The 900,289-nt window shown below is 62.4% G+C and carries 846 protein-coding genes, 18 tRNA genes, 3 rRNA genes, 1 other RNA gene, 3 pseudogenes and 3 riboswitches (2 of these 874 cut by a window edge); of the genes and pseudogenes, 397 read left to right on the plus strand and 474 right to left on the minus strand.

What is annotated here, in order from left to right; all coding sequences use genetic code 11:
* The 6 genes from ABCR88_RS24145 to ABCR88_RS24170 all read left to right on the plus strand — a co-directional run.
* A protein-coding gene (locus tag ABCR88_RS24145; RefSeq protein ID WP_015636612.1) for an ABC transporter substrate-binding protein crosses the window boundary here: on the plus strand, positions 1-424 show its end. The gene continues 644 nt to the left of window position 1, outside the view; 424 of the gene's 1,068 nt are visible here — the last part of the coding sequence; its start codon lies beyond the left edge, outside the window; the stop codon is at positions 422-424.
* 124 nt (positions 425-548) lie between these two features.
* The gene (locus ABCR88_RS24150; protein ID WP_041119456.1) at positions 549-1,355 is read left to right on the plus strand and encodes an alkaline phosphatase family protein; all 807 of its coding nucleotides are present in this window, start codon (positions 549-551) and stop codon (positions 1,353-1,355) included.
* Positions 1,352-2,197: an ABC transporter permease subunit gene (locus tag ABCR88_RS24155; RefSeq protein WP_236183967.1), complete on the plus strand. Its 846-nt coding sequence runs from the start codon at positions 1,352-1,354 to the stop codon at positions 2,195-2,197. Before ABCR88_RS24150 ends, ABCR88_RS24155 begins: the two co-directional genes overlap by 4 nt.
* Positions 2,184-2,984 carry an ABC transporter permease gene (locus tag ABCR88_RS24160; protein WP_325985103.1) on the plus strand — a complete coding sequence of 267 codons (801 nt, stop codon included), beginning with the start codon at positions 2,184-2,186 and terminating at the stop codon, positions 2,982-2,984. The genes ABCR88_RS24155 and ABCR88_RS24160 overlap by 14 nt, the downstream gene beginning before the upstream one ends.
* On the plus strand, positions 2,981-3,970 hold the full coding sequence (locus ABCR88_RS24165) for an ABC transporter ATP-binding protein (RefSeq protein ID WP_123472867.1): 990 nt from the start codon (positions 2,981-2,983) through the stop codon (positions 3,968-3,970). Before ABCR88_RS24160 ends, ABCR88_RS24165 begins: the two co-directional genes overlap by 4 nt.
* Before the next feature lie 40 nt (positions 3,971-4,010).
* Positions 4,011-4,664, plus strand: coding sequence for an HAD family hydrolase (locus ABCR88_RS24170; RefSeq protein WP_011062661.1), 654 nt, complete (start codon positions 4,011-4,013; stop codon positions 4,662-4,664).
* A 106-nt stretch (positions 4,665-4,770) separates the two neighbouring features.
* On the opposite strand, the gene ABCR88_RS24175 is transcribed toward ABCR88_RS24170, so the two are convergent.
* Positions 4,771-5,733: an NAD(P)H-quinone oxidoreductase gene (locus ABCR88_RS24175; protein ID WP_041119459.1), complete on the minus strand. Its 963-nt coding sequence runs from the start codon at positions 5,731-5,733 to the stop codon at positions 4,771-4,773.
* A 138-nt stretch (positions 5,734-5,871) separates the two neighbouring features.
* On the opposite strand from ABCR88_RS24175, the gene ABCR88_RS24180 reads away from it, so the two are divergent.
* Both ABCR88_RS24180 and ABCR88_RS24185 read left to right on the plus strand, forming a co-directional pair.
* Complete coding sequence (locus ABCR88_RS24180) at positions 5,872-7,956, plus strand: carboxy terminal-processing peptidase (protein ID WP_171820729.1); 2,085 nt, start codon at positions 5,872-5,874, stop codon at positions 7,954-7,956.
* Between the two features lie 134 nt (positions 7,957-8,090).
* Positions 8,091-9,917, plus strand: coding sequence for a bifunctional diguanylate cyclase/phosphodiesterase (locus ABCR88_RS24185; RefSeq protein ID WP_232641710.1), 1,827 nt, complete (start codon positions 8,091-8,093; stop codon positions 9,915-9,917).
* Here ABCR88_RS24185 and ABCR88_RS24190 read toward each other — a convergent pair.
* The 5 genes from ABCR88_RS24190 to ABCR88_RS24210 all read right to left on the minus strand — a co-directional run bounded on the left by ABCR88_RS24190 (position 9,868) and on the right by ABCR88_RS24210 (position 12,570).
* A complete protein-coding gene (locus tag ABCR88_RS24190) occupies positions 9,868-10,284 on the minus strand; it encodes a sel1 repeat family protein (RefSeq protein ID WP_350403631.1) in 417 nt (138 codons plus the stop codon). The genes ABCR88_RS24185 and ABCR88_RS24190 overlap by 50 nt on opposite strands.
* The gene (locus ABCR88_RS24195; RefSeq protein WP_003179080.1) at positions 10,285-10,656 is read right to left on the minus strand and encodes a hypothetical protein; all 372 of its coding nucleotides are present in this window, start codon (positions 10,654-10,656) and stop codon (positions 10,285-10,287) included.
* Complete coding sequence (locus ABCR88_RS24200) at positions 10,653-10,994, minus strand: helix-turn-helix transcriptional regulator (RefSeq protein WP_015636619.1); 342 nt, start codon at positions 10,992-10,994, stop codon at positions 10,653-10,655. Before ABCR88_RS24200 ends, ABCR88_RS24195 begins: the two co-directional genes overlap by 4 nt.
* 114 nt (positions 10,995-11,108) lie before the next feature.
* Positions 11,109-11,564, minus strand: coding sequence for a YkvA family protein (locus ABCR88_RS24205; protein WP_019093616.1), 456 nt, complete (start codon positions 11,562-11,564; stop codon positions 11,109-11,111).
* 292 nt (positions 11,565-11,856) lie between these two features.
* Positions 11,857-12,570 (minus strand): FKBP-type peptidyl-prolyl cis-trans isomerase, encoded by a 714-nt coding sequence (locus tag ABCR88_RS24210; RefSeq protein WP_011062667.1) that lies wholly within the window; start codon positions 12,568-12,570, stop codon positions 11,857-11,859.
* Between the two features lie 269 nt (positions 12,571-12,839).
* Between ABCR88_RS24210 and ABCR88_RS24215 the strand changes: the two genes are divergently transcribed.
* Complete coding sequence (locus ABCR88_RS24215; protein WP_236183984.1) at positions 12,840-14,648, plus strand: di-heme-cytochrome C peroxidase; 1,809 nt, start codon at positions 12,840-12,842, stop codon at positions 14,646-14,648.
* Complete coding sequence (locus ABCR88_RS24220) at positions 14,645-15,814, plus strand: catalase family protein (protein ID WP_350403632.1); 1,170 nt, start codon at positions 14,645-14,647, stop codon at positions 15,812-15,814. Before ABCR88_RS24215 ends, ABCR88_RS24220 begins: the two co-directional genes overlap by 4 nt.
* 139 nt (positions 15,815-15,953) lie before the next feature.
* Here ABCR88_RS24220 and ABCR88_RS24225 read toward each other — a convergent pair.
* The 4 genes from ABCR88_RS24225 to ABCR88_RS24240 all read right to left on the minus strand — a co-directional run bounded on the left by ABCR88_RS24225 (position 15,954) and on the right by ABCR88_RS24240 (position 16,484).
* A tRNA-Asp gene (locus tag ABCR88_RS24225) sits at positions 15,954-16,030 on the minus strand.
* Between the two features lie 19 nt (positions 16,031-16,049).
* Positions 16,050-16,125: transfer RNA gene (locus tag ABCR88_RS24230), tRNA-Val, on the minus strand.
* Between the two features lie 187 nt (positions 16,126-16,312).
* A tRNA-Asp gene (locus ABCR88_RS24235) sits at positions 16,313-16,389 on the minus strand.
* A 19-nt stretch (positions 16,390-16,408) separates the two neighbouring features.
* Positions 16,409-16,484: transfer RNA gene (locus ABCR88_RS24240), tRNA-Val, on the minus strand.
* Positions 16,485-16,644: 160 nt separating this feature from the next.
* On the opposite strand from ABCR88_RS24240, the gene rdgC reads away from it, so the two are divergent.
* The 3 genes from rdgC to sugE all read left to right on the plus strand — a co-directional run bounded on the left by rdgC (position 16,645) and on the right by sugE (position 19,041).
* Positions 16,645-17,565, plus strand: coding sequence for a recombination-associated protein RdgC (gene rdgC, locus ABCR88_RS24245; protein ID WP_350403633.1), 921 nt, complete (start codon positions 16,645-16,647; stop codon positions 17,563-17,565).
* A gap of 75 nt (positions 17,566-17,640) precedes the next feature.
* Positions 17,641-18,606, plus strand: coding sequence for a bile acid:sodium symporter family protein (locus tag ABCR88_RS24250; RefSeq protein ID WP_041119464.1), 966 nt, complete (start codon positions 17,641-17,643; stop codon positions 18,604-18,606).
* A gap of 117 nt (positions 18,607-18,723) precedes the next feature.
* On the plus strand, positions 18,724-19,041 hold the full coding sequence (sugE, locus tag ABCR88_RS24255; RefSeq protein WP_011062672.1) for a quaternary ammonium compound efflux SMR transporter SugE: 318 nt from the start codon (positions 18,724-18,726) through the stop codon (positions 19,039-19,041).
* 58 nt (positions 19,042-19,099) lie between these two features.
* Here sugE and ABCR88_RS24260 read toward each other — a convergent pair whose 3' ends face one another.
* The 3 genes from ABCR88_RS24260 to ABCR88_RS24270 form a co-directional block, all read right to left on the minus strand.
* Positions 19,100-20,974, minus strand: coding sequence for an MFS transporter (locus tag ABCR88_RS24260; protein ID WP_011062673.1), 1,875 nt, complete (start codon positions 20,972-20,974; stop codon positions 19,100-19,102).
* Positions 20,975-21,057: 83 nt separating this feature from the next.
* Positions 21,058-22,209, minus strand: coding sequence for a TDT family transporter (locus tag ABCR88_RS24265; protein WP_015636623.1), 1,152 nt, complete (start codon positions 22,207-22,209; stop codon positions 21,058-21,060).
* Between the two features lie 238 nt (positions 22,210-22,447).
* Positions 22,448-23,653, minus strand: coding sequence for an MFS transporter (locus ABCR88_RS24270; RefSeq protein WP_325985108.1), 1,206 nt, complete (start codon positions 23,651-23,653; stop codon positions 22,448-22,450).
* A 92-nt stretch (positions 23,654-23,745) separates the two neighbouring features.
* On the opposite strand from ABCR88_RS24270, the gene ABCR88_RS24275 reads away from it, so the two are divergent.
* Complete coding sequence (locus ABCR88_RS24275) at positions 23,746-24,291, plus strand: TetR/AcrR family transcriptional regulator (RefSeq protein WP_015636625.1); 546 nt, start codon at positions 23,746-23,748, stop codon at positions 24,289-24,291.
* Positions 24,292-24,424: 133 nt separating this feature from the next.
* On the plus strand, positions 24,425-27,898 hold the full coding sequence (locus tag ABCR88_RS24280) for a PAS domain-containing hybrid sensor histidine kinase/response regulator (RefSeq protein ID WP_011062677.1): 3,474 nt from the start codon (positions 24,425-24,427) through the stop codon (positions 27,896-27,898).
* A gap of 15 nt (positions 27,899-27,913) precedes the next feature.
* Here the strand turns inward: ABCR88_RS24280 and rmuC are convergent, their stop codons facing one another.
* Both rmuC and ABCR88_RS24290 read right to left on the minus strand, forming a co-directional pair.
* On the minus strand, positions 27,914-29,281 hold the full coding sequence (gene rmuC / locus ABCR88_RS24285) for a DNA recombination protein RmuC (RefSeq protein WP_162865008.1): 1,368 nt from the start codon (positions 29,279-29,281) through the stop codon (positions 27,914-27,916).
* 175 nt (positions 29,282-29,456) lie between these two features.
* A complete protein-coding gene (locus ABCR88_RS24290) occupies positions 29,457-29,780 on the minus strand; it encodes a sel1 repeat family protein (protein WP_041119468.1) in 324 nt (107 codons plus the stop codon).
* Between the two features lie 876 nt (positions 29,781-30,656).
* Between ABCR88_RS24290 and ABCR88_RS24295 the strand changes: the two genes are divergently transcribed.
* The 3 genes from ABCR88_RS24295 (at position 30,657) to ABCR88_RS24305 (ending at position 33,061) form a co-directional block, all read left to right on the plus strand.
* Positions 30,657-30,881, plus strand: coding sequence for a hypothetical protein (locus tag ABCR88_RS24295; RefSeq protein ID WP_011062680.1), 225 nt, complete (start codon positions 30,657-30,659; stop codon positions 30,879-30,881).
* Positions 30,882-31,153: 272 nt separating this feature from the next.
* On the plus strand, positions 31,154-31,636 hold the full coding sequence (locus ABCR88_RS24300) for a hypothetical protein (RefSeq protein WP_015636627.1): 483 nt from the start codon (positions 31,154-31,156) through the stop codon (positions 31,634-31,636).
* A gap of 144 nt (positions 31,637-31,780) precedes the next feature.
* A complete protein-coding gene (locus ABCR88_RS24305; protein WP_041119469.1) occupies positions 31,781-33,061 on the plus strand; it encodes an outer membrane protein transport protein in 1,281 nt (426 codons plus the stop codon).
* Between the two features lie 79 nt (positions 33,062-33,140).
* Here the strand turns inward: ABCR88_RS24305 and ABCR88_RS24310 are convergent, their stop codons facing one another.
* The 14 genes from ABCR88_RS24310 to cobO all read right to left on the minus strand — a co-directional run bounded on the left by ABCR88_RS24310 (position 33,141) and on the right by cobO (position 44,460).
* Positions 33,141-33,692, minus strand: coding sequence for a redoxin domain-containing protein (locus ABCR88_RS24310; RefSeq protein ID WP_015636628.1), 552 nt, complete (start codon positions 33,690-33,692; stop codon positions 33,141-33,143).
* Positions 33,693-33,747: 55 nt separating this feature from the next.
* Positions 33,748-33,870 (minus strand): hypothetical protein, encoded by a 123-nt coding sequence (locus tag ABCR88_RS24315; RefSeq protein ID WP_015636629.1) that lies wholly within the window; start codon positions 33,868-33,870, stop codon positions 33,748-33,750.
* Positions 33,867-35,060: an MFS transporter gene (locus ABCR88_RS24320; RefSeq protein ID WP_171820765.1), complete on the minus strand. Its 1,194-nt coding sequence runs from the start codon at positions 35,058-35,060 to the stop codon at positions 33,867-33,869. Before ABCR88_RS24320 ends, ABCR88_RS24315 begins: the two co-directional genes overlap by 4 nt.
* A 61-nt stretch (positions 35,061-35,121) precedes the next feature.
* A complete protein-coding gene (locus tag ABCR88_RS24325) occupies positions 35,122-35,526 on the minus strand; it encodes a MarR family winged helix-turn-helix transcriptional regulator (protein WP_015636631.1) in 405 nt (134 codons plus the stop codon).
* 69 nt (positions 35,527-35,595) lie between these two features.
* On the minus strand, positions 35,596-36,327 hold the full coding sequence (locus tag ABCR88_RS24330; RefSeq protein WP_041119471.1) for an adenosylcobinamide-GDP ribazoletransferase: 732 nt from the start codon (positions 36,325-36,327) through the stop codon (positions 35,596-35,598).
* A 1-nt stretch (position 36,328) separates the two neighbouring features.
* Positions 36,329-36,904: an alpha-ribazole phosphatase family protein gene (gene cobC, locus ABCR88_RS24335; protein WP_041119472.1), complete on the minus strand. Its 576-nt coding sequence runs from the start codon at positions 36,902-36,904 to the stop codon at positions 36,329-36,331.
* Entirely contained in the window at positions 36,901-37,956 is a 1,056-nt protein-coding gene (gene cobT, locus ABCR88_RS24340) for a nicotinate-nucleotide--dimethylbenzimidazole phosphoribosyltransferase (protein ID WP_350403634.1), read from the minus strand. Before cobT ends, cobC begins: the two co-directional genes overlap by 4 nt.
* Positions 37,953-38,474, minus strand: coding sequence for a bifunctional adenosylcobinamide kinase/adenosylcobinamide-phosphate guanylyltransferase (gene cobU, locus ABCR88_RS24345; protein WP_041119473.1), 522 nt, complete (start codon positions 38,472-38,474; stop codon positions 37,953-37,955). The genes cobT and cobU overlap by 4 nt, the downstream gene beginning before the upstream one ends.
* A gap of 42 nt (positions 38,475-38,516) precedes the next feature.
* Entirely contained in the window at positions 38,517-39,968 is a 1,452-nt protein-coding gene (locus ABCR88_RS24350; protein WP_337153953.1) for a cobyric acid synthase, read from the minus strand.
* Positions 39,965-40,957 carry a threonine-phosphate decarboxylase CobD gene (gene cobD / locus ABCR88_RS24355; RefSeq protein WP_011062691.1) on the minus strand — a complete coding sequence of 331 codons (993 nt, stop codon included), beginning with the start codon at positions 40,955-40,957 and terminating at the stop codon, positions 39,965-39,967. The genes ABCR88_RS24350 and cobD overlap by 4 nt, the downstream gene beginning before the upstream one ends.
* Positions 40,950-41,858, minus strand: a complete 909-nt coding sequence (gene cbiB / locus ABCR88_RS24360) for an adenosylcobinamide-phosphate synthase CbiB (protein ID WP_015636637.1) — start codon at positions 41,856-41,858, stop codon at positions 40,950-40,952. Before cbiB ends, cobD begins: the two co-directional genes overlap by 8 nt.
* Positions 41,855-42,505, minus strand: coding sequence for a 5,6-dimethylbenzimidazole synthase (gene bluB / locus ABCR88_RS24365; protein ID WP_011062693.1), 651 nt, complete (start codon positions 42,503-42,505; stop codon positions 41,855-41,857). The genes cbiB and bluB overlap by 4 nt, the downstream gene beginning before the upstream one ends.
* A complete protein-coding gene (locus ABCR88_RS24370; protein WP_350403635.1) occupies positions 42,498-43,838 on the minus strand; it encodes a cobyrinate a,c-diamide synthase in 1,341 nt (446 codons plus the stop codon). The genes bluB and ABCR88_RS24370 overlap by 8 nt, the downstream gene beginning before the upstream one ends.
* A gap of 10 nt (positions 43,839-43,848) precedes the next feature.
* Positions 43,849-44,460 (minus strand): cob(I)yrinic acid a,c-diamide adenosyltransferase, encoded by a 612-nt coding sequence (gene cobO / locus ABCR88_RS24375; protein WP_350403636.1) that lies wholly within the window; start codon positions 44,458-44,460, stop codon positions 43,849-43,851.
* 80 nt (positions 44,461-44,540) lie between these two features.
* Positions 44,541-44,774, minus strand: a riboswitch (cobalamin riboswitch).
* A gap of 171 nt (positions 44,775-44,945) precedes the next feature.
* Here cobO and ABCR88_RS24380 point away from each other — a divergent pair.
* Positions 44,946-45,527 carry a hypothetical protein gene (locus ABCR88_RS24380; RefSeq protein ID WP_011062696.1) on the plus strand — a complete coding sequence of 194 codons (582 nt, stop codon included), beginning with the start codon at positions 44,946-44,948 and terminating at the stop codon, positions 45,525-45,527.
* 70 nt (positions 45,528-45,597) lie between these two features.
* Positions 45,598-46,917 carry a sorbosone dehydrogenase family protein gene (locus tag ABCR88_RS24385; protein ID WP_350403637.1) on the plus strand — a complete coding sequence of 440 codons (1,320 nt, stop codon included), beginning with the start codon at positions 45,598-45,600 and terminating at the stop codon, positions 46,915-46,917.
* Between the two features lie 2 nt (positions 46,918-46,919).
* On the opposite strand, the gene ABCR88_RS24390 is transcribed toward ABCR88_RS24385, so the two are convergent.
* The 6 genes from ABCR88_RS24390 to ABCR88_RS24415 all read right to left on the minus strand — a co-directional run bounded on the left by ABCR88_RS24390 (position 46,920) and on the right by ABCR88_RS24415 (position 52,209).
* Positions 46,920-47,582, minus strand: a complete 663-nt coding sequence (locus tag ABCR88_RS24390) for a class I SAM-dependent methyltransferase (RefSeq protein WP_011062698.1) — start codon at positions 47,580-47,582, stop codon at positions 46,920-46,922.
* 21 nt (positions 47,583-47,603) lie between these two features.
* Positions 47,604-48,137 (minus strand): C40 family peptidase, encoded by a 534-nt coding sequence (locus ABCR88_RS24395; protein ID WP_350403638.1) that lies wholly within the window; start codon positions 48,135-48,137, stop codon positions 47,604-47,606.
* A 164-nt stretch (positions 48,138-48,301) separates the two neighbouring features.
* Positions 48,302-48,922, minus strand: coding sequence for an NlpC/P60 family protein (locus ABCR88_RS24400; protein ID WP_015636644.1), 621 nt, complete (start codon positions 48,920-48,922; stop codon positions 48,302-48,304).
* A 223-nt stretch (positions 48,923-49,145) separates the two neighbouring features.
* Positions 49,146-49,850, minus strand: coding sequence for a DnaA regulatory inactivator Hda (gene hda / locus ABCR88_RS24405; RefSeq protein WP_007898944.1), 705 nt, complete (start codon positions 49,848-49,850; stop codon positions 49,146-49,148).
* Between the two features lie 207 nt (positions 49,851-50,057).
* Complete coding sequence (locus tag ABCR88_RS24410) at positions 50,058-51,131, minus strand: AI-2E family transporter (RefSeq protein WP_011062701.1); 1,074 nt, start codon at positions 51,129-51,131, stop codon at positions 50,058-50,060.
* A 37-nt stretch (positions 51,132-51,168) separates the two neighbouring features.
* A complete protein-coding gene (locus tag ABCR88_RS24415) occupies positions 51,169-52,209 on the minus strand; it encodes a DUF2066 domain-containing protein (protein ID WP_315868654.1) in 1,041 nt (346 codons plus the stop codon).
* Between the two features lie 371 nt (positions 52,210-52,580).
* Here ABCR88_RS24415 and purM point away from each other — a divergent pair, with 371 nt between their 5' ends.
* The 4 genes from purM (at position 52,581) to ABCR88_RS24435 (ending at position 55,496) form a co-directional block, all read left to right on the plus strand.
* On the plus strand, positions 52,581-53,639 hold the full coding sequence (purM, locus tag ABCR88_RS24420) for a phosphoribosylformylglycinamidine cyclo-ligase (protein ID WP_011062703.1): 1,059 nt from the start codon (positions 52,581-52,583) through the stop codon (positions 53,637-53,639).
* A gap of 11 nt (positions 53,640-53,650) precedes the next feature.
* Positions 53,651-54,301, plus strand: coding sequence for a phosphoribosylglycinamide formyltransferase (purN, locus tag ABCR88_RS24425; protein ID WP_015636646.1), 651 nt, complete (start codon positions 53,651-53,653; stop codon positions 54,299-54,301).
* Positions 54,302-54,309: 8 nt separating this feature from the next.
* On the plus strand, positions 54,310-55,023 hold the full coding sequence (locus tag ABCR88_RS24430; protein ID WP_011062705.1) for a DUF3108 domain-containing protein: 714 nt from the start codon (positions 54,310-54,312) through the stop codon (positions 55,021-55,023).
* 284 nt (positions 55,024-55,307) lie between these two features.
* A complete protein-coding gene (locus ABCR88_RS24435) occupies positions 55,308-55,496 on the plus strand; it encodes a hypothetical protein (RefSeq protein WP_011062706.1) in 189 nt (62 codons plus the stop codon).
* Between the two features lie 101 nt (positions 55,497-55,597).
* Here ABCR88_RS24435 and ABCR88_RS24440 read toward each other — a convergent pair whose 3' ends face one another.
* The 7 genes from ABCR88_RS24440 to ABCR88_RS24470 form a co-directional block, all read right to left on the minus strand.
* Positions 55,598-56,137 (minus strand): DUF2058 domain-containing protein, encoded by a 540-nt coding sequence (locus ABCR88_RS24440; RefSeq protein ID WP_011062707.1) that lies wholly within the window; start codon positions 56,135-56,137, stop codon positions 55,598-55,600.
* A 26-nt stretch (positions 56,138-56,163) separates the two neighbouring features.
* Positions 56,164-56,997 carry a nucleoside triphosphate pyrophosphohydrolase gene (mazG, locus tag ABCR88_RS24445; RefSeq protein ID WP_011062708.1) on the minus strand — a complete coding sequence of 278 codons (834 nt, stop codon included), beginning with the start codon at positions 56,995-56,997 and terminating at the stop codon, positions 56,164-56,166.
* Between the two features lie 24 nt (positions 56,998-57,021).
* On the minus strand, positions 57,022-59,265 hold the full coding sequence (gene relA, locus ABCR88_RS24450; RefSeq protein WP_011062709.1) for a GTP diphosphokinase: 2,244 nt from the start codon (positions 59,263-59,265) through the stop codon (positions 57,022-57,024).
* Between the two features lie 122 nt (positions 59,266-59,387).
* On the minus strand, positions 59,388-60,740 hold the full coding sequence (rlmD, locus tag ABCR88_RS24455) for a 23S rRNA (uracil(1939)-C(5))-methyltransferase RlmD (protein ID WP_041119486.1): 1,353 nt from the start codon (positions 60,738-60,740) through the stop codon (positions 59,388-59,390).
* On the minus strand, positions 60,740-61,642 hold the full coding sequence (cysM, locus tag ABCR88_RS24460; RefSeq protein ID WP_011062711.1) for a cysteine synthase CysM: 903 nt from the start codon (positions 61,640-61,642) through the stop codon (positions 60,740-60,742). Before cysM ends, rlmD begins: the two co-directional genes overlap by 1 nt.
* Before the next feature lie 117 nt (positions 61,643-61,759).
* Positions 61,760-63,115 carry a sensor histidine kinase gene (locus ABCR88_RS24465; protein WP_011062712.1) on the minus strand — a complete coding sequence of 452 codons (1,356 nt, stop codon included), beginning with the start codon at positions 63,113-63,115 and terminating at the stop codon, positions 61,760-61,762.
* Entirely contained in the window at positions 63,102-63,824 is a 723-nt protein-coding gene (locus ABCR88_RS24470; RefSeq protein ID WP_053153268.1) for a response regulator transcription factor, read from the minus strand. The genes ABCR88_RS24465 and ABCR88_RS24470 overlap by 14 nt, the downstream gene beginning before the upstream one ends.
* 219 nt (positions 63,825-64,043) lie before the next feature.
* Between ABCR88_RS24470 and ABCR88_RS24475 the strand changes: the two genes are divergently transcribed.
* The 4 genes from ABCR88_RS24475 (at position 64,044) to ABCR88_RS24490 (ending at position 68,779) form a co-directional block, all read left to right on the plus strand.
* On the plus strand, positions 64,044-66,797 hold the full coding sequence (locus tag ABCR88_RS24475; protein WP_011062714.1) for a response regulator: 2,754 nt from the start codon (positions 64,044-64,046) through the stop codon (positions 66,795-66,797).
* A 63-nt stretch (positions 66,798-66,860) separates the two neighbouring features.
* Complete coding sequence (locus ABCR88_RS24480; RefSeq protein WP_011062715.1) at positions 66,861-67,850, plus strand: 2-hydroxyacid dehydrogenase; 990 nt, start codon at positions 66,861-66,863, stop codon at positions 67,848-67,850.
* 90 nt (positions 67,851-67,940) lie between these two features.
* On the plus strand, positions 67,941-68,378 hold the full coding sequence (locus ABCR88_RS24485; protein WP_011062716.1) for a hypothetical protein: 438 nt from the start codon (positions 67,941-67,943) through the stop codon (positions 68,376-68,378).
* Complete coding sequence (locus ABCR88_RS24490; RefSeq protein WP_011062717.1) at positions 68,375-68,779, plus strand: META domain-containing protein; 405 nt, start codon at positions 68,375-68,377, stop codon at positions 68,777-68,779. Before ABCR88_RS24485 ends, ABCR88_RS24490 begins: the two co-directional genes overlap by 4 nt.
* A gap of 143 nt (positions 68,780-68,922) precedes the next feature.
* On the opposite strand, the gene ABCR88_RS24495 is transcribed toward ABCR88_RS24490, so the two are convergent.
* Positions 68,923-69,387: a TlpA disulfide reductase family protein gene (locus tag ABCR88_RS24495; protein WP_011062718.1), complete on the minus strand. Its 465-nt coding sequence runs from the start codon at positions 69,385-69,387 to the stop codon at positions 68,923-68,925.
* Positions 69,388-69,525: 138 nt separating this feature from the next.
* Here ABCR88_RS24495 and arsC point away from each other — a divergent pair, with 138 nt between their 5' ends.
* From arsC to ABCR88_RS24530, 7 genes are all read left to right on the plus strand, one after another.
* Complete coding sequence (arsC, locus tag ABCR88_RS24500) at positions 69,526-69,879, plus strand: arsenate reductase (glutaredoxin) (protein ID WP_041119496.1); 354 nt, start codon at positions 69,526-69,528, stop codon at positions 69,877-69,879.
* A complete protein-coding gene (gene wrbA, locus ABCR88_RS24505; protein ID WP_350403639.1) occupies positions 69,876-70,481 on the plus strand; it encodes an NAD(P)H:quinone oxidoreductase in 606 nt (201 codons plus the stop codon). The genes arsC and wrbA overlap by 4 nt, the downstream gene beginning before the upstream one ends.
* Positions 70,474-70,896: a DUF2069 domain-containing protein gene (locus ABCR88_RS24510; RefSeq protein ID WP_041119500.1), complete on the plus strand. Its 423-nt coding sequence runs from the start codon at positions 70,474-70,476 to the stop codon at positions 70,894-70,896. Before wrbA ends, ABCR88_RS24510 begins: the two co-directional genes overlap by 8 nt.
* A gap of 103 nt (positions 70,897-70,999) precedes the next feature.
* Positions 71,000-71,671 (plus strand): DNA-3-methyladenine glycosylase I, encoded by a 672-nt coding sequence (locus tag ABCR88_RS24515; protein ID WP_325985112.1) that lies wholly within the window; start codon positions 71,000-71,002, stop codon positions 71,669-71,671.
* Positions 71,672-72,123: 452 nt separating this feature from the next.
* On the plus strand, positions 72,124-72,789 hold the full coding sequence (locus tag ABCR88_RS24520) for a histidine phosphatase family protein (protein ID WP_350403640.1): 666 nt from the start codon (positions 72,124-72,126) through the stop codon (positions 72,787-72,789).
* 244 nt (positions 72,790-73,033) lie between these two features.
* On the plus strand, positions 73,034-74,785 hold the full coding sequence (gene arnT / locus ABCR88_RS24525; RefSeq protein WP_041119502.1) for a lipid IV(A) 4-amino-4-deoxy-L-arabinosyltransferase: 1,752 nt from the start codon (positions 73,034-73,036) through the stop codon (positions 74,783-74,785).
* 113 nt (positions 74,786-74,898) lie between these two features.
* On the plus strand, positions 74,899-76,434 hold the full coding sequence (locus tag ABCR88_RS24530; protein WP_350403641.1) for a glycosyltransferase family 39 protein: 1,536 nt from the start codon (positions 74,899-74,901) through the stop codon (positions 76,432-76,434).
* Positions 76,435-76,478: 44 nt separating this feature from the next.
* On the opposite strand, the gene ttcA is transcribed toward ABCR88_RS24530, so the two are convergent.
* On the minus strand, positions 76,479-77,303 hold the full coding sequence (gene ttcA, locus ABCR88_RS24535; protein ID WP_011062726.1) for a tRNA 2-thiocytidine(32) synthetase TtcA: 825 nt from the start codon (positions 77,301-77,303) through the stop codon (positions 76,479-76,481).
* Between the two features lie 291 nt (positions 77,304-77,594).
* Between ttcA and ABCR88_RS24540 the strand changes: the two genes are divergently transcribed.
* Together ABCR88_RS24540 and ABCR88_RS24545 are read left to right on the plus strand one after the other, a co-directional pair.
* Positions 77,595-78,197: a Yip1 family protein gene (locus tag ABCR88_RS24540; protein WP_011062727.1), complete on the plus strand. Its 603-nt coding sequence runs from the start codon at positions 77,595-77,597 to the stop codon at positions 78,195-78,197.
* Between the two features lie 151 nt (positions 78,198-78,348).
* Positions 78,349-78,843 (plus strand): SprT family zinc-dependent metalloprotease, encoded by a 495-nt coding sequence (locus ABCR88_RS24545; RefSeq protein WP_011062728.1) that lies wholly within the window; start codon positions 78,349-78,351, stop codon positions 78,841-78,843.
* A gap of 33 nt (positions 78,844-78,876) precedes the next feature.
* On the opposite strand, the gene ABCR88_RS24550 is transcribed toward ABCR88_RS24545, so the two are convergent.
* A complete protein-coding gene (locus tag ABCR88_RS24550) occupies positions 78,877-80,058 on the minus strand; it encodes a CaiB/BaiF CoA-transferase family protein (RefSeq protein ID WP_041119504.1) in 1,182 nt (393 codons plus the stop codon).
* A 147-nt stretch (positions 80,059-80,205) separates the two neighbouring features.
* Positions 80,206-81,537, minus strand: a complete 1,332-nt coding sequence (locus ABCR88_RS24555; RefSeq protein WP_011062730.1) for a dicarboxylate/amino acid:cation symporter — start codon at positions 81,535-81,537, stop codon at positions 80,206-80,208.
* 333 nt (positions 81,538-81,870) lie between these two features.
* Here ABCR88_RS24555 and ABCR88_RS24560 point away from each other — a divergent pair, with 333 nt between their 5' ends.
* Positions 81,871-82,869, plus strand: a complete 999-nt coding sequence (locus tag ABCR88_RS24560; RefSeq protein ID WP_041119506.1) for an AraC family transcriptional regulator — start codon at positions 81,871-81,873, stop codon at positions 82,867-82,869.
* 6 nt (positions 82,870-82,875) lie between these two features.
* Here ABCR88_RS24560 and ABCR88_RS24565 read toward each other — a convergent pair whose 3' ends face one another.
* The 3 genes from ABCR88_RS24565 to ABCR88_RS24575 all read right to left on the minus strand — a co-directional run bounded on the left by ABCR88_RS24565 (position 82,876) and on the right by ABCR88_RS24575 (position 85,618).
* Positions 82,876-84,222, minus strand: coding sequence for an ATP-binding protein (locus ABCR88_RS24565; RefSeq protein ID WP_011062732.1), 1,347 nt, complete (start codon positions 84,220-84,222; stop codon positions 82,876-82,878).
* Positions 84,219-84,896: a response regulator gene (locus tag ABCR88_RS24570; RefSeq protein WP_011062733.1), complete on the minus strand. Its 678-nt coding sequence runs from the start codon at positions 84,894-84,896 to the stop codon at positions 84,219-84,221. Before ABCR88_RS24570 ends, ABCR88_RS24565 begins: the two co-directional genes overlap by 4 nt.
* 119 nt (positions 84,897-85,015) lie before the next feature.
* Positions 85,016-85,618, minus strand: a complete 603-nt coding sequence (locus tag ABCR88_RS24575) for an outer membrane beta-barrel protein (RefSeq protein ID WP_011062734.1) — start codon at positions 85,616-85,618, stop codon at positions 85,016-85,018.
* 145 nt (positions 85,619-85,763) lie between these two features.
* Here ABCR88_RS24575 and ABCR88_RS24580 point away from each other — a divergent pair, with 145 nt between their 5' ends.
* A complete protein-coding gene (locus ABCR88_RS24580; protein WP_350403642.1) occupies positions 85,764-86,555 on the plus strand; it encodes a dienelactone hydrolase family protein in 792 nt (263 codons plus the stop codon).
* 93 nt (positions 86,556-86,648) lie between these two features.
* On the plus strand, positions 86,649-87,374 hold the full coding sequence (locus ABCR88_RS24585) for a 4'-phosphopantetheinyl transferase superfamily protein (RefSeq protein WP_041119510.1): 726 nt from the start codon (positions 86,649-86,651) through the stop codon (positions 87,372-87,374).
* A gap of 13 nt (positions 87,375-87,387) precedes the next feature.
* Here ABCR88_RS24585 and ABCR88_RS24590 read toward each other — a convergent pair whose 3' ends face one another.
* Positions 87,388-88,998: an ATP-binding protein gene (locus tag ABCR88_RS24590; protein WP_350403643.1), complete on the minus strand. Its 1,611-nt coding sequence runs from the start codon at positions 88,996-88,998 to the stop codon at positions 87,388-87,390.
* The gene (locus ABCR88_RS24595; RefSeq protein WP_041119513.1) at positions 88,995-89,717 is read right to left on the minus strand and encodes a response regulator; all 723 of its coding nucleotides are present in this window, start codon (positions 89,715-89,717) and stop codon (positions 88,995-88,997) included. Before ABCR88_RS24595 ends, ABCR88_RS24590 begins: the two co-directional genes overlap by 4 nt.
* A gap of 787 nt (positions 89,718-90,504) precedes the next feature.
* Here ABCR88_RS24595 and ABCR88_RS24600 point away from each other — a divergent pair.
* Positions 90,505-93,396, plus strand: a complete 2,892-nt coding sequence (locus ABCR88_RS24600) for a ribonucleoside-diphosphate reductase subunit alpha (RefSeq protein ID WP_015636664.1) — start codon at positions 90,505-90,507, stop codon at positions 93,394-93,396.
* 263 nt (positions 93,397-93,659) lie between these two features.
* On the opposite strand, the gene flgE is transcribed toward ABCR88_RS24600, so the two are convergent.
* The 6 genes from flgE to ABCR88_RS24630 form a co-directional block, all read right to left on the minus strand.
* A complete protein-coding gene (flgE, locus tag ABCR88_RS24605; protein ID WP_041119515.1) occupies positions 93,660-95,003 on the minus strand; it encodes a flagellar hook protein FlgE in 1,344 nt (447 codons plus the stop codon).
* Between the two features lie 29 nt (positions 95,004-95,032).
* Positions 95,033-95,761, minus strand: coding sequence for a flagellar hook assembly protein FlgD (gene flgD / locus ABCR88_RS24610; RefSeq protein ID WP_041119517.1), 729 nt, complete (start codon positions 95,759-95,761; stop codon positions 95,033-95,035).
* 15 nt (positions 95,762-95,776) lie between these two features.
* Positions 95,777-96,220 (minus strand): flagellar basal body rod protein FlgC, encoded by a 444-nt coding sequence (flgC, locus tag ABCR88_RS24615; RefSeq protein ID WP_011062742.1) that lies wholly within the window; start codon positions 96,218-96,220, stop codon positions 95,777-95,779.
* Between the two features lie 3 nt (positions 96,221-96,223).
* Positions 96,224-96,631, minus strand: coding sequence for a flagellar basal body rod protein FlgB (flgB, locus tag ABCR88_RS24620; protein ID WP_011062743.1), 408 nt, complete (start codon positions 96,629-96,631; stop codon positions 96,224-96,226).
* A 252-nt stretch (positions 96,632-96,883) separates the two neighbouring features.
* A complete protein-coding gene (gene cheR / locus ABCR88_RS24625) occupies positions 96,884-97,711 on the minus strand; it encodes a protein-glutamate O-methyltransferase CheR (protein WP_011062744.1) in 828 nt (275 codons plus the stop codon).
* 43 nt (positions 97,712-97,754) lie between these two features.
* Positions 97,755-98,687 (minus strand): chemotaxis protein CheV, encoded by a 933-nt coding sequence (locus ABCR88_RS24630; protein ID WP_011062745.1) that lies wholly within the window; start codon positions 98,685-98,687, stop codon positions 97,755-97,757.
* A gap of 75 nt (positions 98,688-98,762) precedes the next feature.
* Here ABCR88_RS24630 and flgA point away from each other — a divergent pair, with 75 nt between their 5' ends.
* The 4 genes from flgA (at position 98,763) to ABCR88_RS24650 (ending at position 101,352) form a co-directional block, all read left to right on the plus strand.
* Complete coding sequence (flgA, locus tag ABCR88_RS24635) at positions 98,763-99,524, plus strand: flagellar basal body P-ring formation chaperone FlgA (RefSeq protein WP_011062746.1); 762 nt, start codon at positions 98,763-98,765, stop codon at positions 99,522-99,524.
* Between the two features lie 151 nt (positions 99,525-99,675).
* Positions 99,676-99,993, plus strand: coding sequence for a flagellar biosynthesis anti-sigma factor FlgM (flgM, locus tag ABCR88_RS24640; RefSeq protein ID WP_011062747.1), 318 nt, complete (start codon positions 99,676-99,678; stop codon positions 99,991-99,993).
* Positions 99,994-100,041: 48 nt separating this feature from the next.
* Positions 100,042-100,509, plus strand: coding sequence for a flagellar protein FlgN (locus tag ABCR88_RS24645; RefSeq protein ID WP_011062748.1), 468 nt, complete (start codon positions 100,042-100,044; stop codon positions 100,507-100,509).
* 96 nt (positions 100,510-100,605) lie between these two features.
* Positions 100,606-101,352, plus strand: a complete 747-nt coding sequence (locus ABCR88_RS24650; protein WP_041119519.1) for a flagellar brake protein — start codon at positions 100,606-100,608, stop codon at positions 101,350-101,352.
* A 58-nt stretch (positions 101,353-101,410) separates the two neighbouring features.
* Here the strand turns inward: ABCR88_RS24650 and ABCR88_RS24655 are convergent, their stop codons facing one another.
* Both ABCR88_RS24655 and ABCR88_RS24660 read right to left on the minus strand, forming a co-directional pair.
* Positions 101,411-102,784: an MFS transporter gene (locus tag ABCR88_RS24655; RefSeq protein ID WP_041119521.1), complete on the minus strand. Its 1,374-nt coding sequence runs from the start codon at positions 102,782-102,784 to the stop codon at positions 101,411-101,413.
* A 72-nt stretch (positions 102,785-102,856) separates the two neighbouring features.
* Positions 102,857-104,098: a glutamine synthetase family protein gene (locus ABCR88_RS24660; RefSeq protein ID WP_171820766.1), complete on the minus strand. Its 1,242-nt coding sequence runs from the start codon at positions 104,096-104,098 to the stop codon at positions 102,857-102,859.
* A 318-nt stretch (positions 104,099-104,416) separates the two neighbouring features.
* Here ABCR88_RS24660 and ABCR88_RS24665 point away from each other — a divergent pair, with 318 nt between their 5' ends.
* The gene (locus ABCR88_RS24665) at positions 104,417-105,361 is read left to right on the plus strand and encodes a LysR family transcriptional regulator (protein ID WP_350023099.1); all 945 of its coding nucleotides are present in this window, start codon (positions 104,417-104,419) and stop codon (positions 105,359-105,361) included.
* Here the strand turns inward: ABCR88_RS24665 and ABCR88_RS24670 are convergent.
* Positions 105,349-106,038 (minus strand): HAMP domain-containing sensor histidine kinase, encoded by a 690-nt coding sequence (locus ABCR88_RS24670; protein ID WP_011062753.1) that lies wholly within the window; start codon positions 106,036-106,038, stop codon positions 105,349-105,351. The genes ABCR88_RS24665 and ABCR88_RS24670 overlap by 13 nt on opposite strands.
* Complete coding sequence (locus ABCR88_RS24675; protein ID WP_011062754.1) at positions 106,035-107,639, minus strand: tetratricopeptide repeat-containing response regulator; 1,605 nt, start codon at positions 107,637-107,639, stop codon at positions 106,035-106,037. The genes ABCR88_RS24670 and ABCR88_RS24675 overlap by 4 nt, the downstream gene beginning before the upstream one ends.
* Positions 107,640-108,177: 538 nt before the next feature.
* On the opposite strand from ABCR88_RS24675, the gene ABCR88_RS24680 reads away from it, so the two are divergent.
* From ABCR88_RS24680 to ABCR88_RS24690, 3 genes are read left to right on the plus strand one after another with little or no spacing between them, the layout of a single operon-like run.
* A complete protein-coding gene (locus ABCR88_RS24680) occupies positions 108,178-110,502 on the plus strand; it encodes a hypothetical protein (RefSeq protein WP_015636671.1) in 2,325 nt (774 codons plus the stop codon).
* The gene (locus ABCR88_RS24685; RefSeq protein WP_350403644.1) at positions 110,493-111,734 is read left to right on the plus strand and encodes a hypothetical protein; all 1,242 of its coding nucleotides are present in this window, start codon (positions 110,493-110,495) and stop codon (positions 111,732-111,734) included. Before ABCR88_RS24680 ends, ABCR88_RS24685 begins: the two co-directional genes overlap by 10 nt.
* A gap of 7 nt (positions 111,735-111,741) precedes the next feature.
* The gene (locus ABCR88_RS24690) at positions 111,742-112,401 is read left to right on the plus strand and encodes a DUF1266 domain-containing protein (protein ID WP_041119529.1); all 660 of its coding nucleotides are present in this window, start codon (positions 111,742-111,744) and stop codon (positions 112,399-112,401) included.
* 287 nt (positions 112,402-112,688) lie between these two features.
* On the opposite strand, the gene ABCR88_RS24695 is transcribed toward ABCR88_RS24690, so the two are convergent.
* Positions 112,689-112,765 (minus strand) — tRNA-Arg (locus ABCR88_RS24695).
* Between the two features lie 134 nt (positions 112,766-112,899).
* Between ABCR88_RS24695 and ABCR88_RS24700 the strand changes: the two genes are divergently transcribed.
* Entirely contained in the window at positions 112,900-113,298 is a 399-nt protein-coding gene (locus ABCR88_RS24700) for a hypothetical protein (RefSeq protein ID WP_232512067.1), read from the plus strand.
* A gap of 23 nt (positions 113,299-113,321) precedes the next feature.
* Complete coding sequence (locus ABCR88_RS24705) at positions 113,322-113,501, plus strand: PA3371 family protein (protein WP_041119533.1); 180 nt, start codon at positions 113,322-113,324, stop codon at positions 113,499-113,501.
* Here the strand turns inward: ABCR88_RS24705 and phnN are convergent.
* The gene (phnN, locus tag ABCR88_RS24710) at positions 113,476-114,057 is read right to left on the minus strand and encodes a phosphonate metabolism protein/1,5-bisphosphokinase (PRPP-forming) PhnN (protein ID WP_041119534.1); all 582 of its coding nucleotides are present in this window, start codon (positions 114,055-114,057) and stop codon (positions 113,476-113,478) included. The genes ABCR88_RS24705 and phnN overlap by 26 nt on opposite strands.
* 379 nt (positions 114,058-114,436) lie before the next feature.
* On the opposite strand from phnN, the gene ABCR88_RS24715 reads away from it, so the two are divergent.
* A complete protein-coding gene (locus ABCR88_RS24715; RefSeq protein WP_003204761.1) occupies positions 114,437-114,763 on the plus strand; it encodes an Arc family DNA-binding protein in 327 nt (108 codons plus the stop codon).
* Between the two features lie 108 nt (positions 114,764-114,871).
* Here ABCR88_RS24715 and mgtE read toward each other — a convergent pair whose 3' ends face one another.
* The 8 genes from mgtE to ltaE all read right to left on the minus strand — a co-directional run bounded on the left by mgtE (position 114,872) and on the right by ltaE (position 122,713).
* Positions 114,872-116,314: a magnesium transporter gene (mgtE, locus tag ABCR88_RS24720; protein WP_011062760.1), complete on the minus strand. Its 1,443-nt coding sequence runs from the start codon at positions 116,312-116,314 to the stop codon at positions 114,872-114,874.
* A 421-nt stretch (positions 116,315-116,735) separates the two neighbouring features.
* Positions 116,736-116,812, minus strand: a tRNA-Arg gene (locus ABCR88_RS24725).
* 72 nt (positions 116,813-116,884) lie between these two features.
* A tRNA-Arg gene (locus ABCR88_RS24730) sits at positions 116,885-116,961 on the minus strand.
* A gap of 108 nt (positions 116,962-117,069) precedes the next feature.
* A tRNA-Ser gene (locus ABCR88_RS24735) sits at positions 117,070-117,160 on the minus strand.
* Positions 117,161-117,222: 62 nt separating this feature from the next.
* On the minus strand, positions 117,223-117,411 hold the full coding sequence (gene csrA / locus ABCR88_RS24740; RefSeq protein ID WP_002554426.1) for a carbon storage regulator CsrA: 189 nt from the start codon (positions 117,409-117,411) through the stop codon (positions 117,223-117,225).
* Between the two features lie 187 nt (positions 117,412-117,598).
* A complete protein-coding gene (locus ABCR88_RS24745) occupies positions 117,599-118,840 on the minus strand; it encodes an aspartate kinase (protein ID WP_011062761.1) in 1,242 nt (413 codons plus the stop codon).
* A 97-nt stretch (positions 118,841-118,937) separates the two neighbouring features.
* Positions 118,938-121,562 (minus strand): alanine--tRNA ligase, encoded by a 2,625-nt coding sequence (alaS, locus tag ABCR88_RS24750; RefSeq protein ID WP_019093136.1) that lies wholly within the window; start codon positions 121,560-121,562, stop codon positions 118,938-118,940.
* A gap of 146 nt (positions 121,563-121,708) precedes the next feature.
* Positions 121,709-122,713: a low-specificity L-threonine aldolase gene (gene ltaE, locus ABCR88_RS24755; protein ID WP_041120699.1), complete on the minus strand. Its 1,005-nt coding sequence runs from the start codon at positions 122,711-122,713 to the stop codon at positions 121,709-121,711.
* Positions 122,714-122,931: 218 nt separating this feature from the next.
* A riboswitch (FMN riboswitch) is annotated at positions 122,932-123,102 on the plus strand.
* Positions 123,103-123,223: 121 nt separating this feature from the next.
* On the opposite strand from ltaE, the gene ABCR88_RS24760 reads away from it, so the two are divergent.
* Complete coding sequence (locus ABCR88_RS24760; RefSeq protein ID WP_011062764.1) at positions 123,224-123,733, plus strand: 6,7-dimethyl-8-ribityllumazine synthase; 510 nt, start codon at positions 123,224-123,226, stop codon at positions 123,731-123,733.
* Positions 123,734-123,791: 58 nt separating this feature from the next.
* Here ABCR88_RS24760 and astE read toward each other — a convergent pair whose 3' ends face one another.
* From astE to acs (ABCR88_RS24830), 14 genes are all read right to left on the minus strand, one after another.
* Positions 123,792-124,802 (minus strand): succinylglutamate desuccinylase, encoded by a 1,011-nt coding sequence (gene astE, locus ABCR88_RS24765; RefSeq protein WP_350023102.1) that lies wholly within the window; start codon positions 124,800-124,802, stop codon positions 123,792-123,794.
* A 13-nt stretch (positions 124,803-124,815) separates the two neighbouring features.
* Complete coding sequence (locus tag ABCR88_RS24770) at positions 124,816-125,103, minus strand: topoisomerase II (RefSeq protein ID WP_350023103.1); 288 nt, start codon at positions 125,101-125,103, stop codon at positions 124,816-124,818.
* Positions 125,104-125,159: 56 nt separating this feature from the next.
* The gene (gene astB / locus ABCR88_RS24775; protein WP_350403645.1) at positions 125,160-126,506 is read right to left on the minus strand and encodes an N-succinylarginine dihydrolase; all 1,347 of its coding nucleotides are present in this window, start codon (positions 126,504-126,506) and stop codon (positions 125,160-125,162) included.
* Positions 126,507-126,642: 136 nt separating this feature from the next.
* Positions 126,643-128,112 (minus strand): succinylglutamate-semialdehyde dehydrogenase, encoded by a 1,470-nt coding sequence (gene astD / locus ABCR88_RS24780; RefSeq protein WP_350024148.1) that lies wholly within the window; start codon positions 128,110-128,112, stop codon positions 126,643-126,645.
* Complete coding sequence (astA, locus tag ABCR88_RS24785) at positions 128,109-129,134, minus strand: arginine N-succinyltransferase (protein ID WP_015636679.1); 1,026 nt, start codon at positions 129,132-129,134, stop codon at positions 128,109-128,111. Before astA ends, astD begins: the two co-directional genes overlap by 4 nt.
* An 84-nt stretch (positions 129,135-129,218) precedes the next feature.
* A complete protein-coding gene (aruF, locus tag ABCR88_RS24790) occupies positions 129,219-130,238 on the minus strand; it encodes an arginine/ornithine succinyltransferase subunit alpha (RefSeq protein WP_011062770.1) in 1,020 nt (339 codons plus the stop codon).
* 133 nt (positions 130,239-130,371) lie between these two features.
* Entirely contained in the window at positions 130,372-131,592 is a 1,221-nt protein-coding gene (locus ABCR88_RS24795; protein ID WP_011062771.1) for an aspartate aminotransferase family protein, read from the minus strand.
* Between the two features lie 362 nt (positions 131,593-131,954).
* Positions 131,955-132,935 (minus strand): transcriptional regulator ArgR, encoded by a 981-nt coding sequence (argR, locus tag ABCR88_RS24800; RefSeq protein WP_350403646.1) that lies wholly within the window; start codon positions 132,933-132,935, stop codon positions 131,955-131,957.
* A 112-nt stretch (positions 132,936-133,047) separates the two neighbouring features.
* On the minus strand, positions 133,048-133,812 hold the full coding sequence (locus ABCR88_RS24805) for an ATP-binding cassette domain-containing protein (RefSeq protein ID WP_011062773.1): 765 nt from the start codon (positions 133,810-133,812) through the stop codon (positions 133,048-133,050).
* A 23-nt stretch (positions 133,813-133,835) separates the two neighbouring features.
* Positions 133,836-134,948 (minus strand): succinylglutamate desuccinylase/aspartoacylase family protein, encoded by a 1,113-nt coding sequence (locus tag ABCR88_RS24810; protein WP_041119542.1) that lies wholly within the window; start codon positions 134,946-134,948, stop codon positions 133,836-133,838.
* A 1-nt stretch (position 134,949) separates the two neighbouring features.
* Positions 134,950-135,648: an ABC transporter permease gene (locus ABCR88_RS24815; RefSeq protein ID WP_015636682.1), complete on the minus strand. Its 699-nt coding sequence runs from the start codon at positions 135,646-135,648 to the stop codon at positions 134,950-134,952.
* Positions 135,645-136,334: an ABC transporter permease gene (locus ABCR88_RS24820; protein ID WP_011062776.1), complete on the minus strand. Its 690-nt coding sequence runs from the start codon at positions 136,332-136,334 to the stop codon at positions 135,645-135,647. Before ABCR88_RS24820 ends, ABCR88_RS24815 begins: the two co-directional genes overlap by 4 nt.
* A 92-nt stretch (positions 136,335-136,426) precedes the next feature.
* Positions 136,427-137,203, minus strand: a complete 777-nt coding sequence (locus ABCR88_RS24825; protein ID WP_011062777.1) for an ABC transporter substrate-binding protein — start codon at positions 137,201-137,203, stop codon at positions 136,427-136,429.
* 603 nt (positions 137,204-137,806) lie between these two features.
* Complete coding sequence (gene acs, locus ABCR88_RS24830) at positions 137,807-139,762, minus strand: acetate--CoA ligase (protein ID WP_325985115.1); 1,956 nt, start codon at positions 139,760-139,762, stop codon at positions 137,807-137,809.
* Between the two features lie 411 nt (positions 139,763-140,173).
* Here acs (ABCR88_RS24830) and ABCR88_RS24835 point away from each other — a divergent pair, with 411 nt between their 5' ends.
* The 3 genes from ABCR88_RS24835 to ABCR88_RS24845 all read left to right on the plus strand — a co-directional run bounded on the left by ABCR88_RS24835 (position 140,174) and on the right by ABCR88_RS24845 (position 143,572).
* Complete coding sequence (locus ABCR88_RS24835; RefSeq protein ID WP_011062779.1) at positions 140,174-140,437, plus strand: DUF2790 domain-containing protein; 264 nt, start codon at positions 140,174-140,176, stop codon at positions 140,435-140,437.
* A gap of 750 nt (positions 140,438-141,187) precedes the next feature.
* On the plus strand, positions 141,188-142,435 hold the full coding sequence (locus tag ABCR88_RS24840; protein WP_011062780.1) for a ribonucleotide-diphosphate reductase subunit beta: 1,248 nt from the start codon (positions 141,188-141,190) through the stop codon (positions 142,433-142,435).
* Between the two features lie 156 nt (positions 142,436-142,591).
* Positions 142,592-143,572 (plus strand): hypothetical protein, encoded by a 981-nt coding sequence (locus ABCR88_RS24845; protein ID WP_041119546.1) that lies wholly within the window; start codon positions 142,592-142,594, stop codon positions 143,570-143,572.
* A 12-nt stretch (positions 143,573-143,584) separates the two neighbouring features.
* On the opposite strand, the gene ABCR88_RS24850 is transcribed toward ABCR88_RS24845, so the two are convergent.
* Together ABCR88_RS24850 and ABCR88_RS24855 are read right to left on the minus strand one after the other, a co-directional pair.
* Positions 143,585-144,781, minus strand: coding sequence for a hypothetical protein (locus ABCR88_RS24850; RefSeq protein ID WP_041119547.1), 1,197 nt, complete (start codon positions 144,779-144,781; stop codon positions 143,585-143,587).
* Between the two features lie 121 nt (positions 144,782-144,902).
* On the minus strand, positions 144,903-145,718 hold the full coding sequence (locus ABCR88_RS24855; RefSeq protein ID WP_011062783.1) for a sulfite exporter TauE/SafE family protein: 816 nt from the start codon (positions 145,716-145,718) through the stop codon (positions 144,903-144,905).
* Between the two features lie 114 nt (positions 145,719-145,832).
* Between ABCR88_RS24855 and ABCR88_RS24860 the strand changes: the two genes are divergently transcribed.
* Positions 145,833-146,624: a helix-turn-helix transcriptional regulator gene (locus tag ABCR88_RS24860; protein WP_325985116.1), complete on the plus strand. Its 792-nt coding sequence runs from the start codon at positions 145,833-145,835 to the stop codon at positions 146,622-146,624.
* 106 nt (positions 146,625-146,730) lie between these two features.
* On the plus strand, positions 146,731-147,048 hold the full coding sequence (locus ABCR88_RS24865; protein WP_026020019.1) for an XRE family transcriptional regulator: 318 nt from the start codon (positions 146,731-146,733) through the stop codon (positions 147,046-147,048).
* A 169-nt stretch (positions 147,049-147,217) separates the two neighbouring features.
* Here the strand turns inward: ABCR88_RS24865 and ABCR88_RS24870 are convergent, their stop codons facing one another.
* Positions 147,218-148,276 carry an MBL fold metallo-hydrolase gene (locus tag ABCR88_RS24870; RefSeq protein ID WP_041119551.1) on the minus strand — a complete coding sequence of 353 codons (1,059 nt, stop codon included), beginning with the start codon at positions 148,274-148,276 and terminating at the stop codon, positions 147,218-147,220.
* Positions 148,277-148,478: 202 nt separating this feature from the next.
* Here ABCR88_RS24870 and ABCR88_RS24875 point away from each other — a divergent pair, with 202 nt between their 5' ends.
* The 4 genes from ABCR88_RS24875 to ABCR88_RS24890 all read left to right on the plus strand — a co-directional run bounded on the left by ABCR88_RS24875 (position 148,479) and on the right by ABCR88_RS24890 (position 152,635).
* Positions 148,479-149,087, plus strand: coding sequence for a TetR/AcrR family transcriptional regulator (locus ABCR88_RS24875; RefSeq protein ID WP_041119553.1), 609 nt, complete (start codon positions 148,479-148,481; stop codon positions 149,085-149,087).
* A gap of 183 nt (positions 149,088-149,270) precedes the next feature.
* Positions 149,271-150,341: a diguanylate cyclase gene (locus ABCR88_RS24880; RefSeq protein WP_011062788.1), complete on the plus strand. Its 1,071-nt coding sequence runs from the start codon at positions 149,271-149,273 to the stop codon at positions 150,339-150,341.
* Positions 150,342-150,686: 345 nt separating this feature from the next.
* Positions 150,687-152,006: a PAS domain-containing methyl-accepting chemotaxis protein gene (locus ABCR88_RS24885; RefSeq protein WP_041119555.1), complete on the plus strand. Its 1,320-nt coding sequence runs from the start codon at positions 150,687-150,689 to the stop codon at positions 152,004-152,006.
* 89 nt (positions 152,007-152,095) lie between these two features.
* Positions 152,096-152,635, plus strand: a complete 540-nt coding sequence (locus ABCR88_RS24890) for a DUF1003 domain-containing protein (RefSeq protein ID WP_041119556.1) — start codon at positions 152,096-152,098, stop codon at positions 152,633-152,635.
* Between the two features lie 5 nt (positions 152,636-152,640).
* Here ABCR88_RS24890 and ABCR88_RS24895 read toward each other — a convergent pair whose 3' ends face one another.
* Positions 152,641-153,582, minus strand: a complete 942-nt coding sequence (locus ABCR88_RS24895) for a LysR family transcriptional regulator (protein ID WP_171820768.1) — start codon at positions 153,580-153,582, stop codon at positions 152,641-152,643.
* 25 nt (positions 153,583-153,607) lie between these two features.
* Between ABCR88_RS24895 and ABCR88_RS24900 the strand changes: the two genes are divergently transcribed.
* Both ABCR88_RS24900 and ABCR88_RS24905 read left to right on the plus strand, forming a co-directional pair.
* Positions 153,608-154,327, plus strand: coding sequence for a CTP synthase (locus tag ABCR88_RS24900; RefSeq protein ID WP_041119558.1), 720 nt, complete (start codon positions 153,608-153,610; stop codon positions 154,325-154,327).
* Positions 154,324-154,647: an antibiotic biosynthesis monooxygenase gene (locus ABCR88_RS24905; RefSeq protein WP_011062793.1), complete on the plus strand. Its 324-nt coding sequence runs from the start codon at positions 154,324-154,326 to the stop codon at positions 154,645-154,647. The genes ABCR88_RS24900 and ABCR88_RS24905 overlap by 4 nt, the downstream gene beginning before the upstream one ends.
* A 55-nt stretch (positions 154,648-154,702) precedes the next feature.
* Here ABCR88_RS24905 and ABCR88_RS24910 read toward each other — a convergent pair whose 3' ends face one another.
* A complete protein-coding gene (locus tag ABCR88_RS24910; protein WP_011062794.1) occupies positions 154,703-155,038 on the minus strand; it encodes a DUF2025 family protein in 336 nt (111 codons plus the stop codon).
* Between the two features lie 247 nt (positions 155,039-155,285).
* On the opposite strand from ABCR88_RS24910, the gene ABCR88_RS24915 reads away from it, so the two are divergent.
* Together ABCR88_RS24915 and ABCR88_RS24920 are read left to right on the plus strand one after the other, a co-directional pair.
* Entirely contained in the window at positions 155,286-156,413 is a 1,128-nt protein-coding gene (locus ABCR88_RS24915) for a glycerophosphodiester phosphodiesterase (RefSeq protein WP_350023107.1), read from the plus strand.
* Positions 156,414-157,094, plus strand: a complete 681-nt coding sequence (locus tag ABCR88_RS24920; protein WP_325985121.1) for a helix-turn-helix domain-containing protein — start codon at positions 156,414-156,416, stop codon at positions 157,092-157,094.
* Here the strand turns inward: ABCR88_RS24920 and ABCR88_RS24925 are convergent.
* Positions 157,072-157,983, minus strand: coding sequence for a sterol desaturase family protein (locus tag ABCR88_RS24925; protein WP_350403647.1), 912 nt, complete (start codon positions 157,981-157,983; stop codon positions 157,072-157,074). The two genes, ABCR88_RS24920 and ABCR88_RS24925, sit on opposite strands and share 23 nt — an antisense overlap.
* Before the next feature lie 155 nt (positions 157,984-158,138).
* Between ABCR88_RS24925 and ABCR88_RS24930 the strand changes: the two genes are divergently transcribed.
* The gene (locus tag ABCR88_RS24930; protein ID WP_011062798.1) at positions 158,139-158,456 is read left to right on the plus strand and encodes a PepSY domain-containing protein; all 318 of its coding nucleotides are present in this window, start codon (positions 158,139-158,141) and stop codon (positions 158,454-158,456) included.
* A gap of 69 nt (positions 158,457-158,525) precedes the next feature.
* On the opposite strand, the gene ABCR88_RS24935 is transcribed toward ABCR88_RS24930, so the two are convergent.
* Together ABCR88_RS24935 and ABCR88_RS24940 are read right to left on the minus strand one after the other, a co-directional pair.
* Positions 158,526-158,969, minus strand: coding sequence for a hypothetical protein (locus ABCR88_RS24935; RefSeq protein ID WP_258611091.1), 444 nt, complete (start codon positions 158,967-158,969; stop codon positions 158,526-158,528).
* Between the two features lie 110 nt (positions 158,970-159,079).
* Complete coding sequence (locus tag ABCR88_RS24940; RefSeq protein ID WP_041752497.1) at positions 159,080-160,705, minus strand: methyl-accepting chemotaxis protein; 1,626 nt, start codon at positions 160,703-160,705, stop codon at positions 159,080-159,082.
* A gap of 273 nt (positions 160,706-160,978) precedes the next feature.
* Between ABCR88_RS24940 and ABCR88_RS24945 the strand changes: the two genes are divergently transcribed.
* Positions 160,979-162,001 (plus strand): transporter, encoded by a 1,023-nt coding sequence (locus ABCR88_RS24945; protein WP_011062801.1) that lies wholly within the window; start codon positions 160,979-160,981, stop codon positions 161,999-162,001.
* Positions 162,002-162,158: 157 nt separating this feature from the next.
* Complete coding sequence (locus ABCR88_RS24950) at positions 162,159-163,769, plus strand: inorganic phosphate transporter (protein WP_015636700.1); 1,611 nt, start codon at positions 162,159-162,161, stop codon at positions 163,767-163,769.
* Positions 163,770-163,904: 135 nt separating this feature from the next.
* Here ABCR88_RS24950 and ABCR88_RS24955 read toward each other — a convergent pair whose 3' ends face one another.
* From ABCR88_RS24955 to ABCR88_RS24975, 5 genes are all read right to left on the minus strand, one after another.
* Entirely contained in the window at positions 163,905-164,879 is a 975-nt protein-coding gene (locus tag ABCR88_RS24955; protein ID WP_350023109.1) for a biotin-dependent carboxyltransferase family protein, read from the minus strand.
* Complete coding sequence (locus ABCR88_RS24960; RefSeq protein ID WP_072450732.1) at positions 164,876-165,748, minus strand: allophanate hydrolase subunit 1; 873 nt, start codon at positions 165,746-165,748, stop codon at positions 164,876-164,878. The genes ABCR88_RS24955 and ABCR88_RS24960 overlap by 4 nt, the downstream gene beginning before the upstream one ends.
* Positions 165,745-167,118 carry an acetyl-CoA carboxylase biotin carboxylase subunit gene (locus ABCR88_RS24965; protein ID WP_041119563.1) on the minus strand — a complete coding sequence of 458 codons (1,374 nt, stop codon included), beginning with the start codon at positions 167,116-167,118 and terminating at the stop codon, positions 165,745-165,747. The genes ABCR88_RS24960 and ABCR88_RS24965 overlap by 4 nt, the downstream gene beginning before the upstream one ends.
* A gap of 10 nt (positions 167,119-167,128) precedes the next feature.
* Positions 167,129-167,371: an acetyl-CoA carboxylase gene (locus ABCR88_RS24970; RefSeq protein ID WP_041119564.1), complete on the minus strand. Its 243-nt coding sequence runs from the start codon at positions 167,369-167,371 to the stop codon at positions 167,129-167,131.
* 95 nt (positions 167,372-167,466) lie between these two features.
* Complete coding sequence (locus ABCR88_RS24975; RefSeq protein WP_041119565.1) at positions 167,467-168,225, minus strand: 5-oxoprolinase subunit PxpA; 759 nt, start codon at positions 168,223-168,225, stop codon at positions 167,467-167,469.
* A 199-nt stretch (positions 168,226-168,424) separates the two neighbouring features.
* Between ABCR88_RS24975 and ABCR88_RS24980 the strand changes: the two genes are divergently transcribed.
* Positions 168,425-169,342 carry a LysR family transcriptional regulator gene (locus ABCR88_RS24980; RefSeq protein ID WP_325985127.1) on the plus strand — a complete coding sequence of 306 codons (918 nt, stop codon included), beginning with the start codon at positions 168,425-168,427 and terminating at the stop codon, positions 169,340-169,342.
* 60 nt (positions 169,343-169,402) lie between these two features.
* Here ABCR88_RS24980 and ABCR88_RS24985 read toward each other — a convergent pair whose 3' ends face one another.
* From ABCR88_RS24985 to ABCR88_RS25000, 4 genes are read right to left on the minus strand one after another with little or no spacing between them, the layout of a single operon-like run.
* On the minus strand, positions 169,403-169,987 hold the full coding sequence (locus tag ABCR88_RS24985; RefSeq protein ID WP_041119566.1) for a PqiC family protein: 585 nt from the start codon (positions 169,985-169,987) through the stop codon (positions 169,403-169,405).
* On the minus strand, positions 169,984-171,675 hold the full coding sequence (locus ABCR88_RS24990) for an MlaD family protein (protein ID WP_015636705.1): 1,692 nt from the start codon (positions 171,673-171,675) through the stop codon (positions 169,984-169,986). Before ABCR88_RS24990 ends, ABCR88_RS24985 begins: the two co-directional genes overlap by 4 nt.
* On the minus strand, positions 171,668-172,282 hold the full coding sequence (locus ABCR88_RS24995; protein WP_011062811.1) for a paraquat-inducible protein A: 615 nt from the start codon (positions 172,280-172,282) through the stop codon (positions 171,668-171,670). Before ABCR88_RS24995 ends, ABCR88_RS24990 begins: the two co-directional genes overlap by 8 nt.
* On the minus strand, positions 172,282-172,890 hold the full coding sequence (locus ABCR88_RS25000; protein WP_015636707.1) for a paraquat-inducible protein A: 609 nt from the start codon (positions 172,888-172,890) through the stop codon (positions 172,282-172,284). Before ABCR88_RS25000 ends, ABCR88_RS24995 begins: the two co-directional genes overlap by 1 nt.
* Positions 172,891-173,041: 151 nt before the next feature.
* Here ABCR88_RS25000 and ABCR88_RS25005 point away from each other — a divergent pair, with 151 nt between their 5' ends.
* Complete coding sequence (locus ABCR88_RS25005; RefSeq protein WP_041119567.1) at positions 173,042-173,689, plus strand: TetR/AcrR family transcriptional regulator; 648 nt, start codon at positions 173,042-173,044, stop codon at positions 173,687-173,689.
* 7 nt (positions 173,690-173,696) lie between these two features.
* Here ABCR88_RS25005 and ABCR88_RS25010 read toward each other — a convergent pair whose 3' ends face one another.
* The gene (locus ABCR88_RS25010) at positions 173,697-174,131 is read right to left on the minus strand and encodes a multidrug/biocide efflux PACE transporter (RefSeq protein WP_011062813.1); all 435 of its coding nucleotides are present in this window, start codon (positions 174,129-174,131) and stop codon (positions 173,697-173,699) included.
* An 88-nt stretch (positions 174,132-174,219) separates the two neighbouring features.
* Here ABCR88_RS25010 and ABCR88_RS25015 point away from each other — a divergent pair, with 88 nt between their 5' ends.
* The gene (locus ABCR88_RS25015; RefSeq protein WP_011062814.1) at positions 174,220-175,074 is read left to right on the plus strand and encodes a LysR family transcriptional regulator; all 855 of its coding nucleotides are present in this window, start codon (positions 174,220-174,222) and stop codon (positions 175,072-175,074) included.
* Between the two features lie 54 nt (positions 175,075-175,128).
* Here ABCR88_RS25015 and ABCR88_RS25020 read toward each other — a convergent pair whose 3' ends face one another.
* The 4 genes from ABCR88_RS25020 to ABCR88_RS25035 form a co-directional block, all read right to left on the minus strand.
* On the minus strand, positions 175,129-176,379 hold the full coding sequence (locus tag ABCR88_RS25020; RefSeq protein ID WP_041119568.1) for an RNA polymerase sigma factor: 1,251 nt from the start codon (positions 176,377-176,379) through the stop codon (positions 175,129-175,131).
* Positions 176,379-176,870: an SRPBCC family protein gene (locus tag ABCR88_RS25025; protein ID WP_350403648.1), complete on the minus strand. Its 492-nt coding sequence runs from the start codon at positions 176,868-176,870 to the stop codon at positions 176,379-176,381. The genes ABCR88_RS25020 and ABCR88_RS25025 overlap by 1 nt, the downstream gene beginning before the upstream one ends.
* A gap of 26 nt (positions 176,871-176,896) precedes the next feature.
* Positions 176,897-177,241, minus strand: coding sequence for a YciI family protein (locus tag ABCR88_RS25030; RefSeq protein ID WP_041119569.1), 345 nt, complete (start codon positions 177,239-177,241; stop codon positions 176,897-176,899).
* Between the two features lie 67 nt (positions 177,242-177,308).
* Positions 177,309-177,743: an SgcJ/EcaC family oxidoreductase gene (locus tag ABCR88_RS25035; protein ID WP_015636712.1), complete on the minus strand. Its 435-nt coding sequence runs from the start codon at positions 177,741-177,743 to the stop codon at positions 177,309-177,311.
* Positions 177,744-177,925: 182 nt separating this feature from the next.
* Between ABCR88_RS25035 and ABCR88_RS25040 the strand changes: the two genes are divergently transcribed.
* A complete protein-coding gene (locus ABCR88_RS25040; protein WP_019093588.1) occupies positions 177,926-178,411 on the plus strand; it encodes a GNAT family N-acetyltransferase in 486 nt (161 codons plus the stop codon).
* A gap of 34 nt (positions 178,412-178,445) precedes the next feature.
* Here the strand turns inward: ABCR88_RS25040 and ABCR88_RS25045 are convergent, their stop codons facing one another.
* Complete coding sequence (locus tag ABCR88_RS25045) at positions 178,446-178,943, minus strand: N-acetyltransferase (RefSeq protein WP_041119570.1); 498 nt, start codon at positions 178,941-178,943, stop codon at positions 178,446-178,448.
* Positions 178,944-179,154: 211 nt separating this feature from the next.
* Here ABCR88_RS25045 and ABCR88_RS25050 point away from each other — a divergent pair, with 211 nt between their 5' ends.
* A complete protein-coding gene (locus tag ABCR88_RS25050; protein WP_015636715.1) occupies positions 179,155-179,295 on the plus strand; it encodes a hypothetical protein in 141 nt (46 codons plus the stop codon).
* Here the strand turns inward: ABCR88_RS25050 and ABCR88_RS25055 are convergent.
* The 9 genes from ABCR88_RS25055 to ABCR88_RS25095 form a co-directional block, all read right to left on the minus strand.
* Positions 179,274-179,966, minus strand: a complete 693-nt coding sequence (locus tag ABCR88_RS25055; protein ID WP_011062823.1) for a response regulator — start codon at positions 179,964-179,966, stop codon at positions 179,274-179,276. The two genes, ABCR88_RS25050 and ABCR88_RS25055, sit on opposite strands and share 22 nt — an antisense overlap.
* The gene (locus ABCR88_RS25060; protein ID WP_350404916.1) at positions 179,963-182,635 is read right to left on the minus strand and encodes a sensor histidine kinase KdpD; all 2,673 of its coding nucleotides are present in this window, start codon (positions 182,633-182,635) and stop codon (positions 179,963-179,965) included. Before ABCR88_RS25060 ends, ABCR88_RS25055 begins: the two co-directional genes overlap by 4 nt.
* A 78-nt stretch (positions 182,636-182,713) precedes the next feature.
* Positions 182,714-184,786 (minus strand): potassium-transporting ATPase subunit KdpB, encoded by a 2,073-nt coding sequence (kdpB, locus tag ABCR88_RS25065; RefSeq protein ID WP_011062825.1) that lies wholly within the window; start codon positions 184,784-184,786, stop codon positions 182,714-182,716.
* A 12-nt stretch (positions 184,787-184,798) separates the two neighbouring features.
* Positions 184,799-185,482, minus strand: coding sequence for a potassium-transporting ATPase subunit KdpC (gene kdpC / locus ABCR88_RS25070; RefSeq protein ID WP_350023113.1), 684 nt, complete (start codon positions 185,480-185,482; stop codon positions 184,799-184,801).
* Positions 185,483-185,491: 9 nt separating this feature from the next.
* The gene (gene kdpA, locus ABCR88_RS25075; protein WP_015636718.1) at positions 185,492-187,198 is read right to left on the minus strand and encodes a potassium-transporting ATPase subunit KdpA; all 1,707 of its coding nucleotides are present in this window, start codon (positions 187,196-187,198) and stop codon (positions 185,492-185,494) included.
* Positions 187,199-187,211: 13 nt separating this feature from the next.
* Positions 187,212-187,382, minus strand: coding sequence for a hypothetical protein (locus tag ABCR88_RS25080; RefSeq protein WP_011062828.1), 171 nt, complete (start codon positions 187,380-187,382; stop codon positions 187,212-187,214).
* Positions 187,366-187,464 (minus strand): K(+)-transporting ATPase subunit F, encoded by a 99-nt coding sequence (kdpF, locus tag ABCR88_RS25085; RefSeq protein ID WP_019093583.1) that lies wholly within the window; start codon positions 187,462-187,464, stop codon positions 187,366-187,368. Before kdpF ends, ABCR88_RS25080 begins: the two co-directional genes overlap by 17 nt.
* 257 nt (positions 187,465-187,721) lie before the next feature.
* Positions 187,722-188,210, minus strand: coding sequence for a GyrI-like domain-containing protein (locus ABCR88_RS25090; RefSeq protein ID WP_011062830.1), 489 nt, complete (start codon positions 188,208-188,210; stop codon positions 187,722-187,724).
* A gap of 69 nt (positions 188,211-188,279) precedes the next feature.
* Positions 188,280-188,942 (minus strand): LysE family translocator, encoded by a 663-nt coding sequence (locus ABCR88_RS25095; RefSeq protein ID WP_011062831.1) that lies wholly within the window; start codon positions 188,940-188,942, stop codon positions 188,280-188,282.
* A gap of 279 nt (positions 188,943-189,221) precedes the next feature.
* On the opposite strand from ABCR88_RS25095, the gene alaC reads away from it, so the two are divergent.
* On the plus strand, positions 189,222-190,433 hold the full coding sequence (gene alaC / locus ABCR88_RS25100; RefSeq protein WP_041119576.1) for an alanine transaminase: 1,212 nt from the start codon (positions 189,222-189,224) through the stop codon (positions 190,431-190,433).
* 96 nt (positions 190,434-190,529) lie between these two features.
* Here alaC and ABCR88_RS25105 read toward each other — a convergent pair whose 3' ends face one another.
* Together ABCR88_RS25105 and ABCR88_RS25110 are read right to left on the minus strand one after the other, a co-directional pair.
* A complete protein-coding gene (locus ABCR88_RS25105) occupies positions 190,530-191,882 on the minus strand; it encodes a GntP family permease (protein ID WP_011062833.1) in 1,353 nt (450 codons plus the stop codon).
* A gap of 84 nt (positions 191,883-191,966) precedes the next feature.
* Entirely contained in the window at positions 191,967-192,500 is a 534-nt protein-coding gene (locus ABCR88_RS25110) for a gluconokinase (protein WP_011062834.1), read from the minus strand.
* 215 nt (positions 192,501-192,715) lie between these two features.
* On the opposite strand from ABCR88_RS25110, the gene ABCR88_RS25115 reads away from it, so the two are divergent.
* Complete coding sequence (locus tag ABCR88_RS25115) at positions 192,716-193,747, plus strand: LacI family DNA-binding transcriptional regulator (protein WP_011062835.1); 1,032 nt, start codon at positions 192,716-192,718, stop codon at positions 193,745-193,747.
* Positions 193,748-193,753: 6 nt separating this feature from the next.
* Here the strand turns inward: ABCR88_RS25115 and ABCR88_RS25120 are convergent, their stop codons facing one another.
* Complete coding sequence (locus ABCR88_RS25120) at positions 193,754-194,374, minus strand: LysE family transporter (protein ID WP_011062836.1); 621 nt, start codon at positions 194,372-194,374, stop codon at positions 193,754-193,756.
* 66 nt (positions 194,375-194,440) lie between these two features.
* Here ABCR88_RS25120 and ABCR88_RS25125 point away from each other — a divergent pair, with 66 nt between their 5' ends.
* A complete protein-coding gene (locus ABCR88_RS25125) occupies positions 194,441-195,370 on the plus strand; it encodes a LysR family transcriptional regulator (protein WP_350403649.1) in 930 nt (309 codons plus the stop codon).
* Between the two features lie 4 nt (positions 195,371-195,374).
* Here ABCR88_RS25125 and ABCR88_RS25130 read toward each other — a convergent pair whose 3' ends face one another.
* Positions 195,375-196,289 (minus strand): LysR family transcriptional regulator, encoded by a 915-nt coding sequence (locus tag ABCR88_RS25130; protein WP_011062838.1) that lies wholly within the window; start codon positions 196,287-196,289, stop codon positions 195,375-195,377.
* A 123-nt stretch (positions 196,290-196,412) separates the two neighbouring features.
* Between ABCR88_RS25130 and ABCR88_RS25135 the strand changes: the two genes are divergently transcribed.
* The 5 genes from ABCR88_RS25135 (at position 196,413) to ABCR88_RS25155 (ending at position 200,613) form a co-directional block, all read left to right on the plus strand.
* On the plus strand, positions 196,413-196,844 hold the full coding sequence (locus tag ABCR88_RS25135; protein WP_015636721.1) for a PACE efflux transporter: 432 nt from the start codon (positions 196,413-196,415) through the stop codon (positions 196,842-196,844).
* A 90-nt stretch (positions 196,845-196,934) separates the two neighbouring features.
* Positions 196,935-197,567: a glutathione S-transferase gene (locus ABCR88_RS25140; protein WP_220223160.1), complete on the plus strand. Its 633-nt coding sequence runs from the start codon at positions 196,935-196,937 to the stop codon at positions 197,565-197,567.
* 37 nt (positions 197,568-197,604) lie between these two features.
* The gene (locus ABCR88_RS25145) at positions 197,605-198,348 is read left to right on the plus strand and encodes an NAD(P)-dependent oxidoreductase (protein ID WP_350403650.1); all 744 of its coding nucleotides are present in this window, start codon (positions 197,605-197,607) and stop codon (positions 198,346-198,348) included.
* 179 nt (positions 198,349-198,527) lie between these two features.
* Positions 198,528-199,943: an MFS transporter gene (locus ABCR88_RS25150; RefSeq protein WP_019093580.1), complete on the plus strand. Its 1,416-nt coding sequence runs from the start codon at positions 198,528-198,530 to the stop codon at positions 199,941-199,943.
* Positions 199,944-200,103: 160 nt separating this feature from the next.
* A complete protein-coding gene (locus tag ABCR88_RS25155; protein ID WP_350403651.1) occupies positions 200,104-200,613 on the plus strand; it encodes a hypothetical protein in 510 nt (169 codons plus the stop codon).
* Between the two features lie 60 nt (positions 200,614-200,673).
* Here the strand turns inward: ABCR88_RS25155 and ABCR88_RS25160 are convergent, their stop codons facing one another.
* Both ABCR88_RS25160 and ABCR88_RS25165 read right to left on the minus strand, forming a co-directional pair.
* Positions 200,674-201,993 carry a PAS domain-containing methyl-accepting chemotaxis protein gene (locus ABCR88_RS25160; protein ID WP_041119581.1) on the minus strand — a complete coding sequence of 440 codons (1,320 nt, stop codon included), beginning with the start codon at positions 201,991-201,993 and terminating at the stop codon, positions 200,674-200,676.
* A 537-nt stretch (positions 201,994-202,530) separates the two neighbouring features.
* Positions 202,531-203,391 (minus strand): LysR family transcriptional regulator, encoded by an 861-nt coding sequence (locus ABCR88_RS25165; RefSeq protein WP_041119582.1) that lies wholly within the window; start codon positions 203,389-203,391, stop codon positions 202,531-202,533.
* A 98-nt stretch (positions 203,392-203,489) separates the two neighbouring features.
* Here ABCR88_RS25165 and gstA point away from each other — a divergent pair, with 98 nt between their 5' ends.
* Positions 203,490-204,092: a glutathione transferase GstA gene (gene gstA, locus ABCR88_RS25170; RefSeq protein WP_041119583.1), complete on the plus strand. Its 603-nt coding sequence runs from the start codon at positions 203,490-203,492 to the stop codon at positions 204,090-204,092.
* Positions 204,093-204,357: 265 nt separating this feature from the next.
* The gene (locus ABCR88_RS25175) at positions 204,358-204,783 is read left to right on the plus strand and encodes a GNAT family N-acetyltransferase (protein WP_325985133.1); all 426 of its coding nucleotides are present in this window, start codon (positions 204,358-204,360) and stop codon (positions 204,781-204,783) included.
* An 18-nt stretch (positions 204,784-204,801) separates the two neighbouring features.
* Here the strand turns inward: ABCR88_RS25175 and def are convergent, their stop codons facing one another.
* The 3 genes from def to ABCR88_RS25190 all read right to left on the minus strand — a co-directional run bounded on the left by def (position 204,802) and on the right by ABCR88_RS25190 (position 206,666).
* On the minus strand, positions 204,802-205,341 hold the full coding sequence (gene def / locus ABCR88_RS25180) for a peptide deformylase (RefSeq protein ID WP_041119585.1): 540 nt from the start codon (positions 205,339-205,341) through the stop codon (positions 204,802-204,804).
* A gap of 2 nt (positions 205,342-205,343) precedes the next feature.
* Positions 205,344-206,288: a YihY/virulence factor BrkB family protein gene (locus ABCR88_RS25185; protein WP_015636729.1), complete on the minus strand. Its 945-nt coding sequence runs from the start codon at positions 206,286-206,288 to the stop codon at positions 205,344-205,346.
* Between the two features lie 186 nt (positions 206,289-206,474).
* On the minus strand, positions 206,475-206,666 hold the full coding sequence (locus tag ABCR88_RS25190; protein ID WP_011062850.1) for a CsbD family protein: 192 nt from the start codon (positions 206,664-206,666) through the stop codon (positions 206,475-206,477).
* 210 nt (positions 206,667-206,876) lie between these two features.
* Here ABCR88_RS25190 and ABCR88_RS25195 point away from each other — a divergent pair, with 210 nt between their 5' ends.
* Positions 206,877-207,254, plus strand: a complete 378-nt coding sequence (locus ABCR88_RS25195) for a hypothetical protein (protein ID WP_015636730.1) — start codon at positions 206,877-206,879, stop codon at positions 207,252-207,254.
* Positions 207,255-207,315: 61 nt separating this feature from the next.
* Here the strand turns inward: ABCR88_RS25195 and fadD1 are convergent, their stop codons facing one another.
* Positions 207,316-209,007, minus strand: coding sequence for a long-chain-fatty-acid--CoA ligase FadD1 (fadD1, locus tag ABCR88_RS25200; protein WP_350403652.1), 1,692 nt, complete (start codon positions 209,005-209,007; stop codon positions 207,316-207,318).
* 340 nt (positions 209,008-209,347) lie between these two features.
* Positions 209,348-211,036 (minus strand): long-chain-fatty-acid--CoA ligase FadD2, encoded by a 1,689-nt coding sequence (fadD2, locus tag ABCR88_RS25205; RefSeq protein ID WP_350403653.1) that lies wholly within the window; start codon positions 211,034-211,036, stop codon positions 209,348-209,350.
* 214 nt (positions 211,037-211,250) lie between these two features.
* Between fadD2 and ABCR88_RS25210 the strand changes: the two genes are divergently transcribed.
* Both ABCR88_RS25210 and ABCR88_RS25215 read left to right on the plus strand, forming a co-directional pair.
* Positions 211,251-212,195 carry an alpha/beta hydrolase gene (locus ABCR88_RS25210; RefSeq protein WP_041119587.1) on the plus strand — a complete coding sequence of 315 codons (945 nt, stop codon included), beginning with the start codon at positions 211,251-211,253 and terminating at the stop codon, positions 212,193-212,195.
* Positions 212,196-212,244: 49 nt separating this feature from the next.
* Positions 212,245-212,715 (plus strand): MaoC family dehydratase, encoded by a 471-nt coding sequence (locus ABCR88_RS25215; RefSeq protein WP_011062855.1) that lies wholly within the window; start codon positions 212,245-212,247, stop codon positions 212,713-212,715.
* A 67-nt stretch (positions 212,716-212,782) separates the two neighbouring features.
* Here the strand turns inward: ABCR88_RS25215 and ABCR88_RS25220 are convergent, their stop codons facing one another.
* The 4 genes from ABCR88_RS25220 to ABCR88_RS25235 form a co-directional block, all read right to left on the minus strand.
* Complete coding sequence (locus tag ABCR88_RS25220; RefSeq protein WP_350023117.1) at positions 212,783-213,649, minus strand: HlyD family secretion protein; 867 nt, start codon at positions 213,647-213,649, stop codon at positions 212,783-212,785.
* 10 nt (positions 213,650-213,659) lie between these two features.
* Positions 213,660-213,866, minus strand: a complete 207-nt coding sequence (locus ABCR88_RS25225) for a DUF1656 domain-containing protein (protein ID WP_011062857.1) — start codon at positions 213,864-213,866, stop codon at positions 213,660-213,662.
* The gene (locus tag ABCR88_RS25230) at positions 213,853-215,841 is read right to left on the minus strand and encodes an FUSC family protein (protein ID WP_011062858.1); all 1,989 of its coding nucleotides are present in this window, start codon (positions 215,839-215,841) and stop codon (positions 213,853-213,855) included. Before ABCR88_RS25230 ends, ABCR88_RS25225 begins: the two co-directional genes overlap by 14 nt.
* Positions 215,842-215,998: 157 nt before the next feature.
* Positions 215,999-216,466 (minus strand): PA2169 family four-helix-bundle protein, encoded by a 468-nt coding sequence (locus ABCR88_RS25235; protein ID WP_011062859.1) that lies wholly within the window; start codon positions 216,464-216,466, stop codon positions 215,999-216,001.
* Positions 216,467-216,698: 232 nt separating this feature from the next.
* Here ABCR88_RS25235 and ABCR88_RS25240 point away from each other — a divergent pair, with 232 nt between their 5' ends.
* A complete protein-coding gene (locus tag ABCR88_RS25240; RefSeq protein ID WP_015636734.1) occupies positions 216,699-216,935 on the plus strand; it encodes a DUF3820 family protein in 237 nt (78 codons plus the stop codon).
* A 13-nt stretch (positions 216,936-216,948) separates the two neighbouring features.
* Positions 216,949-218,139: an aminotransferase class V-fold PLP-dependent enzyme gene (locus ABCR88_RS25245; protein ID WP_350403654.1), complete on the plus strand. Its 1,191-nt coding sequence runs from the start codon at positions 216,949-216,951 to the stop codon at positions 218,137-218,139.
* Between the two features lie 114 nt (positions 218,140-218,253).
* Here the strand turns inward: ABCR88_RS25245 and ABCR88_RS25250 are convergent, their stop codons facing one another.
* From ABCR88_RS25250 to zwf, 3 genes are read right to left on the minus strand one after another with little or no spacing between them, the layout of a single operon-like run.
* Positions 218,254-218,919 carry a bifunctional 4-hydroxy-2-oxoglutarate aldolase/2-dehydro-3-deoxy-phosphogluconate aldolase gene (locus tag ABCR88_RS25250; RefSeq protein WP_015636736.1) on the minus strand — a complete coding sequence of 222 codons (666 nt, stop codon included), beginning with the start codon at positions 218,917-218,919 and terminating at the stop codon, positions 218,254-218,256.
* Positions 218,920-218,936: 17 nt separating this feature from the next.
* Positions 218,937-219,650 carry a 6-phosphogluconolactonase gene (pgl, locus tag ABCR88_RS25255; protein ID WP_019094569.1) on the minus strand — a complete coding sequence of 238 codons (714 nt, stop codon included), beginning with the start codon at positions 219,648-219,650 and terminating at the stop codon, positions 218,937-218,939.
* On the minus strand, positions 219,637-221,106 hold the full coding sequence (zwf, locus tag ABCR88_RS25260) for a glucose-6-phosphate dehydrogenase (protein ID WP_015636738.1): 1,470 nt from the start codon (positions 221,104-221,106) through the stop codon (positions 219,637-219,639). Before zwf ends, pgl begins: the two co-directional genes overlap by 14 nt.
* Before the next feature lie 312 nt (positions 221,107-221,418).
* Here zwf and ABCR88_RS25265 point away from each other — a divergent pair, with 312 nt between their 5' ends.
* Positions 221,419-222,279 (plus strand): MurR/RpiR family transcriptional regulator, encoded by an 861-nt coding sequence (locus tag ABCR88_RS25265; RefSeq protein ID WP_169892262.1) that lies wholly within the window; start codon positions 221,419-221,421, stop codon positions 222,277-222,279.
* A gap of 31 nt (positions 222,280-222,310) precedes the next feature.
* Here the strand turns inward: ABCR88_RS25265 and ABCR88_RS25270 are convergent, their stop codons facing one another.
* The 11 genes from ABCR88_RS25270 to edd form a co-directional block, all read right to left on the minus strand.
* Complete coding sequence (locus ABCR88_RS25270) at positions 222,311-223,165, minus strand: D-hexose-6-phosphate mutarotase (protein ID WP_019094568.1); 855 nt, start codon at positions 223,163-223,165, stop codon at positions 222,311-222,313.
* Positions 223,166-223,297: 132 nt separating this feature from the next.
* Entirely contained in the window at positions 223,298-224,647 is a 1,350-nt protein-coding gene (locus tag ABCR88_RS25275) for a carbohydrate porin (protein ID WP_350023119.1), read from the minus strand.
* Positions 224,648-224,735: 88 nt separating this feature from the next.
* Entirely contained in the window at positions 224,736-225,896 is a 1,161-nt protein-coding gene (locus ABCR88_RS25280) for an ABC transporter ATP-binding protein (RefSeq protein ID WP_350023120.1), read from the minus strand.
* Between the two features lie 3 nt (positions 225,897-225,899).
* On the minus strand, positions 225,900-226,745 hold the full coding sequence (locus ABCR88_RS25285) for a carbohydrate ABC transporter permease (RefSeq protein WP_011062869.1): 846 nt from the start codon (positions 226,743-226,745) through the stop codon (positions 225,900-225,902).
* Complete coding sequence (locus ABCR88_RS25290) at positions 226,738-227,646, minus strand: sugar ABC transporter permease (RefSeq protein WP_011062870.1); 909 nt, start codon at positions 227,644-227,646, stop codon at positions 226,738-226,740. The genes ABCR88_RS25285 and ABCR88_RS25290 overlap by 8 nt, the downstream gene beginning before the upstream one ends.
* Positions 227,647-227,766: 120 nt before the next feature.
* Positions 227,767-229,059 (minus strand): ABC transporter substrate-binding protein, encoded by a 1,293-nt coding sequence (locus ABCR88_RS25295; protein ID WP_011062871.1) that lies wholly within the window; start codon positions 229,057-229,059, stop codon positions 227,767-227,769.
* 116 nt (positions 229,060-229,175) lie between these two features.
* On the minus strand, positions 229,176-230,435 hold the full coding sequence (locus tag ABCR88_RS25300) for an AGE family epimerase/isomerase (RefSeq protein ID WP_350403655.1): 1,260 nt from the start codon (positions 230,433-230,435) through the stop codon (positions 229,176-229,178).
* Positions 230,436-230,640: 205 nt separating this feature from the next.
* Positions 230,641-232,110 (minus strand): ATP-binding protein, encoded by a 1,470-nt coding sequence (locus ABCR88_RS25305; protein WP_350403656.1) that lies wholly within the window; start codon positions 232,108-232,110, stop codon positions 230,641-230,643.
* Positions 232,100-232,831 (minus strand): response regulator transcription factor, encoded by a 732-nt coding sequence (locus tag ABCR88_RS25310; RefSeq protein ID WP_015636744.1) that lies wholly within the window; start codon positions 232,829-232,831, stop codon positions 232,100-232,102. The genes ABCR88_RS25305 and ABCR88_RS25310 overlap by 11 nt, the downstream gene beginning before the upstream one ends.
* Positions 232,832-232,900: 69 nt before the next feature.
* Positions 232,901-233,857, minus strand: a complete 957-nt coding sequence (locus ABCR88_RS25315; RefSeq protein WP_011062875.1) for a glucokinase — start codon at positions 233,855-233,857, stop codon at positions 232,901-232,903.
* Positions 233,854-235,680: a phosphogluconate dehydratase gene (gene edd / locus ABCR88_RS25320; RefSeq protein WP_011062876.1), complete on the minus strand. Its 1,827-nt coding sequence runs from the start codon at positions 235,678-235,680 to the stop codon at positions 233,854-233,856. Before edd ends, ABCR88_RS25315 begins: the two co-directional genes overlap by 4 nt.
* 223 nt (positions 235,681-235,903) lie before the next feature.
* Between edd and gap the strand changes: the two genes are divergently transcribed.
* The 9 genes from gap (at position 235,904) to ABCR88_RS25365 (ending at position 246,828) form a co-directional block, all read left to right on the plus strand.
* Complete coding sequence (gene gap / locus ABCR88_RS25325; protein WP_350403657.1) at positions 235,904-236,908, plus strand: type I glyceraldehyde-3-phosphate dehydrogenase; 1,005 nt, start codon at positions 235,904-235,906, stop codon at positions 236,906-236,908.
* A gap of 15 nt (positions 236,909-236,923) precedes the next feature.
* Positions 236,924-237,388 carry a methylglyoxal synthase gene (locus tag ABCR88_RS25330; protein ID WP_011062878.1) on the plus strand — a complete coding sequence of 155 codons (465 nt, stop codon included), beginning with the start codon at positions 236,924-236,926 and terminating at the stop codon, positions 237,386-237,388.
* A 73-nt stretch (positions 237,389-237,461) separates the two neighbouring features.
* A complete protein-coding gene (locus ABCR88_RS25335) occupies positions 237,462-237,980 on the plus strand; it encodes a sigma-70 family RNA polymerase sigma factor (protein WP_232641800.1) in 519 nt (172 codons plus the stop codon).
* A gap of 113 nt (positions 237,981-238,093) precedes the next feature.
* Positions 238,094-239,062 (plus strand): FecR domain-containing protein, encoded by a 969-nt coding sequence (locus ABCR88_RS25340; RefSeq protein WP_350023122.1) that lies wholly within the window; start codon positions 238,094-238,096, stop codon positions 239,060-239,062.
* Positions 239,063-239,183: 121 nt separating this feature from the next.
* Positions 239,184-241,802: a TonB-dependent receptor gene (locus ABCR88_RS25345; RefSeq protein ID WP_072442706.1), complete on the plus strand. Its 2,619-nt coding sequence runs from the start codon at positions 239,184-239,186 to the stop codon at positions 241,800-241,802.
* A 112-nt stretch (positions 241,803-241,914) separates the two neighbouring features.
* Positions 241,915-242,523 (plus strand): biliverdin-producing heme oxygenase, encoded by a 609-nt coding sequence (locus tag ABCR88_RS25350; protein WP_011062882.1) that lies wholly within the window; start codon positions 241,915-241,917, stop codon positions 242,521-242,523.
* A gap of 117 nt (positions 242,524-242,640) precedes the next feature.
* Positions 242,641-243,042 (plus strand): YbaN family protein, encoded by a 402-nt coding sequence (locus ABCR88_RS25355; RefSeq protein WP_053153419.1) that lies wholly within the window; start codon positions 242,641-242,643, stop codon positions 243,040-243,042.
* Positions 243,043-243,229: 187 nt separating this feature from the next.
* Positions 243,230-245,374, plus strand: coding sequence for a methyl-accepting chemotaxis protein (locus ABCR88_RS25360; RefSeq protein ID WP_011062884.1), 2,145 nt, complete (start codon positions 243,230-243,232; stop codon positions 245,372-245,374).
* Between the two features lie 98 nt (positions 245,375-245,472).
* Positions 245,473-246,828, plus strand: a complete 1,356-nt coding sequence (locus ABCR88_RS25365; RefSeq protein WP_350403658.1) for a CoA transferase — start codon at positions 245,473-245,475, stop codon at positions 246,826-246,828.
* A gap of 44 nt (positions 246,829-246,872) precedes the next feature.
* On the opposite strand, the gene ABCR88_RS25370 is transcribed toward ABCR88_RS25365, so the two are convergent.
* The gene (locus ABCR88_RS25370) at positions 246,873-247,742 is read right to left on the minus strand and encodes a DNA-3-methyladenine glycosylase (RefSeq protein WP_350023125.1); all 870 of its coding nucleotides are present in this window, start codon (positions 247,740-247,742) and stop codon (positions 246,873-246,875) included.
* Positions 247,739-249,166: an arginine-ornithine antiporter gene (arcD, locus tag ABCR88_RS25375; protein WP_011062887.1), complete on the minus strand. Its 1,428-nt coding sequence runs from the start codon at positions 249,164-249,166 to the stop codon at positions 247,739-247,741. The genes ABCR88_RS25370 and arcD (ABCR88_RS25375) overlap by 4 nt, the downstream gene beginning before the upstream one ends.
* Positions 249,167-249,619: 453 nt before the next feature.
* Here arcD (ABCR88_RS25375) and arcD (ABCR88_RS25380) point away from each other — a divergent pair, with 453 nt between their 5' ends.
* From arcD (ABCR88_RS25380) to ABCR88_RS25435, 12 genes are all read left to right on the plus strand, one after another.
* Positions 249,620-251,047: an arginine-ornithine antiporter gene (gene arcD, locus ABCR88_RS25380; RefSeq protein ID WP_232641806.1), complete on the plus strand. Its 1,428-nt coding sequence runs from the start codon at positions 249,620-249,622 to the stop codon at positions 251,045-251,047.
* A 45-nt stretch (positions 251,048-251,092) separates the two neighbouring features.
* Positions 251,093-252,349 carry an arginine deiminase gene (arcA, locus tag ABCR88_RS25385; protein ID WP_011062889.1) on the plus strand — a complete coding sequence of 419 codons (1,257 nt, stop codon included), beginning with the start codon at positions 251,093-251,095 and terminating at the stop codon, positions 252,347-252,349.
* Between the two features lie 83 nt (positions 252,350-252,432).
* Complete coding sequence (locus ABCR88_RS25390) at positions 252,433-253,443, plus strand: ornithine carbamoyltransferase (protein ID WP_350023126.1); 1,011 nt, start codon at positions 252,433-252,435, stop codon at positions 253,441-253,443.
* 62 nt (positions 253,444-253,505) lie between these two features.
* Positions 253,506-254,435, plus strand: a complete 930-nt coding sequence (gene arcC, locus ABCR88_RS25395) for a carbamate kinase (RefSeq protein WP_011062891.1) — start codon at positions 253,506-253,508, stop codon at positions 254,433-254,435.
* Positions 254,436-254,507: 72 nt separating this feature from the next.
* On the plus strand, positions 254,508-254,867 hold the full coding sequence (locus tag ABCR88_RS25400; protein ID WP_011062892.1) for a DUF5064 family protein: 360 nt from the start codon (positions 254,508-254,510) through the stop codon (positions 254,865-254,867).
* A gap of 174 nt (positions 254,868-255,041) precedes the next feature.
* Positions 255,042-256,550 (plus strand): sigma-54-dependent transcriptional regulator, encoded by a 1,509-nt coding sequence (locus tag ABCR88_RS25405; protein ID WP_011062893.1) that lies wholly within the window; start codon positions 255,042-255,044, stop codon positions 256,548-256,550.
* A 312-nt stretch (positions 256,551-256,862) separates the two neighbouring features.
* Positions 256,863-257,246: a glycine cleavage system protein GcvH gene (gene gcvH / locus ABCR88_RS25410; RefSeq protein WP_041119604.1), complete on the plus strand. Its 384-nt coding sequence runs from the start codon at positions 256,863-256,865 to the stop codon at positions 257,244-257,246.
* A gap of 9 nt (positions 257,247-257,255) precedes the next feature.
* Entirely contained in the window at positions 257,256-260,111 is a 2,856-nt protein-coding gene (gene gcvP, locus ABCR88_RS25415; RefSeq protein ID WP_350023128.1) for an aminomethyl-transferring glycine dehydrogenase, read from the plus strand.
* Positions 260,112-260,289: 178 nt separating this feature from the next.
* The gene (locus ABCR88_RS25420) at positions 260,290-261,666 is read left to right on the plus strand and encodes an L-serine ammonia-lyase (protein ID WP_065365373.1); all 1,377 of its coding nucleotides are present in this window, start codon (positions 260,290-260,292) and stop codon (positions 261,664-261,666) included.
* Between the two features lie 40 nt (positions 261,667-261,706).
* Positions 261,707-262,831, plus strand: coding sequence for a glycine cleavage system aminomethyltransferase GcvT (gene gcvT, locus ABCR88_RS25425; protein ID WP_350023129.1), 1,125 nt, complete (start codon positions 261,707-261,709; stop codon positions 262,829-262,831).
* Between the two features lie 392 nt (positions 262,832-263,223).
* Complete coding sequence (locus ABCR88_RS25430; protein ID WP_007977299.1) at positions 263,224-263,436, plus strand: cold-shock protein; 213 nt, start codon at positions 263,224-263,226, stop codon at positions 263,434-263,436.
* A gap of 96 nt (positions 263,437-263,532) precedes the next feature.
* A complete protein-coding gene (locus ABCR88_RS25435) occupies positions 263,533-264,021 on the plus strand; it encodes an RDD family protein (protein WP_350023130.1) in 489 nt (162 codons plus the stop codon).
* Between the two features lie 64 nt (positions 264,022-264,085).
* Here the strand turns inward: ABCR88_RS25435 and nadA are convergent, their stop codons facing one another.
* The 31 genes from nadA to ABCR88_RS25590 all read right to left on the minus strand — a co-directional run bounded on the left by nadA (position 264,086) and on the right by ABCR88_RS25590 (position 295,388).
* A complete protein-coding gene (nadA, locus tag ABCR88_RS25440) occupies positions 264,086-265,144 on the minus strand; it encodes a quinolinate synthase NadA (protein ID WP_350023131.1) in 1,059 nt (352 codons plus the stop codon).
* A gap of 173 nt (positions 265,145-265,317) precedes the next feature.
* Positions 265,318-266,688 carry an ATP-binding protein gene (locus ABCR88_RS25445; protein WP_350023132.1) on the minus strand — a complete coding sequence of 457 codons (1,371 nt, stop codon included), beginning with the start codon at positions 266,686-266,688 and terminating at the stop codon, positions 265,318-265,320.
* Positions 266,664-267,329 carry a response regulator gene (locus ABCR88_RS25450; RefSeq protein WP_019094554.1) on the minus strand — a complete coding sequence of 222 codons (666 nt, stop codon included), beginning with the start codon at positions 267,327-267,329 and terminating at the stop codon, positions 266,664-266,666. Before ABCR88_RS25450 ends, ABCR88_RS25445 begins: the two co-directional genes overlap by 25 nt.
* A 110-nt stretch (positions 267,330-267,439) precedes the next feature.
* On the minus strand, positions 267,440-267,874 hold the full coding sequence (locus tag ABCR88_RS25455; RefSeq protein ID WP_350023133.1) for a hypothetical protein: 435 nt from the start codon (positions 267,872-267,874) through the stop codon (positions 267,440-267,442).
* A 28-nt stretch (positions 267,875-267,902) separates the two neighbouring features.
* The gene (locus ABCR88_RS25460; protein WP_350023134.1) at positions 267,903-268,670 is read right to left on the minus strand and encodes a hypothetical protein; all 768 of its coding nucleotides are present in this window, start codon (positions 268,668-268,670) and stop codon (positions 267,903-267,905) included.
* Positions 268,671-268,769: 99 nt separating this feature from the next.
* Positions 268,770-269,405 (minus strand): thioesterase domain-containing protein, encoded by a 636-nt coding sequence (locus ABCR88_RS25465; RefSeq protein WP_350023135.1) that lies wholly within the window; start codon positions 269,403-269,405, stop codon positions 268,770-268,772.
* Positions 269,402-272,467: a non-ribosomal peptide synthetase gene (locus tag ABCR88_RS25470; protein ID WP_350023136.1), complete on the minus strand. Its 3,066-nt coding sequence runs from the start codon at positions 272,465-272,467 to the stop codon at positions 269,402-269,404. Before ABCR88_RS25470 ends, ABCR88_RS25465 begins: the two co-directional genes overlap by 4 nt.
* Before the next feature lie 4 nt (positions 272,468-272,471).
* The gene (locus tag ABCR88_RS25475) at positions 272,472-273,482 is read right to left on the minus strand and encodes a zinc-binding alcohol dehydrogenase (RefSeq protein ID WP_232641816.1); all 1,011 of its coding nucleotides are present in this window, start codon (positions 273,480-273,482) and stop codon (positions 272,472-272,474) included.
* On the minus strand, positions 273,482-274,825 hold the full coding sequence (locus ABCR88_RS25480) for a 3-phosphoshikimate 1-carboxyvinyltransferase (RefSeq protein WP_350023137.1): 1,344 nt from the start codon (positions 274,823-274,825) through the stop codon (positions 273,482-273,484). The genes ABCR88_RS25475 and ABCR88_RS25480 overlap by 1 nt, the downstream gene beginning before the upstream one ends.
* Entirely contained in the window at positions 274,822-276,030 is a 1,209-nt protein-coding gene (locus tag ABCR88_RS25485) for a Coenzyme F420 hydrogenase/dehydrogenase, beta subunit C-terminal domain (protein WP_350023138.1), read from the minus strand. Before ABCR88_RS25485 ends, ABCR88_RS25480 begins: the two co-directional genes overlap by 4 nt.
* A 113-nt stretch (positions 276,031-276,143) precedes the next feature.
* Entirely contained in the window at positions 276,144-276,611 is a 468-nt protein-coding gene (locus tag ABCR88_RS25490; RefSeq protein WP_019094547.1) for a GNAT family N-acetyltransferase, read from the minus strand.
* A complete protein-coding gene (locus ABCR88_RS25495) occupies positions 276,612-277,547 on the minus strand; it encodes a DMT family transporter (RefSeq protein WP_053159884.1) in 936 nt (311 codons plus the stop codon).
* Between the two features lie 10 nt (positions 277,548-277,557).
* A complete protein-coding gene (locus ABCR88_RS25500) occupies positions 277,558-280,431 on the minus strand; it encodes an AMP-binding protein (protein ID WP_350023139.1) in 2,874 nt (957 codons plus the stop codon).
* Between the two features lie 21 nt (positions 280,432-280,452).
* A complete protein-coding gene (locus ABCR88_RS25505; RefSeq protein WP_265577438.1) occupies positions 280,453-281,685 on the minus strand; it encodes an aspartate aminotransferase family protein in 1,233 nt (410 codons plus the stop codon).
* A gap of 449 nt (positions 281,686-282,134) precedes the next feature.
* Positions 282,135-282,210 (minus strand) — tRNA-Lys (locus tag ABCR88_RS25510).
* Positions 282,211-282,272: 62 nt separating this feature from the next.
* The gene (gene queC, locus ABCR88_RS25515) at positions 282,273-282,974 is read right to left on the minus strand and encodes a 7-cyano-7-deazaguanine synthase QueC (protein WP_041119623.1); all 702 of its coding nucleotides are present in this window, start codon (positions 282,972-282,974) and stop codon (positions 282,273-282,275) included.
* A 1-nt stretch (position 282,975) separates the two neighbouring features.
* The gene (gene queE / locus ABCR88_RS25520) at positions 282,976-283,623 is read right to left on the minus strand and encodes a 7-carboxy-7-deazaguanine synthase QueE (RefSeq protein WP_011063011.1); all 648 of its coding nucleotides are present in this window, start codon (positions 283,621-283,623) and stop codon (positions 282,976-282,978) included.
* A 166-nt stretch (positions 283,624-283,789) separates the two neighbouring features.
* Positions 283,790-284,602 (minus strand): tol-pal system protein YbgF, encoded by an 813-nt coding sequence (ybgF, locus tag ABCR88_RS25525; RefSeq protein ID WP_011063012.1) that lies wholly within the window; start codon positions 284,600-284,602, stop codon positions 283,790-283,792.
* 6 nt (positions 284,603-284,608) lie between these two features.
* Positions 284,609-285,106 (minus strand): peptidoglycan-associated lipoprotein Pal, encoded by a 498-nt coding sequence (gene pal, locus ABCR88_RS25530; RefSeq protein WP_003227510.1) that lies wholly within the window; start codon positions 285,104-285,106, stop codon positions 284,609-284,611.
* Positions 285,107-285,159: 53 nt separating this feature from the next.
* Positions 285,160-286,440 (minus strand): Tol-Pal system beta propeller repeat protein TolB, encoded by a 1,281-nt coding sequence (gene tolB / locus ABCR88_RS25535; protein ID WP_015636767.1) that lies wholly within the window; start codon positions 286,438-286,440, stop codon positions 285,160-285,162.
* 17 nt (positions 286,441-286,457) lie between these two features.
* Positions 286,458-287,519, minus strand: coding sequence for a cell envelope integrity protein TolA (gene tolA, locus ABCR88_RS25540; RefSeq protein ID WP_011063014.1), 1,062 nt, complete (start codon positions 287,517-287,519; stop codon positions 286,458-286,460).
* Positions 287,519-287,971 carry a protein TolR gene (gene tolR / locus ABCR88_RS25545; RefSeq protein WP_011063015.1) on the minus strand — a complete coding sequence of 151 codons (453 nt, stop codon included), beginning with the start codon at positions 287,969-287,971 and terminating at the stop codon, positions 287,519-287,521. Before tolR ends, tolA begins: the two co-directional genes overlap by 1 nt.
* 13 nt (positions 287,972-287,984) lie before the next feature.
* A complete protein-coding gene (tolQ, locus tag ABCR88_RS25550) occupies positions 287,985-288,680 on the minus strand; it encodes a protein TolQ (protein WP_011063016.1) in 696 nt (231 codons plus the stop codon).
* Positions 288,670-289,137 carry a tol-pal system-associated acyl-CoA thioesterase gene (gene ybgC / locus ABCR88_RS25555; RefSeq protein WP_041119627.1) on the minus strand — a complete coding sequence of 156 codons (468 nt, stop codon included), beginning with the start codon at positions 289,135-289,137 and terminating at the stop codon, positions 288,670-288,672. Before ybgC ends, tolQ begins: the two co-directional genes overlap by 11 nt.
* A gap of 138 nt (positions 289,138-289,275) precedes the next feature.
* Positions 289,276-290,334: a Holliday junction branch migration DNA helicase RuvB gene (gene ruvB, locus ABCR88_RS25560; protein WP_011063018.1), complete on the minus strand. Its 1,059-nt coding sequence runs from the start codon at positions 290,332-290,334 to the stop codon at positions 289,276-289,278.
* Entirely contained in the window at positions 290,335-290,943 is a 609-nt protein-coding gene (gene ruvA / locus ABCR88_RS25565) for a Holliday junction branch migration protein RuvA (protein WP_011063019.1), read from the minus strand.
* Between the two features lie 114 nt (positions 290,944-291,057).
* Complete coding sequence (ruvC, locus tag ABCR88_RS25570) at positions 291,058-291,582, minus strand: crossover junction endodeoxyribonuclease RuvC (RefSeq protein ID WP_011063020.1); 525 nt, start codon at positions 291,580-291,582, stop codon at positions 291,058-291,060.
* 129 nt (positions 291,583-291,711) lie between these two features.
* Complete coding sequence (locus ABCR88_RS25575) at positions 291,712-292,458, minus strand: YebC/PmpR family DNA-binding transcriptional regulator (RefSeq protein WP_011063021.1); 747 nt, start codon at positions 292,456-292,458, stop codon at positions 291,712-291,714.
* A 112-nt stretch (positions 292,459-292,570) separates the two neighbouring features.
* Positions 292,571-294,346 carry an aspartate--tRNA ligase gene (gene aspS, locus ABCR88_RS25580; protein WP_011063022.1) on the minus strand — a complete coding sequence of 592 codons (1,776 nt, stop codon included), beginning with the start codon at positions 294,344-294,346 and terminating at the stop codon, positions 292,571-292,573.
* Positions 294,347-294,441: 95 nt separating this feature from the next.
* Positions 294,442-294,663, minus strand: coding sequence for a zinc ribbon domain-containing protein (locus tag ABCR88_RS25585; RefSeq protein WP_010457489.1), 222 nt, complete (start codon positions 294,661-294,663; stop codon positions 294,442-294,444).
* Positions 294,664-294,914: 251 nt separating this feature from the next.
* The gene (locus ABCR88_RS25590) at positions 294,915-295,388 is read right to left on the minus strand and encodes a Dps family protein (RefSeq protein ID WP_011063023.1); all 474 of its coding nucleotides are present in this window, start codon (positions 295,386-295,388) and stop codon (positions 294,915-294,917) included.
* 464 nt (positions 295,389-295,852) lie between these two features.
* Here ABCR88_RS25590 and ABCR88_RS25595 point away from each other — a divergent pair, with 464 nt between their 5' ends.
* Positions 295,853-296,458 carry a cold-shock protein gene (locus tag ABCR88_RS25595; protein WP_011063024.1) on the plus strand — a complete coding sequence of 202 codons (606 nt, stop codon included), beginning with the start codon at positions 295,853-295,855 and terminating at the stop codon, positions 296,456-296,458.
* Positions 296,459-296,517: 59 nt separating this feature from the next.
* Here ABCR88_RS25595 and ABCR88_RS25600 read toward each other — a convergent pair whose 3' ends face one another.
* Together ABCR88_RS25600 and ABCR88_RS25605 are read right to left on the minus strand one after the other, a co-directional pair.
* A complete protein-coding gene (locus ABCR88_RS25600; protein ID WP_011063025.1) occupies positions 296,518-296,724 on the minus strand; it encodes a SlyX family protein in 207 nt (68 codons plus the stop codon).
* A gap of 3 nt (positions 296,725-296,727) precedes the next feature.
* Positions 296,728-297,153 (minus strand): HIT domain-containing protein, encoded by a 426-nt coding sequence (locus tag ABCR88_RS25605; RefSeq protein WP_041119630.1) that lies wholly within the window; start codon positions 297,151-297,153, stop codon positions 296,728-296,730.
* A gap of 930 nt (positions 297,154-298,083) precedes the next feature.
* Here ABCR88_RS25605 and ABCR88_RS25610 point away from each other — a divergent pair.
* Positions 298,084-299,424 carry an OprD family porin gene (locus ABCR88_RS25610; protein WP_015636771.1) on the plus strand — a complete coding sequence of 447 codons (1,341 nt, stop codon included), beginning with the start codon at positions 298,084-298,086 and terminating at the stop codon, positions 299,422-299,424.
* A 275-nt stretch (positions 299,425-299,699) separates the two neighbouring features.
* Here ABCR88_RS25610 and ABCR88_RS25615 read toward each other — a convergent pair whose 3' ends face one another.
* Positions 299,700-300,542, minus strand: a complete 843-nt coding sequence (locus ABCR88_RS25615; RefSeq protein ID WP_011063028.1) for a mechanosensitive ion channel family protein — start codon at positions 300,540-300,542, stop codon at positions 299,700-299,702.
* Between the two features lie 136 nt (positions 300,543-300,678).
* A complete protein-coding gene (locus ABCR88_RS25620) occupies positions 300,679-301,164 on the minus strand; it encodes a YajQ family cyclic di-GMP-binding protein (protein WP_011063029.1) in 486 nt (161 codons plus the stop codon).
* Between the two features lie 143 nt (positions 301,165-301,307).
* On the opposite strand from ABCR88_RS25620, the gene ABCR88_RS25625 reads away from it, so the two are divergent.
* The 3 genes from ABCR88_RS25625 to ABCR88_RS25635 are packed head-to-tail and all read left to right on the plus strand — an operon-like array spanning position 301,308 to position 304,885.
* Entirely contained in the window at positions 301,308-302,225 is a 918-nt protein-coding gene (locus ABCR88_RS25625) for a putative 2-dehydropantoate 2-reductase (RefSeq protein ID WP_041119632.1), read from the plus strand.
* Positions 302,226-302,270: 45 nt separating this feature from the next.
* Complete coding sequence (locus tag ABCR88_RS25630; RefSeq protein ID WP_019094542.1) at positions 302,271-304,307, plus strand: ATP-binding protein; 2,037 nt, start codon at positions 302,271-302,273, stop codon at positions 304,305-304,307.
* Positions 304,308-304,309: 2 nt separating this feature from the next.
* Positions 304,310-304,885 carry a cob(I)yrinic acid a,c-diamide adenosyltransferase gene (locus ABCR88_RS25635; RefSeq protein ID WP_041119634.1) on the plus strand — a complete coding sequence of 192 codons (576 nt, stop codon included), beginning with the start codon at positions 304,310-304,312 and terminating at the stop codon, positions 304,883-304,885.
* Between the two features lie 101 nt (positions 304,886-304,986).
* Here the strand turns inward: ABCR88_RS25635 and ABCR88_RS25640 are convergent, their stop codons facing one another.
* From ABCR88_RS25640 to secA, 3 genes are all read right to left on the minus strand, one after another.
* Positions 304,987-305,931 carry a Nudix family hydrolase gene (locus ABCR88_RS25640; protein ID WP_350403659.1) on the minus strand — a complete coding sequence of 315 codons (945 nt, stop codon included), beginning with the start codon at positions 305,929-305,931 and terminating at the stop codon, positions 304,987-304,989.
* 115 nt (positions 305,932-306,046) lie between these two features.
* On the minus strand, positions 306,047-307,264 hold the full coding sequence (gene argJ / locus ABCR88_RS25645; protein ID WP_015636776.1) for a bifunctional glutamate N-acetyltransferase/amino-acid acetyltransferase ArgJ: 1,218 nt from the start codon (positions 307,262-307,264) through the stop codon (positions 306,047-306,049).
* A 120-nt stretch (positions 307,265-307,384) separates the two neighbouring features.
* A complete protein-coding gene (secA, locus tag ABCR88_RS25650; RefSeq protein WP_011063035.1) occupies positions 307,385-310,126 on the minus strand; it encodes a preprotein translocase subunit SecA in 2,742 nt (913 codons plus the stop codon).
* Between the two features lie 322 nt (positions 310,127-310,448).
* Here secA and ABCR88_RS25655 point away from each other — a divergent pair, with 322 nt between their 5' ends.
* Positions 310,449-310,904 (plus strand): DciA family protein, encoded by a 456-nt coding sequence (locus ABCR88_RS25655; RefSeq protein WP_011063036.1) that lies wholly within the window; start codon positions 310,449-310,451, stop codon positions 310,902-310,904.
* A 14-nt stretch (positions 310,905-310,918) separates the two neighbouring features.
* Here the strand turns inward: ABCR88_RS25655 and ABCR88_RS25660 are convergent, their stop codons facing one another.
* A complete protein-coding gene (locus ABCR88_RS25660; protein ID WP_212805618.1) occupies positions 310,919-312,406 on the minus strand; it encodes a helicase HerA-like domain-containing protein in 1,488 nt (495 codons plus the stop codon).
* Positions 312,407-312,599: 193 nt separating this feature from the next.
* On the opposite strand from ABCR88_RS25660, the gene ABCR88_RS25665 reads away from it, so the two are divergent.
* Positions 312,600-314,489: a methyl-accepting chemotaxis protein gene (locus ABCR88_RS25665; RefSeq protein WP_015636779.1), complete on the plus strand. Its 1,890-nt coding sequence runs from the start codon at positions 312,600-312,602 to the stop codon at positions 314,487-314,489.
* A 40-nt stretch (positions 314,490-314,529) separates the two neighbouring features.
* Here the strand turns inward: ABCR88_RS25665 and ABCR88_RS25670 are convergent, their stop codons facing one another.
* Both ABCR88_RS25670 and purU read right to left on the minus strand, forming a co-directional pair.
* Positions 314,530-314,712 (minus strand): hypothetical protein, encoded by a 183-nt coding sequence (locus ABCR88_RS25670; protein ID WP_350023147.1) that lies wholly within the window; start codon positions 314,710-314,712, stop codon positions 314,530-314,532.
* Positions 314,713-314,780: 68 nt separating this feature from the next.
* Positions 314,781-315,629 (minus strand): formyltetrahydrofolate deformylase, encoded by an 849-nt coding sequence (gene purU, locus ABCR88_RS25675; protein ID WP_011063040.1) that lies wholly within the window; start codon positions 315,627-315,629, stop codon positions 314,781-314,783.
* Positions 315,630-315,975: 346 nt separating this feature from the next.
* On the opposite strand from purU, the gene mvaT reads away from it, so the two are divergent.
* On the plus strand, positions 315,976-316,350 hold the full coding sequence (gene mvaT / locus ABCR88_RS25680; protein WP_011063041.1) for a histone-like nucleoid-structuring protein MvaT: 375 nt from the start codon (positions 315,976-315,978) through the stop codon (positions 316,348-316,350).
* A gap of 104 nt (positions 316,351-316,454) precedes the next feature.
* Here the strand turns inward: mvaT and sbcB are convergent, their stop codons facing one another.
* Positions 316,455-317,882: an exodeoxyribonuclease I gene (sbcB, locus tag ABCR88_RS25685; protein ID WP_236184127.1), complete on the minus strand. Its 1,428-nt coding sequence runs from the start codon at positions 317,880-317,882 to the stop codon at positions 316,455-316,457.
* Between the two features lie 182 nt (positions 317,883-318,064).
* Here sbcB and ABCR88_RS25690 point away from each other — a divergent pair, with 182 nt between their 5' ends.
* The 14 genes from ABCR88_RS25690 to ABCR88_RS25755 all read left to right on the plus strand — a co-directional run bounded on the left by ABCR88_RS25690 (position 318,065) and on the right by ABCR88_RS25755 (position 335,189).
* Entirely contained in the window at positions 318,065-318,790 is a 726-nt protein-coding gene (locus ABCR88_RS25690; protein WP_350023148.1) for an RDD family protein, read from the plus strand.
* A complete protein-coding gene (locus ABCR88_RS25695) occupies positions 318,787-319,767 on the plus strand; it encodes a stage II sporulation protein M (RefSeq protein WP_015636782.1) in 981 nt (326 codons plus the stop codon). The genes ABCR88_RS25690 and ABCR88_RS25695 overlap by 4 nt, the downstream gene beginning before the upstream one ends.
* Positions 319,754-321,304 carry a DUF4129 domain-containing protein gene (locus ABCR88_RS25700; RefSeq protein ID WP_350023149.1) on the plus strand — a complete coding sequence of 517 codons (1,551 nt, stop codon included), beginning with the start codon at positions 319,754-319,756 and terminating at the stop codon, positions 321,302-321,304. The genes ABCR88_RS25695 and ABCR88_RS25700 overlap by 14 nt, the downstream gene beginning before the upstream one ends.
* Positions 321,301-322,464 (plus strand): DUF4350 domain-containing protein, encoded by a 1,164-nt coding sequence (locus tag ABCR88_RS25705; RefSeq protein WP_325985156.1) that lies wholly within the window; start codon positions 321,301-321,303, stop codon positions 322,462-322,464. Before ABCR88_RS25700 ends, ABCR88_RS25705 begins: the two co-directional genes overlap by 4 nt.
* Before the next feature lie 155 nt (positions 322,465-322,619).
* Positions 322,620-323,768 carry a tyrosine-type recombinase/integrase gene (locus ABCR88_RS25710; RefSeq protein ID WP_350403660.1) on the plus strand — a complete coding sequence of 383 codons (1,149 nt, stop codon included), beginning with the start codon at positions 322,620-322,622 and terminating at the stop codon, positions 323,766-323,768.
* Positions 323,768-325,444 carry a hypothetical protein gene (locus ABCR88_RS25715; RefSeq protein ID WP_350403661.1) on the plus strand — a complete coding sequence of 559 codons (1,677 nt, stop codon included), beginning with the start codon at positions 323,768-323,770 and terminating at the stop codon, positions 325,442-325,444. Before ABCR88_RS25710 ends, ABCR88_RS25715 begins: the two co-directional genes overlap by 1 nt.
* Positions 325,441-327,339, plus strand: coding sequence for an integrase (locus ABCR88_RS25720; RefSeq protein WP_350403662.1), 1,899 nt, complete (start codon positions 325,441-325,443; stop codon positions 327,337-327,339). Before ABCR88_RS25715 ends, ABCR88_RS25720 begins: the two co-directional genes overlap by 4 nt.
* Complete coding sequence (locus tag ABCR88_RS25725) at positions 327,336-327,764, plus strand: TetR family transcriptional regulator (RefSeq protein ID WP_350403663.1); 429 nt, start codon at positions 327,336-327,338, stop codon at positions 327,762-327,764. The genes ABCR88_RS25720 and ABCR88_RS25725 overlap by 4 nt, the downstream gene beginning before the upstream one ends.
* A gap of 145 nt (positions 327,765-327,909) precedes the next feature.
* On the plus strand, positions 327,910-330,756 hold the full coding sequence (locus tag ABCR88_RS25730) for a TrlF family AAA-like ATPase (protein ID WP_350403664.1): 2,847 nt from the start codon (positions 327,910-327,912) through the stop codon (positions 330,754-330,756).
* Positions 330,757-330,817: 61 nt separating this feature from the next.
* On the plus strand, positions 330,818-331,513 hold the full coding sequence (locus ABCR88_RS25735) for a hypothetical protein (RefSeq protein WP_350403665.1): 696 nt from the start codon (positions 330,818-330,820) through the stop codon (positions 331,511-331,513).
* Between the two features lie 3 nt (positions 331,514-331,516).
* Entirely contained in the window at positions 331,517-332,164 is a 648-nt protein-coding gene (locus ABCR88_RS25740; protein ID WP_350403666.1) for a hypothetical protein, read from the plus strand.
* The gene (locus ABCR88_RS25745; RefSeq protein WP_350403667.1) at positions 332,161-332,487 is read left to right on the plus strand and encodes a hypothetical protein; all 327 of its coding nucleotides are present in this window, start codon (positions 332,161-332,163) and stop codon (positions 332,485-332,487) included. The genes ABCR88_RS25740 and ABCR88_RS25745 overlap by 4 nt, the downstream gene beginning before the upstream one ends.
* A gap of 337 nt (positions 332,488-332,824) precedes the next feature.
* Positions 332,825-333,844, plus strand: coding sequence for a MoxR family ATPase (locus ABCR88_RS25750; protein WP_350403668.1), 1,020 nt, complete (start codon positions 332,825-332,827; stop codon positions 333,842-333,844).
* A gap of 13 nt (positions 333,845-333,857) precedes the next feature.
* Positions 333,858-335,189 (plus strand): DUF58 domain-containing protein, encoded by a 1,332-nt coding sequence (locus ABCR88_RS25755; protein ID WP_011063048.1) that lies wholly within the window; start codon positions 333,858-333,860, stop codon positions 335,187-335,189.
* A gap of 15 nt (positions 335,190-335,204) precedes the next feature.
* Here ABCR88_RS25755 and ABCR88_RS25760 read toward each other — a convergent pair whose 3' ends face one another.
* Positions 335,205-335,564: a PilZ domain-containing protein gene (locus ABCR88_RS25760; protein ID WP_232641835.1), complete on the minus strand. Its 360-nt coding sequence runs from the start codon at positions 335,562-335,564 to the stop codon at positions 335,205-335,207.
* A 219-nt stretch (positions 335,565-335,783) separates the two neighbouring features.
* A complete protein-coding gene (locus ABCR88_RS25765; RefSeq protein WP_011063050.1) occupies positions 335,784-336,158 on the minus strand; it encodes a hypothetical protein in 375 nt (124 codons plus the stop codon).
* Positions 336,159-336,315: 157 nt separating this feature from the next.
* Between ABCR88_RS25765 and pyk the strand changes: the two genes are divergently transcribed.
* Complete coding sequence (gene pyk, locus ABCR88_RS25770; RefSeq protein ID WP_011063051.1) at positions 336,316-337,767, plus strand: pyruvate kinase; 1,452 nt, start codon at positions 336,316-336,318, stop codon at positions 337,765-337,767.
* An 83-nt stretch (positions 337,768-337,850) separates the two neighbouring features.
* Here the strand turns inward: pyk and ABCR88_RS25775 are convergent, their stop codons facing one another.
* Genes ABCR88_RS25775 through ABCR88_RS25785 form a run of 3 tightly spaced genes read right to left on the minus strand, consistent with a single transcriptional unit; the run spans position 337,851 to position 340,666 of the window.
* The gene (locus ABCR88_RS25775; RefSeq protein ID WP_019094621.1) at positions 337,851-338,600 is read right to left on the minus strand and encodes an enoyl-CoA hydratase-related protein; all 750 of its coding nucleotides are present in this window, start codon (positions 338,598-338,600) and stop codon (positions 337,851-337,853) included.
* Between the two features lie 28 nt (positions 338,601-338,628).
* Entirely contained in the window at positions 338,629-339,567 is a 939-nt protein-coding gene (locus ABCR88_RS25780; RefSeq protein WP_041119657.1) for an iron-sulfur-binding ferredoxin reductase, read from the minus strand.
* A complete protein-coding gene (locus ABCR88_RS25785; RefSeq protein ID WP_041752521.1) occupies positions 339,560-340,666 on the minus strand; it encodes a diguanylate cyclase in 1,107 nt (368 codons plus the stop codon). Before ABCR88_RS25785 ends, ABCR88_RS25780 begins: the two co-directional genes overlap by 8 nt.
* Positions 340,667-341,003: 337 nt before the next feature.
* On the opposite strand from ABCR88_RS25785, the gene ABCR88_RS25790 reads away from it, so the two are divergent.
* The 4 genes from ABCR88_RS25790 (at position 341,004) to ABCR88_RS25805 (ending at position 347,358) form a co-directional block, all read left to right on the plus strand.
* Positions 341,004-342,527, plus strand: coding sequence for a fumarate hydratase (locus tag ABCR88_RS25790; RefSeq protein WP_011063055.1), 1,524 nt, complete (start codon positions 341,004-341,006; stop codon positions 342,525-342,527).
* Positions 342,528-342,680: 153 nt separating this feature from the next.
* A complete protein-coding gene (locus ABCR88_RS25795; protein WP_011063056.1) occupies positions 342,681-344,447 on the plus strand; it encodes an ATP-binding protein in 1,767 nt (588 codons plus the stop codon).
* Positions 344,441-345,775 (plus strand): sigma-54 dependent transcriptional regulator, encoded by a 1,335-nt coding sequence (locus tag ABCR88_RS25800; protein ID WP_011063057.1) that lies wholly within the window; start codon positions 344,441-344,443, stop codon positions 345,773-345,775. Before ABCR88_RS25795 ends, ABCR88_RS25800 begins: the two co-directional genes overlap by 7 nt.
* 260 nt (positions 345,776-346,035) lie before the next feature.
* Positions 346,036-347,358, plus strand: coding sequence for an MFS transporter (locus ABCR88_RS25805; RefSeq protein ID WP_011063058.1), 1,323 nt, complete (start codon positions 346,036-346,038; stop codon positions 347,356-347,358).
* Positions 347,359-347,451: 93 nt separating this feature from the next.
* On the opposite strand, the gene ABCR88_RS25810 is transcribed toward ABCR88_RS25805, so the two are convergent.
* The gene (locus tag ABCR88_RS25810) at positions 347,452-348,207 is read right to left on the minus strand and encodes a hypothetical protein (protein ID WP_053153489.1); all 756 of its coding nucleotides are present in this window, start codon (positions 348,205-348,207) and stop codon (positions 347,452-347,454) included.
* A gap of 376 nt (positions 348,208-348,583) precedes the next feature.
* Between ABCR88_RS25810 and ABCR88_RS25815 the strand changes: the two genes are divergently transcribed.
* Together ABCR88_RS25815 and ABCR88_RS25820 are read left to right on the plus strand one after the other, a co-directional pair.
* On the plus strand, positions 348,584-348,958 hold the full coding sequence (locus ABCR88_RS25815; RefSeq protein ID WP_065365291.1) for a heme utilization protein: 375 nt from the start codon (positions 348,584-348,586) through the stop codon (positions 348,956-348,958).
* A gap of 164 nt (positions 348,959-349,122) precedes the next feature.
* A complete protein-coding gene (locus tag ABCR88_RS25820; protein ID WP_011063061.1) occupies positions 349,123-349,752 on the plus strand; it encodes a flavin reductase family protein in 630 nt (209 codons plus the stop codon).
* A gap of 9 nt (positions 349,753-349,761) precedes the next feature.
* Here ABCR88_RS25820 and ABCR88_RS25825 read toward each other — a convergent pair whose 3' ends face one another.
* Both ABCR88_RS25825 and ABCR88_RS25830 read right to left on the minus strand, forming a co-directional pair.
* Positions 349,762-350,034: a hypothetical protein gene (locus tag ABCR88_RS25825; RefSeq protein ID WP_041119660.1), complete on the minus strand. Its 273-nt coding sequence runs from the start codon at positions 350,032-350,034 to the stop codon at positions 349,762-349,764.
* A 9-nt stretch (positions 350,035-350,043) separates the two neighbouring features.
* A complete protein-coding gene (locus tag ABCR88_RS25830; protein ID WP_011063063.1) occupies positions 350,044-350,409 on the minus strand; it encodes an antibiotic biosynthesis monooxygenase family protein in 366 nt (121 codons plus the stop codon).
* 330 nt (positions 350,410-350,739) lie between these two features.
* On the opposite strand from ABCR88_RS25830, the gene ABCR88_RS25835 reads away from it, so the two are divergent.
* A complete protein-coding gene (locus ABCR88_RS25835; RefSeq protein WP_015636791.1) occupies positions 350,740-351,669 on the plus strand; it encodes an AraC family transcriptional regulator in 930 nt (309 codons plus the stop codon).
* A gap of 7 nt (positions 351,670-351,676) precedes the next feature.
* On the opposite strand, the gene ABCR88_RS25840 is transcribed toward ABCR88_RS25835, so the two are convergent.
* Together ABCR88_RS25840 and ABCR88_RS25845 are read right to left on the minus strand one after the other, a co-directional pair.
* Positions 351,677-353,125, minus strand: a complete 1,449-nt coding sequence (locus ABCR88_RS25840) for an aldehyde dehydrogenase family protein (RefSeq protein WP_350403669.1) — start codon at positions 353,123-353,125, stop codon at positions 351,677-351,679.
* Positions 353,122-354,759, minus strand: coding sequence for a 5-guanidino-2-oxopentanoate decarboxylase (locus tag ABCR88_RS25845; protein ID WP_350023153.1), 1,638 nt, complete (start codon positions 354,757-354,759; stop codon positions 353,122-353,124). The genes ABCR88_RS25840 and ABCR88_RS25845 overlap by 4 nt, the downstream gene beginning before the upstream one ends.
* 159 nt (positions 354,760-354,918) lie before the next feature.
* On the opposite strand from ABCR88_RS25845, the gene ABCR88_RS25850 reads away from it, so the two are divergent.
* Positions 354,919-355,800, plus strand: coding sequence for a LysR substrate-binding domain-containing protein (locus ABCR88_RS25850; RefSeq protein WP_350403670.1), 882 nt, complete (start codon positions 354,919-354,921; stop codon positions 355,798-355,800).
* Positions 355,801-355,904: 104 nt separating this feature from the next.
* On the opposite strand, the gene ABCR88_RS25855 is transcribed toward ABCR88_RS25850, so the two are convergent.
* Together ABCR88_RS25855 and ABCR88_RS25860 are read right to left on the minus strand one after the other, a co-directional pair.
* Complete coding sequence (locus tag ABCR88_RS25855) at positions 355,905-356,519, minus strand: NAD(P)-dependent oxidoreductase (protein WP_041119664.1); 615 nt, start codon at positions 356,517-356,519, stop codon at positions 355,905-355,907.
* Positions 356,520-356,588: 69 nt separating this feature from the next.
* Positions 356,589-357,473: an MBL fold metallo-hydrolase gene (locus ABCR88_RS25860; protein ID WP_011063069.1), complete on the minus strand. Its 885-nt coding sequence runs from the start codon at positions 357,471-357,473 to the stop codon at positions 356,589-356,591.
* A 113-nt stretch (positions 357,474-357,586) separates the two neighbouring features.
* Here ABCR88_RS25860 and ABCR88_RS25865 point away from each other — a divergent pair, with 113 nt between their 5' ends.
* Together ABCR88_RS25865 and ABCR88_RS25870 are read left to right on the plus strand one after the other, a co-directional pair.
* The gene (locus tag ABCR88_RS25865) at positions 357,587-358,492 is read left to right on the plus strand and encodes a LysR family transcriptional regulator (RefSeq protein WP_011063070.1); all 906 of its coding nucleotides are present in this window, start codon (positions 357,587-357,589) and stop codon (positions 358,490-358,492) included.
* Positions 358,493-358,633: 141 nt separating this feature from the next.
* Complete coding sequence (locus ABCR88_RS25870) at positions 358,634-358,810, plus strand: hypothetical protein (protein WP_015636796.1); 177 nt, start codon at positions 358,634-358,636, stop codon at positions 358,808-358,810.
* On the opposite strand, the gene ABCR88_RS25875 is transcribed toward ABCR88_RS25870, so the two are convergent.
* Entirely contained in the window at positions 358,803-359,717 is a 915-nt protein-coding gene (locus ABCR88_RS25875) for a helix-turn-helix domain-containing protein (protein WP_011063072.1), read from the minus strand. The genes ABCR88_RS25870 and ABCR88_RS25875 overlap by 8 nt on opposite strands.
* A 396-nt stretch (positions 359,718-360,113) precedes the next feature.
* Between ABCR88_RS25875 and ABCR88_RS25880 the strand changes: the two genes are divergently transcribed.
* Positions 360,114-361,631 (plus strand): MDR family MFS transporter, encoded by a 1,518-nt coding sequence (locus ABCR88_RS25880; RefSeq protein WP_041119666.1) that lies wholly within the window; start codon positions 360,114-360,116, stop codon positions 361,629-361,631.
* A gap of 87 nt (positions 361,632-361,718) precedes the next feature.
* Here the strand turns inward: ABCR88_RS25880 and ABCR88_RS25885 are convergent, their stop codons facing one another.
* The 4 genes from ABCR88_RS25885 to ABCR88_RS25900 form a co-directional block, all read right to left on the minus strand.
* Positions 361,719-362,564: a cache domain-containing protein gene (locus tag ABCR88_RS25885; protein ID WP_041119668.1), complete on the minus strand. Its 846-nt coding sequence runs from the start codon at positions 362,562-362,564 to the stop codon at positions 361,719-361,721.
* 123 nt (positions 362,565-362,687) lie between these two features.
* On the minus strand, positions 362,688-363,527 hold the full coding sequence (locus ABCR88_RS25890; protein ID WP_232641847.1) for an ATPase: 840 nt from the start codon (positions 363,525-363,527) through the stop codon (positions 362,688-362,690).
* A 106-nt stretch (positions 363,528-363,633) separates the two neighbouring features.
* On the minus strand, positions 363,634-364,626 hold the full coding sequence (locus ABCR88_RS25895; RefSeq protein WP_350403671.1) for an NAD-dependent epimerase/dehydratase family protein: 993 nt from the start codon (positions 364,624-364,626) through the stop codon (positions 363,634-363,636).
* A gap of 97 nt (positions 364,627-364,723) precedes the next feature.
* Complete coding sequence (locus tag ABCR88_RS25900) at positions 364,724-365,623, minus strand: LysR family transcriptional regulator ArgP (protein ID WP_123472907.1); 900 nt, start codon at positions 365,621-365,623, stop codon at positions 364,724-364,726.
* Between the two features lie 110 nt (positions 365,624-365,733).
* Between ABCR88_RS25900 and ABCR88_RS25905 the strand changes: the two genes are divergently transcribed.
* The 8 genes from ABCR88_RS25905 to ABCR88_RS25940 all read left to right on the plus strand — a co-directional run bounded on the left by ABCR88_RS25905 (position 365,734) and on the right by ABCR88_RS25940 (position 375,204).
* On the plus strand, positions 365,734-366,138 hold the full coding sequence (locus tag ABCR88_RS25905) for an ACT domain-containing protein (protein WP_011063078.1): 405 nt from the start codon (positions 365,734-365,736) through the stop codon (positions 366,136-366,138).
* Positions 366,139-366,140: 2 nt separating this feature from the next.
* Complete coding sequence (locus ABCR88_RS25910) at positions 366,141-366,743, plus strand: LysE/ArgO family amino acid transporter (protein ID WP_011063079.1); 603 nt, start codon at positions 366,141-366,143, stop codon at positions 366,741-366,743.
* 176 nt (positions 366,744-366,919) lie between these two features.
* Positions 366,920-367,516 carry a Fe-Mn family superoxide dismutase gene (locus tag ABCR88_RS25915; protein ID WP_011063080.1) on the plus strand — a complete coding sequence of 199 codons (597 nt, stop codon included), beginning with the start codon at positions 366,920-366,922 and terminating at the stop codon, positions 367,514-367,516.
* 303 nt (positions 367,517-367,819) lie between these two features.
* Positions 367,820-369,871 carry a bifunctional diguanylate cyclase/phosphodiesterase gene (locus ABCR88_RS25920; protein WP_011063081.1) on the plus strand — a complete coding sequence of 684 codons (2,052 nt, stop codon included), beginning with the start codon at positions 367,820-367,822 and terminating at the stop codon, positions 369,869-369,871.
* Positions 369,872-370,033: 162 nt separating this feature from the next.
* Positions 370,034-371,374, plus strand: a complete 1,341-nt coding sequence (locus ABCR88_RS25925; RefSeq protein WP_011063082.1) for an imelysin family protein — start codon at positions 370,034-370,036, stop codon at positions 371,372-371,374.
* Positions 371,375-371,574: 200 nt separating this feature from the next.
* Positions 371,575-372,996 (plus strand): di-heme oxidoredictase family protein, encoded by a 1,422-nt coding sequence (locus tag ABCR88_RS25930; protein WP_019092984.1) that lies wholly within the window; start codon positions 371,575-371,577, stop codon positions 372,994-372,996.
* Positions 372,997-373,039: 43 nt separating this feature from the next.
* Positions 373,040-374,104: an imelysin family protein gene (locus tag ABCR88_RS25935; protein ID WP_011063084.1), complete on the plus strand. Its 1,065-nt coding sequence runs from the start codon at positions 373,040-373,042 to the stop codon at positions 374,102-374,104.
* Between the two features lie 2 nt (positions 374,105-374,106).
* Positions 374,107-375,204, plus strand: a complete 1,098-nt coding sequence (locus tag ABCR88_RS25940) for a DUF1513 domain-containing protein (protein WP_041120702.1) — start codon at positions 374,107-374,109, stop codon at positions 375,202-375,204.
* 62 nt (positions 375,205-375,266) lie between these two features.
* On the opposite strand, the gene ABCR88_RS25945 is transcribed toward ABCR88_RS25940, so the two are convergent.
* From ABCR88_RS25945 to colR, 5 genes are all read right to left on the minus strand, one after another.
* Entirely contained in the window at positions 375,267-375,491 is a 225-nt protein-coding gene (locus ABCR88_RS25945) for a hypothetical protein (RefSeq protein WP_041119677.1), read from the minus strand.
* 2 nt (positions 375,492-375,493) lie between these two features.
* Positions 375,494-376,207 (minus strand): lipopolysaccharide kinase InaA family protein, encoded by a 714-nt coding sequence (locus ABCR88_RS25950; protein ID WP_041119679.1) that lies wholly within the window; start codon positions 376,205-376,207, stop codon positions 375,494-375,496.
* Positions 376,208-376,211: 4 nt separating this feature from the next.
* Positions 376,212-376,892 (minus strand): class I SAM-dependent methyltransferase, encoded by a 681-nt coding sequence (locus ABCR88_RS25955; RefSeq protein ID WP_041120703.1) that lies wholly within the window; start codon positions 376,890-376,892, stop codon positions 376,212-376,214.
* A gap of 198 nt (positions 376,893-377,090) precedes the next feature.
* Positions 377,091-378,371, minus strand: coding sequence for a HAMP domain-containing sensor histidine kinase (locus ABCR88_RS25960; RefSeq protein WP_236184156.1), 1,281 nt, complete (start codon positions 378,369-378,371; stop codon positions 377,091-377,093).
* Positions 378,361-379,044, minus strand: a complete 684-nt coding sequence (gene colR / locus ABCR88_RS25965) for a two-component system response regulator ColR (protein WP_047288861.1) — start codon at positions 379,042-379,044, stop codon at positions 378,361-378,363. The genes ABCR88_RS25960 and colR overlap by 11 nt, the downstream gene beginning before the upstream one ends.
* Positions 379,045-379,248: 204 nt before the next feature.
* Between colR and ABCR88_RS25970 the strand changes: the two genes are divergently transcribed.
* Positions 379,249-381,198 carry an LTA synthase family protein gene (locus ABCR88_RS25970; RefSeq protein WP_350403672.1) on the plus strand — a complete coding sequence of 650 codons (1,950 nt, stop codon included), beginning with the start codon at positions 379,249-379,251 and terminating at the stop codon, positions 381,196-381,198.
* Positions 381,199-381,338: 140 nt separating this feature from the next.
* On the opposite strand, the gene groL is transcribed toward ABCR88_RS25970, so the two are convergent.
* The 4 genes from groL to ABCR88_RS25990 form a co-directional block, all read right to left on the minus strand.
* Positions 381,339-382,982 (minus strand): chaperonin GroEL, encoded by a 1,644-nt coding sequence (gene groL / locus ABCR88_RS25975; RefSeq protein ID WP_011063092.1) that lies wholly within the window; start codon positions 382,980-382,982, stop codon positions 381,339-381,341.
* Positions 382,983-383,031: 49 nt separating this feature from the next.
* A complete protein-coding gene (locus ABCR88_RS25980) occupies positions 383,032-383,325 on the minus strand; it encodes a co-chaperone GroES (RefSeq protein WP_011063093.1) in 294 nt (97 codons plus the stop codon).
* Between the two features lie 252 nt (positions 383,326-383,577).
* A complete protein-coding gene (locus ABCR88_RS25985; RefSeq protein ID WP_011063094.1) occupies positions 383,578-384,054 on the minus strand; it encodes an FxsA family protein in 477 nt (158 codons plus the stop codon).
* A gap of 66 nt (positions 384,055-384,120) precedes the next feature.
* Entirely contained in the window at positions 384,121-384,852 is a 732-nt protein-coding gene (locus ABCR88_RS25990; protein WP_232641854.1) for a HugZ family protein, read from the minus strand.
* A gap of 164 nt (positions 384,853-385,016) precedes the next feature.
* Here ABCR88_RS25990 and ABCR88_RS25995 point away from each other — a divergent pair, with 164 nt between their 5' ends.
* The gene (locus ABCR88_RS25995) at positions 385,017-385,775 is read left to right on the plus strand and encodes an SDR family oxidoreductase (protein ID WP_232641855.1); all 759 of its coding nucleotides are present in this window, start codon (positions 385,017-385,019) and stop codon (positions 385,773-385,775) included.
* A 101-nt stretch (positions 385,776-385,876) separates the two neighbouring features.
* Here ABCR88_RS25995 and apbC read toward each other — a convergent pair whose 3' ends face one another.
* Positions 385,877-386,971, minus strand: coding sequence for an iron-sulfur cluster carrier protein ApbC (gene apbC / locus ABCR88_RS26000; protein WP_011063097.1), 1,095 nt, complete (start codon positions 386,969-386,971; stop codon positions 385,877-385,879).
* Positions 386,972-387,133: 162 nt separating this feature from the next.
* Here apbC and metG point away from each other — a divergent pair, with 162 nt between their 5' ends.
* From metG to ABCR88_RS26040, 8 genes are all read left to right on the plus strand, one after another.
* Entirely contained in the window at positions 387,134-389,179 is a 2,046-nt protein-coding gene (gene metG / locus ABCR88_RS26005) for a methionine--tRNA ligase (RefSeq protein WP_232641856.1), read from the plus strand.
* Positions 389,180-389,309: 130 nt separating this feature from the next.
* Positions 389,310-389,891, plus strand: coding sequence for an Rnf-Nqr domain containing protein (locus ABCR88_RS26010; protein WP_232642032.1), 582 nt, complete (start codon positions 389,310-389,312; stop codon positions 389,889-389,891).
* Complete coding sequence (locus ABCR88_RS26015) at positions 389,888-391,093, plus strand: RnfABCDGE type electron transport complex subunit B (RefSeq protein WP_350403673.1); 1,206 nt, start codon at positions 389,888-389,890, stop codon at positions 391,091-391,093. The genes ABCR88_RS26010 and ABCR88_RS26015 overlap by 4 nt, the downstream gene beginning before the upstream one ends.
* Positions 391,080-392,072, plus strand: a complete 993-nt coding sequence (locus ABCR88_RS26020) for an RnfABCDGE type electron transport complex subunit D (protein ID WP_232641858.1) — start codon at positions 391,080-391,082, stop codon at positions 392,070-392,072. The genes ABCR88_RS26015 and ABCR88_RS26020 overlap by 14 nt, the downstream gene beginning before the upstream one ends.
* Positions 392,069-392,680 (plus strand): RnfABCDGE type electron transport complex subunit G, encoded by a 612-nt coding sequence (locus ABCR88_RS26025; protein ID WP_232641859.1) that lies wholly within the window; start codon positions 392,069-392,071, stop codon positions 392,678-392,680. Before ABCR88_RS26020 ends, ABCR88_RS26025 begins: the two co-directional genes overlap by 4 nt.
* On the plus strand, positions 392,673-393,269 hold the full coding sequence (locus ABCR88_RS26030; protein ID WP_041119686.1) for an Rnf-Nqr domain containing protein: 597 nt from the start codon (positions 392,673-392,675) through the stop codon (positions 393,267-393,269). The genes ABCR88_RS26025 and ABCR88_RS26030 overlap by 8 nt, the downstream gene beginning before the upstream one ends.
* A 7-nt stretch (positions 393,270-393,276) precedes the next feature.
* A complete protein-coding gene (gene nth, locus ABCR88_RS26035) occupies positions 393,277-393,915 on the plus strand; it encodes an endonuclease III (protein WP_015636814.1) in 639 nt (212 codons plus the stop codon).
* A 107-nt stretch (positions 393,916-394,022) separates the two neighbouring features.
* The gene (locus ABCR88_RS26040; RefSeq protein ID WP_011063105.1) at positions 394,023-394,202 is read left to right on the plus strand and encodes a hypothetical protein; all 180 of its coding nucleotides are present in this window, start codon (positions 394,023-394,025) and stop codon (positions 394,200-394,202) included.
* A 147-nt stretch (positions 394,203-394,349) separates the two neighbouring features.
* Here ABCR88_RS26040 and ABCR88_RS26045 read toward each other — a convergent pair whose 3' ends face one another.
* The 3 genes from ABCR88_RS26045 to ABCR88_RS26055 form a co-directional block, all read right to left on the minus strand.
* Positions 394,350-394,976, minus strand: a complete 627-nt coding sequence (locus ABCR88_RS26045; RefSeq protein ID WP_011063106.1) for a response regulator transcription factor — start codon at positions 394,974-394,976, stop codon at positions 394,350-394,352.
* Positions 394,977-395,362: 386 nt separating this feature from the next.
* Complete coding sequence (locus ABCR88_RS26050) at positions 395,363-396,580, minus strand: argininosuccinate synthase (RefSeq protein ID WP_011063107.1); 1,218 nt, start codon at positions 396,578-396,580, stop codon at positions 395,363-395,365.
* A gap of 129 nt (positions 396,581-396,709) precedes the next feature.
* A complete protein-coding gene (locus ABCR88_RS26055; protein WP_232641860.1) occupies positions 396,710-397,624 on the minus strand; it encodes an OmpA family protein in 915 nt (304 codons plus the stop codon).
* Between the two features lie 156 nt (positions 397,625-397,780).
* Here ABCR88_RS26055 and pyrC point away from each other — a divergent pair, with 156 nt between their 5' ends.
* Entirely contained in the window at positions 397,781-398,827 is a 1,047-nt protein-coding gene (pyrC, locus tag ABCR88_RS26060; RefSeq protein WP_232641861.1) for a dihydroorotase, read from the plus strand.
* A complete protein-coding gene (rnt, locus tag ABCR88_RS26065; RefSeq protein WP_011063110.1) occupies positions 398,824-399,495 on the plus strand; it encodes a ribonuclease T in 672 nt (223 codons plus the stop codon). The genes pyrC and rnt overlap by 4 nt, the downstream gene beginning before the upstream one ends.
* A 70-nt stretch (positions 399,496-399,565) precedes the next feature.
* Here the strand turns inward: rnt and ABCR88_RS26070 are convergent, their stop codons facing one another.
* A complete protein-coding gene (locus ABCR88_RS26070) occupies positions 399,566-400,168 on the minus strand; it encodes a peroxiredoxin (RefSeq protein ID WP_011063111.1) in 603 nt (200 codons plus the stop codon).
* 324 nt (positions 400,169-400,492) lie between these two features.
* Here ABCR88_RS26070 and ABCR88_RS26075 point away from each other — a divergent pair, with 324 nt between their 5' ends.
* On the plus strand, positions 400,493-400,711 hold the full coding sequence (locus ABCR88_RS26075) for a bacterioferritin-associated ferredoxin (protein WP_011063112.1): 219 nt from the start codon (positions 400,493-400,495) through the stop codon (positions 400,709-400,711).
* A 212-nt stretch (positions 400,712-400,923) separates the two neighbouring features.
* Entirely contained in the window at positions 400,924-401,397 is a 474-nt protein-coding gene (bfr, locus tag ABCR88_RS26080; protein ID WP_011063113.1) for a bacterioferritin, read from the plus strand.
* Positions 401,398-401,572: 175 nt separating this feature from the next.
* On the opposite strand, the gene grxD is transcribed toward bfr, so the two are convergent.
* The 3 genes from grxD to ABCR88_RS26095 all read right to left on the minus strand — a co-directional run bounded on the left by grxD (position 401,573) and on the right by ABCR88_RS26095 (position 404,542).
* Entirely contained in the window at positions 401,573-401,911 is a 339-nt protein-coding gene (gene grxD / locus ABCR88_RS26085) for a Grx4 family monothiol glutaredoxin (protein ID WP_011063114.1), read from the minus strand.
* Between the two features lie 96 nt (positions 401,912-402,007).
* Positions 402,008-404,116, minus strand: coding sequence for a molybdopterin oxidoreductase family protein (locus ABCR88_RS26090; protein WP_350403674.1), 2,109 nt, complete (start codon positions 404,114-404,116; stop codon positions 402,008-402,010).
* Positions 404,117-404,251: 135 nt separating this feature from the next.
* Entirely contained in the window at positions 404,252-404,542 is a 291-nt protein-coding gene (locus ABCR88_RS26095) for a hypothetical protein (protein WP_350403675.1), read from the minus strand.
* 415 nt (positions 404,543-404,957) lie between these two features.
* Between ABCR88_RS26095 and argF the strand changes: the two genes are divergently transcribed.
* Together argF and ABCR88_RS26105 are read left to right on the plus strand one after the other, a co-directional pair.
* Complete coding sequence (gene argF / locus ABCR88_RS26100; RefSeq protein ID WP_019096003.1) at positions 404,958-405,878, plus strand: ornithine carbamoyltransferase; 921 nt, start codon at positions 404,958-404,960, stop codon at positions 405,876-405,878.
* Positions 405,875-406,984, plus strand: coding sequence for an ABC transporter ATP-binding protein (locus ABCR88_RS26105; protein ID WP_232641864.1), 1,110 nt, complete (start codon positions 405,875-405,877; stop codon positions 406,982-406,984). Before argF ends, ABCR88_RS26105 begins: the two co-directional genes overlap by 4 nt.
* Positions 406,985-407,060: 76 nt before the next feature.
* Here ABCR88_RS26105 and ABCR88_RS26110 read toward each other — a convergent pair whose 3' ends face one another.
* Both ABCR88_RS26110 and ybaK read right to left on the minus strand, forming a co-directional pair.
* Entirely contained in the window at positions 407,061-407,843 is a 783-nt protein-coding gene (locus tag ABCR88_RS26110) for a PhzF family phenazine biosynthesis protein (RefSeq protein WP_232641865.1), read from the minus strand.
* 117 nt (positions 407,844-407,960) lie between these two features.
* The gene (gene ybaK / locus ABCR88_RS26115; RefSeq protein ID WP_011063120.1) at positions 407,961-408,431 is read right to left on the minus strand and encodes a Cys-tRNA(Pro) deacylase; all 471 of its coding nucleotides are present in this window, start codon (positions 408,429-408,431) and stop codon (positions 407,961-407,963) included.
* Between the two features lie 371 nt (positions 408,432-408,802).
* On the opposite strand from ybaK, the gene ABCR88_RS26120 reads away from it, so the two are divergent.
* The 14 genes from ABCR88_RS26120 (at position 408,803) to ABCR88_RS26185 (ending at position 423,123) form a co-directional block, all read left to right on the plus strand.
* Positions 408,803-409,651, plus strand: a complete 849-nt coding sequence (locus ABCR88_RS26120; RefSeq protein ID WP_015636822.1) for an MIP/aquaporin family protein — start codon at positions 408,803-408,805, stop codon at positions 409,649-409,651.
* Positions 409,652-409,727: 76 nt separating this feature from the next.
* Complete coding sequence (gene glpK / locus ABCR88_RS26125; RefSeq protein ID WP_019093252.1) at positions 409,728-411,233, plus strand: glycerol kinase GlpK; 1,506 nt, start codon at positions 409,728-409,730, stop codon at positions 411,231-411,233.
* Positions 411,234-411,328: 95 nt separating this feature from the next.
* Positions 411,329-412,084 carry a DeoR/GlpR family transcriptional regulator gene (locus tag ABCR88_RS26130; protein ID WP_011063123.1) on the plus strand — a complete coding sequence of 252 codons (756 nt, stop codon included), beginning with the start codon at positions 411,329-411,331 and terminating at the stop codon, positions 412,082-412,084.
* Positions 412,085-412,359: 275 nt separating this feature from the next.
* On the plus strand, positions 412,360-413,898 hold the full coding sequence (glpD, locus tag ABCR88_RS26135) for a glycerol-3-phosphate dehydrogenase (RefSeq protein WP_015636824.1): 1,539 nt from the start codon (positions 412,360-412,362) through the stop codon (positions 413,896-413,898).
* A 364-nt stretch (positions 413,899-414,262) separates the two neighbouring features.
* Complete coding sequence (locus ABCR88_RS26140) at positions 414,263-415,177, plus strand: glutamate/aspartate ABC transporter substrate-binding protein (RefSeq protein ID WP_011063125.1); 915 nt, start codon at positions 414,263-414,265, stop codon at positions 415,175-415,177.
* Between the two features lie 191 nt (positions 415,178-415,368).
* Complete coding sequence (locus tag ABCR88_RS26145; RefSeq protein WP_011063126.1) at positions 415,369-416,115, plus strand: amino acid ABC transporter permease; 747 nt, start codon at positions 415,369-415,371, stop codon at positions 416,113-416,115.
* Positions 416,115-416,786: an ABC transporter permease subunit gene (locus ABCR88_RS26150; RefSeq protein WP_011063127.1), complete on the plus strand. Its 672-nt coding sequence runs from the start codon at positions 416,115-416,117 to the stop codon at positions 416,784-416,786. Before ABCR88_RS26145 ends, ABCR88_RS26150 begins: the two co-directional genes overlap by 1 nt.
* Entirely contained in the window at positions 416,783-417,517 is a 735-nt protein-coding gene (locus ABCR88_RS26155) for an amino acid ABC transporter ATP-binding protein (protein WP_011063128.1), read from the plus strand. The genes ABCR88_RS26150 and ABCR88_RS26155 overlap by 4 nt, the downstream gene beginning before the upstream one ends.
* Positions 417,518-417,650: 133 nt before the next feature.
* Complete coding sequence (locus tag ABCR88_RS26160) at positions 417,651-419,552, plus strand: sensor histidine kinase (protein ID WP_325985176.1); 1,902 nt, start codon at positions 417,651-417,653, stop codon at positions 419,550-419,552.
* Positions 419,549-420,874 (plus strand): sigma-54 dependent transcriptional regulator, encoded by a 1,326-nt coding sequence (locus tag ABCR88_RS26165; RefSeq protein ID WP_276575236.1) that lies wholly within the window; start codon positions 419,549-419,551, stop codon positions 420,872-420,874. Before ABCR88_RS26160 ends, ABCR88_RS26165 begins: the two co-directional genes overlap by 4 nt.
* A gap of 27 nt (positions 420,875-420,901) precedes the next feature.
* Positions 420,902-421,231 carry a GlpM family protein gene (locus ABCR88_RS26170; RefSeq protein WP_169892259.1) on the plus strand — a complete coding sequence of 110 codons (330 nt, stop codon included), beginning with the start codon at positions 420,902-420,904 and terminating at the stop codon, positions 421,229-421,231.
* Between the two features lie 167 nt (positions 421,232-421,398).
* Positions 421,399-422,319, plus strand: a complete 921-nt coding sequence (locus ABCR88_RS26175) for an arginase (protein ID WP_125062127.1) — start codon at positions 421,399-421,401, stop codon at positions 422,317-422,319.
* Positions 422,316-422,690 carry a transporter gene (locus ABCR88_RS26180; RefSeq protein WP_011063133.1) on the plus strand — a complete coding sequence of 125 codons (375 nt, stop codon included), beginning with the start codon at positions 422,316-422,318 and terminating at the stop codon, positions 422,688-422,690. The genes ABCR88_RS26175 and ABCR88_RS26180 overlap by 4 nt, the downstream gene beginning before the upstream one ends.
* A gap of 31 nt (positions 422,691-422,721) precedes the next feature.
* Complete coding sequence (locus ABCR88_RS26185; RefSeq protein ID WP_011063134.1) at positions 422,722-423,123, plus strand: EamA family transporter; 402 nt, start codon at positions 422,722-422,724, stop codon at positions 423,121-423,123.
* Between the two features lie 106 nt (positions 423,124-423,229).
* Here ABCR88_RS26185 and ABCR88_RS26190 read toward each other — a convergent pair whose 3' ends face one another.
* Together ABCR88_RS26190 and ABCR88_RS26195 are read right to left on the minus strand one after the other, a co-directional pair.
* On the minus strand, positions 423,230-424,096 hold the full coding sequence (locus ABCR88_RS26190; RefSeq protein WP_093408393.1) for a fatty acid desaturase: 867 nt from the start codon (positions 424,094-424,096) through the stop codon (positions 423,230-423,232).
* 102 nt (positions 424,097-424,198) lie between these two features.
* A complete protein-coding gene (locus tag ABCR88_RS26195) occupies positions 424,199-425,008 on the minus strand; it encodes a MipA/OmpV family protein (RefSeq protein ID WP_081305227.1) in 810 nt (269 codons plus the stop codon).
* 190 nt (positions 425,009-425,198) lie between these two features.
* On the opposite strand from ABCR88_RS26195, the gene ABCR88_RS26200 reads away from it, so the two are divergent.
* Genes ABCR88_RS26200 through ABCR88_RS26225 form a run of 6 tightly spaced genes read left to right on the plus strand, consistent with a single transcriptional unit; the run spans position 425,199 to position 432,442 of the window.
* Entirely contained in the window at positions 425,199-425,894 is a 696-nt protein-coding gene (locus ABCR88_RS26200) for an HAD-IB family phosphatase (protein WP_011063137.1), read from the plus strand.
* The gene (locus tag ABCR88_RS26205; protein ID WP_011063138.1) at positions 425,887-427,281 is read left to right on the plus strand and encodes an aminotransferase class III-fold pyridoxal phosphate-dependent enzyme; all 1,395 of its coding nucleotides are present in this window, start codon (positions 425,887-425,889) and stop codon (positions 427,279-427,281) included. Before ABCR88_RS26200 ends, ABCR88_RS26205 begins: the two co-directional genes overlap by 8 nt.
* Positions 427,278-428,144, plus strand: coding sequence for an alpha/beta fold hydrolase (locus tag ABCR88_RS26210; RefSeq protein ID WP_011063139.1), 867 nt, complete (start codon positions 427,278-427,280; stop codon positions 428,142-428,144). The genes ABCR88_RS26205 and ABCR88_RS26210 overlap by 4 nt, the downstream gene beginning before the upstream one ends.
* Before the next feature lie 14 nt (positions 428,145-428,158).
* A complete protein-coding gene (locus ABCR88_RS26215) occupies positions 428,159-429,286 on the plus strand; it encodes a GNAT family N-acetyltransferase (protein WP_015636831.1) in 1,128 nt (375 codons plus the stop codon).
* Positions 429,283-431,055, plus strand: a complete 1,773-nt coding sequence (locus tag ABCR88_RS26220) for a HAMP domain-containing sensor histidine kinase (protein WP_011063141.1) — start codon at positions 429,283-429,285, stop codon at positions 431,053-431,055. The genes ABCR88_RS26215 and ABCR88_RS26220 overlap by 4 nt, the downstream gene beginning before the upstream one ends.
* Complete coding sequence (locus ABCR88_RS26225) at positions 431,045-432,442, plus strand: sigma-54 dependent transcriptional regulator (protein WP_015636832.1); 1,398 nt, start codon at positions 431,045-431,047, stop codon at positions 432,440-432,442. The genes ABCR88_RS26220 and ABCR88_RS26225 overlap by 11 nt, the downstream gene beginning before the upstream one ends.
* Positions 432,443-432,513: 71 nt before the next feature.
* Here the strand turns inward: ABCR88_RS26225 and ABCR88_RS26230 are convergent, their stop codons facing one another.
* Positions 432,514-433,548: an alpha/beta hydrolase gene (locus tag ABCR88_RS26230; protein ID WP_350023164.1), complete on the minus strand. Its 1,035-nt coding sequence runs from the start codon at positions 433,546-433,548 to the stop codon at positions 432,514-432,516.
* A 289-nt stretch (positions 433,549-433,837) separates the two neighbouring features.
* On the opposite strand from ABCR88_RS26230, the gene metR reads away from it, so the two are divergent.
* Complete coding sequence (gene metR / locus ABCR88_RS26235; RefSeq protein ID WP_011063144.1) at positions 433,838-434,755, plus strand: transcriptional regulator MetR; 918 nt, start codon at positions 433,838-433,840, stop codon at positions 434,753-434,755.
* Positions 434,756-434,800: 45 nt separating this feature from the next.
* Here the strand turns inward: metR and ABCR88_RS26240 are convergent, their stop codons facing one another.
* The 8 genes from ABCR88_RS26240 to ABCR88_RS26275 all read right to left on the minus strand — a co-directional run bounded on the left by ABCR88_RS26240 (position 434,801) and on the right by ABCR88_RS26275 (position 441,049).
* Positions 434,801-435,310 carry a GNAT family N-acetyltransferase gene (locus ABCR88_RS26240; RefSeq protein WP_350023165.1) on the minus strand — a complete coding sequence of 170 codons (510 nt, stop codon included), beginning with the start codon at positions 435,308-435,310 and terminating at the stop codon, positions 434,801-434,803.
* Positions 435,311-435,312: 2 nt separating this feature from the next.
* Entirely contained in the window at positions 435,313-435,678 is a 366-nt protein-coding gene (locus ABCR88_RS26245; RefSeq protein ID WP_015636836.1) for a nuclear transport factor 2 family protein, read from the minus strand.
* A gap of 15 nt (positions 435,679-435,693) precedes the next feature.
* Positions 435,694-436,332 (minus strand): LysE family translocator, encoded by a 639-nt coding sequence (locus ABCR88_RS26250; RefSeq protein WP_011063147.1) that lies wholly within the window; start codon positions 436,330-436,332, stop codon positions 435,694-435,696.
* Positions 436,333-436,357: 25 nt separating this feature from the next.
* Entirely contained in the window at positions 436,358-436,792 is a 435-nt protein-coding gene (locus ABCR88_RS26255; RefSeq protein WP_041119699.1) for an NUDIX domain-containing protein, read from the minus strand.
* Between the two features lie 100 nt (positions 436,793-436,892).
* Positions 436,893-438,239, minus strand: coding sequence for an HD domain-containing phosphohydrolase (locus ABCR88_RS26260; RefSeq protein WP_325985179.1), 1,347 nt, complete (start codon positions 438,237-438,239; stop codon positions 436,893-436,895).
* A 196-nt stretch (positions 438,240-438,435) separates the two neighbouring features.
* Entirely contained in the window at positions 438,436-438,705 is a 270-nt protein-coding gene (locus ABCR88_RS26265; protein ID WP_011063150.1) for a type B 50S ribosomal protein L31, read from the minus strand.
* Between the two features lie 100 nt (positions 438,706-438,805).
* Positions 438,806-440,131, minus strand: a complete 1,326-nt coding sequence (locus ABCR88_RS26270) for an APC family permease (RefSeq protein WP_350403676.1) — start codon at positions 440,129-440,131, stop codon at positions 438,806-438,808.
* Positions 440,132-440,227: 96 nt separating this feature from the next.
* Entirely contained in the window at positions 440,228-441,049 is an 822-nt protein-coding gene (locus tag ABCR88_RS26275) for a carbon-nitrogen hydrolase family protein (RefSeq protein ID WP_236185458.1), read from the minus strand.
* Positions 441,050-441,142: 93 nt separating this feature from the next.
* Here ABCR88_RS26275 and ABCR88_RS26280 point away from each other — a divergent pair, with 93 nt between their 5' ends.
* The 7 genes from ABCR88_RS26280 (at position 441,143) to ABCR88_RS26310 (ending at position 446,754) form a co-directional block, all read left to right on the plus strand.
* The gene (locus tag ABCR88_RS26280) at positions 441,143-441,943 is read left to right on the plus strand and encodes a LuxR C-terminal-related transcriptional regulator (RefSeq protein ID WP_041119703.1); all 801 of its coding nucleotides are present in this window, start codon (positions 441,143-441,145) and stop codon (positions 441,941-441,943) included.
* A gap of 108 nt (positions 441,944-442,051) precedes the next feature.
* Entirely contained in the window at positions 442,052-443,671 is a 1,620-nt protein-coding gene (locus tag ABCR88_RS26285) for an FMN-binding glutamate synthase family protein (protein WP_011063154.1), read from the plus strand.
* 63 nt (positions 443,672-443,734) lie between these two features.
* The gene (locus tag ABCR88_RS26290) at positions 443,735-444,019 is read left to right on the plus strand and encodes a putative quinol monooxygenase (RefSeq protein ID WP_019093120.1); all 285 of its coding nucleotides are present in this window, start codon (positions 443,735-443,737) and stop codon (positions 444,017-444,019) included.
* Positions 444,020-444,095: 76 nt separating this feature from the next.
* The gene (locus ABCR88_RS26295) at positions 444,096-444,392 is read left to right on the plus strand and encodes a cupin (protein WP_041119704.1); all 297 of its coding nucleotides are present in this window, start codon (positions 444,096-444,098) and stop codon (positions 444,390-444,392) included.
* A gap of 80 nt (positions 444,393-444,472) precedes the next feature.
* Positions 444,473-445,315, plus strand: coding sequence for an alpha/beta hydrolase (locus tag ABCR88_RS26300; protein ID WP_041119705.1), 843 nt, complete (start codon positions 444,473-444,475; stop codon positions 445,313-445,315).
* Between the two features lie 240 nt (positions 445,316-445,555).
* The gene (locus tag ABCR88_RS26305; RefSeq protein ID WP_011063158.1) at positions 445,556-446,146 is read left to right on the plus strand and encodes a papain-like cysteine protease family protein; all 591 of its coding nucleotides are present in this window, start codon (positions 445,556-445,558) and stop codon (positions 446,144-446,146) included.
* 8 nt (positions 446,147-446,154) lie between these two features.
* Positions 446,155-446,754: a hypothetical protein gene (locus ABCR88_RS26310; protein ID WP_041119706.1), complete on the plus strand. Its 600-nt coding sequence runs from the start codon at positions 446,155-446,157 to the stop codon at positions 446,752-446,754.
* A 101-nt stretch (positions 446,755-446,855) separates the two neighbouring features.
* On the opposite strand, the gene ABCR88_RS26315 is transcribed toward ABCR88_RS26310, so the two are convergent.
* The gene (locus ABCR88_RS26315) at positions 446,856-448,277 is read right to left on the minus strand and encodes an amino acid permease (RefSeq protein WP_015636846.1); all 1,422 of its coding nucleotides are present in this window, start codon (positions 448,275-448,277) and stop codon (positions 446,856-446,858) included.
* A 477-nt stretch (positions 448,278-448,754) separates the two neighbouring features.
* Here ABCR88_RS26315 and ABCR88_RS26320 point away from each other — a divergent pair, with 477 nt between their 5' ends.
* From ABCR88_RS26320 to ABCR88_RS26330, 3 genes are all read left to right on the plus strand, one after another.
* Positions 448,755-451,862: a transglycosylase domain-containing protein gene (locus ABCR88_RS26320; protein ID WP_041119707.1), complete on the plus strand. Its 3,108-nt coding sequence runs from the start codon at positions 448,755-448,757 to the stop codon at positions 451,860-451,862.
* A gap of 120 nt (positions 451,863-451,982) precedes the next feature.
* Positions 451,983-452,561 (plus strand): PadR family transcriptional regulator, encoded by a 579-nt coding sequence (locus tag ABCR88_RS26325; RefSeq protein ID WP_011063161.1) that lies wholly within the window; start codon positions 451,983-451,985, stop codon positions 452,559-452,561.
* Positions 452,558-453,343, plus strand: coding sequence for a siderophore-interacting protein (locus tag ABCR88_RS26330; RefSeq protein WP_041119708.1), 786 nt, complete (start codon positions 452,558-452,560; stop codon positions 453,341-453,343). The genes ABCR88_RS26325 and ABCR88_RS26330 overlap by 4 nt, the downstream gene beginning before the upstream one ends.
* 72 nt (positions 453,344-453,415) lie before the next feature.
* Here the strand turns inward: ABCR88_RS26330 and ABCR88_RS26335 are convergent, their stop codons facing one another.
* Positions 453,416-454,084 carry a Pr6Pr family membrane protein gene (locus ABCR88_RS26335; protein WP_041119709.1) on the minus strand — a complete coding sequence of 223 codons (669 nt, stop codon included), beginning with the start codon at positions 454,082-454,084 and terminating at the stop codon, positions 453,416-453,418.
* 8 nt (positions 454,085-454,092) lie between these two features.
* Positions 454,093-454,323: a VF530 family protein gene (locus tag ABCR88_RS26340; protein WP_019093117.1), complete on the minus strand. Its 231-nt coding sequence runs from the start codon at positions 454,321-454,323 to the stop codon at positions 454,093-454,095.
* 265 nt (positions 454,324-454,588) lie between these two features.
* On the opposite strand from ABCR88_RS26340, the gene ABCR88_RS26345 reads away from it, so the two are divergent.
* Positions 454,589-456,628, plus strand: a complete 2,040-nt coding sequence (locus ABCR88_RS26345; protein ID WP_072442625.1) for a TonB-dependent receptor — start codon at positions 454,589-454,591, stop codon at positions 456,626-456,628.
* 65 nt (positions 456,629-456,693) lie between these two features.
* On the opposite strand, the gene ABCR88_RS26350 is transcribed toward ABCR88_RS26345, so the two are convergent.
* The gene (locus ABCR88_RS26350; RefSeq protein WP_041119711.1) at positions 456,694-458,082 is read right to left on the minus strand and encodes a PLP-dependent aminotransferase family protein; all 1,389 of its coding nucleotides are present in this window, start codon (positions 458,080-458,082) and stop codon (positions 456,694-456,696) included.
* Between the two features lie 306 nt (positions 458,083-458,388).
* Between ABCR88_RS26350 and ABCR88_RS26355 the strand changes: the two genes are divergently transcribed.
* The 6 genes from ABCR88_RS26355 to ABCR88_RS26380 all read left to right on the plus strand — a co-directional run bounded on the left by ABCR88_RS26355 (position 458,389) and on the right by ABCR88_RS26380 (position 465,688).
* Positions 458,389-459,591: a benzoate/H(+) symporter BenE family transporter gene (locus ABCR88_RS26355; RefSeq protein WP_350403677.1), complete on the plus strand. Its 1,203-nt coding sequence runs from the start codon at positions 458,389-458,391 to the stop codon at positions 459,589-459,591.
* A 227-nt stretch (positions 459,592-459,818) separates the two neighbouring features.
* Positions 459,819-461,192: a carbohydrate porin gene (locus ABCR88_RS26360; protein ID WP_325985186.1), complete on the plus strand. Its 1,374-nt coding sequence runs from the start codon at positions 459,819-459,821 to the stop codon at positions 461,190-461,192.
* A 117-nt stretch (positions 461,193-461,309) separates the two neighbouring features.
* On the plus strand, positions 461,310-463,730 hold the full coding sequence (locus ABCR88_RS26365; protein WP_350403678.1) for a glucose/quinate/shikimate family membrane-bound PQQ-dependent dehydrogenase: 2,421 nt from the start codon (positions 461,310-461,312) through the stop codon (positions 463,728-463,730).
* Positions 463,731-464,113: 383 nt separating this feature from the next.
* On the plus strand, positions 464,114-464,413 hold the full coding sequence (locus ABCR88_RS26370) for a hypothetical protein (RefSeq protein WP_350023174.1): 300 nt from the start codon (positions 464,114-464,116) through the stop codon (positions 464,411-464,413).
* A gap of 229 nt (positions 464,414-464,642) precedes the next feature.
* Positions 464,643-464,936 carry a hypothetical protein gene (locus tag ABCR88_RS26375; protein ID WP_232641883.1) on the plus strand — a complete coding sequence of 98 codons (294 nt, stop codon included), beginning with the start codon at positions 464,643-464,645 and terminating at the stop codon, positions 464,934-464,936.
* A 104-nt stretch (positions 464,937-465,040) separates the two neighbouring features.
* Complete coding sequence (locus ABCR88_RS26380) at positions 465,041-465,688, plus strand: carboxypeptidase-like regulatory domain-containing protein (protein WP_350023175.1); 648 nt, start codon at positions 465,041-465,043, stop codon at positions 465,686-465,688.
* On the opposite strand, the gene ABCR88_RS26385 is transcribed toward ABCR88_RS26380, so the two are convergent.
* The gene (locus ABCR88_RS26385) at positions 465,666-467,324 is read right to left on the minus strand and encodes a hybrid sensor histidine kinase/response regulator (protein WP_041119717.1); all 1,659 of its coding nucleotides are present in this window, start codon (positions 467,322-467,324) and stop codon (positions 465,666-465,668) included. The two genes, ABCR88_RS26380 and ABCR88_RS26385, sit on opposite strands and share 23 nt — an antisense overlap.
* A 145-nt stretch (positions 467,325-467,469) precedes the next feature.
* Between ABCR88_RS26385 and ABCR88_RS26390 the strand changes: the two genes are divergently transcribed.
* Positions 467,470-468,087 (plus strand): response regulator transcription factor, encoded by a 618-nt coding sequence (locus ABCR88_RS26390; RefSeq protein WP_015636859.1) that lies wholly within the window; start codon positions 467,470-467,472, stop codon positions 468,085-468,087.
* A gap of 202 nt (positions 468,088-468,289) precedes the next feature.
* Positions 468,290-468,721: a hypothetical protein gene (locus tag ABCR88_RS26395; RefSeq protein ID WP_041119718.1), complete on the plus strand. Its 432-nt coding sequence runs from the start codon at positions 468,290-468,292 to the stop codon at positions 468,719-468,721.
* 36 nt (positions 468,722-468,757) lie between these two features.
* Here ABCR88_RS26395 and ABCR88_RS26400 read toward each other — a convergent pair whose 3' ends face one another.
* Positions 468,758-471,100: a GGDEF domain-containing phosphodiesterase gene (locus ABCR88_RS26400; protein ID WP_015636861.1), complete on the minus strand. Its 2,343-nt coding sequence runs from the start codon at positions 471,098-471,100 to the stop codon at positions 468,758-468,760.
* Positions 471,101-471,558: 458 nt separating this feature from the next.
* Between ABCR88_RS26400 and lon the strand changes: the two genes are divergently transcribed.
* The 5 genes from lon to cmoB all read left to right on the plus strand — a co-directional run bounded on the left by lon (position 471,559) and on the right by cmoB (position 477,034).
* Positions 471,559-473,979, plus strand: coding sequence for an endopeptidase La (lon, locus tag ABCR88_RS26405; protein ID WP_011063176.1), 2,421 nt, complete (start codon positions 471,559-471,561; stop codon positions 473,977-473,979).
* 159 nt (positions 473,980-474,138) lie between these two features.
* Positions 474,139-474,531, plus strand: coding sequence for a protease inhibitor I42 family protein (locus tag ABCR88_RS26410; protein ID WP_011063177.1), 393 nt, complete (start codon positions 474,139-474,141; stop codon positions 474,529-474,531).
* Between the two features lies 1 nt (position 474,532).
* Positions 474,533-475,168, plus strand: coding sequence for a lysoplasmalogenase (locus ABCR88_RS26415; protein WP_041119719.1), 636 nt, complete (start codon positions 474,533-474,535; stop codon positions 475,166-475,168).
* A gap of 169 nt (positions 475,169-475,337) precedes the next feature.
* Positions 475,338-476,081 (plus strand): carboxy-S-adenosyl-L-methionine synthase CmoA, encoded by a 744-nt coding sequence (gene cmoA, locus ABCR88_RS26420; protein WP_011063179.1) that lies wholly within the window; start codon positions 475,338-475,340, stop codon positions 476,079-476,081.
* Positions 476,078-477,034 carry a tRNA 5-methoxyuridine(34)/uridine 5-oxyacetic acid(34) synthase CmoB gene (gene cmoB, locus ABCR88_RS26425; protein WP_041119720.1) on the plus strand — a complete coding sequence of 319 codons (957 nt, stop codon included), beginning with the start codon at positions 476,078-476,080 and terminating at the stop codon, positions 477,032-477,034. Before cmoA ends, cmoB begins: the two co-directional genes overlap by 4 nt.
* A 143-nt stretch (positions 477,035-477,177) precedes the next feature.
* Here the strand turns inward: cmoB and tadA are convergent, their stop codons facing one another.
* The 7 genes from tadA to treP all read right to left on the minus strand — a co-directional run bounded on the left by tadA (position 477,178) and on the right by treP (position 486,636).
* Entirely contained in the window at positions 477,178-477,666 is a 489-nt protein-coding gene (gene tadA, locus ABCR88_RS26430) for a tRNA adenosine(34) deaminase TadA (RefSeq protein WP_041119721.1), read from the minus strand.
* Positions 477,666-479,042, minus strand: coding sequence for a multicopper oxidase family protein (locus ABCR88_RS26435; protein WP_015636864.1), 1,377 nt, complete (start codon positions 479,040-479,042; stop codon positions 477,666-477,668). The genes tadA and ABCR88_RS26435 overlap by 1 nt, the downstream gene beginning before the upstream one ends.
* Before the next feature lie 198 nt (positions 479,043-479,240).
* The gene (locus ABCR88_RS26440; protein WP_011063183.1) at positions 479,241-479,531 is read right to left on the minus strand and encodes a PTS transporter subunit EIIB; all 291 of its coding nucleotides are present in this window, start codon (positions 479,529-479,531) and stop codon (positions 479,241-479,243) included.
* Positions 479,532-479,533: 2 nt separating this feature from the next.
* The gene (ptsP, locus tag ABCR88_RS26445) at positions 479,534-482,065 is read right to left on the minus strand and encodes a phosphoenolpyruvate--protein phosphotransferase (RefSeq protein ID WP_350403679.1); all 2,532 of its coding nucleotides are present in this window, start codon (positions 482,063-482,065) and stop codon (positions 479,534-479,536) included.
* Positions 482,066-482,125: 60 nt separating this feature from the next.
* The gene (locus ABCR88_RS26450; RefSeq protein WP_236185478.1) at positions 482,126-483,349 is read right to left on the minus strand and encodes a carbohydrate porin; all 1,224 of its coding nucleotides are present in this window, start codon (positions 483,347-483,349) and stop codon (positions 482,126-482,128) included.
* Between the two features lie 134 nt (positions 483,350-483,483).
* Positions 483,484-485,133, minus strand: coding sequence for an alpha,alpha-phosphotrehalase (gene treC / locus ABCR88_RS26455; protein WP_325985191.1), 1,650 nt, complete (start codon positions 485,131-485,133; stop codon positions 483,484-483,486).
* A 60-nt stretch (positions 485,134-485,193) separates the two neighbouring features.
* A complete protein-coding gene (gene treP / locus ABCR88_RS26460) occupies positions 485,194-486,636 on the minus strand; it encodes a PTS system trehalose-specific EIIBC component (protein ID WP_011063187.1) in 1,443 nt (480 codons plus the stop codon).
* Positions 486,637-486,865: 229 nt separating this feature from the next.
* Here treP and treR point away from each other — a divergent pair, with 229 nt between their 5' ends.
* Positions 486,866-487,570, plus strand: coding sequence for a trehalose operon repressor (gene treR / locus ABCR88_RS26465; protein ID WP_011063188.1), 705 nt, complete (start codon positions 486,866-486,868; stop codon positions 487,568-487,570).
* Between the two features lie 16 nt (positions 487,571-487,586).
* Here treR and ABCR88_RS26470 read toward each other — a convergent pair whose 3' ends face one another.
* The 6 genes from ABCR88_RS26470 to ABCR88_RS26495 all read right to left on the minus strand — a co-directional run bounded on the left by ABCR88_RS26470 (position 487,587) and on the right by ABCR88_RS26495 (position 493,435).
* On the minus strand, positions 487,587-488,108 hold the full coding sequence (locus ABCR88_RS26470) for a DNA-binding protein (RefSeq protein WP_337153835.1): 522 nt from the start codon (positions 488,106-488,108) through the stop codon (positions 487,587-487,589).
* Between the two features lie 5 nt (positions 488,109-488,113).
* Positions 488,114-488,392 (minus strand): hypothetical protein, encoded by a 279-nt coding sequence (locus tag ABCR88_RS26475; protein WP_026019975.1) that lies wholly within the window; start codon positions 488,390-488,392, stop codon positions 488,114-488,116.
* A 323-nt stretch (positions 488,393-488,715) separates the two neighbouring features.
* The gene (gene guaA, locus ABCR88_RS26480; RefSeq protein ID WP_011063192.1) at positions 488,716-490,293 is read right to left on the minus strand and encodes a glutamine-hydrolyzing GMP synthase; all 1,578 of its coding nucleotides are present in this window, start codon (positions 490,291-490,293) and stop codon (positions 488,716-488,718) included.
* Between the two features lie 104 nt (positions 490,294-490,397).
* Positions 490,398-491,867: an IMP dehydrogenase gene (gene guaB, locus ABCR88_RS26485; protein WP_025129573.1), complete on the minus strand. Its 1,470-nt coding sequence runs from the start codon at positions 491,865-491,867 to the stop codon at positions 490,398-490,400.
* Between the two features lie 116 nt (positions 491,868-491,983).
* Positions 491,984-492,532 (minus strand): sugar ABC transporter ATPase, encoded by a 549-nt coding sequence (locus ABCR88_RS26490; protein WP_283990026.1) that lies wholly within the window; start codon positions 492,530-492,532, stop codon positions 491,984-491,986.
* A gap of 132 nt (positions 492,533-492,664) precedes the next feature.
* Positions 492,665-493,435, minus strand: coding sequence for a sulfite exporter TauE/SafE family protein (locus ABCR88_RS26495; RefSeq protein ID WP_325985193.1), 771 nt, complete (start codon positions 493,433-493,435; stop codon positions 492,665-492,667).
* Positions 493,436-493,536: 101 nt separating this feature from the next.
* On the opposite strand from ABCR88_RS26495, the gene ABCR88_RS26500 reads away from it, so the two are divergent.
* The 4 genes from ABCR88_RS26500 to leuA all read left to right on the plus strand — a co-directional run bounded on the left by ABCR88_RS26500 (position 493,537) and on the right by leuA (position 498,742).
* The gene (locus ABCR88_RS26500; protein ID WP_041119726.1) at positions 493,537-494,433 is read left to right on the plus strand and encodes a LysR substrate-binding domain-containing protein; all 897 of its coding nucleotides are present in this window, start codon (positions 493,537-493,539) and stop codon (positions 494,431-494,433) included.
* 47 nt (positions 494,434-494,480) lie between these two features.
* Complete coding sequence (gene xseA, locus ABCR88_RS26505; RefSeq protein WP_011063197.1) at positions 494,481-495,860, plus strand: exodeoxyribonuclease VII large subunit; 1,380 nt, start codon at positions 494,481-494,483, stop codon at positions 495,858-495,860.
* Between the two features lie 3 nt (positions 495,861-495,863).
* Complete coding sequence (locus ABCR88_RS26510; protein WP_011063198.1) at positions 495,864-496,685, plus strand: M23 family metallopeptidase; 822 nt, start codon at positions 495,864-495,866, stop codon at positions 496,683-496,685.
* Positions 496,686-497,062: 377 nt separating this feature from the next.
* Positions 497,063-498,742, plus strand: coding sequence for a 2-isopropylmalate synthase (leuA, locus tag ABCR88_RS26515; RefSeq protein WP_011063199.1), 1,680 nt, complete (start codon positions 497,063-497,065; stop codon positions 498,740-498,742).
* A 97-nt stretch (positions 498,743-498,839) separates the two neighbouring features.
* On the opposite strand, the gene ABCR88_RS26520 is transcribed toward leuA, so the two are convergent.
* From ABCR88_RS26520 to trmJ, 22 genes are all read right to left on the minus strand, one after another.
* The gene (locus tag ABCR88_RS26520; protein WP_011063200.1) at positions 498,840-499,247 is read right to left on the minus strand and encodes a hypothetical protein; all 408 of its coding nucleotides are present in this window, start codon (positions 499,245-499,247) and stop codon (positions 498,840-498,842) included.
* A gap of 94 nt (positions 499,248-499,341) precedes the next feature.
* Positions 499,342-500,133, minus strand: coding sequence for an amidohydrolase (locus ABCR88_RS26525; protein ID WP_041119727.1), 792 nt, complete (start codon positions 500,131-500,133; stop codon positions 499,342-499,344).
* Positions 500,121-501,269, minus strand: a complete 1,149-nt coding sequence (locus ABCR88_RS26530) for a pyridoxal phosphate-dependent aminotransferase (RefSeq protein ID WP_350403680.1) — start codon at positions 501,267-501,269, stop codon at positions 500,121-500,123. The genes ABCR88_RS26525 and ABCR88_RS26530 overlap by 13 nt, the downstream gene beginning before the upstream one ends.
* A 185-nt stretch (positions 501,270-501,454) precedes the next feature.
* Positions 501,455-502,927, minus strand: coding sequence for a ribosome biogenesis GTPase Der (gene der, locus ABCR88_RS26535; protein ID WP_011063203.1), 1,473 nt, complete (start codon positions 502,925-502,927; stop codon positions 501,455-501,457).
* A 207-nt stretch (positions 502,928-503,134) separates the two neighbouring features.
* Positions 503,135-504,286 carry an outer membrane protein assembly factor BamB gene (bamB, locus tag ABCR88_RS26540; protein WP_011063204.1) on the minus strand — a complete coding sequence of 384 codons (1,152 nt, stop codon included), beginning with the start codon at positions 504,284-504,286 and terminating at the stop codon, positions 503,135-503,137.
* Positions 504,279-504,920 carry a tetratricopeptide repeat protein gene (locus ABCR88_RS26545; RefSeq protein ID WP_011063205.1) on the minus strand — a complete coding sequence of 214 codons (642 nt, stop codon included), beginning with the start codon at positions 504,918-504,920 and terminating at the stop codon, positions 504,279-504,281. Before ABCR88_RS26545 ends, bamB begins: the two co-directional genes overlap by 8 nt.
* Positions 504,921-504,960: 40 nt before the next feature.
* Entirely contained in the window at positions 504,961-506,250 is a 1,290-nt protein-coding gene (gene hisS / locus ABCR88_RS26550) for a histidine--tRNA ligase (RefSeq protein WP_350403681.1), read from the minus strand.
* Positions 506,251-506,273: 23 nt separating this feature from the next.
* Entirely contained in the window at positions 506,274-507,383 is a 1,110-nt protein-coding gene (gene ispG, locus ABCR88_RS26555; RefSeq protein ID WP_011063207.1) for a flavodoxin-dependent (E)-4-hydroxy-3-methylbut-2-enyl-diphosphate synthase, read from the minus strand.
* Between the two features lie 3 nt (positions 507,384-507,386).
* Entirely contained in the window at positions 507,387-508,403 is a 1,017-nt protein-coding gene (locus tag ABCR88_RS26560; protein ID WP_041119730.1) for a RodZ family helix-turn-helix domain-containing protein, read from the minus strand.
* Positions 508,403-509,161 (minus strand): type IV pilus biogenesis/stability protein PilW, encoded by a 759-nt coding sequence (gene pilW / locus ABCR88_RS26565; protein ID WP_011063209.1) that lies wholly within the window; start codon positions 509,159-509,161, stop codon positions 508,403-508,405. The genes ABCR88_RS26560 and pilW overlap by 1 nt, the downstream gene beginning before the upstream one ends.
* A gap of 12 nt (positions 509,162-509,173) precedes the next feature.
* Entirely contained in the window at positions 509,174-510,322 is a 1,149-nt protein-coding gene (rlmN, locus tag ABCR88_RS26570; RefSeq protein ID WP_011063210.1) for a 23S rRNA (adenine(2503)-C(2))-methyltransferase RlmN, read from the minus strand.
* 28 nt (positions 510,323-510,350) lie between these two features.
* Complete coding sequence (gene ndk / locus ABCR88_RS26575) at positions 510,351-510,776, minus strand: nucleoside-diphosphate kinase (protein ID WP_011063211.1); 426 nt, start codon at positions 510,774-510,776, stop codon at positions 510,351-510,353.
* Between the two features lie 94 nt (positions 510,777-510,870).
* A complete protein-coding gene (gene iscX / locus ABCR88_RS26580; protein ID WP_041119732.1) occupies positions 510,871-511,071 on the minus strand; it encodes a Fe-S cluster assembly protein IscX in 201 nt (66 codons plus the stop codon).
* Between the two features lie 15 nt (positions 511,072-511,086).
* Positions 511,087-511,428, minus strand: a complete 342-nt coding sequence (fdx, locus tag ABCR88_RS26585; RefSeq protein ID WP_011063213.1) for an ISC system 2Fe-2S type ferredoxin — start codon at positions 511,426-511,428, stop codon at positions 511,087-511,089.
* Positions 511,429-511,431: 3 nt separating this feature from the next.
* Positions 511,432-513,294: a Fe-S protein assembly chaperone HscA gene (hscA, locus tag ABCR88_RS26590; RefSeq protein ID WP_041119733.1), complete on the minus strand. Its 1,863-nt coding sequence runs from the start codon at positions 513,292-513,294 to the stop codon at positions 511,432-511,434.
* Positions 513,295-513,345: 51 nt separating this feature from the next.
* Positions 513,346-513,867, minus strand: a complete 522-nt coding sequence (gene hscB / locus ABCR88_RS26595) for a co-chaperone HscB (protein ID WP_011063215.1) — start codon at positions 513,865-513,867, stop codon at positions 513,346-513,348.
* 8 nt (positions 513,868-513,875) lie between these two features.
* Positions 513,876-514,199 (minus strand): iron-sulfur cluster assembly protein IscA, encoded by a 324-nt coding sequence (gene iscA, locus ABCR88_RS26600; protein ID WP_007929524.1) that lies wholly within the window; start codon positions 514,197-514,199, stop codon positions 513,876-513,878.
* A 42-nt stretch (positions 514,200-514,241) separates the two neighbouring features.
* Positions 514,242-514,628: a Fe-S cluster assembly scaffold IscU gene (iscU, locus tag ABCR88_RS26605; RefSeq protein ID WP_007929523.1), complete on the minus strand. Its 387-nt coding sequence runs from the start codon at positions 514,626-514,628 to the stop codon at positions 514,242-514,244.
* A gap of 94 nt (positions 514,629-514,722) precedes the next feature.
* Complete coding sequence (locus ABCR88_RS26610; RefSeq protein ID WP_015636881.1) at positions 514,723-515,937, minus strand: IscS subfamily cysteine desulfurase; 1,215 nt, start codon at positions 515,935-515,937, stop codon at positions 514,723-514,725.
* Between the two features lie 50 nt (positions 515,938-515,987).
* Positions 515,988-516,479 carry a Fe-S cluster assembly transcriptional regulator IscR gene (gene iscR, locus ABCR88_RS26615; protein WP_011063217.1) on the minus strand — a complete coding sequence of 164 codons (492 nt, stop codon included), beginning with the start codon at positions 516,477-516,479 and terminating at the stop codon, positions 515,988-515,990.
* Between the two features lie 240 nt (positions 516,480-516,719).
* A complete protein-coding gene (gene cysE, locus ABCR88_RS26620) occupies positions 516,720-517,496 on the minus strand; it encodes a serine O-acetyltransferase (protein ID WP_011063218.1) in 777 nt (258 codons plus the stop codon).
* Positions 517,496-518,269, minus strand: a complete 774-nt coding sequence (gene trmJ, locus ABCR88_RS26625) for a tRNA (cytosine(32)/uridine(32)-2'-O)-methyltransferase TrmJ (protein WP_350403682.1) — start codon at positions 518,267-518,269, stop codon at positions 517,496-517,498. Before trmJ ends, cysE begins: the two co-directional genes overlap by 1 nt.
* A 245-nt stretch (positions 518,270-518,514) precedes the next feature.
* Here trmJ and suhB point away from each other — a divergent pair, with 245 nt between their 5' ends.
* Positions 518,515-519,330 carry an inositol-phosphate phosphatase gene (gene suhB, locus ABCR88_RS26630; RefSeq protein ID WP_011063220.1) on the plus strand — a complete coding sequence of 272 codons (816 nt, stop codon included), beginning with the start codon at positions 518,515-518,517 and terminating at the stop codon, positions 519,328-519,330.
* A 139-nt stretch (positions 519,331-519,469) separates the two neighbouring features.
* Here suhB and ABCR88_RS26635 read toward each other — a convergent pair whose 3' ends face one another.
* The 6 genes from ABCR88_RS26635 to queA all read right to left on the minus strand — a co-directional run bounded on the left by ABCR88_RS26635 (position 519,470) and on the right by queA (position 525,570).
* On the minus strand, positions 519,470-520,012 hold the full coding sequence (locus ABCR88_RS26635) for a glycine zipper 2TM domain-containing protein (protein WP_350403683.1): 543 nt from the start codon (positions 520,010-520,012) through the stop codon (positions 519,470-519,472).
* 122 nt (positions 520,013-520,134) lie between these two features.
* Positions 520,135-521,049 (minus strand): protein translocase subunit SecF, encoded by a 915-nt coding sequence (gene secF / locus ABCR88_RS26640; protein WP_011063222.1) that lies wholly within the window; start codon positions 521,047-521,049, stop codon positions 520,135-520,137.
* A gap of 9 nt (positions 521,050-521,058) precedes the next feature.
* Entirely contained in the window at positions 521,059-522,927 is a 1,869-nt protein-coding gene (gene secD, locus ABCR88_RS26645) for a protein translocase subunit SecD (RefSeq protein WP_011063223.1), read from the minus strand.
* A gap of 62 nt (positions 522,928-522,989) precedes the next feature.
* Positions 522,990-523,328, minus strand: a complete 339-nt coding sequence (yajC, locus tag ABCR88_RS26650; protein ID WP_011063224.1) for a preprotein translocase subunit YajC — start codon at positions 523,326-523,328, stop codon at positions 522,990-522,992.
* Between the two features lie 47 nt (positions 523,329-523,375).
* On the minus strand, positions 523,376-524,491 hold the full coding sequence (tgt, locus tag ABCR88_RS26655; RefSeq protein ID WP_162470478.1) for a tRNA guanosine(34) transglycosylase Tgt: 1,116 nt from the start codon (positions 524,489-524,491) through the stop codon (positions 523,376-523,378).
* A 14-nt stretch (positions 524,492-524,505) separates the two neighbouring features.
* Positions 524,506-525,570 carry a tRNA preQ1(34) S-adenosylmethionine ribosyltransferase-isomerase QueA gene (gene queA, locus ABCR88_RS26660; RefSeq protein WP_011063226.1) on the minus strand — a complete coding sequence of 355 codons (1,065 nt, stop codon included), beginning with the start codon at positions 525,568-525,570 and terminating at the stop codon, positions 524,506-524,508.
* 108 nt (positions 525,571-525,678) lie between these two features.
* Here queA and ABCR88_RS26665 point away from each other — a divergent pair.
* Positions 525,679-525,763 (plus strand) — tRNA-Leu (locus tag ABCR88_RS26665).
* Between the two features lie 101 nt (positions 525,764-525,864).
* Here the strand turns inward: ABCR88_RS26665 and ABCR88_RS26670 are convergent.
* Positions 525,865-526,533 carry a M35 family metallo-endopeptidase gene (locus ABCR88_RS26670; protein WP_011063235.1) on the minus strand — a complete coding sequence of 223 codons (669 nt, stop codon included), beginning with the start codon at positions 526,531-526,533 and terminating at the stop codon, positions 525,865-525,867.
* 417 nt (positions 526,534-526,950) lie between these two features.
* Here ABCR88_RS26670 and ppk2 point away from each other — a divergent pair, with 417 nt between their 5' ends.
* Positions 526,951-527,847: a polyphosphate kinase 2 gene (gene ppk2, locus ABCR88_RS26675; protein ID WP_161466650.1), complete on the plus strand. Its 897-nt coding sequence runs from the start codon at positions 526,951-526,953 to the stop codon at positions 527,845-527,847.
* 96 nt (positions 527,848-527,943) lie between these two features.
* Here the strand turns inward: ppk2 and ABCR88_RS26680 are convergent, their stop codons facing one another.
* From ABCR88_RS26680 to ABCR88_RS26695, 4 genes are all read right to left on the minus strand, one after another.
* The gene (locus ABCR88_RS26680; protein WP_011063237.1) at positions 527,944-528,849 is read right to left on the minus strand and encodes a DMT family transporter; all 906 of its coding nucleotides are present in this window, start codon (positions 528,847-528,849) and stop codon (positions 527,944-527,946) included.
* Positions 528,839-530,161 carry a diaminobutyrate--2-oxoglutarate transaminase gene (gene ectB, locus ABCR88_RS26685; protein WP_019094259.1) on the minus strand — a complete coding sequence of 441 codons (1,323 nt, stop codon included), beginning with the start codon at positions 530,159-530,161 and terminating at the stop codon, positions 528,839-528,841. The genes ABCR88_RS26680 and ectB overlap by 11 nt, the downstream gene beginning before the upstream one ends.
* Positions 530,162-530,226: 65 nt before the next feature.
* Positions 530,227-531,570: a SidA/IucD/PvdA family monooxygenase gene (locus ABCR88_RS26690; protein ID WP_236185498.1), complete on the minus strand. Its 1,344-nt coding sequence runs from the start codon at positions 531,568-531,570 to the stop codon at positions 530,227-530,229.
* Positions 531,571-531,697: 127 nt separating this feature from the next.
* A complete protein-coding gene (locus tag ABCR88_RS26695) occupies positions 531,698-532,321 on the minus strand; it encodes a glutathione S-transferase family protein (protein ID WP_011063240.1) in 624 nt (207 codons plus the stop codon).
* An 84-nt stretch (positions 532,322-532,405) separates the two neighbouring features.
* Here ABCR88_RS26695 and ABCR88_RS26700 point away from each other — a divergent pair, with 84 nt between their 5' ends.
* Both ABCR88_RS26700 and ABCR88_RS26705 read left to right on the plus strand, forming a co-directional pair.
* Entirely contained in the window at positions 532,406-533,251 is an 846-nt protein-coding gene (locus ABCR88_RS26700; protein WP_011063241.1) for an AraC family transcriptional regulator, read from the plus strand.
* Between the two features lie 49 nt (positions 533,252-533,300).
* Positions 533,301-534,038, plus strand: coding sequence for a hypothetical protein (locus ABCR88_RS26705; RefSeq protein ID WP_350403684.1), 738 nt, complete (start codon positions 533,301-533,303; stop codon positions 534,036-534,038).
* Between the two features lie 16 nt (positions 534,039-534,054).
* Here ABCR88_RS26705 and ABCR88_RS26710 read toward each other — a convergent pair whose 3' ends face one another.
* From ABCR88_RS26710 to ABCR88_RS26725, 4 genes are all read right to left on the minus strand, one after another.
* Positions 534,055-535,410 (minus strand): OprD family outer membrane porin, encoded by a 1,356-nt coding sequence (locus ABCR88_RS26710; RefSeq protein WP_350403685.1) that lies wholly within the window; start codon positions 535,408-535,410, stop codon positions 534,055-534,057.
* A 59-nt stretch (positions 535,411-535,469) separates the two neighbouring features.
* The gene (locus ABCR88_RS26715; RefSeq protein ID WP_041119745.1) at positions 535,470-536,183 is read right to left on the minus strand and encodes a phosphatase PAP2 family protein; all 714 of its coding nucleotides are present in this window, start codon (positions 536,181-536,183) and stop codon (positions 535,470-535,472) included.
* Positions 536,184-536,638: 455 nt separating this feature from the next.
* Positions 536,639-537,979, minus strand: a complete 1,341-nt coding sequence (locus ABCR88_RS26720; RefSeq protein ID WP_019094255.1) for an ATP-binding protein — start codon at positions 537,977-537,979, stop codon at positions 536,639-536,641.
* Positions 537,976-538,686 (minus strand): response regulator, encoded by a 711-nt coding sequence (locus ABCR88_RS26725; protein WP_053153654.1) that lies wholly within the window; start codon positions 538,684-538,686, stop codon positions 537,976-537,978. The genes ABCR88_RS26720 and ABCR88_RS26725 overlap by 4 nt, the downstream gene beginning before the upstream one ends.
* A gap of 224 nt (positions 538,687-538,910) precedes the next feature.
* Between ABCR88_RS26725 and ABCR88_RS26730 the strand changes: the two genes are divergently transcribed.
* A complete protein-coding gene (locus ABCR88_RS26730) occupies positions 538,911-539,183 on the plus strand; it encodes a hypothetical protein (RefSeq protein ID WP_011063248.1) in 273 nt (90 codons plus the stop codon).
* A 98-nt stretch (positions 539,184-539,281) separates the two neighbouring features.
* On the opposite strand, the gene ABCR88_RS26735 is transcribed toward ABCR88_RS26730, so the two are convergent.
* On the minus strand, positions 539,282-540,442 hold the full coding sequence (locus tag ABCR88_RS26735) for an MFS transporter (RefSeq protein WP_053153661.1): 1,161 nt from the start codon (positions 540,440-540,442) through the stop codon (positions 539,282-539,284).
* A gap of 101 nt (positions 540,443-540,543) precedes the next feature.
* Between ABCR88_RS26735 and gcvA the strand changes: the two genes are divergently transcribed.
* The 3 genes from gcvA (at position 540,544) to ABCR88_RS26750 (ending at position 543,921) form a co-directional block, all read left to right on the plus strand.
* Positions 540,544-541,479 (plus strand): transcriptional regulator GcvA, encoded by a 936-nt coding sequence (gene gcvA / locus ABCR88_RS26740; protein WP_350023188.1) that lies wholly within the window; start codon positions 540,544-540,546, stop codon positions 541,477-541,479.
* Between the two features lie 107 nt (positions 541,480-541,586).
* Entirely contained in the window at positions 541,587-543,515 is a 1,929-nt protein-coding gene (locus ABCR88_RS26745; RefSeq protein WP_350403686.1) for an alkaline phosphatase D family protein, read from the plus strand.
* A 40-nt stretch (positions 543,516-543,555) separates the two neighbouring features.
* A complete protein-coding gene (locus ABCR88_RS26750; protein ID WP_350023190.1) occupies positions 543,556-543,921 on the plus strand; it encodes a hypothetical protein in 366 nt (121 codons plus the stop codon).
* A gap of 9 nt (positions 543,922-543,930) precedes the next feature.
* Here ABCR88_RS26750 and ABCR88_RS26755 read toward each other — a convergent pair whose 3' ends face one another.
* The 3 genes from ABCR88_RS26755 to ABCR88_RS26765 form a co-directional block, all read right to left on the minus strand.
* Positions 543,931-544,500: a hypothetical protein gene (locus tag ABCR88_RS26755; RefSeq protein ID WP_125062151.1), complete on the minus strand. Its 570-nt coding sequence runs from the start codon at positions 544,498-544,500 to the stop codon at positions 543,931-543,933.
* 135 nt (positions 544,501-544,635) lie between these two features.
* Positions 544,636-546,684, minus strand: a complete 2,049-nt coding sequence (locus tag ABCR88_RS26760; protein ID WP_072450887.1) for a c-type cytochrome — start codon at positions 546,682-546,684, stop codon at positions 544,636-544,638.
* Positions 546,685-546,898: 214 nt separating this feature from the next.
* Positions 546,899-547,564, minus strand: coding sequence for a metalloregulator ArsR/SmtB family transcription factor (locus ABCR88_RS26765; RefSeq protein WP_041119759.1), 666 nt, complete (start codon positions 547,562-547,564; stop codon positions 546,899-546,901).
* 106 nt (positions 547,565-547,670) lie between these two features.
* On the opposite strand from ABCR88_RS26765, the gene ABCR88_RS26770 reads away from it, so the two are divergent.
* The 4 genes from ABCR88_RS26770 to ABCR88_RS26785 all read left to right on the plus strand — a co-directional run bounded on the left by ABCR88_RS26770 (position 547,671) and on the right by ABCR88_RS26785 (position 550,954).
* On the plus strand, positions 547,671-548,180 hold the full coding sequence (locus ABCR88_RS26770) for a DUF2938 domain-containing protein (protein ID WP_350023191.1): 510 nt from the start codon (positions 547,671-547,673) through the stop codon (positions 548,178-548,180).
* A gap of 90 nt (positions 548,181-548,270) precedes the next feature.
* Positions 548,271-548,741 carry a hypothetical protein gene (locus ABCR88_RS26775; protein WP_232512071.1) on the plus strand — a complete coding sequence of 157 codons (471 nt, stop codon included), beginning with the start codon at positions 548,271-548,273 and terminating at the stop codon, positions 548,739-548,741.
* Between the two features lie 263 nt (positions 548,742-549,004).
* Complete coding sequence (locus tag ABCR88_RS26780; protein WP_350403687.1) at positions 549,005-549,580, plus strand: DedA family protein; 576 nt, start codon at positions 549,005-549,007, stop codon at positions 549,578-549,580.
* Positions 549,581-549,706: 126 nt separating this feature from the next.
* Positions 549,707-550,954, plus strand: a complete 1,248-nt coding sequence (locus ABCR88_RS26785) for an aspartate aminotransferase family protein (protein ID WP_350403688.1) — start codon at positions 549,707-549,709, stop codon at positions 550,952-550,954.
* A gap of 23 nt (positions 550,955-550,977) precedes the next feature.
* On the opposite strand, the gene ABCR88_RS26790 is transcribed toward ABCR88_RS26785, so the two are convergent.
* On the minus strand, positions 550,978-551,565 hold the full coding sequence (locus tag ABCR88_RS26790; protein ID WP_011063260.1) for a hypothetical protein: 588 nt from the start codon (positions 551,563-551,565) through the stop codon (positions 550,978-550,980).
* A gap of 4 nt (positions 551,566-551,569) precedes the next feature.
* Complete coding sequence (locus ABCR88_RS26795; RefSeq protein ID WP_041119764.1) at positions 551,570-552,100, minus strand: DUF3592 domain-containing protein; 531 nt, start codon at positions 552,098-552,100, stop codon at positions 551,570-551,572.
* A 454-nt stretch (positions 552,101-552,554) separates the two neighbouring features.
* On the opposite strand from ABCR88_RS26795, the gene ABCR88_RS26800 reads away from it, so the two are divergent.
* The 3 genes from ABCR88_RS26800 (at position 552,555) to ABCR88_RS26810 (ending at position 554,546) form a co-directional block, all read left to right on the plus strand.
* A complete protein-coding gene (locus tag ABCR88_RS26800) occupies positions 552,555-552,950 on the plus strand; it encodes a GNAT family N-acetyltransferase (protein WP_041119765.1) in 396 nt (131 codons plus the stop codon).
* Between the two features lie 36 nt (positions 552,951-552,986).
* Entirely contained in the window at positions 552,987-553,610 is a 624-nt protein-coding gene (locus tag ABCR88_RS26805) for an SMI1/KNR4 family protein (protein WP_041119766.1), read from the plus strand.
* A gap of 78 nt (positions 553,611-553,688) precedes the next feature.
* Positions 553,689-554,546 (plus strand): DUF4087 domain-containing protein, encoded by an 858-nt coding sequence (locus ABCR88_RS26810; RefSeq protein ID WP_350403689.1) that lies wholly within the window; start codon positions 553,689-553,691, stop codon positions 554,544-554,546.
* Between the two features lie 8 nt (positions 554,547-554,554).
* Here ABCR88_RS26810 and ABCR88_RS26815 read toward each other — a convergent pair whose 3' ends face one another.
* The 4 genes from ABCR88_RS26815 to ABCR88_RS26830 all read right to left on the minus strand — a co-directional run bounded on the left by ABCR88_RS26815 (position 554,555) and on the right by ABCR88_RS26830 (position 558,578).
* Positions 554,555-555,352, minus strand: coding sequence for a GNAT family N-acetyltransferase (locus ABCR88_RS26815; protein WP_350403690.1), 798 nt, complete (start codon positions 555,350-555,352; stop codon positions 554,555-554,557).
* A gap of 1 nt (position 555,353) precedes the next feature.
* Positions 555,354-555,830, minus strand: coding sequence for an HIT family protein (locus ABCR88_RS26820; RefSeq protein WP_011063267.1), 477 nt, complete (start codon positions 555,828-555,830; stop codon positions 555,354-555,356).
* Between the two features lie 96 nt (positions 555,831-555,926).
* Complete coding sequence (locus ABCR88_RS26825) at positions 555,927-557,534, minus strand: 5-guanidino-2-oxopentanoate decarboxylase (protein ID WP_041119768.1); 1,608 nt, start codon at positions 557,532-557,534, stop codon at positions 555,927-555,929.
* A gap of 123 nt (positions 557,535-557,657) precedes the next feature.
* Positions 557,658-558,578, minus strand: coding sequence for a LysR substrate-binding domain-containing protein (locus ABCR88_RS26830; RefSeq protein WP_015636908.1), 921 nt, complete (start codon positions 558,576-558,578; stop codon positions 557,658-557,660).
* Between the two features lie 255 nt (positions 558,579-558,833).
* Between ABCR88_RS26830 and ABCR88_RS26835 the strand changes: the two are divergent.
* The 8 genes and pseudogenes from ABCR88_RS26835 to ABCR88_RS26870 all read left to right on the plus strand — a co-directional run.
* A pseudogene (locus ABCR88_RS26835) lies at positions 558,834-559,598 on the plus strand (ATP-binding cassette domain-containing protein); the annotation flags it as partial.
* Between the two features lie 49 nt (positions 559,599-559,647).
* Positions 559,648-560,421 carry a transporter substrate-binding domain-containing protein gene (locus ABCR88_RS26840; protein WP_350403691.1) on the plus strand — a complete coding sequence of 258 codons (774 nt, stop codon included), beginning with the start codon at positions 559,648-559,650 and terminating at the stop codon, positions 560,419-560,421.
* Positions 560,422-560,472: 51 nt separating this feature from the next.
* Positions 560,473-561,186, plus strand: a complete 714-nt coding sequence (locus ABCR88_RS26845) for an ABC transporter permease subunit (RefSeq protein ID WP_015636909.1) — start codon at positions 560,473-560,475, stop codon at positions 561,184-561,186.
* 9 nt (positions 561,187-561,195) lie between these two features.
* Positions 561,196-561,885 (plus strand): ABC transporter permease subunit, encoded by a 690-nt coding sequence (locus tag ABCR88_RS26850; protein ID WP_011063273.1) that lies wholly within the window; start codon positions 561,196-561,198, stop codon positions 561,883-561,885.
* A gap of 43 nt (positions 561,886-561,928) precedes the next feature.
* Positions 561,929-563,110, plus strand: a complete 1,182-nt coding sequence (locus ABCR88_RS26855; protein WP_236185525.1) for an aminotransferase class I/II-fold pyridoxal phosphate-dependent enzyme — start codon at positions 561,929-561,931, stop codon at positions 563,108-563,110.
* Positions 563,111-563,218: 108 nt separating this feature from the next.
* Complete coding sequence (locus ABCR88_RS26860; RefSeq protein ID WP_236185528.1) at positions 563,219-564,964, plus strand: amidohydrolase; 1,746 nt, start codon at positions 563,219-563,221, stop codon at positions 564,962-564,964.
* Complete coding sequence (locus ABCR88_RS26865) at positions 564,964-565,890, plus strand: GTP-binding protein (RefSeq protein ID WP_011063276.1); 927 nt, start codon at positions 564,964-564,966, stop codon at positions 565,888-565,890. Before ABCR88_RS26860 ends, ABCR88_RS26865 begins: the two co-directional genes overlap by 1 nt.
* Positions 565,891-566,055: 165 nt before the next feature.
* A complete protein-coding gene (locus tag ABCR88_RS26870) occupies positions 566,056-566,757 on the plus strand; it encodes a hypothetical protein (protein WP_011063277.1) in 702 nt (233 codons plus the stop codon).
* 101 nt (positions 566,758-566,858) lie between these two features.
* Here ABCR88_RS26870 and ABCR88_RS26875 read toward each other — a convergent pair whose 3' ends face one another.
* Positions 566,859-568,214, minus strand: a complete 1,356-nt coding sequence (locus ABCR88_RS26875; protein WP_015636911.1) for a serine hydroxymethyltransferase — start codon at positions 568,212-568,214, stop codon at positions 566,859-566,861.
* Positions 568,215-568,741: 527 nt separating this feature from the next.
* Here ABCR88_RS26875 and ABCR88_RS26880 point away from each other — a divergent pair.
* Positions 568,742-569,344, plus strand: coding sequence for a helix-turn-helix transcriptional regulator (locus tag ABCR88_RS26880; RefSeq protein WP_015636912.1), 603 nt, complete (start codon positions 568,742-568,744; stop codon positions 569,342-569,344).
* Entirely contained in the window at positions 569,331-570,212 is an 882-nt protein-coding gene (locus tag ABCR88_RS26885; RefSeq protein ID WP_015636913.1) for a queuosine precursor transporter, read from the plus strand. Before ABCR88_RS26880 ends, ABCR88_RS26885 begins: the two co-directional genes overlap by 14 nt.
* Before the next feature lie 94 nt (positions 570,213-570,306).
* Here ABCR88_RS26885 and queC (ABCR88_RS26890) read toward each other — a convergent pair whose 3' ends face one another.
* The 7 genes from queC (ABCR88_RS26890) to cyoA all read right to left on the minus strand — a co-directional run bounded on the left by queC (ABCR88_RS26890) (position 570,307) and on the right by cyoA (position 576,663).
* Positions 570,307-571,005 carry a 7-cyano-7-deazaguanine synthase QueC gene (gene queC / locus ABCR88_RS26890; RefSeq protein ID WP_011063281.1) on the minus strand — a complete coding sequence of 233 codons (699 nt, stop codon included), beginning with the start codon at positions 571,003-571,005 and terminating at the stop codon, positions 570,307-570,309.
* A 120-nt stretch (positions 571,006-571,125) separates the two neighbouring features.
* Positions 571,126-571,680: a cytochrome b/b6 domain-containing protein gene (locus tag ABCR88_RS26895; RefSeq protein WP_053153685.1), complete on the minus strand. Its 555-nt coding sequence runs from the start codon at positions 571,678-571,680 to the stop codon at positions 571,126-571,128.
* Positions 571,681-571,838: 158 nt separating this feature from the next.
* Positions 571,839-572,726 (minus strand): heme o synthase, encoded by an 888-nt coding sequence (gene cyoE, locus ABCR88_RS26900; RefSeq protein ID WP_011063283.1) that lies wholly within the window; start codon positions 572,724-572,726, stop codon positions 571,839-571,841.
* Between the two features lie 10 nt (positions 572,727-572,736).
* Positions 572,737-573,066 (minus strand): cytochrome o ubiquinol oxidase subunit IV, encoded by a 330-nt coding sequence (gene cyoD / locus ABCR88_RS26905; RefSeq protein ID WP_011063284.1) that lies wholly within the window; start codon positions 573,064-573,066, stop codon positions 572,737-572,739.
* Positions 573,067-573,693: a cytochrome o ubiquinol oxidase subunit III gene (locus tag ABCR88_RS26910; protein WP_011063285.1), complete on the minus strand. Its 627-nt coding sequence runs from the start codon at positions 573,691-573,693 to the stop codon at positions 573,067-573,069.
* Positions 573,694-573,696: 3 nt separating this feature from the next.
* A complete protein-coding gene (cyoB, locus tag ABCR88_RS26915; protein ID WP_011063286.1) occupies positions 573,697-575,715 on the minus strand; it encodes a cytochrome o ubiquinol oxidase subunit I in 2,019 nt (672 codons plus the stop codon).
* A 3-nt stretch (positions 575,716-575,718) separates the two neighbouring features.
* On the minus strand, positions 575,719-576,663 hold the full coding sequence (gene cyoA / locus ABCR88_RS26920; protein WP_011063287.1) for a ubiquinol oxidase subunit II: 945 nt from the start codon (positions 576,661-576,663) through the stop codon (positions 575,719-575,721).
* A gap of 27 nt (positions 576,664-576,690) precedes the next feature.
* On the opposite strand from cyoA, the pseudogene ABCR88_RS26925 reads away from it, so the two are divergent.
* Positions 576,691-576,885 (plus strand): annotated as a pseudogene (locus tag ABCR88_RS26925) (hypothetical protein); the annotation flags it as partial.
* 574 nt (positions 576,886-577,459) lie between these two features.
* Here ABCR88_RS26925 and ABCR88_RS26930 read toward each other — a convergent pair.
* Complete coding sequence (locus ABCR88_RS26930; protein WP_011063288.1) at positions 577,460-577,969, minus strand: disulfide bond formation protein B; 510 nt, start codon at positions 577,967-577,969, stop codon at positions 577,460-577,462.
* Between the two features lie 362 nt (positions 577,970-578,331).
* Positions 578,332-579,513 carry an NO-inducible flavohemoprotein gene (hmpA, locus tag ABCR88_RS26935; RefSeq protein ID WP_041119774.1) on the minus strand — a complete coding sequence of 394 codons (1,182 nt, stop codon included), beginning with the start codon at positions 579,511-579,513 and terminating at the stop codon, positions 578,332-578,334.
* A gap of 156 nt (positions 579,514-579,669) precedes the next feature.
* Between hmpA and norR the strand changes: the two genes are divergently transcribed.
* From norR to ABCR88_RS26960, 5 genes are all read left to right on the plus strand, one after another.
* Positions 579,670-581,226: a nitric oxide reductase transcriptional regulator NorR gene (norR, locus tag ABCR88_RS26940; RefSeq protein WP_015636917.1), complete on the plus strand. Its 1,557-nt coding sequence runs from the start codon at positions 579,670-579,672 to the stop codon at positions 581,224-581,226.
* 177 nt (positions 581,227-581,403) lie between these two features.
* Positions 581,404-582,306, plus strand: a complete 903-nt coding sequence (locus ABCR88_RS26945; RefSeq protein ID WP_065365220.1) for a chemotaxis protein — start codon at positions 581,404-581,406, stop codon at positions 582,304-582,306.
* Positions 582,307-582,309: 3 nt separating this feature from the next.
* A complete protein-coding gene (locus ABCR88_RS26950) occupies positions 582,310-582,789 on the plus strand; it encodes a GNAT family N-acetyltransferase (RefSeq protein WP_041119777.1) in 480 nt (159 codons plus the stop codon).
* Between the two features lie 97 nt (positions 582,790-582,886).
* Positions 582,887-583,213: a hypothetical protein gene (locus ABCR88_RS26955; RefSeq protein ID WP_041119779.1), complete on the plus strand. Its 327-nt coding sequence runs from the start codon at positions 582,887-582,889 to the stop codon at positions 583,211-583,213.
* Between the two features lie 91 nt (positions 583,214-583,304).
* The gene (locus tag ABCR88_RS26960; protein ID WP_011063294.1) at positions 583,305-584,054 is read left to right on the plus strand and encodes a YkgJ family cysteine cluster protein; all 750 of its coding nucleotides are present in this window, start codon (positions 583,305-583,307) and stop codon (positions 584,052-584,054) included.
* Between the two features lie 31 nt (positions 584,055-584,085).
* Here ABCR88_RS26960 and ABCR88_RS26965 read toward each other — a convergent pair whose 3' ends face one another.
* Positions 584,086-585,669 carry a PAS domain-containing methyl-accepting chemotaxis protein gene (locus ABCR88_RS26965; RefSeq protein ID WP_350403692.1) on the minus strand — a complete coding sequence of 528 codons (1,584 nt, stop codon included), beginning with the start codon at positions 585,667-585,669 and terminating at the stop codon, positions 584,086-584,088.
* Positions 585,670-585,827: 158 nt separating this feature from the next.
* A complete protein-coding gene (locus tag ABCR88_RS26970) occupies positions 585,828-586,073 on the minus strand; it encodes a hypothetical protein (protein WP_041119782.1) in 246 nt (81 codons plus the stop codon).
* 213 nt (positions 586,074-586,286) lie between these two features.
* Here ABCR88_RS26970 and ABCR88_RS26975 point away from each other — a divergent pair, with 213 nt between their 5' ends.
* The 7 genes from ABCR88_RS26975 to ABCR88_RS27005 all read left to right on the plus strand — a co-directional run bounded on the left by ABCR88_RS26975 (position 586,287) and on the right by ABCR88_RS27005 (position 596,219).
* Entirely contained in the window at positions 586,287-587,447 is a 1,161-nt protein-coding gene (locus ABCR88_RS26975) for an efflux RND transporter periplasmic adaptor subunit (protein WP_053153694.1), read from the plus strand.
* On the plus strand, positions 587,444-590,539 hold the full coding sequence (locus ABCR88_RS26980; protein ID WP_350403693.1) for a multidrug efflux RND transporter permease subunit: 3,096 nt from the start codon (positions 587,444-587,446) through the stop codon (positions 590,537-590,539). Before ABCR88_RS26975 ends, ABCR88_RS26980 begins: the two co-directional genes overlap by 4 nt.
* 8 nt (positions 590,540-590,547) lie before the next feature.
* Positions 590,548-591,225, plus strand: coding sequence for a heavy metal response regulator transcription factor (locus ABCR88_RS26985; protein ID WP_011063299.1), 678 nt, complete (start codon positions 590,548-590,550; stop codon positions 591,223-591,225).
* The gene (locus tag ABCR88_RS26990; RefSeq protein ID WP_350403694.1) at positions 591,215-592,579 is read left to right on the plus strand and encodes a heavy metal sensor histidine kinase; all 1,365 of its coding nucleotides are present in this window, start codon (positions 591,215-591,217) and stop codon (positions 592,577-592,579) included. The genes ABCR88_RS26985 and ABCR88_RS26990 overlap by 11 nt, the downstream gene beginning before the upstream one ends.
* Before the next feature lie 236 nt (positions 592,580-592,815).
* Positions 592,816-593,040, plus strand: a complete 225-nt coding sequence (locus ABCR88_RS26995; protein WP_053153702.1) for a hypothetical protein — start codon at positions 592,816-592,818, stop codon at positions 593,038-593,040.
* A 190-nt stretch (positions 593,041-593,230) separates the two neighbouring features.
* Complete coding sequence (locus ABCR88_RS27000; RefSeq protein WP_053153705.1) at positions 593,231-594,556, plus strand: OprD family porin; 1,326 nt, start codon at positions 593,231-593,233, stop codon at positions 594,554-594,556.
* A gap of 139 nt (positions 594,557-594,695) precedes the next feature.
* Complete coding sequence (locus ABCR88_RS27005; RefSeq protein ID WP_350403695.1) at positions 594,696-596,219, plus strand: diguanylate cyclase; 1,524 nt, start codon at positions 594,696-594,698, stop codon at positions 596,217-596,219.
* Between the two features lie 68 nt (positions 596,220-596,287).
* Here the strand turns inward: ABCR88_RS27005 and lpxC are convergent, their stop codons facing one another.
* The 18 genes from lpxC to rsmI form a co-directional block, all read right to left on the minus strand.
* Positions 596,288-597,199: a UDP-3-O-acyl-N-acetylglucosamine deacetylase gene (gene lpxC, locus ABCR88_RS27010; protein WP_011063304.1), complete on the minus strand. Its 912-nt coding sequence runs from the start codon at positions 597,197-597,199 to the stop codon at positions 596,288-596,290.
* 112 nt (positions 597,200-597,311) lie between these two features.
* On the minus strand, positions 597,312-598,505 hold the full coding sequence (gene ftsZ / locus ABCR88_RS27015; protein WP_011063305.1) for a cell division protein FtsZ: 1,194 nt from the start codon (positions 598,503-598,505) through the stop codon (positions 597,312-597,314).
* 72 nt (positions 598,506-598,577) lie between these two features.
* A complete protein-coding gene (gene ftsA, locus ABCR88_RS27020) occupies positions 598,578-599,837 on the minus strand; it encodes a cell division protein FtsA (protein ID WP_011063306.1) in 1,260 nt (419 codons plus the stop codon).
* Positions 599,838-599,851: 14 nt separating this feature from the next.
* Entirely contained in the window at positions 599,852-600,718 is an 867-nt protein-coding gene (locus ABCR88_RS27025; protein ID WP_015636926.1) for a cell division protein FtsQ/DivIB, read from the minus strand.
* A 4-nt stretch (positions 600,719-600,722) separates the two neighbouring features.
* Positions 600,723-601,679: a D-alanine--D-alanine ligase gene (locus ABCR88_RS27030; RefSeq protein ID WP_015636927.1), complete on the minus strand. Its 957-nt coding sequence runs from the start codon at positions 601,677-601,679 to the stop codon at positions 600,723-600,725.
* Complete coding sequence (gene murC, locus ABCR88_RS27035; RefSeq protein ID WP_011063309.1) at positions 601,676-603,130, minus strand: UDP-N-acetylmuramate--L-alanine ligase; 1,455 nt, start codon at positions 603,128-603,130, stop codon at positions 601,676-601,678. The genes ABCR88_RS27030 and murC overlap by 4 nt, the downstream gene beginning before the upstream one ends.
* The gene (murG, locus tag ABCR88_RS27040; protein WP_015636928.1) at positions 603,123-604,193 is read right to left on the minus strand and encodes an undecaprenyldiphospho-muramoylpentapeptide beta-N-acetylglucosaminyltransferase; all 1,071 of its coding nucleotides are present in this window, start codon (positions 604,191-604,193) and stop codon (positions 603,123-603,125) included. Before murG ends, murC begins: the two co-directional genes overlap by 8 nt.
* Positions 604,183-605,394, minus strand: a complete 1,212-nt coding sequence (ftsW, locus tag ABCR88_RS27045; RefSeq protein WP_169892250.1) for a putative lipid II flippase FtsW — start codon at positions 605,392-605,394, stop codon at positions 604,183-604,185. Before ftsW ends, murG begins: the two co-directional genes overlap by 11 nt.
* A 2-nt stretch (positions 605,395-605,396) precedes the next feature.
* Positions 605,397-606,743 carry a UDP-N-acetylmuramoyl-L-alanine--D-glutamate ligase gene (murD, locus tag ABCR88_RS27050; RefSeq protein ID WP_041119795.1) on the minus strand — a complete coding sequence of 449 codons (1,347 nt, stop codon included), beginning with the start codon at positions 606,741-606,743 and terminating at the stop codon, positions 605,397-605,399.
* Positions 606,744-606,748: 5 nt separating this feature from the next.
* A complete protein-coding gene (gene mraY, locus ABCR88_RS27055; RefSeq protein ID WP_011063313.1) occupies positions 606,749-607,831 on the minus strand; it encodes a phospho-N-acetylmuramoyl-pentapeptide-transferase in 1,083 nt (360 codons plus the stop codon).
* The gene (murF, locus tag ABCR88_RS27060) at positions 607,831-609,198 is read right to left on the minus strand and encodes a UDP-N-acetylmuramoyl-tripeptide--D-alanyl-D-alanine ligase (RefSeq protein WP_015636930.1); all 1,368 of its coding nucleotides are present in this window, start codon (positions 609,196-609,198) and stop codon (positions 607,831-607,833) included. Before murF ends, mraY begins: the two co-directional genes overlap by 1 nt.
* Positions 609,191-610,654, minus strand: coding sequence for a UDP-N-acetylmuramoyl-L-alanyl-D-glutamate--2,6-diaminopimelate ligase (locus tag ABCR88_RS27065; RefSeq protein WP_041119797.1), 1,464 nt, complete (start codon positions 610,652-610,654; stop codon positions 609,191-609,193). Before ABCR88_RS27065 ends, murF begins: the two co-directional genes overlap by 8 nt.
* Positions 610,654-612,393 carry a penicillin-binding protein 2 gene (locus tag ABCR88_RS27070; protein ID WP_041119799.1) on the minus strand — a complete coding sequence of 580 codons (1,740 nt, stop codon included), beginning with the start codon at positions 612,391-612,393 and terminating at the stop codon, positions 610,654-610,656. The genes ABCR88_RS27065 and ABCR88_RS27070 overlap by 1 nt, the downstream gene beginning before the upstream one ends.
* The gene (ftsL, locus tag ABCR88_RS27075; RefSeq protein WP_011063317.1) at positions 612,390-612,683 is read right to left on the minus strand and encodes a cell division protein FtsL; all 294 of its coding nucleotides are present in this window, start codon (positions 612,681-612,683) and stop codon (positions 612,390-612,392) included. The genes ABCR88_RS27070 and ftsL overlap by 4 nt, the downstream gene beginning before the upstream one ends.
* Complete coding sequence (rsmH, locus tag ABCR88_RS27080; RefSeq protein ID WP_350024153.1) at positions 612,680-613,621, minus strand: 16S rRNA (cytosine(1402)-N(4))-methyltransferase RsmH; 942 nt, start codon at positions 613,619-613,621, stop codon at positions 612,680-612,682. The genes ftsL and rsmH overlap by 4 nt, the downstream gene beginning before the upstream one ends.
* Before the next feature lie 2 nt (positions 613,622-613,623).
* Positions 613,624-614,079, minus strand: a complete 456-nt coding sequence (gene mraZ, locus ABCR88_RS27085) for a division/cell wall cluster transcriptional repressor MraZ (RefSeq protein WP_011063319.1) — start codon at positions 614,077-614,079, stop codon at positions 613,624-613,626.
* Positions 614,080-614,386: 307 nt separating this feature from the next.
* An RNA gene (gene rnpB / locus ABCR88_RS27090) (RNase P RNA component class A) lies at positions 614,387-614,740 on the minus strand.
* A 72-nt stretch (positions 614,741-614,812) separates the two neighbouring features.
* Positions 614,813-615,685 carry a 16S rRNA (cytidine(1402)-2'-O)-methyltransferase gene (rsmI, locus tag ABCR88_RS27095; protein ID WP_041119800.1) on the minus strand — a complete coding sequence of 291 codons (873 nt, stop codon included), beginning with the start codon at positions 615,683-615,685 and terminating at the stop codon, positions 614,813-614,815.
* Between the two features lie 219 nt (positions 615,686-615,904).
* On the opposite strand from rsmI, the gene ABCR88_RS27100 reads away from it, so the two are divergent.
* From ABCR88_RS27100 to ABCR88_RS27115, 4 genes are all read left to right on the plus strand, one after another.
* Entirely contained in the window at positions 615,905-617,716 is a 1,812-nt protein-coding gene (locus tag ABCR88_RS27100) for a penicillin-binding protein activator (RefSeq protein WP_011063321.1), read from the plus strand.
* Positions 617,716-618,087: a YraN family protein gene (locus tag ABCR88_RS27105; RefSeq protein ID WP_015636933.1), complete on the plus strand. Its 372-nt coding sequence runs from the start codon at positions 617,716-617,718 to the stop codon at positions 618,085-618,087. The genes ABCR88_RS27100 and ABCR88_RS27105 overlap by 1 nt, the downstream gene beginning before the upstream one ends.
* Positions 618,088-618,191: 104 nt before the next feature.
* Positions 618,192-618,785, plus strand: coding sequence for a phosphoheptose isomerase (locus ABCR88_RS27110; RefSeq protein WP_350023201.1), 594 nt, complete (start codon positions 618,192-618,194; stop codon positions 618,783-618,785).
* A complete protein-coding gene (locus ABCR88_RS27115; RefSeq protein ID WP_011063324.1) occupies positions 618,782-619,360 on the plus strand; it encodes a BON domain-containing protein in 579 nt (192 codons plus the stop codon). Before ABCR88_RS27110 ends, ABCR88_RS27115 begins: the two co-directional genes overlap by 4 nt.
* 51 nt (positions 619,361-619,411) lie before the next feature.
* On the opposite strand, the gene ABCR88_RS27120 is transcribed toward ABCR88_RS27115, so the two are convergent.
* The 7 genes from ABCR88_RS27120 to rplM all read right to left on the minus strand — a co-directional run bounded on the left by ABCR88_RS27120 (position 619,412) and on the right by rplM (position 624,287).
* Positions 619,412-619,825 (minus strand): ClpXP protease specificity-enhancing factor, encoded by a 414-nt coding sequence (locus ABCR88_RS27120; RefSeq protein ID WP_011063325.1) that lies wholly within the window; start codon positions 619,823-619,825, stop codon positions 619,412-619,414.
* 16 nt (positions 619,826-619,841) lie between these two features.
* The gene (locus tag ABCR88_RS27125) at positions 619,842-620,459 is read right to left on the minus strand and encodes a glutathione S-transferase N-terminal domain-containing protein (RefSeq protein WP_011063326.1); all 618 of its coding nucleotides are present in this window, start codon (positions 620,457-620,459) and stop codon (positions 619,842-619,844) included.
* Positions 620,460-620,611: 152 nt separating this feature from the next.
* Positions 620,612-621,394: a cytochrome c1 gene (locus tag ABCR88_RS27130; protein ID WP_011063327.1), complete on the minus strand. Its 783-nt coding sequence runs from the start codon at positions 621,392-621,394 to the stop codon at positions 620,612-620,614.
* Positions 621,394-622,605 (minus strand): cytochrome bc complex cytochrome b subunit, encoded by a 1,212-nt coding sequence (locus tag ABCR88_RS27135; RefSeq protein WP_011063328.1) that lies wholly within the window; start codon positions 622,603-622,605, stop codon positions 621,394-621,396. Before ABCR88_RS27135 ends, ABCR88_RS27130 begins: the two co-directional genes overlap by 1 nt.
* Complete coding sequence (gene petA, locus ABCR88_RS27140; RefSeq protein ID WP_011063329.1) at positions 622,605-623,198, minus strand: ubiquinol-cytochrome c reductase iron-sulfur subunit; 594 nt, start codon at positions 623,196-623,198, stop codon at positions 622,605-622,607. The genes ABCR88_RS27135 and petA overlap by 1 nt, the downstream gene beginning before the upstream one ends.
* 253 nt (positions 623,199-623,451) lie before the next feature.
* Entirely contained in the window at positions 623,452-623,844 is a 393-nt protein-coding gene (gene rpsI, locus ABCR88_RS27145; RefSeq protein ID WP_003228056.1) for a 30S ribosomal protein S9, read from the minus strand.
* Positions 623,845-623,858: 14 nt separating this feature from the next.
* Entirely contained in the window at positions 623,859-624,287 is a 429-nt protein-coding gene (rplM, locus tag ABCR88_RS27150; RefSeq protein ID WP_007928449.1) for a 50S ribosomal protein L13, read from the minus strand.
* Positions 624,288-624,534: 247 nt separating this feature from the next.
* On the opposite strand from rplM, the gene ABCR88_RS27155 reads away from it, so the two are divergent.
* Positions 624,535-625,575 carry an NADP(H)-dependent aldo-keto reductase gene (locus ABCR88_RS27155; RefSeq protein WP_041119804.1) on the plus strand — a complete coding sequence of 347 codons (1,041 nt, stop codon included), beginning with the start codon at positions 624,535-624,537 and terminating at the stop codon, positions 625,573-625,575.
* A 79-nt stretch (positions 625,576-625,654) separates the two neighbouring features.
* Here the strand turns inward: ABCR88_RS27155 and ABCR88_RS27160 are convergent, their stop codons facing one another.
* A complete protein-coding gene (locus ABCR88_RS27160; RefSeq protein WP_011063331.1) occupies positions 625,655-626,791 on the minus strand; it encodes an acyl-CoA dehydrogenase family protein in 1,137 nt (378 codons plus the stop codon).
* 244 nt (positions 626,792-627,035) lie between these two features.
* Between ABCR88_RS27160 and ABCR88_RS27165 the strand changes: the two genes are divergently transcribed.
* On the plus strand, positions 627,036-627,935 hold the full coding sequence (locus tag ABCR88_RS27165) for a GlxA family transcriptional regulator (protein WP_171820771.1): 900 nt from the start codon (positions 627,036-627,038) through the stop codon (positions 627,933-627,935).
* A gap of 41 nt (positions 627,936-627,976) precedes the next feature.
* Here the strand turns inward: ABCR88_RS27165 and zapE are convergent, their stop codons facing one another.
* The 3 genes from zapE to ABCR88_RS27180 all read right to left on the minus strand — a co-directional run bounded on the left by zapE (position 627,977) and on the right by ABCR88_RS27180 (position 631,169).
* The gene (zapE, locus tag ABCR88_RS27170; RefSeq protein WP_019093692.1) at positions 627,977-629,071 is read right to left on the minus strand and encodes a cell division protein ZapE; all 1,095 of its coding nucleotides are present in this window, start codon (positions 629,069-629,071) and stop codon (positions 627,977-627,979) included.
* Between the two features lie 88 nt (positions 629,072-629,159).
* Positions 629,160-630,515 (minus strand): tryptophan--tRNA ligase, encoded by a 1,356-nt coding sequence (locus ABCR88_RS27175; RefSeq protein ID WP_325985210.1) that lies wholly within the window; start codon positions 630,513-630,515, stop codon positions 629,160-629,162.
* Between the two features lie 24 nt (positions 630,516-630,539).
* A complete protein-coding gene (locus tag ABCR88_RS27180) occupies positions 630,540-631,169 on the minus strand; it encodes an alpha/beta fold hydrolase (protein WP_041119809.1) in 630 nt (209 codons plus the stop codon).
* 144 nt (positions 631,170-631,313) lie between these two features.
* Here ABCR88_RS27180 and ABCR88_RS27185 point away from each other — a divergent pair, with 144 nt between their 5' ends.
* A complete protein-coding gene (locus ABCR88_RS27185; RefSeq protein ID WP_011063336.1) occupies positions 631,314-631,748 on the plus strand; it encodes a DUF1043 family protein in 435 nt (144 codons plus the stop codon).
* Between the two features lie 76 nt (positions 631,749-631,824).
* On the opposite strand, the gene ABCR88_RS27190 is transcribed toward ABCR88_RS27185, so the two are convergent.
* The 5 genes from ABCR88_RS27190 to ABCR88_RS27210 all read right to left on the minus strand — a co-directional run bounded on the left by ABCR88_RS27190 (position 631,825) and on the right by ABCR88_RS27210 (position 634,481).
* The gene (locus tag ABCR88_RS27190; protein ID WP_011063337.1) at positions 631,825-632,583 is read right to left on the minus strand and encodes an OmpA family lipoprotein; all 759 of its coding nucleotides are present in this window, start codon (positions 632,581-632,583) and stop codon (positions 631,825-631,827) included.
* A 111-nt stretch (positions 632,584-632,694) separates the two neighbouring features.
* Positions 632,695-633,339: an MBL fold metallo-hydrolase gene (locus ABCR88_RS27195; RefSeq protein ID WP_015636939.1), complete on the minus strand. Its 645-nt coding sequence runs from the start codon at positions 633,337-633,339 to the stop codon at positions 632,695-632,697.
* 58 nt (positions 633,340-633,397) lie between these two features.
* Positions 633,398-633,898 carry a methylated-DNA--[protein]-cysteine S-methyltransferase gene (locus ABCR88_RS27200; RefSeq protein ID WP_232641946.1) on the minus strand — a complete coding sequence of 167 codons (501 nt, stop codon included), beginning with the start codon at positions 633,896-633,898 and terminating at the stop codon, positions 633,398-633,400.
* A gap of 165 nt (positions 633,899-634,063) precedes the next feature.
* A complete protein-coding gene (locus ABCR88_RS27205) occupies positions 634,064-634,318 on the minus strand; it encodes a hypothetical protein (protein ID WP_011063356.1) in 255 nt (84 codons plus the stop codon).
* Positions 634,299-634,481 (minus strand): hypothetical protein, encoded by a 183-nt coding sequence (locus ABCR88_RS27210; protein WP_011063357.1) that lies wholly within the window; start codon positions 634,479-634,481, stop codon positions 634,299-634,301. The genes ABCR88_RS27205 and ABCR88_RS27210 overlap by 20 nt, the downstream gene beginning before the upstream one ends.
* A 139-nt stretch (positions 634,482-634,620) precedes the next feature.
* Between ABCR88_RS27210 and ABCR88_RS27215 the strand changes: the two genes are divergently transcribed.
* The 3 genes from ABCR88_RS27215 to ABCR88_RS27225 all read left to right on the plus strand — a co-directional run bounded on the left by ABCR88_RS27215 (position 634,621) and on the right by ABCR88_RS27225 (position 637,754).
* Entirely contained in the window at positions 634,621-635,295 is a 675-nt protein-coding gene (locus tag ABCR88_RS27215) for a response regulator transcription factor (RefSeq protein ID WP_011063358.1), read from the plus strand.
* Positions 635,288-636,619 carry a HAMP domain-containing sensor histidine kinase gene (locus ABCR88_RS27220; RefSeq protein ID WP_350403696.1) on the plus strand — a complete coding sequence of 444 codons (1,332 nt, stop codon included), beginning with the start codon at positions 635,288-635,290 and terminating at the stop codon, positions 636,617-636,619. Before ABCR88_RS27215 ends, ABCR88_RS27220 begins: the two co-directional genes overlap by 8 nt.
* A 232-nt stretch (positions 636,620-636,851) precedes the next feature.
* Positions 636,852-637,754, plus strand: a complete 903-nt coding sequence (locus ABCR88_RS27225; protein ID WP_011063360.1) for a LysR family transcriptional regulator — start codon at positions 636,852-636,854, stop codon at positions 637,752-637,754.
* Positions 637,755-637,778: 24 nt separating this feature from the next.
* On the opposite strand, the gene ABCR88_RS27230 is transcribed toward ABCR88_RS27225, so the two are convergent.
* From ABCR88_RS27230 to ABCR88_RS27250, 5 genes are all read right to left on the minus strand, one after another.
* Entirely contained in the window at positions 637,779-640,514 is a 2,736-nt protein-coding gene (locus tag ABCR88_RS27230; protein ID WP_232641949.1) for a LuxR C-terminal-related transcriptional regulator, read from the minus strand.
* A gap of 306 nt (positions 640,515-640,820) precedes the next feature.
* A complete protein-coding gene (locus tag ABCR88_RS27235; protein ID WP_041119816.1) occupies positions 640,821-642,185 on the minus strand; it encodes a DUF1329 domain-containing protein in 1,365 nt (454 codons plus the stop codon).
* Positions 642,186-642,215: 30 nt separating this feature from the next.
* Entirely contained in the window at positions 642,216-644,105 is a 1,890-nt protein-coding gene (locus ABCR88_RS27240) for a DUF1302 domain-containing protein (protein WP_350403697.1), read from the minus strand.
* Positions 644,106-644,443: 338 nt separating this feature from the next.
* Entirely contained in the window at positions 644,444-646,126 is a 1,683-nt protein-coding gene (locus ABCR88_RS27245) for a fatty acid--CoA ligase (RefSeq protein ID WP_232641951.1), read from the minus strand.
* Between the two features lie 146 nt (positions 646,127-646,272).
* Complete coding sequence (locus ABCR88_RS27250; protein WP_232641952.1) at positions 646,273-647,457, minus strand: MFS transporter; 1,185 nt, start codon at positions 647,455-647,457, stop codon at positions 646,273-646,275.
* Between the two features lie 87 nt (positions 647,458-647,544).
* On the opposite strand from ABCR88_RS27250, the gene ABCR88_RS27255 reads away from it, so the two are divergent.
* Complete coding sequence (locus tag ABCR88_RS27255) at positions 647,545-648,318, plus strand: helix-turn-helix transcriptional regulator (RefSeq protein ID WP_350403698.1); 774 nt, start codon at positions 647,545-647,547, stop codon at positions 648,316-648,318.
* Here ABCR88_RS27255 and ABCR88_RS27260 read toward each other — a convergent pair.
* Positions 648,302-648,931, minus strand: a complete 630-nt coding sequence (locus ABCR88_RS27260; RefSeq protein WP_041119821.1) for a LysE family transporter — start codon at positions 648,929-648,931, stop codon at positions 648,302-648,304. The two genes, ABCR88_RS27255 and ABCR88_RS27260, sit on opposite strands and share 17 nt — an antisense overlap.
* A gap of 84 nt (positions 648,932-649,015) precedes the next feature.
* On the opposite strand from ABCR88_RS27260, the gene ABCR88_RS27265 reads away from it, so the two are divergent.
* The 3 genes from ABCR88_RS27265 (at position 649,016) to ABCR88_RS27275 (ending at position 651,862) form a co-directional block, all read left to right on the plus strand.
* Positions 649,016-649,981, plus strand: a complete 966-nt coding sequence (locus ABCR88_RS27265; protein ID WP_350023204.1) for a 2-hydroxyacid dehydrogenase — start codon at positions 649,016-649,018, stop codon at positions 649,979-649,981.
* 31 nt (positions 649,982-650,012) lie between these two features.
* Positions 650,013-651,011 carry a class I SAM-dependent methyltransferase gene (locus tag ABCR88_RS27270; protein ID WP_350403699.1) on the plus strand — a complete coding sequence of 333 codons (999 nt, stop codon included), beginning with the start codon at positions 650,013-650,015 and terminating at the stop codon, positions 651,009-651,011.
* A 52-nt stretch (positions 651,012-651,063) separates the two neighbouring features.
* Positions 651,064-651,185, plus strand: a riboswitch (yybP-ykoY riboswitch).
* A gap of 92 nt (positions 651,186-651,277) precedes the next feature.
* Entirely contained in the window at positions 651,278-651,862 is a 585-nt protein-coding gene (locus ABCR88_RS27275; RefSeq protein WP_011063370.1) for a TMEM165/GDT1 family protein, read from the plus strand.
* A gap of 85 nt (positions 651,863-651,947) precedes the next feature.
* Here ABCR88_RS27275 and ABCR88_RS27280 read toward each other — a convergent pair whose 3' ends face one another.
* Entirely contained in the window at positions 651,948-652,766 is an 819-nt protein-coding gene (locus ABCR88_RS27280) for a M48 family metallopeptidase (protein WP_011063371.1), read from the minus strand.
* Positions 652,767-653,039: 273 nt separating this feature from the next.
* Between ABCR88_RS27280 and ABCR88_RS27285 the strand changes: the two genes are divergently transcribed.
* Positions 653,040-655,181: a methyl-accepting chemotaxis protein gene (locus ABCR88_RS27285; RefSeq protein ID WP_350403700.1), complete on the plus strand. Its 2,142-nt coding sequence runs from the start codon at positions 653,040-653,042 to the stop codon at positions 655,179-655,181.
* Between the two features lie 115 nt (positions 655,182-655,296).
* Here the strand turns inward: ABCR88_RS27285 and ABCR88_RS27290 are convergent, their stop codons facing one another.
* From ABCR88_RS27290 to ABCR88_RS27300, 3 genes are read right to left on the minus strand one after another with little or no spacing between them, the layout of a single operon-like run.
* Positions 655,297-655,917 carry an SOS response-associated peptidase gene (locus ABCR88_RS27290; protein WP_350403701.1) on the minus strand — a complete coding sequence of 207 codons (621 nt, stop codon included), beginning with the start codon at positions 655,915-655,917 and terminating at the stop codon, positions 655,297-655,299.
* Between the two features lie 35 nt (positions 655,918-655,952).
* Complete coding sequence (locus ABCR88_RS27295; protein WP_236185558.1) at positions 655,953-656,213, minus strand: DUF2007 domain-containing protein; 261 nt, start codon at positions 656,211-656,213, stop codon at positions 655,953-655,955.
* Positions 656,214-656,229: 16 nt separating this feature from the next.
* Positions 656,230-656,412 carry a CPXCG motif-containing cysteine-rich protein gene (locus tag ABCR88_RS27300; RefSeq protein ID WP_011063375.1) on the minus strand — a complete coding sequence of 61 codons (183 nt, stop codon included), beginning with the start codon at positions 656,410-656,412 and terminating at the stop codon, positions 656,230-656,232.
* Between the two features lie 140 nt (positions 656,413-656,552).
* On the opposite strand from ABCR88_RS27300, the gene ABCR88_RS27305 reads away from it, so the two are divergent.
* Positions 656,553-657,719 (plus strand): 1-acyl-sn-glycerol-3-phosphate acyltransferase, encoded by a 1,167-nt coding sequence (locus ABCR88_RS27305; RefSeq protein ID WP_015636954.1) that lies wholly within the window; start codon positions 656,553-656,555, stop codon positions 657,717-657,719.
* Positions 657,720-657,785: 66 nt separating this feature from the next.
* Here ABCR88_RS27305 and ABCR88_RS27310 read toward each other — a convergent pair whose 3' ends face one another.
* On the minus strand, positions 657,786-658,073 hold the full coding sequence (locus tag ABCR88_RS27310) for a hypothetical protein (RefSeq protein ID WP_171820732.1): 288 nt from the start codon (positions 658,071-658,073) through the stop codon (positions 657,786-657,788).
* A 189-nt stretch (positions 658,074-658,262) separates the two neighbouring features.
* Between ABCR88_RS27310 and ABCR88_RS27315 the strand changes: the two genes are divergently transcribed.
* The gene (locus ABCR88_RS27315) at positions 658,263-658,469 is read left to right on the plus strand and encodes a hypothetical protein (RefSeq protein ID WP_011063378.1); all 207 of its coding nucleotides are present in this window, start codon (positions 658,263-658,265) and stop codon (positions 658,467-658,469) included.
* Between the two features lie 88 nt (positions 658,470-658,557).
* Here the strand turns inward: ABCR88_RS27315 and ABCR88_RS27320 are convergent, their stop codons facing one another.
* Positions 658,558-659,142, minus strand: coding sequence for a YajG family lipoprotein (locus ABCR88_RS27320; RefSeq protein WP_011063379.1), 585 nt, complete (start codon positions 659,140-659,142; stop codon positions 658,558-658,560).
* A gap of 206 nt (positions 659,143-659,348) precedes the next feature.
* Between ABCR88_RS27320 and ABCR88_RS27325 the strand changes: the two genes are divergently transcribed.
* Together ABCR88_RS27325 and mqo are read left to right on the plus strand one after the other, a co-directional pair.
* The gene (locus ABCR88_RS27325) at positions 659,349-659,582 is read left to right on the plus strand and encodes a hypothetical protein (protein WP_019096022.1); all 234 of its coding nucleotides are present in this window, start codon (positions 659,349-659,351) and stop codon (positions 659,580-659,582) included.
* 735 nt (positions 659,583-660,317) lie between these two features.
* Positions 660,318-661,829: a malate dehydrogenase (quinone) gene (gene mqo / locus ABCR88_RS27330; RefSeq protein ID WP_350023207.1), complete on the plus strand. Its 1,512-nt coding sequence runs from the start codon at positions 660,318-660,320 to the stop codon at positions 661,827-661,829.
* A gap of 67 nt (positions 661,830-661,896) precedes the next feature.
* Here mqo and ABCR88_RS27335 read toward each other — a convergent pair whose 3' ends face one another.
* The 4 genes from ABCR88_RS27335 to ABCR88_RS27350 form a co-directional block, all read right to left on the minus strand.
* Positions 661,897-662,184 carry a PA4642 family protein gene (locus tag ABCR88_RS27335; protein WP_011063382.1) on the minus strand — a complete coding sequence of 96 codons (288 nt, stop codon included), beginning with the start codon at positions 662,182-662,184 and terminating at the stop codon, positions 661,897-661,899.
* A gap of 63 nt (positions 662,185-662,247) precedes the next feature.
* Positions 662,248-662,733, minus strand: a complete 486-nt coding sequence (locus tag ABCR88_RS27340) for a hypothetical protein (protein WP_053153731.1) — start codon at positions 662,731-662,733, stop codon at positions 662,248-662,250.
* A gap of 99 nt (positions 662,734-662,832) precedes the next feature.
* Positions 662,833-663,306, minus strand: a complete 474-nt coding sequence (locus ABCR88_RS27345; RefSeq protein ID WP_041119829.1) for a WbuC family cupin fold metalloprotein — start codon at positions 663,304-663,306, stop codon at positions 662,833-662,835.
* Positions 663,307-663,309: 3 nt separating this feature from the next.
* Positions 663,310-663,867 (minus strand): hypoxanthine-guanine phosphoribosyltransferase, encoded by a 558-nt coding sequence (locus ABCR88_RS27350; protein WP_011063385.1) that lies wholly within the window; start codon positions 663,865-663,867, stop codon positions 663,310-663,312.
* A 164-nt stretch (positions 663,868-664,031) separates the two neighbouring features.
* Between ABCR88_RS27350 and upp the strand changes: the two genes are divergently transcribed.
* Positions 664,032-664,670 carry a uracil phosphoribosyltransferase gene (gene upp / locus ABCR88_RS27355; RefSeq protein ID WP_011063386.1) on the plus strand — a complete coding sequence of 213 codons (639 nt, stop codon included), beginning with the start codon at positions 664,032-664,034 and terminating at the stop codon, positions 664,668-664,670.
* Between the two features lie 2 nt (positions 664,671-664,672).
* A complete protein-coding gene (locus tag ABCR88_RS27360; protein ID WP_350403702.1) occupies positions 664,673-665,947 on the plus strand; it encodes a uracil-xanthine permease family protein in 1,275 nt (424 codons plus the stop codon).
* A gap of 58 nt (positions 665,948-666,005) precedes the next feature.
* Here the strand turns inward: ABCR88_RS27360 and hemH are convergent, their stop codons facing one another.
* Together hemH and ABCR88_RS27370 are read right to left on the minus strand one after the other, a co-directional pair.
* A complete protein-coding gene (gene hemH / locus ABCR88_RS27365; protein WP_015636959.1) occupies positions 666,006-667,031 on the minus strand; it encodes a ferrochelatase in 1,026 nt (341 codons plus the stop codon).
* A gap of 8 nt (positions 667,032-667,039) precedes the next feature.
* On the minus strand, positions 667,040-667,948 hold the full coding sequence (locus tag ABCR88_RS27370) for a TIGR01777 family oxidoreductase (protein ID WP_015636960.1): 909 nt from the start codon (positions 667,946-667,948) through the stop codon (positions 667,040-667,042).
* 194 nt (positions 667,949-668,142) lie between these two features.
* Between ABCR88_RS27370 and ABCR88_RS27375 the strand changes: the two genes are divergently transcribed.
* From ABCR88_RS27375 to ABCR88_RS27430, 12 genes are all read left to right on the plus strand, one after another.
* Entirely contained in the window at positions 668,143-669,129 is a 987-nt protein-coding gene (locus tag ABCR88_RS27375) for an FAD-dependent oxidoreductase (protein ID WP_015636961.1), read from the plus strand.
* A complete protein-coding gene (locus ABCR88_RS27380; protein WP_015636962.1) occupies positions 669,126-669,341 on the plus strand; it encodes a TIGR02450 family Trp-rich protein in 216 nt (71 codons plus the stop codon). Before ABCR88_RS27375 ends, ABCR88_RS27380 begins: the two co-directional genes overlap by 4 nt.
* Before the next feature lie 120 nt (positions 669,342-669,461).
* Positions 669,462-670,412 (plus strand): DUF523 and DUF1722 domain-containing protein, encoded by a 951-nt coding sequence (locus ABCR88_RS27385; RefSeq protein ID WP_015636963.1) that lies wholly within the window; start codon positions 669,462-669,464, stop codon positions 670,410-670,412.
* 3 nt (positions 670,413-670,415) lie between these two features.
* Positions 670,416-671,351, plus strand: coding sequence for a MerR family transcriptional regulator (locus tag ABCR88_RS27390; protein ID WP_015636964.1), 936 nt, complete (start codon positions 670,416-670,418; stop codon positions 671,349-671,351).
* Positions 671,352-671,364: 13 nt separating this feature from the next.
* Positions 671,365-672,810, plus strand: a complete 1,446-nt coding sequence (gene phrB / locus ABCR88_RS27395; RefSeq protein ID WP_041119832.1) for a deoxyribodipyrimidine photo-lyase — start codon at positions 671,365-671,367, stop codon at positions 672,808-672,810.
* Positions 672,803-673,228: a nuclear transport factor 2 family protein gene (locus ABCR88_RS27400; protein ID WP_015636966.1), complete on the plus strand. Its 426-nt coding sequence runs from the start codon at positions 672,803-672,805 to the stop codon at positions 673,226-673,228. The genes phrB and ABCR88_RS27400 overlap by 8 nt, the downstream gene beginning before the upstream one ends.
* Complete coding sequence (locus ABCR88_RS27405) at positions 673,225-673,995, plus strand: SDR family NAD(P)-dependent oxidoreductase (protein ID WP_015636967.1); 771 nt, start codon at positions 673,225-673,227, stop codon at positions 673,993-673,995. The genes ABCR88_RS27400 and ABCR88_RS27405 overlap by 4 nt, the downstream gene beginning before the upstream one ends.
* A complete protein-coding gene (locus ABCR88_RS27410) occupies positions 673,992-675,239 on the plus strand; it encodes an FAD-dependent oxidoreductase (protein ID WP_041119836.1) in 1,248 nt (415 codons plus the stop codon). Before ABCR88_RS27405 ends, ABCR88_RS27410 begins: the two co-directional genes overlap by 4 nt.
* A complete protein-coding gene (locus tag ABCR88_RS27415; RefSeq protein WP_041119838.1) occupies positions 675,236-676,051 on the plus strand; it encodes a DUF1365 domain-containing protein in 816 nt (271 codons plus the stop codon). Before ABCR88_RS27410 ends, ABCR88_RS27415 begins: the two co-directional genes overlap by 4 nt.
* Positions 676,038-677,309, plus strand: a complete 1,272-nt coding sequence (locus tag ABCR88_RS27420; protein WP_015636970.1) for a cyclopropane-fatty-acyl-phospholipid synthase family protein — start codon at positions 676,038-676,040, stop codon at positions 677,307-677,309. Before ABCR88_RS27415 ends, ABCR88_RS27420 begins: the two co-directional genes overlap by 14 nt.
* Positions 677,302-677,817 carry a DUF2878 domain-containing protein gene (locus ABCR88_RS27425; RefSeq protein WP_015636971.1) on the plus strand — a complete coding sequence of 172 codons (516 nt, stop codon included), beginning with the start codon at positions 677,302-677,304 and terminating at the stop codon, positions 677,815-677,817. Before ABCR88_RS27420 ends, ABCR88_RS27425 begins: the two co-directional genes overlap by 8 nt.
* Positions 677,818-677,871: 54 nt before the next feature.
* Entirely contained in the window at positions 677,872-678,180 is a 309-nt protein-coding gene (locus ABCR88_RS27430) for a YkgJ family cysteine cluster protein (RefSeq protein WP_041119840.1), read from the plus strand.
* A gap of 8 nt (positions 678,181-678,188) precedes the next feature.
* On the opposite strand, the gene ABCR88_RS27435 is transcribed toward ABCR88_RS27430, so the two are convergent.
* The 6 genes from ABCR88_RS27435 to hemA form a co-directional block, all read right to left on the minus strand.
* Positions 678,189-678,707, minus strand: coding sequence for an acyloxyacyl hydrolase (locus tag ABCR88_RS27435; protein ID WP_015636972.1), 519 nt, complete (start codon positions 678,705-678,707; stop codon positions 678,189-678,191).
* 116 nt (positions 678,708-678,823) lie between these two features.
* Positions 678,824-679,615 (minus strand): glutamate racemase, encoded by a 792-nt coding sequence (gene murI, locus ABCR88_RS27440; protein WP_011063403.1) that lies wholly within the window; start codon positions 679,613-679,615, stop codon positions 678,824-678,826.
* Positions 679,608-680,363 carry a molybdopterin-synthase adenylyltransferase MoeB gene (locus tag ABCR88_RS27445; RefSeq protein ID WP_015636974.1) on the minus strand — a complete coding sequence of 252 codons (756 nt, stop codon included), beginning with the start codon at positions 680,361-680,363 and terminating at the stop codon, positions 679,608-679,610. Before ABCR88_RS27445 ends, murI begins: the two co-directional genes overlap by 8 nt.
* Entirely contained in the window at positions 680,357-681,187 is an 831-nt protein-coding gene (prmC, locus tag ABCR88_RS27450) for a peptide chain release factor N(5)-glutamine methyltransferase (RefSeq protein ID WP_041119842.1), read from the minus strand. Before prmC ends, ABCR88_RS27445 begins: the two co-directional genes overlap by 7 nt.
* Complete coding sequence (gene prfA / locus ABCR88_RS27455; protein ID WP_041119844.1) at positions 681,188-682,270, minus strand: peptide chain release factor 1; 1,083 nt, start codon at positions 682,268-682,270, stop codon at positions 681,188-681,190.
* Positions 682,270-683,544, minus strand: a complete 1,275-nt coding sequence (gene hemA, locus ABCR88_RS27460) for a glutamyl-tRNA reductase (RefSeq protein ID WP_011063407.1) — start codon at positions 683,542-683,544, stop codon at positions 682,270-682,272. The genes prfA and hemA overlap by 1 nt, the downstream gene beginning before the upstream one ends.
* A gap of 183 nt (positions 683,545-683,727) precedes the next feature.
* On the opposite strand from hemA, the gene ABCR88_RS27465 reads away from it, so the two are divergent.
* The 8 genes from ABCR88_RS27465 (at position 683,728) to ychF (ending at position 690,642) form a co-directional block, all read left to right on the plus strand.
* Positions 683,728-685,452 (plus strand): tetratricopeptide repeat protein, encoded by a 1,725-nt coding sequence (locus ABCR88_RS27465; RefSeq protein WP_041119846.1) that lies wholly within the window; start codon positions 683,728-683,730, stop codon positions 685,450-685,452.
* Positions 685,453-685,456: 4 nt separating this feature from the next.
* Positions 685,457-686,074, plus strand: coding sequence for a lipoprotein insertase outer membrane protein LolB (gene lolB, locus ABCR88_RS27470; protein ID WP_015636977.1), 618 nt, complete (start codon positions 685,457-685,459; stop codon positions 686,072-686,074).
* A gap of 1 nt (position 686,075) precedes the next feature.
* Entirely contained in the window at positions 686,076-686,927 is an 852-nt protein-coding gene (ispE, locus tag ABCR88_RS27475) for a 4-(cytidine 5'-diphospho)-2-C-methyl-D-erythritol kinase (RefSeq protein WP_072442501.1), read from the plus strand.
* Positions 686,928-686,963: 36 nt separating this feature from the next.
* A tRNA-Gln gene (locus tag ABCR88_RS27480) sits at positions 686,964-687,038 on the plus strand.
* Positions 687,039-687,085: 47 nt separating this feature from the next.
* On the plus strand, positions 687,086-688,027 hold the full coding sequence (locus ABCR88_RS27485; RefSeq protein WP_003171603.1) for a ribose-phosphate pyrophosphokinase: 942 nt from the start codon (positions 687,086-687,088) through the stop codon (positions 688,025-688,027).
* 138 nt (positions 688,028-688,165) lie between these two features.
* The gene (locus ABCR88_RS27490; protein WP_041119849.1) at positions 688,166-688,765 is read left to right on the plus strand and encodes a 50S ribosomal protein L25/general stress protein Ctc; all 600 of its coding nucleotides are present in this window, start codon (positions 688,166-688,168) and stop codon (positions 688,763-688,765) included.
* A 168-nt stretch (positions 688,766-688,933) separates the two neighbouring features.
* Positions 688,934-689,518, plus strand: a complete 585-nt coding sequence (gene pth / locus ABCR88_RS27495; RefSeq protein ID WP_041119850.1) for an aminoacyl-tRNA hydrolase — start codon at positions 688,934-688,936, stop codon at positions 689,516-689,518.
* Between the two features lie 23 nt (positions 689,519-689,541).
* Positions 689,542-690,642, plus strand: a complete 1,101-nt coding sequence (gene ychF / locus ABCR88_RS27500; RefSeq protein ID WP_015636980.1) for a redox-regulated ATPase YchF — start codon at positions 689,542-689,544, stop codon at positions 690,640-690,642.
* A gap of 60 nt (positions 690,643-690,702) precedes the next feature.
* Here the strand turns inward: ychF and ABCR88_RS27505 are convergent, their stop codons facing one another.
* On the minus strand, positions 690,703-692,757 hold the full coding sequence (locus ABCR88_RS27505; protein ID WP_350403703.1) for a TonB-dependent receptor: 2,055 nt from the start codon (positions 692,755-692,757) through the stop codon (positions 690,703-690,705).
* A gap of 188 nt (positions 692,758-692,945) precedes the next feature.
* Positions 692,946-694,133 carry a 4-hydroxybenzoate 3-monooxygenase gene (gene pobA, locus ABCR88_RS27510; RefSeq protein ID WP_041119854.1) on the minus strand — a complete coding sequence of 396 codons (1,188 nt, stop codon included), beginning with the start codon at positions 694,131-694,133 and terminating at the stop codon, positions 692,946-692,948.
* Positions 694,134-694,323: 190 nt separating this feature from the next.
* Here pobA and ABCR88_RS27515 point away from each other — a divergent pair, with 190 nt between their 5' ends.
* A complete protein-coding gene (locus tag ABCR88_RS27515) occupies positions 694,324-695,214 on the plus strand; it encodes a helix-turn-helix domain-containing protein (protein WP_011063416.1) in 891 nt (296 codons plus the stop codon).
* A gap of 65 nt (positions 695,215-695,279) precedes the next feature.
* On the opposite strand, the gene ABCR88_RS27520 is transcribed toward ABCR88_RS27515, so the two are convergent.
* On the minus strand, positions 695,280-696,497 hold the full coding sequence (locus ABCR88_RS27520; protein WP_350403704.1) for an MFS transporter: 1,218 nt from the start codon (positions 696,495-696,497) through the stop codon (positions 695,280-695,282).
* A gap of 87 nt (positions 696,498-696,584) precedes the next feature.
* Positions 696,585-697,493: a LysR substrate-binding domain-containing protein gene (locus ABCR88_RS27525; RefSeq protein ID WP_350403705.1), complete on the minus strand. Its 909-nt coding sequence runs from the start codon at positions 697,491-697,493 to the stop codon at positions 696,585-696,587.
* Positions 697,494-697,719: 226 nt separating this feature from the next.
* Between ABCR88_RS27525 and ABCR88_RS27530 the strand changes: the two genes are divergently transcribed.
* The 8 genes from ABCR88_RS27530 (at position 697,720) to ABCR88_RS27565 (ending at position 705,157) form a co-directional block, all read left to right on the plus strand.
* Complete coding sequence (locus tag ABCR88_RS27530; protein WP_350403706.1) at positions 697,720-698,838, plus strand: ABC transporter ATP-binding protein; 1,119 nt, start codon at positions 697,720-697,722, stop codon at positions 698,836-698,838.
* A gap of 15 nt (positions 698,839-698,853) precedes the next feature.
* Positions 698,854-699,774, plus strand: coding sequence for an ABC transporter permease (locus ABCR88_RS27535; protein WP_047285366.1), 921 nt, complete (start codon positions 698,854-698,856; stop codon positions 699,772-699,774).
* Complete coding sequence (locus ABCR88_RS27540; RefSeq protein ID WP_015636986.1) at positions 699,771-700,580, plus strand: ABC transporter permease; 810 nt, start codon at positions 699,771-699,773, stop codon at positions 700,578-700,580. The genes ABCR88_RS27535 and ABCR88_RS27540 overlap by 4 nt, the downstream gene beginning before the upstream one ends.
* 27 nt (positions 700,581-700,607) lie before the next feature.
* A complete protein-coding gene (locus ABCR88_RS27545; RefSeq protein WP_041119860.1) occupies positions 700,608-701,642 on the plus strand; it encodes an extracellular solute-binding protein in 1,035 nt (344 codons plus the stop codon).
* A 72-nt stretch (positions 701,643-701,714) separates the two neighbouring features.
* Positions 701,715-703,178 carry an amidase gene (locus ABCR88_RS27550; RefSeq protein ID WP_350403707.1) on the plus strand — a complete coding sequence of 488 codons (1,464 nt, stop codon included), beginning with the start codon at positions 701,715-701,717 and terminating at the stop codon, positions 703,176-703,178.
* A gap of 77 nt (positions 703,179-703,255) precedes the next feature.
* Positions 703,256-703,332 (plus strand) — tRNA-Met (locus ABCR88_RS27555).
* A 180-nt stretch (positions 703,333-703,512) separates the two neighbouring features.
* Positions 703,513-704,352, plus strand: a complete 840-nt coding sequence (locus ABCR88_RS27560; RefSeq protein WP_041119862.1) for a 5'-nucleotidase, lipoprotein e(P4) family — start codon at positions 703,513-703,515, stop codon at positions 704,350-704,352.
* Between the two features lie 118 nt (positions 704,353-704,470).
* Positions 704,471-705,157: a hypothetical protein gene (locus ABCR88_RS27565; RefSeq protein WP_041119863.1), complete on the plus strand. Its 687-nt coding sequence runs from the start codon at positions 704,471-704,473 to the stop codon at positions 705,155-705,157.
* A 49-nt stretch (positions 705,158-705,206) separates the two neighbouring features.
* On the opposite strand, the gene ABCR88_RS27570 is transcribed toward ABCR88_RS27565, so the two are convergent.
* A complete protein-coding gene (locus ABCR88_RS27570) occupies positions 705,207-706,103 on the minus strand; it encodes a cytochrome-c peroxidase (protein WP_269764271.1) in 897 nt (298 codons plus the stop codon).
* Positions 706,104-706,434: 331 nt separating this feature from the next.
* Between ABCR88_RS27570 and ggt the strand changes: the two genes are divergently transcribed.
* The 9 genes from ggt to ABCR88_RS27615 all read left to right on the plus strand — a co-directional run bounded on the left by ggt (position 706,435) and on the right by ABCR88_RS27615 (position 713,386).
* Positions 706,435-708,270 (plus strand): gamma-glutamyltransferase, encoded by a 1,836-nt coding sequence (gene ggt, locus ABCR88_RS27575; protein WP_041119865.1) that lies wholly within the window; start codon positions 706,435-706,437, stop codon positions 708,268-708,270.
* A 154-nt stretch (positions 708,271-708,424) separates the two neighbouring features.
* Positions 708,425-708,919, plus strand: coding sequence for a GNAT family N-acetyltransferase (locus ABCR88_RS27580; protein ID WP_041119866.1), 495 nt, complete (start codon positions 708,425-708,427; stop codon positions 708,917-708,919).
* A 465-nt stretch (positions 708,920-709,384) separates the two neighbouring features.
* Positions 709,385-709,651 (plus strand): DUF3077 domain-containing protein, encoded by a 267-nt coding sequence (locus tag ABCR88_RS27585; protein ID WP_041119867.1) that lies wholly within the window; start codon positions 709,385-709,387, stop codon positions 709,649-709,651.
* Positions 709,652-709,766: 115 nt separating this feature from the next.
* Positions 709,767-710,069, plus strand: a complete 303-nt coding sequence (locus tag ABCR88_RS27590; RefSeq protein WP_041119868.1) for a type II toxin-antitoxin system HigB family toxin — start codon at positions 709,767-709,769, stop codon at positions 710,067-710,069.
* A gap of 5 nt (positions 710,070-710,074) precedes the next feature.
* A complete protein-coding gene (locus tag ABCR88_RS27595) occupies positions 710,075-710,446 on the plus strand; it encodes a helix-turn-helix domain-containing protein (protein WP_325985220.1) in 372 nt (123 codons plus the stop codon).
* A gap of 147 nt (positions 710,447-710,593) precedes the next feature.
* Positions 710,594-711,406, plus strand: a complete 813-nt coding sequence (locus ABCR88_RS27600) for a MerR family transcriptional regulator (RefSeq protein WP_325985221.1) — start codon at positions 710,594-710,596, stop codon at positions 711,404-711,406.
* A gap of 133 nt (positions 711,407-711,539) precedes the next feature.
* The gene (locus ABCR88_RS27605; RefSeq protein ID WP_053153806.1) at positions 711,540-712,256 is read left to right on the plus strand and encodes a polyphenol oxidase family protein; all 717 of its coding nucleotides are present in this window, start codon (positions 711,540-711,542) and stop codon (positions 712,254-712,256) included.
* Complete coding sequence (locus ABCR88_RS27610) at positions 712,253-712,708, plus strand: GNAT family N-acetyltransferase (RefSeq protein ID WP_320335555.1); 456 nt, start codon at positions 712,253-712,255, stop codon at positions 712,706-712,708. The genes ABCR88_RS27605 and ABCR88_RS27610 overlap by 4 nt, the downstream gene beginning before the upstream one ends.
* A gap of 96 nt (positions 712,709-712,804) precedes the next feature.
* Positions 712,805-713,386 (plus strand): membrane protein, encoded by a 582-nt coding sequence (locus ABCR88_RS27615; RefSeq protein ID WP_019093550.1) that lies wholly within the window; start codon positions 712,805-712,807, stop codon positions 713,384-713,386.
* A gap of 9 nt (positions 713,387-713,395) precedes the next feature.
* Here ABCR88_RS27615 and ABCR88_RS27620 read toward each other — a convergent pair whose 3' ends face one another.
* From ABCR88_RS27620 to ABCR88_RS27635, 4 genes are all read right to left on the minus strand, one after another.
* Complete coding sequence (locus ABCR88_RS27620) at positions 713,396-713,749, minus strand: gamma-glutamylcyclotransferase family protein (protein ID WP_011063435.1); 354 nt, start codon at positions 713,747-713,749, stop codon at positions 713,396-713,398.
* Positions 713,750-713,779: 30 nt separating this feature from the next.
* Positions 713,780-714,874, minus strand: coding sequence for a D-alanine--D-alanine ligase (gene ddlA / locus ABCR88_RS27625; protein ID WP_320335557.1), 1,095 nt, complete (start codon positions 714,872-714,874; stop codon positions 713,780-713,782).
* Between the two features lie 43 nt (positions 714,875-714,917).
* Positions 714,918-715,397 carry a GNAT family protein gene (locus ABCR88_RS27630; protein ID WP_325985222.1) on the minus strand — a complete coding sequence of 160 codons (480 nt, stop codon included), beginning with the start codon at positions 715,395-715,397 and terminating at the stop codon, positions 714,918-714,920.
* A gap of 74 nt (positions 715,398-715,471) precedes the next feature.
* Entirely contained in the window at positions 715,472-716,113 is a 642-nt protein-coding gene (locus tag ABCR88_RS27635) for a LysE family transporter (RefSeq protein ID WP_325985223.1), read from the minus strand.
* 238 nt (positions 716,114-716,351) lie between these two features.
* Between ABCR88_RS27635 and ABCR88_RS27640 the strand changes: the two genes are divergently transcribed.
* The 4 genes from ABCR88_RS27640 to ABCR88_RS27655 all read left to right on the plus strand — a co-directional run bounded on the left by ABCR88_RS27640 (position 716,352) and on the right by ABCR88_RS27655 (position 720,738).
* Positions 716,352-717,161 carry an AraC family transcriptional regulator gene (locus ABCR88_RS27640; protein WP_325985224.1) on the plus strand — a complete coding sequence of 270 codons (810 nt, stop codon included), beginning with the start codon at positions 716,352-716,354 and terminating at the stop codon, positions 717,159-717,161.
* Between the two features lie 80 nt (positions 717,162-717,241).
* The gene (locus ABCR88_RS27645) at positions 717,242-717,628 is read left to right on the plus strand and encodes a cupin domain-containing protein (RefSeq protein ID WP_183000078.1); all 387 of its coding nucleotides are present in this window, start codon (positions 717,242-717,244) and stop codon (positions 717,626-717,628) included.
* Positions 717,629-717,886: 258 nt separating this feature from the next.
* Positions 717,887-718,501 (plus strand): biliverdin-producing heme oxygenase, encoded by a 615-nt coding sequence (locus ABCR88_RS27650; RefSeq protein WP_325985225.1) that lies wholly within the window; start codon positions 717,887-717,889, stop codon positions 718,499-718,501.
* A complete protein-coding gene (locus tag ABCR88_RS27655) occupies positions 718,498-720,738 on the plus strand; it encodes an ATP-binding protein (RefSeq protein WP_325985226.1) in 2,241 nt (746 codons plus the stop codon). Before ABCR88_RS27650 ends, ABCR88_RS27655 begins: the two co-directional genes overlap by 4 nt.
* 36 nt (positions 720,739-720,774) lie before the next feature.
* On the opposite strand, the gene ABCR88_RS27660 is transcribed toward ABCR88_RS27655, so the two are convergent.
* Positions 720,775-721,674: a LysR substrate-binding domain-containing protein gene (locus tag ABCR88_RS27660; protein ID WP_053160043.1), complete on the minus strand. Its 900-nt coding sequence runs from the start codon at positions 721,672-721,674 to the stop codon at positions 720,775-720,777.
* Between the two features lie 102 nt (positions 721,675-721,776).
* Here ABCR88_RS27660 and ABCR88_RS27665 point away from each other — a divergent pair, with 102 nt between their 5' ends.
* Positions 721,777-722,709, plus strand: a complete 933-nt coding sequence (locus tag ABCR88_RS27665) for a DMT family transporter (RefSeq protein WP_325985227.1) — start codon at positions 721,777-721,779, stop codon at positions 722,707-722,709.
* Between the two features lie 5 nt (positions 722,710-722,714).
* On the opposite strand, the gene ABCR88_RS27670 is transcribed toward ABCR88_RS27665, so the two are convergent.
* On the minus strand, positions 722,715-724,121 hold the full coding sequence (locus tag ABCR88_RS27670; protein WP_350403708.1) for an MFS transporter: 1,407 nt from the start codon (positions 724,119-724,121) through the stop codon (positions 722,715-722,717).
* A 97-nt stretch (positions 724,122-724,218) separates the two neighbouring features.
* Between ABCR88_RS27670 and ABCR88_RS27675 the strand changes: the two genes are divergently transcribed.
* The gene (locus ABCR88_RS27675; RefSeq protein ID WP_123472967.1) at positions 724,219-725,103 is read left to right on the plus strand and encodes a LysR family transcriptional regulator; all 885 of its coding nucleotides are present in this window, start codon (positions 724,219-724,221) and stop codon (positions 725,101-725,103) included.
* A 6-nt stretch (positions 725,104-725,109) separates the two neighbouring features.
* Here the strand turns inward: ABCR88_RS27675 and ABCR88_RS27680 are convergent, their stop codons facing one another.
* A complete protein-coding gene (locus ABCR88_RS27680; RefSeq protein WP_011063447.1) occupies positions 725,110-725,616 on the minus strand; it encodes a YbaK/prolyl-tRNA synthetase associated domain-containing protein in 507 nt (168 codons plus the stop codon).
* A gap of 68 nt (positions 725,617-725,684) precedes the next feature.
* Entirely contained in the window at positions 725,685-726,587 is a 903-nt protein-coding gene (locus ABCR88_RS27685) for a LysR family transcriptional regulator (RefSeq protein ID WP_350403709.1), read from the minus strand.
* Positions 726,588-726,682: 95 nt separating this feature from the next.
* Here ABCR88_RS27685 and ABCR88_RS27690 point away from each other — a divergent pair, with 95 nt between their 5' ends.
* Positions 726,683-727,765: an SDR family oxidoreductase gene (locus tag ABCR88_RS27690; RefSeq protein WP_350403710.1), complete on the plus strand. Its 1,083-nt coding sequence runs from the start codon at positions 726,683-726,685 to the stop codon at positions 727,763-727,765.
* A gap of 1 nt (position 727,766) precedes the next feature.
* Here the strand turns inward: ABCR88_RS27690 and ABCR88_RS27695 are convergent, their stop codons facing one another.
* Positions 727,767-728,372: a flavin reductase family protein gene (locus ABCR88_RS27695; RefSeq protein WP_011063450.1), complete on the minus strand. Its 606-nt coding sequence runs from the start codon at positions 728,370-728,372 to the stop codon at positions 727,767-727,769.
* Between the two features lie 164 nt (positions 728,373-728,536).
* On the opposite strand from ABCR88_RS27695, the gene ABCR88_RS27700 reads away from it, so the two are divergent.
* From ABCR88_RS27700 to ABCR88_RS27710, 3 genes are all read left to right on the plus strand, one after another.
* Positions 728,537-729,310: an SDR family oxidoreductase gene (locus ABCR88_RS27700; RefSeq protein ID WP_015637019.1), complete on the plus strand. Its 774-nt coding sequence runs from the start codon at positions 728,537-728,539 to the stop codon at positions 729,308-729,310.
* A gap of 109 nt (positions 729,311-729,419) precedes the next feature.
* The gene (locus ABCR88_RS27705; RefSeq protein ID WP_019093558.1) at positions 729,420-730,328 is read left to right on the plus strand and encodes a LysR family transcriptional regulator; all 909 of its coding nucleotides are present in this window, start codon (positions 729,420-729,422) and stop codon (positions 730,326-730,328) included.
* A 53-nt stretch (positions 730,329-730,381) separates the two neighbouring features.
* A complete protein-coding gene (locus ABCR88_RS27710; RefSeq protein ID WP_236185617.1) occupies positions 730,382-730,909 on the plus strand; it encodes a GNAT family N-acetyltransferase in 528 nt (175 codons plus the stop codon).
* A 39-nt stretch (positions 730,910-730,948) separates the two neighbouring features.
* Here the strand turns inward: ABCR88_RS27710 and ABCR88_RS27715 are convergent, their stop codons facing one another.
* Positions 730,949-732,265 carry a PAS domain-containing methyl-accepting chemotaxis protein gene (locus tag ABCR88_RS27715; protein ID WP_325985234.1) on the minus strand — a complete coding sequence of 439 codons (1,317 nt, stop codon included), beginning with the start codon at positions 732,263-732,265 and terminating at the stop codon, positions 730,949-730,951.
* A 273-nt stretch (positions 732,266-732,538) separates the two neighbouring features.
* Positions 732,539-733,855, minus strand: a complete 1,317-nt coding sequence (locus ABCR88_RS27720) for a PAS domain-containing methyl-accepting chemotaxis protein (protein WP_325985235.1) — start codon at positions 733,853-733,855, stop codon at positions 732,539-732,541.
* 218 nt (positions 733,856-734,073) lie between these two features.
* Between ABCR88_RS27720 and ABCR88_RS27725 the strand changes: the two genes are divergently transcribed.
* Positions 734,074-734,568, plus strand: a complete 495-nt coding sequence (locus tag ABCR88_RS27725) for a RidA family protein (RefSeq protein ID WP_011063456.1) — start codon at positions 734,074-734,076, stop codon at positions 734,566-734,568.
* Positions 734,569-734,628: 60 nt separating this feature from the next.
* On the opposite strand, the gene ABCR88_RS27730 is transcribed toward ABCR88_RS27725, so the two are convergent.
* Entirely contained in the window at positions 734,629-734,961 is a 333-nt protein-coding gene (locus ABCR88_RS27730) for a DUF2790 domain-containing protein (RefSeq protein ID WP_103289258.1), read from the minus strand.
* 321 nt (positions 734,962-735,282) lie between these two features.
* On the opposite strand from ABCR88_RS27730, the gene ABCR88_RS27735 reads away from it, so the two are divergent.
* Positions 735,283-736,611, plus strand: a complete 1,329-nt coding sequence (locus ABCR88_RS27735) for an OprD family porin (protein ID WP_325985236.1) — start codon at positions 735,283-735,285, stop codon at positions 736,609-736,611.
* Positions 736,612-736,787: 176 nt separating this feature from the next.
* On the plus strand, positions 736,788-737,009 hold the full coding sequence (locus ABCR88_RS27740; protein ID WP_011063459.1) for a hypothetical protein: 222 nt from the start codon (positions 736,788-736,790) through the stop codon (positions 737,007-737,009).
* Positions 737,010-737,313: 304 nt separating this feature from the next.
* Here the strand turns inward: ABCR88_RS27740 and ABCR88_RS27745 are convergent, their stop codons facing one another.
* The 3 genes from ABCR88_RS27745 to ABCR88_RS27755 all read right to left on the minus strand — a co-directional run bounded on the left by ABCR88_RS27745 (position 737,314) and on the right by ABCR88_RS27755 (position 743,098).
* Positions 737,314-740,451 carry a CusA/CzcA family heavy metal efflux RND transporter gene (locus ABCR88_RS27745; RefSeq protein ID WP_325985237.1) on the minus strand — a complete coding sequence of 1,046 codons (3,138 nt, stop codon included), beginning with the start codon at positions 740,449-740,451 and terminating at the stop codon, positions 737,314-737,316.
* A gap of 26 nt (positions 740,452-740,477) precedes the next feature.
* Complete coding sequence (locus tag ABCR88_RS27750) at positions 740,478-741,647, minus strand: efflux RND transporter periplasmic adaptor subunit (protein ID WP_350403711.1); 1,170 nt, start codon at positions 741,645-741,647, stop codon at positions 740,478-740,480.
* Positions 741,648-741,847: 200 nt separating this feature from the next.
* On the minus strand, positions 741,848-743,098 hold the full coding sequence (locus ABCR88_RS27755; RefSeq protein WP_015637027.1) for a TolC family protein: 1,251 nt from the start codon (positions 743,096-743,098) through the stop codon (positions 741,848-741,850).
* A 386-nt stretch (positions 743,099-743,484) separates the two neighbouring features.
* On the opposite strand from ABCR88_RS27755, the gene ABCR88_RS27760 reads away from it, so the two are divergent.
* Positions 743,485-744,159, plus strand: coding sequence for a heavy metal response regulator transcription factor (locus ABCR88_RS27760; protein ID WP_011063463.1), 675 nt, complete (start codon positions 743,485-743,487; stop codon positions 744,157-744,159).
* A gap of 57 nt (positions 744,160-744,216) precedes the next feature.
* Here the strand turns inward: ABCR88_RS27760 and ABCR88_RS27765 are convergent, their stop codons facing one another.
* Positions 744,217-745,113 carry a cation diffusion facilitator family transporter gene (locus ABCR88_RS27765; RefSeq protein ID WP_350023232.1) on the minus strand — a complete coding sequence of 299 codons (897 nt, stop codon included), beginning with the start codon at positions 745,111-745,113 and terminating at the stop codon, positions 744,217-744,219.
* Between the two features lie 248 nt (positions 745,114-745,361).
* Between ABCR88_RS27765 and ABCR88_RS27770 the strand changes: the two genes are divergently transcribed.
* Positions 745,362-746,729 (plus strand): gluconate:H+ symporter, encoded by a 1,368-nt coding sequence (locus tag ABCR88_RS27770; protein ID WP_350403712.1) that lies wholly within the window; start codon positions 745,362-745,364, stop codon positions 746,727-746,729.
* 87 nt (positions 746,730-746,816) lie between these two features.
* Positions 746,817-747,233, plus strand: a complete 417-nt coding sequence (locus tag ABCR88_RS27775; RefSeq protein ID WP_015637031.1) for a lysozyme inhibitor LprI family protein — start codon at positions 746,817-746,819, stop codon at positions 747,231-747,233.
* Between the two features lie 72 nt (positions 747,234-747,305).
* On the opposite strand, the gene ABCR88_RS27780 is transcribed toward ABCR88_RS27775, so the two are convergent.
* On the minus strand, positions 747,306-747,755 hold the full coding sequence (locus ABCR88_RS27780) for a hypothetical protein (protein WP_236185627.1): 450 nt from the start codon (positions 747,753-747,755) through the stop codon (positions 747,306-747,308).
* Between the two features lie 237 nt (positions 747,756-747,992).
* The gene (locus ABCR88_RS27785) at positions 747,993-749,321 is read right to left on the minus strand and encodes an MFS transporter (RefSeq protein WP_325985240.1); all 1,329 of its coding nucleotides are present in this window, start codon (positions 749,319-749,321) and stop codon (positions 747,993-747,995) included.
* Positions 749,322-749,496: 175 nt separating this feature from the next.
* Here ABCR88_RS27785 and panB (ABCR88_RS27790) point away from each other — a divergent pair, with 175 nt between their 5' ends.
* The gene (gene panB, locus ABCR88_RS27790; protein WP_325985241.1) at positions 749,497-750,324 is read left to right on the plus strand and encodes a 3-methyl-2-oxobutanoate hydroxymethyltransferase; all 828 of its coding nucleotides are present in this window, start codon (positions 749,497-749,499) and stop codon (positions 750,322-750,324) included.
* On the opposite strand, the gene ABCR88_RS27795 is transcribed toward panB (ABCR88_RS27790), so the two are convergent.
* The gene (locus ABCR88_RS27795) at positions 750,312-751,700 is read right to left on the minus strand and encodes a PLP-dependent aminotransferase family protein (RefSeq protein WP_350403713.1); all 1,389 of its coding nucleotides are present in this window, start codon (positions 751,698-751,700) and stop codon (positions 750,312-750,314) included. The genes panB (ABCR88_RS27790) and ABCR88_RS27795 overlap by 13 nt on opposite strands.
* Positions 751,701-751,704: 4 nt before the next feature.
* Positions 751,705-751,938, minus strand: coding sequence for a hypothetical protein (locus tag ABCR88_RS27800; RefSeq protein WP_041774476.1), 234 nt, complete (start codon positions 751,936-751,938; stop codon positions 751,705-751,707).
* Positions 751,939-752,053: 115 nt separating this feature from the next.
* Between ABCR88_RS27800 and ABCR88_RS27805 the strand changes: the two genes are divergently transcribed.
* The 5 genes from ABCR88_RS27805 to ABCR88_RS27825 all read left to right on the plus strand — a co-directional run bounded on the left by ABCR88_RS27805 (position 752,054) and on the right by ABCR88_RS27825 (position 760,275).
* Positions 752,054-753,472 (plus strand): TIGR00366 family protein, encoded by a 1,419-nt coding sequence (locus ABCR88_RS27805; protein ID WP_041119896.1) that lies wholly within the window; start codon positions 752,054-752,056, stop codon positions 753,470-753,472.
* A 186-nt stretch (positions 753,473-753,658) separates the two neighbouring features.
* Complete coding sequence (locus ABCR88_RS27810) at positions 753,659-755,362, plus strand: acid phosphatase (RefSeq protein ID WP_053160059.1); 1,704 nt, start codon at positions 753,659-753,661, stop codon at positions 755,360-755,362.
* Between the two features lie 192 nt (positions 755,363-755,554).
* The gene (locus ABCR88_RS27815; protein WP_350403714.1) at positions 755,555-757,252 is read left to right on the plus strand and encodes a molecular chaperone HscC; all 1,698 of its coding nucleotides are present in this window, start codon (positions 755,555-755,557) and stop codon (positions 757,250-757,252) included.
* Positions 757,253-757,263: 11 nt separating this feature from the next.
* Positions 757,264-758,985, plus strand: a complete 1,722-nt coding sequence (locus ABCR88_RS27820; protein WP_350403715.1) for a J domain-containing protein — start codon at positions 757,264-757,266, stop codon at positions 758,983-758,985.
* Positions 758,986-759,102: 117 nt separating this feature from the next.
* Positions 759,103-760,275, plus strand: a complete 1,173-nt coding sequence (locus ABCR88_RS27825) for a hypothetical protein (RefSeq protein ID WP_350403716.1) — start codon at positions 759,103-759,105, stop codon at positions 760,273-760,275.
* 113 nt (positions 760,276-760,388) lie between these two features.
* Here the strand turns inward: ABCR88_RS27825 and can are convergent, their stop codons facing one another.
* On the minus strand, positions 760,389-761,033 hold the full coding sequence (can, locus tag ABCR88_RS27830) for a carbonate dehydratase (protein WP_011063477.1): 645 nt from the start codon (positions 761,031-761,033) through the stop codon (positions 760,389-760,391).
* Between the two features lie 155 nt (positions 761,034-761,188).
* Between can and ABCR88_RS27835 the strand changes: the two genes are divergently transcribed.
* Positions 761,189-761,521 (plus strand): hypothetical protein, encoded by a 333-nt coding sequence (locus ABCR88_RS27835; RefSeq protein WP_041119901.1) that lies wholly within the window; start codon positions 761,189-761,191, stop codon positions 761,519-761,521.
* Between the two features lie 118 nt (positions 761,522-761,639).
* On the opposite strand, the gene rimI is transcribed toward ABCR88_RS27835, so the two are convergent.
* Positions 761,640-762,092, minus strand: a complete 453-nt coding sequence (gene rimI / locus ABCR88_RS27840) for a ribosomal protein S18-alanine N-acetyltransferase (RefSeq protein ID WP_011063479.1) — start codon at positions 762,090-762,092, stop codon at positions 761,640-761,642.
* On the minus strand, positions 762,089-762,889 hold the full coding sequence (locus tag ABCR88_RS27845; RefSeq protein WP_041119902.1) for a hypothetical protein: 801 nt from the start codon (positions 762,887-762,889) through the stop codon (positions 762,089-762,091). Before ABCR88_RS27845 ends, rimI begins: the two co-directional genes overlap by 4 nt.
* 179 nt (positions 762,890-763,068) lie before the next feature.
* Here ABCR88_RS27845 and mksB point away from each other — a divergent pair, with 179 nt between their 5' ends.
* From mksB to mksF, 3 genes are read left to right on the plus strand one after another with little or no spacing between them, the layout of a single operon-like run.
* Positions 763,069-764,346 carry an Mks condensin complex protein MksB gene (mksB, locus tag ABCR88_RS27850; RefSeq protein WP_041120711.1) on the plus strand — a complete coding sequence of 426 codons (1,278 nt, stop codon included), beginning with the start codon at positions 763,069-763,071 and terminating at the stop codon, positions 764,344-764,346.
* Positions 764,336-765,043, plus strand: a complete 708-nt coding sequence (mksE, locus tag ABCR88_RS27855) for an Mks condensin complex protein MksE (protein WP_015637041.1) — start codon at positions 764,336-764,338, stop codon at positions 765,041-765,043. The genes mksB and mksE overlap by 11 nt, the downstream gene beginning before the upstream one ends.
* Positions 765,040-767,877 carry an Mks condensin complex protein MksF gene (gene mksF / locus ABCR88_RS27860; RefSeq protein WP_350403717.1) on the plus strand — a complete coding sequence of 946 codons (2,838 nt, stop codon included), beginning with the start codon at positions 765,040-765,042 and terminating at the stop codon, positions 767,875-767,877. Before mksE ends, mksF begins: the two co-directional genes overlap by 4 nt.
* A 155-nt stretch (positions 767,878-768,032) precedes the next feature.
* Here the strand turns inward: mksF and ABCR88_RS27865 are convergent, their stop codons facing one another.
* From ABCR88_RS27865 to mrcB, 17 genes are all read right to left on the minus strand, one after another.
* A complete protein-coding gene (locus ABCR88_RS27865) occupies positions 768,033-770,336 on the minus strand; it encodes an MlaD family protein (RefSeq protein WP_041119906.1) in 2,304 nt (767 codons plus the stop codon).
* Positions 770,329-770,952, minus strand: coding sequence for a paraquat-inducible protein A (locus tag ABCR88_RS27870; RefSeq protein WP_015637044.1), 624 nt, complete (start codon positions 770,950-770,952; stop codon positions 770,329-770,331). Before ABCR88_RS27870 ends, ABCR88_RS27865 begins: the two co-directional genes overlap by 8 nt.
* Positions 770,939-771,598 carry a paraquat-inducible protein A gene (locus ABCR88_RS27875; RefSeq protein ID WP_041119907.1) on the minus strand — a complete coding sequence of 220 codons (660 nt, stop codon included), beginning with the start codon at positions 771,596-771,598 and terminating at the stop codon, positions 770,939-770,941. The genes ABCR88_RS27870 and ABCR88_RS27875 overlap by 14 nt, the downstream gene beginning before the upstream one ends.
* Positions 771,599-771,746: 148 nt before the next feature.
* Positions 771,747-771,862: ribosomal RNA gene (gene rrf / locus ABCR88_RS27880) — 5S ribosomal RNA — on the minus strand.
* Positions 771,863-772,000: 138 nt separating this feature from the next.
* Positions 772,001-774,892: ribosomal RNA gene (locus ABCR88_RS27885) — 23S ribosomal RNA — on the minus strand.
* A gap of 233 nt (positions 774,893-775,125) precedes the next feature.
* Positions 775,126-775,201, minus strand: a tRNA-Ala gene (locus ABCR88_RS27890).
* Positions 775,202-775,211: 10 nt separating this feature from the next.
* Positions 775,212-775,288, minus strand: a tRNA-Ile gene (locus tag ABCR88_RS27895).
* A gap of 123 nt (positions 775,289-775,411) precedes the next feature.
* Positions 775,412-776,950, minus strand: a 16S ribosomal RNA gene (locus ABCR88_RS27900).
* Together the 16S, 23S and 5S rRNA genes with 2 tRNA genes alongside form the textbook arrangement of a ribosomal RNA operon.
* Positions 776,951-777,494: 544 nt before the next feature.
* A complete protein-coding gene (msrQ, locus tag ABCR88_RS27905) occupies positions 777,495-778,115 on the minus strand; it encodes a protein-methionine-sulfoxide reductase heme-binding subunit MsrQ (protein WP_350023236.1) in 621 nt (206 codons plus the stop codon).
* Entirely contained in the window at positions 778,115-779,128 is a 1,014-nt protein-coding gene (gene msrP, locus ABCR88_RS27910) for a protein-methionine-sulfoxide reductase catalytic subunit MsrP (RefSeq protein ID WP_350023237.1), read from the minus strand. The genes msrQ and msrP overlap by 1 nt, the downstream gene beginning before the upstream one ends.
* Before the next feature lie 63 nt (positions 779,129-779,191).
* A complete protein-coding gene (gene pssA, locus ABCR88_RS27915) occupies positions 779,192-780,049 on the minus strand; it encodes a CDP-diacylglycerol--serine O-phosphatidyltransferase (RefSeq protein WP_011063487.1) in 858 nt (285 codons plus the stop codon).
* A 146-nt stretch (positions 780,050-780,195) separates the two neighbouring features.
* Complete coding sequence (gene ilvC, locus ABCR88_RS27920; protein ID WP_007959661.1) at positions 780,196-781,212, minus strand: ketol-acid reductoisomerase; 1,017 nt, start codon at positions 781,210-781,212, stop codon at positions 780,196-780,198.
* A gap of 45 nt (positions 781,213-781,257) precedes the next feature.
* Entirely contained in the window at positions 781,258-781,749 is a 492-nt protein-coding gene (ilvN, locus tag ABCR88_RS27925) for an acetolactate synthase small subunit (protein WP_011063488.1), read from the minus strand.
* Between the two features lie 2 nt (positions 781,750-781,751).
* Complete coding sequence (locus ABCR88_RS27930) at positions 781,752-783,476, minus strand: acetolactate synthase 3 large subunit (RefSeq protein ID WP_026019946.1); 1,725 nt, start codon at positions 783,474-783,476, stop codon at positions 781,752-781,754.
* A 582-nt stretch (positions 783,477-784,058) separates the two neighbouring features.
* Positions 784,059-784,394, minus strand: coding sequence for a YqcC family protein (locus ABCR88_RS27935; protein ID WP_011063490.1), 336 nt, complete (start codon positions 784,392-784,394; stop codon positions 784,059-784,061).
* A complete protein-coding gene (locus ABCR88_RS27940; protein WP_011063491.1) occupies positions 784,394-785,140 on the minus strand; it encodes a tetratricopeptide repeat protein in 747 nt (248 codons plus the stop codon). The genes ABCR88_RS27935 and ABCR88_RS27940 overlap by 1 nt, the downstream gene beginning before the upstream one ends.
* A gap of 16 nt (positions 785,141-785,156) precedes the next feature.
* Positions 785,157-787,481 carry a penicillin-binding protein 1B gene (gene mrcB, locus ABCR88_RS27945; RefSeq protein ID WP_350403718.1) on the minus strand — a complete coding sequence of 775 codons (2,325 nt, stop codon included), beginning with the start codon at positions 787,479-787,481 and terminating at the stop codon, positions 785,157-785,159.
* Between the two features lie 115 nt (positions 787,482-787,596).
* Here mrcB and ABCR88_RS27950 point away from each other — a divergent pair, with 115 nt between their 5' ends.
* The 4 genes from ABCR88_RS27950 (at position 787,597) to ABCR88_RS27965 (ending at position 790,906) form a co-directional block, all read left to right on the plus strand.
* Positions 787,597-789,153, plus strand: coding sequence for an AAA family ATPase (locus tag ABCR88_RS27950; protein WP_041119911.1), 1,557 nt, complete (start codon positions 787,597-787,599; stop codon positions 789,151-789,153).
* A gap of 93 nt (positions 789,154-789,246) precedes the next feature.
* On the plus strand, positions 789,247-789,591 hold the full coding sequence (locus ABCR88_RS27955; RefSeq protein ID WP_011063494.1) for a pentapeptide repeat-containing protein: 345 nt from the start codon (positions 789,247-789,249) through the stop codon (positions 789,589-789,591).
* Between the two features lie 228 nt (positions 789,592-789,819).
* Positions 789,820-790,092, plus strand: a complete 273-nt coding sequence (locus tag ABCR88_RS27960; RefSeq protein ID WP_011063495.1) for a TfoX/Sxy family protein — start codon at positions 789,820-789,822, stop codon at positions 790,090-790,092.
* Between the two features lie 13 nt (positions 790,093-790,105).
* A complete protein-coding gene (locus ABCR88_RS27965) occupies positions 790,106-790,906 on the plus strand; it encodes a cyclic nucleotide-binding domain-containing protein (RefSeq protein ID WP_053153892.1) in 801 nt (266 codons plus the stop codon).
* 233 nt (positions 790,907-791,139) lie between these two features.
* Here ABCR88_RS27965 and ABCR88_RS27970 read toward each other — a convergent pair whose 3' ends face one another.
* From ABCR88_RS27970 to ABCR88_RS27985, 4 genes are read right to left on the minus strand one after another with little or no spacing between them, the layout of a single operon-like run.
* The gene (locus ABCR88_RS27970) at positions 791,140-792,003 is read right to left on the minus strand and encodes a ChaN family lipoprotein (protein WP_236204209.1); all 864 of its coding nucleotides are present in this window, start codon (positions 792,001-792,003) and stop codon (positions 791,140-791,142) included.
* A 21-nt stretch (positions 792,004-792,024) separates the two neighbouring features.
* The gene (locus ABCR88_RS27975; protein WP_011063498.1) at positions 792,025-792,792 is read right to left on the minus strand and encodes a heme ABC transporter ATP-binding protein; all 768 of its coding nucleotides are present in this window, start codon (positions 792,790-792,792) and stop codon (positions 792,025-792,027) included.
* A complete protein-coding gene (locus ABCR88_RS27980; RefSeq protein ID WP_350403719.1) occupies positions 792,792-793,829 on the minus strand; it encodes an iron ABC transporter permease in 1,038 nt (345 codons plus the stop codon). Before ABCR88_RS27980 ends, ABCR88_RS27975 begins: the two co-directional genes overlap by 1 nt.
* Entirely contained in the window at positions 793,826-794,701 is an 876-nt protein-coding gene (locus ABCR88_RS27985) for an ABC transporter substrate-binding protein (RefSeq protein WP_232644480.1), read from the minus strand. Before ABCR88_RS27985 ends, ABCR88_RS27980 begins: the two co-directional genes overlap by 4 nt.
* A gap of 219 nt (positions 794,702-794,920) precedes the next feature.
* On the opposite strand from ABCR88_RS27985, the gene ABCR88_RS27990 reads away from it, so the two are divergent.
* On the plus strand, positions 794,921-795,238 hold the full coding sequence (locus ABCR88_RS27990; RefSeq protein WP_350403720.1) for a Rieske 2Fe-2S domain-containing protein: 318 nt from the start codon (positions 794,921-794,923) through the stop codon (positions 795,236-795,238).
* Here ABCR88_RS27990 and sfsA read toward each other — a convergent pair.
* Positions 795,235-795,948, minus strand: a complete 714-nt coding sequence (sfsA, locus tag ABCR88_RS27995) for a DNA/RNA nuclease SfsA (RefSeq protein WP_350403721.1) — start codon at positions 795,946-795,948, stop codon at positions 795,235-795,237. The two genes, ABCR88_RS27990 and sfsA, sit on opposite strands and share 4 nt — an antisense overlap.
* Complete coding sequence (locus ABCR88_RS28000; protein WP_011063503.1) at positions 795,948-797,120, minus strand: pyridoxal phosphate-dependent aminotransferase; 1,173 nt, start codon at positions 797,118-797,120, stop codon at positions 795,948-795,950. The genes sfsA and ABCR88_RS28000 overlap by 1 nt, the downstream gene beginning before the upstream one ends.
* A 342-nt stretch (positions 797,121-797,462) precedes the next feature.
* Between ABCR88_RS28000 and dksA the strand changes: the two genes are divergently transcribed.
* The 16 genes and pseudogenes from dksA to ABCR88_RS28080 all read left to right on the plus strand — a co-directional run bounded on the left by dksA (position 797,463) and on the right by ABCR88_RS28080 (position 819,009).
* A complete protein-coding gene (gene dksA / locus ABCR88_RS28005) occupies positions 797,463-797,903 on the plus strand; it encodes an RNA polymerase-binding protein DksA (RefSeq protein ID WP_011063504.1) in 441 nt (146 codons plus the stop codon).
* 138 nt (positions 797,904-798,041) lie between these two features.
* On the plus strand, positions 798,042-798,938 hold the full coding sequence (gene gluQRS / locus ABCR88_RS28010; RefSeq protein WP_350403722.1) for a tRNA glutamyl-Q(34) synthetase GluQRS: 897 nt from the start codon (positions 798,042-798,044) through the stop codon (positions 798,936-798,938).
* 77 nt (positions 798,939-799,015) lie between these two features.
* The gene (locus ABCR88_RS28015; protein ID WP_003176118.1) at positions 799,016-799,192 is read left to right on the plus strand and encodes a hypothetical protein; all 177 of its coding nucleotides are present in this window, start codon (positions 799,016-799,018) and stop codon (positions 799,190-799,192) included.
* Positions 799,176-802,130: a sensor histidine kinase gene (locus tag ABCR88_RS28020; protein ID WP_171820733.1), complete on the plus strand. Its 2,955-nt coding sequence runs from the start codon at positions 799,176-799,178 to the stop codon at positions 802,128-802,130. The genes ABCR88_RS28015 and ABCR88_RS28020 overlap by 17 nt, the downstream gene beginning before the upstream one ends.
* 22 nt (positions 802,131-802,152) lie before the next feature.
* Positions 802,153-803,580, plus strand: a complete 1,428-nt coding sequence (locus ABCR88_RS28025; RefSeq protein WP_041119922.1) for a sigma-54 dependent transcriptional regulator — start codon at positions 802,153-802,155, stop codon at positions 803,578-803,580.
* Between the two features lie 744 nt (positions 803,581-804,324).
* Complete coding sequence (locus tag ABCR88_RS28030) at positions 804,325-805,716, plus strand: polynucleotide adenylyltransferase PcnB (RefSeq protein ID WP_011063509.1); 1,392 nt, start codon at positions 804,325-804,327, stop codon at positions 805,714-805,716.
* 3 nt (positions 805,717-805,719) lie between these two features.
* Positions 805,720-806,199 carry a 2-amino-4-hydroxy-6-hydroxymethyldihydropteridine diphosphokinase gene (gene folK / locus ABCR88_RS28035; protein ID WP_015637060.1) on the plus strand — a complete coding sequence of 160 codons (480 nt, stop codon included), beginning with the start codon at positions 805,720-805,722 and terminating at the stop codon, positions 806,197-806,199.
* Positions 806,200-806,593: 394 nt separating this feature from the next.
* Complete coding sequence (panB, locus tag ABCR88_RS28040) at positions 806,594-807,394, plus strand: 3-methyl-2-oxobutanoate hydroxymethyltransferase (RefSeq protein WP_011063511.1); 801 nt, start codon at positions 806,594-806,596, stop codon at positions 807,392-807,394.
* Positions 807,391-808,251: a pantoate--beta-alanine ligase gene (panC, locus tag ABCR88_RS28045; RefSeq protein ID WP_041119923.1), complete on the plus strand. Its 861-nt coding sequence runs from the start codon at positions 807,391-807,393 to the stop codon at positions 808,249-808,251. Before panB (ABCR88_RS28040) ends, panC begins: the two co-directional genes overlap by 4 nt.
* 123 nt (positions 808,252-808,374) lie before the next feature.
* Positions 808,375-808,524 (plus strand): annotated as a pseudogene (locus ABCR88_RS28050) (aspartate 1-decarboxylase); the annotation flags it as partial.
* A 246-nt stretch (positions 808,525-808,770) separates the two neighbouring features.
* On the plus strand, positions 808,771-810,435 hold the full coding sequence (gene pgi, locus ABCR88_RS28055; protein WP_011063513.1) for a glucose-6-phosphate isomerase: 1,665 nt from the start codon (positions 808,771-808,773) through the stop codon (positions 810,433-810,435).
* Between the two features lie 128 nt (positions 810,436-810,563).
* The gene (gene acs / locus ABCR88_RS28060; protein WP_350403723.1) at positions 810,564-812,501 is read left to right on the plus strand and encodes an acetate--CoA ligase; all 1,938 of its coding nucleotides are present in this window, start codon (positions 810,564-810,566) and stop codon (positions 812,499-812,501) included.
* Positions 812,502-812,570: 69 nt separating this feature from the next.
* A complete protein-coding gene (locus ABCR88_RS28065; RefSeq protein WP_011063515.1) occupies positions 812,571-813,437 on the plus strand; it encodes an oxygenase MpaB family protein in 867 nt (288 codons plus the stop codon).
* Between the two features lie 159 nt (positions 813,438-813,596).
* Complete coding sequence (locus ABCR88_RS28070; protein ID WP_350403724.1) at positions 813,597-814,775, plus strand: acetyl-CoA C-acetyltransferase; 1,179 nt, start codon at positions 813,597-813,599, stop codon at positions 814,773-814,775.
* 193 nt (positions 814,776-814,968) lie between these two features.
* Complete coding sequence (locus ABCR88_RS28075) at positions 814,969-815,985, plus strand: class I SAM-dependent methyltransferase (protein ID WP_350403725.1); 1,017 nt, start codon at positions 814,969-814,971, stop codon at positions 815,983-815,985.
* Between the two features lie 105 nt (positions 815,986-816,090).
* Positions 816,091-819,009 carry a DUF748 domain-containing protein gene (locus tag ABCR88_RS28080; RefSeq protein WP_041119925.1) on the plus strand — a complete coding sequence of 973 codons (2,919 nt, stop codon included), beginning with the start codon at positions 816,091-816,093 and terminating at the stop codon, positions 819,007-819,009.
* Positions 819,010-819,219: 210 nt separating this feature from the next.
* Here the strand turns inward: ABCR88_RS28080 and ABCR88_RS28085 are convergent, their stop codons facing one another.
* Positions 819,220-819,576 (minus strand): BON domain-containing protein, encoded by a 357-nt coding sequence (locus ABCR88_RS28085; protein WP_011063519.1) that lies wholly within the window; start codon positions 819,574-819,576, stop codon positions 819,220-819,222.
* A 228-nt stretch (positions 819,577-819,804) separates the two neighbouring features.
* On the minus strand, positions 819,805-820,221 hold the full coding sequence (locus ABCR88_RS28090; protein ID WP_041119926.1) for a pilin: 417 nt from the start codon (positions 820,219-820,221) through the stop codon (positions 819,805-819,807).
* Between the two features lie 329 nt (positions 820,222-820,550).
* Here ABCR88_RS28090 and ABCR88_RS28095 point away from each other — a divergent pair, with 329 nt between their 5' ends.
* Genes ABCR88_RS28095 through yacG form a run of 4 tightly spaced genes read left to right on the plus strand, consistent with a single transcriptional unit; the run spans position 820,551 to position 823,463 of the window.
* Complete coding sequence (locus tag ABCR88_RS28095; RefSeq protein ID WP_053153924.1) at positions 820,551-821,768, plus strand: type II secretion system F family protein; 1,218 nt, start codon at positions 820,551-820,553, stop codon at positions 821,766-821,768.
* A 2-nt stretch (positions 821,769-821,770) separates the two neighbouring features.
* On the plus strand, positions 821,771-822,643 hold the full coding sequence (locus tag ABCR88_RS28100) for an A24 family peptidase (protein ID WP_053153928.1): 873 nt from the start codon (positions 821,771-821,773) through the stop codon (positions 822,641-822,643).
* A complete protein-coding gene (coaE, locus tag ABCR88_RS28105; protein ID WP_011063523.1) occupies positions 822,640-823,263 on the plus strand; it encodes a dephospho-CoA kinase in 624 nt (207 codons plus the stop codon). Before ABCR88_RS28100 ends, coaE begins: the two co-directional genes overlap by 4 nt.
* Complete coding sequence (gene yacG / locus ABCR88_RS28110) at positions 823,260-823,463, plus strand: DNA gyrase inhibitor YacG (protein ID WP_011063524.1); 204 nt, start codon at positions 823,260-823,262, stop codon at positions 823,461-823,463. The genes coaE and yacG overlap by 4 nt, the downstream gene beginning before the upstream one ends.
* Positions 823,464-823,482: 19 nt before the next feature.
* Here the strand turns inward: yacG and ABCR88_RS28115 are convergent, their stop codons facing one another.
* The 3 genes from ABCR88_RS28115 to ABCR88_RS28125 all read right to left on the minus strand — a co-directional run bounded on the left by ABCR88_RS28115 (position 823,483) and on the right by ABCR88_RS28125 (position 824,915).
* Positions 823,483-823,698 (minus strand): hypothetical protein, encoded by a 216-nt coding sequence (locus ABCR88_RS28115; protein ID WP_011063525.1) that lies wholly within the window; start codon positions 823,696-823,698, stop codon positions 823,483-823,485.
* Positions 823,699-823,761: 63 nt separating this feature from the next.
* Entirely contained in the window at positions 823,762-824,451 is a 690-nt protein-coding gene (locus tag ABCR88_RS28120; RefSeq protein WP_053153931.1) for an energy-coupling factor ABC transporter permease, read from the minus strand.
* The gene (locus tag ABCR88_RS28125) at positions 824,448-824,915 is read right to left on the minus strand and encodes a hypothetical protein (protein WP_026019989.1); all 468 of its coding nucleotides are present in this window, start codon (positions 824,913-824,915) and stop codon (positions 824,448-824,450) included. Before ABCR88_RS28125 ends, ABCR88_RS28120 begins: the two co-directional genes overlap by 4 nt.
* 143 nt (positions 824,916-825,058) lie before the next feature.
* Between ABCR88_RS28125 and ABCR88_RS28130 the strand changes: the two genes are divergently transcribed.
* From ABCR88_RS28130 to ABCR88_RS28140, 3 genes are all read left to right on the plus strand, one after another.
* A complete protein-coding gene (locus tag ABCR88_RS28130; RefSeq protein WP_011063528.1) occupies positions 825,059-825,688 on the plus strand; it encodes a DUF1780 domain-containing protein in 630 nt (209 codons plus the stop codon).
* Positions 825,689-825,877: 189 nt separating this feature from the next.
* The gene (locus tag ABCR88_RS28135) at positions 825,878-826,051 is read left to right on the plus strand and encodes a DUF3094 family protein (RefSeq protein ID WP_015637073.1); all 174 of its coding nucleotides are present in this window, start codon (positions 825,878-825,880) and stop codon (positions 826,049-826,051) included.
* Positions 826,052-826,111: 60 nt separating this feature from the next.
* Positions 826,112-827,410, plus strand: a complete 1,299-nt coding sequence (locus ABCR88_RS28140) for an NAD(P)/FAD-dependent oxidoreductase (protein ID WP_350023242.1) — start codon at positions 826,112-826,114, stop codon at positions 827,408-827,410.
* 57 nt (positions 827,411-827,467) lie between these two features.
* Here ABCR88_RS28140 and ABCR88_RS28145 read toward each other — a convergent pair whose 3' ends face one another.
* The gene (locus ABCR88_RS28145) at positions 827,468-828,358 is read right to left on the minus strand and encodes a proline iminopeptidase-family hydrolase (RefSeq protein ID WP_011063530.1); all 891 of its coding nucleotides are present in this window, start codon (positions 828,356-828,358) and stop codon (positions 827,468-827,470) included.
* Positions 828,359-828,453: 95 nt separating this feature from the next.
* Positions 828,454-829,212: a LuxR family transcriptional regulator gene (locus ABCR88_RS28150; RefSeq protein WP_053160093.1), complete on the minus strand. Its 759-nt coding sequence runs from the start codon at positions 829,210-829,212 to the stop codon at positions 828,454-828,456.
* Positions 829,213-829,496: 284 nt separating this feature from the next.
* Between ABCR88_RS28150 and ABCR88_RS28155 the strand changes: the two genes are divergently transcribed.
* Entirely contained in the window at positions 829,497-830,708 is a 1,212-nt protein-coding gene (locus tag ABCR88_RS28155; protein WP_350403726.1) for an aminopeptidase P family protein, read from the plus strand.
* Between the two features lie 223 nt (positions 830,709-830,931).
* On the opposite strand, the gene ABCR88_RS28160 is transcribed toward ABCR88_RS28155, so the two are convergent.
* The 7 genes from ABCR88_RS28160 to rluD form a co-directional block, all read right to left on the minus strand.
* Positions 830,932-831,008: transfer RNA gene (locus ABCR88_RS28160), tRNA-Pro, on the minus strand.
* A 95-nt stretch (positions 831,009-831,103) separates the two neighbouring features.
* Positions 831,104-831,179 (minus strand) — tRNA-Lys (locus ABCR88_RS28165).
* A gap of 5 nt (positions 831,180-831,184) precedes the next feature.
* Positions 831,185-831,261: transfer RNA gene (locus ABCR88_RS28170), tRNA-Pro, on the minus strand.
* A 9-nt stretch (positions 831,262-831,270) separates the two neighbouring features.
* A tRNA-Asn gene (locus ABCR88_RS28175) sits at positions 831,271-831,346 on the minus strand.
* 296 nt (positions 831,347-831,642) lie between these two features.
* Positions 831,643-834,207: an ATP-dependent chaperone ClpB gene (clpB, locus tag ABCR88_RS28180; RefSeq protein ID WP_011063533.1), complete on the minus strand. Its 2,565-nt coding sequence runs from the start codon at positions 834,205-834,207 to the stop codon at positions 831,643-831,645.
* A gap of 130 nt (positions 834,208-834,337) precedes the next feature.
* A complete protein-coding gene (pgeF, locus tag ABCR88_RS28185) occupies positions 834,338-835,063 on the minus strand; it encodes a peptidoglycan editing factor PgeF (protein WP_350403727.1) in 726 nt (241 codons plus the stop codon).
* Positions 835,060-836,022 (minus strand): 23S rRNA pseudouridine(1911/1915/1917) synthase RluD, encoded by a 963-nt coding sequence (gene rluD / locus ABCR88_RS28190; protein WP_011063535.1) that lies wholly within the window; start codon positions 836,020-836,022, stop codon positions 835,060-835,062. The genes pgeF and rluD overlap by 4 nt, the downstream gene beginning before the upstream one ends.
* Before the next feature lie 150 nt (positions 836,023-836,172).
* On the opposite strand from rluD, the gene ABCR88_RS28195 reads away from it, so the two are divergent.
* The 3 genes from ABCR88_RS28195 (at position 836,173) to ABCR88_RS28205 (ending at position 839,313) form a co-directional block, all read left to right on the plus strand.
* Positions 836,173-837,195, plus strand: coding sequence for an outer membrane protein assembly factor BamD (locus tag ABCR88_RS28195; RefSeq protein WP_041119934.1), 1,023 nt, complete (start codon positions 836,173-836,175; stop codon positions 837,193-837,195).
* 124 nt (positions 837,196-837,319) lie between these two features.
* Positions 837,320-837,553, plus strand: a complete 234-nt coding sequence (locus ABCR88_RS28200) for a PP0621 family protein (protein WP_236186349.1) — start codon at positions 837,320-837,322, stop codon at positions 837,551-837,553.
* 425 nt (positions 837,554-837,978) lie between these two features.
* The gene (locus tag ABCR88_RS28205; protein ID WP_350403728.1) at positions 837,979-839,313 is read left to right on the plus strand and encodes a sigma-54 dependent transcriptional regulator; all 1,335 of its coding nucleotides are present in this window, start codon (positions 837,979-837,981) and stop codon (positions 839,311-839,313) included.
* On the opposite strand, the gene thiO is transcribed toward ABCR88_RS28205, so the two are convergent.
* Genes thiO through ABCR88_RS28240 form a run of 7 tightly spaced genes read right to left on the minus strand, consistent with a single transcriptional unit; the run spans position 839,310 to position 846,029 of the window.
* Positions 839,310-840,410 carry a glycine oxidase ThiO gene (gene thiO / locus ABCR88_RS28210; RefSeq protein ID WP_041119937.1) on the minus strand — a complete coding sequence of 367 codons (1,101 nt, stop codon included), beginning with the start codon at positions 840,408-840,410 and terminating at the stop codon, positions 839,310-839,312. The genes ABCR88_RS28205 and thiO overlap by 4 nt on opposite strands.
* Positions 840,411-840,463: 53 nt before the next feature.
* Positions 840,464-840,865 (minus strand): type IV pilin protein, encoded by a 402-nt coding sequence (locus ABCR88_RS28215; RefSeq protein ID WP_015637084.1) that lies wholly within the window; start codon positions 840,863-840,865, stop codon positions 840,464-840,466.
* Positions 840,866-840,880: 15 nt separating this feature from the next.
* The gene (locus tag ABCR88_RS28220; RefSeq protein WP_350403729.1) at positions 840,881-843,943 is read right to left on the minus strand and encodes a PilC/PilY family type IV pilus protein; all 3,063 of its coding nucleotides are present in this window, start codon (positions 843,941-843,943) and stop codon (positions 840,881-840,883) included.
* Entirely contained in the window at positions 843,930-844,412 is a 483-nt protein-coding gene (locus tag ABCR88_RS28225; protein ID WP_232512072.1) for a PilX N-terminal domain-containing pilus assembly protein, read from the minus strand. Before ABCR88_RS28225 ends, ABCR88_RS28220 begins: the two co-directional genes overlap by 14 nt.
* A complete protein-coding gene (locus ABCR88_RS28230) occupies positions 844,412-845,122 on the minus strand; it encodes a prepilin-type N-terminal cleavage/methylation domain-containing protein (protein ID WP_015637087.1) in 711 nt (236 codons plus the stop codon). The genes ABCR88_RS28225 and ABCR88_RS28230 overlap by 1 nt, the downstream gene beginning before the upstream one ends.
* Positions 845,119-845,562 carry a type IV pilus modification protein PilV gene (gene pilV, locus ABCR88_RS28235; protein WP_041119940.1) on the minus strand — a complete coding sequence of 148 codons (444 nt, stop codon included), beginning with the start codon at positions 845,560-845,562 and terminating at the stop codon, positions 845,119-845,121. The genes ABCR88_RS28230 and pilV overlap by 4 nt, the downstream gene beginning before the upstream one ends.
* On the minus strand, positions 845,559-846,029 hold the full coding sequence (locus ABCR88_RS28240) for a GspH/FimT family protein (RefSeq protein ID WP_350403730.1): 471 nt from the start codon (positions 846,027-846,029) through the stop codon (positions 845,559-845,561). Before ABCR88_RS28240 ends, pilV begins: the two co-directional genes overlap by 4 nt.
* A 131-nt stretch (positions 846,030-846,160) precedes the next feature.
* Between ABCR88_RS28240 and ABCR88_RS28245 the strand changes: the two genes are divergently transcribed.
* Positions 846,161-846,685, plus strand: a complete 525-nt coding sequence (locus tag ABCR88_RS28245; RefSeq protein ID WP_041119941.1) for a GspH/FimT family protein — start codon at positions 846,161-846,163, stop codon at positions 846,683-846,685.
* Here ABCR88_RS28245 and ispH read toward each other — a convergent pair whose 3' ends face one another.
* The 6 genes from ispH to murJ form a co-directional block, all read right to left on the minus strand.
* On the minus strand, positions 846,686-847,633 hold the full coding sequence (gene ispH / locus ABCR88_RS28250; RefSeq protein ID WP_011063546.1) for a 4-hydroxy-3-methylbut-2-enyl diphosphate reductase: 948 nt from the start codon (positions 847,631-847,633) through the stop codon (positions 846,686-846,688). It abuts the gene before it with no gap.
* A 102-nt stretch (positions 847,634-847,735) separates the two neighbouring features.
* Positions 847,736-848,188, minus strand: a complete 453-nt coding sequence (gene fkpB, locus ABCR88_RS28255; RefSeq protein ID WP_350403731.1) for an FKBP-type peptidyl-prolyl cis-trans isomerase — start codon at positions 848,186-848,188, stop codon at positions 847,736-847,738.
* Positions 848,181-848,693 carry a signal peptidase II gene (gene lspA, locus ABCR88_RS28260; protein WP_011063548.1) on the minus strand — a complete coding sequence of 171 codons (513 nt, stop codon included), beginning with the start codon at positions 848,691-848,693 and terminating at the stop codon, positions 848,181-848,183. Before lspA ends, fkpB begins: the two co-directional genes overlap by 8 nt.
* Positions 848,686-851,517, minus strand: coding sequence for an isoleucine--tRNA ligase (gene ileS / locus ABCR88_RS28265; RefSeq protein WP_041119942.1), 2,832 nt, complete (start codon positions 851,515-851,517; stop codon positions 848,686-848,688). The genes lspA and ileS overlap by 8 nt, the downstream gene beginning before the upstream one ends.
* Before the next feature lie 13 nt (positions 851,518-851,530).
* Positions 851,531-852,475: a bifunctional riboflavin kinase/FAD synthetase gene (gene ribF / locus ABCR88_RS28270; RefSeq protein ID WP_350403732.1), complete on the minus strand. Its 945-nt coding sequence runs from the start codon at positions 852,473-852,475 to the stop codon at positions 851,531-851,533.
* A gap of 128 nt (positions 852,476-852,603) precedes the next feature.
* The gene (gene murJ / locus ABCR88_RS28275) at positions 852,604-854,142 is read right to left on the minus strand and encodes a murein biosynthesis integral membrane protein MurJ (RefSeq protein ID WP_350403733.1); all 1,539 of its coding nucleotides are present in this window, start codon (positions 854,140-854,142) and stop codon (positions 852,604-852,606) included.
* Positions 854,143-854,394: 252 nt separating this feature from the next.
* Here murJ and rpsT point away from each other — a divergent pair, with 252 nt between their 5' ends.
* Positions 854,395-854,673: a 30S ribosomal protein S20 gene (gene rpsT / locus ABCR88_RS28280; protein WP_007924739.1), complete on the plus strand. Its 279-nt coding sequence runs from the start codon at positions 854,395-854,397 to the stop codon at positions 854,671-854,673.
* 116 nt (positions 854,674-854,789) lie between these two features.
* Here rpsT and ABCR88_RS28285 read toward each other — a convergent pair whose 3' ends face one another.
* The 5 genes from ABCR88_RS28285 to rplU form a co-directional block, all read right to left on the minus strand.
* Positions 854,790-855,251: a CreA family protein gene (locus ABCR88_RS28285; protein WP_232644505.1), complete on the minus strand. Its 462-nt coding sequence runs from the start codon at positions 855,249-855,251 to the stop codon at positions 854,790-854,792.
* Between the two features lie 19 nt (positions 855,252-855,270).
* Positions 855,271-856,389 (minus strand): glutamate 5-kinase, encoded by a 1,119-nt coding sequence (gene proB / locus ABCR88_RS28290; protein ID WP_041119944.1) that lies wholly within the window; start codon positions 856,387-856,389, stop codon positions 855,271-855,273.
* 186 nt (positions 856,390-856,575) lie between these two features.
* Positions 856,576-857,799 (minus strand): Obg family GTPase CgtA, encoded by a 1,224-nt coding sequence (cgtA, locus tag ABCR88_RS28295; protein ID WP_011063554.1) that lies wholly within the window; start codon positions 857,797-857,799, stop codon positions 856,576-856,578.
* Between the two features lie 195 nt (positions 857,800-857,994).
* Complete coding sequence (gene rpmA / locus ABCR88_RS28300; protein WP_003228360.1) at positions 857,995-858,252, minus strand: 50S ribosomal protein L27; 258 nt, start codon at positions 858,250-858,252, stop codon at positions 857,995-857,997.
* Positions 858,253-858,287: 35 nt separating this feature from the next.
* The gene (gene rplU / locus ABCR88_RS28305) at positions 858,288-858,599 is read right to left on the minus strand and encodes a 50S ribosomal protein L21 (protein ID WP_003228361.1); all 312 of its coding nucleotides are present in this window, start codon (positions 858,597-858,599) and stop codon (positions 858,288-858,290) included.
* Positions 858,600-858,977: 378 nt separating this feature from the next.
* Here rplU and ABCR88_RS28310 point away from each other — a divergent pair, with 378 nt between their 5' ends.
* The 3 genes from ABCR88_RS28310 (at position 858,978) to ABCR88_RS28320 (ending at position 860,888) form a co-directional block, all read left to right on the plus strand.
* Complete coding sequence (locus ABCR88_RS28310; protein WP_011063556.1) at positions 858,978-859,946, plus strand: polyprenyl synthetase family protein; 969 nt, start codon at positions 858,978-858,980, stop codon at positions 859,944-859,946.
* Between the two features lie 124 nt (positions 859,947-860,070).
* Entirely contained in the window at positions 860,071-860,412 is a 342-nt protein-coding gene (locus ABCR88_RS28315; RefSeq protein ID WP_011063557.1) for a zinc ribbon domain-containing protein YjdM, read from the plus strand.
* Between the two features lie 206 nt (positions 860,413-860,618).
* Positions 860,619-860,888 (plus strand): hypothetical protein, encoded by a 270-nt coding sequence (locus tag ABCR88_RS28320; RefSeq protein ID WP_015637094.1) that lies wholly within the window; start codon positions 860,619-860,621, stop codon positions 860,886-860,888.
* A 90-nt stretch (positions 860,889-860,978) separates the two neighbouring features.
* Here the strand turns inward: ABCR88_RS28320 and ABCR88_RS28325 are convergent, their stop codons facing one another.
* The 3 genes from ABCR88_RS28325 to ABCR88_RS28335 all read right to left on the minus strand — a co-directional run bounded on the left by ABCR88_RS28325 (position 860,979) and on the right by ABCR88_RS28335 (position 862,653).
* Positions 860,979-861,596, minus strand: coding sequence for an FKBP-type peptidyl-prolyl cis-trans isomerase (locus ABCR88_RS28325; protein ID WP_007924751.1), 618 nt, complete (start codon positions 861,594-861,596; stop codon positions 860,979-860,981).
* A 127-nt stretch (positions 861,597-861,723) separates the two neighbouring features.
* Complete coding sequence (locus ABCR88_RS28330) at positions 861,724-862,029, minus strand: DUF6482 family protein (protein WP_011063559.1); 306 nt, start codon at positions 862,027-862,029, stop codon at positions 861,724-861,726.
* Positions 862,030-862,164: 135 nt separating this feature from the next.
* Positions 862,165-862,653 (minus strand): TIGR00645 family protein, encoded by a 489-nt coding sequence (locus ABCR88_RS28335; protein ID WP_015637095.1) that lies wholly within the window; start codon positions 862,651-862,653, stop codon positions 862,165-862,167.
* A gap of 162 nt (positions 862,654-862,815) precedes the next feature.
* Here ABCR88_RS28335 and ABCR88_RS28340 point away from each other — a divergent pair, with 162 nt between their 5' ends.
* Positions 862,816-864,642, plus strand: coding sequence for a hypothetical protein (locus ABCR88_RS28340; protein ID WP_350403734.1), 1,827 nt, complete (start codon positions 862,816-862,818; stop codon positions 864,640-864,642).
* Between the two features lie 3 nt (positions 864,643-864,645).
* Here ABCR88_RS28340 and ABCR88_RS28345 read toward each other — a convergent pair whose 3' ends face one another.
* Both ABCR88_RS28345 and ABCR88_RS28350 read right to left on the minus strand, forming a co-directional pair.
* Positions 864,646-864,987 (minus strand): hypothetical protein, encoded by a 342-nt coding sequence (locus tag ABCR88_RS28345; RefSeq protein ID WP_015637097.1) that lies wholly within the window; start codon positions 864,985-864,987, stop codon positions 864,646-864,648.
* Between the two features lie 214 nt (positions 864,988-865,201).
* A complete protein-coding gene (locus ABCR88_RS28350) occupies positions 865,202-867,640 on the minus strand; it encodes an AAA family ATPase (protein WP_015637098.1) in 2,439 nt (812 codons plus the stop codon).
* Positions 867,641-867,916: 276 nt separating this feature from the next.
* On the opposite strand from ABCR88_RS28350, the gene ABCR88_RS28355 reads away from it, so the two are divergent.
* From ABCR88_RS28355 to ABCR88_RS28370, 4 genes are all read left to right on the plus strand, one after another.
* A complete protein-coding gene (locus ABCR88_RS28355; protein ID WP_325985255.1) occupies positions 867,917-868,405 on the plus strand; it encodes a DUF3015 domain-containing protein in 489 nt (162 codons plus the stop codon).
* Between the two features lie 92 nt (positions 868,406-868,497).
* Entirely contained in the window at positions 868,498-870,351 is a 1,854-nt protein-coding gene (locus ABCR88_RS28360) for a DUF4105 domain-containing protein (protein WP_041119947.1), read from the plus strand.
* A gap of 159 nt (positions 870,352-870,510) precedes the next feature.
* Positions 870,511-870,867 carry a hypothetical protein gene (locus ABCR88_RS28365; protein ID WP_011063566.1) on the plus strand — a complete coding sequence of 119 codons (357 nt, stop codon included), beginning with the start codon at positions 870,511-870,513 and terminating at the stop codon, positions 870,865-870,867.
* A gap of 73 nt (positions 870,868-870,940) precedes the next feature.
* Positions 870,941-871,432: a GreA/GreB family elongation factor gene (locus tag ABCR88_RS28370; protein ID WP_011063567.1), complete on the plus strand. Its 492-nt coding sequence runs from the start codon at positions 870,941-870,943 to the stop codon at positions 871,430-871,432.
* A 6-nt stretch (positions 871,433-871,438) separates the two neighbouring features.
* On the opposite strand, the gene gdhA is transcribed toward ABCR88_RS28370, so the two are convergent.
* Both gdhA and ettA read right to left on the minus strand, forming a co-directional pair.
* Positions 871,439-872,776 (minus strand): NADP-specific glutamate dehydrogenase, encoded by a 1,338-nt coding sequence (gene gdhA, locus ABCR88_RS28375; RefSeq protein ID WP_011063568.1) that lies wholly within the window; start codon positions 872,774-872,776, stop codon positions 871,439-871,441.
* A gap of 288 nt (positions 872,777-873,064) precedes the next feature.
* A complete protein-coding gene (gene ettA / locus ABCR88_RS28380) occupies positions 873,065-874,729 on the minus strand; it encodes an energy-dependent translational throttle protein EttA (RefSeq protein ID WP_011063569.1) in 1,665 nt (554 codons plus the stop codon).
* A 342-nt stretch (positions 874,730-875,071) separates the two neighbouring features.
* Between ettA and ABCR88_RS28385 the strand changes: the two genes are divergently transcribed.
* From ABCR88_RS28385 to ABCR88_RS28405, 5 genes are all read left to right on the plus strand, one after another.
* A complete protein-coding gene (locus ABCR88_RS28385) occupies positions 875,072-878,860 on the plus strand; it encodes an EAL domain-containing protein (protein ID WP_350403735.1) in 3,789 nt (1,262 codons plus the stop codon).
* Positions 878,861-879,056: 196 nt separating this feature from the next.
* A complete protein-coding gene (gene glyA / locus ABCR88_RS28390) occupies positions 879,057-880,310 on the plus strand; it encodes a serine hydroxymethyltransferase (protein WP_041119952.1) in 1,254 nt (417 codons plus the stop codon).
* Positions 880,311-880,662: 352 nt separating this feature from the next.
* The gene (locus tag ABCR88_RS28395; RefSeq protein ID WP_041119953.1) at positions 880,663-881,976 is read left to right on the plus strand and encodes a C4-dicarboxylate transporter DctA; all 1,314 of its coding nucleotides are present in this window, start codon (positions 880,663-880,665) and stop codon (positions 881,974-881,976) included.
* A 79-nt stretch (positions 881,977-882,055) separates the two neighbouring features.
* Positions 882,056-882,769, plus strand: coding sequence for a FadR/GntR family transcriptional regulator (locus ABCR88_RS28400; RefSeq protein ID WP_041119954.1), 714 nt, complete (start codon positions 882,056-882,058; stop codon positions 882,767-882,769).
* 35 nt (positions 882,770-882,804) lie between these two features.
* On the plus strand, positions 882,805-883,500 hold the full coding sequence (locus ABCR88_RS28405; RefSeq protein WP_232644515.1) for a GntR family transcriptional regulator: 696 nt from the start codon (positions 882,805-882,807) through the stop codon (positions 883,498-883,500).
* Between the two features lie 6 nt (positions 883,501-883,506).
* Here ABCR88_RS28405 and yjiA read toward each other — a convergent pair whose 3' ends face one another.
* From yjiA to ABCR88_RS28420, 3 genes are all read right to left on the minus strand, one after another.
* Positions 883,507-884,478, minus strand: coding sequence for a GTPase (yjiA, locus tag ABCR88_RS28410; RefSeq protein ID WP_350403736.1), 972 nt, complete (start codon positions 884,476-884,478; stop codon positions 883,507-883,509).
* A 114-nt stretch (positions 884,479-884,592) separates the two neighbouring features.
* Positions 884,593-884,790 carry a YbdD/YjiX family protein gene (locus ABCR88_RS28415; protein ID WP_007937254.1) on the minus strand — a complete coding sequence of 66 codons (198 nt, stop codon included), beginning with the start codon at positions 884,788-884,790 and terminating at the stop codon, positions 884,593-884,595.
* A gap of 15 nt (positions 884,791-884,805) precedes the next feature.
* The gene (locus ABCR88_RS28420; RefSeq protein ID WP_350403737.1) at positions 884,806-886,872 is read right to left on the minus strand and encodes a carbon starvation CstA family protein; all 2,067 of its coding nucleotides are present in this window, start codon (positions 886,870-886,872) and stop codon (positions 884,806-884,808) included.
* 216 nt (positions 886,873-887,088) lie between these two features.
* Between ABCR88_RS28420 and ABCR88_RS28425 the strand changes: the two genes are divergently transcribed.
* Both ABCR88_RS28425 and ABCR88_RS28430 read left to right on the plus strand, forming a co-directional pair.
* Positions 887,089-887,550 (plus strand): isoprenylcysteine carboxylmethyltransferase family protein, encoded by a 462-nt coding sequence (locus ABCR88_RS28425; RefSeq protein ID WP_015637107.1) that lies wholly within the window; start codon positions 887,089-887,091, stop codon positions 887,548-887,550.
* A 54-nt stretch (positions 887,551-887,604) separates the two neighbouring features.
* A complete protein-coding gene (locus ABCR88_RS28430) occupies positions 887,605-887,973 on the plus strand; it encodes a PilZ domain-containing protein (protein ID WP_232644517.1) in 369 nt (122 codons plus the stop codon).
* 7 nt (positions 887,974-887,980) lie between these two features.
* Here ABCR88_RS28430 and ABCR88_RS28435 read toward each other — a convergent pair whose 3' ends face one another.
* The 4 genes from ABCR88_RS28435 to katB form a co-directional block, all read right to left on the minus strand.
* Positions 887,981-888,703 (minus strand): hypothetical protein, encoded by a 723-nt coding sequence (locus ABCR88_RS28435; protein ID WP_232644518.1) that lies wholly within the window; start codon positions 888,701-888,703, stop codon positions 887,981-887,983.
* 40 nt (positions 888,704-888,743) lie between these two features.
* Positions 888,744-890,111: a DNA repair protein RadA gene (gene radA, locus ABCR88_RS28440; RefSeq protein ID WP_232644519.1), complete on the minus strand. Its 1,368-nt coding sequence runs from the start codon at positions 890,109-890,111 to the stop codon at positions 888,744-888,746.
* Positions 890,112-890,156: 45 nt separating this feature from the next.
* The gene (locus ABCR88_RS28445) at positions 890,157-890,717 is read right to left on the minus strand and encodes an ankyrin repeat domain-containing protein (RefSeq protein WP_350403738.1); all 561 of its coding nucleotides are present in this window, start codon (positions 890,715-890,717) and stop codon (positions 890,157-890,159) included.
* Positions 890,718-890,783: 66 nt separating this feature from the next.
* On the minus strand, positions 890,784-892,325 hold the full coding sequence (katB, locus tag ABCR88_RS28450; protein WP_350403739.1) for a catalase KatB: 1,542 nt from the start codon (positions 892,323-892,325) through the stop codon (positions 890,784-890,786).
* Between the two features lie 287 nt (positions 892,326-892,612).
* Between katB and mscL the strand changes: the two genes are divergently transcribed.
* Positions 892,613-893,026 (plus strand): large-conductance mechanosensitive channel protein MscL, encoded by a 414-nt coding sequence (gene mscL, locus ABCR88_RS28455; protein ID WP_011063583.1) that lies wholly within the window; start codon positions 892,613-892,615, stop codon positions 893,024-893,026.
* 47 nt (positions 893,027-893,073) lie between these two features.
* Here mscL and ABCR88_RS28460 read toward each other — a convergent pair whose 3' ends face one another.
* Complete coding sequence (locus tag ABCR88_RS28460; protein WP_053153998.1) at positions 893,074-893,850, minus strand: ferredoxin--NADP reductase; 777 nt, start codon at positions 893,848-893,850, stop codon at positions 893,074-893,076.
* 214 nt (positions 893,851-894,064) lie between these two features.
* Here ABCR88_RS28460 and ABCR88_RS28465 point away from each other — a divergent pair, with 214 nt between their 5' ends.
* The gene (locus ABCR88_RS28465; protein WP_350403740.1) at positions 894,065-895,189 is read left to right on the plus strand and encodes a methyltransferase; all 1,125 of its coding nucleotides are present in this window, start codon (positions 894,065-894,067) and stop codon (positions 895,187-895,189) included.
* Between the two features lie 96 nt (positions 895,190-895,285).
* Here the strand turns inward: ABCR88_RS28465 and ABCR88_RS28470 are convergent, their stop codons facing one another.
* From ABCR88_RS28470 to ABCR88_RS28480, 3 genes are all read right to left on the minus strand, one after another.
* Positions 895,286-895,453, minus strand: a complete 168-nt coding sequence (locus ABCR88_RS28470) for a DUF2474 domain-containing protein (RefSeq protein WP_011063586.1) — start codon at positions 895,451-895,453, stop codon at positions 895,286-895,288.
* A gap of 105 nt (positions 895,454-895,558) precedes the next feature.
* On the minus strand, positions 895,559-896,566 hold the full coding sequence (gene cydB, locus ABCR88_RS28475; RefSeq protein ID WP_011063587.1) for a cytochrome d ubiquinol oxidase subunit II: 1,008 nt from the start codon (positions 896,564-896,566) through the stop codon (positions 895,559-895,561).
* A gap of 3 nt (positions 896,567-896,569) precedes the next feature.
* Complete coding sequence (locus ABCR88_RS28480) at positions 896,570-898,009, minus strand: cytochrome ubiquinol oxidase subunit I (RefSeq protein ID WP_011063588.1); 1,440 nt, start codon at positions 898,007-898,009, stop codon at positions 896,570-896,572.
* 473 nt (positions 898,010-898,482) lie between these two features.
* Between ABCR88_RS28480 and ABCR88_RS28485 the strand changes: the two genes are divergently transcribed.
* From ABCR88_RS28485 to ABCR88_RS28495, 3 genes are all read left to right on the plus strand, one after another.
* Positions 898,483-899,721 carry an MFS transporter gene (locus ABCR88_RS28485; RefSeq protein WP_350403741.1) on the plus strand — a complete coding sequence of 413 codons (1,239 nt, stop codon included), beginning with the start codon at positions 898,483-898,485 and terminating at the stop codon, positions 899,719-899,721.
* 98 nt (positions 899,722-899,819) lie between these two features.
* Complete coding sequence (locus ABCR88_RS28490; protein WP_325985262.1) at positions 899,820-900,098, plus strand: type II toxin-antitoxin system RelE/ParE family toxin; 279 nt, start codon at positions 899,820-899,822, stop codon at positions 900,096-900,098.
* Positions 900,099-900,113: 15 nt separating this feature from the next.
* Positions 900,114-900,289, plus strand: the 5' portion of a protein-coding gene (locus ABCR88_RS28495) for a HigA family addiction module antitoxin (RefSeq protein WP_053160128.1). The gene runs 115 nt beyond the window's last position; only the first 176 of its 291 coding nucleotides appear in the window; the start codon lies at positions 900,114-900,116; its stop codon lies beyond the right edge, outside the window.

Genomic DNA, 900,289 nt, shown 5'->3' on the forward strand with positions numbered 1-900,289 from the left:
CAACCCGACCATCGCCACCATGGAAAAGGGTGAAGTGGAAGTCGGCGTGGTCTGGGACTTCAACGGCCTGAGCTACCGCAACAAGATGGTCAACAAGGACGACTACATCGTGCTGATCCCGTCGGACGGCTCGGTGATCTCCGGCTACACCACCATCATCAACAAGTACGCCAAGCATCCCAACGCCGCCAAGCTGACCCGCGAGTACATCTTCAGCGACGCCGGCCAGACCAACCTGGCCCGCGGCAATGCGCGGCCGATCCGTGCCGAGCACCTGACCCTGCCGGCGGACGTACAGGCCAACCTGCTGCCCAACGAGCAGTACAAGCACGTAACACCGATCAAGGACGCCGATGCCTGGGAGAAAACCTCCAAGGGCCTGCCGCAGAAGTGGCAGGAAGAAGTGATCATCAACATGCAGTAAGGCTGCATCCCTGTAGGAGCCGGCTTGCCGGCGAATGGCTCAAAGGCGCTGCACAGACAAGCGCACACAGGCCACTCGCCGACAAGCTGGCGCCTACACACCCGATCCCGGAGTCCTCCACCTCATGAAGCACAACGTCATCCTTGTGGTGCTCGACGGCCTCAACCACGAAGTTGCCCGACTCGCCATGGGGCACCTGCAAGCCTACGTCGGTGCTGGCCGCGCCGCCCTGTACAAACTGCAATGCGAACTACCTGCCCTCTCCCGCCCGCTGTACGAATGCATACTCACCGGCGTGCGGCCGATCGACAGCGGTATCGTGCACAACCAAGTCTCGCGCCTCTCCAACCAGCGCAGCCTGTTCCACTACGCCCGCGAGGCCGGCCTGAGCACTGCCGCCGCCGCCTATCACTGGGTCAGCGAGCTGTACAACCGTTCGCCCTTCAACGCCCCGCAAGACCGGCACACCGCAAACCCTGAACTGCCGATCCAGTACGGCCACTTCTACTGGAGCGATCATTACCCCGACTCCCATCTGTTCGCCGACGCCGAGGACCTGCGCCTGCGCCATCAGCCCAACCTGCTGCTGGTGCATCCGATGAACATCGACGACGCCGGACACAAGCACGGCCTGGACAGTTCGCAGTACCGCAACAGCGCGCGCTCGGCGGACATCATTCTCGCCGACTACCTGCAAGGCTGGCTCGACGCCGGCTACCAGGTGCTGGTGACGGCCGACCACGGCATGAACAACGACCGCTCGCACAATGGCCTGCTGGCCGAGGAGCGAGAGGTCCCGCTGTTCGTTCTCGGCGACGCTTTCAGCCTCGACCCCGCTGCCGCGCCGAAACAGACCGAACTGTGCGGCACCGTCTGCCAATTGCTGGGCGCGCCCCATGACAAACCTTTCTGCCGGGAGCTGTTGAAGTGAATTCAGTCACCCGTGGCAAATGGCTGGCGGCCCTGTGCCTGGTGCCCTTCGCCCTGTTCTTCATCGTGTTCCAGATTGCCCCCCTGGTGTGGGTGCTGATCAACAGCCTGCAATCGGAAGAGTTCGGCTGGGGCCTGGCCAACTTCACCAGGATCTTCAGCTCGAAGTTCTACCTGCAGGCCATCCAGTACAGCCTGGAGATCAGTTTCTGGTCCAGCGTGTTCGGCATCATCATCGCCGTGCTGGGCAGCTACTCGCTGCGCCGGGTGGATTCGCGCCTGCGCAACTTCGTCAATGCCTTCGCCAACATGACCAGCAACTTCGCCGGGGTGCCCCTGGCTTTCGCCTTCATCATCCTGCTGGGCTTCAACGGCACCATCACCATCATGCTCAAGCAGTCGGGGATCATTCAGGACTTCAACCTGTACTCCAAAACTGGGTTGATCATTCTCTACACCTACTTCCAGATCCCCCTTGGCGTGCTGCTGCTCTACCCGGCCTTCGACGCCCTGCGCGAGGACTGGCGTGAATCCGCCGCCTTGCTGGGGGCCAACGGCTGGCAGTTCTGGCGGTATATCGGCCTGCCGGTGCTGACCCCGGCGCTGCTGGGCACCTTCGTCATCCTGCTGGCCAACGCCCTGGGCGCCTACGCCACGGTCTACGCCCTGACCACCGGCAACTTCAACGTCCTGCCGATCCGCATCGCCGCCATGGTCTCCGGGGACATCTCCCTGGATCCGAACATGGCCAGCGCCCTGGCCGTGGTGCTGGTGGCGCTGATGACCCTGGTGACCATCGTCCATCAACTGCTGTTGAAGAGGAGCTACCATGTCTCGCGCTGAACCCGGCTCCGCCGCGCTCTACCACCGGGTGGTGGTCTACCTGCTGTTTGCCATCCTTCTGCTGCCGCTGCTGGGGACCTTCGTCTACTCGATTGCCAGCAGCTGGTCGGCGACCATCCTGCCCAGCGGCTTCACCTTCAAGTGGTACCTGCAGCTGTGGAGCGACCCACGTTTTCTCAATGCCTTCGGCCAGTCATTGCTGGTCTGCGTGGGTGCGCTGGTGCTTTCAGTGGTGCTGATCCTGCCGCTGCTGTTCGTGGTGCACTACCACTTCCCCAAGCTCGATGCGCTGATGAACATCCTGATCCTGCTGCCCTTCGCGGTGCCGCCGGTGGTGTCCTCGGTGGGCCTGCTGCAACTCTATGGTTCGGGGCCCTTGGCCATGGTCGGCACGCCCTGGATCCTCATCGGCTGCTACTTCACCGTGGCATTGCCGTTCATGTACCGGGCCATCACCAACAACTTGCAGGCGATCAACCTGCGGGACCTGATGGACGCTGCCCAACTGCTGGGCGCCAGTACCTGGCAGGCAGCCTTCCTGGTGGTCCTGCCGAACCTACGCAAGGGCCTGATGGTGGCGCTGCTGCTGTCCTTCTCGTTCCTGTTCGGCGAGTTCGTGTTCGCCAACATCCTGGTGGGCACCCGCTATGAAACCCTGCAGGTCTACCTGAACAACATGCGCAACAGCAGCGGCCACTTCACCAGCGCCCTGGTGATTTCCTACTTCTTCTTCGTGCTGCTTCTGACCTGGGCCGCCAACATCTTGAACAAGGACAAAAGCCAATGAGCTTCGTCAGCGTCCAACACCTGCAAAAGAACTATGCGGGCACCACGGTATTCAGCGACATCAATTGCGAAATCCGCAAGGGCGAGTTCGTCACCCTGCTCGGCCCTTCCGGCTGCGGCAAGTCGACCCTGCTGCGCTGCATCGCCGGCCTGACCCCGGTGGACGGCGGCAAGATCCTCCTCGACGGCCAGGACATCGTGCCCCTGAGCCCGCAGAAACGCGGGATCGGCATGGTGTTCCAGAGCTACGCGCTGTTTCCCAACATGACCGTGGAACAGAACGTCGCCTTTGGCCTGCGCATGCAGAAGGTCGGCGCCGAAGACAGCCGCAAGCGGGTCCAGGAAGCCTTGCAACTGGTGGAGCTCAACGACTTCGCCAGCCGCTACCCGCACCAGCTGTCCGGTGGCCAGTGCCAGCGCGTGGCCCTGGCCCGCTCCCTGGTGACCCGCCCGCGCCTGCTGTTGCTGGACGAACCGCTGTCGGCCCTGGATGCACGGATCCGCAAGCACTTGCGCGAACAGATCCGCAACATCCAGCGGGAACTGGGCCTGACGACGATCTTCGTCACCCACGACCAGGAAGAAGCCCTGACCATGTCCGACCGGATCTTCCTGATGAACCAGGGCAGGATCGTCCAGAGCGGCGATGCCGAAACCCTCTACACCGCCCCGGTGGACGCCTTCGCCGCGGGCTTTATCGGCAACTACAACCTGCTGGATGCCGACAGCGCCAGCAAGCTGCTGCAGCGGCCGGTCAGCGGCCGCATCGCCATCCGCCCGGAAGCCATCGAACTGCGCAAGGAAGGCCCACTGGATGCGCTGATACGCAGCCACAGCCTGCTGGGCAACGTGATCCGCTATCGGGTCGAGGCCCGAGGTGTGGAGCTGGTGGTGGATGTACTCAACCGCTCGGCCGATGATCTGCACGCCGACGGCCAGCGTCTGGCATTGAGCATCGATCCGACAGCCCTGTGTGAGGTAGCCTGATGGCATTCACGCAATTGATCCTGAAGAGAGAGCGGCACTGATGGCCTTGGCAATTTTTGATCTGGACGAAACCCTGATTCACGGCGACTGCGCCACCCTCTGGAGCGAGCAGATGGGCCGCCTGGGCTGGGTCGACAGCGAGTCGTTCATGCGTCGCAACCATGAGCTGATGGACGCGTACAGCCATGGCAAGCTGGCCATGGAGGAGTTCATGGACTTCAGCCTGGAACCCATGAGCGGACGCACCCCGGAAGAGGTCGCGCACCTGGTCGAACCCTGGGTCGAAGAGGTGATCGAGCCGATCATCTTCAGCGACGCCTGCAAGGCCATTGCCGCCCACCGCCAGGCCGGCGACCGGATCCTGGTGATCTCGGCCTCGGGCACTCACCTGGTGAAGCCGATTGCCGCGCGCCTGGGTATCGACGAAGTCCTGGGAATCGAGCTGGAGGTGCAGCATGGGGTCTACAGCGGCCGCACCGTTGGCACCCTGACCTACCGCGAGGGCAAGATCACCCGCCTGCTGCAATGGCTGGATGCCGAGGAGGAAAACCTGGAAGGCGCGACCTTCTACTCCGACTCGCGCAATGACCTGCCGTTGCTGCTGCGCGTGGACCACCCGCAGGTGGTGAATCCGGATCCGGTGCTGCGTGAACATGCGCAGAAAGCCGGCTGGCCGATCCACCACTGGAAGTGACCCGCCCCAGAGATCCCCGGAGCTGGCTTATGTAGGAGCTGGCTTGCCAGCGAACAGACCGCCAGGCCTGACGCCCCCTTCGCCGGCAAGCCTGCTCCTGCAGGGCTCAGCTCAGGCTGGGGTCGATCACCAGCACCAGCTTGCCCGAGACCTGATTGGTCGCCAGCTCCGCAAAAGCGGCTTCTGCATCCTGGATCGCAAAGGTCCTGGCCAATTGCGGGCTCAGACGCCCTTCGCTGAACAACGGCCAGACATTCTGTCCAAGGTCGCTCAACAGGTCGGCCTTGAACTGGTCATTGCGGCTGCGCAGCGTCGACCCCAGAAACTGGATCCGCTTGGCAAGCACCTGGGCCAGGTCCAGCTGCGCTTCGCGCCCGCCCATCAAGCCGATCAGCACCCAACGTCCATCCAGGGCCAGCAGCTTGAGGTTGTTGGCCACATAATTGGCGCCCACCGGGTCGAGAATCACATCAAAAGGCCCAAAGTCCCGCAGCGCCTCAATGCCATCGGTACGCACCACACCGCCCTGGGCACCGAGGCTCTCGCAGTAGGCCAGACGATCGGCTGAACCAACGCTCACCCAGCACGGGTTGCCGAACGCCTTGCACAGCTGGATAGCCGCCGAGCCGACGCCACTGGCGCCAGCGTGCAGCAGGACCTTCTCGCCCGGCTTGAGCGCTGCCAGCTGGAACAGATTCAGCCAGGCTGTGCTGTAGACCTCGGGCAGCGCCGCGGCCTCGGCCAGGGACAACCCTTCGGGTACTGGCAGTACATGGCGGGCATCTACCACCACTTCTTCAGCCATGCCTCCGCCCGCCAGCAGGGCACAGACCCGATCACCCACTTGCCAGGACGAACCCGGGCCCACTTCACTGACTACCCCGGAGCATTCCAGGCCAAGGGCCTTGCTGGCTCCGGGAGGTGGGGGATAGAGCCCCGCACGCTGCAACAGGTCGGCCCTATTGAGGCCAGCGGCTGCCACCCGAATGCGAACTTGCCCTACATCACAGGCAGGACTTGGCTCTTCAACCCACTCCACATGACCTTCAACGCCTTGCAATGCTTTCACAGTGCCTCCATAGTGAGTCTGGACTGAGCCCGGAGCGGTAGCACCGGGCTTTTTGCATTATGCGACCGGTCCTTATGGAACCGGCGACTTCAAAGACGGCCTAATATGCGTTATCAATTGCCCCCGCGTCGAATCAGCATGAAGCATTTGTTCCCCAGCACCGCCCTCGCCCTATTCATTGGTTTCGGCCTTCTGCCGATGTCGACCAATACGTTCGCAGCCAATAGCTGGGATCAACTTCAGCCCGATCGCGATGAGGTAATTGCCAGCCTCAATGTTGTAGAACTGCTCAAACGCCACCATTACAGCAAGCCGCCGCTGGATGATGCGCGCTCAGTGATCATCTACGACAGCTACCTGAAGCTGCTGGACCCATCGCGCAGCTACTTCATGGCCAGCGATATCGCGGAGTTCGACAAATGGAAAACCCAGTTTGACGACTTCCTCAAGAGCGGCGACCTGAATGCCGGTTTCACCATCTACAAGCGTTATCTGGACCGGGTCAAAGCGCGTCTGGACTTCGCCTTGGCGGAACTCAACAAAGGCGTCGACAAAATTGACTTCACCACCAAGGAAACCTTGCTGATCGATCGCAAGGATGCTCCTTGGCTCAAGACCACCGCCGAACTCGACGACCTGTGGCGCAAGCGCGTCAAGGACGAAGTGCTGCGGATGAAGATCGCCGGCAAGGATCCCAAGCAGATCCAGGAAACCCTGACCAAGCGCTACAAGAACCAGCTGGCGCGCCTGGACCAGACCCGTGCCGAAGATATCTTCCAGGCCTACATCAACACCTTCGCCATGTCCTACGACCCGCACACCAACTATCTGTCGCCGGATAACGCGGAAAACTTCGATATCAACATGAGCCTGTCGCTGGAAGGCATCGGCGCCGTGTTGCAGAGCGACAATGATCAGGTCAAGGTCGTGCGCCTGGTGCCGGCAGGTCCTGCCGACAAGACCAAGCAGGTAGCCCCTGCGGACAAGATCATCGGTGTGGCCCAGGGCGACAAGGAAATGGTCGACGTGGTGGGGTGGCGCCTGGACGAAGTGGTCAAGCTGATCCGTGGTCCGAAAGGCACCCTGGTACGCCTGGAGGTGATCCCGGCCAGCAATGCGCCAAACGACCAGACCAGCAAGATCGTGCCGATCACCCGCGAAGCGGTGAAGCTCGAAGATCAGGCGGTGAAGAAGTCGGTCCTCAACCTCAAGCAGGACGGCAAGGACTACAAGCTCGGGGTGATCGAGATCCCGGCCTTCTACCTGGACTTCAAGGCCTTCCGCGCTGGTGATCCGGATTACAAGAGCACTACCCGCGACGTGAAGAAACTGCTGACCGAGTTGCAGAAAGACAAGGTCGACGGTGTGGTCATCGACCTGCGCAACAACGGCGGCGGCTCCCTCCAGGAAGCCACCGAGCTGACCAGCCTGTTCATCGACAAGGGTCCTACCGTGCTGGTGCGCAACGCCGACGGCCGGGTGGATGTACTGGAAGATGAAAACCCCGGCGCCTTCTACAAAGGCCCGATGGCACTGCTGGTCAACCGTCTCTCGGCTTCGGCTTCGGAGATCTTCGCCGGCGCCATGCAGGACTACCACCGCGCCTTGATCATCGGCGGCCAGACCTTCGGCAAAGGCACCGTGCAGACCATCCAGCCGCTGAACCACGGCGAGCTGAAGCTGACCCTGGCCAAGTTCTACCGGGTTTCCGGGCAGAGCACCCAGCACCAGGGCGTGCTGCCGGATATCGGCTATCCGTCGATCATCGACACCAAGGAAATCGGCGAAAGCGCCCTGCCTGAAGCCATGCCATGGGACACCATCCGCCCGGCCATCAAGCCTGCGGTAGACCCGTTCAAACCATTCCTGGCTCAGCTCAAGGCCGAACACGAAAGCCGTTCGGCGAAAGATCCGGAGTTCGTGTTCATCCGCGACAAGCTGGCCCTGGCACAGAAGCTGATGGCGGAAAAAACCGTCAGCCTCAACGAAGCGGACCGTCGGGCACAGCATGCCGACATCGAAGCCAAGCAACTGGCCCTGGAAAACGCCCGTCGCAAAGCCAAGGGCGAGGAGCCGCTCAAAGAGCTGAAGAAAGAAGACGAAGATGCACTGGCTGCTGCCGAGCCGGACAAGACCAAGCCGGAAGACGACGCCTACCTGAGTGAAACCGGGCGCATCCTGCTGGACTATCTGAAGCTCAACACCTCGGTGGCCAAGCACTGAGGATGATGGCAATTTAATTCGATCGCTCCTCGGATCGTCATTAAACAGTCATCATTCTGTCGTGAAATAAAGGACCGGGCGCCGCTCTCTAGCCAGAGCTGCGCCCGGTCCTTTTTTAATCGACAGAGATCGCCATGACCACGACCGAACAGCTCAGTGCATTGAGTTCAATCCTGGCTCAAAGCGGTTTGCACAGTCTGTTCCAACCGATCATTTCCCTGTCTGAGCGGCGCATCCTGGGTTATGAGGCCCTGAGTCGCGGCCCCTCAAACAGCCCTCTGCACTCCCCTGTCGCGCTGTTCGCCGTCGCGCGCCAGGCCGGGCGCCTGAGCGAGCTGGAGATTGCCTGTCGGCAAAGCGCCTGCAAACGCTTCAGCGAACAACAACTGCCCGGCAAGCTGTTCCTCAACGTCTCACCGGAATCCCTGCTGGAGGCCGCCCACCAACCAGGGCGTACCTTGCAGCTGCTTGAGGACTTCGGCATCCCCCCCAGCCAGGTGGTGATCGAGCTTACCGAACAGACCCCGATCGACGATTTCCAGTTGCTGCAGAACGCCCTGCACCATTACCGCGACATGGGTTTTTCCATCGCCCTGGACGACCTGGGCGCCGGTTATTCGAGCCTGCGCCTGTGGTCGGAGCTGCGCCCGGACTACGTGAAAATCGACCGGCACTTTATCGACGGCATTCACCAGGATGCCCTCAAGCGCGAGTTCGTCGGCTCGATTCTGCAAATCGCAAAAGCCTCCCGCGCCCAGGTGATCGCCGAAGGGATCGAACTGACCGAAGAACTGGCAGTGCTGACCGAGATGGGCGTCGACCTGGTCCAGGGCTACCTGTTGTGTCGCCCCCAGGAACAGCCGCCGAGGGACGCTCGGGCAATGATGCCCAAGCATGATCACACCAGCGTGGCCCTCAACGATGATGGCAGCGACCTCAGTGCGCTGCTCAACGAGCAACCGGCCGTTGCGCGCAATACGCCCACCGCCAACGTCCTGGAAGCCTTTCGCCGGCAAGCCAACCTCAACTCCCTGGCGGTGCTGGACGAACAGGGACAGCCTTGCGGCATCGTCCATCGGCACTCGCTCTCCGACGCCCTGCTCAAGCCCTTTGCCACCGACCTGTTCGCCCGCAAGCCCATCAGCCGCCTGATGAACGATGACTTTCTCGCGGTCGAACTCAGCCAGTCCCTGCAGCAGGTCAGCCGCCTGATCACCAGCCGCGCCCGCCAACGCATCGAGGAAGATTTCATCATCACCTTGAATGGCCATTATCTGGGGCTGGGGCGGGTGATCGATGTGCTCAAGCTGATTACCGAACTGAAGATCCAGCAAGCCCGCTACGCCAACCCGCTGACTCTGCTGCCCGGCAATGTGCCGATCCAGCAGTGCCTGAGCCGCCTGCTGCAGCAAGCACGGGAATCGGTGATCTGCTACGTCGACATCGACAGTTTCAAACCCTTCAACGATATCTACGGCTATGGCCGCGGCGATGAGGTGCTGCTGTGCCTGGCCCAATGCCTGAACGACCGGGTAGACCCGAGCCGCGACTTCGTCGGACATATCGGTGGGGATGACTTTCTGCTGGTGCTGGGGCCGGAAGACTGGCGCCGACGGCTCAACCAGTTGCTGGATGACTTCCACAGCCAGTGCCGGCGCTTCTATCGCAGCGAACACCTGGAAGCCGGCTGTTTTATCGCCCCCAATCGGCAAGGTATCCGTCAGGAATTTCCCTTGCTGTCACTGTCCATCGGCGTAGTGCACCTGTATCCACAGGCCTGTGGCCAACTGGACTCCAGCCAACTGGCGGAGCTGGCCTCCCAGGCCAAGCATCATGCCAAGAACATCCAGGGCTACAGCATCCATGTGATCGACAGCCTGGAAGCGGCAGCCAGCCTGGGAGCGCAAAACCTCAGTGAGCCGCTGCGGGATCAGTCGGCTGATCGAGCTGCGTCAGTTTGAGCGCCGCAAGAGGATGCCCGGCCTGGGCCGAAAGCGTCCACCAGCGCGCCGCTTCGACAGCGTCGGGAGCCTTGCTGGGCGAGCCGGCCAGGCTGATCACGCCCAACTGATAGGCTGCCTTGCCATCCCCCGCCAGTGCAGCCAGACGCAGCAGGCGTTGACCTTCTTGACGGGCGCCAAGCCCCTGCCCACGAAAAGTCAGGATGTGCCCATAAAAGCTCAGCGCACCGACATTGCCCAGATTGGCCATGCGCGCGAACTGACCTTCCATCCAACACCAGACACGGGGTTGGCGGACAAACCACGGCCAATGAAACAAACGGCGCGCCAGCCAATAGCCGAGTCGCGCCTTGAGTGCCAGGAACATTCAAGCCTCCGCTGATTCGGGATACTCGTACTCGAAGACCCGCACCACTTCCGAGGCATGCCAGGAAGCCGCGGCAACACCGTCGGAAGGGCCGGAAAAACGCCCCAGACGCTCCACGCACTCGAAGAAGCCGGTACGCGGCAGGCGGCTGGCCCCCTGGCTGATCACCAGGGAACTGCGCAAAGGCTGTTCGGCCCGTGCATCCAGCGCTGCCAGATGCTCCAGCGCGGCTGTCAGGGTCTGCATGGCCGGGCTGGGCAGTTGCAAGCGCTCCAACAAGGCTCGATAGGTTAAAAGATGCCGCTGACGACGGGCCTGATCCAGCTCACCCAACAGCCCATCCCAGTGCTGACGACTGATCCTTACACTCACGATTGCTCCCTCCACCCCGGCACCGTCAACTCCCAGGCCAGGCTGCGGCGAATCGCAGCGTCGGGTTGACGCTCGCCACTTTCAATCAGGGCCAGGTAAGACGGACTGATACCAACTTTGCGGGCCAGCGCCTCGATGGCGATGCCCTTCCCTTCGCGCAGACTGCGTAATTGATCCAGGCCCGGAAGATTCTGGGCTGGTGGCGCTGCCTGAGAAGTTGCGGCAGCGTGCGGTGGTTGTTCGGTAAGACCTGCGGCTGACAATAAAGCCTGATACTGAGCCCACGGCAGAACCGCATATTCGGGCTCGCCATCGCGTTCAATAATCTGAATATCCATTACTACCCCGTAGGACAACGACACTTAGCGAGTCGGACTTTTCCCTTGAAGTGTAATCCTAACAGCGGCAATGGTCGCGGGGAGCATGATTGTTGTGGGAGGCGGTGAATACCCTTAGTTTTTCTGCGGTCCTTCCAGCAGCAATTGCTCAGCAGTGTCCGGCAAGCGCTCGACAACCGCGAGCTTTTCCGGCATTTGCCGATTGCGCCAGGCTCGGAAGGCGTTGAGTTCGTCATCCAGGGTTTTCATCAGCCAAGCCAGAACGGCGATATCGTCAAGCATGCCGAACACCGGAATAAAGTCGGGAATGGCATCCACCGGGCTGAGGAAATACATCAAGCCTGCCACCACCGACAGCAGCGCCTTGGGGCTGATGGCCCGGTACTCGCCACGCCAGTAGGCCAGGCACAGTGCCTGCAACAAGCGCAGGTCCTGTTTGACCTTGCCCAGGCGTCCGCCCTGGCTGGCGCCTTTGCTCGCCACGGCAAACAGTAGCGTGGGCAAACGGCCGCGGCTCAGCAAGCGCCCCGCCAGCGGTAGGAAACGAGCAAAATTCCAGGGTGCTTTCATCATCACTCCCACTGAAATGTTATCCACACAAATTGTGGATAACCTTGTGAACAGAGCTATTTTTCACGGCTGAAAGCCACGTTTCATAAGGGCTGAGCTCAGATCGGGCGTTTTTTACTCACATAAAAAAACCCATAATTTCATTGACTTGGCAGCCTCCAGCGACTACCTACCGCTCATACCCTGTTCAGACCACCCACACTGCCGTCGGTTCGGATAATTTGCCAGCAGCAACCTGCAGAAACGACAACGCCCCGTAAGAACGGGGCGTTGCTTCAGGCGCTGACGCAGGTTACTTGGCGGCGTCCTGCTTGGCTGGATCCTTGATACCCAGCAGCTCCAGTTCGAAGACCAGCACCGAGTTGGCTGGAATCGCCGGGCTCGGGCTCTGGGCGCCGTAGGCCAGGTCGCTCGGGATGTACAGCTTGTACTTCTCGCCCACGTGCATCAGTTGCAGGCCTTCGACCCAACCCGGGATCACGCCGCTGACAGGCAGATCGATCGGGCTGCCACGCTCTACCGAGCTGTCGAACACAGTGCCGTTGGTCAGGGTGCCGGTGTAGTGAACAGTCACAACATCAGTCGGCTTGGGCTGAGGACCGTCAGCCTTTTTCAATACTTCGTACTGCAGACCGGAAGCGGTGGTGGTCACACCGGTTTTCTTGCCGTTCTCTTCGAGGAATTTCTTGCCGGCAGCCGCCGACTCTTCGCTCATCTTGGCCATGCGCTCTTCGGCACGCTTTTGCAGCGCGGCGAAGGCTTCGACCAACTCTTCATCCTTCAGCTTCTGTTCTTTCTTGCCGACGGCATCTTCGATGCCCTGGGCGACCGCTTTGGAATCCAGGTCATCCATGCCTTCCTGAGCCAGACTCTTGCCCATGTTCAGGCCGATACCGTAGGAAGCTTTTTGCGCCGGGGTTTTCAGCTCTACGCTGGTCTGCGAATCACAACCCGCAAGTACCAGGCTAACCAGGGCCACCGCCGCCGCCAACCGATGCTGTTTCATGCTATTTCCTTGTTCATGCGCCTAAAGGGCAATCGAATAAAGCCGCGAGCTTATCAGGCGACCACGACCAATGGCTACCGGCGTAAGAGTAGTAAATGGCCGATAAGTTCACGTCTTTAAACGCGTTTTCATGCTCTGGGGTACACCCTGCCCAGGCCGCTTACCGAGGCGCTTGAACGGGCGCGAATAACCATAGCTCAAGTAATGGCTACTTGCCGCGTCAGATGAGCTCAGGCATAAGGAAACGAAATTCGACAAGGAAGTACATCTTGCGCCTCATCTATCGTGTGTTGCTGTTGATTGCCGTGCTGATCGGCATTGTCCTGGCTGTGGTCCTGTACTACGTGGCCAATCCGAAACTCCCCGACTATGTACCCGTTGAACAGGTGCACTACCTGGACCAATGGGATGCCAAGGATCGCCAGACCTACTATTTCACTCCCCAGGGCACCCAGGTCAAAGGCCTGCGCTATGAATGGTTCAGCGCTCTGGAACTGCCGTTCTCCGAGCAGCCCTTTGCCGCTCCCGAGTACCTGGCCCGCTTCGGCTTCCTGGTGGAGCCGGGGCAGAAAGCCACAGCGCAGAATCCCGGCAACCTGCCCGTGGGCTTCGCCCGCCATCAGAATCCGGGCAGCGCGGAACAATACCTGGACATCACCTGTGCTGCCTGCCACACCGGCGAGCTGCGTTTCAACCATCAAGCCCTGCGCATTGATGGCGGCTCGGCGCAGCACGTACTGCCGTCCAGCGTACCGACCCTGCGTGGTGGCAGCTTCGGCCAGGCCCTCGTGGCCAGCCTGACCAGCACCTACTACAACCCCTGGAAATTCGAGCGCTTCGCCCGCAAGGTGCTCGGCGCCGACTACGAAGCCAGGCACGAACAGCTGCGCAAGGACTTCAAGGTCTCGCTGGATAACTTCCTGCGGGTGGCCTGGAACGATACCCATCGTGGCCTCTACCCAACCGAAGAGGGCCCGGGCCGTACCGACGCCTTTGGCCGCATCGCCAATGCCAGCTTCGGCGACGCCATTTCCCCTGAGAACTATCGGATCGCCAATGCCCCGGTGGACTACCCGCAACTCTGGGATATCTGGACCTTCGACTGGGTCCAGTGGAACGGCTCGGCGCAGCAACCCATGGCGCGCAATATTGGCGAAGCCCTGGGGGTTGGCGCCACCCTGAACCTGTTCGACGCCAACGACCAACCCCTCACCGGCGAGGCCCGCTACCCTTCCAGCGTACGTGTCCGCGATCTCAACCTGATCGAGGAAACCTTGCAGCGCCTCAAGCCACCGGCCTGGCCGGAAGACTTGCTGGGCACGATCGACAAGCCGCTGGCCGCCAAGGGCCGTGAGTTGTTCGCCAGCAACTGTGCCGGCTGCCATGTACCCTCGGTCAGCGACAACAACGGCCGCCCCGTGCAGCAGTTGAAAATGCTTCCGGTAGAGGTGATTGGCACCGACCCGAATTCGGCGAGCAATATCGCCGACCTGCGCTATGACCTGAGCTCCTTGCAGTGGGATACCGCCGAACTGGCCAGGTCCAATGTCGAGCTGCACCCGACACCCAGCGAACCACTGGACCTGCGTCAACTCTCGGCTGCCAAGGGCCTGGCCTACATCACAGCCTTTGTCGAAGAGCGCGCCTATCGCGACGCCAAGGTCACCCCCGAGGAGCGCCCGCGGCTGGACGGCTACGGGCTGCCGATCGGCGTACGCGAGTTGCGCGCCTACAAGGCCCGCCCGCTGGCCGGGGTCTGGGCCACACCGCCGTACCTGCACAACGGCTCGGTACCCAACCTCTATCAACTGCTGTCTCCGCAATCAGAGCGCTCGACAACCTTCTACCGCGGCACCTTCGAGTACGATCCCAAGCACCTGGGCTATCGCCCGGAAGCCTTCAAGAACGGTTTTGAATTCGATACCCGCATCAGCGGCAACCACAACAGTGGCCACGAATTCCGCGCCGGCCAGCGTGGCAATGGCGTTATCGGCCCACTGCTGCAGCCAGAAGAACGCTGGGCCTTGCTGGAATACCTGAAAGTGCTGGGCGGACCATTGGAGTCGCAATTGCCATGAAACTCGATCTCGCCAGAAAACGACCGTCCCTGCTGGCCCGACTATGGCTGCGCCTCGGCGCCTTGCTGGGCAGGACCCTATTATTGCTACTGGTCATCGGCCTGCTGGGCTGGGCACTGTCCAGTGCCTGGTTCGCCTGGCACCACCGAGGCCCGGTAGCGGTGCAGGAGCAGGTTCCTGCCGATGAGGCAGCCCGCACCCAGGACATCATCCAGACCGCGGTGCGCATCGTTGACCAGCACCGCGAAGGCACCCGCTACCTGCGCGATGCCCATGCCAAGGCCCACGGTTGCGTGAAGGCGCAGGTCCAGGTCCTCAACGACTTGAGCCCGCCACTGCGCCAGGGAGTATTTGCCACCCCTGGCCAGACCTGGCAGGCCGTCGTACGCCTGTCCAACGGCAACGCCTACCCGCAGTTCGACAGTATTCGCGACGCCCGCGGCATGGCGATCAAGCTACTGGATGTTCCCGGGCAACAACTGATGGCGTCGGAATCACAACGCCGTGAACAGGACTTCGTGATGTTTAATCATCCGAATTTCTTCGTCAGCGACGTAGCCGAATATCAGCAGAACATCGCCGCCCAGGCGGACGGCAAGAAAGTCGGCGCATTCTTCCCCGGGTGGGATCCGCGCACCTGGCAGGTACGGCATCTGTTCATCGCCCTGGCGACCCTGTCACCGGCCCCGGCCAGCCCGACCCAGACCACCTACTACTCGGTCTCGCCCTACAAGTTCGGCAATGCCAACGCCAAATTCCGAGTCATGCCGGACCCCGAGAGTTGCCCGGTCTACAGCCTGCCAGCACAGAACCAGGATCTGCCCAACTTCCTGCGCAGCGCCCTGACCCAGCAACTCTCCACCGATCGGGTTGGCGCCTGTTTCGTACTGCAGGTCCAGCGCCAGGACCCGAACCGTTTCATGCCGATCGAAGACACCAGCATTGAATGGAAAGAAAGTGACGCCCCCTTTGAAACGGTGGCGCGGGTAACCCTTCCCGCCCAGGACTTCGATACCCCGGCGCAGAACCTGGCTTGCGACAACCAGTCCTTCAACCCCTGGTTCGGTCTGGAAGCCCATCGCCCCATCGGCGGCATCAACCGTCTGCGCAAGGCAGTGTATGAAGCCGTCAGCGACTACCGGCACAGCCGTAACGCCGAGCAGTAGGCAAAAACGCAAAAGCGGCCCGAGGGCCGCTTTTTTCATGCGCAGGATTCGAACCGATACAAATCCCAGACAGCAAAAAGCCCGCATTGAGCGGGCTTTATGTGGCGACCTGGCGTTCAGTGTTCCAGATTGCCGAATATGGCGCAGCGGACGGGACTCGAACCCGCGACCCCCGGCGTGACAGGCCGGTATTCTAACCGACTGAACTACCGCTGCGCGTAGCGTTGAAAGTAAGTGGTGGGTGATGACGGGATCGAACCGCCGACATTCTGCTTGTAAGGCAGACGCTCTCCCAGCTGAGCTAATCACCCTTGACCTTCGTTGCGGGGAGCATTATGCCACAGAAATTCTTAAAATGTTGATTTAATTAATAATTTTATTAAAAAAACCAAATTTCCATGTACCGCAACACAACCCACGTAACTCTTTACAGCAAAAAGCCCGCGTTAGCGGGCTTTCTGTGGTGACCTGGCGTTCAGTGTTCCAGGTTACCGAATATGGCGCAGCGGACGGGACTCGAACCCGCGACCCCCGGCGTGACAGGCCGGTATTCTAACCGACTGAACTACCGCTGCGCGTAACACTGAATGCGAATGGTGGGTGATGACGGGATCGAACCGCCGACATTCTGCTTGTAAGGCAGACGCTCTCCCAGCTGAGCTAATCACCCTTCACGTTCGGTGTGGCGCGCATTCTACGGAGCAGCCCCCACTCTGGCAAGCACTTTTTATAATAATTTTTTCAGGCCTTCCAAAGGCTTAGCGAAGGGTTGGCCTGAGCAGCAGCGAAGAGAATAATGCCCTCCTTTGTATAAAGGAGAGATTCACCCCATGTGGTTCAAAAACCTGCTGATCTATCGCCTGACCCAAGATCTGCCTTTTGATGCTGAGGCGCTGGAAACTGCACTGGCGACCAAACTGGCGCGCCCCTGTGCAAGCCAGGAGTTGACCACTTACGGTTTCGTCGCCCCTTTCGGCAAAGGTGAAGACGCCCCGCTGGCTCACGTCAGCCAGGACTTCATGCTGGTAGCCGCGCGCAAGGAGGAACGCATCCTGCCTGGCAGCGTGGTGCGCGATGCGGTGAAGGAAAAGGTCGAAGAGATCGAAGCCGAACAGATGCGCAAGGTCTACAAGAAGGAACGCGACCAGATCAAGGATGAAATCATCCAGGCCTTCCTGCCCCGTGCGTTTATCCGTCGCTCCTCGACCTTCGCCGCCATTGCCCCGAAACAGGGCCTGATCCTGGTCAACTCGGCCAGCCCGAAGCGCGCCGAAGACCTGCTCTCCACCCTGCGTGAAGTCCTCGGCACCCTGCCGGTTCGCCCGCTGACCGTGAAGATCGCCCCCACCGCGATCATGACCGACTGGGTCAAGACCCAGAAAGCCGCCGACGACTTCTTCGTACTCGACGAGTGCGAACTACGCGACACCCACGAGGACGGCGGCATCGTGCGTTGCAAGCGCCAGGACCTGACCGGCGAGGAAATCCAGCTGCACCTGAGCACCGGCAAGGTGGTCACCCAACTGTCCCTGGCCTGGCAGGACAAACTGTCGTTCATGCTCGACGACAAAATGGTGGTCAAGCGCCTGAAGTTCGAAGACCTGCTGCAGGATCAGGCGGAACAGGACGGCGGTGATGAAGCCCTCGGCCAGCAGGATGCCAGCTTCACCCTGATGATGCTGACCTTCGGCGACTTCCTGCCGGCGCTGTTCGAAGCCCTGGGCGGCGAGGAGATTCCACAGGGCATCTGACGCCTTGCCCGGATAACCGCTACGCACTAGACGCCACCGCCTTCGGTGGCGTTTTCACATAATAAGGAACAGGTCATGCGCGCACTGGCTGCACTGAGCCGCTTTGTCGGCAACACCTTCGCTTACTGGGTACTGATCTTCGCCGTCCTGGCATTCTTCCAGCCTGGCTGGTTCATCGGTCTCAAGGGCGCCATCGTGCCGCTGCTGGGCCTGGTGATGTTCGGCATGGGCCTGACCCTGAAACTCGAAGATTTCGCCGAAGTGGCCCGCCACCCATGGCGCGTGGCACTGGGAGTGGTGGCCCATTTCGTGATCATGCCCGGGGTAGCCTGGGTGCTCTGCCAGGCATTTCACCTGCCGCCGGAAATCGCCGTCGGGGTGATCCTGGTCGGCTGTTGCCCAAGCGGCACCTCTTCCAACGTGATGACCTGGCTGGCCCGCGGCGACCTGGCGCTGTCGGTGGCCATTGCAGCGGTTACCACTCTACTGGCCCCACTGCTGACCCCGGCGCTGATCTGGTTGCTGGCCTCGGCCTGGCTACCGGTCTCGTTCATGGAGCTGTTCTGGTCGATCCTGCAAGTGGTGCTGCTACCGATCGTGCTGGGAGTGCTGGCCCAGCGCCTGCTGGGCCAGCGGGTGCAGCACGCGGTGGAAGTACTGCCGCTGGTTTCCGTGGTGAGCATCGTCATCATCGTCACCGCGGTGGTGGCCGCCAGCCAGGCGAAAATCGCCGAGTCGGGCCTGCTGATCATGGCCGTGGTGATGCTGCACAACAGCTTCGGCTACCTGCTGGGCTACTTCACGGGGCGTCTGTTCAAGCTGCCACTGGCGCAGCGAAAATCCCTGGCCCTGGAAGTCGGCATGCAGAACTCCGGCCTGGGCGCGGCCCTGGCCAGCGCTCATTTCTCGCCACTGGCGGCGGTACCCAGCGCCTTGTTCAGCGTCTGGCACAACATTTCCGGGGCCCTGCTCTCGACCTATTTCCGGCGAATGGAAGATCCAGCCGAACAAAAGCTGGAAATACAGCGAGGCCATGACTGAGGAAAAAAATACTCGCCCACGTGAGAGTGGGCAGTATACTGCGCATCGCGAGGACGACCTCGCGACTCATTCGAGCGATCAATTCCGGGGACGACCCCATCAACCGATGAGGTAGGCATGTCCTGGATCATTCTGTTTTTTGCCGGTTTGTTTGAAGTGGGCTGGGCCGTCGGCCTGAAATACACCGATGGCTTCAGCCGCCCGCTGCCCACCGCCCTGACCATCATTGCCATGGCCATCAGCCTCGGCCTGCTGGGCCTGGCGATGAAGGAGCTGCCCCTGGGCACGGCCTATGCCATCTGGACCGGAGTCGGCGCCGTCGGCACGGTGATCGCCGGTATCATCCTGTTTGGCGAATCCATGGCGCTGGTGCGCCTGGTCAGCGTGGCGCTGATCATCGCCGGCCTGGTGGGCCTGAAAGTCAGCGCCAGCTGAAAAGCCCAGGCAGAAATGAAAACGCCCGCAAATGTGCGGGCGTTTTCGTATCCGGCAGCTAGCGCCGTGGGCCCCGCAACTGAGCCACCATGGCCTGCAACTGCGCCGGCTCGGCCGCGTCCACCGCCACCGATGGCCCGGCCACCAGGGTCACTCGCGACCAGAAGCGGTGGAAGAAACCCTTGCTCGGATCGCGACTGAAGAAGCTGCCCCACAAGCCTTGCAGAGCCATGGGAATCACCGGCACCGGGGTTTCCTCGAGAATCCGTGTCAGCCCGCCCTTGAACTCGTTGATCTGGCCATCGGCAGTCAGCTTGCCCTCGGGGAAAATGCACACCAGTTCGCCATCGCGCAGGTACTGGGCAATGCGCTGGAAGGCTTTTTCATAGATCTGCAGGTCTTCATGCCGACCGGCGATGGGAATGGTTCCGGCGGTACGGAAGATGAAGTTCAACACCGGCAGGTTGTAGATCTTGTAGTACATGACGAAGCGAATCGGCCGACGCACCGCACCACCAATCAGCAAGGCATCGACGAAAGACACGTGGTTGCACACCAGCAGGGCAGCACCTTCATCAGGGATCAACTCCAGATTGCGATGCTCGACGCGGTACATGGAATGGCTAAGCAGCCAGATCATGAAACGCATGCTGAACTCGGGCACCACCTTGAAGATGTAGACGTTGACCGCAATGTTGAGCAGCGACACCACCAGGAACAGGTGGGGAATGGTCAGCTGGACCATGCTCAGCATCACGATAGAGACAATCGCCGAGACCACCATGAACAGCGCATTGAGAATGTTATTGGCGGCTATCACCCGGGCCCGCTCGTTTTCCGGGGTACGGGACTGGATCAGGGCATACAGCGGCACTATATAGAAGCCGCCGAAGATCCCCAGGCCAAGGACATCGAACAGCACCCACCAGGCATGGGCAAAACCCAGCACTTCAATCCAGCCATGACCCGTGGCGCTTTCCGGGATACCACCGGAATGCCACCACAGCAGCAGGCCGAACACCGTCAGGCCAAAGGAGCCGAACGGTACCAGGCCGATCTCCACTTTGCGCCCCGACAGCTTCTCGCACAGCATCGAGCCTACGGCAATCCCCACCGAGAACACGGTGAGGATCAGGGTCACCACGGTCTCGTCGCCGTGCATCCATTCCTTGGCATAGGCCGGAATCTGGGTCAGGTAGATGGCGCCGACGAACCAGAACCAGGAGTTGCCGACAATCGAGCGCGACACCGCCGGGGTCTGCCCCAGCCCCAGGCGCAAGGTGGCCCAGGACTGGCTGAAGATATTCCAGTTCAGGCGCATCTCCGGGGTCGCCGCGGCAGCCCGGGGAATGGCGCGGCTGGCCAGGTAGCCCAGTACCGCCACACCGATCATGGCGCTGGAGACTATCGGCGCGTAATGCTCCGAGGACATCATGACCCCAGCGCCGATAGTACCGGCCAGGATCGCCAGGAACGTGCCCATTTCCACCAGGCCGTTGCCTCCCACCAATTCCTCTTCACGCAAGGCCTGGGGCAGGATCGAATATTTCACCGGGCCAAACAGCGCCGAGTGGGTGCCCATGGCGAACAGTGCCACCAACATCAGCGACAGGTGATCGAAGGCGAAGCCCACCGCCCCCACCACCATGATCGCGATCTCCCCCAGTTTGATCAGGCGGATCAGCGAGTCCTTGGCGAACTTCTCGCCAAACTGCCCGGCCAGGGCGGAAAACAGGAAGAACGGCAGGATGAACAGCAAGGCACAGAGGTTGACCCAGATCGACCGGTCACCCTCGATGCTCAGCTTGTAGAGAATGGCCAGGATCAGCGACTGCTTGAAGATGTTGTCGTTGAAGGCACCGAGGGATTGCGTGATGAAAAACGGCAGGAACCGCCGCTTGCGAAGCAAGGTGAACTGCGAAGGGTGACTCATCTTCCATGTCCCTGAGTGGCGTGGATACTGTTATTGGAATGTCGAATATCGATCCAGGCCACAACCTTACCTATCTTTGCCGATTATTTCCGTAACCCCGCAATGCACGGCGAGACAAACAGCTCTCCTTTATAAGCCCCCTGAACCGTGCGCTTGGCCACGATCAGCCACATTACCGCCAGCGCCGCTACCAGTACCGCGCCAAACACACTGAAAAACCCCAGGTGCAAGGTGCTGCCCAGTTTAAGGGTGGCCAGCGAATACACGCCCAGAGGAAAGGTAAAGCCCCACCAGCCAAGATTGAAGGGTATGCCTTCGCGCAGGTAACGGCGGGTGATGAGCACCGCCATCAACATCCACCACAGACCGAACCCCCACAGTGTGAGCCCCGCCACCAGGCCCAGGCCGGCGGCAATCTCACCGACGCCGGGCAAGCCATTGGCGGCGAAGATCGCCGGTGCATCGGCGCCCAGCACCAGCATGCCCAGGGCACCGGTGCCGATTGGCCCCAGGGCCAGCCAGCTCGACGCTGCCATGCTTTCATGGGGCAGTTTGTGCAGCGCCATGCGCAACAGCAAGATGGTCAGGATGCTGAACGCCACCGGCAGCGAAAAGGCCCACAGCACGTAGCTGGTGCTGAGCATTACCAACTGTCCGTGGGCATCCAGCAGATGAGGCGCAAGCAGGCCGCCACTGGCCGCCGCCACTTCGGCCGCCACCACCGGCAGCAGCCAGACCGCGGTCATCTGGTCGATGCTGTGTTCCTGGCGGGTGAACATCATGTAGGGAATCAGGATCCCGCAGGCCAGGGACATGGCCACATCCAGCCACCACAGCAGTTGCGCCACCTCCACCACACCATCGCCCCAGCGAGGCATGCCGAACACCAGCAAGCCATTGATGATGGTCGCCAGGCCCATGGGGATGGTGCCGAAGAACATCGAGACCGTGGAGTGCCCAAAAATCCGCCGCGCCTCGTCGAAGAACAGTACCCAGCGCGCGGTATACATCGCGGTAAACAACAGGAACAGGGCGATGGTCAGCCACCAGAAACCCTCTGCCACCTGGTGCAAGCCGGGAACCTCGGCCGGCCACTGGGCCAGCGCCAAGGCCAGAACCCCGGTGCCCATAGTGGCGGCGAACCAGTTGGGGGTGAATTGGCGAATAGCTTCGAGGGGATGCGGCAGATGGCTCAATGGCCGGTGGCCGCTTTTAACGCTATTGGGGCATGTCATGGTCGTGTCTCCTGTCCTCCGATGAGGTAGGAAACATGGTAGAACCTAATCGAATATCTATATAACGGGTAATTTCTCTATCTGTTATCTATTTTGCAGATAAACATCTATGCCACGGCCCCAGGAGCGATCACCACAATCGGACCGCGCCCGGCGACACGCCCGTATCTGATTGGCGTACAGCACCTCTCCCCTGCGGCTTCCCAGGCACAATCCCGCAGCCCTTGACTCCTGGGGCTCAAAGCCCCGACGCCCCACACGCCGCCACCGGGCGCTGGCGTATCAGGGCCAGCAGCGCCCCGAGGGACAAGAGAACCAGTACCGCACCATAGCCGTCAGTAGTAGCGATCAGGCCGAAGCTGCGGGTCAGGTTGCCAGCCAACAACGCCGGCAGGCAAAAGGCCAGGTAGCTCAGCACATAAAACGCTGACATCAGGCCCGCACGCTCATGAGGCAGGGCCAGTGGTACCACACTGCGCAGCGCACCGAGAAAACCGGCGCCAAAGCCGCTGCCCAGCACCAAGGTGCCAAAGAAGAACAACAGCAGGCTGGCGCTATGCACCGCAGCAAGGATCAGCATCACTCCCGCCGCCAGCATCCCGGCGCCCAGGCGCAGCACCCTGTCTGCAGGATGCTGACGCAGGGAATAGATCATCAGCGCGCCGCTGAGTGTCAGCACCGCCACCAGGCCACCGCCAATCAGGTTCGAGGTAGAGCCGGTCGCCGCACGGACCAGCGAAGGCGCCAGCGACAGATAAAAGCCGCCCACCGCCCACACCGCCACGTCCACCGGCAAGGCCAGCCATAACGCGCGCCGCGCTTGCACCGGCACATGCAGCGTGGGTTTCAGCGACGCCCAGGCACCGGGTTGCGGGCTGACACTTTCCGGCAAGCGCCAGACATACCCGGCCTGGAGCACGAACACCCCGAGCAGCAGCCAGTAGCTCAATTGCAGCGGCCAGGGCGCAAACTCCACCAACAGGCTGGCCCCCATGGCTCCACAGGCCATGCCCAATAGCGGCGCAACGCTATTGACCAACGGCCCCTGCTGGCGATCGGTATCCAGCAGGGCCGCCCCCAGCACACTGGTGGCCATGCCGGTGGCAAAGCCTTGCATCACCCGCGCGGCAATCAGCCACTGCACTCCGCTTTCATTGATGAACAGCAACATCGCCAGGATATTGAGCAGTAAGGCGACAAAAATCACCGGTCGCCGCCCCAGGTGATCCGACAGCGACCCTACGGTCAGCAGAGCCGCCAGCAGGCTCATCGCGTAGACCCCGAATATCAGGGTCAGCACCGCCGGGGAAAAGTGCAGGTTTTCCTGATACAGGTGGTACAGCGGGGTCGGTACGCTGGAGGCAGCCAGAAAACTCAACAGGGTAATGGCCAGAAACACCAGACTGCGACGGTTGGACACGCAAGTGTCGATAGCACCAGACATAAGCACGCTCCACTAAAGCTAATATTTTGCTTTTGTGCAGTGTGCTACCCGCCAATGCTTAAAGCAAATTCTTTGTGTTAAGGTGCCGCCCCATGGCTATCAAAGAAGGTTTGCGCCCCGGCGGCCGTAGCGCCCGGGTCCAGGAATCCATTCACACCGCGGTCCGCGAGCTCCTTGAAGAGCAGGATCGCTCGTCCCTCACCGTGCCGCAGATCGCCGCCCGAGCAGGCGTCACTCCGTCGACCATCTACCGGCGCTGGGGCGACCTGTCGGCCCTGCTGGCCGATGTCGCCCTGGAACGAATGCGCCCGGACAGCGAACCGGCCAATACCGGCAGCCTGCGCGGCGACCTGCGGGCCTGGGCCGAACAGTATCTGGACGAAATGAGCTCGGAGCCCGGGCGCAACATGATGCGCGATGTGCAATGCAGCGCGACCCCGGGCTATTGCGTGACCATCCTCAGCGGGCAGTTGCAGTGCATCCTCGAGCGCTATCAGGGCCACACGGAACACCTGCCGGACATCGACCGCCTGCTGAACCTGCTGGTAGCACCGACAGTGTTTCGCATCCTGTTCTCCGCCACGCCACTGCCGGTTCAGGAACTCCATGAACTGATCGAGATCGCTCTGCAGCCGTAGCCCTTCCCCGCCTCGGCTCAGCCCTGCGACATCAGGCCGCGCTGATACCTTGGTCGACACTGACGCCAATCCAACATCGTGCCAGACTGTCTGGCCGGGCTGAGGTGCCCGGTGTCTTTGTTCCGGAGTTTCCATGTCGTTGTCCAGCGGGCTGATCGCCGCCGTTGCCCTGGCCTATATGGCCATCATGTTCGCCATCGCCTTCTACGGTGACCGCCGCAGCGCGCCACTTCCGCCGCGGGTGCGGGCCTGGGTATACAGCCTGTCGCTGGCGGTCTACTGCACCAGCTGGACCTTCTTTGGCGCGGTAGGCCAGGCGGCCGAGCAGCTCTGGGCCTTCCTGCCGATCTACCTCGGCCCCATCCTGCTGCTGGTGTTCGCCCCCTGGGTGCTGCAGAAGATGGTGATGATCAGCAAGCAGGAGAACATCACCTCGATCGCCGACTTCATTGCTGCCCGCTATGGCAAATCCCAGTCGCTGGCGGTGGTGGTGGCACTGATCTGCCTGGTGGGGGTACTGCCCTACATCGCCCTGCAGCTCAAGGGCATCGTGCTTGGGGTCAACCTGCTGATCGGTGCCGGTGCAGACGCCATGGGCACCCGCGCCCAGGACACGGCGCTGATCGTGTCGCTGATCCTGGCCCTGTTCACCATCGTCTTCGGGACCCGCAACCTCGATGCCACCGAGCACCACCGCGGCATGGTACTGGCGATTGCCTTCGAATCCCTGGTCAAGCTGTTTGCCTTTCTCGCCGTCGGCGCCTTCGTCACCTTCGGCCTCTATGACGGCTTCGACGACCTGTTCAACCAGGCCATGCTGGCTCCGCGCCTGGAGCAGTACTGGAAGGAAACCATCAACTGGCCGTCGATGGTGGTGCAAACCGGGGTGGCGATGATGGCGATCATCTGCCTGCCGCGGCAGTTCCACGTCACCGTGGTGGAAAACATCGAACCCCAGGATCTGCGCCTGGCCAAATGGGTGTTCCCGGCGTACCTGGCCCTCGCCGCGCTGTTCGTGGTGCCCATCGCCCTCGCCGGGCAGATGCTCCTGCCCAGCAGCGTATTGCCGGACTCCTTCGTCATCAGTCTGCCCCTGGCCCAGGCCCACCCCGCCCTGGCTCTGCTGGCATTCATCGGCGGCGCCTCGGCGGCCACCGGCATGGTGATCGTCGCCAGCGTGGCACTGTCCACCATGGTCTCCAACGACATGCTGCTGCCCTGGCTGTTGCGCCACAAGAATGCCGAGCGGCCGTTCGAAGTATTCCGCCACTGGATGCTCTCGGTGCGCCGGGTGAGCATCGTGGTCATCCTGTTGCTGGCCTACGTCAGCTATCGCCTGCTGGGCTCCACCGCCAGCCTGGCCACCATCGGCCAGATCGCCTTCGCCGCCGTGACCCAACTGGCACCGGCCATGCTCGGCGCGCTGTACTGGAAACAGGCCAACCGCCGCGGTGTATTCGCGGGCCTGGCTGCCGGTACCTTCATCTGGTTCTACACCCTGATCCTGCCCATCGCCGCCCACAGCCTGGGCTGGTCTCTGAGCAGTTTCCCCGGCCTGGCCTGGCTGCACGGCAATCCGCTGAACCTGCCGATCACCCCGCTGACCCAAGGCGTAGTGCTGTCCCTGGCGGGCAACTTCACCCTGTTCGCCTGGGTTTCGGTGCTCTCGCGCACCCGAGTCTCCGAGCACTGGCAGGCCGGACGCTTCATCGGCCAGGAAATCAGCGGCCGCCTCAGCTCCCGCTCGATGCTGGCGGTACAGATCGACGACCTGCTGAAACTGGCCGCGCGTTTTGTCGGTGAGGAACGTGCGCGCCAGAGCTTCATCCGCTTCGCCTATCGTCAGGGCAAAGGCTTCAACCCGAACCAGAATGCCGACGGCGAGTGGATCGCCCATACCGAGCGCCTGCTGGCCGGTGTGCTCGGCGCCTCTTCCACCCGCGCGGTGGTCAAGGCCGCCATTGAAGGCCGAGAGATGCAGCTCGAAGACGTGGTGCGCATCGCCGACGAAGCCTCCGAGGTGCTGCAGTTCAACCGGGCCCTGCTGCAAGGGGCGATTGAAAACATTACCCAGGGCATCAGCGTGGTCGATCAGTCGCTGAAGCTGGTGGCCTGGAACCGCCGCTACCTGGAGCTGTTCAACTACCCCGATGGGCTGATCAGCGTGGGCCGGCCAATTGCCGACATCATTCGTCACAATGCCGAGCGCGGCCTGTGCGGACCTGGCGAGGCGGAAGTCCATGTGGCCCGGCGCCTGCACTGGATGCGCCAGGGTCGGGCTCATACTTCCGAGCGACTGTTCCCCAATGGCCGGGTCATCGAACTGATCGGCAACCCCATGCCCGGCGGCGGCTTTGTCATGAGCTTCACCGACATCACCCCGTTCCGCGAAGCCGAGCAGGCCCTCACCGAGGCCAATGAAGGGCTGGAACAACGAGTGGCGGAGCGTACCCACGAACTGTCGCAACTCAACGCAGCACTGACTGAGGCCAAGGGCACGGCGGAAGCGGCCAACCAGTCGAAGACGCGTTTTCTGGCCGCGGTCAGCCACGATCTGATGCAACCGCTGAACGCCGCGCGCCTGTTCTCCGCGGCCCTGTCCCACCAGGACGACGGCCTGTCCGCCGAAGCCCAGCAACTGGTGCAGCATCTGGACAGTTCGTTGCGCTCCGCCGAGGACCTGATCAGCGACCTGCTGGACATCTCGCGCCTGGAAAACGGCAAGATCACCCCTGATCGCAAGCCCTTTGCTCTCAACGAACTGTTCGACACCCTGGGAGCCGAATTCAAGGCCCTGGCCCAGGAACAGGGCTTGCAGTTCCGGGTGCGCGGCAGCCATCTGCGCATCGACAGCGACAGCAAGCTGCTACGTCGGGTGCTGCAGAACTTTCTGACCAATGCCTTCCGTTACGCCAAGGGCCCCGTTTTACTGGGAGTGCGCCGCCGTGGTGAAACGTTGAGCCTGGAAGTCTGGGACCGGGGGCCGGGCATTCCCCAGGACAAGCAGCAGGTGATCTTCGAGGAATTCAAGCGCCTGGACAGCCACCAGACCCGCGCCGAGAAAGGCCTGGGCCTGGGCCTGGCGATTGCCGATGGCCTGTGCCGGGTGCTCGGCCATCCGTTGCAGGTACGTTCCTGGCCCGGCAAAGGCAGCGTATTCAGCGTCAGCGTACCCCTGGCCCGCAGCAGCGTGGTGGCTCCAGGCAAGGCAGCCGAGCTCAACGGCCAGTCCCTCAATGGCGGGCAAGTGCTCTGCGTCGATAATGAAGACAGCATTCTGATCGGCATGAACAGCCTGCTCACCCGCTGGGGCTGCCAGGTCTGGACCGCCCGCAACCGCGAGGAATGCGCGGCGCTGCTCAAAGAAGGCATCCGCCCGCAACTGGCCCTGGTGGACTACCACCTGGATAACGGCGAGACCGGAACCGAGGTCATGGCCTGGCTGCGCACGCAACTGGGCGAGCCGGTACCGGGGGTCGTGATCAGTGCCGATGGGCGCCCTGAAATGGTCGCCCAAGTCCATGCAGCGGGCCTGGACTATCTGGCCAAGCCGGTGAAGCCGGCGGCCTTGCGCGCCCTGCTGAGCCGGCACCTGCCCCTGGGCTGACGGGCCTTTGGCGGATTACTCCGGCAATTCCAGCTCGCGTCCTTCGGCGTCGGTCATGGCCCGCTCCAGCAAGTCCGCCGGCAAGCTCTTGCTGGCCCGGGCGCCAAGCAGCTTGAGCTGCTCGCTACGGCTGACCAGGTTGCCACGCCCTTCAGTCAGCTTGTTACGCGCAGCGGCGTAGGCCTTGTCCAGTTGTTGCAGGCGATTGCCCACTTCATCCAGGTCCTGGATAAACAGCACGAACTTGTCGTACAGCCAGCCGGCGCGCTCAGCGATCTCCCGGGCATTCTGGCTCTGGCGTTCCTGCTTCCACAGGCTGTCGATCACCCGCAAGGTGGCCAGCAACGTAGTTGGGCTGACGATCACGATATGCCGGTCAAAGGCTTCCTGGAACAGATTCGGCTCGGCCTGCAGAGCCGCGGAAAACGCTGCCTCGATGGGCACGAACAGCAGCACGAAATCGAGGCTGTGCAAGCCTTCAAGGCGCTTGTAATCCTTGCCGGCCAGACCTTTGACGTGATTGCGCAAGGACAGCACGTGCTGTTTCAGGGCCGCCTGGGCGACCTGCGGATCGTCGCTACCGACGTATTGCTGGTAAGCCGTGAGGCTGACCTTGGAATCCACTACCACCTGCTTGTCACCCGGCAACATGATCAGCACGTCAGGCTGGAAGCGCTCGCCATCCGGGCCCTTGAGGCTGACCTGAGTCTGATACTCGCGGCCCTTTTCCAGGCCGGCGTGCTCCAGCACTCGCTCCAGAATCAGCTCGCCCCAGTTGCCCTGAGTCTTCTGCCCCTTGAGGGCACGGGTCAGGTTGGTGGCCTCATCGCTCAGGCGCAGGTTCAGCTGTTGCAGGCGCTCCAGCTCCTTGGCCAGGGAGAAGCGCTCCCGGGCTTCGGCCTGATAGCTTTCCTCGACCCGCTTCTCGAAGGACTGGATGCGCTCCTTGAGCGGGTCCAGCAACTGCCCAAGGCGCTGCTGACTGGTCTCGGCGAAACGCTGTTCGCGCTCATCGAAGATCTTCCCCGCCAGCTCGGCGAACTGGGCGCGCAACTCATCCCGCGAGCCTTGCAGATCGGTCAGGCGCTGCTGGTGGCTGTCCTGCTGCTCACGAAGCTCGGCATTCAAGGACGCCGCCAGGGCATCCAGCCGGCGCAATTCGTTTTCTTTGGCGGCCCGTTCCAGGTTCCAGGCGTGGGCGGCATCACGGGCGTTATCGCGCTCGATCTGCAGCAATTCGACCTCGCGGCGCAGGGCTGCCAGGTCCGCCTGCTTCAGAGCATTGGCCTGGCTCAGGTCGCTGACTTCATCGCGGCTGGCATCCAACTGTGCTGCCAACCCCTCCTGGGCCAATTGGGCCGTGGCCAGGCGCTCTTCCAGCAGGCTCAGCTCAGTCTGGCTGGAACTGGCCCGGCGTTGCAGTTGCCAGGCCAGAACCAGTAGCGGCAGCGCAGCTCCCGCCAGGCCAAGCAGCAAGCTGGTCAAGTCCATAGCCATAGCGATTCCTGCCGTAGAAAGAAGAAATGAAGGTTAACCAAGCGTCCGAGTGTTGGACAGCTCAGCCTTCGATCCGGCCCAGCTCCAGTTGCGCACGGCGGTCGCCGGCACGGGCAGCCTGGCGCAACAGGTCATGGCCGATGCGACGATCACGGGCGTTGCCGCATTCGCGGCACATCAGCTGGCCCAGGCGACTCTGCGCCGCGACCACGCCTTCCCGGGCCGGCTGCTTGAGCAGGCGTCCAGCAAAATGCTTGACGTTGGGGTTGTGACCAAGGCGCGGGCTGTCCAACAGCCAGAGAGCAACGCGCAGGGAAAACCGCTTGGGTTCGGTAACACTGGCAGGGGTAGCGGTAACAGAAGGTGATACGGAGCGAAACTTCATAAAGCACTGTGGGGCAGATCGGAAGGCGCGCCACTCTACTCCTTTTTTCGCTCGGGTAAAGCCTAAAAGAGCCAGCACGCCCGTCCTAGAGCAAGCGCTTGGGACAATCCACAGAAGCTGTGGATAACTCAGTGGACAACCCCTCCACAACCCTCCCAAAGCCCCATGAGACGGGCCTTGCAGTCAAACTGACGATTTTTTCACCAGTAAAAAAAAGCGATGTTTATCATTGACTTAAATTCTCGAGACAGGCTAAGGGGCGGGCGTTGGGGAAGGTGACAACGGGGTGACACGCTGCGCAACAAGTGTGCACAACCTTGCGCAAATTAACGCCGGTAACGCACTGTTTTCGTACACGCCACAACAGCAACGGTTACACAGCTGATGCTTGAGCCTCTGGCCTCTTCTGAAAGTTTTTTCCTAGCATACTTGCATTATGTCGTTCAACCCAATAGAATCCTCGCCGTTAGTACCAAGCTGAAAGTCAATTCTGGTCGAACAAGTCCCATCGACAGCGTCTCCAACCGAGCACAACGTCGAACACCAAGGACCGACCACCTCGATGGTTTCCAGGTAAAGCTCACCCTCCCGCCCTTGATACGAATTCAACGGCAGTGCTCGAGCCATTTACTCTGACCGAACCAACCTGCAAATTGATCAGGATCTCCACCCTGGGCCCCGAACCTTTGCCCTTGCTGTGTTGCCTGCCCTCCTAAGTACCTACCTGCCAGCCCTAGCGCAACCAATCAACGCGCTGCAACTGGCTGCTTTGTTCCAGTCAGGTTCTTCGTTTGACCAATGCTGGTCGACGTTTACTGGAACGTTTTAACGTTGCACGGTTCTTAACCGTGTCATTTGTAGGAACACCTAATAATTATGTCTACTCAAATCCAGACTCAGGATGCCATTCGCACCCTAACCCACGCCTTTGCACCGTTGAACTGCCTGATCATGGCCGCTCGCAAAGGTTGCTTCAGCTTCACCCTGGTCAACGAACATGGGATCGCCCGTCACAGCGAACGCCTGTATCCCGACCAGTATTCCAGCGCCGAACCGCTGCAGGCAGTAATCGAACGTGCGCGCCAGGCCCTGGTTGCCTGATACGCCGAACTGCTGAAAACCCTGAAGAGCCTCGCCTGATCGCGGGGCTTTTTATTGCCTGCAATTCGCCCATTTACCCTACAGAACAAAGTACCAATCGATATAAGGCTTATAACAAGAGGACGGAAATATTTTAAAAACAGTCCTTTACAGCACAGATATGACACTACACTTCAAGTCAAGCGGCCTGAACCGCTTCCGGCAAACCTGATCCTTTTTTGCTGCCAAGCGCCCTTCAGGTTTCGCCGGCCATTTCACGCTTCGAGGGCTTTATGGGTATCGCCGCCAGCGAGTTGTGCCGCTATGTGATCCGCCCGACGCTGATGTACTTGGGCAGCCATAGCAAAACCGCTGAAGTCCTGCTGCTGGGCATTGCCGCCAGCCAATCGGCGCTGGGCTCAGCCCTGCACGATCGTCGTGGCCACGGCCTCTACCGCATCACCGAATTGCGCCATCAAGCCCTCTGGGACCAGTACCTGGCACTGGATCCGGAACGGGCCAGCCTGGTTCGCGGGCTCGCCAGCCAGCATGCGTTCCTCAGCGGGCCGCACCTGGAACTGACCGTCAACCTGCGTTACGCCACCGCCATTGCCTGGTTGCTGGTGGAAGAACAACACACGCCGCTCCCCGCTGCCGACGACCTGCTCGGCATGGCCCGCATCTGGAGGAAGACCTTTCAACCACAAGGACGTTTAAGAGATTTCGCCTGCGCCTGGCAGACCTGCATTGCACCGTTAAACCAGGTCGCCTGCTGACAACGACTTTTGCAAAATCGGAGAAATAAGCCGATTTTGGTCGGATTGTCCTACAAAACCGCTCTAAATCAACTGTTGCAGCCTATAGCGCCGAGATCGAAATGTTGGTAATTTTCGCCTCGGTGATCACCAGGAGTTCTAATAATGAAAAAAGTAATGCTCAAATCCACCATAAGTCTCGCGGTTGCACTTGCCTCTACCCAACTTTTCGCCAGCGGTTTTGCTCTTAACGAACAAAGCATCAGCGGCATGGGTACCGGCTTCGCGGGTCGTTCCTCTTCTGCCGAAGATGCCAGCACCGTTTACGGTAACCCTGCCGGCATGTCCCTGCTGCAACGTGACCAGGTAACTGTCGGCGTAGCGGCAATCGATGCCAAGACCAACCTGAAAAACGTCAAGGGCGGCCCACCCGGCGGCACCAGCGACGGCGACATGGTTCCGTTCACCAGCGTTCCTATGGGGTTCTTCGTCAAACAACTGGGCAACGGCTGGGCATTGGGTCTGGGCGCCTATGCACCCTTCGGCCTGGTTACCAACTATGAGTCCACTTCTGCCAGCCGCTATTACGGCGACAAGAGCGTAGTCAAGGTCGTCACCCTGCAACCGACCGTCAGCTATGCCTTCAATGACATGGTGTCGATCGGCTTCGGCCCGACCATCAACCGCCTGAGCGGTGAACTGACTTCCGCGACTCCGTTTCCAAACCCTGCGCTCTTCGGCCGCAATGATGGCAGCGTGAAGATCAAGGGTGACGATACCGCCATCGGCTACAACGTCGGCATCATCGTCCAGCCTACCGACACTACTCGCCTGGGCCTGACCTACCACTCGAAGGTCAAGTACAAGCTGGAAGGCCACACCAACATCGCCGGCCCGGGCTTCGGTCCGTTCAATGGCGGCCGTTACGACGCCTCGCTGGACATCACCACTCCGGAAGTCGTCGACTTCTCTGTCACCCAGAAACTGGATGACCAGTGGACCGTCTACGCAGGTAGCACCTGGACTCGCTGGAGCCGCCTGAAAGACATCACCGTGAACAACGAAGGTGTTCCTGCCCCGCTTGGCGGTTCCAGGGGCCCGATCGGCACCATCACCGAGCCACAGAACTGGCACGACACCTGGGCCTCGGCTGTTGGTGTTTCCTACAAGGTCAACAAAGAGTGGGTTCTGCGCAGCGGCCTCTCGGTTGACCAGGCGCCAACCAACAACACCGACCGTTCCGTACGTATCCCTACCGGTGACCGTAAGGCCATCAGCTTCGGTGCCGGCTACAGCCCGACTGAAGACCTGACTCTGGACCTGGCGGTTTCCTACCTGAAGGAAGAAGACGTCAACGTCAACAGGACCGGCAAAGGCAATGCCTACAGCGCTACTTACCAGAACAGCGCATGGGGCTACGGCCTGGGCGCCACCTACAAGTTCTAACGAACTCTAGGCCGCGCAGTTTCAAACCAATAAAAAACCCGCAGATGCGGGTTTTTTATTGGCTAATGAATAGGCTTTCTCAGGATTTCGACGCCAATGCCTTCTCCACCGCTTCGATGAATTCCGGATTGTCCGGCTTGGTCAGGCTGGAAAAGTTGGCAATCACATTGCCCTGGCGATCCACCACGTATTTATAGAAATTCCACTTCGGCGCGCTACTCTGCTGCGCCAGCACCTTGAATAGGTGCACCGCATCCGCCCCCCGAACCTTCTGCGGCTCGGTCATGGTGAAGGTCACGCCGTAATTGACGTAGCAGACCTTGGCAGTCTCCGCGCCATCCTTGGACTCTTGCTTGAAGTCATTGGAGGGCACGCCCACCACTTCCAGCCCTTGATCCTTGTAACGCTGGTACAGCGCCTCGAGGCCTTTGAATTGCGGAGCAAACCCGCAGAAGCTCGCCGTATTGACCACCACCAGCGGCTTACCGGCAAAGCGCTGGCACAGGTCGATGGATTCCTTGGCGTGCAATTTGGGCAAGGAGCCCTGCAACAGGGGCGGACAGTCCGCCGCCCATGCCGAGCCGGCCAAGGTCGCGAGTAAAGCTGGAACCGCAAACCAGCGCATAGCCATGTCCAGAATCCTTGTCAAAGTGTCGGGCAACGACGTTACTCGCCCCCTAGCTCCCCTAGCAAGCGCCCATGCCCAATTGCATCAGCGCCAGCCCGCCCCGGTGCCAGCCCCACCAGGCCAGCAGCAACAATAGAATGCCGAGGCCCAGGCCGGCACCGCGCAGCAGCCAGCGGTTCATGCCGCGCTGGCCTGCAAGCGCGCCACCGGCTGCTCGCGCACCGGCCAGTTCAGTGCCGCAGCCAACAGACTAAGGAGAATCGCAACCTGCCAGATCAAGTCGTAGCTCCCGGTACGGTCATACACCACGCCCCCCAGCCAACCACCAAGGAAAGACCCCAATTGGTGGAACAGGAACACAATGCCGCCGAGCATGGACAGGTTGCGCACGCCAAACAAGGTAGCCACGGTGCCGTTGGTCAAAGGCACGGTGGACAGCCAGAGAAAGCCCATGGCCATGCCGAACAGGTAGGCGCTGGTCTGAGTCACCGGCAACCACAGGAACAGCCCGATCACCACCGCCCGTAGCAGATACAGGCCCGTCAGCAGGCGCGGCTTGGACATCCGCCCACCCAGCCAGCCGGCGGTATAGGTACCAAAGATATTGAACAGGCCAATCAGGGCCAGCACCGTGGTGCCCACGGTCGCCGGCAAGTGCTGGTCCACCAGATACGCCGGCAGGTGCACGCCGATGAACACCACCTGGAAGCCACAGACGAAAAAGCCGAATGCCAACAGCCAGAACCCTGAATGGGAACAGGCTTCACGCAAGGCCTCCATGAGGCTCTGCTCATGCCCCAGCGCCGGCAGCGGTTTGTCCTTGAGCATGCTCACCAATGGCACGATCAAGGCCACCAGCAAGCCCAGCACCAGCAGCGCCGTAGACCAGCCCAGCCAGCCGATCAGCCCCAGGGTTCCGGGGAGCATGGCAAATTGGCCGAAGGAACCTGCCGCGCTGGCAATCCCCATGCCCATGCTGCGTTTTTCCGGCGGCAAGGCGCGGCCGACAACACCGAGAATTACCGAAAAGGACGTACCCGACAGACCTATGCCGATCAGCAGCCCGGCACTCAGGGACAGGGTCAGGGCCGAATCCGACAGCCCCATGAACACCAGCCCGACCGCGTACAGCACGCCACCCACCAGCACCACTTTCGCCGCACCAAAACGATCGGCCAAGGCTCCGGTAAAAGGCTGGGCCAGCCCCCAGATCAGGTTCTGCAGGGCAATGGCGAAGGCGAAGACTTCGCGCCCCCAGCCAAACTGCGCGCTCATGGGCGGCAGGAACAGGCCGAAGCCATGCCTGATCCCCAGCGACAAGGCCAGGATCAATGCGCTGCCGAGAAGCACCCAGCCGCTGGTACGCCACATCGATGACATTTTTATTCTCCAGTTACGGGTATATACCCGCTTATAGTCGAACGAAAGGCGCTCAAGACAGTTCGTTCAGCAAGGCCAACAAGGTTTCACGCTTTTCCACACCCAGGCGATCGATCAACCGCTGCTGAGCCGCTTCCCACGCAGGCAAGGCCGCCACCAGCCGCTCATGCCCGGCCTCGGTCAACAGCACCAGCCGGTTTCGCTGATCGTCGCCTTCCTGCAGGCGCACCAACCCTGCAGCTTCCAGGACCCGCACGTTGCGCCCGAGCGTGCTGCGATCCAGCCCCATGGCTTCCGCCAGGCTGGAAATGCTTGGCTGATCAAGGCGCAACAGGTTGTTCAGCAGAGAATACTGGGCAACGTTGATCCCGAAGCCATCAAGGGCGCCGTCGTAGTACCTGCTGACGCCACGGGCGGCGCGACGCAGGTTGGTGCACAAACACTGAGAGGGAAGCATGGTGCGTGTATATACCCGTGATTATTCCAAGGCAAGATTTTTCATAAAATCATCAATCCCGTGCTCCACTCAAAACAGCGCCACCCCGAGCAATACGGCAGTTTCCAACAGTTCAAGCACAGCCCCGGCAGTGTCTCCAGTGGTACCACCCAGGCGCCGCATCATCACTTGCCGCAGCCAGAAGAACAGCACAGTGGCCAGCAGCACTGCCCATAACCCGCTGTAGCCCCCCAGCAGCAAACAGGCCAGCACGCTCAAGCCCAGCACTTGCCGCCCGGCCACACCTGGCAGGTGGTCAGCCAGCGCCTGCCCCAGCCCACCGGCACGCACATAAGGCGTGCAGAGAAACAGGCCCAGCAATGCCCCGCGGCCGATCAGCGGCGCCAGCAACAAGGCAAAGCCCTGCTGCTGTTCGATCAGCGCCACCAGGGCGGTGAACTTGAGCAGCAGCACCAGCACCAGGGTCACCACGGCGATGGGACCACTACGGGGGTCCTTCATGATGCTCAGGGTCCGCTCTCGATCGCCAAAGCCTCCCAGCCAGGCATCGGCACTGTCCGCCAGGCCATCCAGGTGCAGACCACCGCTGAGCAAGACCCAGGCGGTCAACAGCAAGGCCGCATGCAGCAACAGGGGAACACCGCCCAGCATGGCATTCAGCACCCACAACAGCACGCCGAACAGCAGCCCCACCAACGGATAGAACAACAGCGAGCGGCCCAGCTCTTCAGGCCGAGGCATGCCCGGCAGACGGACCGGCAGGCTGCTGAGAAACTGCAAGGCAATCCAGAACGGCAACATCTCAGCCCTCCTCGCTCATCCGGCCTTCGCTGGCGACCTGCAGGCGAAACAGCGCGCCATGACCCACTTCAACGTTCAACAACTGCTGGCGCGGCAGCCCTCGAGCCCGGGCCAGCAGCAGGCGCATGACCCCGCCATGGCTGACCAGCAGCACACGCTGCCCGGCGCAGGCCTGGTACAAGCGCTCTATCGCCCCTAGCACCCGCAGGGAGAACAGCTCTACCGGCTCGCCCCCAGGCGGGGTGAATGCATAGGGATCGGCCCAGAAACGTCCCAGATCATCGGCGTCGGTTTCCATCAGCGCCGCCGCGCTCTGCCCTTCCCAGGCACCAAAGTGCAGTTCCTGAAGATCAGGCTCGAGGCTCAGCGGCAACTGCAGCTGCTCCGCCATTTCTTGGGCGAAACGCGCACAGCGCTGCAAGGGCGAACTCAGTACCCGGTCCCAGGGACCCCGCCCCTGGACGGCTTCACGCATCTGTTGCCAGCCCGTTGCAGTCAACGCATCGTCCAGGCTGCCGCGCAGGCCACCACCCAGTTCGGTTTCACCGTGGCGCAACAGGTCCAAGTACAAGGTCATGCCGGACGATCCGCCACCGCTGCTTCGGCGAAAGTCGCCATCTGCCCGTGCAGGTCACAGGCCAGCCGCAGCAACGGCACTGCCAGGGCGGCGCCGCTGCCTTCACCCAGGCGCAGGCCCAGGTCCAGCAAGGGTTCGGCTTGCAGGGTCTGCAGCACATGCCGGTGCCCGGGCTCGGCGCCCTGGTGGGCAAACAGCAACCAGGGCGCGCAGGCCGGATTCAGACGCACCGCCACCAACGCGGCGACGCTGCAGATGAAACCGTCCACCAGCACCGCAATACCCTCCTGGGCACACGCCAGGTAAGCCCCGACCAACGCCGCCACTTCAAAGCCACCCAGGTTGAACAGGGTCTGCAAGGCATCGCCGCGAGAGGCATCGTGCAGCGCCAGGGCACGCTCGATAACCTGCGCCTTGTGATTGACCCCCTCGGCATTCAGGCCGGTGCCCGGCCCGGCCAGTTGCGCCACTGGAATACCCAGCAGGGCACAGGCAATGGCACTGGCTGCGGTGGTATTGCCGATGCCCATTTCACCGCCGATAAACAGCTGGGCGCCGTCGGCATGAGCCCGCAGCGCGCTGTCGCGGCCGGCTTGCAGGGCCTGCTCGCCCTGTGCACGGGTCATCGCCGGCCCCTGGACAAAATTCTGCGTGCCGGCCCCCAGGTTCAGGTGGCGCACCCCCGGCAGGTTCAAGCCTGGCGTCACTGTGCCCAGATCCACCACCTCCAGTTGCGCCTGCAGTTGCCGGGCCAGCACGCTGATGGCCGCTCCGCCGCTGACGAAGTTCAACAACATCTGCCCGGTGACTTCCTGCGGGTAGGCAGAAACGCCCTCGGCCACCATCCCATGGTCACCGGCGAAGATGGCGATCCATAGCCGCTCGATGCCGGGCTTGAGCCGTCCTTGCAGGCCCGCCAGGCGTACCGCCAGTGGCTCCAGGCGACCGAGAGAGCCGGCCGGCTTGGTCAGTTGCTGCTGACGCGCCAGGGCCTGCTCGACCATCTGGGTGTCGATTGCCTTGCACGGTTCCAGCCACCAAGAGTTACTCATAACGCAGTTCCTTTCAAAGTCAGGGGCAGGCCGGCGACCGTCAGCACCACTCGCTGACACCGCTCGGCCAGGGCTTGATGCAGCCAACCGGCTTCATCCACATAGCGGCGAGTCAATTCGCCCAGCGGCACGACACCCATTCCGGTTTCGTTGCTGACAAAAATGATCTCCCCCGGCAAGTTCGCCAGGCAATGCAACAAGGCCTCGCGTTCGGCGGCCAGACGCTCGGGGTCCTCAAGCATCAGCAGGTTGGTCAGCCACAGGGTCAGGCAGTCCACCAGCAGGCAGCGCCCTTCGCCGGCAGATTCCTGCAGCACCCGGGCCAGCTCCAGCGGCTCCTCGATCAAGCCCCAATGGGCCGGACGCCGCTCGCGATGATGGGCAATGCGTTGATTCATCTCGCCATCCAGGGGCTGGCTGGTGGCGATGTAGGTCACCGCCAGGGCGCTGTCACCGGCGAGCTTTTCAGCGAGGCGGCTCTTGCCGGACCGGGCACCGCCGAGGATCAGTTGCAACATGCTTGGGCACCTCTGATAGGGAAGACGGCCTGGGTTGAGCGCTCAAAGGCCACAGAGCCGACGCAGTGCAGCGGTGTCCAGGTGATGCTCCACCAGGTCCGCCAGACGCTCGATATCGCGTTCACGCAAGGCGTGGTAATCCACCTCCTGCACCGCTTCGAGCCCGGCCCAGCGCAACAGCGCACTGCAGGCCGCAGGGGTTTCGAACAGACCGTGCAGGTAAGTCCCGAGGATCTGCCCGTCGGCGCTGCAGGCGCCATCGCTGCGACCGTCGTCCAGTTGCACGGCGGCCAGCTCCAGGGCCGGCCCGCGAGTGACCCCGGCGTGAATTTCATAACCACTGACCGCGGCATTCTCCAGGCTCAGGCGACCACTGACGTTACGCAGCTGTTTCTCTTCTTCGAGCACGGTTTCAAATGCCAGCAGGCCCAGGCCGGGGCTGGAGCCCGCAGCGCCTTCGAGCCCGAGCGGGTCATGCACCTGCTCGCCAAGCATTTGCAGGCCACCGCAGATGCCCAGCACTTTGCCGCCGTAGCGCAGGTGGCGGGCAATCGCCCGATCCCAGCCGTTGCTGCGCAGGAAGGCCAGATCGCCCCGTACGCTTTTCGAGCCGGGGAGGATGATCAGATCGGCAGCAGGAATCGCCTGGCCGGGGCCGATGAATTGCAAGTCGACCTGAGGATGCAGGCGCAACGGATCGAAATCCGTGTGATTGCTGATGCGCGGCAGCACCGGCACCACCACCTTGAGCAACTGTTCGACCTTGCCCACCTGGCGTTGGTCGATACCGTCCTCGGCTTCCAGGTGCAGGTCCAGGACATAGGGCAGCACGCCGATCACCGGCTTGCCGGTACGGGCCTCCAGCCAGTCCAGGCCCGGTTGCAACAACGCCAGGTCGCCACGAAAGCGGTTGATGATGAAGCCCTTTACCCGGGCCTGCTCACTGGGAGACAGCAGTTCCAGGGTGCCCACCAAATGGGCGAAGACCCCACCGCGGTTGATGTCGGCGATCAGCAGCACCGGGCAGTCCACCGCCTCGGCAAAGCCCATGTTGGCAATATCGCCGGCCCGCAGGTTGATCTCCGCCGGCGAGCCGGCACCTTCCACCATCACCACCTGATAAGCGCTTTTCAGGCGCTCATGGGAAGCCAGTACGGCCTGCATGGCGATGGCCTTGTAGTAGTGATAGGCCACCGCGTTCATGCTGGTCACGGCGCGGCCGTGAATGATTACCTGAGAGCCGGTATCGCTATTGGGCTTGAGCAGCACCGGGTTCATGTCGGTGTGGGGCGCCAGATTGGCCGCCTGGGCCTGGACGGCCTGGGCCCTGCCGATCTCGCCGCCATCGGCAGTCACCGCACTGTTGAGGGCCATGTTCTGGGGCTTGAACGGCACCACGCTGACACCCTGGCGCCGCAGCCAACGGCACAGGGCCGTCACCAGGGTGCTCTTGCCGGCATCCGAGGTGGTGCCTTGAACCATCAGAGTGCTCATGGATATTCCTTGCGATAGGCCTGCAGCGCCTGTTCCAGGCGATCCCAATCGGCCTCCTCGGCGGGCAGGCCGAAGCGCAGGCTGCTGTTATGGGTGAACAGCCGCAGGAGAATGCCGCGGCGCGCCATGAAGTGATAAAGCGATTCGGCCTCGGCACTGATCAGCCACTGAAACAGCGCGCAACCGCCCTGGGGCTTGAGACCATGGCGCTCGAGGACTTCAACCAGACGCTCGCTCGCCGCTTCGCTGCGCAACCTTTGCCGGGCGTGCCCCTGGGTATCGCGCAGGCAGGCCTGCCCCACCACCCGGGTCGGCCCGCTGACCGCCCAGGGTCCGACCTGCTCCGCCAGCAGTTTGAGCAGCCGGCGCTCGGCCAGGACAAAACCCAGGCGTACTCCGGCCAGGCCAAAGAACTTGCCGAACGAACGCAACACAATCAGCCCCACCTGATGGGCGTGGCGGGCCAGGCTCAGGTGCGGGGTGTTGTCCATGAAGGCTTCATCCACCACCAGCCAGCCACCACGCTGAGCCAGGCGCGCGTGCCAGTCCAGCAGGCGCTCCGGGGTCAGGCTCAGGCCGGTAGGGTTGTTCGGGTTGACCACCACCAGCACATCGAGGCTGTCGAGGAAGAAATCCACTTCCTGCTCCAGCACTTCGCGTACCCGGTAGCCGCTGCGGCGCCAGGCTTCGGCGTGCTCGGCATAACAGGGCGACAGCACACCGACCTTGCCCGCTCGACGCAAGCGCGGCAGCAACTGGATTGCTGCCTGGGAGCCGGCCACCGGCAGCACTTCACTGGCGCCATAGTATTCGCGGGCCGCCTGTTCCAGTCCGTCATCGGTTTCCGGCAGGCGCGCCCAGGCACGCAGCGCAATGGGCGGCAGGGGAAACGGCCAGGGCGCCAACCCGCTGGACAAGTCCAGCCAGGCATCTTCGGCAATCCCGTATTGCTCGGCCGCCTTGCGCAGTCGTCCGCCGTGCTCAAGCATAGAATTCAGCCCCCAGGCAAAGAATCAGCAGCCACAGCCAGACACCCCGCTGCACCAGCTGCCAGCCACGATCAATGGAACCGGCACTGGCCGGCTCGCCTTCACCCAGTTGCGGGCGCTGATGCAGCTCACCGTGATAAATCGCTGCGCCACCCAGCTCCACTCCCAGGGCGCCCGCCCCGGCCGCCATCACAGGGCCAGCATTCGGGCTGTCCCAGGTCGGGCCCTGGCGGTGCCAGCACTTGAGTGCCAGCCGGGTCTTGCCCAGCAAGGCGTAAGTCAGGGCCACCAGGCGCGCGGGAATGTAATTGAGCAGGTCGTCAATCTTCGCCGCAGCCCAGCCAAAACGTTCGAAGCGCTCGTTGCGGTAGCCCCACATCGCATCCAGGGTATTGCTCAGACGGTAGAGCACCACCCCGGGCGCGCCGGCCACGGCAAACCAGAACAGCGCGGCGAACACCGCATCGCTGCCGTTTTCCAGCACCGATTCGGTGGCCGCGCGGGCCACTTCGGTGGCGTCCAGCTCGCTGGTCTGGCGACTCACCAGAAACCCCACCCGGCGGCGCGCTTCTTCCAGATCGTCACTGCGCAACGCCTGGGCCACCGGCTCCACATGCTCGCCGAGGCTGCGCAGGCCCAAGGCGCAGTACAACGCCAGGATTTCCACCAGCCAGCCGACGTAGGGCAACCAGGACAGCGCTGTGGCCACCAGGGTCAGGGGCACCACCGCCAGCACCCAGGCGGTGACGCCATGGCTGCGCCAGCCACGGCCGGCGGAGTTGAAACGTTGCTCGATACGATCGGCCACACGGCCGAACGCCACCAGCGGATGCCAGCGCCTGGGTTCGCCCAGCAGCGCATCCAGCGCGACCCCGGCGACACTCAGCAAGGCCACACTCATTGACTCACTCCCCAGTAATTCTCATACAACAACTCACTCAGCGGCCGCGGTTGCGCCCAGCCTTCCAGTGCCAGCATCGGCGCCGGGTAGAATTCGGTGACCGGGCCCAGACACAGCACGGCCACGGGCTTGGCACCTGCCGGCAGCCCCAGCAGATCGGCCAGGGCCTGAGGATCGAACAAAGACACCCACCCCATTCCCAGGCCTTCGCTGCGGGCCGCCAGCCACAGGTTCTGGATGGCGCAGGACAGGGACGCCAGGTCCATCTCCGGCAGGGTCCGACGGCCGAAGATGTGTCGTTCGCGGTCATCCATCAAGGCGGCCACCAGCACCTCGGCACAATCGCTGATGCCTTCGACCTTGAGCTTCATGAACTCGTCGGAACGCTCACCCAGGGCTTGGGCTGTGCGCACCCGCTCCGCCTCCACCAACTGCTGGATGTGCTTGCGCAACAGGCGGTCGCTGATGCGAATAAAACGCCAGGGCTGCATCAGCCCGACACTGGGCGCCTGATGCGCTGCTTCCAGCAAGCGCCGCAGCACTGCCGGCTCGACACTGCCACCCGCGAAATGACGCATGTCGCGGCGCTCGGCGATGGCCCGGTAGACCCCCTCGCGCTGCGCCTCAGAGAACCCCTGCTCACTCACCCGCCACGCCCTCGGCTAAAATCGGCTGAACAGGCGCGCCCGGCGCAAACAACGCCGCCACCGCCGCCGGATTGGACGGGAAATAGAAGTGCACATAAGAGGCCGTCATCCGCCCCTGGCGATACACCGCTTCCGCGCCGCGCCCGCCGTTGGGGCTGAGCCCACGGGCGATGGGCAGCAGCTCGGTGCTGGTCAGGGAATGGTGATAGGTGTGGCCGCGCAGACTGCCTTCGGGCAAATCCACCGCTTGCAAGGCCAGTGCCGCCAGGCGCTTCTGCATTACCGCATCTCCGGGCAGCAGGCCCAGGAGCTCGGCACGCTGGCCTTCGACATCGGTCAGGGAGTCCAGCAGGTAGAGCATGCCGCCGCACTCGGCGAGCAGCGGCTTGCCGGCCGCGTGATGGGCACGAATGGCCTGCAGCATGCTGCTGTTGCGGGCCAGGGCCTGATGGTGCAATTCGGGATAGCCGCCGGGCAGGTACAGGCTGTCCGCGTCGGGCAGCTGGGTATCGTGGATCGGCGAGAAGAAGCTCAACTGCGCCCCCATGGCTCGCAACAGATCGAGGCTGGCGCCATAGGTGAAGGCAAACGCCTCGTCCCGCGCCACGGCAATCCGCACGCCCTTGAGCAGTGGCGCGCAAGCCACCGGCGTGGGTGCGGCAAAACTCACCGCTGGCGGCAGTTCCACCTGGCAACTGCTGGCCAGGGCCTCGGCGGCGGCATCCAGGCGCAGGTCCAGATCATTCAGCTCGCTGGCCTGCACCAGCCCCAGATGGCGGCTGGGCAGCTCGATATCGGTTTCCCGGGACAAGGCGCCATACCAGCGCAAGCCTTCCGTCAGGCTGCCTTCCAGCAACTGCGCATGGCGCAGGGTACCAACCCGGTTGGCCAGCACCCCGGCAAACGGCAGGTCCGGCTGGTAGCGCGCCAGGCCCAGAGCCAGGGCGCCGAAGGTCTGGGCCATGGCGGTGCCATCGATCACCCCCAGCACCGGCACGCCGAAATGCCGCGCCAGATCGGCGCTGGAAGGGGTGCCATCGAACAGGCCCATGACCCCCTCGATCAGAATCAGGTCGGCCTCTCCCGCCGCCTCCCAGAGCAGACGGCGGCTTTCCTGCTCGCCCACCATCCACATGTCCAACTGGTACACCGCGGCACCACTGGCGCGCTCAAGAATCATCGGGTCGAGGAAATCCGGGCCGCACTTGAAGACCCGGACCTTGCGCCCCCGGTTGCGGTGCAAGCGGGCCAGGGCCGCGGTCACCGTGGTCTTGCCCTGGCCGGAAGCCGGTGCGGCGATCAGCACTGCCGGGCAATGACGAACATCAGTCATGAATTCACGCTCACAGCTCGACACCTTTCTGCGCCTTGATCCCGGCCTGGAAGGCGTGCTTGACCATGCCCATCTCGGTCACGGTATCGGCCAGCTCGATCATCTCCGGCTTGGCGCCGCGACCGGTCACTACCACATGCTGCATGGGCGGACGGGCCTGCAGGTCACTGAGCACCTGATCCAGTTCCAGGTAGCCGTGCTTGAGGGCAATGTTCAGCTCGTCGAGCACCACCAGGCCAATATCCGGGTTGCTCAGCAACTCCCTGGAAACCGCCCAGGCGGCTTCAGCCGCAGCGATATCGCGCTGGCGATCCTGGGTTTCCCAGGTAAAGCCTTCGCCCATCACGTGAAAGCGCACCTGCTCGGGGAAACGCCGGAAGAACAGTTCTTCGCCGGTGCTGTTACGCCCCTTGATGAACTGCACCACGCCACACTGAATACCGTGGCCCATGGACCGCGCCAGCATGCCGAAGGCCGAGCTGCTCTTGCCCTTGCCGTTGCCGGTCAATACCAGCAGCAGACCGCATTCGTTGGGCGAGTTGGCAATGCGTTCATCGATCACGGCTTTTTTGCGCAACATGCGCGCCAGATGGCGCTCGTCACGATCGGGGGATTCACTCATGGGGCAGCTCTCCGTTGGGGCTGGGGAACGGGGGGCAGGGAAAAGGAACAGACGGCGCTAGCCTGGCATCGCCCACCGTGATGCCGTTGGATGGATCAGGCCGGTCTCCGGGCTCATGAGCGGCATGGCTGCCGGACTGCGCGCCTTCCCGTGTCATTGACACAGTGGCGTCAGGCGCAGTCTTGACTCATCTACCGTTGCGGGGGCAGCGCCGGAATCGTCGTCGGCTCCATCACTGGAACAGACCCTGACCGGCTTCCCTGTTTCACTCTGTCGGCCACCGGCCACAGAGCACCTGAAACAAGTCGCGAAGGTTAGAGGGTTGGGGGTGGAGCGTCAATTAAAGCCGGCCGTCGCCCCCGGCACAAAACTGCACTGCATCAATAAACTGACGCCAATCTTGTGCCACACTCAGAGCAATGATATCAAATAGCCACTTTTCAGCGCCCCAGGCGCCAACCACACAACAATAAGGGGTGAGTTCGATGCAAGGCATGATCATCAGCAATCCGAAGCTGGAATTCCTGCGCCCGATGCTGGAACGCTGGTTCGATTGCATCGATCGTTACAACGCGGTTCGCGGCGATAACGAAACGCCCTACTGGTTCGACGAGCAGGCCAATCTCGGGCTGCTCAGCGCGTCGGCCTGGATGGCCGAGATGGTCAGCCTGGAACACAGCCCCAGCAGGAAACAGCAGGAAGAAGGTGCGCGCAACGCCCGCACCGACCTGTACCTGGCCACCAAGGAAGAGCGCGCCTACATCCACGCCACCCAGCGCTGGCCAAGGGTCAACAGCCTGAACCTGACCCAGGCACTGCTGGACGTTGCCCAGGACGCAAGAAAGATCAGCTACGCCAGCGACCTGAGACTGGGTTGCCTGTTCGTTGCCCCACAAAAATCCCAGCACAGCGCTACCCCGGAAGAACTCCAGGACATGCTCGACGAACTGCAGAAGGAGCACTGCTGCGCCGTGGCCTGGTACTTCCCCTATGCCTATCGCAAGCTGCACAACGAGGCCGGCCACTACCACCCGGGCGTCGCCGTGCTCTTCAAGGAGGCCCGCTGATCGGGCGGAACCATCGACTGGCTATGCTTCTCTATGACTACGACGTCCGTGCACTCATAGGGAAATTCGCATGCTCAAGCTTCAGCACAGCCTACTGATCGCCATCGCCGCCGGCCTCGCCGCCTGCGGCGAAACTTCCAGCCTGCAGGTATCCGACGGCACCGGCCCCAACCCCAAGCTGCCAGAACCTAACCCGACGCTGATCCCCACGGTCAACATCGCCCCCGCCATCGGCTGGCCGCAAGGTGCAAAACCCCAGGCCGCGGCCGGCACCCAGGTCAAGGCTTTCGCCGAGAACCTCGACCATCCACGCTGGCTCTACGTCCTGCCCAATGGCGATGTGCTGGTGGCGGAAACCAACGCCCCGCCCAAACCGGATGACAGCCAGGGCATTCGCGGCTGGATCGCCGGCAAGATCATGGGCCGTGCCGGGGCGGCCGTGCCCAGCGCCAACCGCATCACCCTGCTAAGGGACCAGGATCACGATGGTGTGGCGGAGACCCGCACAGTGTTTCTGGAGAACCTCAATTCGCCCTTTGGCATGACCCTGGTGGGCAATGACCTGTATGTGGCCGATACCGACAAGCTACTGCGCTTTCCCTATCAGAGCGGCGAGACCCAGATCAGCGCAGCCGCCACCAAGGTGGTCGACCTGCCCGGCGGCACCCTCAACCATCACTGGACCAAGAACGTCATCGCCAGCAAGGACGGCAGCAAGCTCTACGTCACCGTGGGCTCCAACAGCAACGTCGGCGAAAACGGCCTGGACAAGGAGCAAGGCCGAGCGGCGATCTGGGAGGTGGACCGTGAAAGCGGCCAGCACCGCCTGTTCGCCACCGGCCTGCGCAACCCCAATGGCCTGGCCTGGGAGCCGGCCAGCGGCGCACTCTGGACCGCAGTCAACGAGCGGGACGAAATCGGCAGCGACCTGGTGCCGGACTACATCACCTCGGTCAAGGATGGCGCGTTCTATGGCTGGCCCTTCAGCTACTACGGGCAACATGTGGATGTACGGGTCAAGCCGCAGAACCTCGACCTGGTGGCCAAGGCCATCGCCCCGGACTACGCGGTAGGCCCGCACACCGCGTCGCTGGGGCTGACCTTCGCCGACGGCAGCAAGCTCCCCGCCCCCTTCACCGAAGGCGCCTTCATCGGCCAGCACGGTTCCTGGAATCGCAAGCCCCATAGCGGCTACAAGGTAATTTTCGTGCCATTCAGCGCCGGCAAGCCCAATGGAGCGCCGATCGATGTGCTTAGCGGCTTTCTCAATGCCGACGAGAAAGCCATGGGACGCCCGGTCGGAGTGGTGATCGACCAGCAAGGCGGGTTATTGGTGGCAGACGATGTCGGCAACAAGATCTGGCGAGTGTCCGCCGCCAAAGCCCCCTAGGCTCAACGCTTGCGGCACAGCGTCAGACCATCTCCCAGCGGCAGCAGCGACAGATCGATACGCGAGTCATCCTTCAAGGCGCGATTGAGCGCCTGGATGGCTCGGGTATCCTCGCTCAGGGAATCGGTCTCCAGCACGCGCCCGCTCCACAGGGTGTTGTCGAACACCAGCAGCCCGCCAACTCGCAACAGGCCCAGCGCAGCCTCCAGGTAGGCCGGGTAGTTGGCCTTGTCGGCATCGATGAAGATCAGGTCGAAACAGCCAAGCTGCCCCGCTCGCTCCAGGCTGGCCAGGGTATCCAGGGCCGGGGCCAGGCGCAGTTCGATGCGCTGGCCCACCCCCGCCTCCTGCCAGTAGCGCAGGGCCGTAGCGTTGTAGTCGCCGGGAATGTCGCAGCAGATCAGAGAACCGTCTTCAGGCAGCGCCTGGGCCATGCACAGGGCGCTGTAGCCGGTGAAGGTGCCGACCTCCAGCACGCGACGGGCGCCGGTCAACTTCACCAGCAACGCGAGGAACTGGCCCTGCTCGGGCGCCACCTGCCAACGGGCGGTGGGCAATGCCTGGGTTTCATCCCGCAGACGACGCAGCAGGGGCGTTTCACGCAGGGAAACGTCCAGCAGGTAATGGTAGAGGGCATCGTCGAGGTTCAGCGTCCGAGCGGTCACAGGCACCTCGACCAGAGAAGATTAGGGATTGCGCGCCAGGTGTTCTGGCTGCAGGACGCGCTTGGCGCTCAGGTAGGCCTTCTGCCAATAGGCCTTGGACAGGCTGTCGAGCTTCACCGTGCCGCCAGTGGCCGGCGCATGCACGAAGCGCCCTTCCCCCACGTAGATGCCCGCATGGCTGACCTGGGAGCCGCCATTGGTGGCGAAGAAGATCAGGTCGCCGGTCTGCAGCGCGTTCTTGCCCACGTCCGGCGCTTGCATGCCGATCATTTCCCGGGTTGAACGCGGCAGGGAAATACCCGCCGCATCGCGGTAGACGTAACCGATCAGGCCACTGCAGTCGAAACCGGCATCCGGAGTGTTGCCGCCCCAGCGATAAGGCGTGCCCACCAGCCCAAGGGCGCGGAACAGCACGTCTTCGGCAACCGGAGAGAAGGTTTGGGAGGAGTTGAACACCGGAGCACGCACCACAGGCGCAGGCGGCGGGGTACGGCTGGCACAGGCGCTGAGCAGCGCTGCGAGGGCAATGAGAGCAAAACGGGCTGAGGTCGACATAAGCTGGACAATCCTGATCGGGATGCGGCTTTCTCTGCCGTGGCACTGAAAACAAAACCGCGTAAGCAAGGCTTACGCGGTTAGTTTCAACAATAGATCAGGATTCTAGCGCCTACACGCCAAACTTCAAGTAAGACTTTAACTTCGCCCTACAAATAGTCCGCTTATTTGCGTGCAGTGACCACGGTTGGAGCCATGGCGAGTGCGCGCTTGGCTTCGATGAAGGTCTTGCTCCAGTAGCTATCGCCCAGGCTGTCGACCCGCACACCGCCACTGCGACGGCTGCTGGAGTGGATGAACTGGTCATCGCCCAGGTAGATACCTGCGTGGCTGACGCGCCCACGGCCGTTGGTGCTGAAGAACAGCAGATCACCCGGCTTGAGATTGTTGCGCGCTACCAGAGGCGCTTTCACGTTGATCATTTCGCGAGTGGAACGCGGCAGGTTCATGCCCGCCTCTTCACGAAACAGATAACCGATGAAACCGCTGCAATCGAAGCCGGCTTCCGAGGTACCGCCGAAACGGTAACGGGTACCGATCAGGGACATGCCGCGCTCGAGGATGCTGTCAGCCAGAACTGGCAACTGGTAAGGCTTGCTGTCAGAGAACTCTGCCAGTTCCTTTTCAGTTGCCAGCTCTTCCTGATAAACAGCGGAAGACTGGTTTTTGACGGAGACTTGAGCCTGCTGGACAGGTTGCTGCTGGGACACCGGAGTGTGGGAGGCGCAACCAAACAACAGGGTGACGAGTGCGAGAGGCACGAGGGGTGCGAAGCGATTTAGCATGGGCACGACCGTGGCTTGAAATAAAAGAAGACGCGACTATGCCTTCTATCGCCCTCATTTGCAAATTCAATCGATCAGAATGTGACTTATGAGTTTCTTCCGTACATCTAAGGCTTTAAGCCCATTTTAAGTCCGCCCACCTCTGGAAACCCTTCCAAAGGTGCGTTTTCTGGCGCCTGGAATATGCCGAAGGTTGCTCCAGAAAGCCCTGGACGCCTTGTCTTTACCAGCCCAGGGTCTCTTTCAGAAAAGGGATGGTCAGCTTGCGCTGGGCCTGCAACGAAGCCTGGTCGAGGCGCTCGAGAAGCTCGAACAGGGCACTCATGCTGCGAGTACCGCGGGTCAGGATGAAATGCCCGACCTCGTCGGTCAGATGCAGCCCCCGGCGGGATGCCCTTAGCTGCAAGGCACGCAATTTGTCTTCGTCGGAGAGCGGGCGCATCTGAAAGATCAGCGCCAGGGTCAGGCGGGACTTCAAATCCGCCAGCTTCACCGGCAACTCGCGAGGCGAGGTCGAGGCCGCGATCAACAGGCGCCGACCACTGTCGCGCAAGCGGTTGAACAGATGAAACAGCGCTTCTTCCCAATCCGCCTTGCCAGCCACTGCCTGCAGGTCATCCAGGCAGACCAGCTCGTACTGTTCCAGGTTGTCGAGAATCTCGATACCGCGATCCAGAAGCTCCGCCAGCGGCAGATACACCGCCGGCTCCCCCAACTGCTCGAAACGCAGGCACGCGGCCTGCAGCAAGTGCGTGCGGCCCACGCCATCCTTGCCCCAGAGGTAGATCAGGCTTTCGGTCCAACCGGCGTCGGCTTCGCAGAGGCGCTCGACGTAGCCGAGTGCTGCGGCATTGGCGCCTGGGTAGTAGTTGATGAAGGTGGCGTCATCACGCAGACGCACACCTAGGGGCAGCTGAATCGGTTTCATGCTGACTGAACAGTTCCAAACGAACCGTTAGTGGCCTCTGTGTAAAGTTTGCAAAGTTTATACCCGTGACGCCGAGCGCACAATGCAGCAGACCACAAGCAAAATCAAAGGTTTGCGACAGCCAAACGCAATCGAAGGGCGTTCCTTGACAGCTACCGTGACGGCCGGCCAAGCGCCGCCAACCGTCACGCAGGCCCGCGCGCCCCTTTACAACTCGGGGTCTTCAGCACCGCTGTAGAGATCCGAATCCTTGTACAGATCATGCACATGGCGCACCAGCACCATGATCACCGCTGCCACCGGCAGCGCCAGCAGCACCCCGGTAAAACCGAACAGTTCGCCGCCGGCAAGAATGGCAAAGATCACCGCCACCGGGTGCAGGCCGATGCGATCGCCCACCAGCAACGGCGTCAGCACCATGCCCTCAAGGGCTTGCCCCACCATGAATACCGCGACAATGCCGATCATCGGATACAGGTCGCCACCGAACTGGAACAGCCCGGCAATCAGCGCCGCGCCAATGCCGATGACAAAGCCCATATACGGCACGATTGCCGCCAGACCGGCAATCAGACCGATCAACAGCCCCAGCTCCAGCCCCACCAGCATCAGGCCCGCGGCGTAGATCACCCCGAGAGCCAGCATCACCAGCAATTGCCCGCGAACAAAAGCCCCCAGCACTTCATGGCACTCCCCGGCCAGAGACACCACCTGCTCTTCGCGGCTGCGTGGCAACAGGCTGCGGATCTTGGCCATCATCAAGTCCCAGTCCCGCAGCAGATAGAAGCTGACCACCGGGATCAGCACCAGATTGGCCAGCCAGCCAATCAGCGCCAGGCCCGAAGCCGTTGCCTGGCTCAGCACCACGCCGACGATATCGGTGGTCTGGCCCATGTGCTCGCTGATGGCCGCCTTGACCTTGTCGAACTTCCAGAAGCCGTCCGCCAGACCGAGCTTGGACTGCACCCAGGGCATGGCGCTGTGCTGGACCCAATCGAGCATCTGCGGCGCCAGTTCATAGAGCCGCACCAACTGCTTGGCCAGCATGGGCACCAGCACCAGCAGCAGGGTCATGACGATCAGGGTGAACAAGGCGAATACCGCCACCACGCCCCAGGTCCGCGACAACCCCCATTGCTCCAGCCGGTCCACCAGCGGATCGAACAGGTAGGCCAGCAACAACGCCACCAGGAACGGACTGAGGATCGGGTGCAGCAGGTAGACGAACCCGCAGGCCAGGAGCACGACACCCAACCAGACCCAACGACGCGTATCAGCCATATACCTCTCCAGCTTCTATATAGAAGGAAACAATCTGCTACCAACGAAAACGCAGTTGGGCCTGCGGCGCCACCGGGGCGGTCCCTTCAGCGCCTTGTACAGGAGCTTGCGGCGCAGGCGCTTCACCCGCCGGAATCTCTTGCAGCTTGGCCAGCGACAGTTGCGCCCGCAGCTGCTCCGCACTGCCGTTGACGCGATAGACGATCCGATCACCGTCAACGCTCTGCAACTGCGCACCAAAAGGCTCCAGCAAGTGCCCAAGGGCCGCGTAATGCTCCAGAGTCATGCCCTGCACTTCCAGCAACTGCTCGCTGGAAGCACCAGGACGAGTGACGAAACGGGGCGCCAGACGCTGGCTCACCGCCAGCAACACCCCATCGGCCAGGGCCGCGGTATCGGCGCCCTGGACAGTGCCCTGCTCCTTCTGATCGCCCAGCCACAGCCGCCACTTGGCTTGCCATTGGCCACCTTCTTCCCGGGCATGTACCGCCAGCAACGCATCAGCACCGTAACGCTCGGAGGCTTCACGCAGCGGCGCCGGATCGGAACCTTCAAGATTCGGCGCCGTGGCGACGATCTGTTCGTTCAGATCCCCCAGCGGCAGGCGCAGGGGCAAGCCACGATGTTGAGCCGCACGCCGCAAGGGCGCCGCGCTGGCCTGGCCATCCCCCACCAGGCTCGAGCCTTCGGTGGAATCACTCAGCCACCAGCCGATGATCGACGGCCGGTTGTTGCCCCAGAGCGATAGCCCGGCCTGACGCAGGGCGCGATCGGTGGTGACCGGATCGAAATCCACCTGCAGGCTTTCCGGCGGGCCGGCGTCGTAGCCGTACTGACTGATGATCTGCTGCGGGTCCTTGCGGATCGCCGCCAGCCCTGGCCCCTGGGCGGCCTTGGCGTCGCCAGTGAGGCGCAGCACCAGGGTTTCCAGGGCCCGCTGCGTGGCCTGGTCGCGCTCTTCGGGCGACTGGCTGCTCACAGGCTCACGCACTTGATACAGGCCATTGAGGGTTTCGGCATGACTCGCCAGGCTGACCAATGACAAACAGCCCACAAACAGAAATTTACCCAGACGCATGGAAGATTCCCGACGACAGAAAACGATTGAAACAGCGCACTTGAACCGCGGCGAGCAAGGCTGTGACCACAAGCCTGGGCAAAACATTCACCCGGCGCCCGATAGTTTTCGCGCTGTCATAACGATAGCCACTTGAGCGCTATACCTTATACAGGCATGGGCAGCAGCACCAACACGACCAATCGCGGTTTTTTTTACCAGGATATGCCTCTCCCCGTCGGCCCGAGGATGGCCGCTGCCCCTCAAGCCTGATAAAATCGCGCGCCTTCGCAGACCGGCATCAGCTGGGCACCCTGAAACACTTTTCCTGTGTTTCCGGCAGTCTCACTGGTTCGGTCGATACCCCTGAATCCCCCCTAAAGGCCTGGATCATGAGCAAGCAACCCTCCCTGAGCTACAAAGACGCCGGTGTAGACATCGACGCCGGTGAAGCATTGGTCGAACGCATCAAGAGCGTCGCCAAGCGCACTGCGCGCCCGGAAGTCATGGGCGGCCTGGGCGGTTTCGGCGCCCTCTGCGAAATCCCGGCCGGCTACAAGCAACCGGTGCTGGTCTCCGGCACTGACGGCGTCGGCACCAAGCTGCGCCTGGCCCTGAACCTGAACAAGCACGACAGCATCGGCATCGACCTGGTGGCCATGTGCGTCAACGACCTGGTGGTCTGCGGCGCCGAACCGCTGTTCTTTCTCGACTACTACGCCACCGGCAAGCTCAACGTCGATACCGCAGCCCAAGTGGTAACCGGCATCGGCGCTGGCTGCGAGCTGTCCGGCTGCTCCCTGGTGGGCGGCGAAACCGCTGAAATGCCCGGCATGTACGAAGGCGAAGACTACGACCTGGCCGGCTTCTGCGTAGGCGTGGTGGAAAAGGCCGAGATCATCGACGGCTCGAAAGTTGCCGCCGGCGATGCCCTGCTGGCCCTGCCCTCCTCCGGCCCGCACTCCAACGGCTACTCGTTGATCCGCAAGATCATCGAAGTCTCCGGCGCCGACATCGAAAGCATCCAGCTGGACGGCAAACCACTGACCGACCTGCTGATGGCGCCGACCCGCATCTACGTCAAGCCACTGCTGAAGCTGATCAAGGACACCGGCGCGGTCAAGGCCATGGCCCACATCACCGGTGGCGGCCTGCTGGACAACATCCCGCGCGTGCTGCCAAAAGGCGCCCAGGCCGTGGTCGACGTGGCGAGCTGGCAGCGCCCGGCGGTCTTCGACTGGCTGCAGGAAAAAGGCAACGTCGACGAGCACGAAATGCACCGCGTGCTGAACTGCGGCGTGGGCATGGTCATCTGCGTGGCCCAGGATCAGGTCGAGAACGCCCTGAAGGTCCTGCGCGAAGCGGGCGAGCAGCCATGGGTCATCGGCCAGATCGCCACCGCAGCCGAAGGCGCGGCCCAGGTCGAGCTGAAGAACCTCAAGGCTCACTGATGCAAGAGCGGATGTCGCCGACCTGTGATGTTGTGGTGCTGTTGTCCGGCACCGGCAGTAACCTGCAAGCCTTGATCGACAGCGTGCACACCGGCGACAGCCCGGTGCGCATCGCCGCCGTGATCTCCAACCGCGCTGACGCCTATGGCCTACAGCGCGCCAAGGAAGCGGGTATCGCTACCCGCTTCCTCGATCACACCGCCTTCGAAGGCCGGGAGGCCTTCGATCAGGGGCTGATCGAGCTGATCGATACCTTCCAACCCAAACTGGTGGTCCTGGCCGGATTCATGCGCATTCTCAGCGCCGGATTCGTCCGCCACTACCAGGGCCGGCTGCTGAATATCCACCCCTCGCTGCTCCCGAAATACAAAGGGTTACACACTCATCAGCGGGCGCTGGAGGCCGGAGATACGGAGCATGGCTGCAGCGTGCACTTCGTCACCGAGGAACTCGATGGCGGCCCTCTGGTCGTACAGGCTGTGATCCCGGTAGAGTTGCACGACTCGCCGCAGAGCCTGGCGCAGCGAGTGCATGTCCAGGAACACCGGATTTACCCCATGGCCGTACGCTGGTTTGCCGAAGGTCGGCTGACGCTCGGCGATCAGGGTGCTTTACTGGATGGTCAATTACTGGCCGCCAGCGGCTATTTGATTCGAACCTAGGAGATTTTATGCGTCGCGCCCTGCTCTTCGCTTGCGCTCTGTTCGCCCTGCCGGCTGTGCAGGCGGCAGACCTTCACCCGTTCTCCGCCAGCTACACCGCCGACTGGAAGCAACTGCCCATGAGCGGCACGGCTGAACGCAGCCTGGAAAAAACCGCCAATGGTGCATGGAAACTCAGCTTCAAGGCATCGATGATGATCGCCAGCCTGAGCGAGGAAAGCACCCTGACCCTGGACAAGGACACCCTGGTGCCCCAGTCCTATCGCTTCGAGCGTGGTGGTCTGGGCAAAGCCAAGAAAGCCGACCTGGATTTCGACTGGAAAGCCAAGATGGTCACCGGCACCGACCGTGGTGATGCGGTCAAGCTGCCGCTGAACACCGGCATGGTGGATAAATCCACCTACCAGCTGGCCCTGCAGCACGATGTGGCAGCCGGCAAGAAGACCATGAGCTATCAAGTGGTCGACGGCGGTGAAGTCGACACCTATGACTTCCGTGTCCTGGGCTCGGAGAAGGTTGACACCAAGGCTGGCCAGATCGATGCGATCAAGGTCGAGCGCGTTCGCGACCCGACACAGAGCAAACGCATCACCGTGATGTGGTTCGCCAAGGACTGGGATTACCTGCTGGTGCGCCTGCAACAGGTGGAAACCGACGGCAAGGAGTACAACATCATGCTTCTCAACGGCACCGTTGACGGCAAGACGGTCAAAGGCAGCTGAGCCGCAGCAGTCACGAAGCCTCGCGAAAGCGGGGCTTTTTTTTGCCCGGGATTTGGCTCCCCGCCCGCACAACAAGCCCCGGCACAAGCCCTCGAAGATGAAACTTTTGTCATGAAGCGGTACGCCCTGCGGCGAAATGTCACGGTTTACGCGGGCTGCAGGATTTTCTTCGATTCTGCAAAGGTTTGTTGCAGCGCCAGGCAATTTACTTAGCAAGCTAACAAAATATATAACAGAGTCCTGCACACGCCTTGCTGCAGATCAACAGAGATTGGAGCTAGCAGATGACTGTAAAAGTAACTGAACGCGACGATTCACATATGTCCCATGAAGGCGTAGCCGCGGGTGTACGGATCTGGGATGTACATCAACAAGACATGCTGGTGGGCATGTTCCACTCCGAGAGCGACGCCCACAGCTACAAGGCTGAATTGGAAAAACTCGAGCAGAACCGCGCGCCCCAGAGCTCCTGACTCGACCTCAGTGCCGGAGTGCCGGGGTCTCCACGCGGATCAACGGCCTCCCCCACAAACGACAAACCCCGCCATGAGCGGGGTTTGTCGTTATCCAAGGCTTACCACATCAGATCGTCGGGGATCTGGTAGGCCGCGTACGGATCATCTTCATCCGGCGCCTCGGTAGGCGTATTGAGCTGCACGATTCGGCGCGGGTCGCGCTCCTGGATCTTCAGCGCGGCTTCCCGCGGAATCACCTCGTAGCCGCCGCCATGGTGGACGATAGCCAGGGAGCCGCTGCTCAGCTTGTTGCGCATGAGGGTATTCACCGACAGGCGCTTGACCTTCTTGTCGTCGACGAAGTTGTAGTAGTCCTCGGTGTTCAGCTTGGGCAGCCGCGACACTTCGATCAGCTGCTTGACCTGCGCCGCACGGGCTTTCTGCTCGGCCTTTTCCTGTTGCTGACGGTTGAGCTCCTGGTCGCGCTTGACCTTCTCGGCCATGGCTTCCTGGGCCGCACGCTGCTGGGAGTCATCGAGTTCGATCTGGCCTTTGTGGGCCAGGCGCTGCTGCTTCTGCTTGTCTTTGCTGACCTGCTTGGCCTGCTTTTGGTTGACCAGCCCTGCTTTGAGCAACTGGTCGCGAAGGGAAAGGCTCATGGTGCTTACTCACTTAGGCAACGGCCTCAGCCGCAGCTGGGCAAATTCTTTTCCTGACGTTTGGCTTCGCCCCACAGGGCATCCAACTCTTCGAGGGTGCAATCTTCCATGGGACGGGCAGTGTCGCGCAATGCCTGCTCGATAAATCGGAAGCGTCGGTCGAACTTGGCGTTGGCACCGCGCAGGGCGGTTTCCGGGTCGACCTTGAGGTGCCGGGCCAGGTTGACCACGACAAACAGCAAATCGCCGATTTCATCGGTGATCGCCGCCGCATCGTTGTCGGCCATGGCTTCCAGCACTTCATCCAGTTCTTCACGAACCTTGTCCACCACCGGCAGGGCTTCGGGCCAGTCGAAACCGACCTGGGCCGCACGCTTTTGCAACTTGGCGGCGCGGGACAAGGCCGGCAAGGCCACCGGCACATCATCGAGCAGGGACAACTGCTGGGGAGCCTCGGACTTCTCCGCGCGCTCCTCGGCCTTGATCTGCTCCCAACGCTCCTTGACCTGGTCTTCATCGAGCCGCGGGATGTCCAGCGGCGCGTAAAGGTCCCCGGTAGGAAATACATGGGGATGCCGGCGGATCAGCTTGCGCGTGATGCCGTCCACCACCGCGTCGAACTCGAAACGCCCCTCCTCCCGGGCCAGCTGGCTGTAGTACACCACCTGGAACAGCAGGTCCCCCAGCTCGCCCTGCAAGTGGTCGAAGTCGCCGCGCTCGATGGCGTCGGCCACTTCATAGGCCTCTTCCAGGGTATGGGGGACGATGCTGGCGTAGTTCTGCTTGATGTCCCACGGGCAGCCGTACTGCGGGTCGCGCAGGCGCGCCATGAGGTGGAGCAGGTCTTCAAGGCTGTACATCAGTTCATCCATTTCATACAGGCATCAGGGGGTCCGGTTGCGCCGGGTCTCGATGATGTTCGGCAACTGGGAAATCCGCCCCAACAGGCGACCCAACGCGTCCAGCCCCGGGATCTCGATAGTCAGGGACATCAACGCGGTGTTGTCCTCCTTGTTCGAGCGGGTGTTGACCGCCAGCACGTTGATCCGCTCGTTGAGCAGCACCTGGGACACATCACGCAGCAGGCCAGAACGGTCGTAGGCGCGGATGATGATATCCACCGGATAGGTCAGCACCGGCACCGGCCCCCAACTGACCTGGATGATCCGCTCCGGCTCGCGCCCGGCCAGTTGCAGCACCGAGGCGCAGTCCTGGCGGTGAATGCTCACGCCGCGGCCCTGGGTGATGTAGCCGACGATCGCATCCCCCGGCAATGGCTGGCAGCAGCCGGCCATCTGGGTCATCAGGTTGCCCACGCCCTGGATCTGGATGTCGCCACGCTTGCCCGGCTTGTAGCCGGCAGCCTTGCGCGGAATCAACTCCAGTTGCTCGTTGCCCCGCTCCGGCTCCACCAATTGCTGGGCCAGGTTGACCAGTTGCGCCAGGCGCAGGTCCCCCGCGCCCAGGGCGGCGAACATGTCCTCGGCGATCTTCATGTTGGCCTTCTCGGCCAGCTTGTCGAAATCCACCTGTGGCAGGCCGAGTCGGCTCAGTTCGCGTTCCAGCAGGGTCTTGCCGGCGGCGACGTTCTGATCGCGGGCCTGGAGCTTGAACCAGTGGACGATCTTCGCCCGCGCCCGGGACGTGGTGACATAGCCCAGGTTCGGGTTCAGCCAGTCGCGGCTCGGCGTGCCGTGCTTGCTGGTGATGATCTCCACCTGCTCGCCGGTCTGCAGGCTGTAGTTGAGCGGCACGATGCGCCCGTTGATCTTCGCGCCCCGGCAGTTGTGGCCGATCTCGGTGTGCACCCGGTAGGCGAAATCCAGCGGCGTGGCGCCCTTGGGCAGGTCGATGGCGTGACCGTCGGGGGTGAAGATGTACACCCGGTCCGGTTCGATATCCACCCGCAGCTGTTCGGCCAGACCGCCGATATCCCCCAGCTCCTCGTGCCATTCGAGCACCTGGCGCAACCAGGAGATTTTCTCTTCGTAATGGTTGGAGCCGGACTTGACGTCGGTGCCCTTGTACTTCCAGTGCGCGCAAACCCCCAGCTCCGCCTCTTCGTGCATGGCGTGGGTACGGATCTGCACTTCCAGCACCTTGCCCTCAGGGCCGATCACCGCCGTGTGCAACGAGCGGTAGCCGTTCTCCTTGGGGTTGGCGATGTAGTCGTCGAACTCTTTGGGGATGTGCCGCCACAGGGTATGCACGATGCCCAGCGCGGTGTAGCAATCGCGCATTTCCGGCACCAGCACCCGCACCGCGCGCACGTCGTAGATCTGGCTGAATTCCAGGCCCTTGCGCTGCATTTTGCGCCAGATGGAATAGATGTGCTTGGCCCGCCCACTGATGTCGGCGTTGACCCCGGTGGCCTTCAGTTCGTTCTGCAGCTGGTTCATCACGTCGCTGATGAAACGCTCGCGATCCAGGCGCCGCTCATGCAGCAGCTTGGCGATCTGCTTGTACTGCTCGGGCTCCAGGTAACGGAAGGACAGGTCTTCCAGCTCCCACTTGATATGCCCGATACCCAGGCGGTGAGCCAGGGGGGCGTAGATGTCGAAGACTTCCCGGGCAACCCGGTTGCGCTTCTCTTCGTCGGCGCTTTTTACCGCTCGAATCGCACAGGTACGCTCGGCCAGCTTGATCAGTGCAACCCGCACGTCATCCACCATGGCCACCAGCATCTTGCGCAGGTTTTCCACCTGGGCCTGGGTGCCCAACACCAGGGACTGGCGGGGGCTGAGGCTGGCGGTAATGGCCGCCATGCGCAACACGCCATCGATCAGCTTGGTGACCACCGGACCAAACCGCTGGCTGACCGCCGGCAACTGGATCTGGCCCTCGCGGACACCCCGGTAGAGTACCGCGGCAACCAGGGAGTCCTGATCCAGCTTGAGATCGGCGAGGATCTCGGCGATCTCCAGGCCCGTGCTGAAACTCGACACGTCCTCGGGGCTGAGATTCTTCGTTGCTATGTGCTGCAGTTCCGCCTCGCGGGCGAACTCGCAGGCTTCTTTCAAGGCTTCACGGTCCAGTGCCATGTCGACGCTGACCGTATGATCGAGCCATGCCTCGAGATTGATACTGCCGTCGGTGTTGATCGGCTGGTGCGCTCTCACCTGTACCATCTTGCTTTACCTTCCCTACGACGCACATTCAATGCGTCAAATCGCTGACCTTCAACGCTCGGGTGCGGCTCGCAGGGCCAGCGCGCCACTCCCGAAAGACCAGTCGGATTAGACAAGCCATCCTAGCTCGCTTCAAATAACGCCATGGCCTCGACATGCGCCGTCTGAGGAAACATATCGAGGATCCCGGCACGTTTTAATCTATAGCCCTGCCTGATCAGTTCGACCGTGTCACGAGCCAAAGTTGCCGGATTGCATGACACGTACACCAACCGCTTGGCACCCAGGGTCGCCAACTGGCGGACCACCTCGAAAGCACCGTCGCGGGGTGGGTCCAAGAGTACCGCAGAAAAGCCTTCATCAGCCCACTCGGCAGCACTCAAAGGCTGGGATAAATCGGCTTGAAAAAAGCGCGTGTTATGCAAATTGTTGCTGGCGGCATTCTCCGCGGCCCGCGCCACCATGGTCGCCACGCCTTCCACTGCCACCACTTCCCGCACTTGCCGGGCCAGCGGCAACGCGAAGTTGCCCAGGCCGCAAAACAGGTCCAGCACCCGCTCATCAGCTTGCGGCGCGAGCCACTCCAGGGCCTGGGCGACCATCGCTTCATTGACTCCCGCATTGACCTGGACGAAGTCACCCGGCCGATACGCCAGGTGCAGGTCCCAGGTCTCCAGGCGGTAGCCCAGAGCCTGCGATGGATCAAAGGGTTGCGGCTCGCCTTCACCCTGCAGCCACAACTGCGCCTGATGGAAATCGCAGAAGTCCTTGAGGATCGTCAGGTCGCTGTCGGACAACGGCGCCATGTGGCGCAACAGCACCGCCAGGGCCGAACCGCTGAACAACTCCACATGCCCCAGTGCCTGAGGCTTGCTCAAGCGTCGCAGCATGGCGGGCAAACGGTTCATGACAGGTTGCAAGGCCTGTACCAGCACCGGGCAATCGTCGATGGCGACAATGTCCTGGCTACCGGCAGCGCGAAAACCCACCTCAAGTTGCTTGCCCTTGGCGTCCCAGCGCACCGCCACCCGGGCGCGGCGCCGATAGCCGAACTCGGGACCGCTCAAGGGGGCGGCCCAGGCCTCGGGCTCGACACCCGCGACCTTGGACAACTGCTCGGCGAGCATGCGCTGTTTCAGGGCAAGCTGTTCGTCATGGGGCAAGTGCTGGACACTGCAACCGCCGCAACGCCCGGCATGGGCACAGGCCGCCGGGCGACGCAGATCACTGGCGTTGAAGATGCGCTCGGCACGGGCCTCCACCACTTTGCCGTGGCTGCCCAACACCCGAGCTTCGACTTCTTCACCGGCCAGGGCACCGCTGACAAACCAGGTACGCCCTTCGACAAAGGCAATGCCACGGCCGTCGTTGGCCAGACGCTGAATCGTCAAACGCTGTTTCTTGCCCACTGGAATCTGCGGGGCCCGGCTACCGCCCGCCGGCTGGAAGCGCAGGCCTCTATCGTGCTTAGCCATCAATTGGGCGCATCGAAAATGCCGGTCGACAGGTAACGATCGCCACGGTCGCAGATGATCGCGACCATGACCGCGTTTTCCACTTCCCGGGACAGGCGCAGCATTGCTGCCACCGCACCGCCGGAAGAGACGCCACAGAAGATCCCTTCTTCACGGGCCAGGCGCCGAGTCACGTCTTCGGCCTCGCTCTGGGCCATGTCGACGATCCGGTCGACCCGACTGGCCTGGTAGATCTTCGGCAGGTATTGCTCGGGCCAGCGGCGAATGCCGGGAATGGCCGAGCCTTCCATCGGCTGCAGACCGACGATCTGAACCGCCGGGTTCTGCTCCTTCAGGTAACGCGAGGTGCCCATGATGGTGCCGGTGGTGCCCATCGAGCTGATGAAGTGGGTAATGCTGCCCTGGGTCTGGCGCCAGATTTCCGGGCCGGTGCCGCTGTAGTGGGCCTCAGGGTTGTCGCCGTTGGCGAACTGGTCGAGCACCTTGCCGCGGCCTTCGGCCTGCATCCGCTCGGCCAGATCGCGGGCGCCTTCCATGCCTTCTTCCTGGCTGACCAGAATCAGCTCGGCGCCGTAGGCGGTCATGGCCGCCTTGCGCTCGGCGCTGGAGTTGTCGGGCATGATCAGGATCATCTTGTAGCCCTTGATCGCTGCAGCCATGGCCAGGGCGATGCCGGTATTGCCCGAGGTCGCTTCGATCAGGGTATCGCCGGCCTGGATCTGCCCGCGCAACTCGGCGCGGGTGATCATCGACAGTGCCGGACGGTCCTTGACCGAACCCGCCGGGTTGTTGCCCTCGAGCTTTAGCAGCAAGGTATTGCTGGTGGCGCCGGGCAGGCGCTGCAGGCGGACCAGGGGGGTGTTGCCGACGCAATCGGCGATGGTTGGGTACTGCAAGGTCATGGCGTATTCGCAATCCAGACTGCGGGGGCGCCTATCATACCGGCAAACGACCGAGCGCCATATCACGCAAAGTGCGAGCCTTATGGCTTATTGGAATAAGGCAGCCCAGCGCAAGCCTCAGGCCGCTAGCAGGCGCACGTGGATGCGCAAGCCCTGGGCCAGATTCTGCGCCCACAACTGCCCACCCTGACGCCCTACGGCATTGCGGGCGATGCTCAGGCCCAGGCCGAAACCGCCATCCCCCGGCCGTGACCCATCCAGACGAGTGAAGGGGGCGAAGATCCTTTCCAGATCCTCTTCAGCCACCCCCGGCCCTTCGTCATCCAGCCACAGGTGCCAGTACTTGCCGTCGCGCTGGCCTCCGAGGCTGACCCGTGCTCCGGCCGGCGAATGCCGAATAGCGTTGCGCAGGATGTTTTCCAGGGCCTGGGCCAGGGTATTGAGGTGCCCGCGAACCCAGCAATCGGCCTCCAGCTCGCAACGCAGCTGCTGCGCGGACCAGCCACTCTCGAAGCAGGCATTTTCGCTGAGCATCTCCCACAACGCCTGGACCTGGATCTGCTCTTGCGGCAGTGGCGCACGCTCGGTGTCCAGCCAGGCCAGTTGCAGGCTGTCCTCCACCAGGCGCTGCATGCCGTCGACCTCCCGCGCCAAGCGTTCGCGCAGCGCGGCAAGATCACGCTCGCCATCGCAGGCCACGCGCAGGCGGCTCAGGGGGGTGCGCAACTCGTGGGACAGGTCCCGCAACAACTGCTGCTGCACCGCCACGGTACTCTGCAGACGTTCGGACATCTGATCGAACGCCCGTCCCAGTTCGCCCAGCTCGTCCCGACGCTGAGTGGTTTCACTGGACAGCCGCACGTTCAACTGCTCCGCCCGCCAGGCGTTGGCTTGCTCGCGCAACTGGTTCAGCGGCACCACCAGCAAGCGATACAGGCCGACACACAGCAACAAGGTGAACAACCCGGGAATCACCCCATTGGTGATCACCTGCCAGAACACCCGGTAGCGCCCCGGCATGAAACGTTGTGGCAACTCGATCACCAGGCTGCCCAGGGACGGATCCTCGGGAAAGGGTACTTTCAACCACGGCAGGCCCCGGGCATGCCGGCTCACCGGCCAGTCGGCACCGCGCAGGAACGTCAGGCGCTGGGCCTCCGCCGGCGTCAACGGGTAGCTGCTCAGGGATTGCAGGTCACTGCCAATCACGCCGATCCAGGTTTTCTCGCGGCTGGCAATCTGCTGGATCCAGGCATCGACACCCGCACTCTGGCCGCCCTTCCAGGCCTGCTCGGCCTCGCGGGCGTAGCTGCCCAAGGTGGCTCTGGCCTCATCGGAGAGGTAGAGGTTCTTCTGCTCCACATAACGCCCCCAGGACCAGCTCAGCCAGATCATCAACAGGCAGAAAGCTACCAACAGGCACGCCAGCTTCCAGAACAGCGAATGCCGCCCCGGCAGATCAGACCAGTTCATCTAAGGCGCTCAGCACATAACCCTTGCCCCACACGGTTCGCAGCTCACGCTCGCTGTAGCCCAGCGCCTTGAGCTTGCGGCGGATCTGGCTGACATGCATGTCCAGGCTGCGGTCGTGGGCCGCATAACCGCGTTGCAGTACATGCTGATAAAGGAAGGCCTTGCTCAACACCTCGTCGCCATTGCGGTGCAAGGTATCCAGCAGGCGGTATTCACTGCGGGTCAAGCCGGCCCATTGCTCGGCAAAGAACACGTCGCTGCGCTCATCGTCGAAGCGCAGGCTCTGGGCCAGGCTGACGGGTACCGGCGGCGTCGGTCGCCGGTCCAGGGCGACCCGGCGCAGGATGGCCTCGATGCGCACACGCAGCTCGGCCATGCTGAATGGCTTGGGCAGGTAATCGTCGGCCCCCAGGCGGAAACCGCTGATTCGGTCGGCTTCCGCTCCCAGGGCGGACATCAGCAGCACCGGCGTGGAATGGCTCTGGCGAAAGTGCGTGAGCACTTCCAGGCCATCCATTCCGGGCAACAGGATATCCAGCAGCACCACATCGAAAGGTCGGCGCCGGGCAATGCCCAGCCCTTCCAGGCCGTTCTGGCACCAGGTCACGGCAAAGCCACAATGCTCCAGTTGCTCGCGCACGTAGGCACCCAGCACCGGGTCATCTTCAATGGTCAGAATACGTGGCGGCTCAACAGATACGGGAGTCATTGACTTCTGCAAGTGATTCTCAGTTGGGCGATTATTCAAGATTGCCCGGATCGCGGCAACCAGTGCCTTGGTCGCAGCCGGGCTTCAGGCATTTCAGGCGACGGCCGCCCTAGCGCAATTTGCCAAGATCAGCCCCCGGCAAATCGTTACACTGCGCAGGTGGCGCATCACGGACGTGCCCGTAGACCTTTCAAAACAGCGTGGAAGCAGGAGAGTTGCGTGCTCAAGAAACTGGGAATCAAAGGCCGCGTACTGTTGCTGACCTTGTTGCCAACCAGCCTGATGGCTTTGGTGCTGGGCGGCTACTTCACCTGGATGCAGCTCTCGGACCTGCAGACCCAGCTCCTGCAGCGTGGCGAGATGATCGCGGAACAACTGGCCTCCCTGGTGGCCCCGGCGATGGGCAACCACAACACCCAGATGCTCGAGCGCATTGCCACCCAGGCGCTGGAACAGCAAGACGTGCGCGCCGTATCGCTCCTTGCCCCGGATCGCAGCCTGCTGGCCCATGCCGGCCCCAGCATGCTCAACCCGCCTCCCGCCGGTAACAGCAGCCACATGATGCAACGCTCCGGCAGCGACGCGACCCGCTATCAACTGCCGGTCTTCGGCCGGCACCGCAACCTGGCCGGCGACCTGATTCCCGATGAGTCCGACCGCCTGCTGGGCTGGGTGGAACTGGAGCTGTCCCACAGTGGCATGCTGCTGCGCGGCTACCGCAGCCTGTTCGCCAGCCTGCTGTTGATTGCCGCCGGGCTGGCCGGCACCGCCCTACTGGCAGTGCGCATGGGCCGCACCATCAACAACCCGCTGACCCAGATCAAGCAGGCCGTGGCGCAACTCAAGGACGGCAACCTGGAAACCCGCCTGCCACCCCTGGGCAGCCAGGAGCTGGATGAGCTGGCCTCGGGCATCAACCGCATGGCCAGCACCCTGCAGAATGCCCAGGAAGAATTGCAGCACAGCATCGACCAGGCCACCGAAGACGTGCGCCAGAACCTGGAAACCATCGAGATCCAGAACATCGAGCTGGACCTGGCGCGCAAGGAGGCCCTGGAGGCCAGCCGGATCAAGTCGGAATTTCTGGCCAACATGAGCCATGAAATCCGTACACCGCTCAACGGCATTCTCGGTTTCACCCACCTGTTGCAGAAAAGCGAGCTGACACCACGCCAACTGGACTACCTGGGCACCATCGAGAAATCCGCCGACAGCCTGTTGGGCATCATCAACGAGATCCTCGACTTCTCGAAAATCGAAGCCGGCAAACTGGTGCTCGACAGCATCCCGTTCAACCTGCGGGACTTGCTGCAAGACACCCTGACCATCCTCGCCCCAGCCGCCCACGCCAAGCAGCTGGAACTGGTGAGCCTGGTCTATCGCGATACGCCGCTGTCGCTGGTGGGCGACCCGCTGCGGCTCAAGCAAATTCTTACCAACCTGGTAAGCAACGCCATCAAGTTCACCCGCGAAGGCACTATCGTCGCCCGGGCCATGCTGGAAGAAGAACACGAAGACAGCGTGCAACTGCGCATCAGCATCCAGGACACCGGTATCGGCCTGTCGAACCAGGATGTGCGCGCCCTGTTCCAGGCCTTCAGCCAGGCTGACAACTCGCTGTCGCGGCAACCCGGCGGCACGGGGCTTGGGCTGGTGATTTCCAAGCGCCTGATCGAACAGATGGGCGGAGAGATCGGTGTCGACAGCACCCCGGGCGAAGGTTCGGAGTTCTGGATCAGCCTCAACCTGCCGAAAACCCGCGACGACGCCGAGGACCTGCCCGGCCCGCCGCTGCTGGGGCGGCGCGTGGCGGTATTGGAAAACCACGAACTGGCGCGCCAGGCCTTGCAACACCAGTTGGAGGACTGCGGCCTGGAGGTGACCCCGTTCAATACCCTGGAGGCCCTGACCAACGGCATTACCGGCGTGCACCAGAGCGAACAGGCCATCGACCTGGCGGTATTGGGCATCACCACCAACGACATGTCGCCTGAACGCCTGAGCCAGCATATCTGGGACCTCGAACACCTGGGCTGCAAGGTCCTGGTACTGTGCCCGACCACCGAACAGACACTGTTCCATCTGTCAGTGCCTAACCCTCACAGCCAGTTGCAGGCCAAGCCCGCGTGCACCCGCAAGCTGCGCCGGGCCCTGTCCGACCTGGTGACCCCGCGCCGGGCTCGCAGCGAACCGGAGGAAACCCTTTCCAGCCGCGCGCCGCGAGTGCTGTGTGTCGATGACAACCCGGCCAATCTGCTGCTGATCCAGACCCTGCTGGAGGACATGGGCGCCAAGGTGCTGGCGGTGGACAACGGTTACGCCGCGCTGAACGCGATCCAGACCGAACCCTTCGACCTGGTAATGATGGACGTGCAGATGCCCGGCATGGACGGCCGGCAGAGTACCGAGGCGATCCGCCAGTGGGAAAGCGAGCGACACGGTACGCCGCTGCCCATCGTCGCCCTTACCGCCCACGCCATGGCCAACGAGAAGCGCGCCCTGCTGCAAAGCGGCATGGACGACTACCTGACCAAGCCCATCAGTGAGCGCCAACTGGCCCAGGTGGTGCTGAAATGGACCGGCCTGGCCCTGCGCAACCAGGGCCCGGAGCGGGCCAGCGAGCGCCCGGAACTGGGGCTGGAACTGCAGGTACTGGATCAGGACGAAGGCCTGCGCCTGGCCGCCGGCAAGGCCGATCTGGCGGCGGACATGCTGGCCATGTTGCTGGCGTCCCTGGACGCCGACCGCGAAGCCATCAAGGCAGCGCGGGCCGCCAATGACCAGAACGCCCTGATCGAACGGGTCCACCGTCTGCACGGTGCCACCCGCTACTGCGGTGTGCCGCAATTGCGCGCCGCCTGCCAGCGCAGCGAGACCCTGCTCAAGCAGGAAGATGCCAAAGCCTTTGCCGCCCTGGATGAACTGGACCACGCCATCGGCCGCCTGGCTGCCGAAGCGCGGACTAACGCCTGACCCAGGGCAAGACCTGCCCGGCGCCCAGCCGCCATGCTGGGCGCCCCGAACAAGGATGCAGCCATGCGTACGATTCTTTTCAGCAGCCAGAACTACGACCGCGAGAGTTTCCTCGGCGCTCAACTGCCAGCAGGCATCGAACTGCAATTCCAGGCCGCACGCCTGAGCCTGGATACCGCCGCCCTGGCTGAACGCCATGAAGTGGTCTGTGCCTTTATCAACGACGACCTCAGTGCCCCGGTACTGGAACAACTGGCTGCCGGTGGCACCCGCCTGATCGCTCTGCGCTCGGCCGGTTACAACCACGTCGACCTGAGCGCGGCCCAGCGCCTGGGGCTGGATGTGGTACGGGTCCCGGCCTATTCCCCCCATGCGGTCGCCGAACATGCCGTGGCCCTGATCCTGGCGCTCAACCGCCGCCTGCACCGGGCCTACAACCGCACCCGCGAAGGCGACTTCACCCTGCACGGCCTGACCGGCTTCGACCTGGTGGGCAAGACCGTGGGCATTGTCGGCACCGGCCAGATCGGCGCCACCTTCGCCCGGATCATGGCCGGCTTCGGCTGCCAGCTGCTGGCGTACGACCCCTTCCCCAATCCCGCCGTAGAAGCCCTCGGTGCCCGTTACCTGGACCTGCCCGAGCTGCTGGCCCAATCACAGATCATCAGCCTGCACTGCCCGTTGACCGAGGACAGCCGTTACCTGATCAACCAGCAGAGCCTGGCCCACATGCAACCGGGAGCAATGCTGATCAACACCGGGCGTGGCGGCCTGGTGGACACCCCGGCGCTGATCGAGGCGCTCAAGAGTGGCCAACTGGGCTACCTGGGGCTGGATGTCTATGAAGAAGAGGCGCAATTGTTCTTCGAGGACCGCTCCGATCTACCCCTGCAGGATGACGTGCTGGCGCGGCTGCTGACCTTTCCCAACGTGATAGTCACTGCGCACCAGGCGTTCCTGACCCGCGAAGCCCTGGCGGCCATCGCCGAGACCACCTTGCACAACATCGCCAGCTGGGCAGCTGGCCAGCCGCAGAACCGGGTCCACGGCTGAAATCCGCGCCACGGGCTGATCGAAGGTCACCTGCCCGCAACCTGCGCCGCAGGGGCCCGTGCTAGCATACGCGGCAGATTTGGAGGACCCATGGTCGAACACGATTTCCGCTACAACCTGATGAACCCGCAACACACCCTGATCGAATGCCGTGCCCTGGTGCCCGGCCGCTATCAAGTCACCGGCAACGGTGGCTCGATCCGTACCGACGACGTGCTTCTGGTCACCCTCAAGGGCAGCAAGGACCTCTCCATGCGCCTGACCGTGGACACCGTGCGTCACTTGATCAACCCCGTCGGCCAGTGGGTCGCCGTGGCGCGTGGCCCGGTATTCGGCGAACTGGCGATCCACCAGTGGCAGGTCAATTGCGACAGCTGCGACGCCACCCTGGACTTCGAGTTCGCAGTGGATGCCAAGCTGGGCAGCAAGGCCCAGAAGCCTGCCGCCAGCGCGCGCATTGCCGAGCTCGGCTGGCGTAGCGAGGGTGAGCATCACCGCTGCCCGAAATGCCAGCAGGCCGGCCAATGAAACGCCTGATGCTGGCTGCGGCGCTGGGGGCCGGCCTGCTGGGCTGCGCCGCCGAGCCGCTGAAGCTGCAGCAGGACCGCAGTTACGTCCTGGAATGGATTGGCGAGCGTCCGCTGATCGATTACAGCCACCTGACCATCACCCTCGGCGAGGACGGTCGGGCCTATGGCAATGGCGGCTGCAACCACTGGTTCGCGCCCTACACCCTGGACGGCGAAAAACTCAGCTTCGGCAAGGTCGGCAGCACCCGCAAACTCTGTGCACCGGCGTTGATGGAGCAGGAGCGGCGCTTCCTTCAGGCGCTGGAAACCGTTGAGCGCTGGGACATCTCGCCGATCGAACAGGTGCGGTTCTGGCCTGCCGAGGGCAAGCCGTTGCGCTGGTGGCTGGAAGAAGGCTGATAGTGCGCTAGCCGCTGCCGAGCCCGCGAGGCTGCGAACGGGACTCCAGGATGTTCCTGGATGAATCTCTGGCGAGTTTCAGGCCCCCTGCGTCACTTGAGGGCGCTCGCACTGCGCGGCAGCGGCTACAGATCCTCGCGCCCTCAATGCCCGCGCAAGGCCTGCAGTTTCGCCAGCACGCCGGCTGCAGTCTGCTCGCCCATCATCTGCTCACGTACCTTGCCCTTGTCGTCGATGATGTAGGTCACCGGCAACGCTTCGCTGCGTGGCAGATCGAAGAGCTCCGCGGGGTTCCGTGCCAGCACCGTGAACTTGATCCCCAGCTTCTCGCTGGCGCTCTTTAGCTCTTCACCCTGCACATTGTCGAAGTTGACCCCCATCACCGATGCCGACTGCCCCTTGAGCTGCTCGTTCAGGGCATTGAGTTCCGGGATCTCGGTACGGCAAGGCCCGCACCACTCGGCCCAGTAGTTGAGCACCAGCCACTGCTTGTCGATACGCTCGGCGGCGACTTTCTGGCCATACTGGTCGACCCCGTAGTCATTGCCACAGCCGCCCAGCAGCAGGGTTGTAATGATCGCCAATACCGCCGCCAATTGCCTTGCCATACGCTGTTTCCTGTCTTGAAAGATGTCTTGAAAATAACCGTCGACCCAGGGTCGCTGCGACCTAACGACTCCCAAGGTTCAGGAGTGCTCGTCGCGCGGGTAGAATAGCCGCCACCTTACGCAAGATGCGACCCGCACATGACCGATCTGACGCTTTATCACAACCCGCGCTGCTCGAAATCCCGCGGTGCGCTGGAACTTCTGGAACAACGCGGCCTGGCCCCGACCGTGGTCCGCTACCTGGAAACCCCACTGGATGCCGCCCAGTTGCGCAGCCTTCTGGCCAAGCTCGGCCTCAGCGCGCGCCAGCTATTGCGCACCGGCGAGGACGAGTACAAGACCCTCAACCTGGCCGACCCGAGCCTCAGCGAAGAGCAACTGGTCGCCGCCATTGCCCAGCACCCGAAACTCATGGAGCGGCCGATTCTCGAAGCTGGCGACAAGGCCATCATTGGCCGGCCGCCGGAGAACGTGCTGGAGATCCTGCCTTGAGCGCGCCCTATATCCTGGTCCTGTACTACAGCCGCAACGGCTCGACCAACGAAATGGCCCGGCAGATCGCCCGCGGCGTCGAGCAGGCCGGCCTGGAGGCTCGTCTGCGCACTGTCCCGGCGATCTCCGCTGAATGCGAGGCGGTCACCCCGGACGTCCCCGAAAGCGGCGCCCTGTACGCCAGCCTCGACGATCTGAAGCACTGCTCAGGGCTGGCCCTGGGCAGCCCGACCCGCTTCGGCAACATGGCAGCGCCGCTGAAGTATTTTCTCGACGGTACCAGCAACCTCTGGCTGACCGGTGCCCTGGTGGGCAAGCCTGCCGGCGTGTTCACCTCGACCGCCAGCCTGCATGGCGGCCAGGAAGCCACCCTGCTATCGATGATGCTGCCATTGCTGCATCACGGCATGCTGATCACCGGCCTGCCCTACAGCGAGTCGGCCTTGCTGGAAACCCGCGGTGGCGGCACGCCGTATGGCGCCAGCCACCATGCCGGAGCAGATGGCAAGAGCCCACTGGACGAACACGAGATTGCGCTGTGCCGGGCCCTGGGCCTGCGTCTGGCGAAAACCGCCCAGCGACTGGAGAACGGCCGTGGCTAAGAAGCCGAAGATCCTGCCCCCGGTGGAATGGCTGGAGCCCCGGGTCCGCCTGATGCGACTCCTCAGCCTGGTCTGCTTCTTCGGCCTGGTGGGGCTGCTTTGCGGGTATTACCTGCTGGTGGCCGATCTGCACGGTGCCCGCCCCTGGGTCATCCTGCTGATTGAGCTGGTGCCGCTGCTGCTGATGGCCCCCGGCATGCTCAGCGGCAGTGCCCGTGGCCATTCGTGGATGTGCTTCGTGGTCAACCTGTACTTCATCAAGGGCGCCCTGGCGGCCTACGATCCGAACCGCCACATGTTCGGCCTGCTGGAGATGTTCGCCAGCCTGGCCGTGTTCACTTCGGCGCTGCTCTACGTGCGCTGGCGCTTCCAGCTTAATCGCCGGCTCGCGGGCGAAGGCGCCAGCCCGGCCTGAATCCACCCCAGGTTCCCCGGCTCCCGGGGAACTTGTAATGCCGCCAAAGGCCCCAACCTTGGTCAACAGACTTTCCGACCCTCCCGACCGTCCCGGAGCAGGCATGCACGATTACAAATGGCTGAATGAATACTGTCTCAACCGCTTCGGTTCCGCTGCGGCCCTGGAAGCCCAGTTGCCCACCCCGGCCAGCGACGACTACCTGCGCGCATTAAGCGCCGACCGCTACCTCTCGACCCTGGCCCTGCGGGTTTTCCGCGCCGGGCTCAAACACAGCCTGGTGGACGCCAAATGGCCAGCGTTCGAGCAGGTGTTTTTCGGCTTCGACCCGGACAAGGTGGTGCTGATGGGCGCCGAGCACCTGGAGCGGCTGATGCAGGACACGCGGATCATCCGCCACTTGGGCAAGCTCAAGAGCGTGCCGCGCAACGCGCAGATGATCCTCGATGTGCAAAAGCAGCGCGGCAGCTTTGGCGCCTTCATCGCCGACTGGCCGGTGCAGGACATCACCGGGCTCTGGCAGTACCTGGCCAAACATGGCAACCAGATGGGCGGGCTGTCTGCCCCGCGCTTCCTGCGTATGGTGGGCAAGGACACCTTTATCCCCACCTGGGACGTGGTCGCGGCCCTCAATGCCCAGAACATCATCGACAAGGTGCCCAGCAGCAAACGCGACCAGGCCCTGGTGCAGGAAGTATTCAACCAATGGCAGCAGGAGAGCAGCCGGCCACTGTGCCAGCTGTCGGCAATGCTGGCCTACACCGTCAATCACTGAGCCGCCCGCTCCCCAGCATCACTTCCTGCCCGAAACAACGGGCAGGAAAACCTCCCTTCTCATGCCCGCCCTCCAGCCCAAGCTGACAATAAGCTGAACTAAACGCGAGGATTTTTCATCCGCTGTTTTTTATCGGATAAAGTTCGCCTCGCACTTGCCTCAACGATAAAAACGAAACTCCGGGAATAACCTCCCGAAGCCATCTGACGTGCATAACCGGATAACTAAAGCAGCGTTCGGGCCAACAACCTGAACAAAGGCTGTCCGGTTTAAAAGAACTGCCGTCGCCCATTCGTTTTTTTCACATTGCTTTCACTCTTCGCCCACCTGGCCCGACCTAAATTGGCCCCAGTTGCAGTGCGGGTTCCAGTGGCTGCATGTCGTTCGTCTTCAACGCACCAGTTCCAACCCGAATAACCAACACTCGGCAAAAACCTACTCAGGTACACCACGTGCTCAACACCGCTGAATCCGGCACTGGCAACAAGCCCCCCCGAACCTGGCGAATCGTCGGTGGCGTCTGTGCGGCGGCCCTGGCAATCCTGGTCAGCGGCTTTGTCCTGTGGCCCGTCACACCTCGCGACCTGGGGGTCGGCAACCAGATGCAGCAGGCCAACATCTACCGCCACTGGCAAGGGGGCGAAGTGATAGTCCTGGTCCGCCATGCCGAGCGTTGTGACCGCTCCGCCAACCCCTGCCTGGGGCCCGCCGATGGCATTACCCAGCTCGGAAGCCACAGCGCCAACGACCTGGGACGAGCCTTTCGCACCCTGGGCATGGCCGCCACTGATGTCATCAGCAGCCCCGCAACCCGCACCCGGCAAACGACGGAATTCATGTTCAACGGTGCGGCGCAGACCCAGGACTGGCTGGCCACCTGTGACGAGCATTTCCAGCAGACGATCAAGGCGCACAAGTCACTCAAGCGCAATCTGATCCTGATAACCCACAGCGACTGCATCAGTAGCCTGGAACGCCAGCTGGGCTACCCGCACGCCTTGGCCAGCGAATACACCAGCTCGTTGTTTATCACTCTGGATCCACAAGGCCACATGCAAGTACTGGGAACCCTGGATGCGGGCAGCTGGCAGCGTGTACTTGATCAACCCCTTGAGTAACTTGTAACTGTTTTTAACAACATGCCAACAGACTTTATTAGGGGAAGCAACACACTTGCCGGCTAATTAATTGACTTAACAAATTTCTGTACTAATAAGAAACGGACAGTCGCATTTATGAAAAAACCTCTCAAACAAATGAATGCTGCCCGCTGAAACTTCGCGAACTTGGGAAAGCCAACAGCTCCACAAAATTGACGCTTTGTCAGCAACCCCCAGCAAATAACAAAATCGCTATCGGCCAATGACTTCGAGGATACAAATGCACCGCACTTCGCCGCCCCCCGCTTATGGAACAAGCGCCCCGCCGTCCGGCTTTACCCTCGGCGCAAGTACAACCAGCACTCTCCAGCGCTGGGCACTTCCTCTGTTGCTCGTGGCCTTCAGCCTGTTCTACCTGCTACCTCTGACCAGCCACGGCCTGTGGATTCCCGACGAGACCCGCTACGCCCAGATCAGCCAGGAAATGCTGCTCAGTGGCGACTGGGTGGCGCCACACTTCATGGGCATCCGCTACTTCGAGAAGCCCATCGCCGGCTATTGGTTGATCGCCATCGGCCAGGCGGTCTTTGGCGACAACCTGTTCGGCGTGCGCATTGCCTCGGCCCTGAGCACCGGCCTGAGCGTACTGCTGGCCTACCTGATCACCCGCCGCATGTGGAACGACCCGCGCAAGAGCCTCGCCGCCGCCTTGCTTTATATGAGCTTCGGCCTGATTGCCGGGCAAGCCGGATACTCCAACCTTGATCCGCAGTTCACCTTGTGGGTCAACCTGAGCCTGGTAGCCCTGTGGTTCGCCCTGGACGGCCGGACCACCCGCGAACGCCTGCTGGCATGGGCCGGGCTGGGCGTCGCCTGTGGCATGGGCTTCATGACCAAGGGGTTCCTGGCCTGGCTGTTGCCGGTACTCATCGCCCTGCCCTACATGATCTGGCAACGCCGTCTGGGCGAACTGCTGCGCTACGGGCTGGTGGCCGTGCTGGTAGCGATCGGCATCAGCCTGCCCTGGGTACTGAGCATTCACGCCCACGAGCCCGACTTCTGGCGTTTCTTCTTCTGGCACGAGCACATTCGCCGCTTCGCCGCCGACAACGCCCAACATACCCGCCCCTGGTGGTTCTACCTGCCGCTGCTGGTGGCCTCCAGCCTGCCCTGGGCAGCCCTGTTGCCGGGCACATTCATGCAAGCCTGGAAAGACAAGCGCCAGGCCCCGACCGGTTTCCTGCTGCTGTGGTTCCTGCTGCCCCTGGCGTTCTTCAGCCTGAGCCGCGGCAAGCTGCCAACCTACATCATGCCGTGCCTGCTGCCGCTGGCCGTGCTCATGGGCAGCGCCCTGATCGACCGTATCAACGCCAGCCAGGGCCGGAGCATCCGCATCAACAGCCTGCTCAACCTGCTGATCGGCGTGGCGGCCATGGTGGCCCTGCTGTACATCCAGCTCACCCGGCCGGTCTACGGCCACAACGAGATGCTCGGCCTGTCCCTGGTGTTCATCATGCTGATGGGCTGGATCATCGCCAACCTGCTGCCGGCCGCCCGGCCGCTGCAGTACTGGGCGGCCCCGGCCCTGGGCATCTGGTTGCTGGTGGCCCTGCTGCCGGCGGGTATGCCGGGGTTCATCGTGCATAACCAGATGCCGGACCAGTTCATCAAGGAACATATCGAGGAGCTCAGGCAGACCAAGACGCTGCTGAGCAATGACCTGGGCACCGCCTCGGCCCTGGCCTGGCGCCTGCAACGCCCGGAGGTGACGCTGTACAACACCGAGGGCGAATTGAAATATGGCCTGGCTTATGCTGATTCGGCGCAGCGCAAGGTAAGCATGGCCGAGGTCGGGCAGTGGGTCAGCGAGGCCCGCAAACAGGGTTCGGTGGGTGTGGTGATGCGGGTCAAGGACGTGGTGGAAAGCGAGGAAGTGGCGCTGCTGCCGCCCGGAGGCAAGCGCTATGAGGAAGGCAATATGCTGGTGCTGATCCTGCCACAAAGCCAACCCTGACCCTGGGTACCCTTGTAACGACAGCGCCGACCACGGTTGGCGCTGGCTTTTCTTCACGCTTCGATGCCCTGGATGGCTGCGACTTTTCCCACCGCCGCTCTGGAAATCCATCTATGAATCTGTTTCGCAGCGAACGCGGGGCCCTGGCCCTGCTGCTCGGCGTGTCTGCCTTGATCCTGCTGCTGGGCCTGGGCTCCCGTGAACTCTGGGGGCCGGAGACCCGCTGGGCCAACATCGCCTTGCAGATGTTGCAGAGTGGCGACTATTTCGACCCTTACCTCAAGGGCGCTCCCTACTACGACAAGCCCCTGCCCTCCTACTGGCTGATTACCGCCAGCGCCTGGCTGATGGGGGACCTGGGGCACTGGTCGCTGCGCCTGTCCTCGGTGATCGCCGCATGGCTGAGCATCTGGCTGGTCTACCTGATCGGCGAGCGGCTGTTCCACAAAGGCACTGGGCTGATCGCCGGCTGGATGCTGGCCACCACCTTCTATTTCGCCTTCTGGGCGCGGGTGGCCACGGCCGACATCCTGACCGTCTGTGGCGTATTGGCTGCAGTGTGGTGGTACTGGCGCGGCCCGAAAGATACCCGCCTGGGCCGCTATACGGTGTTCTTCCTGATACTGGCGGCGACCTCACTGCTCAAGGGGCTGATCGGCTTCGTCCTGCCGGGGCTGATCCTGTTGCCACACCTGCTGAGCCAGGGGCGCTGGAAACGCCACCTGAACCTGCGCCTGTTGCTGGCCTTGAGCATCGCCGCGCTGTTCTACATGGTGCCCTTCGTTCTCTCGCACCTGTACGGCGCTCCCAGCTACGGGGAAAGCGGCCTGAGCCTGGTGTTTCGCGAGAATGTGGTGCGTTTCTTCAACCCCTTCGACCATGTCGGGCCGATCTACACCTACCTGATCTACCTGCCGGCCTATACCTTGCCCTGGGCGCCCTGCTGGATCCTCGGCCTATGGCTGGCGGCCCGGCACTGGCGCCAGTTGCAACCCAATGAACGCTGGCTGGTGTGGGCCCTGGGGCTGCTGTTCCTGTTCTTCACTGCCAGTGGCAGCCGGCGCAGCTATTACGTTCTGCCCCTGGTGCCCTTCGCTCAGTTGCTCGGTGCCTGGTGGCTCAACCGTCGGCTGCAGCTACGCCAGGCCGCCGGCAAACCCGTTTCCCGTGGCTGGCCCCTCGGCTTCTCCTGCGCAGCCCTGGTCATGCTGCTGGTGCTGGGGGTGGCCTACCCCTGGAGCAACAGCGGCGGGGGGGTGATGCAGTTCAGCGTCGATACCCGGGCCGCCGCGAGCCGGATCGCTCCCTGGAATCAATGGCGGATGGTCATGGTGGAAATCGATAACAAACTGCCGATGTACCTGCAGAACCAGGGCGCACCCTTCTACTACGTGGCAGAAACTGCGGATTTCCCGCGTAATGGCAGCAGCGCGGACTTCATGGCCTGGCTGGACAAGACCAGTGGCCAGCACTGGGACCCGCAGCGCACCCTGATCTTCGTCCAGCAGAAGCACGATGAACCGCTGATGCTGGGGTATCTGGGCGAGGATCATCAACTGGTCCGCACCACCCCGACCAACGGTGAGCGCCTGGCCAAGAAACCGGCGCAAGGCAGCGTGGCCTTCATTCCCCGCATGCCGGGGAACTGAATGACCGGGCTGCGCAAGCGCAGCCCGGATTCACCAGGATCGGATCAGAGGTTCACCACATTGACGAAACGCGGCGTGGCGCTGTCGTCGATGCGCAGGCTGGTGAAGTCGAACAGATTGCGGTCCGCCAGTTGCGAGGGGATCACGTTCTGCAGGCCGCGGAAGATGCTTTCGGTACGCCCTGGAGTCTTGCGCTCCCATTCCTGAAGCATCTCCTTGACCACCTGGCGTTGCAGGTTCTCCTGGGAACCGCAGAGGTTGCACGGGATGATCGGGAACTGCTTGAGGTCGGAATAGGCCTGGATGTCCTTCTCGCTGCAGTAGGCCAGCGGGCGGATTACCACGTTGCGCCCGTCATCGGCCAGCAGCTTGGGCGGCATGGCCTTGAGCGAACCGTTGTAGAACATGTTGAGGAAGAAGGTCTCGACGATATCGTCGCGGTGGTGACCCAAGGCCATCTTGGTGGCGCCGATTTCGTCGGCGAAGGTGTACAGGGTGCCGCGACGCAGGCGCGAGCACAGCGAGCAGGTGGTCTTGCCTTCCGGGATCAGCTCTTTGACCACCGAATAGGTGTCCTTCTCGACAATGTGGTACTCGATCCCCAGTTCCTTGAGGTAGGCCGGCAGCACGTGCTCGGGAAAGCCTGGCTGTTTCTGGTCCATGTTCACCGCGACGATCTCGAACTTGATCGGCGCCACCTTCTGCAGGTGCAGCAGCACGTCGAGCATGGTGTAGCTGTCCTTGCCGCCGGACAGGCAGACCATGACCTTGTCGCCCTCTTCGATCATGTTGAAATCGGCGACCGCTTCGCCCGCCTGGCGGCGAAGACGTTTCTGCAGTTTGTTCTGGTTGACCGTAAGAGTGCCCATGGCTCTTGAAATCCGCGAGGTATGTGACGAAAAGCCGGACATTTTACGCAAAAACCCCAGCCCCGTGAAAGCGCCGCAGAGCAACGGTGCCGGGGCCGCCATGACAGATGCAGCGGCGATTAGCCCGGGGGTTTACAGCGCAATTTGCTCTAAAGGTGCGCACATCTGCGGAAAACTCCTCCCTATACTGCGACATAAGGTCGCACACACATATAGACCTATACTGACTGTGCCACTTGGCTGTAAGCGCTCCGTTGGGGGGCGATGGCAACAATAAAGGAGTGACTGACCATGATTCATCATGTCGTAGGACTCTTCACCCACCCCGATCAGGAATGGCGAGATATCCGTGGCGATGCCGAGGAAAGCATCAGCCACATGTACCTCACCCATACGCTGATCCTTGCGGCAATCCCCGCCATTTCGGCTTTTATCGGCACCACCCAGGTCGGCTGGGTCATCGGCAATCGCGCGCCGGTGATGTTGACCATGGAAAGCGCCCTGTGGATGACCATCATGTCGTACCTGGCCATGCTCGGCGGCGTGGCGGTGATGGGCGCGTTCATCCACTGGATGGCCCGGACCTATGACGCCAGCCCAAGCCTGGCACGTTGCGTGGCCTTTGCCACCTACACCGCCACACCACTGTTCGTCGGTGGCCTGGCGGCGCTGTACCCGCACATGTGGCTGGGCATGATCGTCGGCACTGCCGCCATCTGCTACACGGTCTACCTGCTGTATGTCGGGCTACCGACCTTCATGAATATCCCGTCAGACGAGGGGTTCCTGTTTTCCAGCTCAGTGCTGGCAGTAGGCCTCGTGGTGCTGGTCGCGATCATGGCCTTCACCGTGATTGTCTGGGGCCTGGGCGTCGGCCCCGTGTACACCAACTGACGCCGCACCAATAATAACCCTCTGTCTGCCAGCACAGGCCGCCGCAAGGCGGCCTTCTTATGGGCGCGGGGTGGATGACCATTCGGCGCCTGGGCGATTCGGAATCCCCCGTGTTTGCGGCATACTCACTCCCTCTGGAGAGCCGTTAAGCATGCCCGAGCAACTCAATACCCGCGTCGAAGATTGTTTCCAACTCGCTGAATCCTTTTTCAAACGTCCTTTCAAACGCCCGGTGGTCAGCCTCAAGTTGCGTGGCCAGAAAGCCGGTGTCGCCCATTTGCACGAGAACCTGCTGCGCTTCAACCCGCAGCTGTACCGGGAAAACACCGAGGACTTCCTCAAGCAGACCGTAGCCCACGAAGTGGCACACCTGATCGCCCACCAACTGTTTGGCGAACGTATCCAGCCCCACGGTGAAGAGTGGCAACTGATCATGCGCGGGGTGTACGAACTGCCACCCAATCGTTGTCATACCTACGACGTAAAGCGTCGCAGCGTGACCCGCTATATCTACCGCTGCCCCTGCGCCGAGAGCGATTTCCCGTTCTCCGCCCAACGCCACAAACTGGTGGCCCAGGGGCGTCGCTATCTGTGCCGGCGTTGTCGGCAAACCCTGGTCTACAGCGGGGAAACCAGGGTCGAGTGACAGTTTTAAAGCACTGCCTCGGCAAACCCGCAGCTACGCGATGACCCCCTCGCGCCGCAGTGCCTCGATGCGCTCGGCGCTATAGCCCAGTTCCTCCAGCACCTGATCGGAATGCGCCCCCAACCTGGCGCCAATATGCCGCGGCTCTGGCAGCCCCTCGGAAAACTTCAACGGGCAGGCCATCTGCGCCTGCCGGCTGCCGTCTTCACGGGGCACCTGGCTGACCAGTTGCCTGGCCTGCAACTGCGGATGTTCCAGGGCCTCGCCTAGGCTCAGCACCGGCTCGACGCAGGCATCGAAACCAGCGAACAGCTGGCACAACTCGGCGAAATCGTGTTTCTCGAATTCGACCTGCAAGGCCTGCTTCAGTGCCTGTTGCTGTTCAGGCAAGGGAGACAGGCCCTGGGCCGCCAGTTCCGGGCGGCCCAGGGCCTGACACAACTGCTGCATGAATACCGGCTCCAGACTGCCCACCGACAGCCAGCGCCCGTCCCGGCTGCGGTAGTAATCATAAAAGCTGCCACCATTGAGCACCTGCTGCTCCATTCCGGGCTCGACCCCACAGGCCAGGTAGCCGGCACCGGCCATGGCGTTCAGGCTGAACACGCAGTCGGTCATGCTCACGTCCAGGTACTGTCCCTGGCCGCTGTGCTGGCGCGCGATCACCGCTGCCAACAGGCCGATCACCCCATGCAGCGAGCCCCCCGCGATATCCGCGGCCTGGATGCCCAGGGGTAATGGTCCCTGATCGCAGCGGCCGGTCTGGCTGGCCAGCCCGGCCAGGGCCAGGTAGTTGATGTCATGCCCGGCGCGGTCCCGGTAGGGGCCGGTCTGGCCATAGCCGGTAATGGAGACGTAGATCAGCCGCGGGTTGATCGCCTTCAAGGCCTGGTAACCCAGCCCCAGGCGCTCCATCACGCCCGGACGGAACTGTTCGAGAACAATGTCGTGGTCCTGCACCAGTTGCCGCACCACCTCCAGCGCTTCGGGACGCTTGAGGTCCAGGGCCAGGCTGCGCTTGTTACGGTTGAGATAAGCGTGGCTGGCGGAAACCCCGGCATCGTGGGGCGGCAACACTCGCAACAGATCCATGCGGGTCGGCGACTCGATGCGCAGGACCTCGGCGCCCATGTCCGCCAGCAGCAACGAGGCGAAGGGCCCCGGCAGCAGGGTGGAGAAATCCAGTACCTTGAGTGACGCCAACGGCCCTTGCATAGCCCTCTCCTCTTGATCGGCAGCCCACAGAGTAGGCAGCCGCGACGCCCGCAACAATCACCGCAACAGTCAGCCGGGCTGACCGTTGCGCTCAATCGCCAGGCAATAAAAAACCCGCCGAAGCGGGTTCTTTATATAGCTCAAGGCTTACTTGATGCTCGGTGCCGGGCCTTCGGCCACACCCAGGTCATCGGTTTCACGGGTGTCGGTAATCGGCCGGCCACCGGAAGCCAGCTCGGATTGCAGCTTGTCTTCGTCCAGCTCCTTGACCCACTTGGCAACCACTACGGTAGCCACGGCGTTGCCCACCAGGTTGGTCAGGGCGCGAGCTTCGGACATGAAGCGGTCGATACCCAGGATCAGCGCCAGGCCGGCCACCGGCAGGTGACCCACGGCCGACAGGGTCGCGGCCAGGACGATGAAGCCACTGCCCGTCACACCGGCAGCGCCTTTGGAAGACAGCAGCAGCACCAGCAGCAGGGTGATCTGGTGAGTGATGTCCATGTGGGTATCAGTGGCCTGGGCAATGAACACCGCAGCCATGGTCAGGTAGATCGAAGTACCGTCGAGGTTGAACGAATAACCGGTAGGGATCACCAGGCCGACCACCGACTTCTTGGCGCCCAGGCGTTCCATCTTGATCAGCATGCGCGGCAGGGCCGATTCCGAGGAGGAAGTTCCCAGCACGATCAGCAGTTCTTCACGGATGTAGCGGATCAGCTTGATCACGCTGAAGCCGTGGGCGCGGCAGATTGCCCCCAGGACCACCAGCACGAACACCACGCAGGTGATGTAGAAGCAGATCATCAGTTGGCCCAGTTGCACCAGGGAACCCACACCGTAGGCACCAATGGTGAACGCCATGGCGCCCAGCGCACCCAGGGGCGCGAGCTTCATGATCATGTTGATGATGTTGAACATCACATGGGCGAAACGGTCGATGAAATCCAGCACCGGCTTGCCGTAGGCCCCCAGGCGATGCAGGGCGAAACCGAACACCACGGAGAACATCAGCACCTGCAGGATATCGCCATTGGCGAAGGCGCCGACGATGGTGGCCGGGATGATGTTGAGGATGAAGCCGACGATGCTCTGGTCATTACCGGCAGTCACGTAGGCTGCAACTTTCGAGGCGTCCAGGGTCGAAGCGTCGATGTGCATGCCGGCCCCCGGCTGCACCACGTTGACCACGATCAGGCCGATCAGCAGGGCAATGGTGGAGACGATTTCGAAGTACAGCAGCGCATAGCCGCCGGTCTTGCCCACCGACTTCATGTTCTGCATGCCGGCGATACCACTCACCACGGTACAGAAAATGATCGGAGCGATGACCATCTTGATCAGTTTGATGAAGCCGTCACCCAGGGGCTTGAGAGCCACACCGGTCTGAGGGTAGAAGTGGCCGAGCAGGATGCCGATGGCGATGGCAACGATCACCTGGAAATACAGGGATTTGTACAGTGGCTGACGAGTCGTCATTGCAAGTTTCCTCAAGAGCCCCGGCATGCACTTTCCGTCGATGCATGCGGTGCCTAAAGTGCGAACCCTCCTGCGCTGGAGGGATTTGTTGTGTCGAGCTGCGTGCTGGCAGATCTTCCGGCTCTATCGCAAAGCCCGTGCCACCTTGTGAAAAAGCCTTGCAGGCCTTTAGACATCAGGGGTGCGGGCTGATCCTTGCATCCGTTGCGCAGGCTGAAGCTGGCGGATTTCCGCCCACTCACCCTCTCTCGTCCTACAATTTGGCGGATATCCGCCTTGTTCCCTTCCTGGGGGCTGGCTAAGATCCGCCACTCAATGGACGGACCTGCCTGCATGCGCGAACGCACCATCGCCAGCCACTTTGCCCGTGCCGCCCTGGGCGGAGCACGCCGGCACGGCTATGACTACGCGCCCCTGCTGCATCAGTTGGGCATCAGCCCCGAGCTGCTGAACCAACCCAAGGCCCGTATCGCCCCCGAGCAATTCACCCGCCTGTTGCAGCAACTGTGGCTGGAGCTGGATGACGAGTACCTCGGGTTCGGCCATGGCCCCAGCAAGCGCGGGACCTTCGCCATGATGTGCCACGCGCTGATCCACTGCCGTACCTTGGAAAAAGCACTCCATCGCGGCTTATTATTTTATAGCCTGTTTCCGGAAGCCCCGCGTCTGAGTCTGACGCGTGAAGGAGAAATGGCCCGGCTGAGCCTGGATGATTCCGAGCTATGGGATCCCGAGCACTTTCTCAGCGAGAGCCTGCTGGTGATCTGGCATCGCCTCGGCAGTTGGTTGATCGGCCAGCGCATCCGCCTGGAGCAGGCCTGCTTCAGCTACCCCAAACCCGATCACGGCGCGGAATACGACCTGCTTTTCCCTTGCCCGCTGCTGTTCAACCAGGAGCGCAGCAGCCTGCTGTTCCACAGTCGCTACCTGGGCATGCCGCTGCTGCAGGACGAACGCACCCTCAAACACTTCCTCGAACGCTCTCCCGCCGACCTGTTGTCGCGCCCGGATGAAGGCGACAGCCTCAGCAGCCAGCTGCGCCGCCTGCTCAGTCGCGACCGCGAGCACTGGCCCGACCTGGAAAGCGTCGCCCAGCACCTGCACGTCAGCCCGCAGACCCTGCGCCGGCATCTACGCGAAGAAGGTTCGAGCTTTCAGGAGCTGAAGGATGAGCTGCGCCGCGACATTGCCATCTACCACCTCGGCCGGGCCGACCTGTCATTGCAACAGATCGCCGAACAACTGGGCTTTTCCGAGCCCTCGGCCTTTCACCGGGCGTTCAAGAAATGGACCGGCCTGACCCCGGGCGCCTACCGCGCCCGGGAACAGTAGCCCCCCCTACAGGGCCGGAAAGTGAATCCGGAAGGCCGCCCCCCCCAGGGCCGAATCCCCCAGGGTCAGTTGCGCGCCGTAGCTCTCGATGATGTCCTTGACCACCGCCAGGCCGATGCCCTGCCCGGGGTGCTGGCGATCCAGGCGCTCACCGCGCTGCAGAATCCGCGCCCGCTGATCGGGTGGCACGCCGGGGCCGTCGTCTTCCACACACAACTCGGAGCCTTCCAGGGTCTCGCGCACGCTGATGCGCACTGAGCTCAGGCACAGGCGATAAGCGTTCTCCAGCAGGTTGCCGAGCAACTCCAGCAAGGCGCCGTGCTCGATCGGCAGGTAGCAGCGTTCCGGCAAGTCGAAGGACACCCGTACCTGCTTGTCGCGATAGACCTTGTCCAGGGTGTCGCAGAGGCTTTGCAGCACCGGCCGCAGCCGCACCTGGTGGCGCACCAGGCCGCTCTTGCGCAGGCTGGCGCGCTGCAACTGGTAACTGATCTGCTGGCTCATGCGCTCGATCTGCGCCTGCAGCACCCAGGCCTGCTCACGATCCTGGGGCCGTTGCGCCATGTCCTCGCTCACGCCTTGCAACACCGTCAACGGGGTTTTCAGGCTGTGGGCCAGGTCATCCAGGGAGTCACGATAGCGACTACGCTGCTCACGCTCGCTTTGCAGCAGGCGGTTCAACGAGCCCGTCAGGCGCAACAGCTCGCGCGGGTGCTCCTCACTGAGGCTCTGGCGGGTGCCGCTTTCGATCTGGTCCAGCTCCTGGCTCAAGCGTCGCAAGGCTTGCAACCCCCAGGTCAGGCCGAGCCAGAGCAGTGCCAGGAGCACCAGCAAGGCCGCGCCGAACCCCAGGTAGAGGTTTTCCCGAACGCCTTCCAGGGTTTGCTGGTACTCACGCACCGGCTGCAGCGCGACAATACTGAAGGCCGCGCTCTTGCCCCCCAGCAGCTTGATCTCGACGTCGTAGACGAAGAACTCCTGGCCGTTGGCTTCGCGGATCCTGGCGAACTCATTGCCACGCCCGTCGTACCGCGGCCGGTAGTTGATGTTCTCTTCCTGGGTCGCCCGCGAGCGCCAGACCAGGTGCCCTTCGCGGTCGTAGATATAGCCCAGCAGCCGGCTGTCGGCGAGGTTGAAGCGCTCGTCGGGCAATTGCGCCGGCATCTGCAGGCGGTTGTTCTCGATCCGCGCCGCACTGATCAGGGTGGTGACATCGGAAGCCAGGCGCTGCTCGATAGAGTCCTGCAACGCCAGGCTGAACGCCCCCTGCATGGCTGGCAGCAGGGCCAGCATGAACAGCACCGCCAGAGTCGTGGCGGCCAGCATCAGGCGCAGGCGCAGCGATCGAATCATCGGCAACGCTCGTTGAACAGGTAGCCCAGACCACGCACCGTATCGATCGGCTTGAAGCCCGACGGCCCCTCAAGCTTGCGCCGCAAGCGGCCCACCAGCACTTCGATGACATTCGGATCGCGCTCGTCGTCGTCCGGGTACAACTGCTCCATGAGCCGGTCCTTGGCCACCACTTGCTGATGATGACGCATCAGGTATTCGAGAATCCGGTACTCATAGGCCGTCAGGGCCAGGGGCTGCTCATCCAGGGAGGCCTGCTTACGGTTCAGGTCCAGCAGCAGCGGCCCGGCAATGATGGTGGACTGGGTGAAGCCACTGGAGCGCCGCAGCAGCGCATTCAGGCGCGCATCCAGCTCTTCGAACTGGAATGGCTTGACCACATAGTCGTCCGCACCGGCCGCCAGGCCCTCGACCTTGTCCTGCCAGTTGCCACGGGCCGTGAGGATGAGGATCGGGAACGTCTTGCCACGGTTGCGCAACTGGCGGATCAGGTCCAGCCCGCCCATGCCGGGCAGGCCCAGGTCGATCACCGCCAGATCGTGGTTGAACTGCTCGGTCTGATACAGCGCCTCCTCGGCGTTGGCCACGGACTCGACGACATGACCGCTGTCGGTGAGCCGGGTTTGCAAATGATGACGCAACAGCGCCTCATCTTCGACGACCAGCAACTTCATAACGCTCTCCCAGGCAAAATTCGACATCTCCAGGGGCGCCCCTGCGCCCTGATGATTAATGCGCCAACGCCGGACCGTGCCCAAGGCACGATCCGGCGCGGTCCAGGCCAGGCCGCTTATCAGAAAGCGTAGTTGGCCGACAGATAGGTCTGGGCGCTGCTGGTAAGGCTCAGCGAACCCTGCTTGCTGCCACCGCGCTCGCTCATCTCGGTCCCGGCATTGCTGCGCAGGTAACGGTAGCCGAGCTCCACCGAGGTGTTCTGTGAAACCTGTTGCAGGACGCCGGCCTGTACGCCCACCGCGTAACCAATGTCGCTGTCACGGCTGAAGCCCGGAGACTCCTGAGTCAGCTTGGTCAGGCCGGCCGTGCCGCCGCCAAAGAGTTTGGTGCTGCTGGTCACCGGCAGGAACATATCGTAGCTGCCCAGCAGATTCTGCTGGCGCAGTTTAATGCCGTTGTGGGAGCCAGACACATAATCGTAGGTAGCGTAGTAGCGACCCTGGTCATTCTGTTGACCGGCGCGTACACCCCAGGTGTTGTCCTTGCCGATCACGCCATCGGCGTTCGGATGGCCCAGGTTGCTGTTGAGCTGGCTGGACTTGTTGATCTTGTCGCTGGTCTGGCCGAAGGACAACCCAACAAAGTTGCTGTCAGCGGCTTGGGCGGCGGCGCTGGCGCCGAAGACGGTAAAGGCCAGGAACAGCTTTTTCAATGAAGTCATAGGAAGTTTCCTTTGCGCTATTGGCTTTTTGGGTACGGGGCTAGAGTAAACAGCCCGCCCTGAACTCCCCCTGAACACACCCTTAACCTCGCCTGAACCAGATCGACTAGGCTGTGCTGACACCTTTTCAACCGGAGTTCCCCTCATGCGCATGCTCGTCGCATTGGTCCTGTTAACCCTCGGCGGCCTCAGCCAGGCCGCCATCAAGACTCAGGAAATTCCCTATCGCAGTACCGACGGCACTCAGTTGATCGGCTACTACGCCTACGACGACGCCCTACAGGGCCCGCGCCCGGGCATCGTGGTGGTGCATGAATGGTGGGGCCTCAACGACTACGCCAAGCGCCGGGCCCGGGACCTTGCCGCCCTTGGCTACAGTGCCCTGGCCATCGACATGTACGGCCAGGGCAAGCACACCGAACACCCGGCGGACGCCATGGCCTTCATGCAGGCCGCGCTGAAGGACAGTGCCGCTGCCAGTGCACGTTTCAACGCCGGCCTTGAGCTGTTGAAACAGCAACCGCAGACCGATCCGCAGAAACTCGCTGCCATCGGCTACTGCTTTGGCGGCAAGATTGTCCTCGACGCCGCGCGCCAGGGCCTGCCCCTGGCCGGCGTGGTGAGTTTCCACGGTGCCCTGGCCACCGCCACACCGGCTACACCCGGCAGCGTCAAGTCCAAGATCCTGGTGGAACATGGGGCCCAGGACAGCATGGTGACGGCGGACAACGTCACCACCTTCAAAGCGGAAATGGACAAGGCCGGCGTCGACTACCGCTTCGTCAGCCTGGAGGGAGCCAAGCATGGCTTCAGCAATCCCGATGCCGACCGCCTGAGCCATGGCGAACACGGCGGGCCGGACATCGGCTACAACAAGGCCGCCGATGAGCGTTCCTGGGCCGACATGCAGGCATTCTTCAAAAAACTGTTTGGCTAGCCGCCGGATCTGGGTTGCCGTCAGTGCGCTGCGGCACCCCTTTGCGCTTCACCCGACTACCCTCAAACGCAGCAACCCGGCACACTAGCGGCCATGAATGCTCTCCTCCCCCTCCCCGCTTGCTGCACCCCTCTGGACGCTGCCTGGCCGCTGCCGAACGTCCTGCCCCAAGCCCTCTGGCTGAGTACCCGGTTCGATCCCGGGCAACTTGCCGCGGATGATTTTCAGCGCAGCGGCATCGAGGCACCGCCGAGCATCCAGCGTTCGGTGGCCAAGCGTAAGGCCGAATTTCTCGCTGGACGCCTGTGTGCCCGGGCCGCCTTGCAGCAACTGCAACGACTGGACTGGGTACCGCCCATTGGCGATGACCGAGCGCCAATCTGGCCCGAACACATCTGCGGATCGATCACCCACAGCAGCGGACGCGCCGCGGCCATCGTCGCCGACAAGCAACACTGGCGTGGCCTGGGAATGGACCTGGAACACCTGCTCAGTGCAGAACGTGCGGCCAAACTGGCGGAGCAGATCCTGACCCCGGCCGAACTGCAGCGCCGCGACCAGTTGCCGGCCGAGCTGCATGCACTGGCGGTAACCCTGACCTTCTCGATCAAGGAAAGCCTGTTCAAGGCCCTGTACCCGCTGGTGCACAAACGCTTCTATTTCGAACACGCCGAAGTCCTGGAATGGTCTGCCGAAGGGCCGGTGCGGATGCGCCTGCTCACCGATCTGTCCGAGGAATGGCAGCACGGCCGCGAACTGCAAGGGCAGTTCGCCGTGCAAGACGATCATCTGCTGAGCCTGGTGGCCATCAAGGCCTGAACCGGAGCCGCCCTCAGCGGGGTTCTTGATGCCGTGGCCAGCTCAGGCTGAAGCAGGCACCGCCCAGGTTCTTGCTCTTGCTGATCAGGGCGCGGCCCTCGTGCCAATGGATGATCCGCCGCACAATCGACAGCCCCAGCCCATGCCCGCCGGAAGCCCGGGTGCGGCTGTCATCCAGGCGCAGGAATGGGGTGAAGATCTTTTCCCAGGCATGTTCCGGCACGCCGGGACCGTCATCTTCCACATCCACCCGGCAGCGCAACTGCCCTACCTGATAGCTGACCGTCACCTGGGACTCGGCATGACGCATGGCGTTGCCCACCAGGTTCTGCAAGGCCCGGTGCAGGTAGCGCGGCTCGGCCTCGACCCACGCACCGTCACATTCGGCGGCAGACAGGCACAGGCCACGCCGGACCTTGAGATTGGCCCGCAGCGGCGCCAGTTCGCTGATCACCTGGTTGATCAGCGCATCCAGGTCGATACGCTGGAAATTCAGGGCCGGCGAGCCCTGCTCCAGGCGGGCGTAGGTAAGCATTTCGTCCACCAGCCGGTCGAGGTCCTGAATGTCGTTGTCCATGCCGTCCAGGTACTTCTGCCGGGCCTGATCGGTGCTCGCCGAAGCAATCATCTCCAGGCCGAAACGCAGCCGCGCCACGGGTGTGCGCAACTCATGGGACACCGCACGTACCAGCTCGCGCTGAATCGCCAGCAGGCGCTGCAAGTGCTCGGCCATGCCATTGAAGGCCGCCGCCAGGCGCCCCACGGAGTCCACGCCACGGGCCGGCACGCGGGTCTCCAGGCTGCCCCTGGCGATCCGCGTGGCCGCCGACTCCAGGCCGCTGAGGCGCCGCTCCAGCTGGCGCACCAATAGATAGACGATCAGGCCGATCAGGCTCAGGCCCAGCACGGCAATCAGCACCAGCCATTGCGGCGGATAGGGATTCATCTGATACAGCGGGCCGATCTCCAGCACCCAGGGCGTGCCCACCAGGCCGGCGAAAACCCGGATCGAATCGCCACCCTTGCCCAGGGCCATCACCGTGTCGCCCTCGGCCACCCGGCGCCGCTGATCCTCGTCCATGTCGGCAGCGTCCAGAGTCGACAACTGCATATCGAAGCCGAACCCCTTGGCTTCCTTGAGTGCAGCCAGACGCTGGGGTTGCTCTGCCACCGGATAACGCACCAGCTCATCCGCCAGCAGGTAGATAGTGGCCCGGGCCAACTGCTCGCTGATCTGCTGGACCTCGGCACTGAGCAGCAGCTGCTCCTTCTCGCTGACCAGGCGATAGACCCGGGCGGCGAAGGGGCCGGTCTGCTCCACCAGCGCCTGGCCGCGCAGCACCCGACCGCGCTGGCTACTGTCCAGGTCGGTCTGGCTGAAGGTCTTGAGACTCAGGGGAATGCCCAGCAAGCGCTCCCACACCGCCAGCGCCCGGCGACGCTCGATCTCGCTCATCGGCTGCAGGTTGTCCGCCATCAGCGAAAAAGTGCCGTGGGCCAGCCGCTCGCGGTACTGCTCGCTGCGCACCTGGTTCAACAGATGCAGGGCCAGGACCCCAAGCAACGCCACGAGGATCAGCGCGGCGCACATACCGCCGTAGATCCGCAGGAAGATCGAGTTCACGAGCGCATGTCGGCGGCGGCTTCGGGAACGAACAGGTAACCCTTGCTGCGAATGGTCTTGATCAGCCGCGGGTGCTCCGGATCGTCACCGATCTTCGGGCGGATGCGCGAGATCCGCACATCGATGGAGCGGTCCTGGCCGTCATAGCCGATGCCGCGCAGGGCGGTGAAGATTTCTTCCCGGGACAGGATCCGCCCGGCATTGGCCACCAGCAGCCACAGCAGGTCGAACTCGGCACTGGTCAATTCGATCCCGGCATCGCTCAGCCACGCCTCGCGCAGGGCATTGTCCACCACCAGCGGGCCGAACTGCAGGCGGCGGTTTTTCTCCACCGCCGGCTCCGGGGCTTCGCTACGGCGCAGCAGGGCCTGGATGCGCGCCAGCAGCAACCGCGGGCGCACCGGCTTGCAGACATAGTCGTCGGCACCCAGGTCCAGGCCCATGATCTGGTCCATGTCATCGGTACGGGCGGTGAGCATGAGGATCACTCCGTCATAACGATCCCGAACCTTGCGGCAGATGCTCAGGCCGTCTTCACCGGGCAGCATCAGGTCGAGGATCACCAGATCCGGCTGCTCGGCAATGATCCTGGCCGCGGCCCGGGCACCGTTGCCCTCGATCGCCACCTGCAGGCCATTGCTTTCGAGATATTCACGGGTCAACTCAGCCAGACGCTGGTCATCCTCGACAATCAGTACCTGCCAGGCTTCCTGTTCCACGCACGACCTCTTCTTGTTCTATTGCCAGTCCACCTTGAGCAGGAAAGCCCCCGTCTTTCTGTCATGAAAAAGGCGGATAACACGCTCTGGGAAAGGTGGCTGGTTTGCCATGGGAAAGGCCGGGAAACCCCGGTCGATCGTTGCCGATTGTAGCAACCGGCACAGGCGCCGACACAAGCGGCTAAAACGACTCGGTCAGGGCGTTTTTTTGTGATAGGGTTCGCGCCCGCAAAAATCCGCCCCAGGCAATTTTCGACGGTAAAAAACAGTGACAAACGGTTCCATCCACTGGTACTGCGGGCTGCGTGAGTTTTACCCAGTCCATACACAATTTACGCACAACCTTATCCACAGGCAGTACGTTGCAATCAGCCCCCCAAACGCATTATCTTGTAGCCCGGCGGCTAAAAATCCCTATATCTAGGGTTTTGCGCAAAAAAACCAAACACAATTCAGCCAAGAAACTCAAGCCCTTTTCTTGCCCCGTTTGGCGGAACCAATCGCTGTTTCAGAAGACCAAGACCGCGCGTGCGGATGGCATCGTTTTCCACCCTGTCCAGGAGAAAGCGGTACGGGTGTTGCAGCAACAAGACTGTCACCCACCAGGAATAAGGTGCCGAGCCCCGGCTCGGCACCCATGACTTCGGCATGGAAGCGGCGCCTATAGCCCCCTTCCTGAACTGTCCCGAAGTCGTTATGCCCGGCCTCTGCCGGCTGTAGTGCTTCAGGACGGAACGGTGGGCACCCAAACGGTGCCCAAACAAACATAGAGAACGTGGAGACACCCATGCAAACCGACACAACTCGCGAGAACTCGCAGGCCAATGCGCCGCAGGCCGCCGATTCCACTCAGGATCTGTCTGCTACCGCACCTGGCCAATTGCGCGTGATCAAGCGTAACGGCACTGTCGTTCCTTATACCGATGACAAGATCACCGTCGCGATCACCAAAGCGTTCCTCGCAGTTGAAGGCGGCACCGCCGCTGCCTCGTCGCGAATCCACGACACTGTGGCGCGCCTGACCGAACAGGTCACCGCAACCTTCAAGCGTCGCATGCCTTCGGGCGGCACCATCCACATCGAAGAGATCCAGGACCAGGTCGAACTGGCCCTGATGCGCGCAGGCGAGCAGAAAGTCGCCCGCGACTACGTGATCTACCGTGACTCCCGCGCCAAGGAACGGGCTACCCGCTCCACCAGCGAAGAGCCGGTACAAGCCCACCCTTCGATCCGCATCACCCGCACCGATGGCAGCTTCGCACCCCTGGACATGGGCCGCCTGAACACCATCGTCAGCGAAGCCTGCGAAGGCCTGGAAGAAGTCGACGGCGACCTGATCCAGCGCGAAACCCTGAAGAACCTCTACGACGGCGTGGCACTCAAAGACGTCAACACCGCCCTGGTGATGACCGCCCGCACCCTGGTCGAGCGCGAGCCGAACTACTCGTTCGTGACTGCCCGCCTGCTGATGGACACCCTGCGTGCCGAAGGCCTGGGCTTCCTTGAAGTAGCCGAAAGCGCCACCCACCACGAAATGGCCGACCTGTACGCCAAGGCGCTGCCGGCCTACGTCGCCAAGGGTATCGAGTTCGAATTGCTGAACCCGGTACTGGCTGAGTTCGATCTGGAAAAACTCGGCAAGGCGATCAACCACGAGCGCGACCAGCAGTTCACCTATCTGGGCCTGCAGACCCTGTACGACCGCTACTTCATCCACAAGGATGGCGTGCGTTTCGAACTGCCACAGATCTTCTTCATGCGCGTGGCCATGGGCCTGGCAATCGAAGAGAAACAGCGTGAAGACCGCGCCATCGAGTTCTACAACCTGCTGTCGTCCTTCGACTACATGGCTTCGACCCCGACCCTGTTCAACGCCGGCACCCTGCGTCCACAGCTGTCGAGCTGCTACCTGACCACCGTTCCGGACGACCTGTCGGGCATCTACGGCGCCATCCATGACAACGCCATGCTGTCGAAATTCGCCGGCGGCCTGGGCAACGACTGGACTCCGGTACGTGCACTGGGCTCCTACATCAAGGGCACCAACGGCAAGTCCCAGGGCGTCGTACCCTTCCTGAAAGTGGTCAACGACACCGCGGTAGCCGTGAACCAGGGTGGCAAGCGCAAGGGCGCTGTCTGTGCCTACCTGGAAACCTGGCACATGGACATCGAAGAGTTCATCGAGCTGCGCAAGAACACCGGTGATGACCGCCGTCGTACCCACGACATGAACACCGCCAACTGGATCCCCGACCTGTTCATGAAGCGCGTCTTCGATGACGGCAAGTGGACCCTGTTCTCGCCATCGGAAGTGCCTGATCTGCACGACCTGACCGGCAAGGCCTTCGAAGAGCGCTACGAGTACTACGAAGCCCTGACCGAGTACAACAAGATCAAGCTGTTCAAGACCGTCCAGGCCAAAGACCTGTGGCGCAAGATGCTGTCCATGCTCTTCGAGACCGGCCACCCATGGCTGACCTTCAAGGACCCGTGCAACCTGCGCAGCCCGCAGCAGCACGTGGGCGTGGTCCACAGCTCGAACCTGTGCACCGAGATCACCTTGAACACCAACAAGGACGAGATCGCCGTTTGCAACCTGGGCTCGATCAACCTGCCGAACCACATCGTCGACGGCAAGCTGGACACCGCCAAGCTGCAACGCACCGTGAACACCGCCGTGCGCATGCTCGACAACGTGATCGACATCAACTACTACTCGGTGCCGCAAGCGAAGAACTCCAACTTCAAGCACCGTCCAGTCGGACTGGGCATCATGGGCTTCCAGGATGCGCTGTACCTGCAGCACATCGCCTACGGCTCCGATGCCGCCGTCGAGTTCGCCGACAAGTCCATGGAAGCGGTCAGCTACTATGCGATCCAGGCTTCCTGCGACCTGGCCGATGAGCGCGGTGCCTACGAGACCTTCCAGGGCTCGCTGTGGTCCAAGGGCATCCTGCCGCTGGATTCGCAACAGATCCTGATCGAAGCCCGTGGCCAGAAGTACATCGATGTGGACCTCAACGAGTCCCTGGACTGGGCACCGGTTCGCGCCCGTGTACAGAAAGGCATTCGTAACTCCAACATCATGGCCATCGCACCGACCGCCACCATCGCCAACATCACCGGCGTGTCGCAGTCGATCGAACCGACCTATCAGAACCTCTATGTGAAATCCAACCTGTCGGGCGAATTCACCGTGATCAACCCGTACCTGGTTCGCGACCTGAAGGCTCGCGGCCTGTGGGACTCGGTCATGATCAACGACCTGAAGTACTACGACGGTTCGGTACAGCAGATCGAGCGCATCCCGCAGGAGCTCAAGGAGCTCTACGCGACTGCCTTCGAAGTGGAAACCAAGTGGATCGTCGACGCCGCCAGCCGTCGCCAGAAGTGGATCGACCAGGCTCAGTCGCTGAACTTGTACATCGCCGGCGCTTCGGGCAAGAAGCTGGACGTGACCTACCGCATGGCTTGGTACCGTGGCCTGAAAACCACCTACTACCTCCGCGCCCTAGCCGCCACCAGCACCGAGAAGTCCACCATCAACACCGGCAAGCTGAACGCTGTTTCCAGCGGCGGCAACCACGGTGACGACTCGGTCCTCGCGGCGCCAGCCGGTCCAGCTCCAGTACCTAAGGCTTGCGCCATCGACGAGCCGGATTGCGAAGCTTGCCAATAAGCTGAGCTGACAGGCGCCTATGGCGCCTGTGCCAACCCCCGATAGGCCTCCGGCTTATCGGGGGTTTTCTTTTGCCCGCAACAAAGCTGCAGGAGCCTGCTTGCCAGCGAAGAGGCCCGAAGCCTTGCACTGCACCGAGAGCGCCTTCACTGGCAAGCCAGCCCCTGCGGCAGCGGTCCTTGCAGAGCGAACAGCACTATCGAACAGGCACAAAAAAGCCCCTCGAGGAGGGGCTTTTCGTAAAGCGCTTCAGCCAACCAGCATCAGGTCATCTGGATGATGGTCTGCATGATGGTGCTCTGGGTGGAGATGGTCTTGGCGTTCGCCTGATAGTTGCTCTGGGCCTTGATCAGGTTGACCAGTTCGTTGGTCAGGTTGACGTTGGACTCTTCCAGGGAGTTGGACTGAATCGCCCCCAGGGTGCCGGTCTTCGGTGCGTCATAACCAGGGATACCGGACGCATAAGTCTCTTTCCACTGAGTGCCGCCTACTGGCTGCAGGCCCTGCTCGTTGGTGAAGCTGGCCAGGGAAATCTGACCGATCGGCTTGGTCTGCTCGTTGCTGAAGTTGGCCAGCATCACACCGGTGCCATCAATGGTCAGGCTGCTGATCTGCCCCGTGGAGTAACCATTCTGCGCGATCACCGAGCGAGTGCTTTCGCCAAACACCGAACCGGTTTTGGTCATGTCGATGCTGACACCGTTAGGTGCAGCCTTGGCGCCATTGGGAGTGAACACGCCGTTAGTGACGGTACCCGGGGTCCAGGCCGCAGCCGACATGACAATGTTGTTGCCGGTCACGGTGAATTGGCTGGAGGTTGCCGGAGTCGGAGCCACAACAGACTTCAACTTGCCCGACGAGTCGAAGGTGATGGTGATCGGCGACTGGTTGGCCATGCTGAACGCGGTGCCGTCAGGGTTGCGACCATCGATCAGCGTGTAGGTTTGCCACTCGTTGGCGTTCGGCGTCTTGATCATGTACTGATCCATGACGTGCTTGTTGCCCTGGGTGTCATACACAGGCGTGCTGAACTGCTTGGTGTAGGTGGTGTTGTCGGTCGGATTGAACACATAGGCCGGAGAGGTAGCACCCACATTGATCGGCGTCGAATCGGAGTTCAGGTTGATCGTAGAGGAAATCGCGTCGGTTGGCTTTGGCGCCAGGTTCGAAGTATCGATCCGCAGGTCGGTCAGCACACCGTTGATGATCTTGCCGTTGGCATCGACCGCATAACCTTGCAGACGGGCAGTGCCATCGCTGTTGGTGATGTAGCCTTCCTTGTCGGTCTTGAAGGTACCGGCACGGGTGTAGGTCAGCGAGCCATTGGTGCTCAGCACGAAGAAGCCCTGGCCCTGGATGCCCATGTCCAACACATTACCGGTGTTGTTGATATCACCGTTGGTGAACTGCTGGGAAACGTTGGCCAGGCGCACACCATTACCAATCACCTGGGTGCCGCTGCCCAGCTTGGTGGCCGAATAGACGTCGGCGAATTCCGCACGGGAGGATTTGAAGCCGGTGGTAGCGACGTTGGCGATGTTGTTGCCGGTAACGTCCAGCTGTTTGTTGGCAGCGTAGAGACCGCTAAGGCCGATATTGAAAGACATATTCCACTCCTTGTGCCGGTTAGTCGGCTCTAGATACCAATGGTTTGTACTTTGGACAGGGCAATCGGGCTGCTCATGCCGGCGAGGTTCAACATCAACTCGCCGCCGGTCTGGCTGATGGTCACGCTATTGACCGTGGCTGGCAGGTAGGTGATCAGATCGGTGCCCTTGCCATCGATGGTGGTGCTGGCCTTGAAGGTGTAGTTGCCTGGATCCGCCTTGGTGCCGTCGGTCTTGGTGCCGTCCCAGACAAAGCTGGCGTTGCCGGCCTTCTGGCTGCCCATGTCGATGGTCTTGACGGTATTGCCGTCCTTGTCGGTGACGGTCACGGTGACCGAGTTCACGCTGGATGGCACGGTGACCGAACCGGTCATGCTCTTGCTGGTGTCGACCTGGGTGGTACCGGTCTGCACGATGACCGAGCGCCCCACCAGGGACGAAGCCTGCAAGGCCTGGGAAGACTTGTAGTTACCCGTGATCGCGTTCACCGAGGAGTTGAGGGTAGTGATGCCTTCCAGGGTGGAGAACTGCGCCAACTGGGCAACGAACGCACTGTTGTCCTGCGGATCCAGTGGGTTCTGGTTGTTCAGTTGGGTTACCAGCAACTTGAGGAATGCGTCCTTGCCCAGGCTCTGCTTGCCGGTGGCGCTGTTGGTCGCCGCGGCCAGGCCGTCAGCACTGGTGTTGGCCGTCTTTTTCGACGAATTCGCCAGGATATCCTTGAGGGATGGGGCGTTGGTGGTATCAGTCACGCTCATGTTCTTCGCCCCTTATCACTGACCCAGGGTCAGGACTTTCTGCATCATGGTTTTGGCGGTGTTCATCATTTCGGCGTTGGTCTGAAACGAACGGCTGGCAGAAATCATGTCGGCCATTTCTTCCACCACGTTGACGTTGGGGTAGTAAACATAACCCTTGGCATCGGCGGCGGGATGGTTCGGCTCGTAGCGGGCTTCGAGGTTGCTCTGGTCTTCGACCACACCCAGCACCTGCACGCCCTGGCCGGCGGCGTCCTGGTTCTGGAACAGCGAGTCGCTGCCGCCGCTTTGCGCGCCCTGGAACATGGTGGCAAACACCGGGTGACGAGCGCGGTAGGTCTGGTCGATGCTCGATGACACGCTCTCGGCGTTGGCGATGTTACTGGCGACGGTGTTCAGACGGGTGGTCTGGGCGCTCATGCCACTACCGGCAATATTGAAAACACTGGCGAGGGACATGGATTACTCTCCGCGCAGGGCTGCTACCAGCCCTTTGAATTTGCTGTTGAGCAGCGTGAAGCTGGCCTGGAAATCCACCGAGTTCTGCGCGTAGCTCGATTGCTCCAGCTGGGCGTCCACGGTGTTCTGATCGATCGACGGTTGCATCGGGGTGCGATACAGCAGCGATTCATCACCACTGCTCAAGCCCTGGGCTTCGATATGCCGGTTGTTGGTCATGTTCAACGCGAAGGTACCGTTCTGGGCCTTCTGATTCTGCTCGGCAAGCACGGCAGAGAAGTCCAGGTCCCGAGCCTTGTAGTTCGGGGTATCGGCGTTGGCGATGTTGTTGGCCAGAACTTCGGCACGCTTGGCGCGAAAGCCAAGGGCCTGTTCGTGGATACCGAGCGCTTTATCGAAGCTGATGCTCATGGCGAAAACCTTTGGGTGACCTGATTTTTCGTAACTCGGATATAGCAAGCTGCGTGCCAAGTCATCAAACCCCGTATTTCAAGGGTTTGCCGGCGACGGCAAGGCGGCAATGCCAGAAAAGCGGCAATGGATTTCCGCGAAACACCGGCAAAGCGGCAACCACCCTGCCGCTTTCAGCCAGGCGCGCCAGATAATTGCAGGCACAAAAAAGGAGGCCCAATGGCCTCCCTTTTCGGTACGACGATCTGCTGGCTACTTGGCCTGGTAGATGATGCCCGGACTGCATTGCACCATCTGATAATGATCCGGCAGCCCATTGAGGGCTTCGGAAGCCCCCAGGAACAGGTAGCCGCCAGGCTTCAGGGTGCTATGAATGCGCATCAGGATGTCCTTCTTGACCTCCGCCGAGAAGTAGATCAACACATTGCGACAGAACACGATATCGAACTTGCCGAGACTGGCGTAGCTGTCCAGCAGGTTGAACGAGCGGAACTCCACGCGGCTCTTGATCGGCGCCTTGACCACCCAGCGCCCCGGCCCCTTGGGGTCGAAGTAACGCTGCAGGCGCTCGGCCGACAGGCCACGCCCAATTGCCAGGCTGTCATATTCACCGGTCTTGCAGTTGTTGAGCATGGTCCCGGACAGATCGGTGGCAACGATCTGCACCCCCATCTTCAACTGCCCCATGTTGCTACGCTCGAACTCATCGATGGACATCGACAGCGAGTAGGGCTCCTGCCCCGACGAACAGGCCGCCGACCAGATGCGCAAGCGCTGGTTGGGGCTGGCCTTGATGGCTTCGGGTAGCACCTTGTTCTTCAACACCTCGAATGGGTAGGTGTCGCGAAACCACAGGGTTTCGTTGGTCGTCATGGCATCCACGACCATCTCGCGCAAACCACTGCGGGGCTGGGTCTGAATCCGCTGGACCAGCTCACCCAAGGTTTTTATCCCTTGCTGCTCCATCAGTTTGTTGAGACGGCTCGAGACTAGATATTGCTTATTTTCCCCGAGCAAAATACCACAGGCTTTTTCCAGGAAGACCCGGAACTGTTCAAAATCCAAATTACCCGTAGACAATGCTGCCGCCTCTTAAATCTTATGTCCGCCAGGGCGAGTGCCCTTAGCTGTGATCTGCTGCTTTGATCCGGTCGACTACCCGGGATGCCAGGTCATCAGGGCGGAACTTGGCAAGAAAGTCATCGGCACCGACCTTCTTCACCATCGCCTGATTGAACACCCCTGACAACGAAGTATGCAGGATGATATGCAGCTTTTGCATGCGTGGATCATTACGTATCTCGGCCGTGAGGGTGTAACCGTCCATTTCGGGCATTTCGATGTCGGAAATCATCATGAGGAATTCCTCTTCCGGCTTCTTGCCCTCGTCCACCAGCTTGCGCAAGTAATCCAGCGCTTGCCGGCCATCATTCAATGCCACTACCTCGACACCTACGGTTTGCAGGCACCGAGTGACCTGCTTGCGTGCCACCGACGAGTCATCGACGGTCAGCACCCGCAGGGAAACAGCCTTGTGCTGGGTTTCGACATCCACCACTCCTGCCGAGATCGCCTCCGAGGTCGGCGCTACTTCCGCCAGGATCTTCTCCACGTCGATGATTTCCACCAACTGGTTGTCCACCCGAGTGACCGCCGTCAGGTAGTGATCGCGTCCGGTCCCCTTGGGCGGCGGATGGATCTCTTCCCAGTTCATGTTGACGATGCGCTCCACCGAGCGCACCAGGAAACCCTGGGTCTTGGTGTTGTACTCAGTGATGATGACGAACGGATTGCTCTGGTCCTGCAGGCCACCAGAACCCGTAGCCATTGCCAGATCCAGAATCGGAATGGTCGCCCCTCGTATATTCGCGACACCGCACACCACAGGACTGGATTTGGGCATCAGGGTCAGCTTAGGGCATTGCAGCACCTCGCGAACCTTGAATACGTTGATCCCGTAGAGCTGCCCACCGTCCAGACGGAACAGCAACAACTCTAGTCGATTCTGCCCAACCAATTGCGTGCGCTGGTTCACCGAATCCATTACACCAGCCATGCCCAGACTCCCCAAAGCTTTAAGATCCGACGCACGCTCATTGCTAAACGGCACGGCGCTTGCTTTTTAACTGTTATGAACGCCAAAACGACATTTTTCCGACGCCTGACATCCCGCTACCGCACTTTGCTGTGCGGGCTGTCGGCTCTGTGCATTTTAAACCCCGGCAACCCTGCCGTTGCTGATTCGGTCACCCTGCCTGATCTTCTTATCGGCGTCACTCAAGGGTTTCTTGAATTCACGGTAGAAGACTACCTGGCCACCAGTCAAACGGAAGGTCGCTATGAAATCCAGGTCAACCAGTTGGACCCTCGCATGCGCATGCCCAATTGCGACAAGGAATTGACAGCCAACCTGGAAAGCCCGGCCCAACCGCTGGGGCGAGTCACCGTCAAAGTGCGCTGCGAAGGCGCCTCGCCATGGACGGTATTCGTGCCGGCGCAGGTCAAGCTGTTTCGCGAGGTGGTCACCACTGCACGCCCGCTCAAGCGCGCCGGCATCATCGAACCGGAAGACGTGGTGCTGCGCGAACGGGACATCAGCCAGAACAATCAGGGCTACCTCACCTCAGTGGACCAAGCCATTGGTCAGAAACTTGTCCGACCAATGGTCGCCGACCAGCTCGTTACCCTGGCCCATCTGGAGCAGGCGGAAGTCGTGCGCAAGGGCGATCAAGTGGTGATATCGGCACGCAGCGGCACGTTGAATGTGCGAATGCCGGGCGAGGCGCTGTCCAACGGCGGCATGAGCGAACAGATCCGGGTCAAGAACCTCAATTCGCAACGGGTGATCAAGGCCCGCATCACGGCGCCAGGGCAAGTGGAAGTGGCCATGTAGATAGCTGGCGCTCAACCCGTGCGTTCCCTAAACTGTGGCCGATAAAGGGTCGCAGATACCTGACTTGGTTTGTCGACAATCGAGCCTAAAGTTTTTCAGGGTATGGCCGAAAACATGGCAAGCGTCCAAATACCCAGAGGTTTACTTCATCATGGTCATCGACTTCAGCCGTTTAAACAGCTCCCCTTCACTGACAGGCAGTACGCGTACCAGCACCAGCAAGGAAACCGGTGATGCCGGCAAATCCACGCCGCTGACAACCGCCGCCGAGACCAGCAAAAGCGGGGAATCGGTACACCTGAGCAATGAGGCTCAACAGTTGCAGAAAGTCACTGACAAGCTGCGCGATCAGCCTGCCGTCGACAAAGCCCGGGTGGCCGAGTTGAAGCAAGCGATTGCCGATGGCAGCTATAAGGTCGACAGCAACCGCGTAGCCAGCAAACTGCTCAACTTCGAAGCCCAGCGCTAGCCCCAGGCTTGCGCCAGGCTTTTGGACGCTTAATCCCCAAGGCCAGCCATGCACGACACCAACCTACTGCAATTGATCAACGATGACCTTGCTCCAGCGCAACACTTGCTGGAGCTGCTACGCGCCGAGTCTATCGCCCTCCATGGCCGCGACATGCCGCTGCTGGAAGATATCCTGGCGCAGAAGCAAGCCTTGGTCATCTTGCTGGAACAGCATGGCCGTAAGCGCACGCAAATTCTTGCCAGCCTGAACCTGCCGACCAACCGCGAGGGGCTCGAGCAACTGGCCAGCCACTCCAGCCTGGGCGCGCAATTGCTCGAACAGAGCAATGTCCTGACCCAATTGCTTGCCGAGTGCCAAGCTGCCAACGAGCTCAATGGTCGCTCGATCCAGATCCAACAGGCCACCACCGCCAACCAGCTGAAAATCCTCAATGGTGGCGAACCTCCTGCCCTATACGACGCCCGCGGCTCTACCTCAATGCTTGCGAAGCCACGCCCACTCAGTCAGGCTTAAACCCAAAAAATGAGCGCGCGCTACCAAGCCGTGAAACATGCTGGCAAAATGCCGGCTCCTGCGTGTAGTTGTATTTTGTCTGGAGATTGATGAACCGTGTTCAACGCCTCAAATGCGGAAGATACTCCGCAGCCACCCAAGGTGCTCACCACTGCGTTGGAGATCTCTTCCAACCTGCGGTTGCTGCAAGAGAGCCATGACCCGCTGATCATCACTTTCCACGAGCGTAGCCAGCGCTTCCAAAGCTATCTGGTGGAAGTGGACCGCGATAACAACATGATCGCCCTCGACGAAATGATCCCCCGCGACGGTGAACGCTTCCTGCTCGCAGGCGAACCGTTTCGCGTTGAAGGCTTTCATGAAGGCGTACGCATCGCCTGGGAAAGCAACGGCTTGCCCACCCTCGACGAATCCAACGGCGGCCGCTGCTACCGCACCACCCTGCCGGACGAAGTGGTCTACCACCAGCGCCGCAACGCCTTTCGTGCCGCCCTGAAGCTGGCACAACTGGTAGACATCGAACTGAGCGGCGAAAAACTCAAATCACCCCTCAGCGGCAAGCTGCTGGACATTTCCGCCACCGGCTGCAAATTGCGTTTCGACGGCGATATTTCCTCACGCCTGCAACTGGGCCAGGTTTACGAGCGCTTTATCGCCGCCCTGCCCTTCGGCAGCATGACGGCCCCGGTGGAACTGCGTTACCTGCACCACGAAGAACGTATCGACACCACCTTTGCTGGCGTACGCTTCCACAACATGAGCGGCCTGGTACAGCGCCAGGTCGAACGCTTCGTCTATCAACTGCAGCGCGAAGCTCGGCGCTTCGATAAAGACGACCTCTGATTCAAAGGCATCAATGAAACGGGCAGTGCCTTGCGGCAACTGCCCGTTTTTTTTGCTGCTAAGGCCTGGCCCCGCTGAGGTGTTCCCGGGCGCACTCCTCGGCAGGCGGTTCGTCCGCAGCCTGCGGGGTATCCGGTACAGGCTCATCAGGCGCAGCTTCCGGCGCGGGCGCGCTCTGCATCTGGTCCTGAACCACCTGTTCGTCAACCCGCGGGTCCAGAGCCGCCACCAACGGTGAACTGGACATGCTGTCCGGCATCGCCACGTGATGCAGTGGCGCATCGTCGACCTGATGCAGATTGGTCACGGCCTTCGGCCGAATCCGCCAGACCAGCACCAGGGCAAAGAAACTGAAGAAGGCGTAGAGCATTTGGCTACCGAACAACTTCATCAGCACCCCTGCCGCCAACGGACCAATACTCGCACCCACGCCATAGGTCACCAGCAGCATCGCCGTCAGCGAGACCCGTCGATCCCCTTCCACATGGTCATTGGAGAACGCCACCGCCAGTGGATAGAGACAGAACTGCACCAGGGAACACAGGAAGCCCAGAACAAACAGGACCTCCAGCGGCACCGAAGGCAGGATCGCCAGGGGCAAGGCCACCACCGCCAGGAACAAGGCAAAACAGCGGATCAGCAGCGCCCTGTCATAGCGGTCGGACAGCCAGCCCAGCGGCCACTGCACCACCAGCCCGGCGAAAATGCAGCTACCCATGAACAGACCCACCTGCTCGGTGCTCAAGCCCTGCTGCGAGGCATAGAGCGGCGCCAGACCGTAGAACGAACCGACGATCAGCCCCGACCCCAGTACCGTGCTTAGCGATTGCGGTACACGCTTGATAAAGAAGCGCGGCTCCATAGGTGCTGGGCGCAAGGGTGCCGGGTGAATGCGTCGGGTCATGGCCACCGGCACCAGGCACAGGGCAAAGCACAGCGCCACCAGCATCAACAGCTCCAGGCCCAGGGCCGGGTGCATGACCAGTATCAACTGCCCCAGCACCAGGCCCAGGTAAGAGGCAATCATGTAGCCGCTGAACACCAGCCCGCGCTGCTTGGCGTCGGCCTGCTCATTGAGCCAGCTTTCGATGACCATGTACTGGCACATCATCCCCAGGCCCACGATCATCCGCAGCACCAGCCAGGCCGGCAACCAGTCCACCAGGCCGTGGCCCAGCACTGCCGCGCCGACAATCCCGGCACAGGTGGCGTAGGCACGGATATGCCCGACCCGGGCAATCAGTCGGTGCCCCAGCTTGCCCCCCAAAACCAGGCCGAAATAGTTGGCCGCCATCAAGGCCCCCACCCACAGCCCGTCGACATGATCGGCGGCCAGGCGCAGGGCCAGATAAGTGCTGAGCAGGCCAGAGCCGATCAGCATCATCAGCGACGCGAAATAAAGCGCTCGAAAGGATTTCCAGATTTGGCGCATCGGCGTTCCGAGCGGCTCCTTGAATGAGGTATCGAGCCCCGGCAAACCAGGGCCCGACCAGCGACGGTTCGGTTATGCCTGGGCCGCTAACACACGCCGTTCCCAGGGAGTAATTTCATCAAAGAAACTGGTCAACTCCATGGTCTTCGAAGCGATGTAGCCTTCGATGAACTCGTTGCCGAACAGTTCCTTGGCCAACTGGCTACGTTTCAGACGCTCCAGGGCCGCATGCAAGGTACAGGGCAACGAAAGATTGTCCGGCACTTCGAACTCACCCTGGATGGCAGCGGTTGGCTCCAACTCGTTCTCGATGCCATGCAAACCTGCTGCCAGGCTCGCGGCGATCGCCAGATAAGGATTGGCGTCCGCCCCCGGCAGACGATTTTCCACCCGTCGCGCCACCGGTGAACTGGCCGGAATCCGCAGGCCAGCGGCCCGGTTGTCGTGGGACCAGCACGCATTGTTCGGCGAAGCGTAAGGATGACACAAGCGCTGATAGGAGTTCACATTGGGGGCGAACAAGGCGGTGAAGTCGGCGAGGCCGGCCTGCAGGCCGCCAATGAAATGCCGGAACATCGCCGTAGGTTGCCCTGCGTCGTCACTGAAAACGTTACGGCCGTTACCCATCTCCACCAGGCTCTGGTGTATATGCATCGAGCTGCCCGGCGTGTGAGCCAAGGGCTTGGCCATGCAGACCACGATCAGGCCGTGCTTGAGCGCCACCTCCTTGAGCAGGTGCTTGAACAGGAAGGTCTGGTCCGCCAACAACAGCGGGTCACCGTGCAACAGGTTGATTTCGAACTGGCTGACGCCCATCTCGTGCATGAAGGTATCGCGGGGCAGGCCCAGGGCGGCCATGCCTTCGTAAACCTCCTTGAAGAATGGCCGCAGACCATTGTTGGAACTCACGCTGAACGCCGAATAGCCTTCCTCCCGGCGCCCATCCAGGCCGACCGGCGGCCGGAAGGGCTGCGCTGGATCGTCATTGGCCGCGAACACGAAGAACTCGAGCTCGGTGGCCACCACCGGCGCCAGGCCCAGGGCGGCATAACGGGCAATTACCTGCTTGAGCTGCCCACGAGTGGAAAGCCGCGAACTCTCGCCGCTGAGCTCATCGGCGTCACAGATGGCCAGCGCTCTGGGCGTTTCGCTCCAGGGCAGGCGGTGGATCTGCCGGGGGTCGGCATTGAGCGCCAGGTCGCCGTCGTCGCTGCCGTAGAAACGTGCTGGCGGATAACCGCCCATGATGCATTGCAGCAGCACCCCCCGCGCCATCTGCAAGCGCCGCCCTTCGAGGAACCCCTCGGCGGTCATTACCTTGCCCCGCGGCACGCCATTCAGATCCGCGGTGACACATTCGATCTCATCAATGCCCGTCAATCGCTCGGCGAGTGAACTGTGGCCATCGGTTGTCATGACTCAATCCTTGTTGTTATACGAGCCGCGAACGGCGACCCGTACAAAATACGCACCACCCGTTCAGGATTTCAAGCAGGCGCGAGTAAAATCCCCGGCCCAGCCCCCACTGGCGGGGCAAGCAGGCCGCCAGCCTTGTTACAGGTCCATGGTGTCCATCAATCAGGACAAGGGAGTAGGCTCGGCACGTCGCCACGCCAACTTGAGGGAGCGCCCATGCTGGGAAGCCTTGCCGATATTGATTTGCGGATGCTGCGGGTGTTCTGCGCCATCGTTGATGCCGGCGGGTTCACCGCAGCCCAGGCACGGCTCAACACCAGCCTGTCGCGACTGAGCGTGGTGGTCCGGGACCTAGAGGAGCGTCTGGGCTACTCCCTGTGCAGGCGCGGCAGCAGCGGATTTCAGCTGACCGATCAGGGCCAGGAGCTGTTCGAGGCAGCACAGTTGCTGTTCGCCGACATCGAACGCTTTCGCCAGCACGCCAACCGCATCGGCCCCATCAGCCGCGAGCAGCTGCAGATCGGCAGTGTCGACAGCCTGATCAGCCTGCCCTATGCCCCCCTGTCCCTGGCCCTGGGCCATTTGCGCCGGCGCCTGCCCCAGGTACGGCCGAACCTGCACCTGATGCGCCCCGACGAACTGGAACAGGCCGTGCTCGATGAACGCCTGCACCTGGCCATCGGCGCTTTCCACCATCAACTGTCGGGGTTGCACTATCAGCACCTGTTCGAGGAGGAACAGAACCTCTACTGTGCCAACGGCCATCCGCTGTTCCCGCGCACCGACGAAACACTGACCCTGGAAGATATCTGCGCCGCCGACTATGTGAGCCGGGGCTACATGGCGGAGCACCAGCGCCCCCATGACCTGCACTTCAACCAGAGCGTCAGCGCCTACGCCATGGAGGCCATCGCCACGCTGATTTTCTCCGGCACCTACCTGGGTTACCTGCCCAGCCACTATGCGGCGGCCTGGGTGGCCAAGGGCCAACTGCGCGCCTTGCTACCCGAGCGCCTGGCCTACCGCTCGCACTTTCACTGCATCACCCGCCAGGGCCAGGAACCCAAGGTCGCACTGGCAACCTTTCTGGAATGCCTGGCTCTGGCCGGGCGGCAACTAGGCGAGGCACACCTTCAACCACTCGCGGCTCAGGGCAAGTAGAGCTTGAACAACCCGCCGCCCAATGGTCCGCCGTTGCTGATCCGAGTGTGGCCGCACACGCCATTGCGCTGATGCAATTCGGCAATGCGCCCGGCAAAGTACAGGCCCAGCCCGGTGCTGCCGCTGCTTTGATTGATGCCCTGCACATAGTCGGCCTGACGCTCGATCATCCCTTGGGGATAGCCTTCGCCATCGTCGTTGATGGACAGCACCACCTGCCCTTCCTCATCACTGACGCTGATCAGCAGGGCATGACGTGCATGGCGAATGGAATTGTTGATGCAATTGGCCAATACCGAGGCGATCAGCTCACGATCGAAGAACCCCAGGGGGCTCAGCGGATCGACTTCATAGGCGGCGGAAATGCCACGGCTCTTGAACACGTCCTGGTGACTCACCAGTTGCGCTTCGATGAAGTCATCCAGTTCGTGGTAGGCCGGCTGCAACGGCAGCTGGTTGATCCCCAGCTTGTACAGCCCCAGCAGTTGCACCAGCATGCCGTTGAGGTGGGCGAACTGATAGTCGATCACCCCCTGCTCTGGCGCATTCTGCTGCTCGGGCAAGCGCGCCAGCCACTGGGCGTGAGCCTGCATCAGCATGGCCAGGGAGTTCTTCATGTCATGTACGGTGGAGGCGATCACCGTGGAAAAGTCGAGCGCCTGTTGCTTTTCGATCATTGGCCAAACGCCTTGCTTCGCAGCTTCTGATAGCGCGGATAACGCGCGTCGGTATCGGGCATCATGCCCACCAATTTAAGGCACGCCCGGCATTCTTCCAGGAGTGCCGCGTCCGGATTGGCGTCGGCGCCGTGCAGCAGCGACTGGGCCATGTTCAGGGCAATACTGATGTTCTTCGGTTGCATGGCCAGGGCCTTGCGGAACAACTCCCGCGCTTCCACGAGGTTGCCGCCCTTGTAGCTGCGCACGCCCTGACGGTTGATATCGGCGGCGGCATTGGAAGAACTGAGGATAGTCGGGTCGTCAGTCAGCTTGGCGATGTTCTGCATGACCTTCGGATCGTCACCATAGATCTCCGCACAGTTCTTGAGCATCGAAGCACCGGCACTGGCCTGCCCCAGCATCTGCAGTTGCTTGGCCACCAGCAGCGCTGCTTCGGGACTCATGAACTGCTCCATGCCGTCCAGGCGCAGCAACGCCTGCTCGGTGAGTTTCTCTGCGGTCTCGGCATCATTGAGCAACAGGCTCGTGGCCTTCATCAGCCGCGCGCGAATCTGCAGGCCCGGGTCAGTAGGATTCTCCTTGGCCACGGCACTCAGGGTCTGGTTGATTTCCAGCCGGGTGCGCGTGTCCAGGCCCCTCTCGCTGCCCTTGCTGATCAGGGCATGGGCCAGCCCGAGGTTGCTTTCCGGGTCCTTGAAACGCGACTGCGCGCCCTGGGACACCGCCTGGCGATAGGCCCGGGAGGCACTGTCAAAGTCTTCGTTGGCCATGGCCAGCTTGCCCAGCAATGCCTGGCGCCGCACGGCCAGGGGAGAAAGGCGCACCGCCTCTTCCAGCACGTTCTGGGCCCGCTGGGTATCGCCTTCGGCTACCAACACCTCTGCCAGCCCGTCGTAGAGGCCCGGCATCATCGGAAAGGCCTTCAAGGCCTTTTCATAGACCGCTTTGGCCTCGCCAACCTGCCCGCGCTTGAACAGCAGGCGCCCCAGCCCGACATAAGCCCAGGGCAGCGGCCGGTCCGCCAGGATGCTGTTGTACAGGCGCTCCAGGGCCTCGTTCTGATGCATGTCGCGCAGGGCATCGGCGCGGTAGCGCAGGCACAACGGCGCGTAACGCGGGTCCTGCTTGCACAGGGCGATGCAGGCGTTGAGCACCTCCACCGGCTTGCCCCGGTCAAGGGCCTGGAGAATGGGTTTGAGCAACGTCTTGCGCTGCTGCAGGCGCTCCAGGCGCTGGGCCAGACCGGAGCGGTTGAAAGGCTTGGTCAGGTAGGCATCGGGCTCATGCTCCAGGGCACTGAGCACCATGGCCTGGCTGCTCTCGGCGGTGACCATGAGGAACACGCTCTCATGGCTGATGAGCTTTTCCAGCATCAGGTCTTCGAGCACCTGCTGGCCGTTTTTCTTGCCGTCGCCCAGGTGATAGTCCTGGAGGATGAAGTCATAGCGCTTCTGCGCGCACATGCGCAGGGCCTGCTCGCCAGTGTCGGCGGTGTCTACATCCTTGACGCCCAGCTCACGCAGCATCGAACGCACCGAACTGCGGAAGTCCGAGAAATCATCGACGATCAAAAAGCTCTTTTGGTGGTACGCCAGCATCGAAGATTCCAGGCAAGTAAGAAGATCAATCCAAAGACAGCAGGACCCACCCGGCTTCGCAGCCTGTTTTTGGCGCGCAGATAATAGCTGCTGGCCACGGGCTATCAAGCACTTTCCGGTCGGCCTGTGATCCAGGCCGCCACTTGGGAACACAATTGTCCACTGAGGTTATCGGCCGGATTACGCATTCCCTTATAGCCGACGGGCGGCATTTCACCGCGGATTACACAAGTCTCGACCAGCCCGTGTACTCAGCCGTAAAAGAGGCCCGTTTGCACGCTCAAACCTTGGATTCTGAAACATCACCTGATAGCGTGCTGCGCCTCACAGCCTCGATCGTTTCTGGCCGGAAATGCCCCTGCATCGCAGAGGGTCTGCCGCGCAATAAAGGGTCCATCAGTCGCAAGCGTCGCAGGCTTGCGACCCGGGTGTCGAAGGATCGGCATGACACCCCACGGCGGCACCAACGACGAGGAAATGCCGGTCTGCCAGGCAGTGCATCACGTGATGCGCAGGTCATTATCAAATGGAGTTAACGATGGCGCATAACAGCAGTGCGATAACCGGCATTGAACTGGAACAGTTCATGGACCGCCTGGAGGCGCAACAGCAAGAACAGGAAACCGATGCCCTGCTGGCTCAGTTGCAGGCACAACCGCTGCAGGCCGACTCCCTGGCGTCCATCGATCGCCTGCACACCCTGTGGATGCAGGCCGGTAATTCAGCGGCAGCCCGGGCCGTCATCGATCAGGATGGCGACGCTCTTGTACAAGCCGCCCCAGAGCCGGCCCGCGCCGAGCTGATGATGAACCTGGCTATCCTGCGCCTGCGGGTCGCCAACTACCTCGATGACGAGCCAACCCTGATCGAAGTGCTCGGACAGCTCGAACAGATGGCCACGCAAACCCTGGATTTCAATGTCGAGCATTACCGCCGCTATCGGATCTTCGACGATCTGGAACGCGCTAGTTGTGAAATAGCACTGAAAACCATCGAAGTGCGCTACGCCCTGACCTTGGGCAACCCTGCCCGCGCGGCCCTGCGTGCCTGGGATGCCGCCGATCAGTATCAGCGCCGCGCCCGAGTCCTGGCCTACCACGACCGCAATGAAGAGGCCCGCAGTGCAGCCCTGGAGGCGGTCAACGCCGTACGTACCGCCGGCCCGGACCAGGATATCGATGAAGGCGACTGGCTGTGGTTGGGCAACTCGCTGATCGAGATCATTCCGCTGCGCCTGGCACTGTTCGAGCAACCCATCGCGCAACTGACCGCTGGCCGCTCCCAGCCCCAGCGCCGCGAATGGGAAGTGCGCACTGCACGCTTGGCGGCCCGCGCCCTGCACGCCCAGGGCGACCTGGCCGGCGCCCTGAAGATCTGCAATGCCGCGGCCCTGAGCCTGGATTCCGACGGAGGCAACAACTTCATCGAATACGAATTGCCCTGGCTGATGGAAGCTGGCCGCATCGACGAAGCCGGATTTCGCGCATTCATCGATGTCTATGACCGGCAAACCGAGCTATGGCCTGCCACCGCCCGCCTGGTACTCGATCGCCTGCAAGACCCTGATGAGCACAGTGCCTGGTGGCCGATTTGCGTGATGCGTGCCTGTATCACCGAGGAAGTGCTGCAGAGCTTCCTGCAAGCGCTGCCCAGCCTCGAAACCAGCAAGCCTGCCACGCCACTGCTGGCCGCCCTCTCCCTGGCCATGGAGGACCTGCAAGCTGGCGACGCGCTGTATACCGAAGCTCGTGCAGAAGCGGTGCGTCGGGCGCCCGATCACCCCTGGATCACCCGCCTGGCAGCCGTGCACGACGCTGAGCACGGCCTGATCGATGCGGCCACTGAAGCCAGCCTGCTGCAAAACGCCATCCAGGCAGGCCGCATGCAAGACAACCGCAGTGCGTTTTCGCTGTTTGCCGCTCGGATCAACAGCCAAGGGATTATCGAGGCACTCAAAGCGCCCAAGCCCGTCCTGTCCTGCGGCAAGCACGCCTACAACTACGCACTGGGCATTGAAGACCTGGCCGAAGCAGAAGCCGACAAACTGCCCCCGGACGCCCGGGACCAGGCCTATTCGTTGCTGCGCGAAGCCCAGAGAGATGCCTACGAGCAGGGCCAGGCCCATATGGAGCGCTATTTCGCCAGCGGCAGCGGCCACCCCTACGATGCCTGCGCGCACCTGTATTCCATGCTCTGCAACAACCTGGCGATCAACTACCGCTACTACAACCCGATTCGCTACGAAGACGCCATCGAACTGCATACACGGGGCATCGCCGCCAGCCCGTTCGCCGAACACTACAATGGGCTGCTCAGTGCGCGTATCAGCCTGGAGGATCTGCCCGGCATTATCGATGCTGCGGAACAGCTTTGGCATTATTCGGCCGAGTTCGGCTACAGCCGCCACAACCCGGATGAATACGTAGCCTCGGTGGCGTACGCCCTGTACAAGCTCGATCGCGACAATGAGATCCTCATCTGGCTCGAACGCCTGCTCAAGTGGCAGGAAGAGCAAGGCGTCAGCGATCAGCAACTGGACAGCTCGGCGCTGTTTGCCCGGATCCAGGTCGCACGCTACCTGGCCCATGCCCATCCGGACAACGCCGACAGCCTCTGGCAGCGCTACCAGCCGGCGGTACTGTCCCTGAACGAGGTCTCGGTCATGTCCGCCTCGGTGGACTTCCTCAAGGCCCGGGGGCGCGCCGCCGAAGCCATTGACTACTGCGCACGCACCCTGGCCCTGTGTGCCCCGGACGATGACTACGACATCCGGTGCCGTGCCCGGATCGAGCAAATTCTGAGCGAGCTGCAAGCCCCGGCTCAACCGGCTGGCAAGAAAAACTGGTGGCAGATATGGAAGTAAGCGCCGACAAGCGCAGCCCCAGCTACGCCCCGCGCAACCTGCTCAATGCCGATGAACAGAAACGCGGTATCACCCAGCGCAGCCAGCAGCGCAGGGACGAGCAAGCAGTGCAGGGTTGGCTGTTGAACCACTTCTATCGCCATCTGGTAGGCAACTTCGAACCGGCACGACGCATCCAGTCCCTGGATGACGCCTGTACGGCCCTGGGTAGCGACTCGGTGCCGGCCTGGGTGAACGGCTATTTCGAGCGCGCTGCCAAGGCGCAATCCGAAGACCCCGCCAAAGCCCTGGCGCCCCTGGTCTGGATCGACCCGCAGGAGCCGCAGCTGCTGCACCAGGAAGCCCAACTGGTGGAGTTCCTGACCTCACGCAAAGGCACGGCTCTTGAGGGCAAGCTGGATCGCATCACTTGCCCGCAAGCGCTGGCATTGCGGGAAAGGGAGCATGCACAAATGGCGGCCCGGGTCGATCAGGGATGGCGCCAGAGCTCTGCCCAAGCCCTGACCGTGACCCTTACCTGTGCCGAGCACACCTGGGTCGAACTGCGCCCGCAAAGCCCGCTGTTGCGGGCCGAGATGGCTTTTGAAAGCTACGTGATGCGCCATTGCCTCGGGCAGTTCGCCGACCGTCGGGCCCTGACCGGCGGCTACGGAGAGCGTTACGCCGAAGCGGTGGAACAGCAGAGCATGCGCGTGTTCAGCCTGCGCGATGCTCAAGGCCAACCCCACATCACCGTCAGCCTGATCATCCAGGACGACGATGCACTGACGGTGGAGCAGGTCAAAGGCAAGCAGAACCGCCCGCCCGTCGAACGTTATTTCCACGACCTGCTGCGCTTTCTCAACACCCTGGGTACCGACCAACAGACCCCGGCCGACTGCATTGCCATCGGCATAGTGCGTACCGAGGCGGGTTGGCTGCGTATCGAAGAAGTCAGTGATCCTCAAACCCAGACCCGTCTGGTGGCCCGTTACCCACAGTTGTTCCGACGGCTGGAAGCCCCTTCGGCCATGGTCGAGTGGCTGGTCGCGGCACGCCAGTCCGACCTGCTGCTGGAGGTCGCGCCCCAGGCGCCGACCGTCAAGTACGCCACCCGTCACATCTTCAAGAAAAACCCCTGGCCACCACGTCAGGCCGAGGACCCGCAGTATCGGACCGAAGGCGTGCCCTGGTCAGATATGTCCCCATCCCTGGCCGAAGAAATCAGCACATGGCAAAACAGAAGCAGGTAATACGCAGATGATGACGGTAATTGTCGTGCTATTCGGCGCCTGGCTGGGCTGGCGTCACTTTCGCCGCCCGTCGGGAACATCCCTGGTGGTATTCACACCACGCAAGCGTTGGGCACTGACACTGGCACAACCCATGGTCGATGCCACCGGAATGACCGGTTTCTACGACCCCGATACCACCCACTTCATGGATCAGGCGAAAAGCACCCTGCGGGCCTCGTTGCTGCACCAGATCGGTTTTCGCAGCAACGCCACCGACGACGAAGTCTGCGCCCATCTCAATGGCACCCTGGAGCGCCAGTGGTTTCGTATTGACCTGCATAGCCTGAATCCCAGTGACGACCCGCGAGCAGCCATGGCCTTCGCCTGCGTGCGCAGCGCATTTTTTGTCCGTTGCGCCATGTTGATGAGCTGGCTCGAACCTGAAACAGGGTGGCGCATCATGCTGCTCAACGCCCAGCGGGCCCAGGACTGCTTCAACGATTGGGAAGACTTCGGCAAGGCCTTCATGCTGGGCCGCCAGCAATGGATAGCCGCATTCAGGGCCGATTCGCTGGGAACTTCATTCAATGAAGCGAAGCTGAGCCAGTTGCTGGCACCCGGCAGCGGAGTGTGGGCAAGCGTCGACTGGAAGGGATTGCCGGCGCTCTGTCCGGTAGCGGATTGATATTTCTGGCCCTGGCGACAAGCAGCCAGATCAGCAAAACAAGGTGAATCCTTGCAGGCCATCAAAAACACTCACTGTGGCCCTGTGCACAAGCACGTAGCCCCACGCTGGTCCGGCTGGCACCAATACAAGAAAAAGGGAGCGTTATTTAACGTGCCCCTCGCATAGAAGAAATCAAAAAAGCCCCGCCGGAGGATCGCCCGGCGGGGCTTTTCTTTATTCTTTCGCTCCGGGGTCCAAGAACAGATCAACCGCGCAGGGATCAGCCCAGAAAGATACGAATTATATGGTGTCCCAGGGCAGGTTCGAACTGCCAACCTTCCCCTTAGGAGGGGGATGCTCTATCCAATTGAGCTACTGAGACAAAACAGCGAGCGCCATTGCGGCACGGCGCGGAGGACGGCGTGCATGTTAACGGCCAAGGCTGCATTTGTCATGTGATCCATAGGGCTTTTTGCAGGAAGCATCAGGCTCGCACCGCAGCTTCGATACCGCGTCGTGCAAATTGCATCACTGCAAAAAGCCATCATTGCAAAATGCAATTCAAGAGACTTTAAAAATCAGCTCAACATATTGTTTTTAAAGACTTTATCGCCAGGTAAACTCTTGGCACGCAGGCTGCTTAATCAGTGGATAAACACTGAGGAGATGCCGCCCATGAATAGCGCCCTGTTGCTCTTGAACGCGATTGCCATCGCCGTATTGGCGGCCTTTCACTTTCAACCTGCAGATGACGCTGCCCCTGGCGGTTCATCCTTCGCCCATTACCAGCAACGCCTGGCACCCCAGCTGGCAGTCATGAACACCCAGATTGAGCCTGGCTCAGTGACCCGGGTTACCCAAGGAAAAGCCTCGCAACAGCCAGCCGCCGCACCCACTGAACGCTGGGTATTTTGAGACCGAGACTACAGGAGCCATTTATGTCCACCGCTGCCAAAAGCCTGCTTGTTCTGACGCTACTCAGCGCCATTGCCGCTGTGTTCCTGCCTGAAGAACCTCTGGGCAGCGCGCCACTGATCATCAGCGGCTCACTGTTCGGCCTGTTCCTGCTGGCACTGCTGGCTGGCCGCAAGATCAAGTTCGACCCTGTATTGCGCTGATACCGTGCTCTTGCAATATGCCTAAGAGGCGCCTCAAGGTAACCTGTAATTCGGCAGAATTATCCAGGCGAACCACTCCCTCCTCATCCAGCCAGCCGGCATGGGCAAACTGTTCATTACGCTGCAGGCGCTCTTCTATCTCCGGCAGGCTTTCCCTGGCCCGACGCAGCAAGCGACGGCGTAATACTTCGTTATCAACCGTCAGAACTATCGGAATCAGATCGGGATACCGAGCTCGCGCCCTGGTCAGATAGCCTCTGGACCCGTTGACCAGGACATTGCGCCCCTGCGCCAACCAGCTATCGATCACCACAGGAATCCCATAACCCAGGCCATTGGCCTGCCAGAACAAAGCGAAATCCCCCCGGCCTACTCGTCTCGCGAACTCCTCGGCGGTGACCTCAATCGCCTCCTCTCCCACCGACTCGGCAGAGCGCGTGATCACCCTTCTTGCCACTTCACAGCCCAACGCACTTAAAGGCTGCCGGGCCGCATCAATCAGGCTATCCTTGCCGGCCCCTGAAGGCCCCATCAAGTAGATCAACCTACCCGGCATGGGTGGCTGCTCCGCAGAGCACAACTAGTAAATCGGCCATTTGCCACTATCCTCTGACAGGTAGGGATTACACTTTCACCCGCATAGCATGCACCTTCGTCGGTGCACTGACACTCCCGCAGGATGGGAGAATGCGGCCAGCAACGCGGACCCGACGAACTTTTCAAACCAGTCCGCATTTCTGATAATTGGTGCTGGCATAACGCCTTTATCCAGTTCAATATTTGTCACAGAATTGACGCCAAGGATCTGGCAATTTTGAGGCATGATGCGGGCCTCTTAACAATTCAGGTTGAACATTTGGCATTCAGGCTTGTCCTAAAAGACAGCCCGCGGCCAATTCCGAGAACCGCTCCCCCTGAACTAACCGGTTAAATATATGCGCCCATTGAAACAGGCAATTTATTCCAGCCGTACGGCTGACAAGTTCGTCGTACGTCTACCCGACGGGATGCGTGAACGCATTGCCGAGGTGGCTCGCAATCATCACCGCAGCATGAACTCCGAAATCATCGCGCGCCTGGAACAGAGTCTTATTCAGGAAGGCGCCTTGGGTGAAGAGCTGAGCATGCGCCTGGACAGCCCTGAACTGTCCTTGCATGAGCGCGAACTGCTTCAACGTTTCCGCCAACTCTCACATCGCCAGCAAAACGCTTTGGTTTCGCTGATCGCCCATGACGCTGAAATGGCCGCAGACGCCACCTGATTGCATCTCGCAAGCTCAAGCCAGCCTAGTCGCTGGCTTTTTTTGCCCCGCCAAAAGCAGCGAAGCGCCATTCAGGCGCTTCGTCGGTAACCAGCAGGGAAGAACGGCTCAAAGCAGGAAAATGGTCGCCAGACCGAGAAAGATGAAAAAGCCGCCACTGTCAGTCATGGCGGTGATCATCACGCTAGCGCCCATCGCCGGATCACGCCCCAGGCGCGCCAGGGTCATGGGGATCAGAACCCCCATCAGCGCCGCCAGCAGCAGGTTCAAGGTCATGGCAGCGGTCATGACCACCCCCAGCGACCAGCTCCCGTAGAGCATGTACGCCACGACACCGATCACCCCACCCCAGACCAGGCCATTGATCAGGGCTACTGCCAGCTCTTTACGCATCAAGCGCGAGGTGTTGCCAGTGCTCACCTGGTCCAGGGCCATTGCCCGGACAATCATGGTGATAGTCTGATTACCCGAGTTGCCACCGATACCCGCAACGATGGGCATCAGGGCCGCCAACGCCACCAGCTTTTCAATCGAGCCCTCGAACAGGCCAATCACCCGGGACGCGACAAACGCGGTAATCAGATTGATCGCCAGCCAGGCCCAACGGTTGCGCAGGGATTTCCAGACCGAGGCGAAGATGTCTTCCTCTTCCCGCAGACCGGCCATGTTGAGGACTTCGGTCTCACTTTCCTCACGAATCAGGTCGACCATTTCGTCGATGGTCAAACGGCCGATCAACTTGTCGTTCTTGTCGACCACAGGGGCCGAAATCAGGTCATAACGCTCAAACGCCTGAGCCGCGTCGTAGGCGTCTTCATCCGGGTGAAAACTCACCGGATCACTGGCCATGACCTCGGCGACCTGCTTGTCCGGGTCATTGACCAGCAGACGCTTGATCGGCAGCACCCCTTTGAGCACGCCGTCGTAGTCCACCACGAACAGTTTGTCGGTGTGGCTTGGCAATTCTTTCAGGCGACGCAGATAACGCAGGACCACTTCCAGGCTGACATCCTCGCGGATGGTCACCATCTCGAAGTCCATCAGCGCACCGACCTGCTCCTCGTCATAGGACAGCGCGGAGCGAACGCGCTCACGCTGCTGGCCGTCGAGAGCCTCCATCAGCTCATGGACGACGTCTCGCGGCAGCTCGGGGGCCAGGTCAGCAAGTTCGTCAGCGTCCATCTCCTTGGCGGCAGCCAGGAGCTCGTGATCGTCCATGTCGGCGATCAGGGTTTCACGTACGGAATCGGATACTTCGAGGAGGATGTCGCCGTCACGCTCGGCCTTGACCAACTGCCAGACGGTCAGACGCTCTTCCAGAGGCAAGGCTTCAAGGATGTAGGCGACGTCAGCAGAGTGCAGATCATCGAGCTTGCGTTGCAACTCGACGAGGTTCTGCCGATGGACCAGGTTCTCGACCCGATCATGATGATGGCCTTCCTGACGGTGCGTCAGGTCCTCAACTACTCGCTGGCGCTGCAGCAGCTCAACGACTTGAGCCAGGCGGTCTTGCAGGCTTTCCTGCGTTTTCTTTACTTCTACTTCGGTCATAGGCGAACTCCACTCCCAGCAGAGGAGCACGCCGGAAGGATCAATCAGTCAGTTCATGATTGTTAAAACGGGATACTGAGTAACTACTGGGTAAGTCCATGGAGGTATTCCACAAGCCCCGGCGGGGCTGACGGGCGCAATCATACACCGCTTGACGGTTTTAAACGTTAAAAAATCGCGGCAAGAACAAGCGCTTGCGGCATAAAGCTGAGCAACGTCCGAATCTATGAGACTGCGACGCTTCGACAGAAAAAGAAAACACACAGCACAGGAAAAAAGTCGGAGAGACAGGCTCACAGGCATTGCATTCGACTTCCGCCGGGCAAAGCCGTTCCAGCCCAGGAGAGCGAAAGAGATAAAGGAGGATAAAAAAGGCAGAAAGCAAAAAGCCCGCATCTTTCGATGCGGGCTTCCTGATGTATGGTGCACTCGACAGGATTCGAACCTGTGACCGCTCGGTTCGTAGCCGAGTACTCTATCCAGCTGAGCTACGAGTGCATTTTGTGTTTTTAGACCAGACCACAACTGGTTGAAGCCAAGTTAACTACATAACTGTAACTAACTCTTAAATGGTGCACTCGACAGGATTCGAACCTGTGACCGCTCGGTTCGTAGCCGAGTACTCTATCCAGCTGAGCTACGAGTGCATTTGTTGCCGCGCATTATAGCGCCGTTAAATCTTTTTGTAAAGCACTTTTTCTAGTAATTTCAACAACTTACAGAAGAAGCCAGATTACAACGTACTAAGCAAATAATGGCGGAGAACGGGGGATTCGAACCCCCGACACCCTTTTGAGGTGTACTCCCTTAGCAGGGGAGCGCCTTCGGCCACTCGGCCAGCTCTCCGCAACACGGGGCGTATATTAACCAGCTTTCTCCCCGTTTGCAAACAAAAAAAACGATAAAAATTAATGGCTTGGTTCTTCGTCCTTCTCTTTCTTAATCCGCAGGTAAATTTCCTCACGGTGAACCGCCACTTCTTTGGGGGCGTTGACACCAATACGCACTTGATTACCTTTGACGCCGAGCACGGTCACAGTGATCTCGCCATCACCAATGATCAGGCTTTCTGCGCACCGACGAGTCAGAATCAGCATACCTTTCTCCTCACGCATTACATTTTCAGGGACTACAGTCTGCAAAAAAAAGGGTGTTGGCCTACAACCGGGTCGGCTGCAGTCCTACACGCCTAAGTATTGACTAGCACGGGCAAAAGAACAGTTTTCTCCCGTGCCGATCAAAAACACAAAGGGCGCGGTCAGACCGCGCCCTTTCAAACACGCATCACTCGCCCTGTCGGGCCGGAGCGTCGAGCTCGAAAGCGGTGTGCAGCGCACGTACCGCCAACTCCAGGTACTTCTCCTCGATCACCACCGAAACCTTGATTTCAGAAGTGGAGATCATCTGGATGTTGATGCTCTCTTTAGCCAGGGCCTCGAACATGCGGCTGGCAACGCCCGCGTGGGAGCGCATGCCGACACCAACGATCGATACCTTGGCAATGTCTGTGTCGCCTACCACTTCGCGGGCACCGATTTCACGTGCGGTGTTTTCCAGCACGGTCTGAGCCGCCAGGTAGTCATTGCGGTGCACGGTGAAGGTGAAGTCGGTGGTGTTATCGTGCGAAACGTTCTGCACGATCATGTCGACTTCAATGTTCGCCGCGCTGATCGGGCCAAGGATCTTGAAGGCCACGCCAGGATTGTCTGGCACGCCACGGATAGTCAGCTTGGCTTCATCGCGGTTGAAAGCGATGCCGGAAATGATCGGCTGTTCCATGGATTCCTCTTCATCAATAGTAATGAGGGTGCCCGGACCCTCCTGAAAGCTGTGCAGAACGCGCAGCGGAACGTTGTACTTGCCAGCAAACTCGACCGCACGGATCTGCAGCACCTTGGAACCGAGACTGGCCATTTCCAGCATCTCTTCGAAGGTGATCTTGTCCAGGCGCTGAGCCTTGGGCACAACCCGCGGATCGGTGGTGTAGACGCCGTCGACATCGGTATAGATCTGGCACTCATCGGCCTTCAGAGCCGCCGCCAGCGCCACACCGGTGGTGTCGGAACCACCACGCCCCAGGGTGGTGATGTTGCCGTGCTCGTCAACACCCTGGAAACCAGCAACCACTACCACACGACCGGCTTTCAGATCGCCACGAATCTTCTGATCATCAATCTGCAGGATTCGCGCTTTATTGTGAGCGCTGTCGGTGAGGATGCGCACCTGGTTACCGGTATAGGACACCGCCGGAACACCGCGCTTGATCAACGCCATGGCCAGCAACGCGATAGTCACTTGCTCGCCGGTGGAGACGATCACATCCAGCTCACGGGGAACCGGTTTGGCTTCGCCACTGATCTGCTTGGCCAGATCGATCAGGCGGTTAGTTTCGCCACTCATCGCCGACAGCACAATCACCAGGTCATCGCCGGCTTCGCGGAACTTCTTCACCTTGTCGGCGACCTGCTCGATCCGCTCGACAGAGCCGACCGAGGTGCCTCCAAATTTCTGTACGATCAAAGCCATTTTCTAAGCCGCCTCAGCCCGTAAAGGGGCGCCCGTTAAACAATCAAACTGCACAGCGCAAGGACCCGCCACTAGACGACGGGCCCGGCTCGGCGCCTTAAATACCCTGCTCGACAAATGGCACGGTCAGGGCCAGCGCGGCATCCAGTGCAGCGGCATCAACACCGCCGCCCTGCGCCATGTCTGGACGACCACCGCCCTTCCCGCCCACTGCCGCAGCGGCTTGCTTCATCAAATCACCGGCTTTGAGTTGGCCAGTCAGGTCCTTGGTTACACCGGCAACCAGTACGACCTTTTCCTCATGGACACTGCCGAGCAGGATCACTGCGCGGCCGAGTTTGTTTTTCAACTGATCCACCAGCGCCAGCAGCGCCTTGCCGTCCTGGCCGTCGAGACGCGCAGCCAGCACTTTCACGCCCTTGACGTCTGCTGCCTGAGCGGACAGATCATCGCCCGCGGCGCTTGCAGCCTTGGCCTGCAACTGCTCGAGTTGCTTCTCCAGCAAGCGGTTGCGTTCCAGCACTGCCGACAGCTTGTCGATCAGGTTGTCGCGGCTGCCCTTGACCAGGGTCGCCGCTTCCTTGAGTTGTTCTTCCGCCGCATTCAGGTACGCCAGGGCCGCAGCACCAGTCACTGCCTCGATACGACGCACGCCGGAAGCCACACCGCCTTCGCTGGTGATTTTCAGCAAGCCGATATCGCCGGTACGGTTGGCGTGGATACCGCCACACAGTTCTACCGAGAAGTCGCCGCCCATGCTCAGTACGCGCACGCTGTCGCCGTACTTCTCGCCGAACAGCGCCATGGCGCCCTTCTTCTTGGCGGTATCGATATCAGTTTCTTCGGTTTCCACCGGGGTGTTCTTGCGAATCTCGGCGTTGACGATGTCTTCCAGCGCCTTGATCTGCTCGGGCTTGATCGCCTCGAAGTGGCTGAAGTCGAAACGCAGGCGCTGGCTGTCCACCAGCGAGCCCTTCTGCTGTACGTGTTCGCCCAATACCTGGCGCAGCGCAGCGTGCAGCAAGTGGGTGGCCGAGTGGTTCAGCGAGGTCGCGTGGCGCACTTGCGCGTCGACCTGGGTTTCAACCGGCGCACCAACAGTCAGGCTACCCTTGGCCAGCACGCCATGGTGCAGGAAGGCACCGCCGGTCTTGGTGGTGTCGCGCACGTCGAAACGCGCGTTGCCAGCCTGAAGATAACCGCAGTCACCGATCTGGCCGCCGGATTCGGCATAGAACGGGGTCTGGTCAAGAACCACCACACCCTCTTCGCCTTCGCTCAGCACGTCGACCGATTGCCCTTCCTTATAAAGAGCAACCACTTTCGCCGAACCGCTGGTGGCGTGGTAACCGGTGAACTCGGTGGCCACGTCGACCTTGACCAGGCTGTTGTAGTCCATGCCGAAAGAACTGGCGGAGCGGGCACGCACACGCTGGGCTTCCATTTCGCGCTCGAAGCCTTCCTCGTCGAGAGTCAGGTTGCGCTCGCGGGCGATATCGCCAGTCAGGTCCATCGGGAAACCGTAGGTGTCGTACAGTTTGAACACCACGTCGCCCGGCACCACCGAGCCCTTGAGCTCGGCCAGGTCCTGCTCGAGGATCTTCAAGCCCTGCTCCAGGGTCTTGGCGAACTGCTCTTCTTCGGCTTTGAGCACACGCTCGATGTGCGCCTGCTGGGACTTCAGCTCCGGGAAGGCTTCACCCATCTCGGCAACCAGGGCGGCAACGATCTGATAGAAGAAGCTGCCCTTGGCGCCCAGTTTGTTGCCGTGACGGCAAGCGCGGCGAATGATCCGGCGCAGCACATAGCCACGGCCTTCGTTGGACGGCAGTACGCCGTCGGCAATCAGGAAGCCGCAGGAACGAATATGGTCCGCCACCACTTTCAGCGAAGCCTGGGCATCGTTGGTGCAGCCGATGGCCTTGGCTGCCGCATCCAGCAAGCTCTGGAACAGGTCGATCTCATAGTTCGAGTGCACGTGCTGCAGCACCGCGCTGATCCGCTCCAGGCCCATGCCGGTGTCCACCGACGGCGCGGGCAGCGGGTGCAACACGCCATCGGCGGTGCGGTTGAACTGCATGAACACGTTGTTCCAGATTTCGATGTAACGGTCGCCGTCCTCTTCCGGCGAGCCGGGTGGGCCGCCCCAGATATCGGCGCCGTGATCGTAGAAAATCTCGGTGCAAGGGCCGCACGGGCCGGTATCGCCCATGGTCCAGAAGTTGTCGGACGCGTAAGGCGCACCCTTGTTGTCGCCGATACGCACCATGCGCTCGGCGGGTACGCCGACTTCCTTGGTCCAGATGTCGTAGGCCTCGTCGTCAGTGGCATACACCGTGACCCAGAGCTTTTCCTTGGGCAGGTTGAGCCACTTGTCGGAGGTCAGGAAGGTCCAGGCGAAGGTGATCGCATCACGCTTGAAGTAGTCACCGAAGCTGAAGTTGCCCAGCATTTCGAAGAAGGTGTGGTGACGAGCGGTGTAACCGACGTTTTCCAGGTCGTTGTGCTTGCCGCCGGCGCGGACGCACTTCTGGCTGCTGACAGCGCGGGTATAGGCGCGCTTTTCCTGCCCCAGGAAGCAATCCTTGAACTGGTTCATCCCCGCGTTGGTGAACAGCAGGGTGGGGTCGTTGCCTGGGATCAAGGAGCTGGAGGCTACACGGGTGTGGCCTTGCTCTTCGAAGAAGCGGAGGAAGGCTTCACGGATTTCTGCGCTTTTCATTAGGTTCTTCCACGGAGACTGCGGCCAAAGGCCTGTGCGCAACGTCAACAGACGAAACGACGGCAAAGGGCCGCATTATATCGGCGTTAATCACTAGGTACAGCGTGTTTGTACGATACAAACAGTCAATTGGACGGAGAACACTGTCAGTTACGGGAAAACTCGGCAAAAGTGCTCAGCACGTGCTCGATTTGCCCGGCGCTGACGTCCAGATGAGTGACCAGACGCAACCGTGATGCGGCACTGAGCTTGATCCCGCGCTCGGCGGCGAACGCCTTGAGCGCCTCGGCCCGATCCCCCATCTCTACATACACCATGTTGGTCTGCACCGGCTCGACACTGTAGCCCAACCGCCGCAGGCCATCGGCCAGCAATTGTGCATGGGCGTGGTCGTCGGCCAGACGCTGTACCTGATGGTCCAGGGCATACAGCCCCGCTGCCGCCAAACCGCCTGCCTGGCGCATGCCGCCACCGACCATCTTGCGCAGGCGCCGGGCCTTGGCGATCAGTTCCACCGAGCCACACAGCACCGAGCCCACCGGCGCACCAAGACCTTTGGATAGGCACACCGACACCGAATCGAAATGCTCGGCAATCACCCGTGCATCCACCCCCAGCTTGACCGCTGCGTTGTACAACCGCGCGCCATCCAGATGCAGGGCCAGCCCGTGTTCCCGGGTAAAGGCCCGAGCCTCGGCCAGGTAGGCCAAGGGCAGCACCTTGCCCTGCATGGTGTTTTCCAGGGCCAGCAGGCGGGTGCGGGCAAAATGAAAGTCATCGGGCTTGATGGCCGCAGCCACCTGGACAAGGTCCAGCGAGCCGTCAGCCTGCAATTCCAGTGGCTGGGGCTGGATAGAGCCGAGTACCGCCGCGCCCCCGCCTTCATATTTATAGGTATGGGCCTGTTGCCCGACGATGTACTCGTCGCCCCGCTCACAGTGAGCCATCAAGGCCAGCAGGTTGCTCATGGTGCCCGAGGGCACGAACAGCGCCGCAGCAAAACCCAGGCGCCGCGCCAATTCACCTTCCAACCGATTGACTGTCGGATCTTCGCCGTACACATCATCCCCGGTGGGCGCACTGGCCATGGCATCGAGCATGCCAGGGGTCGGCTGGGTCACGGTGTCACTACGAAGATCGATCACGCTCATCACATCTGGCCTCGGCTGTGGGACCTGCAAGGTCCGCTCTTGAACAGGGGGAACTCCCTTTCGAAACGAAACTGCGGCCATGGCCGGCAATAATCAAGCAACAACTGTAGAAAAGCCTGAGTCTGGCGTTGAAAAATCCGATGAGAATTATCCAAAAGGTGCGATGCGTCTCGAGAGGATCTGTGTTAAAAACTCACCGCCCGCGAAAAATTGCGGGCAAACGTTCTCAGGGCGGGGTGCAATTCCCCACCGGCGGTAATTGCGTGCAATGCGCATAGCCCGCGAGCGCTTGGCGAGACCGGTGGCTTGGCCACAGGTGACGACAAGGTCAGCAGACCCGGTGTGATTCCGGGGCCGACGGTCATAGTCCGGATGAAGAGAGAACGGGATTGGCGCCAAAGGGCCGTTGCCGGGCAGTTCGTGGGAAATCCACGACCGTTCTGCGCGCACCCTTAAATCCCATTCGATTCATATATGCCCTGTTTTTCACACAAACAGGAGTCAGAACAGATGCAACCCACTGCAATCGATAGCAAAAGCAAACACCACCCCAACGAGCGCGTTGCCTTTATCCAGGCCTGCTGGCACAAGGAAATCGTCGATCAGAGCCGTCAGGGCTTCGTCACTGAAATGCTCGCCCAGGGCTATCAGGAATCCGATATCGACTTCTTCGAAGTCGGCGGCGCCTTCGAAATCCCGCTGCACGCCAAACTGCTGGCCAAATCCGGTCGTTATACCGGGATCGTTGCTGCCGGCCTGGTGGTGGACGGTGGCATCTACCGTCACGAGTTCGTCGCCCAGTCGGTCATCAGCGGCCTGATGCAAGTGCAGCTGGAAACCGAAGTGCCGGTCTTCTCGGTGGTGCTGACCCCGCATCATTTCCATGCGGGTGAAGAGCATCAGAAGTTCTTCTTCGAGCACTTCGTGCACAAAGGCCAGGAAGCGGCGAGAACTTGTGCCGACACCCTGCAGAAGGTCCGCGCCCTGCGCCGTAACGAGCAGCGTGCGGTAGCGGTTTAAGCGTTAGCGGTATCGCCGGCAAGCCGGCTCCTGCGGGGGCCCGGCTTGCCGGCGAACCTCAGGCCAGGCCGTCGGCCGTGGCCGGCACAATCAGAATCCCTGCGCGCAAGCCGTTCTTCACCTTGGGATTGGGGAAAATGATCCGTGCCCCCGTCTCCTCGACGACCCAGCGGGTCTGGGCGATATCCTCGGCCAGCAGGTAACCCACTTCCAGTTCGGAAAAGTTCTCGATGTCTGCCGGCAGATGCAGGTGGAAGCTGTCGCTGTGCTTGATGACTTCCCGAGCCACGCTGAACAACTGCAACCCGTCGAGGCTGTCCTGCTCCGCAGGTGGTTCGCTACCGTCGATGATCTGCTTGAGCCGGGTTTCCAGGCGTTCGACATTGACCCCCTGGTTCTGCCCGAATGGCCGTGCCTTGCCCAACTCCAGGGTGAAGGACTCGGCCCCCAGCTGATCGTAGGTGTAGGCACTGAAGACGATGGAAGGCTTGTTCTGCAACAGCACCGCTTCCATACCGGCAGCCCGCAGGCGGGCTAGCTCACGGCGTGAATGCTGACGCCCGTCCTTCCATGGGTACAGGGCAAACTGCTCGATCTTCGAGCCGCGGATTGCCGTGTGCAGGTCGTAGTGCAGGCGCTGGCGATCGGGCTGGCTGAAGAAGCTCGCCGCCAGTCGCTCCAGTTCACAAGCGCGCAGGGCTTCGAAACCACTGCTCGACTCATGCCGGCCATTGAACAGCCGGTTGACGTCCTGTTCGACAAAACGCTCGCCGCGGCGCATGGCCTCGGGGTTGCCGAACAGGAACAGGATACGTGCGCGGGGCTTCAGATCGCCCCGGGCGATGTCATGCAACAAGCGGTCGAGCAGCTCGATGGGAGCCGTCTCGTTGCCATGGATTCCCGCTGACAGCAGCAGGTCCAGGCCGTTATCGCGAGCCTCGGGCGGCCGCACTTCCAGCGCCCCCTCGCTCAGCCAGCGCATGCGCACGCCGTCGACAGTCAGTTGAGTCTTCTCCGCCGGTTCACGGCCGGCGAGGGTCAGTTCAAGCAGTTTGCCGAGGGCGAGCATAGAGCGGACTTCCTTAGTGAGCGTGGCCGCAGTCAGGGCCGTGCACGTGATCATCGTCACCAGCGTCGGCCGGCTCCATTTCCAGTTGCAGGCTGACCAGGTTGGTCGCCAGTGGGCGCAGCAGCAGGCTGGCGTATTCCGCATCGCCTTCTTCCACATCCACGCCGATCAGCAGCTGGCCGCGGCCGTCCTGCTGGATCCACACTTCCTTGCCCTGCCACAGCACGGCGAAGCGGGTGCAGGACGTTGCCAGCTGAGTGCCGTCGGTGTCTTCAAGGATCAGCTGCAGGGTATCGCTCATGGGTCGGTTCTCATCTGGGGTAAAGCTCTGCGCCCGGGATCGCCGGGCGCTGGCTTTCAATTGATCTGGAAGGGATAAACCGCGCCCAGTTTAAGGATTTGCGTCAGTTCATCCAGTGCCGTCCGGCACTCAAGCAGCAGTTGCGGGTCCGCCAGGTCGCTTTCGCTCAGGCGGTCGCGATAGTGCTTGCCGACCCATTGGGTCAGGGTGTCGTACAACGGCGCGGTCATGATAACCCCAGGATTGACCGCCGCCAGCTCGGTTTCCTTGAGCGCTACGCGCAAGCGCAGGCACGCCGGGCCACCGCCGTTCTGCATGCTCTGCTTGAGGTCGAAGACCTTCACTTCACGAATCAGCCCGCCAGAGCTGGTGAGGCTTTGCAGGTACTGCCAGACCCGCTCGTTGCCCCGGCATTCCTCGGGCACGATCAGCAGCATCGAGCCGTCGGCGCGTGACAGCAACTGGCTGTTGAACAGGTAGGAGCGCACGGCATCTTCCACCGTCACCTGCGAACGCGGCACGCAGATCGACTGGAAGTTGCCGCCGCGCTTGCCCAGCTTGCCCTGCAACTCGGCGAGCATCTTATCGGTCTCGAGGAAGGCGTCCTCGTGATAGAACAACACCTCGCCATTGCCCACCGCGATCACGTCGTTGTGGAACACGCCCTGGTCGATCACCGAAGGGTTCTGCTGAGCATAGACCACCCCCTCCTCGCTCAGGCCATGCAACCTGGCGACGGCCTGGGAAGCTTCCAGGGTCTGGCGCGCCGGGTACTTCTGCGGTGCCGGGTAGCGAGTATCGAAAGCACTGCGACCGAAGACGAAGAACTCCACGCCGGCCTGGCCATAGTCACGGCAGAAGCGCGTGTGGTTGGCGGCGCCTTCGTCGCCGAACTGCGCTACCGCCGGCAGGGCCGCGTGATGGGCGAAATGCTTCTGGTCGGCGAACATGGCCCCCAGCACGCGGCTGGTGGTGGGGTGCTCGATGCTGCGGTGGTATTTGCAGTTGAGGTTGGCGGCAGTGAAGTGCACACGGCCATCGGCGGTGTCGGCACTGGGGCTGACCGTGGCGGCGTTGGCCACCCACATGCTCGATGCCGAGCAACTGGCGACCAGCAATGGCATCGCCTGCTTGGCGGCCTGCTGGATGACTTGGGCGTCTGTTCCGGCAAAACCCAGGTTGCGCAGGGCGGCCACGTCCGGGCGCTCTTGCGGGGCGAGCACGCCTTGCTGAAAGCCCATTTCCATCAGCGCTTTCATTTTCGCCAGGCCTTGCAGCGCCGCTTCCCTGGGATTGGAGTCCTGCTGGCTGTTGCTCTGGGAGGCAACGTTGCCGTAGGACAGGCCGCCGTAGTTATGGGTCGGCCCCACTAGCCCGTCAAAATTGACTTCATAGGATTTCATCAGCGAGGCTCCACGAATCTGTTTGTTATAGGCAATCGATATCTACATATGGCGAACGCGGTGCGCTCGTTCGCCGGCAAGTCGGCTCCTGCACAGATCTGCAGAAGCCGGCTTGCCGGCGAAAAGGCCACGCCAATCAGGACAGGCGCACACCCGGCGTCAACGCGCTCGGCAGCACCAGGCTCGGGGTCTCCAGGGAGGCCACCGGGTACGCGCAGTAGTCCGCCGCGTAATAGGCACTGGCCCGATGGTTGCCCGAGGCCCCCACGCCACCGAATGGCGCGCTGCTGGCGGCGCCGGTCAACTGCTTGTTCCAGTTGACGATACCTGCTCGACTTTCCAGCCAGAACTGCTGGTAGCGCTCGGCGGAGTCCGACAACAGACCGGCCGCCAGGCCGTACTGAGTGTTGTTGGCCTCGGCGATCGCGTCATCGAAATCAGCGTAGCGGATCACTTGCAGCAAAGGTCCGAACAGCTCTTCATCAGGACGCTCAGCCACCGCCGTGACATCCAGGATGCCCGGGGTCAGCAAGGCAGCCTGAGCCTGGGGCTGGGTCATTTCCAGCAAGGCTACGGCGCCGTTGGCCAACAGCTGCTGCTGCGCATCCATTAGTGCGCGGGCGGCGCCCAGGGAGATCACCGAGCCCATGAACGGCGCAGGCTGCTGGTCAAACGCGCCGACCTCGATGGTTGCGCTGACCGCCACCAGGCGCGCCAGCAACGTGTCACCCCAGGCGCCTTGCGGCACCAGCAAGCGTCGCGCGCAGGTGCAACGCTGGCCAGCCGAGATAAAGGCCGACTGGATGATGGTGTACACCGCAGCGTCCAGGTCGGCGACCTGCTCCACCACCAGAGGATTGTTGCCGCCCATTTCCAGGGCCAGGATCTTGTCCGGGCGCCCGGCGAACTGCTGGTGCAGGTGATTGCCGGTACGGCTGGAACCGGTGAAGAACAACCCATCGATACCCGGATTGGCCGCCAGGGCAATGCCGGTTTCCCGAGCGCCTTGCAGCAGGTTCAGCACACCGGCCGGTAGGCCGGCTTCGATCCAGCACTGCACCGTCAGCTCGGCGACTTTCGGCGTCAGCTCGCTGGGTTTGAACAGCACGCTGTTACCGGCCAGCAAAGCGGGAACGATGTGCCCGTTAGGCAGGTGGCCAGGGAAGTTGTAGGGGCCGAACACCGCCACCACACCGTGGGGCTTGTGCCGCAGCACGGCGGTGGCGTCGCCCAGCGGGCCGCTCTTCTCGCCGGTACGTTCGCGGTAGCTCTGCACCGAGATGGCGATCTTGTTGACCATGCTGGTGACTTCGGTGGCAGCTTCCCACAGCGGCTTGCCGGTTTCCTCGCCAATGCAGCGGGCCAGTTCGTCGGCATGGCTCTTCAGGCTGGCGGCAAAGGCTTCGAGCACGCTGATGCGCTCTTCCAGGGAACGCTTGGCCCAGGCCGGAAACGCCTGGCGGGCAGCCTGCACGGCGCTGTCCACTTGTGCGGCAGTGGCACCGTTACCCGACCAGATGACCGCCTGGGTCACCGGATTGACCGAGGTGAAGGCCTCGCCCTGACCGGCCAGCCATTGGCCGGCAATGTACAGCGTGCTCATTATTTCGACTCCCGAGAAGCAGACAGCGGAACCGCGCGGACCTGGTCGCCGGCGTTGAGTTGCAGGCGCTTGGCGGTGAGGGGATCGACCACCAGGGTGCCGGCGGCAAAGCGCGCCGGTGCCGCGGTGATGCGGCAGTCCTCGCGCTTGCGGTTGTGGATCAGGAACGGCGTGGCGTCGTCGCCCGGGGTGCCGATGGCCAGCACCAGCGCCTGGCTGTCACGCACCGCGCGGATCTTGCTGGTCTCGCACTCCACCGCCGGGCCGGCGTCGAAGATGTCGACATAGCCCTGGTAGCTGAAGCCTTCGCTCTTGAGCATGGCCAGCGCCGGCTCGGTGTCGGTGTGGACCTTGGCGATAACGTTGCGCGCATCTTCGGACAGGAAACAGGTATAGAGCGGGAACTTGGGCATCAGCTCGGCGATGAAGGCCTTGTTGCCGACGCCGGTCAGGTAGTCGGCCTGGCTGAACTCCATCTTGAAGAAGTGCCGGCCCAGGCTTTCCCAGAACGGCGAGCGGCCATTCTCGTCGGACATGCCCCTCATCTCGGCAATGATCTTGTTGCCGAACAGCTGCGGGAACTCGGCGATGAACAGCATCCGCGCCTTGGCCAGCATGCGGCCGTTGAGGCCGGTGCGGTAGTCGGCATGGAGGAACAGCGAGCACAGCTCGGAGTTGCCGGTCAGGTCATTGGCCAGGAACAGCGTGGGGATCTCGCGATAGATGTTCAGCTCCTGGGAGGCGCTGACCGTCAGGCCGACCCGGAAGTTGTACCAGGGCTCGCGCAGGCCGACGGCGCCGGCGATGGCGGAAATGCCCACCACCCGGCCGTTGTCGTCTTCCAGCACGAACAGGTAGTCCGCATCGCCGCGCTCGGCTTCACCGCGAAAGGTCTTTTCCGCCCAGCCGACCCGGTGGGTCAGGCGCTCTTCGTTGGCCGGCAAGGTGGTGAGGCCAGTGCCGGTGCTGCGGGCCAGGTCGATCAGCGCGGGTAAATCGCTGCTGCGTACGGGACGAACGATCATGCTATCTCCTCAGACGCAGGCCGCTGGCGGCCTGCGCGAAACTCGCTGCTTCTAGGCTTGCTTTCCAGGTAGTGAAAGCAGGCGTTAAACCGCCACCAGGCGCACGCTGGCGCCTTCGCCGACGCCCAGGGCTTCGGCGGCTTGCAGGTCCAGGGTCACCGGTTTGCCCGGGGCGTAATCCAGCTCCAGCAACACGGCGCGGTAATCCTGCAACTGGCCGTTGGAGACCAGGTACTGGCGGCCGCCGCCCTTGGCTGCTTCACCGATCTTCACCGGCACCACGCGGCTCTGGGCAATCGAGCGGATACCCGAGACCCGCGCATGCAAGGTCGGGCCACCGTCGAAGATGTCGATGTAGTGATCGGTTTCAAAACCTTCGCGCATCAGGATGTCGAAGGTGATCTGTGCCCGCGGGTGCACCTGGCCCATGGCTTCCTGGGCCGCATCCGGCAGCAGCGGCACGTAGATCGGGTAATGGGGCATCAGCTCGGCGAGGAAGGTCCGGCTTTTCAGGCCGCACAGGCGCTCGGCCTCGGCGTAGTTGAGGTCGAAGAAGTTGCGCCCGATGGCATCCCAGAACGGCGAGTCGCCATGCTCATCGCTGTAGCCGACGATCTCGGTCACCACCGAATCGGCGAAGCGCTCCGGGTGGCTGGCGACGAACAACAGGCGGCCGCGGGAGTTGAGCTCCGACCAGGCCGAGCCCACCAGCTCCGGTACCACGTAGAAACTGGTCAGCAGGCTGTTGCCGGTGAGGTCGTGGCACTGGGACAGGACGTGGATCTTGTTGTGGATCTTCAGCTCGCGGGAAGCATGGACGAAGGTTTCGTTGCGAAAGCTGTAGAACGGCTCGGAGTAGCCGGCCGAGGCGACAATCGCCGAGCAGCCCACCAGCTTGCCGCTGTCGGTGTCTTCCAGGACGAAAAAGTAGCTCTCTTCACCGTTGAAGCTCACTTCAGCGGCGAACGAAGCCTCGCTTGCGGCGATCTTGTCGCTCAGGCGATCCACATCATCCGGCAAGGAGGTGACACCAATCGGGCTGTCTGCAGCCAGACGCTGTACCTCGCCCAGATCAGCCATTTGCGCGGGGCGCATCACCAGCATGGTGTCACTCCTTACTCTAAAACAGGTCGGAAACCGTCCGACTCAGGGAAAAAAATGCCGGGATAGCCCGGCACAGGAATTAGGCTCGACGCCGGCCGCAAAGGCCGGCGCCGAGAAGCACCGCCGCCCAGGATCAGGCTTGAGTCAATTTCGCCACGGCGCGCTCGAAGCGGTCCAGGCCCTGGTCGATATCGGCATCCTCGACCACCAGGCTCGGCGCGAAGCGCACCACGTCAGGGCCGGCTTGCAGGATCATCAGGCCTTCTTTCTCGGCCGCGTTGAACACGTCCTTGGCCTTGCCCTTCCAGGCCTCGCTGAGCACGCAGCCGAGCAACAGGCCCAGGCCGCGGACTTCAGTGAACAGGCCGTACTTCTCGCCGATCTGCAACAGACGGGTCTTGAAGCGGTCGTGCTTGGCTTTCACACCATTGAGCACCTGTGGGGTGTTGATCACGTCGATCACCGCCTCGGCCACCGCACACGCCAGCGGATTGCCGCCGTAGGTGGTGCCGTGGGTGCCGACTACCAGGTGCTTGGCCAGCGCTTCGGTGGTCAGCATCGCCGCGATCGGGAAACCGCCGCCCAGGCTCTTGGCGCTGGTGAGGATGTCCGGGGTCACGCCGTAATGCTGATAGGCGAACAGCTCGCCGCTGCGGCCCATGCCGGTCTGCACTTCGTCGAACACCAGCAGCGCGTTGTGCTGGTCGCACAGCTCGCGGGCGCCTTGCAGGTAGGCCAGCTCGGCCGGCAGCACGCCGCCCTCGCCCTGGATCGGCTCCAGCACCACGGCGCAGGTCTTGTCGGAAACCGCGGCTTTCAGGGCGGCCAGATCGTTGTACGGCACATGGGTGATGCCGGTGATCTTCGGACCGAAGCCATCGGAGTACTTGGACTGGCCACCCACGTTCACGGTGAACAGGGTACGGCCGTGGAAGCTGTTCAGGGCGGCGATGATTTCGTACTTCTCGGCGCCGAAACGATCGTGAGCCACGCGACGGGCCAGCTTGAAGGCGGCCTCGTTGGCTTCTGCGCCGGAGTTGCAGAAGAACACGCGCTCGGCGAAGGTGGCGTCGATCAGCTTGTGGGCCAGGCGCAGGGCCGGCTCGTTGGTGAAGACGTTGGACACATGCCACAGCTTGCCCGCTTGCTCGGTCAGTGCGCCTACCAGGGCCGGATGGGCGTGGCCCAGTACGTTGACCGCGATGCCGCCGGCGAAGTCGATCAGTTCCCGACCCGACTGATCCCATACTCGGGACCCCGCGCCACGCACAGGAATGAAGGCCGCAGGTGCGTAGTTGGGAACCATCACCTGGTCGAAATCGGCGCGTTGCACCGGAGCTTGCTCAACGGACATCGGAGTCTCCTGAAGAGGAACACCCGCCTGAAACTGGCGAGCGATGGAGGGATTGTAAGGACAGTTTTGTGCCCGGCCTTGTCGCCAAGCGACAACTTCTTATAGCGCCAACCCAGGTTTTAAGCGGGTTTATGGCAATGCGACAAATAGCGTCGCAAAGGCGCAGTTTAAACTGCGCACAGCCTCAGCGGCAGATTTGCCGAGCAATTTGCCCAAGGTAATTACCCAGGTAGTTATGTGGCGGGCAGCCCCAAATCTCGAAAAGGTTATCGACGTTACGACAAGAGGACGTCGAACGGGATTTTGCGGGCGAGCGGGTTGCCTGTGGGATTCGCCGGCAAGCCGGCTCCTACAATACGGGGTCAGCCACGCTCGGAAGGCACGGAGGAGAGTTCGAACGGGCTGCTGCTGCGCCGCTGATTGCGATCTTCACGCGGGGTGGCGCCAAAGAAGTTGCGGTAAGCGCTGGAGAAGTGCGGGCCGGAAGAGAAACCACAGGACAGGCCGATCTGAATGATCGACTTGCTGGTCTGCATCAGCATCTGCCGGGCCTTGTTCAGGCGCAGCTCCAGGTAATACTGGCTGGGCACGCGGTTCAGGTACTGCTTGAAGATCCGCTCCAACTGACGACGGGAAACACAGACGTGCTGGGCAATCTCGTCGGTGGTCAGCGGCTCCTCGATATTGGCCTCCATCAGCAGCACTGCCTGGGTCAGCTTCGGATGGCTGGAGCCCAGGCGATTTTGCAGCGGGATACGCTGGCGCTCGCCACCTTCACGAATGCGCTCCACCACCAGCTCCTCGGACACCGCACCGGCCAGCTCGGCGCCATGATCCCGGGCCAGCACCGCCAGCAGCAGGTCCAGCACCGACATGCCACCGCACGCGGTCAGGCGATCACGGTCCCAGTCGAACAGATGGCTGGTGGCGATGACCTTGGGAAAACGCTCGGCGAAATCATCCTGCCAGCGCCAGTGCACCGCTGCCCGATAACCATCGAGCAAACCCAGTTGTGCCAAGGGGTAAACCCCGGCTGACAACCCACCAATCACACAGCCGGCACGCACCAGCTGCTTGAGGGCACTGCTCAAGCCGGAACTCATCGGCGCCGGCGGCTCGTCCGCCAGCAGGAACAGCTTCTGACAACCTTCCAGCTTGCCCGCCCAAGGCTCGCCCGGCAGTTGCCAGGCGCCTTCGACCGGGGCTTCGGCCTGCAGGAAAGCCAGCTCATAGACCACTTCCGGGTGCACCCGCTGGGCAACACGCAAGGCCTCCTCAGCCAGCGCCAGCGTCAAGGCTTTAGTGCTGGGCCAAATCAGGAAACCAATTCGATGGGCAGTCATGGCGGGCAATCCGAAACGAAAACAAGGTGAGAAGCCAAGGGCGGCAGCACCAAGTTAGACCATCTGGCGCGCGGTGCGCAGCATGACCTAATTTGGTGCACAACGGCAGCTATTACTTGAGACTGCCCGAGAGGAATTGTTGCAAACGTTCTGATTGCGGGTTCACCAGCACTTCACGCGGGTTGCCGCTCTCTTCCACCACCCCCTTGTGCAGGAACACCAGCTGGTTGGACACCTCACGGGCAAAGCCCATTTCGTGGGTCACCACTACCATGGTCCGGCCTTCCTGGGCCAGGGCCTGCATGACCTTCAGGACGTCGCCCACCAGTTCCGGGTCCAGGGCCGAGGTCGGCTCGTCGAACAGCATGACTTCCGGCTCCATCGCCAGGGCCCGGGCAATCGCCACCCGTTGCTGCTCGCCACCGGACATGTGCCCCGGATAGGCATCCTTGCGGTGCGCCACACCGACCTTGGCCAGGTAGTGCTCGGCCTTCTCGCGAGCCTCGGCCTTGGACACACCCAGCACATGCACCGGCGCTTCCATGATGTTTTCAATCGCGGTCATGTGCGACCACAGGTTGAAATGCTGGAACACCATCGACAGGCGCGAGCGCATGCGCTGCAGCTGCTTGGGATCGGCGGCCTTCAAGGCGCCGTCCTTGTTGGCTACCAGCTTCAGCTCTTCGTTGTTCAGCAGGATCTTGCCCGCATGGGGCTGCTCCAGCAGGTTGATGCAGCGCAGGAATGTACTCTTGCCCGAGCCACTGGAGCCGATGATGCTGATTACATCGCCAGCTGCGGCCTTCAGGGACACGCCCTTGAGCACTTCGTGACTGCCATAGCGCTTATGCAGGTCTTGGACTTCAAGTTTGTACATGCGGTCGGTTCTCACAAAAACAGTCAGTCGTTGAGCAAGCGCCCGTGACGCAGCGCTTCGCGCCCCGCCACCTTGGCCAGCCAGAAACCGGGTTGGGCATAACGCAGCCGCTCAACGGCGAACAGCACGCCGCTGGTGCCAGCACACACCGTGCTGACCCGATCGGATAGGGGATCAATCACTTCAAAAACCGGCTCGCCCGCCTCCACCCAGCTACCGGCCGGACGCAGAAAGCTCACCACGCCGGGGTGCGGCGCATACAGCAGTTGGGTGCCTTCGAAAGGCATGGCCTCGCAGGCTTCGCGCCCGGGGGCCGGCCAGTCACCGGCAATCAACCCCTGCTCGGCAAGAAACGCCAGGATGCCTTCGGCGTGCGCTTGGGCCTGAGGCCGCCCGGTGTCGGCCTGGCCGCCCAGCTCGAGGGTGGTTGCCAGGCAAGCCAAGGGGATCTGCGCTTCAGGGAACTGCCGCGACAGGCGCAACCAGGGCAACGAGCAGGCTTCGTCGAACGAGCTGCCACCGGAATCTTCCGCCAGCAGACCGACCTTCACATCCAGGTGCGCGGCCAGGGAGCGCCACTGCGGCCAATGCTGCGGCAATGCATACATGTGCAGCGCCGCCTCGGCATCGCAATGCAGGTCCAGCACCACATCAGCGCTGCAGGCATGGCTCAGGAGCACCCGCTGCATGCCCTGCAACTGGCTGGACGCCGGCGGTAGCTCAGCCAGCACCTCGGCCATGGCCTGGCGAATCAAGCGCACATTGGCGTGCGGATCATCCCCCAGGCGCCCTTGCAGGCGCTGGCCGACCGGCTCGCTCAACTCGACGAAATCACGGTTGAAGTTCTTGCCGCTGCCGGCCTCGAAACGCCCCTGGTGGTTGCCTTGCAGCAACTGGCCCAGGCCCAGCGGGTTGGCCACCGGCACCAGTTCGATGACGCCGTTGAGAGCCCCCTGGGCTTCCAGTTCGCCGAGGCGCTTCTTCAGCTCCCAGGCAGTACGCATGCCCGGCAACTCGTCAGCATGCAGGCTGGCCTGGATATAGGCCTTGCGCTCGCCGCTGCCGAAACGGAACACCGAGATATGCCGCTCGCTACCCAGGTGATTCCAGGGCAATGGATGATCGATGCGTTCCATATCAGTGCTTCCGCGGCGCCAGGTAGCGCAGCCAGCGGCCTTCGGCCAGCTTGAACAGGCGCACCAGGATAAAGGTCAGGCACAGGTAGAACACGCCGGCGGTGATGTAGGCCTCGAACGGCAGGTAGTACTGCGCGTTGACCGTCCGCGCCGCGCCGGTGATGTCGATCAGGGTCACGATGGACGCCAGACTGGTGGTCTGCAGCATCATGATCACTTCGTTGCTGTACTGCGGCAGCGCGCGGCGCAGAGCCGACGGCAAGAGAATGCGGCGGTACATCTTGTAGCGCGACATGCCCATGGCCTTGGCCGCCTCGATCTCGCCATTGGGCGTGGCCTTGAGGCTGCCGGCGATGATTTCCGCGGTGTAGGCGCTGGTGTTGATGGCAAAGGCCAGGCAGGCGCAGAAGGTCGCGCTGGACAGCCAGGGCCAGAGGAAACTCTCGCGCACCGCTTCGAACTGAGCCAGGCCGTAGTAGATCAGGAACAGCTGCACCAGCATCGGCGTACCGCGGATCACATAGGTGTAGAGCCAGGCTGACATGTTCACCAGCGGCTGCTTGGACACCCGCATCAGCCCCAGGGGCAGCGCCACCAGCAAACCGAAGAACAGCGACAGCGCCAGCAGTTTCAGGGTGGTCAGCAGGCCGCCGAAGTACAGCGGCAGGGCCTCATAGATGACGTTGTAGTCGAAGATCATAGATCAGCCGCCCTTACGCCTACCGAGTAGCGCTTCTCAAGGTAACGCAGTGCCAGCAACGAGACACTGGTGATCACCAGGTACATCGCCGCCACTGCAAGGAAGAAGGTGAATGGCTCGCGAGTGGCATCCGCCGCCTGCTTGGCCTTGAACATCATGTCTTGCAGGCCCACCACGGAAATCAGCGCGGTCGCCTTGGTCAGTACCAACCAGTTGTTGGTGAAGCCGGGAATCGCCAGGCGAATCATCTGCGGCACCATCACCCGGAAGAAAACCTGGAAGCTGCTCATGCCGTAGGCCATGCCGGCTTCCGCCTGCCCCTTGGGGATCGCCATGAAGGCGCCACGGAAGGTTTCGGAGAGGTAGGCACCGAAGATGAAGCCCAGGGTGCCGATACCGGCCGCCAGCGGATTGAGGTCGATGTAATCGTCATAACCCAGCAGCGGCGCCACCCGGTTGAGCAGATCCTGGCCGCCGTAGAAGATCAGCAGGATCAGCACCAGGTCGGGAATACCGCGGATTACCGTGGAGTACAGGTCGCCCAGCCAGGCCAGCCAGCGCACCGGCGAGAGGCGCAGCGCAACCCCGATCAGACCCAGAACAATGGCCAGGGCCATGGACGACAAGGCGAGCTGAAGCGTCAGCCAAGCGCCATCGAGGATGACAGCCCCGTAGCCTTTCAACATGATTCAGGTCCTCGAAAATTGGGATGAAAAAATGGCGCAAACTTCAGAGATTCTGCTGCTTGCGCCATCTCGGACTGACTGATTCGACGGTCTTACTTGCCGTAGATGTCGAAGTCGAAGTACTTGTCCTGGATTTGCTTGTACTTGCCGTTCTCACGAATGGCAGCGATGGCGGCGTTGATCTTGTCCAGATCGGCCTTGTCGCCCTTGCGCACGGCGATCCCTACGCCGTCGCCGAAGTATTTGACGTCGGTGAAGGCCGGACCGACGAAGGCGAAGCCCTTGCCAGCGTCGGTTTTCAGGAAGCCGTCATTCAACAGGGTAGCGTCCGCCACAGTACCGTCGAGGCGACCGGCGGCCACATCCAGGTAGATTTCGTTCTGCGAGCCGTAAGGCTTGATCTGCGCACCCAGGGGAGCCAGCACTTCACGGGCGAAACGCTCGTGGATCGAACCGCGCTGCACGCCGATGTTCTTGCCCTTGAGCTCGGCCAGGCCGTCGCTGATCTGGGTACCGGCCTTCATCACCAGGCGCGCCGGGGTGTTGTAGTACTTGTTGGTGAAGTCCACGGATTTCTTGCGATCGTCAGTGATCGACATGGACGAGAGGATGGCGTCGATCTTGCGAACCTTCAGTGCCGGGATCAGGCCGTCGAACTCTTGCTCGACCCAGACACACTTGACCTTCATCTCTTCGCACAGGGCGTTGCCGATGTCGTAGTCGAAACCGACGATGCTGCCGTCCGGCGCCTTGGAGGCAAACGGAGGGTAAGCCGCTTCGATACCAATTTTCAGGGGCTTTTCATCGGCAAAAGTCGGCAGGGAGAGCACGGACAGTGCCAGGGCGCCAAGAAGCACGAGTTTCTTCATCTTAGAACTCCATCGGTAAAGGGCGAAAACGGCAGAGTGAGCGACAGCCCAATATGCGAATGGGTGAAACAGCAAATAGCGGCGCTGCGGCCCGGGCAGCCCGCAGGGGGCTCACACACAGGCAACGACGAGCGAGTGACCGGCATTCTAACGACAGGCTGGAAGCCGATATTTCCTCAATGCGACAACAAATTACAGAAGCATCGAGAATGCCTGGCCAGCGCATTGACAGCTCTTCAATTCTATGCAAGAGCGAAAGACGGGGAACCGATCTATGCTGCAAATTGCGGGCCTATTATTGGCAAAGCCTTCTATTCCGGCAAGCGCAGCGTGATGACTTATTTTTTATAAGGGTATAAAAGGCCCTGAAATGGGGCCCGGCGTTTCCCATTGCCCCGAAAGTAGGCGCGAGGTTACATCTTCGGCCGTACCGGTAACATTCGGATACACCGAAGGGATAAATCCGATATTTATTCGCCCCGTCTTCGCGGGCAAGCCGGCACCTGCAACAGCCACGCAGAGGGCTTTGCGGCCCATCGCCACCGCACAAAAAAGCCCCGCCCGGCACAGGGCCGGGCGGGGCTGGGTGACTCGAAAACCGCCTCAGGCGACGTTCATGGTCTTGTGGGTATCGATCAGGTGCTGCACCACACTCGGGTCAGCCAGGGTCGAGATATCGCCCAGACCGTCGTACTCCGCCGTGGCGATCTTGCGCAGAATCCGCCGCATAATCTTCCCGGAACGAGTTTTCGGCAGGCCCGGCGCCCATTGGATGACATCCGGCGAGGCGATCGGCCCGATTTCCTTGCGCACCCAGTTCTTCAATTCCAGGCGCAGGGCTTCGTTCGGCTCTTCACCACCATTGAGGGTCACATAGACGTAGATGCCCTGCCCCTTGATGTCGTGAGGCACGCCCACCACCGCCGCTTCGGCGACCTTCGGGTGCGCAACCATGGCGCTTTCGATTTCGGCGGTACCCATACGGTGCCCGGAGACGTTAAGCACATCGTCCACCCGACCAGTGATCCAGTAGTAGCCATCTTCGTCGCGACGGGCGCCGTCACCGGTGAAGTACATGCCACGGAAAGTCTTGAAGTAGGTATCGACGAAACGATCGTGGTCGCGGTACAGGGTCCGTGCCTGGCCTGGCCACGAGTCGAGAATCACCAGGTTGCCCTCGGCCGCGCCCTCGATGATGTTGCCCAGGTTATCCACCAGGGCCGGCACCACGCCGAAGAACGGACGCGCTGCGGAACCCGGCTTCAAGGCATGCGCCCCCGGCAGCGGGCTCATGAGGGTGGCGCCGGTTTCGGTCTGCCACCAGGTGTCGACGATCGGGCAGCGGGACTGACCGACGTTCTTGTAGTACCAGTCCCAGGCTTCCGGGTTGATCGGCTCGCCCACCGAGCCCAGCAGGCGCAGGCTGCTGCCATCGGCGCCTTCGCAGGCAGCGGTGCCCGAAGCCATCATGGCGCGGATTGCGGTCGGTGCGGTGTAGAGGATGTTGACCTTGTGCTTGTCGACGATCTTCGCCACCCGTGTGACATCCGGGTAGTTCGGCACACCCTCGAACAGCACCGTGGTGGCGCCGTTGGCCAGCGGGCCGTAGACAATATAGGTGTGGCCGGTGACCCAGCCGACGTCGGCGGTGCACCAGTAGACTTCGCCCGGGCGGTAGTCGAACACCCGCTCATGGGTCAGCGACGCATACAGCAGGTAGCCGCCGGTGGTGTGCTGCACGCCTTTGGGCTTGCCGGTGGAACCGGAGGTATAGAGGATGAACAGCGGTTCTTCGGCGCCCATCTCTTTCGGCGCGCAGACGCTGCCGGCGACTTTCATCAAGTCTTCGTACCAGATGTCGCGGTGCTGGTTCCACTTGATGTTGCCACCGGTGCGCTTGCACACGATGACCTTCTGAATGCTGCTGGTTTCCGGGTTGGTCAGGGCATCGTCGACATTGGCCTTGAGCGGCACTTTCTTGCCGGCACGGATACCTTCGTCGGCAGTGATCACCACCTTGGAGCGGCAGTCGATGATGCGCCCGGCCAAGGCTTCAGGGGAGAAGCCGCCGAACACCACCGAGTGGATCGCGCCAATGCGGGTACAGGCCAGCATGGCCACCACCGCCTCGGGAATCATCGGCATATAGATAGTCACCACGTCGCCGCGGTGCACGTCCTGGCCACGCAGGGCGTTGGCGAACTTGCAGACTTCCTCATGCAGTTCGCGGTAGGTGATGTTGCGGCTTTCGGAAGGATCGTCGCCTTCCCAGATGATCGCGATCTGATCACCGCGCTCGGCGAGATGGCGATCCAGGCAGTTGTAGGAGACGTTCAGGGTGCCGTCGGCGAACCACTTGATATCGACATGGTGATCGTCGAAGGAGGTCTGCTTCACCGTGGTAAAAGGCTTGATCCAGTCGAGACGCTTGGCCTGTTCGCGCCAGAAACCGTCCGGGTTCACGACCGACTGCTGGTACATGGCCTTGTAGGTCGCCTCGTCAGTCAGCGTATTAGCCAAAACCTCGGGACGAACGGGATACAGAGAAGCCGCACTCATCTTTCTTACCTCGGTGACATAGTTGTTTTTGTATGACCCCGTTGTAGCCGGGGGGCGTCTATAGAACCATTCGACGATGGTAGTAACAACCCCCTGCGAAATACCCCTTCATTTGCCAAACCCCTTCAAGAATGCGCCTTACAGCGATATCCACCCTACCCAAAAAAGTTCCAGCCAGCTGCCAAACAGCCCTTTTTCGGCGATTGTTACAAAAACTGTCAAAGGTGTTTATCAAAAGTACGCCTATATGACTGCGGCCCCCGCGCCTAAAATCTGCCTCGCCCAACAGGCAATCTGATTAACCAAGTTGCAGCCCCCACGAAGGCAGTTAATCAAACTTCTACTCAAGTTCCACACGCAGCCCCATAAAGGCTGCGTGACCTCACACGACCTTAGAAAGGTAAAACGCAAATGAAAGCTTTATTAGTTCTGGCCCTCAGCAGTCTGTGCGTAACCGCGATGGCTGATGAGATCCCGACTGATGTCGCCAACCAGCAAGTACCGGTAGAGGAATACACTTACTCGACTGATCTGGATATCGCCAAAGTTATCTCCATGAGCGAAGTTCCAGAAGTATGCGAAGTTGTACCAGCGCGCATGGAATATGAAGACTCCCACGGCCAGCGACATATTCTTCAATATCGCGTAATGGGCAACGGTTGCTCTAACGGCTAATAGCAAAGTTCATTGCACATACCTTGATGACTGCCGGCCGCAAGAAATCCCTCTTGCGGCACAGATGCCTGATGTCTACCCACCCATGGGCAGCAAAAGGCCTCAGCCTGACGACGTGCGAGCCCGGCAATCGCACGCACCTTTCCTCCTGAGGTTGATGGCCTTCTCATAGCACCGCCCACGACCTTGCGAGCAACTCCAGCGACCGCTTCGACGGAGGAAATCCGGCCACCCCCTGAAGACCTGCTCCAGGAGATTTCCCAAGGCAATACCGAGCGATTCGAGTTGTGTTCAAAACCTCAAAAAGGCTTGCAAAAACACAACATCTAGTAAAATTGGCTATTTTTTGGCCATTTCCGGCTATTTTTTTCAAGCGTGAAAAAAAATCTTCAACCGCCAAAGCCTTGTAAACCCGCGCTCTGCTCCAAGTCCCCCCCCTTCTCGGGCTCGCCTGCGCCCATCGGTCGCCCCACGCCCCCGAAAATATCCTTATAATGCGTCCTCAAAACGGGCCTGCAACATTCCCTTACCGGATGAAAACGACCTGCTGAATCCTGCGCAGGAGCTGGCACGCCAAGCTCCGCCCGACAGCGGCCTCCAGGCACCCGGACACGTATTTCTGTTTATTGCCTGCGTTCACTGCTGCAACAAACGATTTCCAATGATTTAACGCGGCCAGCGTGCCGTGTGAAAAACCACCCCTTTTGTTTTCACACGGGCATCTGGCCCTCGAGCAGGAGACGACACGTCATGCTGAGCTGGGACGAATTCGATAAAGAAGAAGGTGAAGTTGCGGTCAAAGGCGCCAACGCCGGCCACGCTACTGAAGCCAACATGGACCGCCTCGACAGCGCCGGTGGCGCCGCCGCTCTCGAAGCCCGTGCCGTGACTGCCAGCGACTCCGCTGCCGTAGCCCGCGCCAAGGCGTCTCTGGATCAGCTCGACATCGCCGAAGGCCTGGCCGAGCTGGAAGGCTCTTCCGCCCGTGTCGCGGTTGACGAGAAGCGCATGATCAACTGCCGCGCCGACCTCAACCAGCTCGTGCCGTTCAAGTATGACTGGGCCTGGCAGAAGTACCTCGACGGCTGCGCCAACCACTGGATGCCGCAAGAGGTCAACATGACCGCCGACATCGCCCTGTGGAAAAACCCGGAAGGCCTGACCGACGACGAGCGTCGCATCGTCATGCGCAACCTGGGCTTCTTCTCCACCGCCGACTCCCTGGTTGCCAACAACCTGGTACTGGCCGTGTACCGCCTGATCACCAACCCGGAATGCCGCCAGTACATCCTGCGCCAGGCGTTCGAAGAGGCGATCCACACCCACGCCTACCAGTACTGCATCGAATCGCTGGCCATGGATGAAGGCGAGATCTTCAACATGTACCACGAGATTCCATCGGTCGCGAAGAAAGCCGCCTGGGGCCTGAAGTACACCCGTTCGATCTCCGATCCGAAGTTCGAAACCGGCACCGTCGACACCGACAAGGAACTGCTGCGCAACCTGATCGCCTACTACTGCGTTCTGGAAGGCATCTTCTTCTATTGCGGCTTCACCCAGATCCTGTCCATGGGCCGTCGCAACAAAATGACCGGTGTCGCAGAGCAGTTCCAGTACATCCTGCGCGACGAATCCATGCACCTGAACTTCGGCATCGACGTGATCAACCAGATCAAGATCGAAAACCCGCACCTGTGGGATGCCGAGATGAAGGAAGAGGCGACCCAGATGATCCTCCAGGGTACCCAACTGGAGATCGAATACGCTCGCGACACCATGCCGCGCGGTGTACTGGGCATGAACGCCGCGATGATGGAGGACTACCTCAAGTTCATCGCCAACCGTCGCCTGTCGCAGATCGGCCTGAAGGAAGAGTACCCAGGTACCACCAACCCGTTCCCATGGATGAGCGAGATCATGGACTTGAAGAAAGAGAAGAACTTCTTCGAGACCCGCGTGATCGAGTACCAGACTGGCGGCGCCTTGAGCTGGGATTGATTCCCGGATCAATGACACAAACAAGAAGCCCTGACCTGGTCAGGGCTTTTTTATTGGCCGCACCAATGTACACAGGGACTGGTTCATCAAAGTACGTGCAGGCTGCATGACCTGCCGCTATAAAGAACTCTTTTCCGCTTAAGGATAAAAGCGCCCATGAAATTCGATACCGCGTACTGCATCAGCCTCGACGACAAGTTGTCGATCTATGACGTGCGTGATCTGAATTTCGATGAAACCCTGGTCTTCGATTCGGCCAGGGAAAGTTTCCAGTGCCCCAACGATGAATGCCGCGCAGCGTTCGATAGCACTAATCAACTGGGCACTTTCAACGCCAAGAACGTCAACTACATCCGCACGCCGCATTTCAAAAACCTGCCCGCCACGCTTCATATAGAAGGATGCCCTTATGGGGTCAGCAAAAGCGCCGGTAGCGTGGAAGGTGCCGCGACCGAAGAGGAACGCGAGGAGCATTTCCCTTCGGAGCTGCTCTTAAGCCGCCGTGAATACGTGCGCAAGCCGGCCCGCCCGCAAGCGGCAGTGGATGCCCCACTGGACACTCCGCCAGCCGCTACGGCCAGTTCGCACAAGCCCCATGCCGGGCGCGACACTACCCCGGACAAGACCAGCGTCTTCGCCCACCCGGTGGAGTGCTTTGTGTCGAACATCGACGACAAGGAACTGCTCAAGCGCATGCCGCTGAAGGTCGGCGAACACACGGCCAGCTACGCCTCATTCTTCAAGAAGATCGAATACCTGCTGGACAACAAGGGGCTGATCTACTGGGGCAAGATCAAGGAGATCAAGGACTACACCCAAAGCTTTCGCATCGATTTCAAGCAGAAAGTCTGGTTCAAGGCCGAGGGCGAAACCAAGAAGAAACCCTACTCGGTCAATGTCTACCTGAGCAAGAAGCTGATCGACAGCTACCGCAAGCGCAAAGCCTTCCTCGAGGAGATCAAGGGCGCCGCCGACAGCCAGCGGGAGCTGTACTGTTTCTTCTATGGCGTGACGCCGGCACTCAAGCAAGTGCCGAGCAAGAAAGACCCCGAATCGACCTTCGGGGTCTTCAGCGCCAATATCGAGAACTTGGATCACTTCGTGATCCGTGAGGCGCCGGGGCTGGAGGCAAAATAACCTCCTTCGGTTTCAATGCTTGGGCAGCTCCAGAGCGACGGCCCCGGGGTGCTTCCTGACCACCACATACGGCAGCACCGACCACTCAGGCCCGTCACAGGCCCGCTCTACCCGAGGAAAGTAGGCCTTGAGGAACAGCCCCTTGGGCGTGAAGTACCAACTGTTATCGCCCCAGACGCTCTCGTCGCTGTAGTTGCAGCCCTCGTCGGGGTCGGTCGGCTCGCGCATCTTGTCGGGGTACAAGGCGCGAAACTGCTGGACCAACCAGGGTGCCAGTTTTTCCTGGTTGTATTCGTAGAGGCCTGTGCGCTCAGCTTCGGTGAGACGAGTGTCTCCTTTACCATTGCGGTCGCTGTGCAACAGCGGTTTGCCCTGCCCCACCCAGAGCACATCGGACAGTGACAACGGGTGACCGCTGTTCACGTCAATATTCATGGGGGAGTCGCCAAAGTCCGGGTGAGCACCGCCGCAGGAATAGCTGGTGGAGATATTCACGCTCAGTACCGCCGGTGAGAAGAACTGTGGTTTTACCGTCTGCATGAATTCGCCCCCCTGAGAGCCGGCTCCCAGCAGGCACTCGTGGTAGGCGCTCACCTCGCGCCACAGACGCTCCATCAACAACTGATTGAGACGCTGTTGCTGAGCTTCCGGGTAACCGCCGACCACCTTGAACATCGACAACTTCGACCCTGGCTCGCTCCACCATTGCAGGGTGTAACCCATGAAGCTCTGCTGCTTGCCCTGCTTGAGGGCCAGGCCCTGCAGGCGCAGGTATTCGTACAGATCATTCGGATAAAGCTGCGCCAGATAGGGCAACGCATCCGGCTTGGGCGCCTCAGCCTTGGCCGTGGACAACTGCACATCGAGAGTCTTGCCCTTGGAGTCCTGCCACTGCCCCTGCCAGCCATCGCCAGTTTGCTGCAACTTGAAGGTGGGCAGGGCCGCCTGCTCATCGGCAGGGCGGCCTCCTTCACGCAGCTCCAGCGCCTGCCCGACAAGCGTGCCGTTGAGTGCCAGATCATGGTGATACTTCTGATAGAAATATCGTCCTGTGACGTCCTTGGGATCGCCGGTATTGATTTCCAGCACAATCGGCATCTTGCCCAGAGTGCCACTGAGAACCTGTCGAGAGGGCGAGGCCTGCAGGCCCTGAAGGTAGATACACAGCAACAGGGCACCGAGGATCTGGCGCATCAATCCGTTGAACATGGAAACTCCCTTGCATGAAAAGGCCGCCAGCGTCGTCAGCAGCGCTTGGGCCTGTGGTAGGCGACGAGCAATTATGGACCGGCACTCCAGGACAATCGAGCGGCCAAACGTGACGCTTCTATCACTTCAGGCACATGCTCAGCAGCACCAGAAACAACAGACCGATGTAAACCCTCGCATGTACCCGGTCAGGAATCCTGCCGATCCAGGGCGCGGCCAGACGAATACCCAGCAACGAACCGAGGGTGAGGACAAAAAACGCCAGCAGGTCGACATAACCGACAAACCAGGGGCCCAGATCGAAGCGGCTATAGCCTGCCAGCGCCATATAGGTCGCAGTACCCGCCAGCGCCACGGGGACACTCAGCGGATTGGCCATGGAGGTGGCCTGGGTCATGCTCAGGCCGCAGCGACGTAGCAGGGGAACTGTCATGACACTGCCGCCCACTCCGAGGAAGGTGGCAATGACGCCTATTCCTACACCGCCAAAGAGCGTTTCGCCTGATCCCAGGTCACGGGTTTTCTGCCCTACCGACTGTTCAAGAAACCCCCGGCGCAGCAGGCAGTCGGCAATGGTCAGGCCCAGGTAGGCAATAAAGGCATAGCGGATCACCTCGCCACTCACCCACATGGCCCCCGCCGCGCCAACTATCGCCCCCAGCCCGATATAGCCACCCAGGGGCCACAGATAGCGGCGGACAAGATTGCCTGCGCGCTGGTGCCTGCCGGTGGCAACCAGGGCGTTGACGATCATCACGCAGGTCGAAGTGGCTACCGCGACATGCATCGCCGCCTGTCCCACCGCCGAATCGGCGCCCTGGCTGCCGAGCAACATCCAGTACAGCAGCGGCACCACCACAAACCCGCCACCAAAGCCGAACAGCACGGCGCTGATGCCCGTCATGCAACCAAAAAGTGCCAACAGTAGATAGAACATCAAGGCGTTTCCATTCAGGTAGACGCCCTGGAAGATAGAACCCCAGCGCTTGGCCGGCTTCAGCAAATTGGCCAATAATGTTTGCGTTTACGCCAAATACGGGACTGTGTCGGCATGCGCAATATCTCCATCGACCAACTGGATCAGACCCCGCGTCCCGTGCTCGCCATTGGCACCGACTACCCAGACGGGCAACGCCTGCCGCGCCATCGGCATCGGCGGGCGCAACTGCTCTATGGTGCCACCGGAGTGATGCAGGTCAGTACCGATGAGGGCAACTGGGTGGTGCCACCGCAGCGGGCGGTGTGGATTCCACCGGGAGTGGAACATGAGGTGCTGATGCTTGGGGTCAGCACTCGCAGCCTGTATATCGAGCCGGCCGCCGCGCCGCTGGACAGCAGCGGCTGCCGGGTCATCGGCATCTCGCCGCTGCTGCGCCAGCTACTGCTGGAAGCAGTGGACATGCCCCTGGAATACGACCTGGACGGGCGCGACGGGCTGCTGATCAACCTGCTGCTGCACGAAATCCAGCGTTGCCCAGGCCTGCCGCTGCACATTCCCTTGCCGGCCGGCGGCCCACTGCTGGAGCTGTGCCGAGCTTTTCTCGCCCGGCCCGATGTCCATCAATCCCCCCTGCACTGGGCAGACCGACTGCATGTCAGCCTGCGTACCTTCAATCGCTGGTTTCGCCAGGAGACCGATATGAGCTTCGTGCAGTGGCGGCAACGGGCCTGCGTGATCCAGGCCCTGGCCCGGCTGGCGGCCATGGAGCCGGTAACCCGAATCGCCCTGGACCTGGGCTACGACAGCCCTGGCGCGTTCTCCACCATGTTCCGTCGGGTGCTGGGGCAATCCCCCAGCACCTACCTGAATCAAGAGCATCCAGCTCCTGGAAAAGCCTTGTGACCAAAGGCTGGCGCAGTGGCAGAAATTGAGTTTGATCCGGACGCAAAACAACTGTACAAATATCCAGTACAAAGCCAACGCACTGCCTAACCTCCCGGAGAAAACCATGGCCTCTCTCGCGATGAAAATCACCCTGGAACGTATCGCTCTCTATCAATTCACCCCACAACACTGTGCCCAGGCTCGGGACATGCTGGGCTGGGACATGGATCAGCTGTCCCGCGAGTCCGCGGTCTCGGTGCAAGCCATCCAGCGCTTCGAAGCGGGCTACGAGGTCCGTGACGTAACCCGCCTGGCCCTGGCGTTCTGCCTTGAGGCCCAGGGCCTGGTGTTCTTCCCGGGCTTCACCCCTGGCCGCGGCATGAACATCAAGGGAGCCACTCCCAACCCGATGGAGCGGCCCGACTACGCCCTGATCGAATGATCCAGCCGCCTGAGCAAGTGCTCGCACAAGGCCGGTACTGGCAGAGGGGTCGAGCCCGGACGAACCGGCGGGCAGGCCAGGGTTTTGATCCGGGCGTCATGGCGCCGCAAACGGCGGATGCTATGGTCACCATCCTCATAACCCGCCGCCCGAGCGAAGAAGGCCTGGATCAGGCGGATTCGACGCCCGCCTGCTCCAGTGCACCTTCCACCTCCAGCCACCAGGCGGCTCCCCGCTGCGGCTGCGCCAGGTTGAAGGCTTCGCCCATTTGCGGCGTGGTGATGTTGGTACTGCGCTCCCAGGCCAGGGCCAGGATGCGGTCGAAGGGTTCGTGCCAGGCGTGCATCGCCAGGTCGAAGGTGCCGTTGTGGATCGGTAGCAACCAACGACCTTGCAGGTCGATGTGGGCCTGCAGAGTCTGCTCGGGCTGCATGTGCACATGGGGCCATTCGACGTTGTAGGCCCCGGTTTCCATCAGTGTCAGGTCGAATGGGCCGTACTGCTGGCCGATACGCTTGAAACCGTCGAAATAACCGGTATCGCCGCTGAAGAAGATCCGCGTGGGGCCATCGATCATCACCCAGGAGGCCCACAAGGTCCGGTTGCCATCGAACAGACCACGCCCGGAAAAGTGCTGCGATGGGGTGGCAACGAAACAGACGCCAGCGACCTCACAGCCCTGCCACCAATCCAGTTGCCGGACCTTGGCCGCCGGCACGCCCCACTTGATCAGGGTATCGCCCACCCCCAGCGGGGTGAGGAAATGCCGAGTCTTGTCCGCCAGGACCAGCACGGTCTTGTGATCAAGGTGATCGTAATGATCATGAGACAGGATCACCGCCTCGATATCGGGCAATTGCTCCAGGCTGATCGGCGGCTGGTGAAAGCGCTTCGGCCCGGCCCATTGCACGGGTGACGCGCGCTCGGCAAACACCGGATCGGTGATCCAGAACTTGCCGCGCATCTTCAGCAGCACGGTGGAATGCCCCAGGCGGTAGACGCTGTGATCGGGCGCCGCCAGCAACTGCTCGCGGGTTAGCGGCTGCACCGGAATGGCTCCGGCCGGGCGGGTATTGCGCGGCTTGTGGAACAACATGTTCCAGAAGATCTGCAGGGTCTTGCCAAAGCCGGCACGACGCACCGGCGCATGGTTGCGAAAAGCCCCCTGCTCCTGGCGCGAGGTTTCCTCGCGGGGAGCACGGGTGATGCTTGACGAGACAGTGGCCATGATTGAAATGACTCCATGGAACGCAGCAAGTTGCGACGTGGTATTGCGGGACGATCTACTGGCCAAGGCACGCAAGCATCAGCCGCCAATCATCGTTTCAAAGATCAACTACACTACACAGTGTAGTTTCTACATTGCAACAGGAAACAGACGAAGTAGACTGCCGAGTGTTTTTACCGACCACCCTGACCGAACCCAACTTATGACAGCCCCGAAGCGCCTCACCGACCTCAAACGCAGTGCCATCGTCCAGGCGGCGATCAGTGAATTTCGCACCAGCGGTTTCGAGATCACCAGCATGGACAAGATTGCCGCTACGGCTGGGGTGTCCAAGCGCACGGTGTACAACCACTTCCCCAGCAAGGAGGAACTGTTCGCCGAGATCCTGCACCAGCTCTGGGCCAGCATCAGCGCGCAATCGGAAATCATCTACCGCAGCGACCTGCCCCTGCGCGAGCAATTGGAAAAGATCGTGCGGGCCAAGCTGCAACTGCTGGCGGACGACAACTTTCTCGATCTGGCCCGGGTAGCCATCGCCGCTGCCATTCACTCGCCGGAACGGGCGCAGAACATGGTGGCGCGGCTTGGCGAGCGGGAAGAAGGCCTGACCCTGTGGATTCGCGGCGCCCTGGCCGACGGTCGCCTCAAGCCGGTAGACCCGGAATTCGCCGCGACCCAGATGCACGGCCTGCTCAAGAGCTTCGCCTTCTGGCCGCAGATCACCATGGGCCAGGCGCCACTGGCAACAGGCATGCAAAATCAGGTCGTCGAGTCGGCGCTGGACATGTTCCTGGGCCACTACCAGGCCTGAGTTCCCGGGGCACTTATGCTCACCGAACCGCAGCCGGCGGTCGCCACCACTGTGAAATGGCTTGGAAGGACACTGATTATTCTCACTGGAATAAATGACAATATTCACCAGACTGATCCGATAAACGGCTAAGCCGAAAAAACACCACAAGGTGTTTCAGTACAGAACCTGGTGCAGGAATTTATGGAAAACCAACGCGGCAAGGGGCTGTCATTTGCCCGGCGCATCTATCGGCCAAGGATCATCGGCCTGGGTATCGGCGGTATCAGTGTATTCGCCACCCTCTACCCCCTTGCACTGCCCGGTTGGATCTGGGCCCTGCTCCTGTTCCACGGCCTGCTCTGGCCTCACCTGGCCTATCAACTCTCCACCCGTTCTGCCTTTCCCTACCAGGCAGAACGTCGCAACCTGCTGTACGACTCGATGCTGGGCGGTTTCTGGGCTGCCACCATGCAGTTCAATCCCCTGCCCGCCGTCACCATCCTGTCGATGATGGCCATGAACAATGTGGCCGCCGGGGGGGTGCGTCTGTTCATCCGTGGCGCTCTGGCCCAGGGCATCGGGGTCCTGTTGTCCTGGTCGCTGTTCGGCGCCAGCTTCAATACCCGGATCAGCCCGCTGCAGATCTATGCCTGCCTGCCGATGCTCACGCTCTATCCGCTGGCCGTGGGCATGGTCTGCTACCGGCTGGCGATCAAGCTGTCCGAGCACAAGCGCGCCCTGAGCGCCCTGAGCCGCACCGACAGCCTCACCGGTCTGCTCAACCACGGCTCCTGGAAAGACCTGCTGCATATCAAGTTCCACAAATGCCAGCAGCAACAGATCGATGCCAGCATCGCCCTGATCGACATCGACCACTTCAAGGCGATCAACGACACCTACGGACACATCATCGGCGATACGGTGCTGCGCCATCTGAGCAACGAACTGCGGCGCAACCTGCGTCACGACGACCTCGCCGGCCGCTACGGCGGTGACGAGTTCTGCGTGATCCTGCCGCGCATGGACCGCCAGCAGGCACTGGAGGTCATGGAACGCCTGCGCCAGGTCTTCAGCCAGTACCGGCATCCGCAAGTGGCTGAACTGAAAGTCAGCCTGAGCATCGGCCTGGCCGCCTTCGACCGCGAATTCCAGGACCCTTCAAGTTGGCTCAACGCCGCCGACAAGGCCCTGTACCTGGCGAAAAACAGTGGCCGCAATCGAATTGCCAGCAATGACGACGAGGCTCATTCCCGGCAAACACAAATGGCATAAAAACCCAAAAAACTTATACAAAAAGGGAGTAAAAAATATTTTTGTACAAGTTTATTTGGATTTATCCCGGCAACTGACATCATAATGCCGTCACTTCGCTACCGCACAAGACCTCCATTCGGGGTCAAATGCCGTGGCCCATCAATCCAACTAAATCGATTCGCAGCCACTACGTCTCCTCTTGATGCGGCCAACGATGCACGCCCGCGTCATCGCTGCGAATTTATCTGTCAGTCATGGAACGCTGGCATTGAGCAGATAATGCCGAACGCTGGGGAGCATTCGGCATACCGGCGAACTCAATAGGGATCGACGCGACGTTTCTCCCACAGAGCACCAGCTACCATGCTATTCAACCGCCACAACAAGACCATCGATTCCCTGCAGCAAACCATTGCCGAACAATCCCGAATGCTGGAAGCCATCGATCGCTCCATGGCGGTGATCGAATTCGACCTGCAGGGCAACGTCCTGCGAGCCAACGCCAACTTTCTCCAGACCCTGGGCTATCGCGAAGACCAGGTGATAGGCCAGCCGCACCGCCTGTTCTGCACCCCGGAGTACGTTCGTAGCAGCGACTACCAGCAATTGTGGAACCGCCTCAGAAGCGGCCAGTTCGAATCCGGCACCTTCGAACGGGTGGCCAGCAACGGCCAGAGCCTGTGGCTGGAAGCCAGCTACAACCCCATCCGCGACGCATCCGGCGCAGTGTACAAAGTGGTCAAGTACGCCTTGGATGTCACCGCCCGAGTGCAGGAAGAGGTGGAGGCACGAAACAAGCTGGACGCCATCGACCGGGCCATGGCGGTGATCGAGTTCAACCTCGACGGCAGCATCATCGGTGCCAACAGCAATTTCCTCAGCCGCATGGGCTACAGCCTGGCCGAGATCAAGGGCAAGCATCACCGCATGTTCTGCAAACCCGAGCTGATCAACAGCAGCGCCTACCAGGACTTCTGGAACCGCCTGAACCGGGGTGAGTTCTTCAACGGCCAGTTCGAGCGGATCGACAGGCACGGACGTACGCTGTGGCTGGAAGCCAACTACAACCCGGTCTACGACGCCAGCGGGCGCCTGTGCAAAGTGGTCAAGTACGCCGCCGACGTCACCCAGCAGGTGGAAAAACACGAACAGGATGCCCAGAGCGCGAGCCAGGCTTATCACATCTCGGTGCAGACCCGAAAAGTCGCCGAACAAGGCACCGGAGTGATCCAGCAAGCCGCCAGCGAAATGCGCCAGATCGCCGAGAACATCGAGGGATCTTCATCGCTGATCGCGCGCCTGGGCGAACGCTCCGAGCAGATCACCGCCATCGTCAACACCATCCGCGCCATTGCCGACCAGACCAACCTGCTGGCTCTGAACGCCGCCATCGAAGCGGCCCGGGCCGGGGACCAGGGCCGTGGTTTTGCCGTGGTGGCCGATGAAGTCCGGCAATTGGCGGCGCGCACCAGCGGCTCGACGGCGGAAATCTCCAGCATGATCGACATGATCCAGAACGAAACGCAGCAAGCCATCAAGAGCATGGACGGTACCCGGGAGCGGGCGGCCAAGGGCGTGCAACTGGCGGATCAGGCGGGCACGGTGATCCTGCAGATTCGCGACGGTGCCAGCGAGGCGGTAGAGGCCGTGAGCATGTTCGCCAACGAACGCGGCGCCCCCTGAGGGCAGGCTTTCCCGGCGTCGAGAGCGACGTCGGGCCTGGCCCGGGAGGCTATAGTGGCCTGACGTCCCAGTGCCTGGCGGAGGCCATCATGAGTTCCAGCGACACCCCGAAGAAACCCACTCCGGTCATCGACCACCTGCGCTTTCATCGCGCCCATGCCCACCTGGCGCCGACCTTCGGCACCGATAACTTCGCCCTGAAGGCAGAAGCCTTCGCCCGGTTCTTCGGCACCCCGACCTTCCTCGGCGCACAAACCCTGGTGGTACTGGTCTGGGTGGCCCTGAACCTGACCGGCGTCACCCATTTCGACGTCTATCCCTTCATCCTGCTGAACCTGGCCTTCAGCCTGCAATCGGCCTATGCCGCCCCGCTGATTCTCCTCGCACAGACCCGCCAGGCCGCGCGGGACAAGGCCCAGGCGGATGCCGATGCGCAGCACCGCGAAGCCCTGGCCGTTGCCAACAGCGAGCGCCAGGCCCAGGCCGCACAGACCACCACGCAACTGATGGAGCTGCTGGAACAGAACACCCGCCTGACCGAAATGACCAAGCAACTGACCGAGCGCATCGAGAATCTCACCAGTGAGATGCATGAGCATTTCGTGCGCAAGGATCAACCCAAGGCCTGAAGGCCTCAGGGCCAGCGCAGGTGCCGCGCCAACTCGTCGAACAGTGTCACCACCGAACGCAAGGCCCGACAGTCCGGGCGGGTCAGCAGCCACAGGGCGGTTTCCTGGCCCAGGGGTTCACTCAACGCCTCCAGCCCGGCGCTGCCCACCAGGAAATCCGGCAGCGCGGCCACGCCCAGGCCAGCGCGCACCAACTCGGTAACCGAAAGCATGCTGTTGCAGCGGTAACTGGGCTGTACGCCGGGCCATTGCTGGCGACGCCAGACCACGGTGGGGTGATCGGGCAGGAAATCGTCCGGGGCGATCCAGGCCAGCCGCGACAGATCAGTGCAGTCGACCCGTTGCCGATAGGCCGGGCTGGCGCATACCCGGTAGGACACCGCCCCCAGGCAGCGCCCCACCAGGTGCTCTGGAGGCCTGGCGGTCAGGCGCACGGCAATATCCGCATCACGCCGGTTGAGATTGGCGAAATCATTGGACGTGCACAGCTCGATGACCAGTGCCGGGTAGTTCGCCATGAACTGCGCCAGGGCCGGCAGCAACAGGCCTTGCAACACCGAATCGGTACAAGTCAGGCGTACCGTGCCGCTGACCACTTCGCCGCCCCGGGCCACGCCGATACGCGCCGCTTCCAGTGCCTGTTCAGCATGTTCTGCCTGCTGCGCCAGGGCCTGGGCCAGGCTGGTGGGCAAGTAGCCGGCGCGGCTCTTGTCGAACAACTGCTGGCCCAGCCCGGCCTCCAGCCGGCGCACGGCGCGAAACACCGTCGAGACGTCGACCTTGAGCAGGGCCGCAGCACGCGCCAGGGAGCCGCCGCGAACCAGGGCCAGGATCAATGAGAGATCGGAGTAGTCCAACTGATAGTGCGCTGGTGCAATGATCATTTGGGTAAACGCCAATATTGATTGCGTAGGCGCCAATTTATAGTGGGCCCAGGCCATCAACAAGTCAGGGTCACAACCGGAGAGTTCCATGCATCCACAGGTACCAGCACCGACCATTCGTATCGCCCTGGTGGGGGATTACGACCCACAGATCACCGCACACCAGGCCATCCCCCTGGCCCTGGAGCGGGCAGCGCAGGAGGGTGCCGGCCCAATGGAATACCAGTGGCTGGCAACCGCCGATCTGCACCAGGAGAAAGACCTGGAGGGCTTCCACGGTATCTGGTGTGTCCCCGGCAGCCCCTACCGCAACATCGAGGGTGCCCTGCTGGCGATCCGCGTGGCGCGTGAACAGCAGCGGCCATTTCTCGGTACCTGTGGCGGCTTTCAGCACGCGGTCCTGGAATACGCCCGCAATGTGCTGGGCTGGGCCGATGCTGAACACGGCGAAACCGCGCCCGACGCCGAGCGCGTGCTGCTCACGCCCTTGAGTTGCGCCCTGGTGGAAGCCCGGGACTCGATTCAGTTGCGCGCCAACAGCCGCATCGCCAGGGCCTACGGCACAACCTGCATCGAGGAAGGTTATCGCTGCCGCTATGGCGTCAATCCGGACTTCGCTGGCGCCCTGCTCAGCGGCACCTTGCTCCCCACTGGCCATGACAGCGCCGGCGACCTGCGCAGCCTGGAACTGGACGAGCATCCGTTCTTCATCGCCACCCTGTTCCAACCCGAGCGCGCGGCCCTCCAGGACCGCACACCGCCTCTGGTCAGGGCCTTGCTCACGGCCTGCCGGGAGTGCCAAGCATGACTGACCGGACTCCCGCACCGCCCTACTACGCCGTGATTTTCAGTTCCCAGCGCGGTGAGGCCGACCCCGCCTATGAACAGGCAGCCGAACGCATGCTCGAACTGGCGCGCCAGCAGCCGGGGTTTCTCGGGGTCGAATCGGCACGAGGTGAGGACGGCTTCGGCATCACCGTGTCGTACTGGAGCAGCGAAGCGGCGATCCTGGCCTGGAAGCAGCACCCCGAACACAGCGCGATCCGCGAGCGCGGTCGGGCACAGTGGTATCGCCAGTTCAGCACCCGGGTGAGCAAGGTCCAACGGGCTTACGGCTTTCCAGGCTGAGCCCGCTTCAGGCACGGATTCCCGAGCCGCCCGGGTGACGGCTCGGGGGCACGCATCAGCCCTGCGTGGTCGACAGCAGGCTGCGCACCGCCTGGATTTCCGGCAAGTCGCTGCGGCGCATGTATACCCGCAGCGGCTCGCTGATATTGATCCGGTCGTCGATGTTCTGATCCAGCAGCAGCTGGATCTGCTCGCGCTTGAGGCTCATGGCCTGGTCCGACACCGGCGCCCAGACAAACTCGTGGGCCGGCACTATGGCGTCGTCGGCCACGTCCATGCCAAAGGAGTCTTCGCTGAAGCGCACGATATAGCGACCGGTCTTGCGATTGAAGCCGACAAAGCCCTTGAGCTGGTCGGCAGCCTGACAGATGAGTTCGGAGGTGATGCTCATGGTAAACCTCACTAGAGTCCCGCAGGACAGGTGATCAATGGTCTACACGCGAGGCAAGGGACAGCGGAGTTTTCAGGGCCTCCCTCTGATGGGGAAACTGCAGCGCCCAAGAGTACTGCAAAGCGCCGGAAAAAAGCGCTGAAAAATGCAAATGAGAGGGATTTATGTCGCTCTGGAGATAGCACAAGCGTCATCGAGTTGTTAAAAGATATCCCCTTGCACACGCCCCCACGAAAGGATTTCGAGCATGCCCGCGACCTTCCCCCCTTGTGCCCTGATGCTGGGCCTGATGCTCGCTTGCGGACTGGCCCAGGCCTCTGAACAGCCTGACCCGGACGCCCTGGCCGCTCGCCAGGGGATTCCACAGCCAGCGGTGATCGCCCACCGCGGCGCCTCTTTCGATGCCCCCGAATCCACCGCGGCTTCCTACACCCTGGCCCGGGACCTGGGCGCCGACTACCTGGAAATGGACCTGCAACGCAGCAAGGATGGCGTGCTCTTCGCCCTGCACGACAACAACCTGCAACGCACCACCGACGTGGCGCAGAAATTCCCCGAACGCAAGGACAGCCCGGCCAACGCCTTCACCATGGCGGAACTGAAAACCCTCGACGCCGGCAGCTGGTTCAACCAGGCCCACCCGGAGCGGGCGCGGCCGGGCTTTGCCGGGCTGAAGATCCTCACCCTGGATGAAATCATCGACATCGCCCAGGGCAATGCGCAGCACAAGCCCGGGCTGTATATCGAGACCAAGGAACCCCAGCTGTTCCCCGGTATCGAGCACGACCTCAAGGAAAAACTCCAGGACCGTGGCTGGCTGAGCCCGGCCGGTTCCAAGCTGGCGAAAAGCGAACTGGCGGTGGGCCAGGGCAAGGGCAAGGTGGTGCTGCAGACCTTCGACAAGCACAGCCTGGAACTGCTGCACCAGGCAATGCCCAACGTGCCGAAAGTACTGTTGCTTTGGGTCGCGCCCGGCAGTATCGAACCCGCGTCCGGCCAGAGCTTCGCCAGCAGCGGCGAAACCGACAAGGCCGCCTTCTATGCCCGGCAGCAGCCCAAGGACCAGGCCGAGTTCAAGCGCTGGGTGGACTTCGCCAAGGCCCAGGGTGCCATCGGCACCGGCCCTTCCGCGGCCCTGACCGGCGGTGGCGAGCAGAGCTACTCGGACCTGGTGCAACCCTGGATGAACCAGTACACCCACGACCAGGGCCTGCTGGTGCACGTCTACACCATCGACGAGCCGGTGGACTTCAAGAAGGTCATGGATGCCGGGGTCGATGGCATCTTCACCAACCGCAGTGCCGAACTGCTCAAGTACTTCAAGCGGCCGGCCAGTGCCAGCGTGGCGCAATTGCTGGACGCCAGCGGTTACTGAATGGCGGTTTCGCACTGGCACGGCGAGCTCTGGCTGGGCCGGGATTTCGGCCTGATCCACGGGGCGATGGGGCCAACCGAGTCCCATGCCCACTACGCCCATCAGCTGATCATCGCCCCCGGGCAACCGGTCACGGTGGCGCTCGCGGGCGGGCTGCAGAGCGCTCATTACCTGTTGATCCCGGCCTTGCAGCGCCACGCCATCGTTCAGGCTCCCGAGCAGGCCTTCACGGTGTACGCCGAGCCGCTGCTGATCGCCGTCGAAGACCTGCAAGCATGCGTCAGTGGCGCCGAACCCTCACTGCCCGGCCTGGAAGCGGCGCTGCGCCGTTGCCCGCGCCAGCCCGTTGCCGACCCACGTGTAGCGCGGGCACTGCACGCCGTGGATGCCGCCCTGGAGGGCAAGGTGGCGGCCGCGCAACTGGCGGCCCGGGCCCATGTATCCCTGAGCCAGCTGGAGCGTCTGTTCGCCCGTGACGTCGGCCTGCCGGTAAGGCGCCTGGTGCTCTGGCGCCGCCTGCGCCTGGCCATGGCCCTGGTGTTGGAGGGCCAGACCCACACTGGCGCGGCACACGGCGCCGGGTTCGCCGACAGCGCGCACTTCTCCCGAACCCTGAAGAGCCTGTTCGGCGTCACCGCCAGCCAGGCCCTCAAGCACCTCAAGCCTCGCTTGCTGGTCTGACGCGCCGGCGCAACTGCTCGGGCACCACGGGTTCTGCCCCATAGCGCTGGGCCTTGAACGGCTCCAGCAACTGCGGCCAGTAATCCACCGGGTAGTCGGCACGGCTGCCAATCCCCAGGTCGCCCTGGCGCATGCAATAGTCATCGCGATAAAACGCGGTGCCCAGCAGCCAGTCCCAGAGATTGAAGAACAGCCCGAAGTTCACATCCCCGGCGCGTCCGTACTTCATGTGGTGAAAGCGATGCACCGGCGCCCAGGCGAAGATCCAGCGCAAAGGCCCCAGGCGCATGTCGACATTGGAATGCTGCAACAGCAGCTGGACGGCAATGGCCAGGGCCAGCAACTGCGCCACCGGCAGCGGGATGCCCAGCAACACCAGCGGCAGCAGCCCGGCCGAAGCTTCGATCAACTGGTGCAGGGGATGCTTGAGCAAGCCATTGAAACCGTACATGCGCTGCACACTGTGATGCACCGCATGCAAGCGCCAGAGCCAGGCCAGGCGGTGGCTGGCGTAGTGGGCCAGGGTAATGCCGCAATCGGCGATCACGATGGCCAGCAGCAACTGCCCCCAGAGCGGCCAGCCCTGGGGCCAGAGCCCATCATGGGCCAGCAGCGCAACCAGCCCGGGCAACGCCAGCAGCCCCAGCGCATTGAGGCTTTCATTGACCAGGGCATGCAGGCTGTCGCGCAGCCGGTCGCCTTGGGAACGGTTCCAGCCAGGCTCATAGGGCAAGCACCATTCCGCCAGGAACGACACCCCCAGCGCAGCCCCGAACACCCCCAACAACCCGCTGGCAGACGCCGGCCCAGCACTCATCCACCACACCCCGGCGCCGATGAACCCGGCAAACACCAAGGGTGCGTGCAACCATGCAAGCATTCGTTTCATTTGCTGCAGCTCCTGTAGGGAAAACCGCAGCTTGCGACCCGATGCCGGGGCGCGGCTTGAACAAACGACGCAAAGAGTGACCTGAATTAAGGGTGAATTAAGTTGCGTTGGCTAACCTGTGCCCATCGAAACCCATCACCCCAAGGAATCAACCCATGACCAAGTTCTCCGCCCTGTTCGCAGCCGCCGCCCTGACCCTGACCGCTGGCCTGGCCCAGGCCGATGTGCGCCCGGACCTGATCCCCGGTCTGCTCAAGTCCGGCGCCATCATGGACCTGGAAAAACTCAACCAGGCCGCCCTCGCCCAGCACCCGGGCACCACCGCCGCCAGCATCACCGACACCGAGCTCGAGCAGACCGCCACTGGCGCCTACGTCTACCAGGTGGAACTGCGCGACAGCAAAGGCATCGAGTGGGACGTGGACCTGGATGCCAAGACCGGCAAGGTCCTGAGCAACAAGCAAGACAAGTAACCCCCCGCCCCTACAAGGCCGTGCCCCGCTTCGGGAGCGCGGCCTTGTGCGTTGGGGCGTGCGGATCAGTCAGGCACTGGTGCTGACCAGGGAGCCCGCAGTACTGCTCTGGGATTGCTGCAGGGCCTGGAACAAGGCCGCGGTGGCGGTCTGCAACGAAGCGCTGGTGCTGGCCACCTGAGCCTGGGCTGCCGCTACTTGCGCGGCCTTGGCATCGGCACTTTCCTGCTGGCTCTGCGCGGCCTGCAACTGCTGCTGTTGCTCCTGCAATTGCTTTTGCAGTTCAGCGATCTGCTTGCGCAACTGCTTGACCGAGTCGCTGCTGGAATCATCGCTGCTGGAACTGCCGCCGGCCGCGCCAGCACCCGTGGCCGGCGCCTTGGTCGCGTCGCTGGCAGCAGTGGTACTGGCGGTGGAGGTCGCTGAAGTGTCGCTGTCCGAACTGCCGGCGATGCGGGTCTTGCTCGGGCTGACCTGGGTCTGGTTGATCGCGATGGAAGTGATGCTGACCATGGTGTGAGTCCTGTCGGGTGTGAAGATACCCGGTCATCGACACCCGCCCCGGCCACTTGAGAGTGATCGTGTATCGGCCTGGTAAGCAGGCCGATACACCCCGGCCGGCCTCAGGCGCTCAAGCGCGCCGTGACCTCGCTCAACTGCCCCGACAGGCCGTGCAGATTGCGGCTCGCCGCCTCGGTGCGCTGCACGTTGTCCAGATTGGTACTGGCGATGGACGTGATCTCGGTGAGGTTGCGGGAAATGTCCTCGGCCACCGACGTCTGCTCCTCGGCGGCGGTCGCGATCTGCCGGTTCATGTCGCGAATCGCTTCCACCGCTTCGGTGATGCGCTCGAGCATGGCCCCGGCTTCGGTCACCTGCTGCACGCTCTGCTCGCTGCGGGACTGGCCGCTCTCGATGGCCTGGGCAGCATCCACGGCCCCGGTCTGCACGCTCTGGATGATCTGGTTGATCTCGGTGATCGAGGCCGCGGTGCGCTGCGCCAGGCTGCGCACTTCATCGGCGACCACGGCAAAACCGCGCCCGGCCTCACCGGCCCGGGCCGCTTCGATGGCCGCGTTGAGGGCCAGCAGGTTGGTCTGTTCGGCAATGCCCTGGATCACTTCCAGGACCTTGCCGATGCGCCCGCTGTCGGCCTCCAGCCGGCGGATCACAGTGGCGGTGTTGGCAATCTCGCCACGCATCTGGGTGATGCTGTGGATGGTCTGCTGCATCACCTGCTCGCCCTGCTGCGCCGACTGGTCGGCATCGTCTGCGGCACGGGCCGCGTCGGCGGCGTGGCGCGCCACTTCCTGGGCGGTGGCGGACATCTCGTTCATCGCCGTGGCCACCTGGTCCGTGCGGTTGAACTGCTCGTTGGTGCCCTGGGACATCAGGGTGGCGATGGAGTTGAGCTCGCCGCTGGAACTGTCCAGGTCCGAGGCACTGCGCTGCAAGCTGGCGAAGGTCTGGGCCAGGAAATCCCGCAGGGTGTTGGCGGCCATCGCCAGCTTGCCCAGTTCATCCTGACGCTCGCTGGCCACCCGCTGGGCCAGTTGGCCGCGGCTGAGCTGGGCGACATAGTCGATCAACTGACGGATCGGCTGCACCAGGCTGCGATTGACCAGCCACAGGCTGAGCAGGCCGATCAGCAAACCGGACGCCAGCATCACCAGAATACCCAGCCACACCGTGCGGTCGGCCGCCGCACTGATCTCGGCGGACTGCCGGTCGCCGTGCTGGCGCAGCTCGGTCACCAGTTCGCTCATCTGCTCGCTGGTGGCCCGGTCCACGCCCTTGACCGCGGCATCGCCGGCACTCGGATCGGCACCGCCGGCCACATAGGCATCGCGGCCCTTCTGGTAGGCCGAACCCAACTGCCGGTGCTCATCTGCCAGGCGCTGCACGCGGCTCTTGAGGGAGGCGTCCAGCCCGGGGGTCTGCACCAGCTGGCCGAGGATGCTCTGCACATCGCGCTGGCGGTCTTCGAACTGCTGCCAGTACTTGTTCAACTCCTGGGGCTGCTTGCCCCGCAACAATACGTTCTTCCACTCCTGCACCTGGCTCTTGAACTGCAGGTTGGCCTCGTCGATCAACTGCGAACTGCGCAGCGGACCTTCAATCAGCTCGCGGTAGCTCTGCACGCCACCGGACAGCAAATGAAAACTCGCCAGGGCGATCAACAACATCGCCAGCAGGCTACCGCTCAGCAGGGCAAGGATTTGCGCTCTCAGGGATTTTTGCAAAAACATCGAAGAGATCTCATGGCAGGGATAGAGCAGGCCCGATGAAGGCATGCGTAGTGCCGAACATCCCTGTAAGGCGCATTCGAGAGGGGTCGAATGAGTGCAGCGTAGGAGTGTGATCGGCCTGCGCAAGACAATCTTGAGCGCCGCCGACCATCGGTGTGACGGGTTCCATCATGCACTTCAAAACGTCACAAAAATGTCAAAAAGCCTTGCCATGATGGGGCTCAAGTGAACCTGAGAAACCCGCGCCAGGCACTGTCCCTCCTGCGAGACTCCATGAACCACAGCATCGACCAGAGTCACCGTGATTCCGACCTGTTCGGCCTGCTCTACGGTTTCAGCTTTCGCCCCGGCGAACGGGGCCGCGAACTGGACTCGGCCAAAGCCCTGCAAGCCCTGCAACACCCCGAGGACAGCGAGGAGTTCCTCTGGCTGCACCTGAACCTGGCTCACGCCGCGTGCGAGCGCTGGATGAAGTCCCACCTGCAATTGCCCGACGAATTCTTCGAGGCCCTGCACGAAGGCTCGCGCTCGACCCGCATCGAACAGGTGGATTCGGCCCTGCTGGCGGTGGTCAACGACGTGGTGTTCAACTTCGGCAGCATGGTTTCCTCGGACATCTCCACCCTCTGGGTCTGCGCCCGCAGCCGCCTGATCGTCAGCGCCCGCCTGCAGCCGCTGCACTCGGTGGACAAGCTGCGCTCCTCGGTCAAGGCCGGTGAACGCTTTCGCTCGCCCCTGGAACTGCTGGTGCACCTGCTAAGGGACCAGGGCGAAGTGCTGACCCAGATCGTGCGCCGGACCAGCCTCAGCGTGGATCAGATCGAGGACCAGTTACTGGCGGCCCGGGTCTCCACCAACCGTGCCGAACTGGGGGCCATGCGCCGGGTGCTGGTGCGCCTGCAACGGCTGCTGGCCCTGGAGCCGGGCTCGCTGCTGCGCCTGCTTAACCGCCCGCCGCAATGGTTGCAAAAGGAAGACGTCAAGGAGCTGCGCAAGTCCACCGAAGAGTTCGCCCTGATCATCAACGACCTCACCGCCCTGGGGGAGCGGATCAAGCTGCTGCAGGAAGAGATCGCCGCCAACCTCAACGAACAGACCAACCGCACCCTGTTCACCCTGACGGTGGTCACGGTGCTGGCGTTGCCGATCAACATCATCGCCGGCTTCTTTGGCATGAACGTCGGTGGCATTCCGTTCTCCGGCGATCCGGAGGGCTTCTGGATCCTGGTCGCCCTGGTGGCCACTTTCACCGTGATTGCCGGACGCTGGGCATTCCGCAAGCGCCAGGACTACTGACCCCCCCTTGTAGGAGCGGAATGGAGGGATGGTCGTGCGTGATCGATCTGATCAACGCAAGGGCTCAATTGCGTAAACCATGACCTGAGGCAGTCTCCCTGTAACATTCAGCAACGATCATGGGCAGCACTCCTTCTCGCCACAGGATTGTCCAGCAATGGCCACCCCGTCCCTGACTGCCGCTTCGTCCAACCTCGACAGCAAACCGCAACTGGATAAAAAGCCCGGCCCCTTCACCCTCGTCGCCTTCTTCGCGGTGCTGGCCATGGGCTTGTTGTTCACCGCCTACAGCCTGGTGCACGACATGCACGAGCTGGGCACCACGGTCACCACCTGGACCCCGTTCCTGCTCCTGGGCGTGGCGTTGCTGATCGCCCTGGGCTTCGAGTTCGTCAACGGTTTCCATGACACCGCCAACGCCGTGGCCACGGTGATCTACACCCACTCGCTGCCGCCGCAGTTCGCGGTGGTCTGGTCCGGCCTGTTCAACTTCCTCGGCGTACTGCTGTCCAGCGGCGCGGTGGCTTTCGGCATCATCGCCCTGCTGCCGGTGGAACTGATCCTGCAGGTGGGTTCCTCCGCCGGTTTCGCGATGATCTTCGCCCTGCTGATCGCCGCCATCCTATGGAACCTCGGGACCTGGTGGCTGGGCCTGCCGGCTTCGTCTTCCCACACCCTGATCGGCTCGATCATCGGTGTCGGCGTGGCCAATGCCCTGATGCATGGTCGCGACGGCACCAGCGGCGTGGACTGGGGCCAGGCCACCAAGGTCGGCTACGCCCTGCTGTTCTCGCCCCTGATCGGCTTCGTGTTCGCCGCCCTGCTGCTGTTGGCCCTGCGCCTGTTCGTCAAGAACCGTGCCCTGTACAAGGCACCCAAGGGCGACGCACCGCCGCCCTGGTGGATTCGCGGGCTGCTGATCCTGACCTGCACCGGCGTGTCCTTCGCCCACGGTTCCAACGACGGCCAGAAAGGCATGGGCCTGATCATGCTGATCCTGGTGGGCACCCTGCCCATGGCTTACGCCTTGAACCGCACCATGCCCGCCGATCAGTCGCTGCAATTCGCCGCGGTGGCCGAAGTCACCCAACAGGCCCTGGTGAAGAGTGCCCCGCAACCGGCGCCGGCCGATTCCCGCGCGGTGCTCTCGGAGTACATGCGCAGCAAGGAAGCGACACCGGAACTGATCCCCGCGCTGGCCGCCCTGACCGGCGCCATCGGCACTGAAGTGAAGGGCTACGGTTCGCTGGCCAAGGTGCCCGCCGAAGCCATGGGCAACGTGCGCAACGACATGTACCTGACCAGCGAGGCGATCCGCCTGATGGACAAGAATCAGGTAGGCCACTTCGACCAGGACACCCGGGACAAACTGCAACTGTTCAAGCAACAGATCGACAACGCCACGCGCTTCATTCCGCTGTGGGTGAAGATCGCCGTGGCCATCGCCCTTGGCCTGGGCACCATGGTGGGCTGGAAGCGCATCGTGGTCACCGTTGGCGAAAAGATCGGCAAGACCCACCTGACCTACGCCCAGGGCGCCTCGGCGGAAACCGTGGCGATGCTGACCATCGGCGCGGCGGACATGTTCGGCCTGCCGGTGTCCACCACCCATGTGCTGTCCTCGGGGGTGGCCGGGACCATGGTGGCCAATGGCGGCGGCTTGCAGATGCGCACCATCCGCAACCTGGCCATGGCCTGGGTGCTGACCCTGCCGGCGGCGATCCTGCTGTCCGGCAGCCTGTACTGGTTGTTCACTCAGCTCTTCTGAGGGGGCTTGCCTCCCCCCCTCTGTAGCCGCTGCCGAACCTGCGAGGCTGCGAAAAGGCCCTCAGGGCCTTGCCTGGCGATCCCTCGCCAAACCTGCAGCAACCTCAGGCTCCCAGCGGCTACACGAGCAAGAGGGTCAGGAAGGGAACAACTTGCTCAGGCAACTGAGCTTTTTCTTGTAGGAACGCCGGGCCTCCAGCGCTTCTTCCAGGGTCACCGCGACAAAACGGGCCTTCTGGTTGGGCTGCATCTGGCCAATCAGGTCGAGGTCGGCGCTGATCACCGTGCCGATCATCGCGTAGCCACCACCGGACACCGCGTCCCGGTGCAGGACGATGGGTTCGAGCCCCGCCGGCACCTGGATCGAACCGATGGGATAGCAACTGTCGACGATGTTCGACGGATCGGAACCGGCACCGAACGGCTGCTCCCGGGGCTGGAAGCTCAAGGCGCTGCCGCCCTTGAAGCGATAGCCGATGCGGTCCGCCTCCGAGCCCACGGTCCAGGGTTCGGCGAAGAAGCTGACCTTGGCCGCCTCGCTCAAGCGCTCGTAGTACAGGCCCGGCACCACCCGCAGGGTGATTTCGCCGCCCAGGGACTGGCGCAGCGCCATGGGCAGACTGGCGCCCGGGCGGCTCTTGCCGCTGTCCACGCCCACCGGCAGCTCATCACCCGCCACCAGGCGCCGGCCCTGGAAACCACCCAGGGTACCCAAGGCGTAAGTCGAGCGGCTGCCCAGCACCAGCGGCACATCGATGCCACCGGCCACCGCCAGATACGCCCGGGCCCCGGCCTTGGGAAAGTCGAAGCGCAGCACTTGCCCGGCCTTGACCGCAAAGGCGGTGTCCAGGTGCATGTCCACGCCATCGAGCTTGGGGGTCATGTGGGCACCGCAGACCGCCACCAGGGCATCGGTGCTGAATGCAAGCTCAGGGCCGAGCAAGGTGCACTCCAGCCCCGCTGCCCCCGCCGGGTTGCCCACCAGCTGGTTGGCGGCGCTCAGGGCGTACTGGTCCAGGGCCCCGGACGGCGGAATCCCCAGGTGATAGAAACCTTCGCGACCCAGGTCCTGTACCGATGTGGCCAGGCCCGGTTTGATGACCTTGATCATGCCAGCACCTCCTGCAGCGACGTGGGATAGCCGACCGGGTCGGCGAGAAAGGCATCCAGGGAAAACTCCACCTCGCGGATGCGCAAGTCGAAACGCCCGGCCTCGACCTCGGCCACGGCAAGGTCATAGGCCTGGCGGTCAATGGGCTTGAACTGCACGATGTCCCCCGGACGGAAGAACACCATGTGCTGCTTGAGGTAGGCCAACTGTTGCTGCGGGTCGTAGATCGGCGCCGGGGTGACGCCGAACATCTGGTAGCCGCCGGCACCGCGCACCGAGTAGATGCAGCCGAAACAGCCGCCATGACCCAGGGTCAGTTTTGGCGTATCGGTGCGCGGCCGCAGGTACTTGGGCACCTGCAGTTGCCGTTCACGTTCGACCATCTGGAACATGAACGGCAGGCCCGCCACAAAGCCCACCATGGAGACGAACCAGGGCGCGCCGCTGTGGGCGGCGATAAAGGCTTCGACATCCGCCAGGCCGTTGATCCGCGCCGCGTACTCAAGATCGGTGGCGCTGGGGTCCTGGTGCCGGTCGCGAAAGCGCATCAGGGTTTCATGGGTCCAGGGGTCGTTGTAGAGCACCGGTATCTCGATGATCCGGGTATGCAGGCTGCGCTCGGCCACCGCGCAGGCCTCGGCCTGTTGCACGGCCTCCAGCAGATCTTGCGGGGCGATGCGGTCCGGGTCGAAGCGGATCTGGAACGAAGCATTGGCCAGGCACACATCCAGCACGCCATCCAATTCCAGGCGCTCCACCGCGCGGGTCACCGCCATGCCCTTGAAGAAGGCTTCCAGGGACATGCTGTCGCTGACTTCGGCGAACAGGTGCTCGTCGGCACCAAAGCTGTAGCGGATAGGCAGGTTCATGCGACACCTCCGGCGCGGCGCTCGGCCAGCCAGGTTTCCAGGGTTGCGGTGTGAAAGTCGGCCTGCTCCAGCCAGGGTTCGGCCAGCAGTTCACGGTGCAGCGACAAGGTACTGGCCATGCCGGTCAAGGTGGTGTGTTCCACGGCCAGCCGCGCCCGGGCCAGAGCCTCGCCGCGGTCACGCCCGTGGACGATCAGCTTGGCCAGCAGCGAGTCGTAATAAGGCGGCACAGCATAGCCCGGGTACAGGTGGCTATCGACTCGCACCCCGGCGCCTTGCGGCCAGATCAGTTGCTCGACCTTGCCCGGGCTGGGGAAGAAATCCCGCGCCGGATCTTCGGCGTTCAGGCGCATCTGCAAGGCCGCGCCATTGAGCTGGATATCGCTCTGGCGCAACCCCAGGGGCTCGCCCCCAGCGATGCGCAACATGGCCTGGACCAGATCGATGCCGGTGATCAGTTCGCTGATGGGGTGCTCCACCTGAATCCGCGTGTTCATCTCGATAAAGAAGAACTCGCCGGTGCTGTCGTCGTAGAGGTATTCCAGAGTGCCGGCACCCTGGTAGCCCAAAGCTTCGGTGAGGCGCACGGCGCTGCTGCACAACTGCTCACGCTGCTCGGCACTGAGTACCGGCGACGGCGCTTCCTCGAAGATCTTCTGCCGCCGCCGTTGCAGCGAACACTCGCGTTCGAACAGGTGCACCGCGTGTTTGCCATCGCCCAACACCTGGACTTCGATGTGCCGCGCACGGCCAATGAAACGCTCCAGGTACACTGCGCCGTTGCCGAAAGCCGTCTGGGCTTCGCGTTGCGCCCGAGGGAATTCCTCGGCCAATTGCGCCGCGTCCTGAGCCAGGCGGATCCCGCGCCCGCCACCGCCGGCACTGGCCTTGATCAACAACGGAAAGCCCACGACTTCAGCGGCCTTGAGTGCGGCGTCCAGGTCGAAGAGTTCTCCTGGGGAGCCCGGTACCACCGGCACTCCCGCCGCCTGCGCAGTGCGCCGGGCTTCGGCCTTGTCACCCATGCGGCGGATGGTTTCGGCACTGGGACCGACGAAGATCGCCCCGGCCTCGACCACCGCCTCGGCGAAGTCGGCATTCTCGGAAAGAAAGCCATAGCCCGGATGTACCGCGTTGGCACCGCTGGCCTGCAGGGCACCGAGCAGGGCCTGGACATTCAGGTAGCTCTTGTCGGCCCGGGCCGGGCCAATGATCTGCACTTCATCGGCCATACGTGCGGCCATGGAATCGGCATCCGCCTCACTGCAGGCGGCAACGGTGGGAATCCCCAGGGCCTTGGCCGCGCGAATGATGCGCACGGCAATCTCGCCACGGTTGGCCACCAGCAATTTGTTGATTGATCCAGTCATGCCCCGGCCCTCACTGTTCGAGCGTCGCGACGACCTGACCCGGTTCCACCGGATCACCGTCCTGCACCGCAAAGGCAAGGACCTGACCCGCGCTCCCGGCGGTCAGTTCGGAAAACTGCTTCATGACTTCGATCAGGCCGATCACGGTATCGGCGCTGACGCTGTCGCCGACCTCGACGAAAGGCGCCGACTCCGGGGTGGCCTTGCGATAGAAGGTGCCCGGCAAGGGGGTGATAACACTGTATTCGGCCATGTCTGTTCCTTTTGGAATAGTTGTAGAAAGGCAGGCAAAAAAAACAAAACCAGATGAAACCCGTGTCTGTGCACGGTGCTTCGTGTCGATGCGCCTCAGCGCGGTGCGCGGACCTCGATACCGGCCTGATCCAGCGCCGTGCGGGTGGCCTCCACCAGATCCAGGGCGCCGGGGGTGTCGCTGTGCAGGCAGATAGAATCGAATTCGAGAAACAGCTCCTCGCCTTCGACGGTGCGTACCAGGCCGGTCTGGCAGGCGCGCAGCACCTTGGCCGCCACGGCTGCCGGGTCCAGGGCGCGGACGTTGCGGGTAAACACGATGGAGCCGCTGAGGTCGTAGTCGCGGTCGGCATAGAACTCGCGGATCACCGGCTGCCCCAGCTCCTGGGCCACGCGCCAGATCACCGAATTGGGCATGCAATACAGCAGCAACTCGGGCTCCAGCCGGCGCAGGTTTTGCACCAGCAGCCGCGCCGCTTCCTCGTCCCGGGCCAGGTGCATGTAGAGCGCACCATGGGGCTTGATGTGCTGCAGCTTCACGCCTTGTACCCGGGCCATTTCCCGCAGGGCGCCAAGCTGATAGAGCATGTCGTCCACCAGCTCCTGGGCCGGGGCATTGATGTGCCGGCGGCCGAAACCCACCAGGTCGCGAAACCCCGGGTGGGCGCCGATGGCTACCCCCAGGCGCTTGGCCTGTTCGATGGTGCGGCGCATAGTGCCGGGGTCGCCGGCGTGAAAGCCGGTGGCGATATTGGCCGAGCTGATAAAGCCCATCAGCTCGTTGTCGACGCCATCGCCGATGGTCCACGGGCCGAAGCTCTCGCCCATGTCCGAATTGAAATCCACTGCCTGCATCACTGTTGCTCCAACTCTCGTGACTTCGTGCGACGAAAATTAGAGCGCCCTTGACCCCTTGGGAAGATCTATTATCAGATAGAGCTTGTTCTGAAAAACAGATAAAGCTAGCAGGCAGCGTGATGCATGACGGCACAGGCGCTTGCAAGATCGCTTTCGCCGGCAAGCCGGCTCCTGCAGCGTTAGAGGGGAATGGGCCGTGTCGTTGACCTTGCGCCAGGTGCGCTATTTCGTTGCTACCGCCGAGATCGGGCAGATTTCCCAGGCGGCGCTGCACTTGAATATTTCCCAGTCGGCGGTGACCACGGCGATCAAGGAGCTGGAGGCGATGCTCGCCGTGCAGCTGTTCGTGCGCTCGGCCCAGGGCATGAACCTGACCGATGCCGGGCGGCATTTTCTCAACCGCGCCTACGTGATCCTGCGCAGCGTCGAAGATGCCCTGAACAGCCCGTTGCCGGACTATCGGGCCAGCGGCGTATTGCACCTGGCGGCCAGCTACACGGTGATCGGCTACTTCCTGCCGCACCACCTGCAGCGCCTGCAGCACTGGCACCCGGACGTCACCATCGAGCTCCATGAACAGGAACGCCAGGCCATCGAGCAAGGCTTGCTGGAAGGCCGCTTCGACATGGCAGTGGTACTCACCGCCAACCTGACGCACCCGGACATCGTCTCGCAGACCCTGTTCAACTCCGAGCGCCGGCTGTGGCTGCCGGCCCACCATCCGCTGTGCGAGCGCAGCAGCATCAGCCTGGCGGACGTGGCCGAGGAGCCGTTCATCCTGCTCACCGTCGACGAAGCCGAGCAAAGCGCCATGCGTTATTGGGAACAGGCCGGCCAGCTGCCCCGGGTGCGCGTGCGCACCAGCTCGGTGGAAGCGGTGCGCAGCATGGTGGCCAACGGCAGCGGCGTGGCGATCCTCTCGGATCTGGTGCACCGGCCCTGGTCACTGGAAGGCAAGCGTATCGAGACCCTGAGCCTGAGCGATGCGGTCACGCCCATGAGCGTGGGGCTGGCCTGGCACCGCGAACGTACCTTCACCCCGGCCATGCAGGCCCTGCGCGATTATTTCCACGACGCCTTCCTGGCGCCCCAGCAACTCAGCGCCCGGCGCTGAGCGTGTGGCCCTGTCACCTGCTGAGCCGTTCGCAACCTGCGGCAGCGGCTACAGGGTGATTCAGGGGCAGGTCCAGCGTTGCGCGGCGGTGGCGACCTGCCCGGCCAACTGGGCGATGGCCTGCTGGTGGGCCTGGACCAGGCTGTTCAGTTCCACCCCCGCCGGCTGGCGGATCTGGCTGCTGCAGGTCAGGCTGCGGGCCGGGCCGCCCTCACCCCGCTGGCGCAGGCTCCAGACCACATCGATCAGTGCATAGCGCCCGGGCAGGGACTCGAAGCGCCGCACATCGGTCTGCAACGACAGCACCGGGCGCCCGGGCTGCTTGGGCAGGCCTTCAAGGTTGCGGGTACCCAGCTTCTGCTCCATCTGGCTGGCCAGGGCGTCGTGGAACTCATCCACCAGCGGCGCGCTCCAGCGCTGGGTTTCGAGGATCGCCAGGGTGCCGCTGTCCTGGCGCACCACCAGTTGCGGCTGGTCCACCTGGACCGGAATCCGCACCGTGGACATTTCGAACTGCGGGCCCCCGGTGCGGGCCGCGCTGCTGCCTTCGGCCACCGGTGGCAGCAGGGTGTAGTAATGGGTGGGCGCGGAGCTGCAGGCGGCAAGTCCCAGGGTCAGGCAGAGCAACAGGGCACGGGTTTTCATGGCTGGGCTTCCGGTACGGATTCGCGAACAGAGGAGGATGGCGACTGGTAGGCATCCGGTTGATTGTCTTTGAGGCGCCCGCGGATCAGCGCTTCAGGATGACGCCCGAGGAAATCGCTGAGCACCCGCACCGAACGCGCGGTGCGCTGCACTTCCTCCATGGCCTGGCCGAGTTTCTGCCGCTGCGGCGAGTCTTCGGAGAAACTCTCGTTGGCGCTGGCCAGGGTCTTCTTGGATTGCTCCAGGGTGTCGCGCATCTGTGGCAGCACTTCGCCGTTGACCTGTTTGAGGGTCTTCTGCATCTCCGCCAAGCTGCCATTGAGGTTGGCGGCAATGGAGTCGATCGGCAGCTTGCTGATCTTGTCCACCACGGCCTGCAACTGCTCCTGCAACTTGTCCATGCTGCCAGGCACAGTGGGAATCTCCAGGGGCCGTGCAGTAGCGTCATAGGCCACCGGCTTGGCGTTGGTGACAAAGTCCAGGGAGATGTACAGCTGGCCGGTCAACAGGTTGCCGCTGCGGGGCTGGGCGCGCAGGCCGTTCTTGACGAAGGCGCCGATCAGTTTTGCCGAGCGGGCGTCGTCTTCGCCGCCGGTCTGCTTCACCAGCTTTTCGTGGGCCTTGCCCAGCCGCTCGGGGTAGATCACCGCGCCGACCAGGGTCGGGAAATACTTGCGCTGCTCGTCGTAATCCAGGTCCATGGACACCACCTTGCCGATGTTCACCCCGAGGAACTCCACCGGGGCATTCACCGACAGGCCGCGCAAGGCCTGGTCGAAGCGCATGCGAATGTAATAGGGCGCGCCGTCGGGCGGCGCCAGGGCGGTGTCCTGGTCGCCGAACAGGGTGTACTCGGCGTTCTCGTCAGCCGGCTTGGCGTTGGGGCTGTACTTGGGTTCGACGAAGGCAATGCCGCCGGCGAGGATCGACGACACCGACTCGGTGTTGACCTTCAAACCGTTGGCGCCGAGGGTCACGTCGACGCCGCTGGCGTTCCAGAAACGGGTGTCGGTGGTGACGTACTTATCGTTGGGCGAATTGACGAAGATCTTCACGTCCACGCCCTTGCCGCTGTTGGCCAACTGGTAGGACACCACCTGCCCCACCTCGATGCGCCGGTAATAAACCGGCGAGCCGATGTCCAGCGACCCCAGGTCGTCGGTGTGCAGGGTAAAGCGCTTGCCCTTCTGCCCATAGGTGATGGGCGGCGGGGTTTCCAGGCCCTTGAAGCTGTCCTTGCGTTTTTCCGACTTGCCGGCGTCGGCGCCGATAAAGGCCCCGGAAAGCAGGGTGTCGACCCCGGAAATGCCATTGGCGCCGATACGCGGGCGCACCACCCAGAACAGCGAATCGTCGGCGGTGAAGGGTTCGGCGGACTGGTCCAGCTCGACCTTGGCCACCACCTTCTTGCGGTCGTCGCTCAGGGCGATGGAGGTCACCTTGCCGATCACCACGTTCTTGTACTTGACCTGGGTCTTGTTGGCTTCCAGGCCTTCGGCGGTCTGGAAGCTGATGCTGATTTCCGGCCCCGCCGAGAGTGAGTTGTGCACCACCATCGACAGCCCCACCAGGGCCGCGACAATCGGCACCAGCCACACCAGCGAGACATTGAAACGCCGCGTGCGCAGCGCCGGAGCGCCAGGGACGGGCGGGGGATTTGCTGCGTTGGAACCTGGATGATCAGACATCTTCAACCTCTGCGTCCCAGATAAGCCGGGGATCGAAACTCATGGCCGCCAACATCGTCAGCACCACCACCAAACCAAAAAACAGAATACCCATGCGCGGGTCGATCGAACTCAGGGCACGAAACTGCACCAGGGCCGCCACCAGGGCCACCACCAGCACGTCGAGCATCGACCAGTAGCCGATCAGCTCGATGAAACGATAGAGCTTGGCCCGCTCGCGCTGGGCCCAGAGGCTGCGGCGCTGGCAGGTCACCAGCAGGGTGCCGAGGACAAAGAACTTGCTGCAGGGCACCACCACGCTGGCGATGAAGATCAGCAGGGCGATGTCCCAGGAACCGTGTTTCCAGAACTCCACCACGCCGCTCATGATGGTGTTTTCACTGGCGCTGCCAAAGATGCTGGTGTGCATTACCGGCAGCAGGTTGGCCGGAATGTAGAAGATCAGGCTGGCCAGGAGAAAGGCCCAGGTGCGCGCCAGGCTGTTGGGCTTGCGCGCATGCACCGGCGCATCGCAGCGCGGGCATTGATGCTCGGACGCCTGGCAGACCTGGCCGCAGGTGTGGCACAGCATCAATTGGTGGTCCCGGGCGTAGGGTGGAGCGCTCATCAGTAGCGGCCCTCCAGGTCATCCCAGAGGTAGCGGATGTCCTTGCCGGAAATCAGGATGATCAGCACCGTGAGCATCGCCAGGGCCCATAGCCCCAGCCCCGGGTGCACATCGAGCATCCCCGCCAGCTTGACGATGGCCACCAGGATCCCCAGCAGGCACACCTCCAGCATGCTCCAGGGCCGCAGGTGCTCCAGAGCGCGCATGCTGGCCTTGAAGCCGGGCGCGGCGCGCCCCACATTGGCAAACCCCAGCACCCAGCACAGCAGGATGATCTGCAGGCAGGGCGCAAGAATGATGGTCAGGCCGGTGATCGCGGCAATCAGGCTGATGCGGCCCTGGGCCAGGGCCTCCACCGATTGCCAGAGGGTCGCCTCGTTGCTCAGGCCTTCGAGGCTGATCTTGATCACCGGAAACAGATTGGCGAAGACGAACAACAACCCAGCGGTGATCGACAGGGCCAACAGCTGCTGCACACTCAGCCAACGGGCACGGGCCAGCACCGCGCCACAGCGCGAGCACTGGGCCGTCTGGCCTTTGCCGAGCGGCACGGACTCGTACAACGAATCGCAGTGTTCGCAGATGATCCAGTTGCGGGAAATAGTCATGGCCTTCAGATAGTCAGGAGGACAGCAGGTTCACTGAACGGAACCCGAAGCCGGGTATTTTCTGCAAAAGTAGAGGATGGTGTCTAGTTTTCTCTAGGACTGCACCCCACGCTCTACGCCATAATAGGCGCCCCCGGACATTTCGCTGACCATGACCGAATCCATCCCCTCCCCCGCCGCTCCCCACCGAGCCCCCAAACAGTCCCGTGGCCACGAACGGGTGATGGCGATCCTCGACGCTTGTGCCCGGCTACTGCCCAGCCAGGGGGCGGCGAACCTGACCATGCACGGCATCGCCCGGCTGGCCGGTACCTCCATCGGTTCGCTCTATCATTTTTTCAGTGACAAGCAGCAAGTGCTGGAAGCCCTGGGCCAGCGCCACATCGAAGCCCTGAGCACCATCACCAGCGACCTGCTGGCGGTTGCTCCGCAGGTCTGGACGGGGTCCAGTGGCCGGCAAGTGATAGAGCGCATGGTGCTGCCGATACTCGAATACCTGGAGCAGCACCCCGACCTGCTGCTGATGATCAACCCGGGGTTTGCCATGGGCCAGTTGCAGGCCCCGGACCTGCGCCTGCAGATCAAGAGCGTCTATCACCAGGTCCTGGCGCTGCGCCTTCCCCGGGCCAGTGCCGCCGAGCGCGAGGCCTACGCCATGGCCATGCTCGGCCTGCCCATCGGCCTGTTCCACCTGGCCCTGGAACACCCCGAGTTCAAGAGCCAACTGCTGCTCGAAGAAGTGCCGCGGGCGCTGGAAGCCTATCTGGCTGCCATCGAAGGGCGGCACCCGGCGCCCTGAAACCGGCTCAGTGAGCCAGGCGCTGTTGCAGCCACTTGTCCCGCAGCACGTCGTAGACCCAGTGATAGACATAGGTGTACGGCAGGAAGAACAGCAACACGCCGATGTCCAGGATGAACGCCTGCAGCAGGCTGATATTCAGCCACCAGGCAATCATCGGTACGCCCACTGCCACCAGCCCGCCTTCGAACATCAACGCATGCAGGACCCGGGTCCAGCCGTTGTGGACCCACTGCAAGCGCTTGAGCAACCGGTCGAACAGGCCGTTGAACACCACGTTCCAGGCCAGGGCCAACAGGCCGATGCCGATGGTCACCAGGCCCATGTCGGCCATGGGCTTGTCCATGATCCAGGACAGCAGCGGGGTGCAGATCAGCACCGCCAGCAGTTCAAAACCTACCGCCTGGAAGATGCGTTCGTTAAGGGATTTCTGAAGGCTCATGGTCGGCTCCTTGAATGAATGTGTTGCCGATCTTCCAGGACAAGGCCGATACTTCATAATCAATAACCATCGAGCAGGGCGATAGTTCATGGCCTCACATGAAGTGCTCCTGGCGTTTGTCCAGGCAGCCACCCAAGGTTCCTTTTCCGCTGCCGCGCGCAAGCTGGGCAAGAGCCAGTCCACCATCAGCGCGGCGGTGGCCAGCCTGGAGATCGACCTCGACGTGCAGCTTTTCGACCGTTCCAGCCGCAAGCCCGGCCTGACCCCGGCCGGGCATGTGCTGCTGCAGCGTGCCGAAGCAATCCTGGCTGCCACCAGCCGCCTGGAAATGGCCGCCAGCCAGTTGTCCCAGGGCATTGAGGCGAAACTCACGGTGGCGCTGTCGGACACCTACCAGTCGGATCGCTTCGAAAGCAGCCTGAGCGCCTTCGAGCAGCGTTACCCGGACCTCGAGCTGGAATGCCTGATTGCCGAGTGCGAAGACCTGATCGCCCTGGTGCAGAGCGGTCGGGCGCAGATCGCCTTTGCCGAGATGCAGGCCGACTACCCGGCGGACCTGGAGCACAAGACCATGGAAGAGCGCAGTGAGATTTCCCTCTACGTGGCCTGCAAGCATCCCTTGGCGCAGCAGGCCCGGGTCGATGAGGAAAGCCTGCGCCAGCACCGTGAATTGCGTCTGGCCACCGTGCTCAACCCCTACGACAGCCGCTGCCAGGGCCGGGTCTGGTCGGCCCCCAGCTACCTGATGCTGCTGGAGATGGCCCAGGGCGGCTTTGGCTGGGCACCCCTGCCACGCTGGCTGGTGGAAGGTTTTGGCGCGGGCAAATTGCAGGAGCTGAACGTGCGTGGCTGGCCGCGCACGGTGGCGGTGGACGCGCTCTGGTCGCGCCTGCACCCGCCAGGGCCGGCGGGCAGCTGGTTGCTGGCGCAGATGCTGCAATGACTGCGCTCACCGGCTCCTGGCCGGCCTCCGCCAGCCGCCCTGAATCGCCCGCCTCTACAAGGCGTCGAGCTGTGCCAGGCGCTGTTCGAGGAAGCGCCGCTCGGGGGCTTGCCGGACCAGGGCCAGGGCCCGCTGGTAGGACTGGCGCGCCGCGGCGATATGCCCCAGTTGCCGACAGAAGTCGGCACGAGCGGCATGGGCCAGGTGGTAATCCTGCAAGTCGCCGCGCAGCAGGATCGCTTCCACTTGCGCCAGCCCGGCACCGGGCCCGTCACGCTGGGCCAGGGCCACGGCACGGTTGAGCTCGATCACCGGCGAAGGCTGCAGGCGCAGCAGCACGTCATACAAACCGACGATCTGCGGCCAGTCGGTCTGTGCTGCACTCGGCGCTTCGGCATGCACCGCGGCAATCGCCGCCTGCAGGCAATAGGGCCCGGCCTGGCCGCTGCGCAGGCCGCGCTCTACCAGGGCACAGCCCTGCTCGATCAAATCCTGCTGCCACAACCCGCGATCCTGCTCATCCAGCAGGACCAGCTCGCCGTCGCTGGAAAGGCGCGCGCCACGCCGTGACTCGTGCAACAGCATCAGCGCCAGCAGGCCCATCACCTCCGCTTCCGGCAACAGTTCCAGCAGCAGGTAGCCCAGGCGGATGGCTTCGCGGGTCAGGTCCTCCCGAGTCAGCTCGGCGCCCATGGAGGCCGAATACCCTTCGTTGAACACCAGGTAGATCACCCGCAGCACGCTCTCCAGGCGCTCGGGCAGCTCGCTCAACGCCGGCACCTGGTAGGGAATCCGCGCATCGCGGATCTTCGCCTTGGCACGCACGATGCGCTGGGCGATGGTGGCCGGCGTGGCCAGAAAGGCCCGGGCGATTTCCTCGGTGCTCAGGTCGCAGATCTCCCGCAGGGTCAGGGGTACCTGGGCATCCGCCGCCAGTGCCGGGTGGCAGCAGGTGAAGATCAGGCGCAGGCGATCGTCTTGCACGTCCTCGGCGCTCCAGTCGTCCTGTTCCAGTTGCTCGAGCTGGCTGAGCAGCGCCGCCTGTGACGCCGCGAAGCGCGCCCGGCGACGCAGGGCGTCGATGGCCTTGAAGCGGCCGACGGACACCAGCCAGGCCCGCGGGTTGTCCGGCACGCCATCGCTGTGCCAGCGCTCCACCGCCACGAAGAAGGCTTCATGCAGCGCCTCCTCGGCCAGGTCGAAATCCCCCAGCAGGCGGATCAGGGTGGCGAGGATCCGCCGCGACTGCTCGCGGTAGACCTGCGCCACCGTTGCCGCGATGACTTCCCGAGGCTGGTCGCTCATCAGTCCGGCAGGTCCCGGGTGACCAGGGCCACCAGGCGCTCCAGGCTCTGCCCCCAGCCCTCGTGAAAGCCCATGGCCTCATGGGCCTTGCGATCGGCCTCGGTCCAGTGCATGGCGCGGGCAGTGTAGAGGGTCTGGTCGCCCTGCTCCTCGAAGGTCACTTCAGCGGTCATGAACGGCTTGCCCGAGGGGATCCAGCCCGGCAGGTAGGCGTCGGTAAACACCAGCCGCGACGGCGCGGCGATCTCCAGGAACACCCCCATGGTCGGGTACTCGCTGCCGTCCGGGGCGCGCATCAGGGTACGAAACTGGCCGCCGACCCACAGGTCCATTTCACACTCCGGAGTGGTCATGCCGTGGGGCCCCCACCATTGCGCCAGCAAGGCCGGCTCGGTCCAGGCGCGAAAGACCTTGTTGCGCGGCGCGTCGATCAGACGGCTGATGGACAGTTCATGCTCAGCGGGCTTGCGGCACGCGGTCTGGAAAGTCATCGCGAAACTCCTGTTTATCGTTGTTTTCAGGGATTCAATTCACGTACCGGACGCACTTCGACACTGCCGACCCGGGCCGCCGGTATCTGCCCGGCCACCTGGAGCGCCTCGTTCAAGTCCTTGGCCTGGATCAGGTAGAAACCGGCCAACTGTTCCTTGGTTTCGGCGAACGGGCCATCGGTGATCGACAGCTTGCCGCCACGCATGCGCACCGTGGTGGCGGTGTGCACCGATTGCAGCGCCTCGGCGGCAAGCATCCGCCCGCTGCCCTGGACCGACTCGGCATAGGCCAGGCACTCGGCATCCTCGGGGCTGTCGGGCAGGCTGTGCAGCAACTGTTCGTCGCTGTAGACCAGGCATAGGTATTTCATGGGCACCTCCGGATTCGGGCTGAGCAACTATGGTCGCTGTTCGCCGCTTTGGCGAACCGCTGGTTGCTCAGGGTTGCAGGTCGAACTGGGTGGTCCCGGTGAGCATGTCGAACGGCGCCGACCAGTGCTCGTGCACCACCAGCCATTGGCCCGCACGGCGCTGGTAAGCGGCACTCACCCGCATCCAGCAGGCCTTGGTCACGCCCTCGGCATCGGTGCCACCGCAATGGGCCAGCCAGTGGGCGAAGGCCAGCTCTTCGTCGGCCAGCACCTGCAACTGATGGAACTCGAAAATGCCCGGGCCGGGGCAGACCTGCATGCACGCTTCCCAGTGTTCGCGATAGGCGGCCTTGCCCTTGAATTGCAAGGCACCGACCGCGTCGAAAGAGGTGATGTCGTCGGCGTAGTAACTGACAATACGCTGGATATCCCGGGCCATCACAGCCTGTTGCCAGCTGTCGATCAGGCTGCGGATCTGCGCTTCGTTGGATGGATTGTGCATGGCCAAACTCCTCATGAATGGAATGAACCGCTGCTGAACACCCCCTGCACCCACGCCGTTGAATGTTCAGTTCACCCTTAGTCGTCTGGCCATTCGCGCAATCGACACTGCGCATAAAAAAATTTACCCGCGGGGCAAAATCGCTAGAATCCGCCCCCTCCCCCCACCGGATCTACGTGCCCGTGACCACTCGCCTGGTGCCTTACGAACAGCTCGACAGCCACCAGCATGCCCGCTTGCTGGAGCTTGAGGTGCTGCCCGGACAGAAGGCGTTTAGCGGGGACATTCATGGCGCGCTGTACACCCTCGGCAACGCGCCGCGGGGAGCAATCAGGGGCTTTGCCCTGCTCAGCGAGGAGTGGCCGGTGGCCTTCCTGCTGCTCAAGCGCCCGCCCTGCCTGCCGGCCTGGGCCGATGCCGACAGCGCCAGCCTGCACGCCTTGCAAGTGGACCGGCGGCACCAGGGCCGGGGCTTCGGCCAGGCCTGCCTGCAAGCGGTGCCTGAGGCCGCCCGCCAGGCCTGGCCCGAGCTCAAGGGCCTGACCCTGGCGGTGGACAGCGACAACCAGCCGGCCCTCAGGCTGTACCGCAAGCTGGGCTGGGTGGAAAACGGCGAAGCCTGCAAGGGCCGGATCGGCTATGAACGGCGGATGGCGCTGGCGTTCTGACCCCGGGCCCGCTGCTGCAAACCCGATATCCGCTCTACAGCGACTGCACCATCTCGTGCCAGGCCATGCCGCCGTGGTCCGACTCCGACGCCTTGATGTAGACAAAACCAAAGCGCTGGTACAGCGGTACATGGCGTTCCTTGCACATCAGGTGGATGCGCGTCTTGCCCAGTTCGCGCATGCGCGCGATGAAGGCTTGCAACAGTTGGCGGGACAAGCCCAGGCCCTGGAAGTCCGGGTGCACCACCACCGACATGATCACCACTTCCGGGCCCGCCGGGTCGTGGCCGATCAGTTCCTTGAAGGCCTCGTCGGCCATCTGCACGTCGAAGGTGGCGCCGGAGTTGATGAAGCCGGCCACCACACCCTGCACTTGGGCAACGATGAAACCTTCGGGCCAGGTGGCGATGCGGGTGGCGATCTTGTCCCGGGTCGCGGCCTCGTCGCCTTCGTAGGCCAGGGTCTCGATGGCAAAGCAGCGGTCCAGGTCGGTGGGCAGGACGGTGCGGATCAGCGGAGTCGAAGCGGTCATGGGCGGCAACCTGGGGTCGGAGAAGGGCCGCCGATTCTATCAACAGTGCAGCCTGCGTATGCATTGCATAGGGATCGAAGGGGCCGCCGTAAAGCTTTCATATAAGCCCTGGCAACGCCTGCGCCAAGGGCTTATCTATCAGCTCCCCGACGTCAGGGTGGCCAGCCCGAGCGGGCTGGAACCGCCCCGTCCTGCCCCCAGGAGCTTTCCCATGAGCAATATCCAGATCGGCCTTCTACTGCTGTTCGGCATTGCTGCCTTCGGCTGCATCACCCTGTACATCGACTTTGTCCACGAACGGCGCCGCGGCGAAAAATCCCTGGGCCGGGATCACAGCCCCACCAGGCGGTAACCCACCTGCAACTCGGTGATCAGATGCTGGGGCTGGGCCGGATCGGCCTCCAGCTTCTGCCGCAGATGGGCCATGTGCACCCGCAGGTAATGGGCGCGGTCGACGTAGTCCAGGCCCCAGACTTCCAGCAGCAACTGGCGATGGGTCAGCACCCGGCTCTGGCCACGGATCAGCGCGCAGAGCAGACGGTACTCGATCGGCGTGAGGTGCACAGGCAGCCCTTCGCGGCGCACCTCATGGGTGGCCAGGTCGACCTCGATGGCACCAAAGGCCACCTTGCTGGTGGCGGCCGCCGTACCGCTCTGGCCATGACGGCGCAGTTGCGCGCGAATCCGCGCCAGCAGTTCCGGCACGCCGAACGGCTTGACCAGGTAGTCGTCGGCGCCGGCATCCAGGGCGGCGACTTTCTCGTCCTCCCGATCCCGGGCCGACAGCACCAGGATCGGCACCGCCAGCCAGCCGCGCAGCTCGCTGATCAACTGCTTGCCGTCGCCGTCCGGCAGGCCCAGGTCGACGATCACCAGGTCCGGCTGGCGGCTGGCGGCATGGATCAGGGCGCGCTTGACGCTGTCGGCCTCGAACACCTGGAAACCTTCGTCCTCCAGGGCGATACCGACGAAACGGCGGATATTGGCTTCGTCCTCGACGATCAGGATGCGTGCGCTGCTCATAGGGTTTCCATGGAAGGCGGCTGACCCGCCGGCAAGGTGATGACAAAACTCAGCCCGGCATCGGCATGAGGCTGGGCCTCGATGCGCCCGCCATGGGCCTCGACGATACGTTTGGCCAGGGCCAGGCCCAGGCCGATGCCGGCCACGGCGGATTCCTGCTGACCGCGACTGAAGGCTTCGAACAGGCTGGCCGGGGAACTGCCCTTCGGGCAGCCCGGGCCGCTGTCGCTGACCTGCAGGATGATCTGCTGGTCGACCTGGCGGGCGCTGATCTGCACCAGGGTCCCGGCCGGGGTGTACTTGGCGGCGTTGTCCAAAAGGTTCACCAGCACCCGCTCCAGCAACAGCGCGTCCACTTCCACCAAGGGCAGCTGCGGCGCCATGGCCACTCGCAATTGATGCCCGGCCAGGGGCTCGCGCAGCTGGCGCAGGGCACTGCCGACAATCTCCTCCAGGGAGTTCCACTGGCGATTCAGGCGTACCCCGCGCTCCTGCATGCGCGCCATGTCCAGCAGGTTCTCGATCAGCCGCTGCATGGACGAGGCCTGATCGTGAATCCCTGCCAGCAGGTGCTTGAGCGGGCCCTGCGCAGCATGGGGCAAGGCGGCGTCGGCGGCGCCGATGATGGTGGTCAAGGGCGTGCGCAGGTCATGGGAAATCGCCGCCAGCAGGGTGTTGCGCATGCGCTCGCCCTCCATCTGCAGCACAGTGCTCTGGGCCACCTCGACGTAATGCACGCGCTCCAGGGCAATCGCCAACTGGCTCATGCAGGCCTCCAGCAGGCGCTGTTCTTCCGGCTCCTTGAGGCGTTCGGCTTCCTCGGCTTCAAGCACCAGCACGCCACGCACCCGCATCGGCGCCTTGAGCGGCAGATAGCAGCCCTTGGCCGCCGCCAGGGTATCGGTGCCGCGCCCGGCCGGTTGGTCGTGGTCATAGGCCCACTGGGCGATGCTCTCGTCAATGGCCAGGGTATTGGCGCTCAGCACCCGCACCCGGTTCTCGGCATCCGGCAACGCCAGCCCGACCCGGGCCTCGAACACCCCGCTGAAGGTACGCAGGGCCACGGCGCAGATCTGCTCCTCGGTCAACGCCGCCGACAGCTCACGGGCCAGCCCGGCCAGGGAGGTGGCACGGCGCTCGCCCGCGGCCGCGGTCCGCGCCTCATGGCGCAGGCGCGCGGTGAGCTGGCCGGTAATCAGGGCAATTCCCAGCATCAGGGCGAAGGTGAAGAAGTACTGGGTGTCGTTGACCGTGAACGACCACACCGGCTGGACGAAGAAGAAATCGAAGCACAGCACCGCCAGCATCGCCGCCCAGACGCCGGGGCCACGCCCGTAGCGCAGCGCCACCAGGACCACCGTCAGCAGGAACAGCATGACCACGTTGGCCGGGTCGAACACTTTGAGCAGCAGCGCCGCCACCGCGGTGGCGGCAAAGCACGCCAGGCTCGCCCACAGGTAGGCCGGCGCGCGGCTGGGCGGCAGGCCGGCCTCGGGCTTGTCCACTGGCGCAGGGCGCCGGCTCAAGGGCCCGTTGGCGATCACGATCTGGTCGATTTCCGGGTGCTGGCGGCTGATGCGGTCGCTCACCGACTGGTGCCAGAACTGCCAGACCTTGCGCGGGTAATGGCCCAGCACCAGGCGATTGGCGTTGTGCTCGCGAGCACAGGCCACTAGGGCTTCGGCGACATCCATGCCGGGCAAAGTGGCGGTCTCGGCGCCAAACTCGGCGGCCAGGGCCAGGGTCTTCATGGCCGCCGCATAACGGGCGGCGCCGGCACCACGGCGCTGGGCCGAAGCCACGTGCACCACCATCCAGTCGGCTTCGAGCTTTTGCGCCAGGCGCGCGGCTTCGCGCACCAGGCGCTCGTCCGCCGGGTCGCCGGCGACCCCCACCAGCAAGCGCTCGCGAGCCGGCCACAAGGCATTGATCGAACGCTCGCGGCGATAGTCGCGCATCTGTGCATCGACCCGGTCGGCGGTGCGGCGCAGAGTCAGTTCACGCAGGGCCAGCAGGTTGCCCTTGCGAAAGAAATGCCGTGAAGCGCGTTCGGCCTGAGGTCCAAGGTAAACCTTGCCGTCCTTGAGGCGGCGCAGCAGGTCATCCGGCGGCAGGTCGATCACCAGCACTTCGTGGGCTTCGTCGAACAGGTGGTCGGGCACCGTCTCGCGCACCCGGATGCCGATGATCCCGCTGACGATGTCGTTAAGGCTTTCCAGGTGCTGAACGTTGAGGGTGGTCCAGACATCGATGCCGGCCCGCAGCAATTCCTCCACGTCCTGCCAGCGCTTGGGATGGCGCGAGCCGGGCACGTTGCTGTGGGCCAGCTCGTCCACCAGCAGCACCGCCGGGTGGCGCGCCAGGGCGGCATCCAGGTCGAACTCCGGCAAGGCGTAGTCGCGGTGCATCAGGCGGTGGCGCTCCAGCACTTGCAGCCCTTGCAGCAGCTCGGCGGTTTCCCGCCGGCCATGGGTTTCCACCACCCCGGCCACCACGTCGCGGCCCTGGGCCACTTCGTTGCGCGCCGCGGTGAGCATGGCGCAGGTCTTGCCGACTCCGGCGTTGGAACCGAAATAGATCCGCAGTTTGCCCCGTTGGGCCGCTTGCTCGTCCTGCTGCAGTTTTTCCAGCAGCGCATCGGGATCGGGGCGACCGTCGCGGGGCGGCATGTCAGCATCGAGAACAGCCATGTGCATCCTTAAATGGACAAGGCGGCACTCGAAAGAGCGCCGCCTTGCAAGTCCCTGTCAGACCAGGCCGAGGCCGGCCAGCAGCATGTCGATCAGCTTGATACCGGCGAAGGGTACCAGCACCCCGCCCAGGCCGTAGATCAGCAGGTTGCGGTTGAGCAGCGCCGCGGCGCCAATGGCCCGGTACTTCACCCCCTTGAGCGCCAGGGGGATGAGGAACACGATGATCAGCGCGTTGAAGATCACCGCACTGAGAATCGCCGAGTTCGGGCTGTTCAGGTGCATCACGTTCAGCGCCGCCAGTTGCGGGTAAGTGGCGACGAAGGCGGCCGGTACGATAGCAAAATACTTGGCCACGTCGTTGGCCACGCTGAAGGTGGTCAGGGCGCCGCGGGTCATGAGCATCTGCTTGCCCACTTCCACCACTTCGATCAGCTTGGTCGGGTTGCTGTCCAGGTCCACCATGTTGCCGGCTTCCTTGGCCGCCTGGGTGCCGCTGTTCATGGCCACCGCCACGTCGGCCTGGGCCAGGGCCGGGGCGTCGTTGGTACCGTCGCCGGTCATGGCCACCAGCTTGCCCTTGGCCTGGTAGTCGCGGATCAGTTGCAGCTTGTCCTCGGGCCGCGCTTCGGCGAGGAAATCGTCGACCCCGGCTTCCACGGCGATGGCCGCCGCGGTCAGGCGGTTGTCGCCGGTGATCATCACGGTCTTGATGCCCATGCGCCGCAGCTCGGCGAAGCGCTCCTTGATCCCGCCCTTGACCACGTCCTTGAGCTCCACCACGCCCAGGGCCTGGGCGCCTTCACTGACTACCAGCGGCGTACTGCCACGGCGCGAGACTTCATCGACCTTGGCCTGCAAGGCCGGCGGGAAGCTGCCGCCCTGGGCCTCGATATGCCGGCGGATGGCATCGGCCGCGCCCTTGCGGATGCTCCGGCCCTCGGGCAGGTCGACCCCGCTCATGCGGGTCTGGGCGGTGAACTGCACGAAGCTGGCGCCCAGGGCGTGAAGGTCACGCCCACGGATGTCGAACAGTTGCTTGGCCAGCACCACAATGCTCCGGCCTTCCGGGGTTTCGTCCGCCAGGGAAGCCAGTTGCGCGGCTTGCGCCAGTTCGCTGTCCTTGATCCCCGGCGCCGGCAGGAAGGCGCTGGCCTGGCGGTTGCCCAGGGTGATGGTGCCGGTCTTGTCCAGCAGCAGCACGTCCACGTCCCCCGCCGCTTCCACGGCGCGGCCGGAGGTGGCAATGACATTGGCCGACATCATCCGGCTCATGCCCGCCACGCCGATGGCCGAGAGCAGGCCACCGATGGTGGTGGGGATCAGGCACACCAGCAGCGCCACCATCACCGTGGCACTGATCACACTGCCGGTGCCGCTCATGGCCACGGCAAAGATCGAGTACGGGCTCAGGGTCACGATCACCAGCAGGAACAGCAGGGTCAGGCCCACCAGGAGAATGGTCAGGGCCACCTCGTTGGGAGTCTTCTGGCGCTTGGCCGACTCCACCATGGAGATCATGCGGTCCAGGAACGACTCGCCTGGGTTGACGCTGATGCGCACCACCAACCAGTCCGACAGCACCCGGGTGCCGCCGGTGACCGAGGAGAAATCGCCCCCGGCCTCGCGGATCACCGGCGCCGATTCACCGGTGATGGCGCTTTCGTCCACCGTGGCCACGCCTTCGATGACCTCGCCATCCAGGGGCACCAGGTCGCCGGCCTCGATCAGCACCACCATGTCCTTGCGCAGTTCGCTGGCGGCCATGGGCAACCAGGCGGCGCCATGCCGGGGCTGTTGCAGCAGCTTGGCCAGGGTCTGGCGCTTCATGCCCTTGAGGCTCGCCGCCTGGGCCCGGCTGCGGCCCTCGGCCAGGGCTTCGGCAAAGTTGGCAAACAGCACGGTGAACCACAGCCACAGGGTGATGCTGAGGATAAAGCCGCTGGGGGCCTCACCCTCGCCGCCCAGGGACTGGAACCACAGCAGGGTGGTGAGAAGGCTGCCCAAGTAGACCACGAACATCACCGGGTTCTTCCACTGCGCCTGGGGCAGCAGTTTCTTCACGGCATCCAGGCACGCGGTGAGCACTAGCCCACGGTCGAACAACGCTATACGAGGGTTGCTACTCATGATCGACGTCTCTTACTCACTGGCCGCAACGGACGAGGAATGCAGGGGCGCTTGGGCATCCAGCGCCAGGTTGAGTTGCAGCACATTGACCCGGGGCTCGCCCAGCAGGCCGAAGGTGCGGCTTTCGCTGTGCGCCTGCAGCAGCATCAGCACGTCCACGGCGGCCATTTGCCGCTGGCGGGCCACCCGGTTCAGTTGCAGCCGGGCGTTGGCCAGGGAGATGTGCGGGTCCAGGCCGGAGGCCGAGGCGGTCACTGCGTCCACTGGCACCGGCATGTCTGCCGCCAGGCCATTGAGCTGGCGATAGGCGCTGACCCGCGCGGCCACGCTGTCCACCAGCTTCTGGCTGGTGGGGCCCAGGTTGCTGGCGCCGCTGGCCCCGGCGTTGTAGGGCTGGGGCACACTCTTGCTCGGGTCCAGCGGATCGCTGCCCAGGGTCATGCTCGGGCGGCCCTGGAAATACTCCGGGCGGTCGAACGCCTGGCCGATCAGCGCCGAGCCCACGACCCGGCCATCACGCTGCACCAGGCTGCCCTGGGCCTGGAACGGAAACAGCAGGTTGGCCAACCCCGTGGTAACCAGCGGATAGGCCAGCCCGGTGAGCAGCATGAAGAACACCGCCGACACCAGCACCGGGCGCAACAGGCCCTTGAACAGCAGCGCGGTGGCGCCCTGGGTTTGCATTTGCGTAGTCATCACAACCCCTTACTTGTAGGTCTGGCCGGCGAGCAACTGCAGTTGCTCCACCAGCGGGCCGAGCGCGAGGGCCGGCAGGAAAGTCAGGCCACCGACCACCAGCACCACGAACACCACCAGCAACATGAACAGCGGCGTGGCGGTGGGAATGGTGCCGGCACCGGCCGGGATGTTCTTTTTCGCCGCCAGGGAACCGGCCACGGCCAGCATCGGCAGCATGGTGAAGAAGCGCCCCATGAGCATCGCCAGGCCAATGGTGGTGTTGAAGAACGGTGTATTGGCGTTCAGGCCGGCAAACGCCGAACCGTTGTTGGCGGTGCCCGAGGCGTAGGCGTAGAGCACCTCGCTGAAGCCATGGGGGCCCAGATTGTTGAGGCTGTTGAGAGTGCCCGGCCACAGTGCCGCCAGGGCGGTGAAACCGAGGATGCAGATCGGGTGCGCGAGCACCGAGAGCATCACCAGCTTGATCTCCCGGGCCTCGATCTTCTTGCCGAGGAACTCAGGGCTGCGGCCGATCATCATGCCCACCAGGAACACCGTCAGCAGGGCGTACTGGATCAGGTTGATAAAGCCCACGCCGTCGCCGCCGAACACACAGTTGAGCATCATCTGCGCCAGGGGCACGAAGCCGCCCATGGGGGTCAGCGAGTCGTGCATGGCATTCACCGAACCGGTGGTGGCGCCGGTGGTGGTGGTGACGAACAGCGCGGTGTCGGCAATGCCGAAGCGCAGCTCCTTGCCTTCCATGTTGCCGCCGCTCTGGGTCTCCGACATCTGCTGGTCGGCACCGGCCTGGGTCAGCAGCGGGTTACCGCCCTGCTCCGCGGTGAAGACAATCGCCAGGAAGCCGATGAACATCACCAGGAAAGTGCCGAAGAACACCCAGCCCTGACGCCGGCGCAGCAGCATGCTGCCGAAGGCGTAGGTCAGGGCCGAAGGGATCAGCAGCATGCTGAGGATGTGCAGGACGTTGGTCAGCGGCGTCGGATTCTCGAACGGGTGGGCGGCGTTCATGCTGAAAAAGCCGCCACCGTTGGTGCCGATGTGCTTGATCGACTCGAAACTGGCCACGGCGCCGACGATCAGTTGCTGCTGGGCGCCTTCCAAGGTGGTGGCCAGGGCCTGGGAGTTGAGGGTCTGAGGCATGCCCTGCCAGACATAGACCAGGGCCATGATCAGGCACAAAGGCAGCATCACTCGGTACAGGGTTCGGGTGAAATCCACCCAGTAGTTGCCCAGGTCCGCCGAGCTGGAACGGCTCAGCCCACGAATGAAACCGGCTGCCGCCACCACGCCGGCGGTGGCGCCGACGAACATCAGGAAGGTGATCACTGCCATCTGGCTGAAGTTCGACAGGCTGCTTTCACCTGAGTACGCCTGCCAGTTGGTGTTGGTGATAAAGGACGCGGCGGTGTTGAACGCCAAGTCCGGGGTCTGCGCCGCCAGCCCCAGGGGGTTGAGCGGTGTGCTGCCTTGCAGGCGCAGCAGCAGGTAGCCCAGCAGCATCATCGCCGCATTGGACAGCAGCAGGGCCGAGCCATAGCGGGCCCAGCCCATGGTTTCAGCCGGGTCGATCCCCAGCAGGCGGTAGGTGGCACGCTCCGCCAAGGCGTGGCCACGGCCGCTGAAGACCCGGGCCAGCCATTGGCCCATCAGCGCGGCCAGCCCGGTCATCAGGCCGAGGATCACCGCGTATTCCAGCACAGTACTCAACATGTCGATGCTCCGTTCAAATCTTGCCCATGGCGACGATGACCAGGGCCGTCAACACAAAGAACCCCAGGGTCAGGCCCACGAAGATCAGGTCGAACATGGCTGGTTTCCTTTCTGGTAGATGCCCGGACGGGCGAATGAAAGTGGGTGGCAGTTGCTGCGTGCGGTCATCAGAATTTCTCGGCACGGATCAGCGCATAACCCAGGTAGGCAAACAGCAGCACGGCGCACAAACCACTGGCGCCGTAGATGAATGGCAGTGTCAGCAAGGCAGCTCTCCCCTTAATGCTCAAAGGCGGTGCCGGGAGCGCAAAGCGCAACCCGGGCACGGCCGGTCAGGGCACCCGCGACGGGCGCCGGCAGGGAGTCGGGAACGCCTCGTCCACCGCTCTCCTCTGCGCCACGCAGGTTAGGTGAGGGCGCATCAAGGTCGGGCACTGATTGCCGGGGGCGGCATTAAGACGGCGTAAAGATTGCGGCGGTGCGGGGCGGGAGAATCGGGGACGGGACAGCGCCCCCGAGAGGGTCATTCACTTTTCAGGGGCAGCCAGATTTCCAGTACCCCGGTGCCGGCCTGGGGGTTGAAGTCGGCGCTGTAGCGCTCGAATTCCGGGGCATCGGCGGCCTCTCGACCCGACTGGGGCAGCCAGGTGTTCCAGATGTAGTCGAAGGTCCGGGGCAAGTCCTGCAAGGCGCCGCCATGCTCGAACACCGCATAGTGCTGCGGCTGCACCTCGATCCAGCGATAGCGCTCGGGCAGATCGTCGAGCTTGCTGATCTCGACCCCGGCGATGTACTCGAAGCCGCCCTGGCCGTCGGGGTTGCAGCAGATGCCATAGGTCTTGCGGTCGACCTGCCCCGGCACCTTGCCAATGTGCGGCACAAAGCGCTGCCACAGCAGGCCGATGTCCTGGCGAGTGGCAGGAGTGAATCGTTCGCCGAGGCCGGCGATCAGCAAAAAACGCTCCCTTTCGAAGCGCGGTTCTGGGCCTCTGCCCTGTTCTTGCTCATCCATGAATGCCACTCCTGCCGCAGAAAAGATGGGTTCGGCACGAAGTATAGAAGCCAATAGCCAAGGCCAGGATCAGAGCGCCGGAAGGTCTGCCGCGCCCGTACCAAGGATGAACTCCTGGTAGCCGGATAGAATCACGTACACCGCGAAATAGCAGAAGATCGCCGCAGATGCCAGGTAGGAATAGCGCAACAGCTTGTCCCCCAGCAGCTTGCCGCCCTGGGTCGCGGCCAGGCACAGGCCCAGGGTCCAGACCAGCCCGGCACAGAAAAAGCCGGCCAGGAACAATCCCGAATCGGCAATCCCACCGCCCCCGGATCGGGCAATCAGGGTGCCGCCCACGGCAGCGAACCAGAGGATCGCACTGGGGGACGACATGGCCAGGAAGATCCCGCGGAAAAACTCCCGGCGCGGCGAGCCCTGGTCCGCCTCCCCGGCGGTGGCCAGCACCGCGCTGTGATGGAGGGCGGCGTAGATCATCTTCGCCGCGAAGTACACCAGCAGGGCCGAACCGCCGATCCACAGCACCCAGCGCACGCTTTGGTATTGCAGCAGCACGGTCATCCCGGCCAGGGCCAGCAGCGCATAGATCAGGTCGCCGACACAGGTCCCCAGGCCCAGGCAGAAGCCCTGGAAATAACCCCGTTGCATGGCCAGGGTAATCATCGCGATATTGGCCACGCCGATGTCCAGGCACAGCGAAAGGCTCAACAAGAAGCCGCTGGTAAACTCCATCATTCATCCCGTGTGCTGCTGTTGTTCGAAGAGGGGCGAGGTGCGAGGAGCCCGGAAAAGCCGGGCCGGCTGAGGCAGCTCACAGCCCCTGCAGGCAAGAAGCGTGCACGTTATAGCGGCAAATCCTGCACCCTCGCAAATCCGCCCGGCGCACCAAAAATAATTTTCCGCGCCTCTGGACAAGCCGGCGGCGGCGCCCGTATCGTCTGCCCCGCAGGCCACCGCAGTGGCCAACGTCGCTCGGACGGTTCCGGGCGCTTACGTCTTTTCGAGGCAACAATGGCCGAACAAGGTTCGCCGCGCCGCTTTGCGCGCATCGATCGTCTTCCCCCCTATGTTTTCAATATCACTGCCGAGCTGAAGATGGCTGCGCGTCGGCGCGGCGAAGACATCATCGACTTGAGCATGGGTAACCCCGACGGCCCTACCCCGCCGCATATCGTCGAGAAACTGGTCACCGTCGCCCAGCGCGAAGACACCCACGGCTACTCCACCTCCAAGGGCATTCCGCGGCTGCGCCGGGCGATTTCCCGCTGGTACAAGGACCGCTACGAGGTCGATATCGACCCGGAAAGCGAAGCCATCGTCACCATCGGATCCAAGGAAGGCCTGGCGCACCTGATGCTGGCCACCCTGGACCAGGGCGACACGGTGCTGGTGCCCAACCCCAGCTACCCGATCCACATCTACGGCGCGGTCATCGCCGGCGCCCAGGTGCGCTCGGTGCCGCTCGTGCCCGGGGTGGATTTCTTCGCCGAGCTGGAGCGGGCCATCCGCGGTTCGATCCCCAAGCCGAAGATGATGATCCTCGGCTTCCCGTCCAACCCCACCGCCCAGTGCGTGGAGCTGGACTTCTTCGAACGGGTGATCGCCCTGGCCAAGCAGTACGACGTGCTGGTGATCCATGACCTGGCCTACGCCGACATCGTCTACGACGGCTGGAAAGCCCCGTCGATCATGCAGGTGCCGGGCGCCAAGGACATCGCGGTGGAGTTCTTCACCCTGTCCAAGAGCTACAACATGGCCGGCTGGCGCATTGGCTTCATGGTGGGCAACCCGGAACTGGTCAGCGCCCTGGCGCGGATCAAGAGCTACCACGACTACGGCACCTTCACCCCGTTGCAGGTGGCGGCGATTGCCGCCCTGGAAGGCGACCAGCAATGCGTACGCGACATTGCCGAACAGTACCGGCAGCGGCGCAACGTGCTGGTCAAGGGCCTGCACGAACTGGGCTGGATGGTGGAGAACCCCAAGGCCTCGATGTACGTCTGGGCCAAGATTCCCGAGGCCTACGCACACCTGGGCTCCCTGGAGTTCGCCAAGAAGCTGCTGGCCGAGGCCAAGGTCTGTGTCTCGCCGGGGGTGGGTTTTGGTGAATACGGCGACGATCACGTGCGCTTCGCCCTGATCGAAAACCAGGACCGGATTCGCCAGGCAGTGCGCGGCATCCGCGGCATGTTCCGCGCCGACGGCCTGGCAGCGAAAAACTGAGATGGCTTGAGCCACAAAAAAACCGCAGCGATGCGGTTTTTTTGTGGCCGTGCTATCGGTGTTTCGCGGGCAAGCCCGCTCCTACGGGCGGTGCTCTTAAACCACCAACGACAGCAGCAGGATAAAGATCAGCCCCACCACAGAAAGGATGGTTTCCATCGCCGTCCAGGTCTTGAACGTCTCGGCCACGGTCATGTTGAAGTACTGCTTGACCAGCCAGAACCCGGCGTCGTTGACGTGGGACAGGATCAGCGAGCCGGCGCCGGTGGCCAGCACCAGCAGCTCGCGGTTGACCCCGGGAATCATCCCTACCACCGGCACCACGATGCCGGCACCGGTGATGGTGGCCACGGTGGCCGAACCGGTGGCGATACGGATCACCGCCGCCACCAGCCACGCCAGGAGGATCGGCGAGATCTGCGCATTGACCGCCATATGGCCGATCACGTCACCCACGCCGCTGGTCACCAGCATCTGCTTGAAGCCGCCACCGGCACCGATGATCAGGATGATTGCCGCAGTCGGCGCCAGGCTGGCATCCAACAGTTTGAGAATCTGCTTGGAACCGATGCCCTGCTTGTAGCCGAAGGTGTACAGCGACAGCAGCAGCGCCAGCAGCAAGGCGGTGATCGGGTGGCCGATCATGTCCATCCAGATGCGGAAGAAGTGTCCGTCCGGCAGCGCCACGTCGGCGAAGGTCTTGAGCAGCATCAGGAACACCGGCAGCAGCACGGTCACCAGGGTCACGCTGAAGCTGGGCAACTGGGCGGCCTGGGGCTCGCGGGCCAGTTGGTCCACCAGTTCCTGGGACGGATTGCCGGGAATGTACTTGGCAATGAAAGTGCCGTAGATCGGCCCGGCGATGATCGCCGTGGGCAGCGCCACGATCAGCCCATACAGGATGGTCTTGCCGATGTCGGCGCCGAACACGCCGATGGCCAGCAGCGGCCCCGGGTGCGGCGGCACCAGGCCGTGCACCGCCGACAGGCCGGCCAGCAGCGGAATGCCGATCTTGATCAGCGACACCCCGGTACGCCGGGCAACGATGAACACCAGCGGAATCAGCAGCACGAAGCCGATCTCGAAGAACAGCGGGATGCCCACCAGGAAGGCGGCGAACATCATCGCCCACTGCACCCGCTCCTTGCCGAACGAGCGGATCAGGGTCTGGGCGATCTGATCGGCGCCACCGGACTCGGCCATCATCTTGCCGAGCATCGTACCCAGGGCCAGGATGATGCCGACAAAACCGAGCACGCCACCAAAGCCGTCCTGGAACGCCTTGATGATCTTGTCCACCGGCATGCCCGACGTCAGGCCGAGGAAACCCGCGGCGATGATCAGAGCGATGAAGGGGTGCAGCTTGAATCGGGTGATCAACACGATCAGCCCGATGATAGTGACCACTGCATCAACCAGCAGATAGGTCTCTTGGGACATGCCAAACATGGGATTGCCTCCGGTTTGTTGTTTTTATTAAAGCGTTAAAAACAAGGGCCGAGTGGGATAGCGCTACCTTTTTCGAGCCAGCACTTAATGTGAAGGTTCCAGGCCATGCTCCAGCCACCATTGGTTGGCCAGTTCGGCCAGGCGCTGGACGCTCAGGGTGCTGGCATCCAGGGCCAGGGTGAGCGGCTCCCCCACCGGGGATTCGAGAGTGGCGAACTGACTGTCGATCAGGGTCGAAGGCATGAAATGCCCTGGCCGGTGCGCCACACGGTCGGCGGCGACTGCCGGAGTCAGTTCGAGAAAGACAAAGCCCAGGCCGGGCGTGGCGGCGCGCAGGCGCTCGCGGTACTTGCGCTTGAGCGCCGAGCAGGTCAGTACCGGGTGCTGGCCGGCGGCCAGGGCACGACGCAGTTCATCGCACAGGCTGTCGAGCCAGCCGGCACGGTCTTCGTCGTCGAGGGGAATGCCGGCACTCATCTTGGCGATGTTCGCCGCCGGGTGGAAGGTATCGCCTTCAATGGCCATGGCGCCGCTGCGCTGGCACAGGGCCTGACTGACACTGGACTTGCCGCAGCCGGCAACACCCATGATGACCAGGGCGGTGATGGGTTGACTCATGAAACACCTCAGCGCGCAGACAGCGCTACCTTCGCAAATAAAAAATCTAGTACAAAAACAGTGTCTGCCGACGCCTTCTTGTCATTTTTGTGGGTTGCCGCGTATATAGTCCGCCAAACCAAAGAGCGAGGGTCAGGCACACCTCGCTCACGCATTGCAGCTGTTTCAGGACAGCGCTACCTTAGAGACTTGAATTTTGTTTGGCAAGCCGTCTGATGACCACTCATAAAAACGATAAAAACACCCGTACCACGGGCCGTCCCACCCTCAATGAAGTCGCCCGCCTGGCCGGAGTCAGCCCGATTACCGCCTCCCGGGCCCTGCGCGGCGTCAGCAGCGTGGCCACCGAACTGGTGGAAAAGGTGCAGAAGGCCGCGCAGGAACTGAACTACGTGGTCAACTCCGCCGCCCGCGCCCTGGCTTCGGCGCAGAGCCAGTCGGTGGTGGTGCTGGTGCCGTCGCTGTCCAACCTGCTGTTCATCGAAACCCTGGAAGCCATCCACCAGGTACTGCGCCCCAAAGGCTTCGAAGTGCTGATCGGCAACTGCCACTATTCTCGGGACGAAGAAGAAAACCTGCTGCGCAACTACATGACCTACCAGCCTCGGGGGCTGCTGCTGACCGGTTTCGACCGCACCGAAAGCGCCCGACGGATGATCGAGGCGAACAACATTCCCTGCGTCTACATGATGGACCTGGACTCCGGCGCCGGGCTCAACTGCGTGGGCTTCTCGCAATTGAACGCCGGCGAGACGGCGGCCCAGCACCTGATTTCCCGCGGGCGCAAGCACCTGGCCTACGTCGGTGCGCAACTGGACCAGCGCACCCTGCTGCGCGGCGAAGGTTTCCGCCGTGCCCTGCAGCAGGCCGGGCTGTACAACCCCGACCTGGAACTGCTGACCCCACGGCCCTCGTCCGTCGGCCTGGGGGCCGAGCTGTTCCTGCAACTGATGCAGAGCCAGCCCCAGGTGGACGCGATCTTCTTCGGCAACGACGACCTGGCCCAGGGCGCGCTGCTGGAAGCCATGCGCTGCGGGATCAAGGTGCCCGAGCAGGTGGCGGTGCTGGGCTTCAACGACCTGCCCTCCTCCGAACACATGGTGCCGCGCCTGAGCAGCATCAGCACGCCGCGCGAAGCCATTGGCCGCCGCGCCGCCGAACAGATGCTGACCCTGCTGGCCGGCAACAGCGTGGCCGAGCCGGTGGTGGACATGGGGTTTGAACTGCGGGTTCGGGAAAGCACCTGAAACGCCTCAGGGCCTGACGCTCAGGACACTGAGCAACAGGCCGAAGCCCACCAGCACCGCGCCGAACAACTGATCGATCCGGCGTTTGTAGGCCAGTAGCCGGCCGGCAATCGCCGGTGCCGAGAAAAACAGCGCCACCAGCACGAACCACAGCACGTGGGCCAGGACGATGATCGCGCCGTAGCCGATCTGCACCGGCAAGGCCGTGCCCGGCTGAATCACCTGCATGAACAGACTGAGAACGAAAATCATCGTCTTGGGGTTCAGGGCATTGGTCAGAAAGCCACTGCGCAAGGCGCCCCAGGTCGACATCCGAGCCCCCTCTGCAGGTTCTTCCCCCGGACGTTGCTCAGGGCTGCGCAACAGCTTGATGCCCAGGTAGATCAGGTACAGCGCACCCGCGATCTTCAAGCCGGTAAACCACAGCAGCGACTGCTGCAACAGCACCCCCACCCCCAGCAAGCTGTAGCCGATATGCACCATGACCCCGAGCCCGATGCCCAGGGCCGTGAACACGCCGTGGCGGCGCGAAAGCAGCAGGCTGTTGCGGGTCACCAGGGCAAAGTCGGCCCCGGGGCTGAGTACAGCAAGAATGGTAATGGTGATTACGAGTAACAGTTCGGTCACGTTGAATACGCCTAGACTATAGAATCAGGCGCTACTGTATTGGGACCATGACCCAGGCCGATAACGATGAAAACTGACATTCCTGGTGATAAAAACTCACAACTCTCGCGGCGGCGCCTGCCCCCGCTGAGCGCCTTGCGCTGCTTCGAAGCCGCTGCACGCCTGGAAAGCTTCACCCAGGCCGGCGCCACCCTGCACCTGACCCACGGCGCTATCAGCCGTGCGGTGCGAGCCCTGGAAGAGGACCTCGGCACCCCTCTCTTTGAGCGCCGCAGCCAGCGGGTCTTTCTCACCGCCGCGGGAGCCGAACTGCTGCACAGCGTGACCCAGGCCCTGGACCTGATCGAGAGCACCGCCAGCCGCCTGCGAGCCCCGGCTCCCGCAGCACCGCTGGTGCTGTCCTGCGAGCCGACCCTGCTGATGCGCTGGCTGATCCCGCGCATGCCGGGGTTCTATGCCGAGCACCCGCAAGTGCAGATCCAGCTGCTGGCCGGCGGCGGGCCCTTCTCGTTCGGTGCCGGTATCGACCTGGCGATCCGCCGCAACGACTTTGCCTGGAGCCGCGACACCCAGGCCCACTGGCTATTCGACGAAGCCATAGGCCCGGTATGCCGCCCTGAGCGCCAGGCCGACTGGACCCCGGCAACGGCCGGGCTCGCGCAACTGGCGGCGCAGGCCCCGCGCCTGCACAGCGCCACCCGGCCGCACGCCTGGCAACAGTGGCTGCAATTGCAGCAACAACCGGTTGCCCCGACGCCACCGGAGCAGGTCTTCGAGCACTTCTACTTCAGCCTGCAAGCGGCCGTGGCCGGGCTGGGTCTGGCCATTGCCCCCTGGCAACTGGTGCGTGACGACCTGGAGGGCGGGCTGCTGTGTGCGCCCTTCGGCTTTGTCGCCGATGGCAGCGCTTATTACCTGCTTTCCCCCCAGGCCATAGACCCGGATTCGGCCAGCGGAAAACTGCTGCACTGGCTGCGCCGGCAAGCCCTGGCCTAGGCACTCAGGCAGGCGGGGCCACGGCCCCCAGCGCCGGGTCCTCGCCGCTGAGCAATTGCACCAGGGCCAGGGCCCCCTTCTGCAAAGGCTGGTTCTTCAACCACACCGCGTGCACCGGCAACACCAGGCCGTTGTCGATGTTCTTGAAATGCAACCGTTGCAAGCGCCCCGCCGCCAGCAACGGCTGGATCACCGACAGCGGGAAATTGCCCCAACCGATCCCCGCCTCCACCATGTGCAGGGCCATCGCCAGGCTGTCGGTGCGCCACAGCGACTCGCCCACCAGGGGCCGGGTATCACTCAGGGGCAGGTCGCGGCTGGCCACCACCACCTGACGGACCTTGATCAGCTCTTCCAGGTACAGCGAACCGTCACTGGCCTGAAACACAGGGTGCCCGGCGCAAATGCAGGCAATCATCCGCTCGCAGCCCAGGTACTGGAAATACTCCAGGGCATTCACGCTCAACCCGGCAAAGGCCACGCCGACGCTGACCCGGCCACTGTGCAAAAGGTGCAGCACGTCATCCTGGGGAGCACTGAGCAGCTCGACTTCCAGCAGCGGATAACGCTCGGCAATCAGCTTGATGGCGGCCAGTACCCGTTGCTTGTCGATGTCATCCACCACCGCGATCGACAGCTTGCTCTCCAGGCCCAGGGATAGCTCGACGGCATGCACCTGCAATTGCTTGAGCTGGTCGGCAATCAGCCGCGCATGGGGCGCCAGGGACAAGGCCAGCGGCGTGGGCAGCGGCTCGCGGTGGCTGCGATCGAACAGCGCATACCCCAACTCCGCCTCGAGGTTGGCGATGCCCATGCTCACGGCCGAAGGCACCTTGCCCAAAGAACGCGCCGCCGCAGAAAAGGAGCCGCGATCGAGCACGGCGAGAAACAACTGGATGCTGTCGCTGGAGAAGTTCATGAGAAACAACCTATCAGGAAAACTGAAAGCTTCCGACTTTTTCTGTCATCTTGATTGAAGCTATCTTCCGCGCCCTGCGCCACCCTCAGGCTGGCCATTCCCATTCAAAATCGAGGAACCCGCATGCAAGGCGTGAAACGCAAACTGGTCTATGTCTCTTTATTCGAAGTGTTCGGCATGACCTTCTCGGCCCTGGGCCTGGCCCTGCTGTCCGGTACCTCGCCCAGCAGCACCGGACCGCTGGCGGTGGTCATCACCAGCATCGCGGTGACCTGGAACTTCATCTACACCACCCTGTTCGAGCGCTGGGAAAGCCGCCAGCCATCGCGCACCCGTACGGTCAAGCGGCGCATTGCCCATGCCGTGGGTTTCCAGTTGACCCTGATCGTGTTCCTGATCCCGCTGATCGCCTGGTGGATGGCGATCAGCCTGGTGCAGGCCTTTCTCCTGGACCTGGCGCTGATCCTGTTCATCCCCTGCTACACCTTTGCCTTCAACTGGCTGTTCGACCGGGTTTTCGGCTTGCCGGCCTCGGCCCTCCCCGATCCGGCCTGAGATACCCGTATCGGCAAATTGATCGTCGCCGAGACGACGCCACGCTGTTAGATTCCCATGGCCATCCAGTGCCACGAACAAGGAAGCGTCATGGGAACCCGCTGCAGAATTCTCGGTAAAGCCTCGTCCATCAATGTCAGGAAAGTCTTGTGGACCTGTGAGGAGCTTGGGCTTTCCTACCAGCAGGAAGACTGGGGTAGTGGCTTTCAGTCCACCCATACCCCCGAGTTTCTCGCCCTCAACCCCAATGCCCAGGTGCCGGTGCTGATCGACGACGCCGGGGTCCTGTGGGAATCCAACAGCATCTGCCGCTACCTGGCCAACCTGCACCCCGGCAGCGGCCTGCTGCCCACCGCCCCGCGCGCCCGGGCCCTGGTTGAACAGTGGATGGACTGGCAGGCCACCGAGCTGAACCCGTCCTGGAGCTATGCCTTCATGGGCCTGGTGCGCCAGCATGCGGATTACCAGGACAGCCAGCGCATCGGCGCCAGCCTGCTGGCCTGGAATGCCAAGATGCAAATCCTCGAACGCCAGCTCGAGCGCTCGGGCGCCTATGTTCTGGGCGAGGATTTCAGCCTTGCGGATATCGTTCTTGGCCTCTCGGTGAATCGCTGGAAGATGACCCCCATGGAGCACCCGGCCTACCCCGCCGTGGCCGCCTACTACGAACGCCTCAGCCTGCACCCGGGCTTCATGTTGTACGGGCGCAATGGCATCGCCTGAGCTGGCCATCCCTGTTCTGGCCCATCGGAGATTCGAAATGAACGGACTTAACGTACTACTGACCGGCGCTTGCGGCAGGATCGGCAAGGTGTTTTTTCAGGGCTCCCAAGAGCGCCACCGCTTCACCCTCACCGACCGGGTGGAGCCGGATTTCGAAATCCCCGCGCCACACCGCTTCGTGCGCCTGGACCTCGACGACCCGCAAGCCATCGGCCGCCTGCTCCCGGGGATCGACGTCATCGTGCACCTGGCCGGCATTCCCCATGCCAGCGCCAGCTTCGACGAGTTGCTGCCGAACAACATCCTCGCCACCACCTACCTGTTCGAGGCCGCGGTACAGGCCGGTTGCCGGCGCCTGGTATTTGCCAGCAGCGCCCAGACCATCGAGGGCTACCCGGTGGACCGGCAGATCACCCCGGGCATGCCGGTGATGCCAGCCAACCTGTATGGCGTGAGCAAGTGCTACGGCGAGGCGCTATGCTCCTTCTATGCCGCCAAGCGCGGGCTGTCCTGCATTGCCCTGCGCATTGGTGCGTTCGAGGACCCGAAACACCACGAACTGACCACCACCCGCGACCTGAGCGCCTGGCTCAGCCCACGGGATGCAGTGCAGCTGCTGCAACGGGCAGTGGAAACCCCGGGGGTGCAACTGCTGATCGGCCACGGCATTTCCAACAATCGCTTCAAGCGCCTGGACCTCAGCGAAACCACCCGGGTGCTGGGCTACGAACCGGTGGACGATGCCTTCCAGGAAGATTTCGGCATTCCCATCACCTACTGAGCCACCACCGGGCACCCGCCGTCACGCGCGGGTGCCCAGCATTGCGCTATAAATCCGGCAGATGTAACGAAATACGACAATAAATCAGCGCATCCTCCGGTTTACGCACGTGGATTCACAATCCTTGGTTTCCGTTAGCAGGCTAAGATTTCCGCTCTGTGTCCTGTGGAATTCCCTGCATGCCCGCCTCTGCCCCGCTCACCAGCGACCTCGACCCTCAACGCGCCGCCGGCATCAGCGCGCGCATCGACCGCCTGCCTGCCGTGGCCACGATCTGGCGCCTGGTGGCGCTGCTGTCCATTGGCGGTTTTTTCGAGCTGTACGACCTGTTCCAGACCGCCTACATCAGCCCGGGGCTGATCCGCGACGGGATCTTCGCCAGCGGCAACCAGGGGGTGTTCGGTTTTTCCGACCAGGCGGCCTTCGCCTCGGCGACCTTTCTCGGCCTGTTCCTCGGCGCCAGCCTGCTGAGCCCGATAGCCGACCGCTTCGGACGCCGGGCGATCTTCACCTTCGCCCTGATCTGGTACACCCTGGCCACGGTGCTGATGGGGCTGCAGAGCACGGCGCTGGGGATCATCTGCATGCGATTCCTGGTGGGCATCGGCCTGGGCATCGAACTGGTGACCATCGACGCCTACCTCAGCGAACTGGTGCCCAAGCGCATGCGCAGCTCGGCCTTCGCCTTTGCCTTTTTCGTACAGTTCCTGTCGGTGCCGGCAGTGGCGCTGATGTCCTGGTGGCTGGTGCCCCAGGCGCCCTGGGGGATCTCCGGCTGGCGCTGGGTGGTGCTGGCCAGTGCGGTGTTCGCCCTGTTCATCTGGTGGTTGCGCTCACGCTTGCCGGAGTCGCCACGCTGGCTCGCCCAGCACGGGCGCTTCGACGAAGCCGACCGGATCCTGCAAGGCCTCGAGACCCGTTGCGCCCGGGACTACGCCAAGCCGCTGGATGAGCCCGAACCCCAGGCCGTGGATATCCAGGGCCGTGGGCGCTTCGCCGATATCTGGCAACCGCCCTACCGCCGCCGGGCCCTGATGCTGATCGTGTTTCACGTGTTCCAGGCCATCGGCTTCTTCGGTTTCGGCAACTGGCTGCCGGCGCTGCTGTCGGGCCAGGGCGTGAGCGTCACCCACAGCCTGCTGTACGCCTTCATCATCACCCTGGCCTATCCCCTGGGGCCGCTGCTGTTCGTGCGTTTCGCCAACCGTTTCGAGAACAAGTGGCAGATCGTCGGCTCGGCCCTGGGCGCCATGACCTTCGGCACCTTGTTCGCCCTGCAGAGCAGCGCCCTGGGGCTGATTGTCTGCGGGGTGATGATCACCTTCTGCAATGCCTGGCTGAGCTTCAGCTACCACTCCTACCAGAGCGAATTGTTCCCCACCAACATTCGCGCCCGGGCGGTGGGCTTCTGTTACTCGTTCAGCCGTTTGTCGACGGTGTTCAGCAGTTTGCTGGTGGGCTTTTTCCTCGAGCATTTCGGCACGCCCGGGGTCCTGGCCTTTATCGTCAGCAGCATGCTGATCGTGATCCTGACCATCGGCCGCTTCGGGCCGCGCACCCGCAACCTGGCCCTGGAAGACATTGCCCACGCATGAAGACGGCGCCGGCAGCGGTTGCCTGAAAGCGGCAAGACTTGTCCGCTTGCTGGCAGCCACGACCGGCGTCTTGAGCCAAGCCCTTGATATACAAGGGCGTATCAATCGGCATGGAACTTGCTAAAACCTCAGCCTAGTTCTCTTACACAGGTTCCCGATCATGTTGGTCAACGCCCAGAAATCCGTTTCGGTGCAGCCCACCTCGCGCACCGATATGGACCCGACTACCGCAGCCGCCAGCGCGCTGTACAGCGGCATGCTGCAACAGGCCCAGAACTCCGTGACCTATCCGGCGTCCCAGTCCTCCAGCCAGCAGGCCAACAGCATGGACGACAACGTCAACGCCGCCTTCGCCAAGACCCGCGTGCTGCTCCAGGCCACGCCACCGACCGCCAGCGCCGCGCAGGCTACCAGCGCGACGGAAACCGGCGCGCTGAGCGAGTTCAAGGACTACATGAGCAAGACCCCGGAACAGCGCCTGCGCGACAGCATCCTCAAGGACATGGGGCTGACCGAGGAAGACCTGAAGAACCTGCCGCCAGAGCGCCAGCTGGCGATCAACCAGGAAATTGCCCAGCGCCTGCAGGACAAGATGCAACTGGCCAAGGAAGAGAAAGACGCCAAGGACAGCGCCAAACCGGTGGACGAGAAGTTCCTCGCGGCGCTGTAACCCCGCTGGACGCAAAAGGGTTCCCCATGGGAACCCTTTTTTGTGCCCGGCGAAAACCGGCTACTGCAACTGCAGGGTCGAGTTGAACTGGCTGATGGCATCCACCACGTGCCGCGAGCCCTGCTGGATCTCCAGGATCACCTCTCCCGCCTCATTCGCCAGTTCGACCCCGAGCCCGGTGCGGCTCAGGCTCGACTGCATGCTGGTCACCGCGCTCGTCGACAGGTCGTGGTTCTTGCGCACCACCTCGACGATTTCCACCGTCGCCTGGCTGGTGCGCGCCGCCAGGCTGCGCACCTCGTCCGCGACCACGGCGAAACCGCGCCCGTGCTCACCGGCACGGGCGGCCTCGATGGCTGCGTTGAGGGCCAGCAGGTTGGTCTGGTCGGCGATCCCGCGGATGGTCTGGACGATGCTGCCGATGATGTCCGACTGCTTGCTCACCGCATCGATGCTGTGGGCCGCTTCATTGAGGTCATGGGAAATCTGCTGAATGATTTCCACGGTCTGCTGCACCACCTCCGAGCCCTTCTGCGCACAGGCGTCGTTCTGCACCGAGGTGCTGTGGGCGGACTCGGCGGCGGAGCGCAAGGTGGTCATCTGATCGGTGATGTCGCTGGCGATCTTCACCACCTTGTACAGGCGGCCCTTGGTATCGAACAGCGGGTTATAGGAGGCTTCGAGAAACACCGTCTGCCCATACTTGTTTTCCCGCTCGAAACGATGGGAGTGAAACTCGCCACGGTTCAACGAAGCCCAGAATTGCTTGTACTCCGGGGATTCAGCCTCGCAACGGTGGCAGAACATGCTGTGATGCTGGCCAACGATTTCATTCAGGGTGTACTGCATGGTCTTCAGGAAATTGTCGTTGGCGGTGATGATCCTGCCGTCGGGGCTGAACTCGATGATGGCCATGGAACGGCCGATAGCGTTCAGCAGGCTCTGGTTCTCATGTTCGACATGGATGCGTTCGGAGATGTCCGACGCCACCTTGATCACACTGCGCACCTGACGATCGGCATCGAACACCGGCATGTAGCTGGCTTCGAGCCAGATCTCCCGGCCACGCTTGTCCAGGCGCAGAAAAGTCCCGCTGACCGGTTCGCCACGCCCCAGATCGCGCCACAGCTTGCTGTACTCCTCGCTGCGATAGAACTCTTCCTCACAGAAGATCCGGTGATGCTTGCCACGTATGTCTTCTGCGGAGTAGCCCATGACCTGGCAGAAGTTTTCATTGGCATCCAGCACGATGCCATCGGGCGAGAACTCAATCATCGCCATGGAACGACTGATCGCCGCCAACTTGGCGTTGGCCTCGCTCAGCGCACAGTTGAATCGTTCGATTTCCAGCAGGTCAGCCTTGTGATGTAGGTTAAACATGGTTGTATCACCTTCAACGCTGTCTTTTGATTGACGGAAGTTTCTAGTCTTTCAACTGATCCACCACAACGATCTATAAAACAGGGCAAGCGCCTCCCTCCATATGAGAGAGGAAGTGTCAGGTGATAAATGATGTTTAATCGGAGAGTCCATGTTGCAACGCTCTTATCAAGCCATCCTTTACTTGATGCCCCATTTCCGGGCCTGACCTAACAAAGTTAAGAAACTCCATCTAAATCGACACTCCTGATACTGCGGTGCCTCTAACTGCGCACTCTCGCCTTTATTCATGGATTCAATACTGCGCCCTGGATGAAGGTCGCACGCATACCGGTTACAACGGCGCAGGCCGCGCGGGACGGATACTCATAGGCCAACAGATACGAATTTTCACAATTGAGCATAGACAGCCGCAGTCTCTATGCAAGGCCACTAGTCAGTCTGTTTTCACAACTTTCGAGGTATTGAAGTGCATTCGCGACAAGTAACAAACAAGACATAAACAGAGCCTGTGGCAAAGCCCGGGAAGCTCCCGCACTAAAACTCTTCGAGGGTCGACACAAACGCCTGGACCAGCACACTCGACTCCCGCCCCGGCGCCGCTACCAGGGCGAACTCCCGCTCCACTCCTGTGCTCAGTTCCAGCACCCGCAACCCTTCGCGCTGCACCGGTAACGTACTCTGTGGCACCAGAGTCACTCCCAGCCGCTCGCGCACCAGGCTGAAGGCACTGTTCCATTCCCGCACCTCCACCCGGACGTCGGCCAGGGGGATCCCGGCCTCGGCGGCCAGGCTGCGGGCATTCACCGAACAGCCCCCGGTGGCCAGGACAAAGGGCTGCGCCAGCAAGGTTTCAAGGTCGATGGTCGAGGCCTGCCAGGGGTGATCTTCAGGTAGCACCGCGACCCACGAATCACGCCCCAGCAACCAAGAGCGGCGCTCGGGGGCCGGGTTGAGCACGACCCCAAGGTCCACCAGTTGCGCCTCTAGCAGCGTTTCGACCTCATCATCACTGACCTCCAGCTGCACCACCTCGATGCCCGGATACAGCTGCTTGAAACGCCGCAGCAACGGCGGCAGGAAAGTCGCCAGTACCATCGGAAAGCCCGCCAGTCGCACACTGCCTTGAGGAATGCCCCGCGCCGCGTCCACCTGCCGGCGGACCTCGGCCAGGGCCTCGAGCATCACCCGCGCCTGGGCCAGCACCTGCAAACCGATCGCCGTGGGCAGCGCCTGGCGGCTCTCGCGGACAAACAGCTGCACCCCGAGCATGTCCTCCATCTGGGCGAGGGCCTGGCTGGCCCCGGACTGGGTCATGCCCACCTGCTCGGCGGCCCGGGTGATGGTGGCGCACTCGGCAATCGCCACCAGCAGGCGCCAGTGCATCAGGTTCATCATGGCAGTAGCTGTCCTTATGGCAGTGTTCTGAAAGATTAATTTTACCCATGTTGCCGCCTTGCACGACACTGGCTCGCACTTTCACCAGAGACCTGCCGATGAAACTCTACTACGCCCCACAAGCCTGCTCCCTGGCCTCCCATATCGTGTTGCGCGAACTGCAATTGCCGTTCGAGGCCATCCGCGTCGACAACCGCAGCAAGCGCACCGCCGACGGCCGGGACTTCCTCGCCATCAACCCCAAGGGCTACGTAGCCGCGCTGCAACTGGACAATGGCCAGGTCCTCACTGAAGGCCCGGCCATCCTGCAATACCTCGCCGACCTCAAGCCCGAGTCCGGCCTGGCCGCGGCCAATGGCAGCTGGGAGCGGGTGCGCCTGCAGGAAACCCTGAACTTCATCACCAGCGAAGTGCACGGGATCATGGGCTGGCTGTTCAATCCGGGGTTCGATGATGGGGTGAAAGAGGTGTTCAAGCAGAAGTTGTTCAAGCGCCTGGCCTTGCTCGAGCAGACGCTGGAACACCAGGACTACTTGCAAGGCGCGCAGTTCGGGATCGCCGATGCCTACCTGTTCACCGTTCTGCGCTGGACGGCATTGTTCGCCATCGACCTGGCGAACTGGCCGGCGCTGTCGCGGTTCCAGGCCCGGGTCGAACAGCGACCGGCGGTACGCGATGCCCTGGCGCTGGAACTGGCCTGAGGGGAGAGAGCACGAAGCCCGCAGGGCGGGCTTCGTCAAAGTGATCAGTGGCCGAAGATATTCACTTCGGTCTTCTTGGCCTTTTTCTCGGCGCGTTTCTCGTCTGCGCTCTTTGCCGGCTTTTTCTTGGCATTTTTCTTGGCGTTCATACCTTTGGACATGACGTTCACTCCACTGATGCGGGAAAGGCTTCAGGTATAGCACCTATAGTCGGCCAGGGTTCTTTTATAATCCGCCGGCCCCTGTTGCCAAATCCGGAAACCTCATGCCCGACCTCCAGATCAACCTGCTTGCCGAGGTTGAACGGCCCTTGCTGAACAAGTTCTATCGCCAGCACCGGTCATCCATGCGCGCCGCTTCCGAGGGCCAGCTCTGGGTTGCCAGAAGCAGTGAAATCATCGCTGGCATGAGCCTGAGCCCGGCAGCTGAAGGCTATTGGCTGACGGGCCTGTTCGTCGCCCCGACCAGTCGCGGCCAGGGGCTGGCCACCCAGCTGGTGGGGCAGGCCGTACAAAGCGTCGAAGGCCCGGTCTGGCTGTTCTGCCATCCGGACCTGCAGGCCCTGTACCGGTCGATGGGCTTCTACAGCACGACCTGCCTGCCACACGCCTTGAACGAACGGCTGGCCCGCTACCAGCGCAGCAAACCGTTGCTGGCCATGGCCATAGACCGGCCTGGGTCGAGGCCCTGACACCGGGCGGGCCGGGGCTTATTCGTCGGCGTTGGGGTCGAGGTCGGGAAACAGCACTTCGGTGAAGCCGAACTTGCTGAAATCGCTGATCCGCGAGGGGTACAGCCGGCCGATCAGGTGATCGCACTCATGCTGCACCACCCGGGCGTGGAAACCCGAGGCCACGCGCACAATGGGCTCGCCCCTGGGGTCGAAGCCTTCGTAGCGGATGTGCTGGTAGCGCTGCACCGCGCCGCGCAGGCCGGGAACCGAGAGACAACCTTCCCAGCCCTCTTCCAGCACCGGGCTCAAGGGCGTGATCAGCGGATTGATGAGGATGGTTTGCGGCACAGCTTCGGCTTGCGGATAACGTTCGCTGTGCTCGAAGCCGAAGATCACCAGTTGCAGGTCGACACCGATCTGCGGCGCCGCCAGGCCGACGCCACCCACGCTTTCCATGGTCTGGAACATATCGTCGATCAGTTCCCAGAGCTCGGGGCTGTCGAACATTTCCGGCGGTACCGGCGGGGCGATGCGCAGCAGGCGCTCATCGCCCATCTTGAGGATTTCACGGATCATGATCAGGCTTCGTCAGTGGTCGGCTTGAGCGAGTGGTCCCGGCCCAGTCCCGAAACGTGTTGTTTTTCGTCGTGCTGGTCAAAGTCCTTTTCGCCAGGGTCCTTGCCTTCGGCCGACATGTGTTCGATCACCGCGTTCATCTCCGCTCCCAGCAACAGCACCGCGGCGGAGATATAGAAGTACAGCAACAGCACGATGATCGCACCGATACTGCCATACATGGCGTTGTAGTTAGCGAACGTCTTCACGTAGTAGGCAAAACCCAGGGAAGCGACGATCCATACCACCACCGCCAGCACCGAGCCCGGGGTGATGAAACGGAATTTCTGCTGCACATCGGGCATCACGTAGTACATCAGGGCCACGGCCACCATCATCAGCAGCACGATCACCGGCCAGCGCAGGATGGTCCACAGGGTGACGATGAAGTCCTCCAGGCCCACCTGCCCCGCCAGCCAGGCCATCACCTGCGGCCCCAGCACCATCAGCGCCGCGGCGGCCAGAAGCATGCCGGCAATGCCCACGGTGTAGAACACCGACAGCGGGAAGCGCTTCCAGATCGGCCGCCCCTCGACCACGTCGTAGGCGGCGTTCATCGCGCTCATCATCAGGCGTACACCCGCCGAAGCGGTCCACAGGGCGATGACGATACCGATGGACAGCAGGCCACCCTTGGACTGCTGCAATTGATCGATGACCGGGTTGACCTGCTCCAGGGCCTCGTGGGGCAGCACCAGCTCCGACTGCAGGCGCAGCCAGGTGAAGAAGTCCGGCAGATGGAGGAAACCGATCAGGGCAATCAGGAACAGAATGAAGGGGAACAGCGAGAACAGCATCTGGTAGGCCAGTGCCGAGGCGTAGGTGGACATCTCGTCCGCGATGAACTCATTCACCGTGCGGATCAGTACCCGGTGCAGGGGCAAACCTTTGAGGTCCGGAAAAATCATAGCGTCTCCTTTCGCCGCAAAAAGGTTGAAGTCGATAGCGACTCAGGGGGCGTTTTCTACAACAAATTAGCCTAGTTGGCGAACCGCAACCATTTCCAGTGGCCGATTCCACTCTCTCACCCACACCTCACATGAAAACGGCCATCCGTGGATGGCCGCTGCAGTGGGTCATCGAACAGGCCGTTTTCAGGCCTTGTCGATGGTCTTTTTCACTGCATCCTTGGCTTTGCCCACCGCTTGCTGGGCTTCGCCTTTCTTCTCCTGCAGCTTGCCTTCAGCCTGCAGCTTGGTGTTGTCGGTGGCTTTGCCGACACCTTGCTTGACGTTACCGATGGCTTCGTTAGCCAGACCTTTTGCCTTATCCGCTGTGCTGCCCATGGTATTTCTCCGTAGAACATTCATTGATCGAACAAAGGGGATTGCGTCGTTACCCAAGGTTGACCCGCGGCTTTCGCGCAGAGTTTCAATTATTTTTGCCGGGCATTTCATCGCGCCGCCCAGGTAGCGCTTTATGTTTGCCGGGCAACCCGGGAGAATGCTTCCCCTGTTCAGGCCAAGCACTGAAGATCCAATCCCCGTAGGAACGTTATGAAACTCGATAAAAAGCAGGCTATCGCCCGCAGGAACCAGGAACTGGGCGGTGCGGTGCTGGGCGTCAACAACTGCCACTTCGCGGAGCTGAACCGCAACCGCAATATCTGGTGGTTCGATATCCTGGTCACCCGCCTGGCCATCGGTCAGTACGAATGGGTGCACCTGCTGCTGCACACCCCGGACACCGATCAACTGCTGCACCTGAAAGTGCCTACGGTGTTCCTGCGGGAAAAACTCGAAGGCCTGGTGATCCGCAACGAAGGCAAGCGCAAGGCCGCCCTGAGCCTGGAGTTGAGCGCCGACAAGGACTCCTTCCTCAAGGACGTGCGCCCGGCCGGCACCGGCGTGAGCTTCGCCCAGTTCCAGCAGTAAGGCGGGCGCCGCCCAATAAAAAAGCCCCGCACTGGCGGGGCTTTTTTGTGGGCGCTGCGGCTTACTTCTTCACGCCGAGCTTCTTCAGCTCTTCGTCACGCAGCTCGCGGCGCAGGATCTTGCCGACGTTGGTGGTTGGCAACGCATCGCGGAACTCAACAGCCTTGGGCACCTTGTAGCCGGTGACATTGGCACGCATGTGCGCCATCACCTGCTCCTTGGTCAGGGTCACGCCCGGCTTGACCACGATGAAGATCTTGATGGTCTCACCGGATTTCTCGTCCGGCACGCCGATCGCCGCGCACTGCAGCACGCCCGGCAGCGAGGCCAGTACGTCTTCCAGCTCATTGGGATAGACGTTGAAACCGGAGACCAGAATCATGTCCTTCTTGCGGTCGACGATGCGGATGTAGCCATTGGGCTGGATCAGCGCGATATCACCGGTCTTCAGCCAGCCTTCGCTGTTGAGGACTTCATCGGTGGCATCCTGGCGCTGCCAGTAGCCCTTCATCACCTGCGGGCCCTTCACGCACAGTTCGCCGACTTCGCCCAGGGGCAGCTCTTCCCCGGCGTCGTCCACCACCCGGCACAGGGTCGAAGGCACCGGAATGCCGATGGTGCCGATCTGGATGTTCTGGATCGGGTTGACCGTGGCCACCGGGCTGGTCTCGGTCATGCCGTAGCCTTCGCAGATCGGGCAGTTGGTCACTTCCTTCCAACGCTCGGCCGCCGCCAGTTGCAGGGCCATGCCACCGGACAAGGTGACTTTCAGCGCCGAGAAATCCAGCTTGCGGAACGCTTCACTGTTGCACAGGGCGACAAACAGGGTGTTGAGGCCGACAAAGCCGCTGAACTTCCACTTCGACAGCTCCTTGACCATCGCCGGCAAGTCCCGCGGGTTGCTGATCAGGATGTTGTGGTTGCCCATGAGCATGATGGCCATGCAATGGAAGGTGAACGCATAGATGTGGTACAGCGGCAGCGGGGTGATGAGGATCTCGCAGCCTTCATTGAGGTTGGAGCCCATCAGCGCCTTGCACTGCAGCATGTTGGCCACCAGGTTGCGGTGGGTCAGCATGGCGCCCTTGGCGACCCCGGTGGTGCCACCGGTGTATTGCAGCACTGCCACGTCGCTACTGGCAGGATTGGCTTCCTGCACTGGCTGGCCATGGCCCTTGCGCAGAACGTCATTGAACTTGACGGCCTGGGGCAGGTGATAGGCCGGCACCATCTTCTTCACGTACTTGACCACGCTGTTGATCAGCAGGCGCTTGAGCGGCGGCAGCAGGTCCGCCACTTCGGTGACGATCACGTGCCTGACCCCGGTCTTGGGTACCACGGCCTCTGCCAGGTGGGCCATGTTGGCCAGGCAGACCAGGGCCTTGGCGCCGGAGTCGTTGAATTGGTGTTCCATTTCCCGCGCGGTGTACAGCGGGTTGGTATTGACCACGATCAGGCCGGCGCGGATCGCACCGAATACCGCGATCGGGTATTGCAGCAGGTTGGGCAGTTGCAAGGCGATTCGATCGCCGGGCTGCAAATCGGTATGCTGCTGCAGGTACGCGGCAAAGGCCCCGGACAGTTCGGACAGTTCACCGTAGGTGATTGTCTTGCCGAGGTTGCTAAAGGCCGGTTTGTTAGCGAAACGTTGGCAGGACTGCTTCAACACCGCCTGAATATTCGGATACTCGTCTGGATTGATATCGGCAGCAATCCCAGCTGGGTACTTATCCTTCCAAAAGTCTTCGATCATGGAAGCCCACTCCTCAGCAACGCGAATTCATCACCGCATTTGATGCGATTATTATTTGTCTGTGTTTTTTATTGGTGTCTATTGTTGGTGAGTCTGGCTTTTACTTAGGCCGAGAAGTCACAAAGCGCGCCGAGAGTAGCAGCTTTGGAAAAGGCCGACTAGAGCCAAAGAAGGCCTGAATAGTCACAAAAATGACTCAAGACACTTAAATAGTCACTTTTAGAGTAAAAATTCTACCCACCTGAATTCCGCTCTGGCCCGGGGCTTTGCGCCCCACGGAAGGCAGAGCGGGCAAGCCGGTTGCGCCAACCGGCTTGCCCGCCAGGCAAAAGCCCTGGGCTCAAGCGATGTCGCGCAACTCGCGGCGCAGGATCTTGCCCACCGGGGTCATCGGCAAAGAGTCACGCAGCACAATGTGCTTGGGCACCTTGTAGCCGGTGAAATTCTCTTTGCAGTAGGCCTTGAGCTCTTCAAGGCTGACCCCCGCCTCACGCGGCACCACAAACAGCTTCACCGCCTCGCCGGAACGCTCGTCCGGTATGCCGATGACTGCACAGTTGGCGACTTTCGGGTGAGCCATGACCACATCCTCGATCTCGTTCGGATACACGTTGAAACCCGAGACGATGATCATGTCCTTCTTGCGATCGACGATGCGCACGAAACCGTCCGGATCGATCACCGCGATATCACCGGACTTGAACCAGCCCTCGGCATCCAGCACTTCGGCAGTGGCCTCGGGTTTGTTCCAGTAGCCCTTCATGATCTGCGGCCCCTTGATGCACAGCTCGCCCCGCTCGCCCAGCGGCAGCTCGACGCCCTGGTCATCGATGATCTTCAAGGTGGTGCCCGGTACCGGCAGGCCGACGGTGCCCAGCCGCGAACGCTCGCCATAGGGGTTGGTACAGGCCACCGGTGAGGTTTCGGTCAGCCCGTAGCCTTCGGTGATCCGGCAGCCGGTCAGCTTCTGCCAGCGCTCGGCGGTAGCCTTGACCAGGGCCGTGCCGCCAGAGTTGGTGAGCTTCAGATTGGAAAAATCCAGGTTCTTGAAATCCGGGTGATCCATCAGTGCCACAAACAGCGTGTTGAGCCCCAGTAGCGCAGAAAAACGCCACTTCTTCAGCTCCTTGATGAAGCCGCCGATGTCCCGCGGGTTGGTGATCAGCACGTTGTGGTTGCCGGTCACCATCATGCACATGCAGTTCGCGGTGAAGGCATAGATGTGGTACAGCGGCAGCGGCGCGATCATCACCTCCTGGCCTTCGCGCCACTGGGTGTGGCCGTCGGGCCCATGCTGGCCGAGGCAGGCCCGCGCCTGCTGCATGTTGGCCACCAGGTTGCCGTGGGTCAGCATCGCGCCCTTGGCCAGGCCGGTGGTGCCCCCGGTGTACTGCAGCACCGCAACATCGTCGTGGCCCACCTGCAGCGGCTTGATGCTCTGGCCACGCCCCAGGCGCAAGGCACTCTTGAAGGAAATGGCCTGGGGCAGGTGGTAGGCCGGCACCATCTTCTTGACCTTGTCCACCACGGTGTTAATGAGCCAACCCTTGGCGCTGGGCATCATGTCGCCCATCCGGGCCTCGAGCAGGAACTGGATATCGGTATCCCCCAGCACTTCCTGGACCTTCTGGCCGAAGATGTTCAGGTAGACCAGGGCCCGGGCCCCGCAATCCTTGAACTGGTGGCGCATCTCCCGCGCGGTGTACAGCGGGTTGGTATTGACCACCACCAGCCCTGCGCGCAAGGCTCCGAATACCGCGATCGGGTACTGCAAAACGTTGGGCATCTGCACCGCAATACGGTCTCCCGGAACCAGATCGGTATGGCTTTGCAGATAACCGGCGAAGGCCGCGCTGTAGCGTTCCAGCTCGGCGTAGGTGAGGGTCACGCCCATGTTGCTGAAGGCCGGGCGATCAGGGAATTTCTTGCAGGAACGCTCAAACACCTCGATCACCGACTTGAAGGCCCCCAGGTCGATCTCGTTGGGGACGCCAGCGGGGCGCTTATCATTCCAGAAATCAGGTTGCATTATTCTTGTCCTCTCTTGTACCTGAGCTGTCCGGGCCGCCACTGCAACGCTCTCAGGGGCGGGGCTCCTCGGACGTTAGCAGCTATGGCGATTCAGGCAAATATGCGCAAGTGTGTCATTAATTTTGTGAATCTTGCTTCCAACGGGCGCGCGAATCAGACGCCCAGGCACCGATGCGCTATAAAGTGCAGCGTCTTCGAGCAAAGGAATCGCCATGACCCATGACACGTTCTGGTTGACCACGAGCGACCACCACCGTCTCTTCGTCAACCAGTGGCTGCCCGAGCCGCCACTCAAGGCGGTGGTCCTGCTGTCCCACGGCATGGCCGAGCACAGCGGGCGCTATGCGCGCCTGGCGCAGGCCTTGTGCGCCGAAGGCTATGCCGTCTACGCCCCCGACCAGCGTGGCCACGGCAAGACGGCGGAACAGGGGGTGCTGGGCCACTACGCAGACCAGAACGGCTGGAGCAAGGTGGTCGGCGACCTGGCCAGCCTCAACCAGCACATCGGCCAGCAGCACCCCGGCACGCCCATCGTGCTGCTGGGCCACAGCATGGGCAGCTACATCGCCCAGGCCTATCTGCAACATCACAGCGCCAGCCTGCACGGGGCGATTCTCAGCGGCTCGAATTTCCAGCCAGTGGCGCTGTACCGCGCCGCCAGCCTGATCGCCCGCATCGAACGCTGGCGCCAGGGCGGCCAGGGGCGCAGCGCACTGATCGAATGGCTGTCCTTCGGTTCGTTCAACAAGGCGTTCAAACCCAATCGCACCGCCTTCGACTGGCTCAGCCGCGACCCGGAGGAAGTCGACAAGTACGTGACCGATCCATTGTGCGGCTTTCGTTGCACCAACCAGTTGTGGATCGATCTGCTGGGCGGGCTGCAGCAAATCAGCAAGATTGCCAACCTGAAGCAGATCGATCCGGGCCTGCCGCTGCTGGTAATGGGTGGTGAATGTGATCCGGTGAGCGCTGGCAAGCGTCTCAAGGATCTGGCCAACGCGTTGCGCGAGGCCGGCAGCCAGTGCCTGCAACTCAATATCTACCCCCAGGCACGTCATGAGCTGTTCAACGAAAGCAACCGTGACCAAGTGACCCACGACGTGCTGGCCTGGCTCGACCAGGCCCTGCAGCACCGCCGGCCACCGCGGTCGGAATAATCGGTGCGCAGCCAGTGCGCTTATTTATCTGTCAGAGGATTTCAGCAACATGACCCAGGTAACCAACACGCCTTACGAAGCCCTGGAAGTCGGCCAGACCGCCCAGTACAGCAAGACCGTCGAGGAGCGTGACATCCAGCTGTTCGCCGCCATGTCCGGCGACCACAACCCGGTGCACCTGGACCCCGAGTTCGCCGCCGCCACCATGTTCAAGGAGCGCATCGCCCACGGCATGTTCAGCGGTGCGCTGATCAGTGCCGCCGTGGCCTGCGAGCTGCCAGGCCCGGGCACCATCTACATCGGCCAGCAGATGAGCTTCCAGAAGCCGGTGAAGATTGGCGACACCCTGACCGTGCGCCTGGAGATCCTCGAAAAACTGCCCAAGTTCCGCGTGCGCATCGCCACCCGCGTGTTCAACCAGCGCGATGAACTGGTGGTGGACGGCGAAGCCGAGATTCTCGCGCCACGCAAGCAACAGACCGTGACCCTGCCGACCCTGCCAGCCATCACCATCGGCTGAGTCTCGCTCCCCAGGAGCCGGGTTGCCGGCGAAGGCTATGCCGGCGCTTTCGCCGGCAAGCCGGCTCCTACTGTTTGCCACCCTCCTCCACCTGCACACTGGCTGTCATGCCGGCGCTCAGGTTGATGCCTTCGGGCACCTTGTCGAGCTTGATCCGCACCGGAATCCGTTGGGCCAGGCGTACCCAGTTGAAGGTCGGCTCCACTTCCGCCAGCAGTTGCCCGTCAGGCGTGGCATTACGGTCGGTGATCCCCCGGCTGATGCTTTCCACATGGCCTTGCAGGGCATCACCGGCGCTCATCAGCCAGACCTTCACCGGGTCGCCGACCTGGATCCGCGGCAACTTGGTTTCCTCGAAATAGGCCTGGACATAGAAGGTCGAGTCATCGATCAGCGCCATCACCGGCTGCCCGGCATTGACGTAGTTGCCCTCGGCCAGGCGCAAGTTGGTGATATGCCCGTTACGGGGCGCATGCACCTGACTACGGGCCAGGTTCAATTCGGCGACCTTGGCCTCGGCCTGGGCCTGGCGCAGCTCGCCACGGGCGATGCCGGCGTTGATCTGGGCGTTCTCGCGCAACTCGGCGCTGATGGCCTGGGGGCCAAGAGCAGCGCGGCGGCTGGCTTCATGTTCGCGCAGGCTCAACTGCTGCTGGCGGGTCTGCACCACCGCCTGGGCTTTTTCCAGGGCGGCCTCGAAACGGTCGCGGTCGATACTCAGCAACAGCTCGCCGGCCTTGACTGGCTGGTTGTCCGCCACCTTGAGCTCGCGCACCCAGCCGGACACATCCGGGGCGACTATCACCACGTCGGCGCGGATCCGCGCATCGCGGGTCCAGGGCGTAAGCATGTAGTACTGCCACAAGTGATAACCGGCAAAGATCGCCACCGCCACCAGGCAGAGGGTAAACACGACACGTACGGGTGTACGCATGATCAACTCCTTATAAGGGCCCCAGTACCAGCGTAATGACCGTCAAGACACAGACGTAAAGGGCACAATCGAACAGTGCTTCGTGCCAGATCCAGCGGCCCAGCCCGGTTACCCGCACCAGCATCCGCAGGGCACCGGTCAGCACCAGCGCCAGCACCACATAAATCAGGAACGGGCTGAGCAGCACCCCGCCCAGCGACCACTCACGCAGCCCCATGACTTTCCTCCTGCTGCCGGCACCAACTGCGCCAGCTGCTTTGCAATTGCACGACGGCGCCCTGCGCCAGTTTCAACGCATCACTGGGCGGCTGCTGCCCCAGCGCCTCCAGCAGGGCCACGCTGGGCTGCTCCAGGGCATCCTGGCGACTGCCCGCCGGGCCTTGTTCCAGGGTGCGCTGCAGGTGCTCGAAATAAGCTCGCTGCGCGGCGCTGACCGGTACCTGGGCCACCGCCAGGCTCAGGCGCAGGTGCATCAGTTCGTCGCCGATATCCAGGCCCAGCAGGCCATCGTCCCAGCGGCTGCGGGCCGGCTCCGGCAGTTCCGGATAATGCCGCGCCAGTTGCAACAGGCGGTCGGCCATGCGCCCGCCAAACCAGCTTTCCGCCCCCCGCAGGTTGCGCCGGGTCAGGCGCACCAGATCGTGCAGGGTCGCAGCCAGCAGGCGCCGGCCGTGCCACGCCGGGTTGCGCAGAATCAGCAGATGGAAGGCCAGCACCGCGGCGCCCACTCCCAGCACCATGGCCTGGGCGTTATTGAAGAAACTGGCAACATCGAAACTCATGCGGTTCATCGGCGAGATCAGCACGATGAAGTGCAGGCAGAACGAAGTGGCCGTGGCGCCGATCTGCGGCTTGGCCATGCCCAGGGCGCCGAAGAACAGCGGCACGCCCATGGCCATCGCCAGCATCGGGAAACCGCTCCACTGGGGCAGCAGGATCTGCCCCACCACGAAGGCTGCCGGAACCGCCAGAAAGATCCCGCGCATGAAGCTCATGCCGATCTGCGCCCCGTTCTCGCGGCTGGCGAACAGGCTGCAGACCACACAGGTCAGGAGCATCGCCCCGGAGGCCGCGGGCCACGCGGTGGCCAGCCAGAAGCTGGCCACCGTCAGAAACGCCAGGGCGCTGCGGGCGCCGAATACCAGGGCCAGCGACAAGTCGCGGTGAGGTGTCAGCGTCGCCGGCTGCACCATTGCCCCGCGCCCCTCCTGCACCGCTGAAAGGGCCTGGGTGGCAGCCAGGGCGGTGTCCAGCAACAAGCTGAAACGCGCCAGGCAGTAACTCTGCGCCGGGCTGATCGCCCCATCGCGGGAGGCCTCCAGCACCCGTGGCGACAAGGCTTGCAGGCTGGCCCCATCAGCGCTGTCCAGGGCAGCCAGGACCTGATCCATCCACGGCTGCAACCGCGCGGCTTCGACGCTATCCAACTGCTTCCACTGGCGCCGCACCGAACGGGAGATGCGCAGCAGCATCAACAGTTTCTGGCTCAGGCCACCGATCGCCCGGGCCCGCTGGCGGCCCAGCGGGCCTTCGAACCAGGCATGTTCGCGCTGGGCATCGACGGCGACGATGCGTCCGAGGATCTCCAGCAGGCCCTTGCGGGCCTGGGCATCCCCGGCCAGGGTGGCACGGGCCGCCTGCATCCCGCTGTGCCAGGCGCTGCGGGCCTGATCGGCCAACTGTCGCTCGACGCGCAGCGGCCAGAGCAGCGCGCTGCTGGCGGTGGCGCAGATGATGCCCAGGGAAATCTCCGTACAGCGGGCCACCGCCTGGTCGAAGATCCCCAGGGGATGGCTGATGGCCGGCAAGGCAATGATGGCCACGGTGTAGCCGGCCAGCACGAAGGAGTAGGACCAGGCACTGCGCAACAGGGTCGAACTGGCCGTGCACAACCCCAGCCACAGCGCCAGGGCCAGGAGGAACAGCCAGGGGGTCTGGGCGAACAGCCCCATGAACAGCACCGACATAAGGGTGCCCACCAGGGTCCCCAACAGCCGCGCCAGACCTTTTTGCAGGACCATGCCGGACAGCGGCTGAGCCACGATGAATGCGGTCATCAGGGCCCAGGCCGGTTGCTCCAGCCCCCAGCGCAATGCCAGCCACAGCGCTACCCCACCACCGAGCAGGGTCTTGATCGCGAACTGCAATGCAGGAAGGTTGGGAGCAAGCAGGGCTTGCAGGGTAATGGGCACGGCTGGCAACTCTTGGCAGGACAAACACAACGATAGTCGCGATAGGCATCAGCGAAGCTGGGCTAATTATTAGCTAGCTAACTAAATACCGTCCAGCATTAAATCACCGGCATAAAAAAACGCCAGACTGGCTGGCGTTTTTGACAGGTTTTGACCCTTACGAACGGGCGCGTGCCTGATTGCGCAGGGCCTTGACCTGGTCGTGATTGCGTTGCACGCCGTGGTACTGGCGCTCTACCACATCACGAATGCCCACCAGGTTGTGCTTGTTGATCTTCTCCAGGGCCTCCTTGTAGGCCTTCAGTGCATGGTCTTCCCCACGCTCGGCTTCGTTGAGCACCGCCTCCTCGTCCTTGCCGGTCACCAGGGACTTGAGGTCGACCCAGCGACGGTGCAGGTCACCGCTGACACTGGTGGAGGTTTCCGGATCCCCGCCCATGGAGCGCACTACCGACTGCAGTTCTGCCGCGGCCGTGGCGCAATCGGTGGAGCGCTTGATGAACAGCGCCTTGAGCTCGGGGTGCTTGATGTCTTCGGCACAGGTCTTGAACCCTTCCTGACCGTCCTTGCTGGTCTCGATCAGGCTGTTGAGTACCGAAATAGCTTCTTTATTCAAGTCAGTCATTTTCTGGTTCCTTGTGGGTTGCGAGAATTGGGTTAACTCGAGATTTGAGTTAGTTGAGTTAACTGTTGCACCCGCCATGCCAGACTTGGATTATATTTTTATTCCTTACTATTCAATGACTTAGAAAATATACAAAAATCTGTATCCGAGTTATTTGCATGATCTGTCATTTGGCCTCCATGCAGAATGCCTGTATTTTCCAAGGCTCTTGAATGACACGACAGCCCCCGCCATGACCCCTGAAACTCTTGAACTGCTGGTCACCCGGGAAATGCCCTTCGGCAAATACAAGGGCCGAATCCTGGCCGACCTGCCCGGCCCCTACCTGAACTGGTTCGCCCGGGAAGGTTTTCCCAAGGGCGAACTCGGCGGCCTGCTGGCCCTGATGCAGGAAATCGACCACAACGGCCTTAGCGACCTGCTCGATCCCCTGCGGGCCAAACATGGCAAACCCAAACCCCGTCACTGAAAAAGAGCCCTCCATGCCAAGGACTGCAGCCACACTTGCCCACGACGAAGATCACTGGCAGGGCATCGCTCGCCAGTTCGACATCGAGCCGGGGCCGATCAACCTGGAAAACGGCTACTTCGGGCGCATGACCCGCAGCGTGGCCCAGGAGTACCAGCACAACATCCAGTGGGTGAACCGCAGCAACTCGCTGCTGGTACGCCAGCGCTTCGAGCAGATCGACGCGCTGGACATCCGCCGCCAACTGGCGGCGCTGCTGCAGGCGCCGGAAAACGCTGTGGCCCTGACCCGCTGTGCCTCCGACGCCCTGCAATCGCTGATCCGCAACTACAACCGCCTGCAACCGGGCGACCAGGTGCTGCTCAGCGACCTGGAGTACGACACGGTCAAGAGCGCCATGCGCTGGCTGGCCCGCCAGCGCGGCGTCGAAGTGATAGAGATCGTCCACCGGCATCCTGCCAGTTTTGACAGCCTTGTAAGCACCTACAAAGACGCTTTCGAGCGCTACCCACGGCTCAAGCTGATGCCCCTGACCTATGTCACCCATCGCAGCGGGCTGGTGATGCCGGTCCGGGCGATTGCCGCCGCCGCTCGGGAACACGGGGTCGACATCATCCTCGACGGCGCCCACGCCCTGGGCCAGATCGACTTCGACCTTCGCGACCTGGGCATCGCCTTCGCCGGTTTCAACCTGCACAAGTGGATCGGCGCACCGCTGAGCCTGGGCTTTGTGTATATCCACCCCGAACGCCTGGAAGACATCGACCCGGACATGGACGAGTTCCATTTTCCCCGTGACGACGTGCGCGCCCGTACGCCCTACAGCACGCCAAACATTCCGGCGCTGATGACCCTGCCCCGGGTGTTCGAGGAACACCGGGCGATGGGTGGTGCGGCGGCCAAGGGCGCGCGCCTGAACTACCTGCGCCATAGCTGGAGCGAAGCGGTGCGCGAAATGGACGGACTGGAAGTCATGACCCCGCAGGACCCGCGCCTGTGCTGCGCCATCAGCGCTATGCGCTTCACCCGCCACCAGGACCAGCAAGCCCTGGCGGATCGCCTGCTACGGGACTACAACCTGTTTACCGTGGCCCGCAATGGCGCAGGGTTCGGCACCTGCATCCGCATCACTCCGGGGCTGACCACTCCCCTTGCGCATATGCAGCAGTTGATCGAAGCCCTCACCGACCTGGCCGGCCGGTAAGCCCTGCCCGCCTGTCGCGCGCCGGGCAGCGCTATTCTCCAGGCAAAAAAAAACGGTGCGCCGACCAAGCGCACCGTAAAGCCGTAGAACACACCAACGAATCGGGTAGAACCTTCAGTCCAGCAGGGCCAGGGCCTCGGCCGTGCACTCCTGGATCCGTGCCCAGTCGCCGTTCTTGATCCACTCGGGATCGAGCATCCAGCTACCGCCGACACACATCACATTCTTGAGCGCCATGTAGCTCTTGATATTGGCCGGGCCGACGCCGCCGGTAGGGCAGAACTTGACCTCGCCGAACGGCCCGCCCAGGGCCTTGATCGCCGCCACGCCACCACTGACTTCCGCCGGGAACAGCTTGAAGCGGCGGTAGCCCAGGGCATAACCCTCCATGATCCCGGAGGCATTGCTGATCCCCGGCAGCAGGGGTATCGGGCTGGCCACGCTGGCTTGCAGCAGGTCGCGGGTGATGCCCGGGGTGACGATGAACTGCGAACCTGCCGCCTCCGCCGCCACCAGCATCTGCGGGTCGAGCACAGTGCCGGCACCGGTCACCAGCTCAGGACGCTGTTCGCGCAGGATCTGGATCGCCTTGAGGCCGAACTGCGAACGCAGGGTCACTTCCAGGGCGGTCAGGCCGCCGGCCGCCAGGGCATCGGCCAGCGGCAGTACATCCTGCTCGCGGGCAATGGTGATCACCGGCAGGATCCGCGCCTTGGCGCAGAGGCTGTCGATCAGGGCAACTTTGTCCGCCATGGAAACGGTCGGGGCGAGGTTTGTCATAGCGGCTGATCCTTGGCTCATGGGCACCAGTAAATCTCTAACGGGGTTTGCAGGAAGGCGCGAATCGGCATTTCGGCGACAGCGTCACCAGCCAGTGCGGCGCTCAGGGTGGTCAGCTTGGACTGACCGGAAATCGACAACAGGCTGTTGCGGGCCGAAGCCAGCAATGCCCGGCTCATGCTCAGGCGCTGATGGGGCACGCTGGGCGCCAGCATCGGCCAGCAGCGACGAGTGCCATCGGCCTTGAGCGCTTCAGCCAGGTTCGGGCTGTTGGGGAACAGCGACGCGGTGTGGCCGTCATCCCCCATGCCCAGCACCAGCACATCGATGCCCGGCAGTTCGGCCAGCAGACTGTCCGCTTGCAGGGCAGCCTCTTCAAGATTGGCCGCCGCACTGTAGAGGCCGAGGAAGCGAGCCTTGGCCACCGGCCCCTGGAGCAGGTAGCGCTTGAGCAGGCCCGCATTGCTGTCGGCATGCTCCACAGGCACCCAGCGCTCGTCCGCCAGGGTGATCAGCACCTTGGACCAATCCAGCTCCTGCTTCACCAGGGCCTGGAAAAACGCCACCGGGCTACGGCCACCGGACACCACCAGGGTGGCGTTACCGCGCGCGGCAATGGCCTCGCGCAGCAGCTCGGCGACCTTCAGCGCCTGGCCTTCAGCCAGCAGCGTGGGGCTGCGGAATTCGTGGGCGCGCACGCCCGCCGGCAGTTGCAAATCAGATATCGCCATACCAAGACCTCCCATCCCGCGTGATCAGTGCAATGGAGCTCATCGGCCCCCAGGACCCGGCCGCGTACGGCTTGGGCGCATCGCCGGATTTCTTCCACCCGGCAATCAACTGGTCACACCACTTCCACGCGGCTTCGATTTCATCTTTGCGCACAAACAGGTTCTGATTGCCGCGCATCACTTCCAGCAACAACCGCTCGTAGGCATCGGGGATCCGTGCACTGCGATAGGTATCGGAAAAATTCAGCTGCAACGGACCGCTGCGCAGTTGCATGCCCTTGTCCAGGCCCTGCTCCTTGGTCATCACCCGCAACGAGATACCTTCATCCGGCTGCAGGCGGATGATCAGCTTGTTGCTGATCTGCAGGCGCTGCTCGGGGGCGAAGATGTAGTGCGAGGGTTCCTTGAAGTGGATGACGATCTGCGACAGCTTCTGTGGCATGCGCTTGCCGGTGCGCAGGTAGAACGGCACACCGGCCCAGCGCCAGTTGCGGATATCGGCGCGCAGGGCGACGAAGGTCTCGGTGTCGCTCTGGGTGTTGGAGTTTTCTTCCTCCAGGTAGCCCGGCACCGATTGGCCTTCGCTGTGGCCGGCGATGTACTGGCCGCGCACCACCTGGGTGGTCAGGCCTTCCGGGCTGATGGGCGCCAGGGCCTTGAGCACCTTGACCTTCTCGTCGCGGATGCTGTCGGCCGAAAGGTCGGCCGGCGGGTCCATGGCGATCAGGCAGAGCAGTTGCAGCAAGTGGTTCTGGATCATGTCCCGCAGTTGGCCGGCCTTGTCGAAATAGCCCCAGCGGCCTTCGATGCCGACCTTCTCGGCCACGGTGATTTCCACGTGGGAGATGTAGTTCTGGTTCCACTGGGTTTCGAACAGGCTGTTGGCGAAACGCAGGGCAATCAGGTTCTGCACCGTTTCCTTGCCCAGGTAGTGGTCGATCCGGTAGATGCGGGTTTCCGGGAAGAACTGCGCCACCGCGTCGTTGACCTTGCGTGATGAATCCAGGTCCGAGCCGATGGGTTTTTCCAGGACCACACGGGTGTGCTGGTTGAGCCCGACCCGGGAGAGGTTTTCGCAGATCGCGCCATACACCGCCGCCGGCGTGGCGAAGTAGGCAATCAGGCGCTGCTCGCTGCCGACACGTTCGGCCAGGGCGACGTAGTCCTCGGCCTTGAGAAAGTCCACATGCAGGTAGCTCAGACGGGCGAGAAAACGCTGCAAGACCTGGCTATCGATATCCTTGTCGCCAACATACTTGTGCAGCTCGGTTTCGATATTCGCCAGGTGTTCCTGCTCGCTGCCAGGCTCGCGGGCCAGGGCCAGGATGCGCGTGTCGTCATGCAGCAAACCGGCGGCATCGAGTTGGTACAGGGCAGGAAACAGCTTACGCAGCGCCAGATCGCCCAGCGCGCCAAACAAGGCAAAGGTGCAGGGTTCAACCGTTATCGAAGGCATGATGTTTGTTCTTTTATCAAGTTAAGCTACAAATACCTTTTTTCAAGGCATCACTCAAGGAAAAATGTAGTAATAAACACAACATTTTTACAAAATACAGATTCCAGGTGGTGGTCGATCCGGGCCATCAGTAGGATAGGCCACCTCTCAACTTCGCATTGCAGGCGCGCCAGCGACCCGGTGCGCAGCGCAATCGCAGCAAGCTCAAAAGGCCTGCACCGACAATCCGTCGGCGCGCCTTGCTCGATTGACCGCTTCCCGGCCCTGCCCGCAGCGCCTGTCTAGCCGATCTAGGAAACCTTAATGGACCGAGTGCGAAACCTTCTGGAGCAGATCCAGAACCGTCTTGAAGAACTGAACAAGGCGGAACGTAAAGTCGCCGAAGTCATCCTGCTCAACCCGCAGCAGGCGACTCGCTTCAGCATCGCCGCCCTGGCCCAGGCTGCCTCGGTCAGCGAACCGACGGTCAATCGCTTCTGCCGCTCCTTTGGCGTCAGCGGCTACCCGGAACTCAAGCTGCAACTGGCCCAGAGCCTGGCCAGCGGTGCGGCCTATGTCAGCCGTGCCGTGGAGGCCGACGACAACCCAGAAGCCTACACGCAAAAGATTTTCGGCAGCGCCATCGCCTCCCTGGACAGCGCCTGCCAGGCCCTGGACCCGAACCTGATCAGCAAGGCCGTGGACTTGTTGATCCAGGCTCGGCAGATCCACTTCTTCGGTCTCGGCGCCTCGGCCCCGGTGGCCCTGGACGCCCAGCACAAGTTCTTCCGCTTCAACCTCGCCGTCACCGCCCACGCCGATGTGCTGATGCAACGGATGATCGCGTCGGTGGCTCATACCGGCGAATTGTTCGTGATCATTTCCTACACCGGCCGCACCCGCGAACTGGTGGAAGTGGCGCGTATCGCCCGGGAAAACGGCGCCTCGGTGCTGGGGCTGACCGCAGAAAACTCGCCACTGGCCAAGGCCAGCACCTTGAGCCTGAACATCCCGTTACCGGAAGACACCGACATCTACATGCCGATGACCTCGCGGATCATCCAGCTCACCGTGCTCGACGTGCTGGCCACCGGCATGACCCTGCGCCGCGGCGTGGATTTCCAGCCGCACCTGCGCAAGATCAAGGAAAGCCTCAACGCCAGCCGCTACCCGGTGGGCGACGAGTTCAACTGAAGCCGGGGCGGTTCGCCGGCCAGCCGGCTCCCTACCCCGCAGCGCGCGCCTGCAAGCTCAGGTGCGCTTGCTCCCCGGGCGCCAGGCGCAGGCTGTCGGTGCCCCCCACAGCCGCTTCGACACAGACGAACCGCGACACCTCATTCCAGCTCACCCCCAGCAGCGGCCGGGTGCCGGGGTGCCAGACCACGGTGTCGGCATGGTCCCCGGTATCGATGCACAGTTCGCGCTGCCAGGCGTGATCCTTGAGCTGCAACTCACCCTCGTGCTGGAATACCCGCTGGCAACCGCCCTCGACCCGCAACTCGCCCTGCTGCTGGCAGACCTGACGGTTCAACTGGTCATAACCCTGAGCGCCATCGAGTCCAGACAGCGCTATCTCGCCGACATCACCAATACGCCAGTAGGCGTGCAGAGCCTGGCTCAACTGGCAGGGTTCGGTGTCCTGGTGCTCGGTGCTCAGGCGCAGGTCCATGCTCTGCCCCAGGTGCGCATGCAGGTCGACCTTCCAGTCGCACAACTGCAATTGCCAGTGCAGGCGCACGCCCTCTTCATCACTGCTGCTGTCCAGCAGCTTCCAGTCCAGCAGCCGCGCCCAGCCATGGGAAGGCCAGGCATTTTCGCTGGGATGGCGCCCATACCAGGGCCAGCACACCGGCACTCCGCCACGGATCGCCCCCACCTGCGGCCACTTCGCCGCACACCACAGCCAGGGCTTTTGTCCGGCCGGCTGGAAGTGCAGCAACTGGGCACCCTGACGACTGAACACGGCCTGGCACAGCGGGTGATCGATCACCAGCACGTCACGCAGTTGATAACGCTCCCAGGCAAACACCGGGCGCTCGCGCAAGGATCTGAAAAAGCGTTGTAGCGGATGCTCATGCATGGGCCGCAGTCCTGAAAATCAATGCTGTCTCGCTACTCATGAAGGGGGGGGGGCGCCGGCCCGAAAAAAAAAGCGGACGGCCCAGGCCATCCGCAAAATGCGCACAGAGAGAAGGAGCTTATCGCAACGGCCTTAGAACACCGACTGAATTTTCAGGCCGGCCACCAGCGCGTTGTCGACTTCATCCACACCACCCGGGTGGGTGACGTATTGCAGGTTGGGGCGCACGGTCAGCCAGTTGGTGACATGGAAGCCATAGTTGATCTCGTAGTTGTATTCGGTGTCGCGTAGCGGCATGTACAGCGGGTTGTCGTAGTTGCTGATGCCGTTGTCCTCGTTGATCAGCTGGGCGTTCTTGCGCACATCGTCGTTGACGTGGATCCGAGCAAAACCGATGCCGACGTCATCTTTGGGACGCGCATCGAACGGCCCCTTGTACACGAACATCAGCGACTGGTAGTTGTCGACGACGTTGGTGTCCTTGTCGTGGAAGGTGGCGTTGGCGGCGATGTTCAAACCCCGGGAAGCATCACCGTTGTGGGTGGTGAGTTGCTGCTGCCCGACGAACCAGTAGCCGTGCTTGCTGTTGTGCACGCGATAGGCGTCGCCGGTGTCCGCGGCATCCTGACCATTGACGTCCTTGCGCACATCATTGGCATCGGCCGTGCTCTTGTAGTAACCGACGCGGTACTCGCCCGGCAGGCTGTTGAGCTTGGGCGACCAGACCAGTTCCACCGGCAATACGGTGCCCTTGGTGCCGCTGCCGCTGAGCTTGAAGCCGTTGCCGTGCTCCAGTTGCGACGGGTTCTGGTTGTAGGCGCCGATCTGCGCATACAGCTCGGGAGTGATGTGGTACTTGATGCGCAGCGCCGCCTGGCTGACCGGCCAGTTGTACCAGATGCCGGTGGCCCAGTTGCCCACCTGGGAGCCGCAGAACGCCAGGTTCTGGAAGTCGCAGGGGAAGGTGTTGAAGTCTTCGCCTTCGCCGAAGTAGCCGGCCTTGACGTCCAGCTTGCCGTCGAGGAACTGGTGCTGAACCCACAACTGGGTCAAGCGGACCATGTGCCCCCGGCCATAGACCTCTTGGGAGGAGCTCAAGGTGCCGGCACGCGGGTCGCCAATGCGGTCGTTGGAGATGTTCTGGCCGTTACGGTTGGTCAGCTGGATCTTGGCCTGGGTGTTGTCCCAACCCAGCAGCTTCTGCAGGTCGAACGCCACGCCCAGGCCGAACTGGTCGCTGTAGCGCCCGGTCTTGTCGTCGTTGTAACCGCCATGCAGGTTGGCGCCCATTTCACCGACGTAGTCGGCCTTGATGTCGATCCCCTGCTCGATCAGCTTGGTGCGCTCGCCGCCCCAGTCGCCGGTCATCCATTTCGAATCGGCGCTGAACGCCTCATCGGCCATGGCATTGCCGGACAGAACCAGGGCCGCCACCGCCGACAACTGGCAGAGCAATCGGGTGTTGCTGTGTTGCTTTTTCATCCCTACATCCTCGTCTTTATTGTTATTAACGATTTATCCAACGCGGTTTACAGCAGTGGCGACGGATGACAGGCCATCCGTCACGGATTCAGCGGCTCTTGAACTGCGCCACATTGCCGCCCCGGGCCTCTGTCACCGGAGCCCCGGCGGCGCCCAGGCGTTCGCCGCTCTGGGCGTCGAACAACAGCACCCGGGCCGGATCGAACTGCAGTGTCAGGGTTTCCCCGGCCTCGGGGGCCTGGTCCGGTGCCAGGCGGCAGCAGACCTTGGTGCCATTGAGCGTGACGAACACCAGGGTGTCGGGGCCGGTGGGCTCGATCACCTGGACCTCGGCACGAATGGTCGGCAGGCCGTTGGCCTCGCCCGTGGCCAGGGCGATCTGTTCCGGGCGGATGCCGAGGATCACCTCACGGTCTTCCAGCCCAGCATCCTGGGGCCCCAGAGGCAGCTCGCAACGGGCCTGGCCACTGTCCAGCAGGGCCAGCAGGCGGCCGTCCTTGCGTTGCAGGCGCAGGGGGATGAAGTTCATCGGCGGCGAACCGATGAAGCTGGCCACGAACAGGTTGGCCGGGTCGTTGTAGATCTGCTTCGGGGTGCCGAACTGCTGGATGATCCCGTCCTTCATCACCGCCACCTTGTCGCCCAGGGTCATGGCTTCGATCTGATCGTGGGTGACGTAGACCGTGGTGGTCTTCAGGCGCTGGTGCATCAGTTTCATTTCGGTGCGCATCTCGACCCGCAGCTTGGCGTCGAGGTTGGACAGCGGCTCGTCGAACAGGTAGATCTTCGGCCGTCGCGCCAGCGCCCGGCCCATGGCCACCCGTTGCTGCTGGCCACCGGAGAGCTGGCCCGGCTTGCGGGTGAGCAGGTGCTCGATCTGCAGCAGCTTAGCCACCCGTGCCACTTCCGCGTCGATCTCGGCGGCGGGCATCTTGCGGATCTTCAGGCCGAAGGCGATGTTGTCGCGCACGCTCATGGTCGGGTACAGCGCGTAGGACTGGAACACCATGGCGATGTCACGATCCTTGGGGCTCATGCCGCTGATGTCGGCGTCGTCCACCAGGATCGCCCCGCCACTGATGTTCTCAAGGCCCGCGATGCAGTTCATCAGGGTGGATTTGCCGCAGCCGGATGGGCCGACGAGGATCAGGAATTCACCGTCATCGATCTTCAGCTCGATGTTCTTCAGGGTGTCCGGCAGGCCGGCACCGTAGGTCTTGTTGACGTTGCGTAATTCGAGAGTTGCCATGCCTTACCCCTTGACCGCGCCGGACGTCAGCCCGCGCAGGAAATACTTGCCGGCGAAGATGTAGACCAGCAGTGTCGGCAGCCCGGCGATCATCGCCGCTGCCATATCAACGTTGTATTCCTTGGCCCCGGTGCTGGTGTTGACCAGGTTGTTCAGGGCCACGGTGATCGGTTGCGCGTCGCCACTGGCGAACACCACGCCGAAGAGGAAATCGTTCCAGATCTGGGTGAACTGCCAGATCAGGCAGACCATGATGATCGGCACCGACATCGGCAGCAGGATCTTGCCGAAGATGGTGAAGAACCCGGCACCGTCCAGGCGCGCAGCCTTGACCAGCGCATCCGGCACGCTCACGTAGTAGTTGCGGAAGAACAAAGTGGTGAAGGCCAGCCCGTAGACCACGTGCACCAGCACCAGGCCGGTGGTGGTGTTGGCCAGGCCGAACTTGCCCAGGGTGAACGAAGCCGGCAGCAGCACCGTCTGGAACGGCAGGAAGCAGCCGAACAGCAGCAGGCCGAAGAACAGCTGGGAGCCGCGAAAGCGCCACATCGACAGCACGTAGCCGTTCATTGCACCGATGAAGGTGGAGATCAGCACCGCCGGCACGGTGATCTTCACCGAGTTCCAGAAGTAGCCACCGACAGTGTCCCAGGCCTTGATCCAGCCGATGCCGTCCACCACCTGTGGCCAACTCAAAAGGTTGCCGGTGCGGATATCCTCCGGGGTCTTGAAGCTGGTGAGCAGCATCACCACCAGCGGTATCAGGTACACCGCCGCCGCCAGCAGCAGAGTGGCGTAGATGGCGATCCGGCTGAAGTTCAGGGTCGGTTTGCCAAGGGAGTCAGTCATGGCGCTTGCCCCGCAGTTCGGAATACAGGTACGGCACAAGGATGGTCAGCACGGCGCCCAGCATCAGCATGGCGCTGGCCGAACCTATGCCCATCTGGCCGCGGCTGAAGGTGAAGGAATACATGAACATCGCCGGCAGGTCGGAGGAATAGCCCGGCCCGCCCGCAGTCATCGCCGCCACCAGGTCGAAGCTCTTGATGGCGATGTGGGCGAGGATCATGAAGGCACTGAAGAACACCGGCCGCAGGCTCGGCAGGACAATCTTCAGGTAGATGGTCGGCAGGCTAGCGCCGTCCACCTGGGCGGCGCGGATGATCGACTGGTCGACACCCCGCAGGCCGGCGAGGAACATCGCCATGACAAAGCCCGAGGCCTGCCACACCGCGGCGATCACCAGGCAGTACACCACCCGGTCCTGATCCACCAGCCAGTCCAGGCGAAAGCCTTCCCAGCCCCAGTCGCGAAGCATCTTGTCCAGGCCCAGGCCGGGGTTGAGCAACCACTTCCAGGCGGTACCGGTGACGATCATCGACAGCGCCATGGGGTACAGGTACACGGTGCGGATAAAGCCTTCCTTGCGGATGCGCTGGTCCAGCAGCACCGCGAGGAACACTCCCAGCACCAGGCTGATGGCAATGAACATGCCGCCGAAGACCGCGAGGTTCTTGCTCGCCACCCACCAGCGGTCGTTGTCCATCAAGCGCAGGTATTGCTGCAGGCCGACCCACTTGTAGCTCGGCATGAAGCTGGAATTGGTAAAGGACAGAATGAACGTCCAGATGATGTAGCCGTAGAAACCCACCAGCACGATCACCATGCTCGGTGCCAGCACCAGCTTGGGTAGCCAGCGCTGCAATGCATCTAACGGTGAGGCTTTGCTGAAAACCGCCACAGAGCTCATCGGAATAACCCAGTCAGGAGTGAATCCGGGCTGCACACCGTCGCTGCATGGGCCGGGGCACAGGCAGGGCGGCGACAGTCACGGGTGAGCCGCCGGCGTACCGGCGGCAGGGTTCAAGGATTACTGCGCGGCCTTGACCGCCGAAGCCAGCTGCGCACTGGCCTTGGCCGGGTCCGCATCCTTGTCGTTCATGAAGTTGGTCACCACGTCGAAGATCGCGCCCTGCACCGCCAGGGAAGTGGCCATGTTGTGCGCCATGCTCGGCTGCAGGCCGCCGGTCTTCTCGTCTGCCAGGAAGTCCTTGGCCGACGCCTGGGCGCAGGAGTCGAAGCCCTCGGCGCTCATGTCGTTGAGCATGTCGGTACGCACCGGGATCGAACCCTTGTTGATGCTGAAGACTTTCTGGAAGTCCTTGCCCAGGGCGACCTTGGCCAGGTCCTGCTGGGCAGCGATATCGCCCTTGCGGTCGGCCTTGAGCTTGAACACCGCCAGGGAGTCGATGTTGTAGGTGAAGGCCTTGTCGGTACCCGGGAACGGTACGCACTGGTAGTCCTTGCCGGCGACCTTCTTGGCCGCGGTCCACTCGCTCTTGGCCCAGTCGCCCATCATCTGCATGCCGGCCTTGCCGCCGATCACGTCGGCTGCGGCAATGTTCCAGTCACGCCCGGCACGGTTGGGGTCCATGTAGCCGGTGATTTTCTTCAGCTCGGTGAAGGCCTTGGCCATTTCCGGGCCGGAGAGGGTTTTCTGGTCCAGGTCCACCAGGGCTTTCTTGTAGCCCTCCGGGCCCATCACCGAGAGCACCACGTCTTCGAACACGGTGCTGTCCTGCCACGGCTGGCCACCGTGGGCCAGGGCGATGAAGCCGGCGGCCTTGAGCTTGTCGCCGGCGGCATAGAATTCTTCGAGGGTGGTCGGGGCCTTGTCGATCCCGGCTTTCTTGAACACGGCAGGGTTGATCCACAGCCAGTTGACCCGGTGGATGTTCACCGGCACCGCCACGTAGTCACCTTCGTACTTGACGGTATTGGCCACCTTGGGCGACAGCAGGCCGTCCCAGTTCTCGGCCTTGGCCACGTCCTTGAGGGTATCGGTGCTGAGCAGGCCGGTGCTGCCCCATTCCTGGATGTCCGGCCCCTTGATCTGCGCCACACCCGGCGGGTTGCCGGCCACGGCGCGGCTTTTGAGCACGGTCATGGCAGTGGAGCCGCCACCGCCGGCCACGGCGCCGTCCTTCCAGGTGAAACCGTCTTTTTCCACTTGGGCCTTGAGCACATCGACGGCGGCTTTTTCACCACCCGAAGTCCACCAGTGGACGACTTCCACGGAACCTTTGGAGTCGGCGGCGAGGGCACTCAGGGGAAACAGAGAGGCAAGGGAAATGACAGTGGCGAGGCGAGAAATCGCATTCATTTGAAGTACCTTTCTTGTTGTTATGCATGCAAGTCTGGTGCTTGCGCTGCAAACGAGTCTAAACAGCCTAGTCGATCATTCGAGTAACGAAGCGATGGGGAAATGTCACCACATGGTTACACAAGGCCCGGAACAGACACCTGGGCCAATGCCGAAGCCATGCTCGGGGCCAACGGCAGGCGCGGGATCAGCACCGCCTGCCAGGCGTGATAGAGGTCCGGCTTGCCGCCCCAGATCCGGGCTGACGGCTGGTTGTCCGGGCCCAGTTCGTGGTGCCAGCTACCGTGCCTGCGGTCGATGAAATGGGCCTCGCAGAACTCCCAGAAACAGCGGTACCAGGCCTCGTACTGGGCCTGGCCGGTGCGTTTGAGCAAGGCGCTGGCGGCGGCGCTGGCCTCGGCGTGGGTCCAGTGCAGGCGCTCGCGCACCACTGGCTGGTGCTCCCAGTCCAGGGTGTAGACCATGCCCGGGGCGCCATCGACGCTCCAGCCATGGCGGCAGTTGCTTTCGAACAGCTTCTGCGCGTCCTGCACCAGCCAGCCGGGGGTCAGCATGCCAGCCTTCACCCGCGAAGCCTCCAGGTGCAGCAACAGCCGCGCCCATTCGAAGCCGTGTCCCGGGGTGGTGCCAAAGGGCCGGAAACCGTCGGCGGGAAAGGCCCGGTTGTAGTCACGAAGTGGTTGCCAGGCAAGGTCGAAATGCTCGATCACCATGAAGTCGTTGGCCGCCGCCTGAGTGTGGATCACCCGTTCGACGATCCGCAGGGCGCGGGTCAGCCAGCGCGTGTCCTGGGTGACATCGGCCAGGGCCAGGAACGCCTCGGTGGCGTGCATGTTGCTGTTGGCACCACGATAGGCTTCTGGCTCACTCCAGTCGCAGTTGAAAGACTCGCGCAGCGCGCCCTCCTCCTCGCTCCAGAAATGCCGGTCGATGATGGCGATGGCCTCCTCCAGCAAACGCTCGGCGCCGGGACGTTGGGCCACCACCGCGGAGCTGGCCGCCAGAGCGACAAAGGCATGCAGGTAGGCGGCCTTGGTGCTGTTGCCGTCGGCCTGCCCGGCCACGGCGAACCAGCCGCCGTGCTCGGCATCACGCAAGGGCCCGCCGAGGGCGGCGATGCCGTGGTCCACCAGAGCGGCATAACCCGGCAGGCCCTGGATATGAGCCATGGCGAAGCTGTGGATCATGCGCGCGGTGTTCATGGTTTCGGCCTGGGCGCCGCTGGGCAGGCGGCCCTGTTCATCGAGGTTGCCAAAGCCCGCGGGGAGCCGTGAGGCCTTGGCAAAATCCAGCAGGCGCAGGCCTTCGGCGGCGAGCCAGGCCTGATGTGCAGGGGCATTCAGCCAACTGCTGAATGGCAGGGAGAGAGCGTCCATGGGTGACCTGTTGTTGTTTTTATCGAAGGCTTGAGTCTAATCAAGCCGGCTGCGACCGCAGGTAACGAAGGACCAGCGCAATGTCACCAAACCGTGACATTACACTCCCCCATAGGAGCCGGCTTGCCGGCGAAGAGGCCCTTGAGCCCTGTGGTGCCCTTGAGGGCGCCTCCTCCACACGCCAGCGCTTACAACGGCCGGCAGGTCAGTCGAAGGTCCGGGGCAGGTACAGGGTTACGCGCAGGCCGCCTTCGCGCAGGTTCTGCAGGCTGACTTCGCCGCCATGGCTGTGGGCAATGTTGCGGGCAATCCCCAGGCCCAGGCCGTAGCCCTGCTGCTGGCCAGCAAGACGGAAGTGCGGTTCGAAGACTTGCTCCAGGCGCTGCTCCGGTACGCCGGGGCCTTCGTCGTCGACATGCAGGACAAAGCCGCTGTCGTCGTCTTCGATGTGCAGGTGAGCGTTCTGTCCGTACTTCAGGGCATTGTCGATCAGGTTGCCCATGCAGCGCTTGAGCGCCAGGGGCTTGCCCGGGTAGCTGGCCAGGGCCCGGCCCTGTTGGGTCACGCGGCCATTGCCGTTGGGTGCCAGATAAGGCTCTACCAGGCAGTCGAGTACCTGATTGAGGTCCACCGGTTCGATGTTCTCGTGGATGTCGGTGTCCTTGACGCACTGCAGCGCGCCCTTGACCAGCAACTCCAGTTCATCCAGGTCGCGCCCGAACTTGGCCTGCAGTTGCTCGTCCTCCAGCAATTCCACCCGCAGGCGCAAGCGGGTGATAGGGGTGCGCAGGTCATGGGAGATGGCGCTGAACAGCTGGCTGCGCTCGGTCAGGTAGCGGCTGATGCGCTCGCGCATGCTGTTGAAGGCCCGCCCCACCTCCACCACTTCACTGCCGCCGCCCTCCGCTACCGGCTCGACGTCGGCCCCCAGGGACATGTCCCGCGCAGCCCGGGCCAGGCGCTTGAGGGGCCGGCTCTGCCAATGCACCAACAGGCCGATGAACAACAGCAGAAAACCGCTGGTGAGCAGGATGAACCACACCTGCTGCGCCGGCAGGCCTTGTTCTTCCAGGCTGGTGTAGGGCTCGGGCAACAGCGAGGCGATGTACAGCCACTCTCCCGGCGCCATCTGAATCTGGGTCACCAGCACCGGCGGGTTCACCGGTTCCAGGGTCAGGGCGTAATGGGCCCAGGAGCGCGGCAATTCGTCGAGCTTGAGGCCGCCATTGAAGATCCGCAGGTCATCGGGGCTGACGAAGGTCACGGAGATATCCGCGTCATTGCCCAGGGACTGGCGCAACACCTGCTCCACGGCTTGCAACACCGCTTCTTTGCGCGGGGTGGCGGGCAGCACCTGCATGCCCAGGGGCTTGTCGTTCAGGGTCACGACAAACCGCGTACCGCCCATGCTGCGCAACTGGTCCAGCACCAGGGGCCGGTACGCCACCGGCAACGAACGCAGGTAACTGACGCTGGCGGTCATCGAATGGGCCAGGCTGCGGGCGCTGGTCACCAGCCCTTCGAGCTGGGTGGCGCGCAGTTGGGAAACCCAGATCACGCTGGACAGCGCCTGGGCGAACAGCACCGCCAGCAGGGTCAACAGCAGCATGCGCCCCAGCAGGGAACGGGGCACCGGCAGGCGCCGCAGCACTTTGCGCAATACCTCAGTGGCCATTGCCGGCAACCACATTGGCTGCCAATTGATAGCCGCTGCCGCGCACGGTGCGAATCAGCCGCGGCGGCTTTTCGGTGTCACGCAGACGCTGGCGCAGGCGGCTCACCGCCATGTCGACGATGCGATCCAGGGGCATCAGGTCACGCCCGCGGGTGGCATTGCCGATGGTGTCGCGATCGAGGATTTCCTGGGGATGGTCGAGAAACAGCTTGAGCAGAGCGAAGTCGGCGCCGGAAAGAATCACCTCCTCGCCATCGTTGTGGAACAGCCGGTGGCTGATCACATCCAGGCGCCATTCGTCGAAGCACAGCACCTCGCCGACAACCCGCTCCTGGGTGAACTGCACCCGCCGCAGCAGGGCCTTGATCCGCGCCTGCAGCTCCCGAGGGCTGAAAGGCTTGCCCAGGTAGTCGTCGGCGCCCAGCTCCAGGCCGATGACCCGGTCGGCCTCGTCGGAGCTGGCGGTCAGCATGATGATCGGCACCTGGCTGCGCTTGGGATGCTGGCGGATCCAGCGGCACAGGCTGAAGCCATCTTCGTCCGGCAGCATCACATCGAGGATCACCAGGTCGCTGGGCGCCTCGTTGAGGGCCAGGCGAAAGCCGGCCCCGTCGGCGGTGCTGCGCACCTGGAAGCCGCAGCGGCTGAGATAGGTTTCCAGCAGCTCGCGAATTTCCTGATCGTCGTCAACCAACAAAATCGACTTACTGACTGAACTCACCGGGGCCGTCCTTATTGTTAGGCAGGGTGCGCGATTATGCCTGATGCCGGGTCGCCTGCCAGGGCGGCTTCAGCCCTGGGCCTGCTCCAGGGCCACGCCGGCACCGGTGAGCCCGGAATAGGGCGCGGTCACCAGCCACACCGGGATGCCCTTGAAGTAATCGCTCATGCAGCCCTTGTCGGCAAAGCTCTTGGCAAAGCCGCTGTGGATGAAGAAATCGGCAAAGCGCGGAATCACCCCACCGACGATGTACACCCCGCCACGCCCCCCGGTGGTCAGCACGTTGTTGCCCGCCACCCGGCCCAGCCAGCAGCTGAACTGCTCCAGCACTTCCCGGGCGATCGGGTCGCCGGCCAGGCCGGCCGCGGTGATGGCCTCCGGAGTCTCGAGCCGCGGCTCATGGCCGTCCACCGCGCAGATCGCCCGGTACACCCGGGGCAGGCCGCCACCGCTCAAGGCAGTCTCGGCGCTGACATGGCCGATCTCGTCGTGAATGTGCTGCCAGAGCTGGGTTTCCCGCGCACTGCTCAAGGGCAGGTCGACATGCCCGCCCTCTCCCGGCAAGGCCATGTAACGACCGTCGCCGAAGTTCAGCAGGGTGCCCACCCCGAGGCCCGTGCCCGGGCCGATTACCACGGCCGGGCGCAAGGGTTCGGCAACGCCTTCGCAGACCACGCGAAATTCATCCGGCTGCAGGCGGGTCATGCCCAGGGCCATGGCCGAGAAGTCGTTGACCAACAGCAGTTGGTCCACCTGCAACGCCTGGCAGAAAGCCTGGCGGCTCAGGCGCCAGTGATTGTTGGTGAAGCGAAACTCATCGCCGCTGACCGGGCCGGCCACCGACAGGCACACCGAACCTATGGCACCCAGGGCCAGCCCCTGGTCCCGCAGGTAGGCCTTGATGGCGTCTTCCGGGCAGCTGTAGTCCGCGGTGGCGTGGACTTCGATCGCCTCCAGTTGTTGGTCTTTCCACAACGCGAAGCGCGCGTTGGTGCCACCGATATCACCGACAAGGGCCAGTTTCACTTGAGCGTCTCCAGGGCAGAGGTAAAGGCGCTGGCGCCCTGCTCTGCCGAGCTGAAGGCCATGCGCATGAAGGCGAAGAGTTCGCGGCCGGTGCCAACGTTGTTGCCCAGCAGGCCCTTGGCCGGCTCCCGGGCGGCGAATTCTGCGGCGTCTACCTTAAGCTCCAGGGTGCCCTTGACGCCATCCACGCGGATGATATCGCCGTCCAGCACCCGGGCCAGCGCGCCCCCCACCTGGGCTTCGGGGCTGACATGGATCGCTGCCGGAATCTTGCCCGAAGCGCCGGACATGCGCCCGTCGGTGACCAGCGCCACCTTGAAGCCACGGTCCTGCAGCACCCCGAGGAAGGGGGTCATCTTGTGCAGCTCGGGCATGCCGTTGGAGCGCGGGCCCTGGAAGCGCATCACCGCGACGAAGTCCTTCTCCAGCAAGCCGGCCTTGAAGGCATCGGCCAGGTCCTGCTGGTCCTGGAACACCACGGCCGGGGCCTCGACGATCTGGTGCTCCGGGGCCACGGCGGAAACCTTCATCACGCCGCGACCGAGGTTGCCTTCCATGACCCGCAAGCCGCCCTCCGCAGAGAACGCCCTGGCCACCGGGCGCAGGATGTTTTCGTCCAGGCTTTCGATCGGGCCGTCGCGCCACACCAGCTTGCCGTTGTCCAGGAAAGGTTCCTGGGTATAGCGGCTCAGGCCGCGGCCGGCCACGGTATTGACGTCTTCGTGGAGCAGGCCGGCTTCCAGCAGCTCGCGGATCAGGAACGACATGCCGCCCGCCGCCTGGAAGTGGTTGATATCGGCCTTGCCGTTTGGATAGACGTGGGACAGGGTCGGCACCACCTCGGAGAGGTCGGCCATGTCCTGCCAGGTCAGCTGGATGCCCGCCGCCTGGGCGATGGCCGGCATGTGCAGGGTGTGGTTGGTGGAGCCGCCCGTGGCGTGCAGGGCAACGATGGAGTTGACCAGCACGCGCTCGTCGACGATCTCGCCAATCGGCATGAAGGCCCCGCTCTGCTTGGTCAGGCGCGTGACCTGCTGCGCCGCCTCATGGGTCAGGGCATCGCGCAGCGGCGTATTGGGATTGACGAAAGAGGCGCCCGGCAGGTGCAGGCCCATCACTTCCATCAGCAACTGGTTGGTGTTGGCGGTGCCGTAGAAGGTGCAGGTGCCGGGGCTGTGGTAGGACTTCATTTCCGACTCCAGCAGTTCCTCGCGGCTGGCCTTGCCTTCGGCGTAACGCTGGCGCACGTCGGCTTTCTGCTTGTTGGAAATGCCCGAGACCATGGGCCCGCCCGGAACGAAGATGGTCGGCAGGTGACCGAAGCGCAGGGCGCCCATCATCAACCCCGGGACAATCTTGTCGCAGATCCCCAGCATCAGCGCGGCATCGAACATGTTGTGAGAGAGGGCCACCGCCGTAGACAGGGCGATCACTTCACGGCTCGGCAGGCTCAGTTCCATGCCGGCCTCGCCCTGGGTCACGCCATCGCACATGGCCGGGGTGCCGCCGGCGAACTGGCCCACCGAGCCGATCTCGCGCAGGGCGCGCTTGATCTGCTCGGGGAACACCTCGTAAGGCTGGTGCGCCGACAACATGTCGTTATATGACGAAACAATTGCCACGTTGGCCGCATTCATCATCCGCAGGTTGTGCTTGTCGTCGGTGCCGCAACCGGCCACGCCGTGGGCGAAGTTCGCACATTGCAGCTTGCCCCGCTGCGGGCCATCGCTGGCGGCATCGCGGATCAGCGCGAGATAGGCCTGGCGAGTGGCGCGACTACGGGCGATAAGCCGTTCGGTGACCTCAAGAACGCGGGGATGCATGTGTAGAACTCCAGGCTAACGGATGTGGCGACCTGTTTGTCTATGCTGATCAGACGCGCCACCGCTCAGGGACAGCGGAGGATGTTTCTGACCATTTGGACCAGTTGATTCAGGTCACTCGTTGTAGATAAGACAAAATATTGCCACTAAAAAGGCTTGTTTTCTATTTCTATGCGAATAATCTTGTAATTCCAACAACAAATTCAACGACAGGCGTTTGCACATGACTCTTCGAATCGCAATCAATGGTTTTGGCCGTATCGGCCGTAACGTCCTGCGCGCACTTTATACCCAAGGCTATCGCCAGGATCTGCAGATCGTCGCTATCAACGATCTCGGAGACAGCGCTATCAATGCCCACCTGCTGAAATACGACACCGTGCACGGTACTTTCGACGCCCAAGTCGAACACGATCAGGAAAGCCTCACCGTGAATGGCGACCGGATTGCCGTCAGCGCCATCCGCAACCCGGCCGAACTGCCCTGGGCCGCGGAGAAGATCGACGTAGTGTTCGAATGCACCGGCCTGTTCACCGACCGCGCCAAGGCTGCCGCCCATCTGACCGCCGGTGCCCGCAAGGTCATCATCTCGGCCCCGGCCAAGGGCGCCGACGCCACCGTGGTCTACGGGGTCAACCACGACATCCTGCGCCAGTCGCACCAGATCATCTCCAACGCCTCGTGCACCACCAACTGCCTGGCGCCAGTGGCCCAGGTACTGCACCGCGAGCTGGGCATCGACAACGGCCTGATGACCACCATCCACGCCTACACCAACGACCAGAACCTCACCGACGTCTACCACAGCGACCCCTATCGCGCCCGTTCGGCCACCCAGAACATGATCCCGAGCAAGACCGGCGCTGCCGAAGCGGTGGGTCTGGTGCTGCCGGAGCTGGCTGGCAAGCTGACCGGCATGGCCGTGCGAGTACCGGTGATCAACGTGTCCCTGGTGGACCTGACGGTGACCCTCAAGCGCGACACCACCGCCGAAGAGGTCAATGCCTTGCTCACGAGCGCCAGCCAGCACTCGACGATCCTCGGCTACAACACCCTGCCGCTGGTCTCCAGCGACTTCAACCACAATCCGCTGTCGTCGATCTTCGACGCCAACCACACCAAGGTCAGCGGTGGCCGGTTGCTCAAGGTGCTGGCCTGGTACGACAACGAGTGGGGTTTCTCCAACCGCATGCTGGATAACTGCCTGGCCCTGTGCAACGCGGAATAAAACGGATATTCGTCGATGATCGGTATCAGTTTCACCCACAAGACCATGGCCGCGCGCAAGCGCATCGCCCTGGTCGCCCATGACCACTGCAAGGCGTTCCTGCTGGAGTGGGCCGGGCGGCAGAAGGCGCGCCTGGCCGAGCACGAGCTGGTTGCCACCGGTACCACCGGCCTGTTGCTGAGCAAGCACCTGGGGCTGCCGGTGGAAAGCATGATCAGCGGCCCCCTGGGCGGCGATCAGCAACTGGGGGCGCAGATTGCCGAGCAACGGGTCGACCTGCTGGTGTTCTTCTGGGACCCCTTCGAACCCCAGCCCCATGATCCGGACATCAAGGCCCTGTTGCGGGTAGCGGCGGTATGGAACATTCCGGTGGCCTGCAACGAGTGCAGCGCCGACTACCTGCTCAGCAGCCCGCTGATGAACCAGGCCCATGAGCACCGGATTCCCGACTATCAGGCCTACCTGGCCGGCCGAGGATAATTCACGCAAGGCTTGACCATTGACGTAGATGACAATCATTATCATCTGCTGAAAAAATGGATCAGGCCTTGCTGTGAGTCAATCGCACTTCAACCACGTCTTCCTCACCCAACGCATTTCTCTGCTGCGAACGCTGGAGCGGATGGTCAACAACCACAGCACCGCCGAAGACCTGCTGCAGGAAACCTACCTGCGCGTGACCCGGGCCCTGAGCGAGCGGCCGATCACGCACCTTGAACCCTTTGTCTTCCAGACCGCGCGCAACCTCGCCCTGGATCACCTGCGAGCCCGGCGCATCCAGGGCCGCACCCTGCTCGAAGACGTACCGCCGGAGGTGGTGGAGAATGTCGCCGCGCCCGTCAGCAGTGCCGAAGACGCGGCCCACGCCGAGCAGATGCTGGAACGCCTGAACCTCAGCCTCGGCCAGCTCAGCCCGCGCCAGCAGCAGATCTTCATCCTCAGCCGCCTGCACGGCCGCAGTTACCAGGAGATCGCCGACGAGCTCGGGGTTTCACTGAGCACGGTGCAAAAGGAATTGAAACTGATCATGGCCATCTGCATCGGCGTCGCCGAACGTCTCGACGGCCAGTGAGTCTCAACCGCTGAGCAGAATGACTGCGGCAGCCCCGAGCCTTTGTTAACCTTGGCCGGCTTTCGCTCTCTCTTGAAAAAACAGCCGCGCACAGACGCAGCCGAGGAACACCCGTGACGGATTTTCACAGCGCCGAGCCGCCCACCCCTGCCGGCCCGCACTCAAGCACCCTGGCCATGGATCAGGCACTGGATTGGCTGATCGAGCTGGAACATCCGAACGAGGAACAAGTGCGCCAGTTTCATCAGTGGCTGGCGGCTTCACCGCTCAACGCCCAGGCCTTCGAAAAGGCCCAGGCGATCTGGAATGGCCCGCAAGTGGCGCAATGCGCCCTGGCCCTGGCAGCGCCACCGAAAGTCTCGCGCCTGGCGCGCCTGCGCCCCCACTGGAAACCCCTGGCCACCGCCGCGGTGCTGCTGCTCGGATTATTCAGCTTCAGCAACCTGCCGCTGCGCCTGCAGGCTGACCACCTGACCCAGGTCGGCGAGCGCCAGCGCCTGCAGCTCGAAGACGGTTCCAAGGTGCTGCTCAACACCAACTCGGCCTTTTCCAGCGACATCAACGATCACCAGCGCGTGGCCCGGCTGTACCAGGGCGAAGCCTTCTTCGAGATCCCCGGCAATCGCGGCCTGCCCCTGGAACTGGACGCCGGCCCGGTCAGGGCCAGCGTGCGCGACACCACCTTTGCCGTGCGCTACCTGGACGGCGTGGCACAAGTCCAGGTGCAGCGCGGTGACATCGACCTGCGCGCCACCCACGCCGACCAGCGCCTGCGCCTGCGCGCCGGGGAAAGCGTGCGGGTCGGGCCCCAGGGCTTCGATCAGCCGGCCAGGCTCGACGCCGACAAGGAGCTGGCCTGGGTCCAGGGCCGCCTGGTGTTCGAGAACTGCCCCCTGAGCCAGGTCCTGGCCGAACTGCGGCGCTACTACCCGGGCTGGATCGTCAACAACAACGAACACCTGGCAAAGGTCGCGGTAACCGGCAACTACCGCCTGGATCAGCCTCTGGACGTGGTGCGCTCCCTGGCCCACATCACCTCGGCACGGCTTTCCGAGTTCCCGGCACTAGTGATTCTCAACTGAGAACAATTATTTTTACGCGATCTCTACGGGTCGTACGTCTCGTTATAGCCAATGCAACTGATTCGCATTTTGAATGCTTATCTGCACCTATAAAAGTTTCGTGCGACCCGGAGCGCTTTCGATGTCCCCTCGCCTCAACAGCCGATCCCCTGTTCCCTGTGCCCGCCTGCAAAACTGCACCCTGTCGCTGCTGACCGCAGCCATCCTGCTGGCCGGCGCCCACGCTGCCCCCGTGATGGCCGCCGATGCCCCGGCATCCTCCAGCCAGCGCATGGGCAACTACAACTTCGCTATCGCCCAGCAGCCGCTGGTATCGGCGCTCAACGCCTTTACTGCGGTCACCGGCTGGCAAGTGGGCCTGCCGGCGGAGCTGGGCAGCGGGGTGTCCTCCCCGGGCGTGCGCGGTTCGCTGCCACCGGAAAAGGCCCTGGATCGGCTGCTCAGCGGCACCAACCTGAGCTACCGCAAGCTGGGCAACAACAACATCGTTCTGGAAAAGCGCAGCGCAGCCAATGTGGTGAACCTGCAGCAGGTGACCATCAGCGCCACCCGTCAGGAGCAGGACATCAACTCGGTGCCCAGCACCGTGAGCGTGCACACCCGGGAAGAACTCGACCGCCAGAACGTCAACACAATCAAGGAACTGGTGCGCTATGAACCCGGAGTTTCGGTAGGCGGTGCAGGCCAGCGTGCCGGTATCAGCGGCTACAACATCCGTGGTATCGACAGCGACCGGATCCTCACCCAGGTGGACGGCGTGGAAGTGCCGGATCATTTCTTCAGCGGCCCTTATGCCAAGACCAACCGTAACTACGTCGACCCGGAAATCGTCAAGCGCGTGGAAATCCTGCGCGGTCCTGCCTCGGTGCTCTACGGCAGCAGCGCCATCGGTGGCGCCGTCAGTTACTACACTCTGGACGCCGACGACATCATCAAGCCCGGCGAGGATTTTGGCGCGCGCCTGAAGACCGGCTACAGCTCGGCGGACGAAAGCTGGCTGAAATCCGGCACCTTCGCCGGGCGGGTCGGCGAATTCGACGGTCTGTTGCACCTGAGCCAGCGTGACGGCCACGAGACCGAGTCCTATGGCAGCAACAACGGCACCGGCCTGAACCGCACTGCCGCCAACCCGGAAGACGCCCGGACCACCAACGTACTGGCCAAGCTCGGCTGGAACTATGCGGACGACGCACGCCTGGGCCTGACCTACGAAAAGTACAAGGACGACCGCGACACCAACCAGAAAAGTGCGGTGGGCGGCCTGTTCCTCAATGGCGTTGGCCAGAACTGGTATCGCTCGCGCGTCGGCAACGACACCATCACCCGCGAACGCTTCGGCCTGGAAAACAGCTTTGCCCTGGAGTCGCCGATCGCCGACCAGATCAAGTGGAGCCTGAACTACCAGATCGCCAAGACCGACCAGACCACCTCCGAGCGCTACAACCCGGTGTCGATCTTCAGCCCGGTGGCGCGTGACGTGCAGCGTGAGCGGAAAACCCTGTACCAGGAAAAACAATGGGTGTTCGACGCTCAGTTGGACAAGGCCTTCGCCCTGGGTGAAACCGATCACCAGTTGACCTACGGCACCACTCTCAAGCAGCAGAAGGTCACAGGCTCGCGCTATGGCACCGCCAGCTGCCTGGCCGTCGGTGCCGGCTGTACCGCGGTTGGCGCGCCGAGCCCTTCCGCCGGTGACAGCGTGAAGAAGTCCAGCGACTTCCCGGACCCGACCATCAACACCTACAGCCTGTTCGTCCAGGACCAGATCAGCTGGAACGCCTGGACCTTCACTCCGGGCCTGCGCTACGACTACACCCAGCTCAAGCCCAAGCTGACCCAGGAGTTTCTCAACGTTGCCAACTCAACGGGCGCCTTCCCGGTCAGCGACGATGAAAAGACCTGGCACCGCGTATCGCCCAAGTTCGGCCTGACGTACGCCTTTGACGAGCATTACACCGGTTACGGCCAGTACTCCGAAGGCTTCCGTACTCCCTCGGCCAAGGCGCTCTACGGCCGCTTCGAAAACCTCGCGGGCGGCTATGTAGTGGAGCCCAACTCCAACCTCAAGCCGGAAACGAGCAAGAGCTACGAAACCGGCCTGCGTGGCAACTTCGACGCGGGCTCCTTCGACGTCTCGGTGTTCTACAACCAGTACCGCGACTTCATCAACGAAGACGCCATTACTGCCGGGGCACTGTTGTCGGTCATCCAGAGCAACAACATCAAGCACGCCACCATCAAGGGCGCGGAAGCCAAGGGCCGCCTCAACCTCGACGCCTTCGGTGCTCCACAAGGGCTGTATAGCATCGGCTCGGTGGCCTACGCATACGGTCGCAACAACGACAACGGCGAACCGATCAACAGCGTCAACCCGCTCAAAGGCGTGTTCGGCCTGGGCTATGACCAGGACAACTACGGCGCCCTGCTGAGCTGGACCCTGGTCAAGCGCAAGGACCGGGTCGACGACAGTACCTTCAAGGCTCCGGACGGGCGCGTTACCAGCAGCCAGTTCAAATCCCCGGGCTTCGGCATTCTCGACCTCAGCGGTTTCTACAAGGTCACCGATGACCTGACCGTGAACGCCGGCCTGTACAACCTGACCGACAAGAAATACTGGAACTGGGACGACGTGCGCGGCTACGACAGCGTCGGTGAAGCCGGCCAGACCGCACCCGCCAACCTCGACCGCCTGACCCAGCCAGGCCGCAACTTCTCGGTCAACCTGGTGTGGGATATCTGACGCCTGGACACCTCACTGCCCTTTTTCATCCAGGGCAGTGAGGATTTTTTACTGTGTCGCGTCTTCTTGTTCGTCTAGTCACTAAGTGCCTCTCATTCTCAAGGACATCTGCATGACCTCCCAGGATTCCTCCCAGCGTCACCACCTGCGCTCCCAACGCCTGAACCAGATCACCCACGAGCCGCATTCCAAGCTCGACGCCCTGGTCAAGGCCCATGCGCCCTTCGAAACCCAGGGTGCATTCGCCCGTTTCGTGGTGGCCCAGTACCTGTTCCAGTCGGAACTGGTGGACCTGTACAACGATGCCGAACTGAACAAGATCGTCCCGGACCTGGCCGAGCGCTGCCGCGCCGAAGCTGCCAAGGCTGACCTGGCCGACCTGGAAACCGAGGTTCCTGCACCAGTGGCCGGTGCCGTCAGCAACCCGAGCCAGGCCGAAGCCCTGGGCTGGATCTTCGTCTCCGAGGGTTCCAAGCTGGGTGCCGCGTTCCTGATCAAGCGCGCCGTGGGCCTGGGCCTGAGCGAAACCTTCGGTGCCCGTCACCTGGGCGAACCGGCCGGTGGCCGCGCCGAAGGCTGGAAAACCTTCACCCGCATCCTCGACGGCCTGGAGTTCACCGCCGAAGAAGAAGCCGCGGCGGAAAAAGGTGCCCTGGATGCCTTCAACCGCTTCACCGTGCTGCTGGAACAGGCTTACTCCGGCGCCGCACAACCGGCCTGACCCGCGTAGTTGCGGGCAGGTGGCGCGCCAAGGCGTGCCCCTGCCCGCAGCGGTATTTTGTCGGCCGGCGGCATTCGCGGATTGAGCCGTACGACGCGTTACCTCATCATCGAAACCATGACCCCCACTCGCCCCTCCTCGTCGAAGATTTCCCGCCTGCTGTTTGGCGCGCTGGCCTATGTCAGCCTGGCCATCGGCCTGATCGCCATCGTCGTACCCGGCCTGCCGACCACCGAGTTCATCCTGCTGGCTGCCTGGGCCGCCACCAAGAGCTCGCCACGGCTAAGCGCCTGGATGGAGAACCATCGCCTGTTCGGGCCTATCCTCTGCAACTGGCGCAACGGCCGGATCGTCAGCCGCAAGGCCAAGATCAGCGCCACGGTCAGCATGCTGCTGTGTGCCGGGCTGATGCTGACCCTGCTCAACCATCACTGGACGATGTATGCCGCCATTGCCGGCATGACCCTGGGCAACCTGTGGATCTGGTCACGCCCCGAAGCCCTGCCGCAGGCCTCCTGACCTGCGCCCGCTGGCAGCTATGCCCTTGCCCCTGAGGCCATATATGTCAAGGACATGACCGTTCGTCGGCAGCCCCTCACGCAAAGGCCGCCCGAGCCGATGTTCCGGGCATAGCGCTGAATGGACTTGGCGACCGGAGTCATCCGATTCCGTGCTTTCCATCCGTCCTTTCGCGAGATCGCCCCCCATGTTCGACTCTCTCTCCATTCGCCTGAAAATAGTGCTGTTGTCCGGACTGTGCCTGTTGGGCGTAGTGGCGCTGATCGTCGGCATGAACCTGTACCAGAGCCAGCAGAACAACCAACTGGTCAACACCTCCAGTACGCGGATGCTCACCGCCGGGGTCGAAGAGTTGCTGCAGGCAAAGGCCGCCGACCAGGCAGTACGGGTGCAGAAGACCTTCGGTGAAAGCAACCTGGTGATCACCGCCCTGGCGGACCAGGTACGCGACCTGCGTGACATGGCGAGCAAGCGCGGCCTGGAAGCTGCGGCACTGCGCGAAGAGCTCAACCACAGCCTGAAGACCGCCTTCGAGCGCAATCCCAAAGTGCTCGGCATCTGGCTGGCCTACGAACCCAACGCCCTGGATGGCAAGGACAGCGAATTTCTCAATGACGCAGCCCGTGCTTCCAACGAACGCGGGCGCTTCGCCACCTACTGGAGCCGATCCGGGGGCCAGCAGTTGAACACCGTGATGGTGGAAGACGACCTGACCAAGACCACCCTCAACCTCAGCGGCACCCCCTATAACGTCTGGTACACCTGCCCCCGCGACAGCCGCCGTACTTGCCTGCTGGACCCCTACGCCGACACCATCGGCGAGGACAAGAAACAGGTGCTGATGACCACCATCTCCCAGCCCTTGCTGGTGGACGGCAAGGTCATCGGGGTGATTGGCGTCGACATCGCCCTGGACTCCCTGCAGGCCGCGGCCGGCGAATCCCAGCGCTTTCTGTTCAACGGTGCCGGGCACATGATGATCGTCGCCGGCAGCGGCTTGCTGGCGGCCGTGGGCGCCGACGCCAGCCAGGTCGGCAAGAACATCAACGAAACCCTAGGCGCCCAGGGCAAGGACATCCTCGCGCTGCTCGCCGGCAACCAGAACAAGGTCCTGCAACAGGGCGAACTGATCCGCGCGGTCTACCCCTTCAGCCCGATTGCCGATGCCAAGCCCTGGGGCGTCACCATCGACCTGCCGCAACAAGTGCTGCTGGCAGACTCGGTAAAACTGCAAGGCCTGCTGGATGAGGCCCAGACCAGCGGCACGGTGAAAACCGTACTGGTGGCCGTCGGCGCCGGCCTGCTGGGCCTGCTGCTGATTTGGCTCAGCGCCTCGGGCGTGACCCGCCCGATCAACAGCGTGGCGCAGATGCTCAAGGCCATCGCCAGCGGCGACGGCGACCTGACCCAGCGCCTGGACTACAGCAAGAAAGACGAACTCGGCGAACTGGTGGGCTGGTTCAACCGCTTCCTCGACAAGCTGCAACCGACCATCGCCCAGATCAAGCAGAGCATCACCGAAGCCCGGGGCACCGCCGACCAGTCTTCGGAAATCGCCCGCCAGACCAGTGAAGGCATGCAGGTGCAGTTCCGCGAAATCGACCAGGTGGCCACCGCCTCCAACGAAATGAGCGCCACTGCCCACGATGTTGCCAACAGTGCCTCCAATGCCGCCCAGGCCGCCCGTGGCGCAGACCAATCGGCCAAGGAAGGCATGACCATCATCGAGCGCAGCACCCGGGACATCAGCCTGCTGGCCGACGAGGTGAGCAAGGCGGTGGGGGAAGTCGAAGCCCTGGCTGTGAGCAGCGAACAGATAGGGTCGGTGCTGGAAGTGATCCGCAGTATTGCCGAGCAGACCAACCTGCTGGCCCTCAACGCCGCCATCGAAGCGGCCCGCGCCGGGGAAAGCGGCCGCGGTTTCGCCGTGGTGGCCGATGAAGTGCGCAACCTGGCCAAGCGCACCCAGGACTCGGTGGAGGAAATCCGCGTGGTGATCGAACGCATCCAGAGCGGCACCCGGGATGTGGTGACCACCATGCACGCCAGCCAGAGCCAGGCGCAGAACAATGCCGGGCAGATCCAGCAGGCAGTCCAGGCCCTGGGCAAGATCAGCGACGCGGTCACTGTGATCAGCGACATGAACCTGCAGATCGCCAGCGCTGCCGAGCAGCAGAGCGCGGTGGCCGAAGAAGTCAACCGCAACGTCTCGGCGATTCGCACCGTGACCGAAACCCTCACCGAACAGGCCAGTGAGTCGGCCCAGGTCAGCAGCCAGCTCAATGCCCTGGCCACCCAGCAAATGAAACTCATGGACCAGTTCCGCGTGTAAGCGCTGCTCCGGCGCCAGCCGCGGCCGATGACCAGGGGTGATCGACAGCCGCGGCAGTTTCAGGGTGCAATGCCCTCCCCTGATCCGCGGAGTGGGCCATGACCGAGTTACCCGCATCCATCCAGGCTGCGCTGGGCCTGGCGTCATCAAGCATCCGGCAAACCGGCCAGGGCGCCCTGCCCTCGGCCTTCGCCGTGACCGACCTGGCCAGCGCCAGCATTGCCGCTGCCGGGCAGGCAGTCGCTGAACTCCTGTACAGCCAGACCGGACGCCTGCCAGAGGTCAGCGTCGACCGGCGCCTGGCCTCGTTCTGGTTCGCCAGCTCGATCCGCCCGCAGGGCTGGAGCCTGCCATCCCCCTGGGACCCGATTGCCGGCGACTACGCCAGCCGCGACGGCTGGATTCGCCTGCACACCAACGCACCTCACCACCGGGCCGCCGCCGAACGGGTACTGGGAGCGGTGACCGAACGCTCGGCCATGGCCGCCCAGGTGGCCACCTGGAACGCCCTGGAACTGGAGCAGGCGATAGTCGACCAGGGCGGTTGTGCCGCGCAGATGCGCAGCTGGGCGCAGTGGCAGGCCCACCCCCAGGGCCAGGCGGTAAACAGCGAACCCCTGGTGCACTGGCTGCCCCAGGCCGATCAGCGGCACAAGGCCTGGAGCGGTCGCGTCGACCGGCCCCTGGCCGGGCTCAAGGTACTGGACCTGACCCGGGTCCTGGCTGGCCCGGTGGCCAGCCGCCTGCTGGCGGGGCTGGGCGCCGAGGTGTTGCGCATCGATCCGCCACACTGGAACGAGCCGGCCCTGGAGCCGGATGTGACCCTGGGCAAACGCTGCGCGCGCCTCGATCTGCACGACCTTGAGCAGCGTGCCCTGTTCGAAGGCCTGCTGGCGCAGGCCGACCTGCTTCTGCATGGCTACCGCGCCGATGCCCTGGAACACCTGGGTTATGACGCCCAGGCACGCCAGAAAATCGCTCCGGGGCTGATCGAAGTCAGCCTCAATGCCTACGGCTGGAGCGGCCCCTGGCGCAACCGCCGGGGCTTCGACAGCCTGGTGCAGATGAGCTGCGGCATCGCCGAAGCCGGCATGGCCTGGAAAGCCGCGGACAGGCCTGTGCCACTGCCGGTCCAGGCCCTGGATCACGCCACCGGTTACCTGATGGCAGCCAGCGCCCTGCGGGCACTGACCCGGTCCCTGAGCGGCGAGCAGGGCGCATCGGCGCGCCTGTCCCTGGCCCGTACCGCCCAGTTACTGGTTGATCATTCCCCGTCAGCAACCGCCGAAACTCCACTGCGCGCCGAAGATCACGAGGATCAGGGGCGGGTGCTGGAACAGACCCCTTGGGGGCCGGCGCGGCGCCTGCGGGTGCCGTTGCACATCAATGGAACGCCGGTGCAGTGGAGTTGCCCGGCCACCGCCCTGGGCGCCCATCGCCCCAGATGGTGGTGAAGGCCCTGGCTGGCAGTTGATCCCGTAGGAACCGGCGGACCGATTCAGCCCATGGCCGCCCACAAATGCTGCGCCGCATAACCGCGCCACGGCCGCCAGGCCTCGGCCCGGGCCAGCAGTTGGCGGGCATTGGGCCGCAGCCCCTGCAGACGTGCCACAGCGTTGAACAGGCCTACGTCCGCCGCCGGAAAGGCATCGCTCTCGCGCAACTGGCGCAGGGCGATATATTGCGCGGTCCAATCGCCGATTCCCGGCAATTGCAACAGGCGCTCCACCCCCTGTTGCAGGCTGGCCCTGGGTTCGAACAGGAGTGGATCGTCGAGCAAGGCCTGGGCCACGGCAGACAGCGTGCGTGCCCGGCTGCGGGGCATTCCCAGGTCGGCCAGGTTGGCAGTGGACAGCACCTGGGGAGTGGGAAACAGGTGGGTCAAACCGGGCCACTGCGGGTCGGGACTGGCCAGCAACCGGCCATGCACCGCCACCAGCTTGCCCGCCAGGCGGATCGCGCCCTGCACGGTGATCTGCTGGCCCAGCACGGCGCGAATGGCCAGCTCGAAACCGTCCCAGGCCCCGGGTACTCGCAGGCCCGGGCGTGCCGCCAGCAACGGTGCGAGCAGCGGATCACGGGCCAGATGGCGGTTGATCAGGGGCAGGTCCGCGTCCAGATCGAATTGCCGGCGCAAGCGCGCCAGCACCTGGGGCAGCACGGCCTGCTCGGCCCCCTGCAACTGCACCTGCAAATGGCCTGCAGGCCCCGGGCAGACACTCAAGATGCCTTGCCCGCCCACCAGCGCGAAGGTGCGGGCATAAGTATCGCCCTGCACCAACTCCAGGCCTTCGATGGCGCGGGCCCTGAGAAAGCCCAGCATCGCCGGCCAGTCGTAGGCGCCCTGGTAGGGCAGGTGATGAATCACAGCGCCAGCAGACCGCTGTACAAGCCATAGGCCGCCAATGAGGCGCCGATGACCACGGCCGCGAAGATCAGTTTTTCCAGCGGGGTGAACAACGGCTCGCCCTGCTCATGCTTGGCCTTGGCGAACAGGATCACCCCCGGCGCATACAACAAGGCCGACAGCAGCAGGTACTTCAAGCCGCCGGCGTACAGCAGCCAGATGGCGTAGCTCAGGGCCACGGTGGCGATGAACAGGTCCTTCTTGCGTTCCCGGGAGGCCTGCTCGTAGGTTTCCCCGCGACCGCTGAGCAGCACCGCATAGGCCGCCGACCACAGGTAGGGCACCAGGATCATCGACGACGCCAGGTAGATCAGGCTGGTGTAGGTGCCGGCGGAGAACAGGGTGATCAGCAGAAAGATCTGGATCATCACGTTGGTCAGCCACAAGGCATTGACCGGCACATGGTTGGCGTTTTCCTTCTTCAGGAAAGCCGGCATGGTCCGGTCCCGGGCGGTGGCGTAGAGGATCTCGGCGCACAGCAAGGCCCAGGACAGCAAGGCCCCCAGCAGGGAAACCGCCAGGCCGATGCTGATCAGCAAGGCGCCCCAGGGGCCGACGATATGCTCCAGCACTGCCGCCAGGGAAGGGTTCTGCAATTGCGCCAGCTCCGGCTGGCTCATGATCCCCAACGACAGCACGTTGACCAGTACCAGCAGCGCCAGCACCCCGAGAAAACCGATCACCGTGGCCCGCCCGACATCGGCGCGCTTCTGCGCCCGGGCCGAATACACGCTGGCGCCCTCGATACCGATGAACACGAACACCGTCACCAGCATCATGTTGCGCACCTGGTCCATCACCCCGCCGAAGTTCGGGTTGCTGCGGCCCCAGATATCCCGGGTGAAGATATCCGCCTTGAATGCCACGGCAGCGATGACGATGAACATCACCAGCGGCACGATCTTCGCCACCGTGGTCAGCTGGTTGATGAACGCCGCCTCCTTGATCCCCCGCAACACCAGGAAATGCACGGCCCACAGCAGGACCGAGGCACAGCCGATGGCCACCGGGGTATTGCCCTGGCCGAACACCGGAAAGAAATAGCCCAGGGTGCTGAACAGCAGGACGAAGTAGCCGACGTTGCCCAGCCAGGCACTGATCCAGTAACCCCAGGCGGAAGAGAAGCCCATGTAGTCGCCGAACCCGGCCTTGGCATAGGCGTAGACCCCGGAATCGAGCTCCGGCTTGCGGTTGGCCAGGGTCTGGAAGACGAAGGCCAGGGTCAGCATCCCCACCGCGGTGATGGCCCAGCCGATCAGCACCGCTCCGGCATCGGCCCGGGCCGCCATATTCTGCGGCAGCGAGAAGATCCCGCCGCCAATCATGGAACCCACCACCAGGGCGATCAATGCACCGAGTTGCAGCTTCTGCGCCGGTTGTGACATCCCTACCTCTGCTTCAGTGAGTCGATCTGGCGATTAAAGCTACACGCTATTAAATAACTTCTACAAATTTGCGTCTAACAGTAACAGTCAATTATTTATCCTTTAAGCAACGGGCCTCTGTACACCCCGTAGAAGGCCCTGAATAACCGACTGTTTTGTTATGTATATGCACTAAGTGCCATCACTACCAAGTGATTAATCAATGCCGCTGAAAGATTTGCACATTCCCCAAAAGGGTCTAGTTTCAAACGTCGTCGGCAATGAGAACCGCTACTGATAAGGAGATCGAAACCTGTCTGGAATGGCCCTCTCCGGACAGCATTCTACCCCCCGCAACAAATCTTAAGTCATTCATTCACAACGGAATGCAGTAATGAACTGATCTGAGTCAGCTGTTCGGATTGCAAGCAGATTTACTCTGACGTCTCTCTTCTCCTGCATTGGAGTCATGCAATGTCTGAATCCCCCGGTAAACTAAGACTGGGCGCCTTAGTCGCCCTGGTAGTGGGTTCCATGATTGGCGGCGGGATCTTCTCCTTACCGCAAAACATGGCCGCCAGCGCCGATGTTGGTGCTGTTCTTATTGGTTGGGCAATTACCGCTGTCGGCATGTTGACCCTGGCCTTCGTCTTCCAAACTCTAGCCAATCGCAAACCTGACCTGGATGGCGGCGTCTACGCCTACGCCAAGGCCGGGTTCGGTGACTACATGGGCTTTTCATCGGCCTGGGGTTACTGGATCAGCGCCTGGCTGGGCAACGTCGGCTACTTCGTCCTGCTGTTCAGCACCCTGGGCTATTTCTTCCCGATCTTCGGCGAGGGCAACACCCCCGCGGCCGTGATCGGCGCCTCTGTTTTGCTCTGGGCCGTGCACTTCCTGGTGCTGCGCGGCATCAAGGAGGCGGCCTTCATCAACCTGGTGACCACGGTTGCCAAGGTGGTGCCGCTGCTGCTGTTCGTGCTGATCGCCCTGTTCGCCTTCAAGCTGGATATCTTCACCGCCGACATCTGGGGCGTGAAGAATCCGGACCTGGGCAGCGTGATGAACCAGGTGCGCAACATGATGCTGGTCACCGTGTGGGTGTTCATCGGCATCGAGGGCGCGAGCATCTTCTCGTCCCGGGCGGAGAAACGCTCGGATGTGGGCAAGGCCACCGTCATCGGCTTCATCACCGTGCTGCTGTTCCTGGTGCTGGTGAACGTGCTGTCCCTGGGGATCATGACCCAGCCGGAACTGGCCAAGCTGCAGAACCCGTCCATGGCGGCAGTGCTGGAGCATGTGGTGGGCCACTGGGGCGCGGTACTGATCAGCGTCGGCCTGATCATCTCGCTGCTGGGGGCGCTGCTGTCCTGGGTGCTGCTGTGCGCGGAAATCATGTTTTCCGCCGCCAAGGACCACACCATGCCGGAGTTCCTGCGCCGCGAGAACGCCAACCACGTACCAGCCAACGCCCTGTGGCTGACCAATGCCATGGTGCAGATCTTCCTGGTCATCACCCTGTTCTCGGCCAGTACCTACCTGTCGCTGATCTACCTCGCCACCTCGATGATCCTGGTGCCCTACCTGTGGTCGGCGGCCTACGCAGTACTGCTGGCGGTGCGCGGCGAAAGCTATGAACAGGCCCTGGCCGAACGCAAGAAGGACCTGGTCATCGGCAGCATCGCCCTGCTCTATGCGATCTGGCTGCTGTATGCCGGCGGGGTCAAGTACCTGCTGCTCTCGGCCCTGCTCTACGCCCCCGGCGTGGTGCTGTTCGCCAAGGCCAAGATGGAACTGCACAAACCGATTTTCACCAACGTAGAGAAGCTGATTTTTGCCGCAGTGGTCATAGGCGCCCTGGTGGCGGCCTACGGACTCTACGACGGCTTCCTGACCCTATAGCTCTAGCAACACCCCCGATTGTTTTGTCTCTGGAGGATCACAGTAATGACCACGGAAAAAGTTAAGTACGGCGTACATTCCGAAGCCGGCAAACTGCGCAAAGTCATGGTTTGTTCCCCAGGCCTGGCCCATCAGCGGCTGACCCCGAACAACTGCGATGAACTGCTGTTCGATGATGTGCTGTGGGTGGCCCAGGCCAAACGCGACCACTTCGACTTCGTCACCAAGATGCGTGAGCGGGATATCGATGTGCTGGAAATGCACAACCTGCTGACCGATATTGTCGCCATGCCCGAAGCCCTGGACTGGATTCTGGAACGCAAGATCACCGCCAACCAGGTCGGCCTGGGCCTGGTCAACGAAGTCGGTTCGTGGCTGCGCAGCCTGGAGCCGCGCAAGGTCGCCGAGTACCTGATCGGCGGTGTATCGGCCGATGACCTGCCCACCAGCTTCGGTGGCAAGACCATCGAGATGTTCCGCGACTTCCTCGGCCACTCCAGCTTCATCCTGCCGCCGCTGCCCAACACCCAGTTCACCCGCGACACCACCTGCTGGATCTACGGCGGCGTGACCCTGAACCCGATGTACTGGCCGGCGCGACGTCAGGAAACCCTGTTGACCACCGCCATCTACAAGTTCCACCCCGAGTTCACCAACGCCGACTTCCAGATCTGGTACGGCGACCCGGACCAGGAACACGGCAACGCCACCTTGGAAGGCGGCGACGTGATGCCGATCGGCAACGGCGTGGTCCTGATCGGCATGGGCGAGCGCTCCTCGCGTCAGGCCATCGGCCAACTGGCGCTGAACCTGTTCAAGCACAAGGCCGTGGAGCGCGTGATCGTCGCCGGCCTGCCGAAATCCCGCGCGGCGATGCACCTGGACACCGTGTTCAGCTTCTGCGACCGCGACCTGGTCACGGTCTTCCCGGAAGTGGTGAGCCAGATCGTCGCCTTCAGCCTGCGCCCTGATGAAAGCAAGCCCGGCGGCATCGATGTGCGTCGCGAAGAGACCAGCTTCCTCGACACCGTGGCCAAGGCCCTGAACCTCAAGGCCCTGCGCGTGGTGGAAACTGGTGGCAACGCCTTCGCCGCCGAGCGCGAGCAATGGGACGACGGCAACAACGTGGTGGCCGTGGAGCCCGGCGTGGTCATCGGCTACGACCGCAACACCTACACCAACACCCTGCTGCGCAAGGCCGGGGTCGAGGTCATCACCATCAGCGCCGGCGAACTGGGCCGGGGCCGTGGCGGCGGCCACTGCATGACCTGCCCGATCATCCGCGACCCGATCGACTACTAAGCGCCCTATCCGACATAACAGCTTGCCGTTGCCCCCACAAAGGGCCTCGGCAAGTGGACGACCGAAATCAAAGGAGATCCATCATGGCTTTCAACATCCACAACCGTAACCTGCTGAGCCTGGAACACCACACCCCACGTGAGCTGCGCTACCTGCTGGACCTGTCCCGCGACCTCAAGCGCGCCAAGTACACCGGCACCGAGCAGCAGCACCTCAAGGGCAACAACATCGCCCTGATCTTCGAAAAGACCTCGACCCGTACCCGTTGCGCCTTCGAAGTGGCGGCCTATGACCAGGGCGCCAACGTCACCTACATCGACCCCAACTCCTCGCAGATCGGCCACAAGGAAAGCATGAAGGACACCGCCCGAGTGCTGGGGCGCATGTACGACGCCATCGAGTACCGCGGCTTCAAGCAGGAAATCGTCGAAGAACTGGCGAAATTCGCCGGGGTTCCGGTGTTCAACGGCCTGACCGATGAATACCACCCGACCCAGATGATCGCCGACGTGCTGACCATGCGTGAGCACGCCGACAAGCCGATCCACGAGATCAGCTACGCCTACCTGGGCGATGCGCGCAACAACATGGGCAACTCGCTGCTGCTGGTGGGCGCCAAGCTCGGCATGGACGTGCGCATCTGCGCGCCCAAGGCCCTGTGGCCCCATGACGACCTGGTGCAGCGCTGCAAGCAATACGCAGAGGAAAGCGGTGCCCGCCTCACCCTCACCGAGGATCCGAAAGCCGCGGTCAAGGGCGTGGACTTCATTCACACCGACGTCTGGGTCTCCATGGGCGAACCGGTGGAAGCCTGGGCCGAGCGTATCGAGCAACTGCTGCCCTACCAGGTCAACGCCCAGCTGATGAAAGCCACCGGCAACCCACGGACCAAGTTCATGCACTGCCTGCCGGCTTTCCACAACAGCGATACCAAGGTCGGCAAGCAGATCGCCGAGCAGTATCCGCACCTGGCCAACGGCATTGAAGTGACCGACGACGTGTTCGAGTCGCCCGCCTGCATCGCCTTCGAGCAAGCGGAAAACCGCATGCACACCATCAAGGCGATCCTGGTTTCGACCCTGGCCGACCTGTAATCCCCCTCCAGCACCGGCGCTGCCCAGGCGGCGCCGGCACCGGACTCTAGAAGGACTGCATTATGCGTATCGTCGTTGCACTGGGCGGTAACGCCCTGCTCCGCCGTGGTGAACCCATGACCGCGGACAACCAACGCGCCAACATCCGCATCGCCACCGAACAGATCGCCAAGATCCACCCCGGCAACCAACTGGTGATTGCCCACGGCAATGGCCCGCAGGTCGGCCTGCTGTCGTTGCAAGCAGCGGCCTACACCCAGGTTTCGCCCTACCCGCTGGACGTACTCGGCGCCGAGACCGAAGGCATGATCGGCTACATCATCGAACAGGAACTGGGCAACCTGCTGGACTTCGAGGTGCCGTTCGCCACCTTGCTGACCCAGGTGGAAGTGGACGCCAAGGACCCGGCATTCAAGAACCCGACCAAGCCCATCGGCCCGGTCTACAGCAAGGAAGAAGCCGAGAAGCTGGCCAAGGAAAAAGGCTGGGCCATCGCCCCGGATGGCGACAAGTACCGCCGGGTAGTGGCCAGCCCGAAACCCAAGCGCATTTTCGAGATCCGTCCGATCAAGTGGCTGCTGGAAAAAAGCAGCATCGTGATCTGCGCCGGCGGTGGCGGCATCCCCACCATGTACGGCGAGGATGGCAAGCTCAAGGGCATCGAGGCCGTGATCGACAAGGACCTGTGCTCGGCGCTGCTGGCCGAGCAACTGGAAGCCGACCTGCTGGTGATCGCCACCGACGTCAACGCGGCATTCATCGACTTCGGCAAACCGACCCAGAAGGCCATCGGCCAGGCCCACCCGGACGAAATCGAGAAGCTGGGCTTTGCCGCCGGCTCCATGGGGCCGAAGGTCCAGGCTGCCTGCGAATTTGCCCGGCACACTGGCAAAACCGCAGTGATCGGTTCACTCTCGGACATCGAAGCGATCGTCCAGGGCAAGGCCGGCACCCGCATCAGCACCGCGCAACCTGGCATCAGTTACCTGTAAGACGCTTGTAGTGAAAACTCTGGGCAGGCCCGGCGCCTGCCCTCATTTCAAAGCCCTGGAGGAGAGAAGCCTATGGCCATGTTTGAGCCCGGTCACCTGCATATCGAGCGCCATGCGCTGAACAAGGACGACTTCAGCTACAACCTGTGCATTGACTACGAAGTGGCCCACGACCCCAAGGAGGGCAAGGGCATGCTGTTCACCCTGCACGGCACCATCGAAGACAAGTCCCTGAAGGAGCAGTTCTTCCTGGCCAAGGACCTGGCTTTCGACTTCGCCCGCCACGCCACTCGCCTCGCCCAGCAGCACGGCCTGCCCAAGAGCGCCAGCATTGCCTCAATGCACAAGTACTACGACGAAATGTTCGAGGACGTACGCAAGCAACTGGACGTCAAGCCCGGCGACCCGGTGAAACCCGAGCACCTTGCATAACCCCCGATCCCCTACTGGGGCCGATTTGCCGGCGAACTGACCACGGCCCTGCATCACTGCCCGGCCCGCCTTCGCCGGCTAGCCGGCTCTTGCGGCATGCGTGACGATTTCGACTAAGCCCCTGCCCCAAGGCATACTGGCCACCCTCCGCTTTGCAGAACCGTCAGTCACCCCATGCGTATCCACGTCAGCTTCATCGACCGCGTCGGCATCACCCAGGAAGTCCTGGCCCTGTTGGGCGGGCGCAACCTCAACCTGGATGCGGTGGAAATGGTGCCGCCCAACGTCTATATCGATGCCCCGACCTTGAGCCCCCAGGTGCTGGAAGAACTGCGCGATGCGCTGTTCAACGTACGAGGCGTGCAGGCGGTGACGGTGGTGGACATCCTTCCCGGGCAACGCCGGCACCTGCAACTGGACGCCCTGCTGGCGGCCATGACCGATCCGGTGCTGGCCCTGGACAGTGCCGGCAAAGTGCTGCTGGCCAACCCGGCGCTGATCGCCCTGTATGGTCGCGAACCGGCCGGGGAAAGCGTCGCCGAGCTGTTTGCCGACCCCGCACTGCTGGAGGCCCTGCTGGAAAACGGCTTTCGCCTGCCGCTGCGGGAAATCACCGTCAATGGCCAGACCCTGCTGCTGGACGCCACTCCCATTACCGACGCCGGTGCCCTGCTGACCCTGTACCCGCCCAACCGCATCGGTGAACGGCTCTCGGCCCTGCATCACGACCACGCCGAAGGCTTCGATGCCCTGCTCGGCGAATCACCGGCGATCCGCACCCTCAAGGCACGGGCGCAGCGGGTTGCAGCGCTGGACGCACCACTATTGATCCAGGGTGAAACCGGCACCGGCAAGGAACTGGTGGCCCGCGCCTGCCACGCCATCAGCGCCCGCCACGGCGCGCCGTTCCTGGCCCTGAACTGCGCGGCACTGCCGGAAAACCTGGCCGAGAGCGAGCTGTTCGGCTATGCCCCCGGCGCCTTTACCGGCGCCCAGCGCGGCGGCAAGCCGGGGCTGATGGAGCTGGCCAACCAGGGCACGGTGTTCCTCGATGAAATCGGCGAGATGTCGCCCTACCTGCAGGCCAAGCTCCTGCGCTTTCTCAATGACGGCAGCTTTCGCCGGGTCGGTGGCGATCGCGAGATCAAGGTCAACGTGCGCATCCTCAGCGCCACCCATCGTGACCTGGAGAAAATGGTCAACGAAGGCACCTTCCGCGAAGACCTGTTCTATCGCCTCAACGTGCTGAACGTGGAAGTGCCACCGCTGCGCGAACGCGGCCAGGACATCCTGCTGCTGGCCCGCTACTTCATGCAGCAGGCCTGCGCGCAGATCCAGCGGCCGGTGTGCCGGCTGACACCGGGGACCTACCCGGCGCTGCTGGGCAACCGCTGGCCGGGCAACGTGCGGCAATTGCAGAACGTGATCTTCCGTGCGGCGGCGATCTGCGAGAGCAACCTGGTGGACATCGGTGACCTGGACATTGCCGGCACCTCGGTCGCCCGCCAGAACGATGCTGAAGTGGCCAGCCTGGAACAGGCCGTGGAAGCCTTCGAGAAGGAGCTGCTGGAAAACCTCTACGTCAGTTACCCCTCGACCCGGCAACTGGCAAACCGCTTGCAGACCTCCCATACCGCGATTGCCCACCGCCTGCGCAAATACGGCATTCCCAGCAAGGCCTGAGCTTGCGCCTGCCGCTCTGAAAGCGACCTCCATCTGTACTGAAAGCGCTACAGTGGAACGATTTCGCTACAAAGCCTTGCAATCGCAGCCGTGCAAGGCTTTGATCCTCAAAGCCTTTTTTCCGCACCCCGTGCTGTAGCGTTTTCGCTACGGCCGTGAAATTCCATTCTCTACAAAAAACACTCAACCCCTTGATTTACAACGGCCAAATAAATATTGGCCGTGTTCTTGCTATGGACATTGCCATTCGGCTCGGCGCTGTCCGAGCATTCAATCGCGTCCACCAGACGAGTCTGGCCCTGAGGAGTTTCCATGAGCGAGTTGCGTTTTACTGAAGATCACGAATGGCTGCGTACCGAAGCGGATGGCAGTGTCACCGTCGGCATTACGGCTTTCGCCCAGAACGCCCTGGGTGATGTGGTGTTTGTGCAACTGCCGGAGCTGCAGGGCTACGACAAGGGCGCCGAAGCCGCCACCGTGGAATCGGTGAAAGCCGCCAGCGGCGTGTACATGCCCCTGGACGGTGAAGTGGTCGCCACCAACCCGGCCCTGGAAGACAGCCCGGAACTGGTCAACGAAGACCCGCTGGGCGAAGGCTGGTTCTTCCGCTTCATCCCTGCCGATGCCGCTGCCGTTGGCCAATTGCTGGATCAGGACACCTACGACCGCCTGATCAAAGCCAGCGCCGAAGCCTGAGGAGCCGCCATGACCGTCAACCTGAGCACCGCCAACGAATTCATCGCGCGCCACATCGGCCCGCGCCAGGGCGATGAGCAAGCCATGCTCAATAGCCTCGGCTTCGACTCCCTGGAAGCCCTGAGCGCCAGCGTGATTCCCGAGAGCATCAAGGGCACCAGCGTGCTGGAGCTGGGCCAGGGCCTGAGCGAAGCCCAGGCCCTGGCCTCGATCAAGGCCATCGCCGCCAGGAACCAGCTGTTCAAGACCTATATCGGCCAGGGCTACTACAACTGCCATACGCCGTCGCCGATCCTGCGCAACCTCCTGGAAAACCCCGCCTGGTACACCGCCTACACCCCGTACCAGCCGGAAATCTCCCAGGGTCGCCTGGAAGCCCTGCTGAATTTCCAGACCCTGATCAGCGACCTGAGCGGCCTGCCGATCGCCAACGCCTCGCTGCTGGACGAAGGCACCGCCGCCGCCGAAGCCATGACCTTCTGCAAGCGCCTGAGCAAGAACAAGGGCAGCCACGCCTTCTTCGCCTCGCAGCATTGCCACCCACAGACCCTCGATGTGCTGCGCACCCGTGCCGAGCCCCTGGGGATCAACGTGGTGGTGGGCGATGAGCGCAAGCTGACCGACGTCAGCCCATTCTTCGGTGCCCTGCTGCAATACCCGGCAAGCAACGGTGACCTGTTCGACTACCGCGAGCTGACCGAGCGTTTCCACGCTGCCAACGCCCTGGTTGCCGTGGCCGCCGACCTGCTGGCCCTGACCCTGCTGACCCCGCCCGGGGAATTCGGCGCCGACGTGGCCATCGGCAGTGCCCAGCGCTTCGGCGTCCCCCTGGGCTTTGGTGGCCCGCATGCGGCCTACTTCGCCACCCGCGATGCCTTCAAGCGCGACATGCCCGGCCGCCTGGTGGGCGTCTCGGTGGACCGTTTCGGCAAGCCGGCCCTGCGCCTGGCCATGCAGACCCGCGAGCAGCATATCCGCCGCGAGAAGGCCACCAGCAACATCTGCACCGCTCAGGTGCTGCTGGCCAACATCGCCAGCATGTATGCCGTGTACCACGGTCCCAAGGGCCTGACCCAGATCGCCCAGCGCATTCACCAACTGACCGCGATCCTGGCCAAGGGCCTGGTCCAGCTGGGCTTGACCGTGGAGCAGGAAAGCTTCTTCGATACCCTGAGCCTGCACACCGCTGGCCGCACCGCTGCGCTGCACGACAAGGCTCGCGCCCAGGGCATCAACCTGCGGGTGATAGACCCCGAGCGCCTGGGCCTGTCCCTGGATGAAACCACCACTCAAGCCGACGTTGAAACCCTGTGGAGCCTGCTGGCCGACGGCAAGCCCGCGCCGGACTTCGCGGCACTCGCGGCGGCGGTCACCAGCGCCATCCCCGCTGCCCTGGTCCGCCAGTCGGCGATCCTCAGCCACCCGGTGTTCAACCGCTATCACTCGGAAACCGAGCTGATGCGCTACCTGCGCAAGCTGGCGGACAAGGACCTGGCCCTGGATCGCACCATGATCCCGCTGGGCTCCTGCACCATGAAGCTCAACGCCGCCAGCGAAATGATCCCCATCACCTGGGCCGAGTTCGGCGCGCTGCACCCCTTCGCTCCCGCCGAGCAAAGCGCCGGCTACCAGCAACTGACCACCGAACTTGAAGCGATGCTGTGCGCTGCCACCGGCTACGACGCGGTGTCGCTGCAGCCCAACGCCGGCTCCCAGGGCGAGTACGCCGGCCTGCTGGCCATTCGTGCCTATCACCAGAGCCGTGGCGACGAGCGCCGCGATATCTGCCTGATTCCCTCCTCGGCCCACGGCACCAACCCGGCCACCGCCAACATGGCCGGCATGCGCGTGGTGGTCACCGCCTGCGACGCCCGCGGCAACGTCGACATCGAGGACCTGCGGGCCAAGGCCATCGAGCACCGCGAGCACCTCGCCGCGCTGATGATCACCTACCCGTCGACCCACGGCGTGTTCGAAGAAGGCATCCGCGAAATCTGCGGCATCATTCACGACAACGGCGGCCAGGTGTACATCGACGGCGCCAACATGAACGCCATGGTCGGTCTCTGCGCGCCGGGCAAGTTCGGTGGCGACGTGTCCCACCTGAACCTGCACAAGACCTTCTGCATTCCCCATGGCGGTGGCGGCCCGGGCGTCGGCCCGATCGGCGTCAAGTCGCACCTGGCACCCTTCCTGCCCGGCCATGCCGCGCTGGAAAACAAGAAAGGCGCGGTCTGTGCCGCTCCGTTCGGCAGCGCCAGCATCCTGCCGATCACCTGGATGTATATCAGCATGATGGGCGGCGCCGGCCTCAAGCGCGCCTCGCAGTTGGCGATCCTCAATGCCAACTACATTTCGCGCCGCCTGGAAGAGCACTACCCGGTGCTCTACACCGGCAGCAACGGCCTGGTGGCCCACGAATGCATCCTCGACCTGCGTCCTTTGAAAGACAGCAGCGGCATCAGCGTGGACGACGTGGCCAAGCGCCTGATCGATTTTGGCTTCCACGCGCCGACCATGTCCTTCCCGGTGGCCGGCACCCTGATGATCGAGCCCACCGAAAGCGAATCCAAGGAAGAACTGGACCGCTTCTGCGACGCCATGATCCGCATCCGCGAAGAAATCCGCGCAGTGGAAAACGGCGCCCTGGACAAGGACGACAACCCGCTGAAGAACGCTCCGCACACCGCGGCCGAACTGGTGGGCGAGTGGTCCCATCCATACAGCCGTGAACAGGCGGTGTACCCAGTGGCATCCCTGGTGGAAGGCAAGTACTGGCCGCCGGTTGGCCGGGTCGACAACGTGTTCGGCGACCGCAATCTGGTGTGCGCCTGCCCTTCGATCGAGAGCTACCAGGACGCGTAAGCCGTCCATCACTGGAGAGCCGTGCCCCTGCAGATACCGCGTATACCTGTAGGAGCCGGCTCGCCGGCGATGAGCGAGCCCCATCAATCGGGTCGAACAGCGCGCCTGGATCGCGGGCAAGCCCGCGCCTACAAGTGCCTGCGTGCCGAGCATCACAATAAGAAACCGGAGAACCAACATGTCCCTGAGCGTGTTCGACCTGTTCAAGATTGGCATCGGCCCCTCCAGCTCCCACACCGTCGGCCCGATGCGCGCCGCCGCGCGCTTTGTCGAAGGCCTGCGCCGTGAAGACCTGCTGAAGGCCACCACCTGCGTCAAGGTCGAGCTGTACGGCTCGCTGGGCGCCACCGGTAAAGGCCACGGCAGCGACAAAGCGGTGCTGCTGGGCCTGGAAGGCGAGCACCCGGACACCGTGAATACCGAAAACATCGCCGCGCGCCTGCAGGAAATACGCAGCAGCGCGCGCCTCAACCTGCTCGGCGAACACAGCATTGCGTTCAACGAGAAAGAACACCTGGCCATGATCCGCAAGCCCCTGGCCTATCACCCCAATGGCATGATCTTTCGTGCCTTCGACAGCGCCGGTTTGCAGATCCGCAGCCGCGAGTACTACTCCGTGGGCGGTGGTTTCGTCGTGGATGAAGATGCCGCCGGGGCCGATCGCATCGTTGAAGACACCACCCGCCTGACCTTCCCTTTCCGCAATGCCAAGGAACTGCTGCAACATTGCGCTACCTATGGCCTGTCCATCAGCCAGGTGATGCTGACCAATGAAAGTGCCTGGCGTCCGGAAGCTGAAACCCGCGCCGGCCTGCTGAAGATCTGGCAGGTGATGCAGGACTGCGTGGATGCCGGCTGCCGCAACGAAGGCATCCTGCCCGGCGGGCTCAAGGTCAAGCGCCGTGCCGCGGCCCTGCACCGCCAGTTGTGCAAGCACCCGGAAGCGGCGCTGCGCGATGCCCTGTCGGTGCTGGACTGGGTCAACCTCTATGCCCTGGCGGTGAATGAAGAAAACGCCAATGGCGGACGGGTGGTCACCGCCCCCACCAATGGCGCGGCCGGAATCATTCCGGCGGTGCTGCACTACTACATGCGCTTCATTCCCGGTGCCAACGAGGACGGGGTGGTGCGTTTTCTCCTCACCGCCGCAGCCATCGGCATCCTCTACAAGGAAAACGCCTCGATCTCCGGCGCCGAAGTCGGCTGCCAGGGTGAAGTGGGCGTGGCCTGCTCGATGGCGGCCGGGGCCTTGTGCGAGGTCCTCGGCGGTAGCGTGCAGCAAGTGGAGAACGCCGCGGAAATCGGCATGGAACACAACCTGGGGCTGACCTGTGACCCCATTGGCGGGTTGGTGCAGGTGCCCTGCATCGAGCGCAACGCCATGGGCTCGGTCAAGGCCATCAATGCGGTGCGCATGGCCCTGCGTGGCGACGGGCAGCACTTCGTCTCCCTCGACAAGGTCATCCGCACCATGCGCCAGACCGGCGCCGACATGAAAAGCAAATACAAGGAAACCGCCCGTGGCGGTCTGGCCGTGAACATTATCGAGTGCTGATACGCAGCCTGTATCCGCACGTTTTTTTCAGGAGTTGCCCATGTCCACCGAAACACTGTTGAAAACCCCGCTGCACAGCCTGCACCTGGAACTCGGCGCCCGCATGGTGCCGTTCGCCGGCTACGACATGCCGGTGCAGTACCCGCTGGGAGTGATGAAGGAGCACCAGCACACCCGTGAACAGGCCGGGCTGTTCGATGTGTCCCACATGGGGCAGATCCTGCTGCGCGGCGCCAATGCCGCCCAGGCCCTGGAGACCCTGGTGCCGGTGGATATCATCGACTTGCCGGTGGGCATGCAGCGCTACGCCATGTTCACCAACGAACAGGGCGGCATCCTCGATGACCTGATGGTGGCCAACCTGGGGGACGAACAGCTGTTCCTGGTGGTCAACGCCGCCTGCAAGGACCAGGACCTGGCCCACCTGCGCCGCCACCTGGGCGAGCAATGCGACATTCAACCGCTGTTCGAGGAACGGGCCCTGCTGGCCCTGCAAGGCCCGGCGGCGGTCACGGTGCTGGCGCGCCTGGCGCCGGAGGTGGCGCAGATGACCTTCATGCAGTTCAAGCCGGTGACCCTGCTGGGCGTGGACTGCTTTGTCAGCCGTTCAGGCTACACCGGCGAAGACGGTTTCGAAATCTCGGTGCCGGCGGCCCAGGCGGGAAAACTCGCCCGTGCCCTGCTGGCCGAGCCGGAAGTAGCGGCCATCGGCCTCGGAGCCCGCGACTCCCTGCGCCTGGAAGCCGGCCTGTGTCTCTATGGCCATGACATGAACAGCGACACCACGCCGATCCAGGCCAGCCTGCTGTGGGCCATCTCCAAGGCACGTCGTGCCGATGGCGCCCGCGCCGGCGGCTTCCCCGGTGCCGAGGTGATCTTTGCCCAACAGCAAGGTGGTGTCAGCCGCAAACGCGTCGGCCTGCTGCCCCAGGAACGCACACCGGTACGTGAAGGTGCAGAGATCGTCGACGCCGAAGGCAAGGTTATCGGCAGCGTGTGCAGCGGCGGTTTTGGTCCGACCCTGGGCGGCCCCTTGGCCATGGGCTACCTCGACATAGAGCACTGCGCACTCGATACGCCAGTTTCAGCAATAGTTCGTGGGAAAAAGGTGCCAATGCTTGTAAGCAAAATGCCATTCGTACCACAACGCTACTACCGCGGCTGAGGGACTGTTTCTATAAGTAACGCGGTTGCGTTAAAAGTGCACTAATCTGTAACGCAACCGCCATAAAACAGTGCATATTTTCGATACTGAACTTCACTTATAACGCCCGAAAACAATTGAACAACTCTATCGAATAAGCCCCGCACGCTAGTTCCGCCAAACCTCGGTAAGCTGAGTAAAACCGGGGCTTCGCGGGGCTTGTTTTTTCTCCCATAGTTGGCGTAGAGTTTCCCCACTGTGTTTGCATGGGTCGCTTGGAATCGTGACCTGGGCAGTAGCTAACAAGTTTGCTACAACCCGTTCGACGTCTCTTACTTTCCTGCAACCCAGCCCAGTACTCTTTCATGAGAATGAGACTGTCATTAATTTTTTAGCGTCAAAGGAAATAAGAAATGTCCCAACGTCAGAGCGGTACCGTCAAGTGGTTTAACGACGAGAAAGGTTTTGGTTTTATCACTCCAGAAAGCGGTCCGGATCTGTTCGTACACTTCCGCGCCATTCAGGGCAACGGCTTCAAGAGCCTGAAAGAAGGCCAAAAAGTGACCTTCATCGCTGTGCAAGGCCAGAAAGGCATGCAGGCTGACGAAGTACAAGCAGAAGCTTAATCGTCTGTAACGAAAAAGCCCCTGATGCTGACATCAGGGGCTTTTTTGTGCGCGCAATTCCGTAAAATGGCTTCTTTTTTCAGTCGAGAGCCTGTCATGTCGAAACATCTGCTAAGCCCCCAAGGCGAATTCCCCGCCGCCGGTCTGGGTCGTCGCCTGGCAGCGATGTTCTATGATTTCCTGCTGTGCGTTGCCCTGCTGATTGTCACGGGCGGCGTCTACAAGCTGATCCAGATGCAGATCATCGGCGAGGCGCGGATGCGTACCCTGACCGAATCCGGCGCCCTGGACGGTGACCCGTTGTACTCCACGGTGCTGCTGTTCGTACTGTTCGGTTTCTTCGCCAAGTTCTGGACCCATTCCGGCCAGACCCTGGGCATGCAGGTCTGGGGTATCCGGGTGCAGAACGCCGACGGCAGCCGTATCAGCCTATGGCAGGCGCTGTTGCGCTTCATGGTGTCGATCGCGTCCTGGCTGTGTGTCGGCCTGGGCTTCTTCTGGGTGCTGGTGGACAAGCAGAAACGCAGCTGGCACGACATCTACTCCAACAGCCAGCTGGTGCGCATTCCCAAGCAGAAGAAGTAAGCCCGCCGCCTACAAAAACGCCCCGACAGATCGGGGCGTTTTTTTAAGCGAGCAGAAGTACCGATCAGGCGTTGCCCGCCAGTTTCATCCGCGCGGCCTGGGTGAAGTCCAGCATGCGCTTCAGAGGGCGGAGCGCATTGGGGATCAGCGCCGGGTCGACGCTGATCTCGTTGCTGCCATCCTTCAGGCACTGCAGGGTACGCTCCAGGGTATTCATGGCCATCCAAGGGCAATGGGCACAACTGCGGCACGCCGCACCATTGCCGGCCGTCGGCGCCTCGATGAACACCTTGTCCGGGCACAGCTGCTGCATCTTGTAGAAGATGCCGCGGTCGGTGGCGACGATGAAGGTCTTGTTCGGCAGGCGCTGCGCGGCAGCAATCAGCTGACTGGTGGAGCCCACCGCATCGGCCAGTTCGATCACCGAGCTGGGGGACTCCGGGTGCACCAGAATGGCCGCATCCGGATACAGCGCCTTCATGTCTTCCAGCTGCTTGGACTTGAACTCCTCGTGAACGATGCAGGCACCGTCCCAGAGCAGTATGTCGGCACCGGTCTGGCGCTGGATGTAGGTGCCCAGGTGCTTGTCGGGGCCCCAAATGATCTTCTCGCCGTTATCCATCAGGCTTTCAACGATTTCCAGGGCGCAACTGGACGTCACCACCCAGTCAGCACGGGCTTTGACCGCCGCCGACGTGTTGGCATAGACCACCACGGTGCGCTCGGGATGCTGGTCGCAGAAGGCCGAGAACTCCTCCACCGGGCAGCCAAGGTCAAGGGAGCAGGTGGCTTCCAGGGTCGGCATCAACACCCGTTTTTCAGGGTTGAGAATCTTCGCCGTCTCACCCATGAAGCGGACCCCGGCCACCAGCACGGTCTTGGCCGGATGGGCATTGCCGAAGCGGGCCATTTCCAGGGAGTCGGACACGCAACCGCCGGTTTCTTCGGCCAGGGCCTGAATCACCGGATCACAGTAGAAGTGTGCAACCAGCACCGCATCCTGAGCCTTGAGCTCGGCAGCGATGGCGGCACGCAGATGGGCCTCTTGCGCAGCGCTCAAGGGTTTGGGCTGCTTGGCGTCGAGGTGGGCTTGAACCAGAAGGCGTTCAGAAATTTGCGTCATGTTCGCAAGACCTGCAGGCGCTTGAGGCGCGAAAGTCGAGTATACCACCGGCTCCGGACCGCTTAAGGCCCCGCCGGGAGAGTGAGTTCATCAGGTACGGACAACATTGGAGCCGCGCAAGGCTACAGAATATCCAGGGTATTCAAAAGCCTATTCTGCCCAACAGCCGCGCCCTACCCTGCCGGCGGCGCCTGCACCCGGGCAAAAGCCACCGTCACACACAACCCGCGTTTGGCCCGTTGGTCGGAGTAATCCAGCCAGACCCGGCCGGCATGCCGATCGGCAATGGCCTTGACGATGGCCAGCCCCAGCCCGGAGCCCACTTCATCGCTGCCCAGCCCGCGATGGAAAGGGTCGAACACGCGCTCGCGCTCAGCCAAGGCAATACCCGGCCCCGAGTCGCTGACCTGCAGCAGGATCTCGTCCTGCACCTGGGCCACCGACAGGTCTACCCGCCCACCTTGCGGGCTATAGCGGATGGCGTTGTCCACCAGGTTCTTCACCAGGGTCAACAGGTCCTCCTGGCTGATCAGCACTTGCCTGTCCGGCCCACCTTCCAGGCCGATATCGATCGCCTTGTCCTCCGCCAGGGGCAGCAGGTCCTCCAGCACCCGGCGGTACACCCCGTGCACCGAGACCGGCTCAACTCGGCCATTGATGGCCGATTGTGCAGACGCCAGCCCGAGCAATTGATCGATCAGCTTCCTGCCGCGCTCGATCCCCCGGCGCAACAGTTGCAGGCGCTCCCGAGCCAGGCTGGGCATCTCCACCGATGCCAGGCGCTCGGCTTGCAGGGACAAGGCCGTCAGCGGCGAGCGCAATTCATGGGCGGCATCCGCCACGAAACGCCGCTGCGTCGTCATGGACTGAGTCACCCGCAGCAACAGGCGATTGATGGCCCGCACGAAAGGCCGCACCTCGGTCGGCAGATGGCGCTCGTCGATCGGGTGCAACTCCTGCTCGTCACGCAGATCGATCTCGGCCGCCAACTGCTCGATGGGACGAAACAGTTTGCGCACCAGATCGGCAATCACCAGCAACAGCACGGGAAACAGGATCAGGAAGGGCAACAGTCCACGCCAAGCGCTTTCCCGCGCATCCCTGTCACGAGCGCCGGTTTCCTGGGCCACGGCAATCCGCAGGCCGGCGCTGGTGGTCTTGACCAGCACCCGAAACGGCTCGCCGCCCACCGTCAGGGTCGACAGACCGTCCGCCAGGGTGGTGGGCAGCGGCAGGGGGATATCGGCATCACTGTCCGCCGCCGCCCTGGCGCCATCGGCCAGGTATTGAACGATCACCCTGGATTCCTCGTTATCGTCGGCGACGACCTGCCCCGGCTGCGGGTAGGCCAGGGTCATGTGCTGGCGCTCGAACAGCGCGGCCACCTGGCGCAGGGTGTTGTCCTGCATCTCCAGGGCCTCGTCGAAGGCCGAGACATAAGCAAAGACTCCGGCCAACAGCGCTACGATCAGCACCGCCACTGACAGGGCAATGGACAGCCTGAGCTGGACCGACTCGCTCAGACGTCTTTTGAAACCATCCATCCCATCCCCCTGACGTTCTTGATCACCTGGCTTCCCAACTTGCGGCGCAAGGCATGGATCAGGAACTCCACCGCATTGCTTTCCACCTCCTCGCCCCAGCCGTAGATGCGGTCTTCCAGCTCGCTACGGGAAAGAATCGCCCCCGGGCGGATCAACAGCGCCTGCAACAAGGCGAATTCGCGGTTCGACAGCTGCACCGCAGGCTGCTCGAACGAGCTTGCCTGTTTCGATACCGGGTCCAGCGAGACCACACCATTGCCCAGCAGCGGTGCCGCGCTACCGCCTTTGCGACGCATGACCGCACGCATTCGCGCCAGCAGCTCGGCCATGGCGAAGGGCTTGAGCAGGTAGTCGTCCGCGCCGCCGTCCAGGCCTCGCAGCCGGTCATCGAGGCTGTCACGAGCGGTAATGATCAACAGCGGCACCGGGTTGTTACGGCGGCGAATACTGTCGAGCACCTGCAACCCGTCCTTGCCGGGCAGGCCGAGGTCGAGCAGCACCTGATCGTAATGCTGGCTGTCCAGGGCAGCCAGGGCGGTCACCCCATCGCTGACCCAGTCGGCGGCGTAGCCTGCATCCTTGAGGGCGCCCTGTATCGCCTCGGCGATCATCCCGTCGTCCTCCACCAGCAAGATCCGCATAGTGCCTCCGTAGTGAAACGGGCCCGGCCTGCGCTTGAGCAAGGCCGGGCCCGGGTCGAGTCCCCCCAAGGGTAATCACTCGCCTGCCGGTCTGCTGGAAAAGATGAGGGTCAGGCCTTGCCTTGCAAGCGACTGAACGTTGCCAGCAGATCGTCCATCGCCGACTTGCACTCGGCCTGCTGCGGGGTGCCGGCGCGCAGGGCGTCCAGTGCGCGGTCGATGCCCTTGTCCAACACATGCCAGTCACCGGCGGCACGGGGCTTCAAGCCGGCTTCGGCGGAGTCCCAGGCAACTTCCAGATCCTTGATCCGGCGCTTCGCCCCCGCCAGGTCCTGCTTGTCCACCAAGCCGGCAACATCACGGGCGATGGCCTGGAACTCGGCCAGGTCGCCCAGCCTGGAGGCCGTGGCCGCGGTAGCCTGGGCTGAATCGGCAGTGCCGGGCTTGGGCGTATCGGCAGGCTTGGAACACCCCGCGGCCAGCCCCAGCAGGGCAATCATGGAAAGGGTCGTGGTGTAGCGAATGGCAGAGCGAATAAAGGCCATGATGAGTCCTTGAGTGAGGGTCGGATAATCAGTGGGAAAGGCGCTGACGGTTGTTGACGTTGAGCTGCGCGACGGTCACCAGCAAAAGAATCACGCAGAGGAAGATCGCGCTGGTCCAGGTGGCACCCAGGCCCAGGCCACCGTAGGTCTTGGCTTGTGTCAGCAGGTCACCGAGGGCGGCGCCAAAAGGTCGGGTGAGGATGTAGGCGATCCAGAAGGTCAGCACCGCATTGCCCCCCAGGCGCCAGGCCACCAGGGTCACGGTAATCAGTGCGGCAAAGATCAGCGCTCCCAGGGTAAAGCCGAGCCCCAGTGCCTCGGTGGCCAGGTCCCCGGCGGCGGTTCCCAGGGCGAAGGTGCAGAGCACCGTGGCCCAGTAGAACAGCTCGCGTCGCGGGGTAACGATCTGGCGGATCGACAGATTGTGCTCAACGGCGTACCAGACAGCAAAATTGACCGCCAACAAGCCTGCAAACACTGCGGTGCTGAGGTACAGGCTGATGCCCAGCTGATCGGTGAGCACATCGGTGATCTGGGTCCCGACAATGCTCACCAGGACCACGCTCAGCCAGTAGATCCACGGTGTGTAGGCCCGGCTGCGGAACTGCGCGAACAGCGCCAGCCCCAGCAACAGGGCCATGCCGATGCTGGTCACGCCCTGCCCCAGGCCGGCGTCGACGGCCAGGTAGTCGGCGCAGGTTTCGCCCACGGTGGTGGACATGATCTTGATGATCCAGAAGGACAGCGTCACCTCCGGAACCTTGTTCAGCCAATCGGTCTTGCTCAGCGGCTTCATCGGGTGCCTCTCCATAACGGCGTGTGTATTGGCGCGAGGCAGAGGCTACGAGGGAAAACTTAGCTGGAACTGAGGGCACCCCGAACGGGCCGGCTTCGATCACCAAACAATGCGCTGCAAGGCCCCAGGGTCCAGCAGCCAGGTGAGCACATCAGGGCTATTGATCACCGAGCCATGGTGGCGCTGCTCGTCCCGCCAGTAGCGATTGTCCTGGGTCGGATCGAGCCCCAGGCCCGGGACCAGCCCCTCGGCACTGCGCCCGGCGGACAACAGCACATCCACCGCGCGCCCCTTCAGCGGCACCGCCTGCCATTGGGACAGCAGCAGGATATTGCCGTGCACGCACTCGCGATTGACCAACTGCGCGTCCACCAGGTCATCGACGTAGGCATACTGCGGATCGGCCGCCAAACGCCGGGCAATGGCGTCAGGGGCCAACCCTCGAAGCTCGGCCAGCAGCGGCGGGTCCACCAACAGCAGCGGCCTGGCGGGCGCCGTGCTGCGGGCCACGCAACAGGCCGCCACATAAGCGCCGAAGGAGTAGCCGAGCACCGCGTCCAGGGTCGTCAGCTCATGCTCTTGGGCAATCTGCCGGGCCAGGTCTTCGACACTGGAATAGGGCCAGTAGTCGCTGTAGTTGACCTGCACCAGCGACACCCGCCCCTTGAGTGCCCGGCCCAGGGCGGAAAAACAGATTGGATGGCCGACGAAGTCGGGAAAGCAGATCAGTTTCATTGACGTTGCCCCGCCGCGACAAAGGATTCGAGAAATGCCCTGGCCTGCGGCTCGGGCAGATAGCTGTTGAGCAGCACTTCGCAGCCCAGCGCCGACTTGACCACCGTCAGGTCGAGCAGGGTCTTGGGCCACTCGCTAACCGGGTTGGCAATCCGCGTTTGCAACCACCGGGCGTCACTGGCCGGCAGCTCGACGAAATTGCACAGGAACGCCGGAGCAAGGCCGTACAGGCCCAGGGCCGCGAGTATTTCCTCGTAGCCCAAGGCCGCCCGGGCCAGCTTGGCATTCAGGTAATCCATGCAGGCCTGTGGCTCGCAGCCTTCGGCGAAGCGCCCGGGAGCCAGGGGCACGGGCACCGTGTAACTGGAGAATCCGCTGATCACCGAACGCTCAGCCCAGGCGAACAATAGATTGATGATCGGCGCCTCTATTCCCAAGCCCTCGGCACAGCCCTGGCGAAACGCCTGCAACAGGTGGAACAGACGCTGCGGCGAGGCCAGCTTCATCGGATCCATGGCCAGTGCCGCCCGCAACTGCAGCGCCTGGGCAGTGGCCGCCGGCGCCGGGACATCGGCCAATGGCGCGTACTCCTCGGCCTCTTGCTCCCAGGCCTCGGTGCCGGCATCTGCCAGACGCTCATATTCCTCGGCCTGCATCAGGTTATTGCCGACAAAGGAAAAATCCGCCACCGGCGGCGACTGCACGCCCAGCGCCAACTGTTCCACGCTGCGCAGCAGGCTCAACTGGCCGACATGGTTGCCAAGGATGTGGTGCAACCACAGCCCCAGGTGCAAGGTGCCGTCGATGCGCACCTTGAGCAGGCTGCACAGGTCCTGCTCGAACAGTGACAGCGGCCGCTCAAGGAAATGCTCCACACAGGCCTGCTGGCTGGGAAACTCCGCCACAGGCTCCAGCCACAGGCGCGCCGGCGGCTCGGGGGCCAGATCAAAACAGTACTCGCCCTCGACCCGCGCCACCCGACAGCCCGCCAGTGGATAGCGCTGCTTCAAGCCCTGGGCCAACGCCTGCAGGTCCAGCCCGGCGGCCGGCAATTGCTCGGGCCGGAACAGGTAGAGCACGTTGTTGGCCCGTAGATCCTTGTTGAACAGTTCGGCATACACCATCGACAACTGGCTCTTGTTCAAGCCGATCCAGCGGCTGTCGCCGGCAGCCGGCAACCGCCCGGAACCGCTGCGCAGCGCCTCCCGGGCGTGGCTGGCGGAGGTGGCGCGGACCACGGCAAAACGCCCCAGGTGAGTATGGATCGAAAACCCTGCATGGGCGGCGGGCAAGGACTCCTGCTCCGACTCGATCACGTAGTACTCCTGCGCACCGCTTTCCAGCAGGGACGCCAGGCCGGGTTGGGCCTGTAGCCAGTCCAGCAACTGGCCCAGGGTGGCCATGCGGTAGAACTGCTCCAGGCCCAGGCCTTCCCAGCGCAAGTGACGGTTCACCGTGCCCACCAGCTTGATCGCCGCCAGCGAGTTGCCACCGCTGTCGAAGAAGCTGCGCTGCAGGTCATGAGCCGACACGCCGAAACGCGCGAGAAAACGCCCTGCCGGCGAGTCGTCCGTTTCAGTGGCCGGCTGCCCGAGACACAGGCGCTGCTTGAGCTCAGCAATATCCAGCTTGCCGGAAGAACGCAGGGCAAAGCGCTCAGTCTCGACAAATCGCGACGGAACCATGAACGGCGGTAGGCTTTGCCGGCCATAGTCGGCCAGCGCCCGGGGCTCGACCCCAGGCGCCTTGAGGTACACCAGCAGCAACTGCGCTTCGGTTCCCTGGTCATCCAGCAACACCACACAATCGAGCATTCCCGGGTAACGCTTGAAGGCGGCGGCGACCTCGGTCAGCGACAGGCGCTGGCCACGCAGCTTGATCTGGTCATCGCTGCGACCATGAAAGTGATAGAGCCCCTGGCCATCCCGTGAAACCAGGTCGCCACTGCGGTAGCAACGCAGCGTCCGGCCCTGCCATGGCAGGTCGATGAAGCGCTCCCGGGTCAGCTCGGCATCCCCCAGATACCCCGGGGACAAGCCGCCCCCGGCGATCAGTAGCTCGCCGGGTTCATCCACCTCGCACGGCTGCCCGTCAGGGCGCAGCAGCAACAGGGTGGCATCGTCCACGGCCTGGCCGATGGGAATGTCCCGGGTGCTGTCGAAGCTGCGGGGAATGGCATAGACACAGGTACCCATGGTGTTTTCCGTGGGGCCATAACCGTTGTAGAGAACCAGCTCATCGGCGGCAGCATAGGCCTGGCGGACATGCCCTGCGGACAGGACCTCACCGCCGACCATCAGCCGCTTGACGCCCCGCAGCCAGCCGCGATCGATATCGACGAAGGTGTTGAACAGGGTCGAGGTCAGCCACAGGCTGTCGACCCCGGCCTCGTGGATGTACCGATGCAGGTGTTCCAGGGTCAGGGCGCCGGGAACATGGATATGCAATTCGCCGCCATTGAGCAGCGCGGTCCAGATCTCGAACTGCGAGGCGTCGAAGGTCAGGTTCGAGGCGTACAGCATGCGAAAGCCCGGCTGCAGCGGAAAATGTCGCGGCCGGTAGCAGAACCCCAACACCCCGCGATGGGTACAGGGAATGATCTTCGGCGCGCCGGTGGTACCGCTGGAAAAGTTCACGTACACCGGCTCGGCGCCGCATAGCGGCGGCCAGCACGCAGCCTCGTCCGTGGGCGCGAGCAACTCATCCAGCGCCAGATACCCCGGGCCACCGGCAACCTCCGGCGTGACCCGCCAGCGCACGCCACTGCGTTCACACACCGACTGGTTCCACTGGGGCGGGTTGTTGCGGTCCAGATAGCAGTACGACAGGCCGGCCCGCACCATACCCACCAGCAGCACCAGTTGTTCAATCGAGCGTTCCACCTCCAGGCCCAGGGTGCTGCCAGGCGTCAGGCCCAAGCCCAGCAAGCGGGCCGCCACCTGTGCCGAACGCTGTTCCAGCTCCCGGTAGCTGAGCCGTGCGCCGTTGCAGCTCAGCGCGGTATCCGTGGCATGCCGGGCGAAGACGTCGTTCAGGCACGAAGCAATAGATAGATGAGCCATGCCGTCACACTTCCCTGTGCTTGATCAGGTTGATTCCAGGGGCGAAGAACGCCGCGCCGTTGTAGTGCGCCAACGCCTGCCCCAGGTCCATCTCGACCCGCTGCAAGTGCTCCAGCCAATCCTTGCCGGCCACCAGGTAGTCGAGGCAACGAGCGATGTTGCGCTCCACCGTGGCTTCCCCTGCCGGGCACTGCACACTCTTGCGCCCGTGATGGTAGGCATCGTCCCGGTAACCGTTACCGCAGCGGGACACGTTGATGATGTCGATGTTGCCCATTTGCGGCGAGAGCTCCAGGGTCAGGCTGACCCGCCCGACATTCACCAGCCGCGAGCGGCCAGCCCCGTTGCCCTGCGGATTGAGCAGGGCCAGCAAACGCGGAAACAAGGCGCTGATATCGCCATCGATGCACAGGAAGATCCGGGTGAAGCGTCCGGCCATCGCCCCCGGCTCGGCCAGCAGGTCGAGCACCTGCACCGGCAGGCCCGGATCGATGGCGGCGGGGTTGAGGTCCGCGACCCAGATCCGCGCGCCATGACAGGCCGCCACCAGGCTCAGCATCTTGCCCACCAGGCCCATGCCCACCACCAGGATCTGCTCCCCCGCCTGCAATTGCGCACGGTCCACCGCATGCACTGCCGTGGCACCCAGGGTGGCGAGAATCGCCTGGTCCTGGGTCAGTGGCGGCGGTACCTTGCACACCAGCCGCTGGGGCACCTGGATCCAGTTGGAATGGGTGGCAATCTTCCAGCCCATGGCCACCACCCGGTCCCCCGGCTGCACGCCTTCCACCTCGGGCCCCACGGCGCTAACCACCCCGGCCGCGCAATAGCCCAGCGGCAGTTGCTCGCCAGTCTCGCGTACTTGCTGCAGGTAATGACGCTCGGTGCCCGGGCTGACCATGGAGTAGTCCACCGCCACCTGCACTTCAGTGGCCGCCAGAGCGGCCAGAGGTTCATGCACGGCGATCACGCCATCGGCGCCACAGGCGGTGAGTGTGTATCGGTTGCTGCTCATCAGGCCTCCCGTCCGGTCAAGCGATCCAGGCACTGGGCAAACCCTGGAAATGAAGTCTGGTAGCAATGCCCTTCGAGGATGGTGGCCTGCAGCCCGTGAGCCAGCAGCAGGACGTGGGCGGTCATCGACAGGCGATGGTCGCCAAAGGTCGGGATGGCACCCTCCACCTGCGGCGTCTGCCCGCCGGCCACGTGCACGTCGTAGCCCTCGACCTGGTAGTCCAGGCCCAGGGCATTGAGCATGCTGCGGGTGGCGGCGATCCGGTCCGATTCCTTGAAGGTCAGCTCGTAGAGGTCACTGAAGGTCGCGCTGCCGGGCAGCACGCAGCTGATGGCCAGGGCCAGCGGCACTTCGTCGATCATTGCGTGGAACTGGTGCTTGTCGCGCAAGTCGTGAGCCCTGGGCTGGCCCCCCCCGCGCAGCAGCAGGCGGCCCACCGGCTCGCCATGCCGAATGCTGTCCACCTCCAGGGTCAGGTTGAAACCACAGGCCAGCAGCCAGTTGAAAAAGCCCAAGCGCGTCGGGTTCAGGCACACATTGTCGAAACTCAGGCGCTGCTGCTCCTGGTGGCGGTTGCACAGCAGGAACAACGCCGCCGGATAGGCAATGGCCGAGGGGTCGCGAGGGATGCTGATCTCCTCGGGAATCGCGCAGTCCCGTGGCTGGTAGTGGATCTGCAACTGCTCGTCCAGCAGCCGGTCGCCAAAACTGTTGATGATGCGCTGGGTGTGATCCCGGGCCACCACCGGGTACCGGATCGACATCGGCTTGCGTGCCGCCACCCCGGCAAACAGCAAGGTGCTGATGGCCTGGGCGCTGCCGATGTGGATCTGCGCCGCGCCGCCGCGGAATGCAGCCTGGTGGATACGGATCGGCAGCGCGCCCGGACGCCCCAGGTACTCCAGGTGGGCGCCCATCTGGTTCAGGGGCTCGACGATCCAGTCGAAGGGGCGGTTGCGCAGGGTTTCGTCGCCATCGACGATGCACGGCACATTGAGCCCCACCAGCATCCCGATCAGTAACCGCGCGGCCGCGCTGGAGGGCCCCAGGTCGACCCGCCGCTCGTGGGTCGCCTGGGCGAACTCACCGCTGATCTCCAGGGTCTGGGGCGTCTGCCCTGGCGTCACCTCAAGGCCCAGTTGCTGCAGGGCATCGAGCAACAGGGTCACCGCCTTGCCGCGGTTCAGGTCCCGCAGGCGCACCGGATGCCGGGCCAGGGCGGCAAACAGGATCATCCGATGACTGATGGACTTGTCCGATGGCAGGTAGCCGTCGATGTTGGCCCAGACTTGCTGTTGGCGGCCTAGGGTGAAATCGATGGGCCGGTCCGGGTAATCGATCATGGGCTACTCCTGTATTTGGCGGGGTTGATCAGTTCGGCGTCGTCCACCAGCGCTTCGTCCTCGAAGTGGTCGCCCACCCCGGGGCCCGCGGGCAACACCAGCGGCTGGGTTTCATAGAAGCGCCGACGGTTCTTCTTGCGTTCAAGGCCGAGGTTGAAGCCCCCAAGGTCCACTCCCCAGCTTTCCAGCCAGCCATGGGTGATGGCGCTGTCCACCAGGGCCTGGCCCATCTCGGTGCGGATCAGCGCGCGGCCGTGTTTCTGTTCTTCGGAACCGTTGAGGCTGGCTTCGAAGATGTTGGGGTCGCCGTCACACACGCTGACGTCGGCCAGCCCGCTCATCCAGTCACCGCAACTGAGGCAGCGAAAGGTCTTGTTGTCCTTGAGCTTGCCGAGGATCTCCCAGAAATCGATGCCAAAGGTCTGGCTGTCCAGCAAGGTGACTTGCAGCCGGCCGGGGTAATCGCCTTCGCGGTACTTGATATCGCGCACCTGCTGCGGGTCTTGCCCCAGCACCTCGCTGATGATGCTGTGGGTGCCGGCCGGCAGGGTGTTGGAGGAGCAGGCGGTCTCGATCACGCAGATGATCCGGCTGCGGGCCCAGTGGCCGATGGCCGTGTCCCGGCGCTGCAGCTTGCGGATCGCCTGGACGTGGCAGGCCAGCCCCACCACGGCGATGCGCGCGTCCGGCTGCTGTTCGTAGCATTCGCGCAGGGCATTGAGGTAAGGCGCCAGCTGGTAGGTGGACTGGGCATTGTTGATGATCGCCGCTGCAGCGCTGCCCAGTTGCGGCGCGCTGCGCCAGCCCTGCCCGGGGTGACGGCCCATGGTCAGGGTCAGGTCCACGTCAAAGTGCTCCCGGGCGGTCAGCAGCAAGGTGGTGGCGGTACCGCCACTGGCCGAGCGCCGGACTATCTGCGGGTCTGTGGAACGCGCACCGATGGCCTGGCGGCTGATCCCCAGCCAGCGCTCTTCGGCGCGGCGGGTACGGCCGAACAGTTCCAGTTCGGAGCGATCGGTATCCGGCTGCAGCCCCGGGCACACCACCAGGCACTCGGTGCAGCTTTCACAACTGTCGCCGATGCCCTCCAGCAGCGGCACCACCCGGTCCAGGTCGAAAACGATTACCTGCTGTGGACACACCAGGGCGCAGGCGCCGCACCCGGCGCACAGATTCTGATCGAGCACCGTCAATTTCAATAACATCCCTGTCATCTTGGATAAGCCTCGTGTGCCGTTTTCCGGGTGCAGCCGGCCGCGCCCCCGCGAACCGGGGACGGGCAAGACCTGCTGTGCTGAGGTGGCCGCCGACGGTCAGATCAAAGCGGGCGTTCCATCTTGATGATCTCGATGGACACCGGGCTGTTGCCGCGGCTGAAAGTGCCCTCGCCGATCTTCTGGAAGCCGTGGTAGGCATAGAAGCCTTCGGCCGTCAGGGTCGCCTCCAGGTAGGCCGAGCTGGCACCGCTGGCCCGCAGCCGAGCCAGCGCCACCTCCAGCAGACGGCTGCCCAGGCCACGCCTGGCCACATCGCCACGGATGAACAGCTTGCTGACCTCATTGCCGTCGAGCTCGACGAACCCTTCGATCTGCTCGCCCTCGGCCAGCCACAGCGATCCCTTTTCCACGGCTTCGCGGTAGGTTTCCGGGGAGCGCCCATCGAGCCACATGCGGATCTGCTGATCGCTGTATTCAGAGGTGCACAGGCGCTCTACCGAGTTGCGGTGGGCCTCGAAAATACCGATCAGATCGTCCGTGGTGGCCTGGCGTATCCGTACATTGCTCATTCAGCTGAACTCCACTTTCTTGGGGGCGGGGTGGTAGCGAAACTTGAAATTGATCAGGCTGCCCAGCATCACCAGGGCACTGCCGAGCATCAGGTGCAGGCTCAGGGGCGTTTCCCCCAGCCACACCGACAGGTAGCTGGCGCCGATGGGGTACAGCACGCCGACGTAGCCGGCGTTCTCGGCGCCCATGCGCTTGATCAGGTCGATGAACAGCACGAACACCAGCGCCGAGCACACCACCCCCAGGTACAGCAGGATGCCGAGATCGGCCAGGGTGCCCGGCAGTTGCAAGCCATGGCCGCCCAGCAACAGGCTGACGGCGTATAGAGCGCAGGCCCAGCCGGCCGCCACCTTGTTGATGTGCAAGGTGCCGAGCTGGCAGGTCTTCTGGATGTGCTCCGAAAGCACCGATCCGATGGCCACCGCCAGGAAGGAAGTCAGCCCCAGGGCCACTCCCGCCAGCGACAGCGGCCGCCCCGGATCGCCAAGCATGAACAGCCCCAGCCCGGCGATGCTCACCAGTGCGCCGAGCAGGTTGTGCAGGGCGACCGGCACATGCAGGAACAGGCGCTTGATGCCGATGATGTAGAAAATCACAAAGGCGCTGAGGCAGGCCATCTGCGCACTGCCCAGGTAAGCGGTGGCCAGGTAGGCCAGGCCGATGCCGGCATAGAAGTACACCGCCCCCACCCCGGCCATCAGCAAGTAGGCCTTGCGGGTTACCGGCTGCTGCGGGCCGGCGCACAGCCGTTGCCACAGCCACAGCACCCCGTAGGCAATGAGGAAGCGCAGCATCAGCGAAGAGCCGACATCGCTGTGTTCCACCTGCAGCGAAATGGCGATCCAGTTGGTGGACCAGATCAGCAGGCAGCCGAGGAAAATCAGCACGGCGACCGGTGAACGGGATTTCTTGTTGTTATCGGGTAAGGCGTTCATGGAGGTTTCTCTAGCTCAAGGCAGCGGTGATCCCGGTCAGCAGCGACTCCAGGCGTTCTTCGCCGAAGACCTGCGGGTCATAGTCGATTTTCAGCAGCAACTCGCCCGCGGCCAGGTAGCCGGTGAACTCCAGGTGATGGCTGGGGCTGCCCTGCATCAGTTGCAGGCTCAAGGGATGCACGCCGACCCGGGCCCCGGGCGGGTTCTCCACGGCGCCCAGGAAGTTGTAGCTGTAGCCGCAATCGAACAGGCCCTTGAGGCGCTCGGCCTCGGGCGTGGCGAAATAACGGTTGCCGAAGCTGTGGGCAATGCCCTGGCTGGCTTGCTGGCCGGCCTTGATTTCCCTGGCGATCTGCTCCAGGTCCAGGCTGGCAACTTGCAGCACCAGGGGGTAGATCACCGTCAGCCAGCCGAACACGCTGTTGAGCTCGGCGCCGCTCTTGTCCAGGGCCCGCCCATGGTCGAGCAAATGGACTTTCTGGAACGGGTTGTCATCGCTCTGGCTCATGGCGCGCAGGATGGCCGCCAGCAGCAACTGGCTGGTCTCGGCCACACCCTGGGCCCACTGCGGCAGGTCGCGGACCGGCCCCAGGCACAGTTCGGCTCGCCGAAAGGCCTCGCGCCGGGGAAACTCGGGGCGCTGCCCGGTCAACTGCGCGCAGCGGCCCCAGGGCAGTGCTTCCCAGAACGCTTCATGGGTCGCCGCGGCATGCTCGCGCTGGTAGCTCTGCTGCCACTCCTCGAAGGCCGTCGGCCGCGGCCAGCTTTGCATGCACTCCAGGCCCTGCCCCAGGCATTCGTCCAGCTCGGAAACCAGCAGCATCCAGGAGTAGCGATCGACCTGGAACTGGTGCCCGGCAATGATCAGGTGATGGCCAGCGGCGTCCTGTTGCTGGCTGAAGCAGAAGAGTTGCCCCTGGCTCAGGGAGATGGCTGCGCAGGTCCGCTGCACCGCTTGCTGCAGATCCGTTCCGGCAGGCTGCAGCCCCTGATCCTGAACGCCCGCCTCGATAAAGTGATGGCGGAAAATTGCCCGCAGCGCCTGGCTGACTCGCTGTGGCTCCTGGCCGGCGGCTATGTCCAGCACCAGGGCCTGGTTCCAGTGATCCAGGTCGCTGATGCCGCGGCTCAGCAGGAAGCGGCGATTGGGCAGGCCCTCGACCTGCGGCCGGGAAACCCCGGGCCGGGCCTTGGCCGCCGCCGCATGCACCGGCAATTGCCCCAGGGCCTGATCCGACAGCAACTCTTCCAGGTCCAGCACCAGGCCCTTTCTCTTCAGCGTGGCAACCACCTGCAAGGCCCGCAGCGAATCACCGCCATTGTCGATAAAGCTCTTGGCCCGGTCCGGGCTCTGCCCGCCAAGTACCTGGCCGATGGCTTGCCAGAAAGGCTCCGGTGCGGCCTGTGCCGGCTCCGGCGCCGCCATGGCGCGGGCAGCCAGTTGCGCCAACGCCTGCCGGTCGATCTTGTTGTTGCGGTTCAAGGCAAAACGCTCCACCAGCAGGAAGCGCGCCGGCACCCGGTGCGCCGGCAGTGCGGCCCTGGCGGCCTGACGCAGGAGGTCTTCGCCAAGGCTGGCGTCACGGGCAATGACAAAGGCCACCAGGGCCAGGTTGTCCCCGTCCTGATGGGCGATCACACAGGTTTCCCGTACCTGGGCCAGAGCCTTGAGCTCCGATTCCACCTGGACCAGGCTGACCTTTTGCCCGTTGATCTTGACGATGGAATCCTTGCGCCCCAGCAGGCGTATGGCGCCATCGGGCTGGCGGCACGCCAGATCACCGGTGGCGTAGCACTGGCGCTGCGAGTCCAGGGGGCAGGGCTGGGTCAGCTCGACGATCAGCCCGCTGGCCGGGTCCAGGCGCCGGGCCACCAGGGCGGAATAGAGCAGCAGTTCCCCCACACCTTCGCCGTAGGGCTGCCCCGGTTCCTTGGCAATGTCCAGGGTGACGCCTGCCACCGGCCGGTCCAGGGCCCAGGTCGGGTCCTGCAGCGTCTGCCCCTGGTCGATGCGGGCGTAGAGCGCGGTGGTGCATTCGGTCGGCCCGTAGGCGTTGAACAGTTGCGAGCCTGGGGCAAAGGCGTGGTTGAAGCGCCGAATGTCCGAGGGGTGGATGATCTCGCCGCCGATCACCAGTTGCTTGGGCCGGGCATAGATGGCGCTCGCATCGCTGTAGAAGGCACGCAGATAGGGCACCGTCATATGCAACACATCGATGTCATGTTCGGCGATCAGCGCCTCGACTGCGGCGAAGTCATGCTCCCGGGGGTTGAGGCTGCACAGGGTGGCGCCAGTCTTCAGGCTGGCGAAGATGTCCATCAGGCCGGCGTCCCACCCCGCGGAAGCCAGTTGCAGCACACGCTGCCCGAGGCCGATTCCGACATAGCCGATGTAGTTGTCAATGTGCCGGCCCAGGGCCTCGATGCGCTGCACTATGGCCTTGGGCTCGCCAGTGGAGCCGCTGGTGAAGATCACGTAGTCCTGGCAACGCAACGGGTATTCCCGGCCAGGGGGCACGGGCCGGGCTTGCAGGTGCTGCAGGTCGAGCACCGGCAAGGAACGGGTCAGTTGTGAACCAGGCCGTGTCGTGCCATTGAGGACCAGGTTCACGCCCAGGTGCTGGAGCACCGGCATCAACTCGTCGAGGTTGCTCGCCGGGTCGATGAACACCACTCGCCGGGCGGCGGACAAGGCCGCGATCAACGCCGCATACATGGCCCGGCCATGGCTGGCATACAGCGCCAGCACCGGCTCCGGCAGCCCTTGCAGCTGGGCGCTGACCCCCTCGCGCAACTGGTCGAGCGCGGCAAAGCCAAGGCTGCCCTGGACATCGATGACACCCGCAACATCGGTACCCGCCATGCGGGTAAAAGCCTGCAACATGATATCCCTGCCTTGTTGTTATTAGAGGGAGCGACAAACGCCCTGCAGCGTCTGCATGAATGCCTGGATTTCCTGCTGGGAGATGCTCAGTGGCGGGGTCAGCTTGACCGTCGCCGGATTGCGCCCGCCGGTGCGCACGATCACCCCGTGCTCCAGCAGACGGTTGCGCAACGCCAGTACATCAGCGCCCTGGCCCTCGAAATCGAAGGCGAGCATCATGCCGCGGCCGCGCACATTGACCACTCGCGCGTCCTGGCCCCCCAGGCCTTCCAGGGCCTGGCGTAGGTACGCGCCGTTACTCGCCGCCCACTGCCAGGGCTGTTCCTGGTGGTAGATATCCAGCACCTTGGAAGCCACGGCACAGGCCAGCGGCATCAGGGTGAAGGTGGAGGAATGCTCGGCATAGCCCAGGCAGTCCACCAGTTCCGGGCGGCCTACCACCGCCGAAATCGGCAAGCCATTGCCCAGGGCCTTGCCCAGCACCAACAGGTCCGGCAGCAGTTGCGGGTTGCTGAAAAACGGCGTTCCGGTGCGGCCAAAACCGGTGTAGATCTCATCGAATATGGTGATCACGCCGAAGATCCTGCCCAGTTCGACAATCGCTTCGAGCAACGCCAGAGGCACCGGATACATGCCCTCCGCTGCCTGGATCGGCTCGATGATCAGCGCCGCGGGCAAGCAATTGGCCTGCTGCGCCTGGCGCAGATCCTCGGCCAGTTGCTCACGCCACAAGGCGGCCAGGGCCGGGTCCTGGTCGGCGTCATAGTCCAGGGCCAGGGCGGTCAGTTGCAGGCTGTCGCCACCGGCCAGGTGCTTGCGAAAACCGCGGTTGGAGGTCACCGACAGGGCGCCCTGGGTCTTGCCATGGAAGGAATTGTGGAAATACACCACGCCCTGGCGTCCGGTAGCGGCGCGGGCGATTTTCAGCGCCACCTCGATTGCCTCGGCACCGGTGACCGCGCCAAACACCGAAGCCTGCGCATAGGGCACCAGCCCCTCCAGCTTGGCGACCACTTCATGGCGCTGCGGGTTGTCGATGTTCCAACCGGTATGGATCAGCAGTTCGGATTGACGCTTGAGGACTTCGACCAGGTCATCGCGCTGATAACCCAGGTTGGCGGCACCGCTGCCACCGGACATGTCGAGGAAGGATTTGCCCTGCTCATCGTAGAGAAAGCACCCCTTGCCACGAATGACGGAAGGGCTGGAGGGGGCACTGCGCCTAACGGATATTGCAACTGCTTCTGTGAACATCCTGTCACCTTGAGTAAGCCGGGCTTATGACTCACGCACAGACTCAGGGACAGATTCGTACAGGCAGGGCAAAGCCCTGCTGACTGCGAAGTTACCGACCCTGGTATGTGTTCTCCTTGCCAGGGACGCAACCCCTGTCGGCAATGGCGGCAAGATTTACGCGGGAGGCATTTGCGCTGTCAACGAGCCCCGCACTTATTCTGAATTTAAAGCGATAACCCCTGAAAAAAAGGGGGAATTCAGATAAAGCCCCTGAATTTATCAAGGTTTTTAGAGATGAGTCCGGCTACCGGCAAAAGGCCAGCCTCTGCAGAAGAGTTGATATTCAAGCGGTGAGAAGAAGACAAGCTGAGCAGCTGAGTGGCGGGATCACGGTTTTTTGCAAGGCAAAAAAAAACCCGGAAATCCTCACTTTCGTGGGCCTTCCGGATTTTCTAAACCGCCAAATATGGTGGGTCGTGTGGGATTCGAACCTACGACCAATTGGTTAAAAGCCAACTGCTCTACCAACTGAGCTAACGACCCGCTGTGTGGTGGCGCGTATAATACTGATTTCTAACGGGAATTCAACACCCTATATGAAAAAATCAAAAATAAGGTGTTGGATCACTGATTCCGGCCGCCTTGAAGCCTTCAGCACGCAAACGGCAGCTGTCACATTTGCCGCACGCGTAGCCGCTATCGTCTGCCTGATAGCAGGAAACCGTCAGCCCGTAATCAACCCCCAGGCGTACCCCGGCCTGGATGATCTCGGCCTTGCTGAGGTTCTGCAGCGGCGCCTGGATACGAAAGCCCTGCCCTTCGACACCGGCCTTGGTCGCCAGGTTGGCCATGCGCTCGAAGGCTTCGACGAACTCGGGACGGCAATCCGGGTAACCGGAATAATCCACCGCATTGACACCGATAAAGATATCCCGCGCGTGCAGGACTTCCGCCCAGCCCAGGGCCAGGGACAGGAAGACGGTGTTGCGTGCCGGCACATAGGTGACAGGAATGCCCTCCCCCGGCGCCTCTGGCACCTCGATGGTGCTATCAGTCAGTGCCGAGCCGCCAATACCGTTGAGGTTCAGGCCGATCACCTTGTGCTCCACCACACCGAGGTCCCGGGCCACGCGCTCGGCGGCGTGCAACTCGGCCCGATGGCGCTGGCCGTAATCGAAGCTCATGGTGTAGCAGCGGTAGCCTTCGGCGCGAGCCATGGCCACCACGGTGGCAGAGTCCAGGCCACCGGACAGCAGGATCACGGCACGCTTTTCACTCGAAGATGGGTTCTGTGCTTGTTCAGTCATGTCAGCGCCCCGGCTCGTCATTCCAAAGGTATTTATGCAGCTGCAGTTGCAGACGTACTGGCAGGTTGTCAGCGACGATCCAGTCCGCCAGGTCTCGTGCATTCAAGTCATGGTGGCTGGGCGAAAACAGCACTTCGCCGGCGCGTCGCTCAAGACCGTACTGGATCAGCTTGGACACCGCCCAGTCATAGTCCTCGCGGGAGCAGATGACAAACTTGACCTGGTCGTTGGCGGTCAGCAGCTCGATATTCTCATAGCGGTTGCGGTGCGCTTCCTTGGAGCCGGGAGTCTTGAGATCAAGGATCCGGCTGACGCGCGGGTCCACCGCAGAGATATCCAGCGCACCGCTGGTTTCCAGCGAGACCTCGTAGCCGGCATCGCACAAGTGCTGGAGCAAGGGAATGGCATTGGGCTGGGCCAGAGGCTCGCCACCAGTGACGCAGACGTAGCGAGGGCGGAAACCGGCAACCTGCTCCAGCAGGCTATCGAGGGTCCGCTGGCTACCGCCGCTGAACGCGTAGGCACTGTCGCAGTATTGGCAACGCAACGGGCAACCGGTCAGGCGCACAAAAACCGTGGGCAGCCCGGCAGTCCGAGTTTCCCCCTGCAACGAGTAGAAAACTTCGGTGATTCTCAATGTGTCTTGCATAGTCGCCACGGGCGTAACAGCTAAACAGGCTGTCCGCCTCCGTCAGGCACTTCAAGGAACCCCGCCATCGCGCAGATCCCAGGAAGCGTGTTTCAGAAAAAGGGCATGGATTCTAACGAAAAAACCCGCGACAAGCGCGGGTTTCTTGTAACGGAGGCCAACGCACTTACATGCGCTGCAGGTCCCGTTGGGCCAACTGAGCGGCGGAAGTGCCCGGATACTGGGCCACCACCTGCTGCAGGATGCCCTTGACCCGGTCGGTGTGACCGAGACGACGCTCTACGTCAGCCAGCTTGTACAGCGAATCCGGCACCTTGGCGTGCTTGGGATACAGCTGGGAAACCTTGGCAAATGCCTGGCCCGCGCCTTGCAGGTCGCCTTTGGCCAGGTTCACTTCACCCAACCAGTACTGGGCATTGCCGGCGTACTGGCTGTTGGGGTACTTGCGCAGGAATGCCGAGAAGGCCTGGCTGGCCTTGTCGAAATCCTTGGCCTTGATCAGGTCGAAGGCAGCATCGTAATAGAGCTTTTCCTTGGCCGGATCACCGGGTTCGCTACTGGCGGCTGGCGCCTGAGCAGCGGCACCGGCAGCGCTGTTATCGCCACCGGCAGAAGAATTCTCAGGAGTTGCGGCAGGTGCGACACCGCTTCCTATGCGTCGATCAAGGTCCTGGTAACGCTCCAGGCTTTCTTGCTTCATCCGCGCTACATCATTTTGCAGAACTTCGATCACACCCTGTTGGCGTGCAATCTGCTCTTGCATTTGCTGCAGTTGCTGGAACAGCTCGCCCTGTGCCGAGACAGGGGTCGAAACCCCTCCCCCGGCATAGGCGCCGTTCGTGCCATAACCCGCTGGCGGATAACTACTCCCGCTATTGTTATAGCCGGAGTTGTTATCGACCACAGGAACCGCAGACCACGCCGCAAGCGGCGTGAGACTGAGAGCCAAAATAGTTACAGCACGACGGCACGTTCGCATGACGAATTACTTACGCAGTTCGACGCGACGGTTTTGAGCCCAGGACTGCTCGTCGTGGCCAGTAGCAACTGGACGCTCTTTACCGTAGGAAACCAGCTCCAGCTGTGCAGGGGAAACGCCCTGCAGAACCAGGTAGCGCTGAACGGCTTTAGCACGACGCTCGCCCAGAGCCATGTTGTACTCACGAGTACCACGTTCGTCGGTGTTGCCTTCCAGAACAACGCGAGCGCCGTTTGCTTTCAGGTCTTTGGCGTGAACGTCCAGAGCGCGCATGGCTTCTGGCTTCAGGTCCGAGCTGTCGTATTCGAAGTAGAAGGTGGTGATTGCGCGCAGAGCAGCTTCTTCGCTCAGGGAGCCATCAACAGCACCGGTGTTAGCGCCGTAACCAGCGTTTGGATCAACAGCGCCTTCACCGGCATTGTCGCCGCCTTTGGAGGAGCAACCTACAGCCACAGCCATGGCCAGAGCCAGCGCAGCAAACTTACCAAACTTCAACATTTCCATCGTGAAACTCCTAATGAACCCCAGTGTGTTAAGTGAAACATTGTAGCGCCGCGTCAGTTCAGGTAAGGGGACCAGGACGGTTCTCTGACTTCGCCTTGAGCGGTAGGAAGCGGGAGCCTCACACGTCCATTAATGGACACGAGCATCAAGACTCCCCGGCCCTGCTGGCGGGTGGCGTAGATTACCATGGTGCCGTTGGGCGCAACAGTAGCTGACTCATCAAGGTTAGTGTCTGTAAGGATTTTTACGCTACCGCGCTGCAAATCCTGAGCCGCTACCCGGAAGTTGGTGAAACCATCCTGGCGGTGAATCATTACCAGGGTCTTTTCGTCAGCAGAAAGTTTCGGGTTGGCGTTGTAGTTACCAATAAAGGTCACACGCTCAGCGCCACCGCCATTGATATTGCTTTTATAGACTTGCGGCTTGCCGCCACGGTCGGAGGTGAAATAGATGGTGGAACCATCCTTGCCCCAGAACGGTTCGGTGTTGATGCCCGGGCCACTGGTGACGCGGCTGATCTGCCGGGACGCCATGTTCATCACATAGATATCCGGGTTACCGTCCTTGGACAGCACGAACGCCAGGCGGGTGCCATCTGGCGACCAGGCTGGAGCGCCGTTCAGGCCTTCGAAGTTGGTGATCTGCTCACGACGCCCGGTATCGATGTGCTGGACGAAGATGCGCGGGCGCTTCTGCTCGAACGACACGTACGCAATGCGCTTGCCATCCGGAGCAAAGCGCGGCGACAGGATCGGCTCGCGAGACTGCAACAGGGTTACCGCCCGAGCACCGTCGTAGTCCGAACGCTGCAGGGTGTAACGGGTGTTGTTCACCGAGAAACGCTCAGCCGTCACATACAGCAGGCGCGTAGAGAACGCCCCCTTGATGCCGGTGAGTTTTTCAAAGGACTGGTCGGAAATGTAGTGGGACATGTCCCGCAGTTGATCAACGCTACCCGACACGCTGCCGGTCAGCACTTGCTGCTCGGTAGCGACGTTGAACAGCGCGTACTGCACCTGCAGGCGTCCGCCGGCTGGAACAATGCTGCCGACCATCACGTACTGGGCGCCCAGGGCTTTCCAGTCACGGAAAATGACTTCGCTGGCCTGGGTCGGCAAGCTGATCATGTTCTGCTTTGGAATCGGTGCGTAGTAACCCGAGTTGCGCAGGTCATCACCGATGATCTGTGCCATGTCGTCCGGCAGCACGCTGCCGCCCTGCCAGCCAAACGGCACTACCGCAATCGGCGTCGCCCGATCACTGCCACTGGTGACCAGAATGTTTTTTTCATCCGCTGCCGCTATCCCTGCCATACAGCAAATAACGACAAGCATTCCTCGAAGAAGGTTTCTCACAAGGCTAGATCCTCAGGTGTGAATGTCATCTTGAATGAACGATAGGGCGCGAAATCCTTCGGACTCAAACCCTGCATTTCTGTCAAACGCCCAATGTTCTTGACTGCCGCCACCGCCGAAGCGTCGAACGGACCATCACCACTGGACTTGATCACGCTGACCGTGGTCACCGTGCCATCAGGCAACATGCCGATCCGCAATTCCACCGTCATGCCCTTGCGCGCCGAAGGAGGACGAGCCCAGCCTTCCGCCGCACGAATGCGAATCAGGTCATCGAAACTGCCTGCGACACTGTCACCCACCTCATCCGACTTGGTGGCTTCACGCTCCGGCTTATCGGACAGCAAGTCCGCCAGGGCCTGGGCCTTTTTCTCTTCGGCAGATTTGCGCGCTGCTTCCTGGGCCTTCTTCTTCGCAGCGTCGGCAGCAGCTTTCTTCTTGGCATCCTCGGCGATCTTTTTCTTCGCCTCGTCTGCTTCAGCTTTTTTCTTCGCGTCTTCCGCGGCTTTCTTCTTCGCGTCTTCGACGATTTTCTTCTTCGCTTCTTCAGCGGCCTTTTTCTTGGCCTCTTCTTCAGCAGCTTTCTTGGCTTCTTCTTCGGATTTCTTCTTGGCTATATCAGCCAATTGTTTCTCTTCAGCCTTTTTCGCTTCTGCGGCTTTCTTGGCGTCATCCGCCTTCTTCGCCTCATCGGCTTTCTTGGCCTCATCGGCCTTTTTCGCTTCCTCGGCTTTTTGAGCAGCCTCTTCTTTCTTTTGTTCCGCGGCCTTGATCTCTTCCTGCTCGACCTTCTTCTGCTCCAACTGTTCGGCTTCGGTCTGGCGCGCGGCGGATTTCTTCGCCTCACCCGCAATCTTGTGATTGGTCTGGGTGGTTGCCGGACTCTTGGATTTGAGCTGGTACAGGGTCGCTTGAACGATCGGCTTGGCCGGGGGCAGTTCCGGGGTCATGGCAAAGCTGACGAACAGCATGCCAAACACCAGCACGTGCAGGGCAATTGCCCAGACACTAGGCCAGAAGTAGCTTTCCGAGGCGGACGGCTCTCGCTGTTGGTGCATCAGGGCGCCTCGGTAATCAGGCCAACGTTACCGACTCCGGCTTTCTGCAGGCCGCCCATGGCACCCATCACGGCGCCGTAGTCGACGGATTTATCACCGCGAATGAACACCTGGGTGTGCTTGCCGCCTTCATTGCCGGCACGGATGATCTTGGTCACCGCGTCGGTCATCTGCGGCAAGGTCATCGCCTTGTCCTGTTGCTTTTCAGTGTCGACTTCGCTGCCAAGGTTCCAGTAGTAGGTCTTGTCAGCCTTGATCGAGATGGTCAGCACCTGGGTGTTGTTGTCCTGGGGCAAGGCTTCGCTGGAAACCTTGGGCAGGTCAACTTTCACGCCCTGGTTGAGCATCGGCGCGGTCACCATGAAGATAACCAGCAGTACCAACATCACGTCGATGTAAGGCACCACGTTCATCTCGGCAACCGGCTTGCGTTTGTGGCGAACTCGGGCCATGGGTTTTACCTGCTCACTCTTCGCTGGTGTGCACTTTACGGTGCAGGATCGCCTGGAACTCGTCGGCGAAGGTGTAGTAACGGCTGATCAGCGTCTCGCCACGAGCGGCGAAGCGGTTGTAGGCGATCACCGCCGGGATGGCCGCGAACAGGCCGATGGCCGTGGCGATCAGTGCTTCGGCGATACCCGGGGCTACGGTAGCCAGGGTCGCTTGCTGGGCCTGAGCCAGGCCGCGGAAGGAGTTCATGATCCCCCAGACGGTACCGAACAGACCGATGTACGGGCTGACGGAACCGACAGTGGCGAGGAACGGCAGGCTCTGCTCAAGCTTTTCTTCTTCTCGGGAAATCGCTACGCGCATGGCACGGGCCACGCCTTCCATGACCGCTTCAGGATCGACACCCGGTTGCTGGCGCAGACGGGAGAACTCCTTGAAACCGGCACGGAAAATCTGCTCGACGCCGGAGTCCGGGTCTGGGTTGCTGCCCGCCTGACGGTACAGCTTGGACAGGTCGATACCGGACCAGAAGCGCTCTTCGAAGCTCTCCAGGGCACGTCGACCGGCACGCAGCAGGTTGCTGCGCTGAAAGATCATGATCCATGAAGTCACCGATGCGGCAACCAGGGTCAGCATTACCAACTGCACAACAACGCTGGCATTGCTGACCAGGCTCCACATGGAGGAATGGTCGACGACGTTAGCTTCCACGCTTTATCTCCTGCTCTGAGTGTGTACCCGCGATGCTCTCGTCGGCAAAGGCCGTACGCAGAGCGTCTGGAATGGCGCGGGGTTTGAAATTGTCGGCGCGCACACAGGCCACCAGGAACTGCCCTTCACAGAGCAGTGCATTGTCTTTGGCTCGCCTGACCTGCTGAGTGAAGCGCAGGCTGACCCGGTTCAATTCGGTAACTTGGGCACTGACCAGAAGTTCGTCGTCCAGTCGCGCCGGCGCGTGATAACGCGCTTCGCTGGAGTGCACGACAAATAACAGGTTCTCCCCCACCAGCTGCGACTGGGCAAAGCCCAGGTGTCGTAGCCGCTCGGTTCGAGCCCGCTCCATAAACTTAAGGTAATTAACGTAATACACGATGCCGCCGGCATCGGTGTCCTCGTAATAAACGCGACAACGATGTGCGAACGACTCAAGCCCGTTTTGCGCGCGCATACTCTAGTGCTTACTCCTCAGGTTGCCAATCCGGCCAGGCAACTGTTTTTTCATTCTTGTACGACTTTTCGTGATGTTTTAACCATGCCAGTCCCTAGGACAGCACAAACCCCGAATAAATCGACAAAGAGCGGGTTATTAATCGTCCACGGCATCGAGGAATTCGTCTACCACGGGCATGTCCCCCATTCGTGACGGAATGTTAAGACCGAAGTGCAGGTAGGCATGCCGGGTCACCACACGACCACGGGGGGTGCGCATGATATAGCCCTGCTGGATCAGGTACGGCTCCAGTACATCCTCGATGGTATGGCGCTCTTCACTGATGGCCGCGGCCAGGCTGTCGACCCCCACCGGTCCGCCGTCGAACTTCTCGATCATGGTCAGCAGTAGACGTCGGTCCTGGTGGTCGAAGCCACGCTCATCGACGTCCAGCAGGTTCAGCGCCAGGTCGGCGATCGGTTTGGTGATATGCCCCTTGGCCCGCACCTCGGCGAAATCCCGCACCCGACGCAGCAAACGGTTGGCGATCCGCGGAGTGCCCCGGGCACGGCGCGCGACCTCGAAGGCGCCTTCCGGATCCAGGGGCAAACCAAGAATGCCGGCGGAACGGCTGACAATGGTTGCCAGGTCCGCAGTGCTGTAGAACTCCAGGCGCTGGACGATGCCGAAGCGGTCCCGCAGCGGGTTGGTCAGCATCCCCGCACGCGTGGTTGCCCCCACCAGGGTGAACGGCGGCAGATCGAGCTTGATCGAGCGCGCCGCAGGGCCTTCGCCGATCATGATGTCGAGCTGGAAATCTTCCATGGCCGGGTACAGCACTTCTTCGACAATCGGCGAAAGCCGGTGAATCTCGTCGATGAACAGTACGTCGTGAGGCTCAAGATTGGTCAGCAAGGCCGCCAGATCACCAGGGCGCTCCAGCACGGGGCCGGACGTACTCTTGATCGACACCCCCATTTCCTCGGCGATGATGTTGGCCAGGGTGGTCTTGCCCAGGCCCGGGGGACCGAAGATCAGGGTGTGGTCCAGGGATTCGTTGCGCCCACGGGCGGCCTGGATGAACAGTTCCATCTGCTCGCGCACGCTAGGCTGGCCGATGTAGTCGGCCAGGCTGACCGGACGAATCGCCCGGTCCTGGATTTCCTCGCGCTCACGGGGGCCCGTGGCAGCGATCAGACGGTCGGCTTCAATCACTTAAATCATTCCCTTCAGGGCTCGGCGGATCATGTCTTCACTGCTCAAACCTTTGTCTTTGATCGCGGATACGGCCTTGCTGGCTTCCTGCGGCTTATAGCCCAGGGAGATCAGCGCGCTGACCGCGTCCGACTCGGCGCTGGCCACTGGCGCCGGCGCATCCGGCTGGTTCGGCACCAGGGCGAACATGCTCGGCACGGCTTCCCAGGCCTTGAAACGGTCCTTGAGTTCTACCAGCAGGCGCTCGGCGGTCTTCTTGCCGACTCCGGGCACCTTGGTCAGGGCCGAGGTGTCCTGGGCCTGCACACAACGCACCAGCTCATCCACCTCAAGGCTGGACATCAACGCCAGGGCCAGTTTCGGGCCAACACCATTGAGACGGATCAACTCGCGGAAAAAGTCTCGCTCGCGCTTGCTGGCAAAACCGTAGAGTAACTGCGCATCCTCGCGGACGACCAAATGGGTGTGCAGGGTCAGGGGCTCGCCGACCGACGGCAGGCGATACAGGGTGGTCATCGGCACTTCGACTTCATATCCCAGCCCGTTTACATCAAGAATCAGGTGCGGCGGCTGTTTCTCAGCCAGGGTGCCGCGCAAGCGTCCAATCACGTTTCAGATCCTTAGGCGATGGCCAGCCCGCAGCTGGCGACTCGTTGGGCGAGCGTCTGCGCCGGCTACCCAGGCGCAAAACGCTCAACCCCTAAAATGACTGCGCTGATGCTATCAGAGACGCAGGCGGCCGCCACGACTGCGTGCTGTCCCCAGACCATGGGGCAGCAGGCTGGAACGGGTATGAGCGTGACAGATGGCAATGGCCAGGGCGTCCGAGGCATCGATCTGCGGCTTGGTGGTCAGCTTGAGCAGGTGCATGACCATCATCTGCACCTGTTCCTTGTTGGCCCCGCCAGTGCCGGCCACGGCCTGCTTGACCTGGGTGGCGGTGTACTCGGCAATCTCCAGCCCCTCTTCGGCACCGGCAACGATCGCTGCCCCCCGCGCCTGGCCGAGTTTGAGCGCCGAGTCGGCGTTGCGCGCCATGAACACCTTCTCGATCCCCATGGTCACCGGACCGTAGGTCTGGATCACTTCACGCACCCCGCGATAGACGATCTGCAGCCGGTCGGGCAGCTCGCCAGCCCCGGTACGGATACAACCAGAGGCCACGTACACACAGCCGCGCCCCGTGTCTCGAACCACGCCATAACCGGTAATGCGCGAACCGGGGTCGATGCCAAGAATAAGAGTCATAACGCCTGCTGCTTGAATAAAGAGGCTTGCCGGCCAGGACCGGAACAGCGAAAAGGCAGAAGCCGGAAGCGCCCTGCCGCGCAATGATCACGGCTTCGCACCTCCGGCCTCAAGGTTAGTGCAGTTGAATCAGCCGAGTTGCTCGGCGACCGACTCGGGAATATCCGCGTTGGAATAGACGTTCTGCACATCATCCAGGTCTTCCAGCATGTCGATCAGCTTGAGGACCTTCTCGGCGCCTTCCAGGTCCAGTTCGGCACTGGTGGTCGGCAGCATGACGATTTCCGCGTCCGCAGCAGTAAAACCCGCCGCTTCCAAGGCATTGCGCACGCCATAGAAACCGGCGAACGAGGTGAACACGTCGATCGAACCGTCTTCGTTGCTGACCACATCGTCGGCATCGGCTTCCATCGCCGCTTCCATCAAGGCGTCTTCATCGACACCTTCGGCGAAGGTGATCTGCCCCTTGCGCTCGAACAGGTAGGCCACCGAACCGTCGGTACCCAGGTTGCCGCCACACTTGCTGAAGGCATGGCGAACAGCTGCCGCGGTGCGGTTGCGGTTGTCGGTCATGCACTCGACCATCACCGCCACGCCGTTGGGGCCGTAGCCTTCATAGGTCAGCTCGACCACATCGTCGCTGCCGGCAGCGCCGGTGCCACGGGCGATGGCCCGGTCGATGATGTCGCGGCTCATGTTGGCACCCAGTGCCTTGTCCAGGGCCAGGCGCAGGCGTGGGTTGGAGTTGGGATCGCCGCCGCCCTGACGGGCCGCGACAGTCAGCTCACGAATCCACTTGGTGAAAATCTTGCCTCTCTTGGCATCCTGACGCTCTTTGCGGTGCTTGATGTTCGCCCACTTGGAATGACCTGCCATAACTTGCTCCAAATTCTCTTTGAAACATTGCCCACACCGCATGGCGGGTGCGGGCAACAAAAACTCGACCCATAGAAAAAGCGCACCCGAAGGTGCGCCTTATCGGGCCGGCTTATTCAGCCTTGGGCTGTTCGCGCAAGCGGATGTGCAGCTCGCGCAGAGCCTTGGCATCCACCAGACCCGGTGCCTGAGTCATGACGCAGGCCGCGCTCTGGGTTTTCGGGAAGGCGATCACTTCGCGGATCGACTGGGCGCCGGTCATCAGCATCACCAGGCGGTCCAGACCGAAGGCCAGGCCACCGTGCGGCGGCGCGCCGTACTTGAGGGCGTCCAGCAGGAAACCGAACTTCTCTTCCTGTTCCGCTTCGCTGATGCCCAGCAGGCGGAATACCGCTTGCTGCATTTCCTTGCGGTGGATACGGATCGAACCGCCACCCAATTCGGTGCCGTTCAAAACCATGTCGTAGGCGCGCGACAGAGCGGTAGCCGGGTTGGCTTCCAGTTCTTCCGGCGAGCACTTCGGCGCGGTGAACGGGTGATGCAGGGCGGTGAAGCTGCCGTCGTCGTTCTCTTCGAACATCGGGAAGTCGACAACCCACATCGGCGCCCATTCGCACGTCAGCAGGTTCAGGTCGTGACCGAGCTTGATACGCAGCGCGCCCAGGGCCTCGCTGACGATCTTGGCCTTGTCGGCCCCGAAGAACACGATGTCGCCGTCGACCGCGCCCACGCGATCGAGGATCACGTTCAGGTTGGCTTCCGGGATGTTCTTGACGATCGGCGATTGCAGGCCTTCAACGCCTTTGGCGCGCTCGTTGACCTTGATGTAGGCCAGGCCCTTGGCGCCGTAGATGCCGACAAACTTGGTGTAGTCGTCGATCTGCTTGCGCGGCATGCTCGCCCCGCCTGGAACGCGCAAGGCGGCGATGCGACATTTCGGATCGTTGGCCGGGCCGCTGAACACCTTGAATTCCACTTCCTTGAGCTGGTCGGCAACGTCCACCAGTTCCAGCGGGTTGCGCAGGTCCGGCTTGTCGGAACCGTAGCGACGCATGGCCTCTTCAAAGGTCATGTGCGGGAATTCGCCGAATTCCAGACCCAGCACTTCCTTGAACAGGTTGCGGATCATTCCTTCGGTCAGGCCCATAATGTCTTTTTCGTCGAGGAAGCTGGTCTCGATGTCGATCTGAGTGAACTCAGGCTGACGGTCGGCACGCAGGTCTTCGTCGCGGAAGCACTTGGCGATCTGGTAGTAGCGGTCGAAGCCAGCCACCATCAGCAGTTGCTTGAACAGCTGTGGCGATTGCGGCAGGGCGAAGAAGCTGCCAGCGTGGGTGCGGCTCGGCACCAGGTAGTCGCGGGCGCCCTCTGGGGTGGCGCGGGTCAGGATCGGGGTTTCCACGTCGAGGAAACCGTTCTCGTCCAGGTAGCGACGGATGCTGGTGGTCATGCGCGAACGCAGACGCAGCTTCTCGGCCATTTCCGGACGGCGCAGGTCGATGAAGCGATAGCGCAGACGGGTTTCTTCACCCACGTCCGAATATTCGTTGAGCGGGAACGGCGGGGTTTCCGCTTCGTTCAGCACTTCCAGCTCGTAGCCCAGGACTTCGATCATGCCCGAAGCCATGTTGGCGTTGCCGGCACCGGCCGGACGCAGGCGTACCTTCCCGGTGATCTTGACCACGTATTCGCTGCGCACGCGGTCGGCGGCGGCGAAGGTTTCAGCGCGGTCCGGGTCGAACACCACCTGGGCCAGACCTTCACGATCACGGATATCGAGGAAGATCACCCCGCCGTGGTCACGGCGACGGTGGACCCATCCGCAAAGGGTTACTTCCTGACCTTCCAGGCTTTCGTTCAGTTGGCCGCAATAATGGCTGCGCATCATGGTAGTGGTTTCACTTCTCGTAATTCGAAATTCGATGGAGGCCTTGCGCACCTCAAGGTGCCGGATAGTGCAAGAACTCGCGCGTGTCGTTCAACTTAGTCAGCTTTGTCGCCACCGGCCAGGTTCTTCTTGGAGCCGGTCTTGAAGTCGGTTTCGTACCAGCCGGTGCCGCTCAGGCGGAAACCAGGCATGGACAGCATCTTTTTCAGCTCGGGCGCCTGGCAGGCTGGGCAGTCGACCAGCGGCGCGGCGCTGATCTTTTGAATGGCTTCCAGCTGATGACCACAGGAAGCGCATTGATAGTCGTACATGGGCATGGGGGGCGTCTCGGCAATCCAGATTACTGCTTGAACTACAGCCAGAGCCCACGCCAAAGCCCGGGCTACGTAGCAAAGAGCGGGATTATATCCATTAAATCGGCCCTGTGCAGCCGTATGACCCCATTGCGGGCGTCACCGGCCGTCAGGCGTCTATCCGGGCTGCAACCCCGGAAGGTCTGGAGAACGCAGGTGCTGCCTGCTGGGCAAGGGTGCGAACGGCGTACGGGACGCCATTCGCAAGAGCGGGCTTAACGGTTTTCCAGCAGAGAGCGCAGCATCCACGCGGTTTTTTCATGCACCTGCATGCGCTGGGTCAGCAGATCCGCCGTGGGCTCGTCGCTGACCTTGTCCAGCAACGGAAAGATGCCCCGGGCGGTACGGGTCACTGCTTCCTGGCCGGCGACCAGTTGCTTGATCATTTCCTCGGCGGCAGGCACCCCTTCCTCTTCCTTGATCGAAGACAGCCGGGCATAGATGGAATAGGCCCCCGGAGCCGGGAAGCCCAGGGCGCGAATGCGTTCGGCGATCAGGTCCACTGCCAGGGCCAGTTCGTTGTACTGCTCTTCGAACATCAAATGCAGGGTACGGAATTGCGGGCCGGTGACGTTCCAATGGAAATTATGGGTTTTCAGGTACAACACGTAGGTATCCGAAAGCAGACGGGAAAGACCGTCGACGATGGATTTACGATCTTCTTCGCTGATACCGATATCAATTGCCATGTTTCTCTCCGTTATCGGGATGGATTCACCCATTCATCTGCCGGACCACTCTAGCAAGAGTACCGCCCCTGCGCCGCCCAGGATCGTCAATCGGCCTGCGGTGGATTGTCCCGTGGCCCGGCCCGGGATAAACCTCACTGAGTTCGAGTCAAGTCAGACAGCAGCAGAAATCCGACGTTCCTTGGAAAAATCACCGCCATCTGTCTAGAACAGGCTTTTGCCCGATTCTCCGAGCTCGGCCTGCAGAAGCGCTCATTTGTACGCCCGGGGCAAGCCCTGCAGCTGATTTGAGAAGGCCTGGGCTTTGCTGTTAAATAGAGCCCGTGTCGCTGTTGCCTATTTCTTCGGCCAGCGCGCATAGGCTGACACCGCGTACGTAACCACCGCCTCACCTATTTGTTCAGAAGCGAACCGTGCGTGATCAGCTCCTCCTTGTGCTTCCTTCTTAACGTGAGCTAATCAAAATGTTGAAAATCGTCCACCTGCTGACAGGCATTGCAGCTTTGCTGCTGTCCTTGATTCCGAGTCTGAGATCTGACGCGGTTCCCTACCTGCAACAACCCGATGCTCTTTACCTGGCCCTTTTCGGCCTGCTCAACCTGATCCTGGCTCCAGTTATTCCCTACTGGAACAAAGGCTCTCGTCATCACCTGCAAAATCTGGTCAGCGCCCTGCTGGTGCTGGTCGTTGTACTGCAAACCCTCACCCTGCTGGCCCCCATGCCAGTCATTGGTGGCCAACCGGCGGTTCTGGTCAGCTTGCTGACTGCACTGATCGCCGTAGTCCTGCACCTGGCCATCAGCTTCTACAAGTCATCACCTTCCGCTTCCGCCACGCCAAGCTACGATATGAGCAATCGTGATACCGGTACCGTGAAGTGGTTCAACACCTCCAAGGGCTTCGGTTTTATCTCCCGGGATTCCGGCGATGATATTTTCGTGCACTTTCGCGCCATTCGCGGAGAAGGCCATCGCGTCCTGGTGGAAGGCCAGCGCGTGGAGTTCTCGGTAATGAACCGTGACAAGGGCCTGCAAGCCGAAGACGTGATTGCCGCGCTGCCGCGCCGCTGATCGGCCGCCCATAAAAAAACCGCGCCCAGGCGCGGTTTTTTTATGGCCAACGATCCCCCTCAATAATGAGGCGGTGGCGCTTCCTCTTCGAACGACTCGAACTGCCCGACCATTTCTTCCTGGCGCTTGAGCAATGCCGCCATCTGCAACTGCAGGCGCTCCACTGCCCTCTGCTGCGCCACCAGCACATCGTTCAAGGCCTGAATGGTGTCATCCTGAAACGCCAGGCGGCTCTCCAGGTCGGTTACACGCTCTTGCAGACTCATGCCTCACCCCTCCAGAAACTGAAAATCATCGGTCAGCACCAACCGCAGGCGTTCACGGATCGCCGCCACTTGCTCGGTGCTGTAAGGCTTGGCCGGATGCTTGCCCCATACCGGTGCCGGCCATGCCGCATCATCACGCCTGCGCACGATCACGTGCATATGCAGTTGGCTCACCACATTGCCCAAGGTCGCCACATTCAACTTGTCGGCATCGAACGAGTCCTTGAGCAACTCGGCCAGCGCGGTGGTTTCCCGCCATAGCTGTTGCTGGTCGGTGACATCCAGTTGAAACAACTCGCTGATATCCTCGCGACGCGGCACCAGGATGAACCAGGGATAGTTGGCGTCATTGGACAGCAGCAACCGGCAGAGGGGGAAATCTCCGAGGGTCAATGTGTCTTGTTGCAGCCGTGAATCTAAAGTGAACACCGCGTTTACTCCCGCTCAGCTTGTTTCAGCCCGGCGTCCAGTAGACGGACTCCTGCCAGGCGACAGACGCGCAGCATACCTGCGAATGCCCTGCGCTTCATGACCAATGAGCCAGAGACCGGACAGCACACACTCAGGCACGGCAAGGAGCCGATCGCGATGCAAAGGCCACGCCCCACAGCAGGACATTTTCACGTGCCTCGCACCATTTGCGCCCACAACCCGCAGACCATTCGGAAAATGACCCGAGCTCACCCTTGCGCCCCTTATTTTGCCTGGGCCTGACTGTATGAATCGTGCACAGCGTTGCAAAAGTTTTGCACCAGAATCGCACAGGCGGTCTACGCTAAATTCCTCAAGCATCCGCCGTTTACTCACTTTGCAGTGTGCAGCGGTAACGTTTCGCCGCACTGTGCAACTTAATGCACAGCCCTGCACCAGGAAAACCACAGAGTCAAGCCAAACAAAACGCCCCTTGAAACAGCGATTTTATGCGGTTTTTACAGGCCCGAACGGCTCTTTGAAGAAAAATGGGGGGCTAGATTCAGTTTGTGCACGCTTGTTGCATTCAACCCCGCATCGTCTGCAACGGTCTAACGGAAGTCAGGCCTTACAGACTCATAATAATAGTGGCAGGGCTGCCCCGCGGTGCTTTTTAAAGTGTGTGCATGGGGACTTGTTTCCTTCATTCTCGGCTTAGAAAAACACTGCTGAAAGTTGTCGGCCTGGATACAGACTGACTGCAGAATTACGACGCCTATCGAGCAAATTGCGACAGGGCCGTAAAGAAGCTGAAAGGATAGATAGGCAAGTATCGCCAACATTGTCAGCGTGATATAAGTTTGCGCCGACACAAAAAGAAAGAGCCGCCCAGATAAAAAAACAGGTGGGACGGCAGTACTCTTCTAAAAACCAAAGGAGCAAATCACGATGCGCGTGATGAAGTGGAGCATGATCGCCCTGGCTGTATCAGCAGGCACCTCGCAGTTTGCAATTGCATCCTCCCAGGACGATGCAAAAGGCTTTATCGAAGACAGCACCCTGACCGCGAAAACTCGCGCAATGTACATGAACCGTGACTATAAGGACGGCGTTGGTAACGTGCGTCGTGGTAACGGTACTTACACCACAGGCACTGACGATAAAACCAGCGGCTACCGTCAAGACACCGGTATCAGCGAACTGCTCACCTATCAGTCCGGCTTCACTCAAGGCACCGTCGGCTTCGGCGTCGATGCCATGGCCATGGGCAGCGTGAAACTCGACGGCGGTTCGGGTCGTGCGGGTAACGGCCTGTTCGCCACCAATGGTTCCGGCGAGCCTGAAAACACCCAGTCGAAACTGGGCGGCGCTGCGAAGTTCCGCATCTCCGATACTGTACTGAAATACGGCAACCAGTTCGTATCCAGCCCAGTATTTACTACAGACGACGGCCGTCTGTTGCCTGAAGTTGCCACCGGTACCCTGATCACCAGCAACGAAATCAAGGGCCTGGAACTGATCGGTGGTCGCTTCACCGCATTGAGCGCCCAGACCGGCATGGGCCGTGACAGCATCAACGGTCGCAGCCGCGTTACTGGCAAACAGAACCCGGGCCTGAGCTCTGCAAACATCGTAGGTGCTACCTACTCGGGTCTTGAGAACTTCATTTTCGCCGTGCACGCTTCCGATGTTGAAGACTACTGGAAGAAGCAGTACTTCAACGTCAACTACACCCTGCCGCTGAGCGAAAAACAATCTCTGAACTTCGACTTCAACGGCTATCGCAGCAAGGATGATGGTAAGAAGCTGGCTGGCGACCTGGACAACCGCGTCTGGAGCCTGGCAGCTGCCTATAGCATCGAAGCCCACAAATTCACCGTGGCTTACCAGCAGTCCAGCGGCAAGACCGGCTACAACTACGGCGTTGATGGTGGTGGCACCGTTTACGTAGCCAACTCTGTGCAGATCTCCGACTTCGTGGGCGAAGACGAAAGATCCTGGCAGGCTCGCTACGACCTGAACATGGCCTCCTTCGGCGTGCCAGGCCTGAGCTTCATGACTCGCTACATTCGCGGTAGCAACGTTACCGTTGCTGACTCCAGTGACGGCAAAGAGCATGAATGGGACGTAGAAGCCAAGTACGTGCTTCAGGAAGGCCCGGCCAAAGACCTGTCCTTCCGTCTGCGTAACGCGATCTATCGTGGTACCAATAGCGATTACCGCGCGACCAACTACGACAACCTGAACGACCTGCGTCTGATCGTAGAGTACCCACTGAGCATCTTGTAATTCACGGCTCAGCGGATTGCTTTAACACGCAGTACTAATAAGAACCGCCAACCTGAGCCAGGTTGGCGGTTTTTTTTGCCTTGCAAAAGTACCCTATTGAACCCGCCGACCAAGATAGCAAGCTAACTAATAAAGTAGGCTTCAATAGCTACTTCAGACCTTGCCGATTCGAACTTACATAGTTGCCAAGTCCGAACTTGAAAACAAACAAGGGGCTGATAGCCCCTTGTCTTGAACAACATTAGCTGACCGAACGGCCAGGTCATGAAACTGACTTATTGCGCTGCTGCTTCCTGAACCACTCGAATCACCCGTTGTGGAAAAGGAATATCAATGCCCGCTGCCTTCAAGCGATCACGGGACAACTCATTGAACTGGAACAGCACGTCCCAATAGTCCGAAGTCTTGACCCACACCCGCAGCGACAGGGTAATAGCGCTATCGCCCAGGGTAGAAACCACAGCTACCGGGGCCGGATCGGCCAGTACCCGCTCATCCTTGGCCAGTTCCAGCAACACCTCGCGGGCCTTCTGCAGGTCCGCGTCATAGTCCACACCTACGTCGAACACCACCTTGCGGGTCGGTTGACGGTTGTAGTTGGTGATGATGCCGTTGGACAGGTTGCCGTTGGGCACGATCACTGTCTTGTTGTCACCGGTACGCAGCACGGTGTGGAAGATCTGGATGCTGTCGACAGTACCGCTGATGCCCTGGGCTTCGATCCAGTCACCGATACGAAACGGGCGGAACAGCAAGATCAATACCCCACCAGCGAAGTTCGCCAAGCTGCCTTGCAGCGCCAGGCCGATGGCCAGGCCGGCAGCACCGATCGCGGCCACGAAGGAGGTGGTTTCGACACCGATCATCGAAGCCACACTGACGATCAGCAGGACCTTGAGAATGATGTTGGCCAGGCTGCTGATAAAACCTTGCAGCGCCAGGTCGGCATTGCGCAGGGCCAGCAACTTGCCCACTTTGTGAGTCAGTTTGTTGATCAACCACCAGCCGATGGCCAGGGTGATGACAGCCAGCAGCACCCGGCTGCCGTATTCCATGATCATTGGAATCCAGGCCTGGGAGGCCCGGACCAGATTGTCTACTTCAGCGTTCAAATCCATCTATTTCTCCAGATTCCCGGGGTTGCGGCGCACATGACTGACAGGCAGAACGACCAGCCCCGCGGGGGCTCAATCGTTTCTGCCATTCCTCCGGCCTCGGACGCCAATAAGCTCTAGAGGTTCCCGGAGAAGCCGATCAATCGCGGAAGTTGTTGAATTGCAGCGGCATGCCGAACTCTTTGGCACGCAGGGCGGCGATGGCCTCTTGCAGGTCGTCACGCTTTTTGCCGGTCACCCGTACCTGCTCGCCCTGAATGGCGGCTTGCACTTTCAACTTGGCGTCCTTGATATGGGCGACGATTTTCTTCGCCAGTTCTTTATCGATACCTTCCTTGAGGACGGCTTCCTGCTTCATCACCTTGCCCGAGGCATAGGCGTCCTTGACCTCCAGGCACTGCACGTCGATCTTGCGCTTGACCAGGGCCAGCTTGAGAATCTCGATCATCGCTTCAAGCTGGAACTCGGCCTCGGCGGTCAGGTTGACGGTCAGCTCCTTGTCCTTGAACTCGAAGCTGCCCTTGCCCTTGAGGTCGTAGCGGCGATCCAGTTCCTTGACGGCGTTTTCCACCGCGTTGGTGACTTCGTGCTTGTCCAGTTCGGATACCACGTCAAACGACGGCATGTAATCTCTCCAAATAAAAAGGGGCGCTGTTCAAAACATCGAACACGCCCGGCTTGCGGTTAAAATCCGCGCTCATTATAACGGGTCTTTCCCCTCCTTCACCCCGCGCCCTCCCCCGGGCGGCCAAACAGAGCGAAAACCTGATGTCCACCACCTGGCATGTTCTCGGCGCCGGCAGCCTCGGCACCCTGTGGGCCACCCGCCTGGCCCGAGCCGGCTTGCCGGTACGCCTGATTCTGCGTGACCCCGCCCGCTTGCGGGCCTATCAGGCGGCCGGCGGCCTGACCCTGGTAGAACAGGGCCAGAGCAGCCTGCTGGCAATTCCCGGAGAAACCAGCACCAGCAGCGCCCCCATCCAGCGCCTGTTGCTGGCCTGCAAGGCCTACGACGCCGAGGCGGCAGTGGCCAGCATCGCCCCGCGCCTGGCGCCGGGAGCCGAACTGATCCTGCTGCAGAACGGCCTGGGCAGCCAGGATGCCGTGGCCGCCCGAGTGCCCCAGGCACGCTGCATTGCCGCCTCCAGCACCGAGGGCGCCTTCCGCGATGGCGACTGGCGCGTGGTCTTTGCCGGCCACGGCTACACCTGGCTGGGGGACTCGGGGCACCCCACGCCGCCGATCTGGCTCGACGAATTGGCGGCCAGCGGCATTCCCCATGAATGGAGCACCCAGATCCTCACCCGGCTCTGGCGCAAGCTGGCACTCAACTGCGCGATCAACCCACTGACGGTACTGCACGACTGCCGTAACGGTGGCTTGCAGCAGCATCATTGCGAAGTGGCCACCCTGTGCGCCGAGCTTAGCGAGCTGCTGCAATGCTGCGGGCAACCCGCTGCCGCGCAAAACCTGCAACAGGAAGTGGAACGGGTGATCCTGGCCACCGCCGCCAACTATTCCTCCATGCACCAGGATGTCAGTAACGGGCGGCGTACCGAAATCAGCTACCTGCTGGGTTACGCCTGTGAAGCCGCTGCCCGGCATCGCCTGCAACTGCCCCATCTGCAGCAGTTGCAACAGCACCTGGTGAACCAGCTGCAGCGACGCGGATTGCCCAGCGCCTGAGCAGCGGCTACGCTCCCCACTTGCTCATTTCCAGCGATATAGCCGATGCCATTGCGCCAGCGCCTCGAAAACCTGCCAGTGGGCCAAAAGCTCCTGGCCGCACTGCTTGTCCTGCTGACCACCGTTCTGCTGGTCGCCAACCTGACCTTTATCAGCGCGGCCTACTGGATCTCCCAGGAAAGCATGGCGCCCCAGGCGCTGCAGACCATTGGCCGCCTGGTGTCCAATCCGACCCTGGCGATCCAAGCGCTGAACTCCCCCGAAGATGCCGAGAAGCTGCTCAACGAACTCGACAGCTATACCCCGCTGCGGGCTGCCGCACTCTATGACGGCAAGGGCCAGCGCCTGGCCCAGTTGCAGCACGGCGAACGCCTCAAGCTGCCCGAACGCTACCGGCACATCGAAGCCTGGCAAATGACCGAGTTTCGCAGCAACCAGGTCATCACCCTGCCCCGCCCGGGCCAGGCCCCCGGCCACCTGCTGCTGGTGGCCACCAGCGAACTGCCGATGGCCTTCTACACCGGCACCCTGACCGCCAGCCTGGGAATCCTGATCTTCAGTGTGCTGCTGTGGCTGGTCATCGCCCGGCAGATCAAGCGCCTGATCACCCAGCCGATCCACCAGCTCGAGGAACTGTCGCGCCAGGTCACCCGCGAAGAGAACTACGCCCTGCGCGCAGCCCGGGGCAACCACGATGAAATCGGCAGCCTGGCAGAAGCCTTCAACACCATGCTGTCGCGTATCGAAGCTCGCGAGCAGCAGCTCAAGCGCGCCCGGGACGACTCCCAGGCCGCCTACGACCAGGCCCAGGGGCTGGCGGAGGAAACCCGCCATACCAACCGCAAGCTGGAACTGGAAGTCCAGGTGCGCAGCAAGATCGAGAAGAAGCTCACCGGCTTTCAGAACTACCTCAACAGCATCATCGACTCCATGCCCTCGGCGCTGATCGCTCTGGATGAACAGCTCTACGTCACCCAGTGGAACCAGGAAGCCAGCGCCCTGTCCGGCACCCGGCTCGACGAAGCCCTGAACCAGCCGATCTTCCTCGCCTTCGAACCGCTCAAGCCGTTCCTGCCGCAGCTCAAGGAAACCGTAGAGCAGCACACGGTGACCAAGGTGGAGCGGGTCACCTGGTTCAAGGACGAAGAACCCAAGCACTACGCCCTGACCTTCTACCCCCTGATGGGGGGCGCCGGACGCGGGGTGGTGATCCGTATCGACGACATCACCCAGCGCCTGTCCCTGGAAGAGATGATGGTGCAATCGGAGAAAATGCTTTCGGTGGGCGGCCTCGCGGCCGGCATGGCCCATGAGATCAACAACCCGCTGGGAGCGATCCTGCACAACGTACAGAACATTCGCCGACGACTGTCTGCCGATCTGCCAAAGAACCTTGAGCACGCGCAGCAGATCGGTGTTGAACTGCAGACCGTCAATCGCTACCTGGAAAGCCGCGAAGTGCCGCAACTGCTCGATGGCATTCAGCAGGCCGGAGCCCGGGCGGCGAAGATCGTCACCCACATGCTCAGCTTCAGCCGACGCAGCAACCGGCAGATGGCCCCCTGCGACCTGCCGGCGCTGATCGACCAGGCGGTGGAGATCGCCAGCAACGACTTCGACCTGGCCATTGGCTTCGACTTCAAGGGCCAGGCGATCATTCGCCAGTTCGACCCGAACCTGGGCCCGGTCCCCGGCACTGCCAACGAACTGGAACAGGTGCTGCTCAACCTGCTGAAAAACGCCGCCCAGGCCATCCATCAGCGCGAAGATGACAGCGAACCCGGACGTATCATCCTGCGTACCCGTTTGAATCCGCCCTGGGCAGAGATCCAGGTGGAGGACAACGGAATCGGCATGAGCGAAAACGTGCGCAAGCGTACCTTCGAGCCCTTCTTCACCACCAAGGAAATCGGCCAGGGCACCGGGCTCGGCCTGTCGGTGTCGTACTTCATCATCACCAATAACCACAAGGGGCAGATGGAGGTGCAGTCCACCCGCGGCCAGGGCACTTGCTTCACCTTGCGCCTGCCCCTGGCCAGCAGCCAGCCGCTGGTCCAAGAACCGTTACCACTGGAGAACTGAACATGGGCTTTCGCTTGTCGAAGATCTACACCCGCACTGGCGACAAAGGCGAAACCGGACTGGGGGATGGCCGTCGGGTGCCCAAGGATCACCCTCGGGTCGAAGCCATTGGCGAGGTTGATACCCTGAACAGCCAATTGGGCCTGCTACTGGCAGGCCTCGGTGAGCAGAGCAGTGCCTGCCCCGGGCTCGAGGAAGTGATCACAGTGCTGGCGCCCTGTCAGCATCGGCTGTTCGACCTGGGTGGCGAACTGGCGATGCCGGTCTATCAGGCCCTCAACGAGGCCGAAGTACAGCGCCTGGAGGCGGCCATCGATCTGTGGAACGAGGAGTTGGGCCCGCTGGAGAACTTCATCCTGCCCGGCGGCTCGGCGCTGATCGCCCAGGCCCATGTCTGTCGCAGCCTGGCCCGCAGCGCCGAGCGTCGCTGTCAGCACCTGAATGCCGTTGAGCCTTTGCAAGGGGTTGGGCTGGCCTACATCAATCGCCTGTCGGACCTGCTGTTTGTCGCCGCGCGACTGATCGCCAAGCGCCAGGGCATTGCCGAAATCCTCTGGCAGGCCGCCGCCAAGCCCTGACCACGCGGCTTGCGGGCGGAAGGGCCTGCAAGCGCCCGACGATGCCTCTCAGGCAAGCCTGCTCCCGCAGACCTGGGCCCAGGCTGCCATTGAGGATGTCTTCAATCCTGCGGCCAGAAGGCGCGGATACCCGCTACACCTTGAGCACCCGCTGCCCAGGCCTGCTGGCATTCGGCGGGCCCCACGCCACCCAGCAGATACACCGGCTTGTTGAAACCGCTGATCAGTTGCTCGGCCTGTTGCCAGCCCAATGGCTGTGCATCCGGATGAGTCTGGGTGGGCTGTACCGGAGACAAGGTCACGAAGTCCACGTCCATCTGCTGGGCCAGGGACAGCTCCTCGGCGTTATGGCAGGAAGCCGCCAACCAGCGATCCTTGCCGAACGGCCGCCCGGCGCTGGCGTACTTGCGCAGTTGCGCCGCAGTGATGTGCCAGCCCGCCGAGGGGAAATCCCCCAGCCATTCGAAGGGCCCCTTGAGCATCAGTTGCGCCTTGCCGGCGCACAGGCCCACCGCATCCACCGCCAGGTCGCGGTATTGCGGGTCGTAGCCGCCGGGCGCCCGCAGTTGAATCAGCTTGCAGCCCTGGGCCACGGCTTTTTGCATGCCTCGCAGCAAGGTCGGGGTTTCCAGGCCTTCCGGGGTGATCAGGTAGTGGGCTGGCAGACGCGCGGCAGCGACAATCGGCTGATTGGCCGCGGGGAATTCATAGTCGGCCAGCTCACGAGCGGTGACCCAGGCCAGAGGTTGCCCTTCGGCGCCGTGAGGCTCACCACTGAACGCCGAGACTTCCCAGACATCCAGCAGTACCTGCTTGTCCGGATAATCGTGCTGCACCTTGATCAGCGGGCGCGCTGCGGTGACGGCGATGCCCAGCTCTTCATGTAGCTCGCGGGCCAGCGCGGCTTCGACCGCCTCCCCGGGCTCGACCTTGCCGCCGGGGAACTCCCACAGGCCACCTTGATGTTGAGTATCGGCACGCCGGGCAATCAGGATCTTGCCGCTGGCATCCCGGATAACGGCCGCAGCCACATGTACTCGTTTCACCGCACTACTTCCTCTGCTCAGGCATGTTGGCCAGGCCCTTGCGGGCCGGGCGTTGGATCTGCGCTTCGCCGACAAGCCGGCTCCTACAGCAGGAGCGGCAACGCCGGCGAGGTTCTTAGGTGCGGTATTCCGCGTTGATCTTCACGTATTCGTGAGACAGGTCGGTAGTCCAGATGGTTTCGCTGCACGCGCCACGGCCCAGTTCGATGCGGATGGTGATTTCTTCCTGCTGCATCACCGCCGCGCCCTGGGCTTCGGTGTAGCTGGCAGCACGGGCGCCACGGCTGGCAATGCAGACTTCACCGAGGAACACGTCGATCTTGCTGACATCCAGGTCCGGCACCCCGGCACGACCTACTGCCGCCAGGATGCGGCCCCAGTTCGGGTCCGAAGCGAACAGCGCGGTCTTGATCAGTGGCGAGTGAGCCACGGTGTAGCCTACGTCCAGGCACTCCTGGCAAGTAGCCCCGCCGTTGACTTCCACAGTGACGAACTTGGTTGCGCCCTCACCGTCACGGACGATGGCCTGGGCCACTTCCATGCACACCTCGAACACCGCCTGCTTCAGGGCAGCGAACAGCGGGCCCTCGGCCTTGGTGATTTCCGGCAGCTTGGCCTGCCCAGTGGCGATCAGCATGCAGCAGTCGTTGGTCGACGTGTCGCCGTCGATGGTGATGCGGTTGAAGGACTTGTTGGCACCGTCCAGCAACAGGTTCTGCAGCACTTCGCGGGAGACTTTGGCGTCAGTGGCGATGTAGCCGAGCATGGTTGCCATGTTCGGGCGGATCATCCCCGCGCCTTTGCTGATGCCGGTCACGGTGATGGTCACGCCATCATGCTGGAACTGGCGGCTGGCGCCCTTGGGCAGGGTGTCGGTGGTCATGATGCCAGTGGCGGCGGCAGCCCAGTTGTCCACGGACAGGTCGTCCAGCGCAGCTTGCAGAGCACCTTCGATTTTCTCTACCGGCAATGGCTCGCCGATCACTCCGGTGGAGTAAGGCAGCACGGCGCTGGCATCGACGCCGGTCAGCTCCGCCAGCTTGGCGCAGGTGCGGGACGCCGCGGCCAGGCCCGGCTCACCAGTGCCGGCGTTGGCGTTACCGGTGTTGGTCAGCAGATACCGCACCGGGCCTTGTACCCGCTGCTTGGCCAGAATCACCGGTGCGGCGCAGAACGCGTTGAGGGTGAACACCCCCGCCACCGTGGAGCCTTCGGCACAACGCATGACCACCACATCCTTGCGCCCCGGGCGCTTGATGCCGGCCGAAGCGATACCGAGCTCGAAGCCGGCAACCGGGTGCAACGTAGGCAAAGGACCAAGACCAACAGCCATGAATGCGCTCCTCTTATCAGGTGTCTGCACCGTCGTCTCAAAAGACGGTGCCGCAAATGGAAAAACGCCGCGACGGCTGATGCCGTCACGGCGCGGGTGTTTCAGTGTCTGGCGGGGATCTTAGTTGATCTGGCCGTGACAGTGTTTGTACTTCTTGCCCGAACCGCAGTAGCACAGTTCATTGCGGCCAAGCTTTTGCTCGTTGCGCACTGGCGCGGTGGCCAGGGCCACATCGACCTCGACGCCCTCTTCCAGGGCTTCCGGCTGATCCAGCCCCGGTGCCTCGGCGTGTTCGAACTGCATGCGCTGGGCCAGAGCCTCGGCTTCCTGACGCAGGCGAGCCTCTTCCTCGGCCGGGTCTTCGCGACGCACCTGGACGTGGGACAGCACGCGGATCGAGTCGCGCTTGATGGAGTCGAGCAACTCGGAGAACAGGGTGAAGGATTCGCGCTTGTACTCCTGCTTCGGGTTCTTCTGCGCGTAACCACGCAGGTGAATACCGTGACGCAGGTGGTCCATGGTCGACAGGTGGTCTTTCCACAGGTCGTCCAGTACCCGCAGAACAATCTGCTTCTCGAAAGTGCGCAGGGCTTCGGCACCGGCCTGGTCTTCTTTCTCGTTGTACGCGGCAATCAGCTCGTTGAGCAGCTTCTCGCGCAGGGTTTCCTCGTACAGGTGATCGTCTTCGTCGAGCCATTGCTGGATCGGCAGGCTGACACCGAAGCCGCTCTGGATGGCTTCTTCCAGGCCTGCCACGTCCCACTGCTCAGGCAGCGATTGCGGCGGGATGTGGGCGCTGACGGTAGCGTTGAGCACGTCCTGGCGGAAGTCGGCGATGGTTTCGCCAATGTTGTCCGCGGCCAACAAGGTGTTGCGCATGTGATAGATCACTTTACGCTGCTCGTTGTTGACGTCGTCGAACTCCAGCAACTGCTTGCGGATGTCGAAGTTGCGGCCTTCGACCTTGCGCTGGGCCTTCTCGATGGCGTTGGTCACCATGCGGTGCTCGATCGCCTCGCCGGACTGCATGCCCAGGGCCTTCATGAAGTTCTTCACCCGGTCAGAGGCGAAGATACGCATCAGGCTGTCTTCCAGGGACAGGTAGAAGCGGCTGGAACCGGCGTCGCCCTGGCGGCCGGCACGGCCACGCAGCTGGTTGTCGATACGACGGGACTCATGGCGCTCGGAAGCGATCACCTGCAGGCCACCGGACTCCAGCACTTGCTGGTGGCGCTTCTGCCAGTCGGCCTTGATCTGGGCGATCTGCTCAGGCGTCGGGTTTTCCAGGGAAGCGACTTCCACTTCCCAGTTGCCGCCCAACAGGATGTCGGTACCACGACCGGCCATGTTGGTGGCAATGGTCAGGGCGCCCGGGCGACCGGCCTGGGCAATGATTTCCGCTTCCTTTTCGTGGAACTTGGCGTTCAGGACCTTGTGCTCGATGCCTTCCTTGTTGAGCAGGTTGGACATGTGCTCGGAAGTTTCGATGGTCGCGGTGCCAACCAGCACCGGACGGCCCTGGGTCATGCACTCCTTGATGTCGTTGATGATCGCGGCGTACTTCTCGTCCGCGGTCAGGAACACCAGGTCGTTGTAGTCCTTACGAGCCAGCGGCTTGTTCGGCGGAATCACCATCACCTGCAGACCGTAGATCTGATGGAACTCGAAGGCTTCGGTGTCGGCGGTGCCGGTCATGCCGGACAGCTTGGTATACAGACGGAAGTAGTTCTGGAAGGTGGTCGAAGCCAGGGTCTGGCTCTCGGCCTGGATATTGAGGTTTTCCTTGGCTTCGATGGCCTGGTGCAGGCCTTCGGACAAGCGGCGACCGGGCATGGTACGACCGGTGTGTTCGTCCACCAGGACCACCTGCCCATCCTGGACGATGTATTCAACGTTGCGGTTGAACAGCTTGTGCGCACGCAGGCCGGCGTAAACGTGGGTCAACAGGCCCAGGTTGTGCGCCGAGTACAGGCTTTCGCCTTCAGCCAGCAGGCCGACCTGGGTCAGCATTTCTTCGATGAACTGGTGACCGGCTTCGTTGAGCTCGACCTGGCGGGTCTTCTCGTCGACGGTGAAGTGCCCGGCCTTGGTGACCTGGCCTTCCACTTCCTCGATGTGCTGCTCGAGGCGCGGGATCAGCTTGTTGATCTCGGTGTACAGGCGGGAACTGTCCTCAGCCTGGCCGGAAATGATCAACGGAGTACGGGCTTCGTCGATGAGGATCGAGTCGACTTCGTCGATCACGGCAAAATTGAGCTCGCGCTGGAACTTGTCTTCCATGCTGAAAGCCATGTTGTCGCGCAGGTAGTCGAAACCGAATTCGTTGTTGGTGCCGTAGGTGATGTCGGCGGCGTAGGCAGCACGTTTCTCTTCAGGCGGCTGGAACGGCGTGACCACGCCGACGCTCAGGCCGAGGAATTCGTACAGCGGGCGCATCCAGTTGGCGTCGCGGCGAGCCAGGTAGTCGTTCACGGTCACCACGTGCACGCCCTTGCCGGACAGGGCGTTGAGGTACACACCCAGGGTCGCTACCAGGGTCTTGCCCTCACCGGTGCGCATCTCGGCGATCTTGCCTTCATGCAAGGTCATGCCGCCGATCAGCTGCACATCGAAGTGGCGCATTCCCATGATCCGCTTACCGGCTTCACGGGCGACCGCGAAGGCTTCGGGAAGCAGTTTGTCGAGGGTTTCACCCTTGGCGATACGGGCCTTGAACTCGGCAGTCTTGGCACGCAATTGATCGTCCGAAAGGGCCACCATTTGCTCTTCGAAGGCATTGACGATCTGTACCGTCTTGAGCATGCGTTTGACTTCACGCTCGTTCTTGCTTCCAAAAAGTTTCTTTAACAAAGGCGCAAACATATCGGCAGGATCTTCCACACATAGGGTTGGAGGGCGGCCCCGTGAGTCGCCCGAGCAGCCCTCATGGCCGCATGCGAACGAGCATTCTACCCGGAAACGATGGTGAGGAAAGTGGCGTTATTCCACGATGCTGGCACAGCGCTGTGACGGGGCTCACCTAAAATAAGGGCTTTTCGCTGAACTTCAAGCCCATTGACCACAGAAGTTAATGATTACGATCAGCAAAGAACCAGAAATTGATCAAAGTACGAACAAGCGATGGCGCCGGCGTGGCGGGCGCTTTCTGCTACCATGGCGTCTCTGTAACTTCAGGTTTCTGATCATGGCATTTCGCCCCCTTACGGCACGCGCTCCCGCCGTTCTTCTTCGCGAAGCCAAGCCTCTGAAAGCCATACTCGGCCACGCCCAGCGCCTGGCGCATCTGCAGCGCCTGCTGGAAAGCCAGCTGCAGCCGGCCGCTCGCGAACATTGCCACGTTGCTTCCTGGCGTGAAGGCAGCCTGCTGCTGATCGTCACCGACGGGCACTGGGCAACGCGCCTGCGCTATCAGCAAAAGCGCCTGCAACGTCAATTGCTGGAGTTCAACGAGTTCAGCAACCTGACGCGCATCCTGTTCAAGGTCCAGCCGCCGACGGTCCAGCAAGGAGCCGCGGGACACACCATGGACCTGTCGAACAACGCCGCTGAAACCATCCAGGCCACCGCAGAGGGCATCACCGACCCCAACCTGCGCGCGGCCCTGGAGCGCCTGGCCAGCCACGCCAAACCGCGGGGCTGACTCAAGCCTGTACTTCAGCGCCGCTTGCTGCCGCCGAGCAGGGAACCCATCAAGCCCCGCACCAGTTGCCGTCCCAATTGATTAGCCGCCTGGCGCATGGCCGACTTCAATGCCTGCCCGGCAGCCGTGCCAAGGAACTCACCCGCCCGGTCGGCCAGGCTGGGCTCTTCAGCCGCTGCTTTGCCAGAAGGCTGCTGATCCTGCGGTGCCAACTCCTTGCGCCCCAGCAACACTTCATAGGCTGATTCGCGGTCGATCGGTTTGTCATAGCGCCCCAGCAACGGCGAACTGGCGATCAGGGCCTGGCGCTCGGCCTCGGTCAGCGGCCCGATCCGCGACTGCGGCGGCGCCACCAGTACCCGCTGGACCATTTCTGGCGTGCCCTTGTCCTGCAAGGTACCCACCAGCGCTTCGCCGATGCCCAGCTCGGTCAGTACCGCCAGCGCATCGAAGGCGGGGTTGGGACGGAAACCATCCGCCACGGCGCGCAGGGACTTCTGCTCCTTGGCAGTAAATGCCCGCAAGCCATGCTGGATACGCAATCCCAATTGAGCCAGGACATTGTCCGGCAGATCCCCGGGCGACTGGGTAACGAAATACACCCCCACACCTTTGGAGCGAATCAGCCGCACCACCTGCTCCAGCCGGTCCTGCAAGGCCTTGGGAGTACCGGCGAACAGCAGGTGCGCTTCGTCGAAGAACAGCGCCAGCAGCGGTTTTTCCGCATCGCCCCGCTCCGGCAGTTGCTCGAACAGCTCGGCCAGCAGCCATAAAAGGAAGGTCGCATAGACTTTCGGCGCCTCATGCACCAGGCGGCTGGCATCGAGCAGATGAATCCGCCCACGACCATCGGCGGCCGGCTGCAGAATGTCCTCCAGCTGCAACGCCGGCTCACCGAACAGTGCTTCGGCGCCCTGCTGCTCCAGGGTCGCCAGGCGCCGCAACAGCGCCTGGCTGGAGCCGGTAGTCATCAACGCAGCATCGTCCCCGAGCAGCTGCGGGTTGTCCTTGAGGTGGTTGAGCAGCGCCTTGAGGTCCTTCAGGTCGAGCAGCAACAGGCCTTCGCGATCAGCCACCTTGAACGCCGCATAGAGCGCCGACTGCTGGCTGTCGGTGAGTTCCAGCAAACTGCCCAGCAGCAGCGGGCCCATTTCGCTCAGGGTGGTGCGCAGAGGATGACCGCTTTGCCCATGGATATCCCACAGGGTCACCGGATAGGCCTGTGGTTGATGCTTGAGCCAGGGCATGCCGGCGATCCGCTCGGCAACCTTGCCCTGGGGGTTGCCCGCAGCACCCAGCCCACAGAGGTCGCCTTTGATGTCTGCGGCAAATACCGCCACCCCGGCATCACTGAAGGCTTCTGCAAGGCGCTGCAGGGTGACGGTCTTGCCGGTGCCCGTGGCGCCCGCCACCAGACCGTGGCGGTTGGCCAGGCGCATGGCCTGGGCGATCGGCAGGCCATCGAGGCCGGCACCGATTACGAGTTGCGATGAGTCAGGCATTTTGTCACCCCTGGTTAATCTTTGGCCTTACACGGTCGATATGAATAAATGATGGATCAGAAGTATCTGAAATAAAGGTCAGGTAATTCCCTTGGGATAGATGGAGATATCAGCTTACTTATAACACCGCCCTTCTGTGCGTTTTTCCAACCCGATGCCCTGGACTCAAAGACCTTAGCGGACACCCCAAGCCATGAACAAAAATCTGCGCTTCAGCCACAAGATCCTGCTTGCCGCCTCGCTGATCGTCATAGCTGCATTTGCACTATTCACGCTCTACAACGATTACCTGCAACGCAACGCCATTCGTGATGATCTGGACAACTATCTTCAGGAAATGGGCGACGTCACGGCAAAAAATATTCAGACCTGGCTCGCCGGTCGCGCCCTGCTGATCGAGAACATCTCCCAGTCGGTGGCCCTCAACACGGACCCTGCGAATGTCAGCAACCTGCTGGAACAGAAATCCGTCAGCTCGACCTTCATGGGGGCCTACCTGGGCAACAATGACGGCACCTTCATCATCCGTCCCAACAGCAAGATGCCGGATGGCTACGATCCTCGCGCCCGCCCCTGGTACAAGAGTGCCGAGAGCAGCAGCGGCTCGGCCCTGACCGAACCCTATATCGACCTGGCGTCCGGCCAGTTGGTGATCTCCATCGTCGACAGCGTGATCAAGGCCGGCCAGAGGATCGGTGTGGTCGGCGGCGACCTGAGCCTGCAAGTAATCACCGACAGCATCAATGCCCTGGACTTCGACGGCATGGGCTACGCCTTCCTGATCAGCGCCGACGGCAAGATCCTGGTACACCCGGACAAGAACCTGGTGATGAAGACCCTCAAGGACGTCTACCCCCAGGACACCCCCAAGATCAGCAGTGAACTCAGCGAGATCACTGTCGATGGCAAGCCGCGTATTGTCACCTTCACCCAGATCAAGGGCCTGTCCTCGGTGAACTGGTACATCGGCCTGTCCGTGGACAAGGACAAGGCTTTCGCCATGCTCAGCGAGTTCCGCACCTCGGCGATCATCGCCACCCTGACGGCCGTGGCCCTGACCATTGCCCTGCTGGGCCTGCTGATCCGCCTGCTGATGCAGCCGCTGCACGTGATGACCCGGGCCATGCAGGACATCGCCGATGGCGAAGGCGACCTGACTCGACGCCTGAACATCCATAACCAGGACGAGTTCGGCATCCTCGGCACTGCCTTCAACCGTTTCGTCGAACGCATCCACGGCTCGATCCGCGAAGTGTCCTCGGCCACCGAGCACGTCAACGAAGTCGCCCTGCGCGTGGTCAGCGCCTCCAACTCGTCGATGCTCAACTCCGACGAGCAGGCCAGCCGCACCAACAGCGTGGCCGCCGCCATCAATCAGCTCGGGGCCGCCGCCCAGGAAATCGCCCGCAATGCCGCCCAGGCTTCGCAACAGGCCAGCGATGCGCGCAACCTCGCCGAAGACGGCCAGCAAGTGGTGGATCGCAGCATCCAGGCGATGAACCAACTGTCGGACATGATCAGCGCCTCCAGCAGCAACATCGAAACCCTCAACAGCAAGACCGTGAACATCGGGCAGATCCTCGAAGTGATCACCAGCATTTCCCAGCAGACCAACCTGCTGGCGCTCAACGCGGCCATCGAAGCGGCCCGGGCCGGCGAGGCAGGACGCGGCTTTGCCGTGGTTGCCGATGAAGTGCGCAACCTGGCGCACCGCACCCAGGAGTCGGCGCAGCAAGTGCAGGGCATGATCGAGGAATTGCAAGTGGGCGCCCGCGAATCGGTGAGCACCATGAGCAACAGCCAGCGCCACAGCCAGGACAGCGTGGAAATCGCCAACCAGGCCGGGGAACGACTCAACAGCGTGACCCAGCGCATAGGCGAGATTGACGGTATGAACCAGTCGGTGGCTACGGCGACCGAGGAGCAGACCTCGGTGGTGGAGTCCATCAATATGGACATTACCGAGATCAATACGCTGAATCAGGAAGGCGTGGAAAACCTCCAGGCTACCTTGCGGGCCTGCTCCGATCTGGAGCAGCAGGCAGCACGCTTGAAGCAACTGGTGGGCAGTTTCAGGATCTGAAAGCGCCCAATGCCCTGTCGCCGGCTAGCCGGCGACAGGCTCAAGCAGGCTTGGGCCGGGATGGCAGCTGGGGTTCCTGCTGCAATTGCTCCCACAACTGCGCGGCATCGGGAAAATCGGTGCCGTCGTCAGGGCTCAACTCATCGGGGTCATAACGGCTCAGGCAACCTTCGCCGAGGGTGGCGGGTGCCTTGGACGTGGCTTTATCCAGTGGATCGGTCATCGGGCTGACCTCGTGATGTGCAAAACCAGGAGCGGGGTATTGAACCCCCGCGCCTGGTTTTTTTTCAATCAGAACACCACAGTCTTGTTGCCGTGCACCAGCACGCGGTCTTCCAGGTGATAGCGCAGGCCGCGGGCCAGGACCATTTTCTCCACGTCACGACCGAAACGCACCATGTCCTCGATGCTGTCGCTGTGGCTGACCCGCACCACGTCCTGCTCGATGATAGGACCGGCGTCCAGCTCCTCGGTGACGTAGTGGCAGGTTGCGCCGATCAGCTTCACACCGCGCAGCGAGGCCTGATGGTAAGGCTTGGCACCGACAAAGGATGGCAGGAAGCTGTGGTGGATGTTGATCACCTTGTGCGCGTACTCGCTGCACAGCTCCGGCGGCAGGATCTGCATGTAGCGCGCCAGCACCACCACTTCGGCGTCGTGCTGCTTGACCAAGCGCGACACCTCGGCGAAGGCCGGCTCCTTGTCCTGCGGGTTGACCGGCACGTGGTAATAAGGAATGCCGTGCCACTCGACCATGCTGCGCAGATCATCGTGGTTGGAAATCACGCAGGCGATCTGGCAATCCAGCTCATCGCTGTGCCAGCGGTGCAGCAAGTCGGCCAGGCAGTGGGATTCGCGGCTGGCCATCAGTACCACGCGTTTTTTCTCGGCGGTATCGGTAATGCGCCAGTCCATCGAGAACTCTTCGGCGATCGGCGCAAAGGCCTCGCGAAAAGCCTCCAGGCCAAAGGGCAGTGAATCGGCACGAATCTCGTGGCGCATGAAAAACCAGCCACTGAGATTGTCCGAGTGGTGGCTCGCTTCGGTGATCCAACCGTTGTGGGAGGCTAGAAAGTTACTGACTTTGGCAACGATGCCAACGCGGTCAGGGCAAGAAATCACCAACCGAAAGGTGCGCATGGGGGGGAAACTCCAGAACTTCGCAAAGGTCGCCATTCTAGCGATTGCGCGACAAAACTGCAGTATTCATTGCATCCAGCGCCCCGGGTAGATTCCCAGGGGCCGCTCCGGCCCGGCTTAGCGGCTGCTACTCCAGGCGCCGTAATGGCACTTGTAAATAGTGCTTAACTAGTTTGTGAATAACCGGCCCGAATGCATCAACCTATTAAATAGCGAAATGTCTTTTACGCCTAAACACACTAAGAGAGACGAATAAAACAGCGGTATTATGTTTACTTGCTCAAACTCCCTGACTATTATTGCGACACTGTCACCCAGCCACTCAGCGCTCAATAAGGTAGTCCTCATGTCCCTGATCAACGAATACCGTGCCACTGAAGAAGCCATCAAAGAACTGCAAGCGCGTTTGAAGAACCTGTCCCAAGACGACAAACTGAAAGCCGAACTGGAGTTCGAAGGCAAACTGCGCAGCCTGATGGGCGAGTACTCCAAATCCCTGCGCGACATCATCGCCCTGCTGGATCCGGACTCGAAAGTTAAAGCACCTCGCGCCGCGGTTAAAACCACCGGCACCAAGCGCGCCCGTAAAGTTAAACAGTACAAGAACCCGCACAACGGCGAAGTCATCGAAACCAAAGGTGGCAACCACAAGACTCTGAAAGAGTGGAAAGCCAAGTGGGGCGGCGACGTGGTAGAAGGCTGGGCCACCCTGCTGGGCTAAGCCTCGCCGTTGAGCGCCCGGGCTTTGCAGCCCTACAGAGAAAACGCCAGCATGCTGGCGTTTTTTTATGCCCTGGCAACCCGCTCAAGAAGCGGGGCCGCTGCTCAAAGAGCCAGGCGCCGAGTCAGAGCCTGCACATAGTCCTGCCATTGATCCAGAACCTGACGCTGCACCGGGTCCGCACTTAACAGCGATTGCTCAAGCCCTTGCCGGAAACTTTCCAGGGTATTGGGCGCACCGAGTTGCGGATCTAGCAAACGCTGCTGACAAAAAACCAGCCAACGTTCTTGCTCGGCTTTGTTCAATGTTTCTGGAAAGTTGCGGGCACGGTAGCGAAAGAGTAATTCCGGCAAGCGCTCATCATCGAATGGCCATTGTTGCTGGGCCAAGTGCAACGGATCAGCCTCACGTACTTGCTCACACAAACGCCGGTCACGGTCAGCAATAAAACCGTCGTACAACTGTTGCTCCGGATCATCGCTTGCGGCAAATTCATCCGGGCCATAAATCACCGAAAGTTTATCCCGCCAAACTTCTTGAGCTTCGCTCAAGGCCACAGCCCGACGCTGATATAGCTCCATGTCCAAGTGCAGCCGCTGTTGATCTTCACTGCGCAGAACACTCAATGGCGCCACGACCGGGCAGCGATTGATATGGATGAGTTTCAACGGCACCGGCAACTCGCCTTCGAGCAGATCTTCCCGGCGCGTGTACAAACGCTGGCGCAGGGTTTCGGCGTCCAACTCCAGCAGCCCCTGAGGGTCCAGGTGCAGGTCGCAGACAATCAAGGCATTGCGATTGCGTGGATGCCAGGCCAGGGGCAGGACCACGCCGATGTAGTGGCGCGCCGCAGAAAAGCGCCCGGAGATGTGCACCATGGGTTGCAACAGGCGGACCTGATCCATCACCCGCTGCTTGCTGCGCAACTGGAACAGCCAGTCATAGAGTCTGGGCTGTTTGTCGCGAACCAATCGCGCCAGCGCGATGGTCGCCCGGACATCGGACAGCGCGTCATGGGCCTGCCCGTGATCGATGCCGTTGGCTGCGGTCAGGCGCTCCAGCTTGAGGCTTACCTGCCCCTGTTCCTCGGGCCAGACGATCCCCTGGGGGCGCAACGCATAAGCCGTGCGCACCACGTCGATCAGGTCCCAACGGCTGTTGCCGCCCTGCCACTCCCGGGCGTAGGGATCGAAGAAATTGCGGTACAGGCTGTAGCGGGTCATCTCATCGTCGAAACGCAGGGTGTTGTAGCCCACGCCGCAGGTCCCGGGGCGCGCCAGTTGCTCGTGCACCCGGGTCATGAAATCTGCCTCCCCCAGGCCTTGTTCGGCCAGACGGCCAGGGGTGATGCCAGTGATCATGCAAGCCATCGGATGGGGCAGGATATCGTCGCTGGGCTGGCAGTAGAGGTTGACCGGTTCGTCGATCTCGTTGAGTGCCAGGTCGGTGCGGATACCGGCCACTTGCAACGGGCGATCACAACGCGGATTGATGCCGGTGGTTTCGTAGTCGTACCAAAAGAGGGAAGTCACGGCCTGTTCCTGAACTGAAAGACCGCCGCAGTCTAGGCGTTCAGGCGCCGTCAGGGCCAGCCGCACGAACCGGGGCGAAGTCATTGGACTTGGCGAATTCGTAGTTAATGATGTCGTTTGCCCCTCAGACACTGCTAGCATCGGCGCTGGATTTTTTACCAGACCAAGCCGATAAGTTACCCATGCTTGAGACGACAGCAACGCCAAGGAACGCATCGCTGCACCCGCCACTGGATACGCGCTACCAGGTCGAAACCCCCGAGGGCATCGACCTGCCTCTGCGGCCTGCGGGGTTGCTGGTGCGCACCCTGGCCTTCAGTCTCGACCTGGGCATCCGCGGGCTAATACTGGGCCTGCTGTTCATCATCCTGGGCTTTTTCGACGAAGTCGGCGTCGGCCTCGGCTCGATCCTGCTGTTCCTCATCAGTTGGTGGTACATGGTGCTGTTCGAGGTGCTGAACCAGGGACGCTCCCCTGGCAAGCAACTGATGGGACTGCGAGTGGTGCAGGACGACGGCACCCCGATTGGCTGGAGTGCCTCCCTGACCCGCAACCTGCTGCGCTTTGCCGACATGCTGCCTTTCGGCTATTTCCTCGGCGCCATCAGTTGCCTGCAGCACCCGACCTTCAAACGCCTCGGCGATCTGGCCGCCGGCACCCTGGTGATCTACCGCGAGCAGCCGGTCAAACGCCCCGAACTGCCGTCAGCCGTCCCCCGCACTGCGCCCTTCGCCCTGAGCCTGAATGAGCAACGGGCGATCCTCGGCTTTGCCGAGCGCCAGGGCCAGCTGTCGGCCGAACGTACCCGGGAACTGGCCGGCATCCTCGCGCAACCGCTGCATGTACCCAGTGCCCAGGCCACGGCCGAACTCAATGGCATTGCCCGCGGCTTCCTGGGAACCCCATGAAACAAAGCCTTTTCGAACACCGCCACCAGGCGCAATGGCAGCAGTTCGAGCAGTTGCTCGAGCGTCTGGAACATGGCCGGGCCAAAGCCGAGGAATGCCAGAGCTTCGTCCAGGACTACCGACGCCTGTGCCAGCATCTGGCCCTGGCCGAAGAACGCGGCTACAGCAGCTACCTGATCGATCCGCTGCAACAGCTGGCCCTGCGTGGCCACCAGCAGCTGTACCGACAGCGCAGCGCCTTCGGGGCCAATCTGTTGAGTTTCGTGCTGGCCGGTTTCCCCCGTCTGGTGCGTCAGGAGTGGCGCCTGGTGCTGCTGGCCAGCCTGCTGTTCTTCGGCAGCCTGCTGGCCATCGGGGTGCTGGTGTACCTGTTTCCCGATCTGATCTACAGCCTGGTGAGCCCGCAGCAAGTCAGCGAGATGCAGAGCATGTACGACCCTACCGCCGGGCGCCTGGGGCGGGCCGCCGAACGGGCCTCGAGCGAAGACTGGGTGATGTTCGGCTACTACATCATGCACAACATCGGGATCGCCTTTCAGACCTTTGCCAGCGGCCTGCTGTTCGGCGTGGGCAGTGTGTTCTTCCTGTTTTTCAACGGCCTGATGATAGGCGCCATTGCCGGCCACCTGACCCAGATCGGCTTCGGCCAGACCTTCTGGCCGTTCGTGATCGGCCACGGCGCCTTTGAACTCAGCGCCATTGCCCTGTCTGGCGCCGCCGGGCTGAAGCTTGGCTGGGCCTTGATCGCGCCAGGCCGCCTGACCCGCGGCGAAGCCCTGCTGCAAGCCGCGCGCGTCAGCGTGCAACTGATCTACGGCGTCATCGGCTTCTTGCTGATCGCCGCCTTTGTCGAAGCCTACTGGTCCTCCATGACCTGGCCGGCCGCCTGGGTCAAATACAGCGTCGGCAGTGCCCTTTGGGGCCTGGTGGCGGCCTACCTGACCCTGGCCGGACGTGAATCCCATGCGCCTGAGTGATGCCAGCGTGGTGATCCGCCCCCGCAGCGCCTGGGAGGCCATGGACCTGGGCGTGCTACTGAGCCAGCGTCATCGGCGCTTGCTGATGACCAGTTGGGCCATCGTCAGCCTGCCAGTGTTCGCCCTGCTGAGCCTGCTGCTCTGGGAATCGCCGTCGCTGGCGATCCTGCTGTTCTGGTGGCTGAAGCCGGCCTTCGAACGCCTGCCGCTGTTTATTCTGTCTAAAGCCCTGTTCGGTGAAACACCCAGCCTGGGGCAAGCGCTGAAACAATGGCCTCGCCTGCTCAAGCCGCAACTGCTGGCCAGCCTGACCTGGCGTCGCTTCAGCATGAGCCGCAGCTTCACCCTGCCGGTGGTACAACTTGAAGGCCTGAGCGCCGATGCCCGGCAACAACGCCTGGCGGTGCTGCTACAGAAAAATGCCGGTGCCGCGCGCTGGCTGACCCTGATTGGCATGCACCTGGAAGGCGCCCTGTGGATTGGCCTGATGGTGCTGTTCTACCTGCTGCTGCCACAACAGGTCGAAGTGGACTGGAGCTGGCAGAGCCTGATGATCGCCGCCCAACAGGACTGGCTATGGCTGGAACACCTGACCAACGTCTTCTACGCCCTGGTCCTGGTGATCTGGGAGCCGATCTACGTGGCCTGCGGTTTCAGCCTGTACCTGAACCGACGCACCGAGCTGGAGGCCTGGGACATCGAGCTGGTATTCCGTCGCCTGCGCCAGCGCCTGACCGGTGCCAGCACGCTGCTCTTGCTCGCCGGCCTGCTGTTCCTGGCACCGACCCAAGCGCTCTGGGCCGCCGCCCCCAGCAGTTCCGCGGCCGGCCCCGAGACCCCGCGGCTGCTGCAGCAACCGCTGACCAGCAAGGCCTCCAGGGACAGCATCCAGGCCATCCTGGACAAGCCCCCCTTCAAGAACCAGGAGTCGGTCACACGCTATCGTTTCGGTGACGAACAAGCCCAGAAGAAGGACGCCAAGGGCAAGCCTCCAGGCTGGCTCAAGAACCTGCTGGAAAGCCTGGGCAAGGACAGTTTCGGCGGGGTCGCCAAGGGCCTGGAGATTCTGCTCTGGGGGTTGCTGCTGGCGGCCCTGGGCTGGCTGATCTGGCGTTACCGCGCTTGGCTGCAGGCCTTCGTCAGCCGTCGTCCGCTGCCGCGCAAGAAACGCCCCGCGGCCATGCCCCAGCAGTTGTTCGGGCTGGAAGTCAGCAGCGAAACCCTGCCCGCCGATGTCGCCGCCCGCGCCGCTGAACTCTGGGCCAGCCAGCCCCGGGAAGCCTTGGGCCTGCTGTACCGGGCGCTGCTCAGCCGCTTGCTGGAAGACTTCCACCTGCCCCTCAGCGTGGCCGATACCGAAGGCCAGGTGCTGGAGCGCATCAAGGCGCTGCAGCAGCCACAATTGGAGGCTTTCAGCATCAGCCTGACCCGCCACTGGCAGAACATGGCGTACGGTCATCAGGTACCCGGCGCCGATCTGCAACCACAGCTGTGCGGCGCCTGGCGCAGCCTGTTCGGCCCCGGAGCACAGCCATGAAGCGCTACCTGTGGGGCGGCCTGGTCCTGCTCCTGGCTCTGGTGCTCGGGGCCGGCGGCTATTACCTGTATCGCCATGCCACGCCCTATCAGGAAATGGTCGATCACGGCCCCTCCCCCGAGGCCCGGGCCAACCCCTACCTGGCGGCCGAGATGTTCCTGCGCGAACGTGGCCTCAAGGTGCAACACGCCAATAGCCTGGACGTCCTGGCCAGCTTGCCCCCGGCCGGCAACAGCCTGTTGCTGCTGGGGGAGCGCTCGAACATGAGCCCGCCCCAGGTCGACCAGCTCCTGGAGTGGGCCCGCGCCGGCGGCCGCCTGCTCTTCGTCGCCGAGGCCCTGTGGGACGAGGACAGCCAGAAAAGCGGCGACCTGCTGCTGGACCGGGTGCAGATCCACCAGCAGCTCAGCCAGGACCTTGACGAGCCACCGGAGCCGGAAGCCGACGATGCCTATCCGAAGCTGACCAAGGTCTACCTGGAAGACGAACAGGCTCCGGCCTACATCAGTTTCGACACCGACTTCCACCTGGACGACCCGCAAAGCCTGGCGCAATCCTGGGCCAACAGCGGCGTGGCGACCCACATGATCCAGCTTGAATACGGCAAGGGCGCGGTCATCGTGCTCACCGATGCCGATATCTGGAAAGCCCCGGCCATCGGCCTGTACGACAACGCCTGGCTGCTGTGGTACCTCAATACCGATAGCGCCGTGACGCTGCTGTTCAATACCGATCACCCGGACCTCTGGCAGTTGCTCTGGCGCTATTTCCCCCAGGCGCTGGTAGCCCTGGCCCTGCTGCTCGGCCTGTGGCTCTGGCAGGCCGGCGTGCGCCACGGGCCGTTGCTGGCTCCGGCCCCCAAGGCGCGGCGTCAACTGCGTGAACACCTGCGGGCCAGTGCCGACTTCCTGCTGCGCCATGCTGGCCAGGGTGCGTTGCTGCAGGCCCTGCAACTGGATATCCGGCGCCGTGCACGGCGCCGCCACCCGGGCTTCGAGCAATTGCCGGCCGAGGCCCAGTGGGACGTGCTGGCCCTGCTCAGCCAACAACCTGTCGAGGCCATTCGACAGGCCCTGCAACCCTTGTCCGGACAGCGCCTTTCCAGCGTTGATTTCAGCCACCAGGTCGCCCGCCTGCAAACTCTCAGGAATGCCCTATGATCCGGCACCTTGTAACCGTTAGATATTGCGTCTATAAAAAACAGACCTTCACGAGTTCATAGCCTGAGATGGTGCTTGAGGGTGCGATCCAATAGCTCTCACTCTGTCAAAGCAGACAAAAGCTTTGGGGGTCTGGTCAGTGCAGGGGACGGCAGATGGAGCTTGTGTGGGCTACAGAGGACCTGGTGATCGCTGGGCAACCCTATCCGGGTTTCCCCATTCTGCTTTGGGACTCGATGGAGAGTTGCGTCCCGGCCAATCAATTCTTCCGTCACTACCTGCTTCGCGGAACTATTGGCTCCAAGCGTTCCTGGCCCAGCACTGGTCGCGCGCTATACGACTTCTTCAGCTTCCTCCAGGCCCATGAGCTGGACTGGCGCGACGTTGATCGTGGCGAGGCCAAGAGCCTTGTGGCGGCATATCGGGACTACTGCCTGGTGACGTGCGAACTGACACCCAACACCACTCGCCAGCGCCTGCATTACATCTGCAAATTCTACGAACTCGCGCTAAAGGAGGGGTGGGTGAAGCGCCTGCCCTTCGCCTATGAAGAACGTACTGTGAGGCGCAGAGCAGGCTTCCTTGCGCATGTCGATGCCAGCGGTGGCAAGGCCATGGCAAACGATGTGATGCCACGTAGCCAAAAAACGCTGCCCAAGTTCCTGAGCTTGGCGGAGGTCAAGGCGCTCCTGGCCGCAGCGGAGAACCCCCATCACCGGATGATGATGCGCCTAGCGCTGCATACAGGTCTGCGCCGCGAGGAAATCGCCGCCTTCCCACTGACCTATGTTTTCGACCCGGACAAGGCGGTACGAACCGAGCGCAACCTCCGCGTTCTTCTCGATCCATTTGATGGTAGCGGCATGGTGACCAAGGGCAGCAAGCCGAGAGAGATTTACATCAGTCGCCAGTTCATGGCCGAACTCTATCGCTATGTGACGAAGGTGCGCGGCGAGCGTGCCTCGCTGGGCAAAAGCCCGCAAAGGGCGCTATTTCTCAACCAGTTCGGGCAACCCTATGGACTGGACGGCAAGAGCCTCAACCGGATCATCAGCGGAACCGGCAAGCGGACTGGAATCAAGGTCCATACGCACATGCTCCGACATACCTATGCCACCCATACCCTAGTCAGCTTTCAACGCAACCCTGCGAGCGGGCTGGAGCCTCTGGTATTCGTGCAGCGGCAACTCGGTCACAGTTCGATTCAGACGACCATGGTGTACCTGCATCTGGTCACCGAAATGGCCGACGAGGCGGTGCTAGCCTATGACGACGAATTGAACGCACTGGCGGGGGCCGCCTGATGGGCAAGCGCAAGGTATTTGCCAAGACCGACCTCAGCATTCCTCAAGTCGAGCACGGCCAAGACGTGGCCGGCAATGTGGTCATTCTTCCTGGGGCCATTCCTCAGACAAACACCACGATCGAATTCGGGCGGAACGCCTCGCCCCTCCGGCGCTTCGACTTTGCCCGCTGGTACGACTCCAGCATCAACCCCATCACCTACGCCTGCCAGCGACAGGTCGAACGCTTCCTTGCCGGCCAGGATGGTGCCGTCACGGCCCGAACTGTGGTTGGCTACTGCATTGGGCTGCGCTATTTCCTCGACTATTGTGTACTACGGGCGACGGCTTTTGGCCGTGATTTGGCCCTGACCGATGTGAACAGGGACCTGATCGACGGCTATCTCGGCCATCTGGCCGGGCTTGGCGTGGCGACCACAGCTCAGAAGTCCCTCTACACGCAGACCAAGTCCGTGCTGCTGGCCTTGGGGCGGCGTGGATTGATCCCCTTAGTCACCTCCGGCGACGCGGCCACCTTCCCACGCACCCCCTTCCCGAACAGCAATCGCAAGGTCAAGGGTGAGACGGCGCTATCCAAGCGCGAGCGGCAAGCGTTCGTGGTGGCGCTGAGGCAAGCAATCAAGCCGATCTGGGCCGACGACGCGCCTGTGACCGGCGAACTACTATCTTGCGCCCTGCTGGTGGTGGCGCTGCACACTGGACGCAATGCGACGCCCCTCCTGGAAATGGGCCGCGACTGCCTGCGCCCGCATCCCAAGGACAACATCGTGCTCCTGACGCTGTGGAAGCGTCGCGGCTACAACACCAGCAAGGTGGCTCTGCGCGCCGAGTCGGACGCCGAGCGCCTTCTGGAATCTACGCCGAGCGTGAGAATCAACGTAGAGCGCCTGATCCGCCGTGTGATGGCTCTGACCGCCCCTCTGGACGCAGAAACTCCGGACGACCTCAAAGGCCGCGTATGGCTGTATCGCGCTCGCAGCGGCAAGGGTATCGGTCAAGTCACCACGCTGAACATAGGAACATTGGCTCAGGCAACAAACCACCTCGTAGCCGAACATGGCTTGACTGACAACGATGGAAAGCCGCTACGCATCAATATTTCGCGCCTGCGAAAAACCTTCGCCAATCGCATCTTCGAGCTGACCGATGGAGATTTGGCGATCACCGCTTCGGCCCTCGGTAATACCTTGCAGGTGGCAGACCAAAGCTACCTAAAGCCCGATGAGAATGCCTGTCGCAACTGGCAGTTCATGGGCGAGGTACTGGTGCAGGAGTTGCTGACTCAAACTATCGGTGCGTCCTACAGGGACACTCCCATGGGCCACTGCGCCGACTCAGAAAATGGCCAGTACGCTCCGAAGCACGAGGGCGAGACTTGCATGAATTTCATGAACTGCCTGCGCTGCAGGCACTATGCGGTGACCGCAGAGGACTTGTACAAGCTGTTCAGCTTCTACTTCCGCGTGCTGGCCGAGCGCTCGCGCATTGATAAGCGACGCTGGACACGGGAGTACGCCCACATCCCCCGCTTGATCGACCACTACATCGTTGCTGAGGGGCTGCGGCGTGGCATCTTCAAGCCCGCAGCCGTGGAAACCGCCCGTGAGCGTGCTCGCACCCTGCCCCACCCGTTCTGGTCGGTTGATCTGATCGACAGCCTGGAGGTCTTTGCATGAGGGAAAACACCTTGTTGGCGTTACCTCACTCCGACCTTACCGCTCAACCGGGCGATGCACGTGGGCTCCCCAAATCCGAACGCGACGCTCTGATCATCAGTACTACTCAGGTCGATGGGCTGTGGGTCATTCTCAGCCGCTATGGCGACGACGCTTGGCAGCTCGACGGCTTCAGCAGCAACACGCAGACCAATAAGAAATGGCTGGATTTCAACACCATGCCGCAGGCGTTTCGAGGGGTGATAAAAGCAATCCTGTACCGCTATCTACGGCGCGGGCGTTACGGAGTAAGCCGACCTAAAGGCGGCGGGGTACGACAATTTTTCTCTGATACAAGACCATTCCTGCGCCACCTGCAGACGCTCGAAATCGACCATTTGGGTGCGGTAACCCCCCTCGTCTGCTCGACTTATGTTGCCGCCTGCAAGGCACACCGGCAGAGCAGCCGATCCAAGGGCAAGCCGCTGTCGCAAAGTGGGCTGAATAGTCGTTTCAAGGCTGTCGAAGCACTGTATGAACTTAGTCAGTACACAGATGACCCGATGCTGCAGCATCCCTGGCCCGATACTTCCGCGCAGGCGATAGCTGGACTTACCGGTAACGGCGCAATCCGTAAGCAGGGTGGCAAGACACCTCTGATCCCCGATGATGTGTTCTGCGTTTTGTTCGAGCAGGCCTACCAGCAGATTGAGCGCGGCCAGCACCTGCTTGACCTGCGAGATGCGTTAGATGCCCTCGCGACGCAGCGAAAGGGACTAAGCATCTGGGGCGTCATTTGGGCCAAGAACCGCCACTTAACCTCCCTTGGATGGGAGGACGGTCTGAAAGCCTTCAACAAAGCACTGACCGACCTGCGCACGGCCTGCTACATCGTCCTGGCCAGCACCTCCGGCTGTCGCAACCACGAACTGGCCAATGTGCAGTCCGGCGCGCACCACCGCACCCAGGATGATGAAGGCACTGTCTACCACTGGATGCGCTCTCGCTCGGACAAGACAGATACAGGTGTGCATGACTGGATGATCCCCGAGGCCGCTGTGCGTGCCCTGCGCCTGATGGAGCGCTGGGCTACACCTTATCAGGCCATGATCTCCGCCGAGATCGCACAGCGGCGCCGCACCAACCCTCATGACCCGCAAATCGCCGAGGCGCAAAAGCACCGCTATGCGCTCTTTCTCAGTCTAGATTTCAACGGGAGCACTCAGGCTCACACGCTGTCAGGCTGGTCATGGAGCGTAAACCTGAAGACGTTCGCCAAAAGTTGCGGGTTGAGCTGGAACCTTGCCAGTCACCAGTTCCGCCGCAAGTTCGCTAACTACGCCGCACACAGCCGCTTCGGTGACCTGCGCTACCTCAAGGAGCATTTCTCACACTGGTCGGTGGACATGACCTTGGGCTACGCCATGGACGACAGTTGGGGACAGCACCTTGACCTTGAACTGTATGAGGATATTCAGGCGGAGCTGGAAGACATCAAGCTCGGCGTCGTCGATAACTGGCTGGGTGAAGCCCCCCTGGCCGGCGGCTATGGCCGGGCAATCAAGCAGTGGCAGCGGGAGCCACAGAATCTGCTGATTTTCAAAGATCGCGCCTCAATGCTGAAGTCTATTGCCGAGAGCACCGCTATTCGCAGCAACGGCCATGCCTGGTGTACGGCGGACAATGACGGTTGCGTCGGCAGTACCCTGGAACGCACCCGCTGCGGTAACTGCAACAATGCCGTGATCGGCCCCTGGCACGCGCCCATCTACCAGGGACTCTACGATGATCTGAAAGAGCTGCTGCAGTGCTCGGATATTGGCGAGGGAGGCCGCCAGCGCGTTGAGCGCGACCTTAATCGCTGTCGAGATGTACTGATCCAGTTGGGTATGGCCCCGGAGGCCCTGACCGCATGAAGCCCAAGGACAAAGCAATCAACTACAAGCCGGCTGAGAATCGGGAGAAGGATCTGAAGCTCGCCCTATACCGTATCCAGAAGGGCCGTGCCCACACTGGTGAAACCAAGGTCACCATCGCCGCAGTAGCCCGCGAGGCCGGCGTGTCGACGGCGCTGATCCACAACTACTACCGAGGCATTGCCGAGGCTATCCGCGAGGCGCAAGGGCGCTCCAGTCGCGCCATGCGTGATGTGAAACACCAGGACTTGATTGCCGAGCGAAAAAAGTCCGCAGCCTACCGTCAGGAGATCGAGGAACTACGGGCTAAGGTCGCAAATCTCGCGTCCATCAATGAGATGCTATTGGACGAGAACCGTGTGTTAAAAGCTAAGATGGGTGACCGGAAGATGGTCGATCTGGCCGCGAAGAAGCCGCATAGATAGGTCGATTCGTAGGGTGCACGAAAGAAATATTCGTCTATTGACGGGGCATTAATGCACCACCTTTGTTTGTCCGCAGGGAGAGGGATACTGTGAGTAGCTGCGGGCATCAAGCCGGGAAAATAATGGTCAAAAAAAGGAGAAAAGGATGAGTCTGGCTTGGCCATACCCCGGTGCACGCTGGTGGAAATTCGACTTTCACACGCACACCCCAGCATCCAAGGATACATGCGCTTGGCAAGCTGCCATCGGCACGCCTGATGAACTGACTCCGCAGAAGTGGCTACTCAAGTACATGGCCGCCGAAATCGACTGTGTGGCAGTCACTGACCATAACAGCGGTGAGTGGGTAGACCGACTCAAGGCAGCCTACACCGACATGAAGCGTTTGGCGGATATGGGTACCCCATCTGAAGGTTTCCGCGAACTTCATCTATTCCCCGGCGTGGAGATATCTGTTCAAGGTGGTTTCCATCTGCTGGCCCTATTCGACCCGTCCGCCTCCAGCCAAACCATTAGTGATTTACTGGCCAAAGTGGACTACGACGGAACGCGCGGTGACAGCGATGGTGTCACCCGCGAAGGTGCCGGCAAGGTGGTCGGACGTGTTATTGCCGAAGGCGGCATCGCCATTCCGGCGCATGTGGAGGGTGACAAAGGACTGTTACAAGTCGAGCCGGGTACACGCAAGTGCTTGCTAGATAGCACCACCGTCAAACAGATTCTCCAAGAGCCAGGCATCTTGGCCTTAGAGTGGACCGCGTCCAACAGCCCTAATCCCGTAGTGCTGGATGAGATGAAACTACACTTTGCCAGTGTGGTAGGTAGCGATTGCCATAGCTTCCGGGGCTCGGCCGTACCTGGTTCGCGTTACACTTGGATCAAGATGGCCAAACCTAGTTTGGAAGGTCTGCGCTTAGCACTGCTGGATGGGCAGGAAGTTTCAGTTCGCCGTAGTGATCAAAGCAACGGCTTTACGCCGTTCAATACGCCCGAACATTTCATTGAATCGATTGAAATCCAGAACGCACGCTACATGGGGCGTGGCAAAGCGGCCGCTAGCCTGCCACTCAACCCCTATTTCAATGCACTGATCGGTGGTCGCGGCACTGGTAAGTCAACGATCGTGCATGCCCTACGCCTCGCCTATCGGCGGGAAAGCGAATTGCCGCGAACATCGGAGGCAGGACAAACCTTCAGCAAGTTCAGCGTAGTTGCCAAGACCGGAAATGATGATGGCGGCCTGCTCACAGATACAGCCGTCTCTGTTCGGGTACATCGTGACGGCTCAGCCTATCGCCTGATTTGGCGACAAGACGGCCAAGGGCATGCAGTGGAGGAATGGGATACCACCACTTCGGACTTCAAGCCCTCGGACAGCCAAGCCATCAACGAGCAGCGCTTCCCTGTAAGGCTGTTCAGTCAGGGACAGATTGCAGCTTTGGCTAGCGACAGCCAGCAAGCTTTGTTGAAAGTAATCGACGATGCCGCTGATACGCGGGCGCAAAAAGCGGCGTTCGAGGAGGCCAAAAGTGCTTTTCTGGCATCCCGGGCGCAGATGCGCGAGCTGGAGGGTAAGCTGCTAGGCCGTGAGTCACTGACGCTATCCCTGCAGGACATACAGCGCAAACTAGCTCGCTTCGAGGGCGCGGATCATACGGTGGTGCTGAAAAACTACCAACACACCAGCCAACAAAGCCGTGAGCTTGAACGCCACCTTGACGCATCCGCCGAACTGGCTGCCCGGTTGAAGAAAGTCGCTGCTGATTTGCAGTCGGACGACTTGCAAGAAGGGTTGTTTGACGCCCAAGAAGACGGTCCGGCGCTAGTATTTGTTCAAACGCTAAAAGCGGCTATCGACAAAACGAGGCTGGATATCGAGAACGCTGCTTCGGCGCTGCAAGCGCGTGGGCAAGCCCTCAGGGGCGAGCTGGAGGCAACGCCTTGGTTCACTCGAATCGGCTCAGCCAAGACAGCCTATGACCAACTCAAGGCCAATCTGCAGCAACAGGGAGTCAGCGACCCCAGCGAGTATGGACGCCTGGTGCAGGAAAAGCAGCGGCTGGAAACCGAACTGAAGCGCTTAGACGCTTTGCAGAAGCAACTTGCTGACCTACGCGAAAAAGCGATGTCGCAATTGGAGCAAGTGCAGACAGTGCGCCGCACCATAAGTACTCAGCGCAATACGTTCCTGCAGGCAACGCTACGCGATAACCCTTTTGTACGCATCGAACTGATCCCTTACAGCCGAGATATCCAGGGTATCGAACGATCACTGCGGGAGGTGCTTGGTGTAGCCGATGGCAAATATGCTGACGACTTGTACCAAGACCAGGATGGCTCCGCCCGAAAGGGGCTGATAGCAGACCTGATGGCCGCACTCGATCTTGTCGAGAAGCCAGGTGAGTGGGACACACTTAACTTTGAGCAATCACTGATGGCTCAAAAAAAACGTCTATCTCAGGCATGCCGCGGCAAGGCTGAGTTTGGTGGATGGTTCAATAAGTTCTTGAAGGCTGAGACGGACAAGCGCCCAGAGTTTATGGATCACATCTTGTGCTGGTTCCCAGACGACGGCCTACAGGTGGAGTACAGTCGCAAAGGTGACGGCCGAGACTTCCAATCCATCGGACAAGCCTCTGCCGGACAGCGCGCAGCAGCCATGCTGGCCTTTCTGCTCGCCCATGGCACCGAGCCCTTGGTGCTTGATCAACCAGAGGACGACTTGGACAATCACCTTATCTATGGATTGGTGGTTCAGCAGATTCGATCTAACAAGCTGCGTCGTCAGTTGATCATCGTGACTCACAACCCGAACATCGTTGTAAACGGCGATGCCGAATTAATCCATGTACTGGACTTCAACCACCAGTGCCATGTGAAGCAGGCTGGCTCTCTACAAGAGCAGGTCATGCGCCAAGAGGTATGCCAAGTGATGGAAGGTGGTGAAGAGGCATTTGAGAAACGCTACCAGCGCTTGGGAAGAGAGGTTTGAAAGCCAGTCAAGCAGCTCCGGGGCAGACCAGACTGCTAGTCGTATCGTAAGGAGAGATCTAATGGCATGCCCAAGGGGGGCCGCGGCACCCGACGCACACACGCAGAAACGACTATTTGCCGCATCAGCAGGCTATTGCCAAAACCCTAGCTGCTCCAATCCGTTGTTCTCGGATGAGCGCGGAAAATCTATCCACATCGCCGAAATGGCTCACGTATACGCCGCCAGTGATAACGGCCCTCGCGGCGATTCTGCTATGACAGAAGAAGCGCGTGGCTCATTCGACAATCTGATCGTACTATGCGCCAACTGCCATACACGGGTAGATAAGGCGCCTGAGGCTTTCCCTGACACGATGATGCACGAGTGGAAGCGCGAGCACGCCCGTAAACTTGAGCACGTGTTCGGCATCATACGGCTCGATAGTCGAGCTGAAGTCCGCAAACTGATTGAGCCCTTGCTTACTGAGAACCACACAATTTTCAATCAGTATGGCCCTCACGTTGAAACTGCTTGGAATCCTGAAAGCGGGATTGCTGAGCAGTGGGAGCGTAAAATGCTCTCTAGAATCATCCCTAATAACCAGAAAATACTGGCTATTCTTGACGCCAATCGCCACCTCGCAAAACCACTCGAACGGACAGCCTTAGAGCTTTTTCGCCAGCATGTGGACGACCTACAGGTTTTCCACCTCCAACGGATTCGGCAAGATGGCACTCGTTTTCCTGAAGGCTTCGCCGCGATCATGGAGGAGTAACAAATGGCTAGCCCAATAGAGTGGGTCATCAACAAGATCAGCGAAGGCACCGATCTTGTGTTACTAGACCGCCCTGCTGCAGACCTTATCGTTGTCCGAGCGACGAGGGATCAATACGGCACTGTACTGGCTGGAGTGATTGGAGTCAGAACAGAAATTACCGCAACACATGTGCAGCCACTTTTTGCCAGCAGCCCGCCGCCAGCATTCATTGTCAATATCCCTACCACAACACCATGGCGGGGCGATGCGATTCACCTGATCCATAGATCGGATGCAGCTTTTGGCTCATTAGGAGATCTTGCGAGGGCAGCGCACCTGGAGTTCCCGGGCTCCTATCGTGAACGAGAGACAGACTTCTTCCATACGGCGATTCGTGACCATACGAACGTATCAGGGGTCACAATGACCTATGACAAAGTATTTAGAGTCGAGCGGCATAGGGGGGATCCACTTACGATCGCGATGGTCAACGCTTACCACATAAGTGCAGAGGATGTTCGTAACGCGCGAGCACGCTATGGAGAATTCGACATCGCGGTAAAGGTAAATGGGCATGGATCCGTCACCACTGCAGCGGAGCAAGCAGCTGCAACTTTCGGTGCGCAGGCGCTGACGTTTGGTGAAATGATGAGTCGCCTGCGCCATTGAATCCCAGGGATGCTGTCGAGGCGCTTATCGACATCGCTTCCGGGATTGGCTCGCCATGTACGGGAAGCGAATGGTATTTGTTTGGCTCAATTGCCCATGGTGCCTTAGCGCCTAACGACATAGACCTCATGATCTTGTGTGTTGACGACGCGCAAGCAGACTTGCTCCGGACTGCGATCAACACAGATATCTTAGATCTACCGCTCGATCTTTCGCTCCTAACCTATGAAGAGGCAGTTGAGATTGATGCCATTGGCCAACAGAAAGCTCAGAAGTTCTTCCCTGATGGCTTAGTGGTCGGCAAAGACGCTGAACGCCCATAGCAGCGAAAAAAGGATAGATTTATTTTCCGTCTCTAGCGCCCACTATTGGCCGGTGGCTGTCCGTACCGAGAGGTGGTTCAAAGATATCTACGAAATTAGGCTCAGTTCAGTGCAATAACACAACACGCAATAAATATGGCCATACGATCACGAACGGACAAACATAACCCCTTATGCATTCCCCCAAATGGAAGCTGACCGTCATGACCTGACCTCCACTTCTGGCGAGTACTCAAAATGATGGCGATCATTATGGGATTGCAATTGTGCAGGCCGGCAGTCACCCGTTCTGTACGTAAAAAGCCCGAAAAAATTAGATTAGGTAAGCGCTTGATTTATGGAAGATAAAACGCAGCTAACAGTTAGTAAGGCTCCGGAACCTCAGGTCCATGCTGCCCAGCAGCGCCAGCGGGCCAGCCAGCTGGCTCAGGCGGTGCGCCAGGAACTGCAGAAGGCGGTGATCGGCCAGGAAGCGGTCATCGATGATGTGCTGACCGCCCTGATCGCTGGCGGCCATGTGCTGCTCGAAGGCGTCCCCGGGCTCGGCAAGACCCTGCTGGTACGAGCCCTGGCCCGCTGCTTTGGCGGCGAGTTCGCGCGCATCCAGTTCACCCCCGACCTGATGCCCAGCGACGTCACCGGGCATGCGGTATACGACCTGCAGACCGAGCAATTCAAGCTGCGCAAGGGCCCGCTGTTCACCAACCTGCTGCTGGCGGACGAGATCAACCGCGCGCCGGCCAAGACCCAGGCCGCCCTGCTGGAAGCCATGCAGGAACGTCAGGTCACCCTCGAAGGCCGAGCGCTGCCCATCGCCCAGCCGTTCATGGTACTGGCTACCCAGAACCCCATCGAACAGGAAGGCACCTACCCGCTGCCGGAGGCTGAGCTGGATCGCTTCATGCTCAAGCTGCGCATGGACTACCCGGATGCCGAACAAGAACTGACCATGGTCCGCCAGGTGACACGCTCGACACGCGCCGACATGCTCGACGTACAGCCTCTGCGCACCGTACTCCAGGCCAAGGACGTACTGGCCCTGCAGCGCATCGCCAGCGAACTACCCCTGGACGAGCAGGTGCTCGATTATGCCGTGCGCCTGGCCCGGGCCACCCGCAGTTGGCCAGGCCTGACCCTGGGCGCCGGCCCCCGCGCCTCCATTGCCCTGGTGCGCGGCGCTCGTGCCCGAGCCCTGCTGCGTGGCGGCGAATTCGTGATTCCCGATGACATCAAGGGCTGCGCCATGGCCGTGCTGCGGCATCGAGTGCGGGTCGCCCCGGAACTGGACATCGAAGGCCTGTCGGTGGAACAGGTGCTCAAGCAGATGCTCGAACAGATTCCGGCACCGCGCCTGTGAGCCGCCCACGCCAATGAAGCCGACCCGTCTGCTGTTGATCTGGCTGGGTACTTTGACCGGCCTGTACACCCTGCTCGGCGCCGCCCGCGCCCTGGGCAGCGAGGCCCTGCCGCGCCTGGACTCGATTGCCTGGGGCCTGCTGCTGGCGTTGTTGCTGCTGGCATTGCTGGACGCCCTGCGCCTGCTGCGCGTGGCCTCGCCGCAGATCCAGCGCCAGCTACCCGGCAGCCTGCCCCTGGGCCGCTGGAGCGAAGTGCAACTGGAGATCCTACACGACTACCGGCAACCACTGGATGTGCAGCTGTTCGACCACCCGCCCCAGGGCCTGGGCTTCGAGCACCTGCCGCAGTCCACGCGCTTGGAGCCGGGGCAGGTCAGCCGGATCGGCTATAACGTGCGCCCACTGCAGCGCGGCCACTTCAATTTCGACCAGTGCGAAGTCAGCCTGCCCAGCCCTCTCGGATTATGGAGCGCCAGGCGCCTGCTCAAGGTGCACGACAGCACCCGGGTCTACCCGGACTTCGCCCGGCTCTACGGCGCGCAATTGCTGGCGGTGGACAACTGGCTCAGCCAACTCGGTGTGCGCCAACGGCAACGCCGCGGCCTGGGCCTGGAGTTCAACCAACTGCGGGAGTTTCGCGAAGGCGACAGCCTGCGGCAGATCGATTGGAAGGCCACGGCCCGCCAACGCGCGCCCATCGTCCGGGAGTACCAGGACGAACGCGACCAGCAGATCATCTTCATGCTCGACTGCGGGCGCCGCATGCGCAGCCAGGATGGCGAGCTGGCGCACTTCGACCACGCCCTCAATGCCTGCCTGCTGCTGAGCTATGTCGCCCTGCGCCAGGGCGATGCGGTGGGCCTGTACAGCTTTGCCGGGGAACGCTCGCGCTACCTTGCACCGGTCAAGGGCTCGGCCCAGTTGAGCGTGCTGCTCAATGGCGTCTACGACCTGGACACCAGCCAGCGCCCCGCCGATTACCAGGCCGCCGCCAGCGAGCTGCTGGCCCGGCAGAAACGCCGGGCACTGGTGGTGCTGATTACCAACCTGCGGGACGAGGATGACCAGGAACTGCTGACGGCGGTCAAGCGCATCGGCCGCCAGCATCGGGTGCTGGTGGCCAGCCTGCGCGAAGAGGTGCTCGACCAGTTGCGCCAGAGCCCGGTGCAAACCCTGCCCGAAGCCCTGGCCTACAGCGCGACGGTGAACTACCTGAACAGCCGCGCCGAGCTGCACGAACGCCTGAGCGCCCACGGCGTCGCCCTGCTCGACGCCCGCCCGGGAGAACTGGGGGCCGAACTGGTCAGCCGCTATCTGAGCTGGAAGAAAGCCGGCAGCCTGTAGCTGCTGCCGAGCGCCTCAGGCCGAGGTCTGCAACGGGTGAAAGCTGAAGTAATGACGCAACGCCTGCTCCAGCTCGACAAACTCCGAACCGGCCCGCAACAGGCTGAAACCGCTGTCGTAGTGGTGCGGCGTCAGGTCCTCATGACACCAGAGGCAGCAGGCACTGAAGTCGATGAACTGCACCTGGCCGTCACCGCCGGGGACTTTCACCCGCAAGTCGAATTCGGCACCGATCAGCATCGGCAACTGGCTGATCAGCATCAGCCCGTCGGCCGACAGGTTGCCAAGGAAACCCACCGGCTTGTCAGTGAAACGATTGAATACTTTTAAAAAGGACGGCAATTGGTGCCGCTCGATCCGAGGTTCCATGAACATGCTGGGTATCGCTATGAAAGGTCATTAAGCATGACCGCACTAGTGCTTCTGAACAGGCCCTGATATCGGCCCGCCCTCCCGGATTCGATGCGCGAGGAAGACTGCCAGAAGGATTCCAACGCCACTGCCACCAGCCGGGCCGGGGCAGTTTTCGAACAGCCTGTGCAGATGTTAGCTCAAGCACGAGGGGCAATTACACAGCCCCCTAGTGAATCTCTTTTACAACGCCGTGCGACGAACTTGAGCGGCGCCATTTGCCGGGTAGTGCCCCAACTGTTGCAGGGTATCCAGGCGAGCCCGGGCGCGAAACGCGTACTCGCTGGTGGGGTACTGGGTAATGATGAACTGGTAGGTCTGCGCGGCATCGACGAACAACTTCTGGCGCTCCAGGCATTGCCCGCGCAGCATCGACACTTCCGGCTGGATGTAGCGACGGGCACGGCTGTCACGGTCGACCTGGCTCAACTCGAGCATCACGCTCTCGCAGTTGCCGCGGTCATAAGCGCGGTAGGCGTTATTCAAATGATGGTCCATGGACCAGCGGGTACAGCCGACAACACTGACGGCCAGGGCAGCAATGAGTACGAATCGCATGGGGTATCTCCTGTCTTGTGCAGTGTATCGACTCATCGGCAAAAATCTTCAAGGTTGTTGCGGTAAACAAACAAAGCAATAAGTAGTGCAAACGAACAATGACTACAACTTCGGAGCATAGTAGCCTCTCGTTGCGCTTGAACTCAGGAGTCCGTGCATGTCCGTTCGTCGTACCAAAATCGTTGCCACCCTTGGCCCGGCCAGTAACTCGCCGGAAGTTCTCGAACAGCTGATTCTCGCGGGCCTGGATGTTGCCCGCCTGAACTTCTCCCACGGCACTCCGGACGAGCACAAGGCTCGCGCCAAACTGGTCCGCGACCTGGCAGCCAAGCACGGCCGCTTCGTGGCCATCCTCGGCGACCTGCAGGGCCCGAAGATCCGCATCGCCAAATTCGCCAACAAGCGCATCGAGCTGAAGATCGGTGACAAGTTCACCTTCTCCACCAGCCATCCGCTGACCGAAGGCACCCAGGATATCGTCGGCATCGACTACCCGGATCTGGTCAAGGACTGCGGCGTGGGCGACGAGCTGCTGCTGGACGACGGCCGCGTGGTGATGCGTGTGGAAACCGCCACCGCCACCGAATTGCATTGCGTGGTGACCATCGGCGGCCCGCTGTCCGACCACAAGGGCATCAACCGTCGTGGTGGTGGCCTGACCGCTCCGGCCCTGACCGAGAAAGACAAGGCCGACATCAAGCTCGCGGCCGAGATGGAAGTCGATTACCTGGCCGTGTCCTTCCCACGGGACGCCGCCGACATGGAATACGCGCGCAAGCTGCGTGACGAAGCCGGTGGTACTGCCTGGCTGGTAGCGAAGATCGAACGCGCCGAAGCGGTGGCCGACGACGAAACCCTCGACGGCCTGATCAAGGCCAGCGACGCGGTCATGGTTGCCCGTGGCGACCTGGGCGTGGAAATCGGCGACGCCGAGCTGGTGGGTATCCAGAAGAAAATCATTCTGCACGCCCGTCGCCACAACAAGGCGGTAATCGTTGCGACCCAGATGATGGAGTCGATGATCCAGAACCCGATGCCGACCCGCGCCGAAGTGTCCGACGTGGCCAACGCCGTGCTCGACTACACCGATGCGGTAATGCTCTCGGCGGAAAGCGCCGCCGGTGCCTACCCGCTGGAAGCGGTGCAGGCCATGGCGCGGATCTGCGTCGGTGCGGAAAAGCACCCCACCAGCAAGACCTCCAGCCACCGCATGGGCAAGGTGTTCGAAAGCTGCGACCAGAGCATCGCCCTGGCTGCCATGTACACCGCCAACCACTTCCCGGGCGTGAAGGCGATCATCGCCCTGACCGAAAGTGGCTACACCCCGCTGATCATGTCGCGCATTCGCTCCTCGGTGCCGATCTACGCCTACTCCCCGCACCGTGAAACCCAGGCTCGCGCAGCCATGTTCCGTGGCGTCTATACCATCCCGTTCGACCCGGCTTCCCTGCCGCCCGAGCAGGTCAGCCAGGCAGCGATCGATGAGCTGCTCAAGCGCGGTGTCGTAGAGAAAGGCGACTGGGTGATTCTCACCAAGGGCGACAGCTACCACACCACCGGTGGCACCAACGGCATGAAGATCCTGCACGTGGGCGACCCGATGGTCTGAGTCTTCGCCTTGCTGAACAAAAAGCCCCGGTGCCGAAAACACCGGGGCTTTTTCATGCCCGCGTAAAACCGCTGTCTACGGCTTCAGCCCTTGCTGAGAAACCCGGACAACGCGGCGATAGCTTCAGGGGACTGCAGGCGCCGGGTGAATTCCACGCCCTCTTGCTCAATGACCTGGCGCAGTTGCTCGCGGTCCGGCGCCTTCATCAGGCGCTTGCTCACCTGCACCGCTTCGGGCGCCAACTGGCTGAAACGCAAGGCCGCCTCCCGGGCCTTGGCCAAGGTGGCCACACCATCCCCCAGGGCGGCGCTGGCAATCCCCCAGGCGGCGGCCTGTTCGCCACTGAAGCCTTCGCCCAGCAACAGCAACTCCGCCGCCTTGGCCTGCCCCAGCAAGCGCGGCAGGATCAGGCTCGAACCAAATTCCGGGCACAGCCCCAGGTTGACGAACGGCATGCGCAGCCGTGCATCGCGACTGACATAGACCAGATCGCAATGCAGCAGCATCGTGGTGCCGATGCCTACTGCCGCGCCGGCCACTGCGGCCACCACCGGCTTGCGGCATTGCACAAGGCTGCGCATGAAGCGAAACACCGGGCTGTCGAGGTCCCTGGGCGGTTGCTGGAGGAAGTCAGCGATGTCATTGCCGGCGGTAAAGCATTCGCTGCTGCCGCAGATCATCACGGCGTTGATCTCGGGATCGCCATCGGCCTCGCTCAGGGCGTCGGCCAGGCGAGCGTACATGGCGCGGGTCAGGGCGTTTTTCTTGTCGGGACGGTTCAGGCGCAGGGTCAGCAGCCCGCCCTCACGTTGCAACTCGATGGCATCGGTCATGGGGATCTCGCTCTGGAAGAATCAGCGCTCAACCACGGGGCAGGAACACATCGGCCAGCAGTTGATTGCGCGGCAGCCCCGCCAGGTACAGGCGCCGGGCGAAGGCTTCGACACTGTCAGGGTGACCGCAGAGTAAGGCCTGGGTTTGCCGGGAAACAAGCCGCAGTTGCGCCAAAGCGGCTGTCAGCTCGGCCCCGGTCCATAGTTCGACGGACAGCTGGGCCCGGTTCGCCGCCAGGGCCGCCAGGGGTTTGGCCAGGTAATGCTCACTGCTGTCATGGGCCAGGTGAATGATGCGGATGGGGCCCTGGTGATCCTGGCGCAGGGCCTCGCGCAGTATGCCGAACAGCGGCGCCAGGCCGGTTCCCGCGGCCAGTAGCCAGAGTGGGCGCTGCTGCCAGTCCGGATCGTAGTGCAAGGCGCCGCCCCGCAACTCCCCCAGGCGAATCGGATCGCCCAATTGCAACTGGCGCGCCGCATCGCTGAACTGGCCCGGATGCCGGCAATCCAGGTGGAACTCAAGAAAGCGGTCGTCTTCCGGCAGGCTGGCCAGGGAATAAGGCCGGGCGATCTGGCCGGCGGCCCACAGCACCAGATGCTGGCCGGCGCGGTAACGCAAGGGCCGCTGCGGTTGCAGGCGCAGGCGCAGGACCGAGCTCGACAACCAGTCCAGACCGATCACCGTCGCAGGCAGGCCATCACGCACAGGGTCGAAGGTCTCGACGTGCAGGTCCTCCACCACCTGGCACTGGCAAGCCAGGCGCCAGCCGAGCCGGCGCTGTTCGTCGCTCAACGCATCCGGCCGGCTATCGCTGGGCAAGCCCTGGACACAATGCACCAGGCAGGCATGGCAACTACCGGCGCGGCAACTGTAGGGCACCGTCACGCCAGCCTGATTCAGGGCATCGAGCAGGTTGCTTCCAGGCGCCACCGGCCAGCACCGGCTGCCAACGGTCAATTCAGGCATCGAGGTTTTCCCAGGCCGCAGAGCAACGATTGCGACCGTCGCGCTTGGCCCGATACAGCGCCTGATCGGCGCGTTGCAGGGCATGGTCCAGATCGTCGCCGGCCCGCAGCAGGGTCATCCCCGCCGACAGGCTCAGGTCTCGTACGTTAAGGCCCACCAGTTGCACTTCGGTGAACGCCAGGCGCAAACGCTCGCAGCAGGAGGTCAGGCGCTCGGCGTCACACTCGGGCAGCAGTACCACGAATTCCTCGCCACCGTAACGGGCCAATACGTCGCCATCGCGCAGGCAAGCCGTGGCCACCGCGGCGAAGGCCTGCAGTACCTGGTCGCCGGCAGCATGGCCGTGGAGATCGTTGATGCGCTTGAAATGGTCCAGGTCGATCAGCGCCAGCCCATGCACTTGCTCCTGATCCATGGCTTGCAGCTCGCGGCTGGCAATGCGCAGGAAATGCCGGCGGTTGAACAGGCCGGTCAGTTCATCGGTGGCTACCAGGTCCTCCAGCTGTCGCATCATGCCTCGCAGCGTGTCCTGATGGGCCTGCAAGGCAAAGCGCCGCTGGCGCATGCGTGAGCGCGAAGCCTGGACATAGGCGGCATACAGGCACATCCACACCAGCATCACCAGCAGCACGCAGACCTGCAGTGCGGCCAGTTGCGGATCACCGAGGAGCAGGCGATAGCCGTCCCACAGGTTGACCGCGGCAAAGCAAAAGAAGATCAGCGCCGCGCTGCGCAGATAGGCCCGGCGGGAGAGGTGAAACAGGCCGAACAGCAACGGCAGCAGGTAGAACACCAGGAACACCCCGCGGGCCTGATCCAGATGGGCCATCAGCCAGGTCTGCCAGGCGATGCCCAGCACCACCTGGACTTCGGTCAGGCTGGGGTCGGCGAACTGCAGGTTGCGTCCGCTGACGAACACCCAGCACAGCAGCGCCTGGCTGGCCAGCACCAGGCCAGTGCCCAGCAGCGCGCTGCCGCTCGAAGCACGGGAATGCCCCGTGACGACGGCCAGCCAGAACAGCAGCAGGATCAGTGCGTAAGTGCCCGCGGCAATGGCGAAGCGCTTGAATAACAGGCTCTGGATGGCTTTATGGGTCAATCGTTGACTCACCGTGAGAAAGGAGGCTTAAAGAGTTTCCTACCCTGCAGGCCACTTGCCACTTTAGTGCTGAGCCCGGCAAATGACTATTCAAATTTAAAACCCCGTCGCCAGGTTTCAGCGCCGACTCAGGCAAGAACAGTGCCCATCCGATGGGCGACTTTGGTTGGCCCGGCCGGCGGGTGTACCCAACCCCCAGGCGAGGTATACTGCCGCGCCTTTTTAGCGTCGCGCCAGTTGTCTGTCCGGCGTGCCTTAGAAGGTGCCTGCATCCGACCGATGCACCCAAGTGCAGGCACCTTATTAAATGTTCCCGTCTTTTAGAGGAGCGCGACTCATGACCGTGATCAAGCAAGACGACCTGATTCAGAGCGTTGCCGACGCCCTGCAGTTCATTTCCTACTACCACCCCGTGGACTTCATCCAGGCGATGCACGAGGCCTACCTGCGGGAAGAATCGCCGGCTGCCCGTGATTCCATAGCGCAGATCCTGATCAACTCGCGCATGTGTGCCACCGGCCACCGGCCGATCTGCCAGGACACCGGCATCGTCACGGTATTCGTGCGCGTGGGCATGGACGTGCGCTGGGACGGCGCCACCATGAGCCTGGACGACATGATCAACGAGGGCGTGCGTCGCGCCTACAACCTGCCGGAAAACGTCCTGCGCGCCTCCATCCTGGCCGACCCGGCAGGTAGCAGGAAAAACACCAAGGACAACACCCCCGCGGTGATCCACTACTCCATCGTCCCGGGCAACACCGTGGAAGTGGACGTGGCGGCCAAGGGCGGCGGCTCCGAGAACAAATCGAAGATGGCCATGCTCAACCCGTCCGACTCGATCGTCGACTGGGTACTCAAGACCGTTCCGACCATGGGCGCCGGCTGGTGCCCACCGGGCATGCTAGGCATCGGTATCGGCGGCACCGCCGAGAAAGCGGCAGTGATGGCCAAGGAAGTGTTGATGGAATCCATCGACATCCACGAGCTCAAGGCCCGTGGCCCGCAGAACCGCATCGAAGAGATCCGCCTGGAGCTGTTCGAGAAGGTCAACCAGCTGGGCATCGGCGCCCAGGGCCTCGGTGGCCTGACCACCGTGCTCGACGTGAAGATCATGGACTACCCGACCCACGCCGCTTCCCTGCCGGTGTGCATGATCCCCAACTGCGCCGCCACCCGTCACGCGCACTTCGTACTGGATGGCTCCGGCCCGGCGAGCCTGGAAGCGCCACCGCTGGACGCCTACCCGGAAATCGTCTGGGAAGCCGGCCCGTCGGCCCGTCGGGTCAACCTCGACACCCTGACCCCGGAAGAAGTGCAAAGCTGGAAGCCGGGCGAAACCGTACTGCTTAACGGCAAGATGCTCACCGGCCGCGACGCTGCGCACAAACGCATGGTCGAGATGCTGAACAAGGGCGAAACCCTGCCGGTGGACCTCAAGGGTCGCTTCATCTACTACGTCGGCCCGGTCGATCCGGTCGGTGACGAAGTGGTCGGCCCGGCTGGCCCGACCACCGCCACGCGGATGGACAAGTTCACCCGCCAGATCCTCGAGCAGACCGGCCTGCTGGGCATGATCGGCAAGTCCGAGCGCGGCCCGACCGCGATCGAAGCGATCAAGGACAACAAGGCCGTGTACCTGATGGCCGTCGGCGGTGCTGCCTACCTGGTTGCCCAGGCGATCAAGAAGTCCAAGGTCCTGGCCTTTGCCGAACTGGGCATGGAAGCGATCTACGAGTTCGAGGTCAAGGACATGCCGGTGACCGTCGCAGTCGACAGCAAGGGCGAGTCGGTGCACATCACAGGTCCCGCCATCTGGCAGAAGAAAATCAGTGACAGCCTGGCGGTAGAAGTGCAGTAAGCCCTTCCTCCGTTCGGCCCAGGCGGCGGTGCTGTTCATTGAATGGCCCGCCGCTTTTTTTATGCTCCGCCCTTTCCCGACACTGTCCGCGATCAACGTTAGCCCCGGCGCTCATGCTATCGTTCCCGCCCCCATTGCAGCCTGCCCCGACTCATGGCCCAGATCTCTCGCCCCCTCCGCTTGACGTTCTATATCCTGGTGATTCTTGCTGGCACTGTGCTCAGCGCCGGCCTGGCCATGCGCCATGCAGAACGGCAGACGCTGGTGGAGGAAGCCGCCCGTGCCAATGAGCAGTTGGGGCTGTATGCCAACTCGCTGCATACCCTGATCGAACGCTATCGCGCCCTGCCGGCGGTCCTGGCCCTGGACCCGGAACTGCGCGCGGCGCTGCAGGGGCCGGTGGCCACCGAAACCCAGGACGCATTGAACCGCAAGCTGGAAAAGATCAATGGCGCGGCCCGCTCCTCGACTCTGGAGCTGCTGAACCATGAGGGCCTGGCCGTGGCCGCCAGCAACTGGCGCCTGCCCAGCAGCTACGTGGGCCACAACTACGGCTTTCGCCCCTACTTCAAGCAGACCCGCAGCCAGGGCAGCGGGCGCTTCTACGCGGTGGGCGTGACCAGCGGCATCCCGGGGTATTTCCTGGCCAGCGCAGTCAAGGCCGACAACCAGGACTTCCTCGGGGCCATGGTGGTGAAGCTGGAATTCCCCGAGCTGGAACATGAATGGAGCCAGGGCAACGACACCCTGCTGGTCAGCGATGCCCGGGGCATTGTGTTCATCGCCAACCAGCCAGGCTGGCGCTACCGGCACTTGCAGCCGCTGTCGAGCAACGACCTGGAAGAAATCAAGCTCACCCGCCAGTACGACAAACAGCCCCTGACCCCGCTGCAGCACCAGACGCTGCAACGCTTTGACGACAACAGCAGCCTGGCCCGGGTCGAAGGCCCCGAGGGCCGCGCCAGCTACCTCTGGGAGTCCCTGCCGTTGGCCGCCGAAGGCTGGACCCTGCACCTGCTGCGCAAACCGCCGAATGCCTTCGAGGAAACCCGCAATGCCGGGCTTGCCGCCGCCGGTGCCTGGCTGACCCTGGTGTTCCTGCTGCTGTTCCTCAACCAGCGCTGGCGCCTGGGGAAAGTCCGCCAGCGCAATCGCCAGGAGCTGGAGCAACTGGTGGAGGAACGTACCCGCGATCTGCGCACCGCCCAGGAAGGCCTGGTGCAATCGGCCAAGCTCGCGGCCCTGGGGCAGATGTCCGCCGCCCTGGCCCACGAAATCAACCAGCCCCTGACCACCCAGCGCATGCAGCTGGCAACCCTCAGGCTGTTGCTGGATCACGGCAGGGTGGACGAAGCCTACAAAGCCCTGCGCCCACTGGACGACATGCTGACCCGCATGGCCGCCCTCACCAGCCATCTCAAGACCTTCGCCCGCAAGAGCCCCAGTGGCCTGCGAGAACGCCTGGACCTGACCGCTGTGGTGGACCAGTCGCTGCACTTGCTGGAAGCCCGGCTGCGTGCTGAAGACGTCGAAGTGGTGCTGCAACTGACCCGCCCAGCCTGGGTCCGGGGCGACGCCATCCGCCTGGAACAGGTGCTGATCAACCTGCTGCGCAATGCCCTGGACGCCATGCAGGACAAACCGCACAAGCGCCTGGAGATCAGTCTGGAAGCCGAAGACCAGCTCTGGCAACTGCGGGTGGCCGACAACGGCGGCGGCATTGCCGAGGAACACTTGCTGAGCGTCTTCGATCCATTCTTCACCACCAAACCGGTGGGTGATGGCCTGGGGCTGGGGCTGGCGGTGTCCTATGCCATAGTCCACGAGCTGGGTGGCCGCCTGAGCGTGGCCAACCAGGAGCAAGGGGCGGTGTTCACCCTGAGCCTGCCCATCGACCTGGAGGCCCATATCCAATGCTGAACTCAGTGATCGTGGTGGACGACGAAGCCAGCATCCGTACCGCCGTCGAGCAGTGGCTGAGCCTGTCGGGCTTCGAGGTCCAGCTGTTCAGCCGGGCCGAGGACTGTCTGGCGCAACTGCCGAAGAACTTTCCCGGGGTGATCCTCAGTGATGTGCGCATGCCCGGCATCAGTGGCCTGGAACTGCTGGCCCAGGTCCAGCGCCTGGACCCGGACCTGCCGATCATCCTGCTCACAGGCCACGGCGATGTGCCCATGGCGGTGGAAGCCATGCGCGACGGGGCCTACGACTTCCTGGAAAAACCCTTCAGCCCCGACACCCTGCTCAGCAGCCTGCGCCGGGCCCTGGACAAGCGCCGCCTGGTCCTGGAAAACCGCCGCCTGCACCAACAGGCCGACAGCCGGGCCAAGCTCGACGCCACCTTGCTGGGGGTCTCCAGGGCCTTGCAGACCCTGCGCCGCCAGGTACTGGAACTGGCAGCCCTGCCGGTCAACGTGCTGATCCGCGGCGAGACCGGCAGCGGCAAAGAACTGATTGCCCGCTGCCTGCACGACTTCGGCCCGCGGGCCGGCAAGCCCTTCGTCGCCCTGAACTGCGCGGCGATCCCCGAGCAGTTGTTCGAGGCCGAGCTGTTCGGCCATGAAAGCGGCGCCTTCACCGGCGCCCAGGGCAAACGCATCGGCAAGCTGGAATACGCCGACGGCGGCACGCTGTTTCTCGACGAGATCGAAAGCATGCCCCTGGCCCAGCAGGTCAAGCTGCTGCGGGTGTTGCAGGAGCAGAAGCTGGAACGCCTGGGTTCCAACCAGAGCATCAAGGTCGACCTGCGGATCATCGCCGCCACCAAGCCCGACCTGCTGGACGAGGCCCGTGCCGGGCGTTTCCGTGAAGACCTGGCCTACCGCCTGACCGTGGCTGAACTGCGCCTGCCACCATTGCGCGAGCGCCGCGAGGACATCCCACTGCTCTACGAGCACTTTGCCCAGAATGCCGGGGAACGCCTGGGGCGCAGCGTCGCGCCCTTGAGCGGCGCGCAACTGAGCCGCCTGCTCAGCCACGACTGGCCGGGCAACGTGCGCGAGCTGGCCAACGCCGCCGAGCGCCAGGTGCTGGGCCTGGGCGAGCCGGAACCCGACGCCATCGAACCCGGCCAGTCCCTGGCGGCGCAGCAGGAAGCCTTCGAGGCCCAATGCCTGCGCGCGGCCCTGAGCCGGCACAAGGGTGATATCAAGGCGGTGCTCAACGAGCTGCAACTGCCCCGCCGGACTCTTAACGAAAAGATGCAGCGCCATGGACTGACCAGGGAACAGTTCCTCAAGGAGGAGTAACCCCTATAGGACCCGGCTTGCCGGAGAATCAGCCCTCAAGCCCGGCCCCCCATCGACGCCTTCGCCCACATGCCCAGGGGCACGGCCGCTTTCGGCAATTTCCCGCTTACCCGCAAGGTGCCGATAGGCGGATTTCCGCTCATCACTCCCGCCTCCCCCCCTCTAGCCCGGGCTTCTCGCCCTTGGCACAGGTCCTGCTATAGCCCCAGCAGGCTGCGCTCGCGCGCACTCCACAAAAACAATGAATAGAAGGGTCCTTCATGGATATCTCTAATACCCTGCCTGCCGGGTCGGCGGCTGCGCCCGCCACAGAAAAGACCACCGCCAGCCGCCTTAAGTCGATCTTCAGCGGTTCCGTGGGCAACATGGTCGAGTGGTACGACTGGTACGTCTACGCCGCCTTCTCGCTGTACTTCGCCAAAGTCTTCTTCCCCAAGGGCGACACCACTGCCCAACTGCTGAACACCGCCGCGATCTTCGCCGTGGGCTTCCTGATGCGCCCGATCGGTGGCTGGCTGATGGGGCTGTATGCCGACCGCAAAGGGCGTAAGGCCGCCTTGATGGCCTCGGTGCTGCTGATGTGCTTCGGCTCGCTGATCATCGCCCTGACCCCGGGTTACGAAACCATCGGCGTCGGCGCCCCCATCCTGCTGGTGCTGGCGCGCCTGATGCAGGGCCTGTCGGTAGGCGGTGAATACGGTACCTCGGCCACCTACCTCAGCGAGATGGCGACCAAGGAACGTCGTGGCTTCTTCTCCAGCTTCCAGTACGTGACCCTGATCTCCGGCCAGCTCATCGCCCTGGCGGTGCTGATCGTGCTGCAGAACATTCTGACCACCGAGGAACTGCAGTCCTGGGGCTGGCGGATTCCGTTCGGCATCGGTGCCCTCTGCGCCGTGGTAGCCCTGTACCTGCGTCGCGGCATGGAAGAAACCGAGTCCTTCACCAAGAAGAAGGAAAAGCCCAAGGAAAGCCTGATGCGCACCCTGATGCGTCATCCCAAGGAGTTGATGACCGTGGTCGGCCTGACCATGGGCGGCACCCTGGCCTTCTATACCTACACCACCTACATGCAGAAATACCTGGTGAACACTGTCGGCATGAGCATCTCCGACTCCACCACCATTTCCGCCGCCACGCTGTTCCTGTTCATGTGCCTGCAACCGGTGATCGGTGCTCTCTCGGACAAGGTTGGCCGGCGCCCGATCCTGATTGCCTTCGGTATCCTCGGCACCCTGTTCACCGTGCCGATCCTCACCACCCTGCACACCATCCAGACCTGGTGGGGCGCGTTCTTCCTGATCATGGCGGCGCTGATCATCGTCAGCGGCTACACCTCGATCAACGCGGTGGTCAAGGCCGAGCTGTTCCCTACGGAAATCCGCGCCCTGGGCGTGGGCCTGCCGTACGCACTGACCGTGTCGATCTTCGGCGGTACCGCCGAATACATCGCCCTGTGGTTCAAGAGCATCGGCATGGAAACCGGCTACTACTGGTACGTCACCGCCTGCATCGCCTGTTCGCTGCTGGTCTACGCGACCATGAAAGACACCCGCAAGCATTCGCGGATCGAGACTGACTGAAAACAACAACGCCCGGGTGCAAGGCCCGGGCGCTTTTCGCAATCTGTGGGGAAGCTTTCGCCGGCAAGCCGGCTCCTACAGAGGCTGTACAGGTCAGGAAAGTTCGGCTGCGCCCTGGCGCCCATCGCGGTTCTGGGCCCAGGCCGCCCCCACGATCATCACCAGCAGGATTCCCGCCAATACCGCCGACGAGCCGATGGTGCCGAAATCCAGGCCGCCTTTTTCGTGGGGTTTGGTGAGGAAGTCACCCAAGGTTGCGCCGAACGGCCGGGTCAATACGAAAGCGACCCAGAACAACAGTACCGACGAGAGCCTGGTGAAGTACTTGAGCAGCACCACCACGGCGATGGTCGAGCCGATCAACAGCGCCCCGCCGGCAAAGCCCAGCCCCGAATCGTCCGCCAGGTAGTCGCCGAGGGCGGTGCCCAGGGTGTTGGAAAACAGGATCGCCATCCAATAGAACATCTCGCCGCGAAAGGTCTGGATCTTGTTGACGTTCAGCGAGTCGCCACTCAGACGCCAGAGCGCGAAGATCGCCAGCAGAATACCGATCAGGATCAACGAGCCACTGGCATAGCCCAGGCCCAGGGTGCGGTCCATGAAATCCGACATGGTGGTGCCGGCGGTACTGGTGGAGAGGATCACGATCCAGTACAGCACCGGGTTGTAGGTCTTGGACCACAGCTGGGTGACCAGCGTCAGCAGGAACACACTGATCAGAATCATCGAGCTGATGGCATAACCCACATTCAGGGTCATCGACAGCAGGTCCCCCGCTGTTTCGCCGAGGGTGGTCGCGCAGATTTTCATGACCCAGAAGGCCAGGGTGATCTGGGGTAGCTTGTTCATTCGCAAAGGTGCTCCAAAGGTCGCATTCAAGGCGGCCTGTCTATGGACTGCAGGCCTGCGCGGAGGCTGAACGTCAAGGGGTGAAAAACAGGTAAGGCGCGGATGAAAAAATCGTTGAAATATTTTCTTACAAGCAATCTGCTCAATTAATGATCAGTTAATGCTGGATGCATAGCCTGCTAATGAATCCAGGTGGGTACTTGGCTCTTCTATGCAGTGAGGCTTGAACGCGGTATTTGGCGGCGAGAGCTGACCTCATAAACATCGATAAAGCAGATATTTATAAGCATTAATTTGCGCTTTTATATCAACTTTACCGGAGTAGGATTCATCCCAAGCCCAACGCATTCATCTCAACGAACCCGGAGTCACCATCATGAAAAGCAAACTGATCCTCGCCCTGACCCTCTCGGTACTGGCTGCCAACACCTTCGCCGCTGATGGCTACGATCGCACCGGTTCTGCCACCTTCGCTGCCGACGGCTACGACCGCACCGGTTCCGCTACCTTCGCCGCTGATGGCTACGATCGCACCGGTTCCGCCACCTTCGCCGCTGATGGCTACGACCGCACCGGTTCCGCCACCTTCGCCGCTGATGGCTACGATCGCACCGGTTCCGCTACCTTCGCCGCCGATGGCTACGACCGCACCGGCTCCGCCACCTTCGCCGCTGATGGCTACGACCGCACCGGTTCCGCTACCTTCGCTGCCGATGGCTACGACCGCACCGGTTCCGCCAGCATCAGCTGATTGATGCACCTGACACCACAGCCCGGCCTTGGCCGGGCTTAGTCGTTTCTGGCCAGGGGAAAACACCCACAGCGTGGAACGCTCAAGGGCCAGGACGCTGGAATTGGGCGATTGCGCACTGCACTATGACGCCCTTAACTCGCCCCAAGCAGGAACCTTGAGCCATGCCCGACGATATCCACTTTTACCAACCTGCCCTGGGCCACGGCCTGCCCCACGACCCGTTCAATGCCATCGTCGGCCCGCGCCCCATCGGCTGGATCTCTTCCCAGGATCGCGAGGGTCGCCTGAACCTGGCGCCCTACAGCTTCTTCAACGCCTTCAACTACATTCCACCGATCATCGGTTTCTCCAGCGTCGGGCGCAAAGACAGCCTGAACAATATCGAGCAGACCGGCGAATTCGCCTGGAACCTGGCCACCCGACCTCTGGCCGAGCAGATGAACCAGAGCTGCGCCGCAGTCCCGGCCGAGGTAAACGAGTTCGAACTGGCCGGCCTGACCCCCGTGGCGTCGAAAGTCATCAGCGTGCCCCGGGTAGCCGAGAGCCCGGTGTCCTTCGAGTGCAAGGTCACCCAGATCATTCAATTGCAGCGGGCGGACAAGGAACTGGTGCCGAGCTGGCTGATCCTCGGCGAAGTGGTCGCCGTGCATATCGCCAAGTGGCTGCTCAAGGACGGGATCTACGACACCGCCGCGGCAGAGCCGATTCTGCGCGGCGGCGGGCCGGCGGATTACTTCCAACTGGGGCCAGAGGCTCTGTTCAGGATGCACCGCCCGGGGGCAGTCAAATAGCGCTTGGACTCAGTAGCTCTTCCAGCTCAACTCGCCGTCCTGATCGACGTCGGCCAACTGTTCGAGTTGTTGTGCGGCAGCCTGGTCGGCGTCATGCGCCGTCTTGAATTTCTGCTCATCCAGGACTTTATGAAAGCGTGGTGCGCTTGATGCACCGAGAGCCTTGACGGCGATGGCGGCGCTGTATCCCCCCTCCCCTGGAACCACAGCGGAAACTGCTTCGTAGTGTGCAAACTCTTTGCGTGCCATGTTGCGAGTCCTGGCCAATGAAAAGTCGGCCATTCTAAACCTTCAACTGGCCAGCTTGTGCACCGGCGCCTGCTGTAGTTGCGGATATTCGCCATGGGCTTGCAGCGCCGACACGGTACTGAAGGTATGAAAATCCAGGCTGTTGACCACCAGGTCCTGCACCAGCTCGGCAAAGATCGCCATGGCCGGGGAATTGAAATAGGCGGTCATCGCCTGCTGGCTGCTCCAGAAACCGGACACCAGCCACAGGTCGGCATCGCACTGCGAATGCTGCAGGGCAAAATGCAGGCAACCACAGGCCTGGCGGGACGGTTCGATCAGGCTGCTCAAACGCGCACCCAGCTCCTTGGAACGCCCGGCCCGGGCTCGGACAAAGGCCATGTGACTGACGGGAATATGCGTGGACATGTGCGACCCTCCCAGGGTGTTGTCGAGGCAGCCATGGGACGGGCTGCGACAGGATCAACGATACCGGGCAGGCCCTCGCGCGCGTTAGTCGATTTCTGCCGTTGATTTGCCCAATCCTGCGACAAGCCCTTTGCTCCCTCCCCGACTCGGCGCCATTGGGCAAAAGCATGACAACGGTGTTTCAAGCAAGTGAAGCTCAGGAGCATCGGCTGATCTTGCCTATCGCGCGCGCAAGCAGCAGGATCAGGCAAGTTTTACGCAGGATTCGCCTACCCGCGCTTCTTGCACAAACTTAAGCTGTGCCGACTGCAAACACTCGGAGGCTGCCCCATGCCATCACTGGAAACCCCGCCACCGCCCCTGGCCCCGGAGATGGAACGGCAGCGCGTGGAACTGGCCGCGATCATTGCACGCAACACCGCCGAGGACGGCAGCTACGCCACGGCCATCGACTCGTTGTTCGTCTCGCGCCACAGCAGCTCTCATCAATTCGGTTCGGTGCTGGCACAGCCGGCGCTGTGCATCATGGCCCAGGGCCGCAAGGAAGTACGCCTGGCCGATGAAAGCTACAACTACGACCCCTTGAATTACCTGGTGGTCTCGGTTTCCGTCCCCCTGAGCGGCAAGGTGGCGATCGTTTCACCAGAGGAGCCGATCCTGGCCCTGCGCCTGGACATCGACCCCGGGGAAATCAATGCATTGATTGCCGATGCCGGCCCCATCGGCGTACCCGCCCGGCCTACCGGGCGCGGCCTGTACGTGGAGCGCCTGGACCCGGCGATGCTCGACGCGGTGTTGCGCCTGACCCGCCTGCTGGATACCCCGAAAGACATCGCCATGCTCGCACCGCTGGTACGCCGGGAAATTCTCTATCGCCTGCTGCGCAGCCCCCAGGGCCACCGCCTGTATGAGATCGCCACCGCCAACAGCCAGGGCCACCGGGTCAACCAGGCCATCAAGTGGCTCAACGGCAATTTCGTGCACCCGTTGCGCATCGATGATCTGGCCCGGGAGGTGAACCTGAGCGTCTCGACCCTGCACCACCGCTTCAAGGCCATGACCGCCATGAGCCCGCTGCAGTACCAGAAACAGTTGCGCCTGCAAGAAGCCCGGCGGCTGATGCTGGCCGAGGGGCTGGAGGCTTCGGTAGCGGGCTATCGGGTGGGTTATGAAAGCCCGTCGCAGTTCAGCCGCGAGTACAGCCGCTTGTTCGGCGCGCCGCCGTTGCGGGATATGGCGCGCCTGCGGGTGAGCAACTGAGGCCTGCCTAACGAGCGCGGATCACATGCTTGATTTCCTCAAAGGCCTGTAGCCCCCAGGGCCCCAGTTCACGACCGATGCTGCTCTGCTTGTAGCCGCCCCACGCCGTCTGGGGAAAGATCACCTGTGGCGCATTGATCCACACCAGACCGGCCTGCAGGGCATTGGCCACTTGCTCGGCATGCGCTGCATCCGCTCCCACTACGCTGGCCACCAGGCCGAACTCGCTGTCATTGGCCATTTCAATGGCCTGCTGCTCGTTGCTGAAACTGCGCACGCAGAGCACCGGGCCAAAGATCTCCTCACGCCATAGCGCACTGTCCAGCGGCACCTCGGTGAACACCGTGGGCTGAATGAAATACCCCTGCTGCAAGCCGGCCGGGCGGCCACCGCCGCAGACCAGCTTGGCCCCCACATTCAAGCCTTCCTCGATATGGGCCTGCACCCGCCGGTATTGCGCCTGATTGACCAGCGCGCCCATTTCCACCTCCGGGTCGAACGGGTCGGCCACACGAATGGCTTCGGCCCGGGCCTTGAGGCGCAACAGGAACTCATCGGCCAACTCATCGGCCACCAGCACTCGGCTGGTGGCCGAGCACATCTGCCCGGCGTTGAAGAAGCCGCCGCCACAGGCCAGTTCCACCGCCAGATCCAGATCGGCATCCGCCAGCACCAGCAACGACGACTTGCCCCCCAGTTCCAGGCTCACGCCCTTGACGGTTTCCGCCGCGCGCTGCATCACCTGGACCCCCACGGCGTTGCTGCCGGTGAAGGAGATTTTCGCCACTCTCGGGTCGGCTGCCAGGGGCGCGCCCACCGCCAGGCCGGTGCCGCAGACCAGGTTGAACACGCCCCGGGGCAAGCCGCTGCCGGCGATGATTGCCGCCAGTTCCAGCTCCGGCAAAGGGGTGACTTCGGAAGGCTTGAGCACCACGCTGCAACCGGCGGCCAGGGCCGGAGCGAGCTTCCAGGCGGTGGTGACCATGGGGAAGTTCCACGGCACGATCAGCCCGACGATGCCACAGGGCTCGCGGCGCAGGCGGGCACTGAAGGCCTCGCTGGGCAGTGCCACGTTGGCGTCCTGAGCGGCATCCAGGCCTTCAGCCAGCCCGGCGTAGTACTCGAAGGTGGCAATCACATCGTCCACATCCATGGCGGCCTCGAATTGCGGCTTGCCGTTGTTGCTCGACTGCAGGTGCATCAGTTGCTCCCGGCGTTCGGCCACCCCGGCCGCAATCCGTCGCAGGACCGCGGCACGTTCAGCCCCGCTGCTGTGCGACCAACGCGCAAGGCCGGCGCTGGCAGCGCACAGCGCCTGCTCCACGGCCTCGGGACCGCCACCGGCAACCTGGGCCAGTACGCCCTCGGTGCTGGGGTTGATCACCTGCAGATGCTCGCTGCCCGCCAACCATTGGCCGTCGATGTACAGCCCGTTCAACAGGGGTTGCGCGCTCATGCCTGTACTCCTTGGGTCCAGCGGTTCTGATCGACCTCTATCAGGGTCGGGCCCTGGCGATCCGCCGCCGAGCGCAGCGCCGCGCGCAGTTGCTCGACGCTGTCGATGCGCTCGGCGGCGCAGCCCAGGCCCTTGGCCACGGCAATGAAATCCGGGGTGTAGATGTCGACGCCCACCGGCTCGATGGCGCGGTTGACCATGTATTTCTTGATCTCTTCGTAGCCCTGGTTATTCCACAGCAGGACGATGATCGGGGTGCGAGCCTCCACCGCGCAGGCCAGTTCCGAAAGGGTGAACTGCAAGCCGCCATCGCCGATCAGGCAGGCCACCGGCCGTCGCTGGCTGGCGTGCGAACCGCCGCCGAGCCAGGCGCCAATGGCCGCCGGCAAGGCATAACCCAGGGTGCCGTAGCCGGTGGAGGAGTTGAACCAGCGTCGTGGCTGCTCGGGGTTGAAGGTCAGGTTGCCGCTGTACACCGGCTGGGTGGAATCGCCCACCAGGACAATCTCCGGCAGTTCCTGGACCACGGTCTGCAGAAACAGGGTCTGGGCCTGGGTCGGGCCGTCCCAGAGCTGGCTCAGCTCACTGCGCAAGGTGGCGGCGCGGACCTGGCCCCAGTCGCTGCGACGCGCTGCCAATTCCAGCCCGGCAAGTTGCGCCAGCAGCGCTTCGGCAGCGATCCGGGCGTCGGCCACCAGTGCCACTTTCGGCGGATAGTTGCGCACGGTCTGGTCGGCATCGATATCGATACGCAGCAGGGTAGCGGGAATCTCGAAACCACCGGCGAAGGTCACGTCGTAATCGGTTTCCGCCAGCTCGGTGCCAATGGCCAAGACCACATCGGCCTCTGCCACCAGGGCCCGGGTCGCCACCATGGACTGGGTGGAACCGATCAGCAACGGATGCGCCGAAGGCAGCATGCCCTTGGCATTGATGGTCAGGGCCACCGGCGCTTGCAACAGCTCGGCCAGGCGGGTCAGGGCCGGGGCGGCATCGATGGCGCCCCCGCCCGCGAGAATCAGCGGCCGCTTGGCACTGGCCAGCAGTTGGCTCATCTGCGCGACAGCGGCCGGGGCGGCGCCGGCGCGGGCGATCTGCACCGGCTCGCTGGTCAACACGTGGTCGGCGTCCTGGACCAGCACATCGAGGGGAATCTCGATATGCACGGGGCGTGGGCGCCCGGCCTGGAACAGGGCAAAGGCCCGGGCCAGCACCGCTGGCAACTCGTCGGCACACATCAGGGTGTGGGAAAACGCCGCCACGCCACTGACCAGCGCACTCTGGTTGGGCAGCTCGTGGAGCTTGCCGCGCCCGCCCCCCAACTGGCTGCGGGCCTGCACGCTGGAGATCACCAGCATGGGAATCGAATCGGCGTAGGCCTGGCCCATGGCGGTGGTGATGTTGGTCATGCCGGGGCCGGTGATGATGAAACACACACCAGGTTTGCCGCTGGTTCGGGCGTAGCCGTCGGCCATGAAGCCGGCGCCTTGCTCGTGGCGCGGAGTCACATGATGGATGGGCGAACGGGCCAGGCCGCGATACAGCTCCACGGTGTGTACCCCGGGAATGCCGAACACCTGCTCGACGCCATAACCTTCCAGTAGCTTGACCAGTACTTCACCGCACGTCGCCATCTCATCGCCCTTCTTATTGGAGGAAAACCGCACGTCGGCCACAGGCTGGAAAACGCCTGCGGGCGCCGATAGAGGGGCTATTGGAACGGTGGGCCTGTAGCCGCAACAATGGATAAAAAGTCATACTAGCCATGTCCCCACGTCATGCCTCGGCCAGCCATGAAACGCCTTCCTCCCTTGCCCGCGCTGCACACTTTTCTGATCACCGCCCAGTGCTGCAACTTCACTCGCGCCGCCGAGCAGTTGCACATCACCCAGGGAGCGGTGAGCCGGCAGATCGCCGGGCTGGAAAGTCACCTGGGCTATCCGTTGTTCCTGCGCCAGGCCCGGGGCCTGAGCCTCACCGCGGAGGGGCTGGAATGGCTGCCACGGGTGCAGCAGGTGTTCGAAATGATCAATGGCGCGGTGGACGAGATCGGCGGCCAGAAGCGCAACCTGCGGCTCAAGGCCCCGACCTGCGTGATGCGCTGGCTGCTGCCGCGGTTGCTGCAGTGGCAGAAGGAGCGCCCCGATGTACCGGTGCAGCTGACCACCACCATTGCCCATGGTGTGGATTTCGGCCGCGAGCCGTTCGACGCCGCGGTCATGTACGGCGCGCCACCGGCACCGACCCTGGGCTCGCGACACCTGTTCAATGAACAGCTGACTCCGGTCTGTTCCCGGCCCCTGCTGGAAGGCCCGGTGCCGCTGACGAGCCCCGGAGACCTGCAACAGCACCTGCTGCTGCACCCCTCCCATGATCAACGGGACTGGCAAACCTGGCTCAAGGCCGCTGGCACACCCCTGGACACCCTGGGCAAGGGCCAGCACTTCGAGACCCTGGACCTGGCGATGTCCGTGGCCTCCCAGGGCACAGGTGTGGCGATTGGCGACTGGGCATTGATTGGCGATGACCTGAGTGCCGGGCGGCTGGTCATGCCCTTTGAATTGAAGGTACCTACAGGGCAGGCGTATTACCTGGTGTACCCGGAGCGCCCGGGGCCTTCGCCGGCCCTGCAGGAACTGCTGGACTGGCTGGTGGAACAGGCCCGGCAGCGCTGAAATACCGACAGACAGCGAAAAGCCCCGCGAGGGGCCTTCAACGCTTGCCGGAACAACCCGGTAACCGCCTGCTGCAGGCGGCTAACGGGTCAATCGGTCAATGATCAGTAGCCGACGGTGAAACGCTGACGGCTATGAGCCGGCTTTTCCACCTCGTCGAGCATGGCGATGGCGTAGTCGGCAAAAGTGATCCAGCTGCGGCCCTCTGCGCTGACCAGCAGGTCGTCCTGGCCCAGGCGGAAGTGCCCGGTACGCTCACCCTCGACGAACTCCGCCGATGGCGAAAGGAAGGTCCAGTCCAGGTCCTGCTCCTTGCGCAGGGTCTCCAGGTACACCCCGCCGGCGCTGGCTTCGGCCTTGTATTCCTCCGGGAAGCCCGGGCTATCGATGACCTTGCTGCCACCCGGCAGTAACAGCGAACCGGCACCGCCTACCACCAGCAGGCGCTTGACCCCGGCCTTTTTCACCGGGTCGATGATGGCATTGGCTGCGATGCTGGAAAAATGCGCCGCGCTGATCACCACATCGTGACCGGCCACCGCCGCTTTAAGCGCGGCACTGTCGGCCACATCCACATCGCGGCTGACCACGCCGGCACGCGAACCAATCTTCGCCGTGTTGCGAGCGATGGCGGTCACGCTGTGGCCGCGACGCAGGGCTTCTTCCAGCAGTTGGCTACCGGCACGGCCGGTGGCACCAATGATTGCGATCTTGCTCATGACATGTCTCCAGTTGGCTAAGAGAGTACAGAGGCATCCGCCCCAACAAGGGGGCGGGTCAAACCGTTTTCACCACTTCATTTCGCCCTTGGCGACCTTGGCGCTCAGCTCCAGGGAGCTGTCCTCGCCCAGGTCCGGGTAACGCTTTTTCATGGCCGCGATCAGCTCGGCGGAATCCTTGGCCTTGGCGGTTTCCTCGTCGAAGGCCTTGATGTAGTCCGCGGTGAAGTGCACCGGGGCCAGGGAACGCGCGCTGTCACCGAGGAAGTGCCCGGGGATCACGGTCTTGGGTTGCAGGCTGTCGATGGTCTTGAGGGTAGCCAGCCAGTCCGCATGAGACTGCGGGGTCTGGGTGTCGGCCATCCACACGTGGATGTTTTCCGCGACCACCACGCCACCGACCACCGCCTTGATCGACGGGATCCACACAAAGCTGCGGTCCGGCTGCTTGCCGTCCAGGCCAATGACGTCGAGCTTCTGCCCTTCCAGGGTCAGGCTGTGGCCCTTGAGCACGCCCGGCACGATGGTCTTGGCCGGTACGTCGGCGCCCATTTTCGGGCCCCAGAACGCCAGCTTGCCGTCCACCGTGGCCTTGATGTGATCCACGGTCGGCTGCGATGCCACCACCTTGGCGTCGGGGAAGGCGGCGGTCAGGGTGTCGAGGCCGAAGTAGTAGTCCGGGTCACCATGGCTGATGTAGATGGTGGTCAAGTGCTTGCCGCTGGCGCGAATCTTGTCCACCAGTTGCTGGGCCTGGGACTTGCCGAACTGGGCGTCCACCAGGATCGCGTCCTTCTTGCCGCTGACCAGCACCGAGGTCACCGGGAAGATTGCGTTGGCGCCCGGGTTGTAGACATCCAGGCTCAGGGTCGGCTCGGCGGCTGCCGCATGGGCGGCAAAGCCCAGGGTGGCAGTGGCCAGCAGCAAGCGTTTGAGTGAAGTGAATCCGATCATGAGGGCAGCTCCGGCATCTGTTGGCTGGGTTGGGATGGACAGAGCTTAGTTGCCAGACTCGTTACAAAAAATGCGATGCTTGAACATAGTTTGTTTCTGAAAGCGGGCAAATCATGGATCGTCTCCAAGCAATGCGGGTCTTCGTCACCGTCGTCGACCTGGGCAGCCAGTCGGCCGCCGCCGATCACCTGGACCTGTCGCGTCCGGTGGTTTCACGTTATCTGGCGGAATTGGAGGACTGGGTCGGCGCCCGGCTGATGCACCGAACCACGCGCAAGCTCAGCCTGACCGCCGCCGGCGGTGAGATACTGCCCCGCTGCCGGCAGATGCTGGAGCTGTCCAGCGACATGCAGGCCGCGGTTGGCGAGCCGGACGATGCACCCCGCGGCCTGCTGCGCATCAGCGTCAGTACCTCGTTCGGCCAGTCGCAACTGGCGGATGCCGTGGCCGACTACGTCAAGCGCTACCCGGGGGTCAGCATCGACCTGCAGATGCTCGATCGCACGGTAAACCTGGTGGATGAACGCATTGACCTGGCGATCCGTACCAGCAACGACCTGGACCCGAACCTGATCGCCCGGCGCCTGACGGTCTGCCGCTCGGTGATCTGCGCCTCGCCGGCCTATCTGCGAGAGCACCCCGCGCCCCAGCGGGTGGAGGAACTGAACCGGCACAACTGCCTGACCCACTCCTACTTCGGCAAGAGCCTGTGGCATTTCGAACAGGATGGCGAACAGGTATCGGTGCCGGTGCAGGGCAACATCAGCGCCAACGAGGCCAGCACGCTGCTGCGCACCACCATGGCCGGCGCCGGGATCGCCATGCTGCCCAGCTACCAGGCCGGTGAGTACATCAAGCGTGGAGAGCTGGTACGCCTGCTGCCCCACGCCGAACCGCGCACGATGAACATGTACGCGGTCTATGCCTCGCGCAAGCACATGCCGGCGACCTTGCGCAGCATGCTCGACTTCCTGGTCCTCAGGTTTCCCCAGCAACCGCTCTGGGACGAAGGTTTGTAGATAGATGCACGGCGCTGGCCGGGCTGCTCGATCCAACTGCTGAATACCCTGCCAAACAGGCCGGGCAAGCCCCCGCAACTGACCTATGCTGATAACAGTACCCCTTTAAACCAAAGGGGTATGGGTTCAGAGGTCGTTGCCATGAACGTCAAGACAAGAAGGTACCTGGCCATCTTCATGACCTGCACCGTGACCCTGGCGCTATACGGTACTGCCGCTTATCGCGTGGAGCAGGCGCGCATGCAACCGCGCAACTACGCCAGTTGCAACCTGGAACGCTGCATGCCCCACAACGCCACCTTGAACGCCCTCAGGTGAGCGTCAGCGAATCGGCGTCCCCAGCCTGATCGGCCTTCAGGCGGTCGCGAAATACCTTGGGCGAGATCCCCTCCCGGCGCCGGAACAGCCGGGTGAAGTTGGTGGGGTCGGAAAACCCCAGGTCCGCGGAAATCTCGTAGATGGTCATCCCGGTGTAGGTCAGCAGCCGCTTGGCTTCCAGTAGCTGGCGTTCGTGCATGATCTGCAGCGCCGGCTGCCCTGCCAGTTCACGGCAGGTGCCGTTGAGGTGCGACACGGAAATGCCCAGCTTGTGGGCCAGGTCCTCGACCTTCACATGCTCGCGGTAATGGGCTTCCACCAACTGGATGAAGCCATTGAAATACTCACGGGCCCGCTGGGGACGCCGGCTGGCACTGCTGCGCTGCAACGCCTGGCGCCCGACCCAGACCACAATCATGCTGACCAGCGCATGCATGAGCATTTCCCGAGCCGGCTGCTGCCCCTGGTACTCCTGCTGCAAGGCGGCGAACAAACCGTTCAGGTACGCCTCGTCTGCCCCCGTCGGATATCCCTCGGGCCTGGCCAGGGTATTTTGCCCCTGCCCCAGTTGGGTTTGCAGATGGCTTACCAGCGGCGCTGCCAGCGTCACCACATAACCTTCTATGTCTTCGGAAAACCGGAAGCCATGGACCGACAGCGGCGGCAGGACCTGGACCATCGATTTGTCCAGGAGGGTACGCTGGCCTTCGATCTCCAGTTCCGCCTGCCCACGGTATACAAACAGCAACTGGCAGAGGTCTGCATGCCGATGGGGCTTGATTTCCCAATGGTGCTCGCGGCTGCGCTGGCTGATGGGCTCGCAATGAAGCAGGTCCGGGGTAGGCCAGTCCAGGCTCTCGCCATAGAGCTTGAACACCGGAATCGACGCAAGGGCAGGCTTGTTCATCACTACAGTCCAGGCCTCAGTGTGACGGGCGACGGGGGCGCCAGCGGGCGAACCATCAGACAACCGCCAGGGCTCTTCGATAAACGAATACGCCCGGGCGAAATGCAAGCAATAGCAACATCAATGGACATTGACCGGGCCGGTGTTCAGAGCATCAGCCCAGTGCCGGGCACTATACAGAATGCGTCCCATTACCAGCTAATTCCCGCCGAATAATCTGTGCTTTCGTCTGACCGCCCAGGTCTTCACAGAGCATCGTTCCCATCAGTTAAGCCCAGATGAAAAATCCCCGGAGACTTCCTTGTATGGCTATCTAGTAGGCTCCTATCTAGTACACTGAAGCGCACTTCCACCGGCCTTGCTCCGCCGGGTCAATCTCTGCCCGCAGGTTCTTTCGTGACCCACTTCCAACAGCCCGTCTCGCCCAAACCGGCCATTCGCAGCGTGCTGATCGCCCTGATGCTGGCGATCTTTCTCGGCGCCCTGGACCAGACCATTGTCGCCGTCTCCATGCCGGCCATTTCCGCCCAGTTCAAGGACGTCGGCCTGCTGGCCTGGGTGATCTCCGGCTACATGGTGGCGATGACCGTGGCAGTGCCCATCTACGGCAAGCTCGGCGACCTCTACGGCCGCCGCCGCTTGATGCTGTTCGGCATGGGGCTGTTCACCCTGGCTTCGTTGTTCTGCGGCCTGGCACAGAACATGGAGCAACTGGTGCTGGCGCGGATTTTTCAGGGTATCGGCGCCGGCGGCATGATCTCCGTGAGCCAGGCCATCATTGGCGACATAGTTCCGCCCCGGGAGCGCGGCCGCTACCAGGGCTACTTCAGCAGCATGTACGCAGTGGCCAGCGTCGCCGGCCCGGTGCTGGGTGGCTACATGACCGAATTCCTTTCCTGGCGCTGGGTGTTCCTGATCAACCTGCCTCTGGGCCTGGGCGCCTGGTGGGTGGCGCATCGCACTCTGATCGGGCTGCCGGTGCCCCAGCGCAAGCCGATCATCGACTACCTCGGTACCGTGCTGATGATCATCGGCCTGACCGCCCTGCTGCTGGGTATCACCCAGGTAGGCCAGGGCTATTCCTGGCGCAGCGCCGAAGTGCTCGATCTGCTGGCCATCGCGGTCATCGTCCTGGCACTGTTCGTCTGGCATGAGCGCCGGGCCCGGGAACCCCTGCTGCCGATGCACCTGTTCACCAACCGCAACGCGCTGCTGTGCTGGTGCACGATCTTCTTCACCAGCTTCCAGGCCATTTCCCTGATCGTGCTGATGCCGCTGCGCTTCCAGAGCATCACCGGCGCCGGGGCTGACAGTGCCGCCCTGCACCTGCTGCCGCTGGCCATGGGTCTGCCAATGGGCGCCTATTGTGCCGGGCGCCTGACCTCGGTCACCGGGCGCTACAAGCCGATGATCCTCAGTGGCGCGCTGCTGATGCCGCTGTCGATCCTCGGCATGGCCCTGGTGCCGCCGCAGTCGGAGCTGCTCAGCGGCCTGTTCATGCTGCTCTGCGGGATCGCCGGCGGCATGCAGTTCCCCACCTCCCTGGTGGGCACGCAGAACTCGGTGGAGCAACGGGATATCGGCGTGGCGACCAGCACCACCAACCTGTTCCGCGCCCTCGGCGGGGCGGTGGGCGTGGCGCTGATGTCGGCGTTGCTGCTGGCCTTGCTCCAGGATTCCAGCCTGGCCCATCTCGGTGGCGCCGGGCTGATGGTTGAAGGGCACTCCGGCAATGCCCTGCTGGAAGGCCTGAACGCCGCCCCCGGCACGGCGCGGGACGCCTTGCGAGCCGAGTTGCTGACGACCTTCAAGCATCTGTTGCTGGTCAGTGCCGGGGTATCCCTGCTGGGGCTGGCAGCGGCGATCGCCATGCCCAATCGCCTGCTGCGCGGTCGTGAAGACAAGGCGCGTTAACCCACCCCGGGCTCCAGTAGCCGCTTTGGTCGAAGCGCTCCAGCCTTTGCTGAAGCAGCCTGCGGCAGCGGCTGCGGGGCAGCATGATCAAGGGCTGTAGTAGCCCACCGCAACCAGCAGATTCCCTACCTTGCGCAGGTAGGCGTGCTTGTCCTCCACCTTGCCGGTCACCGGGTTCTTCCAGCGGTATTGGTATTCGCCCTGATCCTCGCGAGCCATGAGCGCCAACATCGGCTCGCCCACCGGCTTGCCTTCGGGATCCTTGATCTTGGCGAAGTCGGTGTTGAGCAAACGCAGGTTGGTGCCATGGGCCAGGTAGCGCCGGCTGTCCATGTCCACCACGAACACGTACAGATCGTCTTCAAGAAAACCGCCCTGCAACTGGTTGATCGCCTTGAGCGTGCCGTTGCGGTCCGTGCTCAGGGCCGTGGCTGCCCTCTCCAGCAATGCCCTGGCCTGCTCGGCCGACGCCCGGGGCTGGTAGTAACCCACCGCCAGGATGCGTTCGCCGACCCGCTGGAAATACACATGCTTGCGCTCGATCTTGCCGTCGACCCAGTTCTGCCAGCGGTACTCGGCCTGCTGGATGCCATTGCCCTCGGGCGTCTTCAACGCTTGCTTGAACGCCTTGCGCAGGTCCGGCCCCAGGACTTGCGACACATCACGGCCAATCAACGCCGACGAGGGACCGCCACTGGCCAGCATCACGCCTTGGGTATCCACCACGAACACATAGCGGTCGTGGTCGACGAACTCGCCCTGGCGGCTGAAGGCAGCGAATGCCTTGTCGCCCTGATCGTGGTAGTAGCCCAGGGCCTTTTCCAGCAGCGCCCGGGCCGCCGCGCCATCATCCACCGACGGCGCCGCCTGCAGCGGGCCCAAGCACAACAGCAGCAGCCAGCCCACCCAGGTATTTCCAAGCCACAGTCTCATCGCCCGCTCCTCGTTCGTGTTGGCGTTCGAAGAGCGTAGACGGCTGCAGGATATGCGGAAACATTCAGCACACGGGGGGTGAACCGACGCCTTCCCACGCCAGGCGTGGGAAGACGGCCCCCATCAAGGGCGGGTGTTGATCTGCTGCTGCAGGTTCTGGATCTGGCTTTGCAGCGTGTTGATGTTGCGGGTCACCTGGCCGCGAAAGGCGTCGAACTCGGCAGTGCTGGCACCGTTTTGCGCAGCGGCGGGACGGTTGTCCTGCTGGCTCTTGAGCACGATCAGGTCCTGTTCCAGACGCTCGATGGCGGCGCTCGGATTGCCCTGTTTCTTCAGCGTGGCCAGGTCGGCGCCCAGGCTCTTGAGCTGGGCATCAACCTTGCCATTGTCGGTCTGGGCGCTTTTCAGGCTCGCCAGTTCACCGCTCAAGGCTTTCACCTGAGCCTGCAACTGGCTGTTGGCTGCTTGCTGTTCGGCGGTCTGCGCGCTCATCTGCGCCAGGCGCTTGTCCAGATCGGTGGCCTGCCCCGCCACGCCCTGCTGCTGTCGGCTCTGGTCCTGCAGGCGGCTCTCCAGTTGCTTGATCTGCAGCTTCAGCGCTTCACTGTCGGTGGTGACATTGTTCTGGCTGGCCACCACCTTGCCGGAAATGTCCTGCAGGCGTCCGGCCGCTTCCTCACTGATCCTGGCGAAGCTTTCCTGGGTCGCCACCAATTGCTGTTCCATCAGCGAAATCTGCTGGAAGCTCCACCAGGCAAGGCCGATGAAGGCAAAGAACAAGGCGCCCACCAATGCCCAGAGCGGGCCGGTACTGGGGCTCTTGACCTTGACTACCGGCGTGCCGCGCGAATGCACGGAGGTACGCTCGCGGGCAGCGCTGGTGGTGGGAAAGACATCGTCGTCGAGAGGATCGGCGCGCAGACTGGGAACGTCGTCGAAGTCATCGTTTGCATCGTTACGCATGGGGCAACCTTTGTGAAACGCGGTGGTGGCTGAGTGCGGCGAGTATAAACCGCTAATCCGCCCGGCCAATGGACCAGGCCGGGCAAACTCGGTTCAGTCTTTGGTTTCAGCTTATGTCCTGGGCTTTCCACCAGGCGCAGAACTCATCCAGGGCCGCCCACAGGCTGACCTTGGGCTCATAGCCGAGATAATGCCGGGCACGGCTGATATCCAGGGTGAAATTCTTGTTCATGACCTGCATTCCCAGGCGCGACAGAGTCGGCTCCGGCCGCCCCGGCCAGAGCTTGCAGAAACCTTCGTTGAGCGCCGCCACGCCATAAGCCAGGCCGAAGGAGCGATAACGGGTGACTTGCGGCACCTGCATCTGGCGCATCACATAATTGACCACATCCCACAAAGGCACCGGTGTGCCGTTGCTGATGTTGTAGGCCTTGCCCAGGGCCGAGCCGCTGGCGTGCAGGCTGCTGAACAACGCCTCGTTGAGGTTGTGCACACTGGTGAAATCGACCTTGTTCAGGCCGTTGCCGACAATGGCCAGGCGGCCCTTGCGCTGCATCTTCAACAGCCGCGGGAAGATGCTCATGTCGCCGGCGCCGGTGACGAAGCGCGGGCGCAGGGCAAGCACTTCAAGGCCGAACTCCTGGGCGCCGAAGACCTTTTGCTCGGCCAGGTACTTGGTGGCCGCATAAGGATGCCGGAGGCGCTTGGGCACTTGTTCCTCGGTCAACCCCAGGTGATCCCGGCCGTCGAAGTAGATCGAGGGCGAAGACAGGTGCACCAGCCGCTGCACCCGCTGCTTGAGGCAGGCTTCGACCACGTTTTCGGTGACCAGCACATTGCCCTGGTGAAAGTCCTGGTAGCGTCCCCACAAGCCCACGGCACCGGCGCAATGCACCACGCTGTCGACGTCGCGGCACAGATCGCGCACCAGATCGGCATCGCTCAGGTCACCCTGGACGAACTCAGCGCCACGGCGCACCAGATGCTCCACGGCTTCGGCGCGACGGCCATTGACCCGCACCTCCAGGCCCTGCTCAAGGGCAAAGCGGGCGAAGCGCCCGCCGATGAAGCCGCTTGCGCCGGTAACCAGAATCTTCATGAAATATTCCTAAGAAAGCAGTGACGAGCTACGAGCTACAAGCTGCAAGTTAAAAATCAGTGCGCAAGCTGTCTACTTGCAGCTTGTCGCTTGACGCTTACGGCTGCTCCCAGGGCACCAGCCATTGTGCCGACAAACGTGCCAGGTGCTCGGTGAGCAGCCCCAGCAATTGGCCGCCGTTGCGCCAATGATGCCAGTACAGCGGCACATCGATGGGTTTATCCGGCAACAGTTCCAACAGCAGGCCCCGCTCGAGCTGCTCGCGGACCTGCAACTCGGGTACCAGCCCCCAGCCCAGGCCGGCCTCGGTCAGGCGAATGAAGCCCTCGGAAGACGGGCACAGATGATGCTCGAAAGCACCGTCCACGCCCAGGGAAGCCAGGTAGCGATGCTGCAGGAAATCGTCGGGGCCAAACACCAGCGCCGGTGTGCGCGGCAACTGCTCGGCACGCACGCCCAGGGGAAAATGCCGAGCGATGAATTCCGGGCTGGCCATGGCCCGGTAGCGCATGGCCCCCAGCAGCAGGCTGCGGGCCCCGGCCACCGGGCGCTCGCTGGCACAGACGCAGGCCGCCACTTCCCCGGCGCGCATGCGCTTGAGGCCGACGGTCTGGTCTTCCACCACCAGATCCAGGAGCAGATGATGCTCGGCGCAAAAATCGCCCACTGCGCCAGCCCACCAGGTGGCCAGGCTGTCGGCGTTGAGGGCGATGCGCAAGCGCTCCGGCAGGCCCTCCTCGTCCAGCGCCGGCACCAGGCTTTGCAGGTCGCGCTCCAGCAGGCGCACCTGCTGCACATGGTTGAGCAGGCGCCGGCCGATTTCCGTCGGCGCCGGCGGCGTCACCCGCACCAGCACTGGCTGGCCGACCCGGGCCTCCAGCAGTTTGATCCGCTGGGAAATCGCCGACTGTGACAAACCCAGCACCTGGGCCGCCCGCTCGAACCCTGCCTGCTCGATCACTGCGGCCAAGGCCGAGAGCAACTTGTAGTCGAACATCAGTTTTCCTAATGAGAGATCAGCAATATTTGTTTTTCTTATACAACCTTGGCCGGGAAAATAGCCAGCGTAAAGCCTCAGCAATGCCTCTTCGTTCAAGGATTCCGTTCATGGCCGGTGAAACCTCCCTCGCAACCCTGCTGCGCAGCATGAGCCCGCAGCTCAATGACGGCGAGTACGTGTTCTGCTCCCTCCCCGACCGCAGCCTGCTGCAGGACTGCGAAGTGCTGGGCAGTTTTCGCGAGCGCGAAGGCCTGACCGTGATTCTCCCGCGCCAGCAGGCCGAGCGCCTGGGCCTGGGCTTCGACTATGTAGCCGCCTGGATCACCCTCAACGTGCATTCGGCGCTCGAAGCCGTGGGCTTGACCGCTGCCTTCGCCGGGGCCCTGGGCAAGGCCGGGATCAGTTGCAACGTGATCGCCGGCTACTACCACGACCACCTGTTTGTCGGCCAGGCGGATGCCGGGCGGGCCATGCAGGTATTGCAACAACTGGCCGCCGGCGAGGAGCAATAACCATGTGGCAAAGCTATGTGAATGGCCTGTTGGTGGCCTTCGGCCTGATCATGGCCATCGGTACTCAGAACGCTTTCGTCCTGGCCCAGAGCCTGCGCCGCGAGCACCACCTGCCGGTGGCGGCACTGTGCGTCACCTGTGATGCGCTACTGGTGGCGGCCGGGGTGTTCGGCCTGGCCACCGTGCTCACCCAGAGCCCGATGCTGCTGGCGGTGGCACGCTGGGGCGGCGCGGCGTTCCTGATCTGGTATGGCGCCCAGGCATTGCGCCGGGCCTGCTCGAAACAGAGCCTGCAGCAGGGCGAAGGACAGACCGTGCGTTCGCTGCGGGCGGTGATGCTGAGCGCCCTGGCGGTGACCCTGCTCAACCCCCACGTGTACCTGGACACGGTGCTGCTGATCGGCTCGCTGGGGGCCCAGCAGACCGAGCCGGGCGCCTATGTGGTGGGGGCCGCGAGCGCTTCGCTGCTGTGGTTCTTCACCCTGGCGCTGGGCGCCGCCTGGCTGGCTCCGTGGCTGGCGCGCCCGAGCACCTGGAGGATACTCGACCTGCTGGTGGCGGTGATGATGTTCAGCGTCGCCCTGCAGTTGATCAGCGCCGCGTGACTTATTCCAAAAGGCTCTGGAACCTCTATCCCACACAGTTGTTGCGTGGTTAAGCCGCCCCCCCGGTGCTATGATCCGAACCCTGCGCCGCAAAGAGTACAAACTCCCCGGCGCTTGTCTGGCCGCCCGTGATCGGCCTTGCGCTCACCGCAACTGACCTGATTAGGAGAATCATCATGGCTTTCGAATTGCCGCCGCTGCCCTATGCACACGACGCTCTGCAGCCGCACATTTCCAAGGAAACCCTGGAATACCACCACGACAAGCACCACAACACCTACGTCGTGAACCTGAACAACCTGGTGCCAGGCACCGAGTTCGAAGGCAAGACTCTGGAAGAGATCGTCAAAACCTCTTCGGGCGGCATCTTCAACAACGCAGCCCAGGTCTGGAACCACACTTTCTACTGGAACTGCCTGGCGCCAAACGCCGGCGGCCAACCTACCGGCGCCCTGGCTGAAGCCATCAATGCTGCGTTCGGTTCGTTCGACAAGTTCAAAGAAGAATTCACCAAGACTTCGGTTGGCACCTTCGGTTCCGGCTGGGGCTGGCTGGTGAAAAAGGCTGACGGCTCCCTGGCCCTGGCCAGCACCATCGGCGCCGGCAACCCGCTGACCAGCGGCGACACCCCGCTGCTGACCTGCGACGTCTGGGAACACGCCTACTACATCGACTACCGCAACGTTCGTCCAAAATACGTCGAAGCATTCTGGAACCTGGTCAACTGGAAATTCGTGGCTGAGCAGTTCGAAGGCAAGAACTTCGTCGCTTAAGTCCGTTTGCAGTGTAAAAAACCCGGCCTGGCCGGGTTTTTTTTGCCTGTGGCAAAGCCGGGATCTTGTCCCGCCCACCTGAAGCGCTAAGATTCATGGCAGGTAAAAAACAACGCCGCCCCTCAAGTTGCAAGGCGTCGCTACCGACACACTATCCACAGCACGAGCAATCCTGATTCTGATCACCCGGGCATGGCCCGCAGACATCCTGTTCTCGGCACTAATGTCACTTTGACGGCCATCACGGGATTGCCAATACTCATGGCAACTTGACGCTACACGCACGGAACAAGGAATAGCCCTTTGAAGCTGGAACTCAAAAACAGCTTGTCGGTGAAGTTGCTCCGGGTTGTGCTGCTGTCGGCACTCATAGTGGGCGTAGTCCTGAGCTGCGCCCAGATCGTCTTCGATGCCTACAAGACTCGGCAGGCGGTAGCTAGCGATGCCCAGCGCATTCTCGACATGTTTCGCGACCCATCGACACAGGCGGTCTACAGCCTGGATCGGGAAATGGGCATGCAAGTCATTGAAGGCCTGTTCCAGGATGACGCTGTGCGCATGGCCTCCATTGGCCACCCGAACGAGACCATGCTCGCGGAGAAATCCCGCGACCTGCAGAAATCCTCCAGCCGCTGGCTGACCGACCTGATCCTCGGTCAGGAACGCACCTTCACTACGCAATTGGTGGGCCGTGGCCCCTACAGCGAATATTACGGCGACCTGAGCATCACCCTCGACACCGCCACTTATGGCCAGGGCTTCATCGTCAGTTCGGTGATCATCTTCATTTCCGGAGTCCTGCGGGCCCTGGCCATGGGCCTGGTGCTGTACCTGGTCTATCACTGGCTGCTGACCAAGCCGCTGTCGCGAATCATCGAGCACCTGACCACCATCAACCCCGACCGCCCCAGCGAACACCAGTTGCCCCTGCTCAAGGGCCACGAGAAGAACGAGCTGGGTATCTGGATCAATACCGCCAACCAGTTGCTGGCCTCCATCGAACGCAACACCCACTTGCGTCACGAGGCGGAAAACAGCCTGTTGCGCATGGCCCAGTACGACTTCCTCACCGGCTTGCCAAACCGCCAGCAGTTGCAACAGCAACTGGACAAGATCCTGGTGGACGCCGGGCGCCTGCAACGCCGGGTGGCGGTGCTCTGTGTCGGCCTGGATGATTTCAAGGGCATCAACGAACAGTTCAGCTACCAGACCGGCGACCAGCTGTTGCTGGCCCTGGCCGACCGCCTGCGCGGCCACAGCGGCCGGCTTGGCGCCCTGGCGCGCCTGGGGGGCGATCAGTTCGCCCTGGTCCAGGCCGATATCGAACAGCCTTACGAAGCTGCGGAACTGGCCCAGAGCATCCTCGATGACCTGGAGGCCACCTTCGCCCTGGATCACCAGGAAATCCGCCTGCGTGCCACCATTGGTATCACCCTGTTCCCGGAAGACGGCGACAGCACGGAAAAGCTCCTGCAAAAAGCCGAACAGACCATGACCCTGGCCAAGACCCGGTCACGCAATCGGTATCAGTTCTATATCGCCAGCGTCGACAGCGAGATGCGTCGCCGCCGCGAGCTGGAAAAAGACCTGCGCGAGGCCCTGGCCCGGGATCAGTTCTTCCTCGTCTACCAACCGCAGATCAGCTATCGCGACCACCGTGTGGTGGGCGTCGAAGCGCTGATCCGCTGGCAGCACCCCGAGCATGGCCTGGTGCCGCCAGACCTGTTCATTCCCCTGGCGGAACAGAACGGCACCATCATCGCCATCGGCGAATGGGTGCTGGACCAGGCCTGTCGCCAGCTGCGGGAATGGCACGACATGGGCTTCAGCGACCTGCGCATGGCGGTCAACCTGTCCACCGTGCAACTGCACCACGCCGAGTTGCCACGGGTGGTCAACAATCTGTTGCAGATCTACCGCCTGCCGCCCCGCAGCCTGGAGCTGGAAGTCACCGAAACCGGCCTGATGGAAGACATCAGCACCGCCGCCCAACACCTGCTGAGCCTGCGCCGCTCCGGCGCCCTGATTGCCATCGACGACTTCGGTACTGGCTACTCGTCCCTGAGCTACCTCAAGAGCCTGCCCCTGGACAAGATCAAGATCGACAAGAGCTTCGTCCAGGACCTGCTGGATGACGACGACGATGCCACCATCGTGCGCGCGATCATCCAGCTGGGTAAGAGCCTGGGCATGCAGGTGATCGCCGAGGGCGTGGAAACTGCCGAGCAGGAGGCCTACATCATCTCCGAAGGCTGCCACGAAGGTCAGGGCTACCACTACAGCAAACCCCTGCCCGCCCGGGAGCTGGGGGCCTACCTGAAACAGGCCCAGCGCAGCAATGCGGCAATCCTCTGAGCCAGGCACGGCGCTGGCGAACCTGACCCAGCGCAATCCCCTGTTGAATAAGAAATATTTCCAGGCACAACCCTTTACACATAATGCAAATCTTTCGCATTATGTCGCAGCTTTTGCGCGCCCCCGCGCCGTCCACTCCCCTCTCGAAGCAGGATGTTCGCCATGATTCGTATGCCTCTGGCTACCGCCAGTCTGTTGGCCATCGCAATTTCCCTCGCCGGCTGCGGCGAAGGCAAAGACGACAAGGCTGCCGCCCAAGCGCCGACCCCGGCCACCAGCACTGCCACCCCAGCGGCCGATGCAGCCGGCAAGGTCGACGAAGCGGCTGCCAAGGCCGTGGTCGCGCATTACGCCGACATGGTCTTCGCCGTATACAGCGACTCCGAATCCACCGCGAAAACCCTGCAGACCGCCATCGATGCCTTCCTCGCCAAGCCCAACGACGACACCCTGAAAGCCGCCAAGGCTGCCTGGGTCGCCGCTCGCGTGCCTTACCTGCAGAGCGAAGTGTTCCGCTTCGGCAATACCATCATCGATGACTGGGAAGGTCAGGTGAACGCCTGGCCCCTGGACGAAGGCCTGATCGACTACGTCGACAAGAGCTACGAGCACGCACTGGGCAACCCGGGTGCCACCGCCAACATCATCGCCAACACCGAGATTCAGGTCGGCGAAGACAAGGTCGACGTGAAAGACATCACCCCGGAAAAACTCGCCAGCCTGAACGAGCTGGGCGGTGCCGAGGCCAACGTCGCCACAGGCTACCACGCCATCGAATTCCTGCTCTGGGGCCAGGACCTCAACGGTACCGGCCCTGGCGCCGGCGCCCGCCCTGCTTCGGACTACCTGGAAGGTGCCGGTGCCACCGGTGGCCATAACGATCGTCGTCGTGCCTACCTGAAGGCCGTGACCCAACTGCTGGTCAACGACCTGGAAGAAATGGTCGGCAACTGGAAGCCGGACGTGGCCGACAACTACCGCGCCACCCTGGAAGCCGAGCCGGCCGAGACCGGCCTGCGCAAGATGCTGTTCGGCATGGGCAGCCTGTCCCTGGGTGAACTGGCCGGCGAGCGGATGAAGGTTTCCCTGGAAGCCAACTCCCCTGAAGACGAGCAGGACTGCTTCAGCGACAACACCCACAACTCGCACTTCTACGACGCCAAGGGCATCCGCAACGTCTACCTGGGCGAGTACACCCGTACCGACGGCACCAAGATGAGCGGCGCCAGCCTGTCGTCCCTGGTGGCCAAGGCCGACCCGGCCGCCGACGCGGCCCTGAAAGCCGACCTGGCGGCCACCGAAGCCAAGATCCAGGTCATGGTCGACCACGCCAACAAGGGCGAGCACTACGACCAACTGATTGCGGCGGGCAACGAGTCCGGCAACCAGATCGTGCGTGACGCCATCGCCGCCCTGGTCAAGCAGACCGGCTCGATCGAGCAGGCCGCCGGCAAGCTGGGCATCAGCGACCTGAACCCGGACAACGCCGATCACGAATTCTGATCAGCATTGCGCCAGGCAGAAAGGCGACCCTCGGGTCGCCTTTTTTGTGCCCGCCGCAGCCGTTTGCACAACCTGCAACATCGTTGCCTGCGCCCCGTCCAGCTTGTCCTGGGTCAAACCAAACGATAATTCCTCTTATTCAATCCAGGCCGCCCTGTTAGACTTTGCGCCCTTGTTTTGCTCGTCTTGCAGGATGTCCGATGCCCTCGTTGCCGCTTCGCTGGTCCGCTCTGTTCATGGCCCTGAGCCTGAGTGCCTGCGATGACGCGCCGCGCTTTACCCAGGCCGAACCTGGAGAAGCCCGGGCGGGCGGCGCGACCACGGTCAACAAGAGCGATCGCAATGCCTTCTCCCTGCCGTCGGCCAACCTGCCACCCACCCGGCGCCTGGACTTCAGCGTCGGCAACAGTTTCTTCCGCAGCCCCTGGGTCATCGCCCCCTCCACCACCACCGCCCGCGACGGCCTCGGCCCGTTGTTCAACACCAACGCCTGCCAGAACTGCCACGTCAAGGACGGGCGCGGCCATCCCCCGGCGCCGGATGCGCTGAACGCGGTGTCAATGCTGGTGCGCCTGTCGATCCCCGACGATCCGGCCTTTGCCAGGCTCATCGAACAGGCAGGCATCGTTCCGGAGCCGGTGTACGGCGGCCAGTTGCAGGACATGGCCATTCCCGGGGTCGCTCCGGAAGGCCGGGTACGGGTGGACTACGATCCCCTGCCGGTACGCTTCCAGGACGGCACTCAAGTGGAGCTGCGCAAACCCAAGCTGCAGATCACCGACCTGGGCTACGGGCCTATGCACCCGGACACGCGTTTTTCCGCCCGGGTGGCGCCACCGATGATCGGCCTGGGGCTGCTGGAAGCCATTCCCGAAGAGGCGATCCTGGCCAATGCCAGGCCGGCGAATAAAAATGCCATCGCCGGCCGGCCCAACTGGGTCTGGGATGACGCCCTGCAAAAGACCGTACTCGGGCGTTTTGGCTGGAAAGCCGGACAACCCAACCTCAATCAACAAAATGTTCACGCGTTTTCTGGTGATATGGGCCTGACCACCCGTCTGAGACCCTTCGATGACTGCACCGACGCGCAAACCGCCTGCAAGCAGGCCCCCAATGGCAACGGCCCGGATGGCGAGCCGGAGGTCAGCGACAACATCCTGCGCCTGGTGCTGTTCTATACCCGCAACCTGGCGGTGCCGGCACGTCGCGATGTCGACTCGCCCCAGGTCCTGGCCGGCAAGAACCTGTTCTTCCAGGCCGGCTGCCAGTCCTGCCATACCCCAAGTTTCACCACCGCGGCCAACGCCGCCGAACCCGAGCTGGCCAACCAGGTGATACGCCCCTACAGCGACCTGCTGCTGCATGACATGGGCGAAGGCCTTGCGGACCACCGCACGGAGTTCAAGGCCAGTGGCCGCGACTGGCGCACCGCGCCGCTGTGGGGCATCGGCCTTACCGAAACCGTCAGCGGCCACACCCAGTTCCTGCATGACGGCCGCGCCCGCAACCTGATGGAGGCGGTGCTCTGGCACGGCGGCGAAGCCGAAGGCGCGAAACAACAGGTCTTGACCTTCAATGCCCAGCAGCGCGCCGCGTTGCTGGCATTCCTGAATTCTCTATAACGCTCGACTCACACGTTTTCTCCACAATAAAGGGAGCCCGAACATGTTCCGCCCCAAACTGCTGTTCACCAGCCTTGCCGCACTCGCCCTGGGCGCCTGCTCGCCCCAGGACCCACAAGCCGTGACCTCGGCGGCCATCGCCAAGCAGGTCATCCTGCCGACCTACAGTCGCTGGGTCGACGCCGACCGCCAGTTGGCCATCAGTGCCCTGGCCTTCTGTGAAGGCAAGGAAAGCCTGGACACCGCCCGGGCCGACTTCCTCCATGCGCAAAAAGCCTGGGCCGAGCTCCAGCCGTTGCTGATCGGCCCACTGGCCGAGGGCAACCGCTCCTGGCAGGTCCAGTTCTGGCCGGACAAGAAGAACCTGGTGGGCCGTCAGGTGGAGCAACTGGTCACCGCCAACCCGCAGATCGATGCCGCCGCCCTGGCCAAGTCCAGCGTCGTGGTGCAGGGGCTGTCGGCCTACGAATACATCCTCTTCGACAGCAAGATCGACATGGCCGACAGCGCGCAGAAAGCCCGCTACTGCCCACTGCTGACTGCCATTGGTGAGCGCCAGAAACAACTGGCCGAAGAAATCCTGTCGAGCTGGAACACCAACGACGGCATGCTCGCGCAGATGAGCAAGTTCCCCAACCAGCGGTACGCCGACTCCCACGAGGCCATCGCCGACCTGCTGCGGGTCCAGGTCACTGCCCTAGATACCCTGAAGAAGAAGCTCGGCACGCCGATGGGCCGTCAGACCAAGGGCATCCCGCAGCCGTTCCAGGCCGATGCCTGGCGCAGCCAGTCGTCCCTGCAGGGCCTGGAAGCCAGCCTCAGCGCTGCCCAGACGGTCTGGGCCGGGGTCGACAACAAGGGCCTGCGCGGCCTGTTGCCTGCCGATCAGAAGCCTCTGGCTGACAAGATCGACGCCGCCTACGCCGCCTCGCTGAAACTCTTCGCCAGCACCCAGCGCTCGCTGACCGAAATGCTCAGTGACGACGCTGGCCGCCAGCAACTCAACGACCTGTATGACAGCCTCAACGTGGTCCACCGCCTGCATGAAGGCGAATTGGCCAAGGCGCTGGGGATCCAACTGGGCTTCAACGCCAACGACGGTGACTGATGATGCTGCGACGTCAGGCTTTGGCACTGGGCAGTCTGCTGCTCAGTGCGGTGACCTTGGGCGGCTGGACGCTGTTCAAGCAAAAGGGCAAGCAGCCCCTGCTGCTTTCGGCCAGGGATGATGGTGACGGCAAGCATTACGCCGTCGGTTATCAACTGGACGGTAAACAGGTGTTTGCCACCCAGGTCGGCCAACGTTGCCATGACATCATCAACCACCCGCAACTGCCCATCGCCCTGTTCGTGGCGCGGCGCCCGGGCACCGAAAGCTACCTGATCGACCTGCGCAACGGCGCGCTCCTGCAGACCCTGACCGCGCAACCGGACCGGCATTTCTACGGACATGCGGTGATCCACAAGAGCGGCGAATGGCTGTACGCCACCGAGAACGATACCCGGGACCCGGGCCGGGGCCTGCTGGGTGTCTACCGCTTCGAGGGTGAGCGCCTGGTGCACAGCGGCGAGCTGTCCACCCATGGCATCGGCCCCCACCAGGTGTCATGGATGCCCGACGGGGAAACCCTGGTGGTGGCCAACGGCGGTATCCGTACCGAAGCCGAAAGCCGGGTGGAGATGAACCTCGACGCCATGGAACCGAGCCTGGTCCTGATGCAGCGCGATGGCACGCTGCTGAGCAAGGAAACCCTAGCCCAGCAGATGAACAGCGTGCGCCACATGGGCATTGCCGGCGACGGCACCATAGTCACCGGCCAGCAGTTCATGGGCGCCGCCCACGATTCCTCGGAACTGTTGGCGATCAAGCGTCCCGGCCAGCCTTTCGCCCCCTTCCCGGTAGCCCAGGAACAATTGCAGGCCATGGGGCACTACACCGCCAGCGTGGCAGTGCACAGCGACCTGCGGCTGGTGGCCCTGACCGCTCCCCGGGGCAACCGCTTCTTTATCTGGGACCTGGACAGCGGTGCGGTGCGGGTCGACGCCCCGCTGCCAGATTGCGCCGGTGTCGGAGCGGTAGCCGATGGCTTCGTAGTGACCTCGGGACAAGGTCGCTGCCGCTTCTACGACTGCCGCCAGACGCAGATCGTGGCCAAGCCCCTGGACCTTCCAGCGGGCCTGTGGGACAACCACCTGCATCTGATCTGATCATTTCCGGGCAAACAAAAGGCCTCGCACTGCGAGGCCTTTTTCTAGGGGCTGAACAAGCTTCAACTCTGGGGTTTCAATCCTTGGGCCATGCCGAACATGAACAGCAACAGATCATGATCGGGCTTGACCGCCACAGAGGCTTTCGCCACCCGCGGCAACGGGCAATGGGCGTCTCCCTGGGCGCTCAGGACCTGCGTGCGCGGCTGCTCCCAGGCAGCTACGGCCAAAGAAGCGACTGCCAAGGCTCCTGCCAGGAACAAACCTCGTGCAATTTCTAGCTTCATCGCTATAAACCTTTGATGGGGCTGCCAAACACCGTCTTGTAAAAGTAGTAGAGCTTTTGCCAGTCCGTGTCATTCCACGACGAATGGCGACGCAGTTGCTTGAGGTCATGGGCCGCAGCCCGGCGGCTGCTCAAGCGCTGGCGGCATTTCTCGAAATCCAGCAGTGCGACGCGTACCTGAGCCTGCTCGCCCTCGCCGTCCACCCGTACGAAAACGTGCTTGGCGTACAGGCAACCATGTTGCCAGCGCCCCTTGTGCATGCGCGCCAGGGTCGCAGCCACCGCCTGCAACACACGATCATGAAAGGCTTCACCATGGCGTTCACGCCCACCGGCGGCATACCAGTTGTCGACCTCCATGAAGCCCTCCAGCGCTGCGGTGACCAGCAACGCCTGCCATTGTCGCTCCGGGCCACGCCGGGCTCCGCAGAACACCAGTTCCGGGACCTCTACGTCCAGCAGGCGCAGGCCTTGCAGAGCCTCGCGCTCACGCAGGACCGTCGGTCGCCCGAAAGGGTGCAACCAACTGCGATGAATGTGCCCGATCTGCCGCTTGGCATAGAGCAGGCCGCCGTTACTGCTTTGAATGCGTTGGACGCCGCTCTCGCCGCCTCGACGCTGATTGGGTTCCTCGACCCATTCACCTTGTTTGTTCCAGAAGTATTCGAAGCAATCTGTGGGCGCGGCATCCAGTTCCGAAGCACATTCAACAGCCATCCTCTTACCTCTTGCGTAATACGTAGACCCGCCACATGGCGTAGAGCGGAAAGAAGTCCAGGTGTTCCTGGACACGAAAGCCGGCTTGCCTGAATTCTTCTTCGACCTTGGCCGCCGGTAACACAAAACGATTCTGGTAACCCTCCTGCCCAACTTCAGCCTGGCGCTTGCGCTCCATGCGCTTGCGTTTCCAGGCCTTGAAGTTGCCATCGACCCACAACGAGATGATCACGCTGTCACGGCTGACCCGCTGAAACTCCCGTAGCAGCGCCATGCGGTGCTCCGCCTGGCCTATGTGGTGCAATAAACGCATGGAGAAAATGCAGTCCACGGCGTTGTCCGGCAAATCAATGGCAAACGCAGAGGTCTGCAAGGGCCGTACCCGTTTTACCACGTCGGCCGGCTGGGCCACCGTGGCGGTACTCAGCATAGCTGCTGAATTGTCAGCGCCAATGATCACTCGATTGGTTTTTTCTGCCAGCAGCGGCCAGAAACGACCGGCACCGCAGGGCAGGTCCAGTACCAGCCCGGGCTCTCCCGCCAGGGCCAGCGCAGTACGGGCCAATTGTTCGTCACGCTTGTGGGACAACTGCCGCGCCAGACCATCCTGGTGCTTGAGCAGGTATTCCTGGGCGTGTTGGGCATCGTATTTTTCGGAAAATTCCAGCTCGATCGGCGTAGCCATCATCAAAGTCTCCTGCAACTGATGGCGCCACCTTAAGCAGCGACGTGTCAGCGACAGGTCATCCCTTTGTGAAAACTTCGTACCGTCCAACGAGGAAATATTTCAGGGTTTTACAGGCTGAGGACAGTGGCCTGGGGCCACTTAAGAGGAAAAAACGACAAGTGACCGGCCCCGTAAAACAGGGCCGGGAAGGAACAATCAAGCCTTGGCCGAGTTCAGCTGAACGAAAAAACGACAGCCATTGGGCGTCATGGTAGTGAGGCTGACAGTCCAGCCCTGGTTCTCGCAGATCCTCTGCACCAGGGACAGCCCCAGCCCCAGGCCTTCCCCACGCTTTTCATCGCCTCGCACAAATGGCTGGAACATTGCCTCGCGCTTCTCCTCGGGAATGCCCACGCCGCTGTCCTCCACCACGAATCCATCGGGTACCAGGCTCAGGCGGATGAAACCCTGTTCGGTGTAGTGCAAGGCGTTGCGCAGCAGGTTGCCCATCACCGCATGCAGGAAGGTGGCGTTATAGCGATTGTCACCTGGGGTTCCGGGCTCGAAGATCAGCTCAAGCCCCTTGGCCTCGATGGCTTCGCGCCAGATACCGATCAAGTCACTGGCCGCCTGGCTCAGGCTCAGCTGCGGCGACATGCTGGCATCTTCACGCTGGGCTCGGGCCAGCATCAGGAAAGTCTGCACCAGCTCGCGCATTTCGTCGCAAGCGCGAGCGATGCGTTCGACCTGGGCTCGCCCACGGGGGTCCAGCCGTGGATTCTCCAGCAGCAGCTCGCAGGAAGTGGCCAGAACCATCAATGGCGTGCGCAGTTCGTGACTGACATCGCTGGTGAACAGCCGCTCGCGGCTCAAGGCCTGGCGCAAGCGGCCCAGGGTTGCATCGAAGGCAATGGCCAGCTCTCCCACCTCGTCCGCCGCGTAGTCCGGCGCCAGGGGCGGAGCCAGGCCCAGCAGTTGATCCCGGTGGCGTACCTGCCGGGCAAGACGCACCACCGGCGCCATCACCCGGCGAGCCAGGATCCAGCCGAGAAACACCGCCAGCGCCAGGCTCAGGACAAAACCTACCAACACCACGGCGAACAACACCCGCTCGCGCTCTTCGAAATCGCTCTGGTCCTGCAGCAGCACATAGCGCCGACCGTCCACCACCTCGACCATGGCGTGATAGGACAACTCCTCGCGGAACACCTCGTGGAAACCCGGATCCAGATGGCGCAAATCCTTGGGCAGCTCGAAGTCGCCGCGCCCGCCACTGTAGTAGAACAACTGGTCGGGCTCGGGACGGTGGCTCCAGTCGCCGACGTTATCCATCAGCAACAAGCGTTGCAGGTCACCGCCCAGGCCTGCGGAGATGAGCTTCTCCTCCACCAGGTGCACCGTCGCCACGATGCCCATGGCGAACGCCCCCGCCACCATTGCGCTCATCAACGCAAAGGCGATGATGATGCGCTGGGCAAGGCTCTGCTTAAACTCCATCTCGGCCCTCGGCCAGGCGGTACCCGACACCGTGCACGGTGTGCAGCAGCGGCTTGGCGAACGGCTTGTCGATCACCTGGCGCAATTGGTGAACATGGCTGCGCAGGCTGTCGCTGTCCGGGCAATCGTCGCCCCACAGGGCTTCTTCGAGGATCTCCCGACGCAGCACATGGGGGCTTTTCTGCATCAGCACCGCCAGCAGCTTGAGGCCCACCGGGTTGAGCTTGAGCAAGCGGCCTTCGCGGGTGACCTCCAGGGTATCGAGGTCGTAGCTCAGGTCGCCAACCTGCAGCGCCCGACGGCCACCACCCTGGGAACGGCGCATCACCGCCTCGATACGCGCCGCCAGTTCCGAGAGAGCGAAGGGTTTGAGCAGGTAGTCATCCGCCCCGGACTTGAAGCCCTGAAGGCGGTCGTCGAGCTGATCGCGGGCGGTGAGCATGATCACCGGAGTATCACGCCGGGCGTCTTCGCGCAGGCGCTTGCACAGGGTATAGCCATCGATTCCCGGCAGCATGATATCGAGCACAATCAGGTCGTAATGCTCAGTGGCCGCCAGGTGCAACCCGGACAGGCCGTCCTGGGCGCAATCCACGGTATAGCCCTTGAGCCCCAGGTAGTCAGCCAGGTTGGCGAGAATATCGCGGTTGTCTTCAACCAGTAGAATTCGCATCGGCACTCTCTCCGTACAGGGTTACGGCCATCTTGGCTCGCGCAGCTTAAGGCCAAGTCCGGCTCGCCGCCAGCCTTGTCGGCCAGTGCATGGCAGAGTTTTCCCGAGCCTGGGGGCTTAACAATATTTTCACCAGCGGTTCACAAGCTGACTACAGGGACAACCTCAGACTGCGGGCCATTTGCCCCCAAGGAACACCCTCTGATGGATCTTCTCAAGACAGCTCCGGCGCGTTTCGTGCTGCTGCTGACCAGCACCTGGCTGGCGATTTTCCTGCTGACCCGCGGTATTTTGCTGCTCACCCACCTCGACGAAGCCGGTAGCGGCTGGCTGCCACTGTTCGGCGTCGGCCTGCTCTACGACCTGGGTTTCCTGGCCTATGCCGCCCTGCCCCTGGGCCTGTACCTGGTGCTCTGCCCACCCGCCCTGTGGCGTCGGCGCGGCCACCGTTGGCTGTTGCAGGGCCTGTTCAGCCTGAGCCTGTTCGCCATGCTGTTCACGGCGGTGGCGGAGTGGCTGTTCTGGGATGAATTCGGCGTGCGCTTCAACTTCATCGCCGTCGATTACCTGGTGTACTCCGACGAGGTCCTCAACAACATTCTCGAGTCCTACCCGATCGGCCTGTACATGAGCCTGCTGGCCCTGGCGGCAATCGCCCTGAGCCTGGCCCTGCGCAAGCCCCTGAAGGCTGCGCTGGATGCGCCCTTGCCGCCTCTGCGTGGCCGCCTGCTCAGTGCCCTCGGCCTGCTGCTGGTGGCCGGCGCCAGCCTGCAACTGCTCAGCCAGGACAGCCCGCGCAGCCAGGGCGGTAACGCCTATCAGAACGAACTGGCGAGCAACGGCCCCTATCAGTTCTTTGCCGCCTTTCGTAACAACGAGCTGGACTACCAGCAGTTCTATCGCAGCCTGCCCGCCGATGTGGTGGCCCGCCAGATGCGCGCCGAACTGAATGAACCCAATGCCCGCTTCATCGGCAAGGACCCGCTGGATATCCGGCGCGCCATCGACAACCCGGGGGCTCCACGCACCCCCAACATCGTCCTGGTGACCATAGAAAGCTTCAGCGCCAAATACATGGGCAGCAACGGCGACGACCGCAACCTGACCCCGAACCTGGATGCGTTGCGCGCACAGAGCCTGTACTTCAACAACTTCTACGCCACCGGCACCCGTACCGACCGCGGGCTGGAAGCCATCACCCTGGCGATTCCCCCCACCCCAGGGCGCTCCATCGTCAAGCGCATCGGTCGTGAAAGTGGTTTCGCCAGCCTTGGCCAGCAACTGCGGGCCGTGGGTTACGACAGTGTGTTTGTCTATGGCGGCCGGGGTTACTTCGACAACATGAATGCCTTCTTCAGCGGCAACGGCTACCGCGTGGTGGACCAGAGCAGCGTCGAGGAATCCGAGATCCACTTCAAGAACGCCTGGGGCATGGCCGACGAAGACCTTTACACCCAGACCCTGAAGCTGGCGGACGCCGACTACGCACAGCAGCGGCCCTTCCTGTTGCAACTGATGACCACCTCCAACCATCGCCCTTACACCTATCCCGATGGCCGGATCGACATCAAGTCCGGCAAGGGCCGGGACGGCGCGGTGAAATACAGCGACTACGCCATTGGCCAGTTCCTCAAGGCCGCCCGCCAGAAGCCCTGGTTCGACAACACCATTTTCGTGTTTGTCGCCGACCACACCGCAGGCAGCGCGGGCAAGGAAGACCTGCCCATCAGCAACTATCAGATTCCGTTGTTCATCTATGCGCCCAAGCTGATTCCGGCGCGGGAAAATGCACAGCTGGCCAGCCAGATCGACCTGGCGCCAACCCTGCTGGGCCTGTTGAACCTGGACTACGAGTCGACCTTCTTCGGACGCAACCTGCTGCAGGACAACCCCCTGCCTCCCCGGGTGCTGGTGGGCAACTATCAGCACCTGGGCCTGTTCGACGGCCAGGACCTGGCGATTCTCAGCCCGCGCCAGGGGTTGCGCCGGCATGACCAGGCCCTGGGCGCCAGCCAGGAATCCCGGGTAGCGGACAGCGATCCGTTGATCCAGCGCGGGATCAGCTACTACCAGAGCGCCAGTTATGGCTTCAAGCAGCAATTGCTGGGCTGGAAGGCGCCCAAGGCTGCGGCGGATGAACTGAGCCAGCGCTGAAGTCGTTCGCGGGCAAGCCCGCTCCTACAGAAGTGGAGCAGGCTTGCCCGCGAAGATCCAGGCGCCCCCATATCCGGGGCATAAAAAAGCCCCGCCGGCTTTCACCGGCGGGGCTTTTTCAGTACAGGGGTAAGGCTGGCTTACATCATGCCGCCCATGCCACCCATGCCGCCCATGTCTGGCATGCCGCCAGCTGCAGGCTTGTCTTCCACGATTTCAGCAACAGCGGCTTCGGTGGTCAGGATCAGACCGCCGATGGACGAAGCTGCTTGCAGCGCGGAACGGGTTACCTTGGTTGGATCCAGGATGCCCATTTCGATCATGTCGCCGTATTCGCTGGTAGCAGCGTTGTAGCCGAAGTTGCCGGCACCCTGCTTGACCTTGTCCACAACAACGCTTGGCTCGTCACCGGAGTTGGCAACGATCTGGCGCAGTGGCGCTTCGATAGCGCGACGCAGAACAGCGATACCCACGTCCTGGTCGGCGTTGTCGCCTTTCAGGTCGTTGATGCCTTGCAGAGCACGGATCAGGGCTACGCCACCGCCAGGTACCACGCCTTCTTCAACGGCTGCACGGGTAGCATGCAGGGCGTCTTCAACGCGGGCCTTCTTCTCTTTCATTTCAACTTCGGAACCAGCGCCAACCTTGATCACTGCAACGCCGCCGGACAGCTTGGCCAGACGCTCTTGCAGTTTTTCACGGTCGTAGTCGGACGAAGTGTCGGCGACTTGTTGACGGATCTGAGTCACACGAGCCTGGATGTCCGCTTCAACGCCAGCACCGTCGATGATGGTGGTGTTTTCTTTGGACAGGATCACGCGCTTGGCGTTACCCAGGTGCTCCAGGGTGGTGCTTTCCAGGCTCAGGCCGATCTCTTCGGAGATGACGGTACCGCCGGTCAGAACGGCGATGTCCTGCAGCATGGCCTTGCGACGGTCGCCGAAGCCAGGTGCCTTGACGGCAGCGACTTTGACGATGCCGCGCATGTTGTTCACAACCAGAGTCGCCAGGGCTTCGCCTTCAACGTCTTCAGCCACGATCAGCAGTGGGCGGCCGGCTTTGGCAACGGCTTCCAGCACTGGCAGCATTTCGCGGATGTTGGAGATCTTCTTGTCCACCAGCAGGATCAGCGGGCCGTCGAGTTCGGCGACCATGGTGTCCGGCTTGTTGATGAAGTAAGGGGACAGGTAGCCGCGGTCGAATTGCATGCCTTCTACGACAGACAGTTCGTTTTCCAGGCCCGAGCCTTCTTCAACGGTGATCACGCCTTCTTTACCGACTTTTTCCATGGCTTCGGCAATGATGTCGCCGATGGAGTTGTCGGAGTTGGCGGAGATGGTGCCGACCTGAGCGATGGCTTTGGAGTCAGCGCATGGCTTGGACAGACCCTTCAGTTCCTTGACGATGGCGATGGTCGCCTTGTCGATACCGCGTTTCAGGTCCATCGGGTTCATGCCGGCAGCGACGGCTTTCAGGCCTTCGTTGACGATCGACTGAGCCAGAACGGTAGCGGTGGTGGTGCCGTCGCCAGCGTCATCGTTGGCACGGGAGGCGACGTCTTTGACCAGCTGCGCGCCCATGTTTTCGAAGCGATCTTTCAGCTCGATTTCTTTGGCAACGGAAACGCCGTCCTTGGTGATGGTCGGAGCGCCGAAGCTCTTCTCGATGATCACGTTACGGCCTTTCGGGCCCAGGGTCGCTTTTACTGCGTCAGCCAGAACGTTGACACCAGTGAGCATTTTCTTGCGGGCGGAATCGCCGAATTTAACTTCTTTAGCAGCCATGATCGATATTCCTTAAATACTGTGTAGTAGCGGGAAAATACGCGGGAAATCAGCCTTCGATAACAGCGAGAATCTCGTTCTCGGCCATTACCAGCAGATCTTCGCCATCGACTTTCACGGTGTTGCTGCCGGAGTACGGGCCAAACACCACTTTGTCACCCACTTTCACGGCCAGCGCACGTACTTCACCGTTGTCCAGCACACGGCCGGTACCTACAGCGACGATTTCGCCACGGTTAGGTTTTTCAGCAGCCGAACCAGGCAGAACGATACCGCCGGCAGTTTTCGATTCTTCTTCGCTGCGACGGATGACGACGCGGTCATGCAGAGGACGAAGCTTCATTGTCGATCTCTCCTAATTGTGGTTTTCAACGGCCGGTGTCGATACCGGCGGGTTAGCAAATCCGGCTTTGCCGGGTGCGGCTCGACAAGCGAGCCGCGGAAGTCTGTCTGGTGTCAGCACCAGAAACCTTGCGGTGACCGTTACATAAGGGCGCATAAGGTTATTACAAGGGCTGGCCGATGAAATTTTTTACATCGCTGGCGCCAAAACGAACACGGCACCCGAAGGTGCCGTGAGCCTTGCGCTTCTGACTCAGGAGTCGCGGTGCTCGAATTCGCCTTCGATCACGTTGGGCTCGCGGCCCAGCGGCTGCTGGGGCGCAGGGCCGCCACGGGCGGCACGCATGTCGTCGGCAAAGGCGCGCTGGCGCAAGGCCTGCTCCTCGGCACGCTGGCGCATTTTATTGGCCAGCAGGCGACGGCTGATCGGCAACAGCATCAGCAGGCCGAACACATCGCTGATGAAACCCGGCAGGATCAGCAAACCACCACCCAGGGCCAGCATCAGGCCCTCGAGCATTTGCTGGGCCGGCAGCTCACCGCGATTGAGACTTTCACGGGCACGCAGTGCCGTGGCCAGACCGGCCACGCGCAACACCAGCACACCGAGCATCGAACCGAGAATGATCAGCAGCAGCGCCGGGAAAAACCCGATGGCCGCGCTGACCTTGACGAAGACGAACAGCTCGAGCACCGGGAAAAGTAAAAAGAGCAACAGAAAAGGGCGCATCAAATGGTTTCCTCTGCGGAAGAATGCCTTCCAGTAGACCGTAAATGACGTCGCCAATTCGTGAATTCAAGCACCCAGGGGCGGATTTTTCGGCCATTGATCAGCTCGGGCCAGGAAAACCAGGGCCTCGCGTACTTGTGTCGGCGTATTGCAAGGCGCCTGGAAGGGCAGCCAATACAACGCCTGGCCGATGCGCAGGTGCATGCCTTCGGTATCGATCCCGGCCATCTGCGCCGGCGCGCTGTCCGGCAACCCGGTCAACTGGACATAGTGGGCAATGGCCTTGGCATGGTCGCTGTTCATGTGTTCCACCATGCTCAGCTCGGCCTTTCCGGCGAAGGGGTTGGCCAGGGTCAGTTGGTCGACCCAGTGGATCGCCCCGAAGCCGCCGATGTAGCGGTGGCGTACCGGCTTGAGCACCCAGAAATCGAAGTCATGGGCCTTGTGGTAGTTCTGTGACTCGGGAAAGTAACGGTAGTAACGTTCGGCTGCGGCTTCGATGGCGGCCTCGTCCTCGAGCTTCTCAGCCTCGGCCAGGTAGGTCAGGCGACCGACTGCCTGCACGTCATCGGCATCGCGCTCACCCACCAGCAGCGAGCATTTGGGATCCTTCTGCAGGTTGTGGGTGTGCTGGGCGATACGGCTGATCAGGATCAGCGGCCGGCCCTCGGCGTCCAGGCAATAGGGCACCACCGACCCGAAGGGAAATCCCGGCATGGCCTTGGAGTGAGTGGACAGCACCCCACGATATTCCTTGAGCAGCAGTTCTCGTGCATTCTTGGCAGCTTCAACGCTCACTTTATGACTCCTTATGTAGAATCCGTCGAAAACGGACGGGCGCCTGGAGCATTGTTCCAGCTACGCCAACAGGGCAACTCTCATCTGCAGCCAGGCCAGGTCCGGCCGCCGAGCGAGGGTTCCCGAAAAGGACTCCCCTCAAGACCAGCTAGCGGGACATGCGAATGCAACTCACTGACAAAGTAATCATTATCACCGGCGGTTGCCAAGGTCTGGGCCGCTCCATGGCTGAGTATTTCGCAGCCAGGGGCGCGCGGCTGGCATTGGTCGATCTGAACCAGGAAAAGCTCGACCAGGCTGTCGCGGCGTGCAAGACCCACGGCGTCGAAGCCCGTGCCTATCTGTGCAACGTCGCCGATGAAGAGCAGGTGAACCACATGGTGGCCCAGGTCGCCGAGGACTTTGGCGCCATCCACGGCCTGATCAACAACGCCGGGATCCTGCGCGACGGCCTGCTGGTCAAGGTCAAGGACGGCCAGATGACCAAGATGAGCCTGGCCCAGTGGCAGGCGGTGATCGACGTCAACCTGACCGGGGTCTTCCTCTGTACCCGGGAAGTGGCGGCGAAGATGATCGAGCTCGGAAACAACGGCGCGATCATCAACATTTCTTCAATCTCCCGCGCCGGCAATATCGGCCAGACCAACTATTCCGCGGCCAAGGCCGGGGTCGCGGCAGCCACGGTCACCTGGGCCAAGGAACTCGCGCGCTACGGCATCCGCGTGGCGGGCATTGCCCCGGGCTTTATCGAAACCGAGATGACCTTGGGGATGAAGCCCGAGGCCCTGGAGAAGATGACTTCCGGCATTCCGCTCAAACGCATGGGCAAACCGGAAGAGATCGCCCACTCGGCGGCCTATATCTTCGAGAACGACTACTACACCGGGCGCATCCTGGAAATGGACGGCGGCCTGCGGGTCTGATCCTGTCATCGCAACGGTAGGAGCCGGCTTGCCGGCGAAAGCGAACTTGAGGACGCCTTCGCCGGCAAGCCGGCCCCTACATGACTCACCCGCCTGGGGCTTCAGTCGTCGCTGATGGTGATGTTGGGCATCGCCGGGGCGGCCGCTTCTTGCAAGACAATGCGCGCGCCCACATGCCGCGCCAACTCCTGGTAGACCATGGCGATCTGGCTTTCCGGCTCGGCGATCACCGTCGGCTTGCCGCCGTCGGCCTGCTCGCGGATCAGCATCGACAGCGGTAGCGAGGCCAGCAGCTCGACATCGTACTGGCTGGCCAGCTTCTCGCCGCCACCTTCGCCAAACAGGTGCTCGGCATGGCCACAGTTGGAGCAGATGTGCACCGCCATGTTCTCCACCACGCCCAGCACCGGGATGTTGACCTTGCGGAACATCTCCACGCCCTTGCGCGCATCCAGCAGAGCCAGGTCCTGGGGCGTGGTGACGATCACCGCACCGGCCACCGGGACTTTCTGCGCCAGGGTCAGCTGGATGTCGCCGGTGCCTGGCGGCATGTCGATCACCAGGTAGTCCAGGTTGCCCCAGTCGGTCTGGGTCACCAGTTGCAGCAAGGCCCCGGAGACCATAGGACCGCGCCAGACCATCGGCGTGTTGTCATCGGTGAGGAAGGCCATGGACATGACCTCCACGCCGTGGGACTCGATCGGTACGAACCACTTCTGGTCCTTGATCTTCGGCCGGGTGCCTTCGGCGATGCCGAACATGATGCCCTGGCTCGGGCCATAGATGTCGGCGTCGAGAATCCCCACCTTGGCGCCTTCGCGGGCCAGGGCCAGGGCCAGGTTGGCCGCGGTGGTGGACTTGCCCACACCGCCCTTGCCGGAAGCCACCGCCACCACGTTCTTGACGTTGGCCAGGCCTGGGATCTGCGCCTGGGCCTTGTGCGCGGCAATGACGCTGCTGATCTCGACCTTGGCCGAGCTCACGCCGTCCAGGCCCTCGATGGCCAGTTGCAGCATCTGCGCCCAGCCACTCTTGAACAGGCCGGCGGCATAACCCAGTTCCATGCGGACCGTGACCCGGTCGCCCTGGACCTCGATGTCCCGTACGCAGCCGGCGCTGACCGGGTCCTGGTTCAGGTAAGGGTCGGTGTATTGACGAAGGACGGCTTCCACCGCTGCGCGATTGACGGCGCTCATGGGCAACTCCGATAACAAGACAGGAAAATCAGCCGGCTATCCTACGCCGCCGACTCCTTCGTGGCGAGAAAGCTTGCTGCGCACAATGTGCCTGGAAGGGTGAAAATTCCGCTCCGGCGCTTTATAGTGGCCGACCTCCGTTTCATCAAGTAGCCGAGCCCCATGTCCGAGCCACGCAAGATCCTCGTCACCAGCGCCCTGCCCTATGCCAATGGTTCCATCCACCTTGGCCACATGCTTGAGTACATCCAGACCGACATGTGGGTGCGCTTCCAGAAGCTACGCGGCAACCAATGCATCTATGTCTGCGCGGACGACGCACACGGCTCGGCCATCATGTTGCGCGCGGAGAAGGAAGGCATCACCCCGGAACAACTGATCGCCAACGTGCAGGCTGAACACTGCGCCGACTTTGCCGAGTTCCTGGTGGATTTCGACAACTTCCACTCGACTCACGCTGAAGAAAACCGTGAGCTGTCGAGCCAGATCTACCTCAAGCTGCGGGACGCCGGGCACATCGCCACGCGCTCAATCACCCAGTATTTCGACCCGGAAAAGAAAATGTTCCTGGCCGACCGCTTCATCAAGGGCACCTGCCCGAAATGCGGCACCGAGGACCAGTACGGCGACAACTGCGAAAAATGCGGGGCCACCTATGCCCCGACCGACCTGAAGGATCCCAAGTCGGCGATCTCCGGCGCCACTCCGGTGCTCAAGGATTCGCAGCACTTCTTCTTCAAGCTGCCGGACTTCCAGCAGATGCTGCAGAGCTGGACCCGCAGCGGCACCCTGCAGGACGCCGTGGCCAACAAGATCGCCGAGTGGCTGGACGCCGGCCTGCAGCAGTGGGACATCTCCCGCGATGCACCGTACTTCGGCTTCGAGATCCCGGATGAGCCGGGCAAGTACTTCTATGTGTGGCTGGACGCGCCGATCGGCTACATGGCCAGCTTCAAGAACCTCTGCAGCCGTCGTCCGGAACTGGATTTCGACGCCTTCTGGGGCAAGGACTCCACCGCCGAGCTGTATCACTTCATCGGCAAGGACATCGTCAACTTCCACGCCCTGTTCTGGCCCGCCATGCTCGAAGGCGCCGGCTATCGCAAGCCGACCGGCATCAACGTCCACGGCTACCTGACGGTCAATGGCCAGAAGATGTCCAAGTCCCGTGGCACCTTCATCAAGGCCCGCACCTACCTGGAGCACCTGTCGCCGGAATACCTGCGTTACTACTACGCGTCCAAGCTGGGCCGTGGTGTCGACGACCTGGATCTGAACCTCGAAGACTTCGTACAGAAGGTCAACTCCGATCTGGTGGGCAAGGTGGTGAACATCGCCAGCCGTTGCGCCGGCTTCATCCACAAGGGCAATGCCGGGGTGATGGTGGACAGCAATGCCGCCCCCGAGCTGACCGAGGCCTTCCTGGCCGCGGCGCCAAGCATCGCCGACGCCTATGAAGCCCGTGACTTCGCCCGGGCCATGCGCGAGATCATGGGCCTGGCCGACCGTGCCAACGCCTGGATCGCCGACAAGGCTCCATGGTCGCTGAACAAGCAGGAAGGCAAGCAGGATGAAGTCCAGGCCATCTGCGCCACTGGCATCAACCTGTTCCGCCAGTTGGTGATCTTCCTCAAACCGGTGCTGCCACTGCTGGCTGCCGATGCCGAGGCCTTCCTCAACGTGGCCCCGCTGACCTGGAACGACCACCAGCAACTGCTGGCCAACCATCAGCTCAACGAATTCAAGCCGCTGATGACGCGGATCGACCCGGTAAAAGTGCAAGCCATGACCGACGCCTCCAAGGAAGACCTGGCCGCCAGCCAGACCGACACCGGTAGCCCTAAAGGCAACGGTGAACTGGTGAAGGACCCGCTGTCCGCGGAAATCGACTTCGATGCCTTTGCCGCCATCGACCTGCGTGTCGCCCTGATCGTCAAGGCCGAAGCCGTGGAGGGTGCCGACAAGCTGCTGCGCCTGACCCTGGATATCGGCGACGAACAGCGCAACGTGTTCTCCGGCATCAAGAGCGCCTACCCTGATCCGTCCAAGCTCGATGGCCGCCTGACCATGATGATCGCCAACCTCAAGCCACGGAAAATGAAGTTCGGCATCTCCGAAGGCATGGTGATGGCTGCCGGCCCTGGCGGTGAAGAAATCTACCTGCTGAGCCCGGACAGCGGCGCCAAGCCCGGCCAGCGGATCAAGTAAGGCTGCAGGCTGGACCCCATCCCCCCGTTGCGCCCGGCGCAACGGGGGGATTTGCATATCTGGCGGGCCCTGCGCCGACGCTGGAGTTTGCCTACTCTTGAAGGACAGCCTGCCCGTACCGGCCCCGACCATGACCGACTTCCTCCTCGTCCTTGTCAGCACTGCCCTGATCAACAACTTCGTGTTGCAGTGGCCGCTGGGCGTCGACCCTCTGCTGCAGGCCCCAGCCGATAGCGCTCGGCTTCGGATCCATGCGCTGGGCCTGGCAACGACGGTCTTGATGCTGGTCAGTTGCGTACTCGGCCACGTCCTCTATCGTGGCGTGCTGGTGCCCTGGGGGCTGCAGTCCTTGCAGCTGTTTACCTGGCTGTCCCTGAGTGTGCTGCTGATCAGACCGGCGCTACACTGGCTGCCCCGGGCCCTGCCCGGTTTGCCATTCGATGGCCTCTGGCCCTTGTTGCTGGCCAATGCCGGGATGCTCGGCCTGCTGTTGATCGCCAGCGGGGAAAACCTTGGGCTGGCGACCCTCGGCGCCATGAGCCTGGGTGCCGGGCTGGGCTTCTGGTTGGTACTGAGCCTGCTCAATGACCTGCGCCAGCGTATTTCCACCAACGATATTCCCCTGCCCTGGCAAGGCCTGCCGATCGACCTGATCAGCGCCGGCCTGCTGGCAGTGGCGTTTTTCGGCTTCAACGGACTGCTCAAGACATGAGTCTGATTCAACGCATCGACGCCCTTTTGCCCCAGACCCAATGCGGCAAGTGCGGCCACGCCGGATGCAAACCCTACGCCCAGGGCATCGCCAGCGGCGAGGCCATCAACAAGTGTCCGCCAGGGGGCCAGGAAACCATCGCCGGCCTGGCACAACTGCTCCAGTTGCCGGTGGTGGAACTGGACCACAGCCGTGGCGAGGCCCCGGCGCAGATCGCCCATATCCGCGAGGCCGAATGCATCGGCTGCACCAAGTGCATCCAGGCCTGCCCGGTGGACGCCATCGTCGGCGCGGCGAAGCTCATGCACAGCGTATTGATCGACGAATGCACCGGCTGCGACCTCTGTGTGGCGCCCTGCCCGGTGGATTGCATCGACATGCTGCCGTTGCCCATGGCCCGAGTGCTGCCCATTGTCGGCGGCCTGGCCAGCAGTCCCGAGCAGTTGCAGGCTCGCGCCGCCAAACGCGATCACGCCCGGCGCCGCTTCGAGCAGCGCAATGATCGCTTGCAGCGCGAAGAGGCCCGGCGCCTGGCCGAACGTCAGGCCAGGGCCCAGCGCGCCACCCAGGCCAGCGACGCCAGCCAGGATCCGGTTCAGTCGGCTATCGAGCGGGTCCGCGCACAGAAAGCCGCGGCGGCCGATGCCGCCTTGAAAAAGGCCAAGATCGAGCTGGCCATGAGTCGCGCCCAATTGCACAAATCCCTCAAGGCCTTCGGCCATCCGCCGACCTTAGAGCAGCAATCGCAGTTGATCGTCCTGCAGCGCCAGTTCGAAGTGGCCGAGCAGGCACTGGCCCAACTGGAAACCCAGGCGCCTACACCGACCGCGCCGGTGGCCCGGGATGCCGACCTCAAGCGAGCCAAGATCCAGTTGGCGATGCGCCGCGCCGAACTGAAAAAGGCCCAGGCCGCAGCAGCCCCCGAAGCCGAACTGCAAACCCTCGCCGCGGCCCTGGCGGCGGCCGAACAGGCGCTGCACGCCGCGGAAGACGCCAGTGGCAAACCGGCACCAGTACTGGAGCGGATCGAGAAACGCCCGATCGCCCCACAACTGCGACAACTGAAGACCGAACTGGCCTACGCCCGAGCCGAACTGAGCAAACTGCAACGCCAGACCGAAACCAGCCGCGAACAACTGGCCCAGGCCCAAGCCCGCCTGAGCGAAGCCGAGCGCCAGGTAAACGCCCATGACGTGCCCTGAAACAGTCGACCCGCGCCTGCGCCAGGCCATGCAGCGCGTGCTGCTGGCCACGCTGCCGGGGCTGCTGGTACTGCTGTGGTTGTATGCCTGGGGGCCACTGCTGAATCTACTGCTGGCAGCCAGTGGGGCCCTGGCCATGGAAGCCTTGGTGCTGTTCCTGCGGCGGCGTCACCTGCAACCTGCCCTCAGCGATGGCAGTGCGCTGGTCAGTGCCACCTTGCTGGCCCTGGCCCTGCCACCCTATTGCCCCTGGTGGCTGCCGCTGAGCGCTGCCGCCAGCGCCATGCTCTTGGGCAAGCAGGTGTATGGCGGTGTCGGCCAGAACCCCTTCAACCCGGCCATGCTGGGCTATGCGCTGGCCCTGTTGTGCTTCCCGCAATCCATGACCCACTGGCCCACGCCCCATGCCCTGGACCTGCTCGGCGGGCTGCAACAGGTATTCGGCCTGGGAGGCAACCCGCCCCCGGACGCCTGGGCCCAGGCCACGGCGCTGGACAGCCTGCGGATCAACAAGAGCCTGACCGTCGATGAACTCTTTGCCGGCAACCCCGCCTTCGGTCACTTCGGCGGCCTTGGTACCGAATGGGTCAACCTTGGATTTCTGGCTGGCGGCCTGTTTCTGCTGCAACAGCGGGTCATCGGCTGGCAGGCGCCCGTGGGCATGCTTGGCAGCCTGCTGCTGATCAGCCTGCTGTGCTGGAACGGCAGCGGCTCCGACTCCCACGGTTCGCCGCTGTTCCACCTGCTCAGCGGCGCCAGCATGCTCGGTGCGTTCTTTATCGTCACCGAGCCGGTGTCCGGCCCCAAGGCCGCCAAGGCCCGCCTGCTGTTTGGCGTTGGCGTGGGCCTGCTCACCTACCTGATCCGCACTTGGGGTGGCTACCCCGACGGGCTCGCATTCGCCGTGCTGCTGATGAACCTGGCGGTACCGGCCCTGGAGCGCCTGAGCTCCGAAAAACCGCTGGAGCGCCCATCATGAAAGGGGCTCGCAGCCTGTTGCTGCTGATGCTGCTCGGCTCCTTGGGCATCGGTGCCACCCTGTGGCTGCAATATGCCGCCACTCCACGCATAGAAGCCGAACAACGGGCCTTGCAGGCACGCAAGCTGTTGGATGTGCTGCCCGCCGGCAGCTATGACAACCAGCCCCTGGACCAGCCATTGCCCTTGGCCGATGGGCAACTGAGCAACAGTCGCCTGCTCGATGGCTACCTGGCCACCCGCAATGGCCGGCCCAGCGCCGTGCTGCTACGCAGCCAGGTCACAGGCTACGCCGGCCCCATCGAGTTGCTGATCGCTATCGACCCCCAGGGGCGCCTGCTGGGCAGCAAGACCCTCCGGCAGGATGAGACTCCGGGGCTGGGAGCACATATTGCCAGCTGGCCCAATGCCTGGCTCCAGGGGTTTTCAGGAAAATCCCGCAATGATCCGGGCGACAGCGCCTGGGCCTTGAAAAAGGACAACGGGCAGTTCGATCAGATTGCCGGCGCCACCATCACTTCCCGTGCGGTGATCAGTGCCTTGCATGATGCCTTGCGCTACTTCGACGAACACCGCGGACAACTGCTCCCTGGAACGCCTCATGAATAAGCCGCTGTCATTGCCGGGGCTGCTGATGCTGCCACCCCTGATCGGGGCTACGGACTCCTGGGTCAAGGCAATCGGCCTGGCCCTGGCCTGGGTATTGCTGATCGGCCTCTACGGCGCCGGCATGCGCCTGCTGCGTCCGCCCATCGAGGCCCGCCACCACTGGCTGGCCAGCCTGCTGCTCAGCGCCAGCCTCGGCAGTTGCCTGTGGCTGGCGCTGCAGGCCTGGAGTTATGAGCTGCACCAGCAATTGAGCCTGTACCTGGGCCTGCTGCCCCTGCAATGCGTGGTACTGGAACAGGCGGGCTTTTTCCAGCACCGCAACCGACTGCGCCTGGCCGGCGCTTTCTGTGTGGCCCTGATCGGCCTGGGTGCCCTGCGCGAGCTGCTGGGCGCTGGTACGCTGGGCAGCCATCTGGGCTGGCTTGTCGGCCAGCCGGATGCAGGCAACGGCTGGGTCGTGCTGCCACATGGGGGGCTACGCCTGCTGACCCTCGCCCCCGGCGGTTTTATCCTGCTGGGTGCGCTGCTGGCCGCAAAACGAGCCTGGGCCGGCTCCTGGACCTTAAACCGACCGCCTTCGAGGAAATGAATCACCCATGAATGCCGCCAAACGCCTGGAAATCTTTCGCCGGCTACACGAAGACAACCCCGAACCGAAAACCGAGCTGGCCTATTCCTCGCCGTTCGAGCTGCTGATCGCGGTGATTCTCTCGGCGCAATCGACCGACGTCGGGGTCAACAAGGCGACTGCCAGGCTCTTCCCCGTAGCCAATACCCCAGCGGCAATCTACGCCCTGGGTGTCGAAGGCCTGTCCGAATACATCAAGACCATCGGCCTGTACAACAGCAAGGCCAAGAACGTCATCGAGACCTGCCGCCTGCTGGTAGAACGCCATAACAGCGAAGTACCACAGACCCGGGAAGAGCTGGAGGCTCTGCCCGGGGTGGGCCGCAAGACCGCCAACGTGGTCCTCAACACCGCTTTCCGGCAACTGACCATGGCGGTGGATACCCATATCTTCCGGGTCAGCAACCGAACCGGGCTGGCCCCGGGAAAGAACGTGGTCGAGGTCGAAAAGAAACTCATGAAGTTCGTGCCCAAGGAGTTTCTGCTGGACTCCCATCACTGGCTGATCCTCCACGGCCGCTACGTTTGCCTGGCACGCAAGCCACGCTGTGGCAGCTGTCGAATCGAGGATCTGTGCGAATACAAGCAAAAGACTTCCGACGATTGAGCAACCATTGATTTTGCCGATAGATCGATTGAAAAAATCTTTTTTACCCGCCAGGAGAATATCGATATAAGGAGCGCCAATGGCAGTCCTAGCCTGGAGTCGACCTTATGAGTACTGGCAAAGAACAACTGGACGTAGAAGACGATTTCGTCGCAGCTGAAACAGATGACGCAGAACCGGTGGTCGAAGTGGCGAAAACCAATCTGAGCAAGCGCCGGACCATCGACAATCTCCTCGAGGAACGGCGCCTGCAAAAACAGTTGGCCGATTACGACTTTGACCTCTAGTCACAAAAGAACCTCCCCATGGAGGTTTTTTTGTACCTGTGCGCAGCCGCAAATCTGGCCGGTCAGCCTCCCCGACTGATCGGCTGCGTCGGCACTCAAGCGAGCCCATCCAGCAACACCGTCTCAATGCGCACGTGCTCTAAAGGCTCATATCAACCGATGCCGTTGAGCGAACTCGATCAGATCAACCAGTGAACGAGCATTGAGTTTGGCCAGCAACCGACGCTTGTAGGTACTGATGGTCTTGTTGCTCAAGCACAACCCCTCGGCAATTTCCTTGTTACTCATGCCGTTGGTGAGTTGTTTCAATACGATCAATTCGCGCCCTGAAAGCAGCTCGATCATCTGCTGCTCACTGCTGATGCCCTGGCTTGAACGAAAAGTATGCAAGGCCTCGTTGGGGAAGTAGCTGTATCCCGCAAGCACCGCACGCACGGCACTCAACAGCTCGGTGATGTCCTGCTGCTTGCACACATAACCGGCAGCACCGGCCTGCATGCAGCGCATGGAAAAAGGCCCAGGAACTTGCAGGGTCAATACCAGAATCTTGATCGACATACCTCTGGACATCAGCCGGTTTATAACTTCGAGCCCATCAAGTTGCGGAATTCCAATATCCAGAATCAAGATATCTGGAACATATTCAAGAGCCAACTTCAATGCATCCGTGCCGTTATCTGCTTCCGCTACTACTTCAAGACCATGGCGCTCCATCAACATACGCACAGCCAAACGGACAACAGGGTGATCATCCACGATCAATACTCTTTTCATAGGTCCATCTCAGTCCTGAGAGTTTTTTTAGAGCCCGCACAATACCCCAGAGAATTGACTCTGACACCGTGCTACAGAGGGCTACGACCTTACGAGGACGATCCTTACAAACAATACCGAATTGCCTTACAAAACGACCTAGATAAAAGTGGTTCAATGTCCAAACCGCCTAGGATCAATCGTCAAATCAGCTACTTTTCGTACTAATAAAACCCCAACCTACAAGCACTCTCAGTAGCGGTACTTGGTACTCCGCCCGTCAAGAAGTGGCTCACCTTGCCCAACAGACATTTGCTGATCTGAATTAGGCCCCGACGCTCACTGCAATTATCCCGGGCAAAAAAAAGCCCCGCTTATCGCAGGGCTTTCTTCAACCACTCAAAGCATCAGACCAGGGTCCGACCCTTGTTCGCGGCAATGCGCATGCGCAGGGCGTTGAGCTTGATGAAGCCAGCTGCGTCCGCCTGGTTGTAGGCACCGCCGTCCTCTTCGAAGGTAGCGATGTTGGCGTCGAACAGCGACTCGTCAGACTTGCGACCGGTCACGATCACGTTGCCCTTGTACAGCTTCAGGCGTACCACACCATTCACGTGGGCCTGGGAGGCGTCGATCATCTGTTGCAGCATCAGACGCTCAGGGCTCCACCAGTAGCCGGTGTAGATCAGGCTGGCGTACTTGGGCATCAGCTCGTCTTTGAGGTGAGCCACTTCGCGGTCCAGGGTGATGGACTCGATGGCGCGGTGAGCACGCAGCATGATGGTGCCGCCAGGTGTCTCGTAGCAGCCGCGGGACTTCATGCCCACGTAACGGTTCTCGACGATGTCCAGGCGACCGATACCGTGTTCGCCACCGATGCGGTTCAGGGTCGCCAGCACGGTGGCCGGGGTCATCTCGACGCCGTCCAGTGCCACGATATCGCCGTTGCGGTAGGTCAGTTCCAGGTATTGCGGGGTATCTGGGGCCTTCTCCGGGGAGACAGTCCAGCGCCACATGTCTTCTTCGTGCTCGGTCCAGGTGTCTTCCAGCACGCCACCTTCATAGGAGATGTGCAGCAGGTTGGCATCCATCGAGTACGGGGATTTCTTCTTGCCGTGACGTTCGATCGGGATCCCGTGCTTCTCGGCGTAGTCCATCAGCTTCTCGCGGGACAGCAGGTCCCACTCGCGCCAAGGAGCAATCACCTTCACACCCGGCTTGAGGGCGTAGGCGCCCAGTTCGAAACGCACCTGATCGTTGCCCTTGCCGGTGGCGCCATGGGAAATGGCGTCGGCGCCGGTTTCGTTGGCGATTTCGATCAGGCGCTTGGCGATCAACGGACGAGCGATGGAAGTACCCAGCAGGTACTCGCCTTCGTAGACGGTGTTGGCGCGGAACATCGGGAAGACGAAATCACGCACGAACTCTTCGCGCAGATCGTCGATGTAGATCTCTTTGACGCCCATGGCTTGCGCCTTGGCGCGGGCCGGCTCGACCTCTTCGCCTTGGCCCAGGTCAGCAGTGAAAGTCACTACCTCACAGTTGTAAGTATCCTGCAGCCACTTGAGGATCACCGAAGTGTCCAGGCCGCCCGAATACGCCAGAACGACCTTGTTAACGTCCGCCATGCCATCACTCCACGGGGTTGTACGGAAAGCCGCCAAGTCTACCGATCCACGCGGATAATTTACAGAGGCGCGACAGCTTATGACGACCAAGCGACAGATTATGTCGAGCGAGCGACGACGACAGCCGTATCAGGAAGTCGCCGCTGCGTTGGATCCGGAAGCCGCCTGAGGCGCTGGGGCCGGCTTTTCGGCAGGAGCGACCCGCTCCAGATGCACATTGACCCGCCGGTTCTTCGCCCGGTTGGCCGCATTGGTATTGGGGGCCAGGGGATAGCGCTCGCCATGGAAGCGCACCACGATCTGGTTTTCCGCCAGGCCATTGGCCTTGAAGAACTCCATGACCGCCAGCGCACGACGGCGCGACAGGTCACGGTTGGTCAGGCGGTTGCCACTGTTATCAGAGTGCCCGTCCAATTCGACATGATTGACTGTGGGGTCGGCCTTGATGAAGTCCACCATCACTTGCAGTTTGGCCTTGGCCCGCGCGTCCAAGTCGATGCCCCCCCCGGGGAAACCGATCTCGGCCTGCTTGACCTGTTCATAGTTCATCGGCAACAGCTTGGCCATGCAGCTTTGATAGTCGCCGTAGGCCTTGCTGAACTTCACCGGCAACAGGCGTACCTCGGACACTCCGCCTTCGCGGGAGAAGTGCCGGACCACCGGGCTGCGCCCCTCCAGCAAACCGACGATCAGACGTCCGGCCTGCATCTGGTTGCTGTTGAACAGCACCCCATCGGTACCGGCCTTGACCGCCCCGAGGTTGATGTCGCCACGCCCCGGCTGCCAGGGGGCGGCGGCCGCAAGCAAGGTCGCGGAACCACCGGTCTGCATGGAGTTGAAACTCTTGAGGCGGAAAATCGCCTGCTCGCCGGCGCGACGAACGAATTCGCCGGAGCCGAAATCGGTAACCGGTTGGATCAGGCGGCACTCGAACTTGTCACCTTCGACCGTCCACTCAATGCTCTCCAGGCGAGTCTGGAAAGTGAGAGCCATCGCAGGCAGGCTGGCAAACACACTGAGCAAGGCTAGATAACGCTGGCGCACGGGAGGCTCCACTGACGTGTACAACAGAAAAATCGACAGGCGTTAATACGCCATACCTTCGGGATATCGGTTGCTCGTCGCAAAACTTGATAGCGAGTGCCTGGAAGAGTCTTTTCCGGTAGCATTCCCCCGAGTTTTACCCGCCTGGAACCTCCAATGTCCGACCGCCTGACCCTGCTGCGTCCCGACGACTGGCATATTCATCTTCGCGATGGGGCCGTGTTGCCCAATACAGTCGCAGATGTCGCGCGCACTTTTGGCCGCGCCATCATCATGCCCAACCTGGTACCTCCGGTGCGCAACGCCGCGGAAGCCGACGCCTATCGCCAGCGCATTCTAGCTGCGCGCCCGGCCGGCAGCCGCTTCGAGCCACTGATGGTGCTCTACCTGACCGACCGTACCCAGCCGGAGGAAATCCGAGCGGCCAAGGCCTGCGGTTTCGTCCACGCCGCCAAGCTGTACCCGGCCGGCGCGACCACCAACTCGGATTCGGGCGTGACCAGCATCGACAAGATTTTCCCGGTGCTTGAAGCCATGGCCGAAGTCGGCCTGCCGCTGTTGATCCACGGCGAGGTAACCCGCGGCGACGTCGACGTCTTCGACCGCGAGAAAATCTTCATCGACGAGCACATGCGGCGTGTGGTTGAACGCTTCCCCAGCCTGAAAGTGGTGTTCGAACACATCACCACCGCTGAAGCCGTGCAGTTCGTCAAGGAGGCTTCGGCTAACGTCGGCGCCACCATCACTGCGCATCACCTGCTGTACAACCGCAACCACATGCTGGTGGGCGGTATTCGTCCGCACTTCTATTGCCTGCCGATCCTCAAGCGCAACACCCACCAGGAAGCCCTGCTGGATGCGGCCACCAGCGGCGACGCGAAGTTCTTCCTCGGCACCGACTCGGCACCTCACGCCCAGCACGCCAAGGAAGCCGCTTGCGGTTGCGCCGGCTGCTACAGCGCCTACGCCGCCATCGAGCTGTACGCCGAAGCGTTCGAACAACGCAACGCCCTGGATCAGCTGGAAGCTTTCGCCAGCCTCAACGGCCCGCGCTTCTACGGCTTGCCGGCCAACACCGACAGCATCACCCTGGTCCGTGAAGAATGGACCGCTCCTGCCAGCCTGCCGTTTGGCGAGCTGACTGTCATTCCGCTGCGCGCCGGTGAAAAACTGCGCTGGCGCCTGCTGGAGGATCACTCGTGAGTGACGACCATTTCGACGACGAACAAGAAGGTAGCAGCGGCGGTCCTCGCCATCCGATGGCGGCACGCTTTCGCGGTTACCTGCCGGTAGTCGTCGATGTTGAAACCGGTGGCTTCAACTCGGCCACCGACGCCCTGCTGGAAATTGCCGCAACCACCATCGGCATGGACGAAAAAGGCTTCGTGTTCCCCGAACACACCTACTTCTTCCGGGTCGAGCCTTTCGAAGGCGCGAACATCGAAGCTGCAGCTCTGGAATTCACCGGGATCAAGCTTGACCATCCCCTGCGCATGGCTGTGAGCGAAGAAACCGCCCTCACCGATATTTTCCGCGGGGTGCGTAAGGCGCTGAAGGCCAATGGCTGCAAGCGCGCCATTCTGGTAGGCCACAACAGCAGCTTCGACCTGGGCTTCCTGAATGCCGCCGTGGCGCGCCTGGACATGAAGCGCAATCCGTTCCACCCGTTCTCCAGCTTCGATACCGCCACTCTGGCTGGCCTGGCATACGGCCAGACCGTACTGGCCAAGGCCTGTCAGAGCGCAGACATCGACTTCGACGGTCGCGAGGCCCACTCGGCTCGCTACGACACCGAGAAGACCGCCGAGCTGTTCTGCGGCATCGTCAACCGCTGGAAACAGATGGGCGGCTGGCAGGATTTCGACGACTGAATAGTCGCTTTCCTTTGCCCCATAAAAAAACCGGCCCTAAGGCCGGTTTTTTTATGCGTGACGCCAAGCCTTACAGCTTGCCGGCGTTCTCGCTCAGGTAAGCAGCAACGCCTTCTGGCGAAGCGGTCATGCCCTTGTCGCCTTTCTTCCAGTTGGCAGGGCAGACTTCGCCGTGCTCTTCGTGGAACTGCAGAGCGTCGACCAGACGGATCAGCTCTTCCATGTTGCGGCCCAGTGGCAGGTCGTTGACGATCTGCGAGCGGACAACGCCTTTGTCGTCGATCAGGAACGCGCCACGGAAAGCCACGCCGCCTTCGGACTCAACGTCGTAGGCCTTGGCGATTTCGTGCTTCATGTCAGCAGCCATGATGTATTGAACCTGACCGATGCCACCGGCATTGATCGGGGTGTTACGCCAGGCGTTGTGGGTGAAGTGCGAGTCGATGGACACAGCGATCACTTCAACGTTGCGTGCCTTGAAGTCAGCCATGCGGTGGTCCAGAGCGATCAGCTCGGACGGGCACACGAAGGTGAAGTCCAGTGGGTAGAAGAACACCAGGCCGTATTTGCCTTTGATGGCCGAAGACAGGGTGAAGCTGTCGACGATTTCGCCATTGCCGAGAACGGCCGGAACGGTGAAGTCAGGGGCTTGTTTGCCTACGAGTACGCTCATTGGATATCTCCTGGTGTGGACGTAGTAATGAAGAAGAAGGGTTGGCCCCGAGCCTGCCATGCTGATGCGACAGCTCCGTGACGCGCGCCCTCTTCGCAAGGACCGACCATCATACACGGCGTTTTTAAGCTGTCCTTAGTGGTTTTTCCTCTGGCCGGCCTCCAACGTGAAAAATGCGAATGATCTGTCATTAACGCCAAGAAAAGCCGTTCGTCACTCAAGCAAGAATCAGCAACAAAGGGCGCCGAAACCACTTTGACAATCATTCTCGTTAACATTAAGATCCATCGCAATTGAGCCCTAACCAGCGACGGTTCTCATCTTATGTATGTCTGCCTCTGCACCGGTGTCACCGACGGACAAATTCGCGAAGCGATCTACGAAGGTTGCTGCAGCTACCGCGAAGTACGCCAGGCCACCGGCGTTGCCAGCCAGTGCGGCAAATGTGCCTGCCTGGCCAAGCAAGTGGTTCGCGAAACCCTGACCGAATTGCAGAGCAGCCAAGCGGCAATCCCCTACCCTGTGGAATTCAATGTCGCCTGATTTAATTAATAATTAGCGGCGTTACAAACAACCGGACCTGGCGTCCGGTTTTTTTATGCCTGTAATTCAATCGCTTAGAGGCAAAACGCGGAACACAAACATTCTTATTCCGATTAATTTTCATATATTATTCAATAACTTAGGTTTGACAGTAATGTTCATGCAGCTCAGACTCTGCCCATGTTCCACTAAATACAGGGCAGGACCCCATCATGAAAGGCGACATTACAGTCATCCAGCATCTCAATAAAATCCTTGCCAATGAACTGGTCGCGATCAATCAGTACTTCCTGCATGCGCGCATGTATGAAGATTGGGGCCTGAACAAGCTGGGCAAGCACGAGTACCACGAGTCCATCGACGAGATGAAGCATGCGGACAAGCTGATCAAGCGCATCCTCTTCCTCGAAGGCCTGCCCAACGTCCAGGACCTGGGCAAGTTGCATATCGGTGAGCACACCAAGGAAATGCTCGAATGCGACCTGCGTATCGAGCGCACCGGCCATGCCGACCTCAAGGCCGCGATCGCCCATTGCGAATCGGTTGGCGACTTCGGCAGCCGTGAACTGCTGGAAGATATTCTGGAATCCGAAGAAGAGCATATCGACTGGTTGGAAACCCAATTGGGCCTGATCGATAAAGTGGGTATCGAGAACTATCTGCAATCGCAAATGGGTGACGAGTAACTCAACTCGTAATACCCGAAGAATAAAAAAGCCCCGCTTCTCTTATGAGAGCGGGGCTTTTTTATTACGCGGATATGTTTGCGTAACAAACCAAAGCTGAGTGCTTGCCGCAAGTTTCCGAGAATCACACGAGTAGCATGTCGATTCCCGGAAACCCTCGCGAGCAGACGCGCTTTTACGCTTCGGTCTTGGCAGCGGCTTTTTCGGCAGCGGCCTTAATCAGGCTCTGCAATTCACCGTTGGCGAACATTTCAGCCATGATGTCGCTGCCGCCGACCAGCTCACCGGCCACCCACAGTTGTGGGAAGGTTGGCCAATTGGCGTACTTGGGCAGGTTGGCGCGAATTTCCGGGTTCTGCAGGATGTCCACGTAAGCGAACTTCTCACCACAGCCCATTACGGCCTGAGCGGCTTTGGCAGAGAAGCCGCACTGCGGGGCATTCGGCGAGCCTTTCATGTAAAGCAGAATGGTGTTGTTGGCAATCTGCTCTTTAATAGTTTCGATGATATCCATGGAACACCTCGGCTGAACTTTCCGACTCTGTTGTCGGCACGGTGGCGCATTGTAACGGAATCCTGAGCACCCTGCTCGGCCTCTCCGACAGACATCTCAGGCCGCCTGCACCCTGACCGGCACCCCGTTCAACACCGCATTTCCCGACAGCACATCGAGCTGGCGCTCGTCGGTCAGGTCATTGGCGCTGCAACCTGGCTGCTCCGTGGCTATGCCCATCTGCACGCCCGGACGCCCATGCCCCCAGCCATGGGGCAGGCTCACCACCCCCGGCATCATCTCGGCGCTGGCCAGTACTTCGACTTCCACCGCGCCGACCCGTGAACTGATGCGTACCCGTTGACCGTCCTGCAAACCCCGGTGAGCCAGATCCTGCGGATGCATCAGCAGTTGATGACGAGGCTTGCCCTTCACCAGGCGGTGATAGTTGTGCATCCAGGAGTTGTTACTGCGCACATGCCTGCGGCCGATCAACAACAGTTCCCCCTCCTGCGGCGCCTTCAGGGCAGCAAAGCGCTCCAGGTCGGCCATGATCGCCGGCGGCGCAGCCTGGACTCGCCGGTTTTCGGTTTTCAGGCGCCCGGCCAGATTCGGCTGCAGCGGCCCCAGATCGATGCCATGGGGATACTCCGCCAGCGTCGCCAATGACAGCTTGAACGGCGAGGCGTCGCCATAAGGCCCGGCACGCAGCCCCATATCAATCATTTGCGCCGGCGCGATAGTCGGCTTGAGCGAGCTTTCGGTGCGCTCGGCAAAGGCCTTGGCCAGGCCGACGAAGATCTCCCAGTCGTGCAGTGCACCTTCGGGCTTGGGCAGGATCGCCCGGTTGAAACGGCTGACATTGCGCACCGCGAACAGATTGAACGTGGTGTCGTAGTGATCATTTTCCAGGGCCGAGGTGGACGGCAGGATCAAGTCGGCATAGCGCGTGGTTTCGTTGATGTACAGGTCGATGCTGAGCATGAACTCCAAGCCATCCAGCGCCTGCTCCAGCTGCCGGCCATTGGGCGTGGACAGCACCGGGTTGCCCGCCACCGTGATCAGCGCCCGTACCTGCCCCTCCCCTTCGGTGAGCATCTCTTCTGCCAGGGCCGACACTGGCAACTCGCCGCCGTATTCCGCAAGCCCTGAAACCCGGCTCTGCCAGGCATTGAAGTGGCCGCCCGAAGTCGCCGCTACCAGATCCACCGCGGGGCTGGTACACAAGGCGCCACCGACGCGGTCGAGGTTACCGGTGACCAGATTGAGCAATTGCAGCAACCAATGGCACAGCGTACCGAAGGCCTGGGTCGAGACGCCCATGCGCCCGTAGCAGACCGCTTTGTCGGCCGAGGCGAAATCCTTGGCCAGTTGGCGGATCTGTGGCGCTGCAATGGCGCACAGGGGGCTCATGGCCTCCGCCGTGAACCGGGATATGGCCTGGCGCACCTCGGCCAGCCCGTCCACCTGCAAGTGACTGTCGCGGGTCGGCCCCTCTTCGAAGATGCTGTTGAGCAGGCCAAACAGCAGCGCGACATCGCCCCCCGGGCGGACAAACAGATGCTGGTCGGCCATGGCCGCGGTTTCGCTGCGCCGCGGATCGACCACCACTACCTTGCCGCCACGGGCCTGGATCGCTTTCAGGCGCTTTTCCACATCCGGAACGGTCATGATGCTGCCGTTGGACGCCAGGGGATTGCCGCCAAGAATCAACATGAAATCGGTGTGATCGATATCCGGAATCGGCAACAGCAAGCCGTGGCCATACATCAGGTAGCTGGTCAGATGCTGAGGCAATTGGTCGACCGAGGTGGCCGAGAAGCGATTGCGCGTCTTGAGCTGGCCGAGAAAGTAGTTGCTGTGGGTCATCAGCCCATAGTTGTGCACGCTGGGATTGCCCTGGTAGGTCGCCACCGCGTTGTTGCCATGACGCTGCTGAATACCCGCCAGCCGCTCGGCCACCAGGGCAAAGGCCTCGTCCCATTCGATCGGTTGCCACTCATTGCCAACCCGGCGCACCGGCTGGCGCAGGCGGTCCGGGTCATTCTGGATATCTTGCAAGGCCACGGCCTTGGGGCAGATATGACCGCGGCTGAAACTGTCCTGAGGATCGCCCTTGATCGAGCTGATGCGCGGAGCACTGCCGTCTTCTTCGGTGATTTCCAGGGTCAGGCCACAGATGGCCTCACACAGGTGGCAGGCACGGTGATGGAGAGTCTTGGTCATGGCCAGTCTCTATTGTTTGAGAGCGCAGCGTATTCGCTTGCCGGAAGCAAAAACTATGGGCGCTCCCCTGACAGGACACCAGTGACGTTCGTCCCATGAATTCACGGCCATCAGCCCCGGCCATGATCGGCGCCTTCAGTTGGAGGGCAACCGTGGCGGCCCATCCGTTGAGACGTGGGTGGTTGCATCCACGGCCTCCCGCTCTCCATAGCCACCCGAGAATTGTGCGAGCAATCGCCAATGCTCGTCCAGGCCTGCACTGAGGCTCATCATCCGGTCGATCATCTTGCGCGCAGCCGCTCGGGTCACCGGATCGTCACTGCGCAGCAGCTCGAAGGAAAACGCCGTCACCGAAGCTGTCATGTCGGTGAGTGCCCGGGCCGTGAGCCCCAAGAGCGTCATCAGTTGTTGCTCCCTGGATTCCATCGTTCACCCGTCCCTGCTGCTGATTCGCCTTTATAACCTCAGCACTTTGCATTAGGAAATGTTTCAGGCTGCCAGCCCGCGGATTATCCGGGACGCAGCCCCCGCCCTCCAGGTCAGAAAACGACTGCATGGGCATCACCCGCGCCGCGCTCGATTGCCAAGGCGCGCCGGGGCAGTGTACAAATGCCCGGCTGCTGTCTGGAAACTGGTCTCAAAAGTGCCAGCGCATTCGCGTCCTGGCCTCTCATGCCCATAATCGCCGTAGCACTACTATTGGTAAGACGCGACATTTAATTATAAGATCGCGCCTTCCCCTATTTCGTCGCCCCGTGCGGCTTTCGCCGCAGGTCCAGCCCGTTGTTCGACTAAACAAGGCTTTGAGAATCTGCGGTCCGTTGCAAAAAGGTAGTTAATGATGAGCGCAAGGCACTTTCTCTCCCTGATGGATTGCACGCCCGAAGAGCTGGTCAGTGTGATTCGTCGAGGCATCGAGCTGAAGGACCTGCGTAACCGCGGCGTACTCTTCGAGCCCTTGAAAAATCGTGTGCTTGGCATGATTTTCGAGAAATCGTCGACCCGAACCCGACTGTCCTTCGAAGCCGGCATGATCCAACTGGGCGGCCAGGCCATCTTCCTTTCGCCACGGGACACTCAACTGGGGCGCGGCGAGCCCATTGGCGACTGCGCCATCGTCATGTCGCGCATGCTCGATGCGGTGATGATCCGCACCTTTGCCCACAGCACCCTGACCGAGTTTGCGGCCAACTCTCGCGTACCGGTGATCAACGGCCTGTCCGATGACCTGCACCCCTGCCAACTGCTGGCTGACATGCAGACGTTCCTCGAACATCGCGGCTCGATCCAGGGCAAGACCGTGGCCTGGATCGGCGACGGCAACAACATGTGCAACAGCTATATAGAAGCGGCCATCCAGTTCGACTTCCAACTGCGCATCGCTTGCCCCGAGGGGTACGAGCCCAACGCGGATTTCGTAGCCCAGGCCGGCGACCGCGTGACCATCGTCCGTGATCCTCGCGAAGCCGTGCGCGGCGCCCACCTGGTGAGCACCGATGTCTGGACCTCCATGGGCCAGGAAGAGGAGACCGCCAAGCGCCTGCAACTGTTCGCTCCCTTCCAGGTCAACCGTGCACTGCTGGACCTGGCCGCCGAGGACGTTCTGTTCATGCATTGCCTGCCCGCCCACCGCGGTGAAGAAATCAGCCTCGACCTGCTGGACGACCCGCGTTCGGTGGCCTGGGACCAGGCGGAAAACCGCCTCCATGCACAAAAGGCCCTGCTCGAATTCCTCGTCGAGCCGGCGTACCACCACGCATGAGCCAGCCCTTGCTACTGAACCTGCGCAACCTCGCCTGCGGCTACCAGGACCAACGCGTGGTGCAGAACCTCAACCTGCACCTCAATGCCGGGGATATCGGCTGCCTACTGGGCTCATCCGGCTGCGGCAAGACCACCACCCTGCGCGCCATCGCCGGGTTCGAGCCGGTGCATGAGGGAGAAATCCAGCTGGCGGGCGAGACCATCTCCAGCGCCGGTTTCACCCTGGCGCCGGAGAAACGCCGGATTGGCATGGTGTTCCAGGACTACGCCCTGTTCCCGCACCTGAGTGTGGCCGACAACATTGCCTTCGGCATTCGCAAACACCCGCAGAAAGCGCGGGTGGTGGCCGAACTGCTGGAGCTGGTGAACCTGAAGAACCTCGGCCAGCGCTTCCCCCACGAACTGTCCGGCGGCCAGCAACAACGGGTGGCCCTGGCTCGCGCCCTGGCTCCCGAACCACAACTGCTGCTGCTCGACGAGCCCTTCTCCAACCTCGACGGCGAACTGCGACGCAAGCTCAGCCACGAGGTGCGTGACATCCTCAAGGCCCGTGGCACCAGTGCGATCCTGGTCACTCACGACCAGGAAGAAGCCTTCGCCGTGAGCGATCAGGTAGGGGTATTCAAGGAAGGCCGCCTGGAGCAGTGGGACACACCGTACAACCTCTACCACGAACCCCAGACGCCCTTCGTCGCCAGCTTCATCGGTCAGGGCTACTTCATTCGCGGCCAGTTGAGCAGCCCGGAATCGGTACAGACCGAACTCGGCTTGCTGCAGGGCAACCGTGCCTACACCTGGCCAACCGGCGGTGCGGTGGATGTGCTGTTGCGTCCGGACGACATCGTCCACGCCCCCGACAGCGCCTTGAAAGCCCGCGTCGTGGGCAAGACGTTCCTCGGCGCCTCGACCCTGTATCGCCTGCAACTGCCCACCGGCAGCCAGCTGGAATCGATCTTCCCGAGCCACGCCGATCATCAGGTCGGCGCCGATGTGGGTATCCGGGTCGCGGCGGAACACCTGGTGCTGTTCCAGGCCTCGGGCAGTACCGCAGCGCAGATCCCGCAAAGCGACTCAGGGGTGCGCCGCTACAGCAGCGCGCATTGAGCCGTCTTCGCGGGCAAGCCAGCTCCTACGACAGCCCACCGTAGGAGCCGGCTTGCCGGCGAAACACCCAGCACAGTCATTGCAGATGCAACTGCCCACTGGCAATCAGCCGGGCATACCCACCGATCTTCACCCGCTCACCTTCCAGACGACAAAACAACGCGCCACCTCGGGCAGAGCACTGGTAGGCGCTCAACTGCGGCTTATCCAACCGCTGCGCCCAGTAAGGCGCCAGGCAGCAATGGGTGGATCCGGTCACTGGGTCCTCATCGATACCGATGGCGGGGGCAAAATAGCGCGAGACAAAGTCGTGCTGCTCCCCGTGCGCAGTCACGATCACCCCGGGCCAGGGCAGTTTCGCCAGCGCCGTCATATCCGGCCGGCACTCACGCACCGCCTGCTCCGACTCCAGCACGGCCAATAGCTCGTTGGCCCCCAGCAATTCGACGACCTCAACCCCCAGCGCTTGCGCCACCGCCTCCCGCCCTGCCTGGCTGCTCGGGCTGCGCAGCGGGAAATCCAGCCACAACAGGCCCTCTTCACGGGTGACACTCAGGGGCCCGGACTGGCTAAGAAAGTCGATACGCTGCGCGGTCTGGCCATAAACCTCGAACAACACATAGGCACTGGCCAAGGTTGCATGCCCGCACAACGGCACTTCAGTCACCGGGGTGAACCAGCGAATCCGCCAGCCCTGGGCCTCACGCACCACAAAAGCGGTCTCTGCCAGATTGTGCTCGGCAGCAATCTGCTGCATCAGCCTGTCATCGAGCCAGGACTCAAGCCGGTAAACCATGGCCGGATTACCCGCGAACGGGCGCTCGCTGAACGCATCGACCTGATGAAACTTAAGCTGCATATCCCTTCTCCGTGAATAACTGGCCACCAGCATGGGCCCTGGCCCCCAACGGGCGACAGACACAGAAGTCGGGATTTTCCTGCATACAGCAGCGGCCCTGGCCGCAGTCGCTGCGACTCAAGGACGACCGATATCGGCGAACCTGGCCTGGGTATGCTCGGCCAGCACCGCCGGCGCCAGCTCGACTTCCAGGCCACGGCGCCCGGCGCTGACAAAGATGCTGGCGAACGGCTGCGCACTGTTATCGATAAAGGTCCGCAGGCGCTTCTTCTGCCCCAGCGGGCTGATGCCTCCCAGCAGGTACCCCGTGGCGCGCTGGGCGGCAGCCGGGTCGGCCATTTCAGCCTTCTTCACGCCCGCTGCGTGGGCCAGGGCCTTCAGGTCAAGACTTCCGACGACCGGCACCACCGCCACCAGCAACTCACCCTTTTCACTGCTGGCCAGCAAGGTCTTGAACACCTGCGCAGGATCAAGATCAAGCTTCTCCGCGGCCTCCAGGCCATAGGAGGCGGCCTTGGGGTCATGTTCGTAACTGTGGATGCGATGTTCGGCGCGAACTTTTTTCAGCAGGTCCAGTGCAGGGGTCATGGCAGCTCCAGGCGAGGAATGAAAAGGCAAAACCAAGCGCGCGAATTTTAGGTCATTCACCAACAAAAGGCTCTATTCCAAGCCTTGATAACCGGCCCGTGCGCCTACCAAGGCAACCACGCCTGCCGTTCCCGCGACCATGCCCCGGAATCATTCATTTGATTGATATCTATAAAATGACCATCCGTTCACTTTCGACCTTTGACAGCGGTGTTTCTTGTCTATATTTTTTCGTTTCTGAATATCATGCGGTAGATCCAAGGTTGTACCCAGTAGCAAGGCGAGGTCGGAATGGGGATTCCGCCTTCGTTTAAAGTCGCGCTCCATGCCTTTTGCAGCAGCGCCAGACAACAACAAAAATCGAGGTTCACATGACAACTGCTCTGCAACAACCGTCGCTATCGGGCCAATGCATCGCCGAGTTTCTGGGTACTGCGCTGTTGATCTTCTTCGGCACCGGTTGTGTCGCCGCGCTCAAGGTCGCGGGGGCCAGCTTCGGTCTATGGGAAATCAGCATCATCTGGGGGATCGGCGTGAGCATGGCGATCTACCTGACCGCCGGGGTTTCCGGCGCGCACCTGAACCCGGCCGTGAGCATCGCCCTGTGCCTGTTCGCCGATTTTGAAAAGCGCAAACTGCCGTTCTACATCCTTGCCCAGATCGCTGGCGCCTTCTGCGCGGCGCTGTTGGTTTACACGCTGTACAGCAACCTGTTCTTCGATTTCGAACAAACCCACCAGATGGTCCGTGGTTCCCAGGCCAGCCTGGAACTGGCCTCGGTGTTCTCCACCTTCCCCAACCCGGCGCTGTCCACTGCCCAGGCGTTCCTTGTGGAGTTGGTGATCACCGCCATCCTCATGGGAGTGATCATGTCCCTGACCGATGACAACAATGGCCTGCCGCGCGGCCCGATGGCTCCGCTGCTGATCGGCCTGCTGATTGCCGTGATCGGCAGTGCCATGGGCCCGCTGACCGGGTTTGCGATGAACCCTGCGCGGGACTTCGGGCCTAAACTGATGACGTTTGTGACCGGCTGGGGTGAGATTTCCTTCACCGGCGGCCGTGATATTCCGTATTTCCTGGTGCCAATCTTCGCTCCGATCCTTGGCGCCTGCCTGGGTGCTGCAGCCTATCGCGGCTTGATTGCCCGCCATTTGCCCAGCGCTGCTGTCGCCCCGGAGGCCGAACAGGTCACCGAAGGCAAAGTCAAAGCTTCCTGAATCCAGTGGCGCGTGATCCTGCCCAATTCGATCCCGCGCCTGTTCTCACTCCCTTATTTCGTCCAAGGCAATCGACATGACCGACATTCAGAATAAGAACTACATCATTGCCCTCGATCAGGGTACGACCAGTTCCCGGGCGATCATTTTCGATCGCGACGCCAACGTGGTCTGCACCGCCCAGCGCGAATTCGCCCAGCATTACCCTCAGGCCGGCTGGGTCGAACATGACCCGATGGAAATCTTCGCCACCCAGAGCGCGGTGATGGTCGAGGCCCTGGCACAAGCCGGCCTGCATCACGACCAGGTGGCCGCCATCGGTATCACCAACCAGCGTGAAACCACTGTGGTCTGGGACAAGAACACCGGCCGGCCGATCTACAACGCCATCGTCTGGCAGTGCCGCCGCAGCACCGAGATCTGCCAGCAGCTCAAGCGCGACGGCCTGGAAGACTACATCCGCGAAACCACCGGCCTGGTGACCGACCCCTACTTCTCCGGCACCAAGCTCAAGTGGATCCTCGACAACGTCGAAGGCAGCCGCGAGCGTGCGCGCAACGGCGAGCTGCTGTTCGGCACCATCGACAGCTGGCTGATCTGGAAATTCACCGGCGGCAAGACCCACGTCACCGACTACACCAACGCCTCGCGCACCATGCTCTTCAACATCCACACCCTGGAGTGGGACGCGAAGATGCTGGAGGTGCTGGACATCCCGCGGGAAATGCTCCCGGAAGTGAAGTCCTCGTCGGAAATATATGGCCGCACCAAGAGCGGCATCGCCATCGGCGGTATCGCCGGCGACCAGCAGGCCGCGCTGTTCGGCCAGATGTGCGTCGAGCCGGGCCAGGCCAAGAACACCTACGGCACCGGCTGCTTCCTGCTGATGAACACCGGCGACAAGGCGGTTAAATCCCAGCACGGCATGCTCACCACTATCGCCTGCGGCCCCCGTGGCGAAGTGGCCTACGCCCTGGAAGGCGCAGTATTCAACGGTGGTTCCACCGTGCAGTGGCTGCGTGATGAACTGAAGATCATCAACGACGCCCACGACACCGAATACTTCGCCGGCAAGGTCAAGGACAGCAACGGCGTGTATCTGGTGCCGGCCTTCACCGGACTGGGTGCTCCCTACTGGGACCCCTATGCCCGTGGCGCGCTGTTCGGCCTGACCCGCGGCGTGCGCGTGGACCACATCATCCGTGCCGCCCTGGAGTCCATCGCCTACCAGACCCGCGACGTGCTCGACGCCATGCAGCAGGACTCCGGCGAACGCCTCAAAGCCCTGCGGGTGGACGGCGGCGCCGTGGCCAACAACTTCCTCATGCAGTTCCAGGCCGACATCCTCGGCACCCAGGTGGAACGCCCGCAAATGCGTGAAACCACCGCCCTGGGCGCTGCCTACCTGGCGGGCCTGGCCTGCGGTTTCTGGGGCAGCCTGGAAGAACTGCGGGGCAAGGCGGTGATCGAGCGCGAGTTCGAACCACAACTGGCGGAAGCGGAAAAAGAAGGCCTGTACGCAGGCTGGAAGAAGGCCGTCAGCCGCACCCGCGACTGGGAACCCCACGACGAGGCCAAATAAGCCAAGCCGTGGATTGGTAACCGCTTGTAACTGGTAGGGAGGGGATTCCTGCGGCATCATGGGCAAATTTTGCACGGCAGCCCAAAGGAAGCCCCATGAATCTGCCTCCCCGTCAGCAGCAAATCCTCGATCTGGTTCGCGAACGCGGCTACGTCAGCATCGAGGAATTGGCCCAGCTGTTCGTCGTAACCCCGCAAACCATCCGCCGCGATATCAACCAGCTGGCGGAAGCCAATCTGCTGCGCCGCTACCACGGTGGCGCAGCCTATGACTCCAGCGTAGAAAACACCGCCTACGCCATGCGCGCCGACCAGATGCGCGACGAAAAGCAGCGTATCGGCGAAGCCGTTGCCGCGCAGATCCCCGATCACGCCTCGCTGTTCATCAATATCGGCACCACCACCGAATCCATCGCCCGGGCCCTGCTCAATCACAGCCACCTGAAGATCATCACCAACAACCTGCACGTGGCCTCGATGCTCAGCGCCAAGGATGATTTCGACGTACTGCTCACCGGCGGCAATGTGCGCCGTGACGGCGGCGTGGTAGGCCAGGCCAGTGTCGACTTCATCAACCAGTTCAAGGTCGACTTCGCCCTGGTGGGCATCAGTGGCATCGACGAGGACGGCAGCCTGCTGGACTTCGACTACCAGGAAGTGCGGGTATCCCAGGCGATCATCGCCAATGCCCGGCAGGTGATCCTGGCTGCCGACTCCAGCAAGTTCGGGCGCAACGCCATGATCCGCCTGGGGCCCATCAGCCTGATCGATTGCCTGGTCACCGACCAGCAACCGGTACCGGCCCTGACCCAACTGCTCAACCAGCACAAGATCCGCCTCGAAGTGGTCTGACTGCTCTCCCTCCTGCGGATCCGGCCGCGCTCGAACGACAAGCCTCGACGCTTCATCGCTTTCGAAATCGCCGCGGCCGATCCCGCCATCCAGCCCAAGGCAACAGCAGCGGCTACAGTTACCCGTCGACAATGTTCGAAAACTTTCCTTTAGCGCTGCTTCGATCAGTTTTTTCAATCGAAGCACGCTGGATGCGTGCATCTTTATGCGCTAGTATTTTCGAAAATGAACATTAATGTTCGAATTCAAATATCAAAGTAACACGAGGCCTGTCGATGCCCACTTCTACCTTGCCCGCGCGCCCTCTTTCCGAGGTTTACGATATCGCCGTCATTGGCGGTGGGATCAATGGTGTTGGAATTGCCGCCGATGCGGCAGGTCGCGGCCTGTCCGTGTTCCTTTGCGAAAAGGACGACCTGGCCAGCCATACCTCCTCGGCCAGCAGCAAGCTGATCCACGGCGGCCTGCGCTACCTCGAACATTACGAGTTCCGCCTGGTGCGCGAAGCCCTGGCTGAACGCGAAGTGCTGCTGGCCAAGGCCCCGCATATCGTCAAGCCCATGCGTTTCGTCCTGCCGCACCGGCCGCACCTGCGCCCGGCCTGGATGATCCGCGCCGGCCTGTTCCTGTATGACCACCTGGGCAAGCGGGAAAAACTCGCCGGCTCACGCAGCCTGAAGTTCGGTGCCGACAGCGCCCTGAAAGCCGAAATCACCAAGGGCTTCGAATACTCCGATTGCTGGGTCGACGATGCGCGCCTGGTGGTGCTCAATGCCATGGCCGCCCGCGAACACGGCGCCCACGTTCATACCCAGACCCGCTGCATCAGCGCCCGTCGCAGCAAGGGCCTGTGGCAACTGGAGCTGGAGCGCGCCGATGGCAGCCTGTTCTCCATCAGCGCCAAGGCCCTGGTGAACGCCGCGGGCCCCTGGGTCGCCAAGTTCATCAAGGACGACCTCAAGCTGGAGTCGCCATACGGTATCCGCCTGATCCAGGGCAGCCACCTGATCGTGCCCAAGCTGTACGAGGGCGAGCACGCGCACATCCTGCAGAACGAGGACCAGCGCATCGTCTTCACCATTCCCTACCTCAACCAGTTCACCCTGATCGGTACCACCGACCGCGAATACACTGGTGACCCGGCCAAGGTAGCGATCACTGAAGGTGAAACCGATTACCTGCTGCAAGTGGTCAATGCGCACTTCAAGAAACAGCTGAGCCGCAGCGATATCCTGCACAGCTATTCCGGCGTTCGCCCGCTGTGCAATGACGAATCCGACAACCCTTCGGCCGTGACCCGCGACTACACCCTGGCCCTTTCCGGCCATGGCGAGGAAGCCCCCCTGCTGTCGGTGTTCGGCGGCAAGCTGACCACCTACCGCAAACTGGCGGAATCGGCGATGGCGCAGCTGGCGCCGTACTTCAAGCAAGCCAAGCCGAGCTGGACAGCCCAGGCCACCCTGCCCGGTGGCGAGAACATGAGCACGCCACAGGCACTGGCAGAAGCCATCCGCAAGAAGTTCGACTGGGTACCCAGCCAGATCGCCCAGCGCTGGGCCACCAGCTACGGCAGCCGTACCTGGCGCCTGCTGGAAGGCGTGCACAGCCTCAGCGACCTGGGCGAACACCTGGGCGGCGGCCTCTATACCCGCGAAGTGGATTACCTGTGCAGCGAGGAATGGGCAGTGAAAGCCCAGGACATTCTCTGGCGCCGGAGCAAGCTCGGGCTGTTCACCACCGAGGCCCAGCAGCAGCAACTGCAGGATTATCTGCAGAAAGTCGAGCACAATCGCGGCAAGATCAAGGCAGCCTGAGCCACATAGGCAAGCAAAGCCCCTGCACCGGAAGGTCCAGGGGCTTTTTTGTGGGCCCGCAGGATTGAACGTTTCGCCGGCAAGCCGGCTCCTACAATGGCAGGGGCGCGTTCGGTTTTCCGAATGGCCAAGCCGCAAGGGTTCGGATAACCGGATACAGCCGCTGAAATCCCCAAGTCATAAATATTCTATAGGCTTGAAAATCAAGGGTTTGACGATGATCAATGGGTCTGGCACGACTCATGCTCTACACTGTGCGACGAATGCCTGTCGTGCCAACACAACAGGAGCCGTCAAGGCATTCGCTGTATAAAAGAGCCGTCGAACTGGCTTCATAAAAAAAACAAATGTCGAGGAAATATTGATGCGCATCGTTCCCCATCTGTTGGGCGCAGCTATCGCTGCCGCTCTGATTAGCACTCCAGTTTTCGCTGCCGAGCTCACCGGCACACTGAAGAAAATCAAAGAGTCCGGCACCATCACCCTCGGACATCGCGACGCTTCCATTCCGTTTTCCTACATCGCTGACGCTTCCGGCGTGCCAGTGGGTTACTCCCACGACATCCAGCTGAAAATCGTCGAAGCGATCAAGAAAGACCTCGACATGCCTGACCTCAAGGTCAAGTACAACCTGGTCACCTCCCAGACCCGTATCCCGCTGGTGCAGAACGGCACCGTGGACGTCGAGTGCGGCTCCACCACCAACAACGTCGAGCGTCAGCAACAAGTCGACTTCTCCGTTGGCATCTTCGAGATCGGCACCCGTCTGCTGTCCAAGAAGGACTCTTCCTACAAGGACTTCGCGGACCTGAAAGGCAAGAACGTGGTAACCACCGCCGGTACCACTTCCGAGCGCATCCTCAAGGCCATGAACGCCGACAAGCAGATGGGCATGAACGTGATCTCCGCCAAGGACCACGGTGAGTCGTTCCAGATGCTGGAATCGGGCCGCGCCGTAGCCTTCATGATGGACGACGCGCTGCTGGCCGGTGAAATGGCCAAGGCCAAGAAACCGACCGACTGGGCCGTGACCGGTACCCCTCAGTCCTACGAAATCTACGGCTGCATGGTGCGCAAGGGCGATGCCCCGTTCAAGAAAGCCGTGGATGACGCCATCGTCGCCACCTACAAATCGGGCGAAATCAACAAGATCTACGACAAGTGGTTCCAGTCGCCGATCCCGCCAAAAGGCCTGAACCTGATGTTCCCGATGAGCGACGAGCTCAAGGCCCTGATCGCCAACCCGACCGACAAAGCGGCTGACGACAAAAAGTCCTGATTCCTGACTAACCTTATCTCCTGAAGGGGCCCTGCCCTTTCAGGAGTCTGTCACTACCTGCTGGCATTTTTTGGAAACACTCGAACCGGTGGTTGTCGAGCCGATCGTGTGTGCCTGATCGTCATGATCAGGCGGGAACGGACGTCCCCAGGCGGGTGCTTGTACATCGAACGATCTGAGGGGTAACCCTAATGAATTACAACTGGGACTGGGGCGTGTTCTTCAAGTCCACCGGCGTGGGCAGCGAGACCTATCTCGACTGGTTCATCTCCGGCCTGGGCTGGACCATCGCCATCGCCGTGGTGGCCTGGATCATCGCGCTGCTGCTGGGCTCGATCCTGGGCGTCATGCGCACCGTGCCGAACCGCCTGGTGTCGGGCATCGCCACCGTGTACGTGGAGATCTTCCGCAACGTGCCGCTGCTGGTGCAGCTGTTCATCTGGTACTTCCTGGTGCCGGACCTGCTGCCGGAGAACCTCCAGGAATGGTACAAGCAGGACCTCAACCCGACCACCTCGGCCTACCTGAGCGTTGTCGTGTGCCTGGGCCTGTTCACCGCCGCACGGGTTTGCGAACAGGTACGTACCGGTATCCAGGCCCTGCCCCGCGGCCAGGAATCCGCCGCACGCGCCATGGGCTTCTCGCTGCCGCAGATCTACTGGAACGTGCTGCTGCCCCAGGCCTACCGAATCATCATTCCGCCACTCACCTCGGAGTTCCTCAACGTATTCAAGAACTCCTCCGTGGCGTCGCTGATCGGCTTGATGGAATTGCTGGCCCAGACCAAGCAGACCGCCGAGTTCTCGGCCAACCTGTTCGAAGCCTTCACCCTGGCTACCCTGATCTACTTCACCCTGAACATGAGCCTGATGCTGCTGATGCGCCTGGTGGAGAAGAAAGTTTCGGTCCCCGGCCTGATCTCCGTGGGAGGTAAATAATGGAATTCGACTTCTCGGGCATCATCCCGGCCATTCCCGGCCTGTGGAACGGCATGCTGATGACCCTCAAGCTGATGGTCATGGGTGTGGTCGGCGGGATCATCCTCGGCACCTTGCTGGCCTTGATGCGCTTGTCTCACAACAAGCTGCTGTCGAACCTGGCGGGCGCCTACGTCAACTACTTCCGCTCGATCCCGCTGCTGCTGGTGATCACCTGGTTCTACCTGGCGGTGCCTTTCGTGCTGCGCTGGATCACCGGCGAAGACACCCCGATCGGCGCATTCACCTCGTGCATCGTGGCCTTCATGATGTTCGAAGCGGCGTACTTCTGCGAAATCGTCCGTGCCGGCGTGCAGTCGATCCCCAAGGGCCAGATGGGCGCCGCCCAGGCACTGGGCATGAGCTATGGCCAGACCATGCGCCTGATCATCCTGCCCCAGGCGTTTCGCAAGATGACCCCGCTGCTGCTGCAGCAGAGCATCATCCTGTTCCAGGACACCTCCCTGGTGTACACCGTGGGCCTGGTGGATTTCCTCAACGCCTCGCGGTCCAGCGGCGACATCATCGGCCGCTCCAATGAATTCCTGATCATCGCTGGTCTGGTCTATTTCACAATCAGCTTTGCCGCCTCGCTGCTGGTCAAGCGTCTGCAAAAAAGGTTCGCCGTATGATCTCTATCAAGAACATCAACAAGTGGTATGGGGACTTCCAGGTGCTGACCGATTGCAGCACCGAGGTCAAGAAAGGTGAAGTGGTGGTGGTCTGCGGGCCGTCCGGCTCCGGCAAGTCGACCCTGATCAAGTGCGTCAACGCCCTGGAACCCTTCCAGAAAGGCGACATCGTGGTGGACGGCACTTCCATCGCCGACCCCAAGACCAACCTGCCGAAACTGCGTTCCCGCGTGGGCATGGTGTTCCAGCATTTCGAGCTGTTCCCGCACCTGACCATCACCGAGAACCTGACCATCGCGCAGATCAAGGTGCTGGGCCGCAGCAAGGAAGAGGCCACCAAGAAAGGCCTGCAACTGCTGGACCGCGTCGGCCTCGCCGCCCACGCCCACAAGCACCCGGGGCAACTCTCCGGTGGTCAGCAACAACGTGTGGCCATCGCCCGCGCCCTGGCCATGGACCCGATCGTCATGCTGTTCGACGAACCGACCTCGGCCCTGGACCCGGAAATGGTCAACGAAGTGCTGGACGTCATGGTGCAACTGGCCCATGAAGGCATGACCATGATGTGCGTGACCCACGAAATGGGCTTTGCCCGCAAAGTGGCGAACCGGGTGATCTTCATGGACAAGGGCCAGATCATCGAGGACTGCCAGAAAGAAGAGTTCTTCGGCGATATCAGCGCCCGCTCCGAACGTGCGCAGCACTTCCTCGAGAAGATCCTGCAGCACTAAAACCCGCGTTCCTGTAGGCGCCGGCTTGCCTGCGACGGGACGGTATCTGACTCCCCTATCGTCAGTGCCGCCCTTGTCGCCGGCAAGCCGGCTCCTACAGACACTGCGCAGTGGTTGACCCAAGGCATCTGTGATGAAATGCGACCCCACTCTCTATCGCGCCGCGCCGCCATCACTCGCCGTGAAACCCCGCCTGATCAGACATCTGTTCCTGCCGCCCCTGGTCATCCTGCTGATGATCGGCCTGGGCTACGTCGGGTTCTGGATCAGCGAGCACAATGGCATCCGCACCCTCGGCGAAAATGGCCAGCGCCAGCTGGAGCTGCATGCCCGCGCCGTAGAAAGTGAGATCAGCAAGTACACCTATCTGCCGAGCCTGCTGGAACTGGAATCCAGTGTTTCCCAGCTGCTGGGCGATCCTTCGCCGGAACACCGGCAAACCGTCAATCAATACCTCGAAGGCCTGAACCGCCGCAGCCGCAGCCGGGCCATCTATGTCATGGACACCACGGGCCGGGTGGTAGCCACCAGCAACTGGCGTGACGTCGACAGCTACCTGGGCGAAGACCTGTCGTTCCGGGCCTACTACCAGAACGCCGTGCGCGGCCAGCCCGGGCGCTTCTACGGCATCGGCAGCACCAACGGCGAACCTGGCTACTACCTGGCCCATGGCCTGGAAGAACAAGGCAAGATCATCGGCGTGGCGGTGGTCAAGGTACGCCTGGAGGCCCTGGAGGAACGCTGGCAGCGGGCCCGCCTGGAAGCCTTCGTCAGCGACGAGAACGGCATCATCATCTTGTCCAGCGACCCGGCGCGCCGCCTCAAGTCGGTCCGCCCGCTCAGCGACGACACCAAGGAACGCCTGGCCCGCAGCCTGCAATATTACTGGTTCCCCCTCAACGAACTGGAACCCCTGGCCCGGGAACGCCTGGCCGAAGGCGTGGAAAAGCTGACCTTTCCGGCCAACACCGAGCTGGTGTCCGACGAGAAAGCCATCAGCTACCTGTCCCAGACCCGGCCCCTGAGCGATACCCCCTGGAACTTCACCCTGCTCACCCCGTTGCAGGACCTGCGCCGCGAAGCCATCAACCAGGGCATCCTGGTGGCGGTGGCCTTTGCCCTGGTGGCCTTTCTGCTGATCGCCTGGAACGAACGGCGCAAGGTCATCGCCACTCGCCTGGCCGCCCGTGAAGCCCTGCAGGAAGCCAACAGCCAGCTGGAACGGCGGATCACCGAACGCACCGCCGACCTGCGGGCCAGCAACGAACGGCTCAAGGGCCAGATCCGCGAACGCCGCCAGGCCGAGGAAACCCTGCGCCGGGCCCAGGACGAACTGGTCCAGGCCGGCAAGCTGGCGGCCATCGGCCAGATGTCCACCAGCATCGCCCACGAGCTGAACCAGCCCCTGGCGGCCTTGCGTACCTTGTCCGGCAACACCGTGCGCTTCCTCGAACGCGGCGCCCTGGACACCGCCAGCGCCAACCTCAAGACCATCAATGAACTGATCGACCGCATGGGCCGCATCACCGCCAGCCTGCGCTCCTTCGCCCGCCGTGGCGACGACCAGGGCCAGGCCAGCCTGGACAAGGCCGTTGACGCAGCCCTGCAAGTGCTCAATGCACGCCTCGAACCCCTGCCCCTGCAACTGCACCGCGACTTCACCGAGCAGACCCTGCAGATCGACCAGACCCGCCTGGAGCAGATCCTGGTCAACCTGATCGGCAATGCCCTGGACGCCATGCAGGCGCAACCGGCGCCGCAATTGTGGCTGGAGGGCGAGTTCAGCGACGGCAAGTACCGCCTACGGGTCCGCGACAACGGCCACGGCATCGATGCCGAAGCGCGCAAGCACCTGTTCGAACCCTTCTTCACCACCAAACCCGGCGAGCAGGGCCTGGGCCTCGGCCTGACCCTGTCCGCCAGCCTCGCCGCCGCCACCGGCGGCAGCCTGGGGGTGGAACACCCGGCAAGCGGCGGCACCGCCTTTGTCCTCAGCTTGCCCCTGGCAAGCCCCACTCAAGCCGAGCCGATATGAACAACGAGCTGACCGTGCTGATCGTCGAAGACGACCCCCATGTCCTGCTGGGTTGCCAACAGGCCCTGGCCCTGGAAGACATTCCCTGCATCGGTGTGGGCAGCGCCGAAGAAGCCCTGGCCCAGGTCGGTGAAAACTTTCCCGGCATCGTGGTCAGCGATATTCGCCTGCCGGGCATCGATGGCCTGGAACTGCTGAACCGCCTCAAGGCCCGGGACCGCAGCCTGCCGGTGGTGCTGATCACTGGCCACGGCGATATTTCCATGGCCGTGGGCGCCATGCAGAAAGGCGCCTACGACTTCATGGAAAAACCCTTCTCCCCCGAGCGCCTGGTGGATGTGGCCCGCCGCGCCCTGGAGCAACGGGGCCTGGCCCGGGAAGTGACCTCCCTGCGCCGCCAGCTGGCCGAACGCAGTTCCCTGGAAGGGCGAATCATCGGCCGCTCGCCGGCCATGCAGAACCTGCGGGAGCTGATCGCCAACGTTGCCGATACCTCGGCCAACGTGCTGATCGAAGGCGAGACCGGCACCGGCAAGGAACTGGTCGCCCGTTGCCTGCATGACTTCAGCCGGCGCCACCAGCAGCAGTTCGTCGCCCTGAACTGCGGCGGCCTGCCCGAGAACCTCTTCGAAAGCGAGATCTTCGGCCACGAGGCCAACGCCTTCACCGGCGCCGGAAAACGGCGCATCGGCAAGATCGAGCACGCCCACCAGGGCACGCTATTCCTCGACGAAGTGGAAAGCATGCCGATCAACCTGCAGATCAAGCTCTTGCGCGTGTTGCAGGAACGCACCCTGGAGCGCCTCGGTTCCAACCAGAGCGTGGCCGTGGATTGCCGGGTGATCGCCGCCACCAAGTCGGACCTGGACGAAATGAGCCGGGCCAAGGAGTTTCGCAGCGACCTGTACTACCGCCTCAACGTGGTGACCCTGGAACTGCCGCCCCTGCGCGAACGCCGCGAAGACATCCTGCAGTTGTTCGAGCATTTCCTGCAGCAGTCGTCCCTGCGCTTTGACCGCGCGGTGCCGGAGCTGGACAACCATACCCTGTCGACCCTCATGAGCCACGACTGGCCGGGCAACGTGCGCGAGTTGCGCAACGTCGCCGAACGCTTTGCCCTCGGCCTGCCGGCCTTCAAGAAGCCCGGCAGCAGTGTCGCCCAGGGGCTGGGCTTTGCCGAGGCGGTGGAAGCCTTCGAGCGCAACCTGCTCAACGATGCCTTGCAGCGCAGCGGCGGCAACCTGACCCAGGCCAGCCAGGAGCTGGGCATGGCCAAGACCACCCTGTTCGACAAGGTCAAGAAGTACGGCCTGAGCCACTAACCCAAGGCGCGAGTAACCATGGATCTATTGTTGAAGGCCGCCCTGGGCGCGGCGGTGGTGGTGATTCTGGCGGCCCTGGCCAAGACCCGGAACTACTACATCGCCGGCCTGGTGCCGCTGTTCCCGACCTTTGCGCTGATCGCCCACTACATCGTCGGCAAGGGCCGCTCCCTCGATGACCTGAAGACCACCATCCTGTTCGGCATGTGGTCGATCATTCCCTACTTCGTCTACCTGGCGACCCTGTATGTGATGGTCGATCGCCTGCGCCTGGAAGCTTCCCTGGCGGTAGCCGCCGTGGCCTGGCTGATCGCCGCGACGATCCTGGTCAGCGTCTGGGTGCGCCTGCACGCCTGAGCTCCCGCCCTTCCTGTAGGAGCGAGCTCGCTCGCGAAGCCGACGCCGCGGTCTGTCGCCGGCCACCCTGGCCCGACCCTTGCATTTACCCGGCAAAGCCCGCCCAGCCTGCGTTTCAGCCTGATCACGCAGTTTTCTGGAGGGCGCTGCCATGGGTAAAGAACACTTTGAATATCTTAGATCTCGACCACAGCCTGACCGCCCAGGAGCCGATCATCCGACGCCTGAACAGCGGCCAGGCGCGGCGTCTCGACCTGCTGGACCTGGGGCCCAAGCTGCGCCTGTGGTCCACCGAGCGTACCTACCGTCACTTCACCGAACGCCTGCGCCAGCGGCCCCGCCACAGCGGCCCGCAGCCGGAAATCTTCTTTGTCGGCTCCGGTGACTATCACCACCTGACCCCGGCCTTTCTCGGCGACCTGCAAGAGCCGGTCAGCCTGATCCACTTCGACAACCACCCGGACTGGGTGCGCCTGGCTCCGCGCCGGCATTGCGGCTCCTGGGTCAACCGGGCGCTGAAACTGCCGCACATCCAGCGCATCGTCACCCTTGGCCCCTGCAGCGAAGACCTGCACAACCCACAACTGCGCGGCGGCAATGTCGCCGCCCTCAAGCACGGCAAGCTGCAGCTGTTCCCCTGGCAGCACGCGCCGTCCAAGGTCTGGGGGCGGGTCGGCGACGGCGCCGGGCACCAGCAGCAGGAAAACCACCTGCATTGGCGCAACCTGGCGGAACTGGACTGGCAGGCCTTTCTCGAACAGATGATCGACAGCCTGCCCACCGAGGCGATCTGGATCACCATCGACAAGGATGTGCTGGCCAGCGAAGACGCCGCCACCAACTGGGACCAGGGCGGCATGCGCCTGACCCACCTGCTGCTGGCCCTGCGCACCCTGGCCGCGCGCAAGCGGATCCTGGGCATCGACGTCTGCGGCGAGTTCGCCCAGCCGGCCTTCAGCAACGCCTTCAAACGCTGGGAAGCCAAGTCCGACCAGCCTCCGGCCGAGCGCTGGAGCCAGGACGACCTGCTGCGCAACTCAGTGACCAATGAAGCCCTGATCTCGCTGTTCGAGGAGCTGTTCCCGTGACCCTGACCGTTGTTCTGCTGGTGGCCTTTTCCATTGTCCTGGACGTGGTCGGCCAACTCTGTTTCAAGCTCGGCCTGGACCGCCTACCAGAGCTGGAAGGCGGTTTTCGCCTGAACGCTTTCTGGGGCCAGGTGTTCAACGCGCCCTTGCTGTGGTGCGGCATCGGCGCCTACGCCATCGAGTTCTTCGTCTGGCTCGAAGCCCTGTCCCGGGCGCCCCTGAGCCTGCTTTTCCCCGCGGCGGCCCTGGCCTATTGCGGCGTGGTACTGGCGGGCAAGGTGGTGCTGGGCGAGACCGTCAGCCGCCGTCGCTGGCTCGGCACCCTGGTGATCACCGCCGGGGTGATGCTGGTGTGCGTGGCCAGTACCTGAGCCTTGTTCAACGAATAGAAGGAAGCGTTTGATGAGTTCCAATACCTCCCACGGCTGGCTGCACGAGCGCCTGGGCACCATCGTGCTCTGGGCCTTGCTGATCGGTTTCGAAAGCGCCGGGCAGATCGCCACCAAGGTTGGCGGCGACCAGCTGGGCCAGATGGATTTCAACCTGCAGTGGCTGGCGGCGGTCGCGGTCAACCCCGGGGTGCTGATGGCGATTGCCTGCTATATCGGCGCGTTTTTCGTGTGGATGCTGATCCTGCGGCGCAGCAGCCTGTCCCTGGCCTTCCCCTTGAGCTCCCTGGTATTCGTGGTGGTGCTGCTGGGCTCGTGGCTGGGCCTGGGCGAGCAGATCAGCCTGCTGCACTGGGTCGGCGTCTTTGTGATCATCGGCGGGATTGCCCTCTTGGCGGAGGGTGAAGAGGCCTGAGGGCCTCTTTGCTACAGCGAAGGGATGTTGTGTAGGAGCCGGCTTGCCGGCGAAGGCGATGTTGCCGGCCCCTTCGCTGGCAAGCCAGCTCCTACAGCCACGGGGTTTAGGCCTTGCGGTGGGACACCAGGAAACCCAGGCCGTGGGACACCGGAATCACTTTCACCCCGGCAGCCCGTTGCTGCTCGCGGATCTCGCGGTGGAAAGCCTTGACCTTGGTCCAGTGCATCTTCGGCCGGTAGTGATGCTCGGCGTGGTAGCCGTTGTTCATCCAGATCAGGTTGTACAGCGGGCTGTAGGAGCTCACGCCCCAGGCGATCGGCAGGTCCGGGTTGCCCCCCAGATGCTCGTAGTAGCCATTGAGCGACGACAGTGACTGCCCCAGGTACCAGAACGGCAGCAGCACCAGCACCGCGTGCCAGTCATACAGCGCCAGAGCCAGGTAGAAGGCCACTGTGACGCCGATTTCCACCTTTACCCAACGGGCATCATCAGGCCGCTTGCGCTGCATTTCCTGGTAGATCTCCTTGGGGTCGTCGCGAAAAAAGCTCAGGAAGGTGTAGGCCCAGGGGTTGTCCGGCTGGCCATCCTTGCCATGCAGGTAGATAGAGAGCGGGTCGACGGTCTTGCCATTGGCGTCCGGCAGGTCGGAGTTGCCCCGGTGGTGGCGGTTGTGGATGTCGCGGTACAGGGTCTGGGAAAAACCTATGGTCACCGACAGCAGCAGGTCGAAGCCGCGGTTCATCCACCCGGGGGTGAAATAGGCGTTGTGGATCTGGTTATGGGAAATGCTGTTGATGCTCCACGACAGGCTGACCGCGTAGAGCAGCGCCGCCGGCAGGATGACCCACCAGGACAGGGCGTGGAAATCCAGCACCAACCACAGCACAAAGGCGAAATGCGCCAGGGCCATGGCAATCGGGATCAGGTCCCAGAGGGAATAGGCGAGTAGACGATAGGCAGGTCGAGCCATGAAGAACTTCCTGAGAAATTGAATTCATGGCGACCATTGCAAAGGCCAGACCAGTTTTTGCTATAGCCGCCCCAGGCCGTGCTCAGGCCTGGGCGGCGTCCCTCAGAACTTGTAGCTGATGGCGGTCTGCACCTGCCCCTGGTTGACCTCGCCCTTGTCGCGGACGATGGTGCTGTCGGCGGCGGAATTGACCAGGCGCGTCCAACTGGCACTGGCCACCAGCGCCCAGTTGTCCCCCAGGGGGAAGTGGAAATTCTGGCTCAGGGTGAAGTTCTGCATGCCACCGCTGGCGTTGTACTGGCCAATGCCGGAAGCGAGGGACTCCTTGGCGTCGACGCCGAAGAAGGTCTGGCTCTGGCGGCCATCGGCGAAGTGCAGGGTCAGGTTGTTGCTGCCAATGATGCCCAGGCCCAGCGGGTAGCCGATTTCACCCCCAACCTTGCCCAGCACCCCGCCCTGGCCCCCGGCACCGCCCACCGCCTGGCCCACGGCGGCGAACAGCCGCCAGAAGTCCTCGGGGGCGTACTCGATGAAGGCGCCGATATCGGCCATGTCGCGAACATCCCGCAGGCCGCGCAGCGCGCCGTCGGAATTACGCCCCTGCAGGTAATTGATGTAGGGGCCGATGCTCAAGCCATTGCTCTTGAAGGCATCCCAGGTCAGGCCATCGTCACCGCTCAGGCTGACATCTCCCCAATCCAGGTCCATGTACGGCAGCGGCACGGTGTCGTAGCTGCTGCCTGTGGGGTCATGGGGTTGATAGCCCAGGCCCAGGCCCAGTTCACCGGTGATGCCGGAGTCGGCCATGGCGCCACTGGCGAGGGTCAGGGAGAGCAGGCCGGCCAGTAAGGCGGGGGAAGAAAGCCTGGGCATGAATGAGTTTCCTTGTCTGAACATGCGCGCATCAATCATCAGAGCGGCCCTTGGGCGCAAGCACTGATGTTCTTTGTAGGGACCTACAAAAATTGTAGCCAGAACTCTACAAATCACCCTCTTTCCTCGCCACGGCCCCAGCCCCGCTGGGTTTTGGCCACTTGGCACAGTCCCTGCTCTACCCCTGCCACAAGCGCAAAGAGCGCTCTTATTCAACAGGTAACAGCAGATGATGCACTGGCATATCGTATGTGACTTCGACGGGACCATCTCCCGCGCCGACGTGATCGATAACGTTCTCCAACGCTTCGCCGACCCCAGCTGGGAAGGCATAGAACAGGAATGGCTGGACGGTCACATCGGCTCCCGAGAATGCCTCAGCCGCCAACTGGCCCTGGTCAAGGCTTCGCCCGCCGAACTGCTGGGCTACTTCGACAGTGTCGAAATCGACCCCGACTTCCCCGACTTCGTCGATCACGTGATCGGCCTGGGCGCTTCCATCGAAGTGGTCAGCGACGGCATCGAGCAGGGCATCGCCCGCATCCTGGCACGCAACTACGTGACCCTGCTGCCGATCCTCGCCAACCGCCTGCGCCAGGTCGACCACAACAGCTGGCGCATCGACTTCCCCTACGCCAGCGACGCCTGCCGCGCCGCTTCCGGCAACTGCAAGTGCAAATCCACCCCGCGGGGCAAGCGCGTGCTGGTGATTGGCGACGGCCAGTCGGACATGTGCGTGGCTTCCACCGCCGACTTCGTGTTCGCCAAGGATCGCCTGGCCGACTACTGCGAACGCAACAAGATTCCCCATGCGCGGTTCGACTCCTTCGCCGAACTTCCAGCGCTGCTGGCCAAGCTGCCGAACAACGCCGCCAACGCGACCAATTTCTCTCTTGAAACCCAGGAACTCTTCCACCATGTCTGATATCCGCATCGCTACCGCAGAAGACCAGATCCTTCTGGAAAAAGAAGCCAAGTACTGCTCCTACGGCGATACCGTTCACTACATCGAACCACCGCGCATCTTCAGCCGCTGCGAAGGCTCCTACGTCTGGGACACCAGCGACCAGGCCTACCTCGACCTGCAGATGTGGTACTCGGCGGTGAACTTCGGCTACGCCAACCCACGCCTGAACAACGCCCTCAAGCAACAGATCGACACCCTGCCGCAGATCGCCAGCCAATACCTGCACAAAGGCAAGATCGAGCTGTCGGAAATGATCGCGGTCGACGCCAAGAAGAAGTTCGGCCTCGACGGCCGCGTGCACTTCAACGTCGGCGGTTCGCAGTCGGTGGAGGACTCACTGAAAGTGGTGCGTAACGCCACCAACGGCAAGAGCCTGATGTTCGCCTTCGAAGGCGGCTACCACGGCCGTACCCTGGGCGCTTCGTCGATCACCTCCAGCTACCGCTACCGCCGCCGCTACGGCCACTTCGGCGAACGTGCGCAGTTCATTCCATTCCCGTACCACTTCCGCGGCCCCAAAGGCATGACCAAGGAAGAGTACGGCAGCCACTGCGTGCAGCAGTTCGCCCGCCTGTTCGAAACCGAATACAACGGCGTCTGGGACCCGAAGGTCGGCCAGAGCGAATATGCCGCCTTCTATGTCGAGCCGATCCAGGGCACCGGCGGCTACGTGATCCCGCCGATGAACTTCTACAGCGAGCTCAAGCACGTGCTCGACCAGCACGGCATCCTGATGGTGGTCGACGAGATCCAGATGGGCTTCTACCGCACCGGCAAGCTGTGGTCGATCGAGCACTTCGACGTCAAGCCGGACGTGATCGTGTTCGGCAAGGCGCTGACCAACGGCCTCAACCCGCTGGGCGGCATCTGGGCCCGTGAAGAGCTGATCAACCCGGGCGTGTTCCCGCCAGGTTCGACCCACTCCACCTTCGCCTCCAACCCGCTGGGTACCGCCGTGGGCCTGGAAATGTTCAAGATGACCAGCGAGATCGACTACGGCGCGATGGTCATGGAGAAGGGCAAGTACTTCCTGGCCGGCCTGCAGGACCTGCAGAAGCGCTACCCGATCATCGGCGACGTCGACGGCCTGGGCCTGGCCCTGCGCTGCGAGATCTGCACCACCGACGGCTTCACCCCGGACAAGGCGACCCTGGACTACATGGTCGAGGAAGGCATGAAGGGCGACATCGAAATCAACGGCCAGCGCCTGGGCCTGATCCTCGATGTGGGCGGCTACTACAAGAACGTCATCACCCTGGCCCCGTCGCTGGAAATCAGCTACGCGGAAATCGATCTGGGCATCGCACTGCTGGATCGCCTGCTGGATCGGGCCATGAAGCGATGAGCAAGGCTGAGATCGATCTGGGCGAAGGCAGCGCCGGCTTCGTTCTCGGCACGGGTCCGGTCGGGGTCTTGTTGATCCACGGCCTGACCGGCACCCCGACGGAACTCCGTCGGGTGGCCCAGGGCCTGGCCAAGGACGGTACGTGCACGGTGTACGTACCGACCCTGCCCGGGCACTGCGGGGACAACAGCGACCTGCAGGCCACCGGCTGGCAGGACTGGTACGAGGGCGTGCGCAAGACCTTCGCCGATGTAGAGCAGCGCCACGAGCAGGTGTTCGTCGGCGGCCTGTCCATGGGTGCGGTGATGTCCATGTACCTGGCCTCCGAGCATCCGGGACGGATCAGCGGCCTGCTGATGTACTCCACCACCCTGAAGTACGACGGCTGGAGCATCAACAAGCTGGCCTTCCTCACTCCGTTGCTGATGAAGATCCCCTTTGGCGTGCACATCTGCCGCTTCGAGGAAAAGCCACCCTATGGCATCAAGAACGAACGCCTGCGGGCCATCGTCGAGAAGCAGATGAAAGCCGGTGAAAGCAGTAATGCCGGGCTCCTGACCATGGAGGGCGTGACGGTGCGCGAATTGCACCGGATGAACGCCGTGGTCAAGAAACGCATGCCGTCGATCCTGACCCCGGCCCTGGTGCTGCACTCCAGCGAAGACGACATCACCAGTACCTGGAACGCCGACTACGTGGAACGCAAGCTCGGCGGCCCGGTGACCAAGATCCTCCTCGACAACTGCTATCACATGATCACCGTGGACCTGCAGTACCAGCGGGTAATCGAACTGAGCGCAGATTTCATCCAGCAGCGAGTGGTGGCACCTGCGGTGCGTGAAGACTACCGACAGCTGGCGTGACTTAAGGAAGAGACGTGATAACCGCCCAAGCCTTTTCAACCATCCAGGCCATCGATCGCAGCGCCTGGAATGACTGCTTCCCAGGGGCCCTGGAGGATTGGGACTATTACCTGGCCGTGGAAAAAGCCGCGATCGCCGATTTTCGCTGGCGCTACCTGGCGCTCTACGAGGGTTCGACCCTGGTGGCAGTGGCGCCGGCCTTCACCACCCAGTACCGGCTCGATACCACGGTCTCCGGGCTGGCCAAGCGCTTCACCGAACGCCTGGCACGCCAGTGGCCCGGGGCCCTGGAGCTGCGCCTGTACGCCATAGGCTCGCCTGTGGCCGAACAGTGCAATGCCGGCACCGCCAGCCATGTGCCTGCGCAACGCCGCCAGGAGCTGCTGGAACAGCTGCTGCAACTGGCGCGACGCGATGCCGACAGCTTCGGCATCGGCCTGATGGCGGTCAAGGATGCGCCAAGCAACGACCGGCAATGGGCTGCCAGTTGCCTGGCCGCGGGCCTGCAAGCCATGCCGAGCCTGCCCACGGCGCTGCTGCCGGTGCCCTTTGCCTCGATCGACGCCTACCTGGGCACCCTGGGCAAATCCACCCGCAAGGACCTGCGCCGCAAACTCCGGACACCGGCGCCACGCATAGAATGGCGACGCCAGATCGACGACGTGCTGCCGGACATCATGCGCCTCTACGAGGCCACCCTGAATCGTAGCGACCTGCAGTTCGAACGCCTGCCGGCAGGCTACTTCACCGGCATCCTCGAGCAGTTGGGGGAACGCGCGGCCTGTGTCCTGTACTGGGTCGACGAGCAACTGGTGGCCTTCAACCTGGTGCTCATCGACCAGCATCGGCTGATCGACAAGTTCTTTGCCCACGACCTCAGTGTCACCCGTGAGCACAATCTGTATTTCCGCAGTTGGCTGGCCAACGTCGACTACTGTATTCAGCAACGCATTCCCCTGTACGAGTGCGGCCAGGCCGGTTATGCCAGCAAGTTGCGCCTGGGTTGCCAGTTCACCGGTAACATGTTGTTTTTCCGGCATCGCAATCCCTTGCTCAATGCCCTGCTCAAACTGATAAAACGCTTTGTCCGCCCGGATCGCTCCGACCCCGCCATGGCTGCTGCAATAAGCGAAAGTACATGACCAGAAAAGATCGTCGCCCTCCTCGCCCCTTCGCCATTTCCCGCTGGAGCCTGCAACGCAAGCTGGTGCTGGCGTTCTGGCTGGTCAGTGTGATTCCCACCATGATCGCCGCGGAACTGGCGGCCACTACCCTGTCGGAAATCTTCGACAGCAACGTGCGGATCTGGCTGCAGGAGTCCACCAAGATCGTCGAGGACGAGATCACCGAAATCCTCCATGACAACGCGCGGATCGCCCAGCTGTTCCTGCGCTATACGCGCCCGCCAACGGACCGTAATGCGGCCAAGCATGACAAGCTCACCGCCGACATCGCCGATTCCATGGGCATCGACGTGGTGGCGCTGATCCGCAAGAACGATCACAAGGTGGTGTTCACCACTGCCGCCGATGACGTGGTGGGGCAGATCAGTACCGCCTCCAATGCCGTGCTGCAGACCATCCAGGTCGGCGGCGTGGCCACCGGGGCGGTGGTCTCGACGTTCCAGACCCAGCTCGACGGGGTCGACTACCAGTTGCTGATCGCCACCTACCTGGACGCCAGCTTCCTCACCAGCGTGGCCGACGTGCATTCCCTGGACCTGCGCCTGTACCTGGCCAAGGCCGATGACTTCTCGGAAATCTTCGCCACCCAGCGCTTCGAGGACCACCCGCCCCAGGTGCCGCACAAGATCGAAGACATCCTGCGCGCCACCCGCCAGCCCACCGAGCAGTTCACCAGCCGCTACAGCGGCCTGTACCGGCCGATCTTCAACGACAGCGGCGACCTGGTGGGGGTGATCTTCAGCGGCCTGCTGCGCCATAGCAGCCTGGTGGGCCTGGTCAACCAGAGCAACCTGTTCATCCTGATCTTCCTGCTCAGCTCGGCAGCCTCGCTGTGCGTCGGCTGGCTGGTTTCCCAGCGCCTGACCCGACCGCTGCGGGGCCTGTCCAAGGGCGTGCAGGCGGTGATCGCCGGCGACTACCGCCAACGGGTGCCGGTGATCGGCGGCGACGAACTGGCGGAGCTGAGCAGCACCTTCAACCACATGACCGAGCGCCTGGGGGAACTGCAGCATCTGGAAGCCCAGTTGCGCCGCCGCGACCGCCTGCATGCCCTGGGCGAAGTGGCCATGGGCCTGGCCCACGAGATCCGCAACCCGCTGGGCATCATCAAGACCGCCACGCAGTTGCTGCACCGCCGGGCCAACCTGCCGGAAAACGACAAGCGCCACCTGGAATACGTGATCAGCGAGGTCAGCCGGATCAACGACCTGATCACCGAATTCCTCGATTTCGCCAAGCCCAGCGCGCCGATACGCGCCACCCAGCTGGCCCGCCCGCTGGTGGAGGAACTGCTGGGCTTCTGCACCCCGGAACTGGCCACCCACAACATCGACGCGCGGATCGACGACCAGGCTCCCGGCGCGACCCTCCACGCCGATGCCCGGCAACTCAAGCAGGCCTGCCTCAACCTGATTCTCAACGCCATCGACGCCATGCCCGACGGCGGCCGCCTGACCCTGGGCATTTCCCAGCGCGACGACGAAACCATCATCAGCGTCAGCGACACCGGCCAGGGCATCGAGCCGGACATGCTGGAACGCATCTTCACCCCATTCGTCACCACCAAGGCCTCGGGCACCGGCCTGGGATTGGCTAAAGTCTTCTCGATCATGGAAAGCCATGACGGCCATATCGAGTGCACCAGCGAAAAAGATGCTGGCGCCACCTTCAGCCTGTACATTCCGGCCAACGGCGAAGAAGACGACGAGGACAGTGATGACGCATAACCTGCTGGTGGTCGATGACGAGCCGAAACTCTGCGACCTGCTGTCCTCGGCCCTGAGCCAGAACGGCATCCAGGTATTCACCGCAGGCAACGGCCTGCACGCGCTCAAGGTGCTGGAGCAGGAAGACATCGACCTGGTGATCAGCGACTGGCGCATGCCCGGCATGGACGGGCCGCAGTTGCTGGGGGAAATCAAGCAGCGCTACCCGCAGTTGCCGGTGATCGTGATGACCGCCTACAGCACGGTGAAGAATGCCGTGCAGTCCATGCGCAACGGCGCCTACGACTACATCGCCAAACCCTTCGACATCGACGAACTGGACATCACCGTCAGCAAGGCCCTGCAGTTTCGCGACATCCTCAAAGACAACCAGCGCATGCGCGCCGAGCTCGCAGAGCATCAGCAGATCGACAGCCTGGTGGGCGACAGCCCGGCCTTCCGTCGGGTGCTGCAAGCCGTGGATTCGGTGCGCGAAAGCAACGCCACCATCCTCCTGACCGGGGAAAGCGGCACCGGCAAGGAAATGGTCGCCCGGGCCATCCACAAGCACGGCAACCGGGCCGACAAGCCCTTTGTCGCGGTCAATTGCGCGGCCATTCCCGAGGGCCTGCTGGAAAGCGAGATGTTCGGCCACCGCAAGGGCGCCTTCACTGGCGCCGTGGCGGACCGGGTCGGACGTTTCCAGCAAGCCGACAAGGGCACCCTGTTCCTCGACGAAGTCGGCGACATGCCCCTGGCCCTGCAGGCCAAGATCCTGCGTGCCCTGCAGGAGCGGGTGATCGAGCCGGTGGGCGATCCGCGGGAGCGCAAGGTGGATGTGCGGGTGATCGCCGCCACCAACAAGAACCTGCTGGAAGCGGTGGCCAACAAGGAATTTCGCGAAGACCTGTACTACCGCCTGAATGTATTCCCGATCCCCTTGCCGGCACTGCGCGAACGGGTCGAGGACATCGCCCTGCTGGCCCGGCACTTTGCCCACAGCCTGGGTGCCACCGCCGGCAAGCGCATCAGCGGCTTCAGCCCCGAAGCCCTGCAGGCCATGGCCAGCTACGCCTGGCCGGGGAATATCCGCGAACTGCAGAACTGCGTGGAGCGGGCCACCATCGTCGCCAGCGGCCAGGTCATCGAAGAAAAGGACCTGCCGGGGTATCTGTTCGGCCCCCAGGCGCAGGGCACAGAGAGCAGCGCAGCCATCAGTGTCGGCCCGCAAGTGCCCAGTGACCTGGAAGCAGCCCTGGCGGAAGTGGAAAAAGCCTACATTCTCGCCGCCCTGCAGCAGAGCAACGGTGTCCAGGCGGCAGCGGCGCAGTTGATCGGCATTTCCGAGCGCAGCTTCTGGTACCGGCTGAAGAAACTCGGCATCCAGGTGGACAAGATCGTTCGCTGAAACCGCGGCGTTTGATTCGCCGGCAAGCCGGCTCCTGCACTCAACCGCAAGAGCCGGCTTGCCGCGCTGCCCTAGAGGATGTTGTTGCTATCGAGCGGCTCGATCTGCGCCCAGTGGGAAGTGTCTTCCCGGTGGGTTTGCAGGTACGGCAGCACCGCCGCCAGCAGCGGCGCCTTGAAGGCTTCCTGGAACCGGTGGGCCAACCCCGGAATCAACTTCAACTGGCTGCCCTGGATCTGCGCCGCCAGGTGCACGCCGTGCATCACCGGCAATAACGGGTCGGCGGTGCCATGCACCACCAGGGTCGGCACCCGCAGTTGCTTGAGCAATGCCACCCGGCTCGGCTCGGCAAGAATCGCCATGATCTGGCGTTTGACCCCTTCCGGGTTGAACGCCCGGTCATAGGCCACCGCCGCCTGTTGCAACAGCACCTGGCGGTCATCGCTGACCTTCGGGCTGCCCAGGGCCGCCAGCAGGTCGGCCTGCTGCTCCAGCGCCGCTTCCCGGCTCGGTGCGTTGCGCCGCGAGAGCAGTTGCACCAGCGCCGCGTTCGGCGCCGGCAAACCTTCGGCCCCGGAACTGGTCATGATCAGCGTCAGGCTCTCGACCCGCCGCGGTTCCATGGCTGCCAGGTGCTGGGCGATCATCCCGCCCATGCTCGCCCCGAGCACGTGGAATTGCTCGATATGCAGGGCGTCCATCAGGCCCAGGGCGTCATCGGCCATGTCGGTCAGGGTGTAGGGCGCCGCCACCGGCAGGCCCAGCTTGTAGCGCAGCACTTCGAAGGTCAGGTTGGCGCTGGCCGGGGCCTGGCGCCAGGTGGACAGGCCGACATCGCGATTGTCGTAGCGGATCACCCGAAACCCTTGCTGACACAGGGCCACCACCACCTCATCCGGCCAGTGGATCAGTTGCCCGCCCAGGCCCATGACCAGCAGCAACGCCGGGTCGGAGGTGCGCCCAATACTCTGGTAGGCCAGGCTCACCTGCGGCAGGTCGACCCGTTGGGTCGGGACATTGACATCGCAGCGCGCGGCCGCAAAACACAGCGGGCCGAGCAGCAGCCCGGCCAAGAGTAGAACAGTCGAAAGAAATCGTACCCGCATGAAAAACACCGAAACGCAGAACCCCAGTGGAGCGCGAGTCTGATGAACCTGGATGATTCGCGCTGCCACAGTTGCGTGACAATTTGATGAAGATTGCCCCAGCGGTACTTTTTCCGCGGCAAGGGTCGGCGCTTGCCCCCGGCACCCGGTGCACAACACACAGGCGCTGTCGCCCGTATCGGCAAAGATGCCCGCGAATCGATGAACGCGGGATGGTCGACAGGCCCGTCAACATGAGACAAACTCAACCTTTTCGCTTTAACCACAAAATTCACTCATGGAGATCCTGGTGCTCGAAATCCGTCACCTGAAGACCCTGCACGCCTTGCGCGAAGCCGACAGCCTGGTGGAAGCCGCTGAACGCCTGCACCTGACCCAGTCCGCCTTGTCCCATCAGTTCAAGGAGCTGGAAGAGCGCCTGGGCATGCCGCTGTTCGTGCGCAAGACCAAGCCGGTGCGTTTCACCAGCGCCGGCCTGCGCCTGCTGCAACTGGCGGATGCGACCCTGCCCCTGCTGCGCGGCGCCGAACGCGACATTTCGCGACTGGCCGGCGGCACTGCCGGGCGCCTGCACATGGCCATCGAATGCCACAGCTGCTTCCAGTGGCTGATGCCGACCATCGATCAGTTCCGCGACGCCTGGCCGGAAGTGGAGCTGGACCTGGCCTCCGGCTTCTCGTTCGCTCCGTTGCCGGCCCTGGCCCGGGGCGACCTGGACCTGGTGGTGACCTCCGACCCCCTGGAGCTGGCGGGTATCACCTACGTGCCGCTGTTCACCTACGAAGCCATGCTCGCGGTCGCCAACCAGCACCCGCTGGCAAGCAAGCCATACGTAGTCCCGGAAGACCTGCTGAGCGAAACCCTGATCACCTACCCGGTAGAACGCGACCGCCTGGACATCTTCACCCGCTTCCTGGAACCGGCGGACATCGAACCGGCCCAGGTACGGACTTCGGAACTGACGGTGATGATGATGCAACTGGTGGCCAGCGGCCGGGGCGTGTGCGGGATGCCCCACTGGGCCCTGCACGAGTACAGCTCACGGGGTTATGTGAAGGCCAAGCGGCTCGGGGAAAAGGGCCTGTTCGCCACCCTGTACGCGGCGATTCGCGCCGACATGCTGGATGCGCCCTACATGCGCGACTTTTTGCTCACGGCCAAGGACACCTCGTTCTCAACCCTGGACGGCGTCAGCGCCGTACGCTGACCCCTAGCAGGCTTGCCCAGGAGCCTGCTGCCAGCGAACCGGGGGTCAACCTTCGACCGGCAATCGGCGCCACATGTGGATCTTGTCGAAATAGTCCTCGCCCACCCGCACGGCCTGGGGTTCCAGGCCGAACTGGACGAAACCGCAGCGCTGGTACAGGGCCAGCGCCGCTTCATTGGCGGCCGTCACGGTCAACTGGATCAGGCGCAGCCCTTCGTATTCAGCCGCTTCGGCCAGCAGCCCCTGGACCAGGCGGTAGCCCAGCCCGCTGTTGCGCTGCGTGCCGGTGACATAGAGGCCGAACAGGGTCGCCTTGTGCCGGGCCTTCTCCCGCAGCTCGAAGGCCAGGCCGACGATCCCCAGCAACCGCCCTTCGGAAAACGCCCCCAGCAACAGGTCGAGCTCGCCGTCCAGGCGTGCGGCCCACCAGGCCAGAGGCAGTTTTTCCCGCTCTTTGACGCTGGAGGTGAACGCCTGGGGATGGCGCTCATAGGCCTCGAGCATCAAGGCCCGGTATTGCTCCACATCGTCAGGTGTCAGGCGCTGGATCTGCATGCTCAGTCGAGGGTCTTGTGTCCGGTAATGAATGAAGCGCATTTTATCTTGCCGCCATGCACTTCATAAATGGCCACGGTTTCCAGGGTGCCGCTGCCGTCGGCGAAGGTGCGGCTGATCAGTTCGTGATCGACCACCACGTTGCCCATGACCGTACGCTGGATCAACCGGGCATGCAGGTTGGGTTCCTGGAAACGCACCACGGCCCGAGCTCGTATTTCCTCATGCCCCCTGGCCAGCAAGGTGGCCGGATGTTCGTATTGCCGGGCATCTACGGCATAAGTCGCCAGCCAGGCCTCCAGATCCTTGCGGTTGTAGGCCTGCAGTTGTGCTTCGACTACCGCTTGCGGGCTTGGAAAATCACTCATGCTGGCGCTCCTCGATCAGTTGACGCGACGCTGTTCGAACATCAGGCGCACGGCCAGCCCCGCCAGCACAAAGCCCATGAAATAACGCTGCACCGAGAGCCAGGTGGGGTTGCTGGCAAACCAGGAGGCGATACCGGCGGCAAACAGGGCAATCAGCAGGTTCACCGAGAAACTCACGCTGATCTGGGTCAGGCCCAGGATGATGCTCTGGGAGAACACCGAACCGTGCTCGGGGTGGATGAACTGCGGAAAGATCGACAGGTAGAACACCGCGATCTTGGGGTTCAGGGCGCTGGTCAGAAAGCCCATGGTCACCAGCTTGCGCGGCGAATCCGCCGGCAGCTGCTGGGCTTCGAAGGGCGAGCGCGCGCCAGGCTTAAGGGCCTGCCAGGCCAGCCACAACAGGTACAGGGCGCCGGCCCACTTGAGCACCTCATAGGCCATGGGCACCGCCATGAACACAGCAGTCAGGCCCAGCGCGGCGGCGAACAGGTGGACAAAGAACCCCGCCACCACCCCCAATAACGACGTCACCCCAGCCTTGCGCCCCTGGCAGATCGAACGGGAAATCAGGTAGATCATGTTCGGCCCCGGGGTCAGCACCATCAGCAGGGAAGCAGCGGCGAAGATCAGGTAGTCGTGGAGTGGAATCATGGCAATCCTTGGCAATGGGAGGGGGTCAGGCGTGGCCCGCTCGGGCCTTGCGATAAAACGGCAAGATCAGATCGCGTGTCAACGGCGCAAGGAACAAATCTCCATCACCAGCCGGGTCGATCCAGCGTACTTCCTCGATCTCTGCCGCCGGGGTCACCGGGCTATGGATATGGACCAGGAACACCTCGGCTTCTACCACATGCCCCGGCTCGTTGGCCGCCGGTGCCGAGAACTGTTGCAGGTAACGGGCCTGCGCCGGGTCGATGCGCAATCCCAGTTCTTCTTCCAGCTCACGGGCCAGGGCGTGCACCGGCTGTTCACCGGCTTCGATCTTGCCACCGGGCTGCATGAAGGCCTGGGTGCCGCGCTTGCGCACCAGCAGGGTCTGGCCGTCGGCACCAATCAGCAGGGCAGCGGCGATACGAATGATGGAGGGTGCAGCAACACACGACAGCGACATGGGAATCCGGGAGCCTTGAGAATGAGAGCGCAAGGATCACATGCGCGGCGGCGGCTCGTCATCCGCCGCCGGCATTTTTCGATGTGACCGCCACCCGGCTTCAGGCCCTTGCCTGCTGTTCCTGGGGCAACTTGACGAACACGCTGTAGCGGGCGCCCTCCATGGTTTCAAAAGCGATCAGCTTGTCCACCAGCGGCAGGTTGAGCACCTTGCCGGCGTTGAGCAACAGCATGCCGTTATCGGCATTCAGGTTGCGCGCCAGGATCATCCCCGCCGCCAGCTCCCGGGTACTCAGAACCTTCACCGAAGGGTCGCCCAGGGTCACGTCGCTGAGGTAGACCGCACACACCTGGATGAAACCTTCCACCAGGTCCGGGTCGTACAAGCGGCCGGCGTACTTGCGGATGAACACCAGGGCCTCGTCGCTGTTCATGTGCCGTTCCAGGATCAGCCCGCACTGCAACTCGATGAAGTCCACCGCCAGCTTGAGCAGCCGCGAGCCCAGGGGAATCGCGTCGCCCTTGAGGTGGTCGGGAAAACCGCTGCCATCCCAGTGTTCCTGGTGATGGCGGATCAGCCGCGCGGCGTCCTGCACCGGTTCCAGGGTCATCAGCAACGATTCGCTCTGCGCCGGATAGGCCCGATAACGCTCTCGCTGATGGTGATGCAGCAAATCCGCCGGGCTGGTCATCATGCTGTCGCTCCAGCTCAGCTTGCCGATGTTGTGCAACGCCGCGGCCATGGCCAGGTCACGCTGGGCGCCAGGGTCGATGCCCTGGACTTTGCAGTAGGCCCGCACCAGCTCGATGATCCGCCGGTTGGTCTGCTTGTCCGCGGGCAAGCGCTGGTTGACCAGCAGGGAAAACAGCTCGGCGCCAGTGGCGTAGCTGTGCTTGAGCTCCTCATAGGCCAGGTCGAGCATGTCGGCGGTCTGCTGCAGCTCCGAGGTGCGTGCCGCCACGCGTTTTTCCAGCAGCGTGTTGAGCGCCTTGAGCTCGGCATTCTGCTGCTGGGCCAGATCCTGCAGGCGCAGGCGCTCGCGCTCGGAGTGCTGATGCTCAAGGGCCTGGCGCAGGACCAGCAGCAATTCCTGGTCATCCCAGGGCTTGCTCAGGTAACGGTAGATCTCCCCTTCGTTGATGGCCTTGGCAATCAATTTCAGGTCCGGGTCGCCGGTCAGCAGGATGCGGGTGGTGCTCGGGTACTGCTGATGGATACGCGCCAGCAGGGTCGGGCCGTCCATCTGCGGCAGATGGGCGGCGCTGATCACCAGGTCCACCTCCCGGCTGGCCAAGAGCTGCAGGGCCTGGGTGGCATCGCGGGCGAAATGCAGCGTGTAGGGAAGCGGGCTGAGCAACTGCTGCAAGCGTTGCAGGATCGCTTCCTGGCTATCGACCAGCAGAATCTCGGGTCGGCGTGTGACAGTGGCAACGTTTAGCTCACCCATGAGACACCTCGGGTCAACGTCGATGCACGTGTCCTTCATTGTTAGAGCTGGCAACGGTAATCCCTGTTGCCTGATTGAAGACTAGAAGAATTTCCAATCGAGATAGTGGCTTTTTAATACCATCGGTCCGCTGCGGCTGCGCCGCCAACCACCTTCAGCGAGTGTTGCGCAGTCGCAACACTCGCCGTGCATCCCGTCACTGGGCGGCTTTGGCGCCGGAACCGAAGGAAGCGAAACGCTTGTTGAAGCCGGCGATGCGGCCTTCGGACTGGGTCTTGCGCTGCTGGCCGGTGTACACCGGGTGCGAGGCGCTGGAAACGTCCAGCGCCACATAGGGGTAAGTCTTGCCGTCGCTGTAGGTGTGGCTGCGATCGGTATCGACGGTGGAGCCGATGAGGAAGTACACGTCGGCAGCGGTATCGTGGAAAAGCACGGTGCGGTAGTCAGGATGGATACCGGGTTTCATGAGGCCTCCTGGGCATCTGGGTGAGCTGAATACGTTATACAATAACATATCCAAACCACCCAAACGAGAACCGATTGCAATAAGGAAACTGCCGACAGTTCTATGCCGCTTCCTGAAAATCCATTTCCGGAGGCTGGCGGGAGAAACCGCGAGTGAGGAAACCCAGGTACACCAGGCCAATAACCAGCCAGCTCGCCCCCAGGTAGATCGCCAGGTGATCGAGGCTGGACATCAGCCACAGATCGGCCGCCAGACCGATGAGGGGGAAGATCAGGAACAGGATCAGCTCCCGCAGGCCACGCTGCCGGGCCCCCACCCAGTAATGAAAGATCACCGACAGGTTGACCAGGCTGAAGGCCAGGAAGGCGCCGAAGTTGATGAAGGACGTCGAGGTGGTGACATCCAGCTTCAATGCCAGCAACGCCACCACGGCGCAGAGCAGGATGCTGTTGACCGGGGTACCGAAACGCCCGTGCAGGCTGCCGAAAAAGCGCTTGGGCAAGACCCCGTCGCGGCCCATGGCGAACAGCAGTCGCGAGCCGCTGGCCTGGGCCGAAAGCCCAGAGGCGAACTGACCGACAATCAGCCCGATCAGGAAGATCGAGACGAACAGGTCGCCGCCGATATTGCGCGCAATCTCGTAGGCCGCCGAATCCACATCGGCGAACTCGAAGGACGGATGGGCAACCTGGACGAAGTAGGACACCGCGACAAAGATCAGCCCGCCCACCAGGGTAATCAGCATGATCGCCCGGGGAATGGTCCGCCGTGGGTCGCGGGTTTCCTCGGTCAGGGTGCTGACCGCGTCAAAGCCCAGGAACGAATAACAGGCGATTGCCGCCCCGCTCATGATCAGCGGCAGGTGCATCTGCCCGTTGAAGAACGGCGCCAGGGTGAACAGCGGCCGCCCGGCCTCGCCACCAAGGTAGTGGATGCACAGGCCGACAAAGGCGATCAGCACCAGGAACTGCACCAGCATCAGCAGGCCGTTGATGCCGTTGGCCAGTTTCAGGCCAACGATATTGATCGCGCTGGTCACCCCGATGAAAGCCAGCACCCAGACCCACTGCGGTACACCGGGAAACGCCGAATGCAGGTAAGCGGCGCCGATCAGCCAGATGGCCATGGGCAGGAACAGGTAATCCAGCAGCACCGCCCAGCCGGCGATGAAACCCAGCTTGGGGCTGATGGCCTTGCGCACATAGCTGTAGGCCGAGCCGGCCACGGGAAACGCCGCGGCCATGCGCCCGTAGCTCATGGCGGTGAAGAACATCGCCACCAGCGCTGCCAGATAGGCTGCCGGCACCATGCCAGCGGTGGATTGGGCGAGGCTGCCAAAGGTGCCAAGGACAATGATCGGCGTCATGTAAGCGATACCGAACAGCACCACCGCGCCCAATGAAAGGGTGCGTTGCAAGCGAGCCATGAGCGAGTACTCCGCAATTATTAGATTTATGGCAGGACTGAAATGAGTGCAGCAGGGGGTCTTTCTTATGGGATTGGCCGTCCGCGGACGGCCCTTTCAGCGGATCGGAATCAGCAGTTCACGCACGCCATCGCCGTGTTCGAGCACTTCGCCCGCAAGCTTCAGGCGCTGGTCTTCGAGGTAGCGGTAGTCCTGGCGCGCCACCTGCAGTTGCTTGAGATCTAGCTCGACCTTGAACTGACCTTCCTCGCGCCCGGCTTCGAACAGCAGGCTGCCCAGGGGGTCCACCAGGGCGCTGCCGCCGGCGAACAGCAGGCCGCCATCGCCTTCTTCCACTCGGTTGACCATTAGCGCGAACGCCTGGTTTTCCTGGGCCCGGGCCATGATCGCGGTACGGTGGGTGGGCCCGTAGGGGTCCATGTTGCCATTGGTCACGATCAGCAGTTCGGCACCCAGTTGCGCCAGGGCCCGGGCGCTTTCCGGGAACTCGATGTCGTAGCAGATCAGCAGGCCGACCCGCACACCGTTCCACAGGCAGGTGGCGTAGCGATCACCGGGGGTGAACACACCGCGGTCGGACGCCCACAGGTGGGTCTTGCGATAACGCAGGGCGATGCCCTCGGGGGTAATCAGCAAAGTGGTGTTATAGAATCGGCCGTCGTCGTTTTCGGCCATGCCGATCACCACCGCGATATTGCGCGCCCGGGCGGCCTGGATCACGGCCTGCACGGTGGGGCCATCCAGCGGCTCGGCCACGGCGGCCACGGTCTCGGCGCTGGGGAAACCCATCAGGTGGGTTTCTGGAAACACGATCAACCGGGTATCGGCGGCGCAGGCGGCAATGGCCGCCAGGGTTCGTTCCAGGTTGTAAGCTGTGGCGTTATCACGGCCCGCCAACTGGGCCAGTTCAACCTTCATGGGTATTCCTTGTTCTTTGGCTGTGCCGCAGTATGCGCAGCAGCAACCGGCCCGCAAATCACGCAGCCGGGGTAACCCGATAGGGGTAGATGCATGACATTGTCGCTGGATGACATCGCCTGGCACCGCTCGGTGGGGCAGATGATCGAAGCCTTGGACCAGGCCAGTTTCTGGCCCCAGCTGGTGCGCCTGCTGGAGCAGTACGTGAGTTTCGACAGCTGGGTGGCGCTGCTGTTTTGCAGTGAGCGCAAACCCCTGGTGTTCGCCGAATGCCCGGGGGAGGACGGCAGCCCCGACCAGTTGTTCCAGGACTACCTCAACGGCCTGTACCTGCTCGACCCCTTCTACGTTGCCAGCCGCGAGCAATCGCGCAGCGGCCTGCTGCGCCTGGCACAAGTGGCCCCGGAACACTTCCAGCTGACCGAGTACTACCAACGCTACTTTCGTCTGAATGTGGTGGCCGATGAGATCCAGTTCAATTGCCAGCTGGCGGACGGCCGCACCCTGTGCCTGTCCCTGGGTTCGCGACAACGCTTCGCCCCACCCCAGATCGCCCTGCTGTCACTGATCGAGCCCTGGGTGGTGGCCTTGCTGCGCCAGCGCCTGCCCCACGAAAGCATTGAGCAAGACAACCCAGCGCAATTGCATCCAATGCCCGATTGGCGCAGCCAGCTGGACCACTCCATGCAACAACTGCGGGGCGCACAGCTCACCGCCCGGGAGCTGGATGTGGGGCGCCTGATGCTCAGCGGTTGCTCCAACAAGGAGATCGCTCGTAAGCTGGAAATCTCCGCCGAAACCGTGAAAGTTCATAAAAAGCACATCTACAGCAAGCTGGGCATCAAATCCCAGTCCGAGCTGTTTTCGATTTTTCTCCAGGCGCAAAGCGCCTGATACCCCTTCAGGGCCGCCCCGGCAGCCCCACACAACAATAAGATCTTGTGCACCCATAAGAATGAGTACTGATAAACGACCTTAATGAGTCCGAACCAAGGAAACCGTATGAGCCTGTCCCTTCTGAGCCGCTACGCCTTCTTTGCCGCCTGTGTGATTTTCACCCTCGCCAGCCTGCCCTTTCTCGAACACGACTGGCTCTGGCCATTCGCCCTGGTCACCGGCCTGCTGAGCCTGCTGGGGATCTTCGACCTGCTGCAAAGCCCCCACGCGGTGCGGCGCAATTACCCGATCCTGGGCAATATCCGCTACCTGGTGGAAGGCATCCGCCCGGAGATCCGCCAGTACCTGCTGGAATCCGACAGCGACGCCCTGCCCTTTTCCCGCGCCCAACGCTCCCTGGTGTACTCCCGGGCCAAGAACGAAAGCGCCGACAAACCCTTCGGCACCCTGATCGATGTCTACCAGTCGGGCTTCGAATTCATCGGCCACTCCATGCGCCCGGCGCCCCTGAGTGATCCCAACAGCTTTCGCGTGACCGTCGGCGGCCCGCAATGCACCCAGCCCTACTCGGCCTCGGTGTTCAACATCTCGGCCATGAGCTTCGGCTCCCTCAGCGCCAACGCCATCCGCGCCCTGAACCAGGGTGCCAAGCTCGGCAACTTCGCCCACGACACCGGTGAAGGCAGCATCAGCCCCTACCACCGCGAACACGGCGGCGACCTGACCTGGGAACTGGGCAGCGGCTACTTCGGCTGCCGCACCAGCGACGGTCGTTTCGACCCGGAGCGCTTCGCCGTGCAGGCGCAGAACCCCCAGGTGCGGATGATCGAGATCAAGATGAGCCAGGGCGCCAAGCCTGGCCACGGCGGCATCCTGCCCAAGCACAAGGTGACCCAGGAAATCGCCGACACCCGGGGCATCCGCATGGGCGAGGACTGCATTTCACCGTCGAGCCACAGCGCCTTTTCCACCCCGATCGAGATGATGCATTTCATCCAGCAACTGCGTGAGCTGTCCGGCGGCAAGCCGGTGGGCTTCAAGTTCTGCCTGGGCCACCCCTGGGAGTTCATGGGCATCGCCAAGGCCATGCTGGAAACCGGCATCCTGCCGGACTTCATCGTGGTGGACGGCAAGGAAGGCGGCACCGGCGCGGCCCCCGTGGAGTTCACCGACCACATCGGCGCACCGATGCGCGAGGGCCTGCTGTTCGTCCACAACACCCTGGTGGGCCTGAACCTGCGGGACAAGATCAAGCTCGGCGCCAGTGGAAAGATCGTCAGCGCCTTCGACATCGCCAGCGTGCTGGCCATCGGTGCCGACTGGGCCAACTCGGCCCGGGGCTTCATGTTCGCCATCGGCTGCATCCAGTCCCAGAGCTGCCATACCAACAAGTGCCCCACCGGTGTCGCCACCCAGGACAACCTGCGCCAGCGCGCCCTGGTGGTGCCGGACAAGGCCCAGCGGGTATTCAGCTTCCACCGCAACACCCTCAAGGCCCTGGCGGAAATGCTCGCTGCCGCCGGCCTGCAACACCCTTCGCAACTGGAAGCCAAGCACCTGGTGCGACGCATGTCGGCCACCGAGATCAAGCTGTTCTCCCAGTTGCACGTGTTCCTCAAGCCCGGCGAGCTGCTCACCGGCGAGGTCAACGGCGAGTTCTACTCGCGCATGTGGCAACTGGCCCGGGCCGACAGCTTCGAACCCAACACCGAAGCCGCCGCTTAAGCCCCATTGCCCAGTGCTCCCCGGTTGCCGGGGAGCGCGGGGCGTCACCCAAGGAAGATTGCAATGCTCAAGGTCATCGCTGAAGATTTCATCCAGCCCGAACACCTGGACACCGTGCGCCCGTGGTACGCCGAACTGGTGGAAAAAACCCGCCAGGAACCGCTGTGCATCGCCTACGATCTGTTCGTCGATCAGAAAGACCCCGGGCACTTCATCTTCGTCGAACAGTGGCCGGACCAAGCGGCCCTCGACACCCACTGCCAAACCGAGCACTTCACCCGCCTGGTGCCGCAAATCAATGCTTTTCAGCGCCGCGAATGCCGTGTGCTGTTGATGAACGAGTTCTAGAAAACCCGACCCAGACCTTGCTTGACCGGACCACCGAAAGCAGACCCCAACCCCACTGACCTTTCGGAGACCCGCCATGCCCTTGCTGTCATTCGAACAACTGTCCCGCCAACTGCCAGCGCCCTGGCAATCCACGCTGGTGGGACAGGTCGGCCCGGCCCGCATCAAGGTGCTGCGCATGGACGGCCAGCCCTACCCGGAAGAAACCCACGACTTCAACGAAGGCCTGCTGGTGACCCAGGGCTGCCTGCGCCTGGGCATTGGCCAGGCCGTGGTGGAAGTGGCGACGGGCCAGATGTACCTGGTGGAGGCCGGCCAGGCCCATAGCGTGCTGCCCGGCAGCCACGGCACCCTGGTGATCATCGACGTCTAACCGGCCCCTCGATCGACTCAATCGCGGTAGCCACCTGCCCAAGGTCGGTCCGACCAGAGGGCCCATGCACGGAGAAGCCCATGCCTCGTCGTCTGTTTGCAGTGATCGCTCTACTGATGTCCTTCAACAGCGCCTTTGCCGGCGAACGCTGGCAGAGCCTGCCGCCCACACCGGCCCCGGTGGCCGGGGCGCAAGCCGGTTATGCCGAAGTCAACGGCATCCGCCTGTATTACAGCAAGGTCGGCCACGGCTCACCGGTGGTGCTGCTGCATGGCGGCCTGGGCAATGCCGACTATTGGGGGCTGCAGGCCAAGGCCCTGGCCGCCCGGCACACGGTGATCAGCGTTGACAGCCGCGGCCACGGGCGCAGCACCCGGGACGCCCGTCCCTACGGCTACGATCTGATGGCCGACGACGTGATCGCCCTGCTGGACCAGCTGAAGATCCCCCGCGCCGATTTCGTCGGCTGGAGCGACGGCGCGATCCTCGGCTTGGACCTGGCCATGCGTTACCCGCAGCGGGTCGGCAAGGTCTTCGCCTACGCCGCCAACACCCAGACCTCAGGGGTCAAGGAAGGCGTGGAGAACAACCCGACCTTCGCCGCCTACATCGAGCGCGCCGGCCAGGAGTACACCCGCCTGTCACCCACGCCCAAGGAGTACCCGGCCTTTGTCGAGCAAATCGGCCACATGTGGGCCAGCCAGCCGAACTGGAGCGACGCCGACCTGGCGAAGATCAAGACGCCGGTACTGATCGTCGATGGCGACCACGATGAAGCCATCAAGCGCGAGCACACCGAATACATGGCCCAGGCGATTCCCGGCGCCGGGCTGCTGATCCTGCCCAACGTCAGCCACTTCGCCTTCCTCCAGGACCCGGGCCTGTTCAATGCAGCCCTGGAACATTTCCTCGACGAAAAATAGCCCCGGCCATCGACATGGATGCCCCTCTTTTCAGGGACGTCCACGGCAGGCGGTATGCATAAATGCATATTTTAATTGCATTGACGCATCAATCCTCTAAGGTTGTTTGCAGACCCGGTCAACGCAGGCCATCGAAGCTGGTCCAGCGCAACATCATGTCCCGGGTCCGGCTACGCGCAGTAGCCCGACACGCAACGACGACACCAGCCGGAGGCTGGATTTCATTCATGGAGGATGAACATGTTAAGTAGCAACCTGACCCCAGGCGACGCTCCCCAGGCCCTGCCCCAGTGCCTGGCCGGCAGCCTGCTCGACCCGCAACTGAGCGAAGTCGATCCACACACCGAAGCCGCGCCCCAGGCCGCTGCCCGGCTCAACTTCAGCGTGCAGCAGCAAACCCAGAGCAACTGGTGCTGGGCAGCATTGTCCGCATCGGTGGGCAACTACTACGGCACCGGTTCCTGGACCCAGTGCGGAGTGGCCAACGCCGAACTGGGCCGCAACTCCTGCTGCAGCCAGCCCGGGCCGTGCAACGTCTACGGCTACCTGGATTCGGCCCTGCGCACCACCCGCTGCTACGGCGGCATGCGTGAGGACCGGATGCAGATGCCGGCCATCGACAACCAGCTCGGCATGGGCCGCCCCGTCGGCCTGCGCTGTGCCTGGTACGGTGGCGGCGCGCATTTCCTGACGATCTACGGCAGCGATGGCGGCTACATCCTGGTGGCGGATTCGATCTACGGCTACTCGACCCGCGCCCTGAACAGTTTCCCCGGCTCCTACAACGGCGGCGGCAACTGGACCCACACCTACTTCACCCGAAAAAACTAGGAGGCGACATGCACCTGACTTACCCCAAGGCGCCTGTCGATGGCGTCCAGCACCTGCGCTCGGCCCTTCAGGCGGCCCTGCAGACCCAGGGTTTCGGTATCAACCGCGGGTTTGCCAAGGCCAGTGCCCGTAACCTGAATCTGTCCCAGGCCTTTCGCGGCTACTCCCTGAGCCTGGAGGACCTGGCCCAGGGCAAGGGGCTGGCCGAGGCCAAGGCCGGTGACTGGCATTACCTGGTGTTCGATGCCGGAGTGTCGATTGCCGATGCGCAGTTGACCGAGGTGGCCGGCAAGGTCGGCTTCTCTGCGCTGAACCATGGCAGCCTGGCGGCATCCGCCGTCAACGCCCTGGACCTGGCGGAACAGGCGCCGCAACTGCAGGGAAAAAGCTATGAACTGCGCCTGCTGTTCATCTCGGCGCTGCAGGTCACGGCGATCTGGCTGCATGGGCCCGGCGAAGAGGTGCTGATTCCCATCGAGCCGACACCCAAGACCCTGGCCGCCCATCAGCTCCACAGCGAAACGGCGTTGCTCGCCCTGCTGGCGCCGGCGGCGCTGCAGGCCAAGGCCATCTTCGACGCCGATACCAGCGGCACCCTGGGCGGTTGATCCGGGCAAAAAAAATCCGGCGGCCTTTGCAGGTCGCCGGATTTCTGGTCTCAGCGTTTCAGTCCGGGATGCTCAAGCCAGCCGCATCACCCAAGCGCAGGTCAGGACGCCGACCGCGCCGAACCTTGCTGGACATTGGTCGGTTGCAGCTTGAACAGATAGAACAGCACCGTCAGCAACACCAGGAACGCCGGGCCGACATACAGCGCCACACGGGTATCCGGGAAGTAGGCCATCAGCCCCACTACCAGTACCAGGAAGGCCAGGGCCAGGTAGGAACTGATCGGGTACAGCCACATGCGGTACTTCAGGCCGGCACGTTCTGCCGGGCTCAGGCCCTTGCGGAACTTGAGCTGGGCCAGAAGGATCATCACCCAGGTCCAGATCGCACCGAAGGTGGCGATGGAGGTCACCCAGACGAACACTTTTTCCGGCACCAAATAGTTCAGCAGCACGCCCAGCAGCAGGGCGAAGATCGACAGCAGCAACGCGCGACGCGGCACGCCGTTGTTCGAGGTCTTGGCGAAGCCGGCCGGGGCCTGGCCGTTCTGCGCCAGGCTGTAGAGCATGCGCCCGGTGCTGAAGATGCCGCCGTTGCAGGACGACAGCGCAGCGGTGATCACCACGAAGTTGATGATGCCGGCGGCGGTCTTGATACCCAGGCGCTCGAAGGTCATCACGAAGGGGCTGCCCTGGGTGCCAATCTCGTTCCACGGGTAGATCGACAGGATCACGAACAGCGCGCCCACGTAGAACAACAGGATGCGCCAGAACACCGAGCCGATGGCGTTGGGAATGGTCTTTTGCGGGTTGCGCGCTTCACCGGCGGTGAGGCCGATCATCTCTACGCCCAGGTAGGCGAACATCACCATCTGCAGGGACATCAGCACGCCGGTCACGCCATTGGGCATGAAGCCGCCGTGGGTCCACAGGTTGGAGATGCCCAGGGCCACGCCGTCATTGCCGAAACCGAAGGCGATGATGCCGATGCCGCCGACCACCATGGCGATGATGGTGACGATCTTGATCAGGGCGAACCAGAACTCGAACTCACCGAAGGCCTTGACCGCGATCAGGTTGATCGAGCCCATGCTCACCAGGGCCGCCAGGGCCCAGATCCAGCGCGGCACATCGGGGAACCAGATCCCCATGTACACCGCCACCGCGGTGATTTCCGCCACACAGGTCACCAGCCACAGGAACCAGTAGTTCCAGCCGGTGAGAAAGCCCGCCAGCGGGCCCAGGTAGTCTTGTGCGTAACGGCTGAAGGAACCTGCGACCGGGTTATGCACCGCCATCTCGCCGAGGGCGCGCATGATCACCAGGATCGCCAGGCCGCCGATGATGTAGGACAGCATGATGGCCGGGCCGGCCATTTCGATGGCCTTGGCCGAGCCGAGGAACAGGCCGACACCGATACAGGCGCCGAGGGCCATCAAGCGAATATGCCGTTCGCCGAGTTCGCGTTTCAGCGGGCCGCCCTGAGCGGTCTCGCCGTGGGGCAGTTGGTTGCCAACTGGCATAGAGATACAACCTCATTTTGTTATTGGATATGAACCACCGAGCCTTCGAAGCACCAGCGGATAGCCGAAGCTTGCTCGACCGCACCGGCCTTGTGGGACGGAGCGTCTGGTAGGACAAGACCTGCCAGATCAGCGGGGTGCGCAGTATAAAAAGCTCCCGACAGGGCTTTTCACTCTATAAGTTGCAATATTCAGAGAGAAATCTCGGCAAATACCGCTTTCACGGAGAAGCATTACCTGCTTTTTGCCCTGAAACCTCACTCGGAAAGGGCCGGGAGTATTGCACAGGCCTGGTGCATCGTCATGCCCCTACCTAGGGCGTATTTACCTGGGAAAAGGCTCTACCCAGTGGCGAGGGAGCTTGCTCCCTTACCACAGAAGCGGGGCCGGGTCGTTTTCACATTTTCTTCACCGACGCCCACCACCGACTAAGCTTCAGGCAAGTCCGATCAATCTGCGTGAATGGATCAATCGACTATGGGCGCTCTGTGGCAGACCGATTCGCATAAGAACGCAGTGCCAAGCCACAGCGAGGACGAAACGCCTTTACCGAAACGCCGCAAATCCCGCCGTTATGCCTGGCGCCTGTTCTGGCTGTTGCTGCTGATCGCCCTGATTGCCCTGGGCTTTGCCGCTGCCCGAGAGATGCGCACCTCGAAACTCCAGGCCCGGGAATTCAGCCGGCTGGCCGCTGACCTGAGCTACTCCCTGGAGCCCGGCCCCAGTGATGCCGTGCTCTACCCCGGTGCCGGGCCGTTCGACCGGCGCCTGGGCTACAGCGCCCTGGGGGAGTTCCTGCCACGCTTGCTCAAGCGCGGTTACCTGATCGACGCCCAGACGCGTTTCTCCCCGGCACTGATGGACTACAGCAAAAGCGGATTTTTCGTGCCTTACACCGAAAAGATCCAGGCTGGCCTGTCCATTACCGACTGCCGCGCCGCGCCCCTGTACCAGTTCAATTACCCGCAACAGCTGTATGAGAGCTTTGCCAGCATTCCGCCGCTGGTGGTGCACAGCCTGCTGTTCATCGAGAACCGCGATCTGCTGGCCCCCAAGCCGGCCGAGGCCAACCCGGCGGTGGACTGGCCGCGCTTTGCCAAGGCCGCCTGGTCGCAGATCGCCCGGCTCTTGCACCTGCCGGGGCAGAGCGCCGGGGGTAGCACCCTGGCCACCCAGTTGGAAAAATACCGCCATTCGCCGGATGGCCTGACGGTATCCGGGGGCGAGAAGATCCGGCAGATGGTTTCCGCCAGCGTGCGGGCCTATCAGGACGGCCCACAGACCCTGGAGGCCCGCAAACGCATCGTGCGCGACTACCTCAACAGCGTGCCGCTGTCCGCGGTGCCCGGCCACGGCGAAGTGCACGGCATGGCCGAGGGGCTGCGGGTCTGGTATGGCGCTGACTTCGACAAGGTCAACCAGGTGCTCGGCAGCACCGCCATGGACTCGAAAAGCCTCGCCGCACGAGGGCTGGCCCTGCGCCAGGTGCTGTCACTGATGATTGCCCAGCGCCGTCCCTCCCATTACCTGGCCAAGGGTCGCGCAGAACTGGCGGAGCTGACGGACAGCCATATCCGCCTACTGGCGCAGAACAACGTCATCGACCCGGCGCTGAGCAGCGCCGCCCTGGCCAGCCAGGTGACCTACCGGGACTGGCAGCAGCAGCCGACCATTCAGCCGATCGAGACCAACAAGGGCATCAGCGTCGCCCGCAGCCGCCTCGCCGCCCTGCTCAACCGGCCGCTGTATGACCTGGACCGCCTCGACCTCTCGGCCACCAGCACCTTGCAGAGCGACCTGCAGCGCCAGGCCACCGAATACCTCAAGCACCTTGCGGACCCGGCCTTCGCCGCGCAGATTGGTGTGCTCGGCGAACGCCTGCTGACCCCCACCAGCACCACCCAGGTGCGCTACAGCTTCACCCTGCTCGAACTGACCCCCGACGGCTCGCGGGTGCGGGTGCAGACGGACAGCACCGACCAGCCTTTCGACATCAACGAAGGCAGCAAGCTGGAACTGGGCTCCACCGCCAAGCTGCGGGTGCTGACCACCTACTTGCAGATCATTTCCGAACTGCACGACAAGTACGCCACGCAAACACCCGCGCAGTTGAAAAAGATCCCGGTGAACGAGCAGGACCGCCTGAGCCGCTGGGCCCTCGACTACCTGATGCAGAACAGCGACCGCAGCCTGCCGAGGATGCTCGACGCCGCCCTGGACCGCACCTACTCCGCCAGCCCCGGCGAGGCCTTCTTCACCGGAGGCGGGGTGCATCACTTCCACAACTTTCGCAATGAAGACAACGGGCGCAGCCCGACCCTGCGCGACGCCCTGCGCGAATCCATCAACCTGCCGTTCATCCGCCTGATGCGCGACCTGGTGCGCTACAGCACTTATGGCGGCGACAGCAGCAGCGCCGAATTGCTCAAGGACGACCAGAACCCGCGGCGCCAGGAGTACCTGGCACGCTTTGCCGACCGTGAGGGCACCTCGTTCCTGCTGCGTTTCTGGAAGAAGTACCGCAACAAGGACACCCAGTCGCGCCTGGAAACCTTCCTCGACAGCATGCACCCCACGGCAATCCGCCTCGCCGCCGTGCACCGCTACCTGCTGCCGGACGCCAGCCAGGAGAGCTTCAACCGCTTCGTCCGGGCCCACATGAAGAGCGCCAAGGTCAGCGAGAAGCTCACCGACGAGCGCCTGGACAAGCTCTACGCCAGCTACGGCCCCGGCGCCTATGACCTGCCGGACCAAGGCTACATCGCCAAGGTCCACCCCCTGGACCTCTGGCTGCTGGGCTACCTGATGAACAACCCGGAGGCGAACTTCACCCAGATCGTCAAGGCCAGCGAGTTCGAGCGCCAGGAGGTCTACAGCTGGCTGTTCAAGAGCCGCCATCGCAGTGCCCGCGACAGCCGTATCCGCACCATGCTGGAGATCGAGGCCTTCCTCGATATCCACCAGCGCTGGCAGAGCGTCGGCTATCCGTTCGACCACCTGGTACCGTCCCTGGCCACTGCTATCGGCAGCTCCGGCGACCGCCCCGCGGCGTTGGCGGAACTGGTGGGCACCATCCTCAACGACGGCGTGCGCCTGCCAACCTTGCGCATCGACAGCCTGCACTTCGCCGCCGGCACGCCCTATGAAACCCGCCTGCTCAACGACCCGGACAAGGGCAAGCGGGTGATGCCCTCGGAGGTGGCCACGGCGCTGCGCGGGGCCTTGTCGCAGGTGGTGGATGCCGGCACCGCGAAACGGGTGTCCGGCAGCTTCAAGCTGGCTGATGGCACGCCATTGGCCATGGGCGGCAAGACCGGTACCGGCGACAACCGCATCGAAGCCATTGGCGCCGGCGGGCGGGTGTTGAGCTCCAAATCCATCAACCGCACCGCAACCTTCGTGTTCTACATCGGTGACCACCATTTCGGCACCCTTACCGCCTACGTGCCGGGGGCCTCGGCCCAGGCTTTCAGATTCACCTCGGCCTTGCCGGTGCAGGTGCTCAAGGGCATGGCGCCGATCCTCATGCCCTACCTGCAACCGGGCAGTGGCACCCAATGCCTGGGCAGCGTGGCGCAACGCTGAATCACGACAGGCAGCCCCCTCTATCTCCGACAAACGGCAGCTTTGCCGCAGGCAGAAGTGCTTGCGCCATTATTAAGATATATCTTAAGTTATGTCTAAATCGAAACGGAGAAAGAGAAAATGAGAGAGCACCACCACCCTCCCCATCGCGAGCACGGGGACAGCCATGAGATCTTCGAACGCCGCCCGGGCCGCGAACGCGGCGGCCGCGGGCCCCGGGTATTCGCCCCCGGCGACCTGAAACTGCTGCTGTTGGCGCTGATCGCCGAGCAGCCCTGCCACGGCTACGACCTGATCCGCCAGATCGAAAGCATGTTTGACGGCGCCTACAGCCCCAGCCCCGGGGTGATCTACCCGACCCTGACCTTTCTCGAAGAAAGCGAAATGATCCAGGGCGATGCCGAAGGCGGCAAAAAGCGCTACAGCGTGACCGACGCCGGACGTCTGTCCCTGCAGGAGCAAGCCATCGCCCTGGACGGCGTGCGCATGCGCATCGAAGTCAGCAAGCGTTCCCTGCGCGGCCATGATCGCCCCGCTGAAATCCACGAGGCGGTGCACAACCTGCGCCACGCCCTGCAAATGCACCATGGCCGCTGGAGCCCGGAAGAAATCCTTCGGGTGCGCGACCTGCTGAACAACACCGCCAAGGCCATTGTCGATGGTCCTGTGAGCCACCCCGCCCCGGAGAAAAGCCAATGACTGCCAGCCCAGAACTGTCCATCCATCGGGTCATGCACGAGATCAAGCGCCGCCGCCTGGAGGTGCTGCGCGTGGTCGACCTGACCCCGCGCATGCGCCGCATCACCCTGGGCGGCCCTGAGCTGGCCGGGTTCATCAGCCTGGGCAGCGACGACCATGTGAAGCTGCTGTTCCCGCAGAACGCCGAACAACAAGCCGCCCTGGAAACCCTGGTACTGGGCCCGGGCAAGGACAGCGGCCCGATGCCCGCCATGCGCGACTACACCCCGCGCCGCTACGACCTGGAGTTGGGCGAACTGGACATCGACTTCGTGCTCCACGGCGACGGCCCCGCCTCCACCTGGGCCGAACAGGCCGCACCGGGCCAGTTCCTGCACATTGGCGGGCCACGGGGCTCGATGGTGGTGCCGGATATCTTCGACAGCTACCTGCTGATAGGTGATGAAACCGCGCTGCCGGCCATTGCCCGGCGTCTGGAAGAACTGCCGGCCGGGCGCCAGGTGCTGGCGGTGATCGAGGTGCAGAACGCCGCCGAACGCCAGGCTCTGGACAGCGCCGCCCAGGTGCAGGTGATCTGGGTTGAACGGGACGCAGGCGGACAGGACCTGATCAGCACGGTGCGCCAGTTGCAGGTGCCGCAAGGCAAGCTGTATGCCTGGGTAGCCACCGAGAGCAAGGTGTCGCGCCAGGTGCGTCGAGTGCTGCTGGATGAGCACCAGCTCAACGACGAATTCGTCAAGGCCGCCGGTTACTGGCGCCTGGACAGCAGCGAAGAAGAATAATCGCGCATCACGGTAGGAACTGGCTTGCCAGCGAAGGCGGTCCCAAGGGCCCCTTCGCTGGCAAGCCGATTCCTACGGGGCCCGGGACCTGAGTTTACCCAGCCAGCGGTCCAGCCCCAGCAACAGCAGGGAAACCAGGACGAACCCCGCCAATATCCCGAGGGCATTGAGCAGCACCCGGGGGTAGCCCAGCCTGTCCACGGAGATGAAGGGATAGGGGTACAGCCCAAGCAAGTGCCCGCGCAGCAACAGGTAGGCGAAATACACAATCGGGTAGAGCGTCCACCACCCGATGTGCCTCATCCGCAGCCCGCCCTTGGGCACGCAACACCACCAATAGACCAGGAATAGTAGCGGCATCACGTCATGCAGCAACTCGTCCGCCAGCCATTGCCAACCCTGGGGATGCCACAGGTGGCGCAACAGCAGGCTGTAGGCCAGCCCCACCAGCAGAATGCTCGCCGCCACGGCGCCGCTGACCCAGGGCTGGAGCATGAACGCCTGCCCCTTGGAAACCCGCAGGTTGAGGGCGCAAGTCAGCACGCTGGCCACCAGGGTATTGCTGAGCACGGTGAAGAAACTGAAGAAGTTCACCAGCCCGCCCAGCAGGCTGGCGCCACTGTCCCAGCGTAACAGCAGGATCAGGTACAGCTGGACGGTCAGCCCGAACCAGCCAAGGATCGCCGCCACGGCAATCAGGCCACGCCGAGTGCACAGCCCCGACAGCGAGAAGCCAGCCATAGGGCTCCTTAAAGCGGGCGCTTGGTGCGTTGCAACTTCACATAGAGTTTCTCGACCTTCTCCCTAGCCCAGGGCGTCTTGCGCAGGAAGGTCAGGCTCGACTTGATGCTCGGGTCGCTCTTGAAGCAGCGGATATCAATGCGTTCGGCCAGCCCCGACCACTCGTAGTGTTCCACCAGCGCCTTGAGGATCTGTTCCAGGGTCACGCCATGCAGCGGGTCGGTGTGGGTGTCGGTCATGCCAGGCCTTTGCGGGAAGAAAATGAGGAAAGCCGCGCACCTTAGCCGAGGGCTTGGCCCCGCGCCAGCACGCTTGAGTAACTGTAGTCGCAGCCCGCCACCGAGGCGATCGGGCATGAACGGCGAAAAGTTCCTGGCTTTTCGAAATAAAAGAGATGTTATATTGTATCAATCAATAACAACTCACCCGCATTTTGGGCACCCCCGTGTCCCGCCTGCTCACTGACTCAAAGCGCCTAGCGCTCTGTTCGCCAAGGAATGACCGATGTCCCGCTCAACTCCCCGCCCTTCTCGCTCCCTGCTCTGGCGCCTGTCGCCACTGTCCGCCGCGCTGCTGATCGCCTCCCAGGCCCATGCCGTGGAATTGCCCCAGCAGGTCATCACCGCCAACCCCCTGGGCAGCACCGAACTGGCCGCCCCAAGCACTGTGCTGGAAGGCGACCAACTGACCCTGGAACAAAAAGGCAGCCTCGGTGAAACCCTGAACAAACAGCCGGGCGTGTCTTCATCCTACTTCGGGCCGGGGGCCAGCCGGCCGATCATTCGCGGCCTGGATGGCGACCGGATTCGCATTCTGCAGAACGGCGTCGGGGCCCTCGACGCCTCGTCGCTGTCCTACGACCATGCGGTGCCCCTGGACCCGGTTAACGTCGAGCGCATCGAGATCGTCCGCGGCCCGGCGGCCCTGCTGTACGGCGGCAACGCCATTGGCGGGGTGGTCAACAGCTTCGACAATCGGATTCCCACCGAGGCCATCGAGGGCATCCACGGGGCGGGCGAGTTGCGCTACGGCGGCGCCGACACCACCCGCAGCAGCGCCGGCAAGCTGGAAGCCGGCGATGGCACCTTTGCCCTGCACCTGGATGCCAACTCGCGGCAGTTCAATGACCTGAAGATTCCCGGCTACGCCCGCAGCCGTCACGCTGCGGCCAGTGAAGACGGGGATGGCAAGAAAGGCCGCCTGGGCAACAGCGACGGTCGCCAGGACGGCGGTGCCATCGGCGGTTCCTACACCTGGGACGACGGCTATGCCGGCCTGTCCTACAGCAACTACGACTCCAACTACGGCTCCCCCGCCGAAGAAGACGTGCGCATCCGCATGAAGCAGGACCACTACGCCTTCGCTTCGGAACTGCGCAACCTGCAGGGCCCGTTCAGCTCGCTCAAGTTCAACGCCGGCTACACCGACTACGAACACCGCGAGATCGAGGGCGGCGAAACCGGTACCACCTTCAAGAACAAAGGCTACGAGGCCCGTGTCGAGGCCCGGCACCAGCCGCTGGGCCCGCTCGAAGGGGTGATCGGTGCACAGGTCAACCGCAACGAATTCTCCGCCCTGGGCGAAGAAGCCTTCGTGCCACAGACCGATACCAACAGCGGCGCGCTGTTCATCCTCGAAGAACTGCAAGCCACCGAACGCCTGCGGCTCAGCCTCGGCGGGCGCCTGGAACACACCACCGTGGACCCGGACAGCAAAGGCAACGCACGCTTCGCCCAGGCCGACAAGTCCAGCAGCTTCACCGCCGGCAGCCTGTCCTCGGGGGCGGTCTACACCCTGACCCCGGTCTGGTCCCTGGCCGCGACCCTGGGCTACACCGAGCGCGCCCCGACCTTCTACGAGCTGTATGCCAACGGCGCCCACGTCGCCACCGGCACCTATGAAGTGGGCAGCGCCAAGCTATCGAAGGAAAAAGCCGTGTCCAGCGACCTGGCCCTGCGCTTCGACAACGGCATCCACAAAGGCAGCGTCGGCGTGTTCTACAGCCACTTCTCCAACTACATCGGCCTGCTGGGCACGGGGCGCACTCTCAACGATGAAGGCGAAGAAGATGCGACAGGCATCCCGGAATACGCCTACAGCGGAGTACGGGCACGCTTCAGTGGGATCGAGGCCCAGGATCGCTGGACCCTGGGGGAAAACGCCTACGGCAAGTTCGCCCTGGAACTGTCCGGCGACTACACCCGCGCCAAGAACCTGGATAACGGCCAGGACCTGCCCCGCATCGCTCCATTGCGCCTGAACAGTGGCCTGCTGTGGGAACTGGACCGCTGGCAGGCACGCCTGGATGTACAACATGCCGCCAGCCAGGGCCGAGTGCCGGACAACGAAAGCGGCACCGATGGCTACACCACCTTTGGCGCCAGTGCCGGTTATCGCTTCGATATCGGACATAGCCAGTGGCTGGCCTTCGTCAAGGGCGAGAACCTGACCAACCAGACCGTGCGCTATGCCAGCTCGATCCTGCGGGATATCGCGCCGGCCGCCGGGCGCAGTGTGGAAGTGGGGTTGCGTACTACCTTTTAAGGCCCTGTTCGCCGGCAAGCCGGCTCCTACAGGGCCCCGCAGGAGCCGGCTTGCCGGCCAAGGGCTTAGCGGTAACGCCGCGGGTCAGCCTCGATCAGGCTGGCCAGCTGGGTCAGGGCAAAGCGCAACTCGTCCTGGGTGGTGGGCGACATCAATACCACCCGCACACAACGGGAGCTGGCACCGCGTTCCACCTGGAACTGGCTGCCGCTCATCACCAGCACGCCATTGGCTCGGGCCAGGGTGGCGAACTCATCGCCAGTCCAGGGCTCCGGCAAGGTCAGCCACAGGTGATAGCTGTGGGGCTGGGTCCGGATCTCCAGGCCGGCAAACACGTCCCGGGCAATCGCCTGGCGCGCGGCCGCTTCATTGCGCTGGGTTTGTACCAGCTTGCGGTCCAAGCCTTCGACAATCACATTGCTGGCCAATTGCGCGGTCAGCGGCGACGGCATCCACACGCTGCTACGGACCATGGAACTCAGCCGCGACAGCAGCTTCGGCGGGCTGTAGAGGTAACCCACGCGCAACGCCGGCATGATCGCCTTGGACAGGCTGGTGAGGTACACCGACCGCTGCGGCGCATAGCTCGACAGCGGCTTGATCGACGGATCGGTGGCGAGAAAGCCGTAGATATCGTCGTCGATGATCAGGAAATCGAACTCTTCGGCGATTGCCGCAATTTGCGCCCGACGCCTTGGCGACATGATCGCCGTGGTGGGGTTCTGGCAACTGGCGACGCACACCAGCAGCGCCGGTTTTTCCCGCAGGCACTGCTCGCGCAGGGCCTCGGGGAGTATTCCCTCTTCATCCATGGCGACGCCCCGCAGGCGCCGCTCCAGGCCGTGGGCCACGGAGATGATGCCCGGGTAGCAGAGCGACTCGCAAAGCACCAGGTCGCCGGCGTTGCTCAGGGCGCTGATGGCCACCATCAGCCCGTGCTGAGCACCGGAGGTAATGACCACCTGCTGCCAGTTGGCCTCGGGCAAGGAATGCCGCAACCACTGCGCCCCGGCCTCGCGATGAGCCGGGTGGCCTCCATCGGGGGCGTAGTCCAGCGCCCGGCCGAAGTCACTGCTGCGGGCCATGCCCACCAGGGCGCCACGCAACCAGTACTCCAGGGTTTCGCTGTAGGGCTTGATGATCGACAGGTCCAGGACTTCGGCCTGCCCCAGGGACAGGGACGGAGCGCTGGAACCTTCGGGCAACACCAGCGGCGGCTGCGCCAGCACGTAAGTGCCGCGGCCGACTTCGCCCTGCACCAACCCGCGCCGCTGAGCTTCGCTGTAGGCACGGCTGATGGTGCCAGGGGTGACATTCAGGGTTACCGCCAGCTCGCGCAGGGTCGGCAAGCGGTCACCATCATTCAACAAACCACTGCCGATATCCCGCGCCAGGGCGTCGGCGATGGACAGGTAGACCGGTTGATTGAACTCGCTTAACTGGGGAACCCACATGGAGGCTGATGACCATCGGCTGCGTTGAGGTGGACCGGAGCATATCACAGCCATGGATCGCCTCTTAACATCGACTCATTTTGAAAATTGATTCGATCTTCAAGCCAAACTGGCGACTAAAAACCGCTAAAAATTTTTTATGTGATCTATAAATTCTTATAAATCATTAAGTTACCAACAAAACACAGCCAATTTCGGTACAGCCATCCTGAGAAACAATTGAATCGATTCAATTCATTGAAATACACTCAACAATCACCAACCCAATCGACTCAATCCCTCCCACCCATGCCCAGTCGAGATGCCATGCACAGTCTCAGCAAGGACCTGTCCCTCTCCGCCGTGATCGCCGGCCTGATCGCCGTGATCATTTCCTACGCCGGCCCCTTGATCATCGTGTTCCAGGCCGCCCGCGAAGCCCATCTGCCCAGCGACCAGGTGTCATCGTGGATCTGGGCCATCTCCATCGGCAGCGGCCTCACCGGCCTGCTGCTGAGCTGGCGCCTGAAAGTACCGGTGATCACCGCCTGGTCCACCCCCGGCGCGGCGCTGCTGGTGTCGATGCTACCCACGGTGTCGCTGCCCCAGGCCATCGGCGCCTACATCGTGGCCTCCTTGCTCATCGCGCTGGTCGGGCTTTCCGGGGCCTTCGACAAGCTCATGAGCCGCCTGCCCAAGGCGATTGCCGCCGCCATGCTGGCGGGCATCCTGTTCCGCTTCGGCGCCGGCCTGTTCACTTCGGTCAGCCTGCAACCGGCCCTGGTGCTGGCGATGATCGCCGCCTACCTGCTGGGCAAGCGCCTTTCACCCCGCTACGCGATCCTCGCGGTGCTGCTGGTGGGCTGCGCGATGGCCGCAGGCCTGGGCGAACTCAATGGCGGTGCCATCACCCTGTCGGTGGCCCAGCCGATCTTCATCGCTCCCGAGTGGAGCTGGCACGCCATCATCAACATCGGCCTGCCCCTGGCCCTGGTCACCCTGACCGGGCAATACGTGCCGGGCATGGCGGTGATGCGCAGCGCCGGCTACAACACCCCGGCCCGCTCGATCATTTCCTGGACAGCCATCACCTCGGCACTGCTGGCGCCGTTCGGCTCCCACGGGATCAACCTGGCGGCCATCACCGCTGCCATCTGCACCGGCCGCGAAGCCCATGAAGACAAGGACAAGCGCTACATCGCCGGGATCGCCTGCGGCCTGTTCTACATCCTCATGGGGATTTTCGGCGCGACCCTGGCCTCGGTGTTCGCCGCGCTGCCCAAGGAACTGATTGCGGCACTGGCCGGCCTGGCCCTATTCGGCGCCATCAGCGCCGGGTTGAGCGGCGCCATGGCCGACGAAAAACAGCGTGAAGCGGCGCTGATCACCTTCCTGGTCACGGCATCGGGCATGAGCTTCCTGGGCCTGGCCGCTGCGTTCTGGGGGTTGATCTTCGGCCTGGTGGCGCACTTTGCTCTGAGCCACACCCGGCACAAACCCAGCCTCGCCCAGACCAGTGCCCCACGCTGAGCAGAGCCCGGGCCGGGAACTGTTACCGATTGCGAAACTGTTCATGTCAATAAAAGCGCTTTCTCTCCCGGAGACGGCGCTTTATCCTTAGCCCCCTAATAAAGCTGAACCGTTTCATCTTTCCCTTTGAAATCAGTGGTCTGCCGTGCTCGATCAACCTGCATCGATGCTACGCGCCATGCCCTTGCTTCCGCCTATTCCTAGAAAAAGACCTTATCCGAATGCCTATGCCCACTTCTCAGCGTTTAAAAGACAGCGCTGTCCTGACTTCCGTCGCCCTGCCCAAGAGCCTGAGCCTGCTCGGCGCCCTTGGATTTGCCGCCTGCGCCCAGGCCGCACCGGCCTTCGACAGTGACTCACCGTGGATGCTCGGCGACTGGAATGGCACCCGCACGGAACTGGCCAACAAAGGCTACGACTTCAAGGTCGACTACGTCGGCGAGATGGGCGCCAACCTGCACGGTGGCTACGACCACGACCGCACCGCGCGCTACAGCGACCAGTTCGCCTTCGGCAGCCACCTAGACCTGCAGAAGATCCTCGGCTGGGACGACGCCGAATTCCAACTGACGGTGACCAAGCGCGACGGCGACAACATCAGCAACGACCGGATCAACGACCCGCGGGTCGGCGGCTTCACCTCGGCCCAGGAAGTCTGGGGCCGCGGCCAGACCTGGCGCCTGACGCAAATGTGGTACCAGCAGAAATTCTTCGACCAGAAGCTCGACATCAAGGCCGGCCGCTTCGGCCAGGGCGAAGACTTCAACAGCTTCCCCTGCGACTTCCAGAACCTGGCGTTCTGCGGCTCCCAGGTGGGCAACTGGGCCGGCAGCGTCTGGTACAACTGGCCGGTCAGCCAGTGGGCCCTGCGGGTCAAGTACCACCTGAGCGCCGAGCTCTACGCGCAGATCGGTGCCTATGAGCAGAACCCCTCGAACCTCGATCGCGACAACGGCTTCAAGCTCAGCGGCAGCGGCACCCAGGGCACACTGTTGCCAGTGGAACTGGTGTGGACACCCAAACTCAACGGCCTGGCCGGTGAGTACCGCGCCGGCTATTACTACAGCAGCGCCAAGGCCAGCGACGTCTATAAGGATGGCAATGGCCAGCCTGCAGCCCTGACCGGCGAGGCCTACCGCAGCAGCTCCAGCAAGCACGGCCTGTGGCTGGGCGCGCAACAGCAGGTCACCAGCCAGGCCAGCGACCACTCCCGCGGCCTGAGCCTGTTCGCCAACGTCACCGCCCACGACAAGAAGACCAACGCCATCGACAACTATGTCCAAGCGGGCCTGGTCTACAAGGGGCTGTTCGATGCCCGGGCCAAGGATGACATCGGCTTTGCCCTGGCCCGGGTCCATGTCAACCCGGCGTACCGCAAGAATGCCCAGGCCAGCAACCAGGCCCGGGCGCTCTACGACTACGACAACCCGAGCTACCTGCCGCCCCAGGACACCGAATACAGCGCCGAGCTGTACTACGGCGTGCACCTGGCCAACTGGCTGACCGTGCGCCCCAACCTGCAATACATCCGCCACCCCGGCGGCGTGAGCCGGGTGGACGACGCCCTGATCGGCGGGATCAAGATCCAGAGTTCGTTCTAAGGCCGACAGGCACACAACGACGCCATTCACAGTTTTCAGCTGAACCAAGCCCGCGCCTGATCGTCATCTACAGTGAACATGCGCGGGAACACTCTAAACGTCACGGAGAACCACACTATGAGCACTGAGGGTGCTTCAAGTCCGAGCCGCTTGCTGCCAAGCCTGCTCGGGATCTTGCTGCTGCTAATGGGCCTGGCCTTGCTGGCCGGGGGGATCAAGCTGAGCATGCTCGGCGGCTCGCTGTATTACGTCCTGGCCGGTATCGGCCTGACGTTGACCGGCCTCTTGCTGCTGGCCGGTAAACGCGCAGCACTGGGCCTGTACGCCCTGGTACTGTTCGCCAGTACCCTCTGGTCGCTATGGGAAATCGGCCTGGACTGGTGGCAACTGGTGCCACGCCTGTCGCTGTGGTTCGCCCTCGGCGTGGTCCTGCTGCTGCCCTGGTTCCGTCGCCCGCTGCTGCGCGATGGCCCGGCCCCGCTGGGCACCGCTGCCCTGAGCGTGGCCGTGGTCCTGGCCGGTGGCGCCGCCATTGGCAGCCAGTTCACTAACCCTGGGGAAATCTCCGGTGACCTGGGCCGCGACACCGCGGACATGACCAGCACCGCGCCGGCCATCCCCGACGGTGAATGGCAGGCCTACGGCCGCACCGAGTTCGGCGATCGCTACTCGCCGCTGAAGCAGATCACCCCGACCAACATCGGCAAGCTGCAGGAAGCCTGGCGCATCCGCACCGGCGACATGCCGACCGACAAGGACCCGGTGGAAATCACCAACCAGAACACCCCGCTGAAGGTCAACGGCAAGCTCTATGCCTGCACCGCCCACAGCAAGGTGCTGGCCCTGGACCCGGATACCGGCAAGGAAATCTGGCGCTTCGACCCGCAGATCCAGGGCCCCAACGGCGACGACTTCCGTGGCTGGGCACACATGACCTGCCGTGGCGTGTCGTACTACGACGAAGCCAACTTCAAGAACGCCGACGCCATCAGCCAGCCGGCCACCCTGTCCCCGGCGGGCCAGGCCATCGCTACCAGCTGCCCGCGTCGCCTGTTCCTGCCTACCGCCGATGCGCGCCTGATCGCCATCAACGCCGACACCGGCAAGGTCTGTGAAGACTTCGGCACCAAAGGCGCCGTGGACCTGAAAGCCGGTATCGGCCCATTCACCCCGGGCGGCTACTACTCCACCTCCCCGGCGGCCATCACCCGTAACCTGGTGATCATTGGCGGCCACGTGACCGACAACGAGTCGACCAACGAGCCGTCCGGCGTGATCCGCGCCTTCGACGTGCACGACGGTCACCTGGTGTGGAACTGGGATTCGGGCAACCCGGACGAGACCACTCCGCTGCCGGAAGGCAAGACCTATACCCGCAACTCGCCGAACATGTGGTCCCTGGCCAGCGTCGACGAGAAACTGGGCATGGTCTACCTGCCACTGGGCAACCAGATGCCTGACCAATGGGGCGGCAACCGCACCGCGGGCGCCGAGAAATTCAGCGCCGGCACCGTGGCCCTGGACATCGACACCGGCAAGCTGCGCTGGAACTACCAGTTCACCCACCACGACCTGTGGGACATGGACGTGGGCAGCCAGCCGACCCTGCTCGACATGAAGACTGCGGACGGCGTCAAGCCGGCGCTGATCCAGCCGACCAAGCAAGGCAGCCTGTACGTGCTGGACCGTCGCGACGGCACCCCGATCGTGCCGATCCGTGAAGTACCAGCCCCCACCGGCGCAGTCGAAGGCGACCACACCGCGCCAACCCAGGCCCGCTCGGACCTGAACCTGCTGCCACCACCACTGGACGAAAAGGCCATGTGGGGCGCGACACCGTTCGACCAGATGCTGTGCCGCATCCAGTTCAAGGAACTGCGCTATGAAGGCCAGTACACCCCGCCGTCGGTGCAGGGCAGCCTGATCTACCCGGGTAACGTCGGCGTATTCAACTGGGGCAGCGTGTCCCTGGACCCGGTGCGCCAGTTGCTGTTCACCAGCCCGAACTACATGGCCTTCGTTTCCAAGCTGGTGCCGCGGGCCGAAGTCGCCGCCGGCAGCAAGCGCGAAAGCGAGACCTCGGGCGTGCAACCCAACACCGGCGCGCCTTACGCGGTGATCATGCACCCGTTCATGTCGCCTCTGGGCGTACCCTGCCAGGCACCGGCCTGGGGCTACGTGGCCGGTATCGACCTGACCACCAGCAAGGTGGTGTGGAAGCACAAGAACGGCACCAGCCGTGACAGCTCGCCGATCCCGATCGGCCTGCCGATGGGCGTGCCGAGCATGGGCGGCTCCATGGTCACCGGTGGTGGCGTGGGCTTCCTCAGCGGCACCCTGGACCAGTACATCCGCGCCTATGACGTGAAGAACGGCAAGGAGCTGTGGAAGTCCCGCCTGCCAGCGGGCGGCCAGGCCACGCCGATGAGCTACACCGGCAAGGATGGCAAGCAGTACGTGCTGGTGGTCGTGGGCGGCCACGGCTCCCTCGGCACCAAGATGGGCGACTACATCATTGCCTACAAACTGTCGGAATAAGCTTTACCGACGGATATAAAAAGGGCGGCTACCTTGGGGTAGCCGCCCTTTTTTATGCCGTTCGCACTCCCCGTAGGAGCTGGCTTGCCAGCGAAGGCGTCGGCCCGGGCACTGCATGGCTTGCGGACCTGTTCGCCGGCAAGCCGGCTCCTACAAGGTGCCTGGCGTTCGATCTTGCTCGACCGGCAACCTCTCACATTGCGATCACCGAAAATTCCTACAACTCGCGTCCAATTGCATCACCTTGTCCATTCAGGACTCAGCCTTTAAGGTCTGACCTGTCACCGGCAAGACCGTGACAGGGTGTGGAAGCCCCTATCTCGTTAGGCGTAAACAACGCCACCTAGTGGCCAATCCGATTCCTGCGAGAGGGACCCACAGCAATGAACAACAACGCCGCTGACCCGACCGAGCAACGCCATATGCCCCTCACCAGCAACGATTACAACATCCCCGCGCTGCTGGTGGACACCCAGGCCCCGCTGGACGCTCTCCACGAGGCCGCCGCGCACCGCATCCGCGCGGCCACCCAGTTGCTGGAGAACATCGCCAGCCACGACAACCTGCAGAGCAACCCGGCCCTGCTCCAGGATTTCGCCCAGCTGTGCGTCATCCCCCTGCGCGATGGCTGTGACCTGCTGGACGTGCTGGGCCGACGCCTGCAGGAACAACTGCTGCCCTGACCCCGGCTCCAGGACCGGCGGCGCCTCGCCGGTCCTCTCAAGCGGCCCTGATCGCCTGCTCAGCAGCCCCGTAATTGCAAAGCGACATTAGCCCATTTGTGCTAATCGACCCTCCCCCAACCCGGGGCTATAGTGCCGGGCAACCACCTGATCTCCCCACCGCCGCCAGCCTGCGGTGTCGGGAGCGGCTGCGCCGTTGAAAACACAACAACACCAAGGAAGATTCATCATGAAACTCCAGTCCAGCCTCCGCCCCGTTGCCCTGCTCAGCGCCCTGGCCCTCGCCCTGGGCGGTTGCGCCATTGCCAAACCGAGCAACGACGACCTCAAGAACCGCGCCCAGACCACCCTCGGCAAACCGGTGAACACGGTCTCCAATGTCCGCAGCGACGCCTCCCAGACCTACTTCACCGCCAGCACCAGCAACGGCGAATACAACTGCATATTGCCCAGCGGCGGAATGGTCGCCTTCGCCTCCATGGGCGGGGTAGTCGCATTGCCCGCCGAGTGCACCAAGCAGTAAGCCGGCGGCCTCTGGCCCCCCAGGTTCGCGGCGACCACCGGCACCTGCGCCGTAGCAGGCCGATGGCGCGCGAACACTGCAACTTCTTGAAAGGTTCTGAATCCATGAACTCTCGCTTCCTCATGGTGGCAGGCACGGTCCTGCTCGCCTGTGCCTTGTGTGCCTGCGCGCCGCGTCAGGGACGAACCCTGGACGAATACCCTCCGGTCAAGATCCCAACCGTGCAGTACCCCGAGGTCCCCTTCGACACCCAGGCCGCCCGCGCCGCCCTGCAACCGGGCACTGCAACGCTCACCGGAAAGTTCTGCATCGTCGGCAACGACGGCATCGAGGACAGCCGCGACGTCAAGATCTATCTCTACCCGGTCACCCCGCACTTGCAGGCCTGGCACAAGTTACGCGCGTCCCAACCCGAAGGCGCGCCGGTAAGCATGGCCCCCGAGGCCGTGGCCGTGCACCGGGTGACCCGGACCGACGGCAACGGCATCTTCCAATTCACGGGCTTGCAACCTGGTCGATACTTCGTCCAGGGCCAGGACATGGTGTACGGCACCAGCCGCTGGAACGAGTACGTCGGCACCGGCCAGAGCAACACCAACTACGGGCCGGTGACCACCCACTACTACACCGAGCGCAGTTCGATCTCTTCGTACTCAGGGATGCTGGATGACTTCGTCGAACTGGCCAGCGGCGAGAACAAGAAGCTGACCATGACCAACTACCCCCTGCTTATCCCGTGCCGGACCTGGTAACTGTCTCTGGCGCCGCAGCCCTGTGGGCAGGCACCAGCGGTGCCTCGCGCAGGGCCCGCAAGGTGCTGCGCAGTTCCACCGGCCGCACCGGCTTGGAGAGGATGGCGATGTTACGGTCGTGCAGGGCGGCGTGGATTTTTTCGATGTCGTGCCCGGTGATGATCAGCGCCGGCACTTCCCAGCCCCGCTGCTGACGGATGCTGTCGATGCATTCGATACCCGAGGCCCGGGTGCCCAGGTCATAGTCGGCGACGATAATGTCGCAATCGGTCAGCAGGTTCTCCCCGCTTGATTCGGCCTGGACCACGCAGCCCCAGCGCTCCAGCAGCGCCGAAGTGGCCAGCAGCACGTTGCGGTCATCTTCCACCAGACAGACCCGCAACCCGGTCAGCAAACCGCTCTGCAGCGCCTCGTCACGGCCGTGCAAGCGCTGTGGCGCGGCCGGTGACAAGCCATGCAGGCTGACCGTGGTGCCGTGATCGACCCGCGAGCGGAGCGTCACCTGCAGGCCGGTCAACTGCCCCAGGCGCTTGACGATGGACAGACCCAGGCCGACGCCTTCGACGTCCTTGTCGCGCAATTGGCGGACCCGGTAGAACTCATCGAAGATCTTCGGCAGATGTTCCTCGGCAATCCCCCGGCCCTGGTCATAAATGACAATGGCCAGGCCTGCGCCGCGCCGGCGCACGCCAATCAGCACCGGCCGTTCGGCGGCGTACTTGAAGCAGTTGGACAGCACGTTCTGCACCATGGTCGCCAACAACCCCGGGTCGACCCGCACCCAATGGGCGCAAGGCCGCAACCGCAGCTCGACACCGGCCCAGCGCGCGGCTTCGGTGTTCTGGCGTACCAGGTCGCGCAGCAGCTCGCCCAGGTGCACGGTGTCGTACTTGGGCTGCACCCGCCCGTTGTCCAGGGTGTAGAGGTCGAGGATCGAACGGAACAGCTGCGAAACGTTGAGCAGCGAACGGTCGATGTTGTCCACCAGCCGCCGCTCATCCATCCCCAGGTTGGCTTCGCGCAGGCAGGCGGTGAACAGGCCGATGGAGTGGATCGGCTGGCGCAGGTCATGGCTGGCCTGGGCCAGGAAGCGGGATTTTTCCAGGTTGGCGGCAATCGCCTCTTCGGACGCCAGGCGGGTGCGCTTGAGCAGGATATGGGCGTACACCGGAATCACCGTGCTGGTGATCATCAGCATCAGCACCATGTAGGGCTGGGCCTGCCAATAGGGGGTCAGCAGGTAGACCATGAACAGCGCGACCTGCGCCAGCACGGTGGCGATCGCCAGGTAGCGCGAACCGAAACGCATGCCATTGCCCAGGTTGACCCAGACCATCACCGCGTAGATCGGCAGCGCCCCCTCGCCGCCTACCACCAGGCCGTAACAGGTGCCGGTGTAGTCATAGACCATGCCCAGGATGCGCCGCGCCGGGTAGTGCCCGGGCCAACGGGCAATGGCCATGCGCAGCACGATCGAACCCAGCATGAACAGGGAAATGTAGATCATCACCGGCACGTAGGGATCCACATCCTGCCCCGGCAGGAAGCCGATTAGGCCAAACCAGACCAGAGCGCATCCGGCGACGATAATCCGCAGGGTGGCCTGATCGAGTTCACTGTCTTTCTCAACTTTCATGCAATCACCTCCTTGTGCAATATGCGCTGCCGTGGTCTTTTGCCGTTCGGCAAACTGGCCCATCGGACACGACCAGCGGGCAGTTACAACGCCGTGCGCCAAGTTAGCATGCCCACAGGACTGGATGTTTCAAGGAGTTTCAAACATGACATGCCGGATTATCGTCGCCGACGACCACCCGTTGTTTCGCGAAGGCATGCTGCGCACCATCCAGCGCTTGCTGCCCGATGCCGTGCTCGAAGAGGCCGGCGACCTGGCTGCGGTAATGGCCCTGGCCGAGAGCGGCGAGGAGCCGGACTCGCTGATTCTCGACCTGCGCTTTCCCGGCCTGACCTCGGTCAGCATGATTGCCGGCCTGCGCCAGCAATTGCCGCGCACCTCGATCATCGTGGTGTCGATGGTCGACAACCAGGACCTGATCGCCGAAGTCATGGCCGCCGGGGCCGACGGTTTTATCGGCAAGAGCATCAGCCCGGACGAGATCGGCCAGGCGATACAGGCCATCCGCGAAGGCGACGTGGTGGTCAAGTACGCGCCTTCCGGCTTGCTGCTGCCCCTGGACGCCTGCGCCGAAGTGAGCCAGCTGACCACCCGGCAACAGGAAGTCCTGCGCCTGATCGCCCAGGGCAAGACCAACAAGGAAATCGCCCGAGAGCTGGATATCTCGCCGTTCACCGTACGCATCCACGTGTCTTCCCTGCTGCATACCCTCAAGGTGCCGTCGCGCGCCGCGGCGGCGGTGAAGTTCGCCGGCACCTGGTAAACCGGGACAATCGGGGCCGCGCTATCGGGCGGCCTGCACCAGAATGCCAAGACACGGTTGGTCAGCGCGCGCCGTTAATGCTGGGAAGCCCTGCGCAAATGAGGCAGCATCGGTTCTGGCACGCCGGTATAAACGCCATGGCATTGGGCGGCACGCCAGGAACAGCGTGCTGGCGCGACCGCCCTCGCAGGAGAAAGACATCATGAGTACGGATAAGCGTGATGAGTTGTTTGAACGGTTACACCACTGGTTCGGTGACTCGGAAGCCGCCAACTGGAACGAATACACCACCGAGCAGGTGGCCAAGGGAGTCCTCCACGCCTTTACCTCGGCGCAATGGCAACGCCTCGGCGAAACCCTGCTGTCGCGCCCCGAGTACTGGCAGCACCGCTGCGCGGTGTCCCTGGGAGAGTTGCGCAGCCCGCCGGCCATCGAGCTGCTGAAACGCCTGCTGGTGGATTCGCCCTACCTGGACGTGAGGGTCATGGCGATCTATGAACTGGACTGGTCGGAAGCGGCCATCGAGCCCCGCTATGCGCCCTGCATCCTGGAAATCATGGACAACCTCAGTGAGGAAGGCATAGAGCCGGAGCTGCAAAGCCTGTTGACCAAGGCTGAGTCCGCCGCCCCCTGAGCGCGCCCCCTGGATGGCCCCTCGGCCATCCAGCTTTCAGCTCGACACCCGGGAGTTCACCAGCCAGCGCTCAAAGGCCTCGGTCGGCAAAGGTCGGCTGATCAGATAGCCCTGCACCGTGTCGCAGCCCCAGCTTTCCAGCAATTTCAGGCAATGCTCATATTCCACGCCTTCGGCCACCACCTTGAGCCCCAGCTTGTGGCTCATTTCAATGGTGGAACGCACGATCACCGCATCGCCGCTGGTTTCATCCAGATTGCGGATGAACGACTGGTCGATCTTCAGTTCCTGCACCGGCAGGCGCTGCAACTGCGCCAGGGATGAATAGCCGGTACCGAAATCGTCCACCGACAGGCTGATGCCGCAGCCGCGCAAGCGTTGCAGCACGGCCAGGGCCTGCTCCGGGTCGCGCATGATGGCGCTCTCGGTGATCTCGAACACCAACTGTTCGGCTGCCACCTGATAGCCCTCAAGGTAATCGCTGACCCGTACCTCCAGGCCGTCGTCCTCCAGGTCGCTGGCCGAGATGTTCAGTGACAGGCGTACAGGCAGGGCCCGGCGGTTCCACTCCGCCAACTGGCGGATACAGGCTTCGATGACCCAGGCGGTGAGGCTGTGCATGCTGCCGGTGCGCTCGGCCAGGGGAATGAATTCCGCCGGCGAGACCACGCCGAACACCGGGTGCTGCCAGCGCAGCAGGGCTTCGGCCTGGTGCAGGTAGTCCCGGCGCAGATCGAGCTTGGGCTGGTACAACAGGAACAGCTCACCTTCGGCGGCCGCCCGGCGCAGGTCGCGGATCAGGCTGATCTGCCGCTGGTGAGCCAGGTCTCGGTCCTGCTGGTAGACCTGCAAGTAACCGGGCTTGAGCGAAGCATCATGGCGGGCGATGGCGGCGCGGCTGATCAGTTCCTCGGCGGACTTGCCGTCGGCGGGGTACACCGCCATCCCCATGCAGATCTGCCGGCGCACCTCATCGCCCTGGATCAGTTGCGGCCGGCTTAGCAGGTCATGCAGCCGGTCAGCCATGGCCATGGCCCCGTCCAGTTCGGTGTTCTCCAGCAGCAGGAGGAATTCACTGGCAGTGATCCGGGCCGCCGTATCGCCCTGGGACAATACTTCTCGCAGGCGCCGGCTGAGCTCGCCCATCATCTGGTCCAGGCCTTCTGTGCCAAAGCCTTCGTTGATCGCCCGATAGTTGTCGATGCCCAGGTAGAGCAGCACCACATTGCGCCGGGCGGCAATGGCCTTGGTCAGGCGTTCGATGGCCAGGGCCCGGTTCGGCAGCCCGGTCAGCGGATCATGCAGAGCGTTGTGGGCCAGTTGCCGTTCGCGGGTGGCAATGGCGCTCTGCATGGCGTTGAAGGCATCTGCAAGCACCCCGAACTCGTCGCTGCGCTTGATGGTTACCGGGGCCTGATAGTTACCGGCACCGATGCGTCTTGCCGCCTGGGCCAGGTCTTCCAGGGGCCGCGATACCCGCCGCGCCATCAGCAGGGCGCAGACCAGGGAGACCACCAGCGCTACCATGGCGATCCACATGAACTCCCGGTCCAGCGGGGCAAAGGCCTGCAACGCCTGCTCCAGGGGGCTTTGCAGCAAGGCCATGACCCGCGGATCGCCGGCATCCCCGGTATTGGCCAGTTGCAAGGCCTGGTTGAGGAAACGCTGGCCATGGGTCTCGCTCAACTGCGGCAGGGATTGCCACAGGGAGTCGGCCAGGACATTGATGATGGGCGACCAGAAGAACTCCGGCTGGGTGCTGAACAGCTCGCCGGGATGCTGACCATCGACCGTCAGAAACGACACTTCCAGGTTGCTCATGGAGCGCAGTTCCTGGGCAAACAGCTCATCCATGGGAAAGCCCATCACTACCCGGGCGATGGGTAGCGACTCCAGCACTTCCCCCTGGACCAGCAGATAGGGCCGGCCCTTGATTGCGACGAAGAGCATGTGGGTGTTGTGCCGCATGGCCCGGCGCAGGGCCTGGTCGTAGGGAAAGTGCTGGTCCCGGGCGATCACCGGCAGGGTGCTGGCGATGACCCGGCCCTCGGGGCTGAGCACGAACATCTCGCTGGAACGGATGCCGCCGCTATGCTGGGCCAGGGCGGCAAGGATATCCACCGGCTTGCCGCTGAGCACCGCCCGGCGAAACTCGGAATCCACCACCAGCCAGTCGACACCGTACTGCAGGTTGCGACCGCGCAAGTCCAACAGCCGTTCGAATACCCGGGTGCCGATCTTCAGTTGCAATTGCGCCTGGCGCTCCACCGCTTGGGTGGTGGCGGTCTTGACCGCGAAATACACCGCGGCAATCAATACCAACAGCAATAGCGCCAGCACCCCGACAATCCTTGCCTGAAAGGTTCGGCGCCACTTCATAAGGCTGCTCTCAGTCGCTCCAAGTCCCCGGCGGGTCTTGAAAAGGCCGACGCGGATACCCCCTGCCGGAAGCTGAAAAATCCCTTCTTCATACCCATTCCTCTGAGAAGCTGAATGCGCGCGTCAAATAAATGCCAGCTTCATTCCGGCATTCCGGGCAATCAGATTAATCCTCAAATTACACAAGATCACGCAATAAAACAGGTGACATCGCAGTCATTTTATTGACAACCCATGTCAAACAGCCCCTTCAAGTGAGCTTGAATCCCTTCGTAAAAAACCCCAGGCATGCAGCAAGAACAGCCTAGACCGCGGCGATGCAACGCTTCTCTGCCAGGGCAAGGGGCGATGCAGCGGCATTTCCCACCGCATCGGAAAAACGCTGAAACCAGTCCCCCATTGAAACCCGCGGCGACCTGCCCCATCTAAGCTGCATAGTCCATCGCGCAGGAGCCTCCATGAGCGACCAGCAAGAATTTCCCGAAGATCCACGTGACTACGTCGATCCGGAAAACACCGAACACCAGGCTGCCCATGGCACCGGCCTGGCCCTGCCCGGACAGAATCTGCCGGACAAGGTCTACATCATCCCGATTCACAATCGTCCCTTCTTTCCTGCGCAAGTATTGCCGGTCATCGTCAATGAAGAGCCCTGGGCCGAAACCCTGGAACTGGTGAGCAAATCCGAGCATCACTCCCTTGCCCTGTTTTTCATGGACACCCCGCAAGAGGACCCGCGGCACTTCGATACCTCCGCGCTGCCGGAGTACGGCACCCTGGTCAAGGTCCATCACGCCAGCCGTGAAAACGGCAAGCTGCAGTTCGTTGCCCAGGGCCTGACCCGGGTGCGCATCCGCACCTGGCTCAAGCACCATCGTCCGCCCTACCTGGTGGAGGTCGAGTACCCCCATCAGCCCAGCGAGCCCACCGACGAGGTCAAGGCCTACGGCATGGCGCTGATCAATGCGATCAAGGAGTTGCTGCCGCTCAACCCGCTGTACAGCGAAGAGCTGAAGAACTACCTCAACCGCTTCAGCCCCAACGATCCGTCGCCCCTGACCGACTTCGCCGCCGCCCTGACCTCCGCCACCGGCAACGAACTGCAGGAAGTGCTGGACTGCGTGCCCATGCTCAAGCGCATGGAAAAAGTCCTGCCGATGCTGCGCAAGGAAGTCGAAGTGGCGCGCCTGCAGAAAGAGATTTCCGCCGAGGTCAACCGCAAGATCGGCGAGCACCAGCGCGAGTTCTTCCTCAAGGAGCAGCTCAAGGTGATCCAGCAGGAGCTGGGGTTGACCAAAGATGACCGCAGCGCCGACCTGGAGCAGTTCGAACAGCGCCTGACTGGCAAAGTGCTGCCGCCCCAGGCGCAGAAACGCATCGACGAGGAAATGAACAAGCTGTCGATCCTGGAGACCGGCTCGCCGGAATATGCGGTTACCCGCAACTACCTGGAATGGGCCACGGCCGTGCCCTGGGGCGTCTTCGGCGACGACAAGCTCGACCTCAAGCACGCGCGCAAGGTGCTGGACAAGCACCACGCCGGGCTCGACGACATCAAGAACCGTATCCTCGAATTCCTCGCAGTGGGCGCCTACAAGGGCGAGATCAGCGGCTCCATCGTGCTGCTGGTAGGCCCACCCGGTGTCGGCAAGACCAGCGTCGGCAAATCCATCGCCGAATCCCTGGGGCGGCCGTTCTACCGCTTCAGCGTCGGCGGCATGCGTGATGAAGCCGAGATCAAGGGCCACCGCCGCACCTACATCGGCGCCCAGCCGGGCAAGCTGGTGCAGGCCCTCAAGGAAGTGGAGGTGATGAACCCGGTGATCATGCTCGACGAGATCGACAAGATGGGCCAGAGCTACCAGGGCGACCCGGCCTCGGCCCTCCTGGAGACCCTGGACCCGGAGCAGAACGTCGACTTCCTCGATCACTACCTGGACCTGCGCATGGACCTGTCCAAGGTCCTGTTCGTGTGCACTGCCAACACCCTGGATTCGATTCCCGGCCCGCTGCTGGACCGTATGGAAGTGATTCGCCTGTCCGGCTACATCACCGAAGAAAAACTGGCCATCGCCAAACGCCACCTGTGGCCCAAGCAGCTGGAAAAGGCCGGTGTCGCCAAGACCAGCCTGAGCATCAGCGACAGCGCCCTGCGCACGGTGATCGATGGCTACGCCCGGGAAGCCGGGGTGCGCCAGCTGGAGAAACAACTGGGCAAGCTGGTACGCAAGGCAGTGGTCAAGCTGCTGGACGAGCCGGACGCCACGATCAAGATCGCGCCCAAGGACCTGGAGGCTTCCCTGGGCATGCCGGTGTTCCGTAACGAGCAGGTCCTGAGCGGCACCGGGGTCATCACCGGCCTGGCCTGGACCAGCATGGGCGGCGCCACCCTGCCTATCGAGGCCACGCGCATTCACACCCACAACCGCGGCTTCAAGCTCACCGGGCAACTGGGGGATGTGATGAAGGAATCGGCGGAGATCGCCTACAGCTACGTCAGCTCGCACCTCAAGCAATTCGGCGGCGACAGCAAGTTCTTCGACGAAGCCTTCGTCCATCTGCACGTTCCCGAAGGCGCCACCCCCAAGGACGGCCCCAGTGCCGGGGTGACCATGGCCAGCGCCCTGCTGTCCCTGGCGCGCAACCAGCCGCCGAAGAAAGGCGTGGCCATGACCGGCGAGCTGACCCTCACCGGCCACGTGCTGCCCATTGGCGGGGTGCGCGAGAAAGTCATCGCCGCGCGGCGCCAGAAGATCCACGAGTTGATCCTGCCGGAGCCCAACCGCGGGCATTTCGAAGAACTGCCGGACTACCTCAAGGAAGGCATCACCGTGCATTTTGCCAAGCGTTTTGCCGACGTGGCCAAAGTGCTGTTCTAACCCCTTTCGCCGCAAGCTGGCTTCTGCAGGCCCCCCCTCGCAGTAGCTGGCTTGCTGGCGAACAGGCCATAACCGCCAACCTTTATTCCCCTCCCCACACCGCCCACCATCTTCAGTTATGCTCGCCGTTCGTCATGAATGATCGGAGCTTCCTGACCCATGCCCACACCCCGCCTTCTTGCCCTGCTCAGCCTCGCCCTGCTGACCGCTTGCGCCAGCCAGCCCAAGCAGAACGTCACCGTTGAAAACCAGAGTGAATGCCCGCTGCAACTGCACAATGGGCAGAACCTGATCCTCACCCTGCCCAGCAACCCCACCACCGGTTATCGCTGGGCGATCCAGGATTCGGCCGGCGGCATCCTGCGCAAGGTCAGCCCCGAGGTCTACAGCAACCCCGAAGACACCGGCCTGGTGGGCAGTGGCGGGCAGTCGACCTGGCGCTTCCAGGCCTTCGCCAGCGGCCAGGGCCGGCTGCTGCTGACCTACCAGCAACCCTGGGCACCGGAAGAGGCCCCGGTGAAGGCCTTCGACTGCTCGATCACGGTGAACTGACATGGGCTGGCTGATACTGGCGCTGATGGGCGCCGCGACCTTCCTCTACGGCGTCAGCGTGCATGCCACCCTGCTCTGCCTGCTGGTCAAGCCACTGCCGGTGCTGGCCCTGCTGGGCTGGCTGCACGATGCACCGCCCGGGGACTACCGGCGCTGGATCATCATCGGCCTGCTGTTCTCGGTGCTGGGGGATATCCTGCTGGCCTGGCCCACGGACCTGTTCGTGTTCGGTCTCGGAGCCTTCCTGGTGGCGCACCTGGCCTACCTCAAGGCTTATCTCAGCGACTGCCGGCGCCCGGCGCTGCTGCCCTTGCTGGTGGCACTGACCATTGGCGCGGTGCTGTTGAGCATCCTAATCTCCCACGGCCTGGGGCCGTTGCTGGTGCCGGTGATCGTCTACGCCCTGACCATCAGCGCCATGCTCTGGCGCGCCCTGGCACGCCTCGGCTCAGCGGTGCCCACGCGGTCCGCGGTACTGGCAGTGCTGGGCGCTCTGAGCTTTGCCTTCTCCGACAGCCTGATAGGCATCAGCCGCTTCGTGCTGGCCTTCGACGCCGCGCCCTACCTGATCATCATTTTCTACTGGCTGGGCCAGTGGGGCATCGCCGCTTCGGCGTTCAGCCAGAAGCCACGCTGAGCCGCCTGCGCCGGCAGGCCGGTCCCTACTCTCCGTAGGAGCCGGCTTGCCGGCGAAAGGACCACACCTTGCGTCGCCCTTGCGCCCCTGAAGGCCCTGCGGGCCTTATCGCAGCCTGCGGCAGCGGCTACAATGCCGCCCTCTTTTTTTCTCCATCGCCGGAACCGCCGTGAGCAAAGAACCCGACCGCCTTTTCGCCCAGCCACTGGCCCAGGTGCCCGACTTCGCCTTCAACGAGGATGTGGTGCGGGTGTTCCCGGACATGATCAAGCGCTCGGTGCCGGGTTACCCGACCATTGTCGAGAACCTCGGGGTACTGGCGGCGCAGTTCGCCCAACCCAACAGCGTGCTCTACGACCTGGGCTCTTCCCTGGGGGCAGTGACCCAGGCCCTGCGCCGCCATGTGCGCACGGATGGCTGCCGGGTCATCGCGGTGGACAACTCCGCAGCCATGGTCGAACGTTGCCGGGAATACCTCAACGGCCAGGATTCGATGTTCCAGGAGCTGCTGCCGGTGCAGGTGATCGAGGGCGATATCCTGGCCCTGGAATTCCAGCCGGCCTCGGTGGTGGCCCTGAATTTCACCCTGCAGTTCATCGCCCCCGAGCAGCGTCTGGCCCTGCTGGGGCGCATCCGCCAGTCACTGCTGCCCGGTGGCGCGCTGATCCTCTCGGAGAAGCTGCGCTTCAACGATGACCAGGAACACGCCCTGCTCACCGACCTGCACATCGCCTTCAAGCGCGCCAACGGCTACAGCGAACTGGAAATCGCCCAGAAGCGCAGTGCCATCGAAAACGTCATGAAGCCCGACAGCCTCGAAGAACACCGCGAACGCCTGCTGGCTGCCGGGTTCTCGAAAGTCGTGCCGTGGTTCCAATGCCTTAACTTTGCCTCGTTGATTGCCCTGCCATGATTGATCTGTCCCCCCTCGCTCGCCGTCTGGCGGGTACGCCCCTGGCCACCTGGGCCAACGGGCTGCAAGCCCAGCTCGACGCCAAGATGGAAAAAGGCCATGGCGACCTGGAACGCTGGCAAAGCGCCCTGGATGCATTGCCGAAGATCCAGCCCAGCGAAATCGACCTGATCAATGGCCTGCGCCTGGACACCGACTGCGATGACGCCACTCGGGCGCAGATGCGCACCGCACTGATGGGCCTGTCGCCGTGGCGCAAGGGCCCGTTCAACCTGTTCGGCGTGCACGTGGACACTGAATGGCGTTCGGACTGGAAGTGGTCGCGGGTCGCCCCGCACCTGAACCTTGAGGGCAAGCGCATCCTCGATGTCGGCTGCGGCAATGGCTACTACATGTGGCGCATGCTTGGCGCCGGTGCCCACAGCGTGATCGGCGTCGACCCCAACTGGCTGTTCTTCTGCCAGTTCCAGGCGGTGCAGCGTTACTTGTCGGAGCCTTCGGTGTGGCACCTGCCCTTCCCCTTCGAAGACCTGCCGGCCAACCTGGAAGGCTTCGACACGGTGTTCTCCATGGGGGTGTTCTACCACCGCCGTTCGCCCATCGAGCACCTGCTGGCGCTCAAGGACTGCCTGGTCAAGGGCGGTGAACTGGTGTTGGAAACCCTGGTGGTGGAAGGCGACCAGCATCAGGTGCTGGTACCGGAAGACCGCTACGCGCAGATGCGCAACGTATGGTTCCTGCCGTCCGTACCGGCCCTGGAACTGTGGCTGCGACGGGCCGGTTTCAGCGATGTGCGTTGCGTGGATGTGAGCGTGACCAGCATCGAGGAACAGCGCGGCACCGAGTGGATGAAGTATCAGTCCCTGAGCGACTTCCTGGACCCCAACGACCACAGCAAGACCATCGAAGGCCTACCGGCGCCGATGCGTGCGGTGATAGTCGCCAAGAAATAACCCCGCCTTGCCCCCGCGGGAGCTGGCCGGGCGGCGTTCCGCTTGCCAGCGAAGGCGCCCGCCAGAGCGGCGCAAGGCTCAAGGGGCTCTTCGCCGGCAAGCCGGCTCCTACGGTTTTGTGTAGGCCGCGAACCGGTTTGAGATCAGCGCGCTCGACGCGCCTTGAAGAATTCGCTCAGCACCGTGCCGCACTCCTCGGCCAGTACCCCGCCCTCGTACAGCACTCGATGGTTGAGAAACCCTTGGGTGAAGAACTGCCCCTGGCTCTGCACAATGCCGGCCTTGGGTTCCAGTGCGCCGTACACCACCCGGGCAATGCGCGAATGGACGATCAGCCCGGCGCACATGCTGCAAGGTTCAAGGGTCACGTACAGGGTGCTGCCGGGCAGGCGATAGTTGCTCACCGCCTGGGCCGCTTCGCGGATCGCCACCATCTCGGCGTGGGCGCTGGGATCGCTGCCGCTGATGGGGCAGTTGTAGCCACGGCCGATGATCTGCCCATCCAGTACCAGCACCGCACCCACCGGCACTTCCCCCAGGGCGGCGCCCTGCGCGGCCAGGGCCAGGGCTTCACGCATGAAGTCCTGGTCGCGGCTGCGGTCGATGATCGGCGCCGGGCGTATCTGGCGCATCACACCACCTCGATGGCGGCCATAAGGCCGGTTTCCATGTGGTCGATCACGTGGCAGTGGAACATCCAGACCCCCGGGTTATCCGCCACCAGGGCGACCCGGGCACGCTCGTTCTTGCCCAGCAGGTAGGTGTCGGTGAAGTAGGGGGTGATCTTCTTGCGGTTCGAGGCGATGACCTTGAAGCTCATGCCGTGCAAGTGGATCGGGTGCTGGTACTGGGTCATGTTCTTCAATTCGAAAATGTAGCTCTTGCCCTTTTTCAGGGTGGCAATCGGGCGGTCGGCGCAGGTCTTGTCGGTGATGTCCCAGGCCTGGCCGTTGATCTGCCACAGGCTAGGCGGCTTGCCATTGTCCACGTTCACCGAGACCGAGCCAACCCATTCGAAATTGAAGTTGAGCTTCTCGGCGTTGTCGAGATCCGGCTCGGCCACGGGGTTGGCCGGCAAGGCGGCGGGCCACTGGGTGGGCGCGTCGTTGTTGGCCACCGAGCGCAAAGTGCCCAGGCGCACCGGTCCGTTGCGCAGGGACAACTCCACACCGGCCGCCGGCGCCTTGATCGCCAAGCAGATGCGCATGCCCGGGCCCAGCCAGTATTCCTTGCCCAAGGGGCGCGGCTCGATGGGGTTGCCGTCCAGGGCGTAGATCTGCGCTTCGACATCCGGGATGTTGATGCGGTAGGTCAGGGTGTTGTCCAGGTTCAGCAGGCGCACCCGGGTGATCTGCCCGGCCGGCAGGTCGATCACCGCCTGGGACACACCGTTGATGGTGGACAGGCGCCCGGCCGTACCACCGCGCGCCGCCTCCCGAGGGATGCTGAAGGGCATGAACGCGCCCTCTTCATCCACGTGCCAGCTTTTCAGGCTCAGGGTGCGCTCGTACTTGAAGCCGGTGGGTTCGCGTTCTTCGATGATCAGCGGGCCCACCAGGCCGCGACCCAGTTCTTCGCTGCTGTTCACATGGGGGTGATACCAGTAGCTGCCGGCATCCGGCACGCGGAATTTGTAGTCGAAGTATTCGCCGGGCAGCACCGGCAGTTGCGAGACGTAAGGCACGCCGTCCATTTCCAGGGGCAGGCGGATGCCGTGCCAGTGGATGGTGGTGGCCACCGGCAGGTGGTTGATGAAACGTACCCGCAGCCACTCGCCCTGGCGTACCCGCAGTTCGGTACCCGGCGCCGAAGGGCCGAAGGCCCAGGCCTCGGTCTTGTGCCCCGGCACCAGCTCCACGTCCAGTGGCGCGGCGATCAGCTCGTAATCGTGCCCCGCCTCGGCGTCAGCCATCTTTCCCAGCCAATAACGCGATGCGCCGCCCGCCCCCACGCCCACCACTACCAGACCGGCCAGACCACCGAGTATTTGTCGACGGGTAAAGGACATGGACTCAACTACCTCACGTATCAGCCGCGGGCCCAGGCCCGCAAAAGGCGAATACGATACACCCGCAGTTGAGAAACAGTAAGGCCGGCGCGGCGACGGGACGCAGGCGAGACGGAGAAACGATGGGTGTTTTCGAGCGTCTGCTCGCTGGCAAGCCTGTTGCTCTTGTAGGAGCCGGCTGGCCGACGACCAGGCCCCTCAGCCCTGCAATCCCAGCAGCAGATGCACCACGCCACCGGCCAGGGGCATCACCGCCGGTACCCCCGCCACGCGCAAGGCGCTGCTGTCCAGCAGTTGCGGATCATGCAGCTCAAGGCGCAGGCGGGTCAGGGCCAGGGGTTGCTGACTCTTGATGTTGGCGCTGCCACCCAGCGCCGCCAGCATTGCGTCATTCAGAACATTGCCGTTGGCCCTGGGGGCCTTCGGCTGATCAGGGATCAGATCCGGAGTCAGGGCTTTCCAGAACGCGCGTTGCAATTTCTCGAACATTTTCAGCTCTCCAGAACCAGTGAATCGGCTGCGACTTGCTGCTTGTGCAGGTATTCACGTACCTGAACCGCGTCCTCCAGATCGATGATCCGAGCTGCCAGCGCCTGGCATTCGCTCAGATCCAGCTCGCGTGCCCGGGCCTTGATGGCCGGAATCAACGGCACGCTCACCGACAGTTCGTCCACCCCCAGGCCCAGCAACAGCGGCACTGCCAGGGTTTCGGACGCCAGTGCACCACAGACTCCGACCCACTTGCCGTGGGCATGGGCGGCCTGCACCGTTCGTGCGATCAGGCGCAGCACCGACGGGTGGAAGCTGTCGGCCTGACTGGCCAGACGCGGATGATCACGGTCCATGGCCAGGGTGTACTGGGTCAGGTCGTTGGTGCCGATGGAGAAGAAATCCACCTCCGGAGCGAAACGGTCCGCCATCAGGGCCGCCGAAGGCACCTCGATCATGATGCCCAACTTGGGCCGCTCCGCCAGGCCCAGGGCCCGAACCTCCTCATCGAGTAACTGCCGCGCCTGACGCAGCTCCGTCAACTGGCTGACCATCGGCAACATGATGTGCAGGCGGGCCTGCCCGGCGCCGGCGAGAATCGCCCGGAACTGTTCGCGCAGCAGTTCGGGACGCTCCAGGCACAGGCGGATACCCCGCAGGCCGAGAAAGGGGTTGGCTTCGGTGTCCATGGGCACATAAGCCAGAGGCTTGTCGCCGCCCACGTCCAGGGTCCGCACCACCAGATTGCGCGTCGGCCCCAGGGCCTGGGCAATGGCTCGATAGGTTTCGGCCTGTTCCTCGGGGCTCGGGGCGTGGCTACGGTCCTGGTAGAGGAACTCCGAACGCAACAGGCCGACGCCTTCGCCTCCCAGGCTCATTGCCTGTTCGGCTTCCGCCAGAGAGGCAATGTTGGCCGTGACCTCCAGATGATGACCATCGCGGGTCACCGCCGGTTGCGCCGCCTGGGCCAGGTCCTGGCGCTGGCGCAGGCGTTGCTGCTGACGCAGCGACTCCAGTTGCTGCAAGCGTTGCGGGTCCGGGTCCGTATGCAGTTCGCCCCGATCGGCATCCAGCAGAACCCGGGAGCCGTTGGCCAGGGACAGGACCCGGGGCGACAAGCCACAGATCGCCGGCAGGCCCAGGGCCCGGGCGAGGATCGCCACGTGGCTGGTGGCGCCACCGCCGACGGTGGCAAACCCCAGCACCTTGGCCGTGTCCAGGCTGGCGGTCTGCGAGGGCGTCAGTTGCTCGGCAATCAGAATCGCCTGGTCCGGCAAGCTCAGGGCATGCTCCTGCACCCCGAGAATCAGCTTGAGCACCCGTTGGCCGACGTCCGCCAGGTCCACCGCGCGCTCAGCCAGCAGCGTACTGTCCAGGCCCTTGAACAGCTCGGCGGTGACCTCGATGGCGCTGTTCCAGGCAAAGGCAGCACTCTTGCCGCTGACGATCAGGGCTTCGGCCTGCTCCAACAGGCTCGGGTCGTCGAGGAGTTCCTGGTGGGCACGGAAGATTTCCTGCTGTGCTTCACCCGGGGCATTGTCCCGCAGCTGTTGCAGGCCCCGGACCGCCTCCCGCAAGGCCCGCTCAAGGACTTCGCGCTCCTGCTGCGGGTTCGCCGCCAACTCCCTTATCTGCAGGCGCTGCTCAGCCACCTGCAGCACCTGGCCGACCGCCGAACCCGGTGATGCACAGACACCCCGCAGAACTGTCTCCAGCGACTCATCCCGCGCCGCTACTGGCTCAGGACTCGGCGCTACAGCACTGACCTTTTCGCCACAACCCGAGGCCAACAGCTCCACCAGAACCTGGATCGCCCGCTCGGCATCCGCACCCGCAGCACTGACCTGCAAGACATCGCCCTGCACCGTCTGCAACGCCATGATCGACACCAGGGACTTGGCGTTGGCCGAGTCCTGGCGCCGGTGCAGGCAGATATTCGCGGCAAAGCCCTTGGCCGCCTGGGCCAGCAACGCCGCCGGACGTGCGTGCAGCCCCTGGGGGTTGCCCAGGATCAGCGGTTTGGAAAACAGCGCCTCAGCTTCAGCGTCCTCGGCGACCTCTTGCGCGGAGGCGGGCTCGATCTGCAACAGCGGCTGCCCCAGTTCCACCAGCAGGCTGCCGGACACCAGCGCCGTCACCGCCTCGCCACTGACCACCAGCATCAGGGTCAACAAGCTGCGCGCGTGCAGGGCCAGGTAGTCGGCATCGAACTCGATCAACGGCTGGCCTGCCGAGACCTGCTGACCCTCCTCGACCAGACAGGTGAAGCCCTTGCCCGCGAGGTTCACCGTGTCCAACCCGATGTGCATCAGCACCTGCTGGCCCTGTTCACCGGTGATGCTCACTGCATGGCCGCTGTGCTGCAGGTTGCTGACCACCCCGGACAGAGGCGCACAGAGGGTCTGGGAAGTCGGGTCGATGCACACGCCGTCACCGATCACCCGGCTGGAAAACACCGGGTCCGGAACCTGGTCCAGGGGCAGCAGCACCCCGGACAGGGGCGCGAGCAATTGCAAGGGTTGGGTTATGGCCATGACGTCACCTGCTAATGATTCCTTGAAGTGCCGATGGAGCGCGAGCCCCTACAGCATCGCTTATTTCCACCAGTACTCGACCTGCAAACCGACGTTCGCCCCGTGTCGGGCGGTGCCGAATACACCGCTGTCGGACAGCGCGGAGCCGGCCGCCAGTTCGTTAGCCGCGCGTTTGGCGGCCTCGTTCCAGCTGGCATAGGTGTAATACAGGCGCACCTCGGGCCGCGCCCAGAACTCCGGCCCCTTGGGCGACCAGGTGGGCGCGAAGGTGAACTTGCTGAGTTTGCGGGTGCCCCCGGGCGCCTCCACCTGATCATGACCAAACTCGGTCACCAGCTTGAACTGTTCGGTGATGGCATAGGCCGGGCGCACCCCCAGGGAGATCCAGTTCTGGTCCTGGCCGTCGGGGCGAATGTCCTTCTGATAGACCGCCTCTACCTGGCCGCCGAAGCGCGGGGTGACCTGCCAATCGAAGAACTCCACCAGGCGATAGCTCTTGTTGCCGTCATCCAGGTAGGGATTGCCGGTGTAGCCCAGGCCGGTACCGGGCCCCTCACCGTATTGCAGGGCCAGTTTGTTCTTGCCGCCGAAAAAGTCTTTCTGCACATGCTGGGTGGTGATCGCCCAACCATTGTGGGCACCACGGCGATCGGGCTTTTCCAGGTAACTCAGGCCCAGCTCCAGCTCGCCGCCGGGGTTGGTCTGGAAACCGGCAACGTTGAAGTCATGACGGCTCACGGCCTGCTTCTGGTAGAGGTTGTCCTTGCGGGAGAAGGCGTAGCTGTATTTCAGATCGCCGATGCGCACGTCCTCGACCCCGCCGCCAGTGGCGCTCTGGTTCCAGTAGTAGAAGTCGGAAATATGGATATCGTTACGCTTGTAGTAACGGCGCCCGGCCCACAACGAGCCGCCATTGAGGCTGGGCAGGTTCGACCACTGGGCGTATATCTGCGGCATGCGCGCCGAGCCGTTCTCGCCCTGGAAAGTCAGGTTGCGGTCGTAGCGGTTGTAGAGCGAGGCCATGCCGTCGACGCTGAGTACCGAACCGTCCTCCAGGGTGTACAGGTCCTGGCGCAGCTCAAGCTCGGCGTACTGCTCGCACTCGTTGCCCAGGCGGTACTTGGAGGGCGCGCCGGGTAGCTGAAAGCAGGATTGCGGGCCGCTGTTGACCGAAGTGCCAAGGCCGCTGCGCAGGTAGCCGGCGAACTCCAGGGCCTGGGCCGGAAAGGGCAATGCCAGGCACAGGCAGGACGCCGCCAGGCCGCGATTTATTGTTGTTTTCATAAGCCACCCCATTATTTTTATTGTGATATTTCGATCCGCAGAAGCCGGCTTGCCGACGAACGAAGCCCTGCGCGGTATCTGCAACAGCGCATTCACGGCAGACGCAAACCGCCCGGCAGCTTCTGCGAGGATTGTCAGCAGTCGGTCAGGTGCAGGACGAAGGACTCATAGGGCCGCAGCAGCAAATGCCGGCTGCGGGCGCCATCCCCCGGGTAGTTGCTGATCAGCAGACGCTGCTGCATGCCCGGCTCGATGACCTCCTGCGGCAATTCAACCTCGCACGGCGAACCGTAGAAGTTGTTCACCACCAGCAGTCGCTCGCCCTGCCCTTCCCGCACGTAGGCCCAGACCTGCGGATGCTCGGGCAGCAATTGGCGATAGAGGCCGTGCTGGATCAAACCCTGCTCACGGCGCAACGCGATCAATTGGCGATAGTGGTGCAGCACTGATTGCGGGTCGTCGAGCTGTGCCTGGACATTGATCTGGCCAGCGTTGGCCGCAACCTCGATCCAGGGGGTGCCGCTGCTGAAACCGGCATTGGCCCCGGCATTCCACTGCATTGGCGTACGCCCGTTGTCCCGGGACTTCTGCTGGATCGCCGCCATGATGGCCTGCGGCTCTTCACCGGCCTCGCGCTTGAGGCGGTAGATGTTCAGGGTCTCGACGTCGCGATACTGCTCGATGCGCTGGAAATGCGGATTGGTCATGCCCAGCTCTTCGCCCTGATAGACAAAGGGCGTGCCCTGCAGCAGGTGCAATGCGGTGGCCAGCATCTTCGCCGATACCACACGGTGTTCGCCGTCGTCGCCAAAGCGCGATACCACCCGAGGCTGGTCGTGGTTACACCAGAACAGTGCATTCCAGCCGCCGCCGGCCTGCATGCCGGTTTGCCAGTCGGACAGGATGCGCTTGAGTTCAAGGAAGTCGAAATCGGCCCGCACCCACTTCTGCTGATTGGGGTAATCCACCTTCAGGTGATGGAAGTTGAAGGTCATGGACAGCTCCTTCGACTCCGGGTTCGAGTAGCGGATGCAGTGTTCCAGGCGGGTGGACGACATCTCGCCGACATTCACCAGGTCATGGCCGGCGAACACTTCCCGATGCATTTCCTGCAAGTACTCATGAACGTTCGGGCCATCGGTATAGAAGCGCCGGCCATCGCTCTGGTCCTCGGGGAAGTCCGCAGGCTTGGAGATGAGGTTGATCACGTCGAGGCGAAAGCCGCCGACGCCCTTGTCCCGCCAGAAGCGCATCATCTTGAAGACTTCGGCGCGCACCCGTGGGTTGTCCCAGTTGAGGTCGGCCTGGGTGTGGTCAAACAGGTGCAGGTAGTACTGGCCTGTCTGCGCTTCGTATTCCCAGGCCGAGCCGCCGAACTTGGACTCCCAGTTGTTGGGCTCATCGCGCCAGATGTAGAAATCCCGGTAGGGGTTGTCCAGGCTGCTGCGGGCTTGCTGGAACCAGGCGTGCTCGATGGAGGTGTGGTTGACCACGATGTCCAGCATCAGCTTGATCCCGCGCTTGCCGGCCTCCTCGATCAGCAATTGGCAGTCGGCCATGCTGCCGTAGCTGGGGTCGATGGCGTAGTAGTCGCTGATGTCATAGCCGTTGTCGCGTTGCGGCGAACGCAGGAACGGGGTCAGCCACAGGCAATCGATCCCCAGCCAGTGCAGGTAGTCGAGCTTGTCTACCACTCCCAGCAGGTCGCCGGTGGCCTGCCCTTGGTGGCTGTGAAAACTTTTCGGGTAGATCTGGTAGATCACCGAACGCTGCCAGTCTTGCATGGGGGAATCCTTTGGAAAGTGCGAGGGCATTCGCCGGCGAGCCGGCTCCTGCAGGGCCGGTCAGGCCACTCGGTAGCCGGGACGGATGATCTTCAGGCTCAGGCCGCAGGTCAGGACGAAAGGCACCACCAGGGCGACGACCATGCCGATCACGAACATCGGGATGTATTGCGGAATGATCGAGATGAACCCCGGCAGCCCACCGACGCCGATGGCCGAGGCCTGGACCTTGTTCAGCGAGAGGAAGATGCTGCCCAGGGCCGAACCGATCAGCGCGGCATAGAACGGAAACTTGTAGCGCAGGTTGACGCCGAACATCGCCGGCTCGGTGATGCCGAAATAGGCCGAGATCGCCGAGGTCGAAGCCATGCTGCGGTCCCGGGCATTGCGGCTCATGGTGAATACCGCCAGGGCCGCGCTGCCCTGGGCCAGGTTGGACATGACGATCATCGGCCAGATAAAGGTGCCGCCCTGGGTGGAGATCAGTTGCAGATCGACCGCCAGGAACATGTGGTGCATGCCGGTGATCACCAGCGGTGCATAGAGGAGGCCAAAGATCGCCCCACCCACCACCGGCGCCAGGTCGAACAGGGTGACCACGCCTTCGGTGATCAGGATCCCCAGATGGCGGGTCACCGGACCGATGATCGCCAGGGCCAACACGCCGGTGACCACGATGGTGGTGATGGGCACCACCAGCAGGGTGATGGCGTTGGGCACCCGGGCGCGCAGCCATTTCTCGATCACGCTCATCACATAGGCTGCCAGCAGGATCGGCAGGATCTGCCCCTGGTAGCCGACCTTCTCGATCTGGAACAGGCCGAGGATGTCGAAGTACGGCAGGCTCTGGCCATCCAGCCCGGCCACGGCCTTGCCGTAGTTCCAGGCGTTGAGCAGGTCCGGGTGCACCAGCATCAGGCCCAGGACGATGCCGAGGATCTCGCTGCCGCCGAAGCGCTTGGCCGCCGACCAGCCCACCAGGGCCGGCAGGAACACGAAGGAAGTGTTGGCCATCAGGTTGATCAGGCTCCACAGCCCGTCCAGGCCCGGGTAGGCCTCAAGCAGGGTCTGGCCCTCGATGAACATGCCCTTGGCCCCCAGCAGGTTGTTCACCCCCATCAGCAGGCCGGCGATGATCAGGGCCGGCAGGATAGGCATGAACACATCGGAGAACACCCGCACCAGGCGCTGCATGGCGTGGGTCTTCTGCGCGCCCTTGTCCTTCACATCGGCAATGGTCGAGGCCGCAAGGCCAGTCTGCTCACGCAGCGCCGCATAGACCTTCTCTACCTCGCCAGGGCCGATCACCACCTGGAACAGGCCACCGGTGAAGAACGATCCCTTGACCAGGTCGATCTGGTTGAGCGTGGCGCTGTCGACCCGGCTCGGGTCCTTCAGGGCCAGGCGCAGGCGGGTCACGCAATGGGCAGCCTGCTCGAGGTTGTCGGCGCCACCGAGGCTGTGCAGCAACTCGCTGGCGATCGTTGAATAGTCGTGGCTCATGCTCGTTCTTCCACCTGAGTTTTTTGTTATTGGCAGCACGCCGAGGAGGAAACTACTCGTCTGTACGAGTTAAATCAACAACTCGTACAGACGAGTTTGGATTTTTCTTCGAGCCAACGCTCGAAATGTGCTTTTCCGAGCCGACTCCGGCCTGCCAGGTACATGGACAAATACCCCGTGCAGCCCTTAAGGTGCCTGCCTTGAGCACAGCGCGGCACAGAGCCATCCCATGAGCAAATACAACCAGATCTACAGTGATCTGCTTGCCAGCATCACCACCGAACGTCTGGAGCGTGGCGCCCGCCTGCCTTCGGAAAGCGAACTGATGGACAGCTACCAGGCCAGCCGCGGCACCGTGCGCAAGGCCATCGAACTGCTGCAGGAGCGCGGCTTCGCGCAGAAGATCCACGGCAAGGGCACCTTCGTGCTCTCGCCCAATCCCATCGAGTTCCAGCTGGGCGGCATCGTCAGCTTCCAAGAAACCTATCCAGGGCTGGGGGATGACGTCAGCACCGAGGTGGTGGAGTTCAGCCAGTTTCCTCTCGAAGGCCCGCTGCGGGCCCATCTGCAAGCCGAAGAAGGCAGCCTGATCACCCGGATCAAGCGGGTCAGGCGCATTGACGGCAAACGGGTGATTCTCGACATCAACCACTTTGTCGCCGATCTGATTCCAGGGCTGGACCGGCAGATCGCCGAGCAGTCGATCTATGCCTACATCGAACAAACCCTGCAATTGAGCATCAGCTACGCCCAACGCACCATCGAGGCCAGCCCGCGGAGCAAGGACGACCAGCAGTTGCTCGACCTGGACGGCCAGAGCCATGTGATCGTGGTGAGCAACCAGACCTTTCTGCAGGACGGGCGGCAGTTCGAGTACACCGAATCACGGCACACCCTGGACAAGTTCTACTTCTCCGACGTGGCGCGGCGCTAAGCCCCACCCTGCCTCATCAGCCCAGCAAGGCCACCAGTTCACCGCTGAGGGGGCCGATGCGCTTCGACTCCTTGGCGGTGTTCACCTGCTGCGCCACCCGCGCCACCTCGATCACCGGGTGCTTGAGGGCGTAGCCGCCCTTGCTGTCCAGCCAGCTCAGGACCTCCGCCAAGTGCCACAGCGAAGCGCTGCCTTCATGGATCGCCAGGGGAAAGCTATCGGCATGGCCGAGCATCAGCTTGCGCATGTTCTGCCGGGACACGCCGACGATCTCGGCGATCTCGCTGAGGCCGACAAAATCCGGGCTGACCTCCACCAGCCGCGCTTCGGGAATGATCCGCTTGATATCCCCCAGGGCACTGAGCAGCGCCGCCTCGGCACTCTCGGCCTCGCGACTGAACTCCAGGGCCAGGCGCCCGGCCAGACCGGTGCCCACCAGGACGTCGGTGCAACCCGCCGCACCGAGGCGCTCCACCAGTTGCAGCGGATCACAGCCCTCCAGCGGCAGCAGGTAGTTGAGGGTGAACAGGTATTCCATGGTGCTTACTCCTTGCGGGCTGCCGGCGACTTGGCTCCACGCAGCTGGTTCAGGGTGCAGTTATCGATCACCCGGCATAACGCCCGGGCGTGCTGGGTCGGATTCTTCGGCGTGCGCCATACGCTGGTGATGCAAAACTCGCCACAGCGACACACCTCGTTGTTGTACGGACAGTAGATCCGCCCCCAGGCATGACCACCGCCGACCTCGATGCGCCAGCCCTGCCATTCGGCGTAGCGCAGGGCCATTTCAATGTCCTTCTTGGGATGAGTTGCACGAGCCATCCATAGCCTCCAGTATCGCCAGTCACACAAGGTTGTCAACCGACAACCTTGTACCTTCCGATCAAGCCCCGCCGCGAACAAGCCACAGCAAAAACAGGCGGGGGGAGATCCAAGGGTAGAGAGAAGCCCAGGACAAGGGGCCGAGCATGTCTTACGTGATATTGCCGGAAGGCGAAAAAGCGCCGCTTCCAAAGGTCCTGCAACACAAATGCCGATGTGTACCGCAGGCAATCCCCCAGAAACGACAATGGCGATCGACACCCGAAGGTCCCGATCGCCATTGGCTAACGCGAATGGATCAAGCGCCGATCACTCGGCCCCGATCATTCCCACTCAATCGTGGCCGGCGGCTTGCTCGACACGTCGTAGGTGACGCGGGAGATGCCTTCGATCTCGTTGATGATCCGGCCGCTGACGGTTTCCAGCAGCTCGTAAGGCAGGTGTGCCCAACGTGCGGTCATGAAGTCGATGGTTTCCACGGCGCGCAGGGCCACGACCCAGGCGTAACGACGGCCATCACCTACCACGCCCACCGATTTCACCGGCTGGAACACCACGAATGCCTGGCTGACCTTGTGGTACCAATCGGCCTTGCGCAGTTCTTCGATGAAGATGTGGTCGGCGCGACGCAGCAGGTCGGCGTATTCCTTCTTCACTTCACCGAGGATGCGCACGCCCAGGCCCGGGCCCGGGAACGGGTGACGGTAGACCATGTCGTACGGCAGGCCCAGTTCCAGGCCCAGACGGCGGACTTCGTCCTTGAACAGCTCGCGCAGTGGCTCGACCAGCTTGAGGTTCATTTCTTCCGGCAGGCCGCCCACGTTGTGGTGCGACTTGATCACGTGGGCCTTGCCGCTTTTCGCGCCAGCCGACTCGATCACGTCCGGGTAGATGGTGCCCTGGGCCAGGTACTTGATGTTTTCCAGCTTGCAGGATTCGGCATCGAACACGTCGATGAAGGTACGGCCGATGATCTTGCGCTTCTTCTCCGGGTCGGCTTCGCCGGCCAGGTTATTGAGGAACTGCTCCTCGGCGTTGGCGCGGATCACCTTGACGCCCATGTTCTCGGCGAACATGGCCATTACTTGCTCGCCTTCGTGCAGGCGCAGCAGGCCGTTGTCGACGAAGACGCAGGTCAGCTGGTCGCCGATGGCCTTGTGCAGCAGGGCCGCGACCACCGAGGAGTCGACGCCGCCGGACAGGCCCAGCAGCACGTTGTCGGTGCCAACCTGGGCACGGATCTGGGCAATGGCGTCCTCGGCGATCTTCGACGGAGTCCACAGCGCTTCACAGCCGCAGATGTCGAGGATGAAGCGCGACAGGATGCGACCGCCCTGCTTGGTGTGGGTCACTTCCGGGTGGAACTGCACGCCGTAGTAGCGCAGGTCGTCGTTGAACATGCCGGCAATCGGGCAGCTCGGGGTGCTGGCCAGGATGTGGAAGTCTTCCGGCATCTTGGTGACCTTGTCACCGTGGCTCATCCAAACGTCTAGGCCGAACAGGCCGTCGGCGTCGACGTGGTCTTCGATGCCGTCCAGCAGGCGGCTCTTGCCGACTACATCAACCCGGGCATAGCCGAACTCACGCAGCTCGGAACCTTCGACCTTGCCGCCCAACTGCTCGGCCATGGTCTGCATGCCGTAGCAGATGCCGAAGACCGGGACGCCCAGGTCAAACACCGCCTGCGGGCAGCGAGGGCTGTTGGCTTCGTGCACGGATTCGGGGCCGCCGGCGAGGATGACGCCTTTGGGAGCGAATTCGCGGATCGCTTCGTCGTCCATGTCGAACGGATGCAGTTCGCAGTAGACCCCGATCTCGCGCACACGGCGTGCGATCAGTTGGGTGTACTGGGAACCGAAGTCGAGGATCAGGATACGGTGAGCGTGAATGTCGAGGGCCATGGTCAGTCTCGTCTAATTTCAGAAACGACACGGGGCTGAAAAACACAGCCCCGGTTACTAAATTCGTCAATCGCCTCCGGGCCTGAGCCTGGAGGCGATCACTATCAACCTACGCGATAGTTTGGCGCTTCCTTGGTGATCTGCACGTCGTGGACGTGGGATTCAGCCATGCCGGCACCGGTGATGCGGACAAACTCCGGCTTGGTGCGCATTTCTTCGATGTTGGCGCTACCGGTGTAGCCCATGGAAGAACGCAGGCCGCCCATCAGCTGATGGATGATCGCAGTCAGGGTGCCCTTGTACGGCACGCGACCTTCGATACCTTCCGGCACCAGCTTCTCGGCACCCGCGGAGGAGTCCTGGAAGTAGCGGTCGGAAGAGCCCTGGGCCTGGGACATGGCGCCCAGGGAACCCATGCCGCGGTAAGCCTTGTAGGAGCGGCCCTGGAACAGTTCGATCTCGCCTGGAGCCTCTTCGGTACCGGCGAACATCGAACCCATCATCACGCAGGAAGCACCGGCGACGATGGCCTTGGACAGGTCACCGGAGAAGCGGATACCGCCGTCGGCGATCAGCGGCACGCCAGTGCCTACCAGCGCCGCTGCAACATTGGCGATGGCGCTGATTTGCGGCACGCCAACACCAGCAACGATACGGGTGGTGCAGATCGAGCCTGGGCCGATACCGACCTTGACTGCGTCGGCGCCAGCTTCGGCCAGGGCCTTGGCGGCAGCGCCAGTGGCGATGTTGCCGCCGATCACCTGCACTTCAGGGAAGTTCTCTTTGACCCAGCGAACGCGGTCGATCACGCCTTTGGAGTGACCGTGGGCGGTGTCCACCACCACCACGTCGACACCGGCATTGACCAGCGCAGCAACGCGATCGCCAGTGTCCTTGCCAGTACCGACCGCAGCGCCGACGCGCAGGCGACCCTGGTCGTCCTTGCTGGCCAGCGGGTAAGCCTTGGCTTTCTCGATATCGTTGACGGTCATCATGCCCTTGAGAGCGAAGGCGTCGTCGACGATCAGTACACGCTCGATGCGGTGCTTGTGCAGCAGCTCGCGGACGGCGGTCTTGTCGGCGCCTTCCTTGACCGTGACCAGGCGCTCTTTAGGCGTCATCACTTCACGGACGCTGACTTCCAGACGGCTTTCGAAACGCACGTCACGGGAAGTCACGATGCCCACCAGGTCGCCGTTGTGCAGTACCGGCACACCGGAGATGTTATGCATGCTGGTCAGTTCGAGCAGGTCACGCACGGTGGCGTCGGCCTCGATGGTGATCGGGTCCTTGACCACACCGGCTTCGAAACGCTTGACCTTGCGCACTTCGGCAGCCTGCTGTTCGATGGTCATGTTCTTGTGGATGATGCCGATGCCGCCTTCCTGAGCCATGGCGATTGCCAGACGGGCTTCAGTGACGGTGTCCATGGCGGCGGAAACCAGTGGAATATTCAGCTCGATGCCACGGGTCAAACGGGTCTTAAGACTGACTTCATTAGGCAGTACTTCGGAATAACCGGGCACTAGGAGAATGTCGTCGAAGGTGAGGGCTTCTTGGCTGATACGCAGCATCGCGGGGGCTCCCGGGCGGGAAAATGGAAGCGCGCCATTATACTCAGACAGCTACCCGGGCTCAATGTAAAACTCTGGCTAATATCGCTGGAGTGATAGATGGAGATATCCGCGCGCTACAACTCGACCTTGACCCAACTTATCGGCTGATCCAGCCAGTCGGCGAACTCGTCGATAAAACTCTGTTTAAAACCCGCTTCGGCCCAGTTGTTGAAGATGAAGCCCAAGTTGGAAAAACCGCATTCCTGAAGAAACAGAAAGCCGTTGATGTCATCTTCATGACCGCATTCGGGGCAGGTGAAGTTGTCGGTACGCCCTGGCATCCAGTCTTCCAGGCTCTCGAACAGCGCTTCGCCGATTTCCTGCCGGCACTCGGCACAGCCCGCTTCCTCGAGAAAGCCCTTGGCCGGGGTATAGATGCAGCGCTTGGTGATGATTTCCAGGCCGTTGACAGGATCACCAAACGGCAGCGCTTGAGGATGCAGCACCACCTCGCGGGCCCCGGCGGCAATGGCGTGCCCCATGCGATTGCCCGTGCGCCCGCAGGTGCTGAGGCTTTCCTCGACGATGTTCTTGCGCACCAGCCAGCGCACGATCGCCCGGGCCCGGGGCTCGTGCACCGGCAGGGTGGAAATTTTCGGGACGAGGATGCTTTGGGAGTTCATGGATAAGCCTGGAACATGCGGGGACGGTACTCACGCTTTCGCCGGCAAGCCGGCTCCTATCATCAATTGTAGGAGCCGGCCTGCCGGCGAACGAATTCAAAGGCCCGCAGCTTAATCCCTGGCCCCAGCAGGTCAAGTACTCAGGTAACGGCCGATCAAGGCAACGCCACTGGCCAGCACCAGCCAGGTCACCAGGCGTACAAAAGCCTCCCGGGACAGTTTCATCGTCAGCCGGCGGCCAACCCACAACCCCAAGGCCATCGCCGGCAACAGGCATAGCGCCAATAGCAGCAGCGGCAACTCGGCATAGACTCCGGCCAGGGCGAACAGGCTCAAGCGCACCACGGTGCTGCAACTGATCAGCGCGCTCTGGGTCGCCCGCGCCGGATCCTTGGGCAGGCGGCTGTTCAGGTAGATGGCATATAGAAAGCCGCCACTGCCGAAGAGGGCGCCAAACAGCCCACCGACAATCCCCATCGGCACCGCCCAGCCGGCCGCCAGTTGGGTCGGACGCGCCTTCACCCACAGGCTGTAGATGGCATAAGCACTGATGAACAGCCCCATCAATAGCAGCAACAGATCGGATTTGAGGTTGAGCAGGAAAATCACCCCCAAAGTGCACCCCACTGCCATGCAGGGCAACAGGCGCAGCAACTCCGGCCTGGCCACATCCTTGCGCGACGGCAGAAGGTTGCCAAAGGCCGCGACAAAATCGAGCAGCACCAGCAGCGGCACGATCTTCGACAGCGGCATGAACAGGATCAGCACCGGCCCGGCCACCAGCGCCGTACCGAACCCGGCAATGCCGAACACTATGTACGCCAGCGCGATACCCAGGCCGATCGCCAACCAACTGCCCGGGCCGAAAGACCACTGGTTCAAACCCTCGATTACCACGCTCATCGCTGCGACTTCCCAGTTGAATACGCAGTGACTTTAGCCAGCGACGAGCCTTGCGACTAATATCGTCGAAGTCGCCAACTCATCGCAAAAAGGCATGCCTCGTGATTTCGACCCGCCAACTGCGCTATTTCGTGGAAATCGCCGAATGCGGCAGCTTCAGCGCCGCCGCCGAGCGCCTGTTCGTCGCCCAATCAGCCCTAAGCCGGCAGATCAAGGAGCTGGAAACCCAGTTGCAGACCCCACTGTTCGAGCGCACCGCGCGCCTGCCGCGGCTGACGGCGGCCGGTGAAGCGTTTTTCCCCAAGGCACGCAACCTGCTGAGTGAATTGCACAAGGCCAGCGAACTGGCCACTCAGGTAGGCCAGGGGCAATTGGGCACCTTGCGCCTGAGCCACTCCAGCACCGTGCCCATGAGCGGCCGGCTACTCCAGGGCATCGGCAGCTACTTGCAGCATTGCCCTGGAGCCTCGATGGACATCGCCAAGTTGTCTTCCGAGGCGCAACTGGAAGAGTTGGCGCAGGGGCACCTGGATATCGGCCTGTTGCGCCTGCCCGTGCTACGTCAACGAGCAGGTGTACAGATCACGCCCCTGTTCGCCGAACCCTTGCTGCTGGCGGTGCCACCTCAGCACCCACTGGCGCTGGACCCTCCGGCCGGGGGCGTCGACCTGGCCCAGCTTCGCGAGGAAGCCTTCATCTCCATCCCCCACCCCCAGCGGGGCGGCTTGAGTTACCTCTCGGCCGAGCTGTGCATGCGCCAGGGCTTCTTTCCCAGGGCGGCGCGGGTGATGTCGCGCAAGACCACCCAATTGCAACTGATCCAGGCAGGCTTCGGCATCGCCCTGCTGCCCGAGTCGATGCAGGACATCGCCCCGGCCAGCATCCGCTTCCTGCCGCTGGCGGATGCCGATTGCCAGAGCACCGTGGCCCTCGCCTACCGACAGGAGCCGACGCCCCTGGTGGCGCAATTCGTCGAACATTTTCGCAATCACTTGTAGTTGATTTGCGTTGTTCCATTCAGAGACAGGCCTTTAAACTGCGCCCCATGATTAAAGATCCCTTCGCACGACTCGGCCTGGACCGCGAGGTCCTCACCGTCACCCAGCTCAACGGCCGCGCCCGGGTGCTGCTCGAGGACGTGTTCAGCAATATCTGGGTGGAGGGCGAGATCTCCAACCTCGCCCGCCCGGCTTCCGGCCATGTGTACTTCACCCTCAAGGACAGCGGCGCCCAGGTGCGCTGCGCACTGTTCCGGCAGAACGCCGCGCGGGTCCGCCAGGCGCTGAAGGACGGCCTGGCGGTCAAGGTGCGGGGCAAGGTCTCGCTGTTCGAAGGGCGCGGTGACTACCAGCTGATTCTCGACACCGTGGAACCGGCCGGTGATGGCGCCCTGCGCCTGGCTTTCGATGCCCTGAAAGACAAGCTGAGCGCCGAAGGGCTGTTCAGCGCCGAACGCAAAGTGCCACTACCGGCCCATCCGCAACGCATCGGCATCATCAGTTCGCCCACCGGCGCGGTGATCCGCGACATCATCAGTGTGTTCCGGCGCCGCGCACCGCAGGTTGTGCTGACCCTGATCCCTACTGCCGTGCAGGGCCGCGAGGCTACGGCGCAGATCGTCCGGGCCCTGCAGTTGGCCGACGCCCGGGGCTTCGACGCGCTGATCCTGGCCCGTGGTGGCGGCTCCCTGGAGGACCTCTGGTGCTTCAACGAAGAAGCCGTGGCCCGTGCGGTGGATGCCTGCGTGACACCGATCGTCAGCGCCGTTGGCCATGAAACCGACGTCTCCATCAGTGATTTCGTGGCCGACGTTCGCGCGCCCACGCCTTCCGCAGCAGCCGAACTGCTGGCCCCTGATTCCAGTGACCTGCAACGGCGGGTCGACAACCTGCATCGACGCCTGGTGATGCGCATGCGCGACCGGCTGGTGCGCGACCGGCTGCGCCTGGACGGCCTGGCCCGACGCCTGCGCCACCCTGGCGAACGCCTGCGCCAGCAGGCACAGCGCCTGGACGACCTGGACATGCGTCTGCGCCGCGCCTTCGAGCGCAGCCTCAATACCCGTCGCGAACGCTTGATCCGCCTGGAAACCCGCCTCGGAGCCCAGCATCCAGGGCGGCAACTGGCACTGCTGCGCCAGCGCCTGGACAGCCTGGCCGAACGCCTGCCCCGGGCCATGCGCGAAGGCCTCAAGGGCCGCCGCCTGCAATTGCACAGCCAGATGCAGACCCTTCATGTGGTCAGCCCCCTGGCCACCCTGGGGCGCGGTTACAGCATCCTGCTGGACGATCGCGGGCAGGCCATTCGCAGTGCCGGCCAGACCCGCCCAGGCCAGCGCCTCAGTGCCCGCCTGGGCGAAGGCGAGCTGCAAGTACGCGTCGAAGACAACCACCTGACGCCCGTCACCCTTTCTCTACTGGATTGATCCATGCCGCGTTTTCTCTGCTCCCTGCTGTTGCTGTGCCTGGCCTTCAATGCTCACGCCGACAGCTACATCACCCGCCTGCTGAACAAACCCGTGCCCGGTGGCGTAGCGGTGGTCGACCTGGGCAGCGCCGCCCAGGCGCCCAAGGCCAGTTACCAGGGCAAGCCGGTGCTGGTGGTGAAGGAGCAGAACAACTGGCTGGCGATTGTCGGCATTCCGCTGACGGTCAAGCCCGGCACTCAACAAGTAAGCACCGGCGGGCGCAGCCTGAACTTCGTGGTCGGCAACAAGAAATACCCGGAGCAGCACATCACCCTGAAGAACCAGCGCCAGGTCAATCCGAACCCGGCGGACCTCAAGCGCATCGACGGCGAGTTGGCGGAGCAGATCCGCGCCTACCGCAGCTTCAGCCCCAATACCCCGAGCAACCTGCTGTTGGACAAGCCGGTGAATGGCCCCCTGTCGAGCAAGTTCGGCGTACGCCGTTTCTTCAACGGTGAAGAGCGCAACCCTCACGCGGGCCTGGACTTCGCGGTGCCGGCAGGCACACCGATCAAGACCCCGGCGGCGGGCAAAGTGATCCTGATCGGCAACTACTTCTTCAACGGCAACACCGTGTTCGTCGACCACGGCCAGGGCTTCATCAGCATGTTCTGCCACATGTCGAAAATCGACGTGAAGATCGGCCAGTCCCTGGCCCGTGGCGCCGTGGTGGGCAAGGTGGGGGCGACCGGCCGCGCCACCGGGCCGCATATGCACTGGAACGTCAGCCTGAATGATGCGCGCGTCGATCCGGCCATCTTTATCGGGGCCTTCCAGCCCTGATCGCGGCAGCGCCGCTTGCCTGCGTCAGGCATTGATTCAGCGGCGAGCCGACGTCCACAGGGATTGCGCAGCCCTACTCGACTGCGCAATCGTTAGTATTCTTTCAAAGAATACCCAGCATAAAATCTCGATATAGCTTTGTTTTCGAGTATTCCTCTCAATTTTTTTCGACTGCTTGCCATCTCTCACCCCAGTGGTTAGGGTTGAGCACATGAAAACCTCTCACACCCTCATTCAGCGTCGTCAACACCGGAGCCTCTGCCTCGTCAGCGCACGACTGCCAGGCTGAATCGCGGTGCCTCATCCCCCTGCGTCAACCTCACTCTTGACTCACCGGCAGGCCGCCTCTTTTCGGCCCGGACAATAAGGACTTCTCCATGACCATGCTCAAAGACCCATCCTCCAAGTACCGCGCGTTCCCGACCATCAACTTGCCGGACCGTACCTGGCCGTCGAAAACCATCACCAGCGCGCCGATCTGGTGCAGTTCGGACCTGCGTGATGGCAACCAGTCGTTGATCGAACCGATGGATGCCGTCAAGAAGCTGCGCTTCTGGAAGACCCTGGTGGCTGTGGGTGTGAAGGAAATCGAAGCTTCTTTCCCGGCCGCTTCGCAAACCGACTTCGACTTCGTGCGCACCCTGATCGAAGGCGGCCACATTCCGGACGACACCACCATCCAGGTATTGACCCAGGCCCGTGAAGACTTGATCGCCCGCACCTTCGAGTCCTTGCGTGGAGCGAAAAAGGCCATCGTCCACCTGTACAACGCCACCAGCCCTTCGTTCCGCCGCATTGTCTTCAACCAGGACAAGGCCGGTGTGAAAGAGATCGCGGTGAATGCGGCCAAGCTGTTCGTCAAATACGCCGCCCAGCAACCGGAAACCCAGTGGCAGTTCGAGTACTCGCCAGAGACCTTCAGCGCCACCGAGCTGGAGTTCGCCAAGGAAGTCTGCGACGCCGTGGTGGAAGTCTGGAACGCCACGCCAAGCAACAAGGTGATCCTCAACCTGCCGGCCACCGTTGAAGTCGCCACACCGAACATCTACGCCGACCAGATCGAGTGGTTCTGCCGCAACATCAACCGTCGTGACAGCGTGCTCATCAGCCTGCACACCCACAACGACCGCGGTACGGGCGTGGCCGCCACCGAGCTGGGCCTGATGGCCGGCGCCGACCGTGTCGAAGGCTGCCTGTTCGGCAACGGCGAACGTACCGGTAACGTCGACCTGGTCACCGTGGCCTTGAACCTCTACACCCAGGGTGTGAACCCTGAACTGGATTTCTCCGACATCGACGGCGTGCGCAAAGTCGTGGAAGAGTGCAACCAGATTGCCGTGCACCCGCGTCACCCTTATGTCGGCGACCTGGTCCACACCGCGTTCTCCGGCTCGCACCAGGACGCGATCCGCAAGGGCTTCGCCCAGCAGAAAGCCGATGGCTTGTGGGAAGTGCCGTACTTGCCGATCGACCCGGCCGATATCGGTCGCAGCTACGAGGCGGTGATCCGCGTCAACAGCCAGTCGGGCAAGGGCGGTATCGCCTACCTGCTCGAGCAGGAATACGGCATCAGCTTGCCACGCCGCATGCAGATCGAGTTCAGCCAGGTGGTGCAGCGGGAAACCGACCGCCTGGGTCTGGAAATGACCGCCCAGCAGATCCACGCGCTGTTGCACAGCGAGTACTTGCAGGCCAACACTCCCTACGCGCTGGTCAGCCATCGCTTGCAGGAAGAGAACGGGCACAGCGCCGTGGAAGTGGAAGTCTCGAGCAAGGGCCAGGGCGAGACCAACCTCAGCTGGCGCGGCAAGGGCAACGGTGCCCTGGAAGCGCTGGTGGCCGGGCTGCCGGTTCCGGTGGAGATCATGGACTACAACGAGCACGCCATCGGCGCCGGCACCAACGCCAAGGCGGCGGCCTACATCGAACTGCGGGTCAACGGTGAGCGCGCCGTGCACGGCGTCGGTATCGACGAAAACATCACCACCGCCAGCTTCAAGGCGCTGTTCAGTGCGCTGAACCGCTCCCTGAGCGAGCAGCAGGCCAAGGCAGCCTAAAGGCTGCCAAAAGCAAAAGGCCCCGAGGAGCTCGACTCCCCGGGGCCTTTTTTATGCCGGAACAGATAACACCAGCTAAATGTCAGCAACGACTGTTTCAGGCATGCACATCAACGCTGAACATGGCTTGCAGCAAAGCCGCCTGCAGCACCTGCAAGGTGCTGTTGGTCACGGCGATCTGCGCCTGGACTTCCATCACCTGCTGGGCTTTCTGTTCGTCGCTGGCCTGGCCCTTCTGCACATTGGCCAATTGGGCCTGCTGTTCGGTCAGGGTTTTCTGGGTCTGCTCGATCTGTTTCTGCAGCGCCTTGACCGGATCACCACCGGCCTTTACCGCATCAATATTGGCATCGCCAGAGTTGACCCGCAGCTCCTTATCCTGACCGTCCTTGCTGTCATCCACCGGCGCCAGCGGGCTGGCGCTGTTGCCTTCGGCTTCAGTCGAAGCAGTTTTGGGTGCCGACAGGGGGTAAGGATTGACGATGGTGGCAGTGATGGTAGTCATGGTTGATTCCTCCTGAACTGATCCTGCTATCGGCCTCCACCCTCGAAGCTTGATATTCGCAACCTGTAAAAAAGTGTGCAGTGCCGAAGCGATCCTAAGTGAACATGAAGGTATCGGCGTCGAGGTTCGCCGGAAAACGCGCACGGTAAGCCGCCAGTTGACCCGCGTTCAGGCACACCTGGAAGACGCCATCGGCCTCCCCGGCGCTGAGCAGGGTTTCGCCCTGATAGTCCAGAACCTGGCTGTCTCCGGTATAGGCAAAGCCCTTGCCGTCGGTGCCCACCCGGTTCACCGCCGCAACATAGCAGAGGTTTTCAATGGCCCGGGCTGGCAGCAGGCGATTCCAGTGCAGACGGCGGGCACCCGGCCAATTGGCGGTGTAGAGCAGCAGGTCGGTGTCCTGGGCGTCCCGGCTCCACACCGGGAACCGCAGGTCGTAGCAGATCAGCGGGCGAATACGCCACCCCTTGAGCTCGAACTGTACCTGCCGCTCCCCCGGCGTGTAGTGATTGTGCTCGCCGGCCATGCGAAACAGGTGGCGCTTGTCGTAGTGCCAGACCTCACCGTCAGGGCGCGCCCACAGCAAGCGATTGCGATGGCTGCCATCCGCTGCCTGGATTATCACGCTGCCGGTGATCACCGCATTCAGCTTCTTCGCCTGGCCGCGTAGCCATTTGCTGGTAGGGCCATTCTCCGCTTCCGCGAGAGTCGCGGATTCCATGGAGAATCCGGTGGTAAACATTTCCGGCAGGATGATCAGATCTGCACCACGGGCCTGCTCCAGCAACTGCTCGAAATGCTCGAAGTTGGCCTGGCGGTCGTGCCAGGCCAGGGTGGTCTGGATCAGGGCCAGATTCAGATCGGGTAATGCACTCAGATCACGCATAGTTTCTCCGCTGCTTGGCGCAACGTCTCCTCGCGCTTGGCAAAACACAGACGCACCAGGCGCTGCCCCTGGGGCGGCTGCTGATAGAACACCGACACAGGAATAGCCGCCACGCCGTGTTCGCGGGTCATCCATATCGCCATGTCGACATCATTCAAGTCTGGACGAATCTGCGAATAGTCCACCAATTGAAAATAGGTACCCGACACCCGGGTGAAGCTGAAACGCGAGGCGCTCAGCAGATCGCAGAACAGATCACGCTTGGCCTGGTAAAAGGCCGGCAACTCTTCGACATGTTCCGGGTGTTCGGCCATGAAGTCCGCCAGAGCGTACTGCAAAGGCGTGACCCCGCAGAAGCTGACATATTGATGCACCTTGCGCAGCTCGGCGCTCAGGGCCGGTGGTGCAACCACATAACCGGTCTTCCAGCCGGTCACGTGGTAGGTCTTGCCGAACGAGCTGACCACGAAGGCCCGCTGATACAGCTCCTCATGGGCCAGCACACTGACATGGGGTACGCCATCGAACACCAGGTGTTCGTAAACCTCGTCACTGACCAGATAGATATCGCGATCACGGATCAGGGCGGCCAACTGCTCCAGCTCGGCGCGGCTGATCAAGGCACCACTGGGGTTGTGCGGCGAATTGAGAATGATCATCCGCGTGCGCGGACTCAGGGCTTCATCGAGTTTCTGCCAATCGAGGGCAAAGCCCTGCCCTGCCAACGGCACATGCACACAACGCCCACCGGCCAGCTCCACCGACGGCTCATAGCTGTCGTAACTGGGGTCGAACACAATGACTTCGTCACCGCGCTGGATCACCGCCTGGATGGCACAGAAGATTGCCTGGGTCGCACCGGGGGTGATGGTCACCTCAGCATCCGCATCGACCTGGACGCCATAGCTGCGGGCGATTTTCGCGGCGACCTGCTGGCGCAGTGCCGGTAGGCCGGTCATGGGTGCGTACTGGTTATGGCCATTGGCGGCATGCCAGCCAAGCGCATCACGCAGGGCTTGCGGGCCATCGAAATCAGGAAAGCCCTGGGACAGGTTGAGCGCTCCGGTTTCCACCGCGAGCTGGGACATTTGCGTGAAGATGGTGGTGCCGACATTCGGCAACTTACTGATGATCATGAGGATTCCCTGCTGAGCAGTCCGCACTACGGCGGCGCGGAGGTCCCCGAGAATAGCCCAAACGCCAGGCACGAAAAAGGGCGCCCGGGGCGCCCTCTTATCCACACAGATCCCGTAGGAACTGGCTTGCCAGCGAAGCTCTGAAGCAGGTCCGGAGCTTCACCGGCAAGCCGGCCCTAAGCCGGTCAGCGCTTGTCGCGGCGCTTCTTGTCGGCCTTCTTGTGGTGCGACATCAAGCGACGCTTCTTGTTGACCTGGCGGTCGGTCAGCGTGTTCTTGTTGCCTTCGTACGGGTTCTCGCCGCCCTTGAACTCGATGCGGATCGGCGTACCTACCAGCTTCAAGACTCGACGGTAGGTGTTTTCCAGATAGCGCACATAAGACTTGGGCACCTTCTCCACCTGGTTGCCGTGGATCACGATCAGCGGCGGGTTGGCACCACCCAAGTGGGCGTAGCGCAGTTTGATCCGGCGATTGTTGACCATGGGCGGCGCGTGCTCGCCAACGGCATCTTCGAGGATCTGCGTCAGGCGGCTGGTGGGCCAGCGGGTTACCGCCGACTTGAAGGAGTTCTGCACCGACTGGTAGAGGTTGCCCACACCGGTACCGTGTAGCGCCGAGATGAAGTGGATATCGGCGAAGTCGACGAAGAACAGCCGGCGTTGCAGCTCGGTCTTCACGTAGTCGCGCTCGCTCGGCTGCATGCCGTCCCACTTGTTCAGGGCGATTACCAGGGCCCGACCGGCTTCCAGGGCAAAGCCCAGCAGGTTCAGGTCGTGGTCCACCACACCTTCGCGGGCGTCCATGACAAAGATCACCACGTTGGCGTCCTTGATCGCCTGCAGCGTCTTGACCACCGAGAACTTTTCGACTTCCTCGTGGATCTTGCCGCGCTTGCGCACACCGGCGGTGTCGATCAGGGTGTACTTCTCGTCGTTGCGCTCGAACGGGATGTAGATACTGTCGCGGGTGGTGCCGGGCTGGTCATAGACGATCACCCGGTCTTCACCGAGCATGCGGTTGACCAGGGTCGACTTGCCGACGTTGGGACGACCGATGATGGCGATCTTGATCCCGTCCTTCTCGCTCGGGCCCGGAATGCGCTTGGCTTCCTCACCCTCGGCAACGATCTCTTCCTCGCCTTCTTCCGGCTCGTCAGCGTCATCCTTGGGGAATTCGCTCAGGGCGATTTCCAGCATCTGGGTGATGCCGCGGCCATGAGCACCGGCGATCGGGATGGCATCGCCCATGCCCAGCGGCGCGAACTCGGCGCGGGCCATGTCCGGGTCGATGTTGTCGACCTTGTTGGCGATCACGTAGGAAGTCTTGTTACGTTTGCGCAGGTGCTCGCCGATCATCTGGTCGGCCGCGGTAAACCCGGCCTTGGCGTCCACCAGGAACAACACCACATCAGCTTCTTCGATGGCCAGCAGCGACTGCTCGGCCATCTTTTCATCCATGCCATGCTCGTCACCGGAGATACCGCCGGTGTCGATCAGAATATAGGTACGCCCTTGCCACTTGGCCTCACCGTATTGGCGATCACGGGTCAGACCGGACAGGTCGCCGACAATGGCGTCGCGAGTCCGAGTCAGGCGGTTGAACAAGGTGGACTTGCCGACATTAGGTCGGCCCACCAGGGCGATTACGGGAACCATGCGGCTCTCCACTGCGTTAATTCAGAAAATACAAAAGCCGCTGCGAGGCAGCGGCTGGTGCTCGGGGCAGCACTGTAGGAGCGAGCGTGCTCGCGATTAACTCCATGGCGCCGCGCTCGTCCAGCAAGCTGGCGTCACCTGGCATCCATCGCGAGCACGCTCGCTCCTGCAGTTTGCTTGGGGATCACCCCAAGCATAGTCAAACCATTACTTGATGGTCAGGGCTTCCAGTTTGCCGCTGTTGCCATACACATAAATCATGTCGCCCACCACCAGCGGACGCGCACGCAGGCCGTCGCTATCGATGCGCGTACGACCGACGAAGCGACCGTCAACCTGGCTCAGCAGGTGCAGGTAACCTTCCAGGTCGCCCACGGCTACGTAGCTGGAGAAGACTTCCGGTGCCGACAGTTGGCGGCGAGCCAGGGAGTCGTTGCTCCACAGCGCGGTAGTCGAACGCTCGTCCACGCCTTCCACGGTACCCGAGGACAGGCTGACATAAACGCTGCCGAACCCTTGGGCCACACCGGCGTAACTGGAAGCATCACGCTGCCACAGCGGACGGCCGCTCTCCAGGTCCAGGGCAACCACACGCCCCTGGTAGCTGGCAACGTACAGGGTGCCACCGGACAGCAGCAGGCCACCGTCGATGTCCACGACCCGATCCAGTTCGGAACGGCCTTGTGGAATGGCTACACGCTGCTCCCAAACCGGCACGCCGTTGCGAATATCCAGCGCAACCACTTTGCCGGTGGAAAGACCGGCCAGGGCCAGACGGTTGGTCGCCAACGGCGCACTGGTGCCCCGCAGGGTCAACACCGCTGGAGTGCTGTCGTAGAGCCAGATCTGATGACCGGTGCTGGCCTCGAGGCCAATCACGCGGTCGTCCTGAGTCTGCACCACCACCACGTCACCGTTGGTAGCTGGCGGAGCCAGCACTTCACTGGTCACACGGGCACGCCATTTCTCTTCACCGCTGGAGGCATCCAGGGCAACCACTTCGCCTTTCAGAGTGCCGATCATGACCAGCCCATAACCCACGCCCACGGCGCCGGAAACAGGCAGTTCGAGATCTTTCTTCCATTTGACGTCGCCGTTCATGCGATCCATGGAAACCACCACGCCGGTCACGTCAGCGGCATAGATGGTGTCACCATCGATGGCTGGCACCAGCATGTTATAGGTTTCGCCCTGACCGTCACCGATCGAACGGCTCCACTGCTTCTGCAGGACCACTTCTTCTTTGAAGTCGACCAGTTCCGCCGGTGGCAGTTCTTTCTTGCTGTTGCTGCTGCAACCCGCGGCCAACAAGGCCAGAGCCAGCAATGCTGCATGTTTCCAACGGATCACGTCATGCATCCCCTTTGGCCAGGTCGTCCAGCTTGATTTGTAGGCCACCGACTGCCGCTTCATCCGAGAGCGCCGCCTTGGCTTTTTGGTATGCCGCATGGGCTTCGTCCACACGGCCCAGCTGGACCAGCAGATCGCCCTTGAGTTCTTCACGAGTCGCCAGGAATGCCTTGTCAGCATCGCCGTCGAGCAGCTTCAGAGCCTCGTCGGCCTTGTTCTGCGCCGCCAGTACCTGTGCCAGGCGCTGACGCGCCACTTCACCCAGGGTCGGGTTGGCGGGCTTGTCGGCCACGGCCTTGAGCTGTGCCGCTGCATCGTCCAGCTTGCCAGTGTCTACTGCCACTTTGGCCACGAACAGGTTGCCGTACTGCGCGTAGGCAGTACCGCCGAACTCGCTGTTGAGCTTGCCCGCCAGGTCCGTAACACGAGCCGCATCCGGCTTGCCATCCGGCGTCAGGGTAGTTTCCAGCAGTTGCTGATAGAGCACCGAAGCGCCTTGCGACTGATTGTTCTGATACTTGTGCCAGGCTTGCCAGCCGAACACGATAACCAGGGCCAGCAGGCCGCCAGTCACCAGGGGTTTGCCGTTACGCTGCCACCAGTCTTTCAATTCCGCCAGCTGTTCATCTTCGGTACTCGACACCCCAATACTCCTTATTCGCTAAATCGGCTGTTTGACAGCTTCAACCCTGCACGACGCAGGTGGCCAGGTGCGCAGCGAGTGCATCCCAGGCAATGCTTTGTTGTTCGCCCTGGCCACGCAGGGGTTTGAAACCTACCACTTGCTGGGCCAGTTCGTCGTCACCGAGGATCAGCGCATACAGCGCGCCGCTCTTGTCGGCCTTCTTGAATTGGCTCTTGAAGCTGCCGGCACCGGCATTGATCTGCAGACGCAGGTTCGGCAATTGATCGCGAACACGCTCGCTCAGCGCCAGCGCAGCCAGTTCGGCGGCCTCACCGAAGGCGCAGAGGTAAACGTCGACCTGACGCGAGATCTCTTCCGGGACCTGCTCCAGGGTTTCCAGCAGCAGCACCAGACGCTCGATCCCCATGGCAAAGCCAACGCCCGAGGTAGGCTTGCCGCCCATCTGCTCCACCAGGCCGTCGTAACGGCCACCGGCACAGACAGTACCCTGGGCACCGAGCTTGTCGGTGACCCATTCGAAAACGGTCTTGCTGTAGTAATCCAGCCCGCGCACCAGCTTGGGGTTGATCACATAGGGGATACCCGCAGCATCCAGGCGGGCCTTGAGGCCTTCGAAGTGCACGCGGGACTCTTCGTCCAGGTAGTCGGCCAGCTTGGGCGCATCCACCAGCACGGCTTGAGTGTCCGGGTTCTTGGTATCCAGCACCCGCAGCGGGTTGGTCTTCAGGCGGCGCCGGCTGTCTTCGTCCAGCTTGTCCATGCGCGCCGACAGGAACTCCACCAGCGCGTCGCGATAGCGCGCGCGCGCTTCGGCGGTACCCAGGCTGTTGAGTTCGAGCTTGACCGCATCACGGATGCCCAGCTCGCCCCACAGGCGCCAGGTCAACACGATCAGCTCAGCATCGATGTCCGGACCGTCGAGGTTGAAAACCTCGCAACCGATCTGGTGAAACTGGCGATAGCGGCCTTTCTGCGGGCGCTCGTGACGGAACATCGGGCCGATGTACCAGAGTTTCTGCACCTGGCCACCGCCAGTGATGCCGTGCTCGAGCACCGCACGCACGCACGCCGCGGTGCCTTCCGGACGCAGGGTGAGGGAGTCGCCGTTGCGATCTTCGAAGGTGTACATCTCTTTTTCGACGATGTCGGTCACTTCACCGATGGAGCGTTTGAACAGCTCGGTGAACTCGACGATCGGCATGCGGATCTGCTTGTAACCGTAGTTATCCAGCAGGCGCGCCACAGTACCCTCGAAATAACGCCACAGGGGCGTCTGCTCGGGCAGGATGTCATTCATGCCACGAATGGCTTGCAGAGACTTGCTCACAAAAAATCCTTAAATACGTTCGGTTAGCCGCGAGCGATCAGCGCTGCGTCGGCCTCGACCTTTTCGGCCGCCTTCTGCCGGATCAGCTTTTCAAGCTCGTCCACCAGATTGTCATTGGTCAGTTTCTGTGCCGGCTTGCCATCGATGTAGATCAGGTTCGGTGTACCACCGGTCAGGCCGATGTGCGCCTCTTTGGCTTCACCCGGGCCGTTGACCACGCAACCGATCACTGCAACATCCAACGGCACCAACAGGTCTTCAAGCCGTCCTTCCAGTTCGTTCATGGTTTTCACCACATCGAAGTTCTGCCGCGAGCAGCTCGGACAGGCGATGAAGTTGATGCCACGGGAACGCAGGTGCAGGGACTTGAGAATGTCGTAGCCGACCTTCACTTCCTCGACCGGGTCAGCCGCCAGCGAAATGCGAATGGTATCGCCAATTCCTTCGGCCAGCAGCATACCGAGGCCGACGGCGGATTTCACTGTGCCTGAACGCAAACCACCGGCTTCGGTGATCCCCAGGTGCAGGGGCTGGATGATTTCCTTGGCCAGCAGGCGGTAGGCCTCGACGGCCATGAACACGTCCGAGGCTTTCACGCTGACCTTGAAGTCCTTGAAATTCAGGCGTTCCAGGTGCTCTACGTGACGCAGCGCCGACTCCACCAATGCAGCCGGGGTCGGTTCGCCGTATTTTTTCTGCAGGTCTTTTTCCAGGGAACCGGCGTTGACCCCGATACGGATCGGGATCCCACGATCACGGGCAGCATCCACCACCGCGCGTACCCGGTCTTCACGACCGATATTGCCCGGGTTGATCCGCAGGCAATCGACGCCCAGTTCGGCCACGCGCAGCGCGATCTTGTAGTCGAAGTGGATGTCGGCCACCAGCGGTACCTTGACCTGCTGCTTGATCCGGCCGAACGCCTCGGCGGCGTCCATGTCCGGCACCGAAACCCGCACGATATCGACACCGGCGGCTTCCAGGCGGTTGATCTGGGCGACGGTTGCGGCCACGTCGTTGGTGTCGCTGTTGGTCATGCTCTGCACCGCAATCGGGGCATCGCCTCCGACCGGTACCGAGCCGACCCAGATCTTGCGGGATTCGCGACGCTTGATTGGAGATTCGCCGTGCATGACTTATTGACCTAACTTCAGGCGAGCAGTCTCGCCACTGGTGAACGGGGCGATATCCACCGCCTGACCGTTGTAAGTGATTTGTGCGCCACGGGCATAGCCCAGACGTACGGCAAAAGGCGGCTTGCCGCTGACATCGACATTTTCACCCTTGCGCTTGAGGGCGCTGAGCAGAACCTTGCCGTTGGCATCGATGACCTGGGCCCAGCAGTCGGCACTGAACTGGATCTGTACCTGGCCCGAGCCTGCAACTGCAGTTGCCGCAGCACTGCCCGGTGCAACCGCAGCAGCAGGCGCGGTCGGCGTGACAGGCGCTTGCGCCACGGCAGCCGGTGCGACAGGCGCCGGAGCCGGCGCGTTGTGCACGGGAGCTGCAGGGACGGACGCAGTGGCAGCCGGCGCCGGCGCGGTCGAAACGGCTGGGGCGGCAGGAGTCTCGCTCGCTGCCTGGCCTTCGCTTTGAACTGCGTTGTCCAACGCTTCGCTCTGCCCCTCGGCAACCGCCTGGTCTTCGGGTTCGTCGATAGGATGAATCTGGGTAGTGCCGTCGGCGCCTTCGACCTCGACATGCTCGGGGCTCAGGGAGACCGGCTCCTTGCCGCGCTGGGAGGACTGATCCTGCCACCAGATGAAACCGCCACCAACCACCGCCACCAGCAGCAGCAAACTGACAATGCGCAAGATAGTGTGGGAAACCCGCACCGGCTCTTCGATGCGTCCCAGGGCATGGACGCTGCTGCCCTGGGAGTCGGTACCGGTGTATTGATCGAACTCCTGGACCAGTACCGCCTGATCCATGCCCAGCAATTTGGCGTAGGCACGAATATAGCCACGGGCGAAAGTGTGCCCCGGCAGCTTGTCGAAGGCGCCAGCTTCCAGGTTGCTCAGGGAGCTCACGGTGAGGTTGAGCTTGTGGGCCACTTCGGCCAGCGACCAACCATTGCTTTCGCGGGCCTGACGCAGGGTCTCACCGGGGTTTACGCGAGTCACTGCTTGAACTTCGGGATGGGCCGCTTTCATCATTGCTCCGACAGGTATTGCTGATATTCCGGCGTACCGGGATAAAGTCGTTTTAGTTGCAGACCGTAACTGGCGGCCTTGTCGCGATCTTCGAACACCGTTGCCAGCCGAACGCCGAGCAATAGACTACGTGCATTTTGCTCGCCGAGCAGGCTAAAACGATCGTAATAGTCGCGCGCGGGCACATAATGCCTGTCTTCGTAAGACAACTCAGCCATTTCCAGCAATGCACGGGGCTGTTGATGATTGAGACGCAAGGCCTTTTCCAGCTGCAGCTGGGCCAGATCACGCTGGCCGAGCCTTGAAGCGGTCATGCCGAGGTTTTCAAACACTCGGGAACGTTCGGGGTACAGAGTATCAGCAGCGGCTTGCTCAAAGCGCTGATAAGCCTCTTTGTAACGTTTTTCCTGGAACAGAAAGCTGCCGTAGTTATTGAGGATCCGGGCACTGTCCGGACGCGCCGCCAGGGCCTGGCGAAAATGCTCGTCGGCCAGGGCCGGTTCCATCTCGGCCTGGAACACCAGTGCCAGGGCAGCATTGGCGTCGGCATCGGCGGGGGCCAGTTCCAGGGCTTTCTTCAGTGGCACCTTGGCCCGCTCGCTCATGCCCTGCTGCAAGTAGCCCAGGCCCAACTGCACATAGGCCTCGCGCGCCTCGTCGCGCCCCTTGCTGGTGTTCATCGGGTTGGAATCACCCGACAGAACACAGCCAGCACACAGGCTGGCAACAAGCAGGAGCAGCGCAAAGCGCAGGGCCATGGAGATCCTCTCTCAGGTACGGGTTGCGGCGCTTTGCGGCATATCGGCGTCGGCGCTCAACTCACGCACGGCGATATAGCGTTCGCTACGACGGGTGCGATCCAGCACCTGCCCGACCAACTGACCGCAGGCAGCATCGATGTCTTCACCACGCGTGGTGCGCACGGTGACGTTGAAACCGGCGTGATGCAGCTGGTCCTGGAAGCGACGAATGGCATTGTTGCTCGGACGCTCGTACCCGGAATGCGGGAACGGGTTGAACGGGATCAGGTTGATCTTGCACGGTACATCCTTGAGCAGCTCGATCATCTCCACCGCATGCTCAAGCTTGTCGTTGACGTCTTTGAGCAGGGTGTACTCGATGGTCAGCACACGCTTCTCACCCAGGGCCGACATGTAGCGCTGGCAGGACTCGAGCAGCATCTTCAGCGGGTACTTCTTGTTGATCGGTACCAGCTGGTTGCGCAGCGCATCATTGGGTGCGTGCAGAGACAACGCCAGCGAGACGTCGATGTGCTTGGCCAGCTCATCGATCATCGGCACCACGCCGGAGGTCGACAGGGTTACCCGGCGCTTGGAGATGCCGTAGCCTAGGTCGTCCATCATCAGGTGCATGGCAGCGATGACGTTGTCGAAGTTCAGCAGCGGCTCACCCATGCCCATCATCACCACGTTGGTGATGGCACGGTCGACGGTCGCCGGGACGCTGCCAAAGGATTTGTTGGCAATCCACACCTGGCCGATGACTTCGGCGGCGGTGAGGTTGCTATTGAAGCCTTGCTTGCCGGTGGAGCAGAAACTGCAATCCAGGGCACAGCCCGCCTGGGACGAAACGCACAGAGTGCCGCGCTTGCCCTGGGGAATGTAGACGGTCTCGACGCAGCTGCCGGACGCCACGCGCACCACCCACTTACGGGTGCCGTCGCTGGAGATGTCCTCGCTGACCACTTCCGGACCGCGAATCTCGGCAACAGCCTTGAGCTTTTCGCGCAAGGCCTTGCCGACATTCGTCATGGCGTCGAAATCATCGACGCCAAAGTGGTGAATCCATTTCATTACCTGACCGGCACGGAAACGCTTCTCCCCGATTGAGTCGAAGAATTTCTCCATTTCCGGTTGAGTAAGCCCCAACAGGTTAGTTTTGCCGATCGATGCAGTCATGGTTTCACCCCTCACGCGCAAGCCTTACTCAGCGAGCGGTTACTTCAGTAGCTGCGAAGAAGTAAGCGATTTCGCGAGCAGCGGCAGCTTCGGAGTCCGAACCGTGAACGGCGTTGGCGTCGATGGACTCGGCGAAATCAGCACGGATGGTGCCGGCAGCAGCTTCTTTAGGGTTGGTAGCGCCCATCAGCTCACGGTTGCGAACGATGGCGTTTTCGCCTTCCAGAACCTGAACAACAACCGGGCCGGAAGTCATGAAGGCAACCAGTTCGCCGAAGAAGCCACGCTCGCTGTGCTCAGCGTAGAAGCCTTCAGCTTCAGCCTTGGACAGTTGCTTCATTTTCGAAGCTACAACGCGCAGGCCGGCTTCTTCAAAACGGGAAACGATCTTGCCGATAACGTTTTTTGCAACAGCGTCAGGCTTGATGATGGAGAAAGTACGTTGAACAGCCATGGTGTAACTCCAGAAACGGTGATTAAAGCGAAAAATTAAACCCGCGAATTATACGCGGGTTTATAGGGATTGCCTAACTGCGTAGCCCGCGGATTCAGTCAGCTTCGTCGATCCAGGCGGCCTGAATTGCTTCAAGAACCTTCTCGCCTCCGCGAGCCGGATCGTCGTTGAACTCCGGCAGTGCCAGAACCCATTGGTGCAGATCGACAAAGTTCACATAACGCGGATCCACATCCGGCTTGGACTCAGCCAGTTGGATCGCGATTTCCAGTACATCAACCCACTTGAGGCTCATGCCAGCTCCTTGAAATCAGTGCGGCGCTTCGGCTGCATGGTTGAGCGAGTATTTTGGAATTTCGACGGTCAGGTCTTCATCGCCGACGATGGCCTGGCAGGACAGGCGCGACTGCGCTTCCAGGCCCCAGGCCTTGTCCAGCAGGTCTTCTTCCAGCTCGTCAGCCTCGTTCAGCGAGTCGAAGCCTTCACGAATGATGCAATGGCAGGTGGTGCAGGCACAGACGCCGCCACAGGCACTTTCGATCTCGATGTGGTTGTCGTGCGCCACCTCGAGCACCGAGACGCCAGGCTCGACCTCTACAACCAGGCCGTCCGGACAGAACACGGCGTGTGGCAGAAAAATGATCTGCGGCATCAGTTATTCCTCGATTTCATTCAGGTTGCGCCCCGCCAGCGCGGCTTTCACCGTCGAATCCAGGCGTCGGGCAGCAAAGGCATCGGTCACTTGCGACAGACGCTTGGTCTGCTGCTCGATGGCGTAACCATCGGTACCACGCATCAATTCACTCAATTCCTGCATCTGCAGCTCGATGACCATGCGTTCTTCGGCGTCCAGCAGACGCTCGCCATCGGCGTCCAGGGCACCTTGCACCGCCTCGATCAGGCGCTGAGCATCAACCTGCTGCTCGCGCAGTACACGGGCCACCTTGTCGTCGCCGGCGTACTGGAAGGAATCCTTGAGCATCTTGGCGATCTCGCCATCGGTCAGACCGTAGGATGGCTTGACCTGGATGCTGGCTTCGACGCCCGAACCCAGCTCTCGCGCAGAAACGCTGAGCAGGCCATCGGCGTCGACCTGGAAGGTCACGCGGATCTTCGCCGCACCGGCCACCATCGGTGGGATGCCGCGCAATTCGAAACGCGCCAGGGAGCGGCAGTCGCTGATCAGCTCGCGCTCGCCCTGCAACACATGAACCATCATGGCCGTCTGGCCATCCTTGTAGGTGGTGAAGTCCTGGGCACGGGCAACCGGAATGGTGGTGTTGCGCGGAATCACCTTCTCCATCAGCCCGCCCATGGTTTCCAACCCCAGGGACAGCGGAATCACGTCCAGCAGCAGCAATTCGCCGCCTTCGCGCTTGTTGCCGGCCAAGGTATCGGCCTGGATCGCGGCCCCAATGGCCACCACTTGATCCGGATCGATCTCGGTCAACGGCTGGCGACCGAACATTTCAGCCACCGCCTCACGCACACGCGGCACACGGGTCGAACCGCCCACCATGACCACCGCCTGCACTTCATCCAATTCGACATTGGAATCGCGTACAGCACGACGACAGGCCTTGAGGCTGCGGGCAACCATCGGCTCAATCAGTGCGTCGAAGGCGTCGCGAGTCAGGGTGGCACGCCAATCGCCATACACCACTTCCACGGACGCGGCGCCGGTCAAGGCTTCCTTGGCCGCACAAGCGGCTTGCAACAGACTGCGCTGGGCACCCGGGTCGAGGTCGGCGGACAGGCCCGCGCCCTCGATGATCCAGCCGGCAACGGCGTGATCGAAGTCATCGCCGCCCAGGGCAGTATCGCCACCGGTAGCCAAGACTTCGAAGACGCCGCCGGTCAGGCGCAGAATGGAAATATCGAAGGTGCCGCCACCCAAGTCATAGATCGCTACCACGCCTTCGGCGTGCTGATCCAGACCATAAGCCACAGCCGCCGCGGTCGGCTCGTTGAGCAGGCGCAGCACATTCAGGCCGGCCAGCTTGGCCGCATCCTTGGTGGCTTGACGCTGGGCGTCGTCGAAATAGGCAGGAACGGTGATGACCGCACCTACCAGCTCGCCACCCAGGGCCGCCTCAGCACGCTGACGCAACACTTTGAGCACTTCAGCCGATACCTCCACCGGGCTTTTCGGCCCCTGGATGGTCTCGATGAACGGCATGTGCGACTCGCCCTCAACGAAGCGATAGGGCAGTTGCTCACCCAGCTGCTTGACGTCGGACAGGCCACGCCCCATCAGGCGCTTGACCGAAAGCACGGTGTTCAAAGGGTCGGTAGGTGCAGCCAGGCGGGCAGACTCGCCCACCTCGACGCGGTCGGCGTGATAACGCACCGCGGACGGCAGAATCACCTGTCCCTGCGCGTCGGCCAGCGGCTCGGAAAGACCACTGCGCAAGGCAGCGACCAGCGAATTGGTAGTGCCCAAGTCGATCCCCACAGCCAGGCGACGCTGGTGCGGTTGAGGACTTTGGCCGGGTTCGGCGATCTGCAGTAGGGCCATGCTTATCTGGACTTATCTGTATATCAGGCGTGCGACCGGAGCGGCACTGGGTTAATCGTCGAGGCGCTCTTCTAACTGGCGCACTTCGTAGGTGAGCTTGTCGAGGAACTGCATGCGCCGCATCAGGCGTTCGGCCTGCTCGCGTTGCGCTGCATCATCCCAACAGGCTGCGAAGCTTTCGTTCAGTTCATCTTGGGCCGTCTTGAGCCGACGCTTGAATGCCGCCACTCCGGCCAGGTCGGCGCTGTCCTGCAAATCCTCGAGTTCTTCGCGCCATTGCATCTGCTGCAGAAGAAACTCCGGATCATGCACCGTGACTTCCAGCGGCAACTCGCCGCCATTCAAAGCCAGCAGGTAACGGGCGCGCTTGGGCGGGCTCTTGAGGGTCTGATAAGCCTCGTTGAGGCTTGCCGACTGCTCCAGGGCCAGGCGCTGCTCGCGCTCGGAAGCATCGGCAAAACGGTCTGGATGAACCCCACGCGCCAACTCACGGTAGCGCGCGGCCAACTGCTCGAGATCCAGGCGGAAGCTCGGTTGCAGCTCAAATAAAGCGAAATGACAAGGAGTACCCACGACAAGCCTCAGATGTTGAAGCTTTCGCCGCAGCCACACTCACCGCGCACGTTGGGGTTGTTGAACTTGAAGCCTTCGTTCAACCCTTCCTTGACGAAATCAAGTTCAGTGCCGTCCAGATAGGTCAGGCTTTTCGGATCGATGATCACTTTCTCGCCGTGACTTTCGAACACCTGATCGTCCTCGCCAATCTCGTCGACGAACTCCAGCACATAGGCAAGGCCGGAACAGCCCGTGGTGCGAACACCCAGACGAATCCCATCACCCTTGCCGCGCCCGTTGAGGGAGCGTCGCACGTGTTGAGCAGCCGCTTCTGTCATGCTGATAGCCATCGTGACTCCTTACTTGTCGCCAAATCTGTGAAAGCCGATCAGTCAGATCAGGCCTTTCTTCTGCTTGTAGTCGCGTACGGCGGCCTTGATGGCGTCTTCGGCGAGTACCGAGCAGTGAATCTTCACGGGAGGCAGGGCCAGCTCTTCAGCCAGCTGGGTGTTCTTGATGGTTTCGGCTTCATCCAGGGTCTTGCCCTTCATCCACTCAGTGGCCAGGGAGCTGGAAGCAATGGCGGAACCGCAGCCATAGGTCTTGAACTTGGCGTCTTCGATGATGCCCTGCTCATTGACCTTGATCTGCAGGCGCATCACGTCGCCGCAGGCAGGAGCGCCGACCATGCCGGTGCCGACATCCGGATCTTCCGCGTTCATCTTGCCGACGTTGCGCGGGTTCTCGTAGTGGTCGATGACCTTTTCGCTGTAAGCCATGATTCTTAATCCTCACTCATCAGAGAGTCGCTCTTGGGTTCTGCAAATCGCCGTTATCGGTACGCTCTACAGAACCCTGTGCGGCGACTTATATTCAGTGCGCCGCCCACTCGATCTTCGAGATATCGACGCCATCTTTGTACATGTCCCACAGCGGCGACAGAGCGCGCAGCTTGGTAACGGCTTCGCAGACTTTCTGCGCCGCGTAATCGATTTCTTCTTCAGTGGTGAAGCGACCGAAGGTGAAGCGGATCGAGCTGTGAGCCAGCTCGTCGTTGCGACCCAGGGCACGCAGCACGTAGGAAGGCTCCAGGGAGGCCGAAGTACAGGCCGAACCGGAAGACACTGCCAGGTCCTTGAGGGCCATGATCAGCGACTCGCCCTCAACGTAGTTGAAGCTCAGGTTCAGGTTGTGCGGTACGCGAGCAGTCATGCTGCCGTTGATGTACAGCTCTTCCAGGTGCTCGACCTGCTTGTAGAAGCGGTCGCTCAGGGCCTTGATGCGCAGGTTCTCGGCAGCCATGTCTTCCTTGGCCACGCGGAAGGCTTCGCCCATGCCGACGATCTGGTGAGTAGCCAGGGTGCCGGAGCGCATGCCGCGTTCGTGACCACCGCCGTGCATGGTGGCTTCCAGGCGCACGCGAGGCTTGCGGCTGACGTACAGCGCGCCGATCCCTTTCGGGCCGTAGGTCTTGTGGGCGGAGAAGGACATCAGGTCGACCTTCAGGGCCTGCAGGTCGATGTCGACCTTGCCGGTGGACTGAGCGCCGTCGACGTGGAACAACACGCCCTTGGAGCGGGTCAGCTCGCCGATGGCAGCGATGTCGTTGATGGTGCCGATCTCGTTGTTCACATGCATGATCGAAACCAGGATGGTGTCGTCACGCAGGGCTGCTTCGACCATGGCCGGAGTAATGAGGCCGTCTTCACCCGGCTCGATGTAGGTCACTTCGAAGCCTTCACGCTCGAGTTGGCGCATGGTGTCCAGGACAGCCTTGTGCTCGATCTTAGAGGTGATCAGGTGCTTGCCCTTGGTGTGGTAGAAATGCGCGACACCCTTGATTGCCAGGTTGTCGGATTCGGTAGCACCGGAAGTCCAGACGATTTCACGCGGGTCGGCATTAACCAGGTCGGCCACTTGGCGACGGGCGTTTTCCACCGACTCTTCGGCTTTCCAGCCAAACACGTGAGAGCGGGACGCCGGGTTACCGAAGTTCCCGTCGACCAGCAGGCATTCACTCATTTTCTGCGCGACGCGTGGATCAACCGGGGTGGTCGCTGAGTAATCAAGGTAAATCGGCAATTTCATGGACTCTCTCCTAAATCAGGCTGGCTGGCGTGCCGCTAGCTCTTTGGCTGTCATTCGACGGCGGACGCTTCAATCTTGTCCAGGCGCGGCGCCTTGCCATTACAACGGCGCTGGTCCTGACGCTGGGCTACTTCTTGCACCTCACGGCGAGTGACAAGGTCAGCCAAGCTGATACCGCTTAGAAATTCGTGGATCTGCAGGCTCAGATCGCACCACAAGTGGTGCGTCAGGCAGGTGTCGCCGGCATGGCAATCACCCAGCCCCTGGCATTTGGTTGCATCGACCGATTCGTTCACCGCATCGATCACCTGGGCCACCTGGATCCCCTGCATGTCGCGGGACAGCTGATAGCCGCCACCAGGACCCCGGACGCTGGACACCAGATTGCTACGGCGCAATTTGGCGAAAAGCTGTTCGAGATAGGACAGGGAAATGCCTTGGCGCTCGGAGATATCGGCCAGGGAGACCGGGCCATGTTGCGCGTGCAACGCCAGATCAAGCATGGCGGTCACGGCGTATCGGCCTTTAGTAGTCAGTCGCATGGACAAGTACCACGGAGTTTCGGAATGGAGGCGAGTATGCAATACCCGAGTAATCAGGTCAACTATAAGACCAACTACTTTAGTCGGATTTACCCGCAAAAGAGCGCGCGAATCATAGCAAAGTCTGCGACGTAATGGCACAGCGCGATGGCAACAACTGACCCGCGGGTCGCTTATGGCATCTCGGGGGCTTTTTCGCCGGCAAACCGGCTCCTGCAGGAGAAGCCGGTTTGCGGGGCATCAGCCGACCTGGCTGTCGCCCTTGCCCTTGACTTCAGCGAAGTCTTCTTCACGCAGGGCAGGCAAGTCCTTGGCGCAGTAGTCACTGCCCAGATCCTTCAGCGCGCCACACATCCCCTCCAGACGACCATCGACCGCTTGCAGGTGATCAAGCAACTGACCAATGGCCCGCGCCACGGGGTCAGGCATGTCTTCGCTGACGCCATAGGCATCGAAGCCGAGCTTTTCCGCCATGGCCTTGCGCTTGGCTTCCTGCTCATCATTGGATTTCATGATGATCCGCCCCGGAATCCCCACTACGGTCGCACCGGCCGGCACCGCCTTGGTCACCACGGCATTGGAACCAACCTTGGCCCCGGCCCCGACCGTGAACGGCCCCAGCACCTTGGCTCCAGCCCCCACCACCACACCATCTTCCAGGGTCGGGTGGCGCTTGCCTTTATTCCAACTGGTGCCACCCAGGGTCACCCCCTGGTAAAGCGTGACGTCATCACCGATCTCGGCGGTTTCGCCAATGACGATGCCCATTCCATGGTCAATAAAGAAGCGACGACCGACCTTGGCCCCAGGATGAATCTCGATCCCGGTCAGCCACCGCCCGAAGTTCGAGACCAGCCGCGCCAGCCACTTCCAGCCCATCCCCCACAAAGCGCCGGACAGGCGATGGATCCAGATCGCATGCATCCCCGGGTAGCAGGTCAGCACCTCAAAGGCGTTGCGCGCTGCCGGGTCACGATGGAAAACACTTTGGATATCTTCACGCAGACGTTCGAACATCACTGATCCTTCCGCTTCTGTAGCTCCCCACGAGCCGCTTTCTGGGTTTCCGTGAGGATGCCTCGCAATATATTCATTTCGGCCCGGCTGACCGAGCTGCGACCGTACAACCGACGCAAGCGCGCCATCAAGTGTCGAGGTTTCTCCGGATCGAGGAAGTCGATGGCCACCAGGGTTTGCTGCAGGTGCTCGTAGAACCGCTCCAGCTCATCCATGGTTGCCAGCTCATCACTGCGCGGCGACGCCACCTCATCCATCTCCACCTTGCTCGGCTGGCCCTGGGCTGCCAACCAGGACATGCGCACTTCATAGGTCAGCACTTGCACCGCCGTGGCCAGGTTCAACGAGCTGAACTCCGGATCCGACGGGATATGCACATGGAAATGACATCGCTGCAGCTCGTCATTGGTCAGGCCGGAATCTTCACGACCGAACACCAGAGCGATCTGCGCCCCCTGCCCGGCCTCCTCCACGACCTTGAGGCCCGACTCGCGGGGATCCAGCAGCGGCCAGGGAATGCGCCGATCACGAGCGCTGGTGCCGAACACCAGGGTGCAACCCGCCAGAGCATCCTCCAGCGTCGCCACCACCTGGGCATTTTCGAGAATATCGGTGGCACCGGAAGCCCGCGCATCCGCCTCATGGGACGGAAATACCCGCGGCTCCACCAGCACCAGCCGCGACAAGCCCATGTTCTTCATGGCACGCGCAGCCCCGCCGATATTGCCCGGATGACTGGTATTGACCAGGACGACACGAATGTTCTGCAGCAAGGGAGGCGCTCTCGGACACGGGAAGGGGGAGCAAATATTACAGAACAGGCTGCACCACCGCCTCAAAAATAACCATCTGCCAATTCCGCTGCCTTATTGAGAGCCCGCGACAGGAGCGGCCAATACCCGCTGACGAAATGCGCCACACAGCGGATCAATGCAATCAAAGCGAACGCCGACCTTCATCTGCAAAAGTTTTCTGCTAGAATGCTCGGCTTTCTTTAACAACCTTAGGTGACCTATCCATGCAGCCAATGCTGAATATCGCGCTGCGCGCCGCCCGCAGCGCCAGTGAATTGATTTTCCGCTCCATCGAGCGCCTGGATACCATCAAGGTCGACGAAAAAGACGCCAAAGACTACGTATCCGAAGTTGATCGCGCTGCCGAGCAGAAGATCATCGACGCGCTGCGCAAAGCCTACCCGACCCACGCCATCCTCGGCGAAGAAACCGGCCTGCACGCCGGCAGCGGCGAAGGCGAAGACTACCTGTGGATCATCGACCCGCTGGACGGCACCACCAACTTCCTGCGCGGCATCCCGCACTTTGCCGTGAGCATCGCCTGCAAATACCGTGGCCGCCTGGAACACGCCGTGGTCCTGGACCCGGTTCGCCAGGAAGAATTCACCGCCAGCCGTGGCCGCGGTGCCCAGCTGAACGGTCGTCGCCTGCGGGTCAGCGGCCGCACCAGCCTGGACGGCGCCCTGCTGGGCACCGGCTTTCCCTTCCGTGACGACCAGATGGACAACCTGGACAACTACCTGGGCATGTTCCGCGCCCTGGTTGGCCAGACTGCAGGCATCCGTCGCGCTGGCGCAGCAAGCCTGGACCTGGCCTACGTCGCCGCCGGTCGCTTTGACGCCTTCTGGGAATCGGGCCTGTCCGAATGGGACATGGCAGCAGGCGCCCTGCTGATCCAGGAAGCCGGCGGCCTGGTGAGCGACTTCACCGGCGGTCACGACTTCCTGGAAAAAGGCCACGTCGTGGCCGGCAACACCAAATGCTTCAAGGCAGTTCTGACCGCCATCCAGCCGCACCTGCCAGCTTCGCTGAAGCGCTAAGCACCAGCGACAAAAAAGCACCCCTCGGGGTGCTTTTTTATGCCCGCAATTGCCGTAGAAGCCAGCTTGCCGGCGAATGGGACCTTGGGATCGCCTTCGCCGGCAAACAGGCTCCTGCAGTTGAGGGTTACTGGCCGGGCTAATTCTGGTTCTGACCGAGAATCAGGCGCCCTTCTTTATCCACCGGAATCTGATTGCCCGGATCCCGATCCATACGCACCTGGCCCTGCTTGCCACCCAGGTCGTACTTCACGTCATAACCAACGATCTTGTCACTGATGTCATTGACCGTGTTACAGCGAGTCTGCGTGGTGGTATAGGTATCACGCTCCTGCATGCCTTCCTGCACCTTGTTCCCCGCATAGCCCCCACCAACAGCACCGGCAACCGTGGCGAGCTTCTTGCCATTGCCATTACCGATCATACTGCCCAACAGGCCACCGCCCACAGCCCCAGCCACGGTGCCCAGGATCTGATGCTCATCCTTGACCGGGCGCTGCCGGGTCACGGCGACATCCTTGCAGACTTCCCGCGGGGTCTTGATCTGTTGCTTGACCGGCTGAACGGCCAGCACTTGCGCATACTCAGGGCCGCTTTTAACCAGGCTGTAGGTGGCAACAGCACCCCCGGCGGTGACACCGACAGCACCCAATACCGCACCAACCAGCAACGACTTGTTCACGTGAACCTCCTGACCATACATGCGGGTTAAAAGCCCGCGCTTCTCCCAGCCTTGGAGCAAAAAAAAAGGCGCGAGTTCAACACTCGCGCCTTTTTAACTGACAGCCGGAACAGGTCAGGCCATCAAGGACGGTCGTCCACTTCCTTCTCGGTATTGGCCGGAGGAATCAGGTCTTCACTGTTCAGGTTCAGCCAGATCAGCACCACGTTGGCGATGTAGATCGACGAGTAGGTACCCGCCAATACACCGACGAACAGGGCGATGGAGAAGCCCCACAGGTTGTCGCCACCGAAGAACAGCAGGGCCACGATCGCCAACAGGGTGGAGATCGAAGTGGCCATGGTGCGCAGCAGGGTCTGGGTGGTCGAGATGTTGATGTTCTCGATCAGGCTGGCCTTGCGCAGCACACGGAAGTTCTCACGCACCCGGTCGAACACCACGATGGTGTCGTTGAGCGAGTAACCGATGATCGCCAGCACCGCCGCCAGCACCGTCAGGTCGAAGGTGATCTGGAAAAACGACAGGATGCCCACGGTCACGATCACGTCGTGGATCAGCGAGACGATGGCACCGACCGCGAACTTCCACTGGAAGCGGAACGCCAGATAGATGAGGATGCCGCCCAGCGCCATGAGCATGCCGAGGCCACCCTGGTCGCGCAGCTCTTCACCCACCTGCGGGCCGACGAACTCGACGCGCTTGACCTGCGCCGGGTTGTCACCGCCAACCTTCTGTAGCGCTTCAGCCACCTGGTGGCCCAGTTGCGGGTCTTCGCCCGGCATCCGCACCAGCAGGTCGGTGGTCGCACCGAAGCTCTGCACGATGGCTTCGTGATAACCGGCGTCGTTCAGCTGCGAACGCACCTTCATCACATCCGCCGGACGCTCGTAGGTCAGCTCGATGAGCGTGCCGCCGGTGAAGTCCAGACCGTAGTTCAAGCCTTTGTGGAACCAGCTGAACAACGCCAGGATGGTGAGCAGCACAGTGACGCCGAACGCAACGTTGCGCACGCCCATGAAGTTAATAGTACGTAACATGGCAGCCCCTTAAATCCACAACTTCTTGAAGTCACGACCGCCGAAGATCAGGTTGACCATCGCGCGGGTCAGCCAGATGGCCGTGAACATCGAGGTAAAGATCCCGAGGGACATGGTCACCGCAAAGCCCTTGACCGGGCCGGTGCCCATGGCAAAGAGGATGCCACCCACCAGCAATGTGGTCAGGTTGGAGTCCAGAATCGCGGTGAATGCCCGGCCGAAGCCTTCGTTGATTGCTCGCTGCACGGTCATGCCGGCGGCGATCTCTTCACGTATCCGCGAGAAGATCAGCACGTTGGCGTCCACCGCCATGCCCATGGTCAGCACGATACCGGCGATACCCGGCAGGGTCAGCGTAGCCCCCAGCAGGGACATCAGGGCCAGCAGCAACACCATGTTCAAGGCCAGCGCCACAGTGGCGATCACCCCGAAGAAGCGGTAGATGGCGATGATGAACAGCGACACGAACAGCATGCCCCACAGCGACGCATCGATACCCTTGGTGATGTTGTCAGCACCCAGGCTCGGACCGATTGTGCGCTCTTCAGCGAAGTACATCGGCGCCGCCAGACCACCGGCACGCAACAGCAGCGCCAGTTCGGAGGACTCGCCCTGGCCATTGAGGCCAGTGATACGGAACTGGCTGCCCAGCGGCGACTGAATGGTCGCCAGGCTGATGATCTTCTTCTCTTCCTTGAACGCCTGGACCGGCACGTCCTTCTCGACGCCGTCGACCACCTGCTTGGTATAGGTGGTGATCGGCTTCTGCTCGATGAAGATCACCGCCATGCTGCGGCCGACGTTGCTGCGGGTCGAACGGTTCATCAGCTCGCCACCGTGGCCATCAAGCTTGATGTTCACCTGTGGGCGGCCATGCTCGTCGTAACCGGCCTGGGCATCGGTCACCTGGTCACCGGTGATGATCAGGCCACGCTCGATCTGCGCTGGAGGACGATTGCCCTCACGGAATTCGAAGGACTCGGAAGTCGCCTTGGAAGCACCCGGCTCGGCGGCCAGACGGAACTCCAGGTTGGCGGTCTTGCCCAGGATCCGCTTGGCTTCAGCGGTGTCCTGCACGCCCGGCAGCTCAACCACGATACGGTTGGCACCCTGGCGCTGAACCAGAGGCTCGGCCACACCCAGCTCGTTGACCCGGTTACGCACGGTGGTCAAGTTCTGCTTGATGGAGTATTCGCGGATTTCCGCCAGCTTGGCTGGGGTCATCGCCAGACGCAGCACCGGTTGGCCATTGAGGTCGGCCGGTACGATATCGAAATCATTGAAGTTCTTGCGGATCAGCGAACGGGCCTGCTCACGGCTGTCTTCATCGCTGAAGCCCAGCTGGATGGCGCCATTGAGCTGCGGCAGGCTGCGATAGCGCAGGCGCTCTTTGCGCAGCAGGCTCTTGACGTCGCCTTCATAGACTTTCAGGCGGGCGTCGAGGGCTTTGTCCATGTCCACTTCCAGCAGGAAGTGCACACCACCGGACAAGTCCAGACCCAGTTTCATCGGGTGCGCACCGAGGTTGCGCAGCCATTGCGGAGTGGTTTGCGCCAGGTTCAACGCCACCACATAGTCATCGCCCAGCGCCTTGCGCACTACATCCTTGGCCGGAAGCTGGTCTTCCTTGTTGGTCAAGCGCAGCAGGCCACCCTTGCCGTTGGCGGCAATGGAAGAAGCCTTGACGTTGATGCCGGCGTCGGTGAGCGCTTTGCTCGCACGATCCAGATCCGCCTGAGTAACCTGCAACGCGGTACTCGCGCCGCTGACCTGAATGGCCGGATCATCAGGGTATAGATTGGGAGCGGAATAAATAAAACCGATCGCCAGCACCGCCAGGATCAGTAGGTACTTCCACAGAGGATATTTGTTCAGCATCACGCCGCCCGTTTATGACGCGGGGCGCCTTGCGCGCCCCGTCGATTGGTAAAAGATGAAACTTAGATCGCTTTCAGCGTGCCTTTTGGCAGCGTGGCAGCGATCGCGCCCTTCTGGAACTTCAGTTCAACGGAGTCCGACACTTCCAGAACCACGAAGTCATCGGTCACTTTGTTGATCTTGCCGGCAATACCGCCGGTGGTCACAACTTCGTCGCCTTTCTGCAGGCTACCCAGCAGGTTCTTCTGCTCTTTGGCGCGCTTGGCCTGTGGGCGCCAGATCATCAGATAGAAGATGACCAGGAAGCCGACCAGGAAAATCCACTCGAAACCAGTGCCAGCAGGACCGGCAGCGGCAGGTGCAGCGGCGTCCGCATACGCGGCAGGGATCAAAAAGCTCATTTAACACTCCGATAATTTCAGAATTAGTGTCTTAACGTCTTTAGAACTTATTCTAAAGGCGGCACGGGTAACCCGCGTTTGGCATAGAAGGAATCGACAAAGGCGGCCAATGTACCTTGTTGAATAGCCTCGCGCAAACCAGCCATAAGACGCTGGTAATGGCGCAAATTATGGATGGTATTGAGCATACTCCCGAGCATTTCCCCGCACTTGTCCAAGTGGTGCAGATAAGCACGGGAGAAGTTCTGGCAGGTGTAGCAATCACAAGTTGGGTCCAGCGGCGAATCATCATGGCGATGAAACGCGTTACGGATCTTCAGCACGCCTGTATCGATGAACAGATGCCCATTGCGGGCATTGCGGGTTGGCATCACGCAATCGAACATGTCCACACCGCGGCGCACACCCTCAACCAGATCTTCCGGCTTGCCAACTCCCATAAGGTAACGAGGTTTGTCGGCTGGCATCTGGCCTGGCAGGTAGTCCAGGACCTTGATCATTTCATGCTTGGGCTCGCCCACCGACAGGCCGCCAATGGCCAGGCCGTCGAAGCCGATCTTGTCCAGGCCTTCCAGGGAGCGCATGCGCAGGTCCTGGTGCATGCCGCCCTGGACGATACCGAAGAGCGCCGCGGTGTTGTCGCCGTGGGCATTCTTCGAGCGCTGGGCCCAGCGCAGGGACAGCTCCATGGAGATCCGCGCCACGTCTTCATCAGCCGGGTACGGCGTGCATTCATCGAAGATCATCACGATGTCCGAACCCAGGTCGCGCTGCACTTGCATCGACTCTTCCGGGCCCATGAACACCTTGGCGCCGTCCACCGGCGAGGCGAAGGTCACGCCCTCTTCCTTGATCTTGCGCATGGCACCCAGGCTGAACACCTGGAAGCCACCGGAGTCGGTCAGAATCGGGCCTTTCCACTGCATGAAATCATGCAGGTCACCGTGGGCCTTGATCACTTCCGTACCCGGGCGCAGCCACAGGTGGAAGGTGTTGCCGAGGATGATTTCGGCGCCGGTAGCGACGATATCCCGCGGCAGCATGCCCTTGACCGTGCCATAGGTGCCCACCGGCATGAAGGCCGGGGTTTCCACCGTGCCGCGGGGGAAGGTCAGGCGACCGCGACGAGCCTTGCCATCAGTGGCCAGGAGCTCGAAGGACATACGACAAGTGCGACTCATACAGTTTCCTCGGGGGCCAGATCCTTGGGAGCGGTCGGCGCGGGATTACGGGTGATGAACATCGCATCACCGTAGCTGAAAAAGCGGTATCCATTTTCCACCGCGGCGCGATAGGCGGCCATGGTCTCTGGATAGCCGGCGAACGCCGAAACCAGCATCAACAGCGTGGATTCCGGCAGATGGAAGTTGGTCACCAGGGCATCGACCACATGGAACGGCCGGCCCGGGTAGATAAAGATGTCGGTGTCGCCACTGAACGGCTTGAGCACGCCATCGCGCGCGGCGCTTTCCAGGGAGCGCACGCTGGTGGTGCCCACTGCCACCACCCGGCCACCGCGAGCCCGGCACGCAGCGACTGCATCCACCACGTCCTGGCCGACTTCCAGCCACTCATGGTGCATATGGTGATCTTCGATGCGCTCGACCCGCACCGGCTGGAAGGTGCCAGCCCCCACGTGCAGGGTGACGAACGCGGTCTCCACGCCCTTGGCGGCAATGGCCTCCAGCAGCGGCTGGTCGAAATGCAGCCCGGCGGTCGGTGCCGCCACCGCGCCCAGGCGCTGGGCGTACACGGTCTGGTAACGCTCGCGATCGGCGCCTTCATCCGGACGGTCTATATAAGGAGGCAACGGCATGTGCCCGACCCGGTCCAGCAGCGGCAGCACTTCTTCGGCAAAGCCCAGCTCGAAGAGCGTGTCATGGCGCGCCAGCATCTCGGCTTCGCCACCGCCGTCGATGAGGATCTTCGACCCAGGCTTGGGCGACTTGCTGGAGCGCACATGGGCCAGCACACGGTGGCTGTCCAGCACCCGCTCGACGAGGATTTCCAGCTTGCCGCCGGAAGCCTTCTGACCGAACAGACGGGCCGGAATCACCCGGGTATTGTTGAACACCATCAGATCGCCCGGGCGCAAATGCTCAAGCAAATCAGTGAATTGACGGTGGGCCAAGGCGCCGGTTGGCCCATCCAGGGTCAACAGACGGCTGCCGCGACGCTCGGCCAGTGGATGGCGGGCGATCAGCGAATCAGGAAGCTCGAAGGTAAAGTCAGCAACGCGCATGATGGGGTTCGTCTAGCAGGGCCGGAAAGTTTAGCGGATTAAGCAAAAATTGACCATGAAAGCCGATTGACCAACGGTAAGCGCCTCTCTATACTTCGCCGCCATTGAGCCCTGATGGCGGAATTGGTAGACGCGGCGGATTCAAAATCCGTTTTCGCAAGAAGTGGGAGTTCGAGTCTCCCTCGGGGCACCAAACATGAAAAAGACCTTGAAATCCAAGGTCTTTTTTTTCGCCTGCAGAAAAGTGCCAGCACGGCGCACACCTCCCGTTGCGGGCCTCTTTCCCCGCCCTGCTCAGTCGTACAAGTCCTCCACGTAGTACTCGTAGTTGTCGGCATTCTCCACCGCGTCGCTCGGGCGGTTGGCTCCCAGGTTCTGCGATCCCGCCACGCCGTAGGCGCCGGGGATATCGGTGGTGTGGCCAATGGAATGGGTCAGTTCATGCACCACGGTACCGGCCTGGGTATCGAAGCCCACGCGCGGCGGCAGGGCAAAGAATGCCGTGCAGAACCAGGCCTGCACGTCCCCGCGGGCGTTGACGTAGGTGGCGGCGATATCCCCGGGCGCGTCGCAAGGGTCATTCGGGTTGACCCGGCAATAGGCCGTCAGGGTGTTGCCACTGTTGAGCTTGAAACGCACCCCGTCGAGCACTGCACGCACCCGCTGGTAGCGATCCTGGCTGAAGGTACCGAACCAGGTCCGGTAGGCCAGGTCCTGATTGCGGCGAAAGGTCGCTTCATTGTTGTTGACCTGGTTGTAGGCATTGGTCGACCAGGTAGTAGCGACAGCCACGGCATTGCTCACCGCGGTACGGTCAGCCTGGGTGGCACAGGAACCGTCAAACGCCACGTTGATGGCGAGCGCCGATTGCGCCAGCGCACCCAGGCCCAGTAGCAGCAACAGACTTTGCCAGCGACGCGCCAGACGACGGCGGCTTGAATGAACAACGGTATCAGTATCCATATTCAGCATCCTTCCATGCAGGTTCCGAGGAATGTCGCTCCCCCTGCCAGGGGCGACACTCGCATTGGATTCCCGAGGCTCGCGGTGCATCAGCAGGAATTGCTTCCGTAGCCGGCGCCAGGGCCCCGCGCGCCTGATACAAGCATCTCTCGGGCACATCCTTGATGGAGGTCAAAGAGCCGACGTTTGAGGGCCATACACTTGTAAGTGAACATTTGAACGAGACGTACAGGCCCTCCTTATATGAGTGAAGAATCCACCCTCCGCACCCAACCCAAAGCCTTGCCGGAAGCCAGCTCTGCCAAGAGCACCCCGCGCAAACCCGCAACGCCGCGCCCGCGTCGCCCACGCACAGCGAGCAAGGCTGCACCGGTGAAAGCCGCCGAGGCCGAGATCAGCGCCATCAGTCAGAAGCCCATGGCCCTACAGGTGGCCAGCGCGCCGCGCGGCTCCAACGAAGACAGCGTGTCCGCTGCGCTGCCGGGCAATTATCCGTACCGCAACCGCATGCGCCGCGCCGAGTACGAAAAGGCCAAGAACGAACTGCAGATCGAACTGCTCAAGGTGCAAAGCTGGGTCAAGGAAACCGGGCAGCGCATCGTGGTGCTGTTCGAAGGCCGTGACGCTGCTGGCAAGGGCGGCACCATCAAGCGCTTCATGGAACACCTCAACCCCCGCGGCGCGCGGATCGTGGCCCTGGAAAAGCCCTCGGAACAGGAAAAGGGCCAGTGGTACTTCCAGCGCTATATCCAGCACCTGCCCACCGCCGGGGAAATGGTCTTCTTCGACCGCTCCTGGTACAACCGCGCCGGGGTGGAACGGGTGATGGAGTTCTGCTCGCCCCTGCAATACCTGGAGTTCATGCGCCAGACCCCGGAGCTGGAGCGCATGCTGTGCAACAGCGGCATCCTGATGTTCAAGTTCTGGTTCTCGGTGAACCGCGAAGAACAGCTGCGCCGCTTCATCTCCCGTCGGGACGACCCGCTCAAGCACTGGAAGCTCTCGCCCATCGACATCAAGTCCCTGGACAAGTGGGACGAGTACACCGCCGCCAAACAGGCGATGTTCTTCCACACCGACACCGCCGATGCCCCTTGGACGGTGATCAAGTCCGATGACAAGAAACGCGCGCGAATCAACTGTATCCGCCACTTCCTGCACGAGCTGGACTACCCGGGCAAGGACCTGAAAGTCGCCCACGCCCCGGACCCATTGCTGGTGGGCCGCGCCTCGCGGGTACTGGAAGAGGATGAAGGCACCCAGGCCCAGGCTGCGACAGATCCGCGAGCCACGCGCCTGGCCTTGTCGGCCTGAATCCCGGGCAAAAAAAACTGCGCGCAGACAGGCGGGTCTGTGCGCAGCAAAAGTCGAGCGGATCTTTGAATCAGAGCGCTGGATCAGCTCGAGGCCTCAGGCAGCCTCGGTCACCGGCGTCACCTTCTCCGGTGGCTTGATAGAGCCGATGTACACCGCAAAGATGGTCAGCAGCGCACCCGCGATCTGCAGCGCCGAGCTGGCCTTGCCGAGAAACGCCACATCGACGAAGTAGGTGATCACCGGTTCCAGCAGCAGGATCAGCCCCGCCAGGCCCAGGCTGATGGCACCGATGGAGCGGTTGACCAGCAACCAACCCACGAATTGCACCATCACCCCATAGATGATCAGCATCACCAGGGTCTGCCCATCGACGATGGCCAGGCTTTCCCCCATGGCCAGGGCATACACCAGCAGCACCAGCGCGGCCCACAGGCTCAGGTTGAGCATCTGTGCGATCTTGTCGCCCCCACCGTCAGGCAACTGCGTGTTGACCTTGAGGAAATACACGCAAATGGCGTAGGCCAGGCCCGAAAGCACGCCATAGACCACCCCCTTGATGCCCACTGCACTGGTCATTTCCGGCAGCAGCAACAGGTACAGGCCGATAAACGCCAGGGTGATGGAGATCAGGAAGTAGATCGACGGCTTCTCCTTGAGCAGGTACAGCCCCAGCAGGGTCATGAAGAACACCTGGCAGTTGGTCAGGATCGAGCCGATGCCCGGGCCGACGATGTAGATGCTCTGGTGCCAGAGCACCAGGTCGATGGCCAGGAACACTCCGGCCAGGGCCGTGTACAGCTGCGCCTTGGCGCTCTTGAGCAGCACCGGGATGCGCCGCACCTTGAGCAGCAGGAAGAACAGGATCGAGGCGAACAGCATGCGGTAGAACCCGGCCCCACCGGCGCCGATGTGGGCAAAGGCCACCGCCAGCGCCGACAGGCTGAGCATCAAGCCACCAATGGTCAGCTCGATGATGGCGCGGTTGGTATTAGTCGACATGCGCGACTCCATTAATGAAGACCAGAGGATCGACGTCCTGGTCCGGGTCACTTAACTTGCCCTGCTCCAGCACCTGTTGCATGGCGTCGAAAATGCTCGCCAGGCCGGCCTGCAGCGTTTCGCTGCTGATGGTCAGCGCCGGCATCAGCTTGAGTACCTGGTCCACCGGACCGCAGCGCTCGATGATCAGGCGGCGGGCGAAGCAGGCACGCATCACCGCGGCGGCCAGGGCCGGGTCGTGGAACTCGATGCCGTAGAACAGCCCGCGCCCGCGCACATCCTTGATATGCCCGGCGAAGCGTTCGGTCACCTCAGCCAGCCACTCCTTGAGCTGTGCTTCGTTGGCCTGGATGTGCTTGACCAGGCGGTCATCGCTCCAGAACTCCTGCACGGTCTTGGTGGCGGCGACAAAGGCCAGGGTGTTGCCGCGGAAAGTGCCGTTGTCCTCGCCAGGGGACCATTGGTCCAGTTCCGGGCGATGCAGCAGCAGGGCGAAAGGCAAGCCGTAGCCGCTGAGGGACTTGGACAGGCAGACCATGTCCGGGGTGATGCCCGAGGGCTCGAAGCTGAAGAAGGTCCCGGTACGGCCGCAGCCGGCCTGGATGTCGTCGACGATCAGCAGGATGCCGTGCTCGGCGGTCAGCTGGCGCAGGCGCTGGAGAAACTCTGCCGAAGCCACGTTGATCCCGCCTTCGCCCTGGATGGTTTCCAGGATCACCGCTGCCGGCAGGTCCATGCCGGAACTGTTGTCCTTGACCAGGCGCTCGAAGTAGGCGATGGAATCCAGGCCTTCCAGGTAACCGTCGAACGGCATGCGGAACACATAGGGATCCACCCCTGGCTGGCGGTTGTCACGGTTGCCGGTCAGCCCCAGGGAGGTGTTGGACATGCCGTGGAAGCCGTTGGTGAAGGCCACGATGTGCCGGCGCCCGGTGACCTTGCGCGCCAGTTTGACCGCCGACTCCACCACGCTGGTGCCGGTGGGCGAGGTGAACTGCATTTTGTAGGGCAGGGCCCGGGGCGCCAGGATGATCTTGCGGAAGTTGTAGATGAACTCCTGCTTGGCCCGGCTGTGCATGTCCAGGGCGGCCTGGATGCCGTCCCGTTGCAGGTAGTCGATCACCGCGGCCTTCACCGCCTTGGGGTTGTGGCCATAGTTCACGGACCCGGCGCAGCTCAGGAAGTCGATATAGGCCTGGCCTTTCAGGTCATACAGATGACTGCCCTGGGCCTGGTCGAAGACCACCGGAAAGCTGCGGCAGTAACTGCGCGCCGAAGACTCCACATCCGCAAATACGCCCAACTCATCCATTTCTGAAATATCCATTGCTGCCTGCTCACATAAAGGGGTCGAGGTTCAGGATTCGATGCAGCGGCTCAAGCGATCTTTTCTGCAGCCTGGGCCAGGCCCAGTTGCTGGTTCAGCGAGTTGAAAATGTCCCGCGAGCGCAGCGACAGCAGGCTGAAGGAGCCGGCATCGCCATAGCCGTGGGAGGATTCGCACAGACCATTGAGGTACAACGCGGGCAGATGGCTGCCCTTGGCTGCGGCCAGGCTGTAGTCGCGCCCGATGCGGATCACGCCCTGAGCGTCGCTCTCCAGGTGTTCGGCCAGGTCCTTGAGGATCGCCGGGTAGCGTTCTTCCTGGGGGCCGGTGCCGAGGTTGCGAAAACCCGTGGCCAGGACGATCGCGTCCAGCCCGCCCAGCTCCTCGGTGGCGTGGGTGCTGCTGTTGCGCAGCGACAGGCTGTAGCCCTCGCCGTCCGGCGTGCAGCCCTGGATCTCGCTGAGCCCCTTGATGATCACGCGCTCGCGGCCCTGCAGCTTGTCCTCATACATGCCCACGTAGAGTTCCTTGATTACGTCGGCATCGGCAGCGGAATAGTTGGTGTAGTGCAGGTGGCGGTTGATGTTCTTCTTCGCCTCGGCGGAGCTGTTGTAGTACTGGTCGACGAAGGACGGGAAGTACACGTGCTCGCTGAACTGGCTGGTGTCCTTGAGGCGGAAGCCGTAGCCGCGCTGCACGCTGACGATTTCCAGGTTCGGGTAGGTGTGGCGCAGGTGCAGGATGATTTCGATGGCGCTCTGGCTGCCGCCGACCACCGCCACGCGCTTGAGCTCACCCTTCTGCGCGAGGCTCTCCAGGCGCCCCAGGTACTGGGTCAGGTGGAACACCCGGTCCGCCGCGGCGTTGGCGAACACCTGCGGAATCACCGGGGTGCGGCCCGGGGCCAGGACCACGGAGCGCGCCTGGTACTGCACGCCGGCCTGGGTGGTGATGGTGTAGAGGTTGCTGGCTGGGTCGACCTGGATCTGGCTCACGCTCTGGTTGTAGGCCACGTCCCGGGAGAAAAAGCCGGCAACCCAGCGTACGTACTCGGCGAACTCGCTGCGCAGGGGGAACTCCAGGCCCAGGTTCAGGTGTTCGAACAGGCGGTCGTTCTCGAACAGGAAGTTGGTGAAGGTGTAGCGGCTGCGCGGGTTGCGCGGCGTTACCAGATCACGGCTCGGGTGGTTCTGGATATCGCTGCCGGAGAGCATCATCTCCGGTTGCCATTGAGTGCTCGCGTGACGCTCGAGAAACAGCCGGGTGCCGGCAAATTCCATCTCTTCCATGGCGATGGCCAGGGCGATGTTCGCCGGGCCAAAACCGATGCCGATCACGTCGTAAACTTGCCCTTCACGGCCAACATCCTTGGCAGTCACTTTATGAACACTCATAAATTCCCCTTCCTGCAACAAAAGTCAGACTCGAAAAAGCAGAAAAAACACCAGGGTCTTTTCTGCCTTCCGTCAAATAGCCATTAATTTTTAGTTAGCGTTATTCGTTATAACTAGTTCGGCTTTTTCAAACTTCTTCCGCAGCCAACTTCAGCCACTTTTGTACTGGCGGGTAGGCCAGAACTTGTTCGACATAAGCCTGAAGTTGTGCCGGCACCGCCACGCCATAACGACGGAAGCGGAACACCACCGGTACGAACATGGCATCGACGATGCCGAAGTCGCCGCACAGGAACTGCTTGGAGCCGCTGGCGTGGCGCAGGTTGGTCCAGATGTCGAAGATCCGCTGGATCTCTTCCTGGGTGTCGGCGGTCAGCGGCTCGGGGGTATCGCCGGTGTTCAGGCCGAAGGACATCTGGGTACGCAGGTTGACGAACCCGGAGTGCATTTCCGCCGCGGCAGCGCGGGCCTGGGCCTTGACCAGCGGGTCCTGGGGCCACAGGTTGGCCGCCGGATAGGCACCGGCAACGTACTCGCAGATGGCCAGGCTGTCGTTGATCACCACCTTGTCCAGCAGCAGTGCCGGCACCTTGCCCGAGGGCGAATAGCGCAGGATCTGCTGGCGGGTGTCATCCTGTTCCAGCTTGACCTGAAGGGTCTCGAAGGAGACGTCTGCCGTTACAAGAACCAGCCATGCACGAAATGACCATGAAGACTTTTTGTAATCCCCAATAACTAGTTTTGTAGGCATCACTTCCCCTAGCTCGCGTTGTGAAATGGGTGCTAAATTTAGCGGCCCTCTTTTCCAACGTATTGCACAAAACTGGACAAACTCATGGATGAGCACCAACCCGGCAAAGTCTTTAGGCCAGACAAGGATTTCGTGCAGTTTTGGCGAATACCAGAAGGCGACTGTGAGTTGTTATCGGCGCGTTACAGCACTCAGTCTTTTGGCAGGCATTCACATGATCGGTATGCAGTAGGCGTTATAAGCAGCGGGGTGGAAAAACTCTTCTATAGAGGCAGCTACTACTTGGGCAGCGCCGGCAGCGTGGTCACCATCACCCCGGGGGAAATTCATGACGGCCTCCCCGGGCATGACCAGGGCTGGATGTACCGCATGCTTTACCTCGACCCGGGCTGGGTCAACCGGGTGATTTTCCAGGGCCGCTTCGGCGCCGAGCACATCCATCTGTTCCAGAATGCCCTGAACCTGGACCCCAGCTTTGCCCTGACCTTCCTCCAGCAACACCAGATCATCGAAAATTCCCCACCCAGCCTGGAGCGCGAATCCATCCTCCTGGACCTGGTGACCCAACTCTTCGAACGCAGCGGCGCCCCCATTGCCGCCATCGCCAGCGCCGAGCGCAGCGCCGTCAAGTTCATCAAGAAGAAGCTCGAAGACGAATACGCCCGGCACATTCCCCTGGAAGAACTGGCGCAACTGGTGGACATGGACCCGCTGTACCTGATCCGCGTGTTCAAGAAGACCGTGGGCGTGTCGCCCCACAGCTACCAGATCCAGAAACGCGTGGCCCAGGTGCAGAACCTGCTGCGCACCGGCGCCAGCCTGGCGGAAGCCTCGTTCAGCTGCGGCTTCTTCGATCAGAGCCACATGACCCGCGCCTTCAAGAAGGTGGTGGGCATTACCCCCGGCAGTTTCCGTAACAGCCGCGCCTGAGGCGCGGCCTTCTTTCCCTGTTGTTCCCGTTTGAGCAAGGACCCGCTGTATGCCCACGATCCAGACCCCGGAATGCACCCAACTGCCTGCCGGCGCCGTCGCCTACCCCGACGCCCGAGAGCTGTTCGTCGCCGACCAGCAGGAGCTGGCCGAGCACCTGCTGCCGCTGCTGTCCATCGACGCCAACCTGATCAACCCCGGCTGGTCCGGGCGCCTGCACCTGCTGAGCCCCATCGAACCCGATGAGGGGTTGGTAGGCGAATTGACGGCAGACTGCGGCTTTGGCAGCGAACTGCTGAAGACCAACTGGATCGGCTTCAAGATCGAGAACGGCCGCTATCGCCTGTGCGGCGACCCGCGCTACTTCTTCCTGCACCCGGGCAATGCCGATCTGCCCGAGCCCCGGCGCAATGTGCGGGCCAGCCTGCAAAGCCACTATGCCAAAGAGCACGCCGACTACCAGGCCGCGCGCCAGCGCTACCAGGAACTCGGCCGCCTGACCTGGCCGGAGGACAGCGACTACCACATGACCTTCATCGACCAGATGGCCGGCATCGCCGAGGGCTATGGCAACTGGGTGGAAACCGTGGAGTTTCCCATGGATATCGTCGAAGCCACGGATGACAGCGGCGACATCGACGTCTGGCCCTTGAGCCCCGCTGGCCGGCGCTTCGAGCACGCGCTCAGCGTACCGGCCAGCCACTACGGAATCAGCGGCGCCGACCTGATCGTGATGTTCTACGAACCGGTGGAAGGGCTGGTGCTGTTCTGCTTCGACTGGTCCTGAGTCCCACCCCGCCCCTTCAGAACAGCGCCAGCGGATACTGCACGCGAATCCGCAACTGGTCGATGGAACCATCGGCCTGGGCGCTGTTGCCTCGGTGCCAGATCTGCGTGGCCCGCAGGTGCAGGCCCTTCAGCGAACCGCTGCTGAAGGTGTAGCTCAAATCCAGGTCGGTTTCGTGATGACGGCCATCTTCGCCATACAGGCCACGGTAGATGCTGTTGGCCGGGGCATGACTGCCATCCACTCCCCAGCCCCGCTGATAACGCAGCCCCAGGTTCAGGTCCGGCAGCCCAAGCCAGGCCAGGCGCTGGTCGTAACGCAATTGCCAGGAGCGTTCCCGTGGCCCGTTGAAATCCGAGTAGGGCGCGGAGTTGGCCAGGACGATGGATTGCCCGGTCTGGCCGTCTCCGAAACCTATGTAGTCGAACGGGGTATCCGAAAACGAGCGCTGGTAGGCCAGGGTCAAGCGATGGGCATCGAAACGGTACGCCAGGGCGTGGGAGGCGATCAGGTTGTCGATGGGGCCAAACAACGAGGCGCCGCTATCCCGGGTGCGATACAGGTTGAAGGTGTTGCTCAGGCTGCGCTCGCCAGCCAGTTCCAGGGTGTGGCCCAGGTTGAGGTAATGCTGGGTCCAGATGTCCTCCAGTTGCCCCAGGTAATAAGCTCCGCGCCACTGCTCGCCCTTGTAGTTCAGCCCCAGATACTGGGCGCTGTCGATATTGATCCGCGCTCCGGACAAACGTCCGTATACCGTGGAAATCCCGCCTCGGGCCTTGCTTTCGGTGGGGCCGGACAAGGCACTCAGCCGCGCCGCTTCCAGGCTCAGCCCGTCCCAGTCGCGCTGTAACTGCCAGCCGTAGGCCATCCCGGGAATGATCCGGCTGTTGTTGGCCGCCAGTACCGGCGCCTGGGTGGTGAAATTGCCATAACGCAGCTGTGCCTCGGCCACCTTGAGCTTGAGGGCACCGCCAACCTTGCCATGGCTGTCCCGCGGATGCCCCTTGCCGTCCAGCGCCAGGGTGCCGGTGCCGGTGCGCCCACCGCCACTGTCGAGCTTGAAGGCCTGCATGGCAAAGGCATCGAACCCCAGGCCCAGAAGCCCGGGGGTAAAACCGGAACGGTAATACAGCTGCACCGACTGGCCCCACTCCTGGCGATAACCATTGCGCTCACTACGCGGTTTGTAGCGGTTACGGCCACTGTTGTTGGGCCCGTTGCGGTAATCCCGGGCGAAGTACTGGTTATCGAAAAACATCCGGGCCTCGCCCTCGGTGAACAGCTCCTCCCAGGCCTCAACTCCCGCCTGGCTGATACCGCCCGGGCCCAGCCACAACCCCAGCAGCACAATGCTTGTGCGATACACGGACATGGCACTGTTCCTTGTCAGTGAAGGAGCACCGCCCGTAGCCGGCGCTCAGGGATAGGAGGTCAATCCAGGGCCAGGGTGGCGCGCAGTTCGCGCCGGGCCCGGTTGAAGTCGTCAAGGGCCTCAGGGTTGTGCAGCAGCTCGACGGCCAGGGCCACCGCCGAGATCCGCCCCCCCTCAAGGTCCGTGGGGTAATGCACCCCGGCCACCACTCGGCTTTGCCCCGCGGCAGCGGCCCGTGCAAACAGCTCGTCACGCTTTTCCGGGACCATCTGCGCCAGGAGAATGGCGCTCAGGTAGGCATCCATGGTGTGCCCGCTGGGGTAGGACTCGCCCATCGGCGGCGCCAGCACCGGCTTTACCTCGGCGCTCAGCTCATAAGGCCGGGGGCGGGCGAAATGGGCCTTGGCAGGCATCAGGGTCTGCACCAGATCCTTGAGGGTGCGGCGGAAGAACTGCGCAGTCAGCGGGTGCCGGTCGAGAGTGAACTGCGGCCCGAAAATCTCCCCGGCAAAGGGAAATACCGCGTCGCTCAGATGATCGTCGCGTTTGGCCTGCGCCACCTGCTGCGGCGTGCGTTGGCCCTGGACCAGCAGTACGGCCTCCAGGTCCTGGCGGTCCTCGGAGCTGCCGGCAAGTGGTGGTGGAGGCAGGAAGGCCGTCAGATCCAGCGCCTGAGGCGCCAGGTAGGGCTGCACCGGCGGCTGCGCCGCATGAGTGCCAAGACTGACGATCAGCAAAATAGCGCCCAGCATGGCTAAAGGTTTACCAGTCATGAAGCAGATCCTTTCTTTGGGACGAGCAATAGCGGCCCGCGACAGAGGCCACAGACAGAGAAGTGCGATTGCAGGAAGGACAAACTCAGGGCGGCGCTTGAGGCCGTGATGTCTGGCGCATGCCAGTGGACGAACAGCGGAAGACGTGATGTTCAGAACCTTGGCCCGGGGCCAGGTACTGCACAGGCGGATCGATCAATGTCCAGGCGGCAGGCGCGTTCCGGACGACCAGGGTTGCGTTCATGGTGCCCACCGTTCTTGTTGTTATCGGTTTCGGCGAGGGTGCGCCCAGGGGCGCGGTAATGCCTGATCGAGTATCCCGGCGCACCAGGGCAGAAACCATCCTGCAAATGCAGGATGGCGCAAGTCACGCTACGGGCTGCTTGAAAAAAAGCCTAGCGGGCCAGGGCAGGAGGCAATGGAGCTCTGACGCAAGCCCTCAACTGCGGCAGCGGCTACAGCGGCAACTCCACCCGCGCCTCCAGCCCACCGCCTTCACGATTGAACAGCCGCAACTCGCCGCCGTGTTCGCGGACAATGGCCCGTGCTGCCGACAGCCCCAGGCCCACGCCGCCGGTGCTCTTGTTGCGCGAGCTCTCCAGCCGGAAGAATGGTGCAAACACCTGTTCCAGAGCCTCGGGTGGAATCCCCGGGCCACGATCGAGCACGCGGACCCGCACCTGATCCGCCCCCTGTTCCAGCACGATGGCTGGCTGCGCACCGTACTTGAGCGCGTTGTCCAGCAGGTTGGTCATCACCCGCTTGAGCCCCAGGGGCCGGCCGCAATACACCAGACGCGGCGGCCCGGTGAAGAGGATTTCCATGGACTGGTCGCGGTAGTCGTCCACCAGGGTCTGCAACAGTTCGGCCAGGTCGAAATGGGTGGCCTGCTCCAGCCGCGCATCGTCGCGGAAGAACTCCAGGGCCGAATTGATCATCGCCTGCATCTCGTCCACATCGCGGAACAGGCGCTGCTGCTGGTCGGCATCCTCGATGAACTCACCGCGCAGGCGCATGCGGGTCAGCGGTGTGCGCAGGTCATGGGAGATGGCCGCGAGCATCTGGGTGCGGTCCTTGATGAAGTGCTGCAACTGCGCCTGCATGGCGTTGAAGGCAAGAATCGCCTGACGGATCTCGTGGGGCCCCACCGGATCGATGGGCGGCGCGCGAAAGTCCACGGCAAAGCGCCGGGCGCCCTGGGCGAACTGCTGCAGCGGCTTGGCCAGCCGGCGAGTGGCGATCAAGGCCACCAGGCCGGTGGAAATCAGCACCAGGGCAATTACGATCAGGTTGCGCGTGCCCTCCTCCAGCCCCCAACTGCGTGACGCCGAAGAAAACATCAGCCAGCTTTGGTCGCTCAACTGCACCAGCAGCGCGTAGCGACCTTGGTCGCTTCGCCAGTCGCTGGGCTGATAGGCCTCGATATGCCGCTGCGGTGGGCCGAGCAAGGCGCGAAATGCCTCGGAGCCGTCGCGGTATTCGGAGTCTTCCAGCAGCGGCAGATCCAGGCCCTGCCGTGTCGCCTGCCAGACAATGCTCAGGTGATCGGTGCTGACCGAAGCCGCCAACCGCGAGCGCTGGCCCGGCTCCGAGGCCTCGACCATGCGCACGATGGCCGCGGACTTCTCCAGCAACCCGGTTTCCGCCAGTGGCGGATAAGCCCAGACCCCGGCCAACTGCACGAACAGCGCATTGAAGGCCAGGGCGGTGAGCATGGCCATGATGATGGTCAGGGCGATCCAGCGCGCCACGGTGTCGCGCAGGCGATAACGCCACAAGGGCTTGATCAGCTTCACTGGCGGGTCACGCTGGGAGTGAACAGATAGCCGCCGTTGCGTACCGTGCGAATCATCGCCGGGCGCTTGGTGTCGAACTCCAGCTTGCGCCGCAGGCGGCTGACCTGGACATCGATGCTGCGATCAAAGGCGTCATGGGCCTGGCCCCGGGCCAGGTCCAGCAGCTGCTCGCGGGTGAGGATGCGTTGCGGGTGCTCGACAAACACCAGCAGCAGGTCGAACTCCCCCGCCGACAGCGGAATCATCACCTGCTCCGGCGAGCGCAGCTCACGGCGAGTCAGGTCCAGCTGCCAGTCGGCGAACTTGATCAGCGGCCGCGGCACGTCCGCGCTCACCGGCCGGTTCTCCCCGGCCCGGCGCAGCACCGCCCGTACCCGGGCCAGCAGTTCGCGGGCATCGAAGGGCTTGCTCAGGTAATCGTCGGCGCCCATCTCCAGGCCCACCACCCGGTCGCTCAACTCGCCCATGGCGGTGAGCATGATCACCGGCGTGGCGTGCTGCTGGCGCAAGCGCTGGCACAGGGTCAGGCCGTTGTCGCCGGGGAGCATCAAGTCGAGGATGATCAGGTCCGGAACCTCCCGCTCCAGAGCTGCCCACAGCGACGCACCATCGGTGGCCACCACCACCTGATAGCCCTGTTGGACAAAAAATTTCTTCAGCAGAGCGAGGACTTCAATGTCGTCGTCCACGATCAAAAGACGGCTCACCAGCAGGCATCACTCAAGGTCGGAAAGAGCCGTTATCTAAAACCATTCGGCGCGGCCCGTCATATATTTCAACGCGGTAACAAACCTTCAGCCACGCAATAAAGCAGACATCTTTGCGCAAGGTTCACCTGCCAGCATCGGCTTCCCCTTGCTGGAGAACCCTGACCATGCGCCTGCTCAAACCCGCCTCGGCCCCAGCCCCTCTTGCCGCAAAGGAGCTGCCCATGCCCACCTGCGAACAACACGCCCTGATGCTGTTGCAACGCGTGACCAAGCTCGACAACGCCAGCCTGCATTGCCGCGAAGTCAGCCTGCGTATGTCTGAAGACCAGAATCACCTGGTGCTGACCCGCTACAGCGAGCACTACAGCCCCGAGGGCATGGAGTGGGTGGAGCGCAAGCATCGGGTGTCGGTGACGGACCTGCTGCGTTGGGTGATCGAGCAGGGCCAGCCGCAGAGCATTGAACGCGGAGAAGAACACAAGGCCTCGGCCTGAGGCCTGTAGGGACGAGCTTGCTCGTGACGATCGCGCGCAAGCTCGCTCCTACAGAACTCCGCTAACTGATCTGACTGGCCGTGGCCACAGAGGCGCCCCTAAGCCTCTTCGGCAGACGCCTGTCTGCCCTCCTCCCCAGGGACACCAACCTCTCGACACGCCCACGCACTCACCGCCAGACACCCCGCCGCCAGCGAATACACCCACACCGTGGACGCCACCGGCAGCAGCAAGCCGGCGATCAAGGGCCCGACCCCGGCGCCGATATCCCGCCACACCGCATTGGCCGCCAGGGCCCGCACCCTGCCCGTCCCCGGATGCCGCTGTGCAACCACCGTGACCACCAGCGGCAATTGCAGGGCCCGCAACACCAGCACCAGGGCGCCGCCGACAATCAGCCAATGGCAACCAAAGCCCACCAGGGCCACAGAGGTCAGCAGGGAGAAGACGATCAGCATCCGCGTCGCGCCCCAGCGTTGTGCAGCGAGGCCGCCCAGGGGGCTCAGGAGCATTTCCGAAACGTAACGCAGGGCCAGAAGCCCGCCCGCCACCAGTACCGCGTTGCCCGCCATCAGCTGCTCGGCCTGCAGCGACAGGCCAATGATGAACAGACCATCCAGCACCAGCCCTTCGATAAAGGACCACAGCGCCACGCTGTCGGGGCGCTGAAAACGGCGGCTGGAACTGGCCAGTGGATGGGGTTTGCTCGGCAGGCCGAAGGCCAGGAGCAGGGCGACCAGCGACGTCAGGGCCATAAGAAGGAAGATCACTCGCGGGCCATATTCGACGCTGACCAGCGCGCCCAGGGGCAAGGCCAGCATCGGCCCGGTGGCGATCAGCGCCCGGGAGTGGCCGGTGCGGCGGGCGGCGCCCGTGGGCTCGGCGGTGGCCATGACCTGGGTTGAAAGGTTGAGGGCCGCGTAGGTCAGGCCCCAGCCCAGGCGCAACAGCAGCAGCCACCAGAAACCGGACAAGGTGGCGTAGCCCAGGGCGCACAACGCCGCCGTGAAGGCGGCCAGCACGCAGACCGGGCGATCACCGCGCCGGGCGTAGAAGCGCATCACATGGCTGTAGCCGAAGATCCGCACCAGGCGGTTGGCTGCCAGCAACAGGCCGGCTTCGGCCAGGGTCACGCCGAAGGCCTCGTGCTGCATGGGCAGCAACAGGTAGAGCAAGGTGTCGCCGGGCAGGCACAGGCCGAGAATCAAGGCGGCGCGGGCGGAAGCCTTATCGGTGGTGCGGGCGTGGGTATCGGGCATGGCAGGCAAACCGGCAGGTCATGAACGGCGTTCAGCGTGACCTTCTGTTGCGGCACTGACAAACGCTTTAATTGCGCCATACATGTGACTAAATTAGACACATGATCACTGACCTGCCGCCCCTGAACGCCGTCCGCGCCTTTGCCGCCGCTGCTCGCCACGAGAGTTTCAGCCGCGCCGCAGAAGAACTGCATGTGAGCCACAGCGCGGTGAGCCGCCATATCAAGTTGCTGGAAGAGCACCTGGGGGTGTTGCTGTTCGAGCGGCGCATCCGCCAGTCGGTGCTCACCCCTGCCGGGCAAGCCTTCCATGAGCAGGTCAGCGTGGCCCTGGCCCAGATCGCCAATGCCGCCGCCTCCCTGCGCCGCGGCGCGGCCCTGCGCAAGGTCACCATCAATGTGCGGCCGTCCTTCGCGGTGCGCTGGCTGATTCCGCGCTTGCCGCAGTTCATGGCGCTGTACCCGCAGATCCAGCCGGAGGTGGTGACCAGCACCCTGCTCCCCGACCCGGCCAAGGAAACCTTCGATCTGGTGATTCGCCGTGGCCGCTCCGGCTGGGCAACCACGCTGCAACCCCAACGCCTGCTGGAAGACGAAATCCTGGTGGTGGCAGCGCCGTCGCTGTTGCACAGCACAGCACTGAACAGCCCCGATGATCTGCCGCGACATACCTTGCTGGTCAGCCGCACCCGCGCCAGCGACTGGCAGAAGTGGCTGGAGCACTGCGGCCTGAAACCGCTGCACACCTCGCCGACCTTGCATTTCGACCATATGCACTTCGTGCTCCAGGCCTGCGTCGACGGGCTGGGCCTGGCGCTGTGCCCGGCCTCGTTGCTGGCCAAGGACCTGGCCAGCGGCCGCCTGATCTGCCCCTTGCCGGAACTGCTTCAGCCCCTGACCCGCTATTACTACGCGCTGGCCAGTGATGCGGCCCCCAAAGCCCAGGTGTTTATCGACTGGATGCTGGCGCAAATTCGCCAGGACGCCATGGATCATCAGGTACAACAGCTTGCGGGCAATGCGGGCCAACGCCCATAAATAATCGGATACAAAAGCCTTGCCCCAGCCCGCGCAACCGACGTTTCTTCGACATCGGCTGCGCTACTATTTCGCCCCCTTTGCAACCGCTAGAGATCCCGCAGCAGATGCTCCCGACCACGCCCCCCACTGCCCTGCCTCCTGTTCTCGCCGGCCCGTTGCTGCGCCGCCTGGAGCCGACGCGGCTGGTGCTGTGGCTGGTGGGTTCCAGGGCGTTGGCGCTGACCCTGCGCCTGCAGCCCGCTGGCAGCACGACCCTGGATCTGGCCCTCGACCCGCAGCAATGCCAGGTCATTCCCGTCGGTCGCCATGCCTTTATCCATCTGATCGATGTGGCACTGGACGACGCCCTGCCCCTGGACCTGACGATCGCCTATGACCTGTTGATCAACGATGCCGAGGACAGCGCCCGGGCCATTGCCGATTGGGCGCCGCACCTGCTGTATGGCGATGCCGGGTCCCCTGAGTTCGTGCTCCACAGCCGCATCGACAACTTGCTCCACGGCTCCTGCCGCAAGCCCCATCACCCGTCCGCTGACGGCTTGCTCTGCGTCGACCGCCTGCTGGCGCAACAGCCCGAGCCTGCACAACGCCCGGCCTTGTTGATGATGAGCGGCGACCAGGTGTACGCCGACGATGTGGCCGGGCCGATGTTGCGGGCGGTTCACGCCCTGATCGAGCGCCTCGGGCTGTTCGATGAAGAGTTGGAGGGCGCGGTGGTGGCCGACAGTCAGGCGTTGTACCACCATGGCGCCAGCTACTACCAGCGGGCCGAATTGCTCCCGGCGTTGAAGAGCAATGAAACCCTGCGCGAGCGGTTTTTCGGCGGAGTGAAAAAGCCGATCTTCACCAGCAGCAACGCTGATAACCACCTGGTGACCTTCGCCGAAGTGCTGGCCATGTACCTGCTGGTCTGGTCGCCGCTGCCCTGGACCCTGATCACGCCGCAGCCGCCACGACTGACGCCGGAACAGCAAACGCGCTACACCCGGGAACAGCAGCGTATCGACGAGTTTAGCCAGGGCCTGAAGGGTGCCGCGCGGGTCTTTGCCCACCTGTCGTGCCTGATGATCTTCGACGACCACGACATCACCGACGACTGGAACCTCAGCGCCCAATGGGAAGAAACCGCCTACGGTCACCCCTTCTCCAAGCGCATCATCGGCAACGCGCTGCTGGCTTACATGCTGTGCCAGGGCTGGGGCAACAACCCGGATGCCTTCGCCCAACTGCTGGAGCAGACCCGCGCCTTGAGCACCACGGCACAAACTCCGGAACGCATGCTGGAATGCCAGGCCCAAAACGACCTGATCGACCAGTTGCTGGGTTTCCAGCAGTGGCAATACGTATTGCCCAGCACCCCGGCCCTGGTGGTGCTGGACACCCGCACCCGGCGCTGGCGCAGCGAGTCCAACCTGGGCCAGCCCTCGGGTTTGCTGGACTGGGAAGCCCTGAGCGAACTGCAACACGAACTGCTGGATCACCCCTCGGCGATCATCGTTTCACCGGCGCCGATCTTCGGCGTCAAGCTGATCGAAACGGTGCAGAAGGTCTTCAGCTGGTGCGGCTACCCGCTGCTGGTGGACGCGGAGAACTGGATGGCCCATCGCGGTTCCGCCCAGGTAATCCTCAACATCTTCCGCCACTCGCGGACCCCGGGCAGCTACGTGATTCTCTCGGGGGATGTGCATTACTCCTTCGTCTACGAAGTGCTGATCCGCCACCGCCAGGGCGGCCCGCGGATCTGGCAGATCACCAGCAGCGGCATCAAGAACGAATTCCCCGCCGCCCTGCTGGAATGGTTCGACCGCCTCAACCGCTGGCTCTACTCGCCGCGCTCGCCGTTGAACTGGTTCACCAAGCGCCGGCGGATGAAGGTGATGCCCCATGTGCCCGAGCATGCCGAGGCCGGGGAGCGGCTGTGGAACTCGTCGGGGATCGGCCAGGTGTTTTTCAATGAGCAAGGGCAGCCCGTGGCGATCTATCAGCACAATGCCAATGGCACGGCGCCGACACGGATGATTGCGCCGAGATAGAATCCGCTGTCGCCGGCCACCAGGAAGGACCCGCCCCAACATGCCTTCAAGCCCGATCACCCCGGTACAGCGAGACACCATCCGCTACCTGCTCTCGGACGCCTTTGTCGACAACGAGGTGGACTACGCCTACATCGCCCGGGAAACCCAGGCCTACGACCGGGCCGAGGTGGAGCGCATTCTCTACGAAGAGGTGGCGCCGGTGTGCTACATCAACCTGATGTCGGTGATCCCGGAGATCTGGATCGGCTTCGAGCGGGAGTCCTTGCTGGAGGAAATCGAGGATAGCCTGGCACTGCGGCGCAGCAGCCGCTGGCAGGCCTTTCGCGACCGCTTGTTCATCCGCTGGATCCGCTTTCGCGGCGCCTATATCTGGGAGGAACTCTGCAAGCACTATGGCCCGTAGGTTCTTGCCCTAGCGCGCATCGGCGCTGCAGTAATCGGTAGGCCGCAGCGCCACCCGCTCCGGCAGCATCTCGCCCTTGTCGTCGATCTTGCGCAGCATGGCGGTGCACATCTGATCCTGGAGAAACACCATCTGATAGGTGGCGCCGGCCTCGGGCACGAAGGTCACGCTTTGCTCGCAAACGGCGCGGTAGTCCTTATCCATCCCCGGTTCAGTGTTGTAGAACATGAAGGCGAACGGGCGATTGGCCGGGATCTTCAGTTCGTTGGCACCAAAGCCCTCCTGGCGGCGCATGCGGTCGGTAGCGGCCGTCATGGGAATGCCCAGGTTGCGGAAATTGGGATTGGCAATGCCGCGATGGGGGCGAACCATCAGCCCGGAGCTCGGTTTGCGCCAGTCGATGCAATCGCTGTAGGGCACACCCCGCACCAGCCCTTGGGCGACGATGCGGATCAGTGCGGTTTCACCGGCATCGGCCGGCACCCGGTAGCTGACGGTGGTCGCTTTGAGCGCGGAAACAAAGGCACAACCGCTGAGCCCCAGAGACAGGCTCAGCAACAGGATCGAGCGAAACCGCATGATTCATCCTTGAAGGACCGACAGCGAAGGCTGACGCAAAGGATGGCAATCTTACCTCGGCGCCAGGGCGCGTCGGCAGATTTTTCTGCGGGGCCTGTAGCCGCGGCCAAAGGCGGCGACTACAGGGTCAAGCCCTCAGTAACGGGCGTCCGCCGGACGGCCGCCGTTGGGCCAGTCCTTGACCTTGTCCGGGAAGTCCGGGCGCGGCTGGTGGGAGAAGTATTCGGCCACGTCCAGGGCTTCCTGGTCCGAGAGGCCGCCCTGGCCCAGGGGGAACTTCTCGTGGAAACCGATCGGCATGTTGCGTTTGACGAAGGCCGCCGCAGTGTAGGTGCGGGCCATGCCAGCGCCGATGTTGAAGGATTGATCGCCCCACAGCGGCGGGAAGATCAGGCTGCCGTCGGCGCGTTTCAGGCCCTCACCGTCAGCTCCGTGGCACACCGCGCATTGCTTGGCGTACACCTGCTTGCCATTGTCGGCATTGGGCTTGAGGGCCGGGTCGATCTTGCCCACACCGCGGCCGGCCACCTTGTCTTCTGGGCGGGTGTTCATTTTCATCCACTCGAAGTAAGCCACCATGGCTTGCATGTCGGCGCCGTTCACCGGCAGCGGCTTGCCGTGCATGGAGCGGCGGAAGCAGCCGTTGATGCGCTCTTCCAGGGTGATGGTCTTGCCCGCCCGCGGCGCGTAGCCGGGGAAGAACGCCGAGACGCCGACAAAGGGTGAACCGTCGGCCACGGTGCCGGCGTTGAGGTGGCAACTGGTGCAGTTCAGCGAGTTGCCGACGTTGTCCGGCAGCAGGGCCTTGGTTTCCAGGTGCAGGCGCATGCCACGCACCACTTGCTCGGCATTCGGCGCCGCCAGCAGGTTGGCCAGGCGCGGGGTTTCGAACAGGGTGCTTTCCACTTGCGGGCTCAGTTGCGCCCGCATCTTCTTCACTTGCTCGGCGCTGATGGCCGAACCGTTGTTGCCCCAACTGCTGCGGACAAAACTGAGGATCTCGGCGATCTCGCCATCGGCCAGCTGGGCAAAGCCGGGCATGGTGTAGACCCGTGGATGGGCCGCGGTCTGGGCGGTCTTCCAGCCAGTCAGGGTGATGTGCAGCAGGGAGGTCGGGTTGGCCGAAGCGACGCTGGGGTTGCCGGCCAGGGACGGGAACATCTGCGGCACACCAGCGCCGTCCTGACGGTGGCAGTCGGAACAGAACTGCGCATAGCCCAGGCCGCCACGGGAGGTGAACAGGTTGTTCGGCGGGGCCGCCGGGGTCAGTGCCACCGACGGCATGGGCAGGTCATCTTTGCCGGCCGGCAGGGATTTGAGGTAGGCAGCGATGGCGGTCAGGTCGGCGTCGGTGAAGTGCTGGGTGCTGTGGTGGATCACGTCGGCCATGTTGCCGGATACCGTGGCAAAGCGGTTCTGCCCGGTCTTGAGCAGTTGCACCGTGTCTTCCACGGTCCACAGGTTGCGCAGGCTCAGGGCTCGCCACTCTTCTACCGTCTCGCCGGCCAGGTAGTGCTGGCCGCCGGATTCGCTGTCGCTCATGGCCTTCTCCTGGAAGGCGATGCCCCGCGGGGTATGGCAGGAACCGCAGTGGCCCAGGCCCTGGACCAGGTAGGCGCCGCGATTGAGCTGTTCGTCCTTGGCCGGGTCAGGCTTGAAGGGCTGCTTGTCGACGAACACCAGGTTCCAGAACCACAGGCCCCAGCGCTGGTTGAAGGGGAAACCCATGTCGGCTTCCAGATTACCCTGCGCTACGGGTTCCACCCCGTGCATCAGGTAGGCGTAGAGGGCGCGCATGTCCTCTTCGGTCATCTTGGCGTAGGACGGATAGGGCATAGCCGGGTACAAATGACTGCCGTCAGGGGTTACGCCTTCGCGCATGGCGCGGTCGAATGCTTCGAAGCTGTAGCTGCCGATGCCGGTGTCTTTATCCGGGGTGATGTTGCTGGAGTAGATGGTGCCCATGGGCGTCTTCAGCTCCAGGCCACCGGCCATGGTGGCCCCGCCCTTGGCGGTGTGGCAGGCAATGCAGTCGCCGAGCTGGGCCACGTACTGGCCACGCTGGATCAACTCGGAATCTGGGGTGGAGGCCGCCGCTGCCGGGGTCGGCTCGCTGGCATGCAGTAGGGGTACGCAGAGCAACGCAGCGCCCAGAAGGCACAGGCGTGACAGAGAAAAAGCCATCAGGTTATTCCTTTAAAATCCGCCTGGGGTGGTCCCCTCGGCCGATATCCACAAAGGTTTTTATTGGTTATCCCGGCCTTCACGGTACAGGCCCGGGGCTCGATACCTTGTGGGTCCGAGCCTGATGCCCTTGTAGCGGATTTTTCTGAAAACCCTGTTGATATGGATCATGGCCCTATAGGCAATGTCCTGTATGGCCGACTCTGCGACACTTTTATCGGGTGGTTTCCACCCCTAGGCCGGCGGCCTGCCAATCGACGAAACCGTCGTCCAGGCGCCGCACCCTGAAACCCTTGGCGCGAAGCAAGGCCGCGGCATTGTGTGACAGCACGCAGTAGGGCCCGCGGCAGTAAGCCACCAACTCCTGGCCCGCGGGCAACTCGGCCAGACGCTGCTCCAACTCTTCCACCGGGATATTGATTGCCCCCGGCAAATGCCCAAGGTCGAACTCCTGCGGCGAGCGCACGTCCAGCAGAGTCATGCCGCCCTCCTGCAGGCGTTGGCGCAGCTCTTCCCGGGAGATGCCCTCCAGGCGCCCCGGCTGCTGCTCGCTGTCGGCCAGCAACTCACGGATCTGCCCGTGGTTGTAATCGACGTATTGGCGCAAGCCCCCCAGAAGCGCGGCCAACGGCCCCTGGCTGAGGCTGTAGAGCACCCGCTTGCCGTCGCGCCGGGTCTGCACGAAACCGCCCCGGCGCAGCTGTTGCAAATGTTGCGAGGTGTTGGCCACCGAGAGTCCCGAGGCTTCCACCAGGCGCTCCACCGGCTGCTCGCCACGAGCAATGTGCTCCAGCAGGATCAGGCGGTGGTGGTGGCCGAGAATACGTGCCAGCTCGGCCATGTCCGCCAGAGGCTGTTGAGGGGAAATCGAATCGGTCATTGACAGCTCCTGCTGCTTTATTGATCATTCAATCACTTAATTGAATGAAACATTATCACACCCATAGCCGAGGCTGAAGTGCAGCCATCCACACCCAGGAGTCTTTATGCATGAGTTCATGGCGTTGATTTTACCGGCACTGCTGATCGGTGTCGGCGCTACCTTGGTCCTTGATCTGTGGACGCTGTTTCTGGCACGAGTGTTGAACATTCCTGGCCCCAACTGGGCCATGGTCGGACGCTGGATCGGGCATTTTCCTCGTGGCCAGTTCCTGCACCAGAGCATTGCCCAAGCCGCCACGGTTCCGGGGGAACGGGCCTTGGGCTGGCTGGCCCACTACCTGATCGGCGTCCTGTTTGCCGTCCTGTTGCTGCTGGCCTGCGGCCTGCAATGGGCACAACAGCCAACCCTGGCACCGGCCTTGCTCATTGGCGTGCTGACGGTGGCTGCACCGTTCTTGCTGATGCAACCGGGCATGGGCGCGGGAGTGGCGGCGAGCAAGATGCCCAAACCGAATGTGGCCCGGCTGCGCAGCCTGATCGCGCATTCGGTGTTCGGGCTGGGCTTGTATGGGGCGGGGATGTTCTGGGCGTGGGTGTTGGGGCAGACTGCGTGACCTCGGCCCCGCAAGGCCAAGCATGCCCAGAGTGATAGAGCGATGAAACCGCCTGTATGCGAGCTATGCCACAACGATTTCTCCTCAGAGATGCAGCATGCCGGAAGTGGCGGCGCCATGGTGCAGTTCGCCGATTACCGTCCACTGGGCGAAGGGTGCGCAGGACACCCTCATGGCTACGAGTGGTTCTGCGATGAACACCTGGCCAATGCCCAGGCCCTGGCTTCGCTGAGCTACAGCGATGCCATGACAGTGCTGACCCGGCAATATGCTCCGTTTGCGGACTACCCGCCCCTCGCCTCCAGTGATCCAGCGCTCTGGATCACCGAGGTGGGGCCCAACCCCGCGAAAGTCTTCGCGCTGATCAGGCAAGCCATGGGCGTCAGTCCCAGCGTGGCCAGGGACTTGCTGGCCGGCGGCCCCTTCAAGGTGAGCCAAGCCTGGCCGCAACAGTTCAGAGTCTGGCAGGAGGCCCTGATTCAAGCGGGTACCCAGGTTGAAATACGCTATCCCTCGTCCAAATCCGCCTGGGCTGAGAAAGCCAACGCAGATAACGACTGATCCTGCTCCCCCACGCTGCCTGCACTCACAGGGGCTTCCTCACACCCGCGATCCCAGTCTGCTCCACGGAAATAATGGCCGTATGTCTACCCGTGTCCTACGCCGAGACTGACGTCTACGCTGGGCTCTGAAGGACTGGCCAGCGCCCTGGCAGGACCCGCGCTGAAGATCCTGGGCACTTGTGCCTAGGAATGGAATCAGAGCCATTTGAAACCTGATCATCGCCCGGCTTGTTTTCAGGCCCCCTCCGGAAGCTCTTGCCCATGCTCGAACACCTCGACCTCAATGCCCTGATCGCCGCCTACGGCTATTGGGTGATCTTCATCGGCTGCCTGCTGGAAGGCGAAACCGTGTTGATCCTCGGCGGCATGGCGGCGCATCAGGGCAGCCTGCACTGGCCGCAAGTGATCGGCTGGGCCACCCTCGGCGGCATCCTCGGCGATCAACTGCTGTTCTGGACCGGCCGTTACGCCGGAGCGCGCCTGCTGCCCAGGCTCAAGCGTCACCAGGCGGCCATCGAACGGGTCCAGAGCCTGATCCAGCGTTACCCCTCGACTTCGGTGTTCGCCGTGCGCTTTCTCTACGGCATGCGCCTGGTGGGCCCGATAGTGATCGGCGCCAGTGGCCTGGCACCCTGGCGGTTCGCCCTGCTCAATGTGCTGGGGGCTGCGGTATGGGCCATCTTGTTCGTCAGCGCCGGTTACTGGGCCGGCGAAGCCTTGCAGCATTTTCTTGGCGACCTGAAACCCTATCGGCTGCCGATCTTCCTCGGGGTGATAGCGCTGGTGGTCCTTGCGGCACTGGTGCGGCATTTGCGCAATAGGCACAAGGCCCAGTAGCACTGAGACAAGGGCTTTGGCACATCGGGAATTTTCATACTGACCCGGCGACTTTATTTCGTTTGTCCAGGCCCCCTGGCCCCGGCTTAGATAACGGCTTGTTTCCGGCACCCAGAGCCCGCATCCATGAGCCACGAGAACATCAGCCGTTCGATCTCCACCGTCCACCCGATCCGCCTCAGCCACGGACGCAACGCCGAGGTCTGGGACATCGATGGCAAGCGCTACATCGACTTTGTCGGCGGTATCGGCGTGCTCAACCTCGGGCATTGCCACCCACGCATAGTCTCAGCCATCCAGCAGCAGGCCACCCGGCTCACCCACTACGCCTTCAATGCCGCGCCTCACGGGCCCTACATCGAGTTCATGCAGCGCCTGGTGAACTTCATCCCGGTGAGTTACCCGGTCAGCGGCATGCTCACCAACAGCGGCGCCGAGGCCGCGGAAAACGCCCTGAAGATCGTGCGGGGAGCTACCGGGCGCAGCGCGGTGATCGCCTTTGACGGAGGCTTCCATGGGCGCACCCTGGCCACCCTCAACCTCAACGGCAAGGTGGCGCCCTACAAGCAGAAAGTCGGTGTACTACCCGGGCCCGTGTACCACCTGCCCTACCCCAGCGCCGACAACGACGTCAGTTGCGAAGAAGCGCTGAAAGCATTGCGTCGGCTGTTCAGCGTGGAGATCGATGTACAGGAAGTGGCCTGCTTCATCCTTGAGCCGGTGCAGGGCGAAGGCGGCTTCCTGGCCCTGGACGCCACGTTCGCCAGGGCCTTGCGCAGCTTCTGCGATGAACATGGCATTTTGCTGATCGCCGACGAGATCCAGTCCGGCTTCGGCCGCACCGGGCAGCGTTTTGCCTTCTCCCGCCTGGGCATCGAGCCGGACCTGATCCTGCTGGGCAAGAGCATTGGCGGCGGGGTTCCACTGGGCGCCGTGGTGGGTCGCAAAGCATTGCTGGACGTGCTGCCCAAGGGCGGCCTGGGGGGCACCTACTCGGGCAACCCGATTGCCTGCGCGGCGGCGCTCGCGACCCTGGATGAAATGACCGACGAGCACCTGCAAGCCTGGGGCGAGCGCCAGGAGCGGGCGATCGTGCAGCGCTATGAGCATTGGAAAAGCAATGGGCTCTGCCCCTTCCTGGGCCGCCTGACGGGGGTGGGAGCCATGCGCGGTATCGAGTTGGTCGATGCCCGGGGCGAACCGGCGCCAGAGCAACTGAGCACGCTGCTAGGCAGCGCCCGGGATGCGGGCCTGCTGCTGATGCCCAGCGGCAAGTCGCGGCACATCATTCGCCTATTGGCGCCCTTGACCACCGAGCCTGAAATATTCGGGGAGGGCCTGGATATTCTCCAGGAATGCCTGGCGCGCCTGTGATTCCCGGCGCGCCGGCCCCTTGGCTAGAACAGATAGCCCATGTAGATCGCCGCGCCACCACCCGCCTGTACGCCGGCGTTCATCCCCGCCATCACCAACGCGCCCTTGGCCGAGCGCATCAACTGTTCGTTGACCCGGGACGAAGCGATGATCGAGGTCACCGGGCTGGAGTTGAGGGCCACCGCCATAGCAAGCAGCTTGGGGTCCAAGCCGAACAGCAAGGCCGTGGCCGAACCACCCACCACCAGCCCTGCACCCACTTCGGTGTACATGCAAGGGCCGGTGATGTCGTCCTCCGTCAGGTCGCTGCTGCGCAGAGCATCGCTTACAAACACCTTACCGGTGCTGGGAAAGGCCTCCGCCGCGCCTGCGCCTCCAACGCTCTTGCCCTTGACCTGGATATTGACCTTGCCGAAACGCGGCAGGCGCGCACCAAAACCGGCGCCCACCCCCAGGCCGCCGTAGCGATAGCTGACATCCTTGCCCTGGGGTGAACGCAGGATGATCGAGCCGCCGCTACCCGCCACCAGGGCTACGGTCAGGCCGCCGCCGCTGGCGGTCTGGTACAGCCATTTACTTTCGTTGACCGGAATCGGAATGCTGAGGTTCATGGGGTCAAAGTCCTTTTGCTCGTTGTGTGGCTCGTCCGCGCTGGCTGATGACACCTACCAGGCCGGCCAGGGTAAATACCAGACCGATCAGGCCGAGCACACCCGGGGTGGCCCAGAGCGCTGCCGGGTCGTCGATGATTGCACTGTTGGCCGGCCGCTCGGGCTGGTAATACACCCGCACCGGCTGGTCCTTCTGGTAGCCGAAGATAAAGCCACCCTGGGGGTAGGAAATCTTCTCACCAGTACTGCTGGTGAAGGCGATCTCGGGGTGCGACCCCCCGGCATTCAAATCGCTGACGATACCGTCGGCGGTCTGGGCGCTGGCGAGGAACTCGCGGCGATCAAGGGTGAGATTGACGGCAATGACCAACAGGCCGATGCCGATCAGGGCGAACAGCAGACCCTGGAGGATCTTGCCAAAGCGTGACGGGGTGGAGTTAGCCATGGGCTGTCTCGATATTCGTCCGTGAAAGAGGGAGGCCACGATAACAAGAAACCTGCCTCCAGAAAAACCACTGCCGCGGCGCAAGCGCATTCCGGCAACGGCGTTCAGGCGCCCTGGAAAGCGGCCTGAGCGCCTGTCGCCAGCGCTTGCAAACCGAATTTCCGACGGGCATTGCCCTGGATGAATTTGTCCGCAAATACCGGCGGAAGTTCCAGGCCCCGGACCTGCTCCCGGCTTTTTTTTTCAACACACCAGGAGGAGTTGGCCGGCGAGCAGCACGTTGCCCTGGTCACAAATCCATGGCCAATGCCTGAACGCCGCGAACAGCCGTACGAGTTTCGAAGAGCTCCCTTGGCCGGTTGCGTTCAGGCACCGAGGGCTGCCGGTTTCCGAGGCAGACTTGTATCCTCCAGGTCGCCCACGGTCGAGCCGGCACGCCGCTGCGACAACGATGCCCACTGGGCCGAAGCACTCAACTACATGGGTCGGCCCCGAGCACAGCCGGGGCGCGATCTGCCCGTACTTGCCCATTGGAGAGTTCACCATGCTGATCCGCGACGCACACGCCGCTGAAAGCGAAGCACTGCGGCAGTTTCTCGGCGATAACGGCTGGGGCCATCGGGTGGGCAACAGCGAATACTTCGCCCAGTTGCTGGCAAACTCCCAGCGCACGGCGGTCGCCCTTCTGCAGGGGCAGATCGTCGGCTTCGCCCGAGGCATCAGCGACGGTCTGTCCAACGGTTACCTGTCCATGGTGGTCGTTGCCGAGCAGCACCAGCGGCGCGGTATCGGCCGCGCCCTGGTGCATTGGGTGACGGGCGACAACCCCGAGATCACCTGGGTCCTGCGGGCCGGGCGCCCCGGGGCAGCGGAATTTTTCAGCTCGCTGGGCTTCGAACCCTCGATCATCACTCTGGAACGCACGCGCCATCGCGCATAATCACTCCCCCGCCTCCAGCTCCTCCAAGGAAGACCCATGTCCGAACAGCACGACTCCAACGCTGACTGGCCCCCCGCCGGCTGCCCGCCCCTGGCCTGGCCAGACCTGCCTGACCAGGCTGCACGGCTGAACTGGTACCTGGCCACGATTGGCGCCTACGGCGCGCTATGGGAAGGGCACGTCAACGAACCGGAATTGACGCCTGTCAGCGAGGACGCCCTGCAGGCGCTGGAGCAACGCCTGGGCTGCCCGTTGCCTCGATCGCTGCGCGACTACCATCGACAATTGGGGGTGCTGTCCCTGGCGGAGGTCCTGTGCAGCGTCGGGCCCGGGCACACGCCGATCCAGCCGTTGCTGGAGGCTTATCCCGGTATCGTCGAGATCAGCGATGTCGACCTGTTACTGGCAGGCAAGCTGGTGGCCTTCGGCGACTACCTGGGCAATGGCAACCTGTTCTGCTTTCACCGCGAATCCGGCGCGGTCTACTACTTCGATCACGACACAGGTGCGGCGCTGACACGCTTCTTCGACTCCCCCGAGGAGTACCTGGATACGCTGATGCTGCTCTGCCTGGCGGAGGTGTATGACGACGATGATGCTGCCGAAGCATTGATCAGCCAGCGCTACGGCGAGGATCTGGTACGCAAGTGGCGCTATTGATGAACCAGGATTCCAGCCTCTGCCGAAGCTAATGCCAGCACACGACCTGCGGTTCCTACCCTCGAACAAGGATGCTTCATGTTTCAGCGTGCCCTGATCTGCACACTCCTGGTACTGCTCGCCTTAACCGCCAGTGCCGCGCCAGCCAAAATCGAACGCCGGTGCGGCTGGTTCGAGAACCCCACGCCAGCCAACGCCACCCTGACCGACCGCGATGGCGTCTGGGAGATCGCCAGCCAGGGCGGCTATCAGGCCGAGGGCGAGTGGCCCACTTTCAACGACCAGCAATGGGTGCGCACCAACAATCACTACGGCTACGGCTGCGCTTGTGTCAGCGCCAGTGCGGATCCCCGGACTCATCGCCTCGACCAATTGCACAAGGCCAAGGCCCGACCGCTGTCAGCCTGTCGCAACGATCCCAGCCTGTACGAACCCTTGCGGGAGGAAGACGGGGTTCCGGTATTGCCCAAGGATTCGCCACGCTTCAAGGGCCCGGGATTCAGCCTGCAGTACCCCAAAGGCTGGAAGCTCAGCCAGACGCAGAACTGCCTTACCCTGGACCACCCGAAAAAACGCCCCCAGGAGGAATACACCCTGCACCTGTGCCTGCGGCAGGGCAGCCTGGAACAGGCCGCCGAAGAGCTGTTTTTCTATCAGGAAAACGGCGTCTGGATGCGCAGCGCCGGAAGGGATGCACCCAGCCCGGTGCAGGACATCTCAGGCCCCGGCTGGAAAGGCTTGCGGGCCTATCAGACCTGCGGCATCAGCGATGAGGAAACCGGCTTTCACGCCTATGGTGGTACCTGCCTGATGGCGTTGCTCGACAGTGGCCGGCGTCAGGTGGTGGCTGACAGCGTGGGGTTCTTCCAGGACTTCGCGATCCTGGACGCGATCCTGCACTCGATCCGCTTCGACCCGGAGCCAGCGGCGCAATAGAACCCGCACTAAGGCACGGCCCGATACAGGGTTTGCAGGTGGGACAAGCGCAAGCCGCAGTGCTCCAGGTTGCGCCGGCTTTGCGAGTTCACCAGAGCGGTGGCTGCCACGCTCCGGGCCCCCAAAGCAGCAGCCTGCTGCAAGCGATGGGCGATCAGGGCCCGGTGATAACCCAGGCCCCGCGCGGCCCGGGTGGTAAAGGCGGTTCCCAGGTACGCCACGCCGTTGTCGGCGATGAACAGCGCCGCGCCGGCCACCGCAACGCCCTGCTCCCGCAACAGGTACAAATGCCCGCGCCCATCGTTGAGCAAGCCACCAAAGGCCGCCTGGGTGGCCGGCCGAGCGGCCGCAGGGGTATTGAAGCCTTCGCGGTGCAGCGTGCAGAACACTTCCAGCGTCGAGGCGGTCACCGGCTCGATATCCAGCACTGAAGGCGGCGCCACAATCTCGCCCACAGGAGCGAACAGCTGCCCATGAGTCCAGCCCTTCAGGCGCTGCAACGGCAGCCCTTGCAGTTCCAGGGTGGGCACAACCTTGGCTGACTCGGCGATCAAGGCGATCGCCGGGCCGTAAGCCACGCAGCTCTGCAGCAGATCGACCAGGCGCCGGGCATCCTGTGCCCTGTCGCCATGTACCCGGTTCATCATCGGGCTGGGGTTGCCGCCGACGACGAAGGCACCACAACCCGGCTCACCATACAGGCAGGCCCGATAAGGGTTGCCCGGCAGGCTCGCCAGACCCTGGACCCGGGCCCGCAGGTATTGGGTTTCGGCATATTCAAGCGCCAGCGCGCGGCTCAGGTGCATATCAGCGGTTACCCACCGGGGTTTCACTGACCCAGGGCACCCGCACCTGCTCGGCAATGCTCGTGGCCTGCTGCTGCAACACCTCCAGTTGGGTCCGGCGGCCGAACAAGCCAGTGAAATGCAGCAGCAAGCGCCCGGCAAACCCCAGGCCATCGCCGCGTTTGCGCGGAATCAAGTGCAGGTGCGCATGGGGAATGTGCTGGTTGGTGGCGCGGCCGTCATTGACCAGCAGGTGGGTGCCTTCGACGCCGTAGCCGGCACGCCGTTGCGCCGCCAGCAGGCCATCGAAGACCTGGTACAGATGCTGGCGGATGAAACCGGGCAATTGCTCGAGCTTCTCTACGTGCTGCTGGGGGATCAGCAGGAGGTGCCCTTCACCCAGCGGATGCACGTCCATGAAGGCCATGCAGTGCTCATCGCGGTACACCAGTGCGGCGGGCAAGGTGCCGGCGGCAATCTGGCAGAAAATGCAATTCATCCCTGAATCCTCAAGTGGCAAGGCGCGCCCGGGCGGGCGCCGCCAATGTAACCCACCTGCATCCTGTAAAGCGCGCTCCTTGTGCCCGGCTTGGGTTCAGCCCAGCGCCAGGTAGGCGCCGGCATCGACCTCGATCATCACCGGCTGCCGGGTGTCCTTGAGGGTGTGCAACAGGTCTTGCAGCTGCGCGGGGGAGTCGGCGCGGTGGTGCGCCACATGGAAGCTTCGGGCCATGGCCTGGAAGTCCGGGGTGAGGATGTCCACCCCCAGCGGCACGATATCCCGCGCCTGCATGTAGTCACGGATCTCGCCGTAGCACTGGTTGTTCCACACCAGCAGGATCACGCCGATCTGTGCTTCCTTGGCCGCAATCAGCTCGCCGCTGGCGAACTGCAAGCCACCGTCCCCCACCAGGGCCACAACAGGCCGCTCGGGCCGCGCCAGCTTGGCGCCCATGGCCGCCGGCAAGCCGTAGCCCAGGGTGCCGTAACCACTGCCGGCGTTGAACCAGCTGGCCGGAGCCGGAGCCTGGTAGCCACAGGCGCCCTGGTACACCGGCTGGGTCGAGTCGCCCACCAGGATCGGTGCATCCAGATTGTCCCGCAGCAGGTCCAGCAGGCCCTGCAAGCCTTGCTGCTTGGGCGTCCAGCCGGCGCGCTCGGCCTGGTTCACCCGTTGCACGCTGTCCAGTGCCCAGCGCCCGCGGGAATTGGCAGGCGCCACCTTGCCCAGCAGTGCCTGCAAACCTTCCAGGGCATCCCCCACCAGGCCGACATGGGCCCGCTGCACGCCCATGACCTGCATCGGGTCGATGTCCAGGCGAATCAGCGAACCCTTGAAGCGCAGCGGCCCGAGACCAAAGAAGTCGTAGTCGGTTTCCCCAAGCTCGGTGCCCACGGCGAGCACCACATCCGCTTCGTCGATCAATGCCCGGCCATGGGCCGAGGACTGCACGCCATCGAGCAACAGCGGGTGGCCGCAAGGCAGCAGGCCGCGGGCGTTGGTGGTCAGGGCCACCGGCGCCTGCAGGCGCTCGGCCAATTGCCGCAAGACCTCGGCGCAACCCCGGGCACCACCGCCGACCAGGATCAACGGACGGTGGGCACTGTTGAGCAAGGCCAGCGCCGCCTCGATCGAAGCCCCGGCCGGCGCCGGCGCACCAGGCAGGCTGCGGGGCATCAGGTTGAGGTTATCGGCGGGCATCTCCAGCACGTCCAGGGGAATCTCGATGTGCACCGGCCGTGGCCGTGCGCACTTGAATACGGCAAAGGCCCGCGCCAGCAGTTCCGGCAACTCCGAAGGCGCTTGCAGGGTGTGGCTGAAGGCGCAGACCCCGGCCACCATTGCTCGCTGGTCCGGCAGTTCGTGCAGGTGGCCGTGGCCCAGGCGCAGGTGCTCGCGACGGTTGACGGTAGAGATCACCAGCATCGGCACCGAATCGGCATAGGCCTGGCCCATGGCCGTGAGGATATTGGTCATGCCAGGGCCAGTGATGATAAAGCACACCCCAGGCTTGCCGCTGGCCCGGGCGTAGCCGTCGGCCATGAACCCGGCCCCCTGTTCATGCCGCGGGCTGACGTGGCGCAAGCGGCTGCCGTGCAGGCCGCGATAGAGCTCGACGGTGTGCACGCCGGGAATCCCGAATACCGTGTCCACGCCATAACCTTCCAGCAAACGAACCAGGGACTGCGCACAGGTGGTCATCGACTACTTCCTCTTGTTCTTATGTGCGGGCGACACCCTGCGCCCGGCTGATGTCGAGGGACATTAGTCGCTGCACCCAAGGGGCAACAATCGAAAAAAATCGCGGCGATTGCTCAATAAAATTCACGCTTTGCCGTTACGACGGGGTTCCGGGTGCAAGCGGGTGATGCCCTGCAGCTGGGACTTGACCCACTCGCTGAACGCCAGCACCACCGGCCGCTCGGATTTGAGCAGGTCGGCCACCAGGTAGTAGCCGCGATTGGACTCGATCTCGGTGCCGAAGGGCTGCACCAGTTGGCCCCGGGCCAGGGCTTCGCCGCTGATCAGGTTGTCGCCCATGGCAATGCCCTGGCCGGCGATGCAGGCCGACTGCACGAAGTGCGCGTCGGCAAACACGATGCCCCGGCGCACGTCGACATTCGGCGCCCCGGCGGCCGCCAGCCAGACCCGCCAGTCGGAGTAGTCAATCATGTGCAGGAGCAAGGCGTGATCCAGGCCATCAAGGGTTTTCAGGCCACCCATGGCGTTCACCAGGCTCGGGCTGCACACCGGGAAATAGCGCAGGGAGACGATCTTCTGCACGTGCTGGTTGGGCCAGTCGCCCATGCCATAGGCCACGAACAGATCGACGCTGCTGTCGCTGGTGTCCCCCGGAGTGCGGGGCGACACCAGCTGCAGTTCAACCTGGGGATACAGCGCCTGGAATTCGGCGATATGGGTGCACAGCCAATAGGTGGCGAACCCCGGCGGGCTGCTGATGCACAGCCGGCCGCTGACCTGCTGGCCATCGGAGCGCTGGCCGGCCTCGAGGATATTGGCCAGCAGCAGGTGGATGTCCCGGGCATAGCGCTCCCCCTGGTAGGTGATGCGAATGCTGCGGCCCTGGCGCTCGGTCAGGGCAAAACCCAGGGTCTGCTCCAGGCTCTTGATCTGGTGGCTGATGGCGCTGGGCGTCAGGTTCAGCTCATTGGCGGCCTCGGCGACACTGCCCAGGCGGGCCACCGCGTCCAGAGCGCGCAACGCGGTCATGGAGGGATAACGCATACCGATCATGCCTCGACTACAAAAAAACGAGTGGCAGCACCATAGCTGCAATCGGCGTCCGGCAATAGCCTTGCTCGTCGCCGAAAAAAAAGCCCATTACTGAAAAAAATTACCGTATCCCACTAAAAATGCTCGATTGACCCGCCGCCGTCGATGGCTAATTCTCAAGCCCTACCCTGTGCCGGGTACTGCCCGGCCATCGCACAATAACAAGAGGGTCGACCCTTGCAATCGCAGCCCAACTCCGTCAATCCCGTGGTGGCGATCGATGATCTGCACAAGAGCTACGCCGATCACCACGTGCTCAAGGGCATCGCCCTGCGCGCCAATGAAGGCGAAGTGGTGTCGTTGATCGGCTCCAGCGGCTCGGGCAAAAGCACCCTGCTGCGCTGCATCAACCTGCTGGAGATTCCCTGCAGCGGCAGCCTGCGCATCAATGGCGAAGAAGTGCGCATCAGGACCGACCGTGCCGGCAACCCGCAGGTCGCCGACCCGGCCCAGGTGGCGCGCCTGCGCACCCAGTTGAGCATGGTGTTCCAGAGCTTCAACCTGTGGCCCCACCGCACCGTCCTGGAAAACGTCATCGAAGCGCCGGTGTATGTCCTCGGTGAAGACCGCAAGGACGCCATCGCCCATGCCGAGCACCTGCTGGAAAAGGTCGGCCTGGCCAACAAGCGCGACGCTTTCCCTTCCTTTCTCTCCGGCGGCCAGCAGCAGCGGGTGGCCATCGCCCGGGCCCTGGCCATGCGCCCCCAGGTGCTGTTGATGGACGAACCGACCTCGGCCCTGGACCCGGAACTGGTGGGCGAGGTGCTCAAGGTCATCCAGGGCATCGCCGAGGAAGGCCGTACCATGATCCTGGTGACCCACGAAATGGCCTTTGCCCGGGACGTGTCGAGCAAGGTGATGTTCCTTCACCAGGGGCTGGTGGAAGAAGAAGGGCCACCCCAGCAAGTGTTCCTCAACCCGGTCAGCGAGCGCTGCCGGCAATTCGTCATGGCTCAGGAAAACCGCGTCTGACGTTTCGCTTCAATCCTTGAAAACAACAACTTCGATAAAGGGTAAAGCCATGAAAAACCTGCTCAAGGTGCTCGCCACCGCTTGCCTGTTCAGTGCACTGGCCAGCCACGCCGTGGCCGCCGACAAGATCGTCTTCGGCATCGCCCTGGAACCCTACCCGCCGTTCTCGATGAAAAGCGGCAACGGCGACTGGAGCGGCTTCGAACCGGAGCTGATCAAGGCTCTGTGCGACCGCATGCAGGCCCAGTGCCCACTCAAGGAAGTGGCCTGGGACGGCCTGATCCCGGCCCTGCAATCGAGCCAGATCGACGCCATCCTCAACTCCCTGAGCATCACCGACGAACGGGAAAAGGTCATCGATTTCTCTGCGCCCTACTACCAGACCCCGGCCATGTGGGTCGCCGACCAGAGCCTGGAGCTGGTCACCACCCCCGAAGGCCTCAAGGGCAAGCTGATCGGCGTGCAGGGTTCGACCTCCAACGCGACCTTCGCCAAGACCTACTACGGCAAGACCTCGACCCTGCGCTACTACACCACCCAGGACGACATGATCGCCGACCTGCAGAGCGGGCGGATCGACGTGATGCTGGCCGACGCCCTGACCATCGAGCCGATCCTCAAGACCGCGGCCGGCGCCGGTCTGGCGGACAAGGGCCTGGCGCCCAAGGACCCGCTGTTCGGTTCCGGTATCGGGGTCGGCCTGCGCAAGGGTGACAGCGCCCTGCAGCAGCGGATCAACACCGCCCTGGCCTCGCTCAAGGCCGATGGCACCTACGACAAGATCCGCAGCCGCTACTTCAGCGTCGACATTTCTGCCAACTAAGCCGTCCGGCCGGCCCGTTTGCGCGGGCCGCCGGCGTTGACTGGATACGTCATGATTTCTCTGTCCGACCTTTCCCAACTGTTCGTCGCCGACGGCTGGCTCGGCGCCCTGGCCCAGGGCGCGCTGGTGTCCCTGCAGATTTCCGCCGGGGCCTTTGTGCTCGGCCTGGGCATCGGCCTGCTGGTGGCGATGATCAAGCTCAAGGGCCCGCGCTGGCTGGTGAAGCTGGCCAACGCCTACACCACCCTGTACCGGGCCATGCCCGAGCTGCTGCTGATTCTGCTGCTCTACTACGCCGGCACCGACCTGCTGAACATGGCCATGGCCGCCATGGACCGGCCGAGCGTCACGGTCAACGGTTTCATCGCCGCGGTGCTGGTGCTGGGCATCGTCCAGGGCGCCTATTCGGCGGAGATCATCCGGGGCGCGATCCAGGCCATTCCCTACGGCCAGATCGAAGCGGCCCGGGCCTACGGCATCGAACGCTGGCTGCTGGTGCGGCGCATCCTGCTGCCGAGCATGCTGCCCTATGCCATGGCCGGGCTATCGAACCTGTGGCTGGTACTGGTCAAGGACAGCGCGCTGATCAGCATCGTCGGCTACAGCGAGCTGCTCTCGGTGGGCAAGCAGGCAGCCGGTTCCACCAAGCACTACCTGGTGTTCTACCTGGCGGTCGCAGCCTTCTACTTCGTCATCACCCTGGTGTCCGGCAGCGTGTTCCGCGTGCTCGAACGACGCACCAACCGCTGGCTGCCCCAGCACTAGGAGACTCGGATGGACTTTTCCTGGATCAACGGTTTTTCCAGCGAGCTGCTGCGCGGCCTGGGCATCACCCTCAAGCTCCTGCTGCTGAGCGGAATCTGCGGCTTTGCCCTGGCAGTAGTGGTGGGCCTGGGCCGGGTGTCGCGCAACCCTCTGATTCGTGCGCCGATGCAGTTCTACATCAGCGTGTTTCGCGGCACCCCGCTGCTGGTGCAGATCTACATCCTCTATTACGGGGTCGGCAGCCTGTTCGCTGCCTACCCGCCGATCCGCGGCAGCTTTCTCTGGCCCTACCTGCGCGAAGGTTTCTGGTATGTGGCCTTGGCCCTGACCCTGAGTGTCGGCGCCTACGTCGGCGAAGTGCTGCGTGGCGGCCTGCGGGCCGTGCCCCGAGGCGAGCTGGAAGCCGCTCGCGCCTATGGCATGGGCCACTGGCTGACCCTGCGCCGGGTGTGGCTGCCCCGGGCCCTGGAACTGGTGCGCCCGACCCTGGTGGGGGAATGCGTGCTGCTGCTCAAGGCCACTGCACTGGCGTCCACCGTGGCGGTCACCGACCTGCTGGGCGCGGCCAACCTGGTACGGGCCCAGACCCTGAAAGTCTACGAGCCGCTGCTGGCCGTGGCACTGATCTACATCGTCCTGGCCTTTGTCATCGAACATCTGTGCGCACGCCTGGGCAAGGTCCCCCAGCGTCAGGCCTGAACCCATTCATTGCGCGGGCAGCGAGGCCCGTGAGGAGAACAACATGCGTTACTCACCTTTCGTACAGCGCATCAGCGGCGAATCCGTCAGCGCCTGGGACATCCACTACGCGGCCATCGAGGCCCGTGGGCGCGGCGAAGACGTGATCGTGCTCAGCGTCGGTGACCCGGACTTCGCCACCGACGAGCGCATCAGCGCCGCCGCCAGTGCCGCCCTGGAGCAAGGCGACACCCACTACACCCACGTCCTCGGCCGCCCGGCCCTGCGTGAGGCCATCGCCGCCAAGCAGCGCCGCCTGCTGGGCATCGAGGTCAGCGCCGACAACGTGGCGCTGGTGGCGGGTGCGCAGAACGGCTTGTTCGCCACATCGCTGTGCCTGTTCAGCAGCGGCGACGAAGTGCTGGTGCCAGAACCCATGTACCTGACCTACGAGGCCTGCATCCACGCCTCGGGGGCGCAGATCGCCTGCGTCCAGCAGCCGGCGGCCAATGGCTTTCGCCTGACCGCCGCGGCCCTGGAAGCGGCGCTCACCGACAAGACTCGCGGCATTGCCCTGGCCACCCCGTGCAACCCCACCGGCAACGTCTACAGCCGTGAGGAGCTGGAAGCCGTGGCCGAGGTGGCGCGCAAGCATGACCTGTGGGTGATCTCCGACGAGGTCTACGGGCAACTGACCTACGACCGCGAACACCTGAGCATCGCTTCGCTGCCGGGCATGGCCGAGCGCACGGTAATCCTCAACAGCCTGTCGAAAACCCATGCCATGACCGGTTGGCGCGTGGGCTGGGTGATCGCCCCGCCGGCCCTGGTCGGGCATCTGGACAACCTCTTGCTGTGCATGCTCTACGGCCTGCCGGGGTTTATCCAGGAAGCCGCGCTCAAGGCCCTGGAGCTCGATGAAGAAGTGATCGGCAGCGCCCGCGAGGTCTATCGCCGGCGCCGCGACCTGGTGGTGGCGGGCCTCAAGCAGGTGCAACTGCTGGACTGCCGCGAGCCGGAAGCCGGGATGTTCATGCTGGTGGACGTGCGCCGCACCGGCCTGTCGAGCATGGATTTCGCCTGGCAGCTGTTCCGCGCCACCGGGGTCTCGGTGCTCGACGCCCAGGCTTTCGGCGCCAGTGCCGAGGGCTTCGTGCGGATCTCCTTCACCGTCGCCGACGAGGTGCTCAAGGACGCCTGCCAGCGCATTGCCGGCTTTGTCGAAACCCTGGGCGCACGACGCTGAATGCATGACCCGGGCCGCCCAGCGGCCCTGGTACCTCTGACAAGAACACTGCTGCGCCTTACTTTTTTGCCCACCTTTGAAGGGCCCCCTGCTTGAGAGGTTGACCCCGTGACCGCTTCCGACCAATTCAACTCCACCCATAGCGCCGTCGATCAATACGCTGAACTGGTGCTGCACAACGGCCGGATGTACACCCTCGATCCGGCCCAGCCCTGGGCCGACGCCGTGGCCATCCGCCAGGGCAAGCTGATCGCGGTGGGCAGCCTCGCTTCCCTGGCCTCGCTGATCGGGCCCAATACCCGCCAGCACGATCTGGACGGGGCCTTCTGCATGCCCGGCCTGCATGACATGCACACCCACCCGGACCTGGCCCTGGCCCCGCGCTACGCCGACGACCTGGACGTGGGCATCGAAGACCCGACCCCGGAGCAACTGGCAGCCGCGATCCACGCCTATGCCGACAGCCATCCCGGCGACGGCTGGATCTACGGCCAGTACTGGGTGCGCTACACCTTCCGCGAAGCCGGGCTGACCCCGGGCCGCGAATGGCTCGACAGCGTCATGCCGGACCGTCCGGTGGCCCTGCTGGATCGCATGTGGGGGACCATGATGGTCAACTCCAAGGCCCTGGAACTGGCCGGCATCGACCGCCACACCAGCGACCCGCGCAACGGCTACCTGGAGCGCGACGAGCTGACCGGCGAACCCAACGGCTTGTTGATCGACGGTGCCTACGCCCTGATCCATGCCGCCATGCCGCCGACTCCGGTGTCGGTGCTGCGCCGCGCCTATCGCGATGGCGTGCACTTCCAGACCTCTCGCGGGGTCACCGCCACCAAGTACGTGCACGTCTGCGAAAACCGCCTGCAGGCCCTCAAGGAACTGGACGATGCCGGCGAGCTGACCCTGCGGGTGGAAGCCGCCATCAGTTGGCAGGACGACATCTTCCCGGTGCGCCGGCGCTGGGAACTGCTCAGTGGCGAGCGGCATTTCTATCGCAGCGCGCGCCTGAGTGCCAACGCGGTGAAGTTCCACTTCGATGGCACCGTGGAGCCCAAGTCTTCCTACCTGCTGACCCCCTGGCCGGAAGAGTCGAGCTGGCGCGGCAAGCTCAACCTGACCCCGGAACACATCACCGACATGGTGGTGGACATGGACAAGCGCGGCCTGCGGGTGATCGCCCACTGCACCGGCGACGGCGCCTCCGACGTGTTCCTCGATGCCGTGGCCGAGGCCCGGCGGCGCAACGGCAACAGCGGCATCCGTCACCAGTGCGCCCACAGCACCCTGCTGCACCCGGGCAACCTCAAGCGTTTCCAGGCCCTGGACGTGATCGCCGAGTTCTCTCCGGCAGCCTGGTACCCGACTCCGTTCGCCAGCGGCGCACGCTCCGGCTACGGCCAGGAACGCCTCAAGCGCATCTATGACTTCAAGGGCGTGCTGGCAGCTGGTGGCATCGCGGTGTTCGGCACCGACTGGCCGGTGGCGTCCATCGATCCATGGCTGGCCCTGGAAACCATGGTCACCCGGCAGAACCCGTGGAACCAGGAACCTGACACCTTCGGTGACCCCATCAGCCTGGAACAGGCCCTGCAGGTGGCGACCCTCAACGGCGCCCATGCCATGGGCCTGGAACACCTGACCGGCAGCCTGGAGGCCGGCAAGTCGGCGGACCTGATCGTCCTCGACCGCGACCTGTTCGCTCAAGCGCCGCGCAACTACATCCACCACACCCAGGTGCAACTGACCTTCGTCGAGGGGCAACTGGTCTACGACCGCCAGGGCACCTTCAGCGACACCCCGCTGCAAGCGGTGTGGGAAGGCCTGCCACCGGTGATCGAGGGCAAGGAATAATGAACAGCACCCCGAGCATCCCGGTAACCGTGGTTGCAGGCTTTCTCGGCGCCGGCAAGACCACCCTGCTCAACCGCATGGTGCAACGCGCCGACAGCGGCCGGCTGGCGGTGATCGTCAACGATTTCGGCGAGCTGAACATCGATGCGGCGATCATCGCCGAGGTCACCGACGCGGTGTACAGCCTGCAGAACGGCTGCATCTGCTGCACCGTGCAGGAGGACCTGCTGGCGCAACTGGTGAGCCTGTCCAAGCTGCGCCCGGCCCTGGAGCGAATTGTCATCGAGTGCAGCGGCGTCTCCGACCCGCAGCGCATCGTGCAGACCATCGGCTACCCGCAACTGCGCAACCGCCTGCACCTGGACGCGGTGATCACCCTGGTGGACGCCAGCGGCTACCAGGACCTGGAAGGAGAAATGGCCCGCCTGTCCCGAGCCCAGGTGGCCTGCGCCGACTGGGTGCTGCTGAACAAGGCCGACCTGGTGAGCGCCGAGCAATTGCAGAGCATCCGCGCCAGCCTCGGCAATCGTGCCCCGGTGTTCGACACGGTGCAGGCCGAGCTGCCCCCCGAGCTGCTGCTGGCGCCGCCGGTGCGCTCCACCGAAGTGCTGTTCAAGGCCCTGCCCCAGGCCCACGACCAGTTGTTCGAAAGCTGGGTGTGGAAAAGCTCGCGACCGCTGCAGCCCAAGGCTTTGCGGGACTGGCTGGCGCGCCTGCCAGCCGACCTGCTGCGCCTCAAGGGCCTGGTGCGCCTTGAAGGCAATGAACAACCTTATTGGTTGCAGCATGTGGGCAACCGCAGCCAGTTCACCCTGGCCGCCGATCAGCCCACCGAGCATGCCGCGCAATTGGTATTCATCGCCCGCCGAGGCAGCGATCTGCGCCAGGAACTGGAGGCTGGGGTCAGCGATACACAAGTGCTTTGAACGACAGGGAATCTGTGGCGCGAAGGCCGGTCTGAAAGAGGCGCGGCTGCCGGGCCGTCGCTTGGTCCGTGACAATAGGGCCCGGGTCCAATAGATTAGGCGCCCCCGAAAATCCCCCTGGGCCTTTCGCGCCTCAAACCTGTTAAACCAAGTAGTGGATGTTCAATGCCTGATTCCAACACCGAAGAATCCGTAGTCGCCCTGTCCAACAAGGCCGAATACGAAAACGCCATTCATCTTTCACAACACGTGTCCCAGGCCAAGACCATCAGCGAGATGGTGCTCGACGCCTTCCACACCTCGAAAGAAAGTGACCAGATTCGCGAACTGCGCGCAGCGATTCGCCAGGCCCACGACCGCTTTGACGACGACACCGCCTATGAACTCATGGGCCAGCTCAAGCAGCTCAAAGACGCCGAGGCCGCCGACCTCGCCGCCCTGGAAGACCTGAGCAAGAAATTCCCCATCAGCCGGATTCTCTCCAGCTACAAGGACGATCCGGACTTCCAGGAGCTGGTCTACGGCCTGGCCCTGAAGGTGCTGAACCAGACCCACCAGGCCATCAGCAACCCCAGCGGCGGCAAGAGCAAGGCGCGTCCGAAGAAGGAAATGGAAGTGTTCGCCATCAGCAAGGACGGCGTCAGCGTCACCCTGCCGATGCGCCCGCGCTCCAAGGCCAACGTCGACCGTGAAGCCTTCGAATTCCTCGGTTTCAGCTTTGTCGGCGAAGGCGACGAGGCGGAACTGGAAAGCGAGATGTTCCTCGACAAGGATGGCAACGAACAGCAGGCCACCCGCAAGAACATCGTTACCGCGATCCAGCAGCAGACCGCGTTCGAAGGCTACAGCGCGCAACAACAGCTGTAACCCGCCGCTGCATGAGCGAGCTTGCTCGCGAAGCGCCAGCACAGCCTTCTGCAGACCTGAAAAGCCCCGTATTCCAGCGTGAAGACGGGGCTTTTCTTTCTTCAGCGATCCCCGTACTCAAGGATGGGGTACATCGCACACAACGCCTCGGTCTCCAGCCGGAAGCGCTCCTGCTGCGCGGGCTCCAGAACGTATGGCTGCTCGCCCCGCGGCTGCAGCTGATCCAGTATCCGGCACACCAGGTCGACGATCTGCCGACAGCCCTGGGGGTCCACATAGCGCTGTGCGATGGAGCCCGTGCCGATACACAAGCCATTGGCGGCAAATGACGATCGAGTCTCCCCCGGTGCGCGTTTTTTGCTGACGATGATTCCGCACTTTTCCAATGCCGATTCGGCGAGGGAGCCGCTGATGCCCTTAGGCAAGCGCAACAGGATCGTGTGGTTTTCCGTCCCGCCGCCCATTACCTCGTAGTCCCGCGCCATGAACGCGCAGGCCATTTCATCCGCCGTGGCGCGAATCCGCCCCATGTAGGCATCGAACTGTGCAGACATGGCATAGCCCAGCGCGGCCGCCTTGGCGGCGATCATGTTGACTGCAGGCGCCCCCTGCATCCCGGGGAAAACTGCCTGGTCGAGCACCCGACGAAAGCTCGACCTCAGGCCGGGCACCTTGGTGTCCGCGTCCCGCCCGGAAAGAATCAGGCCGCCGCGTGGCCCGGCGAGCTGTTTGTGGGTGCAAGTGGTGGTGACGTGCGCCACATCGATCGGGCTCGGATGACGCCCCGTGGCAACCAGGCCGGCGATATGGGAGATGTCGGCAAGGACGATGGCCCCGGCTTCATCGGCAATGTCGCGAAAACGCTGGAAGTCCACGACCCGCGAATAAGCCGTTGCCCCACAGATGATGATGCGCGGGCGATGGGCCATCGCCAGCTGACGTACCTCCTGGTAGTCGATGGTGCCCTGGGCCGTGGTGCCGTAGCGGATCGCCTTGTAGTGGGCACCGGTAAAAGCGAGGGAGCTGCCGTGGGTCAGGTCGCCGCCATGATCCAGGGCCATCCCGAGCAGGGTGTCCCCCGGCTCAAGCAGCGCGGACAACACCTGGTAGTTGGCGTTCGAGGCCGAGTGCGATTGCACCGCGGCGTATTGCGCGGCAAACAGCTCCCGTGCCCTGCGGATCGCCAGGGATTCCACCAGATCGACGTTTTCGCACCCGGCGTGATGGCGTTTGCCCGCAACCCCCTGCGCCGTCACGTTGACCAACGCCGAGGCCGAGGCGGCAAGGCTTCTGGGGGTGGCTGCACAGGAGGATGAAACCAGGGAAAGCGTGCGTTGTTGCCGGCTTACTTCAGCGTCCAGGATCCTGGCCAGCTCGGCGTCTTCTGTTCGCAGGTCCGCCAAGCCACATCGCAGCAAGTCGGCCTGGTTCCTCAGTGGTTCGGTATCGGCTGCCATAAATCTGTGCCCCTTCCTTGAGTGCTGCGCGCCACGAACGAGGGCGTGCTTCCTGGGTTTTACGTTCGTTGGTGTGAATCGGGCTGATCCGGGCCCTGGGTCAAGACTGTATAAGGCGTAACAGAATTAATCAAAAAATTAAACATCCCCAAAGTTAAATGCTTCTTTTTTGAAGTGGAAGGACATCGGCGCAGCCTTGCCGGTGCAAGCCTCAGGGCGAGAGTGATAATGCCCAACCCCTGGGGCTTTATTGTCATGGCTGACGCATGCAACACTTGTCCGTTGCGGCCCTGTGCAAACCGGCCCCTCTCAGCGACTTGATCGCCCACAGTCCCCGTAGCGAAGTATCCCAGGACGGATACAGGCTGGCTAAAGGAGCACTAGCGAATTACCAGACAACACACAAGCAACTGACAGGCTTCTGCCACAGTGATCCCGCTATTGGCACCAGGCAATCGATGTCATGCGCGATGTGAACGCTAAAAAATTCGATGCATTACGACTATAAGGAAATGGTGAGGCATTTGATGCACAGAAGAGAAAGAACAGAGTATTTAAAAAGCAATATCAAATACCTGATTAAAAGTCGCGGAGAGACACAACTGTCTTTATGCAACGCCAGTGGCCTGACCAGAACAACCATATACAACATCCTGGAAGGCAAGGTCAGCAACGTCCAGCAGTCCACCATTCGAAAAATCTCCGACTTCTTCGGCATTTCCTATGAGGAAATAGAAACCGTCGACTTTGAAGAGAAGGAGATCATCGAAAGCAGCATTTCCCCGCAAGGGAACATGAACCCGGCTGCTGTTCCGATCCTCAAGGAAAGCCAGTTGATGGCCAACATGGATAAACGTATTGGCGAACTCGCCACTTGTTTCCCATTGACCTACTACTTCGGTACATCCTCTAACTTGATAGCCGTGCGCCTGGAAAACGATATCAAGGGCATGTATGAGGTCGGCGGCCTGCTGATCGTGCAAAAGGGGACGATCACCGATGAAAAGGAAAAACTTGCTTACGACAAACAGACCAGGAAACTGCTGATCATGAACGAGGTCGTCTTCGACCCGGATCGTATATCCGTTGTCGGCGATATCATTGAGGAACGCTTCAATGACTGCCTATGAAGGTGATATCGAGAACAGCAAGTACAAGCTTCTGGGGTTTGAGAACAATAAAAACCTGGCCGTGATCATGATCATCGACACCGGCAAGGTCATAAAAATAAAGCTGAGCGAAGTAGTGAACAGCGAAATAATGGATAACTTAAACAAAATGGAAGTTAAAAACCTGTATAAAAAGTTCTACTCCCAAGGAGGAACACTTACTGCATACGACTTGAACGACCGCAATGAAAACTCATGGATGATCTACATCATCCTCAACCTGCTGCTCTTTACCTTTTATATTTTCACCAGCATCGCTGCAACAAAGCCGATCTACCTTGAATCCCTCGACATCATTATTACCCCCGGCACCTTTCTGTACCCTCTGACATTCCTGATCGTTGACCTGCTGAACGAGAACTTCGGACTCAGGCTCGCCAGAAGAGCCATTCTGTTTGCATTTGCAAGCAACGCCATGATCATCATCCTGCTCTACGCGTCCACTTTTCTCCCCGGACTGCCAGGCTGGAAACTCGATACACCTTATAACGACGTTATTATCCAGGTGTCGTCTGTACTCGTAGCGTCTTCCGTTTCCTTCCTTGTTTCTGAAAACATAAACTCATATTTGCTGTGCAAGATAAAGGAACTCACAAATTCCAGATTCCTATTTCTGCGGATATTCCTCAGCACCTTGTTTGCGGTCATCATCGACAGCTTCGTGTTTTGCTACATCGCATTCTATGGATCCATGCAAAACAACGACATCCTGAACATGATTTATGTTCAGATCGCAATCAAGGTCTGTTTTGCATTCTTCAATATATTGCCCGCCTATGGCGCACGATCACTGTTCAAGAGATACATAACGGATAGCCAGGCAAAATGATCGATCGCTGTTTGTAGAGCGACGCCGGAGCTCAACACCTATCTGCCAGGCAGGTTCAGTGTTGGGCTCCAAGGGCAGCAAGCTGCTCAAATCCTCACTTCAGACCCATCTTGCTCTTCAGGCTATCCATGACTTGCGTCTTGTTCTCCAGATAAGCGTTCAAGCCTTTTGCCCGCAGATTGCAGGCGTCGCAGTTGGCGCAGCCACTGCCCATGATGCCGTTGTAGCAAGTCAGGGTTTGCTCGCGAACCAGCTCCAGTTGATTGTGGTAGTCCGCCAGAGCCCAGGTTTCTGCCTTGTTCAGCCACATCAGTGGAGTCTCGAGGCGCAACTTGTACTCCATGCCCAGTTCGAGGGCCTTGTTCAATGCCTTTACAAATTCATCGCGGCAATCGGGGTAACCCGAGAAATCGGTCTCGCACACTCCGGTAATCACGGTCTCGGCTTTTACCTGATAGGCGTAGATAGAGGCCAGGGTAAGGAACAGGATATTTCTTCCGGGTACAAAGGTGCTGGGTAAGCTCTCGCCTGAACTGTTCACCGTGGGCACCGGAATGTTGTCCCGAGTGAGGCTGCTGATCGCCAGTTCGTTGAGCAACGAAGCGTCCAGCACTTTGTGCACGGTCGCCCCCAGCTGCTTGGATAGCCGCTGCGCGGTCTCGATTTCCGCGTGGTGCCGCTGGCCATAGTCGAACGTAATGCAGTGCACTTCGTCATAGAGCGGCAAGGCGTGGATCAGACAGGTTGTCGAGTCCTGTCCGCCGCTGAACACGATAACCGCTGTTTTCTTCATCATTCTGCTTCCTGCATGAGTTGGGTCATTTGAATAGTTGGGCAGCCCACGCAAGGGCTCTCAATAAAATACCCCGCGCGTCTCTCGAAGGCGGGGCTTTTCCGTGTTCGGGTGCGCGGCTCACGCCGAGCGTGCACTGCCGGCCATGCGCCGCAGAATATGCCCCTGGCCCTTGATGCAGTGCAGGATCAGCGCCGCCACATGGCCGACGATCAGCACCAGCAGGGTCCAGCCCAGGAGGCTGTGGAAATTGTTGCCCAGCTCGGTCATCCACTGGATCTTCGGCCCGTCGAAGCCGTTCATTACCGGCAGACCGAAGGCGGAAAAGGCGCGACCCGAGCCGTACTGACGCAACAGGCCGAGAAACGGAATGGCAAACATCCCGGCATACAGCAGCCCATGCCCCAGGGTTGCTGCAAGGTTGAGGCTCGGCGGCCGGCGATGACGGTTCAACAGGCTCCAGAGCACACGCACCAGCAGCAGGGCCATCAACAGCAGGCCGACTTGCTTGTGGGTCGGCCAGAGGAACTTGTCCAGGGCCGAATCGGCCAGCAGGTAATGCGCACTGGTGGTGCTGTAGATCCAGGCAAAGGCCAGGGCCATGGCCCAGTGCAGTCCGCGACTGATGACGCCATAGCGCACCTTCGAGTCGTACAGTTCAATACGGTTTTCCATTGCATCCACTCAGGTTCTATCCACGAACGGCGCATTTTACCCGGCCAGGCCAGGCCTTCGGGCCGAAAAACTTTAAATGATGTGACCATCAATCCAGCGCAATGAAAAAAGCCCCGCGCTTCTTGCGAAGGCGGGGCTTTTCCTGTGGCCTGGACAGCTTAGTGTGCGTAGGTCAGCAGGAGCTCGGTCGGGGCCTTGAAATCCACCGACATCATCACGCTCAGCGCGGTGATGGTGAAGATCGAGAACACGAAGAGCTTGCGCGCCCACACGGTGTCATCCACTGCCTTGTAGCCGGTCCAGGCCATGTACAACCAGTACATGCCCATGGCCGCCGCTACCGCCAGGTAGCTCATGCCGGCGTAACCGCTGAAGGTCAGCATCAGGGTCGCCACCAGGAATGCCAGGATGTAGAGCAGGATGTGCTTCTTGGCCACGCGGATGCCACGCTTCACTGGCAGCACCGGAATCGATGCGGCCAGGTAATCGTTGAAGCGGAAGATCGCGATAGCGTAGGAATGCGGCATCTGCCACAGGCTGAACATCACCAGCAGGGTCAGCGCAGCCATGTCGAAGCTGTTGCTGACCGCGACATAGCCGATCACTGGCGGCATGGCCCCGGACAGACTGCCCACCAGCGTGCCGTGAACCGACTTGCGCTTGAGGTACAGGCTGTAGAAGCCGACGTAGATGACAAAGCCGATTACCGCGAACAACGCGGCCAACGGGTTGGCCACGTAGTACAGCAGGGCGACGCCGGCGACACCGAGGATAGAGGCGTAGACCAGTGCCACTTCCAGGGAAATCAGGCCCTGGACCAGCACGCGGTTCTTGGTGCGCTCCATCTTCAGGTCGATGTCACGGTCGATGCAGTTGTTGAACACGCAACCGGACGCTACCACCAGCGAGGTGCCGATCATGGCGGCCAGGAAAATGGCCAGATCGACATGCCCTTTCGAGGCCAGGAAGAACCCGCCTGCCACAGAAAGCACGTTACCGAAAATGATCCCCGGTTTGGTGATTTGGATAAAGTGCTTGAGCGACATCGGGTTTACCTCACTTCGCCATCATGACGGTGTGGATGCTGAACATGATCCACAACGACAGACCAACCAGCAGAACAATGACCAACGCGGCGAAGATGAACGCCACCACGTTGTTGCGCTGTGCTTCGGAACGGTCCAGGTGCAGGAAGTACACCAGGTGCACCAGCACCTGGATGACTGCGAACGCCAGGACGATCCACAGGGTCACGTCTTTGGGCAGCGATGGGTACATCACCAGGCCGAACGGGATCAGTGTCAGGATGACCGACAGGATGAAGCCGATGGCGTAGGACTTGACGCTGCCGTGACCGGCTTCGTCGTGGGAGTGTGTGTTGGCCATTTACATAGTCCCCATCAGGTAAACAACGGTGAATACGCAGATCCACACCACGTCCAGGAAGTGCCAGAACAGGCTCAGGCAGCTCAGACGGGTCTTGTTGGTCGCCGTCAGGCCGTTTTTCTGCACCTGGTACATCATGATCGCCATCCAGATCAGACCGCTGGTCACGTGCAGACCGTGGGTACCGACCAGGGTGAAGAACCCGGACAGGAAGCCGGAACGGCTAGGGCCATAGCCTTCGGAGATCAGCAGGTGGAACTCGTTGATCTCCATGCCGATGAAGCCCAGGCCGAACAGGAAGGTCATGGCCAGCCAGCCCAGTACCTGCTTCTTGTTGCCCCGGAAGAACGCCAGCATGGCGAAGCCGTAGGTGATCGAACTGAACAGCAGCAGGGCGGTTTCACCCAGTACGTATGGCAGTTCGAAGATGTCGTGGCCCGACGGGCCACCCGCTACGTTGTTAACCAGTACCGCGTATACCGCGAAGATCGACGCAAACAGAATGCAGTCGGTCATCAGGTAGAGCCAGAAACCGAATACGGTCATCTCGCCCGAGTCGTGGTGATGGTCATCGTGCCCATGGTCATCGACATGGGCGTGTCCAGCATTGGTCACTAAGTTCGACATGGATTAAGCCTGTTCCAACGAGGTTTCAACACGGGTAGCCGGGATCTTGTTCTCCGATACCAGACGCTTGTGCTGTTCGGCTTCGATGCGCTCGATCGTTTCGACCGGCACCATGTAGCCTTGATCATCACGGGCAGCGTGGATCGCGAAATAGATCACGGTGCCGGCCAGGCTTGCGATGGCCAGCCACCAGATGTGCCAGATCATAGCGAAACCGAACACGGTCAGCAGAGCACCCATGACCAGACCGGTAGCGGTGTTGTTGGGCATGTGGATCGGCTGGTAGCGGCCAGGCTGCGCGTAGGCAGTGCCGTTTTCCTTGGCTTCGGTGAACGGATCGATGCCTTCGGCTTTCGGCAGTACCGCGAAGTTGTAGAACGGAGGTGGCGACGAGGTCGACCATTCCAGGGTGTGAGCGTTCCAAGGGTCGCCGGATACACACATGTTCTGCTTGCGGTCACGCACGCTGACGTACAGCTGGATCAGTTGGCAGGCGATACCCACGGCGATCATCACCGCACCTACCATGGCGACGTACAGGTACGGCACCCACTCAGGGTTGGTGGTGGCGTTCAGACGACGGGTCATGCCCATGAAGCCCAGTGCATAGAGCGGCATGAACGCGACGAAGAAGCCGGAGATCCAGAACCAGAACGCAGCCTTGCCCCAACCTTCATGCAGCTTGAAGCCGAAGGCTTTCGGGAAGTAGAAGCTGAAGCCGGCGATGTAGCCGAATACCGCGCCGCCGATGATCACGTTGTGGAAGTGAGCGATCACGAACAGGCTGTTGTGCAGAACGAAGTCGGCACCCGGAATGGCCAGCAGTACGCCAGTCATGCCGCCGATGGCGAAGGTCACCATGAAGCCCAGGGTCCACAGAACCTGGCTGGTGATGCGCAGACGGCCGTGGTAGATGGTGAACAGCCAGTTGAACAGCTTCACCCCCGTCGGAATCGAGATCAGCATCGTCGCCAGGCCGAAGAAGGCGTTGACGCTGGCCCCCGAACCCATGGTGAAGAAGTGGTGCAGCCAGACCATGAAGCCCAGTACCGAGATCGCGCCGGAAGCGTAGATCATCGAATGGTGGCCGAACAGGCGCTTGCCGGAGAAGGTCGAGATCACTTCGGAGAAGATACCGAACGCCGGCAGGATCAGGATGTACACCTCGGGGTGACCCCAGGCCCAGAACAGGTTCACGTACATCATTGGATTGCCACCAAGTTCATTGGTGAAAATGTGGAAATCCATGTAACGGTCAAGCGTCAGCAGTGCCAGGGTAGCGGTGAGGATCGGGAACGAAGCCACGATCAGCACGTTGGCCCAGGTGCAGGTCCAGGTGAAGATCGGCATGTCCATCATCTTCATGCCCGGGGTACGCATTTTCAGCACGGTGGCCAGGAAGTTGACCCCCGTCAGCGTTGTCCCCAGCCCTGATAGCTGTAGCGCCCAGATGTAGTAGTCCACACCCACGCCCGGACTGTATTGCAAGCCCGACAGCGGCGGATAGGCAACCCAGCCGGTCTTGGCGAATTCGCCAACGCCCAGGGACAGGTTGATCAGCACCACGCCCGAAACCAGCAGCCAGAAGCTCAGGGAGTTGAGGAACGGATAGGCCACGTCACGCGCACCGATCTGCAGCGGCACGACAAGGTTCATCAGGCCGGTGAAGAATGGCATCGCCATGAAGATGATCATGATCACACCGTGGGCGGTGAAGATCTGGTCATAGTGTTCAGGTGGCAGGTAGCCAGGCGAACCCTCGGTGGCCATGGCCAGCTGGGTACGCATCATGATGGCGTCGGCAAAACCACGCAGCAGCATGACCATGGCGACGATGATGTACATCACACCGATTTTCTTGTGGTCGACGGACGTCAGCCACTCGGTCCACAGATAGGTCCACTTCTTGAAGTAGGTGATTGCCGCGAACAGCGCCACGCCACCAAGCAGAATCATGGCAACGGTGACCATGACGATCGGCTCGTGGAACGGAATCGCTTCCAGACTTAATTTACCAAACATCGTTTACTCCTCTGCCCCGGCAGCTGAATGCGAACTCACGTCCATCCCTTCCGTTGCGGCCACTTCCTTTTCTTTCTTCTCGTGCTTGAGCGGCTTGCCCGGTTTCATGCCTTCATACTTGTCGATGACGGTCTGGAACAGGTTTGGCGCGTAGGCGGAGTAGAGCTCTACAGGATTGTTCTGGCTTGGCTTGGAAAGGGCTTCGTATTCAGCGGTGTCCAGCTGTTTAGGTGCCTTCTTGACTTCGTTTACCCAGGCGTCGAAATCTTCCTGACTGGTAGCGATCGCTTTGAACTTCATGCCGGTGAAACCCGCGCCGCTGTAGTTGGCGGAGATACCTTCAAGTTCGGTGTTCTGGTTGGCAATCAGGTGCAGCTTGGTGGTCATGCCCGCCATCGCGTAGATCTGGCCGCCCAGGCCCGGGATGAAGAACGAGTTCATCACGGTGTCGGAGGTCACGCGGAAGTTCACCGGGGTATGGGCCGGGAAAACGATCTTGTTGACGGTGGCGATCCCTTGGTCGGGATAGATGAACAGCCACTTCCAGTCCATGGCGACCACTTCGATGGTCACTGGCTTGACGTCGGAATCCAGCGGACGGTAAGGGTCCAGGGCGTGGGTCGACTTGTAGGTGACATAACCCAGGGCAATGATGATGAGCACCGGAACCAGCCACACCGCGATCTCGATCTTGGTGGAGTGGGACCACTTCGGCGCGTAGGTCGCGTCCTTGTTGGAGGCGCGGTATTTCCAGGCAAAGGCGAAGGTCATGATGATGACCGGCACAACCACCAGCAGCATCAGGATGGTTGCCGTGATGATCAGGTTTCGTTCATCCAGACCGACCTGACCCTTGGGATCGAGCAAGGTCCACTTGCAGCCTCCCAGCATTAACATGCCGAGCAGCGGCAATAAGCCTAGTAATCTGGGGTACCTGTTTTTACTCATCTCACGACCTCTAAAGCAGCTTGCGCAATGCAGTTGGGTTTTGATCGCCAACACTTCACCCTGCCAAGGGTTGGCATTTTTCTTCAATTGAATAAGGGCCTGCCCGTTGCGTTAAGCGCTCAACGACACATCCCGGGCTAGCAGTGGTTCTTATTCGATCTCGTGGTCAAAGGCCTTGTTACAGACCAATTCCATTTGGTGCGGAAGTTTGGAAGGCGCCGACACCCGCAGTCGCATGGAGCGCTCTATCCGCCCCTCGACCGTCCTCGTGTGCTCAGGGTTGAGCAGCGTCGGAAATTCAGTGCGGGCGATTGTAGATATGTCGCGTTTTATAAACCATGTCTTATCCCGAAATAATTTTTATCCCATGGCGCAACAATCCCTCATAATTGTTGCGAAGGATCGCAATCATAGCGATTTTCATTTGCAACAAAAAGCCCCAAAAAGGACCTGAAACACCCCCCTTCCAGGACTCTCGATCCCCCCTGAGGGCCGCCTTCCATCAGGCTTCACCCCTTGTAAAACGGGCGCTGTGAAGATTTGTATCGATAGCAGGCTATGGTTCTCGGCCGACAGGCTCGCGTACACAAACTGACAGGCTCTCATTGAACCAGCGCGCCAGAATGCAGTCTGTTGCAGCGACTCAGCCGCCCCTCTGCGACCGCGGCACTGTGACAACATGTCGCACTTTTGCCGCACCTGCGCTTGCCGCAAATCACGGACTTTTCAGGTGCCGAATGAACGGCACAAAAAAGCCCCGGCCCTCCCATGGGGAGCCGGGGCTTTTACGGGCGAATCAGTAGGTTTTCTTGCGATTGCGCACCACACCCAGAGGCACCAGGATCACCGTCAGCACGAACGCCACCAGCGCCCACTGGGCCAGGGATAGACCGAGGATCGGCGGGTACGGCGTGGAGCAGAAACCGTCCACCTGAAAGCCCAGGGGGAAGATCTTGGCCAACGGCAGGCTGTCGACAATCGGCTGCAGTACATCGATGCCACAGCTCACCGAGGGGTAGAACTGGGTGTACACATGGTGCCCCGCCACGCCCGCGCCGGCGAGGGCGCAGATGACCACCAGGGTTTCCATGACCGTGACCCCACGTCGCGAACTCATGGCCGCGCCGATGAAGGCAAACAGTGCAATCAGCAGCAAGGCATAACGCTGCAGGATGCACAGCGGGCACGGCGCCTCGCCCAGCACCACCTGCATGTACAGGGCTCCGCCGATCAGTGCCAGGCAGATAATCCCCAGCAGCACCAGGAAACGCCGCTCGCGTCCCAAACCCAGTCTGTCGTCACTCATCCCTATTCCTTTTTCTGTTGTGTTCAGCCTGCCCCCGAGACCCGAGGCGGCAGACCGAGATTGTCTTCGATGAACCCGTCGATCGCGCGCAGGCCAATGCTCGCAGAGGCACACCCGGCTGCCGGGAAGTCTACACGTTGAACATGACCTTTGAATGCAGGGACGTACAGCGCCACTGCAACGCGGCTTCGGGCGCTTTGCCAGTGCGGACAATAGCGACAAGCAGGTTAAGAGTGGATTAACCGCCATACCAGATACGCCGAGAACAAAGGCGGTTTCGGGAAAATCAGCGAATGCCGGAGCGACATGAAACGAAGGGGGGAGAGAAAAGGCCGGCGCCCGTGGGGAGCCGGCCGGGGTGGTTATTCCAGGGCCGCTGCCGGACCGAAGAACTCATAGCGGCTCTGCTGCTCGGGAATGCCCAGGGCCTGAAGGTGACGCTTGATCGCGGCCATGAAACCCTTGGGCCCGAGGAAGTAGGCGTCCAGGTCGCGTTGCTCCGGCAGCCACTCGGCCAGTTGCTCGCGGGTCAGCATGCCCAGCTTGTCCGCCGCCGGGCTGACACCGTCATCCTCGGCGTAGCAATAGAAGCGCTTGAGCTGTGGATACCGCTGGGCCAGTTCATCGACCCAGTTGCGAAAGGCATGCACCTGGCCGTTGCGGGCGCAGTGGATGAAATGCACCGGACGCTCGGTGGCCAGCGCCGCCTCCAGCATCGGCAGGGTTGGAGTGATGCCCACCCCGCCGCTGATCAGCACCAGCGGTTTGTCGCTGGCCGCCAGGGTGAACTCCCCCGCAGGAGGGAACAGCATGACGCTGGTGCCCACCGGGCATTGGTCATGCAGGTAGTTGGAGGCCACGCCGCCGGTTTCGCGCTTGACGCTGATGCGGTACTGGCCCTGGTTGGAAAGTGCCGAGAGGGAGTAGTTACGACGGATTTCCTCGCCCCCTATAAAGAGCTGCAAACCGATGTACTGCCCCGGTTCAGCGGCGAGGATCGGCCCCTGGTCCAGCGGTTCGAAATAAAAGGAGGTGATTTCCGCGCTTTCTTCCACCCTCTGCACCAGCCGGAACTCACGGGCACCGCGCCAGCCGCCAGGCGCCTGGGCTTTCTCGTCGTAGATCGCCGCCTCGGCGCCAATCAGGATATCCGCCAGTTGGTTATAGGCGGCGGCCCAGGCATCGATCACTTCCTGGGTGGCGATCTCGCTGCCCAGCACTTCGGAAATGGCCCGCAGCAGGCAACCGCCAACGATGGGGTAATGTTCCGGAAGGATCTGCAAGGCGACGTGCTTGTTGATGATCTTGGCCACCAGGTCCCCCAACTGGTCCAGTTGGTCGATGTGCCGGGCATACATCAGAACACCATTGGCCAAGGCCCGGGGCTGATCGCCGCTGGCCTGATGCGCCTGGTTGAACAGTGGCCGCACTTGCGGGTACTCGGAGAGCATCATCCGGTAGAAGTGGGTAATCAGGGCTTCGCCGCCGCTTTCGAGCAGGGGCACGGTGGCTTTGATGATGGCACGATCTTGAACGCTTAGCATAAGGACAACTCCTGGACTTTATGACTGCTTGCAGGTTTCCTATGCCTAATCAGTTTCCATGCCAAAAATAAATACATTAAATATCAATAAGTTAAAATAAATATAGTCATAAAGACACTCTGTCTTTTATAGTCATTAGGACACCATGGAGTCATTATGACTGCAAAATCCCTGCTCACCGCCCTGCTTCCCCTGGTCACCGACCTGTCCCGCGAACTGCCCGAAGGCGAGCGCTATCGCCGCCTGCTGGAAGCTCTGCGCGCCCTGCTGCCCTGCGATGCCACCGCACTGCTGCGCCTGGATGGCGAGTGGCTGGTGCCCCTGGCGGTCAACGGCTTGAGCACCGACACCCTGGGCCGCCGCTTCAAGGTCAGCGAGCATCCGCGCTTCGCCGCCCTGCTCAGCAGCCCGGGCCCGACCCGCTTTGCCAGCGACAGCGACTTGCCCGACCCCTACGACGGCCTGGTGGAGGGGCTCGATGATCACCTGGAAGTGCATGACTGCATGGGCTGCCCGCTGTTCGTCGACGAGCGCCCCTGGGGCCTGCTGACACTCGATGCCCTGGACCCGCAGCGCTTCGAACCCATCGAGCTGGATGCCCTGCAAGCCTTCGCCAGCCTCGCCGCCGCAACGGTCAGCGCCGCCCAGCGCATCGAACGCCTGGCCCAGCGCGCCGAAAACGAGCACCAGCGGGCCGAGGTCTATCGCCAGGCCAGTGGGCAGAACCGCGAGATGATCGGCCAGAGCAAGGCCCACAAACGCTTGCTGGAGGAAATCAAGCTGGTGGGCGGCAGCGACCTGACGGTGCTGATCACCGGAGAAACCGGCGTCGGCAAGGAACTGGTCGCCCAGGCTATCCACGCGGCTTCGCCCCGGGCCGAGCAGCCGATCATCAGCCTCAACTGCGCGGCCCTGCCCGACACCCTGGTGGAGAGCGAGCTGTTCGGCCACGTGCGCGGCGCCTTCACCGGGGCCACCCAGGATCGCCGGGGAAAATTCGAACTGGCCAATGGCGGCACGCTGTTTCTCGATGAAGTGGGCGAGTTGTCGCTGACAGTGCAGGCCAAACTGCTGCGGGTGCTGCAAAGCGGCCAACTGCAACGCCTGGGGTCGGACCAGGAGCATCGGGTCGACGTGCGCCTGATTGCCGCCACCAACCGCGATCTGGCGGAAGAAGTGCGCAACGGCCGCTATCGTGCCGACTTCTACCACCGTCTCAGCGTCTACCCCCTGCGGGTGCCGGCACTGCGCGAGCGCGGCCGCGATGTGCTGCTGCTCAGTGGCTACTTCCTGGAACAGAACCGCTCGCGCATGGGCCTGGGCAGCCTGCGCCTGAGCGTTGAGGCGCAACAGGCGCTGCTGGCCTACCACTGGCCGGGCAACGTTCGCGAGCTGGAGCACTTGATCGGGCGCAGCGCTCTGAAAGCGCTGGGCAACCACCCCGAGCGACCGAAGATCCTCAGCCTGGATGCCGGCGATCTGGACCTGCCCCGGGCCAGCGAAAGAACCAGCGCCCCCGTCGAGCCTGCTGTTGCAACCCAGGCCATGCCAGCGGTCGCCGGCGACCTGCGCCAGGCCACCGACCACTACCAGCGCCAACTGATCAGCAGTTGCCTGGAGCGGCACCAGCACAACTGGGCCAGCGCCGCCCGTGAGCTAGGCTTGGACAGGGCCAACCTGAGCCGCCTGGCCAAGCGCCTGGGCCTCCGGTAAACGCCAGCGCCGACAAAGCGCCCCGCCCCTCTGCAGGAGCCGGCTTGCCGGCCAGGGTCGCGCCGCCGACGGAAAGCGGGAACACCGCTAAAGCCAGCCCTGAACACGTCGATAACCCGTTATCAATGGTTGTCCGTGGCCCGTGCCACGAGCCAATTTTCTCCAGAGAAGGTTTTTATGTCCTCCAACAAAGCCCGCGCAGATTCGCTATCGCTTCTGCTGTTTACCTTGCGCAGCGGCAAGCTGATGGCAATCAACCTGCTTAAAGTCAGTGAGATCATTCCCTGCCCGCCGCTGACCAAGCTGCCCGAATCCCACCCCCACGTGAAAGGCATCGCCACCCTGCGGGGCAACTCGCTGTCGGTGATCGACCTCAGCCGGGCCATCGGCGAGCGGCCCCTGGCCGACCCCGACAGCGGCTGCCTGATCGTCACTGACGTCAGCCGCTCCAAACAGGGCCTGCACGTGCAGGCCGTGAGCAAGATCGTGCATTGCCTGACCACCGATATCCGTCCACCGCCCTTCGGTTCCGGCGGCCTCAAGTCCTACATCACCGGGGTGACCCAAGTGGACGGCACCCTGGTGCAGGTACTGGATATCGAGAAAGTGATCCATGGCATCGCCCCGGCCCAGATCGAGATGGCGCCCACCGAGCTGAGCATGGAAGACGCCGAAGCCCTGGGCAACGCGCGGATCCTGGTGGTGGACGACAGCCAGGTGGCACTGCAGCAATCGGTACACACCTTGCGCAACCTCGGCCTGCAATGCCACACCGCCCGCAGCGCCAAGGAAGCCATCGACTGCCTGCTGGAACTGCAAGGCACAGCCAACGAGATCAACCTGATTGTCTCGGACATCGAGATGTCGGAGATGGACGGCTACGCCCTGACCCGCACCCTGCGGGAAACCCCGGACTTCGCCCACCTCTACGTGCTGCTGCACACCTCCCTGGACAGCGCCATGAACAGCGAGAAAGCCCGTGTGGCTGGTGCCAACGCCGTGCTCACCAAGTTTTCCTCGCCAGAACTGACCCGCTGCCTGATCGACGCAGCCAAGACCATTGCCACCCAGGGCGCCTGAGGCATGAGCCAGATCCACTGTTTGTTGATGCGCCGCGATCTCACTGCCCCTTTGGCAGCGCCGCAGTGGCCTGCCGGCATCACTGTGCACAACTACAGCCCCGAGCATGCGCAGGCTGTGCATCAGTTGATGCATCTGGGCTACCAGGACGGTGGCGGCGACGTCCCGGTGCTGGACAACTGGCGCCAGGCCTTCGAGAGCGATGCAGAATACGACCCCGAACTGTGCCTGGTGGCCCGGGATGCCGAAGGTGTGATCGGCGTCGCCCAGTGCTGGACCAGCGCCTACATCAAGGACCTGGTGGTACACCCACGCGCGCGCGGCCAGGGCCTGGGGCGCGCCTTGCTGCAACAAGCCTTCATCCTGTTCGCCGAACGCCGGGAAGGCTGCGTCGATCTGCGGGTACTGGAAGGCAACCTGGGGGCCCGGCACCTCTACGAAAGCGTCGGCATGTACATCGTGCGTCACGAAACCCTCGACTGATCCGCCGGTCACTATCCTGTAGCCGCCGCCAAAGGCTGCGAACGGCCGGATCAGCCCCGGCGATCCCAAAGCCCCTCCACCCCAAGGAGCCGCCCCCATGAACGCCAAGACTCTGTGCCTGCTCTGCCTGGCCACCCTCACCGGCCAGGCCAGCGCCTCCAGCGACGATGCCTGGGCCGCCCTGGAGCAGACCATCCGAATCAGCTGTACCCAGGCCAGCGGCCTGCAAAACCCCAAACCCGTGGGAACCATCGCGCAATTTCCCGACCAGGTCGGCGTCAGCGCCCTGCTGCTGCAAGGCCGCTACCCGCAGAAACACATGCGCGGCCAATCGGGCATCGAACTGTGCCTGTACAACAGGCAGACCGGCCAGGCTGCGGTGAGCGAGTGGGACTCGATCCGGCCGGCCCTCAAGGCCCGGTGAATGGCGCATAACTTGCTTCGGCATGGACCCGGGTAGCGTCCATGACGGTTTTCCCACCTGACTCCTGTTGATCCACAAGGCGCTTCGTGCAATGAACACTCAGTTTTCCTGCGTCGGCTGCGGCAAATGCTGCAACGATCACCACGTGCCCCTGACCCTACTGGAAGCCCGCGACTGGGCGGCCGACGGCGGCCAGGTGATCATTCTGGTGGAAGCCTTCCTTGGCAATGGCCTGGGGCTGCCGATGCAGCAGCGCGAGCACGCCGAACGCCGTTCCTGCCGGGTCCGCAGTGGCGCCACTGAAGCCTATGTGGCAATCACCTTCGCCGCCTACAACGTCGGCCCCTGCCGGAATCTTGACGAAGACCAGCTGTGCCGCATCTACCAGCGCCGGCCACTGGTGTGCCGCATCTACCCCATGGAAATCAATCCGCACATTCCCCTCAACCCGCAGGCCAAGGAATGCCCGCCGGAATCCTGGGAACAGGGCCCGCAACTGATTCTGGGGAATGAACTGGTGGATCAGGAGCTGGCCGAGCTGATCCGCCGCTCGCGCCAGGCCGACCGTGACGACATCCACACCAAGGAAGCCATTTGCGCCTTGCTGGGCATTCGCACCACAGCGCTCAAGGGCGACGGTTTCACCGCTTACCTGCCGGACATGGGCGCCCTGGCTAACGCCATCGACCAGGTCCAGGCTGCACCACCCGGAGCACCGGGCCAGCCCTGGCGCTTTCACCTGTCCGGAGACGATATCGCCGGTCAGGTCCAGGCCGCCGGTGCCCAGGTGGTCAGTGAAACGCCTCTGGACTACGCCTTCATTTCCCTGCGCGCCGCCTGAGCCGCGGACAATGGCGGGGCGGCGAACAGCCCTAGCCGCGCTTGTGCCAGAACTCCAGGGCCAGTTGCCGCAAGTCCCCCGCCAGCCCGGCCACGTCGCCTGAGTTGACGTGGCTGAGCTGGCCGGCACTGACGGTCGCCTCACAGGCATTGCGAATGCCGATGATGTTGCGGTTGATGTCCTCGCTGACTGCGCTCTGTTCTTCCACCGCTGCGGCAATCTGCAAGCTCATATCGGTAATCTGGTTGACCCGCTGGCTGATGCCGTCCAGGGCCACCGCCGCGCGCTTGGCCTGATCGACACTGCTCTCCAGGTGCTGGCTGCTGTGCTGCATGGCCTCCACCGCATTGCGCGCGCCCATTTGCAGGGTGCTGATCATGCGCTGGATCTCGTTGGTGGAATCCTGGGTGCGCTGGGCCAGCCCGCGCACTTCATCGGCGACCACGGCAAAACCCCGGCCCTGCTCCCCGGCCCGCGCCGCCTCGATTGCCGCATTCAGGGCCAGCAGGTTGGTCTGCTCGGCGATGCTGCGGATCACCTCCAGCACCCCGGAAATGTCGGTGCTATGGCTTTCCAGTTGATGGATGACCTCGGTGGCCCGCTCCAGCTCGCTGGCCAGGCGCAGCACCGCACTGCGGCTTTCGCCCACCAGCAGGTGGCCCTCACGGGTTTCGCTTTCCGCCTGGTCCGCCGCCACCGAGGCCTGCTGGGCATGGGTGGCGACCTCGGCGACGCTGGCCGCCATCTGGTGAATGGCCGCCGCCACCTGATCGGTTTCCGCATGCTGTTCCAGGGTGCTGTTGTGGCTGCTGTGCAGATGCTCCACCAGTTCCGCGGCATGCCCCTCCAGGCGCTGGGACGCATCACCGATGCGCCCCACTACCGCGCCCACCTGGGCTTCGAGCATCTGCAGGGCGAACTCGATGCGCCCGAACTCGTCGGTACGGCCGGTGTAGATGCCCTGGCTCAAGGGGTTGTCACCGATCTGCCGGGCGCGCTCGGCCAATCGATCCAGTGGCCGCGCTTGCACGCCGACCGCCGTCAGGCTCAGGCACCACCCCATGGCCATCACGGCCCCCTGGACCATCCAGGATTCGGGCAGCAGCCACACTGAAACGCCGTAGCTGCCGATAAAGCCGGCGCTGATGGAGGCCCAGAGACGCAACCGCAGGCTGATCACCGGCAACAGGCTCCACCACGAGGGGCCGACACCGTTGAGCTGGGCATAGGCCCGCTCCGCCGCCTCGATCTGACGGACGCTGGGTTTGGTGCGCACCGACTGGTATTCCACCGCCTGGCCATCGCGGGTCACGGGCGTGACATAGGCACTGACCCAATAGTGATCGCCGTTCTTGCAACGGTTCTTCACCATGCCCATCCACGAACGGCCGCGCTTGAGGGTGCGCCACATGTGGGCGAAGGCCGCGGAGGGCATGTCCGGGTGGCGCAACAGGTTATGCGGCGAGCCCAGCAACTCCTCACGGCTGTAGCCACTGATCTTGATGAAATCAGGGTTGGCGTAGGTGATCGCGCTAGTCAGATCAGTGGTCGAAAGGATATTCGCATCAGGGGCAAAGTCCACGTTTCGCCCAGTAACCGGAAGGTTGATCTTCATGGATAGCGCGCTCGTATGTGTTGGGTGGAGTCGGCAGGGCTGCTGACTCTAAGCGCACTGATGCCACAAATACTGATCCAGCTCAGGTTTAAAGCAATTAGCCATCATTGCGATTAAAAAAGCGCAAATCGGGATTTTTTCTGCGAATGTCGGCGATATCAGCGTTTACCCATGGAGCGACGGGTGCCGGGAGGCGCTGCGCCGGGGGTCTTGGTGTGTCCGTTGCTGGCACCATTTTTGTACCAGGGCTGCTGGGCATTCTTGGCAGGAGCAAACTCGGAAGGCTTGAAGGGAAACTTGAACGCCGGGATCGCCGCTGTGCTCGGGGTTTCGGTAGCGGTTGCGTCAGCGGCCGGGTCGACGTTCAGGGCGTCATCCGCAGCGGGTTGTGCAGGGGAAGTCATGGAAACTCCAGGAGAGAAAGGAAATCCGCGCCGGGGTGCAGGCCGCAGTGGGCGCCAGTATACCTGTGCGCCAGCCATCTTTGATCGGGGCCCACCGGGAGTTTTCTGACAGCGCTGACAGCTGGCCGTCACGGTGCTGACCGGGTTGTCGGGCTATAACTGTGCCCAGATCATGGCCATCCTTCCGACATCATTGCCCGGCGCGCTCTCCCCATGTCCATTGCCAAGAAAACAGTCGTGACCGCAGCGGTACTCGTGGTGCTCATCGCCGGTGTCGCGTGGTTCCTGAACAAGCCCGCCACCGCCAGGCTGGCCGCGCCCACGGCAATTCCGGTACGGGTGGTCAGCGTGCATCAGCAGGATGTGCCGCGTTACGCCAGCGGCATCGGCACGGTGCTGTCGCTGCACAGCGTGGTGATTCGCCCACAGGTGGATGGCATCCTGACCCGGCTGCTGGTCAAGGAGGGGCAACTGGTCAAGACCGGCGACCTGCTGGCGACCATCGATGATCGTTCGATACGCGCCAACCTCGATCAGGCCCGGGCCCAGCTGGCGCAGAACCAGGCCCAGTTGCAGGTGGCCCAGATCAACCTCAAGCGCTACAAGCTGCTGTCGGTGGATGACGGCATCTCGAAGCAGACCTATGACCAGCAAGTGGCCCTGGTCAATCAGCTCAACGCCACGGCCCAGGGTAACCAGGCTGCCATTGATGCCGCTCAGGTACAGCTTTCCTACACTCAGATCCGCTCTCCCGTCAGCGGCCGGGTGGGGATTCGTACCGTTGATGAAGGCAACTTCCTGCGCATGAGCGATACCCAGGGCCTGTTCTCGGTGACCCAGATCGACCCGATTGCCGTGGAGTTTTCCCTGCCCCAGCAAATGCTGCCAACCCTGCAGCAACTGATCCGCGCCCAGGACCCGGCGGCGGTCAAGGCCTTCCTCGGCGCTGACAGCAATAGCGCCGGGGCCCTGCTGGGCAACGGCCACCTGACCCTGATCGACAACCAGATCAACGCCGGGACCGGCACCATCCGCGCCAAGGCGGAGTTCAGCAACGCCCAGCAGCAGCTGTGGCCCGGGCAACTGGTGACGGTGAAAATCCAGACCGCCCTGGACCAGAACGCCCTCACCGTACCGCCGACCGTAGTCCAGCGCGGCCTGGACCAGCACTTCGTGTACCGGGTCAAGGGCCAGCAGGTGGAAGTCGTGCCGGTGCAGGTGGTGTATCAGGACAGCGGGTTGAACATCATCTCCGGGGTCCAGGCTGGCGATGTGCTGGTCAGTGACGGCCAGTCGCGGCTCAAGCCCGGCTCCCAGGTCCAGGTACTGAGCGATCCACCCCAGGTGGTACAGGCGACGGAGCCCCAGCCATGAAGGGCCATGGCTCGGTGTCCGCCTGGTGCATCGACCATCCGGTCGCCACCGTCCTACTGACCTTCGCCCTGGTACTGTTGGGCGCCATTGCCTTCCCGCGCCTGCCGGTGGCTCCGCTGCCAGAGGCCGAGTTCCCGACCATCCAGGTGTCCGCCGCCCTGCCCGGTGCCAGCCCGGACACCATGGCCTCTTCCGTGGCCACGCCCCTGGAGGTGCAATTCAGCGCCATTCCCGGCATGACCCAGATGACCTCCAGCAGCGCCCTGGGCTCGTCCCTGCTGACCCTGCAGTTCACCTTGAACAAGAGCATCGACACCGCCGCCCAGGAAGTGCAGGCGGCGATCAACACCGCCGCTGGCAAGTTGCCCAAGGACATGCCCACCCTGCCCACCTGGAAGAAGGTCAACCCGGCGGACAGCCCGGTGCTGATCCTCAGCATCAGTTCGACGCAGATGCCCGGCACCGAGCTGAGTGACTACGCGGAAACCCTGCTGGCCCGACAGATCAGCCAGATCGACGGGGTCGGCCAGATCAACATCACCGGCCAGCAGCGCCCGGCGATCCGGGTCCAGGCTTCGGCGGACAAACTGGCGGCCATCGGCCTGACCCTGGCCGACATCCGCCTGGCGATCCAGCAGACCAGCCTCAACCTGGCCAAGGGTGCACTGTACGGCGAGTCGAGCATCTCCACCCTGTCCACCAACGACCAGTTGTTCCACCCCGAGGAATACGGCCAGTTGATCGTTTCCTACAAAGACGGTGCCCCCGTGCACTTGCAGGATGTGGCGCGGGTAGTCAACGGCTCCGAAGATGCCTACGTCCAGGCCTGGTCCGGTGACCAACCGGGGGTCAACCTGGTGATCTCGCGCCAGCCCGGGGCCAATATCGTCGAGACCGTGGACCGCATCCAGGCTGCCCTGCCAGGCCTGGAGGCCATGCTCCCGGCCTCGGTGCAGGTCAAGGTGCTGGTGGACCGGACCCAGACCATCCGCGCCTCATTGCACGAAGTGGAGATCACCCTGCTGATCGCCGTGCTGCTGGTGGTGGCGGTGATGGCGCTGTTCCTGCGCCAGTGGTCGGCAACGCTGATCGTCTCGGCGGTGCTGGGCGTGTCCCTGACCGCCAGTTTCGCCTTGATGTACGTGCTGGGCTTCAGCCTGAACAACCTGACCCTGGTGGCCATTGTCGTGGCCGTGGGCTTTGTGGTGGATGACGCCATCGTCGTAGTGGAGAACATCCACCGCCACCTGGAAGCCGGCGACGGCATGCGCGAGGCGGCAATCAAGGGCGCCGGCGAGATCGGCTTCACCGTGGTCTCCATCAGCTTCTCCCTGGTGGCGGCGTTCATTCCCCTGCTGTTCATGGGCGGCGTGGTGGGCCGGCTGTTCAAGGAGTTCGCCCTGACCGCCACCTCAACCATCATGATTTCGGTGGTGGTCTCGCTGACCCTGGCCCCCACCCTGGCGGCCCTGTTCATGCGCGCGCCGGTGCACCCGGCCCATGCCAAGCCGGGCTTCGGCGAGCGCCTGCTGGCGGTCTACGAGCGCGGCCTGCGCAAGGCCCTGGCCCACCAGAAACTGATGCTGGGGATCTTCGGCCTGACCCTGAGCATGGCCATTGCCGGCTATATCCTGATCCCCAAGGGCTTCTTCCCCGTGCAGGACACCGGCTTCGTGCTCGGTACTACCGAGGCTGCGGCGGACATTTCCTACCCGGACATGGTGAAAAAGCACCAGGCGCTGGCCGAGATCGTCGCCGCCGACCCGGCAGTGCAGGCCTTCTCCCACTCCGTGGGGGTCTCGGGCAGCAACCAGACCATCGCCAACGGCCGCTTCTGGATTTCCCTCAAGAACCGTGGCGACCGGGACGTGTCTGCCAGTGCCTTCATCGACCGCATCCGCCCGCAACTGATGAAGGTGCCCGGCATTGTCCTGTACCTGCGGGCCGGCCAGGACATCAACCTCAGCTCTGGTCCCAGCCGCGCCCAGTACCAGTACGTACTGAAAAGCAACGACGGCCCGACCCTGAGCACCTGGACCCAGCGCCTGACGGAAAAGCTGCGCAGCAACCCGGCCTTCCGTGACATCTCCAACGATCTGCAACTGGGCGGCAGCATCACCCACATCCATATCGATCGCACGGCTGCCGCGCGTTTCGGCCTTACCGCCAGCGATGTCGACGAAGCACTGTACGACGCCTTCGGCCAGCGCCAGATCAACGAGTTCCAGACCGAGATCAACCAGTACAACGTGATCCTTGAACTCGACACCCAGCAACGGGGCAAGGCCGAGAGCCTCAACTACTTCTACCTGCGCTCGCCGCTGACCGCAGAAATGGTCCCGCTCTCTGCCCTGGCGCGCTTCGATGCGCCCACCATCGGCCCGCTGTCGATTGCCCACGACGGCATGTTCCCGGCGGCCAACCTGTCCTTCAACCTGGCCCCCGGCGTGGCCCTGGGCGATGCGGTCATCCTGCTAAACCAGGCCAAGAGCGAGATCGGCATGCCAACGGCCATCAGCGGCAATTTCCAGGGCGCGGCCCAAGCCTTCCAGAGCTCGCTGGCCAGCCAGCCGTACCTGATCCTGGCGGCACTGGTGGCGGTGTACATCATTCTCGGGGTGCTGTACGAAAGCTTCGTGCATCCCTTGACCATCATTTCCACCCTGCCCTCGGCCGGGCTGGGCGCCTTGCTGATGCTCTGGCTGTGCGGCCAGGACTTTTCCATCATGGCGCTGATCGGCCTGGTGCTACTGATCGGCATCGTCAAGAAGAACGGCATCCTGATGATCGACTTTGCCCTGGAAGCCCAGCGCCATGGCGGCCTGCCTCCCGAGGAGGCGATCTACCAGGCCTGCATCACCCGCTTCCGGCCGATCATCATGACCACCCTGGCCGCCCTGCTCGGTGCCCTGCCACTGATGCTCGGCTACGGCGCCGGTGCCGAACTGCGCCAGCCCCTGGGAATTGCCGTGGTGGGCGGCCTGCTGGTCAGCCAGGCCCTGACGCTGTTCACCACGCCGGTCATATACTTGTGGCTTGAGCGGCTGTTCCACCGGCCCCAGCCGGATCTGTTGCCGGCCACCACTACCTGAGGCGGGTCATGCGCGTTCTGATTATCGAAGACGAAGAAAAAACGGCCGATTACCTGCACCGTGGGTTGACCGAGCAAGGCTACACCGTCGACCTGGCCCGGGACGGCGTCGAAGGCCTGCACATGGCTCTGGAGGGCGACTATGCCGTGATAGTGCTGGATGTGATGCTGCCCGGCCTGGATGGCTTTGGCGTATTGCGAGCACTGCGTGCGCGCAAGCAGACCCCGGTGATCATGCTCACCGCCCGCGAACGCGTGGAAGACCGCATCAAGGGCCTGCGCGATGGCGCCGACGACTACCTGGGCAAGCCCTTCTCCTTCCTTGAACTGGTGGCCCGCCTGCAAGCCCTGACCCGTCGCAGCGGTGGGCATGAGCCGGTGCAGATCAGCATCGCCGACCTGTGGATCGACCTGATCAGCCGCAAGGCTAGCCGTGCCGGCAGCCGCCTGGACCTGACCGCCAAGGAGTTTTCCCTGCTCAGCGTGCTGGCCCGGCGCCAGGGCGAGATCCTGTCCAAGACCGCCATCGCGGAAATGGTCTGGGATATCAATTTCGACAGCGACGCGAATGTCGTCGAAGTGGCGATCAAGCGCCTGCGGGCCAAGCTCGACGGCCCCTTCGAACAGAAACTGCTGCACACCATCCGTGGCATGGGCTATGTGCTGGAGAGCCGCGGTGCCGAGTAACTCCATTGCCCTGCGCCTGAGCGGGCTGTTCACTCTGGTGGCGCTGCTGATCTTCCTGCTAATTGGCGGGGCCCTCTACCAGCAGGTGGACAAGGGCCTGGGGCTGCTACCGGAAGCCGAACTGGATGCGCGCTACAGCGTGCTGGAGTCGGCCCTGACCCGCTACGGCAACCCCGAGCACTGGGCCAAGAGCAACGCCAAGCTCAAGCTGCTGAGCGAGGAAGACAAGCGCATCCGCTTCTGGGCCATCAGCGGCGACCCCGGCTATGAATACGGCAGCCCCGACGCGCAGATCCGCGAATTCGCCCAAGGTCCCCTGGGCATGCGTGACCTGAACCTGAGCGATCACCCCTATCCGCTGAAAGTCCTGGTCAGCCAGTTGCCGGCCAAGGAACAGCGCCCGGCCCTGCGCTTTCTGATAGCCATCGACACCGACACCTTCCACCAGACCCAGCATCAGTTGCTGATGGCCCTGATCGGCCTGGCCATTGTCGGCGTGCTGCTGGCCTCGGCCCTGGGCTATTGGGTGGCGCGGATCGGCCTCAAGCCGCTGATCAAGCTCTCCCAGGAAGCCCAGCGCCTGGCACCGCCACGGCTGTCCGGGCGCCTGCAATTGTCGCCACTGCCGCCGGAACTGAAGCAGTTCGTCAATTCCTTCAACTCCACGTTGGAACGGGTCGAACACGCCTACTCGCGCCTGGAGTCGTTCAACGCCGATGTGGCCCACGAACTGCGCTCGCCCCTGACCAACCTGATCGGCCAGACCCAGGTCGCCCTGACCCGAGGGCGCTCGGCGGAGCATTACTTCGAGGTACTGCAATCGAACCTTGAAGAGCTGGAACGGCTGCGTTCGATCATCAACGACATGCTGTTCCTGGCCAGTGCCGACCAGGGCAGCAAGGCCACCAAGCTCACCACCAGTTCCCTGGCGGCGGAAGTGGCAACGACCCTGGACTACCTGGACTTCATCCTCGAAGACGCCCAGGTCAGGGTCGAGGTCCAGGGCGATGCCCAGGTGCGGATCGAGGTTGCCCACCTGCGCCGGGCCCTGATCAACCTGCTGAGCAACGCGGTGCAGCACACCGCAGCCGGGGAAGTGATCCAGGTGCGGATCGAGGTCCAGGAACACCAGGTGGCGATCGCCGTCAGCAACCCGGGGCAGGACATTGCCAGTGAACACCTGCCACGGCTGTTCGAGCGTTTCTACCGGGTGGATGCCTCGCGCAGCAACAGCGGTGCCAATCACGGCCTGGGGCTGGCCATCGTCAAGGCCATCGCCCTGATGCATGGCGGCGATGTGTTCGTGCGCAGTGACCGGGGCATCAATACCTTCGGCCTGTACCTGCCTCTCTGACTCGGGATTCTCGGATTCTCGGATTCTCGGATTCTCGGATTCTGTAGGAGCCGGCTTGCCGGCGAAGGCGTCAACACATCCGGCGCAAGGCGATAGGACGCGCTCGCTGGCAAGCCAGCTCCTACTATTGTTTTTTTTGTAACAGTCCTTATCCTGTTCGGCTCTTTTTCCAGCAGCCACGTGGTTATATTTTTGTCGCACCGAATTGAACTTGCTCTGCAAGAAGGTCTTCAGAAATGTCCAACAGTATGGGTATCGCCAGCGCGTTCGTTTTGTCTTCCCTGTTCGTGGCACCAATGGCCATGGCCGAAGAATCCCAGGGATTCGTGGCAAGAAATGCCGCACGCGCCGCCGCTTTCGAACAAGCCCAGATCGCCCAGGCAGCCCAGCAGCAAAACACTCAGCAAGCCCAGAAGATCACTGCCAAGCAAAGCAAGAGCGACACTCAGAAAGACAGTTGATCCTAGCTTTCGACTTGTTTCCCTCGACAACTTCTCTGCTTTCAACCCGGGAGTAAGTTGTCTTAAAGCCGCTGAGTTCAGCGGCTTTTTTTTGCCGTATAGAAACCCTCGGCACACTCGTCATACCCAGAACAAGAAACACCCGAATTCACAATAAGAAGCCATTGTCGTCCACCAAAGGAGCTAAACGTTGTTCAAGACCTCACTGAAGATCAGCCCCCTGTTCATTGCAATCGCCGCAACGATCCCGACACTCGGGCAAGCCGCCGAAGAAACCAAGGCCGAGGGTTTTGTCGAGGGTTCGAGCCTCAAGCTCAACGCCCGCAACTACTACATGAACCGCAACCGCCTGCAGCAGAACAAAGACAACATCGAATGGGGCCAGGGTTTTCTCGGCGTCTTCGAGTCGGGCTACACCCAGGGCACCGTGGGTTTCGGCCTTGATGCCAACGCCATGCTCGGCCTCAAGCTGGACGGTGGTGGCGGCACCACCAAGTCGAGCATCCTGCCTATCAGCGACGATGGCCGGCACAAGGCACCCGGCTCGTTCTCCACCGCCGGCGCCACCTTGAAAATGCGGGCCTTCGATACCGAGCTCAAGGCTGGCGACCTGTTCCTCAACAACCCGGTGATCGCCGGCGGCATGAGCCGCATGCTGCCCCAGACCTTCCGCGGCGTGAGCCTGACCAACCACAGCTTCGACGGCTGGTTGATCGAGGGCGGCCAGGCCAGCTTCACCAAGCCGTACAACCAGAGCGGACACAAACGCATCGGTACTTCCTACGGCAGCCTGCGCGAGGGCGACGAGAGCCTGCACCTGAACTGGGCCGGCGTGGCCTGGAGCGGCGTGCCAGGGCTGACCAGCAGCCTCTACGCGTCCGAACTCAAGGACATCTGGAACCAGTACTACTACGACCTGGACTACACCTACGCGGTCAATGAACTGGTCAGCCTCAACCCGGGCCTGCACTTCTATCACACTCAGGACACCGGCCAGGCGCTGCTGGGCAACATCGACAACAACACCTACAGCCTGCACTTCACCGTCGGCGTGGGTAACCATAGCGTCACCGCGGCCTATCAGCGGGTCAACGGCAACACACCGTTCGACTACATCGCCCAGGGCGACAGCATCTACCTGGACAACTCCCAGCAGTATTCGGACTTCAACGGCCCCAACGAGCGTTCGTGGAAGCTCAAGTACGCCTATGACTTTGCCGGTCTTGGCCTGCCGGGCCTGACTTCGGCGCTGTCCTACTCGCGCGGCGAGCTGGACCTGACCAAGGTCGATCCGGCCAGCCGCGGCTATGCCAGCTGGTACAGCGCCGACGGCAAGAACGCCAAGCACTGGGAGCGCGACCTGGACCTCAAGTACGTGGTGCAGGGCGGCAGCGCCAAGGACCTCGCCGTACGCCTGCAGTGGGCCACCAACCGTGGCGGCAACGGCTACGGCGCGCTGGACAACGACACCGACGAATACCGGGTGATCGTCGACTACCCGATCAACGTCTTCTAAGCCGCCCAAACAAAAAGACCAGCATGTTTTGCTGGTCTTTTTTTTATCGGAGATTTATACAAGCGCGCAGGCGTGACCGATTTCTGTAGCCCACGTCCACACTAGACTCAAAACTGTCGACGCAGCAGAAATCAAAATCATGAACGTGAGTAGTGCGACACCCCGCACAGGGAAGATCGCGTCAAATACCGAGCGCCTGCTGATCCTCTCCAGCTCGCTGATCGTTGTAGCCATTCTCGGCATCGTCACCTACCTGTTGATCCGCGAACACGCCGCTGCCGAACAGGCTGCCACACGTGCCGCCAACAACATCGTGCAACTGATCGACGCCGATGTATTGCGCAACGTCGAGCTCTACGACCTGTCTCTCAAGGGACTGATCGGTGCCGCGCAACGTGACGATCTGAAGGATGTTTCGGCGTCCATACGTCACCTGGCGCTGTTCGACCGGGCCACCGCAGCGCCCTACAAGGGCGACATCCTGCTGCTGGACAGGCACGGCGACGTGCTGGCCGACTCGGCCTCGGTCGTGCCGCGCACGGGCAACTACGCCGATCGCGAGTACTTTCGATCGCACATCGACAATCCGGACCCGAGGATGATGATCAGCCCGCCGTTCCGCGCGCGCACCGCCGATCACGACTGGCGGATCAGCTTCAGCCGCCGGCTCAGCGACGAGCATGGCCAGTTCATCGGGGTGGCCGAAGCGGCCATGCGCCTGAGCTACTTCAACGAGCTGTTCAGAAATCTGGATATCGGTCGCAACGGTACGATCAACCTGGTGAGCCGCGACGGCGTTCTGCTGGCCCAGCAACCACCGCTGGCAGACGACCTGATAGGCAAGAACTTCAGCAGCCGCCCCAACTTCGTCCGCATTCTGCGTGAAGGCAACGGCAGCTTCAGCAGCGTCTCCAGCGTTGATCAGAAGCAGCGGCTGTACACCTTTTCCCAGGTCGGCGATCTGCCCCTGATCGTGATTGTCGCGCTGTCCATCGACGAGGTCTTCGGAGCCTGGCAACGCACCGCGGTGCTGATCAGCGGCGCCACTGGCGCCCTCTGCATCGCCCTGTTCTGGCTGACCTGGCAGCTGTGCCGCGAACTGCGGCGCCGGCAGAGCGCCGAGCAGGAACTGGCGCGCCTGGCAGCCGTCGATGCCCTCACCGGCCTGGCCAATCGCCGTACCCTGGACCAGGTGCTGGACAACGAATGGTCGCGGGCCCGGCGCGCCAACCTGCCGTTGTCGCTATTGATGGTCGATGTCGATCACTTCAAATCCTTCAACGACCGCTTCGGCCATCCGCTGGGGGACCAGGCCTTGCGTGCGGTGGCACAGAGCATTGGCGCCTGCGTCGGGCGCCCATCGGACCTGGCGGCGCGCTATGGTGGCGAGGAGTTTGCGGTCATCCTGCCGGGAACCGACAGTGCCGGCGCCGCCGTACTCGCCGAGAAGATCCGCACCAGCATCGCCGCCTTGCCGGCCATCAGCGAACACGCCGCGCCGCTGACCGTGAGCATTGGCATCAACACCTGGTCGGGTAACCTCGATATCGGTCTTGAACAGTGGGTGAGCGACGCCGACAAGGCGCTGTATCAAGCCAAGTACAGCGGGCGCAACCGGGTGGTTTCCAACATGTCCCGGGGCGGCTCCAAGCGCGGCGCTTGAAACCGCAGGCATAAAAAAAGGCCATCCGGGGGGATGGCCTTCAAAAACAAAAGGAAAGAGAGAGTGACTTACACGGCCGCAACCGGACGCATGTAAGAGATCGGTGCAGTGCTGGCATCTTCGAAGGTCACGACTTCCCAGGCATCTTTCTGCTCAATCAACTTGCGCAGTAGCTGGTTGTTCAGTGCATGGCCCGACTTGAAGCCTTTGAACTCACCTATCAGGCTGTTGCCCAGCAGGTAGAGGTCGCCAATTGCATCCAGGATCTTGTGCTTGACGAATTCGTCTTCGTAGCGAAGACCGTCTTCATTCAGTACGCCATCCGAATCGACCACAATTGCGTTTTCCACGCTGCCGCCGAGTGCGAGGTTGTGCTTGCGCAGGTACTCGATATCACTCATGAAACCAAAGGTACGGGCGCGGCTGACTTCTTTTACAAACGAAGTGCTGGAGAAGTCCACGCTTGCACTCTGGGTGCGGTCACGGAAAACCGGGTGATCGAAATCGATCTCGAAGCTCACTTTAAAACCATCGAAAGGCACGAAAGTGGCGCGCTTGTCGCCGTCTTCCACGGTCACTTCACGAAGGATGCGGATGAACTTTTTAGCTGCGTCCTGTTCTTCGAGGCCAGCAGATTGAATCAGGAATACGAAGGGTCCGGCACTGCCATCCATGATCGGGACTTCAGACGCGGAGAGCTCGACGTAGGCGTTATCGATGCCCAGGCCAGCCATGGCCGAGAGCAAGTGCTCCACCGTGTCCACTTTGACGTCACCGTTGACCAGAGTGGTCGACATCGTGGTTTCGCCAACATTTTCCGCGCGAGCAGGAATCTGCACCACAGGGTCCAGGTCGGCACGACAAAACACAATGCCGGTGTCGACAGGCGCAGGCTTGAGGGTCAGGTATACCTTCTCCCCGGAATGCAGGCCTACACCTGTGGCACGGATAATATTCTTCAGGGTGCGTTGTTTAATCATGGCTTGGGCCGCTTCAGCGCAAATTGCGAACTGGTATCAACAAAGGCTGGCGATAATAGCAGACCATGCCTTTGCTGAACACCAATCACCCTAATACCCCTGATGCATTCCATCAATCGGCCTGACGACGCAGGAATGCCGGGATGTCCAGGTAGTCCAGATCATCTTGCGGATTCAGCTTCGCCGCGGTCGCCGCGTTCGACTGCGCCTGATTGCGCATGACGGTCGGACGGTCCAGGTCACGGTAGTTCACCGACGGCAGTTCCTGGCGAGCAGGGGCTGGCGCTTGGGACTGGGCGGACATGGAAGTCTGGACGGTGTTGTCGATGACCTTCACAGGCTTCTCGATTTTTGCGCCCAGGCCGGTGGCCACTACGGTTACATGCAGCTCGTCACGCATGTCCGGATCGATAACGGTACCGACCTTGACCATGGCGTGTTCGGAAGCGAAGGCCTCGATGATGCTACCCACGTCGGAGTACTCGCCCAGGGACAAGTCAGGACCGGCGGTGATGTTCACCAGGATGCCGCGTGCGCCTTCCAGGTTCACGTCTTCCAGCAGCGGGTTGCGGATCGCCGCTTCAGTGGCTTCACGTGCACGGTTCGGACCGCTGGCGCAGCCAGTGCCCATCATCGCCATGCCCATTTCGCTCATCACGGTACGTACGTCGGCGAAGTCGACGTTGATCATGCCCGGACGCTTGATGATGTCGGAAATACCGCGAACGGCACCGGCCAACACGTCGTCCGCCTTGGCGAAAGCCGACAGCAGGCTGGCGTCCTTGCCGAGGATGGTCAGCAGTTTCTCGTTGGGGATGGTGATCAACGAGTCGACGCTTTCGCTCAGCGCGCGGATGCCCTCATCGGCGATCTGCATGCGCTTGCGGCCTTCGAACGGGAACGGACGGGTCACCACCGCAACGGTGAGAATGCCCATTTCCTTGGCCACTTCAGCAATGATCGGCGCCGCACCGGTACCGGTACCGCCGCCCATGCCGGTGGTGATGAACACCATGTTGGTGCCCGCCAGTACTTCAGCGATACGCTCACGGTCTTCCAGGGCGGCTTGACGGCCGACTTCCGGATTGGCACCCGCACCCAGGCCCTTGGTCACGCCGGTACCCAGTTGCAGGATGGTCCGCGCGCCGATGTTTTTCAGCGCTTGAGCATCAGTGTTGGCGCAGATGAACTCGACGCCTTCGATGTTGCTCTTGACCATGTGATTGACCGCGTTGCCGCCGCCACCGCCAACACCGATAACCTTGATTACCGGACTTTGCGGGATGTTGTCTACGAGTTCGAACATTTTCCCTCTCCTTTCATTTCTCTAGTTTTTCGCCTACTGCCTACTGCTTTGAAACGGTGTTGCGGTAAATCTTTAGAAGTTGCCCTGCACCCAGCTCTTGATGCGATCGAGCAGTGCCGCCTTGGGCTCGTCGCTGCTGTAGCTGTCGCGGCTGCCGATGCCGGAGAACGAGATGCCGTCGGACTGTTTCTGCAGCCCATACAGCAGCAAGCCGACACCGGTGGAATAGATCGGGTTGCGCACCACGTCGGACAGGCCCTTGACACTGTGGGGTACGCCCAGGCGAACCGGCATGTGGAAAATTTCCTCGGCCAGTTCCACCGCGCCTTCCATCTTCGAAGTGCCGCCAGTGAGCACGATGCCCGCCGGGATCAGGTCTTCGTAGCCACTGCGGCGCAGTTCGGCCTGGATCAGGGTGAACAGTTCGTCGTAACGCGGTTCGACCACCTCGGCCAGGGCCTGGCGCGACAGTTCGCGCGGTGGGCGGTCGCCAACGCTTGGCACCTTGATGGTTTCGCCGGCACCGGCCAGCTTGGCCAGGGCGCAGGCGTAACGGATCTTGATTTCCTCGGCGTACTGGGTCGGGGTACGCAGGGCCATGGCGATGTCGTTGGTCACCTGGTCGCCGGCAATCGGAATCACCGCGGTGTGGCGGATCGCGCCTTCGGTGAAGATCGCCATGTCGGTGGTGCCGCCGCCGATGTCCACCAGGCACACGCCCAGCTCTTTCTCGTCGTCAGTGAGCACCGAGTAGGCCGAAGCCAGTTGTTCGAGGATGATGTCGTCGATTTCCAGGCCGCAGCGGCGCACGCATTTTTCGATATTCTGCGCGGCATTCACTGCACAGGTGACCACGTGCACCTTGGCTTCCAGGCGTACGCCGGACATGCCCAGGGGTTCACGCACGCCTTCCTGGTTGTCGATCACGTAATCCTGCGGCAGGGTGTGCAGAACCCGCTGGTCAGCCGGGATCGCCACGGCCTGGGCAGCGTCGAGGACCCGCTCCAGGTCCGCCGAGCTGACTTCACGGTCGCGAATCGCCACGATGCCGTGGGAGTTCAGGCTGCGGATGTGATTGCCCGCCACACCGACGAACGCCGAGTGGATACGGCAGCCCGCCATCAGTTGCGCCTCTTCCACCGCACGCTGGATCGACTGCACGGTGGACTCGATATTCACCACCACGCCCTTCTTCAGGCCACGGGAAGGATGGGTGCCGATGCCGACGATTTCCAGCGAGCCATCGGCCGCGACTTCGCCCACCAGCGCCACAACCTTGGAGGTACCGATATCCAGGCCGACGATCATTTTGCCGCTTTGCACATTTGCCATGGTCCTGCCTCTTCTTAATTCTTCGCGACGGCAGGTTGCGCCGTCGTGGGTGCCGCCGGATCGCGCCAGCCAACGGCCAGGCCGTTGGCGTAGCGCAGATCGATGCGCGCGATGTTCGTGATCTGTTCTTTCAGCGTTTTTTCATAAATGGCAATGAAGCGGCGCATCTTCTCCACCAGGTGATCGCGGCCCAGGAGCAGTTCGATACCCGGGCCGGCACTGCCGGCGCCGGTGGTCAGGAACCAGCTGCCGCGCTCGCGCAGCTCCAGACGGGCGATCGAAAAGCCCAGCGGCCGCAGCATCTGGCTCAACACCTGATACTGCTGCATCACTTGCTGCTGGGCCCGCTGCGGCCCGAACAACTGCGGCAAGTGCTCATAGTTCGCCAGTTCACGCGGGGTGAAGGCCTGGCCCTGGTTGTTCAACAGCGCCTCGTCGCCCCAGCGGGCCACCGGCAGTTGTTCTTCCAGGCGAATCACCACTTGGTCCGGCCACACCCGACGTACCTCGGCGTGGGCGATCCAGGGCATCTGCTCCAGCTCGGTGCGCATGCTCGCCAGGTCGATGGTGAAGAAGCTCGCCGCGACATAAGGCGCGATCCGCTGCTGCACCGCCTGCTGGCTGATGTAGCTCAAGTCCCCCTGCACCGCGATCTTGGTGATCGGGCGGTCGGCGTACGGCAGCAGGCGCTGGGCCCCTTCATAGGTGCCAAACCCCAGAGCCACCAGCAGCACCGGCCAGAACAGGCTTTTCAGAAAGCCGAAGTTGGCTTTCGGCAGGCGCGCCGACATCGGCTCTTTGGCCACCATTCGGCTGGCACCCCGCGGCACCGGCTTGCGGCCGGGTGCGGGTTGCTGATGACGAAGCGACGCGCCTTGCATGGACTTAACCTCTCGCCTCAAGACTGGCTGCCAGGATGGCCAATACCAGTTGCTGGAAATCCAGGCCGGCCGCGCGGGCCGCCATCGGAACCAAACTGTGATCGGTCATGCCCGGAGCGGTATTCACTTCCAGGAACCAGAACTGCCCCTGGGCGTCCTGCATCACGTCGGCACGTGCCCAACCGGCGATACCGAGCGCCTCACAGGCTTTCGCCGTGAGTTCCATGAGTTCCTGTTCCTTGGAGCTGTCGAGCCCGCACGGGATCCGGTACTGGGTATCGGAAGCCAGATACTTGGCGTCGTAGTCGTAAAATGTGTGGGGAGTGCCCAGGGCGATGGGTGGCAGCACCTGGTCACGCAGGGTCGCGATGGTGAACTCCGGACCCTGGATCCATTGCTCGACCAACACTTGCGAATCGTAGGTACTGGCCGCCTTCCATGCGTCGATCAATTCGGGCGCGGAAGTCACCTTGGCCATACCGATACTGGAGCCTTCATGAGCCGGTTTGACGATCAAAGGCAGGCCCAGTTCCGCCACCGCGGAAATACAGTCGGCTTCCGAACTCAGAACCGCGTGACGCGGCGTCGGAATGCCCAGGCTGTGCCAGACCTGCTTGGTACGCAGTTTGTCCATGGCCAGGGCCGAAGCGAGGATGCCGCTGCCGGTGTAAGGAATCCCCAGGCACTCCAGCAGCCCTTGCATGCTGCCGTCTTCACCGCCACGACCGTGGAGAATGATGAAGGCACGATCGATCTTCTCGCTCAAGAGCCGCTGCAGCAGATCATCGCCGACGTCGATGCCGAAGGCGTTCACACCGCCGCTCTGCAGCGCTTCAAGCACGGCCTTGCCGGACTTGAGCGACACTTCGCGCTCGGCGCTCTTGCCACCGTAAAGAACGGCGACGCGACCGAAATCGCTCGGTTTCACGGTAGAGAACAGGTTGGCGTAGGCAGCGATCATTTCGCCCCCTTGCCAGCGGCTACAGCACCGGCGAACAGCGGGCTGCCGAGCAGTTTTGGCGCCAGGCCACCGATGTCACCGGCACCCTGACACAGCAGGATGTCACCGGCGCGCAGCAACGGCTTGACCAGCGGTGCCAGGTCGACCCCACGCTCGATGTAGATCGGGTCCAGTTGGCCACGCTGACGGATGCTGTGGCACAACTGACGGCTGTCGGCGCCCGGGATCGGCTCTTCGCCGGCCGGGTAGACCTCCATCAGCAGCAATACGTTGGCATCGGCCAGTACCTGCACGAAGTCGTCGTACAGGTCGCGGGTACGGCTGAAACGGTGCGGCTGGTAGACCATCACCAGGCGGCGTTCCGGCCAGCCACCGCGCACGGCCTTGATCACCGCAGCGACTTCGGTCGGGTGGTGACCGTAGTCGTCCACCAGCATCACGTTGCCCCCTTCCACTGGCAGTTCGCCATAGACCTGGAAGCGTCGGCCCACACCCTGGAAGCCCGACAGGCCCTGGACAATGGCTTCATCGCTGATGCCTTCGTCGGTGGCGATGCAGATGGTCGCCAGGGAGTTCAGCACGTTGTGGTTGCCCGGCATGTTCACCGACACGTCCAGCGGCTCGCGGTCGCGACGCAGTACGGTGAAGAAGGTCTGCATGCCTTGCTGGCGTACATTGATGGCGCGCACGTCGGCTTCTTCGCTGAAGCCGTAGGTCACGGTCGGACGCTTGACCTGCGGCAGGATCTCGCGCACCACCGGATCGTCCAGGCACATCACTGCCAGCCCGTAGAACGGCAGGTTGTGCAGGAAGTCGACAAAGGTTTTCTTCAGTTTGTTGAAGTCACCGTCGTAGGTCGCCATATGGTCGGCGTCGATGTTGGTGACCACAGCCACCAGCGGTTGCAGATGCAGGAAGCTGGCATCACTTTCGTCGGCTTCGGCAATCAGGTAACGGCTGGTGCCCAGTTGTGCATTGGTGCCCGCTGCATTCAGCCGCCCGCCGATGACGAACGTCGGGTCCAGGCCGCCAGCGGCGAATACCGAGGCCAGCAGGCTGGTGGTGGTGGTCTTGCCGTGGGTGCCGGCCACGGCCACGCCGTGACGGTAGCGCATCAGTTCGGCGAGCATTTCCGCCCGCGGCACCACTGGAATACGCCGTTCCAGAGCGGTGGCAACTTCCGGGTTGGAGGTGTTCACGGCGCTGGAAACCACCAGCACATCGGCATTGGCAGCGTTCTCGGCGCGGTGGCCGATGAAAATCTGTGCGCCAAAGGACTCCAGGCGCTCGGTAACCGGCGATGCCTTGAGGTCGGAACCGGATACCTGGTAGCCCAGGTTCAGCAGCACTTCAGCAATCCCGCACATGCCCACGCCGCCGATACCGACGAAGTGGATGCGGCGGATGCGGCGCATTTCCGGCTGCGGCATGGCTTTCTGATTCTCAACCATGGGCCACCTCCAGGCAGATATTCACTACGTCGTGGGTGGCGCCGGGCTTGGCCAGGCGGCGAGCGGCCTGGGCCATGTTGTCGAGTCGTTCTGGTTGCATCAAAACCTCTGTCAGGCGAGCGGCAAGGTCCGCAGCACCAGTCGTTCTTTGCGGCATCAGGAAGGCAGCACCTTCACGAGCCAAATATTCGGCATTGCGGGTCTGGTGGTCGTCGATCGCGTGGGGCAAAGGCACCAGCATCGAGGGCAGACCGGCGGCAGCCAGTTCGCTGACGGTCAACGCGCCTGCGCGACAGACCACCAGGTCGGCCCAGCCATAGGCTTGGGCCATGTCTTTGATAAAGGGCTGCACCTGCGCCTCGACGCCGGCGGCGCGATAGCGCTCTGCAGTGACTTCATCGTGGTTTTTGCCGGCCTGGTGGAACACCTCCGGGCGCAGCTCGGGGGCGACCTGTGCCAAGGCTTCCGGCAACAGCTTGTTCAACGGCTCTGCGCCCAAGCTTCCGCCCAGGATCAGCAAACGCGCCTTGCGTCCGGCCAGGGCCTCGCGCGGTGTTTCGAGGAACAGTTCGGTGCGTACCGGGTTGCCCGTGGTGCGCCGGCTTTGCGAGGCACCGAAGGTGTCCGGGAAAGCTTCGCAGACTCGGGCAGCCAACGGCACCAGCAGCCGATTGGCGGTACCGGCCACGGCGTTCTGTTCGTGAACGATGACCGGCACCCCAGACAACTTCGCGGCAACTCCACCAGGGCCGGTCACATAACCGCCAAAACCCAGGACACAGACCGGCTTCAACTGGCGAATGACCTGCCGCGCCTGGAGCACGGCCTTGATCAACACGAACGGCGCCTTGAGCAGGGACAGCTTGCCCTTGCCCCGCAAACCGCTGACGTTGATCAGGTGCAACGGCAGCCCGGCCGCAGGCACCAGATCGTTTTCGATGCCACGTGGGGTACCCAGCCAGTGCACGGTGTAGCCACGGGCCTGGAACTCGCGGGCGCAGGCCAGTGCCGGGAACACGTGGCCACCGGTGCCGCCGGCCATGATCAGGACGTTAGCGCCCATGGCTCGGCTCCTCGGCAAAGTCACTTTCACTGAACTCCATCTCTTCACTGCCCAGGTGGGTCCTGCTCTCCCATTCGATACGCAGCAACAACCCCAGACAGGCGCAGCAGATCACCAGCGAGCTGCCGCCATAACTGAGGAAAGGCAAGGTCAAGCCCTTGGTCGGCAACAGGCCGACGTTCACCCCGATGTTGATCAGGAATTGACCAATCCACAGGAACGACAGTCCGTAGGCGACATAGGCGGCAAAGAACTGCTTGGCCTTTTCCGCCCACAGGCCGATGTACATGCCGCGGATACAGACAAAGACGAACAGCGCCACCGTGCACAGCGAACCGACGGCGCCCAGCTCTTCAGCCAGTACCGAGAACACGAAGTCTGTGTGAGCCTCCGGCAGGTAGAACTGTTTCTGCACGCTGTTGCCCAGGCCGACGCCCAGCCACTCGCCGCGACCAAAGGCGATCAGCGCCTGGGACAGCTGGTAGCCAGCACCGAACTGGTCGGCCCAGGGGTCGGCGAAGTTGGTCAGACGAGCCATACGATAGGGTTGCATCTGGATCAGCAGCACCACCGCGGCAACCGCCAGCACCACCATCAGGGAAAACCGGAACAGCCCGACCCCTCCCAGGAACAGCATGGCCGCAGCGGCGCCCATCATTACGACAGTGGCGCCGAAGTCCGGCTCCATCAGCAGCAGGCCAGCCATGGGCAGCAGCACGATGAACGGCTTGAAGAAGCCCATCCAGCTCTCGCGCACTTCTTTCTGGCGCCGCACCAGGTAACCGGCGAGGTAGATCACCACGAACACCTTGGCGATCTCGGAAGGCTGGACGTTGAAAAAGCTGAAGCCGATCCAGCGCATCGAACCGTTCACTTCCCGGCCGATCCCCGGAATGATCACCATCACCAGCAGGCCAAAGGCACCGATCAGCATCAACCAGCCCAGGCGCTGCCAGGTGGCGATCGGGATCATCATGGTGACGATGCAGGCGCCCAGGCCCAGCAGGATGTAGATCAGGTGGCGAATCATGTAGTACAGGGCGCTGCCCGACTGCGCCGCCGCCACTTCAGTGGAGGCCGAGGCAATCATGACCAGGCCCAGGCCGAGCAGGGTCAGGCAACCGGCGAGCATCGGGAAATCGAGGTCGATGCCCCGACCGGTGATGATCGGCGATGGATAGGGCTTGATGATGTTTCTCAGGTTCATGCCAGTTCCTCCACAACGCGGACGAACTGGTGGCCACGGTCTTCGTAGTTCTTGAACATGTCGAAACTGGCGCAGGCCGGCGACAGCAGCACCACATCACCGGGCTGGGCAGTGGCGCGGCATTGCTCCACGGCTTCCTGCAGCGAGCCGACACGAATCAGCGGCACGGCGTCACCGATGGCTTCGCCGATCTGATCGGAGTCGCGCCCCATCAGGATCACCGCGCGGCAGTTGGCCGCCACCGGGCGGCGCAGATCCTTGAAGTCGGCGCCCTTGCCGTCACCACCGGCGATCAGCACGATCTTGCCTTCGATGTCGGCGCCAAGGCCTTCGATGGCCGCCAGGGCGGCGCCCACGTTGGTGGCTTTGGAGTCGTTGTAGTACGCCACGCCATCCAGGTCGCGAACCCATTGGCAGCGATGCTCCAGGCCGGCGAAGGTGCGCAGCGCCGCGAGCATGGCGTCGAACGGCAAGCCCACTGCATGACCCAGGGCCAAGGCTGCCAGGGCGTTGGACTGGTTATGGGCGCCGCGGATCTTCAGCTCGCGCACGGGCATCAGGTTCTGGAACTCGAAGGCCAGGTACTTCTCGCCGTCCTCTTCGCGCAGGCCGAAGGCCTTGAAATCAGGCTTGCTCAGGCCGAAGGTCCAGCATGGCAGGCCTTCACCGATCAATGGCCGGGTCAGAGCGTCCTGGCGGTTGAACACCACCTGCCGGGCGCCACGGAAGATCCGGTGCTTGGCCAGGTGGTAGGCCGGCAGGCCGCTGTAACGGTCCATGTGGTCTTCGCTGATGTTGAGCACGGTGGCCACTTCGGCGCCCAACTGGTCGGTGGTCTCCAGCTGGAAGCTGGACAGCTCCATCACATACAGCTCGACGTCATCGCTGAGCAGGTCCAGGGCCGGGGTCCCGAGGTTGCCGCCGACCGCCACGCGCTTGCCCGCCGCCGCTGCCATCTCGCCCACCAGGGTGGTCACGGTGCTCTTGGCGTTGGAACCACTGATTGCCACGATAGGTGCCTTTGCGTTACGCGCGAACAGCTCGATATCACCGGACAATTTCACCCCACGGGCAGCAGCAGCCTGCAGGGCCGGGGTCGCCAGGGCCAGGCCGGGGCTCACGTAGAGTTCGTCGGCACGGCACAGGAAGTCCACGTCCAGCTCGCCACAACGCACCTCCACCTGCGGGTAGTCACGCCGCAGCGTGGCCAGCTCAGGTGGATTTTCCCGCGTATCGGCCACCGCAAAGGCAACGCCCCGGCTCGCCAGGAAGCGAACCAGGGACATGCCGCTCTTGCCGAGGCCGACAACGATGCGGAAGTGGTCAGAAGCGATCAGAGACACTCGTTCTACCTCAGCTTCAGGGTGGCAAGGCCGATCAGCACCAGAATCACGGTGATGATCCAGAAACGGACGATCACGCGCGGCTCGGGCCAGCCCTTGAGTTCAAAATGGTGGTGAATCGGCGCCATGCGAAACACACGGCGACCGGTCAATTTGAAGGAGGCAACCTGGATCACCACGGACAGGGTTTCCATCACGAACACGCCGCCCATGATGAACAGAACGATTTCCTGACGGACGATGACCGCGATAGTGCCCAGGGCCGCGCCCAGTGCCAGGGCGCCAACATCACCCATGAACACCTGCGCCGGGTAAGTGTTGAACCACAAGAAGCCCAGGCCCGCGCCAATCAGCGCACCACAGAAGACAATCAGCTCTCCCGCCCCCGGTACATAAGGAATCAGCAGGTATTCGGCGAACTTCACGTTACCCGACAGGTAGCAGAAGATCCCCAGCGCACCGCCCACCATCACCGTCGGCATGATCGCCAGGCCATCGAGGCCATCGGTCAGGTTGACCGCGTTGCTCGAACCGACGATGACGAAATAGGTCAGGACCACGAAGCCGATGCCAAGGGGAATGCTCACGTCCTTGAGCATCGGGATCAGCAGAGTGGTTTCCACCGGACTCTGGGCAGTCATATAAAGGAATATCGCCGCGCCCAGGCCGAACACCGATTGCCAGAAATACTTCCAGCGGCTGGGCAGGCCACGGGAATTTTTCTCGATCACCTTGCGATAGTCGTCGACCCAGCCGATGGCACCAAAGGCCAGGGTCACCAGCAGCACGACCCACACATAGTGGTTGCGCAGGTCGGCCCACAGCAGGGTGCTGATACCGATGGCCGAGAGAATCAGCGCACCGCCCATGGTCGGTGTGCCCGATTTGGACAGGTGAGATTGCGGACCATCGTTACGCACGGACTGGCCGATCTGGCGGTTCTGCAGAGTACGGATCATCCACGGACCCAGGCACAGCGCCAAAGACAGCGCAGTCAGTACCCCGAGGATCCCGCGCAGGGTCAGGTACTGAAAGACCGCGAAGCCTTTGTAGAACTGTTGCAGGTACTCCGCTAGCAGCAGCAGCATCAATGTTTCTCCGTACTGGAGCCGCACAAAGCCGCGACGATGTTTTCCATCACCGCGCTGCGCGATCCTTTGATCAAAATGGTGGTATTTGGGTCTTGCTCGACGCCCAGGGCGGCAATCAGGTCAGCCTGGCTGGCGAAGTGGCGCGCGTGCTCGCCGAAGGCGGCAACGGCATGAGCCATCATCGGGCCTACGGCGTAGAGGGCCGAAACCTTGCCAGCGGCATATGCACCTACTTCGCGGTGCCCCTGCTCCGCCCACTCGCCCAACTCGCCGATGTCTCCGAGCACCAGGACGGTGCGGCCGGAAAAGCCGGCGAGTATATCAACGGCGGCGCACATTGAGGTGGGGTTTGCGTTGTAAGTGTCATCAATGACCCGCATGCCGTTCTTGGCCAGTTGGGCGACGGTACGCCCCTTGACCGGCTGCACCGCATTCAGGCCGGTGACGATGCCGAACAGCGAGACGCCCATGGCGTGGGCCGCGGCTGCCGCAGCCAGGGCATTGGCAACGTTATGGGTGCCCAGCAGGTTCAATTGCACCGCCTCCACACCCTTGGGGCTGTGCAACTTGAAGGATGGGCAGCCACGGGCATCGCGACCGATATCGGAGGCAAAGAAATCGGCAGAACTGTCAGTCAGCGCGAAGCTCAGCACCTGACGGCCGGCAGCACGGGCCTTCCAGATAGGGAAAGCCTTGTCGTCCAGGTTGAGCACGGCGATCCCGGCGCTATCGAGGCCCTCCAGGATTTCCCCCTTGGCCTCGACAATCTTCTCCGGCCCGCCAAACTCACCGACGTGAGCGGTACCGGCGTTATTGATGATCGCTACGTGGGGGCGAGTCATGGCCACGGTGTAGGCAATCTCGCCGATGCGCGAAGCGCCCAGCTCTATCACTGCGGCTGTGTGTTCCGGGGCCAGTTCCAGCAGGGTCAGGGGCGCACCCAGGTCATTGTTCAGGTTGCCCCGAGTGGCGTGTACCGGACCACGGGTGCGCAGGATGCTGGCGAGCATTTCCTTGACCGTGGTCTTGCCGCTGGAGCCGGTTACCGCAGCGACCGGGCGGCTGAACGCGGCGCGATTGAGCGCACCCAACTGCCCCAGCGCCAGGCGAGTGTCCTTGACCAGCAGTTGCGGCAGCGTGCTGTCGGGAACCTCACGTTCAACCAACGCAGCCACGGCGCCCTTGGCCGCCACTTCATTCAAGTAATCGTGGCCGTCAAAGCGTGGGCCGGTCAGAGCAATAAACAGTTGGCCGGCCTGAATCGCCCGGCTATCGATACTGACGCCGCTAAAACGAGCATCGCCCGCGATCAGGCGGGCGTCCAATGGAGCCGAGACTTCACTGAGTTGCAGGGCTTTAAGCATGGCCCACCTCCCACGCGGTCAAGGCTTTGTCCGCCTCGGCGAGATCAGAAAAATCATGTCGCTGGCCGTTTATTTCCTGGTAATCCTCATGGCCTTTACCGGCCAGCACCACCACGTCATCAGCCGACGCGGAAGCGATCAGGCGAGCAATGGCCAACCCGCGACCGGCTACGAATTCCACCTTTTCTGCCGCGCTGAAACCGGCACGAATATCGTCGAAGATTTGGGCCGGGTCTTCGCTGCGCGGGTTGTCATCAGTCACCAGCACGCCGTCGGCCAGACGCTCGACCACCTCAGCCATCAACGGACGCTTGCCGCGGTCCCGGTCGCCGCCACAACCGAACAGGCACAGCAGGCGGCCCTTGGCGTGCGGACGCAGGGCCAGCAAGACTTTTTCCAGGGCATCCGGGGTGTGGGCGTAATCCACCACCACCAGCGGCTGAGTACCGCCACCCAGGCGCTGCATGCGTCCGGCGGGGCCTTCAAGCTTGGGCAGGACCGCAAGAATTTCGTCCAGCGCGTATTCAAGACCCAACAACGCACCTACCGCAGCCAGCACGTTGCTCAGGTTGAAGCGCCCGAGCAGGCAACTGCGCAGGTGGTGCTCACCCTGCGGGGTCACCAGGGTCGCGCGCACGCCATCATCGTCAAAACGCGCTTCGCGGCAGTACAGATAAGCAGCGGCGTCTTCGAGGCTGTAAGTGATCAGTCGTGACTCATGTTTGTCCGCCGCCAGTTGCCGGCCAAAATCGTCGTCGAGGTTGATCACCCGGCAACGCAGGTCGTTCCAGGCAAAGAGCTTGGCCTTGGCTGCGCCATAGGCTTCCATGGTCCCGTGGTAATCCAGATGGTCACGGGACAGGTTGGTCAGCACCGCCACATCGAAAGCCAGTGCCGCCACGCGCCCCTGATCCAGGCCATGGGACGAGACCTCCATGGCCACCGCCTTGGCTCCTGCATTCTTCAGGTCTGCCAGGCTGGCCTGCACGGCAATCGGGTTCGGCGTGGTGTGCATCCCGCTTTGCAGCGCGCCATGAAATCCGGTCCCCAGGGTACCCACCAGGCCACAACGCTGGCCCAGCAGATCCAGGGCCTGAGCCACCAGTTGGGTAACGCTGGTCTTGCCGTTGGTGCCGGTCACGCCCACCAGGTTCAACTGGCGGCTCGGGTCACCATAGAAGCGCCCGGCTATGTCCGACAGCTGCGCCGCCAGGCCCTTGACCGGAATCAGCGGTACATCGGTCAGCGGCAACACAGTTGCCCCTTCCACTTCATAAGCCACCGCTGCAGCGCCGCGCTGCAGGGCATCGGCAATGTGCGCACGCCCATCGAACTTGGCGCCGGGCACTGCAAGAAACAGGTCCCCGGCCCGCACGTTACGGCTGTCCAGGGTCAACTCACGAATCAGCAGATCGCGACCGGCGTGGGCGAAAATCTTGTTCAGGCTAAGAGACATCAGCCGCGCCCTCCATTGGCTCGTACAGGGGCGCCGGATGCGGCGTTGGCCTGCTGCGTGGTCGGCAGGTTGTCCGGGGTGATGTTCATCAGGCGCAGGGTGCCGGACATTACTTTGCTGAACACCGGCGCCGATACCAGGCCACCGAAGTAACCGGCTTTGCTCGGTTCGTCGATCACCACCACGATGGCGTAGCGAGGATCACTCATCGGACCGAAGCCGGCGAACAGCGAGCGGTAGGAGTTCTCGGCGTAGCCCTTGGTACCCACCGAGGTCTTGCGCGCGGTACCACTCTTGCCGGCCACGTGATAGGCCGGAACCTGTGCACGGAATACTCCGCGCGGGGCCTCGATCACTTGCTGCAGCATGCCCTGCATGGTCTTGGCGACATTTTCCGGAATCACCTGGGTGGTCTGCGGAGTCTTGTCGGACTTGATCAGTGTCAGCGGCGCAATACGGCCGTTGTTGGCCAATGCGGAAAAGGCGTGCACCAGCTGGATCGCGGTCACCGACAGGCCGTAGCCATAGGACAGGGTCGCGGTTTCCGCCTTGCGCCATTCGCGGTAGTTCGGCAGGTTGCCGACCCGCTCACCAGGGAAGCCGAGCCCCGTGTCCTGGCCCAGGCCGATTTTCTGTGCCAGGCGGAAAATGGTTTCGCCGCCGATATCGAAGGCCACCTTACTCATGCCGACGTTACTGGAGTTGATCAGGATGCCGGTCAGGTCGAGTACCGGACCTTCGGTCTTGGAAACGTCGCGGATGGTGTATTTGCCCAACTGCAGGGTGCCCGGGTAGACCTCGACGGTATCACTGGGCTTCCAGCGTCCGGTTTCCAGTGCGGCACTCATGGAGATCGCTTTCATGGTCGAGCCAGGCTCGAACACGTCGATCATCGCGCGGTTGCGCATCATCGCCGGCTGCAGGTTGCGCCGGTTGTTCGGGTTGTAGGTCGGCTGGTTGACCATGGCCAGGATCTCGCCGGTCTTCACATCCATGATTACCAGGCTGCCAGCCTTGGCACCGTTCTCGACGATGGCGTTGCGCAGCTCGCGGTTGGCCAGGTATTGCAGGCGCAGGTCAATCGACAACGCCAAGGGCTTGCCGGCCTTGGCGTTCTTGGTGACCTGGACGTCCTTGATCAGCCTGCCGCGCCGGTCCTTGATCACCTGGCGCTTGCCCGGAACCCCTGCGAGCCATTCGTCGTAGGCCAGTTCCACCCCTTCGCGACCGCGGTCGTCGATATCGGTGAAACCCACCATGTGCGCGGTTACTTCGCCGGCTGGATAGAAGCGTCGGAACTCCTCGATGCCATAGACACCGGGGACCTTCAGATCCAATACGGACTGGCCCTGTTCAGGCGTCAGGCCTCGGACCAGATAGATGAATTCTTTATTGGCCTGGGCTTCAAGCCGCTCGGCCAGGGCTTTCGGGTCTTGGCCAAGTGCCATGGCCAGCGCCGGCCAGCGATCCTTGGCCAGCTGCATTTCCTTGGCATTGGCCCACAGGGTGGTCACGGGCGTACTGACGGCCAGAGGCTCGCCATTGCGATCGGTGATCAGACCGCGGTGCGCGGGAATCGGAATGTGCCGGACACTGCGTGCATCGCCCTGCCCCTTGAGGAAGTCACGGTCGACCACTTGCAGGTCGATGATGCGCCAGGCAATCGCCGACACCATGATCGCCAGCAAACCCAGCACTACACGGAAACGCCATGGATAGAGCGCGCCTTCGAGCTTCATGGCGCCACCATGCGGACTTCGGCCGCGCCGGGAATGTGCATTTTCAACTGTTCGGTGGCCAGCACTTCAATGCGGCTGTGAGCAGTCCAGGTGCTTTGCTCAAGAATAAGACGACCCCATTCGGCCTGGGCTTTGTCACGCACGCTCAACTCGCCGTACAGCGTATTGAGCAACTGACGGTTCCAGTGGGCGCTGTAGGACACCGCAATCGCGGAAACCAGAACGCCGACGAATAGCAGGAACATGAAAAAGCTTCCGCCCGGAAGTGGCTTGGCGAAAAGCTTGCTCACCGAAGCTTCTCCGCGACGCGCATGACGGCACTGCGGGCACGCGGGTTGGCCTTGAGCTCTGCCTCGGAGGCGAACTGCGCTTTGCCGTGGATCTTGATTTTCGGCACAAAGGCTTCGAAACGTACCGGCAGATTGCGCGGCAGGTTGTCCGATTCGCCCTTGACCAGACGACGCATGAACAATTTGACGATGCGGTCTTCCAGGGAGTGGAAGCTGATCACCACCAGGCGACCACCCACTTCCAGGGACTCCAGTGCAGCTTCAAGGCCAGCCTCGAGATCACCCAGTTCATCGTTGACGTGAATGCGCAGCCCCTGGAAAGCACGGGTAGCCGGGTTCTTGCCCTTCTCCCAAGCCGGGTTGGCGACTTTCAACACTTCAGCCAGATCGGCGGTACGCTCGAACGGCTGGATCTCGCGGCGCTCGACCACGGCTCGCGCCATGCGACCGGAGAAACGCTCCTCGCCGTACTCCTTGAATACCCGGGCAATTTCCTCTACCGGAGCGGTGGCGATGAACTGCGCAGCACTGATGCCGCGAGTCGGGTCCATGCGCATATCCAGCGGGCCGTCATTGAGAAAACTGAAGCCGCGCTCTGGGTCGTCCAGCTGCGGCGAAGACACCCCCAGATCCAGCAGGACACCGCTGACCTTGCCCGCCAGGCCGCGTTCGGCAACTTCCGAACCGAGCTCGGCGAAACTGCGCTGTACAACGACAAAGCGGCCGTCTTCGGCCGCTAGCGCTTGCCCGGTGGCAATCGCCTGGGGATCCTTGTCGAATCCGAGGAGGCGCCCCTGGGGCCCGAGCTTGCTGAGAATCAGCCGGCTATGCCCGCCACGCCCGAAGGTGCCATCCAGATAGCAGCCATCAGGACGTACGGCGAGAGCCTCGACGGCTTCGTCAAGCAGTACGGTGATGTGGTTAAAGCCGCTATCAATAGTCACAGGATCAAATCACGCAGTTCATCAGGCATGGCGCCCGGTTGTTGAATAGCTGCCAGGTCCGCTGCGGAAACAGCATTCCAGGCATCCTCGTCCCACAATTGGAACTTGTTCAGTTGGCCCACCAGCATTGCGCGCTTATCCAACTTGGCATATTCACGCAGGCGTGGCGGCACCAGAAAACGACCACTGCCATCGAGTTCAAGGTCGACGGCGTTACCAATCAGCAAACGCTGCAAACGACGGTTCTCTTCACGAAGAGAAGGCAGTGCGCGCAGTTTGGTTTCAATCAGCTCCCACTCATCGAGGGGGTAAACACACAAACAGGGATCAACGGCATCGATGGTGACGATTAACTGCCCGGAACTTCGCGAAACGAGCTCGTCACGATACCGGCTCGGCATGGCGAGACGGCCTTTTGCATCGAGACTGATAGCGTTAGCTCCGCGAAACACGTCAGCGTTTCTCCAAATTTTAGCGTTTTGCGCTCAAAAAACCCACTTCATGCCACTTTCCGCCACTTGCGCACACTATAGGAATGCGCCCACACCACCGTCAAGGCGCGCGGCGACGGAAAAGCCTTATAGAACGGAGATTTAGGAGACTTAAAGGAGAGGTAACGGGAATTCGAAGGGTGTTTCAGAGCATCAACTTCCGACAGCTCAATAAGCTGCAGCGCGAAGTTAAAGTAATTTATTAAGAGTAAGATTTTTTCGGTATTACAAAAACGCTTCTGCTATTGATTCAAGCAGGGAGGGAAAGGTGGAGAGTCGATCTGTAAGCCGGGTTCTGTCGAGGACAGTCATTCCTCTACGATGGCCATCACTGGACATCTTTAGCAACCTACCCGGTTCCAGCGCGGGCCACGCCTTGGAACCCTATTTGGTCTTGCTCCGAGTGGGGTTTACCTAGCCACGAACTGTTACCAGACGTGCGGTGCGCTCTTACCGCACCTTTTCACCCTTACCGGCACCGAAGTGCTTAGGCGGTTATTTTCTGTGGCACTTTCCGTAGGCTCGCGCCCCCCAGGCATTACCTGGCACTCCGCCCTATGGAGCCCGGACTTTCCTCCCCCCTCTAATTTTCATAGAGGGCAGCGACTGTCCAATCGACTCTCCGCCGCGCAGGTTAACGGCAGAGCGAACGAAGAACAAGCGCTAAAAGCCTTTGGCCACCCTGCTACGCAATTTATTGTTCTTTCTGTTTATCCAGGGCCACCTGATACAGCACATTCTTGCGCTCGCCAGTGATTTGCGCAGCCAAAGCAGCAGCCCGCTTCAGCGGCATTTCCTTGAGCAACAGGTCGAGGATACGCATCGCCTCACTACTGATCGCCTCATCACTTTCCGGTGCTGCCCACCCCGCGACCAGCACCACGCACTCCCCACGCTGCTGATTGCTGTCGGACTCGACGAACTGGCGCAGCTCGGAAAGTGGCAGCCCCTTCAGGGTCTCGAAGGTCTTGGTCAATTCACGCGCCAGCAATGCCGGCCGCTCACCACCGAATACCGACTCCATATCCTGCAGGCATTCAAGTATGCGATGCGGCGCCTCATAGAAAATCAGCGTACGCGGCTCTTCCTTGACCGCTTCCAGGCGCGCCCTGCGCCCGACCGCCTTGGCCGGCAGAAAGCCTTCGAAAATGAACCGGTCTGAAGGCAAGCCCGCCGCCGACAACGCCGCGATCAGAGCACAGGCCCCCGGCACTGGAACCACATTGATACCCGCCGCCCGCGCCTGGCGCACCAGGTGGTAGCCGGGATCGGAAATCAGCGGCGTGCCCGCATCGGAGATCAAGGCGACATTATCCCCAGCCAGCAGACGAGCAATGAAGCGACTGCCCTCATCACGCTCGTTGTGCTCATGGCAGGCAGCCAGGGGCGTGGAAATACCAAAGTGCTGCATCAGGCGCTGGGAATGCCGGGTATCTTCGGCAGCGATCAACGACACCTCGCGCAACAGCTTCAAGGCCCGGGCGCTGATATCGTCCAGGTTGCCGATAGGCGTCGCCACCACATAAAGCGAACCAGCAGCGGAATTCAAAGGACCTGGAGCAGTCAAAGCGCACACCTCTTGATCGGCAAAAGCGCCATTGTAGCGCGTTGAAGCATTCTCAATACGCCTTGCGATCAGCCGGTATGGCACTGCGCTGCGACCTTTCAGGCAGCCAAGCAACATTTGCTTGAGCTAAATCGACGGTTTATCGCCAGTAACATCGCACCCCAGCCAGCGCTTGGGTACAATTCCACGCTCATTTGATCGAGTATCAGGAACACTTACATGATCGCTTGCCTGCGGCTGTTTCTTGCCCTCTGCCTGGCTACCCTTCTGGTGGCTTGCGCCAGCTCGCCCTCTTCCAGCCTTGGCGAACTTCCACGGACACCGGATGCCAGTATCGAGCAACTGCTCGAACAGGCCGCCACCAGCAAAACTCCGGAAAAAGCAGCCCTGCTGCGCCTGAGCGCCGCCGACCTGGCGTATCGTCAAGGCAATGCCGGACGCGCCGGACAAATCTTGCAGCAAGTGCCGCTGGATCAACTCAAGCCTGCCCAGCAAATCTTCGCCAGCACCCTGTCCGCAGAGCTGGCCCTGGTGCGCAACCAGCCAAAGGCTGCCCTCACCGCACTGAGCCATCCAAGCCTGCAACACCTGAGCGAACTGCCGGCAGCTCAACAGATTCGCACCGGCAGCGTTCATGCTCGCGCACTGGAAGCCGACGGCCAGACATTGGCCGCCGCCAAAGAGCGCATCGTTATCGCGCCCTTGCTCAAGGATGATGCAGCAGCCAAAAACCACGAAGCCATCTGGGCACTGATTGCCGCCCTGCCGACCGATCAGTTGCAGCCTGCCGGCAATGACGACCTGGCCGGCTGGATGAGCCTGGCCCTGGCAGTCAAGAGCGCCGGCACCCTGGAACAGCAGCAGGCGGCCATCGATACCTGGCGCGCCCAGAATCCAAAGCACCCAGCTGCCATTCAACTGCCTCAACCCCTGATCAAGCTCAAGGAACTGGCCAGCCAGCCGGTATCGAAAATTGCCTTGCTGCTGCCACAGGACGGCCCCCTCGCATCGGTTTCCAAAGCACTGCGCGAAGGTTTCATGGCTGCTCACTACCAGGCTCAGCAAGCCGGACAGAATCCACCCAGCATCGAGTTCTATGACAGCTCGCGCCTAAGCTCGCTGGATGACTTCTACCGCAAGGCTCAGGCCGCAGGCGTGCAACTGGTCGTCGGCCCACTGGAAAAGCCCCTGGTCAAGCAACTTGCCGCTCGCCCGCAGTTGCCGATCACCACCCTGGCCCTGAACTACAGCGAAGGCGAACAAGGCCCGGCGCAGTTGTTCCAGTTCGGCCTGGCAGCCGAAGACGAAGCTCGCGAGGTTTCCCGTCGCGCCCGCGCCGACGGCCTGCACCGCGCCGCCGCTCTGGTTCCGAAAGGCGAATGGGGCGATCGCGTGCTCAAGGCATTCCGTCAGGATTGGGAAGCCAACGGTGGTAGCGTAATCGGTATCGAACGCGTCGATCAGCCCGTCGCCCTGGCACAGCAGATTGCCGACCTGTTCCAGCTGCGCCAGAGCGAAGGCCGCGCCAAGAGCCTGCAGAGCACCGTAGGCACCCAGGTAGCCGCACAACCATCACGTCGCCAGGATATCGAGTTCATTTTCCTCGCCTCCACTCCGCAACAGGCTCAGCAGATCAAGCCGACCTTGAATTTCCAATACGCTGGTGATGTACCGGTCTACGCCACCTCCAATGTGTTCAGCGCCAGCGGCGACCAGAACCAGTACAACGACATGAACGGCGTGATGTTCTGCGAAACCCCATGGCTGCTGGATGCCAACGGCCCGTTGCGCCGCCAGGTCACTGCACAATGGCCGCAAGCCGGCGGCAGCCTGGGGCGCCTGTATGCCATGGGCGTCGACGCCTACCGATTGGCGCCACGCCTGGGCCAACTCAAGGCGCTGCCAGACAGCCGGATAGAAGGTGAATCCGGCAGCCTGGGCATGGCTGCCGGGCAACGCATCGAGCGTCAGTTGCCATGGGCCAAGTTCGTCGGGGGCCAGGTGACCCGCCTGCCCGACACGCCGCGCTAATGCTCCAAGGATCAAGCCAGCACAGCGGACGAGATGCCGAAAGCCAAGCGCTTTGGCATCTCCAACAGCACGGACTGCGCCTGCTGGCGCAGAACTGGTTGTGTAAACGCGGCGAGCTTGATCTGGTCATGCTTGACGGCGATACAGTAGTATTCGTCGAAGTCCGCTACAGAAAACACACGCAATGGGGTGGCGCACTGGGCAGTATCGATGGGCGCAAGCGTCAAAAACTGATCCTTGCCGCGCAGCTTTTCCTGCAAAGCGAATCACGCTGGTCCAGCCATCCTTGCCGTTTCGACGTGGTCGCCATTGACGGCGCCTCGGGTGCAGAAGCCCGCTTGAACTGGCTACGCAATGCCTTCGACAGCTGAAAGAAGCCCTCAGGCCGCACCCATTTTCACTCAACTTTTTTGCTCTTTGCTTTGCGGGCTGCACATTTACGTGCCACCAAGCCGCGCCACTTAAGGTCACACAGATGGACATGCAATCCCGAATTCGCCAGCTTTTTCAGGCCAGTATCGACACCAAGCAACAGGCGATGGACGTACTTGCACCGCACATCGAGCAAGCCAGCCAGGTCATGGTCAACGCCCTGCTCAACGAGGGCAAGATGCTCTCTTGCGGCAACGGCGGCTCCGCCGGCGATGCCCAGCATTTCTCCTCCGAACTGCTCAACCGCTTCGAGCGCGAACGCCCGAGCCTGCCGGCCATTGCCCTGACTACCGACAGCTCTACCATTACCTCGATCGCCAACGACTACAGCTACAACGAAGTCTTCTCCAAGCAGATCCGCGCCCTGGGCCAGCCCGGTGACGTATTGCTGGCGATTTCCACCAGTGGCAACTCCGCAAACATTATTCAAGCGATCCAGGCCGCACATGATCGCGAAATGATTGTCGTAGCATTGACCGGTCGTGACGGCGGCGGCATGGCTTCCCTGCTACTGCCTGAAGATGTCGAGATCCGCGTACCGACCACCGTCACTGCACGCATTCAAGAAGTCCACCTGCTGGCGATCCATTGCCTCTGCGATCTGATCGACAGCCAATTGTTCGGGAGTGAAGAATGACCCCTAATCGCCTTGGCCTCCTGGCCTTGACCTTGTGCCTGAGCATCACTGGTTGCAGCTCGGTGATTACCGCCACCCGCGACAAACCCATCGATGATGACCGCGGCACCCGCACCTTTGGCAGCAAGATCGACGACTCGCTGATCGAGACCAAAGTCGCCGTCAACGTCGCCAAAGCCAGCCCAGACCTGGAAAACAACTCGCACATCGTTGTCACCAGCTTCAACGGCATCGTCCTGCTGGCCGGACAAACACCCCGCCCGGACCTCAAGGCCATGGCCGAACAGGCCGCCAGCGAAGTGCAGCGCGTCAAGAAGGTGCACAACGAACTGCAGGTACTGCCACCTTCCGGCTTCCTGGCCCGCCAGAACGATGGCTGGCTGACCACCAAGATCAAGACCCAGATGCTCACCGACGCCAGCGTGCCCGCCTCGCGAATCAAGGTGGTGACCGAGAACGGCATCGTCTACCTGCTGGGATTGCTGACCCAACAGGAGGCCACCCAGGCCACTAACCTGGTTCAGGGCGTGTCCGGTGTGCAGAAAATCGTCAAACTGTTCGAATACATCGACTGACACACAACGGCGAGATACAAAAAAGGCGATCCGAATGGATCGCCTTTTTTATTACTTGACCACTTTCAAGCTCGGTCGGCCACTGGGGCGCGGCGGCTCACTGTCCGGTGGCGGCAAGTCGTCATCCGGCTCGAGATCATCCTCTTCATCCAGAGGCGACTCCAGATCGAAGACCATGCCCTGGCCATTCTCACGGGCATAGATCCCCAGGATCGCCGCAACCGGCACATGCAGGCTGTGCGGCACACCACCGAAGCGCCCTTCGAAGGTCACTACGTCGTTATCCATATGCAGATGACGCACGGCACTGGGAGAAATGTTCAGGACGATCTGCCCATCACTGGCAAAGCCCTGGGGCACCTGCACTGCCGGATAGTCGGAATTGACCAGCATGTGCGGGGTGCAATCGTTGTCCACAATCCACTCATAGAGCGCGCGGACCAGATAAGGTCGACTGGAGTTCATAGCGGCTCCTTAAGCCTCAGCGCATATCGCGTTCGACACCAGACAGACTCGCCTGGAAAGCCTCACGCGCAAATTGGCGTTCCATATAATCAAGCAACGGCTTGGCCTGCCGCGGCAGTTCGATACCCAGGACCGGCAATCTCCAGAGTATGGGCAGTAGGCAGCAGTCCACCAGACTTTGTTCCTCACTGAGGAAAAATGGCTTGTCGGCAAACAAAGGAGAAACACCCGTCAGGCTTTCACGCAATTCCTTGCGCGCCTGCACTCGAGCAGCCTCCTTGGTCCGCGGATCAAGAATCAGATCCACTTGCCCGCACCAGTCACGCTGGATCCGGTGTATCAGCAGACGGCTGTTGGCTCGCGCCACAGGATAAACCGGCAGCAGTGGCGGATGCGGATAACGCTCATCCAGGTACTCCATCACCACTGTCGACTCCCACAACGCCAGGTCGCGGTCGACCAGCGTTGGCAAGCTCCCATAAGGGTTCACTTCGATCAGCTTCGGCGGCTGACGCCCCGCCTCCACACTGATGATCTCGGCGCTGACACCCTTCTCTGCGAGCACAATGCGCACCCGGTGGGAATAGTGGTCGGCGGGGTCGGAGTAACAGGCCAACCGATTGGTCACGCCCATGGCGATCCTCCTCGCTTGTTGAAATTATCGGAAGCAGAAAAAACGAGCGCGCCCTCAGGGCGCCTCTGGTAACCCCCGAATGATACAGGGTTGTTACAGTTTCAGAGACGCCCTTGGGCGCGCACGTTCAACAACTGATGCTTAAAACGCTATCAATGCACATCCTTCCAGTATTCGCGCTTGAGCAGATAGGCGAACACGAAGAAGAAGGCCAGGTACAGCAGTACGTAGGTACCGATGCGCTGGTGCTGCAGCTTGACCGGGTTGGCCGAGTAAGCCAGGAAGGTCACCAGGTTCTTGACCTTCTCGTCGAACTGAGCCTCGTTGAGAGTCCCGGTGTTCTCCTTGATGGTCAGCTGGTCACAGGCTTCATGAGTCAGCGGCGTGCCGGTCAGCGGATCGTATTGCTTCTTGCCGTCTTCGACGATCTGCACCTGCTTGCAACCGATCACCTGGCGACCCTGCAGGCCAACCAGAACGTTAGGCATGCCCACGTTCGGGAAAACCTTGTTATTCACACCCCAAGGGCGCGCCGGGTCCTCATAGAAGGACTTGAGGTAGCCATAGAGCCAGTCGGTACCCCGCACACGGGCCACCAGGGTCAGATCCGGTGGCGCAGCGCCAAACCAGGTCTTGGCATCTGCCGGCTGCATGCCGATGTTCATGTGGTCACCGATCTTGGCGCCGGTGAAGACCAGCTTGCTCAACATCAGATCGTGAGGAATGCCCAGATCGTCGGCAACCCGCTCATAACGCTGGAACTTGGCGCTGTGGCAGCCCATGCAATAGTTGGCAAAGGTACGCGCGCCGTCTTGCAGGGCAGCTTTGTCGGCCAGGTCGATATCGACCTTCTCCAACTCAGGGCCGCCGTGCTCGGCCGCGAAAGACAATACAGGCATAGCAGCAAGAATCAGTACAGCAAATAGCTTTTTCATCAGCCAGTCACCCTTTCCGGAACCGGTTTGGTCTTCTCGAGCCTGGTGTAGAACGGCATCAGAATGAAGTAGGCGAAGTACAGGAAGGTACATACCTGCGACAGCAGCGTACGGCCCGGAGTCGGTGCCAATACACCCAACACACCCAGGATCACGAACGAGATGCAGAACACCAGCAGCCAGATCTTGCTCAGCCAACCTTTGTAGCGCATGGACTTGACCGGGCTACGGTCGAGCCAAGGCAGCACGAACAGCACGGCAATGGCAGCCCCCATGGCAATGACGCCCATGAGCTTGTCCGGCACCGCACGCAGGATCGCGTAGAACGGGGTGAAGTACCAAACCGGAGCAATGTGCTCAGGCGTCTTGAACGGGTTGGCCTGTTCGAAGTTCGGCTTCTCGAGGAAGTAGCCACCCATTTCCGGGAAGAAGAACACGATCGAGCAGAAGATGAAGAGGAACACTACTACGCCGACGATATCCTTCACGGTGTAGTAAGGGTGGAAAGGAATACCATCCAGCGGGATGCCGTTCTCATCCTTGTTCTTCTTGATGTCGACGCCATCCGGGTTGTTCGAGCCCACTTCGTGCAGTGCCAGGATGTGCAGCACCACCAGACCGAGGATCACGATCGGCAGGGCAACAACGTGCAAGGCGAAGAAGCGGTTCAGGGTGATACCGGAAATCAGGTAGTCACCGCGGATCCACTGAGTCAGGTCGTCGCCGATGACCGGGATCGCACCGAACAGCGAGATGATCACCTGGGCGCCCCAGTAGGACATCTGGCCCCACGGCAGCAGGTAGCCCATGAAGGCCTCGGCCATCAGTGCCAGGTAGATCAGCATGCCGAACAGCCACACCAGCTCACGGGGCTTCTGGTAGGAACCGTAGAGCAGGCCACGGAACATGTGCAGATAGACCACGATGAAGAACGCCGAAGCGCCGGTGGAGTGGAGCAGACGCAGGATCGCGCCGTACTCGACGTCGCGCATGATGTATTCAACGGAAGCGAAGGCCTCTTCCGCCGAAGGGGTGTAGCTCATGGTCAGCCAGACACCGGTTACGATCTGGTTGACCAGAACCAGCAGCGCCAGGGAGCCAAAGAAATAGAAGAAGTTGAAGTTCTTCGGAGCGTAATACTTGCTGAGATGGTCTTCCCACATCTTGGTCGCGGGGAAGCGCGCATCAACCCAATCCATGAACTTGCTCATCACGCTTTCTCCGTGTCGACGCCAATGACGATGATGTCATCCGACTCATAGGAATGCGGGGGTACTGGCAGGTTCAAAGGCGCAGGTTGCGACTTGTAGACGCGACCAGCCAGATCGTAGTGGGAACCGTGGCAAGGGCAGAAATAGCCACCTACCCAGTCCTTGCCCAGATCCGCGGGCGCCACTTCAGGACGGAAGGTCGGAGAACAGCCCAGGTGGGTGCAGATACCGATCAGCAGCAGAATCTCTGGCTTGATCGAACGCACTTCCGGGTCGACGTAGGTTGGTTGTACTGAGTTCTTGGAGTCAGGGTCAGACAACTGGCCCTCGATCTTTTTAAGATTCCCCAGGATTTCCTCGGTACGGCGGACGATGAATACCGGCTGACCACGCCATTCAGCAATCATCTGCTGACCTGGGTCGATCTTGCTGATATTCACCTTCACCGGTGCACCTGCGGCTTTCGCCTTGGCACTGGGAAACCATGACCCCACGAACGGGACCGCAGCCCCCACCGCTCCAGCAGCACCCACCACGGATGTGGCTGCTACTAGGAAGCGACGCCGGCCTGCATTCACGCCGTCATTGCTCATTCAGTCCTCTCCCATCAGCTTTGTGGCCTGTTAAATCAGGCATCTACTAAGTAAAAATCTGAACTTATAAAAATTTTGCCGAATGGTAATGAAAAGCCCCTATTCTGACAAGGTAATTACCAAGCCGAGCCGGCCCGAAGCCTTGCAGTATAGGGCCTCCGCGGATGTGGCAAGTTGTCACAGAGCAAATTCTAGACAATAAAAAACGCCCAGCTCCGCGAGGAGACTGGGCGTTTTTGAACGCAGTAGCGAATTAACGCTTGGAGTATTGCGGACGCTTACGCGCTTTACGCAGACCCACTTTCTTACGTTCAACTTCACGTGCGTCACGGGTTACGAAACCAGCTTTACGCAGCGCGCTGCGCAGAGTTTCGTCGTAATCCATCAGAGCGCGAGTGATACCGTGGCGGATTGCGCCAGCTTGACCACTTACACCGCCGCCGATAACGGTGACGTAGATATCGAACTTCTCAACGGTCTCGGTCAGCTCCAGCGGTTGACGAACTACCATGCGGGCAGTTTCGCGACCGAAGAAGTTATCCAGGGAGCGGTTGTTGATCGAGATGTTGCCAGTGCCCGGACGCAGGAAAACGCGTGCGGTTGCAGTCTTGCGACGGCCAGTGCCGTAATTTTGAGTCGCCGACATAATGAACTATTCCGTTAAATCTTCAGTTCTTGGGGCTGCTGAGCAGTATGAGGGTGTGCAGCGCCCGCATAGACTTTCAGCTTACGGTACATGTCGCGACCCAGCGGGTTCTTAGGCAGCATGCCTTTTACCGCGGTCTCGATCACGCGCTCAGGGGCTTTGGCGATCAGCTTTTCGAAGTTGATCGACTTGATGCCGCCCGGGAAACCGGAGTGGGAGTAGTACATTTTGTCAGTGGTTTTAGCGCCAGTAACACGTACCTGCTCGGCATTGATCACGACGATGTAGTCGCCGGTGTCAACGTGAGGAGTGTACTCAGGCTTGTGCTTGCCACGCAGACGGCTCGCGATTTCGGTGGCCAGACGACCCAGGGTCTGACCAGCAGCGTCGACGACGAACCAGTCGCGCTTTACTGTTTCCGGTTTAGCAGTAAAAGTTTTCATTCTTTATAGCCTCAGGGGCCGCCCAGCAAAATAGACGGCGGATCTTACTGAATAGTGCTTACTTTGACAAGGTCAAAGGCAGCCGGACACAGACGCTATCGGGGGCTCGGGTCAGCGCGTCTGATATACGGCAAGATTCTTCGGCAGGCGGCGCATCACTTCCACTGCAGAAAGAGCTGCCGAATTATGCAGATTGCGAAAAAAATTTCAACCTGCTTTTATGATTGTTTTGCCAAGGGAGCACCCGATGGACTACCGCCAGCTGGGCCGAACCGATCTGAATGTGAGTGCAATTTGCCTGGGCACCATGACCTGGGGCGAGCAGAACACCGAGGCTGAAGCCTTCGCTCAGATCGAGCGGGCCAAGAACGCCGGAATCAACTTCATCGACACTGCCGAGATGTACCCGGTGCCGCCAAAGGCCGAAACCTACGCCACCACCGAGCGCTATATCGGCAACTGGTTCAAGCAGCGTGGCGACCGCGCCGATTGGGTCCTGGCCAGCAAGATCGCAGGTCCGGGCAACACCATCGACTACATTCGCGACAAACAGCTCAAGCACAACCGCAAGCATATAGTCGAAGCCGTGGATGCCAGCCTCAAGCGCCTGCAGACCGACTGGATCGACCTGTACCAACTGCACTGGCCCGAGCGCAGCACCAACTTCTTCGGCCAACTGGGCTACAAGCACCAGGCCGATGAAGACTTCACTCCGCTGGAAGAAACCCTCGAAGCCCTGGACGAGCAGGTCAAGGCCGGCAAGATCCGCCATATCGGCCTGTCCAACGAAACGCCATGGGGCACCATGAAGTTCCTTGCCCTGGCCGAGAGCCGTGGCTGGCCGCGGGCGGTTTCGATCCAGAACCCCTACAACCTGCTCAACCGCAGCTTCGAAGTAGGCCTGGCGGAAATTGCCATTCGTGAACAATGCGGTCTGCTGGCCTACTCTCCTCTGGCCTTTGGCTACCTGTCCGGCAAGTACGAAGGCGGCGCGCGGCCAGCCAAGGCACGGCTGAGCCTCTACAGCCGCTTCAGCCGCTACTTCAACCCTCAGTCGGAAGCGGCCTGCAGCCGTTATGTGGCGCTGGCTCGCGAGCACGGCCTGGATCCGGCACAAATGGCCCTGGCCTTCGTCACTCAACAGCCGTTCGTGACCAGCAACATCATCGGCGCCACCACTCTGGAACAGCTGGACAGCAACATCGCCAGCGCCGCCTTGAAGTTGTCGGAGGAGATCCTCGCCGGGATCGAGGCAATCCACAAGGATCACCCCAACCCCGCGCCTTAATAGGCCCACAGTTGCTGGCTTGCCAGCGAATGGATACGTCGCACAACCCGCTTCGCACCCTTCGCCGGCGGCCCCCGTCCTATAGTGAGCGGGCAATGATCTCCTTCATGATCTCGTTGGTCCCGGCATAAATGCGCTGCACCCGGGCATCGGCCCAGGCCCGGGCCACCGGGTACTCCCACATGAAGCCGTAGCCGCCGTGCAACTGCACGCATTCATCAAGCACCTTGCACTGCAGGTCAGTCCCCCAGTACTTGGCCATGGCCGCCGTCGGCACATCGAGCTTGCCCTGCAAGTGCAGCTCCAGGCAGCGATCGACAAATACCCGGCCGATCTGAATTTCCGTGGCCATTTCCGCCAGCTTGAAACGGCTGTTCTGGAAATCGGCAATTGCCTTGCCGAAGGCTTTGCGTTCGCGGGTGTATTCCAGGGTCCACTGCAATGCAGCCTCGGCACTGGCCAGGCCACCAATGGCCACGGTCAGGCGCTCCTGGGGCAACTCCTGCATCAAATAGGCAAATCCTGCCCCAGCCTGCCCCAGCAGATTCTCCTTGGGTACTCGCACATCCTGGAAGAACAGCTCGGAGGTGTCCTGAGCCTTCATTCCCACTTTCTCCAGGCGCTTGCCCTTGGAGAACCCGGGAGTATCGGCCTCAACCAGAAACAGACTGGTGCCCTTGGCTCCGGCCTTGGGATCGGTCTTGGCCACGACTATCACCAGGTCCGCCAGGTAGCCGTTGGTAATAAAGGTCTTGGAACCATTGATCACGTATTCGTCGCCATCGAGCACTGCCGTGGTCTTCACCCCTTGCAGGTCGGAGCCCGCCCCCGGCTCGGTCATGGCAATGGCCGTGACCATTTCCCCCGAGACCAGCCGGGGCAGGTACTTGTGCTTCAGCGACTCACTGCCGTAATGCAGGATGTAGGGCGCGACAATGTCCGAATGCAGGGAAAAACCAATGCCCGTCAGGCCCAGCCGGCCAATCTCCTCGATCACCACCGCGCTGTAGAGAAAGTCCGCCCCCAGGCCGCCGTACTCCTCGGGAATGTGCGAACACAGCATTCCGGCCTCCCCCGCCTTGCTCCACAGCTGACGGTCGATATAGCCCTGTTTTTCCCATTCGCCATGGAAGGGCACTGCCTCTTTCTCAAGGAATGTACGCACGCTGTCACGGAAGAGTTCGTGCTCGGAGCTGAACAAGGTTCTAGGGATCATGCAGGCACCTGTGATGATTATTGATCATGGGTTGGCTGCCAGAGCCTAAGGCTAGCCACCTGCACGGGACACTGGACACATCCGACAAAAAATAAGACGATCCAGCCGTCTGGTGACCACTTTCCCCTATAAGAACAATTGAATTATGTCTAACCAAACCTCCACGCCCTTGCGGCGCGTCAGCATCCTGGCTATCGACCGGGTTTTCGCTTCCACCCTCATGCAAGCCAAGGATTTCTTCCATCTGGCCAGCCTGCGCTACGGCAAACAACTGGGCCAAGGCCTGACCCCGGCGTTCGAAACCCGCCTGGTCAGCCCCGACGGTCAACCCGTATGCAGTTTCAGCGACGTGATCATGCCGGTGGACGGCCCGCTGGAAGACACCGATATCATCATCCTCCCGGCGTTCTGGGACGACTTCGACACCCTGTGCCAGCGTTACCCGCAGATCTTGCCCTGGCTGCGCGCCCAGCACGCTCGCGGCGCGGTGCTCTGCGGCGAAGCCACCGGGGTGTTCTGGCTGGCGGAAGCCGGCTTGCTCGATGGCAAGGAAGCCACGACCTACTGGCGCTTCTTCAACGCCTTCAATGAGCGCTTCCCCAAGGTCCAGCTCAATCAGGACAAACACCTGACCGACGCCGACAACCTCTACTGCGCGGGCGGCACCACCTCGGCCTGCGATCTGTACATCTACCTGATCGAACGCTTCTGCGGTGCAAACGTGGCCCAGGCCGTGGCCCGGGACATTCTCTATGAAGTACAGCGCAACTACGCCCCAGGGCGCATCGGCTTCGGCGGCCAGAAGCTGCATCAGGACGTGATCATCCTGCAGATCCAGCACTGGCTCGAAGAGCACTTCGCCGACAAGTTCCGCTTCGAGGACGTGGCCCGCGAGCACGGCATGAGCATTCGCAACTTCATGCGCCGCTTCCAGACCGCAACCGGCGACAAGCCCCTGCATTACCTGCAGCGCCTGCGCATCGAAACCGCCAAGGGCCTGCTCTCGGGAACGCGCAAGAGCATTAAGACCATCAGCTACGAAGTCGGCTACGACGATGCCAGTTTCTTCGCCCGACTGTTCCGCCAGCACACCGAGCTTTCACCCAACCAGTACCGCCAACAGTTCCAGCAACAGGCGGCATAAAAAAGGGCCTGCAATGCAGGCCCTTTTTCATCTGGCAACGCTTATGGCTTGTGCGCCCGCGACAGGAACTCGTGGGACTGCATCTCCAGCAGGCGGCTAAGGGTGCGCTGGAACTCGAACGTCAGGCGGCCACCGGTATAGAGGTCCTTGAGTTCGACCTCGGCGGAAATGATCAGCTTGACGTTACGGTCGTAGAACTCGTCGACCATGTTGATAAAGCGCCGGGCGATGTCGTCGGTGGTGACGCTCATCTGCTCCACGCCACTGAGCAACACGGCATGGAAGATCTTGCCCAGCTCGATGTAGTCGTTCTGGCTGCGCGGGCCGTCGCACAGTTCCCGGAAGTCGAACCAGGCCACATCATCGCAGGTACGCAATGCGCGGATCTCGCGGTTCTCGATGATCAACACATCGTTTTCCACCGCCTGGGTGCACTCCGGCGTCAACGCCCGGAAGCTCTTGCGCAAGCTTTCTTGTGCTTCTTCGTTCAATGGGTAGTGGAACAGCTCCGCCTGCTCCAGGTGACGCAAGCGGTAGTCGACACCGCTGTCGACGTTGACGATCTCGGTGTTCTGCTTGATCAGGGCAATCGCCGGCAGGAAGCGCGCGCGCTGCAAGCCATCCTTGTACAAGCCGTCGGGGACGATGTTCGAGGTGGCGACCAGGGTCACGCCATTCTTGAACAGCTCCTCCATGAGGGTGCCAAGAATCATCGCGTCAGTAATGTCAGACACGAAGAATTCGTCGAAGCAGATCACCCGCGCCTCTTGCGAGAAACGCTTGGCGATGATGGTCAACGGGTTCTTCTCACCGCCCAGGGTCTTCATTTCTTCGTGTACGCGCTTCATGAAACGGTGAAAGTGCGTGCGTACCTTTTCCTTGAACGGCAAGGCTTCGAAGAAGGTGTCCACCAGATAGGTCTTACCGCGCCCCACTCCGCCCCAGAAATACAGACCCTTGACCGGCGTCTGATCCTTCTTGCCAAAGAGCTTGCCGAGCAGGCCCGGCTTGTTTTGCTCGGCCGCGATCAGATCGTCATACAGGCGCTGCAGATGACGCACAGCCGTTTCCTGTGCCGCATCATGAAAGAAATCCGGGCGTTTCAGATCTGCTTGGTATCGTTCTAGGGGCGTCATAATTCGTTAGCAAGGCAACAAAAACGGGCCGTCACTTTAGCGACGGCCCTGGGGAATGGCAATCAGCCCTTGGTCGGGAAGATGCCGATTAGTCCTGCGCCGGGGTCAGAGCGATGCGCAGTGCATCTACAGCCGCGTCACGGGCACTGGCATCGGCAAAGTCCGGGCTGTCCGCCACACAGGCGCCGTCCAGCCAGATACTGAATGCATTGCCCTCGGTCCGCAGATCCAGCTCCTGGCCCGATTGCAGTTGCTTGGTGACAGCACCTGCAGCCTTGCCATCAGCGAAATTGCGCGACAGCAGCAGTTGCTCGCCATCGGCCGACAGCAAACGGAAACGGAAGCTGCCGTCATCCTCGCGAAAGCTGATGAAACGCGCGGCCTTGGCAGCTTTTTTCTTGGTGGTGGCTGCCACCTGTACCTGGGCGGCGAAAGAGCGCAGGCCCACGGCTTCGCGCAGTTCGTTGAGGAACGGCGTGGCCACGGCACGGGCCTTGACGGCGCCGGCACGCAAGATGTCTTCCAGGTCCGAAGGGCGTGCGATCAGTTGGTGATAACGCTCGCGGGCTTCGCCTAGTTCGGCATCCAGCAATTGAAACAGGCGGTTCTTGGCTTCGCCCCAACCCAGGCCCTGAAGCAGCTCGCTACGGAACTCGGCGGCTTGCGCAGGGGTGGAGAACGCCTGGTATAGGGTGAACAAATGAGAGTTGTCCGGATCCTTGGCCTCGCCTGGCGCCCTGGAGTCGGTGACGATCCGCGAGATCGCGTCCTTCATGTCCTTGGCGCTGGTGAACAGCGGGATGGTGTTGTCGTAACTCTTGGACATCTTGCGGCCATCGAGGCCTGGCAAGGTGGCAACACTTTCCTCGATCAGCGCCTCGGGCATGGTGAAGAACTCCTTGCCCTGGCCGAACAGGTGGTTGAAACGCTGGCCAATGTCCCGGGCCATTTCCACGTGCTGGATCTGGTCGCGGCCCACCGGCACCTTGTGCGCGTTGAACATCAGGATGTCCGCCGCCATCAGCACCGGGTAGCTGTACAAGCCCATGGTGATGCCGGCGTCCGGGTCTTCACCGGCCTCGACATTCTTGTCCACCGAAGCCTTATAGGCATGGGCACGGTTGAGCAGGCCCTTGGCCGCCACGCAGGTCAACAGCCAGGTCAGTTCGGGGATCTCAGGGATGTCCGACTGGCGATAGAAAGTCACGCGCTCCACATCCAGGCCACCGGCCAACCAGGTGGCGGCGATTTCCTGGCGCGAACGCTGGATACGCAGCGGGTCATCGCACTTGATCAGTGCGTGGTAGTCGGCCAGAAAGTAGAAGGAGTCGGCATTGCTGTCGCGGCTGGCGACGATCGCCGGGCGGATCGCACCGGCATAGTTGCCCAGGTGCGGGGTGCCGGTGGTGGTGATGCCGGTGAGGATACGCGTACGAGTAGTCATGGGTAATCGCTTATCAGACTGCTATCAATTCGAAAGTCGCGGCAGCACCAGATCTTTCAGATCGGTGAGCTTGCCATGAAAAAAGTGCCCGCATTCTGCCACTTTCAGCAGCTCATGGGGGCGAACAAGCGCGTCGGACCAGTCGTAGACCACCTGAGGGTCGATGACCTCATCGGTTTCCGGCTGGATCAGGGTCAACGGGCAGTTCTGTGGCAGCAGGTCGCTATCACGCAGGCGGGTGACTGCCGGCGCCACCATGAACAAGTGCTTGAGCTGCGTGCCCTGGCCTTCCAGACGCCCGCCAAGGCTGGCCGCGACAAAACCGCCAAAGGAGAACCCGAACAGGGTCAAGGGCAGTTGCGGATGCTGGGCCTGCAACCACTGGGCAGCCGCCTGGGCGTCATCGACTTCACCGCTGCCCATGTCGTGGCTACCTTCACTGGCGCCCACGCCACGGTAGTTGAAGCGCAGAGTGGTCAGGCCGGCATCCCGCGCAGTGCGCTGCAGGGTGGATACCACCTTATTGAGCATGGTGCCGCCCTGCACCGGATTGGGGTGGCAGATCAGCGCCATCCCACGTGCATCGGGCACCTGCAGATACAGGGCTTCCAGTTGGCCCACCGGGCCGGCAATCACTACAGGGGTTTCACGCATAAGCAAGGAAGGAACTCCGTGACCTCGAAGGGGGTCGACTCGTCTAGCAAATGGTCTGTGCCAATCTATTGCGAGTGAATCGCGGTATACAGCGCAGGTTCGAGCCGTTAACGTAAAGCAAAGCCGTTTATAGAGGAAGGACTCGTGGAACACTCGCTCTTAGTTTGGTTGTTGCCGACTCTTGCCCTGGTCGCGGGTGTCGCCATTGGATTCCTGGTCGCTCGCCTGCTGCCCAATGCCGCGCCTAACCGCACGCAGCGTCAGTTGGATGATATTCAGGAACGTTTCGACAATTATCAGAATGAAGTGGTCACTCACTTCAACAGCACCGCAACCCTGGTCAAGAAACTGACCCAGAGTTACCAGGAAGTGCAGGATCACCTCGCCGAGGGCGCCAATCGCCTGGCCTTGGACGAACTGACCCGCCAGCGCCTGCTGGCCGCCTTGCACTCGGAATCGGTGCAGGCTCCACGTGAGCGCCTGACCCCTCCACGAGACCAGGAACCACCACGGGACTACGCGCCGAAGACGCCGAATGCCCCAGGCATGCTCGACGAGCAATATGGCCTGAAGAAGTAATACGCCTCAGCATTAAAAAAGCCCGCCCGATCTGCATCGGGCGGGCTTTTTTATGCCTGGGGTTCAGCCAGTCCGGTCAGGGATACTGCTGGTATTGCTGACCTTGCTGCTGATAGGGCTGCTGGTACTGCTGGTTCGGTTGCTGGTATTGCTGGCCCGGAATCGCCTTGAGGTTGACCTCGACCCGACGGTTCTGCGCACGTCCGTTGACATCGGCGTTGCTGGCGATCGGGTTGTCCGGACCGGCGCCACGAGCGGACAGATTGGAACCGCTGACCCCCTGGGACGTCAGGTAGGTCGCTACGCTCTGGGCGCGACGCTGGGACAGATCCATGTTGTGCTGACGGCTGCCGGTGCTGTCGGTGTAGCCGACGATCTCGATCTGGTTCTGGTTGAACTCACGCAGGGAGTTGGCCAGGTTGTTCAGGGGCTGGTAGAAGCTGGGCGCGATATTCGCCGAGTCAGTGGCGAAGGTGATATTGCCCGGCATGATCAGCTTGATCTGATCGCCCTGGCGCTGCACCTCGACCCCGGTGTTAGCCATGCTGGCACGCAGTTTTTTCTCCTGCTGGTCAGCGTAGTAGCCATAACCTGCAGCGGAAGCACCGACCACTGCTGCACCGATCAGGGCCCCCTTGCCACGGTTGTTGTGGTCGATGGCAGCACCAGCCAACGCACCGGCCAAGGCTCCCAGCCCACCGTACTTGGCGGTTTTACTCATGCCAGACGAGCCGCCGTCGGCCTGCCCCTGGTTGTCATAGGGGTTAGGCGAAGCGCAGCCGGACAACAAGGCCACAGCAGTAGCGACAACAATCAAACGACGTGAGGTGAACATGGAAAGCTCCTACATTTTGCATTCTGTGGTGCAGCGGACGTTGGCAATAGACCTTTGCCGGCGTTTGAACACGCAGAACGGCAAAAATTCCGTGAACCAACGGTCAAATAGTCAGGCTCGCACGAACGGGTTCTGACGCATCTCATCTCCCAGCCGGGTGTCTGGGCCGTGCCCGGCAACCACTGTGGCGTCCTCGTCGAGGGTATAGAGACGCTGCTTGATCGAACGCACCAGCGTGGCCTGGTCGCCCCCCCACAAATCCGTGCGCCCGACCCCGCGCTTGAACAGCGTGTCGCCGGCAATCAGAAGCTTAGCCTCGGAAAACCAAAAGCTCATGGAGCCAGGGGTATGCCCTGGAGTGTGCAAGGCCACGCCGCAACCGCAGGCCAGCTCTTCGTCATCACCCAGCCAGCGATCCGGGGACGGCACAGGGGTGTAGGGCACGCCGAACATGCTGCACTGCATCTCAAGGTTGTCCCAGAGAAACTGGTCGTCCTTGTGCAAATGCAGGGTGGCGCCGGTCTTTTCCTTCATCTGCCCGGAGGCCAGGAAGTGATCCAGATGGGCATGGGTATGGATGATGCTCACCACCTTCAGGCCCAGTGCGTCCAGGCGCGCCATGATCAGGTCGGGGTTGCCGCCCGGATCGACGACTATGGCTTTCTTGGTCAGCGGGTCGCCAATGATGGTGCAGTTGCACTGCAGCGGGCCGACGGGGAAGGTTTCGCGGATGAGGCTGGGCTTGGCGGCGTCCATGGGAAGGCTCCAGAAAAATCGATGGGCCATTCTGTCACAGCTCGCCGCCACTGCTTACTCAGAACGCCAGTTGCAACGTTTCCTCGCCTTCCAGTGCCAACAGGAACTGCTTGGCCTCAAGGCCGCCGGCGAAACCGGTGAGGCTGCCCGAGGCGCCGATCACCCGGTGGCAGGGGGCGACGATCGAGATCGGATTACGCCCATTGGCCGCCCCTACCGCACGCACGGCAGTGGGATTGCCGATCTGTCGGGCGATCTGGCTGTAACTGCGGGTTTCGCCGAAAGGAATGCTCAGCAAGGCTTGCCAGACCTGGCGCTGGAACTCGGTGCCGACAAAGTCCAGCTCAAGCTCGAAACGCTCGCGGGTACCGGCAAAGTATTCGCGCAACTGGCGCTCGGTCTCCAGCAACAGCGGATGCTCCGCGGCTTCCTGCAGTGGGCCCAGGCGCACCCGGTTCTGCCGCTCGTGCTCCCACAGAATCGCCGCCAGCTTCGCTCCTCGGGCGACCAGGGTCAGTTGGCCAACCGGGGACGCCATTTTCTTGAATACGCAGGACATCGCAGTTCTCCTTCAATCCGCAAGGGAAATCAGGCCGGCAACCCTGGGGTTCGCCGCCTTCATCTCAGTACGCCTGCACTGTAGAACGAGATTTCAGCGCAAGAACCTCGTTTCTTGCGCTGGAACTCGAAGGCGGATCATTCTGAGCGCTGCCAGGCGGCGAGGCTAGTCGTCCTCATCCACCAGGTAGCAATTGTCGCTGCTGCTAAGCCGCCCATGGGGGTCGACGATAAAGGCCCCCCGCCCCTGACCACACTCCAGCAAGTGCACCGGCGACAGCTCGCGCTGGCGGTCGATCTGGGCGTTGAAGCGCACGATATAGGCACCCAGGGAAATGGATACACACAGGATCAGCATCAGGCACAGCACCAGCTGGTCGGTGTAGCCGGCGCCGCTATCGTCAGACGATACCCGCGACATGCTCGGCCTCCGCCCGTTGCAGGTCATGCCCCAGCAGGAACAAGCTCAAGGGGCCGCCGTCCCCAAGGCGCACCATGGGTGCCCCGGACGGCAGGACGCAAGCCATCAGGCCGAGAAGAATCAACACCAGCAGGATGCCTTTGAGCACTGAAGACAGGTTCATGGCTGTGCCGCGCTCTGCAGTTAAGAAGAGCCTGAGCTTAGAGAGCGCTGGGTTAAGAGCGGGTAAACATGAATGGAAAAGCCTCGGCTTCCGCTATCCTTCGGCCCATCGAGTGCCAAGGGTCCAAGGGGACGTTTCCGTGCATATTCACCTGCTGCTGGTCGAGGACAACCTCGACCTGGCCAATACCGTCATCGAGTACCTGGAAATCGGCGGCATCGTCTGCGACCACGCCAGCAACGGCCAGACCGGCCTTAACCTGGCCCTGAGCCAGCATTACGACGTGATCCTCCTGGACATCATGCTGCCGCGGCTGGACGGCCAGCAGCTGTGCGAACAACTGCGCCAGAACGGCAGCCAGACCCCCATCCTCATGCTCACCTCGCTGGATGCCCTGTCGGACAAGCTCGCCAGCTTTGCCGCCGGTGCCGACGATTATCTGGTCAAGCCCTTCGAACTGGCCGAGCTGGTGGCCAGGATACGTGCCCTGAGCCTGCGCCGCAGCGGCCAGGCCAGCCGCCTGCAGGTGGCTGACCTGGTAATGGAGCTGACCACCCGCAAGGTCAGCCGCGCCGGCCAGGAACTGCACCTGTCGCCGATCTGCTGGACCCTGCTGGAATGCCTGATGCGCGCCAGCCCCGAGCCTGTTACCCGGGAACGCCTGGAGGCGACGATCTGGGGCGACGAGCCGCCCGACAGCAACACCCTCAAGGTGCATATGCACCGCCTGCGCAAGACTGTGGACAAGTCCTTCGACCAGCCCCTGATCCACACCCTTCCCGGTATTGGCATACAGCTGAGGTCACATGCGTAACGGCCTGAGTTTGAAATGGGTGATCAGCGGCAGCTTCCTGCTACTGATCGCCGTGGTACTGCTGATCTACAGTCTGCTGCTGCCGGAATACAGCGTCCGCGGCCTGCTCTACACCGCCAGCGCGATGATGGAGGAAGAAGCCCAGTACTTCGCCAGGCACTACAACAAGGACCCCACGACCCCGCCGCCGCACAACTATTTCTATACCAGCGTCATCGGCAAGGAGGCGCTGCCCGAGAAGGTCCGCCAGTTGCTGGACACGCCCCCGAGCCTGTCCTTCGGTGCAGTCCAGGTCTTTGGCGACCTGGATTCCGATGACGACGATGAAGGCCGGGCGATCCTTGCCCAGCCCCTGGCGGACGGCAAGACCCTGTACATGTACGACGTCGACCATGACCAGGAAGAAGGCGGCGAAGTCGAGACGCCACTGTCCGACGCCTACCTGGACCGTGAACTGCATGGGGTGATTTTCATCAGCCTGGCGGTGTTCATACCGGCACTGATCATCATTGCCCTGCTGGTCTGGTGGCTGGTGCGGCCCCTGGGCCGCCTGTCCCAGTGGTCCAGTACCCTCAAGGACCCCGACACGGTTGCCGGCGAACGGCCCAATTTCAGCTTCAAGGAATTCAATATGCTGGCCGACGCCCTGGCCCAGAGCATCCAACAGGTCCAGGCTGCCAGCCTGCGTGAAGGCCGGCTGCTGCGCTACACCAGCCATGAGCTGCGTACCCCGCTGGCAGTGCTCAAGGCCAATATCGAGCTGCTGACCCTGCAATCCGGCGGCGCCCTGCCGCCGCCCCTGCAACGTATCGAACGCTCGGTGCTGAACATGCAGCGCATCGCCGAGACCTTGCTGTGGATGAGCCGCGAGCTGCCCGAAGCCCTGCCCGAGGAACCCATCGACATGAGCGGGCTGGTCAACGAGCTGATCCAGGAGCAGCGCTACCTGATCGGGACACGGGATATCGAACTGACCCTGGACATCAGCACCACGCCCTGCCGCCTGCCCCTGACCGCCTGCCGAATCGTGGTCGGCAATTTCCTGCGCAACGCCCTGCAATATGCCGATGACGGCACCATCGAGATCCACTTCGACTACCCGCGCCTGCGCATTCTCAACCGCATCCGCGAAGCCAAGCAGATCGAGCCTTCCAGCGACTACGGCTACGGCCTGGGCCTGGAACTGATGCGCCAGTTGTGTGCCCGCCTGGGCTGGCGCATCGACGTGCTGGTGGAGGAGCAACGCTTCAGCGTCACCCTGGACTTCGACGCCACCCCGACCGGGGAAGCCCCGCCCGCCGACCCCGGCGAGGAGAGTGCCTGAAACCAAGCGAGGAAAAATGTGCTCGCAAGCGATGAAAAAACTGCCTTGGTCATGCCCTCCCCCCCGGCACTTGTGAGTATTGTTGCGGGACAAAAAAACACGCCGGGGGGGCCTTGCCGGTGCGTAACTTGCTTGCACCAAGCGCACCGCATGCGCGGTGATGCATGCAAGTCCCGGGTCACCCTGACCCGGCCGCCCTTCCCCCGTGCCCGGGCAAAGAACGAGGTTCGCTGTGGCTGCCTACAATCTGCGTCAACTGAAGTACTTCATCACCACCGTCGAGTGCGGCAGCGTCGCCGAGGCATCACGCAAGCTGTACATTGCCCAGCCGTCGATCTCCACCGCCATCAAGGGCCTGGAGGACAGCTTCGGCGTGCAATTGCTGATTCGTCACCATGCCCTCGGCGTCTCCCTGACCCCCAGCGGGGCACGTTTCTACCGCAAGGCCCAGGAGCTGCTGCGCATGGCCAAGGAGTTCGAGCAGAACGCCCTGGCAGACAACGACGTGGTCGCCGGACAGATCGACATCGGCTGCTTCGAAACCGTGGCACCGCTGTACCTGCCACAGCTGATCGCCGGCTTCAGCGCGCTTTATCCCGGGGTGGAAATCCGCATCCGTGATGGCGAACAGCAGGAACTGGTACAGGGCCTGACCGGTGGCGCGTTCGATCTGGCGATCCTCTATGAGCATGACCTGGACGGCACCATCGAAACCGAGCCACTGATGCCGCCGCAACGGCCTTACGCCTTGCTGCCGGCCGGCCATCGCTACGCCAAGCAGCCCCAGGTATCGCTGCGCGACCTGTGCCTGGAGCCGATGATCCTGCTGGACGTGCAACCGAGCCGCACCTATTTCGTCAGCCTGTTCGAAGAACTGGGGCTGACACCGCAGATTGCCTTCAGCTCACCGTCCATCGAGATGGTGCGCGGGATGGTCGGCCAGGGCTTTGGTTTCTCGATCCTGGTCACCCGCCCCCACTCGCCTTTTTCCTACGATGGCAAGCCGGTGGTGTGTGTCGACATTGTCGAGGACGTCACAGGTTCAGGCCTGGTGGCCGCCTGGCTCAAACGTGGCCAATTGACCAAGCCGGCACGGTTGTTCGCCGACTACTGCAAAGAGCACCTGGCCCGCTAGCCCCGGCAGCCAGTGGCGCAGCGCCTACCCCAGCAACCCCAGCTCCTGGGCCCGGGCCACCGCCTGGGTCCGGCGCTCTACCCCCAGCTTGCTGTTGATATGGCTGGCATGGGTCTTCACCGTGTGCAGCGAGATGAACAGGCGCTCGCTGATTTCCTGGTTGGAGCAGCCCTGGGCGATCAGCTGCAACACTGAAAGCTCCCGGGAGCTCAAGGACTCGTTATGGGCCACGATCTCCTGAGGCTCACGCGGCGTTGCCGGCAACCGCTCCAGCAATGCCTGGGTCAGGGCTGTCGATACGCCCTGCTGCAACTGCTCACGCATCCAGCCGGGATGGCCATGGAGCAATGCCATGAACGGCTGCACCGCGCCTCCAACCCCGGCCTCCAGAGCCTGGGCCAGGTCCTGGCGGGCCTGCGGACCGCGACCGGCCGCCAGCAAGAGTGCGGCTTTCTGGGTCAGGGCCATCACGCTCAGCAACTGCCGGCCGCTTTGCTGGCCATGCTCGACCAACCGATTCAAGCGCTGCTCCGCCCGGTCCAGATCGCCCTTGATGCTTTCAAGCTGGGCTTGCTGCAATTCGATGTGCAACGGCAGTTGCGGGTGGAACTCCGGTGGCGCCGCCGCCTGTTCGCCGGTGTAGGTCTGGCCCAGGCGGGCCAGCCAGGCTTCGGCCAGATCGGTACGCCCCTGGGCCAGCCACAGCTCGCATTTCACCAGGGTGATCATTGCCAGGTAATAGATCGGTGGTACGTCCCAGATGTGCATCAAGCGCTCGGCTTCCGCCAGCTCGGCGAAGGCTCGGGAGAACTCGCCACCCAGGCCTTCCTGCTTGGCGATCACGCAGTGACCGATCAGCACGCTGATATCGCGACAGGCCCGGGCCTCCACCAGGCCGGCCTGCAAGCGCAACAGGCCGGCCTCGGGCTGGGCACGCAGGGTCAGCAGATAACCGTCATACAGGGTCAACCGGGCCCGCACCGCATACAACCGTTGGGCCGACAGGCCCTGCAAGCGCCGCAGCCCCTGGTGTACCTCCTCCTGCGCCCGCAGCACTTCGCCGCGGGCCTGCAGGACCCGGGCACGGTCATAGTGGGCCAGGGCTTCGAACAACGGATTGCCGACCCGTTGCGCCAGCTCCAGGGATTCGCGATTGAGGCTGCGGGCCCGCCACAGATCGGCATCGGTAATGGCCAGGTTGGACAAGGTCGACAGGCACATCAGGCGCTGCCCATAACGTTTGGGCGGCAGGCTTTCCAGGGCCTCGCTGCAATAGGCCAGGGTGTTTTCCCGCTGGCCGCGGCCACGGGCGATGATTCCGCTCAGGGCCAGCCATTGCGCCAACATCGACTTCTGCGCCGTGGCCGAAGGGGCCGGCAGGAAACGACTCAGGTGATTGGCCAGTTCCTCCGCCGCATCCAGCTGGCAGGCCAGGCCCAGGGCCCAGCTGTAGAGCACGATCAGCCGCGGCGTGCTGATCAGCAGGCTGTCGGGCAGGTCCATCTTCCAGCGCAGCAGCATGCCGACGTTCTGTTCCGCCAGCAGTTGCTCTTCGGACAGGTTCTGCACCAGGTTGGCCGCCACGTCCAGGTGCCCGGCGCGCAGCGCTTGCTCCACCGCCTCGTCGAGCAGCCCCTGGGCGTTGAACCAGCGGCAGGCGCGCAGGTGCAGGCTGGCCGCTGGCACCAGGGCATTGGCCGTGGGCCGGGTGCGCAGCAGGTCGGAAAACAGGTGGTGATAACGATACCAATGGCCGTGTTCATCCAGGGGCACCAGGAATACCTGGTGGGCCTGGAGGAAACCCAGGATCTCGGCGCTGTCATGGGCTTCGCGCAGGGCATCGCACAGCTCGGCGCAAAACCGCTCCTGGGGCGCCGTGTCATACAGGAATGACTGCACTTCGGCGGGCAGGCAGTCGATGACCTCTTCCAGCAGGTAGTCGCGGATCAGCCCTTCCCCGCCATGCAGGCCCTGGGGTAGCGCGCCCCCGGCTCCCGCCTCGGACGCCGCCAGCAGCCAGAAACGCAGCCCGGCCACCCAGCCTTCGCTGCGCTGAATCAGGTTTTCCAGGGCTTCGCCGCGCAGTGAACTGCTGTGCCGGTCGAGCAGGCTCAGGGATTCGTCGTGGGTCAGGCGCAAATCCTGCTCGTGCAGCTCCAGCAGTTGCCGGGACAACCGCAGCCGCGCCAGGTGCCAGTCCGGGCGTTGGCGGCTGGTGACCAGCACCAGCAAGCCATCGGGCAGGTGATTGAGAAAAAACTGCAGGCAACGATCGAGGACCGGCCCCTGGGCCAGGTGATAGTCGTCCAGCACCAGCAATAACGGACTGGCACCGGTCAATTGCACCGCCAGCTCATCCAGCAGGCCGTCCAGCCACTCTTCAAAGGCGAAGGGCTGGTGACGCTGACGCATTTTCAACAGGCCCAGGGACTGCCGTCCCAATTGGGGAAAGTACTGCTGCAGACCGGCCAACAGACGCTCGAGGAAGCGCCCGGGATCACTGTCCCGGCGGCTCAACCCCAGCCACAGGCTCTGCCAGTTATCCGGCAGGCCCTGGCAAAACTCCACGGCCAGCGAACTCTTGCCAAACCCGGCAGGCGCACAGACCAGCAGCAATCGCCCCTTCAACCCGGCGCCCAGACGCTCGCAAAGACGCGGCCGCTGCACGTATCCATCGGGCAGGGGGGGTCGATAAAAACGCCCCTCCAGAGCGGGGATCACCGCGCTGGCAGGCCGTTGCAGGGGGGACAGGTCAGTCATGGCCAACTCTTATTGATGTACGGTTGTCGGCGTAGCAGATGTCCGCAGACTAGCGGTAAAAGGCCACCTGTTGAAGATTTTTGCGACCATTCGGGCGAAAAAGACTATGAGCAAATTGGTCAGATAACTCTGAATGATTGAAAGATATTTCGTTTATTTATTGATTAAGTGGCTAATTAGCTTCGAGAAAGCCGTCTGTACCCGGATGGATTCCAAGGCCGGGCCTCAGGCAAAAAAAAGCCCCGAACCAGGTCGGGGCTTTTTCCGAGGATGCGGCCTCTATTGGCAGCGGCTATTTGCAGCGGCTCAGCGAACCCCATCCTGACGCAGGGCGGCTGGGGTGAAATCGCTGGTGGTGGCGGTGAAACCGAAGTCGTAGGCCTGTTTCTCTTCGTTCTTCATGCCCAGGGCCAGGTAGCGGCCGGACTGCAGGTCGTAGAGGGTTTCCAGGGCATACCACGGCACTTGCTTGTCGTAGTAGTTCTCGGCATGAGCCTCGGCCACGCGCCACAGCTGGCCACGACCGTCGTAGTGGTCGATCACCGCGGCCTGCCAGGTGTCTTCGTCGATGTAGAAGTCACGCTTGGCGTAGATGTGGCGCTGGCCTTCCTTCAAGGTTGCCACCACATGCCAGACCCGGCGCAGCTCATAGCGAGCCAGGTCCTGGTTGATATGGCCGGCCTTGATGATGTCGGCGTACTTCAGGGTCGGCGAGTCGAGCTTGTAGCTGTCGGAAGCGATGTACATCTCCTTCTTGCCTTCCAGCTTCCAGTCGTAGCGATCCGGCGCACCGTTGTACATGTCCAGGTTGTCGGAAGTGCGCAGGCCGTCGGCAGCGGTACCCGGGCCGTCATAGGACACTTGCGGTGCACGACGCACACGCCGCTGGCCAGCGTTGTAGACCCAGGCCGAACGCGGTTCCTTCACCTGGTCGAGGGTTTCGTGAACCAGCAGCACACCACCGGCCAGACGCGCCGGGGCGGTCACTTTCTGCTTGAAGTAGAACAGGATGTTGCCCGGGTTTTTCGGGTCGTAGTCCTTCATCTTGTCGCGGAACACGAACTGGTCCTGGAAGTACACCAGGCTGTAGGAACCGTTGGCCTGTGGCGTGGCCTGGGTCACCAGACGGGTCACGCTGCCACCGCGATAGCGGGTGATGTGGTTCCAGATGACTTCCACGCCACTTTTCGGGATCGGGAACGGAATCGCGGTTTCGAAGTTCTCCAGGCCGTTGCCGCCGGACACCAGGTTGGTGCTGGTGGCGTTGCGCTTGATCGCGGCGAACACGTCAGCCGGCACGGTGGCCCCGCGATGGGACGGGTAGACCGGCATCTTGAAGGTTTCCGGGTAGCGCTTGAACATCGCGTACTGCCCCGGCGCCAGCTTGTCCTTGTACTGCTCGACGTTCTGCGCGGTGATGGTGAACAGCGGCTGTTCGCTGCCGTAGGGGTTGGACAGGAAACCCTTGCTGTCCACGGTACCAGCATTGGTCGCCAGTGGCTTCCAGGCCGGAATGGTGCCGGCGGCATTGCCGGCCATTTCCGCGCCCATCGGCGTCAGGCTGGTACCCAGCTTGGCGGCTTCATCGGCCGAGACCGCGGCCATGACCCCGGTGGCCAGCAGTGACAGTCCCAGCACACCGACGTGCAACAGACTCTTGGTGATGTTCATAGTGTTGTTCTTCCTGAAAATGCAGTGTGCTTAGAAGTTCACGCCAACGCTCAAGGCGAGGAAGTCCCGGTCATCCACGGTGCTGTAGTCGCCACCGAAGAAGTTGGTGTAGGCCAGGCTCGCGGTGTAGGTGTTCTGGTACTCGGCATCCAGCCCCAGGCTGATGGCCTTGCGGCCTTCTTCGAAGTTGCCGCCAGGACCTGGCGAGTAACCCTTGACGTCATGAGACCAAGCCACGTTCGGCTTGAGGTTCACGCCGGCGAACACGTCCGGGTATTCCCAGATGGCACGGCCGCGGTAGCCCCAGGAGGTGGCGGTGGTGAAGCCATCGTTGTTGCAGTTGGCGCTCAGATTGCTGGCGTCTGCACCAGGACCTGCACCGGCAATGGTGGTGGAGTTAAGCGCGCGGCAGGTGTTCTGCCCGCCGGTGGCTGGCAAGGCGCCAGGACCAAACACCGGATCACGTCCATAGCGGACATCCGACTTGCTCTCAAGGCCTCCGACGTGGGTAACCCCCACCTCACCCACCAGCGTCAGACGGCTGGCGCCCATGACTTGATCGAAGAAGTGCGTGAAGGTGGTCTGGAACTGAGTGACTTCTTTGCGGCGATAGCCGTGAAGGTCCTGCCCCGCTACACCTTCAAGCAACGAGGCGTTGGCAAATGCCCCCTTCAGAGGTCGAACGGCGGAATAGAGAATATCGGTAGAGTTGAGTTGTACAGGCGCATTCGGCCGGTAGCTGATTTCACCGCTCCAGGCCGTCCCCGTAGGCAGGGTGGTGGAGAAACTCAAGCCATACAGGCGAATGTCTTCTGGATACTCAACGAAGTACTTCGAATTACCGGCGATCCATACCGGCGCCAAAGTGCCGAAGCCAGGAGCAATGGCGTAAGCCGACTGTGGAGCTGCCGTGGCACTGAAAATCGGCGCTCGGCTGTGATAGTTCATGAAGTAGGCGCCGAACTCGGTGTCCAGCGGCTCGAAGTTGTAGTGGAACGCCGCACCGAACTGGCCGCTGTCACGGGCATCGCGGTCGCCGCTGCGGCGTACCAGGGTGCCCTCTTCGTTGGTATCGACGCCACGGGCCTGCATCGCCGCCAGCGCAGCTCGCCCCGGCGCCGTGGCGGCGATGGTCGAGCGCTTGGCCAGCAAGCGCAGGTTGTCATCGCAGCCGTCGGAAATGTTGTCCGGCTGGGAGAAGAAGGTGCCGCAGTTATCGGTAACGGTCTGGTCCCACTCCAACTGGTAGAACGCTTCGGCCGACAGGTTCTCGGTCAGGTTCTGGGAGATGTAGAACATGTTGACCGGAATCAGACCTTCCTTGACCTCGGCACCGGGACGGCGGAACGCCGACACGTCGATCGGGTTGATCGAGTTGATACCGCCACCAATGAAGGTACTTTCGCCCCAGCTCACCACCTGCTTACCGAAACGCACGGAGCCCGGCTCATCGGCAATGGAATAGTTGTGATAGATGAAGGCATCGAGAATCTGCCCGCCGGAAGACTTGGCGCCCTCTTTACGGTTGTCGTTGCTGACGTTCTTGAAGTCCAGGTCTTCGTCCTGGAGCTTGAAGTCATACCAGTACTTGCCACGGACAAACACACCGGTATCGCCGTACTTCAATTCCAGGTCATGGATACCCTTGAAGATCTTCGAGAAGGTCTGGCCCTTGTTGAAGTTCAAGTGGCCGTCATCGGTGGTCTGGGACAGGCCCTTGCCGCCGTTGTTGACCCCGATCAGGTCCTTGTTGCGCCCGGCGGTCGACCAGCTGGCCCCCACCGACAGGGACGAATCGAAGCTGCCTTCGATTTCACCGATATTGAAGCTGACGCCGAATGCCGGCCCGGCGAGCGTGGAGGCGAGACCGACGGCCAGGGGCAGTTTCGCCCGGCGCCAGAACTGGTTTGCTGATGTCATCGACGCTACTCCATGTGCATTATTGTTATGGCAGTACGCTCTTCTGAAAACGCTTCGAATACCGGTTGAATGAACACTTGTCCCGGCTCCGAAGTTGCGTGGCGCGAGCACCCCGCAATGCTCCGTTGTTCAGAAAAATCCGTGAACGGACTATATCCAGCAGGGATTACTGCTTGATCCCTCTAAAGTGTGATTTGCAGCCACCCACCGCACTGGAACAGCCCTTTGCCATAACCTCTGAAAAACGGCGCGGCAAGAATGACTGAAAAATCCGTGAGCACAAGGCAAAGGCTTGCCGGGTGGGCATGCCGTGCCCGAGCGGGCACGGCCGGGGAGGCTCAGAGCGTGGAGAGGAAGGTGCTGTTGCTGGCTTGCCACTCGCTGATGTCGACGCGGATGCGCTTCTTGTCGAGCTTGCCAACGCTGGTCTTGGGAATTTCAGTAACAAGGGCGATCTGACTGGGAATCGCCCACTTGCTCAGGTGACCCAGCTCGACGAAGGGCTTGAGGTGCTCCTTGAGCTCGCGGGCGCCAATCTCATGGCCCTCACGGATGACCAGCAGGGCGAATGGGCGTTCGCCCCACTGCGGATCGGCGATGCCCACCACTGCTACTTCACGTACCGCCGCGTGGCGGCTGATGAGGTCCTCCAGATCCAGGGAGGAGATCCACTCGCCACCAGTCTTGATCACGTCCTTGATCCGGTCGCGGATGTCGATCACCCCCATGCTGTCCAGGGTTGCCACGTCACCGGTATGCAGCCAGCCGCCTTCCCAGAGCTCGGCGCCTTTTTGCGGCTCGTTGAAATAACCTTCGCTCAGCCAGGGCGCCCGCAGCACCAGCTCGCCCTGGGCCTCGCCGTCCGCCGGGAGGAAGTTGCCTTCGGCATCGATGATCGCCGCCTCCACCAGCGGCCCCGGCACCCCGGCCTTGATGCGGTAGGTGGTGCGCTCGTCCTCGCTGCCCGCCATCAGTTCATCGTTCAGGTGCGCACAGGACACCAGCGGTCCGGTTTCCGACATGCCGTAGGCAGCCGTCAGCTGGATGCCCTTGGCCTTGGCCGCCTCGTACAGCGCGCGATTCAGCGCACTGCCGCCGATGACGATCTTCCAGCCGCCGAAATCCGTACCCTGGGCCGCCTTGGCATTGAGCACCATCTGCAGGATGGTCGGCACGCAGTGAGAGAAGGTGACCTTCTCCCGGCGCCACAGCTCCACCAGGTACTCCGGGTCGTAGCGCCCGGGATAGACCTGCTTGAGCCCGAGCATGGTAGCCACGTAGGGCAGGCCCCAGGCATGCACGTGGAACATCGGGGTAATGGGCATGTACACATCGTTGGTGCCCAGCAGGCGCACGCTGTCGATGGCCCCCATGATGGTGGACACCCCCAGGGTGTGCAGCACCAGCTGGCGGTGGGTGAAGTACACGCCCTTGGGGTTGCCGGTGGTGCCGGTGGTGTAGAAGGTGGTGGCCACCGAGTTCTCGTCGAAATCTTCGAACGCGTACTGGGGGCTGGCGGCGGCGAGCAAGGTCTCGTACTCGCCCACCAGGTTCGGCAGCTCGGCAGTTTTCTCCGGGGCATCGGTGAGCAGCAGGGTTTTCTCCACCGTGGTCAGGTGCCCGGCAATCGCCTGGTACAGGCCGACGAACTCGCTGTTGACCAGCACGAAGCGGTCCTCGGCATGGTTCATGGTGTAGAGAATCTGCTCCGGCGACAAACGCACGTTGATGGTGTGGATCACCGCACCGATCATCGGGATGGCAAACATGCACTCCAGGTAGCGATGGCTGTCCCAGTCCATGACCGCCACGGTGTCCCCCGCCTTGACCCCGGCCGCGGTCAACACATTGGCCAGGCGCGCCACCCGCTCGATCAGGGTCGGATAGGTGTAGCGCAACCGGTCACGGTAGATGATCTCGCGGGTTTTTTCGTAGCGGGTGCCGGACATCAGCAAGCGCTTGATCAGAAGTGGGTATTGGTAGGCGCCTTCGGCGGGAGGAATAACGCGAGTCTGCAACATAAGAATCCCTTTTCTGACGGCTCGGTCGTGACTGGAGGATAACCACTCTAGAGCTCCTGCGCGCCCGCTAAATCAGCCAAAGGAATGATTTGCAGGGCCGTACAAATACTGGCTTCAGGCCAGTATTTGTACGGCCCTGCACGACCTCAGGCGCTTTGCCCCACTGCCGCTTCCGCGGGGGTGCGGGGAAAGGCCAGCGCCGCGGCAAAGGTCAGCGCCGCGACCCCCGCCAGGACCAGGTACAGGCCGCTCAGGCCCTGACGCGGTTCCACCAGAGCAATCAGCGGAATCGCCGTGGCACTGGCACCGAACGAAAGGCAGTAACGCAAGGCGAAGACTCGCGACTGCCACTGGGGCGCAACGAAGTTCGCGACCATGGCATCGTTCACCGTGACCTGGCCGAACACAACGAACATGAAGGCCGCACCCAGGACGATCACGCCCCAGCCCTGGCTGTCGGCCATCGCCAGCAGCAACGGGGCCTGGAGCAGGGTCAAAATGATGAACGGCCACTTCAGGCTGAAGCGGTGCAATACCCGGCCGATCAACAACTGCGCCACTGCGCCGAAGGCATAGGCCAGGCTGACCACCACCCCCAAGGTCTGCGGCGAGGTGAACAATTCATGCAGGCGCTCCTGGAACAGCTTCGGGTAAGTCATGGTGGTGGCGTTGAAAACCACCCCGCCAGTAGCTGTGGCCAGTGCCAGCACGCCGAACACCAGGAACATGGATATCTGCTGCCCGCCCTTGCCCTTGAGCGGCACATGGGCGCGTGCGGGGGCAGGCTCGTCACGCACCTGCAAGGCAAAGCCGACACCCAGAAGGATGGCCACGCTCCCCGGCAGGATGAAAGCCGAGCGCCAGCCGAACTGCGCCACCAGCAAGCCGGTAATCAAGGCCGAAAAGGCCACGCCGAGGTTGCCCCACATACCGTTGATGCCGATCTCGCGCCCGCGATTCTGCGCATAGGCCACCAGCATCGCGGTGCCGACCGGATGATAGATAGCGGCGAATATTCCCATCAGGGTCAGCCCGATCACCAGCATGCTCGGGCTATTACTGAGCCCGGTGAGGATCGAAGCACCACCAATGCCGAAGAAGAACAGCAGCATCATCTGCCGCCGACTCCAGTGATCCCCCAGCCAACCGGCCGGTAGCGAACAGGCGCCAAAGGCGATGAATCCGCCCAGGGACAGACCGATCAGCCCGGCATAGTCCAGGCCAAAGGCCTGGGTCATGCCCAGCACGGCAGCGGGAAAGATCAGCATGAACATGTGATCGATGACATGGGCGGCGTTGACGTAGCGGATGACGTTTCGGGCTTGATTCATGGCGACACACCGGGGGTTGGTTGTTGTGCCGCCTATGCTAATTTGGCAATCCACCGCATTTCTGACAACAAAGTCATTGGACCGGACATGTTAATCGACCATTTCCACCATGGGCCGGTCAGCGCCTATCCCCGGGACTACCCCGACGCCGCGCATCAACCATTGCACCGCCATCGCGAGGCGCAGTTTCTCTACGCCGCCTGCGGCACCATGCGCCTGGTCACCGCCCAGGGCGCCTGGGTGATCCCACCGAGCCGGGCGGTGTGGATCCCGCCACTGGTGGAGCATGAAATCTTCATGGTTGGCGAGGTGCGCATGCGCTCTCTGTTCATCGACCCGGAGCTGTCTGCGCCCGCATTGCGCCAATGCTGCGTCCTGGCGGTCACACCGTTGCTGCGGGAGTTGATCCTGCGTGCCGTGCAAGGTCCGGAACAAGCGGAAACCCCCTTGATCCAGCAATTGATGCTGGAAGAAATCGCCGCCCTGGAAAACCTTCCGCTGCACATTCCCATGCCCCAGGACCGGCGCTTGCAAGCCATCTGCCGGACCTTGATACAGACCCCGGATCACCCCCACACCCTGGAAGACTGGGCGCAGCAGGTCGGCGCCAGTTCACGAACCCTGGCGCGGCTGTTCCAGCAGCAGGTGCAGATGAATTTCAATGCCTGGCGCCAACAGGTGCGCCTGATGGAAGCCCTGCCACGCCTGCTCGCCGGGGAAAGCGTGCACAGCGTGGCCGACTCGCTGGGATACGGCAGCGCCCGGGCCTTCAGCGCGATGTTCTGCCGTTTGCTCGGGGATACGCCACGGCATTACGTGGCGGCCCTGAATCAGCTCAGCGCAATCAATGCATCTCGGTGAAGGCCAGCTTCACGCCGATGGCGATCAGCACTGCGCCCATGGTGCGGTCGAACCAGTGGCCCATGCGGGCAAAGCCGGCACGAACCCGCTGCTGGCTGAAGAGCATGGCCACCAGGCAGAACCACACAGCGGTGGCCACCGCCAGATACACGCCATACCCGGCCTGGATCGCCAGCGGCGTATGCGGGTTGATCACCACGGTGAACAGCGAGAGAAAGAACAGCGTCGCCTTGGGGTTCAGGCCATTGGTGACAAAACCTGAAGTGAAGGCCCCACGAGCGGTGCGCACCCCGGCTTCCTGGTGCAGGTCATCGGCCGCCGGTTTGGCCGGCTGGGCACGCAGGGCCTTGTAGCCGATGTACAGCAGGTAGGCCGCAGCCAGCCACTTCAGTGCGTTGAACAGAACGATGGACTGGGAAACGATCAGGCCGATCCCCAGCAGCGAGTACCCCACGTGCAGGAAGATTGCGCAGCCCACACCCAGCGCGGTCCAGGTGCCGGCTCGGCGGCCGTGGGTCACGCTTTCACGCACCACCACGGCGAAGTCCGGGCCGGGGCTGGCCACTGCCAGAAGATGGATGAGGGCAACGGTCAAGAACTCGGTGAAGTACATGCAGGCTCCTGTGTATGTCTAATTATTTCATCTGTTAGGCTCGGCAGATTACGCCTTAGAACCCTCGTGCAAAAGGTACAGTTCATGACTAACAATCGCCGCGCCGTCTTCCTCGATCACAGCTCACTGGACCTCGGTGACCTGGACCTGGGTGCGCTGCATGACAGCTTCAGCCCTCTGCAAGTACATGCCCACACAGCGCCGGAACAGGTCGCCGAACGCCTGCAGGGCGCCCAGGTGGCCATCAGCAACAAGGTGGCACTGACAGCCGAAACCCTGGCCGCCTGCCCCGACCTGCAACTGATCCTGGTGGCGGCCACCGGCACCAACAATGTCGACCTGGCCGCAGCCCGCAAGCAGGGGATCACCGTCAGCAACTGCCAAGGCTACGGCACTCCCTCGGTGGCCCAGCACACCCTGATGCTGCTGCTCAACCTGGCCACCCGGGTCGCCGATTACCAACAGGCCGTGGCTGCCGGGCGCTGGCAACAGGCCAGTCAGTTCTGCCTGCTGGACTACCCGATCATCGAACTGGCGGGCAAGACCCTGGGCCTGCTGGGCAATGGTGAGCTGGGCAGCGCGGTGGCCCGCCTGGCCGAAGCCTTTGGCATGCGTGTGCTGCTGGGGCAGATTCCAGGCCGCCCGGCCCGCCCGGACCGCCTGCCACTGGAGGAACTGCTGCCGCAAGTGGACGCCCTGACCCTGCACTGCCCCCTCAACGAGCACACCCGCCACTTTATCGGTGCCCGGGAACTGGCCCTGCTCAAGCCCGGAGCCCTGGTGGTCAACACCGCCCGCGGCGGGCTGATCGATGAACAGGCCCTGGCCGATGCATTGCGCAATGGTCACCTGGGTGGTGCGGCCACCGATGTGCTCAGCGTCGAACCCCCGGTGGCTGGCAACCCCCTGCTGGCCGGCGACATTCCGCGCCTGATCGTCACTCCACACAACGCCTGGGGCAGCCGCGAGGCCCGCCAGCGAATCGTCGGTCAATTGACGCAAAACGCCCACGCCTTCTTTAGCGGCGCCCCGCTGCGGGTCGTGAGTTGATAAACTTCGCCACTTTTTTCGGGGGCGGATCATGGACACACGCAGTGAAGTACTGTTGCGGCAGGCTGAATTGTTTCAAGGCTCACTGCTGCTGGCCGGCCTGGCCGCCGACGATCTGCTGGGCCGCCTGCCCGATGCCCGGGGCTGGAGCTGGCACGCCGGCGACCAGGCAGCCCTGGAGGCGCGCTTTCCCGGCCGCAGTCACTTTGGCGTAGACGCACCGGCCCAATCCTTCGACAGCGCCGTGCTGTTCCTGCCCAAATCCAAGGACCTCACCGACTACCTGCTCAACGCCCTGGCCTCGCGCCTGGCCGGGCGCGAACTGTACCTGGTGGGCGAGAAGCGCAGCGGCGTGGAGAGCGCGGCCAAGCAACTCAACCCCTTCGGCAAGCCGCGCAAGCTCGATAGCGCCCGGCACTGCCAGCTGTGGCAGGTCACGGTGGCCAATGCTCCCGAACCGCTAACCCTGCAAAGCCTGGCCCAAGAGTACGAATTGCCGCTGGCCGAAGGTCCGCTGAAAGTCATCAGCCTGCCGGGGGTGTTCAGCCATGGCCGGCTGGATCGCGGCACCGCGCTGCTGCTGGAGCACCTGGACCACCTGCCCGCCGGCCACCTGCTGGACTTCGGTTGCGGTGCCGGAGTGCTCGGGGCCACCGTGAAACGCCGCTACCCGGACAATCGCGTGACCCTGCTGGATGTGGACGCCTTCGCCGCCGCCAGCAGCCGCCTGACCCTGGCGGCCAACGGCCTGGAAGCCGAGGTGCTGACCGGCGACGGAATCGACGCCGCGCCCATGGGGCTGAACGGCATCCTGACCAATCCGCCCTTCCACACCGGGGTCCATACCGACTACCAGGCAACGGAAAACCTGCTGCGAAAAGCAGCCAAACATCTGCAAAAAGGTGGAGAACTGCGAGTAGTTGCCAACAGCTTCCTGCGCTACCAGCCGCTGATCGAAGAGCACCTGGGGCCCTGTGCGATCAAGGCCGAAGGCCAGGGCTTTCGCATTTATCGGGCCAAGCGTGGCTGAAATCCTTTTTCGCAAACAAGGCTTGCCGAAAGGGTTTTGCCTAGGCAGAATCCGCTCCGTCCTAGGGGAGTAGTCTCCCACGAGCGCCACGCTCGTCCGGCATGCGTCAACATACTTGGTCAACAGACCATGGCGCATGCGACCCAAGAGTCCGCACAGACGGACCGCAGGGTTTGACAAGACCTATGACACGCACACCTTACCCGGGGCGGGAAGGCTGTACGTGTCATAGCCGTGTCGACCCGCCCCTTAGGAAAACCCTGATGATGCTGGACTCCCTGCTCGTTCCCACCGCAATCGTTGCCTTGGCCGAAATCGGCGACAAGACGCAACTGCTTGCCCTGATTCTCGCCGCACGTTTTCGCAAACCCTGGCCGATCATCGCCGGCATCGTTGCCGCGACCCTGGCCAACCATGCGGCGGCCGGTGCGGTAGGCGCCTGGTTCGGCAGCTTCTTCTCGGACTCGACCCTGCACTGGATCCTCGCCGCCAGCTTCACCGCCACCGCGCTGTGGACCCTGGTTCCGGACAAGATGGACGACGACGAAGCCAATACCGCACGCAAGTTCGGCCCTTTCCTGACCACCCTGATCGCCTTCTTCCTGGCAGAAATCGGTGACAAGACCCAGGTCGCCACCGTCATGCTGGCGGCGCAGTACCCGGATCTGTGGCTGGTGATCATCGGTACCACCCTGGGCATGCTGATTGCCAACGTACCGGTGGTCCTGGCAGGCAACTTCGCCGCAGACAAGCTGCCCCTGACCCTGATCCGTCGCCTGGCGGCGTCGGCCTTCTTCATCCTCGCCGTGGTGGCGGTATACAAGGCCATGCAGATCAGCGGCTGGGTATAAACAAAACCGCCGGCAAGCTGGCCCCTACGCAACCCGTAGGAGCCGGCTTGCCGGCGACAGCGTCATCGACAATGACGCGAAGGGATCAGGACTTCTTGGCGGCCTGATACAGCGGCATCACCTTAGGAATCGCCGCCTGCAAGGAAGCGATACGGCTGGTGGAAGCCGGGTGAGTGCTCATGAACTCGGGCGGCGCGGAGCCACCGGCAGCCTGGCCCATCTTGTTCCACAGGCTGATGGCCGCATTCGGGTTGTAACCGGCACGGGCGGCCAGTTCCAGGCCGATCAGGTCCGCTTCGTTTTCATTCTCGCGGCTGTTGGGCAGGGTCATCAGCAGGTTCACCCCGTTGTCGCCCAGGGCTACGGTTTCCTGCGGAACGCCGAACAAGGTGGCGATCTGCTTGCCAGCACCGACCGCGTACTGCTTGGACATGGCTTCGCGACCGTGCTCGCGCAGGGCGTGGGCAATTTCATGGCCCATGACCGCGGCGATTTCATCGTCGGTGAGTTTGAGCTTCTCGATCAGCCCGGAGTAGAAAATGATCTTGCCGCCAGGACCGCAGTTGGCGTTGAGCTCGTCGCTCTTGATCAGGTTGACTTCCCATTTCCACTGCGCGCAGTCGGGGCGGAAAGTCGGCGCCTGGGCAATCAGGCGGTTGGCAATGACCTGCAGGCGCTTGGCGTTGGCGCTGGTCTTGTCCAGTACGCCCTGGCTGCTGGCTTCACCCAGAGTCTGCTGATAGGACTGGGCATAGGACTGGTTCACTTCAGCGCTGGAAACCATGCTGAACATGGATTGCTTGCGATCCACACCGACCACGCCACCGCTGGTGGTATTGACCGTTTCACAACCGCTGAGCAGTACTGCGGCACTCAATGCACATACGACCAATGACTTCTTCATCATGAAACCTCCCTGAAAACGTGGCGCGTATCCTAAGGGCGGAAATGTATCCGCGCCAGATGTAAAAACAGCAATCGGTCGCATTTCAGATACATATCTGCCTTGCAGGAGAAAATTCATTCCTCCCGCAAATCCCGCCCGGGTTACCCCCACAGCTTGCCAAGAACGACATCAAGCTCCCTGAAACAGTCATTTTTCCGTGTAAGGCTAATGGCCAGCGCTGCAGCGGCCGATACAGCTCGGCAGACCTAAATTCCTGCGCCCGGAGCCTCTATGAAGTTCAAGTCGATCCAGTTTTCCGTCGCCGCCCTGGCCGGCGCCATCGTTCTCAGCGTGGTTGCAGCCCTGGTGCTGTACGCCCTGTTCTCCGGGGCCAGGACCCAGCAGATGGTGCAAGACCGTACCCAGGCCCAGTTCGAACAGGTCATCGAACAACGTCTGAGCGGCCTGGCGCAGACCCAGGTCAGCCAGATCCAGCGCGAACTGGAAGCGCCCCTGCTGATCGCCGGCGGCCTGGTGCGGGTCAATGCGCTGATGGGCACCCAGGACTCGCAAGGCCATGCCGGGCTGAGTCTGAGCCGTGAACAACTGATTGCCCTGATCAAGGAAAACGTCACCCAGAACCCGAAGATCCTCGGTGCGTACATTGGCTGGGAACCCGGCGCCATCGACCATGACGACGCTGCCTACGTAGGCACCTCGGTGGTGGGTATCGATGCAGCAAACGGCCGCTTCCTGCCCTGGTGGTTCCGCAATGAAGACGGCAGCCTGGGCCTGGACAAACTGGCCGACGTCAATGATCGGACCCTGCTTTCCACCGGCGTGCGCGCCAGCGAGTACTACCTCTGCTCCCAGGACAGCCTAAAGCCTTGCGCCATCGACCCCGCTCCCTACAAGGTCGGCGACAAGGTGGTGATGCTGGCCTCCTTTATTCAGCCGATCCTGCTCAACGGCAAGTTCCAGGGCATCGTGGGTGCCGACCTGTCAGTGAACTTCATCCAGGACATGCTGGTGGGCGCCAACCAGAAGCTCTACGGTGGCGCCGGGCACATGGCCCTGATCGGCGGTAACGGCCGCCTGGTCGCCTATACCAAGGACTCGAGCAAGTTTGGTGAAAAAGTCAGCGACGTGCTCAGCAGTGATGCACTGACCAAGCTGTCCAGCCTCAAGCGCGGCGAAGTGACCTACGACGTCGACCAGGCCAACGGCACCATCAGCCTGTACCTGCCCTTCGGCATCGGCCAGACCAATGCGCACTGGACCCTGATGCTGCAACTGCCGCTGAGCGCGGTGATGGCCGACCTCGACAAACTGCAAGGTGACCTGGCCGAACAACGCAAGGCCGACACCTTCGGCATGGCCATGGTCGGGCTGGTGATTGCCGGCCTCGGCTTGCTGGTGATCTGGCTGGTGGGCCACGGCATTGCCCGGCCGCTGCGGCAGATGGTGGCAATGCTCGACGACATCGCTCAGGGCGAAGGCGACCTGACCCGACGCCTGACCAGCGATCGCGCTGACGAGCTGGGCTCCATCGCCAAGGGCTTCAACACTTTCCTGGCCAAGCTGCAGGCGATGATCAGCCAAGTGGTGACCTCGGTTCAGAGCGTCAGCGATTCTTCGGAACACACCGCAGACATCGCCATTCGCACCAACCAGGGCGTGCACAAGCAGATGGTTGAAATCGATCAGGTAGCCACCGCGGTGCACGAAATGACCGCCACCGCCCAGGACGTCGCGCGCAATGCCACCCAGGCCGCGCAAGCCGCCAGCCACGCCGACCAGGCCGCGAGCCAGGGCATGCAGATCGTGCGCGACACCTCCAGCGCCATCGGCGCCCTGGCCGAGGAAATCGGCCGTGCGGTGGGCGTGGTACAGACCCTGGCCAAGGACAGCGAGAACATCAACGCCATCCTCATCGCCATTCGCGGGATTGCCGAGCAGACCAACCTGCTGGCGCTTAACGCGGCAATCGAGGCGGCGCGGGCCGGCGAGCAAGGCAGGGGCTTTGCGGTGGTTGCCGACGAGGTGCGCAACCTAGCGCAGAAAACTCAGCAGGCCACCGAAGAAATCCAGTCGATGATCCAGCAACTGCAGCAGGGCACCCGGGAAGTGGTACGGGTAATGGAGGACAGCCAGCACAAGACCGACCAGAGTGTGGAGCACGCGGCCAAGGCGGCGCAGGCCCTGGAAACCATCACTCAGGCGGTGTCGGTGATCAACGACATGAACACCCAGATCGCCAGCGCCGCCGAGGAGCAGAGCGCGGTGGCCGAGGACATCAACCGCAATGTGATCAATATCGGCCAGGTGGCCAATGAAGTGGCGGGCGGTGCCGATGAGTCCAGTGCGGCCAGCGCCGGGCTGACCAAGCTCGCCGAACAGCAACGACGCCTGATCAACCAGTTCAAAGTCTAATCACGGACCTGTAGGAGCCGGCTTGCCGGCGAAAGCGATCCTGGCTTGGGCAGCAAACCAGGGGGCCTCTTCGCTGGCAAGCCAGCTCCTACAGCCAGCTCCTGCAGTTGATGCTTCAGGCGGGGGTCAGGCACTCGGGGCCGTTGAGCTTGGGGTCATTGACCAGGTTGGCCAGGACCCGCTCGCGCAGGGCTGCCGGCGGACTGGCCAGCAAAACTTGCAGGGCATGCAAGGGGGTCTCGGGATCGAGCCAGGCTTGCTGGCCGGCGGCATCGAGGATCAGCGGGCGACGCAGATTCGAAGCCGCCTGGGTTACCACGGCAGTGCTCAGCCAGACCTGCTCCTGCACCGGGTAGGCCTCCCATATCGCGGCAAAAAAGATCGACGAACCTTCCCCCGGCGTCAGCCAGTAGGGGCGCTTGCGGGTGCCGCCGCGCCATTCGTAGAAACCATTGGCCGGCAGCAGGCAGCGCCGCTCGCGAAAGGCCTGGCGAAACATCGGCTGCTCCGCCAGGGTTTCCGCCCGGGCATGGGCGGGCGTCCGGGAAAGGTCCGTGAGCCACGGCGGTGTCAGCCCCCAGCGGGCCCGGGCCAGGGTGCGCTGGCCGTTTTCCGCGCGCTGGATCAGCACCGAATCATTGGGCGAGATGTTCCACTGCGCCTTCTGGTCGGCGGGAAATCCCGGCAAGGCGGCAAACGCGGGGTTCCAGCGAAACAGGGCATAACGTCCACACATGGGGCAATACAACTCTCGGCAAATCGGCGCTCAGCCTAACAGACCAGCACCCCGGCAAAATTGTCCGGTTCATCAAAGGGCAACGGCAGGGCCGCATTGTACGCAGCGATCAGCTCTCGCGCCCGTTGCGCCTGGTGGTTTTCCACCGACAGCCCCAGCAGCCCGAACAGCGGCAGCTCCCCTGCCCCGCCCAACAGATCGCGCCCCTGCAGATGGGCCTCGATCCCCTCGCTGGCCAGCATGCACTGGAGCAACTCGCCTTCCAGTAGGTTTTCCGGCTCGTAGATGCGCTGCATAAGGGCCACTCCCCATTCAGTCGTTTTCACTGTGAACGTCGAGCATCCATTCCCGACCGTCGGTTTGCAGGGTGAATACAATGGGCCGGCAGCACACCGGGCAGTCTTCGATATAGGTCTGGTCGCCGCCAGACAGGTCCAGCACCGCCTCTGCCTGTTCACCACAGTAAGGGCACTGATAATGGTCGGTTTCCAGCATCGCCGTCTCCAGAGTGACTTATGCGTATAATCGCCGGTCTATTTGCAGGGCTTTTTTTGTTTGAGCTGAATTTTCAGACCGTGCCCGGCTTTTTTTCGATCCGAACCTTTTCTTACCCTAGCCGTTTCTAACAAGAGAGCATGATGGGCGAATTCGATGCCATCCGACCTTACCACGACAGCGAAGTACCAGCGGTGCTGGCCCGGCTGCTCGGTGACAAGGCGTTTCTAGATATCCTCACCCACTTTCGCTTCCCGCGTTTTGCCAAGACTTTCGGCTGGCTGCTCAAACCCCTGATCGCTCACCGCCTGCGCCGTGAGTTTGCCGGGGTCACTTCGGTGGCCACCCTGCAGGACAAGGTCGAATTCTACGTCGACCACACCATCGAGCGGGCCACCGACGGCGTGACCTACACCGGCGTCGAGCAGTTCAAGTCGGGCACCGCCTATGTGTTCCTGGCCAACCACCGCGACATCGTCATGGACCCGGCCTTCGTCAACTACGCGGTGTACCACGCCGGCCTGCCGACGCCACGCATCGCCATTGGCGACAACCTGCTGCAGAAACCGTTTGTCAGCGATCTGATGCGCCTGAACAAGAGTTTCATCGTGCACCGTTCCATCAGCGGTCGCCGGGAAAAGCTCGCGGCCTACCAGCTGCTGTCGGCCTATATCAACCATTCGATCCGCAACGACGGCCAGTCGATCTGGATCGCCCAGGCCGAGGGCCGGGCCAAGGATGGCGACGATCGCACCGAATCGGCGATCCTCAAGATGTTCCACATGAGCCGCAAGGACGAGCCGTTCGGCGAGGTCATCCAGTCGTTGAACCTGACACCGGTGTCCATCAGCTACGAATATGACCCCTGCGACCAGGCCAAGGCCCGCGAGCTGTACATCCGCGCCACCACCGGCACCTATACCAAGGCGCCAGGCGAGGATGACGTGAGCATTGCCAAGGGCATCACCGGCTATAAAGGCCGGGTCCACGTGAACTTCGCCGCGCCCATCAGCGAATCCTTCGAGGACACCAAGCAACTGGCCATGGAAATGGACCGGCAGATCCTCGGCGGCTACCGCCTGTTCCCGGTGCACTACCTGGCCTATGCCCAGTGGAGCGATGCCGATCCACAACTGCAGGTGCCAACGGCCGCCGAGGTCTTCCCGGCCCAGGAGCTGGCCAAGGCCGAACAGGAATGGCAGCGCCGGCTGGATGCCTGCCCGGCAGAACACCGGCCGTACCTGGTACTGCAATACGCCAATCCGGTGCGCAACCAGTATCGGGTCAAGGCCGGTCTGGCACTGTAACGGCCGGACTGGAAAGCACAACGGCGCCTGCGGGCGCCGTTGTCGTTTCTGCAACCTGGGGGTTGATCAGAACCGGGTGCTGATCCAGGACACCAGCAACGCCAGGCCAAGGCAGGCGAAGCCGAAGCGGTAGAAAAACCTATTGATGCGCAAGGTTGCGGGATCCAGCATCAGCAGCGGCTGATCCACCTCCCGTCCCTCGCTCTGCACGGCCAGATTGGCCAGGGCCCGCAGTTCACGACGGCGGGTGGCGTGCAGCAGCCAGCTGCCTGGGCAGGCGAACAGCAGGGCAAGCAGATTGATCAGTTTGGCGGGATGGGCGTTGAACATCGACCAGATCAGTTGCAGCGACATCATGAACCTCGGAGGAAAGCCGTATACGGGCCGTCGAGTGCACCCGCGGCGCGGATTCTACTCAATCCCCGACAAAACGCGGGGGGCTTTCCGACCAGTAACGAGACGCCGGTCCATTAATTTAAAGCGTCATCTTTTCGTCATCTAAACAAGCCAGTCTGTCGCCCCTCGAAACCCACGGAGCTTGTCATGCTGCACGCCGAAAACCAGGACCGCCTTTACCTGATCGCCCCCAGTGAAGAACAGCAGGCGCTGGTGGGCGCCCTGGCGTTCAACGTGCAGGATCGGCACTGGCTGGTGTATTGCGCCCTGGGCGGCCACCAGCACGCGGACCTGCCGGAAACAGACCTGCTGACAGGCGTCAGCATGCTGGACTTCTACGTCGAGGCGGCCTGATCCGCGCCCATAAAAAAGCCCGGCGCGCCATCAGGCAGCCGGGCTTTTTCGTTGCTTGGCCAGGGCTCAAACCCCGGCCAGGCGCGGGTTACTCGCCGAGGATCTGGCCCACGGTCGGATCCTTGAACAGACGGGTCAAGGCATCGCTGAGCACATCGCCCACCAGCTTGGTATTGGTGTCCTGGTTCGGCGCCATGCCGAAACGCTGGTCCAGGGAAGCACCGTAACGGCCACTGTAACGACGGTTGGCGTTCTGCACATCCGAGCGGAAAGTGGCACCGATGGTGGCCTCGGTCACGTACAGGCCTTCTTTAGGCGACTGGTACTTGAGCTCGGCCAGGGTCACGGTCAACTGAGGGGCGTTGGCGCCACCGGCGGTCGGGGTAAAGCCCAGCAGGCGCACTGCCGCTTCGGCCTGGGCCTGCAGCTTGGGCAGGATCTGCGCGCTCTGCACGGTGATGGCACTGGTTTCCGGGTACAGGCCGCCACGGGTACCCAGGGTCGGCGAAGGACGTCCATCAACCACTTTCACCACCACCGGCTGGCCATGGCCGACAGGCGCCAGCTGGGCAGTGAGCTTGGGCTCCGGGCTCAGTTGTTGCGGGCTGTGGGCGCAACCCACCAGCGACAGGCTGGTCACAGTGATCAAACCGAACAACAGGCGTTGCAACATGCTCATCTCTCCAGGAATCAGGCACAAACAGGCCCGCAGTATAGCGGTGCACAAGGACGGCAAACCAGCGCCAGGCATGACTTAGTCAAGACTCAGACAGGTCCCGTACAACCGGGTTCCTGTAACCTGCCGTTCACTGGCAATACATCATGATGTAACGGCTCAAGGGCATTCTTATCGTCAATGACACATTCAGGTACCTGGTCATGAACTTCCTCCGTTCCCTGTTCGCCCCCCGTCAACAGTTTCGCAGCTTCGCCCTGCTGGACAGCCAGGGACGTTGCCAGGCCTTCAAGCACTGCCTGCTGGCCCCGGTAGGCGATGGCTGGGTGGAAATCCAGGAAATTCGCCTGAACTGGTTGCACCAGGCGCTGCCCGCCAGCGCCCGGGTCAGCCCGCGCTGCGCTCGCTCCCGGGTGCAACCGATACTGGCCACCTGACCAAAAGCCTAATAAAAGTCGCGAAACAGGATCATTTCTGCGCATTTCTTCGTTACAATCTCCCCCCGATTATAAGGACGTCTCCTGATCGGGCCTCGCAGTACCGCCAACGCCACTGCTTTGGCACCCCGCACCGCCCACAGAGAGCCGCCCACACAGTTCGAGTGAAGCTGGCGTGCTTGCTGTTCACCTTGCAAACCTCCACTTTTCGCGAAACTGCAGAGCTGCCGTTGCTCGGCCACTTAAAGCTGTTTGCCCGTCGTGCCCGCATCCTTTGCCGGCATCACCGCGCGGGCCAGGTGCCAGGCTGAGGCAGCCCTTTTTTGAGGTTCACGTCTTCAAAAGAGCGTGAAAAAACGGGTTTTCACAACTTCACAAGAGTGTGGCGAGCAAATGAATAGTTTTGCGTCTGAACTGGCACCATTGGCCTCTACAACAGCCCGATTACACAGGACCGAGCACTCCTCAAGAACTGGTGCTTGAAGCCTGTCCGCTGACGGATTTGGTTGCACGAGCGGATGTATCGACCATAAGTCGAATTGCCCGAGGCTCCCCGAGATGCGTTCATACGCACCTTGAGGCCCGGTTGGCAGCGTCCGTGGTAGTTGCAAAAAATTGCGAAGATTCGGACATGGCGATCCTGGCCATGGGTAACCTGGGGCATTACGTGAACCGCCCCGTCACTCCTGGCAGCCATGCCGTCAATTTGGTGCTGCAGATTTTGGAGACGCGTTAATGGCGCATAACGAAGCAGTAGACGTCGTATTGGTCGGGGCCGGCATCATGAGTGCCACCCTTGCTGTACTGCTCAAAGAGCTCGACCCCGCGATCAAGCTGGAAGTCGTCGAGCTGATGGATTCGGGTGCCGCGGAAAGTTCCAACCCGTGGAACAACGCCGGTACCGGCCACGCCGGCCTCTGTGAGCTGAACTACACGCCACAGGCCGCCGATGGCAGCATCGACATCAAGAAAGCCGTGCACATCAACACCCAGTTCGAGGTGTCGAAGCAGTTCTGGTCCTACCTGACCAAGAAAGGCACCTTCGGCTCGTCCAAGTCCTTCATCAGCCCCGTGCCGCACCTGAGCTTCGTACAGGGCGAAAAAGGCGTTTCCTTCCTCAAGAAGCGCTTTGAAGTACTGAGCCAGCACCATGCCTTCGCGGACATGGAATACACCGAAGACAAGGCCAAGATGGCCGAGTGGATGCCGCTGATGATGCCGGGCCGCCCAGCGGACGAAACCATCGCCGCCACTCGCGTGCTCAACGGTACCGACGTCAACTTCGGCGCCCTGACCAACCAGTTGCTCAAGCACCTGACCAGCGCTCCCGATGCCCAGGTCAAGTACTGCAAGCGTGTCACTGGCCTCAAGCGCAACAAGGCCAACGGCTGGACCGTGAGCATCAAGGACGTCAACAGCGGCAGTACCCGCGAAGTCGACGCCAAGTTCGTGTTCCTCGGCGCCGGTGGCGCGGCCCTGCCCCTGCTGCAGGCCTCGGGCATCGAGGAAAGCAAGGGCTTCGGCGGTTTCCCGGTCAGCGGCCAGTGGCTGCGTTGCGACAACCCGGAAGTGGTCAAGCAGCATCAGGCCAAGGTCTACAGCCAGGCGGCCGTGGGCTCGCCACCGATGTCCGTGCCGCACCTGGACACCCGCGTGGTCGAAGGCAAGAAGTCCCTGCTGTTCGGGCCTTATGCCGGCTTTACCACCAAGTTCCTCAAGCACGGCTCGTTCCTCGACCTGCCGATGTCGGTACGCGCCGGCAACATCGGCCCGATGCTGGCCGTGGCCCGGGACAACATGGACCTGACCAAGTACCTGGTCAGCGAAGTCATGCAGTCCATGGAACAGCGCCTGGAATCCCTGCGCCGCTTCTACCCCCAGGCCAAGGCCGAGGACTGGCGCCTGGAGGTGGCCGGCCAGCGGGTGCAGATCATCAAGAAGGATCCGAAGAAAGGCGGCATCCTGCAGTTCGGTACCGAACTGGTGGCCGCCAAGGACGGCTCTCTGGCCGCCCTGCTCGGCGCCTCGCCAGGTGCCTCGGTGACCGTTTCGATCATGCTGGAGCTGATCGAGCGCTGCTTCCCGGCCAAGGCCAGCGGCGAATGGGCTGCCAAGCTCAAGGAAATCTTCCCGGCACGGGAAAAGGTCCTGGAAACCGACGCAACGCTGTACCACCAGATCAACAGCGAAAACAACCTGAGCCTGGAGCTGGTCGAGCCAAGCAAGGAAACCGAAAGCTGCGCCTGATCCGCGCTGAATGAAAAACGCCCCGTCCTTCGCAGGACGGGGCGTTTTTTTATGCCTGGCGAGAAGATCAGCCGCGGGCGTTGTCCATCAGCTCGATGTAGTCGGCGGCGTTGCGCTGATCGCGGATCAGGTCGACGAAGGTCTGGCCGTGCTCATCCTTGCCATCCAGGTCGAAACCGGCTTCGACGAAGAAGGTCAGGAAGCGTTCGAAATCATCGATGCGCAGGCCACGATAGGCCTTGATCAGCTTGTGCAGGGACGGCGAAGTTGCATCGACCGGCTCGAAATCGAGGAACAACTTGATCTGCTCGTCGCTGATCTCGTCACCAATCACTTGTTTCTTATCTTTACGCATTGCCGACTCCAGCTCGCAGACATTTCACGGGGCGGGCAGTTTACCTCCAGCCCGCATATGGCCTCAACGCGAACGCACGCTGCCGGTATGCAGGTCAGCCCAGATGTGCCCGTTGGCATAGCTGAGGAACTGGCAATACACCGTGTCGTTGCGCAACAGGTCCATCACCGCACGGTACTGGGCCAGCGGGTAATACAGGGTCAGGGTCCGGCTCTTGGCATCGAACTGCGGCTTTTTCAGGCTTTTGCTTTCACCGTCGAAGTTCACCAGCACCTGGCTGATGGTGGCGCCCTTGTTCAACGGCTTGCCCTTGAGCCGCACCCACACTGGCGAAGTCACGGGAATCGGTTGCTGGTTCGATTGGCGCTGGCTGCCGATCACCACCGAATACTCGGTGACCTGCAACAACTGCTGCTGTTGCGGGACGCTGTCGCGCAGGGTCAGATCATCGGGAGGCAGGAACTGCCCGTGCAAGGGGGCCGGGGCGGCTGCCAGGGGCAGGCTCAAGCACAGAAGAAGGGCCGCGCTACTGCGAATCAACAGGCTCATGACAGGCTCCAGACAAGGGCCGAGCACTCTAGCACGGGTTTTTACCGCAAATCTTGCACCGTTACCGACGGTAGGCCGCTGTCTCTGGCGCGGGCCTGTTCAGTCGAAGTGGGCGCGCATCCAGGCCTGGTATTCGGCCACGCCGGGCTCGCCTTCACGGGGCGCCCAACTGGCCTGCTCACCCTCGCCCACTGGGCGATAAGGGCCGGCCTTGCATTCGAACATCAGGCTGTCGGGCTCCAGCACCACCAGGCCGTGGAAAACCCCGGCCGGCAAGTCCACACCGACGCAGTCGCCACCGGCCTGCAGCACCCGCTTGCCCTGGACCTGGCCCGCTTCATCGAAAATCAGCACGCCCAGGCGCCCCTTGAGCACCAGCAGGGTCTCGGCCTTGTCAGCACTCAGGTGGCGATGCGGCGGAACGTAAGTGGAGGGTTGCAGCCCCACCGCCATGCGGTGGCAAGGCTCTTCCATGGCATGGAAGTTGTGGTGCTGACGACCGCGGGGATTGGCCGCGGCTTTCTCAGCCAGGTCGCTGAACAACGCTTGATCGAGAAAGCTCGGCCCGGTCATCGCTTACATGCCCTTGACGGCATAGATGCCGGCAGCATTACGCCAGTAGCCCTTGTAGTCCATGCCGTAGCCGAACACGTAGCGGTCCACGCAAGGCAGGCCCATGTAGTCGGCCTTGAGATCCGGACGGGCCTTGCGGTCGTGGTCCTTGTCGATCAGCACAGCCGTGTGCACGGCGCGGGCGCCGGCGTGTTTGCAGAAATCGATGATCGCGCCCAGGGTGTGACCTTCATCGAGGATGTCGTCGATGATCAGCACGTCACGGTCGATAAAGGAGACTTCCGGCTTGGACTTCCAGAACAGCTCACCGCCGCTGGTTTCGTTGCGGTAGCGGGTAGCGTGCAGGTAGGAGGCTTCCAGGGGAAAGCGCAGGTGGGTCAGCAGCTTGCCCGCGAAGATCAGGCCACCGTTCATGACGCAGAACACCACCGGATTGCGCTCAGCCAGTTCTTCAGTGATTTGTGCACCGACCCGGGCGATGGCCGCCTCGACTTCAGCTTCGGTGTACAGGCAGTCAGCCTCGCGCATGATTTGACGGATATGCTCGAGATCAGCGGACATGGCGCTCTCCAAGGGGTGGCAGTTTCGGAAAAGCGGGCAAAGGTACGCATCCGGCCCGGTCAGATCAAGCGTTTCTGGACTAACGTACTTTATGTCTATAGGACAACAACCCCGGATAGATTAATCTAGGCCGTTTTTTTTGCCCGCCGCCGGAGCCTTTCCCTATGCCCATCCGTGAGATCCGCCATCCGCTGATCCGACACAAACTTGGCCTTATGCGCCGCGCAGACATTAGCACGAAGAACTTTCGCGAGCTCGCTCAGGAAGTCGGTGCCCTGCTGACGTACGAAGCCACCAAAGACCTGCCCCTGGAAAGCTACGAGATTCCAGGCTGGTGCGGCCCTGTCCAGGTCGAGAAGATCGCCGGCAAGAAGATTACCGTGGTACCGATCCTGCGTGCCGGCATCGGCATGCTCGAAGGCGTGCTGAGCCTGATCCCGGGCGCCAAGGTCAGCGCCGTAGGCGTGGCCCGCAACGAGGAAACCCTGCAGGCCCACACCTACCTGGAAAAACTGGTACCGGAAATCGACGAGCGCCTGGCGATGATCATCGACCCGATGCTGGCCACCGGCAGTTCCATGGTCGCCACCATCGACCTGTTGAAAAAGGCCGGCTGCCGTGACATCCGCGCCATGGTCCTGGTGGCCGCCCCCGAGGGCATCGCCGCCGTCGAGCAGGCGCACCCGGATGTGACCATCTACACCGCTTCCATCGATCAGAAGCTCAACGAGCATGGCTACATCATTCCTGGCCTGGGTGATGCCGGTGACAAGATCTTCGGCACCAAGCAGAAGGATTCCTGATCATGCAGGATGAGTTCAACGATCCGCTCTGGCGCCAGGTACTGTCTGGCGCGCAGATGCTCTTCGTGGCCTTCGGTGCCCTGGTGTTGATGCCGCTGATCACCGGTCTCGACCCGAACGTGGCGCTGTTCACGGCGGGTCTCGGGACTCTGTTGTTCCAGGTGGTGACCGGGCGCCAGGTGCCGGTCTTCCTGGCGTCGAGCTTTGCCTTCATCACCCCGATCATCCTCGCCAAGGGCCAGTTCGGCCTCGCCGCGACCATGGGCGGGGTAATGGCGGCGGGCTTCGTCTACACCTTTCTCGGCCTGGCCGTGAAGATCAAGGGCACCGGTTTCATCGACCGCCTGCTGCCGCCGGTGGTCATTGGCCCGGTGATCATTTCCATCGGCCTGGCCATGGCCCCCATCGCCGCTAACATGGCCATGGGCAAGGCCGGTGACGGCAGCGAGCTGATTCATTACCAGACGGCGATGATGATCTCGATGCCGGCGCTGCTCACCACCCTGATCGTCGCGGTGTTCGGCAAAGGCATCTTTCGCCTGGTACCGATCATTTCCGGCGTGCTGGTGGGGTTTGCCCTGTCGTTCTACTTCGGCGTGGTGGACACCGCGAAGATCGCCGCCGCCCCTTGGCTGGCGCTGCCGCACTTCACCGCACCGGAGTTCAACTGGCAGGCGATCCTGTTCATCGTCCCGGTCGCCCTGGCACCGGCCATCGAGCACATCGGTGGCGTGATTGCGGTCGGCAGCGTCACCGGCCGCGACTACCTGAAGAAGCCCGGCCTGCACCGCACCCTGTTCGGTGACGGCATCGCCACCACTGCTGCAGGCCTGTTCGGCGGGCCGCCCAACACCACCTACGCCGAAGTCACTGGCGCGGTGATGCTGACCAAGAACTACAACCCGAAAATCATGACCTGGGCGGCGGTCTTCGCCATCTCCCTGGCCTTTATCGGCAAGTTCGGCGCCCTGCTGCAAAGCATTCCGGTGCCAGTGATGGGCGGGATCCTCTGCCTGCTGTTCGGCTCGATCGCCGCGGTGGGGATGAATACCCTGATCCGCCACAAGATCGACCTGGGCGAAGCCCGCAACCTGGTGATCGTCTCGGTGACCCTGGTGTTCGGCATTGGCGGCGTGCTGGTGGGAACCGGTACCGGTCCGGATGATTTCGGCCTCAAGGGCATCGCCCTGTGCGCCGTTGTCGCCATCGTGCTGAACCTGGTGCTGCCGGGGAACGACGGCTGGAAAAACAAGAAGGCCGATGAGCCTTTGATCTAGAGAACCCTTCGCCGGCAAGCTGTCTCCCACGCAGGAGCCGGCTTGCCGGCGAAGCTATTTACAACGCCAGCGGCGCTCGCTCGCACAAGGCGTTCAAGGCCTTGGCCCATTGTGGGTCGTCATTCAGGCAAGGGATCAACACCAGGTCCTCCCCTCCCGCCTCGCGAAACTGCTCGCGACCGCGATCACCGATCTCCTCCAGGGTTTCGATGCAGTCGGCGACAAATGCCGGGCACATCACCATGACTTTCTTTACTCCCTGCTTGGCCAATTCATCAAGCCGCGCCTCGGTGTAGGGCTCGATCCACTTGGCCCGTCCCAGACGAGACTGGAACGACACCGACCAGGTGCCATCCGCCAATCCCAAGTGCTCGGCCAAAGCCGATGCGGTGCGCATGCACTGGGCGCGGTAACAGGTGGCCAGCACCGCCGGCGAAGCATTGCGGCAACAGTCGGCGTCCTTGAAGCAATGCTGGCCGGTCGGGTCGAGCTTGGTCAGGTGGCGTTCCGGCAGGCCGTGAAAGCTGAGCAACAGATGATCATGCTCCCGGGCCAGGTATGGCTTGGCGCTGGCCGCCAGGGCCTGGATGTACTCAGGCTGATCGTAGAACGGCTGTAGCACGCTGAATTGCACGTCCAGCTTGCGCTCGCGCACCACGCGCCTGGCCTCTTCGATCACGGTGGTCACCGTGCTGTCGGCGAACTGTGGGTAAAGTGGTGCCAGGGTAATCTTCTTCTGTCCCTGTGCCACCAGCTTGAGCAGCGCCGACTCGATCGAAGGTTCGCCATAACGCATCGCCAGCTCGACCGGCCCCTGCTTCCACTGCTCGCTCATTACCTTCTGCAGACGCCGGCTGAGCACCACCAGCGGCGAACCCTCTTCCCACCAGATCGACGCGTAGGCATGGGCCGATTGCTCTGGCCGCTTGATCAGGATCAGCGACACCAGCAAGCGTCGAACCGGCCAGGGCAGGTCGATCACATAAGGGTCCATGAGGAATTGGTTGAGGTAGCTGCGCACGTCCGCCACCGAAGTGGAAGCCGGCGAACCCAGGTTGACCAGGAGCAACGCGTGATCGGTCATGCAACGTCCTATTTCAGAGGCGGCTGGACACAGGCGTCCAGGGCCGCAGGCAAATCAGTGAACTGGAAAGTGAAACCCGCTTCCAGCAACCGCGCGGGAACGGCACGCTGGCCTCCCAGCAACAGCAACGACAATTCACCCAAGGCCAGGCGCAGGAAAAACGCCGGCAGCGGTATTAGTGCGGGTCGGTGCAGCACCCGCCCCAAGGTCTTGGCGAACTCGCGGTTGCGCACCGGTTTTGGCGCGCAGGCATTATAAGGACCCTGCGCCCCAGGCTGATGCACAAGAAAATCAATCAGGGCGATTTGATCGTCGATATGAATCCACGGCATCCATTGTCGGCCGTTGCCGATCGGCCCGCCCAGCCCCAGCTTGAAGGGCAGCAGCAGGCGCGACAAAAAGCCGCCCTCGGGCGACAGCACCAAACCGGTGCGCACCAGCACCACACGCACGCCCATGGCTTCGGCGCGCTGGGCAGTTTCTTCCCAGGCAATGCACAACTGGCTGGCAAAGTCCTCGTTGACCGGGGGCGAATCCTCGCTCAGCTCCCGTTCGCCACCGTCGCCGTACCAGCCCACCGCCGAGCCCGACACCAGCACACCGGGTTTGTGTTCGCGGCTTTCGAGCCAGGCCAGCAGGGTTTCAGTCAGGGCAATGCGGCTGTGCCACAGCAGCGCCTTGCGCTTGTGGCTCCAGGGCCGATCGGCGATCGGCGCCCCGGCCAGGTTGATCACCGCGTCCACCGGGATCTGGTCCAGCTCTTGCAACGCCTTGACAGCCCGCACCTGGGGACCGCACAGGGCGGCAACCTTATCGGGTTGGCGAGTCCATACACTCAACTGGTGACCCTGGGCCTGCCAGTGACGACACAGGGCACGCCCGATCAAACCAGTACCGCCGGTCAGCAATATATGCATGACATCTTCCTCGCGTGGCGTTTTACCCGAATCACTAGTCTATTTTTATAAGCAGGGATCTTTTCAATCGGACAGGCTGTGTTTTAACGATAGACAACCTGAACAACCGATGACGCCGAAAGCTATACCAAAAAACAATATTGTACAGGTTTTGGCGGCGGCGTAATCTGTACAGAAAGGTAAACGAGGCCCCTATGACAGTACCCATCGCAATCATTGGTACCGGCATCGCCGGACTCTCCGCCGCCCAGGCGCTACGAGATGCCGGGCATACCGTCCACCTTTTCGACAAAAGCCGCGGCAGCGGCGGGCGCATGTCGAGCAAACGCAGCGATGCCGGCAGCCTAGACCTGGGGGCCCAGTACTTTACCGCCCGCGACCGTCGTTTCGTCACCGAAGTCCAGCGCTGGCAAGCCAAGGGCTGGGTCGCCGAATGGACGCCACAACTCTACAACTCCCACGGCGGCCAGCTCAGCCCCTCGCCGGATGAACAGACCCGTTGGGTCGGCACTCCCCGCATGAGCGCCATCACCCGCGCGCTCATCGGCGACCTAGAGGCCCACTTCGCCTGCCGCATCACCGAAGTCTTCCGCGGCGAACAGCATTGGCATCTGCAGGACGCCGAAGGTTTCACCCACGGCCCTTTCAGCCACGTCGTGATCGCCACGCCAGCGCCACAGGCCACCGCCCTCCTGGCCGCCGCACCGAAGCTTGCAGGCGTCGCCGCCGGGGTGAAAATGGACCCGACCTGGGCCGTCGCCCTGGCCTTCGATACCCCTCTGGAAACCCCCATGGAAGGCTGCTTCGTGCAGGACAGCCCGCTGGACTGGCTGGCCCGCAACCGCAGCAAGCCCGGGCGCGACAGCCACCTCGACACCTGGGTCCTGCATGCCACCAGCGCCTGGAGTCGGCAGCACATCGACCTTTCCAAGGAGGCCGTGACCGAACAATTGCACGGGGCCTTCGCCGAGCTGCTGCACAGCGTCATGCCCGCCCCTACCTTCAGCCTGGCCCATCGCTGGCTCTACGCCCGCCCGGCCACCAGCCATGAATGGGGCGCCCTGGCCGACGCCGACCTGGGGCTGTATGCATGCGGCGACTGGTGCCTCTCCGGTCGGGTCGAAGGCGCCTGGCTCAGTGGCCAGGAGGCCGCACGCCGGCTGCACGAGAGCCTGCAGTGAATCGACTCAACCCACGCAAACTGCTGCTGTCGAAATGGACGGCAGCCCATCCGCAGCGCCGCGAAAAGCACTTTCTGGTTACCGAACTCTTCTGCGATGAAGAAGGCACCGTGCTGGACATCGAACTGCAAGCGGTGCTCACCCGACGCTGCCAGCGATTGAGCTGGCAAACCCTCCAAAACGACAGCGAGTGGCGAATGGGCTGGCGGTAACCGGCGCAACCGCAGGGCAATACCTATACAAAAAATTTGACTTGTACAAATTTAATTCTATGATGAAGACAAGTTGTACAACGTTAGGTTTTTGTACAGGCAAGCCCTGGAGGTTGCAGCATGTCCGCCAAGCCGAAAATTGCCATCAGCGCCTGCCTGATGGGTGTGGAAGTCCGCTACAACGGTGGACACAAAGAGTCCCGGCTGTGCAGCCGAGTCCTCACCGAACACTTCGACTTCGTGCCCCTGTGCCCGGAAGTCGCCATCGGCATGGGCACCCCCCGCGAACCTATCCGACTGGTCGGCGACCCCGAGCAGCCGCGGGCCGTGGGCACCGTGGACCCCAGCCTGGACGTCACTCTGCCCCTGGCCGAATATGGCGAGCGCATGGCGGCCGAGGTCGATGACATCTGCGGCTACATCTTCATGCAGAACTCGCCCTCCTGCGGCCTGGAGCGAGTCAAGGTGTACCAGGCCAACGGCATTCCCCATCGCAACGGCGGTCGCGGCATCTATGCCCAGGCGTTCTGTCAGAAACATCCCGATCTGCCAGTGGAAGAAGCCGGGCGCCTGAACGATCCGGTGCTGCGGGAAAACTTCCTGACTCGGGTCTACGTCTATCGCGACTGGCAGGCGTTGCTCAAGCAAGGCCTGACTCGCCGCGCCCTCACGGACTTCCACTCGCGCTGCAAATACCTGCTGATGGCCCATCACCCGGTGCAGTACAAGACCCTGGGCAATCTGCTGGGCAGCATGGGCAAGAGCGATCCGAGCCTGATCGGCCCGCGCTATTTCAGCGAGCTGATGGCGGCGCTGAGCAAATGCGCGACCCGCGGCACCCACAGCAATGTGCTGCAGCACCTGAGCGGCTACCTCAAGCAAGCCATCAGCAGCGCGGACAAGCAGGAAGTGCAGCATGTCATTGGTCAGTACCGTCACGGCATCGTGCCTCTGGTGGTGCCCCTGACCCTACTCAAGCACCACTTCCGCCAGCACCCCGATCCCTACATCGCCCAGCAGTTGTATTTGCAACCGCACCCGGAAAACCTCAGCCTGCGCAACGCGATCTGAGCCATGAAAGCACTCGACCAACAGGCCGAAGACAACAGCGCCCACTACCGGCGCGCCCTGGATGAAGGCTGGCTGCCGATTCGCGAAGTGGCGCGCCAGACCGGGGTCAACGCCGTCACCCTCCGCGCCTGGGAGCGCCGTTACGGACTGATCGTGCCCCTGCGCACCCCAAAGGGCCACCGCCTGTACTCCCAGGAGCAGGTGCAGGAAATCCTCACCATCCTCACCTGGCTCAATCGCGGGGTGGCGGTCAGCCAGGTCAAGCACCTGCTGGACAGCGCCCCAAGCGCCAGCACACCGGCCGAGAACGACTGGCAGCGCCTGCGCCAGACCCTGAGCCTGGCGATCAGCCAACTGGCCGAGCGCAAGGTCGACGACACCTTCAACCAGGCCATGGCCCTGTATCCGCCGCGCACCCTGTGCGAGCACCTGCTGATGCCGTTGCTGGCAGAACTGGAGCAGCGCTGGCAGGGTCAGTTCGGCAGCCAGATGGAGCAGGTGTTCTTCTACTCCTGGCTGCGCAGCAAGCTGGGGGCACGGATCTACCACAACAATCGACAGCTGCAGGCCCCACCGCTGCTGCTGGTCAACCAGTCGGACCTGCCGCTGGAACCCCACCTGTGGCTGACCGCCTGGCTGGCCAGCAGCGCCGATTGCCCGGTGGAAGTCTTCGACTGGCCACTGCCCGGCGCCGAACTGGCCCTGGCCGTCGAACGCCTGCAGGCCCGAGGCCTGCTGCTGTATTCAAGCAAGGCCCTCAACCCTGCGCAGTTGCCCAGGCTGCTCAACGGCATCGACTGCAAAAAATTCATCGCCGGACCCGCGGTGTGCATCCATCCCGCCGAGTGGTCCGTATGTCTCTCTGAAATCGCCGATCTGCACCTGGCCCAGGACCCGATAACGGCCTGCCAGGCGCTGCTTGAGCGAGGACTCTTCTGAACCGGGAATCAGCATGCAATTGATCTGGCTGCGCAGCGACCTGCGCCTACATGACAACACCGCCCTCTGCGCCGCCACCCAGCGTGGCCCGACCGTAGCGGTGTACCTGCTGAGCCCGGAGCAGTGGCAGGCCCACGACGATGCGCCGTGCAAGGTTGACTTCTGGCTGCGCAATCTGCAGTCGTTGAGCAAGTCCCTGGGCCGGCTAAACATCCCCCTGCTGATCCGCAGCGCCGCCACCTGGGACCAGGCCCCCCAGGTCCTGCTGGAACTGTGCCGACAACTGCAGGTACGCATGCTGCATTTCAACCAGGAATACGGGATCCACGAAAGCCGTCGCGACGCCGCAGTGACCCGGGTTCTGGAAGAGGCCGACATCAGTGTCCAGGGCCACCTCGATCAACTGCTGTTCCAGCCCGGTAGCGTGCTGACCAAGAGCGGCGGCTACTTCCAGGTCTTCAGCCAGTTCCGCAAGGTCTGCTACAGCCGCCTGCACAGCGCACTGCCGGCCCTGGTCGCCAGTCCCAAGGCGCAATTGCCGCTGTCGATCCAGGCCGATCCCGTGCCCCGTCATATCGACAGCTTCCCATCCCCCAGCCAATCACTGCGCGACCTCTGGCCGGCCGGCGAAGATCAGGCCCTGGGCCGCCTGGAACAGTTCACCGACGAGCAGATCCACTACTACCAGAGCGAACGCGACTTCCCGGCCAAGCCCGGCACCAGCCAGCTTTCGCCCTACCTCGCCGCCGGAGTGATCTCGCCGCGGCAATGCCTGCACGCCGCCTTGCGCTGCAACCAGGGAGAGTTCGAAAGCGGCAATCCCGGCGCCGTCACCTGGATCAACGAACTGCTGTGGCGCGAGTTCTACAAACACATCCTGGTGGGTTACCCACGGGTTTCCCGGCACCGCGCCTTCCGCCCGGAAACCGAGGCGGTGGCCTGGCGCGACGCCCCCGAAGACCTGGCGGCCTGGCAAGAAGGGCGCACCGGCCTGCCGATCATCGACGCCGCCATGCGCCAACTGCTGGAGACCGGCTGGATGCACAACCGCCTGCGAATGGTGGTGGCGATGTTCCTGACCAAGAACCTGCTGATCGACTGGCGTGAAGGCGAGCGCTTCTTCATGCGCCACCTGATCGACGGCGACCTGGCGGCGAACAATGGCGGCTGGCAATGGAGTTCCTCCACCGGCACCGACGCCGCGCCGTACTTCCGCATTTTCAACCCCGTGAGCCAGTCGGAACGTTTCGATGCCGAAGGGCGCTTCATCAAGCACTGGCTGCCGCAACTGGCGGGGTTGAACAAAAAGGATATCCACAACCCGGGGGCCATGGGCGGCCTGTTCGCAGTCGCCGACTACCCGGCGCCCATGGTCGACCTGGCCATGTCCCGGGATCGCGCCCTGGCCGCCTTCAAGGCCCTGCCTGCGCGGCCGGACGCGGGGGGGACCCATGACTGACTTCCTCCAGCGCTTCGCCCGGGACTTCGCCAGCCTCGACAAGCACAACCTGCAGCGCCTGGATCAGCTCTACAGCGAGGACATCCAGTTCACCGACCCGCTGCACGAGGTCAATGGCTTGCCGCGCCTACGGCACTACTTCGCCGAGCTGTACGCCAATGTCAGCGAACTGCGCTTCGACTTCCACGGCATCGATACCTGCGGCGAAGGCCAGGGCTACCTGCGCTGGACCATGAGCTACCGCCACCCGCGCCTGCGCGCTGGCCAGCTGGTCCGGGTCGCCGGCTGCTCGCACCTGCATTGGCGTGACGACAAGGTCTACCGGCATCGCGACTATTTCGACGCCGGCGCGCTGCTCTATGAACACCTGCCGGTACTCGGCACGGTGATCGCCTGGTTGAAAAGGAGGCTCGGATGAACCCGGCAATGCCACGGCGGATCTGGCTCACCGGTGCCAGCAGCGGCATCGGTGCGGCGCTGGCCGAAGAGCTGCTCAAGGCCGGCGCCCAGGTGGCCGTCAGCGCCCGTTCGCGCGAGCCCCTGGAGGCCCTGGCCCAGCGGTATCCGGGTCGGGTGCTGGTGGTACCCGGCGATCTCACCGACGCCCTGCAAGTGCGCGAGATCGGCAAGCGCATCGCCCAGGCCTGGGGCGCCCTGGACACGGCGATTCTCAATGCCGGCACTTGTGAATACATCGACGTGCAGCAATTCGAGGCGGCGCTGATCCAGCGTGTGCTCAACAGCAACCTGCTGTCCGCCGGCTATTGCATCGAAGCCGCACTGCCCTTGTTGCGGGCCGGCAATCAGCCCCATCTGGTGGGCGTGGCCAGTTCCGTGACCTATCTGCCGCTGCCCCGGGCCGGCGCCTACGGCGCCTCCAAGGCCGCCCTGCGTTACCTGCTGCAATCCTTGCGCATCGACCTGGCCGCCGAGGGCATCGACGTCACCGTGGTCAGCCCGGGCTTCGTCGATACCCCGCTGACCGCGCGCAACGACTTTGCCATGCCCATGAGCTGGCCCGCCGCCAAGGCCGCCCGACATATCCACAAGCGTCTGTCACACCGGGATCTGGAGATCGCTTTCCCCGCCCCGTTCATCTTCGGCCTCAAGCTGCTGTCCTGGCTGCCCGGCCGCTTGCAACTGGCCATCGGCAAACGCCTGGCCCGCACGGGGAGTGCATCGTGAAAATCGCCATTATCGGTAGCGGCATCGCCGGCCTGACCTGCGCCTACGTTCTCAACCGTCGCCATGACATCCGGGTCTTCGAGGCCGGCAGCTGGATCGGCGGTCACACCCATACCGTGGAAGTCAGCCACAACGGCGAAACCCAATCCGTGGACACCGGGTTCATCGTCTTCAACGACTGGACCTACCCCAACTTCATCCGCCTGCTGGGCCAGATCGGGGTCAAGTTCAAACCCACCGAGATGAGCTTCTCGGTGTGCGATCCGGCCTCGGGCCTGGAGTACAACGGCAACAACCTCAACAGCCTGTTCGCCCAGCGGCGCAACCTGCTGTCGCCCGGGTTCTGGGGCATGCTGCGGGACATTCTGCGCTTCAACAAAACCGCCTTGCTCGATCTGCAGCAGCAGCGGATCGCCGCCGACACCACCCTTGGCGACTACCTGAAAAACCAGGGCTATGGCGAGCGTTTCATCCAGCACTACATCGTGCCCATGGGGTCGGCGATCTGGTCGATGTCACGGGTGCAGATGCTCGGTTTCCCCTTGCAGTTCTTTGTGCGTTTCTTCAAGAACCACGGCTTGCTGTCGGTGAACAATCGTCCCCAGTGGTGCGTGATCGAAGGCGGCTCAAGCCGCTATATCGAACCGCTAACCGCCTCTTTCCGCCAGCACATCCGCCTCGACTGCCCGGTGCAACGGGTCGAGCGCGACGAAACCGGCGTGCTGATCCACAGCGCCGCCGGCAGCGAACGCTTCGACAAGGTGGTGTTCGCCTGTCACAGCGACGAGGCCCTGCAACTGCTGGCCAGCCCCAGCCGGGCCGAGCGGGAGATTCTCCAGGCCCTGCCCTACGCCGACAACGACGTGATACTGCACACCGATACCCGGCTGCTGCCCCGCCGGCGCCTGGCCTGGGCCAGCTGGAACTACCGCCTGGACGCCAGCGGCGACAAAGCCGCCGCCGTGACCTACGACATGAACATCCTGCAAGGTCTGAAGAGCGACACCACCTTCTGCGTCAGCCTCAACCAGACCGCGGTCATCGACCCGACGCAAATCCTTGCCCGCTTCACTTACGCCCACCCCCAGTACAGCCTCGAAGCGGTGGCGGCCCAGGCCCGCTGGAGCGAGCTGCAAGGCGCCCAGCACAGCTTCTACTGCGGCGCCTACTGGGCCAACGGCTTTCACGAAGACGGCGTGGTCAGTGCGTTGCGCGTGGCCCAGGCCTTTGGTGAACAACTGTGAACAGTGCCCTGTACAGCGGCTGGATCAGCCACCGGCGCTTCGCCCCCAAGGACCATGCCTTCCGCTATCGGATCGGCCTCTTGTACCTGGACCTGGACGAGCAGGAATCGGTGCTGGGACTCTCGCCCCTGGCGGGCCGCAGCCGTTTCGCCCCCTTCGCCTTCCGCGAAAGCGATTACCTGAAGGACTTCACCGGCCAGGGCATGCGCCTGATCGACGCGGTACGCCAGCAAGTGGCCGCAGCCATCGGCCGTGTGCCGGGCGGCGCGGTGCGCCTGTTGACCCAGGTGCGCAGCTGGGGCCTGGCGTTCAATCCGGTGAGTTTCTTCTACTGCTTCGAGGCCGACGGGCAACTGGCGGCGATTCTCTGTGAAGTCACCAATACCCCGTGGCGCGAGCGCTATCACTACGTGCTGCCGGCCCGCCCGGACAGTGCCGGCGCTGCCGAGCACCAGCACTTTGCCGTGGCCAAGGCCTTCCACGTCTCGCCGTTTTTACCCCGTGACCTGGAATACCGCATGAGCTTCAGCCCGCCGGCCGATCGCCTGGGCGTGCACATGGCCGACTGGCAGGGTGATCTGAAGGTATTCGACGCCACCCTCAGCCTGCATCGCCAGGCCCTGGATCGCCGCAGCCTGCACCAGTACCTGCGCAGTTTTCCATGGATGACCGCCAAGACCTGCCTGGCCATCTACTGGCAGGCCCTGCGCCTGACCGCCAAGGGCATCACCTTCTTTCCCCATGAGGCCGCCGACGGCGCCTATCGCACAGCCGCTGTACAACCCAAGGATCGCCGCCATGAAATCCTCTAGCGTATCGGCCAGAAATACCCTGTTCAGCACCCACAGCCTTACCGCCAACCTGTTGCGTCGCGGTGTGCTGCGGCAACTGGCGCACCTCAAGCACGGCCAACTGCTGGTCATCGAAAACGCCGAGCGCCTGGTCTTCGGCGACCGCACGGCGGCCTTGGTGGGTGAGATCCATATCCACGACAGCAGCGCCTGGGGGCTGGTGGCCAGCAGCGGCTCGATCGGTGCCGGCGAAGCGTTCATCCACGGCTACTGGAGCACCCCGGACCTGACGGCGGTGATCCGCATCTTCGTCAGCAACCTGGACGTGCTGGATGCCATGGAAGGCGGCCTGGCGCGACTCGGCCGGCCGTTGGTACGCGGCCTGCACTGGCTCAATCGCAACACGCGCAAGGGCTCGCAGAAAAACATCGCCGCCCACTACGACCTCGGCAATGAACTGTTCGAGCAGTTTCTCGACCCCACGATGATGTATTCGGCCGCGCAATTTCGCAGCGAGGACGACAGCCTGGAGCAGGCCCAGTTGAACAAACTGGAACGCATCTGCCAGAAACTCGCCCTCAAGCCCGAGGATCACCTGCTGGAAATCGGCACCGGCTGGGGCAGCATGGCGCTGTATGCGGCGCAGAACTACGGGTGCCGCGTGACCACCACCACCTTGTCCAAGGAACAGTTCGCTTATACCCGCCAGCGCATCGACGCTGCCGGCCTGCAGGACCGGGTGACCCTGTTGCTGGAGGACTATCGCGACCTGGACGGGCATTACGACAAGCTGGTGTCCATCGAAATGATCGAAGCCGTGGGCCACCGCTTCCTGCCCACCTACTTCCAGCAGTGCGCGAAGTTGCTCAAAAGCAACGGCCTGATGCTGCTGCAAGCCATCACCATCCGTGACCAGCGCTATGAACAGGCGAAGAACGGCGTGGACTTCATCCAGCGCTACATCTTCCCCGGCGGCGCCCTGCCCAGCGTGCAGAAGATGCTCGAAGTGGTCAGCCGCGACACCGACATGAACCTGCTGCACATGGAGGATTTCGGCCTGCACTACGCCCGCACCCTGCGCCTGTGGCACGAGAACTTCCGCCGCGCCCACGGCCGCCTGAGCGAGCTGGGCTATGACACGTACTTCCTGCGCCTGTGGGAGTTCTACCTGTGCTACTGCGAAGGCGGTTTCCTGGAGCGCAGCATCGGCACCGCGCAAATGCTCCTGGCCAAACCCTCGGCGGTGCCGCAACCCCTGCTGGGACGTTTCGATGCGTAAACAACTGGCCAACGCCCTGCTGTTCCAGCTGGGCTGGTTCATCTGTGTGCTGTCCGGCGACAGCGCCTGGCTGCTGCTGGGGGTGGCGATCCTGCTGGCGCATTTTCGCTGGATCGGCAGCTGGGCCGCGGAAGGCCGGATGATTTTCGGGGTCGCCCTGACCGGCATTACCCTGGACAGCTTCCTGCACTGGCTGGGGGTGTTCCAGTTCCAGCAAGTGAGCCTGCTGATTCCCCTGTGGCTGATCGTGCTCTGGGCCTTGCTGGGAACCACTTTGCGCCACTGCCTGGCGTGGACCGCCCGGCCCTGGTGGCTGACCTGCCTGGTTGGCGCACTGTGCGGACCGCTGTCCTATTACGCCGGGGGCCGCCTGGCCGGAGTGAGCTTTGCCTATGGCCTGTGGCCAACCCTGCTGGGGCTGGGACTGCTGTGGAGCATGCTGCTGCCGCTGCTGCACGTGCTCGCACGCCCCACTGCGGAAGAACCGCAGGCAGCCATCCCGGACTGAGCGTCCGTCCGGGCTTTCCCACAGCAGGGGCTCACTGCCTTACACTGCGCGCCTATGACCACCATCCCCGTTATCTCCATCGCCGCCGAACCCGCCGTCAGTTGCTCCACCTGCGCCGCCTGTTGCTGCCAGCTGGAGGTCATGCTGATCACCGACACCGGGGTGCCCGAGCGCTTTATCGATACCGACGATTGGGGAGGGGAAGTCATGCGCCGCCTGGATGACGGCTGGTGCGCGGCGCTGGACCGCGACAGCATGCGTTGCAGCATCTATGAGCTGCGGCCGCTGATCTGTCGCGAGTTCGAGCTGGGCGAGGCCGATTGCTTGAGCGAACGCCGGGGAATTGCCACGGCGTATCGCTGATAGCGGCCTCAGAGCGGCATCGTGTAATGCAGCGCGTAGCTTTCGATACCGTCGTTGGGGGTCTTGATGCCGGCGTTGGAGTAGTGCGTGGCGCGGATGCCGACTTCATGGCCACCGGCGAAGCGCAGGCCGAAACCGATGCGGTCTTCGAACTGGAAGGATGACCCCAGCTTGTTGTCCTCGACCTGGGTATGGGCAAAGGCCGCTACCCCGATGCCGGCCTCGATGTAGGGCTTGACGCTGGCCCCGGCGAATTCGTAGACCAGCACCGGGGAGAACGACAGGCTGTGGTTGCTGGAGGTCTTGTCGCCATCCCAATAGGTGTAGGCGCCGCTCCAGTAACCCGTGAGACGGCCGACGTCACTTTGCAGCCAGCTCTTGTCCCAATCCCATTGCATACCCAGCCGATAGGCCTGGGTCGAATCGCCGGTTTGCCCCACGGAGAACTCGACTCCGGCCGCCTGCGCGGAAAAACTGTGCCCCAACAACCCGGCCGCAAGTGCAGCCAAACACAACAGTCGCTTCATCAGGAACATCCTTTTCGAACGGTTTTATATGGTGTTGTACAACCCTGTGGATAGGCTATAGAAGCCAGCGCGCATTCAGAAGTTCAGCGCCAGCGAAAGGATTTTTCACGACTTTTTCACAACTGCAAAGGCAGGACTTCAGCAGATTCTTTCCACAACAGAGGCAGCACCCGGGCAAAGTGCGGGACATCGCCACTGGTCCAGAAACAGGTTTCCCGGGCTGGCCCCTGGGCGCGCAGATCGCCTTCGTCGAGCAGCCGCTGCAATTGCCGGGCAACCGCGGCGCCGGTATCGATCAGGCTGATAGGCCCGGGCAGCATCTGCGCCAGCAGCGGCTTGAGAAACGGATAATGGGTGCAGCCCAGGATAATGGTGTCGCAGCCGGCAGCCAGCAGAGGCTCGAGGTAGCCGTGCAACAGTTGGCGCAGAGCGGCACTGTGCAAGTCGCCATTCTCGATCATCTCCACCAGCCCCGGGCAGGGCTGCGTGACGACCTTCACATCAGTGGCGAAACGGTCGAGCAAGGCGGCGAACTTGGCACTCTGCAAGGTGCCGGTGGTGGCCAGCACCCCGACCACGCCGCTGCGGGTCGCGGCCGCCGCCGGCTTGACCGCAGGCTCCATGCCAACGATGGGCCAGTCCGGATAATCGCGGCGCAGGTCGGCCACCCCGGCCACGGTAGCAGTGTTGCAGGCCAGTACCAGGGCCTTGGCGCCCTGTTCACGAAAGAACCGGGCCATCAGGCTGCAACGCTGGCGAATGAACTCCGGGGTCTTTTCGCCATAGGGAATATGCCCGCAGTCGCCGAAGTACAGCAGCGACTCGTGGGGCAGCAACTGTTGTATTTCCGCCAGCACCGAGAGGCCGCCGACGCCGGAGTCGAACACCCCGATCGGAGCTTCACTCACGATGGGTACCACAGACGCTGCACCCCGGATCGCGCTTGACCCGCAACTCGCGAAAGCGCGTGCCCAGGGCATCGATCAACAACAACCGGCCCACCAGCGGCTCGCCAAACCCCGCCAGCAGTTTCAAGGCTTCCAGGGCCTGCAGGCTGCCCACGGTGCCCACCAGCGGGCCGAGCACCCCGGCTTCGCTGCAGGTCAGTTCGGCTTCGCTGCCATGCCCGTATAGACAGTGGTAGCAAGGGCTTTCCGGGCGCCGCGGGTCGAAGACCGACAATTGCCCTTCCAGGCGGATCGCCGCACCGCTGACCAGGGGCTTGCCGGCCGCCACGCAAGCGGCGTTCACCGCCTCGCGGGTACTGAAGTTATCGGAGCAATCGAGCACCAGGTCCACCGCCGCCACGGCAGCGGCCAGGGTATCGACATCCAGCGCCTGGCGATGGGGCACCAGGCGGACCTCCGGGTTGAGGGCAGACAGGCGACTGATGGCCGAGTCCACCTTGCTGACCCCGACGCTGTGGCTGTCGTGGATGATCTGGCGTTGCAGGTTGGTCAGGTCCACGCTGTCGAAGTCGGCCAGGTGCAGCTCACCAACCCCCGCCGCCGCCAGGTACAAAGCTGCGGGAGCACCGAGACCGCCGAGGCCGACGATCAGCACGCGGCTTTCCTTGAGGCGCAGCTGGCCGTCGATATCGACATGCTGCAACAGAATCTGTCGGCTATAGCGCAACAGCTCCTGGTCGGTCAGCACGGCCGGCACCCGAGGCTGATGCGCTCGTGCCCACCGAGGTCGAGCCGGCTGTGGACCTCGATGAAACCCTGGGCAGCCAGCAACTCGCGGACCGCCGCGGCCTGATCGTAACCGTGCTCCAGCATCAGCCAGCCACCGGCCTCCAGGTGCTGCGGAGCCTGGGCGACGATCAGGCGCAGGTCGTCCAGGCCATCCTTGCCCGCCACCAAAGCGCTTTCCGGCTCGAAACGCACGTCGCCGGCCACCAGATGGGGGTCGGCTTCGGCAATGTAGGGCGGGTTGCTGATGATCAGATCAAAGCGCCGGGACTCAACGGAGCTGAACCAGTGGCTGCTGAGCACGCTGACGTTGTCCAGTTGCAGGCGCTGGCGGTTGCGTTCGGCCAGGGCCACGGCTTCCAGTACCCGGTCCACCGCCGTGACCTGCCAGGCCGGGCGCTCGCTGGCCAGGGCCAGGGCGATGGCACCACTGCCGGTGCCCAGGTCAAGGACCGTGGCTGGGGTCGCGGGCAACAGTTCCAGCGCCGCTTCCACCAGTAGTTCGGTGTCGGGGCGCGGGATCAGGGTGTGGGGCGCCACCTCCAGGTCGAGCTTCCAGAAGCCCTGCTGGCCAAGGATATAGGCCACCGGCTCGCCGGAGCGGCGTCGCTGCAGGTAGTCGGTGAACACCAGGGCCGCCTCGCTGGGCACGATGCGCTCCGGCCAGGTGTGGAGAAAGCTGCGGGGCTTGCCCAGGGCCGCGGCCAGGAGCAGCTCGGCATCCAGGCGCGGGGTCGGCGAGTCGGGCAGTTGGGCTGCGCGCAGCAGGCTGGCGATGATGGTCATTTACTCACCCAATGCCGCAAGTTGATCGGCCTGATATTCAGCCAGCAACGGCTCGATGACGGCTTCCACGCCCCCGGCGAGGATTTCGTCCAGGGAATACAGGGTCAGGTTGATGCGGTGATCGGTGACCCGGCCCTGGGGGAAGTTGTAAGTGCGGATGCGCTCGGAACGGTCCCCCGAGCCCACCAGCAACTTGCGCTCGCTGGCAATGGCATTGGCCGCGGCGCTGGTCTGCTGGTCGTTGAGCTTGGCCGACAGCCAGGACATGGCCCGCGCCCGGTTCTTGTGCTGGGAACGCTCTTCCTGGCACTCCACCACGATCCCCGAAGGGATGTGGGTGATGCGGATCGCCGAGTCGGTCTTGTTCACGTGCTGGCCACCGGCACCCGAGGAGCGATAGGTGTCGATGCGCAGGTCCGCCGGGTTGATCTCGATGGCTTCCTGTTCATCCGGCTCGGGCAGTACTGCCACGGTGCAGGCCGAAGTGTGGATGCGGCCCTGGGATTCGGTGGCCGGCACTCGCTGCACGCGGTGCGCGCCGGATTCGAACTTGAGCTTGCCGTAGACGCTCTCGCCTTCGACCCGGGCAATGACTTCCTTATAGCCGCCGTGCTCACCCTCGTTTTCCGAGAGGATCTCCAGCCGCCAGCCACGCCGCTCGGCGTAACGGGAATACATGCGGAACAGGTCGCCGGAGAAGATCGCCGCCTCGTCGCCGCCAGTACCGGCGCGGATTTCCAGGAATACGTTGCGTCCGTCGTTGGGGTCCTTGGGCAGCAGCATGCGCTGCAGGCTGCTTTCCAGTTCGGCCAGTTGTTCCTTGGCCTCGCGCACTTCCTCGGCGGCCATTTCCCGCAGGTCCGGGTCGTTGTCCTTGAGCAGCGCCTGGGCGCCTTCAAGGTCCGCCTGGACCCTGAGCACCTGTTTATAAGTAGCCACGATCGGCTCGACTTCCGCGTATTCCTTGGAGTAGGCGCGGAACTTGGCCTGATCGGAAATGACCTCAGCATCGCCGAGCAAGGCGGTCAGTTCCTCGAAACGATCCTGGAGAATATCCAGCTTACTGAGCAGTGAAGCTTTCATTACGGGGTTTTATCCGATGAGCCCTCACCGAGGGCAAAGAGTTCTTGGGCCATGGCCAGCGCATCGAGGCGGCCTTCGGCGGAGAGCTTTTTCAACTGCACGCTCGGCGCGTGCAACAGTTTATTGGTCAGGCCGCGGGCCAACTGGGCCAGCACGTCCTCGGCGCCGCTGCCGTTGGCCAGCATGCGCAGGGCTTTCTGCAGTTCTTCATCGCGCAGGCGTTCGCTCTGCTGACGATAGGCCTTGAGCACATCCACCGCCGCCAGTTCCCGCAGGCGCACCATGAAATCCTCGGCGCCGATGTTCACCAATTCCTCGGCGGCCTGGGCCGCGCCCTGGCGGCTCTTGAGGTTTTCTGCCACCACTTCGTGCAAGTCGTCGACGGTATAGAGGTAAACGTCGTCCAACTCGCCGACTTCTGGCTCGATATCCCGAGGAACGGCGATGTCCACCATGAAAATCGGCTTGTGCTTGCGCAGCTTCAAGGCACTTTCCACTGCGCCCTTGCCGAGGATCGGCAACTGGCTGGCGGTGGAACTGATGACGATGTCGCTGTGCACCAGTTCCTGGGGAATATCCGAAAGCAGCACGGCATGGGCACCGAATTGCTCCGCCAGGAGGCTGGCGCGCTCCAGGGTACGGTTGGCCACCACGATACGCTTGACTCCCAGGTCGTGCAGGTGCCGGGCCACCAGGGTGATGGTCTCCCCGGCGCCGATCAGCAGTGCCTGGCTGCGTTGCAGGTCGCTGAAAATCTGTTTCGCCAGGCTCACCGCGGCGAAGGCCACGGACACCGGGTTCTCACCGATGGCGGTGTCGGTGCGCACCTGCTTGGCGGCGCTGAATGTGGCCTGGAACAGCCGGCCCAGCAGCGGCCCGACGGTGCCGGCCTCGCGGGCCACGGCGTAGGCGGACTTCATCTGCCCGAGAATCTGTGGCTCGCCCAGTACCAGCGAATCCAGCCCCGACGCCACCCGCATCATGTGACGAACTGCCGCATCGTCCTCATGCACGTAGGCACTGGCGCGCAGCTCGTCTAGGCTCAAATGGTGATATTCCGCCAGCCAGCGCAGCACCACATCCGCAGAAAGATGATCCTGTTCTATATAGAGCTCACTGCGATTGCAGGTGGAGAGGATCGCAGCTTCGCGGCTGTCGGTGAGTCGGCAGAGCTGCTGCAAGGCCTCAACCAACTGCTCAGGGGTAAAGGCCACGCGCTCGCGGACGTCTACAGAAGCAGTCTTGTGGTTAATACCGAGTGCAAGGAAGGCCATTCAAGGTCGCTGATGATGTCGAGAAGCCGGCAATTGTCCTACTTCGCCCGACTCAGAACAACTACCGCCGACTATTGTCCTAATAGACTGCCTCTGTTCTGGCATCCCGTTGAGTCTCGGTTATGTTTGGCCGAAGGCTTGTGTCATGATGATCCGACCGCAGGTTAGTCGCCCTCTTCCTATATGAATAGATCTTCCGCGTTGCTCCTCGCCTTTGTCTTCCTCAGCGGTTGCCAATCTCTGGCACCCGTTTCACCGGACGCTACGTCGCCGGTGGAAGACAGCACCTCCGCCCCTGAAAAGCCCAAGGTCTACTCCTCGTTCAGCGAAGACACCGTCTTCAGCCTGCTGAGCGCTGAACTCGCGGGCCAGCGCAATCGTTTCGACATTGCCCTGGACAACTACGTAACCCAGGCCATCAACACCCAGGATCCGGGCATCTCCGAGCGGGCCTTTCGCATCGCCGAATACCTGGGCGCCGACCAGGCTGCCCTGGACACGTCGCTGATCTGGGCGAAAAACGCCCCCGACGACCTGGAAGCGCAGCGAGCCGCCGCGATCCAGCTGGCCCGGGCCGGGCGCTATGACGACTCGATGGTCTATATGGAGAAGGTCCTGCAAGGCAAGGGCGATACCCACTTCGACTTTCTTGCCCTGTCCGCAGCCGATACCGACCAGGACACGCGCAACGGCCTGATGAAAAGCTTCGACCGCCTGCTGCAGAAACACCCGCACAACAGCCAGTTGATTTTCGGCAAGGCCTTGCTCATGCAACAGGACGGCGACGCCAAGGAAGCCCTGGCCCTGCTGGAACAGAACCCACCGGAAGACGGTGAAGTTGCGCCATTGCTGCTGCGCGCCCGCCTGCTGCAAAGCCTGAACCGGGGTAAAGAAGCCCTGCCGCTGCTGGAAAAAAGCATCCGCAAGTACCCAGACGACAAGCGCCTGCGCCTGACCTACGCCCGCATGCTGGTGGAGCAGGACCGCATGGAGGATGCCAAGACCCAGTTCTCCAGTCTGGTCCAGCAATATCCGGAAGATGACGAACTGCGCTATTCCCTGGCACTCGTCTGCCTGGAGGCCAAGGCCTGGGAAGAAGCCAAGGGCTACCTGGAAGACCTGATTGCCCGTGAAAGCCACGAAGACTCCGCGCACCTGAACCTGGGCCGGATCGCCGAAGAACTCAACGACCCGCAAGGGGCCTTGATCGAATACGGCCAGGTCGGCCCGGGCAATGACTACCTGCCCGCACAGTTGCGCCAGGCCGATATCCTGATGAACAACGGCCGCACCGACGAGGCGCAAAAACGCCTGGTGTCGGCCCGCGACGCCCAACCCGACTACGCCATCCAGCTGTACCTGATCGAAGTCGAGACCCTGTCGGCGAACAACCAGGGCGAGCGCGCCTGGAAAGTCATCCAACAGGCCCTGCAGCAATACCCCGACGACATGAACCTGCTGTACACCCGCGCCATGCAGGCGGAAAAACGCAATGACCTGGCGCAGATGGAAAAGGATCTGCGCCTGATCATCCAGCGCGAACCGGACAACGCCATGGCATTGAACGCCCTGGGCTACACCTTGTCTGACCGCACTACACGCTATGCCGAAGCCAAGACCCTGATCGAGCAAGCCCACCAGTTGACTCCGGAAGACCCGGCCGTCCTCGACAGCCTGGGCTGGGTGAATTTCCGCCTGGGCAACCTGGACGAAGCCGAACGCCTGCTGCGCCAGGCCCTGGAGCGCTTCCCCGATCAGGAAGTGGCGGCGCACCTGGGTGAAGTGCTGTGGAACAACGGCAAGCAGCGCGAGGCCAAGCAGATCTGGAGCAAGTTCCTCAAGGATCAGCCCGACAGCCCCGTACTACGCGGCACCATCAAACGCCTGACCGGATCAGAGACTCTTTAAGACCATGTTTTTGCGCCACTTTATTGTTTTCAGCTTTATCGCCCTGCTGGCCGGCTGCGCCGGCTTCGGTGCCCGAGAGTCCGTCCAGGGCCAGGGCAACCCTACGCAATGGCGCTTGCACAAGGATCAACTGACCGGCCTCGACGGCTGGCAGATCAACGGCAAGATCGGCATTCGTGCCCCCAAGGATTCCGGCAGCGGCACTCTGTTCTGGCTGCAACGCCAGGACTACTACGACATCCGCCTGTCAGGCCCGCTGGGCCGTGGCGCCGCACGACTCACCGGTCGTCCCGGCCAGGTCAGCCTGGAAGTGGCCAACCAGGGTCGCTATGAATCCGCAAGCCCGGAAACCCTGCTGGAAGAACAGCTGGGCTGGAAGCTGCCGGTCTCGCACCTGGCCTGGTGGGTTCGCGGCCTGCCCGCGCCCGACAGCAAAAGCCGCCTGACTCTGGACGGCGACAGCCATCTGGCGAGCCTGGAGCAAGATGGCTGGCAGGTGGAATACAGCAGCTACTCGCAGCAGAACGGCTATTGGCTGCCCGAGCGGATCAAACTGCACGGCAGCGACCTTGACGTCACCCTGGTGATCAAGGAATGGCTGCCGCGCAAGCTGGGGCAATGAAATGTCCGTGGAAAAACTGACCCTGCCCTCCCCGGCCAAACTCAATCTGATGCTGCACATCCTCGGTCGCCGTGAAGATGGCTATCACGAGCTGCAGACCCTGTTCCAGTTTCTCGACTACGGCGATGAAATCACTTTCGCCCTGCGCGATGACGGCGTGATTCGCCTGCACACCGCGTTCGAAGGCGTGCCCCACGACAGCAACCTGATCGTCAAGGCGGCGAAGAAACTCCAGGAACAATCGGGCTGCACCCAGGGCATCGACATCTGGATCGACAAGATCCTGCCCATGGGCGGCGGCATCGGCGGCGGCAGTTCGAATGCCGCCACCACCCTGCTGGGCCTCAATCACTTGTGGCAACTGGGCTGGGACGAAGACCGACTGGCTGCACTGGGGCTGACCCTGGGCGCCGATGTTCCGGTTTTCGTCCGCGGGCATGCTGCCTTCGCCGAAGGTGTGGGGGAAAAACTGACCCCTGAATATCCCGAAGAACCCTGGTATCTGGTACTGGTCCCGCAAGTGTCTGTTAGTACAGCAGAAATTTTTTCAGATCCTTTGTTGACACGGAACACCGCGCCCATTAAAGTGCGCCCCGTTCCCAAGGGAAACAGCAGAAACGACTGCCTTCCGGTAGTCGCAAGGCGTTATCCAGAAGTACGTAACGCATTGAATTTGCTAGGTAAATTTACCGAAGCAAAACTGACTGGAACTGGAAGTTGTGTGTTTGGGGGCTTCCCAAGCAAAGCTGAAGCTGATAAAGTCTCGGCCCTTCTTACAGAGACCCTTACAGGGTTTGTAGCCAAAGGAAGCAACGTTTCGATGTTGCATCGCAAGCTGCAAAGTCTGCTCTAAAGGAACCGAGTGCCAGGCATTCGAAGCAACAGATACAGGGGCGTCGCCAAGCGGTAAGGCAGCAGGTTTTGATCCTGCCATGCGTTGGTTCGAATCCAGCCGCCCCTGCCATTTTCCTATACTCATCCAGGTATACCCTCAGCCTTCAGGTACTGCGCGTGTCCAAGATGATGGTCTTTACGGGGAACGCTAACCCCGATCTGGCTCGGCGTGTCGTACGTCAGCTGCATATCCCTCTCGGTGACATCTCTGTTGGAAAATTTTCCGACGGCGAAATTACTGCCGAGATCAATGAAAATGTCCGCGGTAAAGACGTCTTCATTATTCAGCCGACTTGCGCTCCGACCAACGATAACCTGATGGAACTCGTGGTGATGGCCGACGCCTTCCGCCGTTCCTCAGCTACTCGTATCACTGCTGTTATTCCTTATTTTGGTTATGCCCGTCAGGATCGCCGTCCGCGTTCCGCACGTGTGGCTATCAGCGCGAAAGTCGTCGCTGACATGCTCACCGTAGTCGGCATCGACCGTGTTCTCACGGTTGATCTGCATGCTGACCAGATTCAGGGCTTCTTCGATATTCCGGTAGATAACATCTACGGCTCCCCGGTTCTGGTGGATGACATCGAAGATCAGCGTTTCGAAAACCTGATGATCGTGTCCCCGGACATTGGCGGCGTCGTGCGTGCACGTGCCGTGGCCAAGTCCCTGGGCGTTGATCTCGGGATCATCGACAAGCGTCGTGAGAAAGCCAATCACTCCGAAGTGATGCATATCATCGGCGACGTCGAAGGACGCACCTGCATTCTGGTCGATGACATGGTCGATACCGCCGGCACCCTGTGCCACGCGGCCAAGGCCCTGAAAGAGCATGGCGCAGCCAAGGTCTTTGCCTACTGCACACACCCTGTGCTGTCGGGTCGGGCCATCGAGAACATTGAAAATTCCGTGCTGGACGAGCTGGTGGTGACCAACACCATCCCGCTGTCCGCTGCAGCACAAGCCTGTGCGCGTATCCGTCAACTGGATATCGCACCGGTAGTTGCCGAGGCGGTTCGCCGTATCAGCAACGAAGAATCGATCAGCGCGATGTTCCGCTAGGGCTCGTCCCTGGCAGAACATCCCGATGACGAAAAGCGCCCCGTCCCAACCTGTGTTGGGACGGGGCTTTTTTGCCCATATCGCCTTTAGCGCTGGTCGCAAACGCTGGGGCGAGTGTGGTTATTTTGGAGATACAACATGAACGATTTTACTCTGAATGCTGAAGTGCGTTCCGACCTGGGGAAAGGTGCGAGCCGCCGCCTGCGTCGTCTCGCAAGCCTGGTTCCAGCTGTAGTTTACGGTGGCGACAAAGCCCCTGAATCCATCAGCATGCTGGCCAAAGAAGTTGCCAAGCTGCTGGAAAACGAAGCTGCCTACAGCCACATCATCGAACTGAACGTTGGTGGCACCAAGCAGAACGTCGTGATCAAGGCCCTGCAACGTCACCCGGCCAAAGGCCACGTGATGCACGCTGACTTCGTTCGCGTGGTTGCTGGTCAGAAACTGACCGCCATCGTTCCAGTGCACTTCATCAACGAAGCTGCTCCGGTCAAGAAAGGCGGCGAGATCTCGCACGTAATCGCGGAAATCGAAGTTTCCTGCCTGCCCAAAGACCTGCCTGAGTTCATCGAAGTCGACCTGGCTGACGCTGAAATCGGCACCATTATTCACCTGTCCGACATCAAGGCCCCTAAAGGCGTTGAATTCGTGGCCCTGGCACACGGCAACGACCTGGCAGTAGCCAACGTTCACGCTCCACGTGTTGCTCCAGAAGCTGCAGAAGGCGCTGCAGAGTAATTCACTCTGACGCGGGAGTTAAGCGGAGTACATCGCGGACTGGAACGTAGCGAGAAAGCGGGCGAGAACGCGAAGTTTGCCGCAAGGCAACCCAGCTCTTGTCGTCCACTTTCGCCGTAGCACCGGTTGCGGCGATGTCATCCACCACTCCAAAGAAGGGCCCCTATCGTGACTGCCATCAAACTGATCGTTGGCCTGGGTAATCCAGGCACCGAATACGAACAGACCCGGCATAACGCAGGGGCCCTTTTTGTTGAGCGCATCGCCGAAAAACAAGGGGTCAACCTTGTCGCCGATCGCAAATATTTCGGCCTGACCGGGCGCTTCAGTCACCAGGGTCAGGACATTCGTCTGTTGATTCCCACCACCTACATGAACCGCAGCGGCCAGGCCGTGGCGGCGCTTGCCGGCTTCTTCCGCATCAAGCCGGAAGAGATCCTGGTGGCCCACGACGAACTCGACTTGCCGCCAGGCGTCGCCAAGCTCAAGACCGGCGGCGGCCATGGCGGGCACAACGGACTGCGGGACATCATCGCGCAGCTCGGTAATCAGAATACCTTTCACCGCCTGCGGCTCGGCATCGGCCATCCGGGCGTTGCCAGTATGGTTTCAAACTTTGTCCTGGGTCGTGCGCCACGCGCCGAACAGGAAAAACTCGATGCCAGCATCGATTTTGCCCTCGGCGTGCTGCCGGATATCTTCGCCGGTGAATGGAACCGCGCGATGAAAAACCTGCACAGCCAGAAGGCCTGACTCTACTCCTCGGGGAATACACCATGGGATTCAATTGCGGCATCGTCGGCCTGCCTAACGTCGGCAAGTCCACCCTGTTCAACGCCCTGACCAAATCCGGGATCGCGGCCGAGAACTTCCCCTTCTGCACCATCGAGCCCAACAGCGGTATCGTGCCGATGCCGGACCCGCGCCTGGACGCCCTGGCCGCCATCGTCGTGCCCGAGCGCGTGCTGCCCACCACCATGGAGTTCGTCGACATCGCCGGTCTGGTGGCCGGTGCTTCGAAAGGTGAAGGCCTGGGCAACAAGTTCCTGGCCAACATCCGCGAAACCGACGCCATCGCCCATGTGGTCCGCTGCTTCGAAGACGACAACGTGATCCACGTGTCCAACAGCGTCGATCCCAAGCGCGACATCGAAATCATCGACCTGGAACTGATCTTTGCCGACCTCGACAGCTGCGAGAAGCAACTGCAGAAAGTCGCCCGCAACGCCAAGGGCGGTGACAAGGATGCCGTGGCCCAGAAAGCCCTGCTGGAACAGCTGATCGCCCACTTCACCGAAGGCAAGCCGGCCCGCAGCCTGATGAAGGACATGAGCGCCGACGAGAAGCTGATCATCCGCGGCTTCCACCTGCTGACCACCAAGCCGGTGATGTACATCGCCAACGTTGCCGAAGACGGCTTCGAGAACAACCCGCTGCTGGACGTGGTCAAGGCCATCGCCGAAGAAGAAGGCGCCATGGTGGTGCCGGTATGCAACAAGATCGAAGCGGAAATCGCCGAACTTGAAGACGGCGAAGAAAAGGACATGTTCCTCGAGGCCCTGGGCCTGGAAGAGCCCGGCCTGAACCGGGTGATCCGCGCTGGCTACGAAATGCTCAACCTGCAGACCTACTTCACCGCAGGTGTGAAGGAAGTTCGCGCCTGGACCGTGCGTGTCGGCGCCACTGCGCCACAAGCCGCCGCGGTGATCCACACCGACTTCGAGAAAGGCTTCATCCGTGCCGAAGTCATCGCCTACAACGACTTCATCCAATTCAAGGGTGAAGCCGGTGCCAAGGAAGCCGGTAAATGGCGCCTGGAAGGCAAGGAATACATCGTCAAGGACGGCGACGTGATGCACTTCCGCTTCAACGTGTAATGCCCCTTCAGCCCCATTGCCGCGCAATGGGGCTGATTCCCCCCGCTACATCCAGCGGCCTCAGAAGTAAGTGGTCGCCCCCGCGAAGAACGCCCGCCCGGGCACGTAGAAGTTGGTCGATCCATCGCGCAGGTCTTTATCCAGCAGGTTCTGCACGCCGCCATTCAGGGTCAGCCACTTGGTCAGCGACAGGTTCGCCGTCAGGTCGTAGGTGGTGTAGGACTGCACGAAATCATTGCCCATGCCCCGCTGCTTGCCGACGTGCTGAGCCGAAAGCTCGGTGCTCAGACGGTCGGTGACCTGCCAGTCCAGCGCACTGAATGCCGACAGTTTGGGTGAACTGATCAGGTCTTCACCGGTGGACAGGTTCTTGCTTTCCAGCATGTAGGTGGCGTTGGTGCGCCAGTTCACGGAGTCGCCCAGCGGCACCCGGGCGGTGCCTTCCCAGCCACGGGTACGGGCCTTGTCGACGTTTTCCAGCATGGTCCACCAGCGGCCCTGGTACTGGCCCAACGGACCGTATTCGATCTTGTCGGTGAAATCGGTGTGGAAGTAGGTCAGGCCCGCTTCCCAGCCATCGTGGTCGAACGAAAGGCCGATTTCCTTGTTGGTGCTGGTTTCCGGTGTCAGGTTCGGATTGCCCGCCATCCAGCAACTACCAGTGACATAACCCAACGGCCGTAACGAACCACAGCCCCGGCCTGCGGATTCGGTAGCCGCCCCCGCACTGCCCTCCTTCAGGCTTGGCGCACGAAAACCCTTGGAAACACCGCCACGCACGGTCCAGTCCGGGTGCGGGTGATAGACCACATACGCCCGCGGGCTGTTGTGGTTACCGTACTTGTCGCTGTGGTCGAAGCGGTTGCCCAGGGTCAGGGACAGGTTGTCCAGCAGGAACAGTTCATCCTCGATAAAGGCCGCCGAGTAATCGCCCTTCAAGGTCGAGCCACTGACCGGCGCGCCCTGATAATCCACGGGTACCGTGCCCAGGGTATCGGTGTTGGTCAGCTCTTCACGCTTCCATTGCCCGCCCACCGTCAGGCGCTGGTCCAACAGCAGTTGGAAGGGAATATTCAGGCTGCCCTCGACGATCTTCTCTTGCGAGTTGGCTTTGCCCAGGTCAAGGTCGTTGCGGTACTTGTTCAGGTAGGCATCGAGCTTCGAGGTGCCAAAGCTCCAGTCACCGGTGTGGGACAGAATGTAGCTGTCGCGAGTCAGTCGGCTGGGGCCAAAGGCGCCACCAACGGTCTCGTCCCAATCACCAAAGGTCTTCTTTGATGCCCAGGAACGCTCAACGCCATGCACCGCCTCGAAGGACAAGCTCTGCTCCTCGTTGATCTGCCAGTCCAGCAGTGCATTGAAGCTCTGGTCCTTGGAACCGCCCGCGCCATCGTCGTACATGAAATCGCCCTGGGCATCGCGCCGCGCCTCTACCTCATCCGCAGCCCGACGCGTGACGTTGGCCCCCAGGCGCAGCCCCAGGGACTCCGTCAGCGGACCTGCCGCATTCACGCTGTACTGAGTGGTCTGGCCGCGGTCGGAATCCTTGGGCACGGTGATATTGGTGCTGGCCGAGCCGGTCCAGGTCCGCGAGACCTTGCGGGTGATGATATTGATCACCCCGCCCATGGCGTCCGAACCATACAGCGACGACATAGGCCCGCGGACGATCTCGATGCGCTCGATCATGTTCGGCGAGATCCAGTTCAGGTCCTGGCGCGCCAGGTCGCGGCGATAACTCAGGTCCGCGGAACTGCCGACCCGCTTGCCATCCACCAGGATCAGCGTGTACTTGTCGTCCAGCCCCCGCAGCTTGATCTTCGACTGCTCGCCCACCGGGCCGAAACCACCGGTCACCCCCGGCACCCGGCGCAGCAGGGTATTGAGGTCATAGACCGGCTGGCGCTCGATTTCCTCGCGGGTGATGACGCTGACACTGGCCGGGGCATCCTTGAGATCCGTGGCACCGCCAGTAGCCGTGACAAAGGCGGTATCCAGTTCCAACGATGCAGGCTTGGCCTCTTCAACCGCCTCGCCGGCCTGCGCCAGCGGGGCCAGCAGGCCGACACCGGCACTGAGCAGAAGCGAATTGAACAGGCAGGAGCTGACTTTCATTACAAACGATCCTTGTCGATGCAATGCACCTTGGTGGTGCATCAAGGGAGAGGGGATCGAAGTGTAATGCTAATAAATATCATTTAGAAATAGGAATATTTCTCGATCGACACATTTCGGCCCTTGCCTAGCTGCAAACACTGCCCTGAAACCACCTCCTATGCGCAGGCGGTTCCAAGGCCGATGGTTCAGCAGATTTCTTCGTAAGGCAGGCCCACATAGTTCTCGGCAATGTTCACCAGGCCCGCGTGGGAATTGAGGAAATACTCCCGATCGGCCTGCTGCATCTTGTGGTCCCAGGCATCCTGCTGGTCGCCGAAATCGTGCAGCAGATTGGTCATGAACCAGCTGAAGCGTTCGCCCTTCCACACCCGGCGCAAGGCCAGTTCGGAATACTTTTCCAGCAGCTCGGTACGCCCTTCGCGGTAGACCTTGACCAGGATCCGGTACAGATAGCACACATCGGAGGCCGCCAGGTTCAGGCCCTTGGCACCGGTAGGCGGAACAATATGGGCCGCGTCCCCCACCAGGAACAGCTTGCCGTACTGCATGGGCTCCACCACATAGCTGCGCAGCGGCGCGATGCTTTTCTCCAGCGCTGGCCCGGTCACCAGGTCAGCCCCCACCTCTTCTGGCAGACGGGCCTTGAGCTCGTTCCAGAAGCGCTCGTCGGACCAATCCTCGACCTTGTCGCTCAGCGGCACTTGCAGGTAGTAGCGGCTGCGGGTCAGGGAGCGCTGGCTGCACAGCACGAAACCACGTTCATGCTGCCCATAGATCAGTTCGTGATTGACCGGTGGAGTGTCGGACAGCAGCCCCAGCCAGCCGAAGGGGTATTCGCGCTCGTAGTGGGTCAGCACGTCTTCGGGGATGCTCTTGCGTGCCACACCATGAAAACCGTCGCAGCCGGCGATGTAATCGCAGTCGATGCGCTGTAGCTGGCCGTCTTTTTCATAGGTGATATAGGGCTGCGCGCCCTTCAGGTCATGGGGCTGCACCTTGTCCGCCGAATAGATGATCGGCGCTGCGCAGGCAGCGCGGGCCTCCATCAGATCGCGGGTGACTTCGGTCTGGCCATAAACCATCACCGTCTTGCCGCCGGTCAGGGCCTTGAGGTCGATACGCACGCGCTTGCCGCCCATCAGCAGCTCCACCCCTTCATGGACCAGGCCTTCAGCGTCCATGCGGCGGGCCACACCGGCCTCGCGCAGCATGTCCACGGTGCCCTGCTCCAGCACACCGGCACGGATCCGGCCTAGCACGTAGTCCGGGGTCTGGCGCTCGATAATCACGGTGTCGATGCCGGCCTTGTGCAGCAGTTGGCCCAGCAGAAGGCCGGAAGGTCCGGCGCCGATAATCGCAACCTGAGTTTTCATTGTTGTCGTCTCATAAGGGCATTCCAGTCACCGTGCAGGCGAAATCCGGAATTTATGGTTATTGTTGTACCTCTGCATTTTTGCCGACAAAAATCGCAAAAAATGGTGATTAACCGCCGTAAAAATGCACTTTTGAAAACAGCGTTCGATTATCGAGCATTCCAATCCCTCACCCCCAGGGCCGCGCCCAATGAAAGCCAGTCGCTCCAGCATCCCCGTATTCAAGCTCTACGGCGAAAACCAGGCCTGGCCGACTCCGGACCTGTTGCACTGTGAATCCATCCCCAAGCGCAGCAGCCTGCACCACTGGGAGATCAAGCCGCACCGCCACGCCGACCTGTATCAACTGCTCTATGTGCAAAGCGGACAGGCCCTGGTGGAAGTCGAAGGGCGCCGCGAGGACGTGCGCGAAGCAACCATCCAGGTGGTGCCGCCGCTGATGGTCCACGGCTTTCAGTTTTCCGAGAACATCGAGGGCTACGTGCTGACCCTGGGTGCGCCGCTGGTGGCCCAGCTGGAAAGCCAGCTGGGGGCGCCGCTGGCGGTCCTGGCCGCGGCCGGGCGCTACCCGGTGGGCCGTGACCGGCAGCGCCTCAACAGCCTGTTCAAGACCTTGCTGGAGGAATACGAAGGCAGCGCCTCGGCGCGGGACCTGCTGCTGCATTCGCTGGTCAACGTACTGCTGGTGTGGATCAGCCGCCGACGCCAGCAGAACGTGACGCCCAGCAACCGCAGCGAGCGCAACCAGCAACTGCTGGGGCACTTCATCAAGCTGGTGGAGCAGCATTACCAGGAGCACCCGACGGTGGAAGCCCTGGCCCATCGCATCGGCCTGTCCAGCGTGCACCTCAATACCCTGTGCCGGGAACTGGCCGGGCAGACCGCGTTGCAGATCATCCACCAGCGCCTGATGCTGGAGGCCAAGCGCAACCTGATCTACACCAACATCAGCATCAGCCAGCTCTCGGACAACCTGGGCTTCAGCGACCCCACCTACTTTTCCCGCTTCTTCAAGCGCCTCAGCGGCCAGACACCCAACGCCTTTCGCCAAGGCACCGGGCACACCCGCCAGGGCGGCTGAAGCCCAGGCAAAAAAAGCCCGGGGCCAGTACCCCGGGCGTTCTATCGCCAGCACGCCTCAAGCCATCAGGCTTTGCGGGTACGCGGCAGGAAGATCGCCAGCACCCCGAACAGCGGCAGGAACGAGCACAGGTAGTACACATACTCGATGCCATGAATGTCCGCCAGGTGCCCCAGCAGCGCCGCACCGATCCCGCCAAAACCGAACATCAGGCCGAAGAACACCCCGGCGATCATGCCAACGTTGCCCGGCACCAGTTCCTGGGCGTACACCACGATGGCGGAGAATGCCGAGGCCAGGATAAAGCCGATCACCACGCTCAGGACGCTGGTCCAGAACAGGTCGACATGGGGCAGCAACAGAGTGAACGGCGCCACCCCGAGGATCGAGAACCAGATCACTGCCTTGCGCCCGATCTTGTCGCCGATCGGGCCGCCGAAGAAGGTTCCCGCCGCCACGGCTCCCAGGAACAGGAACAGATGCAGTTGCGAGCTGGCCACCGACAGGTCGAATTTCTCGATCAGGTAGAAGGTGAAGTAACTGGTGAAGCTGGCCATGTAGAAATACTTGGAAAACACCAGCAGCCCAAGGACCACCAGGGCGCTGATCACCCGGTTCCTGGACAGGCCGTGAGTCGCCGCCTGGCCCTGCTTGAGCTTGTACAGGCGCAGGTGGTTGGCATACCAGCGGCTGATGGCGCACAGCACCACCAGGGCAAACAGCGCGAACAGGCCGAACCAGGCCACATTGCCCTGGCCGTAGGGAATGATGATGGCCGCAGCCAGCAAGGGGCCGAAGGCGGTGCCGGCATTGCCGCCGACCTGAAAGCTCGACTGGGCCAGACCATAGCGCCCGCCCGAGGCCAGCCGCGCGACCCGCGAAGCCTCCGGATGGAAGGTCGAGGAGCCAATGCCGATCAATGCAGCTGCCAGCAGGATCAAGGGAAAGCTGCCGACCTGGGACATCATCAGGATGCCGATCAGGGTGCAGATCATTCCCGCCGGCAGCAGGAATGGTTGAGGCCGGCGGTCGGTGTAGTAGCCGACCCAGGGCTGCAACAGCGACGCGGTCAGCTGGAAGGTCAGGGTAATCAGGCCGACCTGGGTGAAGGTCAGGCCGTAGCTGTCCTTGAGCATCGGGTAGATCGCCGGCAGCACTGCCTGGATCAAGTCGTTGATCAGGTGCGCCAGGGCCACCGCACCAATGATGCGCAGGACCAGGGGACTGCTTTGCGAAGCCGGGGAAGCCGTCGCGGCGACGCTCGGGGAGTTGCTGCTAGCCATAGGATTTTCCGTACAACGGGTGGGTGCACAGGGGCAGGTGCGTCAATGTGCCATTTTTCGGTGCGGTCGCGCCATCCCATTAGCTTGCTAACGAACCCCGATTCGCGCCTCGGGGAAATCCGCTTCCAGCTCGGCCTTGAGCCACTGGATAAACCATTCCACGTCCTCCGACCACTCGCTGGCCGGGGTCAGCACCCGGTAGCTTTCCAGCTGCACCTGGTCTTCCAGCACTCGCACCAGGGTGCCGGCCTTGAGCTCCTCGCGCACCAGCACTTCGTTGGCCAGGGCAATACCACCGCCGCTTTCAGCCACCGACAGCGCATGGTCGTTGTTCACGTAGATCAGGTCGGACGTGAGCTGGATATCCAGGCCATTGGCGGCGAACCACATGTTCCACCACTCGCCGTCATCGAAGTGGATCAACTCATGGCGGGCCAGGTCCGCCGGCTCGCGAATCGCCTCGATACTGGCCAGGTAGGCCGGGGTGCAGATGGGAAACACCCGGGGGCAGATCAGGCTGACCCGGGACTCGGCGTATTGCCCGTCCAGGCCGTAGGCGATCCCCAGGTCGCTGCTCTTGGCATCCACTTCGCTAAAGGTCGAGTTCGGCTCGATGGCGAACTTCAGGCCCGGGCGCACGTGGCGCAGCGCCTCCAAGCGCGGGGTCAGCCAGCGCTTGGCAAACCCCGGCACGACCATGATCCGCAGCCAGCGCTCGGCGGCCCTGGGCTGTACCTCGCGCCCGGCCTCGGTGATCAGTTGCAGGGCGGCGGCGATCTTGCGGTGGTACTTCTCCCCCGCCGGGGTCAGGTTCACGCCGCGGGACGTGCGCTCGAACAGCTGCACCCCGAGCCAGTCCTCCAGCAGCTTCACGTGGCGGCCGATGGCCGGCTGGGTCACATGCAAGGCCCTTGAGGCTTCGACATAGCTGCCAAGACGGGCGGCGGCATCAAAAGCACGCACTGCATTCAACGGTGGCAAACGCTGCTCGACCATGATTTCGCCCGCCCCTTGCTATTAAATTTTTTAACAGCCGGTATGTTAAAATTGATGTTTCGCCCCCGCAACCCCTCACTGATAATCAGCCCCAGCAGAACCCGGTAAAACCCGCGCAAAGCCTGCAAAGACAAGCTTTCCACGCACCCGACACATTTCGATCCTGCCCAAGAAAAACAAGATCCATGGCCTGCACGACAGCTCATGGGGGAATCGGAGGTAAGGCATGAATGCCCTGCATGCGCTGCAAACGCTGGCGGTGTCCATCCGTTCAGTGCGCAAGGTCTACGGCGATCCACACAGCGGCCCGGTGGCCCTGAAGAACATCGACCTGGATATCCGCGACAACGAATTCTTCACCCTTCTCGGCCCCTCGGGCTGTGGCAAGACCACCCTCTTGCGGATGATCGCCGGGTTCGAGTTCCCGACCCAGGGCGAGATCCTTCTCTATGGCGAGAACATCGCCGACCGGCCGCCCTTCGAGCGCCCGGTGAACACGGTGTTCCAGCATTACGCACTGTTCCCCCACATGACCCTGGCCGAGAACCTGGCCTTCGGCCTGGAATCGCGCCCTATGGGCCAGGTATTGAGCAAGGCGCAGATCGCCGAGCGGGTGCGCGAGATGCTGGCCCTGGTGCAGATGGAGCGCTTTGCAGCGCGCAAGCCCAACCAGCTCTCCGGCGGCCAGCAGCAACGCATCGCCCTGGCCCGAGCCCTGGCCCCCCACCCCAAGGTACTGCTGCTGGACGAGCCGCTGTCGGCCCTGGACCTCAAGCTGCGCCAGGCCATGCGCGAAGAACTCAAGGCCATCCAGGCCAAGACCGGTATCACCTTCATCTTCGTCACCCACGACCAGGAAGAAGCCCTGACCCTGTCCGACCGCATCGTCGTGCTCTCCGAAGGCGAAGTGCAACAAGTGGGTCGCCCGGAAGAAATCTACGAGCAGCCGCGCAATCGCTTCGTCGCCGACTTCATCGGTGAAACCAACTTCATCCCGGCCACGGTCAGCCGTGTCGAAGCGGGCCTGGCCTGGTTCAGCGGGCCCGCCGGGCAGGCGCTGCCGGCGCAACCCTGCACCACCGCCAAGGTCGGCCAGCAGGTCACCCTGTCGGTGCGCCCCGAGCGCTTGCACCTGCGCGGTGATGCCTCGCAAGGCGCCCTGGCGTGCCGCATCGAAGCGCTGATCTACCTGGGTACCGACCTGCAATACCAGGTCAGCCTCGGCGACGGCACGCGCCTGACCGTGCGCACGCCCAACAGCCTCGAACACCACCCGCGCCTGAGCGTAGGCAGCAGCGCCGGGCTGCTGTTCGAACGCGGCAGCGCCAGCGTCCTGCTGGATTGACCACGAGGATTCGCCATGCACGCTTCTTCGATTTCCCAGCACCTGGAACGGCGCAAGGCCCTGCGCAGCTTTCTCGGGGTCAGCCCGGCCCTGGTCGCCATCGGCCTGTTCCTGATCGTGCCGATCCTTATCGTCATTGGCTATTCGTTGATGGAAGCCAACCCCTACGGCGGGGTGAACAAGGTCTTCAGCAGCGACGCCTACACCTCCCTGCTGTTCGAACGGCAACTGGACGACAGCCTGGCCTTCGCCGACTCCTACCTGCTGATCGCCCTGCGCTCCATCGGCATTGCCGGGTTGACCACGGTGATCACCCTGCTGATCGGTTTTCCAGTGGCGGTGTGGCTGGCCATGCAACCGGTGCAGCGCCGCGGCCTGCTGATCTTCCTGATCACCGTGCCGTTCTGGGCCAACCTGCTGATCCGCACCTACGCCTGGATCCTGCTGCTGCGCAACACCGGGGTGATCAACAACAGCCTGATGGGCCTGGGGGTCATCCACGAACCGTTACAGTTGCTGTACACCGACGGCGCGGTGCTGCTGGGGCTGGTCTACACCTACGCGCCCTTCGTGGTGCTGCCGATCTACGCCACCCTGGAAAAGATGGACATCCGCCTGCTGGAAGCCGCCCAGGACCTCTACGCCGGGCGCTGGCGCACCTTGCGCAAGGTAGTGCTGCCGATCGCCAAGCCGGGGATCTTTGCCGGGGCGATCCTGACCTTCGTGCCCTGCCTGGGGGCGATGATCGCCCCGGAACTGCTGGGGGGCGGCACCCGGATGATGCTTGGCAACCTGATCTTCCGGCAGTTCAGCGATGCCCGTAACTGGCCCTTCGGTGCAGCCCTGTCGCTGGTGCTGATGGCCGCGGTGATGCTGGTACTGACCGTCTACGCCCTGCGCGCCCAGCGCCAGAAAACCCTTCAGGAGGGTGCATGATGATCCGCCTGTTCAAGCGCAACGGCCTCGGCGTCCAGGACTTTCCCGGCTTCGGCGGTTTCAGCTTCCTGTTCTACCTGTACCTCTACGCGCCGATCCTGGTGCTGGTGGTGTTCTCCTTCAACGCCAACCAGTCGGCCACGGTGTGGAGCGGCTTCAGCCTCGACTGGTACCGCGCAGCGTTCGCCAACCAGGCCCTGCGCCAGGCGGCGGGCAACAGCCTGCTAATCGCCGTGTGCGCCAGCATGGCGGCCACCGCCATCGCCACCCTGGCGGCCCTGGGCACCTCACGCGGGGCGAAGTTCAAGGGCCTGCAACTGTCCATGGGCGCCATCATGCTGCCCCTGGTGCTACCGGAAATCGTCGTCGGCGTGGCCACCCTGGCGCTGTTCTCCACCCTGGGGCTGTCCCTGGGCTACGGCAACCTGATCATCGCCCACACGGTGTTCTGCATCCCCTTCGCCTATTTGCCGATCCGCGCCCGCCTCAACGACATGGACCTGTCCCTGGAGCATGCGGCGGCAGACCTGTACGCCGGCCCCTGGCGCACCTTCCGCAAGGTGACCCTGCCGCTGCTGATGCCGGGGATCGTCTCCGGGCTGATGCTGGCCTTCATTGTCTCCCTGGATAACTTCGTGATCTCGATGATGGTGTCCCAGGCCGGCACCACCACCCTGCCGATCTTCATCTTCGGCCTGTTGCGCATGGGCGTGACACCCGACGTCAACGCCGTGTCGACGCTGATCCTCGGCGTCTCGGTGCTGTTCGTCAGCCTCTCTTATCTGCTGAGCAAGAAACACGCTTGAACCTTCCACTGACCTTGGGGAAATGACATGAGCAAGTTGATCGCAAGCCTGGGTACCTCGTTGTTGCTGAGCCTGCCGCTGGCGGTGCAGGCCGCCGAGAAACTCAACGTCGTGAGCTGGAGCGGCTACTTTTCGCCGGAAATCCTCGCCAAGTTCCAGAAGCAGACCGGTATCGAGGTCACGGTGGACTCCTACGATTCCAACGAAACCCTGCTGGCCAAGCTGAAACAGGGCGGCACCGGTTATGACGTGGCGATCCCCTCCCACCAGTTCATCCCGATCCTGATCAAGGAGCAGTTGCTGGAGCGCTTCGACCCGGCCAAGCAGCCCTATTACGCCAGCGTGGTCGACAACCTGAAGAACCCGACCTGGGACCCGGAAGGCGCCTACTCGGTGCCCTTCATCTGGGGCACCACCAGCGTGGTGCTCAACGGCGAGCGCTACACAGGCCCGAGCGACAGTTACAAGGTGCTCTACGAGCCGCCAGCGGAGCTGCAGGGGCGGATCAACATGTTCGACTCGGTGAGCGAAGTGATCGATATGGCAAGCCTGTACCTGAACATTCCGCTGTGCAGCGAAGACCCCAAGCAGATGCAGCAGATCCTTGGCCTGCTCAAGGCGCAGAAGCCCTTCGTCAAGACCTACAGCTCCAAGGCCGGGGCGATCCGCGAGAACCTGGCGGCCGGGGAAATCGACATGTCGATGTTCTGGGGCGGATCGTCCATGCGCGCCCGGGAAATGAAGCCCGGCCTGAAGTACCTCTACCCGAAAGAGGGCGTGCTGGCCTGGGTGGACAACATGGTCATCCCCAAGGGCAGCAAGAACCCGGCGAACGCCAAGGCCTTCATCGCCTTCCTCAGCCAGCCTGAGAACGCCGCCATGACCCAGAACTTTCTCAAGCACCAGAGCCCGATCAAGGGCGTCGAACCCTTCCTCGACGCCGGGTTGAAGGATGCCCCCGAGCTGCACATTCCCGAGGGCACCAAGGTGGTCTTCAGCCAGACCTGCGGCGAAGGCGCGATCCGCCTTGCCGACCGTCTGTGGACCAACCTGATGCGCTGAGTTGCGTCGACTTCTGCCGCCCCGGCCTGGATGCCGGGGCGTTTCCAAAGCCGTTTGAAAGGCCCTCCTGCCATGATCGCCACCCCCCCCAGCGAACTGGTCCTGCTTCAGGCCCATGAACTCGCCGAGCGTATCCGCCTGCGTCAGGTTTCCTGCCGGGAAGTGATGCAGACCTACCTTGCCCACATCGAGCACTACAACCCCCTGGTCAATGCTCTGGTCAGCCTGCAACCGGCCGAAGCCCTGCTGGCCGAGGCCGACCGGCGCGACGCCGAACTGGCCCGTGGCGACTATCGCGGCTGGATGCACGGCCTGCCCCACGCGATCAAGGACCTGTCCCTGACCCACGGCATCCGCACCACCCTGGGTTCGCCGCTGTACCGGGATTTCATCCCAGAGCGCGACGGCATCATGGTGGAACGGATCAAGGCCGCCGGGGCGATCCTGATCGGCAAGAGCAACACCCCGGAATTCGGCCTCGGCTCCCAGACCTACAACCCGCTGTTCGGCGCCACCGGCTGCGCCTATGACCCGAGCAAGACCGCCGGCGGCAGCAGTGGCGGCGCCGCCGCAGCCCTGGCCCTGCACCTGGTACCGGTGGCCGACGGCAGCGACATGATGGGCTCGCTGCGCAACCCGGCGGCTTTCAACAACATCTTCGGCTTCCGCCCGTCTCAGGGCCGGGTGCCCTTCGACGACAGCAGCGACCTGTTCATCGACCAGCTCGGCTACGAAGGCCCCATGGCCCGCAACGTGCGCGACGCAGCCCTGCTGCTGTCGGTGCAGGCCGGCGGCGATGCACGGGCGCCGCTGTCCATCGCCGAGTCCGGCCAGGGCTTCGCTGCCCCACTGGAGCGCGACTTCAAAGGCACGCGCCTGGGTTGGCTGGGGGACTTCAACGGTTACCTGCCGATGGAAAAAGGAGTAATGGAGCTCTGCGAAAAGGCCTTGGGCGATTTCCGCAGCCTGGGCTGCAGCGTTGAACCGGCCAGCCCCGACTTCGCCCCCGAGCGCCTGTGGAGCAGCTGGCGCACCCTGCGCCACTGGATGGTCGCCGGGGCCCTGGGCAGCACCTATGCCGATCCACAGAAGCGCACACAGCTCAAGGACGAGGCCATATGGGAAGTGGAGAACGGACTCAAGCTCTCCGCCAGTCAGGTATTCGAAGCCTCGGTGATTCGTAGCGACTGGTACCGCGCCATCTCCCGGCTGTTCGAACGCTTCGATTACCTGCTGCTGCCCAGCGCCCAGGTCTTCCCTTTCGACAAGAACAGCCCCTGGCCGCGCAGCATCGAAGGCGTGACCATGGACACCTACCACCGCTGGATGGAGGTGGTGATTCCCGGCACCTTGTCCGGCTGCCCAGTGGCCAGCGTCCAGGCCGGCTTCAATGCCAGCGGCCTGCCCATGGGCTTGCAGATCATCGGCAAGCACCAGGCCGACTTCGCCGTCCTGCAACTGGCATACGCCTACGAACAGGCCAGCCGCTGGTTCCAGCGCTGCCCGTCGCCGCTGATTTTCGGGGGGAAGGGATAAACGGTTGATAGCGTAGATAATTTTTTTATAAAAACGCTTGACGCATTGTCGTTCTGCGCGAATAATGCGCGCCACTTGGCTACATAGCTCAGTTGGTTAGAGCATAGCATTCATAATGCTGGGGTCCGGGGTTCAAGTCCCTGTGTAGCCACCAAGTACTAAAAACGGCTTACCGCAAGGTAGGCCGTTTTTTTATGCCTGCAGAAAAGTACCGGGGATTACGCCGCATTGATCCACAAACGCGACACCTGCATTGAGCCCCCGCCCGGGGTGAGATAGAACACCGGGGCAGTGTTTGTGAGAGCTGCGCAATCCTCACTTCAAGGGCTCGAAAATGAAAACAAAAATCACCCGAACCGCGGTCGCTCCCTGGCTGTTCTCGCTCCTGGCAATCACCTGTACCCCAGCCTTCGCCGAGCAGGCTCCTACCCCGCCCTCCAACCTGCTGACTGCCGCCGTGGCCTGGAAGCAGACCGCCGCCGAGTTCGAGGCGCTGTACTACCAGGGCTTCAACATCGCTCGCCTGCAACTGGACCGCGCCCTGCAGGAACACAAGGCCGGCGAGCGGCCGCTGGCGATCATCAGCGACGTCGACGACACCGTGCTCAGCAGCAACAGCTACTGGGGCTACATGATCAATTCGGGCAAGGAGTTCTTCGACGACGAGGCCTGGGACAAATGGGTCGCGGATAATGGCCCGGTGGCCACCCCGGGCGCCGTGGAGTTCCTCAAGTACGCCCAGTCCAAGGGTGTCGAAGTCTTTTACGTCACCAGCCGCGACCAGGGCGAAAAGACCTACGAATACGCCCTGGCCAACCTGCGCAAGAACCAGCTGCCCTATGCCGATGAGCAGCACCTGACGGTGTACCGCGACAGTTCCAACAAGGAGCCGCGGCAGCAGGAGATCGCCAAGGACCACAACGTGGTGCTGATGCTGGGCGACAACCTCAACGACTTCAAACGCAAGTACTACGTGGCCGACGTCAAGCAGCGCAGCAGCCTGATGACCGAGGACAAGGAGCAGTTCGGCCGCAAGTTCATCCTCTTCCCCAACCCCACCGATGGCCATTGGCTGAAGGCGATCTTCGGCGACTCCGAACCGCCGGCCACTCCGGAAAATCGGGCCAAGTTCAAGGCCGCGGCCAGCTCGACGGCCTGGCAGATGAAGCCCTGACAGGGCGACGCAACATCAGCGCAACGCTGGCCCGCCATGGCCAGTGTTGCGCCAAGCCCCCAGGGATGTCATAAACGCCAGCCCCTGCACTCAGGCAGGAACAAGGAGTCGTTTTCTCATGTGGGCAAGGAAGCTGCTGTTGCTGATCTCGTGCGGGGTACTTGGGGCCTGCAGCACTCCCGAGCCGATCCAGTACCTGCCCGGCCGGGTCATCTACCGCATCGACTCATCACGCTTTTTCGAGATCGACCGGACCACCTTCAAGCTCTGCCACGGTTCCTCGCCGGTCATCGCCAGCAGTGGCGACATGGTGCACTACACCGACACCCGGCTCGGCATCCACACCCCGGTTGCACCCTTTGGCTCATTCAACGGCATCACCGTACATGGCCGAGGTTCGCACTTGATGATCGATGCTGCCAACTCCAACTACCTGGTGATTCCGATTGCCCAAGGACCGGGCTTCAGCAAGGGCGGGGCCGGCTTGCCGCGCCTGTACTTTTCCCAGGATGCCGGGCGTACCTGGCTGCGCATCACCGCGCCCAGATACCTGGAAGGCCCTGAGCGAACCTGGCTGACCGGCTCCGTCCTTTCGATCGAAGGCCCCCTCCTGCACGGCGCCGCGCAGATCGACCTGTCGTTGAACTACGAGACGCTCAAGGACCGCTCGCCCTACTCGATGCTGTCTTACCCACAACGCTGGCAGCGCACCGATAGCACTCGTACACCTGGCTACTTCGAACCCGCTCGCCAAGCCCCCATCGATGACCGGTTCAATTGCGCCACGGGGGCCAGGCAGGGCTGACCCAGCACGTAGGGCTTGAAAAACCGCAGCAAGCTGCGGTTTTTTTCGCTCAGTTGAACGGTTGCGGACGCGGTGTCTGCGCCGAGGACGGCGGCAGGATCGGCAGCTTGAAGTCCGGTTGATCGCCGGTCAGGGTCTCAAGGAAGGCCACGATCTGGCCGACCTCCTCGGTGCCCAGCTTGCGCCCCAGTTGCAGCCGGGCCATCACGTCCACCGCCTCTTCCAGCTTCCAGTAGGCGCCGTCGTGGAAGTAGGGATAGGTCAGCGCCACGTTGCGCAGGGTCGGCACCTTGAACAGCATGCGGTCGGCATCCTTGCCGGTCAGCCCGGCCACGCCTTGGGCCGGGTTCTGGGTGACGTAGGGCTCGATCATGCCCATTTTCTGGAACGAGCCACCGCCCACCGCCTCGCCGTTGTGGCAAGCCACGCAGCCGATGGACTTGAACAGTTGGTAGCCCTTGAGCGCGGTGGGGCTGATGGCCGCCTTGTCGCCCTTGAGCCAGCGGTCGAACGGCGCATTGGGGGTAACCAGGGTTTCTTCGAACGCAGCGATGGCGTTGGTCACGTCGTCAAACTTGATGCCATCGTCGCCGTAGACCTGCTTGAAGGAGGCCCGGTACTGGGGAATGGAACGCAGCACGTCCACCGCCAGGTCATGGGTGAAGCCCATCTCCCCCGGATTGGCGATGGGGCCACCGGCCTGTTCCTGAAGCGTGGCCGCGCGGCCGTCCCAGAACTGCGCGACGCTCATGCCGGAGTTGAGCACCGTGGGCGAGTTGATCGGCCCCTGGTGCCAGTTGTGGCCAATGGAGGTGGGCAGGTTGTCGCTGCCGCCCATGCTCAGGTTGTGGCAGGAGTTGCAGGAGATGAAACCGGACTTGGACAGGCGCGGGTCGAAGAACAACTGCTTGCCCAGCTCCACCTTGGCCACATCGGTGATCTTCACCGGCTGTACCGGCTGGATCGGTTCGCTTGGCGTTTCCCCCCTGACCTCACCCCCCAACAGCAATCCGAAAACAAGTAACCACTTACAACGGTGCATGACGTCCCCTCATCAGGCTTATAGTTTGTTTCACCCTGTACCCAACGCCCCCCTCCTGCCCTGACTCAGATCAATCGACGGCCGGGTGAAAGACTGCCTGCGACCCTGTGTACAGGGGCGATGACCCGCTCCAACCACCTGGCCAGGGCCACACCCGGGTCCAACTACCGGCGCCACTGCTGTACATTCCCCCACACGGACGACACCTCATTTACCTGTGAACGGAGCTCAACGCGTGTTCTCGAACTTCCCTCCCCGTCACCGCCAACTGCTCAGCCTCAGCCTGCTGGCCGCCGCCCTCAGCCTCGTCGCCTGCCACAACCCGCCTTCTTCCAACACCCTGCCCGCTGCTCCGGAAATCGCCTCGGGCTACCGCACCGACATGCAAACCCGCCACGCCGACAAACACATGGCGGCCGCCGCCAACCCGCTGGCCGCCGAAGCCGGGCGCGAGATGCTGCGCAAAGGTGGCTCGGCCATCGACGCGGCGATTGCCATGCAGGCTGTGCTGACCCTGGTAGAACCGCAGTCCTCGGGGATTGGCGGCGGCGCGATGATCGTGCTCTGGGACGGCAAGGCCGTGCGCACCTATGACGGTCGGGAAACCGCGCCGGCCGGCGCCACCGAGAAGCTCTTCCTGCAGGCGGACGGCAAGCCCATGGCCTTCCCCCAGGCGCAGATCGGTGGACGCTCGGTCGGCACCCCGGGCGTGCTGCGGGCCCTGGAAATGGCCCACCAGAAACACGGCCGCCTGCCCTGGGCGCAATTGTTCGAACCGGCGATCCGCCTGGCCGAGCAAGGCTTCGCCATTTCGCCACGGCTGCACACCATGATCAGCGCCGACCCGTTCCTGGCGCGCTCGCCGGACATGGCCGCGTACTTCCTCAATGCCGACGGCACGCCGAAAGCCGTGGGCACCTTGCTGAAAAACCCGCCACTGGCAGCGGTGCTCAAACGCATCGCCGAGGAAGGCCCGGACGCTCTGTACAAGGGCCCGGTGGCCGCAGAAATCGTCGCCAAGGTCCAGGGCCACGCCAACCCCGGCAGCCTGTCGCTCAATGACCTGCAAGGCTACCGCGCCAAGGAACGCGCGCCGCTGTGCAGCGACTACAAGCGCTGGCAGGTGTGCGGCATGCCGCCGCCCTCCTCCGGCGGCGTGGCGGTGGCGCAGATTCTCGGCACCCTGCAGGCCCTGGAACAGCGCGACCCGCGCTACACCCTGGCCAACCTCAAACCGCAGAAAACCAACCTGCCCGCCGGCCTGGAGCCAGCGCCACAAGCGGTACACCTGATCGCCGAAGCCGAGCGCCTGGCCTATGCCGACCGTGGCCTGTACGTGGCCGACAGCGACTTTGTGCCAGTGCCGGTGGCCGGCCTGATCGCCCCGGACTACCTGGCCAAGCGTGCCGCACTGATTGGCGAGCGCAGCATGGGCAAGGCCGAACCGGGCAAGCCCCAGGGCATCCAGGTGGCCTATGCACCGGACCGTTCGCCAATGCGCATCTCCACCTCGCAAGTGGTGGCAGTGGATGACCTGGGCGGCGCCGTATCGATGACCACCACCGTGGAAGCGGCCTTCGGCTCGCACCTGATGGTCCAGGGCTTCATGCTCAACAACCAGATGACCGACTTCTCGTTCATTCCCGAGGAAAACGGCCAGCCGGTGGCCAACCGCGTCCAACCAGGCAAGCGCCCGCGCTCGTCCATGGCGCCGACCCTGGTCTTCGACCGTGCCAGCGGCGAACTGCTGGCCAGCGTCGGCTCCCCCGGTGGCTCGCAGATTATCGAGTACGTGGCCAAGTCGGTGGTGGGCATGCTCGACTGGAACCTGGACCCGCAAGCCGCCGTCGGCCTGCCCAACTTCGGCAGCCGCAACGGGCCGACCGAACTGGAGAAAGGCCAGTTCAGCCCGGCCCTGAAGCAGGCACTGCAAGCTCAGGGACATGAGGTAAACGAGATCGACATGACCAGCGGCACCCAGGCCATCGTTCGCGTGCGTGATGCACAGGGCAAGACGTCCTGGGCAGGCGGCGCCGACCCACGGCGCGAAGGGGAGGCACTGGGGGATTGAGAGTAATAGGATGAACCCGAGGGCTGGCCGTGAGGCTGGCCCTTTTTTGTGGGCGGTGAACGAGGGCTCTGTATGCAAGATTTTGCGGCGGTCTGTGTCTGACCCGGCCTTTGGATCTGCCCTAGCATCGTCCCTGTCCACCGAGGAACCGACGATGAACGAAATTGCCGCCAACCTTGATCTCCCGGGCCTGAGCCCACGACACCTGACGCCCCAGGACCTTGAACTGATCTGCCGCCATCGCCAGGCGATGTTTCTCGATGCCGGCAAGGACCTCTGCACCTTGCAGGTGATGACCGAGCACTTTCGCCCCTGGTTGCGTGAAGGCCTGGAGGACGGCCGCTACTACGGCTTCGCCCTGATGGACGCCGAGCAGAGCGTGGCCAGCATCGGCCTGATGAGCATCGACTGGCCGCCCCACCCTTCCCATCCAACCCAGGATCAGCGCGGCTATGTACTCAACGTCTACGTCGAACCGGCCTACCGGCGCCGCGGCCTGGCGTCGGCGCTGATGAAACTGGCGGAGACCGAGTTCCGCCTGCGCGGGCTGGGCTTTGCCGTGCTGCATGCGACCGAGGCCGGCAAGCCGCTGTATCAGGGGCTGGGTTGGGCGGCGACCAGCGAGATGGCGAAACAGGGCTTTCTGTAGCCGCTGCCGCAGGCTGCGACAAGGACCGAAGGGCCTTCGGCGCCAGGGAGATCGCTGCGACCGTTCCGATCGTTCGCAGCCTGCGGCAGCGGCTAAAGGGTTGGTTCACAAAATGTCGCAGTAATGCCGTTGCGGCGCCCCCTAGTCCAACCTATGGTTCGACCGTCGCTGCAAAATCAGCGAACAGGCTTGGCGGCCTGATAGAATCGAGGCGCAACAGCGCCCCCACCAATCATGCAGGCGCTTTTTTTGCGCCCGCATACCTGCGTTATGGCGGGTTGCGTGGGAGAGCCTTCGGGTTCGCCGGTTCCTTGATTCCCGGTCCGCCAATCCTGCGCAATCCGCCACCCTGATCTGCTTGGCGGCAGACGGTGACGGTCCTTCGAATCAAGGAGTCGTGACCATGAACTGCTTCTGCAATCTGCTTCCCCAACACCTCCCGTCACACTAAACCGGAGGTGCCCGATGACCACTCAATCGCCCCTGACTACCCTCGGTGAAATCCGCTTTTCCCACTGCGGCGAACACTCGTATCCGCTGTTTCGGGTGAATGCCGACGTGCCGATCAACGACGCCCTGGAACACGCCTCGACCCTGTTGCATCTGGCAAAGCAATTCACCCTGGAGGCGGCCATGGAGCCGCGGTGCGACCGCTATGCTTGGGCGGCACACTACCTGGCGGAGATGGGCAAGGCACTGATGGACGACGTGCACGCCACGCTCTCTGCATGACCTGATCGTCACCGAGCCGACGTCGCCTGCGCGGGCAGATCCAGCGATCTGCCCGTACATCGCCTGATGCACTTGGTGACTTGTTTAAGTCCCATGACGGGACTAGGATCGCGCCATGAGAATTATTGCAGTCAGTCAGTTGAAGGCCTTCTGGGAGAAGTACCCGGATGCAGAGCAGCCTTTACTGGCTTGGATCGATGAAGCAAGGAATGCCGAGTGGTCCAACCCTGCGCAGATCAAGGAGCAGTATCGCAACGCAAGCATTCTCAAAAGCCGCAGGGTGGTCTTCAACATCAAGGGCAACGAGTATCGGCTGGTCGTTGCCGTGGCCTATCGTTTCGGCGCGCTGTACATCAAGTTCGTAGGCACCCACCGGCAGTACGACGCCATTGATGCCGACAGCGCAGACATGGAGTAACCCAGATGAACATCCGCCCTATCCACACCGACCAGGACTACCGCGCCGCGCTGAAAAGCGTCTCGCCCCTGTTCGACAACGAACCGCAGCCCGGAACACCTGAAGGCGATTACTTCGACGTGATGATCACCCTGATCGAGGCGTACGAAGCCAAACAGTTTCCCCTGGACCTGCCCAACCCGATCGAGGCGATCAAGTTCCGCATGGAACAGTCCGGCTTGTCCGCCGCCGACCTGGCCCCCGCCATCGGCCGCACCAACCGCGTCTACGAAGTGCTCAACGGCAAGCGCGCGCTGACCCTGCCCATGATCTGGAAACTGCACCAGCTGTTCGGCATTCCCGCCGAAAGCCTGATCAAGCCGACCAAGTCGTCCTGAGCCGGGGCCTCATCGCCTGGCGCTGCATGGCAGGCAGTAACAAGACCCGATTGGGAGGGCACGTCGCCGGCGTTGAACCAGGACTTGAGCTTGCCCTTGGGTAAACCCTCAGACTGCCGTCCAGCCCCACCACCCAAAGGACGCTCCATGCTCACCATCGGACAAATGGCCCGCTGCCACAGCCTCACCACCAAAACCCTGCGCCACTACGACAGCATCGGCCTGTTCATCCCGGCCCTCACCGGCCGCGACAACGGCTACCGCTACTACAGTCCGGAACAGATCGTGACCCTGGGCCGCATCGTCTGGCTGCGGCAGTTGGGCATGCCCCTGGAAGACATCCGCACACTGGCGGACCAGGGCGGCCTGGACAGCGTGCTGCACATGCAGCAGTCACTGCAGGCGCATGCCCGGCAGTTGCAAAGCGAGATCGCCCGCAGCCAGAAAGTACTGGGCCATCTGCAGCGCTACCTGGCCCAGCCGCAGCGCCAACTCCCAGCCGCGCAGACACCACAGAAGGTATTCCTGGCGCCGCAGCGGATCATCGGCATGGCCTGGCAGCAGGATGACCCGGGCACCATCGCCGAGCTCTGGCAACGTTTCGAACCTCGGGAACAGGAGATCCAGCGCCTGGCCGAGCCGGTGGGCACCTATGGCATCTGCCAGCCCCTGGAAGACGGCCAGTGGCGTTATGTGGCCGGCCTGCCGGTCGCCGCCGACGCGCCCCTGGTGCCCGGCATGGTGGAGCTGGAAATCCCTGCCCGCCATTACGCGCGAGTCGAGCATCACGGCAGCGTGGCCACCCTGCCGGAAACCTTTCGCGCCGCCTACAGCGAGTGGTTGCCCGCCGCCGGGCTGATGCCCATCGACGCGGTGGAGTTCGAGTACACCGGCGAGCGCTTTCTGGGGCCCATGCACCCGGACAGCGTGGTGGAACTGTATATCCCGCTGAGCGCCTGAAACGCCCGGTGAGGGGGCCGACCAGCAGGCTACCGCTGGTCTGCCCCGGCCTATCCAACGTTGTCTGTCAGCAAAAGTGCCTCGGATACCGCTATGCTCTGCAGCCATTCCCAGGTTACCGAGCGAAGGCCCGATGAGTTTCCAGGCAGGTGTGTTGAACCAGATATCCGGCATCCGTCATGCGTTTTCGACCCTCGGCGCCGCCCTGCCGGCCAACCTGTTCTTCTGCTCGCAGATCCACAGCGGCGAGGTGGTGGAAGCCAGTACCACGCTGCCCAGCGGAATCATCCGCGGCGACGCGGTACTCACCCATTCCAGCCGGCCCATCGCAGTGGTCACCGCCGACTGCCTGCCATTGCTGATCAGCAGCGAGGACGGTACCTGGGTCGCGGCAGTGCACGGCGGCTGGAAAGGCCTGCATGGCGGGATCATCGCCAATGTGCTGCAACACTTCGCCAGCAAGGGCATCGCCCCACAGCAATTGCGGGTGGCCATCGGCCCGTCGATCAAACCCTGCTGCTATGAAGTCAGCGCCGATTTCATCGACACCCTGTCCGCCACTCAGGACCCGCTGTGGCCGGCCGCACAGGCCCCCTGGAGCCGTGAGCAACCGGCCCCGCTGCTGCCGCCGCAGATTCCGCCACCGCAACCGACCCAGGCCGATTCCCTGTGGTTCGACCTGAGCCGCTATGCCGTGCACTTGCTGCACGCCGCTGGAATCAGTGATGAACAGATCGAAATCAGCGAGCTGTGCACCTACTGCTCGACCCCGGCCCTGGCCAGCTATCGCCGACGCATGCATCGGGGTGAGGCCAAGGCCTTCCAGTACTCCTGGATCGGCCGGACATGAGCCTCGGCTTTGCGCTACTCCCGACCTCTCTAACCGACCTGGAAACCCTGGTCCAGATGCGCATCGCGGCGATGCGCGAAAGCCTTGAGCGCCTGGGTCGCTTCGACCCACAGCGCGCCCGGGAGCGTTTTGCTGCAAGCTTCGCGGCCGAACGCTGCCACTTCATCCTCAGTGACGGACAGCCCGCAGGCTTTATCCAGAGCCAATCACACGGCGATCATCTGAGCCTGCAGCACCTGTACGTCCTACCGCAATTCCAAGGGCGGGGCCTCGGCGCCAAGGCCCTGGAACAGCTTTTGGAACGCTCCGCCAACGAGCAGCTACCCATCCACCTCGATGCGTTGCGCGGCAGTGACTCGAATCGTTTTTATCGACGCCTGGGCTTTGTTCAGGTGGGTGAAAGTGAATGGGATATTCACTACGTTCGGCCGGCGGATCCACCCCGGGCCTGAACCCGGTTCCGGTTGGTCACCGAGAGCATGCTGGTTCTTGGCCAGCAACCTGAGCTAACGTTGCCTCCCCCCTCAGGCCCAACCCAAGGAGTGCCCGTGTCTGACAACCTCTATGCCCCGCCCCAGGCGGATCTGGTCGCCCCCTCGCCCGAAGCGGCGCAACAGCCGTTCTACGTGGTGTCCAAGGCCAAGTTCCTGACCCTGTACATCCTTACCTTCGGTATCTACCAGGTGTACTGGGCCTACAAGAACTGGCATCAGTTCAGGCACGCCAGCGGCCAGGAGCTGTGGCCGGTGGCCCGGGCCTTCTTCGCGATCTTCTTCACCCATGCGCTGTACCGCGAAGCCGATGCGACGCTCAAGCGCGACGGCCGCAGCCATGACTGGCGGCCCGGTGAACTGGCAACCCTGTTTGTGGTGGGGGTGATCATCAACAACGTGGTGGACGCGCTGTCGCGCAAGAATATCGGCTACCCGGTGACCGACATTGCCAGCCTGGCGCTGCTGCCGGTACTGGCGTGGATCACCTGGCTCGGCCAGCGCGGCCTGAATGCCGCCGCGAAAGATCCCGAAGGCCGCAGCAACGCCCGTTTCACGCCACTGAACTATGTGTTCATCGTGCTCGGGGCGGTGCTGCTGGCCCTGGCGTGCATCGGGGTGATGCTGCCGCCGGAGTGAGCCGAAGACTCAGGCGCTGACGTAGACCCAGGCCTGGATGCCCGAGGCCAGGGTCACGCTGACCCGCTTGTAGTCCGAGACTTCATAGCTGTCGGCCGCCGCCAGCTCCTCGGGGGTGATGCAGAACACGGTGCCGGGAATCGGCGCGCTGTCCGCCGCCCCCGGGCGCAGGATCGGGTGGTGGGTCTTGCCGCTGGCCGCCAGCACCTCTGGGTCGGTGATTTCCACCCAGCTCTGTTCGTAGCCAAGCATGGCATCCGCGCTGCCACTCAACTCACGGCCAAAGTTGGCGATCTGCACCGCCTTGTCTTGCAGGGTGCCGTAGGAAAAAAGATAAACCGATGCATCTGTTGCCGAACTCATTCGTCACGTCCTTAACCACGATGATCCGCTTCAGCGGTTGATTTTCAGCCCTTTCCGTTCAGCGTGACGCTCCAGCGCCAGCTCGATCAGGCGGCTCACCAGCTCGCTGTAGCTCATGCCGGTGGCCTGCCAAAGTTTGGGGTACATGCTGATTCGGGTGAAGCCCGGCAGCGAGTTGATTTCGTTGATCAGCACTTCCCCCTCATCGGTGAGAAACACATCGACCCGAGCCAGCCCGGAGCAGCCCAGCACCTGGAATGCCTCGACGGCCAGGGCCCGAATGCGCTCGCTGTGCTCGATGCTGATGTCCGCCGGCACCAGCACCTGGGCCGCCTCCCCGTCGATGTACTTGCTGTCGTAGGAATAGAAACCGTTGCTGACCACGATCTCGCCGCAGCCACTGGCAATCGGCTGGTCGTTGCCCAGCACCGCGCATTCGATTTCCCGCCCACGCACCGCCGACTCCACCAGCACCTTGTGATCGAAGCCCAGGGCCAGCTCCACCGCGGCTTCGTATTCGGCCTCGTTGTCGACCTTGCTCACCCCCACCGATGACCCCTGGTTGGCCGGCTTGACGAACAGCGGCAGGCCGAGTGTTTCCCGGGCCAGGGCAAAACCGTAGCGGCCACGGGTGGCCCGGGTCAGGGTGATGAACGGGGTCACCGCCAACCCGGCATCGCGTAGCAGGCGCTTGCTGATGTCCTTGTCCATGCACACCGCCGAACCCAGCACGTCGGAGCCGACAAAGGGCAGGTCGGCCATGCGCAGCAGGCCCTGCAGGCAACCGTCTTCGCCCAGGGTGCCGTGGACGATGGGGAAGATCACATCGACATGCCCCAGCAGTTCCTGGCTGGAGGTTTCCACCAGTTGCTGGCTGGCCTTGCCCGGTACCACCGCCAGTTCGCGATTGGACTGGTTGAGGGCGATCAGCGCCGGGTTTTCCTGGTTGATCAGAAAGTTCGAGGTGTCGTTGAGGTGCCAGTGCCCCTGCTTGTCGATGCCGATCAGCACCGGCTCGAAACGCGTGCGATCCAGGGCATCGACGATGTTGCGCGCCGACTGCAGCGACACTTCGTGTTCGGCCGAACGGCCACCAAAAATAATCCCGACCCGCAACTTGCTCATGACTGGTTCCCGTTTAAAAAATAATCACTGAAGGTTCTTGAATTCAGCTGGGGCTGTAGCGCAAATGGATCAGCGCCACCCGCGCCTGCTCCTTGTTCTTGCGCTCTTCGATGGCGAACGGCACAAAACCCAGCTTCGGATAGAGCAACAACCCCGCCACGTTACTGTTGAAGCACGACAGCGTCACCTCGCTGGCCTGGTGCTTGCTGTGGGCGATGTGGATCATCTGCCCGATCAGTTGCGCCGCCAGGCCCGCGCCGCGCACCTCTGGGTCAACGATGACATTGCCGATGGTGCAGGTGCCACCGCTGGCCCAGCGGTAGAAGTTGGCAAAACCCACTACCTGCCCGTCACGCTCGATCACCGTCGAGTCGCTGCGCTGGGCGATGGAGTCGCGCAGTTGCGCGTGGGTCAGTGGCCAGGTGGCGGCAGGAAAGAAGAAATACAACTCCTGGGGATTGCCCACGAAACTGCAGATCCGCGGAATGTCCGCCTCTGCCACCGGGCGAAAAACAACAGCCATGTTCAGTCTCCTGATACGGGGACGGGTCGTCCTTGTTGGGGGGCGGATCCTGGCCAGCGCAAGGCACCGGCCGTTCAGCGGTTGGCCAGCAGATGCCCGCCAAACAGCACATAACAACCACCGGCCAGGCGGTCCAGCCAGCGACGGGCCCGGGCGTAGAACCCGGCCACCCGGCTGCTGGCGAAAAACAGCGCCACGCAGCAGTACCAGGACAGCGACAGGCCGGCCATGGTCAGCACCGCCAGCCCCAGCAGCAGAGGTGGCGGGGAGGCCGGCATCGACGTGGCAAAGATCGTGGCCACGAACAACGCCGACTTGGGGTTGGTCATGTTGCCGAGAAAGCCCAGCCGGTAGGCCGAGAACAGGCTGCGCGCAGCATGGGCCGCGCCATCGGCCGCCGGGGCGTCCAGGGCCGGCTTGCGCTTGAACTGCCTGAGCCCCAGGTAGATCAGGTAACAGCCACCGGCAACCTTGAACAACACGAACAGCGCCGGCGCCGCGCTGAACAGCGACTTGATGCCCAAGCCTCCCGCCAGCCCCCAGAGCACGGTGCCGCTGGCCACCCCCAGGGCAGCGAACAGGCCATGGCGCCGCGAGTTGCCCGCCGCCAGTTGTGCGGTGGTGAAAAAGTTCGGTCCGGGGGTGATCACCGCCACGCTCCACAGCAGGGCCAGCGACAACAGCGGGGCAAGGTAAACCAGGTGTGGGGCGTACATGAGTGCGACTGGCCGTGAAGAGGATCCGGGGGAACGACGCTACTCCACTCGCACCTGCCCAGGCAACCGCCGATTGGCCTCGCAAACCGGCTCAGGCAATAGGCCGCGCGGCACCGGAGCCCTCCTGCAAGGCCACCGGCTTGCGGCAGAACCGCCACGGCGTGAACCGAGGGGCAAGACAGCCAGCGCACCCCTGAGTTAACGTACCGCCCTCGGTTTCATCCATCAGGACCGTTCCATGGCCAAACCCGCAGCTGTCACCGACTGGGTTCACCGCGCGCCGCCCGCCCGGGGCCTGGAGCGCATCGAGGCGTATTTCGCCGGCCATGGCTATGACATGCACCGCCATGACACTTACGCCATCGGCCGCACCCTGCGCGGGGTCCAGAGCTTCCAGTACTGCGGCGGCTGGCGCCATAGCCTGCCCGGCGCCACCATGGTCCTGCACCCCGATGAAGCCCACGACGGCGAGGCCGGCACCCACGACGGCTTTCACTACCGCATGCTGTATGTCGAGCCGGCGCTGATCCAGCAGATCCTCGGCGGCCAGCCCTTGCCCTTCATTACCGGCGGCCTGTCCAACGACCCGCGACTGTTCGCCGCCACCGAGGCCCTGCTGCGCGGGGTCGAAAGCCCCCTGGACCCGCTGGAACAGGAAGACGCCCTGTTCGACCTGGCCCATGCTCTGAACAGCGTCTCCGGGGTCGCCCAATCGCGGCAGCGCTTCGACTATGTGGCGGCCGAGCGGGCCCGGGAATACATCCACAGTGCCCTGGACCGTACCCTGACCCTGGAGGAACTGGCGGCCCACAGCGGGCGTGACCGCTGGAGCCTGTCCCGGGATTTTCGCCTGCTGTTCGGCACCAGCCCCTATCGCTACCTGAGCATGCGCCGCCTGGACCTGGTCCGCGCACTGCTGGTGCAGGGCCAGACCCTGGCCAACGCCGCACTGATCGCCGGCTTCACCGACCAGAGCCACATGACCCGGCAGTTTCGCCAGACCTACGGCCTGCCACCGGCACGCTGGCTGAAGATGCTCGGCCGCTGAGCCACACACGATCGTTCAAGAAGCCCTAGCCCCTGGCTGTTTACCCTCAGTGCTCATTCATCACTGAGGTGGACCACACCATGCAAAACCCTGCCCCGCAAGACGCCTACCAGAGCATCAACTTCGCCCAGAAACTCGGCCTGTTCAGCGAACACTGGACCCCCAAGGTGATCGCCGAGATGAACGACTACCAGTTCAAGATCTCCAAGTTGCAGGGCGAATTCGTCTGGCACTCCCACGCCGACACCGATGAAACCTTCATCGTGCTCGACGGCCAGTTGTACATCGACTTCCGTGACGGCCGGGTGGCCATCGGCAGTGGCGAAATGTTCGTGGTGCCCAAGGGCGTCGAGCACAAACCCTGGGCCGAGCAGGAGGTCAAACTGCTGCTGATCGAACCCAAGGGCGTGCTCAACACCGGCGATCAAGGGGGCGAACGCACCGCCCAGAACGACGTCTGGATCTGATCCTCACCGCTGAACCTGCGAGACGGAAAAAGGAATTTCTGCCTCTTGAACACAGTCAGACACAGCAACACGTCATCGATCGACTACCCTTGGCCGACCAATGGTGCGTCAAAAACTGTACGTCAGTGCAAAAAGCACAGGTAGAGTGACGCTCTTATTTTTCTGTGCGATGGCTCTAGTGCAGGGACTAGAGTCTGGTCCCTGCTTTCGATGACGCCCATGGCGCGTCCATTACCTGTTGCGACCCCTGACCCCTGAATGCCCAAACCGCACCAAGACACCGCCGCCCCCACCCTGCATCAAGACCTGCGCGCCGGCACCGCGACCTTGCACGAGGCCCTGGAAAAGCGCCTGCCGTTCTTCTCTGAGCATCTCGATGCGGCCTGGTATCGGCGCCTGATCCAGGCCTATTTCGGCTTCTATCAGCCCCTGGAGGCGGCCCTGTTTGACAGCGGCCTGATCCCTGGCGGCTACGACCCGGAGCAGCGCCGCAAGACCCCGGCCCTGGCCGGCGACCTGCAGGCCCTGGGCCTGGCCCCGGAGCGCATCGACGCCCTGCCCCGTTGCGACCATCTGCCCGCACTGGCCAGCCCCGGCGCGTGCCTGGGCGCCCTCTATGTACTGGAGGGCGCGACCCTGGGCGGGCAGATCCTGCGCCGGGAAATGGCCCAGCGCCTGGACCTGCACAGGGATAACGGCGGGGCTTTCCTCGACGTGTATGGCGCCGCCACCGGGCGGCGCTGGAAAGATTTTCTCGACTACCTGGGGCGCATGCCCGAGGACGCGAGCGCACGACAACAAGTGGTCAGCGCCGCGCAATCCACATTTGCCTGTTTCGAGCACTGGCTCGACAGCCGCGAGGTGCTGCTATGACCCCACAAGACGCCCAAGCCTTCGAACAACTGCTGGCCAACTGCGCCGATGAGCCAATCCGCTCCCCCGGTGCGATCCAGCCCCATGGCGTGCTGCTGACGCTGTCGGAGCCGGACCTGCGCATCCAGCAGATCAGCGCCAACGTCGAGGCCCTGCTGGGCCAGCCTGCCGCGCAGGTCCTCGGCCAGCCCCTGGAGCAACTGCTGGGAGACACCGACGGCCAGCGCATCCGCGAGGTGCTGCAACTGCCGCGGTTGTCCGATGCGCCGCCGCTGCACCTGGCCGTCAATGGCGCGCGCTTCGAAGGCTTGCTGCATCGCCACCAGGGAGTGCTGATGCTGGAGCTGGAAATCCAGCTCGAACACCTGCAGCCCCAACACCTGAAAGAGCAGACCGAGAACCTGGGGCGCCTGCTGCGGCGCTTGCAGACGGCCAAGACCCTGAATGAGCTGTACGCCATCAGCGTCAGCGAAATCCAGGCGATGACCGGCTACGACCGGGTGCTGATCTACCGCTTCGAAGAGGAAGGCCACGGCCAGGTGATCGCCGAAGCCACCCGCCCCACCATGGAAGTGTTCAATGGCCTGTTCTTCCCGGCCTCGGACATTCCCCAGCAAGCCCGCGAGCTGTACCGCAGCAACTGGCTGCGGATCATCCCCAACGCCGATTACCAGCCAGTGCCCCTGCTGCCGGCACTGCGCCCGGACACTCAGCAGGCCCTGGACCTTAGCTTCGCCACCCTGCGCAGCGTGTCGCCGATCCACTGCCAGTACATGAAGAACATGGGCGTGCTGTCTTCCATGAGCATTTCCCTGCTCAAGGGCGACCAGCTCTGGGGCCTGATCAGTTGCGGCAACCGCCAGCCGCTGCTGGTGCCCCACGAGCTGCGCATTGCCTGCCAGACCATCGGCCAGGTGCTGTCGTTACAGATCAGCGCCATGGAAGCCCTGGATATCAGCCGCCAGCGGGAAGAGAAAGTCGCCGCCCTGGCCAGCCTCGACCAGACCATGCGCGACACCCCTGACAGCGTCTTCGACGGCCTGACCCAGGTGCCGCAACTGCTGCTGGACCTGACCCAGGCCGGTGGCGTGGCAATCATCGAAGACAAGCAGCTGCACTGCTTCGGTAACTGCCCGCCCCAGGACGAAATCCGCGCCCTGCACCGCTGGCTGCAAGGCACCGGGCAGGCGGTGTTCGCCAGCCATCACCTGGCCAGCGTCTACCCGCCGGCGGCGAGTTATCAACAAGTGGCCAGCGGGGTCCTGGCCATGACCCTGCCCAAGCCTGTGAATAACGGCGTGCTGTGGTTCCGCCCGGAAGTGAAGGAAAACATCAACTGGAGTGGCAACCCGCAAAAGCCCTTGGACCTGGAAAACTCCGACGCCGGCCTGCGCCTGCGGCCGCGCACCTCGTTCGAGATCTGGAAAGTGGAGATGGCCGGGATCTCCACCAAGTGGAGCCACGGCGACCGCTTCGCCGCCAATGACCTGCGCCGCTCGGCCCTGGAGCACGACCTGGCGCGCCAGGTGCTGCGCGAGCAACAGGCAGTGCGCGCCCGGGACGAACTGGTGGCGGTGGTGTCCCACGACCTGCGCAACCCGATGACCGTGATCTCCATGCTCTGCGGCATGATGCAGAAGGCCTTCAGTTCCGATGGCCCGCATACCTCACGGCGCATTTCCTCGGCCATCGACACCATGCAGCAGGCCGCCAGCCGCATGAACAATCTCCTGGAAGACCTGCTGGACACCTCCAAGATCGAGGCCGGGCGCTACAGCATCGCCCCGCAGCCGCTGGACGTCAGCCAGATATTCGAAGAGGCCTATTCATTGCTGGCGCCACTGGCCCTGGACAAGGCCATCGACATCAGCTTCCACGCCGAACCGGACCTCAGGATCAACGCCGACCCCGAGCGCCTGTTCCAGGTGCTGTCGAACCTGGTGGGCAACGCCATCAAGTTCACCCCCAAACAGGGCAAGGTCGGAGTGGTGGCGATGTCCGACGGCGAGCAGATCGTGTTCAGCGTGCGCGACTCCGGGGAGGGCATTCCCACCGACCAGTTGCCGTTCATTTTCGACCGCTACTGGACCATGAAGGAAGGCAACCCCAACGGCACCGGCCTGGGGCTGTACATCACCCAGGGCATCATCCACGCCCACGGCGGCAAGATCGAAGCCCACAGCGAAGTGGGCAAGGGCAGCGAGTTCCGCTTCAGCGTGCCGCGCGCCAGCCTCTAGACCGCACTCCGGGGCTCCCTGCCGAGCCCCGCCCCCTCATTCAACAGATTGCGCCACCAGCCAGTCGCGAAACAGCTGGCCGCTGGCGGACAGGCGCTTGTGCCGCACATGCACCAGAAAGTCTGCCTGCCCGGTGCGAAACGCCCACTGGCCGACGCGCTGCAACTCGCCCTGGGCCACCAACTCACTGGCCATGAAATCCCAGCCCAGGCCAACCCCCATGCCCTGCTGCACGGCACTGAACATCAGCGTCAATTGGTTGAACCCCATGGCCCCTGGCGGTGCGCTGTAGTCCAGTCCGAAATGCCGGAACCAGTCGCGCCAGTCGATGCAGTTCCAGGCTGAGGCATCCAGCTGGATCAAGGGCAGCTCGGCCAGTTGTGCCAGCGCGTCAATGGCCGGCAACTCCAGGCGCCGGCTGGCGATGGGATAGACCATCTCGGCGAACAACGGCGTGGCGGTCAGGGACGACCAGTGCCCGGCGCCGTAGAGAATGGCGAAGTCGTGCTCGGCCACGCTGGACTCGTCCATGTCGTTGTTGGCGTGGATGCTCACGGTGATGTCCGGGTGTTGTTTGTTGAACGCCAGCAAGCGCGGAAACAACCAGAACTGTGCCACTGCATGGGTGCATTGCACGGTGATGGTGTTGGCGTCGCGCCCGGCCCGCAGACGGCTGACGCTGCGCAGTAACGCTTCCAACTGGGTACTGACCTCAGCAAACAGCGAGGCACCGCTGACGGTGAGTTTCACCCCCCGGGCCTGGCGCTCGAACAGCTCGGTCTTGAGCGACAGCTCCAGGGCACGAATCTGCTTGCTCACTGCACTCTGGGTCAGGCACAGCTCGGTGGCGGCGCGGGTGAAACTGGCGCTGCGTCCCACCGCCTCGAAGGTCACCAGGGTTTCCAATGGTGGTAAATGGCGGGCAAAGCGGCTCATCAGGCATTCCCCAGAAGAATAGATGGGTGCCTATATATCCTTTGTCCGGTCGGTCAGCAATGACTAGGCTGCGCGCTTTGATGAATCGCTGCGAGTGTGTGCATGAAACGCGGAGTTGCTTACGCCGCCCTGGCCGGCGCGGTCTGGGGCCTGGCCATTGTGGTGCCCAGCCTGTTGCCGGAGTTCAGTCCGCTGATGCTCAGCTGTGCCCGCTTCACGCTGTATGGCGCATTCTCCCTGCTCCTGGCTGCGCCTCAGGCCCGGGAGCTGCTGCAACGCCTGACCTGGGGCGATGCCGTGCTGTTGGTGAAGCTGGCGCTGACCGGCAACCTGATCTATTTCATGCTCCTGGCCAGCGCCATCCAGTGGGCCGGCGTAGCCAGCACCGCGCTGATCGTCGGCCTGCTGCCCCTGACCATCACTCTGGCCGGACGCGCCGACGCCGACGCGCTGCCCCTGCGCCGACTGCGCTGGCCGCTGCTGCTGGTGTTCGCCGGCATCTGCTGCATCAACCTCGACACTCTGCTCACGGCACACAGCGATTCCGTGGAACTGGGCCAGCGCGCCCTGGGCCTGCTCTGCGCCTTCGGCGCCTTGCTGTGCTGGACCTGGTTTGCCACCGACAACGCCCGCTACCTCAAAGGCAGCCGTTTCAACAGCAGCCAGTGGTCGACCCTGTGGGGCATTACCACTGGGCTGATGAGCGCCCTGGTCTGGCTGCTGGCGGACGGGTTCTCATTGCCCGGCACCCGGGCCGAGGCCAGCGAGCAGCGCTGGATGCTGTTCTGGGGCCTGAGCCTGTCCAGTGCGGTGCTCGGCTCCTGGTTCGGCAATCGCATGTGGAATGCCTCGACCCGGCGCCTGCCGCTGACCCTGAGCGGCCAATTGATCGTGTTCGAGACCCTGTTCGCCCTGCTCTATGGCTTCATCTACCTGCAGCACCTGCCCAGCCTGCTGCAAAGCAGCGCCGCCCTGTTGCTCCTGGCCGGGGTGCTGTGGGCGGTGCGCCGCCACCTGCCACAGGCCCATGGCTGACGCCCTCAGCCCTGGGCCACGGAACAGGCCGGCAAGGCCACTCCAGCCCGGGGCAGGCGCAGCGCCAGGAGTGCCCCGAGCAAGGCCAGCAAGGCGCTGGCCGCAGTGGCCATTTCGATGCCATAAGCCTGGTTGCCCGTAGGGCTCAAGGTATTGGCCAGGGACACCAGCAGCGCCAGCCCCAGGGCGCCGCCGATCTGCTGGCTGGTGGAAGCCACACCCGCAGCCACCCCTTGCTCGGACGCCGCGATACCCTGCCCGGCCGAGACCCACATTGAGGTCCAGGTCATGCCCTGGCCGATGCTCATGATCACGATCCCCGGCAGCAGGCCGACAAAGCCGCTACTGCCCGGCAGGGCCAGGTACATCAGGCCGATGCCCAGCGCCCCGAGCAGCAAGCCGCTGACCAGGGTCGCCCGCAAGCCTACGCGCAGCAGGGCCCGCTCCGCGACCCAGATCCCGGCCGTGCACAGCAGGGTCGAGGGCAGGAACGCCAGTCCGCTCTGCAACACACTGAACTGATAGACCTGCTGGAAATACAGGCTGAGGAAGTAGTACTGCACGCCGAAGCTGCTCATGAACAGCGCGGTAATCACCATGGCCATGCGCAGTTGTGGATAACCCAGCAGGCGCAGGGGCATGAGCGGGTCGGCGCTACGCTGTTCAAGGCGCACGAACAACCCGAGCAGGGCCAGGGACAACGCCAGGCAGCCCAGGGTCGCCGGGGCGCTCCAGCCCCACTCCGGGCCCTGGACGATGGAAAACACCAGCAGGGTGCCACCCAGGGTCACGGTCAGCGCGCCGCGCAAGTCGAACTGACGGCCGCGCTGGCGCGCAGGGTCGGCGGGTATCCAGTGCCGGGCCAGCAACGCACAGGCCCCAGCCAGGGGCACGTTGACCAAGAACACCGCCTCCCAGCCCCAGTACTGGGTCAGCACCCCGCCCAGCAGCGCCCCCAGGGCCAGCCCCGCCGCCGAGGCCGCGCTCCACACCGCAAAGGCCCGGTTGCGCGCCGGCCCCTCGGCGTACCAGGTGTTGATCAGGGCCAGGGTCGCGGGGAACAGCATCGCCCCGCCCACGCCCTGCACCGCCCGGGCCAGCACCAGCAGCAGCGCGCTGCCGCCCAGGCCGCCGGCCAGCGAGGCCAGGGCGTACAAGGACTGGCCGACGATGTAGAAACGCCGCTTGCCCAGGAGGTCCGCCGCCCGTCCGCCCAGCAGCAGGAAACCACCGAAGGCCACGCTGTAGGCACTGACCACCCATTGCAACTGCTGGGCGGAGAAGCCCAGGTGGCTGCCGATTTCCGGCAGGGCGACAAACACGATGGTGGCGTCCAGGGCGATGATCAATTGCGCGGTGGCCAGCAGTAACAGCATCCAGCCCGACGGCTTGGCTAACGGGGTCGCGGACATCGCGAAGATCCTTGTGTGGAAATAACCGGCGGCCAGTGTCATCGATGCCGTTTAAATGATAAACAAGCCATTCTCTCTTTCAGCAATGACTTTAATCATGGATCTGAACGCCCTTCGCCTGCTGGTCCGGGTTGCCGAAACCCGCAGTTTCACCCGTGCCGCCGGTGACCTGGGGCTGACCCAGTCCGGCCTGTCCCGAGCCATTTCCCGCCTGGAACAGCAGCTCGGTGTACGCCTGCTGCAACGCAACACCCGCAGTGTCAGCCTGACCCCGGACGGCCAGGTGCTGGTCGAGCGCGCCGCGCCCCTGCTGGCGGAACTGGCCCATGCCGAACACCTGCTGCTGGACCGGCGCGAATCCCCCAGTGGAATGTTGAAGATCAGTACCCCGTCACTGTTCGGGCGCAAGGTGGTGATGCCGGTGATCGGCGAGCTGACGGCCCAGCACCCGGGGCTGAGCATCGAAGCGGTGATGACCGACCGGGTGGTGGACATCATCGATGAAGGTTTCGACGCGGTGGTGCGCACCGGGGTGATCCAGGACCAGCGCCTCATTGCCCGGCCCCTGGCGCCCCTGCGCTGGGTCACGGTGGCGGCGCCAGGCTACCTGGAGCGCCATGGCACGCCCCGGCACCTGGCCGACCTGCAGCAGCACAACTGCCTGGCCGTGCGTAACCTGCGCAGCGGCCGGCTGGTGGACTGGCAGTTCATGGACCAGGGCAAGCCCCTGGACCTGGCCGTCCAGGGCCGGCTGATCTTCGATATCGGCGATGCCCTGGTGGACGCGGTGCTCGGCGGCTTCGGCATTGCCCAGTTGATGGAGTTCGCGGTACGCGAAGCCCTGGACACCGGCCGGCTGGTGCCGGTGCTGCAGGAGCATGCCGGGCGCAGCCGCGAGCTGTCGCTGGTGTATCCGCCCTCGCGCCAGTGCTCACCGAAGCTCACCGCCTTTGCCGAGGCCCTGGCTCGGTTGAGCTGGTAGCCGCCTTCAACCGGGCTGGGCGCTGTCGCTCTCCAGGTCCCGGGTCACGCTCAGCAGCAGCGGCTGGGCGACCCTCAGGTAGTCCTGGGTATCGAGCACCATGGAGGCATCCAGGCGGCCGGCGTTGAAGGCGATCTCGCTGTAGCGGGAGGTCAGTTGCGGGTCGACGATCAGCCGGATGCGCGGATCGAAACTCAGCGGAGCAATGGCGCCGATCACGCAACCAGTCAGCTCCCTGGCCAGCTCCGGCGATACCAGTTGCGCCTTCTTGCCCCCCAGGGCCGCGCCGACCTTTTTCATGTCCAGCTTCTGGTCGCCGCTGAGAATCACCAGCCCATACACCTCGTCTGTGCCCTTGAGGCTGCAGAGCATGGCCTTGGCCCCCTGCCCAGGTTCGGTGCCGCGGATCTCGGCAACCCGCGCCGACTGCCCTTCGGCCGGGTGAAAAATCACCCGATAGCGCGCCTGGTGGCTGTCCAGCAGGCTCACCAGTCGTTGGAAAACTGCATGCATGTTCTGTCCTTGGAAAAGTCGCCAGGGGGTTGATTCAAGCATCCGTCGCCACGCCTGACCAGTGGCGGCTACAAGCGCACCCGCTGTGCCAGGAAGTCGATGAACACCCGCACCCGCGACGGCACGTGGCCGCCCTGGCCGACATACAGCGCATAAAAACTTTCCAGCGGCGCCTGGTTGAAGGCTTCCAGTACCGGTACCAGCCTGCCGCTGTCCAGGTCATCGGCGATGGTGAAAGCCGCCAGTTGCGCCAGCCCGGCACCGTGTAGCGCCAGATGGCGCAAGGCTTCGCCGTCGCTGGCCTGCACCCGGCCATTGGGCTGCAGCAGTTGGCTCTCGCCCGCCGCGCCCAGGCGCCAGCCCGGCACGGCCCGGGCGTAGTCGAAACCGAGCAGGTGGTGCGCGGCCAGATCCTCCGGGGTCTGCGGTACGCCACAGCGAGCCAGGTAGGCCGGGGAGCCAACGACAACGCCGCGGGTTTCCCCGAGCTTGCGGGCAATCAACTGCGAATCCGCCAGCGGCCCGGTGCGGATCGCCACATCGGTCTGTTCTCCCAAGAGGTCTACCAGGGCATCGCTGTGCACCAGGTCCAGGGCCACCTGCGGATACAGCTGGAGAAACTCCGCCACCAGGGGCGCCAGCACATGCAGGCCAAAGGAGGCGCTGGTGTTGACCCGCAACCGGCCCACCGGAGCCCGGGCGCTGCTGGCCTCACCCTCCACTTCTCGCAGGTCTGCCAGCAGGCGCACGCTGTTTTCATAGAAGCCGCGGCCTTCCGCGGTCAGTTGCAACTGGCGGGTGGAGCGGTTGAGCAAGCGTACGCCCAGGCGTGCTTCAAGCCGCGCCAGCAGCTTGCTCACCGAGGAAGGCGTCACCTGCCTCAACCGCGCAGCGGCCGACAAGCCGCCACACTCCACCACCGCGACAAAGGTTTCCATCTCGGCAAACCGGTTGATCTCGCTGCCCGCCATATGAATTCAACTCACAGATGCTGTTCCGGCCGGCAGTCTATTTCACTCAAAGACCCGACTCTATGCTGGCGATCCCTTTATTCGAGGTATCCCCGATGAGCGTTTCAACTTCCCCGGACCGTCACTTGCTGGTGATCGGCGGCTATGGCGTGGTCGGCACCGCAGTGGTCGAGCTGATGCACCGTACCCCGGGCTGGCAACTGACCACCGCCGCCCGTCGCCGCCCACCGACCAGCCTGCTGGACGGCAGCCCGGCACCGGCGCACATCAGCGCCGACCTGCTGGACGCCGCCGGCACCGCCCGCGCCTTTGCTGGACTGGGCAGCGTCACCGACCTGGTGTTCTGCGCCTACAGCGAGCGGGAAAGCATGGCCGCCACAGTGGCGCCGAACCTGGCGATGCTGGAGCACAGCCTCAAGGCCCTGCGCCAGGCCGGAGCCAGGTTGCGCCAGGTGGTGCTGATCGGTGGCGGCAAATCCTACGGTGAACACCTGGGGCCCTATAAGACGCCAGCCAAGGAAAGCGACCCGCGCTTCATGGGGCCGATCTTCTACAACGATCAGGAAGACCTGTTGTGGCATGACGCCGAACGCGAGGGTTTTGCCTGGACGGTATTGCGTCCGGACGGGGTCATGGGCCCCAGCCTCAACTCACCGATGAACATCCTCACCGGCATCGCCAGCTTCGCCGCCATCAGCCAGGCACTGAACCTGCCACTGCGTTTTCCCGGCAGCCTGCAGGCCTGGTCGGCGCTGCACCAGGCCACCGATTCCCGGGTGCTGGCCCAGGCCGTGCTCTGGGCCCTGACTTCACCGAATGCACAGCAGCAGGTCTTCAACGTGACCAATGGCGATCACTTTCGCTGGCAGCACCTGTGGCCACAGATCGCCGGGTTCTTCGGCCTTGCCAGCGCCGCGCCGCAACCGATGAACCTGGGGGTGCAGATGGCCGACAAGGCGCCGCTGTGGGCGCGCATTGTCCAGGAGCAGCAACTGCGCCCCACGCCCTGGGAGCAGATCGCCGCCTGGCCCTTCGTCGATGGCTGGCTCAATACCGGCTACGACATGGAGCAAAGCACCATCAAGATCCGCCAGGCCGGCTTTACCGGTTGCATCGACAGCCACCAGAGCGTGCTCGAACAGTTGCAACGGCTGCGTGACTACCGGCTGATCCCCTGACTCAGGGCTCGCCGACCAGGGGCAGTTGCCGACCGTCAACGGCGTCACCGATGGTCAGGAAATGCCCGCCCGCAACATGGTGCAGGGTACGCAGCCGGTCGTGCCCGTCGAAGTGCCAGCGCCCTTCGCTGAACACCCGGGCATCGGCCTGGGCGGCAATCACTTCGCCAAGAAACAGGTCGTACTGCTGGTGGTTGTGGGGCTCGGGCAGCAGCCGGCATTCCAGCCAGGCCACGCAACCTTCCAGCAGCGGCGCCGCCAGTTGCTCGCCGGCAAAGGCCTGCAGACCGTAGGCGGCGAACTTGTCGCTACCGCCCTGGCTCAGCTCAAGCCCGGAGCTGTTGCCCAGGCTCTGCACGATATCCACCTGGGCCACGCAAGGCACATTGAGCACGAAGGTGCCCGAGGCCTCCAGCAGTTGTCGGGTCCAGGTGGACTTGTCGAGCACCACGGCGACTTTCGGCGGCTCGAAATCCAGGGGCATGGCCCAGGCTGCGGCCATGATGTTGCGCTGCCCGCCATGGGCTGCGCTGACCAGCACCGTTGGGCCGTGGTTGAGCAAGCGGTACGCCTTGTCCAGCGGTACCGGGCGACGAAGATCGGACATGACTGGCTCCTGAAAAAAACTGCGATTGTAGCCCCATCGCGGCCGTCGGCAGGCAAGGTCATTGGCCGGATTTTCTGGATAATCCGTCCAGCCGCCGACGGCTTATCAACAGCGGTGCAGACACTAGACTCAGCCTTCACCCCAATTGTTGAAGGACCCGCGCCATGACCGATCACTCCCTGAACAACAAAGTCGTGCTGATCGCCGGTGGCGTGAAGAACCTCGGCGGCCTGATTGCCCGCGACCTGGCCAGCCACGGTGCCCGGGCGGTGGCCGTGCACTACAACAGCAACGCCAGCCGGGCCGACGCCGAGGCCACGGTGGCGGCACTCAAGGCCCTGGGTGTGGAGGCCCAGGCGTGGCAGGCCGACCTCACCCGCGCCAGTGCCGTGGAGCAGCTGTTCAACGAGGCCAAGGCGCGCTTCGGCAAGATCGACATCGCCATCAACACCGTGGGCAAGGTGCTGAAGAAACCCATCATTGAAATCAGCGAGGACGAGTACGACCAGATGTTCGCGGTCAATGCCAAGAGCGCCTTCTTCTTTATCAAGGAAGCCGGCAAGCACCTGGAGGACAACGGCAAGCTGGTGACCCTGGTGACTTCGCTGCTGGGGGCCTTCACTCCGTTCTATGCCGCCTATGGCGGCTCCAAGGCGCCGGTGGAACACTTCACCCGGGCCGCGGCCAAGGAGTTCGGTGCCCGCGGCATTTCAGTGACTGCCGTCGGCCCCGGGCCCATGGATACCCCATTCTTCTACCCGGCCGAAGGCGCCGACGCCGTGGCGTACCACAAGAGCGCCGCAGCCCTGTCGCCTTCGAGCAAGACCGGGCTCACCGATATCGAGGACGTGGTGCCCTTCATTCGCCACCTGGTCACCGAAGGCTGGTGGATCACTGGCCAGACCTTACTGATCAACGGCGGCTACACCACCAAGTAATCCTGGCGCCCAAGGGGTAAATTGGCCTGCCGAGCCGCAGCCTCGATCGCCTCGGCCGATGCTGCGATCCACTGCCGTCAGGCGCCCCCGAACCAGGATCGTTCAAACGATGGATAAGCTTGAGCAATACCGCGTGTTCATCCAGGTGGCCGACATGGGTAGCTTCATCAAGGCTGCCCATGCCCTGGAACTGCCACGGGCCACCGTCTCTTCCGCCGTGCAGCAACTGGAAACCGGCCTCGGCACCCGACTGCTGCACCGCACCACCCGCCACGTGCAGTTGACCGCCGACGGCGCCATTCTGCTGGAACGGGCGCGGCGCTTGCTGGCAGACGCCGCCGAACTCAACCAGTTGTTCCACCACCGCCAGATAGACGTCAGCGGGCGCTTGAACATCGATGTGCCCAGCCGCATCGCCCGGCGCCTGATCGTCCCCGCCCTGCCCCGATGGCTGGCGCAATACCCCGGCCTGCAACTGGCCCTGGGCGCCAGCGATCGCAGCATCGACCTGGTCCAGGAAGGCATCGACTGCGCGATCCGCGTCGGCAGCCTGGCCGACAGCAGCCTGGTCGCCCGCCCCCTGGGGCAACTGGCGCTGATCAACTGCGCCAGCCCCGCCTACCTGGCCGAACAGGGCGAGCCCCACACCCCCCAGGACCTGCAGAACGGCCAGTGGATGGTCGGTTATGCCTCCCCGGACACCGGCCGCGAGCAGCCCTGGGAATACCTGCTGGAAGGTCGCGAGCACCTGCTGGGGCTGCCCAGCCGGGTGATCGTCAACAACGTCGAGAACTACATCGCCTGCTGCCGGCAGGGGCTGGGGCTGATCCAGGTGCCACGCTTCGACGTGCAGCACCTGCTGGACCGTGGCGAGCTGGTGCAGGTGCTCCGTGAACTGCCGGTGGCGCCCATGGATATCTGCGCGCTATACCCCGACCGGCGCCATCGCTCGCGCCGCCTCAACGTGTTCATCGAATGGTTCGCCGAGCTGATCAAACCGCACCTGGAGGCTTGCTGAACACCCGCGGATCGTGAGAAGAAAGCGCCTTCACGGATTGAGGCACTGGCACCATGACCCACCTGCACATCAGCGCTCCACACCTCGACGACCTGGATGACCTGCTGGCCTTCGAAGGGGAAAACCGAGCGTTCTTCGAAGCCTCGATCAACGCCCGGCCTGCCACCTACTACTCCCGCGAAGGGGTCGCCGAAGCCATAAAGCAGGCGTGCGAGGATGCCGAGGCAGACCGCGGCTATCAGTTCCTGATCCGCGACAACGCAGTGCTGGTGGGGCGCGTCAACCTGCACCGGGTGCAGCGCCCCTACTTCAATTGCGCGGAACTGGGCTACCGGGTCGGCGCCCGCTTCAACGGCCGCGGCATTGCCCGCACTGCGGTGCAGCAGGTGCTGCTGCGCGCCTTCGGCGAACTGCAACTGAGCCGCATCGAAGCCAATGCGCGGCCGCAGAACACCGGTTCGGTGCGGGTGCTGGAAGCCTGCGGCTTCTCTTGCTACGGCCATTCGCGGCGCAGCTTCCTGTTGCACGGCGAGTGGTTCGACCGCTTGCACTACGAGTGCCATGGGCCTGCGCCACGCTAGCAACCCGGGCGTGCGCCCCCAAGGTCCACGCCCACGTCCTCAGGCCGACAGCTGGTTGGCGAACTGGCCGACCGCGCTGACCACTTTCTGCGCACCGTCCTGAATCTCGACGATGACCGCGCCGGCCTCCGCTGCCAGGGTCAGGCCCTGCTCCGCCTGCTGCCGGCCCTCGGCCATCAGTTCCACCGCCGAGCGGGCCATGTCCTGGTTCTGGCGCACCACGCCGACGATCTCGTCGGTGGCGTTGCTGGTGCGCGAGGCCAGTTGCCGGACCTCATCGGCGACCACCGCAAAACCCCGTCCCTGTTCACCGGCCCGGGCCGCTTCGATGGCCGCATTGAGGGCCAGCAGGTTGGTCTGTTCGGCAATCCCGCTGATGGTCTTGACGATGCTCGCTATCACCAGGGACTGCTCGTTCAGGGCTTCGATGCCGTCCCCGGCCTGCTGCATGCAGGTAGCCAGGTCACGCATCACGTCCAGGGTCTCGGTGACCACCGCCGAGCCGCGCTGGGCGCTGGTGTCGGTCTGTCGGGAGATGCTGTAGGCGATGTCCGCCGCCTCGGCCACCCGTTGCTCCTGGTTCACCTGATCGGTGATCAGGATGGCGAACTTCACCACCTTGTAGAGCTGGCCACTGGCGTCCAGCACCGGGTTGTAGGACGCGTCGAGCCACACCACCCGGCCCTGGCTGTCGATGCGCTTGAACCGCTGGGCGATGTATTCGCCGGCGTTCAACCGTGCCCAGAACTCCTGGTAGCCGGGCCCCTCGTATTCCTGCGGTTCACAGAATAGGCGGTGGTTCTGGCCCTGGACCTCATCCAGCCGGTAGCCCATGCAGGCGAGAAACCGCGAGTTGGCCGTCAGCACCCGGCCTTGCAGGTCGAACTCGATCACCGCAGAGGAGCGCAGCAGCGCCGCCATCAGGTTTTCATGCTCGCAGGCACTTTCCACCGAAGCGCTCTGGTCGGTGCAGATCAGGTTGTAATGATCGAGCCGCCCGGCGCCATCGCGGATCGGCTGCACGCAGACCTGCAGCCAGGCCTCGCGGCCGCCTCCGCGTTGCAGGCGCAATTGGCCGGTGTAGCTTTCGTTGCGCCCCAGGGCCGCCTTGAATTCGCGATACAACGGCACAGCCTGCGGGTGGCGCGAGATGATGCTCTCCAGGGCCACGCCGGCCAGTGGCTGGCCATCGAGTTCCAGGGCCTGGATGAAGTTCTGGTTGGCCCGGCGGATGGCCCCCTCGCCATCGAGTTCGAGATTGAGCACCTGGCTTTCCAGGCAGGCCTTGAATTGCTGCAGAGCGTTCAGCTCGTCGCTCAGGGTGGCAAGTTGCTGCTTCAAACGTTTGTTGAACATGGATACACCGACAGACTAGGAGTGGATACAACAACCCCTAGCCATCGGCGCAGTTTGGGCTTTCTCCAAGCCTCGCAGCACTTTCCAGACACTTCCTACAAGCCTCTAGGAAATTTCTTGGTTTTTCTTGGGCGCAGCCGTCGCCCGGGGCCCTATCGGTCAGGCCCGAGTGTCTCAGCGTGGGAAATGAATGGCGCCAAGGGCGCCGGGGCTGGCCGATGCCGCCCTGAAATCCACAGTGCCCCGTGGCGGGAGCACTGTGCTGGGGAGCAATCAGGAGGACAATTGGTTGGCGAACTGGCCGACCGCGCTGACCACCTTCTGCGCGCCGTCCTGGATCTCGACGATCACGGTGCCGGCTTCCGCCGCCAGGGCTAGCCCCTGCTCGGCCTGCAGCTTGCCTTCGGCCATCAGTTCCACGGCTTCGCGGGCCATGTCCTGGTTCTGGCGCACCACGCCGACGATTTCCTCGGTGGCCTTGCTGGTGCGCGAGGCCAGTTGCCGGACTTCATCGGCCACCACGGCAAAACCACGCCCCTGCTCACCGGCCCGGGCCGCCTCGATGGCCGCGTTGAGTGCCAGCAGGTTGGTCTGTTCGGCAATCCCGCTGATGGTCTTGACGATGCTGCCGATCACCAGGGATTGCTCGTTGAGGGCGCCAATGCCTTCGCCGGCCTCCTGCATGTGCTTGGCCAGATCGCGCATCACGTTCACCGCCTCGGTGACCACCGTGGTGCCGCGCTGGGCGCTGTTGTCGGTCTGCAGCGAGGTGTTGTAGGCAATGCCCGCCGCCTCGGCCACGGCCAGTTCCTGGTTTACCTGGTCGGTGATCACGGTGGCGAACTTCACCACTTTGTAGAGTTTGTTGTTGGCGTCCATGACCGGGTTGTAGGAAGCCTCCAGCCAGACCACCCGGCCATGAGCGTCGACGCGCTTGAAGCGCTCGGCGATGAACTCCCCGGCGTTCAGGCGTTTCCAGAAGGCCTGGTAGGCCTGGCTGTTGTACTCTTCCGGCTCGCAGAAGATGCGGTGATGCTTGCCCTGAATCTGCGCCAGGCTGTAGCCCATGCTGGAAAGGAAGCGGTCATTGGCCGTCAGCACGTTGCCGTTGAGGTCGAACTCGATCAGCGCGGTAGAACGCATCAGGGCGCCAATCAGGTTCTCGTGCTCCCGAGAGGCCTCGATGGTGCGGGTCAGGTCGCTGGAGAAGATCGCGAAATACTTGATCCGCCCCTCGGAGTCGCGAACCGGCTGGGAGATGGAACGCAGCCAGGCTTCCTGGCCATTGCCGCGCAGCAGCCGCACCGCCCCGGCAAAGTGTTCGCCCCGGGTCAGGGTCGCCTTGAACCGCAGGTGAAACTCATCATGCTTGACGTGTTCCGGGACGATGTCCTCCAGGGCCCGGCCCACCAGATCGCCAGTCTTGTAGAGCATTTCCTGGGCGAAATTGTGATTGACCGACTGAATCCGTCCATCGGCGCTCAGGTTGATGACGAGCATCTCGCTTTCAAGGCTCTCCTTCACTTGCTGAAGGCTCGAAAGTTCTTCGCGTAGAGTCGACAACTCCTGCTTCAAGCGTTTATTGAACATGAGGATGTACCGGGGGGGGGGCTGAAAAAGTGGACTGCTTTGGGCCTAACATCGGCCCTGAAAGATTTTTCTTAATAGCCATTAAGGCTTGTCTGACAAAAATAATTCCGCAGCCAGCAAGGCCGCGGAATTCGGGCCCGCAGCCGGGGATTTCGCGCAACCAAGGAGCGCGTATAGTCGGCGACGGGAAATTCCAGGGCGATCGACGGAGTTGGACTATGGATGCATCACGCAAGGCACTTTTCCAGCAGGCCGCAGCACAGGTCGGACACAGTTTCGAAGGCGAGATGCGCATTGGCGGCAATTACGTGCCGGCGGTGCGCAATGGCGATGAGGTGTATGTCAGCGGGCAGATCCCGCGTATCGACAACACCGTGATGGTGGTTGGCCGGGTCGGTGCCGAAACCTCCCTGGAGCAGGCCCGGCACGGGGCGCAGATCTGCACCCTGCGGGCCCTGGCGATCCTCGAGCAGATGCTCGGCGACCTGCAGCGGATCAAGCGCATCCTGCGGATCAACGTCTATGTACAGAGCGCGGCGGACTTCACCCAGCAGAGCGAAGTGGCGGACGGCGCCTCCGCAGTCCTCTATTCGATCTTTGCCGACGCCGGCGTACACACCCGGACCTCGGTGGGGGTCTATCAATTGCCCAAGAATGCCTCGGTGGAAGTGGACATGATCGTCGCCCTGCACCCCGGCTCCGGCAACGACTGAGTGCAGCCACGCTGGCCGGGCCCACCCCTGCGGGCCCGGCACAGCAGCGCCGGCGGCCCATCAACTGCCGTTGTTGCGGCACTGGCCCATGACCTGGTACTCGATGGTCTTGAGCTGGCCGGCGGAATCCTCATACGTCATGCGCGAAGGCACCACCTCGCAGGACTTGATCGGCGGGGTCACGTTGACCACCTTGGCGACATCCAGCTTCATGCCGTAGCGGTACGCCTGCACCACCGGCGCCGGCTTGCCCTGGTTCGCCGCATAGCGCTCCATGGCCTTCTGGTTTTCCACCATGGCCCGGGCGAACGTACGGTCGCCTCCCCCTTCGGCCTGCACCAGGGAAGCCAGGCTCAACAGCAGCGCGGCGAGACTCAGGTTGATTGCTTTCATCACAGTTTCCTCGTCCAGTTGACGCCAGCGAGGATAAGCAACCGACCCTGTCAGGATGATCGCGGGCAGATTACTTATCTGTAATGGGCGCTGCCGACAGCCCGCCCTACCCGGGATAACCCCCGGCCCGTCGGGGTTTTGGCCCGGGCCCTGGACGGCTTTCTTGCACAATTGTAATGACCGGGTCACCCCGCCGTTATCTGCCGTTTGCAACTATCGACAGCGACTGGGCAGGCGTTGCGACGCCTGCCGGTCGAGCCCAATAAGAACGCCTCTGGCGATATAAAAGTTGATAGCTGCCAACACTCAGGAGCGCCCCCCATGCGTATCAATCCCCCCTTGTCCCTGTCCGTGCTCGCTGCGGTACTGGGGCTCAGCCCTATGGCGGCAGTGGCCGCCGAGGAACGGCCCGAAGGCTTTGTCGAAGGCAGCCGCCTCGACCTGCTACTGCGCAACTTCTACTTCAACCGCGACGACCGCAAGGGCCAGTCCAGCCCCACCGGCAACGGTTATTCCGAAGCCTGGGCCCAGGGCCTGATCGGCCAGTTCGAATCCGGCTTCACCCAGGGCACGGTGGGCTTTGGCCTCGATGCCTTTGCCATGTACGGCCTCAAGCTCGACTCTGGCAACGGCCGCAGCGGCGGCGGTGGCTCCTTCGGCATGCTGCCGCTGAACCACGACAACCGGCCCGCCGACAGCTACGGCAAGGCTGGGGGGGCGGTGAAAATGCGAGCCCTGGATACCGTGGTGAAAGTCGGCGATGTGTTTCCCAAGACCCCCGTGGTGCACTACGGCGACTCCCGCCTGCTGCCGGAAAGCTTTCGCGGGGTGACCCTGGAGAACACCAGCATCGACGGCCTCAACCTGCAGGGCGGCCGCCTGCATGCCATGAGCCAGCCCGACAGCAGTGGGATGCGCGATGGCTTCGCCACCTTCTACGCCGGCAAGGTGGACTCGCCCTGGGTCGGCTACTTCGGCGGCGACTACCGGCTCAACTCCAATCTCAACTTCAGCCTCTACAGCAGCCGCCTGAAGGACGCCTGGGACCAGTACTACTTCGGCGTCGCGGGCAACTACCCGCTGTCCGACCAACTGAGCCTGTTCAGCGGCTTCAACTATTACAAGGCCGTCGATGAAGGCAAGAAGCTCCTGGGCGAGCTCGACAACAACATCTGGAGCGCCAAGGTCGGCGCCACCTACGGCGCCCACACCCTGGCCCTGTCGCATCAGCGCAACAACGGCAACGACGACTTCGACTACCTGCGCCAGTCGGACTCGATCTTCCTCGACAACTCGATCCAGTACAGCGACTTCAACTCGCCCAAGGAACGCTCGTGGATGGTCCGCTACGACCTCGACATGCAGCCCCTGGGCATTCCCGGCCTGTCGTTCATGACCCGCTACGCCCGCGGCAGCGGCGCCGACTACAGCCACGCCAACTCGGTGTACATGCGCCGCGATGCGGCAGGTGACCCACTGACCGACCAGCGCCGCTGGGAGCGGGATATCGAAGCCAAGTACGTGTTCCAGGGCGGCAGCCTCAAGGATCTGTCCCTGCGCATCCGCCAGGCGACCATCCGTTCCAGCCAGTTCGAATCCGACCTGGAAGAGTTTCGCCTGATCGTCGAGTACCCCCTGGCCCTGCTCTAGAGAGCGGCTCCGGGCAGGCGCCAGGCCTGCCCGGTGTTAAAACTTCTTCACAGACTCATGCCTTTCAGAACTGTAATATCGGCCTCACCTTCTCGTTAGGTTGGCCTTCATATACTCCCGGACACACTGGCAGCCACCGTGTTTTTCACGGCCGCCCAACGTGTCAGGAGAAGCTCATGCGCCCAACCCAACTGTTATTGATCGGCCTACTGGCCACAACCAGCTCCGCTACCTGGGCCGCTGATGGCAGCGAACGCCCACAGCAGGTCCGCGAAGCTTTCCTGGCCAGCCAGGAACAGATCCACGGCGACGCCAACCAGGAAACAGCCGCCACCGGCAGCACCGGCAAAGCCCCTCGCGATGCTTCTGCGCCCACCACGGCCGAAGAAGACATCTGACAGCGATTGCCTACCGAGCACATTCATCTCTTGAAGCGTTTTTTCTGATGCTCCTTTGGAAAGAGATGAATTTTTAGCGCCCCCTTGGGGCGCTTTTTTTTGCCTGGCACACCTGCGCGGTCCCCCATGAAAACCATCCCCTCAGGAGTTGGCTTGCCGGCGAAAGCGCCCACGAGATCGCCTTCGCCGGCAAGCCGGCTCCTACAGTGTGTCGGTTCGATTCTGAGCGGTGGGCCGGTGGTTCCCCCGTAGGAGCTGGCTTACCAGCGAAGGCGTCCGTAAGGTCACCTTCGCTGGCAAGCGATCAGTCTTCTTCCCTGCGATGCGCCCATTGGTACAGGGCAGGCAGCACCAGCAAGGTGAGGATGGTGGAGGACAGGATGCCGCCAATCACTACCGTGGCCAGGGGCCGTTGCACTTCGGCGCCGGTGCCGGTGGCCAGGGCCATGGGGATGAAGCCCAGGGAGGCCACCAGGGCGGTCATCAGTACCGGGCGCAATCGGGTCAGGGCGCCTTCATGAATCGCCAGGGACAACGAGCGCCCTTCCTCTCGCAGGTTGCGGATAAAGGCAATCATCACCAGGCCGTTGAGCACGGCGACCCCGGACAAGGCAATGAAGCCCACCCCCGCCGAGATCGACAGCGGTATGTCCCGCAGCCACAGGGCCATGATCCCGCCGGTCAGGGCGAAGGGAATCCCGGTGAACACCAGCAGGCCATCCTTGACGTTGTTGAACATCATGAACAACAACCCGAACACCAACAGCAGCGCCACCGGCACCACCACTTGCAGGCGCTGGGACGCTTCCTGCAATTGCTCGAACTGGCCGCCCCAGGTGGTCCAGTACCCCGCCGGGACCTTGACCTTCTCGCCGATCAACGCCGTGGCTTCCTCGACGAAGGAACCGATATCGCGCCCGCGCACGTTGGCGCTGACGATCACCAGGCGCTTGCCGTTCTCGCGGCTGACCTGATTGGGGCCCAGCACCAGATCGAGGCTGGCCACTTCCGACAGGGCGATGAAGCCGATCTGCCCGTTGGCCGTGCCCGCCGTCGCCGGTATGGGAATCAGCAGCCGGGACAGGCCGTCGATATCGGTGCGCAGTTGATCGGACAGGCGCACCACCATATCGAAGCGCCGGTCGCCTTCGTACAGGGTGCCGGCCTGGCGCCCGCCCACCGCAACGGCGATGGTGTCTTGCACGTCCCCCACGTTGAGGCCAAAACGCGCGGCTTTGTCGCGGTCGATATTGATGGTCAGTACCGGCAGCCCCGAGGTCTGCTCGACCTTGACTTCCGAGGCGCCAGGCAAGCTCTGCAATGCCGTGGCAATTTGCGTAGCGGTCTTGTTCAGCACCGCCATGTCATCGCCAAACACCTTCACCGCAACATCGCTGCGCACCCCGGAAATCAGCTCGTTGAAGCGCAGCTGGATCGGCTGCGACAGCTCGTAGGCGCTGCCCGGCACCAGGGCACTGGCACGCTGGATATCAGCGATCAGCGCCTCCCGCGACTTGTTCGGGTCCGGCCACTGGGCCTTGGGCTTGAGCATCAGGTAGCTGTCGGAAATATTCGGCGGCATCGGGTCCGAGGCGATCTCCGCGGTGCCGGTGCGGGCGAACACCCGCTCGATCTCCGGCACTTGCGCCAGCAGGGTTTTCTCCAGGCGCTGCTGCATGTCCACCGACTGAGTGAGGCTGGTGCCGGGCACCCGCAGGGCCTGCTGGGCAAAGTCGCCTTCGCTGAGGCTAGGGATGAATTCACTGCCCATGCGGCTGGCCAGCAGCGCACTGCCAGCGAGGATCAAGCCGGCCAGGGCGAAGGTCAGGCCACGCCGGGCCATCACCCAGTCCAGCACCGGGGCGTAGCCGCGCTTGGCGCTGCGCATCAGCAGGTTTTCCTCTTCCTTGACCTTGCCGGTGACGAACAGAGCGATGGCCGCCGGAACGAAGGTCACCGAGAGAATCATCGCCCCCAGCAACGCCATGACCACAGTGAAGGCCATGGGGTGGAACATTTTCCCGGCCACCCCGGTAAGGGCAAAGATCGGCAGGTACACCACCATGATGATCAACTGCCCGAAGATCAGCGCGCGCCGGGCTTCCTTGGCCGCGGCAAAGACTTCATGCAGGCGTTCGGAGCGGGTCAGCATGCGCCCGTGGTGTTGCTGGGCATGGGCCAGGCGGCGGATGGCGTTCTCGACGATAACCACCGCGCCGTCGACGATGATGCCGAAGTCCAGGGCACCGAGGCTCATCAGGTTGGCGCTGACCTTGTTGCTGAACATGCCGGTGAAGGTGAACAGCATGGACAGCGGGATCACCAGGGCGGTGATCAGCGCCGCGCGGATATTGCCCAGGAACAGGAACAGAATCACGATCACCAGCAGCGCGCCCTCGAAGAGGTTCTTCTTCACCGTGGCGATGGCCTTTTCCACCAGGTTGGTTCGGTCGTACACCGTGACCGCCACCACGCCTTCGGGCAGCGAGCGGTTGATCTCCTCAAGTTTCTTCGCCACCGCCTGGGACACGGTACGGCTGTTCTCGCCGATCAACATGAACACGGTGCCCAGCACCACTTCCCGGCCATTCTCGGTGGCTGCGCCGGTGCGCAGCTCGCGGCCGATCTGCACGTCGGCCACGTTGCGCACGCGGATCGGCGTGCCGTCGCTGCTGCTGATGACGATGTTGGCGATGTCTTCGATGGACGCCAGTTGCCCCGGCGCGCGGATCAGCAACTGCTCGCCGCTGCGCTCGATGTAGCCGGCGCCGACGTTGGCGTTGTTGCGCTCCAGGGCCGTCACCAGGTCGCTCAGGGTCAGCTTGTAGGCCGCCAGGCGCTTGGGGTCCGGGGCAATCTGGTACTCCTTGGCAAAGCCGCCGATGGTGTTGATCTCGGCCACGCCCTGCACGTTGCGCAGTTGCGGCTTGATGATCCAGTCCTGGATCACCCGCAGGTCGGTGGGGGTGTAGGGCGTGCCGTCCTCCTTGCGGGCGCCCTCCTCGGCCTCCACGGTCCACAGGAAGATCTCCCCGAGCCCGGTGGAAATCGGCCCCATCACCGCCTCCACACCGTCGGGCAATTGCTCGCGAGCCACTTGCAGGCGCTCGTTGACCAGTTGGCGGGCGAAGAACAGGTCGGTGCCGTCCTTGAAGATCACGGTTACCTGGGACAACCCCGAGCGCGACAGCGACCGACTTTGCTGCAACCCCGGCAGGCCGGCCATGGCCGTCTCGATGGGAAAGGTGATGCGCTGTTCGGTTTCCAGGGGCGAGAACCCCGGCGCCGCGGAGTTGATCTGCACCTGGACGTTGGTAATGTCCGGCACCGCGTCGATCGGCAGCTTCTGGTAGCTGGCGATGCCGACGCCGGCCATCAGCAGCACCGCCAGCAGGACGATGATGCGCTGCTCGATGGCGAATTGAATGATGCGTTCAAACATGGGAAGTCACTCTCTGATGAGGCCGATCAATGGCCGTGGTCGGCCGCGCCCTTGCCCAGTTCGGACTTGAGGGTAAAGCTGCCGCGGGCGGCTACCTGGGCCCCGGATTCGAGGCCCTCGCGGATCTCGACAAAACCGTCCTGGCTGGCCCCGGTGACCACAGGCGTGGCCTGGAACCCCTCGGCCACGCGGACGAACACCGAGGGCCGGTCTTCCACGGTCTGGATCGCCGTCTGCGGCACGCTGACCGGTGCGTCGAAGGCTTCGGTGGCCACCTGTACCGAGACGAACAGCCCCGGGCGCCAGGCGTCATTGGGGTTGGCCAGGGTCACCCGCACCGTGGCGGTGCGGGTCTGTTCCCCCAGCAGGCTGCCGACGTAGGCCACCTGGCCCTGGACCTGGGTCCCCAGCTCACTGGAGCTGACCTGCACCGGCTGGCCGACCCGGACCTTGTCCAGGTCCTTGGGAAACACGCCGAAGGTGGCCCAGACCTGGGACAGGTCCGAGAGGGTGAACGCGGCGCTGGTTTCGCCCACCACTTCGCCCACGCTCAGGTGTTTTTCCACCACCACACCGTCGAACGGCGCGCGCATTTCATAGCGATTGCCACCCACCAACTGGGCGCTGCCGCTCAGGGCATTCATCTTCTGCCGGGCATTGTTGAGGGCGATTTCCGCCTCTTGCAGGGCCTGGCGTGCCAGCAGGTAATCCTGCTCGGCGGAAATCTGGTCGACCCACAACTGGCGCTCGCGCTGGAAGGTGGTACGGGCCAGTTCCACCCGCCGCCCGGCGGCGGCCAGCTCGCTGCGCTGATCGGAGATCTGCTGGCTGGCGATCACCGCCAGCAGTTCGCCGCGCTTGACCGCCTGGCCGAGGTTGACCTGTACCGACTCCACCACACCGGCGGCCCGGGGCACGATGTGCGAGGTACGGTCCTCGTCGAAGCGGATCTCTCCCGGCAGGCTGAGTACCCGGTTGAGGCGCCGCGGACCGGCTGCGGCCAGCTCGATGCCGGCGGCCTGGATCTGTTCCGGGCTGAGTTCCAGATGGCCCTCGGGCTCCTGGGTGCCGTGCCCGGCCTCCTCGGCCTGGGGCACCGTTGCCGGGCTGGCGAACAGGCCCGGCAGCAGCAAGGCCGCCAGCCCGAGGCCGACCACTGCCGTGCTGGCCAGAACAAGGCTGCGTTTTTTATCCATGGGGACTCCTGAATCGATCGAGGGTCGGTAGCGCCAGGCGCTGCCTTACGGGGTAGAGGGAAACAGCCATTGACCAATGGCCCGATGCAGCTCATGCACGCACCAATGCGCGGGTGGGTCTTCGGGGGCTGTCGGGGGTGCGCCACTGCAGTCGCTCACCAGCAACGCGGCAAGGCACGCCAGGCCCATCAGCCAGGGTTTCACCAACGGCTGAGGTCGCCGTAGATGCGCTCGATCCGTACCCAGGCATCGGTGGTTTGCGCCACCGCGGCGAGGTACTGGGTGCGCGCGCCGATCAGGGTGCGTTGAGCATCGAGAACGTCGAGAAAGCTGAACTTGCCCATCTCGAAGCCCTGGGTGGCGCTGTCCACCGCACGCTGGGCGGCGGGCAGGATGGTCTGGTTGAAGGACTGCACCTCGCCCCGGGCGGTGTTCCACTGTTCCAGGGCCTGGCGGGTTTCGGTACGCAAGCGCAATTCGGTGGCGTTGCGCAGGTCCCGGGCCTGGTCGGCGCGGCGGGCGGCGGACAGCACGTTGCCCTGGTTGCGATTGAACAGCGGCAAAGGCATCGACAGCCCTACCAGGTTGACCCGCTCCCGGGCGCTGGCGTCGTACTGGCTGCCCACGCTGACGTCCAGGTCGGGAATGCGCTGGGCCTTCTCCAGCCCCAGGGACGCCTCACGCTGCACCACTTCCTGCTCCGCCAGGCGCAGTTCGGTGGTTTCCGGCAGACGGCCAAGCAACTGTGCCGGAGCCGGCAGCGCCGCCAGTGCCAGAGGCTGCTCCTGCACCCCGGCAAAGTCGCTGGTGGCCGCGCCAGTGACCATGGCCAGGCGTCGGTAGGCATTGTCCTGCTCCATCTGCCCCCGGTTCAGTTCCAGGCGCACCTCGGCCAGTTGTACCTGGGCCCGGGTGGCTTCCACCGGCGAGGCCTTGCCGGCGTTGACCCGGCCCTGGGCTACCGCCACGCCCCGTTCGGCCAGGGCCAGGGAGCGCCCGGCCAGTTGGGTGCGCTCCTGGGCCCGCAGCGCCGTGTAATAGGCATCCAGAACATCCGCACGCAACTGGTTACGACGCCGCTCCAGCTCCAGGGCCGCCAGCTCCTGACCGCGACTGGCCACGTCGATCCGTGCTCCGCGCTTGCCCCCCAGCTCCAGGGCCTGGCTGAGCTTGACCGAAGTGGTGCGCGAATCCCGGCGGGTGTCCTCGGCGTCCACCGACAGCACCGGGTTGGGGATGAGCCCGGCCTGCTGGCGGGCGCCTTGGGCGATGTCGATCTCCCAGCGTGCGGCGGCCAGTTCAGGGTTGTTGGCAAAGGCTCGGGCCAGGGCGCTGTCCAGGCTCAACAGCGGTTGCTCGACGGCGCTTGCAGATTGGCTCGCCAGGGCCAGCAACAGGGTCAGGACGCAGGTGCGTGCTGCCCGGGCAGATATTCTCGGGAAAGTCGGCATAACAAGTTCCGGCCCCTATGGAGGCAAAGTGTCTGCGAAGTTGCAGCGCACCATATCGACGCTTATCCACAGGAGCTCCGGCCGATATGAAACTGCAGCAGTTCGCCCATTGACAGGGAGAGTTTCAAGTTCGGCCAACTGTAACTTTCAGTGCTTATCAGCAGGGTGGCGCAAAGATTACAAATCCGTTAGCAAAGGCTCTGGATCAAGGTTCTGTATTAACATCCGGCTATTCGAAGTGAACATCAAGAGCACTTTTCAAGTGCCAGCAAGCGAACTTTAAAGAACACGAATACGGCACGGAGCTGCACAACTTTTGAGCATTGGCCCGCTGATTATTCGCGTCTTTTCGTTACTGTCTCCCATCTGCCGAGAACCTCATTTCCATGCGTATTCTGGTCATCGAAGACGAACCCAAGACCGCTGACTACCTGCATCAAGGGCTGACTGAAAGTGGCTACGTGGTGGACTGCGCCAACAACGGCGCGGACGGCCTGCACCTGACTCGCCAGCATGCGTACGACCTGGTGATCCTCGACATCAACCTGCCGCACATCGACGGCTGGGGCGTGCTCGGGCAGATCCGCCAGGACAGCAGCACCCGGGTGATGATGCTCACCGCCCAGGGCCGGCTGGCGGACAAGATCCGTGGCCTGGACCTGGGCGCCGACGATTACCTGGTCAAGCCGTTCCAGTTTCCGGAATTGCTGGCCCGGGTCCGCACCCTGATGCGCCGCAGCGAACAGGCGCCGGTGCCGGATGTGCTGCGGGTCGCTGACCTGGAGCTGGACCAGGGCCGGCACCGGGCCTTTCGCGGCAAGCAGCGCATCGACCTGACCACCAAGGAGTTCGCCCTGCTGCACCTGCTGATGCGCCAGAGCGGCGTGGTGCTGTCGCGGACCCAGATCATTTCCTTTGTCTGGGACATGAATTTCGACTGTGACACCAATGTGGTGGAAGTCTCGATCCGCCGCCTGCGAGCGAAGATCGACGACCCTTTCGAACGCAAGCTGATCCACACCCTGCGCGGTGTGGGTTATGTCCTTGAAGAACGCGACTGAGGCGCGGCCGTGTTCGCCGGCAAGCCGGCTCCTGCACAAGACGCAAGCACTGCTGCCTCAATGTTCATGCACCTGCTCATGAAACCCTGCCTGCTCCACCTGCAAGGTGACGTGGGCAATGTCGAAGCGCTCCTGCAGCAGCTCGGTGACCTCGGCCAGGATCCCCTGTTCATCCCGCCCTTGCAGGTGCGCCACCAGATGCGCGCTAAGCACGTTCTTGCCGCTGGTCAGGGCCCAGATATGCAGGTCGTGCACGTCGCTGATCCCCGGCACCTGGCGTATGGCCTGCTCCACCTGATCGATGTGGACCCCGTCCGGCACCCCTTGCAGCAGCACGTTCATGCTCTCCTTGAGCAGGGTCCAGGTCCGTGGCAACACCCACAGGCCGATGGCCGCGGCCACCAGGGAATCGACCCAGCCCCAACCGGTGAACATGATCACCAGCGCGGCGATGATCACCCCCAGTGAACCGAGCATGTCGCTCCACACCTCCAGGTATGCACCCTTGACGTTGAGGCTCTGGCTGCTGCCGGAGGCCAGCAGGCCCATGGAGATCAGGTTGACGATCAGCCCCAGCACCGCGATCACCAGCATTCCCGTGGACTGGATCTCGGCCGGTGCCTGCAGGCGTTGCCAGGCCTCGAACAGAATGTAGAACGCCACCACGAACAGCAGCAGGGCGTTGAACGCCGCGGCGAGGATCTCGAAGCGCGCATAACCGAAAGTACGCTTGCGGTCCGCCGGGCGCTTGGCGACCTGGATCGCCACCAGGGAGATGGCCAGCGCCAGGGTATCGGTGAGCATGTGCGCGGCATCCGACAGCAGCGCCAGGCTGCCGGTGACAAAGGCCCCGATGACCTCGGCGAGCATGAAGCTGCCGGTCAGCCCCAGGGCCATCCACAACTTGCGTTCATGCCCGGCCCGCACCTGGCCGTGACTGTGTCCTGCGCCCATAAAAGATCCTCGGTTGGCTGGTAAAGCGTGGCTCTGATGATAGTTCGATTGGCTAGGTGCCCAGGACTGGATAAGCGAATTGTCATCTGCCGGTTATCCGTCGGTTATCCAGGTCAGGCCCATAGTTAGCCGGCTAACGAATGCACCAAAAGTGCGCATAAGCCCTCTGCGGCGGGCGCCTCGGGTATGCTCCCGAAAAAGTGAAACAAAACGTAACAGATAAAAATAGCCGATTGAGGAGTCCCGCCTTGGATGTATCGACTGCCGCCTGGATGGTCCACGACACCCGCCTGATCATCTGCTGCCTGGTGGCCATCGCCAGCATCATTGTGCTGATCAGCGCCACCAAACTGCCGCCGTTCCTGTCGATCCTGATCGGCACCTTCATTGCCGGGGTGGGCGCAGGCCTGCCGCCGGAGGAAGTGGCCAAGGCCTTCAGCAAGGGCGCCGGGGCGATTCTCGGCGAGGCCGGGATCATCATTGCCCTGGGCTCGATGCTCGGCGCATTGATGGCCGAGTCCGGCGCCGCCGACCGCATCGCCTCGACCTTGCTGGGCCTGGGCAAGGGCAAGTCGCTGCCCTGGGTCATGGCCCTGGTGGCGATGGTCATCGGCCTGCCGCTGTTCTTCGAAGTGGGGCTGGTGATGATGGTGCCGATCATTTTCGTCATGGCCCGCCGCTCGGGCCTGCCGCTGCTGAAAATCGCCATTCCGGCCCTGGCCGGGATGACCACCCTGCACGCGCTGATGCCCCCGCACCCCGGCCCGCTGATCGCCGTCAGCGCCCTGCACGCCGACCTCGGCCTGACCATGCTGCTGGGCTTGTGCCTGGCCGTGCCGGCGGTGATCCTGGCAGGCCCGCTGTATGGCAACTGGTTGTCCAAGCGCCTGCAGGTCAGCGAACCGGCGGAGCTCGGCGCGCTGTTCAGTGCTGCGCCCCAGGCCCCGCGCCAGCCGGGCTTCGGCGTGTCGCTGCTGATCATTGTGCTGCCGGTGCTGCTGATGCTCGGCAGCACCCTGGCCAAGGTCGCCATGAGCCCGGAGAACACCCTGGCCCTGACCCTGAAGTTTCTCGGCGAACCCCTGATCGCCCTGGGCCTGGCGGTGATCGCCGCGGTGATCTGCCTGGGCTGGGCCAACGGCATGGCCCGGGACCAGGTGGGCAACACCCTGCGCAAAAGCCTGGCACCGATTGCCGTGCTGCTGACCATTGGGGCCGGCGGCGGGCTCAAACAGACCCTGCTGGATGCCGGGGTCAGCCAGACCATCAGCAAGGTGGCCGAAGGCGCGCACCTGCCCTATATCCTCCTGGCCTGGCTGATCGCCGTGGCCCTGCGCCAGGCCACCGGCTCGGCTACCGTGGCCACCACCACGACCGCCGGCATCCTGGCGCCGATGATGGCCGGTCTGGCCGCCACCCAAAGCTCCCTGGTGGCGCTGGCCATCGGCGCCGGCTCGGTGTTCTTCTGCCACGTGAACGACGCCGGGTTCTGGATGGTGCGCGAGTATTTCGGCCTGCAACTCAAACAGACACTCTGGGTCTGGTCGGTGCTGCAGACCATTGTTTCCGTGGTCGGGCTGGTGGGGACGCTGCTGCTCTGGCACTGGTTGCAATAACCGCTGGCTGTGGTGGGCAGGCCAGCCCTTCTGCATTGGGAACAGCGCTGTAGAATGCCCGCTTCATTCTCAGCGCAAGGGACCGACATGCCTTATCAGCCCTGGATCTTTGGCCTCGTCATCGCCGTAATTGCAGGCGCCGCTGGTTGGGCGCCTGCCCAGGCCGCAGCGCTGGATTGCGAGCACATCAGCGTCAGCGAACAGGTCGACCGCTGCGCCCAGCAGGACAAGGAGCGGGCCGACGCCGCACTCAACCAGAGCTATCAGGCGCTGCTGGTCCGGGTGCACAACCTGTACCCCAGCAGCCTGCTGCAAGAACAGGAATACCTCGGCAAATTGAAGAATGCCCAACGCGCCTGGATCAAATACCGCGACAGCACCTGCGTGCTGGAGGCCTTCGAAGTGGAACCGGGCAAGCCGGCCCATGTGACCCTGATCAACCTCTGCGTGACCCGCCTGAGCACCGAACGCACCCGCTATCTGGAACAACTGCTGCCCGAATGACAGCAGGCCCGGGGGGCTCTTCGCCGGCAAGCCGGAGCACCTGCAGGAACGGGCTTGCCCGCGAAAGCGGCCTCAGGAGCCCGCTCGCTGCCAGAACGGTCGATGCCCCAAGCCATGCAGCAGCCCGCAGATCAGGCTGACGAGCCAGGCAAAGCACAGCATGCCAACACACGAGTCGCCCTGGCGCAGGCGCTGCTGGCACTCTGCGGCGCTGGAACACAGGGCGCTGCACCCGGGTTGATCGTCGCGGCGACAACTGAGCAGGTACCCCCGCAGGTGGCTGAGTACCAGGGTCTGCCCCGGCAGTTGAGCGAGTGGCAGCTGGAGCCGGGTCAGTTCGCGGTTCAGGCGCAAGCGTTGGCGCTCCCCGGTGTCGAGTTCCTCCACCAGCAGCGCCCCGGCCTCCACTGCGATCACCCGGGCGCGCAAGCTGTCGGGGCTGGCGCCCTCCAGGCCGTAGTCCAGTTGCGTGCAGGTCCAGGCCTGGATCAGGGCAAACACCAACCCCAGCACGAAGCTCATCAGCGCCACTTGTAACAGTGGCGCCAAGGCGCAGAAATTTCGCAAGGAACACAGCGTCGAACGAACCAAGACAGCTCCCGGAAACCCAAGCGCAGGCCGCGCGTTCCGGGAGATTAGCGGGAAAAAACCGGGGGCTGAAAGCCCTTTTTCAGCCCGGTTTCACGCGGGATCAAGAGGCGTTTTGGTGAAGGCTCTAGCTCGCCGCTTCGCTGAATCACAGCAGGCCGAAGAAAAGTCCTAGCGTTGATCAGCCATGCAGCTTCCTCTCGCTGCCGCAGGCCCTTCCTCACCCACACGGCCGCCGAAGTAAGCGGCGCTGACGACCCCCACCGCTCCCATCACTGCGCAGTAGATCACGCAGATCCAGGGGCTCCAGGGCATCAGGGCGATCAGCAGCAACGGCGTGGTACTGGCCCAGAGGGCATAAGCAATGTTGTAGGTGAAGGAGATCCCCGACACGCGAATCCGCGCCGGAAACAGGCCCACCATCACCGACGGCACCGCCCCCACCACGCCGCAGCCCAGGCCGGCGATGGCATAGGCCAGGCCGATCCAGGCGCCGCCGCTGATCAGGCAGCCATAGAGCACGGCGATGCCCAGGGGCAGCAGCAGGCTATAGAGCATCACCGTGCGCCAGGCGCCGAGGCGGTCGACGACCAGCCCCGCCAGCACGCAACCAATGTTGAGAAAGACAATCCCTAGGCTGCTCAGGGCAAAAGTGTGGCTGGCGCTCATGGCGAAGCTTTTTTGCATCATGGTCGGGGTGATGACCACGAACACCACCACCGCCGAGGTCAGCACGCAGGTGAGGATCAGCGCCGGCAGGATCGCCAGTCGGTGTTCCCGCAACACGGTGCGCAGGGGCAGTTCGGCGGCGGCATCGCGCTGGTGCTGCAGCGCCACGAACACCGGGGTTTCGCTCAACCAGCGGCGCAGCCAGACGCCGATCACGCCGAACACGCCGCCCAGCAGGAAGGGATAGCGCCAGGCGTGGTCGAGGATTTCCTCGGGGCTGAAGACCCGCGCCAGCAGGGTCGCGGTCAGGGCGCCCAGCAGGTAGCCGAAGGTCAGCCCGGCCTGGAGAAAGCCCAGGGCATAACCGCGATGGGCCCGCGGCGCGTGCTCGGCGACGAATACCCAGGCGCTGGGCACTTCGCCGCCCACGGCGGCACCTTGCAGCACCCGCAGCGCCAGCAGCAGCAAGGGCGCGAAATAACCGATCTGGGCATAGGTCGGCATGATGCCGATCAGCAGGCAGGGCAGCGCCATCATCAGGATGCTCAGGCTGAAGACCTTCTTGCGCCCCAGGCGGTCGGCGAAATGGGCCATGAGGATGCCGCCCAGGGGCCGGGCCAGGTAGCCGGTGACGAAGATCCCGAAACTCTGCAGCAGGCGCAGCCACTCGGGCATTTCCGGGGGAAAGAACAGCTGGCTCAGGGTCAGGGCGAAAAATACGAAGATGATGAAGTCGTAGATTTCCAGGGCACCGCCCAGGGCGGCCAGGCCCAGGGTCTTGTAGTCGGAGCGGGAAAAGCGCGCCGGCGACGACTCAGTGGAAGGGGTCATAAAGCAACTCGATGGCAGCACAAAGCAAAGGCGCTCATGGTCTACGCAAAAGATCCGGGGAACAACCCGTTCCCGGCCCTGGGTTGGTTTTCCGGGGTTTTCTGTACCTTGAACGGCCGCGCGCCAAGCCAATAATCGGGCACTTTCCCACCCAAGCAGAATCAGGAAAGTCGTCATGAGCAGCCATACCCGCACCCAGCGCCTGAGCGTCCCGCAACTGGTGGCCATGAAAGGCCGGCAGAAGATCGTTTCCCTCACCGCCTATACCAGCCACATGGCGCGGCTGATGGACCCCTTCGTGGATTTCATCCTGATCGGTGATTCCACCGCCATGGTCGGTTACGGGCGCACCTCGACCCTGGACATGAGCCTGGCGGAAATCATCGCTCACACCCGCGCGGTGGTGGCCGGCAGCCGCCTGGCCTGCGTGATTGCCGATATGCCCTTCGGCAGCTACCAGGAATCCCCGCAACAGGCCTACCGCAATTGCGCCGAGGTGATGGCCCGCACCGGTTGCGCCGCCCTCAAGCTGGAGGGCGGCCGGGCCCTGGCGCCCACCGTGGAGTTCCTGGTGCAGCGGGGCATTCCGGTGATGGCGCATATCGGCCTGATGCCGCAGTTCGTCAACCAGATGGGCGGGTTCAAGGCCCAGGGGCTCGACAGCGAGGTGGCCCGCAAGATCGAGGAAGATGCCCGGGCCCACCTTGAGGCCGGCGCCTTCAGCCTGTTGCTGGAAGGGGTTGCGGAGCCCCTGGCGCGGCGCATCAGCGACTTCTCGCCGATGCCGACCATTGGCATCGGCGCCTCCCCGGCCTGCGACGGCCAGGTACTGGTGACCGAAGACCTGCTGGGGCTGGGCGGGCCCCAGGTGCCGCGTTTCGTCAAGCAATACGCCGATGCCGGCGCCCTGATCAGCCAGGCCTGCGAACGCTTCGCCGCAGAGGTTCGGGAGCAGGCCTTTCCGCAGTTGCAGCATTGTTATGGGGTGGTTCAGGAGGCCTGACTCACCGCCCGCACCAACTGCCCGAGAGCGCCCTGGATATCCTTGCTCCAGTCCAGGGTGAAGCTCAGGCGCAGGTGCTGCTGCCACAAGCCCTGCTGGCTGAAGATCGCCCCCGGGGCGATGACGATGCCGTCGGCCAGCAGCCGCTCGTAGACCCGGGTCATCGGCACCGGGCGCCTGGCTTCGACCCACAAGGTCGCGCCGCCGGCGGCAAGCGGCGCATGCAACAGCCCGCCGGCCTGCTCGTCCAGCAGTTGCTGCAACTGCTTCATCCGCTGTTGCAGCATGCCCCGCAATTTCAGCACGTGCTGATCTACGCGACCGGTACTCAAGAGCCGGGCCACGGCCTTCTGGCGAATCGGCGACAGGCGAAAGCGCCGCTCCAGGCACTGGCGCTGCAAGGCCGGGCCCAGGCTGCGGCTTAGCACGTAGCTCAAGGGCGCCTCGGCGCCGATGGCCTTGTCCAGACTGGCGAACACCAGCAGGCGCTCGGGGTCGGCGAAATCCCGATAGCGAGCAGCGCCGGGCACGAAGCTGAATGCTCCGTAGCTGTCGTTCTCCAGCAGCCAGATCCCCCGCTCGGCGAACCAGCGGCACAGCTGCTGCTTGTCGGCGGCGGGCATCAGGCTGCCGTGGGGGATGTTCACCGTCGAGGAGAACACCGCCAGGCGCACCGGCTCGCGCTGAAGCAGCGCTTGCACCTGCTGCAGATCGAAGCGCCCGCCGGCCTCCAGGGGCAGCTCGATAATCCGCAGGCGCGCCGCCCGCAACTGGCGCAGGATCGCCCAGGAACACGGGGACTCCACCAGCACCACGCCGCCGTCCAGGTCCAGCGCCCGCAACGCCAACTCCACCACGCTGTGCAGATCGGCCCCCAGGAACACCTGGTCGGCCTGCCAGTAGTCGCGGCTGGAGCAGGTGTAGCGCCGGGCCAGTTCGCTGCGCAGCTCCTGCTCGCCCAGGGGCTGGTACAGCGGTGCCTGGTTGCGCGGGTACTGGCGGGCCAGTTCGCGCTCGGTCATCAGCAAGGGTTGTTCCAGCGACAGCAGCATCGCCGGCGCATCGCTGCACAGCGCCAGGCGCCCCGGCAGGCGGGCCTGGGCATAGAGGTTGTCGAGCAGATCCTCACCGGCCTCGGGCACGGTCGCGGCGGCCAGGGCCCGGGTGAAATAGCCCTGGCGCGGCCGCGAACAGATGCGCCCCTCGTCTTCCAGCAGGGCGTAGGCGTACTTGATGGTGGACAGGGAAACCTTCAGCCGCTGCGCCAGTTCGCGCAATGACGGCAGGCGTTGCTCCTGATCGCTGGCGGCGTTGTCGATCCACTGCGACAGGTAGCGGTAGACCGCCTGATAGGCGAAAGACGGGTGGCGCTGCACCGCTTCAGTTGCCTTTGGCCATGGCGATCGCCGCCTGGATCGCCGCGCGGGCCTGGGGGCTGTTCTTCCAGCAACTGGAACCCACCAGGGCCGAAGCCTGGGTGACGATGTGCAGGGCATCGGCGGCGGCCAGCTGGGCCAGGGAAGTGATGCCCAGTTGTTCCAGGCGAGCGACCACGGTAGAACCGACACCCTTGACCTTGAGCAGTGCGGCGCGTTCTTCGGGGGAAAATGACATGGGCGTTGAGATCCTTTGCAGTCCGTGGCAATTGCCGCATTCTTGCACAGTTCTCGGCCGCCTCTGCCTGGGGCGGCCGACCTCCTTATAAACATAAGAAATCCGAGGTACTCACGTGGCCGCTGATATTCAAGATAGCCGCTCCGCCCGCTTTGCCCTGCGCTGCTCGAACTGGGCCGAACGCTGGTTTCCCGACTCCTGGGTGTTCGCCGCGCTGGCGGTGATCATCGTTGCCCTGGGCACACTGGCCATGGGCGCCAAGCCCACCGATGCCGCCATGGCGTTTGGCGACGGCTTCTGGAGCCTGATCCCCTTCACCATGCAGATGGCCTTCGTGGTCATTGGCGGCTATGTGGTCGCCAGCTCGCCGCCGGCGGTGAAGCTGATCGACAAGCTGGCGCGCATTCCCAGGAACGGCCGCTCGGCGGTGGCCTGGGTGGCGCTGATTTCCATGGTCGCCTCCCTGCTCAATTGGGGCCTGTCCCTGGTGTTCGGCGGGCTGCTGGTGCGGGCCCTGGCCCGGCGTACCGAACTGCGCATGGACTACCGCGCCGCCGGCGCTGCCGCCTACCTGGGCCTGGGCGCGGTCTGGGCCCTGGGGCTGTCGTCTTCGGCGGCGCAGTTGCAGGCCAACCCGGGCAGCCTGCCACCGTCGATCCTGGCCATCACCGGGGTCATTCCCTTCACCCAGACCATCTTTCTCTGGCAATCCGGTGTCCTGCTGCTGGCCCTGGTGGTGGTCTCGCTGATCGTCGCCTACGCCACGGCGCCCGGCCCCGGCAGCGCCCGGGATGCCCAGGCCTGCGGGGTCGACCCAAGCTTCAGCATGCCCAAGCCGCAACCCCGGACCCGCCCTGGCGAATGGCTGGAATACAGCCCGCTGCTGACCCTTCTCCTGGCGCTGCTGGCGGCCGGCTGGCTGTATCACGAGTTCGCCACCAAACCGGCGATCACCGCGATCTCCGGGCTCAACACCTACAACTTCCTGTTCCTGATGGCCGGCGCCCTGCTGCACTGGCGCCCGCGCAGCTTCCTCGATGCCGTGGCCCGGGCAGTGCCCACCACCACCGGGGTGCTGATCCAGTTCCCGCTGTACGGTTCGATCGCCGCGTTGATGACCGTGGTCAAGGGCGTGGACGGCCAGACCCTGGCCCACCACATCTCGACCTTCTTCGTGCAGATCGCGTCCCACGACACCTACGCGCTGCTGATGGGGCTGTACTCGGCGGTGCTGGGCTTCTTCATTCCTTCGGGCGGCGGCAAGTGGATCATCGAGGCGCCCTACGTGATGCAGGTGGCCAATGACCTGCAGTACCACCTGGGCTGGGCGGTACAGATCTACAACGCCGCCGAGGCCCTGCCGAACCTGATCAACCCCTTCTACATGCTGCCGCTGCTGGGGGTGCTGGGCTTGAAGGCCCGGGACTTGATCGGCTTCTCCTTTGTCCAGTTGCTGGTGCATGCGCCTCTGGTGCTGGTGCTGCTCTGGGCCCTGGGGACCACCCTGTCCTACCTGCCGCCGGTCATTCCCTGACAGAGCCACAGGCCCGCTGCACAGCGGGCCTGTGGATAACGGCCCGCCGGCCCAATCGCAGATTTATCCAGGGCCCAGACAGCCAGGCCGTGCCGCATTCCTGTAGCCTTTGCGTAATATTCGGTTGTTACCGTGCGACCGAAATACTTTGTAACGAATCCTCAGAGAGCCGAGCAAGGAGCCGACATGAGCGACGATACCGACCTGCGCGACACCCCCGAATCCGCCACCGACCAGCCTACCGATACCAGCCGCCGCCGCTTCCTAGGCGGCGTTGCGGTTCTGGGGGTCGGCGCCACCCTGAGCGCCTGCGGCCAGCCCGGCGAGCCAGGAGGCAAACCGCCGGTGGAACGCCCCTTGTCCCCGGCCGAACTGGACAAGGCGCTGCAGGAGCAGGTGAAGAACGTAGTAGTACTGTTCGCCGAGAACCGCAGCTTCAACAACCTGTTCGCCAACTTTCCCGGGGTGGAGAAACCGCTCTCGGCCCTCAAGCCCGAAGACTTCCAGCAGCGCGACCGCGACGGCAACCTGTTGCAGAAACTGCCGCCGATCTGGGGCGGCATTCTCCAGGTGGGCCCGCAGACCCTGGACGGCATCACCTACCCGGTGGAAACCCAGTTCCAGGAAAACCTGCCCAATGCCCCCTTCGCCCTCAAGGGGCCCAGCGGCGAGGACCTGCCCCTGGGCCTGGTGACCCGCGACCTGTGGCACGTGTTCTACCAGAACCAGATGCAGATCAACGGCGGCAAGAACGACAGCTTCGTGGCCTGGGCCGACTCCGGCGCCCTGACCATGGGCCACTACGCCCAGACCCGCTACTCCCTGCGCCTGTGGGACGTGGCTCGGGAGTTCGTGCTCTGCGACAACTTCTTCCAGGGGGCATTCGGTGGCTCGTTCCTCAACCACCAGTACCTGATCAGCGCCAAGGTGCCGTTCTACCCCGATGCTGCCAACTCGGTGGCCAAGTCGCAGATCGCCACCCTGCAGGGCGACGACCCCAAGGGCACCCGCCTCAAGCCCCTGGACAAGTCCCCGGCCAGTGCCATGGACGGCGCCCCGCAGTTCGGTCCCAGCGCCCTGACCCCGGACGGTTACGCGGTCAATACCATGGCCCCGCCCTACTGGCCGACCTGGATCCGCGACCCGGAGCGCCCGGACTACGCCAAGCCGGACCTGCCCAGCGTACTGGTGCCTCAAACCCACGAACACATCGGCGACAAGCTGTCGAAGAAGAACGTCGACTGGGCCTGGTACGGCGGCGCCTGGCAGGCGACCCTGGAGCAGTTCAAGGATTCCGGCGGGATTCCCAAGATCCCCAACTTCCAGTACCACCACCAGCCCTTCAACTACTTCGTGCGCCAGGGCCCGGAAAACCCCGCCGAACGGGCCAAGCGCCTGCGCGACGGCGGCCTGGGCGATGAGTCGAGCACCAACAAGTTCTTCGCCGATGCCGAGGCCGGCAAGCTGCCGGCGGTGACCTTCTACAAGCCCCAGGGCAACCTCAACCTGCACGCCGGCTATGCCGACGTGGCCGCCGGCGACCGGCATATCGACCGGGCATTGAAAGTGCTGCGGGAAAGCCCGCAGTGGAAAAACATGGTGGTGATCGTCACCGTTGACGAAAACGGCGGCTGGTGGGACCACGTGGCACCGCCCCAGGGCGACCGCTGGGGCCCGGGCACGCGGATTCCGGCGCTGGTGGTATCGCCGTTCGCCCGCAAGGGCACGGTGGACCACACGGTCTACGACACCGCCTCGATCCTGCGGCTGATCACCCGAGTGTTCCAGCTGGAAACCCTGGACGGCATCAAGGAACGTGACCAGGCCATGATCGCCCGGGGCCAGAAGCCCATGGGCGACCTGACCAACGCCCTGCACTTCACGGCCTGACCCCGGCCGGGCTCGCAACGGGCCCACCTGCCACCGTAGAACCGAGACCCAAGCCCGGCTTCGGTTCTGCTGCACCGGCACAAATGATAGCCATATAACATCACCCACTTTACCCATCCACCCGGCGGGTAATATCCTGCGCGCCACCTATTTGTTTCATCTGTTTTCCGATTGGAAAGGGAGTTCGTCGTCATGATCGTAGGTATCGACCTGGGGACCACCAACAGCCTGGTCGCGGTCTGGCGCGACACCGCCAGCGAGCTGGTGCCCAATGCCCTGGGCGAACTGCTCACCCCCAGCGTGGTGGGCCTGGACGACGAAGGCCGGATCCTGGTGGGGCAAGCCGCCAGGGAGCGCCTGCACACGCACCCGCAGCTCACCACGGCGCTGTTCAAGCGCTATATGGGCAGCGCCACCGAAGTGCGCCTGGGGGAACGTACCTACCGCCCCGAAGAACTCTCGGCCCTGGTGCTCAAGAGCCTCAAGGAAGACGTTGAGCGGGCCTATGGCGAACCGGTGGAGGAAGCGGTGATCAGCGTGCCAGCCTACTTCAGCGATGCCCAGCGCAAGGCCACGCGGATTGCCGGCGAACTGGCCGGGCTCAAGGTGGAAAAACTGATCAACGAACCCACCGCCGCAGCCCTGGCCTACGGCCTGCACCAGCGTGACCGGGAAACCTCGTTCCTGGTCTTCGACCTCGGTGGCGGCACCTTCGACGTGTCGATCCTGGAGCTGTTCGACGGGGTCATGGAAGTCCGCGCCAGCGCCGGCGACAACTTCCTCGGCGGCGAGGACTTCGACAACCTGCTGCTGGAACACTTCCTCGAACAGCAGGCCCAGGCCGCGGGCTTTCCCGAACGCCAGAGCGTGCTCCAGGCACTGCGCCGGGAAGCCGAGCGCGTGCGCCGCGCCCTCGGCCAGGAGCCCAGTGCCGAATTCAGCCTGCGGGTCGATGGCCAGCAATGGACCCAGACCATCACCCAGGCGCAACTGGCCAGCCTCTATGCGCCGCTGCTGGAACGCCTGCGGGCGCCCATCGAACGCGCCCTGCGCGATGCACGGATCCGCGTCAGCGACCTGGATGAAATCCTCCTGGTGGGCGGCGCCACCCGCATGCCCCTGGTGCGCAAGCTGGCGGCCGGGCTGTTCGGGCGCTTTCCCTCCATCAGCCTCGATCCCGACCAGGTGGTGGCCCAGGGCGCGGCGGTCCAGGCGGCCCTCAAGGCACGCTCGGCGGCCCTGGAAGAAGTGGTGCTGACCGACGTCTGCTCCTACACCCTGGGGATCGAGACCTCCCAGCAATACGGCAACCAGATCGAGAGCGGGCACTACCTGCCGATCATCGAGCGCAACAGCGTGGTGCCGGTAAGCCGGGTCAAGACCGTGCAAACCCTGCATGACAACCAGGAGCAGGTGCTGCTGAAGATCTTCCAGGGCGAAAGCCGCCTGGTACGCGACAACGTCGCCCTGGGCCAGCTGGAAATGCGCGTGCCCAAGCGCCCCGCCGGCGAAGTCTCGCTGGACGTGCGCTTCACCTACGACATCAACGGCCTTCTGGAAGCCCAGGTGAGCATCCCGCTGACCGGGGAAAGCCATTCCCTGGTGATCGAAAACAACCCCGGCGTGCTGACTCCGGAAGAAATCCAGGAGCGCCTCAAGGCCCTGGCGCAATTGAAGATTCACCCCCGCGACCAGCAGGTCAACACGCTGCTCAGCGCCCGACTGGAACGCCTGTATCAGGAAAGCCTGGGGGAGTTGCGCGAACAGATCGGCTATTGGGCCGGGCAATTCCAGCAAGTGCTGGAAACCCAGGACGAGCGCAAGATCCGCGAAGTGCGTAGCCAGCTCAGTGAACAACTGCAACACCTGGAAAACGGCCACTGGCACTGAGGAGCGGCAACATGGATTGCTGGTCCCTGCTGGAGTTGCCCGAGGACGCCGACGAACGCAGCATCAAGCGCAGCTATGCCCGGCAGTTGAAGATCACCCGTCCGGACGAGGATGCCGAAGGCTTCCAGCGCCTGCGTGAAGCCTATGAGCAGGCGCTGCAACTGGCCCGCTGGCGGGAAGAGATCGCGGATGAAGTCGTGGTGATCCAGGCCGTCTCCACGAAGGCACCGCCCCCGGACAACCTGCAGGCCTGGTCGGGCCTGATAGAGATGGACGCGGCCGCCCCGCGGCCAACGCCGAGGGGCCCTTCCCAGGCCCAGCAATGGGCCAGCCTGCTTGAAGACGTCCCGCTGTCCGTCGAACCGCTGGCGGACTGGGTCCCGCCTACCCCGCAGGATCCCGCCCCCCTACCCGCTCCAGCCACTAGCGCATTGCCGCTGCTCAAGGGGCTGGGCGTCGAGAACCTGCCAGAGCGCTGGCAACAGGCTCGGCAGCAGGGCTGCGAGGACGATTTCCTGCAGCGCCTGCTGGTGGCGTGCTGCGCCCACCCCGAGCAATATGCCGCGATCATCGGCTGGGCCGCCGAGCATCTGGACTGGCTGACACCCTGGCAACAACCGCCCATGGAGGCCTGGCAAGAGGCATTCCTGGTCAAGACGCTGTTGCAGGAATACCGCCGGACGCTGGAAGCGTTGCTGCAAGCCGGCCAGGAGCGGGCCTTCCTCCAACGCCTGACGAACTACTGCGCACAACCCTGGCTGCGGATCTTCGATCATCGCCAGAACTGGCAGCATGAAATGCTGCAGTTGCTGCAGCAGCAAGCCTGGCAGGTGCCCTTGTTCGATCGGGTATGCCAGTTGTTCGGCTGGGACGAAAGCCGTGGCAACACCCCTGAACCGGCGTGGCTCTGGCAGTCGCTGATCGAGCGCTGCCAGCAGGAGGCCTTCTATCAGAAGCTACTGGCCAACGCCGGGGAGCCCGGCGAAGCGACGCCGGACGTTGCCGCGGCTCGCCTGCTGCTGAACCCCATGCCTCGACGTCGTCAGGTCGCCCTGACCCGGCACTTCGAAGACGAACATTGGCAGGCCTGCATGGAGCTGTCGCAGACCCTGGCCTCACGTTTCCCGGCGCTGCTGGAGCGGCTGCCTCGCAGCGATGTGTTTTTCTGGCAGAACCTGATGCCGCGTCCGCAGGGCGTGGACAGCTGGATCAGGTCAGGGGTCGCCATGGGGCTGGCCCTGAGCCTGTACTTCATGAACAAGCCCCAACACAGCAAAGAACTTGCAGTGATGATGGGGCTGTTCTGTGGGGGTGTCCTGGCGATTTTCGGGCTGATCCTGCTCAACACCTGGGCCCCTGCGATCGCCCGCCTGCTGGCCATCGACCTCTGGTTGAGCGAGCGCCTGGTGCCCAAGCGCCTGAATCCGCACCAGCACTGGCTGGTGCTGCGCCACGGGGTGCCGCAAGCGGTCATGCTGGGCCTGTTCGGCTATTGGCTGGGGGCCCTGGGGATACTGGCCTACCTGGGCTTTGTGCTGATCGGCCTGCTGCATTCGCGGCGCATCGGCCAGCCGGACCCGGATTTCTGTGCCCGCAGCCCCTGGCTGGGCGCCTTGCACTGGAATCACTTCAGCCCCTGGCAGCCGATCTATCTGGTGGTCATGATCGTGGTCATCCGGGTCTGTCAGCTCCATGCCCCGGGGTTTCCCTGGACGCGCCTCATGCCTGGTTGAACCCTGCGCGGCCGGGGCAATGGATATTTTTTCACTCCCGGCTGTTTCTCCGCTCGGTGCTGTTTCAGTATGTCCTGCCCCCCCTTCGAAGGGGTTCACGCTGAAAAGGATCTGAGCATGTTCAAATTCGCAGGAATGACCCTGGCGCTGACCGCTGCTGCCCTGAGCGCGACGGCACAGGCCGATGTCGAGGTCGACCTGGGCAGCCCCCAGCGCGTCACCCAACTCTTCGCCTACCCCAACAACTGCAACGTGATCTGCTATCGCAACTGGACCCTGGAGGAGACGGTGGCTCACTACCTGACCCAGAGCGTGCAGCGTGACGGCTACAGCGCTGCAAAAGTCAGTGTCAAGACCACCGGCGACAAGGTCCTGGCCTCCATCAGCGGTGTGCCGGACGGCTACGACAAGCCCCTGAGTGCCCTGCTGGATGCCGGCGACCTGGCCTACAAGGGCGCCAGCCAGCTCAATGCCGATGGCAAATGGGCCTACAGCTGGTACCTGTTCCTGCCCCTGGGCATGGCCCTGGAAAACCGCAAGAGCGTCGAGCTGCTGCACTTCCCGCCGGACTATTCATTGACCCAGGCCCAGGACTATCTGGAGTCGGCCACCACCGACCGCTGGGCAACCCTGTTGACGGCCAACGGCATCGCCGCCGAGCAGACCCCGGCCTACCAGACCATCGTCGACATCGCGCCGATTGCCGCGCCATCGAGTGCCGGCAAGGACCTGGAAGGGGTCTACAGCTACTTCAACAGCTACCAGACCAGCATGGTCAAGCAGGTCAGCCAGAGCACCAGCGGCGCGGCCCTGCCGATGGTGGCCTTCGGCGCACCGGTGCGCAATTGGCTCAAGCAGCAATACGGGGTGACGGTGAATGTGCTGGGCCTGGCGCAGATCAGCCCCAGCGAGGGGGTCAAGGTGCCAGTGCTGGGCTCCAACCACCCGAGCTATATCTGGTACGCGGCAGACCCGGCGAACTACGATGATGACCAGGCCAAGGCCGATGCCGCGGGGTTGAAAGTGATGGGCCAGGACCTGAGCGCGGCCTGCTGGCAGGCCGGCATGGGCAGCAAGCCGGGGACGGACCCGAGCACCCTGCTCGGCAGTTGCACCCAGACCTGGCAAGTGACGCAGAAAGTGCAGACCTGCGAGCTGTTCTACACCTCGGTGCGCAAGCTGAGCGAGCAGGAAGCCGCGGCCAAATGCACCAGTGCACCGGTCAAGACCCAGCTCAACCAGCTCAAGGCCCCGGCACCGGCGCCAAGCACCGAGGTACCGCACCTCTGATCCGGCCGCTCAACCTGTAGCCGCTGCCACAGGCTGCGATCGACCCGCAGGGTCGCGGTGCTCTGACAGAGCCCGCAAACCTGCGCCCTATCGCCGCCTGCGGCCAGCGACGATCAGACCGCGCCCACCGGACGCAGCCGATACTGCGGCGGCAACTGCTCGAAGCCGCTGATGGTGGCGTTCAGGCTCTTCCAGCGACCGTCCTTGATGCCGTAGATGCAACCGTGGATCGACAGGCTCTGCCCGCGATGCCAGGCGTTCTGCACGATGCTGGTATGGCCGACGTTGGCCACCTGCTGGATCACGTTCAGTTCGCACAGGCGGTCGACCCGCTCTTCTTCCGTGGGCAACTGCCCCAGCGCTTCACGGTGCTCGTAGTACAGGTCGCGGATCGAACGCAGCCAGCCGTCGATCAGGCCCAACTGGCGATCCTGCATAGAGGCGCGCACGCCGCCACAGCCGTAGTGGCCGGTAACCAGGATGTGCTTGACCTTGAGTACATCCACCGCGTACTGGATCACCGACAGGCAATTGAGGTCGGTGTGCAGTACCACGTTGGCCACGTTGCGGTGCACGAACAGATCGCCCGGCAGCATGCCGACGATCTCGTTGGCCGGCACCCGCGCGTCCGAACAGCCGATCCACAGGTATTCCGGGGTCTGCTGGCGAGCCAGTTTGGAGAAGAAGTCCGGATCTTCCTGCTTGATCGCTTCGGCCCAACGCTCGTTGTTATCAATCAGATCTTGTAGTTCGTTCATGCTGTGAAGCCTCAAGAATGATGCGCTGCTTTGACAGACGGCCGCCCGTCGAGGTCACGCCTATTGCTAGAGATACCGGCCATCCCTTGCGGGGGAATCTTCAGGGGCGTGCAAGGGTCCACCCTTTATCCAGTCCCGAAGTATGAGTAATCGCCATGAACGAATCACGACGCCCCTACAACGCCCCGCAGCCCGAACCCATCGACGACGATCAGGACCGCATGGGCTCCATGGAGGAGCTGCATTTCGATGACGACGAACCCGCCGCCCGCGCCAGCAACCGCGTCACGGACGACGGTGCAACCGATGATGACCTGAGCCCGGAAACCCTGATCCGCGAAGACGGCGCCCGCTCCGCCCATGAGGCCGGTGCCGACAAACCGGCCGACTGGGACCTGAGTATTGTCGAAGAAGAGAACATTGGTGGCGGCAATGGCCTGGATGAAGCCGAACTGGCCCGCCGCGACCCGCTGGACGGCAAGCCCTGAGCCCTGCAACGCATTCAATGACGCGCTCTCGCGTAGGAGCCGGCTTGCCGGCGAAGAGGCCCTCAAGCCGTGCATCGCCCCGAGTGGCGCCTACATTGGCCAGCGCGTGGTTAAAGGCTCAGTCGACCAGAGTGCAGGCCATGACCAGGGCGTCTTCGCGACCGCCTACTGCCGGGTAGTAGTCGCGGCGGCGCCCCACTTCATTGAAGCCATAACGCTCGTATAACCGATAGGCGGTCTGGTTGCTGGAGCGCACTTCCAGGAAACACTCCCGGGCGTCCTTCTGGTAGGCGCGCTTCATCAGCTCTTCCAGCAACCGCAGGCCCAGGCCACGGCCCTGGCTTTCCGGCTTGACGGTGATGTTCAGCAGATGTGCTTCGTCGATGATCACCTGGATCACCCCGTGGCCCACTTGCTGGCTGCCTTCGAACATCAGCCAGACCTCGTAGGACTTGAAGGCATCCATGAAAATGCCCCGGGTCCAGGGGTGGCTGAACGCCGCATATTCGATTTTCAGGATGCTATCCAGGTCCGCTTCGGTGGCCAGGCGGAAGGTCAACGCGTCACTCATTGGTCATTTTGCTCATCAGTGCTTTTCCAGCGCGTCATCAAGCGACGCATGGCTTGCCAGACATCAGCCTTACGCTGTGGCTCTTCCATCAATAGTTCCAGGCCAGGCAGGGCCCAGGCCGAACCCAGGCCTTCGACCTGGAGTTCGCGGTTGTAGGATTCGGCATTCGCCTCGCCGGCAAATCGCACCGCCGGCAGGCCGATCAGCCACAGGCAGACACAGGGTTCCTGCTCGATCCGCACGCCGACAAAGGCCTGGACGAAATCCCGCGCAGCCTCGGGGCCCTGGTCCAGGTTCCCCCGGGTCAGCATCGGCCAGCGCACCGGCTCGGCGAGGATCTGCGGGCTGTCCGGCAGGCCGGCGGCGCGCAGCATGTCCTTGAGCAACAGGTAGGCCGGGTCGCGGCTCTGGAAGGCTTCGCCTGTGGGTAACTCCACCAGCAGCAGGCAACGGCCGGCCCGCAGCAACTGCAGGGCAAAACGCGGCGGCGGTACCACCGGGGCCTTGACCACCGGGGCCGGGGCCTCTTCGCCCTCGGTCGGCGCCTTGCTGGCTGGGCGCGCAGGGGCGGTGGAGGGGCGCGGCACCTCGATCTTCGGCCGTTCGACGTTCCTTGCCACCGGCGCCGCGGGGGCCTTGGCCTCGACCACAGGGGCAGGCTGCGCCTCCACCTCCGGTTCCGGCAGGGCCAGCAACTCGGGGCGCGAAGGGGCGGCAAAGGGCAATTCGCTGCGCGGCAGCCAACTGACCACCTGCATGGCGGACAGATAAGCGCGACGACGGGACTCGATAAGCAAAGGTCGGCCACTTGTGGATAACTGAGGAGGGGGATTCTACCGTCCTTCGCCGAAGATCGCCCGCAGTTGATTGCGCACAAAAGCGACTGTCCGTCTCATACCTGGACCTGGGGGTGAATCGTCAGCCCCCTGATGCAGTACAATCGCCGCTTTTCATTGCCAACCAGCCGGCCATTCCGATGATCGAACCCAAGCGCGTCTTGCGCGCCCTCGCCGAACACTGGGCACTTCTGGAGCCGCTGTGCGAGCACTTCGACCAAGGCACCCTGAGTCTTGCCGAACTGCGTTCACAGCTGTCTGCCCAACAACTGGACAGCACGCCCCAGGACATCACCCACCTGCTGGACGTATGGATACGCCTGGACATCCTGGTCCCGGTGGCGAAAAGCCCGAACCGTTTCGAGCTCAATGCGCAGATCCACGACTTCCTCGCCTACCTGCGCCGTGAGCACCGCCTGGGCCTGTGCCTGGAAATCGAAGCCTACCTGCGCCACCTCGAGCGCCTGGCCGGTTACATCCAGGACGCCTTCGACGTGCGCGACGGCAACGACCTGGCGCGTCAGCTGCGGCTGCTGGACATGCGCGTGCGCGATGTCCTGAAGAAGCTCGCCAATGACGAACAGGCCCTGGTGGCCGTGGCCGAGCGGGCCAAGACCAGCGACCGGCAGATCCCCTTGCGCCAGCGCTATGCCGAGGTGCTGGCCACCTGGGACGAATACGTCGAACCGATGATCCAGCTGGTGAACGCCGACGGCGCCTTCGAACAGGGCGTGCGCAAGGTGGAGAACGTCCTGCTGCGCATGCTCACCGAACAGCAGCGCCTGGGCCACCTGGTGGACGACGACATGTTGCTGCGCACCCACGCGCGGATCCTGGAAATGCAGACCAGCGCCCAGCTGACCCTGCGCCATGCCCGGGAACTGCTGCTGCCGCTGCGTGAGGAGGCGCGCCGTCATAACGCCGTGACCCGCGGCGCGGCCCTGGCCCTGTCGGCCATCCGCCGCAAGGGCATCGACGCCGTGCCCCAGGCCGCCATGCCGATGTTCACCCGTCCGCAAAGCACCTTCCTCGGCAGCTCCGGCCAGGTGGAAGCCTATGTCTACGCCCTGGCCCGCTTCGAACCCAAGCCCGCGCGCTTCCCCAAGGCCCACAAGACCCACAAGGGCGTGGCCCCCAAGGCACCGCGCACGGTCCGGGAAATGCTCGAGCGCTGCGAAGACGCCCTGCCGATGCCGGACCTGATGAGCTGGCTGCTGGACCAGGAGCCCGATGGCGCCACCGACGAACTGCTGTACTGGTTCTCGCGCCTGTCACGGGAAAAACGCTTCAAGCGCGAGCGCCTCGAACGCCGCGACTACCACACCCAGGAGCACCAGGTCAGCCTGCGCTCCTTCGCCCTGCTCTCGGCCCGCGATGACGCCGCCGAGCATTCTGCGAGCAACGCCAATGCATCTTGATCTTTCCGAACTGTCCCAGCTGGCGCCGATCTTTCGCGAGCTGTTCAAGGGTTATCACGTCAGCCGCCGCGACCCGGAGCTGTACGCCCAACTGTCGAACTTCCAGGACCAGTACCGCACCCTGTTCAAGGCCCTGGGCTTCGAGCTGGTGTGCGATACCCGCGGCTTCTACTACTTTGTCCCCGACAACGCCGCCGCCCAGGTGAACAAGACCGCCCAGCGCCTGGCGCTGTTCACCTTCATCCTGGTGGAGCACCTGGCCGACCAGGGTCGCGACCCGATCGCCGTGCTCGATGGTGGCAGCCTGGGCCGTGACGAACTGCCCTCGCTGCTGGAAAAGTACCGCGACCTGTTTATCCAGGCCGAAGTACAGACCCAGGAAGAGCTGGAAGAGAAAATCATGCGCCGCATGACCCAGCTGGGTTTTGCCGCCGAGGAGCCGGGGATCTACCGCTTCCTGCCACCGATGCACCGCTTCCTCGATGTCTGCCTGTCGGTGCAGCAGGACCGTGACCTGGCCGCCAGCCTGCACAGCGTGCTGCCGTTGCCGACCCCGGTGCTGGTGGACAACGACAGCGACGAGAAACTGCTGCAGACCGATGACCCGCTGGACCTGAGCGAATTCGACGAGTCCGAAGAAAGTGAAGAAGACGCGCTGGCCCGGGCCATCGCCGAAGAACAGGAGCTCGACGCATGAGCAAGGAACGCTACGGCATCCGCCGCTTTGCCCTACTGAACACCGCCGGCTACAGCCTTGGCCTGTTCCCCCTGGAAGAGCCGCTGTCGGTCTACGGGGCCAACAACCTGGGCAAGTCGGCGTCGATCAACGCCCTGCAATTCCCGATTCTGGCGCGCATGTCGGACATGAGCTTCGGCAAGTACAGCCTGGAGCAATCCCGGCGCTTCTACTTCGCCTCGGACACCAGTTACATCCTGGTGGAAGTCTCGCTGCCCCACGGCCCTCATGTGATTGGCGTGGTCGGTCGCGGCCCCGGCGGCGGTTTCGGCCACCAGTTCTTCGCCTACGCCGGACAGCTGGACCTGGCGCATTACCAGAAGGACGACACCTGCCTGCGGCAGAAAGAGCTGTTCACCAACCTGGAGCGCCAGGGCCTGAAGGCCTATGAACTCAAGCCGGATGAACTGCGCCGTCTACTGGTGGGCGGCCATACGTCGATCCCCCTGGACCTGACCCTGATCCCGCTGCGCTCCACCAGTGAACAGAGCCTGAAGACCTTCCGTGCGCTGTTCATCAACCTGCTGCACATGCGCGAGATCACCGCGGCCAAGCTCAAGCAGCTGTTCCTCGATGCCTTCGAGCACAGCTTGCGCTCCGGTAGCGTCGACTACATCGCCGCCTGCGACGAAGCCTTCCGCGATGTGCGACGCATGGAGCAAGACTACAACTCCCTAGTGGCCGCGGGCCCTCTGGTAGAAGCCCTGGCCAACGGCGTGAAGCAGCGGGACATTCTGCGGGGCAAACTGCATCGCCTGTCGCCACTGCTGGATTCGCTGCTGGGCACTTGGTCGGACTACGCCGGCGCCCGCAAGGAAGAGCTGACCATCCAGGCCGAGCACTACCGCAACGAGCAGGACGCGCTGCAAAACGACCAACGCAGCAGCACCCAGGAAATGATGCGCCTGGAACGGGAAATCACCGGCACCCAGCGCTGGCTCGGCGAGCTGTCGGTGCTCAAGCACCGCTTCGCCCTGGTGGATGACGTCAAGGTCCTGGAACAGCAACTGCTGGCGGCCAAGGATGCCCACGATGAACTGGCCGGCGCCCTGGCCCAGTCCCGGCAGTTCTCCGCCGAAGACCTGGAAGAGCGCCTACGGGACCTGGAAAAACGCCTGAAGTCGGTCAAGCAACAGCTCGATCACGCCGACAACAACAGCTACGCCCGTCTGCGCGAGGAGTTCTCCCAACAGGACGTGGAACGCCTGATGCGTCTGTTCAACAGCGCGCTGTTCAGCCTGCCCCTGGGCGAGCACGGCATTGTCCTGGACGACAACGGCGAGTGGGTGAAGTCCGTGGAACTGATCCTCGATGGCTTCAAGGGCGAGCGTTTCGAAGTGCCGGGGCTGTCCATCGACATCTCCCACATCGAGCCGCCAGCCTTGCAGGCCCTGGCTGACCGTGCCGCCCTGCGGGATCAGAAGGAGCGCCTGGAAAAAGAACTCAAGCAGCTCAAGACCCAGGCTGCCGTGGCTGCCGACCGCGCCGCGAGCAAGACCCAGACCGAAGCCCTGTACCAGCAGGTACTGGATGCGCAGAAGGCCCTGGAAGACTTCCGCCGTGCCCAGACCCTGAGCGCCGAGGAAGGCGAGAAGCTGGAGCATCTGGCACAGATGGAAGCCGCTCAGGACGAACTCAAGCGCTCCAGTGACGCCTTCACCGAACGCGTCCAGCAACTGTCGGCCAAGCTGCAACTGGTGGGCCGGCAGATTGCCGACATGGAAGCCAAGCAGCGCACCCTCGACGACGCCCTGCGCCGCCGTCAGTTGCTGCCGGCGGACCTGCCGTTCGGCACGCCGTTCATGGACCCGGTGGACGACTCCATGGACAACCTGCTGCCACTGCTCAACGACTACCAGGACAGCTGGCAGGGTCTGCAACGGGTCGACGGACAGATCGAGGCGCTGTATGCCCAGGTGCGCCTCAAGGGCGTGGCCAAGTTCGACAGCGAGGATGACGTTGAACGCCGACTGCAGTTGCTGATCAACGCCTATGCGCACCGCACCGACGAAGCCCTGACCCTGGGCAAGGCACGCCGCGCGGCGGTGACTGATATCGCCCGGACCCTGCGCAATATCCGCAGCGACTACGACAGCCTGGAACACCAGCTGGCGCTGTTCAACCGCGAGATCAACAAGCGCCAGGTGTCCAACCTGCAGAGCTTCCGCATCGTCCTGGCGCCGAACAAGGAAGCCCTCAAGCACATCGATCAGATCATCCACAGCGCCGGGCAGTACGAAGAAGGCGAGACCCTGTCGGTGTTCGACCTGAGTCAGAGCGCCGAGCAGGACAACAAGAACGAAGAGGCCAAGGAGTACCTGGCGCGGTTGGTAGCAGCCAACCACAACCAGCTGGGCCTCAAGGACCTGTTCGAACTGGCGTTCGAGATCACCAAGGTCAACGGCCAGCCGGTCATCCACACCGACATCGATGGCGCGGCGTCCAACGGCACCACCATGACCATCAAGGCGCTGACCAACATGTACCTGTTGCTGCACTTGATGGACCGCGACCAGGCCGGGCGCATCCGCCTGCCTTACTACCTCGACGAGGCGGCGGACATCGACGAGCGCAACCAGGCGGCGCTGCTGGAAACCAGCCTGCAACTGGGCTTCGTGCCAATCCTGGCCAGTGTGAAGCCCCAGGTTTCGGCCCAGGTGGCCATCGACCTGGAAGGTGGCAGCGGACCGAACGGCATCTACATCGACGAGGCCGACTGGAAGTTCATCCGTCGTCACGATCAGGTCAAGGCCGTGCTGAACGCAGAGCCGGAAGCGGAGCTGGACGAAGTCTGATTTCGTAACGCTGCAACGAAAAAGGCCGCGCTCTTCCGAGCGCGGCCTTTTTTATGGGAAAGCTGTTGTAGGAACTGGCTTGCCAGCGAAGGCGCCCTCTGGCGCGACACAGGGCTGAGGGCCTCTTCGCCGGCAAGCCGGCTCCTACAAGAAGGTTATTTGCCCAGGGGGATCTTCGGTGCCCAGGTCAGCCATTCCTCTTCGAACTTGTCGAACAGCGGGAAGGTCTGCTGAGGCCGCGCCGGGTTGCCCATGCGCTCGCCATCCGGCGTCGCGAAGGCAATCCCCCCCTGGATCAGGGTCTCCAGGGATTCGGTACGCACCGTCGCCCCTTTGAACAGGCCAAAGTCGACACCAAATCCACTGCTGTTCCAGAAGCGCGTACCACTGCGAACCAACGGTGCGTACTTGGGTTCGATGAGGATGTGGATCAGTACCCGATCGGCCGTCTGGCCCAGCTCGTAACCGGTCACCTTGCCCACCGCCACTTCGCGGTAGGTTACCGGCACTCCGACTTTCAGCGAGCCACGCCGAGCAGCGCTCAACACCAGGCTCAGGCCGGCTTCCTGAACGCTGGCTTCCGGTGGTTGCGGCAAGGCGACAAAACTGGTCTGCACGCCCTGACTCTTCGTCGCAGGCTGGACCTCGATGTATTGGCCGGTGACCAGGGTTTCCAGGTTCGAGGTCTTCATCAGGCCCAACTCCGGCTTGACCACCCAGAACTGGCTGCCGACCCGGGCGATGCGCTCGGGCACTTCGGTGATCCGCGCCTTGAGCATGACCGATTGCATGTCGGCGCTGAGGGTCACTTCTTCCAGCTTGCCCACGTCCAGGCCCTTGAAGCGTACAGGCGTGCCGGCCCGCAAGCCGTCGGCGCGATCAACCTTGATGCTCACCAGGGTGCCGCGCTGCGCCGCCTCCTCCTGGTTGGCGAACAGGCGGAAACGTGGAATGCGCTTTTTCAGCGGTACGTTGGGCAGCGGGGTCTCGAAGGCGATGCCACCCGCCATCAGGCTTTGCAGCGACTCGCTCTTGATCTGGATACCGCCGGTCAGGCCCCCGGTCAGGGTGATACCACTGACGTTCCAGAAGCGAGTCGAACCGTTGACCAGGCCTTCATATTCCTTCTCGATGTGGACGCCGATCACCAGTTGCTTGCGGGTGTGGGAGAACTGGTAGCTCTGCACCGAGCCGACCTTGACCTGCTTGTAGAGAATCGGGCTGCCAACATCCAGGGAGCCGAGGTTGTCGGTGAACAGCACCATGTGCAGGCCGGGGGCACGCAGGTCCAGCGGCGGGGCCTTGGCCCGGGCCTCGAACTCGCGCTGGGGAGCGGCGCCCTTGTCACCGGGACGGATAGCGATGTAGTTACCCTTGACCAGGGCCTCAAGACCGGTGATGCCAGCCAGGGAGATCGAAGGCTTGACGGTCCAGAACTGGGTGCCCTGAACCAGGTAATCCTCGGCCAGGGGATCGAGAGTCAGCTCGGCGGTGGCGCTGCTCAGGTCGGAGTCGACCTTCAGGGCCTTCAGGCTACCCACCTGGATGCCCTTGTACATCACCGGGGTGCGCCCGGCCTGCAGGCCTTCGAAATCGGTGAGCTTGACCTTGACGCGGATCCCGGCCTGGGCGGCGTCGAAGTCCTCATACAGACGGAACGGCAGGCTTGGGTCGGTGGGCGGGCTGTCCTTGCGATTCTCCGGCGTGGCAAAGGCGATCCCCCCGGCGACGATGCTGGACAGGGACTCGCTGCGTACTTTTACCCCGGACAGGTTGGCGTCGATGCTGATGCCGCTGGCGTTCCAGAAACGTGTGTGTTTGCGCACCAGATTGGCATAGGTGGGCTCGATATAGACCTTGAGCTCCACCGTGTTCTGGTCTTCGGAGAGCAGGAAGCTCTTGATCTGGCCAACCTGGATCTGCTTGTAGAACACCGGGCTGCCACGGTTCAGCGACCCCAGGCGCTCGGCCTTGATGGTCAGGTGCAGGCCCGGTTTGGCATCAGATAAAGGAGGCTCCTCGGCCAGGGCCTTGAACTTGCGACTCGGCTCACCATCCCCGGGGCTGACGGCGATGTAGTTGCCCGAGACCAGAGTTTCCAGGCCTGTGATCCCGGCCAGGCTGACACTGGGTTTGACCAGCCAGAAGCGCGTGTTGGTCTTCAGGTACTGCTCGACGTCCTTGTTCATCTCGACCGAGGCAATCACTCCCTTGGAGTTGCCCTCATCGTCCAGAGCCAGGGTCTTGACCTTACCTACGGGCATGCCCTTGTAGACCACTTCAGTCTTGTTGGCCTGGATCCCCTCGCCGCTTTCAAAGCGCAACTGGATCTCGATACCGGTCTGGCTGTAGGCACGCCAGCCCAGCCAGCCACCGATGATCAGGGCAATCAGGGGCAATACCCAGATAGCCGACCAGTTGGAGGCCGGGCGGGTTTTGGCGGTAGGCAAATCACTCATGGTCGTCGTCCGACTCCGTGTTATCCCAGATCAGTCGGGGATCGAAAGTTACTGCAGCCAGCATGGTCAGAATCACCACGCTGGCAAAGGCGACCGCACCGAGATTGGCCTCGATGCTGGCCAGCCGGCCAAAGTTGACCACCGCCACCAGGATGGCGATGACAAAGATATCCAGCATCGACCAGCGGCCGATGAACTCGATAAAGCGGTACATGATGATCCGCTGTCGGGCCGAGAGCGGCTGGTGACGCTGCACCGAAAACAACAACAGGGCAATGCCCACCAGCTTGAAGGTGGGCACCAGGATACTGGCGACGAACACCACCGCAGCGATGGGAAACATGCCGTGCTGCACCAACTGGATGACCCCGGACATGATGGTGCTGGGGTCACCCTGGCCCAGGGAACTGACGGTCATGATCGGCAGCACGTTGGCCGGGATGTAGAGGATCGCGGCGGTGAGCAGCAACGCCCAGGTGCGCAGTATGCTATTGGGGCGGCGAGGATGAACCATGGCCCCGCAGCGAGTGCAGGTCTGCTCTTCGCTGTCAGCCTCCTGCCGATTCAACTCGTGGCATTCAGTACAGATCAGAATGCCTGCCTCAATCGCCCGCATGTATGTCCTCTCCCGATAACGCTTGCCAGATCTGGTGAGGCGACATCACCACCTCCAGCCAGACCTGCACCAACAACAGACTGATAAAACACACCAGGCCCAGGCCCACGGTAATGGATGCCATGTCGGCCAACTTGACGATGGCCACCAGCACCCCCATCAGGTAGACCTCGAGCATGCCCCAGTCGCGCAGATGGTGATAAATGCGATAGAGCAGCAAGCCGTAACTGCGGCCGATGTCCCAACGAATACTCAGCAGGACTAAAAGCTGGCAAATCAACTTGAGCAGGGGAATGCCCATGCTGCACAGGAACACCACCACCGCCACGCCTTCCATACCGGTGTCGAACAGCCCCTGCACACCGCTCCAGACCGTGTCCTCGGAAGACTGTCCCAGTAGATTGAGCTGCATGATGGGTAGAAAGTTCGCCGGCACATATAGCAACAAGGCCGCGATCACCAGGGCCAGGCTGCGTTCGACCACATTGTGCCGGTGCGCGTAGAGCTCATAGCCACAACGCGGGCACTGGGCTTTCTCACCGAGGGCGAGCTTGGGCTTGCGCATCAGCAAGTCGCATTCATGGCAGGCAACCAGGTCGTCCAGTGGTAATTCTGACAACCCGGGGGCGTCAACCGGATCTGGCATAGAAGGCTCTGGGAATGTAGAAAGTAACGGTCATTCTAGTGTTCCAATCCGAAAATAACTGTGCAAATTTGTTTGCGAATAAGAGCAAATTTTTTGCGCGCAAAAACAAAACCCCAACTGCATATGCAGTTGGGGTTTCGGAATTTAATCTTGACGATGACCTACTCTCACATGGGGAAACCCCACACTACCATCGGCGATGCATCGTTTCACTTCTGAGTTCGGGATGGGATCAGGTGGTTCCAACGCTCTATGGTCGTCAAGAAATTCGGTAGCCAGTCCGTTGCTTGTGCAACGTGCCAGCGAATGGGTATGTAATAGATTTGTGTGTTCGCAAACTTTCGGTTTGTATCGTCTTCACACACCGCAACTCGCTTCTTAAGCAAATTGCTTGGGTGTTATATGGTCAAGCCTCACGGGCAATTAGTATTGGTTAGCTCAACGCCTCACAGCGCTTACACACCCAACCTATCAACGTCGTAGTCTTCGACGGCCCTTTAGGGAACTCAAGGTTCCAGTGAGATCTCATCTTGAGGCAAGTTTCCCGCTTAGATGCTTTCAGCGGTTATCTTTTCCGAACATAGCTACCCGGCAATGCCACTGGCGTGACAACCGGAACACCAGAGGTTCGTCCACTCCGGTCCTCTCGTACTAGGAGCAGCCCCTCTCAAATCTCAAACGTCCACGGCAGATAGGGACCGAACTGTCTCACGACGTTCTAAACCCAGCTCGCGTACCACTTTAAATGGCGAACAGCCATACCCTTGGGACCGGCTTCAGCCCCAGGATGTGATGAGCCGACATCGAGGTGCCAAACACCGCCGTCGATATGAACTCTTGGGCGGTATCAGCCTGTTATCCCCGGAGTACCTTTTATCCGTTGAGCGATGGCCCTTCCATACAGAACCACCGGATCACTAAGACCTACTTTCGTACCTGCTCGACGTGTCTGTCTCGCAGTCAAGCGCGCTTTTGCCTTTATACTCTACGACCGATTTCCGACCGGTCTGAGCGCACCTTCGTACTCCTCCGTTACTCTTTAGGAGGAGACCGCCCCAGTCAAACTACCCACCATACACTGTCCTCGATCCGGATAACGGACCTGAGTTAGAACCTCAAAGTTGCCAGGGTGGTATTTCAAGGATGGCTCCACGCAAACTGGCGTTCACGCTTCAAAGCCTCCCACCTATCCTACACAAGCAAATTCAAAGTCCAGTGCAAAGCTATAGTAAAGGTTCACGGGGTCTTTCCGTCTAGCCGCGGATACACTGCATCTTCACAGCGATTTCAATTTCACTGAGTCTCGGGTGGAGACAGCGCCGCCATCGTTACGCCATTCGTGCAGGTCGGAACTTACCCGACAAGGAATTTCGCTACCTTAGGACCGTTATAGTTACGGCCGCCGTTTACCGGGGCTTCGATCAAGAGCTTCGCGTTAGCTAACCCCATCAATTAACCTTCCGGCACCGGGCAGGCGTCACACCCTATACGTCCACTTTCGTGTTTGCAGAGTGCTGTGTTTTTAATAAACAGTCGCAGCGGCCTGGTATCTTCGACCGGCATGAGCTTACGGAGCAAGTCCTTCACCCTCACCGGCGCACCTTCTCCCGAAGTTACGGTGCCATTTTGCCTAGTTCCTTCACCCGAGTTCTCTCAAGCGCCTTGGTATTCTCTACCCAACCACCTGTGTCGGTTTGGGGTACGGTTCCTAGTTATCTGAAGCTTAGAAGCTTTTCTTGGAAGCATGGCATCAACCACTTCGTCACCTAAAAGGCAACTCGTCATCAGCTCTCGGCCTTAGAACCCCGGATTTACCTAAGATTCCAGCCTACCACCTTAAACTTGGACAACCAACGCCAAGCTGGCCTAGCCTTCTCCGTCCCTCCATCGCAATAACTAGAAGTACAGGAATATTAACCTGTTTTCCATCGACTACGCTTTTCAGCCTCGCCTTAGGGACCGACTAACCCTGCGTCGATTAACGTTGCGCAGGAAACCTTGGTCTTTCGGCGTGGGTGTTTTTCACACCCATTGTCGTTACTCATGTCAGCATTCGCACTTCTGATACCTCCAGCAAGCTTCTCAACTCACCTTCACAGGCTTACAGAACGCTCCTCTACCGCATCACTTACGTGATACCCGTAGCTTCGGTGTATGGTTTGAGCCCCGTTACATCTTCCGCGCAGGCCGACTCGACTAGTGAGCTATTACGCTTTCTTTAAAGGGTGGCTGCTTCTAAGCCAACCTCCTAGCTGTCTAAGCCTTCCCACATCGTTTCCCACTTAACCATAACTTTGGGACCTTAGCTGACGGTCTGGGTTGTTTCCCTTTTCACGACGGACGTTAGCACCCGCCGTGTGTCTCCCATGCTCGGCACTTGTAGGTATTCGGAGTTTGCATCGGTTTGGTAAGTCGGGATGACCCCCTAGCCGAAACAGTGCTCTACCCCCTACAGTGATACATGAGGCGCTACCTAAATAGCTTTCGAGGAGAACCAGCTATCTCCGAGCTTGATTAGCCTTTCACTCCGATCCACAGGTCATCCGCTAACTTTTCAACGGTAGTCGGTTCGGTCCTCCAGTCAGTGTTACCTAACCTTCAACCTGCCCATGGATAGATCGCCCGGTTTCGGGTCTATTCCCAGCGACTAGACGCCCTATTAAGACTCGCTTTCGCTACGCCTCCCCTATTCGGTTAAGCTTGCCACTGAAAATAAGTCGCTGACCCATTATACAAAAGGTACGCAGTCACAGAACAAAGTCTGCTCCCACTGCTTGTACGCATACGGTTTCAGGATCTATTTCACTCCCCTCTCCGGGGTTCTTTTCGCCTTTCCCTCACGGTACTAGTTCACTATCGGTCAGTCAGTAGTATTTAGCCTTGGAGGATGGTCCCCCCATATTCAGACAAGGTTTCTCGTGCCCCGTCCTACTCGATTTCATGACTAAGAGATTTTCGCGTACAGGGCTATCACCCACTATGGCCGCACTTTCCAGAGCGTTCCGCTAATCTCAAAGCCACTTAAGGGCTAGTCCCCGTTCGCTCGCCACTACTAAGGGAATCTCGGTTGATTTCTTTTCCTCAGGGTACTTAGATGTTTCAGTTCCCCTGGTTCGCCTCTTGCACCTATGTATTCAGTACAAGATAACCATCTTATGATGGCTGGGTTCCCCCATTCAGAGATCTCCGGATCAAAGTCTGTTTGCCGACTCCCCGAAGCTTATCGCAGGCTACCACGTCTTTCATCGCCTCTGACTGCCAAGGCATCCACCGTATGCGCTTCTTCACTTGACCATATAACCCCAAGCAATCTGGTTATACTATGAAGACGACATTCGCCGAAAATTTGCATTCTTAATTAAAAGAGAACTCACAAATTTTACCTTAGCCTGATCCGTTACCAGTGAAAGTAACGTTCAGTCTATCTTTCTATCACATACCCAAATTTTTAAAGAACGATCTAATCAAAAGACTAGAAATCAACATTCAAAGTGAATGCTCATTTCTAAGCTTTCAGAAGCAGTTTATGGTGGAGCCAAGCGGGATCGAACCGCTGACCTCCTGCGTGCAAGGCAGGCGCTCTCCCAGCTGAGCTATGGCCCCATAACAAAATTGGTGGGTCTGGGCAGATTCGAACTGCCGACCTCACCCTTATCAGGGGTGCGCTCTAACCAACTGAGCTACAGACCCAATTTCGAGCTTGTAACTGTTAGCTTGGAGCTATCAGCTTGGAGCTTAAAGCTGCTTCTATCGTCTTCTTCAATGAATCAAGCAATTCGTGTGGGAGCTTATGAAGCAGCTGATGTCGTCGATTAAGGAGGTGATCCAGCCGCAGGTTCCCCTACGGCTACCTTGTTACGACTTCACCCCAGTCATGAATCACACCGTGGTAACCGTCCTCCCGAAGGTTAGACTAGCTACTTCTGGTGCAACCCACTCCCATGGTGTGACGGGCGGTGTGTACAAGGCCCGGGAACGTATTCACCGCGACATTCTGATTCGCGATTACTAGCGATTCCGACTTCACGCAGTCGAGTTGCAGACTGCGATCCGGACTACGATCGGTTTTATGGGATTAGCTCCACCTCGCGGCTTGGCAACCCTTTGTACCGACCATTGTAGCACGTGTGTAGCCCAGGCCGTAAGGGCCATGATGACTTGACGTCATCCCCACCTTCCTCCGGTTTGTCACCGGCAGTCTCCTTAGAGTGCCCACCATAACGTGCTGGTAACTAAGGACAAGGGTTGCGCTCGTTACGGGACTTAACCCAACATCTCACGACACGAGCTGACGACAGCCATGCAGCACCTGTCTCAATGTTCCCGAAGGCACCAATCTATCTCTAGAAAGTTCATTGGATGTCAAGGCCTGGTAAGGTTCTTCGCGTTGCTTCGAATTAAACCACATGCTCCACCGCTTGTGCGGGCCCCCGTCAATTCATTTGAGTTTTAACCTTGCGGCCGTACTCCCCAGGCGGTCAACTTAATGCGTTAGCTGCGCCACTAAGAGCTCAAGGCTCCCAACGGCTAGTTGACATCGTTTACGGCGTGGACTACCAGGGTATCTAATCCTGTTTGCTCCCCACGCTTTCGCACCTCAGTGTCAGTATCAGTCCAGGTGGTCGCCTTCGCCACTGGTGTTCCTTCCTATATCTACGCATTTCACCGCTACACAGGAAATTCCACCACCCTCTACCATACTCTAGCTTGCCAGTTTTGGATGCAGTTCCCAGGTTGAGCCCGGGGCTTTCACATCCAACTTAACAAACCACCTACGCGCGCTTTACGCCCAGTAATTCCGATTAACGCTTGCACCCTCTGTATTACCGCGGCTGCTGGCACAGAGTTAGCCGGTGCTTATTCTGTCGGTAACGTCAAAACAATCACGTATTAGGTAACTGCCCTTCCTCCCAACTTAAAGTGCTTTACAATCCGAAGACCTTCTTCACACACGCGGCATGGCTGGATCAGGCTTTCGCCCATTGTCCAATATTCCCCACTGCTGCCTCCCGTAGGAGTCTGGACCGTGTCTCAGTTCCAGTGTGACTGATCATCCTCTCAGACCAGTTACGGATCGTCGCCTTGGTGAGCCATTACCTCACCAACTAGCTAATCCGACCTAGGCTCATCTAATAGCGTGAGGTCCGAAGATCCCCCACTTTCTCCCGTAGGACGTATGCGGTATTAGCGCCCGTTTCCGGACGTTATCCCCCACTACTAGGCAGATTCCTAGGCATTACTCACCCGTCCGCCGCTCGCCACCAGGTACAAGTACCCGTGCTGCCGCTCGACTTGCATGTGTTAGGCCTGCCGCCAGCGTTCAATCTGAGCCATGATCAAACTCTTCAGTTCAAACATCTTTGGGTTTTGAGAAAACCCTAAACTTGGCTCAGCAATCGTTGGTTACATCTTTGATTTCTCGCGGAGTAACTTGTGATGCTGATAATCTTTTTGACTATCAGTCTGACTCCACAAGCACCCACACGAATTGCTTGATTCAGTTGTTAAAGAGCGGTTGGTTAAGATCTTTCGTCTCAACCGAGGCGCGCATTCTACAGCAGCCTCATTTGCTGTCAAGTGATTTTTTTAAGAAGTTTTCAAAGTTTCCTTTTTAACTTCAACCACTTGCGCTTCCGATCTCTCGTTAGCGGGAGGCGAATTCTACAGCGTTACACGCTGCTGTCAACACCTCTTTTCAACCGCTTTCGACCGAGAGGATCGAATCGTTAATAAGGCGAAAACTGACTGCCTTACCAACTGCTTCTGGCTTCGATGAACTGAAGCGTAACCGCTGTCGAAAACTGCGTAACTCATTGAATCTCAAGGAGTTTTCCGTTTCGACTGCGCCGGAAGTGGGGCGAATTATAGACCTGTAGAATCTGCCGTCAAGAGTTAATTACGATTTTGTTGCAGAAGATGCTTTTTTAGCGATTAGGCGCGGAATCCGGCGCATTACAGGAGGAGCACGCAGCAGCAACAATAGCCCCCCTATAGAAGCGTAGACCGACCACTCCTTCAGGTCCGCCCGGACAATCCATAGCATATGCAGCAGCCCCAGCCCCAGGATGAGATAAACTAGGCGATGCAGCTTCTTCCAACGCGCCCCCAAGCGACGCTGGCTATAACGATTGGACGTCACAGCCAATAACAACAGAAGAAGGAACCCCAAGCTTCCGACAAAGATATAAGGGCGCTTGCGCAACTCCACTCCCAGCTGCGACCAGTCCAACCCCAAGATGAATACCCCATAAGCACTCAGGTGCAGTACTACATAAGCGAAGCACCACAACCCCAACTGTCGGCGCACAGCGATCCAGCCCGACCACCCCGTGAGCTTTTGCAAAGGAGTCATGCCCAAGGTGATCAACAACAGCACCAGCGCGCCCAGCCCCAGACGATCAACCAGCACCTTGCCCGGGTCCGGCCCCAGGACCGAAGCCCAGGCTTCATACAGCCAATACAGCGGCCAGATAGCCGCTGCGATAAAGACACCGATACGCCAGAACGAATAACGCATCAGTAGTTCTTCCGCAGATCCATGCCGCTATATAAAGAAGCGACTTCATCCGAGTAACCGTTGAACATCTGGGTTTCCCGCACATTGGGACTGAACAGACTGCTGGGTAGACGCCGCTCCCGAGCCTGAGTCCAGCGTGGATGATCAACCGTCGGATTCACATTCGCGTAAAAACCATATTCGTTGGCCGCAATGCTCTGCCAGGTAGTCTTGGGCTGCTCGCTGACCAGGCTAATGCGCACAATCGACTTCACACTTTTGAAGCCATATTTCCAAGGCACTACAAGGCGCAGCGGCGCACCATTCTGGTTAGGTAGTTCACGCCCATACATCCCCACCGCAAGAATCGCCAATGGATTCATCGCCTCATCAAGACGTAATCCCTCGACATAGGGCCAGTCGATCAAGGCAAAGCCGGAGCGCTGGCCCGGCATACTCTTGGGATCCTGCAATGTTTCAAAGCGAATGAACTTGGCGTTACTGGTGGGCTCCACCTGCTTGAGCAAGGCTGAGATTGGAAAACCTATCCAGGGAATCACCATCGACCAGGCCTCGACGCAACGCAGTCGATAAATACGCTCCTCCAGCGAGTAAGGCTTCATGAGATCCTCCAGGGCGTAGCGGCCTGGCTTAGCCACCTCACCATCCACGACCACACTCCACGGCTGAGTCTTGAGCGCGCCCGCGTTGGCCGCGGGGTCCCCCTTGTCAGTGCCGAATTCGTAGAAGTTGTTGTAGTGAGTCGCGTCCTTGAAAGGCGTGATCGCCTCATCCCTGACGGTTACTGCTTGCCACTGAGTGGTCGACAGCTTGTCGGAGAACCACCCGGGAGCCTGGCCCGGCTCAACATCGGCATAACGCGACGCGTCCTGTGCTGCTGCCCATCGCGGCAAGCTGGCAAACGCCATGCCCGCAACCGCACCACTCAGCAGGCTGCGTCGAGAGAGGTAAAGAGATTCGGGCGTAACCTCAGACTCATTGCAGTCGGACGACTTGGGGAATTTGAATAACATGGCAACTCCGCAGTATTGGAGGACAGATGTACCAATAGACTGCGGAGTATGGGGGAAATTACATCACTCGACGCTTTTGCGACGACGCAGGTGCAACAGGTACTGGATAGGGCCCGACGCCGCATAGGCGAGGAACACCAAAAGCAGAATGCGCGGCGGATCACTGAACACCACCGCAAACACCAGCACCACCGCCAGGATCGCCACAAAAGGTACGCGCCCTTTCAGGTCCAGGTCCTTGAAGCTGTTGTACTTGATATTACTGACCATCAGCATGCCTGCGGCGGCCACCATCAACGCCACCAGGAACGACATCTTCGACCCCTGGATCCCGTAGTCGCTGAATGCCCAGACGATACCAGCCACCACACCCGCCGCTGCCGGGCTGGCAAGGCCGATGAAATAACGCTTGTCGGCAGTACCGACTTGAGTATTGAAACGCGCCAGACGCAAGGCCGCGCCTGCCACATAGATGAAGGCGACCATCCAGCCGACCTTGCCCATGTCACCCAGGGCCCAGCCAAAGGCCAACAACGCCGGCGCTACGCCGAATGCAACCATATCGGACAGCGAGTCGTATTCAGCGCCAAAAGCACTCTGTGTGTTGGTCATGCGGGCAACACGCCCATCCAGGCCATCAAGCACCATGGCCACGAAAATGGCGATCGCGGCGAAGGCAAAGTACTTGCTCGCCCCGGCCGCATCTCCGGCGCTCATTGCACTCTGGGCGCTCATGGAGCTAATGATGGAATAGAACCCCGCGAACAGGTTCGCAGTGGTGAACAGATTCGGCAGAAGATAGATACCACGATGCCGGACTTTACGGCCTTCAGCGTCATGCCCTTCTTCGACATGCTCATCGATCGGTAGCAGGCTTTCGGCGTCAGAGGCCTGGTTTGGCTCTTCGGGACGTTCGCTCATGGACATTACCTTGCAACGGTGTGAAAAGTTTCGACAGATACCCAGGGCCGCGATTCGGCCACAAAGGATCCAGCTTTATACCAGAACCTATCCATGCAAACGAAAAAACGCGGCCTAGGCCGCGTTTTCCCTGACAAGACTCGAACTTAGTTCTTGGCTTTGTCGACGATTTTGTTGGCACCGATCCAAGGCATCATCGAGCGCAGTTGCTCGCCGATGATTTCGATACCGTGAGCGGCGTTGTTACGACGCTTGGCGGTCATCGATGGGTAGCCGGTAGCGCCTTCGCTGATGAACATCTTCGCGTATTCGCCGTCCTGGATGCGCTTCAGAGCATTGCGCATGGCCTGACGGGATTCGGCGTTGATGACTTCTGGGCCAGTCACGTACTCGCCGTATTCAGCGTTGTTGGAGATCGAGTAGTTCATGTTGGCGATACCGCCTTCGTACATGAGGTCAACTATCAGCTTCAGTTCGTGCAGGCACTCGAAGTAGGCCATTTCTGGAGCGTAGCCAGCCTCAACCAGGGTTTCGAAACCGGCTTTGACCAGCTCGACGGTACCGCCACACAGAACAGCCTGCTCACCGAACAGGTCGGTTTCAGTCTCGTCCTTGAAGGTGGTTTCGATGATGCCGGTACGGCCGCCGCCCACGCCTGCGGCGTAGGACAGGGCAACGTTCTTGGCGTTGCCGGAAGCGTCCTGGTAGATCGCGATCAGGTCAGGAATACCACCGCCCTTGACGAACTCGGAACGTACGGTGTGGCCTGGAGCCTTCGGCGCGATCATGATCACGTCGAGGTCGGCACGAGGCACAACCTGGTTGTAGTGGATCGCGAAGCCGTGGGAGAAGGCCAGAGTGGCGCCCTTCTTGATGTTCGGCTCGATTTCGTTCTTGTACAGCTGGGACTGGAACTCGTCCGGGGTCAGGATCATGACCAAGTCGGCACCGGCAACGGCTGCAGCAACGTCGGTCACTTTCAGGCCGTGGGCTTCAGCCTTGGCAACGGTAGCCGAGCCTTTACGCAGGCCGACAGTCACGTCTACGCCGGAATCCTTCAGGTTGCATGCTTGAGCGTGGCCCTGGGAACCATAGCCGATGATGGCAACTTTCTTACCCTGGATGATCGACAGGTCGCAGTCTTTATCGTAGAAAACTTTCATGAATTTCCCCTATATCAGGCCGTTCCGGCCATTCGCTAATTTGAGTTAGATGCTCAGTACTTTGTCGCCACGGGCAATCCCGGTGACACCACTGCGTACGGTTTCCAGAATCGATGCGGTGCCGATCGATTGAATGAAGCTGTCGAGCTTGTCGCTGGTACCGGTCAGTTGAACGGTATACACGCTGGCGCTGACATCAACGATCTGCCCACGGTAAATATCGGTAGTGCGCTTGACCTCGGCGCGCTGGGCGCCAGTGGCCTTGATCTTGACCAGCATCAGTTCACGCTCGATGTGCGCGCTTTCCGACAGGTCTACCAGCTTCACCACCTCAACCAGCTTGTTCAGGTTCTTGGTGATCTGCTCGATGATCTCGTCATGGCCAACGGTGGTCAGGGTCAGACGCGACAGTGTCGGGTCTTCAGTCGGCGCCACCGTCAGGCTTTCGATGTTGTAGTTGCGTTGCGAGAACAGACCTACAACACGAGACAGAGCACCCGGTTCGTTTTCCAGAAGCAAGGAAATAATGTGCCGCATGATTAAGTACGCTCCGTCTTGCTCAGCCACATATCGCGCATGGAGCCGTCTTTGATCTGCATCGGATAGACGTGCTCGCTGGTGTCGACCTGGATATCGAGGAACACCAGGCGATCCTTCATGGCGAACGCTTCTTCCATCTTCGGCTTCAGATCCTTCAGATCCGTGATACGCATGCCCACGTGACCATAGGCTTCGACCAGCTTGACGAAGTCAGGCAGCGATTCCATGTAGGAGTGCGAATGACGGCTGCCGTAGCTCATGTCCTGCCACTGGCGCACCATGCCCAGCACACCATTGTTCAGGTTGATGATCTTGACCGGCAGATCGTACTGCAGGCAGGTCGACAGCTCCTGGATGTTCATCTGGATACTGCCTTCACCGGTGACGCAGGCGACATCATTATCCGGAAAGCTCAATTTCACGCCCATGGCCGCCGGGAAACCGAAGCCCATGGTGCCCAGGCCACCGGAGTTGATCCAGCGGTTGGGCTTGTTGAACCGGTAGTACTGCGCCGCGAACATCTGGTGCTGCCCCACGTCGGAGGTCACATAGGCATCGCCCTTGGTGACTTCGCACAGGGTTTCGATCACGGTCTGTGGCTTGATGATGCTGCCGTCGCCCTTGTCGTAAGGGAACAGGCCGCGATCGCCACGCCACTCTTCGATCTGCTTCCACCAACTGGCGACCGTCTCCTTGTTCGGGGTATCGCCGATTTCCTTGAGTGCCGCGACCATTTCGGTCAGGACGCTCTCCACTGGACCAACGATAGGCACATCGGCCTTGATAGTCTTGGAGATGGAAGCCGGGTCGATATCGACATGGATGATCTTGGCATTCGGGCAGAACTTCGGTGCACCGTTGATCACCCGGTCATCGAAGCGCGCGCCCACGGCCAGGATCACGTCGGCATGGTGCATGGTCAGGTTGGCGGTGTAGCTGCCGTGCATGCCGAGCATGCCCACGAACTGCCGGTCGGTGCCCGGATAGGCGCCCAGGCCCATCAAGGTATTGGTCACTGGCAGATTGAGCATCTTGGCCAGTTCGGTCAGCGGTGCGGAACCGCCGCCGAGAATCACGCCGCCACCTGCATAAAGCACAGGGCGCTTGGCCGCCAGGAGCATTTCTGCCGCCTTGCGGATTTGCCCGGAGTGACCGCGAACAGCTGGGCTGTAGGAGCGCAGCTTGGCTTTCTTGGGGAAAACGTATTCGAACTTTTCAGCCGGGTTGGTCATGTCCTTGGGGATATCGACCACCACCGGACCAGGACGACCGGATTGCGCCAGGTAGAAGGCTTTCTTCATGACTTCCGGGATTTCCGAAGCGTGCTTGATCATGAAGCTGTGCTTCACGATCGGCCGGGAGATACCGATCATGTCGGTTTCCTGGAACGCGTCGGTGCCCACCATGGTGCTGGGCACCTGGCCGGAAATGATCACCATGGGAATCGAGTCCATATAGGCGGTGGCAATACCGGTAATGGCATTGGTCGCGCCCGGGCCGGAGGTCACCAGTACCACGCCGGCTTTACCGGTGGCACGGGCATAGCCGTCAGCCATATGGGTCGCCGCTTGTTCGTGACGAACCAGGATGTGGGTCACTTCCGGTTCTTTGAACAGGGCATCGTAAACATGAAGGAGAGCACCACCTGGGTACCCGTAGATATATTTGACGCCTTCGTCACGCAAAAAGCGGACGAGCATCTCACCGCCAGATAAAAGCTCCACGTTGTTCACCTCTAAAACGCCAGAATACCGCCCTCAAAAGGGAGCGGGTCTTAATAGGTTTACTTCTCAGCAGAGCATGAGCGACGGTGGTCGCCGACTACGTCAGCACTGACTGAGCAAGTATTGGGAGCGCCCCAAAGTGTTGCGGGGTTTTCCCACCCAGCGCGAGGTAACGCGTTGCGGGTGTAGCACTTCGGCGCGGATGTGCGCCTCATGATCTGCTGAGTGGGTCTGCTTCTGGCAGTCCCTCTACAGCGGACTTTGGATTCTTCTGTTTCGTCCTCTTCAAGTCAAGTCGTCTATGTGGTTAATTCGAACTAAGCGCATGAGAACGCAAGAAAAAACCCAAAAACGACTGCTGTCTGCGCTTCAATTGCGCAATCTTCGGCAAGCAACTCAGAAATGCGAACCCGGACTTTGGGCGAAACCCCATTGCCAGAGAGCCGAGAGGAACGTCATGCACTACAACAACAGCAATGCACGGACAGACATGAACCCTCCGAAGTTGTCACTTCGAGAGAGCGAGACTGAAGTGGGCAGTATGGAGGGAGGCGACTGCCAGGCATACCTGGCAGTCGTGTTTCAGCGAGTAGCAACGATGAGCTGATCAAACTCTTTGAGCAGAACTCGCAACTGCTGGTCGCGCCCCTGCATCGGACGAGTGGAGAACACCATCTCGGCCATTTCCTGAATACCTGACGCATTGGGCAGCGGCAAATCCTGCTCCAGAATCATCTTCATGCGGGGCAGAAAGATCCACTGCAGCCATTGCTCGAACTCCAGAGTATCCACGGCAAAGGGCTGAGTGCTGGCCAGTGCCTCGGCGCTGGGCACAGCGTCGTCCCACAGGCCCTGCACACGCAACTCACGCTCGATCAGCAGCAACTGCTCGGCGATCCTGGGAAAGCGCCCATCCATCACAGCGAAACCCGAGCTTTCTGGCGCGCCTGCGCTGCACCTGCGGCATCACCCTGTTTCTCACGCGCCTGGGCAATCAGCTCCCACAGGCTTGCCTGGAGATCAGGGCGGCCGTTGGCAAAGCTCAGGCCACGGCGAGCGAACTGCTCGGCCTGGGGCGCATCCCCCTGGGCCATGCGTACCTGAGCCAGGCGATACAGCACCTGCGGCTCGCGTGGCGCAACACGCTGCGCTCGCTCGAGGCTGGAGGAAGCACCGTTCAAGTCACCACTGGACTGCTGCTGTTGCGCAGTGGTCAGCAACGCCAGCACCGGGCCATCCAGTTGCTCATCGGCCGACAGACCACCGGCCCGGGCCGAAGGGATGCCACTGGGCGTAGAGGGCATGTTGTAAGTGCCCTGACTGATCGGTGCCGACTGATAACCGGAGCCGTCCACCGGACCCGGGGTAATAGGCCCTGAAGTGACCGGCCCCGGAGTAATGGGCGAACTGCTGATCGGCGCAGAGGCCGTAGCGCCGCCGCCCGGAACCATTACCACTACGCCGGAATCTTCCGGAATCGCCTGTGCCTGAGCCTGCGCCGGGCGCTTGATGGTCGTCTGGCGAAAGCCTCCGGAGGCGGAAATCCGCTCGCTGTTGGACACGGCAGTGCCGGAATCCACGACGGGAATAGAGCCGCGCTGCACACTGGCGCAACCGTTGAGCAACGCCAGAGCTGTAATAGCTGGAATCCACCACTTGTTCACGTCAAACCCTCATCGCTTAGTTCATCCAGCCCTTGACCCAATCCATCACCGAATCGCCGCCTGCCGGGTTTTCTCCCCCACAGGAAGCACCGGGAGGCGGTTCGCTGCCGCGAATATACGGCATCTGCACAGCCCCCGGACAGTTGGCATCGGAGCCCTGCCCGGTACGCGAATCGACCCAGGCCTGAACCACGTTGTCCGGCTGCGGCATATCCAGCGGCAGCGGGTCGGCCTTGCGCATGAAACTGGTCCACACCTGCAAGGCGCCGGTAGCACCGGTAAACGGCGTCTTGCCGTTATCGTCGCGGCCCAGCCAGACCACGGCTAGCAGGTCCTGGCTGAAACCGGCGAACCAGCTGTCACGGGAATCGTTACTGGTACCGGTCTTGCCCGCCAACGCTAGAGTCTTGGGCAACACGTTGTACACCGAGCTGCCGGTGCCCTCGCGCATCACCCGTTGCATCGCGCTTTGAATCAGATAAATCGAGCCGGCATCAAAACGCTGCTGAATCTGGAACGGATAGCGCTTGAGCGGCTCGCCTTCCGCTGTCAACACGCTGCGAATCCCGCGCATCGGCGTATTGAAACCACCATTGGCCAGCGTCTGGTACATGGTCGCCACTTCCATCGGGCTCATGCCCCCTGCCCCCAGCAGCATCGATGGGAAGGCTGGAAACTCGCGGGTCACCCCCAGGCGCCCAAGGGTCTTCAGGACATTGGGCACACCCACTTCCAGACCGAGCCGTGCGGTAGACAGGTTGTAGGAGTGAGCCAGGCCCTGGTACAGGAACACCGTACCGTGGGAGCGCCGGTCATAGTTCTGCGGCTTCCACACCTGGCCGTCTGCACCTTTTACCGAGAACGCCTCATCCGACAGCCAACTGGTCAGGGTGTACTGGCTGGGCTTTTCCAGGGCGGTCAGGTAGACCGCAGGCTTGATCAGCGAGCCGATCGGACGCACCGCATCCAAGGCCCGGTTGAAACCGGCAAAGCTGGCCTGACGACTGCCGATCATGGCCTGGACCTCACCGGTTTCCGGGTTGGTCACCACCATCGCCGCCTCGACGTCTTCCGAGCCCTTGCGCCCGGCCAGGCGCTTGAAGGTGTCGTTGACCGAGGCTTCGGCCTTCATCTGCAGGATCGGATCGAAACTGGTGAAGATCCGCAGGCCTTCTTCAGTCAAGTCTTCATCACGGTAGTCTTCGCGCAACTGACGCTTGACCAGGTCGAGGAAACCGGGGAAGGAACTGTCCGCCAGGCTGCCGCGCTTGGTTACGCCCAGCGGCATCTTCTTCGCCGCCTCCACCTGTTCCGGGGTAGCCACGCCCTGCTGTGCCAGCAGATCGAGCACCAGGTTACGCCGCTCCAGGGCACGTTCCGGGTAGCGCCGCGGGTTGTAATAGGAAGGCCCTTTGACCATCCCGACCAACAGCGCCACCTGGTGCAACTTGAGTTCGGACAGGGGCTGGCTGAAGAAGAACTGGCTGGCCAGACCGAAACCGTGCACCGCACGCTGACCGTCCTGGCCGACGAAGACCTCGTTGAGGTAGGCCTCGAGAATCTCGCGCTTGTCGTAATGCAGCTCCAGCAACAACGCCATCATCGCTTCATTGAGCTTGCGCGACAGGCTGCGCTCGTTGGTCAGGAAGAAGTTTTTCACCAACTGCTGGGTCAGGGTACTGCCGCCCTGGCGCATCTGGCCGGACGAGGTGTTGACCCAGATCGCACGGGCAATCGACTTGGGCGACACCCCGTGGTGTGAATAGAAGTCGCGGTCTTCCACCGCTACCAGAGTTTCCAGCAGATATGGCGGAACCTGATCGATCTTGATCAGGATCCGGTCTTCGAGGCTCTTCGGGTACAGGCCACCGATCAGCAATGGCTCCAGGCGCACCACCGCGAGCTTGGCCCCCTTGCTGCCGGACAGTTCCGCCACGTAATCGCCGGAGAAGCGCACGCGCACCGGCTGAGCCTGCTCCAGCCCTTCGTAGAACTGGAAGCCGCGGGTGTTCAGGTCCACGGTATTGCCATTGACCGAGGCTGCGCCCGGGCCGTTGGCGACACTTTCACGGCGATAGCCCAGAGCGTCGAGTTCCGTGAGGAAATCATCCTTGCTGAGCTTTTGTCCGACGAACAGCTCAAGCGGGCGGGCGTAGACCTTGGCCGGAATGGTCCAGCGCTTGCCGGAGAATTTTTCCTGGACCACGGCATCGAGGTAAACCGCAAAGCCGGCGAGCACCACCAGACCGACCAGGCTGAGCTTGAGGGCCCAGCCCAGCCAGGGGCGCAGGCCACCAGACGGCGTTTTTTTAGCAGAACGAGGGGATCGGGTACGAGTCATGGCGGCGGATTATACGCACTTTATTCATCGTCAACATGCGCCACCCGAGGTTTGCCTTAGTGCGCTCAGCGGCCATAATGACGCCCTCGATTTTCCCGACTCTGAAGGATCGCCTGTGAGCCAGTCACTGATCGCTGCCCTGCAAAACCCCGCCTTGTTTCCTCATCCCGTAGAAGGGTTTCAGGTCATCGAAACCCACATCTCCTGGGTTTTGCTCACCGGCCCCTTTGCCTATAAGGTGAAGAAGCCGGTCAATTTCGGCTTCCTCGACTTCACCAGCCTGGACGCCCGCGAGCACTTCTGCGGCGAAGAGTTGCGCCTGAACCAGCGCCTGACCGAGGACCTGTACCTGGAAGTCCTGCCGATCACCGGTAGCGCCGAAGCCCCGATACTGGGCGGCGATGGTCCGGCTATCGAATACGTACTGAAAATGCGTCAGTTCCCGCAAAGCCAGTTGCTCAGCACCTTGCAGGCCAACAGCGAGCTGACCACTGCGCACATCGATGAGATGGCCAGGCAGATCGCCCACTTCCACCTCAACGCGCCCAAGGTTCCAGCTGAGCATGAAGCCGGCACCCCGGAGAGCGTGATGGCTCCGGTGCGTCAGAACTTCGAGCAAATCCGCCCGTTCCTCAGCGACAAGGCCGACCTGCAACAACTTGAAGCCCTGGAAGCCTGGGCCGAAACCAGCTTCGAACGCCTCAAGCCTCTGCTGGCCCAACGCAAGAGCGAAGGTTTCATCCGTGAATGCCATGGCGATATTCACCTGGGCAACGCCACCCTGATCGACGGCAAGGTGGTGATTTTCGACTGCATCGAATTCAACGAACCGTTTCGTTTCACCGACGTCTACGCCGATACCGGCTTCCTTGCCATGGACCTGGAAGACCGCGGCCTGAAGAGCCTGGCGCGACGCTTCATCAGCCAGTACCTGGAGCTGACCGGCGACTACCAGGGCCTGGAGCTGCTCAATTTCTACAAGGCCTACCGTGCCCTGGTACGCGCCAAGGTCAGCCTGTTCAGCATGCCTGCCGAAGCCACGCCGGTGCAGCGCGCCACCACCCTGCGCCAGTACCGCAACTACGCCAATCTGGCGGAAAGCTACAGCACCATTCCATCGCGTTTCCTGGCCATCACCTCAGGCATTTCGGCGGTCGGCAAGAGCCGCGTGGCCATGCGCCTGGTAGAGGCACTGGGCGCCGTTCGCCTGCGCTCCGACGTAGAGCGCAAGCGCCTGTTCGGCGAGCAACAGGTGCCCAACGACCCACACGCTGGCATCTATAGCAGCGAAGCCAGCAGCGCCACCTACGCGCGCCTGCATGAAATCGCCGAAACCATCCTGCGTGCCGGCTTCCCGGTAGTGATCGACGCGACCTACCTCAAACGTGCCCAGCGCGATGCCGCGGCCAAAGTGGCCGAGGCCACTGGTACGCCCTGCCTGATCATCGACTGCAACGCTCCTGAAGCAGTGGTTGCCAGCTGGCTGGCCCAGCGCCAGGCTGATCAGAACGATCCATCCGACGCCACTCTGGAAGTGATTGCCAACCAGCAAGCCACTCGCGAAGCGCTGACCGACGAAGAGCTGCTGCGCAGCAAGCGCATAGAAACCAACGAAAGCGGCAGCCTGGACGCCCTGGTTGCCAACATTCGCCAACGCCTCCCAGGCCTGTAAACGGTCATTTCAGCCGTGAAGTGGCAAAGACTTCACGGCTGAAAAATAGTGGCACTATACTGGCGTCATAAATCCAACACTGGTGACGTCGCCATGAGCCAACCGAAACTTCTCGACACTCCGCTTTACGCCCTGCTGCATAAAGACGACATCGTCGGCTTCAACCGCGAACGCCCGAAAGATCAACCCATCGACATGCGCGGCGGGGATTTCCGCGGCCTCGACCTGCGAGAACTGAACGCACAAGGCATCGATTTCACTGACGCCTACTTTCGCTCCGCGGATCTGCGGGGGCTGGACTTGAGAAACTCGTCCATGGAAGGCGCCAGCCTCGCCCATGCACAGATTTCCGGCGCCTACTTTCCGGTGGAACTGAGCGCCGACGAGATTCTCATGTCGGTCAATTTCGGCACCCGCCTGCGTTACCGCACTCGCTGACCCCCGCCACCCGTCTTTGTCCGGCGCTCTGTTTAGCGCCGGACCTGGTCCGCTTTCTCGCCTGCACCCTGCCCTTCGCATGGCCTGCCCCCTCCTCCCTTCGAGCTTCACCGCTGCGCCCTTAGAAGCATTTGCGCCAAACCCGACCAAAGAACAGCGCGTTTTCTACTGAGCGCTACACTCCTCTGAGGCTGCCCACTCACCATTCGGCCATCGCCAGGAGGCTTAATGAATGATGAACTGCAACACCTGAAGAACCTTGGCAAGACATCGGCACAATGGCTGCATGCAGTGGGCATCCATAGCGCTTCCGACTTGCGCCGCCTGGGTGCGGTGGACGCCTACCGGGCCGTGCGGACCCGTGGTTTTCGTGCGTCGAAAGTCTTGCTCTATGCCATTGAGGGCGCCCTGATGGACATGCACTGGAACGACCTTCCCGCCGAACGCAAAGAGGCGTTGAACAAGCAACTGGACGCCATTTCCTCTCGTCACAAAAACTGACTGGCAGAGCCAAATGTATCTAATGGGGGAGCAGCCGGCTTACGCCGACGCCTTGATCAACAGACTGCAGAGCATTCCGCCGCAATTGCTGGACGGGCTTGCGCCCAGCGGCCCGACGTTGGAGCTTGGCCCCATCGCTGAGCTGTCCAGCGTATTGCCCGGCGACCAGTTGTTCCTGCTGGCAAGTGGCGTGATCCAGGCCAGTGTCGAAGAGCGGCCACTGTTCTACCTGCATGAAGGCGACCTGGTGGGGCTGCGGCGCGGCATCGAACTCCCGCAGTGGCAACTGCACTGCGATACGCCGCTGCAACTGATTCCCTATCTGAGGACTGAAGTGTTTCGGCACATCCAGGCCGACGTACAACGCTCGGAACTGCTCGTACAGTACCTGATCGGCCAGACCGCCCTGCTGTCCGATGCCATTGCTCGTCTCAAGCCGCCAGAGTTGCGCAGCAGCAACGGTTTCAAGCGCGTGGAGGCGGGCGAAAGGCTGATTACCCAGGGGGATGAGGCAGATCATGTGTTTGTAATACTCGAAGGCCATGCGCAGGCCTTCGTCGACGGGCACAAGGTCGGCGACGTCCCCAAGGACGAGATTTTCGGCGCCATGGCAGTGTTCACCGGAGAAAAACGCAGCGCCAGCGTGATCGCCAGCGAACCCAGCACAATCATGCTGATTCCCAAGGACCAGTTTCTCAGCCTGACCCAGAGCAATCCGCGCATTGCCCACAGCCTGATCGAAAGCATGGCGCGCCGCATCGAACTGTTAAACAAGGAAGTGACCCGGCTCATGACCTTGAACAACCCGAACTGAACCCGGATTCCAGGCAGATCCAAACGGACGTTTGGCAAAATATGCAGAAATCTGAAAAGCCTTGTTGACTTCGAAATGAGAATCGTTATGATTATCACAACTGGTCGCGAGATCAGTCGATAACCTGGAAGACCAGTGGTTCGGACTCTCAGATTATCTCCTCATCAGGCTAATCACGGTTATTTGACCCGGCTCTTGCCGGGTCTTTTTTTGCCCGCAGAAAAGCCCTCCGATCAGGGCCTCAGTTGCGCGCAATAGTCCTTGGCGGGCTGGGGCGGCGTATACCAGACGTAGTCGGCCGATGCCGCGGCAACCTGATGCCCCTGCTCCGCCAGAATCAACACCACCACCTCCTGGCCTCGGTCCAGATCGGCAAGATGCAGGGGCACGCCAAGATCCTTGCGACCGTGAAACGCCCCGGCCAGCAACAGGGCCGGAGCCGGAGCCGCCAGCAGCTGTTCAGCCATGCGTCGGTCCCGTTGCTGCTGCACCGCCCGCATTGCCGGCACCTGGCTCTCCGGCAGCAAGCCACAGTGCGATTCGCGGATTTGCCCGGCCAATGCCTCGATCACCGACGGTGCGTTGCTCCGTGTGCCGGTCAGGACGGGCGCCCGTGCATAAATGGCACGCACCTCCTGGCGATCCAGATTGGCAGCGAGCAAGGGATAGGGCTGACGCAGGGCAAAACCCACCAACGGGCCGTAGAGGCTCCAATCCCAGCCTGATTGCCAGGCCAACCTGCCGGGTAGGTCATCAGGCAAACGCCCCCCATCAATGGAGCGTTTTACCCCATCGACTTCTGGCTGCTGATCCGGGTTGAGCATTTCCAGCAACAGGCTGCCCTGTGGCCGCTCCCGGGCCATGGAGCGCAAGAGCCAGAGTTGCAGGGCATGATGATCGGGATTGTCATGCTGCTCGCCAATGATCACTCGAGGGGCCCGTGCCAGGCGCCCTACCAGTTCGACAGGGGTCAGCGCCTGGGCACTGCGCAGCTCAATGATACTGCCGGGCGCCGAAGCCACCGGCGGCGGCAGGATCCCCGGCATGCTGTGACAGGCGGCCAGCAGCATGGCCAGCAACAATGGCAATACGCGCATCAGGTCTCTCCGGGCTTCGCCTCAGCGGGCGATGATCAACGGGTGCCCGCGTTCGGGATGCTCCTGCACCAGAACTTCCAGGCCGAACACCGCCTTCAAGGGCTCGGGCCGCAGTACTGCGGTCGGTGTTCCCAATGAATGCGGGCGGCCGCCTTCAAGCAACAAGACCCGGTCACAATAACGCGCAGCCAGATTCAGGTCATGCAGGATGACCAGCACCGCCGCGCCGCGGTCGGCGAAGGCTCGAATGGCCTGCAAGGTGACGTGCTGGTGCAAGGGGTCGAGTGCAGAAGTGGGCTCATCCAGCAGCAGGTTGTGCCCTGGCTGGCCCGGCCACAGTTGCGCCAGGACCCGCGCCAGATGCACCCGCTGGCGCTCGCCGCCGGACAGCGCGAGATAGCTGCGCCCCGACAGGTGCGCCACATCGGCAGCATTCAAAGCAGCGTTGACGATTTCCTCGTCACGCACGCGCCCGGTCTGATGGGGCAAACGCCCCAGCGCCACCACCTCCTCCACACGAAAGGCGAAATCCAGGCTCGAAGCCTGGGGCAGCACTGCCAGGCGCTGCGCACGCTCGGCGCCCGACCAATGAGCCAGTTCCTGATCATCCAGCAGCACCTGTCCCTGATGAGCCGCCAGTTCACCACTCAAGCCCCCCAAGAGGCTGCTTTTACCTGCACCATTAGGGCCGAGGACTCCCAGCACCTCGCCCGGCAGCAACTGCAGGTCGATGCCAGCCAGGACGTCTTTGCCTCCGCGCCGCACATGCAGGTTCTCGACTCGCAGCATCAGGCACGCCCTCGCAACAACAGGTACAGAAAGAATGGCGCACCGATAAAGGCCGTGACGATACCGATGGGCAACTCGGCAGGCGCCAGCGCCAGGCGCGCCACCAGGTCAGCCAACAGCAGCAGGCTGGCTCCGGCCAGGATCGAGGCCGGGAGCAAGGTCCGGTGATCCGGACCGGACAACAGGCGCACCAGATGCGGCACCACCAGGCCGACAAAACCGATCATTCCCGCCGCCGCCACGGCAGCGCCCACACCCAGCGCGGTGCAGAACACCAGCTCACGCTTGAGACCTTCGACATCGATGCCAAGGTGCTTGGCCTCGGACTCGCCCAACAGCAGTGCATTCAACGCCTTGGCCCGGCGCGGCAGCCACAGCGCAACCGCGGCGGTCACCAGCAGCAAGGGCCACAAGCGCTGGTAACTGGCACCATTCAGGCTGCCCAGGTTCCAGAAAGTCAGAGTGCGCAACGTGGCGTCGTCCGCCAGATAGGTGAACAACCCCACCGCCGAACTGGCCAGCGCCGTCAGGGCAATCCCCGCCAGCAGCATGGTTGCCACATGGGTCTGCCCGTTGCGCCGCCCCAGGCGATACACCAGCGCCGTCACCCCCAGGCCGCCAAGGAAGGCACACAGGGAGAGCAAATAAGGGCCGACAGCCTCTGGCAGGCCGCCGAACATCGAGCCGCCAACAATGGCGATGGCCGCACCCAATGCTGCACCACTGGAAACCCCCACCAACCCCGGGTCCGCCAGGGGGTTGCGAAACAGCCCCTGCATGGCGACCCCGGACAGCGCCAGAACTCCGCCCACCGCAAGACCGAGCAGAGTCCGGGGCAAGCGAATCTGTCCCAGGATCAGTTCCGCCTGCTCCAGGCCCTGCCCGTCGATCGGCAATCCAAGCAGGTGCAAGGCGGCACGCAAGGTATCAAACAAGGGCAGGCTGACAGGGCCCAGGGCCAGGGACAGCCAGATCGCCACAAGGCACAGGACGCCCAGCCCGATAAACAGTGTTCGAGGCTTGACCAGACGATTCATTGGGCCGGCTTGGCCTGGGGATAAAAGGCGCTGGAGAGGCGTTTCAGGCTATCAGGCAAGCGAGGGCCCAGGCCTCCCACCAGCAAGGTCGGGTCCAGTTCCACCACCCGCCCGGCCTTGGCCGCCGGTGTGGATGCCAGCACCGGGTTCTCCTTGAACAGTGCGGCACGAGCGGCATCGCCGGTCAGGCTGCGATCGGAGAACACCAGTACATCCGGATTCAAGCCCGCCAGGGATTCGACCGAGAATGGCTTATAGCCGGTATGAGTCGCCAGGTTGCGCCCACCGGCCTGTTGCAATAGCCAATTCGCGGCGGTGTCCTTGCCGGCGATCAGGGGTTTGCCGCCGGCATGCCCGAGCAACAACAGCACCCCGGGCGCCGCGTGCTGCGCTTGAGCCTGGGCGACCCAGGCCTGCTGCTGCCCAAGTTGTTGCTGATAGCCTTGGAACAGTTGCCCGGCCTGCTCTTCTCGACCCAGCAATAGCCCCAGGTGCTGCAGGGTAGCTTGCAAGGTCGGCAAGTCGGCCTGGGCGGAAAACAGTTCGACCTTGACCCCGGCACTACGGATCTGCGAAAGCACTGGCGGCGGCCCCATCTCCTCGGTACCCACCAGAATCTGCGGCCGCAGGCTGAGAATGCCTTCGGCCGACAACTGACGCTGATAGCCGATGCTCGGCAGCGCCTTGAGCGACTCCGGGTGCTGGCTGGTGGTATCGACGCCCACCAGCTTGGACTCGCCCCCCAGAGCCGTTATCCACTCGGACAAGGCCCCACCGGCACTGACCCAACGCTGCGGCAACTCATCAGCGGCGGCCCACTGGCTCACCAGCAATCCGGCACAGAACGCAATGGCGCAGGCACTCAGGCGCATAAGAACATTTCCTTCATTAAAGTGGGGGCCCGCGCAGCTGCTGTCCATGTGACATGCCGGACAGGCCGGGCATCGAAAGGAACAAGCGTCCCGTAACGGGCGGGGCGGCCATTTGATAATTGTTTTCATTTAGCCGTCAAGCGCCGACATGTTTCATCCTGCAGCCGGAAAGAAACTGTGACAGCCTGGACGCAGAGCCTTCGGACCAAGAGGATAGCCATGAAATTTCTTTGCGCCGGCAACGATCTGCCCGAAGCCGGCAGCCGGGGCTTCCAGCTCTCGGGGCTGAAGCTGTTCGCCGTGCGGCGCGAGCAGCGAGCCTATGTCTATGCCAATCGCTGCCCGCACCGGGGAGTGGCGCTGGAGTGGCAGGCTGACCAGTTCCTCGACCCCAGCGCCAGCCTGATCCAGTGCGCCACCCATGGCGCCCTGTTTCTGATCGAGAGCGGAGAGTGCGTGGCCGGACCTTGCGCCGGCCAGTTCCTGGAGAGCATCGGCTGCCATGAAGACAGCAAGGGGATCTGGGTGGACCTCTAATCCCCGAGCAACACTTCAAGACGCCGGTCGATGCACACTTGCTCGGCCGTCAGGCACACACCATAGGCCAGCACCTTAACCCCCGCCGCGCGGGCTTCGCGCAGGGCAGCGGCGTACCCCGGATCGATCTCCTGCGCCGGCCGCACCGCGTCGATGCCCGAAAGGTTGACGCAATACAGCTGAACCGCCCGCACGCCCGCCCGGGCCAGGCTCGCCAGTTCCCGCAGATGCTTGGCGCCGCGCTGGGTCACGGCATCGGGAAACGCTGCCACCGGCGTGCCATCGAACCCCAGGGTGACGCTTTTGACCTCGACGTACGCCGGACCGTCCGGGTAATCCAGGCGAAAATCGATACGGCTGTTCTCTTGCCCGTAAGGCACCTCGCGCTTGAGCCCGGTGAAGCCGTTCAACTCGCTGATAAGCCCCGCCCGCAAGGCTTCTTCTACCAGCCCGTTGGCCCGCCCGGTGTTGACGCAGGCCAGGCGGCCTTGAGGGGTTTCGCTGATTTCCCAGGTGCCCGGCAACTTGCGCTTGGGGTCATTGGAGCGGCTGAACCACACCTGCCCGCCCTCGACCATGCAATTGAGCATCGAGCCGGTATTGGGGCAATGGATGGTCAACAGCTCGCCGGTGGTGGTTTCGATGTCCGCCAGGAAGCGCTTGTACCGACGCAGCAGACGCCCCTCTTCCAGGGGAGGATCGAAGCGCATCAGGCGTGCCAGCTCTGCAGGCCACGGGCGATACGCTCAACCGCCTCCTGCAGGCGTTCCAGGCTCTGGGTATAGGCAAAACGCACATGATGGCCAGCCTGGTGCCGGCCGAAGTCCAGGCCAGGGGTAAAGGCCAGGTGCTCGGTTTCCAGGAAGTGCCGGCAGAAGGCGAAGGCATCACCGCCGAAGGCGCTGATGTCCGCGTACAAGTAGAACGCCCCTTCAGGTTCCACAGCGATGCCGAAGCCCAACTCACGCAAGGCTGGCAGCAGGAAATCCCGGCGGCGCCCGAACTCGGCGCGGCGCTCCTCGAGGATCTCCAGGGTCTGCGGCTCGAAGCAAGCCAGCGCAGCATACTGGGCCATGCTCGGCGCACTGATATAGAGGTTCTGTGCCAGCTTTTCCAGTTCACCCACGGCTGCCGGCGGAGCTACCAGCCAGCCCAGGCGCCAGCCGGTCATGCCGAAATATTTGGAGAAACTATTCAGGACGAAAGCGCTGTCATCCACTTCCAGAACGCTGGCGGCATCGGTGCCATAGGTCAGGCCATGGTAGATCTCGTCCACCACCAGATGCCCGTTGCGAGCCTTGATCGCGGTGGACAAACCCGCCAACTCGTCCCGGCTCAGGACCGTGCCGGTGGGGTTCGCCGGCGAGGCCACCAGGGCGCCCACGCTGTCCTGATCCCAATAGCGCTCCACCAGGTCCGGCGTCAGTTGGTAACGCACATCCGGCCCCACCGGGACCAACTGCGCAGCCCCTTCCACCAGACGCAGAAAATGCCGGTTGCACGGATAACCCGGGTCCGCCAGCAGCCAGTGCTTGCCCGGGTCCACCAACAGGCTGCTGGTCAACAACAGGGCTCCGGAACCACCGGGGGTGATCATGATCCGCTCGGGATCGATGTCCAGGCCGTAACGCTGCTGATAGAAGCCGGAAATCGCCCCTCGCAGCTCGGGAATTCCGCGGGCTGCGGTGTAGCGCGTCTTGCCGGCGCTCAGCGCGGCCTGCCCGGCCTTGATGATCGGCTCGGCGGTGGTGAAGTCCGGTTCGCCGATTTCCAGGTGAATCACATCATGCCCGGCGGCTTGCAGCTCATTGGCGCGGGCCAGCAAGGCCATGACATGGAAAGGTTCGATAGCGCGACTACGCGCACTGTAGGGCTGAGCCATTAGCCGTCCTTCATTGATTCGAGGGGGGAGCAAAGGACCGATTCTACCCATCTGATCAAGCCCGGGAGAACCCAGGCGGATCCGAGCGGTCTGTTGCTTGCGCCAACTGGCGCCAACACAACCCGCAGACTTGACTAAAATCAATGATTGAACGAACCGATCAACAAGCCATGTCAGACTTTTCCCATATCCATGGACGAAGCAGGACATAGGCTCGACAACCGGGAGTAGCGCGCTCTGGTTTGATCTGGTAAGTTCGCCCGCTTGCAGCCGCAGGGCCGGCAAGTGTCGGAGATGGAGCAATCCTGCGCAATGGATTACAAGAGTAGAGGCGGTCCATTCATGCCCACCCAAGCAAAGCAACAGATTCAATCGATCAGCGGTTTTGAACCTTACGTTGAAACTGCGGGCGAAGAGTACATGGGCAAGCCCATGCGCGAGCACTTCACCAAGATCCTGAACAAGTGGAAACAGGACTTGATGCAGGAAGTCGACCGCACTGTTGATCACATGAAAGACGAAGCGGCCAACTTCCCCGACCCGGCTGACCGTGCCAGCCAGGAAGAAGAGTTCAGCCTCGAACTGCGGGCCCGTGATCGCGAGCGCAAGTTGATCAAGAAGATCGACAAGACCCTGCAACTGATCGAAGACGAAGAATACGGCTGGTGCGAATCCTGCGGCGTCGAGATCGGCATCCGCCGGCTGGAAGCCCGCCCAACCGCCGACATGTGCGTCGACTGCAAGACACTGGCGGAAATCAAGGAAAAACAAGTCGGCAAATAATCGCCGACTGGAACCTGAAACGGAGCGTACCCACGCTCCGTTTTCGTTTCTGCCTACCCTGCAAGAGCAAGCCCGCTCGCCAAAGCGATCCCCCGGCACCATCGTCATCCCGGGGCCAGACGAAGTAACATCCGCTCCATGACTGCCTCCACCTCTTTCTCATACATCGGGCGCTTCGCCCCCACTCCCAGCGGCTATCTGCATTTCGGCTCTCTGGTTGCCGCGCTTGCCTCCTATCTTGATGCCCGCGCCGTCGGCGGCCGCTGGCTGCTGCGCATGGAGGACCTTGACCCGCCCCGGGAAGAGCCCGGTGCCCAGGCGGCCATTCTCAAGGCTCTGGAAAGCTACGGCTTCGAATGGGACGGGCAGATGATCCGCCAGAGCGATCGCCACGACGCCTATGGCGAAATCCTCAATCGCCTGTTCCAGCAGGGCCTGGCCTATGCCTGCACCTGTTCGCGCAAACAGCTGGAACCCTACCACGGCATTTACCCAGGACTGTGCCGCAACCTCGGCCACGCCCAGGACGACGCCGCGATCCGCCTGCGGGTACCCGAACTGGAGTATCGCTTCGTCGATCGGGTCCAGGGCGAATACCGCCAGCATCTGGGCCGGGAAGTGGGGGATTTTGTGATCCGCCGCCGCGACGGTCTCTACGCTTACCAACTGGCCGTGGTGCTCGACGATGCCTGGCAAGGCATCACTGATATTGTGCGCGGCGCCGACCTGCTGGATTCCACACCGCGCCAGCTGTACCTGCAGGAACTGCTGGGCCTTTCCCAGCCCCGCTACTTGCATGTACCACTGATCACCCAGCCGGACGGGCACAAACTGGGCAAGTCCTACCGTTCGCCCCCGCTGACCGAGGATCAGGCCCCGCCCCTGCTGCTGCGCGCCCTGCGGGCACTGGGCCAGAAGCCACCGACGGACCTCGATGGCGCCAGCGTCGCGCAGATAATGGCCTGGGGCATGGCCCATTGGGATGCCGCCCTGATTCCACGCACACTGAGCGTGCCGGAAGCGCAATTAAGCTGACGCCACTTGCAGCTTGGCGCCCATCCGTTACCATCGCCGCACGTTTTCGGGCACGCACACAATAAAGAGAGGCCGAGATGTACATCTATCGCTTGGTCCTGCTCCTGGTAGTGGGGATCTATCTGTTCTCCCCCGCCATCATGGATTGGTGGATCGATGCTACTGGCGCCTGGTATCGCCCGTATCTGCTCTGGCTGATTCTGATCGTCGTGACCTTCATCCTGCAGAGCCAAAAAGATGCCGATGAGCTTTAGCCTGACCCAGATGATCCTGATCAGCGCCGCCTACCTGGCGGTGCTGTTCGGCGTTGCCTGGATCAGTGAGCGCGGGATGATCCCCCGCTCGATCATTCGCCACCCGTTGACCTACACCCTGTCACTCGGGGTCTATGCCAGTGCCTGGGCGTTCTACGGCACGGTCGGCCTGGCCTACCAGTACGGCTATGGCTTTCTGTCCAGCTACCTGGGGGTTTCCGGGGCCTTCCTGCTGGCACCGGTACTGCTCTACCCGATCCTGAAAATCACCCGCACCTACCAGCTGTCATCCCTGGCCGACCTGTTCGCCTTCCGTTTTCGCAGTACCTGGGCCGGTGCGCTGACCACGATCTTCATGCTGATCGGCGTGCTGCCATTACTGGCGCTGCAGATCCAGGCCGTGGCCGACTCCATTGGCATTCTCACCCACGAGCCAGTGCAACATCGGGTGGCGCTGAGCTTTTGCGCGCTGATCACCTTGTTCACGATCTTCTTCGGCTCGCGGCATATCGCCACCCGGGAAAAACATGAAGGCCTGGTGTTCGCCATTGCCTTCGAATCGGTGATCAAGCTGATCGCCATTGGCGGTGTCGGCCTGTACGCGCTGTACGGGGTATTCGACGGCCCGCAACAACTGGAACTCTGGCTGCTGCAGAACCAGACTGCCCTCGCCGCACTGCATACACCCCTTCAGGAAGGCCCGTGGCGCACCCTGCTACTGGTGTTCTTCGCCTCGGCGATCGTCATGCCGCACATGTACCACATGACCTTTACCGAGAACCTCAACCCTCGCGCCCTGGTCAGCGCCAGTTGGGGGCTGCCGCTGTTCCTGCTGCTGATGAGCCTGGCAGTGCCGCTGATTCTCTGGGCTGGCCTCAAGCTCGGCGCTACCACCAACCCGGAATACTTCACCCTGGGCATCGGCATCGCCGCCAACAGCCCGGCCCTGGCTCTGCTGGCCTATGTCGGCGGGCTGTCGGCCGCCAGCGGCCTGATCATCGTCACCACCCTGGCGCTCTCGGGGATGGCCCTGAACCACCTGGTGCTGCCGCTCTACCAACCGCCGGCGGAAGGCAACATCTACCGCTGGCTGAAGTGGACCCGCCGCGCCCTAATCGTCGCCATTATCATGGCCGGCTACGCCTTCTACCTGCTGTTGGGCGCCGAGCAGGACCTGGCCAACCTGGGGATAGTGGCCTTCGTCGCCACCCTGCAATTTCTTCCGGGCGTACTGTCGGTGCTGTACTGGCCGACTGCCAATCGCCGGGGCTTCATCGCTGGCCTGCTGGCGGGGATCCTGGTGTGGCTGGTGACCATGCTGCTGCCGTTGATCGGCAACCTGCAGGGTTTCTACATCCCGCTGCTGAACATGATCTACGTCCTTGACGACACCAGTTGGCATATGGCGGCCATTGCCTCGCTGGCGGCCAACGTCCTGATGTTCACCCTGATCTCGCTGTTCACCAATGCCAGCACCGAGGAGGCCAGCGCCGCCGAAGCCTGTGCCGTGGACAACGTGCGCCGTCCACAACGCCGGGAACTGCACGCCGCCTCGCCCCAGGAGTTCGCCACCCAACTGGCCAAGCCGCTGGGGGCCAAGGCAGCCCAGAAGGAAGTGGAGCAGGCCCTGCGTGATCTGTATCTGCCCTTTGACGAACGCCGCCCTTACGCCCTGCGGCGCCTGCGCGACCGCATCGAAGCCAACCTGTCCGGATTGATGGGCCCCAGTGTCGCCCAGGACATGGTGGAAACCTTCCTGCCCTACAAGGCCGGTGGAGAAAACTACGTCACCGAGGACATCCACTTCATCGAAAGCCGGCTGGAGGACTACCACTCACGCCTCACCGGCCTGGCCGCCGAGCTCGATGCCCTGCGCCGCTATCACCGGCAAACCCTGCAAGAGCTGCCGATGGGGGTCTGCTCCCTGGCCAAGGACCAGGAGATCCTCATGTGGAACAAGGCCATGGAGGAGCTCACCGGTATACCAGCCCAGCACGTGGTGGGCTCACGCCTGAGCACCATTACCAACCCGTGGAAGGACCTGCTGCAGGGCTTTATCAACCTGCCGGACGAACACTTGCACAAACAGCACCTGGCCCTTGATGGCCAGACCCGCTGGCTGAACCTGCACAAGGCCGCCATCGATGAGCCTCTGGCCCCGGGCAACAGCGGCCTGGTACTGCTGGTGGAAGACCTGACCGAAACTCAGACCCTGGAAGACAAGCTGGTGCACTCCGAACGCCTGGCCAGCATCGGGCGCCTGGCGGCCGGGGTGGCCCATGAGATCGGTAACCCGATTACCGGCATCGCCTGCCTGGCGCAGAACCTGCGCGAAGAACGGGAAGAGGACGGCGAACTGACGGAAATCAGCGAGCAGATCCTCGAACAGACCAAACGCATCTCGCGCATCGTCCAGTCGCTGATGAGCTTCGCCCACGCTGGCAGCCATCAGCACAACGACGAGTCGGTGTGCCTGGCCGAAGTGGCCCAGGACGCCATTGGCCTGCTGGCGTTGAACCGGCGCAATTTCGAGGTGCAGTTCTTCAACCTGTGCGATCCCGACCACTGGGTCGACGGTGATCCCCAGCGCCTTGCCCAGGTACTGATCAACCTCCTTTCCAACGCCCGCGACGCCTCCCCTCCTGGCAGCGCGGTACGCGTCAAGAGCGAGGCTTTCGAGCACACGGTCGACCTGATCGTGGAGGACGAAGGCAGCGGCATTCCGAAGAACATCATGGACCGATTATTCGAACCGTTTTTCACCACCAAAGACCCTGGGGAAGGCACCGGTCTGGGCCTTGCACTGGTCTATTCCATCGTTGAAGAGCATTATGGACAAATCACCATCGACAGCCCGGCCGATCCTCAAAGCCAACGCGGCACCCGTATCCGGGTGACTTTACCGCGTCATGTCGAAGCGACGTCCGCTGTGAACTGAGACCGTCGAGAGAATTGAATCAATGCCGCATATTCTGATCGTCGAAGACGAAACCATTATCCGCTCCGCCCTGCGCCGCCTGCTGGAACGCAACCAGTACCAGGTCAGCGAAGCCGGCTCAGTGCAGGAGGCACAGGAACGCTTCAGCATTCCCACTTTCGATCTGATCGTCAGTGACTTGCGCCTGCCAGGCGCCCCGGGCACCGAATTGATCAAGCTCGGCCAGGGCACTCCGGTGCTGATCATGACCAGCTACGCCAGCCTGCGCTCAGCCGTGGACTCGATGAAAATGGGCGCGGTGGACTACATCGCCAAGCCGTTCGATCACGATGAAATGCTCCAGGCCGTGGCGCGGATCCTGCGGGATCGGCAAAGCGCCGAAAATTCCCCGCCAGACCGTCCGGCCGCCAAGGCTGGCGCCACTGCGGAGCGGGCCGGTGCGGGCAACAACAATGGCGAAATCGGCATCATCGGTTCCTGCGCTCCCATGCAGGATCTGTACAGCAAGATCCGCAAAGTGGCGCCCACTGACTCCAATGTACTGATTCAGGGTGAATCCGGTACCGGCAAGGAACTGGTGGCCCGGGCCCTGCACAACCTGTCCAAGCGTGCCAAGGCACCGATGATTTCGGTGAACTGCGCAGCCATTCCGGAAACCCTGATCGAGTCCGAACTGTTCGGCCACGAGAAAGGCGCGTTCACCGGGGCCAGCGCCGGCCGTGCCGGCCTGGTAGAAGCTGCGGACGGCGGCACCCTGTTCCTCGACGAGATTGGCGAGCTACCGCTGGAGGCGCAGGCGCGATTGCTGCGAGTACTGCAGGAAGGCGAAATCCGCCGTGTCGGCTCGGTACAGTCACAGAAAGTCGATGTGCGCCTGATTGCAGCCACTCACCGCGACCTGAAAAGCCTGTCGAAAATAGGCCAGTTCCGTGAAGACTTGTACTACCGCCTGCACGTGATTGCCCTGAAACTGCCGGCCCTGCGTGAGCGCGGTGCAGACGTCAATGAAATTGCCAATGCCTTTCTGGCCCGCCAGAGCGCGCGCGTCGGCCGCACGGACCTTAAGTTCGCCGCCGATGCAGAACAGGCCATCCGCCATTACTCCTGGCCGGGGAACGTGCGCGAACTGGAGAACGCTGTCGAGCGTGCGGTCATTCTGTGCGAAAGCCCGGAAATCTCGGCCGACCTGCTGGGCATCGACATCGAACTGAGCGACCTGGAAGACGACGACTTCGTCGGCCTGCCCCCACAAGCGGGTAACACCAGCCACGAACCGACCGAAGACCTGTCCCTGGAGGACTACTTCCAGCACTTCGTCCTCGAACACCAGGACCACATGACCGAGACCGAGCTGGCACGCAAACTGGGCGTCAGCCGCAAGTGCCTGTGGGAACGTCGTCAGCGCCTGGGCATCCCACGGCGCAAGAGCGGGGTCGCCAGCGAAAGCTGAACTACGGCTGACGAAAACGCGGGTAACACTCGCTTTTGTGAAAAAAACTGTTACCTGCTCCATCGCACGTAACAGGAACCGGGGCTAAAGGTAACGAAGCCCCGGTTTTTTTTGCCCTGAAAAACACCCAACGGCACGCCTAACCCCTTGTTTTACTGGGGATCGCAAAAGTTGGCACGGCACCTGCTATATGTTTGGTACAAGAACAATAACAAGCAATGCACAAGACAATAAAAATAAGACGAATCGACTCACGCATAATAAAAACAACACGGCGGAGGCGCAGCTAACTGATTCTTTTGGAGAGGCGTTGTATTTGGGGCTTGCCCCACAACCAGGCCGAGAACAACAAAAACTGCCCTAAGGCAGAGCCTGAACTGGTTGGATCGAAAGGTCATTGCAACTCAGCGATCAAAGCAATCCGTTTGCTCTTGGCTCCCGATTGGGAGGGTCATCCTGGGTAAACCAGATGACAAGGGCGTTTAACAAAAACAAGAAGCCCGAAACCAATAATAAAAATAGAGCACGCAACTATTCTGGGGGAGCTTCGGCTCCCCTTGTGGTTTCCGGAATTCGTGTTTTCACTCCCCCGCCCCCATCCAACCTCGCCAAACCGCAGCTCAGCGCCAGCCTGTACAAGTCGCGGCAGCTTCCTACACCATCCTTCGACTAAATGCTAGAATCCCCGCCCATCATGCGGCCACTCTTCGTTTTGGCCGAATATTCCTTCAAACAGTGCATCCCATGCTGAAGAAGCTGTTCCAGTCATTCCGTTCTCCCTTGCGTCGTACGCAACATAAACGCAGCACGCCTGAAGTGCTCAATAGCAGCCAGCATTCGCTGCAACGTGCCCAGTTCAGCCGGTATGCGGTGAATATCGTCGAACGCCTGCAGAACGCCGGCTACCAGGCCTACCTGGTGGGTGGCTGCGTGCGCGACATGCTGCTCAATATCACCCCCAAGGACTTCGACGTCGCCACCAGCGCCACGCCGGAACAGGTCAAGGCCGAGTTCCGTAACGCGCGCATCATTGGCCGGCGTTTCAAGCTGGTGCACATCCACTTCGGTCGCGAAATCATCGAAGTTGCGACTTTCCGCGCCAATCACCCGCAAAACGAAGACGACGAGGACAGTAACCAGTCATCGCGCAACGAAAGCGGGCGGATCCTGCGGGACAACGTCTATGGCACCCTGGAAGAGGACGCGCAACGTCGCGACTTCACCATCAATGCCCTGTACTACGATCCGGTCAGCGAACGCATTCTCGATTACGCCAATGGCGTACACGACATTCGTAACAACCTGATCCGCCTGATCGGCGATCCTCGCCAGCGTTATCAGGAAGACCCGGTACGTATGCTTCGGGCAGTACGCTTTGCAGCAAAACTGAACTTCGGCATCGAGAAACACACTGCCGCGCCCATCCGCGAACTGGCACCGATGCTGCGGGAGATCCCCTCGGCGCGCCTGTTCGAAGAAGTGCTCAAGCTGTTCCTCTCCGGCTACGCGGCGGACACCTTCGAAATGCTGGTGGACCTGCAACTGTTCGACCCGTTGTTCCCGGCCAGCGCCGAAGCCCTGGAGTACAACCCGACCTACACCCATACGCTGATCAGCGAAGCCTTGGTCAACACCGACCTGCGGATCAAGCAGAACAAGCCGGTGACCCCAGCCTTCCTGTTCGCCGCCCTGCTCTGGCCAGCCCTGCCGGCCCGAGTGCTGCGCCTGCAGGAGCGTGGCATGCCGCCGATTCCGGCCATGCAGGAAGCCGCCCACGAGCTGATCGCCGAACAGTGCCAGCGCATCGCTATTCCCAAGCGTTTCACCATGCCGATCCGCGAAATCTGGGATATGCAGGAACGCCTGCCACGGCGCAGCGGCAAGCGCGCCGACCAGTTACTGGACAATCCGCGCTTCCGCGCCGGCTACGACTTCCTGCTGCTGCGCGAAAGCGCCGGCGAGCAGACCGATGGCCTGGGAGAATGGTGGACCGACTATCAGGACGCCAATGACGCCGAACGCCGCGACATGATCCGCGACCTCAGCGGCAAGGAAGACGCCAGTGGCGCGCCACGCAAGCGCCGGCGCAGCAGCGGTGCCAAGCGTAAGCGCAGCAGCGGCGCATCGGGCGAGTAATAGATGGAACGCATCTATATCGGCATGGGCAGCAATCTGGCAGCCCCTGAAGCACAACTGCGCAGTGCCACCGAGGCCCTCGCGCAGTTGCCCGAAAGCCGCCTGCACGGCGTATCGGCCTTCTACCAGAGCGACTCATTGCTCCCAGGCCAGCCACGCTATACCAACGCCGTCGCGGCGCTGGACAGCGCGCTGGCGCCGCTAGCCCTGCTGGACGCCTTGCAGGCCATCGAAAACCAGCAAGGCCGCGAGCGAAATGAGCGCTGGGGCCCACGTACCCTGGATCTGGACATCCTGTTGTTCGGCGATCGACTGATCGACGAACCCCGCCTCAAAGTCCCCCATTACCACATGCAGGCGCGCCCCTTCGTGCTCTACCCGTTGGCGGAACTGGCCCCTGCCGACCTGCAATTGGCTGACGGCCGCACCCTGCACGAACTGCTCGCTGCCTGCCCATTTGTCGGCCTGGAACGCCTGGCCTGACCGCTGAAACGCATCAGTAACGGCGGTAACACTGGCAGCGTAACAATGCGGTAACACATCTAATTGACTTCCCGAGTTCTCCTCACGACTATAGGCGTCCCGTTGCCGCCATCACGGCGCTAAAGGGCGCAATTCAAGTGAAGTCGGTTCGCGGCGAGCCCGGGAAACGCCAGGCAGGGGCAGTTGTGCAACGGCGGTGGCACCCGCTGGCATGGCACCTCTTCTGGGCACAGAATGATGGGCCCGACGCCACAGGCGCGACTCCCGCAAGCCCGTTCAAATCGCTTGGAACCAGGCTGTATAAGCACGACAAAAGACCGTGCGCCTGAATAACGAAGAATCACGCGCGTTACTCGCAGTAGTTTCCAAAGCGCCTGAAATGAGGACCCCTTTCATGCCAGATATCACTCTGACCACCCTGCAAAGCCTCAAGCAGAAAGGTGAGAAAATCACCATGCTGACCTGCTACGACGCCACCTTCGCCCACACCTGCTGCGAGGCAGGCGTCGAAGTCCTGCTGGTAGGCGACTCCCTGGGCATGGTGCTGCAAGGACACGACAGCACACTGCCCGTCAGCACCGCTGACATGGCCTATCACGTCGCGGCGGTCAAGCGCGGCAACAACGGGGCACTGATCCTGGCCGACCTGCCATTCATGTCCTACGCCACCACTGAACAGGCCCTGAGCAGCTCGGCCCAGCTGATGCAGGCCGGCGCCCATATGCTCAAGATCGAAGGCGCAGCCTGGCTGGCCGAGCCGGTGCGCCTGCTGAACGAGCGTGGAGTGCCGGTCTGCGTGCACATGGGGCTGACGCCACAGACCGTGAACGTTCTGGGCGGCTACAAGGTCCAGGGCCGCAATGAAAGCCAGGCACGGCAGATGCGTGCCGATGCCATCGCCCTGGAGCAGGCCGGCGCGGCAATGCTGCTGCTGGAGTGCGTGCCCAGTGAACTGGCGGCGGAAATCACCCAGGCGGTGAAGATCCCGGTAATAGGTATCGGTGCCGGCAATGCTACCGACGGCCAGGTCCTGGTGCTCCACGACATGCTGGGGCTGTCCCTCAGTGGTCGCTCGCCGAAGTTCGTGAAGAACTTCATGGCAGGCAAGGACAGTATCCAGGCCGCCTTGAGCGCCTATGTCGAAGAAGTCAAAGCCGTCACCTTCCCTGGCGCCGAACACGGGTTCTCTGCATGAATACAGTCAAAACCGTGCGCGAATTGCGCGCCGCGGTCGCGCGCGCGCGCAGTGAGGGCAAGCGGATCGGCTTCGTGCCCACCATGGGCAACCTGCACAGTGGCCACGCCGCCCTGGTGGCCAAAGCCGCCCAGCGGGTGGACTTCGTGGTCGCCAGCATCTTCGTCAACCCACTGCAGTTCGGTGCCGGCGAAGATCTGGACAAGTACCCACGCACCCTCGCCGCCGACCAGGAAAAATTGCTGGAAGCCGGTTGCCACCTGCTGTTTGCCCCCAGCGTCGAAGAAATGTACCCCGACGGCATGGCCGGGCAGACCCGGGTCAGCGTTCCCCAGCTGTCCGAAGGCCTGTGCGGCGCCAGCCGTCCCGGGCATTTCGAAGGCGTGGCTACAGTGGTCAGCAAGCTGTTCAACATGGTCCAGCCCGATCTCGCGGTGTTTGGCCAGAAGGACTACCAACAGTTGGCAGTGATTCGGGCCCTGGTGCACGACCTGAACATGCCGATCCAGATCATCGGTGAGCCAACGGTACGTGCCGCCGACGGCCTCGCCCTGTCGTCGCGCAACGGCTACCTGAGCGAAGAGCAGCGCGCTATCGCCCCGGTGCTGTACCGCAGCCTGAGCCAGATTGCCCAGGCCATCAGGAACGGCGAACGCGACTATCCCAAGCTTGTGGCCGAACAACAGCAGCAGCTTGAAGCCGCCGGTCTGCGCCGTGACTACCTGGAAATCCGCCAGGCACAGAACCTGCGTCCAGCCACCGCGCAAGACCGTGAACTGGTGATTCTTGTGGCAGCCTATCTGGGCGCGACACGGTTGATCGACAACCTGCACCTGGACCTCGACACACCGGCATGAACGCCCGATTGCCCGAACTCCAACCTTCGGGCAAACTGCCGCCGGCTGGGGCCTGCAGCCCATGACTGCGGGCCCCGTTCAAGGATCCGCCCCAGGGAACACCCCATGTACACCATCATGTTCAAGGCCAAGGTCGGTGATCGAGCGACCCTCTGTACCTATGCTCCCTGCAGTGAAGCCGAACCGCTCGGTTCCAGGCCGCGCATGCTGCACATGGCCCCTGGCAATGAGCAGAGCCTTACCAGCCCTGCGATTGCGGATCAGGTCGCCTGACGCTTCCCCCTATTTCTACCCATTGAAAACCCGAATCCAGACCAGGCAGGCCCGCTGAGTACAAAATAGTACTGGCCACCAGTCGGACAAAGCCAAGACAGAACAGCACGCCGGGGTTACTGTTATCCCCCCGAGTGATTAAACGTATCAGCACAAGGCCGGCCCAACGGGTCCTTGAGACCGCGCAGGACGTTCCGGGCTTTTCAGTGTCCAAAAGGCAGTTCAAGCAAAAGGAAAACCGCAGCGATGGCGTACTACCGCACTCCTCATGACGTTACCGCTCTGCCCGCCTGGCAAGCGTTGAAAGACCACCGCCAAGCCATGCAGGATTTCAGCATGCGCGAGGCGTTCAATGCCGATCCGCAGCGCTTCAGCCAATTCACCCTGAGCAGCTGCGGGCTGTTTCTCGACTATTCGAAAAACCTGATCACCAGCGAAACCCGCGACCTGCTGGTGAACCTGGCCAAGGAAGTCGGCCTCTCAGACGCCATCAAGTCCATGATCACCGGCGAACTGGTCAACGCTTCCGAAGGCCGCCCGGCCTTGCACACCGCACTGCGCCGCCCGGTGGGCGACAAGCTGTCGGTGAACGGTGTCAACGTGATGCCAGAAGTGCACAAGGTACTGAACCAGATCACCGAGCTGGTGGGCCGCATCCACGACGGCCTGTGGCGCGGCTACACCGAGAAGCCCATCACCGACGTGGTGAACATCGGCATCGGCGGCTCCTTCCTCGGCCCGGAACTGGTCTCCGAAGCGCTGTTGTCCTACGCCCAGAAAGGCGTGCGCTGCCATTACCTGGCGAACATCGATGGCAGCGAATTCCATGAGCTTTCTGCGAAAATCCGTGCAGAAACTACGCTATTCATCGTTTCCTCCAAGTCTTTCAATACCCTCGAAACCCTGAAGAACGCCCAGGCAGCACGGGCCTGGTACCTGGCCCAGGGCGGCTCGGAGGCCGAACTGCACCGCCACTTCATCGCCGTGTCGAGCAACAATGCGGCGGCAGTGGCCTTCGGCATTCGCGAAGAGAACATCTTCCCGATGTGGGACTGGGTCGGTGGGCGCTACTCGCTGTGGTCCGCCATCGGCCTGCCGATCGCCCTGGCCATCGGCATGTCCAACTTCAAGGAACTGCTGTCCGGTGCCTACACCATGGACCAGCATTTCCAGAGCGCCCCATTCGAACAGAACATGCCGGTGCTGCTGGCGCTACTGGGCGTGTGGTACGGCAATTTCTGGGGCGCGCAGAGCCACGCGATCCTGCCGTACGACCACTACCTGCGCAACATCACCAAGCACTTGCAACAATTGGACATGGAATCCAACGGCAAGAGCGTGCGCCAGGACGGTACTCCGGTGGCCACCGATACCGGCCCGGTGATCTGGGGCGGCGTGGGCTGCAACGGCCAGCATGCCTACCACCAGTTGCTGCACCAGGGCACCCAGTTGATTCCGGCCGACTTCATCGTGCCGATCGTCAGCTTCAACCCGGTGGCCGACCACCATCAATGGCTGTACGCCAACTGCCTGTCCCAGAGCCAGGCACTGATGCTGGGCAAGACCCGCGCCGAAGCCGAGAGCGAACTGCGCGAGAAAGGCCTGAGCGAAGCCGAAATCGCGAAACTGGCACCGCACAAGGTGATTCCCGGCAACCGTCCGAGCAACACTCTGGTGGTGGAGCGCATCAGCCCGCGGCGCCTTGGCGCACTGGTGGCGCTGTATGAACACAAGGTGTTCGTGCAAAGCGTGGTCTGGGGCATCAACGCCTTCGACCAGTGGGGCGTGGAGCTGGGCAAGGAGCTGGGCAAAGGCGTCTACAACCGTCTGGTCGGCAGCGACGAAACCCTGGCCGACGACGCATCGACCCAAGGCCTGATCAACTACTTCCGCGGCCGTCACCGCGGCTGATCGACCCTGTCACCTCAGGAGCCGGCCACACCGGCTCCTGTCCGGGCCCCGGCCCTTCCCCACTTGAACCTTCCCGGCACTTGTGCGCACCCTTATGACTTGTCGCAAAACAAGAATAAGGAACCGTCATGTTCGATATCAGCACTTTTCCGAAAGCCGATGCCGTCCGCCGGGCGGCACAAATGAGTCAGGACGACTACCACCACCTCTACCGCCAGTCCATTGAGCAACCGGACCAGTTCTGGGCCGAGCAGGCCAGGCGCTTCCTGCACTGGAGCAGCCCCTGGGACAGCGTCCACAGCCACGACATGCGCACCGGCGAGGCCAACTGGTTTCGCGGTGGCCAACTCAACGTCAGCTACAACTGCATCGACCGTCATCTGGAAAAACGCGGCCATCAGGCGGCGATCATCTGGGAAGGTGACAACCCGGCAGACTCCCAGCGCATCACCTACCAGGAACTCCACGACCGGGTCTGCCGCCTGGCCAACGTGCTGAAAAGCCGTGGCGTGAAGAAGGGCGACCGGGTGTGCATCTACATGCCGATGATTCCCGAAGTGGCCTACGCCATGCTCGCCTGCACCCGGATCGGCGCGGTGCATTCGGTGGTGTTCGGCGGTTTTTCGCCGGAGGCCCTGCGCGACCGCATTCTCAACGCCGACTGCCGCACCGTGATCACCGCCGATGAAGGCGTGCGCGGCGGCAAACTGATTCCGCTGAAGAGCAACGTCGACAAGGCCCTGCTCAGTTGCCCGGATGTCAGCAGCGTGCTGGTGGTCGAACGCACCCGCAACCCGGTGAACTGGGTGCCAGATCGCGACATTTCCTATGAACAGGCCGTGGCTGGCGCCAGCAACCAATGCGCCCCCGAGCCGATGGACGCCGAAGACCCGCTGTTCATCCTCTACACCTCCGGCAGCACCGGCAAACCCAAGGGCGTGCTGCACACCACCGGCGGCTACCTACTACAGGCCGCCATGACCTTCAAGTACGTGCTGGACTACCGCGACGGCGAAGTCTTCTGGTGCACCGCCGACGTCGGCTGGGTCACCGGCCACAGCTACATCCTCTACGGCCCCCTGGCCAACGGCGCGACCACGCTGATCTTCGAAGGCGTGCCCAGCTACCCCAGCACCTCGCGTTTCTGGGAGGTGGTGGACAAGTATCAGGTGAACATCTTCTACACCGCGCCCACCGCTCTGCGTGCCCTGATGCGCGAAGGCAGCGCCCCGCTACAGAACACCTCCCGCGCCAGCCTGCGCTTGCTCGGCAGCGTCGGCGAGCCGATCAACCCGGAAGCCTGGGAGTGGTATTTCAACGTGGTCGGCGAACAACGCTGCCCGATTGTCGATACCTGGTGGCAGACCGAAACCGGCGGCATCATGCTCAGCCCCCTGGTCAGCGCCCGGCAGATCAAGCCCGGATGCGCCTCGACCCCGATGTTCGGCGTACAACCGGTGCTGCTGGACGACCAGGGCAAGGAAATCCATGGGGCAGGCAGCGGTATCCTGGCAATCAAGGCCAGTTGGCCGGCGCAGATCCGTAGCGTCTATGGCGATCCCAAACGCATGGTCGAAACCTATTTCGCTCCCTACCCCGGCTATTACTTCACCGGTGATGGTGCCCGGCGCGACGAGGATGGAAGCTACTGGATCACCGGGCGCATCGACGACGTGATCAACGTTTCCGGGCACCGCATCGGCACCGCCGAAGTGGAAAGCGCCCTGGTGCTGCACGACAGCATCGCCGAAGCGGCGGTGGTCGGTTACCCCCATGATCTCAAGGGCCAGGGAATCTATGCCTTCGTCACACCGATGCAGGGCGTCGAGCCCGACGAGGCACTGAAGAAGGAACTGCTGGCCCTGGTCTGCCGCGAGATCGGCAGTTTCGCCAAGCCGGAGCTGATCCAGTGGGCTCCGGCCCTGCCGAAAACTCGCTCGGGCAAGATCATGCGGCGTATCCTGCGCAAGATCGCCTGCAACGAACTGGATACCCTGGGTGACACTTCGACCCTGGCGGACCCCAGCGTGGTGGACGGCCTGATCGACAAACGCCTGAACGTTTGAAACCGGCGCGGCATCCGCCGCGCTTCTTTTTTAAATAGCCACACCTTTAAATAGCCACACCGAGCTGTCATGGAATTCATTCGCAGCCGCATCGAAAGCCAGGTCATGAGCCTGTCCGGCCTGTCTCTGGGCCAACTCGACCTGGAACATCCCAAAGGTGACCCCGGCCTGTTCGGGCCGGGGTCCGTCAGTTGGCAGGTGCACGCCGACTTCAGCAGCATGCTGATCGGCGGCATCAGCGCCCTGTTGATGCAGGCCCTGCATCCTTTGGCCTTGGCCGGCGTCTGGGATCACTCGAACTTTCGCCAGGACATGATCGGCCGCCTGCGCCGCACCGGGCAGTTCATCTCCGGCACCACCTTCGGCTCCCGCCAGGACGCCGAATGGCTGATCGACAAGGTACGCAGCATTCACTTGCACATAGTCGGCACCGCCCCCGATGGCCGCCCCTATGCTGCCAGCGACCCCGATCTGCTGACCTGGGTTCACGTGGCTGAGGTCAGCAGCTTTCTTGCTGCGCACTTGCGTTACCTCAACCCTCATCTTTCCGGGGCTGACCAGGATCGCTACTACGACGAGATCGCCCTGATCGCCGAACGCCTGGGAGCCCGGGACGTGCCGCGCTCGCGACGCGCCGTGGCCGACTACCTGCAGGCCATGCGCCCCCAACTGCTCTGCGACCAGCGCAGCCGGGAGGTCCTGCGCCTGCTGCTGGCGGCCCCAGCCCCCAGCCGCCTGGCCAAACCCTTCGGTTCGTTGATGATGCAGGCCGGCATCGACCTGCTGCCGGACTGGGCCAGCGCCATGCTCGAGGTCAATCAGAACCCGCTGCAACGCCAACTGATTCGTGCCAGCGTCAAGCGCAGCACGCCGATGCTGCGCTGGGCGGTACGGGACAGTTCCGTGCACCGGGCGAAACGACGCATGGGCCTGTAAAAACCGACCGTTCAAGCACAACCCGACCGGCCGGTTCGCGATTGGCCGGCTCCCGGGGTTGTGTGCAACCATGATTTCGCCAATTTCCAGTGCCTGTGCCGCCCGGCCAACACCCGCACCACGCCACAGGTCCCCGCCACCGAACACAAGGACCCGATCATGCAAGACGTCGTAATCGTTGCCGCCACCCGCACCGCCGTGGGCAGTTTCCAGGGCTCCCTGGCGAACATTCCCGCCGTTGACCTGGGCGCCGCGGTCATCCGCCAATTGCTGGCCCAGACCGGCATCGACCCGGCCCAGGTCGACGAAGTGCTCATGGGCCAGGTGCTCACCGCCGGCGCCGGGCAGAACCCCGCACGCCAGGCCGCGATCAAGGCCGGCCTGCCCCACGCCGTGCCCGCCATGACCCTGAACAAGGTCTGCGGCTCCGGCCTCAAGGCCCTGCACCTGGGCGCCCAGGCCATCCGCTGCGGCGATGCCGAGGTGATCATCGCCGGCGGCCAGGAAAACATGAGCCTGTCCAACTACGTGCTGCCCGGCGCCCGCACCGGCCTGCGCATGGGCCACAGCCAGATGGTCGACTCCATGATCAGCGACGGCCTGTGGGACGCTTTCAACGACTACCACATGGGCATCACCGCCGAGAACCTGGTGGAGAAATACGGCATCAGCCGTGAAGCCCAGGACGCCTTCGCCGCCGCTTCCCAGCACAAAGCCGCAGCGGCCATCGAGGCCGGGCGCTTTGTCGACGAGATCACCCCGATCCAGATTCCCCAACGCAAGGGCGAGCCGCTGACCTTCGCCACCGACGAGCAGCCACGCCCCGGCACCACCGCCGAAGCCCTGGCCAAGCTCAAGCCGGCGTTCAAGAAAGACGGCAGCGTCACCGCCGGCAACGCCTCGGCGCTGAACGACGGCGCCGCCGCGGTGATGCTGATGAGCGCCAGCAAGGCCCGGGCCCTGGGCCTGCCGGTGCTGGCAAAAATTGCCGCCTACGCCAACGCCGGCGTCGACCCGGCGATCATGGGCATCGGCCCGGTCTCGGCCACCCGCCGCTGCCTGGACAAGGCCGGCTGGACCCTGGACCAGTTGGACCTGATCGAAGCCAACGAAGCCTTCGCCGCGCAGTCGCTGTCGGTGGCCAAGGAGCTGGAATGGGACGCCAGCAAGGTCAACGTCAACGGCGGTGCGATCGCCATCGGCCACCCGATTGGTGCATCGGGCTGCCGGGTGCTGGTGACCCTGCTGCATGAAATGATCAAGCGTGATGCCAAAAAGGGCCTGGCGACCCTGTGCATCGGCGGCGGCCAGAGTGTGGCCCTGGCGATCGAGCGCTAACCTCCGCGCAAAACCGCCCTCCTTGTAGGAGCTGGCTTGCCAGCGAAGGCGTCCGTGAGAGCGCTTTCGCCAGCAAGCTGGCTCCTACGGGGAAGACGTGCGCATGATCGTCTTTGCCGGCAAGCTGGCTCCTACAACGGACGGGACGCTGGTAAACTGCCGCGCCTCACTCCTCAGCTCCAAGGCGCTCCGCATGTCCTCCTTGAATCAGGCGCTGCGCGCCGCTCTCGATCACCGCCAGGACCTGCTCGCCGAGCTGCATCAGCAAGGCACCGACTGCTATCGCCTGTTCCACGGCAGCCAGGAGGGTGCCGGCGGCCTGACCATCGACCGCTATGGCCCGCAATTGCTGGTACAGAGCTTTCACCAGACGCTGGAACGCGACGCCCTGCTGCAACTGCACGACAGCATCAATCAGCATCTGAACCTGTCGACCCTGCTGGTCTACAACGACCGCTCCCGGGGCAACTCGCGGATCGACCGCGAAGACTCGGTGTACCGCGCCGAAGAGGCTGCCCTGGAGGACCTGGTTGGCCACGAATGGGGCCTGAATTACCGCGTGCGTGGACGCCACGCCGGGCAGGACCCGCTATTGTTTCTCGACCTGCGCAACGCCCGTGGCTGGGTCAAGCAGCACAGCGCGGGTAAAAGCGTGCTCAACCTCTTCGCCTACACCTGTGGCGTAGGCCTCAGCGCCGCAGCTGGCGGCGCGCGCGAGGTGTGCAACCTGGACTTCGCCGAGGGCAACCTGGCCGTCGGACGGGAGAACGGCCAGCTCAACCCGCAATTGCCACAGATGCAGTTCGTGCAGTCGGACTATTTCCCGGCCATCCGCCAACTGGCGGGCCTGCCCATCAGCCAGCGCCGCGGGCAGAAACTGCCCAGCTATCCGCGTCTTGAACAGCGCCAGTACGACCTGATACTGCTGGACCCGCCAGCCTGGGCCAAGAGCGCCTTCGGTACGGTCGACCTGCTGCGTGATTACCAGAGCCTGCTCAAGCCGGCACTGCTGGCCACCGCCGAAGACGGCGTGCTGATCTGCTGCAACAACCTGGCCAAGGTCTCGATGCCGGACTGGCGTGAACAAGTATTGCGCTGCGCCGAGAAGGCCGGGCGTCCGGTACGCGACTGCCAGGTCCTAGTACCCGCCGCGGACTTCCCCTCCCAAGACGGGCAACCCCCACTGAAAACCTTGATCCTGCAACTTTGACCAAGGGCAGGAAATCTGAACAATCCTGAAGACTGGAGTGGTTTCGGAACCGTAAACGCGTGCCATACTCCAAGGCACTTCCGATTCAGATAGATGAAGCCTCGCATGACCAAAGGATTGATTCGCGCTCTTTGCGCCTTGTTGACCGCTCTCGCCCTTTACAGTCTGCTGGGCTTTCTGATTCTGCCGGGCATTGCCTTGCGGGTGGCCAACCAGCAATTGGCCAACTACGCCACCACCCCAGCCCATATCCAGCGCATCGAGCTCAACCCCTTCAGCCTGGAGCTGACCCTCTGGGGCCTGAGCATCGGTGAACCAGGCAAGGAGCAGATCGCCTTCGATCGCCTCTACGCCAATCTGCAATTGGACAGCCTGTGGAAACGCGCGCTGCACCTGGCGGATGTCGAGCTGGACCAGCCCAAGACCGAAATCCTCTTCGACAAGGAAGGCAAGCTCAACCTCCTGGCCCTGTTCAAGCTGCCGGCCAGCGAACCGACCCCAAGCGACCCCAACGCCAAACCCTTCCCGGTACGCATCGAACGCATCAAGCTGGCCGGCGGCTACCTGCATTTCAAGGATCTGCGCCCCAGCGAACCCATCGAATTCCTCTACAACAAGCTCGATTTTGAGTTGAAGAACCTCAGTACCCTGCCGGACGACAGCGCCGACATGACGCTGGTCGCCACCGGCCCCGAGGGCGGGCAGATCGACTGGAGCGGCAACTTCAGCGTGACGCCGCTGACCTCCGAAGGCACCTTGAAAGTCACCGACGGCAAGATGAAAGCCTGGTGGCCCTATGTGCGCGATGCGGTGCCGCTAGTGCTGGAAGACGGCGTGGTCAACCTCAGTACCCACTACAAATTCAGCCTGACCAAGGAAACCGAGCTGCTGCTGGACAACACCTCCATCAGCGTCGCACCCTTTGCCATCAAGGCCCCGGACGGTCGCCCACTGGCGCGCCTGGAGCGCCTGGACGTCAGCGAAACCACAGTCGACCTGGCCAAGCAGCACGTGATTGTCGGCAAGGTCCGCAGCCAAAAGCTCGAAACCTGGGCCGCCCTTGAAGCCGACGGCCAGTTGGACTGGCAAAAGCTCTTCGCCAGTCAGCCGGCCAAACCGGCGCCAAAACCCGAGCCGGCCGCCGCCGACGCGCCCAAGGAACCAGCAGTGCCAGGTAAACCCTGGCAGGTGCTGCTCAAGGACGTGCAACTGCGCAACTACCAGGTGCACCTGGCCGATCGCAAGGCCAAGCCCGCCGTAGCCCTGGAGCTGGGGCCGCTGAACCTGGACCTGCAGAACTTCGACAGCCTCAACCAGTCGCCCTTCACCCTCAAGCTCGATACCGGCCTGGGCAAACAAGGCAAGGTCAACGCCACCGGCGAGGTCAACCTCAACCCCGTCAGCGCCAAACTCAAGGTGCAGACCCGGGACATCGACCTGCGCGTCGCCCAGTCCTATATCAGCCCGTTCATCCGCCTGGAACTGCGCAGCGGCATGCTCGGCAGTGACCTGGCAGTGGACCTGAAGAAAGTCGAACCCCTGACTTTCAGCGTCACCGGCCGGGCCAATGTGGACCAGCTGCACACCCTGGACACCCTCAAGACCCGCGACTTCGTGAAATGGAAACAAGTGGTGGTCGAAGGCCTGAACTATCAGCACGGTGACAGCTTGACCATCAGCCGGGTCAACCTGATGCAGCCCTATGCACGCTTCATCATCAACGATGACCGCACCACCAATATCGACGACCTGCTGATTCCACAACCACCCAGCAGTGGTGGCAAATCCTCGACGAAGGCCGAGCCCAGCTCAAGCAAGCCCCTGGGCATCCACATCGGTGAAATCGCCATCAACGACGGTTCGGCGAACTTCGCCGACCTGAGCCTGACGCCTAACTTCGCTACCGCCATCCAGCAGCTCAACGGCCATGTCGGCACCATCGACAGCCGCCAGGCCAAGCCGGCAGACGTGGACGTCAAGGGCAAGGTCGACCGCTATGCGCCGGTGACCATCAAGGGCAGCGTCAACCCGTTCGATCCGATGGCCGCCCTGGATATCGCCACCAGCTTCAAACGAGTTGAACTGACCACCCTGACCCCCTACTCCGGGAAATTCGCCGGTTTCCGCATCCGCAAGGGTCGGCTCAACCTCGACCTGCACTACATGATCACCAAGGGCCAGCTCAAGGCCGAGAACAAACTGGTGGTCGAGCAGTTGCAACTGGGGGAAAAGGTCGACAGCCCGGACGCCGTGGATCTGCCGATCCGCCTGGCAGTGGCCTTGCTGAAAGATACGGACGGCAAGATCTCCATCGAGCTGCCTATCTCCGGTGATTTGAACAACCCGCAGTTCAGCGTGATGCCGATTGTCTGGCAGACCCTGCGCAATCTGGTGCTGCGCGCCGCCCAGGCACCCTTCAAGTTCATTGGCGGGCTGGTCAGCGGTGGTGGCTCGGAAGACCTGAGCAACGTGTCCTTCGCTCCAGGCTCCAGCGACCTGAGCAAGGAATCCGAGTCGGCCCTGACCACCCTGGCCAAGGCGCTCAAGGAGCGTCCGACCCTGCGCCTGGAAATCGAAGGTACCAGCGCCCAGAGCAGTGACGGCCCGCTGATCGCCGAACAGCGGCTGGAGCGCGAATACCAGTACAACTACTACAAGATCCTCCAGCGCCGCGGTGACAAGGTCCCCGCCCAGGCGTCCCTGCTGCAGGTTCCCGAGGGCGAAAAAGCCCCTCTGCTGGAAGGTATCTACCGCACCCGCCTGAAACAGCAGCCGCCGGCGGAATGGGCCCAGCTCAGCCGCGACGAACGCAGCGCCAAGCTGCGTGAAGGTCTGATCAAGTTCTGGAGCAGCAGCGACGTGCTGTTGCGACAACTGGGTCAGGAGCGCGCCAGCAGCATCAAGGACTTCCTGGTGGACAAGGGCCAACTGGCCGACGACCGGGTCTACTTCATCGATGCCAACCTGGGCCAGGCCGAAAGCGATGGCCGGGTCGTCACCCCGCTGCACCTGGACAGCGAATAAACCTCTCGCGCCGGGCTCCACCCAGCCCGGCCGGTCTCTCCTGCAGCGCCTGCCTGGCGCCCACAATAGAACAGGCCCCGACACTCAGTGCCGGGGCCTGTAATGATCACGTCCTTGTGATCTTCCGCATGAACCCTTTTGAGAAGCGGCAGACGTATCACTCGGCTCGTCTACCGCACCCTCTCCCTGTCCAGGCGAGAAGCGTGAGTGTTACTCGGCTTTCAGGCCGTCAGCGGAAACTGCCTTGACGCCTTTGATTTTCTTGGTGATGGCCACGGCGGTAGCTTTCTGAGCCTCGGTTACCGCAACAGTGGACGACAGCGAAACAACGCCCTTGTTGGTTTCAACCTTGATGTCGGTGCCAGGAATGCCTTTCTCGGTTACCAGATCGCTTTTCACTTTGGTGGTGATCCAGGTATCGGAGGTGGCCTCTTTGGCCTTGGTCACTTCACCGGCAGCCACTACCATGGGCGACTGGGTGTTTTGAGTAGTCTGCGCAAATGCTGCGTTAGCCATGGTCAGGGTCAGAGCGGTAGCAGTTGCGGCAGCGATAGCGAACTTCTTCATACGAGTAACTCCTGTTCTTTAAGAAAGCCTGCGCCGTGTCCTGGCAACAGGGTTATGAGGGATATTGCAGATGCTGTGCCAAGTCTAGGAGCTTATAAATATTCATAAAATTCAATAAGTTATAAATTCATAAATAATTCGGCATCATGCAAAATGCATGACTACCCGCCAATCTGCATGCAAGTTGCGGCTTTTTCAGCGCGGCCTAGCCAATCGTGAAAAGCCTCCTCAAGCCCCCTCCGTACCACAGCCTTTGGGCGCATAGTCGGCCTCCACAGTGGTGGTGCATGTCCATCCTGAAGTCGCCGAACGGGTCAGGGTCAGGGTCTTGTTCAGCACCGGCCCCGGCGCATTGAGCAGGGTGCAGCCAATGCTGCCTTCACCGGTAGCCGCCGTCCCGCCGGCACTCATCTGGCAGTTGGCGGTCTGGGCCGTGCCCCCGGCCAGGGCCAGGGTCGGATCGGTCCCCTGGTTCAGCAGATCCTCGACGTTGACCTTCAGGGCCGACGCCTCGGCCAGGGCGGCAATCACCTTGGCCCGCGCCTGGTACTTGGCATACATCGGCATCGCCACGGTGGCGAGGATGCCGATGATGGCTACCACCACCAGCAATTCGATCAGGGTAAAACCGGATTGATGTTTCATGGGTTGCCTCCTGGCATGGACGAATGTTGCATGAGCACAAAGGCGTGAAGCACAGCCTGTGCCAGGGGATAACCCACGGATTACGTGGCCTGCAGGCGCGATAGCCCATGGCCTTGAGCGCCAGGAGTCGCACAAACTGACAAATTTCGTCAGCCCCTGCCCCTCTCGGGCAGCGCCTCGCCAGCTAGGCTTGGACAGGTGCATGGCGACCCGACAGTCGGCTCGCGCCCCCACCAAGGAACGTCCGGGGGGCAGGGTGATCTATCACCCGTTCGAACACAGCAGGGCGCTTGCGCCTCCCTATCCACCCTTGCACCAAGGATCGAACCATGGCGGTAAAAGCACCCGCGACCAGTGTCTATCTCTGGCACGGCACCGACAGCCAGGGCCGCCCCCTCACCGGAGAACTCAGCGCCGCGACCCCGGCCCTGATCAGGGCGCAATTGCGCAGACAGGGCATCACCCCAACCCGAATCCGACGCAAACCCAAGGGCTGGCTGCGCCTGCATCAGCGAGTAGGGGCACGGGACATTGCCCTGCTCACCCGGCAGTTGGCCACGCTGATGCAGGCCGGGGTGCCGCTGCTGCAATCCTTCGACATCATTGCCGAAAGTTTCGAGCATCCGCAGATGCGCCAACTGCTGGCCAGCCTCAAGCGCGACATCGAGGCCGGCTCCAGCCTGGCCACGGCATTGCGCAGACAACCGCGCCACTTCGACCCGCTGTACTGCAATCTGGTGGACGCCGGCGAGCAGGCCGGCGCCCTGGATACCCTGCTGGAGAGAGTCGCCACCTACAAGGAAAAGAGCGAGAACCTGAAGGCGCGGCTGAAGAAGGCCATGGTCTATCCCTTGGCGGTGATCGGCGTGGCGGTCGTGGTCAGCAGCATCCTGCTGCTCAAGGTGGTCCCCCAGTTCCAGAGCTTGTTCGCCGGTTTCAATGCCGAGCTGCCACTGCTCACCCAGTGGGTCATCGCTCTGTCACATTTCATCCAGCAGCAGGGGGCGCTGCTGCTGGCCGCCGGTGTGCTGGGCGGGCTTGCGGCGCGCCTGGCCTATCAGCGCTCCCCGAGCTTGCGTGACCGCCTGGATGTCGGCCTTTTGCACATGCCCCTGGCCGGGCCACTGCTGCACAAATCCGCGGTGGCCCGCTACGCACGGACCCTGGCCACCACCTTCGCCGCCGGCGTTCCCTTGGTGCAGGCCCTGGATTCAGTGGCCGGAGCCAGCGGCAACCCTGTCTTCAGGCAAGCGGTGCAACGGATCCGCCAGCAGGTCGCCGCCGGCATGCAATTGAACTTTGCCATGCGCGCCAGCGGCGTCTTCCCGACCATGGCGATCCAGATGACCGCCATCGGCGAAGAGTCCGGAACCCTGGATCATCTGCTGGAAAAAGTCGCGATCCATTACGAGGTCGAGGTGGACAACCTGGTGGACAGCCTGACCAGCCTCATGGAGCCGTTGATCATGGTGGTCCTGGGGGGTATCGTCGGCGCCCTGGTGGTTGCCATGTACCTGCCTATCTTCCAACTCGGTACAGCGATCTGAACATGCCCCTGACTGACGCCCTCACTCTCTACCCCATGGCCTTCGTGGCTGCGGCCCTGGTATTGGGCCTGATCGTCGGCAGCTTTCTCAACGTGCTGGTGTGGCGCCTGCCGAAAATGCTCGAACGCGACTGGCGAGCCCAGGCCCGCGACGTGCTGGGGCTGGAGCCGGAACCTGTGGCTGCGCCCTATAACCTGATGCTGCCGCACTCCCAGTGCCCGCACTGTGCGCAGGCGATCCGCCCCTGGGAAAACATTCCGCTGCTCAGTTACCTGTGGCTGCGTGGCCGCTGCGCCCACTGCAACAGCTTCATCAGCCCGCGCTACCCGTTGACCGAACTGGCCTGCGGGCTGATCTCGGGTTTTATCGCCTGGCACTTCGGCTTCGGCTGGGCGGCCGGGCTGATGCTGATCCTCAGTTGGGGGCTGCTGGCAATGAGCCTGATCGACGCCGATCACCAGCTGCTGCCGGATGTGCTGGTGCTGCCACTGTTGTGGCTGGGGCTGATCGCCAACAGCTTCGGCCTGCTGATCAGCCTGGAGGATGCGCTGTGGGGGACGGTGATCGGCTATCTGTTCCTGTGGTCGGTGTTCTGGCTGTTCAAGCTGCTGACCGGCAAGGAGGGCATGGGCCACGGTGATTTCAAGCTGCTGGCCCTGTTCGGGGCCTGGGGCGGCTGGCAGATCCTGCCTCTGACCCTGCTGCTGTCATCCCTGTTGGGAGCGATTCTCGGCACGATCCTGCTGCGCCTGCGCCGGGAAAAGACCTCGACGCCAATCCCCTTTGGACCCTTTCTGGCCATTGCCGGCTGGATTGCCTTGCTCTGGGGTGGTCAAATAACCGACTTCTATCTGCAGTTTGTCGGTTTCCAATGACTCGCTCCGTTAACACACCCTGGACCCTCGGCCTGACCGGCGGCATCGGCAGCGGCAAAAGTGCCGCCGCCCAGCACTTCATCGACCTGGGGGTACATGTGATCGATGCCGATCATGCCGCCCGCTGGGTAGTGGAGCCCGGCCGCCCGGCCCTGGAACAGATTGCCCGGCACTTTGGCCAAGGCGTGCTGCAGGCCGACGGCCAACTGGATCGCGCGGCTCTGCGCAAGCTGATCTTCGAGGTACCCGAACAGCGTCGCTGGCTGGAAGCCCTGCTGCACCCGCTGATCGCCGAGGAAATTGTCAGCCACCTGGCCCGCGCCGAATCGCCCTACGCAATCCTGGTGTCGCCGCTGCTGATCGAATCCGGCCAGTCGCGGATGACCCAGCGGATTCTGGTGATCGACGTACCCCAGCAACTGCAGATCGAGCGTACCCTGCAGCGCGACCAGATCAGCGAACAGCAGGTCCAGGCGATTCTCCAGGCCCAGGCCAGCCGTGAGGAACGCCTGCGCCATGCCGATGACGTGCTGGTCAACGACCGCGACCACGCCTGGTTGCGCAGCGAGGTCGAGCGCCTGCATCACTTTTACCTAACTTTGCGTGGAGGCCAGTCATGAGCCAACCCCTGACCGTCGAATGCCCAACCTGTGGCGCCCCTGTGGAATGGACCGCGGCCAACATCAACCGGCCCTTCTGTTCCGATCGCTGCAAGCTGATCGACCTGGGCGCCTGGGCTGCCGAGGAGCACAAGATTCCGGTGAGCCCGGATGCCGAGGACGAGCTGTTCTCCGAAGAGCTGCCCCCTCGCGCTCACTGAGTGCTGACCCCGGCGCCGGTCAGGGCCGCATGAAGCTGTAGTCCTGATCGTCGTCGAGGTTCTCCGCTAGAAACTGCAGCTCGTCTGCCAGGTCCTCGATGCTGCGCACACTCTTGCTTTGCTGCACCACCGCACTGAGCAGGGCGCGCAGGCTCAACCCCGGTTCAAAACCTTCCTGCTGAGCATTGTGCAGACTGTCGCGCACTTCCTGCCGGGCCCACTGGTAGACACTCATGACCGCACTCCTGAGATTTTTGCCGAGCATGCAGCCCGGCAAAACACCGTGGATTGATATGGATCAAGGGCGCGGATCCTCGTCTTTCCAGGGCGCCGACAGGTAGCGGGTACGGTTGAAGGTTTCCAGCCATTCCGGGCAGAACACCACCAGGGCGCTGATCACCATGCCGTTGATAAAGGCTTCCGGGAAGATGATCAGCCACAGGTAGCCGACAAAATCTTCCAGCCATTCGGGCATGGCAAAGCGTTCGTCGAACCACAGCAGGCCCAGGCCGCAGAGCAGGCATAACAATGCCGAGAGTGCCGCGGCAAAGAACCCCGAGCAGAAGATATAGACGAAGGGATTGCGCGGCTGGGCCCGTTCCACCAGGCAGGCGCAGGCCTCGGTGACCGCCACCGGCAGCAGGATCAGCAAGGTTCCATTGACCCCCAGCGCCGCCAGGTCCTGCCGGCCCAGGGCCAGCAGGCCCAACTGTGCGATCAAGCCGCCAACTATCGCCAGCGGCCAGTCCAGCAGCAGGGTTACTGCGGTCATGCCGATGAAGTGGTAGGAGACCCCCGTGTCGAAATCCCGGCGCACCAGCCACAGCAGAAACAAGGCGAACACCGTGCCAAACAGCAAGTGTTGGCGCCGGCTGTCGGTAAACAGCTCGACCCAGGGCGCCCGCAGTACCGCCCAGATCAGTACTGGCACATACAGCAGCCAGCCGCCAATCAGGCTTTGCGGCGACAGCAGCGCCGCGCTGATCATGGCTGGGCCCGCTCCAGCGCCGCAGCCAATTGCGCGGCCGTGGCGAACGCCTGCCGGGCGACCAGTTGCCCATCCTGCAGCTGCAGCCACAGCACCTGATCCTCGGCGGCGGGATAGCGTGGTGCCACGCGCCCATCGCGATCGAGCATCACTCGGTAGGGGTAATCCTTCATGGCCGGCACCGCAAACAGTTTGGCGATCACTGTCGGCATGCGCTGGATATCGGCGACAAACACCCCGTGGCGCTCCTGCAGGTAGCCCTTGGGTTTGTCCTTGAGCGCCGCGTTCACCACTTTGGCGGCGTCCATGCTGCGTGCCACCAACAGGATCCGCGCCTGGGAATCGAGGCTGTAGGGCTGGTCGAATTGATCGAGCAGGGTCCAGGGCGCCAGGCGCTCTCCTATTTCCAGGGCCTGGGCCCACAACGGCAACAGGGCCAGCAACAGCATTGACCAGCGCTTCACTGCGCACTCCTTATCGAATGGTTGGACGGCAAACAGTCTACACCGCCCTTGGGCAGGCTCCAGCGAGGTTGCCGGCAACGCCTGCGGAGGTTTTTGCACGGCCGTGGTTTTTAAGGTCATATTTGAGCGCTAAGCTTGGGGGTATGGATGACTCAGATTTTTTGCGCCTGCTTACCATCCAGGCCGAACAAGCCAACGCGTTCCTGTCCAATGCCCGCAAATGGGAGCGTGAGCGTTGGGTCTGCCAGCGCCTGCTGCAAGGCCTGAACATTCCCTACCGCAACGACGAGTTCACCGCCGCCGGGCAAGAGCCCCCCGATGTGCTGTTTCGCGAGGCCAGCTTCGAAGTGTTCTTCGTCCTCGACGAAGGCCGCAGGCTCAACGATGAATGGCGCGACGAATTGCAGCGCCGGCGCAGCGCGTTCTCCCTGAGCCAGTTGGTGCGCCGCGAAGCCAAGCCCAAGCGCATCCCGGCTAGCGAACTGTTGCTGCGCCTGGCACCGACCTTGCGCAAGAAGGCCCACAACTATCAGGAGCGCGGAATGAACCTCGGCGAGCTGGACATCATTGCCTTCGCCGCCCTGAAACGCGAAGTCCTGGACCTCAACAGCCACTTCCCGCCCCCCACCGAATACCTGCGCCAGGGCTGGCGCTCGCTGTCCCTGGTGGGGCCGACGTTCGCCCGCGTGCTGTTCGCCCACCCGGATGCGCCGGAGTTCCTGCGCAGCAACCTGGGCCGCAGCATCCTCTTCGACGTCGGCATCAGTTTGTAACGCCGGTCAATGCGGCCTGTGTAGCCATGGCGCAATCCGCCCGGCAATGGTAAAAAAGCACACTTGCCTGCCAACGCCGGGCCCGTGCCAGCGAGCCCTCACGCGGCAGCGGCTATGCTCCGTTCATGCCGGATAACACCGCGCTGTAACATTCCTCAACGTTGCGACGTCTATCTGACGAGGTCTTTTATGAGCAGCCGCCTGAACCCCGACGACCAACGCCATGTCGAAGAATACCTGCAACTGCCCCAGCATCGAGTCGAGCGCCGGCCCTTCCGGCCGTGGATGCTCCTCGTGGTGGTGATTGCGGTGACTGTCGCCCTGGGCCTGTTGAGCCGTTTCATCAGTTACCTGACGCTATGAGCTGCTTCGCGCTCGCTCGGTTGACTGCACCGATTTCTTTTAGCCTTGCGAGATATCCCCATGACTCATCGTATTGTCATCGTTGGCGGCGGCGCCGGCGGCCTGGAGTTGGCGACCCGCCTGGGTAAGACTCTGGGCAAGCGCGGCATCGCCAGTGTGATGCTGGTGGACGCCAACCTGACCCACATCTGGAAACCGCTGCTCCACGAAGTGGCTGCCGGTTCGCTGAACTCCTCCGAAGACGAACTCAACTACGTCGCCCAAGCAAAATGGAACCACTTCGAGTTCCAGCTGGGCCGCATGAGCGGGCTCGATCGGCAGCGCAAGAAGATCCAACTGGCCGCCACCTACGACGAAGAAGGCGTGGAGCTGTTGCCGGCCCGGGAGCTGGGCTACGACACCCTGGTGATCGCCGTGGGCAGTACCACCAACGACTTTGGCACCCAGGGCGCGGCCCAGCATTGCCTGTTCCTCGACACCCGCAAGCAGGCCGAGCGTTTCCACCAGCAACTGCTCAACCACTACTTGCGAGCCCATGCCGGGCAGACCGATGCCGTGGAGCAGATCAGCGTGGCCATCGTCGGCGCCGGCGCCACTGGCGTGGAACTGGCGGCAGAACTGCACAACGCGGCCCATGAACTGGCGGCCTACGGGCTGGACCGGATTCTCCCGGAAAACATGCACATCACCCTGATCGAGGCCGGGCCACGGGTGCTGCCTGCCCTGCCCGAACGCATCAGCGGCCCGGTGCACAAGACCCTGGAGAAACTCGGGGTCAAGGTGCTGACCAACGCCTCGGTCAGCGAAGTGACCGCCGACAGCCTGATCACCGCCGACGGCCAGACCATTCCCGCCAGCCTCAAGGTCTGGGCCGCGGGCATTCGCGCGCCAGCCTTCCTCAAGGACATCGACGGCCTGGAGACCAACCGCATCAACCAACTGCAGGTACTACCGACCCTGCAGACCACTCGCGACGAGAACATCTTTGCCTTCGGCGACTGCGCCGCCTGCCCGCAACCAGGCAGCGACCGTAATGTGCCGCCACGGGCCCAGGCCGCGCACCAGCAAGCCTCGTTGCTGGCCAAGTCGCTGAAGCTGCGCATCGAAGGCAAGGACCTGCCGACCTACAAGTACACCGACTACGGCTCACTGATCTCGCTGTCGCGCTTCTCGGCGGTGGGCAACTTGATGGGCAACCTCACTGGCAGCGTGATGCTCGAAGGCTGGCTGGCGCGGATGTTCTACATCTCGCTGTATCGCATGCACCAGATGGCGCTGTACGGAGTCTTCCGCACCGCGATGCTGATGCTTGGCAGCCGAATCGGCCGCGGTACCGATCCACGCCTGAAGCTGCACTAGGCCCCTGAAAAACCACGCCCCCCGCTACGTAACGTAGCGGGGGCTGCTGGCGTACGGTTACAGGCATTCATCGAGAAAATTCACGACGGTGCCCATGCAGGCGACCCGCTCCTCGACGTGGGGCATGTGGCTGGAGTGTTCGAACAACGCCAGGCGAATGCCGGGAATCTTCTCCAGGTAGGGTCTGACCACAACTGGCGTGGCTTCATCGTAGCGGCCACAGATCAAAAGCGTCGGCACCTCGATGCGTCCCAGGCGCTCGACGATGCTCCAGTCACGCAGGTTGTCCATCAGCGGAAAACCTCCCCCCCGCTCCGCGCCATCGGCACCACGGCCCTGGGCAAACATCCGCGCCACCTCTTCAGGCCACGGGCGCAGCCGACATACATGCCGTTCAAAGTACAACTGCCAGGCCTGCACATATTCGGCGCCACGAGGGGAGCCCGGCTGCTCATGCCAGGCCAGCACCTGCAACGCTTCCTCAGGCAGGGCTGTGCGCAGTTTCAGGGTCTCGGCTTCCCAGGTGCGCATGTCGGCTGGCGCATTGGCCAGGATCAGCGCACGCAAGCCGGCCGGCGCGCGCACCCCGTGCTCGCTGGCCAGCGCAGCTCCCCAGGAGTGACCCAGCAGGGCGTAGTCCTGGCTGATGCGCAGGTGGTCCAGGAGGTTGTCCAGCTGCTCCAGGTAGAGTTCAAGGCTCCAGAACGACGGCGGCTTGCCATCCAGACGAGTGGAGAGGCCACTTCCCAGGTGATCGAATTGAACGATCGCCCGACCACTGGCGGCCACATCCCTGAAGGCGTCCAGGGTGTCGTGGGTGCAGCCCGGACCGCCGTGCAGAATCACCAGGGGCGTAAGTCCGCTGTGCAGATCCCCGGTGACCCGATACCACGTCTGATGGACGCCAAAGGAGGCATAGCCTTCCAGTGGTGGTTTGCTTGCATTCATTGCGCATCGCTCCCTGATGACAATCAGCCTGTGTCGTTCAATCTTCCGTTCCGCGCTCCAACGCCTCCAGTGCGGCAGAGCCTGTGCTACTCGCCTCAGTTACCCAGCAGGCGATAGTGAACCGCGCGAACCACCGCCTGAACCCGATTCCTGGCGCCCAGCTTGTGCATCGCCGAGGTCAGGTGCAGGTTGATCGTGGCCTGCGAACGCTGCAAGCGCTCGGCAATCTCGCCGGAAGTCATGCCCTCTGCAGCCCATTTCAGGCACTCGCGTTCACGCCGGGTCAGATCAACCGGATAACTGCGAACGCATTTGCTGAGCTGTGGATAGAGATGCTCCTGCAACGCATGAGCAAGCAGGGTGAAGTGGCCCTGAACCTGTTGCAAGTCCTGTAATGCCACCGTGGCATTGCCGGAGCGCAAACCGGTGAGGCTGGCGAAACCGCCCCTGGGTAAATGGATGGGCACGGTCATGCCGTGGGCCATTTGATGATGGTGCAGGTAACTGGATACCGGAGCGTGCTGCTGCCCGAGGGCCTGGCGCAGGACGGTTTCCGCCTCGGGCTTGTAGGACCAGATAAAGGGCGAGGAACTGTCCAGAGCAACCTGCTGGACCGGGTCGATATGGTAGTAACCCTGATCGCACCAGAGCTCCAGCCAGTCACTGGGGGTATTGCAGACCATGGCACTGGGGATGATCAGCTCGCCTGCCTGATCGAAAGGCACCGGGCTGTAGTCATAAACCAGGGCATCGAAACCCAGTTCCGAGGCCAGTGTCATGGTTCCCGTCATTCGCTCATGCAGCGAGTTTCCGGACAAAAGATGGGTATCAAATTCCGCGAGCCTGCTCTGCATCCTTGCCGCTTCCTTACTGTTGATCCTTAACAGCGAAGGGCCAGAATGCCACGCCCGGCAGCAACGGGCCAGGCAAAACCTATAAGAAATACCAGGTTTGCGGCACAACCAGCGCTTGCCCCAGCGTCATCGGCGCCCATGGCCATGACCCGCAAAACAGCGCTGACAACCAGCTCAAGGTCGGTACCGCACATGCCTGCCCCCGCCCTATCTGCTGCAATGCTGTGTCACGGCCCACCCCGTGTGGCGCCATGCATCGCTCATAGCAGACAAGGACCCAGGCCATGCAGATGCCCCAGACGCTTGAGTTGCACAACGGTGACAAAGCCCCTGCCACCTTCTCCCCCAAAGAATACGCTCGACGCCTGGGCGCCCTGCGGGCCTACATGGCGCAACAGGACATTGACGCCGCGCTATTCACCTCGTACCACAACATCAACTACTACGCCGGCTTCCTGTATTGCTCCTTCGGCCGCCAGTACGCCCTCGTGGTGACCCAGGAACACAGCGTGCTGATCAGCGCCAATATCGACGGCGGCCAACCGGGGCGGCGGGCGACCTGCGATGCCCAGGTGATCTATACCGACTGGCAGCGGGGCAATTTCTTCGTCGCGGTCAAGCAGGCCCTGCCCCGCGCTTCGCGCCTGGGACTGGAGTTCGATCATCTGACCCTGCCCAATCACCGGGCCTTTGCCGAGCTCTATCCCCAGGCACAGTTACTGGACATCGCCGCGCCCTGCATGAACCTGCACATGCTCAAGTCCGCTGAAGAGCAAGCGCTGATCCGCCAGGGTGCGCGGATTGCAGACATCGGCGGGGCCGCCGCCATCGAAGCCCTGCACGACCAGGTACCGGAATACGAAGTGGCCGGACACGCCACCCAGGCCATGGTGCGGGCGATTGCCGAGGCGTTTCCGGGGGCCGAACTGATGGATACCTGGACCTGGTTTCAGTCCGGGCTCAATACCGATGGCGCCCACAATCCACTGACCTCGAGACGGGTCAACCCAGGAGAAGTGCTGAGCCTCAACTGCTTCCCGATGATCGCCGGCTACTACACCGCCCTGGAGCGCACGCTGTTCCTCGGCCATTGCCCCGACGCCTGCCTGCGATTGTGGGAGATCAACGTCCAGGTGCATGAAGCTGGGCTGCAACTGGTCAAGCCCGGCGCACGCTGCAGCGATATCGCTCGACAACTGAACGCCCTCTACCTGGAACACGACCTGCTGCAATACCGTACCTTCGGCTATGGCCATTCGTTCGGCATCCTCAACCACTACTATGGGCGCGAGACCGGGCTGGAGTTTCGTGAGGATGTGGAGACCATTCTTGAGCCCGGCATGGTGGTGTCCATCGAACCGATGATCAGGCTGCCCGAAGGCCTGCCCGGAGCCGGCGGTTATCGGGAACACGACATCCTGATCGTCGACGAGCACGGCGCGTGCAATATCACCGGGCTGCCGTACGGGCCGCGGTACAACATCATTGGCAGTTGACTCAACTGTCTGGAAAACGCCCTCCCCCACAGAGAAGGCTCGCCGCTTCAACCATGACTTGAGTCATCAGCCAAATACTGTGACGGAGAACATTCAGCACAAGCACAATCGAGGCATCAAGGGCCGTAGGTACCCTGCCCAGGCTCGACGCCAGCGGGCCTGCGAACTTTTCCACAGGCATACAAAAAAGGGCACCTCATTGAGGTGCCCTTTTTCGTGAATATGGTCGGGGTAAGGGGATTCGAACTCCTGACATCCTGCTCCCAAAGCAGGCGCGCTACCGGACTGCGCTATACCCCGGTAAAAAAAAGGCACCTTCTAGAGGCGCCTTCTTCGAACAGCGCTTTTGGCCTCTGTTCTTAAGATTCGATTCCAGCGCTAACTGGTTTCAAAAATGGTGGGTCGTGTGGGATTCGAACCTACGACCAATTGGTTAAAAGCCAACTGCTCTACCAACTGAGCTAACGACCCAAAAATGGTCGGGGTAAGGGGATTCGAACTCCTGACATCCTGCTCCCAAAGCAGGCGCGCTACCGGACTGCGCTATACCCCGGTTTGAAATTGGCTCCGTGACCAGGACTCGAACCTGGGACCCAATGATTAACAGTCATTTGCTCTACCGACTGAGCTATCACGGAACTACATATTTCAAGTTACAACTTTTTACTTCATCCTCTTCGACTTGTTCGCATCGCTACGTTCATGTCTCTGAGGCGCGCTATTTTACAATCTTAAAAACCCCTGTCAACCCCTTAAATTGCTTTTAAGACAATGATTTGCGACTTCATTGCCGGTTTCTTCTTGATTAGAAAAAACCTCGGGGGTGACTGACTGCGGGGCGCACTTTACAAGCCTTTTCCTTACAGTTCAACGCCCTAGTGAAAAAAAAGGCCTCGCAATGCGAGGCCTCCTCTATAAACCCACCGATCAGTGATCAGGCGAAGACGATTTCGTCGTCCTGCACCGAGGCGGTAACCGTGGCTCCCGGCAGGAAACCGCCGGAGAGGATCAACTGCGCCAACGGGTTCTCGATCCAGCGCTGGATGGCCCGTTTCAGCGGCCGTGCGCCATACACCGGGTCGTAACCCACAGCGATCAGCTTGTCCAAGGCCTCGTCGCTCAGTTCCAGGCTCAGCTCGCGCTCCGCCAGGCGACTGCGCAGGCGACCCAACTGGATCTGCGTGATGCCGGCGATCTGATCCCGTGCCAGAGGCTCGAAGATCACCACTTCGTCGACCCGGTTGATGAACTCCGGCCGGAAGTGGGTGGACACCGCGTCCATCACCGCCGCACGTTGTGCCTCGCGATCCCCTACCAGCTCCTGGATCTGCGCCGACCCCAGGTTGGAGGTCATGACGATCACCGTATTGCGAAAGTCCACGGTACGCCCGTGGCTGTCCGTCAGACGGCCATCTTCCAGGACCTGCAGCAGGATGTTGAACACATCCGGATGCGCCTTCTCGACTTCGTCCAGAAGAATCACCGAGTACGGCTTGCGACGCACGGCTTCGGTCAGGTAACCGCCCTCTTCATAACCGACATAGCCTGGTGGCGCACCGATCAGGCGAGCCACGGAATGTTTCTCCATGAACTCGGACATGTCGATCCGCACCATGGCCTCTTCGGTATCGAAGAGGAATTCCGCCAGGGCCTTGCACAACTCGGTCTTACCCACGCCGGTCGGGCCGAGGAACATGAACGAACCGCTGGGCCGGTTCGGGTCGGACAACCCGGCTCGGGAACGGCGCACAGCGTTGGCCACCGCCACCACGGCTTCGTTCTGGCCAATCACCCGCTCGTGCAGCAGGCTTTCCATCTTCAGCAGCTTGTCGCGCTCGCCTTCAAGCATTTTCGACACTGGAATGCCGGTCCACTTGGACACCACTTCGGCAATCTCTTCCTCGGTAACCTTGCTGCGCAGCAACTGGTTCTCGCTGTGGCCGTGCTGGTCGACCATCTGCAGGCTGCGCTCCAGGTCCGGGATCACCCCGTACTGCAGCTCGGCCATGCGATTGAGATCGCCTTTACGACGCGCCGCTTCCAGTTCCTGGCGCGACTGCTCGATCTTCTGCTGGATCTGCGCAGAACCCTGCACTTCGGCTTTCTCCGAGGTCCAGACTTCTTCCAGGTCAGCGTATTCACGCTCCAGGCGGACAATCTCTTCCTGGAGTTTTTCCAGGCGCTTGATCGCGGCCTCGTCGTCTTCTTTCTTCAGGGCCTGGGATTCAACCTTGAGCTGAATCAGGCGCCGCTCCAGACGGTCCAGCACTTCCGGCTTGGAGTCGATCTCCATACGGATGCGGCTGGCGGCCTCGTCGATCAGGTCGATGGCCTTGTCCGGCAACTGCCGATCGGTGATGTAACGATGGCTGAGCTTGGCCGCGGCAATGATCGCGCCGTCGGTGATCGCCACCTTGTGGTGCACCTCATAGCGCTCTTTCAGGCCGCGCAGGATGGCAATGGTGTCTTCCTCGCTCGGCTCATCCACCAACACTTTCTGGAAGCGCCGCTCGAGGGCCGCGTCCTTCTCTATATATTGGCGGTATTCGTTGAGCGTGGTGGCGCCCACGCAGTGCAGCTCGCCACGGGCCAGGGCGGGCTTGAGCATGTTGCCCGCATCCATCGAGCCTTCGCCTTTACCAGCGCCGACCATGGTGTGCAGCTCGTCGATGAACAGGATGATCTGCCCTTCCTGCTTCGACAGTTCATTAAGCAGGGATTTCAGGCGCTCTTCGAACTCGCCACGGTATTTGGCGCCGGCGATCAAGGCGCCCATGTCCAGGGACAGCAAGCGCTTGCCTTTGAGGCCATCGGGCACTTCGCCGTTGATGATCCGCTGGGCCAGGCCTTCGGCGATGGCCGTCTTACCCACGCCTGGCTCACCAATCAGCACCGGGTTGTTCTTGGTCCGGCGTTGCAGCACCTGGATGGTCCGGCGAATTTCGTCGTCACGGCCGATTACCGGATCAAGCTTGCCGTCTTCGGCGCGCTTGGTCAGGTCGACGGTGTACTTGTCCAGGGCCTGGCGCGACTCTTCGACGTTGGCGTCATTCACCGCCTCACCGCCACGCAGGTTGTTGATGGCGTTCTCCAGGGCTTTCTTGCTCACGCCCTGGCCCAGCAACAATTTGCCGAGTTTGCTGTTCTCATCCATGGCGGCCAGCAGCACCAGCTCGCTGGAGATGAACTGGTCGCCTTTCTGCTGCGCCAGGCGGTCGGCCTGGTTGAGCAGGCGCGCCAGATCCTGGGACATGTTGACGTCGCCAGTGGGGTTCTGGATTTTCGGCAGCTGGTCGAGCTCTTTGCTCAGTTCCTTGCGCAGGCTGTTGACGTCGAAGCCCACCTGCATCAGCAGAGGCTTGATCGAGCCGCCCTGCTGTTCCAGCAGCGCCTGCATCAGGTGCGCCGGTTCAATGGCCGGATGATCGAGGCCAACCGCCAGAGATTGAGAATCGGATAAGGCCAGCTGCAATTTGCTGGTTAATCGGTCTATACGCATTAGTCACCTTCCTTTTGAGCAGGCCGGAGCGATGGACACACCTAAATAGAGAAACCTGCCAGATGTTTCACTAGATGCGGTCGATTCTGGGAGATTCAAGCGTCAGCAGCTTGACACAAGTCAGATTAGTCTAGCGCTCAAGCCAGATAAGGGAGGCAAAACGCCCGGTGCGCGGGCTGCGCCGGTAGGAAAAGAAGCGGGGATCGCTGACGGTGCAGTAGCCGCCACCGAACACGGCAGTCACACCACAGGCAGCCAGGCGCAGGCGCGCCAGCTGATAGATATCGGCCATGAAGCGCCCGGCATTGGCGCTCGGCACAAAGGCCTGCTCAGCTGCCGGCAATTGGGCGACGAAGGCTTCACGCACCTCGGGCCCCACTTCAAAGCGCTGCGGGCCAATGGCCGGCCCCAGCCACACCAGCACTTCGGCGCAGGGCGTATCCAGGCTGTCGAGGGTGGCTTCCAGCACGCCCGCCGCCAACCCGCGCCAGCCGGCATGGGCCGCGGCGACTCGGGTTCCGGCACGGTTGCAGAACAGTGCCGGCAGGCAATCGGCCGTCATCACCGCACAGGCAACGCCCGGGGTGGCGGACCAACTGGCGTCCGCGGTCGCGACCATGGAAGGGTCGGCGTGGGCCACGGCCACCCCGTGCACCTGTTGCAGCCAGGCCGGGGCGATGCCGAAGTGTTCGCTCAGGCGACGGCGATTCTCGGCCACTGCTTGCGGCTGATCGTCGACATGGTCGCCCAGGTTGAGGCTGTCGAACGGCGTCAGGCTGACGCCGCCAGCGCGGGTGGTAGTACAGGCTTTGACTCCGGCCGGCGCGGGCCAGTCGGGAATCAGCCAGTCATTCATCCGATGAACGCCTCACGGTCCTGCTTGAGCAGCGACAGCAGCCAGACGAAATCGTCCGGCAGCGGCGATTCCCAGCTCATGCGGATACCGGTGGTCGGATGATCCAGCTCCAGGAAGCGTGCATGCAGGGCCTGGCGCGGGAAGTTCTTCAGCGAGTCGACCATGGTCTGGCTCGCCGCCGGCGGAATGCGGAAGCGGCCGCCGTAGGCTGGATCACCCACCAGCGGGAAGTTGATGTGGGCCATGTGCACCCGGATCTGGTGGGTGCGACCGGTTTCCAGCTTGACCCGCACATGGGTGTGGGAACGGAAACGTTCCAGGACCCGGTAGTGGCTGACGGCCTGCTTGCCGCCTTCCATCACCGCCATGCGCTGGCGCTGCTGGCCATGACGGCCGATCGGAGCGTTGATCTTGCCCCCGGCGGTTACCACGCCGATCACGATGCATTCATAGATGCGGCTGACACTGCGGCTTTGCAGCTGAGCCACCAGTTGGGTCTGCGCCTGGATGGTCTTGGCAACCACCATCAGTCCTGTGGTGTCCTTGTCCAGGCGGTGGACGATACCGGCCCGCGGCACATTGATAATGTCCGGGATGTGATGCAGCAGGGCATTGAGCAGGGTGCCGTCGGCATGGCCGGCAGCCGGGTGCACCACCAGGCCCGCAGGCTTGTTGATCACCAGGATGTCGTCATCTTCATAGACGATGTCCAGCTCGATATCCTGGGCGATCCACTCGCCCTGGGCCTCCTGCTCGGCAGTCAGCTCAAGAATGGAGCCGCCGTGCACGATGTCCCGCGGGCGGATGACCGCTCCGTCCACAGTCAGGCGGCCGTCCTTGATCCAGGCGGAAAGGCGCGAGCGAGAATGCTCAGCGAATAGTTGGGCGGCGACTTGATCGAGGCGTTGACCGCCCAGTTCGGACGGCACCTCTGCGCGAAGTTCAATTTTATCGGACATGCTCGGACTGGGCGTCGGCACAGCCTTTGGTTTCGGCTGCGCGCTTGTGGTTAAATACGGCGTCTTTTGCCCCGAGGCTTTCAACGGGGCGCTCATCATAACAGGACGGCCCCGCCCAAGACAGCGGCCGTCATAGGGACGCAAGCCGCCATGCAAGTGAAACACCTGCTGCTGATCGCCATCCTCGCACTGACCGCTGCTTGCTCATCGAAGGAAGTCGTTGACGAAAACCTGAGCGAAGTCGAGTTGTACCAGCAGGCGCAGACCGACCTGGACAACCACAGCTATACCAGCGCCACCGCCAAGCTCAAGGCCCTGGAATCGCGCTATCCCTTTGGTCGCTACGCCGATCAGGCACAGCTCGAGCTGATCTACGCCAACTACAAGAATGCCGAGCCGGAGGCCGCCAAGTCCGCCGCCGAGCGCTTCATTCGCCTGCACCCCCAGCACCCGAACGTGGACTACGCCTACTACCTCAAGGGCCTGACCTCGTTCGACCAGGACGTCGGCCTGCTGGCGCGCTTCCTGCCGCTGGACATGACCAAGCGTGACCCGGGTGCCGCCCGCGACTCCTACAACGAGTTCGCCCAGCTGACCAGCCGCTTCCCCAACAGCCGCTACGCGCCGGACGCCAAGCAGCGCATGATCTACCTGCGCAACCTGCTGGCTGCCTACGAGATCCACGTAGCCGACTATTACCTGACCCGCCAGGCCTATGTCGCCGCCGCCAACCGTGGCCGCTACGTAGTGGAGAACTTCCAGGAAACCCCATCGGTCGGCGACGGCCTGGCGGTGATGACCGAGGCCTACCAGCGCCTGCACCTGGATGAACTGGCTGCCACCAGCCTGGAAACTCTCAAGCTCAACTACCCCAACCACCCAAGCCTGGTGGACGGTCAGTTCGTGCCACGCGTGGCTGAGGCCGACAACCGTTCGTGGCTGAGCAAGGCCACCCTGGGCCTGATCGAGTCCCGTCCACCGCTGCCGCCGGGAGAAACCCGCGCCAACCAGGACGTGATGAAGCAGTACCAGGATGCCAAGGACGCCATTCCGTCCGAGCTCAAGCCTAAAGACAGCAACGGCGACGTGGTCGAGGAAGAAGAGCACGAGGCTGCCGGCAACAATAGCGACCGTTCCTGGTTCAGCTACATGACCTTCGGCGTGTTCGACTGATCACCCCGCAGGCCGGAAAGGGAGACTTGAAGTCTCCCTTTTTTATGCCCGCGCATTGATGGGCCTGTGCGCCCGACGGGCGCTTGGCTAAACTGCCCCCTCCCCCTTCAAAAAGCTGGTTGCCATGGTTCGTCTACTGTTCTGGATCGCTCTGATTGCCGCCGCGGTATGGTTGTGGCGCAAGTTCAAGCGTCCTGCCGCCGCCCCTCGCTACCCCAATGAACCGGTCACTACGCCCATGGTGCGTTGCGCCCATTGCGGCGTGCACCTGCCCCAGGACCGGGCCCTGAGCCAGTCGCAACAGTGGTACTGCAGCCAGGCACACCTGCAACAAGGACCTGGAAACCAGGACCGCTGAGCCCCCAGGCCCACTGCGGATACCCGAGGCAAGGAACTCGGGGGCGAAAAATGGCGTCTGACACGAACTATTCCAGGCCTTGGTCAGCGCATGAACCGGCTCGTCGCCCCCGTCCTCCCTCGCCTCTCCCAGGCTTCGAACCTCTACTCAGGAACGGGAAGGCCCAAGTGCCAACCCCGGCCGAACAATTGGCGACAAAATAGCCTGTTGGCGCCCGCTCGCCGTTTCGCTCTCGGGCAGAGCGCTGTAGCCCCCGATCCACGGGCACCACAACGTCCCGACGACGCGCACCTTCAGGACGCCCGGCTGGATGACCAGTTGCCCATCCCCTGCGCCGCCATCCCGTCGGGCCTAGACTTGAGTTCACGCCCATCGGGCGAGCACTGTTGCCCGCTCCTCACTCACGGATGAAAACTGCAGCCGCCATGAACCCACGGCAATCGGTGCTGGTGGTCGATGACGCCACGGAAACCCGCGCCCTTGTGGAGATCACTCTGGGCCGAATGCGCTTGCACACCCAAAGTGCGCGCACCCTGCAGGAAGCCCGTGGCCGCCTGGCCCGGGAGCGCTTTGACCTGTGCCTGACCGACCTGCAGCTACCGGACGGCAGCGGGTTGGAGCTGCTGCGGCACATCCGCCAGTCCCACCCCAACCTTCCTGTGGCGCTGCTAAGCAACGGCGCCTGTGCACAGGCCAGCGCCGGCGCCCTGCAGGCCGGAGCCTGCCAGTTGCTGCACAAGCCCCTGGACCTCAAGCAACTGCGCGCTTGGGTAGGTGCCAGCCTGAAACAAGCCACGGATTGCGCAACGGAGGACCCAGCCCGGCAGTTGCTGGGAGACTCGGCGCCCATGAATGCCCTGCGTCGCCACATCGACAAGCTGGCCCACAGCCTGGCGGCGGTCTATATCAGCGGTGAATCCGGCAGTGGCAAGGAACGGGTCGCCCGTCTGCTCCACCAGCTTGGCCCCAGGGCCCGATACCCGTTCGTCCCGGTCAACTGCGGGGCGATTCCTTCCGAATTGATGGAGAGTGAACTCTTCGGCCATTGCAAAGGCAGCTTCAGTGGCGCCGTCAGCGATCAGCCCGGGTTATTTCTGGCCGCCCACGGCGGCACCCTGTTTCTTGATGAGGTCGCCGACCTGCCCCTGGCCATGCAAGTAAAACTGCTGCGAGCCTTGCAGGAAAAATCCGTGCGCCCGGTAGGCAGCCAACAGGAAAAAACCGTCGACGTGCGGATTCTCTGTGCCACCCACAAGGACCTGAAAAACGAGGTAGAGACCGGACGCTTTCGCCAGGACCTCTACTACCGCCTGAACGTCATCGAGCTGCGAGTCCCGGCGTTGCGCGAGCGCCGTGGCGACATCCCCGCACTGGCCGGGCACGTCCTGCAGCGCCTGGCCAGGGACAGCGGCCAGCCTGCCGTCCAGCTACGTCCCGAAGCCCTGCAAGCCCTGGAGCGCTATGACTTTCCGGGCAACGTGCGAGAGCTGGAAAACCTGCTGGAACGGGCGCAGACCCTATGCGAAGGGCGCTGGATAGAAACAGACGATTTGCAGTTGCCCAGAGCCGGCAGCCTTGAAACCCGATCATCGGCGGCGGCCACCCAGCTAGACCTGGCGCTGCACCTGCAACAGGTGGAGCGCCAGCTGCTGCTCCAGGCCCTGGAGGAAACCCGCTGGAACCGCACGGCAGCGGCCCGGCGGCTGAGCCTGTCGTTTCGTTCGATGCGTTACCGCATGAAGAAGCTCGGGCTGGACTAGATCCGACCTTCAGGCGCATAAGGCGCCGGGTCGATGATCGGCGGGTTCCCCAGCAGCAGGTCGCAGAACAGCTGGCAGGAGGCCGGCGCCAACACCAGGCCATTGCGGTAGTGCCCGCAGTTGAGCCACAGGCCTGCAAAGCCCGGAACCGGCCCGATGTAGGGAATGCCTTCTGGAGAGCCCGGGCGCAGCCCGGCCCAGTGCCCGACCACCTCGGCCTTGGCCAGTGCGGGAATCAGCTCGACCGCGGAGGCCTTGAGGCTCTCCAGGGCCGAAACGGTCGGGGTCTTGTCGAAGCCTTCATGCTCCAGGGTGCTGCCCACCAGAATGTGGCCATCGCGCCGCGGGATGGCATAGCGCCCCTTGGCCAGGACCATGCAGGACAGAAAGTCGGCAGCACACTTGTAGAGGATCATCTGCCCCTTCACCGGCTCCACCGGCAGTTCCAGGCCCAGGCTGCCCAGCAGTTCGCCACTCCAGGCCCCGGCGCAGAGCACCACCTGATCAGCGCGAACCTCGCCCAGCGAGCTATCGACCCCCACCACTTGCTGGCCTTCGCGGATAAAACCACTGACGATGCATTGCTCATCGATTTGCACATTAGGCAACGCCTGTAACGCCGCCTTCAGGGATTTGACCAGGCGCGGGTTGCGCACGTTGGCCACATCGGCCATGTAGATCGCCTGTTGATAACCATTGCCCAGCACCGGCACCGCGTCATGCACCGCCGAGATATCCACAGCACTCAGCGGCCGGCCTTCACGCTTGGCCCACTCCAGGGCCTGGGCTTCATCCTCCAGGTCCAGCCAGTAGAGGCCGGTGACATGCACCTGCGGGTCGACACCGGTGGCACTGAACAGTTGCTGGGCCAGTTGTGGGTAGAAATCCTGCGACCAGTGCGCCAGGGCAGTGACCGCCGGGTTGTAGCGCCAGGGGTAAAGCGGCGAGACGATCCCACCACCGGCCCAGGACGATTCACGCCCCAGGTCCGAACGTTCCAGAAGCCGTACCTGCTGGCCCTGGGACGCCAGATTGAAGGCGGTGAGCAGGCCGATCACCCCGCCGCCCACCACCAGCACTTGCTGTTGCTTAGCCATAGTCCGATCCAATCATGAGAAAGACAGTGGGCGCCGCGGCCCGAATCAGGTGCTCAGCGCCCCCAGCAATCCTTGGCGGTCAGCCCTTCGGCCTGGCCGCTGATGCGGGTCGCGCCGGTCTGGTCGATGCTGAAACTGCCGCACTTGTCCGCCGCCATCAGCCCATCGTCCTTCGGGGTCGCGGTCAGGGAGAAGCCGGTGTCGGTCAGGGTTGCGGCAATGCTGTAGTACTCATTGCCGGCGCTCAGGTCCGGGGCGTTGCTGTAGACCCCTGCCTTGGAGAAATGCCGTTCAAGCTGCTGCGCCTGCTCGGTAAGCAGTACCGCGATTTCGCTGCGGTGCGGTTTTTTCACGTATTCGGTGATGCTGGGAAGGCTCAAGGTAAGGACCAGACCGATGATCGCAATCACGATCATGATTTCGATCAGGGTAAAACCTTGGTTGGATCTGCGCATGGTCAAGAATCTCGCTTACTGGATTTGTCGCCACAGGATGCGCCGGCTGCCACCGCCGGGCCTTTCCACCAGGGTGCTGATGCCACCCCTGGAGTCACTGATGATCTTGCGGGCGCCATTGCTGGCAACTCCGCCGAGGCTGGGCACGGTGCCGACGTAGCGCACGCCGCTGGAGGGCTGGTCCTGGTCATCCACGACCCCGTCGCCATTGGTGTCGAGCACCGCAGCGTCGAGCATCTTACCGCTGAACGCCTCCAGCTCGATCAATTTCCCACTGCCGGCACTCGAACAAGGGTCGTCGGGCTCCAGTTGCAGGGTGCTGAACACCACCCTGCCGGCCACCAGGGTCGCCTCGTTGAGCACCCGCTCGCCGGCTGCCAGGCCACCTTGTACCAGGGGCAGGTACCAGCCGCGCTGCGCCGGATAACGCACCTCGTTGAGGGTGCTGCGCAGGAAACTGCCGGCCGCCGCGCTGAAACCGGCCTCAAGGTGCTGCACCTGCAACTGACTTTCGCCAATGCCCCCAGGACCGCCCTCGGCGTCCCACACGCCATAGAATCCCTGGCGCGCCCGGCTTTGCTTGTCCCGGGTCTCGTTGAGCTTGCCCGTACCGAACAGCACCAATTGACCACCACGGGGATGATCGAGCAGGCGCGGCGGTGCGCTGATCGGCTGGCTGGCGCCTCCCGCGGTGCGGAACAAGGGCTGCCCGGCAAATGCCAGATGCCAGCTGGCGTTATCGTTGCCGGACAGCTCGAATTTCCACAGTCGCCCCTTGAGGTCGCCCGCATAGGCCGCCTGCACTTCATTGCGTGCATTGACCTTGAGGGTGACGGACGACAGGCCATTGTCAGGCTGGTCGTCAATGGCGATCTCGCGAATCAGCGAGCCATCATTCAGGTCTACCACATACAGCGCTGCCACCCCGGAATGGCTGCCGTAGCCATTGCCGATGAAAGCCGCCCAGCGACCATCGGCCAAGCGCGCTACCTGTGGGCGGGCATAGGCATACCCCAGGTCATTGAAAGGATGATTGCGGTCCGGCTCGGGAGGAGCGCCGATTTCCCACAAGGCGCCAGGCGTATTGCCGTGCACGGCGTCGAACAGACGCACCGCAAAGAAACTCTTGCCGCCCGCCCCGACGCCCCCCAGGGCCAGGGTTTGCCAGGCACCGCCCCGCTGCCCATCGAACACCGCCAGGGGACCATCCACCAGATAGCGATGGCGCTCGCCCCGCCGATAACCGGGATCGGCGACCTGCGCCAGGGCGCCCAACGCGCTGGAGGGCATGTAGCCATAGAGGCGCTCACCGCTGGCCGGGTCCAGCACATTGAACAGCCCGTCATTACTGTTCACCAACAAGCGCGTCGCCATGGCCGTGGCTTTCTGTGCCAGGTAGCGGCTGTAGTCGCCCCCGGCAGCCCCATCGACAGCACTGCGCTGCCCGGCAGTTGCCAGCACCAGCGGCGAATTGACGATATCTCCCAACTGATAGCGGCGCTCCCTGAGCCCGCTCACGGAGCGGCCCTGGCTCCAGCCCAGTAACTCGGCGCCACTGACACCTGCAGGCAACGACTGCTCAAGTTCACCACGCTGAGCGGTGGACAAGTTGCCGTAGGCCAGGCTCACCGGCCGCCGGCTGGCAGTGTTCCAGGTCTCATGGATTACCGCCGCGCCGGCACCATCCACACCACTATCGCTGCTCCACAACGGCGAACCGACAGCCACTCGGCCCTGATTGTCGATGCCGTAGGCGCGGATCGTGCCATGCCAATCGACCGGGTCGTACTGGCTCTGGTAATAACGACCACTGGCGGCATCCAGTACACCACTGCCGGCAGTCACCGCACTGGCCACGCCTTCGCCCAGAACGCCTGCCAGCACGCGTTCAAGGTTGCTGCGAGCCTGGAAATACTCACCCTGGCCGTAGTCGGCAGCGCCCATCAGCAGAGGATTGTGGGCCTGGAAACCCACCGTGAACGTATTCAGGTACTGACGGGGGAAATCCACCGCCGCCCAGCTTTTCCCGGCCTCATCCACTCCTGGGCCACGCAAGTCGATATCGAAGGCGAACTTGGCCAGATCATCGAGGAACAGAGTCTGCCCATCGCGCTCGCTACCGTCGTTGCCGATCCCGTCCCAGTTGGGCAGGCGCCCCGCCCCCAAAGGGTCGTTGAGCGGGAACTGAGTATCGTGATCCGCCGCGCCGGCACTGATCACCACCCCGTAGTTCTTCTGGCAACGGTATTGAATGGGGCTGCTGTAGAGCGCCGGTGAAAGGTTGTAGTACGGCACCATGCCGCGCAGGTAGCGGGTGATCTCGTAGTAGGTTTCCGCCAACGGCGTATGACCGCCGGCCTTGAGGCCGTTGATTGTCGCCAGCAGGGCCTGGTAATTGGCCTCGGCCTGGGCCGGGCTCACAGCGCCTTCAATGGCCGACAGGTCGCTGATGGGACGGGCAATGTAACCCCCAGGGCCCGGATCACCCGGGGCCGGCGAGTTGAAGGTGGCCACCCCCAGGCGCAGCCAGCGATACCGGGTAACCAGGGCCGTCGCCAGCCGCCGCGCCACATTCATCCGGTAGTCGTTGGGAATGGAACCGTCAGTGAAGTCTCGCTCCCGTCCCTTGGCCTGCGCCAGTAGCCAGGACAGGTAGTCCGCGGAGTACAGCGTATTTCCCGCCCCAACCGGGTCCGGCAGCTTCAGGCAGCGCACCCCACGCTCGGGATCATGGAAGCTGTGAAAGCCTGCCCGGCACCCCGACTCGCCGAGGCTGGACAAGGCAATCGCCTGGCCTGCAAGTCGCTCACCCCGAGCACACTCGCCCCCCACTCCGGCACAGCGCCAGACCGCAGCCCGGGCGAGCAGCGGATCGAACTCCCGGGCATGGACAATGCTGTTCATGCCCAGGGAGTCATCCAGCACCAGCATCACGTTCGGCGCCACCGCCGCGGCACCAAGAAGCGGGGTGCTGGCAGGGTTGAACGCCATGGCTAGAGGTACCGGCAACAGGCTCAGCAGCAGCGCGCCCAGGCTTCGCCAGCCGGGCCGACGCATGCCCCGATCAATACTTGGCATAGATGCTCTCCAGCACACTGCGCGATTGCCCGGCCAGACCGACAGCGGTCACGCGATACAAGGTGGCCGGAGTATTGCTCGGCACATTCACCGCATCCTGTGAAACACCGAGGTTCTGCACCCCGTAGAAGCCAGAGCCGCTGGCGATCCACAGCACCGCCGAAGCAGCATTGACTCCAGGAGCCTTGACCAGCGCTGATTCGGCGGGAGGCGCGCACTGAACAGGGCTGGCACATACCGGCAAGCGGAAATCATCCTGTTGCACCGCACTCTCCCCCACCCGCAGCGCGGCTTCGGCGGCCTGGAATGCGTGGTTGTGCAGAGTCAGGCTGGCGGCCATTTTTTCCTGCAGGGTAGCGTTCTGCAGCGACGAGAGCCCGATCAGGGTCAGCAGCAACAGGAACACCAGGCTGACCAGCAACGCCATGCCCCGCTGCCCGAGAGGAAGCCGACCTCGCAAGCGCGTCATCAGGGCAACCTGTTGCGCAGGGCCGCGACCACGCTATAGGTCTGCGGGCGCACGCGGTCATGGGGGTCGACCAGGGTCAGGCGCAAGCGCACACTGCGGATCCGTTCCGGGTCCAACGGGTTGCGACTGTAGCTGGAGGCGGCAATGTCTGTGGCCGAACGGGCCATGCCGAAACTCACATCAAAGGCTTCGACGTTGTCCAGCAGCACCGCTTGCTGCTTGCCAAGGCCACTGCCCAGCAGCAACTGGCGATTCTTCAGGCTGTAGAACAGCCGGCGCAGGGCGAACACCTGCTCAGCGCCGGCCCCTCGATGAGCGCCTGAATAGGCTACGGCGCTGCGCTGGCAGTCGCTGACCACGCTCCAGGTCGGCGTACCGCCATCGTCCCCGACATCGGCGGTGATCAGGGTCAGTTTCTGCTCGGCGTTGTCCCATTGGATCGGTGTCGCCGCATAGTGCGAGAACTCCCGTGCCGTGCTGGCATCACTGATGGTCCGCAGGCAACCGAACAGCCCCACCATGCGGATTTCCTGAAGCATCTTGCTCAGGACAAAGCGAGCATCCTCCTGCAGGTAGGCGGCAGCGCTCTGACTCTGGTAGGTGTTCTTCGCCGCAATGAATACCTGGGCCACCCCCAGTACCAGCACCAGGCTCAAGGCCAGTGCCAGCATCATCTCCACCAGGCCGAAGCCACTATCGGCCCGGTTCACGGCAAGCCTCCCGGTTGCGCTGCAACCCGGCTGCTGAGCTCCAGGCTACGCAGGCTGCCCTCCCGGCCTTCGGCACGGGAGTCGTCCCAGGTGATGCGAATGGTGTAGACATGCTGCTTGACGCTGATGCTGCCCTTGCCGCTGGGGCCGGCGAAGCTCGCGATATTGACGGCGAAGTCGTACAGGTCCTGATCCCGCACATTGCCCGGGTTGCCCTCGGCCGGTATCGCCACGCTGTAGTCGGCGGCGGCGTTGGCGCGGATTCGGTCGAGCATGTCATAGGCGATAAAGCTGGCCTGGGTGGTCATCCGCGAGCTGTCGGTGTACTGCAGCGCCTTGATCTGCACCGCCGCCGCACCCAGCAGGCCCACCGCCAGTATCAACAGCGCCACCAGCACCTCGATCAGGGTCATGCCATCCTGTGCATCCCGCACGTTCATCCGCAGTTCTCCGCTGCTATCACCCGCCCATTGAGACAGACACTGATCACCCGCCGCTGCTGGTCCAGTCCATAGACGATGTGCAGCGCATCACTGGCCGCCAAGCCGCCGAGGCGATTGAAATCGATGCTGTGGTCATCTGAGGTTAGCGTCAGGGTGGCCCCCGGACTGATGGCTGGAACAACCCGCAATACATTGCCTCCGGGGTCCTGCCCCGCATACACCATTAATTCGCCGTTCCAGGGAGCGTCCTTGGCAGCCGGGCGAATCCCGACCCTCTGGCGGCGATTGATCGCTTCCAACCGTGCGTAAGCCAGGGCCTGGTGTAGTTGATTGATCTCGGTGTCGGCACGCACTCGCTGCACGGTGGTGCGATAGGCTGGCACCACCAGGCCCACAAGAAGGGCCGCGATCGCCAGGGCGACGAGCAATTCCAGCAAGGTGAAACCCTTTGTATGCAAATTCATGGCCGGCCTTGGAAGTGTCATCGGCTATAACAGGCAAGCGCCCGGACCCTCCATAGACCGGCGCTTTGGCCATTTGCTCAATGAACACGCACGGATTGCGTGAAACCGTCGTCCCCAGGGAGGGAGACCCCATGCATGAGAAAGGCTTCAGCCTGATTGAACTGCTGACCACACTGGTTCTGCTGGCCCTGCTGCTGCCGCTTTCCGGTAGCGCCATGAGTGAGCTGCTGCGCTCCAATCGCCAGCAGGACGCCGCGCAGATGCTCGCCAGTGGCCTGCGCAACGCCCGGGCGGCAGCGATCCTGCACCAGCGCACGGTCTTGATCCATGGGCTGGAGGACGACTGGAGCCGGGGCTGGAGGATCATCCTGGATATCAGCGGCAAGGGCGCCCAGGACGCACGCAACCCGCAACTGATCGAGCGCCAAGGCAGTGGGCAGGTATTGATCGTGGGCAATCGCCCGGTGCAGCACTTCGTGCGCTTCAGTGCCCTGGGCCATCCGCTGCTGCCCAGTGGCGCCTTCCAGGCCGGAACACTCCATGTCTGCCAGGCAGGCCAGGAGTACAGCCGCCATCAAGTGGTGCTGTCACGTAGCGGGAGGGTCAGCCTGCGCAGCGAAAACGCCGAGCAGGTCTTGTGCGCAGGCGTCGGCTGATCAGAGCAGCGAGCGAACCCGCAGCTCTTTGGGCATGGAGAAGGTGATGTTTTCTTCGCGGCCGGCCAGCTCATCGGCGCCGGTGGCACCCCAGGCCTGCAGTTGCTGGATCACGCCACGCACCAGCACTTCCGGGGCCGAGGCGCCGGCGGTAATGCCGATGCGCTCCACACCATCGAACCAGCTACGCTGCAGGTCTTCGGCACCGTCGATCAGGTAGGCCGGGGTGGCCATGCGTTCGGCCAGCTCGCGCAGGCGGTTGGAGTTGGAGCTGTTGGGGCTGCCGACCACCAGCACCACGTCGCATTCGTCGGCCAGTTGCTTGACCGCGTCCTGACGGTTCTGCGTGGCGTAGCAGATGTCGTCCTTGCGTGGCCCGCCGATGGCCGGAAAGCGCGTGCGCAAGGCATCGATCACCCGGCTGGTGTCATCCATGGACAAGGTGGTCTGGGTCACGAATGCCAGGCGCTCGGGGTTGCGCACCTGCAATTCGGCCACATCCTTTTCGTCTTCCACCAGGTAGATGGCGCCGCCATTGCTGGCGTCGTACTGGCCCATGGTGCCTTCGACCTCGGGGTGGCCGGCGTGGCCGATCAGGATGCATTCACGGCCGTCGCGGCTGTAGCGCGCCACTTCGATATGCACCTTGGTCACCAGCGGGCAGGTGGCGTCGAACACTTTGAGGCCACGACCTGCAGCCTCGCTGCGCACCGCCTGGGAAACACCGTGGGCGCTGAAGATGACGATGACATCATCCGGCACCTGGTCCAGCTCTTCGACGAAGATCGCTCCACGATTGCGCAGGTCTTCGACGACAAATTTGTTGTGCACCACTTCATGCCGGACGTAGATCGGCGGCCCGAAGACTTCCAGGGCGCGATTGACGATTTCGATCGCCCGGTCCACGCCGGCGCAGAAGCCACGGGGGTTGGCGAGTTTGATTTGCATGCTGTGCCTCGTGTCTTGCGCGCAAGAAGTTAGATCGTTGTAGACAGCGGATCGCCGGCAGCCGGCTCCTGGATAATAGGAGACGGCATGCCGGCGATGCTTTTAAAGCGCTTTGACGTCGATGATTTCAACGTCGAAGGTCAAGGTCTTGCCGGCCAGCGGGTGGTTGAAATCGATGGTCACCTGCGCGTCATCGAAAGTTTTGACCACACCTGGCAACTCGGTGTTCGCCGCATCGTTGAAGATCACCAGCAAGCCTTCTGAAAGCTCCATGTCCTGGAACTGCGAACGCTGGATGACCTGCACGTTCTGCGGGTTGGGCTGGCCGAAGGCGTTTTCCGGTTCGATGGTCAGGTTGCGCTTGTCGCCGGCCTTGAACCCGAACAGCGCCGCCTCGAACCCTGGCAATAGGTTGCCATCGCCGACCTTGAAGGTCGCCGGGGCCTTGTCGAACGTGCTGTCTACGGTGTCGCCGTTCTCCAGGCGCAATGCGAAATGCAAAGTGACTTCCGTGTTCTGACCGATGCGTTGTTCAGTCAATACCTGTTCAGTCATGAACGGCTTCTCCGGTTTTTTTGCTCTTGAACATATCCAGGGCCAGCATCACCGCGCCAACGGTAATGGCACTGTCGGCGAAATTGAATGCCGGGAAGTACCAGCGGTTCTGCCAGTGCACCAGGATGAAATCGATCACGTGGCCCAGGGCGATGCGGTCGTACAGGTTACCCAGGGCCCCGCCCAGCACCAGCGCCAGAGCGATGGCCAGCCAGGTTTCATTGCGCCCCAGACGCTTGAGCCAGACTACCAGCACCGCACTGACCGCAATCGCGATCAGGGCGAACAGCCAGCGCTGCCAGCCGGAGCCGTCGGCGAGGAAGCTGAAGGCGGCGCCGGTGTTGTAGGCCAGGGTCCAGCTGAAGTAATCCGGGATCACCACGATCTGCTGGTACATGCTCAGCGAACTTTCGAAGTGCAGCTTGCTGACCTGGTCGATGACCAGGACCAGCACGCTCAACCACAGCCAGCCCAGACGGCCGAAACGGCCTGCGGCGTTAGGCATAGTGACGGACCTCGCCTGCTCCGCTGATGTTGTCTACGCAACGACCGCAGATTTCCGGGTGCTCAGGGTGCACGCCGACGTCTTCACGGCAGTGCCAGCAACGGGCGCACTTGGGGAAGGCCGACTTGACGACTTTGAGCTTGAGGCCCGGTACTTCGGTGGCCACGGCGTCCGCTGGTGCCTGGGCAAACGGGGCCAGGCTGGCGGTCGAGGTGATCAGCACGAAACGCAGTTCGTTGCTCAGCTTGGCCAGGTCAGCGGCCAGGCCATCCTCGGCAAACAGGGTGACTTCGGCTTGCAGGTTGCCACCGACGGCCTTGGCCGCGCGCTGAACTTCCAGTTCCTTGTTCACCGCAACCTTGACGGCCATCACGCCTTCCCAGTACTCGCGGCCCAGTTCGAAGTCAGCGGGCAATTCGGTCAGGCCTTCGTACCAGGTGTTGAGCATCACGGATTCGTTACGCTCGCCCGGCAGGTATTCCCACAGCTCATCGGCGGTGAAGGCCAGGATCGGTGCGATCCAGCGCACCAGCGCTTCGCAGATGTGGTACAGCGCAGTCTGCGCCGAGCGGCGCGCCTTGCTGTTGGCGCCGGTGGTGTACTGGCGGTCCTTGATGATGTCGAGGTAGAAGCCGCCCAACTCCTGCACGCAGAAGTTGTGCACCTTGGAGTAGACGTTCCAGAAGCGGTATTCGCCGTAGTGCAGCTCCAGCTCGCGCTGCAGCAACAAGGTACGGTCCACGGCCCAACGGTCCAGGGCCAGCATGTCTTCGGCCGGCAGCAGGTCGGTGGCCGGGTTGAAGCCGCTCAGGTTGGAAAGCAGGAAACGCGCAGTGTTGCGGATCCGCCGGTAGGCGTCGGCGCTGCGCTGCAGGATCTGATCGGAAACCGCCATCTCGCCGGAGTAGTCGGTGGCCGAGACCCACAGGCGCATGATGTCGGCACCCAGGGTGTCGTTGACCTTCTGTGGCGCGATCACGTTGCCCAGGGACTTGGACATCTTGCGGCCGTTCTCGTCCACGGTGAAGCCGTGGGTCAACAGTTCGCGGTACGGCGCGTGGTTGTCGATGGCGCAACCGGTGAGCAGGGACGAGTGGAACCAGCCACGGTGCTGGTCGGAGCCCTCCAGGTACAGGTCGGCCCGCGGACCGCTTTCGTGGCCCATGGGGTGCGAACCGCGCAGCACGTGCCAGTGAGTGGTGCCGGAGTCGAACCAGACGTCCAGGGTGTCGCTGATCTTGTCGTACTGGGCGGCTTCGTCGCCCAGCAGTTCAGCGGCGTCCATCTTGAACCAGGCCTCGATGCCTTCCTGCTCGACGCGCTGGGCCACTTCTTCCATCAGCTCGACAGTGCGTGGGTGCAGGTCGCCGCTTTCCTTGTTCAGGAAGAACGGGATCGGCACACCCCAGTTGCGCTGGCGGGAGATGCACCAGTCCGGGCGATTGGCGATCATCGAGTGCAGGCGTGCCTGGCCCCAGGCCGGCACGAACTGGGTGTCTTCGATGGCTTGCAGGGCGCGTTGGCGCAGGGTGTCGCCGGCTTCCGGCTGCTTGTCCATGCCAACGAACCACTGCGCGGTGGCGCGATAGATCAGCGGGGTCTTGTGGCGCCAGCAGTGCATGTAGCTGTGGCTGATGGTTTCGGTGTGCAGCAGCGCACCGACTTCGCTCAGCTTGTCGACAATGGCCGGGTTGGCCTTCCAGATGAACTGGCCGCCGAAGAACTCCAGCGATGTCGCGTAGACACCATTGCTCTGCACCGGGTTGAGGATGTCGTCGTTGACCATGCCATAACGCTTGCAGGTCACGAAGTCGTCTTCACCATAGGCCGGGGCCGAGTGAACCACGCCAGTGCCGGCACCCAGCTCCACGTATTCGGCCAGATACACCGGCGACAGGCGATCGTAGAACGGATGACGGAAATTGATCAGTTCCAGGGCCGAACCTGGAGCCGTGGCAATCACCGAGCCTTCCAGGTTGTAGCGGGCCAGGCAGGATTCCACCAGCTCTTCGGCCAGCACCAGCAGGCGTTCGCCGGTGTCGACCAGGGCATAGTTGAACTCAGGGTGTACGTTCAGCGCCTGGTTGGCCGGGATGGTCCAGGGGGTGGTGGTCCAGATCACGATGGCAGCAGGCTTGGCCAGCTTGGCCAGGCCAAAGGCGCCGGCCAGCTTGGCTTCGTCGGCGACCGGGAAGGCCACGTCGATAGTCGCGGACTTCTTGTCCTGATACTCGACTTCTGCTTCAGCCAGGGCCGAGCCGCAGTCGAAGCACCAGTTCACCGGCTTCAGGCCCTTGAACACGAAGCCGCCCTTGACCATTTCCGCCAGGGCACGGATCTCGCCGGCCTCGTTGGCGAAGTTCATGGTCTTGTAGGGATTGGCCCAGTCGCCCAGCACACCCAGGCGGATAAACTCGGCCTTCTGCCCTTCGATCTGCTCGGAAGCGTAGGCGCGGCACAGCTCGCGGGTCTGGTCCGAGGACAGGTTCTTGCCGTGGGTCACCTCGACCTTGTGCTCGATCGGCAGACCGTGGCAGTCCCAGCCAGGAACGTAAGGCGCGTCGAAACCCGCCAGGGTTTTCGAGCGGATGATCATGTCCTTGAGAATCTTGTTGACCGCATGACCGATGTGAATCGAGCCGTTGGCATAGGGAGGACCGTCGTGCAGTACGAACTTGGGACGATCCTTGCCAATCTCGCGCAACTTTCCGTACAGGCCAATGCTGTCCCAACGCTGCAGAATCTGTGGTTCGCGCTGAGGCAGGCCGGCCTTCATTGGGAAGGCGGTGTCCGGAAGGTTTAACGTGGCTTTATAGTCGGTCATTTAAGGCTCTTCATTAGCGATTGGCGCTATGGATACGTGCCACTTGGGCACGGGCGGCGGCAACATCCGCATTGATCGCCGTCTTCAACGCCTCCAGGGAGGCGAAACGCTGCTCTTCACGCAGCTTGTGGTGGAAAACCACCGTCATACGCCGGTCATACAGATCGCCGGCAAAATCTAAAAGATGTACTTCCAGGTGGGCCTTGCCATCACCTGCAACCGTGGGCCGCACGCCGATATTGGCGACGCCGGGCCAGGTCTTGCCATCGAGCTCGACGCTCACCAGGTACACCCCGGAAAGCGGCACGCGACGGCGCTTCAACTGCACATTGGCAGTGGGCGTACCCAACTGGCGCGCCAGTTTCTGGCCGTGCAACACCCGCCCGGCAATGCGGTACGGGCGACCCAGCAGGCGCTCGGCCAGATCGAAATCGGCGGCGGCCAGGGCATTGCGGACCTGGGTACTACTCACCCGCAGGCCGTCGAGCTCGACGGTCTGCGCCGCCTCGACGGTAAAGCCGTGGGTGGCTCCGGCCTGCTGCAGGAAGTCAAAATCACCGACCCGGTCGCAACCGAAGCGGAAGTCATCACCCACTTCCAGGTGCTGTACACCCAGGCCATCCACCAGGATTCGCTCGACGAACTCGCTGGCGCTGAGTTTGCTCAGGCGCTGGTTGAAGGCCAGGCACAGCACCCGGTCGACACCGGCGTCAGCCAGCAACTGCAGCTTGTCCCGCAGGCGGGCCAAACGCGCCGGAGCCGTCTCGGGGGCAAAGAATTCCCGCGGCTGGGGCTCGAAAATCACCACGCAGCTGGGCACGCCCAACTCGAGCGCACGTTCGCGCAGCCGGCCCAGGATAGCCTGGTGACCACGGTGAACACCGTCAAAGTTGCCAATAGTGGCGACGCAGCCCCGATGCTGGGGGCGCAGATTGTGGAGGCCTCGAACCAGCTGCATAACGCGCTTCTTGCTCATAAAGTGGTCGATTATAACCACACCCGGCGGCCGACGACAGGCAGCACCGCACCCAATGTGGTTGATCCGACAAAACCGATGCCTGCCCTACCCTGGCGACTAAACAGCCGTCAGTTCAAGGCCTTGCGATTGAAGTCGCGCAAACGGAAGCCCAGCAGCGCCAGCATGCCAAAATATGCCACCACCCCAGCCACCACCAGCACGCCCAGACGCAGGAACCGCTGGAGCATGTGGCCTTGATCCCAGGCCGGCATGAAATGCATCAGGCCCAGCAACACCGCGGACATGACCGCTACCGCTAACAGCAACTTCAAGGTGAACCGCCCCCACCCCGGCAGGGGCTGGAACATCTGCTGCTTGCGCAACTGGTAGAACAGCAGTCCGGCGTTGATACAGGCCCCGGCGCTAATGGCCAGGGCCAGACCCGCGTGCTTCAGGGGGCCGATAAAGGCCAGGTTCAGCAGTTGGGTGACGATCAGCGTAAAGATGGCGATTTTCACCGGCGTACGAATGTTCTGCTGCGCATAGAAGCCCGGCGCCAGCACCTTGATCACGATGATCCCCAGCAAACCCACGGCATAAGCCACCAGCGCACGCTGGGTCATGGACGCATCGAAGGCACTGAACTCACCGTATTGGAACAGTGACACGGTCAGCGGCTCGGCGAGGATACCCAGGGCCAGGGAGCACGGCAGCACCAGGATGAAACACAGGCGCAGGCCCCAATCGAGAATCCGCGAATACTCGTGGCGGTCCTTGCTGGCGTAGGTCTTGGCCAGGGTCGGCAGAAGAATGGTGCCCAGCGCCACCCCCAACACACCGGACGGCAGCTCCATCAGGCGGTCGGCGTAATACATCCACGACACCGAACCGGCTACCAGGAAAGAGGCGAAGATGGTGTTGATGATCAACGAGATCTGGCTCACCGAAACCCCGAGAATCGCCGGCAGCATCTGCTTCATCACCCGCCAGACCCCGGTATCCCGCAGGTTCAGGCGTGGCAGCACCAGCATGCCGATCTTCTTCAGGTGCGGCAGCTGATACAGCAACTGCGCCAGGCCACCAGCCAGCACCGCCCAGCCCAGAGCCATCACTGGCGGATCGAAGTACGGCGTGAGAAACACCGCAAAAATGATCATGCTGACGTTGAGCAGGGTCGGCACGAAGGCCGGCACCGAGAAACGATTCCAGGTATTGAGGATTGCCCCGGCCAGAGACGACAGCGAGATCAGCAATATATAAGGAAAGGTCACCCGCAACAGGTCAGAGGTCAGGGCGAACTTTTCCGGAGAGTCGACGAACCCAGGTGCCGTGGCCCAGATCACCCAAGGCGCGGCGATGATACCCAAAGCCGTCACCAGCGCCAGGACCAGGGTCAGCAGACCCGAGACATAGGCAATGAAGGTACGGGTCGCCTCTTCCCCCTGCTGGCTCTTGTATTCCGCCAGGATCGGCACGAACGCCTGGGAGAACGCTCCTTCGGCAAAGATGCGCCGCAGCAGGTTGGGCAGCTTGAAGGCAATGAAGAAGGCATCGGTGGCCATCCCGGCACCGAAAGCGCGCGCGATGATGGTGTCACGCACAAACCCCAGTATCCGGGAAAGCATCGTGATAGAGCTGACGGCGGCCAACGACTTGAGCAGGTTCATGAAAAGGTTTTGCGCCTTGTAGATAAACAGCAGGCGAAAAGACACCCACTTATGCGATACTCCGCGCCGCAACAGCACAGAGCCAAAGCTCGCGAGTTTACAGGTCAAGCGCCGGAAATAAATATCCCGCCTCTTCAGATCGACCACTCAGCGGAACGCATCACCCGCCCTTGACAAGACTTCAACTCATCGGCATGATTCGCGGCCTATTTTGTTTGCTATTTCCCAAAAAGTCTTTCGAGGAGCTCGACGGTGGCCAACTCACCTTCCGCCAAAAAACGTGCAAAACAGGCTGAGAAGCGTCGCAGCCACAACGCCAGCCTGCGTTCCATGGTTCGTACCTACATCAAGAATGTAGTTAAAGCCATCGACGCAAAAGACGCTGAAAAAGCGCAAGCTGCTTATGTTCTGGCTGTGCCAGTTATCGACCGCATGGCCGATAAAGGCATCATCCACAAGAACAAGGCTGCTCGCCATAAAGGTCGTCTGAATGGCCACATCAAGGCTCTGAACCTTGCTGCTGCAGCCTAAGCGACACGCTTGTTAAAAAACCGACCCAAGGGTCGGTTTTTTATTGCCCGTGATTTACCCATCCAGCAAACCAGCCCCGCCCCCAATAGAGGGCCAGCATGCCAGGAGAAACTCCGTTACGGGTGCGGCCAGGGCAGGATCGGGATAGCCGTCACCGCATTCTGCGGACTGCCCTCGATCAGACGATCGCTGTAGACCAGGTACACCAGGGTATTGCGCTTCTTATCCAGGAAACGCACCACCTGCATGGTCTTGAATACCAGCGAGGTGCGCTCCTTGAATACCTCGTCGCCATCCTTGAGCTCACCCTTGAACGCAATAGGCCCCACCTGACGACAGGCAATGGAGGCTTCCGCACGATCTTCCGCCAGGCCCAGGCCACCCTTGAGCCCACCCGTCTTGGCTCGCGACAGATAGCACGTCACCCCATCGACCTTGGGATCATCGAACGCCTCGACCACGATCCGGTCATTCGGCCCGACAAACTTGAACACCGTGGACACCTGGCCAATCTCCTCGGCCGAAGCCATGAGAGGCATCGCCAAGAGCAAGCCCAACAATCCTTTTGCTACGCGCATACGCTTTTCCTTACGCCACTTACACCAGAATCAGGTTATCGCGGTGTACCAGTTCAGGCTCCGCCATATACCCCAGGACACCGACAATAGCGTCGGACGGCTGACCGATGATCTTCTGCGCCTCAAGCGCACTGTAGTTGGCCAGACCACGAGCAATCTCACGACCATCCGGCGCTACGCACACCACCATCTCACCACGCCGGAAACCACCCTGGACCTGCTTGACCCCCACCGGCAACAGGCTCTTGTTACCCCGGGACAGAGCCGACACCGCCCCCTCGTCCAGCACCAGGGTGCCACGGGTCTGCAGATGCCCGGCCAGCCACTGCTTGCGCGCCGCCAGCATGCCGCGCTCCGGCGACAGCAAGGTGCCGATGCGCTCGCCAGCCTTGAGGCGGTCCAGCACGCGCTCCAGGCGCCCGCCAACGATGATCGTATGCGCCCCGGAACGCGCTGCCAGCCGCGCCGCTCGCAACTTGGTCTGCATGCCGCCACGCCCCAGCGCACCACCCGTACCACCGGCCACCGCATCCAGCGCCGGGTCGTCGGCCCGCGCCTCATAGATCAGCTGGGCATCAGGATTGTTACGCGGATCAGCATCGAACATGCCGTCACGGTCGGTAAGAATCACCAGCAGATCAGCCTCAACCAGGTTGGCCACCAGCGCCGCCAGGGTATCGTTGTCGCCAAAGCGGATCTCGTCAGTCACCACGGTGTCGTTCTCGTTGATCACCGGGATCACCTTGAGCTCCACCAGGGCACGCAAGGTACTGCGAGCATTGAGGTAGCGCTTGCGATCAGAGAGGTCGTCATGGGTCAGGAGAATCTGTGCAGTATGCCGGCCATGCTCGGCAAAGCTCGACTCCCAGGCCTGCACCAGCCCCATCTGGCCGATGGCCGCAGCAGCCTGCAACTCATGCATCGCACTCGGTCGTGCGGTCCAGCCCAGGCGACTCATGCCGGCCGCTACAGCACCGGAGGAAACCAGTACCAGCTCGACGCCAGCCTCATGCAAGGCCACCATCTGCTCCACCCACACACCCATTGCCGCGCGATCCAGCCCCTTGCCGTCCGCCGTCAGCAGCGCACTGCCGATCTTAACGACCCAGCGCTGCGCACCTGTCACCTTGCTCCGCATCTTATTCAACCTTTGCCAGCGAGCGACGCGACCGAGCGCCACTCATGGGGTTATTCGTATTTGTATCCTGCAGACACCAAAACGCCGCTCAAATGAGCGGCGCCTTGGAAGCTGGCTTGGCAGCGATGATAACACCGCACCCTGCCAGATAAACCGTCTTCGCGGGGCAAGCCCGCTGCTGCCGAATCAGTCACGGACGTAAATGATTTCCGGACCATCTTCATCGTCAACGTCTTCTTCGTCCCAGTCATCATCACCGATGTCATGGACGCTCTTCACGCCACTGCGGCGCAGAGCACGCTGATCGTCAAGGGCCTGCAACTGGGCACGCGCCTCGTCTTCGATGCGCTGATCCAGCTCAGCCAGCTCGTCGGCATAGGCAGGGTCGGCTGCCAGGCGATCGGCACGATCCTCCAGGTAACGCATGATGTCGCGGCTCAGGCGCTCGGTACCATCCTTGGAGATGGCCGAGATGACGTATACCGGCCCCGTCCACTCCAGGCGATCAACGATTTCCTTGACCCGCTCTTCGCGCTCTTCCTCGAGGATCTGATCGGACTTGTTCAGCACCAGCCAGCGCTCGCGCTCGGCCAGGGACGGGCTGAACTTCATCAACTCATTGACAATCACCTCTGCCGCATCCGCCGGGCTGCTTTCATCCAGCGGCGCCATGTCCACCAGGTGCAGCAGGATACGCGTACGCGCCAGGTGCTTGAGGAAGCGAATCCCCAGGCCGGCACCATCGGAAGCCCCCTCGATCAGACCCGGAATGTCGGCGATCACGAAGCTCTTCCAGCGATCGACGCTGACCACACCCAGGTTCGGCACCAGGGTGGTGAACGGGTAATCGGCCACCTTCGGCTTGGCCGCGGACACCGAGCGGATAAAGGTACTTTTGCCCGCATTCGGCAAGCCCAGCAGACCCACGTCCGCCAACACCTTCAGCTCCAGCTTGAGATCACGCTGCTCACCCGGCTTGCCCGGAGTGGTCTGGCGCGGCGCACGGTTGGTACTGGACTTGAAACGGGTGTTGCCCAAACCGTGCCAGCCGCCCTGCACCACCATCAACCGCTGGCCAGCCTTGGTCAGGTCGCCAATGACTTCCTGAGTGCCCGCATCAATGATCGTGGTACCGACCGGAACCCGCAGCTCCAGATCCTCACCTTTCTTGCCGGTGCAGTCGGTACTGCCGCCATTGGAGCCGCGCTCGGCATCGAAGTGCCGGGTGTAGCGGTAGTCCACCAGGGTATTGAGGTTTTCGTCGGCGACCATGTAGATCGAGCCGCCATCACCACCATCACCACCGTTGGGACCACCGTTCTCGATGAACTTTTCCCGACGGAAACTCATGCAACCATTACCGCCGTCGCCAGCCTTTACTCGAATCGATACTTCATCAACAAACTTCATGTTCAAACGCCTCTCGCCACACGGGCGAGCTGAAAAGCACTAAGACATAAGACTCTTGCAAAAATGAGCGCAGCGACCTCAATCAACGACCGAAACATCCAACGCTGGCAGCTCGTACAAACAGTTTTGCAAGAGACTCATCCCACAAACGAAAAAGCCCCGTCGCGAGACAGGGCTTTTCCAGCGATCGCGCAATTAAGCTGCGACGACGCTCACGTAACGACGACCGAAGGCGCCTTTTACTTCAAACTTGATCACGCCTTCGATTTTCGCGAACAGGGTGTGATCTTTACCCATGCCAACGCCGTAGCCAGCGTGGAATTGGGTGCCGCGCTGACGCACGATGATGTTGCCGGCCTTGATGACCTGGCCGCCATACATCTTCACGCCAAGGCGTTTGGCTTCTGAGTCGCGACCGTTACGGGTACTACCACCAGCTTTTTTGTGTGCCATGAGTTCAATTCTCCTAGTGAGGAATTAGGCTGAAATTAAGCCTGAATACCGGTGATTTTGATCTCGGTGAACCACTGGCGGTGGCCCATACGCTTCATGTGGTGCTTACGGCGACGGAACTTGATGATGCGGACTTTATCGTGACGACCTTGGGAGATCACTTCAGCCTTGACGGTTGCGCCAGCAACAACAGGTGCGCCGATGTTCACGTCGTCGCCGTTGGCGACCAACAGAACGCGGTCAAAAGTCACGGATTCGCCAGTAGCGACTTCCAGTTTTTCGATCTTCAGGTATTCACCTTCAGCGACCTTGTATTGCTTACCGCCGGTAACGATTACTGCGTACATGGTATTTCTCCGATAATCCTGCTCACCCAGCTCTTTATAAGAAGAGGTATTGGCTGGCATGGCTGCATGGGGCTGGAACGGCCCAAGTGCAATTGCGTAAGGCAGGTGCTGCCCAGGAAGTTCAGGGTGCGCGATTGTACGCAAGGCTCAATGGCCTTGCAAGTGCCGTTCAGGCCACGCCGGACAACGCTGCCAGCCCTGGCGCCGGGGACCTAACCTCCTGAAACCTGGGTTTAATGGCAGCACGCGACTATACCCCAGTGTTTTACCCTGACAAATTACAGCCCGTCGGGGCTTTTGCCGTGCGGGACCGCGCCTTGACACCCGCGGACGTGGGTCCTAGCATGCCGCGCAACCCTTCTGGAGCACCTGTCGCTGATGCAACCCCAAGCTTTCTACCGCGCGGTGGCGGACGATTTTAGCGCCGTCGACGGCATCATCAAGAAACAGCTGACCTCCCGAGTTCCGCTGGTTTCCAAAATCGGCGATTACATCACCTCGGCCGGAGGCAAGCGCCTGCGTCCTTTATTGGTGCTGCTGTGCGGCAAGGCCCTGGGTCGCGAAGGCGACGACCTGCGCCTGCTGGCCGCCACCATCGAATTCCTGCACACCGCCACTCTGCTGCATGACGACGTGGTCGACATGTCCGGCATGCGCCGTGGCCGCTCAACCGCCAACGCCATGTGGGGCAACGCTCCCAGCGTACTGGTGGGCGACTTCCTGTACTCGCGCTCGTTCGAAATGATGGTCGAGCTCGGCTCGATGCCGGTCATGCGCATCCTGTCCCAGGCCACCCGGATCATCGCTGAAGGCGAAGTCCTGCAGCTCTCCAAGGTGCGTGACGCCAGCACCACCGAAGAAACCTACATGGAAGTCATCCGCGGCAAGACCGCGATGCTCTTCGAAGCCTCGACCCACAGCGCCGCCGCACTGGCCGGCGCCACCGAGGAACAGGCCGAAGCCCTGCGCACCTTTGGCGACCATCTGGGCGTGGCCTTCCAACTGGTGGACGACCTGCTGGACTACCGCGGCGATGCCGAGACCCTGGGCAAGAACGTCGGTGACGATCTGGCAGAAGGCAAGCCGACGCTGCCGCTGATCTACACCATGCGCGAAGGCACACCGGAGCAGGCAGCCCTGGTTCGCCAGGCGATCCAGAAAGGCGGCATCGAAGATCTGGAAAGCATCCGTGCCGCCGTCGAGGCCTCGGGTTCCCTGGACTACACCGCACAACTGGCCCGCGATTACGTCGCGCGCGCCATCACTTGCCTGGAAGCCCTGCCACCGAGCGAGTACCGCGATGCCCTGGTGGAACTGAGCGAATTCGCCGTCGCCCGCACCCACTAAACAGCCCGGCTCCTGCTCATCACAGGAGCCGGCTCGTTGCTCTGCCCCCCCCCTTCATCCCCTCTCGCCCACAAAACCCTATACAATGTGCGCTTTTTAGCCATCCTGACTTTGAGGAGCTTAAGTGAGCACTTTGCCACCCTGCCCAAAATGCAATTCCGAATACACCTACGAGGACGGCACCCAGCTGATCTGCCCTGAGTGCGCCCACGAGTGGTCCGCCAGCGGTGAAGCCGAAGCCGTATCCGATGAAGCCGTGAAGAAAGATTCGGTGGGCAACGTGCTGCAAGACGGCGACACCATTACCGTGATCAAGGACCTCAAGGTCAAGGGCACCTCGCTGGTGGTCAAGGTCGGCACCAAGGTCAAGAACATCCGCCTGTGCGATGGCGACCATGACATCGACTGCAAGATCGACGGAATCGGCCCGATGAAACTCAAGTCCGAGTTCGTCCGCAAGGTCTGAATCCAGCCCCTCTCGCGCCCGCCGCGAGAGGGTTCCCCCCCTGCGTCCCTCCCCGCTCGGTCAACCCGCAACCTTGCTAGCAAAAAGCCAGTCGATTTGATCGAAAACAATTTCTGCACAGAAAAAAGCAGAAACCGCCAATAGGCACTTGCTATTCATTGAATAAGAATTATTCTCATTGAACCCCATTCAAGGAGATGACGACCATGACTTATTTGATTGATGCCTGGCTGGACCGCCCACACCCTTACCTGCGAATCCTGCATCGGGAAACCGGGGAAGTCTGTGCGGTACTGGAAGAGGAAGCCCTGAACGAGCTGCAGGACCAGGGAGATCTGGACCTGAACGGCCTGAGCTCCAGCGAACCGCTGGTACTCAAGGAATTGGTGCGCAACCTGTTTTTGTTCTGCTACGCCAGAGCCTTGCGGCCGACCGGCACCGATGGTCAAAGCCTGAGCGCAAAAATCCGTCTATGAAACCAAAGCCGATCAAGGGGCAAGCTTGCCGGCGATGAGCAGACCGCGAGTGCGCAGACTTCATCGCCAGCAAGCTGGCTCCTACAGGGGTTACAGAACGTCCAGCAGCTCGACGTCGAACACCAGGACGCTGTGCGGCGGGATGCTGCCCACGCCTTGCGCGCCGTAAGCCAGTTCGCTCGGCACGTACAGACGCCATTTGCTACCGGCGTTCATCAGTTGCAGCGCTTCGGTCCAGCCAGCGATCACGCCGCCAACCGGGAATTCGGCAGGCTGGCCGCGCTCGTAGGAGCTGTCGAACACAGTGCCGTCGATCAGGGTGCCGTGGTAGTGAGTGCGAACGCTGTCTTCACGGGATGGCTTGGCGCCTTCGCCCTGGGTCAGCACTTCGAACTGCAGGCCGGAAGCCAGGGTGGTGATGCCTTCACGCTTGGCGTTTTCCGCCAGGAATGCCAGACCGGCACCGGCAGCCGCTTCGGCCTTGGCAGCGGCTTCAGCCTGCATGATTTCGCGGATGACTTTGAAGCTGGCAGACATTTCTTCCTGACCCACACGGCTTGGCTTACCGGCGAAAGCGTCGGTCAGACCGGCCAGGATTGCATCCAGGCTCACGCCCGGTGGCGGGTTGTCACGCAGTTGGTCGCCCAGCTGACGGCCGATGCCGTAGCTGACGCGGGTTTCGTCGGTGGACAGATTTACTTCGGACATGACACTGCTCCGCTGTGCGGACGGCTCGGGAAAGGCCGTGGAAACACAGCACCTTCCGGAGCGCCCGGAACCAAAAGGGCGAGCAGACTAGCACAGAAGTCCGGCGACAATCAGCGCAACCCCGGCGCTACCAGCCGGAGTGCAGGGTGATCGGCACCTTGAGGCTTTCCTCGGCGCTGGCAGACAACCCGCACATCTCGTCATGCACCGAGGTGTGGATCAGGTTGAACGGCAGCTTGGGAAACGACTGCAGCACTTCACGGGCATGCTCCACCGAACGCAGATGAAACATCTGCCCATGGGCATCGCTCAACGGGTATGCAGCCCCGTGCATGCGCGCCTCAAGCAGGTAGATTCCGCCTTCCAGCGAAATCAGGTTCAACTCATCGACTTTTCCGGCAATGGCGTAGGCATTCATTTCCTGCAGGTTCATGAGCGCACCTCGTGCAATTGAAAGCCATGACCCCTACAGGCATATGCCCCGCCCGGAAAAAGCACAAGCCACAAACAACGCCGCCCGTCCGTTTCGCAACGGCCGGGCGGCAGGTGTCCGGTGGGCAGGGGGCGGTCAGTGCTTAGTCAGCTTGTCCAGGTACCCCATGGCAAATGCCGAGATCACGAAGGTCATGTGGATCACCACGTACCACAGCAGGTACTCGGTGGGGGTGTTCTTGGCGTCCATGAACACCCGCAGCAGGTGGATCGAGGAGATCGCGACGATGGACGCCGCCACTTTCATCTTCAGCGACGAAGAATCCATCTTGCCCAGCCAGCTGAGCTTTTCCTTGTCCTCATCGATGTCCAGCTGCGACACGAAATTTTCGTAGCCGGAAATCATCACCATCACCAGCAGGCCACCCACCAGCGCCATGTCGATCAGCGACAGCAGCACCAGGATCAGGTCGGACTCGGCCATGGAGAACACATTGGGAATAACGTGGAAGACTTCTTGGAAAAACTTCAATGCCAGTGCCAGCAGGCCCAGGGACAATCCGAAGTAGATCGGCGCCAGCAGCCAGCGTGAGGCATACATTGCATTTTCGATAAAACGTTCCATTGAATCTCGTACCCGGTGTAAAAACGGCGGCGAGTATATCAGCGCGCCAAAAGCCCATAAACCACAGACAATCCCCTGACCCACGGGTTTTTCCGAACGTTTTTTCTGCTAGTGTCGAAGCCATTGCCACCGCCCATCGACACTGGACAGGAAGACTGGAAAATGGATTTGCGATTGCCTTTGGCCAGCTTCGGCCTCGGTCTGGCGCTGCTGATCAGCGGCGGCTGTTCACCCAGCGACGAAAAGAAGCAGGCCAGCCTCGAAGAGAGGACCGCACAGTTTGAAAAATCCCTGGACGCCATCCAGGACCCCAAGCTCAAGGACGCCATCGCCGACCTCGGCGGCTCACTGCTGCTGCTGGAGCGTGCGCAGATCAAGCTCGACAGCAAGCCGATCGAAACCGAATACGGTGACGACAGCCTGGCCCTGCTCAAGCACTACCCCACGGCCCAGGCGCTGGTGGACACCTACGTCAATGGCCTGTTCGTGCTGCGCAAGCCCTCCAGCTCGGACTACCTGACCGACCTGCAGCCGGTGTTCCCCTTCAGCTTCAACATGCCCGCGCAGTTCCCCTTTCCCCATGGCCTGGAGTGGCAGTCCGTCACCCTGAGCAACAAGAAGGTCATCCCCTTTCAGCCCGAATGGTCGGAAACCGACCCGGGGATTCAACTCAGCCCGTCCAGTTCCAACCTGACCAACCCGGATGACCTGACCGTGACCTATCCCTTCATCGAGGGCCTGGAAGTGGACAACAAGAACCAGCCGCAGCCAGTCTCGCTGCAGGGCAAGCTGGAAGTGATAGCTCCCGGCCGCACCCTGACCTTCGAACTGACCCGGGCCGACATCGGCAAGCCACGCCAGGACGGCAACATCAGCCTGACCTTGCTGGCGCTGGAAAAGAATGTCGCCGAGATCGAACTGAGCAATAACGCCGCCCTGCCTCAAGAAGCCGACGACGCCTCCCTCAACCCCTTGCTGGCGCAGGCTCGGGACAGCAGCGGGCAAATCCTCTCTCGGTCGGGCTCGATCAATGAGAGCGCCCAGCAGGTCGCCTTTTACCGCCAGCAACTGGCCGAGATGCAGAAGCAGAAGAGCTGGAGCGAGGCCTTCGAGAAGCAACTGGAGGATGAGCAGAAAGCCTTCGACCAGCAGCACACCCAGCATTACGCCAAGGTGTATTTCAACGGCCAGATCGACAAGCTGGAGGTCGCCGTACTCGACTTCGCTCAGGCCAGCGTGACCCGCAAGGACCTCGACCTGCCGGTACACCGCTTCGATCGGCTCACCACCGACAAGAACATCCAGCCACTGCCGATGCCGGTGGTGGTCTATGACGATCAGGCCGCCAGCTACCTCAAGGGCGCGGAGCTTGATGAGGATTCATTGAAAAAGTCCGTGACCATCAGCCAATCGGTGGAAGATGCCAGTGCAGCACGCATTGAGTTCAGCCATCCGCGGACCTTCAACGACGAACTGCTGGGCTCGGAGTTCAATGCCGGCGACACCCCGCTGACCTTCTTCACTCAGGACGACAAGGGCCAGCGTGGCGAACCGATCGAACTGCCGGACGAGGCCTTTGAAATCGACCCCATGCGTGGCGTCATCACCTACGACCTGAACCTGTTCCCGGAAACCCCGGCCTATGCCGTCGGCTCTATCCCGCTGTTTCTCGCCAACATCGAGAAAAAGACCATCAGTGCCCAGCAACTGCCCAAGGGCCTGGAGCTCAAGGGCAATGCCCTGATAGTCGACCAGAAGCTCTTTCCCGGGGATGCCTGGCGCTTCTATGCCAAGGACGACAGTGGCCAGTACCTGAAGGAGATCCTTGCCGTCAGCCACGGCGCCTCGAACAACGGGCCCGCGCTGTTCGACGTGCATTACTTCTACGGCCAGCCCAGCCAACTGGAAAGCTACGAGCGCAGCGAACTCAATGCCGTCGAATACGGCTTTGAGGTCAAACTCGACAAAGCCGAGCCGACACCACCCTAGCCATCAATGTTCGGGATGGAACTGGAAATCCCCGGCGTGACGCCCCCGCTCACCGTTGATCTGCCGCAGTTGGGCCTGCAGATGCAGGCACCATATCTGCGGATCGTCGGCCAGTTGGTAACCGTGGGTAGTCAGGCTTTCAACGATCGAATCGAGGATCGATTCGGCCACCACAGGTCCGCAGAACGGCCCTTGGGACTTGATCGCCGAGGGTTGTTCACCGGCCATTCCGGCGGCGAAGAGAAGGGTCCACATACCGTTGTCCCCCGCCAAAGGGCGAACAATGCATTCGATACGGGTAACCAGGCCAAGGCATTGGCGAGTAAGGCAAAGGTTGCGCGACATGGCGGCGACCCTCGGTAGATCCACTATTCAGCCTTCAACGCAAGGCTGTTTCGATCCAGCGACGACTGTCGTTCTCCTTGCCCTGAGAATAGAAGAAAAGCCTGATAAACAAAGTTGACCGATCCAACAGGCGCCGAATGGTCTATTTTGAAAAATTGGCGTCAGCGGCCTGGCGCCGATGGCGAGGGAACACCCCCCTCGCCATCGAACAGCATCATGCCGGCTTGGTATCGGCCAACGCCTCCTGGGCCTGTTCTTTCTCGGCCTCCTTCAGGTCGTCTTCGCTGATCATCTCGGCAATCACCCGCAGCCGCTCCACCACACGCGCATTGACGCTGCCCTCGGGAAACTGCCCTTCGGCATCAGGCTCGCCAGCCGGCTCGCCCACCAGGAGGCTCAGGGCCTCATCGGCCTGACGCACCGCATACACATGGAACTGCCCGGCTCGCACCGCCTGCAAGACCTTCTCGTCGAGCATCAGAGTGGCGACGTTGGCCTGGGGAATGATCGCCCCCTGCTCCCCGGTCAGGCCACGGGCCTCGCACAGACGGAAGAAGCCTTCGATCTTCTCGTTGACCCCGCCGACCGCCTGCACCTCACCAAACTGGTTGATCGAGCCGGTAATGGCGAAGCACTGCTTGAGCGGGGTTTTGGAGAGCGCCGAAATCAGCGTGCAGGCCTCGCCCAGCGAAGCACTGTCACCGTCCACATAGCCATAGGACTGCTCCAGGGCGATGCTCGCGGAAATCGCCAGGGGGAACTCCTGGGCATAACGGCTGCCCAGGTAACCCGTGAGGATCATCACCCCCTTGGAGTGGATCGGCTGGCCGAGATTGACCTCGCGCTCGATGTCGACGATACCGCTGCCGCCGGGGTAGACCGTGGCCGAGATCCGCGCCGGCACGCCAAAGGCCGAGTCCCCGACCTCCAGCACCGTCAGGCCGTTGCACTTGCCTACCGCGGCACCATCGGTGTCGATGAGGATGATGCCCGCCAGCATGTCGTCGAGAATCCGCGCCGACACCCGCCCGGTACGCGTGGCCTTGGCCTTCAGCGCGCGCTCGATATGCCCGGCGTCAGTCATTTCATCCGAAGCCAGGTGCCGGATGAAATCGGCTTCGCTGACCAGTTGGAACAGATCACCGATACGCGCCGACAAGCGCCCCTGATGCTCCGCCAGGCGTGCACTGTAGGTGGCCAGCCGCGCCACGGCGTCGGCGGTCAGTGGCGCCATGCCCTCTTCCGAAGTCCGGGTCTTCAGCAACTGGGCGAACTGCTCCAGGCTTTCATCCACCATCGGAATGTCTTCGTCGAAATCCACCAGTACCCGGAACATCTCCTGGAAGTCCGGATCCAGGTCCTGCAGCGTGTAATACAACTGGCGGGCGCCAATGATGATGACCTTGACCTGCAGCGGAATCACCTGTGGCGTCAGGGTCACAGTGGCCAGGCGGCCCATCTCGCCCAGTGGCGACTCCATCTTCAGCTTGCGCGATTGCAGGGCGCGCTTGAGCGCGTCCCAGACAAAGGGTTCGCTGAGCATCTTCTCGGCTTCCAGAATCAGGAAACCGCCATTGGCCCGGTGTAAGGCGCCAGGGCGCAACTGCCGGTAGGTGGTGTAGAGCGCACCCTGGTCGGTGCTGTACTCGATGCGCCCAAACAGGTTGTCGTAGGTCGGATGAGGCTCGAATACCACCGGGGCACCACCGCTGGCCGGGTGACCGACCACCAGGCTCGGGCAGTACTGTTCTTCCAGCAGCTTGCGCGCCACGGCGTCGGTCTTGCTGTCGTCCACCAGTTGTTCGACCACGGTCTTCAACAGATAGACCTGCATGGCCTGCAGGTAGCCACAGACCGCGGCGTTTTCCGCGTACTTCTCGGACAGCGGTGCGAGCAGGGGCTGCAGGGCCAGGGTGATGGTTTCTTCATTGAGCTGGCGCAACTGGTTGCTCGACTCGCGCTTCCATTGCGGCAGGCTCGCCAGTTCTTCGTTGAGGCGCTCCTCCAGGGCAGAAATGTCCTCGTGGAAGCGTTCGCGATCGGCCTCGGGCAACTGGGCGAACTCAGCCTCGTCCAGGGCCTTGCCTTCGAACATCGGGGTAAAGGCGATGTTGCTGCTGTCGCGGTACAGCGCCACGTCCTTTTCCAGGGCCAGGCGCTCGATCACATCCAGGGCGCGGTCATAGCGCTGGTTGAAGGCGCGATCGATGGCGCTCTTCTTCTGCTGGTACGAAGGGTGCTCGAAGACCGCCGGAAAGGTGGCCAGCAGGTTATCGATCAGGCCGTTGATGTCGCTGATGAAACTGCCCGCGGCCCCCGCTGGCAGCTCCAGTGCCCGGGGTTCCCGGGGCTCGTCGAAGTTGTTGACATAGACCCAGTCCGACGGGGTCTGCAGGCGCTTGCCTTCGGCCTTCAGATAGCGTTTGACGAAAGAGAAGCGGCCGGTGCCCGGCTCGCCCATGACAAAGACGTTGTAGCCGGGGCGCGGCATGGCCACGCCAAACTGCAAGGCTTCGACCGCACGTTCCTGGCCTAGCACACCGCGGAAGGGCTCCAGATCATTGGTGGTGGAGAAGCTGAACTGTTCAGCAGAGAAAGGACGGGTCAGCGCTTCAGGCGCAAGACGCAGGCTGGCAGCAACAGGATCAGGCATCGGGCTTCCTTACATCAGGCGGGGCAGATGGCGGCATTCTGGCGCCGGGTATGCCCGGCTGGCAAGGCGCGCCTCAGGGGAAAGCATAGCCAAGCCGCAGGCCACGACCCGCACCAAGTAAAACCAGCTGTTTCAGGTATTGTTTTGTAAATAGTTACGGAACCTGAGGAACCTGCCTAAACTCCAAACTGCGCGGCTGGATAGATAACCGGCCCACTGGCGCCCACACGGGCCAGTCTCCCTGTCCATTGGTATGCACACAAAGAGAACAACGCTATGAAACGGATTCTTCTCGGTACTCTTTTCACCGCTGTATCCCTCAACGCCATGGCCCAGGCGCCAGGCGGCCCGGATTGCGGCTGGGGCAACATGCTGTTCGAAGGCCAGCGCGGCACTCCGGCGCACTTCCTCGCATCCACCACCAACGGCACCTCAGGCAACGCCACTTTCGGCATGACCTCCGGTACCAACGGCTGCTCGACCAATGCCTCGCTGACCTATGGCGGCAAGTCCTGGTTCGCCATGAACGGCATGATGAACGAGCTCTCCGAAGACATGGCCAAGGGTCAAGGCGAAGCCCTGACCACCTACGCCGTGGTACTCGGTGTAGCCCCTGAGGATCGCGCGCACTTTGCCGCGGTTACCCACGCGCACTTCCAACAGATCTTCAGCAAGGCTGACGTGACCGCGGAAGATGTGCACACCAATACCCTGGCCGTGTTGAAAAACGACGCGCGCCTGGCCAAGTACGCAACCCCAGCTTAAGCTCGCCCCACCCGCTCCTCGCGAGGAGCGGGTTTTATTTTCCGGACCTTGCCCACCTTGGGTCTTTGTATTTCCGACTTAAGTTGCCCAACATGCTCAAACGCCTTGCCTACCTGGCGCTCTGTGTCTGCGCCCCGCTGTATGCCGCGCCTCACATCGACCCTCAACGTTTGCAGCAACTGGCCAATGACCCCTTCTGGATATCCATAGGTCACTACGAAACTGCCAAGCTCGGCGGCTGGCGCAGTTATGTCAGCGACCCGAAATTCTTCCTCGCTGCCGACGGTGCCCACCATCCCGACGCTGAGCTGGCCGCGACCCTAAACGCCCTCTACGCTCCCGCCGATGCGGGTGACCAGCATGCCCAGTGCGTCTACCCGTCCCGCACCCGCTGGCTCAAGGCGCAACTGGGCCTGAACGACTTGCCTCCGGTGGAATGCGCCGAGTTCAAGCAATGGTTCAAAGATGTCTCGCCCCACAGCACGGTGATGATCTTTCCCGCGGCCTACCTGAACAGCCCCTCGTCGATGTTCGGCCACACCCTGCTGCGCATCGATCAGGCGGACGTACAGAGCAACAACACCGCGCTGCTCAGCTACGCAATCAACTTCGGGGCCTATATCGAGGGCTCGGACAACAGCATTCTCTACGCCTGGAAAGGCCTGATGGGCGGCTATCCGGGGCTGTTCGCTCTGGTGCCCTACCAGGAGAAGCTCTCGGAATACCGCAGCCTGGAAAACCGCGACCTGTGGGAATACCGCCTGAACCTGACCCAGGCCGAAACCGAACGCATGGTGGAGCATGTCTGGGAACTCAAGCAGATCAAGTTCGACTACTTCTTCTTCGATGAAAACTGCTCCTACCGGCTCCTGGAACTGCTGCAAGTGGCGCGCCCCAGCCTGCGCCTGACCGAACAGTTCCCGCTGACGGCGATCCCTACCGATACGGTCAAGGCAGTCAAGGACGCCGGGCTGGTGGAACGCATCGACTATCGCCCGTCCCGGGAGCGGGAGCTGCTGAGCCGCGCCCAGCCCCTGGACCCGGAAGAACAGCAATGGGTGCTCAAGGTCAGCGCTGACCAGAAGCAATTGCAGGCCCCTGAGCTGAAGGCTCTGCCCCGGGATCGACAGGCCTTGATCGTGGATGCCGCCTACCGTCTTGAACGCTACCGGGCCAACGGCCTGGAACGAGATGCGCAGCGCTCGCAACGCAGTTTCGAACTGCTGCGGGCAATCAACCAGAACCCGGCACCGGAGCTGCAGATCCAGCGCCCCGGCCTGCCGGAAGACGGCCACCAGTCGCGCACCTGGCAGCTGGGAGTCGGCACCCGGGACGACAAGGCCTTCGCCGAGTACGGCCTGCGCATGGCCTATCACGACCTCAACGACAACGCCGAAGGCTTCCCCCTGGGGGCGCAGATCGAGATCCTGCAGATGAAGCTGCGCCAGTACGAAGGCAACCACTGGCAGTTGCAACAGTTGGACCTGGCGACCATCCGTTCCCTGACCCCACGCAATGACCTGCTGCAACCCTGGTCCTGGCAGGTCACCGGCGGCCTGGAGCGAGTACCGGGCAAACACGACGACGAGACCCTGGTCAGCCACGTCAACGGCGGGGCCGGCGGCACCTGGCAGTTGGGCGAGGACACCCTGGGCTTTGTCCTGGGCACGGTGCGGGTCGAGCACAACGCCGACTTCGCCGGTTTCATCGCCCCGGCAGCGGGCTTCAACTCCGGGCTGCTGTGGAAAAACCCGCTGGGCAACTTCAGCCTTGAGGCCAAGGGCGACTACTTCACCAATGGCGAGGTACGCCGCAGCCTGAGCCTCAACCAGCAGTGGGAGCTGTCGCGCAACCTGGGCCTGCGCCTGAGCGCACAGCGGGAGTTCAGCCAACTGGCGACTCCGGTCAACGAGGTCATGCTCGAACTCAAGTGGTATCACTACTAAAGGCAGCCAGAGGCCGCTCTCAAGGGCCCTGGAAGGTGCTGCGAACCTTGTCGCAGCCTGCACCAGCGGCCACGGATAAATGGGTTGATCACCCAGCTTTCACGGCTTGCTGACAAACGCCCTTCTAGACTTCACGCAGAGGAAGCCTGGGAGACGAAAATGTGGCGGTACGGGTGGGCAGCGCTGTTGCTGGCGCTAGTCGGTGGCTGTGAATCAACCCATGAGCATCTGCTGGCGCAGGGCTATCCGCCGGCCTTTGCCGATGGCTTCGATGCCGGCTGCGTCAGCGGCCGCCAGGCGGCAGGCTCCATGAGCGGAGAGTTTCGCAAGGACGTACCGCGCTACCTCAAGGACGCGCAATACGCCGAAGGCTGGAACGATGGTTTCCGCCAATGCCAGGCCATGCTGGAGAACCAGGACCGCAACGAGTATCGAGAGCGGCACTGGGACGAGCGCGAGCGAGCCTGGCAGCAGGAAAAGGACCGCGATGCGGCCCGGGCCTATCGTTCGCCGTAGGTCGCTTTCAGGTAACCGCCCAGGTGAAAAGCCTGCAACCATGGTCCACCCGCCTCCCTTCAAGGAGAAAACCGTGAGCCGCGCTTTCGTCAATGAAGATCAAGCCGCCCAGGCCGAGCAGCCGGTGGAGCGCCAGATCAGCGCCCAGCCCAATTACGTCACACCCCAGGGCCTTGCCGAATTGCAGGCCAGGGTTGCCCTGCTGCACAGCCAGCACAGCGAGCAAAACGACCTGGGGGATGACGCCGACAAGCAGCGAATGGCAGAGCTTGAGCGCGACCTGCGCTATTTCACCCAGCGCCTGCACAGCGCCCAAGTGGTGACGACGGCCAATTCAACCGACAAGGTGCAGATCGGCAGCCGGGTGACCTTCGCCGATGAACAGGATCGCCAGCAAAGCGTGCAATTGGTGGGGGAGGATCAAGCGGATGCGGCCAAGGGGCTGATCAACTGGGCCTCGCCCCTGGGTCGTGCCCTACTGGGAGCACAACCGGGGGACGAAGTCCTGTGGCAAAGGCCGGCGGGCAATCAGTTGATCGAGATCATCCGCATCGAACCGGCCTGAGACGGTTCAGACCACGCCCTGGGCCAGCATGGCATCGGCGACCTTGACGAAGCCGGCGATGTTCGCACCCTTCACGTAGTTGATCCGGCCATTCTCTTCGCCATAGTGCACGCAAGCGTGGTGGATCGACTGCATGATGTTGTGCAGCTTGCTGTCCACTTCACCGGCGGTCCACAGCAGGCGCATGGCGTTCTGCGACATTTCCAGGCCACTCACCGCCACGCCACCGGCGTTGGACGCCTTGCCCGGGGCGAAGAGGATGCCCGCGTCGATAAAGATATCCACAGCCTCCAGAGTGGTCGGCATGTTGGCACCTTCGGCGACACAGGTGCAGCCGTTGCGCAGCAGGGTACGGGCCGCCTCGGCGTCCAGTTCATTCTGCGTGGCGCAGGGCAAGGCGATATCGCACGGCAGGTCCCACGGAGTCTGGCCGGCGCGGAACTCCAGGCCGAACTGGCTCGCCAGCTCGCTGATACGCCCACGCTGCACGTTCTTGAGTTCCAGTACCGCCAGCCACTGCTCTTCGCTCAGGCCCGACTCGCAATACAGGGTGCCTTCGGAATCGGACAGGGAGATCACCTTGCCACCCAGGTCCATGACCTTGCGCGCCGCATACTGGGCCACGTTGCCGGAGCCGGAGATCGCCACGCGCTTGCCTTCGACCCGATCACCGCGGCGCTTGAGCATTTCCTCGGCGAAGTACACGCAGCCAAAGCCCGTGGCCTCGGGGCGGATCAGGCTGCCACCGTAGCTGATGCCCTTGCCGGTCAGCACCGACGTGAACTGGTTGCTCAGGCGTTTGTACTGGCCAAAGAGGAAACCGATTTCCCGGGCACCCACGCCGATGTCACCGGCCGGGACGTCAACGTCGGCACCGATATGCCGGTACAGCTCGCTCATGAAGGCCTGGCAGAAGCGCATCACCTCGGCGTCGCTCTTGCCCTTGGGGTTGAAGTCCGAACCGCCCTTGCCGCCGCCCATGGGCAGGGAGGTCAGGGAGTTCTTGAAGGTCTGCTCGAAGGCGAGGAATTTCAGCACGCCCATGTTGACCGAGGGATGGAAGCGCAGGCCGCCCTTGTACGGGCCGATGGCGCTGTTCATCTGGATGCGGAAGCCGCGGTTGACCCGAACCTTGCCCTGATCGTCGACCCACGACACGCGAAAGACCACCGCGCGTTCAGGCTCGCAGATCCGCTCGAGAATACCGGAGCTCAGGTAGTGCGGATTGGCTTCGAGAAACGGCCAGAGGCTGCGCAGGACCTCTTCCACCGCCTGATGGAATTCAGGCTGGTCCGGGTCGCGTTTTTTCAGGCGGGCGAGGAAGTCTTCGACGGATTCGATCATGGGAAGTCTCGGCAAATTTATTGTCGTTAAGAAGAGATTTGCCCGGGACTTTATCAATTCAATCCGCACCGCGACAGCGCAAAATGTCGCAGATATGAATTTAAATGGTGCAATAAATATAAATAGCCCGGTTCTACAGGTGTTTTACGCACCGAATTGGTGACAAAAATTAACTGCTTTGCACTCACTTTGAACGTTGAGCCACGCCCCCGAATTAACCGCCGTGGTTTCTGCCAGGCATAAAAAAACGGAGCCCGAAGGCCCCGTTTTTTTCAAGCAGCTAACCGATCAGGCCAGCTTCTTGTGCCGTACCCGGTGCGGTTGCGCCGCGGCTTCGCCCAGGCGTTTCTTGCGATCGGCTTCGTACTCGGTGTAGTTGCCTTCGAAGAACACCGCTTGGGAGTCGTCTTCGTACGCCAGGATGTGAGTGGCCACCCGGTCCAGGAACCACCGATCGTGGGAGATCACAATGGCGGCGCCCGGGAAGTCCAGCAGGGCTTCTTCCAGGGAGCGCAGGGTTTCAACGTCGAGGTCGTTGGAAGGTTCGTCGAGCAGCAGGACGTTGCCACCCTCCTTCAGGGTCAGGGCCAGGTGCAGGCGGCCGCGCTCACCACCGGACAGGTCCTTGACGAACTTCTGCTGGTCGCCGCCCTTGAAGTTGAAACGGCCGACGTAGGTACGCGACGGGATCTCGTAGTTGCCGATGCGGATCTGGTCGGAGCCGTCGGAGATCTGCTGGAACACGGTCTTGCTGCCGTCCAGGTCCTCACGGCTCTGGTCCACGCAGGCAAGCTGCACGGTTTCACCGATCTCGATGCTGCCCGAATCCGGGGTTTCCTTGCCCATGAGCATGCGGAACAGGGTCGATTTACCGGCACCGTTACCGCCGATCACGCCGACAATGGCGCCCTTGGGCATGGAGAACGACAGGTTGTCGATCAGCACGCGATCGCCGTAGCCCTTGGTGACGTTCTTGAATTCGATGACCTTGTCACCCAGGCGCGGGCCGGCCGGGATGTAGATCTCGTTGGTTTCGCTGCGCTTCTGGAATTCCTGGGACTGCATTTCCTCGAAGCGTTGCAGACGAGCCTTGGATTTCGACTGGCGGGCCTTGGCGCCTTTGCGCACCCACTCCAGCTCTTCCTTCATGGCCTTTTCATGGGCCGACTGCTGCTTGGATTCCTGGGCCAGACGGTCGGACTTGGCTTCCAGCCAACCGGAGTAGTTGCCCTCGTAAGGAATGCCGGCGCCGCGGTCGAGTTCCAGAATCCAGCCGGCAACGTTGTCCAGGAAGTAACGGTCGTGCGTGATCGCAACCACGGTGCCCGGGAAGTCGTGGAGGAAGTGCTCCAGCCAGGCGACGGAGTCGGCGTCCAGGTGGTTGGTGGGTTCGTCGAGCAGCAGCATGTCAGGGGCCGACAGCAGCAGGCGGCACAGGGCCACACGACGCTTCTCGCCACCGGACAGGTGCTCGACCTTGGCGTCCCAGGCCGGCAGGCGCAGGGCGTCGGCGGCCACTTCCAGCTGGCGCTCCAGGTTGTGGCCGTCGCTGGCCTGCAGGATGGCTTCCAGCTTGGCCTGCTCGGCGGCCAGCTTGTCGAAGTCGGCATCCGGCTCGGCATAGGCGGCGTAGACCTCGTCCAGGCGCGCCTGGGCGTCCTTGATCACGCTGACCGCTTCCTCGACCACTTCACGCACGGTCTTGGCCGGGTCCAGCTGGGGTTCCTGGGGCAGGTAACCGATGTTCAGGTCCGGCATCGGGCGGGCTTCGCCCTCGAACTCGGTGTCGACGCCGGCCATGATCTTCAGCAGCGTGGACTTGCCCGAACCGTTGAGGCCCAGCACGCCGATCTTGGCGCCAGGGAAAAAGGACAGGGAGATGTTTTTCAGGATTTCCCGCTTCGGCGGAACAACCTTGCCCAGCCGATGCATGGTGAAGACGTATTGAGCCATGGTGAACCTAGCGTCAGTGACAGATGAATAGAACGGGCCGGGCCCGGGCCAGGCCATGCGCTGCGCCGGCATTGACCATGATCAATACCGACGGGCGGAAAAAGCCTGATTGTCTGGAGCTGGAACGCTCCCGCGTAACCGGCAAAACTACCTCAATGCACGATCCAGGTCCAGCCAGGCGGGACTGGCACTTTGCCACAACTCAAGGCATGCTAGCCGCCCTTCGGGCGTCCGGCTTATAGTGCACGTCGCGCCAGCCCAGCCAAACCGCAGGATCACAGCTTGTTCAACGTCACTTCGCCAAAGCCCGCGCGCGCCGCTGCCCCCGGGTCGGCCTATCCTATGCGTGGCACACTCAAAGGCGCACTGGCGACGCTGGTGCTGTTGCTGCTGGCCCTGTTGTTCTGGCAGTTGCTCGATCAACTGCAACAGACCCGCCAGGACCAGCGTCAGCATGCCATCGACTACAGCGCCGACCTGGCCGACCACCTGAGCCTGAACCTGGCGCTCAACGCCCAGATCGCCCTCAATCTGCTACCCATCATCGAGGCGCCGCAAGACAGCCAGCAGCAACAGCAACTGCTTCAGAAACTCCAGCGCTCGCTGCCGGACGTACGCAGCTTTGCCCTGCTGGACAGCAAGGGGCAGATCCTCAGCGACAGCGCCACCGACAGCCAGGACGCCCTGTGGCTCGCCGAGCTGGTCCAGCGCAGCCGTGCCCAACGCTACTACTACAGCAACCCCGCCGATGGCTCGGTGGTGCATGTCCTGCTGCACCAGTCCAGCGGCGGGAGCCGCGGCTACTGGGTCCTGCGCCTGGCTCCGAGCTTTCTGCAGACCCTGGTGCGGCAAAGCGAAGAGGGCTTCAAGCCCACCTGGGTGATCGAGAACCGCCTCAGCCACCAGGTGATCAAGCGCGATGAGCGCAGCACTTCGCCCCCAGGCATGCTGGATCCCGACGAAATGGCCAGCAGCGTACTGCTGGTGCCCCTGAGCAACAGCGACTGGCAACTGCGCGGCCTGTTCGACCAGCGGGCGGTGCTCGAGGCGCTGCTGCCGGCCTTCATTGGCAAGTGCCTGCTGGGCCTGGCCTTCTCCCTGCTGCCGGTGATCGCCCTGCTGAACATGCGCCGGCGCCAGCGCCAACTGCACGAGGGCCGGCGGCGCTATCAGGACATTTTCGAAGGCACCGGCGTGGCCTTGTGCGTCATGGATATCTCCGGGCTTCCAGGCTTGCTCGACAAGCACAACCTGCACAACAGCGACCAACTCAAGCGCTGGCAGGCCAGCGATCCTGGCCACCGCCTGCAACTGCTCAGTGAATTGCGCATCACCGAGGTCAACCAGGTTGCCCTGCGCCTGCTCAACGTCGAATCCAGCGAGCAGGCCTGGCAACTGCTGATCGAAGGCAGCCCGAAGAACGGCAACGCCATCGGCAGCCAGTTGCTCGAAGCCGTGATCAACCAGCAGAAACAGCTGGAACTGGAGATCAAGCTCAGCGACGCCCAGGGCAACGACCAGCATCTGTGGCTGGTCCTGCGCCTGCCCGAGGCCATCGCGGACTACAGCGCGGTGATCCTCAGCATCAGCGACATCACCAGCCGCAAGCTGATCGAACTTTCACTACTGGAGCGCGAAGGGTTCTGGTCGGACGTGGTGCGCACCGTGCCCGATCACCTGTACGTACAGGATGTGATCAGCCAGCGGATGATCTTCAGCAACCACCATCTGGGCCAGACCCTGGGCTACAACAAGACCGAGCTGCACCAGATGGGCGAGTACTTCTGGGAAATCCTCCTGCACCCGGAAGACGCCGACCTCTATCACCGCCTGCGCCAGGAACAGCGGCATTCGGCCTACGCCCAACTCCTGCAATGCCAGTTGCGCTTCCGCCACCGCAGCGGCCAGTGGCGGCGCTTCGAGATTCGCGAGCAGGCCCTGGCCCGGGACCGCTACGACCAGGTGACGCGGATCATCGGCGTGGCCAAGGACATCACCGACCAGATCGAGGCCAGCGAGTCCCTGCGTGACAGCGAGCAGCGCTACCGCATGCTCGCCGAAAGCATCAGCGACGTGATCTTCTCCACCGACAGCAAGCTTTCGCTGAACTACGTCAGCCCTTCGGTGCACGCGGTGCTCGGCTACGACGTGGAGTGGATCTTCCAGAACGGCTGGCAGTCGACCATCGCCAACCCGCAGCAGCTGAGCGGCATCTACACCCTCATGGACCGGGTCAGCAAGGCCCTGGACAAACCCGAGCAACTGGCGCAATTGCGCAGCCAGGTGCAGACCCAGCTGTTCCTGTTCGACTGCCTGCGGGCCGATGGCCGCAAGATCCCCATCGAACTGCGCCTGGTATTGGTGTGGGACGAGCATGGCGCCTTCGAGGGCGTGCTCGGGGTCGGCCGCGACATCAGCCAGCAGCGCCGAGCGGAAAAGGACCTGCGCATGGCGGCCACGGTATTCGAGCACTCGACCTCGGCGATCCTGATCACCGACCCCGCCGGCTATATCGTCCAGGCCAACGAGGCGTTCAGCCGGGTCAGCGGCTACGCGGTGTCCCAGGTGCTCGACCAGTTGCCGAACATGCTCACCGTGGACGACCAGCAGGAAGCCCACCTGCGCTATGTACTCAAGCAACTGAACCAGCACAGCACCTGGGAAGGCGAAGTCTGGCTCAAGCGCCGCAATGGCGAGCACTACCCGGCGTGGGTCGGGATCACCGCAGTGCTCGACGATGAAGGCGACCTGGCCAGCTACGTGTGCTTCTTCAGCGACATCAGCGAACGCAAGGCCAGTGAACAGCGCATCCACCGCCTGGCCTACTACGACGCCCTGACCCACCTGCCCAACCGCACTCTGTTCCAGGACCGCCTGCACACCGCCCTGCAATCGGCAGAACGACAGAAGTCCTGGGTGGTGCTGATGTTCCTCGACCTGGACCGCTTCAAGCCGATCAACGACTCCCTGGGCCATGCCGCCGGCGATCGCATGCTCAAGGAAATGGCCACGCGCCTACTGGGCTGCGTCGATGACGACGACACCGTGGCACGCATGGGCGGCGACGAATTCACCCTGCTCCTGCAGCCGCGCTCCAGCCGTGAGATGGCCCTGAACCGGGCGATCCATGTGGCCGAGCAGATTCTCGCCAGCCTGGTCAAACCCTTCGTCCTCGAAGGCCGCGAGTTCTTTGTTACCGCCAGTATCGGCATCGCTCTGAGCCCCCAGGATGGCAACGAGCTGAGCCAGTTGATGAAGAACGCCGACACCGCGATGTACCACGCCAAGGAACGCGGCAAGAACAATTTCCAGTTCTACCAGGCAGACATGAACGCCAGCGCCCTGGAGCGCCTGGAACTGGAAAGCGACCTGCGCCACGCCCTGGAGCAGGAGGAATTCGTGCTTTATTACCAACCGCAGTTCAGCGGTGACGGCAAGCGCCTGACCGGCGCCGAGGCGCTGCTGCGCTGGCGCCACCCGCGTCGCGGCCTGGTACCGCCGGGTGACTTCATTCCGGTGCTCGAAGAACTGGGGCTGGTGGTGGATGTGGGCGACTGGGTGATCAGCGAAGCCTGCCGCCAGCTCAAGTCCTGGCACCAGGCCAAGGTGCGGGTGCCGAAGGTTTCGGTGAACATCTCCGCCCGGCAGTTCTCCGACGGCCAGCTGGGCATGCGCATCGCCACCATCCTCAAGGACACCGGCCTGCCACCGGCGTGCCTGGAGCTGGAACTGACCGAAAGTATCCTGATGCGCGAAGTCAGCGAGGCGATGCAGATTCTCGATGGCCTGAAGAACCTCGGCCTGAGCATCGCGGTGGACGACTTCGGCACCGGCTACTCATCGCTGAACTACCTCAAGCAGTTCCCCATCGACGTACTGAAGATCGACCGCACCTTCGTCGACGGCCTGCCGTCCGGCGAGCAGGATGCGCAGATCGCCCGCGCCATCATCGCCATGGCCCACAGCCTGAACCTGGCGGTGATCGCCGAAGGCGTGGAGACCCACGAACAGCTGGAGTTCCTGCGCGAACATGGCTGCGACGAGGTCCAGGGCTACCTGTTCGGCCGGCCGATGCCGGCCAACCGCTTCGAGGCGCAGTTCAGCAACGACGCCCTGTTCATGTTCGACTAACATCCCCTGCTTGCGTAATTGCTGGCTTGCCGGCGAAGGCGGTCTCAGGGGCCTCTTCGCTGGCAAGCCAGCTCCTGCACGAGCCCGTACCCAAGTGAAGGCCACTTGTCTGCGACATGATGTCCTTTCATATGCCATCTAAAACCCATTGGGTTAGAATGCCTCCCTTTTCTGCCCCCGATCCTTGAGGACCGCCATGTTCAGCCGTGATTTGACTATTGCCAAGTACGACGCCGATCTCTTTGCCGCCATGGAGCAAGAAGCTCAGCGCCAGGAAGAGCACATTGAGCTGATCGCTTCGGAAAACTACACCAGCCCAGCGGTGATGGAAGCTCAAGGCTCGGTACTGACCAACAAGTACGCCGAAGGTTACCCGGGCAAGCGTTACTACGGCGGCTGCGAATACGTCGACGTGGTTGAACAGCTGGCCATCGACCGCGCCAAGGAGCTGTTCGGCGCCGACTACGCCAACGTCCAGCCACACGCTGGTTCCCAAGCCAACGCCGCGGTCTACCTGGCCCTGCTGCAAGGCGGCGACACCATCCTGGGCATGAGCCTGGCCCACGGCGGTCACCTGACCCACGGCGCCGCGGTGTCCTCCTCCGGCAAGCTGTACAACGCTATCCAGTACGGCATCGACGCCAACGGCCTGATCGACTACGACGAAGTCGAGCGCCTGGCCGTCGAGCACAAGCCGAAAATGATCGTGGCCGGCTTCTCTGCCTACTCGCAGATCCTCGACTTCCCGCGCTTTCGCGATATCGCCGACAAGGTTGGTGCCTACCTGTTCGTCGACATGGCCCACGTGGCCGGTTTGGTCGCCGCTGGCGTCTACCCGAACCCGGTGCCATTCGCTGACGTTGTGACCACCACCACCCACAAGACCCTGCGCGGTCCACGTGGCGGCCTGATCCTGGCTCGCGCCAACGCCGACATCGAGAAAAAGCTCAACTCCGCCGTATTCCCTGGCGCCCAGGGCGGCCCACTGGAGCACGTGATCGCCGCCAAGGCCATCTGCTTCAAGGAAGCACTGCAGCCTGAGTTCAAGGCTTACCAGGAACAAGTGGTGAAGAACGCCCAGGCCATGGCCGAAGTGTTCATCGAGCGCGGTTTCGACGTGGTGTCCGGTGGTACCAAGAACCACCTGTTCCTGCTGTCGCTGATCAAGCAGGACATCTCCGGCAAGGACGCTGACGCCGCCCTGGGCAAAGCCTTCATCACCGTGAACAAGAACTCCGTACCAAACGATCCACGCTCCCCGTTCGTCACCTCCGGCCTGCGCTTCGGTACTCCGGCCGTGACCACTCGTGGCTTCAAGGAAGCCGAGTGCAAGGAACTGGCCGGCTGGATCTGCGACATCCTGGCGGACCTGAACAACGAAGCGGTGATCGACGCTGTGCGTGAGAAGGTCAAGGCCATCTGCAAGAAGCTGCCGGTATACGGCGCTTAATCAGCCCGCAGACCGCAGCAGAAAAAGCCCGGCCCAGTGCCGGGCTTTTTTGTGCCCGCAGGGCCGCGGCGACAGGCGGTGAAAGGAGCCTGCGAGGTCTTGCGAACGCAAGATGCCCGGGCGGCTGGTCCGGCCGATCGCAGCCTGCGACACCGGCTACAGTGGCCAGGGGAGGAAAAACTACTGGTCAGACCGGTAAAGCCAATCTTCACACTCCCCCTTGTAAATCCATAAAACCCGAGCGTAGACTGCGCCTGCACTGGACATACCGGTAAGACCACAATAATTAAGTCCTCCATCCGCTGCGCATCCCCCGCGCACGGCAGACAGGACACCGACCAGGATTCCCCCCATGCTCAGATGGTGCTCGCGTTCGATTTTCCTCCAGGTTGTCCTCGGACTGATGCTCGGCATCGTGTGCGGACTCACCCTCCCCGAATACTCCTCCCAGCTCAAACCCCTAGGCGATGGTTTCATCAAGCTGATCAAGATGCTGATCGGGCTGATCGTGTTCTGCGTGGTCGTCAGCGGCATCTCCGGTGCCGGCGACCTGAAAAAGGTCGGCCGCATCGGCCTCAAGTCGGTGATCTACTTCGAGATCCTCACCACCGTGGCCCTGGTGATCGGCCTGGTCATGGCCTTCAGCACCGGCATCGGCAGCGGCGCCAACATCCATCTGGAGCAACTGTCCACCGCGGACATGGGCGACATCGCCCAGCGCGGCCAGCACATGCACACCACCACCCAGTTCCTCATGGACCTGATTCCCACCTCGGTGATCGGTGCCTTCGCCGAGAACAACATCCTCCAGGTACTGCTGTTCTCGGTATTGTTCGGCAGCGCCCTTAACCTGGTGGGTGAAGCCGCCTCGGGCATCTCCCGGCTGATCAACGAACTGAGCCATGTGATCTTCCGCATCATGGGCATGATCGTGCGTCTGGCGCCCATCGGCGTGTTCGGTGCCATCGCCTTCACCACCAGCAAGTACGGCCTGGATTCGCTGCAGCACCTGGGCAGCCTGGTGGGGCTGTTCTACCTGACCTGCTTTGCCTTCGTCGCGGTGATCCTGGGCCTGGTGATGCGTTTGTCGGGCCTGCGCATGCTGCCCTTTCTCAAGTACCTGCGCGAAGAGTTGCTGATCGTCCTCGGCACCGCTTCCTCCGACGCCGTGCTGCCGCAGATCATGCGCAAGCTGGAACACCTGGGGATCGGCAGTTCCACCGTAGGCCTGGTGATTCCCACCGGCTACTCGTTCAACCTCGACGGCTTCTCCATCTACCTGACCCTGGCCATCGTCTTCATTGCCAACGCCACCGGCACTCCGCTGTCCATGTCGGACCTCTTGACCATTCTTCTGGTGTCGCTGATCACCTCCAAGGGCGCCCACGGCATCCCCGGCTCGGCGCTGGTGATCCTGGCGGCAACCCTGACTGCAATCCCGGCGATTCCGGTGGTGGGCCTGGTGCTGGTGCTGGCGGTGGACTGGTTCATGGGCATTGGCCGCGCCTTGACCAACCTGATCGGCAACTGCGTGGCCACCGTCGCCATCGCCCGCTGGGAAAAGGACATCGACGTGCAGCGGGCCAACAAGGTGCTCAGCGGCCAGCAGGGCTACACCTTCCAGGCCCGAAAACCGGTGACCGGCGCCCACCAGCAGGAATTTTGACCCGATCTTGTGCCTGTCATCGGCAGGCACAACACTCGGCGCGGCAACAGCGCGCTATTAATCGTTCATGGAGTCAACAGTGATCAGCTCGTCAACAGTGGTGAATTCAGTGGTAGAAAAGCTCCGGGCCGCCCTGGCCCGCGGCCAGTGGCGCTCCGGCGACATGCTGCCAGGGCAACGCGAATTGGCCGAGCAACTGGGCATCAGCCGCCCCAGCCTGCGCGAAGCGGTGATCGTCCTGGAGACCCTGGGCCTGGTGCGCTCCATGCCCGGCAAAGGCGTGGTGGTGCTGGACACCCCCCTGGACGAAGCGCAGGGCAGCGACAGCGCTGTGGCCGGGGCCAGCCTCGAAGACGTGCTGCAACTGCGCTACACCCTGGAGCCCTTCATCGTCGGCCTGGTAGCGCAATCCATCAGCAGCAAGGAAGTCGGCCAGTTGCGCCTGACCCTGATGGACATGCGCGAAGCCCTTGAAGCCGGCGACAGCGAAGCCGGGGTCAACGCCTACATCGCCTTCCACGAGGAACTGTTCACCCTGACCAGCAACCCGATCTTCCAGAACGTGGTGCAACAGACCAGCAATGCCCTCAAGCAAAGCGCACAGATCCTGCGCAATTCACCGGAGCACCTGGCCGAACGCCTGGAAGAAAATGAGGCGGTGGTGCGGGCCATCCGCAACAAGAACAGCGCCCTGGCCAGCGCCGAGATGCGCCGGCACATCCTCCAGGAAGGCCAGCGCATGGGCATCGAACTGAATATCCCGGACGATCACCTGGGCAACAGCGCCCAGTAATCCCCCCGAGTCAGCAACCGGACTGGAGACAGGCCATGGTCAGCTACGCCCTGAAAAACAATCCCTTCACCCGGGTGGCCAGCCAGCCAAGGCGCCCTCGGGGTGAAAGGAAGCTGCTGGTGGATGATGTCTACCCGCAGATCTTCGACGCCATTCTCGAACAGCGCATCGCTCCCGGCAGCCGCTTCACCGAAGACAGCCTGGGGCAGGCCTTCGGCGTCAGCCGCAGCATAGTGCGCCAGGTCCTGGCGCGGCTTTCCCATCAGCAAGTGGTAATCCTGCGGCCCAATTACCGGCCCCAGGTGGCGGCGCCGGACCTGGAACAGACCCGGCAGATCCTGCATGCCCGGCGCCTGACGGAAATCACCCTGGTGCGCCTGGCCTGCCAGCAGCCCCAGCGCCAGTTGCAACCCTTGCGCGAGTTGATCGCCCAGGAGCGCGAGGCCATTGCCCGCGACCAGCGCGGGCCGGCTATCCGCCTGTCCGGGGAGTTCCATCTGCAACTGGCGGAAATCGCCGGCAACGGGCCCCTGGCACAGTTCCTTGGCAGCCTGGTGCCCCTGACCTCACTGGCCATCGCCCAGTTCGAGGGCCGGGCCCGCAACTACTGCTCCTGGCAGGAACACTCGAAGATCATCGAGGCACTACAGGAGGCCGATGCCGAAAAGGCCGAAACCCTGATGAACCAGCACCTGGCGCACCTGGAGCAGCGCCTGCTGGGCGGCCTGTAGCCGCCATCAGCCCGCGAGCATCCGCTCGAACCCCTGCCGGATCTTCTTCTCCGGCAGATCGTCAGCAATGAACACCATCACGCTCTCGCGCACTTCGCCTTCGGCCCATTCGCTGTCCCAATCGAAGCCATAGAGCTTGAGCACGCCCTGGAACACCATGCGCCGGGGCTCGTCGATAACGCTCAGCACACCTTTGTAGCGCAGCAGTTGCTTGCCGTGGTCTTCCAGCAGCTCATTCATGAATTCGCTCAGGCGATCCAGGTCCAGGGCTTGCTCGGTGCGCAGCACCAGGCTGGAAATCCGGTCCACTGACGGCGCCTTGCTCACTGGCCGCAGGCTGAGACCGCCCCCCAGGTCGGCATTGAGATTGAACCCCCGCACATCCAGCAGCTCGGCCAGGTCGATCTGGCCGTGCTCCACCAGGCGGATCGGTGCCCGGCGGTTGATCCGGGTCAGGCGCTGGCTGAGGGCTTCGAAAGTCGCCTCGTCCACCAGGTCACGCTTGCTCACCAGCAGCCGGTCGGCAAAACCGATCTGCGCCTGGGCAATGGTCTGGGTCAGGTGGAACTCGGCGTGCTTGGCGTCCACCAGGGTGATGATGCCGTCGAGGATATAGCGTTCGCGCAGTTCCTCATCGATGAAGAAGGTCTGTGCCACCGGCGCCGGATCGGCCAGCCCGGTGCACTCGATCACCAGCCGGTCAAAGGCGATCTCGCCGCTGTCCAGACGCTCCAGCAACAGGTACAGGGCCTTGGTCAGGTCAGTGTGAATGGTGCAGCAGACGCAGCCATTGGACAGGGTCATGACCTGTACCGGCTGCTCGCCCAGTAACTGGGTGTCGATGCCGGCATCGCTGAATTCGTTCTCGATCACGGCGATTTTCAGGCCGTGCTCGGCCTTGAGCAGGTGGCGCAACAAAGTGGTCTTGCCGGCGCCAAGAAAACCGCTGAGCACGGTCACGGGAATAGGGTTGTGCAAAACAGGATCTCCCACGCATAAAAACGTAGAAGCCGGCTTGTTGGCGATGGCGTCCGAAGAACCGCTATCGCCGGCAAACCGGCTCCTACAGGGGTGTGGCTCAAACGCTGTGTTTCAACAGCACTTCGGACCGCCCTTGCCGCCGTATCGCGCCTCCTGGCGTTCCCGGAAGAACGCCTCGTACGACATCACCGGCTTGTCCGGGTGCTTGGTTTGCATATGCTCGACGTAGTTGTCGTAGTCGGGCATGCCGACCATCAGGCGCGCGGCCTGACCGAGGTATTTACCGAGGCGACTCAGGTCGTTGAACATGCTTGCAATCCTCGATTACGCATCCGGCACCGCCTGATAGGGCGCTTCTTTATCCGTACGCTCCTTGCTGCCCCAGGCGGCGATGCCGACCTTGAGCGCGTAGAACAGGATGCTGAACACCACCAGCAGGAACAGGGCTGTCAGGGTCGCGTTGGTGTAGGCGTTGAAGATCACGTGCTGCATCTGCGTGATGTCCTTGGCCGGGGCGATGATCTGGCCGTTGGCCATTGCATCGCTGTATTTCTTCGCCAGCGCCAGGAAGCCGATCGCCGGGTTGGCGTCGAACAGCTTGATGAAGCCTGCGGTGGTGGTGCAGATCAGCAGCCACACAGCCGGCAGCAGGGTGACCCAGATGTAGCGCTGGCGCTTCATCTTGATCAGCACCACGGTACCCAGCATCAGGGCGATACCGGCCAGCATCTGGTTGGAGATGCCGAACAGCGGCCACAGGGTGTTGATGCCGCCCAGAGGATCGATCACGCCCTGGTACAGCAGGTAGCCCCAGAGCGCCACGCAGCCTGCGGTGGCAATCAGGTTGGCGGTCCACGACTCGGTGCGTTTCAGCGCCGGAACGAAGGAACCCAGCAGGTCCTGAAGCATGAAGCGCCCGGCACGGGTACCGGCGTCCACCGCAGTGAGGATGAACAGGGCTTCGAACAGGATCGCGAAGTGGTACCAGAAGGCCATGGTGTTCTCACCCGGCAATACATGGTGGAGGATCTGCGCGATCCCCACTGCCAGGGTCGGCGCGCCGCCGGCACGGGCCAGGATGGTGTTTTCACCGATGTCCTTGGCCACCGCCTGCAGTTGGTCCGGGCTGATCGCAAAACCCCAGCTGCTGACAGTCTGGGCTACCGCCACCACGTCGCCGCCGACGATGGCCGCCGGACTGTTCATGGCGAAGTACACGCCCGGCTCGATCACCGAGGCCGCGACCATGGCCATGATCGCCACGAAGGACTCCATGAGCATGCCGCCGTAGCCGATGTAGCGGGCGTTGGCTTCGTTATCCAGCAGCTTGGGCGTGGTGCCCGAGGAGATCAGCGCATGGAAGCCGGAAACCGCACCGCAGGCAATGGTGATGAACAGGAAGGGGAACAGGCCGCCTTTCCACACCGGGCCGGTGCCGTCGGTGAACTGGGTCAGGGCCGGCATCTTCAGCTCGGGCATGGTGATCAGGATGCCGATCGCCAGAGCGATGATGGTGCCGATCTTGAGGAAGGTCGACAGGTAGTCCCGCGGTGCCAGGATCAGCCACACCGGCAGTACTGCCGCGACGAAACCGTAGCCGATCAGCATCCAGGTGATCTGCACGCCGGTGAAGGTGAACATCTTGCCCCACACCGGATCCGCCGCCACCTGGCCACCCAGCCAGATGGAGCCGAGCAACAGCAGCACACCGATCAACGAGATCTCACCAATGCGGCCCGGGCGGATGTAGCGCATGTACACGCCCATGAACACCGCGATCGGGATGGTCGCCATCACCGTGAAGATGCCCCACGGGCTCTCGGCCAGGGCCTTGACCACGATCAGCGCCAGCACCGCGAGGATGATGATCATGATCAGGAAGCAGCCGAACAGCGCGATGGTCCCCGGGATACGGCCCATTTCCTCACGGACCATGTCGCCCAGGGAACGGCCGTTACGCCGGGTGGACAGGAACAGCACCATGAAGTCCTGCACCGCACCGGCCAGGACCACCCCGGCAATCAGCCACAGGGTGCCGGGCAGGTAGCCCATCTGCGCCGCCAGCACCGGGCCCACCAGGGGACCTGCGCCGGCAATGGCCGCGAAGTGGTGACCGAAGAGGATGTGCTTGTTGGTCGGGACGTAGTCCAGGCCATCATTGTTGACCACGGCGGGCGTGGCCCGGCCCGGGTCCAGCTGCATCACGTTGTTGGCAATGAACAGACTGTAATACCGGTACGCCACCAGATAGATGGCCACGGCGGCGACCACAATCCACAAGGCGTTGATCGCCTCGCCGCGACGCAATGCAACTACGCCAAGGGCGCAAGCTCCTACGATTGCCAGCAGCAGCCAAGGAACATGGCGCAACAGGCTATTATTATTTTTCATTTTTTTATTCCAGCCAGGAGGATAGAAAAACCGCGTTTCGAGTGTAGCGCTACTGCTCTTAAAGACCACCCCCCACGTTGGTCTAGAGCCTTCTTTTAACTTATGAGGGCGATTTTTCTTGCTCCCGATCTGCCTGAGCGGGGCCCGCCAGGAAAAAACCGGAACCCTGGGCACTTGCCGACAGTCGCACGCTTGAGCCCTGGTGCAGGAACCTCCATGTCAACGCCGCCCGAACAACCGCCATTGCCACCGCCACTCCTGTATTTACTGTGCCTGACCCTGGCGCTGTTTCTCAGCGGCTGGCTGCCCTTGCCGCTGCCGGTCAATAACGGCGTGCGCAGCCTGGCGGTGATCCTGATCGTCTTCGGGCAGGGCCTGTCGTTCTGGGCCATGTGGCGTTTCCGGCAACAGCGCACCACCTCCAGCAACTTCGACCAGCCCGACCAGTTGCTCCGCGATGGCCCCTTCGCCATCTCGCGCAACCCGATCAACCTGGGCGACACCCTGGGCTACTGCGCCATTGCCCTGCTGCTGGGCAACCTGTGGCCCTGGCTGTTGCTGCCGGGGCTGCTGTACCTGATGAACCGCACGGTGATCCGCCCGGACGAGAGACAACTGCTGGAGCTCTTTGGCCAGCCCTACCGTGACTACTGCCGCAAGGTCCGGCGCTGGTTGTAGCGACAGGCGCGAACCGGGGTCTATAGTTCAGGGCACCATGCAGAGGGCCAGCCCATGACCGAGCAACACGACGACCGCCGACGCTTCAAACGCATCGCCTTCGATGCCCGGACCGAACTCAGCCAAGGCACCCACCGCTGGCCGGTACGGCTGCTGGATCTTTCACTGAAGGGCCTGCTGATCGAGCGCCCCGATCCGTGGCTGGGCGACCCGGCGCGCCCCTTCGAGGCCGACATTCACCTGAGTTCCGACGCCGATGTGCGCATGGACGTACAACTGGCCCATGACAATAAGGGCCAACTGGGCTTCGTCTGCCTGCACATCGGCCTGGAGTCCATCGAGCACCTCAGGCGCCTGATCGAATTGAACCTGGCAGATCCCGAGGAGCTTGAGCGCGAGCTCGGGGCCTTGATCGATATCTGATGGCCTTTCAGGGAAACAGCGCGGGCTCGGGAAACTCGCTTTCCGTGTCCCAGTAACCCGCCTGCTGGCGCGTGGTGACAGTCCACTGGCCGTCGGCATAACGGAAGGTGCGATAGGTGGTGACGAATTCTTCGTTCTCCATCGATGAAGCGGACGACACCTGCTGGATGCTTTCCGTGCCGCCACCAACGGACGGTACGATCTGCCAGGCCGCCTTGCCGGTCTGGGCAAACACCAGCGGCTGCTTCTCCGCGCCCTCCCCCTGGCACAGCACCGGGTCCAACTGATTCTGTTCCGGCATCAGCACTTGGGTGGCCGGGCCGCTGTAGCTGCCCATGGGAGCGGTCTGGTCGATGGTCAGGAAAAACGCCGGGGACGGCAGGCCGTTCAGCGGTGCCTTTTCCACGGTGGCCATCGGGTAGCCCAGGGACTTGTGCGCCAGTACCTCGCCGCTATCGGACACCAGGCGCGCCTGGGCTCCCAACGGCGCGCTCGGCTGATCCCCCTCCGGCTCGGCAAAACTGTCGGCGTCCAGGCCATTGCCCCAGCTATCGGCATGCAACTGGGGAGTGATGCGCACATCCTCCAGCACCTCCAGCACCGAACCGTCGCCCACCAGCACCTGCTGGGCAATCCGATAGCCTTCCGGCACCTCGGCCGGCTGTGCCAGGGCCAGGCCGCAATAGCCCAGCAACCCCCAACCCAACACCCGCCCCCTGAATCCGCTCATGGCCATATCACCTGCTTCCTTTCAAAAAAGACCTGCATGCTTACTCGAAAAGTGCATCCAGCGCCTGCTCCAGGCGGGTCACGGCAATGATCTTCAAGCCCGGCGGCGCCTCTTTCGGCGCGTTGCCCTTGGGCACGATAGCTCGCTTGAAGCCGTGCTTGGCCGCTTCCTTCAAGCGCTCCTGACCGCTGGGCACCGGGCGCACCTCACCCGACAGGCCGACTTCGCCAAACACCAGCAGGTCATGGGGCAACGGACGGTTGCGCAGGCTCGACATCACGGCGGCCATCAACGCCAGGTCGGAGGCGGTTTCCAGCACCTTGACCCCGCCCACCACGTTGAGGAACACATCCTGATCGTGGGTGGGGATGCCGCCATGGCGATGCAGCACCGCCAGCAGCATGGCCAGGCGGTTCTGGTCCAGGCCCAGGGTCACCCGGCGCGGGTTGGCCAGGTGGCTGTCATCCACCAGCGCCTGGACCTCCACCAGCATCGGCCGGGTGCCTTCCCAGGTGGCCATCACCACGCTGCCCGGAACCTCTTCCTGGGCACGAGTCAGGAAAATCGCCGAAGGATTGGAGACCTCCTTCAAGCCGCGGTCAGTCATGCCGAATACACCCAGCTCATTCACCGCACCGAAACGGTTCTTCACCGCCCGCAGCAAGCGCAGGCGCCCGTCGGATTCGCCCTCGAAATACAGCACGGTGTCCACCATGTGCTCCAGCACCCGCGGCCCGGCCAGGGCGCCTTCCTTGGTCACGTGGCCGACGAGGAAGATCGCCGTGCCGCTCTGCTTGGCGTAGCGCACCAGCAAGGCCGCGCTCTCGCGCACCTGGGACACGCCGCCCGGGGCCGACTGCAGTTGTTCGGTGAAAATCGTCTGGATCGAGTCGATCACCATGACCTTGGGTTTTTCCACCCGGGCCGTGGCGATGATGGTTTCGATGCAGGTCTCGGTCATCACCCGCAGTTGGTCCTGGGGCAGGCCCAGGCGCCGGGCGCGCATCGCCACCTGCTGCTGGGATTCCTCACCGGTGACATACAGCGCCGGCATGCGCGTGGCGATATTGCACAGGGTCTGCAGCAGGATGGTCGACTTGCCGATCCCCGGATCACCCCCGATCAGCACCACCGAACCGTCCACCAGGCCGCCGCCCAGTACCCGGTCGAGTTCAGCGGAAGCGGTGGAGAAACGCGGGATTTCCTCGACGCTGACTTGCGCCAGGGTCTTGATCTGCGCCTGCTGCCCGGCCCAGCCGGTGCGCCCGGCAGGTGCCGCCGCGCCGCCGCTTTCGATCATGGTCTCGGTCAGGGTGTTCCAGGCCCCGCACTCACCGCACTGCCCGGCCCATTTGGGAAAGGTGGAGCCGCACTCGGTGCAGCCGTACATGCGCTTGGCCTTGGCCATCTGAACCCCCGGCAAAAACCGCGATGATAGCTCAGCTGGCGCGGATCAGCGCGGTGCGGCGGTACGTATCTGCCCGCTGGCCAGGCGCGTGGCGCTATTGCCCAGGGGATCCTCGGCATTCAGGTCGGCGCCCTTGGCGGCCAGGGCATCAAGCAATTCGACCCGCTTGAACAACCCGGCGTACATGGCGGCGGTCTGGCCGGCGCCATTGCGCTGGTCGGGGCTGCAATCGGCGGCCAGCAGGCGCCGGGCGATCTGCACCTCGCCCTTGAAGATCGCCCCCATCAAGGCCGTGTTGCCACGCTTGTCCTGGGCGCAGGCGTTGGCCCCAGCGGCCAGCAGGTGCTCCACCGCCGGGCCCTGGCCGTGATAGGCCGCGAGGATCAGCGCGGTGTAGCCCTTTTCATCCTGGGTATCGAGGGAATAGCCGGCCGCGATAAAGGTGTCGAGCATTTCCACATCACCACGGCGGGCGGCATCGAAATAGTAGTTTTCCAGCTGGACCTTGACCGCCACCGGGTCGGCGGCGGCCGCTGCTTCGGCCGTAGGCTGCGCGTAGGCGGCAAACGACCAGGCCACTGACAGCAGCGCTATAAAAAGACGCATGGCGCGACTCCTCTGTCGGAAAAAGACGTCACGCCCGGGCGGGCGTGACGGGTAAGGCTCGCTCGATCAGTCGCTCAACTTCGCCGCCAGGGCCTTGACTCGGGCCAGGTCGCCCTTGGCCACCTTGGTCACCCCAGTGCCGTATTCAGGGTCGGCCTTGTAAAGGAACGACAGCATGATGTGCTTGCTCTCATCATCAGTGGTGGCCAAGGAGCCGCCGAAGCTGTCGATCAGGTCCTGGCGTTCCTTCTTGCTGAAGGAGCGATACAGGTCACCGGCCTGCTTGAAGTTCTGCTCGCGCTGGATCTTCGCCTGCTGGGTGCTGCCCGCCAGCGCCATCTGGCTGTAGCGCGCGGTCTGCGGCTCTTCGCGTGGCATCAGGCGGCTTGGCTGGTAGTTGACCCCCGTGCTGCTGTGGCCCAGGTTCATCGCGCCGTCCTGGTTGCCATTGTTCACCGGGTTCTTCGGCGCGTTGATCGGCAATTGCAGGGCATTGGCGCCGATGCGGTACATCTGGGTATCGGCATAGGAGAACACCCGTCCTTGCAGCAGGCGGTCTTCCGACGGTTCGATGCCTGGCACCAGATTGGCCGGTGCCATGGCCACTTGCTCGGTTTCCTGGAAGACGTTGGCCGGATTGCGGTTCAACACCATCTGCCCGACTTTGCGCTCGGGCACACCGGGCCAGATCTTGGTAGCGTCCAGCGGGTCGAAATCAAACTTGGCTAGGTCTTCGGGTTTCAATACCTGGACATACAAGTCCCACTTGGGAAAGTCCCCTTTATTAATGTGGGTTACCAAGTCATTAGTCATATGGCTGTAATCGCGGCCCTGTACCTCCACCACTTGTTTCGGGTCGAGATTCTTCAGACCCTGCAGGCTCTTCCAGTGGAACTTCACGTAGTGCACTTCGCCCTTGGCGTTGATCAACTTGTAGGCGTGCACACCATTACCGTCCATTTCCCGGTAACTGACCGGAGTGCCGGAGTTGGAATACAGCTCGGTCAGAGTACGGGTGGCTTCGGGAACATGGGAGAAGAAATCGAAACGCCGCGAGTCATCGTCAAGGTTGGTGCGCGGGTCCGGTTTGAATGCGTGCACCATGTCCGGGAACTTGATGGCATCACGAATGAAGAAGGTCGGGAAGTTGTTGCCCACCAGGTCCCAGTTACCGTCCGCGGTATAGAACTTGGTGGCGAAGCCCCGTGGATCGCGCAAGGTTTCCGGGGAGTGGTTGCCATGCACCACCGCCGAGAAACGCACGAATACTGGGGTCACTTCGCCGGCGGCAAACACCTTGGCACGGGTCAGGTCCGTGAGGTTGTCGGTTACCGTGAAAGTACCGTGGGCACCCGTGCCACGGGCATGCACCACTCGCTCTGGAATGCGCTCGCGGTCGAACCGCTGGAGCTTCTGAATCAACTGCACGTCTTGCAACAGCACCGGGCCGGTGGCGCCCGCAGTCTGCGAATTCTGGTTGTCGCCCACTGCCGCACCGTTGTCGCGGGTCAGCGTGGCGGCCTGTACGGAAAGGGAAAGCATACTGGCGGCAAGCACGCCCAGTACGCGTCGCTGGGAAAGACTCCCAAGGCCAAGAGAAGCGGTCATGTTGTATTCCTCTAGTTATATAAGGCGCATCTCGATGCGCCTGCTAGAGGCTAGTGACTAAATATTTGAAAGATAAATAGAAAGGCCGTAACCGCTCGATTGACAGAATGTACTGGTTATATCGTGGGGCGCGGGGTATATCGCGCGCGACTTGATGGCACTTTGAATAAACTATTTGCCTCTTTATCGGTCGATAACCCCGCGAGCTGTAAAAAGTTGTTTCGGCAAAATACTTTTTGCTGAATTACACTGCCGTAACCAACCTCATCTGTAGCAAGGAATAACCTATGGGCGTGCTAAGTGAATTCAAGGCCTTCGCGGTCAAAGGTAATGTGGTCGATATGGCCGTCGGTATCATCATCGGCGCCGCGTTCGGCAAGATCGTCTCGTCCTTTGTTGGCGACGTGGTCATGCCGCCAATCGGCCTGCTGATCGGTGGGGTGAACTTCGGGGATCTGGCGGTCACGCTCAAGGCGGCTGCGGGCGATACGCCGGCAGTGGTCTTGGCGTACGGCAAGTTCATCCAGAGCATCATCGACTTCGTGATCATTGCCTTCGCCATCTTCATGGGGGTCAAGGTGATCAACCGTCTCAAGCGCGAAGAGGCCGTGGCCCCGACGCTGCCGCCGGTGCCGACCAAGGAAGAAGAGCTGCTGGGGGAGATCCGCGACCTGCTCAAGGCTCAGAACAACAAGCCCTGAGGCTGATCCCGCAATACGACAACGGCGCCCTGATGGCGCCGTTTTCATTACCAGTAGTTTTCCACCGCCACCTGCCCCGGTCGCCGGGTCAGGCTCAGGCTCATGCCCCGCTGCTTGAGCAGGGCGCGGGTGTCATCGATCATCTGCGGGTTGCCACAGAGCATCACCCGGGAGTGCTCGGGGCTCAGCTCCACGCCGGCGGCACGCTCCAGCTCACCGCTCTCGATCAACTGGGTGATGCGCCCGTTGAGGCTGCCCGGATGCTGCTCGCGGGTCACGGTGCTGATGAATTGCAGCTTGTGGGCAAATTCCGCCAGGTATTCGCGCTGGGGCAACTCGGCCAGCAGGCGCTGATAGGCCAGCTCCTTGGCCTCGCGCACGCTGTAGACCAGGATGATGCGTTCGAATTTTTCCCACACCTCGAAGTCCTGGAGGATCGACAGGAACGGCGCAATCCCGGTGCCGGTGGATAGCAGCCAGAGGTCGCGACCGTCGACGAATCGGTCCAGGGTCAGGTAGCCAAAGGCCTGGCGATCCACCAGCAGGCTGTCCCCCACTTCCAGGCGACTCAGCTCGCTGGTGAACTCGCCGCCGGGCACCACGATGGAAAAGAACTCGAGAAACTCATCGAACGGCGATGACACCATGGAATAGGCGCGCCACACCGTACTGCCGTCGGCCTTGGTCACCCCGAGGCGAGCGAACTGCCCGGCACGAAAGCGAAAACCCGCATCCCGGGTGGTGCGCAGGGTGAACAGGCTGGAGGTCAGGGGCTGGACCTCGAGCAGGGTCTGGCGGGTGTACTTTTCTTCACTGGCAGTCATGACAGGCTCCACAAAACCGATGCGCTAGTGTCCCGCAAAGCGCCGCGCAGAAACACCGGCGGTTTGTAGTGGCATAGAGCGCGGGCAATCAGCGACAAAAAAACGTACCATTTAGCCCCGCTTCGAACAGCCCGCACTGCCGCTGTCCGAGGGTTCCCGTGCGCTCGACAGCCCCCACCGCCGGGACACTCACCGATTACCTAGAGTCCGCCCCATGCCCCTGCTTGCAAGCTCCTTCGCCCAACTCGACCTGATCCGCCAGCCCGAACAGCAGAACGAGCCACTGCAAGCCTTCGACGCGGCGGACGAATACCTGCTCAACCATCTGGCCGAGCAGCAACCGACCAGCGACAGCCGGGTGCTGATCCTCAATGACAGCTTTGGCGCCCTGGCCGCGAGCCTGCAGGGCAAGGTCCAGGTCAGCAGCAGCGGCGATTCGTACCTGGGCGCCCTGGCCCTGGAAAAGAACCTGGCGCGCAACGGCCTGCCCTTCGACGCTCTGCGGGTGATACCGGCCAGCGAGCCGTTGCACGGCCCCTTCGACCGGGTGCTGATCCGCGTGCCCAAGACCCTGGCCCTGCTGGAAGAGCAACTGATCCGCCTGCAAGGGCACCTGGCCCCCGGCGCCCAGGTGGTGGCGGCGGCGATGGTCAAGCACCTGCCCCGCGCCGCCGGTGATTTGCTGGAGCGCTACATCGGCCCGGTCCAGGCCTCGCTGGCGGTGAAAAAGGCTCGGCTGCTGATTGCCACGCCGCAAGACAAGCAGCCCGTCGTGTCGCCCTACCCGACCCGCTATCGCCTGGAACAGCCGGCCATCGAACTGCTCAACCACGCCAACGTGTTCTGCCGTGAAGGCCTGGACATCGGCACCCGCGCCTTCCTCCCGCACCTGCCGCAGAACCTCGGCAGCGCCCGGGTCGCGGACCTGGGCTGCGGCAACGGCGTACTGGCCATCGCCAGCGCCCTGGACAACCCGCAAGCCCATTACACCCTGGTGGACGAATCCTTCATGGCGGTGCAGTCGGCCCGGGAAAACTGGCAGGCGGTGCTCGGTGAGCGCGAGGCCGAGATGCGCGCCGGCGACGGCCTGGCCGGGCAAGCGCCACAGTCCCTGGACGTGGTGCTGTGCAACCCGCCGTTCCACCAGCAGCAGGTGGTGGGCGACTTCCTCGCCTGGCGCATGTTCCAGCAGGCCCGGGAGGCCCTGGTGGTAGGGGGTGCACTGTACATCGTCGGCAACCGCCACCTGGGCTACCACAGCAAGCTGGCGCGGCTGTTCCGCGGCGTCGAGCAAGTGGCGGCAACCCCCAAGTTCGTCATCCTCAAGGCCCGCAAGTAAGGGCTCGCCAGAACACAGCGGCCTTTTCGACAGGCAAAAAAAACCCTCCGCCAAGGGAGGGTTGAAACCGTGCCGCAAGGCAACGGGATGGGATGATCAGTGGGTGGTCAGGCCTGCGGCATTCATGAACATGCGCATCAGGCTGGCGACCACGAACAGGGCCAGGACACTGCCGCCCCAGATCATTACCAGCCAACCCAGGCGCTGCCACAGCGGCTTCTTTTCCGCCTGTTCGATTTCCTGCAAAGAGTGTTTACCGCTCATGACCTCAACTCCTGCCTAACCCAAACCCTCGTAGGAGCTGGCTTGCCAGCGAAAGCGCAGGCCAGCTGGGCGCAAGGCCCCTTTCGCCGGCAAGCCGGCTCCTACCTAGTGATAACCGTCTTCGTGGGTGACCTTGCCGCGGAACACGTAGTAGCTCCAGAAGGTATAACCCAGGATGAACGGGATGATGAACAAGGTGCCCACCAGCATGAAGCCCTGGCTCTGCGGCGGCGCGGCGGCGTCCCAGATGGAGATCGACGGTGGCACTATGTTCGGCCACAGGCTGATGCCCAGGCCGCTGTAGCCGAGGAAGATCAGCACCAGGGTCAGCAGGAACGGCGTGTAGTGGGCGTTGCGGGCCACGGCGCGGAGCAGGCCGTACATGGTCACCAGCACCAGGATCGGCACCGGCAGGAACCAGAACAGGTTCGGCAGGGTGAACCAGCGCGCGGCAATCTCGGCGTGGGCCAGGGGCGTCCAGATACTGACGACGCCGATCACCGCCAGCACCACGTAGGCCAGGGGCCGCGCCAGGTCATGCATCTGCAGTTGCAGCTTGCCTTCGGTCTTCATGATCAGCCAGGTGCAGCCGAGCAAGGCATAGGCCACCACCAGCGCCAGGCCGCAGAACAGGGTGAAGGGGGTCAGCCAGTCCAGGGAACCGCCGGCGAACTGGCGGTTGACCACCGGCAGGCCATCGATGAATGCCCCCAGGGCCACGCCCTGAAAGAAGGTCGCCGCCACCGAGCCGCCGATGAAGGCCTTGTCCCAGATGTGGCGCTTGTCTTCCTTGGCCTTGAAGCGGAACTCGAAGGCCACGCCGCGGAAGATCAGGCCCACCAGCATCAGGATCAGCGGCAGGTAGAGTGCCGAGAGCACCACCGAGTAGGCCAGCGGGAAGGCGCCGAACAACGCCGCGCCGCCCAGTACCAGCCAGGTTTCGTTGCCGTCCCAGACTGGGGCGACGGTGTTCATCATCACGTCACGGTCGCGGTCGTCCTTGACGAACGGGAAGAGAATCCCGATCCCCAGGTCGAAGCCGTCCATGACCACGTACATCATGATGCCGAAGATGATAATCACGGCCCAGAGCAGCGGAAGATCAATACCCATGACTCAGTTCCCCTTGTTCAGGCGGGTGCCGTGGTCGGCGTCGTGGTCATCGTCGGCTGCGGACAGCGGACGGGCCGGGGTGCGTTTCTGTCCGGGGCCACCGTGGCTGGTTTCGGCACCTTCGTTGGTAACCGGGCCTTTGCGCACCAGGCGCATCATGTAGCCGATACCCACGCCGAACAGCGAGAAGTACACCACCACGAACAGCGCCAGGGTGATGCTCATCTGCACAAAGCTGTGGCCGGAAGAGGCATCCGCCGTGCGCATCAGGCCATAGACCACCCACGGCTGGCGGCCGATCTCGGTGGTGAACCAGCCGGCCAGGATCGCGATCAGCCCGGATGGGCCCATCCACAACGCCAGGTACAGGAAGGGGCGCGAAGTGTAGAGGGTGTCGCGCTTACGCAGCCAGAGGCTCCACAGGCCGGTGAAGATCATCAGCATGCCCAGGCCGACCATGATCCGGAACGACCAGAAGACGATGGTCGAGTTGGGCCGGTCCTCGGGTGGGAACTCCTTGAGCGCCGGAACCTGCTTGTCCAGCGAGTGGGTGAGGATCAGGCTGCCCAGGTAAGGGATTTCCACCGCGAACCTGGTTTTCTCGGCCTTCATGTCCGGCCAGCCGAAGAGGATCAGCGGGGTCGGCTCGTTGCCGACATTTTCCCAGTGGCCTTCAATGGCGGCGATTTTCGCCGGCTGGTGCTTGAGGGTGTTGAGCCCGTGGAAGTCGCCGATCACCGCCTGCACCGGCGCCACGATCAGGGCCATCCACATGGCCATCGACAGCATGCGACGAATGGCCGGGTTGTCCCGCCCGCGCAGCAAGTGCCAGGCTGCGGACGAACCGACGAAGAACGCCGTGGCGACGAACGCCGCTACAGCCATGTGCGCCAGGCGATAGGGGAATGATGGATTGAAGATCACCGCCAGCCAATCCACCGGGATCACCTGGCCATTGACGATTTCATAACCTTGCGGGGTCTGCATCCAGCTGTTGGACGAGAGGATCCAGAAGGTCGAGATCAGGGTGCCGATGGCCACCATCACCGTGGAGAAGAAGTGCAGCTTGCGCCCGACCTTGTTCCAGCCGAACAGCATGACCCCGAGGAAACCGGCTTCCAGGAAGAAGGCCGTGAGCACTTCATAGGTGAGCAAGGGGCCGGTGACGGAGCCGGCAAAGTCCGAGAAACGGCTCCAGTTGGTGCCGAACTGGTAGGCCATCACCAGGCCGGAGACCACGCCCATGCCGAAGTTGACGGCGAATATCTTCGACCAGAAGTGGTAGAGATCGCGGTAGGTGTCGTCGCGGGTCTTCAGCCAGAGGCCTTCGAGCACCGCCAGGTAGCTCGCCAGGCCGATGGTGATCGCCGGGAACAGGATGTGGAACGAGATGGTGAACGCGAACTGAATTCGGGCGAGATCTAGAGCCTCTAAACCGAACATAAGCTTTCCTCTGTCAGGTAATACCGGCTGCCGGCCAGAGGCCTGCACCCACTGCCCCCACGGATATGGAGTGCGGCGAATTCGGATTCGTTCTTTTTTAAACCATCGCTACGCAGGGATTCTGGCACTTGGCCCACCACATCAGCCTTTGCAAAAAGGTTTTGATCTGGATCAAGCAACGTTGAAAGAGTAGTCCTAAATTCGCCGCGCAACTCTGTGGTTATTTGCCGCGTGACAGCTTGCCTCACCCTGTCAAAACCGGGCTTTTCCCGGACATTTCCGCCTTAATGCGCAGGATCGCCGCCACCTTGGTGTCCATCGCGAGCGGCGATGGCGGGCACCGCCAAGGACCCGGCAAGATTTCCCCGGAAAACCGAGATAGATGCGCGGCTAACGAATTTTCCGCCGGCTGCAACCATTGGTTACATCTTGGTGATAATCTCGTTTCACTCCCCGCTCAGATTTGCCTCCAGATGCCCAGCCAAGACCCTCTGCTGCTCCGTCACCATCGTCCGTTCATCGCGTTCTGGCTGGCGCGGATCTTCACCGCCAGCGGCTTCCAGATGCTCACCGTGGCCATTGGCTGGAACCTCTATCAGCTCACCGGCAACGTGCTCGACCTGGGCCTGGTGGGGTTGGTGGAGTTCGCCCCGCGAGTGCTGTTCATGCTGCACACAGGGCATGTGGCCGACCGCTATGACCGGCGCCGAGTGGCGGCCATCTGCCAGTCGCTGCAGGCCTTGATCGCCCTGGCCCTGGCCATCGGCAGCCTGACCGACAACGTCACCCGGGAAATGATCTTCATCCTGGCCTTCCTCCTCGGCGGCGCCCGCTCCTTCGAAATGCCCACCACCCAGGCCCTGTTGCCGAGCATCGTGCCCAGCGCGCTGTTTCCCCGGGCGGTGGCCGCCGCGCAATCGGCGCAACAGTCGGCGACCATCGTCGCCCCGGCCCTGGGCGGCTTGCTGTATGCCTTCGGCAGCGTCTGGGTCTACGGCCCCACGGTGGTTCTGTACCTGATCGCCTGCCTGCTGATGCTCAACCTGCCGGCTCGGCAAACCCCGTTGAACAAGGGCAAGGCCACCATTGATTCGCTGCTGGCGGGCATCCGCTTCATCCGTAGCCGCCCGGACATCCTCGGCGCCATTTCCCTGGACCTGTTCGCGGTATTGCTGGGTGGCGCCACCGCGCTGCTGCCGGTGTTCGCCAAGGACATCCTGCTCACCGGCCCCTGGGGCCTGGGGCTGTTGCGTTCGGCGCCGGCGGTCGGCGCCTTGCTAATGTCCCTGTGGCTGGCGCGTTTTAGCGTCGAGCGCCAGGTCGGGCGGGTGATGTTCACCGCGATCGGGGTATTCGGCGTGGCCACCATCGCCTTCGGCCTCTCGACCTCGTTCTGGTTTTCCCTGACGGTGCTGGTGGTGCTAGGGGCGGCGGACATGATCAGCATGGTGATCCGTGCCTCCTTCGTGCAACTGGAGACCCCGGACGAAATGCGCGGCCGGGTCAGCGCGGTGAACGGCCTGTTCATCGGCGCCTCGAATCAGCTGGGGGAATTCGAATCCGGAGTCACCGCCCACTGGTTCGGCACGGTGCCGGCGGTGGTGCTGGGCGGGGTCGGCACGCTGCTGGTGACCGGGGTCTGGATCAAGCTGTTCCCGACCCTGGCCCAGCGGGACCGGATGATCGAGCACGTGGAAGAAGCCAAGGTGTAAATCCTCAGGCGGTTTGCCCCTGTAACAGCTTGTTGATCATTCTCTGCAATACAAAACCGCTACGAAGAGTGTAAGGTATCGCCTTACACTCGCACGCCATGATCAAGTCCTTTCAGTACAAAGGCCTGCGCGCCTTCTATGAAACCGGGTCGACTCGTGGAATACGGGCCAAGCATGCACGCCGGTTGGCCCGCCAGCTGTCGTTCATGGATCACGCCAGCGAACCGGCAGACCTCAATCTGCCGGGCTGGCGGCTGCACCCGCTCAGGGGCGACCTGCTTGGCTACTGGTCCCTGGTGGTGTCCGGCAACTGGCGAGTGATCTTTCGTTTCGTAGGTTCGGATATCGAGCTGGTGGATTATCTGGACTACCACTGAACAGGAGGCAGGATCATGCCCATCCACAACCCGCCCCACCCCGGTGACACCCTGCGCCTGGATATCTTGCCCGAACTGGGCATCAGCGTGACGGAGCTGGCGCGGCATATCGGCTACGCCCGCCCGCACCTGTCCAAGGTGCTGAACGGTCATGCGCCAATCCGCGCGGAACTGGCGGTCAAGCTGGAACG

The sequence above is a fragment of the Pseudomonas sp. W17 genome (genome assembly GCF_040268305.1).
GTDB lineage: Bacteria > Pseudomonadota > Gammaproteobacteria > Pseudomonadales > Pseudomonadaceae > Aquipseudomonas > Aquipseudomonas protegens.

What these genes read in the sequence shown, in the direction of transcription:
- ABCR88_RS24150 (WP_041119456.1), top strand. Translation starts at nt 549, where the DNA reads ATGAAGCACAACGTCATCCTTGTGGTGCTCGACGGCCTCAACCACGAA.
- ABCR88_RS24160 (WP_325985103.1), top strand. Translation starts at nt 2,184, where the DNA reads ATGTCTCGCGCTGAACCCGGCTCCGCCGCGCTCTACCACCGGGTGGTG.
- ABCR88_RS24165 (WP_123472867.1), top strand. Translation starts at nt 2,981, where the DNA reads ATGAGCTTCGTCAGCGTCCAACACCTGCAAAAGAACTATGCGGGCACC.
- ABCR88_RS24170 (WP_011062661.1), top strand. Translation starts at nt 4,011, where the DNA reads ATGGCCTTGGCAATTTTTGATCTGGACGAAACCCTGATTCACGGCGAC.
- ABCR88_RS24180 (WP_171820729.1), top strand. Translation starts at nt 5,872, where the DNA reads ATGAAGCATTTGTTCCCCAGCACCGCCCTCGCCCTATTCATTGGTTTC.
- ABCR88_RS24185 (WP_232641710.1), top strand. Translation starts at nt 8,091, where the DNA reads ATGACCACGACCGAACAGCTCAGTGCATTGAGTTCAATCCTGGCTCAA.
- ABCR88_RS24190 (WP_350403631.1), bottom strand. Translation starts at nt 10,284, where the DNA reads ATGTTCCTGGCACTCAAGGCGCGACTCGGCTATTGGCTGGCGCGCCGT.
- ABCR88_RS24200 (WP_015636619.1), bottom strand. Translation starts at nt 10,994, where the DNA reads ATGGATATTCAGATTATTGAACGCGATGGCGAGCCCGAATATGCGGTT.
- ABCR88_RS24205 (WP_019093616.1), bottom strand. Translation starts at nt 11,564, where the DNA reads ATGAAAGCACCCTGGAATTTTGCTCGTTTCCTACCGCTGGCGGGGCGC.
- ABCR88_RS24210 (WP_011062667.1), bottom strand. Translation starts at nt 12,570, where the DNA reads ATGAAACAGCATCGGTTGGCGGCGGCGGTGGCCCTGGTTAGCCTGGTA.
- ABCR88_RS24220 (WP_350403632.1), top strand. Translation starts at nt 14,645, where the DNA reads ATGAAACTCGATCTCGCCAGAAAACGACCGTCCCTGCTGGCCCGACTA.
- rdgC (WP_350403633.1), top strand. Translation starts at nt 16,645, where the DNA reads ATGTGGTTCAAAAACCTGCTGATCTATCGCCTGACCCAAGATCTGCCT.
- ABCR88_RS24250 (WP_041119464.1), top strand. Translation starts at nt 17,641, where the DNA reads ATGCGCGCACTGGCTGCACTGAGCCGCTTTGTCGGCAACACCTTCGCT.
- sugE (WP_011062672.1), top strand. Translation starts at nt 18,724, where the DNA reads ATGTCCTGGATCATTCTGTTTTTTGCCGGTTTGTTTGAAGTGGGCTGG.
- ABCR88_RS24260 (WP_011062673.1), bottom strand. Translation starts at nt 20,974, where the DNA reads ATGAGTCACCCTTCGCAGTTCACCTTGCTTCGCAAGCGGCGGTTCCTG.
- ABCR88_RS24265 (WP_015636623.1), bottom strand. Translation starts at nt 22,209, where the DNA reads ATGACATGCCCCAATAGCGTTAAAAGCGGCCACCGGCCATTGAGCCAT.
- ABCR88_RS24270 (WP_325985108.1), bottom strand. Translation starts at nt 23,653, where the DNA reads ATGTCTGGTGCTATCGACACTTGCGTGTCCAACCGTCGCAGTCTGGTG.
- ABCR88_RS24275 (WP_015636625.1), top strand. Translation starts at nt 23,746, where the DNA reads ATGGCTATCAAAGAAGGTTTGCGCCCCGGCGGCCGTAGCGCCCGGGTC.
- ABCR88_RS24280 (WP_011062677.1), top strand. Translation starts at nt 24,425, where the DNA reads ATGTCGTTGTCCAGCGGGCTGATCGCCGCCGTTGCCCTGGCCTATATG.
- ABCR88_RS24290 (WP_041119468.1), bottom strand. Translation starts at nt 29,780, where the DNA reads ATGAAGTTTCGCTCCGTATCACCTTCTGTTACCGCTACCCCTGCCAGT.
- ABCR88_RS24295 (WP_011062680.1), top strand. Translation starts at nt 30,657, where the DNA reads ATGTCTACTCAAATCCAGACTCAGGATGCCATTCGCACCCTAACCCAC.
- ABCR88_RS24300 (WP_015636627.1), top strand. Translation starts at nt 31,154, where the DNA reads ATGGGTATCGCCGCCAGCGAGTTGTGCCGCTATGTGATCCGCCCGACG.
- ABCR88_RS24305 (WP_041119469.1), top strand. Translation starts at nt 31,781, where the DNA reads ATGAAAAAAGTAATGCTCAAATCCACCATAAGTCTCGCGGTTGCACTT.
- ABCR88_RS24310 (WP_015636628.1), bottom strand. Translation starts at nt 33,692, where the DNA reads ATGGCTATGCGCTGGTTTGCGGTTCCAGCTTTACTCGCGACCTTGGCC.
- ABCR88_RS24315 (WP_015636629.1), bottom strand. Translation starts at nt 33,870, where the DNA reads ATGAACCGCTGGCTGCTGCGCGGTGCCGGCCTGGGCCTCGGCATTCTA.
- ABCR88_RS24320 (WP_171820765.1), bottom strand. Translation starts at nt 35,060, where the DNA reads ATGTGGCGTACCAGCGGCTGGGTGCTTCTCGGCAGCGCATTGATCCTG.
- ABCR88_RS24325 (WP_015636631.1), bottom strand. Translation starts at nt 35,526, where the DNA reads ATGCTTCCCTCTCAGTGTTTGTGCACCAACCTGCGTCGCGCCGCCCGT.
- ABCR88_RS24330 (WP_041119471.1), bottom strand. Translation starts at nt 36,327, where the DNA reads ATGTTGCCGTTCTGGATTGCCTTGCAGTTTCTCAGCAGCCTGCCGGTC.
- cobC (WP_041119472.1), bottom strand. Translation starts at nt 36,904, where the DNA reads ATGACCTTGTACTTGGACCTGTTGCGCCACGGTGAAACCGAACTGGGT.
- cobT (WP_350403634.1), bottom strand. Translation starts at nt 37,956, where the DNA reads ATGAGTAACTCTTGGTGGCTGGAACCGTGCAAGGCAATCGACACCCAG.
- cobU (WP_041119473.1), bottom strand. Translation starts at nt 38,474, where the DNA reads ATGTTGCAACTGATCCTCGGCGGTGCCCGGTCCGGCAAGAGCCGCCTC.
- ABCR88_RS24350 (WP_337153953.1), bottom strand. Translation starts at nt 39,968, where the DNA reads ATGAGCACTCTGATGGTTCAAGGCACCACCTCGGATGCCGGCAAGAGC.
- cobD (WP_011062691.1), bottom strand. Translation starts at nt 40,957, where the DNA reads ATGCTTGAGCACGGCGGACGACTGCGCAAGGCGGCCGAGCAATACGGG.
- cbiB (WP_015636637.1), bottom strand. Translation starts at nt 41,858, where the DNA reads ATGAGTGTGGCCTTGCTGAGTGTCGCCGGGGTCGCGCTGGATGCGCTG.
- ABCR88_RS24370 (WP_350403635.1), bottom strand. Translation starts at nt 43,838, where the DNA reads ATGACTGATGTTCGTCATTGCCCGGCAGTGCTGATCGCCGCACCGGCT.
- cobO (WP_350403636.1), bottom strand. Translation starts at nt 44,460, where the DNA reads ATGAGTGAATCCCCCGATCGTGACGAGCGCCATCTGGCGCGCATGTTG.
- ABCR88_RS24380 (WP_011062696.1), top strand. Translation starts at nt 44,946, where the DNA reads ATGCAAGGCATGATCATCAGCAATCCGAAGCTGGAATTCCTGCGCCCG.
- ABCR88_RS24385 (WP_350403637.1), top strand. Translation starts at nt 45,598, where the DNA reads ATGCTCAAGCTTCAGCACAGCCTACTGATCGCCATCGCCGCCGGCCTC.
- ABCR88_RS24395 (WP_350403638.1), bottom strand. Translation starts at nt 48,137, where the DNA reads ATGTCGACCTCAGCCCGTTTTGCTCTCATTGCCCTCGCAGCGCTGCTC.
- ABCR88_RS24400 (WP_015636644.1), bottom strand. Translation starts at nt 48,922, where the DNA reads ATGCTAAATCGCTTCGCACCCCTCGTGCCTCTCGCACTCGTCACCCTG.
- hda (WP_007898944.1), bottom strand. Translation starts at nt 49,850, where the DNA reads ATGAAACCGATTCAGCTGCCCCTAGGTGTGCGTCTGCGTGATGACGCC.
- ABCR88_RS24410 (WP_011062701.1), bottom strand. Translation starts at nt 51,131, where the DNA reads ATGGCTGATACGCGTCGTTGGGTCTGGTTGGGTGTCGTGCTCCTGGCC.
- ABCR88_RS24415 (WP_315868654.1), bottom strand. Translation starts at nt 52,209, where the DNA reads ATGCGTCTGGGTAAATTTCTGTTTGTGGGCTGTTTGTCATTGGTCAGC.
- purM (WP_011062703.1), top strand. Translation starts at nt 52,581, where the DNA reads ATGAGCAAGCAACCCTCCCTGAGCTACAAAGACGCCGGTGTAGACATC.
- purN (WP_015636646.1), top strand. Translation starts at nt 53,651, where the DNA reads ATGTCGCCGACCTGTGATGTTGTGGTGCTGTTGTCCGGCACCGGCAGT.
- ABCR88_RS24430 (WP_011062705.1), top strand. Translation starts at nt 54,310, where the DNA reads ATGCGTCGCGCCCTGCTCTTCGCTTGCGCTCTGTTCGCCCTGCCGGCT.
- ABCR88_RS24435 (WP_011062706.1), top strand. Translation starts at nt 55,308, where the DNA reads ATGACTGTAAAAGTAACTGAACGCGACGATTCACATATGTCCCATGAA.
- ABCR88_RS24440 (WP_011062707.1), bottom strand. Translation starts at nt 56,137, where the DNA reads ATGAGCCTTTCCCTTCGCGACCAGTTGCTCAAAGCAGGGCTGGTCAAC.
- mazG (WP_011062708.1), bottom strand. Translation starts at nt 56,997, where the DNA reads ATGTACAGCCTTGAAGACCTGCTCCACCTCATGGCGCGCCTGCGCGAC.
- relA (WP_011062709.1), bottom strand. Translation starts at nt 59,265, where the DNA reads ATGGTACAGGTGAGAGCGCACCAGCCGATCAACACCGACGGCAGTATC.
- rlmD (WP_041119486.1), bottom strand. Translation starts at nt 60,740, where the DNA reads ATGGCTAAGCACGATAGAGGCCTGCGCTTCCAGCCGGCGGGCGGTAGC.
- cysM (WP_011062711.1), bottom strand. Translation starts at nt 61,642, where the DNA reads ATGACCTTGCAGTACCCAACCATCGCCGATTGCGTCGGCAACACCCCC.
- ABCR88_RS24465 (WP_011062712.1), bottom strand. Translation starts at nt 63,115, where the DNA reads ATGAACTGGTCTGATCTGCCGGGGCGGCATTCGCTGTTCTGGAAGCTG.
- ABCR88_RS24470 (WP_053153268.1), bottom strand. Translation starts at nt 63,824, where the DNA reads ATGACTCCCGTATCTGTTGAGCCGCCACGTATTCTGACCATTGAAGAT.
- ABCR88_RS24480 (WP_011062715.1), top strand. Translation starts at nt 66,861, where the DNA reads ATGCGTACGATTCTTTTCAGCAGCCAGAACTACGACCGCGAGAGTTTC.
- ABCR88_RS24485 (WP_011062716.1), top strand. Translation starts at nt 67,941, where the DNA reads ATGGTCGAACACGATTTCCGCTACAACCTGATGAACCCGCAACACACC.
- ABCR88_RS24490 (WP_011062717.1), top strand. Translation starts at nt 68,375, where the DNA reads ATGAAACGCCTGATGCTGGCTGCGGCGCTGGGGGCCGGCCTGCTGGGC.
- ABCR88_RS24495 (WP_011062718.1), bottom strand. Translation starts at nt 69,387, where the DNA reads ATGGCAAGGCAATTGGCGGCGGTATTGGCGATCATTACAACCCTGCTG.
- arsC (WP_041119496.1), top strand. Translation starts at nt 69,526, where the DNA reads ATGACCGATCTGACGCTTTATCACAACCCGCGCTGCTCGAAATCCCGC.
- ABCR88_RS24515 (WP_325985112.1), top strand. Translation starts at nt 71,000, where the DNA reads ATGCACGATTACAAATGGCTGAATGAATACTGTCTCAACCGCTTCGGT.
- arnT (WP_041119502.1), top strand. Translation starts at nt 73,034, where the DNA reads ATGACTTCGAGGATACAAATGCACCGCACTTCGCCGCCCCCCGCTTAT.
- ABCR88_RS24530 (WP_350403641.1), top strand. Translation starts at nt 74,899, where the DNA reads ATGAATCTGTTTCGCAGCGAACGCGGGGCCCTGGCCCTGCTGCTCGGC.
- ttcA (WP_011062726.1), bottom strand. Translation starts at nt 77,303, where the DNA reads ATGGGCACTCTTACGGTCAACCAGAACAAACTGCAGAAACGTCTTCGC.
- ABCR88_RS24540 (WP_011062727.1), top strand. Translation starts at nt 77,595, where the DNA reads ATGATTCATCATGTCGTAGGACTCTTCACCCACCCCGATCAGGAATGG.
- ABCR88_RS24545 (WP_011062728.1), top strand. Translation starts at nt 78,349, where the DNA reads ATGCCCGAGCAACTCAATACCCGCGTCGAAGATTGTTTCCAACTCGCT.
- ABCR88_RS24550 (WP_041119504.1), bottom strand. Translation starts at nt 80,058, where the DNA reads ATGCAAGGGCCGTTGGCGTCACTCAAGGTACTGGATTTCTCCACCCTG.
- ABCR88_RS24555 (WP_011062730.1), bottom strand. Translation starts at nt 81,537, where the DNA reads ATGACGACTCGTCAGCCACTGTACAAATCCCTGTATTTCCAGGTGATC.
- ABCR88_RS24560 (WP_041119506.1), top strand. Translation starts at nt 81,871, where the DNA reads ATGCGCGAACGCACCATCGCCAGCCACTTTGCCCGTGCCGCCCTGGGC.
- ABCR88_RS24565 (WP_011062732.1), bottom strand. Translation starts at nt 84,222, where the DNA reads ATGATTCGATCGCTGCGCCTGCGCCTGATGCTGGCCGCCACGACTCTG.
- ABCR88_RS24570 (WP_011062733.1), bottom strand. Translation starts at nt 84,896, where the DNA reads ATGAAGTTGCTGGTCGTCGAAGATGAGGCGCTGTTGCGTCATCATTTG.
- ABCR88_RS24575 (WP_011062734.1), bottom strand. Translation starts at nt 85,618, where the DNA reads ATGACTTCATTGAAAAAGCTGTTCCTGGCCTTTACCGTCTTCGGCGCC.
- ABCR88_RS24580 (WP_350403642.1), top strand. Translation starts at nt 85,764, where the DNA reads ATGCGCATGCTCGTCGCATTGGTCCTGTTAACCCTCGGCGGCCTCAGC.
- ABCR88_RS24585 (WP_041119510.1), top strand. Translation starts at nt 86,649, where the DNA reads ATGAATGCTCTCCTCCCCCTCCCCGCTTGCTGCACCCCTCTGGACGCT.
- ABCR88_RS24600 (WP_015636664.1), top strand. Translation starts at nt 90,505, where the DNA reads ATGCAAACCGACACAACTCGCGAGAACTCGCAGGCCAATGCGCCGCAG.
- flgE (WP_041119515.1), bottom strand. Translation starts at nt 95,003, where the DNA reads ATGTCTTTCAATATCGGCCTTAGCGGTCTCTACGCTGCCAACAAACAG.
- flgD (WP_041119517.1), bottom strand. Translation starts at nt 95,761, where the DNA reads ATGAGCGTGACTGATACCACCAACGCCCCATCCCTCAAGGATATCCTG.
- flgC (WP_011062742.1), bottom strand. Translation starts at nt 96,220, where the DNA reads ATGTCCCTCGCCAGTGTTTTCAATATTGCCGGTAGTGGCATGAGCGCC.
- flgB (WP_011062743.1), bottom strand. Translation starts at nt 96,631, where the DNA reads ATGAGCATCAGCTTCGATAAAGCGCTCGGTATCCACGAACAGGCCCTT.
- ABCR88_RS24630 (WP_011062745.1), bottom strand. Translation starts at nt 98,687, where the DNA reads ATGGCTGGTGTAATGGATTCGGTGAACCAGCGCACGCAATTGGTTGGG.
- flgA (WP_011062746.1), top strand. Translation starts at nt 98,763, where the DNA reads ATGAACGCCAAAACGACATTTTTCCGACGCCTGACATCCCGCTACCGC.
- flgM (WP_011062747.1), top strand. Translation starts at nt 99,676, where the DNA reads ATGGTCATCGACTTCAGCCGTTTAAACAGCTCCCCTTCACTGACAGGC.
- ABCR88_RS24645 (WP_011062748.1), top strand. Translation starts at nt 100,042, where the DNA reads ATGCACGACACCAACCTACTGCAATTGATCAACGATGACCTTGCTCCA.
- ABCR88_RS24655 (WP_041119521.1), bottom strand. Translation starts at nt 102,784, where the DNA reads ATGCGCCAAATCTGGAAATCCTTTCGAGCGCTTTATTTCGCGTCGCTG.
- ABCR88_RS24660 (WP_171820766.1), bottom strand. Translation starts at nt 104,098, where the DNA reads ATGACCGCCGAGGGGTTCCTCGAAGGGCGGCGCTTGCAGATGGCGCGG.
- ABCR88_RS24665 (WP_350023099.1), top strand. Translation starts at nt 104,417, where the DNA reads ATGCTGGGAAGCCTTGCCGATATTGATTTGCGGATGCTGCGGGTGTTC.
- ABCR88_RS24670 (WP_011062753.1), bottom strand. Translation starts at nt 106,038, where the DNA reads ATGATCGAAAAGCAACAGGCGCTCGACTTTTCCACGGTGATCGCCTCC.
- ABCR88_RS24675 (WP_011062754.1), bottom strand. Translation starts at nt 107,639, where the DNA reads ATGCTGGCGTACCACCAAAAGAGCTTTTTGATCGTCGATGATTTCTCG.
- ABCR88_RS24680 (WP_015636671.1), top strand. Translation starts at nt 108,178, where the DNA reads ATGGCGCATAACAGCAGTGCGATAACCGGCATTGAACTGGAACAGTTC.
- ABCR88_RS24685 (WP_350403644.1), top strand. Translation starts at nt 110,493, where the DNA reads ATGGAAGTAAGCGCCGACAAGCGCAGCCCCAGCTACGCCCCGCGCAAC.
- ABCR88_RS24690 (WP_041119529.1), top strand. Translation starts at nt 111,742, where the DNA reads ATGATGACGGTAATTGTCGTGCTATTCGGCGCCTGGCTGGGCTGGCGT.
- ABCR88_RS24705 (WP_041119533.1), top strand. Translation starts at nt 113,322, where the DNA reads ATGTCCACCGCTGCCAAAAGCCTGCTTGTTCTGACGCTACTCAGCGCC.
- phnN (WP_041119534.1), bottom strand. Translation starts at nt 114,057, where the DNA reads ATGCCGGGTAGGTTGATCTACTTGATGGGGCCTTCAGGGGCCGGCAAG.
- ABCR88_RS24715 (WP_003204761.1), top strand. Translation starts at nt 114,437, where the DNA reads ATGCGCCCATTGAAACAGGCAATTTATTCCAGCCGTACGGCTGACAAG.
- mgtE (WP_011062760.1), bottom strand. Translation starts at nt 116,314, where the DNA reads ATGACCGAAGTAGAAGTAAAGAAAACGCAGGAAAGCCTGCAAGACCGC.
- csrA (WP_002554426.1), bottom strand. Translation starts at nt 117,411, where the DNA reads ATGCTGATTCTGACTCGTCGGTGCGCAGAAAGCCTGATCATTGGTGAT.
- ABCR88_RS24745 (WP_011062761.1), bottom strand. Translation starts at nt 118,840, where the DNA reads ATGGCTTTGATCGTACAGAAATTTGGAGGCACCTCGGTCGGCTCTGTC.
- alaS (WP_019093136.1), bottom strand. Translation starts at nt 121,562, where the DNA reads ATGAAAAGCGCAGAAATCCGTGAAGCCTTCCTCCGCTTCTTCGAAGAG.
- ltaE (WP_041120699.1), bottom strand. Translation starts at nt 122,713, where the DNA reads ATGAGCGTGATCGATCTTCGTAGTGACACCGTGACCCAGCCGACCCCT.
- ABCR88_RS24760 (WP_011062764.1), top strand. Translation starts at nt 123,224, where the DNA reads ATGCAACCCACTGCAATCGATAGCAAAAGCAAACACCACCCCAACGAG.
- astE (WP_350023102.1), bottom strand. Translation starts at nt 124,802, where the DNA reads ATGCTCGCCCTCGGCAAACTGCTTGAACTGACCCTCGCCGGCCGTGAA.
- ABCR88_RS24770 (WP_350023103.1), bottom strand. Translation starts at nt 125,103, where the DNA reads ATGAGCGATACCCTGCAGCTGATCCTTGAAGACACCGACGGCACTCAG.
- astB (WP_350403645.1), bottom strand. Translation starts at nt 126,506, where the DNA reads ATGAAATCCTATGAAGTCAATTTTGACGGGCTAGTGGGGCCGACCCAT.
- astA (WP_015636679.1), bottom strand. Translation starts at nt 129,134, where the DNA reads ATGATCGTTCGTCCCGTACGCAGCAGCGATTTACCCGCGCTGATCGAC.
- aruF (WP_011062770.1), bottom strand. Translation starts at nt 130,238, where the DNA reads ATGCTGGTGATGCGCCCCGCGCAAATGGCTGATCTGGGCGAGGTACAG.
- ABCR88_RS24795 (WP_011062771.1), bottom strand. Translation starts at nt 131,592, where the DNA reads ATGTCCGTTGAGCAAGCTCCGGTGCAACGCGCCGATTTCGACCAGGTG.
- argR (WP_350403646.1), bottom strand. Translation starts at nt 132,935, where the DNA reads ATGACTGCCCATCGAATTGGTTTCCTGATTTGGCCCAGCACTAAAGCC.
- ABCR88_RS24805 (WP_011062773.1), bottom strand. Translation starts at nt 133,812, where the DNA reads ATGTACAAACTTGAAGTCCAAGACCTGCATAAGCGCTATGGCAGTCAC.
- ABCR88_RS24810 (WP_041119542.1), bottom strand. Translation starts at nt 134,948, where the DNA reads ATGGAACGCATCGATCATCCATTGCCCTGGAATCACCTGGGTAGCGAG.
- ABCR88_RS24815 (WP_015636682.1), bottom strand. Translation starts at nt 135,648, where the DNA reads ATGATCTTCGACTACAACGTCATCTATGAGGCCCTGCCGCTGTACTTC.
- ABCR88_RS24820 (WP_011062776.1), bottom strand. Translation starts at nt 136,334, where the DNA reads ATGTTGAAAGGCTACGGGGCTGTCATCCTCGATGGCGCTTGGCTGACG.
- ABCR88_RS24825 (WP_011062777.1), bottom strand. Translation starts at nt 137,203, where the DNA reads ATGAAGAAACTCGTGCTTCTTGGCGCCCTGGCACTGTCCGTGCTCTCC.
- acs (WP_325985115.1), bottom strand. Translation starts at nt 139,762, where the DNA reads ATGAGTGCGGCTTCTCTGTATCCCGTTCGTCCCGAGGTTTTGGCTAAT.
- ABCR88_RS24835 (WP_011062779.1), top strand. Translation starts at nt 140,174, where the DNA reads ATGAAAGCTTTATTAGTTCTGGCCCTCAGCAGTCTGTGCGTAACCGCG.
- ABCR88_RS24840 (WP_011062780.1), top strand. Translation starts at nt 141,188, where the DNA reads ATGCTGAGCTGGGACGAATTCGATAAAGAAGAAGGTGAAGTTGCGGTC.
- ABCR88_RS24845 (WP_041119546.1), top strand. Translation starts at nt 142,592, where the DNA reads ATGAAATTCGATACCGCGTACTGCATCAGCCTCGACGACAAGTTGTCG.
- ABCR88_RS24850 (WP_041119547.1), bottom strand. Translation starts at nt 144,781, where the DNA reads ATGTTCAACGGATTGATGCGCCAGATCCTCGGTGCCCTGTTGCTGTGT.
- ABCR88_RS24855 (WP_011062783.1), bottom strand. Translation starts at nt 145,718, where the DNA reads ATGTTCTATCTACTGTTGGCACTTTTTGGTTGCATGACGGGCATCAGC.
- ABCR88_RS24860 (WP_325985116.1), top strand. Translation starts at nt 145,833, where the DNA reads ATGCGCAATATCTCCATCGACCAACTGGATCAGACCCCGCGTCCCGTG.
- ABCR88_RS24865 (WP_026020019.1), top strand. Translation starts at nt 146,731, where the DNA reads ATGGCCTCTCTCGCGATGAAAATCACCCTGGAACGTATCGCTCTCTAT.
- ABCR88_RS24870 (WP_041119551.1), bottom strand. Translation starts at nt 148,276, where the DNA reads ATGGCCACTGTCTCGTCAAGCATCACCCGTGCTCCCCGCGAGGAAACC.
- ABCR88_RS24875 (WP_041119553.1), top strand. Translation starts at nt 148,479, where the DNA reads ATGACAGCCCCGAAGCGCCTCACCGACCTCAAACGCAGTGCCATCGTC.
- ABCR88_RS24880 (WP_011062788.1), top strand. Translation starts at nt 149,271, where the DNA reads ATGGAAAACCAACGCGGCAAGGGGCTGTCATTTGCCCGGCGCATCTAT.
- ABCR88_RS24885 (WP_041119555.1), top strand. Translation starts at nt 150,687, where the DNA reads ATGCTATTCAACCGCCACAACAAGACCATCGATTCCCTGCAGCAAACC.
- ABCR88_RS24890 (WP_041119556.1), top strand. Translation starts at nt 152,096, where the DNA reads ATGAGTTCCAGCGACACCCCGAAGAAACCCACTCCGGTCATCGACCAC.
- ABCR88_RS24900 (WP_041119558.1), top strand. Translation starts at nt 153,608, where the DNA reads ATGCATCCACAGGTACCAGCACCGACCATTCGTATCGCCCTGGTGGGG.
- ABCR88_RS24905 (WP_011062793.1), top strand. Translation starts at nt 154,324, where the DNA reads ATGACTGACCGGACTCCCGCACCGCCCTACTACGCCGTGATTTTCAGT.
- ABCR88_RS24910 (WP_011062794.1), bottom strand. Translation starts at nt 155,038, where the DNA reads ATGAGCATCACCTCCGAACTCATCTGTCAGGCTGCCGACCAGCTCAAG.
- ABCR88_RS24915 (WP_350023107.1), top strand. Translation starts at nt 155,286, where the DNA reads ATGCCCGCGACCTTCCCCCCTTGTGCCCTGATGCTGGGCCTGATGCTC.
- ABCR88_RS24920 (WP_325985121.1), top strand. Translation starts at nt 156,414, where the DNA reads ATGGCGGTTTCGCACTGGCACGGCGAGCTCTGGCTGGGCCGGGATTTC.
- ABCR88_RS24925 (WP_350403647.1), bottom strand. Translation starts at nt 157,983, where the DNA reads ATGAAACGAATGCTTGCATGGTTGCACGCACCCTTGGTGTTTGCCGGG.
- ABCR88_RS24930 (WP_011062798.1), top strand. Translation starts at nt 158,139, where the DNA reads ATGACCAAGTTCTCCGCCCTGTTCGCAGCCGCCGCCCTGACCCTGACC.
- ABCR88_RS24935 (WP_258611091.1), bottom strand. Translation starts at nt 158,969, where the DNA reads ATGGTCAGCATCACTTCCATCGCGATCAACCAGACCCAGGTCAGCCCG.
- ABCR88_RS24940 (WP_041752497.1), bottom strand. Translation starts at nt 160,705, where the DNA reads ATGTTTTTGCAAAAATCCCTGAGAGCGCAAATCCTTGCCCTGCTGAGC.
- ABCR88_RS24945 (WP_011062801.1), top strand. Translation starts at nt 160,979, where the DNA reads ATGAACCACAGCATCGACCAGAGTCACCGTGATTCCGACCTGTTCGGC.
- ABCR88_RS24950 (WP_015636700.1), top strand. Translation starts at nt 162,159, where the DNA reads ATGGCCACCCCGTCCCTGACTGCCGCTTCGTCCAACCTCGACAGCAAA.
- ABCR88_RS24955 (WP_350023109.1), bottom strand. Translation starts at nt 164,879, where the DNA reads ATGATCAAGGTCATCAAACCGGGCCTGGCCACATCGGTACAGGACCTG.
- ABCR88_RS24960 (WP_072450732.1), bottom strand. Translation starts at nt 165,748, where the DNA reads ATGAACCTGCCTATCCGCTACAGCTTTGGTGCCGACGAGCACCTGTTC.
- ABCR88_RS24965 (WP_041119563.1), bottom strand. Translation starts at nt 167,118, where the DNA reads ATGACTGGATCAATCAACAAATTGCTGGTGGCCAACCGTGGCGAGATT.
- ABCR88_RS24970 (WP_041119564.1), bottom strand. Translation starts at nt 167,371, where the DNA reads ATGGCCGAATACAGTGTTATCACCCCCTTGCCGGGCACCTTCTATCGC.
- ABCR88_RS24975 (WP_041119565.1), bottom strand. Translation starts at nt 168,225, where the DNA reads ATGCAGGCAGTGGATTTCAATTCGGACATGGGCGAGAGCTTCGGCCCG.
- ABCR88_RS24985 (WP_041119566.1), bottom strand. Translation starts at nt 169,987, where the DNA reads ATGAAAACCCGTGCCCTGTTGCTCTGCCTGACCCTGGGACTTGCCGCC.
- ABCR88_RS24990 (WP_015636705.1), bottom strand. Translation starts at nt 171,675, where the DNA reads ATGTCTGATCATCCAGGTTCCAACGCAGCAAATCCCCCGCCCGTCCCT.
- ABCR88_RS24995 (WP_011062811.1), bottom strand. Translation starts at nt 172,282, where the DNA reads ATGAGCGCTCCACCCTACGCCCGGGACCACCAATTGATGCTGTGCCAC.
- ABCR88_RS25000 (WP_015636707.1), bottom strand. Translation starts at nt 172,890, where the DNA reads ATGACTATTTCCCGCAACTGGATCATCTGCGAACACTGCGATTCGTTG.
- ABCR88_RS25005 (WP_041119567.1), top strand. Translation starts at nt 173,042, where the DNA reads ATGACCGAATCCATCCCCTCCCCCGCCGCTCCCCACCGAGCCCCCAAA.
- ABCR88_RS25010 (WP_011062813.1), bottom strand. Translation starts at nt 174,131, where the DNA reads ATGAGCCTTCAGAAATCCCTTAACGAACGCATCTTCCAGGCGGTAGGT.
- ABCR88_RS25015 (WP_011062814.1), top strand. Translation starts at nt 174,220, where the DNA reads ATGGCCTCACATGAAGTGCTCCTGGCGTTTGTCCAGGCAGCCACCCAA.
- ABCR88_RS25020 (WP_041119568.1), bottom strand. Translation starts at nt 176,379, where the DNA reads ATGAGCGACCAGCCTCGGGAAGTCATCGCGGCAACGGTGGCGCAGGTC.
- ABCR88_RS25025 (WP_350403648.1), bottom strand. Translation starts at nt 176,870, where the DNA reads ATGACTTTCCAGACCGCGTGCCGCAAGCCCGCTGAGCATGAACTGTCC.
- ABCR88_RS25030 (WP_041119569.1), bottom strand. Translation starts at nt 177,241, where the DNA reads ATGAAATACCTATGCCTGGTCTACAGCGACGAACAGTTGCTGCACAGC.
- ABCR88_RS25035 (WP_015636712.1), bottom strand. Translation starts at nt 177,743, where the DNA reads ATGCACAATCCATCCAACGAAGCGCAGATCCGCAGCCTGATCGACAGC.
- ABCR88_RS25045 (WP_041119570.1), bottom strand. Translation starts at nt 178,943, where the DNA reads ATGACCGCTTCGACTCCGCTGATCCGCACCGTCCTGCCCACCGACCTG.
- ABCR88_RS25050 (WP_015636715.1), top strand. Translation starts at nt 179,155, where the DNA reads ATGAGCAATATCCAGATCGGCCTTCTACTGCTGTTCGGCATTGCTGCC.
- ABCR88_RS25055 (WP_011062823.1), bottom strand. Translation starts at nt 179,966, where the DNA reads ATGAGCAGCGCACGCATCCTGATCGTCGAGGACGAAGCCAATATCCGC.
- ABCR88_RS25060 (WP_350404916.1), bottom strand. Translation starts at nt 182,635, where the DNA reads ATGCCGCCCCGCGACGGTCGCCCCGATCCCGATGCGCTGCTGGAAAAA.
- kdpB (WP_011062825.1), bottom strand. Translation starts at nt 184,786, where the DNA reads ATGAGTAGCAACCCTCGTATAGCGTTGTTCGACCGTGGGCTAGTGCTC.
- kdpC (WP_350023113.1), bottom strand. Translation starts at nt 185,482, where the DNA reads ATGACTACGCAAATGCAAACCCAGGGCGCCACCGCGCTGCTGTTCAAG.
- kdpA (WP_015636718.1), bottom strand. Translation starts at nt 187,198, where the DNA reads ATGTTGAGTACTGTGCTGGAATACGCGGTGATCCTCGGCCTGATGACC.
- ABCR88_RS25090 (WP_011062830.1), bottom strand. Translation starts at nt 188,210, where the DNA reads ATGGATGAGCAAGAACAGGGCAGAGGCCCAGAACCGCGCTTCGAAAGG.
- ABCR88_RS25095 (WP_011062831.1), bottom strand. Translation starts at nt 188,942, where the DNA reads ATGGAGTTTACCAGCGGCTTCTTGTTGAGCCTTTCGCTGTGCCTGGAC.
- alaC (WP_041119576.1), top strand. Translation starts at nt 189,222, where the DNA reads ATGGCCGAACAAGGTTCGCCGCGCCGCTTTGCGCGCATCGATCGTCTT.
- ABCR88_RS25105 (WP_011062833.1), bottom strand. Translation starts at nt 191,882, where the DNA reads ATGTTTGGCATGTCCCAAGAGACCTATCTGCTGGTTGATGCAGTGGTC.
- ABCR88_RS25110 (WP_011062834.1), bottom strand. Translation starts at nt 192,500, where the DNA reads ATGAGTCAACCCATCACCGCCCTGGTCATCATGGGTGTTGCCGGCTGC.
- ABCR88_RS25115 (WP_011062835.1), top strand. Translation starts at nt 192,716, where the DNA reads ATGACCACTCATAAAAACGATAAAAACACCCGTACCACGGGCCGTCCC.
- ABCR88_RS25125 (WP_350403649.1), top strand. Translation starts at nt 194,441, where the DNA reads ATGAAAACTGACATTCCTGGTGATAAAAACTCACAACTCTCGCGGCGG.
- ABCR88_RS25130 (WP_011062838.1), bottom strand. Translation starts at nt 196,289, where the DNA reads ATGAACTTCTCCAGCGACAGCATCCAGTTGTTTCTCGCCGTGCTCGAT.
- ABCR88_RS25135 (WP_015636721.1), top strand. Translation starts at nt 196,413, where the DNA reads ATGCAAGGCGTGAAACGCAAACTGGTCTATGTCTCTTTATTCGAAGTG.
- ABCR88_RS25140 (WP_220223160.1), top strand. Translation starts at nt 196,935, where the DNA reads ATGGGAACCCGCTGCAGAATTCTCGGTAAAGCCTCGTCCATCAATGTC.
- ABCR88_RS25145 (WP_350403650.1), top strand. Translation starts at nt 197,605, where the DNA reads ATGAACGGACTTAACGTACTACTGACCGGCGCTTGCGGCAGGATCGGC.
- ABCR88_RS25150 (WP_019093580.1), top strand. Translation starts at nt 198,528, where the DNA reads ATGCCCGCCTCTGCCCCGCTCACCAGCGACCTCGACCCTCAACGCGCC.
- ABCR88_RS25155 (WP_350403651.1), top strand. Translation starts at nt 200,104, where the DNA reads ATGTTGGTCAACGCCCAGAAATCCGTTTCGGTGCAGCCCACCTCGCGC.
- ABCR88_RS25160 (WP_041119581.1), bottom strand. Translation starts at nt 201,993, where the DNA reads ATGTTTAACCTACATCACAAGGCTGACCTGCTGGAAATCGAACGATTC.
- ABCR88_RS25165 (WP_041119582.1), bottom strand. Translation starts at nt 203,391, where the DNA reads ATGATGAACCTGATGCACTGGCGCCTGCTGGTGGCGATTGCCGAGTGC.
- gstA (WP_041119583.1), top strand. Translation starts at nt 203,490, where the DNA reads ATGAAACTCTACTACGCCCCACAAGCCTGCTCCCTGGCCTCCCATATC.
- ABCR88_RS25175 (WP_325985133.1), top strand. Translation starts at nt 204,358, where the DNA reads ATGCCCGACCTCCAGATCAACCTGCTTGCCGAGGTTGAACGGCCCTTG.
- def (WP_041119585.1), bottom strand. Translation starts at nt 205,341, where the DNA reads ATGATCCGTGAAATCCTCAAGATGGGCGATGAGCGCCTGCTGCGCATC.
- ABCR88_RS25185 (WP_015636729.1), bottom strand. Translation starts at nt 206,288, where the DNA reads ATGATTTTTCCGGACCTCAAAGGTTTGCCCCTGCACCGGGTACTGATC.
- ABCR88_RS25190 (WP_011062850.1), bottom strand. Translation starts at nt 206,666, where the DNA reads ATGGGCAGCACAGCGGATAAGGCAAAAGGTCTGGCTAACGAAGCCATC.
- ABCR88_RS25195 (WP_015636730.1), top strand. Translation starts at nt 206,877, where the DNA reads ATGAAACTCGATAAAAAGCAGGCTATCGCCCGCAGGAACCAGGAACTG.
- fadD1 (WP_350403652.1), bottom strand. Translation starts at nt 209,007, where the DNA reads ATGATCGAAGACTTTTGGAAGGATAAGTACCCAGCTGGGATTGCTGCC.
- fadD2 (WP_350403653.1), bottom strand. Translation starts at nt 211,036, where the DNA reads ATGCAACCTGATTTCTGGAATGATAAGCGCCCCGCTGGCGTCCCCAAC.
- ABCR88_RS25210 (WP_041119587.1), top strand. Translation starts at nt 211,251, where the DNA reads ATGACCCATGACACGTTCTGGTTGACCACGAGCGACCACCACCGTCTC.
- ABCR88_RS25215 (WP_011062855.1), top strand. Translation starts at nt 212,245, where the DNA reads ATGACCCAGGTAACCAACACGCCTTACGAAGCCCTGGAAGTCGGCCAG.
- ABCR88_RS25220 (WP_350023117.1), bottom strand. Translation starts at nt 213,649, where the DNA reads ATGCGTACACCCGTACGTGTCGTGTTTACCCTCTGCCTGGTGGCGGTG.
- ABCR88_RS25225 (WP_011062857.1), bottom strand. Translation starts at nt 213,866, where the DNA reads ATGGGGCTGCGTGAGTGGTCGCTGGGCGGGGTGCTGCTCAGCCCGTTC.
- ABCR88_RS25235 (WP_011062859.1), bottom strand. Translation starts at nt 216,466, where the DNA reads ATGACTGACTTGAATAAAGAAGCTATTTCGGTACTCAACAGCCTGATC.
- ABCR88_RS25240 (WP_015636734.1), top strand. Translation starts at nt 216,699, where the DNA reads ATGACCCCTGAAACTCTTGAACTGCTGGTCACCCGGGAAATGCCCTTC.
- ABCR88_RS25245 (WP_350403654.1), top strand. Translation starts at nt 216,949, where the DNA reads ATGCCAAGGACTGCAGCCACACTTGCCCACGACGAAGATCACTGGCAG.
- ABCR88_RS25250 (WP_015636736.1), bottom strand. Translation starts at nt 218,919, where the DNA reads ATGACAAACCTCGCCCCGACCGTTTCCATGGCGGACAAAGTTGCCCTG.
- pgl (WP_019094569.1), bottom strand. Translation starts at nt 219,650, where the DNA reads ATGGCGATATCTGATTTGCAACTGCCGGCGGGCGTGCGCGCCCACGAA.
- zwf (WP_015636738.1), bottom strand. Translation starts at nt 221,106, where the DNA reads ATGCCTTCGATAACGGTTGAACCCTGCACCTTTGCCTTGTTTGGCGCG.
- ABCR88_RS25270 (WP_019094568.1), bottom strand. Translation starts at nt 223,165, where the DNA reads ATGCATGAGCATCCGCTACAACGCTTTTTCAGATCCTTGCGCGAGCGC.
- ABCR88_RS25275 (WP_350023119.1), bottom strand. Translation starts at nt 224,647, where the DNA reads ATGAAAAAGCAACACAGCAACACCCGATTGCTCTGCCAGTTGTCGGCG.
- ABCR88_RS25280 (WP_350023120.1), bottom strand. Translation starts at nt 225,896, where the DNA reads ATGGCAACTCTCGAATTACGCAACGTCAACAAGACCTACGGTGCCGGC.
- ABCR88_RS25285 (WP_011062869.1), bottom strand. Translation starts at nt 226,745, where the DNA reads ATGACTGACTCCCTTGGCAAACCGACCCTGAACTTCAGCCGGATCGCC.
- ABCR88_RS25290 (WP_011062870.1), bottom strand. Translation starts at nt 227,646, where the DNA reads ATGAGCTCTGTGGCGGTTTTCAGCAAAGCCTCACCGTTAGATGCATTG.
- ABCR88_RS25295 (WP_011062871.1), bottom strand. Translation starts at nt 229,059, where the DNA reads ATGAATGCGATTTCTCGCCTCGCCACTGTCATTTCCCTTGCCTCTCTG.
- ABCR88_RS25300 (WP_350403655.1), bottom strand. Translation starts at nt 230,435, where the DNA reads ATGGACGCTCTCTCCCTGCCATTCAGCAGTTGGCTGAATGCCCCTGCA.
- ABCR88_RS25305 (WP_350403656.1), bottom strand. Translation starts at nt 232,110, where the DNA reads ATGGCCACTGAGGTATTGCGCAAAGTGCTGCGGCGCCTGCCGGTGCCC.
- edd (WP_011062876.1), bottom strand. Translation starts at nt 235,680, where the DNA reads ATGCATCCCCGCGTTCTTGAGGTCACCGAACGGCTTATCGCCCGTAGT.
- gap (WP_350403657.1), top strand. Translation starts at nt 235,904, where the DNA reads ATGACTCTTCGAATCGCAATCAATGGTTTTGGCCGTATCGGCCGTAAC.
- ABCR88_RS25330 (WP_011062878.1), top strand. Translation starts at nt 236,924, where the DNA reads ATGATCGGTATCAGTTTCACCCACAAGACCATGGCCGCGCGCAAGCGC.
- ABCR88_RS25345 (WP_072442706.1), top strand. Translation starts at nt 239,184, where the DNA reads ATGTCCCCTCGCCTCAACAGCCGATCCCCTGTTCCCTGTGCCCGCCTG.
- ABCR88_RS25350 (WP_011062882.1), top strand. Translation starts at nt 241,915, where the DNA reads ATGACCTCCCAGGATTCCTCCCAGCGTCACCACCTGCGCTCCCAACGC.
- ABCR88_RS25355 (WP_053153419.1), top strand. Translation starts at nt 242,641, where the DNA reads ATGACCCCCACTCGCCCCTCCTCGTCGAAGATTTCCCGCCTGCTGTTT.
- ABCR88_RS25360 (WP_011062884.1), top strand. Translation starts at nt 243,230, where the DNA reads ATGTTCGACTCTCTCTCCATTCGCCTGAAAATAGTGCTGTTGTCCGGA.
- ABCR88_RS25365 (WP_350403658.1), top strand. Translation starts at nt 245,473, where the DNA reads ATGACCGAGTTACCCGCATCCATCCAGGCTGCGCTGGGCCTGGCGTCA.
- arcD (WP_011062887.1), bottom strand. Translation starts at nt 249,166, where the DNA reads ATGTCACAACCGGCGCAGAAGCTGCAACTCGGTGCATTGATCGCCCTG.
- arcD (WP_232641806.1), top strand. Translation starts at nt 249,620, where the DNA reads ATGTCTGAATCCCCCGGTAAACTAAGACTGGGCGCCTTAGTCGCCCTG.
- arcA (WP_011062889.1), top strand. Translation starts at nt 251,093, where the DNA reads ATGACCACGGAAAAAGTTAAGTACGGCGTACATTCCGAAGCCGGCAAA.
- ABCR88_RS25390 (WP_350023126.1), top strand. Translation starts at nt 252,433, where the DNA reads ATGGCTTTCAACATCCACAACCGTAACCTGCTGAGCCTGGAACACCAC.
- arcC (WP_011062891.1), top strand. Translation starts at nt 253,506, where the DNA reads ATGCGTATCGTCGTTGCACTGGGCGGTAACGCCCTGCTCCGCCGTGGT.
- ABCR88_RS25400 (WP_011062892.1), top strand. Translation starts at nt 254,508, where the DNA reads ATGGCCATGTTTGAGCCCGGTCACCTGCATATCGAGCGCCATGCGCTG.
- ABCR88_RS25405 (WP_011062893.1), top strand. Translation starts at nt 255,042, where the DNA reads ATGCGTATCCACGTCAGCTTCATCGACCGCGTCGGCATCACCCAGGAA.
- gcvH (WP_041119604.1), top strand. Translation starts at nt 256,863, where the DNA reads ATGAGCGAGTTGCGTTTTACTGAAGATCACGAATGGCTGCGTACCGAA.
- gcvP (WP_350023128.1), top strand. Translation starts at nt 257,256, where the DNA reads ATGACCGTCAACCTGAGCACCGCCAACGAATTCATCGCGCGCCACATC.
- ABCR88_RS25420 (WP_065365373.1), top strand. Translation starts at nt 260,290, where the DNA reads ATGTCCCTGAGCGTGTTCGACCTGTTCAAGATTGGCATCGGCCCCTCC.
- gcvT (WP_350023129.1), top strand. Translation starts at nt 261,707, where the DNA reads ATGTCCACCGAAACACTGTTGAAAACCCCGCTGCACAGCCTGCACCTG.
- ABCR88_RS25430 (WP_007977299.1), top strand. Translation starts at nt 263,224, where the DNA reads ATGTCCCAACGTCAGAGCGGTACCGTCAAGTGGTTTAACGACGAGAAA.
- ABCR88_RS25435 (WP_350023130.1), top strand. Translation starts at nt 263,533, where the DNA reads ATGTCGAAACATCTGCTAAGCCCCCAAGGCGAATTCCCCGCCGCCGGT.
- nadA (WP_350023131.1), bottom strand. Translation starts at nt 265,144, where the DNA reads ATGACGCAAATTTCTGAACGCCTTCTGGTTCAAGCCCACCTCGACGCC.
- ABCR88_RS25445 (WP_350023132.1), bottom strand. Translation starts at nt 266,688, where the DNA reads ATGGATGGTTTCAAAAGACGTCTGAGCGAGTCGGTCCAGCTCAGGCTG.
- ABCR88_RS25450 (WP_019094554.1), bottom strand. Translation starts at nt 267,329, where the DNA reads ATGCGGATCTTGCTGGTGGAGGACGACGGGATGATCGCCGAGGCGATA.
- ABCR88_RS25455 (WP_350023133.1), bottom strand. Translation starts at nt 267,874, where the DNA reads ATGGCCTTTATTCGCTCTGCCATTCGCTACACCACGACCCTTTCCATG.
- ABCR88_RS25460 (WP_350023134.1), bottom strand. Translation starts at nt 268,670, where the DNA reads ATGAAGCCGCTGAGCAAGACCGATTGGCTGAACAAGGTTCCGGAGGTG.
- ABCR88_RS25465 (WP_350023135.1), bottom strand. Translation starts at nt 269,405, where the DNA reads ATGAAACTGATCTGCTTTCCCGACTTCGTCGGCCATCCAATCTGTTTT.
- ABCR88_RS25470 (WP_350023136.1), bottom strand. Translation starts at nt 272,467, where the DNA reads ATGGCTCATCTATCTATTGCTTCGTGCCTGAACGACGTCTTCGCCCGG.
- ABCR88_RS25475 (WP_232641816.1), bottom strand. Translation starts at nt 273,482, where the DNA reads ATGAGCAGCAACCGATACACACTCACCGCCTGTGGCGCCGATGGCGTG.
- ABCR88_RS25480 (WP_350023137.1), bottom strand. Translation starts at nt 274,825, where the DNA reads ATGATCGATTACCCGGACCGGCCCATCGATTTCACCCTAGGCCGCCAA.
- ABCR88_RS25485 (WP_350023138.1), bottom strand. Translation starts at nt 276,030, where the DNA reads ATGTTATTGAAATTGACGGTGCTCGATCAGAATCTGTGCGCCGGGTGC.
- ABCR88_RS25490 (WP_019094547.1), bottom strand. Translation starts at nt 276,611, where the DNA reads ATGAGCAATGTACGGATACGCCAGGCCACCACGGACGATCTGATCGGT.
- ABCR88_RS25495 (WP_053159884.1), bottom strand. Translation starts at nt 277,547, where the DNA reads ATGAACGCCTTACCCGATAACAACAAGAAATCCCGTTCACCGGTCGCC.
- ABCR88_RS25500 (WP_350023139.1), bottom strand. Translation starts at nt 280,431, where the DNA reads ATGTTGCAGGCTTTTACCCGCATGGCGGGTACCGATGTTGCGGGTGTC.
- ABCR88_RS25505 (WP_265577438.1), bottom strand. Translation starts at nt 281,685, where the DNA reads ATGTTCACAGAAGCAGTTGCAATATCCGTTAGGCGCAGTGCCCCCTCC.
- queC (WP_041119623.1), bottom strand. Translation starts at nt 282,974, where the DNA reads ATGACTGAACAAGCACAGAACCCATCTTCGAGTGAAAAGCGTGCCGTG.
- queE (WP_011063011.1), bottom strand. Translation starts at nt 283,623, where the DNA reads ATGCAAGACACATTGAGAATCACCGAAGTTTTCTACTCGTTGCAGGGG.
- ybgF (WP_011063012.1), bottom strand. Translation starts at nt 284,602, where the DNA reads ATGCGAACGTGCCGTCGTGCTGTAACTATTTTGGCTCTCAGTCTCACG.
- pal (WP_003227510.1), bottom strand. Translation starts at nt 285,106, where the DNA reads ATGGAAATGTTGAAGTTTGGTAAGTTTGCTGCGCTGGCTCTGGCCATG.
- tolB (WP_015636767.1), bottom strand. Translation starts at nt 286,440, where the DNA reads ATGCTTGTCGTTATTTGCTGTATGGCAGGGATAGCGGCAGCGGATGAA.
- tolA (WP_011063014.1), bottom strand. Translation starts at nt 287,519, where the DNA reads ATGCACCAACAGCGAGAGCCGTCCGCCTCGGAAAGCTACTTCTGGCCT.
- tolR (WP_011063015.1), bottom strand. Translation starts at nt 287,971, where the DNA reads ATGGCCCGAGTTCGCCACAAACGCAAGCCGGTTGCCGAGATGAACGTG.
- ybgC (WP_041119627.1), bottom strand. Translation starts at nt 289,137, where the DNA reads ATGCGCGCGCAAAACGGGCTTGAGTCGTTCGCACATCGTTGTCGCGTT.
- ruvC (WP_011063020.1), bottom strand. Translation starts at nt 291,582, where the DNA reads ATGACTCTTATTCTTGGCATCGACCCCGGTTCGCGCATTACCGGTTAT.
- ABCR88_RS25575 (WP_011063021.1), bottom strand. Translation starts at nt 292,458, where the DNA reads ATGGCAGGTCATTCCAAGTGGGCGAACATCAAGCACCGCAAAGAGCGT.
- aspS (WP_011063022.1), bottom strand. Translation starts at nt 294,346, where the DNA reads ATGATGCGCAGCCATTATTGCGGCCAACTGAACGAAAGCCTGGAAGGT.
- ABCR88_RS25585 (WP_010457489.1), bottom strand. Translation starts at nt 294,663, where the DNA reads ATGCCCATGTACGACTATCAATGCGCTTCCTGTGGTCATCAGCTGGAA.
- ABCR88_RS25590 (WP_011063023.1), bottom strand. Translation starts at nt 295,388, where the DNA reads ATGGCAATTGATATCGGTATCAGCGAAGAAGATCGTAAATCCATCGTC.
- ABCR88_RS25595 (WP_011063024.1), top strand. Translation starts at nt 295,853, where the DNA reads ATGTTGAAAATCGTCCACCTGCTGACAGGCATTGCAGCTTTGCTGCTG.
- ABCR88_RS25600 (WP_011063025.1), bottom strand. Translation starts at nt 296,724, where the DNA reads ATGAGTCTGCAAGAGCGTGTAACCGACCTGGAGAGCCGCCTGGCGTTT.
- ABCR88_RS25610 (WP_015636771.1), top strand. Translation starts at nt 298,084, where the DNA reads ATGCGCGTGATGAAGTGGAGCATGATCGCCCTGGCTGTATCAGCAGGC.
- ABCR88_RS25615 (WP_011063028.1), bottom strand. Translation starts at nt 300,542, where the DNA reads ATGGATTTGAACGCTGAAGTAGACAATCTGGTCCGGGCCTCCCAGGCC.
- ABCR88_RS25620 (WP_011063029.1), bottom strand. Translation starts at nt 301,164, where the DNA reads ATGCCGTCGTTTGACGTGGTATCCGAACTGGACAAGCACGAAGTCACC.
- ABCR88_RS25625 (WP_041119632.1), top strand. Translation starts at nt 301,308, where the DNA reads ATGTCCACCACCTGGCATGTTCTCGGCGCCGGCAGCCTCGGCACCCTG.
- ABCR88_RS25630 (WP_019094542.1), top strand. Translation starts at nt 302,271, where the DNA reads ATGCCATTGCGCCAGCGCCTCGAAAACCTGCCAGTGGGCCAAAAGCTC.
- ABCR88_RS25635 (WP_041119634.1), top strand. Translation starts at nt 304,310, where the DNA reads ATGGGCTTTCGCTTGTCGAAGATCTACACCCGCACTGGCGACAAAGGC.
- argJ (WP_015636776.1), bottom strand. Translation starts at nt 307,264, where the DNA reads ATGGCTGTTGGTCTTGGTCCTTTGCCTACGTTGCACCCGGTTGCCGGC.
- secA (WP_011063035.1), bottom strand. Translation starts at nt 310,126, where the DNA reads ATGTTTGCGCCTTTGTTAAAGAAACTTTTTGGAAGCAAGAACGAGCGT.
- ABCR88_RS25655 (WP_011063036.1), top strand. Translation starts at nt 310,449, where the DNA reads ATGGCATTTCGCCCCCTTACGGCACGCGCTCCCGCCGTTCTTCTTCGC.
- ABCR88_RS25660 (WP_212805618.1), bottom strand. Translation starts at nt 312,406, where the DNA reads ATGCCTGACTCATCGCAACTCGTAATCGGTGCCGGCCTCGATGGCCTG.
- ABCR88_RS25665 (WP_015636779.1), top strand. Translation starts at nt 312,600, where the DNA reads ATGAACAAAAATCTGCGCTTCAGCCACAAGATCCTGCTTGCCGCCTCG.
- ABCR88_RS25670 (WP_350023147.1), bottom strand. Translation starts at nt 314,712, where the DNA reads ATGACCGATCCACTGGATAAAGCCACGTCCAAGGCACCCGCCACCCTC.
- purU (WP_011063040.1), bottom strand. Translation starts at nt 315,629, where the DNA reads ATGCGCACCTTTCGGTTGGTGATTTCTTGCCCTGACCGCGTTGGCATC.
- mvaT (WP_011063041.1), top strand. Translation starts at nt 315,976, where the DNA reads ATGTCCCTGATCAACGAATACCGTGCCACTGAAGAAGCCATCAAAGAA.
- ABCR88_RS25690 (WP_350023148.1), top strand. Translation starts at nt 318,065, where the DNA reads ATGCTTGAGACGACAGCAACGCCAAGGAACGCATCGCTGCACCCGCCA.
- ABCR88_RS25695 (WP_015636782.1), top strand. Translation starts at nt 318,787, where the DNA reads ATGAAACAAAGCCTTTTCGAACACCGCCACCAGGCGCAATGGCAGCAG.
- ABCR88_RS25700 (WP_350023149.1), top strand. Translation starts at nt 319,754, where the DNA reads ATGCGCCTGAGTGATGCCAGCGTGGTGATCCGCCCCCGCAGCGCCTGG.
- ABCR88_RS25705 (WP_325985156.1), top strand. Translation starts at nt 321,301, where the DNA reads ATGAAGCGCTACCTGTGGGGCGGCCTGGTCCTGCTCCTGGCTCTGGTG.
- ABCR88_RS25710 (WP_350403660.1), top strand. Translation starts at nt 322,620, where the DNA reads ATGGAGCTTGTGTGGGCTACAGAGGACCTGGTGATCGCTGGGCAACCC.
- ABCR88_RS25715 (WP_350403661.1), top strand. Translation starts at nt 323,768, where the DNA reads ATGGGCAAGCGCAAGGTATTTGCCAAGACCGACCTCAGCATTCCTCAA.
- ABCR88_RS25720 (WP_350403662.1), top strand. Translation starts at nt 325,441, where the DNA reads ATGAGGGAAAACACCTTGTTGGCGTTACCTCACTCCGACCTTACCGCT.
- ABCR88_RS25725 (WP_350403663.1), top strand. Translation starts at nt 327,336, where the DNA reads ATGAAGCCCAAGGACAAAGCAATCAACTACAAGCCGGCTGAGAATCGG.
- ABCR88_RS25730 (WP_350403664.1), top strand. Translation starts at nt 327,910, where the DNA reads ATGAGTCTGGCTTGGCCATACCCCGGTGCACGCTGGTGGAAATTCGAC.
- ABCR88_RS25735 (WP_350403665.1), top strand. Translation starts at nt 330,818, where the DNA reads ATGGCATGCCCAAGGGGGGCCGCGGCACCCGACGCACACACGCAGAAA.
- ABCR88_RS25740 (WP_350403666.1), top strand. Translation starts at nt 331,517, where the DNA reads ATGGCTAGCCCAATAGAGTGGGTCATCAACAAGATCAGCGAAGGCACC.
- ABCR88_RS25750 (WP_350403668.1), top strand. Translation starts at nt 332,825, where the DNA reads ATGGAAGATAAAACGCAGCTAACAGTTAGTAAGGCTCCGGAACCTCAG.
- ABCR88_RS25755 (WP_011063048.1), top strand. Translation starts at nt 333,858, where the DNA reads ATGAAGCCGACCCGTCTGCTGTTGATCTGGCTGGGTACTTTGACCGGC.
- ABCR88_RS25760 (WP_232641835.1), bottom strand. Translation starts at nt 335,564, where the DNA reads ATGTTCATGGAACCTCGGATCGAGCGGCACCAATTGCCGTCCTTTTTA.
- ABCR88_RS25765 (WP_011063050.1), bottom strand. Translation starts at nt 336,158, where the DNA reads ATGCGATTCGTACTCATTGCTGCCCTGGCCGTCAGTGTTGTCGGCTGT.
- pyk (WP_011063051.1), top strand. Translation starts at nt 336,316, where the DNA reads ATGTCCGTTCGTCGTACCAAAATCGTTGCCACCCTTGGCCCGGCCAGT.
- ABCR88_RS25775 (WP_019094621.1), bottom strand. Translation starts at nt 338,600, where the DNA reads ATGACCGATGCCATCGAGTTGCAACGTGAGGGCGGGCTGCTGACCCTG.
- ABCR88_RS25780 (WP_041119657.1), bottom strand. Translation starts at nt 339,567, where the DNA reads ATGCCTGAATTGACCGTTGGCAGCCGGTGCTGGCCGGTGGCGCCTGGA.
- ABCR88_RS25790 (WP_011063055.1), top strand. Translation starts at nt 341,004, where the DNA reads ATGACCGTGATCAAGCAAGACGACCTGATTCAGAGCGTTGCCGACGCC.
- ABCR88_RS25795 (WP_011063056.1), top strand. Translation starts at nt 342,681, where the DNA reads ATGGCCCAGATCTCTCGCCCCCTCCGCTTGACGTTCTATATCCTGGTG.
- ABCR88_RS25800 (WP_011063057.1), top strand. Translation starts at nt 344,441, where the DNA reads ATGCTGAACTCAGTGATCGTGGTGGACGACGAAGCCAGCATCCGTACC.
- ABCR88_RS25805 (WP_011063058.1), top strand. Translation starts at nt 346,036, where the DNA reads ATGGATATCTCTAATACCCTGCCTGCCGGGTCGGCGGCTGCGCCCGCC.
- ABCR88_RS25810 (WP_053153489.1), bottom strand. Translation starts at nt 348,207, where the DNA reads ATGAACAAGCTACCCCAGATCACCCTGGCCTTCTGGGTCATGAAAATC.
- ABCR88_RS25815 (WP_065365291.1), top strand. Translation starts at nt 348,584, where the DNA reads ATGAAAAGCAAACTGATCCTCGCCCTGACCCTCTCGGTACTGGCTGCC.
- ABCR88_RS25820 (WP_011063061.1), top strand. Translation starts at nt 349,123, where the DNA reads ATGCCCGACGATATCCACTTTTACCAACCTGCCCTGGGCCACGGCCTG.
- ABCR88_RS25825 (WP_041119660.1), bottom strand. Translation starts at nt 350,034, where the DNA reads ATGGCCGACTTTTCATTGGCCAGGACTCGCAACATGGCACGCAAAGAG.
- ABCR88_RS25830 (WP_011063063.1), bottom strand. Translation starts at nt 350,409, where the DNA reads ATGTCCACGCATATTCCCGTCAGTCACATGGCCTTTGTCCGAGCCCGG.
- ABCR88_RS25835 (WP_015636791.1), top strand. Translation starts at nt 350,740, where the DNA reads ATGCCATCACTGGAAACCCCGCCACCGCCCCTGGCCCCGGAGATGGAA.
- ABCR88_RS25840 (WP_350403669.1), bottom strand. Translation starts at nt 353,125, where the DNA reads ATGAGCGCGCAACCCCTGTTGAACGGGCTGTACATCGACGGCCAATGG.
- ABCR88_RS25845 (WP_350023153.1), bottom strand. Translation starts at nt 354,759, where the DNA reads ATGGCGACGTGCGGTGAAGTACTGGTCAAGCTACTGGAAGGTTATGGC.
- ABCR88_RS25850 (WP_350403670.1), top strand. Translation starts at nt 354,919, where the DNA reads ATGAAACGCCTTCCTCCCTTGCCCGCGCTGCACACTTTTCTGATCACC.
- ABCR88_RS25855 (WP_041119664.1), bottom strand. Translation starts at nt 356,519, where the DNA reads ATGAGCAAGATCGCAATCATTGGTGCCACCGGCCGTGCCGGTAGCCAA.
- ABCR88_RS25860 (WP_011063069.1), bottom strand. Translation starts at nt 357,473, where the DNA reads ATGATCGGATTCACTTCACTCAAACGCTTGCTGCTGGCCACTGCCACC.
- ABCR88_RS25865 (WP_011063070.1), top strand. Translation starts at nt 357,587, where the DNA reads ATGGATCGTCTCCAAGCAATGCGGGTCTTCGTCACCGTCGTCGACCTG.
- ABCR88_RS25870 (WP_015636796.1), top strand. Translation starts at nt 358,634, where the DNA reads ATGAACGTCAAGACAAGAAGGTACCTGGCCATCTTCATGACCTGCACC.
- ABCR88_RS25875 (WP_011063072.1), bottom strand. Translation starts at nt 359,717, where the DNA reads ATGAACAAGCCTGCCCTTGCGTCGATTCCGGTGTTCAAGCTCTATGGC.
- ABCR88_RS25885 (WP_041119668.1), bottom strand. Translation starts at nt 362,564, where the DNA reads ATGAGACTGTGGCTTGGAAATACCTGGGTGGGCTGGCTGCTGCTGTTG.
- ABCR88_RS25890 (WP_232641847.1), bottom strand. Translation starts at nt 363,527, where the DNA reads ATGCGTAACGATGCAAACGATGACTTCGACGACGTTCCCAGTCTGCGC.
- ABCR88_RS25895 (WP_350403671.1), bottom strand. Translation starts at nt 364,626, where the DNA reads ATGAAGATTCTGGTTACCGGCGCAAGCGGCTTCATCGGCGGGCGCTTC.
- ABCR88_RS25900 (WP_123472907.1), bottom strand. Translation starts at nt 365,623, where the DNA reads ATGTTCGACTACAAGTTGCTCTCGGCCTTGGCCGCAGTGATCGAGCAG.
- ABCR88_RS25905 (WP_011063078.1), top strand. Translation starts at nt 365,734, where the DNA reads ATGGCCGGTGAAACCTCCCTCGCAACCCTGCTGCGCAGCATGAGCCCG.
- ABCR88_RS25910 (WP_011063079.1), top strand. Translation starts at nt 366,141, where the DNA reads ATGTGGCAAAGCTATGTGAATGGCCTGTTGGTGGCCTTCGGCCTGATC.
- ABCR88_RS25915 (WP_011063080.1), top strand. Translation starts at nt 366,920, where the DNA reads ATGGCTTTCGAATTGCCGCCGCTGCCCTATGCACACGACGCTCTGCAG.
- ABCR88_RS25925 (WP_011063082.1), top strand. Translation starts at nt 370,034, where the DNA reads ATGATTCGTATGCCTCTGGCTACCGCCAGTCTGTTGGCCATCGCAATT.
- ABCR88_RS25930 (WP_019092984.1), top strand. Translation starts at nt 371,575, where the DNA reads ATGCCCTCGTTGCCGCTTCGCTGGTCCGCTCTGTTCATGGCCCTGAGC.
- ABCR88_RS25935 (WP_011063084.1), top strand. Translation starts at nt 373,040, where the DNA reads ATGTTCCGCCCCAAACTGCTGTTCACCAGCCTTGCCGCACTCGCCCTG.
- ABCR88_RS25940 (WP_041120702.1), top strand. Translation starts at nt 374,107, where the DNA reads ATGCTGCGACGTCAGGCTTTGGCACTGGGCAGTCTGCTGCTCAGTGCG.
- ABCR88_RS25945 (WP_041119677.1), bottom strand. Translation starts at nt 375,491, where the DNA reads ATGAAGCTAGAAATTGCACGAGGTTTGTTCCTGGCAGGAGCCTTGGCA.
- ABCR88_RS25950 (WP_041119679.1), bottom strand. Translation starts at nt 376,207, where the DNA reads ATGGCTGTTGAATGTGCTTCGGAACTGGATGCCGCGCCCACAGATTGC.
- ABCR88_RS25955 (WP_041120703.1), bottom strand. Translation starts at nt 376,892, where the DNA reads ATGGCTACGCCGATCGAGCTGGAATTTTCCGAAAAATACGATGCCCAA.
- ABCR88_RS25960 (WP_236184156.1), bottom strand. Translation starts at nt 378,371, where the DNA reads ATGGAGTTTAAGCAGAGCCTTGCCCAGCGCATCATCATCGCCTTTGCG.
- colR (WP_047288861.1), bottom strand. Translation starts at nt 379,044, where the DNA reads ATGCGAATTCTACTGGTTGAAGACAACCGCGATATTCTCGCCAACCTG.
- ABCR88_RS25970 (WP_350403672.1), top strand. Translation starts at nt 379,249, where the DNA reads ATGGATCTTCTCAAGACAGCTCCGGCGCGTTTCGTGCTGCTGCTGACC.
- groL (WP_011063092.1), bottom strand. Translation starts at nt 382,982, where the DNA reads ATGGCTGCTAAAGAAGTTAAATTCGGCGATTCCGCCCGCAAGAAAATG.
- ABCR88_RS25980 (WP_011063093.1), bottom strand. Translation starts at nt 383,325, where the DNA reads ATGAAGCTTCGTCCTCTGCATGACCGCGTCGTCATCCGTCGCAGCGAA.
- ABCR88_RS25985 (WP_011063094.1), bottom strand. Translation starts at nt 384,054, where the DNA reads ATGCGCCCTTTTCTGTTGCTCTTTTTACTTTTCCCGGTGCTCGAGCTG.
- ABCR88_RS25995 (WP_232641855.1), top strand. Translation starts at nt 385,017, where the DNA reads ATGCAACTCACTGACAAAGTAATCATTATCACCGGCGGTTGCCAAGGT.
- apbC (WP_011063097.1), bottom strand. Translation starts at nt 386,971, where the DNA reads ATGAGCGCCGTCAATCGCGCAGCGGTGGAAGCCGTCCTTCGTCAATAC.
- metG (WP_232641856.1), top strand. Translation starts at nt 387,134, where the DNA reads ATGTCCGAGCCACGCAAGATCCTCGTCACCAGCGCCCTGCCCTATGCC.
- ABCR88_RS26010 (WP_232642032.1), top strand. Translation starts at nt 389,310, where the DNA reads ATGACCGACTTCCTCCTCGTCCTTGTCAGCACTGCCCTGATCAACAAC.
- ABCR88_RS26015 (WP_350403673.1), top strand. Translation starts at nt 389,888, where the DNA reads ATGAGTCTGATTCAACGCATCGACGCCCTTTTGCCCCAGACCCAATGC.
- ABCR88_RS26020 (WP_232641858.1), top strand. Translation starts at nt 391,080, where the DNA reads ATGACGTGCCCTGAAACAGTCGACCCGCGCCTGCGCCAGGCCATGCAG.
- ABCR88_RS26025 (WP_232641859.1), top strand. Translation starts at nt 392,069, where the DNA reads ATGAAAGGGGCTCGCAGCCTGTTGCTGCTGATGCTGCTCGGCTCCTTG.
- ABCR88_RS26030 (WP_041119686.1), top strand. Translation starts at nt 392,673, where the DNA reads ATGAATAAGCCGCTGTCATTGCCGGGGCTGCTGATGCTGCCACCCCTG.
- nth (WP_015636814.1), top strand. Translation starts at nt 393,277, where the DNA reads ATGAATGCCGCCAAACGCCTGGAAATCTTTCGCCGGCTACACGAAGAC.
- ABCR88_RS26040 (WP_011063105.1), top strand. Translation starts at nt 394,023, where the DNA reads ATGAGTACTGGCAAAGAACAACTGGACGTAGAAGACGATTTCGTCGCA.
- ABCR88_RS26045 (WP_011063106.1), bottom strand. Translation starts at nt 394,976, where the DNA reads ATGAAAAGAGTATTGATCGTGGATGATCACCCTGTTGTCCGTTTGGCT.
- ABCR88_RS26050 (WP_011063107.1), bottom strand. Translation starts at nt 396,580, where the DNA reads ATGGCGGACGTTAACAAGGTCGTTCTGGCGTATTCGGGCGGCCTGGAC.
- pyrC (WP_232641861.1), top strand. Translation starts at nt 397,781, where the DNA reads ATGTCCGACCGCCTGACCCTGCTGCGTCCCGACGACTGGCATATTCAT.
- ABCR88_RS26070 (WP_011063111.1), bottom strand. Translation starts at nt 400,168, where the DNA reads ATGAGCGTACTCGTAGGCAAACAAGCCCCTGACTTCACCGTTCCGGCC.
- ABCR88_RS26075 (WP_011063112.1), top strand. Translation starts at nt 400,493, where the DNA reads ATGTATGTCTGCCTCTGCACCGGTGTCACCGACGGACAAATTCGCGAA.
- bfr (WP_011063113.1), top strand. Translation starts at nt 400,924, where the DNA reads ATGAAAGGCGACATTACAGTCATCCAGCATCTCAATAAAATCCTTGCC.
- grxD (WP_011063114.1), bottom strand. Translation starts at nt 401,911, where the DNA reads ATGGATATCATCGAAACTATTAAAGAGCAGATTGCCAACAACACCATT.
- ABCR88_RS26090 (WP_350403674.1), bottom strand. Translation starts at nt 404,116, where the DNA reads ATGACCAAGACTCTCCATCACCGTGCCTGCCACCTGTGTGAGGCCATC.
- ABCR88_RS26095 (WP_350403675.1), bottom strand. Translation starts at nt 404,542, where the DNA reads ATGGAATCCAGGGAGCAACAACTGATGACGCTCTTGGGGCTCACGGCC.
- argF (WP_019096003.1), top strand. Translation starts at nt 404,958, where the DNA reads ATGAGCGCAAGGCACTTTCTCTCCCTGATGGATTGCACGCCCGAAGAG.
- ABCR88_RS26105 (WP_232641864.1), top strand. Translation starts at nt 405,875, where the DNA reads ATGAGCCAGCCCTTGCTACTGAACCTGCGCAACCTCGCCTGCGGCTAC.
- ABCR88_RS26110 (WP_232641865.1), bottom strand. Translation starts at nt 407,843, where the DNA reads ATGCAGCTTAAGTTTCATCAGGTCGATGCGTTCAGCGAGCGCCCGTTC.
- ybaK (WP_011063120.1), bottom strand. Translation starts at nt 408,431, where the DNA reads ATGACCCCTGCACTGGACCTGCTGAAAAAAGTTCGCGCCGAACATCGC.
- ABCR88_RS26120 (WP_015636822.1), top strand. Translation starts at nt 408,803, where the DNA reads ATGACAACTGCTCTGCAACAACCGTCGCTATCGGGCCAATGCATCGCC.
- glpK (WP_019093252.1), top strand. Translation starts at nt 409,728, where the DNA reads ATGACCGACATTCAGAATAAGAACTACATCATTGCCCTCGATCAGGGT.
- ABCR88_RS26130 (WP_011063123.1), top strand. Translation starts at nt 411,329, where the DNA reads ATGAATCTGCCTCCCCGTCAGCAGCAAATCCTCGATCTGGTTCGCGAA.
- glpD (WP_015636824.1), top strand. Translation starts at nt 412,360, where the DNA reads ATGCCCACTTCTACCTTGCCCGCGCGCCCTCTTTCCGAGGTTTACGAT.
- ABCR88_RS26140 (WP_011063125.1), top strand. Translation starts at nt 414,263, where the DNA reads ATGCGCATCGTTCCCCATCTGTTGGGCGCAGCTATCGCTGCCGCTCTG.
- ABCR88_RS26145 (WP_011063126.1), top strand. Translation starts at nt 415,369, where the DNA reads ATGAATTACAACTGGGACTGGGGCGTGTTCTTCAAGTCCACCGGCGTG.
- ABCR88_RS26150 (WP_011063127.1), top strand. Translation starts at nt 416,115, where the DNA reads ATGGAATTCGACTTCTCGGGCATCATCCCGGCCATTCCCGGCCTGTGG.
- ABCR88_RS26155 (WP_011063128.1), top strand. Translation starts at nt 416,783, where the DNA reads ATGATCTCTATCAAGAACATCAACAAGTGGTATGGGGACTTCCAGGTG.
- ABCR88_RS26160 (WP_325985176.1), top strand. Translation starts at nt 417,651, where the DNA reads ATGAAATGCGACCCCACTCTCTATCGCGCCGCGCCGCCATCACTCGCC.
- ABCR88_RS26165 (WP_276575236.1), top strand. Translation starts at nt 419,549, where the DNA reads ATGAACAACGAGCTGACCGTGCTGATCGTCGAAGACGACCCCCATGTC.
- ABCR88_RS26185 (WP_011063134.1), top strand. Translation starts at nt 422,722, where the DNA reads ATGAGTTCCAATACCTCCCACGGCTGGCTGCACGAGCGCCTGGGCACC.
- ABCR88_RS26190 (WP_093408393.1), bottom strand. Translation starts at nt 424,096, where the DNA reads ATGGCTCGACCTGCCTATCGTCTACTCGCCTATTCCCTCTGGGACCTG.
- ABCR88_RS26195 (WP_081305227.1), bottom strand. Translation starts at nt 425,008, where the DNA reads ATGATTGATGCGCGCATGTTCAGACAAGGAAACTCATTCATGCCCAGG.
- ABCR88_RS26200 (WP_011063137.1), top strand. Translation starts at nt 425,199, where the DNA reads ATGATGCACTGGCATATCGTATGTGACTTCGACGGGACCATCTCCCGC.
- ABCR88_RS26205 (WP_011063138.1), top strand. Translation starts at nt 425,887, where the DNA reads ATGTCTGATATCCGCATCGCTACCGCAGAAGACCAGATCCTTCTGGAA.
- ABCR88_RS26210 (WP_011063139.1), top strand. Translation starts at nt 427,278, where the DNA reads ATGAGCAAGGCTGAGATCGATCTGGGCGAAGGCAGCGCCGGCTTCGTT.
- ABCR88_RS26220 (WP_011063141.1), top strand. Translation starts at nt 429,283, where the DNA reads ATGACCAGAAAAGATCGTCGCCCTCCTCGCCCCTTCGCCATTTCCCGC.
- ABCR88_RS26225 (WP_015636832.1), top strand. Translation starts at nt 431,045, where the DNA reads ATGACGCATAACCTGCTGGTGGTCGATGACGAGCCGAAACTCTGCGAC.
- ABCR88_RS26230 (WP_350023164.1), bottom strand. Translation starts at nt 433,548, where the DNA reads ATGCGGGTACGATTTCTTTCGACTGTTCTACTCTTGGCCGGGCTGCTG.
- ABCR88_RS26240 (WP_350023165.1), bottom strand. Translation starts at nt 435,310, where the DNA reads ATGCAGATCCAGCGCCTGACACCTGACGATGTGGAGCAATACCGGGCC.
- ABCR88_RS26245 (WP_015636836.1), bottom strand. Translation starts at nt 435,678, where the DNA reads ATGAGTGATTTTCCAAGCCCGCAAGCGGTAGTCGAAGCACAACTGCAG.
- ABCR88_RS26250 (WP_011063147.1), bottom strand. Translation starts at nt 436,332, where the DNA reads ATGATTCCACTCCACGACTACCTGATCTTCGCCGCTGCTTCCCTGCTG.
- ABCR88_RS26255 (WP_041119699.1), bottom strand. Translation starts at nt 436,792, where the DNA reads ATGTCGCTGTCGTGTGTTGCTGCACCCTCCATCATTCGTATCGCCGCT.
- ABCR88_RS26260 (WP_325985179.1), bottom strand. Translation starts at nt 438,239, where the DNA reads ATGGGTGAGCTAAACGTTGCCACTGTCACACGCCGACCCGAGATTCTG.
- ABCR88_RS26265 (WP_011063150.1), bottom strand. Translation starts at nt 438,705, where the DNA reads ATGAAACCCGGTATCCATCCTGACTACCGCACCGTGCTTTTCCACGAT.
- ABCR88_RS26270 (WP_350403676.1), bottom strand. Translation starts at nt 440,131, where the DNA reads ATGGCTCGCTTGCAACGCACCCTTTCATTGGGCGCGGTGGTGCTGTTC.
- ABCR88_RS26275 (WP_236185458.1), bottom strand. Translation starts at nt 441,049, where the DNA reads ATGAAGGTTGAACTGGCCCAGTTGGCGGGCCGTGATAACGCCACAGCT.
- ABCR88_RS26280 (WP_041119703.1), top strand. Translation starts at nt 441,143, where the DNA reads ATGACATTGTCGCTGGATGACATCGCCTGGCACCGCTCGGTGGGGCAG.
- ABCR88_RS26285 (WP_011063154.1), top strand. Translation starts at nt 442,052, where the DNA reads ATGAGCCTGTCCCTTCTGAGCCGCTACGCCTTCTTTGCCGCCTGTGTG.
- ABCR88_RS26290 (WP_019093120.1), top strand. Translation starts at nt 443,735, where the DNA reads ATGCTCAAGGTCATCGCTGAAGATTTCATCCAGCCCGAACACCTGGAC.
- ABCR88_RS26295 (WP_041119704.1), top strand. Translation starts at nt 444,096, where the DNA reads ATGCCCTTGCTGTCATTCGAACAACTGTCCCGCCAACTGCCAGCGCCC.
- ABCR88_RS26300 (WP_041119705.1), top strand. Translation starts at nt 444,473, where the DNA reads ATGCCTCGTCGTCTGTTTGCAGTGATCGCTCTACTGATGTCCTTCAAC.
- ABCR88_RS26305 (WP_011063158.1), top strand. Translation starts at nt 445,556, where the DNA reads ATGTTAAGTAGCAACCTGACCCCAGGCGACGCTCCCCAGGCCCTGCCC.
- ABCR88_RS26310 (WP_041119706.1), top strand. Translation starts at nt 446,155, where the DNA reads ATGCACCTGACTTACCCCAAGGCGCCTGTCGATGGCGTCCAGCACCTG.
- ABCR88_RS26315 (WP_015636846.1), bottom strand. Translation starts at nt 448,277, where the DNA reads ATGCCAGTTGGCAACCAACTGCCCCACGGCGAGACCGCTCAGGGCGGC.
- ABCR88_RS26320 (WP_041119707.1), top strand. Translation starts at nt 448,755, where the DNA reads ATGGGCGCTCTGTGGCAGACCGATTCGCATAAGAACGCAGTGCCAAGC.
- ABCR88_RS26325 (WP_011063161.1), top strand. Translation starts at nt 451,983, where the DNA reads ATGAGAGAGCACCACCACCCTCCCCATCGCGAGCACGGGGACAGCCAT.
- ABCR88_RS26330 (WP_041119708.1), top strand. Translation starts at nt 452,558, where the DNA reads ATGACTGCCAGCCCAGAACTGTCCATCCATCGGGTCATGCACGAGATC.
- ABCR88_RS26335 (WP_041119709.1), bottom strand. Translation starts at nt 454,084, where the DNA reads ATGGCTGGCTTCTCGCTGTCGGGGCTGTGCACTCGGCGTGGCCTGATT.
- ABCR88_RS26340 (WP_019093117.1), bottom strand. Translation starts at nt 454,323, where the DNA reads ATGACCGACACCCACACCGACCCGCTGCATGGCGTGACCCTGGAACAG.
- ABCR88_RS26345 (WP_072442625.1), top strand. Translation starts at nt 454,589, where the DNA reads ATGTCCCGCTCAACTCCCCGCCCTTCTCGCTCCCTGCTCTGGCGCCTG.
- ABCR88_RS26350 (WP_041119711.1), bottom strand. Translation starts at nt 458,082, where the DNA reads ATGTGGGTTCCCCAGTTAAGCGAGTTCAATCAACCGGTCTACCTGTCC.
- ABCR88_RS26355 (WP_350403677.1), top strand. Translation starts at nt 458,389, where the DNA reads ATGCACAGTCTCAGCAAGGACCTGTCCCTCTCCGCCGTGATCGCCGGC.
- ABCR88_RS26360 (WP_325985186.1), top strand. Translation starts at nt 459,819, where the DNA reads ATGCCCACTTCTCAGCGTTTAAAAGACAGCGCTGTCCTGACTTCCGTC.
- ABCR88_RS26365 (WP_350403678.1), top strand. Translation starts at nt 461,310, where the DNA reads ATGAGCACTGAGGGTGCTTCAAGTCCGAGCCGCTTGCTGCCAAGCCTG.
- ABCR88_RS26370 (WP_350023174.1), top strand. Translation starts at nt 464,114, where the DNA reads ATGAACAACAACGCCGCTGACCCGACCGAGCAACGCCATATGCCCCTC.
- ABCR88_RS26375 (WP_232641883.1), top strand. Translation starts at nt 464,643, where the DNA reads ATGAAACTCCAGTCCAGCCTCCGCCCCGTTGCCCTGCTCAGCGCCCTG.
- ABCR88_RS26380 (WP_350023175.1), top strand. Translation starts at nt 465,041, where the DNA reads ATGAACTCTCGCTTCCTCATGGTGGCAGGCACGGTCCTGCTCGCCTGT.
- ABCR88_RS26385 (WP_041119717.1), bottom strand. Translation starts at nt 467,324, where the DNA reads ATGAAAGTTGAGAAAGACAGTGAACTCGATCAGGCCACCCTGCGGATT.
- ABCR88_RS26390 (WP_015636859.1), top strand. Translation starts at nt 467,470, where the DNA reads ATGACATGCCGGATTATCGTCGCCGACGACCACCCGTTGTTTCGCGAA.
- ABCR88_RS26395 (WP_041119718.1), top strand. Translation starts at nt 468,290, where the DNA reads ATGAGTACGGATAAGCGTGATGAGTTGTTTGAACGGTTACACCACTGG.
- ABCR88_RS26400 (WP_015636861.1), bottom strand. Translation starts at nt 471,100, where the DNA reads ATGAAGTGGCGCCGAACCTTTCAGGCAAGGATTGTCGGGGTGCTGGCG.
- lon (WP_011063176.1), top strand. Translation starts at nt 471,559, where the DNA reads ATGAGCGACCAGCAAGAATTTCCCGAAGATCCACGTGACTACGTCGAT.
- ABCR88_RS26410 (WP_011063177.1), top strand. Translation starts at nt 474,139, where the DNA reads ATGCCCACACCCCGCCTTCTTGCCCTGCTCAGCCTCGCCCTGCTGACC.
- ABCR88_RS26415 (WP_041119719.1), top strand. Translation starts at nt 474,533, where the DNA reads ATGGGCTGGCTGATACTGGCGCTGATGGGCGCCGCGACCTTCCTCTAC.
- cmoB (WP_041119720.1), top strand. Translation starts at nt 476,078, where the DNA reads ATGATTGATCTGTCCCCCCTCGCTCGCCGTCTGGCGGGTACGCCCCTG.
- tadA (WP_041119721.1), bottom strand. Translation starts at nt 477,666, where the DNA reads ATGCGCCAGATACGCCCGGCGCCGATCATCGACCGCAGCCGCGACCAG.
- ABCR88_RS26435 (WP_015636864.1), bottom strand. Translation starts at nt 479,042, where the DNA reads ATGTCCTTTACCCGTCGACAAATACTCGGTGGTCTGGCCGGTCTGGTA.
- ABCR88_RS26440 (WP_011063183.1), bottom strand. Translation starts at nt 479,531, where the DNA reads ATGTTCGAGAAATTGCAACGCGCGTTCTGGAAAGCCCTGACTCCGGAT.
- ptsP (WP_350403679.1), bottom strand. Translation starts at nt 482,065, where the DNA reads ATGGCCATAACCCAACCCTTGCAATTGCTCGCGCCCCTGTCCGGGGTG.
- ABCR88_RS26450 (WP_236185478.1), bottom strand. Translation starts at nt 483,349, where the DNA reads ATGAAAACAACAATAAATCGCGGCCTGGCGGCGTCCTGCCTGTGCCTG.
- treC (WP_325985191.1), bottom strand. Translation starts at nt 485,133, where the DNA reads ATGCAAGACTGGCAGCGTTCGGTGATCTACCAGATCTACCCGAAAAGT.
- treP (WP_011063187.1), bottom strand. Translation starts at nt 486,636, where the DNA reads ATGAGCCACGACTATTCAACGATCGCCAGCGAGTTGCTGCACAGCCTC.
- treR (WP_011063188.1), top strand. Translation starts at nt 486,866, where the DNA reads ATGAGCAAATACAACCAGATCTACAGTGATCTGCTTGCCAGCATCACC.
- ABCR88_RS26470 (WP_337153835.1), bottom strand. Translation starts at nt 488,108, where the DNA reads ATGGAATACCTGTTCACCCTCAACTACCTGCTGCCGCTGGAGGGCTGT.
- ABCR88_RS26475 (WP_026019975.1), bottom strand. Translation starts at nt 488,392, where the DNA reads ATGGCTCGTGCAACTCATCCCAAGAAGGACATTGAAATGGCCCTGCGC.
- guaA (WP_011063192.1), bottom strand. Translation starts at nt 490,293, where the DNA reads ATGGCCCTCGACATTCACGCTCACCGTATCCTGATCCTCGACTTCGGT.
- guaB (WP_025129573.1), bottom strand. Translation starts at nt 491,867, where the DNA reads ATGCTGCGTATCAGCCAAGAAGCCCTCACCTTCGACGACATTCTCCTA.
- ABCR88_RS26490 (WP_283990026.1), bottom strand. Translation starts at nt 492,532, where the DNA reads ATGAACTCCCAAAGCATCCTCGTCCCGAAAATTTCCACCCTGCCGGTG.
- ABCR88_RS26495 (WP_325985193.1), bottom strand. Translation starts at nt 493,435, where the DNA reads ATGAGCGTGGTAATCGAGGGTTTGAACCAGTGGTCTTTCGGCCCGGGC.
- xseA (WP_011063197.1), top strand. Translation starts at nt 494,481, where the DNA reads ATGATTAAAGATCCCTTCGCACGACTCGGCCTGGACCGCGAGGTCCTC.
- ABCR88_RS26510 (WP_011063198.1), top strand. Translation starts at nt 495,864, where the DNA reads ATGCCGCGTTTTCTCTGCTCCCTGCTGTTGCTGTGCCTGGCCTTCAAT.
- leuA (WP_011063199.1), top strand. Translation starts at nt 497,063, where the DNA reads ATGACCATGCTCAAAGACCCATCCTCCAAGTACCGCGCGTTCCCGACC.
- ABCR88_RS26520 (WP_011063200.1), bottom strand. Translation starts at nt 499,247, where the DNA reads ATGACTACCATCACTGCCACCATCGTCAATCCTTACCCCCTGTCGGCA.
- ABCR88_RS26525 (WP_041119727.1), bottom strand. Translation starts at nt 500,133, where the DNA reads ATGCGTGATCTGAGTGCATTACCCGATCTGAATCTGGCCCTGATCCAG.
- ABCR88_RS26530 (WP_350403680.1), bottom strand. Translation starts at nt 501,269, where the DNA reads ATGATCATCAGTAAGTTGCCGAATGTCGGCACCACCATCTTCACGCAA.
- der (WP_011063203.1), bottom strand. Translation starts at nt 502,927, where the DNA reads ATGGTTCCCGTAATCGCCCTGGTGGGCCGACCTAATGTCGGCAAGTCC.
- bamB (WP_011063204.1), bottom strand. Translation starts at nt 504,286, where the DNA reads ATGCATGACGTGATCCGTTGGAAACATGCAGCATTGCTGGCTCTGGCC.
- ispG (WP_011063207.1), bottom strand. Translation starts at nt 507,383, where the DNA reads ATGCACGGCGAATCTCCAATCAAGCGTCGCGAATCCCGCAAGATCTGG.
- ABCR88_RS26560 (WP_041119730.1), bottom strand. Translation starts at nt 508,403, where the DNA reads ATGAAAGCGGCCCATCCCGAAGTTCAAGCAGTGACTCGCGTAAACCCC.
- pilW (WP_011063209.1), bottom strand. Translation starts at nt 509,161, where the DNA reads ATGGCCCTGCGCTTTGCGCTGCTCCTGCTTGTTGCCAGCCTGTGTGCT.
- rlmN (WP_011063210.1), bottom strand. Translation starts at nt 510,322, where the DNA reads ATGACTGCATCGATCGGCAAAACTAACCTGTTGGGGCTTACTCAACCG.
- ndk (WP_011063211.1), bottom strand. Translation starts at nt 510,776, where the DNA reads ATGGCTGTTCAACGTACTTTCTCCATCATCAAGCCTGACGCTGTTGCA.
- iscX (WP_041119732.1), bottom strand. Translation starts at nt 511,071, where the DNA reads ATGAGCCTCAAGTGGGTTGATGTACTGGAAATCGCGATCCAACTGGCT.
- fdx (WP_011063213.1), bottom strand. Translation starts at nt 511,428, where the DNA reads ATGCCGCAGATCATTTTTCTGCCACACGCCGTGTTCTGTCCGGACGGC.
- hscA (WP_041119733.1), bottom strand. Translation starts at nt 513,294, where the DNA reads ATGGCCCTACTGCAGATCGCCGAACCCGGCCAAAGTCCTCAACCGCAC.
- iscA (WP_007929524.1), bottom strand. Translation starts at nt 514,199, where the DNA reads ATGGCTATCAGCATGACAGAAGCGGCTGCTCAACACGTGCGACGCTCC.
- iscU (WP_007929523.1), bottom strand. Translation starts at nt 514,628, where the DNA reads ATGGCTTACAGCGAAAAGGTCATCGACCACTACGAGAACCCGCGCAAC.
- ABCR88_RS26610 (WP_015636881.1), bottom strand. Translation starts at nt 515,937, where the DNA reads ATGAAATTGCCGATTTACCTTGATTACTCAGCGACCACCCCGGTTGAT.
- iscR (WP_011063217.1), bottom strand. Translation starts at nt 516,479, where the DNA reads ATGCGACTGACTACTAAAGGCCGATACGCCGTGACCGCCATGCTTGAT.
- cysE (WP_011063218.1), bottom strand. Translation starts at nt 517,496, where the DNA reads ATGTTCGAACGTCTGCGTGAAGATATCCAAAGTGTTTTCCATCGTGAC.
- suhB (WP_011063220.1), top strand. Translation starts at nt 518,515, where the DNA reads ATGCAGCCAATGCTGAATATCGCGCTGCGCGCCGCCCGCAGCGCCAGT.
- secF (WP_011063222.1), bottom strand. Translation starts at nt 521,049, where the DNA reads ATGTTACGTACTATTAACTTCATGGGCGTGCGCAACGTTGCGTTCGGC.
- secD (WP_011063223.1), bottom strand. Translation starts at nt 522,927, where the DNA reads ATGCTGAACAAATATCCTCTGTGGAAGTACCTACTGATCCTGGCGGTG.
- yajC (WP_011063224.1), bottom strand. Translation starts at nt 523,328, where the DNA reads ATGAGCTTTTTGATCCCTGCCGCGTATGCGGACGCCGCTGCACCTGCC.
- tgt (WP_162470478.1), bottom strand. Translation starts at nt 524,491, where the DNA reads ATGTCCTTCGAGCTCCTGGCCACTGATGGCAAGGCTCGTCGCGGTCGC.
- queA (WP_011063226.1), bottom strand. Translation starts at nt 525,570, where the DNA reads ATGCGCGTTGCTGACTTTACCTTCGAGCTTCCTGATTCGCTGATCGCC.
- ABCR88_RS26670 (WP_011063235.1), bottom strand. Translation starts at nt 526,533, where the DNA reads ATGGATACTGATACCGTTGTTCATTCAAGCCGCCGTCGTCTGGCGCGT.
- ppk2 (WP_161466650.1), top strand. Translation starts at nt 526,951, where the DNA reads ATGGCCCTACAGGTGGCCAGCGCGCCGCGCGGCTCCAACGAAGACAGC.
- ABCR88_RS26680 (WP_011063237.1), bottom strand. Translation starts at nt 528,849, where the DNA reads ATGTCGACTAATACCAACCGCGCCATCATCGAGCTGACCATTGGTGGC.
- ectB (WP_019094259.1), bottom strand. Translation starts at nt 530,161, where the DNA reads ATGGATGAGTTGGGCGTATTTGCGGATGTGGAGTCTTCGGCGCGCAGT.
- ABCR88_RS26690 (WP_236185498.1), bottom strand. Translation starts at nt 531,570, where the DNA reads ATGAGTGTTCATAAAGTGACTGCCAAGGATGTTGGCCGTGAAGGGCAA.
- ABCR88_RS26695 (WP_011063240.1), bottom strand. Translation starts at nt 532,321, where the DNA reads ATGCCTACAAAACTAGTTATTGGGGATTACAAAAAGTCTTCATGGTCA.
- ABCR88_RS26700 (WP_011063241.1), top strand. Translation starts at nt 532,406, where the DNA reads ATGGATGAGCACCAACCCGGCAAAGTCTTTAGGCCAGACAAGGATTTC.
- ABCR88_RS26705 (WP_350403684.1), top strand. Translation starts at nt 533,301, where the DNA reads ATGCCCACGATCCAGACCCCGGAATGCACCCAACTGCCTGCCGGCGCC.
- ABCR88_RS26710 (WP_350403685.1), bottom strand. Translation starts at nt 535,410, where the DNA reads ATGTCCGTGTATCGCACAAGCATTGTGCTGCTGGGGTTGTGGCTGGGC.
- ABCR88_RS26715 (WP_041119745.1), bottom strand. Translation starts at nt 536,183, where the DNA reads ATGACTGGTAAACCTTTAGCCATGCTGGGCGCTATTTTGCTGATCGTC.
- ABCR88_RS26730 (WP_011063248.1), top strand. Translation starts at nt 538,911, where the DNA reads ATGCCCACCTGCGAACAACACGCCCTGATGCTGTTGCAACGCGTGACC.
- ABCR88_RS26735 (WP_053153661.1), bottom strand. Translation starts at nt 540,442, where the DNA reads ATGCCCGATACCCACGCCCGCACCACCGATAAGGCTTCCGCCCGCGCC.
- gcvA (WP_350023188.1), top strand. Translation starts at nt 540,544, where the DNA reads ATGATCACTGACCTGCCGCCCCTGAACGCCGTCCGCGCCTTTGCCGCC.
- ABCR88_RS26745 (WP_350403686.1), top strand. Translation starts at nt 541,587, where the DNA reads ATGCTCCCGACCACGCCCCCCACTGCCCTGCCTCCTGTTCTCGCCGGC.
- ABCR88_RS26750 (WP_350023190.1), top strand. Translation starts at nt 543,556, where the DNA reads ATGCCTTCAAGCCCGATCACCCCGGTACAGCGAGACACCATCCGCTAC.
- ABCR88_RS26755 (WP_125062151.1), bottom strand. Translation starts at nt 544,500, where the DNA reads ATGCGGTTTCGCTCGATCCTGTTGCTGAGCCTGTCTCTGGGGCTCAGC.
- ABCR88_RS26760 (WP_072450887.1), bottom strand. Translation starts at nt 546,684, where the DNA reads ATGGCTTTTTCTCTGTCACGCCTGTGCCTTCTGGGCGCTGCGTTGCTC.
- ABCR88_RS26765 (WP_041119759.1), bottom strand. Translation starts at nt 547,564, where the DNA reads ATGACCGATTCGATTTCCCCTCAACAGCCTCTGGCGGACATGGCCGAG.
- ABCR88_RS26770 (WP_350023191.1), top strand. Translation starts at nt 547,671, where the DNA reads ATGCATGAGTTCATGGCGTTGATTTTACCGGCACTGCTGATCGGTGTC.
- ABCR88_RS26775 (WP_232512071.1), top strand. Translation starts at nt 548,271, where the DNA reads ATGCAGCATGCCGGAAGTGGCGGCGCCATGGTGCAGTTCGCCGATTAC.
- ABCR88_RS26780 (WP_350403687.1), top strand. Translation starts at nt 549,005, where the DNA reads ATGCTCGAACACCTCGACCTCAATGCCCTGATCGCCGCCTACGGCTAT.
- ABCR88_RS26785 (WP_350403688.1), top strand. Translation starts at nt 549,707, where the DNA reads ATGAGCCACGAGAACATCAGCCGTTCGATCTCCACCGTCCACCCGATC.
- ABCR88_RS26790 (WP_011063260.1), bottom strand. Translation starts at nt 551,565, where the DNA reads ATGAACCTCAGCATTCCGATTCCGGTCAACGAAAGTAAATGGCTGTAC.
- ABCR88_RS26795 (WP_041119764.1), bottom strand. Translation starts at nt 552,100, where the DNA reads ATGCGCTTGCGCCGCGGCAGTGGTTTTTCTGGAGGCAGGTTTCTTGTT.
- ABCR88_RS26800 (WP_041119765.1), top strand. Translation starts at nt 552,555, where the DNA reads ATGCTGATCCGCGACGCACACGCCGCTGAAAGCGAAGCACTGCGGCAG.
- ABCR88_RS26805 (WP_041119766.1), top strand. Translation starts at nt 552,987, where the DNA reads ATGTCCGAACAGCACGACTCCAACGCTGACTGGCCCCCCGCCGGCTGC.
- ABCR88_RS26810 (WP_350403689.1), top strand. Translation starts at nt 553,689, where the DNA reads ATGTTTCAGCGTGCCCTGATCTGCACACTCCTGGTACTGCTCGCCTTA.
- ABCR88_RS26815 (WP_350403690.1), bottom strand. Translation starts at nt 555,352, where the DNA reads ATGCACCTGAGCCGCGCGCTGGCGCTTGAATATGCCGAAACCCAATAC.
- ABCR88_RS26820 (WP_011063267.1), bottom strand. Translation starts at nt 555,830, where the DNA reads ATGAATTGCATTTTCTGCCAGATTGCCGCCGGCACCTTGCCCGCCGCA.
- ABCR88_RS26825 (WP_041119768.1), bottom strand. Translation starts at nt 557,534, where the DNA reads ATGACCACCTGTGCGCAGTCCCTGGTTCGTTTGCTGGAAGGTTATGGC.
- ABCR88_RS26830 (WP_015636908.1), bottom strand. Translation starts at nt 558,578, where the DNA reads ATGCGTTATCCCTCCATGACCGCGTTGCGCGCTCTGGACGCGGTGGCC.
- ABCR88_RS26840 (WP_350403691.1), top strand. Translation starts at nt 559,648, where the DNA reads ATGAAAAACCTGCTCAAGGTGCTCGCCACCGCTTGCCTGTTCAGTGCA.
- ABCR88_RS26845 (WP_015636909.1), top strand. Translation starts at nt 560,473, where the DNA reads ATGATTTCTCTGTCCGACCTTTCCCAACTGTTCGTCGCCGACGGCTGG.
- ABCR88_RS26850 (WP_011063273.1), top strand. Translation starts at nt 561,196, where the DNA reads ATGGACTTTTCCTGGATCAACGGTTTTTCCAGCGAGCTGCTGCGCGGC.
- ABCR88_RS26855 (WP_236185525.1), top strand. Translation starts at nt 561,929, where the DNA reads ATGCGTTACTCACCTTTCGTACAGCGCATCAGCGGCGAATCCGTCAGC.
- ABCR88_RS26865 (WP_011063276.1), top strand. Translation starts at nt 564,964, where the DNA reads ATGAACAGCACCCCGAGCATCCCGGTAACCGTGGTTGCAGGCTTTCTC.
- ABCR88_RS26870 (WP_011063277.1), top strand. Translation starts at nt 566,056, where the DNA reads ATGCCTGATTCCAACACCGAAGAATCCGTAGTCGCCCTGTCCAACAAG.
- ABCR88_RS26875 (WP_015636911.1), bottom strand. Translation starts at nt 568,214, where the DNA reads ATGGCAGCCGATACCGAACCACTGAGGAACCAGGCCGACTTGCTGCGA.
- ABCR88_RS26880 (WP_015636912.1), top strand. Translation starts at nt 568,742, where the DNA reads ATGCACAGAAGAGAAAGAACAGAGTATTTAAAAAGCAATATCAAATAC.
- ABCR88_RS26885 (WP_015636913.1), top strand. Translation starts at nt 569,331, where the DNA reads ATGACTGCCTATGAAGGTGATATCGAGAACAGCAAGTACAAGCTTCTG.
- queC (WP_011063281.1), bottom strand. Translation starts at nt 571,005, where the DNA reads ATGAAGAAAACAGCGGTTATCGTGTTCAGCGGCGGACAGGACTCGACA.
- ABCR88_RS26895 (WP_053153685.1), bottom strand. Translation starts at nt 571,680, where the DNA reads ATGGAAAACCGTATTGAACTGTACGACTCGAAGGTGCGCTATGGCGTC.
- cyoE (WP_011063283.1), bottom strand. Translation starts at nt 572,726, where the DNA reads ATGTCGCTCAAGCACTTTATCCAAATCACCAAACCGGGGATCATTTTC.
- cyoD (WP_011063284.1), bottom strand. Translation starts at nt 573,066, where the DNA reads ATGGCCAACACACACTCCCACGACGAAGCCGGTCACGGCAGCGTCAAG.
- ABCR88_RS26910 (WP_011063285.1), bottom strand. Translation starts at nt 573,693, where the DNA reads ATGTCGAACTTAGTGACCAATGCTGGACACGCCCATGTCGATGACCAT.
- cyoB (WP_011063286.1), bottom strand. Translation starts at nt 575,715, where the DNA reads ATGTTTGGTAAATTAAGTCTGGAAGCGATTCCGTTCCACGAGCCGATC.
- cyoA (WP_011063287.1), bottom strand. Translation starts at nt 576,663, where the DNA reads ATGAGTAAAAACAGGTACCCCAGATTACTAGGCTTATTGCCGCTGCTC.
- ABCR88_RS26930 (WP_011063288.1), bottom strand. Translation starts at nt 577,969, where the DNA reads ATGAGTGACGACAGACTGGGTTTGGGACGCGAGCGGCGTTTCCTGGTG.
- hmpA (WP_041119774.1), bottom strand. Translation starts at nt 579,513, where the DNA reads ATGCTAAGCGTTCAAGATCGTGCCATCATCAAAGCCACCGTGCCCCTG.
- norR (WP_015636917.1), top strand. Translation starts at nt 579,670, where the DNA reads ATGACTGCAAAATCCCTGCTCACCGCCCTGCTTCCCCTGGTCACCGAC.
- ABCR88_RS26945 (WP_065365220.1), top strand. Translation starts at nt 581,404, where the DNA reads ATGTCCTCCAACAAAGCCCGCGCAGATTCGCTATCGCTTCTGCTGTTT.
- ABCR88_RS26950 (WP_041119777.1), top strand. Translation starts at nt 582,310, where the DNA reads ATGAGCCAGATCCACTGTTTGTTGATGCGCCGCGATCTCACTGCCCCT.
- ABCR88_RS26955 (WP_041119779.1), top strand. Translation starts at nt 582,887, where the DNA reads ATGAACGCCAAGACTCTGTGCCTGCTCTGCCTGGCCACCCTCACCGGC.
- ABCR88_RS26960 (WP_011063294.1), top strand. Translation starts at nt 583,305, where the DNA reads ATGAACACTCAGTTTTCCTGCGTCGGCTGCGGCAAATGCTGCAACGAT.
- ABCR88_RS26965 (WP_350403692.1), bottom strand. Translation starts at nt 585,669, where the DNA reads ATGAAGATCAACCTTCCGGTTACTGGGCGAAACGTGGACTTTGCCCCT.
- ABCR88_RS26970 (WP_041119782.1), bottom strand. Translation starts at nt 586,073, where the DNA reads ATGACTTCCCCTGCACAACCCGCTGCGGATGACGCCCTGAACGTCGAC.
- ABCR88_RS26975 (WP_053153694.1), top strand. Translation starts at nt 586,287, where the DNA reads ATGTCCATTGCCAAGAAAACAGTCGTGACCGCAGCGGTACTCGTGGTG.
- ABCR88_RS26980 (WP_350403693.1), top strand. Translation starts at nt 587,444, where the DNA reads ATGAAGGGCCATGGCTCGGTGTCCGCCTGGTGCATCGACCATCCGGTC.
- ABCR88_RS26985 (WP_011063299.1), top strand. Translation starts at nt 590,548, where the DNA reads ATGCGCGTTCTGATTATCGAAGACGAAGAAAAAACGGCCGATTACCTG.
- ABCR88_RS26995 (WP_053153702.1), top strand. Translation starts at nt 592,816, where the DNA reads ATGTCCAACAGTATGGGTATCGCCAGCGCGTTCGTTTTGTCTTCCCTG.
- ABCR88_RS27005 (WP_350403695.1), top strand. Translation starts at nt 594,696, where the DNA reads ATGAACGTGAGTAGTGCGACACCCCGCACAGGGAAGATCGCGTCAAAT.
- lpxC (WP_011063304.1), bottom strand. Translation starts at nt 597,199, where the DNA reads ATGATTAAACAACGCACCCTGAAGAATATTATCCGTGCCACAGGTGTA.
- ftsZ (WP_011063305.1), bottom strand. Translation starts at nt 598,505, where the DNA reads ATGTTCGAACTCGTAGACAACATCCCGCAAAGTCCGGTAATCAAGGTT.
- ftsA (WP_011063306.1), bottom strand. Translation starts at nt 599,837, where the DNA reads ATGGCAAATGTGCAAAGCGGCAAAATGATCGTCGGCCTGGATATCGGT.
- ABCR88_RS27025 (WP_015636926.1), bottom strand. Translation starts at nt 600,718, where the DNA reads ATGCAAGGCGCGTCGCTTCGTCATCAGCAACCCGCACCCGGCCGCAAG.
- ABCR88_RS27030 (WP_015636927.1), bottom strand. Translation starts at nt 601,679, where the DNA reads ATGATCGCTGCCTACGCCAACCTGTTCTCTACCGTGAAACCGAGCGAT.
- murC (WP_011063309.1), bottom strand. Translation starts at nt 603,130, where the DNA reads ATGGTTGAGAATCAGAAAGCCATGCCGCAGCCGGAAATGCGCCGCATC.
- murG (WP_015636928.1), bottom strand. Translation starts at nt 604,193, where the DNA reads ATGGGCGCTAACGTCCTGATCATGGCCGGCGGCACCGGTGGCCACGTG.
- mraY (WP_011063313.1), bottom strand. Translation starts at nt 607,831, where the DNA reads ATGCTGCTGCTGCTAGCGGAGTACCTGCAACAGTTCTACAAAGGCTTC.
- murF (WP_015636930.1), bottom strand. Translation starts at nt 609,198, where the DNA reads ATGCTTAAAGCCCTGCAACTCAGTGAAGTCTCGGCTCCATTGGACGCC.
- ABCR88_RS27065 (WP_041119797.1), bottom strand. Translation starts at nt 610,654, where the DNA reads ATGTCTCTTAGCCTGAACAAGATTTTCGCCCACGCCGGTCGCGATCTG.
- ABCR88_RS27070 (WP_041119799.1), bottom strand. Translation starts at nt 612,393, where the DNA reads ATGAAGCTCGAAGGCGCGCTCTATCCATGGCGTTTCCGTGTAGTGCTG.
- ABCR88_RS27100 (WP_011063321.1), top strand. Translation starts at nt 615,905, where the DNA reads ATGATCGCTTGCCTGCGGCTGTTTCTTGCCCTCTGCCTGGCTACCCTT.
- ABCR88_RS27105 (WP_015636933.1), top strand. Translation starts at nt 617,716, where the DNA reads ATGCTCCAAGGATCAAGCCAGCACAGCGGACGAGATGCCGAAAGCCAA.
- ABCR88_RS27110 (WP_350023201.1), top strand. Translation starts at nt 618,192, where the DNA reads ATGGACATGCAATCCCGAATTCGCCAGCTTTTTCAGGCCAGTATCGAC.
- ABCR88_RS27115 (WP_011063324.1), top strand. Translation starts at nt 618,782, where the DNA reads ATGACCCCTAATCGCCTTGGCCTCCTGGCCTTGACCTTGTGCCTGAGC.
- ABCR88_RS27120 (WP_011063325.1), bottom strand. Translation starts at nt 619,825, where the DNA reads ATGAACTCCAGTCGACCTTATCTGGTCCGCGCGCTCTATGAGTGGATT.
- ABCR88_RS27125 (WP_011063326.1), bottom strand. Translation starts at nt 620,459, where the DNA reads ATGGGCGTGACCAATCGGTTGGCCTGTTACTCCGACCCCGCCGACCAC.
- ABCR88_RS27130 (WP_011063327.1), bottom strand. Translation starts at nt 621,394, where the DNA reads ATGAAAAAGCTATTTGCTGTACTGATTCTTGCTGCTATGCCTGTATTG.
- ABCR88_RS27135 (WP_011063328.1), bottom strand. Translation starts at nt 622,605, where the DNA reads ATGAGCAAGTTCATGGATTGGGTTGATGCGCGCTTCCCCGCGACCAAG.
- petA (WP_011063329.1), bottom strand. Translation starts at nt 623,198, where the DNA reads ATGAGCAATGACGGCGTGAATGCAGGCCGGCGTCGCTTCCTAGTAGCA.
- rpsI (WP_003228056.1), bottom strand. Translation starts at nt 623,844, where the DNA reads ATGTCGGCGACTCAAAATTACGGCACTGGCCGTCGCAAGACTGCAACC.
- rplM (WP_007928449.1), bottom strand. Translation starts at nt 624,287, where the DNA reads ATGAAAACTTTTACTGCTAAACCGGAAACAGTAAAGCGCGACTGGTTC.
- ABCR88_RS27155 (WP_041119804.1), top strand. Translation starts at nt 624,535, where the DNA reads ATGGACTACCGCCAGCTGGGCCGAACCGATCTGAATGTGAGTGCAATT.
- ABCR88_RS27160 (WP_011063331.1), bottom strand. Translation starts at nt 626,791, where the DNA reads ATGATCCCTAGAACCTTGTTCAGCTCCGAGCACGAACTCTTCCGTGAC.
- zapE (WP_019093692.1), bottom strand. Translation starts at nt 629,071, where the DNA reads ATGACGCCCCTAGAACGATACCAAGCAGATCTGAAACGCCCGGATTTC.
- ABCR88_RS27175 (WP_325985210.1), bottom strand. Translation starts at nt 630,515, where the DNA reads ATGACTACTCGTACGCGTATCCTCACCGGCATCACCACCACCGGCACC.
- ABCR88_RS27180 (WP_041119809.1), bottom strand. Translation starts at nt 631,169, where the DNA reads ATGCGTGAAACCCCTGTAGTGATTGCCGGCCCGGTGGGCCAACTGGAA.
- ABCR88_RS27190 (WP_011063337.1), bottom strand. Translation starts at nt 632,583, where the DNA reads ATGTTCACCTCACGTCGTTTGATTGTTGTCGCTACTGCTGTGGCCTTG.
- ABCR88_RS27195 (WP_015636939.1), bottom strand. Translation starts at nt 633,339, where the DNA reads ATGGACGCCGCCAAGCCCAGCCTCATCCGCGAAACCTTCCCCGTCGGC.
- ABCR88_RS27200 (WP_232641946.1), bottom strand. Translation starts at nt 633,898, where the DNA reads ATGTCCTGCGTATTCAAGAAAATGGCGTCCCCGGTTGGCCAACTGACC.
- ABCR88_RS27205 (WP_011063356.1), bottom strand. Translation starts at nt 634,318, where the DNA reads ATGTCGCGGGTATCGTCTGACGATAGCGGCGCCGGCTACACCGACCAG.
- ABCR88_RS27210 (WP_011063357.1), bottom strand. Translation starts at nt 634,481, where the DNA reads ATGAACCTGTCTTCAGTGCTCAAAGGCATCCTGCTGGTGTTGATTCTT.
- ABCR88_RS27220 (WP_350403696.1), top strand. Translation starts at nt 635,288, where the DNA reads ATGCGTAACGGCCTGAGTTTGAAATGGGTGATCAGCGGCAGCTTCCTG.
- ABCR88_RS27230 (WP_232641949.1), bottom strand. Translation starts at nt 640,514, where the DNA reads ATGACTGACCTGTCCCCCCTGCAACGGCCTGCCAGCGCGGTGATCCCC.
- ABCR88_RS27235 (WP_041119816.1), bottom strand. Translation starts at nt 642,185, where the DNA reads ATGAACATCACCAAGAGTCTGTTGCACGTCGGTGTGCTGGGACTGTCA.
- ABCR88_RS27240 (WP_350403697.1), bottom strand. Translation starts at nt 644,105, where the DNA reads ATGACATCAGCAAACCAGTTCTGGCGCCGGGCGAAACTGCCCCTGGCC.
- ABCR88_RS27245 (WP_232641951.1), bottom strand. Translation starts at nt 646,126, where the DNA reads ATGTTGCAGACTCGCGTTATTCCTCCCGCCGAAGGCGCCTACCAATAC.
- ABCR88_RS27250 (WP_232641952.1), bottom strand. Translation starts at nt 647,457, where the DNA reads ATGAATCAAGCCCGAAACGTCATCCGCTACGTCAACGCCGCCCATGTC.
- ABCR88_RS27255 (WP_350403698.1), top strand. Translation starts at nt 647,545, where the DNA reads ATGTTAATCGACCATTTCCACCATGGGCCGGTCAGCGCCTATCCCCGG.
- ABCR88_RS27260 (WP_041119821.1), bottom strand. Translation starts at nt 648,931, where the DNA reads ATGTACTTCACCGAGTTCTTGACCGTTGCCCTCATCCATCTTCTGGCA.
- ABCR88_RS27265 (WP_350023204.1), top strand. Translation starts at nt 649,016, where the DNA reads ATGACTAACAATCGCCGCGCCGTCTTCCTCGATCACAGCTCACTGGAC.
- ABCR88_RS27270 (WP_350403699.1), top strand. Translation starts at nt 650,013, where the DNA reads ATGGACACACGCAGTGAAGTACTGTTGCGGCAGGCTGAATTGTTTCAA.
- ABCR88_RS27275 (WP_011063370.1), top strand. Translation starts at nt 651,278, where the DNA reads ATGCTGGACTCCCTGCTCGTTCCCACCGCAATCGTTGCCTTGGCCGAA.
- ABCR88_RS27280 (WP_011063371.1), bottom strand. Translation starts at nt 652,766, where the DNA reads ATGAAGAAGTCATTGGTCGTATGTGCATTGAGTGCCGCAGTACTGCTC.
- ABCR88_RS27285 (WP_350403700.1), top strand. Translation starts at nt 653,040, where the DNA reads ATGAAGTTCAAGTCGATCCAGTTTTCCGTCGCCGCCCTGGCCGGCGCC.
- ABCR88_RS27290 (WP_350403701.1), bottom strand. Translation starts at nt 655,917, where the DNA reads ATGTGTGGACGTTATGCCCTGTTTCGCTGGAACCCCGCGTTTGCCGCC.
- ABCR88_RS27295 (WP_236185558.1), bottom strand. Translation starts at nt 656,213, where the DNA reads ATGCAGCGCATCTACGAGCCGGAAAACCTACTGGAAGGCGAGTTGCTC.
- ABCR88_RS27300 (WP_011063375.1), bottom strand. Translation starts at nt 656,412, where the DNA reads ATGCTGGAAACCGACCATTATCAGTGCCCTTACTGTGGTGAACAGGCA.
- ABCR88_RS27305 (WP_015636954.1), top strand. Translation starts at nt 656,553, where the DNA reads ATGATGGGCGAATTCGATGCCATCCGACCTTACCACGACAGCGAAGTA.
- ABCR88_RS27310 (WP_171820732.1), bottom strand. Translation starts at nt 658,073, where the DNA reads ATGTCGCTGCAACTGATCTGGTCGATGTTCAACGCCCATCCCGCCAAA.
- ABCR88_RS27315 (WP_011063378.1), top strand. Translation starts at nt 658,263, where the DNA reads ATGCTGCACGCCGAAAACCAGGACCGCCTTTACCTGATCGCCCCCAGT.
- ABCR88_RS27320 (WP_011063379.1), bottom strand. Translation starts at nt 659,142, where the DNA reads ATGTTGCAACGCCTGTTGTTCGGTTTGATCACTGTGACCAGCCTGTCG.
- ABCR88_RS27325 (WP_019096022.1), top strand. Translation starts at nt 659,349, where the DNA reads ATGAACTTCCTCCGTTCCCTGTTCGCCCCCCGTCAACAGTTTCGCAGC.
- mqo (WP_350023207.1), top strand. Translation starts at nt 660,318, where the DNA reads ATGGCGCATAACGAAGCAGTAGACGTCGTATTGGTCGGGGCCGGCATC.
- ABCR88_RS27335 (WP_011063382.1), bottom strand. Translation starts at nt 662,184, where the DNA reads ATGCGTAAAGATAAGAAACAAGTGATTGGTGACGAGATCAGCGACGAG.
- ABCR88_RS27340 (WP_053153731.1), bottom strand. Translation starts at nt 662,733, where the DNA reads ATGAGCCTGTTGATTCGCAGTAGCGCGGCCCTTCTTCTGTGCTTGAGC.
- ABCR88_RS27345 (WP_041119829.1), bottom strand. Translation starts at nt 663,306, where the DNA reads ATGACCGGGCCGAGCTTTCTCGATCAAGCGTTGTTCAGCGACCTGGCT.
- ABCR88_RS27350 (WP_011063385.1), bottom strand. Translation starts at nt 663,867, where the DNA reads ATGTCCGCTGATCTCGAGCATATCCGTCAAATCATGCGCGAGGCTGAC.
- upp (WP_011063386.1), top strand. Translation starts at nt 664,032, where the DNA reads ATGCCCATCCGTGAGATCCGCCATCCGCTGATCCGACACAAACTTGGC.
- ABCR88_RS27360 (WP_350403702.1), top strand. Translation starts at nt 664,673, where the DNA reads ATGCAGGATGAGTTCAACGATCCGCTCTGGCGCCAGGTACTGTCTGGC.
- hemH (WP_015636959.1), bottom strand. Translation starts at nt 667,031, where the DNA reads ATGACCGATCACGCGTTGCTCCTGGTCAACCTGGGTTCGCCGGCTTCC.
- ABCR88_RS27370 (WP_015636960.1), bottom strand. Translation starts at nt 667,948, where the DNA reads ATGCATATATTGCTGACCGGCGGTACTGGTTTGATCGGGCGTGCCCTG.
- ABCR88_RS27375 (WP_015636961.1), top strand. Translation starts at nt 668,143, where the DNA reads ATGACAGTACCCATCGCAATCATTGGTACCGGCATCGCCGGACTCTCC.
- ABCR88_RS27385 (WP_015636963.1), top strand. Translation starts at nt 669,462, where the DNA reads ATGTCCGCCAAGCCGAAAATTGCCATCAGCGCCTGCCTGATGGGTGTG.
- ABCR88_RS27390 (WP_015636964.1), top strand. Translation starts at nt 670,416, where the DNA reads ATGAAAGCACTCGACCAACAGGCCGAAGACAACAGCGCCCACTACCGG.
- phrB (WP_041119832.1), top strand. Translation starts at nt 671,365, where the DNA reads ATGCAATTGATCTGGCTGCGCAGCGACCTGCGCCTACATGACAACACC.
- ABCR88_RS27400 (WP_015636966.1), top strand. Translation starts at nt 672,803, where the DNA reads ATGACTGACTTCCTCCAGCGCTTCGCCCGGGACTTCGCCAGCCTCGAC.
- ABCR88_RS27405 (WP_015636967.1), top strand. Translation starts at nt 673,225, where the DNA reads ATGAACCCGGCAATGCCACGGCGGATCTGGCTCACCGGTGCCAGCAGC.
- ABCR88_RS27420 (WP_015636970.1), top strand. Translation starts at nt 676,038, where the DNA reads ATGAAATCCTCTAGCGTATCGGCCAGAAATACCCTGTTCAGCACCCAC.
- ABCR88_RS27425 (WP_015636971.1), top strand. Translation starts at nt 677,302, where the DNA reads ATGCGTAAACAACTGGCCAACGCCCTGCTGTTCCAGCTGGGCTGGTTC.
- ABCR88_RS27430 (WP_041119840.1), top strand. Translation starts at nt 677,872, where the DNA reads ATGACCACCATCCCCGTTATCTCCATCGCCGCCGAACCCGCCGTCAGT.
- ABCR88_RS27435 (WP_015636972.1), bottom strand. Translation starts at nt 678,707, where the DNA reads ATGAAGCGACTGTTGTGTTTGGCTGCACTTGCGGCCGGGTTGTTGGGG.
- prmC (WP_041119842.1), bottom strand. Translation starts at nt 681,187, where the DNA reads ATGACCATCATCGCCAGCCTGCTGCGCGCAGCCCAACTGCCCGACTCG.
- prfA (WP_041119844.1), bottom strand. Translation starts at nt 682,270, where the DNA reads ATGAAAGCTTCACTGCTCAGTAAGCTGGATATTCTCCAGGATCGTTTC.
- hemA (WP_011063407.1), bottom strand. Translation starts at nt 683,544, where the DNA reads ATGGCCTTCCTTGCACTCGGTATTAACCACAAGACTGCTTCTGTAGAC.
- ABCR88_RS27465 (WP_041119846.1), top strand. Translation starts at nt 683,728, where the DNA reads ATGAATAGATCTTCCGCGTTGCTCCTCGCCTTTGTCTTCCTCAGCGGT.
- lolB (WP_015636977.1), top strand. Translation starts at nt 685,457, where the DNA reads ATGTTTTTGCGCCACTTTATTGTTTTCAGCTTTATCGCCCTGCTGGCC.
- ispE (WP_072442501.1), top strand. Translation starts at nt 686,076, where the DNA reads ATGTCCGTGGAAAAACTGACCCTGCCCTCCCCGGCCAAACTCAATCTG.
- ABCR88_RS27490 (WP_041119849.1), top strand. Translation starts at nt 688,166, where the DNA reads ATGAACGATTTTACTCTGAATGCTGAAGTGCGTTCCGACCTGGGGAAA.
- ychF (WP_015636980.1), top strand. Translation starts at nt 689,542, where the DNA reads ATGGGATTCAATTGCGGCATCGTCGGCCTGCCTAACGTCGGCAAGTCC.
- ABCR88_RS27505 (WP_350403703.1), bottom strand. Translation starts at nt 692,757, where the DNA reads ATGAAAGTCAGCTCCTGCCTGTTCAATTCGCTTCTGCTCAGTGCCGGT.
- pobA (WP_041119854.1), bottom strand. Translation starts at nt 694,133, where the DNA reads ATGAAAACTCAGGTTGCGATTATCGGCGCCGGACCTTCCGGCCTTCTG.
- ABCR88_RS27515 (WP_011063416.1), top strand. Translation starts at nt 694,324, where the DNA reads ATGAAAGCCAGTCGCTCCAGCATCCCCGTATTCAAGCTCTACGGCGAA.
- ABCR88_RS27520 (WP_350403704.1), bottom strand. Translation starts at nt 696,497, where the DNA reads ATGGCTAGCAGCAACTCCCCGAGCGTCGCCGCGACGGCTTCCCCGGCT.
- ABCR88_RS27525 (WP_350403705.1), bottom strand. Translation starts at nt 697,493, where the DNA reads ATGGTCGAGCAGCGTTTGCCACCGTTGAATGCAGTGCGTGCTTTTGAT.
- ABCR88_RS27530 (WP_350403706.1), top strand. Translation starts at nt 697,720, where the DNA reads ATGAATGCCCTGCATGCGCTGCAAACGCTGGCGGTGTCCATCCGTTCA.
- ABCR88_RS27535 (WP_047285366.1), top strand. Translation starts at nt 698,854, where the DNA reads ATGCACGCTTCTTCGATTTCCCAGCACCTGGAACGGCGCAAGGCCCTG.
- ABCR88_RS27540 (WP_015636986.1), top strand. Translation starts at nt 699,771, where the DNA reads ATGATGATCCGCCTGTTCAAGCGCAACGGCCTCGGCGTCCAGGACTTT.
- ABCR88_RS27545 (WP_041119860.1), top strand. Translation starts at nt 700,608, where the DNA reads ATGAGCAAGTTGATCGCAAGCCTGGGTACCTCGTTGTTGCTGAGCCTG.
- ABCR88_RS27550 (WP_350403707.1), top strand. Translation starts at nt 701,715, where the DNA reads ATGATCGCCACCCCCCCCAGCGAACTGGTCCTGCTTCAGGCCCATGAA.
- ABCR88_RS27560 (WP_041119862.1), top strand. Translation starts at nt 703,513, where the DNA reads ATGAAAACAAAAATCACCCGAACCGCGGTCGCTCCCTGGCTGTTCTCG.
- ABCR88_RS27565 (WP_041119863.1), top strand. Translation starts at nt 704,471, where the DNA reads ATGTGGGCAAGGAAGCTGCTGTTGCTGATCTCGTGCGGGGTACTTGGG.
- ABCR88_RS27580 (WP_041119866.1), top strand. Translation starts at nt 708,425, where the DNA reads ATGAACGAAATTGCCGCCAACCTTGATCTCCCGGGCCTGAGCCCACGA.
- ABCR88_RS27585 (WP_041119867.1), top strand. Translation starts at nt 709,385, where the DNA reads ATGACCACTCAATCGCCCCTGACTACCCTCGGTGAAATCCGCTTTTCC.
- ABCR88_RS27590 (WP_041119868.1), top strand. Translation starts at nt 709,767, where the DNA reads ATGAGAATTATTGCAGTCAGTCAGTTGAAGGCCTTCTGGGAGAAGTAC.
- ABCR88_RS27595 (WP_325985220.1), top strand. Translation starts at nt 710,075, where the DNA reads ATGAACATCCGCCCTATCCACACCGACCAGGACTACCGCGCCGCGCTG.
- ABCR88_RS27600 (WP_325985221.1), top strand. Translation starts at nt 710,594, where the DNA reads ATGCTCACCATCGGACAAATGGCCCGCTGCCACAGCCTCACCACCAAA.
- ABCR88_RS27605 (WP_053153806.1), top strand. Translation starts at nt 711,540, where the DNA reads ATGAGTTTCCAGGCAGGTGTGTTGAACCAGATATCCGGCATCCGTCAT.
- ABCR88_RS27610 (WP_320335555.1), top strand. Translation starts at nt 712,253, where the DNA reads ATGAGCCTCGGCTTTGCGCTACTCCCGACCTCTCTAACCGACCTGGAA.
- ABCR88_RS27620 (WP_011063435.1), bottom strand. Translation starts at nt 713,749, where the DNA reads ATGAGTTCGGCAACAGATGCATCGGTTTATCTTTTTTCCTACGGCACC.
- ddlA (WP_320335557.1), bottom strand. Translation starts at nt 714,874, where the DNA reads ATGAGCAAGTTGCGGGTCGGGATTATTTTTGGTGGCCGTTCGGCCGAA.
- ABCR88_RS27630 (WP_325985222.1), bottom strand. Translation starts at nt 715,397, where the DNA reads ATGGCTGTTGTTTTTCGCCCGGTGGCAGAGGCGGACATTCCGCGGATC.
- ABCR88_RS27635 (WP_325985223.1), bottom strand. Translation starts at nt 716,113, where the DNA reads ATGTACGCCCCACACCTGGTTTACCTTGCCCCGCTGTTGTCGCTGGCC.
- ABCR88_RS27640 (WP_325985224.1), top strand. Translation starts at nt 716,352, where the DNA reads ATGGCCAAACCCGCAGCTGTCACCGACTGGGTTCACCGCGCGCCGCCC.
- ABCR88_RS27645 (WP_183000078.1), top strand. Translation starts at nt 717,242, where the DNA reads ATGCAAAACCCTGCCCCGCAAGACGCCTACCAGAGCATCAACTTCGCC.
- ABCR88_RS27650 (WP_325985225.1), top strand. Translation starts at nt 717,887, where the DNA reads ATGCCCAAACCGCACCAAGACACCGCCGCCCCCACCCTGCATCAAGAC.
- ABCR88_RS27655 (WP_325985226.1), top strand. Translation starts at nt 718,498, where the DNA reads ATGACCCCACAAGACGCCCAAGCCTTCGAACAACTGCTGGCCAACTGC.
- ABCR88_RS27660 (WP_053160043.1), bottom strand. Translation starts at nt 721,674, where the DNA reads ATGAGCCGCTTTGCCCGCCATTTACCACCATTGGAAACCCTGGTGACC.
- ABCR88_RS27665 (WP_325985227.1), top strand. Translation starts at nt 721,777, where the DNA reads ATGAAACGCGGAGTTGCTTACGCCGCCCTGGCCGGCGCGGTCTGGGGC.
- ABCR88_RS27670 (WP_350403708.1), bottom strand. Translation starts at nt 724,121, where the DNA reads ATGTCCGCGACCCCGTTAGCCAAGCCGTCGGGCTGGATGCTGTTACTG.
- ABCR88_RS27675 (WP_123472967.1), top strand. Translation starts at nt 724,219, where the DNA reads ATGGATCTGAACGCCCTTCGCCTGCTGGTCCGGGTTGCCGAAACCCGC.
- ABCR88_RS27680 (WP_011063447.1), bottom strand. Translation starts at nt 725,616, where the DNA reads ATGCATGCAGTTTTCCAACGACTGGTGAGCCTGCTGGACAGCCACCAG.
- ABCR88_RS27685 (WP_350403709.1), bottom strand. Translation starts at nt 726,587, where the DNA reads ATGGCGGGCAGCGAGATCAACCGGTTTGCCGAGATGGAAACCTTTGTC.
- ABCR88_RS27690 (WP_350403710.1), top strand. Translation starts at nt 726,683, where the DNA reads ATGAGCGTTTCAACTTCCCCGGACCGTCACTTGCTGGTGATCGGCGGC.
- ABCR88_RS27695 (WP_011063450.1), bottom strand. Translation starts at nt 728,372, where the DNA reads ATGTCCGATCTTCGTCGCCCGGTACCGCTGGACAAGGCGTACCGCTTG.
- ABCR88_RS27700 (WP_015637019.1), top strand. Translation starts at nt 728,537, where the DNA reads ATGACCGATCACTCCCTGAACAACAAAGTCGTGCTGATCGCCGGTGGC.
- ABCR88_RS27705 (WP_019093558.1), top strand. Translation starts at nt 729,420, where the DNA reads ATGGATAAGCTTGAGCAATACCGCGTGTTCATCCAGGTGGCCGACATG.
- ABCR88_RS27710 (WP_236185617.1), top strand. Translation starts at nt 730,382, where the DNA reads ATGACCCACCTGCACATCAGCGCTCCACACCTCGACGACCTGGATGAC.
- ABCR88_RS27715 (WP_325985234.1), bottom strand. Translation starts at nt 732,265, where the DNA reads ATGTTCAACAAACGTTTGAAGCAGCAACTTGCCACCCTGAGCGACGAG.
- ABCR88_RS27720 (WP_325985235.1), bottom strand. Translation starts at nt 733,855, where the DNA reads ATGTTCAATAAACGCTTGAAGCAGGAGTTGTCGACTCTACGCGAAGAA.
- ABCR88_RS27725 (WP_011063456.1), top strand. Translation starts at nt 734,074, where the DNA reads ATGGATGCATCACGCAAGGCACTTTTCCAGCAGGCCGCAGCACAGGTC.
- ABCR88_RS27730 (WP_103289258.1), bottom strand. Translation starts at nt 734,961, where the DNA reads ATGAAAGCAATCAACCTGAGTCTCGCCGCGCTGCTGTTGAGCCTGGCT.
- ABCR88_RS27735 (WP_325985236.1), top strand. Translation starts at nt 735,283, where the DNA reads ATGCGTATCAATCCCCCCTTGTCCCTGTCCGTGCTCGCTGCGGTACTG.
- ABCR88_RS27740 (WP_011063459.1), top strand. Translation starts at nt 736,788, where the DNA reads ATGCGCCCAACCCAACTGTTATTGATCGGCCTACTGGCCACAACCAGC.
- ABCR88_RS27745 (WP_325985237.1), bottom strand. Translation starts at nt 740,451, where the DNA reads ATGTTTGAACGCATCATTCAATTCGCCATCGAGCAGCGCATCATCGTC.
- ABCR88_RS27750 (WP_350403711.1), bottom strand. Translation starts at nt 741,647, where the DNA reads ATGGATAAAAAACGCAGCCTTGTTCTGGCCAGCACGGCAGTGGTCGGC.
- ABCR88_RS27755 (WP_015637027.1), bottom strand. Translation starts at nt 743,098, where the DNA reads ATGCCGACTTTCCCGAGAATATCTGCCCGGGCAGCACGCACCTGCGTC.
- ABCR88_RS27760 (WP_011063463.1), top strand. Translation starts at nt 743,485, where the DNA reads ATGCGTATTCTGGTCATCGAAGACGAACCCAAGACCGCTGACTACCTG.
- ABCR88_RS27765 (WP_350023232.1), bottom strand. Translation starts at nt 745,113, where the DNA reads ATGGGCGCAGGACACAGTCACGGCCAGGTGCGGGCCGGGCATGAACGC.
- ABCR88_RS27775 (WP_015637031.1), top strand. Translation starts at nt 746,817, where the DNA reads ATGCCTTATCAGCCCTGGATCTTTGGCCTCGTCATCGCCGTAATTGCA.
- ABCR88_RS27780 (WP_236185627.1), bottom strand. Translation starts at nt 747,755, where the DNA reads ATGAGCTTCGTGCTGGGGTTGGTGTTTGCCCTGATCCAGGCCTGGACC.
- ABCR88_RS27785 (WP_325985240.1), bottom strand. Translation starts at nt 749,321, where the DNA reads ATGACCCCTTCCACTGAGTCGTCGCCGGCGCGCTTTTCCCGCTCCGAC.
- panB (WP_325985241.1), top strand. Translation starts at nt 749,497, where the DNA reads ATGAGCAGCCATACCCGCACCCAGCGCCTGAGCGTCCCGCAACTGGTG.
- ABCR88_RS27800 (WP_041774476.1), bottom strand. Translation starts at nt 751,938, where the DNA reads ATGTCATTTTCCCCCGAAGAACGCGCCGCACTGCTCAAGGTCAAGGGT.
- ABCR88_RS27810 (WP_053160059.1), top strand. Translation starts at nt 753,659, where the DNA reads ATGAGCGACGATACCGACCTGCGCGACACCCCCGAATCCGCCACCGAC.
- ABCR88_RS27815 (WP_350403714.1), top strand. Translation starts at nt 755,555, where the DNA reads ATGATCGTAGGTATCGACCTGGGGACCACCAACAGCCTGGTCGCGGTC.
- ABCR88_RS27820 (WP_350403715.1), top strand. Translation starts at nt 757,264, where the DNA reads ATGGATTGCTGGTCCCTGCTGGAGTTGCCCGAGGACGCCGACGAACGC.
- ABCR88_RS27825 (WP_350403716.1), top strand. Translation starts at nt 759,103, where the DNA reads ATGTTCAAATTCGCAGGAATGACCCTGGCGCTGACCGCTGCTGCCCTG.
- can (WP_011063477.1), bottom strand. Translation starts at nt 761,033, where the DNA reads ATGAACGAACTACAAGATCTGATTGATAACAACGAGCGTTGGGCCGAA.
- ABCR88_RS27835 (WP_041119901.1), top strand. Translation starts at nt 761,189, where the DNA reads ATGAACGAATCACGACGCCCCTACAACGCCCCGCAGCCCGAACCCATC.
- rimI (WP_011063479.1), bottom strand. Translation starts at nt 762,092, where the DNA reads ATGAGTGACGCGTTGACCTTCCGCCTGGCCACCGAAGCGGACCTGGAT.
- mksB (WP_041120711.1), top strand. Translation starts at nt 763,069, where the DNA reads ATGATCGAACCCAAGCGCGTCTTGCGCGCCCTCGCCGAACACTGGGCA.
- mksE (WP_015637041.1), top strand. Translation starts at nt 764,336, where the DNA reads ATGCATCTTGATCTTTCCGAACTGTCCCAGCTGGCGCCGATCTTTCGC.
- mksF (WP_350403717.1), top strand. Translation starts at nt 765,040, where the DNA reads ATGAGCAAGGAACGCTACGGCATCCGCCGCTTTGCCCTACTGAACACC.
- ABCR88_RS27865 (WP_041119906.1), bottom strand. Translation starts at nt 770,336, where the DNA reads ATGAGTGATTTGCCTACCGCCAAAACCCGCCCGGCCTCCAACTGGTCG.
- ABCR88_RS27870 (WP_015637044.1), bottom strand. Translation starts at nt 770,952, where the DNA reads ATGCGGGCGATTGAGGCAGGCATTCTGATCTGTACTGAATGCCACGAG.
- ABCR88_RS27875 (WP_041119907.1), bottom strand. Translation starts at nt 771,598, where the DNA reads ATGCCAGATCCGGTTGACGCCCCCGGGTTGTCAGAATTACCACTGGAC.
- msrQ (WP_350023236.1), bottom strand. Translation starts at nt 778,115, where the DNA reads ATGCGTTATTCGTTCTGGCGTATCGGTGTCTTTATCGCAGCGGCTATC.
- msrP (WP_350023237.1), bottom strand. Translation starts at nt 779,128, where the DNA reads ATGTTATTCAAATTCCCCAAGTCGTCCGACTGCAATGAGTCTGAGGTT.
- pssA (WP_011063487.1), bottom strand. Translation starts at nt 780,049, where the DNA reads ATGAGCGAACGTCCCGAAGAGCCAAACCAGGCCTCTGACGCCGAAAGC.
- ilvC (WP_007959661.1), bottom strand. Translation starts at nt 781,212, where the DNA reads ATGAAAGTTTTCTACGATAAAGACTGCGACCTGTCGATCATCCAGGGT.
- ilvN (WP_011063488.1), bottom strand. Translation starts at nt 781,749, where the DNA reads ATGCGGCACATTATTTCCTTGCTTCTGGAAAACGAACCGGGTGCTCTG.
- ABCR88_RS27935 (WP_011063490.1), bottom strand. Translation starts at nt 784,394, where the DNA reads ATGGATGGGCGCTTTCCCAGGATCGCCGAGCAGTTGCTGCTGATCGAG.
- mrcB (WP_350403718.1), bottom strand. Translation starts at nt 787,481, where the DNA reads ATGACTCGTACCCGATCCCCTCGTTCTGCTAAAAAAACGCCGTCTGGT.
- ABCR88_RS27955 (WP_011063494.1), top strand. Translation starts at nt 789,247, where the DNA reads ATGAGCCAACCGAAACTTCTCGACACTCCGCTTTACGCCCTGCTGCAT.
- ABCR88_RS27960 (WP_011063495.1), top strand. Translation starts at nt 789,820, where the DNA reads ATGAATGATGAACTGCAACACCTGAAGAACCTTGGCAAGACATCGGCA.
- ABCR88_RS27965 (WP_053153892.1), top strand. Translation starts at nt 790,106, where the DNA reads ATGTATCTAATGGGGGAGCAGCCGGCTTACGCCGACGCCTTGATCAAC.
- ABCR88_RS27970 (WP_236204209.1), bottom strand. Translation starts at nt 792,003, where the DNA reads ATGCGCGTATTGCCATTGTTGCTGGCCATGCTGCTGGCCGCCTGTCAC.
- ABCR88_RS27975 (WP_011063498.1), bottom strand. Translation starts at nt 792,792, where the DNA reads ATGCTGCGAGTCGAGAACCTGCATGTGCGGCGCGGAGGCAAAGACGTC.
- ABCR88_RS27980 (WP_350403719.1), bottom strand. Translation starts at nt 793,829, where the DNA reads ATGAATCGTCTGGTCAAGCCTCGAACACTGTTTATCGGGCTGGGCGTC.
- ABCR88_RS27985 (WP_232644480.1), bottom strand. Translation starts at nt 794,701, where the DNA reads ATGCGCCTGAGTGCCTGCGCCATTGCGTTCTGTGCCGGATTGCTGGTG.
- ABCR88_RS27990 (WP_350403720.1), top strand. Translation starts at nt 794,921, where the DNA reads ATGAAATTTCTTTGCGCCGGCAACGATCTGCCCGAAGCCGGCAGCCGG.
- sfsA (WP_350403721.1), bottom strand. Translation starts at nt 795,948, where the DNA reads ATGCGCTTCGATCCTCCCCTGGAAGAGGGGCGTCTGCTGCGTCGGTAC.
- ABCR88_RS28000 (WP_011063503.1), bottom strand. Translation starts at nt 797,120, where the DNA reads ATGGCTCAGCCCTACAGTGCGCGTAGTCGCGCTATCGAACCTTTCCAT.
- dksA (WP_011063504.1), top strand. Translation starts at nt 797,463, where the DNA reads ATGCCCACCCAAGCAAAGCAACAGATTCAATCGATCAGCGGTTTTGAA.
- gluQRS (WP_350403722.1), top strand. Translation starts at nt 798,042, where the DNA reads ATGACTGCCTCCACCTCTTTCTCATACATCGGGCGCTTCGCCCCCACT.
- ABCR88_RS28015 (WP_003176118.1), top strand. Translation starts at nt 799,016, where the DNA reads ATGTACATCTATCGCTTGGTCCTGCTCCTGGTAGTGGGGATCTATCTG.
- ABCR88_RS28020 (WP_171820733.1), top strand. Translation starts at nt 799,176, where the DNA reads ATGCCGATGAGCTTTAGCCTGACCCAGATGATCCTGATCAGCGCCGCC.
- ABCR88_RS28025 (WP_041119922.1), top strand. Translation starts at nt 802,153, where the DNA reads ATGCCGCATATTCTGATCGTCGAAGACGAAACCATTATCCGCTCCGCC.
- ABCR88_RS28030 (WP_011063509.1), top strand. Translation starts at nt 804,325, where the DNA reads ATGCTGAAGAAGCTGTTCCAGTCATTCCGTTCTCCCTTGCGTCGTACG.
- folK (WP_015637060.1), top strand. Translation starts at nt 805,720, where the DNA reads ATGGAACGCATCTATATCGGCATGGGCAGCAATCTGGCAGCCCCTGAA.
- panB (WP_011063511.1), top strand. Translation starts at nt 806,594, where the DNA reads ATGCCAGATATCACTCTGACCACCCTGCAAAGCCTCAAGCAGAAAGGT.
- panC (WP_041119923.1), top strand. Translation starts at nt 807,391, where the DNA reads ATGAATACAGTCAAAACCGTGCGCGAATTGCGCGCCGCGGTCGCGCGC.
- pgi (WP_011063513.1), top strand. Translation starts at nt 808,771, where the DNA reads ATGGCGTACTACCGCACTCCTCATGACGTTACCGCTCTGCCCGCCTGG.
- acs (WP_350403723.1), top strand. Translation starts at nt 810,564, where the DNA reads ATGTTCGATATCAGCACTTTTCCGAAAGCCGATGCCGTCCGCCGGGCG.
- ABCR88_RS28065 (WP_011063515.1), top strand. Translation starts at nt 812,571, where the DNA reads ATGGAATTCATTCGCAGCCGCATCGAAAGCCAGGTCATGAGCCTGTCC.
- ABCR88_RS28070 (WP_350403724.1), top strand. Translation starts at nt 813,597, where the DNA reads ATGCAAGACGTCGTAATCGTTGCCGCCACCCGCACCGCCGTGGGCAGT.
- ABCR88_RS28075 (WP_350403725.1), top strand. Translation starts at nt 814,969, where the DNA reads ATGTCCTCCTTGAATCAGGCGCTGCGCGCCGCTCTCGATCACCGCCAG.
- ABCR88_RS28080 (WP_041119925.1), top strand. Translation starts at nt 816,091, where the DNA reads ATGACCAAAGGATTGATTCGCGCTCTTTGCGCCTTGTTGACCGCTCTC.
- ABCR88_RS28085 (WP_011063519.1), bottom strand. Translation starts at nt 819,576, where the DNA reads ATGAAGAAGTTCGCTATCGCTGCCGCAACTGCTACCGCTCTGACCCTG.
- ABCR88_RS28090 (WP_041119926.1), bottom strand. Translation starts at nt 820,221, where the DNA reads ATGAAACATCAATCCGGTTTTACCCTGATCGAATTGCTGGTGGTGGTA.
- ABCR88_RS28095 (WP_053153924.1), top strand. Translation starts at nt 820,551, where the DNA reads ATGGCGGTAAAAGCACCCGCGACCAGTGTCTATCTCTGGCACGGCACC.
- ABCR88_RS28100 (WP_053153928.1), top strand. Translation starts at nt 821,771, where the DNA reads ATGCCCCTGACTGACGCCCTCACTCTCTACCCCATGGCCTTCGTGGCT.
- coaE (WP_011063523.1), top strand. Translation starts at nt 822,640, where the DNA reads ATGACTCGCTCCGTTAACACACCCTGGACCCTCGGCCTGACCGGCGGC.
- yacG (WP_011063524.1), top strand. Translation starts at nt 823,260, where the DNA reads ATGAGCCAACCCCTGACCGTCGAATGCCCAACCTGTGGCGCCCCTGTG.
- ABCR88_RS28115 (WP_011063525.1), bottom strand. Translation starts at nt 823,698, where the DNA reads ATGAGTGTCTACCAGTGGGCCCGGCAGGAAGTGCGCGACAGTCTGCAC.
- ABCR88_RS28120 (WP_053153931.1), bottom strand. Translation starts at nt 824,451, where the DNA reads ATGATCAGCGCGGCGCTGCTGTCGCCGCAAAGCCTGATTGGCGGCTGG.
- ABCR88_RS28130 (WP_011063528.1), top strand. Translation starts at nt 825,059, where the DNA reads ATGGATGACTCAGATTTTTTGCGCCTGCTTACCATCCAGGCCGAACAA.
- ABCR88_RS28135 (WP_015637073.1), top strand. Translation starts at nt 825,878, where the DNA reads ATGAGCAGCCGCCTGAACCCCGACGACCAACGCCATGTCGAAGAATAC.
- ABCR88_RS28140 (WP_350023242.1), top strand. Translation starts at nt 826,112, where the DNA reads ATGACTCATCGTATTGTCATCGTTGGCGGCGGCGCCGGCGGCCTGGAG.
- ABCR88_RS28145 (WP_011063530.1), bottom strand. Translation starts at nt 828,358, where the DNA reads ATGAATGCAAGCAAACCACCACTGGAAGGCTATGCCTCCTTTGGCGTC.
- ABCR88_RS28150 (WP_053160093.1), bottom strand. Translation starts at nt 829,212, where the DNA reads ATGCAGAGCAGGCTCGCGGAATTTGATACCCATCTTTTGTCCGGAAAC.
- ABCR88_RS28155 (WP_350403726.1), top strand. Translation starts at nt 829,497, where the DNA reads ATGCAGATGCCCCAGACGCTTGAGTTGCACAACGGTGACAAAGCCCCT.
- clpB (WP_011063533.1), bottom strand. Translation starts at nt 834,207, where the DNA reads ATGCGTATAGACCGATTAACCAGCAAATTGCAGCTGGCCTTATCCGAT.
- pgeF (WP_350403727.1), bottom strand. Translation starts at nt 835,063, where the DNA reads ATGAATGACTGGCTGATTCCCGACTGGCCCGCGCCGGCCGGAGTCAAA.
- rluD (WP_011063535.1), bottom strand. Translation starts at nt 836,022, where the DNA reads ATGTCCGATAAAATTGAACTTCGCGCAGAGGTGCCGTCCGAACTGGGC.
- ABCR88_RS28195 (WP_041119934.1), top strand. Translation starts at nt 836,173, where the DNA reads ATGCAAGTGAAACACCTGCTGCTGATCGCCATCCTCGCACTGACCGCT.
- ABCR88_RS28200 (WP_236186349.1), top strand. Translation starts at nt 837,320, where the DNA reads ATGGTTCGTCTACTGTTCTGGATCGCTCTGATTGCCGCCGCGGTATGG.
- ABCR88_RS28205 (WP_350403728.1), top strand. Translation starts at nt 837,979, where the DNA reads ATGAACCCACGGCAATCGGTGCTGGTGGTCGATGACGCCACGGAAACC.
- thiO (WP_041119937.1), bottom strand. Translation starts at nt 840,410, where the DNA reads ATGGCTAAGCAACAGCAAGTGCTGGTGGTGGGCGGCGGGGTGATCGGC.
- ABCR88_RS28215 (WP_015637084.1), bottom strand. Translation starts at nt 840,865, where the DNA reads ATGCGCAGATCCAACCAAGGTTTTACCCTGATCGAAATCATGATCGTG.
- ABCR88_RS28220 (WP_350403729.1), bottom strand. Translation starts at nt 843,943, where the DNA reads ATGCCAAGTATTGATCGGGGCATGCGTCGGCCCGGCTGGCGAAGCCTG.
- ABCR88_RS28225 (WP_232512072.1), bottom strand. Translation starts at nt 844,412, where the DNA reads ATGACGCGCTTGCGAGGTCGGCTTCCTCTCGGGCAGCGGGGCATGGCG.
- pilV (WP_041119940.1), bottom strand. Translation starts at nt 845,562, where the DNA reads ATGAACGTGCGGGATGCACAGGATGGCATGACCCTGATCGAGGTGCTG.
- ABCR88_RS28240 (WP_350403730.1), bottom strand. Translation starts at nt 846,029, where the DNA reads ATGAATTTGCATACAAAGGGTTTCACCTTGCTGGAATTGCTCGTCGCC.
- ABCR88_RS28245 (WP_041119941.1), top strand. Translation starts at nt 846,161, where the DNA reads ATGCATGAGAAAGGCTTCAGCCTGATTGAACTGCTGACCACACTGGTT.
- ispH (WP_011063546.1), bottom strand. Translation starts at nt 847,633, where the DNA reads ATGCAAATCAAACTCGCCAACCCCCGTGGCTTCTGCGCCGGCGTGGAC.
- fkpB (WP_350403731.1), bottom strand. Translation starts at nt 848,188, where the DNA reads ATGACTGAACAGGTATTGACTGAACAACGCATCGGTCAGAACACGGAA.
- lspA (WP_011063548.1), bottom strand. Translation starts at nt 848,693, where the DNA reads ATGCCTAACGCCGCAGGCCGTTTCGGCCGTCTGGGCTGGCTGTGGTTG.
- ileS (WP_041119942.1), bottom strand. Translation starts at nt 851,517, where the DNA reads ATGACCGACTATAAAGCCACGTTAAACCTTCCGGACACCGCCTTCCCA.
- ribF (WP_350403732.1), bottom strand. Translation starts at nt 852,475, where the DNA reads ATGCAGCTGGTTCGAGGCCTCCACAATCTGCGCCCCCAGCATCGGGGC.
- murJ (WP_350403733.1), bottom strand. Translation starts at nt 854,142, where the DNA reads ATGAACCTGCTCAAGTCGTTGGCCGCCGTCAGCTCTATCACGATGCTT.
- ABCR88_RS28285 (WP_232644505.1), bottom strand. Translation starts at nt 855,251, where the DNA reads ATGCGCGTAGCAAAAGGATTGTTGGGCTTGCTCTTGGCGATGCCTCTC.
- proB (WP_041119944.1), bottom strand. Translation starts at nt 856,389, where the DNA reads ATGCGGAGCAAGGTGACAGGTGCGCAGCGCTGGGTCGTTAAGATCGGC.
- cgtA (WP_011063554.1), bottom strand. Translation starts at nt 857,799, where the DNA reads ATGAAGTTTGTTGATGAAGTATCGATTCGAGTAAAGGCTGGCGACGGC.
- rpmA (WP_003228360.1), bottom strand. Translation starts at nt 858,252, where the DNA reads ATGGCACACAAAAAAGCTGGTGGTAGTACCCGTAACGGTCGCGACTCA.
- rplU (WP_003228361.1), bottom strand. Translation starts at nt 858,599, where the DNA reads ATGTACGCAGTAATCGTTACCGGCGGTAAGCAATACAAGGTCGCTGAA.
- ABCR88_RS28310 (WP_011063556.1), top strand. Translation starts at nt 858,978, where the DNA reads ATGCAACCCCAAGCTTTCTACCGCGCGGTGGCGGACGATTTTAGCGCC.
- ABCR88_RS28320 (WP_015637094.1), top strand. Translation starts at nt 860,619, where the DNA reads ATGACTTATTTGATTGATGCCTGGCTGGACCGCCCACACCCTTACCTG.
- ABCR88_RS28325 (WP_007924751.1), bottom strand. Translation starts at nt 861,596, where the DNA reads ATGTCCGAAGTAAATCTGTCCACCGACGAAACCCGCGTCAGCTACGGC.
- ABCR88_RS28330 (WP_011063559.1), bottom strand. Translation starts at nt 862,029, where the DNA reads ATGAACCTGCAGGAAATGAATGCCTACGCCATTGCCGGAAAAGTCGAT.
- ABCR88_RS28335 (WP_015637095.1), bottom strand. Translation starts at nt 862,653, where the DNA reads ATGGAACGTTTTATCGAAAATGCAATGTATGCCTCACGCTGGCTGCTG.
- ABCR88_RS28340 (WP_350403734.1), top strand. Translation starts at nt 862,816, where the DNA reads ATGGATTTGCGATTGCCTTTGGCCAGCTTCGGCCTCGGTCTGGCGCTG.
- ABCR88_RS28345 (WP_015637097.1), bottom strand. Translation starts at nt 864,987, where the DNA reads ATGTCGCGCAACCTTTGCCTTACTCGCCAATGCCTTGGCCTGGTTACC.
- ABCR88_RS28350 (WP_015637098.1), bottom strand. Translation starts at nt 867,640, where the DNA reads ATGCCTGATCCTGTTGCTGCCAGCCTGCGTCTTGCGCCTGAAGCGCTG.
- ABCR88_RS28355 (WP_325985255.1), top strand. Translation starts at nt 867,917, where the DNA reads ATGAAACGGATTCTTCTCGGTACTCTTTTCACCGCTGTATCCCTCAAC.
- ABCR88_RS28360 (WP_041119947.1), top strand. Translation starts at nt 868,498, where the DNA reads ATGCTCAAACGCCTTGCCTACCTGGCGCTCTGTGTCTGCGCCCCGCTG.
- ABCR88_RS28365 (WP_011063566.1), top strand. Translation starts at nt 870,511, where the DNA reads ATGTGGCGGTACGGGTGGGCAGCGCTGTTGCTGGCGCTAGTCGGTGGC.
- gdhA (WP_011063568.1), bottom strand. Translation starts at nt 872,776, where the DNA reads ATGATCGAATCCGTCGAAGACTTCCTCGCCCGCCTGAAAAAACGCGAC.
- ettA (WP_011063569.1), bottom strand. Translation starts at nt 874,729, where the DNA reads ATGGCTCAATACGTCTTCACCATGCATCGGCTGGGCAAGGTTGTTCCG.
- ABCR88_RS28385 (WP_350403735.1), top strand. Translation starts at nt 875,072, where the DNA reads ATGCGTGGCACACTCAAAGGCGCACTGGCGACGCTGGTGCTGTTGCTG.
- glyA (WP_041119952.1), top strand. Translation starts at nt 879,057, where the DNA reads ATGTTCAGCCGTGATTTGACTATTGCCAAGTACGACGCCGATCTCTTT.
- ABCR88_RS28395 (WP_041119953.1), top strand. Translation starts at nt 880,663, where the DNA reads ATGCTCAGATGGTGCTCGCGTTCGATTTTCCTCCAGGTTGTCCTCGGA.
- ABCR88_RS28405 (WP_232644515.1), top strand. Translation starts at nt 882,805, where the DNA reads ATGGTCAGCTACGCCCTGAAAAACAATCCCTTCACCCGGGTGGCCAGC.
- ABCR88_RS28415 (WP_007937254.1), bottom strand. Translation starts at nt 884,790, where the DNA reads ATGTTCAACGACCTGAGTCGCCTCGGTAAATACCTCGGTCAGGCCGCG.
- ABCR88_RS28420 (WP_350403737.1), bottom strand. Translation starts at nt 886,872, where the DNA reads ATGAAAAATAATAATAGCCTGTTGCGCCATGTTCCTTGGCTGCTGCTG.
- ABCR88_RS28425 (WP_015637107.1), top strand. Translation starts at nt 887,089, where the DNA reads ATGTCAACGCCGCCCGAACAACCGCCATTGCCACCGCCACTCCTGTAT.
- ABCR88_RS28430 (WP_232644517.1), top strand. Translation starts at nt 887,605, where the DNA reads ATGACCGAGCAACACGACGACCGCCGACGCTTCAAACGCATCGCCTTC.
- ABCR88_RS28435 (WP_232644518.1), bottom strand. Translation starts at nt 888,703, where the DNA reads ATGAGCGGATTCAGGGGGCGGGTGTTGGGTTGGGGGTTGCTGGGCTAT.
- radA (WP_232644519.1), bottom strand. Translation starts at nt 890,111, where the DNA reads ATGGCCAAGGCCAAGCGCATGTACGGCTGCACCGAGTGCGGCTCCACC.
- ABCR88_RS28445 (WP_350403738.1), bottom strand. Translation starts at nt 890,717, where the DNA reads ATGCGTCTTTTTATAGCGCTGCTGTCAGTGGCCTGGTCGTTTGCCGCC.
- katB (WP_350403739.1), bottom strand. Translation starts at nt 892,325, where the DNA reads ATGACCGCTTCTCTTGGCCTTGGGAGTCTTTCCCAGCGACGCGTACTG.
- mscL (WP_011063583.1), top strand. Translation starts at nt 892,613, where the DNA reads ATGGGCGTGCTAAGTGAATTCAAGGCCTTCGCGGTCAAAGGTAATGTG.
- ABCR88_RS28460 (WP_053153998.1), bottom strand. Translation starts at nt 893,850, where the DNA reads ATGACTGCCAGTGAAGAAAAGTACACCCGCCAGACCCTGCTCGAGGTC.
- ABCR88_RS28465 (WP_350403740.1), top strand. Translation starts at nt 894,065, where the DNA reads ATGCCCCTGCTTGCAAGCTCCTTCGCCCAACTCGACCTGATCCGCCAG.
- ABCR88_RS28470 (WP_011063586.1), bottom strand. Translation starts at nt 895,453, where the DNA reads ATGAGCGGTAAACACTCTTTGCAGGAAATCGAACAGGCGGAAAAGAAG.
- cydB (WP_011063587.1), bottom strand. Translation starts at nt 896,566, where the DNA reads ATGGGTATTGATCTTCCGCTGCTCTGGGCCGTGATTATCATCTTCGGC.
- ABCR88_RS28480 (WP_011063588.1), bottom strand. Translation starts at nt 898,009, where the DNA reads ATGTTCGGTTTAGAGGCTCTAGATCTCGCCCGAATTCAGTTCGCGTTC.
- ABCR88_RS28485 (WP_350403741.1), top strand. Translation starts at nt 898,483, where the DNA reads ATGCCCAGCCAAGACCCTCTGCTGCTCCGTCACCATCGTCCGTTCATC.
- ABCR88_RS28490 (WP_325985262.1), top strand. Translation starts at nt 899,820, where the DNA reads ATGATCAAGTCCTTTCAGTACAAAGGCCTGCGCGCCTTCTATGAAACC.